Origin of the sequence: Actinomadura sp. K4S16 (genome assembly GCF_008327685.1) — a bacterium.
GTDB lineage: Bacteria > Actinomycetota > Actinomycetes > Streptosporangiales > Streptosporangiaceae > Spirillospora.
The window spans coordinates 111277-820000 of the sequence record NZ_BDDE01000012.1 but is presented as its reverse complement, the minus strand read 5'-3'; the positions used below and the strand labels follow the sequence as shown (position 1 = coordinate 820000).

Below are 708724 nucleotides of genomic sequence, written 5' to 3'. Positions count from 1 at the left end.
CCGTCATCCAGCAGAAGCTGGAAAGCCTTCTTAACATAGGAGGAGAGTCAGCCAGCTAGTCGCGATGGCGCCGCCAAGGCCACGCGGCCCTACGGCGGCTACATCGTTGTTGCGCCCCAAGATGCTACGAACAGGTCATAGGGCGAGGTGGCGGCGGGCCAGGGTGCGGGTGCGCAGGACGCCCGTTACGCCGATCGCCCAGATGCCGATCTGGACGGTCCAGGCCGCCCGGAACGCTCCAGGTGTGAACTCGCCCCCGGGTGACAGGGCGTCCAGGACGAGCCCGATCAGCAGGATCGTGACGAGGGATGCGACGAAGCCGCCGACGTTGACGATGCCGGTCGCGGTGCCCTGCCGCCCGGGCGGGTTGAACGTCCGGGCGTAGTCGAAGCCGATCATCGAGCCGGGGCCGCCGGGCGCGACGCACAGCACGAGGAGCACCAGCAGCCAGGACGGCGCGGGCGGCGGCACCGCGAGGACGGCCGCCCACGCCGTCGCGTTGAGCGCGACGATGCCGAGGACGAGCCACGAGCGGCGCAGCGGGTAGCGCGCGACGAGCCGTCCGATGAACGGCCCGGACACGACGTTGACCAGGACGAACAGCGTCAGCAGCGTCGAGGCGGTCGCGGGCCGCATGCCCTGCCCTGACACCAGGTACGGGTAGCCCCACATCAGCGCGAAGGTGTTGGACGAGAACTGCGTGACGAAGTGCGACCAGAGGCCGAGGCGCGTGCCGGGGTGCCGGAACGCCTCGGCCAGGTTGGTGCGGGTCTCGCGCAGGGACGGGACGTTCGCGCGGCCGGGGCCGTCCCGCAGCACGGCGACGGCGAGCACCGCCATGAGGGCGCCGAGCGCGGCGGCGGAGCCGAACGCGGTGCCCCAGCCGGGGCCGTGCAGAAGGGCGACCAGGGGGACCGCGCTGAGCACCTGGCCGAGCTGTCCGAGCTGCCCGGTGAGCTGCGTGACGACCGGGACGTAGCGTCCGGGGAACCAGGTCGCGACGATGCCGAGGACGCTGATGAACGTCATGGCGTCGCCGGCGCCGACCATCACGCGGGCGGCGACGGCCGTCCCGACGTCGGCGGAGACCGCCATGAGCGCCTGCCCGCCGGCCATGAGCAGAGCGCCGCCCGCGACCATCCAGCGCGGGCCGACGCGGTCGAGCAGCAGCCCCACGGGGATCTGGAGGCCCGCGTAGACGAGCAGTTGCAGGACGGTGAAGGACGCGAGGATCCCGGCGGACGCGTCGAACCGGTGGACGGCGTCCAGGCCGACGACGCCGAAGGACGTCCGGTGCAGTACCGCCACGGCGTAGGCGAGGACGCCGACGCTCCACAGGACCCACGCCATGGGGGCGGGCTTCTGACGGGCAGGGGCTTTCTGGGGGGTTTGGGCGGTCTGCACGGATATCAAATTTATGTCACGACCGCCGGTGACCTTGCTGGCGGGGGTCGCGACGGGCGGGGTCAGGACTTGCGGGGTCAGGACTTGCGGGGTCTCGCGCGCAGGTGCATGCGCTCCCCCTGCGGCCCGAACAGGCTGAGCACCTCGACCGGCCCGCCCTCGCCGCCGAACGAGTGCGGCAGCCGGGTGTCGAACTCGGCCGCCTCCCCCGCCTCCAGCACCATCTCGCGGCCGGCGAGGTGCAGGCGCATGCGCCCGTTCAGCACGTACAGCCACTCGTAGCCCTCGTGCGTCCGCGGCTCGGGCAGCGGGACGCGCTCGGGCACGAACATCTTGAACGCCTGGACCCCGCCGGGACGCCTGGTCAGCGGCAGGACGGTCATGTCGTGCATGCGCAGCGGCCGCGGCCGGATCCGCGGGTCCCCGACGGCCGGGGCGCCGACCAGCTCGTCCAGCGGGACCTGGTGGGCCTGTGCGAGCGGGAGCAGCAGTTCCAGGCTCGGCCGCCGCTTGCCCGACTCCAGCCGCGACAGCGTGCTCACCGAGATGCCGGTCGCCTCGGCGAGCGCGGTCAGCGTGACGTTCCTCTCCTGCCGCAGCCTCCTCAGCCTCGGCCCGACACCGGCGAGGACGTCCTCGGTCTCCATGCCCTCATTGCAGGATCGGCAAAGAACTTTGTCAAATCCGGAAGGCGCGGCGCACCCTCGTGCCATGACCGAACGAGACATGACCGAACGGGACGTACTGATCATCGGTGGCGGACCGGCCGGGCTGAGCGGCGCCCTCGTCCTCGCCCGCGCCCGCCGCTCCGTCACCGTCATCGACGCGGGCGAGCCGCGCAACGCCGGGGTCGACCACATGCACGGCTTCCTCACCCGGGACGGGATGCCGCCCGCCCGCCTGCTGGAGACCGGCCGCACGGAGGTGCGCGGCTACGGCGGCGAGATCCTGGAAGGGAGGGTCGCCCGCGCCGAAGAGGACCGCGGTGGCTTCGTGCTCACGCTCGCGGACGGCACCCGGCTGCGAGGGCGCCGCCTGCTCGTCACCACGGGTGTGACCGACGTCCTGCCGGACGTCCCCGGGCTTCAGGAGCGGTGGGGCCGCGAGGCGCAGATGTGCCCCTACTGCCACGGCTGGGAGGTCCGCGACAGGAGGATCGCCGTGCTGGGGACGTCCCCGGGCTCGGTCCACCAGGCGCTGCTGCTGCGCCAGTGGTCGCCGGACGTGACGTTCGTCGCGGACGCGCCGCCGGTGGGCGAGGACGCGGCACGCCTGGCCGCGCGCGGCATCCGCGTCGCATCGGCCGGCGTGCGCCGCGTGGTCGTCGAAGACGACGGGCTCACCGGCCTCGAACTCGCGGACGGCTCCGTGCTCGGCTGCGACGCCGTGTTCCTCGCGCCGACCTGGGTCCCCAAGGCCGGGCCGCTGACCGACCTCGGTTGCGAGACCGGCGACGACGGCCTCGTGAAGGTCGACCCGACCGGTCGGACCAGCGTGCCCGGCGTGTGGGCGGCGGGCAACGTCGTCGTCCCCTTCGGCCAGGTCGTCATGGCGACCGCGGCCGGGGCGATGGCGGCCGCGATGATCAACGGCGACCTGGTCGAGGAGGAGGTCGCACAGGGCCTCGCCGCCTAGGCTCGGCGTGTGGTGAGCGACGGGCTGTCGGCGGGCGAGGTGCGGTGGCGGCGGGAGCGGGCGGCGTTGAACGACGCCCGCGGTCCGCTCGGCGAGGTCGCGGACGGGCTGTACCCGGACGTGCCGCGCGTAGCGGAGACGCCGCTGCTCTGCCGGGACGCCTGGATCCCCGGCGCGCCGATCCCGCTGGAGGAGATCCGGCTGGAGTGGGAGGACCGTCCCGCCCCGCCCGCGGTCGCCGATCCGGCCGAAGGGCTGCCGGACGGGTACCGGACGTACGCGGAGGCCGTCGCCGCCCTCGCCCCGCCGAAGGTCTTCGAGGACCGTCCGAGCTACCGCCTCGTGGCGGCCGATCCGCCGGTGCTTCGGCTCGGCCCCGCCCGCTACTTCGACGCCGTCAACGTGGGCGAGTCGGTTGCGCACGAACTGGCGGCCGGGGTGGCGGGGCTGCCGCTGCGGGACCGGGTCGGCGACCCGTGCGACCTGGCCCGCCGGCCCGCGCTGCCCGCCGTCACGACGGTCACCGTGACGACGTCCGGACGGTACGTCCTGCATCGGCGCGACCCGGCGAAGGTCGCGCACGCCGGCGGGCTCTACCAGGTGATGCCGGTCGGGGTGTTCCAGCCGCTCGGCGGCGAGCCGCCCGACCTGTGGCAGTGCATGGTCCGCGAGTACTCCGAGGAGTTCCTCGGCGCGGACGAGGACTACGGCGACGGCTTCGTCCAGGAGGACTGGCCCTTCCACCGGGCGATGACCGCCGCCCGGCACGAGGGGCGCATCCGGGCGCACTTCCTGGGGCTCGGCATCGACCCGCTGACGCTCGCGCTCGACCTGCTGACCGTCGTCGTCATCGAGGACGGGCTGTTCGGCGAGCTCTTCGGCGGTCTCGTCGCGGTCAACGACGAGGGCGAGGTGTCGATGGCGCCGTTCGGCGAGGCCGTCCCCCGGCCGATGCAGCCGGCGGGAGCCGCCGCGCTCGGCCTGGCGCGGCGGCACCGCAAAGCTCTCGGGCTGTGACGGCGGTCGGGCTCACTCGCGGCTGAGCGAGCGCAGCTCGTCCAGCGCGTCCACCAGGTGGTCGATGATCTCGGACGGGTCGGGGACGAGGTCGCGGCAGGCGACGATGCCGACGTCCACCTTCCCGTCGTAGGAGAACACCGTGATGTTGAGGCCGCCGCTGACGTCGGTGATGACCGAGATCGGGTAGTAGCCGAGCACCTTCGCCCCGCACAGGTAGAGCGGGAACTGCGGGCCCGGGACGTTCGAGATGACGAGGTTGACCGGGCGCAGCGACACCGCCGGCACGGCCTGCATCGCGAGCCGCGTGACCGCCGCGGCGAAGGGCGCCGGGAGCAGCCCGCTCATCTCCCGCACCCAGTCGCCCGACGACCCGGTGAAGCGCCGCTTCGCGACGTCCATGTCGCTCCGGACGGCTGCGTAGCGGTCGGCGGGGTCGGGGACGTGCGTGGCGAGCGGCGCCGTCATGATCGAGACCTGGTTGCCCGGCTGCGCGGCCGCGCTCGCGCCCCGCCGCATGGACACCGGGACGGCCGCGACCAGCGGGCGCTCGGGCAGCTCGCCGCGCTTGTCGAGCCACTGCCGCAGCGCCGTCGCGCACAGCGCCATGACGACGTCGTTGACGCTGCCGCCGAGGGCGCGCCGGATCTCCTTGATGTCGGCGAGCGGCAGTTCCCCGCACGCGACGGCGCGGCGCCGTCCGATCGGGTGGTTGAACGGCGTCGGCGGCGCGGTCACCCGCGGCGCCTTCGGCAACTCCGGGCGGCGCAGCGCGCCCCGCGTCACCGACGACATGAGCCCGACACCGGGAATGGCCGAGATGCCCGGGACGTCGCCCAGGTAGGGCACGGTGCGCGCCGCCGAGATCGCCGAGCGCACCGGGTGCAGCGCGGTCCTCAGCAGTCCGGTGCCGAGCATGCTCGCCATCCCGGGCGCGCGGGTGGGGACGGTCTCGTCGGCGGGCAGGTCGCGGGGCTCGGGCGTCAGGTCGAGCAGCGCGGCGAGCGTCTCGGCGGCCATCACGCCGTCGATGGCCGCGTGGTGCACCTTCACGTAGACGGCCGTCCGGCCGCCGGCGAGGCCCTGGATGAGGACCATCTCCCACAGCGGGCGCGACCGGTCGAGCGGCTGCTCGTGCAGCATCGCGACCAGGTTGAAGAGCTGCCGCTCGGAGCCGGGCTCCGGCAGCCCGAACTCGGAGATGTGCCGCTCGGGCTCGAAGTCGGGGTCGTCCTCCCAGTACGGGTGGTCCAGGCCGAGCGGCACCTGGACGAGGCGCTGCCGCAGCGGCCGGGCCGCGAGGTGCGCGCGGCTGCGGATCAGCTCGGCGACGTGCGGGACGGTCAGCCGGCCGCCGGGGCACGTCCCGGGATCGACGATGCCGAGCCCGGCGATGTGGGCGTGCGTGGTGGAGTTCTCGGCATGGAGGAAGGTGGCGTCCACGGTGGTCAGCTGGGTCATGCGTTCGTCCGTCCGCTCGTCCTGCGCCCGTCCTTACCTCTCTAGGAGTTATGCGCTCGACGGCCGTAGGTCAATGAAGGCCGCCATGAAGTAACAGCGACTTAACGGGACGTTTCACCCAGTTCATCGCCCACTTTCCGGTGCGCTGGAGAACATTTGCCCGCTACCCGACCTCATGTGGTCAGAAAACTTCACAATGCAGATCAAGGCGGCGAACTTTCACCGGGCCCCGGATCACTCAAGATCATCGCACTAGGGTGGTGCGCCATGACGGGACGACCACTCTCGGAGATCGTCGAAGCGGGCTGGGCGACCGCGCTGGACCCGGTCGCCGGGACGATCGCCGCCGCCGGCGACTGGCTGCGCGCCGAGGTCGCCGCCGGCCGGCGCTACCTCCCCGCCGGGAACCACATCCTGCGCGCCTTCACCCAGCCGTTCGACGACGTGCGCGTCCTCATCATGGGGCAGGACCCCTACCCGACGCCCGGCCACCCGGTCGGCCTCAGCTTCTCGGTCGCCCCGGACGTCCGGCCGCTGCCCGGCAGCCTGATCAACATCTTCCGCGAGTACTGCGACGACCTCGGCCACCCGCAGCCGTCCAACGGCGACCTCACCCCCTGGACGGAGCAGGGCGTCTGCCTGCTCAACAGGTCGCTGACCGTCATGCCGGGCAAGCCGGGCTCGCACCGCAACAAGGGCTGGGAGGAGGTCACCGAGCAGGCCATCCGCGCCCTCGCCGCCCGGAACCGCCCCCTCGTCGCCATCCTGTGGGGCCGGGACGCCCGCAACCTCAAGCCGCTGCTCGGCAACGTCCCCTGCATCGAGTCCGCCCACCCGAGCCCCATGTCAGCCGACCGGGGCTTCTTCGGCTCCCGCCCCTTCTCCCGAGCCAACCAACTCCTGGAACAACAGGGCGCACCCGCAGTTGATTGGAAGCTGTGCTAACCCAGGGGGGCGACCCCCTGGAACCCCCGTTACGAGCCGGGCGATCCTCACGCCACGGCTGAGGTCGTCGTGCCCGTGCGGGTTGTTGCGTGGCGCTGCGGTCGCCCGGCTCGGCGGGTCGTGCGGCCTCCAGGCGCCAGAGCGCCTTCCGGCCGCCCGACCCGCGCCCGTGGCTGAGGCTCGCTTCCAGAACAGGCACTATTCCTGGGGGAGTTTGCGGAGGAAGAGGGCGAATTCACCGGCGCCGCCTGCTGCGTCGGGGGAGAGGGGGGTGAGGCGGCGTTCGCCGTGGCTCCAGTAGACGCCGGGGGCGCAGGGGTCGTCGGCGGCGGCGTGCATCTCGCGGACGACGTCGGCGAAGACGGGCAGCACCTCGCGGACGGCCGTGGAGGTGATCGGGTACAGCAGCAGCGTGCTGTGGCAGGGGACCCCGACCAGGGCGCCGTGCTCGTTCGGCCACGGCACGAACTGGTGGACCTCGCTGAGCAGCGCCGACACGTAGCGGCTGCCGGGCTTGCCGACGACGCGGACGTTGCGGCCGGGCAGGAGCGGCTGGTCGTGGACGGACACGTCGGCCAGCTCGCGGTCGTGGGTGTTCGTCATCACGTAGCCGAGCTTGTGCAGGCCGAGCAGGCCCGCGCGGGCCTTGGTGAGGGGGCCGCCGTAGCGGGGGTGCTCGATCATCACCATGGCGTCGAAGTGGTCGCCGGCGGGGACGACGACGAGGCCCTCGCGGTCGCGGGGGTCGAGCTTCGGCACGATGCGCAGGCGCAGCAGCTCCCGGACGTCGCCGAACAGCTCCATCTCACCGACGGCGAGGAACGCGCGGTCGCCGACCTCGCGGACCCACTCGTCCACCACCTTCGGCCACGCCGAGCGCGGCTCGCGGGCGCAGCGCTCCAGCACCGTCCAGCTGGAGGCGCGCGCCTCCGACCGGCCCACGGGCAGCACCACCTCGGAGGTGCCGGGATCGAACCAGGCGCTGGGCGCCAGGGCGGGCAGCACGTCGCGGATGAGCGCGTGCACGTCCGCCGCCGCGTCCAACGGTTCCATGGGGCTCATCCTCCCTCAGCCTTCGGCGGATCACGTCGTACACCACCTTCTCAGAGTTGGGCCCGGTTGTGCGATGCATCCCGATCCCCGCCTCGCACTCGCTGATCAGGAGTTGCTCAAGTACGGTGCCTACATGCGCGAACTCGTTTACCCACCGGTCATCAAGACGGCTCTCGGCGTGTTCAAGGCCCTGAACATCAGAGTCCGTCTGGAGGGGACCGACCAGATCCCCAGCACCGGTGGGGCGGTGCTCGTCAGCAACCACGTCAGCTACCTCGACTTCATCTTCGCCGGCCTCGCCGCCCACCCCAAGGGCCGGCTGGTGCGGTTCATGGCGAAGAAGGAGATCTTCGACAACCGGATCGCCGGGCCGCTGATGCGCGGCATGCACCACATCCCGGTCGACCGCAACGCGGGCGCCTCCTCGTACGCGGCGGCGCTCAAGGCCCTGCGGAGCGGCGAGATCGTCGGGGTGTTCGCCGAGGCGACCATCAGCCGCTCGTTCACGGTGAAGGACATCAAGAGCGGCGCGGTGCGGATGGCGGTGGCGTCCAAGACCCCGCTCATCCCGGTCGCGCTCTGGGGCCCGCAGCGGATGTGGACCAAGGGCCGCAAGCGCCGGCTCCTCCAGCGCAACGTGCCGGTGACGATCCTCGTCGGCGAGCCGATGTACCCCAAGCGCGGCGACGACTACGAGCAGGTCACCCGGGATCTGCAGGCCCGGATGTCGGAGCTGCTGGAGCGGGCGCAGCGCGAGTACCCCGAGGTCCCGGGCTCGGACGAGACGTGGTGGCAGCCCGCCTACCTCGGCGGCACGGCGCCGACTCCGGAGGAGGCCGAGAAGCTCGACCTGGAGGAGGCCGAGGCGCGCAAGGCCGCCCGCGCGGAGCGCGAGGCCAAGGAGGGCGGCGACTCCTGAACCGCGCCGGTTCCTGACGTACGTCGACGCGGCGCGCCCGGCTAAATCGGTGGACGCGGCGCGCCGCCGGGCGTGATCATCGTTGCCATGACCATGTCGCAGGAGAGGCCGCAGGAGGTCCTGCATCTGATCGAGCCGCTGGAGGGCGCCGACGCGCCGGAGCCCGCGCTGCCCGTGGTCTTCAACCTGTCCGACAACAACTCGCCCGCCGACGTGATGGACGTGCTGTCGCTGCGCCCGTTCGCGTCCGGGGAGCAGCCGTGGTCGCGCTCGACGCGGCTGGAGAACGTCCGCGCGGAGGCGCCGCTGCGCCCGGACGACGCCAGGCTCGTGCGGGTCGCGCACGAGAAGGGCAAGGAGTCGGTGCTCGCCGAGGGCGACGGCTGGACGCTGCTCACCAACCGGTGGAAGAGCGGCGTCGCCTACGTCGCGGTGTCCGCCGTGACCGACGAGCTCGCCGAGACCGTCCTCGAGGCGTCGGTGAAGGACGCGACCGAGCCGCCGAAGGTCGACGAGACCAGCGTCGAGATGGGCTTCTGGCACATGGGGGCGCACGGCCCCGTGCGCAGCGAGCGCGCCATCACCGCCGACGCGTGGGAGGACATCCGGCGCAACTACACCGCGCCGGTCGCCGAGGCGCTCGACTCGGTGATGAAGCTCACCCGCGAGGAGGTCTCCGGACGGCTGCTGCTCCTGCACGGCCCGCCCGGCACCGGCAAGACCACCGCGCTGCGCGCCCTCGCCCGCGCCTGGAACGGCTGGTGCCAGTCCGACTGCGTCCTCGACCCCGAGGCGCTGTTCGGCACGCCCAGCTACCTGATGGAGGTCGCGGTCGGCGACGACGAGGACGAGAACCGCCGCTGGCGGCTGCTCATCCTGGAGGACTGCGACGAGCTGATCCGCGGCGAGGCCAAGCAGTCGACGGGCCAGGGCCTGTCGCGGCTGCTGAACCTCACCGACGGCATGCTCGGCCAGGGCCGGGACGTGCTGGTGGCCATCACCACCAACGAGGATCTCGCCATGCTGCACCCGGCGGTGGTCCGTCCCGGCCGCTGCCTCGCGCAGATCGAGGTGGGCCGGCTCACCCGCGCGGAGTCGCTCTCCTGGCTGGACGGCTCGGACGTCCCCGCCGCGGAGATCGGCGCCGACGGCGCGACGCTCGCGGAGCTCGCCGCGCTCCGCAAGGGCGAGAAGCGCCCCGAGGGTCAGGACGCTCCCGCCACCGACACGGGCTTCTACCTCTAGGCCGCCGTCCGGTCAGGCCGCCTTCCGAAGGGCCTGGTCGATGTCGGCCCAGAGGTCGCCCGGGTGTTCGAGGCCGATCGAGAGGCGCACCGTTCCCTCGCCGATGCCGGCCGCGGCGAGGGACGCGGCGTCGAGCTGCCGGTGCGACGTGCTGGCCGGGTGCATGACCAGGGTCGCGATGTCGCCGAGCGACGGCCCGAGCGAGACGAGCTCGACGGCCTCGGAGAACGTCCGGCCCGCGTCCCGGCCGCCGTGCAGCTCGAACGCGAGGACGCCGCCGGCGCCGTCCGGCAGCAGCCGCCGGGCGATGTCGTGCTGCGGGTGGTCCTCCAGCCCCGGGTAGTGGACGCGGGCGACGGACGGGTGGGCGGCCAGGCGCCGGGCGAGGTCGAGGGCGGACGCGCTCTGCCTGGCGACGCGCAGCGGCATCGTGGCGAGGCCCCGGACGGTCAGCCAGGAGGCGAACGGGTCGGGAGTGGAGCCCAGCTCGACGGCGTGCTCCCAGACGCGCTGGTGGACGGCCTTGTCCGCGAAGACGGCGGCGCCGCCGATGGTGTCGCCGTGGCCGCCGAGGTACTTCGTGGTCGAGTGGACGACGATGTCGACCCCGTGCTCGATGGGCCTGCACAGGAGCGGGACGAAGGTGTTGTCGACGACGGTCAGCACGCCCGTCCCGCGGACGGCCTCGGTGAACGCGGGCAGGTCCGTCACGTGGGTGGTGGGGTTGGCGACCGTCTCCAGGTAGAGGATCCTCGTCGTGTCGCGCAAGGCGTCGCGCACCTCGGCCGGGTCATCGCCGGAGACGAACGTCACCTCGACGCCCCACCGCGCGGCGAGGTCCTGGAGCAGCGCGTGGGTTCCGCCGTAGAGGGCGGCCTGCGCGATGACGTGGTCGCCGCTGCGCAGCAGCCCCATCAGGACGGCGTTGACCGCGCCCATTCCGGACGCGGTGGCGAGCGTGCCCGATCCGCCTTCCAACTCGGTGAGGGCGTGTTCCAGCGCGCGGACGGTCGGGTTGCCCATGCGGGCGTAGAAGAACGCCTCGTCCGGGCCCTCGAACGCGGTCGCCAGCTCGTCGGAGGCGTCGAAGGAGAACAGGTGGCCCTGGTAGAGCGGCACGCCGAGCGGGCGGCTGCCCTCGGGGACGATCACGGGCGGGTGGACGGCTCGGGTCTGCGGATGGTGTCCGGTCATGTCCTCAAGCCTGCGCCGGGATCGGCGCGGCGGAAACGGCCAATCGCGACCAGTGGCCCGGACCGCGCCCCCGTTCCGAGCTCCCCGATCACGCTCGCACGGAGCCGGACCACCGGCCCGGCCGAAGGCGCCGCGTCCCTCGCCGGCCGGTACGGTCCCGCCACCGGCCCGCCCACCCCGCGAGGGCGGACCGGTGGTCGGGGTCGTCCGGACGGGGAGCCGAGCCCCTCGGCCGGAGACCCGATCATCACCCGGCGGGGCCCCCTCCCACCATCCGTGGGATCACCGGTATTCCGGGGCCGGAACCCGTACCCGCCGCCCGCGCACTACGGGGTCGCCCGGGCGAACAGCCGCCGGTACACCTGCCGCAGACCGTGGAGATCACTGACAGGCCCCGCGAACGCGAGCCGCACGTCGACCGGCCCCCGCGCACTCGGCGGCGCGTCCGGCGGCGCCGCGCAGCGCAGCCACATGCCGTACCGGTCGAGCCCGAGCGGCCGGACCGGCCCGGACGGGGCCGACTCCGGCAGCAGCCGCGGCAGCTCGGCCCGGTGGGCGGAGTCCAGGTGCGTCAGTATGCCCGCCTCGACGGCGACGAACGGGTCCGGCGCGGCGGCCGCGTACTCCTCGGGCTCAAGGAGCGCACTCCCCCACGCGTCGGCGACCTCGACCTGGGCGACCTCCAGGGCGAGGACCGTCCACTCGCGCCGGCCGCCCCGCTCGGCGCCGAGGTCGAGCAGTTCGGGACGCGGATGCGCGTGCGAGAGGCGCAGCGCGGCGGCGCGCAGTTCGCCGCCGGGGACCTCGGTCAGCCAGCCGTGCAGCCAGGCCCGGCCCCGGACGCGGTCCGGCAGCGGCACCGGCGCGACGTCGGAGATCCGCAGCGTGGCGGGCACGTCGTCCTCGCCCGCCAGGGCCGCGAGGACCGGCGCGTCCGCCCGGACGAGAAGCAGCGGCCTGCCGTCCCGGTCGGTCGTGTGCGCCGGGACGGGCGCGCTGGGAACGCCCGGTGCGATGAGCACGCCGTCCGCGAGGCCGTAGGCGAGGGTCCGCGCGCGCTCCGCCGCCGTCGGGCCCTGCGTGCTCTGCATGGACTGGCTGGTCTGCGTGGACTCCGCTCGCGGCACCGTGTCTCCTTGACGTTGAAGTTAGGCTTGCCTAACTTAGGCTTACCTAACCATCAAGGAGCGTGATGAACAACCCCCGTCCCAAGGTGCGGCTCTCGCGGGCCCTCGGCATCCCGCTGACGCCGAAGAGCGTGAAGTACTTCGAGGCCCGCCCCTACCCGCCCGGCGTGCACGGCCGCGCCCGCAAGCAGGAGAGCGACTACAAGGTCCGGCTCCGCGAGAAGCAGCGGCTCCGCGCGCAGTACGACATCCGCGAGGCGCAGCTCCGCAACGCCTTCGACAAGGCCGCCCGGACGGGCGGCAAGACCGGCGAGGCGCTCCTCGCCGACCTCGAACGCCGGCTGGACGCGCTCGTCCTGCGCGCCGGCTTCGCCCGGACGATCTACCAGGCCCGCCAGTTCGTCGTGCACCGCCACGTGCTGGTGAACGGGCGCCGCGTGGACCGCCCGTCCTACCGGCTGCGGCCCGGCGACGTCATCACGGTCGCCGAGCGGAGCCGCGCGATGGCGCCCTTCCAGGTCGCGGCGGCCGGCGGGCACGCCGCCGAGGTCCCGCCCTACCTGGAGGTCCGGCACGACGCGCTCGCCGCCCGGCTCGTCCGGCTGCCCGAGCGCGCCGAGATCCCCGTCATCTGCGACGAGCAGCTCGTCGTCGAGCACTACTCCCGCTAGCGCAGGTCGCCGAGTTCCTCGCGGGCGGTCGTGCGCAGTACGCGCAGGGCGTCCACGAGGACGCGGCGCTGCTCCTCGGCGAGCGGGCCCGCGAAGTGCCGGCGGAGCGTCTCGGCGTGCACGCCAAGGGCCTCGTCCAGCTTCGCCCGCCCGGCAGGGGTGAGGCCCACCAGCTGGCGGCGCCGGTCGCCGGGCGCCGGCTCGCGTCGGACGAGCCCGGCCGCCTCCATCCGGTCGATGATGCGGGTCATGCCGCCGCTGGTCAGGATCAGCTCGCCGGCCAGCCCGCCCATCGACACCGCGCCGTCCTCGCCCGCGCAGTCCCCGCCCGCGCCGGACAGCCGCAGCAGCACCTCGAAGACCGCGTGCCGGATGCCGCAGCGTCGCTCCAGCTCGCGGCCCGCGATCCGCTCCAGCACCGACGCCGCGCCCAGCAGCGCGCCGAACTCGTACACCAGCTCGTCCGGGACGGTCGTGCCCGGTCCGTCGTGCTCCGTCACGGTCGCCATGATTCCCCCGCCTCGCTCCCGCGGCCCCGTCATCCGCGGAACACCGTCATCGGCATAACGCGCGAGCGCCCCGCACGGCTTCCGTGCGGGGCGCCCCTGGGCGCACTGGTCGGACTCAGTTCTTCGGCTTGTCGCTCTTCTCCGCCTTCGGCGACTTCGACGCGCCGCCGCCCGGGACGGCCGGCAGCTGGTTCTGCTGCTGGTTCTTGTTCTCGTCGTTGACGCCCGACGGGTACTGCCGGGTGATCCGCCAGTTCCCGTCGATCTTGGCGAGGGCGAGCCGGAGCAGCGTCGCGGGCTGGTTGACCGCGCCGTCCTTGGTCTTCAGCGAGACGTCCATCATGATCACCGCCGTGGCGAACCGCTCGTCGACGCTGCCCACGAAGACCTGGTTGGTCTTGGAGGTCAGCACCACCGAGGGGTCGGCCTGGAAGGCGCCGGCCACGGTCGGCACCGTGTTCTTCTTGTACTCCTCCAGCAGGTCGCCGGCCAGCAGCTTCTGCGCCTTGGCGGTCATCGCCTGGTAGTTGGAGGCGTTGTAGTTGTAGGCGACGTCGCCGTAGGCGGAGGCGACCTTGCCCACGGCCTCCCTGTCGTCCTGCTTGGAGGACAGGGAACTGGCGCTCGTCCACTGCCAGATCGCCAGGCTCGCCAGCAGCGCGACCACGACGACCACCACGACCGCCTGCACCATGCCGAGGCCGAAGACCCCCGGCCGGTCCTCCGCGGACGCGGCGGAGCGCGGGCGGGCGGGGGCCTTCTTCGGCGCCTCCTCCTCCTCAGCCTCGTCCTCCGGAGGTTCGAGGCGGCTCGGACGCGGCTTGGGCTTGGCGGCGGGCTTGGCAGGTGCCTCGGCAGGGGCTTCGGCAGCGGCCCTGGCCGCCGGCTTGGCCGCCTTGGCCGGACGGGCCGGGGCCTCGCCCTCCGCCTCCTCGTCCTCGGCGTCGAGGGCCTCGAGGACCTCGTCGAGGTCCTCGTCGTCGATGACCTCGATGACCCGCACCCGGCGCTTGCGCCTGGCGGCGGGCTTCGCCGCCGGCTCCGCGGCCTCCGGCCCGGCGGCGCCGCTCTCGGCGGCCGCCGTCCCGCGGGCCTCGGTCTCCTCGCGCGCCTCCTCGGCCGGGACCGCCTCGACCTCGTCGGCCCCGCCCTTTGTGGTCTTGGCTGTCACTTCGGATACTCCTCGGGGTCGGGATCAGTCCTTGCGCCGACGTAGTCGGGAAAGCCGGGACACCACGGGCACGGAGCCCATCATGACCCTGATCAGCACCAGCAGGGCGATGATCGGCGGAACGTACACCAGCCAGATCGGCGGTCCGCCCGAGGAGTCGCTGTTGTTCGCGGCCTTCCTCGCCTGCAGGTCCTTCTTCTCGTCGAGCGCGGGATCGTGGGTGGGGATCGTCTGGCCCGGGTCCTTGGCCTTGTAGGGCTTCTGCTTGGTCACCGCCGGGGTGCGGCCGCCGGGGCAGGTCGGGACCTGGTTCACCCGGGGCTGCGGGAGCGGGTACTTGTACTCCAGCGTGGCGGGCCGCTTCGTCGTGACCTGGAAGACGACGTTCAGGACGGGCTTGCCCTGGTCGATCCCGATCACGTTGTCCAGGACGACCTTCAGCCGCGGCGCCACCGCGAGCGTCTGGCGAAGGTCGCTCAGGTAGTTGGGATCGTAGGTGCCGATGCCCAGGTTGCCGACCATGTCCACGGCGCAGCCGAAGTCGGGCTCGGTCTTGTCGAGCAGGTCGTTGACCGTGGCGAGCAGCCCTGGGCCCCGGTCGCGCAGCTCGGCGATCTGGCCCCGCACCTGGCTGAGCGCGGCGGTGAGCGCGGCCAGGTTGTCGATGCCCGAGCCGAGGGAACCGCGGTTCTCGTTCAGCACGTGGGTGATGCGGCCGAGGTCGTTGGTCAGCCCGTCCAGCAGCTCGGTGTTCTGCGCGAACGTCTGGGTGAGGTCGTCGCCGCCGTTGATGATCTGGCGGAGCGAGTCCTCGCGTCCGGCCCAGCCGGCGGCCAGCTCCTGGGTGAGCACCTTGGCGTCGTCGGGGTTGATCGCCTTCAGGGTGTCGATCACGGCGCCGAACAGGTCGCCGTACTTCGGCGGGACCTTCGTCTGCGACACCGGGATGACGGTGCCCGGCTTCATCGGCGGGGCGTCGGCCTTGCCGGGGCCCGGGGTCAGCTCCACCACCGGCTCGCCCACCGCGGACTTGCGGGCCGCGGCGGCGGTGACCCCCTGCGGGATCTTGACGCCGCGCTCCATGTCCAGCCGGACGACGACCTTGTCCTTCGCCAGCCGCACGGAGTCGATCTTGCCGACCCGCAGGCCGAGGTAGTCGACCTCGAAGTTCGGGTGCAGGCCCGGCGAGGACTCGAACTCCACGGTGATGTGGTAGGGCCGGTCGATGAAGTCGAACCGGACGACGTTGTTGAACGCCCACACGACCATCACCGCGGCGAGCACGCCGAACGCCGCCAGGTTGATCGTCAGCCGTCTGTTCATCCGCGCGGCTCCAGGATCTTGTCGAGGTCCGGCAGGGCGCCCTGGAGCTGCTTCGGGATCTCGGGCGTGCGGGCGGTCTTCTGCTTCTTCGGGCTCGGGCTCTGCCCCTGGAAGATCGGCCTGCCGTCCGGCCAGGTGATCCGCAGGAGCGGGTAGAGCAGCAGCTGGCCGTCGTAGGTCGCCTTCGGGAGCTTGTCGCTGAACTCGACCAGGCCGTCCACCAGCGCCGTGAGCCGCTTGCGGTTGCTGCCGAGCTGCTCCAGGACCGGGTCGAGGTCGGCCAGCAGCGCACGGAACCGCAGGATGCGGCCCTCCAGCACCTTGTCGTTCAGCTCGCGGGCCATCGTGGTGAGCTTGTCGACCATGTCAATGATCTTGTGCTTGTCCCGGTTCAGCATCCGGGTGGTGCGCTCGAGCTGCGCGGGGGTCTCGCCCAGGGCGTCGCTGCCGTTGGCGAGGGACCGGCCGAGCCGGGCGAACCGGTCCACCGACTCGCCGAGCTCGCGGCGCTGCTCGGCGAACATCCTGAGCAGCTCGCTCGCCTGCGCGATCGTCTTGTTCAGCTTCTGCCCGTTGCCGTCCAGGGCGGTGGCGCCCGCGTTCACGACGGTCGCGACGTCGTCCCCGGCGAGGGCCTGGATCAGCGGCCCGGCCTGCCCGACGACCTGCTCGAACGCCGGCTGGACGCTGGTGTCGGTGATCACCGCGCCGGTGGCGAGGAAGGGGCCGCGGTCCATGCTCGCGCCGGGCGGCATCTGCAGGTCCACGTAGTTCTCGCCGAGCAGCGAGGTCACCTTGATCTCCGCCCGGGTGCCCTGCGGGATCTTGACGTCGTCCTTGATGGACAGCGTCGCCTTCGACTTGTACCCGGCGAGCTCGACCTTCGTGACGGTGCCGATCGTGATGTCGGACATCTTCACGCTGTGCCCCGCGACGAGGCCCTGCGCGTCGTCGAACGTGGCGGTCAGCGTCAGGCCGCCCTTCGGCGCCCCCGCCGTCTTGTAGGAGCAGCCGGAGACGGCCAGGGCCGCGGCCACGACGAGCACCAGCAGCAGCCTGCCGCCGGCGGACGCGCGGCGCCGCGCGGTGTTGACGGACGCGCGCCGCGCGGTGTTGACGGGCCTGCCCATCAGTTGCCTCCGTTCTGCCAGGGACAGTTGGAGTTGGGTGCGGGCAGCGGGCATCCGACCTCGTCGGAGTTCATCAGCCCCTTGAGCCAGGTCCGCAGGAACGCGTCCGTGGCGAACCGGATCTGCAGCGACTTGTTCTTCGGGTTGTAGCCGTTGATGAGCGCGCCGCTGATTCCGGGCAGCACGCGGATGAGCTGGGCCAGCTGCTTGGCGTTGCCCTTGAGGATCAGAGCCGTCCGGGTGAGGACCGCCAGGTCGTACGGCAGGTTCCCCTTGTACTTCTGCAGCAGCTTGTCGCCGTTCTTCGCCAGCTCCAGGATGCCGCCGATCAGCTGCTGGAGCTCGCCGCGCTCGGAGCTCAGCACCTGGCTCGCGGTGCCGAAGTCGCGGATCATCGTGCCGAGGATCTGCTCGCGCCCGCGCACCACCCCGGCCAGCCGGTCGAGGTTCCGTGCGACCTCGATGAGCTCCTTGTCCTGACCTGCGACGTTCTCGACGAGCCGGGCGCTCTGCTCCAGGGTGGCGTTGAACTCCCCGCCGTTGCCCTTCACCGTGTCGGCGGCCGTGCCGAGCGCGCTCTGCATCTTCGTCGGGTCGAGCGCGTTGGCCAGGTTGGTGAAGGAGCTGAGCGCGTCGTCCACCTCGACGGGCACGTGGGTGCGCTCGATCGGGATGACGTTCGAGGTCTCCTTCGGCTGCCCCGGCTTCCACGCCGGGTGCAGGACGAGGTTGCGCTCGCCGATCAGGTTCAGCGGGACGATCGAGGCCTGCACCCCCTCCGGCAGCGGCACGTTCCGCCGCAGGTGGAACGTGACCTTGACCCGGTCGCCCTGGTTCTCGACCTTGTCGACGAGCCCCACGTCGGCGCCCATCACCTTGACCTTCGACTCCTCGTAGAAGGAGCGGGCCTTCGGGACGTAGACGACCATGGTGCGGTCGCCGCTCGCGGACGGGGCGAGCGAGCAGCCGCCGAGCGAGGCGGTCATGGCGAGGCCGAGCGCGACGGCGACGCCTCTCACCCGGCCTCTCCTCCCGCCGCTGACCGAGCCCGCGGGGGGCCGTCCCCCCGTGCCGACGCCGCTCATCAGTTGCCTCCCTGCGGTCGCCGCGACGAGATGGGACCGGGCGGCTGCAGCGGGCCGAGCCCGGTGAGCAGGCCCTCGATGTACTGGCCGTTGCCCCTGAGGTTGGCGACCTGCTGGAACGTCGGGCCGAGCAGCGAGAAGTCGGTGTTCAGCGCGTCCATGTTGGGCGCGAGCCGCGTCGTCAGCAGGTGCAGGTTGGACAGCAGGCCGTCGAGCTCCTTCTGGTTCCTGGAGATCACGTTGGACAGCGTCCGGACGGTCCGGTTGCCCTGCCCGATCGCCGCGGCCAGCTCGTTGCGGCGGCGGACGAGCGACTGCAGCAGCACCTGGCTGGCGTCGATGATCTGCCGCAGCTCCTGGTCCTTGCCCGCCAGCGTGCCGGTGATCGTCTTGCTGTTCTCGATCAGCCGCTGGATCTGCGGGTAGGAGTCGTTCAGCGTCCGGGACACCTCCTGGATGTTGACCAGGATGCGGCGCAGCTTCACCGCGCCCGGCGACTTGATCTTGTTGACCTCGGTGAGCAGCTTGTCGACGCTGCGCTGGTCGAGCTTGCCGACGATGTTCTGCGCGCCCTCCAGGGCGTCCGGCACGGTGAACGGGACGCTGGTGCGCGACAGCGGGACCCGCCGCCGCGACTCCGGCACGTCCGCCATGTAGGGCTTGGAGACCGGGCCGGAGAGCCGCAGGTACCGGCCGCCGAGGAGCGTCGTCGTCTGGATCTCGGCCCTGGTCTTCGGGCCGAGGTCGATGCCGGCGTTCACGTGCCACCTGACGATGACCCTGCCGTGGGCGAAGTCGGGCTCCACGGAGGTGATCCGGCCGGACTTCACCCCGGCGACCCGCACGTCCTGGCCCTTCTTCAGCCCGGCGGTGTCGCTGAACTCCCCGCTCATCGTGTAGCCGCGGTCGAGCAGGTGCAGCTGGCCGATGGCGAACGCGAACACGCAGCCCGCGCCGAGCGCGGCCAGGGTGACGATGGCGACGACCTTCTGGTTGACGTCGCGCAGCGACTTCAGCGCCATCAGCCGCCACCTCCCATGAGCATCTTCTTGAGCTTGGTGAGGTCGTCCTTGCTGGGCTGGCCCGCGCCGGGCGATCTCGGAAGCTCCATCGGGAACGGGCAGGGGCCCTGCACGAGGTTCAGGCAGAGCGCGTTGGTACGCAGGTAGTGGCCGCCGTTCGCGGAGGCGAACAGCTGCCGGAGCGTCAGCGGGAGCTGCTGCACCATCTTCTCCAGCTGGTCGACGTTCAGCCGGAACGTCTCGCTGAACCTGCCGAGGTTGGTGATGATGCGGGCGAGCTGCGCGTCGTTGCCGCCGAGCACCTGGTTGAGGTTGGTGGTGACGCCGGAGATCTCCACGACCGCGTTCTCCAGCAGCCGCCGGTTGTTCGCGAAGACCCTGGTCAGCGACTCCAGGTTGTCGACGCTCGCGGCGATCTGCCGGTCCCGGGTGGCGATCGCGTCGCTCACCGTCTCGTAGTCGTCGATCATCCCCTTGATCGTCTTCTTCCGGGCCGCGAACGTCTGGAGCAGCAGGTCCAGGTTCTGGGTCAGCAGCGAGATGCTCTGCTCGTTGCCGTCCAGCGCCTGGGAGAAGGCGAAGAGGATCTTGTTGAGCTGGTTCGGGTCCAGGTTGCGGGTGAGCGGGCCGAGGCTGTTGACGATGTCGCCGAGGTCCACCACCGACCTGGTGTGCGGGACGCGGTCGCCGTTGCCCAGCTTGGCCTGGCTCGACCCGGGCTCCAGGTAGACGACCCGCTGGCCCATCACGTTGCGCCAGCGGATCGCGGCGGTGGAGTCGGCGGGCAGCCGGACCTCCTTGTCGACGGCCATCTTGACCACGGCCTTGCCGCGCACGACCTTGATGCTCTCGACCTGGCCGACGGGCGTGCCCGCGACCTTCACGGCGTCGCCCTCCAGCAGGCCGGTGACGTCGTCGAACGTGGCGGACAGCCGGTAGCGGGACTTGAAGCTCGTGCCGAGGATCTGCTGGCCGATGTAGAAGGTGAGCAGCCCGGTCAGCACCACGAACACCCCGAACTTCAGGATCGTGGTGTACTCGGGCCCGCGCGCGGCCTTGCCGCGCATCCGCGGGCTCACGGCCGCGCCCCCGTCGCCGCGCCGCCCTGCCCGCCGCCCGCGCCGGGCAGCGGCACGTCGAACGCCGTCGCCTTCGGCGAGGCCGGGCAGACGTCGATGATGATCTGGCAGATGTCCAGCGGGAGGTCGTTGCGCGCCTGGGCGATCAGCGTGCCCTCCGGGCCGGGGATGCGGATGATCTGCGCCAGCAGGCCGAAGAACCCGGTCAGGCTGTCGATCATGACCGGAACGTTGCGGCGCTGCTCGTTGAACACGTGCACGACCTGGCCGCCCGAGTCGATGATCTTGCCGAGGTTGCGGCCGTGCTGCTCCAGGTTCGTGCCGACCGTCTGGCCGAGCCTGGCCGACTGGTCCAGCAGCTGGGTGACCTTGTCGGGACGCTCGTTGATGACCCGGGCCAGCTGGTTGAAGTCCCCGGCGAACCTGGTGATCGTGTCGCCGCGCGCCGCGAACGTGCCGGACAGGCCGTTGATGTCGTTCAGCAGCGACTGGATGGCGGCCCGGTCCTTGTAGGTCGCGTCGACGACGATCGCGCCGTTGTCGATCGTCCGGCGGAGCGCGGGCCCCTGCCCGGAGAGCCCGGCGCCGAACGTGTGCAGGATCGTCGCCACGTCGTCGGGGTTGATCGCCCGTGTGAGCCGGTAGGTGGGCCAGGCCGTGTCCGACAGCTCCTGCGGGTCGTTGGTCTTCGCGATCCGGCCGCCGTCCTTCAGGTAGGGGCCGCTCAGCTCGTGCGCGCCGAGGTCGAGGGCGAGGTCCTTCGGGCCGAACACCGAGACCGGCTCGACGGTCGCGACCGCCGTGTCGGCGATCTTTATGCCCTTGTCGACCCGGAGCCGGACGGTGACCTTGCCGTTGCCGTCGAGCTCGATGCGGTCGACGGCGCCGACCGCGATCCCGCGGACCTTCACATCGGACTTGCCGGGGTCGAGCCCCTGCCCGGCGCGGTCGAACGTCGCCTCGTAGTAGGTGGAGCCCGCGTGGGACGGCGTGGAGCCGACCGCGACGAACGCCGCGGCCGCCGCGATGACGCCGGCGCCGACCAGTCCGAAAGCCGTCCGGGAGCGGCTGGAGAGTGATTCGTCGCTCATCCGGTCAGCCTCACCGTGCCGCCGTTGCCCCAGAAGATGTACGACAGGACCAGGTTCATCAGGATCATCAGGATGGTCGACTCCCGGATGGCGCGGCCGGCGGCGACGCCGACGCCGACCGGGCCGCCCGCCGCGTAGTAGCCGCGGTAGCAGTGGATGAACATGATGATGAAGGCGAACACCGCGACCTTGATGACGCTGTAGAACACGTCGATCGGCGGCAGGTAGAGGTGGAAGTAGTAGTCGTAGATGCCGGGTGACAGGCCGAAGTACTGGATCGTGATGAACCTCGTGGCGAAGAACGCCATGAAGAGCGAGACCAGGTACAGCGGCACCAGCGCGATCACGCCGGCCGCGACCCTGGTGCACACCAGGTAGGCCAGCGAGTTGATGCCCATGACCTCCAGCGCGTCGATCTCCTCGGAGATCCGCATCGCGCCGATCTCGGCGGTGAACCCGGTGCCGACCTGCGCGACCAGCGCGACGCCCGCGATGATCGGGGTGACCTCGCGGACGTTGGAGTAGCTCGCGACCAGGCCGGTGAAGGCCTCGGCGCCGATGCGCTCCAGGCCCGGGTAGCCCTGCAGGCCGACCATCGCGCCGGTGGCGAGCGACATCGTCGCGATCACGAAGATCATGCCGCCGCCGATGACGAGCGCGCCGACGCCGACGGTGATGTCGCTGACCTGCTTGGCGAGGGTCTTGCCGTACTTGCGGCGGATGATGATGTCGAAGAACAGGTGGTACAGGACCCTGCCGAGGAAGACCGGCAGGTCGGCCGACGCGGCGAGGCCCGCGGTGCGGCCCCTGACGGCGCGGCCCAGCTTGCGGACGGGGGATATGGCGACCATCAGAACCTCGGGGGGAAGAGGACCTGGTAGATCATGGTGAGGATGTAGTTCGTCGCGAACACCACGATCGAGGTGACGACCACCGCCTTGTTGACCGCGCGGCCCACACCGACGGGCCCGAAGTCGCAGTTCATGCCCATGTAGCAGGCGACGGCGGCGGCGATGAACCCGAACACCCACGCCTTGAACAGGGTGATCATCAGGTCCGAGAACTGCAGCAGGGTCGTGGCTCCGTCGAAGAACGCGCCGGGGCTGACGCCCTGCTGGATGACGTTGAAGTAGTAGCCGCCGACGATGCCCGCCAGGATCACCACCGAGCACAGCAGCCCGGACACCATGCTCGCCGCCCACAGCCTGGGGGTGACCAGGCGGTGGATCGGGTTGATGCCCATGACCTCCATCGCCGCGAGTTCGTCGCGGATGTTGCGGGCGCCCATGTCGGCGGTGATGGCCGACCCGCCCACCCCGGAGACCAGCAGCGCGGCGGCCAGCGGCGCCACCTGCTGGATCATCGCCGCGGTGAGCAGCGCCCCGGTGCCCGACTGGGCGCCGAGCTGCCGGGCGATGTCGCCCACCTGCAGGGAGATCGTCGCGCCCAGCGGGACCGCGATGAGCATCACGGGAACGCTGGTGACGCGCGCGAGGAACCAGCACTGCTCGACGAACTCGCCCCACCACTGGCGCAGGTCCCAGGTGCGGCGCAGCCCTTCGAGAAGGGTCACGCACAGCAGTCCGGTCTCGTCGAGCGCTCGCCCGACGCGTCTGCGTGCCAGGTCCGGGGCCTTGTTCAGGCTCAGGGCCATCAGCCGGTGCCCTCCCCCGGGGCGGGGATGCGAAGGGTCACTCCAGCCTCCTTTGTGCTCGGACGTCGGCGCCCATCCGAAACACCGGATCCTGCCGTGCCACGGCGGCGCCCTCGTCTGTTCTGTCGTGCGCGCCACAGCGGTCTCGGCCGAGACCGGTTACCACACGCGGATCCGCGCACCGTCAAGAGCACACGGGCACCGCCTGTGATTTGAGGCACTCTATTGGAAGAAGGTCTAAGAAGCGAGTACTTACATCTGGTTTTGTCCGAAGCTACGATCAGCCGGTGCAGACCGAGGCGCGACGAGGCGTAGAAGAAGAGATGAACGACCGCGTGGACCCCCTGGTCATGGGCGTCCGCGACCGCTGGGAGGACCAGGGGCTGCTCGGCGATCCGTGGCCGTTCCTGGCGATCTGCTCGGTCGGGCGGCTCAACCAGTTGCTCAAGAAGGCGCTGGACGTCGAGCTGAAGCGGCTGGATCTCACCCAGACCGGATACTTCCTGCTGACCACGCTCGCCCTCACCGTCCACGGGCGTGCCCGGCTGAGCACGCTCGGCCGGATCCTGATGATGCATCCGACGACGGTGAAGCTCACCGTGGACCAGCTGGAGGCGGTCGGGCTCGTCCGCCGCACCCCGCACCCCCGCGACCGGCGCGCCACGCTCGTCGAGGTCACCGAGGCGGGACGGGAGCGGGCCAACGAGGTGAGCCTGGCGCTGGAGGCGCCCGGCAGCGCCCTCGCGGCGTTCGACGGGATGCACCGCGAGCTGTTCGAGGCGCTGCAGCCGGCGCGTCTCGCCGCCGGCGACGTGGAGCTGCTCAACCCCGGCGGGGAACGCGGCCGTGGACGCCGGGCCGGGTGAACCGGGTATCGTCCGGCCTGCGTACTTGCTCGTCGATGGCACGTAGCGGCTCATCGACGACACGACACCCGGGCGATAAGGCGGTCTTCTCCTATGCCACAGAGTCACGGCACGCGCAGACGTCCCGCCGAGGAAGCCGGAGCCGCTCGCCGAGGCGCGGGGGGCCGCCGCTCCTCCAGGAAGGCCGGCACCAGGCGCGCCACCCGCGTGCCGGAGCCGCGCAGGGCCCCTGACGGCCGCGACGCGGCGGACCCCTACGGGCCGGACCCGTTCGGCCCGGACGAGCCCCGCGACCCGTACGGCAAGCCCGAGGCGCCCGGCGACGCCCCCGAAGGCGGCGGCCGCGTGCGCCGGGTGCTCACCAGCAACGTCACCATCACCATCGCGGCGATCGCCGCGCTCGGCACCGCGCTGACGGTGGTCGACCTCGGCAGCTTCGTCGACGACGCCAGCGAGCCGCCGAAGGCCGCGAGCGCGGGCCTGTCGACGAACGACATGCTCGCGAGGCTGACCTCGGCGTCCGACATGGACAAGGTCGCGGCCGACGCGGTCGCCGTCGCCAAGGAGCGCGCCTACAAGGAGCACCAGCGCGAGCTGAAGCGGCTCAAGGAGAAGGCCAAGCGGGACGCGGCGGCGCGGGCGAAGCTCAAGGCCCAGCAGGAGCGCGAGCGGCTCGCCAAGTCGAACCCGAGCGCCGGGCAGAACAAGGCGTACGGCAAGAAGATGAACGAGCTCAAGGGGTGGGGCCGCTGCTGGCCGTCCCTGCTGACGCTGTGGAACCACGAGAGCGGCTGGAACGAGCGCGCCGAGAACCCCTCCAGCGGCGCCTACGGCATCCCGCAGGCGCTGCCCGGCTCCAAGCTGGCCAGCGCGGGCGCAGACTGGCGCACCAGCTCCCCCACCCAGATCGCGTGGGGGCTCGGCTACATCAAGGCGCGCTACAAGGACCCGTGCGGCGCCTGGTCCTGGTGGCAGGCGCACCACTGGTACTGAGCGCGATAGGGCGGGCCGGCGTCCCCCGAACTGGCACCATGGAGGGCATGCGGACGAGCAGGGCGCGCCGCGCCGGCGACGAGCGCGCGAACGGCACGGGTGAGGGCGCCGGAGGCGAGGGCGGCGGGGGCCGCCAGTGGGCCCGGGCCGACGCGACCCGGCAGGCGCTGCTGACCGCGGCGCTCCAGGTCTTCGCCGACCGCGGCTACGCCGACGCGGGCATCGCCGAGATCGTCGAGCGCTCCGGCATCAGCGTCGGCAGCCTCTACCACCACTACGGCGGCAAGGCCGGGCTGTACGTGGCGCTGTGGGAGGACCTCACCGCCGAGCAGGAGGCGAGCGCCGCGCAGGCGGTGTCCGCCGCCCGCAAGGAGGGCGAGTCCGACCCGATCGCGCTGTTCATTGCGGGCGCCCGCGCCTATCTCCGGGTGTGCTGGGAGCGGCGCGAGGCGGCCCGGCTGTTCCTCGCCGGCGAGGGCCCGTCCGGGTCGTCGCTGATGCGCCGCAGCCGCGCCCAGCACTGGATCGCGCAGAACACCAAGCTGCTGCGCGGCCGGTCCGGCGACGCGCCCGCCGGACGGCCCGAGCAGGTGCTGAGCCTCGTGCTCACGACGGTGATCGGCGAGGCCGGGCGGGAGATCGCCACCGCCGAGAGCGAGGCGGAGGCCGCGGAGATCATCGACGAGGTCTGCCGCATCCTGATCCGCCTCGCCCGCTGACCCGCGCGTCGCTCCCGGGCGGGAGAATGCACGCATGACTCTTGGGACGATCGTGCTGACGGGTGCCGCCGGACGGGTCGGCACCGCGCTGCGGGCACCGCTGCGCGACGAGGCGGAGCGGCTCGTGCTGGCCGATCTCGCGCCGCTGCGCGCCGAGGCGCCGAACGAGGTCGCGCACCGGACCGACCTGTCGGACGCGGCGCGGATCGTCGAGGGCGCCGACGCGGTCGTCCACCTGGCCGGCGTCCCGGACGAGGCGCCGTTCCCCGATCTGGTCGAGGGCAACATCCTCGGCACCCACCGCGTGCTGGAGGCCGCCCGCGCCGCCGGGGTGCCGCGGGTCGTCCTCGCCAGCAGCAACCGGCTGACCGGCTGCTACCCGTCCACCGAGACCGTGTCGCCCGCCATGCCCCCGCGGCCCGACGGCCTGTACGGGGTCAGCAAGGCCGCGGTCGAGGCGCTCGGCCGGCTCTACGCCGACAAGTTCGGCATGGACGTGGTGTGCCTGCGCATCGGCAGCCTCGAACCGCGCCCGACGGAGCCGCGCCACCTCGCCACCTGGCTGAGCCACCGCGACTGCGCGGGGTTCGTCCTCGCGGCGCTGACCGTCCCGTCGCCGGGGTTCCTCGCCGCGTACGCGGTGTCGGCCAACGCGCGCCGGTTCTGGGAGCTCGACGAGCGGCTCGGCTACGTCCCGCAGGACGACGCCGCCTCCTACGGCGTGCCCGACACGTTCGTCGCGGACGGCGTCCCGCAGGGCGGCGACTTCGCGTCCGCCCAGTTCACGCTGCGGCACCTGGAGGGTTCGGCGGGACGTGCGTGACGTTCGGGTCACAGGGGGTGCGACGGACCGTTATCCTGACCTTCTGGTTACCGGTTCCTGACGGAAAGTCGAAGGGGTCCATGCCGACGTCGACCTGGTTCCGCCTCAACGTCGCCAAGCGCGAACGCGTCCTCGAAGTGGCGATGCGCGAGTTCGGGGAACACGGGTACTCGACCGGCAGCCTCAACACGATCGCGCGCGAGGCCGGCATCGCCAAGGGCTCGCTGTTCCAGTACTTCAGCGACAAGCTGGAGTTCTTCGCGTTCGTGTGCGACGAGGCGTCGCGCCGCATCCGCGAGGAGATGGAGCGCCGCATCGCGCGGATCGAGTTCGACCAGCCCTTCGACGAGTGGCTGGTCGACGTCCTGTGCGACTGGACCGAGTACATGGCCGACCACCCGCTGGAGCGCGGCGTCACCGCGGCCACGAACTTCGAGCTCGACAACAGCGTCCGGTCCGTCGTCCGCGACACCGCCAACCAGCACTACCTGCTCGTCATCCACCCGACGCTGGAGCTGTGGAAGGCGCAGGGCGCCATCCGCGAGGACGCCGACCTGGAGGTCCTCGCCACCTGGCTGATGACCATCCTGCCGTTCCTCGCGCTGGCCCCGTACTACGACGGCCTCGACCCGATCCACGACCTGCGCGGCCGCGCCCCCGCCGAGCAGCGCCCGGTGATCCGCCAGCTCGTCGCGGGCTTCAGCCCCATCTTCGCCCCCAGAAAGTGACCCGGGTCCTCCGGCTCAGGCCTCCAGGTCCGCCACCAACAGGTCCATACGGCGGGCCGCCATGCGGGCGGGGGGCGGGAGTTCGGCGGCGTCGGCGGCCGTCAGGACGCGCGGGTTCGCGAGCCGGCGGACGCGGCCGAGCCGCTCCACGCCGCCGCGCCCCTCGGCGAGCAGGTTGCGGACCCAGTCGGCGTCCCGCCCGTACGGCAGCCCGACGATGAGCCGGTCACCGCTGCGGAACGCGGTGACCGGCGTCCGGTACTCGCGGCCCGACCTGCGCCCGCGGTGGACGATCATCGCGAAGGGCGGGAGGTAGGGGGCGTAGACGCCCTGCACGCGGTTCGTGACGACCTTGTTGAACCGGGCGACCGATCTCGGCATCAGCGGTTTCACCATGCCTCCTCCCTAGCACGTCCTCAGCGGGTGAGGATGTACTCCTCCGGCTTCGCCTTGCGCGAGCCGGCCCAGAACTCGAACGTGTGGCCCGGCCAGAGGGTGCGGTTGACGCCCTGGTCGTCGAGGTACCAGCTGCTGCAGCCGCCCTCGTTCCAGACGGCGCGGCGCAGCCGCCGCTGCATGCGGTCGTTGAAGCGGCGCGCGGCGTCCGGCTTCGGCTCGATGGCGTCGGCGCCGGCCTCCTGCATCAGGCGCAGGCAGCTCAGCACGTGCTGGATCTGCACCTCGATCATGAAGACGACGGAGTTGTGGCCGAGCCCGGTGTTCGGGCCGAGCAGCATGAAGAAGTTCGGCATGCCGGGGATCGTGGTCCCGCGGTGCGCCTCGATGCCGTCCGCCCAGATCTCCTGGAGCTTGACGCCGTCCCGGCCGGTGACGCGCAGGTCGGTGAGGGCGTCGGTCACCTTGAAGCCGGTGCCGTAGATGATGCAGTCGACCTCGTACTCGCGGCCGTCCGCGGTGACGACCGAGTTCTCCCGCACCTCGGCGATCCCGGAGGTCTCCACCTCCACGTTGGGACGCGCGAGCGCCGGATAGTAGTCGTTGGACAGCAGGATCCGCTTGCAGCCGATCGTGTAGTCCGGCGTGACCTTCGCGCGCAGCTCCGGGTCGGAGACCTGGTTGGCGATGTGCCGGCGGGCGATCTTCTCCTGCGGGGTGGACAGCCGCGGGTCGATCGTGAAGCCGACCGCGCGGGCCTCCAGCGCCCAGTAGATGCCGCCGCGGAACGCGCGGGCGACGCCCGGCACCTTCCCGAACAGCGTGCGGACGGGCGCGGGGATGGGCACGTCCGGCTTCGGCTGGATCCACGGCGGCGTCCGCTGGAAGACGACGAGCTCGCTCGCCTGCTCGGCGACCTTCGGCACGAACTGGATCGCGGACGCGCCCGTCCCGACGACGGCGACGCGCTTGCCGGTGAGGTCGTAGGAGTGGTCCCACTCGGCGGAGTGGAACGCCGTCCCCTGGAACCGCTCGACGCCCGGCAGGTCGGGGTAGGACGGGACGTGCAGCGCGCCGATGCCGGACACGATGGCCTTCGGGGTGAGGACCGTCCCGTCGGCGAGCGCCACCTTCCAGCGGCGGGCGTCGTCGTCGTACTCCATGGAGTCGACCTCCGCGCCGAAGCGGATGTGCTCGCGCACCCGGTACTTGTCGGCGGTGCGCTCCATGTAGGCGCGGATCTCCGGCTGGGGCGCGAACATCCGCGTCCAGCCCGGGTTCAGCTCGAAGGAGAAGGAGTACATGTGCGACGGGACGTCGCACGCGCAGCCGGGGTAGGTGTTGTCGTGCCACGTCCCGCCCAGCGCCTCGCTCTTCTCCAGCACGACGAAGTCGTGGAAGCCGGACCGCTTGAGCCGGATCGCCATGCCGAGGCCGGCGAACCCTGAGCCGATGATGACGATCGCCGGGGCGCGCTCGCTCATGACCTCTCCTCTCGGATAACCTACTTCCGGTAAGTTACCGGGAGTAGGTTACTGACGGTAGGTCCAACAGAGGGGAATCTCCTGTGAGTGCCGCCACACCCCCTACCCGCAGGCGCCGCATGTCGCGCGCCGAGCGCGAGCAGCAGATGCTGGACGTGGCGGAGCGGGTGTTCGGCGAGCGCGGCTACCAGGCCGCCTCCATGGATGAGATCGCCGAGCGCTGCGGCGTCTCCAAGCCGATGCTCTACGAGTACTTCGGCTCGAAGGACGGCCTGCTCGTGGCGTGCGTGAGCCGCTCCAAGGCCGAGCTGTTCGAGGCCACCCAGAAGGCGATGGCGGGCGCCACCACCCCCGAGGACATCCTGTGGCGGGGGATGGTCGCCTACTTCCGGTTCATCGACGAGCACAGCAGGTCGTTCGCGATGCTGCTGCGCGAGCCGACGGCCGCCACCCCGGACGCCGTCCAGGCCGTCGACGAGACGCGGCGGCAGCAGAGCTCGCTCATCGCGGGGGTGCTCCGCACGTTCGCGCCGGCCGCACCGGACGGGGTCGTCGAGGCGTACACGCAGATCATCATGGGCGCGAGTGAGCGGATGGCGCTGTGGCAGACGAGCCGCCCCGACGTGTCGGCGGAGGACGCGGCCCGGTACATGACGGACTTCTGCTGGAACGGCCTCAGTCCCTATCTCGCGCCCGCCGCCGGGGAAGCGCGTCCAGCGCCCCGATGAGCAGGTCGAGGCCGAACTCGAAGTCGGTCTCGGGGTCGACGTCGGCCAGCGCGGGGCCGTAGGCGAGCACGTGCGGGAACTCCTCCGGGTCGAGGCGGGTCCACGACTCGGCGCCGTTCTCGGCGAGGTGCCCCAGCATCTTCGCCATGCCGATCTCGCGCATCTGGGCGCCGAGCGCGTAGGCGATGAGCGCCCGCATGATGCGCACGGCCGTCTCGCCGTCGAACCCGGCCGCGTCGGCGAGCGCAAGGGCGCGCTCGGCCGGCCGCAGCCCGACCGGAGTGTCGACCTTGTGGGTCAGGACGATCGACATGCAGCGCGGATTGTCGTGGGCGACCTTCCGGAACGCCCGGACGAGGGCACGCGCGCGCTCCTGCCACCGCTCGGACGGGTCGTCGGGAAGTTCCAGGCCCGCGACCACGTGCTCGGCCACGCCCTCCAGCAGCGCCTCCTTGTTGGGGACGTGGTTGTAGAGCGACATCACGGCGACGTCCAGCTCGGCGGCGACCCGGCGCATCGACAGCGCGTCCGCGCCCTCGCGCTCGATCATCTCGACCGCCGCCTGCACGATGCGCGCCCGGGTCAGCCCCGGCCGCGGGGTGTCGGACGTCACACGCCTCGCCATCGCTCGCGCTCCTCCTCGCCGTTGACAGCGATAAGTGTCCCATGACACGGTACGTACACCGTACGTGAGACGTACACCGTACGTATCGGCTCCGTGAGCCGCGGCATCGTACGTATCGGCGCGCGGCCCGTGTCCGCGCTCGGGGAGGACGCCCATGTCGACCCACGACCTCTACACCGATCCCGTCCAGTCCGGCGCCTGGACCGTGCCGATGGCCGGCGACGCCAGGTTCACCTGGGAGTACGACGACGGCCGCGACCGCCTCCTCGCCCTCTACCAGAAGGGCAAGGACAAGCAGTGGGACTCGGTCAAGCGCATCGACTGGGACCTGGAGGTCGATCCGCACGACGTGCTCGGCGTACCCGACCAGTCCCTCGCCATCTACGGGACGAAGTACTGGGACAGGCTGTCGGAGAAGGAGCGCGGCGAACTGCGGCAGCACTCCACGTCGTGGCAGTTCTCCCAGTTCATGCACGGCGAGCAGGGCGCGATGGTCACCGCCGCCCGGATCGTGGAGTCGGTGCCGGACCTCGACTCCAAGTTCTACTCCGCCACCCAGACGATGGACGAGGCCCGCCACGTCGAGCTGTTCGCGCGGTTCCTGCACGAGAAGGTCGGGATGGTCTACCCGATCAACACCAAGCTGCAGGACCTGCTGGACGAGACCCTCACCGACTCGCGCTGGGACATGCCCTACCTCGGCATGCAGGTGCTCATCGAGGGCCTGGCGCTCGCCGCGTTCGGCGTCATCCGCGACATCACCACCAAGCCGCTGCCCAAGCAGATCCTCGCCTACGTCATGCAGGACGAGGCGCGCCACGTCGCGTTCGGGCGGCTGGCTCTGCGCGACTACTACAAGCAGCTTTCGCCCGCGGAACTGCGCGAGCGCGAGGACTTCGTCATCGAGGGCTGCTACCTGATGCGCGACCGCATCCGCGGCCGGGAGATCTGGACCAACTTCGGCATCGACCCGAAGGAGGTCGACGAGATGGTCGAGAACTCCCCGTACATGCGGATGTTCCAGAGCCTGCTGTTCAGCCGCATCGTGCCGTGCGTGAAGGACATCGGGCTGTGGAGCGACCGCATCCGGCGCGCCTATGACGACATGGGCGTCCTGGACATGTCCAAGGCCGACCTCGACGCCCTCATGCACCAGGACGAGGAGATCGCCGAGAAGGTCGACGCCGAGCGGTTCGCCGCCGAGGAGGCCGTCCGCAAGGCCGAGGTGGACGGGGTCATCGCCGACGCGGCGGCGGGCTGAGTAAGTTCAGATCATTCGATCCGCCGCACACCTCGGAGGTCTGGATGCCCCTCGCGCACTTCGACGGAGCGCTCGCCGTCGTCACCGGAGCCGGCAGCGGCATCGGCCGGGCCGTCGCCCTCGCCCTGGCCGAGAACGGCGCCACCGTCGTCGCGGCGGACATCGACCTGCCCGCGGCCGAGCGCACGGTCTCCCTCGCCAAGACGCTCGGCGCGGGCGGCACCGCCTACCAGGTGGACGTGGCCGACGAAGCCGCGATGGAGGAGTTCGCCGCGCGGGTGAAGGAGACCCACCGCGTCCCCGACATCGTCGTCAACAACGCGGGCATCGCGGTCACCGGCCCCTTCCTCGACACCGGCGTCGAGGACTGGGAGCGCATCCTCGGCGTGAACCTGTGGGGCGTCGTCCACGGCTGCCGTCTGTTCGGCCGCCAGATGCGCGACCGCGTGCACGCCCTGCCCAACAAGCCCGACAAGCCGAACTTCGGCGGCCACATCGTCAACATCGCGTCCGCCGCCGCGTTCGCCCCGTGGCGCGCGATGCCCGCCTACTGCACGACCAAGGCCGCCGTCCTCATGCTCAGCGAATGCCTGCGCGCCGAACTGGCGGGCTCGCGCATCGGCGTGACGGCGGTCTGCCCCGGCTTCGTCAGCACCAGCATCGTCGACAACGCGATCCACCTGGAGGGCGACGCCGAGGCCCGCGCACGGCTGCGCAGCCGCGGCCAGCGGGCCATCAAGCTGCGCAACTACCCGCCGGAGAAGGTCGCCGAGCGGGTCGTCCACGCCATCATCAAGAACAAGCCCGTCGTGCCCGTCAACGCCGAGGGGCACCTCCTGCACGCCCTGTCCAGGGTCTCCCCCGCCTCCCTGCGCCTCCTGGCCAGGATTCCCGCCCGGGGTTAGCGTCCCCTCCGGGCGCGGCCCCCCGACTCTCCACGCGGTGAGAGGAGAAGGATCGATGCCCCCCGACGTCCTGTTGAGCGACGGCCGTCCCCGGAACTGGACGGCGCGGATCCGGTGCGGCGACGGCGACCACACGCTGGAGCTGACCCACCGGGAGGTGGTCGCCGAGCGGCTGCTGCGCGCGTCCCGCAAGCACTCCTTCGATCCGGACGTGGACGTCGACTGGGACGCCCCGCAGGACCCGGACATGTTCTACCTCCCGCCGCAGCTCACCTCGATCTACGAGACGCCGCTCTGGGACGGGCTGACGCACCGGCAGCGGGTGGAGCTGACCAAGCGGGAGATGTGCAGCATCGCCTCGTTCGGCATCTGGTCGGAGATGCTGCTGATGCAGTCGCTGGTGATGCACGCCTACCGGCACCGCTACGACAGCGACCACGTGGCGTACGCGCTGACGGAGATCGCCGACGAGTGCCGCCACTCGAAGATGTTCGGCCGGATGGTGCGCACCTGCGGGCTGCGCACCCACCGGCCCCGGGCGCTGGAGTTCCACCTCGCCAAGCTGTACGGGGCCGTGTACGACCCGATGCCGATGTTCGCCGGGACGCTGATCGTGGAGGAGTTCACCGACGCGTTCCAGCGGCTGACGTTCCCCGACGAGGAGATCCAGCCGGTGATCCGGCAGGTCACCCGGATCCACGTGGTCGAGGAGGCCCGGCACATCAGGTACGCGCGGGAGGAGCTGAAGCGGCTGGTCGCGGAGGTCCCCGCGGTCCGGCGGCGGATGGCGGCCTACGGGATGGCGCAGGCGACGCGGCTGATGACCACGCAGGTCATCCACCCGTCCTGCTACACGGCGGTGGGGCTGGACCCGCGGCTGGCGCGGCGCGTGGCCGCGCGCAGCCCGCACCGCCGCGCCACGATGGCGTGGGCGTTCCGCAAATGCACCGCGTTCTTGGACGAGGTCGGTTTCCTGGACGGCCGGGCGCGCGAAGTGTGGATCCGGGCGGGCCTCCTGGAGCGGTGAGCGGGACGCCGGGCGGCCATTTGTCTCATCGTCGAACCGAGTATTAGAAAATGGTTCACAAATGGCGGGGCATTGGTCCTTGTGCGGGCATGAAAAAGGGCCGCGGAGCGGGGACCACTCCGCGGCCCGTCGACGAATAAGGGCAGCTAGACCCGGGTATTGCGCACCCAGGACACTCCTAGCGATGGCATGGTCACGTCGTCGAACGCCTCCTCCCCGCGCATTGCGGCGCAACCGATCTTCGACTGGCGCGGGAGCTCGATCGGCACGCCCCTCCCCTTTACCGCCTCACCTTAGAAGGTGTTGACAGAAGCGATGCCATGATCGGCCGATTCAGGTCAGAAATGATTTAGTGCGGTGAGGACTTCGCGGGCGACGGCCGCGGCGGTGTCGAGGCAGGCCCGCTCGCGCGCGTCCCGCCGTCCGCCGCGCGGCGCCTGCTCGCTGTAGCTGACCGTGAAGACCGCGTTGCGGACGCGGGCCGTGATCTGCCCGACCACGGTCGGCTGCCCCTCGTCGGTCTTGAACCAGCGGTACGCCTCGTCTCCGATGCCCTGCTGGCGCTCCAGGGTGACGGTCCGCACGAGCGGGGCGTCGTGCGCCTGCGCCCACTGCGCGTCGTAGTAGCCCTCGGCGTCCTGGACGGGGGTGGCGGTGTCGCCCGGCGCGTACAGGTGCGCCTCGACGCGCAGCCAGCGGAACGCCGAGCCGGTCGAGGAGTAGGTGCACGTGGTGAGCGTCGAGTTCGCGCTCTGCCGCCGCGTCGCCTTCGGGACGGCCCGCTCGACCGTGCTCGCCGCGACCGTCCCGCACGGCGCCGGGAGCGCGCTGATCACCCGCTGCGCCGGGGCCGGCGACCCGCCGGCGCTGCTCGGCGGCGGCTGCGACCGGCCGTCCGGCGGCGTCCGCCGCGGGGCCGCCGCCTCGTCCCGCTGCCCGGACACGACCAGGACCACCGCGACCGCCGCCGCGGCGAGCGCCACCGCCGCCGCCAGCAGCGCGATCAGCCTGCGCGGCCGGCGCCCCGGCTGCGGCGGCTCCGGCCCCGAGTACGGCCGGTGGAACGGTTCGACCGGACGCCGAAGGCCCACGCCGCGCTCCTCACTCCGTCTCGTCGATCGGTCCGCATCCGCCAACGTAACCAGGGCCGCGGCGCCTGACCAGGGCCCCGGGCGGTGCCGACTGTCAGGCCCGGTGGTCACAATGAGGGGATGCTGATAGCGGACATCGCGCGGACCTCGGAGGCGGTCGCGGGCACCTCGGGCCGCAAGGCCAAGGTATCCGCGCTCGCGGAGTGCCTGCGCGCGGCCGATCCGGGCGAGGCCGCGACCGTGGTCGCCTACCTGTCCGGTGAGCTGCCGCAACGCCAGATCGGGGTGGGCTACGCCGCGCTGCGGGACGTGCCGCCGCCCGCCGCCGGGCCGTCCCTGACGGTGCCCGAGGTCGACGCGGCGTTCGGTGAGATCGGCGCCGTGTCCGGGCCCGGGTCCGTCGCGCGGCGGCGCGAGCTGCTCGCGGCGCTGTTCGGCCGCGCCACCGCCCCCGAGCAGGACTTCCTCATCAGGCTGCTGGCGGGCGAGCTGCGGCAGGGCGCGCTGGACGGGGTGATGGCCGAGGCGATCGCGTCGGCGGCCGGGGTGCCCTCCGCCGAGGTCCGGCGCGCGTTCATGCTGCGCGGCTCGCTCGGCCCGGTCGCGACGACCGCTCTGGCCGAGGGCGCGGAAGGGCTGCGCGGGTTCGCGCTGGAGGTCGGGCGGCCGGTCAAGCCGATGCTGGCCGCCGCCGCGCCGTCGGTCGACGAGGCGTTCGCCAAGCTCAAGGCCGAGGCGGCCGTGGAGTGGAAGCTCGACGGCATCCGCGCGCAGGTGCACGTGTCCGGCGGCGAGGTCCGGGTGTTCACCCGGACGCTGGACGAGATCACCTCACGGCTCCCCGAGGTCGTGGAGGCGGTGCGCGGGCTGCCCGTCCGGGCGGCGGTGTTCGACGGCGAGCTGATCGCCCTGCGCCCGGACGGCCGTCCCCACCCCTTCCAGGTCACCTCCGCCCGCACCGCGACCCGCACGGCGAAGGGCACCGAGCCCGTGCCGCTGGCCGTCTTCCTGTTCGACGTGCTGCACCTCGTGGAGGCCGAGGGCGACGCGCGCGGCGAGAACCTGCTCGACGCGCCCGGGGCCGAGCGGTACGAGGCGCTCGCCCGGGTCGTCCCCGAGGAGCTGCGGATGCCCCGGGTGGTCACCGGCGACCCCGCGCGGGCCAAGGAGGTCTTCGACGAGGCCGTCGCGCGCGGCCACGAGGGCGTCGTGGTCAAGGCCCTCGACACCCCGTACACGGCCGGGCGGCGCGGCGCCGGCTGGATCAAGGTGAAGCCCCGGCACACCCTCGACCTCGTCGTCCTCGCCGTCGAGTGGGGGCACGGCCGCCGCCAGGGCCTGCTGTCCAACCTGCACCTCGGCGCCCGCGACCCCGAGACCGGCGGCTTCGTCATGCTCGGCAAGACGTTCAAGGGGCTCACCGACGAGCTGCTCGCCTGGCAGACGAAGCGGCTCCGCGAGCTGGCCGTGCGCGAGGACTCGTGGACCGTGCACGTCCGGCCCGAACTGGTCGTCGAGATCGCGTTCGACGGCGTGCAGCACAGCCCCCGCTACCCCGGCGGCATCGCGCTGCGGTTCGCCCGCGTCCTGCGGTACCGGCCCGACAAGTCGGCCGCCGAGGCCGACACGATCGACACCGTCCGGGCCGTCGCCCCCGTCATGGACTGAGCGACCCCGTCAGGGGCGCAGCTCGGTCGTCTCCGCGGGCGGCGCCTCCCCAGCCGCCGCTCCCCGCGACGGGGCTCCCCTTGACGGGGCTCCCCTGAAGGGCGTGCCCCTGGGCGGCTGTTCCTCTTCGCGGGCGCGGCCGCGGGCCCGCCGGGTGGACGCGGCGCGGTCACGGATCCGCGACCCGGTCCGTCCCCGCACACGCGGCAGAGCGCGGCGGCGAGCGCGGGCGGCGGCCTCCCGGCGCGCGCGGGCCACGGCGCCCCGCTCGGCGCGGGCGGCGGCCTCCTGCTCGGCCCGGACGGCCGCGCGGCGCGCCGACCTGCGCTCGGACCGGCGCGCCCGGCCGCGTTCGGCGCGGCGCTCGGCCCGGCGCTCGGCGCGCGCGGCGGCGCGGGCCATCCTGCGGCGGCGGGCCCGCTCGGCGACGTCGGCGCGGCGCTGCAGCAGCTCGGGCGGGATGAGGTCGTGCCGGCCCGCGATGAACTCCTGCACCCAGATCTTGGCCTGGATCAGCGGCCGCCTGAGCCGCTTCTCGCGCCGGACGGCCCGCTGGTAGCGGCGCGAGTCGGGGTCGTAGCGCCAGCGCGACCAGGGCGAGCCGGGCCGCGCCACCCGGATCGCGCCGAAGATCAGCAGCGCGGGCACGAACAGCCCGAGCAGGCCCGTCCAGATCTTGCCCTTGAGCAGCGTGATCACGGCGAGCACGAGGTTGACGGCCAGGGAGGCGACGTAGACGCGGGTGATCAGCCCGGTGCCCGGGTCGGGCGCGATGCCCTCGTAGCCGAGGGGGCGGATGCCGAGCAGGAGCAGCCCGGTCACCGCCATGGCGACGAACACGGCGTCGACGGACGCCCGGCCCTTCTCCGTCCAGTAGACGTCGCTGAGGTGCAGGATCAGCGCGAACTCGTCCAGGACGAGGGCGGAGCCCATCCCGAACACCACCGCCGCCGCGAGGTCGAGGCCGACGTAGGCGTCCGGGACGGCGAGGCTCGCCACCCCGCCCACCAGCATCAGCACGACGCCGAACACGACGTGGTGGATGTGCACGTCGCCGACGGCCACGTTCCGGAACCACCAGCGCACGTTGGCGCGGATCAGCCGGACGTTCACCCGCGTCAGCACGAAAGTGACCATGAACGCGACGAAGAAACCGAACAGCGGAAGCCGCCCGGTCGCCACGATGCGTTCGTCGAACATCTCGATCATCTGCCCCCCGCCATCTCAATGATGCACCCTGACATGCGCGGATATCGTGGGACCCTGCCGACGATCAAGAGGAGCACCGCCGTGAGCCGTATCGTGGACCGCTGCGATCCCGGGTACCGGGCGTGGATCGCCGAGGCGGTCCGGCTGGTGGAGGCCGACGCCAACCGAAGCGCCGACACGCACCTGCACGTCTTCCCGCTGCCCCCGGAGTGGGGCATCGACCTCTACCTGAAGGACGAGTCCGTCCACCCCACGGGTTCACTGAAGCACCGGCTCGCGCGTTCGCTGTTCCTGTACGGGCTGGCGAACGGCTGGATCCGCCAGGACACGACGATCATCGAGGCGTCCAGCGGGTCCACCGCCGTGTCGGAGGCGTACTTCGCGCGGCTGCTCGGCCTGCCCTTCGTCGCGGTCATGCCGGCCACCACCAGCCCGGAGAAGATCCAGCTCATCGAGTTCCACGGCGGCCGCTGCCACCTTGTGGAGGACCCGTCGGCGATCTACGAGGAGTCGCGGCGGCTCGCGGCCGAGTGCGGCGGCCACTTCATGGACCAGTTCACCTTCGCCGAGCGGGCGACGGACTGGCGCGGCAACAACAACATCGCCGAGTCGATCTTCGAGCAGATGCGGCTGGAGCGCTTTCCCGAGCCGTCCTGGATCGTGGTCGGCGCGGGCACCGGCGGGACGTCCGCGACGATCGGCCGGTACGTCCGGTACCGGATGTTCCAGACGCGGCTCGCGGTCGTCGACCCGGAGGGGTCGGCGTTCTACGGCTCCTTCTGCGACGGGGACCCCGAGCGGACGGCGGCGGGCTCGCGGATCGAGGGCATCGGCCGCCCGCGCGTCGAGCCGTCGTTCCTGCCCACCGTGATCGACCGGATGATCCGGGTGCCGGACGCGGCGTCCGTCGCGGCGATGCGCTGGACCAGCGAGGTCGGCGGCCGCAGCGTCGGCGGCTCCACCGGCACGAACATGTGGGGCGCGGCGGAGCTGATCGCGCAGATGCGGGCGCGCGGGGAGCGCGGCAGCGTCGTCACGCTCCTCTGCGACGGCGGCGAGCGCTACGCGGGCACCTACGGGTCGGACGCGTGGCTCGCGGAGCGGGGCATCGACATCGCCCCCTACCGGGCCGCGCTGGACGGCTTCCTCAAGACCGGCACGATGCCGGACGTCACCCCGTGACGCGGATCGGGTTGAACAGGTCGGCGTAGATGAGCAGGCCGCCCATGATGATCAGGACGGCCGCCATCACGTACGTCACCGGCAGCGCCTTGGCGACGTCCACGTAGCCCGGGTCGGGGCGGCGGAAGATCCTGGCGAACGCCTTCTTGACCGCCTCCAGCAGGGCGCCGGCGATGTGCCCGCCGTCCAGCGGCAGCAGCGGGATGAGGTTGAACAGCCCGACCGCGAGGTTCAGCGAGCCGAGCAGCATCACGAAGAAGGAGACCTTCTGGGTGCCGGTGAGGTCGTCGGACGCGGCGACCTCGCCGCCGATCCGGCTGACGCCGACGACGCCGATCGGGCCGTTCGGGTCGCGCTTCTCACCGCCGAAGGCGGCGTTCCACACGCCGACCATCTTCTGCGGCATCCGCACCAGCGCGCCCGCGGTCCGCGCGGTCAGGTCGCCCATCGTGCTTGCGACCGCCCCGGGCCCCTGCCGCTCGATCGCGCTGGTCGGCGTGATGCCGAGGAAGCCGACGTTGACGACCTTGTTCTCGTCCTCGAGGTCGTACATCTGGTTGCGGGTGATCGGGACGTTCAGCCGCACGTCCTGGCCGCCGCGCCGGACGGTCATCGGGACGGTCTTGCCGCCGTCGTCGCGGATCAGCCGCTGGAGCTCCCCGTAGTCGTCGACCTTCCTGCCGTCGAACGACACGATCCGGTCACCGGGCCGGAGCCCGACCTGCCGCGCGGGCGTCGGCGCCGCGCTCGCCGGGCACGCGGTGACGTTGGCGCTGGCCGGCACCATGCACTCGGCGACCTCCTTGATCACCGGCTGCGGCTGGTTGGTGCCGATGCCCATCAGCAGGATCGCGAAGAACAGCACCGACAGCAGCAGGTTCATCGCGGGCCCGCCGAACATGATGAGCAGCTTCTGCCACCACTTCTTGGCGTAGAACACGCGGTTCTCGTCGCCCGGCCCGACCTCCTCCAGCGCGGCGCCGCGCGCGGACTCGATCAGCCCCTGCCACGGCCCGGTGCTGATCCGCCGCACCTGCCCCGGGGCGTCGCCCTTGCGCGGCGGCAGCATGCCGATCATGCGGATGTAGCCGCCGAGCGGGAACCACTTGACGCCGTACTCGGTCTCGCCCTTGCGCTTCGACCACATCGTGGGCCCGAACCCGACCATGAACTGGGTGGTCCGCACCTTGAACAGCTTGGCGAACGAGAAGTGCCCGAGCTCGTGCAGCGCGATGGAGACCAGCAGCCCGAAGAAGAGGATCAAGGCTCCAGCCAGGTAGTAGACCATGCGGCGTGCCCCTCCGGGTCCGTGTTACCCCGTGCCCGGGGTTGATCTCCAGCGACCAATTCAGAGTACGTTACGGCCCCCGATCCGGTTGAAGCGAACGAAGAACCCGCACGACCCCGCTCCTTTGCGCCGAGGTGCTAACCCGCCCGCGCGGCATTGGCATGAGGATGCGTATCCGCAGGTACCGCCGACCCCGCATCATGGGCGCTCCCACCCCGGTCGACGGAGGTTCCCACATTGAAGCGCGGTCATGTAGCGGTACTCGCCCTGGCCCTGGCCCTGCCCCTGGCCGGCTGCGGGGGCTCCGACGAGGGCGGCCAGGCGGCGGGCACGTCGAACTCCCCCGCCCCGACCGCCGCGTCCCCGGCTCCGTCCACCCCCGAGCAGGGAACGGGCAAGGTGGCCACGCCCCTCCCCCCGGCTCAGTCGAAGGCGGTCAAGGCCTTCAACGACTGCATGCACAAGCAAGGCGTGGAGATGCCCACCCCCAACCCCACGAGATCCCCCGCCCCGGACGAACTCCAGAAGATCAAGGCCGCCCTCCAAACCTGCGTGAAGTCGATGTCGCCCCCACCCAGCACATCCCCCAACTGACACCGGCACGCAGGCCCCAGGACGTCCCGAGTGCACCCCCGGCAGCGCACTCGGGACACGCGTTTCCCCAGGCGCGGGCCCTGGGGAAACGCCAGGAACACTGCTAATCTCTTTCGACAGCTGATGATCCCGTGCGGGAGAGTCCCTTGCATCCGGCTTGGGACGCCGAAGGAGCAAATCCTCCCCGGAACCTCTCAGGCCCACGGACCGCACGGGCCAGGCGACCTCTGGAAAGCGGGGACCCCGGTCCCCCGCCGAAGGTGAAAGCCCGCCGCGCGGCGGGTGAAGCTCTCAGGCGCCGATGACAGAGGGGGAGGCACCGATACGCCCGGTGCGCGAGTGGGACGATGGACCACGCGCGCCCGTGACGAAGGAGCCGAACCCATGTCCGCCGACAAGACCACGAAGAAGACGCCGCTGCACGACGTCCACGAGGACCTCGGCGCGAATCTCGTCGACTTCGCCGGCTATCTGATGCCGCTCCGCTATGCGAGCGAGACCGCCGAGCACCAGGCCGTCCGGACCGGTGCCGGGCTGTTCGACCTGTCGCACATGGGGGAGATCTTCCTCTCCGGTCCGGGCGCGGGCGACGCGCTCGACTACGCGCTGGTCGGGAACCTGTCGCCGATGCCGGTGGGCAAGGCCCGCTACACGATGATCTGCGGGCAGGACGGCGGCGTCCTGGACGACCTGATCGTCTACCGGCTGGCGGACGAGACGTGGATGGTGGTCGCGAACGCGGCGAACGCCGCCGTCGTGCGGGACGCCCTCGTCGAGCGCGCCGCGGGCTTCGAGGCCGCGGTGGACGACCGCTCCGACTCCTACGCGCTGATCGCCCTGCAGGGGCCGCGCTCCCAGGGGATCCTCGAAGGGTTCACCGACGCGCCGCTGGACGGCCTGAAGTACTACGCGATCCTCGCGGGGCGGGTCGCCGGCGTGGACGCGCTCGTCGCACGCACCGGGTACACGGGCGAGGACGGGTTCGAGCTGTTCGTCGACGCGTCCGACGCCGTCCCGCTGTGGAAGGCGCTCGCGGCGGTGGACGGGGTGGTCCCGGCGGGGCTGTCGGCCCGCGACACCCTGCGCCTGGAGGCGGGGATGCCGCTGTACGGGAACGAGCTGACCGCCGAGACGACGCCGTTCGAGGCGGGCCTCGGCCGGGTGGTGAAGCTGGACAAGCCCGTTGATTTCGTGGGGAAGAGCGCCCTGGCGGCGCAGGCGCAGACCCCTCCGGGCCGTAGGCTCGTGGGACTGGTCGCGCGGGGGCGTCGCGCGCCCCGCAAGGGGTACCAGGTCGTCACGTCCGGCGGCACGCCGTGCGGGGTCGTGACGAGCGGCGCCCCGTCGCCCACACTGGGCACGCCGATCGCCATGGCGTACCTCGACAGCGGCGTCGAGGAGACGGGCCTCGCCGTGGACGTCCGAGGCCGGCACGAGCCGGTGGACGTGGTGGCCCTGCCGTTCTACAAGCGGCCCTGATCTGCAAGCGTTCCTGAACAAGTTGTCCGGCGGTGTGGGGCCCCGCCCCCACAGTGGAAAGAGAGAAGTGATCGTGAGCGTTCCGGAGGAGCTCCGCTACAGCGAGGAGCACGAGTGGGTGTCGGGCCTCGGTGGCGAGGACGGCATCGTCACGGTCGGCATCACCGCGCACGCCGCCGACGCCCTCGGCGAGATCGTCTACATCGAGCTGCAGCCCTCGGAGGGCGACACCGTCGAGGCGGGCGAGCCGTGCGGCGAGGTCGAGTCGACCAAGTCGGTCAGCGACATCTACTCCCCCGTCAGCGGCGAGATCACCGCGATCAACAGCGCGGTGGTGGACGAGCCGAAGGTCATCAACGACGACCCGTACGGCGAGGGCTGGATCTTCAAGGTCCGGATCTCGGAGGAGCCGGGCGACCTGCTCGACTCCGCCGCCTACGACAAGCTGATCGAGGAAGCATGAGCGGGCTGGAGGGGCGCGGCGGCGCCTGGACTGAGGAGCGAGGAACGAGCGACGAGGGAAGGCGCCGCCAAGTGGCGCCCCGGAAGCCCGCGGGGAGCACAGCATGAGTCTGTACGACTCCCTGGCGACGGCCGATCCGGAGGTCGCCGAGGCCGTCACGGCGGAACTGCGGCGCCAGCAGGGCACCCTCGAGATGATCGCGTCGGAGAACTTCGCGCCCGTCTCGGTGCTGGAGGCGCAGGGGTCGGTCCTGACGAACAAGTACGCCGAGGGGTACCCGGGGCGCCGCTACTACGGCGGCTGCGAGTTCGTCGACATCACCGAGCAGCTCGCCATCGACCGGGCCAAGGCGCTGTTCGGCGCCGAGCACGCGAACGTCCAGCCGCACAGCGGGGCGCAGGCCAACACGGCGGTCTACTTCGCGCTGCTCCAGCCCGGCGACACGATCCTCGGGCTCGACCTCGCGCACGGCGGGCACCTCACGCACGGGATGCGGCTGAACTACTCCGGCAAGGTGCTGAACGTGGTGCCCTACCACGTCCGCGCCGAGGACGGCCTGGTCGACATGGAGGAGGTCGCCGCCCTCGCGGCCGAGCACCGCCCCAAGATGATCGTGGCGGGCTGGTCGGCGTATCCGCGGCAGCTCGACTTCGCGAAGTTCCGGGAGGTCGCCGACTCGGTCGGGGCGCTGCTCATGGTCGACATGGCGCACTTCGCCGGCCTGGTCGCGGCGGGGCTGCACCCCTCGCCCGTCCCGTACGCCGACATCGTGACGACCACGACGCACAAGACGCTCGGCGGTCCGCGCGGCGGGCTGATCCTCGCCCGCGAGGAGTACGGCAAGAAGATCAACTCTGCGGTGTTCCCCGGCATGCAGGGCGGCCCGCTGGAGCACGTGATCGCGGCCAAGGCCGTCGCCCTCAAGATCGCCGCGTCGGAGGAGTTCCGGGCCCGGCAGGCGGTCACCGTGGAGGGCGCGAAGCTGCTCGCCGAGCGCCTGCTCGCCGCGGACTCCGCGAAGGCCGGCGTCAAGGTGCTCACCGGCGGGACGGACGTCCACCTCGTGCTGGTCGACCTGGTGGACTCCGAGCTCACCGGCCGGGACGCCGAGGACCGCCTGCACGACATCGGCATCACGGTCAACCGCAACGCGGTGCCGAACGACCCGCGCCCGCCGATGGTCACCTCCGGCCTGCGGATCGGCACGCCCGCGCTCGCGACCCGCGGCTTCACCGCCGAGGACTTCGCCGAGGTCGCGGACGTGATCGCGCTGGCGCTGCAGCCGTCCTTCGACCGGGACCGGCTCGCGGAGCGGGTGAAGGCGCTCGCCGCCAAGCACCCCCTGTACCCGAACCTGTGACGTTCCGGCGCCCTCTCCTCTCCGGAGGAGGGGGCGCGGCTACAACGAGGTAGCTAGGCGGTTGTGGAATGGCCATCAGCGTTTTCGACCTGTTCAAGATCGGTATCGGCCCGTCGTCGTCCCACACGGGCGGTCCGATGGCGGCCGCGCACCGGTTCGCCCGCGGCCTGGACCGCGACGGGCTGCTGGAGAAGACCGCGTCCGTCGCCGTCACCCTCTACGGCTCGCTCGGCCTCACCGGCAAGGGCCACGGCTCCGACAAGGCCGTCATCCTGGGTCTCGAAGGCGACAAGCCCGAACTCGTCGACGTGGACCGGGTGGACGAGCGCCTCGCGGCGATCCGCGAGCGCGGGGCCCTGCGCCTGTTCGGCGACCACGACGTCCCGTTCGTGGTGAACGAGCACCTGGTCTTCGAACGCAAGGAGTCGCTGCCCGGCCACCCCAACGGGATGCGGTTCACGGCCCTGGACGCCTCGGGCCAGGAGCTGCGCGCCAAGGTGTACTACTCGGTGGGCGGCGGCTTCATCGTGGACGAGAACGCCACCGGCGCCGACCGCATCAAGCCCGACGACACCGTCCTGCCGCTCCCCTTCGACACCGCCGCCGAGCTGCTCGACCGCTGCCGGGAGACGGGCCTGTCGATCTCCGCGCTCATGCTGGAGAACGAGCGGGCGTTCGGCCGCACCACCGCCGAGATCCACGACGGCCTGCTCGAACTCTGGCAGGTGATGCGCGCCTGCGTCGCCCGGGGCTGCATCCGCGAGGGCCTGCTGCCGGGCGGGCTCAAGGTGCGCCGCCGCGCTCCCCAGCTGCACCGCCAGCTCTCCGCCGAGAAGGCGTCCGACCCGCTCCACGCGATGGACTGGGTCACCCTGTTCGCCCTCGCCGTCAACGAGGAGAACGCGGCGGGCGGCCGCATCGTCACCGCCCCCACCAACGGCGCCGCGGGCATCATCCCGGCCGTCCTGCATTACTACGACCGGTTCGTCCCGGGGTGCGACGACGAGGGCGTCGTGCGGTTCCTGCTGACCGCGGGGGCGATGGGCGTGCTGTTCAAGCAGAACGCCTCCATCTCCGGCGCCGAGGTCGGCTGCCAGGGCGAGGTCGGCTCGGCCTGCTCGATGGCCGCCGCCGGGCTCACCGAGGTCCTCGGCGGCACCCCCGAGCAGGTGGAGAACGCCGCCGAGATCGGCATCGAGCACAACCTGGGCCTGACCTGCGACCCCGTCGGCGGCCTGGTCCAGGTGCCCTGCATCGAGCGCAACGCGGTCGGCGCCATCAAGGCCATCAGCGCCGCCCGCATCTCCCTGCGCGGCGACGGCCGCCACTTCGTCTCCCTCGACAAGGCCATCAAGACCATGCGCGACACCGGCCGCGACATGCTCGACAAGTACAAGGAGACCTCCCGCGGCGGCCTGGCCGTCAACGTCATCGAATGCTGACGGAGGGACGAGGCCGGCAAGCGGGCAGGAGAGGCCGTTCGTAAGTCACGGGAGCGGGAGGCCTCCGCCTCGCCCGGGACACAGATGCGCAAGACCGAAGGCCCGCGGCATCTGAGACCACGACCACTCGTCGCCCGAGGCAATTCTCCCGGCCCGCGGCGCGTTCGCCGGGGCGGCAGTGCTCCTCCCGGCCCTGAGCGTCCCGAGCCTGCTCGATCGAGTGGAGAGCAACACGGCGGAGTGAGATTCTCTCCGACTCGTGCGCCTCATCGTTCTTTTTGGAGATTAGGGCGAGAGGGGTGAATATCTTCAAATCCCGCACATCGGGCACCGAGTCCCGACCGGTCGACATGAATTGGATCACAGCGAAATTTAATATTGACCGGCATTGTCCAATTTTGCGGCATACCACCAGGTCCGATTTGACGTAAATTGTTCCATTGGCAACCGTTTTGTCAGGGCGGAATGTGCGGTGGCTGGAGGTTTGGCGAGCTCGATCTTTCTGCGGTAAGTTGCGCTGAACTCGCCGACTCGCTTGGCGCCACGGTTCGAGCAATGGCCGGCTCACCCGCACCCCTCGCGATGAGCCGGTCGCCTCTGGGGGTGCCCACATCAAACCCGTCCTTATTTTCAATTAGCCGAGAATCGGTATCGAACACCTCTCGGCTGGAGAAGAGGAACTCAACGAAGGTGAATACCCAAGGAGCAATTTCATACATTACCATCGCCGTTCTCACCGGGATGATAGTCGGCATCATCATCGGCCATATGAGGCCGGCCGGTAAGGCGACCCTTCGCGACAGGTTCCGCGAAGGTTTCATGGCCTTCTTTGCCAGCACGGCCCTGATCCTAACGATCATGGTCGCCTGTGGCGCTTTTTCCGGTGGCTCACGTAACACCACCGACAAGCGGTACGAGGCGAAAAGCTGCAAGGTGACGCAGGTCGACGCCGCGGGCAAGGCCGACGCCGCAGGCAAGCTCTACGCGGCAGAAAAGCAGTAGCACTCGCATGTGCCGGGCCTTTGGGGTGAGGCCCGGCCAACCGCACTCGCGGACTTCGGAGATTTCCGAGGGCGCCTCCTTTGACAAGCCGGTGCCGGGCCTTCAGAGGCCCGGCACCCGACCAGCGGTCAGCCGCGTCAACGCTACTGGAGCGGAATGTCCAGGCCATGCTCGGCAAGGGGGCGGGGGCCGTGGATTCGGCGGGCGGTTTCGGGGATCGCGATGTCGTTGATGCTCGCCTCGCGGCGGCGCATCAGGCCGTGCTCGTCGAACTCCCACAGCTCGTTGCCGTAGCTGCGCCACCACTGGCCGGCGGCGTCGTGCCACTCGTACTGGAACCGGACGGCCATGCGGTTCTCGCGGAACCCCCACAGGCTCTTGCGCAGCGCGTAGTCGAGCTCGCGCTCCCACTTCGCCGTCAGGAAGGCGATGATCTCCTCCCGTCCGGTGACGAACTGATCCCTGTTCCGCCACACCGAGTCGGGCGTGTAGGCGAGCGCCACCCGCCGCGGGTCGCGGGTGTTCCAGGCGTCCTCGGCCGCCTGGACCTTCTGCCTCGCGGTCTCCAGGGTGAACGGCGGGTAAGGCGGACGGTCTTCCGGCATTGAGGCCTCCTCATGTTGAGAACGGTCGTTCTCCATCATTGCCGCTAAGGTAGGGAACGACCGTTCTCAACGTCAAGCCAGGAGCGCCGATGCCGGCCGCGATCACCGAGGAGCAGCAGGAGCGCGACCGCGAGGCGCTGCTGGACGTCGCGGAGCGACTCTTCTACCGGCAGGGCGTCCAGGCGGTGGGCATGGACGAGCTGCGGACCGCGGCCGGCCTGCCCCTCAAGCGCATCTACCGGCTCTTCCCGACGAAGGAGGCCCTGGTCGTGGCGATGCTGGACCGCCGCGACCGCCGCTGGCGAGGCAGCCTGGCCGCGCACCTGGACGCGGTGCCCGACCCCCGGGAGCGGGTCCTCGCCCTGTTCGACTGGCTCGGGGAGTGGTTCGCCGAGCCCGGCTTCCGCGGCTGCGCGTGGGTCAACGCCCACGGGGAACTCGGCTCGTCGTCCCCGGCGATCGCGGACGCGGCGCGGGCCCACAAGCGGGCGTTCCACGAACAGGTCGTCGCCCTGGTCTCCCCCGTCGCCGCGCCGGCTGCCGAGGCCGTCTACCTGCTCGCCGAGGGCGCGATCGTGGTCGCCGGCGTCCACGGCGACCCCACCGCCGCCGCCCGCGCCCGGACCGGCGCCCGGCTCCTCCTGGACGGGGCCCAATAACTCCGCCGGGGTTGACCTTGCCGTTGGCGGCAGGGTTCCAGGGTGGGGGCATGGAGACGAAATCGCAGGACAGGGTCGTCCTGGTCACCGGGGCCGGGACCGGGATCGGACGCGCCACGGCGCGCATGTTCGCAGCCGAGGGCGCGCGGGTGGTGGCCGTGGGGCGGCGGGCCGAGCCGCTGGCCGAGACCGCGCAGGGCCATCCCGGCATCGAGCCGCTCGCCGCCGACATCACCGGTGAGGGCGCCGCCGAGGAGATCGTCCGCAGGGTGACGGACGCGCATGGGCGGCTCGACGTGCTGGTCAACAACGCGGCGATCGTCCGGAGCGGGACGCTGGAGGCCCTCACCCCGGAGACGATCGCGCCGCAGCTCGCGACGAACCTGGTCGCGCCCGTCCTGCTGACCCAGGCGGCGCTGCCGGCGCTGGACGGCGGCGGGGTGGTCGTCAACGTCAGCACGTCGATCGGGCAGCGGGGCTGGCCGGGCAACGCCTTCTACGCCGCGACGAAGTCGGCGCTGGAGACGCTCACGCGCAGCTGGGCGCTGGAGCTCGCGCCGCGCGGGATCCGGGTGGCCGCCGTGGCGCCGGGGGCGGTCGCCACCCCGATGGGCGAGCACCAGGGGCTGTCGGCCGAGCGCCTGGCCGCGCTGCGGCAGTGGCAGATCGAGCACACCCCGCTCGGACGCGTCGGGCGTCCCGAGGAGGTCGCGTGGGCGATCACGCGGCTGGCCTCGCCGGGCGCCTCGTTCGTCACCGGTGTCGTGCTCGCGGTGGACGGCGGCGCCGTGATCGCCTGAACCGGTGGCGGGCGCCCCGGCGCCTGGTAGGACTGGGGCCGGAGGTGGTGACGGTGCGGATCGGCGAGCTGGCGCGGATCACCGGGACGACGCCGCGCGCGCTGCGGCACTACGAGGAGGCGGGTCTGATCACGTCCCGCCGGGCGGGCAACGGCTACCGGGTCTACGACGAGGGCGCGGCCGTGCGGGTCCGCAACATCCGGGAGCTGCTCGCCGTCGGCCTCACCCTCGACGACGTGCGCGCGTTCTCGGTCTGCCTGGACGGCGACGTGGCGGCCTCGCCCCCGTCCGAGCGGGGCCTCCGGATCGCCATGGACCGCCTCGCCGTCCTCGACGCGCGCCTCGCGGCCCAGACCGAGGCCCGCGACCGCCTCGCGACCGCGCTGGCCCGGGCGACCGAGCGACGCCCCGCACCCGCCCGCTGACGCGCAACCGCGGCGGACGATCCGGTTCCGCCCGCTCCAGGGGCGTGTGATGATCGCGGTATGCCGGTCGACTCGCATCTGCTCGCGGTGTTCCTCGTGACCTCGATCATCGCCATGGTGATCCCCGGCCCCGACATGCTGTTCATCCTCGGGTGCGGCATGCGGGGCGGGCCGCGGGCGGGGCTGCTCGCCACGGCGGGGGTCGCGACGAGCGAGGCGGTGCACGTCGCCGTGGCCGCGGCCGGGCTGGCCGCGCTCTTCGCGGCGGTGCCGGTCGCGTTCACGGTGGTCCGGGTGGTCGGGGCCGCCTACCTGATCTACCTGGGCGTCCAGACCCTGCGGCACCGCAGGGACGTGGACGTGGAACCGGCCGGGGTCTCGGGGCGGCGGGCCTACCTCAACGGGCTGCTGACCAATCTGCTGAACCCGAAGATGGTCACCTTCACCATCGCGTTCCTGCCCCAGTTCATCGACCCCGCGCTCGGGCACGTGTGGGCGCAGTTCGCGATCCTCGGCGCCGTCCTGATCGCGCTGGAGTTCCTCGTGGACGGCACGGTCGGCGTCCTCGCGGGACGCATCGGGGACTGGCTGCGCCGCCGGCACACCGCCCGCCGCAGGCTCAACGCCACGGTCGGGGCCCTCTTCATCGGCCTGGGCGTCCGCCTGGCCGCGGAGCGCTGACGCGCCGCCCGGACGGACGGACGGCGGGTCAGGCGCGGGCGCCCCGGCCGGTGGGCGAGTGGGCGCCCCGGCGGGCCTCGGTGCCGCAGTGGCGGCAGACGACCACGGGGGTGACCGTCTCGCCGCACGAGTGCCGCCAGCTGACGGGCGGGTCGTCCGGGTGCAGGTGCCGGTCGCCCCAGGCCATCAGCACGAGCAGGACGTCGCACAGCTCCCAGCCGGCGGGCGTGAGGTGGTACTCGTGGCGCACCGGGTGGTCGCTGTAGCGCTCGCGGCGGACGATGCCGTTCGCCTCCAGCTTGCGGAGGCGGGAGGTGAGGATGTCGCGGGACGCGCCGGTGTTGCGGACGATCTGGTCGAAGCGCCGCACCCCGTAGCTCAGCTCCCGGATCGCCAGCAGGCTCCAGCGCTCGCCGACCAGGTCCAGGGTGTCGGCGATGGAGCACTCGCGCGGGTCGGCGTCCTTCGGCATACCGGGAAGCCTAGCCGCCGGGTCCGGGCGCCCCGCCCCGTCAGAGCCGCTCGACGACGGTGGCGTTGGCCAGGCCGCCCGCCTCGCACATCGTCTGCAGGCCGAACCGGCCGCCGCGGTCCTCCAGGGCGTGCAGCAGCGTCGTCATGAGGCGGGCGCCGCTCGCGCCGAGCGGGTGGCCGATCGCGATCGCGCCGCCGCGCACGTTGACGCGCGCCAGGTCGGCGCCGGTCTCGCGGGCCCACGCGAGCACGACGGGGGCGAACGCCTCGTTCACCTCGAACAGGTCGATGTCGTCCAGCGTGAGGCCGGCGCGCTCCAGCACCTTCGCGGTCGCGGGGATGATCGCGGTGAGCATGAGCAGGGGGTCGTCGCCGGTCACGGCGAACGCGTGGAAGCGGGCGCGCGGGCGCAGGCCGAGCCGCTCGGCGACGTCGGCGCCCATGACCAGGACGGCGGCGGCGCCGTCGTTGACCGGCGAGGCGTTGCCGGCGGTGATCTTCCAGGCGATCTCGGGGAACCGCTCGGCCATGCGCTCGTCGTAGTAGGCGGGCTTCAGGCCGGCGAGGACCTCCGGCGACGTCCCCGGGCGGACGGTCTCGTCCCACTGGCCCGTCCAGGCGACCTCCCGGTCGAACTCGCCGTTCTTCCACGCCTCGGCGGCGCGGCGGTGGGACTCGTAGGCGTAGGCGTCGAGCTCCTCCCGCGGCAGGTCCCAGCGGGCGGCGATCAGCTCGGCGCTGATGCCCTGGCCGACGAGCCCGTCCGGGTAGCGCGCGTGGAGCCCCGGCCCGAACGGGTCGCTGCCCGGCAGGACGCTCGACCCCATCGGCACCCGCGACATCGACTCGACCCCGCACGCGATGGCGATGTCGTAGGCGCCGCTCTGCACGCCCTGCGCCGCGATGTGCAGGGCCTGCTGGGACGAGCCGCACTGCCGGTCGACCGTCATGGCGGGGACGCTCTCGGGGAACCCCGCGGCGAGGACCGCGGTCCGGGTGAGGTTGAGCGCCTGGTCGCCCGCCTGGGTGACGACGCCGCCGATCACGTCGTCCACGGTCGCCGGGTCGATGCCCGCCCGCTCGACGAGCGACCTCAGCGTCCGCGCCAGCAGGTCGGCCGGGTGCTCGCCGTGCAGGGCCCCGTTCGCCCTGCCCTTGCCCAGCGGAGTGCGCACCGCCTCCACGATCACCGCGTCCCGCATGATCCCCACCTCCGTTGTGTTTTCCAACTCACACCGCGAGTATCGGCTCGGCGGGCGGCCGGGCACAATCCACCCGCCCAGTGAGTTGGATTACACAACTAAGCAGACGGCACCAGTACGCAGAAAGAACCCGGGGGCCGCGGCGTACCGCGACCCCCGGGCCGTCGGGCCGCTCAGCGGGAGGGGCCCATGCCGTGGTCCGTCTGTACCCTCCATGCGTCGAAGAGTCCCTCGCCGGAGCCGCCCGAGTACCGTCGTTCGGACAAGCGCGCCTCCTCGATCTCCTCGACATCACGTTCACTTCGGACGTTAGCCCGGCAAGTCGACATAGCCCCCAAATGGGCGACCAAGGTGTCGTCAAGCATCGGAGCCGCCGTCCGGGACGTGACCGTCCAGCCCCGGCACATCCCGCGGGCCGCATCCCCCAACCTCACGGGGCACTTCGCTAGCCCTTGTACATCTCCCGCATCTTGCGCGCGGCATCGCCCGGTTTGCGCTTCGGCCCCTTGCCCGTGGTGGCCTCCTCGGCGCGACGCGGCCTCTTCTCGCGCTCCGGTTCGGTCTCCGCCTTGCCCGTGGGCTTACCGGGCCTGCCAGGCTTGTCGTTCACGACAACTCCCCCGATGTCGTTCCAACTGTCCTCTCATAGGTACCCCGTCTACAGGGGATAGAAGCGCACCTCGGGGCGACCGACCTGACCGTAGTGGGGACGGCGGTCGGCCAGCCCGTTCTCCGCCAGGTACTCCAGGTACCGGCGCGCGGTGACCCGGGAGACGCCGGTGAGGTCGGCGGCAGCGGCGGCGGACAGGCCCTCCGCGGCGGACGCCAGCACGTCGGTCACGGCCTGGAGCGTCTCCCCGCTCATCCCCTTGGGCAGCGCATGGTGGTCGGGGGTGCGCAGGGTGGCGAGCATCCCGTCCACGTCGGCCTGCCCGCTGACCTCCCCCGCGCCGACCGCCTGCTCCCGGAACCGCGCGTACCGGACGAGCTTGTCGCGCAGCGACGCGAACGTGAACGGCTTCAGCAGGTACTGGACGATGCCGACCGCCACGGCGGTGCGGATCACCGCGAGGTCGCGCGCGGAGGTCACGGCGATGACGTCCACGTCCCGCCCGCCGGCGCGCAGCGCGCGGCAGACGGTGAGGCCGTGCGTGTCGGGCAGGTAGAAGTCCAGGAGGACGACGTCGACCTGCGTGCGCTCGCAGAACCGCAGCGCGTCCGCGCCCGAGTGCACGACCCCGGCGACGGTGAACCCGGCGACCCGCTCGACATAGGTCCGGTGCGCCTCCGCGGCCACCGGGTCGTCCTCGACCACCAGCACTCTGATCACTGTCCACCGCCCCCCGGCCGGGCCTCGGCCGCCTGCTCCGGAAGGACTCTCCCATGGAGCGGCAGCCGGACGGTGAACACGGCGCCGTGGCCGGGGCCGGCGGCCCTCACCCGGATGTCGCCGCCGTTGCGGCGGACGGCCTGGCCGACCAGGGCGAGGCCGAGTCCGTGCCCGACCGGGCCGCCGGACGTCTTCGTCGTCCAGCCGCGCCGGAACATCGCGGGCACCGCGGACGGGTCCACGCCCGGCCCGCTGTCGGACACCTCGAGGACGAGCACCCCGTCCTCCTCGCGGACGCCGACGCCGACGCGCGGCGGCCGGTCTGCGGCGCCCTCGACGGCGGCGTCGACCGCGTTGTCGATCAGGTTGCCGAGGATCGTGACCAGGTCGCGCGGCTCCACCGCGCCCTCGATCGCGGTGTCCTCGCCGATCACGAACTCGACTCCGCGCTCGCCCGCCTCGGCGGACTTGCCGAGCAGCAGCGCGGCCAGCACCGGCTCCCCGACCGAGCCGACGACCCGGTCGGTCAGCCGCTGGGCGCTCGCCAGGTCGGCGGTCGCGAACTCAACGGCCTGGTCGGGGCGGCCCAGCTCCACCAGGGACACCACCGTGTGCAGGCGGTTGGCGGCCTCGTGCGCCTGCGAGCGCAGCGACTCGGCGAACCCGCGCACCGTGTCCAGCTCGCCCGTCAGCGCCTGCAGCTCGGTGTGGTCCCGCAGGGTGACGACGTTGCCCATCACCCGGTCCCGCGACCGGACGGGCGAGGTGTTCACCACGAGGACCCGCGTGTCGCCGACGTGGATCTCGTCCGAGCGCGGCTCCCCGGAGACCAGTGTGGCAACGAGCTCATCCGGCAGCCCCAGCTCCGCGACGTCCCGCCCCCGCAACTCCCCCACGACCGGCGCGCCGGTCTCGTGGAGCGCGGCATGCGGGGGCGGCCCACGATCCAGGTCCAGGAGGTCTCGTGCGGCGTCGTTGCAGAGGACGATGCGTCCGGCGCGGTCGAGGATGAGCAGGCCCTCGCGGACGGCGTGCAGGATGGCCTCGTAGTACTCGAACATGCCGCGCAGCTCGTCCGGGGCGACGCCGCGCGTCTGGCGCCGGAGGCGGGCGGAGACGAGGTAGCTCCCGACCATCCCCACCGCGAGGACGGCCGCGGCCACGGCGCCGAGGGCCAGCAGCCGCTGGCGGAGTTCGGCCGAGATCGCCTTGACCGTGATACCGACCGCGACCAGCGCCACCACCCGGTGGTCGTCGTCGAAGACGGGCGCGACGGTCCGGACGGACGGCCCGAGCGTGCCGGTGTAGGTCTCGGTGAACGTCCGGCCGGCGAGCGCGGGCGCGGTGTTGCCGACGAACGTCCCGCCGATGCGGGACGGGTTCGGATGCGTGTAGCGGATCCCGGCCGGACTCATGATCGTGATGAAGTCCACGCCGGTGTCGTGCCGGACGCGCTCGGCGTACGGCTGCAGGAGCCGGCTCGGTGCGGGGTCGGCGAGCGCCGCCCTGACGGTCGGGGCGTCGGCGATGGTCGCCGCGACGGCCGAGACCGTCTGCGTCGCGCTGTCGTCGACGGCGCGGCCGGAGTCCATGAAGGCCAGCGCCGCGCCGGCCGCCACGAGCAGCCCGACGATCGCCGCCTGGAGCACCAGCAACTGCCGGGCCAGGCTCCAGCGGCCCGGCGCCGCCCATCGAGGACGCACCCCCCCGCCCCCTCCCCGTCACACCGTGGCCGATCACGCCTCGGCGTCACCGCATCGCACCTTGTCGTGAACGAAATGTACACAAGGGTGACCGCCGTCACAGAACCGCGCATAGTCGCCTGTGGACAGACCCCCACCCCCTGCCTGACCTGCGAGCTCCCCTCCAGAGCGGCGCCCATGGTGTGCATGCTCCGGCTCCCGCCGGAGGATGGGCGCCGCCGCGGGGCGGTCGCCCGCCCGGAGCTCCCACCGGGCGGGCGCCGCCCCTCGCACCGAGGCCGGGGTCCTGAGCCGAGGAGATCCACCGTGTCCCCACCCGCCACCGAGCCCTCCCCTGCCCCCGCACCCGCCGGCCGTAAGCAGAACCGCGTCCACTACCTGTACCTCGCCGTCGTCGCCGCCGTCGTGGCGGGCGCGGTCGTGGGGCTGGTCGCGCCGGACTTCGCGCAGGAGCTGAAGCCGATCGGCACCGCGTTCGTCGACCTGATCAAGATGATGATCGCGCCGATCATCTTCTGCACGATCGTGCTCGGCATCGGCTCGGTCGCCCGGGCGGCCGAGGTCGGCAGGATCGGCCTGGTCACCATCGGCTACTTCCTGGTGATGTCGACGCTGGCCCTGACCATCGGGCTCATCGTCGGGAACCTGCTGCACCCCGGCTCCGGGCTGCACCTCGATCCGTCCTCGGTCGCCGAGGCGAAGTCGCAGGCCGAGGGCGGCGAGAGCACCACCGACTTCCTGCTCGGGATCATCCCGGACACGCTGGTGTCGGCGCTGACCGAGGGGCAGGTGCTCCAGGCGCTGCTGGTCGCGATGCTCACCGGGTTCGCGCTCCAGGGCCTCGGGCCGGCGGGCGCGCCGATCCTGCGGGGCATCGAGCACCTGCAGCGGCTCGTGTTCCGCATCCTCTGGATGATCATGTGGGCGGCGCCGGTGGGAGCGTTCGGCGCGATCGCCGCGGTGGTCGGGTCGAGCGGCTGGGACGCGCTCAAGAGCCTCGCGGTCATCATGCTGGGCTTCTACGCGACGTGCGCGGTGTTCGTGTTCGCGGTGCTCGGCGCGGTGCTGTGGGCGGTCAGCCGGATCAGCGTGTTCGCCCTGCTGCGCTACCTGGCCCGCGAGTTCCTGCTGATCCTGTCGACGTCGTCGTCGGAGTCGGCGCTGCCGCGGCTGATCGCGAAGATGGAGCACCTCGGGGTGAGCCGCCCGGTCGTCGGCATCACCGTGCCGACCGGGTACTCCTTCAACCTGGACGGCACCGCGATCTACCTGACGATGGCGACGCTGTTCATCGCGTCCGCGCAGGACCAGCCCCTGTCGGTGGGCGCGCAGATCCCGCTGCTGCTCTTCATGATCGTCGCGTCGAAGGGCGCGGCGGGCGTCACCGGCGCGGGCCTCGCCACCCTCGCGGGCGGCCTCCAGTCGCACAAGCCCGCACTGGTGGACGGGGTGGGCTTCATCGTCGGCATCGACCGGTTCATGTCCGAGGCCCGCGCGCTGACGAACTTCGCGGGCAACGCGGTCGCCACCGTGGTGATCGGCACGTGGACGAAGGAGTTCGACGCGGAGCGGGCCCGGCGCGTCCTCGCCGGGGAGGACCCCTTCAACGAGGACACCCTGCTGGACGACCACGGCCCCACCGCCGAGCCGTCCGGCGCGGAGAAGCCGTCCGGCGCGGAGAACGAGCCGGTCCCGGCGGCCGGCGGCGCGCCCGCCTAGAGAGCCCGGCCGCCCGGTGCCGAGTCTCTCCGCTCCGGCACCGGGCGGCCGTTCACGCGGACTCGGGCTGCGGACGGCGGCGGCGCAGGCGCCTGCGCGGGCGCTCGACCGACGGCCGGAAGCGGATCACCACCGGAAGGTCGGGCATGCCGACCGCGCGGCGGTACCGCTCGACGGGACCCGCGCCCAGTTCCCCGTAGACCTCGCTCACGAGGGCGTCGCCCTCGCAGGACACCTTCAGCCGGAGGCGCGGCCTGTCGGCCGTGCCGGTGAGGCGGGCCCGGGCGCCGTGGACGCCGGGCAGGCCGCGCGCATCCCGGTTCAGGTGGTCGGCGGCGGCGCGGGCCCGCGAGCGGGTCTCGGCATCGATGTCGGGGAACCACTGGTGGACGACGGCGCGCCCCTGGACGACCAGCCACACCTGCCCGGCGAGCGCCAGCGCCTCGGCGACCCCCGCCGCCGCCGGCAGGAACCAGCGGGTGTCCTCCGTGAACCGCGCCAGTGCGGGGTCGAGCAGCGGGCGCTCCGACAGGGCGCCGAACGCGTCGAACGCGCCGAGCCCGAGGGCGAGTCCGGACGCGCCCGCCAGCAGCAGCACCGCCCCGGTCACCGCGATCGCGATCCTCATCGTCAGTCCTCCTGCCAGCACCGTCCGTCTTTCCCGCACCGTCAGTCCTTCCGCCAGCCGAGCCGCACGTCGACCGGCGGCCGGTGCATCGGCTCGATCCGGTCCAGCCGCGCGTCGACCGCCTCGTGGACGAGGTCGGCGAGGTTCGCCGGGTTGCGGTAGTGGGTGCCGGCCCGCACGACGATCCCCCGGCGGAAGACCCCGAGGCCCCGGACGCGGGCGCGCTCGATGCCCGGCACCTCCAGCGCCGCGGCGGCGAGCATCCGGCGCAGCGCGGCCCGGCCGATGACGCCCGCGAGCCGCGGATCGGCGCCCGCGAGCGGCACGCCGCGCAGCCGTCCGGGCAGCGCGGCTACAAGGAACGCCGCGCCGAGGGCGGCCACCGCCCCCGACGTCGCCAGGACGTCGGGGTCGTTCCACGCGTGGCGCCGCAGGAGTTCCACGACCGGGGCGACGCCCGGCACCGGATGGACGCCCGAGCCGAGCGCCCCGGCCATCAGCTCGATGGCGGCGACCCCGCCCACCCCGGTCACCAGCAGCGCAGCGGCGAACCCGGCGAGCGCGCGGCGGGCCCGCAGCTCCCGGACGGCGAGCCGGCGCGCCAGCCGCCTGCCCTGCGCCTCCTCGATCAGCTCCTTGACCAGCGTCTCGGCCATAGCCACCCCCGTAGCCGTCGGCACGTCCGACTTCGTCACCCATGGTGCGCGAAAGTTACGCGGAGTGAAACACGCCATGCCGACATCTCACGCGTTCGCCGACCGGAAAAGCGCAGGTCAGCGGAAGACGACCGTGCGGTCGCCGTTGAGCAGCACGCGGTGCTCGGCGTGCCAGCGCACCGCGCGGGCGAGCGCGAGGCACTCCACGTCGCGGCCCACGGCGACCAGTTCCTCGGGGCTGTGGGTGTGGTCGACGCGCGCGACCTCCTGCTCGATGATCGGCCCCTCGTCCAGGTCGGCGGTGACGTAGTGCGCGGTCGCGCCGATCAGCTTGACGCCGCGCGCGTGCGCCTGGTGGTAGGGGCGGGCGCCCTTGAAGCTCGGCAGGAACGAGTGGTGGATGTTGATGATCGCGCCGGGCAGCTTGGCGCAGAAGTCGTCGGACAGGATCTGCATGTACCGGGCGAGGACGACGAGGTCGGCGCGGTAGTGCTCGACCAGCGTCAGGATCTCGGCCTCCTGCGCGGGCTTGCCGCCCGGCCCGACCGGCAGGTGGTGGTAGTCGATCCCGTACGACTGGGTGAGCGGCCGCAGGTCGGGGTGGTTGGACGCGACCGCGACGATGTCGATGTCGAGCAGCCCGGAGCGCGTCCGGTACAGCAGGTCGTTCAGGCAGTGCCCGCCCTTCGACACCATGATCAGCACGCGCGGGCGCTCGGCCAGCGGGTGCAGCCGCCACTCCAGCCCGAGCTCGGGCACCAGGGAGGCGAACGCGCCGCGCAGCTCGTCGGGATCGGTGTCGTCGAGCGCCGCGAACTGCACCCGCATGAAGAAGGTCCCGGACCCGCCGTCGCCGAACTGCTGGCTCTCGACGATGTTGCACCCGCGCTCGGCCAGCAGCCCGGAGACGGCGGCCACGATGCCGGGACGGTCGGGGCAGGACAGGGTCAGCACGTACTCGTTCGCGGCTTCGTTCACGGGTCTCACTCTTGCCTCGGCGCGGGAAGCGCCAGCTCAGGACGGTCAGGTCGCTGCCCAGCTTACGCAGCGGCACCCTGTCCCGCCGCCGTACCGGCCGGTCGGGCGGAAGGCGCGCGGCGAACGTCGCCGGGGCGGCGCCCGCGATGGCCGCCTTGCCCGCGACGCCCTGTCTACCGGTGAGTAGTTTGAAGGCTCCCCTTGGGGTTACCTTTGCCCCCATGCGGCGAATCGCGCTCGTGGCTCTGGCTGTCACCCTGGCCCTGGCGGGCTGCACCGACAAGACCGGTGAGAAGGGCGGCGAGGGCGGAAAGAAGGGCGGCCGTCCCGCGACGGTCGACGGCGTTCCGACGTCCGAGGGGACCCACAAGCAGAAGCTCGACGTGGGGACGGTCGGGCACCGCGAGTACCTGCTGCACGTCCCGGCCAAGGTCGCCGACGGCGACTGGAAGGACGGCAGGCCGGCCGACCGGCCCGCGCTGGTCATCGCCCTCCACGGCGGGCTGGCCAACATGTCGAAGATGCAGGACCTGACCGGGTTCGACAAGCTCTCGGACGAGCACGGCTTCCTCGTCGCCTACCCCGACGGGTTCATGACCACGTGGAACGCGGGCGACTGCTGCGGCGCCGCCAAGGTCGGGAACATCGACGACGTCGCCTTCCTCGGCAAGCTCATCGACAAGCTCGCCGGTGCCGGGCTGGCCGACCCGAAGCGCGTCTACGTCACCGGGTTCTCCAACGGCGCCGGAATGGCCTACCGGATGGCCTGCGAGAAGCCGGACAAGGTGGCGGCGATCGGGGTGGTCGAGGGCGCCCTCGTGACCGAGTGCGATCCGGGCCGGCCGGTGTCTGCGATGATCTTCCACGGGACGGCGGACGGGAACGTGCCCTTCAACGGCGGCGGGGACCGCGACTTCAACGACAAGCGCCCGTTCCCCCCGGTGTCGGACGCGGTCGAGTTCTGGCGGAAGGTCGGGGGGCTGCCCCAGCCGAGCAGGCGGGTGAAGGCGCTGAGCGGCGACACCCGGTGCGAGAGCACGGGCAAGGGGCGGCAGGGCGTCGCGGTGACCTTCTGCAAGATCGACGGCGGGCGGCACGCGTGGCCCAAGGAGGCGAGCCCGATGCTGTGGGACTTCTTCGCCTCCCATCCGCGCGCCGGTGCGTGAGGCGGTACCCGGTGCGCCCGCGGCGCAGAACGCGAAGGCGTACGTGAGATCTTTTCACATTTGCCCGGTAGAGTGGCAGCGTGACGAGCATGAACCTCCGGGACCGCTACGACGCCGCGACCGCCGGGCTTGAGGCGCCGTTCGCCGTCGTCGACCTCGCGGCCTTCCACGCCAACGCCGCCGACCTCGTCCGCCGCGCCGCGGGCAAGCCGATCCGCGTCGCCAGCAAGTCGGTGCGCTGCCGGGCGCTCCTGGAGGACGTCCTCGCGATGGACCGGTTCGCCGGGATCATGGCGTTCACCCTCCCCGAGGCGCTCTGGCTTGCCGCCGAGGGCGTGAGCGACGACATCCTCGTCGCCTACCCCACCGCCGACCGCACCGCGATCGCCGCGCTCGCCGAGGACTCCCGCGCCGCCCGCGCCGTCACGCTGATGGTCGACTCCCCCGAGCACCTCGACCTGATCGAGTCCGCCGCCGGCGACCGGCGGGTGCGGGTCTGCATCGACATCGACGCCTCCTTCCGCACCCTCGGCGGCCGGGTGCGGATCGGAGCGCTGCGCTCCCCGCTGCACACCGCCGCCGACGTCCGGGCGTTCGCCGAGCTGGTCCTCAAGCGGCCCTCGTTCGACCTCGTCGGGCTGATGGCCTACGAGTCGCAGATCGCGGGCGTCGGGGACGTCCCCCCGGGCCGCCCCGCGCGGGGCCGCGTCATCCGCGCCATGCAGCGGCAGTCCCGGGCGGAGCTGGCCCGGCGCCGCGCCGCGATCGTCCGGGCCGTCCGGGAGCTCACCGACCTGGAGTTCGTCAACGGCGGCGGCACCGGCAGCGTGGAGACGACCGCGGCCGAGCGCGCCGTCACCGAGGTCGCGGCAGGCTCCGGCCTCTACCAGCCGCACCTGTTCGACCAGTACTCCAACTTCTCCGGGCGCCCCGCCGCGCTCTTCGCGCTGCCGGTCGTGCGCCGTCCCGCGCCGGGCGTCGTGACGTGCCTCGGCGGCGGCTACCTCGCGTCCGGGCCGGCCGACACCGTCCGGCTCCCCCAGCCCTACCTGCCGACCGGCCTGTCCTACGACGGCAACGAGGGGGCGGGCGAGGTGCAGACGCCGCTGCTCGGCCGCGCGGCGGACCTGCTGTCGGTCGGCGACCGCGTCTGGTTCCGCCACACCAAGGCCGGCGAGCTGTGCGAGCGCTTCGACGCCCTGCACCTCATCGAGGACGGCCGGCACGTCCGCACCGTCCCCACCTACCGGGGCGAGGGCCGCACGTTCCTGTGACGATCCGCCCGACCGTCTAGGTTGGGGGGATGAGCGACGCTCCAATGATCAGTGTCCGCGGCGAGGCGGTGCTGGAGGCCGAGCCGGAGATCGCGCGGCTGTCGGTGCACGTCGAGTCGCAGGAGTCCGACCGGCGCACGGCCCTCGACCGCCTCACCGAGCGCAACCAGCAGTGCCTCGACCTGGTCAAGTCCTACGGCGAGGCCGTGGAGAGGCTGGAGACCGGCGGCCTGTCGATCACGCCGCTGCTGAAGTACCGCAGGCGCGAGGGCGACATCCGCGCCTACCGCGGCACCGTCTGGATCAAGATCACGGTCAGCGACTTCGCGGTGCTGGGCGAACTGGTCACGCGGCTCGGCGACCTGGAGCGCACCTACGTCACCGGGCCGGAGTGGGAGCTGCGGCAGGACAGCGAGGTCTACCGGCGGGCCGCCCGGCAGGCGGCGCACGCGGCCGTCGAGCGGGCCCGCGGCTACGCCGAGGCGCTCGGGGCCCGGCTCACCGGCCTGGTGGAGCTGTCGGACGAGGGGCTCGGCCGAGACACGGACGCCGGCGGGCCCGTCGCGCTCGCCGCCGCCTACGGACGCGCGGGCGGGGGCGCCGCCGAGGAGCCCGAGCCGATCGACCTTGAACCCGAGACGCAGATCGTCCGCGCCACCGTCGAGGCCCGGTTCACCGCGACCGCCCCCGACCTCGGCTGAACCGCCCGGCCACCGGACGGCCCCGCCGCCGAACGGCCCTGCCCCTCAACGGTCCCGCCGCTGAACCGCCGTGCCACTGAACAACAGGGGCGCCGCGCCCGTACTCAGGGTGTGGGAGGAACGGACTGCGGGGTGTACCGGATCGGCCTCGGCGTCTACGCCATCGGACGGCTGGCCGGCGCCGAGGCGGACGCGCTGGCGGCGCACCTGAGCGGCTGCCCGCCGTGCCGCGCCGAGCTCGCCCGGCTCCGCGACGTCGCCGACCTGCTCGCCCGCTCCGCCCGGCAGTGGGGCGGCGCCGTACCGCCGCACCCGGGCGCCGTCCCGCCGCATCCCGGCGGCGCCGGGAAACGCGGAAGCGCCGGCCGCGGACCGCGGACCGGCGCCTCCGGAACGGGGCTCAGCGGCGCCTGCGCCTACGGCGCCGCAGGACCAGGGCGGTCACGATGACCGCCGCGCCGACGCCGGCGAGCACGAGCCGCTTGTCGATCTGACCGCCCTCGCCTTCCTCGTCGTCGTCGGGGGGGCGCACCATCGCGCCGATGGCCTTGACGACGTGGTCGGCCTCGTCCTTCAGCCGCTCCGCGCCCCGCTGCGCAACGTTCTTGGGGTTCACCCGGTCGGCGATCTCGTCGACGGCGCGGGCCAGTTGCTGGCGGCTGCGCTCTATCTCCCGTTCCAGCGCCTCCGGGTCGCGGCTCTTGTCAGCCATGCCGTGTCCTTATCCTGTCGGGCGTACTCGCGCGGGCGAGAACCGTGGCGAGCCGAGCGTGGTCCGCACGGACTCGGCCGAGCGTGATCCGGACAGTCTTGCAGGTCTTCCCGGCGGATGCCCGCCGCACCCCAGCCGGTACCGTTGGAGCCACCATCCGAGCGAAAGGCGGGACAGGGTGTCCGAGCGGTTGCAGCCGGGCGACGTCGCCCCAGAGTTCGAGCTTCCCGACGCCGACGAGACCGCGGTGTCGCTGGCCTCGCTGCGCGGCAGGCGCGTGATCCTCTACTTCTACCCGGCGGCCATGACCCCCGGTTGCACCAAGGAGTCGGTCGACTTCGAGAGCAGCCTCCCCGAGCTGGAGGCCGCCGGCGTGACCGTCGTCGGGGTGTCCCCCGACAAGCCGGCCAAGCTCGCCAAGTTCCGGGAGAAGGAGGGGCTCACGTTCCCGCTCCTGTCCGACCCCGACGCGCAGGTCCTGCAGGCCTACGGCGCCTACGGGGAGAAGAAGCTGTACGGCAAGGTCGTCGTCGGCGTCATCCGGTCCACCTTCGTCATCGACCCCGAGGGGAAGATCGAGAAGGCGTACTACAACGTGAAGGCGACGGGGCACGTGGAGCGCCTCCGCCGCGAACTCGGCGTCTAGCCGGCGCCCGTCCGGACGCGGGAAGCACCGCGGCCCGCGCTCAGCGCGGGCCGGGTGCGGGCGGGGGGATTCGAACCCCCACGGTGTCGCCACCAACAGGACCTAAACCTGCCGCGTATACCTGATTTCGCCACGCCCGCCCGTGCCGCCCGGGCGTCCGTGCTACCGGCCGGGGGCCGGGTTCAGCTTAGCGTCCTGATCGGCGGGCGCGGCAACGGATTCCGCGTCCTCCCGGCGGGGCGCCCGGTACAGGACCGCGACGACGGCGGCGGCGACGGCGAGCGCGACCGAGGCGGTGAGGAACGCCGACTGGAGGCCGTCGCTGAAGGCCGCCCGCGCCCGGTCGGCCGCCTCCGGGCCGAGCCGCATCGCCATCGCGAGGGACGTCTTCGCCTGCTCGGCGGCCGGGCCCGGCACGTTCCCGAGGTCGAGGTTCGCGCGGTAGGCCGACTGCAGCAGGCTGCCGAGGACGGCGATGCCGAGCGCCCCGCCGAGCTCGCGGGCCAGGTCGTTCATCGCCGAGCCCACGCCCTGCTTCTCGGCGGGCAGCGCGTCGGTGATCGAGGCGGTGGACGGGGTCATCGCGAGGCCCATCCCCGCGCCGAACGGGATGAGGCCCGCGAGCAGCAGCCAGTAGGTGCTGTCCTCGTCCAGCAGCGAGAAGACCAGCATCGCGACGCCGACGAGCAGCAGCCCCGCCGTGATGACGCGGCGCGGGCCGACCCTGGCGGCCAGCCTCGGCGCGACGCCCCGGGCGAACGGCATCATCGTGAGCGCCATGGGCAGCAGGCTGAGCGCGCCCACGAGCGCGCTGTCGCCCTTCACCAGCTGCAGGTACTGCAGGACGATGAAGACGAAGCCGAAGAAGGCGAAGAACTGCAGGGTGATCGTGAGGGCGCCCGCGGAGAACGCCCGGATGCGGAACAGCCGCGGGTCGAGCAGCGGGTTCGGCCGCTTCAGCTCCCACAGGACGAACCCGGCGAGGACGACCACGGCGGCGGCGAGGCCGAGCAGCGTCCGCGCGGACGACCAGCCGTGCGTCGGCGCCTCGATGATGGAGTAGACGCCGGCGCCGAGCCCGATCACGGTGATCAGCGCGCCGGTCAGGTCGAGCCGCGGGGCCTCCGGGTCGGCGGACTCGGGGACGACCGCGAGCGTGGCCGCCAGCGCGACCACCGCGAGGACGACGTTCATCCAGAACACCGACCGCCACGACCAGAACTCCAGCAGCGTGCCCGACACCAGCAGCCCGAAGATGCCGCTGGCCCCGGCGACGCCCGCCCAGGCGCCGACCGCGCGGGTGCGCTGCTCGGCCGGGAACGTCGAGGTGATGGTGGACAGCGTGGCCGGCATCACCAGCGCCGCACCGACGCCGAGGACGCCGCGCATCGCGATCAGGTGGTCCGGGTCGCTCGCCAGCGCCGCCGCGGCCGAGCCCGCGCCGAACACGACGAGCCCCGCGGCGAGCGCGCGGCGCCGCCCGTAGCGGTCGCCGACCGCGCCGCCGAGCAGCAGCAGCGCCGCGAAGACCAGCGCGTAGGCGTCGATGATCCACGACAGCTCGGTCAGGCCGGCGCGGGTGTCGCGGGCGATGGACGGCACCGCGGTGTTGAGGGAGGCCACGGCCGACACCACCGTGGCGAGGGACAGCATCACGGCCGGCAGCACCGCTCGGTGGACGGCGCCCGGCCCCTGCTTCGTGGTGTTCATGCCTCGAATGTCGTCCCCGCCCGGGCTATATTTCAACTGTGATGAATAAATCCGGGAACGGGCGCGGGCGGCGTCCCGGCAGCCCCGACACCCGGGAGGCGATCCTCGCGGTGGCCCGCCGCCGCTTCCTGGCCGACGGCTACGGGCCCGTCACGATGCGCTCCATCGCGGCCGAGGCCGGGGTGGACGCCGCACTGATCAGCTACTTCTTCGGCTCGAAGAAGGGGCTGTTCGGCGCCGTCCTCGGGCTCGTCGCCAACCCGCCCGAGGTGCTGGCGGGCGCGCTGCCCGGCGACCCCGCCACGCTGCCGGAACGCGTCCTGCGCGCGATGGTCGCCGCCTGGGACGACCCGGAGCGCGGCGCGCCGCTGCTGATGATGGTGCGCGCGGCCGTCCAGGACCCGGAGCTGGCCCGGCTGGTGCGCGACATCCTGGAACGTGAGATGATCAACCGGATCGCCGAGCGGCTGGGCGGCCCCGACGCCACCGCGCGGGCCGCGGCGTTCGGCACCCAGCTCGCCGGGCTGATCTTCGCGCGCTACGTCCTCGCCGTGGAACCCGTCGCCTCCATGGGGCCCGATGAATTAATCCGGTACCTCGCCCCCGGGCTCCGCGCCGCCGTCCACGGCCCGCCCCGCCGCCCCCGGATGCGGTGACCCGCACGCCCGCCGGGGCCGCACGCCCGCCGGGCCGCGCCGCCACCGCGAGGCGGCACCCTCCTCCGGCCCGCGGCCAGGGGGCCGGAAGCGGCCGGACTATTCGGGTGAAAGTTCGCGGCATACCGGAGGCGGGCGTTCTAGGCTGGTCGGGTCCGTTCGCCGTGCGCAGTGGGTGACATCGTGATCACACACCTGGCGGGACCGCCGTGAGCGCCGGCCCCGCGAGTGCCGACCCCGCGGGCGGCGGCTTCACGCACCGCCTGCTGCCCTTCTCCGGGGTGGAGGAGTACCTCGGCGGCGCCGTGCCGTTCCTGCGCGCCGGCCTCGACGCGGGCGACCGCGTCCTCGCGGTGTGCGGGACCGGCCGCGAGATGCTGCTGCGCGACGCCCTCGGGCCCGCCGCGGCCGGGGTCGAGTTCACCGAGCCCGCCGCCTGGTACGCGCACCCGTCCCGCACGCTCGCGGACTGCCTCGGCGACGCCCGCGAGACCGCGCGGCGGGGCCGGCGGCTGCGCCTGCTCGGCGAGCCGGTCTGGGCGACGCGGCCGCCGCTGGAGGTCGTCGAGTGGCAGCGGACCGAGGCCGTGCTGAACGACGCGTTCCGCGGCACCGGCGCAGCGATCATGTGCCCCTACGCGGCGACGCTGCCCGCGTCCGTCGTCGCGGCCGGGCGGCGGACCCACCCCGAGACCGTGCGCGGCGCGCGGGCCCTCCCCAACCCCGGCTTCGTGAGCCCCACGGCGTACTGCGCCCGGTGCGACGGCGAGCCGCTCCCTCCGCCGCCGGACGGCGCCGACACCCTGGTGATCGAGCGTCCCGACCTGTACTGGCTCCGCGCCTGGGTCGCCGACTGCGCGCGGCGCACAGCGCTGCCCGGCGGCGACCGGCAGCGCCTCCTGGTCGCGGTGACCGAGGTCGTGACGAACGCGTTCCGGCACGGGGAGCCGCCCGTCGCCGTGCGCCTGTGGACCGACGCCTCGCCCGGCACGGCCGCGCTCGTCTGCGAGGTCACCGACGAGGGGCGGTGGGAGCAGGACGCCGGGTTCGGGCTCGTCCCGCCGCGCCCGGACGGCGGGACGCCCGGCGGCCGGTTCGGACTGTGGGCGGTGCGGCTGCTGTGCTCCCTCGTCCAGATCCGGACAGGCGAGGACGGCACCGCCGTGCGGCTGAGGCTCGCCCTGCCCGTCGACGCGGCCATGGCGGGCCCTCGGCGCGGTCCGGCCGCGGGGCCCGGCGGCTCGAACGGAGCGTGAGGAACTCCCTGCGTTGGGCTTCCAACGGCACGGGACCGGCGTACGCTGAACGAATCCGCCTCACAGTGATGGGGAGGCCATGGAGACATCATGGTTCGCCGAGCGCTCAGTCAGCGCCGTCCGCCCCGGAGACCACGGCTGGCTGGCCTACAGCAGCCGGGAGGAACGCGACCGGGTCATAGGTCCATTCGTCCGGGAGGGCTTGGAGACCGACGAGAAGGTCGTGTACGTCACCGACGTCCCGGCCGAACTGCTTCCCGGCCTCGGGCCCGGGCAGCCGATCGACGTGGAGGCCCGTGTCAGGTCGGGCCAGCTGCGGGTCATCCCGCGGCGGGAGGCCTGCCTCGACCGCGGCGGCGCCTTCGAGCCGGCCCGGATGGCCGACACCATCGGCCGCGAGGTCGGCGCCGCGTTCGGCCAGGGCTTCCGCGCGGTGCGCGTCACCACCGACTACACCTGCCTGCTGAACGGTCCCGGCCGGTCCGACCTCGGCCGGATGCTGGGCTGCGAGCACCGGGTCGGCGACGCCGTCTCGCCGAGCACCATGGCGATGGCGATCTGCCAGGTCGACCGGCACGCCTGCCGGCCCGCCGAGCTCACCGCCCTCCGCGACACACACGAGGTCCTCGTGGAAGTGAACCCCGAGTTCGACGACGGGATCCTGAAGATCGTGCGCACGTTCGAGCCCGAGGGCCTGCGCGTCGAGGGCGAGCTGGACGCCGCGCGGCACGCCGTGTTCGCCGAGCAGCTCGCCCAGGTGCGGCCCGGCGGCAGCGTCCACCTCGACATGTCCCGCCTCGGGTTCATCGACCTCGGCGCGCTGCACCTGCTGGCCAGGCACGCCATCCGGCTGCCCGCCGACGCCGCGCTGGTCCTCGACCACCTCTCGCCCGACGTCGAGAGCGTCATCGACATGGTCGGCTGGCACCGGCTGCCCGGCCTCGCCCGGGGGCGGCGGCTGCCGGACACGGAGGGCATCGCCTGATGGCACTGGAGCACAAGGCGTTCATGTACCGGGGCACCGACGAGTTCCTGTCCGTCACCGTGCCCTATCTCGAATCGGGCCTGGAGCGCGGCCAGGTCGTGATCGCCGTCGCCCGCGAGCCCAACCTGACCGCCCTGCGCGACTCGCTCGGCGCCCGCGGCGACACGGTCGCCTTCCTCGACTCGGCCACGTTCTACCAGCATCCCGTCCGCACCCTGCGCGACTACCAGAGCATCGTGAAGGGCAGCGCCCCGCGCACCGTCTGCGCCCTCGCCGAACCGCTCTGGACCGGATGGGACGAGCGCCAGACGCTCGAATGGGTCCGCTACGAGTCCCTCATCAACGTCGTCTTCGGCGACTCGGGGGCGCGCGCCCTGTGCCCCTACGACGCCGGGGAGCTGCCGCAGCGCGTCCTCGACGAGGCCCGCCGCACCCATCCGCTGCTGCTCGCCCCGGGCCACGACGGCCAGAACGCCGACTACGTCGACCCGGTGGAGTTCGGGTCCGGCTGCGACGGCCGGTTCCGCTCCGACCGCCCTGCCGACACGGAGTACCTGCCCATCGACGGCGACGACCTGCACGCGCTGCGCGTGTTCGTCGGCGAGCGCGCCCGCCGGCACGGCCTGGCCAAGCAGCAGGCGCAGAACCTCGTCACCGCCGTCAACGAGGTCGCCGCGAACGCCCTCCAGCACGGCACGCCGCCGATCGGGCTGTGGGTGTGGCAGGACGGCGCCGACCTGGTCTGCGAGGTCGGCGACAACGGCTTCTGGTCCCCCGGGCCCGACTCCCTGACCGGCTTCGTCCCGCCCGACTCCGCCCTCCAGCGCGGCTTCGGGCTGTGGACCGTCCGCCTGCTGGTCGACCTCATGGAGCTCCGCGCCGGATGGGACGGCACCTTCGTCCGGCTGCGCTGCAGATGACGCGGTGCGGCTGACACGGGCGCGGCTGACACGGGCGCGGCTGACACGGGCGCGGCTGACACGGGCGCGGCTGACACGGGCGCGGCTGACACGGTGCGCCGAGCCCGTGGGGGCGGCTCAGGCCAGGCCCGCGGCCTTCAGCGCGTCCGGGACGATCTCCGCGAGGGCGCGGAAGGCCCGGCCGCGGTGGCTGATGGCGTCCTTCTCGGCGGGCGTCAGCTCCGCGGTCGTGCGGGTCCCGCCCTCGGGCAGGAAGACCGGGTCGTAGCCGAACCCGCCGGTGCCGCGCGGCTCCCGGATGACGGTGCCGTGCATCCGTCCCTCGACGCAGTGCTCGGCGCCGCCCGGGACCACCAGCGCCGCCGCGCACACGAACGAGGCGCCGCGCCGGCCGTCGGCCACGTCGGCGATCTGGTCGAGGACGAGCCGGAGGTTGGCGGCGTCGCGGTCGCCGCCGGCGCCGAACCGTCCCGACCAGCGGGCCGACAGCACGCCGGGCATGCCGTTCAGCGCGTCCACGCACAGGCCGGAGTCGTCGGCGACGGCGGGCAGCCCGGTGAACGCGGCGATCGCGCGGGCCTTCAGCAGCGCGTTGCCCTCGAAGGTCAGCTCGGTCTCGGGCACGTCGGGGGCGCCGGGGAAGTCGTCGAGGCCGACGACGTCGAGGTCGCCGAGGATGCGGTGGAGTTCCGCCACCTTGCCCTGGTTGTGGGTGGCGAGGACGATCCGGCTCATCGGCCGAGGGCCTCGTTCTGGATGCGGGTCAGCTCGGCGCAGCCGGCGGCGCCGAGGTCGAGCAGCGCGTCCAGCTCCGCCCGGTCGAACGGGGCGCCCTCGGCGGTGCCCTGCACCTCGACGAACCGGCCGTCGCCGGTGCAGACGACGTTCATGTCCGTCCCGGCGGCCGAGTCCTCCTCGTAGCACAGGTCGAGGCGGGGCTCGCCGTCCACGACGCCGACGCTGACCGCCGACACCGAGGTGATGAGCGGGTCCCCCTTGAGGAGGCGGCGCTCGCGCATCCAGCTCACCGCGTCGGCCAGCGCGACGTACGCGCCGGTGATCGCGGCGGTGCGGGTGCCGCCGTCGGCCTGCAGGACGTCGCAGTCGAGCTGGACGGTGTTCTCGCCGAGCGCCTTGAAGTCCAGGCACGCCCGGATCGACCGGCCGATCAGCCGGGAGATCTCGTGGGTGCGGCCGCCGATCCGGCCCTTGACCGACTCGCGGTCGTTGCGGGTGTTGGTCGCGCGCGGCAGCATCGCGTACTCGGCGGTGACCCAGCCGAGCCCGCTGTCGCGCCGCCAGCGGGGCACCGAGTCCTGCACGGACGCGGCGCACAGGACCCGCGTCGCGCCGAACTCGACGAGCACCGACCCTTCCGCGTGGTCGAGCCATCCGCGCTGGATGCGGACGGGGCGGAGGCTGTCGGGTGCGCGGTCATCGGGGCGAGCCATGCGCCCACCCTAGCGCTCGGTCCCCACCGAGGCGGCCCGCCGCGGGCAGAGCCGCACCCGTCGCCGGAGGCGCCGTCAGAGGTCGTAGACGGCGCCGACCTCCGCCAGTTCGATGGGGCCCCGGTAGCCGCTGTCCTTCGCCTCGGAGAGCGTCTGGGACGGGTCGTTCCACGGCAGCAGGTGCGTGAGGACCAGCCGTCCGACCTCGGCCCGCTCCGCGTGCTCGCCCGCCTCCCGGCCCGTCAGGTGCATGTCCGGCGGCAGCCCGGGACGGTCCGCGAACGCCGCCTCGCAGAGGAACAGGTCGGAGCCGCGCGCCAGCCGCACCAGCTCGTCGCTGTGCCCGGTGTCGCCGGAGTAGGTCAGCGCGCTGCCGCCGTGCTCGATCCGCAGGCCGTACGCCTCGACCGGGTGGTTCATCAGCGCGGTCGTCACCGTGAACGGGCCGATGCGCATCGGCCCCGGCTCCAGCGGGCGGAAGTCGAAGGTGTCGGTCATCTCCGGGTTGGGTTCCAGCTCGTACGCCTTGATCATGTGCTCCGCGGTGCCGCGGGGGCCGTACACCGGGATGCGCGGGGCCGGGCCGTCCGGGCAGTACGTCCGCGCGATCCAGTAGACGGTGAGGTCGAGGCAGTGGTCGGGGTGCAGGTGCGAAATGCAGATGGCGTCGATGTCCAGCACGCCGTGGAAGCGCTGGAGGCTGCCGACCGCACCGTTGCCGATGTCGAGGAGCATGGAGAAGCCGTCCGCCTCGATCAGATAGCTGGACGCGGGGCTGTCCGGCCCTGGGAAGCTGCCGGAGCAGCCGATCACAGTGACCCGCACGCTCACTCCTCCTCTTGGGTTTCCCGAGGAATCAGGTCGTCAAAGCCTTGCTCAACGTGCTCTCCACCGGGCCGATCTCCGGTCCGAGGAAGCGGCGGCCGAGCTCGGCGAACACGGCGGGGTCACCGGTGGCGCGGAACCGGTGCCGCGGCCGGGGCTTCGCCTCGGCGCGGGCCAGTCCCCGATCGTGCAGCACTCGGTACACGTCCTTGGCGGTCTCGTCGGCGCTTGAGACCAGTGTGACCCCGTCTCCCACCACATACGAGATGACGCCCGCCAGGAGCGGGTAGTGCGTGCAGCCGAGGATGAGGGTGTCGCAGTCCGCGTCCACAATCGGACGCAGGTAGCCGCGGGCGGCGTCGAGCAGCTCGTCGCCCATCGTCACGCCCGCCTCGACGAACTCGACGAAGCGCGGGCAGGCGGCGCTGACCAGCTCGATGTGCGGCGCGGCCGCGAACGCGTCCTCGTAGGCGCGGCTGTTCACGGTGGCCTCGGTGGCGATCAGCCCGACCCGCCCGTTGGACGTGGCACGGGCGGCGCGCCGGGTCGCGGGGTTGATGACCTCCACGACCGGGACGTCGTAGCGCTCGCGGGCGTCGCGCAGCATCGCCGAGCTGGCGCTGTTGCAGGCGATCACCAGCATCTTCACGCCCTGGTCGACCAGCTCGTCCAGCATCTCCAGGGCGAACGCGCGGACCTGCGCGATCGGGCGCGGCCCGTACGGCTGGCGGGCGGAGTCGCCGAGGTAGACGATCGGCTCGTTCGGCAACTGGTCGAGGATGGCACGGGCCACCGTGAGGCCCCCGAAACCACTGTCGAAGATCCCGATGGGCGCGTCTGGGAGGCCGTCCCCCCGGGATGGATCTGACATGGTGCACAAGGCTAAGCGACAGGACCCCGCCGGGGTGCGTCATGCGTTGGACATCACACCGTCACGCACCGGAAAACCGTCCAGCTCACGGCGCGGGCGCATGATCCGTTCGCTTCCGATCCGGAACACCGGTGTGTCGCGGCGGTCAGGAGCGGGCGAGGGGCACGCGGGCGATCTGCCTGCTCTGCGCGACGAGGCGGCCGGCGCTGTCCCACACCTCGACCTCCTCGTCGAACCAGCCGCCGGCGAGGAGCCGCCCGGTGCCGTGCACGGCGAGCCAGCCGGGCGCCGGGACGGCCCGCATGTGCCAGGTCAGCTCGACGGTCGGGGCCCAGCCCTGCGCGCCGAGGTTGAGCGCCACGGGCGGCAGCGCGTCGACGGCGAGGGCGAGGGAGTAGCCGTCGGGCTCCTGGCCGCAGCGGTGCCGGAACCAGGCGCGGATGTCCGGGCGCCCGCTCGGCCGCCCGTCCAGCCAGCCCATCGTCGTGCGGTCGAAGCGCATGTCGACCTGGTCGGCGAAGCCGCTGTCGACGGCGGAGGGCGGGCGGAACCCCGTGCACTCCTCCAGCGGAGGCAGCTCGGCGGGCGGCGCGGCCGCGTAGTCGGGCTCGGCGGCCGGGTCGAGGGTGCCGGTGGTGATCAGCGCGTCCACGACGGGACGGCCGTCCTGGACGAGGGTGACGAAGGACGAGGCGGCCGTGCGCCCCACCTTGCGGGAGTCGACGACCAGCTCGGCGGGGCCGGGCTTGGCGACGCGGTGGAAGTTCGCCGCGGTCGAGACGGGGTGCTCGTGCGGCGAGGCGTCCACCGCGGCGCGGGCGAGCACGGCCATCAGGTAGCCGCCGTTCAGCGCCTGGGCGATGCCGTAGCCCTCGTCCAGGACGGCCTCGTACCGGCCCTCGCCGACCGGCTTCACCGCGGTCGACTCCCCGAACCCGCTCATCCGCACTCTCCCGGGTCGACCGTCCCGGCGGGGCGTCCGCCGAGACGGTTCTAGAATCTCGTTCGAGTACGCACTCTACCCTGCCGCCCCGCCGCCCGACCGGGCGGTCAGGCCCAGAGCTGGCCTTCGAGACGGGCCTCGGCCTCCTCCAGCGTGCCGCCGTAGGCGCCGGTCGACAGGTACTTCCAACCGCCGTCGGCGACGATGAACACGATGTCGGCGCGCTCGCCGGCCTTCACCGCCTTGTTCGCCATCCCGATCGCCGCGTGCAGCGCCCCGCCGGTCGAGATGCCCGCGAAGATGCCCTCCTGCTCCAGCAGCTCGCGGGTGCGGCGCAGCGCGTCGCGCGACCCGACCGAGAACCGCGTCGTCAGGACGGAGTCGTCGTACAGCTCGGGGATGAAGCCCTCGTCGATGTTGCGCAGCCCGTACACCAGCTCGCCGTACCGCGGCTCCGCCGCGACGATCCTGATGTCCGGCACCCGCTCGCGCAGGAAGCGGCCGACGCCCATCAGCGTGCCCGTCGTGCCGAGCCCGGCGACGAAGTGCGTCACCGACGGCAGGTCGGCGAGGATCTCCGGGCCGGTCGTCTCGTAGTGCGCGAGCGCGTTGGCCTCGTTGCCGTACTGGTAGAGCATCACCCAGTCGGGGTTCTCCTCGGCCAGGCCCTTCGCCACCCGCACGGCCTCGTTCGAGCCGCCCGCCGCCGGGGAGGAGATGATCCGCGCGCCCCACATCTCCAGCAGCTGGCGGCGCTCGGCGGAGGTGTTCTCCGGCATCACGCACACCATCGAGTAGCCGCGCAGCTTGGCGACCATGGCCAGCGAGATGCCGGTGTTGCCGGACGTCGGCTCCAGGATCGTGCAGCCGGGCGTCAGCAGCCCCTCCTTCTCCGCCTTCTCGATCATGTGGAAGGCGGGGCGGTCCTTCACCGAGCCGGTGGGGTTGCGGTCCTCCAGCTTGGCCCAGAGCCTGACGTCCTCGCTCGGCGACAGCCGCGGCAGCCCGACCAGCGGGGTGCCGCCGAGCGAGTCCAGCAGTGAGTCGAATCGCATGTGGCGCTCGTCCCGACCGGCTCAGCCGCCGGCGACGGCCGGCAGGATCGTCACGCTGTCGCCGTCGGAGACCTCCGTCTCCAGCCCGCCGAGGAAGCGCACGTCCTCGTCGTTCAGGTAGACGTTGACGAACTTGCGCAGGCCCTTGTCGTCCACGAGCCGGTCGCGCAGGCCCGCGTGCCGGGTGTCCAGGTCGGCGAACAGCTCGTCGAGCGTGCCGCCCTTGCCCTCGACGGCCTTGGCGCCGTCGGTGAGGTTGCGCAGGATCGTCGGGATCCGGACCTCGATCGCCATCGCGATGATCTCCTTAAAACGTCGTACGGGACTGCCCGCCCCTGGCGTAGAACCGGGCGGGCGGCGGGATGATTCCAGGCGTGATCAGCGCGTCAGCGACAGTCGTAGACGACCTCGGCGCGCGAGTGCCCGAACAGGAAGCTCTGCACGGGTGGCACCGCTGGGGCCACGGCGCGGCGCTCAGCGCCGCCCGTCCCATGCCCGCTCGTCCACATGTCAACCAGTTTACCGGCCGGGAGGCCGCCGGTCCCGGCCGCCTCCGGACCTCGCGCACCGCTCATCCCGGTCGCCCCGTTCCTTCTGCCAGCGCCGTCAGGAACCGTCGACGATGACGACCTCTTCCTCGGTGACCTCGCCGTCCACGATGCGGAACGAACGGAACTCGGCCTCGTCCTCCTCGCGGGTCGAGACGAGGACGTAGTGCGCGGTCGGCTCGGACGCGTAGGAGATGTCGGTGCGGGAGGGGTAGGCCTCGGTCGCGGTGTGCGAGTGGTAGATCACCACCGGCTCCTCGTCGCGGTCGTCCATCTCCCGCCACACCTTCAACTGCTCCTGGGAGTCGAACCGGTAGAACGTCGGGGAGCGCTCGGCGTTGACCATGGCGACGAACCGGACGGGGCGGTCCGAGCCGACCGGGCCCGCGATGATGCCGCAGGCCTCGTCGGGGTGGTCCGCGCGCGCGTGCGCGATGATCTGGTCGACCAGGGCCCGTTCAATCGTCAGCATGCCCGCAAGCTTAGAAGGCGCCCGCTCCGGAACCCCCACCCCAGGGCGGCTACTCCGGGGGAGGCTCCTCAAGGGGAGGTTCCTCCAAGGGCGGCTCTTCCAGGGCGTGGACGAGACCGTCCTGGAGCATCGTCAGCCAGTCGTAGGCGGCGAACATGGGGGCGCGCGGGTCGCGCGGGTCGAGGGCGCCCGCCTCCTCGTACCAGTCCTCGGTGATGTCGAGCCGGGTTCCGAGCGCCAGCCGGACGTCGTTCAGCGCACGCAGCCACTCCTGCATCCGCTTCTCGTCGAGGACGGTGTCGGTGTCGGTCTCACCGAGCGCGCCGAGGACCGCCCGGGCGGCCTCGCGCTTGCCGTCGCGCAGGCCGATCTCGGTGTAGCGGCGGAACTCGCCGGCGGCCTCGCCGTCGTCGCGGTAGGCGTCGGGGAACAGCCGCGCCAGGACCGGGTCGTCCGGCTTCACGGCGTTCTCGGCGATGCCCATGGAGGCCAGTTCGTCGTCGGGGCCGGGCGCGTCGCCGAGGAGCGCGAGCAACTGCTCCATGAGGGCGCGCAGCAGCGCGGTCTCCTCCGGCTCCAGCCGGACCCGGAAGCCCTGGCGCGTCTTCGTCACATGGCTCATCGGGTCAATCATCCCGCTTCACGGTCGCCCACAGGCCGTAGGAGTGCAGGATCTCGACGTCCCGCTCCATCTCCTCGCGGGTGCCGTTGGCCACCACGGCGCGGCCCTTGTGGTGCACGTCGAGCATCAGCTTCTCGGCCTTGGTCTTGGGGTAGCCGAAGACGGCCTGGAACACATATGTGACGTACGACATGAGGTTGATCGGGTCGTTCCAGACGATCGCCAGCCAGGGCCGGTCGGCGCTCACGTCCTCCGCTGCGCCCGGCCGCTCCTGTTCGACCGGTGCGGGCGCCGTGTTCATGGCGCTCATTGGCCGGGTCGCCCCCTTTCTGCGCGCGGTCGGTCCGCCCACCGCATCCGATGCTATGCGTCTATCCCTCTCCTTGTGGGGAACGATCCCCCGCGCCGCCCGGTTCGCCGCGCTCACGCGTTTCCTTGGGGGGGACCAGCCCCACGCCGCCCAGTTCGCTGCGCTCACGCGTTTCCTTGTGGGGGACGATCCCCGACGCCCCCGGTTCGCTGCGCTCAGTGTGGTCTCCGGGTGTGGCGGCCCGCGTCACCATGGTGCCCGCAGTCGGCCCTAAAGTGCCACTTGTGAACCTTGGTGACGGCACGGCCCTGCTGACCGACCAGTACGAGCTGACCATGCTGCAGGCGGCCCTCCGCAGCGGGACGGCCGGCCGCCGCGCGGTGTTCGAGGTGTTCGCGCGGAGCCTGCCCGCCGGCCGCCGGTACGGCGTCGTCGCGGGCGTCGGGCGGCTCCTCGACGCCATCGAGGCGTTCCGCTTCGAGGACGCCGAACTGGAGTTCCTCACCGCGAACGGCATCGTGGACGAGCCCACGGCGCGCTGGCTGGAGAAGTACCGCTTCACCGGGAACGTCTGGGGCTATCCCGAAGGCGAGTGCTATTTCCCGGAATCGCCGATCCTGATGGTCGAGGGGACGTTCGGGGAGGCGGTCCTGCTGGAGACCGTCGCCCTGTCGATCCTCAACCACGACTGCGCGATCGCGTCCGCCGCGTCCCGGATGGTGCAGGCCGCGCAGGGGCGCCCGATCATCGAGATGGGGTCGCGGCGCACCCACGAGCGCGCCGCCGTGGCCGCCGCCCGCGCCGCCTACATCGCCGGGTTCACCACCACGTCCAACCTGGAGGCGGGCCGGCTGTACGGCGTGCCGACCGCCGGGACCAGCGCGCACTCCTTCACCCTCCTGCACGACAGCGAGCGGCACGCGTTCGAGGCGCAGCTCGCGGCCCTCGGCGAGGGCACCACGCTGCTGGTCGACACCTACGACGTCGAACGCGCCGTCCGCGCGGCGGTGGAGCTGGCCGGGCCGACGCTCGGCGCCGTCCGGATCGACAGCGGCGACCTCGGCGTGGTGGCGCGGCGCGTCCGCGAGCAGCTCGACTCCCTCGGCGCGCACGGCACGCGCATCGTGGTGACCGGCGACCTGGACGAGTACGGCATCGCGGCGCTCGCCGCGGCGCCCGTGGACGGGTACGGCGTGGGGACGTCCCTGGTGACCGGTTCCGGCGCGCCCACTGCGTCCCTCGTCTACAAGCTCGTCGCGCGGGCGGACGGCCCCGAGGAGGACGCGCCCATGCGCCCGGTGGCGAAGCGCTCGACGGGCAAGCCGAGCCGCGGCGGGCGCAAGACGGCCGTCCGCCGCGTCGACGGGCACGGCACCGCCTACGCCGAGACCGTCTTCACCACCGAACCGACCGCCGGCCCCCGCGACCGCGTCCTCCAGGTGCCGCTGGTGCGCGACGGCGAGGTCGTCGGGAGCGAGGCGCTCGGCGATGCCAGGGAACGCCACGCCCGCGCCGTCGCCGAACTGCCCCCGACGGCGCTCCAGCTCTCGAAGGGCGAGCCCGCCGTCCCGACCGAGTTCGTCAACGGCGGGCCACGCCGTTGAGCCGTCCCGCTTGGGGGAACGAGCCTGGGGTACGGTCGGAGCGGAGCCGGTGGGGCAACCGGTAGAGGGAGCGGTCATGGGCAAGAAGGCTCTGATCATCGTGGACGTGCAGAACGACTTCTGCGAGGGCGGCTCGCTCGCCGTCGCGGGCGGGGCCGCGGTGGCCACCGCGATCTCCGAGTACGTGGCCGCCCACCGGTCCGAGTACGCGCACATCGTGGCGACCCGCGACTTCCACCTCGACCCGGGCGGCCACTTCTCCGCCGAGCCGGACTTCGCCGACACCTGGCCGCCGCACTGCGTGATCGGCACCCCGGGCGCCGACTTCCACCCCAACCTGGCCCTCGCCCCCATCGAGGCCGTGTTCAGCAAGGGCCGCGAGACCGCCGCCTACAGCGGCTTCGAGGGCTTCTCCGACGACGAGACCACGCTCGCCGACTGGCTCGCCGCCCGCGGCGTCGACTCCGTCGACGTCGTCGGGATCGCCACAGACCACTGCGTCCGGGCCACCGCGGTGGACGCCGTCCGCGCTGGCCTGCGCACCACCGTCCTGCTCGACCTCACGGCCGGCGTCAGCAAGGCCACCGTCGACCGGGCCCTCGACGAGCTCGCGCAGGAGGGCATCGTCCTGTCCGGCGCCCCGGTGGTGACCGCCTGACCATGCCCCCCACCACGTCCCCGCCCCCGGAAACGACGGAGCCCACGGTCATCCTGATCGCCGGCGTCTCCGGCAGCGGCAAGACCACCATCGGCACGCTCCTCGCCGAGCGCCTCGGCTGGGACTACGCCGAAGCCGACGCGTTCCACTCCGAGGCCAACGTCGCCAAGATGCGCGCGGGCCACCCGCTCACCGACGAAGACCGCCTCCCCTGGCTGCGTGCCATCGCCGCGTGGATCGCCGACCGGCTCGACACCGGCCGCCCCGGCGTCGTCACCTGCTCCGCCCTCAAGCGCCGGTACCGCGAGATGCTGGTCGACGGGCACGAGGGCCTCCGCCTGGTCCTGCTGGACGGCGACCGCGACGCGATCGCCGCCCGCATGAAGGCCCGCAAGGGCCACTTCTTCAAGGCCGAGATGCTCGACTCCCAGTTCGCCGACCTGGAACGCCCCGCCCCCGACGAGAACGTCGTCACCGCGCCCATCACCGGTACGCCCGAAGAGACGGTCGCCCACATCCTCAAGGCCCTCGACCTGGTCCCGCCCTCCCACTGACCTCCCGAAGCCGACCGCGGTCGGACGTGGCAGTCGACGAGGCGAGCCAAACCGACCGCCCGGAGCCTCCGCCCCCTGGTCCGGCGTAGAGCGGGTCGTCTCAGTCGCGCACGTGGCGGTGCCGAGGGCGCCGTCGCAGCGTCCGGTTACGGCCCCCTCCCTCCCCGGGACCGGACGTCCACCCGCCACCAGAACCGCGAAGCCGCCAAAGTCGCTGAGCTGTTGCCGACGATCCAAACCATATGATCTCATCTGAGATTATCTCAGATAGACAGTTCACGTCGATCGACGGGAGACATCCATGCTTGAGCCGACCCGCCGGCGCACGCCCGAGGCGAACGGCACGCCGCCGGCCGTCCGGAACCCCGCGCCGCGCCCGCTCCCGCGCCATGCGGGAGGGCCTCGATGATCGCGGCCTCCCCTGCCGAGCAGGTCCGCGACGAGGTCATGACCGCGGCCGCTGTGGTCAAGTCCTATGGGACCGGTGACGGCGCGGTGACCGCGCTGCGCGGGGTGTCGGCGGCGTTCACGCGGGGCCAGTTCACCGCGATCATGGGACCGTCCGGGTCGGGGAAGTCGACCTTCCTGCACTGCCTGGCCGGACTGGACACCGTGACGTCCGGCACCGTCGTCGTCGGCGGGGCCGAACTCACCGGCCTGTCGCGCACCCGGCGCACCGAACTGCGCCGCGACCGGATGGGGTTCGTGTTCCAGTCGTTCAACCTGCTGCCGATGCTCACCGCCGAGGAGAACATCCGGCTCACCGGACGGCTCGCGGGCCACCGCGCGGACCCGCGCTGGTTCGACACGATCGTGGACGCGCTCGGACTGCGCGAACGGCTGGCGCACCGGCCCACGCAGCTGTCCGGCGGGCAGCAGCAGCGGGTCGCCGTGGCGCGGGCGCTGCTGACGCGGCCGGAGGTGCTGTTCGCCGACGAGCCGACCGGCAACCTCGACTCCCGCTCGGGCGCCGAGGTGCTCGGGTTCCTGCGCACCGCCGTCGACTCCTACCGGCAGACGGTGGTCATGGTGACGCACGATCCCGCGGCCGCCGCGCACGCCGACCGGGTGCTGTTCCTCGCCGACGGGACGATCGTCGACGAGCTGACCGCGCCCACCATCGACGCCGTGCACGCCCGCATGCGCGAGATGGAGGCCTGACGGTGGGGAAAGCCATGTGGCTCATCGCGCGACGCTCGTTCGCCGGCAGCTGGATGCGGCTGACCGCGACGCTGCTGGCGGCCCTGGGCTCGATCGCGCTCATAGCCGGCTCGCTGCAGTTCGCGCTGCGCGCGCAGGAGGCGGTGTCGGGCAGCGACGCGAGCGAGTACTTCCGCGCCGACGTGCTCGTGCAGGGCGGGACGGTCGATCCGGACGACGCGGCCGCGCCGCCCACCGGCGCGGTCCCCATGGACCGGATCGCCTCCCTGCCCGGGGTGGCGGCCGCCGCCGGGGACGCCGCGGTGGCGGTGACGGCCGCCCGTCCCGACGGCCGGGCGATCACCGCGGCGGCCGAGGGCAGGACGCTGCTGCGCCCCTGGGTGCCCGACCCGCGGCTGAATCCCTACCGGCTGGAGGCCGGGCGCGCCCCCGCGGCCGACGGCGAGGTGGCGGTCGTCCGGTACATGACGCGCGCGGGGAAGGTGCGCGTCGGTGACACGCTGACGCTGATGCTGCCCCGCCAGACGCGCCAGGACCGGATCGTCGGGATCGTCAGCGTCCAGGACCGCGATGCCGTGGCCGCCGGCAACCTGGTGCTGGCGCCGCCCGAGACCGTGCGGCGCGCCGCCGCGCTGCCCCCGGGCACCTGGCCGAGCGTCTGGCTGAAGGCCGCCCCGGGCGTGCCCGCCGCCCGCCTGCGCGACGGGGCGGCCCGGGAACTGGGCGGCGCGGCCACGGTGCGCACCGCCGAGTCCGTGCGGCGCGCGCAGGCCGCCGCCGCGGAGGGCGAGGGCGCCTCGATCGCCGGCGTCATCGGCGGGCTCTCCCTGGTGGCGATCTTCGTCGGCCTGTTCGTGGTCGCCAACACGTTCGGCACGCTGGTGCGGCAGCGCACCCGGCTGCTGGCGCTGCTCAGCGCGATCGGCGCCACCCCGCGGCAGGTCAAACGGCTGATCCGCCTGGAGGCGCTGATACTCGGCGCCATCGCCGCCGTGGGCGGCGTCGCCGCGGCCTTCCCGCTGTCCGCGCTGATCATCCGGCTGTTCGCGCGGGACGGCTTCGACGTCTCGGCCGCGGCACCCCAGTTCGGGTGGGTCGCACTGGGGATCCCGGCGGCGGCCGGGATCCTGGTCACCCAGGCCGCAGCCTGGCGGGCGACGCACCGCGCCGCGGGCACCTCGCCCGTGCAGGCACTGCGCAGCACCGTCACCGAGACCCGGGGGCGCCGGTGGCCGCGGCTGTCGGCCGCCTGCGCGATCTTCACCGGCGCGGCCTTCTGGTGGGCGGTGGCGGCCGCGGTGCGCGCCGACGACCCGCCCGGACCGGACCGCACGTTCGGGATCTCGCTGATGATCCTATTCGGGACGCTGCTCGCCATGACCGGCCTCGCCGTCCTCACCCCCTTCTTCGTCGGACCGCTCGGCGGGCTGGTGGGGCGCATCGGGCCGCTGGTCAGCGGGGAGGCCGGACGGCTGGCGCACATCACCGTCATCCGCAGCCCGCGCCGGGTCTCCTCGGCCGCCTCGTCACTGATGCTGGGCATCGCGCTGGTCGCCTCCGTGGTGCTCATCACCATGTCGGCGCACGACCGCTTCCGGGAGGCGGGCCGAGAGGTGATGGCGGCCGACCACGCGGTCACCGCGACCGCCCGGACCTCCGAAGGCGCGCCCGCGCCACTGGCCCGGGACGTGGCGGCCCTCGTCGCGGACGTGCCGGGGGTGTCGCGGACGACCGCCCTCACGCAGACCGAGGTCAAGCTGGTCCCGGATCCGGAGCCGCTCGACCCCGGCGAGGCACCCGAGCCGTTCCGCTTCCTCGTCAGCGGCGCCGAGCAGACCGGGCTGCGCGACGTCCTGCGGCTGGGCGGCCGGCCGCCGGCGTTGCGGCAAGGAGAGATCGCACTGTCGGGGAACGTCATGAAGGAGCGGGATCTGCGGCGCGGCCAAGAGATCGTCGTCCAGGGCGCCCGGGGCCGGGTCCCGCTCAAGGTGGCGGGCGCGTACCACGACCCCTCCCACCTGTTCGCCGACCAGGCACTGGTGGCGCCCGCGACCATGGACCGGATCGACGCCGGCGCGGCGACCCGGGCGGTCCTCGTACGGGGCGGCTCTCCGGAGGCGCTGGAGCGCGCGGTGGCCGGGGTCCCGGGGGTGCGGGTCCTCGGCCGCGACGCGTACGTGAGTGCGGCGTCGGATTCGCTCACCCGGCCGCTCAGGGCGACCTACGTCTTCGTCGGCATGGCGCTGCTGCTGGCCCTGTTCGGCATGGCGACCACGGTTTCGATGAGCGTCGCCGACCGGACCCCGGAGTTCGGACTGCTGGGCGCCGTGGGGGCGACCATGAGGCAGATCCGCTCGATCGTCCGATGGGAGGCGGCCATCGTGGTCGTCCTCGGCACGATCCTCGGCAGCATGATCGCGATGGGAGTGCTGACCCTGCTGCACGTGGCCACCGGGAGTTCGTTCCTGCGCCCGGACCCGCCGTGGTGGCTGTTTCCGCTGCTGGCGGCGGGCGCGGCCGTGACGACGCCGGCGATCTCGGCACTGCCCGCACGCCGGGCCGCCGCCGTCCCGGTCCTGGAGGCCGCCAAGGCCCAGTGAACCGCGACCGTCACAGTGGGTGCGCGGCTAGACCTCAGCGGGGGGCGAGGGCGTTCGAGTAGGTGCGCTGGTACGGAGCAACCAATGCGCGACGACCAACGGGATGACGCCTACGGGATACCAGGCCACGTCAACGAGGTCGAACTGGGCGCCCAGCAGTTGGCGCGCGAACCAGCTGCGTTGGGAGATTTCGCCCGGCAGGGGAGTGAGCTGTGCGAACTCGATGAACCAGCAGTAGGCGACCGCGATGCTACCGGCGGGCAAGGGAGAGATCCGCGGCCGTACGAAGAGCACGATCGTGTAGACGATGGCCCCTGACAAAGCGGCGCCGGAATACTGGTCGACAAGCCCGTCTGCCACGGCGCGGATCGCATAGGCCGCGCCGGCGAAGCCGGCTGCCGACACGACCATCAGCAGCCGAACCCAGCGCGCAGCGAGCGTCATCGCACGATCTTAAGCGGCAACGCACACTCATGCCGCCACAGCGCCTACGCCCGTCCGGGCTGGTGTGGACGCGCCGGCGGGCGGTGGGCCTACCGAGGCTCAGGGGCGATGCGGTACCCGTGCGACGGCCCTCAGCACGTGGCGGGCGTGCTGGACGACGTCCTCCGGGATCGCCTCGGCGCACGCGGCGCCCAGGCTCTGGGGCGGGCTCAGCCGCTGCGCGGCGGTGAGGCGGTGAGGCGGTGAGGCGGCGCGGGGTCAGTGGCGGCGCTTGGCGGCCCAGTCGCGGATCTTGGCGATGCGCTCGCGGATCTCCTCGGCGCTCGCCTGGGGGACGGGCGGGCCGCCGCAGGCGCGGCGCAGCTCGTTGTGGATGACCCCCTGCGGCTGGCCCGTCCGGTGGTTCCAGGCGTTGACGAGGCCGTTCAGCTCGCGGCGCAGGGCCGCGATGTCCTCGGCGGCGGTGCGGTCGGCGCGCGGGTCGCCGGTCTTGCGCCGGCGCTCGTTGGCGATCTGCTCGGCCTGCCGCTTGCGCAGCAGCGCCGACACCTGGTCGGGCTCCAGCAGGCCGGGGATGCCGAGGTACTCCTCCTCCTCGGCCGACCCCGGCTCGGCGTTCATGCCGAACTCGCCGCCGTCGTAGAGCACGCGGTCGAACGTCGCGGACGCCTCCACCGTCTCGAACGGCAGCTCCTCGCCGACGTCGGGCGTGTCCTCCCGGCGGTTGGCCTCCGCGAGGAGCTCGTCGTCGAGGCCGTCCTCGCGGACGGGGCGGTCGAGGACGTGGTCGCGCTCCTCCTCCATCTCGGAGGCGTGGCCCATCAGCGTCGGCACCGACGGCAGGAACACCGACGCGGTCTCGCCGCGCTTGCGGGCGCGGACGAAGCGGCCGATGGCCTGCGCGAAGAACAGCGGCGTGCTGGTGGAGGTGGCGTAGACGCCGACGCACAAGCGCGGGATGTCGACGCCCTCGGACACCATGCGGACCGCGACCATCCAGCGGTCGTCGGTCTCGGCGAACCCCTTGATCTTCTTGGACGCGGTCGGGTCGTCCGACAGCACGATCGTGGCGCCCTGCCCGGTCACCGCGCGCAGCATCTTCGCGTAGGCGCGGGCGGCCTCGTGGTCGGTGGCGATGACCAGGCCGCCCGCGTCCGGGATGACGCGGCGCAGTTCGGTGAGGCGGCGGTCGGCCGCGGCGAGCACCTGGTTGATCCAGTTGCCCTTCGGGTCGAGCGCGGCCCGCCACGCCTGGGACGTCTGGTCCTGGGTGAGCGGCTCGCCGAGGGTCGCGGTGATCTCGTCGCCGGCGCGGGTGCGCCAGCGCATCTCGCCCGCGTACGCCAGGAAGATGACCGGCCGGACGACGCCGTCGGCGAGCGCGGGCCCGTAACCGTAGGTGTAGTCGGCCCGGCTGCGCCGGACGCCGTCCGGCCCCTCCTCGTACTGGACGAACGGGATCGGGTTGATGTCGGTGCGGAACGGCGTGCCGGACAGCGCGAGCCGCCGCGTCGCCGGCTCGAACGCCTCCCGGACGGCGTCGCCCCACGACAGGCCGTCGCCCGCGTGGTGCACCTCGTCGAAGATGACCAGCGACTTGCGCGACTCGGTGCGGTTGCGGTGCAGCGCCGGGCGCGCCGCGACGGTCGCGTACGTGACGGCGACGCCGTGGAAGTCCTTGCCGACGGGGCCCTGCCCGTTCTGGTACTCGGGGTCGATCCTGATGCCGACGCGGGCCGCCGACTCGGCCCACTGCCGCTTGAGGTGCTCGGTCGGGCACACGATCGTGAGCGACGAGACGACGCGGCGCTCCATCAGCTCGCGGGCGAGCCGGAGCGCGAACGTCGTCTTGCCGGCGCCGGGCGTCGCGACGGTGAGGAAGTCGCGCGGGCCCGGCGCCGTTCCGTCCGCGCCGAAGTACGCCTCCAGCGCCTGCTGCTGCCAGGCGCGCAGGGACTGCGCGGTCCCCCAGGCGGCCCGCTCGGGGAAGGCGGGGGGCATGCTCGATGCGGCGAAGGTGCTCACGGTCATTGAAGGCTACCGAGCCGCACCGACAGATCGGGCCGCGCCGGGCGCACCTGTGCCGAGATCCACACCCTGGCGGGCGCGCCCCGAGGACCGGTACGCCGCCCACACCGTGCGGATGCGACGCCCCTGACCTGCGGTGAAGCCCCACATGCAGGCGTCCTGCGCGTAGTCCATGAAGTTGTGGATCGGGTCGAGACCCCGCTGCGGACACGTGTCGCGGCCGTGGGGGCAGCCCTGCGCCGGCTCCTCCTCGTACGGGGTGTCGGCCACCCCGTCGCCCGGCGCGGTGCACCCGCCTTCGAACGTGTGCATCAGGCCGAGCCAGTGCCCGATCTCGTGGACGGCCGTGTACCCGTGGTTGAACGGCGCGTAGGAGCCGTACGGCAGGCTGCGGTAGTCGACGGTGACGCCGTCCATGCGCGGGTCGCGCCGGTACCACTGGGGGAAGGTGGAGAAGCCCAGCACGTCCGCCCCGACGGCCGCCGTGTAGAGGTTGAGCGTCCCGCGACCGCCTTTGCGGAGGCGCCGCTTCATCGCGCCCTCGTTGCGCTGCGGGTGGTAGAACCAGGCCGCGTTGTCGGTGCGGTCGAGCGAGACGAGCCGGAACCGCACGCGTGTGTCGGCGCCGCCGAGGCGTCCGCCGTAGGCCGCGTTCAGCGTGGCGATCTGCCGCCCGACCGCCGCCGTGGACAGCCGCCCCGTACCGCCGCTGTGGAGGACGTGGAACCGCACCGGGACGACGAGGCTCCCCGCCCTGCGCTCTCCCGGGTAGGGGCGCGCCGCGTCGATGCGGGCCTCGTCGGACGTCCCGAACCGGTCGAGGAGTGTGCGGCGGAGGTCGGCGAGCATCGCGACGGCCTGGTCGTGGCCGAGGTCGACCCGGTCGCGCGGACGGACCGAGCGGACCGCGCCGTCCCTGGCCCCCGCCGCGTGCAGCGTCCCCGGCCCGCCCGACGTGCCCGGCGTGCCCGCTGGGTGCCGGACGCACCCGTCGTCGCCGTGCGCGACCGGAGCGGCCCGGAGCCGTTCCCGCTCCTGCTCACTGAAAGAACCCGGAACAGCACACACAGTGACCATCAGTGCGCACAGTGAAACCCCGGCAATCCGCCGCATCGAATCCCCCGATTGTTCAGGGACGCCCCATTCGGGACGTCCCGCGATAAGAAACGCCGAGGTCCCGCGGCACCTGACCGCAGGACCTCACGCGCGCACGCCTATCCGGCGGCGCGCCCTCGACCGCCGTTCAGCGGCCGGTCACTCCTTGCCGTCGCCGCCGGACTGCATGGATTCGTAGATCTCCTTGCACTCCGGGCAGACCGGGTACTTCTTCGGATCCCGGTTCGGCACCCAGACCTTGCCGCACAGCGCGATCACCGGCGTGCCGGTCACCGCACTCTCGGTGATCTTGGCCTTCTTCACGTAGTGGGCGAACCGCTCGTGGTCGCCGTCACCGTGGGAGAGGTCCGGCCGGACATCGCTCTCGGTGTCGCTGTTTGGAAGGATCTTCGTACTCACGTCGTTCACCTTAGTTCAGCGTGGGGTCGTCGGGGAAAGTGGAGACGAAGGCCAGGTCGCCGCCCTGCCGGCGCAGCACGTGCTGCCACAGCCGCTCCGGGTCGGCGGCGAACACGTCCCCGGCCTCGGCGGGCACCAGGTACCACGAGCCGTCCTCGATCTCGGCCCGCAGCTGCCCGGGCGACCAGCCGGCGTATCCGGCGAACACGCGCAGCTGCAGCAGTTCCGCCGCGAGCAGGCCGGGCGGGGCCTCCAGGTCGACCAGGCCGACCCGGGCGACCTCGGCTCCCCCGTCCAGGGCGCGCCATCCGAGCGGCTCGTCCTCGCCTGGCAGCCGGGCCAGGGCGAGCGCGTTCTCCAGCGCGACCGGTCCGCCCTGGAAGACCACGGCGGGGCCCGTCACCAGCTCCGCCCACGGCGGCAGCACCCGGTCGACCGGAACCTCGGTCGGCCGGTTGAGGACGACCCCCAGCGTGCCGCCGTCGCCGTCGTGCTCGACCAGCAGGACGACGCTGCGCCGAAAGTTCGGATCCTCCAGCTGCGGGGTGGCCACCAGCAGGAGACCGACCCTGATCCCGTCTTCCATGGGTCCCATGATGCGTTGCCCGGACCCCCGGCGGCACGTCCCTGGACTCGTTAGCCTGTTACGCATTCCTATCGATGGGGATATCGGCACCACGAGGTCCAGGGTTAAGAATGATCTAGGATCATCGGCCACCCGCTTGGTCCGCGCCGGGAGGACAGCGATGCAGTTGCCCAGGGTCATCATCGCCGCCGTGTTCATCGTGATCGGGGCGCTGATCGCGATCCCGGCCCTGGTGAAGTCGACCGGCTCCGCGTCACCGGCCTCCAGCACGGAGTCGACGTCCCCGAGCCCGTCCGGCGGTTCGCCGTCCACCTCGGGCAAGCCGACCCGCACCCCGTCGCACACCCCGACCCGCACCCCGACGCACCCGCCGACCACGGCGGCGCCCGCGCAGCCGGTGACGGCCACCATCGGCTCGGTGTCCTGCCCCGACCGCACCGTGAACGTCAAGGTCCGCAACACCGGGACGCAGACAGAGGACTTCTCCATCGAGAAGAACGACGACTCCGCCGCCGTCCCCGGCAAGATCGGCCCGGGCGCCACCCGGACCGTCGCGGTGAAGCTGCGCGAGGACCGCCGCACCCGCATCACCGTCCGGTGGGCGAACCGGCAGATCGAGAGCGCCACGGTCAAGGCGAACTGCAAGAAGGCGGGCGGCGCGCCGCACGAGACGCCGCCCGGCAAGCTGCCGCACACCGGCCCCGACACCGTGCTGTGGGCGCGGGCCGCGACCGGCGTCGCCATCATCCTGACCGGCGCGATCATCTTCTGGTACGGAGGCATCTGGCCCCGCCGCCGCGAGCAGATCTTCGCGGGCCGCAAGTCCGACTGAGCGCGCGGGCCCGAGCCCGGAGGCACGAGCCCGCCGCGAGGACGACCGCCGCGCCTAGGCCTCGGTGCGGGGGCGGCCGCCCGCGGCCTCGCGGACGGCGCCGGCGACGCGGGTGCTCACGTCCGGGTGGAAGACGCTCGGCACGATGTAGTTCGGGCCGAGCTCGTCCGGGGTGACGACCTCGGCGAGGGCCTTGGCCGCGGCGGCGAGCATGTCGAGGGTGACGCCGTCGGCCTGGGCGTCCAGCAGGCCGCGGAACACGCCCGGGAACGCCAGCACGTTGTTGATCTGGTTCGGGTAGTCGCTGCGGCCGGTGGCGACGACGGCGGCGTGCTCGCGGGCCTCGTCCGGCGACACCTCCGGCTCCGGGTTGGCGAGCGCGAACACGATCGCGTCGTCGCTCATGGTGGCGATGTCGTCGCCGGTCAGGATGCCGGGGGCCGACACGCCGATGAACACGTCGGCGTCCTTCACCGCGCCGCGCAGGTCGCCGGAGTAGCCGCCCTCGTTGGTGTGCTCGGCGATCCAGCGGAGCGAGTCGTCGAGGTCGTCGCGGTCCTTGTGCACGGCGCCGCGGTAGTCGCAGACGACGAGGTTGCGGGCGCCGGCGTGCATCAGAAGCTTCAGGATGGCGGTGCCGGCCGCGCCCGCGCCCGCCATCGTGATGCGGACGGCGCCGATGTCCTTGCCGACGACGCGCAGCGCGTTCGTCAGCGCGGCGAGCACGCAGATCGCGGTGCCGTGCTGGTCGTCGTGGAAGACGGGGATGTCGAGCAGCTCGCGCAGCCGGGCCTCGACCTCGAAGCAGCGCGGCGCGGAGATGTCCTCCAGGTTGATGCCGCCGAACGCGGGCGCGATGATCTGCACCGTCCGGACGATCTCGTCGGTGTCCTGCGTGTCGAGGCAGATCGGCCAGGCGTCGATCCCGGCGAACCGCTTGAACAGCGCCGCCTTGCCCTCCATGACCGGCAGCGCGGCCTCCGGGCCGATGTTGCCGAGGCCGAGCACCGCCGAGCCGTCGGTCACCACGGCGACGCTGTTGCGTTTGATCGTCAGCCGGCGGACGTCCTCGGGGTTGCGGGCGATGGCCAGGGAGACGCGGGCGACCCCGGGCGTGTAGGCCATCGACAGCTCGTCGCGGTTGCGCAGCGGCACCTTCGACTGCATCTCGATCTTGCCGCCGAGGTGCATCAGGAACGTCCGGTCGCTGACCTTGTGGATCTTGACGGAGTCGATCCGCTCCAGCTCGCCCGCGATCGCCTCGGCGTGCTGGGTGTCGCGGGTGGCGATCGTGACGTCGATGCGCAGCGTCTCGTGGCCGGCGGTGTTGACGTCGAGGGCCGTGACGATGCCGCCGGCGTTCTCGACCACGTGGGTGATCTGGCTGACGGCCCGGCCGCCGGCCGGGACCTCCAGCCGGACGGTGATGGAGTACGACACGCTTGGCACGCTCGCCACGACAGTTGCTCCCTATTTATACGGGTTTGTCCACATCCGAGCGCGCCGAGCCGAGGGGACGGTGCGTCCGGGGCCGCCGCCCGGTCCCGTCCGGCGGCTCCCGACGCCCGGCCGCGGCGCCGATCGGCTCGGCGGTCGCGGGGCACGGGCGGCCCCCGTGGTGTCGATCACTGGATGGTGTCGGGCACGGGCTGGCAGAGCCGCGGATCGGCGGAATCGACCCCGTAGAAGTGCTTCACCCGTGGAAGTGCTTCATGTGGGCCGCACGGGCGCGGTCATCGCCATCGAGCATACGCTCAACATCGCGTTCGGGGGGCCCGCTCGGCCCGGACGCCCGTGCTCGGAACCCCGGTTCGGAGCACGGGCTTCGCGGCACGGGCGCGGGGGTCCGGCTCAGAACAGGGCTGACTGGAGGCCGCGGCGGGCCTTGCCGACGCGCGGGTCGTCCGGCGGCAGCAGCTCGAACAGCGACAGCAGGTGCTTGCGCACCGCGTCGCGGTCGTCGCCCGCGCTGCGCCGCACCGCGCCCACCAGCCGGTCGAAGGCGTCGTCGATGCGCCCGGACACCATCTCCACGTCGGACGCGCTGATCTGCGCCTGGACGTCGCCGGGCTTCTCGGCCGCCTCCTGGAGCGCGCGCTCGGCGTCGAGCGACCGCACCCGCAGGCTCAGCTCGACCAGGGCGAGGCCCTGCTTGGCCTGGTCGTCCCTCGGGTCGGCGGCGAGGACCCGCTCGAACGCGCCCTTGGCCGCGTCCAGGTCGCCGCGCTGCAGGGCCTCCTCGGCCTCGGAGTACACCGGGTCGGCCGCAGGGGCCGCCGCGCCGGCGGCCGGCTGCTCGCCCGCGGGGGCGTCCGGCAGGATGCCCTCGCTGCGCAGCGCCTCGAAGAGCTGGTCGATGGCCTGGCGGACCTGCGGCTCGGGCGCGGCGCCGTTCAGGAACGGCAGCAGCTGCCCGGCGACGACCGCCGCGACGAACGGGATGCCGCGCACGCCCATCTGCTGCATGTAGGCGCCGAGCTGCGGGTTCGCGTCGATGTCGACCTTGGCCAGGATCCACTTGCCGGCCGCCTCGGTGGCGAGCTTCTCCAGGATCGGGCCGAGCTGCTTGCACGGACCGCACCACTCGGCCCAGAAGTCCACCAGGATGGGGACGGACTGCGACCGCTCCACGACCTCGGTGTTGAAGGTCTGGTCGGTGACGTCCACGACGTAGGGGCCGCCGGGCGCGCCCGCGGCGGGCGCCGCGCCGCCGGCCGCGCCGCCGGACTGGGCCCGGCGTTCCTGCTGCTTCCTTGCCGCGGCCTGGCGCGCTCCCAGGTCGATGGCCCCGTGCAACGAAAAGTCCCGAGAAGGCATGGGTCCATCCTGCCCCATGACCGCGCCCGGCCGTACGTCCGTACGCTCCCAGCGGAGCGCGGGCCCCGCGACGGACGCCCAGTGTGTCCGCATAAATGGCGCAATAAGAGAATTGCTCGCCTTCTTCGATTTCCTTCCCCGGGCGCCCCGGGCAAAGACTTCAGGCGTCCTGCCGTAAAGGCAATAAGATTGCTGACAGCCATCACCAAGCCCGGTTATAGTCACGATGTCGATGCATTGCGGCCCGGCAAAAGCGACCGGGCCGGCGCCGCCGGGGGGCGGCCCCGGCCCGCGGGCGCGCCGCGTGGCGGGTTGGGGGACCCGAGGCCACCGGGGCGGCGGGGGTGCCGTCCGGCCGCCGCGACCGCATGACGAACAACGGGGGGAAAACTTGTGATCGCGGAGCATTCCGTGATCGTGGCCCGAGGAATGGGTGTCCGCCGCGGGGGGCGGTGGCTCCTGCGCCCGGTGACCTTCGGCGTGCCCGAAGGCGTGGTCGGCCTTGCCGGTCCACCTGGTGCCGGTAAATCCACTCTGCTGGCCACGTTCGCGACCTTGCGCAGGCCGAACGCCGGCGCGCTGCACATTCTCGGGCACGACATAACGAACGCCGCGGGGCAGCGGGCCGCCCGTGCCGGGATCGGATACCTGCCCGCCCGGTTCTCGCAGGCCGAGGGCATGACGGCCGGAGAGTTCGTCGCCTACGCCGCGTACTACAAGCGGACGAGCGCGTCCGCCGCGCAGAGCATGCTCCGCCGCTTCGACCTGACCGACGCCGCCGGGACGGAGCTGGCGCTGCTGCCGCCGGAGGTCCGGCTGCGCGCCGGGCTGGCCGCCGCCTGCGTCCACGAGCCCGGCCTCGTCCTGCTCGACGACCCCTTCGGCGAGCTGTGCGCCGCCGCCGAACCGTGGCCCACCGGCGCCGCCGGGCCCGGCCGGCAGACGCTGACCACGGCCATGGCCGAGCTGATCCCGGTGCTGCGCTCGCTGGCGCCCGCCGTGGTCGTCACCGCCGACGCCACCGAGACGCTCACCGGCTGGTGCGACCGCCTCTTCACGCTCGCCCGCGGCCGGCTCAGCGAGCAGCCCGCGCAGTCGGCCACCGCCCGCCGCGGCCGCACCGCCGCCGACCGGCGCGGTGCCTCCGAACGACGGGGCGCCCCCGAGCGACGGGGGGCCGCCGACCGGGTGGGCGCCCCGGGCGCGCGGGACGCCCTCACGCCGCAGGCGGTCGACGCGATGGCCCGGCGGCGTCCCTCCCTGCGCACGATGCGGCAGGTGTCCCTGCCGCAGCTGAGCCTGCCGCACCTGACGCTGCCGCCCTTCTCCCTGCCGACCCTGCCCCTGCCGCCCCGGGCCCTGCCGCCCCTGACGAAGGCGCGGGCGGGGCGGTCGCCCGCCGAGAGCGCCACCGGTGTCTGACCTCGGGCGGGTGCTCCGGCTGGACGCCCGCCGCACGGCGCTGCTCGTCGCCGTGCCGGTCCTCACCGGGCTCGGGACGGCGGCGGCGTGCCTGTCGCTCTCCCCGCCCGTCGCGTACTGGGACAACACCGTCGTCGCGCTGGTCAACGCCGTCCGCTTCCTGGGCCCCGCCGCCGCGGGGCTGGCGGCTTGGACGGCCGTCCGGGAACGTCCGCTCGACTACCTGCGCGACCTCACCGCCCGATCTCCCGCGACCGGTGCGCTGTTCGACCTGCTGCTGCTCTCGTCCGCCGCCCTGGTCTCCTACGTCGTGGTCACCGCCGTGGCCGTCACCGTCACCCTCGTGCACGCGCACGCCGGGCAGCCCCAGCCGCTCGGCGTGCTGTCGGGCGCGGGCGCGCTCGTCCTGCACGTCGTCGTGGGCTACCTGACCGGACGCGTCGCGCCGCACCGCGCCACGGCGGCCCTCGTGCTCGCCGCCACGTCCCTGTGGGCCGCCCTGCGCATCCCCGGCATGTCCTGGTGGAGCCTCCTGCCCCCCGCCGCGCTCCCCCGCATCCGGCTTTTCACCGCTTTGCGCCCCGAGGTGTTCGCCGACCAGATCCTGTGGACCACGGGGCTGACCGCCGCGCTGATCCTCGGCTACGTGATGTGGGCGACGCGCCGGCTCCTGCTCGTCCTGCCGCTGGCGGTGGCGCTGGCCGCGACCGTCTCGGCCTCCCTCGGCCTGCACGACTCCGGCGGCGGAACGGTCGCGCCCGCCCGGGCGGAGCCGGTTTGCCGGCGGTGGCCCCTGACCGTCTGCGTGCACCCCGCCCTGCGGGACGCGCTGGCCCCGCTGATGGAGGCGGCCACCCCGCTCGCCGCGCGGCTGAACGGCACGCCCGGCGCCTTCACGAAGGTCGAGCAGCGTCCCTCCTGGGAGCCCGTCACGGTGGTGGGCGGCGTCGCCGGCGTCCACCTCGACGAGGACCTCTCCCCCGGATACGCGGCCCGCGCCGTCCGGCAGATCAGCGACGGGCTCAAGGACGCCCGGTACTGCACGGCCGAAGGCGATTCCCGCGGGGGCTACCGCGCACTGGTCGACGCGTGGCTCCTCGGCGACGAGCCCCCGGCCGTCACCGACACGCGCACGGCGCGCCGGTTCGCGTCCTGGACCGAGCAGCGGCGCCGCGACTGGCTGCGGCTGCACTTCGCCCGGTACCGCGCCTGCGCGCTCGGCCCGCGCGACTTCCGCACGCCGCGTTCCACGGAGGGCCCCCGGCGCGGGGTCCTGGCGACCCGTCCTGCGTGACCGCGGCAGGACCCCCACCCGGCCGCGGTCACGCAGGAGGTCAGACGCCCCGGCCGACGGGCTCCGGCTCGGCGGCGGGGCGCGTCCAGTGGCGCTCCACCAAGAACGGGGCGACGGGCAGGACGGCCGCGCCCAGGGCGAGGACCGTGCGCTTGAGGTCCCAGCCGAGCTGCTCGCGGACGAGGAAGACCAGACCGACGTAGGCCATGAAGAGGACTCCGTGCACCGGCCCCATCAGCTGCACGCCGACCGGCGCGTCCGCCCCGTACTTCAGCGGCATCGCGACCAGCAGCAGGAGGAGGAACGAGACCGCCTCGGCGACGGAGACGAACCGGAAAGCACGAATCATGTCCACGCCCCGCTCAACGGCGCGCCCGCGGTCCGCGGTTTCCGCCCCGCATATGACGTCGCTCACACGGCCGTGCGCGAACCGTGAACACCGCAAGCCGTGAACGTGCGCAAACCGTGACGTGTGCGACGCCCGGCGGGCCTCTACTGTGTCCGCGTGGACTGGAGCCTGCTGACCTGCGCGCGCAAGGGACACATCACCTACGCGCCGGACGAGGAGGGGCTGCGCGAGCGGCTCGTCGTCTCGTCCCCCATCGGCGACGCGTGGCGCTGCCTGCGCTGCGGGACCTACGTGCACGGCGAGCCGCACGGCGCGGGCCCGGCCGACCGGGCGCCGCTGGTCAAGCGCGGCCGGGAGCTGCGCGACGCCTTCATCATGCGGTTCTTCGCGGTCGAGCGCGGCATCCGCGGCCTGATCGTCCTGGTCGCCGCGTACGGGGTGTGGCGGTTCGCGGGCAGCCGCGGATCGATCGAGCGGATCTTCGAGAAGGAGATCCCGCTGCTGCGCCCGCTCGCCGAGCAGATCGGCTGGGACCTCGACCACTCCAAGGTCGTCACGTCCCTCCGGCACGTGTTCGACCTGGACGCGCGGACGCTGCGCTGGCTCGCCGTCGGCCTCGTCGTCTACGGCGCGATCGAGCTGATCGAGGCGGTCGGGCTGTGGCTGCTGCAGCGCTGGGGCGAGTACTTCGCGGTCGTCGCGACGTGCTTCGGGCTGCCGATCGAGATCTACGAGCTGGTGGAGAAGGTCACCGCGCTGCGCATCGGCGCGCTGGTGCTCAATATCGGTCTCATCGTCTACATCGTCGTCACCAAACGGCTATTCGGCGTGCGGGGCGGGCGAGCCGCGCACGAGGCGCATCTCCGCAGCGAGTCGCTCATAGAGGTCGAGCTGGCGACGCACGAGTCGGACCTGCGGCACCCGTCCCGGCCCGAGCCCGAGCCCACCGGATGAGGTAGCGGACGCCGCAGCCGGGAACATCGGGTACATGGCTCGCTCGGAAACGAAGAACGACGCGAAGAAGGGCACGCCCGCCAAGGCGTCCCCCGACCGCTCCCGCCCCCCTCGGCGCGGCCTCCTCACCCCGGTCGCGATCATCGTCGCCACCGTCGCGATCGTCCTGGTCGCCCAGCAGGCGCTGCACGGCCTCCCCCACTGGCTGAACCCGTTCGGGGAGGAGACGAAGGACCGCAGCGGCCCCGTCCTGCTCAAGTCGATCCGCGACCTGCACCGCTACGAGGCGGCGAGCGGCAACTTCCAGGTCGTCGTGGACCTGGAGAAGGACGCCAAGTTCCTGCCGTCCTCGCTGCGCGGCAAGCGGACCCTGTTCGTCGGCAACGGCTCGGTCGACGCCTACGTGGACTTCTCGAAGCTGGGCTCCGGCGCCATCAAGGTCAACGAGGACCGGACGGCGGCGACGATCACACTCCCGCCCGCCCAGTTGGAGAAGACCAACCTGGACCCGAAGAACAGCTACGTCTACGCGACCCAGCGCGGCGTCTTCGACCGCTTCGGCGACTTCTTCAGCAGCAACCCGAACAACCAGCAGCAGCTCTACGTCCTGGCGTCCCAGAAGATCCAGACGGCCGCCGCCCAGAGCGGCCTGAAGCAGCGCGCCGACGCCAACACGAAGTCGATGCTGGAGAACATGCTCAAGGCCCTGGGCTTCAAATCGGTGACCATCACCCCGGCACCACAATGAGGCGCACCGACCTCAGCCACCACCGCAACCCCGCAACAACCTGAAGAGTCGCGATCGCGTCCGAAGGCGGATTCGAGCTTGCGAGAATCCGATCGCGAAGCGAGCCGCAAGGCGAGCCGGAGCGATGCCAGCGATCGCGCGTGGTCCGATCGGGAGCGAGCCGCCAGGCGAGCTACCGGGTCGGAACACGAATGAGTAGAGCGTCGCCCTGGCCGCCGCCGCCGCAGAGGCCGGCGGCGCCGGTGCCGCCGCCGCGGCGCTTCAGCTCGTAGGCCAGGTGCAGGACGATGCGGGCGCCGGACATGCCGACCGGGTGGCCGAGCGCGATGGCGCCGCCGTTGACGTTGACCTTCTCGGGGCCGACGCCGAGGTCGCGCATCGACTGGATGCCGACCGAGGCGAAGGCCTCGTTGATCTCGATGAGGTCGAGGTCGTCGACGGTGCGGCCCTCCTTGCCGAGGGCGTGCTTGATCGCGTTGGACGGCTGGGACTGCAGCGAGTTGTCCGGCCCGGCGACGTTGCCGTGCGCGCCGATCTCGGCGAGCCAGGTGAGGCCGAGCTCCTCGGCCTTGGCCTTGGACATCACGACGACCGCGGCGGCGCCGTCGGAGATCTGCGAGGACGACCCGGCGGTGATCGTCCCCTCCTTGCTGAACGCGGGGCGCAGCCTGGCCAGGCTCTCGGCGGTGGTGTCGCCGCGCACGCCCTCGTCGGTGGCGAACACGACGGGCTCGCCGCGCCGCTGCGGGATCTCGACCGGGGCGATCTCCTCGTCGAAGACGCCGTTCTTGATCGCCTCGGCGGCGCGCTGGTGGGAGCGGGCGGAGAACTCGTCCTGCTCCTCGCGGGAGATGCCGAGCTTGGCGTTGTGGCCCTCGGTGGACTCGCCCATGGAGACGCCGTCGAAGGCGTCGGTGAGGGCGTCGTAGGCCATGTGGTCGAGGACCTCGACGGAGCCGTACTTGTAGCCGCCGCGCGACTTCGGCAGCAGGTGCGGGGCCTGGGTCATCGACTCCATGCCGCCCGCCACCACGATGTCGAACTCGCCGGCCCGGATGAGCTGGTCGGCCAGCGCGATCGCGTCCAGCCCGGACAGGCAGACCTTGTTGATCGTGATGGACGGGACGCTCATCGGGATGCCCGCCTTGACCGCCGCCTGGCGGGACGGGATCTGACCCGCGCCCGCCTGCAGGACCTGGCCGAGGATCACGTACTGGACCTGGTCGCCGGACACCCCGGCCCGCTCCAGCGCCGCCTTGATCGCGTGGGCGCCGAGATCGGCCGCGGAGAAGTCCTTCAGCGAGCCCATCAGGCGCCCGATGGGGGTGCGCGCTCCGGCGACGATCACGGACGTGGTGCTCATGTGGGGGCCTCCAGGGTGGTGCTGCGGCGACGTTTGCCACGATACCCACGGGAGCGGCGTTCGGTTCCGTTCGCCCCCGCCTGGCCGTCCGAGGAGGGACAAAGCACATGCTGACCCGTATCGACCACATCGGCATCGCCTGCCGCGATCTGGACGCGACCGTCGAGTTCTACAAGGCCACCTACGGCTTCACCGACGCGCACTTCGAGGTGAACGAGGAGCAGGGCGTGCGGGAGTGCATGCTCAAGATCAACGAGACGGGCGACGGCGCGGCGAGCTACCTGCAGCTCATCGAGCCGATCCGGGAGGACTCGGCGGTCGCCAAGTGGATGGAGAAGAACGGCGAGGGCGTCCACCACATCGCGTTCGGGACGGACGGGACGGTCGCCGACGAGGCGGCGGGCATCGCCGGCAAGGGCGTGCGGGTGCTGTACGACGCGCCGCGCAACGGGTCCATGGGATCCTTGATCAACTTTTTGCACCCGAAGGACTGCCACGGCGTCCTGACGGAGCTGGTGCAGAAGCGTCCGGACGGCGAATGATCTTGCCGGTGCGGGGTACGGCGCGGGCGGGCCAGGATCGTGACGTGTTCGGTATCACGGTCACGGTCCGCACGGCGCCGACCGCCGCTCTGTGACTGTTCGGACACATCTGGTGCATTTGCACCCCCACACCTGGGCTCACACGGGCATGCCACACGGGCGAACAAAAAGGACATTCCACGCAGCGCGTCAAGATGAGCCCCCAACACGGCAGTGTCCGGAGTACGCTTCAGTCGCCGGAAGAGGTCTGGGGCACTGCGTCCGTCATGCCAGGCGATCAACCGGTCCCCGGAACCACCCGTAGCCCCGTCACATCAGGATTGAGCCACATGCAGTCCGACATCGACGCCCAGCTCAGCAACTTCTTTGAAGACACGCCCCCGCGCGAGTTCGACGTGGTGCTTCGCGGCTACGACCGGCACCAGGTCGACGAGCACATCAAGCAGCTCGACAACGAGGTGCGGCAGACCCGCGAGCAGACCCAGGCCCTGCAGCGCGAGCTGTCGGACGCCCATCGTCAGCTGCAGGAGCAGGAACGTCCGACCTACTCCGGCCTCGGCGCCCGTATCGAGCAACTGCTGCGGCTCGCCGAGGAGCAGGCGACCGAGCTGGTCCAGGCGGCCCGCTCCGAGGCGAACGAGATCAAGGCCGCGGCCAAGGTCGACGCCGCCGAGCAGCGCGCCACCGCCGAGAACGACGCCTCCGAGCTGCGCGCCAACGCCCAGCGCGAGGGCGACGACATGCGGCAGGCGGCCGAGCGGGAGGCCGAGGAGGTGCGCACCTCCGCCCGCCGCGAGGCCGACGAGCTGACCTCCACGACCGAGCGCGAGGTCGCCAAGCTGCGGGCCACCGCCGACCACGAGGTCGCCGAGAAGCGCGCCGCCGCCGAGCGCGAGATCGCCAAGCTGCGCACCACCACCGAGCGCGAGGTCGCGCAGCTGCGTGCGTCCACCAAGCGCGAGCGCGACGAGATCCTCACCACGGCCAAGCGGCAGGCCGACGAGATGCGGGCCCAGGCCCAGCGCATCCTGGAGGAGAGCGAGGCCCAGCGCGCCCAGGCCGAGGCCGAGTTCGAGATCCAGCTCGCCGCCCGCCGCGAGGAGGCCGACCGGCAGGACGCCGAGCGCCACTCCGCCGCCCAGGCCGCGACGCAGAAGCTCGTCGCCGAGGCCGAGCAGCGCGCCGCGTCCGCCGAGCAGCGCGCCGCGAAGGCGACGCAGCAGGCCGAGCAGACCCGGCGCGAGGCCGACTCGCACGCCAAGCAGCTCATGGCCAACGCGCGCAAGAACTCCGACAACGTGATCGCCGAGGCCAAGGCCCAGGCCGAGCAGCTGCTCGCCGAGACCAAGTCCGAGGCCGACCGCGTGCGGACGGCGGCGCAGCGCCAGGTCGACGAGCTCACCCGGCAGCGCGACAGCATCACCAGCCACCTCAACCAGCTGCGCCAGCTCATCGGCGGCGTCGCGCCGACGATGGGCGCCGAGCCCGAGCTGGCCGCGCCCCCGGAGAAGGCCGCGATCCCGGCGGCCGAGCCGAAGCCGGCCCCGGCGCAGCAGGCCCAGCCCAAGCAGCAGCCGGCCGCCAAGGCCGCGCCCGCGAAGCCGGCACAGGCCAAGAAGTCCGAAGACGACGACGAGGACTGGTGGCAGGAGTGACCACCTGACGGTCGGGCATGACGGGAAAGCCTGGAGGCGGTGAAACGCCTCCGGGCTTTCCGTCGTCTCAAACCCGTAGACGCAGGACAGAGGAGAGCGGCGTGCCCGACCAGACCCCCCACGACGACGGCCGCGACCCCTCCCCCGGCGAGGGGCGGCCCGCGACCGGCAGCCGGGTCCCCGCTCCGGCGCCGCCCGCCGACGACCCCCGCAACGGCGAGGCGCGGGACGAAGAGGCGCGGGACGAAGAGGCGCGGGACGAAGAGGCGCGGGACGGTGAGGTCGGCTCCGGTGGGACGGACGACGACGAGAGCGTCGCGCCGAGTGGTGCGCTGATACCCGAGGAGATCGAGCAGCCCGTGGGCGAACGCGACCCGGCGACCGGCGGCCCCGTCACGCTCCCGGCCGCGCAGTCGGCCACCGAGCCGGTCGCGCCCGAGCCCGGTGCGCCCGACCCGGCGCACGACGTCGAGCAGCGCAAGCGCGAGGCGGGCGTCGACCACCTGTTCCCGTTCGGCAGGCCCGGCCAGCCGCTCGGCCGCGCGCACCCGTTCGTGTTCGGGTTCACCGCGGCGCTCGGCGTCATCACGGCCTGGATGCTGGTGAAGGCGGCGACGAACGCCAAGTCGGTGCTCGTCATGATCGTGGTCGCGATGTTCCTCGCGGTCGGCCTCAACCCGGCGGTGGAGCGGCTCCGCAAGTTCGGCCTGCCGCGCGGCGCCGCCGTCGCCACGGTGTTCCTGATCGTGATCCTGTTCTTCGCCGGGTTCGTCGCGTCCCTCGTCCAGCCGGTGTCCGAGCAGGTCACCGAGCTGCGGCACAACATCCCCGAGTACGTCCAGCAGTTGCAGGACAACAAGCGGCTCGCCGAGTGGGACAAGCGCTACGGCCTGCTCGAACGGGCCGAGAAGACGGTGAACGGCGACGGCTTCCAGAGGGGCCTCACCGACACCGCCACCGGCATCGGCAAGGTCGCGATCAACGGCATCTTCCAGACGATCACGATCCTGATCCTGACGCTGTACTTCCTCAGCTCGCTGCCGCAGATCAAGACGTTCTTCTACCAGCTCGCGCCGCGCTCCCGCAGAGCCCGCGTCGCCCTGCTCGGCGACGAGATCCTCGACCGGATCGGCGGCTACGTCGCGGGACAGTTCACGATCGCGCTCATCGCGGGCGTGTGCTCGTACGTCTTCCTGTCGATCCTCGGGGTGAAGTACGCGCTCGCGCTGGCGCTGATCGTCGCGGTGACCGACCTGGTCCCGCTCATCGGCGCCACGATCGGCGCGGTGGTCGTCTCCCTGGTGGCGTTCCTGACCGGGAACACGACCGACCTCATCGTGTGCGCGATCTTCTACGTCGTCTACCAGCAGGTGGAGAACTACCTCGTCTACCCGCGCGTGATGAAGCGGACCGTGGACGTCCAGCCGGCGGTCACGATCGTGGCGGCGCTGGTCGGCGCGGCGCTGCTCGGCGTCGTCGGCGCGCTGCTGGCGATCCCCACGGCGGCCGCGATCTCGCTGCTGATCCGCGAGGTCGCCATGCCGCGCCAGGAGACGCTGTAGGCCCCGGCCTGATCCGGCCCTGCTTGCGAGGCCCTCGCAAGCACGGTCTCGCGCGCTGAGCCCGGCCGGGCTCAGCGCGCGGTGCGGGCGAGGGCGGCGGCGAACTCCGCCACCGCCTGGTTGAACAGGTCGGGCTGCTCCACCGAGCACAGGTGCCCCGCGCGCGGGACGACCAGCAGTTCGGCGTTCGGCATCGCGTCGGCCATGGCGCGGGCCTCGTCCTCGGTGGCCAGCGCGTCCTCGTCCCCGATCATCACGAGGGCGGGGACGCGCAGGGCGCGGAGCGTCTCGAAGGAGTCCGCCCGTCCCGCCATGGCGCGCTGCGCCCATGCGGCGGCCTGCGGCGGCGTCGCCTGGACGAGGCCGCGGACCCGCCCGTAGACCAGCGCCCGCTGCCGGTAGGTGGTGGGGCCGACGAGGCCGGGCAGCACCTCGTCCACAAGGACCCGGGTGCTGCGCTCCTCTTCCAGGGCGTCGGCCTGCCGGAGCCGGTTCTCCCGGACGGGACCGGTGTCCGCGGTGGCGCGGGTGGCCGCCAGCACGAGGCCGAGGACGAGGTCGGGGTGCCGCCGGCACAGCGCCATCGCCACGTACCCGCCCATGGACAGCCCGCCGAAGACGGCCCGGCGGACGCCGAGCGAGCGGCACATGCGGGCGACGTCGTCGGCCATCGCGTCCACGGACGGCTCCTCGTCGCCCAGCAGGGAGCCGCCGAAGCCGCGCAGGTCGGGGGTGATGACCCGGAACCGGCCGGCGAGGCCCTCGCGCTGGGCCAGCCACATCGCCGAGGACAGGGGGAAGGCGTGCAGCAACACGAGCGGCGTGCCGGTCCCTACGTCCCTTGCGTACAGCTGCACCGTCATTGGGCAATGGTCGCCCGCCGGCGCGTCCCGTGGGACGGAGTGGCCGCGATCGGCCGCATGTGTTTATCTGTCCCTTTTATCCCTTTCAGTCATTCCCATTCGGGTCAGTCCATTCGGTGGGGAGCGGACAGGCGGCCGGCGCCACCCGCTTGACGATCTCGTTCAGCACGATCCGGACGTAGGGCTCGCCCACCCAGAGGTGCTTGGCGTTGTCCACCCCGACCACCTCGGCCTGCGGGACGCGCTTGAACCGCTCCCGCGCCTCCGCCGGGCGCAGGTAGTCGTCGAACTCCGGCACCAGCGCCACCACGGGCCGCCCGTCGGCGCCCCACGCGTCCAGGTCGGCGTCGCCGGCCCTCTTCAGCGGCGGCGACAGCAGGATCGCGCCCTCGACCAGCGGGTCGCGCCCCCACTTGAGCGCCAGCTCCGTGCCGAACGACCAGCCGAGCAGCCACGGCCGCGGCAGGTCGTGGTACTCGGTGTACTCCAGCGCCGCCGCGACGTCGAACCGCTCGGTCTCGCCGTCGCCGAACTCGCCCTGGCTCGTGCCGCGCGCCGACGTCGTCCCCCGGGTGTTGAACCGCAGGACCGCGATGCCGGCGAGCGCGGGCAGCCGGAAGGACGCCTTGCGCAGGACGTGGCTGTCCATCATGCCCTCGGCCGTGGGAAGCGGATGCAGGCAGACCAGTGTCGCCACCGGCGGCCGATCCGGCGGCAGCGCCAGCTCCCCGACCAGCTCCAGGCCGTCGGACGTGTGCAGCGTGATCTCCTCGCGCCGCGCCGGCAGCACCGTCGCCGCCCTGATCTCCGCCATCGCTTCTCTCCGTCTCTCGTTCGGCCGGGTGGTGTCCGCCGCGCTCCGGACTCCGGGTCGTCAGTAGCGCGGGGCGTTGCGCGACCGCAGGACGCGGGGCGAGCGGCGGGTCCGGGCCTGCCAGCAGGGCCGGTGCCAGTGCCGCCGGTCGTCGCCGCCGTCCCCCGCCCGCCAGGCGACGACGTGGCCGACGCCCGGCGGGATCTCCTGGTCGCATCCCGGGCAGCGGTACGGCTTCACCGCGCCGGCCCCGGAGACGGACCGGACGATCCACTCGCCGTCCGGTCCCTCCTCGGTCTCCTGAGCCCACGACGTGCCCCCGCCCCTCGCGGGGCGTCCGGATTCGGCACGGCGGTTCTTCCGGGGGCTCATGTCCTAAAGCATATGAACCCCGGCCACCCCGCACGGGCCGCCCGGATCGTGAGGGGCGCCACGGAGCCCTCCGTCGGGTCAGCGCAGCGGCTTGCCCGCGGTGGCGTGCTCCACGAGGAGCGGCGCCGGGGCGAGGGCCGGGTCGCGGATCTCGGCGTGCAGGGCGCGCAGGACGGCGACGGCGCGGTCCGGGCCGATGCGGTCGAGGTCGGCGACGGGGCCGGTCGGGTAGCCGCAGCCCAGGGTCATCGCGGCGTCGATCGAGTCGGCGTCGGCGTATCCGGCGCCGAGCATGGCGGCGGCGTCGTTCAGGTAGGGCAGGCGCAGGGCGTCCACTATGAACCCGGCGCGGTCGCGGCAGCGCGCGACGGTGAGACCGAGGCGCCCGAGAAGGGCGGCGGCGCGGTCGGCGACGTCGGGGTCCGTCGCGACCGTGGCCGACATCTCTGCCAGGGCGCCGGCCGGGTCGGGTAGGTGCAGCCCGACGACGTCGGACGGGCGTCCGGTGGCCATGGCCTGCCGGATCGCGGAACCGTCCACCGACGTGACGGCGATGACCGTGCCGGGCTTGGCGGCCTGGACGGCGGCCGACAGCAGCGCCCGCGCGGCCTCGGGGTCCTCCGCCGCCTCGATGATCAGGTCGCACCCGGCGAGGTCGGCGGCGGAGTCGCCGACCCGGGCGCCCGCCCGGTCGCACAGCGCGGCGACCGCGTCCGCGAGCGGGCCGACGCCGACGACGCCCACGGTCGGCGCCGCGCCGCCCGGCTCCCGCGCCGCCTCCGCGGCCGGTGCCGACTTGTCGTAGGTGTAGAAGCCGCGGCCCGTCTTGCGGCCGAGCAGCCCGGCGGTGACGAGTTCGCGGAGCAGCGGCGAGGCGGCGTGCCGGCGGTCGCGGGACTCGGCGAAGATCGCCTCCAGCACCTCCAGGCAGGTGTCGAGGCCGATCAGGTCCATCAGGGTGAACGGGCCCATCGGCAGGCCGGCGCCCGCCTTCATCGCCGCGTCGATGTCGTCGCGGGTGGCGTGGCCGGTCTCCAGCATGGCCGCGGCCTGGTTCAGGTAGCCGAACAGCAGGCGGTTGGCGACGAACCCGGCCCGGTCCCCGATCGTCACCGGCGTCTTGCCGAGGCCCTTGACCAGGTCGGCGACCCGGGCGACGGACTCCGGCTCGGTGAGGACGGTCCCGATGACCTCCACCAGCTTCATGACCGGCGCCGGGTTGAAGAAGTGCACCCCGACGATCTTGGTGGGACGGCCGGTGGTGACCGCGATGTCCGTGACCGAAAGCGAGGAGGTGTTCGTGGCGAGGACGGCGTCGTCCCGGCACACGCGGTCGAGCTCGGCGAACACCGTGCGCTTCAGGTCGAGCCGCTCGGGGACGGCCTCGATGACGAGGTCGCAGTCGCCGAGGTCGGCGAAGTCGGTCGACAGCGTGATCCGGCCGAGGATCTCGTGCTGGGCGTCCTCGGTGAGCTTGCCGCGCTTGACGGCCCGTCCGGTGGAGGACTCCAGGTTGCCGCGCCCGCGCTCCAGCGCCTCCCGGTTCACCTCGATGCCGACGACCGCGAGGCCGCCGCGCGCCAGCACCTCGGCGATCCCTGCGCCCATCGTGCCCAGTCCGACGACCCCGACCCTGTTGAACGAACCACCAGTCATGCACGGCAGTCTTGCAGAGCGGTCGCCCGTCGCCTCTGCCGGGTACGACGGGGACGTGCGCCTCGGAATCTTCCTCCTGTCCGCCCGTTTCCCCGGCGAGGACGACGCCGCCGCCCTGTCCCGCACCGTCGAGGCCGCCGTCGCCGCCGAGCGCGCCGGGTTCGACGACGTGTGGCTCGCCGAGCACCACTTCATGTCGTACGGGGTGGTGCCGTCCGCGGTCCTGCTGGCGGGTCATCTGCTGGCCGCCACCACCCGGATCAGCGTCGGGACGGCGGTGAGCGTGCTGTCCACCCAGCATCCGGTCGCGCTGGCGGAGCAGGCCGCGATGCTGGCGCTGCTGTCCGGCGGGCGTTTCCGGCTGGGCGTCGGGCGCGGCGGGCCGTGGCGCGACCTGGAGGTGTTCGGCACGGGCCTCCCCCGCTACGAGCACGGTTTCGCCGAATCCCTGGACCTGCTGCTGGCGTGGCTGCGCTCCGACCGCCTCGCGTGGGCGGGCGAGCACTTCGCCTTCCGCGAGGTGCCGGTCGTCCCGCGGGCGCCCGTCCCGCCGCCGGTGACGGTCGCCTGCACGTCGCCCGCGACCGAGGCGCTGGCGGCGGAACGCGGCCTGCCGATGCTCCTCGGCATGCACGTCGGGCCGGAGGAGAAGGCCGCCGCCGTCGCCCGCCACGGCGACCCGTCGCTCCCGCACATCTCGACCCACGTGGCCCAGGTCGCCGACACGCGGGACGAGGCCGTCGCCGCCCTCATGGACGGGATGCCGCGCTGGCTCGGCCCCGGCTTGGAGGGATACGTCGCCGTGGACGACCGTCCGCGTCCGTCCCGCGACCCCGTCGCCTACACGCGCCTGATGTGCGACCTCCATCCGGTCGGCTCACCAGACGACTGCGTCAATTCTCTCGCCGCCACCGTGGCGCGGACCGGCATCAGGCACCTGACCCTGCTGGTGGAGGGCGCCGGGTCACGCGCCGCGACCCTGGAGAACATCACCCGCCTGGGCCGCGACGTCCTCCCCAAGCTCCGCGCCGTCACATGAACGCGCGGCGTGCCGAACGGGTCGGCACGCCGCGGCGGTCGGGCGGGTCAGCAGTCGCGGAGTTCGGGCGACTGGTTGAGGATCTGCTCGCGGGCCGTGACGAACGTCCGGTACGCGCTGGAGTCGCCGGTGGGGAAGACCGCGACGCGGTGGCAGTTCTGGAACGCGAGTCTCACTCCGAAGTAACGCTCCAGCGCGCCGCGCATGGCGTCGCTCGCGAGGACGCGCAGGAGCTGGCCGCGCGCCTTCTCGTCCGGGGGCGGCGTGAGGTTGTCGGCGAAGTCGCCGCCGTCCACCTGCAGCCGGGCGACGAGGCCGCTGATCATGTCCCATGCGTAGGGGAGGGAGGTCTTGATGCACTCGACGAAGTCCGCGTCGCCGACCTCGCCCTTCTGCGCCGTCTCCAGCAGTTCCGGGGTCACGTCGAGAGACATGCGGGGTCCTTTCGCAGACGGAGGATGAACACCCACACGCCGACGGTAGACACGGCCCCGGGATAATTCCAGGCTTGACAAAGGTTTTCATTCCGCTATGAACGCGGCCCCGGCCGGCCCCCGGCCGACCGAGGCCTCCGTCATCCCGCGGCGGCGGCGTTGTGGTGGCGCCGCCGTCCGGCCGACCGGGCGGCGAGCCGCTCGGCGCACTCGGCCCAGTACTCGCGGGCCACCCGCGCCAGCCGGGCGTCCCGTGCGGCCCCGGCCTCCGCGCGCAGGGCGCGAGCCCGCTCGCTCATGACCGACTGCATGATCTCGTGGTGGTACACGGCCCCTCCGTAATGGTCCGGGCCGCTCGGCACGACCCGACATCCAAGAGACTCGCGCTAAGGTCCCCGCCCCCACATCGGCACGACGCCTTATATCGCCCGGTCAGTGGCCTTAGGCGGGCTCAGGGGCCCACAGCCCGGTACCGCTGGCATGATCGCGGCATGGCAGAACCGCTGGCGGGGCTGGACGGCATCGACTGGGCGGGCCTCGACCACGCCTACGGCTCGGCGGAGGACGTGCCCGACCTTCTCCGCGCCCTTTCCTCTCCCGACGAGGATGAACGGGACGCCGCGTTGGGCGAGCTGTTCACCAACATCTTCCATCAGGGAAGGCGATACGGCGCGGCCGCCGCAGCGGTCCCGTTCCTGCTCGCCCTGGCGTCCCATCCCGGCACTCCCGACCGCACCGGGCCGCTCTACCTGACGGCCGCGCTGGCCATCGGGTACGACGCGGCGCACCTGCCGTCCGGCGTCGACATCAGGGCCTGGCGCGAGGAGGCGGCGCGGCTGCGCGCGACCGAAGACCGGGACCGCTTCGACTTCGCGCGGGCATTGCGCTCCGCGGAGGCGGAACTCGCCGCCTACGACGCCGTTCGCGCCGGGCTGCCCACCGTCCGGAAACTGCTCAGCGACGACGACCCCGGGGTGCGAGCCACCGCCGCGTACACGGCGGGCTGGTTCCCCGAGGAGGCGACGGCCACGCTCCCCGATCTGGAGGCGCTGCTCCAATCCGAGCAGGACGCGAACGTCATCGCGCACGCGCTCGTCGCCGCCGGACTGCTGGACGGCCGGGCGCTGCTCCCCCGGTTCCGCGAGCACCTGGCCGGCGCCGAGCCGCTGCCGCGCTGGGCCGCCGCGACCGCGCTCGCCCGGCTGGGCGACGCCGACGCACCCGTCATCGCCGAACTCGCGGCCTCCAGCGCGTCCCCGCCCGAGGGCCACATGGCCTTCCTGGAAGGCGACCTGCGCCTCTACTCGGCTCTGACGCTGGCCGCGCTGGACGAGGTGCCGCCCGATGCGGTCGACGCCGTCCTCGACGGCCTGACACGAACGTCCGACGACGCGTCGTTCCCGATGGCGGAGGCGGCGCTGAGGCTGACGTTCCGCACACCGGCCCTCCCGCTCCCCCGGTTCGCCGACCTCACCCCCGCGCAGCAGCGGACCGTCCGCACGATCGCCGAACTGCCGCCCGAGAGCTGGCGGTGGGGCAACCTCATGGAGATCCTCCACGCGTGGGGCCTGCCCACCGACCACGACGACTGCCGCCGGTACGCCCGTCTCGCCTAAAGCAGGCCGGACGCCGCACTAAGGTGATGCACCGTGCGTCTCGTTATCGCCCGCTGCAGCGTCGACTACGCCGGCAAGCTCACCGCCCACCTGCCGATGGCCCTCCGCCTGATCCTGATCAAGGCGGACGGGAGCGTGAGCGTGCACGCCGACGACCGCGCCTACAAGCCCCTCAACTGGATGAACCCGCCCTGCTCGCTGCGCGAGGAGGTCTACGAGGAGAACGGCGCCGTCGCGCGCTGGACGGTCACGCACGGCAAGTCGGGCGAGCGGCTCATCCTCACCATCGAGGAGTTCCTGCACGACACCAGCCACGAACTGGGCATCGACCCCGGCCTCCAGAAGGACGGTGTCGAGGCGCACCTGCAGGAACTGCTCGCCGAGCACATCACCACCCTCGGCGATGGCTACACCCTGATCCGCCGCGAGTTCCCCACCGCGATCGGCCCGGTCGACATCCTCTGCCGCGACGCCGCCAGCGCCACCGTCGCGATCGAGATCAAACGCCGAGGCGAGATCGACGGCGTCGAGCAGCTCACCCGCTACCTGGAGCTGCTGAACCGCGACCCGCACCTGGCCCCCGTCCGGGGCGTCTTCGCGGCCCAGGAGATCAAGCCCCAGGCCCGCGTCCTCGCCACCGACCGCGGCATCACCTGCGTCACCCTCGACTACGACGCCCTCCGCGGCATCGAGCACGAGGGCACCCTCTTCTGACGCCCCTCCCGGGCCGCACGACCTCACATTTCCGGCCTCCATTCCGTCGTACCAATGAGAAGCCGAACTCCACGACGAACGGGGATGGGTGGTCATGCCTACGCAGCACGAGGTCGAGGAAGCCAGGATCCGCGAGCAGATCGACAAGATCGTCGAAGGGATCCGCGCCAAGGACCTGAAGGCCCTGGAGCAGGTGTACGCGCCTGACGTCGTGTCCTTCGACGTCGAGCCGCCGCTCCAGCACGTGGGGATCGCGGCGAAGCTGAAGAACTGGACGAACGTGTTCACGTTCTTCCAGGACGTGTCCTACGAGATCCGCGACCTGACGCTCACCGTGGGCGACGAGGTGGCCTTCGGCCACGGCTTCGGCCGGCTCAGCGGCACGCTGGGGAACGGAACGGCGACGAGCGGCATGTGGGTCCGGGCCACCTTCTGCTTCCGCAAGACCGGCGACACCTGGCTGATCGCCCACGACCAGGTCTCCGTCCCCCTCGACATCCCGACCGGCAAGGGAGCGACCGACCTCCAACCCTGACAAGAGACCGCTCAGAGGCCATCGATGCCGATCTCTTCCATGCGTCCGTTCGGGCCCAGCTGGAAGAACCGGGGCGGGCCCATGTTCGCGACCGCATCGGCGTAGGCGGCTTCACGTTCGGCCTGCTCGCGTCCTGTCGGATCGGTCACCCGGAACCCGTGCACGGGGACCGCCCCGGCGTCGATGTCGGTGTCCTCCCAACGGCCTTCGATGACGAAACCGAACAGGAACCGCAGGGCGTCCTCGCCCATCTCCAGCGGATGGAACGGGAGCGCATACGGCTCCTCGTCGTCCCAGGTCGGATCCGGCTCCACGGCGCGTTCGCCCGCCCAGTACGGCCGCTCGAACTCCAGCGGTTCGCCGATGTTCTCCATGATGCCGCTGTCGGGGGAAAGGCTCAGCGAGCGCACCAGCGTCCCGTCCTCCCAGATCGCGAACGCGAGCCAGTCGACGACCGAGTGCATCCCGTGCATGACGACCCGGCGTCCCGCGCCCAGCCGTCGGAGATGCTCTGGCAGTTCCGACGGGCGGTCGAGCACGAGCCTGCGGTCGATGACCAGGTCCACCCCGGCCGCCGCGAGGGCGAAGGTGACGTCGTCGGGCGGATAGGCGTCATCGAGCCGGCCGTCCGCGATCCCCTCGACCGCGAAGCCCGGATGCACCCGCCGGACCAGGCGTTCGGTCGCGGCGCGGTCGGGGTCCGACGCCCCGGCCAGCGCCGAACGGACGTCCCCGTCCGCGAATGCCAGCAACGCCGTCTTCGCTCCCATGCCGCTCCTCACCGGTGTTCGGGCATGCGCCCTTGATCGGATGAGGACTCTACGGACCGGGGCTGACACTCCTCCCGCCGTGCGGCCGGCGCGCTAGGCCGCGGGGCCGCCGGTGTTGTCGATCATTTTTTGGAGGACTCTCACGGTGGTGGCGTAGTCGGCGTCGTCGATGCCCTCGTGGATGCGGGCGCGGATCTCCGGGGCGTGCCGCTTGAGGTCGACGCGGGCCTGCTCTCCCGCTTCGGTGATCCACCACCGGCCCTCGCCGTCGCGGGTGAGGCAGCCGCGCTCCAGCAGGGCCTTCGCCTCGGCCTCCAGGTCGTCCTCGCGCCTCAGGTAGGACTTCATGGCCTCCTCGAGCTCGGGGACGGCCATGCCCCGGCCGTCGGACGAGAGATCGTTCTTCGACAGGTGGCGCAGCAGCCAGAACTGGGGCTGGGTGAGGCCGAGCTCGGCCTGCCGGGCCCGGATGAACGCGATGATGGACTCGTAGGCCAGTCCGGTCCAGTAGCCGACCGGCTGGGCGGCCAGTTCGGCGTCGGAAACCTGCTGGGTCGCCATGTGCGGTGCTCCCATCGAATGATCATTGATGCGGCAACCGTAGAACCCGAAGTTAAGTTGAGGTCAAGGTGCGAAGGCGGACGGCCCGCCGGCGGGGATCGCGCGTCACGGAGTCTGCTGGACCAGGATGGCCGCCGCGCGGTCGAGCAGTTCGCAGAGGGCGGCGTGTTCGGCGGGGGTGAACGCGTCGGTCAGCGCGCGCTCCAGCACGATCACCTCCTCGTAGGCGCGCTCCAGCAGCCGGCGGCCCTCGTCGGTCGGTGTGGCGATCATGACCTTGGCGTGCACCGGGGACGGCTCGCGAACGACGAGGCCCTTGTTCTGCAGGCCGGTCAGGACGGTGGCCATGGTCTGCTGGGTGACGCCGCAGGCGCGCGCGAGCTGGGCACCGGACATGCCGCCCTCCCGGGAGAGGGTCAGCAGCACCGTGTACTGCGTCATCGTGAGCCCGTAGCCGCGCAGCACCGCCTCATGGTGGCCCATCAGCGCCTGCTCGGTGCGCCGGATGCGGGTGCACAGGTACTCCTCGACCGGGATCTCGGTCACCGTCCCACCACTTTCACAGATTGCTGTGTTGACTAAGCATGCTGAGAATCGCTAGGTTCCCGAGTGTCAGGTTACTGATTCAGCTCAGGAGGCTGCAATCGTGAAAGCCGTCGTGCTCGACACCGACGACCAGTTCCACCTCGCCGATCTGCCCGAGCCCGTCCCCGGTCCCGGCGAGGTCGCCATCGCCGTCGCCTATGCCGGCATCCAGTACGGCGACGTGCTGGTCCGCGGCGGCCACTTCCCGATACCGCGCCCGTTCGTCCCCGGCTTCGAGGCGGCCGGGCGCATCATCGCGGTCGGGGACGGCGTGGACCCCGGCCGCGTAGGCCAGGAGGTCACGGCGCTGACCAGCGGCGGCGCGTACGCCGAAGTGGTCCTCGCATCGGACGTGCTCACCTTCGAGGCTGCGGGCCTCGACCCGCGGACCGCCGCCGGGTTCGGCTGGATCACCCCCACCGCCTACGACCTGGTCAACACCGTCGGCCGCGTGCGGTCCGGCGAGAGCGTGCTGATCCACGCCGCGGCCGGCGGCGTCGGCTCCCTGGCCGTCCAGTTCGCCAAGGCCGCCGGGGCCGGAACGACGGTCGGCGTGGTCGGGAACGCCGGCCAGACCGGCTACGCCGCCGGGTTCGGCTTCGACCGGGTCCTGGTGAGCGAGGAGTTCCCCGACGCCCTGGACGACCGGCGGTTCGACGTGATCCTCGACCCCATCGGCGGACCCGCCCGCCTCGCCAACCTGGAACGCCTCGCCCCGCACGGCCGGCTGGCCGTCTACGGCAACATCGCCACCTTCGAGCCCGTCCAGGTCTCCGCAAACGACCTCCTCATGGACGGCAAGTCCCTGCTCACCTACAACAGCAACCTGCTCAGCCAGACCCACCCGGAGCGCCTCGCCGACAGCGCGCGCCACGCACTCCGGCTCGTCGCCGACGGTCAGGTCCGCATCGACATCACCGCCGAGTACGAAGCGGCCGACCTCGACACCGCCGTGCAGCGCCTCGCCGACGGCGCCGCCCACGGCAAGAGCGTCCTCCGCATCGCCTGAACCGGCTCGACGCCCCAAGGGCGCGGAAGACAGGAGATCTTGCCTGCGGGCTCCCCTGACGTCGGACGGGACGGGCATCATGGCGGGCATGACGTTTCAAGCCAGCGGCAGCTTCGACATCGAGGCGTGGGACGCCGACAAGCCCTACGACGAGCAGGCGGGCAACCGGTTGACCCGCGTCCACGTCGGCAAGACGTTCCACGGGGATCTCGTGGGGACGAGCTCCACCGAGCTGATCACGGTGGAGTCGCCGGCGGGGCCGGTCGCCTACGTGGGGATCGAGCACGTCCAGGGCATCCTGCACGGACGCGAGGGGACGTTCGTCCTGCAGCACAGCGCGGGCAGCGAGGACGGGACGTCCGACACCCAGTGGCTGCGGTGGCTCATCGTCCCCACCTCCGGGACGGGCGAGCTCGCCGGCATCCGCGGCGTCGGCCAGATCTCCGTCGCGGAGGACGGCGGGCACACCTGGGCGCTGGAGTACACGCTGGACTGAGCGCCGATCTCCGGCCGGTAATGTTCGGTTCATGCCCCCGGTCACCGGCGACGCCACGCGCGAGCGCATCATCGACGCGGCCGAAGCGTGCTTCGGCCGCTTCGGTGTCGCCAAGACCACGGTCGAGGACATCGCCGCCGCCGCGCGGCTCTCGCGGGCGACCGTGTACCGCAGCGTCACCGGCGGGCGGGACGAGCTGATCCTCGCCGTGGTGGTGCGCGACCTGCACCGGTTCCTCGACCGGCTCGCCGAGCGGCTGCGCCGGGAGCGGTCGGTCTCGGAGGCGATCGTCGAGGGCACGCTGGACGCGGTGGACTACGTCCGCAACGAGCCCGCGATCGCGCACTTCCTCGTCCCCGAGGCGGCGGGCCACATGCAGGCGGCGGTCGCGGGGGCGGCCGAGCACGTGCTCGCGCTGTGCTGCGAGTACGTGCGGCCCTATTTCGAGCAGGCGCAGCGGCAGCGGACGCTGCGCGCCGACATCGAGGTGGAGGGGACGGTCGAGTTCCTCTTCCGCATCATCACCTCGCTGATCGTGATGGACCGCGACCGGGACGCCGACGGGCTGCGCCGCTTCCTGCGCACCTACGTCGTCCCGGTCATCGCGGCGCCGGCGTCCGGGCGGACGGCCTCGGCATGAGGATCTGGGACGGGACGCCGCGGAGACGGCGCGGCGAGAGGGGCCGGGAACGATGAATGGCACTGCGCGCGATATGCGGGGCAACGCGGCCGTCCGGCCGAGCCCGGTGTTCCTCGCGGTCGTGGGGGCGACGATCCTGTGCGGCCTGATCGCTTGGCGCTACGGAACGATCCTGGACACGCCCGGACGGGTCGCGCTGTTCGGGTTCGTGATCGCGGCGTGGGTGCTGTCGCTGTCCCTGCACGAGTTCGGGCACGCGTACATGGCCTACCGGTCGGGCGACCGCAGCGTCGTCGCCAAGGGCTACCTCACGCTGAACCCGCTGAAGTACTCCGACGTCACGCTGAGCTTCCTCATCCCCGTCGTGTTCATCATCCTGGGCGGCATCGGCCTGCCGGGCGGCGCGGTGTGGATCGACCGGCACGTGATCCCGGGCCGGCTGCGGCACAGCCTGATCTCGGCGGCGGGTCCGCTGTCGAACGCGCTGTTCGCCGTCATGCTCGCGGTGATCTTCAAGAACTTCGCCGACGCCGAGCACGCGCTGTTCTGGTCGGGGCTGGCGTTCCTGGCCTTCCTCCAGGTCACGGCGGCGATCCTGAACCTGCTGCCGATCCCCGGCCTGGACGGGTTCGGGATCATCGAGCCGTACCTGCCGCGCCACTGGGCGAACCAGGCCAACGCCTACGGCGGCTACGTCTTCCTCGTCCTGATCGCGCTGCTGTGGCTGGGCCCGATCAACGAGGGCTTCTTCAACGTCATCTACTACATCACCGACGCCATCGGCCTCGGCGAGTTCCCCTTCGACGTCTTCGACGAGCGGATCAACCACCCGATCCAGCTCGGCCACTCCCTGTTCATGTGGTGGCAGGACTAGTCGTCGGCGGAACCGGTCGTCAGGCGGCGGACGATGCGGCGGAGCTGGTCGGTGTAGTGCTCCTGGAACTCGGGTGACTCGGGGTCCATGCCGAAGACGTGGCGGACGGCCAGGGGCTTGGTGACCGGCGCCGACACCATCGCCATGACGGCGAACATGATCGCGGCCGGGTCCAGTTCGGGGGCCAGTTCCCCGGCGGCCTGGCGGCGCTCGATGTCGGAGAGGTCCTCCCCGTCGCCGGGCGGGATGTCGTCGAGGTCCTCGGTGAGGCCGCGCCAGGCGTTCAGCCGCGCGCCGCGCGGGTCGTCCAGGACGTGCCGCAGGTACCGGACCACGATCTCGTCGAACGGGACGGCCGGGTCGTTGAACTCGGCCTCCCGCTCCGTCCAGCGGCGGTGGAGCTCGCGGTACAGCCCCTCCTTGCCGCCGAAGTAGTAGTTGATCAGCTGCTTGTTGACGCCGGCGCGGTCGGCGATGTCCTGGACGCGGGCGCCCGCGTAGCCCTTGGCGGAGAACTCGTCCAGCGCGGCGTCCAGCAGCAGGCGCCGCGACCGCTCGGCGTCGAGCGTGCGCTCGTCCGGGGCGGGGGCGCGCCTCGACTGCTTCGGCGCGGGCCGCTTCGTCGTGTCGGTCACGGTCCCATGGTAGCCGGATGTTTGATCGGTTCAACCATCCTGCTGTTTGACAAGTTCATCCAACTGGTTGAAGCTGGCCGCATGATTCTCGTAACCGGAGCGACCGGGAACGTCGGACGCCATCTCGTCGGCGAGCTGCTGACCGCGGGCGCGGCCGTCCGCGCCCTGTCCCGGAACCCCGCCACCGCGAACCTGCCCAGCGAGGCGCAGGTCGCCCGCACCGACGAGATGCCGCTGGACGGTGTCACGTCGCTCTTCCTCAACCCGGCCGCGTTCTGGGGCGGCCTCGGCGACCTGCTCCCCCGCGCCGCCGACCACGGCGTCCGGCGCGTCGTGATGCTGTCGTCCGCCGCCGCGCTGGACGACGACCCGTCCAACGAACTGGCCTCGCACCACCTCGCCGTCGAGCGGGCGATCGAGGCCACCGGGATGGAGTGGACTTTCACGCGGCCCGGCGAGTTCGCCACCAACACGCTGGCGTGGCGCGAGGCGCTCAGCGCCGGCGAGCCCGTCCGCGAGCCGTACGCGGCGGCGCGCAGCACGCCGATCCACGAGCGCGACATCGCGGCCGTCGCGGCGAAGGCCCTGCTCACCGACGACCTGGTCGGCGGCAAGCCGGTGCTGACCGGCCCCGAGGTGGTCACCCATCCGGAGATGGTCGAGCTGATCGGCGAGGCGACCGGGCTCCCGGCGCGCTTCGAGGAGATCTCTCCCGAGCGGGCCCGTGAGGAGATGCTCGGCCGCCCCTACATGCGCGAGGGCCTGGTCGACGTCCTGCTCCGCCTGCGCGCTCAGGCCGTCGACGCCCCGGTCGAGCCGTCCGGGGAGGTCGAGCGCATCACCGGCCGCCCCGGACGGACGTTCAAGGAGTGGGCCGCCGACCACGCCGACGACTTCCGCTGACCCAGCCCGCCACCGGGCCGCGAGCCACCCCGCTCGCGGCCCTCTCCGCCCTCGCGGGCGCGCCCGTCTGTACTCTCGCGGGATGGAGTATCCGGAGCTGGAGTTGGCTCTGCCGGGACCCGTGCGGGATCGCGGGGTGAAAGCGATCCTGTCCGGAGAGAAGACGGCGCTCACGGGGTTGCCGGAGCTCTACGAGCGGGCCGGCGAAGCGGTCCCCGAGGCAGGACAGCGGTTCTGCGTGGTCGACTCGCAGGGAGATCCGGCGGCGACGATCGAGCTCGTCGAGGTGCGAATCGTGCCGGTCAAGGAGATCGACGAGGAGTACGTCCGGGCCGAAGGGCGCGGCTATGCCGACGTGTCGGAGTGGATCGCGGATCACAGGGCCCTCTTCCAGAGCGATCCGGTGAGCGAGTACCTCGGCCGCACTCCTCGTTTCGACGACGACACACTGGTCGTGGCCCAGCACTTCAGGCTCGTGCGCGCGGCCGGAGGGCCCGCTTCAACGCGCGCAGACTCGATCGCCTAGCCGCGCCCGACTACTCGCCCGCGCTGGAGTCCTCACGCGTGCCGGGGGGCTGCTTCTGCCCGTGGCCGCGGTCGTTGAGGGACTCGATCTCGTGTGAGGCCCATTCGAACCAGTCGCGGCGCATCGCGGCGTAGCGCTTGCCGTACTCGATGACCAGGCGGCCGTAGACGGACAGGTCGTCCTCGCCCCAGTCGATGCCCTTCTCCAGCGCGGCCAGCTCGTCGAGGTACTTCTCGAGCCCCGCCGCGTGCCCTCGCAGGTAGCGCTGGGCCTCCTCCGGTTCGACCAGGCCCAGGAAGAAGACCCGCAGCAGCGGCTCGTCCTTCCGGCTCCCCTTCGAGCGGACGTCCACCAGCCAGTGGTGCAGCTCCGCGCGGCCGGACTCGGTGATCCGGTACGCCTTGCGGCCCCGCGGCCCCTCCTCCGCGACCTCGATCAGCCCGGCGTCGAGGAGCTTGCCCAGCTCGCCGTAGATCTGGCTCTGCCGGGCCGGCCAGACGTTCCCCAGCGAGATCTCGAACATCTTCAGCAGGTCGTAGCCGCTGGCGCCGTCCATCTCGGCGATGAGCCCGAGCACCGCGTGTCGCAAACTCATGCCGGTACTCTAACCTTCACTGTTGACATGTCAAAATTGGAACGTCTATCTTCGACGTGTCAAAGTTGGAACGTGAAGCCAGGAGCCCCCGGCATGCCGAAGTACTACGCCCGCACCTTCCTCCCCTGGATCCTGCTCGCCGTGGTCAGCGGCTTCGACGACCGGGCCGGCGCCGCCGCCGGGCTCGTCGCCGCGGTGGTCCTGCTCGGGCTGGACCTGCGCCGGGGCCACCGCGCCGACTCGCTGATCCTGGAGGCCTCCACCTCGGTGTTCATGGCCGCGCTCACCGCGCTCGCGTTCACCGTCCCCGGCTCGGCGGCGCTGGACTACGGCGCCTCGCTCGCGATCGGCTGGCTGGCCCTCACCGCCTGGGGGACGCTCCTGCTCGGACGCCCCTTCACCGAGGGCATCGCGCGCCGCCAGGTCACCGCGGAGATCGCCGCGACGGACCTGTTCCGGAGCGTCAACCGGGTGATCACCGCCGTGTGGGCGGCGAGCTTCACCGTGCTGGCGGCGGCCCTCGGCTGCGTCCAGCACTGGACACCGGACGCCACGGCGCTGCTGGTCGCGGTGAAGGTCGCCGGGTTCATGGTCCCGGCCGTCTTCACCGCGCGGTACCCGGAGCACGCGCGCAGGCGCCATCTGACCCGGCTCGGACTACCGTTGACAGAGGCGCCCGCCACGTCGCAGCCCGAGCCGTCCGTTCGCTGACCCCCGCCGAAGACCGGCTCGGAAAGGAGCACCGAGATGGGCGAGAACACCACCGAGCGCCCCGCCACCTGGCTGGACGGACCCCTGGCCCCCGTCCCCGACGAGACCGGCGCCCGCGACCTGGAGGTCACCGGCGCGCTGCCCCCCGAGCTGACCGGCCGGTACTTCCGCAACGGGCCGAACCCCAGGCCCGGCGAGCCGAGCAGGCACTGGTTCAGCGGCCACGGGATGATCCACGGCGTGCGGCTGCGGGACGGCCGCGCCGAGTGGTACCGCAACCGCTGGGTCCGGACCGAGTCCTTCGTCCACGGGACGTCCTTCGTCCGCGACGACCTCACCTTCGACCGCCGTGCGGTGCAGGCCAACACCCACGTGATCCCGCACGCGGGCAAGATCTGGGCGCTGGTGGAGGCCGGGTTCCCCTACGAGGTGACGCCCGAGCTGGAGACCGTCGGCGCGTGCGACTTCGGCGGGCGGCTCACCACCGCCATGACCGCGCATCCGAAGGAGGACCCGGTCACCGGCGAACTCCTGTTCTTCGGCTACGGGGTGTTCGAGCCCTACCTCACCTTCCACCGGCTCGCGGCGGACGGGACGCTGGCCGAGAGCCGCGAGGTCGAGGTGCCGGGCCCGACGATGATGCACGACTTCGCGATCACCGAGAACCACGTGGTCTGGCTCGACCTGCCCGTGGTGTTCGACCTCGACCTGGCACTGTCCGGAACGACCGGCATGCCGTACGTCTGGGACGACGCCTACGGCGCCCGGCTCGGCGTGATGCGGCGGGACGGCACCGCCGAGGTCGCCTGGTACGAGATCGACCCCTGCTACGTCTTCCATGTCGGCAACGCCCACGAGGACGCCGCCGGACGGGTCGTGGTGGACGGCGCGCGCTACCGTCCCGAGAACTTCGGCGCCCTGTGGGGGGACATCGGCGGGACCGTCGACCCCGCCACCGGGGCGGCGCGCTCGCAGAGCGCGAGCCTGCACCGCTGGGTCCTCGACCCCGCGACCGGCCGCGCGGCCGAGGAGTCCATCGACGACCGCGGCGTCGAGTTCCCCACCCACGACGACACCCGCACCGGCAGGGAGCACCGCTACCTCTACACGGTCGGCGGCGGCTCGATCGTGAAGTACGACCTGCGCGGGCAGGGGACGTCCGCGCACGACTTCGGCGAGGACGCGCACGTCGGCGAGGCGGTCTTCGTCCCCGCTGAGGGAGCCCGCGCCGAGGACGAGGGCTGGCTGCTGTCGATCGTCACCCGCGAGGCGGCGTCCGACCTGCTGGTGCTGGACGCGGCCGACCTCTCGCACACCGCCACCGTCCGGCTGCCGCGCCGCGTCCCGGCCGGATTCCACGGAAGCTGGATCCCCGACGCCCGATCCGGCGCCTAGGGTGGTTTACTAGCCGGTACCGCCGTGCAAGCAGTCACTTACCAGGCCCCTCCCGGGAGGTCCCCATGTCCGTGGCCACGGAGAACACCGAGACGTTCGCGTCGCTGAACCCGGCCACCGGCGAGGTCGTCGCCGAGCACCCCGTCCAGGACGCCGCCGCCGTGGCGGCGGCGGTCGAGCGCGCCCGCGAGGCGGCCGACTGGTGGCGCGCCCTCGGCTGGAAGGAGCGCAGGCTCCGGCTGCTGAACGTCAAGGGGTCGCTCGCCCGCAACCTGAACCGGATGGCCGAGCTCATCCACCAGGAGACCGGCAAGCCGGTCCAGGACGCCCAGCTTGAGACGATCATGGCGATCACGCACCTGGACTGGGCGGCGCGCAACGCGCGGAAGGTCCTCGGGCCGCGCAACGTCTACCCCGGGCTCATGGCCGTCAACCAGCGCTGCGTCCTGGAGTACCAGGCGCTCGGCGTCGTCGGCGTCATCGGCCCGTGGAACTACCCGATCTTCACCCCGATGGGCTCGATCGCCTACGCGCTCGCCGCCGGCAACGCCGTGGTGTTCAAGCCGTCCGAGTACACCCCGGGCGTCGGCGTGTTCCTCGCCGAGCTGTTCGCCGCGGTGATCCCCGAGCACCCCGTCCTGCAGACGGTCACCGGGCTCGGCGAGGCGGGCGCGGCGCTCGCCTCGTCCCCGCACGTCGACAAGATCGCCTTCACCGGCTCGACCCGCACCGCCAAGCGCGTCATGGCGGCGTGCGCCGAGAACCTCACCCCGATCGTCGCCGAGTGCGGCGGCAAGGACGCCTGCATCGTCGACGCCGACGCGAACCTCGACGCCGCCGCCGACGCCGCGCTGTGGGGCGCCATGTCGAACGCGGGCCAGACCTGCATCGGCGTCGAGCGGATCTACGTCGTGGACGAGGCCTACGACAAGTTCCTCGGCAAGCTGACCGAGAAGGCCCGCGACCTGCGTCCCGGCTTCGACCGCGAGGCCGCCTACGGCCCCATCACGATGCCCTCGCAGCTCGACGTCATCGAACGCCACATCAAGGACGCCATCGACAAGGGCGGCAAGGCGGTCGTCGGCGGTGCCGAGTCCGTCCGCAAGCCCTACGTGGAGCCGGTCGTGCTGACCGACGTCCCGGACGACTCGTCCGCCGTGTGCGAGGAGACGTTCGGCCCCACCATCACCGTCCACCGCGTGAAGGACATGGACGAGGCGGTCGAGAAGGCCAACAGGACCAGCTACGGCCTCGCCGGGACGATCTTCTCCGGCGACAAGTCGCGCGCCATGGACGTCGCCCGCCGGATGCGGTCGGGCATGACGTCCATCAACGCGTTCGCCGCGTTCGCCCAGGTCGCGGCCCTGCCGTTCGGCGGCGTCGGGGAGTCCGGCTTCGGCCGCATCCACGGCGCGGACGGCCTGCGCGAGTTCGCCCGCCCGAAGGCCATCACCCGCCAGCGGTTCGCGACCATGAACCTCACCACCTTCGCCCGCAGCGAGAAGGAGATGGCGCGCGTCCTCGGCATGATCAACATGATCCACGGCCGCCGCTACAAGCGCTGACCGGGGAACGCCCCCGCCGGTCTCCGGCGGGGGCCCCGCCTACACTCGACACCATGAACGCCCCCGTGCGGAGCCGCCTTGAGGTGCGCCTGGGCGCGGCGCCTCCTCCCCCGCCCGGTTTCCGGCCGTTCACCGACGGCGACGTCCCCGCCTTGGCCGCCCTGATGTGGGACGCCTACCGCGGCACCCCCGACGAGGCCGACGTGGGGGACGTCCAGGGCGCCGTCCGCGAGATCCACCTCACCATGGCCGGCGAGTACGGCACGTTCCTCCCGGACGGGTCGTTCGTGGCCGACCACGAGGGCCGCCCTGTGGGCGCCGCCCTCGTCACCCTCTACCGCGAGCTCCCCCTGCTCGCCTTCCTGTTCACTGCCCCGGCCCACGCGGGCCGCGGCCTGGGCCAGGGGCTCGTCCAGGCCGTCATGCACGCCCTGGCCGCGGATGGCCACGACACCCTCACCCTGGCCGTGACCCGCCGCAACCGCCGCGCCCGCCGCCTCTACGACCGCCTGGGCTTCGTGGAAGTCGCCTAATGGCGCGCCGCCGGGCTGATGTTCTGGTTCGCCCGGAAGAAGTTGGCGGGATCGTACTTCGCCTTGATCTCCGCCAGCCTGTCGTAGTGGTCGCGGTAGGTGGCCTGGACCCTGTCCTCGCTCTCGTCCGTGCCGAGGAAGTTCACGTAGGAACCGCCCATCGAGTACGGGTGGAGCTCCTCCCAGTAGTCCACGCACCACCGCCGGATCGTCGCGGCCTTCGCGGGGTCCGGGTCGACGCCGGCGAAGACGGCGGACCAGGTGGCGTCCCGATAGCCCCAGGCGGTGTCGTCCCTCCCCACCCGCTGGGCCGCGCCGTCAATGGGGTAGAGGTGCATGATGGACAGGTCGGTGGGGATCTCCGCTCCGAACCTCTGGTGGATCTCGGCGGCCTCGTCGGGGATGCGGTCGAAGAAGTCACCCCGCCAGTACCACTGCAGGCCGGGCGGCACGAGGTCGTCGAACATGGACTGGAGCATCGGATAGGGCATCGGGCTGGTGAACGTGAAAGCCGGCCGGCCGGGCTCGTTCACCGGCGCGAGGACGCTCTCCAGGTCCGCGGGCTCGCCGGTGTAGCACCAGACGACGACGCACATCTTGCGGCCGTGGAGCTCCTCGGGGAACGGCGGCGCGGGCGGGATGACCATGAGGGCGGCGAAGCCGCTCAGGTCCTCGGGCGCCTGCGGCAGGAAGTCGCGGTACCACCGCAGCACGTCGCGCGTGGCGTCGACCGGCCAGGCCGTGAGGCCCACCCCGACCGTGTCGACGGGGTGCAGCCGGAAGGTGAACGAGGTGACGACGCCGAAGTTGCCGCCCCCACCGCGGAGCGCCCAGAACAGGTCGGGGTTCCGCGACTCGGAAGCGGTGACCAGTGAGCCGCCTGCCAGCACCACGTCGGCGGAGAGCAGGCTGTCCACAGTGAGGCCGTACTTGCGGGTGAGATGGCCGTGGCCGCCGCCGAGCGTGAGGCCGCCGACCCCGGTCGTCGAGACGATCCCCGTGGGCACCGCGAGCCCGAAGGGGTGGGTGGCGTGGTCCAGGTCGCTCAGCAGGCTTCCCCCGCCGACCTCGGCCGTGCGCTCCTCCGGGTCGACCCGCACCCAGCGCATGGGCGACAGGTCCACGGTCACGCCGCCCTCCACCAGGCCCAGGCCGGGGCCGCTGTGTCCACCGCCCAGGACGGCGACCTCCGCACCGGCCTCACGGACCAGACCGAGCGCCGCCATCACGTCCGCGGCGTCGGAGCACCGCACGATGGCCGCGGGGCTCTTGTCGATCATCGCGTTGTAGATCGAGCGGGCCCGGCCGTAGTCCGGGTCCTGCGGGCCGATCACCGGACCCCGCAGTGTGGTGCGCATGGATTCCAGTACCGTGGCCGTCATCAGGCCTCCCCCGTCCGGCGCCGCGACGCGTCCCGCACCTCCGCGCCCATGGTCTCGATGACCCCGCCGAGCCTCTCCCGGCGGGAGTCCCCCTCCTACCGGTTACTGCCACCCGAATCACGGCATAATCGGGAAAAAGGGAAAAATAACCCCCCATGGCCATCCCCGCTTCATCGAGATCGCTTGACCTCGACTCCGGCGTCAGCGTGGTGTCAGCGTGCTGTAGATGCTTCGTGGATGGGCGAGAGCCGATGTCAGCTCCGTGTCAGCGCTGCCGATGAGTCTTGAGCCATCGGGATTCAGGCGGCCTTGAAAGGAGCTGGGCATGCGTAAAGCAAAGGTGCTCATCTGCGGTGCGAGCATCGGTGGACCTGCACTGGCCTACTGGCTGCACCGGTACGGGTTCGAGGTGACGGTGGTGGAGCGGGCGCCGGGGCCGCGTCCGGGCGGGCAGGCGATCGACGTTCGGGGACCGGCGCTGGACGTGCTCGAGCGGATGGGAGTGCTGGAGGAGGTCCGCCGCCACGGCACCGGCCTGCGCGGGATGTCGATGGTCGACGACGAGGGCCGGGAGCTGTTCAGCACGACCGAACGCACCGCCAGCGGCGGGGATCTCGAAAGCCCCGACGTCGAGATCCTCCGCGATGATCTCGCGGCGATCCTGTTCACCGCGGGCGAGGAGCAGATCGACTACGTCTTCGACGACGCGGTCGCCGCGCTGGAACAGGACGCCGAAGAGGTGCGGGTGGTGTTCCGCAGCGGAGCGGCACGGACCTTCGATCTGGTCGTGGGCGCCGACGGCGTCCACTCGGACACGCGGCGGCTCGTCTTCGGGCCGGAGGAGAAGTTCCTGCGTCACCTGGGCGGCTATCTGGGCGTGTGGACGGTGCCGAACGAGCTGGGACTGCACCGCTGGCAGGTGGTCTACCAGATGCCCGGCAACCCGTGGGGCGCGATGATCATGAGTGTCCGCGATGACACCGAGGCCCGCGTCTATGTCGGCATCGAGTCCCCCGAGCCGCCCGCGGGGTTCCTCCCGCCATCCGCCAGGGAGCAGAAGCAACTGGTGGCCGACCGGTTCGCAAAGGCCGGCTGGCAGATGCCGCGCTTGCTCGAGCACATGTGGGACGCCCCGGACTTCCACTTCGACGCGATGGCACAGATCCACATGGACTCCTGGACGCAGGGCCGGGTCGCGTTGCTCGGAGATGCGGGCTACTGCGGATCCCCCGCGTCCGGCCAGGGCACCACCATGGCCCTGGTCGGTGCGTACGTGCTGGCCGGCGAACTGGGAACCGCGGAAGGCGACCACCGCACGGCCTTCACCGCCTACGGAGACCGCCTGCGCGCGTACGTGGCCGCCAACCAGGAACTCGCCCTGACCAACATCGCCCAGATGCGGGCCCGGCATCCCGACTTCTCGGAGGACGCCATGGCGGCCCCGAGCGCCGAAGCGCCCCGGTACGAAACCCCGGACATCATCGACGGCTTCCAGATCCGCGACTACTGACACGACCCGCATACGCCGGGCCGCCGCTCCCCCGCGGCGGCCCGGCCGGGGCTCAGTCGGCGACGAGGCGGGAGCCCCAGCCGCCGGGGGTGTGCTCGCGCTGGCGGCGGACGGCGTAGCGGCCCGGCGTGCAGCCGGACGCGCCGTGCTCCGGGTGCAGCAGGTAGACGGGGGCGGACGCCTCGAAGACGCCGATGACCAGGCCGCCGGGCTCGGACACGTTCGTCGTCCAGCGGCAGGTGCCGGGGTCGGCGACGAGGGTGTGCGGGTTGCCGCCCGCCGCGCCGCGCAGCAGTTCCACGCCCTCGGACGGCACGTCCGTCCACGTGCCGTGCTGCCAGAACGACAGATCCGAGATCTCGGACATGGGGATGACGATCAGATCGCCCTGGGCCTGGATGCCGTCGACGACGGGGATGCGGACCGACCGTTCGAGATGGTCGAGCACGGCGAGCCCGGTCTGCCGGGAGAGGGACGCGAGGGTCACGGGCGGAGCATGGTTCACGGTCATAGGGATCACCTTCAGGTTCGGCGGACGAGTCGGGAGTACTGCTCGGCGGACAGCCCGTAGGTCCATCCGGCGGCGGCGACCGGGTCGGTGAAGACGCCCGGGACCGCCAGCCCGTACCGGCGGCGGTGCCCGTCGCGCTCGACGGAGCCGTTGACGGCGAGCAGCACCCTGGTCTGCTCGCGCAGGTCGTAGAGGCGCAGTTCCGAGCCGGGGTTGCCGGGGTCCGGGGCGGCGGCCACGAGCCGCAGCCCGGCCCGGTCGATGTAGCCGCCCCAGCCGATGTGCTCGATCGCGCACCGCCGGACCTCGACGTTGGCCTCCCGCTCGATCCGCTCGACGCTCGGGTCCTCCACCACCCAGGCCGGCACCTTCGTGCCGTGCCAGGCGTACGCGTCCCACCCGTCGGCGTACCGGAGCGCGGGGCCGTCCGGGCGGTGCAGGCGCACCTGCCGCTCGTCGCCCCAGACCTCGGTGTGGAGTTCCACGGGCCGCTCGGACACCACGCAGACGTCCTCGCGCGGCAACCACCAGGCGCAGGACCGGGCCTGCGTCGCCCACAGGCCGAGCAGACGATCCTGCTCGGGCGTGAAGACCACGCCGGACATCCGGCGAACCGCGTCATAGTGGGCGCTCCAGGACGGGCACAGGGCCGCGTGCCAGGAGTCGCTCCGCTCTAACCTCTCGTACTCCGACCAGAGCGCCAGGCGCACCGTGCTCCGGACGGAGTCCGCGACCGGCATCCGGACCAGTTGCCGGATCATCGGGTCCAGCGTCCGCGAGCGCTGCATGACCTGGGTGTCCAACTGCACCGACAATCCACTGACCAACCGGCGGAAACGCTTCGGCAGCGGCCAGTCGGACAGGCGGTCCGCGCTCTCGTACGGGCTCGGCCGGATGCCGGGCGGGACGGTCTCCAGGGCCGCCAGCGGCGACGGCACCCAGTGGAAGCGGGGTGGAGCGAGCCCGATCAGCAGGTAGAGCTCGGAGATGGCGGCCTCGGCGGCCGGACGGTCGGCGGGCGCGGTGGAGAGCAGATGCCCGAGCCACTCCGCGCGGACGGCGGCAGCTTCCCGCTGCACGTCGACGCTCACCGGATGAGGGCGGCGCCGCCCCTTTCATCGATCATGGCTCGGATCTTCGCACAGCGGCTTTCCGCCGTCCACCCCTCGGGGCCGGGGCGGCGGCGACTCGGCTAGCCGCCGGAGGGCCACGGGTCGGCGACCGCGTGGAGCAGCCGGCCGATGGCCGGCAGATCTCCCACGACGGCGGCGCTGCCGTCGGCGCACGCGGTCGCGAGCGCGTCCGGGTCGGTCAGCAGGGCGCTGAGCGTCTTGGGGTCGGTACGGAGCGAGACGTCCGCCTTCGCGGGTTCGCCGGGCTCCACCTGAACCCGTCCGGACGCCAGACGGATCGTCCAGACCCGGCCGCCGAGTTCGAGGCGGCACGTCGTCGGGGGCGCCGCGGGGTCGGGGCGGGCGGCGCGGCGCAGGAAGATCAGCACGGAGGTGGCGCTGAGCGAGGACGGCGCGGCGGGTTCCGGGACGGAGACGCCCCAGTCGCTCAGAGCCATCAGGACGGGCTCCAGCTGCCGGCCCCTCTCGGACAGTTCGTAGACCCGCGGGCCTTCCGCCGCTGCCGGCGCGCGGCGGATCACCCCGTTGTGCTCGAGTTCTCGGAGCCGGTCCGCGAGCACATTGGAGCTGACGTGGGGCAGCGCATGCCGCAGCTCCGAGAAGCGCTGCGGCGCCAGGAGCAGCTCGCGGACGACCAGGAGAGCCCATCGCTCCCCGACGACGTCAAGGGCCCGGGCGATGCCGCAGGAGTCCCGGTAGCTACGGCTGGTCGGCATGGCCTCCCTCTCCTCGTCCTTCGCGCCCGAAACTAGCACAAGGTCTAGTTGTTCTTTACAACTGCTACTAGTTGTTTTTAACAAGCAACTGTGTCTACCGTTGGGCACGGAGAACCGATCACCTGGAGGACGCATGGGCGGACTGCTGCTCGAGAACAGGAACGCCGTGATCTACGGGGGCGGGGGCGCCATCGGCGGCGCCGTCGCACGGGTGTTCGCCCGGGAAGGCGCGAGGGTCTTCATCGCAGGCCGGACGCAGGCGAGGCTCGACGCCGTGGCGCGCGACATCGCCGCCGCGGGCGGAACGGTCGAGACCGCCCAGGTCGACGTCCTCGATCCCCAGGCGGTCGACAAGCACGCCGATGCGGTCGCGGCGGCGTCCGGCGGCATCGATGTCGCCCTCAACGCCGTGAGCGTCATGCACGACCAGGGGACTCCGCTGGCGGATCTCTCCCTGGAGGAGTTCATGCGGCCGATCGACGGCTTTCTGCGGACCCTGTTCATCACGAGCAAGGCCGTGGCGCGGCACATGGGCCGCGGGCGTCCCGGCGTGGTCCTGACCCTGTCCGAGCCGGGCGCCAGACTCGCCGTGCCCGGCATCTTGGGGCACGGGGTGAGCTCGGCCGGCAAGGAGGCGTTCTCGCGGCTCCTGGCCGCGGAGCTGGCACCCGCCGGCGTCCGGGTGGTCGCCATCCGCCCGCACGCCGTGGTCGACGGGCCCGCCGCGGGTTCCTACACCGCGGACCTCTTCGAACGGTCCGCGGCAGCGGCCGGCCAGTCGGTCCAGGACTTCCTCGAAAGCGGGGGGATGGTGCAGGGGACGCTCATGAAGAGGCTGCCCACGCTCTCCGAGATCGCGGAGACGGCCGCGTTCCTGGCCTCGGACCGGGCCGGAGCCATCACCGGCACGGTCGCCAACCTGTCCGGCGGCGCCCTGGTGGACTGACTCCCCAGGCGCGCGCGGTCGGCAGGACACCAACAGTGAGGAGATTCGACATGACGACGCTGAAGCCCGGAAGCATGCTGCTCGGCACGACCCGTCCCGCCGAGTTGCGGGCCTGGTACGTCAAGGCGCTGGCGCCGGAGTCCGCCGGCGAGGGCGCGATCGACCTGGGCGGGTTCCTGCTCGTCATCGACGGGCGCGACGACGTCCGGCCGAAGAACGACGACCCCGGGCGGACGATCATCAACTTCCACGTCGACGACTTCGACGCCGTGGAGGCGCAGCTGAACGCGGCCGGGGTGGAGTGGATCGCCGTCGAGGACCGGGCGAAGGGCAGGTTCGGCACGTTCACCGACCCCGACGGGAACTACCTCCAGATCATCGAGTGGAAGAAGGACGGCTGAGCCGTCGTCCTACTCCATCCGCGCTCGCCTCAGATGCCGCCGTCGGGACGGAGCGGTCTAAGGCGTCCTAGGCATGCCTAGATAGGGCTTCGTCCCGATGTAGGGGGTGGGGCCTTAGGACGAACCTTGTACATGTCGGGCCAAGAGGGCCCGGCGGGAACAAGGAGAAGCGGATGTTCAGCCAGGAGTTCATGAAGGTCGTCATCGAGGACCGGGTACGCGCGCTGCGGACGGAGGCGAAGAACAGCCGGCGCGCCCGCATCGCGAAGGCGCGCAAGCGGTGAGCCCCGCAGCCTGTGCCCAAGCGGCCACGCCCCCGTCGTCTCCGGCGGGGGCGTTCCTCATTTCGGGGTGCCGGCGGGGGCCAGGGGCGTGCGGCCCCGGATCAGGTCGGCGGCGCGCTCGGCTATCGCGATCGTCGGGGCGTTGGTGTTGCCGCGCGGGACGGTCGGCATGACGGAGGCGTCCACCACGCGGAGGCCCTCGACGCCGCGGACGCGCAGCTCGATGTCGCAGACGGAGTCGTCGCCGCCCATGGCGCACGTGCTGGTGGGGTGGAACAGCGTCGCGGCCTCGCGACGGACGAAGTCGGCGATGGCCTCGTCGGAGTCGACCTGCTCGCCGGGGGCCCACTCGCCGCCGATCAGCGACGCCAGCGGCCCGGTCGCGGCGATCTCGCGGGCCTGCCGGACGCCGGCGACGAGGATGTCCAGGTCGGCCTTGTCGGCGAGGTAGGCGGGATCGATCAGCGGCTTCGCGTGCGGGCTGGCCGAGCGCAGGGTGAGCTCGCCGCGGCTCGCGATCGCCACCGCGGTGACCATGACCGACAGCAGGCGCTCGGACGACTCGGTGAGGCCCTGGTTGACGAAGGGCGTCGGCAGCACGTGGTACTGCAGGTCGGGGGCGGGCAGTCCCTCCACCGTGCGGGTGAACCCGCCGGCCTCGGCGACGTTCGAGGCGTAGGGGCCGCGCGCCAGGGCCTGGTAGAGGGCGAAGGAGCGGGCGTTCGCCAGCTCCCAGAGGGGCTTGGTGCGGGGGGTGGCGAACATGACGTTCACGAAGGGGTGGTCCTGGAGGCGCTGCCCCACCGGGGAGTCGACCAGGACGTCGATGCCGAGGGAGCGCAGGTGGTCGGCGGGGCCGACGCCCGAGAGCATGAGGAGCTGCGGGCTGTTCACCGCGCCCCCGGACAGGATCACCTCGGCCTCGGCGCGGGCCGACATCGTCTCGCCGCGCGCCTCGTAGCGGACGCCGGCGGCGCGGCCGTCCTCGATCACGACGCGGGTGGCGAGGGCGTCGGTGACGACCGTCAGGTTCGGACGGTACTCGATCGGGTGCAGGTAGCCGGCGGCGGTCGACCAGCGGCGCCCGCGCTTGTGGGTGACCTGGTAGAAGCCGACGCCGTCCTGGTCGGCGCCGTTGAAGTCGTTGTTCGCGGCGAGGCCGTAGGCCTTGGCCGACTGCACCCAGGCCCGGGTCAGCGGGTGCTTGTAGCGCAGGTCCTCGACGCGCAGCGGACCGCCGACGCCGTGGTAGGGCAGCTCGCCGCGCTGCTGGTCCTCGGCGCGGCGGAAGTAGGGCAGCAGGTCCTCGTAGCCCCAGCCTTCGCAGCCGTAGGAGTCGCGCCAGGTGTCGTAGTCGTGGCGGGCCCCGCGGATGTAGATCATCGCGTTGGTGGACGAGCTGCCGCCGAGCGTGCGCCCGCGCGGCCAGTACACGCTGCGCCCCGCCGCGTGCTCCTGCGGGACGGTCGCGTAGTCCCAGTCGTACGGCCCCTTGATCAGCGCGGCCACGGCGGCCGGGATGTGGATCTCGGGGGCGTCGTCGGGCGGACCCGCCTCCAGGAGGAGGACCTTCACGGAGGGGTCCTCGGTCAGTCGGGCGGCGAGGACGCAGCCCGCGCTGCCCGCTCCCACGATGATGTAGTCGTACACGGCGGCCTCCGAGGTCTTTCCGAAACCCTACCGAACGGGCTTCTGCCTGCGGCAGGGCTAGGCTGCTGCTCATGGCGAAGAACAGGGACAATCCCGTCGTGCTCTCCCGGATCTACACCCGCACCGGGGACGACGGCACCACCGCGCTCGGCGACGCGTCCCGCACGTCCAAGACCGACCCGCGCCTCGCCGCGTACGCCGACGTGGAGGAGGCCAACGCCGCGATCGGCACGGCGCTCGCGCTCGGCGCCCTGCCCGAGCCCCTCGTCGCGCTGCTGACCCGCGTCCAGAACGACCTGTTCGACGTGGGCGCCGACCTGTGCGCGCCCGTCGTCCCCGACCCGGAGTACCCGCCGCTGCGCATCGAGCCGTCCTACATCGAGCGGCTGGAGGAGGCCTGCGACGAGCACAACGCCGAGCTTCCGGCGCTGCGCAGCTTCATCCTCCCCGGCGGGACGCCCGGCGCCGCGCTCCTGCACGTCGCGCGGACGGTGACCCGCCGCGCCGAACGGTCCGCCTGGGCGGCGATCGAGGCCCACGGCAGCGCCGACGCCGCGGCCGAGGGCGGCGTGAACCCGCTGACGGCCAAGTACCTCAACCGGCTGTCGGACCTGCTGTTCATCCTCTGCCGCGTCGCCAACGCCGAGCACGGCGACGTCCTGTGGAAGCCCGGCGGGGAGCGCTGAGGCGGCGGGGGTGGGGCTAGCCCCACCCCCGGTTGACCGGCTCCCCTCCTGGCGGCGCCCGCTGCGCCTGGAGGAGGCTTGCCCTCTACGGACGCACGCCGACAGCGGGGAGAGAGAGCACGTGAGGACCCTGACAGCCGCGGCCGCCGCCGCGGCGACGGCGGCGGCGGCGCTGGCCGGCTGCGGCAACGTGAGCGTCGGCCGGCACCACGAGGACCGCTCCTACGCCGCGCCCGCCGGCATCACGGGCCTGAAGATCACCGCGAAGGGCGGACGGGTCGAGGTCACCGCGTCGGACTCCCCCGGCATCCGGGTCACCGAGCGGCTGCGCTGGAGCAACGACAAGAACAAGCCGAAGTCCCGGCACGTCGCCGAGGGCTCCACGCTCGCGCTGTCGTCCTCGTGCGGCACGAACGCGATCGGGTTCGGCTCGTGCGGGGTCTCCTACCGCGTCCAGGTCCCGCGCAGCACGTCCGTGGAGATCGACAACCGGGACGGGGCGACCGAGGTGTCCGGGGTCGCCGGGACGGTGCGGCTGCGCAGCGGCAGCGGCTCGGTCCGGGCGGCGGACCTGCGCGCCTCGACGGTCTCGATCAGCTCCCGCGACGGCTCGCTGAACGTGACCGGTCGCGCGGCCACCGCCGACCTGCACAGCGGCAGCGGCTCGATCACCGCCAGGGGACTCACCGCCGACCGGCTGAAGGCCCGCGCCGCCGACGGGCGCATCGTGGTGAGCGGGCGCGCCACCGTCGCCGACCTCGGCACCGGCAGCGGCTCGATCACCCTGGACGGGCTCGTCTCCGACCGGGTCACCGCCGGGTCGCGCGACGGCGCCATCACGATGCGGCTGGACGCGCCGCCCGCGAACGTCCGGGCCGTCACCGGCAGCGGCTCGATCCTGCTGCGCCTCCCGGCCGGTCAGGCCTACGCCCTCGACCTGTCCGCCAACGGGGAGAAGCGGATCGACCCGGGCGTCCACCAGGACTCGCGGTCCTCACGGCGCGCCAGTCTCACCACCCGCGACGGCCGCATCACGGTGACGCCGCACTAGCACGATGCCGCGGGCGCCGAGTGGGCGGCGGCTCAGCGGAGCAGGTACGGGCCCTGCCGCAGCGGCTCGTAGGGCGGTACCCGGACCCGGTCGAGTGCGGTGCCCCCGTTCACCGCGGCCGTCGACCGCGCCAGGTGCTCCAGGACGTACGCGACACCGTCGGCATTGCCGTCGAGCAGCTTCAAGTCGACGTTCTTCAGGCGGTCGCACCTGGCGTGGTAGCACGGGTCGTACGCCCTGCCCGCCCTGCCGCCGAACGTCTTGGCCTCGGCGGCGGTCTTCAACCCCTCCGCGCCGGTGTCGATCCCGCCCGCCGGGATGCCCCGCTCGATGAACGGGCCGTAGTCGGACCGCCCGTCGAACCGGCTCTCGGCCACCGGCAGGTGGCGGCTCTTGAAGTACTGGTGGAACATCCGCTCGATCGCCCCGGAACCGGCGGGCGCCCGCGTGCCGGTGCCGGTCGAGTGGTCGCCGTCGTAGACGCCCCGCCTGCCGTTCGGCGAACCGAGCATGTCGAAGTTCAGGTTCAGGGCGATCCGCCGGCGCTGGGCCGCGGACAGGGAGCGCACGTAGTGCTCGGAGCCCTGCAGCCCCTCCTCCTCGGCGCCCCACCAGGCGAACCGCACCCGGTTGCGCAGCCCGCTCCTGCCGAGCTTGCCGATCTGCCCCGCGATGGCGAGCAGGGTGGCCGCGCCGGTGCCGTTGTCGTTGATCCCCGGACCCGCCGGGACGCTGTCCAGGTGGGCGCCGACGACCACGACGTTGTCGGCCCGCCCGACCCGGGTCTCCGCGATGACGTTCTCCGACGACCGCTTCCCGTGCGCGGTGTCGGTCTTCACCCGCAGCCTGAGGCCGCCCTTCCGCGCGGCCTTCACCAGGTCCGCGCCCACCTTGTGGGACGGCCCGATGACCGGGAACGCGTACGGCTTGGACAGCGTGCCGTGCAACGGCCCCTTCTCCCCCGGCTTGTTGAAGATCACGACGGCGGACGCGCCGGCCGCCCTCGCCTTCGTCGCCTTGACCGCGAACGAGCAGGTCCCCCGCTGGAGGAGCGCGATCGAGCCCCGCTTGAAGCCCCTGAAGTCGCCGGGCTGGCAGCCGCTCGTCCCCTCGCCCTTGGCGGGGATGTCCACCGCCGTCACCGGCGCCGTCACGTCCCCGGAGCCGGAGAACGCCAGCGTGACGAAGTCGGTCTCCCGCTTGTAGGACGCCTTGGACGGCGCCATCCGCGCGAACACCGCATGCGACCGCTCCCGCCAGTACGGGAAGGTGAACTTCTGCACCAGCGGCACGAGCCCGGCCTTCCTCAGGCGTCCGGTGACGTAGCGCACCGACATCGTGTAGCCGGCCCGCCCCGCCGCGCGGTTGCCGCCGTTGTAGTCGGCGATCTCCTGGAGCGCGGCCAGGTGCCGCCGGATGTCCTTCACCGTGACCAGCGCGGCGAGGTGCGGACGGGCCGGCGCGGCCCCGGCCATGGGCAGGGCGGCGGGCAGGAGGACGGCGGGCAGCGCCACGGCCGTCCCCACGAAGAGCCTGCGGCCGATGAGGAGCTTGCGCACGTGCACGATCCTCGCCCCGCGTCCCGGCGGCCCCGGGCAGCGGCGGCACAGGAAGATCATTTCGATACCGGGGTCTTACCGGTTCATGCCAGACACGCCGTCCGGACCGCTCGTTGCGGACCCGTACCGCTCACTCCGGGGAGTGCAGGTCCACCGGGAAGCCGGGCGGGGCCGCCTCCAGCCACGCCAGGAAGCCGGTCAGCGCCGCCGCGCCCATCGCCAGCTCGACCGCCTGGTCGCCGTTCCTGACCTCGATGACGCTCACGTCCGGCAGCAGGCCCTCGGCCTCCTCCGGATCGGGGACGCGCCGGTTGGACACGACGAGGCCCCGGCGGTGGATCACCTGCCGGGGCCGTCTGCGGAAACCGAACACGCGGTGCCAGTGCAGGACATCGCCCTTGTAGCGGCCGATGCCGAGCCTCCACACTCCGGGGGCTCCGCCCTCCTGGGGCAGTTCGCGCAGGCTGCACTCCACGGCGCCGCCGCCGCGCGTGAAGAGCCAGCGGCGCACCGCCATGGAGACGAACAGCAGCGCCGCCACCAGGACGAGCGCGGCGAGCACCCCGCCGACGTCCAGTGCCAGGTGCTCGCCCAAATCCCCCGCCGTCCGCCCGAAACCTAGGCCTCGACGCCCGCCGCGCGCAGCCGCGCCCTGGCCCGCCGCTCCGGCGTCGCGTCCTCGCCCTCGGCGGCCAGAGCCGCGTCCAGCGCCCGCTTGGCGTCGTCCACGTCGATCTCTTCGTCCCGCTCGACCTGCTCGGCCAGCACCGAGACCTCGTTCGCGGCGACGGAGAAGAACCCGCTGCTGACCGCAGCGAGAACCGGCGCACCGCCGTCCGCGGGCTCGATCTTCACCACGCTGCCGTCGAGGAGGACGCCCAGCACCGGGGCGTGCCCCGGCAGGATGCCGAGCGAGCCCTCGATGGTCTGCGCGACCACCATCTTGGCCTCGCCGGACCAGATCTCGCGCTCCGGCGAGACCAGCCCGACCTTCAGGGTTGCCACGTCATTCCCTCCGACTACTGGAGCGGTTCCGGCGGGCCGCCCCGGGCGCGAGGCCCGTGGGCGGCCCGCCGGAGCGGACTACTTCTCCAGCTCCTTGGCCTTCTTCTCGACATCCTCGATGCCGCCGCACATGAAGAACGCCTGCTCGGGGAGGTGGTCGTACTTGCCCTCGGCGAGCGCCTTGAACGAGGCGATCGTCTCGTCCTTCGGCACCGTCTCACCGGGCTGGCCGGTGAACTGCTCGGCCACGTACATCGGGTGCGACAGGAAGCGCTCGATGCGCCGCGCCCGCTGGACGGTGACCTTGTCCTCCTCGGAGAGCTCGTCGATACCGAGGATCGCGATGATGTCCTGCAGCTCCTTGTACTTCTGCAGGATCCGGATCACTTCCTGGGCGACCTCGTAGTGCTCGTTCCCCAGGATCTGCGGGTCCATGATCCGCGAGGTGGAGTCGAGCGGGTCCACCGCCGGGAAGATCCCCTTCTCGGAGATGCTCCGCGACAGCGTCGTGGTGGCGTCCAGGTGCGCGAACGTGGTGTGCGGCGCCGGGTCGGTGATGTCGTCGGCGGGCACGTAGATCGCCTGCATCGAGGTGATCGAGTTACCGCGCGTCGAGGTGATCCGCTCCTGGAGCACGCCCATCTCGTCGGCCAGCGTCGGCTGGTACCCCACCGCGGACGGCATGCGCCCGAGCAGCGTGGAGACCTCCGAGCCGGCCTGCGTGAACCGGAAGATGTTGTCGATGAACAGCAGCACGTCCTGGTTCTGGACGTCGCGGAAGTACTCCGCCATCGTCAGCGCGGACAGCGCCACCCGCAGCCGGGTGCCCGGCGGCTCGTCCATCTGGCCGAACACCATCGCGGTGTCCTTGAGGACGTCCGCCTCGGCCATCTCCACCCAGAGGTCGTTGCCCTCACGGGTGCGCTCGCCGACGCCGGCGAACACCGAGGTGCCGCCGAAGTTGCGGGCGACACGGCGGATCATCTCCTGGATGAGGACGGTCTTGCCCACACCCGCGCCGCCGAACAGGCCGATCTTGCCGCCCTTGACGTACGGGCACAGCAGGTCGATGACCTTGATGCCGGTCTCCAGCATCTCCGTCTTCGACTCGAGCTGGTCGAATGCCGGAGCGCGGCGGTGGATGCCCCACCGCTCGTTGATCTCCAGCGAGGCGGTCGGGACGTCCAGCGCGTCGCCGAGGGCGTTCCACACGTGGCCCTTGGTGATGTCGCCGACCGGCACCGCGATCGACTTGCCGGAGTCGGTCACCGGAGCGCCGCGGACGAGGCCGTCCGTCGGCTGCATGGAGATGGCCCTGACCATGTTGTCGCCGAGGTGCTGGGCGACCTCGAACGTCAGGGTCTTGCTCTCGCCGCCCAGGGTGACCTGCGCGTTGAGGGCGTTGTAGATGTCCGGGATGGCGTCGGCGGGGAACTCCACGTCGACGACCGGGCCGATGACCCGGGCGACGCGCCCGGTCGCGGTCGCCGTCTCTACCTGAGCAGTCATTCTCACTCCCCGCCAGACTCGGCGAGCGCGTCAGCGCCACCGACGATCTCGCTGATTTCCTGGGTGATCGCGGCCTGCCGCGCCTGGTTCATCTGGCGCGTGTAGACCCCGAGCAGTTCGTTGGCATTGTCGGTCGCCGACTTCATGGCCCGCCGGACTGACGCCTGGAAGGACGCCGCCGACTGCAGCAGCATGTGGAAGATGCGGCTCTCGATGTAGTTCGGCAGGAGCAGGTCGAGCGCGGCCTTGGCGGACGGCTCGAACTCGTACGCCGGCGGGACCTTGGAGGACTCGGCCTCCTCGATCTCCAGCGGCATCAGCCGGGTGACCCGGACGGCCTGGGTCAGCATCGAGACGAACTCGGTGTAGACCACGTGGATCTCCCCGACCCCGCCCTCGGCGTCGGTCTTGAGGAAGTCCGCCGCCAGCCGCCGCCCGATCTCCTCGGCGTTGCCGAAGTGGGGGCGGTCGCTGAACCCGCTCCAGGTCTCGGCGACGTCCCGGTCCCGGAACCGGTACCAGGTGATGCCCTTGTTGCCGACGACGTAGGGGACCGGCTCGCGGCCCTGGTCCCGCAGCGCCTTGATCAACGACTCCGCCTCGCGGATGACGTTGGCGTTGTAGGCGCCGCAGAACCCGCGGTCACTGGTGATGACCAGCACGGCGCTGCGGTTGTCGGCCGGCTGCTCGTTCAGCAGCGGATGGTCGATCCCCACGTTGTGGCTCACCAGCGCGGTCAGGGCCTGCGTGATCTGGTCGGCGTACGGCTTGGAGGCCGCCACCGCCTGCTGGGCCTTGACGATCCGCGACGTGGCGATCATCTCCTGGGCACGAGTGATCTTGGCGGTCGACTTGACCGTCTTGATCTTCTGCCGGAGTTGACGAAGCTGTGCGGCCATGGCCGTCAGTCCTTCTTGACGCGGGTGATCGTCTCCTGCTTGACGTCCTCTTCGTCGAGCGCCTCGACGTGCTCCTCGGCGAGCAGCTCGCCCTCGCTCGTCTGGAAGCCCCTCTTGAACTCCGTGATGGCGTTCTTGAGGGCGGTGAGGCCGTCGTCGGACAGCTTGCCGGTCTCCCAGATGGAGGTCAGCAGGCCGCTCTCCTCGCGCTCCATGTAGTCGAGGAACTCGCGCTCGAAGCGGCGGATGTCGGCCACCGGGACGTCGTCCAGCTCGCCGGAGGTGCCCGCCCACACGGACACGACCTCCTGCTCGACCGGGAACGGGCTGCCCTGCGGCTGCTTCAGCAGCTCGACCAGCCGGGCGCCGCGCTCCAGCTGCGCGCGCGACGCGGCGTCCAGGTCGGACGCGAACGCGGCGAACGCCTCCAGGTCGCGGAACTGCGACAGCGCGAGGCGCAGGGTGCCGGCGACCGTCTTCATCGCCTTGATCTGCGCGTCGCCGCCGACCCGGGAGACCGAGATGCCGACGTTGATCGCCGGCCGGACGCCCTGGTTGAACAGGTCCGTCTCCAGGAAGCACTGCCCGTCGGTGATCGAGATGACGTTCGTCGGGATGTAGGCCGACACGTCGTTGCCCTTGGTCTCGATGATCGGCAGACCCGTCATCGAACCGCCGCCCATGTCGTCCGACAGCTTCGCGCAGCGCTCCAGCAGGCGCGAGTGCAGGTAGAAGACGTCACCGGGGTACGCCTCGCGGCCCGGCGGGCGGCGCAGCAGCAGCGACACCGCGCGGTAGGCCTCGGCCTGCTTCGACAGGTCGTCGAAGATGATCAGGACGTGCTTGCCCTGGTACATCCAGTGCTGGCCGATCGCGGACCCGGTGTAGGGGGCGATGTACTTGTAGCCCGCGGGCTCGGAGGCGGGAGCCGCCACGATCGTGGTGTACTCCAGCGCGCCGGCCTCGTCCAGAGAGCGCCGCACGTTGGCGATCGTGGAGCCCTTCTGGCCGATGGCGACGTAGACGCAGCGGACCTGCTTCTTCTCGTCGCCGGAGTCCCAGTTCTCCTTCTGGTTGATGATGGTGTCCACGGCGACCGTCGTCTTGCCGGTCTGCCGGTCACCGATGATGAGCTGCCGCTGGCCGCGGCCGATCGGCGTCATCGCGTCGATGGCCTTGATGCCGGTCTGCAGCGGCTCGCTCACCGACTGCCGCTGCACGACCGTGGGGGCCTGCAGCTCGAGCGCGCGGCGCTCGGTCGTCTCGATCGGGCCCTTGCCGTCCAGGGGGTTGCCCAGCGCGTCCACGACGCGGCCAAGGAAGCCGTCGCCGACGGGGACCGAGAGGACCTCGCCGGTCCGGCGGACCTTCTGGCCCTCTTCGATCTTGCTGAAGTCGCCAAGGACAACGGCGCCGATCTCACGCACGTCCAGGTTCAGAGCCAGGCCACGGGTACCGTCCTCGAACTCAAGGAGTTCGTTCGCCATCGCGGAGGGCAGGCCCTCGACGTGGGCGATACCGTCGCCGGAATCGACGACGGTGCCGACCTCTTCGCGCGCGGCGGCCTCGGGCTCGTACGACTGGACGAAGCGCTCCAGCGCGTTCCGGATCTCATCCGGACGGATCGTCAGCTCCGCCATGATTCCTCTCTTGCTCCCTATGGGGTCAGCCAACCGGCGGGTCAGCCGGTGCCGAGCCGCCGGCGGACGTCGTCCAGCCGTCCGGCGATCGTGCCGTCGATGATCTCGTCCCCGATCTGGACCGACAGGCCGCCGATCGCGGTGGGGTCGAGCTCGATGTTCAGGTGTACTTCGTGCCCGTAGGCGGCGGCGAGCACCGCGGCGAGCCGCGTCCGCTGCTCCGCCGACAGCGGCACCGGCGTGCGGACCAGGGCCACCAGCCGCTGCCGACGCTGGGCGACGAGCCTGCCGTACTCGGCGAGCCCACCTTCCAGGCTACGTCCTCGCGGGCGCAGCACGAGCTCGGTGACGAGCGTCAGCGTCGCGTCGGTGACCTTGCCCTCCACCAGCGCGTTGACCAGGCCGAGCTTGTTCTCGCCCGGCAGGCCCGGGTTGGCGAGGGCGCCGCGCAGGTCCGGCTCCCCCTCGACGACCCGGGAGAAGCGGAACAGCTCGTCCTCCAGGTCGTCGATCCTCCCGTCCGCCTCGGCGCGGGCGGACTCGGCGGTGACCGCGAGGATCTCCACCGCGTCCGTCAGCTCCGACGGCGTCGACCAGCGCAGCCGGACGACGTCGGCGACCAGCCCGAGAGCGGCCGGCGACACCTTGCCCTCCAGCAGGATCTGGACGAGCTGCGCCTTCTCGGCACCGTCCCGCGACGGGTCGGAGACCGCCCGCCGCAGGCCGTGCTCGCGGTCGATCAGGTGCAGCACCGCGAACAGGTCGCCGCCGAGCCGCGCCAGGTCGGCGGAGGGGATCACGGCCTCCAGCCGCTCCTTGGCCTCGGCCAGCGACGCCCTGCTCACCGCTCCCGTGATGGTCATGATGTGATCTGCTCCTGGGTGCGAGCGCGTTCCTCGAGCTCCTCGAGGAACCGGTCGACGACCCGGCTCTGCCGCGCGCTGTCCTCAAGGGACTCGCCCACGACGCGTCCGGCGAGCTCGACCGACATGGCGCCGATCTCGGCGCGGAGCGACTGCAGCGCCTGCTGCCGCTCGGCCTCGATCTGGGCCTTGGCGTTCTCGACGATGCGGCGCGCCTCGACCTGGGCCTGCTCCTTGGCCTGGGCGATGATCTGCGCGCCCTGCTCCTCGGCCTTGCGTCGCTCGTTGGACGCCTCGAGCGCGGCCGCCTTCTGCTGGGCCTTGTACTGCTCGAGGACCTGCTGGGCCTCCTTCTGCGCCTCCTCGGCCCGGACGAGACCGCCCTCGATCGCCTCGGTCCGCTCCTCCAGCGTCTTCTGGATGCGCGGCGTGAGGATCTTGCCGAGGAAGATCAGGACGACCAGGAACGAGAAGATGCCGACGACCAGCTCGAACGGGTGCGGAATGAGAGGGTTGTTGCTCTCCGCCGCCAGGACGGAAGCTGCTGTGATCATGTCTGCAGCCCTTCCTCAGGTTCGGACGGCCTTAGATGCTCTGGAAGATGAACGGCGCGACCAGGCCGATCAGGGCGAGCGCCTCGGTAAGGACGAAGCCCAGCAGCATGTTGGTGCGGATGACACCGGTCAGCTCGGGCTGGCGGGCGATGGCGTTCACGCCCTGGCCGAAGATGATGCCGACGCCGATGCCCGGGCCGATCGCCGCGAGGCCGTACCCGATCGAGGTGACGTTACCTTCGAGGGCGGCGAGAACTCCCGTCATGGGTTCATTCCTTTTCTGTCGGCCGGCGGAGGCTCCGCCGGTCTGGGCTTACGGAGTTGTCGGTGAAGGCGCGGAGCCGGGGCGCCGCGCACCATGCGGTTCTAGTGGTCGGCTTCCAGGCCGCTCTGGATGTACATGGCGGCCAGCATCGTGAACAGGAACGCCTGCAGGAACTGGATCAGCAGCTCCAGCGCCGTCATGGCGATGGTGACGATCACGCCGATGACACCGACGCCGAACCCCGCGACCGTGGGCTTCTCGAAGAGGAACCAGAAGCCGACCAGGCTGAAGAACGCCAGGATCGTGTGGCCCGCGAACATGTTGGCGAAGAGCCGGACCGCGTGGGTGAACGGGGCCAGGACGAAGGTCGAGAGGTACTCGATCGGCACCAGCAGGAAGTAGACGGGCAGCGGCAGGCCGCTGGGGATCATGTTGGTGAAGTACCGGATCCCCTGGTGCCGCAGGCCGAGGTAGACCTTGAGGATGTAGACGAAGAGCGCCAGCACGATCGGGAACGCGATGTGCGAGGCGATCGGGAACTGGATGATCGGGACGACCGCGAAGATGTTCCAGATCCAGATCAGGAAGAACATCGACATCAGCAGCGGCATCCACTGGTCGGTCTTCTTGCCGAGGAACGGGCGGGCGATCTCGTCCCGCACGAACATGTAGCCGAGCTCGCCGAGGTTCTGCACGCCCCGCGGCACGAGCTTCGGCTTGGCGAAGGCGCTCCAGAAGAAGACGACGACCACCAGCGACCCGACGACCGCGAAGACGACGGGCTTGGTGAGCCAAGCGGGGCCGCCGGCGAACAGGGGCGGGAAGTCGAACAGCTCCGGCCCGGGGGCCCGGAACTCATCTCCGCCGGAGGCGAGGACCGTCAGCGCGTTCACGCGGCGTTCCCTTCATCAATGTGGTGATGTTTCACGAAGGCTTCCTCGGCGGCGGGGCCGCTCAGGAGGAGTCGCGACCGAACTTCACGTAGACCAGGTAGACGGCGAGCACTACGCCGATGACCAGGCCGATCGGGACCAGCCAGGTCTGGTGCGTCCACTTGGACAGCAGCCACCCGAGACCGCCCCAGATGAGCATCCCGGAGAGGAGGTAGCTGGGCACGGACCAAGCGGCGTCGGCGAATTCCCGCTGGCCGTCCTCCGGCCGGCGTTTCTGCTCGCTCATCGCGCTCCGGACGATAGCAGGCCATGCCTGCGGTGGTCATATTGGAGTAGTCCGTCATGAGGGCCGGCACCGTCCGCGGGCGCATCATCACGGACTCCGGTCCAGGACGTTCTCGGGGTCGTCAATGTAGGGCCTCCGCTGCAGGACGACTCGGAACTCGGCTCCGATCCAGAGCAGCGCGAGCCCGATGACCGTCCAGCCGAAGACCTGGGTGTCGAAGATCGACACGCCGTCGATGGCCGTGACCAGCACCATCACCGCGAGGATCTTCACCGCGTAGCTGGCGAGGGCGGCCAGCATCATGGTCTGCGCCGACAGCCGGGAGGCCCAGGAGAGCACCAGGGCGCTGACCGAGAAGAAGGCGACCACCACGACGGAGGCCAGTGCCGCCGCGAGGGCGCCCTTGGCGCCGGCGGTCAGCAGGCCGATCACCACGGCGCCCACCCCGACGACCGACGTCGGGATCGCGGCGCCGCGGAGCATCCGGGCGTCGGAGGTATGCATGAGGGCTCCGGCTGGTCACGGTAAGTGTTCGTCTCTTGTTCGTGAAAGGTATCACAAGCGTCCGGAATGTCCACAATTACCCTAGAGGTAATGCGATCCGGCGCTCGCGGCGCTACTCGGCGCAACACCCGCACGAGGGACTGTAGCCGAGCCCGCACCGTGCCCAGGCACGTTCACGCCCCGCGCGGCAGACGATCTCGCCCTCGACCGGTGCCGTCCGGGCCCGGGCCGCGGGGGCGGCGGCGTCGAATGAAACCGCTGGTCAGGACCTGTACGGGGGTCAGACGGGCATCGACGGCTGCTCGGCGGGCTGCTCGCCGGCGCCCGGGGCGGCCTTCGCCCGGGCGGCCTTGCGGCGGCCGGGGATGCGGAACATCAGCACCACGCCCGCGACCGCCACCAGCAGGGTGACGCCGAGGGTGATCCAGGCGGCGTCGAACAACGCGAGGCCGACCAGCCCGGAGGCCAGCAGCCCGACCCAGAAGTACATGATCAGCACGGCGCGGCGGGTGGAGTGGCCGAGCTGCAGCAACCGGTGGTGCAGGTGTTGCTTGTCCGGCGAGAAAGGCGACCGGCCCTGGTTGGTGCGCCGCCACACCGCGAGCAGCATGTCCATGAACGGCACCGCCGCGACCGCCGGGATCAGCAGCACCGGGACGAAGAACGGGAACAGCCCGTTGGCGAGGATGGCCGGGTCGAACTGCCCGGTCAGCATGATGGTGGAGGCGCTGAGCAGCAGCCCGATCAGCATCGAGCCGGTGTCCCCCATGAAGATCTTCGCCGGGCTGAAGTTGTGCGGCAGGAAACCCGCGCACATGCCGAACAGCACCGCGGCGATGAGGGTCGCGGCGGTCAGCGTGGTCAGCCCGTTCGTCCGCGACAGCAGGTAGGCGTACGAGAACAGCGCCAGCGCGGCGATCCCGACGACGCCGGCGGCGAGGCCGTCAAGGCCGTCGATGAAGTTGACCGCGTTGATCGTGGCGACCACGACGAAGACGGTCAGCGGCACCCCGTAGGCGGGCGGCAGCGACAGCGAGTCGCCGGTCGGCAGCGGGATCACGTAGATCTGGATGCCCTGCATGATGAAGATCCCGGCGGCCGCGACCTGCCCGGCGAACTTGGTGAGCGGGTCGACCTCCCAGCGGTCGTCGACGATGCCGATCAGCACGATCAGCCCGCCCGACAGCAGCAGCGCCTTGCTGACGCTGATCCCGCCGTCGCCGAGGACTTTGCGCATCTCCGGCAGCCCCGTCGCGACCACCAGCGCGGCCACCATCCCGCCGAACATCGCGAGGCCGCCCAGCCGGGGCGTCGGGATCACGTGCACGTCGCGGTCGCGGGGGACGGCCTGGGCGCCGAACCACACGGCGAACCGGCGCACCGAGGGGGTCAGCAGGTAGGCGACGAGAGCGGCGACAAGGATCGTCAGCAGGTACTCCCGCACTCCCCTGCGCCTCCCTTCGCCGGTCGACCATGCCTACGTGCCCCGTCCTGGGCGGAGTTCACCTGGGTAGACGACCCGCCGGGACGATCGGTTCACGTCGAGACCGACCAACTGTAGTCCTCCCGGGCGGTGGTCCGCGGCATATCGGGCGGTACGGGTGTCGTGGACGCACACGATCCCGGCGCCGACGATCATGAGCGCCAGCCCGGCGAGGCACCGGTCGCCCAGCGAGAACGCCCACGGGCCGAGCGCCGCGACGTCGTCCCCGGCGTCCGCGACGACGAGCAGCGCCCCGGCGGCGAGCAGGCCGGCGCCGATCCGCCGCCGCGGCGCCGGGCGGCGCGCCAGCAGGGGCACGGCGGCGACCGCGAGGGCCAGCACGGCGGTGCCCGTCCAGCCGCCCGTCCAGCGCGGCGGGACGTACCGCGGCGGCGGGACGGCGATCGCGTGCTTGGGCAGCCGGACCCGGATCCGCATCCCCTCGTGCGGGGCGAGCGCGTTCTGGACGAAGTCGATGGCGTAGGGGCCGTCGCGGTCGCGCAGGCACCGGGTCGTCATGCCGGGCGCGCCCGCCCGGCAGGTCGCGTGCCGCAGCGGCACGGGCGCCTGCACCCGGACGGCCGCGTTCCCGATCGGCACGTCCCAGCTCGTCCCGATCGCGTCCCACATCAGCTCGTCGTGGTCGGCGCGGGGGGTGAACGCGCGGCGCACCTCGTACTCGATCACGTAGGCCTGGCGGCCGCGGACCTCGCGGTGCCGGTCGCCGACGCTGATCTGCACGTCGTGCAGGAAGCGGGCCGTGCGGACGCGGGCCGGGGCGCCGGTGGACGAGCTGCTGCTGACGTCGCCCACCTCGTAGAGGCGGTCGCCGCGGCGGAACGGCACATGCCGGACGATCCCGTGCTCCCCCGCCTGGTCGAAGTCGTAGGTGATCGTCTCCCGCACGTACAGCACGCCGTCGGCGCCGATCGTGAGGACGACGTCGAAGACCGGGATGCTCTCGCCGCGGAAGGCCGGCTCGGGGGGCGGTACGCCCGCCGAGCCTCCGGGTGCGGGGTCGCCGCCCGTCCGCCCCGCGGCGTGGGCGGGCGGCACGAGTGCGAGGCAGAGCAGCACGAGAGACGCCGGCACGAGGCAGCGCAGCGCGAGGCGGCGCAGTACGAGACAGGGCGATACGAGACAGGGCAGCACGAGGGACGGCAGCACCCCCGCGATGGTCGCGGGGCCCCGGACACGGCCACGCACGTCAGGCATGCTTCCACCGTTGCCGTGATCGTGTCGCCGTAACGGCCCCGGTCCGCCCCGCAGGGTGACCCTTGTCTCCCGGCACGGTGATCAGCGGCCCCTTGGACGCGTCCAGCGCCGGATCGGTTCGCCCCGGCGTCTGATTCGTCCTGCCCTGGTCAGTTGCGCGCACCTGCGGAAAATCACTGGTAGAGGGCTGCTAAGTTATCGCTCGCTAACCCCCAAACCGAGCCTGGAGGGACCTATGCGGCGAATCGCTGCAGTAGCCCTGACCGCCGGCACCCTGATGGCCGGCATGGCCGCTGTCGGTGCCCCCGCCGAAGCCGCCGCCACCGGCAGCTGGAGGCCGTACAACTCCTACAGCCACGTGGCCGCCTGGGGCTCCTACAAGCGGGCCAGCGGCAACACCTACGTCACCGGCTACCTGGCCGACGACAAGAAGAACGGCTGGACCGCCTGCGTGCGCTTCAAGTTCACCGAGGGCTCCAAGGTGTACTGGTCGCGCTTCAAGATCGTTGGTGTGGCGCCCGACGGCACGCGCTACAACTTCGACGGCAACGCGAAGGTCAAGATCAGCGTGAAGTCGACCTACGGCAGCCACATGTGGGTCCAGGAGTGCGGCCGGAACAAGAAGACCGGCAAGTACTACTACGGCAAGGGCAAGAAGATCTTCTGATCCGCGGCCTCTTCCGCCTGACGACACAGGCCCCGCCCGGCCCGGCGGGGCCTTTGCGCTTTCCGGGGGCCTTCGCCGCCGGCGGCTCCACTCGGCCGAGATCTCTCCGGCTCGCACGATGAGTTCTGGGGCGCCGGGCGGTCCACCTCCCGATCGGCAACGTTCAGGAGGTCTCGATGGGCACCGTGGTCCTGTACAAGAGCATGTCGTTGGACGGCGTCGTCGCCGGCCCGGACGTCTGCGCGGAGCATGCCATGGGCAGGGGCGGCATGCGGCTGCACGAGTGGATGTTCACCGACCGGCCCGACCCGCGCGACAAGGAGGTCGTCGCCGCGATGAACGCCTCGGTGGGCGCGGTCGTCCTCGGCAAGCGCACGTTCGACGTCGGCCTGCCCCACTGGGAGGACACCCCGTACCCGGTGCCGACCTTCGTCCCCACCCGCGAGGCCCGCGACGAGCTCGTCATGAAGAGCGCCTCGTTCACCTTCGTCACCGATGGCATCGACGCCGCGCTCAAGGCCGCCCAAGAGGCGGCTGGCGACAAGGACGTGGTCGTGATGGGAGCCCGGACGGGACGGCGGTTCCTGCGCGACGGGCTGCTGGACGAGTTGCAGATCAACCTGGTGCCGGTCGTGCTGGGCGCGGGAACCCGGCTCTTCGACGACCTGGGACACATCGAACTGGAGCGCACGGACGTGATCGCCTCCGAGGAGGTCACGCACCTGCGGTTCCGGGTCGTGAATTGACATCCTCTCCGCCCTAGAGGACGGAGATTCCCTCCACGCTGCGCGTTGAACGCGCGGCGTCCGGGTGGGTTCCCGCTTCGTTGCGCGCTGCCGGGACGAGTCCCGGTCTTACGTGCGCTCCACGGGCGTTGAGGTCCGCCTGCCCAGCGGCCCTGATATTCCTGGCGGCGTTGACGTCCCGGTCGTGGTGACTGCCGCACGGGCAGTCCCACGTCCGGACGTTGAGCGCCATCTTCTCGGTGATCCGGCCGCAGGCCGAGCACATGCGGGTGGAGGGGAGGAACCGGTCCGCCCGGCCGAAGGTGCGCCCGTACCGGGCGGCCTTGTACTCCAGCATGCCGGTGAAGCCGGCCCAGCCCGCATCGTGCACGGACTTGGCCAGCCGGGTCCGGCCCAGACCGGTCACGCACAGGTCCTCGACGTACACCGCTTGGTTCTCGCGGATGATCTGCGTCGAGAGCTTGTGCTGCCAGTCCCGCCGGGTGTCGGCCACCCGCGCATGGGCGCGGGCGACCCTGACGACGGCCTTCCTGCGGTTCTGACTCCCGCGCTGCTTGCGCGCGAGGGCTTGTTGCAGCCGCTTGAGCTTGCGGGCGGCGCGCCGCAGGAACTTCGGCGCGGCCACCTTCGTGCCGTCCGACAGCACCGCGAAGTGCACCAGCCCCAGATCGATGCCCACCTCCGACTCCACCGTCGGCAACGGCTCGTCGGCCACCTGCACCACGAACGAGGCGAAATACCGCCCGGCCGCATCCTTGATGACCGCCACGCTCGACGGGGCCGAGGGCAGGGCGCGCGACCAGCGGACAGCCAGATCCCCGATCTTCGGCAACCGCAGGCGGCCGTTGCCCAGGACCTTGAAGCGGGAGTTCCTCGTAAACCTGATCGCCTGCCGGTTGTCCTTGCGCGAGCGGTACCGGGGCGGGGCCACCTTGCGGCCCTTGCGCTTACCGGAGAGCGACGCAAAGAAGTTGCGGTACGCGGTGTTGAGGTCGGCGAGGGCCTGTTGCAGCACGACCGACGACACCTCGCCCAGCCACGCCCGTTCCGGGGTCGCCTTGGCCTGCGTGATGATCCGCTTGGACAACTCGGCGTCCGACACGTACGGCAAGCCCTGCTCGCGGGCTTCCTGCCGCAGGCGCAACCCGTCGTTGAACACCACCCGTGCGCACCCGAACGCCCTCGCCAGCTCGATCTGCTGACCAGGCGTTGGATACAAACGGTAGTTGTAACGTAACTGCACACCCGCACCGTACCGGTCCATGACCGAACCCGAAGGCAATAGCACCGACAGAGACCGCGTCGTTGCGATGCACGTCCGCTTGGTCTTCGTGGCGAGGTTGCGGCACGAGGTGTTCGCCGACCGGTACCTGGCCCGGATGGAGCGATCATGCGGGACGTGCACTGCCCGGGCCTCGGCGGCCCTCCCAGCGCGGGCCTTCACCCCCGGCCTGAAGACCAGAGCACTGGCCCGCATTCCGGTAGCGGGCCGCCGCCCCTGCGCTACTCGGTGCTGGAGTCGTCCTTGCGCAGGGACGGCTTGGTCGTGGCCTCAGGCGCCTCTTGGGAAGTCTCAGAAGGCTCGTGGGAGGCCTTCGGGGGCTCGTCCTTGGTTAGGGAAGGCTTGGTTTCCTCGGCGGCGGAGGGGACCTCTGCGGGCTCGTCGGGCTCGTCCTCTTCGGTGAGGAGGACGCCCACCACGGCGCGGATCTTGTCCTCCGGGACGGCGCCGGCGCGCAGGAGGCGCGGGACGGGGCCGGTCAGGTCGATGATCGTGGACGGGTCGGCGTGACCGGACTGGCCTCCGTCCAGGTACACCGCGACCGAGTCGCCGAGCATCTTCTCTGCCTCGTCGACCGTGCGGGCGGCTGGGCGGCCCGACAGGTTCGCGCTGCTCACCGCGAGAGGGCCCGTCTCCTTGAGCAGCTCGACGGCCAGCTCGTGCATCGGCATCCGGATGGCGACGGTGCCCTTGGTCTCGCCGAGGTCCCACATGAGGCTGGGGTTGGCGCGGCACACGAGGGTCAGCGCGCCCGGCCAGAACTCGTCGATGAGGTCCTGCCCGTAGGTGCCGAGGTCCTCCACCAGGGCCGTCGCGGCGCGGACGGAGCCGACCAGCACCGGCGGCGGCATCTCGCGGCCTCGGCCCTTGGCGTCCAGGAGGGCGGTCACGGCGGGCGGCATGAACGCGTCCACGCCGACGCCGTACACGGTGTCGGTCGGCATGACGATCAGCTCGCCGCGCCGGACGGCCGAGAAGGCCTCGGCGATCCCCCGGGTGCGCTCCATCGGCTGAGAGCAGTCGTAACGTCGGCTCACGGTCGCCCGTCTTCCCATCTGCACGCGCTCGTCCGGTCCCGCGCAGCGCTCTTCCGGCACTTCACAGCCGGTACGTCACAGCGCTCGCCGGTATGGCACCGCCCAGGATAGCGGGGCTAGTCGGCGGCCAGGCGGGCGGTGACGAAGCGGTCCCGGTTGGCCAGGTCGCGGCGGTTGCGCACGTCCCGCCAGCCGTTCTCCTCCGCGAAGATCCAGTAGACGCCGTTGCCCTGCAGGTCGCTGTGCTCGACGGCCACGTAGCCGCCGGGGCGCAGGAGGCGGCGGGCGGTGCGCTCCACGATGCGGATCGCGTCCAGGCCGTCGTCGCCGCCGCCCCACAGGGCGTCGGCGGGGTCGTGGTCGCGGACGTCGCGGGGGACGTACTCCCACTCGCTCATCGGGATGTACGGCGGGTTGCTGACGACGAGGTCGACGGTGCCGTCCAGCTCGGTGAGGGCGGTGGCGAAGTCGTCCAGGTGCAGCCGGACGCGGCCGCGCTCGTCCAGCTCCTCCACGTTGCGGGTGGCGTGGACGAAGGCCGTCGGGTCCTTCTCCACGGCGTGGACGCGGGCGCGCGGGGCCTCCAGCGCGATGGACAGCGCGATCGCGGCGGATCCGGTGCCGAGGTCGACCACGAGGGGGTCGCGGACGTCCATGTCGCGCAGCGTCTCCAGCGCCCAGCCGACCATCACCTCGGTCTCCGGGCGCGGCACGAACACACCGGGCCCGACCTTCAGCTCCAGGTAGCGGAAGAACGCGCGGCCGGTGATGTGCTGCAGCGGCTCCCCCGCCTCGCGGCGCGCGACGAACTCCCAGAACCGGGCGTCGAAGGCACTGTCGGGGACGCCGTGCAGCTCCGAGCGCCGCACCCGGTGCACGGCCGCGGCGAGCTCCTCGGCGTCGGCGCGGGGCGAGGCGGCGCCCGCGTCGGCGAGCCGGGCGGTGGCCCTGGCGATCTCGTCGAGCAGCAGGTTCATGATCCTGTCTTTCGAGGGGGGACGACCCCCCACGCCCCCCGATTCGCTGCGCTCATGACTGTTGCCCTTCGAGGGGGGACGACCCCCCACGCCCCCCGATTCGCTGCGCTCATGATTTCTGGGCTTCGGCCAGCCGACGTTCCATCTCGGCGTCGACGAGCGCCTGCGTGACGTTGTGGAGGTCGCCGTCCAGCACCTGGTCGAGGTTGTAGGCCTTGTAGCCGACCCGGTGGTCGGAGATCCGGTTCTCCGGGTAGTTGTAGGTGCGCACCCGCTCGGAGCGGTCCACGGTGCGGACCTGGCTCTTGCGCTCGGCCGCCGCGGCGGCGTCGGCCTCCTCCTGCGCCATCGCCAGCAGCCGGGACCGCAGGATGCGCAGCGCCTGCTCCTTGTTCTGGAGCTGGCTCTTCTCGTTCTGGCAGGAGACGACGACACCGGTCGGCAGGTGCGTGATGCGCACGGCGGAGTCCGTCGTGTTGACGCTCTGCCCGCCGGGCCCGGACGAGCGGTAGACGTCGATGCGCAGGTCGTTGGGGTCGACCTGGACGTCGACGTCCTCGGCCTCGGGCGTCACCAGGACGCCGACGGCGCTGGTGTGGATGCGGCCCTGCGACTCGGTCGCGGGCACCCGCTGCACCCGGTGGACGCCGCCTTCGAACTTGAGCCGCGTCCAGACGCCCTCCTCCTGGGCCCCCTTGGCCTTCACCGCGACCGTGACGTCCTTGTAGCCGCCGAGGTCGGAGGGGTGGGAGTCGAGGATCTCGGTCTTCCAGCCGACGCGCTCGGCGTAGCGGAGGTACATCCGCAGCAGGTCGCCGGCGAACAGCGCCGACTCCTCGCCGCCCTCACCGGCCTTGACCTCGAGGATGACGTCCTTGGCGTCGTTCGGGTCGCGCGGGACGAGCAGCCGCCGCAGCCGCTCCTCCAGCTCCTCGCGGCGCTTGCCGAGCTCCTCGGCCTCGGCCGCGAACGCGGCGTCCTCGCCGCCCAGCTCGCGGGCGGCGGCGAGGTCGTCCTCGGTGGCGGCCAGCTCGCGGTGCGTCTCGACGATCGGCCGCAGCTCCGCGTAGCGCTTGCCGAGCTTGCGCGCCAGGGCCTGGTCGGCATGGACGGACGGGTCGGCGAGGCGTTCCTCGATGCCCGCGTATTCGCTGATCAGATCGTCGAGATTCACGCTCAGTCCTGGCCCGTCGCGGCACGGGGGCGGCCGCCCCCGATCGCCGATTTCGGACGGCCCGGGGACCTGGAGAGTCCCCGGGCCGTCCCTGATGTCCGCGGTGCGGATCGTCCTACTTGCCGGCCTTCTTCTTGCCGAAGCGCTGCTCGAAGCGCGCGACCCGGCCGCCGGTGTCGAGGATCTTCTGCTTGCCCGTGTAGAACGGGTGGCAGTTCGAGCACACGTCCGCGTGGATCACGCCGTTCGCGGCGGTGCTGCGGGTCTCGAAGGTGTTGCCGCACGTACACGTCACGGTGGTGACGACGTAGTCCGGGTGGATGTCGGGCTTCATGGGTTCTCCTCGCTTCGGGCGGTCGCCGGGCGCCCCCGGCCCGCATGGCGATGCCAAGGGGCAGATGTGGGAGGCGTGAACCGGTACCGCAGCGGTTGCACACCAAGTGTGCCAGATACCCGAACGTGGCGAGGTCACCGGTCATTCCCGAGGAGTGTTAGCCCAGGGGTAGCGACCCCCCTGGAACCCCCCGTTGCGAGCCGGGCGATCCTCACGCCACGGTGCGGGTTTCCGTGCCCGTGCGGGTTTGTTGCGTGGCGCTGCGGTCGCCCGGCTCGGCGGGTCGTGCGGCCTCCAGGCGCTTGGAGCGCCTTCCGGCCGCTCGACCCGCGTCCCGGCTCAGGTCCACTCCAAGAGCGTCCCCACGTGGCACGTCCAAGAGCGTCACGTGGCGCGTCAGATAGAGCGCCTTCCGGCCGCCCGACCCGCGGGGCTAGCCCCGTCCCAGGTAGGCGAGTACGGCCATTACTCGGCGGTGGCCGCCTTGGGCGGGTTGCAGGTTCAGTTTCATGAAGATGTTGGAGATGTGCTTCTCCACGGCGCCCTCGGTGACGACGAGGTCCGCGGCGATGGCGCCGTTCGAGCGGCCCTGCGCCATCAGGCCGAGCACCTCGCGCTCGCGCGGGGTCAGCGCCTCCAGCGGGTCGCCGGTGCGGCGGCGGCCGAGCAGCTGGCCGATCACCTCCGGGTCGATGACCGTGCCGCCGGCGGCGATGCGGCGGACCGCGTCGATGAACTCCTCGACGTCCGACACCCGCTCCTTCAGCAGGTAGCCGACGCCCTGCGCGCCGCCGCCGATGAGGTCCGTGGCGTAGCGCTCCTCCACGTACTGGGACAGGACGAGGATCGGCGTGCCCGGACGGCGCTCCCGGACGGCGAGGGCCGCGCGCAGCCCCTCGTCGGTGAACGAGGGCGGCATCCGGACGTCCACGATGGCGAGGTCCGGAGCGTGCTCCTCGACGATGCCGAGCAGCCCCGGCCCGTCCCCCACGGTCGCCACCGTCTCGATCCCGGCGTCGCCGAGCAGCCGGACGAGCCCTTCCCGCAGCAGCACCGAGTCCTCGGCGATCACTACCCGCATCCGGCCATTATCGGGCCCGCGGCGCCGCCGCGCGCCGGGATCACCACGTGCAGGGCAGTTCGGCGCGCACGGTCGTGGGGCCGCCGGGCGGGCTGTCCACGGTCAGCGTGCCGTCGATCGTCGCCGCCCGGTCGGCCAGCCCGGCGAGGCCGCCGTCCGGCCGCGCGACCGCGCCGCCCACCCCGTCGTCGGACACCTCGACGACCACCAGGCGGTCCTCGCGGGTCACGCGGACGGTCGCGCGGGTCGCGCGGGCGTACTTGGCGATGTTGGCCAGCGACTCGGCGACGATGAAGTAGGCGATGCTCTCGACCGCCGCGGGCGGGCGCTCGGGCAGGTCGACCTCCACCTCGACGGGCACGGGGGCGCGCCCGGCGAGCCCGGACAGCGCCGGGTCCAGGCCGCGGTCGGTGAGGATCGCCGGGTAGATCCCGCGGGCGAGGTCGCGCAGCTCGGAGATCGCCTCCCTGGTGCCCGCGTGGGCCTGCTCGATCAGCGCCCGCGCGCCCTCGGGGTCCTCGTCGAGCTTGGCGCGGGCGCGGCCGATGTCCATCGCCACCGCCAGCAGCCGCTGCTGCGCCCCGTCGTGCAGGTCCCGCTCGATGCGGCGCCGCTCGAACTCGGCCGCGTCCACCCCGCGGGCGCGGCTGGCCCGCAGGTGCTCGGTCCGCTCGCGCAGCGCGGCGTTCTCGGTCTGGGACGGGCTAGGGCCGAGCATCAGCGCGGCGAACGCGGCGTGCCCCATCGCCATCGCCCGCGTCACGTACATCGCGAGGACGAGGAACCCCAGGCCCACGACGGACACCGGCAGCGCCTCGACCGGGTTGCCCGCCCAGTACGAGACCCCGAAGTTGACCTCGGCGCCGCCGCTCACCGCCACGACCACCGGAAGGAACAGCAGCGTGCCCGCCCCGGCCCACACCGCCGCCGACACGACGAACTCGAACATCGTGATCGGGAGCAGCACCGCGAGGTAGAGGAGGTCCTTCCAGGTCGCCGGGTCCGCCGCCATCCTCCTGAGCTTGGCCAGCGGGTTGCGCCCGGCGGGCAGGGGCCGGTACGGGCTCGGGATCCGGACGCCGAACGCCGCCCGGACGAGCCGCCGCTCCAGCACCGCGCCGAACCGCCACGCGACCATCAGCAGCGCCAGCAGCGGGACGCCCACCCATATGATCAGCAGCCCGACCGACAGGGCCAGCCCGACGGCCAGGACGACGAACCAGCCCAGCCCGAAGGCCAGGCTGACGGCCAGGTACAGCGCCGAGCGCCAGGTCAGCGACGACGCGACCATCGCGAGCGGATGCCAGGGGCGGTTCATGACGGACGCCGGCTCCCCGCCGGCGCGTGTCGCCGTCGCCCATCGCGCCGCGACCCACCGGACGGCGCCGCCCGCCCCATCCTTGCTCGACTCGCCCACGTCGTCCCTCCGTGCTCGCTCCGACCTGCGTGGGCCCGTGCTCGCCTGCGTATGCCCGATTCCGCCTGACAAGACAAGCGTGCCGCGCGGGAGGCGGGGCCGCCATGACGGCCGCCGCCCGTTCAGGGGTGGGGCTAACCCCACCATTCCGGAGGCACCGACGGCGACGCCCCCGCCGGAACAGTCCGGACGGGGGCGTGCGCGGCGCGTGTCAGCGGTCGTCGGAGACGGTCGTCTTCTGCACCTGGAGCAGGAACTCGGCGTTGGACTTGGTCTCCTTCATCTTCTCGATGAGGAGCTCCAGCGCCTGCTGCGTGTCGAGCGCGTGCAGCACCCGGCGCAGCTGCCAGACGACCCGCAGCTCCTCCGGAGCCATGAGGATCTCCTCCTTGCGGGTGGAGGACTGGTCGACGTCCACCGCCGGGAAGATCCGCTTGTCCGCGAGCGACCGGTTGAGCTTCAGCTCCATGTTGCCGGTGCCCTTGAACTCCTCGAAGATGACCTCGTCCATGCGGGACCCGGTCTCCACCAGCGCGGTGGCGAGGATCGTCAGCGAGCCGCCGTTCTCGATGTTGCGGGCCGCGCCGAAGAACCGCTTCGGCGGGTACAGCGCGGTCGAGTCGACACCGCCGGACAGGATGCGGCCGGACGCGGGCGCCGCCAGGTTGTAGGCCCGGCCCAGGCGGGTGATCGAGTCGAGCAGCACGACGACGTCGTGGCCGAGCTCGACGAGCCGCTTGGCGCGCTCGATGGCCAGCTCCGCGACCGTGGTGTGGTCCTCGGCGGGACGGTCGAAGGTCGAGTGGATGACCTCGCCCTTCACCGTCCGCTGCATGTCGGTGACCTCTTCCGGACGCTCGTCCACGAGGACGACCATCAGGTGGCACTCCGGGTTGTTCTTGGTGATCGCGTTGGCGATCGCCTGGAGCACCATCGTCTTGCCGGCCTTCGGCGGCGACACGATCAGGCCGCGCTGCCCCTTGCCGATCGGCGACACCAGGTCGATGATCCGGGTCGTCAGGATGCCCGGGTCGGACTCCAGGCGCAGCCGCTCCTGCGGGTACAGCGGGGTCAGCTTGGAGAAGTCGACGCGGCCCTTGGCCTGGTCGGGCTCCATCCCGTTGACGGTGTCGAGGCGGACCAGCGCGTTGAACTTCTCGCGCCGCTCGCCCTCGCGCGCCTGCCGGACGGCGCCGGTGATGACGTCGCCCTTGCGCAGCCCGTTCTTGCGGACCTGCGCCAGCGACACGTACACGTCGTTCGGGCCGGGCAGGTAGCCGGTCGTCCGGACGAAGGCGTAGTTGTCGAGGATGTCGAGGATGCCCGCGACGGGGATGAGGACGTCGTCCTCGGTGATCACCGGCTCCTCGTAGCGCTCGCGGCCGCGGCCGCGGTTGCGCTCCCGGAACCGGCGCCCGCGCCGACCCCGGCCGCTGCCGTCGTCGTCGTCGTGCTGGCCGCCGCCGCCCTGACCGCCGCCGCCCTGGCCGCGCTGGCGTCCGCCGCCCTGCTCACCGCGGTCGCCACGCTCGCCGCGCTCACCACGCTCGCCGCGGTCACCACGCTCGCCGCGGTCACCACGCTCGCCGCGGTCACCACGCTCGCCGCGCTCGCCCCGGTCGCGGCCCTCGCCGCGCTCCCGGCCGCCGCGCTGCCGCTGGCGCCCGCCGCCGTCGCGGCCCTCGCGCCCGTCGCGGTTGCCGTCACGACCGCCCTGGGACTCGCCGTCCTCGGCGTTCTGCTCGCGGCCCTGGTCACGGCCCTGGTCACGGCCCTGGTCACGGCCCTGCCGGTCGCCGCGTCCCTCGGAAGCTCCCCGGTCCTGCTTGTCGCCCCGCTGCCGGCCGCCCTGCCGCTCGGCCTTCTCCTGCTTGTCGCCCTGGCCTGCCTTCTCCGCCGTGCCCGGCTGGGCCGCGGCCGCGGACTGGCCTTCGGACGCGGTCGCGCTCTCCGGCGCGGCCACGGGCGCGGCGTCGGCGATGGCGACCTGCTCCTCGGACACCGCGCGCTTGGCCGCGGTGCGGGTGCGGCGCGGGCGCTCGGTCGCCACCGGCGCAGCGGCTCCCTGCTCGCCCCCCGCCGAGCCCTGCCCCTGGCCGCCCTGCTTCTCCTGGATGGCGGCGATGAGCTGGCTCTTGCGCATCCCGGTCGTGCCGGTGATGCCGAGGCTGGACGCGAGCGCCTTGAGCTCGGGGAGCACCATGGCCGACAGGCCGGTGCCGCGGCGGCGCCGGGGGGTGGCGGGCTCCGCGCCGGCCGGAGCGGCGGCGGTTTCCGTGCTGGTTGCGTCCGTAAGGAGTTCGCTGGATTCGCTCACTAAGGGTCCTTCCCAGGGCGCGGGCGTTGGCCGGCGTTCGGCCAGTCGACCCGGTGGTGCGGCCCGGCGGGGGCGCCGGATCGGGCTCCGCTGATCACGATGGAACCGGGATCTGCGTGTTCTGGGCACAGCCAGATGGTGGACGGGACGTTCCGCTCGTGCGTGTCCCCGGTACCGCCACGTCCGAAGTTTCGCTGGAATGCCTGACAACGGGAAGTCACGGTGTCGGGGAGCCTGGTACGCGGGACCGACACGACCGGAGGGCCGAAAAGGTGACGCGCGGCTGACGAGCACGCTGCCCCGAACGGGGCATCTGGTGCGGCAATAAGCCTAACATCACCAGGGCACACTGCTATTCCCCAGAGGTCGATGTCTTCGCATTTTACCTAGTGGGATCGAGCCGGAACGGGCACCGGCCGGAGCGACGCATGGCCCCCGCCACCGGCGGGGCCGTCAGGCCCGGGTCTCGGATTCGCCGGACACGACGTGTGCGCCGCGGGTCGCGACGTCCAACGGGTGTTCGTGCCAGCCTTTACCCACTTCGCCGCCCATCGAATCAACTTGCGCCGCGGTTGTGAAGGCCAGGACGGTCGGTCCCGCGCCGGAGATCACCGCCGGCACGCCCGCGTCCCGCAGCCGCGCGACGAGCGCCGCGGACTCGGGCATGGCGGGCGCGCGGTACTCCTGGTGGAGCCGGTCCTCGGTCGCGTCGAGCAGGATCCCCGCGTCCAGGCCGCCGGTGAGGGCGGCGACGAGCAGCGCGGCGCGCCCGGCGTTGGCGGCGGCGTCCCCGTGCGGGACGCTCTCGGGCAGCAGCCCGCGGGCCCGCTCGGTCGCGAGCCGCTGCCCGGGGACGAAGGCCACGACCCGCCTGACCTGCGGTTCCAGCCGGACCGAACGGGCGCCGCCGGGCGTCGTCCAGGCGACGGTCAGGCCGCCGGCGAGGCACGGCGCGACGTTGTCGGGATGGCCCTCGATCTCCGTCGCGAGGCGCAGCGCCCCGGCGTCGTCGAGGAGCTTCCCGGCGGGATGCAGCGCGCGGGCCGCGACGATCCCGGCGACGATCGCGGCGGACGACGAGCCGAGACCGCGGCTGTGCGGGATCCGGTTCCGGCACCGCAGCCGGAGCCCGTCCGGGCGGGCGGGACCGGTTCCGGCCAGCTCGTCGAGGACGTCGAACGTCCGGCGCAGCACCCGCACGATCAGGTGCCGCTCGCCGCGGTCGGCGACCTCGGCGCCCTCGCCGTCCACCTCGATGGACAGCCCCCCGCTGGTCGCCTCCACCTCGACGTCGTCGTACAGCGCGAGCGCAAGGCCGAGCGAGTCGAATCCCGGGCCCAGGTTGGCGCTGGTCGCGGGGGTCCGCACCAGCACCGGGCCGTCAGCCCAGCCCACCTCAGGTGAGGCCGAGCTCGGACGCGGCGGAGTGCGCGTCGACCTTGATGGTCGTCGGCGCGGGCGCCCCGGAGATGGCCCAGTCGGGATCCTTGAGGCCGTTGCCCGTCACGGTGCAGACGACCTGGGACCCGGCCGCGACCGCGCCCTGCTCGCTCGCCTGGAGCAGGCCCGCGACGCTCGCCGCCGAGGCGGGCTCCACGAAGACGCCCTCCTCGCGGGCGAGGAGCCGGTAGGCGGCGAGGATCTGCCGGTCGGTGACCGAGTCGATCGCGCCGCCGGACTCGTCCCGCGCGGCCACGGCGAGGTCCCACGAGGCGGGGTTGCCGATCCGGATCGCGGTGGCGATGGTCTGCGGCTTCAGGACGGGCTCGCCCTTCACGAACGGCGCCGCGCCGCTGGCCTGGAAGCCCAGCATGCGCGGGGTGCGCGAGGAGACGCCGTCCTTGGCGTACTCCTTGTAGCCCATCCAGTAGGCGGAGATGTTTCCGGCGTTGCCGACGGGCAGGCAGTGGACGTCGGGCGCGTCGCCCAGCGCGTCCACGATCTCGAACGCGGCGGTCTTCTGGCCCTGCAGCCGGTACTTGTTGACCGAGTTGACCAGCGCCACCGGGTAGTCGACGGACAGCTTGCGCGCCAGTTCGAGGCAGTCGTCGAAGTTGCCGTCGACCTGCAGGAGCCGGGCGCCGTGCACCAGCGCCTGGGCCAGCTTGCCCATCGCGATCTTGCCGTTGGGGACGAGGACCGCGCAGGTCATCCCGGCCCGCACCGCGTACGCGGCGGCGGACGCCGAGGTGTTGCCGGTCGAGGCGCAGATGACGGCCTTCGCGCCGTCCTCGGCCGCCTTGCTGATCGCCATCGTCATGCCGCGGTCCTTGAACGAACCGGTCGGGTTGGCGCCCTCGACCTTGAGGAACACCTCGCAACCGGTCAGCTGGGACAGCCGGTGGGCGGGCACCAGAGGGGTGCCGCCCTCCAGCAGGGTGACGACGGGCGTCGCGTCCGTCACCGGAAGCCGGTCGCGGTACTCCTCGATAATGCCGCGCCACGCGCGGGCGTTCGCGTTCACGTCGGTCTCCTCGGCTGACCTGCGATGTCACCCGAAGTCTATCGGGACGGACTCCGCCTCACTCGTCCCCTTCGACGCGCATGACGCTCGTCACCTCGCGGACGATCTCCAGCCCGCGCAGGCCCTCCACCGTCGCCGACAGGGCCGCGTCCGGCGCCCGGTGCGTCACGACGACGAGCTGCGCCTCCTCGCCCGACCCGACCTGCCGGACGGCCTGGATGGAGACGCCGTGCCTGGCGAACTCCTCGGCGACCGTGGCGAGGACGCCGGCCTCGTCCGTCACGTCGACCTGGATGTAGTAGCGCGTGACGGTCTCGCCCATCGGAAGCACCGGAAGCTTCGCGTACGTGACCTCCACCGGGCCGGGCGTGCCGCCGACGACGTTGCGGGCGACCGCGACGAGGTCGCCGAGGATCGCCGAGGCGGTCGGGGCGCCGCCGGCGCCCGCGCCGTAGAACATCAGGGACCCGGCCGACTCCGCCTCGACGAACACCGCGTTGTACGCCTCGCGGACGCTCGCCAGCGGATGCGACCTCGGGATCATCGCCGGGTAGACGCGGACCGACACCCCGCGCCCGTTCCGGCCGTCCTGCGAGGGGATCCGCTCGCAGATGGCCAGGAGCTTGACGACGCAGTCCATGCCCTGGGCGCCCGCCACGTCGGCGGCGCTCACCTCGGTGATGCCCTCCCGGTGGACGTCCGCGGCCGTCACCGGCGTGTGGAAGGCGAGCTGCGCCAGGATGGCCGCCTTGGCCGCCGCGTCGAAGCCCTCCACGTCGGCCGTCGGGTCGGCCTCCGCATAGCCGAGCGCCTGCGCCTCTTCCAGCGCGTCGTTGAAACCGGCGCCGTGCGTGTCCATCTGGTCGAGGATGTAGTTCGTGGTGCCGTTCACGATGCCGAGCACCCGGTGGATGTGGTCGCCGACCAGCGACTCCCGCAGCGGCCGCAGCAGCGGGATCGCGCCCGCCACCGACGCCTCGTAGTACAGGTCGGCGCCGTACTCCCGCGCCGCCGCGAACAGCGTCGCGCCGTCCTCGGCCAGCAGCGCCTTGTTGGCGGTGATGACCGACTTGCCGGTCTTCATCGCCTCCAGCATCAGCGTCCTGGCCGGCTCGATGCCGCCGATGACCTCGATGACGATGTCGACGTCGTCCCTGGTCACCAGCACCTGCGCGTCCGTGGTCAGCAGTTCCGGGTCGACGCCCGCGCGGACCCGGTCCGGCCTGCGCACGGCGATCCCGGCCAGCTCCAGCGGCGCCCCCACGCGCGCCGCCAGATCGTCGGCCTGCTCGTTCAGCAGCCGGACGACCTCCGTGCCGACCACGCCGCAACCGAGCAGCGCCACGCGCAGTCCGGGTTTCACGCTTCGACCTCCGCATCCAGCCGCAGCAGGTCCTCCGCGCTCTCCCGGCGGACGATCACGCGCGACCTGCCGTCCCGCACCGCCACCACGGCCGGCTTCGGGACATGGTTGTAGTTACTGGCCATCGACCGACAGTACGCACCGGTCGCCGCGACCGCGACGAGGTCCCCCGCCGCAAGATCTTCGGGGAACCAGAGGTCCCGCACGACGATGTCGCCGCTCTCGCAGTGCTTGCCGACAAGCCTACTGAGCATGGGCGCGGCCTCGGAGGACCTGCTCGCCAGCACGCCGGTGTACTCGGCGCCGTACAGGGCCGTCCGCAGGTTGTCGCTCATGCCGCCGTCCACGGAGACGTACGTGCGCAGGCCCTCGACGTCCTTCACCGTCCCGACCTCGTACAGCGTGACGCCGCCGGGGCCGATGATCGCCCGTCCGGGCTCCACGGTCAGCCGCGGCATCGACAGCTCGTACGCCCGGCACTCGCGCGCCACGATGTCGCGCAGCCCGTCCGCGATCGACTTCGGGTCGTGCGGCTCCTCGCCCGGCACGTACGCGATGCCGTAGCCGCCGCCCAGGTCCAGCTCCGGGAGCTCGATCCCGTGCTCGTCCCGGATGGCGACCAGCAGCTCGGCCAGCCGGTGCGCGGCCACCTCGAACCCGTCCACATCGAAGATCTGCGACCCGATGTGGCTGTGCAGCCCCACCAGTTCGAGCTGCTCCAGCTCCAGGACCCGCCTGACCGCCTCCAGGGCCGCCCCGGAGCTCCTGGAGAACCCGAACTTCTGGTCGTCGTGCGCGGTGGCGATGAACTCATGGGTGTGCGCCTCCACACCCGTGGTGACACGCACCATCACCTTGGGCCGGACACCCATCTCCTGGGCGAGGTACCCCACGCGGGCGATCTCCTCGAACGAATCGAGCACGATCCGTCCGACCCCCACCTCCAGGGCCTTCTCCAGCTCCCAGGCCGCCTTGTTGCTCCCGTGCAACGTGATGCGCTCGGTAGGAAAGCCCGCCGCCAGCGCCACGGCAAGCTCACCCCCGCTGCACACGTCCAAGCCGAGCCCCTCCTCGTTCAGCCACCGCGCGACCGCCGTACAGAGGAACGCCTTGCCCGCGTAGTGGACGTCCCCGTCATGGAACGCCGCCGCGTACTCCCTGGCACGGCTCCGGACGTCCTCCTCGTCGTAGACGTAGAGCGGCGTCCCGTACTCCTTCGCCAGGTCCCTGACGTCCACTCCCCCGACGGTGAGGACGCCCTCCTCCCGCTTGGAGTTACGCGGCCACACCGAGGGCTCCAGCGCGTTCAGGTCCTCCGCCGGGCCGGCCGGATGGTCCTCAGGAAGGACGTCGGCGTGCCGCGGCCCAGCAGGGTGTACTCGACTCATATCCGCTCTCTAGGGGTCTCACCGATCATGTTCAGCCCGTTGCCGAGGACGACCTTGACGGCCTCCGCCAGGCCGACCCGTCCCGCATGCACGGCCCCTGGCTCCTCATCGCCCACGGGCACCGCGGGACAACGTTCGTGCACCTCGTGGTACTCCTCGGCCACCTTCTCCAAGCACAACAGCAGCGGCCTGGCATCCCGTTCCCGCTCCGCTTGCGAGGCCCGCCCGGGCATGTCTCCCAGAGCCCCCACGAGCTCCTCCGCCCCACCCTCGAACGGCCCGGCCTCGACCCCGAATTCCCGGGCCCAGCGCCCCACCCAACAGGCCCGCGCATAGGCGTAACGCACTGAGAACCCCGGATTCTCGAACGTCCGGGGCCACTCGCTCCACCCGCCCGGCGGCACCCGGGCGACCCCGTAACGAGGATCACTCCGGACGGCGTCCACCAACTCCGGCCCCACCACGACCCTGACGAACCCGGGCCCGGAGACGCTCCCGCCCACCCGGCGCGCGATCACCCGCGGATCCACCCCGAGCCGCAGCGCCACCGGGCTCTCGAAGACCCCGCCGCCCCGCCCGAAGACCACGACCTCCTCGGGGACCGCGACATCGATCTCCCCCGCGGCCACGGCGTCCCGCACCGCGCGCACGAGAGCATCGCCTGGAGTCACCCTGGTGAGACTAGCCGACCACTATCTGGACACCGCAGCCAGTTTCCGCACCGTCTGGATCAGGTGGTTCGGGTCGAACGGCTTCGTCACGTACGCGTCGACGCCGATCTCCATTCCCCGCCGCACGTCGTGCTCCTGCGCCCGTGCCGTGATCATCACGACCCGGATGTGCGCGGTCCCGGGGTCCTCCCGCAGCCGCACCGCCGTGACCCACCCGTCCAGCCTGGGCATCATCACGTCCAGCGTGATCACGTCCGGCCCGACCTCCGCCACCCTGTCCAGGCAGTCCTGCCCGTCCACCGCGGTCGAGACGTCGAACCCCTCCAGTTGCAGGTTCACGGCGATCAGCTGGCGGATCACCTCGTCATCATCGACGACCAGCACGCGTCCCAGTGGCTCGGTCACGGCCTCGAAGTTAGCCCACTCCACCCCCGGCCCGCACGGCGAACAACCCCGTACGCGCCACCCCGCCAACCCTGGTAACCTCATACCGCGTCGCGCCCCCTTAGCTCAGGGGATAGAGCAACGGCCTCCGGAGCCGTGTGCGCAGGTTCGAATCCTGCAGGGGGCACCTCGAAACGATCAGTCGGTTCGCGCACTCGACCTGCGGAAACCGGCTCTTGTCGTTCATGGGCCGTGTCACGCCGGGTGCCACCGAGCGGTGGCGTATGCCACGGCGCGCGTTCCATCGGTGTTCCGTGCGTTGAGCGGCACCGCCTGACGGTCCAGGTTCGGAGCGAACCTCAAGGGCGAAAGTCCCTTGCCTGCGATCCGCGCCCGCACAAGCCTGGATCCATGAACGAAACGGACGCGTCGACCCGTGGCCGGACTGCCGATGGCATGGAGAGCGGCCAAGCCTCCCGGCAGCTGATCGTCGTAGGCGTGGACGGCTCGGGGCCGAGCAAGGCGGCACTGCGATGGGCGGTCCGCCAGGCGGAGTCGACGGGCGCGGAACTGCGCCCCGTGCAAGTGTGGCGGCCACCGCCCCCCTACGGCATGCCGGTGGACTACTCCGATGTCGATCTCGAAGGGCAGGCCCGCGAGAGCCTGCGCCACGCCGTCGAGGAGGCGCTGGAAGGACACCCGGACGTGTCGGTCGTCCCCCAGGTCATGCGGGGCCACCCGGCGGAGGTCCTGACCGGAGCGGCCGAGCACGCCGACCTGCTGGTGGTCGGCAGCCACGGGCACGGCGGCTTCGCCGGGACGCTCCTCGGCTCGGTCAGCCACCACTGCGTGCAGCACGCACCCTGCCCGGTACTGGTCATGCGCCCCCGCACCGGACCGCCCTCGAAGTAGAACCCTTCGTGGACGGAGTGACCGCCGGCGTCGCGGCGGCCACGGGAGTGCGGCAGAGCCGGTTCGTCACCGGGAGCGTGGCACGCCTGATCACCGGTGGACTCCACCGTGTCCGGCGGGACGACCCGTGCGGTCGGCGAGCAGGGTGTGCGTGCCCGCGGCCGCCCGCACGGTCGTCCGCGACCGGCCCGGGTCCGGTCGCGAAGCGCTCCTCGCTGCGGAGCGCTCTGGCTGCCAGGAGCGCCCCATCTCGTGGCGTCAGCGGACCCTATGCTCACGCTGGAAAAGCATGGTTGTCCGAGGGGATATGTGAAGTGAGGCCTATGTACGATCGCACGAGTCGTGAGTGCAGCGTCAACGGCTTGGATCCGGCGCTGCGCTCCGCCCTCGCCGGCCACATGGAGCTCGAAGCGCTGGGCACGCTCCGCGGGGAGGAGGTCTGCTGCCAGACGCTCAGCGTCCGGCGGGGCAGGCCAGGGCTGCTGAGCAGAGTGCTGAAGTCGGCCGACCCGGACCGGGAGCACCGCACCACGGCGGTGCTCACCGAACACCATCTGATCGTCGCGCGCTCCGGCGAAGGCGGGGCGACGACCGTGCTGTCCGCCCCGCTGCGCGGCATGGGCTTCGACGACATCTCCCAGACTCTCTCGGCTCATGGCGAGGCCGGTGTCTCGCTCCGTGCGCGCTGGTCGGGACGACCGGTCGCCGGCTCCTACTTCGTGGCTCTCGGGGACGACCAGGCGGGGCGCGCTTTCCGCGACGCGCTCACGAAGGCCGTGGCCAAGGCCAAACAGCGGTAGCCCTGGGTCGGCGGGGCCCCGCCGGTGTGCTGAGCGAAGCGCTGAGCATCTCGCTGAGCAAGGCTCTCGGCAAAGCTGAGCAATCACTACCCGGTTCTTTCCACCACGCCCGCGGTGGACTGGTGCGCACAGGGCGGCGACAGCGGCCCTTCCGGACCAGGACAAGGGGTGTTGGCCATGAGGAAGAAGTCGGCGACCGCACGAAGGACGGCGGCGCTCGCCGCCCTCGCATGCTCGCTGACCACCGTGGTGGGCTGCGGCGGCGGAACCGGTTCCGCCGGTGGGGACGCCACCGCTGCGGCCGCTGCGCGGGGCGGCGGGTCGAAGGGGTCCGGCACCAGGCCTTCGGCCGACGCGATGAAGAAGGCCCTGCTCACCGGGTACGGTAGCGCGACGCCGCTCTACGGCCCGGTCAGCGGGGTCTTCGCCTCCCTCGCACCGGCCGCGGCGAGCGCCAAGGTCAAGGTGAAGACCGACAAGCCGCAGTGCCTGCAACTCACCCAGGGCCTCGCCCCCGACGCCGCCGGAGAAGCGCCGGCGGCGCTGGTCTCCATGGCGGACATCCCCAACATGACCATCGCCGAGCTCCTGATCGCCCCGGACGACGGCACCGCCGACAAGGTCATGGCAGGCCGGCCGCCGGAGGCGTGCTCCACGTACACCGTCGACACGGACGGCTTCGTCGCCGACTACAGGCTGCGGACGCTGGACCTGCCCGAGATCGGCGACGAGGCCCGCGGATACGAGATCGCCGGGAAGTCGCGGAAGTACGGGCCCATGGCCAGTACCTACGTGGTCATCCTCCGTGACGGGGCCTGGATGGCCTCGATCTCGGTGACCGGCGAGAAGGCGGACAGGACCGTACTGGACAAGGTGGTCGCCGCCGCCCACACAAAGGCCAAGTCGGTTCTCGGCTGAAGCCCCGGACCGGGTGTGCGGCCCGCAGGGAGAGGCATCTCATGGACCACATCGAGGACGACGCCCTCTGCGCCGCAGTGGGCGGACCCGCCGGTATGCGCACGGCCGTGGACATCCTGTATCGCAGGATGCTCGACGACTCCTCCCTCGCGCACCGCTTCACCGGAGCCGACGTCTCCCGTCTGGTCGCCCACCAGCGGGCGTTCCTGACGGCTGCCGTGGGCGGCCCCGACCTCTACTCGGGCCGTGATCTGGGCGCGGCCCACTCTCGTCTGGACCTGACGGACGCGGAGTTCGACGCCCTGTGCGAGCACCTGGCCGCCGTACTGCGGGACCTGGGGGCGCCGGCCTCGGCCGCCGCCGAGGCGGTCGACCGGCTGCAGCGGCTGCGGCCGGCAGTTCTGCGGGCGCCCGTCGATGAAGGTCCGCGGAAAGGCGTCGAGGACTCTGGGGGCGACGGGCCCGGAGTCTAGGCCGGCGAGGACGGGCCGGGCCCGCCCCGGTTCTCCAGAGCACCGGCGAGTTCCGTCCGGCCGCCGACCCCCAGCTTCCCGTAGGCGTTCTGCAGGTGGTTGTTCACGGTCCGCACGGACAGCGTGAGCCGCTCGGCGATGTCCTTGCTGGACAGCCCGCGCATCGCGAGGAGGCAGATCTCCCGTTCCCGGGAGGTCAGCGGTACGACACCGGTACTGACCCGCAGTCCCGGTGTCGCGGCGCCCTCGCACCGGGCCGCCAGTTCGGCCGAGCGCGCCGCCCACGCGCCGGCGGCCCGCTGGTCGCCGACGGCGCGCATCGCCTCGCAGGCCTCCGCGGCCGCCTCGGCCGCGAGCAGCAGCGCGCCGAGTTCGGCGAACCGCTCGGCTGCCGCGGCCAGCCCGGAGGGGTCATGAGCGGTCGCGGCGCGGGCGTGGGCGGCCCGGGCCGCCACCAGGTCGCTGTCGCACTGCCGGGCCAGGTCGGCCAGCGGTCCGGCCGCCGCCGCCGCGTCGCCCAGCCGGGCCACGTCGTGCCACAACGCGGCCGAGACGGTCAGTTGCCCCCGCGCCCGCACGGCCTCGGCGGCCTCGGCGAGCCCCGTACGGGCACGGAGCGGATCGCCCTCCGCCACAGCGGCCCAGGCGCGGGCCAGCGGGACCAGCCCCTGCGCGTCCACCGGCAGGTGGAGGGTGTCCATCTCCTCGACCGCCGCACGTGCGCCGGCCGCGTCCCCCAGGTGCCCCAGGGCGGCGGCGAGGCAGCCCAGGCCCAGCTTCAGCGGCGCCTCGAAGCCACGGGCCCGGCTGACGGAGACGGCGTCCCGCGCCCAGCGCGCCGCGGTGCGCGGCCGCCCCTCCAGCAGCACGCACCGCCCCAGATACCACGCGAACGTGCTGAGGGCATGGGGCACCTCGTCATCGACGGCCGCGCTCAGCGCCGCTCTCATGACGGCACTCGCCTCGGTCAGGCGCCCGGATTCGTGGAGCACGATGGCACGGTTCATCAGCCGGGTGCTCGGATGCAGGAAGTCGAATGCTCCGTCCCACCCCACCGGGACCGGGGCGCTTGGGCCCGCCTGGACGGCGCCGCCCGTGGCCGGCGCGCCCGCGGGCTCCGGAACCGCGGTCAACTCCAGTGCTTCCGCGGTCCGCCCCGCGACCGCCAGCGCCGCCGCCTCGCCCAGGCTGCGCAGCGGGGTCGGCAGGCCCGCCGGTCCTCGCGGAATCCCTTTCAGAACCTCCAGGGCCTCCTGCGGCCGGTCGGTGAAGGTGAGGATCATCGCGGCCAGGGCCGCGAGCTCGGCGTGGTGTTCACGCGGCAGATGCGACCGCGCGTCGCCGACGACGGCGAAGGCCAGGTCCGGACGCAGCAGGCCCCAGAAGAGATTGCTGCCCCGTGCCAGCACCACGGCCAGGCGCACGCCGTCCTCGGCGGGCAGCCCGGCGGCTCGCTCCAGTACTTCCTCCGCCTCCCGCACCGCACCGCGGGACAGCAGCGCCTCACCGAGCAGCAGCCCGGCCTCGGCATCGTCCCGGTCGGCCAGTACGCCTCGGGCGAGCCGCTCGATCCGGGCATGGTCGTGGGCGTAACGCGCGAGCCGGGCGGCGCGCAGCAGCAGCGCGGGGTCGGCCGTACCGGTGGCGTCCAGCCGCCATTGGGCGATCCGCAGCGGGTCGCCGACCCTGCGGGCCCCGCGGGCCTCGACCCGCTCGGTCTGCTCCAGCAGCAGCTTGCGGCCGCGCAGGACGGGCAGCTCCTCCCGCAGGACCTGGGCGTGGAGCGGGTGCCCGAGCGCCAGCTCGTGCCGGCGTCCGGCGGCGCGCACCCGCACCAGTCCGGACTCCTCCAGCCGCTCCAGGGTCTCCAGGTGCGCCCCCTCCGTGACGCCGGCGGGACGCGATTCCTCGATGCCCAGCGGCTGGCAGAGGGCCAGCCGCTCCAGCACGTCGCGCCCCGGGCGGTCGACGCCGCTGATCCGGGCGCTGATCAGATCCAGCAGTCTCCGCCCGGGCCGGGGAGGGCGCTCGAACTGCCAGACACCGCCGACAGTGGTCAGCGTGCCGTCATTCAGCGCACCTAGCACCAGCTCGCGCAGGTAGAGCACGTTTCCTTGCGTGGCGGTCCACAGCTCGGAGCATGCGGCCACACCCACAGGTGCATCGAAGAGGGACTGCAGGAGCTCGTCGACGTGCTCGCGATCCAGCGGGCCGAGGTCGGCCCGGACACCGCGGTCGCCGGCCCACAGCCCGTGCATCGCGTCGGGCACGGGTTCCCCGTCCCTTACGGTGGCGACCAGGAACAGCAGCCCCGCGTCCATCAGCTGCCCGAGCAGGAGCAAGGACAGCGGATCGAGCAGGGGGAGGTCGTCCACGAACAGGACCAGCCTGCCGTTCCCGGCACGGGCCGCGACGGCCCGCCGGGCCTCGGCGAAGAGGGCCGGCGCACCGCCGCCCCCGGCCGGCGTCGCGGCCGGGAACGCGGCGACCGGTTCCCGGAGGCCGTCGCCCGCGGACAGCAGATGCGCGAGCGCGCCCAGCGGTATGGATGCGGCCAGGGCGGTGGCGACGGTCCGCACGGTCGCGAGTCCCGCCCTCTCCGCCTCGGTCAGGCACTCCTCGGCCAGGCGCGTCTTGCCGACGCCGGCCGGTCCGTGCACCAGGAAGGCGTGGCGGCCGCCCTGCGTCAGTGCCTCTCGGAACAGGTCCAGCTCACGTCGGCGTCCGACGAGGGGCCATGGCCCTGTCACCCGATTCCCGCTGCTCACGGCAGGTGAGCGTATCCAGCGGGACGAAGGACGGGAAGTGGTCGACGGGTTGGAGGGCCCCGGGTTACTCGGCGTAGGGCTGGTCTTCGCCCTGGGCGCTGTAGCCGAGGCTCCAGATGTAGCCGTCCGGGTCGGCGAAGGTGCCGCCGTAGCCGCCCCAGGGGAGGGCGCCGGCGGGCTTGAGGATGGTGGCGCCGGCCTTCTCGGCCTCCGCCATGACCTCGTCGACGCGCGCCTCGCTGCGTACGACGTAGGTGAGGACGATTCCGCTGAAGCCGCTGCCCTCGGGGCTCAGGCCCACCTGCTCGGCGAGACCTTCGCGGCCGTAGAAGCCGACCGGCGAGGCGCCGTCGGACTCGAAGAAGACCGAGATGCCGTAGTCGTTCTTGATCTTCCAGCCGAGGCCCTCGGTGTAGAACTTCTTGGCCCGGTCCATGTCCCGGACGGCGAGGAGGATCGAGCTCACATGTGCCTTCATGGCGTGTCTCCTTGTGCGTGCGCGGTGGCTGCCGCCTGAGCCGGGGACGGGTTCCGGCGGTCAGATCGGTGTGGGTGAGCCTGTCGGTCACCCGCCTTGTGGAGATCACGCTAGGTAAGGAGCGGGGGTCGGCACTTCTCGATTCCTGACCGATGCCCCGGCCCGGCGGGCTGGGCGGCGCGCCGGGCCGGGGAGGGTGGGTCAGGTGGAGTGGAGGTCCAGGGCGGTTCGGACTATCGCGTCCGTGTCTATGCCGTGGTGGCGGTAGACGTCGTCGATCGTGCCGGACTGGCCGAAGGTGGTGACGCCCAGGGTCGCACAGGGGACGTTGTTGATGCCGGACAGGAAGGCCAGGGTGTGGGGGTGGCCGTCAAGGACGGTGACGAGCGGGGTGGCGCGGGAGGCGGGGAACGCCTGGTCCAGGACCCAGTTCGGTCCGTCGTCGAGGCCCTGGCGGGAGCGGAGGGCCTGGAAGAGCAGGCCGGGGCTCGTCACGCACACCACGTCGGCGCCGATGCCGGCCTGTTCGAGGCGGTCGGCGGCGGCCAGGGCCTCGGGGACGAGGGCGCCCATCGCCGCGATGGTGACGGCGGGGCGGTCGGCGCGGCGCAGCGGGTAGGCGCCGGCGATCACCTGGCGGCGGCGGCGCTCCCGGGCCGCCGGGTCGGCCGGGACCGCCGCGAGGGTCTGGTCCACTGGACGGGTCGACAGGCGCAGGTACGCCGAGCCGCCGTCAGGGCGGCCTAGGCGGGCCATGCTCGCGAGCAGCGTCCATTCGGTGTCGAGGACGAACGCGGGCTCGTAGGCGACGCAGCCCGGCTGCTCGACGCCGATCGAGGGGGTGACGATGGACTGGTGCGCGCCGCCCTCGGGGGCCAGCGTGACCCCGGACGGGGTGCCGATCAGGATCGACTGGCCGCCCGCGTAGATGCCGAACGACCAGGGTTCGAGCGCGCGGCCGACGAACGGGTCGTACAGGACGCCGATCGGCAGCAGGGGACGGTTCCAGCGGCTCCAGGTGGCGCCCAGTTCGCCGAGGAGGCCGACCAGGTTGGTCTCGGCGATGCCCAGCTCGATGTGCTGGCCCGCGGGGCTCTCCCGCCAGTGCAGGATCGTCTCGCCGTCGTCGGCGAACCAGTCGCGGCGTTCGGACGGCGACCAGACGCCGACCTTGTTCACCCAGCCGCCGAGGTTGGTGCTGGAACTGACGTCCGGGCTCACGGTGACGACCCGCGACGCGGCCTCGGGGGCCTCCCGGGTGAGGTCGAGCAGCAGGCGGCCCAGTGCGGCCTGGGTGGTCGCGGTGCCCTTGGGGGTGCGGCCGATGTCGTCGGGCAGCGAAGGCGGGGCCTCCGGGGCGGCGGAGGTCCGGCGCAGCCGCGCGGCCGTTTCGGCGCACAGCCGGGCGGCCTCCGATCCCTCTTCGAAACGGGCCCACGGGGTGTCCGGGTCGACGCCCAGGCGGGGCGCGAGCTCGGCGATCTGGTCGGCGGTGAGGAGCGAGGAGTGGTTCTGCGGGTGGCCCTCGCTGGGCAGGCCGTGCCCCTTGACGGTGTACGCGAAGATCACGGTCGGCCGGGAGTCGTCGATGGCGTCGAACGCCTCGGCCAGGGTGCCGAGGTCGTGGCCGCCCAGGTTGCGGAGGGCCGCGAGGAGCGTGGCGTCGTCGAGTTCGGCGATCAGGCGGGCGACGGGCTCGCTGCCGCCGGGGAGGCGGTCGCGGAGCTCGCCGGCGTCGCAGCGCAGCAGGCGCTGGTACTCCGGGTTGGGCATCGCGTCGATGCGGGCGCGCAGGTCCGCGCCGCCGGGGCGCTCGAACAGCTCCGTCAGCAGCCGGCCGTACTTCAGCGTCAGCACCTGCCAGCCGGCGGCGGCGAACATGCCCTTCAGCCGGTGCGCGGCCATGTACGGGACGACCCGGTCGAGGGACTGCCGGTTGAGGTCGACGATCCACACGATCTCGCCCAGTTCGGCCACGCCCGGGTCGAGGATCGCCTCCCAGACCGCGCCCTCGTCCAGTTCCGCGTCCCCGACCAGCGAGTACTGCCGGCCGGCGGGCGCCCCTTCCACGTACCGGCGGGCGACCGCGCCCCAGATCGGCGCGGTGGCGCCGATGCCCACGGACCCGGTGGAGTAGTCGACGGGGTCGGGGTCCTTGGTCCGGCTCGGGTAGCTCTGCAGCCCGCCGAACTCGCGCAGGGACGTCAGGTACCGGTCGTCCAGGTCGCCGAGCAGGTAGTTGATCGCGTGCAGTACCGGGGAGGCGTGCGGCTTGACCGAGACGCGGTCGTCCGGGCCGAGGTGGCGGAACCACAGCGCCGTCATGATCGACGCGATGGACGCCGACGACGCCTGGTGGCCGCCCACCTTGAGCCCGGACGGGTTGGGCCGCACCCGGTTGGCGTGGTGCACGATGGCCGTCGCCAGCCACAGCACCCTCCGCTCGACCTCTTCCAGCACCCCGGAGTGCGTGGCCGTCCCCACCGGATCGTTCATCATCGGCTCCTTTGCCTCAGCGCCAGGGCGGGGGCAGGCCGGCGGAGATCGGCCGGATCTCCGTGTCGGCCTCCGCGAGGTGGCGGCCGCCCAGCCGGCCGTCGCCGCTGCCGGGACCCGGCGCACCGCCCAAGGGCACGGCAGCCCCCTTTGGCTGCCGGTACCACTGGCGATGGCCTGTCCCGCGCGGATCCGGTCGGCCACCCGCCAGGGTACGGGCCCTGTCGCGGCCCAAGACCACCGAGTCGAGGGCGGGACGACGTCCGGTGTCGAGGTTCGGCCCGCCGGCGAACGGAGCGTGGGTGCCGGCCCCGGGGCGCGGCACCCAGGCGTCCGTCAGCGGTGGGTGAAGACCGGGTTCCAGGAGCCCGCCCGGTCGGACCGGCGGTACCCGGTGAGAGGGGTGATCTTGCCCTTCAGGTCCACCAGCAGCAGCCGGTTGCGGAACTCGCCGAGCCCCTTGCATTTGAGCGGGTCGCAGCCGATCGCGAAGAGCGTGCGATCGTCGGCCCAGGCCGCGGCCGATTCGATCGGGAGCACCGCCGCCTTCTTCCCGGTGACCACGTTGGTGACGGTGACGGCGGGGCCGGGCTTGGGGCCGAACTTGGGCAGCAGGGCGCCGTTCGGGGACAGGCCGGCTTCATGGTCGTCGTATTCGGCCTCGTGCGCCGGTGCGGGCCGCTTCTTGCCGTCCAGGCTGTAGAAGACCTTGGTCGGCAGGGTCGCGGTGGGCGCCCAGATGAGGGCGCCGTCCCGGCTCCATCCCAGGTCCTGCCGGCTGCTCGGGTTGTCGCGGCCGGCCGGCATGGGGTGGAACGCGCCCGGCCCGGCCGCGCTGTCGGTGACGTAGTAGCCGGTCCTGGACGATGTGCCCGGACCGGGCCGCGTGTCGGGGTTCTTGCCGTAGGCGGTCAGGAGCAGCCGGCGCCCGTCGGGCGACCAGGCGGCCCCGCCGACGGCGTGGTCGACCCGGATCCAGCGGACGACCTTCCGGGTCTTCATGTCGAACATCCCGACCCGCTTGGCGGGAAGGGGCCCCTCCAGCACGGCCGCCCGCGCCATGCCGGGCGCGACGCTGATGTACGCCCAGGGCGCATTTTCGTACTCGCCGGTCGACGGGTTGTACAGGTGCCAGGTGCGTTCGAAGGACCCGCCGCCGTCGCCGCCCACCCACTGCCCGGTGTAGTAGGCGGACACGGCCATGTGCCCCGCGGCGACGAGCCTGCGCGGGAAAGCGCTGCCGAGGTCCGTGCGCAGCGTCGTGTCGGACGAGAGGGCCACCCGCTCGAACTCGGGCGCCGAAGGCCGGGGCCGTGCCGTCCCGCCGCCGGAGACGAGGGCCACGGCGGCCGTTCCGGCGAGGAGCGCGGCCGTCCCGCCGACCAGGGCGATCTTGATGAGCGGCCGGCGGCGGCGTGCCCCCAGTGCCCGGTCGGCGAGACCGGCCGGGACCTGTGCCTCCGCGCCCCAGTCCTCGAGCGCGTGCTTGACGATCGTCTCCGGTTTCATCGCCGGGCCTCCTCTGCCATCTCGGGTTCGTTCAGTTCGGGCGCCAGCCGGCGCAGCCGCGCGAGGGAGCGATGGGTCGTGCTGCGCACCGTGCCGACGCTGCAGCCGAGGATCTGCGCGACCTCCGCCTCGGGCAGGTCCTCCAGGAAGCGCAGCGCCAGGACCAGCCGCTGCCGGGGCGTGAGGCAGGCCAGCGCGCCTCGCACGGCGAGCTTGAGGTCGACCGCCGACGTGCCGTCGGGTGCGCCCGTCTCGGGCAGCACTGCGACCTGCGCCTCGCGCCGCCGCCACGCGGGCCGCCAGAAGCTGGCCTGCTGGCGGTACATCACCCGCCGCACGTAGGCCTCCGGGTTCTCGATGTCGGCCCAGCGGGCGGCGGTCTTGAAGAGCGCGGTCTGCAGGACGTCCTCGGCCGCGTGCTGGTCGCCCCCGGTCAGGAGGTAGGCCAGCCGCATCAGCGCGGTCGACCTCGTCTCCACGAACTCACGAAAATGTCGCTCTGCGGCGGCATCCATCGTCACCTCCGAATTGCTGTCGCCACTGAGACGCATCCGGAGGGACGGGGCTATGCCTGCGTCCGTGAAGTTTCCGTCCGGCCGGACCGGTCGCAGGCCGCCGGCAACGGCCGGAGTGGGTTCTCGGACGCGGCCGAGCCCGAGGGCCATCCGGTCACGATGGCGTGGTGACGAGGTCCAGGGAGGTGCGGACGGTGGCGGGCAGGGCGCGCAGGCGGTGGAGCGGGAGGTCGAGCAAGGTGGCGTCCATCGCCCAGGGGGCCGCGTCGGCCACGATGCTGCGGGCCTGGCGCTTTGTCAGGCCGGGGTGCGCGTCGATCAGCGCGTCGCGCCAGACGTTGGCGACCTTGCCGTGGGCCCGGTCCTGGATGGCGCGCACGATGCGGCCTACCTGGTCGGCGTCGTCGGGTCGTGTGCGCACCGCCTCGGCGGTCGAGCCATGGCGGGTCAGCTCGTAGAGGCCCTTCAGTACGGCGGTTTCGTCCGCCAGGTCACCGGGCGGGTCGGGCAGGAACACCCGGACGTGCTCGGCGCGCGTGGCCAGCAGCACCCGGACCAGCGCCGCCTCCAGGCCCGGAGGGAGCGCGACGGCCGCCCGCCGCACCCGCGCCGCGTACGGCTTGGCCAGCCAGGTCGTCAGCCGCACCCGCGGCACCTGCGGGAGCACCTGCTTGGGCCAGTCCCCCACCAGGACGTCCGGGTCGAGGTCGGCGACGTCGGGCGACGCATCCGCCGCCGCCCGGGCTTCGACCGCCTGGGGCCCCTGGGTGTAGATGGCCGTCGCGAAGCGGTCGGCGCGGGCGTCGGCGGCCGGCAGGGACTTGCCGGTCGGCCGGAGGATGTACAGGTCGGCGCGCGAACCGATCGCCTCCGCTCCGAAGTAGCGGTTGAAGTCCGGGTAGACGGCCTCGTTCACCAGGTTCAGGTCCTGCAACGACTGCTGGACCTTCAACGCGAGCATCGGGGTGCGGTCGCTCGCGCCGTAGGCGAGCAGCACCCGGCCTCGCCCCTGGTCCCGCAACCCCTGGACCGCCCGCGCCACGAACAGCCCGACGCCCTCCGGCGTGTACGGAGGGTCGGTCACCGCCAGGTCCGCGTACGCGACGGCCGAGGCGGGCAGCCCCAGCCTCAGGTCCGCCCACCGGGTGCGCACGTCCAGGCCCAGTTCGGCGGCGCACTCGTCGATGTAGGCCAGGATCCGCTCGTCGACGTCCACGACGGTGGTCTGCACACCTGGGTGGACGAGCCCGACCGCCAGCGAGGTGAGGTCGTGGTCCCCCACGCACAGCAGCCGCGTGCCCGGCAGCCAGAACCGGGCCGCGAGGAGCAGGGCCCGCCGCACCACCGTCTCCGGCGTCGCCGATACATGGTCGAGCACGTGCCGCGCCCCCGGCGCCCGCTCGATCAGCCCGGCCATCCGCTCCACCACGGCGGCGTACTCGGGCAGCAGGTGCCCCACCGGGTCGGCCGGTTCGAGCGGGCGGTACCCGGTGCTCAGCAGGTCGACGATCTCGCCGCCCTGCTCCGGGGTGAGGCGGAACCGGTCGCCGGCACGCTCCAGCGAGAGCCCGGCGAGCAGCGACTCCACCGAGCGCCGCGGGGCGCCCGTCTCCCGGACCAGCTCGCCGAGCGTCCGCCATCGCCGGTCCGCCAGGAGGCCCAGCGCGGTATGGACACGCCGGGGGTCCATGTCCGCCGCGACCGGTGGACCGTTCGGCGTTTCCCCATCAGCCACCCGCGAATGCTATCGGCGCCCGCCTCCGCACCGCCGACCAGGCCGCGCCGCTCGCCGCGCGGAGGGGCGGGGAACCATCCGGCGGTCCCCCGCGCCGCGCGTCTCAGCCCCAGCGCGTTCCGGCGGGCACCCGGAAGGCGGTGTTGATCCGGTTGAAGAAGTTGGTGATCGCCACCATCAGGACCAGGGCCCCGAGCTGCCGCTCGTCGTAGTGCTCGGCGGCCTCGGCCCAGATCTCGTCGGTGACCGCGCCGGGCCGGTCGGCGAGCCGGGTCATGGCCTCGGTGAGCGCCAGCGCCGCCCGTTCGGCGTCGTCGAAGCGCGGGTCCTCGTACCAGGCGGCCAGCGTGAGCAGCTTCTCGGTGCTGACGCCGGCCTCGGCCGCGCTCGTGGCTCCGGCGTCGGTGCAGGCGCTGCATCCGTTGATCTGGCTGGCCCGCAGGTGGACCAGCTCCAGCACCTCCCGGGGGACGCCGCCGCCGTACACCGCCTTGAAGATCTCCTGGACGCCCGCGCCGATGTCGGGCCCGCTCGAAGAACCGTGGATCCGTGGTGCCATCTCTTCCTCCCGCAGTCGATGTGGACGGCACCACGACGCACCGGGCCGGGGAGAAGTAACGTCGGCCCCGGCGTTACCTTCTCGACTCGTGCCGCGTCCTGGTGGAGGAACCACGACACGCAGCCCGGGAGCACCGTGACCCGACAGGACAAGCTGGCCGCCGACTTCGAGGCGCACCGCCCCTACCTGCACGCGATCGCGTTCCGGGTGCTCGGCCAGCACGCGGACGCCGACGACGCGGTGCAGGAGGCGTGGCTGCGGCTGGCCCGTACCGGCGGCGACGGCATCGAGGAGCTGCGCGGCTGGCTCACCACGGTGACCGGACGGATCTGCCTCGACATCCTGCGCCGGCGCGGAGTCCGCGGCGAGCAGCCACTGGAGCCTGAGCTCTGGACCGCCTTGGGCGACCTCGGCCCCGACCCCGAGGCGGAGGCCGTGCTCGCCGACTCGGTCGGCCTCGCCCTGTACGTCGTCATGGACGCTCTCACTCCGGCGGAGCGGGTCTCGTTCGTGCTGCACGACGTCTTCGAGATGCCGTTCGACGCGGTCGCGGCCGTCCTCGGCCGGAGCACCGCCGCCGCCAAGATGCTCGCCAGCAGGGCCCGGGGACGGATCCGGCTCGGCGCGCCCACCGCCGACGCCCACTCGGCGGCACGCGGGGTCGTCGACGCCTTCCTGGCGGCCGCCGGCCGGGGCGACCTCGCGGGCCTCCTCACCCTCCTCGCGCCTGAGGTCGAGCTGCACAGGGGCCCGAACGTCGTCCGGGGCGCGGACGAGGTCGCCGCCCAGGCCACCGTCGGGGCCCGCCGGGACGCGAAGGGCCACCCGGCACTGGTCGACGGCGTCCCCGGCGTTCTCATCACCATGGGCGGCCGCCCGTTCCTCCTGATGGCCTTCACCGTCGAGGACGGCCGAATCACCACGATCCGGACGCTCTCCGACCCGAAGCGGCTGGCCCAGATCGTCCCCTCCTGGGTCACCTGACACGCCGGGTCCGCACGCCTTGAGCGCCCCTTTCGACGGGGGCGCTCTGGGTGGCCGGGCGTCAGTGGGCGGGGGTGTCCGGCTGGGGTGGGGTGCGGATCAGGAGGGTCACCAGGACGGCCACGGTGGCCAGGGCGAGGGCCGAGACGGTCGCCGCGGTGGTGTAGCCGTGGACGAGGGCGCTCACCCGGGAGGCGGCCGGGCCGTGCTCGCGCAGGTAGCCGGCCGTCGCGCCGATCGCGACGGTGTTGACGACGGCGGTTCCGACCGACCCGCCCATCTGGGACGCGGCGTTGACGACGGCGGCGGCGACCCCGGCCTCGCGCGGGGAGACGCCGGCGGTCGCCAGCGAGAAGGCCGGCGGGAACACGGCGCCCATACCGATCCCGAGCAGGATCTCGACGGGGACGACCGAGGCGGCGTAGCCGCTGCCCGGATCGAGCCGGGTCAGGACGGCCAGGCCGGCCGCGGCGATGAGCAGGCCGCCGCCGATCAGCAGGCGGGCGGGCACGCGCCGGGTGAGCAGGGCGCCGACCAGGTACCCGCTGACCGAGTTGGCGAAGGCGAGCGGCAGGAACGCCAGGCCCGTGCGCATCGGGGAGAAGTGCGCGACCACCTGCAGGTAGTAGGTGAGCGTCAGGAAGATCCCGAAGGCGCCGACGACCGCGGTGGCCACGGCGAGGTAGGCGCCTGCCCGGCCGCGGTCCGCGAGGATGCGCAGCGGCAGCAGCGGTGCGTCGTGCCTGGCCTGGCGCGCGATGAACAGCGCGAGCGCCAGGGCGCCGGTCGCGAGCGGCGCGGTGGTCTGCCACGCGTCCCAGCCGTGCGGGGCGGCCTGCCCGGCGCCGTACACGACGGCCGCCAGGCCGCCGGTGACGAGGACGGCGGAGATCCAGTCGACGCGCGCCCCGGGGAAGCTCGGCGGGGCCGGAAGGACGATGCGTCCCGCCACGGACGCGGCCGCGGCGATCGCCACGTTGACGTAGAGGCACCAGCGCCAGTCGGCGTACTGGGTCAGCGCGCCGCCGAGCAGCAGCCCGACGGCCGCGCCGCTGCTCGCCACGGCGCCGTACACGCCGAACGCCTTCGCGCGCTCCTTCGGTTCGGTGAACGTCACGGCCAGCAGGGACAGGGCGGTGGGCGCGAGCAGCGCGGCGAACGCCCCCTGCAGGGCGCGCCCGACCACGAGGACGCCGAAGCCGGGCGCGGCGCCGGCGATCATCGAGGCGACCGCGAACCCGGCCAGCCCGGCCAGGAAGCTGCGGCGCCGCCCGACCAGATCGGCGATCCGGCCGCCGAGCAGGAGCAGCCCGGCGAAGGACAGGGTGTAGGCGGTGATCACCCACTGCCGGTCGGTGTCGCCGAAGCCGAGCGCGTGCTGGGCCGTGGGCAGCGCGATGTTCACGATCGTGGCGTCGAGCGCGATCATCAGCTGCGCGACGGCGATGACGACCAGCGCGGCCCAGCGGCGGTTCGGGACGCCCGCGGACGGGCCGGACGCGGTGCGCGACGTGATGGCGGTCATGGAACCCACCTCCCTTTAAGTGAAGGGTTCTCCTCCAGATATTAACTGGAGGTTTCTCCTCCGTCTAGAGGTGGAGCGGGATCGCGTACGGCCTTGGAGAGGGAGGGACTCAGAGCACCTCGGGATCGCCCACCGGGGCGCTGAGCTGCGAGTTTGATCGCGGGAAGCTTGCCATCCCTTGGTGATTTCTGTAGGTTTGCCGCTCCAAGACGCTCTCCAGGCGTTTTGTCCCACTTACGTGGGCGGGGTGCCCTCCCCGCGGAACAAGGCCCCGAGACGGTCCATCGATCGGGCCTCACATCGTCAGCGCCGCTTCTCCCTCAGCGGCACCCGCCGAGTCCGCCGTCGCGCGGAGCCGGGGACCCACCTCGCACCGGGGTGAATCGGCCTGCCCAGGCCGTAGGGCGACTTCCACGCCCGAACCCGTCAGCTAACCCGGTAGGCGGCACTTGGAAGCAAGGAGCCCCCTTGAAAGGCAAGCACAGCAAGCAGTCGCGCCGTCTAAGGCTCGCCCCCTGGGCCATCGGCACGATGACGGGTCTCGCCACCTTCGGCGTGACGGCGGCCCTGCCGACGACCTTGCAGCACGCGACCATCGAGACGGCCGCCGCAGCCCAGACCGTCCCCCAGCAGCAGACCGCGCAGCTGCTGGCCGAGCGGCGGACGCAGGTCGGAGAGCGGAGGCAGGCCCGGGCCGCGGCCCAGTTCCAGAAGGAGTTCAAGGCGCCGGCGAAGGCCGAGGCGACGAAGAGCCGGTCCTCGACGAAGGTCGAGGCGAAGCCGGTCTCCGCGAAGAAGCAGGCCGTTCCCCAGCAGCAGGCGGCCGATCCCAAGGCGGCCAAGCGGGCCCTGGTCATCAAGCGGGCCAAGAGCTGGCACCCGCACACCGCCCAGCGGGTCCCCTACAGCCAGACCGGGTCGCACAACGGCTACCGCACCGACTGCTCGGGCTACGTCTCCATGGCGCTGGGGCTGCCCAAGCCCGGGCCCAACACCGTCGGCCTGACCTCGTCGCGATACACCCAGCGCATCAAGATGTCCCAGCTGAAGAAGGGCGACCTCGTCATGGACGCCCTCGGCAGCAACACCACCCGGCACGTCGTCATCTTCGAGAAGTGGGCGAACAAGCAGCACACCTCGTACTGGGCGTACGAGCAGCGCGGGCGGTACGGCACCGACCACCGGACGCTCACCTACGGGCTGTCCTCTGGCGACGAGTACAAGGCGTACCGGCCGACGTCCCTCAAGTAGGCGGCGGCTCAAGAGAAGCGCCCGGCATCGGCGGATCGCCGGTGCCGGGCGGAGCGGGTTGTAGAGCGGTCACAGGTCAGACCGAGCGGACGGCCCGCATGGACTCCTTCAGGGAGCCGAGGGTCGCGAAGACGGCCGTGGGCTCGTAACCGCAGTGGGCCATGCAGTTGGCGCAGCGGGAGTCGCGGCCCCGCCCGTAGGAGTCCCAGTCGGTCTCGTCCAGGAGCTCCTGGTAGGTCTGGGCGTAGCCGTCCGACATCAGGTAGCAGGGCCGCTGCCAGCCGAAGAGCGAGTAGGACGGGATCGCCCAGGCCGTGCAGGGAAAATCGACCTTGCCCTCCAGGAAGTCCAGGAACAGGGGCGAGTGGTTGAAGCGCCACCGCTTGCGGTTGCCGTCCCCGAACGCCTTGCGGAACAGCTCCCGCGTCTCCTGGACGCCGAGGAAGTGGTCCTGGTCGGGAGCCTTGTCGTACGCGTAGCCGGGCGAGATCATCATCTCGTCGACCTCGAGGTCGTCGTTGAGGTAGTCGAGGACGTCGATGACGGTCTGCGGCGTGTCCGTGTTGAAGATCGTCGTGTTCGTGGTGACGCGGAACCCGCGCCGCTTGCACTCCCTGATGGCGGCCACCGCGTCGTCGAAGACGCCCTCCTTGCACACGGACTCGTCGTGGCGCTCGCGCAGCCCGTCGATGTGCACCGCCCACGCGAAGTAGGGCGACGGCGTGAACTTGTCGATCTTCCGCGGGATGAGCAGCGCGTTCGTGCACAGGAACACGAACTTCTTGCGCCGGACGAGCTCGTTCACCAGCTCGTCGATCTGCGGGTGCATGAGCGGCTCGCCGCCCGCGATGGAGACCATCGGCGCGCCGCACTCCTCGATGGCGGCGAGGGCCTGCTCGACCGGCATGCGCTTCTTCAGCACGTCGTGCGGGTGCTGGATCTTCCCGCAGCCGGCGCAGGCGAGGTTGCAGGCGAACAGGGGTTCCAGCTCGACGATGAGCGGGAACTTCTCCCGCCCGCGCAGCTTGTTGCGGAGGATGTAGCCCCCGATGCGAAGGCTCTGGCGGAGCGGCATGCTCATGGTGTCCGGACCTCCTTGGGCGGTGCGGGCCCGGTGGACTCCACCGGGTCGTGGGCGGGCCGCGTCATGTCGCGGCCCGCAGGTAGCGGCCGAGCGCGCTCACGGGGAACACCAGCCGGTACAGGTGGTAGTTGATGTAGAAGTCGCCGGGGAAGCCGGTGCCGGTGAACAGGTCCTCGTCCCAGTTCCCGTCCGGGCGCTGGTGGTCGACGAGCCACTGGACGCCCGCCTCCACGGCCGGGGAGCGCTCGCCCGCGGCGAGCAGCGCCAGCAGGGCCCAGGCCGTCTGGGAGGGGGTCGACTCGCCCCGCCCGATCCACGCCGGGTCGTCGTAGGAGCGCAGGTCCTCGCCCCAGCCGCCGTCGGCGTTCTGGTGGTCCTCCAGCCAGGCGACGGCGCGCCGGATCGCGGGCTTGCCGGGACGGACCCCCGCCGCGATGAGCGCGGGCACCACGCTGCCCGTCCCGTAGACGTGGTTCGCCCCCCAGCGCCCGAACCAGGAGCCGTCCTCCTCCTGCGCCCTGAGCAGCCACACGACGGCGCGCCTGACCGCGGGCGACTCCGCGAGGCCCTCCCCGGCCAGCGCCTCGACGACGTGGGCGGTGACGTCTGCGGACGGCGGGTCGATGACGGCGCCGAAGTCGCAGAACGGCAGCTTGGTGCAGAGCTCGCGGGTGTTGTCGGCGTCGAACGCGGCGAAGCCGCCGTCCCGCGACGCCATCCCGTCCAGCCAGCGGACGGCCCGCCTGACCGGCTCCTCCGCCTCCGGGAAGGACACCTTGCGCAGCGCCAGGATGGCCTCGGCGGTGTCGTCGGTGTCGGGGTAGACGTCGTTGTCGAACTCGAACGCCCACCCGCCCGGCGGGACGTCCGGCCGCTTCACCGCCCAGTCCCCCGGCCCGCGGACCTCCTCGCCGACGACCCATCCGGCGGCCTTCACCAGGGCGGGGTGGTCGGCGGCCACGCCCGCGTCGGCGAGCGCGTTCATGGCGAGCACCGTGTCCCAGACGGGCGACTGGCACGCCTCCAGGCGGCGGCCCTTGTCGTCGCGGATGATGAACCGTTCCAGCCCGTCCAGCCCGCGTTTGACGACCGGGTGGTCGAGGCCGTAGCCGAGCTCGTGCAGCGCCATGAGCGAGTACACCCACGGCGGCTGGATCCCGCCCCAGCAGCCGTCGGCCTCCTGCCTGGCGATGATCCAGTCGGCGGCCCGGCGCAGCGCCGCCCGGCGCAGCGGGCGCACCGGCCGCCTCTCGTACACGTGCAGGACGCGGTCGAGGGCGTTGAACGCCGCCCCCCAGCCCTTGGCCTCGTTCGCCGGCATCGCGCCGCACCGCAGCTCCGGCAGGTCGAACGGCAGCGCCCGGACGGGCCGCAGCGACCCGAGGACCGTCAGCGGGACGATCGTCTGCCGTGCCCAGCACGCCCAGTCGTAGACGTTCAGCGGGACGCGGCTCGGCAGGAACATCAGCTCGGGCGGCATGACCGGCAGGTCGTCCCAGGACCACTGGCCGAACAGCGCCAGCCAGATCCGGGTGAACACGCGGCTGCCCTCGACGCCGCCCGCCTCCCGCACGTACTCGGCGGCCTTGCGCATGTGCCCGGCGCCGACCGGGTCCCCGGCGAAGCGCAGCGCGACGTAGGCCTCGATCGTCGTGGACAGGTCGGCCGGGCCGCCGTGGAAGTTCGCCCAGGTGCCGTCCTCGCGCTGCTGGGAGCGGATCCAGCGCGCCGCGTCCTTGGTGTCGGCGTCGGAGCGGATGCCGAGGAACTGGCGGAGCAGCAGGTCCTCGGCGTCCATGGTGACGTTGGTCTCCAGTTCGGCCTTCCACCAGCCCTCGGGCGACTGCAGGCCGAGCAGGTGGTCGCGGGCGGCCTCGGCGGCGGCGGCCGCCGCGCCGGTGAGTCCGGACACGTCGGTGGTGGTCATTCGGTCCTTCCCTTCTGGCGCGGCGGGTCAGTGGTCCCGGGAGGTGACGAACAGCGCGATGTCGCGGAACTCGGCGGCCACGAGCCCGTCCATGCCCGAGTCGTCGAGGTGGCGCCCGGCGGCGGCGACGCGGCGGTCGGCCTCGGCCGCGGCCCAGTCCCGGCCGCCCGCCGCCTCCACGAGGCGGGCCATCTCCCGCAGGACGCCCTCGGACGGCGGCCCGGGTTCGGCGTACAGCGCGGCGAGCCGCTCGGACTCGGGGTGCCCGGAGTTCAGCGCGTACACCACCGGCAGCGACTTCTTGCGCGCCCGGAGGTCGGCCAGGACGGGCTTGCCGGTCGTCTCGGGACTGCCCCAGATGCCGAGCAGGTCGTCCACGAGCTGGAACGCGAGGCCCATCTCGGTACCGAACCCGGTCAGGTGCGTCACGAGGCGGGTGGGGCCCTCGGCGAGCATCGCCCCGATCGAGCAGGCGCAGGCGAGCAGCGCGCCCGTCTTGTCCCCCGCCATGGTCAGGCACTCGTCGAGCGCCACGTCGTCGCGCTGCTCGAACCCGATGTCGAGCGCCTGGCCCGCGATGAGCCGCTGAGTGGCGGCGGTCAGCGCGCGCGCCGCCCAGTGGGCGCCTCGCGTCTGCTGGTCGAGGAGCAGGTTCTCCGACAGCGCCAGGAGCGCGTCCCCGCCGAGGATGGCGGCGGACGGGCCGAACACCGTCCACGCGGCGGGCCGGTGCCGGCGGGTCCGGTCGCCGTCCATGATGTCGTCGTGCAGCAGCGAGAACGCGTGCACGAACTCGACGGCGACGGCGCCGGGCAGCGCCGTCTCGTGGGGCGCCCCCGCGGCCCGCGCGGACAGCAGCGCCAGCGCGGGACGCAGCGCCTTGCCGCCCGCGGCGGCGGGCTCGCCGTTCTCGTCGGTCCAGCCGAGGTGGTAGGCGACGACGCGGCGGGTCCACGGGTCGAGGCGCTCCGCGCAGGCGCGCATGGCCTGGTCGACCAGGGCGCGGCCGTCGGTGATCGAGGCCGGGACGGTGGTCATCGGCCGCTCCCCCCGTCCTGGCGGTGCTCGTTCCGGACGGTCGGTCTCAGGTGGCGGCGGACGAGACGGGCCGCGGTCAGACCGCTGCGCACGGCTCCCTCCATCGTGTCGGGCCAGCCCGTGTCGGTCCACGCGCCGGCGAGGAACAGCCACGGCAGCCGGGTGGCGGACGCGGGACGCAGCGCGTCGCTGCCGGGGCTCTGGCGGAACGTCGCGTGCCGCTCCCGCGTCACGAAGAAGTCGGTGACGCGAGCGCGGCGGGCGGCCGGAAGCAGCCGCCTCAGCTCGGCGAGGTACACCGAGCGCAGTTCGGCGGTGGGCGTGTCGATCCAGCGGTCGGCCGCCGAGACCGACACCGCCAGGTACTGGCCGCCGCCCGTCAGGCCGCTGACCGCGGTGCGGTCGAACACCCACTGCACGGGCGAGCCGACCGCGGCGGCGAACGGCAGGTCGGCGCCGTCGACCCGCAGGACGGGCCGGTCGTAGACGACGTGGACGTTGACGATCGGGCTGGAGCCGAGCCCGGCCCAGCGCGCCCGGTCGGGGGCCGCCTCCTCGGGGACGAGCCCGGCCGCCGCCCGGTGGGGCACGGCGAGGACGACGGCGTCGGCGCCGACCGGCGAGCCGTCCACCACGAGCCTCGGCCCGGCGTCGATCGCCGTCACCTTCGCGTTGAGGTGGATCCGGCCGCCGTTCCGCTCGATCTCGGCCGCCGGGAGCGTGCCGTGCAGGTCGCCGAGCGGGACGGCGGGCACGCCGATGTCGGCGGCGTCCGCGCGGCCGAGCAGCGCGGTCTGGCACACGAACGCGGCGGGGCCGAGCGCGGCCCCGTCCAGGCGGACGTTGAGCGCGGCCGTGACGAACAGCTCCCAGAGCGCCGCGCGCGCCCAGGGCCCCTGCCCGTGCTCGGCGAGCCATGTGCCCATGCTGATCCGGTCGAGCGACGGGTCTGCCGGGTCGACGCGGTCGAGCGCCAGCGACGCGCCGACCGCCCGCAGCCGGTCGGGCGGGGAGAGCAGCCGGTACCCGGCGAGCGCCGGCAGCAGGTGCAGCGGGCCGGGGGCCTTCGCACGGCGGAGCCGTCCGCCCGGGCCGTCCGGGGTCAGGACGCGGACGTCGAAGCGGTCCTGGACGCGGACGCGGTCCAGCGCGTCCAGCCGGGCGAGCAGCCCCTGGTACGCCGAGCAGCATTTCAGGAAGATGTGCTGGCCGTTGTCGACGGTCAGGCCGTCCCGCGTGAAGGAGTGGGTGGCGCCGCCGAGCCGGGGCCGCGCCTCGTAGACCGTCGGGCGCAGCCCCGCCTCCTGGAGCGCCAGCGCGGCGGTGAGCCCGGCGAGCCCGCCGCCGACGATCGCGACCTCCGCCGGGCCGCCGTCGCGGGCGCTCACCGGTGGATCCCGGCCATCGCCATGGCGGACACGGTCGCCTTCTCCCACGCCGGCAGGGACGTCCGCGTCTCCAGGGCGGTCAGCGGGTCGGCCGTGATGCGGCGCAGCAGGTGCCGGTAGATGCCCGCCATCGCGCCCGCGCACGCGGCGCTGCGCCGGTCGAGCATGGGCAGCAGCTTCAGGCCGTCGGCGTACCACCGCTCCGCCCGCTCCGCCTGGAAGCGGACGAGGCTCGCCAGTCGGTCGGGGTCGTCGGTCGCCCGGCCCGCCTCGTCGCGCTCCAGGGTGCATCCGAACCGGGCGAGGTCCTTCGCGGGCAGGTAGACGCGGCCGTTCGTCCGGTCCTCCCGGACGTCGCGGAGGATGTTCGTGAGCTGCAGCGCGACGCCGAGCGCGTCGGCGCGCGGCACGGCCGTGGCCGGGTCGTCGGTCCCGAAGACGCCGAGCGACAGGCGGCCGACGGAGCCGGCCACGCAGCGGCAGTACCAGAGGAGGTCGTCGAAGGTGTCGTAGGTCCCGCCGCGCACGTCGGCCTCGCAGCCGTCGATGAGCTCGCCGAACGCGTCGAGCGGGATCGGGTGGCGGCGGGCCGCGTCGGCTAAGGCGACCAGCACCGGGTCGGAAGGGTGGGCGCCGGGGTCGGCGATCCGGGCGCGCTCGCCGGCGAGCGCGGCGAGCCGGTCCGCGACGGGCGCGCCGTGGTCGTCGCCGATGTCGTCGACCCGCCGGGCGAACGCGTACACGGCGCTGAGGGCCCGCCTCTTGGGGGCGGGAAGCAGCCGGATCCCGTACGAGAAGTTGCGCGCCTGGGAGCGGACGACGCTCTCGCAGTGCCGGTAGGCGGTGGATGCGTCCATCTAAGCTGCCCTTCTCCTTCCCATGGTCCGCGACCACTCGGCGAGCAGCCGCGCCTTCCTCGGCCGCGGCGGGCCCGCGAGGACGTCGTAGGCGGCGCGCTCCAGCGCGTCGAGGGCGGCGAGGCCGCCCGCGACGTACCCGGCGACCGCGACCCGCGCGAACCCCTGGAGCCCGCAGGTGAGGGCGGCGCCCTCCGCCAGCATCCGCCGCGCCCGCCCCGCCTGGAGCGCCACGACCCCGCGCAGCCGGGTCGGGGTCGCCGCGGCGGTGAGGTCGTCCTCGGTGCAGCCGAAGCGCCGCAGGTCGTCCGCGGGCAGGTAGACGCGGCCGTTGCGGTGGTCCTCGGCGACGTCCTGGCAGTGCTCGACGATCTGCAGGGCGGTGCACACCTTGTCCGACAGCCGGATCCGGTCCGGCGTGGCGGCGCCGAAGACGTGCAGGACGATGTGCCCGACGGGGTCGGCGGAGAGCGCGCAGTAGCCGAGGAGGTCGTCGAACGTCGCGTACCGGGTGACGGCCTGGTCCTGGCGGTTCGCCCGGATCAGGCGGCGGAACGGCTCGGCGGGGATGCGGCGGGCGACGATCGTCTCGGCCAGGTCGCGCAGCACGGGCAGTTCCGGCCGCTCGCCCGCGTAGACGCGGTCGAGGTCGCGCTCGACCAGGTCGAGGAGGTCCGCCCGCTCGCCCGGCGGCGCCTCGTCCCCGATGTCGTCGACGAGCCGGGCGTACCCGTACACGTTCAGCAGGTGGGCGCGGTGGCGGGCGGGGAGCAGCCGCGAGGCGACGGGGAAGTTCTCCCCGGCCTGCAGTTCGGTCCTCGCCCGGCGTTCCTCGGTGGCGTTCCGCAGACGCTCGCTGACGGACATGGTGTTCCCCCTGGGGCGGTGGCGGCGCGGGGGCGCTTATCGATGCCCGTTAACCGGGTGATCGACCGGTAAACCTGGCATCGTCGGGGCCCATGGTGCGTACGTCCCCGATCGACAGCGCGAAGCCTCCCGAATTTCCGTCGTTCATGAATATAGGCCGGAAGTGGTCAGGCGGGAATATGGGTTCGGGCGTCCGGGCGATCACCGCCCGTCGTCCCGCATTCACCGGAGAATGGCGGCGGCTCCGCGGGACGGGCGCCGCGGGACGGGCGGAACGGGCGGCGGGAGGCTCAGTAGGTGGCGAGTATTCGGGCGAGGACGCGAGGCGTGTGCTCGGGTGGCGAGGCCTCGGTGACCAGTGTGTTGAACAGGTGCCAGTGGTGCTCGATCTCGGCGCGCCGCGTCGGGTAGACGGCATTGTCGGGACGCTCCAGATAGACCATGTCCTGCAGCCCCTGCTGCGGGAACCGGACGAGGGTGAGCGACCCGTCTCCGGCGACCTGGCCGGAAATGCCGAGGGGCGCGATCTGGATGGTGACGTTCGGCCGCCTGCACAGCTCGACGATGTGCAGGATCTGCCCGCGCATCGTCTCGGGCGCGACGGTGGGACGCCAGAGCGCCCCCTCGTCCAGCACGACCCAGAGGTTGAGCGGGCGCGGCCGGCGGCGCAGGACGCGCTGGCGCCGCATCCGGAACTCGACGCGCCGCTCGATCTCGGCCTCCGACCCGGACCCGGTGCGGGAGGCGACGAGTTCGCGGACGTAGTCCTCCGTCTGGAGCAGTCCGGGAACGAACCGGGCCTCGAACGTCCGGACCAGCTTGGCCGCCTGCTCGGCGCTGAGGTAGTCGCGGACCCAGCGCGGCACGATGTCGCCGTCGGCGTGCCACCAGGGCGGCGCGTCGGTCTGCTCGGCGAGGGCGAGCAGGGTGGCGCGCTCGCCGGGGTCGGCGCCGTAGCGGTCGAGCAGCCGGGCGACGTCGCCGGCCCTGGCGCGCGAGCGGCCCAGCTCCAGTCTGGTGATCTTCGACTCGGAGCCGTAGATCGCCAGGCCCGCCTTCCGGCGGGAGAGCCGGGCGGCCTCCCGCAGCTCGCGGAGCCGCCGGCCGAGCAGCATGCGCGGGACGAGCGGGTCGCCCTGCGCGGAGACCGTGCTCACCGGAGCGTTGCGGGTGCGGGCCGACCGCGGCTTCCTGCTGCCGGTGATCGTGGCGGAGGCCAAGGGGGGACTCCTCATCGGAAGACGGCGTGGACGACCGCTCCGACTATAGTTCACGCTGTGCGTCGGAGATAGGACCGTATGTTACGTAGCGTCTCGGACATATAGCCCAGTCCCGGGAGGCGACCCCCGGCACGGCGCCTCAGGGTTTGCGGGCCACCCCGCATCTGGTCGGCAGGTTCTCGCCGCCGATCGGCCCCACCTCGGGGCGCCATGCGCCGCTCGTCACCAGGCCCGGCTCCTCCAGTTCCAGCCCGTCGAAGTAGCCGCGGATGAACTCGGGGCCGCGCAGCCGGAACGGGACGGCGCCGGTCTCGTCGTAGGCGCGCTGCGCCGCGTTGAACGCCTCGTTCTCGTCGGTGGAGTCGTGCAGGATGAGGTAGCTGCCGGAGGGCAGCGGGTCCATCAGCCCGCGGACGACGTCGTACGCCTCGTCCGGGTCGACGATGTGCCCCAGCACGCCGATGATCATCAGCCCGACCGGCCGGGACAGGTCCAGCAGTTCCGACGCCCGGTCCATGATCGTCTTCGGGTCGTGCAGGTCGCAGTCGATGTAGGCGGTGCTGCCCTCGTTCATCAGAGCGCGGGCGTGCGCGAGGACGAGCGGGTCGTTGTCGACGTAGACGACCTTGGCGTCGGGAGCGGCGCGCCGGGCCATCTCGTGGGTGTTGTCGACGGTGGGCAGGCCGGTGCCGCAGTCCATGAACTGGCGGATCCCGCGCTCGCGGGCCAGGAACCGGATCGCCCGGTCCATGAAGTAGCGGCCCGCGCGGGCGATCTCCACGATGCCCGGGTACAGCCCGACGTAGTGGTCTCCGGCGAGCCTGTCCACCTCGTAGTTGTCGGTCCCGCCGAGCCAGTAGTTCCAGATCCGCGCCGACTGCGGAACGCCAGTATTGATCTTGGAGTCCGATCCCTTCCCCGGGCCGGGCGTGGCATCCGTCATCGGTTCTCCTTCGTGGACAGCCCGGCCGTCAGGCCAGGGGAAACGGACTTTTGCGGAGCATGTCGGGGATGCCTGGGCGTTTCGGCGGCGGCCGGGTCGGCTCGTGCCGAGACTGTTAGAACGTGGGGTATGGCGCGGCAGGTCAGGCGGGCGTTCAAGTACCGCTTCTACCCCACCGGCGAGCAGGCGGCTGAGCTGTCGCGCACGTTCGGCTGTGTGCGGCTGGTGTACAACAAGGCGCTGGAGGAACGCACCCGAGCCTGGTACGACGAGCAGCGCCGCATCTCCTACGCGCAGTCCTCGGCGGCGCTGACGCGGTGGAAGAAGACTCCGGAGCTGGCGTTCCTGGCGGAGGTGTCGTGCGTGCCGTTGCAGCAGGTGCTGCGGCATCTGCAGACGGCGTTCGCCAACTTCTTCGCCAAGCGCGCCGCCTACCCGCGGTTCAAGTCGCGCAAGCGGTCGCGTGCGTCGGCCGAGTACACCCGCAGCGCCTTCACCTGGCGCGACGGGCGTCTGACGCTGGCGAAGATGGCGGCGCCGCTGGACATCCGCTGGTCGCGTCCGCTGCCCGAGGGCGCGGTGCCGAGCACGGTGACGGTGTCGCGCGACAGCGCGGGCCGCTGGTTCGTCTCGATCCTGTGCCAGGACACCATCACCGCGGCCCCGGCCACGGAGCACGCGGTCGGGATCGACGCCGGGATCACCACGCTGGTGGCGCTGTCGTCCGGGGAGAAGATCGCCAATCCCCGCCACGAGCGGCGTGACCGCGCCCGTCTGGCCAAGGCGCAGCGGGAGTTGGCCCGCAAAACCCCGGGTTCGGCGAACCGGGACAAGGCCCGCCGGAAGGTGGCCCGCGTGCACGCGCGGATCGCCGACCGGCGACGCGACTTCCTGCACAAGGTGTCGACCCGTCTCGTCCGTGAGAACCAAACGGTCGTGATCGAGGACCTCACCGTCGGCAACCTGCTCAAGAACCGCACGCTCGCCCGCGCGATCACCGACGCCGCGTGGCGGGAACTGCGCTCCATGCTGGAGTACAAGTGCGCCTGGTACGGCCGCGACCTCGTGGTGGTCGACCGCTGGTTCCCCTCCTCCAAGCTGTGCGGAACCTGCGGAACCGTCCGCGAGACTCTTCCGCTGGAAGTCCGCGAGTGGACGTGCGAGTGCGGTGCGGTGCATGACCGCGATGTGAACGCGGCGCGCAACATCCTGGCCGCCGGGCTGGCGGTGACCGCCTGTGGAGACGGTGTAAGACCTCAACGGGACACCTCCCGGACGGGGCACTCGTCGGCGAAGCAGGAAACCCAGCGGGCGACCGCTGGAATCCCCCGCCTTCAGGCGGGCGAGGAAGCCAAGGTCTGACGCTCCTTCCAGCAGGTACGGGGCACCTCTCGCGGCAAACTTAGACCCCGGGCCCCGAGAACTGCCAGAAAAGCGGAATTCGGACCTGTCCCCCCATCAATTCGGGACGATGACGAATACGCAGGGTGATCTCGACACCGAAATGTACGTTGACTCGTGTGCCCTATGTGACGCCTGCGGGCGCGGAAACCGGCCGGGGACGCGCGTCGGCCGTCCGGCCGAAATGATCACTAACGGAGCGGATATGGATCGGTGTCCGCGACGCCATGGCGATCACACCGGGAGTCCAGGCGATCACCTTTTACCTTTCCTGATATTTTGCCAAATCAAACGTCACTCATTACCCGCAGGCCGAGTCGTCGCCACGGCCTTCGTCCCGGACGAATCCGAACAAGATTCACGACTAGCCATTTATCCCTTATTGCGTCATTTCAGGCGTTTCTTCCGTTCGCCGTACCAACGCCCACCCGGGGATCGGGCGGTCAGCGGCCCGCCCAGACGGCGATCGCGAGCGCCACCCGGTCGTCGAACCGCATCGGGTCGCGGCCGGTGAGCGACTCGATCCGCGCCAGCCGGTGGCGGAGGGTGTTCGGGTGCAGGAACAGCGCGCGCGACGTCGCGCCGACCGCGCCGCCCATGTCCAGGAAGGTGCGCAGCGTCTCGGTGAGGCGGGTGCCGTGCGCGGCGTCGTAGTCGCTCAGCGGCCGGGCGATCTGCTCCAGGAACGGGGCCAGCTGCTCCTGGTCGAGCCGGTCGAGGAGGGCCTGGAAGGTGGCGAGTTCGGAGGCGTACACGACCCCGCCGGTGCGGCGCGCGGAGTCGAGCGCGGTGAGGCTCTCGGCGAGCGAGAGCGGCAGGTGCTCCAGCGGGCCGGCGCTGCCGACGCCCGCGGGCTCGGTCCAGGCGTGGGCGTCGTTGGTGACGAGCAGGGCCGTGTCGTCGTCCAGGCCGAGGACGCCGGGCAGCTCCTCCTCGACCGAGCCGTCCATCGCGATCACGAGCAGGGAGGCGGGGTCGAGCCCGGCGTCGTCGATCCGGGGGCGCAGCGCCTCGGCGGACGCGAGGCCGTCGCGCACCATTCGCAGCAGCCGCCCGGTCTCCTCCCGCTCGTGCCGCTCGTCGCCGGCGGACGCGAGCCGCTCGGCGAACCACTCGGTGAAGCCGAGGAACGGGACGTCCTGCGGCACCTCCAGCAGCGGGAGTCCGACGCGGTCGCAGGCCAGGCTCAGCTCGTCGGGCACGGTGTCGGTCATGTCCCCGACGCCGTAGCCGATCGCGCTCCCCCGGCCGGACTTGACCGAGTCGACGAACGCGGCGCACGCGCCCGGGTCCCGCAGCGCCGCGCCGACCGTCAGGACGACCTCGTGCCCCCGCAGGTAGGGGCCGGGGTCGAGCAGCTCGGTGGAGTGCGCCCAGCGGACCGGGCGGTCGAGCCCGTCCTCCCCCGCGACCAGGCGCAGCCTGAAGCGCGGCACCTCGAGGAGCTGCCGGACGGTGAGGTGCGGCGGCGCGGAATCGCTGGTCACAGCCTCACCCTCTCATTCCGGCCCGGCGCCGTCCCGTGCCCGTGACCGTCTTTTGGGCAAGTGCACGAAAGGTCGGGCGCGGCGCGGTGGGTTCGGCCAAGAAATCGCCATGAGGCTTGTCACCAGCGCTTATGCCGGGTTTGCCTGGTGCTTTCGGGGCATCGGGAGGTGATCTCATGGACGGGCGGGTCGCGCTCGTCGCCGGGGCGGCCGGCGGCATCGGCTCCGCGCTGGTGCGCGAGCTGGCGGGGCGCGGCTGGCGGACGGCGGGGCTGGACCTTCGCCGGGCCTCGGACGCCGACCACTCGGTGAGCGTGGACGTGGCGGAGCCCGCGCAGGTGCGCGCGGCGGTCCGGCGGATCGAGCGGGAGCTCGGCCCGGTCGAGGCGGCCGTGTGCGCGGCCGGGCACCACGCGATCGTCCCGATGTCCGACATCGCCTGGCCCGACTGGCGGCGGATGCTGCGGGTACACCTCGGCGGCGTGGTCAACGTGTGCGCGGCCGTCGCGCCGGGGATGGCCGAGCGCGGCCGGGGCAGCCTGGTGCCGATCGTCTCCCACCTCGGCGTCGGCGGCGCGAACGCCGAGGCGCACTTCGCGGCGGCCACCGGCGCGGTGATCGGGTTCGTCCGGTCGCTGGCGGCGGAGCTGGGGCCCTCCGGGGTGCGGGTCAACGCGGTGGCGCCCGGCCCGACCGACACGCCGATGCTGCCGTCCGACTCGCCCTGGCGCCGGCCGTCCTACCTGCAGGCCCTGCCGGCCGGGCGGCTCACGTCCCCGGAGGAGGTCGCGCTCGCCGCCGCCTACCTCATCGAGGACGGCACGTTCTGCGCCGGCGAGATCGTCTCCCCGAACGCCGGGACGGTGCTCTGATGACGATCGCGCTGATCACCGGGGCGGCCGGCGGGCTCGGCACGGCCGTGGCGCGCCGGCTCTCGGCCGACGGGCGCCTGGTCGCCCTCAACGACCGTCCCGGCCGGGACGTGGCCGGGCTCGCCGCCGAGCTGGGCGGCGTCGCCGTGCCGGCGGACGTCTCCGACCCGGCGGCGGTGACCGCGATGGTGGCGGAGGTCGAGCGCCGGACGGGCGGGCAGATCGGGCTCCTGGTCACCTGCGCCGGCCGGCTGGAGACGGCCCCGTTCACCGCGGAGCCGGAGGACCTCGCCGACTGGTGGCGGGCGGTCGACGTCGACCTCGGCGGGACGTTCGCGTGCGCGCAGGCCGTCATGCCGGGCATGGTCGAGCGCGGCGGCGGCCGGATGGTCTTCGTCGCGTCCGAGTGGGGGGTGATCGGGTGGCCGCGGGCGAGTTCCGACTCGGCGTCCAAAGGAGGGACCATCGCGCTCGCCAAGTCGCTCGGCCGCGAGTTGGCCCCGCTCGGCATCGCGGTGAACGCGATCGCGCCGAGCTCGATCGACACGCCGCGGCTGGAGGTGGACGCCGCGGCGGCCGGGGTGACGGTCGGGGAGTTCCGCGCCCGGTGCGTCGCGCGGACGCCGCTCGGCCGGGTCGCCTCGCCCGAGGAGGTCGCCGCGGCGGTCGCGTTCCTGGCCGACGAGCGGCTTCCGACGCTCGTCGGCCAGATCCTGCAGGTCAACGGCGGCACCACCCGGGCCCGCGCCTGACGGCCCTCCTACTCGCGGGCGGCGACGGCGTCCGCGGGGCGGGCGGTCATGGCGAGGCGCGCGGCCGGGAAGGTCGCGGCCCCGGCGAGCAGGAGCCCGAAGGCGAGGACGCCGAGGTGGCCGATGGGCGGGACGTACGGGGGGCCGCCCGTCATGCCAGCGGCGAACGCGGTGAGGGTGCCGAGGGCGATCGCGGTGCCGAGGGCGGCGGCGATCGCGGCGACCGCCAGCGTCTCCCATCCGAGCATCGCCATGATCTGGCGCCGGGTCGTCCCGACCAGGCGCAGCAGCGCGAACTCGCGGGACCGGCCGGCGGTGGACATCGCGAGGGTGTTCACCACGGCGATCGCCGTGAACGCGATGATGAGCCCCATCGCGACGTAGGCGACCTCCGCGTCGGCGGCCGACCTGGCCTCGGCGAGCGTGCCCGCGGACACGACCGGGAGGCCGCGCGGGGGGCTGCCCGCGATCAGCAGGGTGCCGCGGGGGTCGTCGACGTGGGCGGCCAGCAGATCGCGGGAGACGGTCAGGTCGCCGAACCCGAGGCCGCGTCCGTAGACCGCGACCACGGTGGGCGCGAACGGCGTGCCGTCGCCGAGCGTGAGCGGCAGCCGGTCCCCGGGCCCGACGCCGAGGCGCCGGGCGGCGGTGGCGCTGACCGCGACGGCGGAGGCGTCCAGGCGGTCGAGCGACCCGGACCGGACGTCCAGGTCCAGGGTGCGGTCCAGGCCGTCCGGCGTGACGCCCTGGACGGCGTAGTTCTCCAGGCCGACCCGGACGGTGCTGTGCAGCACCTCGGTCACGGCGGTCACGCCGGGCGTCCGGCGGAGCTCCTCGGCGGTGCCGTGCGGGACCCTGGGACCGGCGACGTGCGCGGCGAGGGTGCCCTCGCGCGCCTGCCGCGTCGCGGCGTGGCCGATCGTCGTCTGGACGAACAGGATCGTCGCGGTCAGCCCGATCATCAGGGTCAGCGGGGTGACGACGGAGGCCAGGCGCCGCGCGCCGGCGGCGAGGTTGGCCGCCGCGAGATGCCCGCCGCCCGGGAGGAGCCGGAGCGGGACGGCGAGGGCGGCTACCGCGCCGCGGGCGATGAGCGGGCCGAGGAGCGCGACGGCGACGGTCCAGACGATCGCGGTCAGGATCGTCACCGGGCTCGACGCCGCCTCCGTGTCGAGGTGCGCCAGCAGCACCGTCAGGACGACGGCTCCGGCCGCGACGGCGGCCCCGGCCGCGATCCGGGCCGGGCCGAGCCGGGCGCGGCCCGCCGCCGCGTCGCCGAGGGCCTCGACGGGACGGATCCGGGCCGTCCCGCGCGCGGTGATCCGGGCGGCGGCGACGGCCGCGGCGAGGGCGGCGAGCGCGGCGGCGAGCGGCGGGAACGGTCCGACGACGAGCTCCAGGTTGGGCGGCAGCGCACCCAGCCCGCGGAACTCGTCCCTCAGCCGGAACGCCAGCGGCAGCCCGGCGGCCGCGCCGAGCGGCCCCGCGACGAGCCCGACCAGCAGCGCCTCCCGCCCGATCATCCGGCGGACCTGCCGCGGCGTCGCGGCGACCGCCCGCAGCAGCGCGATCTCCCGCTCCCGCTGCCGCACCGACAGCGCGAACGTGCCGGACACCACGAGGACGGCGACGAGCAGGGCCGTCCCGCCGAGGGCGCCGCCCATGGAGATGAGCTTGACGCGCGCCTCCTCCGCGCCGAGGAACTCCGCCCGGCCCCGGTCGTCGCCGGTGTGTACGGTCGCCGCGGTGCCGCGCACGGCCTCCTCGACCGCCTTGGCGGGGCCGTGGGCGCCGATGGCGGTCACCATGCCGCCGTGGCCGGCGAGGCGCGCCGCCTGGGCCGTCGTGAAGAAGACGGCGGTCTGGTGCGCGAGGGCCTGCCGGGTCACGCCCACGACGCGGTAGGAACCGGGGACGGCGGCCTGGACCCGCACGGTCGCGCCCACGCGCAGGCCGCCGGCGCGCGCCGCGGCCGCGTCGACCACGATCTCGTCGTCCGCGGCCGGGGCCCGCCCCTCGCGGAGGGTGAACGGGGTGAGCGCGGCGGACTCCCACCCGTGGCCCCACGACGCGCGGCCGTCCGCGCCGGAGCCGCTCCCGGCGGAGCCGATCTCGGCGGGGAACGTCACCTCGGTGACGACCCCCCGGACGCCGTGCGCCGCCCGGACCCTCGCGGCGACGGACGCGGGCAGCCACGCGCGCTCGGCGATCGGCTTCGCCTTGTGCTTCCGCTTGCCCTCCTTCTTGACGATCGTCTTGTGGACGAACTGGTCGCCGGTGACGACGACCGGCGCCCCCGCGTACCGCTCGGGCTCGACGGAGCCCCGCAGTCCGGTGTCGAGGAGGACGCCGCACGCGCAGACCAGGGCCGCCGCGCACAGCAGCGCGGCGAACGCCCCCGCGAAGCCCGCCTTACGGTGCCGCAGCGTGGCGAGAACGAGTCCGAGCATCACTTCCACGCCCCCAGCCGGGTCATGCGCGCGGCGACCCTGTCGCTGGACGGGGCGTCCATCGCGTCGACGATCCGGCCGTCCGCGAGGAACAGCACCGTGTCGGCGTAGGAGGCGGCGACCGGGTCGTGGGTGACCATCACGACCGTCTGGCCCATGCCGTCCACCGTCTCGCGCAGCAGCGTCAGCACGTCCCGCGCCGTCATCGTGTCGAGCGCGCCCGTGGGCTCGTCCCCGAACACGACGTCCGGGCGGGTGACGAGGGCGCGTGCGATCGCGACCCGCTGCTGCTGCCCGCCGGACAGCTGCGCGGGCCGGTGCCCGGTCCGGTCGGCCAGCCCGACCCGGGCGACCACCTCCGTGAGCCACTCCCTGTCCGGACGGGTGCGCGACAGCCGCAGCGGAAGGGTGATGTTCTGCTCCACGGTCAGCGACGGCACCAGGTTGAACGCCTGGAACACGAAGCCGACGCGCCGCCTGCGCAGCTCGGTCAGCTTCGTCTCGTTCATCGAGGAGAGTTCGGTGTCCCCCAGGCGGACCGTGCCGGACGTGGGCGTGTCCAGGCCGGCGGCGCAGTGCAGGAACGTGCTCTTGCCCGAGCCTGACGGCCCCATCACCGCCGTCAGGCGGCCCCGCGGGAGTGACACCGTCACCTCCCGCAGCGCCGCGACCGCTCCCCTGCCCCGTCCGTAGACCTTGCTGACCGCGTCCATGCTGACCGCGTCCATGCTGACCGCGTCCGTGGGCGCCGCGCCGGTGCCGACCGCCTTCGTGCGTACCGCGTCGTTCATACCGATCAGTCTTCTGACCTGCGGTTCCGGCCACCAGAGAAGAGATCACCTGCTACCCGTGACCTCGTCATGGGTCCGGGCGTGACGCCGTCCGGGCGGGCCGCGCGGGCGGCGGGCGCTGGTAGACATGAGCCGTGATCAAGGTGCTTCTCGCCGACGACCACCACGTGGTGCGCGGCGCCCTCGCCGCGCTGCTGGGGCTCGAACCCGACCTCACCGTGGTCGCCGAGGTCGAGCGCGGGGACGAGGTGCTGCCCGCCGCCCGCTCGTCCCGTCCCGACGTCGCCGTCCTGGACATCGACATGCCGGGGCTGGACGGCCTCGCGGCCGCGGCGGCCCTGCGCGACGCCGTCCCGGAGGTTGCGGCGCTGGTCCTGACCGGGCACGGCAAGCCCGGTCACCTGCGCCGCGCGCTGACGGCCGGGGTCCGCGGGTTCCTTTTGAAGACGGCGCCGCCGGACGAGCTGGCCGCCGCCATCCGCAAGGTCGCCGCCGGGGAGCGCGTCCTCGACCCGAACCTCGCGCTCACCGCCTGGGGCCTCGCCGACAACCCGCTCACGCCGCGCGAGACCGACGTGCTGCGCCTCGCCGCGGACGGGGCGGACGCCCCGGAGATCGCCGAGCGCCTCCACCTGTCCGCCGGGACGGTGCGCAACTACCTGACGGCCGTCGTCGCCAAGCTCAACGCCCGCAACCGCACGGACGCCGCGCGCATCGCCCGTGAAGCGGGGTGGCTCTAGCCGATCCTCGCCTCCAACCGGAAGCATCCCTTTCCGTCGGCGCGCGCGCTGAGCGTTCCTCCTGCCGCGGCCAGTCGCGTGGTCAGATTCCCGATTCCTGCGCCGGGGGCGGTCCGGGGCGCCTCCGGGTCGAGCCCGTCGTTCTCCACGACCAGCCAGACGGCGCCGCCGTCCTGCCCGGTCGCGATGGTGGAGCGGGTGGCGGCGCTGTGGCGGAGCACGTTGGTCACCGCCTCGCGCAGCACCGTGCCGAGCACCGCCGACGTGCGGGCGTCCAGGTCCGGGTGCCCGAGGACGGTCTCGACCTCCACCCCGGCGGCGGTGAGCACGGACCGCGCCGACGCCGCCTCCGCGTCCAGCGCCAGCTCGGCGTCCCCGCCGGTCGCCGCGCGCAGGTCCCCGCGGGCCTGCTCGGCCATGTCGACGACCTCGGCGAGCTCCTTGCGGGCGCGGCCCGGGTCCGCGCCGGCGAGGCGGCGGGCCAGCTCGCACTTGAGCAGGATCGCCGCCAGGCTGTGCCCGAGCAGGTCGTGCAGGTCGCGGGCCGCCCGCAGCCGCTCCTGGACGGTCGCCGCCCTGGCCAGCTCCTCCCCGGCCGCCCGCAGGTCCCGCACCAGCCGCGCCAGCCGGACGAGCCCGTACACCACCAGGCCCGTCACCAGCGTGCTGATCACGTGGTTGACGACGGCCGCCGTGCCGAGTCCGAGCGTCCGCGCGGCGAGGCCGACCGCCGCCATGGACGCCGCCACGAGCGGGACGGCGGCCCAGGCCGGCAGCCCGACCAGGAACGTCCCGGCGAGGAACCCGGCGACGCCCACCCACGCCTTCCCGAACACGGCGACGGGGGCGAAGCTGAGGACCGCGAGGACCGGCGGCCACCACCGGGGCCGTCCGCGCCCGGCCCACAGCAGCTGCACCGCCGAGATCACCGCCAACCCCGCGGCGGCGGCCGGCCACAGCGGCCCCCACGGGACCGCCAGCAGCCCCTTGACGGAGAACCCCGCCAGGACGGCCGCCAGCAGCGCGAGCGAGAGCCGGTACGCCGTCCGGTCGGGCAGGCTCACCGGGCGCTCTCCCGCCGCGACGGCCGCCTCCACCGCGAACCGGCCGTCCTCGCCCAGCCCGGCGGAGAAGGCGCCGCCCGCCGCGCGCACCCGCTCGGCGGCCTCCTCCAGCCCGTCCGCGCCGCGCTCGGCCGTCCGGACCCCGTCGTTGACCACCCGCAGCCCGACCACGCCGTCGCGCTCGGACGTCGCGATCAGGCAGGTCCGCGCGGAGCCCGCGCGCACCACGTCCGTGACGGCCTCGCGCAGCACCGTCGCCAGCAGGGCCCCGGCCGGGCCGAGCGGCTCCCGGTGCCCCTCGCGCACCTCGGCCCGCACGTCCGCCGCCTCCAGCAGCGCCCGCGCCGCCGCCACCTCGGGGGCGAGCGACATGCTCCGCAGGTCCGCCGCCGCGGTGCGCGCCCTGTTCAGCGACCGCCTGGCCACCGCGAGCACGTCCGCGATCTCCGCCGGCCGGTCGAGGGCGCGCCGACTGCCCGCCGAGACCGCCCGCAGGCCGTCGCCGAGCCCCTCGTCCAGTTCCGCCGCGATCCGGAGCCGCTCGCGCTCCACCGCCGCCACGGTGAGGGGCAGCCGGGCCGCCGCGACGTCGTCCGCCCGGTCGGCCAGCCGCACCAGCCCGTAGACCACGAGCCCGGTCAGCAGGCAGGTGATCGTGACGTCGGCGCGCGTCCCGCCGTACGGCGCGCCCGCGAGCGCCGCGCTCGCCAGGACGCACGCGGCGGCCGGCCGGGCGCCCGCGAGCAGCAGCGAGCCGAGGACGAACCCGAGGATCCCCGCCGACGTGCCGAACGCGACGACGCCCGTGTAGGCGGCCGCCGCCTGCGCCGGCAGGCTCCAGGTCAGGGCGCGGCGTGTCCGCCACCGCGGTACGACCCGGACGAACTGGGCCAGCAGGACCGCCAGCACGAGGACGATCGCCGCGCCCGCCTGTACGGGGCCCTCCGTCCGCGAGGGGGCCGCGAGCACGTACACGCCGGCGAACGAGGCGAGCACCACCCCGACGACCCACCGCGCCGACCGCGCCCCCGGAACCGCCCCTGCCAACCGTCTCCCACCTCCCGGCCCGAAGGCCGCCGTCCCGCCGCCGGCTCCCGCGTCCGCGTGCCCGGGACGCGGCGGCCGGTGCCAGAGTACGAGCCGGAACGGGCGGTTCCGGCTCCCGGAGGCGCCGCCCGCGCGCGCGAACGGCTGGTCAGGGCGACCGCCACGGGGTGACCGGCGATTTCGCCGATGCCCGGGGGCGCGGCGCGTGCCGAGAATGTGCGCGTCCCGGAGCCCCCTCCCCGGCTCCGGCCTCCGACTCCGGAGCCGCAGCCCGGCTCCTCCACCCCGAGCAAGGAGCGACCCCCGTGCCCTCCCTCACCGCACGCGCGGCGAAGACGGCGCTCGCCGCGACGCTGACCGCGGCCGCCCTCGTCCTCCCGCAGACCGCGCAGGCCGCCGACAACCCCTACGAGCGCGGCCCCGCCCCGACGCAGCAGAGCATCGAGGCGCTGCGCGGCCCGTTCGCCACGTCCCAGACGAGCGTCTCGTCCCTGAGCGTCACCGGCTTCGGCGGCGGGACGATCTACTACCCGACCAGCACCGCCGAGGGCACCTTCGGCGCGGTCGCGGTGGCGCCCGGCTACACCGCCGACCAGACCAGCATGGCCTGGCTCGGCCCGCGGCTCGCCTCGCAGGGCTTCGTCATCTTCACGATCGACACCCTCACCCGGCTCGACCAGCCGGACAGCCGCGCCCGCCAGCTGGAGGCCGCGCTCGACTACCTCACGCAGCGCAGCACCGTCCGGTCCCGGATCGACACGACCCGGCTCGGCGTGATGGGCCACTCGATGGGCGGCGGCGGGACGCTGGAGGCCGCGGAGGACCGCCCGCAGCTCCAGGCCGCGATCCCGCTGACGCCGTGGGACCTGCAGAAGAACTTCTCCGACGTGCACGTCCCGACCATGATCATCGGCGCCCAGGCGGACACGATCGCGCCGGTCGCCACGCACTCCCAGCCGTTCTACGAGAGCATCCCGGCGGCGTCGGAGAAGGCGTACCTGGAGCTGGCGGGCGCCAGCCACTTCGCGCCCAACACCTCGAACACGACGATCGCGAAGTACAGCATCTCCTGGCTCAAGCGGTACATCGACAACGACACCCGCTACGACCAGTTCCTGTGCCCGGCGCCCGCCCGCGACCTGACGATCTCGGAGTACCGGGACACCTGCCCGAACTCCTAGGGGTCCGCCGCAGAACCGAGCCCCCGCTCACCGACCGGGCCGCCCGCCGCCTCCCCGCGCGGGCGGCCCTTCGGCGTGCGGGCCGGGCGAGCCGTCCCCGGGGCCGTGCAGGCGCAGCGCGCTCAGCGCGAGGACGAGCTCGACGAGGTCGCCGGGCCGGGCGAGCGTCCGCCCGGTGAGCTGCTCGATCCGGCGGAGCCGGTTGAGCACCGTGTTGCGGTGGCAGAACAGCCGGTCGGCCGCGCGGGCCGCGGAGCCGTCGCACTCCAGCCAGGTCTCCAGCGTCGTCAGCAGCGCGTCGCGGAAGCCGGGGTCGACGTCCGCGAGCCCGCCGAGCGCGACGTCCCCGAGGCGCCCGGCGAGGCGGGGCTGGGACAGGACGAGGGCGTCGGGGAGCCGGCGGTCCAGCCGGGCGATCTGGTTGCCGGGGCCGCGGCAGGTCCGCAGCGCCAGCTCGGCGAACCAGCGGGCGCCGCCCAGCTCGGCGAGGGAGCTCACGACCGGGCTCACCCCGGCGTGCGAGCGCGCGTAGGGGCGGACCGCGTCGACGAGGTCGTCCAGCTCGGCGGTGCCGAGCGCGACCAGCGCCACCTGGGCGTCGGTGCGCAGCCGCCAGATGAACCGCATCCCGCCGGTGTCGCCGGGGCGCCGGCTCACGCCGTCCCCGAAGCCGCCCTCCGCGCCGAGCATCACCACGGCGTAGCGGCCGGTCGCGGGCAGCCCGAGGACGGACGTGGCGGTCGCGAGCAGCCCGCCGTCGGCGCCCTGGCCGTCCAGGAGCGCGTCCACGATCGCCTGGACGCGCTCCTCGCTGCGCCGCGCGAGGTCCAGCTCGGTGCGGTGGTACGCGGCGGCCGCCGCACCGGACTGCTGGTCGATCGTGTCCCAGGTGCGGGTCGCCTGCCGGATCAGCGCCGGGACGTTCTCCGGGTCGTGCCGGCCGACGACCTCGACGACGGCCTCCCAGAACACCCGCCCGGCGAGCCGGTAGGAGCGCAGCAGCTGGTCGAGCGGCTGCCCCTGGTGCGCGCGCCGCTGCCCGAGACGCCGCGCCCACTCAAGGTCGGCGCGGCCGCGGCCGGGGTCGAGGATCGTCTTGAAGCCGTGCCCGAGCCCGGTGTGGCACATCTCCCACACGTCGTGGCGGAACGCGTCGTCGCTGCCGCCGCGGTCACCGGAGAGGATCTCGGCGGCGAGCCGGTCCGCGAGGTCGGGCAGGCGGTCCGCGAGCCGCAGCACCGCCCGGCGCATGATCGTGCGATCGGCGTCCACCTGGCCGACGTTCATCGAGGGCCACCTCCAGCACAACGCGGGGGCCTCATCGTGCCACCACGGGGGCGCACGGGCCATCGAGGGACGGCGACACTGTGCCCGCTCACAATCGGGGCCGGTCGCGATTGCGCCGCGTCCCCGAAACCGGAGCCCGCTCTGGACCGGTACCGGGTGCCCGTGTTGACCTAGGGTCCCTTCCCTTTTGAGTCCCCGTCCAATAGAGCCCTTCCCGCGGCTCCGGGCGAGGGCGGTTCCCGCCGAGGAGGGACCGGCTTGGCTTCCTCTCCCGCTTACAAGTGGGGGATTCCAGCGGTCGCCCGCTGGGTTTCCTGCTTCATCGACGAGTGCCCTGTCCGGGGGGTGTCCCGTTGAGGTCTTACACCGTCTCCACAGGCGGTCACCGCCAGCCCGGCGGCCAGAAGGTTCCGCGCCGCGTTCACATCGCGGTCATGCACGGCGCCGCACTCGCACGTCCATTCGCGGACGTCCAGCGGCAGCTTGCCGCGGATGGTTCCGCAGGCCGCGCACAGCTTGGAGGAGGGGAACCAGCGGTCCAGCACGACCAGGTCGCGGCCGTACCAGGCGCACTTGTACTCCAGCATGAAACGCAGTTCCCGCCACGCGGCATCGGAGATGGCCCGGGCGAGCGTGCGGTTCTTGAGCAGGTTGCCGACAGCGAGATCTTCGATCACGACCGTTTGGTTCTCACGGACGAGTCGACTCGACAGCTTGTGCAGCAGGTCGCGGCGCCGGTCGGCGATCCGTGCGTGCACCCGGGCCACCTTGCGGCGGGCCTTGTCCCGGTTCGCCGAGCCGGGGGCTTTGCGGGCCAGGTTCCGCTGCGCCTCGGCCAGGCGGGCGTGGTCACGGCGCTCATGGCGGGGATTGGTGATCTTCTCCCCGGTCGACAGTGCCACCAGCGAGGTGATCCCGGCGTCCACCCCGACTGCGGCCTCCGTGGCCGGCGCCGCAGGGATGGTGTCCTGGCACAGCAGGGACACGAACCAGCGCCCGGCGCCGTCGCGCGACACCGTCACTGTCGTCGGCTCGGCCCCGTCGGGCAGCGGACGCGACCAGCGGATGTCCAGGGGCGTCGTCATCTTGGCCAGCGTGAGGCGCCCGTCGCGCCAGGTGAAGGCGCTGCGGGTGTACTCGGCCGAGCAACGCGACCGCTTGCGCGACTTGAACCGCGGGTAGGCGGCCCGCTTGGCGAAGAAGTTGGCGAACGCCGTCTGCAGATGCCGCAGCGCCTGCTGCAGCGGCACGCACGACACCTCCGCCAGGAACGCCAGTTCCTGGGTCTTCTTCCACTGCGTCAGCAAGGCCGACGACTGCACGTAAGAGATACGGCGCTGCTCGCCGTACCAGGCCCGGGTGCGCTCCTCCAGCGCCTTGTTGTACACCAGCCGCACGCACCCGAACGTGCGCGACAGCTCAGCCGCCTGCTCGCCCGTGGGATAGAAGCGGAACTTGAACGCCCGCCTGACCTGCCGCCCCATGCCGCCCGTTCTAGCAGCCTCGGCACGCGCCCACCCGGCGGACGCCGAAACGTCCCGACTTCCCCGACCTGCTCTAAAAAACCGTTCCCTCCCCGGTCTGAAGACCGGGTGTATCCACGAAGGAATCTCCATGACACACGAACGGCTGCACGGACGCGAGCGCGAGCTCCAGGCGGTCGAGGAGATGCTCGACCGCGCCCGGGACGGGCACGGCGGCGCCCTGGCGGTCACCGGGGACGCAGGCGTCGGCCGGACGGCCCTGCTGGAGGCCGCCGTGCACCGCGCCGGGACGGCCTTCCGCGTGCTCGGCACGACCGGCGTCCCCGCCGAGACCGGCGTCCCGTACGCGGGGCTGCACCGGCTGCTGCGCCCGCTGTCCGAGCAGGTCGCGCAGCTGCCGCCGGCGCACCGGGACGCCCTCGCGGCCGTCCTGTCCGGCGCGCCGCGCGCCGAGCCGTTCGTGCTGTTCACGGCGGTGTGCGAACTGCTGAGCCGGGCCGCGCGGAACGGACCCGTGCTGTGCCGGGCCGACGACGTCCAATGGCTCGACCGCGGTTCGCTGGAGGTGCTGGCGTTCGCGGCGCGGCGCGTCGAGGACGAGCCGGTGGCGGTGCTGTTCGCCGTCCGCGACGGGGAACCGGACACGGGCGCGCTCGGCGGCATCCGGCGGCTGCGGCTGGCGCCGCTGGCCGAGGACGCGGGCCGGCGCGTGCTGCGGGACGCGCTCGGCAGCGCCCTGGACGGCTCGGCGGGCGGCGACCTGGCCGAGGAGATCGTCGACCTGGCCTGCGGCCGGCCCCTCGCGATCCGCGAGCTGGCCGCCGCGCTGACGTCCGGGCAGCTGTCCGGCGCCGCGCCGCCGCCGCGGGCGCTGCCCCCGTCCAGCTCGCTCCGCGCCCTGCACCGGCGCCGCCACCTCGCGCTTCCCGCGGGCGCGCGGCGGCTGGTGCTGATGACCGTGGCCGAGGAGTGGATCGGCGCCGCCACGATGGCGCGGGCCGTCCGGGCGGACGGCATCGGCGACGGCGACCTCGACGCCGCCCGCGAGTCGGGGCTGCTGCGGTTCGAGGGCGACGGGGTGGCGGTCCGCAACCGGCTCGTCCGGTCCTCGCTGTGGGCCGACGCCTCGCGCGAGGAGCGGCAGGACGCGCACACGCTGCTCGCCGAGGTCCTCGTCCGGGAATGGCAGCGGCCGCGGCGGCTCTGGCACCGCGCCGCCGTGGCGGGCGAACCCGACGACCGGCTCGCCGGGGAGCTGGCGGAGGCGGCGGCCGCGGCCCGGCGGGCGGGCCGGTACGCCGACTCCTGGCGGATGTGGCAGCGCGCCGCGGCGCTGACCGTCGAGCACGGCGCGCGGACGGACCGGTACCTGGCCGCCGCCGCGGACGCCTGGGCGAGCGGCCGGTCGCGGCGGGCCCGCGCCATGCTCCGGCAGGTCCGCCCCCGCGCCTGCGACGGGGCGCGCACCGCCCGCGCCGCCGCGCTGCGCGGCGAGATCGAGGCGGCGGCGGGCTCCCCCGCGGCGGCGGTCCCCGTGCTGCGGGACGCCGCCGAGCGGCTCGCCGGCGCCGACCCGGAGGCGGCGCTGGACGCGCTGATGTGGGCCGCCGAGGCCGCCGACGCGTCCGGCGACCACCACGTCTACCTGGAGGTGGCCGGCCGCGCCGCGGCGCTGGACGTCGCCGCGCCCGGTCCGCGCACCGAGCTGCTGCTCGCCCACCTCGGCGGCTTCGCGGCCTCGATCCGCGGCCGGTACCCGGAGGCGGCCGGACGGCTCCGGCGCGCCGTGCGCCTCGGCGCGGACGTCGCGGACCCGGTCGCGCAGACGTGGGCCGCGCTCTCGGCACTCGCGCTCGGGGACGGCCCCCGCGCCCGCGCGCTGGCGGGCGAGGCCGTCGCCTCGGCCAGGCGGGCCGGCGACGCGCCCGCCGAGTCGTTCGCGCTGATGATGGCCGGACGGTGCGAGGCGCTGCTCGGGCATCCGCCCGCACCGATCGCCGCGTGCCACGACGGCCTGCGCCTCGCGCGGGCCACCCGGCTGCACGGGCACGCCGCCGAGCAGCTCGCGACGCTCGTCCTCACCGCCTCCTTCAACGGCGACGAGGCCAGGGTGCGCGAGCCGCTGGAGCAGCTCACCGGGACGGCCGACGAGCACGGCCTCGCCCGCGCGGCCGCGCTCGGGTCATGGGCGCCCGCGTGCCTGGACCTCGCCGCGGACCGGCCCGCCGACGCCGCCGCGCGGCTGCGGCTGCCGGGCGGCGCGGGGCTCGCGCACCCGCCGGCGCGGCTCCTCGCCGTCCCGCACCTGGTCGAGGCCCTGGTCCGCACCGGCGAGCCCGACCCGGCCGCGAGGGCGTACGAGCACTTCCGCCGCTGGGTGGACGGGATCGGCCCGGCCCCCGGGCCGGAGGCGCTCGGCCGCCGCTGCCGGGCCCTGCTCGCCGGATGCGACGACGAGGCCGAGGAGCACTTCGCCGAGGCCCTCCGCCTGCACGAGGCCGCCGGCGCCGTGTTCGAGCTCGCCCGCACGGAGCTGCTGTTCGGGCACCGGCTGCGGCGCGGGCGGCGCCCCCGCGCCGCCCGCGAGCACCTGCGCGCCGCGCTGCGGATCTTCGAGCGGTACGGCGCCGCCCCGTGGACCGCGCAGGCCCGCGCCGAGCTGCGCGCCGCCGGGGAGACCGCGCCGCGGGCGGCGAGCGGGTTCGGCAAGCTCACCGCGCAGCAGGCGCACATCGCCCGGATGGCCGCCGAAGGGGCCACCAACCGGGAGATCGCTGCGCGCCTGCTGCTCAGTCCGCGGACGATCGACCACCATCTCCGCAACGTCTTCACCCGGCTCGGGATCCGGTCGCGCGTCGAGCTGGCCCGGCTGATCCGCTGATCCGCTCATCCGGCCTTACGCCGGGTCAGCGGACCTCCTCGTACTCCTCCTCGCGGGCCTCGGACCCGCTGTTGCGGGAGGTGGAGGAGCTCCGGGTGCTCCGGCCGTTACGGGAGCCCTTGGACTCGGAGTCCTTGGCGCTCTCGGTGCCCTTGCCCTCGGAGTCCTTGTCCTTGGAGCTCGCGGAGCCGCCCTTGCCGGACTTCTCCTCTTCCTCCATGGCCTCCTCGTGGGTGCGGACGACCTCGCTGTCGCGGATCTCGCCGCGCCAGCCCTCGATCTCGTCCGCGCGGGTGAGCGAGTTCGTCATCACGTACCGGCGGAAGTGCTTGAGCTCCAGCCGGGCGCGGCGGCCCTGGGCGCGCCAGAGGTTCCCGGTGCGCTCCATGAAGCCCTGCGGGTGGTACTCCAGGACGACCAGGACGCGGGTCAGGTTCGGCGACAGCTCGTGGAAGCTGACCGTCCCGTCCACGTGGCCCTTCGGGCCCTTCGAGCGCCACACGATGTGCTCGTCCGGGACCTGCTCGACGATGGTCGACTCCCAGGTCCGCGCCGACCAGAAGATCTTCGCCTTCCAGTTCAGCTTGGTCTCGTCGGCCTGGTCGACGCTGATGACCTTCTTCATGAAGGACGGGTAGTCCTGGAACTGCGTCCACTGGTCGTAGACGAGGCGGCGCGGCGCACCGATGTCGATGTGCTCGACGATGTTGGTGACCTTCACCTTCTTCCCGCCGCCCTTGCCGCCCTTGCCCTTCCCGTCCTTCTTGCCGAAGGGCAGGACGTTCTTGAGCTTGCCGAAGATGCCCTTGCCCTTGTCGTCGTCGGACTGCTCGTCCTTGCCGGCGTCGTCGGCGTCCTTGGAGTCGCCCTTGGAGTCGGCCTTGGAGTCGCTCTTGGCCTCGTCCTTGGCCTCGTCCTTCGCGCCGTCCTCGGCGCCGGAGGTCTTCGCCTGCTCCTGGTCCTGGTCGCCCTGGCCGCTCCCGCCGCGCTTGCCGGAGAGGGCCCGGCCGGCCGCGACGGCCGCGCCCGCGCCGAGCAGGACGCCGCCGGCGGTGCCGACGGCCCGGCCGCCCGGGAGGGCCTTGGTGACGGCGCTCAGACCGGACGAGCGCTTGCGCCCGCCGATCGGCAGCCTCTTGGCGATCTGTCCGACGGGCAGCTTGCCCACCGGGTTTGCGCGTGCCATGTTCAGCTTCCTCACTTGGGGTTGGTGACGGTCTCGCCGTCGCGGATCTCACCGCGCCAGCCCTCCACCTCGTCCGGGTGGAGGAGCGCCTGAGTCATCACGTGACGGCCGAAGTGCTTCAGTTCGAGCCGGGCCCGGCGGCCCTGGGCGCGCCAGAGGTTGCCCGTCCGCTCGAAGAGGCCGGCGGGGTGGTACTCCAGGACGAGCAGGATCCGGGTCAGGTTCGGCGCCAGCTCGTGGAAGCTGACCGACCCGTTCACGTAGCCCTTCGGGCCCTTCGAGCGCCACACGATGTGCTCGTCGGGCACCTGCTCGCTGATCGTCGACTCCCACGTCCGCGCCGACCAGAAGATCTTCGCCTTCCAGTTCAGCTTGGCGTCGTCCGTCTGGTCGACGCTGACGACCTTCTTCATGAAGGTCGGGTAGTCCTGGAACCGCGTCCACTGGTCGTAGACCAGGCGGCGCGGCGCACCCACGTCGATCTGCTCGACGATGTTGGTCGGTTTCCCCCTTCGCCCCCGCCCGAAGATGCCGGCGAGGGTCTCCTTCAGGGCCGTCCAGCCGAAGCTCAGCAGCGCGCGGAAGGGGGACTTGCCCTCCTGCAGCGCCTTGACTCCGGCCAGAGCGGCCTTGGCGAGCGGGCCGGCCTGCTCCGCCTTCGCGGTGAGGTGCCGGACCGCTCGGTCGAGCCGCCGTTCGAGCCGGGTGACGAGCCCGCTCGTGGCACGGCGTGCCAGGCGCCGGGCCGAGAGCACGGCCAGCGCCCCGCCGGCGCCGACGGCCGCGCCCACGATCGGGCCCGTCCGGAGTTTCATGTCCTGTCCACCTCATCGTCCAACTCGGGTACGGCGCCGGGTTACCCGGTCAAGCAGGGGCAAAACAGGACGCAGGAAGGAACAAGACATCTCTTCCGACCGGTCGTGACAGAAAGGTGTCCGGACGTTCACTCCCAGTGCACGGGAGGGATCGGCGCCGCCGGACGACCAGACCAGCCCAGCGTGCGCACCGGACCAGTGGGGTGTCCCTGAAACGCCACATAACGGTTGAGATTCGGTGAAACACCCGCCTCTTGAACCGGTACGGACCAGTGTTTATCTTCAACCCCACCACGCACGTTCATGCTCGGGGGGCGTTCACACGCGCATTTCTTTCATGCGCGCCGGCCAGAAGGCGGGGACAGATGAAACGGCACCTCCTGGGCATCGCCGCCGCGGGCCTGACCGTGGCCCTCGGCGTCAGCGGATGCGGCAAGGGAAGCTCGTCCGGAGGCGACTCCGACGGAAAGACCATCAAGTTCGTCGCGGCCATCTACGACGACAACACCAAGCCCTACTGGGACGCCCTGATCAAGGACTTCGAGGCGAAGAACCCGGGTTACAAGGTCAACCTGGAGATGGTCGATTGGACCCAGATGGACGCCAAGGTGAAGACCTACGTCCAGACCAGACAGGTCCCCGACATCCTCAACTACAACGCGTTCTCCGACTTCGCCCGCGACGGTCTCATCTACAAGGCGGAAGAGGTGCTGTCGCCGGGCACGCTCGGCGATTTCACCCCGACCTTCGTCCAGCAGGCGCAGTACAACGGCGCCCAGTACGGCCTGCCGTTCATCTCCAGCGCCCGCCTCCTGTTCTACAACAAGGCCCTCTTCGAGAAGGCCGGCATCGGCGACCCGCCCGCCACGTGGGACGAGGTCAAGGCGGACGCGCAGAAGATCAAGAAGGCGGGCTCGACCGGGTACGGGCTGCCCCTCGGCCCCGAGGAGTCGCAGGCCGAGTTCTACTCCTGGGCGATGAACAACGGCGGCGGATGGGTCGACGCCACCGGCAAATGGGCGATCAACCAGAAGGCCAATGTCGACACGCTCGCCTTCCTCAGGGACCTCAACAAGTCGGGGCTGACCCAGCCGAACCCGGAGACCACCGACCGCAAGACCGTGTTCAACCAGTTCGCGCAGGGCAAGATCGGCATGGCGATCGGCGGGCCGTTCACCAAGGCCGGATTCATCGACCCGGTGGACAAGAATCTCGACTTCGGCGTCGCGCCGCTCCCGAGCAAGAACGGCACCGAGCACAACACGCTCGGCGTCATGGACGTCCTCGCCGCGTTCAAGAAGGGCGACGGCAAGAACAAGGAGGCCGTCAAGAAGTTCCTCGACTTCTTCTACCAGAAGGAGAACACCTCGAAGTTCCTCAGGACCGAGGGCTTCCTGCCGGTGACGAAGTCGGCCGGCGACGCGCTCAGCGCCGACCCGTACATGAAGCAGTTCGTGGACGCGCTCCCGACGTCGAAGTTCGCGCCGACCTCCAACCCGGCGTGGTCGGCGGTCGCGGGCGCGGTCAAGCAGGACCTCGGCACCGCGGTCGCGAACGAGGACCCGAAGAAGGTCCTGGACAAGATCCAGGAGACCGCCGAGAAGGCCGGCTGAGTGCGGGACCTCAAGACCGGGGAGCGGGGGGCCGCCGCCTCGACGGCCCCCCGCCCCTCCCCCGTCCGGCGGATCGGGCGGGCCCTGGCCCCGCTGCCGTGGCTCGCCCCGTCCCTCGCGCTCATCGCGTTCGTGGTGCTGTGGCCGGTGATCGAGATGGTCCGCACCTCGCTGCAGAGGATCAGCTCGTCCGGCACCGTGCTCGGCTACCGCGGCGGCGGCAACTACACCGACCTGTTCGGCGAGGACGATCTGGTCCCGGTCGTGCTGCGGACGCTGCTGTGGGTCGCCGGGATCGTCGCCGTCACCATGGTGCTGTCGCTCGCCCTGGGCCAGTTGCTGAACGCCCGCTTCCCCGGCCGCCGGGTCGTGCGCTGGGCCGTGGTCGTCCCGTGGGCGGCGTCGGTGCTGATGACGGCGCTGATCTGGAAGTGGATGCTGGACAACTACTCCGGCCTGGTCAACCGCGTGCTGCTCGACCTGCACGTGGTCGACGAGCCGGTGAACTGGCTGGCCCACCCGGGGCAGGCGATGCTGTGGATGATGTGGGTGGCGGTGTTCGTGTCGCTGCCGTTCACCTCGTTCGTCATCCTCGCCGGGCTCCAGACGATCCCCGCCGACCTGTACGAGGCTGCCCGAGTCGACGGCGCCGGACACGTGCGCGCCTACGTCGCCATCACGCTGCCGCTCCTGAGGCCCGCCATCCTGATCGCCTCCATCATCAACGTGATCAATGTCTTCAACTCGTTCCCGATCATCTGGGCGATGACGGGCGGCGGCCCCGGCAGCAAGACCGACACCACCACCACGTTCATGTACAAGCTGGCCTTCTACGACCAGAACGTCGGCGAGTCCGGCGCGATGGCGGTCGTGAACTTCGCCCTGATCCTCGTGATGGTGCTGCTGTACCTGAGGGCCGCCCGCTGGCAGGAGGTCCGATGACCGCAGCGAAGCGAGGATCTTCGGACCTCCGGTCCCGGGGCCTGGGGGTCGCCCCCCAGGAAGGAAGGGTCCGATGACCGCAGCGAAGCGAGGATCTTCGGACCTCCGGTCCCGGGGGCCTGGGGGTCGCCCCCCAGGAGGGAAGGGTCCGATGACGCGCCGGATCGTCCTCGCGGGCGTCGGCTGGCTGGTCGCCCTGGCCTTCCTGCTGCCCTACCTGCAGATGTTCGTCACCGCGCTGAAGCCGGAGCGCGAGCTGACCAGGTCACCGGGCACCTACCTGCCCTCGCACTGGACGTGGTCGAACTTCGTGGACGTCTGGTCGGCCGCGCCCGTCTGGACCTACATGCGGGTCTCCCTCACGGTCGCGGCCGCCGCCACCCTGGTCACCCTCGCCTGCGCGATGCCCGCCGCGTACTACACGGCCCGCAACCGCTTCCGGGGGCGCGGGGCGTTCCTGCTGCTCGTCCTGGTCACGCAGATGTTCGCGCCGACCGCGCTCGTGATCGGCATCTACCGGGAGATGGTCGCGCTCGACCTGACCGACACGCTGCTGTCGCTGATCCTGGTGAACGCGGCGTTCAACCTGCCGTTCTGCGTCTGGATCCTGCACGGCTACTTCGCCGGCATCCCGAAGGAGCTGGAGGAGGCCGCGTTCCTGGACGGCGCCGGGCGCATCGGCGCCCTCGCCCGCGTCACGCTGCCCATCTCCATGCCAGGCGTCGTCACCGCGGTCGTCTACACGTTCATCGCGGCCTGGAACGAGTACATCGTGGCGCTGACGGTCACCGCATCGCCGGACCGCCGCCCCCTCACCGTCGGCATCCCGTCCTTCGTGACCCAGTACCAGGCGCACTGGCAGTACCTCTTCGCCACCTCGCTCATCGCGATCGTCCCGGTCGTCATCCTGTTCGTGTTCGTCGAGCGCTACCTCATCGGCGGCCTCACGGCGGGCTCGGTCAAGTGACCCTCATCGGCCTGGACGTGGGCGGCACGACGATGAAGGCCGCCCTGGTCAGCGACGGCACGCGGGGCGGCGAGGGCGTGCGGGCCGGCGGGGAGCCGCAGGTCCTGGCGAGCGAGTCGCGGCCCACCGACCGGGCCGACCCGGTGGGCGGCGTCCTGGACTTCGCCGCCCAGCTCGCCGCCCGCGCCGCGTCCCTGGGCTCCCCCGCCCGCGCGGTCGGCATCGCCCTGCCCGGCATCGTGGACGAGGCGGCGGGCACGGCCGTCCACTCCGCCAACCTGGGGTGGCGGGACGTGCCGATCCGGCGGATGGCGCGCGAGCGCCTGGGCGTCCCGGTCGCCATCGGCCACGACGTCCGCACCGGAGGCCTGGCCGAGGCCGTGCTGGGGGCGGGCCGCGGCGCGGGCGACTTCGTCTTCATGGCGATCGGGACCGGCATCGCGGCCGCCCTGATCCTGAACGGCGTCCCCTATCCGGGGACGGTGGGCTGGAGCGGCGAGATCGGCCACGTGGTCGTCCGTCCCGGCGGCGAGCCCTGCGCCTGCGGGAACCGGGGCTGCCTGGAGACCTACGCCTCGGCCGCCGCCGTCTCCCGCCGCCACGGCGGGGGCGTGGCCGCCGAGGAGGTGATGGCGCGGGCCGCGAGGGGCGAGGAGAAGGCGGGGCGGGTCTGGTCGGAGGCGCTCGACTGCCTGGCCGACGGCCTCGCCGCGGCGACCCTCCTGCTGGACCCGGGCCTCGTGGTCATGGGCGGCGGCCTCGCCCGCGCCGGCGACGCGCTTCTGGACCCGCTCGGCTTGCGCCTGGCCGACCGCCTGGTCTTCCGCGCCCCGCCCCGCCTGGTGCGCACGGAACTGGACGACCAGGCGGCCGTCAAGGGCGCGACGATCCTCGCCCACCGCCTCCTGGACGTCGGCTAGGGCCGCAGCAGGTGAAGCCATTCGTGCGACACCTCGGGCGACCACCCGCCGCACGAGCGGCCCAGCGCATGGAGGTTCCGGTCAGCGTGGCCGCGTGGGGTCGGGCACGTCCGGCGACGCTTCGTGCGGCGCGTCCTGGGTGAGGGTTCGCAGTGCGTCGGCGGAGGCGGCGTCGTTCGGGGTGTAGATCTCAAGCCGGTGGTCCGGGCTGTCGGGCTGGAGCCAGACCTGGTAGGCGACGCTCGCGGCTCCGATGGTGGGGTGCTGGAGGTGCATGTCTCCGACGGTGCAGTCGGCGACCTCTCCGGTCGCCCACATGGCCGCGAACTCGTCGCTGCGCATGGTGAGTTCTCCGATCAGCTCGGCCAGCCGGGCGTCGGTCGGGAAACGGCCGGCGGTGAGCCGCAGGTAGGCGACGTGGATGCGTGCGAGTTCGTCCCAGTTGCGGTGGAGGTTCCGGGTGAGCGGGTCGAGGAAGAACATCCGCGGGATCGAGGGGCGCCGGTCCGGAGCGTTCGGCGCCTCGAAGTCGATGTGCTCGGCGAACAGCGCGTGACCGGCGCGGTTCCACGCGAGCACGTCTCCTCGCCGGCCCAGCACGAGCGCCGGGGTCGCGTCGCCGAGTGTGTCGAGGAGAGCCAGAACGCGCCTGTGGGGTTGCTCCCGGCCGGGGTCCGACAGTCCGGGGGCGGCGGGCTGCCGAGCGAGATTGCGCAGGTGCGCCGTCTCCACTTCGTCGAGTCGCAGCACCCTTGCCAGGGCGTTGAGCACCTGATCCGAGGCGGTTTCCGCCTGTCCCTGCTCCAGCCGGGTGTAGTACCCGGGGCTGACTCCGGCGCACTGGGCCAGTTCTTCGCGGCGCAGGCCCGGGACCCGTCGAGCGGTGCCGTAGGTGCGCAGTCCGATCTCGGCGGGCGTGATCCGATCACGCCGGCTCTTCAGGAACGTTCCCAGGCTCTCCACGGCATCGAGCGTATGCATGCCGCGGCGGGCGTGGGTGCACCTGCTGGGTGTACCCACAGCAAGGGGATGGCCGTCTTACGCGGCGGCCCTGAGCGTGGACGCCATGTATCAACAGCACGCGAGTAAGCCGGGTGCACGGGTCTGGCTTGGTCTCCTTGTCGTCCTGGGGCCGGTACTGCTGGTCTCGATGGACGGGTCGATCCTGTTCCTGGCGATGCCCCGGATCAGCCGGGCACTGGCGCCGACGGCCGAGCAGTCCCTGTGGATCCTGGACGTCTACGGCTTCGCCGTCGGATCCCTGCTCATCGCGTTCGGCAACCTCGGCGATCGATACGGCAGGCTGAGGCTCCTCATGATCGGCACGGCGGTCTTCGGCCTGGCGTCCGCGGCCGCGGCGTTCGCCCCCGACGCCGGACTGCTCATCGCCGCCCGTGCGCTGATGGGCGTCGCCGGGGCCACCCTGCTCCCCTCCGCCCTGGCGGTGCTGAGCGAGCTGTTCACCGACCCGCGGCGCCGCGCACAGGCCATCGGAGTCTTCGCGGCCGCGTTCGCCGCCGGCTTCGCCGTCGGCCCGGTCTTCGGCGGCGTGCTGCTGGAGAGCTTCTGGTGGGGGTCGGTCTTCCTGATCAATCTCCCCGTGGTCGCCCTGTTCCTGGTCTTCGCGCCGGTCCTGCTCAGTGAAGTCCGCGCGACTCGCCCCGGCCGCGTCGACGTCACCAGCGTCGTGACCTCCGCTGCCGGCCTGCTGCTCGCGATCTACGCGCTGAAGCGCGTCGCGGCCGAAGGCCTCTCGCTCCTCCCCGTCCTGGCGGCACTGACCGGGGCGGTGCTGCTGGTGTGGTTCGCGACCCGGCAGCGGCAGCTGCGACATCCACTGATGGACTTCTCCCTGTTCCGTGACCGCACCTTCACCGTCGCGATCATCACCGGGCTGCTGCCCCTGGCGGCATGGTCCGCGACCGCCTACCTGGCAGGCGTCTATCTCCAGTCGGTCCTGGGCATCGCGGTCCTGCAGGCCGCCCTGCTCGCACTCCCAGGAGCCGCGGTGCTCACCACCACCTGCGTCGTCACGCCGGCCGTGGTCGACCGCATCGGCAAGCGCACCACTCTGCTCGTCTGCCACTTCTCCATCGCCGCCGGGCTGCTGCTCCTGCTCCCCACCACCGTCCACGGTGGCGGCGGCTGGTACGTCGCCTCCACGGTCGTCGCCGGAGTCGGCTACGGCCTCTCCTTCGCACTCGTCGCGGACACCGCCGTCGGCGCCGTCCCCCCGGAACGCGCCGGCGCGGCCGGAGCCATCGCCGAGACCAGCAACGAGATCGGCAACGCCCTCGGCATCGCGCTGCTCGGCTCGCTCGCCGCACTCGTCTTCCGGCTCCAGGGCCCGGCCCTCGCCCCGACCCTCGGCGAGACACTCCAGATCCCGAAGCTGACAGCCATTTCCGCCGACGACGCGAAGTCCGCCTTCGTCGTCGGACTGCACGCGGCGGCCGTCGTGGCCGGCCTCCTGCACGTCACACTCGGCGTGCTCGCTTCCCGTTGGCTGCCCAGGCAGAGCCAGAGCGACTCGACGCCCTCCTCAGACGAGCCGGCCGATCTCGCGGAGAGCGAGGCGCGATGAGCCGGGCGGACTCGCCCTTGCCGATCGAGGGCCGGTACCCGCCGGTGGAGCGCAGTCCGCTCCCGCCCGGTCCTAGTCCGGTTCGACGAGCCTCGCGAGGTTGTCGAGCGCCATGCGCGTGCCGGTCTCGTTGTCGGCGGCGGGGACGGCGTCGGGCAGGCCCTCGTGCACGATGAGCACCTCGGTGCCGCCGTCGACCTCGGTGAGCGTCGTGGTCATGGTCATCTCGCCCCGGAGGGCGGGGTCGCCGGTCTCGAACTCGAACACCTCGACCACGCGCTCGTCCGGCACCAGTTCCGCGAACCGCCCGTGGTAGGTGTCGGTGTGCGCCGCCGTCTTCCCGGCGCCGGTCGGCGCGTCGTAGGTGAGCGAGATCCGGAACGCGCCGCCCTCGCGGCCGTCGAACTCGTGCACCTCGCTGGTCATGCCGTCCGGGACCCGCCACCGCATGATGGCGTCCGCGTCGATGAGCGCCCGGTAGACGGCCGAAGGCCGGGCCCGCACGCGCCGGGAGACCCGCGTCGAGTACATGCGCCCACCCTACGGCGCGCCCGCACGGGCGCCGGGCGGTTTCAGGCGCCGCGGGAGCGGAAGGCGCGCCGGTAGTCGGTCGGCGGGACGCCGACGTGCCGGGTGAAGTGGCGCCGCAGGTTCGCGGCCGAGCCGAGGCCGCTGCGGCGGCTCACCTGGTCGACGGGCAGGTCGGTGGATTCCAGGAGCACCCGGGCGCGGCCGAGGCGCTGGTCGAGGAGCCACCGGGACGGCGTGGTCCCGGTGTGCGCGGTGAAGCGGCGGGCGAACGTCCGCGGGCTCATCCGCGCCCGCCGGGTGAGGTCGGTGACGGTCAGCGGCTCGTCCAGGTGCGCGGCGGCCCACTGGAGGACCGGCCCCAGCCCGTCCCCGTCGGTGCGGGGCACGGCGAGCTCGACGTACTGGGCCTGGCCGCCGGGGCGGTGCGCGGGCACCACCATGCGCCGGGCCACCTGGTTGGCGACGTCCGCGCCGAGGTCGCGGCGGACGATGTGCAGGCACAGGTCGAGCCCGGCGGTGCGCCCGGCGCTGCTGAGGACGTCCCCGTCGTCGACGTAGAGCACCGAGGCGTCCACCCGGACCTCCGGGTGCCGGCGCTGCAACTCGTCGGCGAACATCCAGTGGGTGGCGGCGGAGCGTCCGTCCAGGAGCCCGGCGGCGGCGAGGGCGAACGCGCCGGTGCACAGCGACACGATCCGCGCGCCCGCGCGGTGCGCCGCCGCGAGCGCGCCGGTCAGCGCGGGCGGCACCGGGCGATCGGACTCCACGTGGACGTACGGCAGCGCGGGCACGACCACCATGTCGGCGCCGGCGAGGGCGTCGAACCCGTGCTCGGCGTTGAGGGTGAATCCGAACTCCAGGCGCACGTCCCCGGGCTCGGTCGAGCACAGCCGCAGCCCGTACCACGGGACGGCGGGGTCGGCCCGCGCCGAGCGGAAGACCTGGCAGGCGATCCCGACCTCGAAGAACGGCATGTCCTGGAGGAGGACGAGGGCGACGGAGGCGCGCGTCATAGCCGTCCAACCTATGGCGAAAAGCGTGCGAACATCGGCGGATTTGCCACTCGTGGCCGCCGCACCCGGGCTGCGACCGTGGAACCCCGACCACTCCTCCGCACAAGGAACGAGCCATGTCCGAATCCCTCACGACCACGCCGGACTCCGCGGCCGCCCTCCCCTGCGCCGTCGTCGAGCTGCGGCAGTACACGCTCCGGCCAGGAGGCCGCGCCGTCCTGACCGAACTCTTCGACCGCGAGTTCGTCGAGACCCAGGAGGCCGTCGGGATGCGCGTCATCGGGCAGTTCCACGACGAGGACGACCCGGACCGGTACGTGTGGCTGCGCGGCTTCCGCGACATGGAGTCGCGGAAGGCCGCGCTCACCGCCTTCTACCTGGAGGGCGCGGCTTGGAAGGAGCACGGCGTCGCCGCCGCCGAGACCATGCTCGACTCCGACGACGTCCTGCTGCTGCGGCCGGTGGCGCCCGGCTCCGGCTTCCCGCCCGCGGGCGGGCGGCCGCCGGTCGGCGCGACGCCTCCCGAGTCACGGGTGACGGCGACGATCCTGCACCGGGAGGACCCTGTCGACGCCGCGTTCGCCGACTACTTCAACGACACGGTCGCTCCGTTCCTGACCGGCCTCGGAGCCCCTCCCGCCGCCCGCTTCCAGACCGAACCGGCCGAGAACACCTTCCCCCGCCTGCCCGTGCGGTCGGACGCGAACGTCTTCGTCTGGTTCACCGTCTTCGAGGACACCGCCCGTCTGCGCGACCACCTCGACCGGCTGGACAGGTCGCCGGAGTGGACCGAGCGGCTCCTGCCCGCCCTCACCGCCGGCTCCACGGCACCGCTGGAGCGGCTGGTCCTGTCCCCGACCGGCCGCTCGGCGCTGCGCTGAGGCGCCCCGGCAGGGTGGTCGATTCGTCCGTCTTTGTGGCGGGTGCGGCTTGTAGTGTGGTCCCGTGCTCATGGGGCGAGACCGCGAGCTCGACCACCTCGCCGGCCTGCTCGAGGACGCCCGCGCCGGGCGGAGCAGGACCGTGGTGGTCCAGGGCGAGGCGGGGATCGGCAAGACGGCCCTCGTCCACCAGGTCGTCGCTGACGCCGGGGAGATGCGGGTCGTCCGCGGCGTCGGCGTCGAGTCCGAGTCGGAACTGGCGTTCGGCGGGCTCCATCTGATGCTGCACCCCTACGCCGACCGGTTCGACGCGCTGCCCGAGCAGCAGGCGGCGGCGCTGCGGTCGGCGTTCGGCCTCGGCTCGGGACCGGCGGGCGACCGCTTCCTGATCGGCGCGGCCACGCTCACGCTGCTGTCGGAGCTGGCCGCCGACCGCCCGCTGGTGTGCCTGGTCGACGACGCGCAGTGGCTGGACACCGCCTCGCTGGACGCGCTGCTGTTCGCCGCCCGCCGGCTCGGCGCCGACCCCATCTCCATGATCTTCACGGCCCGGGACGGCGCCCGCCCGTTCCCCGACCGCGGACTGGAGGTGCTGCGGCTGGCCGGGCTGGACCGCCGCGCCGCCGAGGACCTGGTGGCGGCGCACGCGCCCGGCCTGACCGTCCCGGTGCGGGAGCGGCTGCTGGACGAGGCGGCCGGCAACCCGCTCGCGCTCATCGAGCTGGGGAGCGCCCTGCGGTCGCGTCCCGCCCGTCCCGCCGAGCCGCTGCCGGTCGGCGGCAGGGTGCAGGAGACGTTCCGCCGCCGGCTGGCCGAGCTGCCGGAGGCCACCCGCCGGCTGCTCCTCGTGGTCGCCGCCGACGGCACCGCCGACCTCGGCATCGTGCTGCGCGCCGGGGACGCGCTCGGCCTGATTCCCGCCGACCTCGAACCCGCCGAGGAGGCCGGGCTCGTCGTCCTCGACGGCGCGGAGGTGCGGTTCCGGCACCCGCTCATCCGCGCCGTCACCTACCAGGACGCGGCACACCACCGGCGGATCGACGTCCACGGCGCGCTGGCGCGGGTCCTCGGCGGCGACGAGCACGCCGACCGGCGCGCCTGGCACCTGGCGGCGGCCGCGACCGGCCCGGACGAGGACGTCGCCGCCGAGCTCGAACGGGTCGCGCACCGCGCCGAGCTGCGCGGCGGGACCGCCGCCGTCGCCACCGCCTACGAGCGCGCCGCGCGGCTCAGCACCGAGCCGGAAGGCAGGGCGCGGCGGCTCGTCCACGCGGCGCGGGCCTCCTACGACGCGGGACGGCCCGACCAGGCCGCCCGCCTCGCAGAGGAGGCCGAGCACCTCACCGCCGAGGACGGGGTCGTCGCCGAGGCCACCTTCATCCGCGCCCAGGTCGCCTACGAGCGCGCCTCCCCGGCCGCCGACGCCGAGCTGGCGCTGCGGGGCGCGGCGCTCATCGCCGGGAGCGACCCCGAGCAGGCGGTGGCGATGCTGACGGAGGCCGTCTGGTCCGCCCGGGACGCCGGGGCGCACGACCTGGTGCGGCAGAGCGTCGAGCTGCTCGGGACGGTGCGGCTGCCCGCGGGTTCGGCGAAGGCGCCGGTGACCGCCGCGCTGATCGCCTACGGGCGGCTGCAGGAGGGCGCGCCGGGGGCCGTCCCGCCGATGCGGGCCCTCTTCGAAGCCGCGCGGAACGGCGGGATCGAGGACGTCGTCGAACGCCTCATCGGCGGTTTCATGGGCCTGCTCGTGGCCGACGACCGCGGCGCGACCGGGCTGCTCGTGGAGATGGCGTCGGAGGCCAGGGCCAGGGGCGCGCTCGGCTGGCTCCCCTACATCCTGGAGCCCCTCGCGATCGGGCGGGTGCTGCTCGGCGACCTGCGCGGCGCGGACGCGGCGGCGGCCGAGGGCATGTCGCTGGCCGCCGACATCGGCATGGACATGCAGGTCACCGCGCTGAAGTGCATCACGGTGCGGCTGGAGTCGGACGCCGGGCGCAGCCGCGCCCTCGCGCCGGACGTCCTCGCGCACGCCGACCTGCACCCGACGAACGCCGCGCTCGCGTCCTGGGGCCTCGGCCTGCTCGACCTCGCCGAGGGGGACGCCCGCGCCGCCCTGGAGCGGCTGGACGCGGTGTGCTCCGGCCCCGCCCGGCACGACGTGCTGATCCGCGCCGTCCCCGACCACGCGGAGGCGGCGGTGCGCGCCGGGCGGCCGGAGCTGGCCCGCACCTACCTGCCCGCCTTCGAGACGTGGGCGGCGGCCGCGTCGAGCACCGCCCTGGTCTCCCGGTGCCGCGCCCTGCTCGCCGCCGGGGACGAGGCGGACGAGCACTACCGCACCGCCCTGAGCCTGCACGGCGACCGCGCCTACGACATCGCGCGGACCCGGCTGCTGTACGGCGAGTGGCTGCGCCGCCGGCGCCGCCGCACCGAGGCGCGGGAGGAGCTGACCGCGGCGCGGGAGGCGTTCGCCCGGCTCGGCGCCGAGTGCTGGGCCGAGCGCGCCCGCGCCGAACTGGAGGTCCTCGGGGACCGCCCGGCGGCCCGGTCCGGGGACGCCGACCCCCTGAAGCGGCTGACCCCGCAGGAGCTCCAGGTCGTGCGGCTCGCCGCCGCAGGGCTCAGCAACCGGGAGATCGGCGCGCAGCTCTACCTCAGCCCCCGCACGGTCGGGCACCACCTCTACAAGGCCTATCCGAAGATCGGCGTCACCCGCCGCGTCGAGCTGGCCCGGCTGGTATCGGACATCTGACTTACCCTGACCGGCGCACCCGCCGGCCCCGCCCCGGTGACACCGCCCTCTGAGCCCGTCCACCCCTGCTGGCCTGCGGTGTCGCACATCCGTTCGATGACCGATGCGGGCCGTCCGGTCGCGCTCGTAGCGTCGTGGCACCTCGAACGAACGGAGAACCACGATGCTTCTGGAGAACAAGACCGCGGTGATCTACGGCGGCGGCGGGGCGATCGGCGGCGCCATGGCGCGCGCCTTCGCGGCCGAGGGCGCGCGCGTGTTCCTCGCCGGCCGCACCCCCGCCACGCTCGACGCCGTCGCCGAGGAGATCCGGGGCGCCGGCGGCCTCGCCGAGACGGCCCGCGTGGACGCCCTGGACGAGGACGCGGTGAACGGCTGGGTCGACTCGGTCGTGGAGACGGCCGGCAGCGTCGACGTGTCCGTCAACGTCATCTCCCAGGACGCGCTGTTCGTGCCCCTGATCGACATGCCGGTGGCGGACTTCGGCCGGGCCATGGAGAAGGTCGCCCGCTCGTTCCTGCTGACCACCCAGGCCGCCGCGCGGCACATGGTCAAGCAGGGCTCGGGCGTGATCCTGCACTTCGGCGGCTCCGACAGCACCAACCGCATGCCCGGCATCGGGACGGTGCAGATCGGCTGCGACATGGTCGAGGCGATGCGCCGCCAGTGGGCGTGCGAGCTCGGGCCGCACTCGGTCCGCGTCCTGTCGATGCGGACCGGCGGCATCCCCGAGTCCATGCCGGACATCCCGGACATGGAGCCGGTCAAGCAGCAGATGGTGGACGCCACCCTGCTCAAGCGCGCCGCGACCCTCACCGACGTCGGCCGCGTCGCCGCCTTCCTGGCCTCCGACCACGCCGCCAGCCTGACCTCGACGCAGGTCAACATCACCGCCGGCGCCCTGGTCGACTGACGGGGGCCTTCTCGGCGCCGCCTCCTCCGCTCCTCGCGCGCGGAGAGACGGCGCGACGGGGGCGGTGACGCCTCGCCCGCTCCGACGGTCCGCACCCCCGGACCGGGCGAGGCGTCATCCCGGCATCCCGTCCCGGCTCAGCCGCGACCGCCCGGCTTCGGGACGAAGGCCGCGGCCGTCAGGGCGCCCCAGCCCGTGATCTGCCCCCGCTTCACCGGCAGCAGGCCGGGCTCCCGGTGGTCCTTCACGGCTAGGACGCGAAAGCCCAGGTAGGCGTAGCTCTTCGGATCGATGAAGATCTCACTGCGCAGGTAGCCGTTCTCGACGCGGTAGAGGGTGACCCCGCGGCGCCCCCCGAGATCGGCGGCCGCGGGCTCGTAGCGCACGCCGGGGATCCGGGCCGCGGCGCCGTACAGCGCCGCCTCGATCTTCGAGGGGAGGACGGCGTCGCGCATGGAGCGGGTGACGAGTTCGAACGCCGCGGAGTCGCGCTCCTCGGCGGTCGGCGGCTTCGGCTTCGCCTTCTTCATCAGCGCGTACTTCTCGCGTGTCCGCTTCGGCAGTCCCTCCGGGACCGGCTTGCTCCACTCCGCGAGACGCCGGGCGTACTCGGCGTCGACCGTCTTGTAGATCCGCGCGAGCACCGCGCCGGGGTCGGTCGGCAGGGAGAGCAGTTCGGGATAGGTCGGGGTGTACTTCGAGCCCTCGGCGACGCGCAGCCTCCCGTTCTCGACCACGGCGAACCGCTTGCCGTCCGTCCGGCGCCAGAGTTCCTGGGTGCGGGTCTTCGCCGGGGTGCCGAAGAGCGGGCGCCCGCCGCCTTCCTGGGTCTCCGCGTAGACGGTCTTCACGTAGGCCCACTGCGCCGGGCCGAGCTTCGGGACGGGCTTGGTCGCCGCGACCAGGGCGGCGTTGCGGGCCAGGTCCTGGGGGCCGCCGACCGGACGCAGGGCGACGGGCTCGGGCTCCCGGTCATCCTGTCCGATGGCGACGACGGCGGCGACCGCCATGGCCCCGGCGAGGGCGCCCGCCGTGAGGAGGCGCCGGCGGCCCCGCCACGGCCGGGCCTGGGAGGCGGGCGCGTCCTCGCTGAGCCGGACGCGCAGGCGGGCCTTGGCCATGCGGTCGTACTCGGGCACGTCCGGGCGGCCCTCGCGGAACAGGGTGATCTCGTCTGTGGTCATGTCGCGCTCTCCTGGAGGGGGTGGACGCCGCCGAACGCGCGGTGGAGCTTCTTGCGGATCCGGTGCAGGCGGGACTTGATCGTGCCGACGGGGACGCCGAGGGCCTGGGCCGCCTCGTCGTAGCTCAGTTCGGCCCAGGCGATGAGCAGGAGCAGGTCGCGGTCGGCGGCCGAGAGGCGGGTGAGGGCCGCGGCGAGCTCGGGCCGCAGCCGGCCCGCCGCCACCCTGGCGGTGCTGCGCTCGTCGAAGCCCTCCTCCGGCCGGTCCGGCGCCGCGCGGGCCAGGGCCCGGTTCCGGCGGGCCTCGGCCCGGCGGTGCTCGCGCAGGGCGTGTGTCGCGATCCCGTAGAGCCAGGGGCGCGCGTCCGGTCGTCCGAGGTCGTACCGCCCGCGCTTGCGGAACGCTGCCAGGAACGTCTCCGCGACGACGTCCTCGGCCATGTCGGGGCCGAGGCGGCGGGCGACGTAGCGGTGGATCTCGTCGCCGTGCCGGTCGAAGATCTCCGCGAAGCGCTCGGGCCGCCGGAGCGACTCCCGCAGGACCGCGGCGTCGGTCACCGGACCGGGAGGGACGTCCGGTTCCGTCCCGGAAGGCGCGGTCAACATGGGCCACGTCCGTTCATGGGGGTCCTTTCGGTTGGCTGTCACCCGGTACTCGACCGGTCGCCGCGAACGGGTTCCCTCTGCATGCGGGGCGGCACGGGGTGCGTGGGCGGGCCTTCGGCGTCCTTCCTGGTGAATCCCCCAGGGGTGGTCAGGTGGCCGGGCCCGGGTTGGCGGCTCGCAGGGCTTCGGCTTGCAGGGCTTTGGTGATGGCGTCCTGCCAGGTCGCGAGGAAGGCGGGGTATTCGGCGGCGAACCGGTGCAGGTGGGCGGCTCCCTCGTCGGAGAGCGCGGTGAGCTCGTAGGTGACGGTCACCTCGCTGTGCCCGTCCGCCTCGTCCAGGACGACGGAGACGGTTCCCGCGCTGGTCCCCGGAGTGACGCGCGCGTAGCGGATGCGCCGTCCCGGCGTCCCTTCGACGACGATCCAGGTTGTGGTGCGCTCGTCGGCGTGGGTCTGGAAGACCGTCTCGGGCCTCGCGTCGTCGGTGACGGGCGCGGGGAAAGACGGTTCCCACCCCGGCACCCAGCGCCGCTCGCCCCGTGCGGTGAAGAGGGGGAACGCCTCGGCCGGGGGCAGCGGGACGGTGATGCGGCCGGTGAGGCGGTGCCGGACGCCGCTCATCGCGGCTCGTCCAGGGTGTGCGCGTCCGCGGCGGTCAGCGTCAGGCCGTAGACGTCCTTGAGCTGCTCGATCTTGGCGAGCGTCTCCGGCGAGAAGGGGGCCTTGCCCTCGAAGGCGTGCAGGGCGATGCCCTCGACCAGATCGCCGAGGGAGAGGTCGAGGTACTCGGCCAGCGCCTTGAGGACCTTGAGCACGTTGCGCTCGACGCGCACGCCGGTCTGCACCCGTTCAACTTTTACCATGGTACCAAGTTACCAGTTTCGCTGTGGGCGGGGCCTTGCCGGGCAGGGGCGAACGGCGGCGCGGGGTGGCCACGCAGGGACGATCGCCCTACCTTGGACGATCACGTGATCTACGGACGTGACAGACAAGAGCGGATGGAGCGGTATGTCGGAGCCTTCGGCCGGACCTGGCAGCACCGGCGGAGAGCCGCGGACGAAGGGGCGTCCCTCCACGGACGACGACCGCCGGCACTGGATGTGGCGGCCGTCCTACCTGGCGGCGGGCTTCGCGGTCTCCTTCGTGCTCCTTCTAGCGGTCCGCAGCGACACCTTCTACTGGGTCGCGGTCCTCGGGATGCTCGGGCTCGCCATCGTGGTGCTCCTGGCCTTGCAGCTGGCGCTCTACAGGCCGTTCGGCGGTCCCGTCCCCTATGCCACGGACGGCACCGACCGCCAGGGCCCGGTGAAGTACCACTACAAGGTCCTGGTCAGGCCCTACCTGCTGGTCATGGCGGTCGCCGCCGTGCTGGTGGCCGTGCCGCTCGCCGTCGGCGTCGGCTACCTCGGCCCGTTCCTCGGCGCGGGGCTGGTCTCGCTGGGGATGGGGACGAGGTTCTGGCTTCCCCAGATCATCGCCGCGCGGAGATGCGCCCGGGTGCTGAAGGTCTACGACTTCGAGTTCCGCGCCCCCATACGGAAGACGAACCTGGGGGCCAAGGGAGTGCGCTCCCTGATCCTTGGCGGCGACGCCGCGCCGCGCATGTCCGCCCGGGAGCCGCTGTTCTCCGACCGGTGGCCCAAGGAGATCGGCCTCGGAGCGTGGTTCGCCGGGGACGAGCCCTTCGGCGGCGTGATCCTGGTCCCGGGCACGGGCGAGCTGATGTGCATGCAGCCCGAGAACTGGGCCGCGCTCGACAAGGCCCGGCGCGAGGCAGGCCCCGAGCGCCAGGAGCGGGCCAGGCGAGCCGGCCTGGCGCGCAAGCGGATCTAGCGGCTCCGGCCGGTCCAGTAGCTACGGCGTGATGACGAGTTTGCCGCGCGTGTGCCCGCCGCGGCTCTCGTCGAACGCCTCGCCCACCTTCTCCAGCGGGAACGTCCCGGCCACCTCCACCGTGAGCGCGCCGCGGTCGGCCATGGCCGCCAGCTCGGCGAGCTTCGCCCCGCTCGGGCGGACCCAGATCCAGTGGCCGCCGTGCTCCTCGACCGTGTTGTCCGCGACCGACACGTGCCGCCCGCCCTCGGCCAGGACGGCGAGGGTCGTGTCCAGCTGGCCGCCCACGAAGTCGGCGACCGCGGACACGCCGCCGGGCGCCAGGTCCCGGACGCGCTCGACCAGCCCGTCCCCGTAGGCGACGGGCTCGGCGCCGAGGCCGCGCAGGAAGTCGTGGTTCCGCTCGGAGGCCGTGCCGATGACGCGGGCGCCGCGGTCGCGGGCGATCTGGACGGCCAGGCTCCCCACCCCACCGGACGCCGCGTGGACCAGCAGCACGTCGCCCGGCCCGATCTCAAGGCGGTCCAGGGAGCGCTGCGCGGTCATGCCGACGAGCGGCAGCCCCCCGGCCTGGTTCCAGTCGAGCGCCGCGGGCTTGCGCGCCACGTCGTCGGCCGCGACCGCGACGTACTTCGCGAACGTCCCGGCGCCGACGACGTCCTTGCGGGCGTAGGACATGACCTCCTCGCCGTCCGCGAAGTCCGGCGTGTCGGGGCCGCTGCCCCGCACGACGCCGGCGACGTCCCAGCCCGGGATGACGGGGAACACCGCGTCCATCATCCCGTCCAGGCCGCCGGCCATGACCTTCCAGTCCACGGGGTTGACCCCCGCCGCGCGGACCTCGATCAGGACCTGCCCGGGCCCGACCTTCGGGTCCGGGACGTCCCCGACCCGGAGGCGCGAGTTGTCGGCGGCGAAGGAGTCATAGGTGACGGCACGCATTCCCTCAACCTGCCACCCGACCGGCCCGGCAAACATGGCGTGCAACACGTAGGGAGTTCCCTACGTTTGACAGGTAGGGAACTCCCTACGTAACTTGGGGCGCATGAACATCACGCATGTGCGGCTGCTGACCGTGCCGGTCTCCGGCCAGGACGCGGCCTGGGACTTCGACTCCGACGGCAACGGCACCGTGCCGGCCGCGCGGTGACGGTGGACGTCTTCGCGGCCCTGGCCAGCCCCGTCCGGCGGGAGATCACCGCGCTCCTGCTGGACGGGCCGCGCCCGGTCAACGACCTCGCGGCGCACTTCTCGATGAGCCGCCCGAGCGTGTCGGAGCACCTCAGGGTGCTGCGCGACGCCGGGCTGGTCAGCGAGCGGCGCAGCGGCCGGCAGCGCCTCTACCGGCTGGAGCCCGCGCCCCTGCGCGAGCTTTCGGAGTGGCTGTCCCCCTACGAGCGGTTCTGGCGGGAGAAGCTCGCCAACTTGCGCGATCTGCTGGACGAGGAGGACCTGTGACCCCCGTCGTCGAGGCGGCCGGGCTGGTCAAGCGGTTCGGGGGCGTGCGGGCCCTCGACGGGCTCGACCTCGTCGCCGAACCGGGGCAGGTCGTCGCGCTGCTCGGCCCGAACGGCGCGGGGAAGACGACGTTCGTCCGCGCGGTGGCGACGCTCGTCCGGCCCGACGGCGGCACCCTGCGCGTGGACGGCGTCGACGCGGCCCGCGAGCCGGGCCGGGTGCGGCGGCTCATCGGCCTGGCCGGCCAGTACGCGGCGGTCGAGGCGGCGATGACCGGGCGGGAGAACCTGGAGATGATCGCCCGCCTGTTCGGCCAGGACCGCCGGACCGCCCGCGCGAGCGCGGCCGAAGTGCTCGACCGGCTGTCCCTGGGCGAGGTCGCCGACCGTCTCGTCCGCACCTACTCGGGCGGGACGCGCCGCCGCCTCGACCTCGGCGCGAGCCTGGTCGGCGCGCCCCGGCTGCTGCTGCTGGACGAGCCCACCACCGGCCTCGACCCGCGCGGCCGCATCGAACTGTGGGACGCCATCGGCGGCCTGGCGGCGGGCGGCACGAACGTCCTCCTCACCACCCAGTACCTGGACGAGGCCGACCGCCTCGCCGACCGCGTCGTGATCATCGACAGGGGCCGGGTGGCCGCCGAGGGCACTCCCCGCGAGCTGAAGTCGCGGATCGGCGGCGACCTCGTCGAGGTCCACGTCCGCGACCGCGCCGCACTGGCCCCCGCCGCCCGCGCCCTGGAGCGAATCGCCCCCGTCCACACCGACCCGTCGTCCCTGCTGGTGACGATGCCCGCCGAGGACGGCCCCGACGACCTGCTGAAGGCCGTCCGGGCCCTGTCCGACCACCACGTGGCCATCGAGGACGTCACCCTGCGCCGCCCCACCCTCGACGAGGTCTTCCTAGCCCTCACCACCAACCCGGAACGGACCCCGTCATGACCGTCCCAGCCGCACCCCCCACCGCCCACGGCTCGCCGATGACCCGGGTGGCCGGCGGGGCCGGGTTCGGAGCCGCGACCTGGGCGGTCGCGCAGCGGGGGGTCCGGCGGACGCTCCGGACGCCGCAGATCCTCGTCATGGGGCTCGTGCAGAGCGTCGCGTTCCTGCTCATCTTCCGGTACGTGTTCGGCGGCGCGATCGGCACGGGCGGCGTCGGGTACGTCGACTACATGATCCCCGGGCTGCTGACGGTGAGCGGCCTGTTCGCCGGGATGAGCGCGGCGGTCGCGGTCGCCGAGGACCTCGCGTCCGGCTACCTGGACCGGCTGAGGTCGCTGCCGATGCCGCGCACGGCCGCGCTCGCGGGGCAGGTGGCGGCCGACACGGTGCGGGTCGCGCTGATCCTCGCGGTGAGCGCCGCGCTGGCGTTCGCCGTGGGGTTCCGGGTGCACGCCGGCTGGGGATCGGCGCTGGCCGGGTTCGGGCTGTGCGTGCTGTTCGGGTTCGCGTTCGTGTGGATGTTCGTGGCGCTGGGGCTGCTGACCGCGAGCCCGCAGGCCGCGCAGGGCGTGGGGTTCCTCGCGCTGCCACTGAGCTTCGTCTCCGGCGCCTACGTCCCGGTGGAGACGATGCCCGGGTGGCTGCGCGGCTTCGCCGAGCACCAGCCGGTCACCGTCATGATGGACGCCGTGCGCGTCCTCACGCAGGGCGACGCGGCGGCCCTGGGCCACGCCCCCGGCTACTACGTCTGGCGGTCCCTGGCGTGGACCACCGGCATCGTCCTAGTGTCCGGCGCCATCGCCCTGACCCGCTTCCGCAAGATCTGACATGGGCGCAAATTGTCGTGAGCGTAGGGCGCGACGTGGGCGGACGGCGGCCCGGGTGCAGGGTGTGACATGGGCGCCGGCCACGACGAGGGCGCAGGATGCCAGGTGAGCGAGGACGCGACTTCAGCACAGGGGCACGACTGGGCGCGGGGTGCGATGTGGAGGTGGGGGGACATGAGTGGTGAGCGGGCCTCGATCGAGGTGGACGAGTTCCTGCCGCATCCGCCCGCGAAGGTGTGGCGGGCGCTGACCGAGCCGGAGCTGCTGGCCCGCTGGCTGATGCCGAACGACTTCAAGCCCGTCGTCGGGCACCGCTTCACCTTCGCGGCCAAGCCGATCCCCGCGGTCGGCTTCGACGGGACCATCGAATGCCGCGTCCTCGACATCGAGGAACTCCGGCTGCTGCGCATCAGCTGGCGCGGCGGCGGCCTCGACACGACGGTGACGTGGCGGCTCGTCGCCGAGGGGCGCGGAACGCGCCTGTTCGTCGAGCACGCGGGCTTCGACCTCGACGACCCCGTCAACGCCTACGCCTTCCGCGGCATGGGCGGCGGCTGGCGCTCCGGCATCTTCCGCGCCCTCCGGGAAGCCCTCACCGACCTGCGCTGACCCCCGCCGCAGGCCGGTGAGCACTTCCAGGCGCTCGGTCAGGCGACGGGTTCGAGGGGCGGCTCGTCGGCGAACTGGGTGCGGTAGAGGTCGGCGTAGCGGCCGCCTGCGGCGAGGAGCTCCTCGTGGGTGCCGCGTTCGATGATGCGGCCGCTCTCCACGACGAGGATCAGGTCGGCGGCGCGGACCGTGGACAGGCGGTGGGCGATGACCACGGCGGTGCGGCCGTCGAGGGCCTCGGTCAGGGCCTCCTGGACTGCGGCCTCGGACGTGGAGTCGAGGTGCGCGGTGGCCTCGTCGAGGATCACGACGCGCTGCCTGGCGAGCAGGAGCCGGGCGATGGTGAGGCGCTGGCGCTCGCCGCCGGACAGGCGGTAGCCCCGCTCGCCGACGATGGTGTCGAGGCCGTCGGGCAGGCCCTCGATGAGGGTGTCGAGGCGGGCGCGGCGCAGGACGTCCCACAGCTCCTCGTCGGTCGCCTCGGGGCGGGCGAGCAGGAGGTTCTCGCGGATCGACTCGTGGAACAGGTGGCCGTCCTGCGTCACCATGCCGAGCGTGTCGCGGATGGCCTGGAACGACAGGTCGCGGACGTCGACGCCGCCGAGCCGGACGGCGCCGGAGTCGACGTCGTAGAGGCGCGGCAGCAGCTGCGCGATCGTCGACTTGCCCGCGCCGGACGAGCCGACCAGGGCGACCATCTGGCCGGGCTCGGCGCGGAACGATACGTCGTGCAGGACGTCCACGCCGCCGCGGGTGTCGAGGGTGGCGACCTCTTCGAGGGAGGCCAGGGAGACCTTGTCGGCGGACGGGTAGGCGAAGGTGACGTTGTCGAACTCGACCGCCACCGGGCCCTCGGGCACGTCGCGCGGCTCGGGCTTCTCGCTGACGAGCGGCTTCAGGTCGAGCACCTCGAAGACCCGCTCGAAGCTCACGAGCGCGCTCATCACCTCGACGCGTGCGCTGGCCAGGGCGGTCAGCGGCGCGTAGAGGCGGGTGAGCAGCAGGGCCAGGGCAACGACGGCGCCGGCGTCGAGGTGGCCGCGCAGGGACAGGAACCCGCCGACGCCGTAGACGAGCGCGAGGGCGAGCGCGGAGACCATCGTGAGCGCCGTGATGAAGACGTGCTGCACCATCGCGGTGCGGACGCCGATGTCGCGGACGCGGCGGGCCCGGGCGGCGAACTCGGCCGACTCGCGCGCGGGGCGCCCGAACAGCTTCACCAGCGTCGCTCCGGGGGCGGAGAAGCGCTCGGTCATCTGCGTGCTCATCGCGGCGTCGTGCGCCGCGGCCTCGCGTTCGAGCTTCGCCAGGCGGCTGCCCATCCGGCGGGCCGGGAGGACGAAGACGGGCAGCAGGACCAGCGCGAGCAGGGTGATCTGCCAGGAGATGCGCACCATCACGGCGAAGGTGAGCAGGACGGTCACAAGGTTGCTGACCACTCCGGAAAGGGTGTCGCTGAACGCGCGCTGGGCCCCGATCACGTCGTTGTTGAGGCGGCTGACCAGGGCGCCGGTGCGGGTCCGGGTGAAGAAGGCGACCGGCATGCGCTGGACGTGGTCGAACACGGCCGTGCGCAGGTCGAGGATCAGCCCCTCGCCGATGCGCGCGGACAGCCAGCGGTTGAGGAGGCCGAGGGAGCCCTCGGCGAGCGCCAGTACGGCGATCAGAACGGCGAGCCACACGACGGTGGACGTCGCCTCATGGTCGACGATCGCGTTGACGACCCACCCGGCGAGCACCGGCGTCGCCACCGCGATGACCGCCATCACCACGCTGAGCAGGAGGAATGCCGTGAGCAGCCCCCGGTGCGGGCGGGCGAAGCGGCCGATGCGCCCCAGCGTCGCCTTGGAGAACGGCCTGCTGTCCCGTGCGTTCATGGCGTGGTGCAGCGACATCCACGCCGTGACTTCCATGTCCATGGAGACCCCTGTGATCGTTAGCCTGGAACAGCGAGCATGCGACCTCAAGAAAGGTTGAGGTCAAGCCGCCGCCGGATCCCAGGGTCCCGCGGGGGTACGACATTCCGCGAGAGGAAGGCGGCCTGTGGACATCGACGAGCTCCGGTCCGACACCCCCGGCTGCGCGAAGGTGGCTCACCTCAACAACGCCGGAGCCGCCCTGCCGCCGCGTCCCGTCATCGACGCCGTCGCCGGGCACTTCGAACTGGAGTCGCTGATCGGCGGATACGAGGCGGCCGAGCGCAACGAGGCGCCGATCGCGCGCTTCTACGACGCCGTCGCCAGGCTCCTGGGGGCCCGTCCTGACGAGATCGCCTTCGTGGAGAACGCCACCCGAGCGTGGGACATGGCGTTCTACGCGATCCCCTTCGCGGACGGCGACCGCATCCTGACGACGACGAGCGAGTACTCCAGCAACGCCATCGCCTACCAGCAGGTGGCGGCGGCCAAGGGCGCGCATGTGGAGGTCGTCCCGGACGAGGCCGACGGCACCCTGTCCCTGGACGCGCTGGAAGCCGAACTGGCCAAGGGCGACGTCCGGCTGGTGTCGCTGAACCACATCCCCACGCACAACGGGCTCGTCAACCCGGCCGCCGAAGTGGGACGGCTGTGCCGCGAGCATGGCGTCCTGTACCTCCTGGACGCGTGCCAGTCGGTGGGGCAGCTCGCCATGGACGTCAACGAGATCGGCTGCGACATCCTGTCGGCTACGGGGCGCAAGTACCTGCGCGGCCCGCGCGGCACGGGCTTCCTGTACGTCCGGCACGGAATCCTGCAGACGCTCGTCCCGCCGTTCCTCGACCTCCAGGCCGCCGACTGGAAGGCCCCGGACGGGTTCGTGATGCGCGACGACGCGCAGCGGTTCGAGACGTGGGAACGGCACGTGGCCGGGCAGATCGGGCTGGGCGTCGCCGCCGACTACGCGGCCGGCCTGGGAATGGCGGAGATCGAGGACCGCGTCCTCGGCCTCGCCGCCCGGCTCAGGGAGGAGCTGGCCGCGCGGCCCGGCGTCACCGTCCTGGACAAGGGCGCCCGCCCGTCCGGCATCGTCACGTTCACGGTGGAGGGCCGCGACCCGGCGGCCGTCAAGGCGGCGGCGAGAGAGGCCGGCGTCAACGTCAACGTCACCAACCCGGTCTCACACGGATACGACCCGCACGCCCGTCCAGCGGCCGTGCGGGCCTCCGTGCACTACTACAACACCGACGAGGAGCTGGAACGGCTCCTGTCCGTGCTGCCCTAGGCCGGGCAGTTCACGTGTTGGAACGCGCCGCGCTGATGTCGGCGAGCGCCGACGCGGCGTCCTTCTCGATCGCCAGGTCCCCGATGGACACGATGCCCACCGGACGGCCGTCCTCCATGACCGGGAGCCGCCGCACGGACCGCTCCCGCATGATCTGCGCGGCCCTGTCGAGGGAGTCGTCGGGCCCCACGGTCGCGGTCACCTTGCTGGCGATCTCGCCGATCCTCGCCTTGGCGGGGTCGCCGCCCGCGGCGAGCCCGCGCACCACCAGGTCGCGGTCGGTGACGACGCCCTTCAGGTCGTCGCCCTCCGCCACCAGGACCGCACCGATGTCCTCGTCGCGCATCGCACGCGCCACGGTCACGATGTCGAGTTCCGGCGACACCGACGTGGGCGAGCCGGTCATGATGTCGCGGACTTTCGTGGCCATCGCTCACACACTCCTTGCTCGTGGGTCGTAGCCGGGATCGATGCGGCCCCTACCCTCCGAAGGCGCGATCACTCATCGCGTCCGGAACGGTGCGAGCACCCGCCGCGCGGCCGGCTCGTCCACCACGAGCCGGTTCGGGTCGGAAGGCGCGGGACGGACCGGGATCGTGTGGAAGGCGGCCCCGTCGCCCTTGTCGAACCCCCGCGCGAGGGAGCGCAGCGTCCCGGCGTCCAGCTTCGGCGTGCTCTCGACCGAGCCGGCCGCGACGGCGAGGAAGCGCGCGAACCTCAGCGGGTCCCGCGACATCATCTCCCTGGCCTTCCGCGCCACCGAGGCGAGGAACTGCTGCTGGCGTTTGACGCGGTCCAGGTCGGAGCCGTCGCCCAGGCCGTGCCTGGTCCGGACGTAGGCGAGCGCCTGCGTCCCCTTCACCAGGTGCTTGCCCCGGGACAGGTTCAGCCCGGACTGCTGGTCAGACACGGCCACCGGCAGCGTCACCTCGACCCCGCCGAGCGCGTCCACCACCTTCTTGAACCCGGCGAAATCCACGGTCACGGTCTGGTCGACCGGGACGCCGGTCAGCGACTCCACCGTCTTCAGCGTGCAGGCGGCTCCGCCGAGCGTGAATGCCGCGTTGACCGTCGCCCGCTGCGCCGGGTTCTTCCCGCATGCGGGGATCCGTACGAGGACGTCCCTCGGGATGCTCACCACCTGCGGCTTCTTCCGGTCGGCGGGGACGTGCACGAGCATCAGGGTGTCCGAGCGCTGCGGGCCGCCTCTGTAGCGCGCGTCCAGCCCGATGACCAGCACGTTCAGCGCCTTGGCCGCGGCGGGCGGGGGCGGGTTCGGCGCCGCGGGCCGCGCGCCGCGCCCGTGCAGCAGCACCACCGGAACGAGGATCGCCGCGGCCGTCACCGCCGCGACCACGCCGAGCAGCGTCCACCGCCCCGGGCCGCGGCGCCTGCGCCTCGTCCCGTCGAGCAGCCGGTTCCGCTGCCGGGCCAGGGACGGCGGCGGCTCGTGCTCCAGGTCGCGGCCGAGGTCGCGGAGCAGTTCCAGGTCGTCCACGGTCACGCCTCCTCGCGCGTCGGGTCGGTGTCGCCGAGCGCCGCGCGCACCTTGCGCCGCGCCCGGTTGAGGCGGGAGCGGACCGTCCCGACCGGGATGCCGAGCGCCCGCGCCGCCTCCTCGTAGGACAGGTCGCCCCAGGCCACCAGCAGCAGGACGTCCAGGTCGCGGCGCGCCAGGCCGGACAGCGCCGCCGCCAGCGCGGGACGCGTCGCCGACGCCGTCACCCCCGCCGCGACGCGGTCGTCGGGCCCCTCCACCGGGCCGTCCACGGGGCTGCGCCGCAGCGCCCGGTAGCGCGCGGCCTCCGCCCGGTGGTGCCGCGCGACCAGCTTCGTCGCGATGCCGAACAGCCACGGCCGTGCGTCCTGCTGCGCCAGGTCGTAGCGGTGCCGCTTGCTGAACGCGACCAGGAACGTCTCTCCGACGACGTCCTCTGCGGGCTCCGGACCGAGCCTGCGGGAGACGTACCGGTAGAGCATCGCCGAATACCGGTCGAACAGCGCGGCGAACGCCTCGGGATCGGCGAGCGAACTCTCGATGAGAGCCGCGTCGCACTCCCGAGCCGTGGGGGGAACGGTCATCGCGGCCACCATGGCATGCGCACCGGGCCTTCCCGTGCGGGGACGTTGTCAGCGGTGTATCTCCGCAACCCGCGTTGCGAGTTCACGCTGGACCTGAGACACGGCCCCGCGGATACGGATTCCGGCGAACCTTCCCGATAAAATGCGCATCCTCATATGCACGGGGTTGTCGGCAGGACCGCTCCGCCGCCTGTCGGGGTACGAGCAGAGGGGGTCTGCACGTGGGCGACGACGCCGAACTTGACGAGGAAGCGGCGCGCAACGGAACCGCCGAGTTCCGCGTACCGGCGAAGGTCAACATGACCCGTCCGGACATCGCCGTCCGCCGTCCGGTGAAACCGCAGGACGAGGCCGGCGACGAGTCGGCCGACGCGTCCGGCGACGAGGAGGCGGCGGAAGAGCCGGGCGAGAAGCCCTCGGCGAGCCCCACCTGGTACGTCCAGTTCACGCCTCCCGAGGCCGAGGAGCCCGAACGGGACACGCCGTCCCCTGCCGCGCCTCCGCCCCCGGAGACCAAGCCTTGGCGCCCCACGTCCCAGTCCGTCCGCGACGAGGAGCCCGCCCAGGAGGAAGAGGCCGCGTCCCCGGCGGACGAGGCCCCGGCCGAAGAGCCCCCCGCCGACGACCCGACCCAGACCACCGCGCCCCAAGAGGACCGCGCGGCCCCCGCCGCGCAGGAGCGCGAGGGGCGCGGCGCCTCGGCCCCTGGCCATGCCGCGCCCCCGACGCCCAGCGATGCCCCACCCCCGGCCGTGACACCCCGAACCAGCGGCAGGCACGCGGCACGCCCCGCCCCCGAACGCCCCCAGGGCGAAGCTCCCCAGGAAGACCCAGGCGACGTCCAAAAACCACGCGGCAAGCGAGCCCGCCCGGCGCCCCCCGACAGCGAACGCGGCCCGCAGAACGCACCCGCACCCGCCGCACGCCAGGAAACACCTCGCGAAGCGCGCGGGAACGCGGCGCAGCCCACCCGATCACAACAAGCACCACCCCAGGAGACCGAGCATCCCCAAGGCGCGGCCCCACGCCACAACCCGGCCCAGCCGCAACGCCAGGAACGGCCCGGTGACGCCCGCGAAGCGCGTGGGAACGCCGCACCACCTGCCGCATCCCGTCAGGCGGCACCTCGGGAGTACGAGCGGCCCCAGGGCGCGGCTCCACGCCCCGCTCCTGCGCAGCCGCAGTGGCAGGAACGTCCGGGCGACGTCCATGAAACACGGGGCGATCGGGGCCGACACGCGCCCCCTGACACCGAACGCCCTCAGGGTGCGCCGGCGCCACAGCAGGAACGTCCCGGCGGAGCGCACGGGAGCGCGGCGCCGGCCGCCTCGCGGCATGTGGTGCCTCGGGAGAACGAGCGGGGCCAGGGTGCGGCCCGTTCCGCTCCACCGCAGCGCCAGGAACGTCCCGGTGACGTCCACGAGTTGCGCGGCAACCGGGCGCTGCCCGCGCCGCAGCGGCACCCCGCCCCGCCCGACACCGAACGGCCCTGGGGCGCGGCCGGGCCGGGGACGCAGCAGGAAGCGCCCGGCGACGTCCGTCCTCAAGCGCTCTCCCCTGCCGGACCCACGCGGATCGAGCGGTTGCCTGACCTGTCGTCGCAGGGCGGTCCCTGGGAGGCTTCGCTTCCGGCCCCGACGGCCCCGACAGCCCCGACGGCGCGGACGTCCGGGCAATGGAGCGTGCCCTGGGACGGGGAGGCGCCACCTCCCCAACCGCCCGAGCCCGCCGTGGCGGAGAAGCGCAAAGGCAAGCGGCGCTGGCTCGTCGTGGTCGCGGCCATGCTGGTCCTCGTGGCCGGGGTCGCGGCGGGGCAGCTGCTGCGGCCGCCGCCCGACCCGACGGTGCGGCTGACCATCGCGTCCAGCCACACCTTCCCCGGGCAGGCCCCGACGCTGCCGTGGCCCGGGGTGGGCCAGGCGGTGCTCTACGTGGACGGGGTCGGGACGATGGGCTCGTCGGGCGGGGCGGTGCCGACGCCCACGGCGAGCGTCGCCAAGGTGATGACGGCCTACGTGTACCTGAACGACCATCCGCTGAAGCCCGGCGAGGCGGGGCCGGTGCTGACCGTGTCGCCCCAGGCGGCGGCGCAGATCCCGGCGCGCAAGAGGCGCGGCGAGTCGCTGCTGGAAGTCACGGCCAACCAGCGGCTGACGCAGCGCAAGGCGCTGGAGGCCCTGCTCATCATCTCGGCGAACGACGTGGCGCACGAGCTCGCGCGCTGGGACTCCGGCAACGAGCAGGCGTTCGTGGCGAAGATGAACGCCGCGGCGCAGCGGCTCGGCATGACCTCCACGCGCTACACCGACCCGAGCGGCTACCACTCCGGCACCGTCAGCACGGCCGCCGACCAGGTGAAGCTGCTGCGGGCGGCGATGAAGATCCCGGCGTTCACCGAGATCGTGAACAACCGGATGTACGTGCCGGACGGCGGCGGCTCCCCCCGGCAGGGCGGCAACTTCATCCTCGGACGCAACGGCGTGGTCGGCGGCAAGACCGGCTACACCGACGCGGCGGGCGGGAACTTCGTGTTCGCCGCGCGCCGGGACGTCGGCGGCGCGCAGACCCTGATCGTCGGCGCGGTGATGGGGCAGCGCTCCCCCAGCGCGGCGGACGCCGTCAACACGGCGGAGGGCATCCTCGTCGCGGCCGAGCAGGCCATCGTCGCGGCGCCGCTGGCGCGCCCCGGCCAGACGGTCGCCTGGCTCGACGACGGGCTCGGCGGCCGGAAGGCGCTGACCGCCGCGTCGCCGCTGAACGTAGTCGGCTGGCCCGGCCTCACCGTGCCCGTCCGGTTCGACGGCGACCCGCCCGCCGAGCCCGAGCGCGGCGCCAAGGCCGGTGTCGTGGACGCGGGCGCCGCCCGGGTGCCGGTGAAGGTCGGCACCGGAAGCCCCCCGTCCATCGTCAAGCGACTGACGCGCTTCGGCTAGCGACGTTGACGCGCGGCGTGCCGCCCCTGTCCAAGCGCTGACAGGGGCAGCGCGCCGCAAGTCGACGCGGGGAGCGTCGGCGTCGAGCCGGCCGACGTCCGCGGACCCCGGCGTCAGGCGTACAGGGCCGACAGGAAGCGGATCAGCAGGGCCTCGCGGGTGGCGGGCGGCAGGGCGTCCAGGATCGCGTTGACCATGGCCATCTCCGGTTCCGCGCCGCCAGCGAGGTCCACGCCGACCGACGCGAGCAGCCCCGCGAACCCGGCGTCGTCCAGGCTGTCGAGGTCGAGGCCGGCGAGCGCCTCCACCAGGTCGGACGGGACGTCCGGCGGCCCGGCGGCGCGGGCGGCCTTCACCGCGTCGGCCAGCGCGGCCAGGAGCGCGTCGACGTCGCTTACCCCGGTCAGCGTGAAATGCAGGTTCGGCGGGATGCCCTGGTAGGACAGCTGCGGCTGGAAGAACCAGCCGCGGGCGCGGGCCTCGTCGGCTACGACGAACACGTCCAGCTCCGGGTCGGACGAGGCGACGGCGACGAGCGGGGCGGCGGGCTCGCCGAGCACCCGCAGGCCCGGAATGCCCGCGATGCCCGCGGCGAGCCGCTCGGCCGCGCTCATCGCGGACTCGGCGAGCTCCCGGTAACCGCGCGCGCCGACCGCCATGAGGGTCGCCCACGCCGCGCCCAGCGGCCCCGCGCTCTTGCTGCTCTGCACGCCCGCGTTGATGACGGTGTAGCCGGGCCATTCGGCGGACGCGAAGTACGCGTGCCGGCGGAGCGACTCGTCCGCGAACAGCACGACCGAGGCCCCCTTGGGCGAGTAGCCGTACTTGTGCAGGTCGCAGGAGAGGGACGTCACGCCCGGCACGGACAGGTCGAACGGCGGGACGTCCCGTCCGGCGTCGCGCAGCCAGGGCAGCACCCAGCCGCCGACACAGGCGTCCACGTGGCACGGCACACCGGCGGAGGCGGCGATGGCGGCGATCTCCGGGACCGGGTCCATGACGCCCTGCGGGTAGGACGGCGCGGAGGCGACGACGAGCACCGTGCGGGGCGTGAGCGCGGCGGCGGTCGCGGCCGGGTCGGCGCGGAACGCGTCGTCCACGGGAACGTGCACGACCTCCAGGCCGAGGTAGTGCGCGGCCTTGTGGAACGCGGGGTGCGCCGTCGCCGGCAGGACGATCTGGGGCGTGCCGTCCACCGGCCGGGCATCCCGCGCCGCCTTCACCGCCAGCATGATCGACTCGGTGCCGCCGCTGGTGAAGATGCCCGACCCGCCGCCGAGCTTGCCCGCGACCGCCCCGACGATCCGGCGTTCGAGCGCGACGATGCTGGGGAAGGCGGTCGGGTCCAGGCAGTTCACCTCCAGCATCTCCTGGTAGGCGGTGGCGGCGAGGTCGTGCACCGCCTCCCGCCCGGTGTCGTAGACGTAGGCGGTGACCTGGCCGCCGCGCACGGGCAGGTCGGCGTCCCGCAGCCGGGCGAGTTCGGCGAGCAGCTCGGCGGCGGGGCGGCCGGCTTCGGGAAGGGGGTCAGACGGCATGTTCCGGTGTTTCCTCGATCGGGAGGTGGGCGGCGGCCCGCCGGCGGTAGGCCAGCAGGAGGGGGACGCTGAGCAGCAGGAGCACGGCCGGGACGAGCGTGAACCCGGCGGTCAGCCCGCTGAGGGCGGAATCCGGCTGGACGACGGGGGTGTCCAGGTCGGAGGACTGGAACGAAGAGGCGGCCAGGATCAGCGCGAAGACGCCGGGGCCGAGGGCGAGCGCGCCCGTCTCCGCCGCCGTCCACAGCCCGGTGAAGGCGCCGGACTGCGCGTGCCCGGTCCGCCCGGCGTCGGCGTGGACGGTCTCGGGCATCAGCGACAGCGGCAGCAGCTGGACGGCGGCGTAGCAGACGCCGACCACGGCGCTGAGGGCGAGGACGCCGGCGGTGGAGGTGATGAGCGGGTAGGCCGCCGCGGCGGCCGCGGCGAACACCACCAGCGCCGCGGCGTAGCAGCCGACCTCCCCGTACCTGCGCGCCAGCCACCGCCACAGCGGGACGGCGAACGCGCTCGGCGCCACCATGCAGACGAACATCGCCGAGGTGAGCCCGTAGTCGTCCAGCCGGTAGGTCGCGACGTAGGGCGCGCCCGCCAGCATGATCGCGACGGCGAGGGTGTTTCCGACGTGCGCGCCGAGCAGCAGGAAGAACGGCCGGTTGCCGCGGGCGGTGCGCAGCGCGGCGACCAGCCCGAGCGGGTGCGGTCCCGGGCGGGAGGGGATCCAGCGGGTCGCCAGCGTGCTGGCCACCATCGCCGCGCCCATGATGAGCCCGATCACGGCCCCCATCAGGGCGTATCCGGCGCGCCCGCCGCCGGCGGCGCCGGTCAGGACGGGCGCGAGGCCGCCGGCGACCAGGATGCCGACCGTCAGGCAGACGACCCGCCACGCCATCGCTCGGCCGCGCTCGGACGGCTCGCCCGAGATCTCCGCGGGCAGCGCCACATACGGCACCTGGAAACACGCGAACGCGCTCGCGGCCAGCAGGAACATGATCCCGGCCCAGCCGGCGGCGAACCCCGGGGAGTCGACCGGGACGGCGAACATCCCGGCGAACAGCAGCGGCAGCGTCACCGCGCCCAGCAGCAGCAGGCGGGTGCGGCGCCCGGTCCGGACGGCCTCGCGGTCGCTGGCGGCGCCGACGACCGGGTTGAGCAGCACGTCCCACGCCTTGGGCACGACCAGGACGGCCCCGGCGATCGCGGCCGTCACGCCGAGGACGTCGGTGAGGTAGTAGAGGAGGAGCAGCCCGGGGACCGAGGAGAAGACACCGGTGCCGATCGAGCCGACGCCGTAGCCCAGGAGGCGCCGGCGGGGCAGTGCGGTATTCGTTTGGAGCGGCACGTTGGTCATCCGGCGCCGCCGGAGCGCATCCGGATCGCGGCGGAAACCGTCCGGCGCATGTGGGCGCGGAACCGGGCGACCGCCTGCGGGTCGTCCAGTTTCCGGCGTTTCCCCTGCTGGTCGAGGATGCCGCCCGCACCGAACCCGTGCGTGCACCAGACGACCGTCCACACGAGGTAGTCGAGATCGACCTCGTCGCCCACGACCGCGCGGACGGCGTCGCTGGTCATCTGCATCAGCGGCCGGACGTAGTCGTCGTCCAGATGCGCGACGTCTGCGGCGTCCGACAGCCACCGGTGCATCCACAGGGCGGGGATCTCGGGCTGCTCCAGGCAGAGCACGACGTACCGGTCGACGAGGGTGAGGAGGCCCTCCTCGTCCGGGGTCATCTCGGCGATGGCCTTCTCCAGCACCTGCCGCTCGGCGCGGTGGGCACGTTCCATGACGATGAGGTACAGGTCGCGCTTGCCGCCGACGTGGTAGGCCACGGTGGCGACGTTCAGCCCCGCCGCCTCGGCGATCATGCGGGTGGACGTCCCGTCGTAGCCCAGCGCGGCGAACAGCCGGGTCGCGGCCTCGATGATCCGCTCTCGCCCGTTGTCGCTGCTGCTCATGCGGCCAAAGCTAGGCGCTCGGACCGCGCTCGGTCAATCGCTTGATTGAACCGCCGGGGGCGCGGTGAGCCAGACGGTCAGCACCATCTCCAGCTCCAGCCGCAGCTCCGGCTCGTACATCCGCTCGCCGAACAGCTCCTCCAGCTGGTGGAGCCGGTACCGGACGGTCTGCGGGTGGACGTGCAGCCGGTGCGCGACCTCGGTGGCGTTGAACCCGTTCTGCAGGCAGGAAAGCAGCGTCCGCATGAGCCGCTCGCGGTGCCGGGGCCGGACGCTCTTCAGCGGCGCCAGCCGCTGCTCCGCGACGGCGCGCACCAGTTCCTCGTCCTTGAAGACGACGAGCGCCGGCATGTGCTCGGCGCAGCGGATCAGCCGGTCGGACGGCAGGATGCCGCGGCGCGCGAGCGGCAGCGCCTCCCGGGCCCAGCGCAGGGACCTGGCCGCGTCCTCGGTGCGGACGGTGGGTCCGAGCGCGGCGACCCAGTCGCGCAGCGCCGACTCCAGCATCCGGCCGCGTCCCGGGCCCTCGGGGTCGGGGACGAGCAGGCAGGGTTCGCGGCGGTTGACGTCGGCGAGCACCTCGGGCGGCAGCGACGGCGGCGAGAACGGCCGCCGCTCCCGCTCGTACAGGACGACGGCGGCCACCGTGCGCGGGACGCGCCACTGGGCGAGGCGGGCCAGGTCGGCGACGGCCTGCGGGGCGGCGGGCGGCTCGGCCAGCAGCAGGTCGAGCAGCCGGCGGCGGCGGTGCTCCAGCTCGCCGGCCTCCTGCGCGCGGGCCTTGGTGTAGCCCTCGGTGGCGGCGCGGGCGATCTCGTCCAGGAACGCGAAGATCGCCTCGGCGATGCCGGCGAGGGTGCGCGGGGAGATGTCGTACCGCTCCGACTCGGCGGCGAACCGGCGCCAGGCGACCCGGGCACCGAGCCGCATCGAGGTCTGCAGGACGTCCAGGCTGCGGCCCTCGCGCGCCTCCGCCCAGCCGATCTCCCGGTAGACGGCGGCGACCGGCTCCCAGGAGCTGCCCGGGTCCATGATGAGGTCGACGAACTGGCGCAGCGCACCCTCGACGGCGAGCCGGACGAGGCGCGCGTACTCCTCGTCCTGCGGCCGGGAGTACTCGGGGATCCCGGCGAGGATCTCCTCGATCATCTCCTCGGCGAGCGCGTCCAGGTGAGGCCGGAACATGGCGGACAGCTCACGGGGGACGCCGGCCAGGGGCTTCAGCGGTGAGCGCTCTCCAAGGCTCGTCGTCACGTTCTCACCTCCCGCACCGGAAGCTACAGAGGACCTTCCGGGCGGGCTGCAAGACGCGCTACGCATTGCGCAGCGTCACTTATAAGCGAACTGACAAACCCACCATGCCGCGCAGGAGCGCGACCGGACTTCACGCACGGCGGGGGCTGGGCGCGGCGAACACGGCCGCGGCGCCGAGCGCGAGGTAGATCAGCCCGGTCGCGTGCCGCTGCCGCCGCCGGAACGCGGGGCGGGCCCGCAGCCAGGCACCGATCGAGCCTGCGGCGACCGCGTAGACGATGTCGCTAGCCAGCCCGATCAGCGCGGTCGCGGCCCCCATCACCGCGATCTGCAGCGGCACCGCGCCCGCCTCCTGGTCGACGAACTGGGGCAGGAACGCGAGGAAGAACAGCACGACCTTCGGGTTGAGGACGTTGACGAGCACGCCGTCCAGGTAGACGCGGCGAAGCGGCCGCGGCCGGAGGACGGGTTCCCCGGCCTCGTGGCGGGTGCGCAGCGTCCGGTATGCAAGGTAGACGAGGTATGCGGCGCCCGCGTAGCGCAGGAATCCGAACGCGGTCGCGGACGCGGCGATGACGGCGGACAGCCCGGCCGCCGCCGCGGCGATGTGGACGAGCGTGCCGGTCTCGACGCCGAGTGCGGACGCGATCCCGGCACGGCGCCCTTCGCCGATGCTGCGCGTGGTGATGTACAGGTGGTTCGGGCCCGGGATGGCGACGAGCGCCAGCGCGGCCAGCAGGAACAGCAGGGGGTTCGTCACATGCGCACGCTATGACCTGGGATGGTCTACGTCCCAGGTCCAATCAGCGTCGCGGCGAGTGGACCAAATCAGGTCGGAGTGGGGGCGGCGAAGGCGCCGGCCAGGACCAACCGGCCCGCGGTGCGGACCATCGAGGCGACCTCGTCGGCCGGCTGGCGCAGCGAGGCGAGGCTGATCAGCGCGGCGAGCAGGATGTGCCCGAGGACGATCTCGACGTCGTCCCGCTCGGGCACCGGGTCGCCGATCGCCGTCGAGAGCCGGTCGCGCAGGAACAGGAACAGCACGGTGCGGGCGTCGTCGACGCTGGAGTCGTCCGAGGTCACGGCCTGGATGATCGCCGAGGTCAGGGTGGGCTCCGCCGCCGCGACGTACACGATGCGCTCCAGCAGCGCGGTGAGCCGCTCCTGCGGGGTGTCGCCGACGGCGAGCGCGTCGATGTCGTCGGTGACGCGGTGCGCCCACGTCGCCGCCACCTCGGTGAGCAGGTGGTCCTTGGTGGCGAAGTACCGGTAGACGGTCGCGCGGGCGACGCCGGCGCGGTCGGCCACGTCGTGCATGGTGACGGCCGGGTAGCCGCCCTCCAGCGCGAGTTCGCGGGCGGAGTCGATCAGCCGCTCGCGCCGCGCCTGCTGATCCTTGCTCAGCGTCCGCGTGACGGTGAACCGCGCATCGCCGCTCAATTCGCCCTGCCTCTCCGCATGGCCCGCCTCGCCGTGACCGTCCCCCATTCTTCCGTACATCGGCCCCGAACGCGTGCATCCCGGACGTACGCCCCCTTTACCGGCGGCGCCTTCCGATCCACGATAGACCTACCGCTTGCTTGGTGAGATCGTGGTCTCGACTCACGTCTCCCCCGTCCCGAGGAGCGAGCCCGTGGACATCGACCTGCTCGACGGCGAGATGTACGCCACCGACCCCTGGTCCGTCTACGCGCGACTGCGCGCGGAGGCGCCCGTCTACCACGACGAGGAGAACGGCCTCTGGGGCGTCTCGCGCCACGCCGACGTGTTCGCGATCGAGCGGAACCCCAAGGTGTGGACGAACTCCGGCGGCTACCGCCCGCAGCTTCCGGCCGACCCGTCGATGATCGGACAGGACGACCCCGAGCACGCCCACCGGCGCCGCATGGTCTACCAGCGCTTCACCCCGCGCGGCGTCTCCCGCTACGCCGAGCGCATCCGCGCGACCGCCGTCGACTGCATCACGACGGCCCTGGATGCGGGCACCGTGGACGCCGTCCCGGCGCTGGCGGCTCCACTGCCCGCCCGCGTCATCGGCTGGCTGCTCGGCTTCCCGGAGGACGCCTGGCCGCGGCTCGTCCACTGGTCGGCGACGGCCGTGTACGCGGGCGGCGGCCTGCGCTACGTCACCGACGACGCGACGATCGCCGCCGGGGAGTACGCCGTCGCGGTGCTGGAGATGGCCAAGGACCGCCGCGCCTGCCCGACCGACGACCTGCTGTCCGTCTGGTCGAACGCGGGCCCGGACCAGCCCGCCTACGACGACGAGCACCTCGCCCACGAGGCGCTGCTCCTGCTGGTCGGCGGCGCCGAGACGACCCGGACCGTCATCGCCACCGCCCTGGACGCCCTCATCCGCAACCCGGCGGAGTGGCGCAAGCTGCGCGACGACCCGTCCCTCATCCCGGACGCCGTCGAGGAGTTCGTCCGCTGGACGACCCCCATCCTCAACATGTGCCGCGTCGCCGCGACCGACGCCGAGGTCGCCGGCGTGAAGATCCCGGCAGGCGGCCAGGTCCTCCTGATGTACGGCAGCGCCAACCGCGACGAAGCGGTCTTCGAGGACCCGGACGTCTTCGACGTGACCCGCCGCCCAGGCGACCACATAGCCTTCGGCCTGGGCCCCCACTTCTGCCTCGGCGCATCCCTGGCCCGCCTGGAACTCCAGATCTTCTTCGAAGAGTTCACAGCCCGCGTGGCCACCGCCGAATGGGCCGACGACCAGGGCCCCCGAATCCTCCGCAACGCCTTCGTAAGAGGCGTAACCGAGTTCCCCATAACCCTCACCCCCGCTGACCGACCCGGACCTCATTGAGGCGCCGGAAGGGGTGGGGCTCCCACTGAACTTCGGACCGTCCCGGACTTCGCTGTCCCAGAGGTCACGGCCCTCACACCGGGAAGGCTAGTTCTGTACAGTTAGAACCGGCCTTGAGATGCCATTGGACTATGCCACATTCGCGACGGCCCATGACCGCCGGTCGCTTTCCGGTTCGAACAGTGCGCTAAAGGTTCTTGAGGACTCTGGTGAAGTGCCGAAACTCCCCGGGGCTGATGACGAGCTTGGGACCGTCAGGGTCCGTGCTGTCACGGAACGCCACCACCAGCGAAGTCCTGGCAATCTCAACGCAGTTGTCGTTCTGAACCGTGCTGCGTGAAGCCTTGCGCCACACTGCCTTGCTCAGGTCCATCTTTCCTCGATCACCTTCCTGATCAGCGCTCGACTGTCCCTTACATTGAGCGCCTCCGCCTGCAGACTAGCGAAGGTCTCGTTGAGGCTGGCAAGGTCCTCAGCGGATGCGCTGGTCACGCCCTCGGTCGCGTTCACGATGTATGCCGCTTCACTACGGTCGGACTGTGTCGCTATGGCGAAGGCCGCCCGCGCCTCCTCAACATAGACGGGCGGGAGGATCTGGACTCGGATCCCGTCTCGGCGGGACAGGTCAAGCAGATAATCGAGCTGCTCACGCATCACCTCGACGGTGCCGACTTGCCTGAGCATGACGCTCTCCTCCAGCACCACGAATATCTTTGGCATCGGACTGCACATGACTTGCTTCTGCCTGCTCATGCGGGACGCGGTGTCATCGGGGTTCTTCAGGATCGCGCCTGCGTACGCCTCGGTCTGAAACAGTCCGTTCACGATGTGCGTCTCGTAGACACGGATAAGGCCGGCTGTCAGTTCCACCTTCGGGAAGTTGACGAAGTAGGTCGCGTACTTGGTCGACTTGATCGTTTCCAGCAACTCGTTCCATGCCTGGATGATCTCTCCGTTGGCACGCAGCGCGCCGTCCAACCGGTTGGCGAAGTCGAAGCGGCATCGAGTCTTGCCACGCTCGACGTGGCTGACATAAGCACGCGAAACGTGCACCAAGGCAGCCAGTGCCGTCTGGTTCAGACCCGCCGCCTCACGTAACCGTCTTACCTCTGCCCCGAAGGTCCTGAGTTCAGGCCTGTCTTTGCCCTTACCTCTCGGCTCAGCCATCTAGCTTCTCCTCGCAGGCCTGCAACCAGTGCGCTAATGAATGCAACCAAAATGGGGGTGCTTCTCCGGTCACCTATTAACGTACTCCGCCCTGTGGCTTGATGGTGTTCATTCGATAACACAGGGTGATCGAGCAGGTTTCTTCCGGTTTTGCGGGGTTAGCCCGTTTGAGATCGCCCTCTGTCCAGGCTGGGAGGGGTTCACCGATGCCGGGAGTACTGCTCGCGCCCGAGGCGCCGCCGCTCGTTCTGGAACCGTCCGACGAAGCCCCCGCGCAAGCGCGGCGCTACCTCATCGGCCGGTTCCGCGAACTCGGGCACGCCGACGACTTCGTCGGGCGGCTTGTGGTTACGGAGCTGGTTACCAACGCCTACAAGCACGTCGGGGTCGGGCACATCGTCGTGCGGATCTTCCCGGACGTGCGCGAACCGCTCACCGTCATCGAGGTGTGGGACGAGAGCAGTGCCCACCCCGTCATCCAGTGCGCATCCGACGAGGCCGAGGGCGGGCGCGGTCTGGTGCTGATCGAGCAGCTCGTCCATGACTGGGGCGTCCGGCCGCTCAACGAGGAAGGGAAGATCACATGGGCTCGCTGCGCCCGCTGATCGTCCAGGCGGGAGGGCGTCTGCTGTGGTGGCAGACCCGCGCGACGGCCATCCTCCACCTGGAACTGCTCGCCGCCGCGATCGAGGCCAAGGGCTACCGCTGCATCAAGCACTACCAGGCCGACGACTTCCCCACCCGGTCGCCGCTGCTGTGGATCCTCGCGTTCAGCCCGGACGACCACGTCCGCCTGGCAGTGCGCGTCCGTGCCACGCCCAGCCGGAACTGGGCCTACTTCGAGGTCGGACGCGGCAAGCACGGCTACCTCTCCCCCTGCGGTGACACCGAACGCGCCGCCGGCGAGGTCGACGCGCTCCTCAAACACCGCATGTTCCCGTCCACCTGGTGACGGTGAACGTCACCGCCTGCTGCTTCGGCCAGGTGGTGCCGGGCGGTGTTCAGGAGGCGGACGGTCCCAACGCGGCTTCCTGGCGCGGGGCGCCGGGGCGGGGTTCTTTTAGTTCGATGAACACGGAATGGGTGGGAGTGCTGCCGACATTGCGGCCCTGGTGCTCCTGCGCGTCCAGCCAGCGGGCCTGGCCTGCCTCCAGGTCCACCCGGGCCTCTCGGCCTCCCGACGAGATCACCCGCTGGAACGAGGACAGGGTCACCATGACGCTGTCGGGATGGGAGTGCAGGTGTGTCGCATCACCCGGCGCATCCCGGTATTCCAGCACCCGCACCCGGTCGTTCTCCCACAGGACCCGGTACAGCTCCGGGTCGGTGACCACTGGATCCTCGTTCATGGGACTACAGTACCATGACGGGATGGCAGTACCATATGAGTCGACCGGACGCGTACGGCAGAAGCAGCGCACGCGCAATGCCCTCGTCGAAGCCGCCCGGTCCCTGCTGGAAGGCGGACACACCCCGACCGTGGAACAGGCGGCCGACGCCGCCGGCATCTCCCGCACCACGGCCTACCGCTACTTCCCGAACCAGAAGCACTTGCTCCTCGCGGCGATACCGATCATCGACCGGCCCAGCCTGCTCGACCGGGACGCACCCGATGACGTCCACGCTCGCCTCGACCTGGTCATCACCGAGCAGACGAAGATCCTGCGCGAGTGGGAGCCGCAACTGCGAGCCGCCCTGCGGGTGTCCCTGGAACAGGGACCGCAAGCGCCGCCCGACGTCCGTCCCGCACTACGGCAAGGCAGGGCCCTCACATGGATCGAGGACGCCCTGGCGCCTCTGGCCGAGTCGCATCCGCAGATCGTCCGCAGACGACTCGCCGTCGCGATTCGCGCCGGCTGCGGAATCGAGGCTTGGGTCTGGATGGTCGACATCGCCGCCATGCCACGGCCAGAGGCCGCGACACTCATGCGCGAGTCGGCACAAGCGCTGCTGACAGCGGCACTGGCACGAAACTGCACATCTTCCCGCCCACACCCTTGAGCAGATGGAACGTGCAGGCACCTTCCGGGAGGCCGCCTCTCCCCGGGCAGGGCATGTCCACGTGTTCGGGTGGTGGCACCGCCCACACTCAGTTCCCCACCGCGCTCCGCCGATAGTGACCTTCACAGGGCTCACGGGGCGCCGGCGCGTCGTCCGCTCGCCACGACCTCCGGCGAGCGGACCGCAGTGCGGGTTGTCCCGCCGGATGATGTTTGCGCCGACCAGGATCGCGTCGCAACCGACCGGACCTCGTCCGCCCGAGCAATGTCCGCCCGAGCAATGTCCGCCCGAGCAATGTCCGCCCGAGCAATGTTCGTTGTCGGACAGCAGGAGGCGCTCCGCGGTCGCATCGTCGATATAGCCGGCGGCCGAGGCTCAGTCATCGATGCCTCCACGCCGCCTCCGCGCCAAAAATAGTGATCAAGGGTTCGATCATCCGGGTGATGCTCTCCACCGGGTCATCGCGTGCGTCCAGCGCGGCGAAGTTGTCGCCTCGGGCGGCAATGTCCGGACTTTCCAGGAATTCGAATGTGATGCCGGCGCCTGAACTATCGCTATGGTGACAATAATCAACCTGCAATCCCGAGGCAGCTCGTTCACCCGTTCGATATGCTCTGTGTATGTGTTCGGTTACGGATATGGATCTCGTTGTGGCGTCCACCCAGGAGTTGGTGGACGCCGCTGCCGCGATCGCCGCCGAACTCGCTACCCGTCCCGCGCCCGAGTCGGCTGCGGTGTGCATGGAGTTCGCCGAGACGTTAGCGGCGGCGGCGGACGCCCATGAGGCCGCGTTGGCCGGGTTCGTCGCCCGCGTGGACGCGGCAGGTGAGACGCGCCGCTGGGGGTTGCCGTCCACGCAGGCGTGGCTGCGGTCCCGGCTGGGCATGCGCGATGCCCGCGCCAAGGAGCGCGTCACCCTGGCCCGGCAGCTCCACCGCCTCCCTGTGGTCACCGAGCTTCTGGCCAGAGGTGAGTTGTCCTACGGATACGCCTCCACCGTGGCCGACGCCATCGCCCGATTGGATGACGAGGACTGCGCGAAGGCCGAGACTCTGCTGCTGGACATGATCGGCCAGGGTTTCTCGCCCGGGAAGGTCGCCGCGTTCGGGCGCCGCATCCGGGAGGTCATCGCCGAACGCGACGGGCGCGAGCGGCCGCCCGAGGAGGTGCAGCGCGGGTACGAGCGGTCCTGGATTGACTCCACCCGCTCGCTGGACGGCGGCCGCTACATCAAGGGCTGGCTGAACGCCGAGGACGCCGCCGTCTGGGACGGCACGCTGGGCCCGCTGGCCAAGCCGGCCGGGCCCGACGACCACCGCGACCTGCCCGAGCGCACCGCCGCCGCACTGAGCAGCGTGCTGTCGGGCGGGCACAAGGCCACCAAGGTCACCGTCATCTGCGACCTGGACACCCTGACCGGCGGCCAGGCACAGGCGAGGTTGACCGACGGGACACCGATTCCTGCACCGCAGGCCCGCCGCATCGCCCTGGCCGCCGGAGTCTCACCCCTGCTGCTCGCAGGAGGCAACACGCCCCTCTACCTAGGGCACAAAGTCCGCTTCGCCACCGCCGCCCAACGCCAAGTCCTGGAGACGCTTTATCCCACGTGCGCGGTGCAGGGCTGCGAGGTGCCCGGGACGCTGTGCGAGGTCGACCACGTCAACGGATGGGCCCTGGGCAAAAGCCCCACCGACATCGACAAACTCGCCCTGTGCTGCGGATGGCACAACCGCTACAAACACACCCACCCCCAACACATCCACACCACCCACGACCCCGCCACCGGCCGCTACCTCTATCGGCTCCACCCACCACCCGACAAAACAACCCACCCACCAAACACCAACCCACGACCCATCGAGCCACAGACGGCCCACCCACGAACTGAGCCGCAAACGGCCGAGCCGTCCGCCACCCTCAATCGGGCCGCATAAGGGGCTGTGACCATGAACGTTCACTGGGCGTAGCACCGGGCGCAGGTCACCGGGATGTGGAAGGCGATCGGCTTCATCACGGCCTGGCAGACCAGCGCAGCCCGGCGGACCAGCGCAGCCCGGCGGACCAGCGCAGCCCGGCGGACCAGCGCAGCAACTTTTGAGTAATGCCAAGAATGCTTCCAGCGATTCGGGAGTTCACCGCATACCCAAACCGCATACCCAAACGCGTCCGCTGGTGCGCGAACCAAACATCCTTGATGAAACCCCAAGCCCGGGACCGCTTCATGGGTCCCGGGCCGTGTCAGGGGATTTCAGGGGCGGTCGTCGAGGTGGTTCACCCAGCCCATCGACTGGTAGGTCATGACGAGCATGGGGGACTTCCGGTCGCCCGAGTCCTGTTCGAGGAGCTGCCCGGTCTCCGGGTCGATGATCAGGCGGATCTCGATCCCGCCCTTTCCGGCGAGGACCGCGCCCTTGCGGCCGAGCCGGTCGGTGCCCGTCCCGAGATAGGTGATGCCCGGCTGCTTGGCGAGCATCCGGAAGAGCGCGCTCTTCGTCGCGGGCGTGATCGGGCCGACCAGCAGATCCTGCGCGGTACCGAAGACGTACTGGGCGAAGTCTCCCGACATCGGCACACCGTCGTGCCCCAGGGACACCTGATTCTCGTCCCGGTACCACCCTCGCAGCGCCTTTTCGAGGGCCTTGGGCTCGGAGGGCAGCTCGGCCAGTGCGGAGACCGTCTGGTTCCGCTGGGTCTTGGTGAGCTTGAGGTCCGAGAAGTCGTAGTCGTTGACGTGCCGCTTGGCCGACCACGGCTCCAGCTCCGGTGAGCCGAGCGCCTTCCACTTGGCCTCCTCGGCCGCGCTCGGGAAGGTGATCTTCCGGTCGATGCCGACGATCGTGCGGTCGCGGCGATCACGGCCACTCCACGTCTCCTGCGTCGTTGTCACGTAGGCGGTCACCGGCGGAGACTTCTTTCCTCGCTTCTTCGCCAGGGCCTCGCTGCGGGGGGACCTCCTTCGGGCGGGGCCGACGAGGCGGGTCTCGCGTTCCCGGGTGTACCAGTACTTGCCGGTCGTCGCGGGGGCCTTGGCCGCGCCCTCGGCACTGGCAAGCAGCACCGTGCGCGCGTCCAGGCGCTGCGATGCGGCCGGTGCGGGCGTGCGGGTGCCGCTAGAGTCGCCTGTGGCCACGATGACGCCGACCGCTACTGCGGCCACCGCGCCTGCCGCCAGTCCGGCGGTCAGGAGCCGCGGCATCCGGCGCCGTTCGGTCCGGGGCACGGCCTCCTCTGACGTGGCGGCCAGGACGCGGGCGATGTCCTGCTCGCGGCGGCGCGCGTACGACTCGGCGGCGAGTTCGTCGAGGGCTTGGGGCCTCAGCGCCTGGAGGGTGCTGTCAGGGGTTCGGTTCATGTCTGCTCCGGAGCTCATCTGGTCACCCGCTCGGCGCTGCCGGTGACGGAGGGACGGGTACGCCGCGCGGGAGCGTCGTCGAGGGCCTTCACGAGCCGGCGCCGGGCCCGGTGCAGGCGGACCTGGAACGCCGCCGTCGAGCAGCCGACGACCTTGGCGGCCTCGCGCGGCGTCAGGCCGTGCCAGGTGACGAGGGTGAGCACCTCGAGGTCCTTCTCGGTCATCGCGGCCAACGCGGCGACGGCGCTGTCGCGTTCGGTGACGTGCTCGGCCACGTCCCACGCGATGAGATCGGCATCGGTGGTCATGGCGGCGACCCGGTCGGCCAGCGCATGGCGCCGGTATCCGCCCGTCCGCTGCTTGTGCAGCAGGTTGCGGGCCACGCCCAGCAGCCACGGAAGCGCCGGCTCGCGTATGTCGGCCAGGCGCCGCCAAGCGATGAGGAACGTCTCGCTGGCGACGTCCTCGGCCGTATGCGGCTCGGTTCGGGTCAGCGCGTACGCCAGCACCCGCCGGTAGTTCTCGTCGTACAGATCGGCGAAGCGTTTTCGGGGATCATCCATCCGCCCCTGCCTTCGATGAGTAGGTGACCTTCACCCAGTACTCCCGTGCGAGCGGCCCCGTTTACACACCGATCTTCACAAGTTCGCCGAAGCGAGGGTCCGCCCGCCCCTGCGTGCGGCGTCGCGGCACCTCGGGGGCCTTCCGGCGGCCGGGAACCGGCTCCCGCTGATCGTTCTGCTCCGCGGTGGGGCCGAGACGCCGGCCGCAGCTCGGCCATAACCCAGCCGAGGCGAAAATACATCGGCATGCAAGTGGATTTCGCGGGCGGCCTTCTTATCTAGATTGGACTCTCGTCCATCCGTGCAACAATCCACTGCTACGGAGAATTGGATGATAAAAAGATACTACGCCCAAAAATATATCGAAATAGGGTCGGCTCTGGTTCTCACCACCGTGCTCGCCACCGGAGTCGGGGGCGTCGATATCGCGTCCGCGGAGGGGGCGCCGGGCGCGCCGCCGGTCCGTCCGGGGGCGCCGCATCTGGTGCTTCCACGCGGCCCCGCCCATCTCGGCGCCTCCCGCATCGGGGCGGGCTTCAACCCCACCGTGGGACGCCTGGAATACGACGATCCCGTCACCCACGAACACGGCCTCTGCACAGGGGCCGTGGTCAGGAGCAACAACAGGAACCTGGTCCTCACCGCCGGGCACTGCATGTCCGAGGGCGGCAAGAGCCGCAAGTACCAGAACTTCAAGTTCCGGCCCGGTGCCACGACGAACGACCCGGCACCGTTCGGGGTCTTCGAAGGCTTCAGGGCCAACAGCGTGAAGCAGTGGGGGAAGAAGGGCGACCTCCGCTACGACTTCGGCTTCGTGAACGTCAAGCCGAACCAGCAGGGTCAACGGCTCGGCGACGCGGTCGGCGAGAACGGCATCATCGTCAACCAGTCCTACGTCGCTCCGCGGACCGTCATCTCCTACCTGGGTGCGCTGCTCGTCCAGAAGGAGTGCTTCGGGGAGACGCGGCCCTTCCTGCCGCCTCCCGAGAGCCGGGTCAGGATCAACTGCGACCTACCTCCCGGCAGCAGTGGCGGCCCCTGGCTGAAGGACTACGACGCCGGGACGCATCTGGGCCTCGCCAACGGCGTCATCAGCCGTGTCGCCGCCGACCGCTCCTACAACCTGTCCCCCTACTTCGACGACGCGATCTGGGCGCAGTACCAGCGCTCCGCCACCTACTGAAAGCGGCCCGCCCGGTCGCCCCTCTGCGGAACATGAGGGCGACCGGACGGGCCGACGGCGGGCTCGGCCGATGGTCCACTTGTCCTGGCTTTCATTATGGAAAACGGATATATCGGCGACTTGGCGCGTCTATGAGAGACGTCCGATCATCCTGGTGATGAGGTCCTGCGAATCCGCAGGGCTCAGGGCGGTGGCGCGCAGGTGGTCGACCGCTTCTCGGTACCGGTCGATATCGTTCCTGCCCTCCAGGTAGATTTCGCCGATCAGCCCTTCGGTGTACACGATGGGGGACAGAGCCGCGCCCGTGAACTCCACTAGGGAGAAAGCACTGTTCAGGCCCGGGTGCGCGCCCGACTTGAAAGGCACGACCTGGAGGGTGACCTGCGGAAGCCGTGATTGCTGGTGCAGCTTGTTCAGCTGCGCCTTCATGGTCGCGCTCCCGCCGACATGCCGGATCAGCACCGATTCGTCGAGCAGGACCCAGAGCCGAGGCGGATCGTCCCGGGTGAGGAGGCTCTGCCGCCGCATTCGCACCTCGATGCGCTCCTCAAGTACGTCCTCCCGGATGCTCGGCGACAGTCCGCGCAGGGCGGAACGGGCGTAGTCCGCAGTCTGCAGGAGTCCGGGGACGAGGCAGGAGTCGTACTCCGTGATCGAGGAGGCACCCTCCTGGTAGTCGAGCAGCGACGTCACCTCGCCGAGGTCGCTGTACTGCCGCCACCACGACCGCCGGCGCGCCTCCCTGCCCAGGCGCATCAGCTCGTCTTTGACCGCGGGGTCGGTCACCCCGTACAGGTCGCACAGATCCCGGATGTCACGCGCGGTCGCGACGCGCTGGCCCGTCTCAATCCGGCTCACCTTGCTCGTCGAGCACAGCAGCGCCTGCGCTACCTCGTCGATCGTCTTGGACGATCCCAGGCGAAGTCTCCGCAATCGCGAGCCGAGTTCCCGCCGGCGGATGGTCGGGCTTCCACCATCGGTCATGACCAGGTCACCGCCCCTTGGAGTTCGTCCGGTCACCCCTTTGCGGAAGGTGGGGTGACCGGACGGGTTCGTGGGTCAGGCCACGTCCAGGGCGCGGCGGCGGTCGGCCCATTGGAGGGAGTGGCGGATGGCGTCCTCGATGCTGTACTCGGGTTTCCAGGCGAGCAGTTCCCAGGCCTTGGACGGGACGACGTAGGCGCCGACGACGTCGCCGGGGCGGGCGGGGGCGTCCTCGGCCAGGAAGGATTCGCCGACGACCTCACGGAAGGCGGCGACGAGTTCGCGAACGGTGGTGCCGTCGCCGGTGCCGAGGTTGATCACTTCGTAGCGGGAGTGGTCACCGGTCGGCGGGATGATCGCGTCGAAGCGGGTCGCGGCCGCGTGGAAGGCGCGGGCGATGTCCCAGACGTGGATGTAGTCGCGGATCGCGGTGCCGTCGCGGGTCTCCCAGTCCACCCCGGTGATCTTGAAGGGGACGCCCAGCGAGTAGCACTCGATCATCTTGCCGAGGGCGTGGGTCGGCTTGCTGTTCTGCAGGCCGGTGCGCAGCCGCGGGTCGGCGCCGATCGGGTTGAGGTACCGCAGCGAGATGACGCGCAGCCCGTACGCCTTGCAGAAGTCCTGCAGGAGCAGCTCCGCCATCATCTTCGAGCGGGTGTAGGGGTTCTGGGGTTCCAGATCGGACGTCTCGGAGACCGACAGGTCGGCCTCGGGGCGGTACATCCCCGCGGTGGACGCGAAGATCATGCGATCGCAGCCGTTGCGGACGAGGTGGCCGGCGAGATCGAGGGTCCTGGACAGGTTGACCCGGTAGTAGCGCAGCGGGTCGGTCATCGAGTCGGGCACCACGATCAGCGCGGCGCAGTGCACGGTCGCGACGATCTCGGGATGGTCGCGGAAGATCTCGTCGACCAGGTCCCCGTCCCCGATGTCGCCCTGGTAGAAGACCTTGCCGGCGGTGAACTCCTGCCGTCCGGTGATCAGGCTGTCGAGCACCACGGGAGTGATCCCGTGTTCGGCGAAGGCGGAGGCGATCGTGCTGCCGATGAAGCCGGCTCCCCCTGTGATCAGCACTTTCATGTGGCATCCCTGCAGGCCAGTGCGTCCCCTTGAGTGTCAGCCACAGAATCGGCAGCCGGCCGCGGATGGTCAATGTCTGGCACTCTCGGTGACCGGGTCCGGACGCGTGTGAACCGGCGGGGCCCGGCCGCCGTCCGCGCACGAGTCTTCCCCCGGCACCGCCTCCGCCGCGGATCGGACGGCCGAAACGAAGTACAGCGTTTGCAGGATCCGCGGAGCGCGCTCAGCGGTCATGGTCGGTGCATGGAACCGATCCGCGTCCTCATCGTGGACGATCACGCGCTCTTCGCCGAGGCCCTCGCGGCGCGACTGGGGCGCGAGCCCGATCTGGTGATCCTGCCGATCGCCGCCGACGTGCGGCGCGCGCTGGCGCTGACCGCCGCCGAGCGCCCGCGGGTGATCGTCCTCGACATGACGCTGGACACCGAGAGCGGGCTGGACGTCCTGGACCGGGTCCGCAAGCGGTACCCCGACGTCCGGGTCGTGATGCTGACCGCGATGAGCGACGTGGACGCGATGGTGCGGGCGATCCGGACGGGCGCCGTGGCGTGGGTGGAGAAGACCGAGAGCGCCGACCTCGTCGCCCGGGTGATCCGCTCCGCCGCGCGGCGGGGCGGCTGGATCCCGCCGGACGTGCTCGGCGAGGTGCTGCGCAGGCTGCGGGAGGACGACGCCGGCGGAGTGATCGCCGAGCTGACGCCGCGGGAGCGCGAGGTCCTGCAGTGCATGGTGGACGGCCTCGGCCGCGCGGAGATCGCCGAGCGGCTGTGCCTGTCGGCGAACACCGTCCGCACCCACACGCAGAACCTGCTGGCCAAGCTCGACATGCACTCCGCCCTGGAGGCGATCACCCTGGCGATGCGCGCCGGGATGCGTCCCACCTCGGACGACTACTGACCCCGGGCGCGCTCTGGTGCAAACGGCGTAGAACGGGGTCGTCTTTTGCACGATCCCTCCGGCGGAGGGGCTTCTTACGCTCGCCGTGACGAAGCCGGAGGGAAGATCGTGGAGATCGACGAAGTCGCCGCGCGGGTGGTCCGGAGCTACTGGGCGGTCCTGCTGGTCATGACGGTCCTTCCGCTGGTGCTGGTGGGGCTCGTCATGAGCGGGCGGGAGCCGCCGTACACGGCCGGGGCGCGGTTGCAGGCGAGCAGCAGGGCGACCGACGCGGCGCCGGGGGACGCGGGCGTGTCCATCGTGGTCAGCCAGGTGAAGGCGTTCGCGACCAGCGAGAACCTGCTGAGCGGGGTGCTGCGGCGGCAGCGGCTCGACCGGTCGACGGTGAAGACGGCGAAGGCGATCGAGGTCACCGGCCTCGGCACGTCCACGGTGGTGGAGCTGTCGGTGAAGGACCGCGACCCGGAGGTGGCGCGGCGGCTGGCCGACGCGATCGGCGCCGCGGTCGTCCAGGAGATCAACGAGTCCAACCAGGGGTCGATCAGGCGGCAGATGGCCGACATCGACAAGCGCGTCCGGAAGCTGGAGAAGGACCTCGGCCCGCTGGCGCGGCGGGCGGGCCGGCAGCCGGACCCCGACATCGGCGCCGCCAACGAGCGCGAGCGGGTGCAGGCGGAGCTCACCGACCTGCGGTCGAACCGGTCGGACCTGCAGACGCAGCTCTCGTCGGCCGGGACGGCATCGGTGGTGCAGCCGGCGGTGCTGGCCCCGCGCAGGAACCCGGTCGTGATGACGGCGGCCATCGCGGGGCTGGTGGGGCTGGTCGGCGGAATCCTGATCGCGGTGGTGATGGAGATGGCCCGTCCCACGATCCCGGGGCAGCGGCGGGTGGCGCGGCGGCTCGGGGTGCCGCTGCTCGGCTGGGCCGACCGGGGCCCTGCCCGGCTCGCCGACCTCGGGCGGCGCGTCCGGCTCGCCGCCAAGAAGGAGGGCGTCGGACGGGTCGTGCTGGTCGGGGCGCCCGGTCCGCTGCCGGCCGACCTGGTGTCGTCGGTCGCGTCCGCGGTGTACGGGGACGACACGAAGATCGTCAAGGCCCGGCCCGGAGACGACGCCCCGGACGGCGACCACGCCCCGGACGGCGACCGCGGCGAGGACGGCGGCACGGACGGGCCGTCGCTCAACAGCAAGGGGCCCGGCGGGAAGACCAGCACGTCGGTGGTCCGCGCCGGTGCCGGCACCGGCGTGATGACGAAGAAGTCCGAGATCTCCCCTTCGGAGGTCCGCCGGCCGGCCCCGGTGCGCCGGCTCTGCCAGGTGCACGCGTTCGAGGAGATCGATCCCGGTTCGGACGACGAGGTGGGCGTGGTCGTGGTGGTCGGTCCGGTGACGAGGGTCGCGGGACTGGAGACCGTCCGGGACCTGGTCGCCGCGTCCGGCTGGCCGCTGCTCGGCGTCGTCGCCGCGTCCCGGAAGATCAAGGGGTGACCAGGTGAGTGCGTCCGTTCCGTTCACGGTTCCGTCGGTGTCCGGCGAGGTGTCCGACTCCGTCGTCAAGGTGCTCGACTCGGGCTGGATCACGACGGGGCCGCAGACGGCCGCGTTCGAGCAGGAGTTCGCCGACCACCTGGGCGCCGCCCACGTCGTCGCGGTCTCCTCGTGCACGGCCGCGCTGGAGTTGTGCCTGCGGGCGCTTGACCTCCCGCCGGGTTCGGCGGTGCTGACGCCGAGCCTGACGTTCTGCGGCGCGATCAACGCGATCCTGCACGCGGGGCACCTGCCCGTGCTGGTCGACATCGACGAGGACACGCTGGTCCCGAGCCCCGCGACGGTCAGGGAGGCGGCGAGCCGCACCGCGCCCGCGGCGATGGTCGTGCAGAACCAGGGCGGCTACCCGGTGGACGTCGCGGCGCTCGCCGAGGCGGCGGGCCTCGACCGGACGAGGGTCGTCGAGGACGCGGCGCACGGCCCCGGCGCCGCGCGCGGCGGCAGGCCGGTCGGGTCGGAGTCGTTCGCGGCGTGCTTCTCCTTCTACGCCACCAAGAACATGCCGATCGGCGAGGGCGGCGCGGTGGCCTCCAGCGACCGGGAGTTCGCCGACCGGGTCCGCGCGATGCGGCTGCACGGGATGAGCAAGGACTCGTGGCGGCGGTACCTGCCCGGCGGGAGCTGGCGGTACGACGTGCGGACGCTCGGGTTGAAGGCCAACATGACCGACGTCCAGGCGGCGATCGGGCGGGCGCAGCTCGCGGCCCTGCCGGGCTGGCAGCGGGAGCGCGCCGAGATCGCGGCCCGCTACGACGCGGCGCTCGGGGACCTGCCCGGCCTCGTGCTGCCCCAGCGGCGCCTGGACGGCGTCCAGCACGCCTGGCACCTCTACCAGGTGCGGGTGCCGGACCGGGACGCGGTCAGCGCCGAGCTGGAGGCGGCGGGCGTCGCGACGTCCGTGCACTTCATCCCGGCGAACCAGATGACGGCCTACCAGGAGATCCTGGGCGCCGAGGAGTGCGCGCAGGTGCCGGTGACCGACCGGGTCGGAGAGGAGCTGCTGTCGCTGCCGCTGTATCCGGGGCTGTCGGACGACGGCGTCGAACGCGTTGTCGCGGCACTCTCCGAGGCGCTGCGGAGCCGTGCGTGAGCACCGCGCGGAAGCTCCGGGTCGCCACGGTGATCACCCGGTTCAACGGGGGCGCCGGCCGGGTCGCGCTGAACGGCGCGCTGGCGCTGCCGGACGGCGACTACCAGCACGCGATCGTCACCGGCGGCGTCGGCATGGACAGCACGGCCTCGTCCACCGGCAACGGCGTCCTCTTCGGGGACGAGGCCGTCGCCAACGCCGCCGCCGGTGACCTCACCCGGCAGGCGCACGCGGCCGGGATGGAGATCGTCCAGGTGGGGCCGCTGGTGCCGCAGGTCTCGCCGCGCGACGACCTCGCCGCGCTGCGGACGCTGACCCGCGTCCTGGCGGAGGGGCGGTACGACGTCGTCCACACCCACAGCGCGAAGGGCGGCGTGATCGGACGGGTCGCGGCGGCCCGCGCGGGCGTCCCCCGCATCGTCCACACCTGGCACGGGTTCCCGTTCAACGAGTTCCAGTCGTGGGCGCGGCGACGCGCCTACATAGGACTCGAACGGGTCGCGGCCAAGCGCACCGACGCGTTCCTTGCGATCGGGTCGGAGACGGTGACGACGGCGCTGCGGCTCGGGCTGACCACACCGGAGCGGGTCCGGCTGTCCTGGCCGGCCGTGGACGTGGACGCCTACGCGGCCGCGCCCGGGTCCCGCGCCCGGGCCCGCCGCCTCCTCGACCTGCCGCTCGGCGTGAAGGTCGTCGGGTCGGTCGGGCGGCTGACGTTCCAGAAGGGCCCGGAGGTCTTCGCGAAGGCGATCGCCCGGCTGCCGGACGACGTGTTCGGCCTGTGGGTCGGCGGCGGCCCGATGGCGGGCGAGATGGAGAAGCTCACCGCGAGGCTCGGCATCGGCGACCGGATGCGCTGGCTCGGGCACCGCGGCGACGTCGCGGAGGTGCTGCCCGCCTTCGACGTGATGGCGATGGCGAGCCGCTGGGAGGGGCTCCCGTGCGCGCTGGTCGAGGCGATCGGGGCGGGGATCCCGCTGGTCGCGACGGCCGTCCCGTCCAACCAGGACCTCGTGCTGGCCGGGGAGACCGGGATGCTCGTCCCGCCCGAGGAGCCGGACGGGCTCGCCACCGCCGTGTCGGCGCTGCTCAACGACCCGTCCGCCGCCGCGCGGATGGCCGAGCGGGCGCGCGCCAGGGTCGGCGGGTGGTTCTCGCCGGAGTACCTCGGGACCGTCCTGGACGAGACCTACCGAGGGAACTCCCGCCGCCCATGACCGCGATGACCGAGGCCCCGCCCGCGCCGCCGCCGCCGAGGCGCCGCACGCGGCTGACGTCGGTGGCGCTGGTCGCGGGCATCGCCTCGCTGCCGATGCTGATGCCGGCCGGCCTTCCGCCGGGCCCCGGCAACACCGGGCTGCCCGACCTCGCGCTGGTCGGCCTCACCGCGACGACGCTGCTGTGGGCGGGCACCTGGAGGCTCCCGGTCCGCTGGCCGTTCCTCGTCCCGACCCTGATGACGATCGTCGCGGGCGGGATCGCCGCCGTCGTCAACGACGCGGGCGCGCTGACCCTGGTCAAGGACCTGTTCGTGCTGCTGTGGGCGGTGAGCGTCGCCAACCTCGGCCGCGACCCGGCGCTGCTGAGGGTCGCGCTCCGCGCGTTCGTATGGATCGGGACTTTCTACGCGCTCGTCATGATCGTCGGCTTCGTGCTGGGGATCGAGGCGCTGTCCGGCAAGCAGGTCGACGGTGAGCGCGCGATGTTCACGTTCGGCGACGCCAACTACGCGTCCAACTGGTTCATCTGCGTCTTCTTCATCGCCCGCGCGACCCGATGGCCGGAGACGCGGGGGAAGCGGTGGACGGTGTGCGGGATCCTGCTCGCCGCGGAGATCCTCACCGGCTCGAACGGCGGCCTGCTCGCGCTCTGCGTCGCGATCCTGCTCGGCTACCTGTTCCGGCTGTTCCGCGAGGGCAAGGCGCACCACGCGGTCGCGGTCGGCCTGTCCGCCTTCCTCGTGGGCGGGGCCGGTGTCGCGGTCGTCACCCAGGTCGACATTCAGCCGTTCCTCGACCAGGCCAGCCAGGCGTCCCCGATCCTGCGCGACTCCATCGGGCGGACGACCGGGGAGAGCACGAACTCGCGCGGCACGGTCCTCGCCACCACCCTCCAGATGATCGGCGACCAGACGCACCCGTGGGGCATCGGCCCCGGCCAGACGGAGAGGCAGATGCTGGTGCGGCAGGAGACCTACGTCCGGGAGGCGCACAACGACTACGTCGCCGCGGTCCTGGAGCGCGGCTTCCTCGGCGGCGTCGCGCTCATCGCGCTGGTCTTCGTCCTGCTGCTGAAGTGCGTGCGGATCGCCCGCCGGGACGCGCTGACCGGCGGGTACGCGCGGCTCGTGCCGCGCCCCGAGCTGCTCGGCGCGCTCGTCGCCGTCTTCCTCGTCTCCGGCCTCTTCTACGAGACGCTCCACTACCGGCACGGCTGGGCGGTCTTCGGCCTGATCGCCGCCCTCGACCTCTTCGGACGCCGCGGCGACTCCCCCGACCGCCGGCTCGTCCGGCCGCCCGTGGAGCCGCGTCCACCCTCCTCCCACCGGCCCGGCCCCCATCGCGTGCGAGGCGGGGTCCGGGTTCGCGAGAGGGAGGTCGCGCGGTGAGCGGCCAGCCGAACCGGAACGGCGCGGCGGTCGCCGCACCGCCCTCCGCGGACGGCCCGGACGCCGAGAGCCGGGCGGGGAGCGCCCGGCGCAGGCTGCTGGCGCTGGTCGCGGGGAACATGGCGGGGAGGATCGGCGCGCTCGCCTCGCTCGGCCTCGCGACGATCATGGTCGCGCGGATCGGCGGGCCCGAGCTCGTCGGCGCGTTCACGCTCGTCCGGATCCTGCCGGGGCTGCTGTGCCAGCTGTCCAGCGCCGGGCTGCCGGGCGCGGCGCCGTTCTTCCTCGCCCGGAGCGACTACGACCAGAGCCGCGTGCGGCCCACGCTGGCGTGGCTCACCGTGATCGGCGCGACGGTCTCCGGCGCCGGCTGGCTGGCGCTCAGCCCGCTGGTCCACCTGGTGTTCTTCCAGTCGTTCGGGTGGTGGGTCACGGTCGCCGCCGCCGTGCCGTCCTTCACGCAGGGCTTCGTCTCGGTCGGCAAGGGCCTGCTCCAGGGGACCGACGACCAGCCCGGCGCGAGCCTCGCCATCGCCGTCGAGGAGTTCGTCTTCCTGCCGATCTACCTCGTGCTCCTGACCGGCTGGTACGGGCCCGGCGCGCTGATCACCGGGCTGGTGCTCGCCGACGTCGCCGCCGCCGCGTGGATCGCCCGCCGGCTCGCGCGGCGCGGGTTCTTCGCCGGCTGGGGGCGCCCCGACCGGCGGCTCGGCGCGTCCATCGCCGGGTACGGGCTCCGCGGCTACCTCGGCCAGCTCATCGACCTGCTGCAACTGCGGTTCGACATGGCGCTGCTCGGCGCGCTGGCCGGGCCGAAGGTGCTCGGCGTCTACACGGTCGCGAGCAAGTTCGCCGAGCTCGTGCAGCTTCCGGGCCTCGCGGTCAACTACATCCTGTACCCGGACTTCGCCAAGGAGGACCGGGACACCGCGACCAGGCGGACCGCCCGCCTGATCCTGCCCGCGCTCGGCGTGTCCGCCCTGGCCGCCCTGCCGCTCGCCCTCGTCGCCGGGACCGCGCTGCCCTGGATCTTCGGCGACGTGTTCGACGACGCGGTCGTGCCCACCTACATCCGGCTCGCCGGCGTCACGACGTTCGGCGTCACCGGGCTCGTCATGGCCTACCTGTACGGGGTCGGACGGCCCGGCGCCGCGTCCACCGGGCAGGGCATCGGCCTCGCGGTCGTCGTCGTCCTCGGCGCGGTCCTGATCCCGGCGCACGGCGCGGTCGGCGCCGCGGTCGCCACGTCCGTCTCGTTCGTCGCCACGACGGCGGCGCTGCTGGTCTGGTTCCGGCACGTCCGCAACACCGCGCCCGCGTCTCCCGCACCGCCCGCAACCCCCGCGCCCGAGCCCCCCGCACACGACGACAAGGGGTGACCATGTCCGAGTTCGCGAGCCGTCCCGTCGACATCTCCGACGGCATCCCCCCGTCCGCGGCGCGCCGCGTGCTGGACGTCGCCGGCGCGGTCGCCGGGCTGCTGCTCCTCAGCGTCCCGCTGGTGCTCGTCTACCTGCTGGTGCGGCTGTCCAGCCGGGGGCCGGGCGTGTTCCGGCAGACGCGGGTCGGGCAGGGCGGGCGGCCGTTCACCATGTACAAGTTCCGGACGATGCGGCAGGGCGTCGGCGGCCTCACCGTCACCGCCAACTGCGACCCGCGCCTGACCAGGGTCGGAAAGGTCCTGCGCCGGTGGTCGCTGGACGAGCTGCCGCAGCTCGTGAACGTCCTGCGCGGCCAGATGACCCTCGTCGGGCCGCGCCCGGAGACCTACGACCTCGCCGTCCACTACGACCGGGGCTGCCGCTGGGTCTTCGAGCACCGGCCCGGGCTGACGGGCGTGTCCGAGGTCCGGTTCCGCGACTTCGACGTGCTCGGCCCCGGCGAGGAGGTCGACCTCGCCGGCTACATCGAGCGGATCGTCCCGGCGCGGGTCGCGGTCGACGCCGTCTACCTGCGGGACCCGTCGATGCGGGCCACGCTCGGCGCGCTCTGGGACACCGTCAGGCACATCCTCGGCTTCACGGTCCCGCCCCTCCGGGTGGACGCCGCCGGGACCGTCGAGCAGACCGTCGTAAGGCAGACGACCGTCAGGGAGACCACCGTCAGGGAGACCACCGTCAGGGAGCAGCCGGTGCGCGCCGCCGAGGAGCCCGGCTCCGCCGCCTGACCACCGCTTTCGGGGAGTGACGCGGGATGGACCTCCGGGACGCCCGATTCAAGATCGCGGCCGTCGCCGCGACGGTCGTGCTCGCGGCCGGATTCCTTCTCTACCTGCACGACCGGGCGTCCGGGTACGAGCCGTACCGGGGTCCGGCGGCCCCGCCCGGGACGCCCGCTACCGAGCCCGGCAGGACCCGCCGGATCGCGCTGAACACCCGGCCGTCCGACTATCCGCGGCTCCGGGCGCTCGGCTACGACCTGGTGGACGTCAAGGCGGACCCGGCGCTCGTCGCCGGGGTCCCCGCCGGGATGCAGGCGCTGCTCTGGGTCGGCAACTTCACCTGCGGCGACTTCGAACTCGGCTGGGACGCGTTCCAGCGGGCCGTCCAGCGCTTCGGCCACGACCCGAGGGTGTACGGGTGGTACCTGTCGGACGAGCCGAACACCGGCGACTGCCCGGAGGTCGCCGGCGAGATCCGCCGCCGCGCCCGCCACATCGAGGCGTACGCACCCGGGCAGGTCTCGTTCATCTCGCTGACCGACTGGCCGATGAAGCCGCTCACGCCGCGACGCGTCGGCGTCGACCTGGTCGGCCTGGACCCCTACCCCTGCAAGGGCTCGCCGGAGACCCGCGAGCACTGCGACATCGGGGCGATCGACCGGATGGTCCGCATGGCGGACGCCGCCGGCATCCCGCGCGCCAAGGTCGCGCCCGTCCTGCAGACGTTCGGGCAGAGCTGCACCAAGGGCGACAAGCAGTACTGGATGCCGACGCAGGCCCAGTTCCGCAAGATCCTCGCGCGCTGGGACCGGCTCGCGCCGCGGCCTCCGCTGGAGATCTCCTACTCCTGGGGACGCCAGGAGGAGTGGGCCTGCCCCGCCCTTTCGGACGCGTCCGGCGGCGCCCACCCCGATCTGCAGAGCCTCATGAAGGCCCGCAACACGGCGCGCTGAGGGGTCAGTTGCCGCCGGGCTCGTCGGCCACGGCCGGATGCTGCGATCTCGACGGGACCGGGAACTCCAGTGAGCCGAGCCTCAGAGCCAGGACTTCCATCACACCGACGGCCAGAATCAACGCGACGGCCATAAGGCCGAGCTTCCTGCGGTTCAACCGCACACCCCTTCAAACCCCCAAATAGCAAGCGAAAAGCTAACATGCCGCGATCCAAACCCCGTTCCGGACACGCCGCGCCTCACCATTCGCAACCGTCTTGTGACCACGCGGAACTTCACCGCCACCTCGTCCGGCGCCCCGGCCGCGGCGGCACGGGCCGCCGCGGCCGGGGGCAGGGTCAGAGCGGCCGGCTGGTGAGGTTGGCGGCGCGGGCGTTGAGGCACTCGCCGGTGGCGAGGTCGAAGGCGAAGTTGTGGGCCAGGCAGTGGATCCGCCCGTCCCGGACGACCGCGCCGACCGAGAGGTCCTCGCCCGCGTGCGGGCAGTAGCGCGGGATGTCGTAGCGGGCGCCGCCGTCGGCGACGACGATGCGCTCGCTCTCGTCCCGTCCGGTCTCGTACGCCTCGACGGCGTCGAGCGCCGGCGCGTTCGCGTGCTTGAGCAGCCCGACCAGGTGGTCGTTGTAGACGTCGGGGTCGCGGTAGAGGCTGAGCCGGAACGAGATGAGCAGGTCCTCCCACGCCATCCGGCCGGTGAGCACGCCGTCCAGCCAGCGGGCCGCGGTGGTGATCCGGTAGTGCGGGCGGACGTCCGGGGACGCCTCCGCCACCGTGAGGCCGTCCGGCGAGAAGTCCACGTCCCAGGTGCCGCCGTTCGGGCCGGTCACCTCGAAGCGGACGGTCATCGCGATCCGCTGGAGGAAGTAGTCGCTGAGGCCGCCGAGGCGGGCGAAGTGGGCGGTGAACCGGTCGAACAGGTCCGGGCCGGGCTCGGGATGCCCGGCCAGCACGGCCGCGATGGCGGCCGCCCGGTCGGCGGCGTACCGGCGGAGGTAGGCGTCCCGGTCGGCGTCGGCGAAGGAGAACTCCGCCGAGACCGGGTCGCGGGTGATCTCGCCGGTGTCCAGATCGACGGCGTCGCCGGGCTTGAAGCACTCCCAGCGCTGCCCCGGCAGATGCTCGCGCAGCCAGGAGGTGGCGGCCTCCGGGTCGCAGAACGCGCCGCCCTCCTGGTCGAGCACCCAGTTGAGGTGGTCGACCTCGGCGTCCAGGAAGCACGGCGGCCCGGCGAACGGGGCCGCCAGCACGGGCTCGGTCTGCCGGACGAGCCGCTGCGCCGCGCGCAGCTTGGCGACGCGCTTGGCCATCGAGACCTCGGCCATCTCGCCGGCCGGGTACTCGTAGCAGATCGGGTGCCAGGACGCCCCGGACGTCTGCAGCGCCATCAGGTCGAGCCTGCCGCCCGCCATGTGCTTGGCCCGCCGGGCCTGCGCGGCGGTGAGCCGGGCGTCGTTGCAGTGCAGGATCCCGCGGCCGTCCGCCACGATCAAAAAGGCGGCGTCATGGCACATGGGAGATAGTTCCGGAATGACGGTGAGCCATGATCCGCGATCGTCGAGCGCGAATTTCTCCCATGGCGGCACCTCGATTACCTGGCGCCCGCCGGCGGCGGCCGCCACGCGTTCCCGGAAGGCGGGTCCGGGATAACCCGGAATGAGGATCCGGGTTCGCACCGGAAGGCGCTCGATGACCCACGGGTCGAAATGGTCCAGATGCTCGTGCGAGACCGCCACCCAGTCCGCGTCGAGCAGGGGGCCGGGATCCAGGTGATCGTTTCTCGGATACTGGTGCCAGGCCCCGAGAAAGGCCCCGGCCGGAGAGAGCCAGGGGTCCGCGAGCAGATGGAACGCGGCCGCGTCCACCGCCACCCCCGCATGTCCGATGAATGTGACCGTCGGCATGGTCAGACTGTCTCTCCGCACCTCCCGCGGCACACCCGCCGGAATGCGTAAAGCGACTACGCCGTCAGCATGAAAGAAATACCTCGCGGTCTCGATATGTCGACTGAGACGCCACGTAAAGGGGCCGAGTTTACGCTCTGCGACAAAATGACCGCATCCGGACAAATGGTGACATATGGCGGACGATCTACTGGACATCCCCGGGGCGGCCGGGGGACCGTCGAGACGGTGCTGGAACTTCGGGGCGGGTGGTCCTCATGAACAACGGGTGGGCTCGGTCTTCCCGGGCGGACGCTCCCATCGGGGGGAGAACGCTCGCGGGCACGGGCGTCTGGGAGGGCAGATGCCACGACCGCCGCGACCGGACGGGTGCGTCCGACCGCGGCGGCCAGTCGCTCTGGCGGCGGCGGCTGCGGCACGACATCCGACACGAACTCGGCACGATCATCATGCTGGCCTCGGCCGTCGTCGTCGCGGAGGACGTCGGCGACACCAGCCGGGCCCGCATCGACCAGCTGCTCGGCGAGACGCGGTGGCTCGACCACCTGCTGCGCCGGCTCGACGAGGACGACGACGACCGCCCGGCGCCCAACCCGGAGCGGATCCGGGTGGACGACCTCACCGCCGACGTCGTCGCCGCGATGCGGCTCGTCACCCCGCACGAGGTACGCCTCACCGCCGCGGAGGCATGGGCGCACATCGACCCGGTCGCCCTATGGCGTGCGGTCCGGAACGTCATCGAGAACGCGTTCCGCGTCGCTGAGGGACGCGTGGACGTGCGCGTGGAGACCGACCAGGGCTGGCTCGTCGTCCAAGTCGACGACGATGGCCCGGGGTTCGGTATGGACAAGGGGCCGCATGCCGGGCGGGGCCCGGCCCGGCCCGGCCTGGCGTCGCTCGGCCTCGGCATCGTCCACGACCTCGTCTCCGGGTACGGCGGCAGGCTGGAGATCCGCACCTGCGAGATGGGCGGGGCGCGCGTCCGCATCCTGCTGCCGGCGGCGCCGCCCCCCGAGGACCGGCCGGCGGACGCCCTCGCCGACGCGCACGCCGAGACTCACGCCGACGAACTCGCCGATGCGCTCGCCGACGCGCTCGCCGACGATTGGCGGCCGCATCCATGAGAACGGTCGTCTGCGACGACCACGCGGTCTTCGCCGAGTCGCTCTCCCTGGTGCTGGCCAACGCCGGCCACAGCGTCGTGGCGGTGACCTACTCCCCCGCCGAGGCGCTGCCCGTGCTGCGGACCGCGCAGCCCGACCTCTGCCTGATCGACCTGCATTTCCCGTCCGGCACCGCGCTCGACTGGATGCCGCGGCTGCGCGGCTCGTCCCCGCGGACGAGGTTCGTCGTGCTGACCGGCTTCCTGGAGCGGCCGGTGCTGGAGGCGGGCATCGCGGCGGGCGTCCGCGGGTTCGCGCACAAGGGGCAGCAGGCCGGCGACATCCTCGCCGTGCTGCGCCGCATCGCGGACGGCGAGGTCGTCGTCGACCAGGGGATCCGCCAGGGCGACGCCCGCCGGCACGACCAGGCGCGGCGGTTCGCCCGGTTCCTCACGCCGCGGGAACGCGAGGTGCTGACGCGGCTGGCGCGGGGCGAGTCCACCCAGGCGCTCGCCAAGGCGATGGGGGTGACGCGCAGCACGGCGCGCAGCCACGTCCAGAGCGTCCTGAGCAAGCTCGGGGTGCACTCGCAGCGGGAGGCGGTGATCGAAGCCGCCCGGCACGGCCTCGTCAGCGTGGAGACCGGAGAGTGGCTCGCGGGATAGCGTGCACGCCGTTTCGGCGGGGTTTGCGGCGGGCACGGCCGAAACCGGCCCTTCAGCACGCGGCCGTAACGCGTTAGCGTCTGCCTGGTAGAGGAGGTACCCATGCCTCAACGGCGAGGCACGCTGCCCGTCTCCGACGCCGGGGTCCTCGACTGCGCGGACGCCTACGCGCGGGGTGTCCCCCACGACAGCCTCGAACGGCTCCGAACGCGGACGCCCGTGGTGTGGCTGGACGGGCGCACGGCCGGACGGCCGGGCGCCTGGGCCGTGCTGCGCCACCGCGACGTCCGGTACGCCCTCCTGCATCCCGAACTGTTCTCCCCCCAGGTGGACGGGGTCGTGCACGGGCCGCTGAGCGGGGAGGAGCCGCCGGGCGAGGCCGCGCTGATCGACATGGACCCGCCCACCACGGCGATGCTCGCGCGGATCCCGCCGCGGGAGCCGGTCGACTTCGTCCGCGAGGTCGCCCGCGACATCCCCGAGACGCTGCGCAACACCCTCGCCGGCGGCCTCCACGCGCTGCTGCGCCATCCCGCCGAGTACGTCCGGCTCCGGGAGGGGCGGCGGGACGAGCGGCTCATCGACAGCGCCGTCGAGGAGATGCTGCGCTGGTGGACGCCGGTGCTGCACGTCCGGCGCACCGTGCAGCGCGACACGGTCGTCGGCGACGTGCCACTGCTCGCGGGCGAGGAGGTCATGTTGTGGCTCGTGTCCGCGAACCACGACGACGAGGTGTTCGCCGAGCCGGGGCGCTTCGTCCCCGACCGGTTCCTGCGGGACGGCCCGTCCCATCTGTGCTTCGGGTTCGGGCACCGCGCCTGCCTGGGCGCGCGGCTCGCCCGGGTGCACCTGCGCGCGCTGCTCGTCGCGCTGCTCGAACGCCCCGGCCTGCCGCAGCCGGCGGGCGAGCCGGTGATGCTGCGGTCGAGCGCCCGGCACGGCTTCGCGCACCTGCCCGTCCGCTGGGCGCGCTGAACTTTTTCCGCCCCTCGGTCGTAGTAGATGCGTGGGACTCACGAGCGCGGGGACGCTGAGCCTGCTGTTTCTGCTGGCCGTCGGCTGCATGGCCGCGACCGTGCGCGCCTGGCCGCGCGCCGCTTCATCCGGGCCGCGGGCCGTGGGAGTCCGCACGCTGATGCTGGCGGGCTGCCAGTTAGTTCTCCTGCTCACGCTGCTCGCGGCCCTGAACGCGCACTACCTCTTCTACGGCTCCTGGACGGACCTGCTGAGCGCCGCGGGCGGAAGCGCGCAGCCGCACCGGTCGCCCGGGGGCAACGCGGCCGCCGCGACGCGGGCCGTGCGGACGGTGCAGTCGGGCCTCGACCCGGGGCCGCGCGCCGAGCACGTCCCGGCCAAGGACGGCCAGGTCGAGCGGCTCGACATCCGCGGCGTCCGGACGGGCCTCGCCTCGGAGGCGTACGTGTACCTGCCGCCGCAGTACTTCCAGCGCGCCTACGCCGCCCGCCGCTTCCCGGTCGTGCTCATGCTGGCCGGGTACCCGGCGGCGGACCGGCTCGCATGGATCCACCAGGGGCACGTCCCCGCCGACGTCGCGCGGGCACAGGCGCAGCGGCGGATCCAGCCGATGATCTACGTGATGATGCGGCCGACGGTGGTGCGCGGCTGGGACACCGAGTGCGCCGACGTGCCCGGCGGGCCGCAGGTCGAGACGTTCTTCGCGCAGGACGTCCCCGAGGCGGTCGCCGGGACCTACCGGGTGCCGCGGGACCGGAGCGGCTGGGGGCTCGCCGGCTACTCCACCGGCGGGTTCTGCGCCGCGAAGCTCGCGATGCTCCACTCCGACCGGTTCTTCGCCGCCGTCAGCATGGCCGGGCACTTCGACGCGCTGCTCGACCCCACGACCCGCGACCTGTACGGCGGGAGCCGGGCCGTCCGGCTGAGCGACGACCTGGTCTGGCGGCTGCGGCACCTGCCCGCGCCGCCGGTGTCGATCCTGGTCGCGTCGGCGGACGTCGGCGAGAAGACGTTCCCGTCGGCGCAGCGGTTCATGCGGGCCGCGCGCCCTCCGCTGGTCGTGGACAAGGTGCTGCTGCGCAGCGGCGGCCACAACTTCAAGACGTTCCGCAAGTACATCCCGCCGTCCATCAGGTGGCTGAGCGCGCGGCTGAGGGCCGAGTGACCCGGAACGGGAGCCGACATGGAACCGGTGAGCTGACATGGAACCGGTGAGCTGACATGGAACCGGTGAGCGCCGCCCTCATCGGGCCGGTGTGCCTGCTGGCGCTGGGCTGCGCGGTCGCGGCCGTCGTCCTGTGGCGGCGGCCGGCGGGGCCCGGCGTCCGGGCCGTGCTGGCGCGCTCGGGGCTCCTGCTGGCCACGCAGGCCGCGCTCACCGCGTCGGTCGTGCTGCTGGCCAACCGGTACTTCGTGTTCTACGCGACGTGGAACGACCTGCTCGGCAACGACCCCGCGAAGGTCCACGTCCAGCACGTCCAGCCGCAGCACGCGGCGGGACGCCTCGTCCAGCGCGCCGTGACCGATCTCGCGCCCAAGCGGGCGGGTCACAAGCAGGACCCCGCCGAGGACGGGCGGGTCGACCGCCTGACGATCCACGGCGTCCGGAGCGGCATCGAGGGCGAGGCGTACGTCTACCTCCCGCCGCAGTACTTCCAGAGGGCCGAGCCGCTGCCCGTCGTCGTCCTCATGGCGGAGGGCGCGCCCGCGGACTGGCTGCGGGACGCCGGCCTGCCATCGGCCGCCAGAGGGACGCAGCCGATGGTGTACGCGATGGTGCGGATCCGCGGCGCCGCCGACTGCATGGACGTGCCGGGGCGGCACGCCACGCTCGGCGGTACCTACCTCTCGCAGGACTTTCCGGAGGCCCTGGCCTCGCAGTACCGGGTGGCGCGGGGCGGCGAGGGATGGGCCGTGGCCGGGACGGGCGCCGGCGGCTACTGCGCCGCCCGGCTCGCGATGCTGCGCTCCGACCGGTTCACCGCCGCCGCGAGCCTCGGCGGCCGGTTCGGCGCGCCCGACGGCGACCTCTACGGCGGAAGCGAGCGCTACCGGCTCGCCGGCGACCTTCTGTGGCGGCTCCAGAACGTCCCGCCGCCGCCGGTGTCGGTCCTGGTCGCGTCCGGCAGGGATGACGAGCAGGCCCGGCGGTTCGCCTCGCTGGCGCGCCCTCCGATGCGCGTCGGGACGTCCCTGGTGGACGGCTCCCCCGCGTCCGCGTCCCAGTGGCGCGACCACGTCCCGGGCGTCCTGGCATGGCTGGGCGCCCGGCTCCGGATACCTCCCGCGGAGTAGGGGCGCTGACTCCCCACGGCCGACGTGGCGCCGCAAGCGCATGTCTTAACGTGCAGGAATGAGCACTTCGCCGCCGCGTTGGCCGCGGCCCGCCGCGTGGCCGGTGTGGGTCGTCCCCCTCCTGCTCGCCTTCTTCCAGGTGTTCGGGTCGCTGGGCGCGCAGGACAACGGGCGTCCGGGGCGGTCGTCCGACGGCCCGCCCTGGAGGCACGGGGGCGACGACGTCGGTCAGACCGCGCTGGACCCGCTCGGCTTCGCGCTGCTCCTCGCCGGGCCCGTCCTGCTGCTGTTCCGGCGCCGGTACCCGGTGTTCACGGTGTGCTCCACCGCGGCGGTGACCGCCGTGTACTTCCTGCGCGCCTACACCTACGGCCCGGCGCCGCTGTCCCTGGTCGTCGCGATGATGGCCGCCGTCGTCGCCGGGCACCGGCTGCTGGTCTGGGCGGGGACGGGCATCGGCCTCGCGGCCTACCTCGGCCTGACCGCGCTGATCGGCGTCCCGGCCGCGGAGCGCGGGCAGGGCGGCCCGTTCCCGGTGGAGGAACCGACGCTCGGCGGGTCGGCCTTCGTCGTCGGCTGGGCGCTGGTCGTGCTCGTCACCGCCGAGCTGATCCGGATGCGCGCGCAGCGCGCCGCCGAGACCGCCCGCACGCGCGCCGAGGAGGAGCGCCGCCAGGCCAGCGAGGAGCGGCTGCGCATGGCCCGCGAGCTGCACGACGTGCTCGCGCACAACATCTCGATGATCAACGTGCAGGCGGGCGTGGCGCTGCACCTGATGGACGAGAACCCCGAGCAGGCCCGGACGGCGCTCGCCGCCATCAAGGACGCCAGCAAGGAGGCGCTCACCGAGATGCGCGGGGTGATCGGCGCGCTGCGGGCGCAGGGCGAGACCGCGCCGCGGGCCCCCACCGCCGGGCTGGAGCGGCTGGACGACCTGCTCGACCGCGCCCGGTCCGCGGGGCTGGCGGTCGAGGCCGAGACCACCGGCGAGCGCCGGCCGCTGCCCGCCGGCGCCGACCTGGCCGCGTACCGGATCGTCCAGGAGTCGCTGACGAACGTGACCCGGCACGCGGGGCCCGGCCCGGTGACGGCGCGGGTCCGCATCGCCTACGGTGAGCACGAGATCGTGGTGGAGGTCGAGGACGACGGCCGGGGCGTGTCCCCGCTGGACGACCGTCCGGCCGGCAGCGGGATCCGCGGCATGCGCGAGCGGGCCGCCGCGCTCGGCGGCGCGTTCGACGCCGGTCCGCGGCCGGGCGGCGGGTTCGCCGTGCGGGCGCGGCTTCCGCTGGACGCCGAGGCGGACGCACGGGCCGGAGGGGACGCGCGATGATCAAGGTGCTGCTGGCCGACGACCAGGTGCTGGTGCGGGCCGGGTTCCGGGCGCTGCTGGACGCGCAGCCCGACATCGAGGTCGTCGGGGAGGCGAGCGACGGCGCGGAGGCGGTGGAGCGGGCCCGCCGGCTGCGCCCCGACGTCATCCTGATGGACATCCGCATGCCCGGCCTGGACGGCCTGGAGGCGACGCGGCGGATCGCCTCCGACGAGCGGATGGACGGCGTGCGGATCGTGATCCTCACCACGTTCGAGCTGGACGAGTACGTCTTCGAGGCGCTGCGCGGCGGCGCGAGCGGGTTCCTGGTGAAGGACACCGAGCCGGTGGAGCTGATCCACGCCGTCCGGGCCGTCGCGGACGGGGACGCGCTGCTGTCACCGAGCGTCACGCGGCGGCTGATCGCCGAGTTCGCCGCCCGGGCCAAGGAGCCCGCGCCCTCGCCGCGGCTGAACGCGCTGACCGAGCGGGAGCGGGAGGTGATGGCGCTGGTCGGCGAGGGGCTGTCGAACGAGGAGATCGCCGCGCGGCTGGTGGTGAGCCCCGCCACGGCGAAGACCCACGTCAGCCGCACGATGGTGAAGCTCGGGGCACGGGACCGGGCGCAGCTCGTCGTGTTCGCCTACGAGTCGGGACTGGTCAAACCGGGCTGGCTGCCCTAGAAATTTTACTCTGCGGCGATTCACTGTTGTCGCCCGCAGGACCATGACAGGGTGGACGGTACAGGCCGTCACCGACGCTAGGGAGTCCGGTGCCGCACGACGCGAGGATTCTGGCCGTCGACGACCGCGAGGAGAATCTCACCGCCCTCACGGCCGTGCTCGACGCGCTGCCGGTCGAGGTCGTGCCCGTCACCTCCGGCCAGGCCGCCTTGAAGGAACTGCTGAACGACGACTTCGCGCTGATCCTGCTCGATGTCGTGATGCCGGAGATGGACGGGTTCGAGACGGCCGAGCACATCAAGTCCCGGCCGCGCACCCGCGACGTCCCGATCATCTTCCTCACCGCGGGCGGCGGCACCGGCGAGCAGGCGTTCCGCGGTTACGCGGCGGGCGCCGTCGACTACCTCACCAAGCCGTTCGACCCGTGGCTGCTGCGCGCGAAGGTATCGGTGTTCGTGGAACTGCACCGCCGCAACCAGCAGTTGCGGGAGCAGGCCCGGCTGCTGCGCCAGACGCTGGAGGAGGGCGAGGGCTCGGCGGCCGGGTACGACAGGCTTCTGGCGGCCCTCGACCAGCGGGTCTCCCGCATCGAGGCGGACGTCGCCCGGATGCGGTCCGGCGAGTCCGCCGACGACCTCGACGCCCATGTCGCCGATCTGCGCATGGCGCTCGACGCCCTGACCGCGGGCGCCTGAACCTCTCCTTCCCTTGCGGGGCGGCGCCTGCCGCGCCCATCAGCAGCTACTGACCGTAGCCGGTTTCCGCTTCACCTCCCTCCAGGCAGCCCGACCCGCCCGAACGTGATCTTGCAGGTCAGTCGACTCGAATCTTTTACCTTTCATGTCGCTTGTCCGGTTTGTCGCAAGTAAGTACTTGGGGGTAACTTGCACTCTGCGTCACATCAGTGACCCGTGTCACCGAGGTCCGTCGAGGACCACGAACCCCCCGGGAGCCCCCATGTCCCCCTCATCCGACGCCGCGCTCGGCCGCGTCCGCTGGAAGCGGTTCGCCGCGATCGCCGCCCCCGCCGCGGTCGGCGCGGGCGCGCTCGTCTTCATGACCGCGCAGGGCGCGATCGCCTCCTCCTTCGCCGTCTCGGGCGGCAGCTTCAAGGTCAGCGCCGACTCGCTGAGCGGGCAGGGCTTCGTCCAGTACGGCGGGATCGACGCGAGCAAGGACGGCGCCAAGCACCCGGTGCAGGTCTCGGCCATCAGGTCCGCGCAGATCCGCGACATGTGCCAGTCGGTGAAGGTCGGCCCGTTCACGCTGCGGCTGACCGCGGGCACCGGCGCCAAGCCCGTCGAGGCGAGCGACCTCGTCCTGGACGTGGAGCAGCTCGACGCCGACGCCACGTTCTCCAACATCGAGATCGGCCGGGACGCGAGCACGCTGGACAAGGGCCCGGACGGCGCCCAGGGCGCGGCGGGCATGTTCGGGCAGCAGGCGTCCACGATCGAGCTGCGGAACGTCAGGCAGGTCGCGTGGGCGACCACCGCCGGGACCTTCAAGCTGAACGACCTCAGCATGAAGCTCGGCGCCGAGTGCTTCTGAGGCCATGACCTTTCCCGCCGAACCCCCTCGCCCCGCCGGATCCGCTCCCCGCACCGGGTCGGCCCACCTCACCGGGCCCGCCCGGCGCGCGCCGCGCGGGTTCCGCCGCTGGCGGCGGACACGCCCCTTCTGGGGAGGCGTGTTCGCCGTCCTCGGCGGCGTCGAGCTGATCGCCATCCCGCTGGCCCCGATGCCGCTCATCGTCCACCAGGGCATGGCCGGGGTGGCGAGCTGGCTCATCGGCGCGCTGCTCGTCACCGCGGGCGCGCTGCTGTGGTTCCAGCCCGCCCACCGCAGCTTCTACGGCGTCCTCGCCGTCCTGCTGTCGCTCGCGTCGTTCCTCACGTCCAACTTCGGCGGGTTCCTCGTGGGCCTGCTGCTGGGCGTGCTCGGCGGCGCCCTCGGCTTCGCCTGGTCGCCGTCCCCGGACGGGCCCCGGCGCCGCACCGCGTCCCGGGGCGGCGGTCCCGGGACGCACGCGGCGCCGCGCGGCGGGCGGCTGACGGCCCTCGCGGTCCCGGCCCTCCTGGGCGTCCACCTGCTGGCTCCGTCGCCCTCACCGGCGCCGTCGGACTCGTCCGCCCCAACCCCGGCCCCGGCCTTCGCCGCGGCCTCGACGACGCCGTCTCCCTCGCCCTCCGCGCCGTCCTCCGCGCCGTCCTCTGCGCAGACCTCCGCGCCGATGACGCCTTCCGGGAGCCAGACGCCGTCACCGCAGCCGAGTACCAGCGGGACCCCCACGCCCACTGCCACACCCTCTGCCACGCCCACCGCGACGCCCGCCCCGGCCAAGGACGCCGGGACCGGGCCGCGCCTCTACGCCGACACCGGGACGCTGCGCGCCGACTCGCTGACGATGTCGGGGCTCAGCTACGACGGCGTCGCGTCCCTCCCCTCGGCGGGCGGGACGGTGAAGGCGCTGAAGTTCAGCATGTCCAAGGCCGTCCTGAAGAACGTGGACCAGACGGCCGTGCACGGCGGCGCCACCGCGCGGAGCCGGACCGGCGGCCTCACACTGAGCGGCGACGTCGTCATGTACACGACGAAGATGTCGGCCAAGCTGCTGGGCGTCCCGGTGACCTTCACCCCCGCGACGCCGCCGCCGCTGACCCCGCCCTACATGGTGCTGACGGACGTGGTCTCCGAGCAGCCCGCCGTCACCGCCGGCGGAGCGCAGATCAGCGGCCTCGCCGCCGGGGGCGCCGGCTGACCGGCGGTCCCGCCCAGCGCGCCGGTGCTCAGCTTGCCGCGCAGGATGAACGCGCCCAGCAGCACCGCGGCCACGACGAGGACGACCGCGACCGTGACGACCAGCACCGTCCTGCGGCGCTCGCCGCCGGGCCGGTCGTGGACGGGCGGCGGCGGTGGCTGCTGCCAGTTCGTGTACTGCTGCGGCTGCTCCCACGGCGGAGGCGTCTGCGGCGGAAGGCTCGGATGCGGCTGCCGCACCGCCGGGTGCTGGGACGGGGGCGGCGGCGCCCACTCCGTCTCCAGCATCGTCCGCGACTCCGGCTCCGGCCGGGGCGGGGACGGCGGCGGGGGCTGCGGGGCGTTCCGGTCGTGGAACGGGCCCGGGTCGCGGCGGTCCACCGGGCCGGGCTCGCCGCGGTCGCGGCGGGTCACCGGATCGAGGTCGGTGTCCTGCCCCGGGTCGCGGCGCGTGACCGGGTCGAGGTCCTCGGGGTCGAGGACGGTCTCCGACGCGCCCTCGGTCCGCCCGCCGGGCAGGTAGCGGGCGGAGGGCTCGTCCGCCACCGTCTCGTCCAGCCGCGTCGGCATCGGCGGGGGCGGCGCGGGCATGGCCGCCACCTGGGTGAGCAGCGGCATCGCCTGCGCCGCCGTCATCCGGTGGAACGGCTCGCGCACGAGCAGCCCCTCCAGCACCCGGGCGAGGGGCCCGGCGTTGCGCGCGGGCGGGACGGGCTCGATCAGCGCGGCCTGCAGCGACGACATGGCGTCGGACCGCTCGTAGGGGGAGCGCCCCTCCACGGCCGCGTACATGGTCGCGCCGAGCGCCCACAGGTCGGAGGCGGGCACCGCGCGCTCGCCCTGCACCCGCTCCGGCGCGATGTAGGCGGGCGACCCCATGACCAGGCCCGTCTGGGTGAGGGTCGAGTCGCCCTCCATCTGCGCGATGCCGAAGTCGGTGAGGACGGCCCGTCCGGTGTCGGTGACCAGCACGTTGCTGGGCTTGACGTCGCGGTGCAGGATGCCCTTCTGGTGGGCGTGCTGGAGCGCGCCGAGCATCTGGAGCCCGATGTCGGCGACCCTGCGGTGCTCCATGGGCCCGCGCTCGATGATGTCCTGGAGCGACGGGGCGAGGACCAGCTCCATCACGATCCAGGGCCGGTCCGCCTCCTCGACGACGTCGTGGACGGTCACCACCCCGGAGTGGTTCAGCCGCGCCGACGCGCGCGCCTCGCGGAACGTCCGCTCGTACAGGACGGCCCGCTCGGCGTCGCTCAGACCGGGCGGGAGGACGACCTCCTTCACCGCGACCTCGCGGCCGAGCATGGTGTCCAAGGCGCGCCACACGGTGCCCATGCCGCCGCGGCCGACCACCGAGTCGAGCCGGTAGCGGTTACCGAGCAGACGTGCCTGTGCCATTTCTAGAAGGTCCCCCCACTGGTCATCCCACCCCGGAGGGACGGAACGTGTCGAGCACATTGTTCACGAGTGCCTCGTTCCCGTTCCACTGGGAGGCGGGTAGCGCCACCACCACGGCGAAGGGCCGGCCGTCCACCATCACTCCGCGGTCCCTCGCGCGCGTGACGCCCGAGCGGGACCAGGTGAACTCGATGTCGGCCGCGGGCCGCCCGGCGACGGTCGTGCGGGTGATCTCTCCGATGCGCTGGAAGTCCTTGAGCTTGCCGTCCGCGATCGCCTCCCGCTCCCAGGTCACCCAGTGCTCGTAGGGGTCGCCGGACCAGACCGTCCGGTCGACCTGCACGTAGGCGCTGGACGCGGGGTCGGTCCAGACGACGCTGTTGCCCTGCACCGAGCGCCGCCACCCGCGCGGGACGCCGATCGTGTAGCCGGGGCCGCTCGCGAGGACGAGCCCGTCCGGGAGCCGCCGCTCGCCCGAACCCTGCGTGGGCTTGGGGGTGTTCGACGGCGCGGTGGGCGTGGTCTGCCCGGTCTGCGTGCCCTGCGTGGGCTGCCCCGCGGCCTGCGGCGGCTGCGACGCGTCCGGGCCGCCGGCCGACGAGCCCCGCGGCCAGAAGGCGAACGCGGCGACCGCCAGGACCGCCGCCGCGGCGACGACGCCGGCGAGGACCGGCACGACCGGGGACCTCCTGCGCGCCTGCGCGGGCGGCTGCCCCGGCGTCCACTGCGTGCCGGTTCCCGGCGGGTAGTGCGTCGTCATCTCGGACGGCACGGGCACAGGAATGGACGCCTGCGCGGGCATGGGCGACTGCGCGGCCGGGGGCTGCGCGGCCGAGGGCGTCTGCGCGGGCGGGTACGCCGTCCAGGGGCCGCCTTCCGCCGCCGTCGCCTCGTTCGCGGCGATCTGCGCGGCGGCCATGTCCGCGGCGTGCCCGGAGGCGATCGCCTTCAGCGCCTCCTCGGCCCGGTCGCCCGGCAGCCGCCGCACGGGGTCGCGCTCCAGCAGGCCGGTGAGGACGGGCGCGAGCGGCCCCGCGTTCTTCGGCGGCGGGACGTCCTGCGTCATCACGGCGGCGAGGACGGCCATCGCGTCGCTGCGGTGGTGCGGCGCCTTGCCCTCCGTCGCCGCGTACAGGGTGGCGCCGAGCGCCCACAGGTCGGACGCGGGGATCGCCGGGTCGCCGTTCACCCGCTCCGGCGACATGTACGCGGGCGACCCCATGATCAGCCCGGTGCCGGTGAGGGTGGCGTCGCCCGCCAGCTGCGCGATGCCGAAGTCGGTGAGCACGGCCCGGTCGTCGCCGGTGACCAGCACGTTCGCCGGCTTGACGTCGCGGTGCAGGACGCCGATCGCGTGCGCCGCCCGCAGCGCGCCCGCGATCTGGGCGCCGATCGCCGCGACCCGTCCGGGCGGCAGCGGGCCGTCCTCGTCCACGATCTCCTGGAGGGAGCGGGCCCGCACCAGCTCCATGACGATCCACGGCCGGCCGTCCTCGTCCACGACGTCGTGTACGGTCACGACGCCCGGATGGTTCAGCCTGGCCGAGGCGCGGGCCTCGCGGAGCGTCCGGCGGTGCCGGTTCTCGCGCTCCTCGTCGCTGAGGCCCGAGGGCAGCACGACCTCCTTGACCGCGACCTCGCGGTCGAGGGTCTCGTCGCGGGCGCGCCACACGGTGCCCATGCCGCCGCGTCCCACGACGGATTCGAGCCGGTACCGGCCGGCCAGGAGACGCCCCTCCATCAGGCGTCCGCGGGCTTGAAGGACCGGTAGACCGGCTGGAGCTCGGAGTACACCTCGTCCCAGTCGGCGTCGGGGGCCCGGAGCAGGATCGCGTAGCCGTGGCCCTTCGTCACGAACCCGCGGTTGAGGATGTGCACCCGGCCTCCGTCGCCGTTGTAGGTGAACTCCCAGTCCGCGGACTTGTCGCCGTTGCCGGTGTCGGGCACCGGCGGGTGGTCGCCGGTCGCCGCGATCCTGAGCTTCTCGTAGCCGGGCCAGCCGGAGCCGCCCCGCTCCTGCCGCCGCCAGTCGTCGATCGCGCTGGGGCCCGGGTCGTCGGTCTGGTCGATCTGGATGTAGGTCTTGCGGCCGGGCGCGTAGAAGAAGTCGCCGCCGTTCTTGCGCTCGGGCCCCTTCCAGTCGCCGGGGACGGCGACGGAGTAGCCGCTGCGGTCCTTGTGCGTCCTGAACCCGGCGGGGACGGCCGGGCTCGGCTTCTTCGACTTGACCGGCGAGGAGGACGAGGCCTTCCCGGTGGCCGAGGGACCCGACGTGCTCTTCTTCTGCTTCTGCCCCTTTTCGTCGTCGCCGCCGTTGGCCAGCGCGATCCCCGCGATGACCAGGATCACCAGCAGCACCACCGCCGCGATGATCAGCACGTTGCGGTTGGACGCGAGCGCGGGACGTCCGGCGGACGGGTGGTGCGTGGTCGGCGGGAAGTGGGTCTCCGGTCCCGGCTCCGGCCTCTCGCTCGCCCGCGTGGCCTGCGCGGCGGGCTCGGTGCGGGGGCGGGGCCGCCACGAACTGACCCGGTCGGGGTCGGGCGCGGTCTCGGCCGGGTCGGCGGGCTCCGGGGCGCTCGGCTTGCCCTGCGCGTTCGGCACCCCCCTCGGGAGGTCGAAGCTGGTGAGCTGGTCGGGGCGGGCGCCGCCGTCCACCGGGCGGGGCGCCTCGCCGGGGGCCTCCGGGATGGTGGTCTGGGCGGCGGGCGCCTCCTCGACGGGGTACTCGACGGCCATCGTCCGCTGGGTGTCGACGGTCTCCTGCCGGACGATCTCGTCCAGCATCCGGCCGGCCTCGATCGCGTCCATCCGCCGCTCGGGGTTCTTGCGCAGCAGGCCCTCGATGACGGGGACGAGCCGGCCGCCCTTCTCCGGCGGGTCCGGCTCGTCGGAGATCACCGCGACCAGCGCGGCCATCGGCTCGGGACGTTCGAACGGCGACTTGCCGTGCAGCATCGCGTACAGCGTGACGCCCAGCGACCACAGGTCGGAGGCGGGCCCGGCGACGCGGCCGCGGGCCCGTTCGGGAGCGATGTAGGCGGGCGAGCCCATGACGAGCCCGGTCTGGGTGAGGGTCGCGTCGCCCGAGGCGGTCGCGATGCCGAAGTCGGTGAGCACGGCGCGCTCGCCCATCCGGCCCGTGCCGGTGATCAGCACGTTGCTCGGCTTGACGTCGCGGTGCAGCACCCCGGCCTCGTGCGCGGCGTGCAGCGCGGCGAGCATCTGCCGGGCGATCTCCGCGGCCCGGCGCGGCTCCAGCGGCCCCTCCTGCTTGATCACCTGGTCCAGGGAGCGGGCCTTGATCAGCTCCATGATGATCCAGGGGCGGTCGTCCTCCTCGACGACGTCGTAGACGGCGACGACGCCGGGGTGGCTGAGCCGCGCCGCGGTCCGGGCCTCACGGAACGTGCGCTTGTGGTGCACGGCGCGTTCCTCATCGGTGAGACCATGCGGGAGGATGACCTCCTTCACCGCAACGTCACGACCGAGGACCTCATCGTGCGCCTGCCAGACCGTCCCCATGCCGCCTCGGCCGACCTGGGTCACCAGGCGGTAGCGGCGGGCGAGCAACCGCTCACCGGTGGGTTCATTTGGCATATCCGCGACCATATCGACTTTTGCTGACAACCTTGGACCGAGAGTGCAAGCCACATCCCCTTACCCGTACGACGCCCGACATCACCCCGGGGTTCGCCGCCGGACGGGCGCACGGGGGCGGAAACGTGATCGACGTGCGACCCGGTAGAAAGGGGACCATGACCGAGCAGGGCCCGCAGCGTGGCCTGCGGGGCGAGTGGAGCCGCCTGATCCAGGCCGCGCCGACGATCTTCTTCTGGTACACCCGACTCTCCGGGATCCTGTCGCTGCTCGCATGGGTCTCCTATGGTCTCATCCTTGAGATAGCCGATATCTGGGCGCTGCGATGGATCGGCTACCTCGGCTGGTTCCCCAGCGTCCCGATCGGCCTGTTGTGGATCCTGCTCTCGATGGGCGTCCGGCGGCGCAAGAAGGCCGCGTGGCGGATCCTCGTCCTGATCTTCTGCCTGCCCACCGCGCTCGGCGTCACCGCCGTCCTGACGACGCTGTTCAACCCGAACAAGCCCACCCCCGTCGGCCTCATCGTCACCGCCGCCGTGTACCTCGCGGTGCTCGGCCTGCTCATCGCCGCGCGCGGCCAGTTCACCACCCTGCCCGACCGGGCCAACCGGCGCCTCGCGACCCTCGTCTTCACCAGCCTGCTGATCGTGACCGGCGGGATCGGGACGTTCCTGGTCACGCTGACCGACCGCAACCCCCGCGGCGACTTCTGGACGCACCCCCTCTACGCGATCTCCCAGACCGTCCTCGGGCCGCGCGTCACCGGCAAGCCGATCGACGTGTCCGTGCCGTTCTGGGTGGACGTGATCCTGTGGGTGCTCGGCACCGGGCTGCTGATCGCCACGTTCTGGGCCCTGTTCAGGCCGGGGCGGCGCGACGCCGTCCTCAGCCCCCCGGAGGAGCTGGCGGCGCGCGCGCTGCTCGCCGAGTACGGCGACCAGGACTCCCTCGGCTACTTCGCGCTGCGCCGCGACAAGGACGTCATCGTCGCGCCCAACGGCAAGGCGGCCATCGCCTACCGGGTGGAGGGCGCGGTCTCGCTGGCCAGCGGCGACCCGCTCGGCGATCCCGAGTCGTGGGACCAGGCGATCGAGGCGTGGCTCGGCGAGTGCCGCGCGCACGCCTGGATCCCGGGCGCGGTCAGCGTCGGCGAGCGCGCCGCCCGCGTGTACAAGCGGCACGGCTTCGACGCGCTGGAGCTCGGCGACGAGGCCATCGTCGACCTCACCGACTTCAACCTGGACGGCCGCGAGATGCGGCAGGTCCGCCAGGCCGTCCGGCGCGTCGAGCGGGCCGGGTACACGGTGCGGATCCGCCGCCACTCGCAGATCCCCGGCTGGGAGATGGCCAAGCTCATCCGCAGCGCCGACGCCTGGCGCGGCGAGGAGACCGAGCGCGGCTTCTCGATGGCGCTCGGCCGGCTCGGCGACCCCACCGACGGGCGCTGCGTCATGGTCGAGGCGTTCGACGCGCACGGGGAGCTGCGCGGCCTGCTCAGCTTCGTCCCCTGGGGGCGGGCCGGCCTGTCGCTCGACCTGATGCGCCGCGACCGGCTCGCCGAGAACGGCCTCAACGAGTACATGGTCGCCAAGCTCGCCGAGAAGGCCGCCGCTGTCGGCGCGCAGCACCTGTCGCTGAACTTCGCGATGCTGCGCTCGGCGTTCGAGCGCGGCTCCCAGATCGGCGCGGGCCCGGTCGCCCGGCTCTACTACCGGCTCCTGTCGTTCGCGTCGAAGTTCTGGCAGCTGGAGTCGCTGTACCTGTCGAACGCCAAGTACATGCCCGACTGGCGGCCCCGCTTCATCTGCTACGAGCACGGAAGGCACATCGTCCGGCTGGGCCTCGCCTACGCCCGCGCCGAGGGCTTCCTGCCGAGCCTGAACCGCCCCAAGCTGGACCGCGCCGCCGCGATGGTCCCGTCCGGCGACCTCGTCGACAAGATCAAGCAGATCGAGGAGGCCGCGGAGGCGGCCCGCGCGCCGCAGCGCCGGCTGTCGGAGCAGGAACGGGTCCGGCACGCCAAGCTCGACCAGATCCGCGACGCCGGGATGGAGCCGTACGCGCTCGGCTGCGAGCGCACCGACGACGCCGCCGGCATCCGGGCGCGGCACCCCGGCCTCGCGCCCGACACCCGCACCGGCGACGCCGTCGCGATCGCCGGACGGGTCGTCCTCGCCCGCGAGCACGGCCGGCTGATCTTCGTCACGCTGCGGGACGAGACCGGCGACCTCCAGGTCATGCTGACCTCCGACGCGCTCGGCGAGGAGTCGCTGCGGCGCTGGAAGTCGCTCATCGACCTCGGCGACCAGGTCGGCGTGCGGGGCGAGGTCGTCACGTCGCGGCGCGGCGAGCTGTCGGTCCTCACGTCCTCGTGGACGCTCGCCGCCAAGTGCCTGCGCCCGCTGCCGAACAAGAGCACCGGCCTGGCGGACCCGGAGGCCCGCGTCCGGCAGCGGTACGTCGACTTCATCGTCAACGACGAGTCGCGCCGGATGCTGCGGATGCGCGGCGACGCCGTCGCCGCCGTCCGGGACGGCCTGCGCGCCCGCGGGTACCTGGAGGTCGAGACGCCGATGCTCCAGCCCGTGCACGGCGGCGCCACGGCCCGCCCGTTCACGACCCGCATCAACGCCTACAACATGCAGCTCTACCTGCGGATCGCGCCCGAGCTGTACCTCAAGCGCCTCCTCGTCGGCGGCATCGGCCGCGTCTTCGAGCTGAACCGCAGCTTCCGCAACGAGGGCGTCTCGCCGCGGCACAACCCCGAGTTCACGATGCTGGAGGCCTACGAGCCCTACGGCGACTACGACACGATGGCCGAGCTGACCCGCTCCCTCGTCGTGGACGCGGCCCGCGCCGCCCTCGGCACCACGGTCGTCGTCCGGGACGGCGTCGAGCACGACCTCGCCGAGCCGTGGCAGGAGATCACCGTCTACGAGTCGGTCTCCAAGGCCCTCGGCGAGGAGATCACCCCGGGCACCGCGCCGGACCGGGTCCGGTCGCTCGCCGAGCGGCTGGGGCTGAACGTCGACCCGCAGTGGGGGCAGGGCAAGGTCGTCCAGGAGCTCTTCGAGGCGCTCGTCGAGGAGCACCTGACGGCGCCGACGTTCGTCCGCGACTACCCGGCCGAGACGTCCCCGCTGACCCGCCCGCACCGCGACGACCCGCGCCTGGCCGAGAAGTGGGACCTCATCATCTTCGGCCTCGAACTCGGCACCGCCTACTCCGAGCTGATCGACCCGATCCTGCAGCGGCAGCGGCTGACCGAGCAGTCGCTGCAGGCCGCGGGCGGCGACCCCGAGGCCATGGAGCTGGACGAGGACTTCCTGCGCGCCCTGGAGTACGCGATGCCGCCCGCCGGGGGCATGGGCATGGGCATCGACCGGCTGCTGATCACGCTGACGGGCCGCAGCATCCGCGAGACGATCCCGTTCCCCCTGGTGCGCCCCGGCTCCTAGAGGCTCCGCGGGACGGGCCGGAACCCCTGCTCCGCCAGCCACGCGCGGGCCGCTCCCCGCCGGGCGTCCTCCCCTTCCGGCAGGACGCCCGGCGGGACCGGCAGCCCGTCCGCCTCGTCGGCCGGGAGCACGTCCCCGCGCTCGGGATCGAGGACCTGGAACCCGTCGTCCATCGCCGCCGCCACCGCCCCGAGATCGACGGGCAGCGGAGCCAGCCCGGTCGGCGCCCCCTCCCCGAGGGCGGCGGCGAGTTCGTCCGCCAGCTCGGCGTCGCCCGGCAGACCGCGCTTGTTCAGCTCGTCGAGGCAGGCGAGGGCGAGCGACCGCACGTCACTCCCCTGGGCCAGTGCCGCGACGAGCACGTCCCCGGCGTACTGGAGCACGGGACTCAGCGAACGCCCCCGGAGCAGGCCGGCATCCCCGATGCCCAGGTGCGCGGCCGCCCGCAACCGCGCCAGCCCCGCCTCGTCCCACTCCGTCACGCACACATTTGTACAGACATCCACTGACAGCCGCCCAATTCACCGGCCGCGCTTGTCCTCCACGTGCACGACCATGAGTTCGCGCCCGTCCTGATCACGCTTGGAACGGCCGAGAAGGCCCACGGCGAGATCGGTCGCGTCGTCGCAGACCTCCTCGGGAGCGACATAGGTGAGGATGTCGTTGTGGTGGCCGTACACGGCCCAGCCCGGCGCCTGGTCGAGATCGATCGTCCCGAAGTCACCGGCCGGAGTGCCCCCGTGGACGGGCCCGTACTCGCGCAGCAGCTCCACCGCCTGCGCGCTCAGGTCGTCGCCGGGCTCCATCAGAATGACGCAAGTGCCGTTCTCGAACAGCACCCACGACTTCTCGTCGCCCCGAACGACGTCCCGCCAAACCTGGACCAGTTCCTCGGTCACCATGGGCGCGATTGTGCCGGTCACCCCCGACATTCGCACTCCGATCACGCCCCGCCCCCGTCCCTGCCACCCTGGTACTCCGACCCCGGCCGGTGAACGATGACAAAACCGCAGATCGCGGCGATGGCCGGACTCTGTGGAGCACCGAGAGGAGCGAGTGATGGCCGGGCATACCAAGTGGCGGGCCTCCAGCGTGAAGCGGCTGCGGGAGGAGGCCGCGGGCGATCTCGACTACGAGCAGGCGGGTCTCGACCTGCGGCTCGGTGACATGGTGCGCGAACGCCGCCTTGAACTCGGGCTCACGCAGGCGGTCGTGGCCGAGCGCGCCGGTATCACTCAGCCCGCGCTCTCCCGGCTGGAGGGCGGTGGCGGTGTCCCCACCCTGGCGATGCTGGACCGGATCGCCAGGGCGATGCACACCACCTTCACGATCATCGTGGGAGAGGACGCCGCGGCCTGACTCCGATGCGGATCGCGGCGGTGGTGGTGGGGGTTGTCTGCGCCCTTGTCGGGGGGGTGGGGGTGCTGGGGGCGGATCGCGGAGTCGAGCGGCGGGGGGTGGTGGTCGAGGGGGTGCCGGTCGAGGTCGTGCGGGGTGCCGGGGCGGCCGGACGGATGCCGGGCGTCGTGGTGGCGCACGGGCTCGGCGCCGGCGGGCGGCTCATGCGCGGGTTCGCGGACACGCTGGCGCGGCGCGGGTACGCGGTGGCGCTGGTCGATCTCGCGGGGCACGGGGCCAGTACGCGGCGGCTGCCCGGGAACGGGGACGGGCCCGCCGCCGAGGCGCGGCTCGACCGGGATCTGGACGTCGCCGTCCGGCATCTGCGGGCCATGCCGTTTGTGGACGGCGAGCGCATCGGCCTCGTGGGGCACTCGCTGGGGGCCGCCGCGGTCATCCGGTACGGCGCGGCGCATCCGTCCGTCGGGGCGACGGTCGCGATCTCGCAGGGAGAGATGCCGGTGCCGGCCTCGGCCCGGAACGTGCTGCTGCTCGCCGGTGGCTTGGAGTTCCCCGCATACCGGGACGGCGCCGTCCGGGCGCTGCGGGCCGTCTACCCCGAGGGGCGGCCAGGCAGGACATACGGCGACCCGCGGGACGGGACGGCGCGGCGGGCCGTCATCGTCGGGGGCGTCGAGCACGCCGGGGTGCTGTTCAGCCCGCGCACCCATCGCGAGACCGGCGCCTGGCTCGACGCGGCGTTCGGGCATCGCTCGCCTCCGGTCGCGGACGTGCGCGCCGTCCAGCGGGCGGGGTCGGCGATGCTGCTGCATCTCGCGGCGGTGCTGAGCTTCGGGGCGATCGCCGCGGCGCTGCTCGGGCGGCCGTACGGCCACCGCGAGGCGCGCCGCCGCGTCTCGGTGAGGTTCGCGCTGGTGGCGGCGGCGGTCGCCGTCGCGGCGGCGGTGCCCGTGATGGGGGTGTTCCGGTTGCCGCTCGCGGTGGCCGGGCCGCTCGCCGGCTTCTTCGGCGTCGCCGGCGTGGTGGCGCTCGTCTGCGCGCGGGACGCGGCTTTCCTCGGCGGGCGGCCCAAGGTGCGGACGATCGCGGCGGCGGCCGTGCTCGTCGCATTGACGGTGGTGTCGTTCGCCGTCCCGGCCCAGCTGGGGTGGGCGCACGCGGTGCCGGTGGGGCCGCGAGTATGGGCGCTCGTCCCGATCACCGTGGGGACCGGCCTGTACTGCCTCGGTGTCGAGGCGCTTTGCGCCGGGCATGAGCGGCTGACCGCGATCGGCGTGCACGCGTGGTCGGCGACGGCCGCGCTGGCCGCCCTCTGCGCAGCCGCCCTCGTCGGGGCCGTCTCCCCGTTGGTGCTGCTGGTGTCGCCTTTGATCGCCGGTCTCCTGGCCTGGCAGGGCGTCCAGGCGGCGGCGCTGCGCGCGGTGCGCGCCCCTGCGTGGGTGACCGCGATCGTCGGCGGCGTGCTGCTGGCCTGGCCGCTCGCGGTCACCATGCCGATCACCTGAGGTCCGGGTGGGCTCATCCCGTCCAGGGCGTGATGCGCAGGGCGTGGTCGGCGTCGGTGGCGGCGAAGGACAGGAGGCGGGCCGCCTCGTCGCGGACCGGTCCTTCGTCTTCGAGGGGGGCGAACAGTTCGACGGTCAGTTCGGCACGGGCCGCCTTCCGGTCGTGCTTGAGCGTCCAGACGCCGTGGACGCGTCCGTCGACCAGGAGGGTCGGCCTGGTGATGGCTCCCACGCACACGGCTTTGCGCTGCTCGTCCGTCATCATGCGGCGGCGGTCGGCGTAGGCGAGGATCAGGTTGTCGAAGGCCGGGAGGAAGCGGACGGGCGCGGGGGCGCCGACGTCCGGGAGGGACATCTCTGGAAGGTCGAACAGCTCCGCGCCCTCCTCGTCCCTGTAGGTCCGGAGGGACGGGCGGAGCTCCTCGAAGGCGGCGTCCATGCGGCGCATCCCGGACCACATCTGGAAGTCCTTGACGGAGGCCGGGCCGAAGGCGGCCAGGTAGCGGCGGATCAGCCGGTCCGGCGACTCCTCGGCGAGCGGCCGGCCGATCCACTCCTCCGCCAGGGCGAACGGCGTCGCGCCGCCGGTGTCCCACGTCCCGCTGGGCGGCGGATGGACGACCGAGACCAGCGTCTGCGCCGACCAGCCGAGCACCTGCGGGTCGCGGCCCGGCCAGATCTCGGCCAGGGCGCGGCCGAGCTGCGGGCGGGTGAGGGTCCGCCCCTTCAGCAGCCTGCGGGCCTCGGCGGCGAGGCTCTCCAGGTCCCAGTCCCTGGAGACGCTGCCGAACGCCGCCTGGCGGCCGCGCAGGAGGCTCTCCTGGACGAGGGGACGCACCCACACGTAGTCGGCGGCCGACGCCATGTGCTGCGTCCCCCGCAGGATCGAACTGCGCACGGCGGACCGGTCGTAGAGGAGGCTCGTGAGGTCGTCGCGGCGGAAGCCCTCCAGCCTCGTCCAGAGCCCGATGTACGGCATGTTGGTCTCCTGCGCCTGGATGGCGACGAGCCTTTCGACCGCCTCCAGGGCGGGCATGGCCGAGCGTTCAAGGAGCAGCTGCCGCTCCAGCGCCGCCCGGTTCAGCGTCCGGCGGTCCAGTATCCGCGTCATGCCCCGATTTTAACAGAACGGAATGCTCTATTCCATAAGCCAGCGCAGTCCGAGCTCGCGAGCCGTCGCCCGAGAGATCTCCCGCAGGTCGCGGGCCTCCGGGCCGTCGGGGAGGCGGTCGGCGAGCGTGACCGCCGCGGCCGCCGTCTGCGGCCGGGCGCCGAGTGCGGCGCGCAGGAGGTACGACCTGCGCAGGCTGTCGAGGCCCGACGCGTCACCGCTCTCCAGGGCCTGGCCGCCCAGGTGCCTGATCGCGTAGGACTCCAGCAGCGGATCGTCGTCCGCGCCGGCGAGGGCCCGGCGGTAGTGCTCGGCGGCCGCCACGGGGTCCTTGTCCAGGAGCTCTGCGACGACGCCCAGCCAGAAGGCCGCCCACGGGGCCAGCTCCCGGTCGGACGCGGCCGTCGTGAACCCGGCGCGGGCGCGTTCGGCGTCGTCGGGGCGGGTGTCGACCCCGAAGAGCGTCCGGGTGTAGGCGAGTTGGCCGTCCAGGAACGCGGCCCGGGCGGGTTCGGACTCACGCAGCGCCGCGACCGCGTCCTCGGCCTCCGCGGCGCCTTCGAGCCGCCACCAGAAGGCATCGGTGAGGATCTCCGCGCGCAGGGCCGCGGCCACGGGCTCCAGGACGTCCAGCGCGAGGTCCCAGCGGCCGGCCCGCTGGAGGGCCCGCGCGGTGTAGGTAGTGTTCTCCATCATGCCCCCTACTGTTGGGGACGGGAAGGTAGGTGGTCAAGTGCGTTACGTTGCCTACATCGGCAATCTGACCCGCCTGGCGGTCGAACTGGTCAACGGCGACGAGCCGACCGCGCTGCGGCGGGAGTTCTTCCACCAGCACCACGTGGCGGAGCCGGACGACCTGGGAGCCCTGCTGCCCGCCCTGCGGGACGCGATCGCGGCGGTCGCGGACGGCGGCCCGTCCCTCCCCGTGAACCTCCTCCTCGACCGCTACCCGCCCGCGATGCGCGTCGCCGAGCACGACGGCGACGGCCCGCACCTGCACTTCGCCCGCGACGGGGAGGACGGCGTCCAGTGGCTCGGCCGGAGCTGCGCCGCCGCCCTCGCCCACGTCCTGTGCGGGGACCCGGACGTGACCGTCGGCCGCTGCCGCGCCGACGGCTGCGCCCGCTTCTACGTGGACGAGTCCCGCAACCGCAGCCGCCGCTTCTGCTCCAACGCGTGCGCGAGCCGGACGACCGTCGCCGCCCACCGCGCCCGCCGCCGCGCGGGCCGCTGACCGCTACCGGGTGCTCTCCCGGTACACCTCCACCGCGTACCGGAGCCGCGCCCCGACGAGCAGCGCCTCGTCCTCCGGGCACCCGAGGAGGCGGGTGACCAGCTCGACGATCTGCTCGTCCGTGAGATCCGGCTCGCGCTCGGCGATATGCCCGACGATCTCGACCAGCTCGGGACGCTTGTAGGTCGCGATCGACCGCCCGCGCCGCACCTTCGCCTGCCCGCCCGAACCCGGCCGTGCCGCCGCCCCGGACTGCGGGGAGGCCGCAGGCTGAGGCGGCCCTTCCGCCCGTGGCGGGGCCTGCCCCGAACGCTGCGGCTGCGGAGCCTGCCCCTCCAGCCGAGGCCGCGCATGCCGCGGCGGCTGTGCCCGCTGCGGCCCCGGAGGCCGCGGCCCCTCCACCCGCGCCGGCGACTGCGCCTGCGGCGAGGGCCCCTGCTGCGACGGCGCCCCTGCCCTCGGGCCAGGCGGCCCCTGCTGCGGACGCAGTTGCCGCGACGGCTCAGTCCGCGACGGCTCCTCCGCCCCGGCCCGGGGCTGCGCCTGCCGCGATTGCTGTCCCGGCCGCTCCGTACGCGACGTCTCCTCCGCTCCCGGGCGAGGCTGCCCCTCCTGCGGACGCGGTTGCCGCGACGGCTCAGTTCGCGAGGGCTCTTCCGCCCCAAGGGGAGGCTGCGCCCGCCGCGGACGCTGCTGCCGCGGCGGCTCCGTACGCGACTGCTCTTCCGCCCCCCGGCCGGGCTGCGCCTGCTGCGGGCGCTGGTCTTGTGGGCGCTCTCTCCGCGACGGTTCCTCCGTCCGCGGACGGGGCTGAGCCTGCTGCGGCGGCTGCCCCTGCTGCGGGGGCTGTGCTTGTTGCGGGGGCTGTGCTTGTTGCGGGGGCGCCGGTCGCGGACCGGGCCGGCCCCAGATCGCGGGGATCTCCGATCGGCCGGGAGGCGGTGCGGGTTCCTGCTCCGGGGCGCGCGGGCTGGGGCCCGGTGCTTCGGTGCCCGGCTCCGGAGCAACCTGGTCACGCCTCGTCGCGTCCAGCCGCCGGGGCGGAAGGCTGCCACCGCGCCCGCCCGGTCGCGACGGCGACGCGCCCTGCCCCTGCTGCTCGGCCTCTTGCGATTCGCGCCACGCCGCGTCCAACCGCCGAGGCGGAACATGCTGCCCCGGCGCCCCCGCACCAGGACGCACAGGCGGCCGACCCCGCACGTCCCGCCGTTCCTCCGCCACCGCACGCGGGTCCTGGGTACGCGCAACTTCCTCCTCGCGCGGAGGCCGGCCGGACACGGGACCCGGCGGGCGCGCAGGCGGGCGACCTCCCTGGGCCTGGCCTTCGTCCTCCAGCCGTTCCACCACTCGCGGGTCCTGGATGCGCGCGTCCTCCTCTTCGCGCGGAGGCTGGCCCGAGACGGGACCCGGCGGGCGCGCTGGCGGCCTACCGTGCACGTCGCGGCGGTCCTCCGCCACTGTGCGCGGGTCCTGGGGGCGCGCGTCTTCCTCATTGCGCGGTGGCTGGCCGGAGGCGGGACGCGGCGGGCGCGCGGGTGGCCGACCTCCCTTGTCCTGGCGTTCGTCCTCCAGGCGTTCCAGCGCGCGCGGGTCTTGAGGGCGTGCGTCCTCCCGGTGCGGGGGCCGGCCCGGGGGACGTCCAGGTGGGAGACCTCTCGCGTCTTGGCGTCTCTCCTCCGGCAGCGCGGGGGGCCTTCCGGGGGGAGGGGCTGGGGGACTTGCGGGCGGGCGCGGGTCCCTGTCCTGTTCCTCTGGTCGTTCCAGCGGGCGGGGGTCGCGGGGTCTCGTTTCCGCTTGCTTGCCGGAGATCGGGGCCTGAGGGGTCGTGGGTGGGGCGGCGCTGGTGGGCGGTCGGGGGCGCAGGTCTTGTTGCGTCGCGTCCGGCCGTTCCTCGCGCGCGGGCGGGCCCATGACGGGAGCCTGCGGGCGCGCTCCCACGTCCTGCGGGCCCGGGGGCTGGATCGGGATGTCCCGTTGGGTGACGTCCGGCCGCTCGGACAGCGGCCGCGCATCCGGCGGGGTGCGGGGAGCGGTGAGGGCGGCGAAGAGCGGTGTCGTGGGGGTGATCGCGTCGTGGAGGTGGGACGGGAGGCGGGGGCTCGGCGGCGGGCCTTCGGGGGGCGGGAGGTCGGGGCCGGACGGGCCCACGAGGATGGTGCGGGGCGCGTGCCAGAGGACGTAGAGGGCCTCGGCGCCCGCCTCGTGTTCGCCGTCCACGATGACGACGTCGAAGGCGTCGGGGGCGGGCGGGAGGACGTCCGGTATGCGCCACAGGGGGAGGATCCAGGCGGGCACGATGTCGGGACCCGGGCGGGCGAGGGCGGACGCGGCGGCACGGGCCGCGGTGAGGTCGGCGCGGGCCTCGCGGAGGGCGCCCTCGGCCTCGGCCAGTGCTTCGCGGAGGCGCTCCTCGGCGGCGGGGCCGGTGGACGCGGCGCGGCGGCGGGCCCACGTCCAGGCCTCGTCCCAGCGGCGGGTGCGGTCGTGCCAGACCTCGTCGCCGTCGGTCGCGATCATGAGGTTGGCGAGGTCGGGGTGGACGGCCCGGACGCGGGCGACCAGTTCCTCGCAGCGGATCTGCCGGGAGCGCTCGTGCCGGCCCTCGGCGAGCGCACTCAGGGCGCGGCCGTAGGCGGCGGCGTCGCGGGCGTCGACGGCGGCGAGCGCGGCGCGCAGTTCGGGGGGATCATCGTCGTCGACGGGGCCGATCGAGTCGCGGAGGGCGTCAAGGTCGGCGGTGGCGCGGCCGACGCCGACCCCTTCGAGGGCGTTGCGGAGCGCGGCCGCGTAGTCGTGCCACTGGACCGGATGGACGAGCGGGACGCGGAAGCCGGAGCGTTCGAGGAGCCGCCGCGTCGAGTCGAGGGCGGTCATCGCGTCGCGGACGCGGGCGAGCCGGGAGTGCGCGCGGACGAAGCGGGCGACGCGCTCGGCGGGCGGCAGGTCGGCGGGGAAGGAGATCCCCGCGGCCTCCCACACGTACTGGAGCTCCCGGCAGGTGATCCGCACCATGAGGTCGGTGTGGACGATGTCGAGCAGTTCGGGCGTGGTCGGCGCCGCGCCGTCCACCTTCACCGTGGCGAGGAGGGGCTCGGCCTGGCGCTGGGCCCCGGACCGCAGCGGTCCGCGCTTGAGCGCGCCGCCGTCGGCCAGGTACGCGCGCAGGTCCTGGGCGGCGGCGGCGAGGCCGCGCAGGTCCGCGTCGGGGGGCAGGTCGACGCGGTGGCCGCTCAGCTCGGCGAGGGCGCGCTCGGCCCACTGGGCGCGGGACGTCATCTCCACGACGCGGGCCCAGATGAGCGGGCGCCGCTCGGCGAGCGCGTCGCCGAGGGCGCGGACGGCGAGGTCGGAGGGGTTCCACCCGCCCGGGTGCCCCTCCAGGCCGAGGTCGCGCAGCGCGGCGGCGACGACGGAGGCGTCCCCGTCGAGGCGGGCGAGGAGGGTGACGTCGCTGTCGCGCAGGCGCTGCGACAGCTCCGTCTTCGACCGTTCGGCGCGCTCGGCCGCGGCGGCCTCCGCCTCGATCAGGGTGCGGACGTAGGCGGCGCTCGGCAGCGCACCCGGGTCGACGTCGCGCTGCGCGGTGCGGGCCTTGCGCTCGGCGCTCTCCTCCGTGAGGAGGACGACCAGCTCGGCGGCCTCGGACCGGGAGATCGGCGGGCCCGGCGGCAGGTCGGGCCGGACCGGCATCCACGAGAGCTCGGGTTCCTCGCCGCGCAGGTCCGGCGGCGGCTCGGCCGGTTCGCCGCCGCGCAGGCGCTCGGTCAGCTCGGCGACCCGCAGGGCGGCGGCGTCCTCCCGCTCGGCGAGCGCCTCGACGCCGAGGGCCTGTGGCGCCCCTGGGGCCGGCGACGCGCCAGGCCCTTGCGACGCGCCAGAGCCCTGCGAGGTGCCAGGCCCCTGCGACGCGCCGGGGGCCTTCGAAGCGCCAGGCCCCTGCGACGTGCCAGGCCCCTGCGATGTGCCGCGGGCGCGGATCGCGTCCGCCACGCGCGCCGCCATGGCCGGGTCGGTGGCGGTGAGGGCCGCGAGGCCGGGCGGGAGCGCGCTGCGCAGGGCGGCGGACGCGGCCGGGCCGGACGTGGCGACGAGCACCCGGCGGCCCCGCGCGAGCAGCCCGGCCAGCAGGTCGGGGACGGTCTCCGGCGCACGCTCCGGGATGTGCATGACCTGCGGTTTCAGCGACGGCGAGACGAACCGCGCGACCCCCTGCGGGACGCCGCGCGGCAGCAGGCTCAGCAGCCGGGCGTGGTGGTCGGCGACGGCCTCGCGGCCCGCCGGGCGGACGACGAGCGCGGGCGCGAGCCGGAGGCGCGGGACGGGCGAGGCGGCGTCGGCGTCGGGCGCCCAGTCCTCGCGGTAGTCGGCGGGGCTCGTCAGCGCGACCTGGCACCATTTGCGCAGGACGTCGCCGACGGAGGCGTTCAGCCCGAAGCCCTGCCCGGCCTGGACGGCGTCGGCGATCCAGTCGGCGGGACGGAAGCCGGGGTGCCCCGACAGCAGCTCCCGGTCGCGCAGGGTCGTGTGCCCGGCGAGGACGACGTCGACGCGCTCGGTCCGCTCGTCCAGGACGATCCGGACGGGCGTGCTCAGCAGGTGGTCGTGGACGGCCGGCCGCCAGGACAGCAGCCCCGTCGCGAGGACCGCCTCCTCGCCGGACAGCTCGCGCAGCACCCGGTACCAGTTGCGCAGGGCGAGCCAGCCGTCGAACTCCTCCAGCACGACCGGCGGCGTCAGCGGGATGACCGGGACGCTGAACAGCACCTCGCCCGGCCCCGCGTCGGTCTCGACGTAGACGTCGCCGGGCAGTTCGGCCAGCCAGTGGACGTGGTCGTGGTCGGCGAGGTCGCGGGACGGGCGCCGCCGGGCCCGCGCCAGGTCGCGCAGGTACCCGAGCAGGCGCGCCGCGTGGTCTGCCTCCCGCGCGGCGGCTTCGTCCGCGGCCCGGCCCGGCCGGCCGGGGCCCGGAGCCTCGTCAGGCACCGCGGCTCCTCCCCTTCCCACGGGAATGGTGGTGCCCCGATCTAACACCTCCGGGCGGGCCCCGGTCGAGCAGAATCGTTGATCTTGAGCTAGCGGACGCCCGCCATGTGGCGGTCCTCGTTCGGCATCATGACCCAGAGGACCAGGTAGACGACGAACTGGGGACCGGGCAGCAGGCACGAGAGCAGGAACAGGATCCGGACGGTCCAGGGGGTCATGCCGAACCGGCGCGCGAGACCGGCGCAGACACCCGCGATGACGCGGTCGCGACGCGGACGATAGAGGCCGTTCATGGGTTCTTCTCTCCCCGATTCGTCGAGCTGTGAACGCGGCCGCGCTTTTCGGCGGCTGCGTTCTCGTTCTTACGTGTCTCACGCTACGAACCGGACTACCGGCCTCACATCGCCCGTTCGACCTGTTCCGGGCTGCTACCTCAGGAGTACGGGACGTCCCCTAGGGGCCGGCGGCCGGCGTTGTGCTCGGCGACGAGGCTCGGCAGGCCGGCCAGGTCGTCCAGCACGAACAGGCATTCGCGAAGCGCTTCCTCGTCCTTCTGGATGTGCCCCCAAGGGCCGCGCCGCAGGAACGCCGCCCGCATCCCGAACTCAAGGGCCGGACGGACGTCGTTGTCGATGCGGTCCCCCACGTACAGGACGCGGTCGGGCAGCGCGTCCGCGAGCTGGGCGCAGCGCTCGAAGAACTCCTGGGACGGCTTGCTGACGCCCCACACGTCCGAGATGCCGACCACGTCCGCGTCCAGGCCCAGCTCCGCCATCTGCTCGGCCGCCTGGACCGGCTGGTTGCCCGCGATCCCGACGAAAAGCCCCTGGTCGCGGAGGGCGGACAGGCAAGCCCGCGCGTCCGGGTACAGGTCGTCCGGACCGAAGCCGTTCGGGACGCCCGCCTCGTCCCGGCGCCGCTGCTCCTCCCCCAGGTCGAACCCGGGGCGGAAGTACTCGAACAGGTCCATGTGGTCGCCGCCGGTCGCGAGCAGCGCGCCGAGCTTGGTGAGGAAGGTGTGCCTGGGCACGCCGAGCCAGTCGGCCCAGCGCCCGTAGATCTCGCCCTCGTTGATGAGGGTCTCGCCGATGTCGAAGAACACGGCCTGGATGGAGCGGGGCGCGGGGATGCGCTCGCCGTCGCCCGGCGGCTCCTCCGCCTGCGGCAGGACGTCCGCTCCGCGCTCGAAACCGCCGGTGGACGGAGGGGTGGCCGGGGGGAGGTGGGGGGAAGCGTTCACTTGGCGGCCAGATCCACGGTGGTGCCCGGGGCGAGGCGGCGGAACTCCTTGCCGAGCTCGTCGCCGGCGCTGGTGAGGACGCGTTCCATGACCGTCAGGCCGATGTCGTTGAGGAGCCCGTCGTGGATGGCGAAGGCGCGCCCCGGGCGGACGGCCCGCGTGTACTCGTACAGGTCGAGCGCGCGCATCCACGGCGCGTTGCCGGGCAGGCACAGCGTCGGGACGGGCTCGGACGGGACGGTCAGCGCGTCGCCCGGATGGAAGACCTCGCCGTCCACGAGGAACCCGACGTTCGGGATGGGCGGCAGGTCGGGGTGCATGAGCTCGTGGTCCTCGCCGTAGACGTGCACGTCGAATCCGGCGATCGTGACGGCGTCGCCGTGGCCGACCTGGTGGACGCGCCCGCCGAGGTCGGCGAGGTTCTCGGCCACCACGCGGGACGTCCACACCTCCAGCTCGGGGCGGGCGGCCATCGCGGCGCGCAGCGCGTCGGCGTCGAAGTGGTCGAAGTGCTCGTGGGTGATGAGGACGGCGTCGGCGGCGGCCAGCGCGTCCCCGGCCTCGCTGAACGAGCCGGGGTCGATGAGGATCGTGCGGTCGTCCTCGGTGAGCTGCACGCACGCGTGTCCGAGCTTGGTGAGACGCATCCGCCGATTTTTTCACGGCCGTTCTCCCGGCCCATTGACCACCCCCCGGACCGTTGATAGAACACGTTTCAGTTTTGCGCGGTCCGGGCGCGGCCCCGGCCGGCAGGCACGGCAAGGAGGCGGTGCGATGCCCGTTCCCGACCAGCGCGATCCCGAGCTCACCCGGCGGACCCTCGCCCGGTGGTTGGACGGCCATCTGCCCGGCGTCCGCATCCCGCACGTGGACACGCCCCAGACCAGCGGGTTCTCCAACGAGACCCTGCTCTTCGAGGCCGAGTGGGACGGCGGCGGCGCGCCGAGACGCGAGCCGTTCGTCGCGCGGGTCGCCCCGGAGAAGTACCAGATCTTCCCCGAGCCGCGGTTCGAGGAGCAGTACCGGCTGATGCGGATCCTGGACGAGCGGACCTCCATCCCGGTGCCGCCTATCCGGTGGTACGAGCCGTCCCCGGACGTGCTCGGCGCCCCGTTCTTCGTGATGGGCCGCGTCGACGGCCGCGTCCCGACCGACATGCCGCCGTACCACATGGACGGGTGGGTGACCGAGGTCCCGCCGGACGAGCGGGCCGCGATGTGGTGGTCCACCCTGGAGGTCATGGCGCGGCTGCACCGGCTGGACGTCGGGGAGCTGGGCCTCGGCTTCCTCGACCAGCCGGACTGGGGCGCGCCCGGCCTCGACCAGCGCCTCAACTACTACGAGCACTACCTGGGCTGGGCCTACCAGGGGCCGCAGGAGACGGCGCTGAAGGCCCTGGCGTGGCTGAAGGCGAACCGCCCCGACGAGCCGGACGCCCCCGTCGCGCTGTGGGGCGACGCCCGCATCGGCAACGTGATCTTCCAGGAGGGCGCGCCGGCGGCGGTGCTGGACTGGGAGGGCGCCGTGCTCGGCGCCCCCGAGGAGGACCTCGCCTGGTTCATGTTCCTGGACCGGCACCACTCCGAGGGCGTCGGCGCGGAGCGGCTGGAGGGCTTCCCGTCCTACGCCGAGACCGTCGCCCGGTACGAGGAACTGCTCGGACGCCCCATGCGGCACATGGCGTACTACGAGATCCTGTCCGGCTTCAAGTTCTCGGTGATCATGGCGCGGATCGGGCAGGCGATGATCGACTTCGGCTGGATCGAGGAGTCGGCCGACTTCCCCTACAACAACAACTGCACGCAGCTGCTGGCCCGCATCCTGGGAGGGGACCGGTGACGCTCTCGCCGCTCGACGACTACCCGATCCACCAGGCGCCGGAGGTGATGCGGCACGTCACGACCTCCGACCGCAACTTCTACGACCGGTACTACTTCAACGTCCACCCGTGCTCGGACGAGCTGATGCTGATCATCGGGATCGGGCAGTACCCGAACCTCGGCGTGATGGACGCGTTCGCGGTCGTCCGGCGCGGGCCGGCGCACAAGGTCGTCCGAGCGTCCCGCGAACTCGGGAACGACCGGATGGACACCACGGTCGGGCCGTTCCGGGTCGAGGTCGTCGAGGGGCTGAAGCGGCTCAGGGTTGTCCTGGAGGAGACCGGGCACGGCCTCTCGTTCGACCTCACGTGGGAGGGCGCGATCCCCGCCACGCTGGAGCCGCCGCACTACCTGCGCTGGCAGGAGCGTGTCATCTTCGATTCCCGCCGCCTCGCGCAGACCGGCCGTTGGACGGGCGCCATCAAGGTGGACGGCGAGACCATCGAGGTCACGCCCGACCACTGGTGGGGCTCGCGCGACCGCTCCTGGGGCATCCGCCCGGTGGGCGAGTCGGAGCCGCCCGGCATCCAGGCCAAGAACGCGGGGACGTTCTACTGGCTGTACGCGCCGATGCAGTTCGAGGACCACTCGATCCTCTGCATCGTGCAGGAGGACGAGAAGGGGCGCCGCCTGCTGGAGGAGGCCACCCGCGTGTGGCCCGACGGCGACCGCGAGCCCGAGTACCTGGGCCGTCCCGAATACCTCCCGGAGTACGCGGAGGGCACCCGCGAAGTGGTCACGGCCACGATCCGGTTCGCGCCGCCCGGCGGGAAGCCCTTCGCGGTGAGGGCGACGCCGATCCTGCCCGTCCACATGATGGTCGGCACCGGCTACGGGCTGGAGCCCGACTGGAAGCACGGCATGTACCAGGGGCCCGACCTGAAGGTGCAGGGCGTCGCCTACGACACCCGCGAACCGGACGACGCGGCCCGCATGTGGGGCATGGTCGACGCGGTCGGCCGGTACGAGTACCTGGACGGCGCGCAGCCCGCCGACGCCGCCACCGGCTACGGCCTCTTCGAGTACTGGGCCCTGGGCCCGCACCCGTCGTTCGGCGACTGAGCGGCGCGTTCGGCGGAGCGAAGTCGGGCGGCCGCTCCGGGCCGAGCGAGGGCCGGGAACCGCACGGCGCCCGCGCGCGGCGAGTGGAGCGGTCTATCTGCAACACTGGCGCTCGTGACGACCCCGCCTTCGCCCGACCCCCCGGACGCGGGACGCCCGATCCGGCGAAGACCGGATCGGCAGGCACGCGACCGCTTCTCGACCTGGCGCGACCGGGCCTGGCACGATCAGCCGCGCGGCTTGGCCTGCGCGGTGATCGCGGCCTTCGCGGTCCTCACCGCGGCCGCATTCGTATTCGCCGTGGTCGCCGTCGTCTCAGCCATGCGCTGACCGGACGGCGCCGCCCGAACGCCGCCGCACCGGACGGCGCCGCATGAGACGGCGTCGATCCCGGAACGGGCCGGCGCGCGGGACCGGGGCGGCCGGAGGCGCGCCCCGGTCCCGGCTGCGTCAGGTCGGGGTTCCCTCGGACCCCTCGGCGATGGTGAAGGCCACGTCGCCCTGCGGGTCGACCTGGGCGTCGAGGGTCTTGTCGTCGAGCATCTCGGCGACCGTGGGTTCCAGGTACACCTTGGCGCCCTCCTCCTCCACGACCTGGTCGCCGGCTTCGGGGGCCGGGGCCACCGAGAGCCGCAGCGCGTCCGAGCCGTCGAGCCCGGACTCGATGCGGATACCGGTCTCGGGCGGAAGCTCCGGATTGGCGGTCACCGTACGGATGACCTGGACGGCACCGCTGGTCAGCGTGAGCACGATCAGCTCCTCACGTCGTTTTCATGCAGGATTTGCCCCACCCTCCCCGATCCCCATGGCCGTAAACATCGGGACGTGATCGCGTGATCTCAGTCCGCACTCGGGGCGAGCGCCCGCACCGCCTCCGCCTGGGAGAGGCCCCCGCCAGGGACGACGGCCAGCACCGGCGTGGTGAGGCCGTTGTCGACGTACTCGCGGACGCGGGCGCGGCACGCCTCCGGGGAGCCGTGCACGATCAGGTCGTCCACCACCTCGTCCGGGATGACCTCCAGCGCCTTCTTGCGGTCGCCGGCCGCCCACGCCTCGTTCATGGGGCGAAGCGCCTCGCCGCGGCCGAGCCACTCGTGGAACGCCCGGTAGACGGGGACCGTCATGTAGGCGGCGATCATCCAGCGGCCGATCGCGCGGGCCTCCTCGGCGTCGGCGGTCGGGCAGACGAACAGCCGCGCGATCAGCTCGGGCTCGTCGCCGAGCGCGCCGCGGACCGTCCGGACGTCCTTCGGCGCGAGCCAGTTGGTGATCGCGCCGTCGGCCTCGCGGGCGGCGAGCCGCAGCATGCCGGGACGCAGCGCCGCGAGGACGATCGGCGGCGGCGCCGCGGGCGCGCTCTCCAGCTTGAAGCCCTTCACGGCGAAGGTCTCGTACTCCTCCTTCACCTTCTCCCCCGCGAGCGCCTTGCGGAGGAAGCGCAGCGTGTCGCGGGTGCGCTTGTAGGGCTCGTCGAACGGGATGCCGTTCCAGCGCTCCACGATCGTGTCGGACGAGGTGCCGATGCCGAGCACGAACCGTCCGGGCGCGAGGTCGGCGAGAGTGGCGGCCTGCTGCGCCAGCAGGGCGGGGCCCCGCGTGTAGACCGGGACGATCGCCGGCCCGAGGCGCAGCCCGGGATCCCACTGCGAGGCGAGCGCCAGCGGGGTGAACGCGTCGGCGCCGTTCGTCTCGGCCGACCAGGCGTCGGTGTAGCCGAGCTCGGACAGCCCCGAAACGATCTCACGGTGCTCGGCCAGCGGGAGGCCGGTCAGCGGAATGGTCAGTCCCCAGCGTGACATGCGCGTATCCCTTTTCCTGGGCGGTGTTCCTGGACGGGTGGTGCCTGGGCGTCTTTCCGGGTGTCGTTACCGGGCGAGGGCGGATCAGGCGATCGAGGGCCGGATGGTGGCACCGCCGTCCACGACGAGCGTCTGCCCGGTCATCCAGGACGAGGCGTCGCCCGCGAGGAACACGGCCGCGTTCGCGATGTCCTCGGGCTCGCCGATGCGGCCGAGCGGCATGTACTTGCTGATCTCGGCCTCGTTGTTCTCCCACAGGGCGCGGGCGAGGTGCGTCTTGACCAGGCCGGGCGCGATGCAGTTCACGCGGACCTTCGGGGCCAGCTCCATCGCGAACTGCCGGCTGAGGTGGATCACGGCGGCCTTGGTGGCGTTGTAGTAGCCGATGCCGTGCTCGGTGACCATGCCGCCGACCGACGCGATGTTGATGATGGCGCCGCCGCGCTCGGCGAGCGAGGCGCGCAGGGCGAGCTGCGTCCACTGCACGATCGCGAACTGGTTGACCTGGACGGTCTTGGCCGCGGCGGCGGGCTCGATGTCGGCCATCGGGCCGAAGTAGGGGTTCGTGCCGGCGTTGTTGACGAGGATGTCGAGGGCGCCGAACTCGGCGACGGCCGCGTCGACGCATGCGGCGGCCTGCTCGGCGTCGCCCACGTGCGCGGCCTTGGGGAGGACGCCCACGCCGGGGTGGGCCGCGCGGATCTCCTTCGCGACCTCGTCCAGCGCCTCCTGCTTGCGGGAGGAGAGGACGACGTTCGCGCCCTCGGCGGCGAGCGCGGTGGCGATCGCCTTCCCGATCCCCCGGGACGCCCCGGTGACCAGCGCGGTCTTCCCTTCGAGTCCAGTCCGCATCCGCATGCTCCCTTACCTGTCCGCACCCTGTTACGTGTCCGCTTACGTGTCCGCGGCTCACCCGTCCGCACCTGCCGGGCGGCATGAGCAGAATCCGACTCGGTTCACTGTAGCGAAGTGACTGACGAGTCAGTTAGGTGGGTGGGCGGCGGATCGGGGCGCCCGGTCCGTCCCGCTCACCGGACATGCCGCGGTTCGGGCGCCTGCCCGGTTGTTACGCTGCGCCCCGTCGGAGACGAGGAGGACCGCGTGACCACGACCAAGGAACGCCGTCCGGCGATCGAGGGCTGGTTCACCACGGGGGACGGCGACGTCCGCCTGCTGGGTACCCGCTGCGGCGCCTGCGGAACGCCGTACTTCCCGCGCAACGAGCTGGCGTGCCGCAACCCGGGCTGCACCGGCCCGAAGGACGGCTCCGAGCTGGAGCCGTACGCGCTGTCGGCGCGCGGGCGCATCTGGTCGTACGCGGACTCCCAGTACAAACCGCCGCCCCCGTACGTCTCCCCCGACCCGTTCGTCCCGTACGCGGTGGCGGCCGTCGAACTGGAAGCCGAGCGCATGGTCGTCCTCGGCCAGGTCGCCCCCGGCCACACCGTCGACGACCTCGAGGTCGGCATGGAGGTCGAACTCACCGAGGGCGTCCTCTACGAGGACGACGATGCCGAGTACACCGTCTGGATGTGGAGGCCGGTCAAGTGACGCGCGACATCGCCGTGCTGGGTGCGGGCATGCATCCGTGGGGCAAGTGGGGCCGCAACTTCGTCGAGTACGGGCTGGCGGCGGCGCGGGCCGCGCTCGCGGATGCCGGGCTCGCGTGGACGGACGTCCAGTACGTGGCGGGCGCGGACACCATCCGCAACGGGTACCCGGGGTTCATCGCGGGTGCGACGTTCGCGCAGGCGCTCGGCTGGTCGGGCGCGCGGGTCTCCAGCTGCTACGCCGCATGCGCGTCCGGGGCGCAGGCCATCAACACGGCGCGCGCGCAGATCCTCGCGGGCCTGTGCGACGTCGCGCTGGTCGTGGGCGCCGACGCCGCGCCGAAGGGCTTCTTCAAGCCCGTCGGCGGCGACCGCCCCGACGACCCCGACTGGCTCCGCTTCCGCCTCCTGGGCGCGACCAACCCCATCTACTTCGCCCTGTACGCGCGCCGGCGGATGGCCATGTACGGCGCGACGCTGGACGACTTCGCCGCCGTCAAGGTGAAGAACGCCCGCCACGGGCTCGCGAACCCGAACGCCCGGTACCGCAAGGAAGTGACCGTGGAGGACGTGCGCGAGTCCGCCGTGGTCGCCGACCCGCTGCGGCTCCTGGACATCTGCGCCACCAGCGACGGCGGCGCGGCGCTCGTCCTGACGTCCATGGACTTCGCGAGGAAGCACGGGATCGCCGACCCGGTGCGCATCCCGGCGCTGTCGACGGTGACGCCGACGTTCCCGAAGACCGTCCTTGACCTGCCCGACTTCGCGACGGACTCGGCGATGACCGTCCCGGAGCCCGAGCGCCCGTTCCGGTCCGCCGTCGCGCACGCCGCCTACGAGGAGGCCGGCCTCGGCCCCGAGGACCTGTCGCTCGCCGAGGTCTACGACCTGTCCACCGCCCTGGAGCTCGACTGGTACGAGGACATCGGCCTGTGCGAGAAGGGCGGCGCCGAGAAGCTGCTCCGGTCGGGCGCCACGGCGCTCGGCGGCCGCATCCCGGTCAACCCGAGCGGCGGGCTCGCGTCCTTCGGCGAGGCGATCCCGGCCCAGGCGATCGCGCAGGTCTGCGAGCTGACCTGGCAGCTGCGCGGCCAGGCCGAGGGCCGCCAGGTCGAGGACGCGCGGGCCGGCATCGCCGTGAACCAGGGCCTCTTCGGCCACGGCTCCGCCGTCATCGCCGTCCGCTGACGCCTATTTCACGGTGAAGCCGTCGCAGCCCATGTAGTAGGCGTCGCCGTTCGGATGGACGTGCATCCACACGACCGTCCAGACACCGGACCGCAGCTCCGGGACCGTCCCCGCGCCCGAGCCGTCCCATGCGAAGTCGGCGGGGAAGGTGAGGTCCAGCCCGCTGGAGCCGGACGGGTACAGGTGCGGTTTGCTCTGCATCCATCCGGGCCCCGCGCTTCCGTACGGGCCCGGCGGGCGGAGCTGGGCCGCCAGGTAGTACCCGGACGGCGAATCCCACTTGAACCGCATGCCGACCTTGACGGTCTTGCCCGAGTACGGCTGGCGCGGCGCCGAGACCTGCAGCTGACCGGAGAGGGCCTCGTCCTCGGTGCGGACGGCGGGCAGGCAGGTGCCCTCCTTCACCGAGTACGCGACGCTCCGGAAGTCGCTGGTGGGCTGCTTCACGAGGATCACGTCCGGCGGGCGGCCGCCCGGGCCGGGGGTCCGCCCGGCCTGCGACCCGCCCTGAGCCGCGGGTGAGTTCCCGCCCGTACCCTGGCCGCCTTGCGCGTCGCCCCCGCCCTTGCCGCCCGACTCGTCGCCGTTGAGGGCGAACCGCGCGAGGAGGGCGCCCGTCAGGACGACGGCGGCCACCCCGGCGCCCGCCGCGATGACGGCCGCCCGCGACCGTCCGCGCGCGATGCCCGGGACGGTCCTCGTGCGGTCCGCCGGGACGAGACCCGACGCGACGGCGTCGGGCACGCTGGCGGGCATCGGCTGAGGGGCGCCCACGATGGCCCGGTAGGCGGGGTCGGCGGCCAGGGGTCCGGCGGCAGGCCCGGCGAGGGCGGCGGTCCGCAGCAGCCGCTCCAGCGTGATCCGGGCCTCGGGCTCCTTCTCGGCGCACTGCCGGACGAGGTCGGCGACGCGCGGGTCGGCCCCCTCCAGGTCGATGTCGCCGCTGAGCGTGCGGTGGATGATCGCCTCGATGCGCCCGCCCCCGAACGGCGGGCGTCCCGTGGCGGCGTAGGCGATCGTGCCGGCGAGCGAGAACACGTCGGACGCGGGCAGGGGCTGCTGCTCGCGGACGACCTCGGGCGCGACGTAGCCGGGGGTTCCGTTCCACGCGCCGGTCTGGGTGATCTGCGTCTGGTCCTCGCCGCGCGCGATGCCGAAGTCGATGAGCCGCGGCCCGTCCGGGGCGAGGATCACGTTGCCCGGCTTGAGGTCGCGGTGCTGGACGCCGTACCGGTGGATCTCCAGCAGCCCCTGCGCCAGTTCGGCGAGCAGCCGCAGGCAGGTGTCGGGCGGCAGCGGGCCGTGCTCGGCGACGGCCTGCCGGAGCGTCGGCCCGGGCACGTACTCGGTGGCCAGCCAGTACGGCGGCGCGTCCAGCCCGGCGCCGACCATCGCCGCGGCGAACCGGCCGCGCACCCGCTCGACGGTCGCGACCTCGCGGCGGAAGCGGGCGAGCGCCGTCGGGCCCTCGAAGTCCTCCCGGATCACTTTGAGCGCGATGTGCCGGCCGCTGCCGGTCAGCCCCAGGTAGACCTGCCCCATGCCGCCGGCGCCCAGCCGGCCCAGCAGCGGATACCCGCCGACCTCAGCAGGATCCTCCGGACGGAGTGCTTCTGCGCTCAACTGCGTTTCCTCCTCCTTCGGGCCTGGCGGCCCTCCATCGTCGAGAAACGCGGCGATCGCTGGCATCGCTCCGTCTCGCCTTGGCGGCTCGCTGCGCGATCAGGTTCTCGCTTCGCTCGAACCTGCCTTCGGACGCGATCGCAGGCATGACGCCGTTGCGGGGTCACTGCGGTGGTTGATCTTAAGGCACCGGTCGCGCCGCGGGGGCGGGATCTCAGTCGGCGGTGCGGGCCACGTGGAGGGCCCAGGCTATGAGGGGGGCCTGGAGCGGGAGGCGGCCGTAGGCGGCGGCGCGGAAGGGCAGCGGGCGGCGGCGCCAGTCGCGGGCCATCTTCACGTTCGCCGGGAAGACCGCCGCCATCAGGCCCGCCGTCGCGACCGCGCCCGCCTTGCGGGTGCGCGGGTGGGCGACGGCCGCGGCGCAGGCCAGCTCGGCGGCGCCGCTGAGGTAGGTCCAGGTCCGCGCGCCGCCGGGGAGCCGCACGGGGACGAGCGCGTCGAACGGCCTCGGAGCGACCATGTGCAGGGTGCCCATCCCGGCCATGAGCGTGGCCAGCCGGCGGTGCGCACGTGACGAGTCGGTCATTCCCGCAGTCTCTCAGATCAGACATCCCGTCCAATAGTGACCTCGCAGACTCCCTGGTCAGATGCGGTTCTTGTGACTCAAATCACGTCCCCTGTTCCGTGTGACGCCGGACGTGAGGGCACGTGTCTGATGTCACCGCTTCGGATGGATTCGCGACGTTCAAGTGGAGCTAAATTTGTACTGACCGGTCAGTGCAAATTCAACCTCCGCGGAGGGTCGCGATGACGTCCGAGCACGAGACTCCAGGGGCGGCCGCTGCGGCCGGGGGGACCGCGGCGGCCGTCTCTGGACCCCGCCCGATCGGCTCAGGGGCTGGCGGGGGCCGCCCCGGAGCCGGTCCCGCGCCCGCACGCGGATCATCCGTGCGGGCGCGGGGCCTCGGCGTCAGGGGCGCGCGGGGCTGGGTCTTCCGCGACGTGGAGCTGGACGTCCCGGCCGGCGCGCTCGTCGCCGTCAGCGGCATCGCCGGCACCGGCCGCACCGCGCTGCTGCTCACCTGCGCCGGGCGCATGCGGCCGGCCGAGGGCGCCGTCGCGGTGGGCGGGCTCACCGGGCTCCGGCAGATCCAGCGGGTCGCGGCCCTAGGGATCGTGCCGGGGGTGACCGAACTCGATCCGACGCTGACCGTCCGCGAGCACGTCAACGAGGCGCTGGCGCTGCGCGAAGGCGTCTTCGGCCGGTTCCGCGGCCGTGAGGCCCGCAGGCGGCGCACCCTCGAACGCGTCGGCCTGGACGTCGACCCCGGGACGCTCGCGGAGGAACTCGCCCCCGAGGAGGCCCAGCTCCTGGGCGCCGCCCTGGCGCTCGCCGGAGACCCCGGGCTGCTCCTGATGGACGACGTGGACGAGGGCCTGCCCGCCGACCGGCAGCGCGACCTGTGGCAGCGCCTCGCCGCGATCGCCGCCGGCGGCGTCACCGTGATCGCGTCCTGCCACGACGCCGCGCCCGCCGAGGGCCTCGCCACGCACACCCTCCCGCTCTAGCCGAGGAGAAACCCCCCGATGAGACTTCCCGCGTTGACCCCGGGCGGCCTCGAGCTGCGCCGGTTCCAGCGCAACCGGCTGACCCGCGTCGCGATGGCCGGGCTCGTGCTGCTGCCGCTGCTGTACGCCGGGCTCTACCTCTGGTCGTTCTGGGACCCGTACGCGCGGCTCCAGCACGTCCCGGTCGCGCTGGTCGTCCAGGACAAGCCCGCCAAGGCGGACGGGAAGACCGTCCACGCGGGTGCCGACCTGGCGGACGAACTGAAGAAGCGCAAGGTCTTCGACTGGCGCACCGTCTCGGCGGCGGACGCCGAGAAGGGCGTCCGGTCGGGGAAGTACTACATGTCGTTGACGATCCCCGCCGACTTCAGCGCCCGGATCGCGTCGCCGTCCGGGGACGGGACGCCCACCCCGGCGGGGCTGCGGCTCCAGATGAACGACGCGAACAACTACGTGGTCGGGACGCTCGCCCAGGCCGCGTTCAAGGAGATCAGCGCCGCGGCCGGCAGCGAGGCCGTGCACGGCTACTTCGACCAGATCTTCCTGTCGTTCGGAAAGCTGCACGGCGAACTCGGCAAGGCGGCCCAGGGCGCGGACAAGCTGGCGGAGGGCTCCGGCCAGGCGCACGACGGCGCGGGCAAGCTCGCCGAAGGCGCGGGCAAGGCCGAGGCGGGCGCGGGCAGGCTGAAGGGCGGCATCGACGAGGCCCGCTCCGGCAGCGGCAAGCTGACCTCCGGACTGGAGGAGCTCCGCACCGGGACGGGCCAGGTCGCCGCCGGGATGCAGCAGCTCACCACGACCGTCGACCGCGCGAGCGACACCCTCGTCCCGCTGCTCAGGGACAACGCCCCCGAGATCCGCCAGGCCGCGCTCGCCGTCGCGCGGGGAGCGGACGCCCTCGCCGACGGCGCCGGACGGCTGCCCGCCCAGACGGCCGCCGCCGTCCAGCGCGCGGAGAAGGCCCAGGCCGAGCTGAACACCTACCTGGCCGCGCACCCGGAGGTCCCCCCGGACGTCAGGCGGGACCTCACCCGGGCCGCCGCGCAGGTCGTCACCGTCGCGAAGCAGGTGGACGGCTACATCAGCGACCACACCGGCGACCTGCGCAAGGTCGCCGCCGACGCCCGGACGGTCGAGCGCGCCGCCCGCAAGATCGCCAAGGACGCGCCCACCCTCGCCGCCAGGGTCGAGCAGGCCCGCCGCGACGTGGACCGCCTCAACGCCGGAACCCAGCAGGTCAACGCGGGCGCGGGCCAGTTGCTCTCCGGCTCGTCCCGGCTCACCAGCGGCCTAGGCGTCCTGTCGGGCGGGGCGGGCCAGCTCCAAGGCGGCCTTGGGCAGCTGTCCGGCGGCGCGGTGACGCTGGAGACGGCGCTCGCGCAGATCTCCAACGGCAACGAGCAACTGGCGAACGGCCTGAACGAGGGCGTCTCCCAGATCCCCGACTACGACGCCAAGGAGCGCGCCGCCCGCGACGACATGATGAGCAACCCGGTGCGGCTCGCCAGCGCCACCGAGAACGAGGTGCCGAACTACGGGACCGGGTTCGCCCCCTTCTTCGTCCCCCTCTCCCTGTGGGTCGGCGGCATGATCATCTACATGCTGCTGCGCCCGCTGAACCCCCGGGCCCTCGCGGGCACCGCGCCCGGACGGCGGGTCGCCGTCGCGGGCTGGCTGCCCGCCGCGGCGCTCGGCGCGGCGCAGGCCTGCGTCGTCCTCGCTGTCCTGCGCTTCGCGCTCGGCCTGCGCGCCGAGCACTGGCCGGGCCTCGTCGCGTTCCTGGCGCTCGCCTCGGCCGCGTTCCTCGCGGTGATCCAGTGGGTGAACGCCCGCTTCGGCCCCGTCGGCCGGATCATCGCCCTGGCGCTGCTGATGCTCCAGCTCACCTCGGCGGCCGGCACGTACCCGATCGAGACGAGCCCGGAGTTCTTCCAGGCCGTCCGCCCGTACCTGCCGATGCCGTGGGTCGTGGACGCCGTCCGGCACCTGATCAGCGGCGGCGACCTGACGTCGGTGTGGCAGGGTTGTGCGGTGCTGGTCGCCTTCCTGGCCGGCGGGCTCGCGCTCACCGCCCTGGCCGTCCGGCACAACCGGGTCTGGACGATGAAGCGCCTGCACCCGGCGCTGAAACTCTGATCGGAGGCAGGGGACGTGGCCCGCATCGCGACCCGGGAGAAGCTGTTCACCGCGGCGATCGAACTCATCGCCGAGAGCGGGCTCGCCGCGACGACCGTCGACCAGATCGCCGAGCGCGCCGGCGTGGCCAAGGGCACCGTCTACTACAACTTCGGCAGCAAGGCCGCCCTGTTCTCGGCGCTGCTGGAGTACGGCGTCGACCGGCTCGCCACCGCGCTGCGCGACGCGGCGTCCGGCCGCCCCCCGCTGGAGGCGCTGGAGGCCGTCGTCGCCGCCGAGCTGGCCTACATCGGCGAGCACGAGTCGTTCGCCCGGCTCCTGATCGCCGAGACGTGGCGGGCCGGCGGCGACTGGCAGCACGCCGCCCGCCTCATCCGCGAACGCGCCATCGGCGTCGTGGCCGACGTCCTGCGCGACGCGGTCGCCGCCGGTGACCTGCGCCCCGACCTGGACACCGGCACGGCCGCCTCCGCCGTCTTCGGCATGGTCCTGACCGTCGCCCTGGACTGGCGCGCCCTCCAGCCCGGCCGCCCCCTGACCGACGTCCAGGCGACCCTGACGGCTCTCCTCCGAGGCCGCCTCTCCGCCTGACCATCGCGAATTCTCCTAGCCGCGTCGCAGCCTGGACGAAGGCCGAACTACGCCGCCGGGCGTACTCGGCATGCCGCCCCTCGTGGGACGTGCTCCGCAGAACCGGCGAGCCACGATGACGGCCGAAAGGAGAAACGATGAACCACCTTGGACGGAACGTACAGGCGGCATTGCTTCTGGCGGCCGCCACCGGCATCGGGACCGTGTTCGCGGGCGCCCCCGCCGCGAGCGCCGAGCCCCGCACGGAGCCGGTGACCGCGTGGGCCGGCCACAACGCCGCGGCCCTGCGCACCCTCGACCCCGCGGCGCCCCTGGACGACCAGGCGCCGCTGCTGCGCTCGATCGGCGGCGCGACCGTCGTCGGCCTCGGCGAGTCGGTGCACGGCACCCGCGAGGAGACGCGGCTCAAGCACCGCACGCTCCGCCTCCTGGTCGAGCGGCTCGGCTTCCGGTCCGTGGCGTGGGAGGAGGACTGGACGACGGGCGTCCAGATCGACCGGTACATCCGGACGGGCGAAGGGGACCTGGACGCGCTGATGCAGCGGATGCTCCCCCAGTACCAGACCCGCGAGGTCGCCGATGTGCTGCGCTGGCTCCGCGACTTCAACGCGGGCCGAGCCGACAAGGTGCGTTTCGTCGGTGTGGAGTACTTCCTCACCGGCCTGCCGGCCTACGACGCCGTCCGGGCCCATGTCACCGCGACCGCGCCGGACCGCCTCCCCGAACTTCGGCGGCACCTGCGCTTCCTCCGGCCCAGGACTTCGGACGTGTGGGAGTACGTCATGAAGTACAGAGAGGTGGAGGACAAGCGGCCGTACGTCCGCCACGCCCGCGCGATGTACGACCTGGTCGAAGGGCTGCCGCATCGGCCGGGAGACCGAGCGCACGCCCTGGCCGTGCACAACGCCCGGCAGATCCTCTCGTTCTACGAGCACTACAGCCTGCCGGAGCCCGACCAGCACGCCTACAGGGACGCCCACGCGGCGCGGAACCTGAAATGGTGGCGCGGGTTCAGCGGCGACAAGATCGCGTACTGGGCGGCCTCCCCGCACACCGCCGACGCGCCCCGGATGCGCATCGTCGGGCCGCCCGAACCGGACATGCGCTTCGCCGCCGCAGGTTCGTACCTGCGCCGCTGGTACGGCCCGCGCTACCGGTCGATCGGCTTCACCTTCGACCACGGGACGGTGAGCCTCGGCGGCGGTCGGACCGCGCCCATGCCGCGCCCCGCCCCGAACTGGTTCGAGCGCCCCTTCGGAGGCGTCCGCACCGCGCAGTTCACCATCGACCTGCGCACACCGGCTCCCCCGCCGGTGCGCAGATGGCTGGACGCCCCCGTCCAGACCCGGGGCCTGCCCCACACCGGCCCCGGGTCCTACATGGACGGCGGCACGCTGCGGCAGTGGTTCGACGTGATCGTCCACCGCCAGGAGGTCACTCCCGCCACACCGATCACGACGTCTTCGTGAGCTTGGCGAAGTCGGGCGCGTAGACGGCCATCCAGTGCGGACGCAGCCGGTAGTAGACGATGTCGTTGTCCCAGTCGAAGGCGTCCTCACCGTAGAAGCCCTTGAAGTAGGCGAGCAGGTCCGGCCAGTCCGCGGCGGGCTCGCCGCCGGGAGGGTTGAGGATCTCCACCGTTCCGTGGGTGAACACGCCCAGGTCCTCCCCGCGCATGTGCGCCGCGCTGACGGCAGGGCGGGCGGCCATATGGCGGGCCTTGGCCGCGTCGCGCGCCGTGCCGAAGTGCCACTTCCCGTGCAGGAAGTGCCCGTCCACGCCACTGATCCGCGGCTCTCCCTTGGCGGTCACCGTGGACAGCGCGAGGGTGCACATGCCGGTGAGGACCTGGCAGAGCTGCTCCGCGGTCAGCGACCTCTCCTCATTGATGATCGACCGCAGATGCGAGGTGGAGCGGGAGAGGGAGTCGTCCAGAAGGGCCTGGAGCTCTGTGAGTTCTTCTTGGGTTTCACGCATGGCAGGTCCTTGTCGATAGGCCCGGCCCACGTCCTCCCGCGCCGACCGGTGCCCCCATGCTTCCCCGAAATCCTGACAGCCCACGTCATGTTTCGCGCGGCTCCACGATCGAGGGGAACCTGACCCGACGGGCCGGCGGTCACTGGGGACTTCCCCAGTCCTGCCCTGGAGCCGGCCGAGAACCTGGACTTCGGTCGGGGTCGGCAGGGCCGGTACGGGAGGTGCACACACTCGGTGGGGGCCGGGTTGTGTGGAGGACTTCCATTTCCCGTCATCGGTGCCGCGTTTATGTTCCGGAACGTCGGCATGTGACCGGCGTCACTCCCACCCCCTGGAGGTCGCGCCCATGAGAAGACCCCTGCTCCCCTGGTCGGCCATCACCCTGCTCGCCCTGCTCAGCGCTCTGGTGGTGGCGTTCCCGAGCCCCGCTCGCGCCGCAAGTCTCACGCAGGTCACCGGATTCGGCTCCAACCCCGGCAACCTGTCCATGTACGCCTACCGTCCGGACGGCCTGCCGTCCGGGGCGCCGCTCGTGGTGGCGATGCACGGCTGCACCCAGAATGCCCGCGACTACTTCGACCATTCCGGCTGGTCCAAGTACGCCGACCTGTGGAAATTCGCACTCGTGCTGCCCGAGCAGAAGAGCGCCAACAACTACAACTCCTGTTTCAACTGGTTCCAGACCGGTGACACCGCGCGGGGGCAGGGCGAAGCGCTGTCGATCAAGCAGATGGTCGACTACGCCGTCGCCCAGTACGGCAGCGCCCCGAGCCGGGTCTACGTGACCGGCCTGTCCGCCGGGGGCGCGATGACCGCCGTCATGCTCGCCGCCTACCCGGACACCTTCGCCGGGGGCGCGGTGATGAGCGGGATCGCCTACGGCTGCGGCACCGACCTGACGAGCGGCACCCTGTGCCTCACCTCCCAGAAGGGCTACAGCCCGCAGCAGTGGGGGGACAAGGTCCGCGCCGCCTACCCCGGCTACTCCGGCCCCTACCCCCGCGTGTCGATCTGGCAGGGCACGGGCGACACGACCGTGTACCCCTTCAACGCGGACCAGCTCCGCGACCAGTGGACCAACGTGTGGGGCGTCTCCCAGACCGCGAGCCGGACGTCGAGCCTGCCGGGCGGCACCACCCTGAAGGAGTACGACGACTCCACCGGCAAGCCGGCCGTCCGGCTGTACACGATCAGCGGGATGGCGCACGGCCTGCCCGTGGACCCGGGCTCGGGGGCCGACCAGTGCGGCACGACCGGGCAGTACTACCTGGACACGATCTGCTCCACCTACCGCATCGCCGAGACCTGGGGCCTGGACGGCGGCCAGGAACCTCCCACCGGCCTGCCCGCACCGACCGGGCTCACCGTGAGCGGCACCACCGACACGACCGTCTCCCTCTCGTGGAACGCCGTCAGCGGCGCGTCTGGATACAACGTCTACCGTGACGGCACCAAGGTGACCGCGTCGCCGGTGACCGGAACGACCCACACCGACACCGGCCTGACCGCAGGGACGGGCTACTCGTACGCGGTGGCCGCCGTGGACTCCGGCGGCGCCGAGGGCGGACGGTCGGCCACCGTCTCCGCGACCACGACCGGAGGCTCGTCCGGCCAGTGCGTGCGGGCGAGCAACTACGCGCACACCGTCGCCGGCCGCGCCTACGTCCAGGTCGGACTGACCTACGCCCGGGGATCGGGCCAGGCCATGGGCCTCTGGAACGTCCTCACCTACCACTCGCTTCGCGAGACCGGTCCCGACTACTGGGTCCTCGCCGACGGAGAATGCTGACCGAACGCCCTCACCGGACGGGTCCGAGCCGGACGGCCCGGACCCGTCCACGACGGTCTCCCACCGCACCCGAGGCCCCGGGCGGCACCGAACCCCCGCCCCACCGGAACGTGACCGCCCACCCCGGTCCAGCGCTCGGCCCGCCGCGTCTACTTCACGGACGTCGCGTTGCGGGTCGCGATGGAGAAGGCGTTCATCGCGACTTCGAACTCCCGCATGCTCTGGTCGTCCGGAGCGAAGGCAAGAGTGGCATAGTCCCACTGGGCGTCCTTACGGCGCACTTTGGTGGGCGTCCACACCTCCAGCGGCTCCACGGAATTGACCACCTCGTTCGCCGCTATCTGCAGGGGGGCGTCGTTGAGCGTCCTGACCTTCGCCGCCGCGGCGTAGAACGCGGCGTACTCTGGAAGATCTCCATAAACGAGCGCTGACCTGCCAGCCTGCCGACGGGACGTTTCTTCGAGGAGTCTCAGGAGGTCTTCGTACTTCCTTGTCATTTCATCCGAAAGGCCATGCGTCCCGCGCGGATCACCGTAGTCGCCCCCGTGAGAGATGACGGTCTTCATGCTTTTCTTCTTGATCAGGCCCACGACCTTGGCATGGTATTTGATGGCCGCACCTGAGAACTCCCGAGACGTCTCGTCGATCCGCTTTCTCTCCTCGCTGGAGAGCTGACTGCGATTCTGCCGGTCGTTCTGCGTGAGCGTGACGTAGGTGGTGACGGCGAGAGACCCGATCGAAACCACGGCGGACATGATCGCTATGAGCATGGCCTCGCTGAGCCCGCGCCGCGGCCCTTGACCGCGCGACTCGCCGGCACCGTCCGACTGATCTTCGTTCGACGGATTCGAATCGGGGAAAAGGCCCATGAGCGGTCTTTACCACTTCGGTACCGCCATCACACGGGGAGGCCCTGGTTTCCCGTGGTTACCCTGGCCGGCCGTTCCGATCCCGGATCTCGATCCACGGCGACCAAGCCGACACGGCGAAGGATCTCACGGGCGACATGGACTGATGCGTCCCTCCGCACGAGCAACCGACGCTCCGGCGCGGCGGCCCCGCCACGCCGGAGCAATCTTGCATCGACCGCGAACACGGTGCCCCTGAAGCGAGACGGCTCGCGCCTACCTACAATGCACGCCGGGCCTTAAAGGTCGAACTCGCCCGCCTTGATCCGCCCGACGAGCCCACCGAGAGCGTCACGGCCCACCCGCAAGGCGGGCCCGGAGGGGTCCCTGCTGTCCCGAATGCCGACGGAGCCGTCCAGAGAGGCCAGCTCGACGCACTGGCCGCCCTCACCGCCGCTGTAACTGCTCTTACGCCACGTGGCCTGTTTGCTCATGCACCCTCCACCAACGATCGGATCAGAGCCTCGGAGTCCACTGCCGTCAGGGCGGATTCCCTGATCGTTTCGAACCCTACCCCTAGCTCGGTCACTTGTGGGCCCGCCTCCAGAAGGCGGCCTCGGCCTCCCACGGATTCCTCGTAGCCGAGGTCGGGCTCTTTGTCGAAGGACAGCACAGTGAAACTGCTCTCCGGAAAGACTTGCGCGTTGGTCGGGATGACGTAGATCGAGATGTTCGGCTCTTGGATCAGCTTGAGCAGTCGAGAGAGTTGCTGCCTGGTGGTTTCCAGGTTCCCCGCCACCTTCCGAAGAACTCCTTCTTCTAAGAGCACGACGACATTCGGCGGAAGCTCTTGTAGGAGGATCTCCTGTCGGCCCATTCGAGTGGCAACCAACTCCTCCACCTTGTCGGGCCGCCTCCCAGCCTTCACCACTGCTCTGGCGTAGTCCTCGGTTTGGAGCAGCCCGGGGATGTAGTTCTGGTTGTACATCCGGATCCGGGATGCTCGGGCCTCCTCTTCGACGTACTCCCAGAAGCCGGGCGGGAGGCCGGCCTCCTCGGCGATGCGCGGAAGCATCGCCTCGAAGAACTTCGGGATCTCGAACAGCGCGTCCATGGCGACCGAGAGCCTGGTGTTGGGACGGCGCTTCTTGGTCTCCACGAGTCCGACGAACTTGCCGGTGTACCCGACCTTCGTACCGAGAGCCTCTTGCGAGAGACCCGCTCCTTCCCTCAGCCGCTTCATGTGGAAGAGGTAGAAGTCGAGGGCGGAGACCATGGGGTCGATATCGGACATACGCGAACCTCTCTGGCCACCTACACCACTTTGTAGGTGCACGGGGGGATCTGTAGGCGCGGTTCCATATCCGAGCGTAACTCGATGCTTGAGGATGTGCATCGAAAGAGGTGGAGACGCAAAGAAATTGGAAGCGCGATGCCCCCGCACATTTCCCCGAATAGTCGCAGTTCAGACATCCCGCACATCAGCCATGAGGACCCGCTCCCGTGCCCTCCGCGGCCCGAAGGGCGATGGGCCTGCCCCTACCTCTCCGAGCGAACCGGAAAGCCGACCGTCTTCACCCGAAGGCCGCTGGGGCAGGCCGAGGTCGAGTTCGGCCTTCAATCGTGCCTGGTAGCCGACTCATTAGAGCGGCTGAAGATGCTCATGGAACGTGAGGACGAGAAGTACAGGGACTACCTCGTCCAAGCCAGACCATCCAGGGATACGGAGTAGGCGAGTTCCTCCCCGTCATCGCCTGGCGGTACTCGTCACAGGAAAGGCAGGTGATCCATCAAGCTCAACCCGCTTTGAGACGCGAAGCATGGGGAGGGCCCGGAACCTGACCCCTGGTCCGGGCCCTCTCCCGAGCGCTTTACCTTTACACAGGAAGACGCGGACCATAAGAGCTTGCACACCCAGTGGCAGAGCACGCCCATTCCTGCGATGCAGTCGCGCGCCGACAACCACGCCGGCAACACCACGCCACCCACAGCGCACCGCTCCCCCGCACGCCAGAGGTACCGCCACAAGCAACAACGTCCACCGGCACCGCACCCACAGCGCCAGTGCCCGCTCCACCCCCAGCACCGGCACCCGCACCGCCAGCGGCCCCCGCACTGGCAGCCGCATCGCCAGCAGCCGCACCGCGCTGGCAGCCGCGCCGCCGACCGCAGCGCCAAGCGACCTGCGAGTACGGCGGCGCCGCCATGTCGCTGCTCGTGGTGCGGCCCGTCTTTCACAGGGTGACCGCGCTCGTCGATATCGTGCTGCGCCGCCCGTCCGAGGAGCACGCCGCCGCCGAGGAGGCGCGCTGGCGGACGCAGGTGCAGGCGATGGCCACCGAAGAGCGGACCAGGCGGGACCGCAAGATGCACGACTCACCGACCGCGACGCTCTCCGGCCTCGTCCTGTCGGCGAACAGCATGCCCGCCTGGGGCCGCAGAGGCCCCTCACCGCCGGCGGCCCGGTAGCCGCAACGGACCTCGCCCCCGGGCGCAGCGAACGACACACAGCACAACGTGGAGCCGCTGAGCGCAGGAAGCCGGCCGTGAGAAATCAACCGCCCTGCCGGCACCTTCTCCGATCCCCGGGAAATCGAACCGACCGGACCAGGATCGGCGCGCCCTCAGGCCTCTACCGAAATAGTTTCCCACGTTAGGCGGCCCGACCGAAGGTGGCAGGTGCCCCGGTTGGTCGCGGGCCGACGGTTCCCATCTCCGCGCTCCCCATCTCCGCGCTCCCCAGGTCCGCGCTCCCCAGGTCGACGGTCCGCGGCTCGACTCGTTGCGGCTCGACTCGTTGCGGCTCGACTCGTTGCGGCTCGACTCGTTGCGGCTCGACTCGTTGCGGCTCGACTCGTTGCGGCTCGGCTGTTCGTGGGTTGGTGGTGGGTGGGTGGGTTGTTGGTGTGCCGGGTGGGTGGAGTCGGTAGGTGTAGCGGCCGGTGGTGGGGTCGTGGGTGGTGTGGATGTGTTGGGGGTGGGTGTGTTTGTAGCGGTTGTGCCATCCGCAGCACAGGGCGAGTTTGTCGATGTCGGTGGGGCTTTTGCCCAGGGCCCATCCGTTGACGTGGTCGACCTCGCACAGCGTCCCGGGCACCTCGCAGCCCTGCACCGCGCAGGTCGAGTACAGCGTCTCCAGGACTTGGCGTTGGGCGGCGGTGGCGAAGCGGACTTTGTGCCCTAGGTAGAGGGGCGTGTTGCCTCCTGCGAGCAGCAGGGGTGAGACTCCGGCGGCCAGGGCGATGCGGCGGGCCTGGGGCGCGGGGATCGGTGTGCCGTCGGTGAGGCGGGCGGGTGCGTGGCCGCCGGTGAGGGTGTCCAGGTCGCAGATGACGGTGACCTTGGTGGCCTTGTGCCCACCGGCCAGCACACTCGACAGGGCCGCAGCGGTGCGCTCGGGCAGGTCGCGGTGGTCGTCGGGCCCGGCCGGCTTGGCCAGCGGGCCCAGGGTGCCGTCCCAGACGGCGGCGTCCTCGGCGTTCAGCCAGCCCTTGATGTAGCGGCCGCCGTCCAGCGAGCGGGTGGAGTCGATCCAGGACCGCTCGTACCCGCGCTGCACCTCCTCGGGTGGCTCCTCGCAGCCGTCGCGTTCGGCGATGACCTCGCGGATGCGGCGGCCGAACGCGGCGACCTTCCCGGGTGAGAAGCCCTGGCCGATCATGTCCAGCAGCAGGGTTTCGGCCTTGGCGCAGTCGTCATCGTCGAGGCGGGCCACGGCGTCGGCGACCGTGGAGGCGTAGCCGCAGGACAACTCACCTCTGGCCAGGAGCTCGGTGACCACAGGGAGCCGATGGAGCTGCCGGGCCAGGGTGACGCGCTCCTTGGTGCGGGCATCGCGCATGCCCAGCCGGGACCGCAGCCACGCCTGCGTGGAGGGCAACCCCCAGCGGCGCGTCTCACCTGCCGCGTCCACGCGGGCGACGAACCCGGCCAACGCGGCCTCATGGGCGTCCGACGCCGCCGCTAACGTCTCGGCGAGCTCCATGCACACCGCAGCCGACTCGGGCGCGGGACGGGCAGCGAGTTCGGCGGCGATCGCGGCGGCGGCGTTCACCAGTTCCTGGGTGGACGCCGCACCGAGATCCATATCCGTGACCGAACACATACGGATAGTGTATCGAACAAATAATCGAATCGAGTCCCGTCGAGGGGCTCAATACTGTCGCCACCCGGATAGGCGGAGACCGACGAAGCGGGCATCTGACCCGCGAGGCCGAGGGCCCTGCGGCCCGTACGAGGTGGGGGCCAACGAGCATCTGCGCCCTGACCAGGGCACCGGCAAGGCCGCCGACGCCGTCTCCGGGATGCTCCGCACTGTCGTCCTGAACCAAGGCACCGACCCGGCCGCCTCTTCACTGACGTCCCGACAACCCGGACGGCCGTCCTCCACGACCACATCACCCCTGACCACGGGTTTCTCGGTCGGACGTACGGAGGGTCAGATCAAATAGACATCTGCGTCTGTAGACACATGTTGTGGCGGCCGCCGGTGGAAGAGTGGCCCTTGGTCGTTGGGCGCCCGTCGCCGGGATGTGGACGGCCGCCAGGCACGCGTGTGGTTCCGGACGCTTCTCGGGTGGTGAGACCGGGTTGGACGAGAGTGCGAACGATCGCGGACGGGGTTCAGGCGGTCCGAGGTACCAGGTCAGCATCGAGGGCGACGTGGACGGCCCGGTGGTGGTGGGCGACTACGCCCTGGTCGTCGACGCGAGGTACGGCTCGACGGTCCGGATGGTCACCGAGCGGGAGCGCCCCGCGCCAATCCGGCGCGAGGCGATACGGCTGCTGCCGCGGCGGCGGCCGGTGCCGCTGGGGCGATCCGCCGAAGTTGCGGCCCTGTGCCGGGCGGTCGGGGACGGGGGGCTGATCCAGGTCTACGGTCCGCCGGGCATCGGCACGAGCACCCTGATCCGGCACGTGGCGTCGGAGACGGAGGGAGCCGGGGTGGTCTACCTCGACGCCCGGTACCGCGAGACCGACGACCTCGCCCAAGAGATCTTCGAGGCGTGCTACGAGACCGGTGGCTACGTGCCGTCCGCTGCGGAACTGCGCCGCCTGATGGCCGGTGTCGCGGTGACCGTCTACCTCGACAACGCCGACCTCACACGTGACCAGATCATCGCTCTGGCCGACAGCGCCCCGGACGCGACACTCGTCTTCACCGGCCACCAGAGGGTCCTGCTGGGGGACGACGGTTTCGCACTGGAGGTCGGCGGACTCGATCGAACCACGGGAATGGAACTGCTCGCGCGAGAACTGGGCACGCTGCCTCCCAGTGAGGAGGCAACGGCCGTCGCCCTGTGCGACGTCGCGGAAGGTCGGCCGTTACCGCTGCTGCGCGCCGCCGCGCTTGCCCGGGCCGCGGAGGACGCCGATATCCGGCTGCCTCGCCCAGGACACGTGGCCGAGCTGATCCCCCTGGTCCTCGGCCGGTTAGACGAGCCGGCGACCAACGCGCTGCATCTGCTGGCGACGTTCGGCGCCGCCGTGGACGCCTCCGACGTCCGCGGGCTCACCGGCAGAGCGGACGCGGCCGAACTGTGCGACCGGTTGGTCCGCCTCGGGCTCGCCACCGCCGAGGAGGGCGGCTACCGGTGCCTCCCCGACGTCTTCCCGCTGATCGTTCAGCTGCGGCCCGCGCCCTTCCCCGCGGATCAGATCTGGCACTACTACGCCACGTGGCTGAACCGGCCCGGCACCACACCCGACCAGGTGGCCGTCCGCAGCAGGGTCCTGGAACGCGCGGTGGAGCTGACGCTGTCGGCCGGTCGACCGGACGCCGCCGTACGGCTGGCCCGGGCGGCGGAGCCGTTGCTGGCGCGCTCGCGGCGGCTCGACGCGTGGGCCCGGATGCTGGGCCTCGGCTACAAGGCGGCGGAGGCTGCAGGAGACGAGGGCGCCAAGGCGTACTTCCTGCACGAGGAGGGGGTCCGCAGCCTGCTCCGCGGGCGCCGGGTCGTCGCGGCCATGCTGATCGGCGCGGCCTTCCAGCTATGGCGGGTCCTCGGCAATGAGCACGGGACGGCCGCCGCCCAGCACGTCGCCCCGTTCCTGCCATCGCCTTCCACCCCGCCTCCGGTCGCCCCCGGGGCGACGCCCGACTCCCTCGCAGGGCAGAACTCCCTGGCCGGGCACAATGCCCCTGCCGGGCACAACCCCCCGGCAGGGCACGATCCCGTAGCAGCGCATCACTCCATGACTGCACACAGCTCTTTGGCAGGGCATGGCTCCAGCGCGATGCCAGGGGCCGCGCCATCACCCGCCTCGCATATGGCGAGCCTGGCGCCCGGCCCGCCACCGCCCGCTCCCGTTCCAACCCTGCCGAGCCTTCCCGCCGGCGCGGCGGCGACCAATGCAAGTGCCGCCGGTGCCATGCCCCATACCGCGGCGGGAGTTGCGACCCACGGGTCTGCGGCCGCCGGGACGGCGGTGTCGGGTGCCGCCGGAGGCCTGGCGTCAACGGTCGTCGGTGCGGGCCTGGCCGCAAAGACCGCCGCCCTCGTCGGCCTCGTGGTGGCACTGGTCATCGGCGCGGCGGTCGTGAACGTCGCCTCCCAAGTGATCACGCGGCAGGGCGGTCCGTCGGAGCCGACCGGGCTGGCGGGGAACTGGAGCACCGGACAGGGGCCGGTGACGGTCGTCGCCACCGGCTCCGACTCGTACCTCATCAAATCCCGGTGTGACGGAGATCTGAACATCACCGGCAGCGGCGGTTCCTACCACGCCCAGGTACCAGTGCACGACAGACGATGCACTGGCTCTGTGCTGGGGACGGCGACGCTCACGATAGTCGTCACCCCGGACGGCTCTACGGCAAACGTCACAGCGACTTCCCAAGTCCCCAGCTTCGAATGCTTTATTTGCGGGCGATGGACACGCATGCCCTCGAACTAGTCACCGAAAGCGACCCGATCAGTGCGGAGGTTTCCATGGCGAGGTCCGATGGCGGGCATTCCTTGAAGATCGGCGGAAGCGTGGCCGGCCCGGTGGTCGTCGGCGACCACGCCATCGTCGACGTGCGGCAAGCCGGTGGAGGCGGCACCGAGCGCAGCGCGCCTGCGGCTCCGGCCGCCCAGCCGCCGGCCCACCGGCCGCTCCTGGTGGTCGACATCGAGCGTTCGGCAGGTCGCGGCGCCGCCGCGCAGGAGGCCATCAGGAAGGCGCTCCTGTCCCTGCTCCGCGCGTCGTTCAACGAGAGCGGGATCGACTGGGAGCGGTGCCGGGTCGATGACCTGGGCGACGGTTTCAGGGTCGCGGCCCCCGGCGACACTCCGAAGAGCCGGATGGTGTATCCGCTGCTCCAGGACCTCGCGAACCGCCTCCGCGCCCACAACGTCCAATCCCGGCCGCTGACGCAGATCCGGCTCAGGGTGGCCCTCCATGCCGGAGATGTCGCCATAGATGACATGGGTACGGCCACCGGCCGTCCGCTGGAGATCCTCGCCCGGCTGCTCGACGCCGCACCGCTTCGCACGGCCCTCGCGCAGGCACCGGAGTCCGTCCCGGCGGCGGCTCTGCTGTCCCGCCACTTCTACGAGGAGACCGTGCCGAACGGCTACCCCGGCATCGATCCGGCGGCCTTCCAGCGCGTCGACTTCACCACCAAGGAGTATTCAGCCGACGCGTGGCTCCATATCCCACGGGCCTAGAAAAGGCGCCGTGGCACACCGACTGCTTCTGGCTCGTCAGGGGAGTTTGCGGATTTCCTCTATTACGGCCGGCATCGTCTCGTTGTTGTGGCGGATCCAGTCGAGGAGGAGGGCGATCTGCTCGTCGGTGTAGGTGTCCAGGCGGTCGCGGAAGGCGCGGCCTATGGGTTCGAAGTAGCGGGCGAACTGGGCGACGTTCTCCTCGACCAGTTCGACGATCACGCGGCGGCGGTCGTCGGGGTCGCGGGTGCGGCGGACGTAGCCGGCGCGCTCCAGGCGGTCGATGACGGCGGTGATCGCGCCGCCGGTCGTGATGCCCATGAGCTGCGCGAGCTGGCCGGGGGTCTGGGGGCCGTCCAGCGTCAGCGCGTTGACGCACTGCGCGTCGGTGACGTTCATGCCCGCCTTGCTCGCGGTGGCATGGTGCAGCAGCACCGTGAACATCGTGCTGCGCTGCATCGCCATCTGCAGCTCGCCCGCCATCCGGTCGCGTTCCGGGGTCGACACGCCTGAGACCTCTCTCCCTTTTTCTCTCATATAGAGACGCTCATTTCAAGAGCGACTCTCTGAGGGAGATTCTACCGACCCCGCCCCGGACAGAGCCAAGCGGGACGGCGACGGCGTGTGGCGCAGCCGACACGCGTCAATGATCCCACCACACCCGGACGGCCCCTACGCTGGTCTTTGTTAGGACCACTAACAGAGGTCCGCTCCTGGCCCCGGATCCCACGAAGGTTCGGGGCCGACCTCTGTCCGGCGCCCGCCGCTACCTGGCCTCCTCCGCGACCTGCTTCGCCCAGCGGTAGTCGGCCTTGCCGGCCGGGGATCGCTTCATCTCCGCGACGAACGCGTAGACGCGCGGCACCTTGTAGCCCGACAGCTCCCTGCGGCAGTGCTCGTCCAGCTCCGCATCGGACGGACGTTCCCCGGAGGGCTGGATCACCGCCGCGACGCGGTTCCCCCAGCGCTCGTCCGGGATGCCCGTCACGACCGCGTCGTAGACGCCCGGGTGGCCCTTGAGGACGGCCTCGACCTCCTCCGGGAACACCTTCTCGCCGCCGGTGTTGATGGCCTGCGAGCCGCGGCCGTACACGGCGATCGAGCCGTCCTCCTCCACGGTCGCGATGTCGCCGGTGAGGAGCCAGCGCTTGCCGTCCACCACGGGGAACGTCCTGGCGGTCTTCTCCGGGTCGTTGTAGTAGCCCTGCGCGATGTAGCCGGTGCGGGCGACCTGGCCGATCACACCGGAGCCCGGCTTGACGGGCTGGAACGCGTCGTCCAGGACGGTGACGTTCTCCACGTCCGGCGCGAACCGCAGGCCCTTCTCCGGGGTGGACCCGGCGACCGCCTCGGCCGTCGAGCCCGACTCGGTGGAGCCGAAGCGGTCCAGGATCATCGTGTTCGGCAGCAGCTTCTGGATGCGGTCCCGGACCGTCCCGGTGAAGATCGCGCCGGTCGAGACGTAGGCCAGCAGGGACGAGGTGTCGTAGTCCCCGCGCGCCAGCTCCTCGGCCATCGGGATCGCCATCGCGTCCCCGGTGATCGTCACCGAGTTGACCTTCTCGCGCTCGATTGTCCGCCACACGTCGGCCGCGTCGAACTTGCGCGTGTAGACGAGCGTCGCGCCCATGAACCAGGCGATCCAGGTGGCCATCTGGGCGGCGCCGTGCATGAGCGGCGCGATCGGCATCATGGTCATCGGCCCGCCGTTGCGGGCGTTGTCGACCACGTCCTCCGGCCTGGTCGGGCGCGGGTACGTCGGGTTCCAGAACGCGAGCAGCATCTGCTCGGTCGTCCACATGACGCCCTTGGGCATCCCGGTCGTCCCGCCGGTGTAGATGATGTAGACGTCGTCCTTGGAACGCGCCGGGAAGCCGCGCGCTCCGGAGGCGTCCTTCAAGGCCTCGTCGTAGGCGACCGCCCCCGGGATGGACGGCGTGCCGCCCACCGCGACGAGGTGCCGCAGCTCGGGCGCGTCCGGGACGGTCGCCGCGACGCGGTCCTCGAACTCCACGTCGTACAGCAGCGCGACGCTGTCGGAGTCCCGGTACACGTAGAGCAGCTCGCTCTCCACGTACCGGTAGTTGACGTTGATGGGCACGGCCCGGATCTTCAGCGCGGCCAGCAGCGCGGCGGCGTACTCGACGCCGTTGTAGAGCTGGACGGCGACATGCTGGCCGGGGCGCACCCCGGCGTCCGCCAGATGGTGCGCGAGGCGGTTCGCGTGCTCGTCCAGCTCGGCGTAGGTGAGCCGCCGGTCGCCGCACACCAGGGCGAGGCGGTCCCCGATCGCGTCCGCGACACCCTCGAACAGGTCAGCGTGGTTGAACTCCATCGGACGGACCTCCGGGAATCAGGGTTTGTCGCTGCCGACGATCCACATGGCGAAGAACTGGGCTCCGCCGCCGTAGGCGTGGCCTAGCGCGCGCCGTGCGCCGTCCACCTGGTGCTCTCCCGCCTGGCCGCGCACCTGCAGCGCCGCCTCGGCGAACCGGATCATGCCGGACGCCCCGATCGGGTTGGACGACAGCACGCCGCCGGACGGGTTCCACGGGATGTCGCCGTCCAGTGCCGTCGCGCCGGCCTCGGTGAGCTTCCAGCCCTCGCTCTCGCCGCAGAACCCGAGGTTCTCCAGCCACATCGGCTCGTACCAGGAGAACGGGACGTACACCTCGGCGCAGTCGAGTTCGCGGCGCGGGTCGGAGATGCCGGCCTGCCGGTACACGTCCGCGGCCGCGTCCTTGCCGCCCTGCGGGCTCACGGTGTCGCGCCCCGCGAACTGCATCGGCTCCGAGCGCATCGACGTGCCGTGCACCCACGCGGGCGGGGCGGGCGCCTTCTTCGCCGCGTCCTCCGAGGCCAGCACCATCGCGCACGCGCCGTCGGACGAGGGGCACGTCTCCAGGTAGCGGATCGGCTCCCACAGCATGGGCGTCGACTCGACCATCTCGCGGGAGATGCCGGGGATCTTCAGGTGCGCGTACGGGTTCTTCAGCGCGTTCTGCCGGTCCTTGACCGCGACGAGCGTCCCGATGTGGTCGGGGGCGCCCGACCGGCGCATGTAGGCGCGGATGTGCGGCGCGAAGTAGCCGCCCGCGCCCACGACCAGCGACGTCGTGAACGGCGAGTTCACGGTCAGCGCCCACGTCGCGTTCGACTCCGACTGCTTCTCCCACGCGATCGTGAGGACGCGGTCGTGCACGCCGCCCTGGATCAGGCCCGCCGCGACGATGGCCGTGGAGCCCCCGACCGACCCCGCGGTGTGCACCCGCATGATCGGCTTGCCGGTCGCGCCGAGCGCCTCGGCGAGGAACGTCTCCGGCATCATCACGCCCTCGAACAGGTCGGGGGCCTTGCCGACGACGACCGCGTCGATGTCCTTCCAGGTGAGCTGCGCGTCCTCCAGCGCCCGCCGGGCCGCCTCGCGCAGCAGCCCCGCCATCGACACGTCCAGCCGCTTGGTCTTGTACGCCGTCTGCCCGACGCCGATGATCGCGCAACGGTTAGCCATGGTTCTCTCCCGACAGGACGCAGACGAGGTTCTGCTGGAGGCAGGGGCCGGACGAGGCGTGCCCGAGCGCGCGGGACGCCGACCCGTCGTGGATGCGGGAGGCGGCCTCGCCGATCCGGATGAGGCCGGCGGCCATCATCGGGTTCGCCGACAGCGGCCCGCCGGACGGGTTGACCGCCACGTCCTCGCCCAGGCCGAGCGCCTCCCGGAGCATCAGCTCCTCGTGCGTGTACTGCGCGTGCAGCTCGGCGACCTCGATCCCGGTGGCGCCCGCCTTCTCGCCCGCGATGCGCGCCGACTCCGAGCGGCTCAGGTCGCGGACGCCCGGCGCGTGCGCCTCGGTGCGGTGGTCGATCCCGGTGATCCACGCCGGGCGCTCGCACAGCTCGCGGGCCCGGTCGCCCGCGGCGAGGACGATCGCGGCGGCGCCGTCGGTGATGGGCGCGACGTCGTAGGGGTGCAGCGGGGCGACGTCGTAGTCGTCGCCGTCCGGCTCGGGCAGGTGCAGCGCGAACGGGTTGCCGCGTCCGGCCTCGCGGGACCGCGCCGCGACGGCGCGCAGGTCGTCCTCCTTCGTACCCGACCGCTCCATGTAGGCGCGGGCCTGGAGCGCGGCCAGGGACACCGCGTCGATGCCGAGCGGCGCCAGGTGGTACGGGTCGAGCTGCTGGGTGAGGACGGCCCGGAGGTTGCCCTGCGACGACTTCCCGAACCCGTACACGAGCGCGGTGTCGATGTCGCCGTGCTGGAGCTTCACCCACGCCTCGTACAGCGCCCAGGCCGCGTCCATCTCGACGTGGCTCTCGGAGATCGGCGGCCACGCGCCGAGGGCGTCCAGCGCCGACACGAACGCGAACGGCGCGCCGGCGAGGTAGTCGCAGGACCCGGAGCAGGTGAAGCCGAACTGCTTCTGGCCCGTCCGCTCCTTGATCTCGGTGATGACGGGGGCGAGGATCTCGATCTCGGCCGTCCCCCGGTCCTCACCGCTGTGCTCGGTCTGCGCGAACGCGACCACGGCTACGGGACGAGGCATCACATGAAGTCCTTGATCTCTTCGAAGGGGACGTCGGGCTCGTCGATGGGCTCGAACCACTTGATGTTGCTCATCGACCGCTCCCACTCCTCCCGGGGCCGCCACGCCGCCTTCACCCGCATGCCCATCCGCACCTGGTCGGCCGGGATGCCCGCCACGAGCGTCAGCATCGTCAGGCCCGCGCCGTCCAGCAGGACGTAGGCGGACACGAACGGCACCTCGGGCGCGCGCGGGTCGGGGATGTTGTTGACCGCGAAGGTGGTGACGGTGCCGGTGTCGGGCAGCTCCACCTCCTCGGCGGTGGGGACGCCGTCGCGCGGGCACAGCCCCTTCATCGGGACGATGACCTGCTCGCACACCGGGCAGCGGTGGCCGAGGATCCGGCCTTCGGACATGCCCTCCAGGAAGCGCCGCAGAGCCTGGCCGCCCTTCAGCCGGTACTCCAGCCGCGTCGGCGCGTTGATCATCGTGACCTCGGGCTGGAAGCACTCGATGTCGCCGATCCCGCCCGTGCGCTCGGCCCGCCACCGGGGGCGGACCCGCATGCCCGTCTTGAGGAACTTCGGCGGTTTCGCGCCCTGCTCGAAGACGCCGAGGTCGAGGGCGTGCAGGAGCGCGGTGTCGGCGCCGTCCGGCCGGATCAGCGCCCAGGCGAACGGGCGGTCCAGCGGGTGCTCCTTCGCCGGGTGCGCCACCCACGACCAGGTCGTGACCGTCCCGACCGGGCCGACCTCGACGAACTCGTCCGTCACGTCCTCGCCGGTCTCCGGGTCGTACTCCGACGGCGGGACGAGGACCCTGCCGTCCGCCGTCCGCACGCCGACCAGCCGGCCGTCGCGCAGCTCGCTGAAGAAGCGGCCGATCACCGGGCCGACCGAGCGCGTGTAGCCGCCCGGGAACTCCAGGACGTGGTTCGGCTCAGACTGCACGGTGGCTGCCTGCGCGGTGCTGCCTGCGGGCGCCGTGTCAGATGGCGCGGTGTCAGATGGCGCGGTGTCAGATGGCGCGGTGTCAGATGGCACTGTCGCGGTCCTTCCAGTACGGGTCCCTGAGCTTGCGCTTGAGGAGCTTGCCGTTGGGTTCGCGCGGCATCGTCTCGATGAAGTCGATGGTCCTCGGCCACTTCATCTTGGCCAGCCGCCCCTCAAGCGACGCGAGGATCTCCTCCGCGAGCGCCGGACCGGGCTCGACGCCCTCGGCGGGCTCCACGACGGCCTTGATCTGCTCGCCCCACTCCTCGTCCGGGATGCCGAACACGGCCACGTCCCCGACCTTGGGATGCAGGATGATCTCGTTCTCGATCTCGGCCGGGTAGATGTTCGCGCCGCCCGAGATGATCATGTCGGCCTTGCGGTCGGACAGGAACAGGAACCCGTCCTCGGTCAGGTACCCGATGTCGCCGACGGTGAAGTAGTCCTTGAGACGGTTCTTCTCCGTCTTCTCCTTGTCGCCCTTGTACTCGAACTCGACGCCGGCCATCTTCATGTAGATCGTGCCGTGCGTCCCGGTCGGGACGGGCTCGCCGTCGTCGTCGACGATCAGCAGCTCGCTGATCGGCCACGCGTTGCCGACCGTGCCGGGGTGGGCGCGCCAGTCGGCCGGGCTGGCGATCGTCCCGCCGCCCTCCGTCGCCGCGTAGTACTCCCAGATGCAGTCGCCCCACCAGTCGAGCATCTGCTGCTTGAGGGGCACCGGGCACGGCGCGGCCGCGTGGATCGCCCACTTCATGCTCGACACGTCGTACCGGGAACGGACGTCCTCCGGCAGCGACAGGAGCCGCTTGAAGTGCGTCGGCACCATGTGGGTGTTGCTGACGCGGTGCTCCTGGATCAGCCGCAGGGTCTCCTCGGCGTCCCACTTGTCCATGTAGACGAGCGTGTGGCCCATCTGGAGCGCCGTGCCCCCGAACTGGGTCACGGCCGTGTGGTAGTTCGGCGAGGTGACCAGGTGCGCCTGGTGCTCTCCACCGGCGGGGAGGCCCGGCGGGATGCCGAACATGCCGAGCAGGAACGTCATCAGCTCGGCGCTGTCGTCGGGGTCGATCCCGGCCAGCGCCCGCTTGACGCCCTTCGGCCGTCCGGTCGTCCCGGACGTGTAGTGCATCGTGGCGCCGTTGCTGCGGTCGTCCGGCAGCGTGTCGGGCTGCCCGTCGACCAGCTCCGCGACCGGCCGGAAGCCCTCGACCTCCCCGAACGCGAACCGCCGGTGGGCCTCGATCTCCTCGCCCGCCCGCGCGCCCTCGGCGGCGTACCGCTCGTGGACGAAGAACGCCTTGGCCTCGCTGTCGGCGACGATGTAGCCGATCTCCGGGCCGGTCAGATGCCAGTTGATCGGCGTGTAGTACCAGCCCGCCTGGAGCGCCGCCAGGTAGAGGACGACCCCGTCCGCGCCGTTCGGGACGAGCCCGCAGATGCCGTCGCCCTTCTCAAGGCCCAGCGCACGCAGGCCGTGGACGAGCCGGTTCGCGCGGGACAGCAGGTCGCCCGCCTTGTGTCGCGTCCCGTCCGGATCGACGGCGGCGACCCACTCGGGATCGGCCTGCGCCAGCCGCCAAAAGCCCAATGACCCCATCGGATCTCCCTACGTGAGCACACGGAGCACTGAAACCACAGAGAGCACAGAAACCACAGCGCGCCGACACCCGCTGAGGGCGTCCGGCAGCCAAAGTAGATCACGTTCTCGTTTTGCAGTTCAACCCCTACCGGTAGGGCAACGGCTTAACTAGAATCTGTTCTCGTTTGATATCTGAGCTGGAGGAACCATGACGGAACGGCTGCCGATCAGCACCGAGCACTGCATCGTCGAGCGGGACGGCCACGTCGTCATCGTGACGATGAACCGCCCGGAGGCGCGCAACGCGCTCAGCTCGTCCATGCTGGTCGGCCTCGCCGACGCCTGGGCCTACATCTCCGACACCCCCGAGGTCCGCGTCGGCATCCTCACCGGGGCCGAGGGCACGTTCTGCGCCGGCGCCGACCTGAAGGCGATGGGCCAGCAGCCGTCCGATCCCCGCGTCCAGGAGCGGATGGCGCAGATCCCCGACTTCCACTGGAAGGGGCTGCTGCGCGAGGGCCAGCCGACCAAGCCGTTGATCTGCGCCATCGAGGGCTACGCCGTCGCCGGCGGCACCGAGCTGCTCGTCGGCACCGACCTGCGCGTGGTCGCCGAGGGCGCCACCCTCGGCCTTTACGAGGCGAAGCGCGGCCTGTTCCCCATGGGCGGCTCCGCGATCCGCCTGCCCCGCCAGATCGGCTACGCCAACGCGATGGACATCCTGCTGACCGCCCGCTCGGTCACCCCGCAGGAGGCCCTCGCGATGGGCCTGATCAACAAGATCGTCCCGGACGGGCAGGCGCTCGCCGCCGCCCGCGAGCTCGCCGACCAGATCGCCGAGTGCGGCCCCCTCGCCGTCCAGGGCATCCTGCGCACCTACCGCGAGACCCAGCACCTCTCCGAGGAGGACGCGCTCAAGATCTCCGACGAGATCGGCTGGCCGGTCATCGGCTCCGAGGATGCCAAGGAGGGCTCCCGCGCCTTCAAGGAGAAGCGCCCGCCCGTCTACCACGGCAAGTGACCGCCCCCGGCACGCACCGCCGGCCCGGCACCCGACCGGCGAACGCGACCCGTAACCGGGCCCCGGCACGCGACCGGCGAACCCGGCGCGTGACCGGGCAGCCCGCACGCGGCCGGGGAGCCCGGCCCCCGGAACCGGAGAGCGGATAACGGGCTGTCCGTAAACGGGGGTCGGGTTTGCGAGATTCCTTGCGTGGCACCGCCTGGGGCGAAGGCGAGCACGGAAGGACGAGGCCATGGCCTTGCATCTAGGACGCAAGCAGCACGAGACCCCGGAGCAGACGGCCGAGCGGCCGCCCCGGCGGGCGCTCTGGCGGCGGACGGACGGCACGGCCGTCGAGCGCAAGCCGCCGCGGTGGCGGCGCAGCAGGCCGAACCCGGTCAGCGCGATGATCATGGCGGCGGGCTGGGCGGCGGTCGCGATCCTCGCCCTCGGCATGCTGCTGACCTGGGGCGACGCGAATCCGGGGAACACCCTGGTGGACGCGACCCTCGACGCGGGACGCTGGCTCGCCACGCCGTTCCACGACGTGTTCACGCGGCCCGACCCCGACGAGCAGCTCTACATCAACTGGGCCCTCGCAGGCGCCGTCTACTACGTCCTGGCGCGCGCCCTGTCCTGGATGACCCGCTTCTGATCCGCAGCTGAGAAAGCGCGCGGCCCCGGCCGGCGTCGGGAGGAACGACGCCGACCGGGGCCCGCGGGCGGTCAGCCCTCGGTGATGGTGTTGAGGCGCTCGATCGCCTCCACGTACTCCTCGATCAGGTCGTAGACGACCTGGGCGGCCGGCTTCACCTGGTTCATCGAGCCGACGATCTGGCCGACCGGGAAGGTGACCAGTTCGCCGTCGCCGGACCGCTGGATGCGGGGCAGGGCGTCCGCGATCAGCATGAACTGCATGGGCATCGGCAGGTAGCCCGGCGAGTTCTCGCTCTCCCACGCCTCGGTCCACGCGGTCTTGAGGAAGCGCGCGGGCTTGCCCGTCCAGGCCCGGGAGCGGACGGTGTCGCGGGACGTGGCGTTCAGCAGCTTCGGCAGGGCGCGTTCGGGGGTGTCGGCCTCGTCCACCGTCAGCCAGATCGAGCCCGTCCAGACGCCGTCCGCGCCGAGCGCCATGCCGGCGGCCATCTGCCGGCCCCGGCCGATGCCGCCCGCCGCGAGCACGATCGTGTCCTCGCCGACGGCGTCCACGACCTCGGGGATGAGGACCATCGTGGCGACGTCGCCGGTGTGCCCGCCCGCCTCGGTGCCCTGCGCGACGATGATGTCCACGCCGACGTCGACCTGCTTGCGGGCGTGCCGGGCGTTGGAGGCCAGGCCGGCGACCTTCACCCCGTGCTCGTGCGCCTGCTCGACGACGTCCGCCGGGGGCGGGCCGAGCGCGTTGGCCAGCAGCGCGATCGGGTGCTTGAGCGCCACCTCGACCTGCGGCCGCGCGGTCACGTCCGTCCAACCGAGCAGCGCCTTGCCGGCCTGCTCGCTGGGCGGGTCGACGCCGTGCTCGGCCAGCAGGTTCTCCAGGAAGTCCTTGTGCTGCGCCGGGATCATGCCCTGGAGCTTGCCGAGCAGCTCCTCGGCGTCGCCCACGTCGGCGCCCTCGTACTTGGCGGGCATCACGACGTCCACACCGTACGGCTTGCCGCCGACGTGCTCGTCGATCCACTTCAGCTCAAGTTCGAGCTCCTCGGGGGTGAAATGCAGGGCGCCGAGGACGCCCATGCCGCCGGCGCGGCTCACCGCCGCGACCACGTCGCGGCAATGACTGAACGCGAAGATCGGGTACTCGATGCCGAATAGTTCGGTGACTCGTGTCCGCACAGCCTCGACCCTAGGCGCGCACCCGCGAAACTGCAACAGGTTCTAGTTAGGAATCTCATCCCGGACGCTCACGAGCCCCGCTTCTAGAACACGTATCAGCCCGTATCCCGAGCAACGGACCGCTCCCGGTTCCCACCACGCCCCACCCCCACCGGCACGGGCCCCAGCACGCGGCACGGAAGCCTGCACACAAGGGCGATACACGAGTCGGTGCGCGGGACCGCAAGACTGTCGCCACGCGGGCCGACGCCCGACCCGCCCGACAGCGCCAGTCGGCAGGGCGCACGGGGCAGCAGCCGGCCAACCCGCGGCAGGTCAACGCGAGGCGATGGGGCGCTGGCCGCCACGTCGGGCGCGGCCCTGAGCGCGGGCGGACCGGCGGCGCAGGCCGCTGAATGCAGCGCGGGCCAACCAGACGACACGCGGACGGCGAAAGGACTGCGGAGGGCGATACAGGCTGTGCAGGGCGGCGGCCAGGAGCACGCGGCGGACACGCGGAGGGCGGAGGGAGAACGTCGGGGGACGACCTGGAGCACCCGCCGGTGCCAGGCAAACGGGCGGCGGACGGCAGCGCAGGGTGGAGCGCGGCATCTCAGGGCGGTGGGCGGGCCGTGTGGGGCGATGCGCGCGGGAGGGGTCGTCGCGCGGCTCAGCGGCGTTGGCGGGGCCGGCGGCCTTCCGTTGCCGGCGCTGGCCGCCAGGGACCCTGCGGCGGAGCCGGGGGTGTGGGCTCGGTCGGGGCCCGGGCGGCGAGCGGATGGGAGGGCAGCGCGGGAGGGGTCGTCGTGGCGGCTCAGCGGCGTTTGGCGGGGCCGGCGGCCTTGCGTTGCCGGCGTTGGCTGGTGGGGGGTGTGCGGCGGGGCTGGGGGGTGGGGTCGGCCTGGGCCGCGGGGGCGGCGGGTGGGGCCGGGGGCTTGGGCGGGCCGGGCGGGGTCATGTCGCCGAACTTGCCGTCGGGGCGGCGCGGGGCCGCCAGGGGCGGGGGCTCGCGGCGGGCCATGCCGAGGTAGCCGCCGACGAACAGCAGGACCAGGCCGAGGAGGACGCCGGCGGCCGGGATATAGCTGCGCACCATGTCGATCTTCAGGGCCTCGCCGTTCGCCATGTCGACCAGGGCCTTCTGGTCCTTGTCGACGGTGATGAGGTCGGCCTGGGCGACGATCATGGAGCCCTTGCCGTCCGCCGTGCGGACGCTGCTGCGGATGTTCTGGCGGTGCTTGACCGGGATGCCCGTGCGCGGGTCGACCCAGACGGTGTTGTAGGCCTCGGCGTACCGGTCGACCTTCTGGTCGCCCGCGTCGTCGGGCAGGCCCAGCATCTTCGGCGGCAGCTTGGCGTCCAGCGCGGCCGTCTTGGTCAGCGGGATCGTCTGGGTGAACCGGTACGTCGTCAGGCCGTGGACCTTCTCGACGGCGTTGAACTGCATCGGCGCCGTCTGCTTGGTCGTCATGTCGAAGAAGGGGTAGTCCCGCTTGTGCACGTTCGCGACCGGGAACAGCAGCCCGTACCCCGACATCCTCACGCCGTTGTCGCCGTCGACGTTGGTGCCGCAGCAGTTGGTCAGCGCGCCCGTCCGGCGGTCGAAGGCGATCCGGAAGCCCTGCATCTGGACGGGCTTGTCAGGCTTGTCCTGGTTGTAGATGTTGGTCGTGGAGTCCCAGACGGCGATCTTGTCGTTGCCCTCGTTGGCCCGGACGTCGCCGCGCACGGTGTTCCTGGCCAGCAGGGTCACCCCGGACTTGAACTTCCGCTCGGCCTCGTCGAAGTACGTGGAGTCCTTCGACTCCAGGCTCGTCACCTGGTAGCGGTTCAGCGGTGCGACGACCACCTGGTCGGCCACATAGAAACGGACGAGCGGCGCGAGCGTGAGGAAGAACGCGCCAAGGCCGATCAGGACCAGGCCGACCGGTCGCCGCATGAACACCTCCGGGGCTGCCGTCGTTCTCACGGCGGGCGGGGGCCTCGCCGTGCCGCGGGCCCCGCACCTCCAGCATGTCCGGGTCACCCTACCGGACGTGTGTACTGGTCGGTAAGCTCCCCGTTACCTTGGCGGCCTATCGAGGGCCCCCGGTCCCGCACGGCATCGCACCACACCGCAAGAGCGACGCGGCTCGGCACGGACGGCATAGCAAGAACGGGACGAACGGCTCGGCACGGCTCGGGTGACACGGCACGGTACGACACAACGGCTCGGCACTGCTCGGGTGACACGGCACCGCAAGAACGACACGGCACGGAGGGTGGGGTTGGGATGGCGGCGGCGCCCTCCAGGCGGGGTGAGCGCCGGGACGGGGGGGCTGTGGCGCCGCCCATCTCGGGGCATCAGGACACCCTGGACGGGGTCCGGGCCGTGGCGGCGCTCGCCGTTCTCGTCTTCCATGTCGCGAGCGCGGCCGGGTCCGTGACCGACCCGAACGGCATGGGGTGGCTGTTCAACGGCGGTCAGGTCGGCGTGCCGATCTTCTTCACGCTCTCGGGGCTGCTGCTCTACCGCCCGTGGGCGGCAGCCGTGCTGGACGGGCGGCCCGTCCCGCGGACGGCCGAGTACCTCCGCCGGCGCGTGTTCCGCATCATGCCCGCGTACTGGGCCGTGGTCGCGGTCTTCATGGCCACGGCCGGACGGGACCATGCCGCCGACCCGGTGACCTGGATCTCGCTGCTCACGCTGACCCAGACCTACCTGCCCGACCCGTGGTGGCCCGGCGACCTCGGCCCCGCGCATCTCGGCCAGATGTGGAGCCTCGTCGTCGAGGTCGGCTGGTACGTCACGCTCCCGGCCACCGCGGCGGTCCTCTCCTGGTACGCGCGGCGGACGCGCGCCCAGGACGTCGGCGTCCGCGCCCGGCGACTCCTCGTCGGCATCGGCGTCTACGCGGCGCTGTCGCTGCCCTGGACCGTCTCCATGTTCGTCCCGGAATGGCACTCCAAGATGGGGGTCTGGCTTCCGCGGTACTTCGTCTGGTTCGCGATCGGGATGGCGCTCGCGGTGGTGACGGTGTGGGCGCGGCTGGACGAGCGCCGTCCCGTGGCCGCGGTGTGCCGCGCCGTGTCGGACTCGTGGGCGGCGTGCTGGGCCGCGGCGGTGATGCTGTACGTGGTCGCGGCGACGCCCGCCGCCGGGCCGATCGGCCTCAAGCCGGACGTCTTCTGGACGTCCCTGCTGCACCTGATCGTGTTCGGGCTGTGCGCGGCGGCGTTCGCGGCGCCGGTGGTGCTCGCCCCGCCGGGGCACCCGGCGCTCGGCCCGATGCTCGGGAACCCGGTGATGCGGTTCCTCGGGCGGATCTCCTACGGCGTGTTCCTGTGGCAGCTTCCGATCATCGTCGGTTGGTACGACGCGACCGGCCGGGGATTCCGGGGGAGCGTTCTGACGGATCTGCCGCTCCTGGCCGCGGCGACCATCGCAGCGGGGGCACTGAGCTACTACCTGGTGGAGTGGCCGGTCCAGCGGCTGACCCGCCGCCGGGCCCCGGCCCGTCCGGCGGACCCTGCCCGGGCGCCGTCCAGCTGAGCGAGATCCGGCCGCCGGACTCACCGCCGCCGGGCGGCTTGGGCCGCCACAGCTCGATCGCGAGCCTGCCCACGATCACGAGCCCGAGGAGCTGGGGCGCGATGTCGCCGACCGGTCCGGACGGGGACGCCGGGTTGTCAAGCAGGTCGAGCCGGACGGCCGCGGCGAGGCAGCCCGCCCCGGCGAGCATGGCGAGCGCGACCGGCCACGGCGAGGCGAGGGCGCGCGGCACGGCGGAGCGGCGGGTGCGGGCCCAGCCGCAGACGGCCGCGACGGCGGCCGTGACGGCGAGGCCGGGAACCCCCGCGATCCAGCCGCCGAGCGCGGCGGCCAGAGCGAGAGCCGCCCAGGCGGGCCAGCCCGTCCCGGCGACGAGGGCGCGGGGGGACGGGCGTCGCCGGCGGCCGCGCCCGCCCGGCCAGAAGGCGGCGACCAGCAGGACGAGGAGCAGGGCGAGGCCGGATACGACGGCGATGCGCTGCGCCCGGTCGGGCGTGTAGGCGAGCTCGACGACGCCCCTGGTGCCCTGCGGGACGATCCAGCCCTGCTTCCATCCGTCGAGGCGGACGGCGCGCAGCTCGGTGCCGTTGACGGTCGCGCGCCACCCTGCGTTGAAGTTCTCGTTGACGGTGAGGAACGAGGAGGCGGCGGCGTCGACCTCCAGCCTGCGCGCGCTGGGCCCCCAGTCGAGGATCTTGACCTCCTGCGGCGCCCGGGCCGCCGCCCCGCCCGGCTTCGCACCGACCGTCACCGTGTCGAGGCGGTAGGGGTCGAACGGCGCGGAGGCCAGCCGGTTCTGGCCCGCCCGCAGTGCGGCCGGGGTGCACGCGCTGAACCGCAGCGGCCGGCCCGCGAGCAGGTCGCCGAGCGTACCGGTCGCCTTGGTCTGGACGGTCTGGACGGTCTGGACGGCGCCGCCGGCGATCCGCACCTTCGGGCCGTACCCGCACGGCAGCCGCAGCGGGAAGGCGCGGACGTCCGGGAGCGGCCTGACTCCGGGGATGGCGAGGTCGACCACCTGGATGGGCTGGGCCTGCGTCTCCCTGAAGAAGGTGAACGTCAGGCGGTCGGTCGCCATCGGGGCGAACGTCAGCCTCCCCTGGGCGTCCGACAGCCCTTCGCGGACCTGGCCGTTCTCGCCCTCGACCCGGATGCGCAGCGGCCCCGACGCGGTGGGCGGGCGGGTGACCGTGACGGCGGACAGCTGCTTGCGCCCCTTCCACCGGACGGTGTACGTGGGCGCCTCGTCCTTCTCCCCGGCGATCCAGGACGTCTGCGGGTCGCCGTCGAAGGCCGACCGGGGCTGGTCGGCGGGGTGGTCGGACAGCGTGGATCCGGCGGCGACGACCGGGCGGCCGCGGGCGGCGGTGTAGCGCTCGATGAGCCGCCGGTCGGTGAGCACGGCGGTGCCGGTGACGGCGGCCCTGCCCGCGACGGCGGCGGTGAACGTCCGGTCGAACCCGTCGCCCTCCTCGTCGCCGGAGCCCAGGGACGGCGAGCACACCCAGCGGCGGTTGCCCTTCACGCACTCCCCCGCCGCTCCCGGCGCCCGGCTCATCACGTATGTCGCAGGCCCCCGGGAACCGGCGGGTGCGGGCATCGTGTACGTGCGGGCGGGCCGCACTCCGCCGATCGACAGCTCCGTGACGGCCGCATGCGCGAAGCCGGGCACGGCCGGCTCGGAGGCCAGCGCGAGGATCCGCAGCCGCAGCCAGCGGGTCGGGCCGGCGGGCGCGCGGAGCGGCTGCCCGGTCGCGATCTTCTGGACGTCCTGCCGCACCGAACCGTTCTCGGTCTCGACGGCGACGCGCGCGACTGCGGGGCCGAGGGACGCGTCCTGGAGGAACGTGGCGGTGAGGCTCTGGACCTCGCGGGGCTTGTCGAAGTCGACGCGGAGCCACTGCCCGACCGGTCCGTTCCAGCCGCCCGTCCGCCAGGCGGTGAACTGGTCGCCGTCGAGCGCGGCGAACGGGGTCGCCTCGGGCTTGCGCGCCTGCGGGACCGCGTCGTCGCCCGCCGCCGACGTGGACGCGGTGACGTCGCGGACGCCGCCGCCGTAGGTCGCGTGGGTCGTGTAGCGCTTCCAGCCCTCGTCCAGGACGTCGGCGGCCTCGCCCTTGCGGGCGGCGGGGAGCGTCGGGGACGTCTGGTGCAGCTCCCCGAAGTTGCGGCGCAGCAGGCGGGGCGAGTCGGTCACGACCGGGGCGCCGCCGAGGTCGGCCGCGTCGTCGTCGAGCAGGACGGGCCCGTCGGGGAGCGCGCCGCCGTCGGCCATGGCGAGCAGCGACTCCGGCCCTCCGTACACGCGGACGGGGCTCACGGCGTCGGCGAGGTTCGCGACGCCGGCGGCGCCGCCGACCTCGTAGACCTCCAGCGCCGGGTACTTCTGGTCGACAGCGCTCACCGCGTCGTCGGCGGCTCCCCCGACGGGCGCGCCGAACGCGGCGACCCTGCGCATCCCCGGCGAGTCGGCGAGCGCCTGGTGGAGGCGGGCGGGCCAGGCGCCGCGCAGCGTCTCGCGCCGCAGGTCGTTGCGCACCAGGACGTACCGGACGCCCATCCGGCCGAGGAAGGCGCTCAGGCCGGGCGACCCCTGCCCGGACCGGACCTGCTGGTCGATCGCGTCCAGCGCGCGCGTGTATCCGGGCGACCCGGCCGGGACGAGCTGCCGGACGCCCCAGCGCGCCGACAGCAGCGGCTGGACGATGTCGTCCATCGGGCGGCCCCACAGGTACTCGCCGAACGGCGCGCCCGGGACGGCCAGCACGCCCTGCCGCCCGGCCCGCGCGTTGATCCAGGTCGCCGCGTCCCGCCAGTAGCGGGGCACCTCGTTGAACTCGCCCGACCCGGTCAGGCCGTTCGAGGCGGCCGTGAGGCCGATGCCGCCGAGCGCGACGGCGGCGGCCACCGGCAGGCTGAGCAGCGAGGCGGGCCGGAGGCCGGAGGCGGGCCCCGCGGCAGGACCTGCCCCGGGGCCCGGGCTCCGCGCGCCGTCCGCCGGGTGCGCGCGGCGGGCCGCCGCGACGATCAGATGGGCGAGGCCGAGCGCGAGCGGCAGCCGGACGACCGCGTCGAACTTGTGGAGGTTGCGCATCGGGGCGAGCGGGCCGTCCAGCAGGTCGCGGAGCTGCCCGGCGAACGGGCTCGGCACGTCGCTGATGTGGCCCGTCGACAGGATCGCCAGTCCGGCGAGCAGCGTGAGCAGCAGGAACGTGCGCTCGGGCAGCAGCCGGCTCAGCAGCCCGGCGAGGCCGAGCGCGGCGGCGAGGCCCGTGCAGACGATCGCCACCGGGCCGAGCGACAGGCCGTGCCCGACCGGCGCCCAGACCTGCCCGTCCACGACCAGGTAGTTGACCCAGCGCTCCGCGCCGCGCAGCACGTTGACCAGGCCGGTCGGCCCCGCCGTCGTCTCGGCCTTCTCGGTGTAGGTCAGCCAGGAGAACCCGTACGTCCCGGTGAGCAGCAGCGGGACGAGCCACCAGGCCGTGGCCGCGCCCGCGCCCAGCGACCACCACGCGAGCATCCGCGCCCGGAACGAGCCGCGCGGCCGCGTCACCACGTACACGACCGGGACGACCAGCACGGCGACGGTCGCGGTCGCGTTGATGCCGCCGCAGCAGGCGATCGCGAGCCCCGACGCGGCCGCGGCCCTGAGCCGCCCGGTCTCCCCGGTCGCCGCGCCGATCAGCGGCAGGACGATCCAGGGCAGCATCGCGACCGGCAGGTACTCCGAGGAGATCTGCCCGAGCGTGGCGAGGCCGTTGGGGGCCAGCGCGTAGGCCATCGCCGCGAACAGGCGGGCGCCCTGCCCGGGCCCGCCCGCGGTGGAGGGGCCGCCGACACCGCCGGCGCCGCCGATGCCGAACCGCCCCGCGAGCCGCCAGGTGCCGAGGAACGCCAGGCACATCAGCAGCGCCAGCCAGAACCGCTGGGTGATCCAGGCGGGCATCCCGGCCACGTCGCCGAGCGCGAAGAACGGCCCCATCGGGAACAGGTAGCCGACGGCCTGGTTCTGCAGCTGGCCGAACTGCTCCGGATCCCACAGGTGCAGGGCGCGGCCGAGGAACCCGAGCGGGTTCACCGCCATGTCGATCTTGGTGTCGGCGAGGATCGCGCCGGGCCTGGTGCCGAACGCGAGCGCGGTCAGCGCGAGGCAGCACGCGAGGACGCGCAGCCGCTCCCGCACGCGGCCCGCGATGTCCGGGCCGTCCGGCGCGGGTCGGCGGGACGCGCCGGCGCGGGGCGGATTCGCCTCTCCCACGGCCATGCTCGCCCTCTGCCCCTCTCCTGTGGTCCCCGGGGCCCTGCTCCCCGGGTGCTGCCCCGGACGTCAGCCAGGGTGTTCGTCACCGTACCTTCGGTCGCCCCGCGCGCCGCCCGGATCGCCCCGGACCGCGGAGTCGATGAGGCCCCGCATCCGGGCGGCGGTGTGCGCCCAGTCGAACTCTGCCGCCCACCTCTGACATTCCGTGGCGACCCGATCGCGCTCCGTGCGACCGGCCAGGTCCTTGAGGGCGCGCCGGACGACGTCGGCCTGGTCGTCGCCCGCTCGGACGAGCCATCCGGTGGCCCCGTCGCGGACGGCGTCGCGCAGGCCGTCCACGTCGTGCGCGACGGTCGGGACGCCGAGGGCCGCGGCCTCGATGACGCTGAGTCCCCAGCCCTCGCCCTGGGAAGTGCTGAGGTGCAGGTCGGCGCGGGCGACCAGGGCCGCCTTCACGTTCTCGGGGACGTAGCCGTGGGCGACGACGATCTTCTCCAGGCCGCGGTCTTCGATCCCGGCGGCGAGCGTGCCCGCTTCGGGGCCGTCCCCGACGATGTGGAGCTTCAGCCCTGGATGGGTCTCGGCGAGGTCCGCGGCGAGGTCGAGGAGCAGGGGGAGGCGCTTGTGCGGGACGAGCCGGGTCACGCAGACGAGGTCAGGGTCCCCGGCGGGCTCCGTGACCACGCCGTCGGGTTCGGCGACCACCGTTCCGTTGTGGACGACGTGGGTCGGCCCCGTCCAGCCCAGTCGCTCCCTGACGGCGCGCTGCGTGGATGGCGAGACGACCACGAACGCATGCCGCCGGTACGTCCAGCGGCTCACCGGGCTCTCCAGGACCTGGCCGATCCAAGCGAGCCATCTGGGGAAGTACAAGCCGAACTGGGCGTCGTGCACATGGTGGATGACGCAGAACACCGGTACGCGCCGTGGCAGAACCCACGGCGTGAAGAACGGGATGCCGTTCTGGCAGTCGATGACCGCGTCGAAGCGTCCCCGCCCCAGGCGGAACCCCAGCATCCACAGCAGCACGAGGGGGTAGACGGTGAAACGGCCGCCGAGACGCACGAACTCCACGTCCTCGGCCCGTTCCCTGCGCTTCTGCCCCGGCGCCCTGCTCGTCACGTAGTGGACGCGGGCTCCTTCACCGGCGAGCCTGCGCGCCAGTTCCCAGGCGTAGCGCTCGGCGCCGCCGGCGGCGGGATGCCAGGGATCCCGCCAGTTGACGACCGCCAGCCGCAGTTTCTCGCTCATCCCGTCTTCGCGCGCGACGTGGAGGCGTTCTCCGGCAGGGCGACCGGCTTCGACAGGGCGACCGGGTTCGACAGGGCGACCGGGTTCGACAGGGTGGTCGAGTTCGCCAGGGTCAGGGACTCCGCCAGGGCGACCGGCACCGGGACCGGCTCCCCCAGGGCCGCCCGGAGCGGGACGATCGGGATGTTCGACACCATCGGCACGAAGGGCAGCCGGAATCCGGCGCGCGCCCGGATCCGGACCAGGTCGAGCAGGCATTGCAGCGAGTGCCGCCGGACCGAGAACGTCGACCCCGGACGGTCGCGCCAGATCACCGGAATGTCCGTGACCGACGCCCCCCGCCGCACGCAGTGGGCGAGGAGCTCGACGTCGAACGAGAAGCCGACCGTGCGCAGGTCCGCCGCCGCGGCCCGCCCCAGCGGGCCGTAGAAGAACTTGAACCCGCACTGGGTGTCGGGGATGCCGCCCACGAGGTCGCGGACGATCCGGTTGAACGTGATGGCGCCGAGGCGCCTGACGGGCAGCGCGTACCCCTGGACGACCGACCGACCGTGGCGCCTTGACCCGACCACGACCGGGCGGCCCTCGCGCAGCAGGACGATGGCTTCGTCCAGCGCGGCGAGGTCTGTTGCCATATCGGCGTCCATGAACCCCACGTAGGGGGCCCGTGTCTCGAGCAGTCCGGCCCGGACCGCCGCTCCCTTTCCCCGGCGTTCGCAGCGCACCAGCCGGACGGGGACCGGCCCCTCCCAGGCCTCGACGATCCCGGCCGTCCCGTCGGTGCTGGCGTTGTCGACGACGATGACCGCCGCCCGCACCGGCAGCGCGGCGAGCTTGGCGCACAGCAGATCCAGCCCCGCCGGAAGCCGGTCGGCCTCGTTGTGGGCGGGGACGACGATCTCCAGGAGCGCCGGCCGGTCACGCCAGGTCCCCATCAGGGCCTACACGTCACCGGGAGCCGTAGTTGTACAGCGGCTTGATGACGGGGTCCTTCTGGGAGGCGTTCGCGAGCTGGACGGCGCCGAACGACGCTCCGGCGGCCAGCAGGACGCCGACGATTGCGGCGATGGCGATGCGCATCAGGGGGTCCTTCGTCGGGGGTCGGATCTGCGGCGCGTGATACCGCCGAGTAACGGGAAGCTCAGAGTAGTCCCTGAGGGCAGGATTGACCAGAAAACGGCCAGACTCGTCACCGCCCACGCGGCCGCCGCGGGCGCGGCCGGGACCGCGTCCCGGACTCCCCCACCGGCCCCTTCGATCCGGTAGACGACCAGGTCAGGGCCGCGCAGGACCTCGGTGGCGGCGCCGGAGGGACGGTTGGCGCCCGGCTCCGCGTCCACGACGACGTACCGTACGCCCTCGTCACGCAGTGTCGCCGCGGGCGGTGTTCCGGTCCGCGCGGCGGGCGCGAGCCTGATCGCCCTGGGGTCCTCGGGCGCGACGGTCGTCCCGCCCACGGTGACGGCGTCGTCCACGATGACGCGGCGGTGCAGGTAGCGGGGCAACGGGTCGAGTACCCGGCGGCCGTGGTTCCACGGGTAGCTCCGGTAGGACGCCCACGGCAGGACCAGCACGTCCCCGGACGCCGGGTCGCCGTCGATGATCTGCCGTGCGCGGGCCCAGTCGCCGGGGTATCGGACGGACCGCAAGTCCCCCGCCGCGCCCCACGCCAGTGTCGGCAGCAGGAGCACCGGAACGGCCGCCGCGCCGGCGGCCACTCCCGGCCACCTGGCCTCGGCCGCCCGGTCGGCGGCCGCACCGAGCCCCACGGCGACCACGACGGCGAGCGGGGCCGCGTACTGCTGCCCGTCGCGGAGGACGGCGAACCCCGGCCAGAGGTCGATGAGGACTTGGAGGACCGGGGCCGCCACCGCGCCGAGAGCCGCCACGGCGAACCCGATCGCCGCCGCCACGGCCGCGCCCCTCCACCAGACGGGCTCGCGGCACCATCGCCAGTAGGCGGCCAGCGCGATGAGCACCACGAGCAGCCAGAGCGTCGCGGTGACCGGCGCCCCGTAGCCGCGCGGCACCGTCTCGCCGTTCCAGACCCCGCCGAGCAGGAGCAGGCTCCCGAGCGTCCCGAACGGTGTGTCCGCCCTGGCCGCGAACAGGTCGACGGCCGTCCCGTCCCCTGGCACACCGGCCGGACGCAGCGCTCCCGGTATCAGCCACGGCAGGCTCAGCACGCCCGCGGCGGCCACGACCCGCAGGCCGGCGCGGAGGCGCTGGACCCTTGCCGAGCTCACGAGGGCGACGGCCAGGGCCGTCAGGGCCGAGACCGTCAAGGCCGCGAAACCGCCGATCGCGGCGGGGAGCAGGGTCCGGACGAGGCGGCGGCCGCCGCCGGGCTCCTCCGTCCGCGCGGCCGCCGCGACCACCCAGGGCAGGGCCGCGTAGCCGAGGAGGAGCGCCCACTGCCCCAGCAGCAGCCGCTCGGCGACGAACGGGTTCCAGGCGTAGCAGACGCCGGCGGCCAGGCGCGGCGGCAGCCGGGGCGACGGGACCAGCGAGGCCGCCGACGTGCACGCCGTCACGAAGACCGCGAGCAGGACGAGCTTCTGCAGCGCGTCCGCCGGGAACACGGTGGAGAGCGCGGTGACGAACGCGTCGCTCGGCACGTGCCGGGGCACGACCCCGGTCAGCCCGAACGTCATGCGGGTGAACGCCGGATCGGGCACGAACACCATGTCGTAGGACAGCACGAAGCCGGGCGCGAGCCCCGGCCCCAGTGCCGCGAGCCCGAGCCCGAGGCCGGTGAGGGCGGCCACCAGGTGCCGCGTCCGGTCGGTCAAGCAGTCCGCTCCCGCATGTGAGCCTGGACGCTACCCGACCGGCTCGGGGTCCCGGGGCAGGCCGAGGATCCGCTCGCCGATCACGTTCAGGTTGACCTCGGTGGTGCCGCCGCCGATCGTCATCGCCCGGGACGCGAGCAGGTAGCGGGTCCAGCGGGCGCGCAGGGGGTCGCGCCGCCCGCCGGTCAGGGCGCCCTCCTCGCCGAGCAGCGTGAACCCGAACTCGGTGACCTGCTGGCCGTGCTCCATCGCCACCAGCTTGCGGACGTTCGCCGTCGCCCCCGGGTCCGTGCCCGACAGCCGCTTGAGCGTGGCGCGCAGCCCGAGCAGGTTGAACGCGTGCTCGTCGCAGGCCAGCCGGCCGACGGCGGCGCGGACGAGCGGGTCGCCGTCCAGGCCGAGCTCGGCCGCGAGGGCGAGCAGCCTGGGCAGGTCGCCGCCGAGCTGGAAGCTGCTCGTCAGGCCGACCCGCTCGTTCGCCAGCGTCGTGCGGGCGACGCGCCAGCCCTCGTTGACCGGCCCCACCACGAGGTCGTCCGGCACGAACACGCCGTCCAGGAACACCTCGTTGAACACGGCGTCGCCGGTGCACTCGCGCAGCGGGCGGACCTCGATGCCGGGCGAGGACATGTCGACGAGGAAGTAGGTGATCCCGTCGTGCTTGGGACGGTCCGGATCGGTGCGGGCGACGCAGATCCCCCACTGCGCCTCGCGGGCCAGCGACGTCCAGATCTTCTGCCCGGTGATCTTCCAGCCGCCCTCGACGCGCTCGGCGCGCGTCCGCAGCCCGGCGAGGTCGGAGCCCGCGCCCGGCTCGGAGAACAGCTGGCACCAGATGATCTCGCCGCGCAGCGTCGGCGGCAGGAACCGCTCCTGCTGCTCGGGCGTGCCGTACTGGACCAGCGACGGGACGACCCACGCCGCGATCATCAGCGGCACCGGGCGCACCTTCGCCGCCTTGAGCTCCTGCTGGATCACGATCTGTTCGAGCGGCCCGGCGCCGCGACCCCACGGCGTCGGCAGGTGCGGCGTCACCCAGCCGCCCTCCGCCATCGCGGCGCGCTGTTCGAGCGGCTCCATCGCGGCCAGCTCGGCGACGCGGGCCCGGATCTCCTCGCGGACCGGCGCCGCGTCCTCGGCCAGCTCGATGCTCATCGGACGCCGGACGCCCTTGACCGCCAGCGCGGCGAGGGTCGCCTGGTGCTTGCTCGTCCGTCCTAGGAGCGCGCGGAGGGTCAGGGCCCGCCGGTAGAGGAGGTGGGCATCGTGCTCATAGGTGTAGCCGATGCCTCCATGAACCTGGATGTTGCCTTCGGCGCAGGTCACGGCGGCGTCCGCTGCTAGGGCGGCGGCTACTGCGATGGCGTAGTCGCGCTGTTCTTCTGGCTCGTCCAGAGCGCGCGCGGCGTCCCAAACGGCTGCCCTGGCGCGCTCCACGGCGATGAGCATGCGCGCGCACTTGTGCTTGACGCCCTGGAACTGGCCGATCGGACGGCCGAACTGCTCACGCAGCTTCGCGTACGCGACGGCGTCGTCCAGGGCCCGGCCCGCGACCCCGCATGCCTCGGCCCCAAGAAGGACGACGGCGAGGGCATGCACGTTCACGCCGCTCATGACACTCTCGTCCGGTAGAGACACGTCCGTGACCGTGACCGATCCGACCGGGCGGGTGATGTCGAGGGACTCCAGCGGCTCGACGGTGACGTCGTCCCGCCGCAGGACGACCCAGCGGTCACCGGCCGGGAGCACGAAGAGGTCGGCCAGGGGCGCGCCCAGCACCGGCTGCACCGTCCCGGAGACGGTGGAGCCGTCGATGTCGAGGCCGCCCGAAAGCCCGACCGCCGCCTTCCGGTCCCCCGTGACGAGCCCGCACGCCTCGGCCCCGGCCGCGTGCATGATCGCCGACGCCAGCACGGTGGGGGTGTAGAGGCCGGGGGCGAGCGCCCGGCCCAGCTCCTCCAGCACGACGGCCTGCTCCAGGATCCCGAATCCGTCGCCGCCGGCGTCCTCGGGCAGGTGCAGTCCGAGGAGGCCCTGCTCGGCGAGCGCGGGCCAGAACCCCGCGTCCGCGTCCCGGACGGCCTGCCGCGTGACGGCACGCTCGGTGAAGCCGCGCACCGACGCCGCGAGCGCCTCGTGTTCCTCGGTCAGCCCGATGCCCATGACCACACCTTTCTCGGAGGTGGCCACAGCCTATTAGAACGGCATTCGGTTGTCAGGAACGGGCCCGGGCCGAGAGGGCCGGGTCAGGCGGCGATCTTGAGCTGGCCGAGGAACTCGTTGATGTCGGGCCACCGCTGGCGGTGCGTGTTCGGCATCGACGCGAACACGACCGCGGGCGACTTGCGGCCGGTGTCGACCACCGCCATGGCGACGATCTCGCCGGTCGCGCGCACCCCGGCCCGCTTGTAGGTGAGGTAGGAGGCGACCAGCCAGCCCTTGTGCCCGTCGATGTTCAGGGCCTGCGACGCCAGGGGCGCCGACTTGTGCGGGAACGCGTAGTACTGCGCCTCGTAACCCTTGGCGGCCAGCCCGGCCACGTTCTTCACGCTGTCGGGCCCCTGGTAGGCGCTCTGCAGGGTGGGGATCAGCGTGCCGGTGAGGAACTGCCCGTACCAGAGCCGTTCCGCCTGCCGCTCCGTCACCAGGACCTGCTGCCCCGACCAGCCCGGCGTGCCCAGCTTGTTCTTCTTGGTGGGCACCTGCCAGGGGGCCGCGAGCCGCGGATACGACAGCCCGGAGTGGACGTCGTTGACCCGCCCGAGCATCCGGCTCGGCTTGCCGCGGAACGTCGCGAGCGGCTTGTCCGGCGGCATCTCCACCTGCGCCGCCTCGGACTGCTCCGCCGCGGCCCGCCGGTCGGCGTTGCCGGACGTCTCGGACGTGTCGGCCGGCTCGTCGTCGCCGTTCTTCATGAAGTACACGCCGCCGGCCGCGAGCAGCGCGACCACCAGCAGTCCGATCCCGCCGAACAGCACGAGCCGGGAGCGGCCGCCGCCCTCGTCGAGGGCGTCGCGCCGCGGCTTCGGCGAGCCGCCGAGCTTGGCGTCGGCCGCGCTCTCGTCCGCCATCCAGTCGGGCATCTGCCAGTTGCCGCTGCTCGGCTTGCCGGGCTTCGCCGGCTGCCCGGACCCGGTCGGGACGGCCGGCACGTACCGGTCGTCGCCCTCGCCGTCGTCACCGGCGCCCTCGTCGAAGAGCGAGCCCTCCCACTGGGGCGCCTCCTCGGTCACGGGGGCGACCTTCACGTCCTCGGCGGCGGCCTCGTCGCCGGGCGCCGCCTGCTCGGCGGGCGCGGCCTCCTCGGCCGGCGCGGCCTCCTCGGCCGGCGCGGCCTCCTCGCCCAGCGCCTCCGGCCGTCCGGTCTCGACCTTGCCCCAGACGTCGTGCGTCCCGGCGCCCTCGCCGGGCGCGGAGAACTCGGTGCGCCCCGTCGGCGGGGGCACCGGCACCTCCGGCACCTTCGGCTCGGAGAAGGCCGCCTGCGGCCCCGTCGCGCCGTCCGCGCCGTCCCGCGGCTCGCCCTCGCTCATTTCGGTCCAGCGCACGTTGCGCTCCCCCTGATCGGACATGCGGCACACGTTACGCGAAGATCACCCATGGCGTTCCGGCCGGTAATCACGCTCAGGACACATCTTCTTATCGCCTCAGTGTTGGTTTCCCGCCGCCTCGGTACGGGCCTTTCGGACGCAGGGCCATTCGCGGCGAGGACGGCGGGGGCCTCAGTGCGCGCTGGTCAGGGACGCCTCGGCCGGCGGCTCGCCGGCGAGGCGCTCCCGGGCCAGCAGCGTCGCGCCCGCCACCGCGCCCGGCATCGCCAGCACCGCGCCCAGCGGAATGAGAAACACCACAAAGGTCGCCGCGCCGAACCCGACGACGAGCAGGCGGTCCGCCTTCAGCCGCGCGAACCGCTCCCGGCGCCGCAGCCCGCGCCGCTCCAGCGCGATCGACGTGAGCTCGCCCGCGAGGAAGTAGCCCGACACCAGCGCCGCGACCACCGGCACGACCGTCTGCCCCACCACCGGCAGGAACCCGCAGGCGAAGAACACGACCGCGAACACCAGCGCCACGGCGCCGAGGATCAGCGTGTCCTTGACCGCCCGCCCGATCTGGACCAGCAGCGGGACGTCCGGCTCCGGCGGCGCGCCGCCCTGCGACTCCTCCACCCGGACCGCGATGGCCTCGTAGAACGGGTCGCCCACCAGCAGCGTCACCGCCGTGAACGTGATGACGGCGAGGAACAGCGCCGACCCGTACAGGGCGAGCCCGGCGACGACCCGCGCCGACGTCCGCGCCGCGTCCGGCCAGCCGTCGGCGAACCCCGTCACCCATCCGGCCAGGTCGTCGAGCCGGTACGCCAGGAAGACCAGCGCCGCGACGTACACCGCCAGGACGATCAGCGCGGGGATCAGCCCGAACAGCCACTGGGCCGGGTGCCGCGCCGCCCATCCGATGCCGCGCAGCAGGTACCCCACGCCGTTGAAGAGGTCCTTGAACGCGGACGGGCGCGGCCCCTGCCGGGGCTCGGGCGAGCGCGGGTCCGGCTGCGGGCCTCCCGGCCGCGCGGCTCCGGGCTGCGGGGCCGGCGGCCGGCCGGGCTGCTGCGGCGGGACCGGCCGCGGTGGCGGGGTCGGCCGGGCTGGAGGGGGCGGCTGGGGACCGTTCCATGCGCCGGGCCGGTCCGGCGGTCCGTGCGGTTGGCTCACGCAGCCTGACCCTATAGGGCTGGCAGCCCCACAAGGCGGGCCGAACGGTCCCAAACCGCACGTCTGAGTTGCGGATCCTTCAACGCCCCCACCGTCGGCAGCATCCCGGCGCCCGGCGTCGAGCTGTAGTAGCCGCCGCTGCGGCCCTCGAACTCCTCGTCCAGCGCGAGCCGCAGCGCCATCCGGGCCCCCTGCTCCGGCGTCCGCAGCACCGGAGTGCGCGAGAACAGGCCCATGACGCGCTCGGTCCCGCGGACGTCCCTGCCCAGGCTCGTCGCGGTGAGCCCCGGGCAGACCGCGTTCGCCGTGACGCCGCTGCCCTCCATCCGCCTGGCCAGCTCCTGCGCGAACATGATGTTGAGGAGCTTGGACCGGCCGTACACCCGCAGCGCCCCGGCCGGGCCGTACGACCGGGGCTCGGCCATCCGCTCGACGTCGAGCCGGTCCGCGAACCGGTGCGCCTCGGACGCCACGACGACCACCCGCGACGGCGCGCCCTTCTCCAGCAGCCCCAGCAGCAGGTTCGTCAGCAGGAAGGGCCCCAGATGGTTGGTCGCGACCACGCGGTCGTACCCGTCCGCGCTGACCTTGGCCCGCAGCAGGTACACGCCCGCGTTGTCGACCAGGACGTGCAGCCGGTCGAACCGCTCCTCCAGCGACGCCGCGACCCGCCGGACGTCCATCTGCACCGACAGGTCCCCCAGGAACGTCTCGATCCGCGCGTCCGGGACGTCCTTCGTCAGCTCCTCCACCGCCGCGGCGGCGCGCAGCTCGTTCCGGCAGACGATCCCCACCAGGAGCCCCGCCCGCGCCAGGCCCCGCGCGATCTCCTTCCCGATCCCGGACGTCCCGCCGGTGACAATCGCGATCTTGCGCTCCATCCCTCCACCGAACCACCCGCCGCAACCCCCGGCAAACGGCACGGCGCTTCCGGACGGTAACGGCGCGGCGTCCCGGATATAACGGCACGGCGTCCCGGATATAACGGCACGGCGTCCCGGAGATACGGCGCCGCTCAGCCGCCCCCCGCGACCGCCCGCCGGGCCTTCACCCAGAGCTTGTACAGGAGCCGCTGCCACTCCGGCTGCAGCAGGTGCACCAGGAGGTCCTCCTTGGTGGTCCGGCGCGCCCGCCGGGTGCCCGCCCAGGTGCGGACGAGGTCCGTGAGGAGGGTCCGCCGCGCCGGGTCGCCGCCCGCCACCATGGCGAACAGGGAGACGATCCCCGGCCGCAGGGCGGGACGCGCCGCCGCCGTCTCCAGCCACAGCATGGCCACCTCGGGAAAGCGGCCGAACCCGGCCCCGGTCCTCAGCTCGGCGGCCATGGCGACCGACCACGGCGGCACGCACGCCTGGGCCGGAACGGCCGCCGACGCCGTCAGCACGGCGGCGAGGCCGGCGGTGTCGCGTTCGGCCGCCAGATCCAGGAACAGCGCCGTCGCCAGTTGCGCGCGGACCTCGGCCTCCCGGGGCGGGCTGCCGTCGGCGTTGCGCGCCCAGGCGAGCGTCAGGTCGAGCATCGCGCGTCGGTCGTGCGCCGCCAGTTCGCGCGCGGCGCCCAGCGCCGCCGCCCGGAGCCGCTCGCCCCCCTGGCGCGCCAGACGGTCGACGGCGCCCAGCGTGATGTTCCACAGCCACGTGTCGCGCGCCGGCGCGTCCGGCAGGAGGTCGAGCAGGACCCGCAGGCCCGTCCGGGCGCGCCGCTCGGCGTCGGCCTCCACCCTCAGCGGCACCGACGACCCGCACCACGCGGCGGCCGCGCGGACGACCTCCCGCCGGTTCGCCTCCGCGAGGGTCCGCACCACGTCCAGTACCTCGTCCCGCACCTGCTCGTTGCCGTAGGTCGCGAGATGCTTCAGGCGGGTCAGGGCGACCGTCGCGTAGGACTCGCCGACCACCTGGCACACGCGCGCCACCGTCAGCTTCAACGTCTGCGGGGCGTTCCGGTTGTTGGCCCATTCGTAGAGGCCCCTGCGCACCCGGCCCCCGACCAGCGGGTCCAGGCAGGTCCGCGCCAGCGCGACGTAGGCGAGGTCGGCCTTCCCGTCGGAGGCCCAGCCCCCGGCCACCTGGACGATCTTCGCCGCCGCCCCGCTCTCGGCGGCGAGGTCGGCGAACACCTCGACGAGCTTCTGGCGGCGTCCCGGGTCGAGCGCCAGCACGGTGTCGCTCGGCAGGGCCGACAGCCACTCCAGCAGGTCCATCCGCACCAGCGGGTAGTCGTCGCAGACGTGCCGCAGGACCGAGGAGGCGTAGCCGTGCCGGCGGAACACGATCCGGTCGTCCGCGCGGTCGGCGCCGAGCAGCTCGCTCAGCCCGGTGGAGGGGCACCAGGCGAGCCCGCCGCCCTCGACGTTGATCTCGAGGTGCCGCGCCAGCGACATCGCGGCGCCGTACACGCTGGTCTCGTCGGCCGGGCCGATCGCCGCGGCCGCGATCAGCAGGGTCTGGTCCCGCAGCCCGGGGTGCTCGGCGAACCAGCCGCACAGCTGGTCCTTCCAGCCCCGGTAGGCCCGCTCGACCTCCCCCTCCTCGCCGATCTCGATGACGAGGTCGGCGAGCCGGCGCGCGTCCCCCGGTAAGGCGCCCCGCAGCAGTTCGGCGGTGCGCGACCAGGCGGGCCAGCGCGTCCCGCCGAGGCCCGCCCGGTGCAGCCGGCTCCGGTAGACGAGGTCCGCGGGCGGCGGCTCCACCTGGACGATCGGCAGGAAGCCGGCGAACCGGCGCAGCTCGGTCTCGTTCCCGACGACGAGCAGGAAGCCCCCGGCCCTCTCGATCCTCTCCTTGCAGGACCACAGCCGCTTCTCGTCGTCGTCGGTCCCGCGCACCAAGTACCCGAGCTGCGCGCTCGGGCCCTCCTCCACGTCGTCCTCCTCGGGAGAGAACAGGTGGACGGGCATCCCCGGACGGAGCTCCCGCAGCGCGGCGATCGCCGTGGTCGACACCCCGGCTCCCGGGGGGCCGGCCAGCCCGATCGCATGGTGACGCCCGAGGACGGTCACGATCTGGTCGTGGTTGCGGGCGCGCACGTACCCGGCGACGCGCTCGTCCACGTCGGCCTCCCCCAGCATCATCGACCGGCGCTTGTGCACCTCGACGAGCTGCTGGACGATCAGGTCGCGGGACACCGTGTTGCCGATCACGTTCTGGGCCCCGTCGCCGCTGATCGTGAAGTCCTCCATCGACGTCATCGGCGCTCCTGCCGGAAGTCGCCGCCGACGGTGTTCCCGATCGCGTTCTGGGCGCCGTCCCCGTTGATCGTGACGCCGTTGACGGACGTCCCGCCGGACGGGGCCGGGGGCGCGGAGGGGGCGGCCTCCTGCGGCGGTCGCTCGCGCCGGTCGGGCCGCCGCCCCTCGGACGGGACGGGCACGTAGAGGTAGGCGGGCCGGTCGAACTGCTTCACCTGGACCCTGACCTCGGTGAACTGGCTCTCGCGCAGGCCGCTCCGCCCGCCCGCGACGTAGGGGGTGAACAGCTCCGCCGAGAGCAGGAAGGCCGCGAAGGTCACCTCGGGGTCGCTGTCGTCGAGCGCGGCCCGCAGCGGCTTCCCGTCCAGCAGGCGGCAGGCGTCGATGACGGCGGTGGAGATGCCGGGCGCGTCGGGGCGCTCGTCGTCCACGAGCCCGACGTGCAGGGCGGCGCGCAGGCGGAGCCGCATCCCCCGCGCGCGCAGCCTCGGGGCGCACTCGGCCAGGGCGTCCTGGAGGCGCCGGGGGAACGGATCGATGAGCGCGGGCACCGCCTCGTGCGGCAGGACGGCGAGGATCCCGTCCCCCGTGCTCTCCATGAACCGGACGTCGTCCCATGCCTGGCCGAGCCCGCTCTCGGCGCAGGCCGCGGCCAGCACGCGCCGGATCTCCAGGTGGACGTCCGGCAGGTCGGCGTCGCGATGCGCGCTGAACTTCTCGGCGTCCACGACGAGAACAGCACGGTATTGCTCCATAGGGCCCCCTCCACTCATGCGGACGGCAACCACTGTGGAGCCGAAGCGCCGGAAGAACTGTCGGAATTCAGACAGAACCGCGGCCCGATGCGGCCAGCTCGCGGAGGCGGGGCAGATCGGTGATGACGGTGCGGCCGCGCTCGGTGGAGACGACGCCGAGGTCGCGCAGCCGCGCCAGCTCGGCCGCGACGACGCTGCGGGAGAGTCCGACCGCCTGGCCGATCTCCAGTTGGCCGAGCCCCACACCGGGCGGCCCGTCCCCGGCCGGCACGGCGAGGCGCAGGAGGGCCCGCATGACACGGGGACCGGCGGACAGGGCCGCCGTCTCCGCGCGCCAAGCCTCCCCCTCGCGCAGGCGCCGCATCGCACGCCGCAGCATCTCCTCCTCCGCCCCGGCCGAGCGCAGCAGGGAACGGAAGCGGTCCGCGGGCAGGACGCGCGTGACGCACGGATCCATCGCGACGGCCGTCGCGGAGCGGTCGTCGCCGCCGAGCACGGCGATCTCCCCGAGGATCTCGCCCGGCCCCCGGACGGCGAGCAGGAGCACCTCGCCGTCCGGAAGGGTCAGCAGCGCCTTGATCCGGCCCCGCGTCAGGAGCAGGACGTGCGTCGCGGGGTCGCCCTGGCGGAGCAGGACGTCGCCCGCGGCGAACCGCCGCTCCGCGCCGGCCGCGACGAGCGACTCCCAGATGCCCACCGTCCCATGATGCTCCCCGCCGGCGCCCCTGGCACCGAAGTGGAACACGTTCTAGTATTTCGGCCATGAGGTTCACCTACGCCGAGGCCATGACCGATCCGTCGTACTACCTGCCGCTGGCCAGGGCCGCCGAGGCGGCCGGGTACACGAGCATGTCGGTCGCCGACTCGCTGGTGTATCCGAAGGAGTCGGACTCGGTGTACCCGTACACCCCCGACGGCGACCGGGGGTTCCTGGAGGACAAGCCGTTCATCGAGACGTTCACGCTGATCGCGGCCATGGGGGCGGTGACCGAACGGCTGAGGTTCACGCCGTTCGTCCTCAAGCTGCCGGTACGTCCGCCCGTGCTGGTGGCGAAGCAGGCGACCTCGGTCGCGTGCCTGACCGGCGGGCGGCTCGGCCTCGGCGTCGGGCTCAGCCCGTGGCGGGAGGACTTCGAGGTCATGGGCGTCCCGTGGGAGCGGCGGGGCAGGCGCATGGACGAGGCCATCGACATCGTGCGGGGGCTGAGCGGCGGCGAGTACTTCGAGTACCACGGCGAGCACTTCGACGTCCCGGCGCTCAAGATCTGCCCGGCGCAGCCGTTCCCCATCCTGGTCGGCGGGCACAGCGAGGCCGCGCTGCGCCGCGCCGTGGTGCGCGGGGACGGCTGGATGCACGCCGGCGGCGACGACCTCGACGACCTGCTCGCCAGGCTGGGCCGCATCCGCGAGGCGGAGGGCAAGGCCGGCGACCCCTTCGAGGTGCACGTCATCTCGATGGACGCCTACACGCCCGACGGGGTGAAGCGGCTGGAGGACAAGGGCGTCACCGACGTGATCGTCGGCTTCCGGATGCCCTACGCCAAGGGCCCCGACACCGAGCCGCTGGACAAGAAGATCGAGCACCTCGAACGGTTCGCCGAGGCCGTCATCGCGAAGACGGCCTCCTGACCCCGAAACGAGAACACGTTACAGTGGACACCATCAGCTGGGACGCCCCCGACGCGGACCACCCGGCCCGCCGCGCCGCCCGCGCCTCCATGACCGCCGTCGCCGAGGGCCGCAAGGCCGACTGGCTGGCCCTCTTCGCCCCGGACGCCCTCATCGAGGACCCGGTCGGCCCGTCCTTCCTCGACCCGGCGGGCGCCGGCCACCGGGGCCCGGACGGCATCGACAACTTCTGGAACTCCTTCATCTCCACGATCGCCGGCTTCCGCTTCCGCGTCGCCGACTCGTTCGCCAACGGCCCCTGCTGCGCCAACGTCGCGACGATCACGACCACGACGCCGGACGGCGCCACGATGACCATCGACTGCGTCCTCGTCTACACGGTGGACGACGCGGGCAAGATCACCTCCCTGCGCGCCCACTGGGAGCCCGACCGCGCCATGGCCACCCTCACCACCTCCTGACATGCGATGACGCCGGGCCGGCGCGCGGGCCCGGCCGCTTGACAGGCCGTACTGTCCCCCGATACAAAACCAACTGGTTATAGAACCGGAAGGTTTGATCAGTGGACACCAGCACCCTGGACGCGACGTTCGCCGCGCTCGCCGACCCGACGAGGCGGGCCATCCTGGCCCGGCTGACCCGGGGCGAGGCGTCGGTGGGCGAGCTGGCCGCGCCGTTCGACATGAGCCAGCCCGCCGTGTCCAAGCACCTGCGCGTGCTGGAACGCGCCGGCCTCGTCTCGCGCGGCCGGGACGCGCAGCGGCGGCCGTGCCGGCTCGAGGCCCGCCCGCTCCGGGACGCCCTGGCCTGGCTCGCGGACTTCCGCGAGTACTGGGAGGAGAGCTACCAGCGGCTCGACGACCTGCTCGCAAGGCTCGGGGAGCAAGACGAGCAGGACGACCCGTGACGACCTGGCCGCCTCGCGGCGCGGGCCTCGTCGTCAGCGCGCCGTCCGACACCGAGATCCTTCTCAGCCGGACGTTCGACGCGCCCCGGCACCGGGTGTTCGACGCGTTCACGCGGCCCGACCTGCTGAAGCAGTGGCACGGCGCCCGCGGCTGGCGGCTCGTCGTCTGCGAGGTCGACCTGCGTCCCGGCGGCGCCTGGCGCTTCGTCTCCCACGGTCCAGGCGGCGCCGAGATGGGCTACGGCGGCGTCTTCTTCGAGGTGGACGCACCGGCGAGGCTGGTGCAGAGCGAAATCCACGACGGCTGGGAGGCCGGCGAGGCCCTGGTCACCACCGCCTTCGACGAGCGGGACGACCGCACCGCCGTGAACATCACCGTCCGGTACCCCACGCGCGAGACACGCGACAGTGTGCTCCGCGGCCCCATGCGACGCGGCGCGGGCGAGTCCTACGACCGGCTCGACGCCCTGCTATCGAAAGGACGCCACCCATGACCGAGTCCCAGCCCGCCGGCAACCCGGTGCTGCCCGTACGCCCGGGGATGCTCCTGCTCGAACTCGTCCCAGTGCCCGTCAGGGACATAGACCGCGCCAAGGACTTCTACACCGGCCTCGGCTTCAACGCCGACGTCGACGTGCGGCCCTCGGACGGCGTCCGTTACGTCCAGCTCACCCCACCCGGCTCGGCCTGCTCGATCGCACTTACGGAGGGCCTGCCCGGCATGGACATGCCGGTCGGTTCGCAGCGCGGGCTGCACCTGGTCGTCAGCGACATCGAGCAGGCCAGGTCCGACTTCATCGAGCGCGGCGCGGACGTCGCCCCCGTCGAGGACATGGGCGGCGTCTTCTACGCCTACTTCGCCGACCCGGACGGCAACACCTGGACCCTCCAGCACATGCCCTGGCGCGACTGAGCGGAACGTCCCGACCGGACCGGTCCTTCGAGGGCGCCGAACGGCGGGCCGGCGGAAGGCGCCTCCCGTGAGAAGATCCACCGCAGTTCGTACCGGTTCTGACCGTGGAGGCGATGATGTACGCGGTGCCCCTTGGCGATGGCGCGGAGTTGCGGCCGCTCGAACCATGGCAGGCCGGAGAGTTCCTGGACCACATCGACCGGGGACGGGAGTTCATCGGCCGGCACGTCGGGCTCCCGGACCGCGTCACGGACCTGGAGTCCAGCCGTTCGCACCTGCAGGCGTACGCCGACAAGGCCGCAGCCGACAAGGGACGGATCTACGGCATATGGGCAGGCGGCAGGTTGGTGGGCGGCGTCCTCTTCGTGACGATGGACGTCGGGCAGGGCACCGCAGAGGCCGGCTGCTGGCTGGAGCCGTCCGCCGCGGGCAAGGGCCTCGTGACCAGGGCGGTGCGCGTCATCATCGACTGGGCCGTCGAAGAGCGGGGCATCCACCGGGTGGAATGGCTGGTCTCGTCCGCCAACCGGGCCAGCATCGCCGTGGCCGAGCGGCTCGGGATGACAAAGGAGGGCACGCTCCGCGAAAGTTACCTCTATCGCGGGAAGCGGCAGGACATGGAGGTCTGGTCGGTGCTCGCCCCAGAGTGGCGAGCGAGCAGGCAGGCGTCCTAGGTTCCTCAGTCCGCGGCGGGGGTCCTGGCGGGAGCGGGGACCGGTCCGGGCGCCCCGCCGGCCGTGATCTGCTCAAGTCGCCTGTGCCGTGTCTCCGGGCCGAAAAGGGCGAGCACGACGACCGCCAGCAGCATGGGGACCGCGCCGACGGCGGCGGTCATCCGGATGGACGGCGCGGCGAACGCCACGACCGCCAAGGCCAGGATCAGGACCCCGCCGGCCTTGACCGATCCCGCGGACAGCCCGCTGCCGCGGGATCGGATGGAGGTCGGGTACACCTCGGCCGTGTACGCCGCCAGCACGGCGTTCATGATGCCGATCCCCCACACCGGCACCACGAGGAACACGTAGAGCAAGGTGCGGTTGGCCGTGATCTCCTCGCCCAGCAGCACGAAGGCGCCGAGTGCGGCGCCGATGAAGGCGGAGACCACCAGGGCGGTCTTCTTGCTGGACCACCAGTGGTAGGCCATGGCGACCGGCACGGTGAACGGGAGCCCCATGATCGCGGCGTTGCGCATCAGGCTGCTCGCGTCGACCGTGGAGAGACCGAGCCGTTCCAGGTTGGACGGCATCCACTGCTGGAACCCGTACTGGGTGCCGCCGACGCTCAGCGCGAGGAGGAGAACGCCCGCCGTCAGACCGAAGAACTGTCTCGAGAACAGGTCTCCGAATCCGCGGTGCTGCTCCGTGCCCACGGAGACTTCCCCCGGCCTCTCGACGGGAACGGCGCCGTAACGCCGCATGACCGCGCGTGCCTCGTCGTCCCGGCCCTGCTGGAGAAGGAATCGCGGAGACTCGGGAATCCAGTGGTTGAGGACTATCAGCACCGCGCCCGTGGGCAGGCCCACGAGCCACAACATCCGCCAGCCGAAATTCTCCGGTGCCGCCAGGGTCGACGCCAGCCAACTCACGGCGACGTAGGCGGTGGCGACGTTGCTGCCGATCAGAAGCATCATCCAACCCCGGTGCCGCCTCGGCACCGTCTCGGCCAACAGCGAGAAGACGACGGGGATCATTCCCCCGGCTCCGAGACCCATGATGAAACAGCAGACCAGGTTCATCCAGTACTCGGGCATCGCACCGCACATCGAGCTCCCGATGAACAGCATCGCCGCGAGCAGAATGGAGGCGCGCCGCCCGATGCGGTCACCCAGCCAGCCCCAGAGAAAAGAGCCGACCATGGTGCCGAAGATGCCCGACAGCGGGTAGAGCCCGATGGGCAGCGCGTCGGCCGCCGGGTGCTGCGGCCCGCGCAGCCCGTATTCCGCCTCCGCGCCGACCACGACGAAGCCGAACGAGGCCGGCTTCATACCGTCGATGACGACCGCGAACGCCAGGACGGCCAACAAGGCGAGATGCGAAGGTCTGACCTTGGCGTCGTCGAGAGGTCCGATGCTGATGTTGCTCAACTCGGGCCTGGCCGGCCGCGACCGCGGGAACAGGCTGTATGTGGTGAGGCCCAGGCCGATGAACACCAGGACCATGCCGACCCACATGCCCCTGGTCATCGCCATCCCGGCGATGTGGTAGTCCATGTCGCGCGCCATGAAGTACATCGGCATCTGCATGACGGTGCCGACGGTGGTCAGCACGAAACCGACCCAGAACGCCGAGGCGTGCTGGTACGAAGCCCCGGTGTGGCGTTTTCGAGGCGATCCGCCCTGGCGGATGAGGGCCATCACCCCCTGAAGTCCATCCCTGAGTTCGCGCAGGATGCGCATGACGGGCTTCCCCTTCAGTCGAATTCGTTCGGCTGATCACTAGGCCCACTGTTCGCGGAGACCCTGACGGATGAGGGTCCGGAAGCGGGCCGCGCAGAAGCGGTAGGCGTCGAGCGGCTGCCCGGCCGGGTCCGGCACGTCGGCCTCCGAGTCGAGGCACACGGTGCGGTCGGCGGCGGACGGAGCGAGCTCCACCACCAGGTCCCGCTGGGCGCGGGTCATGCAGTAGATCATCTTGGTCGCGGCGCACATGGCCGGGGTCAGCTGCCGCGACCGGTGGTCGAGGGGCGGGTCGATGCCCAGCTCGGCAAGAGCCGTCGCGGCCTCCGGGGCCAGCGGCGCCCCGGGCGAGCGCACCGAGACGCCCGCACTGCCGATCCACCGGCCCGGCGTGCCGCCGTTCGCGGCGAGCTCGGCGCGGGCGATCGCCGCGGCCATCGGCGACCGGCTGGTGTTGCCGCCGCAGACGAACATGATCCCGTCGAGCACGGCCGCCCGCCGCGTCCGCCTCCGGGCGAGGAGGACCCGGACCGATTCCCAGCTCAGGATGAAGGCGGCGGCGACCACCATCACCGCGGTCACGTACTGGGCGGAACTGGGCAGCGGCGAGTCGAAGACGCCGTGCAGGACGAGAGAGGCGGCGATGCCAGCCAGCATGCTGGCGCAGACGTGGACCGGCGTGCCGAAGGAGAACTCCCGCCGGTTGATGAATATCAGGCTGGTCATGATGAACAGCCCCTCGTAGCAGACGCCGATCAGCAGCGCCGGGAACACCGCCGGGGTGGTGAGAAACGACGTGAAGCCGACGCGCAGGTCGTGCATCCACGAGCCCTGACCGATCAGCGCCGGTACGCCGACCATCAGCAGGAGCACGAAGGGCGCCGTCATGTGCTCCTCGATGAAGTACCTGCGATCGCGCAACGGATCGCCGGTCTTCGCGTGCGCGCTCATCAGGCGGAACCGGTTGTGGTAGCCCATCGCGTAGCAGCCGAGGCACAGCAGGGCGGCGGCCGTGAGGGTGTAGTTGGCGGCGTCGGCCAGCGCGATGACCGCCGACAGCAGGCACAGCACCAGGGCCGCGGCCGAGTACCAGTGAATCTTGTGCCGCCGTATCAGGTCCACGGCCGGGGCGTTGACGAGGGTGCTGATGCGCATGAGCACGAGCATGAAGACGATGGAAGCGCCGGGAAACGTGAAGCTGAGCGTCGTCGTGCCGATGATGAGGGCCATCCAGAACGCCGACCATGCGGTGTGCCGGGAGGGAAAGGGGATCGAGCGTCCCGCGATCTCGCGCCGTCCCGAATACTTCAGCCAGCCCCCGAGGTACACGAAGACGGGCATGGCCAGTACCTGGCCCAGCACCGCCGCCGGAAGCAGCACGAGACCGCCCACGGGTTCGTCGGCACCCGGCAGCAGACCACCTGAAAGGCCCTTGGCCAGGGCACTGTACGGCGTGTACCACAAGAAGTACCCGATGCCGAGCCCGAGCATTCCGAGCCCGAGAACTCCCCGTCTGCTCACGAGATCTCCTCCGGTTCTCTCCACTGCGTGGGGCGGGCGCGACCGGCGGCGCGTGGTCCGGATGGTCTCCCGGCGGCCGGCGGCCCACCTGGTCGGGACGAGGGTCAGCGGTGCGCCGGCCGGCCGTCGGCGGGGTAGCGGACCGCCAGCAGATCGGCGTCGAGGCCGTTGCCCGCGAGGAACGTCCCGACCTCGGGTTCGATGTCCGGCCGCACCACGGCGACGAAGCGCTGCACGAGCGACGCGACGGCGCAGCAGACGATGAGTTCGGTGATGGCCCGCTCGTCGTACATTTCGACGAGCGGCTCGACGAACCGCCGCGGAGTGACCAGCGGGCTCTGGGCGGACAGCCACGCCAGGCGCAGCGCGCTCTGCTCCTTGGCGTCGAACGGCTCCATCGACTCCGGGTCGCCGATCGCCGCCCGGTAGGCGTGCCGCGCCCGCGCCGCGGCGCGCTCGGGGTCCTCGGCGACATGGGCCGCCATGAAGCCCTCGACCGCCGCGAGGTAGGTGTGGCCGCGGGAGGCCGCGGCCACCCTGGCCATGAGGTGCTTCAGCTCTCCAGCGATCACTGCGTCGCCGTCGCCGTTCATCAGGGTCGCGTACATGTAGGCGTGAAGCGACCTGGTCCGGTCCGGCCAGGCCGCGATCCAGGCGGGCATCAGCCCGAGATGCCGCGTGGTGAACTCCGTGACGTCGCCGACCTCCGACGCGTACCGGGCGAGCATCTCCTCGGCCGCCGGCCCGCCCTCGGGCACGCCGTGCGCCAGGTTGTCGGGGTTCTCGTCCTCGGCGGCGTGCCGCCCGCCGTCGATCCCCTTGGACTTCGCCACCTGCGCCCAGTCGCCCTCGATGGCGAGACCACTGAGGTCGTTGAAGACGTTGAAGAACCCCATCGAGGCGCCGATCTGGGTGACGGCCTCCAGCGCCTCGTCGGGGTCCACCGCTTTCGTGCGCCCCTGGTCCGCGGTCCTGCGGACCGCCTCGACGGCCTTGTCCGTTACGGCGTTCCTGGTCGCCTGCGCAGCGAGGTCCACGACCGCCACCTCGAAGGGACCGAACGGGTTGCCGGGACCGGCGTCGCCCCGGCGCGCGGCCTTCAGGGCGTCGACGTCGACGTCGAGGCCCTTGAACATCGTGATGCTGTGCGTCATGCAGTACGTGCAGCCCTGTGCCGCGGACGAGCCGTAGCCGATGATCGAGACCACGGGCGTGCCGACGGTCGCGGCGGCCTTCTGCAGCGAGGCGATGTTCTGGCAGTACACGAACAGCTTGTAGGCGGTCGGCCAGCGGTACAGGTAGGCCAGCGTGTTCGGCCAGAAACCGAAGATCCGTTGGTAGAAGCGCAGGATGGGCCAGGATTCCGGATCGGAGTCGTGGGTCCCGTCGGTCCGGGACAGATGGTCGACGAGTGGGACGTCCTGCGCGCCCCTGGCCAGATCCTCGTCGGTCACCGAGTCGAGCGGCAGCGCGCCCCGCGCGGACTCGACGACCTCGCGGAGCCGGCCCGCTTCGGCGAGCGCCTTCAGATCGTCCTGCCCGTCGATCCACTGCCCGCCGACGAAGACCTGCGGCAGCGTGGGGCGTCCCGAGAAGTACGCGGCCGAGTCGGCGAGCCGGGTCGCGGTCGCCGTGTCCAGCTCCTCGTAGGGGATTCCGGCCGTGTCGAGCACGCGTTTGGAGTTCTTGCAGAGTACACAGTCCGGCTTGGTGAAGATCTGGACCGCCGGTGTCTCGGTCATCGGAGCTCCGCTGGGAAGTGATTCGGCTGAGGGTCGAAGAAGGCTGAGGTCGAAGAAGACGGCGCGCTTCCCGGGCGATCGCCCGGGAAGCGCGCCGTTCGCTGTAGGGCCGGAGAGATGGAGAGGGCGGTCAGGACCCGGGAAGCCCTAGACGGCTTCCGGCTTCCTGGAGTCCGCGTACATCAGGGTCAGCTTCGGCTCGATGGCCAGGTAGAGCCCGGCCAGCGAACGGCCGGGGTCGTCGGGCGGCTGGAGCATGTTGACGTTGTGGTTGGCCAGCGGGTTGCCGGCCTCGGCGTCGGGCCCGACGAGCTCCTTGGCGACGGCGTCGTACGCGCGCTCCTGGTCCATGGCATCGGCCAGGTCCTCGACGCCGGCCGTGATGTGCAGGAACGCCTCGTGCAGCTTGAGGTTGCTCTTCTCCCGCCGGCTCAGCCGCTGTGCGTTGAAGAAGTGCTCGTCGCGGCCGCGGTAGGCCTCGTAGAACACCGAGACCAGGACGAGGAGGCGCTCGTACGCCGTCCTGTACGCCTGCGTGTAGAAGCTCGTCGCGTCCGCCTCGTCCACCCCGTCGCGCAGGATCGAGGACAGCGTGGCGGCGGACAGCAGCGCGCTGTACATCGCCAGGTGGACGCCGGTGGAGAGCAACGGGTCGAGGAAGCAGGCCGCGTCGCCGGCGACCAGGTACCCGGGGCCCGCGAACCGGTCGGTGACGTAGGAGTAGTCCGTCTCCGCCTTCACCTCGCTGCTGAGTTCGGCGCCCTCCACCAGGTTGGAGATCAGCGGGCTCTCCGCGATGTGGCCGCGGTAGATCTGCGCGATGTCCGACTGCTTCGCCTGCTGCTCCCGCAGGTGCTCCTTGGTGATGACCGCGCCCACGCTGACCGTCCCGTCGTGCAGCGGGATCTGCCACAGCCAGCCGTGCGGGATGGAGCACACGCCGATGCCGCCCTCAGGTCCGTACCCGAAGGGCTTGGTGTTCTTCCAGTACCCCCACAGGGCGACGTTCTTGAACACCTCGTGGTGGCGGCGGCTGTGGTGGTGCTTGGTGGCCAGGAGCCCCGCCCGGCCCGAGGCGTCCAGGACGTAGTCGAAGGCGACGACCCCGCTGGTCGCCTCCTCGCCCTCGCCGCCGGCGCGTTCCCACGTCGCGCTCACCGCGCGTTCGCCCTCGAAGCCGATCTGGCGGACCGTCACGCCCTCGTGGACCTCCACGCCCTCGCTGCGGGCGTGCTCCAGGAGCAGCTGGTCGAAGTCGGCCCGGCGGACCTGCCAGCTGTACTCGGTGCCGAAGAGCTCGCTGAACCGGAGCTCCCAGTTCTCCTCGCCCCAGGCGTAGTAGGCGCCGCCCTTCCGTTTGAACCCGTGCGCCTCGACCTTCTCCCGGGCCCCGGTCAGGTCCAGGATCGGCAGGCACGAGGGCAGCAGCGACTCGCCGATGTGGTACCGCGGGAAGTGGTCCTTCTCGAGCAGCATCACCGAGAATCCCTGGCGGGCCAGCAGTGTCGCGGCGGTGGACCCTGCCGGCCCGCCACCGATGACGAGGATCTGGACGGATGTGCGCATCATGTCGATGCTCCTCTTCGTGTTCCGTGTCGTCTTCGTGTTCCGTGGCGTGTGGTCGTGGTGGACGGGGATGGCTAGGGCTGCGGCCGGGCGGCATGCCCGGTGCCGGTCTCGACGGCGTCGCGGTAGCTGCCGGTCACCTCCTGCAGCACGGCGGCCTTCGTCGCGTCGTCCGCATCGGCGCGGGCCGCCAGGTCGCGCTCGGCGGAGTCCATGTCCCGGTTGGCCTGGACGATCGCGGTGGTGGCCGGGCGGCGGACGCTCTCGTAGCGGCGCAGTGCGGCGGCGACCTCGTCGTCCCGGGCGAGTTCCGCGGCCAGGGCGACGCCGTCGAGCACGGCCTGCGACGCGCCGTTGGCGCCGATCGGGTACATCAGGTGAGCGGCGTCGCCGAGAAGGGTGACGCGGCCGGTCCCCCACTCGTCGAGCGGGTCGCGGTCGACCATGGGGTACTGGAGGATCCGGCCGCTGCGGGTGAGCACGTCCGGGACGCTCAGCCAGCCGAAGTCCCAGGACGAGAAGTGCGGCAGCACGTCCTTCAGCCGCCCGGAGCCGTCGGCGTCGCCGGACGCGTCCGCCGCGGCCGAGGAGACCAGGCATACCCAGTTGAGGAGGACCTTGCCCTGCCGGGCATGACGTGCCGAGCACGGATAGGCGACCAAGCGGGCCCCGGCCTCGTCATTGGCCAGGATCATGGTGCGCCCGTCGAGGAACTCGTCGAGTTCGGTCAGGCCGCGCCACATGTGGATACCGGCCGCGGAGACCGCGGTGCGATCGGGGTGGAGCCGGGACAGGACCGCGGAGTCCATCCCGTCGGCGCCGATGAGCGCCGTGCCGTGGATCGTGGACCGGCGGCCCGCCCGGTCACGGACGTGCACGCGGACGCCCCCGGCGTCCTGCGCGAAGCCGGTCACCCGGGCCCCTGCGCGCACCGCGTCCGGACCGAGCCGGTCGCGCACCGCGGTCAGCAGCATCATCTGCAGCTCCCCGCGGTGCAGCGAGTACTGCGGGCTCGGATGGCCGGCGGCGACGCCTCGCGGCTCGGTCCACAGCAGGGTGCCCGCGCGGTCGAGGTAGCGGTGCTCGCGGGTGGCTATGCCGATCTCCGCCAGAGCGTCCCCGAACCCCAGCGAGGTCAGTTCGGCGATGGCGGCGGGCTGGATGTTGATCCCCACTCCAAGCGGGCGGATCTCGGGGACGGCCTCCAGCACGGTCGCCTCGAGCCCGTGGGCGTGCAGGGCCAGCGCGGCGGTCAGCCCGCCGATCCCGGCACCGGCGATCACTATCCGAGCGTTTTCAAGGGTAGACATGATGCCTCTTGCGCTCCCTGTCCGCACCTATTTCGACACTCCATGAATATCGCGCGGCAAGCACACGTCCAATATCCATGAATGGGGCCGGAATTTTCTTGACATGAAGGGCTGCGATGGTTTTCGTAAAACTGTGGGCAGATCGTCGGCAGCCGAGTCCGGCGCACGTCGAAGGGAAACAGATGATCACTCATCCCCGGCTTTCGGTGCTCTACGTAACGGACCAGAAGAGCACCCTGGAATTCCTGACCGAAACGCTCGGCTTCGAACTGGCGGCGGACGTTCCCTACGGTGACGGCCGGCGGTGGGTCGAGGTCAGGCCACCGGGAGCGCAGACCCACGTGGCGCTCGCCGCCGTCGAGCCGGCCGTCCTGGCGGCACTGCGCGAACGGACCGGGCGGATGACCCACGGCTGGTTCGACTGCGACGACCTCGACGCCACCTGCGCCGACCTGCGCGCACGGGGTGTCGACATCACCGTGGCACCGCAAGCCGCGTCGTGGCGGGAAGGCGCCCGGTGGGCGCAGATCCGGGGACACGACGGCAATCTCTACGGACTGACCGAGCGAGACCTTCGGTAGCCGACCCCGCCCCGGGCCCGGGCGGCCGGGCCCGGGGCCCCGGGGCGGAGCCGGACCCCGCTACGGCTCCAGGTGCTCCTGCATGAACTCGTAGGCCCGCGTACCGATCTGCGTGGCGAACTCGGACACGTTGCTGATCGCCGAGCGGAAGTGCACGCCGCCCCAGTGCCTGCTCATGCCGCAGTCCGCGGAGAGGTCCGTCCACGTGTCCCAGCTCAGGGTCATGTCCTCGACGGGCGTGATCCCAGGCTCGACCACCGACGACCCGGCCTTCACGTGGATCTCGGAATTGATCTCGTCGCCGCCGAGCAGCAGCCGCGCCGCCTGGGTGTAGGCGCCGCAGAGCGAGGTGGAGACCGAGGGGTACTCCGGATGGTCGGGGGTGGTCAGGTAGCTCTGCCACTCGTTGCCGGTGATGTCGTGGACGGTGCCCTTGCCCGGCCCGCCCCAGGCGGTCACGGGCTTGTCGCCGTAGAGGTAGCGGATGGCGCTGAAAGGCCGCACCGAGTGGTAGAGGGCCTTGTAGTGCCAGTCCACGATGGCGGCGTCGAAGATGGCGACCTCGACGGTGGCGAGGTACTGGACGAACTCGCCGATCTCCATCGGCTTGGTCCTCAGCGCGGTCGTTCCCGCGATGACCCCGAGGGTGAAGAACTTGTCGTTGAACAGTTCGGCCAGGACCTTCTGCCGGTCGGTGAGCCCCGCCGACGCGGCCAGGACCTCGTCGGCCTGCTTACGGTACGCCTCGATGTTGCGCACGTCGCTGTTGACCGGCGGCTCGAGCTTGAACTTGGACGGGTCCGAGAAGGTGAACGGCGTGGCCAGGCGCATCTGCGGGGTCACCGCGTGCTGGACCGTGAAGACGCCGTTGCCGTAGGGGTTGACGTTGGGCTGCCAGTGCGACGGGTCGTGCAGCTCGAACGCCGTGTTGACCGGCTGGAAGCCGGTGTAGTCCCGGTAGGGCTGCGGGTGGTACTTGCGGCCCTCGTAGCCCAGCCGGTTCATGCCGTCGTCCGCGCGGGCCTCGATCATTCCCCGGGCGGCGAGGTTGCCGATGCCGGCCGGCGTCTCCTTGTCCTCGGAGTCGTCGTCGGGGTTCAGCCCGACCGACTCCATCATCTTGCGCCAGTCGTCCCTGCCATGGGGAAGGCGGTCGTTGAGGATGCGGTAGGACGCGTAGAGGACCGCGACGTTCTTGTTCCGGTTGTTGCACTCGCTCTTCGGACGGTGGCCGAGGTCGGAGTAGATGCCCTTGGCCGGGTAGTAGTAGGGCGCGACCGCATCGAACCAGGTGACCTCCAGCGCCATGGTGAAGTCGGCGACCAGCGAGGCGTCGCTGCCCGATTCGGAGACACCGAGGCGGGACTCGGCCTGGAGCGCCGGGAAGATCACTTCGACGGCCGCGTTCCCTCGTTCGAAGTCGAACGGCCCCGTGTCGGGCCGGAAGTGACGATCTGAGTAATCAGCCACGGGTCAATCTCCTCTTCGATTCTGTTTTGCCGTATGCCTGCCAGCCGAGTGGGGCCGGATTCTCCGTCATGCCATCTGCCGGTCCTGCGATTCCGCGGGAGCATCGAGGACGAAGCCTTCGTAACCGGCGCCCATCACCTCCTCCAGCTTCTTGCGATAGGCCGCGAGCCCCGCGACGTAGAATTGCAGCCTCTTCTTCTTGCCGGGGATGTTGCCGCCGTTGATGAACGAATCGACCTTCGAGAAAAGGCTGTGCTCGGCGATCTGGTCGCAGGTCGTGGTCCACGTCCGCTCGGCGTCCTCGGTGGCTTCGATCCACGACTTGCCGTCGTCCAGCGCCGTCTTGATCAGGCCTGCGAACCAGTCGACCTGGGTCTCGATCCCCGGCGGCAGGTTGCTGAAGACGGTGCACGGGCCGAAGACCATGAACATGTTCGGGAACCGGTGGCATGACATGCCCAGGTAGCTGCCGGAGCCGTCCTTCCAGTGCTCCTGGATGGTCACGCCGCCGCGGCCGCGGATGTCCATCTGGCGGTAGGTGCCGTCGAACGCGTCGAAGCCGGTCGCGAAGACCAGGACGTCGAGCTCGTGCTCGACCCCGTCCTCGGTGAGCACGCCGTTGGGCGTGATCTCCCTGATCGGGGTCTCCTTGAGGCTGACCAGGGAGACGTTGTCCTGGTTGAAGACCTCGTAGTAGTCCTCGTTGCTGACCGGACGCCTGGCGTAGTAGCCGCTCGGCATGAGCTTGCGCGCGGTCTCCGGATCCTTGACGATCTCCTTGATCTTCGAGCGGATGAACTCGCCCGCGGCCTCGTTGGCCGCCGGGTCGCGAGCGATGTCGGAGAACGTCTCCAGCATGAAGCGGAACGCGTTGCCCTTGTCCCAGGCCGCCTGGAAGATGCGCCGGCGCTCCTCCTCGGAGACGCTCATCGCGGCCACCTGGCTCTCCCGGAACCCGCCTCCGACATAGGAGGTCCAGACCTCCGCCCAGACGTCCTGGTGGTTGGCCCGGTACTCGGCCTTCTCCTCCTCGGTGAACGGCCGGTTGCCGTTCGGGACGCAGTACTGCGCCGTCCGCTGGAAGACCGTCAGCCGGTCGACCGTCTTCGCGGCCGCGCAGATGAACTGCGTGCCGGTCGAGCCGGTGCCGACGACGCCGACGCGCTTGCCCTCGATCGAGAGGTCCGCGGGCCAGGCCGCGGTGTGGACGAGACGCCCGCGGAAGCTGTCGCGGCCCTTGATGTCGGGCACGTAAACCGCCGACAGCGGACCGAGGGCGGTGACGACGAAGCGCGCGGTGTGGCTCTCGCCCTCACCGGTGGTGACGGTCCAGGTCCCCTGGACCTCGTCGAACACCATGGAGTCGATGCTCGTGTCGAGCTGGATGTGCTCGCGCAGGCCGAACTTGTCGACCACCGACTCGAGATAGGCCTGCATGTCGGCCTGGTCGATGTAGCGGTTGTCGCCCACCGGCTCCGCGATCGTGTCCTTGTCGAACGAGAACCGGTAGACGAGGCCCTCGCTGTCGGACTTGGCGCCCGGATAGCGGTTCCACCACCAGGTGCCGCCGATGCCGGCCGCCCGATCGAACGCCCGGACGTCGAGGCCGAGCTCGTTGCGGAGCTTGTGGAGCGCGTAGATGCCTCCCATCCCGGCACCGATGACGATCGCGTCGAATTCGGGGGGTCTGTCCACCATGGGGAACTCCTCTTATGTCCCAGACTGATTCGGGCATGAAGCGCGAACGGCACCGCGATCACACGGATCGCGGTGCCGTTCGGGGCGATGTGAAACGGACCGGGCGGGAGCCCGGCTAGGGCTGCAGCCTGACGGTCTGCCAGCCCGTTGGAGACGTGTCGTAGCGCAGCCTCCGGTGCAGCCTTCCGGAGGCGGCGGACCAGAACTCGACGCTCGCCGGCTCCAGCCGGTAGCCGGCGAACCGGTCCGGCCGGGGCAGCGGACCGCCACGCTCCGACAGGCGTTCGGCCTCAGCGCGGAGCGCAGGGACGTCGTCGAGGGGTTCGCTCTGCCGGGACGCCGTCGTCATCGCGTGCAGCGGCGCCGGCCTGGCCGCCCAGAGCCGGTCCGCCTCGGCCGCCTCCAGCAGCACCACCGGCCCCGACACGATCAACTGCCGGGCGAGCTCGCGCCAGTACAGCAGCCCGGAGGCCCAGCCGGTCTGCGCGATCTCCCGGCCCTTCCGGCTGGTGCTGTGGCTGGTGAACACCAGACCCTGATGGGTGACCTCCGTGATCGACACGATCCGGTTCGAGGCGCGGCCCCGGCCGTCGGCCGTGGCGAGCGCGAGAGCCAGCGGTTCGCGCACCCCCTCGGCGACCGCCGCCGAGATCCAGCCCCGCGCCAGGGCCATCGGCTCGTCCGGCGGATCGGCGTACTCCGGAAAGGACTCGTCGAGTACACCGGTCAGGCTTTCGTACTTCGCGCTCACTGCTGCCTCCGCTGCCGCTCAGGCGTAGATCAATCCACGCGCCACGGGGACGCCCGAACCGGCCACCCGCACCGTCGCGATGCGGCCGTCGGCGAGATCCGCGCGGCCGCGCATCAGCGACGGCCGCCCCATCTCGACGCCCTGCTGGATGCCGATCCACTGCCCGAAGCCGATGCGGCCGTGACGGGCGAGATGGATGGCGAGGGGCCCCGCCGCGGAGCCCGTGGCCGCGTCCTCGGTCACCCCGTAGGCGGGCGAGAACATGCGGATCCGCCAGGTCGTGCCGGCCCCGGCGAAACAGTTGGTCGCCATGTCGGGGAACGCGGCCAGGGCACGGTGGTCGGGATCGACCCGCGACAGCGCGGCCATGCTCTCCAGCCCGACGAACACGTGCCGGGGCCCGTTGGAGTAGATCTCCACCGGAAGCTCCGACGCGGGGAGGCCCAGCGCCGCCAGCAGCTCGTCCGCGCGGTCGAACTCCCGCCAGGTCGGCACCGGCTGGACCATCTGGGCGGCGACGACCGTCCCGTCGGCGCGTTCCAGCTCGAAGGGGATCACTCCCATCGCCGTCTCCAGCCGGAGCCGGTCCCCCTCGACCGACTCGCCGAGCGCGACGGCCGTGCCGAGCAGCGGATGCCCGGCGAACGGCAGTTCGTTGACCGGGGTGAAGATGCGGATGCGCGCGTCGCCGCCCTGCTCCGGCGGGAGGACGAACGTGACCTCCGACAGGTTCATCTCCTTGGCGATGCGCTGCATGCGCTCCGCGGGGATGTCCTCCGCGTGGAAGAAGACGGCGACCGGATTGCCCTGCAGCGGCGTGTCCGTGAACGCGTCGATCACCGTGTACGGGTGCGTCCCGTCCGGCCCCGCCTGTCGCGGCCTCATCCGGCCAGCGCCGTTCTGATCACCGAACCGAGGATGCGCGGCCCGTTCTGGGTGAGCACGGACTCGGCATGGAACTGGAGGGAGGCGAAACGGGGACCCCGCAGCGCGTGCACGTCGCCCGTGTCCGGATCGCGGCAGATCTCCACCGCGCCCACACCGTCGATATCGATACCGTCCCGCGCCGACCGGGCCGCGAACGTGTTGTAGAACCCCACCGTCTCCCGGCGGCCGAACAGGTCGATCTCCATCTGCACCCCCTGGTTGGGCGTCTCCCGGCGCCGCACGCCGAGTCCGAGCCGCTCGCAGAGGACCTGGTGGCTCAGGCAGACGGCGAGAAAGGGACGGCGCTCCGCCAGCAGGGCGTCCGCGGCCGACGACAACCGGGCGAGCTTGCGGAGGCCGGGGTCCGCGGGATCGCCGGGGCCCGGTCCCAGCACGACGAAGTCGTAGGCCCCGAACGGCGGGATCTCGTCGTGGCGGCGCACGGTCACCCGCATGTCCAGGCTGCGCAGCTGGTGTTCGAGCATCGAGGTGAAGGTGTCCTCGGCGTCCACGATCAGCGTCCGGCACCCCGCCAGCTCCGGGAAGGGCGACGCCGACTCGGCGCCGGCGCCCAGCCAGTAGCCGGCGATCGTCGCGTTGCGCTGCGCCAGCGCGTCCCGTACCCGGGGGTGGGACCCCAGCCTGGACGGGGCTTCGGCCCTCAGCGCGGTGAGCATCCCGGCCACCTTGGCCCGGGTTTCGGCGACCTCCGAGGCCGGATCGGAATGGCGGACGAGCGTGTTGCCCACACCGATGCGCACCTGGCCGCCGCTGTCGATGTCGGCGGTGCGGATGAGGATGGCCGAGTCGAGGGACTGGCGACCCGACGCGTCGCGGCCGATGCAGGCGACGACCCCGCTGTAGTAGCCGCGGCCCGCCGGCTCGTGCCGGCTGATGACGCGGCAGGCGTTCTCCAGGGGACTGCCGGTGACGGTCGGGGCGAACATGGTCTGCCTCAGGATGTCCCGGACATCTCGCCCGCTCCTCCCCTCGATGAAGTACTCGGTGTGCGCCAGCCGCGCCATCTCCTTGAGCCGCGGGCCCACCACCCGGACGCCCGGTTCGCAGATCCGCGTCATCATCTTGAGTTCCTCGTCCAGGACCATGTAGAGCTCCTCGGACTCCTTCCGGTCCGCCAGGAAGTCCATGACGTCGGGCAACGAGGGGCCGGACGCCGGATAGCGGTAGGTGCCGCTGATGGGGTTCATGGTGGCCACGCCGCCGTTCAACGTGACGTGCCGCTCCGGCGTGGCGCCCACGAACGTCCGGTCGCCGGTGTGGACGACGAAGGTCCAGTACGTCCCCGACTCGACCTCGAGGAGCCGTCGGAAGACCGCCAGGGCGCTGTGCGGCGTGTAGTCGGGGATGCCGGTGATGTAGGACCGTTTGATGACGAAGTTCGCACCCTCCCCCTCGCCGATCGCCTCCTTGATCACTCGGCGGACGTTCTCGGCATAGGCGTCGTCCGTCACGTCGAAGTGCCCGTCGGGGACGGCGATGGGCGGATCGGGGATCCGGGCGATCGCCTCGGCGAGCGGCACCGTCGCGTGTCCGGTCACACTGATCGTGATCAGCGGAGCGCCGTCGTCCGCGCACGCGAAGCCTCGTTCGCGGATCTGGCGGTAAGGAATGATCGCCAGCACCTCGGGGCGGCCCGCCGGGCCCTGCGGGACACCGCCGGAGTCCGGAAGCGGGATGTCCGCCAGCGCCTCCACGTGCGAGACGTCTCCCACGAGGACGTCGAGTGATCCGGGCCCGCTCGTCTCCGGGCGGTGCAGCAGCGCGAAGGCGGGAGGGCTGGGCGCCAGGACGGCATCGAGCAGGTCGCCGCCGGAGCCCGACCGCCCGGCACCGCCCGGCCCGGTCACAAGAACACTTCCTTCGCGCTCACCACCGCCGCGCAGGACTCGGCCGCGTACTCCAGGGCCATGCGGTGGTGGGCGGCGCTGAAATCAGCGACGGCGTCGCCGACCACGAACGTCTGGATGTCATTGCTGTAGGCCTCGACGGCGGTGATCAGAACCCCGAGGTGGGCGTACACCCCGCAGATGATCAGCTGGTCGCGCCCGCTGCGCCGGATGCGCTCCAGGAGGTCACAGCCGAAGAACGCGCTGTAACGCCGCTTGAAGAACATCCAGTCGCCGGCTTCGGGGGACAGCTCGTCGGCCACCAGGCGGTCGTCGGGCGTGCTGCTCATCCCCGGGCCCCAGAAGTCCCTGAGCAGCCCGCGCTCCTCTTCGCTCATGTCGCCGGGCTGAGCCGAGTAGGCGACCTGGACGCCGAGGGCGACGGCGCGCTCACGCACCGAGGCGATGTTCCGGACGAGCTCGTCCCGTGTCGGGGCGGGCAGGGGCCTGATGAAGAAACGCTGCATGTCGTGAATGAGCAGGACGGCGCGAGAAGGGTCCGGCGTCCAGTCGGCGATGTTGTTCGGCAGGTCGCCCACACCGGGGATCGGGTAGGTCTCGATGGCGGGGATGCCGGGCATGAGCGCCCTCCTCTCGATCGGTCATTCAGTTCCCCCAGGCCGAGATCACGGCGACGGCCTGCCAGAGGGTCAGCCGCGGGTCGCAGAAGGTCCGGTACCGGTCCCCGACCCCGCCGAAGTCGGCCTCGTCGACGACGCACTCCGTGACGTCGTCGGGGGTGGTCTCCAGGTGCAGGCCGCCCGCGACCCCGCCGGCCGCCTGCACCGCGGGCACGAAGTCCTGGACCTCCCGCATGAGCGTCTTCACCAGGCGCGTCTTCCGGCCCTCCGGGGTGCGGACGGTGTTGGCGTGCATCGGATCGCAGATCCAGATGACCGGATGCCCCTCGCCGAGCACCGCTTCGACGAGGGGCATCAGCCGGTATGCCGCCTGCTCGGCTCCCATCCGCGCGATCAGGGTGAGCCGGCCCGGTTCGCGTTCCGGATCGAGCCGCCGGCACAGGGCCCGCAGTTCGTCCCTCGTCGTCGCCGGGCCCACCTTGCACGCCACCGGATTGGCGACCTGGCTGAGCAGGTCGACATGAGGGCCGTCCGGCTGCCGGGTGCGCTCGCCGATCCACGGCCAGTGCGTGGAGCCCAGCACGAGCGCTCCCGACTCGGCCCGGCGGACCAGCGGGACCTCGTAGTCGAGAAGCAGCGCCTCGTGACTGGTCCAGATGGGCGGGTCGCTGTGCGGGAGGCTCCGCGCACCGCGCCAGCCCAGGTACTCCATCATCTCGCTCGCCGCCATGAACCCGGTGAGAAGGCGCAGCGGGTCGGGCCGCCGGCTCTCCGGCGTGGGCGCCGGATCGTTGACGAGATGGCCGCGGAAGACCGGGAGCAGCAACTCGCCCGCCTGTTCGGTGGGGCTGCTGCGGGGCTTGGCGAACTGGCCGCCGATGCGTCCGGCGCGGTGCACCGGTTTGTCGGTGATGACGGTCAGTGCGCCGGCCAGCGTGTGCAGCGCGGCCGATTTCTTCCTGAGGTGCTCCGGGGTGCACTCGTCGGGGTCTTCGGCGCAGTCCCCGGCCTGGAGGACCAGGGACCGCCCCTCGGCGACCTCGGCGAGAAGCGAACGCAGACGCATCACGTCTCGGGCCCTGACGAGCGCAGGGCGGGATGCCAGCAGCTCACGCATGCGCCGGACCTGAGCTGGATCGCTCCAGTCGGGCTGCTGCGGGGCGGCCTTCGAGTACAGAGTCAGTTGCAGATTGCGGAGATCGTGTGCTGACCTGGCCTTGTTCATCGGTCTCCACCCGTCGAGGGTGCGGCGTTCCCCGGCTTCATGACGGCTGTCCGCGTCGGCGGACTCTCCCGGATCACATCCGGCTCCTAGGTCGGGATTCCTTCCCGCTTGACCTCCGGCACCGGGATTCCGAGCGCGCGCAACTGCTCGAAGGGGTTCATGAACTCGCGCTGCTGCCTGATCATTCCGTCCTCGAGGCGGAACGAGTGCAGGAAGTGGTTCTTGTAGTGGCCCTCGGGGTAGCCCGGGAACCGAATGGCCCCCTCCCCGTCGCACTCGACCCAGATGAAGTTCGGATCCTGCGTCTCGAAGATCTCGATGTTGGTCCAGACCCAGTCGGGGAAGCACTTCAGCGACCAGATGGCGTGCTCGGCGAGCCGGTCGCGTCCGTGGATCGCGATGGGCCGGCCGGTGTCGTTGGTCCACAGGCCGCCGACGCCGTCCTCGGTGAAGAGCAGGTGCCGCCGGAGACGGTCCTGGCCCGTGGTGTTCATGTACTTCTCGACTGTGGCGCGATTCTTCCTCCGAAGGTCGGCTTCGTTCTCGGAGCCGGGGAATCGGGCGTTGTCAGGCATGGTGGATCCTCCGACGATCGTCGTCGCGCAGGGATGGAGGGTGCGAGTGAGTCCCGCGGTGGGTTCGTGCGGGAAAGCCGGAAGTGCCGGGCTCTCGTGTGGAGAGAATGCTCACCGCGGCCGGGTGCGGTTCCCGGCGCGCTTGCGGGACGAGAGGGCCGCTCAGTGATCAAGAAGGCGGGGGTTTCATCCCATCAAATGCTCACTTCTCGCAAGCATTTGGGCATACCTCTGCCGCCAGAACAAGCGTGACAGTTCGGACTTCCGGCGTCAAGAGCCTTCCGTCCCGCCGTCCTCAGTTTCCGGCATCGGCGCAGCTCACAGCGGTCGACCAAGCTCCGATCACCGGGCCGTGCCATTCGGAGCGCGAAATCCTGCCCCGTCGGCGGGCGCCACCGGCGCCGAGAACTCGGTCCCGGCCCGGTCGGGAGATGCCGCGCAGGCGGCTGGAATGCCGCCGGCCCGGCGCCGCGGGAGCGGCGCCGGGCCGGCGGTACTGATCGGAGATGATGATCGCGGCACGCCGCGGGTACCGCGACTACCGGCTCGGCGTCTTCCGGACGACCAGCTCGTAGAGCTCGTCGAGGTCGTACTCCGCGCGCCTCGGACTGCCGTAGCGGGTGAGCTGGCCGCGGCTGGCCCACTTCCGGATGGTCGCCGCGGCGACACCGGCGGCGAGCGCCGCGAGTTCCGTCGGGACCGTGGTGCGGCCGCTCGGCGCCTGCCTCATGACGTGCTCCTCTCGGCGGGCATGCCGGCGACCGGAGCGTTCAGCCGGCGGAGATCGAGCCACCGCCGCGGCGGCCAGTCGTGTCCGGAGTCGCAGCGGACCTGAGGTACCGCCCCCTGGCCCCCCGCGCCGATCGAGGCACGCACCCTCCCGCCGCATCCGTGCTCTGCACAGGGGCCGAGGTCGATGGTCCGAACTCTCGTCGGGTTCAGCGCCCGCTCGGCGTCCGCGGCGAGGGCAACGATCTCCTCGGCGAAATCGGCCGCCACGGCATGGCCGACCAGCCAGTCCAGGTGAGCCTGGAGGAAGGCGGTGAGCGCCTTCACATCGAGGCTGCCGAGCCCCGTCACGCCGCGCTCCTCGATGACCAGCTCGCACCATGAGGAGAGCACGCGCACCGTGTCACTGCGCACGGCCGCGGCCACTTCGTCCAGGCGGATCCCGCTCGGTCGCCGGCCGCGCATCATCCTGATCGGATGCTGGCGAGGCACCTCAAGGCTCTGCTCGCAGGCCAGGTACAGTCCCGGCAGGCTGGCCAGGCGTGCGGTGAGCACGTCCCGGCACAAGGTGCACAGCCGTATCCCGCGGGATGCCGCTCCTTTGGGCAGGGGCGCCCCGCAGCTTCGGAACGCACAGATCTGCTGCATAGCCAGTCCCCGTCTCACTCGTTCCTACATGGGCCGACCGTCTGAAGCGGTGCCCTGAGAACGATCGAACAAGCGGGAATCGCGGCGCTATCATGTGCCTATCGGCAGCCTTTCACGGGCTCGCCGGCCGAGTCCTCAGCCGAATGCCGAGGGGCGCTTTCAGCTCACCGCACGCTCCAGGCGGTGTGCGCGAACGGCGTGATGAACATACCGACCCGGTAGTCGGTCTGCGAACCGACGACCCGCACCGCGAACGTGACCTGTTTATAGCCGGCCATGATTCCCTGACTGGCGTAGTACGCGTCGACGTCCACTTCCAAGGTGAAGCCTCCGCCACACGAGTGTCTCGCCGCTTCGGACGAATACGTGAAATCGCCTCGCGAGTCGGTGAGCCCGTGCAGGAGGAGGGCCAGCTCTCCAGCCGGTCGACCGACGACGGACACCTCGACGCCCTCCGCAGGGCGGCCGGATACCCCGTCTATTACATTTACCGTAATATTCACAGCGAGTCGACTCCATGCCGAAAGACCTTGAAGCGCGGGATTGGCAGTCGGGTCGACCTTCGTCCGCGCAGCATTTTCCCTTCCTGCACTTGCCCGCCGACCCGGTGGGGAGCGTACCATGCACCCGCCTTTATACCAGTATCGTATCCTTATCATACAGCCTTCACTACGAGGTTGACCAGGATCACTCAACTGGTCATTTACCTTTAAAGCGGGCGGCGAAACCCGCGGTCGTGGGGCCGGGGGCGTGGGACCGGGGTCCATTCTCGAACCGGCCGCCCCGTGCCGGCCGGGGACGTCGTGCGGTCGCGCTCACCACCTGGCGAGGCCCGGCACGAAGCCAGGCGGGCAGGCGGGCAGGCGGGGTGGACGCGGTCACGCCCCGAGGCCGCTGCACCAATCCGGGCGGCTCGCCTCCACTGTCGCCGCGCGCACCTGTGCCAGCAACCCGGCGATCTGGTCGCCCTGGTCGCCCTGGACGGAGTCGCCGCCGCCCGCGAGTTCCACCGCCGCCTGCCAGGCGCGCGACGCGACGCCCGGCATGCCGACCCGCTCGTGTATGCGGCCGAGGAGGTCCAGCACCCTGAACTGCCAGAGGCCCTCGGCGCAGTGCTCACGGAACACCGCGACGGCCTGCTCCACAAGGGCCAGGGCCGCCTTCCCCTCGCCTCTGACGAAATGGAGCTCGGCGAGCCCGAGCAGTGCGCGTCCTCGGATCAGCCGGTTGCCGGTGCGCCCGGCCAGGTCGAGAGCGGTACCGAAAACGGATTCAGCGCGCGCGAAATCTCCGATAATTCGCCTCGCCTCTCCCAGGGAGGTCAGCACCCGCGCTTGGCAACCGACATCGCAGTGCTCTCTAGAGAAGTGCAGCACCGAGGAAAGAGCCTCCGCCGCCGCCTCCGCGCATCCATTACGCATCTGCAGTTCGGCCAGTGCGAACTCGACCTGCCATCTGAGCCATGGGGAACCGAGCCGATGGGCTATTGATAACGCATCGTCGAGCATGGACTGCGCGGCGCCATATTCACGCCGGTCGGCGCTTATCTGCGCCATGCTCTTGAGAATGTAGGCCTCGCCGATCGGGTCCCCGGTCCCGCGGAACCCGGAGATCGCCTGCCGATGGCGCGCCATCGCCGTGTCATGGTCGCCGTCGAGAGTGCCGGTGAATGCGAGACCGCCGTACGCCAGCGCGCGTCCCCGCTCGTCGCCCACCTCATCGAAGATCTTCAGTGCCTGCGCGAAATGGTTCTCCGCGACGGCTTTCCGCAGGCCCGCCTCCAGCCTGCCGAGTGAGTACAGCAGCGCGCCCTCGCCACGTCTGTTGCGGGCGTCCCGGACGGCACCGAGCGCGTCGGCGTACATACCGCGCCAATCGTCGCCGCGCAGGCAGGACTCGAACGCCTGTACGGCAAGACAGGCCAGATTCCAGCACAGCTCGTCCATACCGAGCCGAGCGGCAAGGCGCACCGCAGTGACCAGTGAACTCCGTTCCGTCCTGAACCATTCGAGGGGGGCCTGCGAGATCATGCTGTACTCGGGAAGCGGCCAGTGTTCGGCGGTTCCGTGAAGTACCGCGAAGTCACCCCCATGGATGCGGCGGTGAGCCGTGGTCGCGATGAACAGCCAGCATCTCAACAGCCGCCGTATGGCATCGAGCCGGTCGGTGGTCGACTCCTCGGCCGAACACCGCTCCGCCGCATAGATTCGCACCAGGTCGTGGAGGCGGAAGCGGATGCCGCCGTCTCCCGTCACCGTGTGCTCGACCAGGTGCGCCGCCACGAGCTGCTGGAGCAGGTGCTCGGCGCGGGCGATGTCCGCGTCGAGCAGCGGGGCGCCCACCCATGAGGCGAAATCCTCGGTGCCGACCAGGCTCAGCCGCCTGAGCAGCCGCTGCGCCGACTCGTCGAGCAGGTCGTATGCCATTGCGATGGTGGCCCGGACGCTGGCTCCGTCGAAGGAGAGTTCGTCGAGCCGCCGAGCCTCGTCCCGGAGCTGGCGGACCATGTGCGAGATCGGCCAGTGCGGGCGGGCGCGGAGCTTCGCCGACACGATCCGCAGGGCCATCGGTATTCCCTCGCAGAGCCGGACCAGTTCCCGCGCGGCCTCCGGCTCGGCGTTCATCCGGCGCTCGCCGATCGAGGTCAGCAGCATGTCCTGCGCAGCCTCATCGTCCAGAGGTCCCACACGGATCTCGTGCACGCCCTCCAGCCTGCCGATGTGCTGGCTGCAGGTGACGATCGCGGCACAACCGCGGGTCCCGGGGAGGAACGGGGTGATCTCGTCACTGTGGCGGGCGCCGTCGATGACGACGAGCACCCGGCGGCCGGCGAGCACGCTCCTGTACAACGCCGCACGGCCCGCGAGGTCGGGCGGCATCGTGTCCGAGGGCAGCCTCAGCGACCGCAGCAGCTGCTCGGCGAGCGAGGCACCGCTGTCCGACATCCCCGGGCGAAGCTGCAGGAACAGCTGGCCGTCCGGGAACTGCGCGCTGAGCAGGTGGGCGACCCGCACGGCGAGCGCCGTCTTGCCCACGCCGCCCCGGCCGGTGAGCACGACCACCGGCACCTCGGGCGGGTCGCTGCTCGCGTCCTGGCCGGTGAGGACCCGCGACAACTCGGCGAGGATCTCCGCGCGCCCGCCGAAGTCGGGGATCGTCCTCGGCAGCTCGCGTGGGACGGGCGTGGCGGTGCCACGTGCGACGAGGCCGGCGGAGGGACGCGGAGCCGGCAGCTCGAGCCGGGCGTCGCGGCTGAGTATCGCCTGTTCCATACGGCACAGATCCGCGCAGGGGTCGATGCCCAGCTCGTCCTGCAGCGCGTGCCGTCCGACGCGGAACGTCTCGAGCGCGTCCGCCTGCCGGCCCGCCCGGTACAGCGCGAGCATGAGCTGGCCCCTGAGACGTTCGTTCAGTGGATGCTCCGCGACGAGTTTCGTGAGCTCGCCTATGATCTCCTGGTGCCGGCCGAGTTGCAGTTCGAGGTCGAGGCACTCCTGGTAGGTCGATATCCGCCACTCGTTGAGCCTGGTCGCCGCACTCTGGATGGCCTCGCTCTGCAGGCCCTCCAGGGCGGGCCCTCGCCACAGGGCGAGCGCTCCGCGGAAGTCGCGCACCGCTTCGGGGAAGCGCTGCTCGGCCGCCGCTCTCGTCGCGCCGGCCGTCATCTCCTCGAAGCGTGCGAGGTCGATGTTCTCCGCGGACGCCCTGATCAGGTAGCCGGGGGGCCTGGTCACGATGACCGACTCGCCGAGGAGCCTGCGCAGCGCCGAAATCGTGATCTGTACCTGGCTCTTCGCGGTCCGCGGCGGTTCGCTCCCCCACAGCGCGTCCACTATGCGGTCCACAGAGACGACGTGGCCGACTTCAAGCAGTAGGAGCGCGAGCACTATCTGCTGTCGCGAAGCTGCGATGGCCACCGGGTTGTCCTTAATCAGGATTTCGAGGGGACCAAGCAGCTTGAACCTCATAACCCCACCCAGGTAGCTCGCTGTAGTCGGCAACGAGTACGGAATTCGGCGGACCGGCCGGAGGCCGGCGCGCTGCACGCCGCCCTCCGCTTTGCAGGAGCTGCCAGAATCACCCAATCCACCAGGCAGGATAAGCCAGAAATATTACTCAGTCAATTCACCCATTGTCACAAAAAGTCACGTTCAGTTAATTCACCTCGACCATTATCCCGTAGAATGACAGGCAACATGAGGGTGCCCGGCAAAAGTTGCTCATCGACACCCCGACACGAGGCGAGCATTCGGGCTTGAATTCCTGCGCCGCGGTGCGGCGGCACACCGCGGCGCGGGGCCGAGGCGCCCGGTCGCATGCCAGGCCGGCGGAATCGCGAGCACAGGTGCGGGCGCGGCGTCCGTCGATCACGCGGTTCGCCGAACTCCCAGAAGAAGTCCGGCCCGCCGTGCGGCACGTCGGTTCCGCGGCAACTGCCCGTGCGAGAGGGCACGCCATCCGCGCATGCACGCGACCACCTGCGGACGACACGGCTGCAACCGGTCTATGACCTGCTGATACGTACGTCGCGAAGCACCGGCATTCGACTTCGCCGATTTCCGGGATCGGGGCCGCATCGACCGCCCGTTTCCACCCGGAACTCAACTCACCGGCCCGCGGGACGGCCGTCACGGCGGCGAATGCCTCGCCGCTCTGTACGGCGCCATGGATCAGGCCGCGCGACTCGTTCTGGCCCGCACTGCGGACCAATGACCCTGAAAAATGACATCCAGGGGAAATTTGTTGAACATCTTCGGCGGGAGCTTAGGAGCTCCGTACGAGGCGGGCGGCGGCACATATCGCCGCCCGCCTCGAAGAAGTCGGTACGCCCGCGGCCGCCGTTTCGGATGATCAGTTACGCTCATCCGAAGCGGCGGGCGGGCTGCCCGGGTCAGCGTCCCGCGGCATCCACGGGCTCATGCACCGGGAGTTCGGCGTCCAGGTCACGGGGGCGGGCCCTGCGCGGCAAACCGAACATCGCAAAGAATACGATGATCAGGATCCCGATTCCATACCAGAGCGCGATGGAGAAGCCTCGGGAGAAATTATGCGCGTTGGCCTTGGCACCGGATTCGGTCAGCGCCTGGACCACCGCGGAGGGCTGGCCCGGCCCGGGCCGGCAGCTCGCAGGCACGACGGTCGGGTCGTTCGCTTCCGAACGGTCCCGGACACAGGCACGGAATCCGGCGAGGATCTGCTCCTGGTTCTGCTTCGGAACCCCTGCCGCGCTGAGTTGCCTGCTCAACGCGGGGGTGACCTCGTCCACGCCCCGCCCGGAGTCATGCTCCAGCTGAGCGAAGAAGAGCACACCCACCAGCGCGACTCCGAGCGCCCAGCCGACCTGCTGGGTGGTGTTGAGCAGTCCGGAGGCGGATCCCGCATCGTGCCTGTCCACGCCCGCGAGGATGACGTCGACGATCGGGGCGATCACCAGTCCGAATCCGAAGCCCGCGAGAACGAGCGGTCCCGCCATCCCCCACGAGCTGATTCCGGGCCCGTAGTGGTCGGCCGCCAAGGCGTACCAGGCGAATCCGGCGGCATTGAAGAGCGCGCCCGCCATCAGCACCTTGCGGCCGAACCGCGGGGTGAGGACCTCCACCGACAGGCCCGAGCCGGCGCCCGCGCCGACCGCGAAGATCGCGGCGGTCAGCCCGGCGTGCAGCGGGCTCCAGCCGAGGCCCATCTGGAGGTAGAGCGTCCAGACGAGGAAGAAGCCGCCGAGCGAGATCCAGAAGATCAGGTATCCCACCATGCCCGTGGTGAACGCCCGGGCACGGAACAGGCCGAGCACCACGAGTGGTGAGCCGACCGTCCTTGTACGCCGGTGCTCGTAGGCGACGAACAGAGCGAGGACCACCGCGGACGCCGCCATCATCGCGAAGATCCAGGCCGGCCAGCCGTGATCGCGGCCCTTGATCAGCGGGTAGATCAGCAGCAGGATGCCGCTCACGGCGAGGACCATGCCGAGGAGGTCCAGTTTGGGCGCCGTCGGCGAGTGCGACTCCCCGACGACGAACCACCCGGCGATCAGGGCGATCAGTCCGACCGGCAGGTTGATCAGGAAGATCGATCGCCATTCCAGCCCGAACACGTCCCCCTCGACGAGCAGGCCGCCGACGATCACACCGGCCACGGACGCGAAGCCCAGGACCGAACCCCAGATGCCCAGGACCTTGCCGCGTTCGTCGGCCGGGAAGGTGACATGGACGATCGCGAGCACCTGCGGGACCATCAGGCCGGCCATGGCGCCCTGGGCGAGCCGCGCCCCGATGAGCATGTTCGGATTGACGGCGATGCCGCAGAACAGGGACGCGAGGGTGAAGCCGGCGACCCCGATCAGGAAGAGCTTCTTGCGCCCGTAGATGTCGCCGAGCCGGCCGCCGGTGACGAGCAGTGCCGCGAACCCGATCACGTAGCCCGCCACGACCCATTCGATCTGCGAGTACTCGGCCTTCAGGTCGCGCAGCATGCTCGGGACCGCCACGTTGACGATCGTCACGTCGAGCATGTCCATGAAACCCGCGCCCAGAAGGATGACGAGAACGATCCATCTGCGCGGATCCAGTTCCTCCGTGTTCGCGTCGTCCGTACCCACCGGGTCCCGGCCGGCCGGGTCCGGACGACTGCGCTCATCATTCGACATGACGTGTCTACCTCCATTCGACCTTGAGAGGCGGACGCGTCTGCCCCTCATAGCCATGACGAACCGGCGCGGCAGAACCTGACCGCGGATCTCTCGGCTTCCGGGACGGGTGTGGGGCCGATCCGCGGCCACCACACCGCCTGCGGGCGACATCGTCAGATCATCTAGACTACGGAGCCGTGTATCCCACGCCCGCCGCACAGGCCCACTCGGTGTTCGAGCGGCGGCAGGATCGTGTGCCATCCGCATCCTCTGCTGACGGGTCGACGGCGCGTGAACGCCTCCGGGGCGTTGCGGGCCCGCAGTGCACGGGCAGGGCGAACCGGTCCTGACTCCGCGCCAAGACGTCCGAATCGATGATGGAGCGTGACCTGATGGACAGTCAGGCGGAACTGGCCCAGCAGTTCACCCAGGCGCGCGACCACCTCCGGGCGGTGGCCTTCCGGATGCTCGGCTCGGCGCACGAAGCGGACGACGCGGTACAGGAGGTCTGGCTGCGGGCCAGTCGCGCCTACGCGGGCGATGTCATCAGCATCTCAGGCTGGCTGACCACGATCGCCGGTCGCGTCTGCCTCGACATGCTGCGCTCACGGCGGCGCCGGGGCGAGGAGTTCACGGACATGGGCACCCTGGCCGAACTCGGTCCGGAGGCCCGCTCCCAGGACGCGGCCAATCCCGAGGACGAGGCGATGCTGATCGAGTCCGTCGGGCTCGCCATGCTGGTGGTCCTCGACGAACTCGGTCCCGCCGAGCGTGTCGCCTTCGTGCTCCATGACCTGTTCGGCGTCCCGTACTCCGAGATCGGGGAGATCGTCGAACGGTCGCCGGCCACCGCGATGAAGCTGGCCAGCCGTGCCCGGCACCGGGTGCGGGGCACGGCCAGAGTACCCGCGGCCGACCTGGCCAGGCAGCGGAAGGTGGTGGCGGCCTTCCTGGCCGCGTCGCGAGCCGGTGACCTGCACGCCCTCCTGACGATCCTGGCCCCGGACGTCATCCGCCGCGCGGACGACACCGTACTGCGAGCAGGCACGGAGGCCGTGCTCCACGGCGCCCGCCGCGTCGCCGAGGACGCGGTCTTCTACTCGGCCCTCGCGCAATCCGCCCACCCCGGGTTGGTGAACGGCACCGCGGGGGTCCTCATCGCGCCTCGCGGGCGCCTCTTCGCGGTCATCGAACTCACCATCGAGGACGACCTCATCGCGGCGATCGACATCATCGGCGACCCGGCCAGGCTCAGCGAGGTCCGAGTGGACTGCCTTCCGCTCTCGTAGAGGACTCTCCGGTGCGGCCGCCCGCTGCTGAGGCCGCGTCCCTCGCGAACTGGGTCCTCGCCGATCACACTGGGGCCATGGAATACGTCGGCCGGGTGCCCGCGCCGCCGCTCGACGGCTTCATCGACGACATCTACTGCCTGAGCGGGGTTCCTCGGCACCGCCGGATGAACGTGCCGCCGATGCCGTCGGCGCACCTGTTCCTCAACCTGGGCGAACCCGCCCGCCTGTGGGACTCCGACCCCTCGGTGCCGTCGGCGCTTTTAGCCGACGGGTGGTTCATGGGCGTGTGGACCCGGCGCTTCGTCGTCGAGTACCCCGCGTGGGTCCGGCTGGTCGGGGTGCACTTCAAGCCCTGGGGGCTTTCCCCGTTCGTCGACATGCCGGTGAGCGAGCTGCGGAACCGATGGGTGCCGGTCGACGACGTCTGGCGGCGGTCCCTGGACCGGATCCGCAACCAGCTCGGGGACGTCGCGTCCGCCGTCGAGGCCATGCGCCTGGTGGAGGCGGACCTGCGTTCGCGACTCGCCGAAGCGCGCGGTCTCGGCCTGGTCCACCACGTCGGGCGGCGCCTGGAGGTCTCCCACGGCGCCGTCCCGATCGGTGCGCTGGCCGATGCCGCGGGGGTGAGCGGCAACCACCTGGCGGCGCAGTTCAAGTCCCATGTCGGGGTCACCCCGAAGCGGGTGGCGCGGATCTACCGCTTCGCGCGGCTGATCCTGTCCGTGGACGCCCTGCGCCCGGTCGACTGGTCGGATCTCGCCCACGCGGCGGGCTACTTCGACCGGGCCCACTTCAGCAGGGAGTTCAAGGACTTCACCGGCCACACCCCGACCGAGTACCTGGCCCTGCGGCGCCGGTTCCCCGCCGACCCGGGGTTCCCGCCGGACAGCGGTCCGATGCCCGCCGAGTGATTTCTTACAAGCCCCGCCGCACCCGGAGACGACAAGATCGGAGAGGAGCAGGCGAGGGACCGAGGAGGACCCGTGGGCACAGTGATCATGCACAGCGCGGCGTCGGTGGACGGCTTCATCGCCGACGAGAAGGACGACGTCGGGCCGCTCCATGACTGGTACTTCAACGGCGACACCCCGATCACCGGAGACGTCGGCGAGCAGTACGACCATTCCGGCGCCGGAAGCCGCTTCAGGGTCTCGAAGGCGTCGGCGGGGTACGTCCGCTCGATGTGGGAGTCGATCGGCGCGATCATCATGGGCCGCGCCCTGTTCGACCTGGTGAACGGCTGGGAGGGCCGGCCGCCCGCGGGTGACCACGTGGTCGTGGTCTCCCACCGGCCCAAGCCCGAGGGCTGGCACCCGGAGGCGTCCTGCCACTTCGTCGGCGACGTCGCGGCCGCGGTCGCCAAGGCCCAGGAGCTCGCCGGGGAGCGGACCGTCGCGGTGAACGCCGGCGACGTGGGCGGCCAGATCCTCGCGGCCGGTCTCGTGGACGAGGTGGCGATGGACGTGGTGCCGGTGGTCTTCGGATCGGGCAAGCGCTTCTTCGGCGGCATCGACCGCCAGCATCTGCTGGAGGACCCCCACGTGGTCATCCAGGGCGACCGGGTACTGCACCTGAAGTACAAGGTCCGCCGCTAGCGGCCCTGGCCCGCCCCGGGGCTGTGCTTACTGTGGGAAGGAGCAGGACAACGGTTCTGGGGGTATTCGGGGGCGCTTGTGAGCGGGGCCGAGATCGATTACGGGGCGGTGTTCCAGGCACTGCCGAGTGCGGTGGCGCTCCTCCGCCCGGATCTGGTGTACGTCGACGTCAACGAGGCGTTCCTGCAGATCGCGGGCCGCACCCGCGATCAGTTGGTGGGCCGGTACCTGTTCGACGTCTTCCCCGACAACCCCAACGACCCCACCGCCACCGGGATGCGCAATCTGGAGGCGTCGCTGCGGCGGGTGGCGGCCACCGGGGAACGCGACGCCATGGCGCTGCAGCGCTACGACGTGGAGGATTCCGAGCGTCCCGGGGTGTGGCAGGAGCGGTACTGGAGTCCGGTCAACACCCCCGTCCCAGGCCCCGACGGGGAGGTCGCGCTGCTGCTGCACCGGGTGGAGGAGGTCACCGAACTCATTCGCGCCCGCGGCGCCCGCCGCGGCGAGGACCGGGCCGAGGTGCTGGAGGCCGACCTGTACACCCGGGCCCGGGAACTGCAGGAGGTCAACGAGCGGCTGCGGCGGGCCCATGCCCGCGAGCGCGAGGTCGCCGTGGCCTTGCAGGAGGCGATGCTCCCCGCCGCCCCGGCGATCGGCCGTCACCGCGCCGCCGTGCGCTACCGGCCCGCGATCGGCTCGCTGAACGTGTGCGGCGACTGGTACGACCTGGTCGAACTGGACGGCGACCGGATCACGGTCGCCGTCGGGGATGTCGTCGGCCACGGCCTGACCGCGGCCAAGGTGATGGGCCAGCTGCGCGCGGCGCTGAGCTCCGCCGCCCGCGTCGCCGACGGCCCGGCCCATGCCCTGGAGGCCCTCGGCCTGTACGCCCGCTCCGTGGACGGCGCCGAGGCCGCCACCGCGGTCAGCGTCTTCATCGACTGGACGACCCGCACCCTCACCTACAGCTGCGCGGGGCACCTTCCGCCCGCCCTGCTGCACAGCGACGGCACCGTCTCGTTCCTCGACCAGGCCACCGACCCCCCGCTGGCGGCCAGCTTCGAGCATGCCGTCCGCCGGCAGACCGACTGCGCCTTCACCGACGGATCGGTCCTGGTCCTGTACACGGACGGGCTCATCGAGCGTCGCCGGGAGGACATCGACGCCAGCCTGTCGCGGCTGGCCGGCTCCCTCGTCCGGCACCGGCACGCCGAACCCGAGGTCCTCGCCGACGCCCTGCTGGCGGACCTCCTGCCGTCCGGGGGCATCACCGACGACACCGCCCTGGTCATCCTGCGCCTGTGACCACCCGACCGGCCGGACGGCCCGGTCAGCCGATCGGCGAGAGACAGAGGTTCTTCGCCAGACCCCGCGGGTCCACGCCGAGGAAGGTCTTGACCATCGAGCTGTCATTCCAGCCCTGGTAGTACTTGCAGCCGTGGGTCGGATCCTGGGGATCGGGGTCGTCCGGGTCATCCGCGGTCTGGCCGACGGTCTCGTAGGCCGTGCCATTGGCCAGCCTCAGGTGACACGGCGTCCGGTACCAGTCCCCCTGCTTCGTGCCGAACCCGAAGTCGGAGTCGCCGGCGTGGTACACGCAGTCCCCGATTCCGGCTTCGGCGGCCGGCTGCCCGTAGACCTGGCGGCCGAGGAACATGGCCAGGCCGAGCAGGGCCGCGGCCACCAAGGCCGCCGCGACCGTCCGCTGGACGATCGATGCCCGGCTCCACCAGGACGCCCCGTCGACGATCCGCGTGCGGCCGTCATTCGACTCCACGGGCGGTCTGGAGATCTCGGTGACCGTCGCACACCCGGTCAGGTCCGCGTCCCGCGGGCGCCGGTCCTCCGGTTCGGAGGCCCGGGCGAGCAGGGCGCGCGCCTCGGAGATCGTCGGACGCTCGGCCGGGTCCTTGGCCAGGAGGCGGGTGATGAGCTCGGTGAGCCCTCCCGCGCGCCTCGGTGGGGCCGGAGGGTCGGTGATGACGGCCTTGAGCGTGGCGGAGGTGGTGTCGCGGCGGAACGGGGAGACGCCCTCCACCGCTTGGTAGAGCGTCGCTCCGAGGGAGAACAGGTCGGAGGCGGGCTCGTCGTTCCCGTCGATGCGTTCCGGGGCCATGTACTCCAACGACCCGATGAACGCGCCGGTCGCGGTGAGCGTCGTGTCGGCGTGGTGCACCGCGATGCCGAAGTCGGTGAGGACGGCGTCGCCGGCGCCGGTGAGCAGCACGTTGGCCGGTTTCACGTCCCGATGGACGATCCCGGCTCCATGTGCCGTCTCCAGCGCGTTCAGCAGGCCGGCGGCGACGCGTGCGGCGCCGCTCGCAGGCAGGGGGCCGGATCGCGCGATCCGGTCGTGCAGCGAGTGCCCGTCGACGAGTTGCATGACGATCCAGGGGAGGCCGTCCTCAACGACGACGTCGTGCACGCTGACGATGTTCGGATGCTCGCGCAGCCGCGCGGCGTTGTGCGCCTCGCGGGTGGCGCGCGCGACCCGTTCGGCCAGCTCGGCGGCGGGCGGCCGCATCTCCTTGACCGCCACGTCGAGCCCGAGGGCGGTGTCGTGGGCCTTCCAGACCAGGCCGAACCCGCCTCGCCCCAGCGTCTCGACCAGCCGGTACCGCCCGCCGACCAGCCGCCCGGGGGCCGCCTCCGGTGCAGTCGTCACACGCCGAACCTACCGACGCCCCGAACACCCACACAAGAATGTTCTTTTGCCATGGAGACGACGGCCCCAGCAGCCGCCGCGAAGGTCTCGCCCGGCGCAGAGGGGCTCCTGATGCGGGCGGAAAGCGGGCGCACATGCGAGAAGCCGCCGACCAGAACTCGTCTGGTCGGCGGCTTCTCGTGTCGTGGAGGTGGCGGGAATCGAACCCGCGTCCTTCGGTGATGAGTCAGGGCTTCTCCGGGTGCAGCCTGCTTGACGCTTTCTCAGCCCCGGCGCTCACGCAGGCGTGTCGCCGACGGGCTCAGTCGCTGTTCGCTGTCCCTACCGGTCCCGCGACCGAATCGGCAGGTGGAGTCTCCTTACGATGCCAGACCCCGGTTCGGAGACGCTACCGGGCTGACAGAGTTCGCTCCTCGCTCAGGCGGCGAGGGCGAACTCGGACTGCTTCTTGTTGGCAGTTATTGGTTTGCTGTCACAGGATTTACGAGGTCACGACAGCAACCCTCGACCCGCTTCCCCTGGCTCGAACGACCGAAGTCGAAGCCGGTCACCCCCATGTTGAGTTGTCAAAGCGTCCGTCCCGCCGACTGGCGGCGGAGCTTCCGCACGATGACGCTACAAGGATAACGCGTGCCAGGGCAAAGTGATTCCCTCCGGGCACACGTGAACCCCGGTGGACGCGAGCGGTGTCGCGTCCACCGGGGTCGACCGGCAGGGTCGGGCCGGTCCGGACGGCAGAGCCTCCCCCGAGACGAGGCTCTGGTCTCATCACGGCGACTGAGTCCCGCAACCCCCCAAGCGGTGGCTCAGTCACCCGTAAAGACGCACCCGGGGGCCGGGTTGGTTGCGCGCCGCCGGTAAAGAGCTGACAAAGTGCCTGACCGCGCCTAACCGCCCAGGAACTTCGCGACGAGCTTCGGGGTGTTGACGGCGCCCTCGACGGCGATGGCGAAGGCGCGGTCCCCGCTGGAGCCGATGAACCAGGAGACGGTCTTGGGCCGACCACCCTCGTTGTAGGTGGCGAGGGCGGCGACGCCGACGACGTCGCCGGAGACGCGGGCGCCGCGGGCGTTGCCCCGGGACGCGGTGCGGTTCAGGACCCTCTTGAGGTTCGAGATGGATTCGGACGGCGGGCTCTGGGCCTGCGGTGCCTGGGCCGTCGTGGACGGGTCCTTGAAGACGTAGGGCGGCTTCCAGGTGCCGGTGTAGGCGGCGGCGGCCACCAGGGCCATCGCCAAGGGGCTGACCTGGACGGCGCCTTCGCCGACCATGGTCGCGGCCTTTTCGCCGTCGTTCGCAGGTGCCGGGACGGAGCCGGTGAAGGCGGGGACGCCGAGGCCCCAGTTCTTGCCGATTCCGAGCTGGGACGCCTCGCGGAGGAGGGTCTGGGCGTCCACCTTGCTGCTGAGCTGCGCGAGGGTCGTCTTGCAGGACGCGGCGAAGTGGTTGGCGAAGGTGCTGTCGGGGCGGGCCCTGTTGGTGAACGTCTTGCCGCCGACGGTGACGGTGCCGGGGCAGGTGGTCTCAGTGGACTGCTTCATGCCGGCCTGGGAGAACAGCGCCAGCGCGGACACGATCCCGAACGTCAGGCCGGGCGGGTACTGGCCCTCGAACGCCAGGTTCTTGTCGCCCGTCCCGTGGTTGGCCACGGCGAGCACCTCGCCGGTGCTCGGCCGCACGACCGTCATGGAGGCCGGGTACGGCAGGCCGGCCAGCGCGTCGTCGGCATGCTTCTGGTAACCGGGGTCGAGGGTCGTCTGGACCTCCTGCGGCTCCAGGCCGGGCCAGGAGCGCAGCCGCTCGGTGGTCTTGCCGGTCTCGTCCTGCGCGACGACGCTGACGGTCGGCGTCCCGGCGAGGCGGCGCTGCTGGAGCAGCTGGATGCCGCTGACGCCGATCGTGTCGCCCGGCTGGTAGGGGGCGCCGACCTGCTGGAGCCGGTCGGCGGTGGCCGGGCCGAGGTTGCCGATCAGCTCGGGCGCGTACGCGGGCGCGATCGGCGCGCGGACGCCCTGGAACCGCAGCCCCGGAATCTGGGCGAGCCGCTGGCTCACCGCGTTGTGGTCGGGGGCCTGCAAGGTCAGCAGCGGCAGGAACGTCTGCGGCGGCGCGGACCGGACACGGCCGAGGAGGCGCTCGCCGTCCAGCCGCCGGCCGCCGTCGATCTTGGTCTCCTTGACGAGCTGGTCGATGGTCTTCCGCGGGTCGGCGAGCTGCCCCGGGAACACCCCGAACTGGTAGGCGCCGATCTCGCGCAGCGCGGTGCGGCCCGCGGTGTCGGTGATCGGGGCGCGCTTCGGCACCTCCGTCACCACGGCGAGGCGCTGCCCCTGCTTCAGCTTGGTGTTGATGATGGACGGGTCCCAGACGACCTTCCACTTGCCGCCGACGCGGCGCAGGTGCATGAGGCCGGGGTACTGCCAGGGCTGCCCGTTCTCACCCAGGTCGATCTTCACGGTGAAGCGGGCGTCGGCCTCGTCGCCCTTCTTGACGATCTGGTCGACGTCGGAGCCCTCCACCTCGGTGCCGAGGGACAGCCGCAGGGACGCGGCGTCGAGCTGCTGCCGGACGCGGCCGAGGGCGTCCTCGACCTGTTTGCGGTCGGCGCCGACCGTCCGCCCGGCCGCGGCCTCGTAGTTGCCGACCTGCCAGGCGATGAGGAAGTCGCGGACGGCGGGCATCGCGGAGGGCTCGGCCCAGCATCCGGTCGTCATCGTCCCGACCAGGGCGCCGCAGGCCGCCAGCGCGACCGAACGGCGCCGCAGCGGCGAAAGGAGCGGCGTCCGGGCCCCGGCCCGCCTCCGGCCTCGGTTCGTCATCGACACCCTTCACCGTCTCCTGAACCGGGCCGCCGCCGCCTTCTGCATCTCCCGCTCGGCTTCCCGCTTGGCGATGGCCTGGCGCTTGTCGTAGGTCTTCTTACCACGGGCCAGGCCGATCTCGACCTTGGCCTTCCCGTCCTTGAAGTACAGCGAGAGCGGGATCAGCGTCCAGCCCGGCTCCTCCGACCTCGCGATGATCTTCTGGATCTCGCGGCGGTGCAGCAGCAGCTTGCGGCGCCGGCGCGGGGCGTGGTTGGTCCAGGTCCCCTGGGTGTACTCGGGGATGTGGACGTTCTCCAGCCACACCTCGCCGTCCCGCACGTGCGCGAAGCCGTCGGCGAGGGAGGCGCGGCCGGCGCGCAGGGCCTTCACCTCGGTGCCCATGAGCACCATGCCCGCCTCCCACGTGTCGTCGATGTGGTAGTCGTAGCGGGCCCGCTTGTTCTGGGCGATGAGCTTGTGCCCGGTGTCCTTCTTGCGCCCGGTGTCCCGTGCCACGTCCTCAGTCCTTGTCCGGCGTTCGTCGTCTCAGTCCGGCATCGTCGTCTTGTCAGGCATCGTCGTCTTGTCAGGCATCGTCGTCTTGTCAGTTTGTGGCCTCTACCCGGGCATCGCCGCGTCGAGGCCGCGCAGCACCGTCCGGGCGCGCCGCTCGGCCGCCTTCGCGGGGCGGTCGGCGGAGACCTCCACGTCGGGTTCGATGCCGACCCCGTCGAGGTTACGGCCGCTCGGCGTGCGGTAGCGACCGACGGTCAGCTCGATGACCGACCCGTCGGCGAGCCGGAGGGGTTCCTGCACCGAGCCCTTCCCGTACGTACGCGATCCTACGATCACCGCGCGGTCGCGGTCGCGCAGGGAGCCCGCGACGATCTCCGCGGCGCTGGCGGTGCCCGCGTCGACGAGCACCACGAGCGGGGTCCGCGCGTCGCCCGGGGTCGTGACGGTGCGCCGCTGGACGGGCCTGCCGCGCGGCTCATAGGTCACGACCGGGCCGCCGGGCAGGAAGGCCGACGCCGTCTCGACCGCCTCGTCCACCAGCCCGCCGGGGTTGCCGCGCAGGTCGAGCAGGACGCCGCCGCCCGGCCGGCCCGCCGGTGACCGCCCGGTCACGGCCGCCCGGACCTGCCCGCCCGTGCCGCGGGTGAAGGCGCCGACGCGGATCATCCGCGCGTGCTCGGGGAGTTCGGTCACGGTGACGTCCCCTCCGGAGACCTTCGTGCGGGCGAGGTGGAACCTCCTGGTTCGACGCTCGCGCTCCACGGTGAGTTCGACCGTCTCGTCCGGACGTCCGCGCAGCGCCTCGGCCACGCGCGAGATGTCCCAGCCCGTCACGGAGGCCTGCCCGACGCGGGTGACGACGTCGCCGGCCCGGACGCCGGCGCGGGCGGCGGGGGTGCCGGGCTGGACGCTCGCCACCAGCACGCGGTCGTCGCCGTCCTCGCTGCCGAGCCACAGCCCGACGCCGCTGTAGCGGCCGGTGAGGCGCCCTTCGACGTCGTCGTACTCGCGGGCCGAGTAGTAGTGCGCCCACTTGTCGCCGAGCCCGCGCAGCATGCCCTCGATGGCGGCGCGGTCGAGCTCGCCGCGGTCGACGGGCCGCGCGGCCCGGCCGCCGATCTTCGCCGCCGCGTCGTCCAGGACGGAGCCGCCCCCGGCGACGGCCGCGTGCCGCTCGGAGCCCGAGCCGCTCACGACCCCGGCGCCGTAGGCGCAGACGAGCGCCGCCGCCATCGCGGCGCCGCGCAGCACGCCGCCCGGCCGCCTGTTCAGCGGGGACACGGGCTCGACGGGGGCGCGGAGGGGGTCATGCGGCCAAGTGTAGGGCGGCGCCGCGGCCCGGATCCGGCGGTTGCGCCGGATCCGGTCGCGGCGTCAGATCTTCAGGTATCTGCGCAGGGTCAGGAACGAGGAGACGGCGCACAGCAGGACGCCGAAGCAGATCGACACGATGATGACGAGGATCACCACGCTCCAGCCGAGCTGGCTGACGAGCTGGACGTCCCCCGCGAGTCTGTCGACCAGGAGTTTCTTACTGAAGATCAGCAGTACGGAGGCGAACAACCCGCCGATCAGCCCGGCTATCGCGCCCTCCAGGATGAAGGGCATCTGGATATAGGTGTTCGACGCGCCGACCAGCCGCATGATGCCGGTCTCCCGGCGCCGGTTGAACGCCGACAGCCGGACGGTGTTGCCGACCAGCATCACCGCGGCGATCACCTGGATCAGCGCGATCGTCAGCGCCGCGACCTGCAGGCCGTTCAGGATGCGGAAGAACCGTTTCAGGATCTCCTGCTCGTTGATCACCGAGTCGACGCCGGGCTGGTTGAGCATCGCCTGCGCGACCGCCTTGTACTCCTCCGGGTTCTTCAGCTTCACCCGGAACGAGTCGGGGATGTCGCCCTCGCGGGTGCTCTCCACGAAGCCGGGCGATCCCGCGAAGCGGTCCTTGAAGCGGGCGTAGGCCTGCTGCTTGTTCTCGTACTGGACCTGCGAGACCTGCGGCATCTTCTCCAGCTGCGCCTTGAGCGTCTGCCGCTGCTGGTCGGTGACGTCCTGCTTCTGGCAGACCGGGTTCGAGCTCGTCTTCGCGCACAGGAAGATCGACACCTCGATCTTGTCGTACCAGTAGCTCTTGGACGCGGAGACCTGCTGCCGCAGGAGCAGCCCGGTGCCGAAGAGCGCCATGGCGATGGCGACGGTGATGACGAGGGAGATCGTCATCGTCATGTTCCTGCGGAGACCGATCCAGATCTCCTGGAGAACGAACTGTACGCGCATGCCTCGCTGTCCTTGATCGCCGTTGCCGGGCCGGGAGCCGGGGCGGCCGCGGGACGCGGCGCCGGCGGCCGCCTCTCGGGCACCCTCAGGGTGTCCTACGACCCGGCGGGAATCGATGGTTCAGATTTCGCTGCGCCCGTTCCGGCGCGCATGTGTCAGTACGCCTGCCCGTACACGCCGCGCGACTGGTCGCGGACGACGCGGCCGTCCTCCAGCTCGACGACGCGCTTGCGGAACGCGTCGACGATGGCGGCGTCGTGGGTGGCCATGACGACGGTGGTGCCGGTCCGGTTGATGCGGTCCAGCACCTTCATGATGCCGATCGAGGTGGCGGGGTCGATGTTCCCGGTCGGCTCGTCGGCCAGCAGGATCATCGGGCGGTTGACGAACGCGCGCGCGATGGCAACGCGCTGCTGCTCGCCGCCGGACAGCTCGTCCGGCATCCGGTGGGCCTTGCCCTCCAGGCCGACCAGGTCGATGACCTCGGGGACGACCTTGCCGATGAACCGCCGCGGCTTGCCGATCACCTCGAGGGCGAACGCGACGTTCTCGAAGACGTTCTTGTTGGGCAGGAGGCGGAAGTCCTGGAATACGCAGCCGATCCTGCGACGCAGGTGCGGCACCTTCCAGTTGCTCAGCCTGCTCAGGTCCTTGCCCGCCACGTGCACGTGACCCTGGGAAGGACGCTCCTCCTTCAGGATGAGGCGCAGGAAGGTCGACTTCCCGGAGCCGGACGGACCCACCAGGAACAGGAACTCGCCCTTCTCGATGGCGACGTTCACATGCTGGAGGGCGGGCCGGTTCTGGCTCGGGTAGACCTTGGTGACGTTGTCGAAGTGGATCACGGCTGCATCACGGCGGTTCGCTGTAGGGGTTGGGGAGCGGGCCGGCCCGCGGCCACGGAAGAGTCCGTGGCCCCTTGCCTGCGCCGCCCGGCTTCACGGCCAGGTGGGACGCGGAGCCTTCGAGCAGTGTAGAGGGGAGAGGCGACCGCCTCGTCCCACTCGGAGCGGTACGGGCGCCCAGGGCCGGCACCGCGTCCGATCTGTGCGTGACGTCCGATCAGTGCCATGTGAACGGTCTCCCGACGTCCGGTCGTTTCATACCGGCTTTGCCCCCGGACTTGCCGGAACGACCATACAGTCCGGCTACGCTGGATGATGGCGAAAGATACCTAATAGATGGACGAACGACCAGACAGGCCGACGCTTCCCGCACGGACCGCGTGCCGTTGTCGGAGATTGGGGCCCACGACATGAGCTGCGAACATCTCATCTGTGCTCGGTGCTCGAACCCGGTGGTGGAGGGCCGCTGCCCCACCTGCCGGGAGGCCCGCTCGGAGCTTCACGACCACGGCCCGTCCGTGCCGCCCGCCGTGGTCCTGGCGATCCTCGTCGCGCTGCTGTTCGCGGCGCTCGTCCTCCAGCGCGTCTACGGCTGACGCGGTGCCCCAGGGCTTCTTGATCGGCCCTAGGGCTTCTTGATCGGCGGTGTGGCCGCCTTGGTCACCGCGCCGTCGTCGGCGAGCATGTGCGCCTTCGCCTGGGCGGCGCGCTTCTTGGCCTTCGGCGGGTCGAACGCGGCGAAGTGCAGCGTCGCCGTGGTGTCGACCTCGTTGCCCTCGACCGCCCCGTCGAGGAGGTGCTCGGCCTCCTGCGGGATCTCCGGCTTCGGGGTGCGCGGGTCCTTGGCGACCAGCGAGGTGTTGCGGAACAGCGAGTAGATGACCAGCCCGCCGCCGTGCTCGGTCCGCAGCCCGAAGTAGGGGAACGGCGTCGCCGTGTAGACGACCGTGTAGGTGATGTCGTCCTTCTTGGCCTTCTTCCTGGCGCGCTTGGCGTCCTGGTAGAAGCCGGTGGTGACGGGGTTGGACTTCATCACCTTCGCGGCGACGCTGCGCGGCCCCTCGGCGGCGATCGTCGCCTGGATCCCGCCGACGTCGCGGGGGCGGATCAGCAGGGACGCGTCGCCCGCGCTGAGGGCCGTCGCGTAGCCGGCGGCGTCGATCGCCACCTTCGGCTCCTTGGCCTTCTCCTGCAGGACGGTCGCGACCGTGAGCTTCCAGTGGTCGGACGGCCCGCGCAGGATGAAGCCCATCAGCACCCTGCGCTTGCTCTTGGGCCGGTCCATGACGGAGCGGTCGACCGACACCACGAACCACTGCGGGTAGGCGGCGTCCTTCAGCTTCGGCACGTACAGCCTGGGCTTGCCGTAGCCGAAGCGCGGCACCGGGTCGCCGTCGTAGGCGGCCTTGCGGAACTCGGCCGCGGTGAGCTGGGACTGTCCGTCGGACGTCCACGTCAGCGCGAGGCGCTCGTCGCCGGCGGCCCTGGCCACGTCCTCGTCGGTGACGTAGGAGCGGAACGCCTGCTCCGCGACCTGCGGGGTCAGCGCCACCGGCGCGGGCGGGGACGTCTTCGGCATGGTGACGGTGGGCCGCGCCTCCGTCTTGCCCTCGGCGCAGCCCGCGGCGGTGAGCAGGGCGAGCAGCACCCCGGCCGCGACCACCCGCAGGAAGCTGTGCAAAGACCCGTCCCCCGGACCGAGATTCCAGGGCCGACCGCCCTCGGCCGACCTCCTCGGCCCGTGATTCTGCCATCCGCATGATATTGGAGGGACGTCCGGTCGTCCGCCATGGGGCGATAAGCATGCCGGGACGGCGATAAGCTCGGACCGTGGCAGGCATCGAACCCGAAGAGCAGCTCAAGGAGCTCGGCTCGACCCTGTCCAGCATCGAGCAGGTGCTGGACCTCGACGGCATGCGCCGCGACATCGCGGAGCTGCGCGAGCAGTCGGCCGACCCCGACCTGTGGAGCGACCAGGAGCGCGCCCAGTCGGTGACGCGCCGCCTGTCGTACCTGGAGAGCGAGCTGAACCGCGTCGAGGGCCTGCGGCAGCGGCTCGACGACACCGCCACGCTGTACGAGATGGCCCGGGAGATGGACGACGCCGACACGCGCACGGAGGCCGACGAGGAGCTGGCCGCCCTGAACAAGGCCGTCCAGCAGCTCGAAGTGCGCACCCTCATGTCGGGCGAGTACGACGCCCGCGAGGCGCTGGTCACCATCAACGCGCAGGCCGGCGGGGTGGACGCGGCCGACTGGGCCGAGCAGCTCCAGCGGATGTACCTGCGCTGGGCCGAGCGGCACGGCTACCCGACGGAGGTCTACGAGACGTCCTACGCCGAAGAGGCCGGGATCAAGTCGACCACGTTCACCGTGAAGGCCCCCTACGCCTACGGGACGCTGCGCGGCGAGCACGGCACCCACCGGCTCGTCCGGATCTCCCCCTTCGACAACCAGGGCCGGCGGCAGACGTCGTTCGCGGGCCTGGACGTCGTCCCCGTGGTGGAGCAGAGCGACCACGTCGACATCGACGAGACCGAGCTGCGGATCGACGTGTACCGGTCGTCGGGGCCCGGCGGCCAGGGCGTCAACACCACCGACTCGGCCGTGCGGATCACCCACATCCCCACCGGCATCGTCGTCTCCTGCCAGAACGAGCGAAGCCAGCTGCAGAACAAGGCCACGGCCATGAACGTCCTGCAGGCCAAGCTGCTGGAGCGCAAGCGCCACGAGGAGGCGGAGAAGCTCTCCGAGCTGCGCGGCGAGGGCACCACGAGCTGGGGCACGCAGATCCGCAACTACGTCCTGCACCCGTACCAGATCGTGAAGGACCTGCGCACCGGCGTCGAGGTCGGCAACCCCACCGCGGTCCTGGACGGCGACATCGACGAGTTCATCGAGGCCGAGATCCGCTGGCTGCGCCAGCAGGAGATCGCCTGACCCCAGGCCCGCCCCGCGAGCGGCGGCACCTTTTTCGGCCGACTTTCGTGTTCATAGAGTGACTGTGCGGTCACTCTGCGAGGATGCCGGGTGGTTCGATCAATGTCGCCATTCGGGGGGGCCTCATGGCCGCACGCACTTTCGTCTCCATGCTCATACCCGGCCTGCTGGCCGCCGCCGTGAGCACCGGCTGCTCCGGCAGCACCTCCTCCTCCGCGGCCCCGGGGAAGCCGCAGGGGGCGCCCGCGCTCACCAAGGAGCAGGCGCAGCAGGTCCTCGCGTCCTTCACCGCCGGGATGAACAGGGCGGGGCACAGGTTCAGCGGCCGGACGCTGCGCACGGTCGAGGCCGACCCGCAGCTCTCCATGGACGTCGCCGCGCTCAAGCTCCGGCGCGCCGTCCGGCAGCGTCCGCCGAAGGTGGCCTTCACCCGCCCGACGTTCTACATCCCGCGGCTGACCGGCTACCCGCACTGGTTCGCGGCCGACGCCGTCACCGGGCAGGGCAAGCGGGCGCTGCGCCACGCGCTGCTGTTCACCCAGGCCGGGCAGGGCGCGCCGTGGCTGCTGACCGCCGACCCCTACCCGTCCGAACTCGCCCTCGGCCGCATCGCGCTCGACCCGCAGGGGTACGCCACCCCGGTGGCCCCTGACGTCAAGGACCTCGCCGTCCAGCCCGCGAAGCTCGCCCAGGCGCACGCCGCGCTCCTCACGGACGGGCCCGGCGCCCCCGGGGCGGCCCTCCTTGCGGAAGGGGCGAGGACCACCGAGACCTACAAGGCCCTCAAGGAGGGCGAGAAGAGCCTCGCCGCACGCGGGGTCACGCTCTCGTCCCGCTTCTCCCCCGCGCAGTACAAGGTCTACGGGCTGCGCACCAAGGACCGCGGAGCCGTCGTCTGGTACGTCCTGAAGCAGAACGAGGCGTACTCGGCGGCCCGGCGGGGCCGCATGACCGTCAGCGGAGACCTCGTCGGCCTCGCCCCGCCCGCCAGCGCCCGGACGCGCCTGGACACGATCGTCCTCGTGCAGTACCTGGCCAGCGTTCCGCCCAAGGGCCGCGCCACGATCAGCGGCATGTACCGCAAGGCCGTCACCGCCCAGGGCTCCTGAACTCCGTCGGGTGCCGGCCCGGCCCGCCCCTCCTGACCGCTGCGGCGGAACCGGTCCGGCATCCGACGGTACTTATTGCTTTTTTCTCCTCCTTCGGGCCTTGGCGGCCCTCCATCGTCGATAAAAGCGGGCGATCGCTGGCATCGCTTCGTCTCGCCTTGCGGCTCGCTGCGCGATCAGGTTCTCGCAGGCTCGAACCTGCCTTCGGACGCGATCGCGGCCCTTGAGGTCGCCGGGTGGTTGCGGCGGGGGCTGGGGTCAGCGCGTCCGGGTGGTCTTCTCAGGCGAGCCGGTTGCGGTGGCTTGGTCTGCTGGGCTCGCCGCCGCGTGGTCCGGGTGGCCGGGCCACGCGGCGGTTCGCCCCTAGGTCACTCCGAGGGGAGAGAACTGGAGGTGACGAGGGTGCGGATGGCGCCTAGGGCCACTGAGAGGGTCGCGAGGTCGAAGCTGTCGCTCTCCCAGATCTCGCTGAGGGTCTGCTGGGCGCGCTGGACGGCGGGCCTGTTCTTCTCCGCCCAGTGGATCATCCGCTCCTCGGGGTTGCCGCCCGGCTTGCTGGTGATGAGGACGTCCCGGGTGAGGGCGGAGTGCGCGGCGTACAGGTCGTCGCGGAGGGCGGAGCGGGCCATCGAGCGCCACTTGTCGTCGCGCGGCAGGGCGATGATGCGCTCGCGCAGGCGGGACAACTGGAGCCGGTCCGCGAGGTCGAAGTAGATCTCGGCGACCTCCTCCACCGGACGTCCCGTGTCGTGCGCGATGCCGACCACGTCGAAGGTGGAGTAGGCGGGGACGAACGTGGCGCACTGCTCGGCCAGCTCGTCCGGGACGCCCAGCTCGGCGAAGCCGTCGCGGCGCTGCTCGAACGCGGCGAGGTCGAGCCCGACCAGGAGCTTCGACAGGTGCGCGCTCAGGGTGGCCGCGCCGCCGGTGAAGAAGTCGATCGTCTCCTGGATGTCGAACGGGGGCCGCCGGTTGTGCAGCAGCCAGCGGGCGCCGCGCTCGGTCAGCTTGCGCGCCTCCAGCAGCATCGCGATCTGCGTCGACTCCTCGACCTGGTGCGACAGGTTCTCGACCGACTTCCAGAAGCGCGGCATCTGGAACACGTCGCGGGCGACGAGGTAGGCGCGGGCGATGTCGGAGGAGGACGCGCCCGTCTCCTCGTTCATCCGGAACACGAACGTGGAGCCGCTCGCGTTGACCACGTCGTTCACCACGGCGGTGGTGATGATCTCGCGGCGCAGCGGGTGCCGGTCCATGAAGGGCCGGAACCGCTCGCGCAGCGGCGTCGGGAAGTAGTCGACCAGCCACGACTCCAGGTAGGGGTCGTCGGCGAGGTCGGAGGCGACGAGGTCGGCGTCCAGCGCGAGCTTGGCGTAGGCGACCAGCACCGAGAACTCGGGGCTGGTCAGGCCGTGCCCGGAGTGGCGCCGCTCGGCGAGGGCCTTGTCGTCGGGCAGGGCCTCCAGGCGCCGTTTGAGGCGGCCGTCGCGCTCCAGCTTGCGCATGTACCGGGCGTGGACGTGCAGCATCGCGGACGCCTGCGCGCGGGACGCGGCGAGCACCACGTTCTGCGCGTAGTTGTCGCGCAGGACGAGCCGCCCCACCTCGTCGGTCATCTCGTACAGCAGGCCGTCGCGCTGCTTGCCCTCCAACTCCCCGTCCCGCACCGCCTGGTCGAGCAGGATCTTGATGTTGACCTCGTGGTCGGAGGTGTCGACGCCCGCGGAGTTGTCGATGAAGTCGGTGTTGATCAGGCCGCCGCCGCGGGCGAACTCGATCCGGCCGAGCTGCGTGACGCCGAGGTTGCCTCCCTCGCCGACGACCTTGCAGTGCAGTTCGGCGCCGTCCACGCGGACGGGGTCGTTGGCCTTGTCGCCGACATCGGCGTTGCTCTCCAGCGACGACTTGACGTAGGTGCCGATCCCGCCGTTCCACAGCAGGTCGACCGGCGCCCGCAGGATGGCCCGGATCAGCTCGAAGGGCGGCAGGGTCTTCACCCCGTCGCCGAGCCCGAGCGCCGCCCGCACCTGCGGGGTGATCTGGATCGACTTCACGCTGCGGGGGTACACGCCGCCGCCCTTGGAGATCAGCGAGGTGTCGTAGTCGCCCCAGCTGCTGCGCGGCAGCTCGAACAGCCGGCGCCGCTCGGCGAACGAGGCGGCGGCGTCCGGGTCGGGGTCGAGGAAGATGTGCCGGTGGTCGAACGCGGCGACGAGCCGGATGTGCTCCGAAAGCAGCATCCCGTTCCCGAACACGTCCCCGGACATGTCGCCGATGCCGACGACGGTGAAGTCCTCGTTCTGGATGTCCTTGCCGAGGGCCCGGAAGTGGTACTTCACCGACTCCCAGGCGCCGCGGGCGGTGATGCCCATGCCCTTGTGGTCGTAGCCGACCGAGCCGCCGGAGGCGAACGCGTCGCCGAGCCAGTAGCCGTACTCGGCGGCGACGCCGTTGGCGATGTCGGAGAACGTCGCGGTGCCCTTGTCGGCGGCGACGACCATGTAGGTGTCGTCGCCGTCGTGGCGGACCACGTTCGGCGGCGGCACGACCTTGCCGTCGACGAGGTTGTCGGTCAGGTCGAGCAGGCCGGAGATGAAGTCCTTGTAGCAGGCGATGCCGGCCTTCTGCCACGCCTCCCGGTCGACGGACGGGTCGGGCAGCTGCTTGCCGACGAAGCCGCCCTTCGCGCCCGCCGGGACGATGACGGTGTTCTTCACCGCCTGCGCCTTGGCCAGGCCGAGGATCTCGGTGCGGAAGTCCTCGCGCCGGTCCGACCAGCGCAGCCCGCCGCGGGCGACCGACCCGAACCGCAGGTGCACGCCCTCGACCTTCGGCGAGTACACGAAGATCTCGTACATGGGGCGGGGCTGCGGCAGGTCCGGGATGCCCTCCGGGTCGAACTTCATCGCCAGGTACGGCTTGTTCTGGTAGTGGTTCGTGCGCAGGGTCGCCTGGACGAGCGCCAGGTAGGCGCGCAGGATGCGGTCCTCGTCGAGGCTCGCGACGTCGTCCAGCTTGCCGCGGACCTCCTCGGTGATGCCGGCGCTGCGCTCCTCCTCGCCGCCCCGCAGCGAGGGGTCGAGCCGGCTCTCCCACAGCCGGATGATCAGCCGGGTGATCGAGGCGTTGCGCAGCAGCACCTGCTCGATGTAGCGCTTGGAGAACGTGGTGCCCGCCTGCCGCAGGTACAGGGCGTAGGCGCGCAGGATCATCGCCTGCCACCAGGTCAGCCCGACGTGCAGGACGAGCGCGTTGAAGCCGTCGTTCTCGATGCCGCCGCGCCACAGCATCGTGAAGGCGTCCTGGAACAGGTCCTTGACGGCCTCCGCCGGGACGTCCGCGGGCGGCACGTACCGCAGCCCGAGGTCGTAGATCCAGAACCGGCGGCCGTCGGAGGGGTTGATCTCGTACGGCCGCTCGTCGATCACCTCGACGCCCATGTTCTGCAGCAGCGGCAGCACCCGCGACAGCGAGATCGGCTCGCCCAGCCGGTAGATCTTCAGCCGCCGCTCGCCGGGCCCGGCGCCTTCCGGCGCGTACAGGTCGATCGAGGTGTCGGTGCTCTCGTCGAGCGCGGCGAGGCGGCGCAGGTCGGCGACGGCGGTACGGGCCGGGAAGTCGGCCTTGTAGCCCTCGGGGAACGCCTCCCCGAAGGTGCGGCCGAGCGTTCCGGAACGTTCCTCCCCGGACTGCTCGGCGATCGCGTCGGCGAGGTCGTCCTCCCACGAGCGGGTGGCCTGGGCGAGCCGCTCCTCCAGCTCCGCGACGTCGACGTCCGGCAGCGGGCGGCCGCGCTCGCCGCGGACCACGACGTGCAGCCGGGCCAGGATCGACTCGGTGACGTTCGCGCTGTAGTCGACGCTGACACCGTCGAACGCCTCCCTGAGCAGGTCCTGGATGCGCAGCCGGACCTTGGTGGTGTAGCGGTCGCGCGGCAGGTAGACCATGCAGGACATGAAGCGGCCGTACAGGTCCTTGCGCAGGAACAGCTTCAGCTGGCGGCGCTCGCGCAGCCGCAGCACGCCGAGGGAGATCTTCAGCAGGTCGTCGACCGAGATCTGGAAGAGCTCGTCGCGCGGGTAGCTCTCCAGTATCTCGATGAGGTCCTGGCCGTCGTAGCTGTCGGGGGCGAACCCGGCGCGCTCCAGCACCTCGTCGAGCTTGGGCCGCAGCACGGGGACGTGCGCGATCGACTCGCTGTAGGCGACGTGGCTGAACAGCCCGAGGAACCGGCGCTCCCCGATCACCTCGCCGGACTCGTCGAACTTCTTCACCCCGATGTAGTCCAGGTACAGGGGGCGGTGGACGGTGGAGCGGGAGTTCGCCTTGGTGAGGACGAGCAGGCGCTTCTCCGTCGCCTTCTCGCGGACCTCCGGCGGCAGCGCGGCGAAGCTGTCGGACTCGCGCTTGTCGTTGCGCAGGATCCCGAGGCCGGTGCCCGGCTCGGGGCGCAGCGCCGTCCCGTCGCCGGTGAGCGTGTAGTCGCGGTACCCGAGGAACGTGAAGTGGCCGTCGGCCAGCCAGTCGAGCAGCTCGACGCCTTCGGCGAGCTCCTTGGCCGGCAGCGGCGGCGGCACCTCCTGGACCGCGGTCGCGACCTCGTGGGCGCGGGCGCGCATCTTGGGCTCGTCCTCGACGGCGACCCGGACGTCCTGCAGGACGCGGATCAGGTCCTTCTCCAGCGTGTCCAGGACGACCTGGTCGGTGGTGCGGTCGACCTCGATGTGCATCCACGACTCGTCGACGTCGGCGTCGCTGTCGTGGTTGCCGCGGAAGGCCCTGAGGTGGCCCGCGACGTCGCGGTCCACGCCCAGCAGCGGGTGGACGATCATGTAGGTCGCCAGGTGGTGGCGGGTCAGCTCCATCGTGACCGAGTCGACGAGGAACGGCATGTCGTCGGTGACGACCTGGACGACGGTGCGGCCCGGGTCCCAGCCGTCCTCCTGGAGCGTCGGCGTGAAGACGCGCACCTTCGCGCGCCCCTGCGGCCGCTCCTCGCCGAGCGCGCGGTGCGCCATCGCGGGCCCGCAGATGTCGGCCGGATCCCGCTCCAGCAGGTCCTCGCGGGCGACCTGGCGGTAGTAGAGGCGGAGGAAGGCGAAGGCCTCCTCCACGTCCCCGCGCGCCTCCGGACGCCTCGCGCACGTCTCGGCGGCCCGCCGGAGCAGGTCGTCCTTCGCTTGATCGAGCATGCCGCTCATCGACAATCTCCCCTTGAGACCCATCGCCACCTCGTTGTGGCGCCGCTCACTGCACGAGCGTAGCCAGGAATCGCCGCAAAGCCGACCTGGTCCCGTGCATGGCCGACGTGGCCTATCCCACCCTGTCAGGGTGCCCGAAGCGACTCGGGCCGATCATGTGATTCGGTGCCGGAGGGAGCGTCAGCCCGCGGCCTGGCCGGTGGTGCCCGCGCCGCTGCCGGTACCGGTGCCGCCGCCCCCGGGGTCGGTGCCGCCGCCTCCGGGGTCGGTGGGAGTGTCGGTCGGCGTCTCGGTGGGGCCGGTGGACGGGTCGGTCGGGTCGGTGGGCGTGTCGGTCGGCGGCGTCGTGGTCGGCGAGTCGGACGGGGTCGGGGTGCCGCTCCGGGTCGGGCTGCCGGTGGGGGTGGGGTCGCCGGTGGGCGTCGGGTCGTAGGACGTCGGCGGCCCCTCCTGCACGGGCTGCCGGCTGGTGGGCGCCTCCGTGGTCGGCACGACGTCGCTCGACGTGGGCGGCCCGCTCGGGTCGCTGACCTTGCGGCCCGCCTTGCCGCCGCCGTCGGAGCCGAGCAGCAGGACGGAGGAGACGACGATGACCGCGACGAGCAGCGCGGCGGCCCCGGCGAGCGCCGCGGAGCGCCCCGAACCGGTGAGCGAGCGCCGCAGCCCGCCGCCCTTCCCGCCGGCGGCGTCGCCGGGCAGGGTCTCGTCGGCGGCCCACGCGGCGGGGGCGAGCAGCGGCTCGGCCTCCCGCGCCGCGTCTCCGCCGGCGCCCGGCGCCCCGAACGCGGCGTCGTCGAAGGAGTCGTCGAAGTCCGGGGTCCGGTCGAACACCGGGTCGTCGTCGAACACCGGGGTGTCGGCGAACACGGGGTCGGGCTCGAACACCTCGTCCTCGTCGCCGCCCTCCGCCGCCAGGACGGACCCGGCGGCCAGCATCGCGGTCTCGTCGGTGTCGCCGGAGGGGCGGGCGGCGGGACGCGCCGCCTCCTCGTGCCCGAGCAGCCGCATCAGCACCTGCCGGGCGCCCGGACGCCGGGACGGGTCCTTCTCCAGGCAGTCGAGCACCAGGTCGCGCAGCGGCCCGTCCAGGCCGCCGAGCTCGGGCTCCTCGTGCAGGATCCGGTTGATCACGGCGGGGATGGTGTCCTGCCCGAACGGCGGCGCCCCGGTGGCGGCGAAGGCCAGCGTGGCCGCCCAGCAGAACACGTCCGCGGGCGTCCCGACCTCGTCGCCGCTGATCTGCTCGGGCGCCATGTAGGACGGGGTGCCGATGACCCGGCTGGTGAGGGTGGTGCCGCCGCTGAGCGCGCGGGCGACGCCGAAGTCGATGACGCGCGGGCCGTCCGGGCCGATCAGCACGTTGTGCGGCTTGAAGTCGCGGTGGACGATGTTCGCCTGGTGGATCGCGGCGAGTGCGGTCGCGGTGCCGACGGCGAGCCGGTCGAGCCCGGCGCCGTGGAGCGGACCGTCGGCCAGGACCTGCTGGTTCAGCGACGGGCCCGGCACGTACTCGCTGACGATGTAGGGGCGGTCACCGGTCGCGTCGGCGTCGATCACCTGCGCCGTGCAGAACGGCGCCACCTGCTTGGCGACCTCCAGCTCGCGCAGGAACCGGGCGAGCGCCTTGTCGTCGGACGTCAGTTCGGCGTGCAGCAGCTTGATCGCGACCTGCCGGCCGTCCTCGGCCACGCCGAGGAACACCGTGCCCTGGCCGCCCTCGCCCACTCGGCCGATCAGGGCGTACGTCCCCAGCCGGTCCGGGTCTCCGGACCGCAGCGCCCCAACCTCCATGCGTGGAACCGTCCCTCTCCTTGATCGACAGATCGAGCGAGCCCCGACCCGGATCACCCCTCCGACTGTGTGACGCGCGAGACACGAGGCAAGTTCACCCGATCCCGCGACCATTCGGAGCGAACTGGTCCATCGCCCCCGGTGGCCAGCTTTGGGTCGGCTACCACCCTAATGGCGTCACATCCACCTGTGCCCAGGACGCGCCAGATGTCACTCCGGAAGCCCGACTCACCATGGGTAGCCGAGGGACTACAGCCGTCGTGTCACTGCGGAAGCTCGTGCCACTACAGAAAGCAGCGTCACTATCGATAGCAGCGTCTCTCCGGAAGGAAGTGTCACTCCGGAGCGGTGTCGTTACAGAGCAGTGTCGTCGTTGCAGAGCAGTGTCGCACCGGCGGCGGAGGCGCACAGCGGAAACGGCGCCACGCGCGGGACACTGGGCGCATGGCGACACTCGACGGCCGCCGCGTCCGCACGCGCGCCGAACTCATGGACGAGCACGGGCTCGGCCGCAGCACCCTGGAGAAGTGGTACCGCGAGCGCGCCGCCAACGGCCATCCCGAGGCGGTGGGGACGGTCGGTTCCCAGCTCGCGTGGGACGCCGACGAGTGGGACCGCTGGTACGAGGCGCACCGCTCCCGGGACGTCCCGGCCGGCCTCGCCACCCGCGACGAGCTGGCGGCGCGCCACGGCCTCAGCCGCCACCGCCTCAAGCAGCTCTGGGCGGACCGCGCGTCCAACGGCCACCCCGAACCGGCGCACCGCGCCGGCAAGGCCCTGTACTGGGACGAGGCCGCCTGGACCGCCTGGTACCGCGCCCTCGTCGAGCGCCCGGCCGAGGAGGGGCCCGACGACCTCGTCACCCTGGCGGAGGCCGCCCGCATCCTCGGCCTGGCGCAGACGAGCGTCACCGTCTACGCCAGGCGCCCGCCCGCCGGCTGGCCGGAGCCCGCCAGGGTGGAGCCGCTGGGAGGAGGCCGCGTCCGCCGGCTCTACCGGCGGCGCGACGTCCTCGCCTACGCCGCGGCCAAGGGGTGAAGCCGGGCTACGGGGTGAAGTGGGTCAGGACCTCGGGGTTCGCCATGGAGTCGCGGTTGGCGGCCTTGTCGACCGGGGTCCCCTGGAGGATCTTGCGGACGGGGACCTCCAGCTTCTTGCCGGACAGCGTGCGCGGGATGCCGGGCACGGCGGTGATCTCGTCCGGGACGTGCCGGGGCGACAGCGCGGACCGGATCCGCCTGCGCAGCTCCGCCACCAGCTCGTCGGTGAGCGAGGCGCCCTCCGCGAGCTGGACGTACAGCAGCAGCCGGCCCTCCTGGCCGAGGCGCCCGGTGTCGATGACGAGGCTGTCGGTGATCTCGTCGAACGCCTCGACGACGCGGTAGAAGTCGGACGTGCCCATGCGGACGCCGCCGCGGTTGAGCGTGGAGTCGGACCGCCCGTAGATCACGCAGCCGCCGTCCGGCAGGACCTTGATCCAGTCGCCGTGCCGCCACACGCCCGGGAACATGTCGAAGTAGGAGCCGCGGTAGCGCTCGCCGTCCTCGTCGTTCCAGAAGAAGACGGGCATGGACGGCATGGGCTCGGTGATGACCAGCTCGCCCACCTCGTCGACCACCGGCTTGCCGTCCTCGGTGTAGGCCTCCACCTTGGCGCCGAGGCCGCGGCACTGGATGACGCCGGCGCGCAGCGGCAGGAGCGGCGACGGGCCGACGAAGCCGGTGCACAGGTCGGTTCCGCCGGAGAAGGAGCCGAGCAGCAGGTCGCTGCCGACCGCCTCGTACACCCAGGCGAAGCCCTCGGGCGGGAGCGGCGACCCGGTGGAGCCGATGCCGCGCAGCCGGGACAGGTCGAGCTCCTCGCCGGGGCGGCGGCCCTCCTTCGCCGACGCCGTGATGTAGGGCGCGCCGACCCCCATGTAGGTGACGCCGGTGTCCGCGGCGAGCGTCCAGAGGTCGAGGGGGGCGCCGTCGTACATGACGATGGTGGACCCCACCAGCAGGCCGCCGATGAGGTAGTTCCACATCATCCAGCCGGTGGTGGTGTACCAGAAGAACACGTCCTCGGGGCCGAGGTCCTGGTGGAAGGAGAGCGCCTTGAGGTGCTCCAGCACCACGCCGCCGTGGCCGTGGACGATCGGCTTCGGCAGCCCGGTCGTCCCGGAGGAGTAGACGACCCACAGCGGATGGTCGAACGGGACGTCCTCGAACTCCAGGGTGTCGTGGCCCGCCCGGGGCAGGTCGCCGTAGTGCATGCCGACGCGCAGGCCCTCGGGGGTGGCGGCCGGGTCCAGGTACGGGACGAGGACGGTGGCGGCCAGGCTCGGCAGCGCGGCCTCGATCTCGCCGACGACCTCCCGCCGGTCGAACCGCTTGCCGTTGTAGGCGTAGCCGTCCACGGCGATCAGGACCTTGGGCTCGATCTGCGCGAACCGGTCGATCACCGAGGAGGACCCGAAGTCGGGCGAGCACGACGACCACACCGCCCCGAGCGACGCCGTGGCCAGGAAGCAGATCAGCGCCTCGGGGATGTTCGGGATGTAGGCGGCGACCCGGTCGCCCTTGCCCACGCCCAGCCCGGCCAGGCCCGCGCGCACCTCCGCGACGTGCAGTGCCAGCTCGCGGTACGACAGCACCCGGTGCCCGCCCGCCTCCGAGCGGAAGACGACCGCCGTCTCGTCGGGCGACCCCTCGGCCCGGCGCAGGGCGTTCGCCGCGTAGTTGAGGGTCGCGCCGGGAAACCACTTCAGCCCGTCGACCGGCATGGGGCCGCCCGTCCGGACCGGGCCGTCGCCGCGCTCGCCGACGACCTGGAAGTACGACCAGATCGCGTCCCAGAACGCGTCGACCTCCGTGACCGACCAGCGCCAGAGCTCGTCGTAGGACTCCGCGAGGACGCCCCGGTCCCCAAGCCAGTGGGCGAACCGCGTCACCCGCGCGTTCGCGACCACCTCCTCCGACGGCTCCCACAGCGCCGAACCCTCGGATACCTCCCGGGCCATACCTCTCCCTCCCCGCCGCGCCACGCTGCGCGACCGTCCCAATATCGGCCCCGCCCGGCACACCGTGCAACTTGCCCGCCGTGCCCGCCGTCAAGCCCGGCAACCCCTCCTATCGCAGGTCAAAACGCATCTTCGGGCAACCCCGCACTCCCACACAGAAAACGCCCCGCACATCCTCCGCTCCCACACACCCCGGAGAACGGGCAGGTCGAACGGGGCACACCGCCATGCGCGGCGGTATGTAGGACCGCGGGATGGACGCGCCCTCGCAGCGCCGTTCCACGGGGAGGGGATCAGCCCCTCAGGAAGCGGCAGTTCTCACCGCTGACCCACAGGGACCCCTCGGCCGCGCCGGTCGGGCAGCGGTAGGTGTCGTTGCTGCGGCGGTCGACGATGGTGACGTCCGAGACCGGACCCCACTGGCCGGGGTTGCAGTTCCGTCCCTGGACCTGGGGGATCCGCGGCTCCACCTGCTCGCACACGGAGATCTCTCCGGCGCGTTCGGCGCCGGCCTGGACGGGGTCGGCCGGGGGCGTGGTCAGGATGAGCGCGGAGGCGCCGAGGACCGCGGCGAGGACGGTGGACACGGCGAGCGCACGGCATGTCACGATAATCACTCCTCGTTGTCAAGTGATTACCCGAAGTTATCGACGGCGTGCCCGTCGTGCTGCCCTCCCGAGGTGACATCTTCGTCCCGTCCGGGGGTCTTCTCGCGGCGCCTCACATCCGGGTCAGCTCGGCGACCGCGCTCACCACCGCGTTCGTGTCGGCGAGCGTCGCCAGGACCCGGTCCGCGCCGGCGGAGCGCAGCTCGGCCTCGGTGGCGCTGCCGGTGGCGACGGCGATGACCGGCGAGCGGGCGATGTGCGCGGCCTGGACGTCGCGGGGCGAGTCGGCGATGTAGACGGTCGCGGACTCGGGGTAGCGGGCGCCGTGCCGCTCCCCGGCGCGGGTGCGGGCGAGCTCCAGGAGGGCGGCCTTGCTGTAGACGCCGTTCTCGTAGCCGCCGGCTTCGAGGTCGAGGCGGCCGGCGAGGCCCAGCTCGGTCACCTTGAGCACGGCGTTCGGCTGGAGCGATCCGGTCAGCACCGACTGGACGACGCCGGGCACGTGCGCGAGCGCCTCGACGGCCTCGCGGGCGCCGGCGAGGACGCGGCCGTGCGCGCGCAGGTCGGCGCGGCGGCTCGCGAACGCCTCGGCCAGCGCGTCGAAGAAGGCGGGGAGGTGGTCGTCGGTGGTGACGACGTCGTTGAACGCGAGGGTCTCGAAGATGATCTCGGATTCGGTGCGGCCGGGCGTGGGCGCAAGGCGCAGCAGCGGCCGCCCGATGATCCGTTGGAACGCCTCGGCATAGGCGTCCCGGGTGATCCGTCCGACGTCGACCAGGGTGTGGTCGATGTTCCACAGCACGAGACGGTTCAGCGTCGACATCCCGTTCCCATGACGGCTCCAGGGGGTGTGCACAGACGCCGCCCCTCGGACGGCGAGGCGAGCCTATCGTCAAGCCTCTCACCGCTTCGACCGGTCGTGAAGGGGCGGGGAGCTCAGCCCATGTGGGGGTAGCGGTGGTCGGTGGGCGGGACGAAGGTCTCCTTGATGGAGCGGGCGCTCGTCCAGCGGGTGAGGTTGAAGATCGAGCCGGCCTTGTCGTTGGTGCCGGACGCGCGGGCGCCGCCGAACGGCTGCTGCCCGACGATCGAGCCGGTCGGCTTGTCGTTGATGTAGAAGTTCCCGGCGGCGAAGCGGAGGCGCTCGGTGGCCTCGGCGACGGCGGCGCGGTCGTCGGCGACGACGGCGCCGGTCAGGCCGTAGTCCGAGACGCCCTCCATCTGGGTGAGGACGCTGTCGTAGTCGACGTCGTCGTAGACGTGGACGCCGAGGATCGGACCGAAGTACTCGGTGGTGAAGATCTCGTCGGTGGGGTCGGACGACTCCAGGACGGTGGGGCGCACGAAGTAGCCGCGCGAGTCGTCCGTCTCGCCGCCGGCGAGTATCCGCATGGTGTCGATCCCGCGGGCGCGCTCGATGGCGCGGCGGTGCTTGGCGAAGGCGCGGTCGTCGATCACGGCGCCCATGAAGGCGGACAGGTCGTCGGCGACGTCGCCCATGGTGAGGGCGTCGACCTCGGCGCAGAAGTCGTCGCGCATGCCGTCCCAGATGGAGCGCGGGATGTAGGCGCGGGACGCGGCGGAGCACTTCTGGCCCTGGTACTCGAAGGCGCCGCGGACGAGCGCCGTCTTCAGCACGGCGGGGTCGGCGGACGGGTGCGCGACGACGAAGTCCTTGCCGCCGGTCTCGCCGACGATCCGGGGGTAGCCGCGGTAGCCGGCGATGTTCTCGCCGACCGTCCGCCACAGCTGCTGGAAGGTGGCGACCGAGCCGGTGAAGTGCAGGCCGGCGAGCTCGGGGTGGCGCAGCGCCACCGCGGAGACGGCGCGGCCGTGCCCGGTGACCATGTTGATCACGCCGGGCGGGAGGCCGGCGGCCTCCAGCAGGCGCATCGTGTGGTGGGCGGCGAGCTGCTGCGTCGGGGACGGCTTCCACACCACGACGTTGCCCATGATGGCGGGCGCGGTCGGGAGGTTTCCGGCGATCGCCGTGAAGTTGAACGGGGTGATCGCGAGGACGAAGCCCTCCAGCGGCCGGTACTCCAGCCTGTTCCACACCCCCGGCGACGACAGCGGCTGCTGCTCGTGGACCTGCTGGGCGTACCGGACGTTGAACCGCCAGAAGTCGATCAGCTCGCAGGCGGCGTCGATCTCGGCCTGCTGCACCGACTTGGACTGGCCGAGGATCGTCGCGGCGTTCAGCGTGGCCCGCCACGGCCCGGCGAGCAGCTCGGCGGCGCGCAGGAAGATCGCGGCGCGGTCGTCGAAGGACATGGCCCGCCAGGCGGGCGCCGCCTCCCGCGCGGCGGCGATGGCCTCGGTGACGTCCGCCTCGGTGGCCTCGCCCATCCGGCCGAGGACGTGCCCGTGGTCGTGCGGCTCCACGACGTCGACGGGGGTGCCCGCCCCCATCCGCCGCTCGTCCCCGATCGCCATGGTCAGCTCGGTCTGCGCGCCGCCCAGCTCCTTGATCCTGGCTTCCAGCGCGGCCCGCTCGGGGCTTCCCGGCGCGTACGTCCTGACCGGTTCGTTCATCGGAACCGGCACGGTGGTGACGGCGTCCATCTGACGTCTCCCTGCGATCCGACGGCATAGTCCGACGTGCCGAGGGACCTACCCCGCGCCGGGGCCGCTAGTCGAGCAGGTGGGCGAGTTCCTGGGTGGCGTACCAGAGGAGCTCGTGGCCCTCGGCGCCGTCCACGGTGAAGCGGGCGTCGTCGTCGCCGGCGTCGGCGGCCGCGAGGGCCTGCACGGCGGCGGCGATGTCGGGGACGGCGTCCGGGTCGTCCACGTGGCCGGAGGCGATCCGCTTCCACGGGACGGGGGCGGCGAGCTCGACGAGGGCCCGCTCCCCGTTGCCGAGGGCCGCGTCGCCGCGCGCCCAGGCGACCTGGTCGTCGGGGACCTCGGCGGCGAGCACGACGCGGCGGCGCGGGGCGGACGGGTCGGCGGCGAGCAGGCGCAGCGAGGCGCGGGCGGCGGCGGACATCGCCGCGTACTCCAGCTCCTCCAGGTCGCCGCCCGCGTACCACTCGCGCAGCGCGGGCGTGACCGCGTGGGCGGCGAGCGGCGCGGGGCCGATCTCCCGGGCGGTGTGGACGCCGGCGAGCAGCGTGAGCGTGGACGGCAGGTAGACGCGCATGACGGTCAGCAAGTCTGCCAGACGGTCAGGGCAGCAGGTCCATTCCGCGCAGTTCGGCGATCGTGGTGTCGGGGGCGGTGTGCAGGATGCCGCGGATGCCGAGCGACTCGGCGGCGCGGACGTTGTGCTCGATGTCGTCGATGAAGACGCACTCGGCGGCGGCCAGGCCGAGCAGGTCCAGGGCGTGCCGGAAGATCCGCTCGTCGGGCTTGCGCATCCCGACCTCGCAGGAGATGACGACCGCGTCGAAGAGCTCGGCGAACAGGTCGCGGGGGTACTCGTTGCCCCAGGAGTTCGACAGCAGGGCGGTGCGGGCGCCGGTGGAGCGGACCGCGCGCAGCGCGTCGTACATGGGCTCGACCGGGGCGAACGCGCCGAACATGCGGGTGATGAGCCCGGCGGCCTCCACCGGGTCGCCGTCGACGGTGAGCAGCTCGGCCGCGAGGAGCCGCTCGAACTCGGCGGTGGGCAGGGAGCCGTCCTCCAGGCCGTGGATGGGGTTCGTCCCGGCACCGTCGTAGGCCTGCTTCACCCAGGCGCGCATGACGGTCTTGTAGCGCTCGACGTCGATGCGGTCTGCGGCGAGCCAGACCTGGATTGCGTCGGCCAAGGGGGAGGTGAGTACGCCGCCCCAGTCGATGATCACAGCTTTGACGCTCACGCGCCGATGGTAGGCGATCCCCGGCGAATCGACCGAATCCCGTTCTGTCAGAATGCCGCCCATGGACTTCGAACTCAGCCCGAAGGCACGCGACTACCGGGACCGCCTCCAGGAGTTCATGGACGCGCACGTGTACCCGGCCGAGCCCGTCTACGCCGCCTGGCGGGCGGAGAACGACCCGCACGCGCTGCCGCCGGTCGTCGAGGAGCTGAAGGCCGAGGCGCGCCGGCGCGGCCTGTGGAACCTGTTCCTGCCGGACGTGTCCGGGCTGTCGAACCTGGAGTACGCGACGCTCGCCGAGCTGACCGGGCGCTCGCCGGACCTCGCCCCGGAGGCGGTCAACTGCGCGGCGCCCGACACGGGGAACATGGAAGTCCTGCACATGTTCGGGACGGACGAGCAGAAGGAGCGCTGGCTCAGGCCGCTGCTGGACGGGGAGATCCGCAGCGCGTTCGCGATGACCGAGCCCGAGGTCGCCTCCTCCGACGCCACCAACATCACCACCTCGATCGTCCGGGACGGCGACGAGTACGTGGTCAACGGCCGCAAGTGGTTCATCACCGGCGCCGCCGACGAGCGCTGCAAGATCTTCATCGTGATGGGCAAGACCGACCCGGAGGGGCCGGCGCACCGGCGGCAGTCGCAGGTGCTCGTGCCGCGCGACACCCCGGGCGTGACGGTCGTCCGGCACCTGCCCGTGTTCGGCTACCAGGACCAGCACGGCCACTCGGAGATCCTCTTCGAGGACGTCCGGGTGCCCGCGTCCAACCTCCTCGCGGCCGAGGGCGACGGGTTCATGATCGCGCAGGCCCGGCTCGGGCCCGGCCGCATCCACCACTGCATGCGGGCGCTCGGCATGGCGGAGCGGGCGCTGGAGCTCATGTGCCGCCGCGCCCTCTCCCGCGAGGCGTTCGGCGGGCCGCTGGCCAGGCAGGGCGTCGTCCGGGAGCAGATCGCCGAGTCGCGGATGGCGATCGAGCAGGCCCGGCTGCTGACCCTCAAGACCGCCTGGCTGATCGACCGGCACGGCGCCAAGGGCGCACGGACGGAGATCGCCGCGATCAAGGTGGTCGTGCCCCGCATCACGCACGAGGTGCTCGACCGGGCGATCCAGGTGCACGGCGCCGCCGGCGTCTCCGACGACACCCCGCTGGCCGCGATGTACTCCTGGGTCCGCGCCATGCGCATCTTCGACGGCCCCGACGAGGTCCACGTCCGCACCGTCGCCCGCCAGGAACTACGCCGCCACGAAACCTGACCCGACCGCCGCAGTGCCCGCCGCCGGCGGGCACTGCGCACAACCCCGGCAGCCCACCTCCTTCACCGACTCGTGTCCCGACCACATCAGCCATCCGCCGCAACCCCGCGACGACCCCAACGGTTGCGATCGCGTCCGAAGGCAGGTTCGAGCGGAGCGAGAACCTGATCGCGCAGCGAGCCGCCAAGGCGAGACGGAGCGATGCAGCGATCGCCCCGCGTTTCCCGACGATGGAGGGCCGCCAGGCCCGAAGGAGGAGGGGGATGCAGTAGGCACTGCTACGCCGATCTAAGCCTCTGCAGGGCTTCGCGGACGCCGCCGTCTGTTTCCTCCAGGACCATCGTGGCGCGGGACGCGGGGACCTCGCCTAGCAGGGAGACCAGCGCGACGCGGGTGTTGCCGCCCGCTTCGGACAGCGCGTTCTCGCAGGTGCGGGCGTCCATCCCGGTCGCCTCGGTGAGGATGCGCACCAGCCGGGCCCGCAGCTTGGCGTTCAGCGCGTTCACGCTGACCATCAGGTTGGAGTAGGTGCGCCCCATCCTGATCATCAGGGTGGTGGAGAAGGAGTTGAGCACCAGCTTGGTCGCGGTGCCCGCCTTCATCCGGGTGGACCCGCTGATCACCTCGGGTCCGGTGGCGAGCCCGATGTGCACCTCCACCTCGGCCCCGTACGGCGTGTGCGGGTTGCAGCTGATCAGCGCGGTGCGCGCCCCGACCGCGGCGGCGGCGCGCAGCGCCCCCACCACGTACGGGGTGCGGCCGCTCGCCGCGATGCCGATCGCGACGTCGCCCGGCGCGACGTCGCGGGCGTCCCGGCGGCCGAGCTCGACGTCGTCCTCCACGTCGGAGACGGCCTGCGACAGCGCGCCGGGGCCGCCGGCGTGGTGCGCCACGACCCGGCCCCAGATGCCGAACGTCGGGGGGAGTTCGGCGGCGTCGAGCACCGCGAGCCGGCCGGAGGTCCCGGCGCCGAAGTAGTGCACGCGGCCGCCCGCGCGCAGCGACTCCACGGCGAGGTCGACCAGCCGGGCGACCTCGGGCAGGACGGAGGCGACGACCCTCGGCACGGTCGCGTCCTCAGAGTTGATCAGGCGTAGCACCTCCATGGTCGGCAGCGTGTCGACGTCGAGGGTCCGGGGGTTCCGTCCCTCCGTGGGGAGCTCGCAATCGATCACCGACGCCTCCGGTCGGGTCGCACGGTCCGTCCGCGGACCGCCTCGTACGTGGCTTCGAGGGCCTTGCGGGTAGACCCGTAGGTGCGCTGCGCAACTCCGACGAAGAGACAGTCCACCACCGTGAGCTGCGCCAGCCGGCTGGCGGTGGCGCCCGAGCGGAACGTCGTCTCCCGCGCGGCGGTCGTCAGGATCAGGTCCGCGACCTCCGCGATGGGGGATTTCGGGAAGTTGGTGAGCGCGACGGTCTTGGCGCCCCTGGTCTTGGCGACCTCCAGCGCGTCGATGGTCTCCACGGTGGCGCCGGTGTGCGAGATGCCGATCGCCACGTCGCCGGCGTTCAGCACGGCGGCGCTGGTCAGCATGATGTGGGCGTCCGCCCAGGCGGAGCAGACCCGGCCGATGCGGTGCAGTTTCTGCTGGAAGTCGGCCGCGACGAACGCGCTCGCGCCGACGCCGTAGACGTCGACCCGGTCGGCGGCGACGACCGCGTCCACGACCTGCTCCAGCATCTTGATGTCGAGCTGGGCGGCGGTCTCCTCGACGGCCCGCGCGTCGGCGAAGGTGACCTTCTCCACGATCTGCTCTAGCGAGTCGTCTGGGCTGATGTCGCTGCCGATGACCCGGCCGCCGGTGGCGCTCTGGGCCCGTCCCGCCTCGGTGGCGAGGGTCAGCCGCAGCTCTGGGTAACCATGGAACCCGATCGCCCTGCAGAACCTGATGACGGTCGTCTCGGAGGTGCCGCAGTTCTGGGCGAGCTCGGTGATGGTCGAGTTGGCGACCCCTTCGGGGTCGTCGATGACGCGTTGAGCGACTCTTCGCTCGGCGGGGGGCAGCGAGGGAAGCAGCGAACGGACCCGCACCACGGTGCTCAGCGGCGTGGCGTCCTTGTCCTTGCCCGCCGCGTCGTCCCGTGGCGCAGCGGGCTCCCCCGTGATCCCCCGCTCGGGGCCCCGACCGGGGCCGATGGGTTTCCTCATGGAGGAAATTTTCTTACGCGCAGGATGTCACGTCAACGTTAGGAAAGGCTACGGTCGCCATGTGTTGACCCATTTGGCCGGTCCTTACGTGGTCGGTATCGACGCGGGTGGCACGAAGACCCGCTGCGTCGTGCTGACGCTCGGGGGAGCCCTGGCCGGTTCCGGCACCGGCCCAGGGGCCAACCCCAACTCAGGAGGCGACACCGCGGGGGCGCTGACCACCGCCCTGCGGGAGGCGCTCGGAGACCTCGACCGTACCCACATCCTCACCGGCGTGTTCGGCATCGCCGGCGCCGGCTCGGCCGGCCGGCCCGCCGCCGTCGCGGCGGCCCGGCGGGCCTGGCAGTCCGTCGGGCTGCGCGGCTCGCCCGCGGTGGTGACCGACATCGCGGTGGCGTTCGCCGCCGGAACCAGCGAGCCCAAGGGCATCGTGGTGTTCTCCGGCACGGGCGCCGGCGCGGCGGTCATCAACGACGGCGCGATCGTGCAGCGCGCGGACGGCTACGGCTGGCTCGTCGGGGACGAGGGTTCGGCGGTGTGGCTCGGGAAGGAGGCCGTCCGGGCCGCGCTCGCCGCCTACGACGGCCGCGGCTCCCCGACGCTGCTCACCGACTCGGTCCCCCGGGCGCTGCTCGGCGCCACCGTGGTCGCGGAGATCGACTCGGAACGGCGAAGACCCCGCCACCCAAGGGCGCTGGCCATGGCCGGCGCCCCTTCGCCGTCACCGGGCTCCGTGGTGCCGCAGGCCGCGGCGCTCTCCGCCGGAGGAGGCTCCTCCGGCGGGCGCGCCTCGGGCACCGCCGTCCTGTCGCCCGAGTCCGCCTATCCGCCGTCCGCCCGCTATCCCGCCCCGGGGGGCGGGGCGCCCTGCCATCCGGAGACGCCCGGGACCCCGCCCAATCCCCGGCTCGCCCAAGCGATCATCAAGGAGGTCTACGGCCGCCCGCCGGCGGCGCTGGGCCGGCTCGGCCCGGTGGTGGCCGCCGCCGCGGCCGCCGGCGATCCCGTGGCCAGGCGCATCACCGACGAGGCCGCGCAGTGGCTGCTGGCCGACGTCGACGCGGTGCGCCCGGCCCTGTCCGATCCCTGCGCACCGGTCGTCATGCACGGCTCGGTGCTCCGTGAAGGCCCCGTCGCCGAGGCCGTCCGCTCCGGACTGCGCGCCCGCTTCGCCGAGCCGCCGCGCAGCGCCGGCGACGGGGCCGTCGGCGCGGCCGGGATGGCGTTGCGCCGCCTCGGCCACCCGCTGCCCGGCTGAGCCGTCCCCGCCGCCGCGGCGGAGGGCCCGCCCGCCTCCGGCCCGGCCGTCCCGACCCGGCCCGGCCCGGCCGCCAGGTTCATCGCGATGGACCCCGCTGAAGATCCGCAAACACCTGCGATCCAGGGGTCCATCGTGATTAAGCTGTTACCACGGTGGTGACAGAGCCGTGGGAGCGGTCCCGATGGGGCCGTGTCCCGCGGGACCACCGGCCACAGACGTGGCTCTACAGATTCGGCTGCAACTACTCAGCAGCGTCGTCCGCGCGGGATGCTCCACGACCCGCATGCGCCCCCTGCCCGGGCGCATGCCCACGCATGCCCGCCCCTGTGCTCCCTGGCCCGGACGACGGCCGACTCCGTACTCCACGTCGAACGAGGTCCCATGCACTCCCTGCCCAGGGCGCGCCGTCTCCGGCCCGCCCTCACCCGCCTGCCTCGCGCCGTCCGCACCCGGCTGCGGCCGGGCCGCACCGCGATCGTGATGATCACCACAACGGTCGTCCTGGCCGCCGCCACCGTCGTCGTCGCCTACATCCGGACGCCGGTGCCGACGCAGCCGCAGGACGGCGTCACCGACCAGGGCTCCGCGGTCTACTACGCCGACGGCCGCACGCCGCTGTTCCGCCTCGGCGCCAACCGGGAGAACGTCCGGCACGACCAGATCCCCGACCGGCTGCGCTGGGCGGTGCTCTCCGCCGAGGACCGCGGCTTCTACGGCGGCCACGGCGTCTCCCCCAGCGGGACGTTCCGCGCCCTGTGGAACAACGCGTCCGGCGGCGACACGCAGGGCGGCTCGACCATCACCCAGCAGCTCGCCCGCAACTACTTCAAGGGGCTCAGCCGCGACCGGACGATGCACCGCAAGGTCAAGGAGATCTTCATCGCGATGAAGCTCGACCGGAACCGCGGCAAGGACGAGATCCTCGACCTCTACCTCAACACGATCTACTTCGGCCGGCAGACGTCCGGGGCGCAGGCGGCGGCCCGCGCCTACTTCGACAAGGACGTCTGGCAGCTCGACACCGCCGAGTGCGCCCTGCTCGGTGCGATGATCCAGCGCCCGGCGTACTTCCGGACGCAGGGCGACGGCCCCGCGGCCCGCGCGCTGCGCGCCCGCTGGAAGTACGTCCTGGACGGGATGGTCTCGATGGGCAGGCTCAGCCGGGCCGAGGCCGACCGGCAGCGCTTCCCCCGCACCCAGGACGAGTGGACCGGCGTCGGCCTGTCCGGCCAGGACCTCCTCGTCCGGCACCGGGTCGAGGAGGAGCTCGCGAGCGTCGGCATCCCGATGGACGGCGTCGTCAACGGCCGCCTGAAGATCTACACCGGGCTCGACCAGCGCTGGATGCGGCAGGCCGAGCAGGCCATGCGCGCGGCGGACGAGCCGCGGTGGCCCGGGACCGTGCACGCCGGGCTCGTCGCCGTCGACTCCCGGACCGGCGCGGTCAGGGCCCTCTACGGCGGCGACCCGAAGCGCAGCCAGATCGACTCGGTGTTCGCGCCGGTCGCGCAGGCGGGCTCCACGTTCAAGCCGTACGTGCTGGCCGCCGCGCTGCGCAAGAGGCTCAGCGTCCGGACGAGGGTGAGCGGCCGCTCCCCGCAGAAGTTCGCGCCGAACGGCGACGTCACGCCGATGACCGCGCCGGGCTACAAGGTCGAGAACGACGAGGAGATCGGCTCGCTCGGCGCGATGGACCTGGTCAAGGCGACGGCCCTGTCGGTCAACACCGGATACGTGAAGGCCGCGCTGAAGACGGGCATCCCGGACGTCCTGGAGACCGCGCGGCTGCTCGGGGTGCCCGCCTCGGCGCTCGCGCCATTCAGGGGGCAGGCCGGGGTCGCGCTCGGCACCCCCGACGTCGCGGCCGTCACCCAGGCCGCCGGGTACGCGGCGTTCGCCAACGGCGGGACGGCCGTCGTGCCCCACCTCGTCACCAGGGTCGTCGACGCGCACGGCCGGCGGGTCCCGCTGCCCTGGGACCGGCCGGGGCGCCGGGTGCTGGACCCCGAGCAGGCGGCGCAGGCCGCCTACGCGCTGCGGGCCACCGTCAGGAGCGGGACGGGTACGCGCGCGGCGCTGCCGGATCGTGAGACCGCCGGGAAGACGGGCACCACCGAGCACAACCGCGCCGCCTGGTTCGTCGGCTTCGTCCCCCAGGTCTCGACGGCCGTGGTGATCGGCAACGCGAAGGCCGCCCCGCTGCGGGATCTGCCCGGATTCGCCGGGACGGTCGCCGGGGAGAACCTGCCGGCGACGATCTGGCAGTCCTTCATGGACAAGGCCTCCCGCGACCTGCCGGCCCTGCCGTTCCCCGAGCCCGCGTTCTCCGGCGCGGCCGCGAACTGGGTCGACGCCGACCCGGCGAAGCAGAACCGGTCCGGGCAGACCCCCGGGGAGCCGAAGCCCGGCGGGCGGGACGGCGGTTCCCCTTCCACCACGCCCTCCCCCGCCGTGCCGCCGGAGCTCGCCCGCCGCAAGGCCGCCAAGGCGAAGGCCGGCGCGACCCCTGACCCGTCCACCACCTCGCGCTGAACGAGGGAGAGTCCGCGCTGAACGAGGAGACCGGTTTCTGAGCCGGGAGAGCCGCACCTGACCCGGGGCGCCGCCGCCGAGCCGGGAGAGATCGAGTCGACAGCGGCCCCCGGGGGCGGCTACGGTCGCGGGCGTCCGATGCGACCGAGTGACCGAGACCATCCCGGGGGGCCTGGTCGGGTGCGTGCCTCACGATCCCTCGCGCTCGCGGCGGCGGTCCTGCTGGCAGGCGGGGCCGCGGGCTGCGGCGGCGGCGAGGGCGGGAAGAGCGGGCGGACGCCGTCCGCCCGCTCCGCCGCGCCCGGTTCCCCGGCCTCGCCGAGCGCGGCGGCGGACGCGTGGATCCCCGGCCGGGTGGCGAAGATGAGCGTGCCGGAGAAGGTCGGGCAGCTGTTCGTGCCGACCTTCTCCAGCCGCGCCGACGCGCTCGCGAAGATCAGGAAGTACCGCGTCGGCGGGCTGATCTACTTCCCCGGCAACATCGGGAGTCCGGCGCGGACGGCGGCGCAGTCCAACGCGCTGCAGAAGGCCTCGGAGATCCCGCTGCTGCTCGGCGTGGACGAGGAGCAGGGCATCGTGTCGCGGACGCCGTTCGTCACGACGTTCCCCGGCAACATGGCGCTCGGCGCGACCCGCAGCCCGGCCGACGCGCGCGCCGCCGCGCAGGTCACCGGCGCCGAGCTGCGCGCGGTCGGCATCAACCTCGACTACGCGCCGGACGCCGACGTCAACGTGAACCCGCGCAACCCCGTGATCGGGCTGCGCTCGTTCGGGTCCGACCCCGCCCTGGCGTCCACGCTGGTGCAGGGCGCGATCGGCGGCTTCCAGGCGGCCGGGGTCGCGGCGGCGGCCAAGCACTTCCCCGGCCACGGCGACACCGCCACCGACAGCCACACCGGCCTGCCGGTGATCCGGCACTCGCCGCGGACGTGGGAGAAGCTGGACGCGCCCCCGTTCAAGGCGGCCGTCGCGGCGGGCGTCGACCTCATCATGACCGCGCACATCGTCGTCCCGAAGCTCGACAGGTCGGGCGACCCGTCCACGCTCTCCAAGACGGTCCTGACGGGGCTGCTGCGCGAGAAGCTCGGCTACCAGGGCGTCATCACCACCGACTCGCTGGAGATGGCCGGGGTCCGCGAGAAGTACGGCGACGCCGCCGTCCCGGTCAGGGCGATCAACGCGGGCGCCGACCAGCTGCTGATGCCCCCGGACCTGCCGCGCGCCTACGACGCGGTGGTGAAGGCCGTCCGGACCGGGAAGATCACGCAGAAGCGGCTGGACGAGTCGGTGACGCGGATCCTCCGGCTCAAGCAGCGGCGCGGCCTGTTCCAGGGGACGGCCGCCGATCCGGCCAAGGCCGCGGCGGCCGTCGGCACGCCCGCGCACAAGGCGACCGCGCGGCGGGTCGCCGAGCACGCGGTCACCCTCGTCCGCAACGACGGCGGCCTGCTCCCGGTCAAGGGCAGGAAGGTCGCCGTGTCCGGGCCGGACAGCGGCCGGCTGCTTGCGGCGCTGCGCAGGCAAGGGGTCGCGACGGCGGCGCCCGGCTCGGCCGACGTCACGGTGCTGACCACCGTGAACGCGGGGGCGGCGACCGCGTCCCGGATCCGGGCGCTCGGGTCCAGACCGGTGGTCGTCGCCGCGCTCGGCCGCCCCTACGACCTCGACTCGGCGGGCGGCGCGAAGGCGGCGCTCGCCACCTACTCCTCCAGCCGGGTGTCGGTGGACGCCCTGGCCAAGGTGCTGAGCGGGGCGGTGAAGCCCACGGGCAGGCTGCCGGTGCCCGCGGGCGGAAAACCCGCCGGGCACGGGTTGGGCTACCGGTAGGCGGCTCCCCGTAGGGAGTGCCATGGACGCGAAGGCCGGTCGGCTGGGAGGATCGGGCCGCCTTCGCGCCCCCAGGAGGTCTTCGTGCGCGCCCGCCGGTTCGTCGCCGCCCTGACACTGCTCCCGCTGCTGGCGGGGTGCGGGGGCGGGAACGAGGTCACGATGCCGCCGCTCACCCCCGAGCCCGGCGACTCCCGTCCCGCCCCCGACGCGTCCGCCTCCGCCGCACCGCAGCGACGGACGCTCCCGGCACGGATGGCGCTCTACAAGTACCTGCGCGGGGTCGCGGTGGGGAACGTCAAAGCGTGCGCGTACCTGGCGCCCGCCTACGAGCGGCGCGTGTTCGGCGGGCCCGGCCGCTGCCATTCGGGGCTCGGCAGGGTCCGCGCGAAGCTGCGCCCGCAGGACCTCGCGGCGCTGCGCGGCGTGACCGTCCCGGCCTGCCAGGTGGGCCCGGGCGGCGCGGACTGCACCGTCCGGTTCGAGGACCTGCGGTGGAAGGGCGCGCCCGCCCGCCCCGGCGGCCTGCTCGCCGCGAGCTTCGTCCTGCGCAGGAACGGCGCGCGCTGGCAGGTCGCGGGCTGACCCCGGCTCAGAGCCCGAGGTCCGCCAGCCCCGGCAGGTGGGTGCGGGCGGCCTCCCTGGCCTGCTCGGCGGTCCGGGCGGCGCGGGCCGCCTCCGCCGCCGCGCGGCACTGCTCCAGGGTGTGCCGCACCAGCGCGGCCCGCACCAGCGGGAGGGACGGCGCGCTCATCGACAGCGACGTCACGCCGAGCCCCACCAGCACGCAGGCGAGCGCGGGATCGCCCGCCGCCTCCCCGCACACCCCGCACGGGACGCCCGCGCCGGCCGCGGGGGCGACCAGGTCGAGGACGGCGGGCTGCCACGGGTCCTGGAGGTGCGCGAGGCCGCCGACCTGCCGGTCCGCCGCGCACGCGTACTGGGTGAGGTCGTTGGTGCCGATGCTGAAGAACTCCACCTCGGGCGCCAGGTCGCGGGCGCGCAGCGCGGCGGCCGGCACCTCGATCATGACGCCGGGATGCGCGACGCCGGCCTCGCGGCAGGCGGCGGCGAAGGCGGCGGCCTCGTCGGCGTCCGTCACCATCGGCGCCATGACCTGCAGCTTGGCGCTGAGACCGGCGGCGGCGCGGGTCAGCGCCGCGAGCTGGGAGGCCAGCACGTCAGGGTGCCGGCGCATCATCCGCAGGCCGCGCTCGCCGAGCGCCGGGTTCGGCTCGTCGCCGGGAGCGGGCAGGAACGCCAGCGGCTTGTCGGCCCCGGCGTCGAGCGTCCGGACGACCACGCGGCCCTCCGGGAACGCCTCCAGCACCTTCCGGTACGCCTCCTCCTGCTCCTCGTCGGACGGCGGCGCCGCCCGGTCCAGGAACAGGAACTCCGTCCGGTACAGGCCGACGCCCTCGGCGCCGTTCGCCAGCGCGGCCTCCACGTCCTTCGGACCGCCGATGTTCGCCAGCAGCGGGACCGCATGCCCGTCGCCGGTGGCGCCGGGACCGGTGGACTCCTGGAGCGCGGTCGCGCGGGCGGCGGCAGCGGCCCGCGCCGTGGCCACCTCGGCCTCGGACGGGTCGGGCCGCACCGTCCCCGCCGCGCCGTCGACCAGGACGCGCGTCCCCTCGGAGAGCGCGGTCGCGCCGGGGAGCGCGACCACCGCGGGGACGCCCATCGTCCGGGCCAGGATCGCGGTGTGGCTGGTCGGGCCGCCCTCCTCCGTCACGAACGCGACGACCTGCGCCGGGTCGAGGACGGCCGTGTCCGCGGGGGCGAGGTCGCGGGCGACGAGCACGAACGGCTCGCCGGACTCGGGGACGCCCGGCACCGGGAGGCCGAGCAGCCGCGCGATCGCGCGGTCGCGGATGTCGTCGAGGTCGGTGACCCGCGCGGCCATGTACTCGCCCGCCCCGGCGAGCATCTCCCGGTAGACGCCGAACGCCTCGAACACGGCGCGCGCCGCCGCCGTCCCCTCGACGATCTTGGCACGGACGCCGTCGGCGAGGCCGGGGTCGCGGGCCATCAGCGCCTGCGCGTTCAGCACGTCGCGCCCGTCGGTGTTGCCGGCCGCGGCGGCGCGTTCCCCGCGCTCCTCCAGGTCGGCGGCGACGGCCTCCAGCGCGGCCAGGGCGGAGTCGCGCTCGGCGTCGGCGTCGCCGCCGTGCCGCGACCCGGCGGGCGGCTCCGGGACGGCCCCGGCGATCGTGCGCACCGGCCCGACCCCGACGCCGGGGCTGACGCCCGCGCCCTGCATCACCTGGCCCACGTCACGCCCCCTCTGGCTCCGGGGTGGACAGCAGCTTCTCCAGGTCGTCGAGCAGCTCGTCGGCCCCCTCGCCCTCGGCGGACAGGACGACCTCCTCGCCGTGCCGCGCGTCGAGCCCGAGCACGGCGAGGATGCTCTTGGCGTTCACCGGGGCGCCGCCGCGCTTGGCCACCGTCACGTCCATCGGGGCCTTGGCCGCCGTCTGGACGAACAGCGCGGCCGGCCGCGCGTGCAGCCCCACCCTGGACTCGATCTTGACGTTGCGCTCGGTCACCGCACACACTCCCAATCAGCTCGTTACCGTCCGGAGCACCCGCAGCGCGGGGCCCGGCACGACGTCCACTTCCATGAAATCGGCCACCACGTGGTCGGCCTTGGCCAGCGCGCCCACCGACTGGGTGGTGATGACGCCGACGCACGTCATCCCGGCCGCCTTGACGGCCGCCACGCCCGCCGGGGCGTCCTCGAACCCGATCGCCTCCTCCGGCGGGACGTCCAGGTCGCGCGCGGCGGCCAGGTACCCCTCCGGATGCGGCTTGCCCGTGACCACGTCCCCCGCCGTCACCACGAGGTCGAGCAGGGAGCGGACGCCCAGCTCGTCCAGCAGCCGCTCGGCGTAGGGCCGCTGCCCCGAGGTCACGACCGCCAGCGGCACGCCCGCGTCCGCCAGCGACCGGACGAGGTCGACCGCGCCGGGGACGGGCGCGACGTCCGGCATCCCCGGCAGCGACTCGTAGGAGATCGCCTGCTCGAAGAGCTCCTCGACGGTCCGGCCGGGGAACAGGTGCGCGAGGTCGGCCAGCACCTCGTGCCCGCGCCGCCCCGCGAACGAGCCGATCAGGGTCTCGTCGTAGGGGACGCGGTGCGCGTCGAACAGCCGCGACCACATCACGCGGTTGCGCGGCTCGGTGTCGATGAGCGTGCCGTCGAGGTCGAAGACGGCCGCGCCGAGACCGATCACCGCCATGTGCTCAGCTCCATGTGAAGAGTTCGGCCCCCTCCGTCACCTCGCCGGACTCGCGCACGTCCGACAGGGCGTCGGCGCCCGCGTCCAGGGCGACGACCGCGCAGATCGGCGAGCGGCCGCCCGCCTCGATCACGGCCGGGTCCCAGCCGACGACCGGCTGCCCGGCCGTGACCTCGTCGCCCTCGGCGGCCAGGAGCGCGAACCCCTGCCCCTTCAGCTTGACGGTGTCGATGCCGAGGTGGACGAGGACGCCGTGGCCCTCGGCGTCCACCACGACGTACGCGTGCGGATGCAGCTTGACGATCTTCCCGGTGACGGGCGCGATGGCGTGGCCGGGGCCGCGCACGGGGTCGACGGCCGTGCCCGGGCCGACCATGGCCTGGGCGAACACCGGGTCCGGGACGCCGGCGAGGCCGACGACCCGGCCGGCGACCGGGGACAGTACTCGGGTCATCAGAGGGGTTCCCTTGGTCGGTCGAGAAGGTCCTGTCAGTCCAGGATGTCCTCGATGTCGCTGGCGATGGTGTCGGCCTCCGGGCCCACGACGACCTGCACGACGGTGCCGCTGCGCATGACGCCGTACGCGCCCGCCTTCTTCAGCGCCGCCTCGTCGACCTTTCCGGCGTCGGAGACCTCGGTGCGCAGCCGGGTCGCGCACGGCTCGATCTCCACGATGTTGTCGGCCCCGCCCAGGGCGGCGACGATGGCCTCGGCCTTGTCCATGTTCTTACTCTCTTCTCGGTCTTCTCGGGGTGGGGGTCGCGGACTTCAGTCCGTCTGGGTCACCTTGTTGAGCCCGCGCGGGACGTCGGGGTCGATCCCGAGCCGGCGGGCCAGGTTCTCGACCATGATCTGGCCGGGGACGATGAGGCCCAGCGGCGCCACCCACTCGGGAAGGCCGGGGCCGGGCAGCGCGGCCGTGCACGCCCGCGCCAGCTCCGCGCCGCCGCCGACGCCGAACGCCTGGGCCCCGGCGCCGCGCACCCGCCGGGCCAGCGCGACGGTGCCGGGCAGCGTCGGGCCGGAGTCGGCGGCGACCAGCAGCGCCGGGGTCTGCGCGTCCACGACCGCGATCGGGCCGTGCAGCAGGTCGGCGTACGACAGGCCCATGGCGTGCAGGTAGCACGCCTCCTTGATCTTCAGCGCCAGCTCCAGTGCGGTGCCGAACGCGATGCCGCGCCCGGACACCACCGTACCCGGGACCTTCGCCAGCTCCTCGACGATCTCCGGCAGGGCGGGCGACGCCTCGGTCAGCTCCACCATCCGGGCGACCTCGTCGGGGACGCGGCGCAGGTCGTCCTCGGCGACGTCCGCGCCGAGCCCGAGGCCCAGCACCGACAGCGCGGCGAGCTGCGTCGTGTAGGTCTTGGTGGCCGGGACGGCGATCTCGGCGCCCGCCCGCGTGACCAGCGCGACCTCGGCGGCCTCGGCGAGCGGCGACCCGGCGCCGTTGGTGACCGCGACCGTCCGGGCACCGCAGTCGCGCGCCCAGTCGAGGGTCTCGACGATCTCCTCGGTCTTGCCGGACTGGCTGATCGCCACGGCCAGCACGCCGGACAGGTCCAGCCGGCGCCGGTAGGCGGTCGCGATGGACGGCGCGGCCAGCGTGGCCAGCCGCCCGGCGTGCGACTCCGCCAGGTAGCGCCCGTACACCGCGGCGTTGTCGGACGACCCGCGCGCGACGAACAGCACCTGCCGGGTCTCCCGTGCCAGCGCCGCGATGTCCGGCGTGCGCGGGAGGAGCGCGTCGATCGTCCGGCGCAGCGCGTCCGGCTGCTCGCCGATCTCGGCGCGCATCTGGGTTGTCATGATCCCCCTCCGAAGACTTCCTGCCCGTTGACCCACGTCGCATGCGCCCGGTGGTCCGGCCCCAGCCAGACCAGGTCGGCCGCCGCGCCGGGGGCGATCCGGCCGAGGTCCGGCCGGCCGACGAGGTCGGCCGGGATCCGGGTCACGGCGTCCACCGCGGCGGCGGCGCCGACCCCGAGCGCGATCGCGTTGCCGACCGCCTCGTCCAGCCGGAGGCCGGATCCGGCGATGGTGCCGTCGGCGCGGAGCGGCGGGCCCTGCTCGGGCATGGTGATGGGCTCGCCGCCGAGGTCGTAGGCGCCGGGGGGCATCCCGGCGGCCGAGGCCGCGTCGGTGACGAGCACGACCCGTCCCGCCGCGGCCCGGAAGACCAGCGTCGCCACCTCGGGCGCGACGTGGTGCAGGTCGAGGATGAGGCCGGGGCTCAGCCGCTCGTCGATGAGGGCCTGCACGGCCACGCCCGGGTCGCGGTGGTGGACGCCGGTCTGCGCGTTGAAGATGTGGGTGACCTTGCGGGCGCCGGCGTCGGCCGCGGCGGCGACCTGCGCGGCGGTCGCGTCGCTGTGCCCGACGCTGACCAGCACGCCGGCCGCGGTCAGGGTGCGGATCGCCTCCAGCGCGCCGTTCCGCTCGGGCGCGAGCGTGACCAGCTTGACGAGGCCCGTCTCCAGCAGGGTCTCGATGTCGCCGGGCAGGGGGTCGGTGAGGTGCGCGGCATTGTGCGCGCCCTTGCGCTTCTCCGACAGGAACGGGCCTTCGAGGTGGACGCCGAGCACGCGCGTCCCGGCGGGCAGGCCCGGCAGCAGATCGCGGGTGCGGCGGAGCGCCTCGGCCTGCGTCCGCACCGGCGCCGTGATGAAGGTGGGGAGGAACGCGGTCACACCGGTCTCGGGGAGGCGGGACACCACGGTGTGCCAGGCGGCCTCGTCCGCGTCCACCATGTCGTGGCCGAAGTACCCGTTCACCTGGAGGTCGACGAGCCCGGGCGCGAGGAGGCCGTCGGGCAGGTGGACGTCCGGCGCGCCCTGCGGACGCCCTTCGCCCGCCTCCGCGATCACACCGTCCGCCACGCGGACGTATCCCGGGGACACGACGCGGTGCGGACCGCCCGCCGGGGTGAGGATCATGCGGTCGGCCGTGATCAGCAGTGATGCCATGGGGGCGCGCTCTCTGTGACGCGATGATCGCGGATGGTTTCCTGCGGATTCCAACTGGTCTAGTCCGGACTAGACCAGTACGCACCATACTCCACGAATCCGAGCGAGATGAAGATGCGGAACGCAACTTCGTCCGACCCCGAGCCGACCCCGAGTCGGCACCGCGAGGCCCGCGCGCCGGCACGTGACGAAGGGCGTCCGGGACGGGCCCGCCCGCCGTGTCGAACCGGAGGCGCCGTCCGACGTCCCGGCCTGACCTGCGGCTTTGCCGATCTTGACGTCGTCGCGGCGTGATCGGGCCGTTACGAATTCGTGCATTGACATGCGTTTCGATGCTGTGGTCTAGTCCGGCCTAGACCAGTACGAACCAAATCGAACACCGTCGAAGCAGCACCGTCACAGCCCCGATCCCGCCAACCCCACCGTCGAGACCCGGCGCATCCCATCGATCCGGCCACCGGCCATCGAGGACACCCCCGTGACCACCATCGACCCGCACAGCCCGGTACCGAAGTACTTCCAGCTCCGCGCGATCCTGCTCGACCTCATCGAGAGCGCGGAACTGCCCGTCGACGCCCCGATCCCCTCGGAGCGCGAGTTGTGCGTCCGGTACCAGCTGTCCCGCATGACCGTCCGGCAGGGCGTCGACCAGCTCGTGTCCGAGGGGCGGCTCTACCGCGTCCCCGGCAAGGGCACCTTCGTCGCCCGGCCCAAGATCGAGATGCCGCTCCGGCTCGTCTCGTTCACCGAGGACATGTTGGCCCGCGGACTGCGGCCCGGCGCCGTCGACCTGGACCGGCGCACGGTCCCCGCCAACGCGCGGCTGGCCAGGATCTTCGACGTCGAGCCGGGCACCGAGATCCACGTCATCGAGCGGCTGCGCACCGCCGACGGCGAGCCGATGGCACTCGAACGCGCGCACATCCTGGCCTCGCTCGCACCCGACCTGCTCGACCGCAGGCTCGCCGACCGCTCGCTGTACGGCGTCCTCGAAGCGGTCTACGGGCTCGTCTTCGACGCGGGCGACCAGACCATCGACGCCAGCCTGGCCGATGCGGCCGACGCCAGGCACCTGCAGATCGCCCGGGGCAGTGCCGTGCTGCTCCTGCAACGGCGCTCCTACACCGGAGGAGTGTGCGCCGAGTTGGGCGTGTCGACCTACAGAGCGGACCGCTACCAGATCCACACGGCCCTCGGAAATCCCCCGCCGCACTCCTAATCCCCTGAGGAGGAACTCGCGATGACCGCGACAACAGTGGACTCCGCGCCGCGCCGAGGGTCGAGCGCCCTCGCGGTGCTGCAGCGGATCGGCCGCAGCCTTATGCTGCCGATCGCCGTGCTGCCCGCCGCCGCGCTGCTGCTCCGGTTCGGCCAGCCCGACATGCTCGGCGAGGACGGCCTCGGCTGGAACCGCGTCGCCGAGGTCGTCGGCGGCGCCGGCCAGGCCCTGTTCAGCTACCTGCCGCTGCTGTTCGCGGTCGGTGTGGCGATCGGGTTCGCCCGCAAGTCCGACGGCTCCACCGCGCTCGCCGCCGTGGTCGGGTACCTGGTGTTCGACCAGGTCTCCAAGATCATGTTCTCGCACAGCGACGAGCTCAAGGGCAACGTGCTGATCACCAAGATGGTGGACGGCGCGCCCAAGGAGGTCATCGACTTCGGGGCCAAGAACCCCACCGACGTCCTCGGCGGCATCCTCATCGGCGTCGTCGCCGCGCTGCTCTACCAGCGCTTCTACCGGGTGAAGCTGCCCACCTACCTGGCGTTCTTCGGCGGGCGCCGGTTCGTCCCGATCATCACGGCGGTGGCCGCCCTCGCGCTCGGCGTCGTGATCGGCTTCATCTGGCCCGTGTTCGGCAGCTGGCTGACCGACTTCGGCAACTGGATCACCGGCGCGGGCGCGGCCGGCGCCGGCATCTACGGCGTCATCAACCGCCTGCTGCTGCCGTTCGGCCTGCACCACATCCCGAACTCGCTCGTCTGGTTCGTGTTCGGCTCCTACAACGGCCCCGACGGCACCGTCCACGGCGAGATCAACCGGTACCTCGCCGGCGACCCGCACGCGGGCGGCTTCCTCGCCGGGTTCTTCCCCGTGCTGATGTTCGGCCTGCCCGGCGCGGCCCTCGCCATCTGGCGCGCCGCTCCCCCGCACCGCCGTCCCGCGGTCGGCGGCATCATGATCTCCGCCGCGCTCACCGCGTTCGTCACCGGCGTCACCGAGCCGATCGAGTTCGCGTTCATGTTCGTCGCGCCCGTCCTGTACGGCGTGCACGTCGTCCTCACCGGCATCTCGATGGCGGTCCTGGAGGCGGCCGGCGCCCAGCTCGGCTTCGGCTTCTCCGCGGGCGGCATCGACCTGCTGCTGAACGCCTCGAAGGACAACACCAAGGGACTGTGGCTCATCCTCGGCATGGGCGTCCTGTACTTCTTCCTGTACTACTTCATCTTCAAGTTCCTGATCACGAAGTTCAACATCGCGACCCCGGGCCGCGAACCCGACGACGAGGAGTCGACCGCCGTCGACGCGGAGGCCGACCCCGAGCTCGGCGGCGGCAAGAAGAAGAAGCGCAAGGGCACCGCGGAACCGCAGGAGTCCCCGGCGACCTGAGCCCCGAGCCGGGGCGGCGCGCACCCGCCGCCCCGGCTCCTCCCGAGTCCCGGGTCCTCGCACCCCGGGACTCGCTCCCGAAGGCGGCGGGACGCACTTCGCGTCCCGCCGCCTTCCGCATTCCCGCAACGAAGTGCGTTACGGGAACGGCCGTATGCGGTCAGGACGTATTTTCCACAGGCTTCGTGACTCCTGTTTCAAAAAGCGATTCAGGAGGTTCCATGGTTCGTCCGCCCAGAACCGCCGCGGTGCGGTTCCTTCGGTACCGTCCGGCGCCCGGCGTTCAGGGGGCGCTGGCGCTGCGCCCGGCGGCGGGGCCCGCGCCGCGCGGGCCCGGACTGCGGCTCGTCCGGCCGGCGGACGGGGTGGACGCGGAGGTCCAGGCCGTCGCCGAGGCCGCCGCGCGGCTCGCCGTGGAGGTCCTGGCGGGGGCACGGCCGGCGCAGCAGCTGGCCCTCGTGGCCGTCCCGGCGGTCTGCCGGGAGCTCGCCGCGCGGTGCGGCCCCGTGCCCCGCGGCGGGCGGGTCGTCCCGCCGAAGGTGCTGTCGACGCGGGCGCAGCGGCCGTCGCCCGCCGTCGCGGAGGCGGTCGCCGTGGTGGTCGTGGCCGGACGCGTCCACGCGCTGGGCCTTCGGCTGGAGCACGCGCGGGGGCGGTGGCGCTGCACGGCGCTGGAGACGACCGCCCCCTGACATGCGGAAGCGGCCTCCCGAAACCTCGGGAGGCCGCTTCGCGCGTCCTGCTCGTGCTCTCCGGCGCCCTACTTGCCCTTGTTGCGCGGGTCGCCGTGGCAGCGCTTGAACTTCTTGCCCGAGCCGCAGGGGCACGGGTCGTTGCGGTTCACGCCCGCGTACTCGTCGGCGGTCTCCTCGCTGTGGTGCTCGACGCCGCCCTCACCGTCGACGGTCGGGGCCGAGTACTCCAGCTTCTTCGGGCGCTTCGGCTCGTCGAGGCCCTTCGCCTTGATGGCGACGGCCTCCTCGGCCTCCTCGGGCTCCGCCTCGCCGGCCTTCTCCATGTCCACCGCGGTGGCGGACTTGGCGACCGACACCGGCTCGGCGCCCACGACCGGGGCCTCCGGCTGCTCCTCGACCTCGACCTCGAGGTTGAACAGGTAGCCGACCGACTCCTCCTTGATGCCGTCGAGCATCGCGTTGAACATGTCGTAGCCCTCGCGCTGGTACTCCACCAGCGGGTCGCGCTGCGCCATGGCCCGCAGGCCGATGCCCTCCTGGAGGTAGTCCATCTCGTAGAGGTGCTCGCGCCACTTGCGGTCGAGCACCGACAGCACGACGCGGCGCTCCAGCTCGCGCATGACCTCCGAGCCGAGCTCCTCCTCGCGCTTGTCGTAGGCCGCGCGGGCGTCCTCGCGGATCTTGTCGGCGAGGGTCTCGGCGTCCAGGGCGGAGATGTCGCCGCCGATGTCCTCGACCAGCTCGTCCACCGTGATCGAGATCGGGTAGAGCTGCTTGAAGGCCTTCCACAGCTTGTCGAGGTCCCACTCCTCGGCGAAGCCCTCGCCGGTGGCGCCCGCGACGTAGCCGGCCACGACCTCGTCGATCATCCGGCGGACCTGCTCGTGCAGGTCCTCGCCCTCCAGCACCTTGCGGCGCTCGGCGTAGATGACCTTGCGCTGGCGGTTCAGCACCTCGTCGTACTTCAAGACGTTCTTGCGCATCTCGAAGTTCTGCTGCTCGACCTGGCTCTGCGCCGACTTGATCGCGTTGGTGACGATCTTGGACTCGATCGGCACGTCGTCCGGGATGTTCAGCCGGGTCATGATCGCCTCGACGCGGGCCGAGTTGAACAGCCGCATCAGGTCGTCCTCCAGCGACAGGTAGAACCGGGACTCGCCCGGGTCGCCCTGGCGGCCGGAGCGGCCGCGCAGCTGGTTGTCGATGCGCCGCGACTCGTGCCGCTCGGTCGCGAGGACGTACAGGCCGCCGACGTCGACGACCTCCTCGTGCTCGCCCTTGACGTCCTCCTTGGCCTTCTCCAGCGCCTCGGGCCAGGCCGCCTCGTACTCCTCGGGCGTCTCCAGCGGCGACAGGCCGCGCTGGTGCAGTTCCAGGTCGGCGCGGAAGTCGGGGTTGCCGCCGAGCATGATGTCGGTACCGCGGCCCGCCATGTTCGTCGCGACGGTGACGCCGCCCTTGCGGCCCGCCTCCGCGACGATCGCCGACTCCTGCTCGTGGTGCTTGGCGTTCAGCACCGCGTGCGGGATGCCGCGCCGCTTGAGCATCTTGCTCAGCCGCTCGGACTTCTCCACCGACGTCGTGCCGACCAGGACCGGCTGGCCCTTCTCGTGCCGCTCGGCGATGTCGTCGACCACGGCCTCGAACTTGGCCTGCTCGGTCTTGTAGACGACGTCGGCGACGTCCTTGCGGACCATCGGCTTGTTCGTCGGGATCGGCACCACGCCGATCTTGTAGGTCTTGTTGAACTCCGCCGCCTCGGTCTCGGCCGTGCCGGTCATGCCGGACAGCTTGTTGTAGAGGCGGAAGTAGTTCTGCAGGGTGATCGTGGCGAGCGTCTGGTTCTCGTCCTTGATCGCCACGCCCTCCTTGGCCTCGATGGCCTGGTGCATGCCCTCGTTGTAGCGGCGGCCGTGGAGGATGCGGCCGGTGAACTCGTCGACGATCAGGACCTCGCCGTTCATGACGACGTAGTCCTTGTCGCGCTTGTACAGCTCCTTGGCCTTAAGCGCGTTGTTGAGGAAGCTCACCAGCGGCGTGTTGACCGAGTCGTAGAGGTTGTCGATGCCGAGCCAGTCCTCGACCTTCTCGACGCCCGACTCGGTGACGCCGACCGTGCGCTTCTTCTCGTTGACCTCGTAGTCGCCCGGCCCGTACTCGTCGACCTGCCCGGCCGTGCTGATCAGCTCGGCGCGCTTCAGCCGCGGGACGATCTTGGCGAACTCCGAGTACCACTTGGAGTTCTGCTCGGCCGGGCCGGAGATGATCAGCGGGGTGCGGGCCTCGTCGATGAGGATCGAGTCGACCTCGTCGACGATCGCGAAGTTGTGGCCGCGCTGGACGCACTCCTCCAGGCTCCACGCCATGTTGTCGCGCAGGTAGTCGAACCCGAACTCGTTGTTCGTCCCGTAGGTGATGTCGGCGCTGTAGGCCGCCCGGCGCTCGTCCGGGGTCATCTGCGGGAGGATGACGCCGACCTCGAGGCCGAGGAACTGGTGGACGCGGCCCATCCACTCGGCGTCGCGCTTGGCCAGGTAGTCGTTCACCGTGACCACGTGGACGCCCTCGCCCGACAGGGCGTTGAGGTAGGCGGGGAGCACGCAGGTCAGGGTCTTGCCCTCACCCGTCTTCATCTCGGCGATGTTGCCGAGGTGCAACGCCGCGCCGCCCATGACCTGGACGTCGTAGTGCCGCTGGCCGAGGACGCGCTTGGCGGCTTCGCGTGCGGTCGCGAACGCCTCGGGCAGCAGCTCGTCCAGGGACTCGCCGTCGGCGAGTCGCTCCCGGTACTTGTCGGTCAGCTCGCGCAACTCGGCGTCGCTCATCTCGAGGAAGTCCTCCTCGATCGAGTTGACCTGATCCGCGAGCTTCTTGAGCTTGCGCAGAGTTTTTCCCTCGCCCGCACGAAGGATCTTGTCGATGACTGGCGGCACTCTCGAAGGCTCCTTGCAGATCGTGGGTCACCGCTCCAGGCGGCGCGCACACCACACGTACGATGCCCATCGTAGGCGAGACCCAGAATGGTCTAGGTCACTCCGGAGCGCAATCCACAGCGCGCCCCGTTTGACAATCGGGGCCTCGGAGAAGATGTCCCACACCTCAGGAGGGAGCCGCTATGTCTGAAGAGTCGCACGGTTCGCACGCCGGCCGGCCCAGTTCGTGGATCGCCGTCGCCGTCATCTTCGCCGGTTTCGTGGTCGGCGGCGTCGGGCTCTGCCTGGGCCCCCTGTGGGTCATGTTCTGGGCCGGAGGCGGCATCGTCGTGCTCGGCCTGCTCGTCAGCTGGGCCGTCCACCTGTTCTCCGACGTCGTCGTAGACGCGCCCCGCGTCATTCCCGAGATCGTCGACTACTCGCTGTTCGGATCCCAGTCCTCCAAGCGTCGCGGCGGCAAGTCCGGCGAGGTCCTCGACACCCCCGTGGCCACCGACACCCAGCAGGCCCCCCACGGCTGACCGGCCCCCGGCCCCTTCGACAGCCGCCCCCGGCCCCCGGCACGCCCTCGCCGCCCGCGAGCGCCCCACCGGCCCCGGGGGCGGCTTTTGAGCTTCCCGCCCTGCCGCCGCCACCGCGTCCGGACTCCCGTTCGCCCAGCCCAGGGGTAGAACTCAGGCTGTCCGTCGACCTCGGCGCGCCGCGGCCTGCATCCTTCCCCTCTCGACCACCTCTGCGCTCCTCCGGCTGGGCGAACGATCGCGCGGCCAGGCCGGAGCCGAGCAGATCCGCCGACCTCGGCGACTTCTTGGGCTTCCCGGCCTGCCGGGCGCCGCACACTGCCCCTGTGCGGGGCCTGTAGCGGCTTGGACGGGGGTGCCGGGATCAGGAGGGGGTGGCGGTCGCCAGGGCGGCGTTGAGGAGGGTGGGGGGCAGCGTGGTGCGCTCTATGCGGACGTCGTCGCAGCCGACCCACGACGCGGCGCGCCACAGGGCGGTGGCGAGCGCCGCCGCCGAAGACTCCGTGCGGGCGGCGGTGCGGGTCGCCCACGGCTCCATGGACACCTGGCGGGCGATCAGCGTGCGGCCCTCCCGGGCGGGGTCGACGCGCCCGAGGAGGCGGCCGCCCGCGAGGAGCGGCATCGCGAAGTAGCCGTGGACGCGCTTGGCCTTCGGGACGTACGCCTCAAGGCGGTGGTCGAAGCCGAACACGCGGGAGGCGCGGGCGCGGTCCCACACGAGGGAGTCGAACGGCGAGAGCAGCGCGGTGGCGTGCCTGCCCTTGGGCGGTGAGGCCAGCGCTTCGGGATCGGCCCAGGCGCGCTGGGGCCACCCCGCGACCTCGACCGGAACGAGCCCGGTCGCCTCCACCACGCGGTCGACCTGGTCCTGCTTGACCCGGTAGTAGTCGGCGAGGTCGGCGCGGGTCGCCACGCCCAGGGCCCGTCCCGCGCGGGCGACGAGGGCGGTCAGGCAGGCGTCGTCGTCCAGGTCCCGCGCCATGAGCCCGGCGGGGACCGCGCGCTCGGCGAGGTCGTACACGCGGCGCCAGCCGACCCGCTCGACGCAGACCACCTCGCCGATGTCCAGCAGCCACTCGATGCCGATCTTGTGGTCGCTCCAGTCCCACCACTCGGCGCTGGCCTTGGCGCCGCCGAGCTCCTTGGTGGTGAGGGGGCCGTCCGCGGCCAGCCGGGCGCGGATCTCGTCGCAGACGCCCTCGGGCACCTTGTGCCAGCGCCACCCCCGGCGCAGGTACGCGCGGCGCCGGAACGCGAACAGCGGCCAGTCGGCCATGGGCAGGATGGACGCGGCGTGGGCCCAGTACTCGAACGCCCCGGACCCGCCCGAACGGCGCCCACCGGTCGGCCGATCGGCGGCCGGCCCGGAGGAGCCGGTCTCCTCGGAGGGGCCAGTGTCTTCCGCACCGGACGGGCGGACCTTGGAAGGCGGACTTCCGGGCTTCGCGGCGCGGCCGTCACCCCAGTAGGCGGCCTCGATCCTGTTCCGCCCTACCGGGCCGAGGCGGGCGTAGGGCACCAGTTCGTGGGAGCGGGCCAGGACCGAGATCGTGTCGAGCTGGACGGCGCCGAGCCGTTCCAGCATCGCCGGAACGCCCCCCTTCGGGCGCGCCCCAAGGAAGCCCTGGGCGCGCAGCTGGAGCCGCCGTGCCTCGTCCGCGCTGAGTTCCACCACGCGGGCGATGCTACGGCACAACACCGACAAAACCGGATTGCCGGTGGCCGAAGGTCAGGTGATCTCCAGGAGCTTCTCGCGGACGGCGTAGACGACCGCCTCCATCCGGGAGTGGAGCTGGAGCTTCTCCAGGATGTTGCGGACGTGGTTCTTCACCGTGTTCTCGGAGATGAACAGCTCGCGGGCGATCTCCCGGTTGCCGAGGCCGCGGGCGACCAGCCGCAGCACCTCCATCTCGCGCTCGGTGAGGCGGGGCGCGGGGACCTGCTGGGTGCGCTCGTCGCTGCGCTTGGCCAGCGCGGCGAACTCGGTGATGAGCTTGGACGCCATCGACGGGCTGATCAGCGACTGGCCGCCGTGCACGGCGCGGACGGCCTGCGGGACCTCGTCGATGGAGATCTCCTTGAGCAGGTAGCCGCTGGCGCCGGCCTTGATCGCCTCGAAGAGGTCCTCCTCCTCGTCGCTGATGGTCAGCATGACGATCTTCGCGCTGGGCGCCGCGTCCTTGATCGCGGTGCACGCCTCGATGCCGCTGCGGCGCGGCATTCGGATGTCCATGAGCACGACGTCCGGCAACAGGTCGCCGGCCATCTCGACCGCCTGCTGCCCGTCGCCGCCCTCACCGATCACCTCGATGTCGTCCTCGCCCTGGAGGACCATCTCCAGGCCGCGGCGGAACAGCGCGTGGTCGTCGACGATGAGCACGCGGATGGGGTCTGCCGCTCCGGTCGGCGATGCCGCCTCCCGGCCGGCGGGGGCGGTGCCGGCGCCGGTCTGGCGGGGTACCGCCGCGGCGTCGCGAGGCTCGGGATTCTCGCTCACCAGAGTCGCGGCGTGGAGGAGACGCCGCTTCCCCCTCTCACTATTCAGCGATATGGAACTGCCGGAGGGTCGTTCTCCTACGGGTGGTCCTCGGGAACTTACGGGGTCCGGGGACGAACCCGGGGGATTTCGGACCGGGGTGTCTCCCGTTCAACCGCCGCGCGCCCCGGGAGGTTCCCGGGACGCGCCGCGTCGTGGCTCGGCTCATGCGCCTTTTCAGATCATGACATGGTTCAGGCGGTCACGTGACGCGAGTACGGCATCACTCTTCGACGAGCCTGATGACCCCGTAGTCCCAGCCTCTCCTCCGGTACACGACCGAGGGGTGCCCAGTGGACTTGTCGCGGTACAGGAAGAAGTCGTGGCCGACGAGCTCCATCTCGAAGAGGGCCTGCTCGATGCCCATCGGCTCGGCCTTGTGGAACTTCTCGCGGACGACGATGGGACCGTCGCCGTCCATGGGGATGGGGACGAGGTTCTCCTCCTGCGTGATCGCCGCGGGCTCGGCCTCCTCCTCGACCTCGGCGGCCGGTGCGGCGGGCTCCGCGGGAGCGGCGGGGAACGCCTCGGGGATCGTCTCCATCGTCGCGAGCTTGGCGCGGCCCTTGCCGCCGTGGCCCTTGCGCCGCTCCGAGTCGCGGCGCAGCCGCGACTCCAGCTTGTCCAGAGCGAGGTCGAGGGCTCCGTACCGGTCGTCCGCGGCGGCCTCGGCCCGGATCACCGGGCCGCGGGAGCGGATCGTGAGCTCCACCCGCTCGCGCTGGTCGGCGAGCCGCGGGTTGCGTTCCTCGGACACCTCCACGTCCACGCGGATGACCTTCTGGTCCAGCCGCTCGATCTTGGCCAGTTTCGTGTCGACGTGCCGACGGAACCTGTCGTTGACCTCGGTGTGCCGGCCCCTGACGGTGATGTTCACGCGGGGACCCCCCTTCTCCCGGTTGCGATTCTTGCCCGCTCCGGGACCCTGGCGGCCCCGGACGGGTACCACAGGACGATGGGTCGCACCCGCCCGGCCGACCTGGTCTTCGTCCCCACATCCGCCTGCTGAGGGGCTCGCGGCGCTCTCGCCACTACTGCCCTTCTCCCGGTTAGGGGGATGTCGGATCCCCCGACGGGGCAGGACTTACCTCTAAGGCGCACCGTGATCGGTCGACGAGAAGTCGCCTTACGTGGGCCGTTTCGCCTGCGCCTGGCATCGGCTAGCCGGATCGTCTGCCGTGCCCCTGACGGGCACTGCGATCCAACGCAACCACGGACCCGGGCGGGTGCCATGTCAGGAACGCTAACCCCTTACGCCACGAATGTCAGGGGGGTGAGGCTAGGAAAAACTCACTGACCGTCATCGCCGACTGCCTCAGCGGGGTCTCCCGCCGCCCCTCCACGGCCCCCTCACAGGCGCGGAACCCCCGTGTACGCGCCGCTTACGGGCCCAACGCCCGCCCAGGTCAGCCGGGACTGGCCTCGCGGTGAGTTTGCGAAATCTCTACTCCTCCACGTCCGAATGTGACTTGATTAACTCCACTCTTTCCCCTCACACCACACCAGTCCGACATCTTTCACTACATGGAGTCACCAGGGGCGGTGACGGGGCGTCGCCGCGATGGCGGCCGCCGCGGTCACCTCCCCTCCGGCCGCGCGCAGGGCCCGGGCGGCCTCGGCGAGGGAGGCGCCCGTCGTGACCACGTCGTCCACCAGCACGAGGCGGCGCCCGGCGACGTCGGCCCGCACCTCGACGGCTCCCTTGAGGTTGGCGGCCCGCTCCTTGGCGGACAGCCCCGCCTGGTCGGCGACACGCCCCCGCTGGCGCAGGGCGTCCAGCGCGGTCACGGGAACCCCGTCCGCGCGAAGCCGCCGGACCGCGACGTCGACCGCACCCCGTAACGGATCGTGGCCGCGCCGCCGCACGGCTCGTCGCCCCGACGGCACCCACACCACCACCGGCGGCGGATCGGGCCCGGAAGGCAGGGCGGCATGGACGGCGGTCGCCAGGGCTTCCCCCAGGGGGACGGCGAGCGCCGCACGTCCGCGCTCCTTGTAGGCGGCCAGGATCGTCCGGAGCGGCCCCTCGTAGGCGGCCACCGTCCACGGAGGGGGCAGGCCGGCGGGCGCTTGCCCGGCAGGCCGTGCGGCCGCCCGCAGGGGCCGTGCGCAGGCGTCACAGAGCAGCACCGGATGCTGCCCGCACCCTGCGCAGTGCTGGGGAAGCAGCAGGTCGATCAGATCGGCGAGAACACTCATGCCCCCGACGATGCCGAGCCCGCCCGACTACCGCCCCGCCGTTCACAAACTGTGGATAACTCTCGGCGACCCCGCTGTGACAGAGATCGGCGGCGACGGCCGGCCGCACCTCCGGCCCGCCGCGCCCCTCCCTGCCAGAGCCCTCAGCCCGCCAGGAGGTGCCCTCAGCCGGGGTAGGAGGGGTCCTTGGCGGGGGTTGGGCACATCCAGGCGCTGTAGGAGTTGCTCGGGGAGCGCTGGCGGCAGACCTGGTCCTTGCCGGACGAGCGGGTGCCGATGAGGATCGGGGCCCCGGGGGCGGCGGCGATCGTGCGGGGCTCGCCGAGCGAGCCGACGCCCAGCGACGTGATGGCGCTGCCGCTGATCGGCATCAGGAACGGAAGCGTCTGCGAGTCGCGCTTGGCGCGGCCCAGGACGGCGAGGGTGCCGTAGTCGCGCCAGGCGAGGTCGACGGCGTCCTGGAGTTCGGAGCTGACGGGCAGGAACGAGCCGACGTCCAAGGCGCCGTCGGGAGCCCGGACGATGCGCCCCAACTGGACCTGCGGACGGCCGTCGATGCGGGCGATCACGGCCGCGCGGACGCCGTCGCGGGCGACGCGGAAGGCGAGGACCTCGCGGCCGCCCAGGCCCCAGTGGGCGGCCCGGACGGGCGGCTGCCCGCGCCTGCGCACCCACAGCGAGGACTCGTTCTTCTTCGTCTCCACGATCCACAGGGCGCCGTCGTGGCTCCACGTCGGCGGGGTGAAGTGGGCGCCGGGGCGCGCGGTCAGCAGGAGCCGGGGCACCGGCTGGCCGGTGACGGGGCCGGCGACCAGGACCTGGCTCTGGTCGGCGCTCAGGCCGGCGAGCTCCTGGTGGTCGGGGGCCACCGCGGGACGGGACAGGCGGCCCGCGGCGCCGGTCACGACGGGCTGGGCGCGGTCGCTCTCCAGCGTCCCGAGGAAGCCGGAGGGGCCGACGACGTAGGCGTTCTGCCGCACGCCCTCGCCCGGGACCTGGCCGTCGGGCGAGTTGCCCTCCCAGGCGTTCACGGGCTGGGTGGCGTCCATGTCGTCGGGCGCGACGGTCTTCCCCTCGATCGACAGCCGCCACGACTTGATCTCCGAGAGCTGCCGCATCGTCCACGCGAGCTGCGCCGACATGCGCTCGACGTCGCCGCCGCGGGCCTGCCCGGTGAGGTCGACGGTCGCGACGTCCTTGTCGATCTGCACGCCGCGCCGGAGCCGGGTGCCCTCCGGGAAGGCGGTGTCGACCGCGCCGTTCAGCCAGGAGGTCGGGCCGGCCAGCAGGGCCTGGACGAGCTGGGTGGGCAGGGTCTGCCGGTTCACGACGGGCAGGAAGACGCCGTTCGGGACGAGGGTGCGCCGGTCGGGCGCGAAGAAGTAGAGGTTGACGGTGCGCATGGCGCGCTCGACGTCGTCCTTGGTGAGCAGCAAACCGGCCTTGTCGTCGCCGGGCAGGCCGGTGATGCGCCAGACGCCCTGCGGCGTCTTGGCGAGCTGGAACGTGGCGTCGAGCGCCTTCGGGGAGGCGGTGTACTGGCCGTCGGCGGTGATCGTGCCGAGTTCCTCGCCGGTGACGCGGACGGTGGCCTGGTCGCCGGACGACTTGATCACGTGCGGGTCGGTGATGCGGCTCGCGAGCACGGTCACGAAGGGCCGCAGCCCGGGGTTCCAGGACGTCTGGCCGGACAGATACTGCTTGGCGACCCGGTGGCCGTCGTCGAAGCTCGCGGAAGCGGCGAGGAACCCCGAGACGATCTGGTCGGGCCCCCACTCGGGGCGCGGCTTCACCGGGATCAGCCGGACGTACGGGTCGTCGACGCGCTCGGCCCGCTCGGGCGGCCTGCCGGAGACGACCTGCCCGCCGCTCGGGACGTTCGCGCAGCCGGCGCCGCCGAGGACCAGGACGGCGACGACGAGCAGCCGCGTGATCCGCCGGGTTCCCGCGCAGGGGCTCATTCGCCCGCCTCCAGTTCCGCGAACAGCGGGCGGGCGTCACCGGCCCCGGGCGGGACGAGCGGCAGCGGCGAGCCCCGGAGCTCGGCCCCGGCCACGCGCGGCAGCGAGAGGCGGAACTGGGAGCCCGCACCGGGCTCTCCCCACGCCTGGAGCCAGCCGCCGTGCAGCTGCGCGTCCTCCCGGGAGATCGACAGGCCGAGGCCGGTGCCGCCGGTAGTGCGGGCGCGGGCCGGGTCGGCGCGCCAGAAGCGGTCGAAGACCATCTGCCCCTCCCCCGGTTTCAGCCCGACGCCGTGGTCGCGGACGGCGACGGCGACGGCGTCGCGGTCGGCGCCGACGGAGACGACGATGTCCTCGCCCTCGCCGTGCTCGACGGCGTTGACGAGCAGGTTGCGCAGGATGCGCTCGACGCGGCGGCGGTCGACCTCGGCCATGCAGGGCTCGCCGGGCAGCTGCAGGATGACCTTGCTGCCCTTGCGCTCGGCGAGGCCCTGAATGTCGCCGACGACGCGCAGCACGAGGTCGCGCATGTCGAGGGACTCGGCGTCGAGCGTCGCGGCGCCCGCGTCGTGCCGGCTGATCTCCAGCAGGTCGGCCAGGAGGGACTCGAACCGCTCCAGCTGGCTCTGCAGCAGCTCCGCGGAGCGTCCGACGGACGGGTCGGCGAAGCCGTCGCGGCTCTCGTAGAGCATGTCCGCGGCGATCCTGATGGTGGTCAGGGGCGTGCGCAGCTCGTGGGAGACGTCCGAGACGAACTGGCGCTGCACCTGGGACAGGTCCTCCAGCTCGCCGATCTTCTCCTGGAGGTTGGCGGCCATGTCGTTGAAGGAGCGGGCGAGGCGGGCCAGGTCGTCCTCGCCGCGGACCCGCATGCGCTCTTCGAGGCGTCCGGCGGCGAGCCGCTGCGCGCCCTGGGCGGCGAGCCGCACCGGGATGACGACCTGCCGCGTGACGAGGGAGGCGATCGCGGCCAGGAGCAGCACCAGGACGATGCCCACGCCGGCGAGGGAGCGGCTGACGTTGGTGAGGGTCTGCTGCTCCTGCGTCAGCGGGAACAGGTAGTACAGCTCGAACTGGCCGGTCCTGCCGCCGACGATGAGGCCGCGCTCGTCCGGACGGTGGCCGAAGTAGGACAGTTTCCCGTAGGTGTAGGCGCGGGAGCCGGCGGGCGCGTTCCTGAGCTCCTCGCGGAGCCGCTTGGGGACGCTCTCCTCGCGCAGCTCGTTGGTGCTGTACCCGTCGAAGTACTGCTCGGTCGTGTCGCGGATGTAGACCTCGTAGAGCCCGGACGGCCCGCTGCGCGCCTTCAGCCGGTCGATCGTCGAGTTCAGCCTGCTGCCGTCGCCGGTGGTGTTCCCCAGGTCGCGCTGGACCTGCGCCAGGCCGTCGTCCAGCTGGAGGCGGGCGGCCTTGACCTTGCCGTCCATCAGCGCGGACGACACCTGCTGCATGAGGAACGCGCCCAGGATCGCCACCACGATCGCGGAGATGAACAGGGTGGACGTGACGACCCGGACCTGGATCGACCGCCGCCAGCGCAGGTAGGCGGCGCTCGCTCCGCCCTGCAGGACGCGGCGGACGGCGCCCAGCCCGCGCCGGACGAACCGCTTCGCCCTCCGCATGTCGACGTTCATGGGAGGTCCGCGAGGCGGCGCGGCGGGGCGGAGGGGCGCTGGTGGGTCATCGGCGTGTCACGGGGACGGCGGCACGGCGGGAGGGGCCTCAGGCCGGGCCGGCCTTGTAGCCGACACCGCGCACGGTGACGACGATCTCGGGCCGTTCCGGGTCCTTTTCGATCTTGGCGCGGAGCCGCTGGACATGCACGTTCACCAACCGGGTGTCGGCGGCGTGCCGGTAGCCCCAGACCTGCTCCAGCAGCACCTCGCGGGTGAACACCTGGCGGGGCTTGCGGGCGAGGGCGACGAGCAGGTCGAACTCCAGCGGCGTGAGCGGGATGTGCCGGTCGCCGCGCTTGACCGAGTGGCCCGCGACGTCGATGGTGATGTCGCCGATCTGCAAGGTCTCCGGCGCCGGCTCGTCGGTGCGGCGCAGGCGGGCGCGCACGCGCGCCACCAGCTCCTTGGGCTTGAACGGCTTGACGATGTAGTCGTCGGCGCCCGACTCCAGGCCGAGGACGACGTCCACGGTGTCGCTCTTGGCGGTCAGCATGACGATCGGCACGCCGGACTCGGCGCGGATCTGCCGGCACACGTCGATGCCGTCGGCCCCCGGCAGCATCAGGTCGAGCAGCACGAGGTCGGGCCGGGTCTCCCGGAACGCCTCGAGCGCCTTGTCGCCGTCGTGGACGAAGGAGGGCTCGAAGCCCTCGCCTCTCAGCACGATGCCGAGCATCTCGGCGAGTGCGAGATCGTCGTCGACGACCAGTACACGTCCTCTCATGGCCCTCATCGTCACAAAGTCGGGGTTCGGTGGAGTGGGGCGCGATGCTCCGGCGCCACCTCGCCAGGGAGAGATATGCCTCGGCGTGCAAGGTTACCCGCGTTTGCGTCATACGGCGCTCCCTCGAACCGTCCGGCCGACTCGCGATCGGGGGCGACTCCCGAAACCATCGCAAGTTTCACGCCGCGCCCGTGACAGGATGACCTGACCGGCGGTCGCGAACGGGCCCAGAACGGGCACGGGCGGACACGCCGCCAACCCCCCGCCGGAGATCGCAGGGAGACGGGATGCCGGGACCGGACGGCTGGGACGACGCCGCCGACGCCGCCGACGTGACGCGGGGCGTCCCGTTCCGTCCCATGTCCATCTCGGAGATGCTGGACGGCGCCATCGCCGGGATCCGCCGCAGGCCGCGCGCCACGCTGGGCCTCTCGGCGGCGGCCGCCACGCTGATCCAGGCGACGAGCTCGGTCGCGGCCTACTTCTTCATCGGCGAGGAGGCCCGCGACGAGGTCACCCCCGACGTGCTGATGGAGTCGCTGGGCGCTCAGCTGACGCTGTCCCTGCTCGGGATGGTGCTGTCGGCGTTCGGGATCCTGCTGCTTGCGGGGCTGATGGCGCCGATCCTGGGGCGCGAGCTCCTGGGCATGCCGATCGCGCCCAGGCAGGCGTGGCGGGACGCCCGGCCCCGGCTCGGGCGGCTGATCGCCACGACGGCGGCCGTCATGGGCATCTCCCTGGGCGCGCTGGTCCTGCCGGTCGTCCCGTTCTTCGTGCTGATCGCGGTGGGGGCGCATCCGGCGCTGACCGTGCTCGCGGGAGTCTTCGGTTTCCCCATCGGCATCGGGCTGATGGTGTGGCTGTACATCCTGTTCGTCCAGGCGGTGCCCGCCGTCGTCCTGGAGCGGCAGACCGTGGGCGGCGCGCTGCGCCGCGCGAGGACGCTGTCCAAGGGCCGGTGGTTCCGGACGTGCGGGACGCTGGTGCTCGCCCTGCTCGTGACCGTGTTCATGGGCTTCTTCGCGTTGCGGATCCCGTTCCTGTTCGCACAGTTGATCTTCTTCGGCGACGCCTCCGGCAGCGGGGCGACGATGGGCGCGCTCGCGGTGGACACCGCGGGCCGGATCGTGGCCTGGTCCGTGGTGATGCCGTTCGACGCGGGTGTGATCGCGCTGCTCTACATGGACCGGCGGATGCGCCGCGAGGGCTTCGACCTCGACCTGCGCACCCGGGGCCGCTCGGCCGCGGCCGTCGCCGCCGGCGAGCGGGAGGCCGCGGGGACGCCAGCGCCCGCCGGCGCGCAAGGGACCGGCGGGGCTCACGAGGCCGGGGAGCAGGAAGGCGGCGGCGAGCAGGACGGCGCCGGAGAGCAGGACGGCGCCGGAGAGCAGGACGAGGGGTTCATCGGCCTGTGGCGGACGGGTCCGCCGCAGGCGCGTCCGTGGACGGGGGCGGGCACGTGATTCTCGATCCGATCGGCCGCGACGAGGCCCGCGAGATGGCCCGCCGCGAGCTGGAAAAGCAGATCTACCAGCGCGACAAGCCGTCCGGGCTGGAGCGCCTCTGGGACGACTTCTCCGAGTGGCTGCGCCACCTCTTCCAGAAGGCGCCCGCGCCGGAGTCGCAGGGCAGCGGCGGCGGATGGCTGTCCATCGTCGTCATCATCGTGATCGTGCTGGTCGCGGTGGCGCTGGTGGTGTGGCTGATGTGGGGGCGCCGGAACCCGCGCTCCCGCAAGGGCCCGCTGCTGGAGGACGCGCCGTCCACCGCGCTCGACCACCGCGAGGCCGCGGAGCGGCACGCGGCGGAAGGGCGGTGGGCCGAGGCGATCCGCGAGCGGCTGCGCGCCATCGCCCGCGACCTCGAGGAGCGGGCGGTGCTGGCGGCGCGCCCGGGGCGGACCGCGGACGAGCTGGCCGCCGAGGCGGGCGAGGCGGTGCCGGAGCTGGCGGGCGAGCTGGCCGCGGGCGTGCGGATCTTCGACGACGTCTGGTACGGGGACCGTCCCGGCACCCCGGAGGGATACGCGCGGATGAAGGAGCTGGACGAGCGGCTGCGGGCCGCGCGGCCGAAGCCGCTGGAGTCCGACGACCTCACCCTGGCCGGATCCGGCGACGAAGGGGGGCCGCGATGGTGACGGCCTCCCCGCCGCGCGGCGGGGCGCCGGCGGCCGAGCCGTCCGCCCGGCAGGTCGCGGGGCGCCGCTGGCGGTCGGCGCGGGGCATCGTCGCGGCGGTCCTCGCGCTGGTCGCGGTCGCTGTGGCGCTGGCCGCGCTGCGCCCCGCCGCGTCGGCGGAGGAGCTCGACCCGGAGTCGCCGAAGCGGGACGGCAGCCGGGCGCTCGCCGAGATCCTCAGGCGGCACGGCACGCCGGTGACGGTGGCCCGGAGCACCGGCGACGCCCTCGGGGCGGCCGCGCCGGGCACGGTCCTGGTGGTGACGCGCACCGAGCGGCTCACCGAGGACGACCTGGCCCGGCTGAGCTCGACACCGGCCGACGTCCTGCTCGTCCGGCCGACGTCGTTCGCGCTGGACGCGCTCGCCCCGCAGGTGCGCAGGAAGGGCCCGTCGTTCGACGGGAGCGCCGAGCCGGGCTGCGACCTGCCCGCGGCGACGCTCGCGGGCAAGGTGGCCTTCCACGAGTCGGACACCTACGAGGCCTCGGGTTCCACGGCCTGCTACGGGACCGACTACGGCGGCGCGAGGCTCGTCCAGATCCGCGACGGCGTGCACACCGTCACGGTGCTCGGCGCGACGGCCCCGCTGACGAACCGGAGGCTCACCGAAGAGGGCGACGCCGCGCTGGCCATGAACCTGGTCGGCGCGGGCTCCTCGGCGGTCTGGCTCGCTCCCGGCCTGCCCGAGGCGGGGGCCGGCGCGGGGCAGCGGTCGCTCGGCGACCTGCTGCCGTTCGGGGTGAAGCTGCTCATCCTCGAACTGCTCGTCGCGGTGCTGCTGGTGGCCCTGTGGCGGGCCCGCCGCCTCGGCCCGGTCGTGGCGGAGGCGCTGCCCGTCGTCGTCCGGTCCGCCGAGACGGTCGAGGGCCTCTCCCGCCTGTACCGCGCCGGGCGCGCCCGCGACCGGGCCTCGGACGCCCTGCGCTCCGGCGCGCGCGAACGGCTCGTGCCGCTCCTCGGGCTGCCCCGCAGCAGCGCGCAGGACCCCTCCGCCGCACAGGAGATCGTCACGGCGGTCGCCCGCCGCACGGCGTACGAAGAGACGTACGTCGGAGCGGCCCTGTACGGTCCTGAACCCTTGGACGACGCCGGGCTGATCGCCCTCACGGACGTCCTCGACGACCTGGAAAGGCAGGTACGCGAGTCTTGAACCCCCCTGTAGAGCTCGGGAAGGACGACGTGCCCGGCGGCGCGGGGCCGGGCACGATCTCCGAGGACGCCCGGCGCCAGGCCGAGACGGCCCGCGCGGCGCTCGCGGCCCTGCGCGCCGAGGTCGCCAAGACGGTCGTCGGTCAGGACTCCGTGGTGACCGGGCTGGTGATCGCGCTGCTCTGCCGCGGCCACGTCCTGCTGGAGGGCGTCCCCGGCACGGCCAAGACGCTGCTCATCAAGACGCTGTCGCGGGCCCTCGACCTCGGCTTCAAGCGCGTCCAGTTCACCCCCGACCTGATGCCGGGCGACGTGACCGGCTCGCTGGTGTACGACAACCGGACGGCGGAGTTCGAGTTCCGCGAGGGGCCGGTCTTCACCAACCTCCTCCTCGCCGACGAGATCAACCGGACGCCGCCGAAGACGCAGGCGTCCCTCCTGGAGGCCATGGAGGAGCGCCAGGTCTCGGTGGAGGGCGCCGCGCGCGCTCTGCCCGACCCGTTCGTGGTGTGCGCGACGCAGAACCCGATCGAGTACGAGGGGACCTATCCCCTGCCCGAGGCCCAGCTCGACCGGTTCCTGGTCAAGCTGACGGTGCCCGTCCCCACCCGGGACGAGGAGATCTCCATGCTCCAGCGGCACGCGGCCGGGTTCGACCCGCGCGACCTGTCCGAGGTGAAGGCGGTCGCCGGAGCGGCCGAGCTGGCCGCCGGGCAGGCCGCCGTCCGGACCGTCCACCTCGACCCCAAGGTCGCCGCCTACGTCGTGGACCTGTGCAGGGCCACCCGGCAGTCCCCGTCGCTCCAGCTCGGCGTGTCGCCGCGCGGTGCGACGGCGCTGCTGGCGACCTCCCGCGCCTGGGCGTGGCTGTCGGGCCGCGACTACGTCACCCCGGACGACGTGAAGGCGCTGGCCAGGCCCACGCTGCGGCACCGCGTCCAGCTGCGCCCCGAGGCGGAGCTGGAGGGCGCGACCGCCGACGGCGTGCTGGAGGGCATCCTCGCCCACGTCCCCGCCCCGCGCTGATGGCGCTGACCGGCCGCCTCGGCCTGCTGGCCCTCCTCGGCGCGATCGTCCCGCTGTTCGCGCCGAGCTGGTGGACGCTGTTCGCGGTGTGGGGCGCCCTGCTGCTCGGCGTCCTCGCCGACCTTGCCCTGGCCGGGAACGTGCGTGCCCTGCGCTTTCACCGCGCCGGCGACACCAGCGTGCGCCTCGGCGGGACGGCCCAGGTGGCGCTGGTCGTGGAGAACCTCGGCCGGCGGCGCCTCAAGGCCCGGCTGCGGGACGTGTGGCCGCCCAGCGCGGGCGCCGCGCCCCGCGTGGTGAAGGTGGACGTGCCCGCCGGCGAGCGGCGCCGCGTCGAGATGGCGCTGACGCCCACGCGCCGCGGCGACCGGAAGGCCGTCACCGTCGTCGTCCGCTCCGTGGGGCCGCTCGGGCTGGCCGCGCGGCAGCTCTCCCGCTCCGCGCCCTGGACCGTCCGGGCGCTGCCCGCGTTCCCGTCCCGCCGCCACCTGCCGGCCAAGCTCGCCCGGCTGCGGGAGCTGACGGGCGCGCACGTCGCGCTGATCCGCGGGCAGGGCACCGAGTTCGACTCCCTGCGCGAGTACGTGGACGGCGACGACGTCCGCTCCATCGACTGGCGCGCCACGGCGCGGCGCGGCGACGTGGTCGTGCGGACATGGCGGCCCGAACGCGACCGGCGCATCTACCTCGTCCTCGACACCGGCCGCACGTCCGCGGGCCGCGTCGGCGACATCCCCCGGCTCGACTGCTCGATGGACGCGGCGCTGCTGCTCGGCGCGCTCGCGTCCCGCGCCGGCGACCGGGTCGACCTGCTCGCCTACGACCGCCGCGTCCGCGCCCGCGTCGAGGGCGCGTCCCGGACCGACCTGCTGCCCGCGATGGTGCACGCCCTCGCGCCGCTGGAGCCGGAGCTGCTCGAATGCGACGCCGCCGGGATGGTGTCGACGCTGATGGCGCGCGTCCGGCAGCGGTGCCTCGTCGTGCTGCTCACCGAGCTGAACACCGCCGCGATCGAGGAGGGGCTGCTGCCGCTGCTGCCGCAGCTCACCGCCCGGCACCTCGTCATGATCGCCGCGGTCTCGGACCCGCGGCTCACGGAGATGGCGGAGGCCCGCGGCGACCTGGCGTCCGTCTACGACGCGGCCGCCGCCGAGCGCGCGAGAGCCGAACGCCGCCGCCTCACAGCCGAACTACGAGGCCACGGCGTAGAAGTGGTGGACGCCCCACCCTCAGAAATAGCCCCCGCCTTGGCCGACGCCTACCTGGCCCTGAAAGCCGCAGGGCGCTTGTAGGGACCCCAGCCCCAGCAGCAACCACGCACCAACCCCAATGGTTGCGATCGCGTCCGAAGGCAGATTCGAGCGAAGCAAGAATCTGATCGCGCAGCGAGCCGCCAAGGCGAGACGGAGCGATGCCAGCGATCGCCCGCGTTTCTCGACGATGGAGGGCCTTCAAGGCCCGAAGGGAGGAGAGGAACGCTAAGCAGAGACCGGGGCTAGGTCGGGGTGGAGGTCGCTGTCGCCGGTTTCGCCTTGGCGGACGGCGCGGCGGCCTAGGACGATCACGTAGCCGAGGAACGCGACCTCGGCGACGACGCCGATCGCGATGCGCAGCCATGTGATGTGGACCCAGCCGGTCACGAAGCCCTCGATGAGGCCGGACACGAACAGCACCGCGACGAGGCCGATGGCGATGCTGACGGCCGCGCGGCCCTCCTCGGCGAGGGCCTGGCCGCGGCGGCGCGGGCCCGGGTCGATGATCGTCCAGCCGAGCTTGAGGCCGCCGGCGCAGGCGAGGTAGACGGCGGTCAGCTCCAGCAGGCCGTGCGGGAGGATCAGCCCGAAGAACACGTCGCCCTTGCCGTAGGCGAACATCAGGCCGCCGCTGATCCCGAGGTTGACCTGGTTCAGCAGCAGGACGAACACGGTCGGGATGCCGAGCAGGATCCCGAAGATCAGCGCGGTCGCCGACACCCAGGCGTTGTTGACCCACACCTGGAACGCGAACGACGAGGCCGAGTGCTCGGTGTAGTAGTTCGCGAAGTCGTGCTCGACGAGTTCGCGGATCTCGTCCGGCGTCCCGATGGTGGCCTGCACCTCGGGGCTGTGCACGACCCAGATCGCCAGGGCGAGCGCCAGCAGGTTGCCGAGGACGGCGTTGCCGATCCACCACCACCGCATCCGGTACGCGGCGGCCGGGAACGACACGGTCGCGAAGCGGGTGACGTCGCGCCAGAGCGGCGCCTGCGCGCCCGCCACCGCGGCCCTGCCGCGCGCCACGAGCGACGACAGCCGTCCCACGAGCTGCGGGTCCGGCGAACTGGACCGCACGACCGACAGGTGCGTCGCCGTGCGCTGGTAGAGCTCGACCAGTTCGTCGGCTTCCGCGCCGGTCAGCCTGCGGCCGCGGTTGATGAGCCGTTCGAGGCGCACCCATTCGGCGTTGTGCTCGGCCACGTAGGCGTCGACGTCCACCCGGCGAGACTAACGCCTCGACCCGCGAAACCGGCACAATGGGCCATCCACCGTAATTGGAGGAAGAGGATATGGCCGATCTCGTCACCGGCGAGGCCGTCGCGCTCGACCTCCGGGTCGCGCGGCTGGCCAGCCGCGGCTGCGCCCTCCTCCTCGACCTGATGATCCAGGGCGTGCTGCTGAACAGCGTCGTCTACGTCACGTCGATGACCTCGCTGGTGGCCGACGAGGCGTGGACGGTCGGGCTGTCGCTGCTCGGCGTCGTCGCCGTCCTCGTCGGCTACCCGTGCCTGTTCGAGACGCTCACGCGGGGGCGGACGCCGGGCAAGATGGCCCTCGGGCTGCGCGTCGTCGGCGACGACGGCGGGCCGGTCCGGTTCCGGCAGGCGCTGGTGCGGGCGCTCGCCGGGTTCGTCGAGTTCTGGATGTTCTACGGCTCGCCCGCGCTGATCACCTCGTTCTGCAACCGGCGCGGCAAGCGGCTCGGCGACCTCTTCGCCGGGACGATCGTCATCCAGGAGCGGGTGCCCGCGTCGGCGCTGTTCGGTCCGGTCGCCGTGATGCCGCCGCAGCTCGCCTGGTGGGCGCGGACGCTGGAGCTGTCGATGCTGTCGGACGAGCTGGCGATGACGGCCCGGCAGTACCTGTCGCGGTTCTGGGAGCTGCTGCCGGAGGTCCGCGACTCTTTGGGGCAGCGGATCGCCTCGCAGGTCGTCGCGGTGGTGAGCCCGCCACCGCCGCCGGGCGTGCGGCCCGAGATCCTGCTGTCGGCCGTCCTCGCCGAGCGCCGGCACCGCGAGGAGCGGCGGCTCGCCGAGCGCCGCGCCCGCCGGATGCGCCGCCTCGGCCTCCCCGCGTGGGGCGCCGCGCCCGTTCCCGTCCCGGCGATGGCGATGGCGGGGCCCCCGCCCTCCGGCCCGCCGCGGCAGGGTCCTCCCGCTCCCCCGCCGTTCAGCGGCCCCGGGCCCGGGCAGCCGCGGTTCCTTCCGCCGCCCCAGTACGGCGCGGGGCCGTACCAGGACGTCCTGAACGCTCCCCGGCCGCCCGCGCCGTACCCGGCGGGCCCAGTCGGCCCTCCGCAGCCGCAGGGCCCCTATCCGGGCTACTGACGGGCGGGGCGGGCGCACCGGAGATCGAGGGCGGCGCCCTACCCGGGAAGCGAGCGCAGCCGCTCGCTCAGGGTCGGCCGCAGTTTCTTCAGGCACAGCACCGGCCGGAACGCGCCTTCGCTCGTCATGTAGTTCGTGGCCTCGGCCGGGCACTCCTTCGCCGTGGCCACCCTGCCGACGACCTTCGCGACGGCGTCGCTGGACCCGCACTGGGCCTTGCCCAGGTCGCCGACGTTGAACGAGGGGTCCTCGATGCAGTCGCCAGGGGACAGCACGCCGCCGCCCGCACCCAGGCACAGCACCGGGTTCGCCACATCGCCGCCCCCGCCGAAGGACCGCATCTTCATGGTCTCCAGCGTCTTGGACGGGCACGACTTCTCCGTGGCGACGCGTGCGACCACCTTGCCGTACCAGTCCGGCTTGGAGCACGGCTGCTCCTTGCCGAAGCCGACGGAGCCGCTGCTCACGCAGTCGCCCGCCGCGAGGAAGCCTCCGCCCGCGCCCGGGTCGCCCGGGTGGGAGCCCTTGACGTTGCGCACGCACGCCTCGTAGTAGGTCTTGTCGTCCTTCTTGCCGCGGACGTTCGTGAAGCCGTCCGTCCCGGCGGGGCAGTCGGGCTCGGCACGCGCGCCGAACTGGAAGGCGGACGCCTCGCGCTTGCCGACGACCTTCAGCACCTTGGCCTTCGCCTTGGCGTCGTCGCAGCTCACCCGGAGGCTCGGCGGGATCCGGTCGCCGTCGTCCATCGCGAAGGCGGTGTCGACGCACTGCTCGGCCTTCACCGGGCCGGTCGGCGCGCCCGTCCCGTTGAGCGCCAGGAACGCGACGCCGGCCAGCACGACCGCGCCCGCGGCCGCCACGGCCGCCCACACGATCGGCGAGGGCCGCTTCGCCGGCGGCGGCCCCGGCGGACCGGCGGGCGGGAACGGGCCGGGCATCGGCGGGCCGCCCGCCGGCGGCTGCCCCCAGCCCTGCCCCTGGCCCTGGCCTGGCCCTTGCCCCTGACCTGGCCCCTCCGGAACCTGCCCGTACACGGCACGACCCCCATACCTGATCTTGTCGGAAGAGGTAGGAGAAGATACCGCAGGCAGGTCAGGGCAGGTTCGCCGTGTTCGGCGGCGACTCCAGGGCGGTGAGCTCGATCCCGGGCGCGGCCAGCACGACGTCCCCGGCCAGGTGCACCGTCTCGACCTCGCCCGTGGAGAGGTCGGTGACCTCGTACTCCGCGACGGGCAACGGCTCGGTCTCCGTCTCGTAGACGGACGTCCCGGCCAGCCGCCAGCGCCACAGGGTCGTCAGGGCCGACAGCGACGTCCCGCTCAACCGGACGAGGCGGACATCGGTCTGCGCGCCCTCGTCCAGCCCCAAGGACCGGGCGACGGCCACGAGGAAGCCCGGCGAGTCGGCGAGGAAGCCCGACGCCTGCTCGGCGTGCTCGGTGCCCGTCTCACCGGCGGCGCGCACCCAGGCCAGTTCGCGCCCGGTCACGCCGCCGCGCACCCACCAGCCGGGCGTGACGACCTCGACGCGGATCTGCCGCCAGCGCGCGTCGACGACCAGGTCCACGCGGACGCCGTCGGAGCGCGTGGAGGTGTACCGCCACCCGCCGGGCCCGGGCGCGCACTGGAAACGCTCCTCGACCCCCTCGTCGAGGTGCAGGTACGTCCCGGCGGGCACGGGTCAGGACCCGATGCGCCAGGACCGGAGGTACTCCTCCTGGTCCGGGGTCAGCAGGTCGATGGAGACCGACATCGACGCCAGCTTGAGCCGCGCGACCTCCGTGTCGATCTCCTTCGGCACGTCGTGGACGGCCGCGGGCAGCGATTCGCAGGCCGTGGCCAGCCACGCGCACGTGAGGGCCTGGTCGGCGAACGACATGTCCATCACGGCCGCCGGATGCCCCTCCGCGGCGGCCAGATTGACGAGACGGCCCTCCGCGAGCAGCACCAGGCGCCGCCCGTCGGCGAGCACGTACTCGTCCGTCTGCGGCCGGATCCCGTGGTGCACCTCCACGGCCATGTCGCTCAGGGCACGCACGTCGATCTCGACGTCGAAGTGCCCGGAGTTCGCGAGGATCGCCCCGTCCTTCATCACGGCGAGGTGGTCGGCGTTCACGACGTCGCGGTTCCCCGTGACGGTGATGAAGACGTCGCCCTCCTCGGCGGCCTCGGCCATGGGCAGGACGGCGAATCCCTGAAGCGTCGCGTCCAGCGCCTTCACCGGGTCGATCTCGGTGACGACGACCCGCGCCCCGAGGCCGCGCGCCCGCTCGGCCAGCCCGCGCCCGCAGTAGCCGAAGCCCGCGATGACCACGGTCTTGCCGGCCAGCAGCGTGTTGGTCGCGCGCACGATCCCGTCGAGCGTCGACTGGCCCGTCCCGTACCGGTTGTCGAACATGTGCTTGGTGTCGGTGTCGTTCACCGCGACCACGGGGAACTTCAGCGCGCCCTCGCGGGCCATCTGGTGCAGCCGGATAACGCCCGTCGTCGTCTGCTCGCACCCCGCCTTCACCGTGCCGAGCAGATCCGTCCGGTCGGTGTGCAGGGTGTTGACCAGGTCGCAGCCGTCGTCCAGGACGAAGTCGGGCCCGGTCTCCAGCGCCTGGTGGATGTGCGCGTAGTACCCCTCGCGGTCGATGCCCGCGCGAGCGAACACCTCGGCCCCGTACTCCTCCACGAGCGCCGCGGCGGTGTCGTCCTGCGTGGAAAGCGGGTTGGACGACGCCAACGCCACACTCGCGCCGCCCGCCTGAAGGGTGCGGATGAGCCCGGCCGTCTCGGTCGTGATGTGCATGCACGCCGCGACCTTGAACCCCTCCAGCGGCCGCTCGGCGGCGAACCGCTCCCGGATCTGCCGCAGCACCGGCATGCTCCGATCCGCCCACTCGATCCGCTTGACGCCTTCATACGCCAACGACCGATCCGCGATATCGCTCATCAACACACCCTTACGAAGCGGCTGCCGGACGGGGTGACCCCCGTCCGGCAGTCCCAATACGCGCACTCTCCCCCGGCCGAGGCCAGCGATCGCCGTATCGCGACGACCTCAGCCACCACAGCAACCACGCAACGACCTCAATGGTTGCGATCGCGTCCGAAGGCAGATTCGAGCGAAGCAAAAATCTGATCGCGCAGCGAGCCGCAAGGCGAGACGGAGCGATGCCAGCGATCGCCGCAGTGCTCGACGATGGAGGGCCCTCCGGGCCCGAAGGAGGAGGGCACTGCAATGGGCACAGCAGGGCCGCTAGGCCCGAAGGAGGAGAGAAATGCAATTAGTACCTGTAGTGGTCGGGCTTGTAGGGGCCTTCGACGTGGACGCCGATGTAGGCGGCCTGCTCCTTGGTGAGCTCGGTGAGCTTGACGCCGAGGGCGTCGAGGTGGAGGCGGGCGACCTTCTCGTCCAGGTGCTTGGGCAGGACGTACACGCCGACCGGGTACTCGTCGGTCTTGGTGAACAGCTCGATCTGCGCGATGACCTGGTTCGTGAAGGAGTTGGACATCACGAAGGACGGGTGGCCGGTGGCGCAACCGAGGTTCATCAGGCGGCCCTCGGCGAGGACGAGGATGGAGTGGCCGTCGGGGAAGCGCCACTCGTGCACCTGCGGCTTGATCTCGATCTTCTCGATGCCCGGGACCTTGGCGAGCCCGGCCATGTCGATCTCGTTGTCGAAGTGCCCGATGTTGGACACGATCGCCTGGTGCTTCATCCGGCCCATGTGCTCGGCCGTGATGATGTTGAAGTTGCCGGTGGTGGTGACGAAGATGTCGGCGCGGTCGACGACGTCCTCCAGGGTGGTGACCTGGAAGCCGTCCATCGCAGCCTGCAGCGCGCAGATCGGGTCGATCTCGGTGACGATGACCCGGGCGCCCTGGCCGCGCAGCGCGTCGGCGCAGCCCTTGCCCACGTCGCCGTAGCCGCAGACGACGGCGACCTTGCCGCCGATCAGCACGTCGGTGGCGCGGTTGAGGCCGTCGATGACGGAGTGGCGGCAGCCGTACTTGTTGTCGAACTTCGACTTGGTGACCGAGTCGTTGACGTTGATCGCCGGGAACGCGAGGGTGCCGGCCTTCGCCATCTCGTAGAGGCGGTGGACGCCGGTCGTGGTCTCCTCGGTGACGCCCTTGATGCCGGCGGCGGCCTCGGTCCAGCGGCCGGGCTTGTCGGCGATGGTGCGGCGGAGGGTGTCGAGGATGATGCCCCACTCCTCGGGGTCGTCCTCGGTGGCGGTCGGCACGGCGCCCGCCTTCTCGTACTCGGCGCCCTTGTGGACGAGGAGGGTCGCGTCGCCGCCGTCGTCCAGGATCATGTTGGGGCCGGTGCCGTCGGGCCACTGCAGGGCCTGGTCGGTGCACCACCAGTACTCTTCGAGCGTCTCGCCCTTCCACGCGAACACCGGGACGCCCTTCGGGTCGTCGACGGTGCCCTCCTTGCCGACGACGACCGCGGCGGCCGCGTGGTCCTGGGTGGAGAAGATGTTGCACGAGACCCAGCGGACGTCGGCGCCGAGCTCGACCAGCGTCTCGATCAGCACGGCCGTCTGGATCGTCATGTGCAGCGAGCCCATGATCTTGGCGCCGCGCAGCGGCTGGGCGGCGGCGTACTCCTCGCGCACCGCCATCAGGCCCGGCATCTCGTGCTCGGCGAGCCGGATCTCCCGGCGCCCGAAGTCGGCCAGCGACAGGTCGGCGACCTTGTAGTCCATGCTTTCGTTGCTCCCTTGGTCATGTGCGCGCCGTCGGGTACGCGAGGTCTTGACGGGCGAGTGCACGGCCGCGTCAACGGTGGCGAGTCTACGGCCGCCCGGCGCGCCAAGGCACGGCCGGGGAGGACTTCCTGACACGAATTTGTCAGAATCACCCCATGCGTATCACGGAGGCCGCCCGGCGGCTCGGCACCTCGCCCCGGATGCTCCGCTACCGGGAGGCCCTCGGCCTGCTGCCCGTCACCCGCGAGGCCGCCCTCGCCAGGCGCGGCGGCGGCCACCGCCGCTTCGGCGAGGCCGAGCTGCGCGCGGTGGCGCTGGCCCTGGCCCTGGAGAAGCGCTACGACATAGGCCCCGCCGAACTGGCCTTCGGCCTGAGAGTCCTGGCGGAACCCCAGGTCCAGGCCCACGTGCGCGAACTGGGCGAACGCATCGGCCGCCTCTCCGCCCCACCGACCCGAGCCCTGGACTTCGAAAAGGAAAAGGCCATGCGCCTACTCCGCCGCCGTCCTTAGACCTCCACTTTCGTCCGAACAACAGCCTCAGCCACCCCGGCAACCACGCAACGACCGGACCGGTTGCGATCGCGTCCGAAGGCAGGTTCGAGCGGAGCGAGAACCTGATCGCGCAGTGAGCCGCCAGGCGAGCCGGAGCGATGCCAGCGATCGCCGCAGTGCCCGACGATGGAGGGCCGCCAGGCCCGAAGGAGGAGAGCACTGCGATGGACACCGCTAGCATCGCCCCGTTCCGCAAGGCGGCGAAGGGCGGCAGGAGTGCGTTCCATTCTCTACGGGGTGGTCGGCATCGTCATGGGTGTCGGCCTCTTTGTGGGCGGCATCGTGTCGGGCGGCGGCGACGAGGTGAAATGCGGGAGCCGGACGATGTCGCCCGGCGACACGTGCACGACGATCCGCAAGGGCAACGCGACCAGGCGCTCCTATGAGGAGCAGAAGTCGCAGAACGGCCGCGAGAACATCCTGATGATGGTCGTCGGGCCGCTCGTGGCGATCGGCGGTGTCGTGTTCCTCGTCGGCGGGACGTCCGGGCGGCGGCGCCGCGTCCACCACGCCGCCCACCCGCCCACGCCGCAGGCCCAACATGTCGTCCCGCCTGCACAGCCCGGTTACCCGCCCGCGCCTTACGGCGGTCAGCCCGGCCATCCCGCCCCGCAGGGATATCCGCCGGCCGCTCCGCACGGGTACCCGCCGGCCGCTCCGGGCGGGTACCCGCCCGGAGCGCAGCCCTCGTATCCGCCTGCTCAGCCCTCTTATCCGCCTGCTCAGGGTGCATATCCGCCGCCGGGGCAGCCGTATCCGCCGCACGGCGGGTACCCGCCCTACCGGGGCTAGCCCGCCGCGTTTTCTCCTGGGACGACCACGCCCGACTCGTAGGCGAGCATGACCGCCTGGGCGCGGTCGCGGAGGCCCAGTTTGGTGAAGACGCGCGCCACGTGCGTCTTGACGGTGTGCTCGCTCACGAACAGGCGCTGCGCGATCTCGCCGTTGGACAGGCCGCCCGCGATCAGGACGAGGACCTCGGTCTCGCGGGCGGTCAGCGTCGACAGCTCCGACGGGGCCTGCGGGCGGCTGCGGCGCTGCTTGGTGAACTCGCGGATGAGGCGTCCGGTGACCTGCGGGGCCAGCAGCGAGTCGCCGCGCGCCACCACCCGGACCGCCGAGACCAGCTCGTCGGCGGTCGCGTCCTTCAGCAGGAAGCCGCTCGCGCCGACGGCGAGCGCCTCGTAGACGTACTCGTCCACGTCGAACGTGGTGAGGACCAGCACCCGGACGTTCTCCGCGCCGGGCAGCGCGAGGATGCGGCGGGTGGCCTCGATGCCGTCCATGCCGGGCATCCGGATGTCCATCACGACGACGTCCGGACGGCGGCGCTCGGCGATCGCCACGGCCTCCCGCCCGTCGCCGGCCTCGCCGATCACGGTGATGTCGTCCTGGGCGGCGAGCAGGGCGGCGAACCCGGCCCGCACGATCGTCTGGTCGTCGACGATCAGCACGTTGATCACAGCGGCCGCCCCGGAGGCGCGGGGACGGCGGGGTCAGGGGCGGCCGGGCGGCGCCTGCGAACCGTGTCCACGGATGGAATTCCCCTCACTCGTCACCGGAAGCTCGGCCTCCACCAGGAACCCGCCCTGGGTGGCCGGGCCGGCGGAGAACCGCCCGCCCAGCATGGTCGCACGTTCCCGCATCCCCACGAGGCCATGTCCGCCGGCTGATCCGGGCGCCTCCAGCCGGGTGCGGCCGGCGTCCGCGGCGGTCGGGCCCGCGGGGTCCGCTCCTGCTGTACGGGGGCCGGGATCCGGCCGGTTCAGGACCTGGGTGGCCGCGGAGGCGCCGTCGTCCTGGACGCGGACCGCGAGCCGGTCCGGCAGGAACGTCAGGTCGACGCGGACGCCGGCGCCGGGCGCGTGCCGCCGCGCGTTGGTCAGCGCCTCCTGGACGATCCGGTACGCCGACAGCTCCACCGTCGTGGACAGGGCGCGCGGGTCGCCGTGCACGGCGAGGTCGACGTGGCCGCCGGCGCCGCGGTGCTGCTCGATCAGGTCGGGCAGCCGGTCCAGGCGCGGCTGCGGGGAGTTCGCGGCCTCCGGCTCGGGCGCGGCGTCGGCGCGCAGCACGCTGAGCAGCCGCCGCATCTCCACCAGCGCCTCCCGGGCCGTCTTGGCGATCTCGGTGTAGCCGGCGCGGGCCTCGGGCGACAGGTTCTCCATCGTGTACGGGGCGGTCTCCGCCTGCACCGCGATCATGGAGACGGAGTGCGCGACGACGTCGTGCAGCTCCCGGGCGATGCGGGCGCGCTCGCGCATGACGGCCTGCTCCCGCTGGACGGCGGTGAGCCGGGTGAGGGTCTCGTTGGTGCGCTCGGCGGCCTCCGCCTCCGTCCGGCCGGCGGACTCCACGACGCGCCGCGCGTCGCCGAGGCCGATGGCGGCGAGCACCGCGACGATCGCCGCGGGCCACGGGACGTCGTCGAGGGTCCCGGTCGCGAGGTAGACGACCCCGAGGGCGGCGACGCTGCCGACCGCGAGGACGCCGGTGGACTGGCGGGGCAGCCGCCGTCCCAGCGCGTACAGCGTGTAGAGGGCCGCGAAGCTGGTCGTGACCAGCAGGACCTGCCCGGTGAGCAGGCTCGCCGCGACCGCGCTGAGCACGACGGCCGCGACGGCGCGCAGGTTCTCCCGGCGCCACACGAGCGGGAGCGTCGCGGCGACCGCGAACCCGCCCGCCAGGCTGAGCGGGGAGTCGGCGCGCGGCGCGAGCTCCGCCAGCGCCGCGATCGTCAGGGCCAGCCCGGTCAGCGGCGCGAAGTACCAGGACCCGACGACCTCCCGCCACGTGTTGATCCAGCGGGGCAGCGGCGCCGTCTGCCCGGGCGGGGCGCCGGGACCGCGTCCCGCCCCGCCGTTCAGCCGGGCGCCGAGCCTGACCGCGAGCGGGCGCAGGAGCGTGCCGATGCCCGTGAGGATCCACAGCAGCAGCTGCCCGACCCCCGCTACGATCCGGCCGGACAGCCGCCACGCGTGGTGCGCGACGGCTGGGCCGAACCCCGCGGGGTCGGGTCCGGTCCGGGCCTTGTCGTCGGTCGTCACCCCTCAATACTGACCGCTGAGGCGGGCGGTGGCCTCACCACGCGGGTGTATGCGGGACGCGGGGATCCGTCTGGAGTACCACCCGCTTTCCCTCCTTGAGGGGGACGTGCGGAGGAGTGCCGCGAACGTAGTGTCTTAACCGTGACCGCGACGGTGGCCGTCGCCGACGTAGGGGGTTCGGCGGGGTCGCCGCGGTCACACCAGAACCGCCCGGTTTCAGGGGTCCGGGCGGGGAGGCATGGGAAAGCACCTCGCCGGACGGCCGCGGCTCGCCTCCTCGGAGGCACTCGCCGGTCTCGCCTGGGCTGGGGTTCGGCCGGCGCCTGCGGCGGCCGCCCGGTGAGGGGTCCCATGTCCCGGCGCGGCCCGTCGAGCGGGCCGCGCGGAACGTCCTCGCGCGTCGTCCTGGGTCAGGACGTCGCGGGCGTCTCCGGCTTCCGCGTCTCCTCGACGCGCGTGCGGGACGCCTCGTCCAGCGCCGGCTCCAGGTAGATGAGCTTCGCCTCCGGGATCTGCGCCCGGACCCTCGCCTCCGCCGCGTCGATGCCGCGGGCCACGTCCGCGGCCGTGTCGTCGTGGTTGACGGCGATCTTCGCGGCGATGAGCAGCTCGTCCGGACCCATGTACTCGGTCCTGATGTGGATGAGGTGGTCGACCTCGTCCACCGACTCCAGCGCCTCGATGATCCGCCGCTCGGTCTGCGGGTCGACGCCCTCGCCGATCAGGAGGCTCTTTGTCTCGATCGCCAGGATCGTCGCGACCGCGCCGAGCAGCAGCCCGATCGCCACGGTGCCGACGCCGTCCCAGACGCCGTCGCCGGTGGCCACGGCCATGGAGACGCCGAAGAGGGCGAGGAACAGGCCGACGAGGGCGGCGAGGTCCTCCAGCAGCACCACCGGCAGTTCGGGGGCCTTCGCGCGGCGGATGAACGACCACCAGGACTGCTCGCCGCGGACCTGGTTCGACTCCTTGATCGCCGTGCGGAACGAGAACGTCTCCAGGCCGATCGCGACGATCAGCACCGCGAACGCCCAGACCGGGGACTTGACCTCCTCCGGGTGGGAGATCTTGTGGTAGCCCTCGTAGAGCGAGAACGCCGCGCCCACGGTGAACAGGACGACCGCGACCACGAACGCGTAGAAGTAGCGTTCGCGCCCGTACCCGAAGGGGTGCTGGGGGGTCCGGTCGCGTTCGGACCGCTTGCGGCCGAGGAGCAGCAGCCCCTGGTTGCCGGAGTCGGCCACCGAGTGGATCGACTCGGCCAGCATCGACGACGAACCGGTGAACGCGAACGCGACGGCCTTCGACGCCGCGATCCCGAGGTTGGCGGCCAGCGCGGCGACGATGGCCTTCGTTCCACCCTCAGCACTCATCTACGCAATCCTCGCTCTGAGCTCTTGTACGGCAGGCTCGGACGCGGGGTCCACGCCGAGCGCGATAGCCAAGTAAACCGTGACATAGTCGGCCAGCGCGATCAGCGACGCGATCCTCTCCAGGGGATGGTCGCCCTCGGCCCGGATCTCGGTGACCGCCACGCCCCGGTCGCGGGCCAGCGCGGCGGACGCCTCGCACCGCGCGCGCACCCGAGGGTGCTCCTCCGGGTCGCGCATGACGACGAGGTGCAGGCCGTGCTCGGGTTCGTCGACCCGGTCGCGGAAGAAGTCGTCGGGGTCGGCCGGGGAGCCGCCGCGGGCGAAGAAGCCGTCGAACACCGCCACCTGGTTGCGGCCGGTCTCCGGGACCTCGCCGAACACCGCCGGGTACTTGGCGTTCTCGTTGAGCTGGCAGCACATCCGGTACGCCGCCGCGGAGGAGAGCGCCGACGAGCCCCACACCAGCGGCACGTCGCCGGCCAGGTCGAGGGCGAGGCGCTTGGCCGGGTTGACGAACGGCTCGCTGGACGGACGGCACCGGTGCGCGACGTCCTCCAGCAGCGCGGCCGTGGACTCCAGCACTGTGTCGGGGACGTCGGCCAGCCGGAGCGCCCGGGCGGCGAGGAGCAGGGGGACCGTCATGCTCCACAGGGCAGAGCGCGCCGGCCCCTGGGAGCGGACGGGGACGACGACGCCGCGGCTCCTTCCGGCCAGCTCCGCGAGCGGCGAGTCGGCCTCGCCGACCACCAGGAGCCGGGAGCCGCGGCGGGCGGCCTCCGCGGCGACCTCCAGCGTCTCTTCGGCGGCTCCGGAGGGGGAGACCGCGACGACCATGTCGGCCGCGCCCACCCAGCCGGGCAGCCGGTAGCCGCGCACCGTGGAGATCGGGACGGCGCAGCCCGTGCCGCACACGGCCGCGAGCACGTCGCCCGGGACGGCGGACGCGCCGGTGCCGGCGACCACGATCGCGCGGGGGCGGCCGTCCTCGGCCAGCCCGGCGACGCCGGCCTCCGCCGCGGCGCGCTGCGCCTCACGCACCTGCGCCGCCGACGCGGCGACCTGCCGCAGCACGCCGCCGGGATCCGCCGCCTCGGCCGCCTCCGCGTCCTCCAGCCGGGAGGGGTCGAGGGAGGCGCTCACGAGGCGGGGGTCCTGGCCTCGTCGACGAGGAGGACGGGGATGTCGTCGCGCACGGGGTAGGCGTAGCCGCACGAGCCGGTGCACACCAGCTCGTCGGCCGCCTCGTCGGCGCGCAGGTCGCCGCCGCAGTTCGGGCAGGCGAGGATCTCCAGGAGCCAGGAGTCCAGCTTCATCGTCATGGCAGCGTCACATCTCCCTTGCAGTCGCTTTTCCCGGCCCGGTCACTTCTCCCTGACCAGGGCCAGTACCTCGTCGCGGATCGCCGCCATGGTGCCCTCGTCGCCGGCCTCGGCGTTCAGGCGCAGCAGCGGCTCGGTGTTGGACGGACGCAGGTTGAACCACCATCCGGCGGCGTCGTCGCGGACGGTCAGCCCGTCCAGCTCGTCGATCTCGACGCCGGAGCGGCCGGCGAAGGCCTCCCTGACCTTCGCGGCGGCCGCGTCCTGGTCGGCGACCTCGCTGTTGATCTCGCCGGACGCCGCGTAGCGGGTGTACTCGCCGAGCAGCTCCGACAGGGGGCCGTCCTGCTCCCCGAGGGCGGCCAGGACGTGCAGCGCCGCCAGCATGCCGGAGTCGGCGAACCAGAAATCGCGGAAGTAGAAGTGCGCCGAGTGCTCGCCGCCGAACACCGCGCCGGTCTCGGCCATCGTCTGCTTGATGAACGAGTGCCCGACCCGCGTCCGCACGGGCGTCCCGCCGTGCTCGGCGATGATCTCCGGGACGGCCTTGGAGGTGATCAGGTTGTGCACGATCGAGGAGCCCGGGTGCTTGGCCAGCTCCCGGGTCGCGACCAGCGCCGTGATCGCGGACGGGGAGACGATCTCGCCGCGCTCGTCCACCACGAAGCAGCGGTCGGCGTCGCCGTCGAAGGCGAGGCCGATGTCGGCGCCGGTCTCGCGGACCTCGGCCTGCAGGTCGCGCAGGTTCTCCGGCTCGATCGGGTTGGCCTCGTGGTTGGGGAAGGTGCCGTCCAGCTCGAAGTACAGCGGGACCAGGTCGATCGGCAGGCCCTCGAACACCGAGGGGACGGTGTGGCCGCCCATGCCGTTTCCGGCGTCCACGACGACCTTGAGGGGGCGGATGGACGACAGGTCGACCAGCGTCTTGAGGTGGTCGGCGTAGCCCTTGAGGATGTCGCGCCGCGTCACCGTGCCCGGCTCGCCGTCGTAGCCGGGCACGCCGTTCTCGATCATCTCGCGGATCTCGGTGAGCCCGGTGTCGCGGCCGACGGGGCGGGCGCCCGCGCGGCACAGCTTCAGCCCGTTGTACTTGGCCGGGTTGTGGCTGGCGGTGAACATGGCGCCGGGCAGGTCGAGGTCGCCGCTGGCGTAGTAGAGCATGTCGGTGGAGCCGAGCCCCGCCTCGATCACGTCCGCGCCCTGGGAGGTGGCGCCGCGTGCGAAGGCCTCCGCCAGCGGGACCGACGACTCCCGCATGTCGTGGGCGGTGACGACCGCGCTCGCCCCGGTGACGCGGACGAACGCCGCGCCGGCCGCCTCGGCGGTGGCGGGGTCGAGCTCGTCCGGCACCACGCCGCGGATGTCGTACGCCTTGAAGATCTTGGCGAGGTCGCCCACTCCTGCTCCCTGTCCGAAGAACCGTGCGCGGAAAACGGCAGGTTCACGAGCCTACCGGGACGACGGGACGCGCCCCGCCGCGACGCCGGACCGGGGACCGGGACGGGGGCGGGCCCCGTGCTCACTCCTGGCCGGGCTGCGTTCCGGCGGGCTCGGAGCGGAGCACGCGCAGGTGACCGCGGCGGCCGACCTCCGTGCCCTGGCCGACCGGCTCGTGGCCGGACCCGGGGGCGGGCCTCGCGGCCTCGCGGACCGCGTCGGCGAGGGCCTCGAGGTCGTCGGCGGTGGGCTCGGACTCCTCCTCGACGGGGAGCCGCACCAGCTCCCACCCCATGGGGGCGGTGAGCCGTTCGGAATGCTCTGCGCACAGGTCGTAGCAGTGTGGCTCGGCGTACGTTGCGAGCGGCCCCAGGACCGCGGTGGAGTCGCGGTAGACGTACGTGAGCGTGAACACTGCGGGCGCCTTGCAGGCGGTGCGGGAGCAAGTGCGGACGGGGCTCACGATGGCTGACCGTACCTCCCCCCACCCGGCTCCGCCACCACCCCGGCGCACGTGTCGCCGTTACCGGCCGATTTCCGTGGTAATAACTACATCCCGTAACGATCCGAATATTCACCGTGCCTTCACCGCGCGGTGCCGAGCCAGCGCGCGATGGCCGCGCCCCGGGTTCGGACGTGCAGCTTGGCGAAGATCCGGTTGACGTGGTTCTTGACGGTGTACTCCGAGACGACCAGGGCCCGCGCGATCTCGCCGTTGGAGCACCCTCGCGCGATCAGGTCCATCACCTCGGCCTCGCGCGGGGACAGCCCGAGGTCGTCGCGGGGCGCCGGGGGCCGGGCCGGGGCGGCCCCGCCGCGCAGCGCCTCGACGACGGCGCGGCTCGCGGGCGGCGACAGCGGGCTGGACCGCCCGGTGACCGTGTCGTGGACGGCGGCGAGCAGCTCGTCCGCTTCGAACGCCCCGTGCACCAGGTACCCGGACGCGCCGTTGCGGATGGCCTGGCCGATCACGTCGGCGTCGGTGTCGTAGGACAGCATGAGCACCTTGGCGATGGCGCTGAGCGGCCCGGCGGCGACCACGCCGTCCACGCCGGGCATCCGGACGTCCAGCAGGACGAGGTCGGGGCGCAGCGACCGGGCCTGCTCGACGGCGTGGGCGCCGTCGACGGCCTCGCCGACGACCTCCACTCCCCCGGACTCCAGGATGGTCGACAGGCCGGCGCGGACGACGGGGTTGTCGTCCACGACGAGGACGCGGACGCGGTCGCTCATGACAGCTGCCCCGCCGACTCGGGGGCGTCCTCGGCGGGCCACGAGGCGCGCGGGACGGTGAGGGTGACGGTGGTGCCGCACCCGGGGGCCGAGCGCACGCCGAGGCGCCCGCCCGCGCGCCGGGCGCGCTCGGTCATGCCGACGACGCCGTAGTGGCCCTCGCGGGCGAGCAGGTCGAACCGCCCTCCCTGCGGCGGGACGAACCCGGCGCCGTCGTCGCGGACCGACAGCTCCAGCCCGTCCGGGGACCCCGCCAGCCGGACCTCGACCCGGCCGGCCCGCGCGTGCCGCTCCACGTTGGTCAGCGCCTCCTTCAGCACCGAGACGATCTCGTAGCGGACGGCCACGGGGACGTCGTCGTGCGTCCCGTCGGCCACGACGTCGACGGGGACCCCGGCGATCCGGCTCCACTCCTCGGCGACCTGCCGGACGGCGTCCGGGAGCGGCAGCCCGTACGCCTCCTCGCGCAGGTCGGCGATCAGTCCGCGGGCCTCGTGCGCGGCGACCCGCAGCGCGGACAGGATGTCGCGGGCGCCGCGTTCCGCGCGGTCGGGGGACGTGCGGATCCAGCCGGGCAGCGCCGCCGCCGACAGCGTGATGCCCTGCAGGGTCTTGGCGAGCGAGTCGTGCATCTCGCGGGCGAGCCGGGTGCGCTCGTCGGCCGCGGCGACGGCGGCCTCGGCGCGGCGGCGTGCCTCCTCCGCCTCGGCGTACTGGTCGAAAAGGATCCGCAGGACGACTCCGGCGCAGGCCGCGAGCGGATAGAAGACGGGCAGGGCGATGAGGAGCCCGGGGTCGTGCCGGTCGGCGGGCGTCGCCGAGCCCATCGCGGCGAAGCAGAGTGCCACCTGCGCGGTGCACACCAGCAGCACGGGCCCCCACGCGTACAGGACGCCGGCGAGCGCTGCCGTCATCACCGTGAACAGGAAGAACGGCCCGAAGACGCCGCCCTTGACGAGGACGCCGAACACGAGCAGGGCGTCCAGGCAGCAAAGCAGGGGCATGCGCCGGACGAGCCGCAGGACGGGCCGCCACACGACCAGGGCGAGCGCGCTCTCCACGCCCAGCAGAGCGATGGCGGCCGCGAGCCCGCGGTCGAGCCCGCCGCCGCTCTCGGGCCCGTAGCTGTCCTGGAGGACGACCGCCATGGCGAGCAGGAGGCAGCGCAGCAGCAGGAGCAGCCGGAACGTCACGGCGACCCGCGTCGTGGCCCGGGCGTCCTCGGTCACTCGGGACACCGGGGCTCGTCGCAGACGCGGAGCTGGTCGGAACGCAGGAAGAGCCGCATCACCATCTCGGGCTTGTCGATCTTGTAGGCGCCGCCGTCGGTGACGGCGGCGACCTTCCGGAGGGAGGGGTCCGCCTCGGCGCCGAACCCGAGAACGATGACGCTCACCGGGCGCCGCGCGTTGAAGGCCCCTCCAAGATTCTTCACCGTTCGGGCGATTTCCGTTCCCGGGGCGCTGCGCGGGCCACCGGCGGTGAGGACGAGCACCACGTTGAGCCCGTCCCTGCCGTAGTGGCGGTCGACCTCCCGGTACGCGGCCCTGATCGCCGGGTACAGCCCGGCGGCCTCGCCGCGGATCGGCCGGACGTGCTGGAGCCGCTCCTGCAGGATGAGGCGCTGGTTGCCGCCGTCCTGCGTGCGCGCGCCGAGCTCCCGGATCGGGGTCAGGGGCCGGTAGGGGCGGCGGCCCGGCGCGCCGGTGAGCGTCCAGAGGCCGAAGGACGAGTCGTCCGGGACGAGCGCGAACCCCGTCGAGAGCGCTTTCACCATCGCGTCGAACCGCGTCCCGGTGGCGCCCGGCATCGGGGCGCCGCCCCGCGACGGGTCGATGAGCGCGAGCACGTTCAGGCCCTGACCGAGCTTGCGCCACGTCTCCTGGACCCCGGCCGCCGCCCCCGGACGGACCACCGCGAGCGGTCGCGGTGCGCTCTGCCCGGGGCCGCGGAGGCCGGCCCGCTTGAGGTCGCCGGCCGTCCGGGGCGACCGGAGCTCCTTCAGGAACCCGTCGGCGACCCGTCTCCGCTTTGCGTCGGACGTGGCGACGACGTACGGGAAGTCGAGGTAGGGCGTGCCCAGACGCGGGTAGGCGACGGCGATCGGCTCCCCGTCGCGGTCCTGCTGCTTGACACGCTCGTTGTGCTTGAGGAAGGCCTGCTCCGGGGCGGCGACGACCGCGGACCCCTCGTCGCCGCCTCCGCCGAAGGCGGTCTCGACGCCCTTCCCGTTCGGGATGGTCTCGGCGGTGCGCAGGACGGCGGTGAACCTGTCCAGCGCGCCCTTGCCGCTTCCGGCGGACGCCTGGAGCGCGAGCAGCGACACCGTGCCCGCCCCGGTGCGCGCGGGGTCCGGCAGCCGGAGGTGGAACTCCGGCGTGCGGCGTCCGGGCCGGAAGGCGCCCCATGACCTGCGCTCCAGGTCCCTCCGGTACCGGCTCGCCATGGTGGCGGACACCCCGAACACGATCGGGCTGGACGCGATCGAAGGGGCCTGCCCGGCGGGCCGCCGTCCCGCGAGGTCGGGCCAGGCGGAGGAGTCGGGGATCCACACGTCCGGGACGCCGCGCGCGGCGCGGAAGACGCCCGCGGCCTCGCCCGAGCCGCGCGCGGTGACCCGCACCGAGGGGCACTGCCCGGCGGCGCGCCGGGCGGCGTTGAAACGGGCGGCGGCGGCGAGCGCCGCCGGAGCGATCGCGGGATCGGCGCTGACCGACAGCCGCTCGCGCGCGCCGTCGCAACCGGAGTCGCGCGCGGCCAGCGCCCAGCCGCCGCCTCCGAGGACGAGCCCCACGCCGAGGGCCATGGCGGCGGCGACGGTGACCTGGTCGCGGCTCCGGCGTGCGCGCCGGGACGGGGGATTCACGGGAAATCGGCCCTTCGAAATGCACCATCGGCCACGCGGGCCCGGGAGCCATGGCTCCGCCACTGTAACCACTCTTTTCACGGCAGAGCCATACGAACGGCCCGTTGCGCGGGCCGTTCCGGACAGAGCGGTACAAAAGTCCACATGGAAGGGCCTTACGGGTGGGCCGCGTCACCAGCGGAGGTACTCTTGAGGCGTGCGATCCCGTGTGGCAGGCGTACGGCGCCGCGATCGGCACGGTCGCGGCCTCCGTGGTCCTCTGACGCCCCCGCAGGCGCCGGTCTCACGCACCCGCGCGGAGCGGTTCGCCGACCTCGTCGACGACGAGGTGCGGCGCCTCGCCGGGCGCTGGGGCCGCGAACTGGCCCGGGTGGAGTTCACGGTCGAGGAGGTGCCGGCCATCGACCCGTCGTTCGACGGGCCGGTCCCGCTCGGCCAGACCCTCCCCGGCGCCGGCGACCGGCCGGTGCGCATCGCCGTCTACCGCCGCCCCGTCGAGGCCCGCGCCGCCGACGAGGCCGAACTCGCCCACCTGGTCCGCGACCTGCTCGTCGAGGAGGTCGCCGACCTGCTCGGCCTCTCCCCCGAGTCCGTGGACCCGAGCTACGACTCTCCCGACGACTGACCGGCGCCCGGAGCGCAGCGGAGGGCGCAGGTCAGTCGTGCGGGGGGCGTGGGGGGTCGCCCCCCACAAAGACACTGCCGACTGACCGGCGCCCGGAGCGCAGCCGAGGGCGCAGGTCAGTCGTGCGGGGGGCGTGGGGGGTCGCCCCCCACAAAAGACACTGCCGACTGACCGGCGCCCGGAGCGCAGCCGAGGGAGCCAGTCAGTCGTGCGGGGGGTGTGGGGGGTCGCCCCCCACAAAGACACTGCCGACTGACCGGCGCCCGGAGCGGACGGGCGCGCTCCCGGGTCTCAGTTGGGGGTCAGGGCGGTCTGGGAGTCGGCGGTCGCCGGCAGGCGCAGGAGCGTCGGGGCCGGGACGATCGGCAGCACGGTGAACAGGTAGTCGCCGCCCTTGCCGGTGGCGAGGATGCGGGACGCGTAGACGGGAGCGGAGCCGGGCTTCGGCATGATCACCGCGCCGAAGGCGGCGTCCGCGCCGGTACCGGGGGCGGCGAGCTTGGTCTCGACCGTGCGTCCCGCTCCGATCGTGACCTCCTGGGGAGTGCCCGCGCCCTGCGCGTTCACGGTCGTGACCTGGACGGTCGCCGCGCCGTACGGGGCGGTCAGGGCGAGGGACGAGTCGAACCGGTTGTCGGCCACGACGCCGGGGCCGGCCGCGCTCAGCGGGGGCGTGGCGGCGCCGTAGGCGACGTCGGCGCCCCGCTCGGCGGCGAAGCCCGCGAGGATCGGACGGTCGGCGGTGAGCCGGACGGCGGCGGCCCGGCCGGACAGGGCGCCGTCGAGGGGGACGGAGGTCACGGTCATGCCGGGGGCATCCAGGACGTCCTGGCCCTGCGGCGCGAACGCGCCCTCCGCGGTGATCACCTGGACCCTGATGCGGGCATCGGCCTCGCCGGGGACCGCGACCAGCAGGCGGCGCTTGCCAGAGCCCCCCGGCACCCCGGGGACGAGGACTGAGGCCGCGGGCGCGGGCGACTGCGGCAGCCACTCGGTGCCCTTCTTCTTCCCGATCCGCACGCGCAGGGACGCGGCGACGCGGCCGCTGGTGGTGCGGACGCGCAGCGCCAGGTCGGCGGCGGTCTTCACGATGTCGCCGAGCCCCTCGGGCGATCCGCCGATCCGCACGATCCGGGTGGTGTAGGGCTCGACGGGCGTGCCGCGCCCCTCGGTGGTGTCGAGCGGTCCCTCGCCGGAGAGGGCGGAGACGTCGACGGACGCGGGCTGCGCGTCGACGTTGGTCAGGTAGAGGTCGAGTTCGTCGGCGGCGACCGGCCCGGGGCCCGTGAACCACAGGTCGGTGCCGGGGACGGCGCAGCGGGCGCCGGCGAGGCCGCGGTCGTCGCCGCCGTCCCGGTACGCGGTCTGCTCCGCCTCCAGCCCGCCGGCGATGGGGCCGGTGGCCCTGAGGGTGTAGGAGTTCTGGCCGGACTTGGTGTCCTCGCCCCAGGCCTGGCCGGGCGACGTCATGGATCCCAGCGGCGAGCCGCCTTTGGTCGGCGCCACGTCCACGCGTCCGCCGCCCGTCTTACGGGGAAGGGACTGGACGGCGAGGCGGCCGCCCTCGTGCCCCGGGCAGACCATCACGGCGTGCGTGACCGGCGCCTCGCGGCCCTTCTCGGACGCCTCGCCCGGACGGGAAAACGTCGCGGCGCCGTAGAGGGCGGCGACGGCGACGAGCATGAGGGCGGCCGTGGCGTACCGCATGCCGAGGAGGCGCAGGACCTTGTGCATCAGGACACCTCCTCGGGGCTCGTCTCCTCCGCGGGCTCCGCGGGCTCTGCGGGCTCCGCAGGCGCGGCGAGCTCCAGGGGCTTGGCGGGCGGCAGCGCCGGCTGGGGGCGGGCGCGGGGGGCGCGGCGCCGGCCGCGCCGGCCGCGGCGGCGGCGCTCCCGTTCGCCGGTGGGCATGAAGTCCGCCTGCGCACCCGGCAGCGCCAGGACGGCCACCAGCAGGACGGCGATCCCCTGGACGACGACCCAGGCGTGCCGGGTGGCCATCGACCGGGTCAGCTCGAACTCTCCCCCGGTGGCGGGGATGTCGTAACCCTGCGCCCAGCCGTCCACCGTCCGGGCCTTGACGTCGCGGCCGTTCAGGGCGGCCCGCCAGCCGCCGTCGGCCGGTTCGGCCAGGAGGAGCGTGCGCGTGCCCGTCCCCGGTGGGATCCGCACACGGGCGTCGACGCGCCCGGCGGGCAGCGGCGTGACCGTCGAGCCCTGCAGGAGCATCATCCGGCCGGACGCCGCCTGGAGCCGCCACACGGCGAACGTGCCCGTCCGGCTGAGGCGGATGAGTTCGGGCGACGCGTCGAGGACCTTCGTGAGCGGGTCGCTCGCGGGATGCGGCACCAGGAGGTACTGGACGCCCATCCGCGTCAGGGCCGGCCCGTCGTCGCCCTCCCGGCCGGCGGCCATGCCCGCGACGAGGTCGTCCATGCGGTCGCGGGCCGGCCCCTTGACGGTGACCTCCGACTCGCCCAGATGGGGCCGCGCGCCTCTCAGGACCGTGTAGGAGACCCGTCCGGTCGGCTCCCGGTGCAGGACGAGCGTCCTGACCCCACCGGAGCCCTGGACGAACTGGGGGACCGTGTCGGGGTCGAGCCTGCCGAGGGGGCCGCCCGCGCCGCCGACCACCCAGAACCCCGCCGCCAGGACGGGTGCGGTGAGCGCGGCGGCCACCACGACCGCGCCGCCCGCCTTGTAGATCAGGTGCTGGCCCGCCAGGGCCTCGGTGGCGCGCTGGACGGCGGCGGTGGCGGCGAGCAGGACTCCGGCTCCGGCGAACAGCAGCGCCGCGCCGGGCCACACCGGCGCCGCGTCCGCGCCCTTGGTGACGGTGGCGGCGCTGGCCAGCACCGCGACGAGCAGTCCGAAGACCGCCAGCAGCCAGCCGGCCAGCACCTGGCCCCGGCGGCTGCGCAGCGGCAGCGCGCAGACGGCGACCGCCAGCAGCCCGGCGAGCGCCCACCGCGCGGGCGTGCCCGGCCCTCCCGGGTCGAGCGCCAGCAGGTCGGCCGGGGCGGCGGGGTCGAACCGCCGGTGCAGGCCCGCCTCCGTCAGGAACCCCGACGGGTGGAGCAGCAGGCCGGCGGTCAACGGGAGCGTCAGCAGCGGCGGGACGCCGAGCGCGATGGCGAGGCCGCGCAGGCCCTGCCGCCCCGGTCGGTCGAGCAGCGCCCACACCGTCCCCGCGGCCAGCAGGGCGATCGGCCAGACGAGGGGGACGAAGGACATCGCGACGGCGAGCAGCAGCGCGACCGTCCAGGCGGCCCGTCCCGCGCGCTTGCGGCGCGTGCGGGGGTCCAGCGCGGCGGCCTCCGACCGGGGGTAGCCGTAGACGCGGGCGGCGTGCACGGCGATCAGCGGGAGCAGGACGAGGACGACGGCGGTCCCGAGGCGCCCGCCCGCGACGGCGCCGGTCGCGGCGGGCAGCAGCGCGTACACGGCGGCGAACCAGGCGCGGACGGCCGGCACCGGGACGCGGCGGCCGGTCGCGCGGGCGCGCCGTCCCGTCCGCGGCGCCTCCACCACCAGCAGGCGCGACGCGCGGTAGGCGGTGAGCCCCGCCAGCGGGACGCTGCCGAGCAGCAGGACCGACACCGCCAGCCACGGCTTTCCGAACGCGGCGGTGGACAGGACGGCCAGGATCCCGACGTACGGGGGGCTGCCGGCGTCGGTGCCGAGCCCCACCGGATGCCAGCCGGACAGGTACTGCGCCCACAGGTCGCTCGCGCCGCCCCACGCGGGGACGAGCGCGCCGCCGCCGAGCCGCCCGGCGGCAGTCACCAGGGAGCGTTCGGCCGCGACCGCGACGGCGGCGAGGCCGAGCACGACCATGACGCCGGGCCGCGCGAGGAACCGGCGGATCGGGCCGGGCTCGTCGGCCGTGATGTCGTCGGCGACGTCCTCGCGGTCGCGCTCGTGGGCGGCGAAGTACTCCGAGACGGCCTCGCCGGCCCGGCGCAGCACGACCCAGCGCGTCTGGAACCGCCGGACGCTGCGCCGCACGCGCGTGCGGCCCTCGGCGCGGACGGCCCGCGCCCGCCGGAGCCCGCCGGGCGAGCGCAGGACGTCGCCGAGCGCGCGCAGCTCCTCGCGGGCCATGCCCGGCCGCTTGGTCGCCACCAGGACGAGGGCGTGGGCGAGCGACGCCCACACGTTGCGGACGAGGGCCCGCAGCATCGCGCCGAGCGGCTGGTTGGCGAGCAGGGTGAGCAGCGCGTTGCGGCGGTCGCGGCGGGCCGGGTGCTCGGTGGTCATGCCGATCTCGCGGAGCCCGCGCCGGGACGCCTCCGCGTGGTAGACGACGGCGTCGCTCGCGGTGACGACCCGGTACCCGGCGGCGTGCACCCGCCAGCAGAAGTCGAGGTCGTCGCGGAAGATGCCGTACTCGACGTCGAAGCCGCCGAGCTTCTCCCAGACGTCGCGGCGGACGAGCATCCCCGCGCTGCCGACCGACAGCACGTCCCGGACGCCGTCGTGCTGGCCCTGGTCGAACTCGCGCCGGTCCAGGCCGGTGTGGCGGCGCCCGGCGGCGTCGACGGTGACGCCGAGCTCGCGCAGGACGCGGCGGTCGTCCCAGTCGCGGACCTTGGGGCCGAGCACCGCCATGTTGGGGTCGGCGTCGGCCGTGCGCAGCAGCCGGTCGAGCGCGTCGCGGTCGGGCGCGCAGTCGTCGTGCAGCAGCCAGATCCACTCCGTGCGGGGCCGGGACGACCCCTGGGACTGGTCGGCGGGGACGGGGTCGTCGCCGGTCACGGGGGCGGACGCGGCGTCCTGCCGCAGCGCCTCGGCGATGGCCTCGCCGTAGCCGGTGGTGCGGGGCAGCGTGAGGACCTCGCCCTCGCCGACGACCTCCGCGAGGACGGCGGGGCCGCGGTCGCGGCTGCCGGTGTCGACGGTCACGAGGCGCTGCACGGGGCGCGACTGGGTGAGCAGCGCCTTCAGCGCCTCCGGAAGCCACCGCGCGCCGTCGTGCGCGACGAGGACGGCGGTGACGACATGGCGATCGAGTGTGGGGGCCAAGGGTCGCTCGATCTGTGGGACGGACGATGGCAGTGCTGGCCGAACGGCCGGTGCCGAACGGGCATCCGGCGCTGAACGAGCGTCAGCCGTGCCGGCCCTGGGGCCGGCACGGCTGATAACTGTACGCGTGGCCGCGCCGGGCACGCTCCGGATCCCCCGAGATCCGGGGTCGCGGCCCGCCGGGTCAGACGGCCTGGCGCTTCAACTTCCGGCGCTCGCGCTCGGAAAGCCCTCCCCAGATGCCGAACCGTTCGTCGTGCTGCAGCGCGTACTCAAGGCACTCCGTACGCACCTCGCATGCCCGGCACACCTTCTTGGCCTCGCGAGTGGAGCCGCCCTTCTCCGGAAAAAACGCCTCCGGATCCGTCTGCGCGCACAGGGCGCGCTCCTGCCAGCCCAACTCTTCGTCCTCTGTGCCGTGCGCCAGCGGGATGACCACCTCGCTCACAGCGCACCTCCCTGCCCGTGGAACCCCCTGGTCAATGCCCTCCAGAGCTTCCTTCCCCCGGGACGGCATTGAAACTACACGGACGAAATTACACGCGTGTATCAGCCGCCCCGTCAAGCCGGAAGGCATTCCCGGGCGACATAGCGGGTTTTGCCGGGATGGGCATGCTGACCTTCAGATGAAGATCAGTTAATCGGGCGGTCACCGCGAAGGCGAGGCCTCACCGAGGGGGTTCGCGGGAGGCTTCACGGCGGGTCCGGCCGCGGGTCCTACTGCGGGGGCGGGGGGCGGTTGTCCCGGTACCAGTCGCCGCCCTCCTGGTCGCCGGCCTGCGGCGGGGCGGGCTGGGTGCCCTGCGGGCCCTGGTCCTGTCCGGAGCCGCCGCCACCGCCGTAGGCGCGGGTCCACTCGCCCATCTCCTCCTGGTCTGCGGACGGCTGGCCCTGCTGCCCCTGCTGCCCGGCCTGGTAGCCGCCCTGGCCGCCGTACTGCTGGTACTCCTGCTGGCCGTACTGCTGCTGCTCGTAGCCCTGCTGGGCGGGCTGGCCGTACTGCTGGCCGTACTGCTGCTGCTCGTACCCCTGCTGAGGAGCCTGCTGGCCCTCCGCGGCCTGCTGCTGCCCGTACTGCTGGTACTGCTGGTACTGCTGCTGGCCGTACTGCTGCTGCCCGTACTGCTGCTGACCCTGCTGGCCCTGCTGGTAGCCGAAGTCGGGGTAGGCCCCCTGCTGCATCTGCGGCTGCGGGCGCGGGGGCTGCATCCCCTGGAAGACCGTGAAGGCGTACCAGCCGCCCACGCCGACCACGGCCAGGTCGCCGGCGCCGACCAGGAAGGTCGTGAGCTTGCTCACCGCGCCGGCGTAGTCGGAGTTCGCGAGCATCCCGCTCAGCCACGAGATCACGCCGAACAGCGCGATGCCGCCGAGGATGCCGAGCGCCCCCATCGCGATCGTCCGCGCCTGCGGGGTCGGGGTGGCGCCCGAGGTCGTCAGCGCCACCGCCAGGACGACGAGGCCGACCATCGCGACCTGCAGGAACGTCCCGTCGTTGGTCTGGGCGAGGGCGCGCAGCGTGAAGCTGCCCCCGCCGCCGAGAAGCGAGATGATGCCCGCGAGAAGGTGCACGCCCGCCGCGGCGAGCAAAACCCAGGCGGCCGGTTCGCGCAGGCGCTGGACGGCTTCCTTGTTCACGGTGACATCTCCAAGGCTCAGGACGGGCCGTTCCCCATTGCAGGCAAAGCTTTGCATAGTGTCGCCCGGAGCGGCGACCCCTCCGGTCGCCCCGGGGATCACCGTAGGGTTGAGGCCATGAAGATCGTGGCGTTGGCGGGCGGGATCGGCGGCGCCCGTTTCCTGCGCGGGCTCCTGGCGGCCGCCCCGGAGGCGGAGATCACCGTCATCGGGAACACCGGGGACGACATCTCCCTGTTCGGCCTGCGGGTGTGCCCCGACCTGGACACCGTGATGTACACCCTCGGCGGCGGCATCAACGAGGAGCAGGGCTGGGGCCGGGCGGAGGAGACGTTCACCGTCAAGGAGGAACTGGCCGCCTACGGGGTGGGGCCGGGATGGTTCGGGCTCGGCGACCGCGACTTCGCCACGCACATCGTCCGGACCCAGATGCTGGCGGCCGGCTACCCGCTGTCGGCGGTCACCGAGGCGCTGTGCGACCGGTGGCGGCCCGGGGTCCGGCTGCTGCCGATGACCGACGACCAGGTCGAGACGCACGTGGTGGTCGAGGACGAGCAGGGGCGGCGCGCGATCCACTTCCAGGAGTGGTGGGTGCGGATGCGCGCCTCGGTCCCGGCGCTGTCGATCGCGGCGGTCGGCGCAGCGGAGTCCAAGCCGGCGCCGGGGGTCCTGGCGGCGGTCGAGGCCGCCGACGTGGTGCTGTTCCCGCCGTCCAACCCGGTGGTGAGCATCGGGACGATCCTGGCGGTGCCCGGCATCCGGGACGCGGTCGCGGCGAAGACCGTGGTGGGCGTGTCGCCCATCGTCGGCGGTGCGCCCGTGCGGGGGATGGCCGACGCGTGCCTGACCGCGATCGGGGTGGAGACGTCGGCGCGCGCGGTCGCCGAGCACTACGGCCTCGGACTGCTGGACGGCTGGCTCGTCGACGAGGCCGACGCCGACGTGCGGGTCGAGGGCATCGAGGTGCGCTCGCGCCCGCTGCTGATGCGCGACGCCGAGGCGACCACCGCGATCGCGCGCGCGGCCCTCGACCTCGCGGTGGAGCTGAAGCGGGCGGGGGTCGCCGAGTGAGCGCGGGACCGGGCGGAGCGGACCGCGGGGCCGTCCCCCCGCAGCGGATCGAGGTCTTCGGCGTGCCGGGGCTGCCCGAGGTCGCCGAGGGCGCCGACATCGCGGCGCTGATCCCGGACGGGACCGTCGAGGACGGCGACGTGCTCGTGGTCACCTCCAAGATCGTCAGCAAGGCGGAGGGGCGGGTCCTGGTCGCGGGCGACCGGGAGAAGGCCATCGACGCCGAGACCGTGCGGGTGGTGGCGCGGCGGGCGCACGCGCGCGGCGAGACCCGGATCGTGGAGACGCGGCAGGGGCTGGTGCTGGCCGCCGCCGGCGTGGACGCGTCCAACACCCGGCCCGGCACGGTGCTGCTGCTGCCGGAGGACCCGGACGCCTCGGCCCGGCGCATCCGCGCCGGGGTGCGGGAGCGGACCGGCGCCGAAGTGGCCGTGATCGTGTCGGACACGCTCGGCCGACCCTGGCGCAACGGGCTGACGGACGCGGCGATCGGCGCGGCCGGGCTGGCCCCGCTCAGCGACCTGCGCGGGCGCGACGACGCCTACGGCAACCGGCTGGACGCCACGATCACGGCCGTCGCCGACGAGATCGCGGCGGCCGGCGACCTGGTCAAGGGCAAGCTGGAGGGCGTGCCGATCGCGGTCGTGCGCGGGCTGCCCGGCCTGGTCACGCGCGAGGACGGGCCCGGCGCGCGGGCGCTGGTGCGTCCCCCCGAGGAGGACATGTTCCGCTTCGGGTCGGCGGACGTGCTGCGCGCGCGGCGCACGATCCGCGAGTTCACCGCCGAGCCGGTGGACCCGGCGGCGGTGCGGCGCGCGGTCGGCGCCGCGATCACCGCGCCGGCGCCGCACCACACCACTCCGTGGCGGTTCGTCCTGCTGGAGTCGGCCGGGTCCCGGACGCGGCTGCTGGACGCGATGCGCGACGCCTGGGAGGCCGACCTGCGCCGCGACGGCTTCTCCGAGGAGTCGGTCACCAAGCGGCTGCGGCGCGGCGAGGTGCTGCGCCGGGCGCCCTACCTCGTCGTCCCGTGCCTGGTCATGGACGGCTCGCACGACTATCCGGACGAGCGGCGCTCGCGCGCCGAGCGCGAGATGTTCGTGGTGGCGGCCGGGGCCGGCGTGGAGAACCTGCTGGTCGCGCTGGCCGTGGAGGGGCTCGGCTCGTGCTGGGTGTCGAGCACGATGTTCTGCCGCGACGTGGTGCGCGACGTCCTCGACCTGCCGGACGACTGGGACCCGATGGGCGCCGTCGGGGTGGGCCACGCCGCCGCGCCCCCGCGCGAGCGGCCGCCGCGCAGCCCGGACGCCTTCATCGAGACGCGGTGAACCCGGTCCGGTGAACCCGGTCCGGTGACGGCTCGGGAATAGATGCGGAGCGGCCTCGGCTTGAACAGCCGGGGCCGATCTTTTTGTCCGGTTTCTCGGACCCCCGACGCGGCGCAGAATATGACGATTGGCATAGAGTGCCCGCATGGACGGCACGAGCTCCGCTCTTCGCCGGGCCCTGGCCCGCGCGCGCGACGGCAAGACACTGGACCGATCCGAGGCCACCACACTGCTGCGGGCCCGCGGGGCGCAGCTCGACGACCTGCTCGCCCACGCGGCCCGCGTCCGCGACGCCGGACTGGAGGCCGCGGGCCGCCCCGGCGTCATCACCTACAGCCGCAAGGTCTTCATCCCGCTGACCCGGCTGTGCCGGGACCGCTGCGGGTACTGCACGTTCGCGACCGTCCCGCATCGGCTGGACTCCCCCTACCTCAGCCCCGACGAGGTGCTGGAGATCGCGCGCCGCGGCGCGGAGATGGGCTGCAAGGAGGCGCTGTTCACGCTCGGGGACCGTCCCGAGGACCGGTGGCGCCCGGCCCGCGAGTGGCTGGACGCGCACGGCTACGACGACACGCTCTCGTACGTGCGCGCGATGGCGATCCGGGTGCTGGAGGAGACCGGGCTGCTGCCGCACCTCAACCCCGGGGTGCTGACCTGGCGCGACTTCCAGCGGCTCAAGCCGGTCGCGCCGTCCATGGGGATGATGCTGGAGACGACCGCGACGCGGCTGTTCAGCGAGCGCGGCGGCCCCCACTTCGGGTCGCCGGACAAGGACCCGGCGGTCCGGCTGCGGGTGCTGGAGGACGCGGGCCGCACGAACGTGCCGTTCACGACCGGCATCCTCATCGGGATCGGTGAGACGGTCGAGGAGCGCGCGGACGCGATCTTCGAGATCCGGCGGACGATGCGCGAGTACGGGGCGATCCAGGAGGTGATCGTCCAGAACTTCCGCGCGAAGCCCGACACGAAGATGCGCGACACCCCGGACGCCGAGCTGGAGGAGCTGGCCGCGACGATCGCGGTGACGCGGCTCGTCCTCGGGCCGAAGGCGCGCGTCCAGGCGCCCCCGAACCTCGTCGCCGACCAGTACGCGCTGATGCTGCGCGCCGGGATCGACGACTGGGGCGGGGTGTCGCCGCTGACGCCCGACCACGTGAACCCGGAGCGGCCGTGGCCGCAGATCGACGAGCTGGCCGCCCGGACCGCCGGGGCCGGGTTCGAGCTGCGCGAGCGCCTCACGATCTACCCCGAGTACGTGCGCCGCGGTGAGCCGTGGCTGGACCCGCGGCTCGCGGGCCACGTCGCCGCCCTTGCCGACCCCGCGACCGGGCTGGCCCGCGAGGACGCCGTCCTTGAGGGGCGCCCCTGGCAGGAGCCCGACGGCGGCTTCACGGCGTCCGGCCGGACCGACCTGCACACCGAGATCGACACGACCGGCCGCACCGCGGACCGGCGCGACGACTTCGACGAGGTCTACGGCGACTGGGACGCGCTGCGCGACCGCATGGCCGCGCCCCAGCGGTTCGACGCCGACGTCAAGGCCGCCCTGGCGCGCGCGGAGCGCGACCCCGCGGGGCTGTCCGACGACGAGGCGCTGGCCCTCCTGCACGCCGACGGCCCGGAGCTGGACGCGCTCGCCGCGCTTGCCGACGGCCTGCGGCGCGACGCCGTCGGCGACGAGGTCACCTACGTCGTCACCCGCAACATCAACTTCACCAACGTCTGCTACACCGGCTGCCGGTTCTGCGCGTTCGCGCAGCGCCGCACGGACGCCGACGCGTACACGCTGTCCCTGGAGCAGGTCGGCGACCGCGTGGACGAGGCGTGGGAGGCGGGCGCCACCGAGGTCTGCATGCAGGGCGGCATCCACCCGGACCTGCCCGGCACCGCCTACTTCGACCTCGCCCGCGAGGTGAAGCGCCGCGCGCCCGGCATCCACCTGCACTCCTACAGCCCGATGGAGGTCGTGAACGGCGCGTCCCGGACGGACCTGTCGATCCGGGAGTGGCTGGAGGCGGCGAAGGAGGCGGGCGTCGACTCGCTGCCGGGGACGGCCGCCGAGATCCTGGACGACGACGTGCGGTGGGTGCTGACCAAGGGGAAGCTGCCCACCGACCAGTGGGTCGAGGTCGTCACCACCGCGCACGAGATCGGGATCCCGACGACGTCCACGATGATGTACGGGCATGTGGACACGCCCGCGCACTGGGTGGCGCACATCAGGCTGCTGCGGTCGATCCAGGAGCGGACGGGCGGGTTCAGCGAGTTCGTGCTGCTGCCCTTCGTCCACCACAACTCGCCCATCTACCTCGCCGGGCTCGCGCGACCGGGGCCGACCGCGCGGGAGAACGTCGCCGTCCACGCCCTGGCGCGCATCCTGCTGCACGGCGCGATCCCCAACATCCAGACGTCCTGGGTGAAGCTCGGGGACGAACTGTGCACGCGCGTCCTGCAGGGCGGGGTGAACGACCTCGGCGGCACGCTCATGGAGGAGACGATCAGCCGCATGGCCGGCTCGGAGAACGGCTCGTTCAAGCCCATCAGCGAGTTGGAGGCGATAGCGGCGCGCGCGGGCCGGCCCGCCAGGCAGCGCACCACCCTCTACGGCGAGGTCCCCGCCGAGCGCCTGGAGGCGTCCCGCCGCACGGACGGCATCGGGCACTTCGGGCGGCAGTCGCTCACCCTGACCCCGGTGTCCCGTCCTGTATGACCGGTGAGCGGCGCCGGTGGTGGAGCCGCCCGGCGGGCGCTCCACCACCGGCGCGGCCGGCTCGTCGTGAAGGGCTGATCAGGGCGCGCCGCGGCGGACGCTGGGGCGGCGCTCGACCAGCTGGTCCGCCGAGCGGCGCAGCTCGCGCAGGACGGCCTCGACCGAGGGCCGCACCTCCGCGCCGACGCGCGTCCACAGGACCATGCGGCGCTCCACGGGGGCGTCCGCGACGTCCCGCACGAGGATGCCCTCCTCCCGCTCGGCGAGCGCGAGATCGGGCACCAGGCAGACGGCGCCGCCCTGGGCGACCATCGCGAAGATGACCATCAGGTCGTTGGACCGGTAGCGGACGTCGGGCCGGAAGCCGCCCAGCTCCACGCACGTCCGCTCGAGCAGTTCGCCGTGGTTGGTGCCGACGTGCCCGGTCGCCCACCGGCACCCGGCCAGGTCGGCCATCCGCACCGGGCCGTCCGCGCGGGCGAGCGGGTGGCCCTCGGGCATCCCGACCCGCATGGTCTCGGTGACGAGGACCTCGGAGGTCAGCTCGGGCCTGCGCGGGCGCGGCAGGTGCGAGTACTCGTCGGTCAGCACCACGTCGATCTCCTGGAGCACCAGCGCCTGGAGCACCCGGTGGAACTCCTCGTCCAGCACGTCCACCACGAGATCGGGATACGCCTCCGCCAGCCGCGGCAGGGCCGGGGCGAGGACGTGCAGCAGCGCCGTCTGGAAGCCGACGAGCCGCACCACCCCCGCGACGCGCCCGCTCGCCGCGAGCGCCTCCTCCTCGGCCCGCTTCGCCCGCGCCAGCAGCGCCTCGGCGTGCACGACGAGCACCTCGCCCGCCTCGGTCAGCCGCAGCCGCCGCCCGGCGCGCTCGACCACCGGCACGCCGACGTCCCGCTGCAACTGCGCGAGCTGCTGCGACACCGCGGACGGCGTGTAGCCCAGGGAGTCGGCGACCGCCGCGAGCGTTCCGCGCAGCTTGAGCTCGCGCAGCACCCGCAATCGCCCGAGATCCAGCATAGTGAAGCGATTCTTACACAATCCCTCCAGAAACCGTCGCTGGACCTCAATGTTGGACGGAGTCAAACTGTAGGTGCGACGGAAGAAGAGGCGGTGACCCCGGCTCCTCCGCTCGTCCCGCGCGGGAACGCTGCCACTGCGATCCCAAGGAAGAAGAGATGCTGTACGTACTCGGCCTGATCATCGCCCTCGCCGTCCTCGGCCCCCTCTTCGGCGCCGACAGCAGGGACGGCCTCGACTGGGCCCCCAACAACTTCTGGCTGCGCCGCCGGACGGCGCAGGCCCCGGTCAGAAGGACCGGTAGTCCCGGACAGGCAAGCGGGGGCCGCGCCTCGGCGGGTGCATCCCGGACGATTCCAGCAGCCGGGTGACCCGGTAGCGATGACCGGCGTAGGGCTCCAGCAGTTCGAGCATCCCGGCGTCGTCGACCTTGCGGCCCGCCAGCGCCCAGCCGACCAGGCCGGGCAGGTGGTAGTCGCCGACGGAGACGGCGTCGGGATCGCCCGCCGCGCGCTGCCTGACCTCGGCGGCCGTCCAGACGCCGATGCCCGGCAGCGACCGCAGCCGCGCCTCGGCCGGGTCCTCCTCCAGCCGCCGCGCGACCCGCGCCGCCCCGATGATCGTGCGGGCCCGGACGGCCTCCAGCCCGGACCGGTGCCACTCCCACGAGGGAATCCCGATCCAGACCTCCGGCGGCGGCGGAACCCGCATGTGCGGGGCGCCGGGCGCGGGCTGCCCGAATTTGCGCAGCAGGTAGGCCCACGCCCGCCACGCCTCCTGCCCGAGCACCTTCTGCTCCATCACCGCCGGAACGAGCGCCTCGAAGACGCGGCGCGTCCGGCCGATCCTCAGCCCAGGCCGCCTGAGGACCTGGTCGCGGAGGACGTCGTGCCGCGGGACGAACCCGTCCGGCTCGTCGGCGGCCCCCAGTAGTTCGGGCACCCCGTCGAGCAGCCATTCGGCGCCCGGCCCCCACGCCGTGGCCTCGACGGCGCCCCCGGCCCAGCGCAGGCGCAGCGTGCCGGGCCCGTCCGGAGTGTGGGACGCCCGCCAGACAGACCCGTCCCGCTCGATCCGGAACGCCGGATCGCGCGAGCCGCGCCGATGCGGCGCCAGCGCGTCGCGCAGATCCAGCGGCCACGGCGGCCGCCACTCCCGGACCCGGCCGGTGAGGCGCCCAGCGGTCGCCTCACCGGCCACCCCGGACGACGGTTCTGCAACGCTCAACGAGCCGACTCTCCCTGCTTGACGCACCCCACCGGTCCCGCCAGGCCCTTCCCTGACCTGCGCACCCCGGCGGTACCGGCCCCCAGTCTGCCACCCGCCCGGCGTCTCACTCTCTTCCGGGTGCAAAATATAGAATTCGTCATTTAACGGAATTCTCCTAGCTATTTCCGCAGAGGCTTTGCCCATTCCCTGTCGCCGCCATTGCCTCGGGGCTATTTCCAGTCCCGAAAGCGGTTGTTAATCTGCGGGACAGCACGACCTCTCAACAAAGGACGAATTCATGGCGAAAATTCCATTCCGGACATCAGTGGTCGCAGCGGCCGCATGCGCCGCCCTGCCCCTGGCCGGGACGATGACGGCGCACGCCCAGGCCCGCACCCAGGCGGCGGCCCTGTTCCAGAGCTGCCAGCAGATCCGCCAGCACGTCCCGAGCGCGCCGAACGGGATCTATCTGCTCTACAACGGCCAGAAGCTCTTCACGGTGTACTGCGCCGACATGGCGACGGCGCCGAAAGAGTACGTCATCCTCGCGAGGACCGGGCAGTCCGTCAATTACTCGCAGTACACCGCCGGCGGCGGGTCCCCCGGGACGAACGTCAGGACCCGGTTCACCCGGCTCCGCCTCGACCCGGCCACGTTCACCGTGGACATCGGCGACCTGAAGTACGCCTCGTCCACCGGGTCGCTCCAGCACGGCGGCACCACGACCGTGACCAGCATGCCCTACGCCGTCGCGATGTCGTGCACGTCCGCCCCTGACGGCCGGGCCAACATCGATCTCCGGAACACGGCCCTCAAGGTGGACAACACGTTCGGCACCAGCGGCCTCGGCGCCACCGGCACGGCGGACATCGACCCGACCGCGCAGGTGGTGAACCTGCAGGGCGGCGGCTTCTGCGGCTGGATCATGCCGACTCCGGTCCGCTACAACCCGTTCAACCCGAGCCCGGGGATGCCCAACCTCAAGCTGGACTGCGCCGCCCGGTCGAGGTTCTCCATCAGTCTCAACCTCTGCCTCAACCTCACCCAGGCGGCGAGGAACTCGGTGCGGGTGAGCCGGCAAGGCGACCGCCAGGTGGTGCGCCAAGGCGGCCGCCCGGTCGCGGAGCTGGGGCTCGACGGACGGGTCCGCTCCGTCCGCTGACGCCCGAACCCGGAGACCGCCTCGCAAGCACCCCGCGAGGCGGTCTTCCGCCGTCCTGCCTCAAGGCTCCGCGAAGAGCCGGCGCCCGCCTGTGGCGAAGCCGCGGCGACCGGTGCCATCGTCGGAGATCGACTCCCCGTGAACCGCGCGGCCCTGACGGGCGACTGTGCAGGGGACGGGAGGACGAGATGGACGATGAGCTACTGGTGATCCGCTGCCAGCTCGGAGAGCGGGACGCCTTCACCGAGTTGGTGAGCCGCTGGCACGCCCCGGTGTGGACGTTCGTCCGGCGGATGCTGGACGCCGGGCGCGCGGACGACGTGGCCCAGGAGGTCTGGGTCGCGGTACTGCGGGGCCTGCCGCGGCTGGCCGACCCCGGCCGGTTCGCGCCCTGGCTGTTCACCATCGCCCGGCGTGCCGTCCTCGACCGGCTCCGCCACGAGTACGCGGTCGCCGAGACACCCGGCGCCGCGCAAGCGCCCCTCGACGACCCGGCCGAAGGGGTCGTGGACCGCGCTGACCTGGTCGACGCGCTGGCGACACTGCCTCCCCCCGAGCGGGAGATCCTCATCCTGTTCTACCTGGAGGACCTCTCGGTCGCGGACTGCGCGCAGATCTGCGGGATCCCGGTCGGCACGGTCAAGTCCCGCCTGCACCGCGCGCGCCGCCTGCTGCGTGAGCACCTGACCGGAAAGGGAGATCAGTCATGAACGAAGAACCGCACGCGTCTCCGGACGACATGCTCGACCGGTTGGACCCGATGCTGTCACGCGGCCGGCGGCTGCGCGGCATCGGCGCCCTGCTGTCGGGGCTGACCGGGGCGGCATTCCTCACCGCGCTGTGGACCACCGAACCCGGCCCGCTCCCCGACCGCACCCGGCTCTCGTTCGCGCTGCTCATCCTGGTGTGCCTGGCCTGGACGGTCTTCGGCATCTGGACGATCACGCGGCGCGCCCCGCTGTTCGCACTCGACCGGGTGGTCGCCGCCTGGCTCGCCCTGACCGCCGCGCTGCTCACCGGAACCGTCACCACCACGCTGGCCGCCGTCCGCGGCCGGGGCCTGCTCCCCGCCGTGGCGGCGAGCGCGGCCCTCATCGCCCTCACCGCCCTGCTCACCGTCCGAGCCCGCGCACGCCGCACCGCCCTCCTACGCCGGAAGGCGGAACTCACCACATCAGACCCGCAATGACCGCACCTCCGGCAACGCCTCAGCGGACTGCTTGGGCGTCGCGAACGACGCCGCGGAGTTCTCCCTGTGGTTGTCTCCGCGCATCCTGCGAAATGTCGACCGGATCCTCGTGGAGCCCTTCAAATGGGAGGAAGCAAAGGCCGGCGCGTACCTGACCGCGCTGGTGGCCATCGCGGAGCACAGCGAAGGCGATGTCGTCGAACCGCCTCGGACGGTCCATGACTGCTCCCACCACGAGGACAACCTGATCCTCGACCTCGTGGCCGAAGTCGGCGCCCTGCTGGTCGTCAGCAACGACGTGGACCTGATCTCCATGTCGCCATGGCGCGGCACCCCGATCGTCACCCCGGAAGTCTTCCGGCAGAAGGTGGACGGCATGCGACGCCACGCCCGACGCCGCCACTGACCGAAGCGGTGGCCTCCGCGCGGAGAGGACGCGTGTCCGCCCTCGTCATGCCGCGGGCCGACGCACGGCCGCCATCCTGCTACCCGAGGGGGTCAGGTGCGCAACAAGCGGCGGGCGATCCACGCGCGGTGGCCATACCGGGCACCGAAGCATGTACCGGCCGCCCACAATGCCAATCCCGCGACTGCGACTTGCCCAGGGGGGCGCGGGTCGGTAGGGGGCACCGTCCTTCCCCTGGAATGGGCCTTTGACACTGTGAACGTCTCGCCGGTCGCGGGGGCGCTCCCGGCCGCCGAGGTCGCGGCGGTCAGCATGCGGCCGCCGTGGTCATACGTGAACGTCCGGTCGGCGGTCGACACGTCGGCCCCCATCCCCGACCGGCTGGCCACCCGACCGACGTCGTCATAGCCGGTCGTGACGGTCACGCCACCCGGGCAGGGTGCCGCGGACGGGACGGCCGGCGGCGTCATAGGTGACGGTGGACGTGCGGTCACCGGTGGTCGTGTAAGTGGCGGTGGCCGGTTCGAGGACGGGTCCAGGATCAGACGCCCAAGCACGCCCGGGCTTGCCACAGTGCTCGGTGGCCGGTTCTGACGGCAGCGGCGACGGCAACACCAGCGCACGACGCTTCCCGCTGCACTCATTCAATCACCGGGCGGCGGCCGTCCCACCGGTCGCCAGCGTGGGTTCCCTCGTCCCGTTCTCGGCCGTGGACCCGCATGGCAGCCGCCGGACCACCACGCCATGGTTGCATGCAGACTGCATGCTAGAATGCCGGCATGGGAGTGATACAGATCCGGGACGTCCCCGACGAGACCGAGCGGACGTTGAAGGCGCGGGCCGAGCATGAGGGCAAGTCACTGACCGCCTACCTACGGGACCTGCTGAACGAGGAGGCGTCTACCCCGACGCTGGACGAGGTGATGGCCACGATCGCCACCGATGAGCCCGTGCCCTACGACCCTGACTTCGTCCGGGAGACCATGCGCGAGGGACGCCGGTGAGCCTGGTGGTCGACGCCTCGATCGTCTTCCGCCTGCTGGCCAACGTCAAAGGCGACGACCTCCTTCGGCAGCGCCTGGCCCGCAAGCTTCACGCCCCAGCGCTGATCGACGTGGAGATCGCCTCGGTAGTGCGCGGGCACACGATCACCACCAAGCCGGAGGTACGCATCTCCGAGGCGCGGGCCCAGATCATGCTGGAGCGTTACGCACAGCTCAAAATCGTCCGCCACCCCATGCTGCCCCTGCAGCGGCGTGTCCTTGAGCTACGCAACAACCTCACCGCCTATGACGGCCTGTACGTGGCCCTCGCCGAACTACTGGGGATACCCCTGCTCACCGATGACGCCAAGTTCGCCGGCTCCGCAGGACATCGTGCGGAGATCCACCGCTACCCACCACCTCAGGTGTGAAGCAGGGCCGCGCGGTGGGCCACCCGGCCGAAACCCGCCCGAGGAGTACCTGAAGGAACACCAGGTCAGGGAGGAGCAGCGGTGACGAGTTTCCTCAGGTGGAGCGAGGTCCGCGGCGACGTAGTCGCAGCGGCGGGCGGCGAGGAAGCCGTTGCCGAGGCCCGCAAGCGCAACCAGGCCTACATCGACGGCCATCGGCTCGCCGAACGCAGAGTCCCAGACCAACGTGGCCGACAAGATGGGCGTGACCAAGAGCCGCGTCTCCCAGAACGAATGCGGCGAGGATTCCACCGTCGGTGCCATCGCCCGCTACGTCCAAGCCCTCGGCGGCCGATCCAGATCCCCGAGCCCTGAGAGCTGGAAGGGTGAGGGGCTATGGCGCCCCCGAGGAAGTACTCCGCTGAGCTGCGTGAACGCGCGGTCCGTATGCTCTGTGAGCTGCGTGAGCAGACAGGTGAGAGGACCGGCACGATCGCCCATGTCGCCGACCAGCTCGGGGTGCACGGTGAGGCGTCGCGGACCTGGATCAGGCAGGTCGAGGTCGATGGCGGGTGGCGGTGTGGTGGCGGGTCTTGGTGACGTTGGCGGTGGTGCCGTCGGGCTGCTCGGCCACCGATCGCACCGTCGGCGGCGCCTCCGATCGCGCCGACCGCGGCGCCCTTGGTTGCGGCGCCCGCGGCGCCCGACCAGCTGCAGCCGCCCGAGCGTTCATGGCAGGTCAGGCCGTAGTCGATACCGCCGGTCGCGCCACCGGACAAACCACCGACAGCGGCGCCTTCCAAAGCGTCCGTGGCCAGGCGGGGCAAGACCTTCCCAAGGGCGGACTGGGCGAGCCTGCCACCCAGACTCCCCCCGATCGCGCCTCCCACGGCGCCGCCGATACCGCCGATCAGCATCGTCTTGCCGAAGGACTCGGCTGAACAGGCGCCCTCCTGGCCCTTCATGCATTTGGCGCCCTGGTCGATGGCGCCGCCCACCATGCCGGCGAGCATGCCGCAGCCGGTCAGGGGCTTCTCTACATCTGAGGGGACTCCGTCAACTTGCGATCACGCTTTATCAACCGCCCCACCCCTGAATGACCCAAGGACAGGGGTGGCCAGATTGAGCGATTAGCGCCAGGGAGAAGGTGGCTTACGTCCCCGTTCCACCAGAAACCATATTAGTGCCTGCGCTACTATGTGCCCGTGATCGTCCGCATCGAGTAGGTCGGCGCCACGCCGCTGTTCCTCCTCGCCCCGAAGCCTCTCCACATCCTTGCATTGCCGCTCACCTTCAAGATCGCTTATCTTGTCGGCAAACACCGTGATGTCCTCATCGGCCATGTCGGCGCGCAGTGCGATCAGATATCCAAGGTCATGCCAAGCCCCTGTCGAGACGAACATCATCTGCCGTGCTCGCGACGCGGCACTTTCCCCGTCGTCACGAGAGAGGGACATGAGCGCCAACTTCACCGCAGTCGCACGGTAGTAATCCCGTGAAGAAGCGTCGTCAAGCACCGGGAACTTCGCAGAATAGTCCCCCAGTCTCGCAAGATCATCTACAACTGACTCCCCAACACGATATCCGCGGATCACCGAGTCAAGAACGTTCCCAATTTCTTCACCATCCGCGAATGAGACAGAAGCAAGCCGACGCGAACAGCAAAGCCCGAATACTGCAACCGACCTATCCGATGCCAACAGGTCGAACCGTGGAATTTTCTGCACTGAACTACCGGCCTTCCCGGCGCACCATGAGGCGATACTGCGAATGATTTATTCGATTTGAGTTGCGAGCACCGATGTCGCTCTTGACCAAATTGAATGGCGACCCTTGGAGACCGTAAAAACATTCAAAGCACATGTTCGTGGATGATCCCACCTCAACTGGCTCGTACCCGTTCAGCCGCATCTCTCTGGCCAAGGTCTCTTCCGCATGACCGGGACCGCTAATGTACCGCTCGCTAGGAGACAGTGGCGAACTGCCGCCCGCCTTCGGGTCCCATTCGCGTGGCAACCCGAACCGTTCGGTTGCGACCCACGTCTCCGGGGGAGCGTTTGGCTGGCCGCTTGGCCGCACCTTCGCGACGCCCACCGTAGATTCGGGGTTCGCGCGGGTCTGATGCAAAGCGATTGCTCGATCGAGCGTCTCACCTTCGCAGTTGTGGACGAGTACTGGGGTGGTGCCTGCTTGTACATAGTAGGTGTGGAGGTTGTTGATGGTGAGGTCGTAGGTGACCTGGGTGGCGGTGTAGTGGCGGGTCTTGGTGACGGTGGCGGTGGTGCCGTCGGGCTGCTGGAGCTTGTCGCCCGGCTTGATGTGCGCGGCGTCGACGAACGCCGACTGGGTGATGTCGTAGAACGGGTGGGTGCCGGTGGTGGTGAGCTTGGCCGGAGGGCCGCGACCCGGGTGACCGGCCGCGATGGTCAGGTCGACGAACTCGTGGTCGGTGCGGGTCACGATGACGCGCTGCACGGTATGAGCCTCGTTGCGGCCGCCGGGAACCGAGGCCAGCACCTTGTCCCCGGCCCTGATCTTGCTGATCGGCTTGGCCGAGCCGTCCGCCAACAGCACAGGGGTCGGCGCGGTGAAACTGTGGCACTTGCCGCGGAACAGGCGGCCGCCGATCGCGCCGCCGGCGGCGCCTCCGATCGCGCCGACCGCGGCTCCCTTGGTTGCGGCGCCCGCAGCGCCCGACCAGCTGCAGCCGCCCGAGCGTTCATGGCAGGTCAGGCCGTAGTCGATACCGCCGGTCGCGCCACCGGACAGGCCACCGACAGCGGCGCCTTCCAAAGCGTCCGTGGCCAGGCGGGGCAAGATCTTGCCAAGGGCGGACTGGGCGAGCCTGCCACCCAGACTCCCCCCGATCGCGCCTCCCACGGCGCCGCCGATACCGCCGATCAGCATCGTCTTGCCGAAGGACTCGGCTGAACAGGCGCCCTCCTGGCCCTTCATGCATTTGGCGCCCTGGTCGATGGCGCCGCCGACCATGCCGGCGAGCATGCCGCAGCCGGCGGCTCCGACGACCGCGCCCACTCCGCCCGTGGCGGCGCCGAGGGCGGCTTCGCAGCCGATGAACGTGACGGTCGACAGTGCGATCGATGCGATCGCGGCGCCATGATGCTGGACGAACGTGGCGGTGGTGTGGACCGCTTTCTGCATCCTGCTGACGGCGTACTTCCCGAGGTTGTACGCCTCGTTGAACTTGTTGATGGCGCGCGCCTTGGCCGCCGCGGCCGCTTTCCGTGCCCGGGCGGCGGCGCGTTTGGCAGCGGCCTTCCAGCGGATCTCCTGCTGACGGATCTGACGGTAGGCGTCGCGGATCTCCTGGGTCCAGACCTGGAGCTGGTGCTCAAAGGCCCGGGCGGCTGCGGAGACGGCGCTGCGGACGTGGCGGTTGACCCAGGAGAGTCCCTGGCGGACCTTGTCGTAGCCGGACTGGATGTGGTGCCACACAGGCTGGATGACGTGGCGATTGATCGCGCTGGCGGCTTTGCAGACCAGGCCGAAGCCGCCCCAGCAATGGCCGGTGGGGTCGGTGCCGAGGAGGGGGTTGCCACCGACGTAGGCGAACGGGTTGGCCTGGTTCGGGTCCGGGACGGGATCGAGGACGACGGTGTCCTTGTTCTGGAACTGGCCTACGGCGGGGTTGTACCAGCGGGCGGCCATGTTGACCTTGCCCGTGGTGTCGTCGGTCCACCCGGACTGGTAACCCAACCGTCCGGACATGGTGGTGCTGTTGGTGGCGTTGCCGAGAGGGTCATAGGTGGTCGAGCCGGTGAGGGCGGTGCCGGAGGATGTGAAGTTGCCGACCACGTCATCGTGCTGGTCGAGGTAGGCCAGGACGCCGTTGCCGCCCGCGGGGGTGCCGATGCCGACGAGCGCGTCGTCCGGCGTCCGGGTGTAGGTGTTGGTGCCGTCGGACGCGAGGGTGTTACCGGTGCCGGTATAGGAGAAGTTCCGGCTGGGGGTGGCGGTGGACTCGGCGGTGACCACGCGGCCGAGGGCGTCGGTGATGTAGGTCTGGGTGCCGGCGGGGGCGGCGACGGTGGCCTGCTGGCCGTAGGCGTCGCTGGTGGCGGTGAGGGTTTGGGTGGGGGTGGTCTGCGTGGAGAGGGTTCCGCGGGCGGTGTAGGTGTAGCTGTTGGTGCCGTCGGAGGTCAGCTGGTCTCGGGCGTCGTAGGTGTAGACGTCGGCGCCCACGCGGGTGCGGTTGCCGGAGTCGTCGTACTCGTAGGGGGTGACGGTGGTGCCGTTGTCCCAGCTGGTGAGGCGGTTCGCCCAGTCATAGGCGTAGGTGTTCTGGACGGTGCCGCCGAACCCGGTGGTGGTCTTGGACGTCTCGTTGCCGTTGTCGTCGTAGCCGTAGGTGATCGAGGCGATGGCGGTGCCGTCCGGCTTTTTCAGAGTGTCGCCGGTGAGACGGTGCAGATGGTCGTAGGTGTAGGCGCGGGTGTTGCCGCCTGTGCCGTAGGCGATGGAGGTGAGCTGCGACATGTCGTCGTAGCCGTAGGTGAGGGTGGTGCCGGTGGCCGGGTCCGCGAGTGTCGAGAGCCGGTCGGCGACGTCGTAGGTGTAGGTGGTCGTCCCGGCAGCGTCGGTGCGCGAGGTGGGCAGGCCGTCGTCGTTGTAGGCGAACGAGCCGGCGCCAGCCGAGCCGGACGCGGTGAGCAGCTGTCCCCGGTCGTTGTAGGTGAACGTCTCGCTGGTGGCGGGGGCGCTCCCGGCCGCCGAGGTCGCGGCGGTCAGCATGCGGCCGTCGTGGTCGTAGGTGAACGTCCGGTCGGCGGTCGGCGCGTCGGCCCCCGTCCCCGACTGGCTGGTCACCCGGCCGACGTCGTCGTAGCCGGTCGTGACGGTCACGCCACCGGGCAGCGTGTTGCGGACGGGACGTCCGGCGGCGTCATAGGCGACGGTGGACGTGCGGTCATTGGTGGTCGTGTATGTGGCGGTGGCCGGTTCGAGGACGGACTCGGGCTTGTTCCACGTGTTGTAGCCGTAGATCCAGGAGTTGCCGCGTCCGTCGGTGTAGCGGGTGCGGTTGCCGGCCGCGTCGTAACCGAACGATGTTGTGATCGAGCGGGTGTCGTCGACGGGCTGCACCTCGGACGTGATCCGGCCGAGGGAGTCGCGGATGAACCTGGTCTTGTGCCCGTTGGCGTCGGTGGCCGACCAGAGCCGTCCCATGGCGTCGTAGGTGGCCGCCGTACTGGTCAGCGTGGTCGATCCGTCGGTGTCCCGTTGGATGACGCGCTTGGGGTCGCCGTACCGGGTGAGCCGCCAGATGGTGGAGGTGCCGTCCGGATTGGTCATCTTGACCTTGCGGCCGTACAGGTCGTACCCGTACCGGGTCTGGTTTCCTGCGGGGTCGGTGACCGCCTCCACCTCGCCGACGTTGTCGTATCGGTACTGGGTGGTGGCGCCCTCGGGGGTGGTCTCGGACGCGAGGAACGCACCGCTCGGATTGTCTGAGGATGCGGTGTAGGAGTACGTGGTGGTGGCCGCGACCGGGGACGGGCGGCGCTCCAGCGTCGTCTCGGTGAGTTTGCGGCCCAGGTGGTCGTAGGTGAACTGGGTCTGCGCGCCGGTCGGTGAGGTGGTCGAAAGGACCTCGCCGTTGGTGTCATGGACGGCTTTGGCGACTCCGTCGGACGCGTCGGTGACCGTGGAGACGTCTCCGAGCTGGTTGTAGGCGAGGTGGGTGATCTTGCCGAGCGGGTCGGTGACGTCGGTGACGTTGCCGTCGTCGTCGTAGGCGCGGGTCGTGACGGCGGTGATCTCGTTGGTCTCGCCGGGCGGGGTGTAGCCGGGCAGGGTGGTGCCCGTCTGCTGTCCGGCGGCGTCGTAGGCGATGGTGGTGACGTTGCCGTCGGGATCCTGCGTCTCGGTCCGGGCACCGAAGGTGTCGTAGCCGATCATCGAGACGGGGTGCGCGGCGACCGGGGTGCCGCCGCCGGTCTCGGTGTTCACGGTCGGGGCGGTGACGACCACCTGGCGGCCGGCCTCGTCGTAGGTGAAGTGGGTGGACTGGCCGTTCGGATCCACCATCGAGGTCGGCAGGCCCCGGGTGTCCAGCTTGTATTTGGTGACGGCCGTGGTCCACGACGCGACTGTCCCGCCGGTGCGGCCCTTGCCGTACAGCGTGGAGACGTCGCCGGCCGACAGGGCCCGGTTGTAGATCTGGACGTTGGAGATGGAACCCTTGAACAGGTCGGCGGCGGCGCCGTTCAGCTGGGCGCGGCCGATCGCCAGCGGGCCGGAGGCCGCCACGGGGGCCGAAGTCGTGGACGTACCCTGAGCCGTCCCGTCCACGTAGAGCGTCATCGCCCCGGTGCCGGAGTCGAACACGCCGACCAGGTGGGCCCACGTCCCGGCTGACGGGGCCGCGCTGGACAGCGCACTGCTCGCGGCGCCCTGCATGGCGAAGGCCCACCTGTCATTGGCGGCGTCATATTGCAGCCGGAAGCCGCTGGCCGAGGTGTCGTCCTGGGACACGGCCGTCTGGAGCCCGGTGCCGCCGGTCGCGGCCAGGTCCACCCAGGCCGATACCGAGAAGCTCTGCGAGGCGTCGATGACCGGGCCGTTGGTGGCGATCTCCTGGCCCGTGGCGCCGCCGAACACGGCCGCGTCGTCGTTCCAGGTCACCTCGGAGGCGTGGGCGGCGTTCCCGGTTCCCGAGGAGTCCGTGACCATGGCGCCGGAGGTCTGGTCGAGCTTCCACCAGCCGACCGGGTGGCCGGGATCGTCGGCCTTCAGGGTCTCGCTGGTCATCCGGCCCAGCGGGTCATAGGTGTAGGAGGTCGACGCCGGCCACTCGCCAGGAGCCTCGTCGGTCGTGCTCTCGACCTGGTCGTCGGGGGTGTAGGAGATGGTCTGCCTGCGCGCCACCCCGGACGGATCGACCGTGGTGGAGGTGATCCGGTCCGCGGCGTCCATGGTCTGCGTGGTGACGGTCGCGCCGTTGTTCGTGACCTGCTGGACCGGGTTGCCCGCCGCATCATAGGTGGTCGAGCGTTCGACGAAGGGGTCGGCGCCGCTGGAGTCGGTGCGCGTGACCGTCGCGACGAGGCCGTTGTCGGCGTAGGTGTAGGACGTGGTGTTGCCCATCGAGTCGGTCAGCGAGGCCAGCCGACCGGCCGGGTCGTAGGCACGGGAGGACTCCACGAGGTCATGTGCGTCCTGCGGATCGTTCGGGTCGCCCGTGTAGTTCTTGAGGGTCTGCGTGAGTTGCTGCCCGTCCGCGTTGTAGGTGTAGGCGGTGGTGATGCCGCGCGGGCTCTTCTCCGTGGCCTTGTTGCCGTAGGCGTCGTAGGTGAACTCGGTGACCCTGTTCAGGGGGTCGGTCTGGGACGTGACCTGGCCGTGGGTGTTGTAGGCGGTGGACGCGGTTCGGGATGCGTCCCCGCCCGTGAGGTCGCTGACGGTCGTGGATGTGACGTCGCCGTTGGCGTTGTAGACCGACGTGGTCTTCCGGGTGTGCACGGCGCCGGTCACGCGGTTGGTGACAGGCGGGTCGGTCTGGGTCAGGACCTGGCCCAGCTTGTTGTAGGTGTAGGACGCCGTCAGGCCGTCGGGATAGGTGTCGGACACCTCGGTGGTGGTCAGGATGCGTCCGAGGCCGTCGTAGGTGAAGCTGGTGATCTTCCCGGCGGCGTCGGTGACCGAGGCGACGTCGCCGGTGTGGAAGTAGCCGATGGTGTTGGTGGCCCCGCCGGGCGACACCGTCTTGTAGGGGAGCCCGGCCGGTGCGAACCCGGAGTCGGCGGCGGCGACCGTGGTCCCGTCGGTGTAGGAGATCGTTGTCGTACGGCCGTCGGGGAAGCCCGCCACCGGCGGCGTCGTCACCGAGGTGCGGTTTCCGGCGTCGTCGTAGGTGTAGGACGTCTTGTAGGTGTCATCGGACGGCCCGGACGAACGGCCGTCGCGGATGGTGGCGACCAGGTCGTTCTTCGGGTCGGGTGTCAGCTGCGTACTGGTGTCGTCGGGCAAGTACGTCGTGTACGTCGTCGAGCACTTGTGGGCGGCCTGGTCCTGGCAGGTGGTCTCGGAGACGGGGTTGCCGCGCACGTCGTGCCCGGTCGTCTTCACGTTGCCGTTGGGGTCGGTGACGGTGTGCAGGTAGCCACCGGAGTCGTAGCCGAAGGTCGTCCGGTGGCCGTACTCGTCGGTCTGGGAGATCGCGCGGTTCCCGTAGGCCGGGTCGTACTGGTACACCAGCGTCTTGCCGCCCGGGTCGGTGAGGTTGAAGGTCGTCGTGGGCGCGAGGCCGCGCGAGTTGCGGCCCGCGGCGTAGTGCCGGACGACGTCCTCGCCGGACAGCTGCGAGTGGTAGAAGGCGAAGTCGGCGATCGACCCGGTGAAGTACCCGGTGGTGTCGACCGGGTGGGACGGCCAGTGGCCGCCGGAGATGCCGGCGCCGACGTACACGTAGTTGACTCCGGTCGTGGCCAGCGGCGCGCTCAGTGATCCTTGGGCGACGCCGTCCAGGTAGAGGGTCTGGGCGTTGGTCCCGGCGGCCAGGGCCACGTGGTGCCAGACGCCGTCGTTGACCTTCTGCCCGGAGGCCAGGACCTCGGTGGTTCCGTCGGTGTCCCAGAACTTGCCGTGCACCTTGCCGTCGGTGCCGATGTACAGGGCGGGGACGTAGTTCCCCGCGACGGGGCCGACCGGTTCGGACTCCTCATCGAACAGGACACCGCCCGCGGTGCTGCCCACCGGGACCTTGAACCACATCTCGATCGAGCCGGGCGATGTCTGCACCTGGTCGTCGAGCGGCAGCCGGACGATGGAGGTGGTGCCGTCGAACGCGGCCGCGGTGGCGTCGTCGAACGGCCCGTCCGCCCCCAACGTGACGTTCGAGTACTCGGCCGGCGTGGAGTTGATCTCTCCGATGGCCCGGGCCGCGCCCGCCGCCTCCCCGAAGCGGTAGTAGGACGCGGGCTGCGATCCGAGTACGGCGGCCCGGTACACCTGGGACGAGCCGGTGACCGTGGGCGCCGCCACGTTCCACGAACCGCCGTTCTCGTCGGTGACATGCGTGACCGTGCTGGTCAGCGGGTCATAGGAGACCGTCGCATGGCTGTCCCCGGACGGCTTGGTGATCGAATTGAGCAGACTCGTCGGCTTCGTCCCGGAGTGGTACAGGGCTTCGACGTCGGCTTTGACAAGGGGCTCACCGAACAACGCCACATCTGACATTGAGCCGTTGAAGTAGGTGCCGTAGACGGTGTACGACGAGGTGCTGTAATGCGGCTGGTCGGGCCATTTCCAACCGAGGTAGCCGGTGCCCAGGTAGTGGTGCCGGAACGATGTCGGTTGGTAGTTGAAGTCGTAGGACGTCGCGCCCGCCCCGGTGGCGACCTTGGCACCGTCCAGCCACATCGTCTGCTCGGTGGGCGAACCCGACAGGACGACGTGGTGCCAGGCGCCGTCCGCTACGGACCCAGAGGTGCTGAGGGGGTTCGGGCTCTCACCGTCCCACCAGAACGTGCCCTTCAGCTTCCCGTCCGTCCCGATGTAGAGGGCGGGGGTGAAGTTGCCTTGGGTGTTGCTGGCCTTGATCTCCTTGTCGGAGTAGGACAGCAGGACGCCGGGGCCCTGGGACGTCTTGAACCACATCGACACCGACTCGGTGGTGGACACGCCCATGTGCAGGTCGGGCAGGCCCACCTTGGACGACGTGCCGTTGAACCCGGCGGCGGTCGCCGTGCTACCGGTCAGCGGGCCGGGCTGGCCGAGCGTCACGTTGGAGTAGGTCCCGTTGTCGGTGCCCTCGTTGACGAGCACCGCGCTCGCCGCCGTCGTCCCCGACGTCTCCGCCAGCGGCCAGTACGACGACGCGCCCTGGTCGAGCACCTGCTCACGATGGGGTGAAGCGGTCTGGTAGCCGTACCGGGTGCAGTCCGGGGCCGTGTCCTCCGGGGAGCACACGGACGAGAGCCGATCAGCTGTGTAGGAGTAGGTCCAGGTTTGCGCGGTCGAGGCGTCGCCCGGGGTGGAGGGGTCGGTGGCCACGGTCGCGACATGCGGCGCCGTGGCGCCCGTCGGCGTCGACCAGGTCAGGTGCAGTGACCGGCCGGACGCCGACGACGTCATCGTCGTAACGTGCCCGGACGCCCAGGTGAACGTCACCGTCCGTCCGGCGGCGTCGGCGACCGAGGTGATGCCGTACCCGCCGGAGCCGAGCGCCTGCCCGAAGGTGTAGACGGTGTCGTTCTTGTCGGTCAGCCGGTAGCCGCCGGTGATCGCGGTGAACGTCGCGAACCGCCCGGACGGCGGGCTGAACGAGCCGTCCGGGTTCTTGCCGAAGCCGACGGTGGCTCCGTTCGGATAGGCGACCGCGACGCTCCGGACGGCGCCCGAAGTCGTGTACCTCTCGGTGGCCTTCGCGTCGAACACACTCGACCAGCCCGTCCCGAACCCGCCGGACGTGCGCGTGTCGCGCGAGTTGTAGTCGCGGACGACCGCCAGGCTCGGCCCGACCGTCGTCACGTTCGCGTCCGTCGCGGTCGAGGTGTAGTTCCCGATCGCGGGATCGAAGTCGTGGTCGTTGTTCTGCGCCAGGCTCGACGTGATCGCCGGCTGCGGAACGCTCACGACCAGCTGGTTCAGCGTCGGCGCCGGCGAATAGTTGGTCCCGTCGTAGGCGACCGCACCCCAGTAGTAGGTATGGCCCCATTTCAACTTGCCGGAGGGCACCTGCCAGGTGACCGTCGACGACGTCGCCGACGCGCTGATCAGCCCTGAGTCGGCGACGGCGTTCGACTCGGTGTCGAGAACCTGGAACCGGTACTTGATCGTGACGGGAAGGTTGGGGTCGCGGGCGCCCCAGGTTGTCAGCTGCGGAGTCAGAGTATGCGCGTGGTGCCCGCTCGGCGGGATCTGCCCATACACCTGCGGGAGCATCGCGCCGGTGTAGGTGAGGAACAGTACGGGCGTGCCGGTCGGAGCGAAAGCGGTGTTGAACTGCTTCCAGTGCAGGCTGTCGGACGTCGAGGCGTAGAGGGCGAGTCCGTAGTCGTCGCCGCCGCCGGCCCAATTGTTGAACGTGGCGGTCGACAGGTTCACCGTGACCTCGTCGCCCACGGTCCGGTCGGCACCGGTGTTGGCGCAGGCGTGCGGGACGTTGGGCGTCGTGCTGCCGATCGAACCGCCGTGCGAAGGCCCGGGATAGGAGACGACCTTCGACGGCGACCAGTCCTCGGTGACGGCCGCGACGTCGAACCGCTCGGCCGTGCACGTGGCCGCCCAGGTGTCGAAAAGCCGGAGCTGCGCAGCGGAGACGGTCACCTGCGAACCGTCGATCCCGGCGCGGGGGAACTTCAGGAACGAGTTGGCACTGTGCGGGCCGGCGTCCCAGGAGCCGACCTTGATGGTCTCCTCCACCGAATGGTCGCCAGGGTCGATGCCCGACTCGGCATAGGTGGTCGACCACGTGAAGAGGTTGTTGTACGACGGGTCGACGGTCACCGGGAACACGCGCTCCGGCGCGTGCAGCCACTTCTCGTCCAACCTCACGGTCAGCGCGGGCTTCCCGTCGACCTCGGTCAGCTCGTAGGTGACGGCATGCGTGCTCGCCCCTTCCCCCGACCGCTTGTCGATCTTGGAGTCGAACGCGTACCCGGCGGGAATGCGGCCGGCGGTCTTGCCCGAGCCGTCCACCAGCTCGATCGACCCGTCGGCGGCCTTGCGCAGCTTGAGGCCCCGCAGCTTCAGCGGGAACACCCACACGTTCCCCGCATCCGCCGACCGCAGGACGATCGATTCCTTCAGACCGGTCGCGGTCGGCCACATCGACAGGTCCGTGGCCGGGAGCACGCCCGAATAGGTGACCACGGAGCCCGACACGGTCGGGGTGACCGATGCCGCGCCCTGCAGCGCGTACGCCAGCCGCCCTCCGTCACCGCCGTCCACCTGGGCCAGCCGCCCGTCGGACGCCCTGGGCGCGAAGCTGACCCCCAGCGAGTTGGCCCGCTCATGCCAGCGCTGGTCGTCACCCTTCCGGACGGTGGTGTCGATCGGCTGCCAGCCGCCGCTCCCGTCGCGGTAGTTGATCGGCCCCTGCGCCAGCTTGCGCGTGTGGGAGCCGTCGGCATTGCGGTAGTAGTCGGTCGTCGCCGTGGACTTCGACGCCACCCGGCGACTGGTGCTCTCGGCGAACCCGACCTGTCCGTGGCCGCTGCGCCCCTTCGGGACTCGCCGCGACCCGGGCTTGAAGGCCGGAAGCTCGCCCTTGCCGTGACCCGGCTTGCGGCCAGCGCCCGATCCGGCCCGCGTCGTTGCCGCAGGGGCCGAGTGCGACCGTCCGGCCGCCGTCCCGGACTTCTGCTTCGGCAGCCGTCCCCAGTGCGGAACGGGCTCGCCGGTCAGCCATCCGAACATCCCGCTGACGCCGGCGAAGGAGACCTCGGGCATCCCCTCGCTCGCGAGGGCGGGCTGCTCGGTGGCCATCAGCACCAGGGCGACGCACATGAGGATCGCGGTGCGCCGGGCGGTCGCGCTCCGGCGGAGCGACCGCAACACGGTGGCCCCGTACCGGGACCGCGGAACGACCCGGGAGCGATGGCGGCGGAGCGTAAGGCGGTGCAGGACCCCGCCCGCATACGCGCCTGCAGCGGCGGCGAGGCCGAGAACGGAACAGACGATCACGATGCCCAGGAGCTGGGAACTCGGCACCGACCACCGGCCTCTCCTGAAGTCGACGCCCCACCCGGGAAATCAACTCAATCTGGACTTTCCTCCCAGAACTTCCAAACAGGCTGGAAAGTACGCCCGACCATTGCACCCTGCAAGACTCCAGCGGGATCTTCAGCCACATCCGGTAAGCGAGGTTTCAGCTTTCCGACCGAGGGGGAGGAAGATCATCCGGAAACGGGTCCCTCGATCCGGTGCGTCACCGGCAGGGGACGATCCGACGTCCCGGAAGAGACGAGGCCCCATGCCGACATCCCCCAAGCGGCCCCGCGACGACCGACCGACGGCGAGCGGCATGGCGGGCCGGGCGGCGCATGCCGCGAGGGCAGCGCTCGACCGGTGGAGGCGCCTGTCGCCCAAAGGGCGGGGCGCCATCGGTGTGGCACTCGCCGCCGCGGTCTCGGCAGGCGTCTGCTTCGCCCTGTTGAGGCCCTCGCCCGAACCGCGAGCGCGGCAGTACCTGGCGTTCAAGGCGTGCCTGCTCACCGATTCCCACGGCATCACCGGCAAGGAGGCCGCAACTGTCTGGGAGGGGATGCAGCGGGCGTCGTCGAAGACCCACGCCAAAATTCAGTACCTTGCGGTCGCCGGGCCGGCGACTGTGGCCAACGCGCGCCCCTACCTGGCGAGTCTTGTTCAGCGGCGCTGCGGAATCATCCTGGCGGCCGGGGAGTTGCCCACCCGGACCGTGACGGCGAGCGCGCAGAGCTTCGGTGCGGCGCGGTTCGTCGTGGTCGGGAAGGCCGGCACCGCCGGGAACGTCGTGACCGCGAGCGCCACCGGGACGTCCGCCGCCGTGGAGCGGATCGTTTCCGAGGCGGTCGGCTGATCAGATGTCGGTCGAGAAGCGGCCTCGATCATCGCGTTGCGGCCCACCGTGGTGCCGCCGCGGACGGCCCCGCCGGGTGTGACGTCGGCGCCAAGGGGTGAGACGCTCGCAGCCGTGATGCTGAGCGCGACCGTCATCGCCCTCACCGGCCTGGTCACCTCAGTGATTAAGCTCGTCCCGTTTGATACGAGCCAGCAACCCACCGAACGACTCAACGGAAAGCACCAGATTCCCCACGCCAGGGTTCTTGGAATCCCTGACACCCACAGCACCCGTAAGCCGGGCGGCCTCAACACAACTCGAGTTGTCGGTCATGCCGCTGTAGCTCGACTTTCGCCAGTCGACCTGGGGGGCCATCTCATGTACTCCATCATGCGTTCGATCAGTCGGCGCGAGGGGACCTCGGGGAGCGCCTGCGCGGCGATGAGCTCGAAGCCTTTCCCGAACGTCCGCACCTCAGCGATATCGAGCACCAGTCTGCCACTGCCCAACGCCTCGACATATGCGACATCGCCGTGTTCGACGGTAAGCACCTCAAAGGCGCCCATGAGCCCAAAATACGCGCCCACCGACCGAGGGACGACGCGGACGATGACGTTGGGCATCTCGGTGATCTCTCGAAGCCTCGCCAACTGCTCGGCCATGACGCGGCGTCCACCGATCGGCCGATCGAGAACGGCCTGGTCCAACAGCACCCAGAGTTCGGGCGGGTCTGGACGGAAGAGTGCCTCCTGACGGGCCAACCTCAACGCCACCTGCTTTTCAACCTGCTTAGACCTTGCGGCAGTGAACAGCGCTCGCGTGTACGCCTCGGTCTGCATCAGCCCAGGGACGATGGCGAGACCGAAGATCCGCAATTCCGACGCGTGCGCCTCGTACCGCTGGTGCCGGCGGTGGCCGTTGAGGTCGTAGGCGCGACGGGCGTAGGCCAGCAAGCGCTGGAAATGGCCACCGGTGTCCCAGTGGTCGCAGAATCCGTATCCATAGAGCGAGGTGACGATCAGGATGGGGCACTGCAATGCTCATCAGGAGTTTCGGCGGGATCTGTTGCCCATTCCGTCCTCGGTGCCGCTGGGGCGGGACCTCGCCGAGGTCCACCTGAACAAATGGGGACTGGCCGCCTTGGCGGACGACACAACGCTCATCGTCAGCGAGTTGCTCACGAATGCCCTGGCTGCCGGCCAAGGCATGATCACACTCACTCTGACCCTGAGCGGCGGCGTCCTCACTATCGAGGTCGCGGACATCGGCTCCGGTCGCCCCCGCCGCAGGAGGGCTCGGAAGGACGACGTCAACGGCCGCGGCCTGCAGATCGTCGAGTACCTCGCCGAGAGTTGGGGCCATCGTTCCACCCTGAACGGAGGCAAGGTCGTGTGGGCGCGTTGCCTCATCTCGTGAACCGAGGACCGGAAAGGCTCCTCGCGGTACGCGGCTACTCGGCTGAGAAGCGGATCGCAGTCGGCGGGAGTTCTGTGTTCGGCCAGACGCGGGCGCCGTTGAGCAGCTGGTTTCCGGAGCGCACGGTCACGCCGTCGCCTATGACGCAGTCTTCCAGGACGGCTCCGGAGCAGATGCGGGCACCGCGGCCGACCACGGAGCGTACGACACGGGCGTCCTGTTCGATCACCGCGTCATCGAACAGGACGCTCGACTCGACGGTGGCCTCGGCGCCGATCCGCGCTCCGGCGCCGACCGAGGTGCCGCCGTCGACCCGGGCCGTGGAGGCGACAGAAGCGTTCTCCAAGAGAAGGACGCCGCTCCCGTCCACCTCGACGACAGGGGACGGCAGGGTGCCGAGGACCAGGTCGTTGACGCCCCGGACGAACGCGGCCGGGGTCCCGACGTCCAGCCAGTACGCGGCCTCGACGTAACCGCAGACCGGTTCGCCCGCCGCGAGCAGTTGGGGAAAGGTCTCGTACTCCGCCGAGACGACCCGCCCGGCGGGGATGCTGCCGATCACGGAGCGGCGGAAGACATAGCAGCCTGCATTGACCTGGTTCGTCGGAGGGTTCGGTGACTTCTCCACGAAATCCATTACCCGCCCGTCCGGCGACGTGGGCACCGAGCCGTAGCGGCGGGCGTCGTCCACGAGCGTCAGATGGAGGGTGACCGCCGCCTCGCCCTTCTCGTGCGCGGCGACCTGAGCGGGGATGTCATGCCCGGACAGGATGTCGCCGTTCAGGACCAGGACGGGACTGTCGGCGTCGCATTCCAGGGCGGTGGAAGCGTTGCGAATCGCGCCTGCGGTGCCGAGCGGCTCGTCCTCGGTCACGTAGACGATGTCCAGGCCGAGCCGCCCGCCGTCGCCGAAGGCCTCGCTGAACATCTCCGCCCGGTACGACGTCGCGAACACGATGCGAGTCACGCCCGCGTCGCGCGCACGCACCAGCTGGTGCTCCAGCAGGGGCACCCCGGCGGTGGGGAGCAGGGGCTTCGGCGTGGAGATCGTCAGGGGGCGCAGGCGGGTGCCCTGACCGCCCACCAGGAGGATCGCTTCCACTCGGTTCCTTTCGCCGGGTTGGAAGCGAGCCTAGTGGGTGCGGGCCTTCGCGTACTGCTCCACGGCCCGCTGGTAGGAGGCCATGTGCGCCTCCGCGGACGCCGACCAGGAGAACCGCTCGGAGCGGGCGTGGGCGGCCTCGGCCAGCTCGGCGCGGCGCGCCGGGTCGTCGATCAGGGCGGCGAGGGCGGAGCCGATGCCGTCCGGGTCGAGTTCGGTGTAGGCGACCGCGTCGCCGCCGACCTCGGGGAGCGGCCCGCGGTGGGTGGTGAGGACGGGCGCGCCGCAGGACATGGCCTCCAGGACGGGCAGCCCGAAGCCCTCGCCGCGGCTCGGGAGCGCGACGACCAGGGCGCCGCCGAAGAACCCGGGCAGGGCCGGCCAGGGCAGGTAGCCGGGGCGCAGGACGCGCAGCTCCAGGGGGACGGTGGCGAGGGCCGCGTCGACCTCGTCGTCCCAGCCGCCGCTGCCCGCGAGCACGAGCGCCGGGGCGTCCTCGCGCCCGGCGCAGGCCTTCACCCAGCCGCGGATCAGGTTCGGGACGTTCTTGCGCGGCTCCAGCGCGCCCAGGTAGGCGACGTAGGGGCGGCCGTGCAGGCCGAGGCGGTCGGAGACGTGCTTGACCTCCGCCTCGGACGGGCGGTGGAAGACCTCGTGGTCGACGCCGTGGTAGGCGACGTCGATGTGGGACGGGTCGGCGCCGAGCAGGCTGACCAGTTCGTCGCGCGTCGCGCGGGACGGGGCGATCAGCCGCGTCGCGCGGCGGGCGGCGGTGCGGGTCGCCGACTTGATGTAGGAGGTGCGCACCGGGTCGTGCAGTTCGGGCTCGGCGAACAGCGTCACGTCGTGGATCGTCACCACGGTCGGCAGCCCCGCGCTCACCGGCATCGTGTAGGTGGGCAGGTGGATGACCTCCGCGCCGACGCGCGCGGCCACGTGCGGCAGGCCGGACTGCTCCCAGGCCAGCCGGGTGGCGCGGTGCGAGAGCGTCGCGGGGCCCGCGACCACCTGCGCGCCGGGCACGAGGCCCTCGTAGCGCTTGGCGTCCGCGCGCTGGCAGGCTACGGCGAGGTCGGCGCCCTGCCGGTGCAGGGCGCACAGCAGCCCGTCCACATACCGGCCGAGCCCGCCGCGGTCGGCAGGCACGGCGGTGGCGTCGAGCAGAATCCGAGGCGCCACGGTCCACTCCCCCATCCAGCGCGGTGGCGTAGATCACTCTTTACTCTTCGAGCGTACGCCCGGAGGGCGCGCACTCGCCGGATCTCGTTCCACGCGATTCATCGTGAGGGGCCCTCCCCACACGATCACCTCTTACGCGCCCCGGCCTTTGCCCATTTCTATCTTTTTCGGGCCCGGACCAGAACGATGCTGCCGCGCTCGTTCGGGGCCGTCCGGTCGGCGAGGGCGACGAGGGGGGTGAGCGGGGCGGCCGCGTTGAAGCCGACCTTGCCCCCGTAGGTGGAAAGCGACAGGTAGAGGCGCTCGGTGGCGGCGGTGCGGAACTGGTAGCTGTACCGGACGAGGTCGAGGCCGCGCTCGTCCATCAGCTTGCTCAGGCTGTCGTGGGTGTAGGTGTGCTGGACGTGGTACTTGGCCTTGTGCGCGTCGCGCAGTTTCGGCCAGGCGTCGGCGCGGCTCAGCACGTCGGCGGACATGAAGATCTCACCGCCCGGCTTGAGGACCCGCGCCATCTCGTCCAGCGACCTGCCGCCGTCGTCGAAGTGCTCGATCGCGCAGACCGACAGGACCGCGTCGAACGAGCCGTCCGCGAACGGGAGCCGCAGCGCGTCGCACTCGACCAGCGCGGGGGCGTGCGCGAGCGTCCGCCCGTAGACCATCTTGCCGCGGGCCAGGTCGATCGAGACGGCGTCGGCGCCGCGCCGGCGCGCGCGGCCGGCCCAGTAGCCGTCACCGCCCGCGACGTCGAGGACCCGCTTGCCGCGCAGGTCGCGCCCCATCCAGTCGAGCAGCGTCCCCGCCTCGCGGTACCGGCACACGTGCACCTGGTGCCCCATGAAGGCGACCACATCCGAAATCTTCATCGCCCCCCAACTCTAGGCCGATCGGACGGCCGCGAGGTCACGTTCGCCTACGCTGGGCGCGTGAAGATGAAGGTCGTCGCCGTCCGGGGCCTGCGCGTGCTCCTGGTCCTGCTCGCGCTCGCGTTCTGCGGCTACAGCGTGGCGTCCCAGTGGGACGCGACGGTGGACGCGTTCCAGCAGATGTCGTGGGCCGCGCTCGCCGGGGCGCTCGCCGCGGGGCTGGCGGGGCTCTTCGTCTGGATGCTCGGCTGGCGGGAGTTCCTCGCCGGGCTCGGTTCGCCGCTGCCGGTGCGGGCCATCTTCCGGATCTCGGGGATCAGCCAGCTCGGCAAGTACGTCCCGGGCAAGGTGTGGGCGCTGGTCACCCAGATCGAGATGACGCGCGAGCACAAGGTGCCGCCCGAGCGCAGCTTCGGCTCGACGCTGCTGGCGGTCGCGACGTCCACCTCGTGCGGGCTCGCGGTCGCGGCGGTGACGCTGCCGCTGACGTCCGCGGCGGCGCGCCGGGAGTACTGGTGGCTGTTCCTGCTGGCGCCCGTCCTGCTGGTGATGCTCCACCCGAAGATCGTGAGCTGGGCGCTGGGCGTGCTGCTCAGGCTCGTGCGGCGGCCGCCGCTGGAGCACCCGGTCAGCCTGGGCGCGACGCTCAGGGCCGTCGGGTGGACGGTCCTCGGCTGGGCCCTGTTCGGCGTGCACACCTGGCTGCTGTGCGCGGCCGTGGGCGGCGACGGCAAGGGGCTGCCGTTCCTGGCGACCGGGGCGTACGCGCTGGCGTTCGTCGCCGGCTTCCTCGTCTTCATCGCGCCGGGCGGCATCGGGGCCCGGGAGGCGGCGCTGACGGTCGTGCTGACGCCGGTGCTCCCGGCGGGCGCCCCGGTCGTGGTCGCGATCGCGTCCCGGGTGCTGCTGACCGCCGCCGACCTCCTGAACGCGGGCGTCGCGCTCCTGCTCGGCAGGACGGCCCCGGCCGCCGGGAATGAACCGCGGCCGGAGGAACTTGTGACCGGTACGCAGCCCACGACGGGCGCGCAGCCTACGAAGGAGGGACCGTGACGGCCCCGATCACCGTGACCGACGCGACGTTCGCGGACGAGGTCCTGAGCAGCGACACTCCCGTACTGGTCGACTTCTGGGCCGACTGGTGCGGGCCGTGCCGGATGATCGCTCCGATCCTGGAGCAGATCGCGCAGGAGCAGGACGGCAAGATCAAGATCGCGAAGATGGACTACGACGCGAACCCGCAGACGCCGGGCAAGTACGGCGTCATGGGCCTGCCGACCCTGCTGCTCCTCAAGAACGGCGAGGTCGTGGAGCAGATCGTCGGCGCCAAGCCGAAGCGCGCCCTGATGAAGGTCATCGAACCGCACCTTTGACTTCCTCCCCTCCAGGGTGGGAGGGGGGTCCTACGGCTCGCGCCGTAGGGGTTTCTGCTTCGCAGCCGACTGCGGAAGGGGAGGGCCCCTGCCGTCTGACATCAGCTCCACAGACATCGCCGGGGTCTCCCCTGGCTGCGGCTCGACCAGCCGCAAGGATGTTCTTGGCCGCATTAATGTCCCGGTCGTGCCGGGTGCGGCAGCCCGGACACGTCCAGCGCCGGGTCGACGGGCTCAGCTCGGCGAGCAGATGCCCGCAGGCCGAGCAGGTCTTGGACGAGGGGTACCACCGGTCGATCACCACCAGGGTCCGTCCGGCCCGTTCGGCCTTGTACTCCAATTGGCGGCGGAACTCACCCCACCCGCAATCGGAGATCGCCTTGGCGAGCTTGCGGTTCCTCACCATGTTGGCGACGGCGAGGTCCTCGATCACGATGACGTCCGCCCTGCCGACTAGGGCGGTGCTGGTGCGGTGCAGGAAGTCGGTGCGGGCGTCGCGGACCTTGCGGCAGGCCCTGGCGATCTTGATCTTGGCCTTGCGCCGGTTGCTGCTGCCGGGCCGCTTGCGGGCCATGCGCCGCTGGTACCGGGCCAGGTTGCGCTGCTTGTTCTCCAAGTGGCGGGGGTTGGCGATGCGCTCCCCGTCCGAGGTCACCGCGAAGTTGTTGAAGAGGGCGGCCTGGTCGGGGTCAGGGTAGGCCCGGCACTTGTATGCCGTCCGCATGACCACAACATTACTAGTGGATGGGACGGCTGTAAGGGTTTTCGGTTACAGCGGGGACCGCCCTGGATGCGCCGGGCCGCCCGGCCTCACCGTGCCCCTCACCCTGGCCGCCTGATACCCCGACCGGCAGACCCCGCACCGATCATCACCTGCGCGGGCCCGCCGCCGCCTGCCCGGTAGCGGTGGTCAGTTCCCGGTCAGGGCGTCGAGGTAGGCGGCCCACAGCGGGCCGTGGTCGACCGGGCGCACGCCGGAGCGGAGACGCTCCGGCTCGCCTGGCTCGTAGAAGCGGCGCAGGGCTGAGGCGAGGGACGCAACGTCGTCCGGTCGGCAGATCAGGCCGTCGACGCCGTCGCGGATTTGGGACGTGAAGCCCCCCACATCGGTTGCGATCACCGGTAGCCCCTGCTCGTGGGCCATCCAGACGTTCTGTGACGCGGTCGCCGTCCGGTACGGCAGGACGAGCGCGTCGGCGGCGGCGAAGAGTCCCGGAACATCGGCGGCGGGCACGTAGCCGGGCCGCAGTTCCACCCGTGAGGTCAGGTCCAGCGAGCGGATCAGCTCGCGGGTCTCGTCGAGGCCGCCCCAGAACTCCCCCGCGACGGTCAGCGCGACGTCGTCCGGGCCTTCGGCGAGGGCCCGGAGCAGGACGTCCAGGCCCTTGTACGGGCGGACGATCCCGAAGAACAGCAGCCGCCGGCGGACCTTCCCGTCACCGGGCGCGGCGGCGGTGGCCGTCGGCAGGTGCGCGGCCATCTCCGCGACCCGCACGGGCCGCCCCGTGAGCGTGCGCGCCAGCTCCGCCTGGGCCTCGGTGTGGACGAGCACCCCGTCGACCTTCCGCAGCAGGCGCCGCATCAGCGGCTCGTCGTACGGCTTGCGCTCGTGCGGCAGGACGTTGTGGCACAGCGCCACCACCGGGGTCCGGCCGCGGAGGCCGGCGAGGATCCCGAGGTAGGACGGCACCTGGACGGTGCTCAGCACCACCAGGACGACCAGGTCGCTCGACCGCAGCGCGCGGCCGGTGCGCCACCAGCCGTCGGGGCGGCGCCAGTCGAGCCGGCGCCGGGTCCCGGGGAACGGCTCCCCCTCCGGCTCGGAGATCGTCTGCTGCCCCGGGTACAGGAACGAGGGGTACTGGGCCCGCCACGACTCGATGACGACGTCGTGGCCCGCCGCCGCCAGCCGGTGCGCCAGCTCGGTGGTGTGCCGGGCGCCGCCGCCCTTGTAGGGGAACGCGGGCCCGACGATCGCGACGCGCATGCCGCTAGACGTCGCCGCGGGAACGGACGATCAGGTCGGCCAGCAGCGCCAGCGACGCGATGATCAGCCCCGTCACGAAGATCATGATGGTGTTGTTGGCGAAGTAGCCGAAGTGCACCACCATGTCGAACACGCCCTTGAGCAGCCCGATCACGATCAGCCACAGCGCGGGCGGCATCAGCACCTTGAGCGGGTTGAAGTACATGACCATCCGCAGCACCTGCAGGATGTAGCGGTAGGCGTCCTTGGTGAAGTGGAACTTCGACTTCCCGGCCCGCTTGGCGTAGTCGATCGGCATGTACCGGACCGGGTGCTGGTTCGACAGGAACGCGATCGTGATCGTCGTGACGCAGGAGAACCCGGGCGGCAGCAGCCGCAGGTACGGCAGCGACACCTCGCGGCGGAACGCGCGCAGCCCCGAGTTCAGGTCGGGGATCCTGGTGTTGGTGAGCCGCTCGGCGATCTTGCGGATGAACCACTTGGCGGGCACCCGCAGTGCCTTGTGCGTCCCCTCCTCGGTCGTGCGCGCCCCGACGACCTGGTCGACCGCCGGGTCGGTGTCGAGGACCTCGACCAGCTCCGGGATCCGCTCGTTGGGGTAGGACATGTCGGCGTCCGTCCACACGACGATGTCGCCGCGGGCCTGCTGCGAGCCGATGCGCCGGACGGTGCCCGACCCGCTGTTGTGCTGGAACGCCATGATGCGCATGTTCGGGAAGCGGGGCGCCGCCTCCTCCAGCCGGGCGAGCGTCGCGTCCGTCGAGCAGTCGTCGACGGCCAGCAGCTCGTAGGTCTTGCCGCTGGCGTCCATCGCCTTGCAGATGCGCTCGACCTCGTCGATCACGTGGTCCTGCTCGTTGTAGCACGGCAGGACGATCGTGACGTGCACGGCGTCGGACGCGTCGACCGCGGCGGGCGCGGGACCGGGCGCGGGGACGGGATCGGGCGCGGGCGCGGGTTCGGACGCGGGCTCCACATCGGCGGGCGGCTGGGGCGTCGGCTCGACAGACTGGGTGCTCACGCAGCGCGAGGATACTCGCCCCCGCGCGCATCGGCGGCCACTACGGCCGCGCGGGCTCGGCCGTCCACACGTCCATGGTCAGCCCCCAGGTCCCGCCGGGCGGGCCGGTGAGGGTGCGCCCGTCCTGCCGCGTCACCACGTGCAGCACCCGCCGCGGCGTCCCGTAGGGGGCGACCTGGTCGGGCCTCGAAGCCATGATCACCGGGCGCCGCCCGGCCCGGTACACCCCGGCGACGACGCCCTGCACGTCGTCGCGCGACGCGGCGCCGGTCGTGCGGGCGGCGGGCAGCCCGCACATCCCGCGGACGACCTGGAGGAACCGGTCGGCGGTGGCCTGCTCGACCACCACGACCGAGGCGCCCGGCCGCAGGGAGCGGCACATCCCGTCCACCGCGGCGACCTCGCCCTGCTCGGTGCGCGTGACCAGGTAGCCGCCGGACGTCAGCACGACGGGCACGAGCATCAGCGCGACGCCGGCGACCGCGCACGCCCGCGCCGCCTTCGGCCCGTACCCGAGCCGCCGGACGCGCCGGACGGCCCAGGCCGAGGCGAACACCGTGAACAGCAGCACGCCGGGGATGACGAGGCCGATCAGCCGGCGGGACGCCCACGGGTGGTCGGGGGTGATGCCGGGCCGCACCAGCACCTGCGCGGTCGTCCACACGACCATCGCGAAGGGCAGCAGCCATTCCGGCGACTGCCCGCGCAGCAGCCGCCGCACCAGCAGCGCCGCGCCCACCGCGGCGAACAGCAGCGCGGGGACGCCGATGTACCAGACGACCCAGTACAGGGACAGCTCGGAGTACTGCCGGGTGCCGTCCACCGGAAGGTGCTGGATCTTCTGGACCATCTCGATGAACCGGACGTTCAGCTCGTCGTCCCGGGTCGCGGGCGGGCGGCGGACGGTCTGCACCAGCGGCCGGACCGCGAAGCCCACCAGCACCAGCACGGTGAGGACGGCGGCGGCGCCGGGCGCCCGGCCGCGCGCGACCGCCGCGCCAGCGCGGCGCAGCCGGGTCCCCGTCCGGTCCCACCGCAGCGCGGCCGCCATGAGGACGGTCAGGACGAGCACCGCCGCGGCGATGGCCGCCAGCGGGACGAGCGACGACCGCAGGTAGGACAGGTAGGGCCGGGACATCGTGAAGCCCTCGACGACTCCGGCGCCCGCGCCGAGCAGCAGGCCCCCGGCCGTCCAGTACCCCGCCGTCCGCCGGCGCGCGATGAGCAGGCCCGCGAACGCCACCACCGGCAGGACGTCCCGCAGTCCGTCGATGCGGACGAGCACGATCAGGCCGAGCGCCGCCCCGGCGAGGAAGGCCTTGAGGCCGGCGGCCCGCCCGTCCCGGCCGTCGCCGGAATCCTCGCGGGAGTCGTACATCAGCGACAGGCCGCCCAGCAGCAGGATGATGGCGGGCAGCTCGCTGAACGTGTTGCGGGAGACGTAGAGCATCGGCAGCGTCAGCGCGAGCAGCAGCGCCCCGGCGGGCGCCCAGCGGGGGCCGACGAGGCGCGCGACCAGCCCGGCGAACGACAGCACGCAGCACGCGCCGAGCAGCGGCGCCATGAGCAGCATCCCGTGGGCGCCGCCGATCCATCCGGCGGGCGCCAGCACCAGCGGCCATCCCGCCATGAACTGCGGGACGACGGCCCCGCCGTCCTGGTAGAAGGCGGGGCTGTCGAAGCGCAGGACGCCGTGCGCGCCCCCGAACGCCCCCTCCATCAGCGGGATCGGCAGCGACCCGTGCTCGGCCAGCCAGGTCGCGAACTGGACGTAGGACGCCGGGTCGCGGCGGACGACGATCTGCTCCGAGCACATGACGATCTGGAGCACCAGGAACGCGGCGGTGACGGCGAAGACCGACCACACCGGCCAGCGCTGCCCCGGGTGCGGGCCCTCCGAGCGTCCGCCCGGAACGTTCCCGGGGCGGGACCGCAGGCCGAGCCACAGCACCAGCGCCGCGACGGGCAGGAACAGCGCGACCGCCGGGGCCGGGCGGAAGACGCCCGCCATCAGCAGCGGCAGCGACACCGCCAGCCACGCGACGACGACCAGCGCCGGGGCCGCGGTGGCCCGGGCGAGCAGCCGACCAGCGTCCATGGTTCCGCCCCGTGCTCCGGCGCCGCGGTGCCCGCCGTCGCCTTCCTCGGCGCCGGCCGGCTCGCCTCCACGGCGTGCGCCCGCCACTGTTGCGTCCTTCACCCGTGCGGAGCGTAGCGGCACCGGGGCGGTGGCGGCGCCACGACGATCATGCGGGCATACGCTCGGAGCATGAGCGCACAAGCCGGGGACGCGGGCACGCCCGCGGAGCTGCTGCGGCGGCGGGTCGCCGGCGACCCGTCCCGACCGCTGGTCACCTTCTACGACGACGCGAGCGGCGAACGCGTCGAGCTGTCCGCGCGGACGTTCGACAACTGGGTGGCGAAGACGGCCAACTTCCTGGTGGACGGCCTCGCCGCCGAGCCGGGCACCCGGGTCGTCCTGGTCCTGCCGCCGCACTGGCAGACCGCGGTGTGGCTGATGGCCTGCTGGTCGGCCGGGCTCGTCGCCGAACCGGTCGACCCCGAGGCGTTCGGGCGGGGCGGCGCCGAACCGGCCGGGGCCTCCGGTCCGTACATCCTGGCGGCGGCGCAGGAGGTGCTGGACGACGTGCTCGCGGACGAGGTGCTCGCAGGAGGGGCCGAAGAGGTCGTCGGCCTCTCGCTGCACGCGCTCGGCGGCCCGCTCGCCGACTGCCCGCCCGGCGTGACCGACTACGCGGCGGAGGTGCGCACGTACGGTGACCGGTTCACCGCCCCCGGTGTGGCCCCGGAGGCGCCCGCGCTGAGTGTGACAAAGACCACATTCAGCGGAGCGGACCTGGTGGGCGCGGCGCGCGGGGCCGTTGAGAAATGGGAGCTGGACGCCCGCGACCGGCTCCTGGTTGACATGTCCTTCGCCACACTCGACGGGGTACTGACCGGTCTTCTCGCACCACTAGCCTCGGGTGCTTCCGTCATAATCCAACGAAACTTTGACAAAGCCGCCCTAGATCGTCGCCTGACCCTGGAGCATGTGACGGTGGTGGCCGGTACGTCCGGACCGAATGCGGAATCCGGCTCCCCGTACCGCCTCCCCTGACCTACGCTTCCCTTTGCCCTCGTCCCGTCCGTTCGAACCATGAGCCCACGGGCCGCCCCCAGCCGGGGAACGGCCCCCGGACCCCCGGAACCGCCCATACCCCCGGACCTCGGAGCCGATGAACAGCAACCCGATGTACATGGAGTACGTCGACGACGCCGACCCGCAGCCGGCGCCGCGACGCGGCTGGCGCATCCTCGGCTGGGTGTGCATCGGACTGTCGGCGGTCATGGTGGTCGGTTCGCTCACCGCGTACGGCCTGTACCGCCAGGCGTTCGGGAACATCTCGCACGAGGACGTCAACGCCCAGCTCGGCCCCAACCGGCCGAAGAAGCTGAACAGCGCGATGAACATCCTGATGCTCGGGTCCGACACCCGCGAGGGCGCGAACGCCAAGTACGGCCGCTCGCTGAAGAACGAGGTGCCGCGCTCGGACACGATGATCCTGCTGCACCTGTCCCCCGGCGGCGGCCAGGCGATGGGCATCAGCTTCCCCCGCGACCTGATGGTCCGGATGCCCTCCTGCAAGAGCCGCAAGGGCGGGGTGATCCCGGCCCAGACCCGCGCGCAGATCAACTCGGCGTTCAGCAACGGCGGCGCGGCCTGCGTCATCAAGACGATCGAGAGCATCTCCAACATCCGCATCGACCACTTCATGCAGGTCGACTTCAACGGGTTCAAGTCCATCACCAACGCCGTCGGCGGCGTGCCGGTGTGCCTGCCGAAGGACGTCAACGACCCCAAGTCCAAGCTCAGGCTGAGCAGGGGCAAGCACGTGATCAAGGGTGAGACGGCGCTGGCGTACGTGCGCGTCCGGCACGGCCTCGGCGACGGCTCCGACACCGACCGCATCAAGCGCCAGCAGAAGTTCATGGGCGCGCTCGCCAGCAAGGCGATGAGCGCGGGCGTGCTCAGCAACCCCCGGCGCATGCTCCAGCTGATGAACGCCGTGACCAAGTCGCTCACCACCGACAAGGAGCTGACGCCGCAGGTCATGATGGACATCGGCCAGGAGATGCAGGGCATGACCTCCGGCAAGCTGCGCTTCGTGACCGTCCCCTCCGGGCCCGACCCGCTCGACCCGAACCGGGTGGCGCTCACCCCGAACGCCCAGCCGTTCTTCGCCGCCGTCCGCAACGACAAGACCGTACCGAAGGAGCCCAAGCCGGGCGCCACGAAGATCCCGCCGAGCCAGGTGCGCGTGCGGGTCTACAACGGCAGCGGCATCGACGGGCAGGCCGGGCGCGTCGCCACCGACCTGGAGTCGCAGGGCTTCCAGGTCACGGTCGGCGGGAACGCCCCCTCCCCCACCGCCGTCACCAAGGTGATGTACGGTTCCGGTGCCGACCAGCAGGCCCAGACCCTGACCGCGCTGATCCCGAGCAACCCGCAGGCCGCGGCGCGCACCACGGGCGGCACGCCGGGCGTCGTCGACCTGGTCGTCGGACGCGACTGGACGAAACTCAAGAGCGCCGGCAGCGGCATCCCGAAGCAGCAGGGTGAGATCCGCGCCAGCGACGACATCTGCAAGGAGACCTGACCGGGCAGCCGTATGACCTACACCACCAGGCCCTCGGGGGCCGACGCGGCACAGCGAGACGAACGGCCGTCGTCCACGGACCCGGCGGCGCCCCCCGCGGCGGGGGCGCCCGGATCCGCGGGCACCGCCTCCTCCGGCGGGGCGGCGCCGCAGGGCCCCGCGCGCAAGGTGCGCGACCCGTTCTTCGACAACGCGAAGTACTTCGCGATCCTGCTGGTGGTGGCGGGACACTCCCTGGCCAACCTGCTGAACGTCCCGATGGCCAAGGGGCTCTACCTGTTCGTCTACATGTTCCACATGCCGCTGTTCATCGTGATCACCGGCTACTTCTCCCGGAACTGGACGTTCGCCGGCGGCAAGGCGCGCAAGCTCATCACCAACGTCGGGGTGCCGTACGTGGTGTTCGAGTTCGCCTACTCGCTGTACGACTGGCTCGCGGGCCGCAACCACCTCGAGATCAGCCTGCTGAACCCGTACTACCTGACGTGGTTCCTGTGCGCGCTGTTCATGTGGCGGCTCTCCACGCCGGTCTGGCAGCAGATCCGCTGGCCGCTCGCCGTGGCGACGGTGTTCGCGCTGCTGTCGTACATGAGCGACCTCGGCGGGACGTTCGACATCCACCGGGTGATCGGGCTGCTGCCCTTCTACGTGCTCGGCCTCACGCTGAAGCCGGCGCACTTCGAGCTGCTGAAGCGGCCGGCCGCGCGGCCGATCGGCGCGGCGGTGCTCGCCGCCGGCCTCGCCGGCTCCTACCTCGTCATGAACCACATGTCGCGGGACTGGATCTACTGGAAGCACCCGCACTTCGCGCTCGGCGTCGGCAACTTCGCCGGCACCCTGATGCGGCTCGCGATGTTCGCCGCCGCGGTCGTGCTCGTCGCCGCGTTCCTCAGCCTCGTCCCGCGCCGTGAGCACTGGTACACCAAGCTCGGCGCCTACACGCTCTACGCCTACCTGCTGCACGGGTTCGTCACCCGGCTGCTCAACTTCACCGGCTGGTGGGGCGCCGACTGGATGCACACCCCGCTCGGGGTCGTCATCGTGGTCGCCGGCGCCCTGGTGGTCGGAACGTTCCTGTGCTCCGCCCCCGTCGTCCGGACGATGAGCTGGGCGCTGGAACCGAAGATGACGTGGGTCTTCACCCCCCTGAGAAGGCCCGCGCGCTCCCGCTGAACACCCGGCCCGCTCCCCCCTGAGGCCCGAACCCCCCGGAGATATGACCGACGTCCTCCCCACGCCGCCTCCCGCCACGGGCAGTACGCCTCCCGCCACGGGCAGTGCGCTAGCCGCACCCACCGCACCTCCCATACCCGCCGCGCCCCCCATGCCCACCGCTCCCATGCCCGTCGCTCCCCTGCCCGCCGCGCCTCCCGTCCCCGGCCCGCGCCCCGCGCCCGACGCGCCGCTCACGGCCGGTGCACCCGGTCCGGACGCCGGGAGCGCGCCGACCGCGGCCGCCCCGGACGCGGCGGCGCCGAAGCCCGCTCCGCGCGCTCGGGACGCGTACTTCGACAACGCCAAGTTCTTCACGGCCGTCCTGGTCGTGGTCGGCCACTTCTGGTCCCAGTTCGGCGACAGCCGCGCGGCGCACGCCGCGTATGTCGTCCTGTACGCCTTCCACATGCCGGTCTTCGTCTTTGTATCCGGCTATTTCTCACGCGGATTCATGCGTTCGACGGACAAGTTCCGGAGCGTCCTGCCCACGCTGGTCGTCCCCTATGTGATCTTCATCCTGCTCTACCGGGCGCAATTGGTCCTTCTCAACGGGGTCGAATTCCGGCTGAGCGAGCTGTTCCGGCCGCATTTCCTCATGTGGTTCCTGGTGGCGCTCGTGTTCTGGCGGCTGAGCGCCCCGCTCTGGGGGCACCTGCGCCACCCGGTGGCCGTCTCGGTGGCGTTCTGCCTCGTCGGCGGGAGCTGGGCGTTCACCGCCGACTCCACGCTCAGCCGCACGGCCGGGCTGCTGCCGCTCTTCGTCCTCGGGCTGACCGTCGACCCGGAGCACGTGCGCCGGCTGCGCGCCGGCCGGGCGCGGTGGGCCGGGCTCGCCGTGCTGGCCGCCGCCCTCCCCGTCGCCTACGTCTGGGAGCTCGGCACGGTCGTCCCCAGGATCGACAGCGGTCTCCTCTACTGGAACCAGGGCTACGAGGCCATGGGCTTCGGCACCGCCGAAGGCATGATGTGGCGGCTCGTGGCCCTCGCCTTCGCCGTTCTCCTCGGCGCCGCCTTCCTCGCGTGCGTCCCGCGCGGCCGGTCCTGGTACACCGAGATGGGGACGCGGACGATGTACGTGTACCTGCTGCACGGGCTCGTCATGAAGTCGTTCGACTACACCGGCGTGCTGGACGAGCCGGTCCTGCACAACCCCTTCGGCATCGTCTCGGTCACCGTGGCCGCCGCCGCGCTCGGCGTCGTCCTCGCCACCGCCCCCGTGCGGCGGTGCACCCGGTGGGCGGTCGAGCCCGACGCGCGGCGGCTCCTCCGCCCCGCCCCCGCCAGGACCTGAGGTTCAACGCTGACCTGTGGGTATAGTCCAGAATCACCGAGTAGTTGATTGGCCTTCGCGTGAGCTCTGATCACGACATCTCTTTGAGCGTCATCGTGCCCGTGCACAAAGTGCAGGGGTACATCAGGCAATGCCTTGATTCCATCCTCGACCCGGATCTCCCCAATCTCGAAGTCATCGCCGTCGACGACCGCTCACCGGACGGCTGCGGTGAGATCCTCGACGAGTTCGCCGAGCGCGACCCGCGCGTCAAGGTCCGGCACCTCGGCGAGAACGTCGGGCTCGGCCGCGCGCGCAACATCGGGCTCGACATGGCGACGGGCGACTACGTCTGGTTCTTCGACAGCGACGACTACGCCACCGAGGGCGCCGTCCGGGCGATCTGCGACCGCCTCGCCGAGACCCGCCCCGACGTGCTGGTGTTCGACTACGCCCGGGCCTACTGGAACGGCAAGGTCAAGCGCAGCATCATCAACGACCTGTTCCGCGAGCCGCCCGCGCCGGACGTGTTCACCCTCGCCGAGCGGCAGAGCGTCCTCGAGATGATGATGACGGCGTGGAACAAGGCGATCCGCCGGGAGTTCCTGCTCGACCTCGGGCTGCGCTTCAGCGGCGGCTACTACGAGGACGTCAACGTCACCTACCCGATCCTGATGGCCGCCGAGCGGCTCAGCCTGCTGGACCGGGTCTGCTACATCTACCGGCAGCGCCGCCGCGGCGCGATCACCAAGACCGCGAGCGCGAAGCACTTCGACGCGTTCGCGCAGTACGACCGCATCTTCGAGTTCATGGACGGGATGGGGGCGAAGGCCGACCCGTTCCGCCCGCTGATGTTCGACCGGACGATCTGGCACCTGCTCGTCATCCTGGAGCGGCCCGACCGCGTCCACGGGTCGGAGAAGGCCCGCTTCTTCGCGGAGATGTCGAAGACGTACGGCGAGTACGAGCCGGCCGGGCACGTCCCGCCGGACGACAAGCCGTTCCTGGCCGACAAGCACCGGATGATCAAGGCGGGCGACTTCCGCGGGTACGAGCGGGTCCGGGCCGCCGAGGCCAAGGACAAGGCCGGGAGCCGGGCCGGCAAGGCGGCCAAGATCCGCAAGCGCGGCGTGCTGCTGGGCAAGGAGCTCGCCAAGGAGCGCTACTACCAGATGCAGCGGCGCCTCCCGGTCGAGGAGGACCTCGCCGTCTTCGCCGCGTACTGGTACCGCGGGTACGCCTGCAACCCGGCGGCGATCTACGAGAAGGTCCGGGAGCTGGCCCCGGACATCCGCCCGGTGTGGATCGTCAAGCCCCGCGCGCGCAGGACGATGCCGGAGGGCGTCGACTTCGTCGTCGCCGGCTCCGCCGAGTACTACCGGACGCTGGCCCGCGCCAAGTACTTCGTGAACAACGTGAACTTCCCCGACAACTACGTGAAGCGGCCGGGGCAGGTCCACATGATGACGCAGCACGGCACGCCGCTGAAGAAGATGGGTCTCGACCAGATGGAGTACCCGGTCGGCGCCAACGACATGGACTTCAAGGCCCTCATCGCCCGGTCGGACCGCTGGGACTACCTCGTCTCGTCCAACCCGCTGTCGACCGAGGCGTGGGAGCGCGGGTTCCCCTGCGACTACGAGATGCTGGAGATCGGCTACCCGCGCAACGACCGGCTCGTCCGGGCCGACGGCGACGAGCGCGCCCGGCTGCGCGCCGAGCTCGGCGTCCCGGACGGCGCGACCGCGATCCTGTACGCGCCGACGCACCGCGACTACCAGCGCCGCTACACCCCCATGTTCGACATCGGGCGGGTCGCGGACCAGCTCGGCGACGGGCACGTCCTGCTGCTGCGGGCGCACTACTACTACAAGATCAAGAACATGGCGGCCGACCTCGGCTGGCCGGAGGACCGGGTCATCGACGTGTCCCGGCACCCGTCCGTCGAGGACCTCTCGATCGCCTCGGACGCGCTGCTCACCGACTACTCCTCGGTCATGTTCGACTACGCCAACCTCGACCGGCCGATCGTGGTCTACGCCAACGACTGGGAGACCTACCGGCTCACCCGCGGGGTCAACTTCGACCTGACGGAGACCCCGCCCGGCGTCGTCGCCACCACCGAGGCCGAGCTGGTCGAGGCGTTCACGTCCCGGTCCGCGTGGAGCGACGCGGCGGCGAAGGACCTCGCCGACTTCCGCGCGCGGTTCTGCCCGTGGGACGACGGGCAGGCGGCCGAGCGCGCCGTCCGCCGCATGTTCCTCGGCGAGAAGGTCCCGAACCCGCCGCGGTAGGCCGCGCGGCCGGACGCCGCCGCGGCGGCGTCCGGCGACCGCCCCGTCATGCCCGGTCACCCCCGAAGGAGTGGGTCGCTTGTCCGCCAGCAGGGTCAGTGTCGTCGTGCTCGCGCACGGGGCCGGGGAGTCGCTCGCCGGAACCCTCGCCTCGATCGCCGCCCAGTCGCACACCGACCTGCGGGTGCTGGTGGTGGACGACGGCGCCGGCGCCGCCGCCGGGGCCGTCCTGCCCGACGAGCGGTTCCGCGTCGTCCGGCAGGGCGCGCCAAGCCGGGGCGCGGCGCGCGGCCTCGGCGCCGCCGGGAGCGAGGGCGACTTCCTGCTGTTCGTGGACGGCGGCGACGAGCTGCCGTCGGAGGCCGCCGCGACGCTGGTCGAGGCGCTGGAGTCGTCCGGGTCCGACATCGCGGTAGGCCGCGAGGCCGAACGCCGCGGGACGGACCGGGCGGCCGCGTGGCGCCCCGTCGAGCCGTCCCTCCCGCCGGTCACCGGCACGGACGTGCGCCGCACGCCCGACCTCGTCCGCGAACGCGGCCTCTCCGGGAAGCTGTTCCGGCGGTCGTTCTGGACGTCGCACGGGCTGGAGTTCCCCGACCTCGGCCGGTACGAGGACCTGCTCCCCGCGCTCCAGGCATTGCATGTTGCGACGGGCGTCGACGTGCTGCCCGACGTCGTCCTGCGCCGCCGGGGCGAGCGGTTCCCGGCGACGACGGAGGCACAGGAGATCGCGGACGGGTTCGCCGCCGTCGCCCTCGCCGCCGCCTGGCTCGGCGAGCACGGCCACGCCCGGTCGCGGCGGCGGCTCCAGGCGCTCGCGGCGGCCGAGGAGCTGCGGGTGTTCCTGGACGCGCTGCCGGACCTGCCCGCCGACGAGCGCGAGCAGGTCGTCGCGCAGGCCGCCGGCTACATGGCCGGGCTGCCCGCGAAGCTGCTCGCCGACGTGCCCGCGCTGACCCGGCTGAAGTGGCATCTCGCCGCCGCGGGCCACACCACCGAGCTGGTGAAGGTCGTCCGCTACGAGCGGGGCAAGGCCTCCCCGGCGATCGTCCGCGACCCGCTGCGCCGGTACGTCGTCTACCCGTACTGGAAGGACCCCAAGGTCGCCGTCCCGCGCGAGGTCTACCGGGCCCGCGACGAGCTGCGGATGCGGGGCCGGGTCCACGCGGTCGGCTGGGACGGCGACCGGCTCACCGTCACCGGCGAGGCCTACATCAACTCGGTCGGCATGCGGCGCCGCTGGACGTCGGTGAAGGCGATGACGCTGCGGACGGCCGGACGGGCGCTCCTCGCGCGGGCCCGGCAGACGCCGGCGCCGGGCAAGCGGTCCGGCTGGTCCGGCTTCGCGTTCGACTTCGACGTCGGACGGCTCCGCCATCACGGGAGGTGGGTCGAGGGCGTCTGGACCGTCGAGGCGTCGGTGCTGGCCGCCGGCGTGTTCCGGCGGGGGCCGCTGCGCGGCGGCAGGTCCGGCACCGGGGCCCAGCCGCCGTACCGCTACGTCGCGGACGGCGTGCGCGTCGTCCCGCGGATCGACGACGACCGCCTCGTCATCGAGGTCGAGCGGGTCCGGGCGGCGGCCGTCGCGCTGCGCTGGGACGGCGGCGAGCTGGTGATCGAGGTGGAGGCGGACGAGCCGCCGGGCGAGCTGGAGCTGGCGCTCGGCGACGAGAGCATCGCCGTCCCGGTCACCGCGAGCGGCGGCCGGTACGCCGCCCGCGTCGACCCGGAGTCCCTCGAAGGGGCCCCGCCGCCCCCGGAGGAGATCGACGACACCCGCGACTGGGCGGTCCGCGCCGCGGGCCGGCCGCTGGTGCTCGCCGAAGGGGTCGCGGACGTCCAGCGCGCGTTCGGCCCGCTGGAGGTCGCCGCGGGGCGCGGACCCGGCGGCTACCTGCGCGTCCGGCGCACCACGGCGCGGCTCACCGTCGACGGCTGCGCCTGGCGCCCGGACGGGACCCTGGTCCTGACCGCGACGCACCCCGCGCTCACGGACGGCCCTCACGCGGAGGGCCGTCACGGGAGCGGGCAGGTCGTGCTGCGCGGCCGATGGCACCGCAAGGAGCACGCGTTCGACCTCGTCGCCGACCCGGCCTCCGGCGCGCTGCGCGCGGAGGTCCCGGTCGCGGCCGTGCCCGGCGTCGCGGGCGTCCTGCCGCTGCGCCCCGGACGCTGGGACGTGCTGTTCCGGCCCCCGGGCGGGCGCGCGCTGACCGTCCGGCTGTCGCCGGAGGCGCAGCGGGACCTGCCCGAGCCGCTGGAGGTCGCGCGGCGCGGCTACGCGCTGGAGGCGCGCGACGGGCTGCTCGCCCTGGCCGTGACGGGCGACGTGTCGCCGGAGGAGAAGAGCGCCGGCACCAGGCACCGGGAGGAGGCGCGCCGCCGCGTCGACCGCGACGGGCTCCGCGACGCGGTCCTGTTCTCCTGCTTCAGCGGGCGGCAGTACTCCGACAGCCCGAAGGCCGTCCACGAGGAGCTGGTGCGCCGCGGCTCGGACCTGGAGCAGCTCTGGGTGGTCAACGACGCGCAGGTGGAGCTGCCGGACACGCTGCGGGCCGTCCGGCTCCAAGGCAGGGAGTGGCACGAGGCGCTCGCCACGTCCCGCTACATCGTGACGAACCACCGGCTGGGCGACGCGTTCCGGCGGCACCCGGACCAGGTCGTCGTGCAGACCTGGCACGGCACGCCGCTGAAGAAGATCGGCGGCGACATCAAGGAGGTGCACTTCGCCTACGCGCCCGGCATGAAGAGGGCACTCCAGTCGCGGACGAAGGACCCCGGGCCCGCCGTGCCCGAGTGGAGCCACCTGGTGTCCCCCAACCCGTTCAGCACGGAGATCTTCCGCCGCGCGTTCGCGTTCAGGGGCGAGATGCTGGAGGTCGGCTACCCCCGCAACGACCTGCTGCACAGCCCGGAGGCGGGGACGGTCGCCGAGCGGGTCCGGGCCCGGCTCGGCATCCCCGAGGGCAAGCGGGTCGTGCTGTACGCGCCGACGTGGCGGGACGACCAGTACTACAGCCGGGGCCGCTACAAGTTCGACATGCGGATCGACCTGGAGCGGGCCCGCGCCGCGCTCGGCGACGACCACGTCCTGCTCGTCCGGCTGCACACCAACGTCGTGGACGGCGTCCGCGAGGACGAGCACGGCTTCGTCCGGGACGTGTCGGCCTATCCCGACATCACCGAGCTGTACCTGATCTCCGACATGCTGATCAGCGACTACTCGTCGGTGATGTTCGACTACGCCAACACCGGCCGGCCCATGCTGTTCTTCACCTACGACCTGGCCGACTACCGGGACCGGCTGCGTGGCTTCTACTTCGACTTCGAGGCCGAGGCCCCCGGGCCGCTCCTGGAGACCTCCGGCGACCTCGTCGACGCGGTCCGCGACGTCGAGGCGGCCACCGCCGGGTATCGCGACCGCTACAAGGACTTCGTGGCGCGTTTCTGCCCCCTGGACGACGGGCAGGCCGCGTCCCGTGCGGTCGACCGCGTCTTCGGCACGACCGGTCGAGGCCTGTAGGAGTCATCGGAAGGCGCGGCCGGCCTCCGGCACGGCTTCCGGGGCGGTTCAGGCGTCGACCTTCTCCTTGGGCGCCGGACGGTCCTCGTCGCGCGGTGCGGGCACCCGCGGCGGGCGGAGCGGCGGGAACAGGGCCAGGCCGAGCGCGACGCACGCGAACGGGACGGCGGGCAGGACGTAGCGGTAGTCGAAGTCGGCGGTAGCGGCGGGGACCACCAGCAGCGCCAGGCTCGTCCCCCACGGGAGCAGCGGGCCCGTCGCCCAGTGCCGCACGGACCGGCCCGGGCGCCACCGCCCCTCCGAACGCGCGTGCGGCGCGGCCGCGGCGAGCCCGCCGAGCAGCAGGACGCCGAGGATCGTGCCGGGCATGACCACGCGGTCCTGGTAGGCGAGGACCTGCCCCGCCCACGGCCGGACCACCCGCGTCTCGCCGTCCGGGCCGTAGTGCCGGGCGAGGCGGGCCTGCTTGTCGCTCCACGCCTCGCCCTCGGGGAACTCGTACTGGAGCCACGTCCACGGCGTGGGGTAAGGCTGCCGGTGCCAGGCGAAAGCCCGCAGCGTGTCCCTGACGACGACCTCCGCGTAGTCGGCGGGCTGCGCCCTGATCGCGGCCCACGCGAACTCGCCCGCGAGCCTGTTGCCCTCGTCGCCGTAGACCCAGCCGGGGATGCGGCGGAACGGGGAGTCGGGCGTCCACATCACCGAGAACGACTTGGAGATCCGCGGATCGCTGCGCTTGGGGCACATGACCGCCAGCTCGGGCCGGGGCTTGATGACCCGGCAGTCGGCGAACGCGGCGGTGCGCCCGTACAGGAACACCTGGTCGGCCTTGGCGAGCTTGTACTGGCCGTACTCCGCGTGGAACCAGAAGACGTAGCCGGCGACCGGGAGGACGAACGCCGCCGCGGCGGCGGCGCAGGCCCTCCAGCCGGCCCGTCTGATCGCCATAGCCGCCAGGATCAGGGCGATCAGGGGGACGCCCGCCGTCCGGGTGAGGGCCGCCCCCGCCGTGAGGATCCCCGCCGCCGCGCCGAGCCACCAGGTCGTCCGGCGCCGCCACAGCACGACCGCGACCGCGGCGAGCAGCAGGAACGCGAACAGCGAGTCCGACATGAGCATGTGCTCCAGGGCGACCTGGTGCACGGGGACCAGCACCGGGACGGTCAGGAGCGCCGCCACCGCGCCGGGCAGCCACGCCCGCCGTCCTCCCGCCTCCGCGCCGGGCAGGGCCGCCCGCCCCGCACGCCAGACCAGGACGTACACCAGAACGCCGGTGAGGATCCCGATCGCGTGCTGCACGGACACCATCACGGTGAAACTGCGGAACGGCTTGAGCAGCCACAGCAGCATCGGATATCCACTGGGGCGGGTCGGATCGGGCCGGAACTCGACGGCGGCCTGCAGATAGCCGGGCGAGTCGCCGAACCACAGCGGCGCGGGATAGGCGAGGACGGCGAGGGCCCGGATCCAGACCGCGACCGCGAGCACTCCGAAGAAGGGGAGGTGAGGCAGGACGGAACGCACACGCACCCCGCGTCGCATACCCCGGAAATTGATCGACATGTGACCGGACGATCACGATCCGGGAGATCAGCGGTGACCGGAACCGGACAGCCGCTACCATCGGACCGCTCCGCGAACGAAAGGAACCCCATGGCGAACTTCACGCTCGACGACGTTCGGCAACGGACGTACAAGGCGCGTGACGCCTGGTGGACCGTGCTGCTGGTCGACCCGCTCGCCGCCAGGCTGGTGAAGTTCACGGCCAACCGGACGCGCGTGACGCCGAACCAGCTCACCGTCGGCGCGCTCGTCCTCGGCCTCGCCGCCGGCGCCTGCTTCGCCGTCGCGTCCTGGCCGTGGCTGCTCGCCGGCGCGCTGCTGTACCACCTGTCGTTCACGCTCGACTGCATGGACGGCAAGATCGCTCGGCTGAAGGGCACCGGCTCGGTCTTCGGCGCCTGGCTCGACTACATCTTCGACCGCGTCCGCGTCCTCGCCTGCGCGATCGCCCTGATGGCCGGACAGTACGCCGCCACCGGCAACGTCGCCTACGTCTGGACGGCGCTCGGCGTCGTCTTCCTCGACATGCTGCGCTACATGGACGCGCTGGAGATCTACAAGGTCCGCTCGCAGATGCGGACGACCCTCAACGCGGCCCGCGAGGAGGCCAGGACCCTCGAACTCGCGGCCCGCCGCGCCAACGGCGAGATCGCGGACGCCGACGAGGACCTGCGCTCCGCCGAGGCGCTCACCGAGGACCCCGAGGCCGACGCGGAGAACCGCGTCGTCGGCGACGACCCCAACATCGCCGTCCTCCAGGCGGGCTTCAACCAGCGCTTCCCCTGGTACGCCCGCATCCGCAACGTCCTCATGGCGGGCCGCATCCGCCCGCACCTGATCAGCGGCATCGAGTTCCAGATGGGCGTCTTCATCGTCGCCCCCATCGCCGCCGCGATCGTGCCGGGCGCCATCATCCCCGTGGTGGTCCTGAGCGGCGTCGGCCTGCTGGCCTTCGAGCTGATCATCATCTACAAGTTCTGGCTGTCCAGCCGCGACTACAGCCGCAGCCTCGCCAAGCTCAACGCCAAGATCGAGACCTACCGCGCCGAGCTGCCCGCCGAGCCCGCCGGGGCCGGCGCCGTGGTCGGCAGCTCCGGCTGACCCGGCTTTCCCACCGACCCGGACATGGAAAGGTCCCCGCGGCACGGCCGCGGGGACCTTTCTCTCTGGATCGCCTCTCTGGATCGGACCTTTCCGGAACGGTTCCCTGCGCGACGGGCGCCCCGGAGGCGGCGCCCGGCCCCCCTCAGCCCGCGCGGCGGGCCGTCACCAGGAGGTACTCCCAGTCCATGGACAGGGTCGGCCCTCCGCGGTCGTGTTCGCGGGCCAGGTCGGCGAGGGCCTCGTCCAGCGCGGCGACCTTGTCGGGGTCGTCCGCGATGCGGTTGTAGACGCTGATCGTGGGCCCGTAGCGGCTCTTGAAGTAGTCGCGGAAGTCGCCCGGCTTCTCGAACAGGTCGACGCGCAGCGCCTCCCGCCGGAAGCCGACCTCCGCGACGTGCTCGCCGAACAGCGCCTGGACGTGCTCCGGCCTCCCCCACAGCGGCGGCGGCTGCGCCCCCGGCGGGGGCGGCGGCGCGTACGGCTTCATCACGCCGAACATCCGGCCGATGAAGCCCTCCGGCGTCCAGTTGAGCAGCCCGATCGTGCCGCCCGGCCGGCAGACGCGCACCAGTTCGGCCGCGGTGGCCTCGTGGTGCGGGGCGAACATGACGCCCACGCAGGACAGCACCGCGTCGAACTCCCCGTCCGCGTACGGCAGCGCCTCCGCGTCGGCCACCTGCCACTCCAGCTTCGCGCCGAGCCCTGCCGCGGCCGCCTTCCCGGCGTCGAGCAGTTCGGGCGTCAGGTCGCTGGCGACCACGTCCGCCCCCGCCAGCGCCGCCGCGATGGCGGCGTTGCCGGCCCCCGCCGCGACGTCCAGCACCCGCTGCCCGCGCCCGATCCCGGCGGCGCGGACCAGTTCCGCCCCCAGATCCGGGATCACCTCGTCCGCCAGCGCCGGGTAGTCACCCGTCGCCCACATCGCCCGGTGCGCGGCCTTCACTGCGTCCCCCATGACTTTTCTCCCCTCATGTCGTGGGCTCCACGCTAGGAACCGGCCGGGCGCGTTCCTAGTACAGGATCTGTACCGAGCCCTGGTCAGACGGGGAGTCGGCCGCCTAGCCTGCCCGTTATGGGGGCTTCCTACTATCAGTTCTGCCCCGTCGCCAAGGCGATGGAGCTGCTCGACGAGCGCTGGACGCTGCTGATCGTCCGCGAGCTGCTCTCGGGCAGCGAGCGCTTCAACGAGGTGCGGCGCGGTGTTCCGCGCATGTCGCCCACCCTCCTGGCCAAGCGGCTGAACCAGCTGGTCCGCGCCGGGGTCGTGGAGAAGCGGGACGACCGCTACGTCCTGACCCCGGCGGGCGAGGAGCTGCGCCCGGTGGTCGACGCCCTCGCCGTCTGGGGCGTGCGCTGGATCGGCGAGCTGGGCGAGCGCGACCTGGACCCGAAACTCCTCCTCTGGGACATGCGCCGGCACGTCGATCCCGCCGCGGTCCCCGAAGGCCGGACCGTGGTCCTGTTCCGCTTCCCGGACACCGCGCCCGGCAACCGCCGCTGGTGGCTGCTCCTGACCCCCGGGACCGCCGACGTATGCGACGACGACCCCGGTCACGAGGTCTCGGTCACCGTGACCGCTCCCCTGCGCGCCCTGGTGGGGATCTGGCGCGGCGACCTGGCCTGGGCCGACGCGGTGCGCGCGGGGACGGTCGAGCTGGAGGGGCCCGAGCGCCTGCGCCGCGGCCTCCCGACGTGGTTCACCCTCTCCCCCTACGCGGGCGTCCCCCGCCCCGTCCGGGCGGGGGTGAGCGCGCCTAGCCGGTGAGGAGGTCCGTCCACTGGCGGCAGACCCCCTCAAGGCCGTAGGCGCTCTTCACCTGGGTGCGGGCCAGCTCGGCGTCCTCCTGCCAGCGGTCCAGGGAGACCGTGGTGGCGATGGAGGCGGCCATGGCTGACGTGTCGTCGTGGATCCAGCGGCGGTCGTAGATGGTGTCCGCGCCGGGCCAGGGAAGCAGGGCCGGAACGGCCCCCGAGGCCATGCCCTCGGCGGGGGCCAGGTGGAAGCTCTCGTCGTCGCTGGTGGACAGGACCCAGCCGATGCGGCGCAGCCAGGAGGCCACGTCGCGGCCGTAGGAGTCGAACACGACGCCGCCGGAGAGGACGCGGGAGCGGCGGATGCGGCGGAAGACCTCCTCGTAGTGGGCCCGCTCCTCGTCCTTCTGCCAGATCCACCAGTACTCCCACGGGAGTTTGGACTTGACGAAGAGGGTGAAGCGGGGGTCGTCGCGGCGGAGCTCCTCGACGACGTCGAGGGCCAGGTCCAGGCGCTTGCGGGACGGGGCGATGCCGATCATCCCGAGGTGGTGCTCGGCGCCGGGGAGCTTGTCGCGGTCGAGTTGCGCGTCGTCCACCCAGTTCGGGATCGTGACGACCTTCTCGGCGGGCCAGCCGGTGATCTCGCGGGTCAGCTCGTTGTAGTGGGGGCTGACGCAGACGACCCGGTCGACGGCGCCGATGTCGAGCTGCTTCGGCCAGCCGGCGTACAGCTCGAAGCGGTGCAGGCGCACGACGAGGCGCTGGTCCGGGCGCTTGCGCCGGGCGTACCAGAGGGCGTTCGGGCCGCACCATTCGCAGACGATGACGTCCGCCCAGTCGACCAGGGCCTGGCTGCGCTCCTCGTCGTGGGCCTTCAGCGCGGCCCAGTGGTCGACCTGGACCTCCAGGTCGGAGCGGGAGCGCAGGTAGTCCAGCAGGCGGGAGAAGAACTTCAGGTCGTGGCCCGCCACGCCCACCCGCAGGCGGCGGCCCTTCACGGCGAGGACCCGGTCGGACGGCTCCGGGAACGCCTGCGCCAGGTGGTCGCGCAGGCGGGCGGCGGCCGCGTCGAGGCTGAACGCGGCGGCGGCCGCGCGGCAGCGGTCGGCGGCGAGCGTGTGGACCTCGGGGTTCTTGCCGATGAGGGTGAGCGCGTCGAGGACGTCGTCCTCGGTGGCGGCGAACAGGGGGTAGTCGCCGCCGAGGAGCCGCTCGTGCATGGGGGTGCGGTTGAGGACGACCGGGACGCCGAGCGTCCCGCACTCCAGGACCTTCGTGGACAGCTCCAGGCTCGTGTCCATGGAGGCGTCGCGCCAGGACAGGCCCACGTCGCAGCCGGCGGTCAACCGCATCGCCTCGGCCCGCGGGTGGCCGCCGTGCCAGACCACGCCCTCGCCCGTCTCCAGCGCGGTCCTCATCCGGGCCGCGAAGCCGGGGTCGGCCGGGTCGTCGTGGATCTTGTCCCCGACCATGTGCAGCTCGGCGTCCACGCCGCGCATGGCCAGCAGGCGCGGGAGGGACGTCATCTCGTATGTGTTCCAGCGCGGCGCGAACTTGCCGGTGTAGGCGAGGCGGAGCGGATGGCCCGGAGGGCCGGGGCGGCGCGTCTCCAGACCGTCCGGGAGCACGACCACCGGCGGGAACAGCACGCTCTTGCCGGCCGTGGCCGGGACGGCGCTCTCCAGGAACCCGCGCAGCTCCTCGGTCTGGCAGAGCAGGACGCGGGAGGCGTCCGCGATCCGGCGCAGGTCGCCCTTGGCCGCTGCGGTGAACTCCGCCGCCGACTGGGGCACGTCGGTCAGGTACGTCCAGAGCCGCCCGGCCAGGGGGCCCGCGGCGAGCTTGCCGACGAGGTGGCGGCCGCGCACGACGACGAGGTCGTACGGGGCCTCCTCGTCGACGCGGGCTAGGACCTCGGCGGCCTGCCGGGGCGACATGCCGGCGGGGCCGTCGAACAGCCCCTCGGCGTGCGGGCTGCGGACGGTGACGCCGGGCAGCGCGCGGAGCGGGTCGACGAGCCGGCCGGTCCGGACGGGAGCCTTCAGGACCAGGGTCACCTCGCAGCCGGCGCGGGCCAGGGCCTGCACCATGCCCTGGGCCCAGATGGCCGATCCGTCGATCATGTTCAGGTCGACGTCGCCGTAGACGAGGGCGCGTGGTCGCACGGTGGTTCCTTTCAACGGGCCGGGCTCCTCGTGGCGGGACGCCCCTCCGCGTCCCTCCGCGACGGCGCCGGTTCGAGGAGCTCGATGAGCGCGGCGGGCACGGTGGCGGTCGCGTCCCAGCGCAGGGACGCCAGGGTGGCGGGCGGCGCCTCGCCCCACAGGACGAGCGGGAGCGAGCGGGCCGCGGCGATCCGGCGGATCCGGTGCAGCGCCAGATCGCGGTCGTACATGCCGGGGACGCCCAGGTAGGCCCAGGGGCCGCCGGGCTCGCCGGCCGCCGCGTCGACCACGAGCGCGTCCACGTCGGCGGCGTCGAGGGCGATCGCGGCGTCGTGCGGGTAGAGGGCGACGACCTTGGCGTGCTCGGCGAGGACGGCGGCCGTGCCGGGCGCGAGCACGCCCGCGATGACCGGGACGTCGGACGGGCCCGCGACGAGCAGGCGGTCCTCCGGCCGGTCCACGCGGTCCGGCTGGGACCCGCCGCCGGTGGAGCGCGCCGCCGCCGAGACGGGGGCGCTCCGCTTGCGCCAGAGCCGGTAGAGCTCCCGCGGCAGCCGCTTGCCGCGCTTCGGGTCGCGCGCGGCGCCGGCGACCAGCCGCCCGAACTGGACGGCCGTCGAGGCCTCCAGCGCGGCGAGCCGCCGCTCCAGCTCGTCGATGCGCGCCTCGCGCTCGCGCAGCGCGGACCTCAGCCGCCCGATCCGCTGGGTGGCCTTGGCGTTCGTCTCCTCGTCACTCACCCAGGTACTCCATGATCACATCGGCGATGCGGGGACCGGCGTGGCCGTCCCACAGCGGCGGCCTGCGCCCGCCCGCCCGCGCGCCCGGCGCCGCGGCCGTCCCGCTCGCCGATCCCCCTTCCAGGCACTTGCGGACCCCCGGCACCAGCTCCTCGAACGCGACGAGCCGGTTCGTGCCGTGGGTGATCGTGATCGGCCGTTCGGTGTTGGGGCGGACGGTCAGGCACGGCACCCCGAGGATCGTCGTCTCCTCCTGGAGGCCCCCCGAGTCGGTGACGACCGCCGCCGCCCCCCGCACGGCCGCGATGAAGTCGATGTACCCCAACGGCTCCAGGATGTGCACGCGGTCGTGCTCGTCCAGCCCCGCGGCCAGCAGGTTCGCCCGCCCGCGCGGGTGGACGGGGATGACCAGGTCGGCGAGGTCGGCGACGCCGTGCAGGTGCCGGACGAGCGCCGCGGCCGTCTCCGGCGCGTCGACGTTCGCGGGGCGGTGCATGGTCGCGAGGACGTACCGCTCCGGCAGCCCGTGCGCCGCCCGGACGGCGGCCGTGTCGAACTGGTCCAGGTTGGCCAGCAGCGTGTCGATCATCGGGTTGCCGACCAGGTGGGCCCGCTCCACCGGGACGCCCTCGGCGGCCAGGTGGCCGATCGCCTCCGGGCTCGTGACCAGGCACAGCGCCGAGAGCTGGTCGGTCACCCTGCGGTTGACCTCCTCCGGCATGGTCATGTCGAAGCTGCGCAGCCCGGCCTCCACATGGGCGACCGGGATGTGCAGCTTGGCCGCGACGAGGGCGGCGGCGATCGTCGAGTTCACGTCGCCGTACACGATGACGAGCGCGGGTGAACGGCCCGTGAACTCCTTCTCCAGCCCGATCATGAGCGCGGCGGTCTGCTCGGCGTGCCCGCCCGACCCGACGCCGAGGTTGACGTCGGGCTCGGGCAGGCCCAGCTGGTCGAAGAAGACCTCCGACATCCGCGCGTCGTAGTGCTGGCCGGTGTGGATCACCGCCTGCTCGGCGCCCGCCGCGGCGAGCGCCGAGATCACCGGCGCCGCCTTGACGAAATTGGGTCGCGCCCCGAGGACGTGCACGATGGGTGCCAACACGATTTCCCTTCTGTTCATCGGAGTTGCCTACCGTCCGGCCTTGTGCCCGACGAACCCGTGAAGAAGACCGTCTACCTGGCCGGACTCGCCTGGCGTCAGCTCCGCGACGACCCGGGGCGGGCGTCCAGGCTCGCCGTGCGGCTGGCCGCCCGGACCCCGCTCGGCGCCCGGCTGCGGCGCTCCCGCCTCGTCGTCCCGAAGCCGCGGGAGGTCCAGCGCGAGACCCGGGACCTGCGGATCCTGCTCGCCCAGCCCGCGCCGGCGCGCCGGACGGTCCAGAACGGCTCCGCGGAGCGCGGCGCCGTGGACCACGGGGTGGTCCTGCAGTTCGTGACCAACGCTTTGCCGCGCACGAACGCGGGCTACACCGTGCGGACGCACCGGATCGCCCTCGCCCTGCGCGAGACGGGCCTCGAACCCCACATCGTGACCCGGCTCGGATACCCGCTCAGCCAAGGCCTCGGCGACGCGCGGGCGCGCGTGGACGTCGACGGCGTCCCGTACCACCGGCTGCTGCCCTGGTTCCCGCAGGCCGATCCGCTGGACGCGGTGGCGAAGAGCGCCGACCTCGCCGGACGGCTGGTCCGGGAGCTGCGGCCGTCCGTCCTGCACGCGGTCAGCAACCACCTGAACGCGGCCGTCGCGCTGGAGCTCGGCCACCGCCACGGCCTTCCCGTCGTCTACGAGGTTCGCGGCTTCCTGGAGGACTCCTGGCTCTCCCGCGATCCCGCGCACCGCGAGGACGACGAGTTCTACCGGCTGACCCGCGAGCTGGAGACCCGCCGGATGGCCGAGGCGGACGCGGTCGTCACGCTCGGCGAGGCGATGCGGGCGGAGATCGCGTCCCGCGGCGTCCCCGAGGAGAAGATCTTCACGGTGCCGAACGGGGTGGACGAGGCGTTCCTCGAGCCGCTCCCGGACGCCTCGGACCTGCGCGAACGCCTGGGGATCGACCCCGGCGCCACGGTCGTGGGCCTCACGTCGTCGTTCTACGGCTACGAGGGCATCGACACGCTCATCGACGCGGCCGCCCTGCTGCGCGGGCGCGGCGCCCCGGTCACGCTGCTGCTCGTCGGGGACGGCCCGGAGCGCGGCGCGCTCGAACGGCGCGCGGCCGAACGCGGCGTCCACGCCGTGTTCACCGGCCGGGTGCCGATGGAGTCCGTTCGCCGCTACCACGCCGTCCTCGATGTCTTCGCGGTTCCGCGCCGGGCGGACCGGGTGTGCCAGTTGGTGACGCCTCTGAAACCGATCGAGGCCATGGCGGGGGGAATCCCCGTTATAGCCAGTGATGTCAAGGCTCTCCGCGAAATCGTGGAACCGGGCGTGACGGGGGCGTTAACAGTTCCGGAAGACCCGGAAGCCTGGGCGAATTGTCTGGAAGACCTGGCTTACAGTCCCGAAAGGAGACAGAAAATCGGGCGGTCGGCCCGTGAATGGGTCGCGGCGGAACGCACCTGGCGCGCCGTGACGGCCGGATACCGGGCCGCGTACCGCTTCGCTCTCCACCAGAGCACATAGACACGCCAAGCACACAGATACGCCAAGCACATGGATCGAAGGGAGCCGGCCGCGTGGATCTCGTGGTCATCGGACTCGGCTACGTGGGACTGCCGCTCGTGCGGGAGGCCTGCCGGGCCGGCCTGCGGGTCGGCGGGCTCGACCTCGACGCGCGCGTGGTCGCCGGCCTCAAGGCCGGGCTGTCGCACGTCGACGACGTGTCGCCGGCCGAGGTCGAGAAGATGCTGCAGGCGGGGTTCGCCCCGAGCCTGCACGAGGACGTCCTGGACGGCGCCCGCACCGTGGTCATCTGCGTCCCGACGCCGCTCTCGCCGGAGGGCGGGCCGGACCTGACCGCGGTGCGCGGCGCGGCCGAGACCGTCGCCCGGCACCTGGAGCCCGGGACGCTGGTGGTGCTGGAGTCGACCACCTACCCGGGCACCACCGAGGAGGTCGTCCGGCCGATCCTGGAGACGTCCGGCCTGGTCGCCGGGGAGGAGTTCCACCTGGCGTTCTCGCCGGAGCGGATCGACCCCGGCAACCCCGTCTACGGCGTCCGCAACACCCCGAAGATCGTCGGCGGGCTGACGCCGGCCTGCGCGTCGGCGGCGTCGTCGTTCTACGGCAAGTTCGTCGACCGGGTCGTGGAGGCCAAGGGGACGCGCGAGGCCGAGATGGCCAAGCTGCTGGAGAACACCTACCGGCACGTCAACATCGCGCTGGTCAACGAGATGGCGGTGTTCTGCAACGAGCTCGGCATCGACCTGTGGGACGCCATCGACTGCGCGGCCACCAAGCCGTTCGGGTTCCAGGCGTTCCGCCCGGGGCCGGGCGTCGGCGGGCACTGCATCCCGATCGACCCGAACTACCTGTCCTACAAGGTCCGCTCGCTGGGCTACCCGTTCCGGTTCGTCGAGCTGGCCCAGGAGATCAACGACCGGATGCCCCGCTACGTGGCGGAACGCGCCCAGCAGCTCCTCAACCGGGAGGGCCGCGCGCTCAAGGGCGCCAGGGTCCTGCTGCTCGGCGTCACCTACAAGGCCGACATCGCCGACCAGCGCGAGTCGCCGGCGCGCCCCGTGGCGCGGCGGCTGGCCCGCCTCGGCGCCGACCTGTCGTTCCACGACCCGTTCGTCGCCTCGTGGGAGGTGGACGGCGCCCCGGTGCCGTCGGCCGGCGAGGACCTGGTCGCCGCGCTGGAGGCGTCCGACCTGGCGATCGTCCTGGCCGACCACGCCGCCTACGACGCGGCGACGCTGTCCCGGCACGCGCGGCTGCTGTTCGACACCCGCGGCCGGACCCGCAACGTCCAGCAGGACACCGTCGAGCTCCTCTGAGCATCGGTGGCGCCGGGGCTTTCTCGACATCGAGTTCTCCGGCGCCGCCGAGCCTCTTTGCACCGCCGAGACTTCCAGGGCAAGCGGACTTCTCCGGCGAACGGGATTCTTTGCCAGGGATTTTCCGTCCGGCGGAGGCATCCCTGACCGGCGGACGGCCCTATCAGTCAAGGACGAGTCGCCCGGCAGCGTCCATGCCCAGGCCAGCCGGAATTCATCGGCAATTTCCATCCGGGACCAAGAATCACCGGTGATGGTCGATTCGGACATTGCGGAGTGAGTGTGATGCGGGTCTGCGTTTGCACGGTCGTGCACCACCCCGAGGACGCGCGCATTCTGCATCGGCAGATACGCGCCCTCCTCGACGCCGGTCACGAGGTCACCTACATCGCCCCGTTCCGGGCGTGCAACGCGACCCCGTGGCGGCACATCAGCCCGGTGGACGTCCCGCGCGCCACCGGACGGCGCCGGATCCGGGCCCTCCGCGCCGCCCACCGCGCGCTCGCCGAGCACGCCGCGTACGCCGACGTCATCCTCCTGCACGACCCCGAGCTGCTGGTGTCGCTGCCCCGCGAGGTGCAGGGGCGGACGGTCGTCTGGGACGTCCACGAGGACACCGCCGCCGCCCTCTCCGCCAAGGGCTGGGTGCCCGGACCGGCCCGTCCCCTGCTGCGCCCGGCCGTCCACCATCTGGAGCGGCGCAGCGAGCGGCGGCACCGGCTGCTGCTCGCCGAGGAGGGCTACCGGGCCCGGTTCCGCGGGGAGCACCCGGTCGTGCCCAACACCACCTACGTCTCCGACGTGCCGCCCGGACCGCCGGACGGCCGCCGCGCCGTCTACGTCGGGCAGCTGTCGCGGGCGCGCGGCGCCCTCGACATGATCGAGATGGCCCGGACCCTGGCCGCCGAGGGCGTGCTGGTCGAGCTGATCGGCGCGGCCGACGCCGACGTCCGGGGCGCGCTGCGGGACGCGCAGCGCGAGGGGATCGTCCGCTGGTACGGGTTCGTCCCGAACGACCGGGCGCTGCGCATCGCCGAGGGCGCGATGGCAGGGCTGGCGCTGCTGCACGACGAGCCGAACTACCGGCACTCGATGCCGACGAAGGTCGTCGAGTACATGGCCCGCGGCATCCCGGTGATCAGCACGCCGAACCCGCCCGCCGTGGAGATCATCGAGCCCGCCGACTGCGGGCTGATCGTCCCGTTCGAGGCGCCGGAGGCCGCCGCCAAGGCCGTCCTGCGGCTGCGGGACGACCCCGGCCTGCGCGCGGGGCTCGGCAAGCGCGGCTACGAGGCCGCCCGCGAGCGGTTCCACTGGCCCGTCCACGCCGAACGGTTCGTCGCCCAACTGGAGGCGTGGGCGGGCCGCTCCTCCCTGGTCGCCCCGGAACCGGAGCCGGAGCCCGTCCCCGAGTTCTGAGCCGCCCGGGCCCGCGGCCGCCCGGCCGCGTTCAGGAGCCGGACTCGGACATGTGGCGCAGGCGGTAGGCGACCGAGCGGGCGATGCGGGCGGCGGCGCCCGGCGGCCGGTTCGCCTCGACCATCACGACGCACCGGCCCACCCGCAGCGCGATCATCCCGGCGGTCGGGCCGATCTCGTAGGCCTCGTCGCCGCCGATGTCGCGGCGCCGCCTGACCTGTGCCTGCGCGGCCTGGAGCGTCCCCAGCATCCGCGACGCCGCCTCGTCGGTGTCGGCGACCCAGCGGACGCTCACCGTGAGGCCGGTGACCACCGCCTCCTGGCCGCCGTCCGGGTCCGGACCGTCCGTCTTCGAGCCGCTCTTCTTCGGATCGTCCTTTCGCGGGCCGTCCTTGCCGGAGTTCGGGACGGCCTCCTGCCCCGCCGAGGGACGCGGCGACGCCGAGCCCGTCGCGCTCGGCTTCGGCTCGGGGGACTTCCGCCCGCCGGCCCGCGCCCGCCCGCCGCGGGGCTCGTACGTGCAGGAAACCGGGTGCGGGAGGCGCACCGTCCCGACGGACGCGCGGCTCGGCTCGGGGGCGTGGCCGGCCATCCGCACCGCCGCCAGGTCGGGCTTCTTGAGCAGGGCGCACGCGTCCGGCCAGTCCTCCTCCGGCACGCCGCCGAGCTCCGGCGGCCCCGTCCCGGTGAGCCCGCCGCGCAGGGCGACCAGCCGGGCTCCGCCGTCCGGGCGCGGCGCCGCCTGCGGGAGCGCCGCGTACAGCAGCCCGCCCGCGGCCGCCAGCCACGGCCGGACGCCCGGCAGGTCCGGGTCCATCGAGAAGGGGGCGGGCGCGGTCGTGGTGCTCCCGTCGCCGGGCTCCACGATGTCGACCCCCGCGGGCAGCAGGCGCTCCGAAAGCCGCGGGCGCAGCGCGAACACCTGCCCGCCGGCCTGCGCGAGCGCGGCGTAGGCGGGCACGTCGCGGCTCCACTCGACCCGCCCGGAGCGCACGTCCACCGCCTCCATGCGGGCCCCGTCGGCGCCGCCCCCCTCGGTGCTCTTCTCCTCGGCGCCGTTCTCTCCTGTGCCGCTTCCGTCAGGGCCGCTTCCGTCAGGGCCGCTTCCGTCGGGGCCGTCCTCTTCGGGGCCGGTCCCGTCCGGGTGGTAGACGACCACGAGCCGGCCCGCCGCCAGCACGCCCGGGCACATCAGGTCGCCGCACACGCCGTCGCCCTTCCAGGCGCCGAACTGGCGGCCGCCGTCGTCGAACGCGCGCAGGGCCGTCCCGTCCGAGACGAGCGTCACGCCCTCCAGCATCGACACCTCGGGCGACTCCCGGGAGCCGAGCCGCCGGTCCCAGCGCACGAGGCCCTTCGTGGGATCGACCGCCAGCAGCCGGCTGCGATGCCCCGTGTCGCCGCCCGGGTCGCCGCCGCGATCGCCGCGGGAGTCCGCGCAGCGCAGGCCCAGCGCGGCGAGATCCTCCCGGCCGTCGGACGGGTGCGCCCCGCCCTCGAACAGCCGGCAGCCGCGCGGCAGGGCCAGCCGCCACACCCGGTTCCCCGTCACGGCCGAGACCCCGAAGAGCGTCCTGCGCCCCTCGTCGGTGGTGAGCAGCACGTCGGACCCGGCGGGCCAGCGCAGCGTCGTCCGGGAGACCGCGGCGGGCCGCTCGTCCTCGCGCCGCCACAGCAGCCCGCCCGACAGCGCGTCGAACGCGATGAGCGCCCGGTCGCCGCGGTCGCCGTCCCGCTCGAAGTAGGCGACGACGCGCGACCCCGTGGACGTCCAGCCGAGCAGGGACCACCCGGCGCGGCGGTAGCTCCAGCGCGCGGCGCCGGTGCGCGCGTCCCGCACCTCGATCCCGTGCCCGGACGCCGTCACGACCTGTCCCCGCGCGACCTGGTAGGCGACGCCGTCGTAGCCGGCGACGGAACCGCGGTGCGCCCGCGTCGTCCGCTCCCAGCTCACCGCGAGGGGGCCCGGCGGCGGGCCCGCCTCGCTCTGCGGCGCCACGGGCGCCCCGGTCACGGTGTGGCGGACCTGCCACCACTCGGCGCGCAGGACGTAGGTGTCGACGAGGACGACGCAGAGCGCGACGGCGACGACCCCGGAAAGCAGCCCGAGCGCGACGCGGACCCTGCCCACGGACTCCGGTCGGCCCTCAGGCCGCTGCCGGCTCCCGACCACGACCGCGCCGCCTCCCCCCACGTACCGTACTGACAAGGACTGTGCTCAAAAGGACGACACCCACCATGCCCTGTGCGGGGCTCCCGCGCGACACGGCCGGAAAGAACGGAGCGACCCGTGGAGGTCTTCACCCGCTGGCACGCCTGGGAGACGGCCCGGGCGGACATCGCCGCGTCCGGCTCGGACGTGGACCTGGACGGCCTGGACCGGGCCGTCTCCGCCGCCGTGCGCTGGCACGGCGACCAGCGGCGGCCGACCGGCGCCCCCTACGTCGAGCACCTGCTGGAGGCCCTCGAAGTGCTCGTGCGCGGGGCGGGGGTGACGGCGCCCGCCGTCCTGTCCGCCGCGGTCCTGCACGACGTCGTGGAGGACACGCCCGCCTCCCTCGCCGACGTGGAGGCCGAGTTCGGCCCGGAGGTGACCGAGCTGGTCGACTGGGTCACCAAGCCGCCCGCCGGCGGGGCCGGACGCCAGGCCAAGCGCGCCGCCAAGGCCGCCTACCTGCGGCGCCTGCGGGACGCCCCGCGCGAGGCGGTCCTGGTCAAGCTCGCCGACCGCGCCAGCAACGTGCAGACCCTCGACGCGATGGCGCCGGACTTCCAGCGCCGCTACTACGCCGAGACCCTGACCTACATCGTCCCGCTGGCCGAGCCCGAGCCCTGGTTCCGGGCCTGGTACGCGGACTGGAGGCGGCATTTCGCCCACCTCCAGTGACCCGCCGGTCATGTAGTGGGAGGATGCAGGCCATGGAACGCGAGTGGGTCGTCGAGGAGAGCGTGGTCGTCGCCGCGCCGGTGCGGGACGTCTACGCGGCGGTCGCGGATCCGCGGCGGATGGGCGACTGGAGCCCGGAGGTGTTCGCGACCTGGGTGCGCGGGCGCGCGATCCGGCCGGGGACGAGGTTCGTCGGGTTCAACCGCGCGGGCTGGCGCGTGTGGTTCACCACGTGCCAGGTGAGCGCGGCGGTCCCCGGGGAGGTGTTCGCCTTCCGGGTGTCGAGCTTCGGGATCCCCGTGGCGCTGTGGGGCTACCGGTTCGAGGACGTCACCCAGGACCCGGCCGCGCCCCGGACCCGGCTCACCGAGTACTGGGAGGACCAGCGCCGCGACCACCGCGGCGCGGCGTTCGTCTCGCTGCTCGGCAAGGTCTTCACCGGCGTCCCGGCCGAGGGGCGCGCCGAGGTCAACCGCAAGGGCATGCGCGCCACGCTCGACCGGATGCGGACGGCCCTCGAGAAGGGCTGACCGCCGCGGGCCGCGGGTCGGTCCTTGGCAGCAAAACGAGAACCTGTTCTACTTAGCGGTGTGACAACCACCGCCCAGGCGCACGCGATCCAGGGGGAGCGGGTCACCCTCCCGGTGCGGATCCGCGACGCCGCCGTCGCCTCGGCCATGTTCGCCGTGCCCGCCGGCGCGGCCCGGGACGTCATCGCCTACTCCGGGCTCGACGTCGCCGAGCCGCTGCCAGGCCGGGCCATCTGCTCGCTGGCCTTCGTCCGGTACGCGGACGGAGACCTCGGCCCCTACCACGAGTTCGCCGTCGCCTTCCTGGTGCGCCCGCCCGGCGCGGCGCCGCCGCAGGGGGTGCTCGACCGGCTGCGCGGGATCGGGGCGTTCATCCACTGGCTGCCGGTCAACCAGGAGTTCACGCTGGAGGCCGGACGGACGATCTGGGGCTTCCCCAAGGAGATCGCCGACATCCCCATGGACATCGCCGGGCGTGTGAAGCGCTGCGCGGTGCGGATCGGCGGGCGGACGGTGATCGAGGTCGCGGTCCGGCCGGGCCTGCCGATGCCGGCCGGGGCGGGCGCCCCGAGCGTCGACGCCTACTCCTGCCTGGACGGCGTGACGCGCCGGACCCCGTGGACGCTCACACCGTCCGATGTCCGGACCCGGCCGGGCGGCGCGAAGGTCGTCCTGGGCGACCACCCGGTGGCCGACGAGCTGCGCGGCCTCGGGCTCGACCGGGCGCGGGCCCTGTCCACCAGCACCGTCGGGCATCTGGAGATGGTCTTCCAGGGCGCCGAGGAGGTGCGCACGTGAGGCGGACGGCGCTGGTGACCGGCGCCGCGCGCGGGCTCGGCGCCGCGGCGGCTCGGCGGCTGGCCGCGGCGGCGTGGGACGTCGTCGCGGTGGACGTGGACGAACTCGGCCTCGCCAAGACGGCGCATCGCTCCCCCAACACCCACGTGCGGGTGTGCGACGTCACCGACCCCGACGCCGTCGCGGAGGTGCTGGCGATGACCGGCCCCGTGCACCGCGTCGTCCACGCCGCGTCCGCCGCGTCGGCCGGGCCGGTGCTCGCGCAGCCGCTCCACGAGGTGGAGCACGTCCTGCGGACGAACGTCCTCGGCGCCGTCCACATCGTCCGGGCGACGCTGCCGGGCATGCTGGAGCGCCGCGCCGGGGAGCTGTTCCTCTGCCCGGACGCCTCGGGCCCGCCGGAGAGCCCGTCCGCCGCCGCAGTGGCCGCCTACTCCGACGTGCTGTTCGCCGAGCACGGCGGGCGGGGCGTGGCGCTGCGCTGCGTCCACGCGGCGGCCGGGACGCCGCACGGCGCCGTCCTCGACGCCATGGACCGCTCACTGGCGCGTCCCGCCGCGGACGTCCACGTACGGGTCGGGCCGGCCCGCCGGCCGCTCCTCCCGGCGCTCGCCCGACGCTGAACGCCGGCTGGACCGCATAAGCTGTCTCTTCGCCTTCGAGGTGCCGGGACGTCCCCGGCCCGACCCACGCGCGAGGAGCAGCCTGCATGTCGTCCCAGGCCAACGGGCGGCCGACCGGTCCCGGCGGCACGGTGAAGGATCGGGAGATCGCCGCCGAGCAGCGCTACGTCGACACCGCCTACGCGCGGCTGGAGGAGATGCGCGCGGACGCCCAGGCCATGATCCGCGAGGGCTACCGCCAGTCGCTCGCCGGCACCAAGGGCTCACTCGTCGACCGGGACGCGATGGTCCACCAGGCGGCGCTGCGCGTCCAGGCCCTCGACATCGCCGACGACGGCCTGGTGTTCGGCCGGCTCGACCTGGCCTCCCGCGAGGTCCGCTACATCGGCCGCGTCGGCGTCCGGACCAGCGAGCACGACTCCCTCGTCATCGACTGGCGGGCGCCCGCCGCCGAGGACTTCTACCGCGCCACCCCCGAGGACCCGCGCGGCGTCGTGCGCCGCCGCGTCCTGCACTCCCGCGGCCACACCGTGGTCGACCTGGAGGACGACCTGCTCGACCCGGAGGCCTCCGAGGGGATGACCGTCGTCGGCGACGGCGCGTTCCTCGCCTCGCTCGCCCGCACCCGCGAGGGCGCCATGCGCGACATCGTGGCGACCATCCAGCGGGAGCAGGACGAGGTGATCCGCGCCCCCGCCGACGGCACCGTCCTGGTGCGCGGCGCCCCCGGCACCGGCAAGACCGCCGTCGCGCTGCACCGCGTCGCCTACCTGCTGTTCCGGCACCGCCGCCGGTTCGGCTCGCGCGGCGTCCTCGTCGTCGGCCCGAACCGCCGGTTCACCGCCTACATCGAGCGGGTGCTGCCGTCGCTCGGCGAGGGCTCGGCGACGCTCCGCTCGCTCGGCGACCTCGTCGAGGGCGCCGCCGCGACCGTCCACGACCCGCCGCGGCTCGCCCGCGCCAAGGGCTCCGAGGCGATGGCGGCGGTGCTGCGGCGCGCCGTCGCCGACCAGGCGCCCGGCGCCCCCGAGGAGTTGCGCGTCGTGTTCAAGGGCGTCGTCGTCTCACTCGACCGCGCCCGCCTCGACCGCATCAGGAACGAGGTCCACCGGCGCAGCCGCGGCAGCGTGAACGCCGCGCGCGGCCGGGCCGCGGAGATGCTGCTGGACGCCCTCTGGCGCCGCTTCGGCGAGGTCGGGGGCCCCGAGGCCGCCGAGGCCGAGGAGGGCGCCGAGGCGGGCCTGTGGAACGCGATCCTCGCCGCCGACGGCCTCGCCTCCCTCGACGAGGAGCCGGCGCGCGGCCACGCCGGCGGGAACGGGAACGGCGACCCCAAGCGCGCCCAGTTCGACGCGCGGGTCCGCGAGCAGCGCGCCTTCACCGACTTCCTCGTCGCCTGGTGGCCGATCCGGCGCCCGCTGGACGTGCTGCGCTCGCTCGGCGACCCGGCCCGGCTGCGCCGCGCCGCCGGACGCGACCTCGACCGCGCCGACGTCGAGCCGGTCGCCGCGTCCTGGGCCGGGGAGGACGCGCCGCTCAGCTACCAGGACGTCGCCCTGCTGGACGAGATCGACGCGCTGCTCGGCTCCCCGCCCCGCCCGTCCCGCCGCCGCAAGGCCCCGTCCGAGGACGACCCGTTCGTGGTGGACGGCGTCAACATCCTCACCGGCGAGGAGGTCGTGGACGAGACGTGGGAGCCGGAGATGCAGGAGCTCACCACGTCCATCGAGCGGCTGGAGCGCTCGCGCCGGGTCGACGACGGCGTGGTGGAGGACCGCCCCGAGTACGCGCACCTCGTCGTCGACGAGGCGCAGGACCTGTCCCCCATGCAGTGGCGGATGCTCGGCCGCCGCGGCCGCCAGGCGAGCTGGACGATCGTCGAGGACCCGGCCCAGAGCGCCTGGGAGGACCTCGCCGCCGCCCGGCGGGCGATGGAGGCCGCGCTCGGCGGCGAGCGCCCCGCGTCCCGGGGCCGCCGCCGGACCCGCAAGGCGCCCCCGCCGCGCGTCCGGCACGAGTACGAGCTGACCACGAACTACCGCAACTCCACCGAGATCGCGGCGGTCTCCGCGCGGGTGCTCGCCCGTGCGCTGCCGGAGGCGAGACCGGCCCGCGCCGTCCGCACGTCGGGGCTCGAGCCCGTCGTCCGGGTCGTCCCGGAATCCGGTCTCGGCTCCGCCGCCCGCGCCGCCGTCGAGGAGCTGCTCGGCCAGGTCGAGGGCACCATCGGCCTGATCGTCCCGCTCTCCCTGGAGGAGTCCGGCGCCCAGGCCGCGCTGTTCGGCGAGCCCGCCGCGACCTGGGGCCCCGCCGACCGCGACCGGCTCGGCGCGGGCCTGCCCGAGCGCGTCCAGGTCCTGGACGTCCTGGAGGCCAAGGGCCTGGAGTTCGACGCGGCGGTGATCGTGGGACCCGAGACCGTCGCCGCCCAGTCCCCGCGCGGCCTGCGCGTGCTGTACGTGGCGGTGTCGCGCGCCACGCAGCGCCTGACCGTCCTCACCGCCGACCCGGAGTGGAAGGCCACCCTGCTCACCGACTGAGCCCCCCTCGCCCGTTCCGCTCGGAGTTAGGCTGACGCTGCCCCATCCGCACGGGTGAACGGAGACCGATGAGCGGCCGCAATCCCGCACCCAGGCGCAGCTACGCAGGCCGGTCGGCCGAGGAGCGCCGCGCGGAGCGGCGCGAGCGCCTGCTGGCCGCCGGGCTCGAGCTGTTCGGGACGCGCGGCTACGCGGCGACGTCCATCGAGCGGCTGTGCGCGACGGCGAGCGTGTCGACCCGCAACTTCTACGAGGAGTTCTCCGGGCGCGAGGAACTGCTCACCACCCTGCACCGGACCGTCAACGACCGCGCCGCCGAGGCCGTGTCCGCCGCGTACGCTCAGGCGGCGGGCGCCGACCTGGCGACCCGCGTGGAGCGCGCCGTCCGCGCGTTCGTCACCGTCACCGCCAGCGACCCGCGCTGGGCGCGCATCGCGTTCGTCGAGGTGATCGGCGTCAGCGCCGGCCTGGAGGGGCACCGCCTCAGCTGGCGCGGCCGGTGGGAGGACGCGATGCTCGCCATGATCCGCGAGGCCGCCGCCCGCGGCGAGGCCGTCGACCGCGACCACCGCCTCACGATGATCGCCGTCATCGGCGCCGTGAACAACCTCGTCCACCACTGGTCCGCCCGCGACCAGGACGTCCCCCTGGACGCCATAACCGCCGAACTCACCCACCTGATCCTCGCCGCGGTAACGACCCCCTGAGCCGGGGCGCGGGTCGGGCGGCCGGAAGGCGCTCTGAGCGCCTGGAGGCCGCCCGACCCGCCGAGCCGGGCGACCGCAGCGCCACGCAACAAACCCGCACGGGCACAACACACCCGCACCGTGGCGTGAGGATCGCCCGGCTCGCAACGGGGGTTCCAGGGGGTCGCCCCCCGGGCAAGCACAGCGTGAGGATCGCCCGGCTCGCAACGGGGGTTCCAGGGGGTCGCCCCCCTGGGCTAGATGATCGGGGGGCGGCCTGTTCGGGTCATGCGCCAGGCGGTGCGGTAGGAGATGGGGCGGCGGGGGCCCGCGGGTTTGCGCCAGCCTTCCAGGAAGCCCTTGAACCAGGGCTTGAGGGCGCTCGGCTTGCGCTCGCGGAGGACGGTCATGCCGACCCAGACGGCGAGGTAGGTGAGCGCCAGCGGCCACGGCAGGTTGCGGCGGGCCAGCCAGACGCGGTTGCGGGCGTTGTAGCGGTAGAACATGGCGTGCCGCGTCGGCAGGACGGCGGGGTGGAACATCACCGCCGAGGCGTCGTAGACGATGCGGTAGCCGGCGTTGAGGATCTGCCAGGCGAGGTCGGTCTCCTCGTGGGCGTAGAAGAAGTCCTCCGGGAGGCCGCCGCCGGCGTCGAACGCGGCGCGGCGGATCGCGCAGGCGCCGCCGAGGAACGTGGTGGCGGCGGACGAGCGCTCCGGGTCGCCCGCGCGCAGCCGGGGGACGTGCCGGCGCTCGCCGCGCCCGCCCTCGGGGTCGCGGACGCGGAACGAGACGACACCGAGGTCGGGTTCGGCGGAGAACCGGTCGCGCAAGTGGGCGCCGAGGCGGGGCGAGCGGTACCAGCCGTCGTCGTCCAGGAACAGGATGACGTCGCCGCAGGACGCTTCGACGCCCCGGTTGCGTCCGCCGGGGATGCCGAGGTTCTTCGGCAGGCTGAGGGTCTTGACGCGCTCGTCGTCGAACGGCGGCGCGCCCGCGGACGCGCCGACGGGGTCGACGCCGTTGCCGACGAGGACGACCTCGACGTCCACGTGCTCCTGCTCCAGGGCGCTGCGGACGGCGCGGGCCAGCTCCTCGGGCCGGTTGCCCATGGTGAGGACGACGACGGACAGTTTCACTTCAGCCTCCGGGAGGCCAGGATGCTGACCAGGTGCAGCAGGGTCTGCACGACGGCGACGGCGGCGACCGCGACCATCAGGACGCGGACCGCGACCGGGTCGTCCGCGCCGGTCAGCCTGTCGATCACGGCGGCGGCGAGGATCAGCAGCGACAGCTCGACCGCGCCGATGATGCGGTGGAAGCGCAGCATGGACGCCGCCTGCCGGGCCAGCGCGATGCCGGTGGAGCGGGGGCGCAGCGCACGGTCGCCGCCGGTCGGGTCGGCGGGCAGCCCGGACTTGGCGCGGGCGACGACGACGTTGTCGGTCTCCGCCTTGATCAGCGCGGCGCCGAGCGCGGCGAGCAGGCCGAGCTCGACCCAGCCGCCGTTCTCCCAACCGCCCTGCGCCATGAAGCCGAGGCCTGCGAGCAGCGACACCTCGGAGAGGTAGTGGCCGATCCGGTCGAGGAACACCCCGGCGACCGACGTCTGCCTCAGGTAGCGGGCGACCTCGCCGTCGACGCAGTCGAGCAGCAGGTAGACCTGGATGAGGAACGCGCCGGCGAGCGCCGTCCACAGCGGGTCGGCGGGCAGCGACACCGCGACGCCGGCGAGGACGCCGCTGAGCATCATCAGGTAGGTCAGCTGGTTGGGGCTGAACCCGAGGCGCAGCGAGATCCACGCGAAGTACGGGGACAGGTCGCGCATGTAGAGGCGGCCGGCCCAGTGCTCCTCGTTGCGCCGGTCCTTCAGACCGGGCGGCTGGCCGTACCGGCGGATGTCGGCGACCTTCGCGCCCTTGCGGTGCGGCCGGTGGTCGTCACCGGGCGGCTCCGCGGAGCCGGGCGGCTCGGCGGCGCCGGGTCGCTCGGGGGAGCCGGGGGGCTGCGTGGAAGGGTTCTGCCCGGACAGCTCAGCCTCCATGGGCCTGGACATACTCGTGCACCGCCTTGCGGGTCTCGCCCTCGTCGAGGCTGAGGTGTTCCAAGATCGTATAGCGGCCGGGCCGGGTGTGCGGGGCGTACTGCACCGCCTCCGCGAACTGCTCGGCGGTCAGCCCGACGTCGGCCGGGAAGCGGGGCAGCCCGTGCCGGCCGAGGCAGGCGAGGATCTCTTCGAGCCGGTCCTCCCCCGCGCCGAGACGGGTGGCGCGCAGGTGGTAGCAGAACGCGGCGCCGATGCCGGCCAGCTCGCCGTGGTTGCCGGTGTCCGGGAAGAGCTGGTCGATGGCGTGCAGGATCTCGTGGTCGCCGCCGGACGCCGGGCGGGAGTCGCCCGCGAACGCCATCGCCATCCCCGACAGCACGAGCCCCTCGGCGAGGACGGTGAGGAACCGGTCCGAGTCGATGGAGCCGGGCTGGTGCAGCAGGGCCTCGGCGGCGGTGCGCGCCACGGTGAGCGCCATCCGGTCGACCCGCTCGCCGCACTCGTCGGCGGCGAGGAGCCAGTCCTCCACGGCGGAGAAGTTGCTCACCACGTCGCCGATCCCGGCGCGGACGAGCCGGTCGGGCGCCGCGTGCACGTAGTCGAGGTCGACGATCATCGCCAGCGGCATCACGACGCCGAACGAGCCCTTGCCCTTGTCGTGGACGAGGGAGGCGACCGGCGAGCAGATGCCGTCGTGCGACAGGTTCGTGGCGACCGACACCATCGGGATGCCCGACAGCGTCGCCGCGTACTTGGTGGCGTCGATCGTCCGGCCGCCGCCGATGCCGACGACCGCCTCGTAGGACCCGGCGCGCAGCCGGGAGCCCAGGCTGACCGCCGCCTCCACGGTGCCGCCCTCGACGTGGAACACCTCGCAGGACGACAGGGACGGCCGGACGTGCTCGGCGATCTGGTCGCCCTGGCCGGGGCCGACGGCGATCGCGACGCGCCCCTCGGTGACGATCCGCCTGTCGGCGAGCAGCTCGCCGAGGCTCGCCACGGCGCCGCGCCGCACGTCGATGGAGAGCGGCGCGTTCAGCATCCGCGTCAGCAGGGGCATGGGCCTCCTCGCGTCGAGCCGTGCCTGCGGTCAGTTCGTGCCGTGCGGTCAGTAGCCCTTGGCGATCCGGCGGGCCTTCTCCAGGTCGTCGTGGTTGTCGACCTCAACCCAGTCGACTTCGCCGATCGGCGCGACGCCGATGCGGCCGCCGCGGTTCACGAGCTCCTGGTAGCCGTCCTCGTAGTAGAGGTCGGGGTCGCGCTCCCAGGTGGCCTTGAGCGCGTCGGCCAGCGGCCCGGCGGCGGCGGGCTCGATCAGGGTGGCGCCGATGTACTCGCCGTTCGCGGTGGCGGGGTCCATGAGCTTGGTGATGGTCTTCAGGTGGCCCTCACCGTCGAGGATCACCTTCATCTCCTCGTCGGCGAGAGTTTTCACGTCGTCCACCGCCAGGAGGATGTCCGGTCCGCGGTTCGCCAATAGTGTCTTCTCGACGCCCACCGGATGGACCGTGTCGCCGTTGACCATCAGGACGCCCTTGGTGAAGTACTGCCGAGCAAGCCACATGGAGTAGGCGTTGTTCCACTCCTCGGCCTTGTCGTTGTGGACGAGCGTGAGCGACACGCCGTACCGCTCCTCGAGGGCGGCCTTGCGGTCGTGCACAGCGTCCGCGCAGTAGCCGACGACGATGACGACGTCGGTCAGCCCGACCTCGGCGAGGTTGCCGAGGGCGATGTCGAGGATGGTGGTCTCGCCGTCCACGGGGACCAGGGCCTTGGGGAGGGTGTCGGTGTACGGCCGCAGCCTCCGGCCGGCGCCCGCCGCCAGCACCATGCCGATCATGCTCTCTTCTCCCTCTCGCCGTGGGGCCCGTCCCCCACACCCTCGGACAACTTCTTCGTCAGGTCGACCATCACTCCGCCGGCGCGGCCGTGCCGCACCCACGTGGCGGCGCTCTCTCCGCCGGACAACACGCCAAGGTAGGCGGCCAGCGCCGCATACGCGAACGGAAGCGGCGCGAGCAGCCCGGCGAAGGCCGTGAACAGCATCCGGCCCTCCCAGCCGAGCCCGGCGAGGCGGACCCACCGCGGCGGCCGGCGCCCCTGGCGGGTGCGGTAGGCGGCGTCGTAGTGGTGGAGCGCGAGAACCGTGAGCAGCACGTAGACGAGCGGCACCGGAACTGCCCGCGCATCCCCCAACACGGCGAGGTAACCATACTCGATCCCGCGCAGAATGGGCGGAACCAGCCAGTCCAGCCGCCCGGTGTGCGGGTGGTCGGACGCGGGTCCGGCCAGCAGCAGCACGACGAGCGGGGCGAACACCGCCGGTTCGGGGCCGATCCGCGTCCCGGGCTGGGGCCCGAGCGCGAGCAGGACGCCCGTCGCCGCCGCCGCGAGCACGGTGAACGGCAGCGGCGGGAGCCGTCCGCCCGCCGTGCGCCCGAGGGCGCGCGACAGCGGTCCGTCGTCGCGGTACACCCGCACCGCCGTCATGGCGAGAGCGACCTCGCCACCCGCCCGGCCAGGGTCGCCGCTGCGGCGGCCGACCCCCACGCGAGCAGGGCGGCGAACGTCAGCCGCGCGTCGGCGAGGGCCGCGGTGAGCGAGATCAGCGCGAACCGCTCGCCGAGCGGCAGCCGGAGGCTCTTGGCGGCGCGCCGTGCGGCCCTGCCCCGCTGGGACGTACCGCGCGGGGACGGGCGGGAGCGGCGCGCGGGCCTGCTCGCCGAGTAGGAGGCCGAGACCGTGTGGCGGACGGCCAGCAGCGCCGCCGCGCCCACCGCGAGCCGCCACGCGTCCTCCGCGGAGGCCTCGCCGGCGGCGCCGACCGCCAGGCCCGCGTAGACGGCGAGTTCCTTGACCCGGTCGAGGACGGCGTCCGGCCGGACGGCGAACGGGCTCGCCCGGCGGCCGAGGACCGCGCCGGCCTGCCCGAGGACGAGCGAGGCGGCCAGCAGCAGCGCGCCCGCGACGAGGCCGTGGCGCGCGCCGTCGGAGAACCACACCGCCGCCAGGCCCGCGAGCGCGAGCGAGGACGTCGACACGGCGCCTGCGGTGAGCCCGCGCTCGTCGGCCCACCGGACGACGAGCGCGGCGCAGGGACCGGTCACGTAGCCGGCGACGAGGCCCTCACCGGGCTCGGCGCGACCGCGCGGCCGCGCTCCCTCGTCGTCGAGGGGGTCCGCGGCGTCGACGGGGTCCACAGAGTCCACGACGTGGGCGGCCTCTCGATCCGGGCGGGCGACCGCGGGGTGGTCCGGTACGTTGAGCGTGACCGGCCGCTCACGCGCGGGCGCCTGATCCATCGGTGCCTCCGGGCCGGTCGGAGAAGCAGAGTAAGTGCAAAGCGTAGTGGCTCCAATACTCAGAGTCAGGGAATCCCGGAGAGAGATGGCGACGCGGACGGTTGCGGTGGTGCTCGCCGGCGGGGTCGGCGAGCGCATGGGCGCCGGGCGCCCCAAACAGCTCATGGAGGTCGGCGGGCGGCCGATCCTGGCGCACGCGATCGGGGCGTTCGACGCGCATCCGGGGATCGGCGAGGTCGTGGTCGTGATGGCGGCCGGGCACCTGCGCGAGGCCGCCGTGATCGCCGCGCCGTTCCGCAAGACGGCGGCGGTCATCGAGGGCGGCGCGACCCGGACCGCGTCCACGGTGGCGGCGCTGCGCCTGCTGGAGGACCGCCCCGACGACGTCCGCGTCCTGTTCCACGACGCGGCCCGCCCCTTCGTCGACCGCCCGGTCATCGACCGCGTGCTGGACGCGCTGGACGCCTGCGAGGCCGTCGCGGTCGGCGTGCCCTCGGCCGACACGATCGTGGTGGTCGAGGACGGGACGGTCGCGTCGATGCCGCCGCGCGAGACGCTGAGCCGGTTCCAGACGCCGCAGGGGTTCCGGCTCGGCACGATCCGCAAGGCCTACGAGCTCGCCCTCGCCGACCCGGACCTGCGCGCCACCGACGACTGCGGGATCGTGCACCGCTACCTGCCGGACGTCCCGATCCGGGTCGTCGCCGGCAGCGAGCGCAACCTCAAGGTCACCCAGCCGCTCGACGCCGTCATCGCCGAACATCTCGCCAGCGAGGAAGCACCTTGATCTTCGAGAACACCCCCACCGTCATCGGCCACCGCGGCCTCGGCTCGGGCGAGATCACCCCGCCCGGGGCGCAGGAGCCCGTCGCCGAGAACACGCTCCCCTCGATGCTCGCCGCGGTCGACGCGGGCCTGTCCTGGGTCGAGATCGACGTGACGCGGACCGCCGACGACGTCCTCGTGCTGCGGCACGACCCGACGACCGTGGACGGCGACCACCTGGTCGACCTGCCCGCGACCGCGAGCGGCCTGCCGCGGCTCACCGAGATCTTCGACGCGCTGCCGGCGGACGTGGCGGTGGACGTGGACGTGAAGACCGTCCTCGAGGACGCGCTGGACGAGCCGTCCCGCCGCACGGGCGCGCTGCTGGCGCCGGTGCTGAGGCGGGAGGCGAAGCGGCGCCGGCTGCTCGTCACCTCGTTCGACCCGTCGCTGCTGATGTTCCTGCGGGAGGAGGTCCCCGGCGTCCCGCTCGGGCTGCTGACGTGGCTGCGGTTCCCGCTGTGGCACGCCGTCCCGGCCGCGGCGGGCCTCGGCATGGACGTCGTGGCCGTGCACACCGGGTCGTGCGGCATCGAGCACCCCGACACGCGGCTGCGGCCGCTGGAGCACTGCGTGGACATCGCGCACAAGGCGGGCCTGGAGGCGATCGCCTGGTGCCCGTCCGCCGAGGCCGCTCCGACGTACGCGGAGGCCGGGTTCGACGCGATGGTGGTCAACGACGTCCCCGGCGTTCTCGCGGCCGTCCGGCCGTCGGCGGCCGCGCCCGGGGCCGACGCCCCCGCCTGACGCCCCCGCCTGACGACCGCGGGACAGCGGCCGGCGGCGGCCCCGGGCGGCGGGGAGTCAGCTCGGGCGATTGCCGCCGTACATCTGCGTCCACTCGCCCGGCGGCTCGTCGTCCTCCGAGCCGCTCTTGGCGGGCGGCTCGGACGGCCGGTCCTCGCCGGACCGGGCAGGCGGCAGCGGAGGCGGGTTCGAGCCGGGCGGCTGAGCGGGCGGCTGCCCGTACTGCGGCGGGCTCTGCCAGGACGGGGACTGCCCCGGCGCGGGAGGCTGCTGGGGCGCCCCCATGGGCGCCGGACCGCCGTGCATGGGCGGCGGACCCATCGGTGCGGGCGGCGGGCCGCCGAACGGCGGCGCGGCGGCGGCCGCCTTCCGGGACTTCCACCGCGAGGGCGCGAGCGAGGCGACCAGGAGCGCGACGCCCAGCAGCAGGAGGAACCCGTAGGCGCCGAGCATCGTGTAGCCGAGTTGGATTCTTTCGGAGATCGACCCGAATCCCGAAAGCGCCCCTTCACGCAGCGACTCGCGTCCGGAGTGTTCGAACGCCCAGCGCGGGGACGCGACCCAGACGAAGCCGACCGCCGTGTAGACGCTGCCCGGGACGAGCGAGGCGAGCGGCGAGAGGCGCGACCCTGCCACCGCGCCGACCAGCACCGCCGCCACGATGACCAGCCCGGCGCCGACCCACCGGTCGTCATTGCGCTGGAGGAAGAACTGGATGCCCCGGTTGAACTTGGTCACGCTGTAGCACAGGCACAGCGCGATCACCGGGGTCACCACCAGCCCGATCAGCACCCCGAGGCCGTGGCGTGCTCCGTTGGACATGGACACCTCCGAACAGCGGCGGGCGAGATCCCGCCAAACCTAACGGTCGGACGTGCCCGGCACCACGGGGGTTCGGGGGTGATCGTGTATTTCTGTCCTGCTACTGAATGGATTCGCCGGGCTTGACGGGGGCGGGCTGGCCGAGCCGCGGCGGGCTGGTCAGGAACCCGACACCCCAGGTCACGTGCATGGTGGCGAACACGAGCGGGAGCCGGATCCAGGCGGACAGCGGCAGCCCGCGCCCCTCCACGGCGGCGCCGGCGATCATCGCGGCCGCGTACCCGCCGGGCAGGATCCAGCCCGCCCAGAACCCGAACAGCCCCGCGACCGCGCCCGCCGCCATCGCCACGACGGCGATCGGCGGGGCGAGGTAGCGCAGGTTCAGCGTGCCCTGGTGCTCGCGCCCCACGACGCGCCGCCAGCGCCCGGTGTGGAAGTACTGCTTGGCGAGGGCCCGCAGGTTGGGCCGGGGCCGGTAGGTGACGCGCATCCGGGGCGTGAAGTAGATCCGGCCGCCGGTCTGCCGGATGCGGTGGTTCATCTCCCAGTCCTGCGCGCGGGTGAACGTCTCGTCGTAGCCGCCGACGCGGTCGAGCGCGCTGCGGCGGAACGTGCCGAGGTAGACGGTCTCCACCTCGCCCGCCTCGCCGCCGGTGTGGAAGCGGGCGTTGCCGACGCCGAGCTTGGAGGTCATCGCCCGCGCCACGGCCTTCTCGAACGGGGTGACGCCCTCGGCCGCCATGATCCCGCCGACGTTGTCGGCGCCGGTCTCCTCCATCGTCTCGACGGCGGCCCGCACGTAGTCGGCGGGCAGCAGCGAGTGCCCGTCCACCCGGACGATGATCGAGTACTGCGACGCCTTGATCGCGATGTTGAGGCCCTGCGGGGTGCGCCCGGTCGGGTTCGCGACGACGATGACGCGCGGGTCCTCGGTGGCGAGCTTGCGCGCGATCTCCTCGGTGCGGTCGCGGGACGGCCCGATGGCGAGCACGAGCTCCAGCTCGCCGGGGTAGTCCTGGCTGAGGATGCGGCGCACGGCGTCGGTCAGGTGGCGCTCCTCGTTGAGGACGGGCATCACGACCGAGACGGCGGGCCACGTGCGCTGACCGGAGTCGGGAAGGGGCTTCACGGCGTAGCGGGTTTCCTGGTTCATGGCGCGCTGGGCATGGGGAGACGAATTCATGTGGGCTCGCGGGCGCACCCGTCCGGCGGACCGGAGTGAGGCGCCCCTTCCTCTCTCTTGCTCGCTTGTCTGACGCAGCCCACGCCACCCAGGTTTGCGTGCGGGCCGCCGGGGTGTGGTCAAGACGGCGCCACGTTACTGCAAGGACACGACGTCCAGGTAGCGAACGGACGGGTGTCCCCCACTTTAGAGTGGTGTGGACTCGCGTCAGCACGTGATCATCGGGAGGCGGCGGCCGGCATGGCAGACGGGCAGGACTCGGGCCGCGGCGACGCGGACCCCCTGGAGCGCTACTTCCGGCCTCGTCCGGGCGCCCACGCGGCCGACGACGACGGCGACATCGAGGGCGTGACCATCGACGGGATGCCCGCTCCCCGCGTCCCGGTGGAGAGCCCGCGCGGGCCGCGCCGGCCGGGCCGGGGGCTGAGCCCGCGGGCGGCGGTGAGCGCGCGGCGGCAGAAGCGCTTCCTCACCCTCACCGGGACGGCGTCGGCGTTCGTCCTGCTCACCTCGGGCGGTGCGTGGGCGTTCCAGAACTACGTCACCGGCATGATCGACAAGGTGTCGGTCGGCGGCCTCGGCAAGGGCAAGGACACGCCGAAGGGCGCGATGACGATCCTGGTGGCGGGCGTCGACCGGCGCCAGGGGCTGACCAAGGAGCAGCAGAAGGCGGCCAAGCTCGGGCACGAGCCGGGCGAGCGCTCCGACACGATGATGCTGGTGCACGTGTCCCGCGACCACGACAGCGTGTCGGTGGTGAGCCTGCCGCGCGACTCCTACGTGACGATCCCCGGGCACAAGTCGAACGGGTCGGAGGGCGCCAAGGGGACGCGGGTCCCGGCGCGTCCGGGCAAGCTCACCTGGGCCTACCAGTTCGGGGGGCCCGACCTCACCGTCAGCACGATCAAGCAGGCGACCGGCGTGTCCATCGACCACTACGTCGAGGTGAACTTCTACGGGTTCGTGCACATGGTGGACGCGCTCGGCGGCGTGGACGTGTGCACCGAGCAGGCCATCGACGACAAGAAGAGCGGCCTGCGGCTCCCGGCCGGCAAGTCGCACGTGGACGGCCTGAAGGCGCTCGCGTTCGCCCGCGCCCGCTACTCGCTGACGGGCGGCAGCGACCTCGGCCGCATCGACCGGCAGCAGCAGTTCATCGCGTCGATGATGAAGCAGGCGCTGTCGACGAAGACGCTCGGCGATCCGGTCAAGTCCACGAAGTTCCTGAACGCCTCGCTGAAGTCGCTGCGCGTGGACGAGAAGCTCGCCGACAACCTGCCCGGGCTCGCCGACCAGATGAAGAACCTGTCGACCGACGACCTCACGTTCGCGAAGGTGCCGCTGTCGAACCCGGGCTACAACGCCGTGCTGTGGAACGCGCCGTCGCCGCAGTCGACCGTCCAGTGGGACCAGCACAAGGCGCGCGACCTGTTCACCCGGCTCCGCCGCGACCAGCCGCTCGCGGCGGAGAGCCCCAAGCCGAGCGCCACGCCGACGAAGAAGGCCGCAGACGAGCTGACGGTGCCGCCGGACGAGATCTCCGTCCGCGTCCTCAACGCGATCGGCACCCGCGGCCTCGCGACCCAGGCGGGCGGCCAGCTCCGCAAGGCGGGCTTCAAGGTGAGCGTCGCGCCGGGCGTGGCGCGGCGCGGGCAGCAGACGACCCAGATCCTGTACGGGCCGAAGCGGGAGGACTCGGCCAAGACCCTCGCCGCCGCGATCCCGGACGCCAAGCTGAAGAAGGTCTCCTCGCTCGGCTCCCAGATCCAGGTGATGGTCGGCGCGGACTGGGACGGGTCCGACTGGGCCGGCGTGAAGGACGTCGAGGTGAAGGACTCCCCGAGCGCGTCGCCGTCGCCGGGCTCGGCGATCGAGACCGGCACGGCCACCCAGAAGCTCTGCGGCTGAGCGGCCCGCCGCCCCGGCGCCGTCCTCGCGGCCGCCCCGCCTTCTAGAATGCTTTTCTAGTCACGAGCGGGGAGGAAGCAGCATGGGCGAGGACGTACCGGCCGGGGCCTTCTACGAGCCGGCCGGCGAGGGGCGGTTCGCCGGCACGCGCGCCACGGCGGGGCCCTGGTCGCCGGGGCTCCAGCACGGGGGGCCGGTGTCGGCCCTCATCGGGCGGGCCTTCGAGCGGCACGACCCCGTCCCCGGCGGCCGCGTCGCGCGGGTGACCGTCGAGATCCTCAGCCCGGTGCCCATGGCGGAACTGGACGTCAGCGTGCGCGTGGTCCGCCCCGGCAGGAGGGTCGCCTTCCTCGAAGGCGAGATCGCGCACGAGGGGCGGACGGTCGTCCGCGCCTCCGCCTGGCGGATCATGGCGGCCCCCGCGCATCTGGAGCCGGTCGCGCACGCGCCGGCGCCGCCACCGCTGCCCGAGGCCCCGCGGCCGTTCGGGGAATGGCCGGGCGTGCACATGGACGGCTACCTGTCCGCGATGGAGTGGCGGCTCGTCCGCGGCGCCTTCGGCGAGCCCGGCCCGGGGACGGTCTGGGCGCGGTCCCGGATCCCCCTGGTGGCCGGGGAGGCCGACACCCCCCTCATCCGCGCGCTGACGCTCGCCGACAGCGCCTCCGGCGTCGGCAGCCAGCTCGACCTGGCCAAATGGCTGATCATCAACACCGACGTGACCGTGGCGCTGCACCGCGACCCCGTCGGCGAGTGGCTCTGCCTCGACGCGTCGCTGGACGCCGCCCCGGGCGGCAGCGCGCTGTGCCGGGGCACGCTCGCCGACCGCTCGGGCGAACTCGGCGGCGTCCTGCAGACCCTCCTCGTGGACGAGCGCCCGTCCGGCTGAACACGGCCCCCGAGCTGGATCGACACGCTAAGTGATCACTCTGCTACAGTGAGCAGCGCCCGGGCGACAGTGAACAGAGTTCCGACCTCGTCAGGAGTGCAGAGAAATGTCCACAAGGATTCCCGGACTGCTCACCGCGACCGCCGCGATCTCGGTCGCCCTCACCAGCGTCGCCGCCGCGAGCGGCCCGCACACCGCGCCGCCGCCGGCCCCGCCGGCCCCGAACCTCGATACAAACCCGGCATACGACATCAATCCGGCATACGGCCTGAACCCGTCGTCCGGCGGGTCGTCGGAGAACGCGGCGCCCCGCCCGAGGTCGGCGGACCCCGAGCCGCGGGCGGACGAGGCGGAGGCCCAGGAGGCCGAGGCGCCGAAGTCGCCGCCGAAGCACAAGTCCAAGCACAAGCCGAAGGGCAAGCCGGAGCCCAAGTCGGAGGCCAAGGACGGTACCGACCTGGAGGCCTGCGAGGACGCGCAGTGCCAGGTCGAGGTCAAGGACGGCCAGACGATCATGTTCGACGAGAAGTACGGGATGGCCCCGCTGCACATCAAGATCGAGGGTCGCCAGCTGACCTTCACCGCCCGCGGCCGCCAGGGGACGCTGACCGCCTCGCTCGACACGGACGGGCCAAGCTCCGGCACCTACAACGGCATCACGCTGCGCCCGCACCGGGGCAAGGACGGCAGCGTCATCCTCGACATCTCACACGCCTGAGCCTTCCGCCCAGGCCGGCCGCTCGCACCGGCGAGCCGAAGCCGAGGGGGCGGGCCGCACGGCCCGCCCCGACGGCCGTCCCGCGCACCGCTTCAAGGCCGCACCGCTTCAAGGCCGCACCGCTTCAAGGCCGCACCGCTTCAAGGACGCGCCGCTTCGAGGCCGCACCGCTTCGAGGACGCGCTGCTTCGGGACCGCGTTGCTTCGGGACCGCGCTGCTTCGGGAGCGCGCTACTTGAGGAGCTGGCGGGCCATGACCATGCGCTGGATCTGGTTGGTGCCCTCGTAGATCTGGGTGATCTTGGCGTCGCGCATCATCCGCTCGACCGGGAACTCGCGCGTGTACCCGTACCCGCCCAGCAACTGCACCGCGTCGGTGGTCACGTCCATCGCCACGTCCGAGGCCAGCGCCTTGCACGCCGACGACACGAACGTCAGATCCGGAACGCTCTCCCCCGCCATCGCCCGCTCGGACTTGATCGCCGCGTGGTAGGTCAGCTGCCGCGCCCCCTCCAGCCGCATCGCCATGTCGGCCAGCATGAACTGCACACCCTGGAAGTCGGCGATCGCCTTGCCGAACTGCCGGCGCTGCTTGACATACCCCACCGCGAAGTCCAGCGCCCCCTGCGCGATCCCCAGCGCCTGCGCCGCGATCGTGATCCGGGTGTGGTCCAACGTCGCCAGCGCCGTCTTGAACCCCGTCCCCTCCGCACCGATCATCCGGTCCGCCGGGACCCGCACGTCCTCCAGGATCACCTGCCGGGTCGGGGACCCCTTGATCCCCAGCTTGCGCTCCTTGGGCCCGAACGACACCCCCGCGTCGGCCTCGGCGTCCACCACGAACGCCGAGATCCCCCGCGCCCCCGCACCCGGATCGGTCACCGCCATCACCGTGTAGAACCGCGACACCCCCGCGTTGGTGATCCACATCTTGGTCCCGTTCAGGACCCACCCCTCGCCCTCGCGCACCGCACGCGTCTTCATCCCCGCCGCGTCCGACCCCGCATCGGCCTCCGACAACGCATACGAGAACATCGCCTCGCCCCGCGCCACCGGCCCCAGGAACCGCTCCTTCAGCTCCGCCGACCCCGCCAGCAGCACCGGCACCGACCCCAGCTTGTTCACCGCCGGGATCAACGACGAGGACGCGCACACCCGCGCCACCTCCTCGATCACCACCACCGTCGCCAGCGCATCGGCCCCCGCACCCCCGTACGATTCGGGCACGTGCACCGCGTGCAGATCGTTGGCCACCAGCGCGTCCAACGCCTCCTGCGGGAACCGCGACTCCTCGTCCACCTCCGCCGCGAAAGGAGCGATCTTGGCCTCGGCCAGCTCACGCACCGTACGCCGCAGCAGCTCATGCTCCTCGGACGGCGCGTACGTGGGAAAGTCAGCACTCATGCCGCAGATGCTACCGGCCAGTAGGCAGTGGCGGCCGACGCAGGTACCCGCCCGCAGCGGGCACGTATGTAGGGCCGCTCGTCGGCCAGAGCGAACGGAGAGGAGCAGGCCTTGTCCTACCGGCTGACGGTCATCGGAACCGGTTACCTCGGCGCCACCCACGCGGCGTGCATGGCCGACCTGGGCTTCGAGGTCCTCGGACTCGACGTGGACGCGGAGAAGATCGCGCGGCTCTCGGCCGGCGACCTCCCCGTGTACGAGCCGGGGCTCGAGCCCGTGCTGCGCCGGGGGCTGGAGACCGGGCGGCTGCGCTTCACCACGTCCTACGAGGAGGTCGCGGAGTTCGGCGACGTCCACTTCCTGTGCGTCGGCACCCCGCAGAAGGCCGGGGAGTACGCCGCCGACCTCACCTACGTCGACGACGCGATCGCGTCGCTGGCGCCGCTGCTGGAGCGGCCCTGCCTGGTCGTCGGCAAGTCGACCGTGCCGGTCGGGACGGCCGCGCGGCTGGGCGAGGCGCTCGCCAAGGCGGCGCCGGTGGGCGGGGACGCCGTGCTCGCCTGGAACCCCGAGTTCCTGCGCGAGGGCTTCGCCGTCCAGGACACCCTGCACCCCGACCGGATCGTGGCCGGGCTGCCCGCCGACCAGGGCGCCGCCGAGCACGCCGAGAAGGTGCTCCGCGAGGTCTACCGGACGATGATCGCCGAGGGGGTGCCCTTCATCACGGCCGACTTCCCCACCGCCGAGCTGGTCAAGGTGTCGGCGAACGCGTTCCTCGCCACCAAGATCTCCTTCATCAACGCGATGGCCGAGGTGTGCGAGGCCGCGCACGCGGACGTGACGAAGCTCTCGGAGGCGCTGTCCTACGACGACCGGATCGGCGGGAAGTTCCTGGGCCCGGGGCTGGGGTTCGGCGGCGGCTGCCTGCCGAAGGACATCCGGGCGTTCATGGCCCGGGCGGGCGAGCTCGGCGCCGACCAGGCGCTCACCTTCCTGCGCGAGGTCGACGAGATCAACATCCGCCGCCGGATCCGGATGGTGGACCTCGCCCGGCAGCTGCTCGGCGGCTCCTTCGCCGGGCGGACGGTCGGCGTCCTCGGCGCCGCGTTCAAGCCCAACTCCGACGACGTGCGCGACTCCCCCGCGCTGGACGTGGCCGCGTCCATCCGCGCCCAGGGCGCCAGGGTGACCGTCTACGACCCGCAGGCCATGCGGAACGCGCGCCGAGCCCATCCGACGCTGGAGTACGGCGACTCGGCGATGTCCGCCGTCCGGGACGCGCACGCCGTCCTGCTGCTGACCGAGTGGGCGGAGTTCCGGGACATGAACCCCGCCACCGTCGCCGAGGCCGTCGCCGAGCGCAACATCGTGGACGGGCGCAACGCGCTCGACCCCGAGCGGTGGCGCGCGGCCGGGTGGAACTACCGGGCGCTGGGGCGTCCGTGACGGGGAACTAAAGCGGCCGGAGGCGGTGTTGTGGCGGGCATGAGCGCTGACTTCGCCGACCCGGACGTGATCACCCGCCTGCTGGACGAGTCGAGGACGTGGGCCTTCGTCGGGCTCGGGGACGCCCCGTCGCGGGAGGTCTACAACCAGGCCCGGCTGCTGCAGCGGCGCGGGAAGCGGATCATCCCGGTGCATCCGGAGGCGCGGGAGGTGCTCGGCGAGAAGGGGTACGCCTCCCTCGCCGACGTCCCGGACGCCTCCGAGGTGGACGTGGTGGGCGTCTACCGCCGCGCCGAGCACGCCGGGCAGGCGGTGGACGAGGCGATCGCGGCGGGCGCGAAGGCCGTGTGGCTGCCGCTCCAGGTCGTCGACGAGGCGGCGGCCCGGCGCGCCAGGGACGCCGGGCTCGACGTCGTCATGGACCGCTGCCCCGCCGTCGAGTGGTCCCTGCGGCACTGACGGCCCCGGGCCGGCCGGTGACGGCCCCGACGGGGCCGACAGTCCCTCAGAGCCGCTCTCGCAGCCGCGCGCCCTTCGCCTTGGCCTGACCGTAGAGGTCCTGCTGGAAGACCGTCATCTTGGCTCGCAGGTCCTCGTCGGAGGCGGCCAGGATCCGGACGGCCAGCAGCCCGGCGTTGCGGGCCGCGCCGACCGCGACCGTCGCGACCGGGACGCCCGCGGGCATCTGCACGATCGAGAGCAGCGAGTCCATGCCGTCCAGGTACTTCAGCGGGACGGGCACGCCGATCACCGGCAGCGGCGTCACCGAGGCCAGCATGCCCGGCAGGTGCGCGGCGCCGCCCGCCCCCGCGATGATCACGCGGAGGCCGCGGGCCGCCGCGTCCTCCCCGTAGGCGATCATGTCGTGCGGCATGCGGTGCGCGGACACCACGTCGGCCTCGTAGGGGACGCCGAACTCCTCCAGCGCCTGGGCCGCGGCCTCCATCACCGGCCAGTCCGAGTCGCTGCCCATCACCACGCCGACGACCGGGGCGTTCACGCGTGCCTCCCGTTGATCTCGCTCACTGGTGTCCTCATCGCGCGCGGTCCTTCATGGCGGGACCCCACCGCAGGTAGTCGGCGGCGTGCCGGGCGCGCTCGCGGACCTCGGCGAGGTCGGCGCCGAGCGCGGTCACATGCCCGATCTTGCGTCCCGGGCGGGACTCCTTGCCGTACATGTGCACCTTGACGCCCGGGTCGTGGGCCATCACGTGGATGTAGCGGGGGTAGACCTCCGGGTCGTCGCCGCCGAGCACGTTGGCCATGACCGCGTACGGGGCGGTGGGCTCGGTGGAGCCGAGCGGCAGGTCGAGGACGGCCCGCAGGTGCTGCTCGAACTGCGAGGTCCGGGCGCCCTCGATCGTCCAGTGCCCGGAGTTGTGCGGGCGCATGGCGAGCTCGTTCACCAGCAGCCCGCCCTCGGTCTCGAACAGCTCCACGGCGAGGAGGCCCACGACGCCCAGCTCCTCCGCGACGCGGAGGGCGAGGCTCTGCGCCTCGGCGGCCAGGTCCTTCGAGAGGCCGGGCGCGGGCGAGATCACCTCGACGCAGATCCCGCCCTCCTGGACGGTCTCCACGATCGGGTACGCGGCGCCCTGGCCGTAGGGGGAGCGCGCGACGAGCGCGGCCAGCTCGCGCCGGAAGGGGACGTGCTCCTCCACCAGGAGGTCGACGCCCTCGGCCTGCAGCCGGTCGGCGACGCGGGCCTCCTCCGGGTCGCCGGCCACCCAGACGCCCTTGCCGTCGTAGCCGCCGCGCGTGGACTTCAGGACCAGCGGCCAGCCGTGCTCGCGGCCGAACGCCTCCAGGAACGCCGCCGGGTCGGGCGACGGGACGGGCGCGTAGGCGGGGCAGGGGACGCCGAGGCCGCTCAGCCGCTCGCGCATGACGAGCTTGTCCTGGGCGTGCGCGAGCGCGGCCGACCCGGGCCGGCACGGGACGCCCGCGGCCTCCAGCTTCTGGATGTGCGGCCCCGGGACGTGCTCGTGGTCGAAGGTGACCACGTCGCAGCCCTGGGCGAAGGCCAGCAGATCGTCGAGGGCGCGGTCGTTGCCGACCCGCGCGTCCGAGACGACCTTGGCGGCCGAGTCGTCCGGCGCTCCGGCGAGCACGCGCAGCGGGACGCCGAGCGCGATCGCGGCCTGCTGGGTCATCCGGGCGAGCTGCCCGCCGCCCGCCATCCCGACCACGGGCATGTCACGAACCTTCACGTCGAAAGGCTATCGGGCGGCCGGGCCGAACGAATCACGCGGCGCCCGCGTCGAAGGTGTGTGGGACCCTCGGCAGTGGGCACGGGACAATGGGCACCGAACGGGGGGTGGCCGTGAAAGCTTCGTGTTCCAGCGTCCCAGGCGCCGCGGGCGTCTATCCTCGTTGTTCCTCCCCGCAAGCCCGGAAGGACGGATCCCCTTCGTGAGCCTGGTCGCCAAAATCCACCGGCGGTTCGCGCACCTCGTGCGGGAGCTGGCCCAGTTCGGCAGCGTGGGCGCCATCGCGTTCGTGATCACGTTCGCGATCGGCAACGGCCTGCACACCGGCATGGGGGTGGGCCCGCTCACGTCCAACGGCGTCGCCACGGTGATCGCGACGACGTTCTCCTACCTGGCGAACCGCTACTGGACGTTCCGGCACCGCGACCGCACCGGCCTCGGCCGCGAGTACGTGCTGTTCTTCGCGCTGAACGGCGTGGGGCTGGTGATCACCGAGCTGTTCATCGGCTTCTCGCACTACGTCCTCGGCCTCGACGGCGCGGTGTTCTACAACCTCGCGCTGGTCGTCGGTACCGGGGTGGCGACCCTGTTCCGCTTCTGGTCGTACAAGAAGTGGGTGTTCCTGCCGGCGAGCGCCCCGCCCGTCGACCCGGCGTCCGGGCTGCCCGAGGCGCCCTCGGACGACCTCACCGGCGAGCCCGCGGCGGATGGCCCCGGCGCGACCCGCGCGTCGGAGGGCGGTCCCGCCCCCGCGCCCCGGCTCCTGCACCCCCTCGACCGCGCCGCCGAGGACTACGCCGAGATCTGAGCTCCCGCCCCGGGCACCTGGCTTGAATCCCCGCGTCAGGCAGGCCCCATGACCACGCGTTCGGCGGCCAGGCGGACCTCGGCGGCCTGGCGCAGGAAGACCCCGAAGACCGCGGGCCGGGAGTGCAGGAGCTCCAGGCGCCCGCCGTCCACCACCGCCAGCGAGCGGGCGAGGTAGAGGCCGAGGCCGGTGCCGTGGCCGCCGGAGACGCTGCGCTCGAAGATGCGGGGCTCCAGCCCCGCCGGGATGCCCTCGCCCTCGTCGCCGACCTCGACCACCACCGAGCTCGCGCCCGGCTTGGTGTGGATGGTCACGGTGCCGGCGCCGTGCACGAGCGAGTTCTCCAGGAGCGTGGCGACGATCTGAGAGAAGCCCTCGGGGTGGGTCATGCCGACGAGGCCCTGCTCGCCGATGATCCGCACGTCCCGGCCGGCCTTGCGGAAGCTCGGCCGCCACTCCTCGACCTGCTGGGCGATGATCTCGTCGATCGGGGACGGGACGGCGCCGCCGGTCCGGTCGTGCCGGGCGCGGGCGAGCAGCTGCTCGACGACCGCGACGAGCCGCTCGGCCTGCGCGACCGCCGCCGCGCCCTCCTCCCGGACGACGTCGGGGTAGTCGGCGGCCTCGATCATCTCCTCCAGCCGCATGGACAGCGCGGTCAGCGGGGTGCGGAGCTGGTGGCTGGCGTCGGCCGCGAACTCGCGGCTGGCGACCAGCAGGTCGGTGATGCGGACGGCGCTGCGGTCCAGCACCTCGGCGACCCGGTCGACCTCGGGGATGCCGTAGCGGCGCGGGCGCGGCCGGGCGTTGCCGCTGCCGAGCCGGTCGGCGGTCTCGGCGAGGTCGACCAGCGGCAGCGTCAGCTTGCGGGCCTGCACCATCGCCAGGCCGACGGTGACGGCGACGCAGAGCAGGGCCAGGCTGCCGACCAGCAGGAGCAGCCGCAGCGCGGCGTCGCGGATCTGCGCCTCGGGGCGCGAGACCCGCACCCTGACCCGGCCGTGGGTGGCGGTCGCCGACAGGACGCGCCCGCGCGCGGGCGGCCCGGCGGTGACGGTCCGGCCGTCCGGCAGTGTGATCGACACGTGCCGGCCCGGGTACTCCCGGGCGAGGACCGTGCCGGTGACGGGCTGGTGCGCCTCCAGGCTGTAGCCGACGCCGCCGGCGATGGAGGACGCCTCCCGGTCGAGCGACCGGCCGGCCTCCTCGTACACGAGCTTGTGGGCGGCGTAGGCGAGGGGTATGCCGAGCAGGAGCAGCGCGACCACCGCCACCGCGAGCGTCGACAGGAGCAGTCGGCGCCTCATGGGGGCTCCTTCGAGGGTGGGGCCGCGGAGCGTGCGGCACTAGCCCCGGAGGCCTCTCGGGAAGGCCCCCGGCGTCCCGCACGACCGCGGCGGCCGGTGCTAGTCGCCGCGCTCGAACCGGAAGCCGACGCCCCGCACCGTGGTGATGTAGCGGGGACTGCCGGCGTCGTCGCCGAGCTTGCGGCGCAGCCAGGAAATATGCATGTCGAGGGTCTTCGTGGAACCCCACCAGTTGGTGTCCCACACCTCGCGCATGATCTGTTCGCGGGTCACGACCTTGCCCGCGTCGCGCACGAGCACGCGCAGCAGGTCGAACTCCTTGGTGGTGAGCTGCAACTCCTGGTCGCCCATCCAGGCGCGGCGCGACTCGGCGTCGATCCGCACGCCCTGGACGATCGGGGTCTCGGTGCTGCCCCGGCGCAGCAGGGCGCGCACCCGCGCGAGCAGCTCCGCCAGCCGGAACGGCTTGGTCACGTAGTCGTCGGCGCCGGCGTCCAGCCCGACGACGGTGTCGACCTCGTCGGCCCGGGCGGTCAGGATCAGGATGGGCACGCCGTGCCCCTCGGCCCGCACCCGGCGGGCCACCTCAAGGCCGTCCAGTTCGGGCAGGCCGAGATCAAGGACGATCAGGTCCACGCCGCCGCCGAGCGCCCGCTCCAGCGCCTGCGGGCCGTCGGGGCTGACTTCGACGGTGTACCCCTCGCGACGCAGCGCGCGGGCGAGAGGCTCGGAGATGGACGTGTCGTCCTCGGCGAGCAGTACTGAGGTCATGAACCGATCGTATGACCAAACTTGACCATTGCCCGGCTCCCGCCGCGCTCTTGACCTGCGGTTTGCCACTCGTAGTACAACAGCGAACACGGTTTTGCCGACGCGTCGCAGTTGTGGCCCTAGTCACGTCCCCAGGCGGGGGCGGCCGCCAGGTCGAGGACCGCGGCCGAGGCGCCCGGCAGCGCCATCGCGACCGATCCGGAATCGCCGAAGCTGACCGATTCGATGTGAATCGCCGGATCCGAGGCGAGCAGGAGCCGTGGGGACGTTCCGCCGGGACCGGGCATCGGGAGCAGGACGGGCCCGTCGCCGAGGTTCGCCGCCACGCACACCGGGCCGCGCCGCAAGACCAGCGCGCGCACCGCCTCGCCCGCCGCCCCGCCGGCCTCCTGGCTCTCGCCGTGCGTCTCGACCGTCACGGCGGTCAGCCGGGGGTCGTTCAGCTCGGGCCGGGAGCGGCGCAGAGCGATCAGGTCGCGGTGCCATTCGAGCAGGTCGCGGTGCGGGGGCCGGTCCGGCTCGGCCCAGTCGAGGACCGAGCGCCGGAACGTGTCCACAGCCTGTGGATCAGGGACCTCGCCGCTCCAGCCGTGCCGGGAGAACTCGCGCCGCCGCCCCTCGCTGACCGCGCGCGCCAGTTCCGGATCCTGGTGGTCGGTGAAATAGCACCACGGGGTGGACGCGCCCCATTCCTCACCCATGAAGAGCATGGGCGTGAACGGCCCGAGCAGGAGCAGCGCCGCGCCGGCTTTCAGCAGCCCGGGGGACGGCACAAGGGCACCTATGCGGTCGCCCGCCGCGCGGTTGCCGACTTGGTCGTGGTTCTGCAGGAAGCCGAGGAATCTGTGCGCGGGCGTTTCCCTGACATTGACCGGGCGGCCGTGGTGCCGCCCCCGATAGGTCGACATGGTCCCGTCGTGGACGAAGGCCTTGGTGAAGGCCTTCTCCAGCGTTTCCAGGGAGCCGAAGTCGCAGTAGTATCCCTGCCTCTCACCGGTGAGCGCGGCGTGCAGGGCGTGGTGGAAGTCGTCGCTCCATTGGGCGTCCAGACCGTATCCGCCGGCTTCCCGGGACGTCACCAGGCGCGGGTCGTTCAGGTCCGATTCGGCGATGAGGAAAAGTGCCCTGCCGAGGTGAGCGGAAAGCGCCGACACGGCGCGTCCCAGCTCTTCCAGGATGTGCACCGCACTGTGGTCGGTGAAGGCGTGGACGGCGTCGAGGCGCAGCCCGTCCAGGTGGTAGTCGCGCAGCCACATCAGCGCGTTCTGGACGACGAATGCGCGGACCTCGTCCGATCCCTCCTGGTCGAAGTTCACGGCGTCACCCCAAGGCGTGGCATGGGCGCTCGTGAAATACGGGCCGTAGCTTCCCAGGCGATTCCCGTCCGGCCCGAGATGGTTGTAGACGACGTCCAGGACGACGGCCACACCGCGGGCATGGGCGGCGTCCACGAAGCGCTTCAACCCGTCCGGGCCGCCGTACGGCTCGTGCGGCGCCCATAGGTGCACCCCGTCGTAACCCCAGCCGTGCCGGCCGGGGAAGGACGCGACCGGCAGCAGCTCCACCGCGTCTATGCCGAGCGCCACCAGGTGGTCGAGACGCTCCACCGCCGCGTCGAACGTGCCCTCGGGCGTGAACGTCCCCACATGCATCTCGTAGAGGACGCTGCCGGCGAGCGGGCGGCCGTGCCAGTGCTGGTCGGTCCACGCGAACCGTCCGTGGTCGTAGAGGCGGCTGCGGCCGTGGACGCCCTCGGGCTGCCAAGGGGAACGGGGGTCGGGCAGCACTTCGTCGGCCTCGTCCAGGACGAATCCGTAGTCGGTCCCGTGGGAGGCGTCCGCGACCTCGGCCTCCCACCACCCCGAGGGCCGCGCCTCCATGGGGTGCCGGGCGCCGCCGGCCACGACGTCCACGCGGCCGGCGGCGGGTGCCCACACCTCGAAACGGGCGCTCACCGATCGATCTCCCGGGGGACGAGCAGCGCGACGGGAAGGTGCTCGAACAGGCGCGAGGCGTCCAGGATCGGGCCCATGTGCGTGCAGCCCGTCAGGACGTCCCGCCAGCCCTGGCGGCGCACGTCCACGCGCGTTCCCTTCCAGCCGCCGCGGCGCTCCAGGCCCACGGGGAGCCGGGTGGCGAGCGCGACGGCCTCGCCCCGGGCGAACCCCACGACGTGCTCGGCGGCGGGCCCGCGCGCGGTGACCGGCTCGTGCCGGGAGCCGGGGCCGAACCACTCCGGATGGGACCGGCGCAGCCGCAGCACCCGCGACGTGACCAGCAGCTTCTCGTCGTCGACCTCCTTCGGCTGCCGGCCGGTGTCGAGCCGGAACAGGTGCTCGCGGCGCCGCCCGTAGTCGACGGGCCGCCGGTTGTCGGGGTCGACCAGCGACAGGCCGGTCATCTCGCAGCCCTGGTAGACGTCGGGGACGCCCGGCATCGCCAGCTGGACGAGCTTCTGGCCGAGCGTGTTCACGCGGGCGTAGGGGGCCAGCTTCGCGACGAACGACGTCATGTCGGTCACGAGGTCGGGGTCGGTCAGGACGCCGCGCGCGTACTCCAGGACGGCCTCCTCGTACTCGGGATCCTGATCGGCCCAGGAGGTGCGCGTCTTGGCCTCCCGCATCGCCTTGGTGAGGAACTCCTCCAGCCTGCCGCTGGTGAGCGGCCAGGCACCGACGAGCGTCTGCCAGAGCAGGTACTCCAGGTCCGGCTCCAAGGGGGACGTGCCGGGGCCCCAGGTCCGCCACCGGTCCACGGCTTCGACCCACTCGCCGGGCAGTTCCGACAGCACGGCCAGCCAGGCGCGCACGTCCTCCTCGCGCTTGGTGTCGTGCGTGGAGAGCGTGGTCATCGTCAACGGCCAGTCGCGGGCGAGCCGTATGCAGAACGCATGGAACTCCGGCTCGCCGACGCTGAACCGCCCTGGCGCGCCGCCGACCTCGTTCAGGGCGGCCATGCGGTTCCACCGGTAGAAGGCCGTGTCCTCCACGCCCTTGGCGGCCAGCGGAGACGACGTCTGCTGGAACCGGACGATGAACTCGGCGTCGGTGCGCTCGCCGCGTCCGAGGGCCAGGTCCACGATGGTTTCCAGGTCGCCGTGCATTTCCTCCGGCAAGTGCGCGCGTGCGCGGCGGGCGGCCTCGTCCACGACGTCCACGGCCTGCTGGGGTGCGTCCTCCCCGGGCACGACGTACGCGCGGTAGACGGGCATGGCGACCAGCAGTTCGACCAGGGCCCGCTCCAGGCCGGGGCGGCGTTCGCCCACCACCCGGTGAAGGACGCGCTGGAGCCGCTCGATCTCGGGCTTGAGGCTGTGCGTCGCGGCGTGCATCCGGGCGTCGCGCTCGACCTCCTCGAACTCGGCCGGGTTGCCGGTGAGCGACACGTAGTAGTCGGTCAGCGGCTTCTCTCCGGCCGGGTCGACGAACAGCCCGCCGATCATGCCGAGCGCGTCATAGCCGGTGGTGCCCGCGCACGGCCAGTCCGCCGGCAGCCGCTCCTCCCCCTCGGTGATCTTCTCGACGAGCAGCCGGCGGTCCGGGGCGGCCTCGGCCAGCCGCCGCAGGTAGCCGCGCGGGTCGGCGAGCCCGTCGGGGTGGTCGATGCGCAGCCCGTCCACCAGGCCGTCCCGGACCAGGCTCAGCAGCAGCGCGTGCGTGCGCTCGAAGACCTCCGCGTCCTCCTGCCGCAGCCCGATCAGGCCGGAGATGTCGAAGAAGCGCCGGTAGTTGGGCTCGCCCTCGCCGGGCGGCACGATCCGCCCGCCGCCCGCCGCCCAGTCGACGTCGAACCACCGGGCGAACCGCGACCGCGGCCCCTCCGCCAGGACGTCCGCGAACGGCAGGTTCAGCTCGGGCGGCTCAGGGATCGCCATGTGGTTCGGGACGACGTCCACCAGCACCCGGAGCCCGTGCGCCCGGAACCGGGTCGCCATGGCCCCGAACGCCTCGGGCCCGCCGAGCTCCTCCGACAGCCGGGAGTGGTCGACGACGTCGTAGCCGTGCGTGGAGCCCGGCGCGGCCTGCAGGATCGGCGACAGGTAGACGTGCGACACGCCGAGGGCCGCCAGGTAGGGGGCCAGCGCGGCGGCCTCGGCGAATCCGAAGTGCTCCTCGGGCGTCCCGCGGAGCTGGAGGCGGTAGGTGCCGGTCGGCGGCACGGGGAGGGCGTCCTCCTCTGGGACGGGTCTGTCGGCCTGTTCGGGTCTGTCCGCCCTTTCGGGCATGTGGTCCTCGGACACGGTTTCCTCGGGGGGTTCGGCGGCGGGAAGCGGTTCCTCGGGGACGGGCTCGGCCTGCGCGTGGGCGTCCGCCTGCGCGGCGTCCGCCTGCCTGAGGTCTACCCACGCAGGGGCTGTGTGCGCGTCGTCGTCCATCTGCCCGTCCTGCCTCAGAGCCGGCGGATGACCTGGACGGAGCGAGCGGCGACCGGCACGTTCTCGCGGGCCTTCACGACGGGCGACTCCTCCTCGGCGAGCAGCGGATCGGCGGTGTCCAGCACCTTCATCCACATCTGCCCGTAACGCGCGGGCGGAAGCGTGAACGGCAGGTCGCCCTCGTGGGCGTTGAACAGCAGCAGGAACGAGTCGTCCCTGACCTGCCGTCCGCGCCGGTCCGGCTCCCCTATCGCGTCGCCGTTCAGGAACACGGTCAGCGACTTGTTGAACCCGGCGGACCAGTCCTCGTCGGTCATCTCCACTCCGCCCGGGGTGAACCACACGAGGTCGGGCAGGTCCTCGGGCCGCGTCCCCGCGCGGGTGCGCCTGGAGCCCTCGACGCCGCCGCTGAAGAAGCGCCGCCGGCGGAACACCGGGTGCTCGGTCCGCAGCTCGGAGAGGCGGCGGACGAAGTCGAGCAGCGGGCCGCGCTCGTCGAAGAACGTGTCGTCGCGCAGGCCCGTCCAGTCGACCCAGGACAGCTCGGTGTCCTGGCAGTAGGCGTTGTTGTTGCCGCTCTGCGTCCGGCCGATCTCGTCGCCGTGCAGGAGCATCGGCACGCCCTGCGACAGGAACAGCGTGGCCAGGAAGTTGCGCTTCTGCCGCTCGCGCAACGAGATGATCTCCAGGTCGTCCGTCGCGCCCTCGTGGCCGCAGTTCCACGACCGGTTGTCGTCGGTGCCGTCGCGGTTGCCCTCCCCGTTGGCCTCGTTGTGCTTGCCGTCGTAGGAGACCAGGTCGTGCAGCGTGAAGCCGTCATGGCACGTCACGAAGTTGATCGAGGCGAGCGGGCGGCGGCCGTCGTCGGCGTACAGGTCGGACGAGCCCGTCAGCCGGGACGCGAAGTCGGGCAGCGCGCCCGGCTGCCCGCGCCAGTAGTCGCGCGTCGTGTCGCGGTACTGGCCGTTCCACTCCGTCCACAGCGGCGGGAAGTTGCCGACCTGGTAGCCGCCCTCGCCCACGTCCCACGGCTCGGCGATCAGCTTGACCTGCGAGACCACCGGGTCCTGCTGGACGAGGTCGAAGAACGCCGACAGCCGGTCCACCGCGTGCAGCTCGCGGGCCAGCGTCGCGGCGAGGTCGAAGCGGAACCCGTCCACGTGCATCTCGGTCACCCAGTACCGCAGCGAGTCCATGATCAGCTGCAGGACGTGCGGGCTGCGCATCAGCAGGCTGTTGCCGGTGCCCGTGGTGTCCATGTAGTAGCGGGGGTCGTCCTCCGTGAGCCGGTAGTACGAGGCGTTGTCGATGCCGCGGAACGACAGCGTCGGCCCGAGGTGGTTGCCCTCGGCGGTGTGGTTGTAGACGACGTCCAGGATCACCTCGATCCCGGCCTCGTGCAGCGACTTCACCATCGCCTTGAACTCCAGCACCTGCTCGCCGCGCTGCCCGGACGAGGAGTACTCGTTGTGCGGCGCGAAGAAGCCGATGGTGTTGTAGCCCCAGTAGTTGCGCAGCCCGCGGCTCGTCAGCGCGTCGTCGTGGACGAACTGGTGGACGGGCATCAGCTCCACCGCCGTCACCCCGATCGAGCGCAGGTGATCGGTGATCACTGGGTGGCCGAGCGCCGCGTAGGTGCCGCGCAGCGCGGGCGGGACGTCCGGATGCCGGGCGGTGAGCCCCTTGACGTGCGCCTCGTAGATCACCGTCTCGTGGTACGGGGTGCGGGGCGGGCGGTCGTCCCCCCAGTCGAAGTACGGGCTGACCACCACCGACCGCATCGTGTGGGGCGCGGAGTCGGCGTCGTTGCGCGACCACGGGTCGCCGAAGTCGTAGCCGAAGCACGCCTCGTCCCAGTCGACCTGGCCCTCGACGGCCTGGGCGTAGGGGTCCAGCAGCAGCTTCGCGGGGTTGCAGCGCAGGCCGCGCGACGGGTCGTACGGGCCGTGCACCCGGAACCCGTACCGCCGCCCCGGCATGACGCCCGGCAGGTAGGCGTGCCACACGAAGGCGTCCACCTCCGGCAGCGTCAGCCGCGTCTCCTCACCGTCGCCCGCCGGGCCGTCGAACAGGCACAGCTCCACCTTCTCGGCCACCTCGGAGAAGACGGCGAAGTTCGTCCCCGCGCCGTCGAACCGGGCCCCCAGGGGGTAGGCGTCACCCGGCCAAACCTGAGCCAATTGTTCCGCCCTTCGTAAGGGTGCGGCACCGGGGCGCCCGACCGCGCACGTACCGGGGGCCGCACCCGGGAAGCCCTTCCCCCTGGGGGATAGATCACACCGATCGGGACCCCACTGGCCAGAACGGACATCGGTGCGTTACGTTAGGGGAGCCTAACCTTAATGAGGGCGCCCTTACCGGCCCCGGTCGGGCACGCTGCGAACAGGACGCCGCGAACAGGACGAGCCGCACGGAAGGTCTCCCACCGGAATGTACGTCTGCATCTGCAACGCCGTCACGGAGGACGACGTCCACGGCTGCATGGCGAGCGGTTGCACGACCGCCAAGGCCGTCAAGGCGGCCTGCGGATTCAAGCCCGGCTGCGGCCTGTGCACCAAGCGCATCCACACGATGGTCAGCGAGTACCGCGCCTCCGCGGCCCTCGCGGACGCCCTGAACGGCGGCCCGCACCCTCTGGCGGCCGTCCCCGAGGCGCCCCTCGACGCCTCCCGGCTCCCGGAGCCCGCACAGGCCATGGGGCAGCGCGCCGACGGCGGCTCCGCGTCCTCGACCGCCGCCTGAGGCCCCCTTTCCCCCTCCGGTCAGCGCCCGTTCCGCACGGTGCGCTACGAATCGGACACGCACCGTGCGGGGTTCGGTACTGTCCCGGATCCGGTCCGGCATGGAAGCATGGGGGCCATGGAAGGCGACAACGACATCATCGCGCTGCTGAACGAGCAGCTCACCGCGGAGCTCACGGCGATCAACCAGTACTTCCTGCACTCCAAGATGCAGGAGAACTGGGGCTTCACCCGCATCGCCAAGCACACCCGCGACGAGTCCTTCGACGAGATGCGGCACGCGGAGCGGCTCACCGACCGGATCCTGTTCCTGGAGGGCCTGCCGAACTACCAGAAGCTCGGCACCCTGCGCATCGGGCAGACCATCGTCGAGCAGCTCAAGGCGGACCTGGAGATCGAGATGGAGGCCGTGGCCCGGCTGCGGCCCGGCATCGAGCTCATGCGCTCGCGCGGCGACGTCACCTCCGCCCGGATCTTCGAGGACATCCTCGCCGACGAGGAGGAGCACATCGACTACCTGGAGACCGAGCTGAGCCTCGTCCAGGCCCTCGGCGAGCAGAACTACCTCCAGCGCCTCACCGACTCGCCCGGCGAGGGCGGCCCGAGCCCCGTCTGAGGCCTACGGCGCCTGCCCGCCGCTCCTGCGCAGCACGTACGGCTGGACGATGCCGAGACCGCGGACCGGGCGCCTGACGATCCGGGTGACCTCGTAGCCCGGCGCCTTCTCCAGGCACGCCGCCAGCTCGGCGTCGATCACCACCGAGCCCGGCCGGGCGAGGGAGGTGAGCCGGGCCGCGAGGTTCACGGTCGTGCCGAACACGTCGCCCATCAGCGGCAGGACGGGCCCGTGGGCGACGCCGACCCGCACGTCCGGGACCTCCGTCTCGTCCTGGATCGCCGACGCCACCGTCAGCGCGATCTCCGCGCCGACCTCCGGCGTCTCCGCGCTGAACAGCACCTCGTCGCCGAGCGTCTTCACCAGCCGGCCGCCGCAGGAGGCGATGATGTCGGCGGCGGTCTCCTCGAACCACTCCACCACCCGGGCGAGCTCGATCTCCTCCAGCTCCCGGCTGACCTGGGTGAAGGAGACCATGTCCGCGAAACCGACCGTGGTCATCGGCCGGCCCGCGGAATCGCCGTTCTCCCGGCTCGCCGCCGCGGCCAGCGCCCGCGTCCCGGCCGCGGCGAGCTGCCGCCGCCAGGCGTGCACGACCAGCGGCTCGAAGTCGCCGATGTGCTTCTCGGCGATGTCGACGACCGTGTCCACGGCCTGCGCGGACGGCGCGTCGTTCAGGTCCTGCGTCAGCATGCTGCGCAGGAGGTTGACCTGCCACTCGGCGAGCCGCGTCATGGTCTGGCCGAACGCCCGGACGAGCCGGATCACGCCGTCCTCGTCCAGGATCCCGTCGTCGACGAGCCTGCGGAGCCGGTCCAGCGCCGCCACGTCGCCCTCGGTGTAGGCGATCGTCTCGTCGGGCATCGACGGGTAGCCGAACGCGCGCCAGATCCGTCCGGCGAAGTCCCGGGAGACCCCGGACTGCCGGACGGCCTCGACGCGGTTGTACCGCAGCTCGCCTCCGAGCAGGAGCTCTTCGATCTCCTTCGGATCCGGCAATCCGGCCGCCATCATCCGCCCCTCAGTCCGCCGCCGCCATGGGCCGTGGCGCCGGCGTCGTGGATCGGTACCCGAACATATCGTCGCAGATCAGCATCAACTTCAGCGGCCGGATGGCGGATCGTCCCGTCCCGTTCATCGGACGTGCACCACATCTCCGGCGCTGACCGCGCGCTCGCCTCCCGGTCCGGCCACCACGAGCCGCCCCGTCTCGTCCACGTCCCGCGCCGTCCCGGTGAGCCGCTCGCCGCCGGGCAGCTCCACCCGCACCTCGCGGCCCAGGGTCGCGCACAGGTCGCGGTACGCGGTACGCAGCCCGCTGCTCTCCGGATCACCGTCGAGCGCCGTCCACTCCCGGTACCAGGTGGCGAACTCGCGGAGGATCGCGCGCAGCAGGGGCGCCCGGTCGCTGAGCGGCGCGCCCTCGATCGCGAGGGACGTCGCGGTCGGCACCGGCAGCTCGTCCTCGCGCAGCCCGACGTTCAGCCCGACCCCGACCACGAGGCCGCCGTCCACCATCTCGGCGAGGATCCCGGCGAGCTTGCGGTCCCCGACCAGCACGTCGTTCGGCCACTTCAGGCGGACGTCCACCGCGACGTCGCCGCCCTCCCCGAGGAACCCCTCCCCCGCCTGCGACCAGGCGGTCATCCGCCGGAGGGCGGTGGCCACCGCCACCCCCGTCAGCAGCGACGCCCAGGCGAACCGCGACTGCGGCACCCGCGGGCGCAGGAGCACGGAGAACGTCAGCCCGGACCGCGGCGGCGCCGTCCAGGTCCGGCCGAGCCGGCCGCGGCCCGCCGTCTGGAGCTCGGTGACCAGCACGGTCCCCTCAGGCGCGCCCTCCCGCGCCCGGTCGGCGAGGTCGGCGTTCGTGGAGCCGGTCTCCTCCACCACGCGGACGTCCCGCCACAGCCCGTCCTCCCGAACGAGCGCGCGCCGCAGCGCGGCCTCGTGCAGCGGCGGCCGGTCCAGGTCCCCATACCGTGAGTCGGTCACACCACCAATCCAACCCCATAACGAGTTCGATCTTGGGACCGGCATCCGGCCGCGGGGAACCCGCTCGTTAGGGTGCCCCATATGGAGGGTGTGACATGGATGGTGTGACGCTGCGGCGCGACGGGCACGTCGCGGAGATCGTGCTGGACCGGCCCGAGGCCCTCAACGCCCTGTCGACCGCGATGGCGCGGCGCCTCGCCGCCGTGTGCGCCGAGGTCGCGGCGGACGCCTCGGTCCGCGCGGTGGTGCTCTCCGCCGCCGGTGAGAAGGCGTTCTGCGTGGGCGCCGACCTCAAGGAGCGCAACGGGATGACCGACGAGGAGATCCTCGCGCAGCGCCCCGTCTTCCGCGCCGCGTTCGGCGGCGTCCTGAACCTGCCGCAACCCGTCGTCGCCGCCGTGCACGGCTACGCCCTCGGCGGCGGCTGCGAGTTCGCGCTGTCCGCCGACATCATCGTCGCGGACGAGTCGGCCGTGTTCGGCCTCCCCGAGGTGAGCGTCGGCCTCGTCCCCGGCGGCGGCGGAACCCAGCTCGCGCTGCGCCGCCTCGGCCCCGGCAAGGCCGCCGACCTGGTGTTCACCGGCCGCCGCCTCGGCATCGAGGAGGCCCTCGCCTACGGCCTCGCCGACCGCAGGGTCCCCGCCGGCACCGCCCGCGAGGAGGCCCTCGGCATCGCCGAGGTGATCGCCCGCAACTCCCCCACCGCCGTCCGCGCAGCCAAACGCGCCATGCGCCTGGGCGGCGGCACCGCCCTGGACGCCGCCCTCGACCTGGAAGAGAACGCCTGGCGCACAGTCGCCTTCTCCGCCGACCGCCGCGAGGGAATCGCCGCCTTCAACGAGAAGCGAAAGCCGGTCTGGCCGTGTTAGCCCAGGGGGCTGTGTCTTCCCAGGGGGGCGACCCCCTGGAACCCCCGTTGCGAGCCGGGCGATCCTCACGCCACGGTTTCGGTGTGTTGTGCCCGTGCGGGTTTGTTTCGTGGCGCTGCGGTCGCCCGGCTCGGCGGGGCGGGCGACCTCCAGGCGCCTGGAGCGCCTTCCGGCCGCCCGACCCGCGGCGGTAGCTCAGGTTCACTCCAAGAGCGTCTCGGCGGGGGGCTCAGGCGGGGGTCAGGTCGTCGGGGTGGCCTGCGTTCAGGCGGGGCCATTGGGCGGTGGGGCGGCCGTTGGTGCTGAAGAAGCCGCCGTCTACGGAGCCGGCTCGGGGCCAGGCGGGGGGTGAGTCCTCCCAGTCTTCCTGGCGTCCGTAGACGGTGAGGTCCATCAGCGAGTAGGCGGTGTCCATCGCCTCGACGCCACGGCCGTTCGTCCAGTACGTCTCGAACACGCGGTCGCCGTCCCGCAGGTAGCACACCAGGTGGAACATGCCGGCCTGGCGGCCGGTCAGCAGCGTCTCGGCGGAGTCCCGGGCGGAGTACCAGGGCATGTCCCAGCCCATGAAGTCGCGGTACCGGACGCTCTCCTCGTACGGGCCCTGGCAGAACGTCGCGTAGGTGATCCCGGCGGCGTGCAGGTTGGACAGCTCGCGGACCTGCCCGTTGAAGAACGTGCAGCCCGGGCACTGCTCGGCCGCGGGGCGGCCGGTGAACCACATCATGTAGTACGCGACCAGTTGCCGGCGGCCCTCGAACGTGTCGAGCAGTGTGACGGGGCCGTCCGGGCCGGTCAGCGGGGTCGAGGCGTCCACCTCCACCATCGGCAGGCGGCGGCGGGCCGCCGCGATCGCGTCCCCCGCGCGTGTGTGCGCCTTCTCCCGCACGCGGAGCGCGTCCAGTTCGGCCTGGAACGCGGCCCGGTCGACCACTTCGGGGGTCGGGAGCGTCGTGTCGGTGCTCATGGATCTTCCCTTCCTTCCGGTGGACCTTCACCCCACCGACGAAGGGCGCCCGCCCCGGATCGACATCGCCGCCGGGTTTTTTCAGAGCTCTTGAAGGCGGCTGGCGAGGTAGCGGCGCTCGGGCTCGGTCGGCGCCATTTTCAGCGCCTCCTCGTACGCCGCCTTTGCCTCGGCCTTGCGGCCGGCGCGGCGCAGCAGGTCGGCGCGGGTCGCGGGGAGCAGGTGGTATCCGTCCAGGCATCCGGACGCCGCGAGTTCCTCGACCAGGGCGAGGCCGGACGGGATGCCCTCGGCCATCGCGACCGCCACGGCCCGGTTGAGGTCCACCACCGGGGACGGTGCCAGGCGGGCCAGCGCGCCGTACAGGGCCGCGATCTGCGGCCAGTCGGTGCTCGCCGTGTCCGGCGCGGTGGCATGGCAGGCGGCGATGGCGGCCTGCACCTGGTACGGCCCGCCGCGCCGCAGGGCGAGCGCTCGGTCGAGCACGGCCACGCCCTCGGCGACGAGGTCCCGGTCCCAGCGGGAGCGGTCCTGGTCCTCCAAGGGGACCAGGACGCCGTCCTCCATGCGCGCGGGGCGGCGGGCCTCGTGCAGCAGCATCAGCGCGAGGAGGCCGCGCGGCTCGGGCTCGGACGGCATGAGCCGGACGAGCACGCGGGCCAGGTGGATCGCCTCGGCGTTCAGCGCCCGGTCCGGGTCCTCCTCGCCGTAGCCCTGGTTGAAGATCAGGTAGAGGACCGCGAGGACGGCCGCGAGCCGTTCGGGGAGCTGCTCGGCGGGCGGCACCCGGTACGGGATGCCGGCCTCCTGGATCCTGCGCTTCGCCCGGACGAGGCGCTGCGCCATCGCGGGCTCGGCCGCCAGCAGCGCCCGGGCGATCTCGGCGGTGCTCAGCCCGGCCAGCGTGCGCAGGGTGAGCGCGACCCGGGCGGGGAACGGCAGCGCCGGATGGCAGCAGGTGAAGATCAGCCTGAGCCGCTCGTCCGGGATGTCCTCCTCAGCGGGCTCCCGCGCGCCGTCCGCCGCGAGCAGGCGCAGCTTGGCCGCGCCCGCGGCGTCGCGGCGCAGCCGGTCGAGCGCGCGGTTGCGGGCCGCCGTCGTGAGCCACGCTCCGGGGCGGCGCGGGACGCCGTCGCGCGGCCAGGTCGCCAGCGCGGCGGCGAACGCGTCCTGCGCGCAGTCCTCGGCCAGGTCCCAGTCCCCGGTCGCCGCGATCAGCGTCGCGACGACCTGGCCCCACTCGTCCCGGTACGCCGCGTCGACCGCGGCGCGCACCGGGTCGCCGGGCACGGTCACTCCCAGAGGGGGCGGATCTCGACGCTGCCCCAGCGCGCGTAGGGGTGCCCGGCGGCGATCCGGACCGCCTCGTCCAGGCCCGCGCACTCGATGACCATGAAGCCGCCGACGAAGTCCTTGGTCTCGGCGAACGGGCCGTCGGAGACCAGGGTCTCGCCGTCGCGGACGCGGACCGTGGTCGCCTCCGCCACCGGCCGCAGCCGCACGCCGAGCAGCTTGGCTCCGGTCCGCTCCAGGTCGGCCAGCCATGCCCGGTGCGCCGGATCGGCCGCGATTTCCTCGTTGCTCGGCGACGCCGACTCGTCGTCGCAGATCAGCAGCCCGTACTTCATGCGCTTGATTCTGCCCATGGGGGCGACCCCCTGGAACCCCCGTCACGAGCCGGGCGATCCTCACGCCACGGTGCGGGTGTGCTGTGCCCGTGCGGGTTGGTGTCGTGTCGCTCCGGTCGTCCGGCTCGACGGGCCGTGCGACCTCCAGGCGCCAGAGCGCCTTCCGGCCCCCCGACCCGCGCCGTCGCTCAAGTCCCTCAAGTCCACTCCAAGAGCGCCACAGCTGGCACATCCAAGAGCGTCAAGGTGTGCACGTCCAAGAGCGTTGGACCAAGAGCGTAGGGCGTGGACGGTTCACACCCTCTTGGACTTGGTGCTCAGCCGGGGCGCGGGCAGGCGCGTGGAGCGAGCGCAGCGAGCGCAACGCGCATGCCCGCCGACGCAGGCGACCGCAGCGACGCCACACAAGCCGCAACAGGCACAGCGACCGCAACGGCGGCGTGAGGATCGCCTGCGTCGCAACGGGGGTTCCAGGGGGTCGCCCCCCTGGGAAGACACCGTCATCCCGTGTTCTGGAGGCCGGCGGCCACCCCGTTGACGGACAGGAGGAGCAGGTCCTCCAGGTGGGCGCGTTCCGTCTCGTCCTCCACGCCCGCGCGCAGCGCCTTCAGGGCCCGCAGCTGCAGGTGGGAGAGGGCGTCCACGTAGGGGTTGCGGAGCTCGACGGCCCGGGAGAGGACCTTGCGGTTCTCCAGCAGGCGGCCGTGGCCGGTGACCGCCAGGACGAGCCGGCGGGTGCGGTCGTACTCGGTCAGGACGGTCTCGGAGAGCTCGGGCCGCTCGCCCAGGGCCAGGTAGCGCTCGGCGATCGCCCGGTCGGACTTGGCGAGGCTCATCTCGGCGTTGTCGAGGAGGGTGTTGAACAGCGGCCACGCCTCGTAGGCCTCGCGGAGCTCGGCGAGGTCGCGGCCGTCGTCCGAGACGGCGGCGAGGCCGCTGCCGAGGCCGTACCAGCCGGGGAGGTTGACGCGGGTCTGCGTCCACGCGAACACCCAGGGGATGGCGCGCAGGTCCTCCAGGCCGCGGGCGGCCTTGCGGCGGGCCGGGCGGGAGCCGATCCGCAGCTCGGCGATCTCCTCCAGGGGGCTGACCCGGGCGAACCAGAGGGCGAAGTCCTCGGTCTCGATGAGGCTCCGGAACGCGGCCCTGGCCGCCTCGCTGATCTTGTCGGCCAGCGGGCGGAACCGCGCGGCGGCCTCGCGGGCGCGGTCCTGCACGGCGTCGGTCGAGGCGAGCAGGACGGCGCTGGTGACCTGCTCGACGTGCCGCTTGGCGATCTCGGCGTGGCCGTAGCGGGCGAAGATGACCTCGCCCTGCTCGGTGACCTTGAAGCGGCCCGCGACCGAGCCCGGCGCCTGCGCGAGGATCGCGCGGTTGGCGGGGCCGCCGCCGCGGCCGAGGGAGCCGCCGCGGCCGTGGAACAGCGTCAGCCTCACGTCGGCCCGGGCCGCCCACGCGGCGAGGGCCTCCTGCGTGTCGTACAGCCGCAGGGTGGCGCTGGTCGGGCCGAGCTGCTTGGCGGAGTCGGAGTAGCCGAGCATGACCTCCAGGCGGCGGCCGGTGTCGTCCAGGCGGCGCCGGACGGCCGGGATCCCCAGCATCCCGTCGAGGACGGACGGCGCGCGCTCCAGGTCCTCGCCCGTCTCGAACAGCGGGATGACGTCCAGGACGGGCGCGCCCTCGCCGAGGGACTCCGCGAGGGCGTGCACGTTCGCGATGTCCTCGGCGGAGCGGGTGAAGGAGACGATGTAGCGGTGGCAGGCGCGGACGCCGAACCGCCGCTGGATCCACGCGACGACCCGGAGCGTCTCCAGGATCTCCTCGGTCATCTCCGAGCGCGGGCCCCCGGCGCGGACCTCCTCGATCGCCTTCTCGTGCAGCTCGGAGTGCTGGCGGACCTCCAGCTCGGCGAGGTGGAAGCCGAACGTCTCGACCTGCCAGACGAGCTGCTGGACGCGCCCGTAGGCCTGCCGGGGGGCGCCCGCGGCGGCGAGGGAGTCCTGGACGGTGCGCAGGTCGGCGAGCAGCTCCTCCGGGGAGGAGTAGGCGAGGTCGGCGTCGCGCTCGCGGGTCGCGGCGATGCGGGCGGCGGCGTGCAGGAGGAACTGGCGGTGCGGCTCGCCGGGCGAGCGCTTGGCCATGTCCCCGACCAGCCGGGGGTGGGCGGTGCGGGCGGCGGCGAGCGCGTTGAGCAGGGCGCCGGACGCCGGGGTGGTCGACTCGTGGACGGTCAGCTCCCGGCCGATCCGGGCGCAGGCCGCCTCCAGGGCGCGCAGCACGTGGTCCGCCTGGATCATCACGGCGTCCCGGGTGACCTGCGCGGTGACGTAGGGGTTGCCGTCGCGGTCGCCGCCGATCCAGCTGCCGAACCGCAGGTACGGGCGGGCCTTCGGCGGGCGGGCGCCGGACTCCTCGCCGCCGGCCCCGCCCTCCAGGGCGCGGTCGAGGGCCCGGTAGACGTGCGGGACGACCCGGAAGATCGTCTCGTCGAACGCGGCCATCGCGGTGCGGACCTCGTCCAGCGGGTCCATCTGCGTGCCCCGGCGCAGCGCGGTCCGCCACAGCAGGTCGATCTCCTCGCGGAGGCTGCGCTCGGTCTCCTCGCGCTCGCTCGCGCCCGGGTCGCCGTTCAGCCGGGCCAGCAGGTCGCTGATCCGCTGGATGGCGGTGACGACCGCGCGGCGGCGGGCCTCGGTGGGGTGCGCGGTGAAGACCGGGCGGAACTCCAGGCCGTCGACGATCGCCTCAAGGCGCCCGTCGCCCGCGGCGCGGATGTCCTCGACCGCGGCGGCGACGGACCCGGGGACGGTGCCGCCGGTGTCGCGCTCCCGCAGCGTCCGGATGCGGTGGTGCTCCTCGGCCAGGTTCGTCAGGTGGAAGTACACGGTGAACGCGCGGGCGACCTGCCTGGCGCGCTCCAGCGACCAGCCGTCGACGAGGGCGGCGACCTCGTCGCCGCCGGTCTCGCCGCGGCGGGCCGCGATCACCGCGTGCCGCAGCCGCTCGACGTCGTCCAGCAGCCCCTGGCCGCCGTACTCCACGAGGGAGTCGCCGAGCATGGCGCCGAGGAGCCGCACGTCGCGGCGCAGCGGTTCCGGCATGTCCTGGCGGAGGATGTCTCGCATCTTCGTGGCCACCCGCCCAAGCGTAACGAGCCGCCGCGTGGCGGCCATCCACCGGCCCGCACCTCCCACCAGGCCCGGGACCGCCGCGGCCGGCGCCGTCCCGGTCAGCGGGCCCCGGCCGCGAGCGCGGCATCAGCGGGCGGTTACCCTGGCGCGCATGGCGATGGAAGCCCCTGAACCCCCGGTGGACTACGACATCCACACCACGGCGGGAAAGATCGCGGATCTGGAACGGCGCCGGTACGAGGCGGTGCACGCCGGCTCGGCCCGCGCCGTGGAGAAGCAGCACGCCAAGGGCAAGATGACGGCCCGGGAGCGGATCGACGCTCTGCTCGACCCCGGCTCGTTCGTCGAGTTCGACGAGATGGCGCGGCACCGCTCCACCAACTTCGGGATGGAGAAGAACCGCCCCTACGGCGACGGCGTCGTCACCGGGTACGGGACGGTCGACGGGCGTCCCGTCGCGGTCTTCAGCCAGGACTTCACGGTCTCCGGCGGCTCCCTCGGCGAGGTCTTCGGCGAGAAGATCTGCAAGGTCATGGACCACGCGGTCAAGACCGGCTGCCCGGTGATCGGCATCAACGACTCCGGCGGCGCGCGGATCCAGGAGGGCGTGGTCGCGCTCGGCCTGTACGCGGAGATCTTCAAGCGGAACGTGCACGCCTCCGGCGTCATCCCGCAGATCTCGCTGGTCATGGGCCCGTGCGCGGGCGGGGCCGTGTACTCCCCGGCGATCACCGACTTCATCGTCATGGTGGACCAGACGTCCCACATGTTCATCACCGGGCCGGACGTGATCAAGACGGTCACCGGCGAGGAGGTGACCATGGAGGAGCTCGGCGGCGCGCACTCGCACAACTCGCGGTCCGGCGTCGCCCACTACCAGGGCTCCGACGAGGACGACGCGATCGAGTACGTCAAGGCGCTGCTGTCGTACCTGCCGTCGAACAACCTGTCCGACCCGCCCGCGTTCGACGTGCCCGTCGACCCGTCCGAGACGGACGAGGAGCTCGACTCCCTCATCCCCGACTCGCCGAACCAGCCGTACGACATGCACACCGCCATCGAGCACGTGCTGGACGACGGCGAGTTCCTGGAGGTCCAGGCCCAGTACGCGCCCAACATCATCGTCGGGTTCGGCCGGGTCGAGGGCCACTCGGTCGGCATCGTCGCGAACCAGCCGATGCAGTTCGCCGGGACGCTCGACATCGCCGCCTCCGAGAAGGCCGCCCGGTTCGTCCGGACCTGCGACGCGTTCAACATCCCGGTGCTGACGTTCGTGGACGTCCCCGGCTTCCTGCCCGGCACCGACCAGGAGTGGAACGGGATCATCCGGCGCGGCGCGAAGCTGCTGTACGCCTACGCCGAGGCCACCGTCCCGCTCGTCACGGTCATCACCCGCAAGGCCTACGGCGGCGCCTACGACGTCATGGGGTCCAAGCACCTCGGCGCCGACATCAACCTGGCGTGGCCGACCGCGCAGATCGCCGTCATGGGCGCGCAGGGCGCGGTCAACATCCTGTACCGGCGCGAGCTGGCCGCCGCGGACGACCCCGACTCCCGCCGCGCCGAGCTGATCACCGAGTACGAGGACGCGCTCGCCAACCCCTACATCGCGGCCGACCGCGGCTACATCGACAACGTGATCAAGCCGTCCGAGACGCGCGGGCAGGTGGTCCGGGCGCTCAGGGCACTGCGCGAGAAGCGCAAGACGCTCCCGCCGAAGAAGCATGGGAACATCCCGCTCTAGCGGGGACACGCCCGGAAGGTGGGAGGTTTCGTGACCGCCGACAGCAAGCCGTTCCTGCGGGTCGTCCGCGGCGACCCGAGCCCGGAGGAGCTCGCGGCGCTCGTCGCCGTGCTGACCGCCCGGGCCCGGGCCGCCGCCGCGTCCCGGGCCGCCGCGGGCCCCGGGGCCCCGCCGTCGCGCTGGGCCGACCGCTCCCGGCTCGTCCGCGCCCCGCTCGGGGGCGCGCCGAGGCCGCGGGGGCCCGGCGCGTGGAGGGCCAGCGGCCTGCCGCGCTGACGTCCGACGGGGGCCTCGCCGGGGCGGCCCCCGCGACATGTAACCGTGGTTCGCACCCGGCGGGGCGCTCCGCACGAATAAGGTGGAAGGCCATGGCCACCTCGGAGTACGTCCCACAGCCCGCGCGCTACGCGATCTTCGTCGACGCGGGGTACCTCTACGCGGCCTCCGGTGCCCTGCTGCTCGGCTGCGGCTCCCGGCGGGAGTACCGGGTCGCCGCGGAGAAGCTCATCAAGGCGCTCACCGACCACGCCGACGAGCAGCGGCGCGGTGAACTGCTGCGGGTGTACTGGTTCGACGCCGCGCCGAAGCGGCAGCCGACCGTCGACCAGCGCGTCATCGCCAACCTCCCGCTGGTGAAGCTCCGCCTCGGGAACCTGAACGCGCAGGGCCAGCAGAAGGGCGTTGACGCCCAGCTGCGCGCCGACCTCGAGGCCCTCGCCCGGCACCGCGCCATCACCGACGCGGTGCTGCTGGCCGGCGACGAGGACATGCTGCCCGCCGTGGAGGCCGCGCAGCGCTACGGCGTCCGCGTGCACCTGTGGGGCGTGGAGCCGACGCACGGCTCCAACCAGGCCGAGTGGCTGGTGTGGGAGTCCGACACGGTCGAGGTGCTGCCCGCCGAGTTCCTGCGCCCGTACTTCACCAAGGCCAAGGTCCTGCCGGTGCCCGCGCCCGGCACCGCCGCCGCGGTCCGCGACGCCGCGGCCGCCGCGCAGCGCACGAGCCCCGTCCCGTCCCCGTCGCAGGTCTTCGCGGGGCGTCCCCCGGCGGTCAAGCCGACGCCCGCGGCCGCCCGCGCGGCCGTCCCGGTGCCGGGCGGCGCCACGCCCGCCACGGTGGCCGCGTCGCTGAACTCCACCACGGCCGCGCCGTCCGACGGCAAGCTCGGGCCCGACCGCGACCACATGCTGGAGATCGGCGAGCACGTCGCCCAGAAGTGGATCTTCGAGCGGGGCCGGGACAACATCCGCGACCTGCTGCCCGGCCCGATCCTGCCGCCCGTCATCGACAAGGAGCTGCTGATCGAGGCCGAGAAGGAGCTCGGCGGCTCACTGCGCCCCTACCAGGAGGCCCGCACCTGGCTGCGGGACGGCTTCTGGGAGCGCGTCTACCGCGAGTTCGGCATAGGCATCGGCAAGTCCGACTAGACGATTCCTCGATCCCTTCGCCGCAGTGGACACGTTTGGCAATTAACCGGGTACCGTGCGTCGCCCCTCGGTAACGTCCCCGCCGTGATGGGGGGAGACCGCGCATGGAACCTCACGAACGACCACACAGTCGACAGCACAGGCGACGATCACGGGCCGCCGTGCTCCCGCTCGCCGCGGCGCTCGCGCTGACCTGCCTGGCGGGATGCGAGTCGCCCGTCCCCTTCTACCAGCCCGGGGAGGGCTCCCCGGACGACCCGGTGGTCGGGCTCGGCGGGCCGACGCCGTACCTGCCGGCGCGTCCCGGCGCCCCCGCTCCGCGCGCGTCCGAGTCCGGGCCGTCCGGCGGGGTACCGGTCGCGCCCGCGGGCGGGCGCGTCTACGCGGCCACCGGCCCCGGCATGCTCGCACCGGCCGCGCGGGGGGTGCCGCCGCGGCTGTACGTGCCGAACGGCCCCTACATCGACGTCCTCGACCCCGCCGGGCTCCGGATCGTCGGCCGGTTCCCCGCGGGGGCGGCGGTGTCGCGGGTGGCGCCGTCCTGGGACCTGCGGCGGCTGTGGGCCACCGACCGCGCGCACGGCCTGCTCGTCCCGCTCGGGCCGCGCAGCGGGAGGCGGGGCCGCCCGGTCGGGGTGACCGCGCCGACCGGGCTCTACTTCTCCCCCGACGGGCGCGACGCGCTGGTCCTCGCGCGCCATCCGGAGCGGATCGACCTGCGCGACCCGCGCACGATGGCACCGCGGGCGTCGACGCCCATGCCCTGCGCGGCGGGCCACGCCGACTTCACCCCGGACGAGGCGTCCCTCGTGGCGACGTGCACCGCCGCCGGCGTGCTCGTCCGCGTCCACCTCCCGAGCCGCACCGTCTCCGGCACCATCCGGCTGCCCGCGGGGGCGCGGCCCGGCGACCTGCGGCTGTCCCCCGACGGGTCCGCCTTCTACGTGGCGGACGCCCGCCACGGCGGGGTGTGGCTGGTCGACGCCCGGCACTTCACCCTGCTGGGGTTCGTCCGGACGGGGCCCGGCGCGCGGGGCCTCGCGATCAGCCGGGACGCGCGCCGGCTCTTCGTCGTCGGCCGCGGCGCCGTCACCGCCGTCGAGTTCGGCTCGCGGCGGATCGCGTCCCGCTGGCCGCTGCCCGGCCGCTCGGCGGTACCGGGCGGGGTCTCCTCGGACGGGAGGTCGCTGTGGCTCGCCGACCCCGCCGGGTTCGTCTACGCCCTCTCGACCCGCAACGGGCGCGTGCTCCAGTCCCTCAGGGTGCCGGGACGTCCGGCGGGGCTGTGCGTGCATCCGCAGCCCGGCCGCTACTCGCTGGGCGGCACCGGCCTGTACCGCTAGCGCGGCGCCCCTAGTGCGAGCCGACGTGGTGCCAGTCGGGGAGCAGTTCCTCGACGAGCGCCTCCGTCTCGGGCTGGAGCCGGTCGAACATCGGGTCCCGGCCGACGCGGCCGCGCAACTCGTCCACCACCACCTCGACCTGCGCCACGTCGCCGGTCGCGTGGGTGGCGCGGAGCAGGTCGCGCCACAGGCCCTCGTCCTCGGGAGCGAGCCGCAGCCCGGCGCGGGCCGCGCTCACCGCGCCGCGCGGGTCGCCCTCCTCCAGCCGCAGCACGACGAGCCGGTGCGCGACGTCGATGACCCGCGCGGGCGCCTCGTACTCCAGGTCGTGGTCGGCGAGCCAGGCGTACCGGCCGCGCGGCCGGTCGGCGAGGAGCGGGCCGCGGACGAGGTCGAGCGCGTACGCCATGTACGCGGTCTCGGACGCGGGCTCGGCCGCCGACCGCCACACCAGCCAGCGGAACACGTTCAGGTCGACGCGGACCTCGGAGCCGAGCCGGATCCGGCCCCGGTCGTCGTAGTACAGGTTGGGGCGGCCGCGCGCGTCCCGGCCGAGCCAGTCCGACACGCGCGCCACGCACGCGTCGCGGACCCCGGCGCTGGCGCCGCGCGGCCAGATCGCGCCGGACAGCACCGTCGGGTGGACGCCCTCCGGGTGCGCCGCCAGGTACACCAGCAGCTCCGTGCACAGCTCGCGGCGGCTCTCGTCCATCGGCCCCGGCGCCTCGACCTCGATCGGGCCGAGCAGCCGGACCTCCACCGACGACTCCTGCGCGGTCGGCGGCTCGTCACCGCCGGCGAGGCCCGGCAGTTCCACCGGCGCCAGCCGCGCGGACGTCCGGAACAGCTCGAACACGCCCCGGTAGTCGTCGTCCCCGACGAGCTGCGCCTCGACGTCGAAGCCGAGCACGCCGGCCTGCAGGCGCCCGGCGGCGTCGACGTCCCACGTCCAGGTGGCGCCCTGCACGTCGCCGGGCACCAGGTAGCCGGCGGCCATCCGGGTGCCGGTGCGGGCCAGCGCGACGAGCCGGTCGGCCTCCCACTCCGGCGGCTGGTCCGCCATGATCAGGTAGTGCGGCATCCACGCCTCGCCGAACACGCCGCGGCAGCGTCCGGTGAGCACCGAGTCGACGCCGGACGCCGCGAGCGCCTGCCGCACCTCCTCGCTGCGCCCCTCCAGCTCGGGCAGCGCGTCCGCGAGCGTCGGGACGGACCGGACGCGGTCCGGGGCGATCTCCGCCAGGCCCTCGCCGAGCTCGGCGTCGAACCCGACGAGCGTGATCCGCATGTGGTCGGACCAGCGGTTGGTCGCCAGCTCCAGCGCGACCGCGGACAGCACGGCGCGGCGGGTGTCCTCGGGGCCGCGCAGGGCGATGAGCCCGTGCGCGGCCTCCAGGTCGACGAGGATGCGGCCGTTGTCGTTCGTGCCGATCGAGACCAGGCCGGGGTAGGGGGCGAGGACGTCCGCGAGGTCGGACGCCTCCAGGCCGGGCAGCGCGTCGGCGCCCAGCCGCCACACCTGCCCGTCGTCGAACGCCTGCCAGGGGGCGGGCGGGTTCCGGTCGGCGGGCGCGATCCACAGGTCGAGGCCGCTGTGCCCGAGGTGCACGCCGTAGATGGTCGGCAGGGAGCGCCCGCCCGCCGCCATCGACTTGGACATGTGCCGCAGGCCGAGGTCGAGCAACCGCGCGGCGTCGTCGTCGGCGCCGATCCGCAGCGCCCGCTCCGCCTCGGCGGCCTCCCCCCGCGGCCGGACGATCATGTGCCCGAACGCGCGGTTCCACATCTGGGTGCGGCGCCGCCGGCCGAGCGCGCCGAGCAGCCCGGCGGCGAGCAGCGACGCCGCCGCGAGGCCGTGCGGCCAGCCGACGTCGAACGCGCCGCCGTCCTCGTGCTCCGAGCCCTGGCCGGGGACCTCGGCGCCGCCGCTGCCCGCGTGGCCGCCCATCTCGCCGGACGGCCCGCCGCCGTGCGCGGGCGGCTGCGCGGTCTCGGACTTCTCCGGCGCGGGCGCCTGCTGATGGCTTGGCTGTGGCGCCGGGGTCTGCGAGACCGAGGGCTGGGGAGCGGTCGGCGGCGCCTGCGTGACCGAGGGCTGGGGGGCGGTCGGCGGGGCCTGCGTGACCGAGGGCTGCGGAGCGGTCGGCGGCGCCTGGGAGGCGGGCGGCTGAGTGGGCGGCGCCTCGTGCGTCGGCGGGGTCTGCTGCTGCGGCGGCGTCTGCTGCGCGGGCGGGGTGGGCTTCGGCGTCGCGGGCGGGGCCGGGTTCCGCGGCTTCGCGGGCGCGTCGGGGACGGCGTGCCCGTGCCGGAAGTAGTCGTGGAGGTCCTTGGCGGGGATGACCTGCGCGTGCTTGGCGTCCGCGGGCATCTCCAGGATCCAGCCGGGGCGGATGAGGCTCGCGATCGTCAGCCGCGTCCCGTCCGGCTGGATGTGCCCCTTGTTCAGGGAGTAGATCTCCTTGTAGCGGCGGCCCTCGCCGAGGCACTTCTCGGCGATCTCCCAGAGGGACTCGTGGTGCCGTCCGTCCGGCGGGTGCACCCGGTAGATCTTGGTGGTGGCGGCCTTCTCCGTCGGGTGCTCGGCGAGGTCCTCCACGGCGGCGACGGGAACGGCGGCGGGACGCTCCGGCGCTTCCGGAACCTGGTGGAACTCCTGCGCCTGCGGCTGCATCTGCATCTGCACCACGGGCGGCCGCTGGGACAGCCCGCCGGCCAGCGCCGGCATGATCGAGGTGGTGGCGGTGAACAGCAGCAGCGCGGCCACGACGAGCCGGTGCACGAGCGACTGCGTCCCGCCCGCGAGCGGCACCCGCGCGGGCACGCCGACGCCGCGGATCCCCGCGTACACCTCGACGACCACGCACGCCGCGAGCTGGATCCAGGCCAGCCACACCAGCACGACGAGGATCGCGATGAGCGAGCCTGGGCCCACCTTGTGCGTGAGGTCGGACGCGGACGGCACATGGTCCGGCAGCGGCGAACCGAAGATCGTGAGCAGCGCGAGCGGTACGCCGGCCAGCAGCGCGGTGAGCGCGACGAGCGCCCCGATCCCGGCCAGTACGTCGCCCGTGCTGCGGTGCCTGCCCACCCGGACGGGTGTCCTGCGCCCCTGCCGCGTCACCATCGCGCCCCTGCCGTTCGCCGGTCTCCGGACGTCGTCCTCATCGTAGATGCGTTCTCGCTGATGCTCACGGGTTGATTCCTCCCGGTCCGCCCGTGACGGGGCGGGCGGTCGCGCTGGAGGTCATCTCGAACTCGCCGAAGCCCGGGATGATCCCGAGCAGCTGCGGCCGGACGCTGATCCGCACGCTGACCGCGACCTCCTGCTCGTCGGCGTCGCACTGGGACCCGGTGACCTGGTCGCTGTAGGAGGCGATCAGGTCGCACGCCGCCGCCCGGGCCCGGCCCGGGTCGAGGACGGGTTCGCCGGTCTCGCGCAGCGCGTCGGTGTCGATCTGGTTCGCCCCGGCGCGGGCAGCCTGCTCGGCCATGTCCGCGGCGCGCTGCCGGGCGTGGATGGCGAGCCCGCCGTCCACGAGCAGCCCCGCCAGCAGGATGACGATCGGCGTGAACAGCACCGTGTACATCGCGATCGTGCCCCGGTCGCCCACGGCGTGTGTCCTGCTCGGCTCGGGTGGTGTCGTCATGGCGCGTCCTCCGGCTGGTCGCCGTCGGTTCCGCGGTAGGTGAAGGTGTCGACGGGTGCGATCGCGCGGCCCTGGAGCCGCTTGCTGCCGGGCAGCCCGATGAACGCGAGGTCGCCGAGGTCGACGTCGCAGGTGATGGTCACGCCGACGCTGCCGCCCGGCCCCCAGCGGGACACGTCGGTCTGCACGGTGGGGCCGCCCGAGCACCAGGCGGTGCCGCGCAGCCCGGCGGACGCCGTCTCGGCGGCGAGGCTCTGCGCGGAACCCGCGCTGCGGGCGATGGACGCGGCGCGGGCGGCGTCCCGGGCGGCGCCGTCCACCTGGCTCTTGGCGTCGACCATCCGTCCGGCGCCGGCGAGGAACAGCAGGAACGCGACGAAGATGGGCGTGACGAGGACCATCTCCAGGGACATGGAGCCTCCGTCGGCGCACGGACGCGGAGCGCGGGACCTCATCATCCGGCTCCCCGCTGGCAGGCCGTCCCGGAGCCGACGTCGGGGCGGAAGCACTCGATCGGGCCCTGCGAACGCTGCGACACGTGGAACGTCATGAACGGGACGACCTGGACCGCCTCGCCGCTGACCTCGACCCAGCGCTCGTCGTCGTCCTCCCCCGCCCGGACCTGGAGTCCGCTGAGCAGGTCGGGGCCGATCTCGCGCACGCTGCCGGCCGCCTTGGCGGTCGCCGCGCCCTCCCAGCCGCCGCCGACCGGCGACGTGCGGGCGACACGGGCGCCCGACTGCGCCGCCGCCAGCGCGACGTGCCGGGCGTGGAAGACCATGGCGAACTGCACCGCGACGAGCATCATCAGGATGAGGACGGGGGTGAGCAGCGCCCACTCCATCGACGAAGCGCCCGCGTCGGAGGAGACGTCGGGTTCCCGGGGCCGCACGGCGGTCAGCCCGTGTTGATGCTGTTGGCCTTGTCCTGGATCTTCTTCTGGATCACCGCCCCGATCGTGATCGCGATCAGCGCGAGGATCGCGGTGATGATCGCCCACTCGATCGCGGACGCGCCCCGGCAGCGCTCCTCCTCGTCTCGCAGCCGCGCCAGGCGGGTGCCGAGCAGGGCGCGCAAGTAGACGACGGCCGGGTCGTTCAGGGGGTTGAGCGGACTCATCGTGACACCTCCAGGGGGCGTACGGCGGGGACGGTTCGCGGTGTGCGGTCCGGGGTCGTCGGGGTCGCGGTCATGAGGCGAGCACCCGCATCAGGGCCGGATAGGCGAGGAAGATCAGGAAGCCGGCGCACAGGAACAGCTGCGCGATCAGCATCGACTGGGAGCGCTCGCCCGCCTTGCCCTCCAGCTCCGACAGCTCGCGGCTGCGCATCGACGCGGCGCGGGCGGCGAGGGACTTGCGGACCTGGGCGCCGTCGTCGGAGACGAGCGCGAGCGCCCCGGCGAGGTCGCGCAGCTCGGCGATGTCGAGCTCCTCGCCGAGCCCGCCGAGCGCCTGCCACGGGGTCTGGCCGGTGATGCGGGCGTTGGACAGGGCGTCCCGGATGCGGTGCATGGCCCAGCCCTCGCCGACGTTCGACGCGGTCATCAGCGCCTCGGGGACGCCGCGGCCGCCCGCGAGGTTCATCGAGACCAGGTCGAGGAAGGCGCCGACGACGTGCCGGAAGTCCTGCCGGCGCGCCTGCGCCTCCTGCCGGAGCTGCATGTCGGGGAAGAAGAAGAACAGGGCGGCGAACAGCACGCAGATCCACACCGGGACGGCGACGGACGAGCCGAGCCCGAGCAGCGCGAAATAGGCGACGATCAGCGGGATGAACAGCAGCGCGGCGGCGGGCAGCAGGAACTTCGTCGCGAGGAACGCCTCCAGCGACCGCTCGGTGATCGCGAGGTCGGCGCGGACGGACCGCAGCCGCCAGCCGCGCGACTCGCAGAACCGCGCCAGCTCCCGGCCGATCTTCGCGCGGGTCCCGCCGACCCGCTCCAGCGTCGGCGACGCCGTCCCGGCCCGCTGCGCCTCCAGGTCGCGGCGGCGGGCGGCGTCCAGCGCGGCCATCCGCGCGGCGAGGCCGGGACGCGGCGGGAACAGCGCCCGGACCAGCACGTACAGGCCGAGGCCGACGACGGCGCCGGCGATCATCGCGGCGTTCACGGGGCGCCACCGCCCTCGGCGGCGCGGCCCTGCCAGCCCGCGACGGTGCTCGGCACCTCGGCGGGCACGCCCGGCTGCGCGGTCCTGCGCGGCTCGCTGAGGAACCGGCCGGGCAGCTCGTACCGCGACAGGCGGCGCAGCCACAGGAACGCGGCGCCGTAAAGGGCGACGACGATGCACAGGACGAGCTGCCCGAGCACGTCGTCGTACGGCTCGACGTAGGAGTGGTTGAACACGGCGAGCGCCAGGGCCGTCCCGACGGAGACGGCGACGACGATCCGGACGCTGCGCCGGGTCGCGCGGCGGTCGGCCTCCACGCGGCGCCGCATGTCCAGTTCGGCGCGGGCCGAGTTCGCGAGGGCGCTGAGCATGTCGCGCAGGCCGGGGCCGCGCAGCTTGGCGTTCAGGATGAGGGCGGCGATCACCAGGTCGGCGGACGGGTCGTCCAGGTCGTCGGCGAACCGGCGCAGCGCCTCCGGCATCGGGACGCGGGTGTGCAGCCGGTCGACCAGGTGGCGCAGCGGCTGCTGCAGGGCGGGTGCGGCGGCGCGCTGGGAGGCGGGGATGGCCTGCTCCAGCCCGACGGCGCCGGCGATGGTGTCGCGCAGCGACTCGGTCCAGGCGGCGAGGGCCTCCAGGCGCGCCATGCCCCTGCGCTCCTCGGCGGCGCCGCCCGCCAGGCCGTTCCAGGCGAGGACGAGCGCGCCGGTGCCGGCGGCGGCGATCGGCCAGCGCGTCACGATCAGCACGACGGTGCCGACGATGACGGCGAGGGCGGTGCGGGTGGTGAGGGTGCGGACCAGGTCCTCGCGGCTGCGGCCCCTGGCGGGCCGGCGGCTCGGCGGCAGCCCGCGCAGCGCGACGACCAGCAGCAGGACGCCGCCGCCGACCGCGGCGCCGGTCAGGACGGCGAGCAGCACGTCCGGCGCGTACATCACCCACCTCCCCCGCGCGTCACCAGACACCCCCGGCGGACGGGTCGTACCCGTGCTCGGCGAGGTCGGCGATGCAGGCGATCGGCGCCGCGGGGACGGCGTAGCCGGCCGGCCCGAGCGCGAACACCTCCGAGGACAGGACGCGCCCGTCCACGCCGGTGACCTCCCGGACGCTGGCCACGTAGCGGCGCAGCCGGCCGCCGGAGGCGTAGTCGTTGCGCTTCTCGATGAACACGACGAAGTCGATCGCGCCCGCGATCAGCATGTGGGTCGCCTCGACCGGCAGCCGCTCCTCCGACTGGATCGCGTAGGTGGCGACGCGGTTGAACACCTCGGCCGAGGAGTTGGCGTGGATCGTGGACAGCGACCCGTCGTTGCCCTGCGTCATCGCGTTCAGCATCGTGACGATCTCGTCGCCGAGCACCTCACCGACGATCACCCGGGACGGGTTCATCCGCAGCGACCGGCGGACCAGCTCGGCCATCGATATCGCGCCCTGGCCCTCGGAGTTCGGCAGCCGCTGCTCGAACGCCACGCAGTTCGGGTGCAGCTCGGGGAACGCGTCGAGGCCGAGTTCGAGGGCGCGCTCGACGGTGATGAGCCGCTCGTGCGGCGGGATCTCGTTGGCGACGGCGCGCAGGAGGGTCGTCTTCCCCGCGTTCGTCGCCCCGGCGATCATGATGTTCTTGCGGGCGTGCACGGCGGCGCGGAAGAACTGCCCGAGCTCCTGCGTGAACGTGCCGTTGCCGACCAGGTCGGCGAGGAACACCTTGCCGAGGCGGGCGCGGCGGATCGACAGCGCGGGGCGGACGGTCACGTCCATCACCGCCGACAGCCGCGACCCGTCCGGGAGCCGCAGGTCGAGCTGCGGGTTCGCGGTGTCGAACGGGCGCGAGGACAGCCCGCTGTAGGCGGCGAGGATCTGGATCAGCTCGACCAGCTCCTCGTCGCTCTCGGCGACCGGCTCGCCCATCGCCTCGCGGCCGTCGGCGTAGCCGATGAACACGCGGTCGCAGCCGTTGACGTCGATGTTCTCGATCTCGGGGTCCTCCAGCAGCGGCTGGAGCCGGCCGACGCCGAACAGCGCCGCGTGCACCCCGGCGGCGAGGGCCTCCTCCTCTTCGGCGTTCGGCGGCCGGCGCCCGGAGGTGATCTCGCCGCGCGCGAACTCCTCCAGCACCTGGCCGATGAGCGCGCGGGCGAACTGCCGCTCGTCCTCGCCGGACATCGGCGGCAGCCCGTTGGCGGCGTCCAGCCGGCGCTGCCGGGCCAGCCGGTCGCCGACCTCCTGGCGGAGGCGCTTGACGAGTGCGTGGTCCATCTAGCGCCTCCCTTCCTCGTGCCCGCCGCCTGCGGGCACGTGCGGCCCCTGCCGCTGCGCCTGTTGCGGCCCCTGCTGTGGTGGCTGCTGGGCCTGCGGCGGCTGCTCGGCAGGCCGCGGCGCGGGCGGGACGTCCTGCCGGGCGGGCTGCGGTCCGGGCGGCGCGGCGGGAAGGCGTCCGACGAGGTCGGCCGCGACCTCGCGCGCCGAGCGGATCAGCAGCGACCGGTCCAGCCGGCCGCCCCAGCTCCCCGACAGCAGGTCGGCGCCCTTCGGGTCGAGGGCCAGGCCGCCGAGGACGGTGACGTCCGGCGGCGGGGGCCCCTGCGCGGCGTCGGCGGCGCGGCCGCGGACGCCCGCGAGGATCCGGTCGACCTCGGCGATGGAGCCGCGGAAGTCGCGCGGGTCGGCGAGCACCAGCACCCCGACCGGCGGCCCGCCGCGCAGCTCCGCGGTCAGCGCGGCGACGCGTTCGCGAAGGTGGGCGACCTGCTCCAGGGTGGCCCTGGTGAGCAGGACGACGAGGTCGGCCTCGTGCATCAGGTCGATCAGCGGGTTGGCCGCGCCGAGCCGCCCGCAGTCGGCGATCACGTCGACGGGGGCGAGGCCGGCGAACGCCCGGCCGAGCGGCCCCCACAGCCACGTCATCGCCTGGGCCTGCTCGGCGTTGGTGACGCCGACGAGCACGTCGAGGCCGCCGACGAGCCGCTGGCAGTGCTCGGCGACCTGGTCGGGGCGCAGCCCGCGGCGGGCCGTGGCGGCGAGGCTGAGCAGGCCGCGCGAGGGGTTGAGCATGCCGCCGTCGGCGTCGCCGTCCGGCTGGGCGGCCGGGAGCCGGTAGACGAGGTCGCCGCCGGCCTGGTCGCATTCGGCGACGAGCACGGGACGCGGCCACACGGCGCCGAGCGCGACCGCCGCGGTCGTGACGCCCGGCGCCCCCTTGTCGGCCGCGAGCGCGATGAGTGCCACCGTCAGTCCCCGCCCGTGCCTGGTGTCCCGCCTGGACCCGGAGTACCGCCCGGGCCCGGGGTGCCGCCGCCCGCGCCCGGACCGGGGGTGCCGGATCCCGGGACGGGCTGGACGCCCGAACCGCCGCCGTCCCCCTCCGGCGCGGGCGGCACGGAGGCGTTCGTGCCGGGCGGGATCAGGGCGAGCGCGACCGTCCCGGCGGAGGCCGCCTGCGTCACCCGCGCCGCGTCCGCCGGGAGGACGGCGACGTCGACGCTCGTCTGCTCGGACCGCAGCCGCGTCGGGCCGCCGGCGTCCCCGCTCCCCACGTTCAGGACGACCGCGTCCCGCGCGAGGACGGTCCCGGGGCGCGGCCCGCCGCCCGTGCCGCCGCCGACCGCGAACAGGGTGACGTGCGCGCCGCGGGTGACGTCGCCGGAGGGCATCTGGCCCGGCTTGAGCGCGAGCCCGACGACGAGCCGGCCGCTGGCCGGGGCGTCGGCCGGGCTGATCATGGAGTTGGTCAGCAGCGCGCCCTTCACCAGCGGCACGGCCGCGAAGTACTGGCTCACCTTCGCCCGCTCGGACCACTTGAGGTACTGGATGCCGGTGTCGCCGATCTGCACCTCCTCGAGGGCGCTCGCCGGGATCCGCTGCCCGGCCGCCACCGGCTGCGCGATCCGGATCGCCGAGACCCGCTCGCCGCTCGCCATCACGAGGTAGGCGCTGGCGAGGGCGCCGCCGAGGATCAGCAGCACCGCGAGGGCGGCGAGCGCCGGCTTGCGCTCGCGCGGGGACGCCGGGAGCCGCTGCCCTCCCGAGGTGCCGAGCCCCGACCGGCCGAGCCCCGCCGTCCCGCCGGACGAGCCCGCCGCGCCGCCGACGGAGATGGTCGACTGGTTGGACTTCATCGCGCTGCTCACGCGCTCCTTCCCGCCCGGACGCCGGCCCCGTCCCACCGGAGTCCGCGTCATCGGGCGATCCATGCTCGCGGGGGCGGCGAGGCCACGTCAATGGATTCGGTGGAGCCGAGCCCCTCCATATCCGAGCGGAGGGCGATGACCTGCGAATTCACGGATCACATGGCTACTTACCACCAGTCACATCTGTCACTGACCCCCGCTCCGGGCGGCCCGCAGGCCCCGCCGGGTCACGGTTGCAGGCCGATGAGGCGTCCGAGCAGAGCCGCCGTGTGGTCGAAATAGGCGGCCCGTTCCTCGATCACGTTGTTGTACTGGCCGAACAATTCGAAACTGACCGTCCCGTACAAAGCGGCCCACGCGGTGAAGGCCCGTGCGATGACGTCGTCGGGGACGTCCAGGGGGAGCATCGCGCGGGCGCGGGCCATGTCCTCGGCGATGGCGGGCGGCGCCGGCGGGCACGGCCCGGCGGGGTCGAGCGCCCCGGCCGCGTGCGCCTCGGAGACGATCCGCGACATGACGAGGGTGTCGCGCACGGCGGCGGCGATGGTGTCCTCGGGGGCCTTGTAGCCGGGCACCGGCGAGCCGTAGAGCAGCGCGTACTCGTGCGGGTGCGCCAGAGCCCACTCCCGGACGGCCCGGCACACGGCGAGCCAGCGCCCGGCGTACCCGGCCTCGGCGTCGGCCCCGGTCTTCGCGTCGGCCAGGGCCTTCGCGTCGGCGCGCTCGACGGCCTCGCCGACGGCGTTGTAGCCGTCGATGATCAGCGCGGTCAGCAGGTCGTCGCGGCTCGGGAAGTACCGGTAGATCGCCGACGACACCATGCCCATCTCGCGGGCGACCGCGCGCAGCGACAGCCCCGCGGCGCCCTCGGTGGCGAGCTGCCGCCTCGCGATCTCGGTGATCTCCCGGACCAGCTCCGCCCGGACCCGTTCGCGCGCCGTCCGCCCCGTGCTCATGCCCGCCTCCCCTCCGGGGCGGTCGCGCGCCCCGGTCCGCTCTCGTCTCCGGGAGGTTAGCAGAGCGCCGCGCTAATTCGAGAGCACTGCTCTTGACAACACTGCTCTCGAAGGAGAGCATTGCTCTCGAAACGGAGCACTGACCAAGGAGTGACCATGCCGAGCCTCGCCACCCTGCACGACGACTACGCACTGCGCGGACGCATCGACGAGGCCGCGCCCGTCACCAGCGCCTCCAGCGTCCTGATCGACGCGCCGGCCGCGCTGGTCTGGGAGGTCCTCGCCGACCTGCGCGGCTGGGAGACCTGGTCGCCCGACTTCCGGCTGCGCGCGCTGGACGCCGTCGAGCCGGGCAAGGAGTTCCGCTGGAGCCAGGCCGGCACGCCCCTGCGGTCCCGCTTCGCCGTGGTCGACCCGGGCCGGGAGCTCAGCTGGACGGGCACCTTCCTGGCCGTCTACCGGGCCGTGGACCGCCTCGTCCTGGCCGAGGAGGGCGGCCGGACCCGCGTGACCACGGAGGAGTCCCTGAGCGGCCCCCTGATCCGGCTGATCTACGGGGAGCCCAAGCTCCGCGCGGGCCACGAGAAGCGCCTCGCCGCCCTGAAGAGCCACATCGAGGGCTCCGCCTGAGCCAGAGCACGGGCCCCTGAGCACGGGCCCCTGAGCACGGGCCCCTGAGAACGGGCCGAGCACGAACACCGCAGAGCACAGAACCGCAGCACACCAGCGTCAGGAGAACACCATGGGCAAGCACGTGATCGTCGGAGCCGGGCAGGTCGGCACGCACCTCGCCGAACTGCTGACCGGACGGGGCCACGACGTCGTCGTCGTGACGCGTTCGGGATCGGGACCGGAGGGGGTCGAGCGGGTCGCGGCCGACGTCGCCGACCGGGAGCACCTAACCCGGGTCGCCAAGGGCGCCGACGCCCTCTACAACTGCGTCAACCCGCGGTACCACAGGTGGGTGCAGGACTGGCCGCCGATGGCCGCGTCCTTCCTCGGCGCCGCCGAGGACACCGGGGCCGCCCTCGTCACGCTGAGCTGCCTGTACGGGTACGGCCCGGTCGACGGGCCGATGACCGAGGACCTGCCGCTCGCCGCGACCGGCACCAAGGGACGCGTCCGGGCGAAGATGTGGCGGGACGCCCTGGCCGCGCACAAGGCGGGCCGGATCAGGGCCACCGAACTGCGCGGATCCGACTACTACGGGCCGGGCAGCACCGACCAGGCCTACATCGGCGAGGCGCGGTTCGTGAAGCCGCTGCTGGCGGGCAAGCGCGTCCCGTACTTCAGCGACCCGTCCGTCCCGCACGCCTGGACGTACCTGCCGGACGTCGCGCAGGCCCTCGCCATCGCCGGGACCGACGAGCGCGCCTGGGGGCGGCCCTGGCACATCCCCACCGGCCCCGCGGTGTCCACGCGGGAGGTCGGCGAGCGGCTGTGCGAGATCGCCGGGGCGCCCGCGCCGCGCATCTACGAGGTGCCGCGCGCGGTCTTCCACGCGGCCGGGTTCTTCTCGCCCATGGCCAAGGAGCTGCGGGAGACCCGGTACCAGTTCGACAAGCCGTATGTGCTGGACTCTTCGGCGTTCGAGTCGGCTTTCGGGATGGCCCCGACGCCGATGGACGACGCTCTGAAGGCGGTCGTGGCCGCTTCCCGGATGGCGGAGGGGGCGGGTAATTAAGCTAGGCCCGGTTGTCCCGAGGACGTCGGAGGGCTCGGATGCGGATCTCGTTCACGGCGCTGACCGGCGGAGGCCCCCGCGACGTCGTGCTGAACGTCGACTCCGAGGCCACCGTGGACGGGGTCGCCCAGACGCTCGCCGCCACGCTGGAGGGCCGCCCGGCCGTCCCCGCGCCGCGCTTCTCCAAGGACGCGCTGCGGTCCAGGGGCGCGCGCAAGGCGCTCTGGATGGACGGCCGCATGCTCGACCCGCAGGCGCTCGCGGTGAAGGAGCTGCGGGACGGCGCCGTCGTGGCGGTCGAGCGGCGCGGCGCCGCCGCGACCGTGCTCACCGAACCGACTGGGCTGGTCGAGGTCCGCGTCGCCGGCGGCCCGGCGGCCGGGTCCGTGCACCGGCTGGGGCTCGGCGTCAGCACGATCGGGTCCGGGACCGACGTCGACGTGGTGCTGGACGACCCGTCCGTCCCGGCCCGGTCCCTGCGGCTCACGGTCGGGCGCACGTCCGTCCAGGTCGAGGCGTCCGCCATGACGATGCAGGGGGCCGCCGTCCTGGACGGGACGCCCCTGGGCGCGAAGACGGTGTGGCCGATGGGCGCGCTGCTGACGGTGGGGGCCAGCGTGCTGACCCTCGCGCCGTGCGCCGCCCCCGACACCCACCTGGAACCGATGCCGGAGGGCGGCCTCGCGTTCAACCGGCCGCCGCGGCTGAACCGGCCGCTGCGGACGCGGACGCTGGAGGTCCCGAAGCGTCCCGAGCGCAACCCGCGCGAGCGGCTCCGGCTCTTCGGCGCGCTGCTGTTCTCGGCGTTCGGGCTCGCCATGGCGTTCGGGCTCGGCCAGTGGTGGTGGGCGCTGTTCGCGCTGGCCTGGCCCGTGATGACGCTCGGCGAGTGGCTCGGCGACCGGATGCACGGCCGCAAGTCCTACAAGCGGTCGCTGAAGGAGTACCACCAGAAGGCGGGCGAGTTCGACGGCGAGCTGGAGCGGCTGCGGCGCGAGGACGAGGCGGAGCGCCGCGCGCTGCACCCCGACCCCGCCGAGGTGCTGCTGACCGCGACCGGACCGCGGCGCCGCCTGTGGGAGCGCCGCCGCGACGACCCCGACGTCCTCCACCTGCGGCTGGGCCTCGCCGACCTGCCCGCCCGCATCGAACTGACCGGGGACGCCGCGCCGGCCGGAAACGCCGTGTCCACCGGAAACGCCGTGCCGACCGCCGGAGCCGAGCCCGCGGGACGCGAGGGCCCGACCTCCCACGCGGGCGACGCGATCCGGGTCCCGGCGGCCCGGCAGGTCCCGGTGGCGCTGCCGCTCAACGAGCTCGGCGTCGTCGGGCTGACCGGTCCCCGGCACGCGTCCCGTGCCCTGGCCCGCTGGATGGTCGCGCAGGCCGCCGCCCTGCACAGCCCCCGCGACCTGGCCATCGTCGTGCTGTCCGCCGACCAGGACGCCGGCGACGAGTGGAACTGGGTGCGCTGGCTGCCGCACTGCGCGCCGCGCGAGGGCGAGGACTGCGTGGCCCTCGTCGGCACCGACCCCGAGTCGGCGGCGCACCGCGTCACCGAACTGGCGATCCGGGTCACCGAGCGGCGGCGGGCGGCGCAGGCCGAGTCGTCGTTCTTCGGGCAGGGCGCGCGGGCGGCCGACGCCGTGCCGTACAACATCCTGATCGTCCTGGACGGCGCACGCGCGCTGCGCCGCATACCGGGCATGCCGATGCTGCTGTCGCGCGGCGCCGAGTACGGGCTCTACGCCATCTGCGTGGACGACGAGGAACGCATGCTCCCCGAGGAATGCAGCGTCGTCGCCGCATGGGACACGCACCGGCACTCGACGCTCCTGCTCCGAGGGCAGGGCCTGGACGCCGTCGGCCCCGTCCTGGCCGACCAGGTGTCCGCGACCTGGACCGACCGGGTGGCGCGCGCTCTGGCCCCCGTCCGGGACGTCTCCCGCGAGGACGCCGAGGACTCACTCCCCGCCGACGTCCGGCTCCTGGACGTCCTCGACATGCCGGAGCCCACGGCCGAGCACATCCTCCAGTCGTGGAACAGGACGGGCGGGCGGACGACCCGCGTCCCCATCGGCCTAGCCTCGGGCGGCCGCTACGAGATCGACCTGCGCGCGGACGGCCCCCACGGCCTCATCGCCGGGACCACGGGCGCGGGCAAGTCGGAGCTCCTCCAGACCCTGATCGCGTCGCTCGCCGCCGCCAACCGCCCCGACGAGATGACGTTCGTCCTCATCGACTACAAGGGCGGCGCCGCGTTCAAGGACTGCGCGAACCTCCCCCACACCGTCGGCATGGTCACCGACCTGGACGGCCACGCCACCGAACGCGCCCTGGAGTCGCTCGCCGCCGAGCTCCGCCGCCGCGAGGAGATCCTCCTCGGCGCGGGCGCCAAGGACATCGACGACTACAACGACCTGCGCCCGTCCGATCCGGGGCTGGCGACCATGCCGCGGCTCGTCCTGGTCATCGACGAGTTCGCCGCCATGGTCACCGAGTTGCCCGACTTCGTCGCCGGGCTGGTCGACATCGGCCGCCGGGGCCGGTCCCTCGGCGTCCACCTCATCCTCGCCACGCAGCGTCCCGCCGGGGTCGTGACCGCCGACATCCGCGCCAACACCAACCTGCGCATCGCGCTGCGCGTCACGGACCCGGACGAGTCCGCCGACGTCCTCGACTCGCCGGACGCGGCGCAGATCTCCAAGGCCGCCCCCGGGCGCTGCTACGTCCGCTCCGGGGCCGCGGCGCCCCAGGCCGTGCAGTCGGCGCGGATCGGGGGCCGCCGCCCCGGGGCCGGAACCGGCTCGGCCGGCCCGACCGTCCACCCGCTCCCCTGGCAGGGCCTCGGCCACCCGCTGCCCGGGCCGCGCGAGGCCGCCGACGACGCGGTGCTCGCCACCGACCTCGGCGTCCTCGTCCAGGCCGTCGACGAGGCCGCGCGCCGCGCCGGGATCGCGCGGCAGCCCTCGCCGTGGCTGAGCCCGCTGCCCGAGCGGGTCTCGCTGGCGCCCCGCACCGCCGCGGGCGGCTCCGTCGTGGACGTCCCGCCGATCCCGTTCGGCGTCACGGACCTGCCCGCCGTCCAGTCCCGCGAGGAGCTGACGCTCGACCTCACCGCGGGCGGCCACCTCTACATCGCCGGGTCGGCGCAGTCGGGCCGGTCCACGGCGCTGCGCACGATCGCCGGGTCGCTGGCGGGCGCCTGCTCCCCCTACGACGCCCACCTCTACGCGATCGACTGCGGCGCGAACGCGCTGCTCCCGCTGGTCTCCCTGCCGCACTGCGGCGCCGTCGTGACCCGCGACCAGCTCGACCGCTGCGAGCGGCTCCTCACCGCGCTCACCGCCGAGGTCGCCCGCCGCCAGCAGGTGCTCGCCGAGGCGGGGTTCTCCTCCGTGGCCGAGCAGCGCGCCGCCGTCGCCGCCACCGACCGCCTCCCGTGGATGGTCCTGCTGCTCGACCGCTGGGAGGGCTTCCTCGGCGCGTTCGAGCACTACGACTACGGGCGCCTCGTGGACCAGGTCGTCCGGCTGCTGCGCGAGGGGGCCGCGGCCGGCCTGCGCGCCGTGTTCACCGGCGACCGCTCCGGCCTCGGCGGCCAGGTCTCCACCGTCTTCGACCGCCGCCTCATCCTCCGCATGGCCGACCCGAACGACTACGGCTACGGCGGCCTGCAGGACAAGCAGATCCCCGCCGAGATGCCGCCCGGCCGCGCCCTCGAACCGGCGGGGCCGGGCGCGCCGCCCCGCGAGTCGCAGATCGCGGTCCTCGGGGACGACGCGTCCGGCGCGGCCCAGGTCGCGGCCCTCCAGGAGATCGCCCGGACCTGCGTGTCCCGCTACGGCCGGCTGCCGCGCCGCCGGGGCCCGCTGCACGTGGACGAGCTGCCCGTCCGCGTCACCTACCGGGAGGCGATGTCGCTCGACCCGGAGTTCCTCGCCCCGTCGGCGCTGTGGGCGCTGGTCGGCGTCGGCGGCGACACGCTCGCCCCCGTCGGGATCGACCTGCTCAACGAGGGCCCGGGGTTCGCCGTCGCGGGACCGCCCCGCTCGGGCCGCTCGACGACGCTGCGGACGGTCGTCCACTCGCTGCTCGACCCCGCGGTCGGCGGCGGGCTGGTCCCGGTCGTCCTGGTGACGCCGCGCCGCTCCCCGCTGCGGCTGCTGGCGGGCCGGCCCGGCGTGCTCGGGGTGCTGACGTCCGACTCCGACGCCGACGACCTTGAACGCGCGATCGGCGACGAGCACCGCTACGCCGTGGTCGTGGACGACGCCGAACTGCTGGACGAGACGGAACTGGACGACGCCCTGAGCGCCGTCCTGCGCACGGCCCGCGACGGGGAGCACGCCGTCGTCATCGGCGGCACCACCGACGATCTGGGCCGCGGTTACCGGGGCTTCCTGTCCGACACCCGCCGCTCCCGCTCCGGGGTGCTGCTGTCGGTGGACTCGCCGGACGACGGCGACCTGTTCGGCCTCCGCCTGCCCCGCAACGCGCCGCTGGGCGGCCCCACCGGCCGCGGCCTGTTCGTCGCCGCAGGTGTCACCACCCGGATCCAGGTGGCCCTCCCCCCACCGGTCGGCACCGACGCCACCGCACCCTGACCCGACTGACCCCCAGCCGCGAGCGGCGAGCGCGACACCACCGGACGCGAGAGGCGACGCGCAGAGCCTGGGGCGCAGAGCCGGGCGCGCAGCGCGCCAAAAGGTCCGAAAAAAGAGGCGGGTCCCGGCCTCGGGGGGATGGGCCGGGACCCGCGGCTCGCGGGAGGCGCGTCAGCGCGTGGCGGCCTCGATGTTCTGCTGGGACCTGCGGATGTCCTGGCTGCCCTGTTCGAGCGCGACGGCCATCTTGTCGAACGCGGTCTTGGCCTCGGCCCAGGCGGCGCGGAAGCGGTCGGCGCCGGGGCCCCACCAGGCGGCGCTGCTGCTCACGGTGCGGCCGTTGAGGTCCTTGATGAGGGCGTCGAGGTTGCGGGAGTGCTTGCTGAAGATGCGGGACAGTTCCTCTAGCTCGCCCAGGTTGGCGCCGCGCTTGTCACCCATCGCCCCGGCCCTTTCCTCGCTGATCGGTTGGAACGTTTCCACGCTCTGCCGCAGGAATGGCGCCAGCCTACGCCCCACCGATCACATCGAGCCAGAGGCACCCCGCGAATCCCTCGTCGAAACGGCCACATTCCCGCCATCCTGGCCTGTCCGGATGTGGCCAGCAACGCCATGCCGCAGGGCTTGTGACGAGCATAATTACTACCCGTCAAGGGAGTTTCAGAGCGGTTTCCGCGACCGAATGCCCGATCCCGGCGGAAAGGGAAATCCGGCGTGTCAGCGGCCGTCGCCGAGCGGGTCGTTCACCGGGTGCGCCCCCGGGTCCAGAACGCGCTCGCCGACCATGGTGATCTGCTCGCCGGTCGCCCGGAACTCGAACCGGCGCCGCACCGACTGGGTGACCTTCCCGCTGCCGTAGCGCATCTCGGTGTGCTCGACCGCCTCCAGCGTGATGCGGTCCCCGGTGCGGACGGCGCGGCCCTCGTCCAGGCGGGTGCGGGCACCGGTGTAGGCGGGGCCGCCCTCCACGGGGGCGCGGTTGCGGGTCTCCAGCTCCCGGACGGCCCTCTCCTGCGACCGCACCAGCGTCGGGGAGATCCGCACGCCGAGGACCTCCGTGGGAGCGGCGCGCCGCTCCCGGTCGCCCCTGTGCACGAGGGCCTCGGAGCGGCGCTCCAGGTAGGTGCTCGCGGCGACGGTGAGCTGGCGGGTGACGTAGTCCTCCACGGCGGGGGGCTGCCCGCGCACGCCGGACGAGGGCGCCAGCAGGCAGGCGGCCAGGACGACCGCCAGTCCGGCCCGGGGCCACGGGCGAACCATCGGCGTCTCCCGATGATCAGGGGCTGGTAGATCCGAGCCGAGATTACACGGCCGGACCCCGGGCGGAACGCCGGATCAGTCCACTTCGCTTTCCAGCGCGGCGACGCGGGAGCGGGCCTGCGCCATGGCCTCGTGGTAGCGCTCCTCCCACTGCGGATCGGCGTCCGGGATGGCCGCGACGGTCTGGCGGCCGGTCTCCGCGAGCACGTCGCCCCCGTCGCCGCGGGAGACGCGCCGGACGACGACCGTGGTGACGCCGTCCGACGACTCGGTGTGCGTCTCCCACCGGGCGCCGCTCTCCAGTTGCGCCCGGCTCCGCGACGAGCGGCCGGTGAACGCGTACAGCAGCAGGACGGCCGCCGCGGCCACCACCGCCAGCTCCGCCAGAACGATCAGGAACCGCACGACCGCCTCCGTCCCGCGTCCACCGCGCCGCCTCCCGCTCTCATGGGCGGGCCCGCCCGCGGTGCCCGCTCATCCCGCTCCGGGTCCCGGTCAGTCCCTCAGGAGGGAGCCGTTCGGGTTGCCGGGCGCGTAGACCGTGATGCCCTGCGGGAGGGCCTTCAGCTCCTCGATCCTCGCGCAGGTCGGGCACTTGTTGTAGCCGTCCTGGCGGGCCTTGTTGGCGGCGGCCTCCGCCTTGGCCGAGGCGACCTTCGCCTGCGCCTCGCTGATCTGCGCGAACGCGGCCTGGGCGCGGTCCACCGCGTCCTGCACCTTGGACGGCAGGGTGATCCGCACCAGGTTGAAGTGGATGTTGGTGACGAACTCGCCGCCGAGCGTCTGCTTGAGGTCCGCGGCCAGGCTCGTGTTGATCGCGTTCTGCACCTTGGCGATGTTGCCGTTGTTGCTCTGCGCCTGCTGCCCGGCGGCCTGGACGTTCCGCGGCGCGGAGGAGTTCTGCACGAGGGCGCAGGAGGAGACGAGCTCGGCGCAGCGGAAGCTGTTGATCTGGCTGCGCAGGTCGTTGTCGATCACCGGCCGGACGATCTGGTCGAGGAACGCCGACCAGCCCTTGTCGCCGTCGTAGACGTTGTAGGTCTCGCCGCTGGCGCTGCGGAACTTGCGGGTGCCGTACTTGTCGTCGAACTGCCTGAGGGCCTGGTGGTCCTGGTTGAGCGTGAAGTACAGCGTCCCCTCGATGCCCATGTTGACGCCGTCCGAGCTCGGCACGGTCACGACGTCCACGCCGGACTCGTCGCCCTTCCCGGCGTCCGAGGTGATCGTGTAGAAGCGCTGCTGGGCGGGGTACTTGTGGACCTGCGAGTAGAGCCCGATCCAGACGCGGCCGGAGCCGGGGTCGATGACCTGCCGGATCCTGTTGTTGTCGAAGAACCCGCCGTTGCGGACGACGGCGATCTCGCCGCCGCCGGTCCGCTCGTAACCGCCGAGCAGCGCGCTCAGCACCGGCCAGCCCACGACGACCAGCAGCACGGCGGTGATGATCGCGGTGCGCCGGCTGGGCGCTCGCACCCCGGAGAGCCGGCTCGCACCGGCCCGCTCCCTGGCTGCGGACGTCTTCTTCTCGGCCACGGTGGCTCCTCTCACACCCGCACGGGGGTCGTTCCGCGGGTTCGTGGATCAGACGGAGCGGACGTCCGCCGGGATCCCCGCGGGGGTACCGCTTTCTCGGGAAACCTCCCGCTATCCGGGACCGCGCCCCCAATAAGGAGGGGCTTACGAAAACCTGGGATCGCGGTTATCTAGACTGCCTGCGAGGTTGAAGGAGGAGACCCACGTGCGCAAAGTCCTGATCGCCAACCGCGGCGAGATCGCGGTCCGTATCGCCCGTGCCTGCCGCGACGCGGGGCTGGTCAGTGTGGCGGTGTACGCCGAGCCGGATCTGGAGGCGCTGCACGTTCGGGTCGCCGACGAGGCGTTCGCCCTGGGCGGGCAGACGGCGGCCGAGAGCTACCTGGACATCGAGAAGCTGCTGAAGATCGCTTCGGAGTCGGGCGCCGACGCCGTCCACCCCGGCTACGGGTTCCTGGCGGAGAACGCCGACTTCGCCGCCGCGGTGGAGAACGCGGGGCTGACCTGGATCGGCCCGCCGCCCGCCGCGATCACCGCGCTCGGCGACAAGGTGCAGGCCCGGCACATCGCGCAGCGGGTCGGCGCGCCGCTGGTCGCCGGCACCCCGGACCCGGTGTCCGGCGCGGACGAGGTCGTCGCGTTCGCCGAGGAGCACGGCCTGCCCATCGCGATCAAGGCCGCTTACGGCGGCGGCGGGCGCGGTCTCAAGGTGGCCCGGACGCTGGAGGAGGTGCCCGAGCTGTACGACTCGGCCGTCCGCGAGGCCGTCGGCGCCTTCGGGCGCGGCGAGTGCTTCGTCGAGCGGTACCTCGACAAGCCCCGGCACGTCGAGACGCAGTGCCTGGCCGACAAGCACGGCAACGTGGTCGTCGTGTCCACCCGCGACTGCTCGCTCCAGCGGCGCCACCAGAAGCTCGTCGAGGAGGCGCCGGCGCCGTTCCTTTCCGAGGAGCAGCTGGAGCTGCTGTACTCCTCGTCCAAGGCGATCCTGAAGGAGGCCGGCTACGTCGGCGCCGGGACGTGCGAGTTCCTCGTCGGCCAGGACGGCACGATCTCGTTCCTGGAGGTCAACACGCGCCTCCAGGTCGAGCACCCCGTCACCGAGGAGGTCGCCGGGGTCGACCTGGTCCGCGAGATGTTCCGCGTCGCCGACGGCGAGGAGCTCGGCTACGGCGACCCGGAGCTGCGCGGCCACTCGATCGAGTTCCGGCTGAACGCCGAGGACGCCGGGCGGGGCTTCCTGCCCGCCGTCGGCACCCTGACCGCCTGGCACCCCCCGACGGGCCCCGGCGTCCGGCTGGACGCCGGCTACGAGGCCGGGCAGACCGTCCCGCAGGCGTTCGACTCCCTCATCGCCAAGCTGATCGTGACGGGCGCGACGCGGCGGCAGGCCGTCGAGCGGTCCCGCCGCGCCCTCGCCGAGTTCGTCATCGACGGCATGCCGACCGTCCTGCCGTTCCACCGGGCGGTGCTGGACGACCCGGCGTTCGTCCCGGCGGACGACGAGACCCCGTTCAGCGTCCACACGCGGTGGATCGAGACGGAGTTCGACAACCAGATCCCGCCCTACGAGGCTCCCCCGGCCGGCGAGGAGGCGGAGGGCGAGCGCGAGCGCGTCACCGTCGAGGTCGGCGGCCGCCGCATCGAGGTCGTGCTGCCCGCCGGGCTCGGCGCCTCCGCGGCCCCCGCCGCGGGCGGCGCGGCGCCCGCCAAGCGGCGCGGCGCCAAGAAGGGCGGCGCCGCGCAGGTGTCCGGCGACGCCCTGGTCAGCCCGATGCAGGGCACGATCGTCAAGCTCCTCGTCGAGGAGGGCGCGACCGTGGCGGCCGGCGACACCATCGTGGTCCTGGAGGCCATGAAGATGGAGCAGCCGCTGACCGCGCACAAGGCGGGGACGCTCACCGGCCTGTCCGCCGAGGTGGGCCAGACGGTGTCCGCGGGCGCGGTGATCTGCGAGATCAAGGACTCCTGACCACGCGCCGCACAGCGGTACGGCGCCCTCGGCCGGTGTAGGGACGAGGGCGCCGCCGGGCCTCGGCGCTCCCGAGACGGGGACCCATGGGAGCAGTTGGGGTCCGGTCCCCATTCGGGATGTCCCAAATCCGTCCCACGAACGAGGCATCGCCGCGTCCACGTGGGCAGACTGAGGGAATGAGCACCGAGAAGCGGGCAAATCGGGCGGCTCGCGGCGGGGCCGTATCGGCGGTCGTCGTCGCCGTCGCCGCGCCGGCGTTTGCCCTCGCCGCCCCGGCGGTGGCCGCCACGTCCCAGGCCACGGCACCGAAGACCGCGACGGCGCAGACCGGGGCCGTGCAGGGGGAGGCCGTGCGGGTCGGGGCGCAGGCCGCGGTCCCGCGGGCGGCGGCCGACGACACCGTCGGCCAGATCGCCAAGGGCCTGATCGACTCGCGCCTCTACGTTACGAGCGGCGCCGGGAACCCGCTGACCCCCGCCGACAGGAACGAGATCGAGACGTCCCTGGGCGGTGACGGCGACGCCGACATCCGCGCCGTCGTCGTCCGCAACGACATCACGGCGGCCCAGGTCAGGCAGTTGCTCCCGGCCGTCGCCGAGCGCGTCGGCAAGGGCGCGACCTATGTCGCGATCACCGCCGACGGCGCCCGGATGGGCGCGATCTCCAAGAAGCTGGACCGCGCGGAGATCAACCAGCTGGTCACCCGCACCGAGGGCGCACCGCTGAAGCAGCGGCTGATCCAGTTCGGCGGCCTCGCCGAGAAGAAGGTCGACAGCGCCTCCAAGTCCAGCGCGACGGCCGGATACGTGCTGCTCGGCCTGCTGGTGCTCGTGGCGGCGGCGGTCGTGGGCGTCATGCTCAACGTCCGCAAGAAGCGGCGGGAACGCGCGGCCCGCGAGATGGCCGACCTCAAGGCGGGCGTGCAGGAAGACGTCACGCTCCTCGGCGAGGACATCGCCCGCCTCGACCTGAACGTCATGGACACCGGCCTCGACCCCGACACCCGCGCCGACTACGAGCGCGCGATGAACTCCTACGACCAGGCCAAAGCCGCGACCGAGCGCGCCACCCGCCCGCAGGACATGCAGCAGGTCACGACCGCGTTGGAGGACGGCCGCTACTACATGACCGCCACGCGCGCCCGGCTCGCCGGGGAACCGGCGCCCGAACGGCGCGCGCCGTGCTTCTTCAACCCGCAGCACGGACCCTCCGTCCAGGACGTGACGTGGGCGCCGCCCGGTGGCGTCGCCCGCTCCGTCCCGGCATGCGCGGCCGACGCCGAGGCCGTCCTGCGCGGGGGCGACCCGGACGTCCGCATGGTCCCGGTGGGCGGGGAACGCCGGCCGTACTGGAACGCCGGCCCCGCCTATGCGCCCTACGCCGGCGGCTACTACTACGGGTACGGCGGGATGGACCTGCTCAGCGGCATGCTGATCGGCACCGCCCTCGGCTCGATGTGGGGCGGCGGCTGGGGCGGCGGCGGCTTCGGCGGAGGCGGCGACTTCGGCGGCGGAGGCGACGGCGACATCGGCGGCGGCTGGGACTTCGGCGGTGGAGACTTCGGCGGCGGGGGCGACTTCGGTGGCGGAGGCGGCGACTTCGGCGGCTTCTGAGGTGCGTGCCCCGACGGTGGTGATCAGCGCCGACGAACTGCGCCGCTCCCGCCTGCGACGCCACGGCCTCCGCCCACCCGACCGGTAAGCCCACGGGGCTCCGGGAGCGGATGGGGTGCGACGCCCGTTCGAGGTGTCCGCAAAGCCGTCCGGCGAGCATCGGCGCGCCCACGCAGGCATGCTGAGGAAATGAACCCCGAGACCCGGGCGATCTGGGCGTTGCTCCCGTCAGTCCCCGAGCCCGACAGCACGGCCGAGGGCGTAGTTTTCGCCGCGCTGTTCGCGGTGTTCGCGGGGCTCCTGCTGTTCGGGGGGCCGATAGCGGCGTCCAGGGGGCGGGGCAGGCTCAAACGCCGCAGAGAGCGGCGGAAACGAGCGGCCCGCGAGATGGCCGACCTCCAGGCGGCCGTTGCGCACCTCGGCGAGGACATCGCCCGCCTCGACCTGGACGTGGCGGACGGCGATGTGGATCCCGACGTGCGCGCCGACTACGAGCGCGCTATGAGCTGCTACGACCGGGCCAAGGAGGCGGCTGAGCACGCCGCCGGCCTGGAGGACATGGAGGAGGTCGTCAGCGCGGCGGAGGACAGCCACTACTACATGACCGCAACCCGGGCCCGGCTCGCCGGGGAACAAGTGCCCGAGCGCGCGCCGTGCTTCTTCGACCCCGAGCACGGACCCTCCGTCCAGAACGTGGTGTGGACGCCGTCCGGTGGCACCGCCCGCTCCGTCCCGGCATGCGCGGCCGACGCCGAGGCCGTCCTGAGTGGCGCCGCCCTGGACGCCCCCATGGTCCCGAAGCGCGGAGGGCGGCGGCCTTCTCGGGGCGCCGGAGCCCGCGCCTCTTCCAACGCGCGCGTTTCCTCCGACTCCGCCGGTAGGGACTCGGCCACCGACGCTGCGCTCGGGGCAGATTTCGACGTGACGGCGGACTCCGGCGGAGGCGGCGGGGGCGGGGGCCACGACTACGGAGGCGGCGGGCACGGCGGGCACTACGGAGGCGGAGGCCACGGCGGGCACGGCGGCCACTACTGAAGCGCGCCGCCCATGGCCGGGCTCCCGGCGATCCCGGCCCGGGCGGGGGACCTCTCAGTAGGCGTGCTCGGACATCAGCCGCCGGGACGCCTCGGTGACGCTGCCCGACAGCGACGGGTACACCGCGAACGTGTGCGCCACCTGGTCGACCGTGAGGTGCTGCTGGACGGCGATCGACACGCCCAGGATCAGTTCGCTCGCCCGCGGGGCCACGATGACGCCGCCGAGCACGATCCCCGTGGACGGCCGGCAGAACAGCTTCACGAAGCCGTCCTCGAAGCCCTGCATCTTGGCGCGCGCGTTGGTGAACAGCGGCAGCATGACCGTCCGGGCGTTGACGTCCCCGGAGTCGACCATGTGCTGCGTCACGCCGACCGACGCGACCTCGGGATCGGTGAAGATGTTGGAGGCGACCCAGCCCAGCTTCAGCGGCTGCACGGCCTCGCCCAGCGCGTGCCACATCGCGATGCGGCCCTGCATGCCCGCGACGGACGCCAGCATGAGCACGCCCGTGCAGTCGCCGGACGCGTAGATGTGCGGGACGGACGTCCGCGACACCTTGTCGACCTCGACGAAGCCGCGCGCGTCGCACCGCACGCCGACCTCCTCCAGGCCGATGCCCTTGGTGTTCGGGACCATCCCGACGGTCATCAGGCAGTGCGTGCCCTCGACCTTCGTCCCGTCCTCCAGCGTGACGATCACGCCGTTGCCCGACCGCTCCACGGCCGCCGCCCGGGACCGCGACATGACGTTCATGCCGCGCCGCAGGAACACCTCCTGCAGGACGGCCGCGGCGTCGGCGTCCTCCGTCGGCAGGATCCGGTCCCGCGACGACACCAGCGTCACCTTCGAGCCGAGCGACAGGTACGCCCCGGCCAGCTCGGCGCCCGTCACGCCGGAGCCGACCACGATCAGCTCCTCGGGCAGCTCCGGCAGGTCGTAGAGCTGCCGCCAGTTCAGGATGCGCTCGCCGTCCGGCTCCGCGCCGGGCAGCACGCGCGGCGTCGCGCCGGTCGCGATGAGCACGATGTCGGCGCGGATGCGGCGCTCGCCGACCGCCACGACATGCGGCTCCACCAGCCGCGCCTCGCCGCGGACGATCTTGACCTCCTCGTAGGCGAGCCGTTCGGCGACGTCGAACGACTGGGCCCGCGCGAGGTCCTTCACGCGCTTGTTGACGGTGGCCATGTCGGCCTCGAGGGCGCCGACGATGCCGTCCGGGCCGCCGTTGAAGCGCAGTCCGAGGCCGGCCGACTCCGACATGACCGCGATGCGGGTCGAGGTGGCGATGAGCGTCTTGGAGGGCACGCAGTCGGTGAGCACGCACGCGCCGCCCGGACCGTCCCGTTCGATGACGGTCACGTCGGCGCCGAGCTGCGCCGCGACGAGCGCGGCCTCGTAACCGCCCGGGCCTCCTCCGATGATCACGATGCGGGTCACATCTTCCATTGTTTCCTACTCTCGGCAGTGAAAAGTCCCGCTCCGGACCACTTCTTCCTGCAACAACCCCACCGACCCCCGCTCCCCGCCCCGGCCCGCTCCATCCCCAGACCACAACCGCCACACCCGGCGCTCGGGGCGGCGCCTCCCCTGCGGGGACCGCCTCTCGCACCAACAGCCCCACCAGGCGCATGCGTTGTGGGCCCCCGAGCCCACGCGTCCCTTATGGGGGCGGGACCCCACACCCCGAGCCCACGCGTCCCTGCGGGGGGGCGACCCCCACACCCCCGAGCTCTACTTGGCGTAGCCTGCCAACGTGGCTCTGTACGCGGCGTACGCCTCCAACATGGACCCCGAGCAGATGGCCGGCCGGGCTCCCCATTCGCCCATGCGCGGCACCGGCTGGCTCGCCGGGTGGCGCCTGACCTTCGGGGGGCAGGACAAGGGCTGGGACGGGGCCCTCGCGACGGTCGTCGAGGACGACTCCGAACAGGTCTTCGTCGTCATGTACGACGTGCCCGCCTGGGACGAGAAGGAGCTCGACGCCTGGGAGGGGGCCGCGCTCGGCGTCTACCGCAAGATCAGGGTGCGGGTGCAGACGCTCGACGGCGACGCGCTGTGCTGGCTGTACGTCCTCGACGACTACGAGGGCGGCCTGCCGTCCGCGCGCTACCTCGGCATCCTCGCCGACGCCGCGGAGAAGGCCGGCGCGCCCGACGACTACGTCAAGGACCTGCGCACACGCCCCTGCAAGTCGCTGGGCGACTGACCCGGCGGGGCCGTGCCGGGGCGGCGGTAGTGTCGGCGGCGTGAGCAACGACGCTTTTGCACTGGCACGGGACGCGGCGGACGAGCTGCGCGCCCGCACGTCCATCGACTCCTTCGACGTCGCACTCGTCATGGGGTCCGGCTGGGTCCCGGCGGCCGACAGGCTGGGCGAGCCCGTCGCCGAGCTGACCGTGACCGAGCTGCCCGGTTTCGCGCCGCCCGCCGTGGAGGGCCACGCCGGGCGGATCCGCGTCGTGGAGATCGCCGGGCGCCACGCGCTGGTGTTCCTCGGCCGGACGCACCTCTACGAGGGCCGCGGCGTCGAGGCCGTCGTGCACGGCGTCCGCACGGCGCTCGCCGCGGGCGTGAAGACGATGGTGCTCACCAACGCGGCGGGCGGGCTGCGCCCCGAGCACCAGCGGGTGGGCGACCCGGTGCTGATCTCCGACCACCTGAACCTGTCCGGCGCGAACCCGCTGACCGGCGCGACGTTCCTCGACCTGACCGAGGCGTACTCGGGACGCCTGCGGGCCCTGGCCAAGGAGGTCGACCCGACGCTGTCGGAGGGCGTCTACGCGGCGTTCCGCGGCCCGACCTACGAGACGCCCGCCGAGATCCGCATGCTGCGCACGCTGGGCGCCGACATGATCGGCATGTCGACGGTGCTGGAGACGATCGCGGCCCGCCAGGGCGGCGCGGAGGTGCTCGGCATCTCGCTGGTCACCAACATCGCGGCCGGGCTGTCGGACGAGCCCCTCGACCACGAGGAGGTCCTCGCGGCGGGACGCGCGTCGGCCGGACGCATGGGCACGCTGCTCGCGACCGTCCTGGCGAAGCTGTGAGCGACCTGCGGGCGCGGGCCGAGGAGTGGCTCGAACAGGACCCCGACCCCGGGACGCGCGCCGAGCTGCGGGCGATCCTGGACGCCGGCGACGACGCGGCCCTCGCCGACCGGTTCGGGGCGCGGCTGGAGTTCGGGACGGCCGGCCTGCGCGGCGAGCTCGGCGCCGGGCCGAACCGGATGAACCGGGTGACGGTGATGCGCGCCGCCGCCGGCCTCGCCGCCCGGCTGCCCGCCGGCGGCCGGGTGATCATCGGTTTCGACGCGCGGCACGGGTCCCGCCGGTTCGCCGACGACACGGCGGCCGTGCTCAGCGGCGCGGGGCTGCGCCCCGAGGTGTTCGCCGACCCCGTCCCGACGCCCGTCCTCGCCCACTTCACCCGGGCGTTCGACGACATCGTCGCGGGCGTCATGGTCACGGCCAGCCACAACCCGCCGCGCGACAACGGCTACAAGGTGTACTGGGCGGACGGAGCGCAGATCGTCCCGCCGACGGACGCGGAGATCTCCGCCGCGATCGACGCCGTCGGCCGCGTGGACGAGCTGCCGCTCGGTGCGGGCTGGCCGGTCCACGACGGCGCCGGCCTCTACCTGGACGCGGTGTCGTCCCTGCGCCTCGGCGGCGACCGGGACGTCTCGATCGTCTACACGCCCATGCACGGGGTGGGCCGGGACGTCCTGCTCGCCGCGTTCGACCGTGCCGGGTTCCCCTCGCCGATCGTCGTCCCCGAGCAGGCCGAGCCCGACCCGGACTTCCCGACCGTCGAGTTCCCGAACCCGGAGGAGCCGGGCGCGCTCGACCTGGCGCTGGCGCTCGCCGAGGCCCGCGGCGCCGACCTGGTGATCGCGAACGACCCGGACGCGGACCGCTGCGCCGTCGCCGTCCCGGGCCCGTCCGGGTGGCGGGCGCTCACCGGGGACGAGGTCGGCGGGCTGCTGGCCGAGCACGTGCTGCGACACACCTCGGGCGATGACCGCCTGGTCGTGACGACGATCGTGTCGTCGTCGCTGCTGCGCTCGATCGCCGCCGCGCACCGCGTGCGGTTCGCCGAGTCGCTGACCGGCTTCAAGTGGATCATGAAGGCCGGAGATGCGCGAGGTGGTTCCGGGGGGCGTGGGGGGTCGTCCCCCCACAGGGAACACAGCCGGCTGGTGTTCGGGTACGAGGAGGCACTCGGGTACAGCGTCGGCGACGACCGGGGCGTCCTCGTCAACGACAAGGACGGGATCGGCGCCGCGCTCGCCGTCGCCGCGCTCGCGGCGGACGCCAAGCGCGACGGCCGCACGCTGCTCGACCTGCTGGACGCGCAGGCCCGCCGGTACGGGCTGCACGCGACGTCCCAGCTGTCGGTCCGGGTGGACGACCTCTCGCTGATCACCGCGGCGATGACCCGGCTGCGCGCCGATCCCCCGCGCGAGCTGGGCGGGCGGCGCGTCGAGTCGTTCGACGACCTCGCCCGGCCCACCGGGGGCCTGCCGCCCACCGACGGGCTGCGGTTCCGGCTCGCCGGAGGGTCGCGGGTGGTCATCCGCCCCTCGGGGACGGAGCCGAAGCTGAAGTGCTACCTGGAGGTCGTCCTCCCGGTGGACGAGGACATCGCCGCGGTCCGCGCGCGCGCCGCCTCCGGCCTGGAGGCCCTCCGCGCGGACGTCTCCGCGGCCCTCGCCTGATCACACCGGTCAGGTGACGGCGCCCGTGATCAGGAGCGCGACGAGCACCGCCAGCGGGACGGCCAGCGAGGCCACCGCGGGAACGGACCACTTGACCGTCCCCCTGGCGGGCCCCTCCTCCTCCGCCTTGGCCTTGGCCGCCTTGTCGGGCGCGCCCGACCGGGCCTTGGGGCGCTGCCGGTCCTTCATCTCGTTCAACTGCTGCGCGGCGTACGCGGTCGGCGTGCGCCCCCGCAGGTCCAGGCCCTGCCCCCTGCCCTTGCGAGCCTCCTTCTCGGCGCGGGCCTCCGCCTTGGCCTGCGCCCGCGGCGAGGTCTGGAGCACCCAGGCCCGCGTCTCCAGGTCCGTCCCGTCCGGGCCGGCGAACACGACCGTCACCGCGTTCTTGCCCTCGATCCGGCGGACCGCGCCCCACGGCACCCGGACGTCCCGGAGCGGGTTGCGGACCGTGATCCCGGCGTCGTCGCCGACGATCACCGGCCGCAGCCCGACCGCGTAGGCGATCCCGCAGCCGAGCAGCAGCAGGAACGCGATCGTCACCGTCGTCAGCGAGTAGTCGGGGTCACCGGTGATGCCGAAGAACAGGTCGACGAGGTTGAGGGCGGCGAACACCAGCCACGCGTACGCGGCGACGCGCCCGCCGGTGGAGCGAATGGTCATGGCCCGATCATGCCAGGGGCCGGGCGCCGCTCCACTTGAGCTGCGCGAAACCGGGCTTGATGACGCCGTTGATCAGTTCGAGCCGCTCGTTGAACGGCGCGAACGCCGACTTCATCGCGTTCACCGTGAACCACTGCAGGTCGTCCCATCCGTAGCCGAACGCGTCGGCGAGCTTGGCGAACTCCTCCGACAGCGTCGTGCCGCTCATCAGCCGGTTGTCGGTGTTGACCGTGACGCGGAAGCTCAGCCGCCGCAGCAGCCCGATCGGGTGCTCGGCGATCGACTTCGCCGCGCCGGTCTGGATGTTGGAGGTCGGGCACATCTCCAGCGGGATCCGCTTGTCCCGCACGTAGTTCGCGAGCCGGCCGAGCCGCGCCTCGCCGTTCTCCACCTCGATGTCGTCGATGATGCGGACGCCGTGCCCGAGCCGGTCGGCGCCGCACCACTGGATCGCCTGCCAGATCGACGGCAGCCCGAACCCCTCACCCGCGTGGATGGTGAAGTGCGCGTTCTCGCGCTGCAGGTACTCGAACGCGTCGAGGTGCCGGGTCGGGGGGTACCCGGCCTCGGCGCCGGCGATGTCGAACCCGACGACGCCGAGGTCCCGGTACCGGACGGCCAGCTCCGCGATCTCCATGCTGCGCGCCTGGTGCCGCATGGCGGTGACGAGCGTCCCGACGCGGATCCCGAAGTCCTCGCGGCCCCGGGCGAAGCCGTCCAGGACGGCCTCGACGACCTGCTCCAGCGACAGCCCGTTCCGCAGGTGCTGCTCGGGCGCGTACCGGACCTCGGCGTAGACGATCCCGTCCTTCGCGAGGTCCTCGGCGCACTCGTACGCGACCCGGGTGAGCGCCTCGACGGTCTGCATCACCCCGACGGTGTGCGAGAACGTCTCCAGGTACCGTTCGAGCGATCCGGAGTTGGACGCCTCCTCGAACCACGTCCGCAGGGCGTCCGGGTCGGTGGTGGGCAGGTCCCCGTACCCGGTCTCCCGCGCCAGGTCGACGACGGTCGCGGGCCGCACCCCGCCGTCCAGGTGGTCGTGCAGCAGCACCTTCGGCGCGCGGCGGATGTCCTCAAGAGTCGGCCGAACGTTCATTTCTCGAACCTACCCGTCCCCGCCCCCTCGGGCGTCGTCAACTCTCGCCAACCCGGCGCCCCCGCCCCACCCGCGCGACCTGCGGACCTTCCGCCCCGCTAGGCCCGGACGCGGTCGAGGAACGCGGCGACGAGCGGCGCGATCTCGCGGAGGTGGGTCTCGAGGGCGAAGTGGCCGGTGCCGAACAGGTGGAGTTCGGCGTCCGGGACGTCCCGCAGGTAGGCGCGGGCGCCGGGCGCGGGGAAGAACGGGTCGTCGGCTCCCCAGACGATGAGGACGGGCGGCGTGTGCCGGCGCAGCCAGGCCTGCCAGCGGTCGTAGCTCTCGACGTTGGAGTGGTAGTCGAAGGCCAGCGCGACCTGGGCCTCCTTGCGTCCCGGAAGGTCGAGGAAGTGCTGGTCGAGGGTCCAGCCGTCCGGTGCGAGCACCTCCGGGTCGGCGACGCCCGTCTCGTACTGGCTCCGGGTGCCCTCCGGGGTCAGCAGGCCGCGGACGGTCTCCTCCGCGCCCGGCTCTCCGGGACGCAGGGCGATGAAGTCGCGGGCGCCGTCCGACAGGCCCTCGGCGTAGGCGTTGCCGTTCTGGACGACCAGGCCCGCGATGCGCTCGGGCAGCCGCTCGGCCAGCCGGAACCCGACCGGCGCCCCGAAGTCGAACACGTACATGGCGAAGCGGGTGAGCCCGAGCCGCTCGACGAACCCCTCCATGACGTCGGCGAGCCCGTCGAAGGAGTAGGTGAAGCCGTCCGGCGCCCATGTGCGGCCGAAGCCGGGGTAGTCCGGAGCGATCAGGCGGTAGCGGGCGCCGAGGACGTCGATGAGCCGCCGGAACTGGTGCGACGCGGACGGGAAGCCGTGCAGCAGCAGCAGGACAGGCGCGTCCTCCCGCTCCGGGAGGGACTCGCGGTAGAAGACGCGGACGCCGCCGACGTCGACGTGGCGGTGGGCGGTGCGAGCGATCGTGAGCATGTCTAACGCCTTCTTTCCGAAGAGACGCATTAGATATAGTCGTCAACCACCTAACGGGTCAACCCATCGATGTACCGTTAGAACATGAGCGACCCGAGCCCGCTGATCGGTGAGCCGCCGGCCCTGGACCTGGTCAACACGCGACCGGTGGGCGCCGACCTGCTGTCCACGCCCGATGAACTGCGGGTCTGGCTGCGTCTGCAAGCCGAGAGGTCCGAGGAGGCCCGGACGTTCGCCGCCACGGAACCGGCGGCCGAGTCGCTGGCCGCGGTCCGGGACGTCCGGGAGCACACGGCCCTGGCCCTCGACCGCGTCCGCCGCGGCGAGCCGCCATCGGCCGGCGACCTGGAGGCGCTCAACCGGGCGCAGCGCGCCGCACCCGCCGTCACCGAACTGGACTGGGACGGGCGGTCGCTCCGCGCGGCCCGCCGCCGCACCGGCCCGCCCGCGCTCCGCCCGGCGGCCTGGCTCGCCGAGGCCGCCGCCGAACTCCTCGCCGACCCGGCGGTCGCCAAGGTCCGGGAGTGCGAGGCCGACGACTGCGTGATGCTCTTCCTGCCCGCCCACCCCCGCCGCCGCTGGTGCTCGGCGGCCCGCTGCGGCAACCGCGTCCGCGTCGCCCGCCACTACCGGCGGCACCGGCCCGCCGAGCCCGACCCCGCGTCCTCCTGACGCCATGAGGCGGGAGCTGACGCTAGGAGGCGGGGGCACGCGCCGGCGCCCCCGCCTCAGAATGCCGAACAGTCGGCGCTAGGCCTTCGCGTACTCGCCGATGCCCCCGGCGAAGTCGTACATGACGCAGGCCTCGTCCCCGACGACCCAGGCGTCATGGCCGGGCGTGACGACGAACACGTCACCGGGGCCGACCTCCTGCTCCACGCCGTCATTCGTGAGGATGCGCATCCGTCCCTGGACGACGTAGCCGTTGTGGTGCACCTCGCAAAGGTCGGTGCCCGCGATGTCCTTCACCGACTCCGTCCAGCGCCATCCGGGCTCGAACGTCGCCTTCCCGAAGACGAGGCCGCTGAGGTTGGCGATCTCCAGGTGCCCCCTGGGGAAGTCCCGCCGGTCGTCCGGCTTCTCGATGCTCTTGATCTCTATCATTGATGGTTCCCCCTTCCCCCTCACTTTTCACGCTCGCACTGGGGCTGACCTGCGTCAAGACGTCCGGGCCGGATAGCGCGCGGCGTGCCCGGAGCAGCAGGGCGGGGGTCGCCAGGGACAGGACGCCGGCGATCGCGACGGCGGTGCGGGGGCCGGTGAGGCCGGCGAGCAGCCCCCACAGGGCGGTCATGCCCGCGATCGTGAGCTTGCCGGTCACCGACCACGCCGACAGCACCCGGGCGACCCGGTCGGACGGCGTGTGCTCCAGCCGGTAGGCGGCCTGGAGCGGGTTGAACACCCCCATGCACGTGATCAGCCCCAGTTCGACGGCGATGACGAGCACCAGCCCGGCGACGCCCGGACGGACGAAGGCCAGTCCGGGCAGCCAGCACGCGCGCAGGGTCCCGAAGACGAGCATGGTCCTCGGACGCCCGAACCGCGAGGCGAGCCGTCCGGCCAGCCGCGAGCCGACGAGACCGCCGACGCAGGGGGCGGCGAACGCCAGTGCGTACTGCCACGGCGCGAAGCCGAGGCGGCCCAGCATCAGCACGGCCAGCACCGGCGCCGTCGCCATGATCAGCCCGGCGACCAGGATCTGGTTGAGGAACAGCGGGCGCAGCGCCGGGCTGGTGAGGATGTGGCGCCACCCTTCGAGCAGGTCCCCGCCCCGGAGCCGGGCGCCCGTCTCCGGGGCGTGGGCGGGGCGCGGCTCCGTCCCGCCGATCGCGCGGATCCCGGCCGCGGACAGCACGAAGCTGGCCGCGTTGGCCGTCACGGTCACCAGCGGCCCGAACAGCCCGATCGCGGCGCCGCCGAGCGGCGGCCCGAGCATGAGCGCGGTCCAGTTCGTGGACTCCAGCCGCCCGTTCGCGACGACCAGGTCCTCCGGCCGGACGAGCGCCTTCAGGCAGGCGCCGCTCGCCGCGGTGAAGGCGATGTCGGCCGCGGCGACCACGACCGACACCACCAGCAGCTGGACGAACCCGAGCCCGCCGAGCAGGAACGCGGCGGGCAGGCTCAGCAGCGCCGCGCACCGGACCAGGTCCATCGCGATCATCACGGGCCGCTTGCGGCGGAACTCCACCCAGGGACCGAGCGGCACCGCCACCGCCGCCCCCACGAGCAGGCCCGCGGCGGCCAGCGCCGACACCCGGGCAGGCCCGGCATCCAGCACGGTGATCGCGATCAGCGGGAACGCGTCGAATGCGAGCCACGTCCCGACCGCGCTGACCGCGTAGGCCGCCCAGAGCCACCCGAACGGCCGCCCGAGCGACCGCCCCTCCCCCATGCGCACCCTCACCGCGCCCCTCCCGCCGGCCGCCCTCATGTCGGCCGCCCCCGGCGGCCGAGAGAGATCAAAGCGGGTGGCGGGCCGCCGGATCAAACAACCGTCCGTCCCCTCGCCCAACCGGACGTTGTGGCGCGTTCCCAGCGATCGCGGTGTGGGGACCCGGTCGCCCACCGCCTGGCCTCCCAGGCCGGGCGGGCCGCTACCGGACCGCCGTCTCGGCGGCGTAGACGATGACGTTGTCGGTGTAGCTGCGCTTGCCCCGGTCGAACGAGCCGCCGCAGGTGACGAGGCGGAGCCCGGGATGGTCGAGGGGGCCGTAGACGCGACCGGTGGGGAACCGGCCCTTCGGGACACGTTCCACGGACTCGACGGTGAACACGGCCACCCGCCCGTCCGCGCGGCTCACCTCGACGCGGTGCCCGGGCCTCAGCCGGCCCAGGTCGTAGAAAACCGCGGCCCCCTTCGCGGTGTCGACATGGCCCAGGATGACCGCGGCGCCGCGTTCGCCTGGCGTGGGCCCGCCCGCGTACCAGCCGGCCTCCCCCGGCCGGTCCGCCGAGGGGACCTGCACAGAGCCGTCGGCCTCAAGGCCCAGGCGGGCCAGCGGCGCCCGCACCCCGATGGACGGGACGTCCACCCGGACGGGCGGGGACGGGTCGAGCACCGGCCCGTGCCGGTCGACCGGCCGGGTGGCCGCGGCCCACGCGGGCGGGCTGGGCGGCCCGGCCGGGCCGCCCAGCCCGAGGACGAGCGCGGCGAGGCCGGCGGCGGACAGGATCGCCGCCAACCCCCAGAGGCCCCACCGGCCGCCCTTTCCCCGCATTTTTCCTTCCATCCGATGAGAATCGCCGATTCTGCTCTTACGGAGACGCCGCCGTCACAGCGGCGCCTCCCTTATCAGAAAGGCGCGCTATTACGCGACCGCGCCATTACGACGGCGGACGGCAATGGCGCCGGCGCCGATCCCGCCCAGCAGCAGGACGCCGCCGCCGGCCAGAAGCGCGGTGTCCGAGCCGCCCGTCCCGCCGCCGAGACCCGTCGCCGCCCCGCCGGTCGGGGTGGGCTGCCCCATCGGGCGCGCCTTGCCGTCCACGACGCGGACCTCGCCGGTCGCCCTGTACGCGCCGCACCTGACCAGCACCGTGTAGGTGCCGGGGAAGGTGTCCTTCTTGATGGTCGCGAGACCGGCCCGGCCGTCGACCTCCTCGGAGCCGTTCAGCGGCACCGCGCCCCCGACGAAGGCCAGCGACCCCGCCTCGCCGTCGACCTGGCACTTCTTCCCCACCACCGTGACCTTGTCGCCGGGACGGGCCTGCGCCGGCTTCACGATGACGTCCCCCGGGTCGGCCATCGCGGGCGCGGCCATTCCGAACGTCGCCGCGCCGACCACGAGACCGAGAACGGTCGCCTTTCCGAGTCGCATGTTCTCTCCATATCGACACGGCGGCCTACTCGACTTTCAGCCCGTGAGCCCGTGCCCCCTTATGCCCGTATCTGATGAGGCTTGCGCCCGTTTGGTTCGGTGATCCTTTTTTCGTCCCCCGGAAAGGCTCCCGCCCTCACAAATCCCGGAAAAGTTGGCATGAAAGCCGTCACACCGCATCCCGCCTCGCCGAGGCGTTCAGGAGGCGCCGAGGAGCCGCAGGAGGCTGGTGCGCAGCGCGTCGCCGGCGGACGTGCCGTCCATCCGTCCGGCCTGCCGCTCCTCGCTCGCGGCATGGGCGAGCGTGATCGTGGCCGCGACCAGCCAGCCGACCGGGAGCCGATCGTCGAACTCGCCGTCCCGCCGCCCCCGCTCGATCACCTGCCTGATCCGGTCGGCGACGGGCGCGTGCCGGTCGCGGTCGGCCTCCGGCCCGACGGGCACCGTGCTGATCCGCCGCGTCAGGACGGGGTGGCGCTCGGCCTCCCGGGCGGCGGCGTCGAGCAGGCGCACCAGCGCGTCCGCGGCCGGACCCGCGTCGAGATCGGCTGCGTCCATGGCGGCGGCGGTCCTGTCGGTGAGCCGCTCGGCGACCGCCAGCAGCAGCTTCTCCCGCGAGGGGAAGTGGGCGTAGACCGTCTGGCGGGTCACGCCGGCCGCGACCGCGACCGCCCCGAGACCGGCGTCGGGCTCGGCGTCGAGCACCCGCGTCGCGGCATCCAGGATGGCCTCCCTGCTGCGGCGGGCGTCGGCTCGGCGGTTGCGGGCCGAAGGCGGCATTACCTCTTACACCTTGTCAAAGTTACATCCCGGCTCATATCTTACAGAGCGTCAAAGATCGTACCGGCTCTACCGACAGGGGTCCCATGCGTCCACTCAGCGAGACCGAACCCGGACGGTTCATCGCCGACTTCTACACCTCCTTCACCGCCGACCTGCTGGCCGGTGACGAGGACGCGGCGCTGATCGTCGACCGCTACCACACCCCGGACATCGTCCAGCTCGCCGACGGGATCCGGATCGACCGCGACAAGCTCATCGCGCACACCCGGCCCGTCCGCAAGAACCGGCCCACCAGCCGGGTGGAGGTGCACGAGGCCGTCGCGGACGGCGACCGCCTCGCCGCCCGCTACACCCTGCACGTGTCCCAGCGCGGCAAGGACCTGGCCATCGAGGTCTACTTCTTCGGCCGCTTCGCGCCCGACGGCCGGATGCGTCAGGCCCATATGGCCACCCGCACCGCGCCCGCGGGCGACGCCCCCTGAGCCCGCGGCGAGGATCACAGCGGGCAGCGGCGCCTGCGGCCGGCGACGGTGAGGAGCCGGCCGGGGGCCCGACCGGCTCCCTACGGCGAGAGCGGCAGCGGCCGGTCGTCGACGATGCGCTTCATCACGATGGTGGAGGTCAGGCGCCGCACGCCGGGCAGCGTGGCGAGCGTCTCGTCGCGGATGGCGGCGTAGCCGTCGAGATCGGGGGCCAGGACGCGCAGGAGGTAGTCCGGATCACCGAACAGCCGCTCGGCGTGGCGTATGTGCCGGACGCCGGCGAGGGCTTCCTCGAACTCGATGATCGTGGCGGCGTCCTCGCGGTCCATCGTGACGGCGACCAGCACCTCCAGACCGAACCCGACGGCCGCCGGGTCGACCAGCGCCCGGTACCCCGTGATGACCTTCGCCCGCTCCAGCTCGCGCAGGCGCCGGTGGCACGGCGCGGGGCTGAGCCGCACCCGCTGGGCCAGTTCGGTGACGGTCAGCCTCCCCTCGCCCTGGAGCTCAGCAAGGATCTTTCGATCAGTTCCGTCCATGAGCATGATCCTTCCATTAGATCCCGCATTTCGGCCATTAATAGCAACAAAGCTGCGCCAGAATTGATCTACTCTTCCCCCAAAGGGCGGAAAGGGGCCCGCGACCGGAGGGGTGGTTCCTCATGAGCGGAGCAGCGGACTGGCTGCCGATCGCGGCGGCGGTCTTCGGGGTGCCCCAGTTCCTGCCGCAGCTGGCCCGGGTCCTGCGAGCCGGGGACACGGCCGGGGTCTCCTGGTCGTGGGCGGCCCTGACCAGCGTCGGCAACGCCGGATGGATCATCTACTTCACGCTGTCGGAGTTCTGGACCGCACTGGTGCCGGCGGTCTCGGCGACCGTGCTCGCCGGCGCGCTCGCGCTCCTGCTCGGCCGCCGGAACGGCGTCCCCCGCCGTCCCGCCGCGATCGTCGCCGCGTGGACGGCCCTGATCCTCCTCGCGTGGGCGGCGACCGGCCGCGCCGGAATCGGCGCGGTCCTGACCACCTCGTTCGTGCTCCAGGTCGCCCCCTCGGTGTGGACCGCCTACCGCACGCCCCGGCCGACCGGGATCTCCCGGGGCACATGGCTGCTCATCCTGGGCGAGTTGCTCTGCTTCGGTCTCTACGGGCTCCACCAGGGCGACCCGCGCCTGATCGCCCTCGGCTGGACGGGCGTCGCCGCCGGCCTCCTCATGCTCGGCCGCGCCCAGTACGCCGCGGCCGCCTCCGCCCGGCTCCGGCGGCGCCGCTTCCACCGCGGGGAGGCGTCCGCCCCTCAGTGATCGGCGGGGGCCATGTTCCAGGTGCGCGGGAGTTCGGCGTCGCAGAGGGCGCAGAAGAAGTGGGCGTCCTTGACCAGGTTGCGTTCCCGGCACTCGGGGCAGCGGCGGAAGACCATCGGGTCGGTGAAGCGGCCCGGATGGTCCAGTCCGGCCCGGTCGAGCGCACCGCCGACGGCGGGCCAGGAATCCGGATCGGGGCAGTAGCCGGTCGACTGGTTGCTGGCTCCCTCCACCGACCACCGGCCGCCGTGTTCGGCGAAGGTGATCTCACCGGCGCTCAGGACGGGCATGCCTCCCGCGCAGACGACGTGCTCGCTGCGCCGGTGAGAGAGGCGCAGGAAGCCGTCCAGGTCGACGACGAAGGTGAACGGCTCGGCCGACTCGTCCTCGTCGCACGCGGCGAGCCAGGTGGCGAGATCGTCCGGGGACGCGATCCGCCGTCCTTCCATGCCTGGTCGTACCGTTGCGAGGAACTCGGGCGGGCCCACGTAGGAGTACCGGCGCGGCCGCCCGCCGCCGGGCGCCGTCAGGTCTGCGGGTTGGTGTAGACACGGCGCGGCGTGATGAGCACGGCGGCGCGCCGCTCCCCAGCCATCACCCGGTCGTAGTCGTCCCAGTCGTCGTGAGTGCCGCCGGCGGCGAGGAAGACCTCCCGCAGCAGCAGGCGAAGCGCTTCACCGTCGACCCCCGGACGCGGGTCGTCGGGGCCGATGAGCTCGGCGTCTCCCTCGACGGCCGCCCATCGCCAGCCCGCCCGGACGACGATCGTGACCCGGGGGTCCGCACGCAGGTGGGCCAGCTTGCGCGAGCCTCCGGTGGCGACGAGCCCGACGACCCGGTCTCCCCGTACCGGATGGTCCAGCACGCCGGCGTTGACCACCGACGACTGGATGCTGCCATCGCCCCGCAAGGTGCTGACCACGCACAAGCCGTGATCGAGCGGCACCAGCTCGGCGAAGGCGGATAGGTCTGCCATGGCCGGTCGCCTCCCTCCGTCTGGTCGAATCATCTCAGACGCCGGACGCACGGGCTCGCAATGGCGAGCACCCGGAACGCCGATTCGGCGTTCCGGGCGCTGCCCTTCAACAGTCGCCCACGAGACGCGCGGGCACGGGGCGATGCCGTGCCCGGGTCAGCCGTTGGTGAGGGGGAGGGTCAGGGTGCTGCCGTCCAGGTCGACCTTGACCTTGGTCCCCGCCGGGTAGCGGAGCGTGTAGGCGTGGTCGGTGGCCAGCACCATGAGGCCGATCCGGTGGCCGGGCTTGAAGACGTAGTCGTACGGCTGCATGGGCCAGCTGAACGTGTACTCCTTGCCGGCCTTCACCGGGGTGCTCCGCCAGATCGACTCGCGGTTGCGGACGTCCGTCCAGCCGCGCGTCACGATCTTGAACGGGGTGACGGCGGTGGTGTACTTCCGGACGGGGCGGCAGCCCTCGTCACCCGGGATGGAATCCCCGTAGCACCAGGTGTCGGATGTCCGGACGAAGCCGGAGACGCGCTCGTCTGAGCCGTAGTCGACCAGGAGGGCCGACAGGTAGGGCGAGCGGCCGTCGACGGAGGCGCGCAGCTTGATCCGCGCCGTGCCGCTGAGCTTCATGGCCTTGGTCAGCTTCGGCGTGAGATAGATCAGGCGGTTGGGGTCCGCCGCGTCCGGGTCCGCGGCCAGGTCCTCGGCCTTGCGGGACGGGTCGTCCACCAGCTGCTGGGTGCCGTGGCCGCGCCGGCCGAGGCCCTTCGCCGACAGGCCGAGGGGAACGGGACGGGCCGAGGCGTCCGGCCAGTCCTTGTGCGTCTCCCACTGGCCCGGTGTGCGCTCAAGGTCGACCTTGGGCTGGCGCATGATGTCGTTCCGGACGTTGTAGAGCTCATGCGCGAACCACAGGTTCAGCGTTTCGAGCCACACGCTCTGGCGGACGTCCAGGGGCTCGTCGTGCGCGGCCTGGTGGATCCAGAGCTTCCGGTCGACGCCGGCCTTCTTCAGCCCGTCCCACAGGAGGGACATCTGGATCGGCTTGACGTTCCAGTCTGCGAGGCCGCTGGTCATGAACACGCTGGCCTTGAACCGGGGCGCGGACTTGGCGAAGTTCCGCTCGTCCCAGGTCCGGTTGTAGTCACCGGTGACCCGGTCCATCTTCTTCTCGAGGTCGTGCATGACGGGCGCGCACACCGCGAGGTCGTGGCGGGTCAGCACGGCCTTGGCGTGCAGGTCGAGGTCCTCGCCCTCCCAGCCGTCCGGCGCGACGACGCCGCCGTTGGCGCGGTACTCGTCGTACCAGTTGGACACGCCGGAGATGGACACGACCGTCTTGAGGCCGGGCACGCGGGTCGCGGCGGTCGCGAGGGGCAGCGTGCCGTCGTAGGACTTGCCGGCCATGGCGACGTTCCCGGTCGACCAGCCGGCGTCGACCTTGTTGCCCTGGGCGTCGTACGCGGTCGCCTTGCCGGTGAGCCACTCGATGACCGACTTCATGCCCTGCGTCTCGTTCGGGCCGACGGCGGTCGGGCAGCCGTCGGAGTCGCCCGTGCCGAGGGTGTCGGCGGCGAGGACGGCGTAGCCGCGGGAGACGAAGTAGTTGTCGTAGTAGACGCGCGAGTAGCTCGTCGGGCCGGGCGGGCCGGGCGGGGGCGTCCACGGCGCGAGGCGCGGGTAGTCGGTCACGTCGGCCGGGTGGTACGGCGGGTCCTGCGTGCCGGCGTAGTAGGGGCTGCCCTCGAGGATGGAGGCGACCTTGAGGCCGCCGCTCGTCTCCTTGGGGCGCGTGACGTAGACGGAGACGCGGTCGCGTTTGCCGTCCCGGTCGCTGTCCACGGTCGTCTCGACGAACACCTTCTCGCGGATGGCGTCCTTGAACGAGAACGTGGGCTGCGTCTTGCCGTCCTTCACCACGATGTGGGGACGTCCCGCGTCGGCGTACGCGGGCACCATGCCGGCCACGAGGCCGACCGCGCCCGCGAGCGCCGCTACGGGCAGGAGTGAGAGTCGCAACGTCCGCTCCTTGGCTGCTGAGAGAAACCTGATCAGCTTCCAGAGCGGACACAACGCCCGTCAACGGTGATTATTAACAAACTGGTCGGTTCACGCGATCCGGTCGATGACCAGGGGGTGCGCGGAGACGGCGCCGCCTGCCTCGATGTCGAAGGCGCCGTCCAGCGCCTCCAGCGCGCGGCCGAACCTGGCCTCGTCGTCGGCGTGCAGCGTCAGCAGCGGCCGCCCCTCCTCGACCGTGTCGCCCGGCTTGGCGTGGCAGATGACGCCAGCGCCGAACGACACCGGGTCCTCCTTGCGGGCCCGGCCGGCGCCGAGACGCCAGGCCGCCACCCCGACCCCGTAGGCGTCGAGCCTGGTCAGGACGCCCGAGGACGGCGCCGTGACCACGTGGGTCTCGCGGGCGGTCGGCAGCGGCGCGTCGGGGTCGCCGCCCTGCGCGGTGATCATCCGGCGCCAGACGTCCATGGCGGAGCCGTCGCGCAGCGCGTCGGCCGGGTCCTTGCCCGAGATCCCGGCGGCGTCGAGCATCTCCCGCGCCAGCGTCAGGGTCAGCTCGACCACGTCGGACGGGCCTCCCCCGGCGAGCACCTCGACCGACTCGGCCACCTCGACGGCGTTGCCGACCGCGTTGCCGAGCGGACGGTCCATGGCGGTCAGCAGGGCGACCGTGCGCAGCCCGTGGTCGGAGCCGATCGCGACCATCGTCTCGGCCAGCTCGCGGGCGTTGCCGACCGTCTTCATGAACGCGCCCGAGCCGACCTTGACGTCCAGCACCAGCGCGCCCGTGCCCTCGGCGATCTTCTTGGACATGATCGAGGAGGCGATCAGCGGGATCGACTCCACCGTGCCGGTCACGTCGCGCAGCGCGTAGAGCTTGCGGTCGGCCGGCGCCAGGCCGCTGCCCGCCGCGCAGATGACCGCGCCCGCCGAGCGCAGCACGTCCAGCATCTCCGCGTTCGACAGCGACGCCCGCCAGCCCGGGATCGACTCCAGCTTGTCGAGCGTCCCGCCGGTGTGGCCGAGGCCCCGCCCCGACAGCTGCGGGACGGCCGCGCCGCACGCCGCCACCAGCGGCGCCAGCGGCAGGGTGATCTTGTCGCCGACGCCGCCGGTGGAGTGCTTGTCGGTGGTCGGACGGTCCAGCGCCGACCAGTCCATCCGCTCGCCGGAGCGGATCATGGCCTCGGTCCAGCGGGCCACCTCGGCCCGCGACATGCCGTTGAGCAGGATCGCCATCGCCAGCGCCGACATCTGCTCCTCGGCGATCGCGCCCCGGGTGTAGGCGTCGACCGCCCAGTCGATCTGCTCGGGGGTCAGCGTCCCGCCGTCCCGCTTGGCGCGGATGACATCGATGGCGTCCACGAGATCCTCTCTGTGCCGGTCAGACTGAGTCGGTCTGGCTGGGGTGTGCGGCCGGCCGGCGGGGTGCGCCGACCGGCGTTGTCGAGCGGGACGTGCCGGTCAGGCCCGGTCCACGAGGTCGTCGGGACCGAACGCGTCCGGCAGGACGTCCGACATGGGCAGGATGCCGCGCGTCGTCTCCAGCAGCATCGGGGCGCCGCCGTGCTCCCACAGCAACTGCCGGCAGCGCCCGCACGGCATCAGCGGGTTCCCGTGCCGGTCGACCACCGCCATGGCGACCAGCCGGGGCCGCTCCGACTTGCCGGGCCCGTGCAGCGCCGACACGACGGAGCACTCCGCGCACAGGCCGACGCCGTACGAGGCGTTCTCCACGTTGCACCCCGTGATGATCCGGCCGTCGTCCACCAGCGCGGCGGCCCCGACCGGAAACCCGGAGTACGGGCAGTAAGCACGAGCCATCGCCTCCCGCGCGGCAACGCGCAGAGCAGGCCAATCAATCTCCATAGGGGTTATCGTGCCTCACCACGCCTGTACCTGAGCCCGTTGGCGGCGGGCATGCGGAGGCGCTGGCTGGCCAGGGCCAGGACGAGCAGCGTCGTCAGGTGCGGCGTGAAGGAGACCAGCTCGCCGGGGACGATGTCGCTCAGCAGGAACCATGTGAGCAGCGCGGCGGCCGTGACCAGGGACAGCACGGAGCCGATCACGGCGCCCCGCATGTCGCGGCGGTGCGCCGCGTCCAGCGCCGCCTGCGGGAGCAGGCGGTTCGCGCGCACGCCCTGCCAGACGGCCACGCCGATCAGCAGGATGGCCACGAACAGCAGGAGCGCGTGCACCGACTCGCCGCCGCCGCGCACGTTCATCGCGTCGGTGTAGCCGAACAGCAGCGAGCCGGCGGCGAGGCCGCCCGGACGCCAGTTGCCGAAGATCATCGCGGCGAGGCCGATGAACCCGCGGCCGTTGGTCTGGCCGTCCTGGTAGATCGGCGCGGCGACGGTGACGAGGAAAGCGCCCGCCAGGCCCGCGAAACCGCCCGAGATCATGGTGGCCGCGTACTTCATCCGGTAGACCTGCACGCCGAGCGACTCGGCCGCGTACGGGTCCTCGCCGCACGAGCGGATCCGCAGCCCGAACGCCGTCCGCCACAGCACGAAGAAGCTGGCCGGGAGGAGCAGCAGCGCCACGAGCGTCAGCAGCGACATGTCGCTGGTCAGGCCGCGCACGATGCCCGCGAGGTCCGACACCAGGAACCAGTGGTGCTTCTCCAGCGAGCCGAGCCAGTTGGGGCTCTGCCAGCCGCCGATCTTGCCTCCGGACAGCACCGGCAGCGTCAGCGTCTGGATCGGATCGACGGGCGGCGACTGGCGGGGGCCGCCGCCGAGCGCCTTCGCCTCCCCCTTGTCGAAGATCAGACCGGCGAGGAACTGGGTGAGCCCCAGGCCGAGGATGTTGATCGCGACACCGGACACGATGTGGTCGACGCCGAACGACACGGTCGCGATCGCGTGCAGCAGCCCGCCGAGCGCACCGCCGATGATCCCGGCGAGGACGCCGATCCACGGGCCCCACTGGTAGCCGGCCCACGCGCCCGTCCAGGTGCCGAGGATCATCATGCCCTCGAGACCGATGTTGATCACGCCGGACCGCTCGGACCACAGCCCGCCGAGCCCGGCCAGGAAGATCGGCACGGCGAGGCGCAGCGCGGCGCTGACCGTCCCGCTGGAGGTCACCGGGTCGGCGTCGTCGATCACCCGGACCAGCGACAGCAGCACCAGCAGGCCGGACGCGATGAGCAGGTAGTGCGGCCAGCGCAGCCGCCGCTTGCCGTTCACGGCCTTCCTGGCGGTGGCCGTCTCGGTCGCGGTGCTCATGAGGCACTCCCAGCGGCCTCGCGGGCCAGGTCGTGGCCGGTGGCCAGCTCGGCGGCGACGGCCCGCTGCTGCAGCCGGATCTCCCAGCGCCGGACGAGCTCGTACACGATGACGACGGTCAGCACGACCACGCCCTGCATGACCCCGACGATCTCCTTCGGGACGTCGACCTCCTGGAGGATGTCGGAGGTCTGGTCGAGGAACGCGAACAGCAGCGCGGCGAGCGCGATGCCGGCCGGGTGGTTGCGGCCGAGCAGCGCGACCGTGATGCCGGTGAAACCGAGGCCGGGCGGGAAGTTCAGCGAGTACTCGTAGGACGCGCCTAGCAGCTCCGGCATGCCGATCAGGCCCGCCACCACACCGGACGCGACCATCGTGTAGACGATCATGCGGCGGGCGTTGACGCCGCTGGCCTGCGCGGCCGACGGCGAAAGCCCCGACACCTTCAGGTCGAACCCGAACCTGGTGTGGTTGATGACGATCCAGAACACGACGCCGACCAGGATCGCCAGCGGAAGCAGCCCGTACACGTCGCCGGGCAGGTCGATGCCGATCGAGGACAGGAAGCCGTTCAGGCCGCCGACCCGCCCCGACTCGGGGATCTTCGCCGTCGCGACGTTGTTGCTGCCCGGCCGCGCCTCGGCGAGCCGCTTGTCGTTCAGCAGGTAGGCGATCAGGCCGGTCGCGATCGCGTTCAGCATGATCGTGGACAGCACCTCGCTGACCCCGCGGGTCACCTTCAGCACGCCCGCGATCGCCGCCCACAGCCCGCCGACCACCATCGCCGCGATGATCGTCAGCATCTGGCCGAACGGCGCGGGAAGCGCCACCGCGCCGCCGAGCGCGGCGGCGAGGAACGCTGCCATCCGGTACTGGCCGTCGACGCCGATGTTCAGCAGCGCCATCCGGAACCCGATCGCCACGGCCACGGCTGACAGGTAGTAGCGGGCGGCGCGGTTGATGATGTCGACGATCGAGTTGTCGGTCGTGCCGTAGTCGACCATGCTCTGGATCGAGCTGACCGGGTCGGCGCCGGTGATCCGCAGCAGGATCATCGTGATGCCGAGGGAGATCAGCAGTGCCAGCACCGGCGCGCCGATCTTCAGACCGAGGCCGCGCGGGCCGAGGCCGCGCAGCATCGCCTTCCACGACGGCACCGTCTCCGGCTCCACCGGCCCGGACGGCTTCGCGGCCGACGGCCCGGGCTCGGGAGCGTCGCCCTTCCGCGGCGCGGGAACGCCGGCGGGCTCCTCGCCCGCCGGGTCCAGGTCCTTGCGCTCGTCGCTCATGCGGGCGCTCCCGCGCCGGTCATGGCGGAGCCGAGCTCCTCGGGGGTGACGGTCCGCGGATCGACCTCCGCGACCAGCCGCCCCCGCAGGATCACGTGCAGGGTGTCGGACATACCGATGAGTTCCTCAAGATCGGCGCTGATCAGCAGCACGGCCAGCCCGTCCGCGCGGGCCTGCCGCAGGTGCTCCCAGATGGCGGCCTGGGCGCCGACGTCGATGCCACGCGTCGGATGCGCTGCGATGAGCAGGTGCGGGTCGCCGGACATCTCCCGCCCGACGATGAGCTTCTGCTGGTTGCCGCCCGAGAGCGCGGCGGCGGGCACGTCGATCCCCGGCGTCCGCACGTCGTAGGCCTGGACGATCCGGGTGGTGTCGCGGCGTGCGCCGCGCCGGTCGACCCACGGGCCGCGCACGTTCGGGCGCTGGGTCTGGTGGCCCAGCATGCGGTTCTCCCAGAGCGTCCCCTCCAGGATGAGCCCGTGCCGGTGCCGGTCCTCGGGGATGTAGGCGATGCCCGCCTCGCGGCGCCGCCGCGTCGCCCAGTGGGTGATGTCGTCGCCGCCGTAGCCGATGGTCCCGGCGTCGGCGCCCCGGATCCCCATGATCGCCTCGATGAGCTCGGTCTGCCCGTTGCCCTCGACGCCGGCCAGCCCGACGATCTCGCCGCGGCGGATGCGCAGCGACACGTCGTCCACGACGGGACGACCCTCGGGGGTCAGGACGGTGAGCCCGGCGACGTCAAGCTGGACGTCCTCGGTGACGGTCGACTCGCGCAGCTCGGGGGTGGGCAGCTCGGACCCGACCATCAGCTCGGCCAGCCGCCGGGACGTCACCTCCCGCGGGTCGAGCCTGGTCGCGACCGTCGTGCCGCGCCGGATCACCGAGATCGAGTCGGCGACGGTCAGCACCTCGTCCAGCTTGTGGGAGATGAACAGCACGGTCAGGCCCTCGGCGCGCAGCTCCCGCAGGTTGCCGAACAGCTCCTCGACCTCGTGCGGGACGAGCACCGCGGTCGGCTCGTCGAGGATGAGCACGCGGGCGCCGCGGTAGAGCACCTTGAGGATCTCCACGCGCTGCCGTTCGCCGACGCCGAGCGTCTCGACCAGCACGTCCGGGTCGACGCGCAGCCCGTACGCCTGCGACATCTCCTTGATCTTCGCGCGGGCGGCGGCGAAGTCGATGCGGCCGCGCCGCCGGCCCTTGGCGCGGGGCTCGGCGCCGAGGATCACGTTCTCGAGGACGGTGAGGTTGTCGGCCAGCTTGAAGTGCTGGTGCACCATGCCGACGCCGCGGGCGATCGCGTCCGCCGGCGTCCGGAAGGAGACCTGCTCGCCGTCGACCTCGACGGTGCCCTCGTCCGGCCGCTGCATCCCGTAGAGGATCTTCATCAGCGTGGACTTGCCGGCGCCGTTCTCACCGCAGAGCGCGTGCACCTCGCCGCGCTCGATGGTGAGGTTGATGTCGCGGTTGGCCACCACTCCGGGGAACCGCTTGGTGATCGATGTCAGCCGCACGGCCGGCACCTGGTCAGGCACGAGTGCCCCTCCTCCTGCCTAGAACGTGAAGAAGACGTGGACCGGGGGACGTGCCGCCGCACCGGGCGCCACCCGTGGAGGTGGCGCCCGGTGCGCGGTTCCGGCCGGACGAGGCCGGTCCGGCACGTCGCCGTACGGGAGGGATCCCCCCGTGCCCGGGCCTCGGCGTCAGGCCTTGGTCGGAACCGTGATCTTGCCGCTGATGATGTCGGCCTTCAGCTCGTCCAGCTTGGCCTTGATGTCGTCGACGTGGCCCCCGGAGGTGGCGTAGCCGATGCCGTCGTTGCTGAGGTTGTACTGCGTGGTGCCGGCCTTGAACGTGCCCTTGGCGACGCTCTCGACGAAGTCGTACACCGCGACGTCCACGTGCTTCTCCATGGAGGTGAGGATCTGGTCCTTCACCCCGGCGACCGCGGGCTGGTTGTACTGGTCGGAGTCGACCCCGATCGCCCACTTCTTGGCCGCGCCGACGGTCTTGATGACGCCGATGCCCGCGCCGCCCGCCGCGTGGTAGATCACGTCGGCGTTCTGGTCGAGCTGACCCTTGGCCGCCTCGTTGCCGAGACCGGCGTCCTTGAAGCCGTTGAAGTTCGGGGGCTGCGTGAGGTACTTGGCCGGCAGCACCTTGATGCCCGGCTTGGCCTTCTTCGCACCCGCCTGGTACCCGGCGAAGAACTTGTTGATCAGCGGGACGTTGACGCCGCCGATGAACCCGATCGTGCCGGTCTTGGACTTCAGCGCGGCCGCGGCGCCGACCAGGTAGGACCCCTGCTCCTCGGAGAAGCAGGCGCCGCTGACGTTGGCGCCCTCGACCTTGCACTGGTCGGCGTCGACGACGAGGAACTTGGTGTTCGGGAAGTCCTTGGCGACCTTGTTGATCGAGGCCGTGTAGGCGAAGCCGACGCCGATCACCGGGTTGTAGCCCTTGTTGGCCAGCAGGCGCAGGCGCGACTCCTTGTCGGAGTCCGGCTCGTCCGGCTTGGCGGAGATCTCCTCGGTCTTGACGTCCAGGTCCTTCTTGGCCTTGTCGAGGCCCGCGGCGGCCGAGTCGTTGAAGGACTGGTCACCCCGGCCGCCGATGTCGAAGGCCAGGCCGATCTTGAGGGTCTTCTTGCCGCCCTCGTCCCCGCCGCTGCTCTCGGCCTTCTTGCCACCGCACGCGGAAGCGCTGAGCGTCAGGGCCGCACCCGTCACGGTGACGAGCGTCATCTTCAGTCCACGGCGCAAGGTAGCGCTCCTTCCGTCCCACCCACGGTCTGGTGACCCGGTCCGGTCACCGAAATCGATCGGACGCTACCTCGCGATTGACCGCAAACTTCCCGCTTGCACGGTTTCGCAACAGGTCCGTTACCAATGCGTAGGCATATCGCCACAGGTCAGCGCGCCCATGGGCGGCGCTGACCGGCACGCGGAGCCCTCGTGCGCGGGGTACCCGGAGATCGGAAGGGGCGAGCCGCTTGATCACCCACGGTGATGACCGCAGCCCGACCGGCGGGGGCTAGGCCAGCGCGGCCCCCTCGATCGACTCGGCGTCGCCGGGACGTCCGCCGTCCCACAGCGCGGTCAGCGCGGTGGCGCTCAGGACCTTCATGCCGACGGCGATGCACCGCTCGTCGACGTCGAAGTCGCCGCGGTGCAGGTCGTACTCGCCGGGCGAGCCCGGGGTGCGGACGCCGAGCCGGGCGAGGGCGCCCGGGATCGACTCCAGGTACCAGCCGAAGTCCTCGCCGCCGAGGCTCTGCGGGGTCGGCACGACGCCGTCCTCGTCCATGACCTGGGCGGCGGCGTCGCGGAACATCTGCACGCTGGCCGCCTCGTTCACGGTCGGCGGGACGCCCCGGACGTACTCCAGCGACGCCTCCACGTCGTAGGCGGCTGCGACCGACTGGAGCAGCGCCTTCATCATCTCCGGGGCCCGGTGCCACGCCTCGTCGTCCAGGCAGCGGACGGTGCCCTCGGCGATCCCGTCGTCGGGGATGGCGTTGGCGACGGAGCCGGCCGACACGCGCCCCCACACCAGCGACAGGCTGGAGCGCGGGTCGACGCGCCGCGACAGCGCGGACGGCAGCTCGGTCACGATCTTGGCGAGCGCGTAGACCAGGTCGGCGGTCAGGTGCGGCCGGGCGGTGTGCCCGCCGGGCCCGGTGACCTTCACGTAGACCTTGTCGCAGGCGGCGGTGATCGGACCGGTGCGCAGGCCGAGCTGGCCGACCTCGATGCGGGGGTCGCAGTGCAGCGCGAACGCGCGGTCGACGCCCGCGATACCGCCCGCGGCCATCACGTCGAGCGCGCCGCCCGGCGTCTCCTCGGCGGGCTGGAACAGCAGCCGGACCCGGCCGGGCAGCAGCCCCGCCTCCGCCTGCTGGGCCAGGAACAGGCCCGCGCCCAGCACCATCGCGGTGTGCACGTCGTGCCCGCACGCGTGTGCGACGCCGGGGACGGTCGACCGGTAGGCGACGCCCTCCTTCTCGTCCTGGAGCGGGAGCGCGTCGATGTCGGCCCGCAGCGCCACGGTCGTGCCGTCGGCGGGGCCGATGTCGCAGAACAGCCCGGTGCCCTTAGGCAGGATCACCGGCTCCAGCCCGGCCGCGCGGAGCCGCTCGGCGAGCCTGCGGGTCGTGCGGTGCTCGGAGTAGCCGAGCTCGGGGTGCATGTGCAGGTCGCGGCGGAACGCGATCAGCTCCGCCTCGTGCGCGGCGAGGAACGCGTCGAGCTGCGGTTGCAGCACGGCCCCGCCGAGCACCGCCGGGACGCCGGCCACCGCGGGGACGCCGGTCGCCGCGTGGGCGCCGGCCGCCGCGGCGGAGGCGTCCTGCCGCCGCACGGCTCCCTCGGAGCCGAGAGCCTCGGGCACGCCGGGCGCCAGCCCGTTCGCGCCGGCGGCGCCGGAGGCGGCGCCCAGGTCCGCACGGCCCTCGGGACCGTCCGGCCCCGGGGCGGTGGGTGGTTCAAGGCCGGGCATCACCCCGGGTCCCGGATGTGTCATGTGCGCCCCCTGCGCGACGGCGGAGCCGAACGGCGCCCGCCGGGTGATGTTCTTGGAAACCGTGTCCTGCTCAGCGGCCGTGTCGTTCTTCGCGGCCGTGTCGTTCTTCGCGGCCGTGTCGTTCTCTGAAACCGCGTCGTCCTTCGAAGTGTCGTCCGTCGAGGACAGGTCGTTCTTCGAGGGCGTTTCGTGCTTCGAAGCCGCGGCGTGCTTGGAAGTCGCGGCGTCGTGCGCGGCGGGTGCGGTCGCGGGGTCGGTGCGCGCGGGGTCCCCGGTGCGGTCCGGTCCCTCAGGCTCCGGCATGTGCGACCTCCCCCAGTGTGACGAACCTGTCCTCCGCGAGCTCGGCGATCGCCGCGTCGACGACGTTCTCCAGGGTCCCGCCGGCGGCGCGGATCGCGCGCTGGCGCTCGTACGGGGCCCCGTACTCCAGCACCTCGCCGGCGACCTTGAGCTCCTCGGCGCAGCCGAGCCGGTCGGCGACCGGCTCCAGCTCCCTGATCAGCTCGTAGAGGTCGTCGCGGAGCGGAGCGGTGTTCCCAGTGTCGTCGGTGATGACGATCGCGTCGAGCCCGTACCTCGTGGCGCGCCACTTGTTGTCGCGCACCACCCAGGCGGCCGGCCGCGGCAGGGTGTACCCGCGGTCCAGCTGCTGCTCGAACAGCGTGACGAGGCTCTGGCACAGAGCGGCGGCCATGCCCACCTCACGCAGCGTGGGGATCCCGTCGAACATCCTGATCTCGACGGTGCCGAAGTCGGGATGCGGCCGGATGTCCCACCAGACCTCTTTGATGCTCCTTATCGTTCCGGAACGCATCAACGTGTCCATGTAATCCTCGAAGGCCGCCCAGTCGTCTAGAAGGTGGGGCGGCCCGGCCGTGGGCATCTGGCCGAACACGACCGCCCGGCAGGACGCGAGGCCGGTGTCGCTGCCGCTCCAGAACGGGCTGGAGGCGGTGAGCGCGAGGAAGTGCGGAAGGTAGGACGAGAGCGCGTTGACGATGGGGATGACCTTGGCGCCGTCGGAGATGCCGACGTGGACGTGAACGCCGAACGTCTGGATGCGCCGGGCCAGCCACTGCATCTCCTCGACGAGCTTCGCGTAGCGCCCCATGGGCGCCATCACGGCCTCCCGCCAGTCGCTGATCGGGTGGGTGCCCGTGCAGGCCAGCGCGAGGCCGCGGTCGGCCGCGGCGGCGCGCAGGGCGGCGAGGGTGCCGGAGAGGTCGGCCTTGGCCTCTCCCACGGTGCCGCTGATCCCGGTCACGACCTCGACCGTGGACTCCATCAGCTCGTGCCGGACGCGGGGGATGTCGCCGTCCTCGCTGAGCGACGGCAGGGCGGCGAGCACCTCGCGTGCGTCCTGCCGCAGGTGCCTGGTCTCCGCATCGACGAGTTGGATCTCCCACTCGACGCCCAGCGTCGCCCCGTGCGATGCGTTGAAGTCAATGGCCACGGCCAACCTCCGTCCACAATCCTTGCAGGTCGTTGCGTGGCACGTGGCGCAATTCAGCCAGCGGGTCCCTAAGCCTGGACAAACGCCGGTCCAGGTCACGTGTTCGTTCCATGATGGCGTCCGTGCCCGCCCCCTGCCGGGCGTCCTGCCCTTTGCGGATCAATTGACTCATGCGGACGGTCGCCGGCGGGCGGAGGTCCTACTTTTCGGTCATCGATCTTGGTGTGCGCACCACTAGATCGAACTAGTCAGCCCGTCCAAAATACCGTCGGCCCGTCTGAAAATCCTGTCGATGACGGATCGTAACCGATCCAAGGTGTCCCATACGTAACGTTATGGGACGGCTGCGTCGTACGTCCTGTCTGTCACTTGCGTCACATCCGTCGCGTCGGTCGCATCCGTCCCTCGCTTGCCGGTTTCGTGATCGGGTACCTCTTCGCCGGATAGGTCGCCTAGTCTTCGGGGGGAGTCATGGGCGTTGGGCGCCTGCGCGCCGGGAGCGATCGCGTTCCCACGGGATTGAGGAGCGTCGGGAGCTTGTCACGACAGCGACGAGGGCCGGCCGGCGTCCGCCGCGCCCTGACGGTCATCACCGTGCCGGTCACGGCCGCCTCGCTCGCGGCGGCCCCCGCCTTCGCGGCCGCCCCCGCCGGCGTACGCGCCGGGAGGACGCCCGCCGAGGGACCGCCGGCCGCGGCCCCAACCGCGGCGCCGGCCGGCGAGACGGTCGGCGGGCCCCGGCTCGCGAGCCGGGGGATCATCGCGAACACGGCACCGGGCGTCCCCGCCCCGCCGAAGATCAAGGCGGCCTCGTACCTGATCGCGGACGCCGACACCGGCCAGGTCCTCGCCGCCAAGGACCCGCACGGGCACTACCTGCCCGCCAGCACCCTCAAGACCCTCACCGCGCTGACGCTGGTCCCCGAACTGGACCCGAACCGGCTCGTCCGGCCGTCCCAGAAGGCGTGCGACACCGAGGGCACCAAGGTCGGCCTGACGCCGAAGATGCAGTACAAGGTCTCCGACCTGTTCCACGCGCTGCTGATGATGTCCGCCAACGACGCGGCGGTCACGCTGTCGGAGGCCGCCGGCGGGATGCGCAGGACCCTCGCCGACATGAACGCCGAGGCCAGGCGGATCAACGCGCGCGACACGCTCGCCGGGTCCCCGAACGGGCTGGACAAGGACCTCGGGCTGGACGTCCGGACGCAGCACACCTCGGCCTACGACCTCGCGCTCATCCTGCGCGAGGGGATGAAGAACCCCGAGTACCGCGCCTACATGCAGGCGATCGACTTCCAGTTCCCGGCGCCCCCGACGAAGAAGGAGCGCAAGAAGGGCAAGAAGGTCGGCGGGTACCCGATCCACACGCACAACCACATGCTCCCGGGCGAGCGGCTGGCCTACCCCGGGATGCTCGGCGGCAAGAACGGCTACACGATCGCCGCCCAGCAGACGTTCGTCGCCGAGGCGCGCCGCGGCGGCCACACGATCGTGATCTCGCTGATGCGGGCGGACATGCCGCCGTCGGCCTACGCGGCCAAGCTGCTGAACTGGGGCTTCGCGGCCCGCGGCAAGGTGCAGCCGGTGGGCGCCCTCGTGCCGCCCGGCGACCTCGAGAAGACCCGCAAGGACGGCGGCTCGGGCGTGCTGCCCGACGCGCCCCTCGCCTCCGACGACTCCTCGCGCATGTGGCTGCTGGTCGGCGGCGGCGCGGTGGGCGCCCTGCTCGCGATCACGGCGCTGTTCGTGGTGCTGCGCCGCAGGCGGCGGCTGGAGGCGGCCCGCTACCGCAGCGGCCGGTAAAGCTTCTCCCACCCCTTCCCACGGCGCTGGCACCCCCTGGCCAGGAGGCATACGCTCGCGGTGGCGCCGGTGATCTCGTCACCGCCGCGGGACGGCGGAACGGCGCCTCGGGGGAGGAAACGCGCCATGTCCGACTTGCACGTCCCCGTGCCCGGCGCACCCGCCCCCTCACCGGCACCACCGGGCTTCGACGAGCATCCGAACGTGACGCTGCTGAAGGACGGCTACACGGCCTTCGCCAAGGGCGACATGGACCTCATCCGCGGGCTCCTGGCCGACGACGTCGTGCACCGCGTCCCGGGGCGCGGGCCCATCTGCGGCGTGTACCGGACGCCCGAGGAGGTCCTGGGCTTCTACGTCCGGCTGTTCGAGCTGTCCGGCGGGACGTTCCGCGCCGAGCCCTACTCGATCATGGCCAACGACGAGTACGGCGCGGCCCTCGTGCAGACCTGCGCCGAGCGTCCCGGACAGGTCCTGGACGGCCGTTCGGTCGACCTGTTCCGCATCCGGGACGGGAAGATCACCGAGATCCGGACCCTGGCCGAGGACCAGTACGCCGACGACGCCTTCTGGTCCCGCACGACCGTCCCGTCCTGACGCCGCCGTCACTGACGCGGCCGCGGGCTCTCTACGCCTGGACCGGCTTCTGGGCCTGGACCGGCTTCTCGCCGGCGCGTTCCTGGAGCTCCTCGACCTCCGCGAGGTCGGCGCTGTTCTCCGGGTTAGTGGCGTCCGCGGCGAGGATGACGCGGCGCGTCGCCGTCCAGGCGGCGACGAACAGCGCGAACCGGGTCGCGATGTTGATCCACACCATCAGCCCGACGAGCACGGCGAACGTGCCGTAGACGGGGTTCTGCGTCGTCCGCCCGATCAGGAACGCCGCGATCTGCTTGAGGATCTCGAAGCCGACCGCGCCGAACAGCGCGCCCCGGATGATCCGCCGCCAGGGCGCCCGGGTGCCCGACAGCCGGGAGAACAGCGCCAGGAAGACCACGGTGTCGAAGAAGATCGCGCAGGTCAGCGACAGCAGCCGCAGCCCGGTGCCGGCGCCGGGGACGTCCTCCAGCCCGAGCCACCCGAGGACGGTGTGGGTGGCGGACGTCGTGACCGTCGTGACCGCCATGCCGCAGACCAGGATCAGACCGAGGAACGCCAGCACGGCGCCGTCCCACAGCCGCTTCAGGAAGAAGTTGCCGCCGCCGCCCGGCTCGTTGCCCCAGATGTCGCGCAGGGACTCGCGCAGCACCTGCACCCAGCCGATCCCGGTGACCAGCAGCGCGACCAGGCCGAGGACGCCGACGGCGGTCTTCGACTGGGCGATCTGCTCGACGTCCAGCTGGCCGGCGAGCCCCGGCAGCTGCGAGTTGATCGCCCGGACGAAGTAGTCGCGGGCCTCGTCGCTGACCCCGACGAGATAGCCGAGCAGCGCGTACGCCAGCGCCATCAGCGGGAAGAACGACAGGAACGCGTAGCTGGTGAGGGCGGCGGCGAGCCGGTCGCCGCGGCGCTCCTGGTACCGCTCGAACGCGCGCACCAGGTGGTCGAACCCCCGCGAGCGCTCCCGGAAACGGCGCAGCGCGGCCTTCCCGTCGCCGAACAGGGACTCGCTCCGCCGCTGGACCCTGCCGATCACCTGCCGCATGCACGCAACGTACCCAACCGGGGCCACTCGATGCCGCAGACGGTAATCGATCGGTCAACGCAGCGTCTTCCGCCACATCAGGCGGGCAAAGCGCCGCCCGCCCCGGTTCACGCGGGCGGGGAGCCGCCTCGGGAACCACCCGGCGACGGCACGGCGCCGTCCCCGAAGATGAAGTCGCACTGCGGGCGCCACACGCCGTCCTGCCCGTGCTCGTACAGGGAGAAGCCCCACGCCTCGAAGTCGGCGCCGTAGCCGGCGAGATCCTTGAACGCCTGGTCCATGACGCTGTCGGAGAGGTGGTGGGCGATGGTGACGTGCGGGTGGTACGGGAACGGCAGCGGCCGGGCGAGCGGCCCCGACAGGACCTTCGCCTGTACCCGCTCGCACCCGCCGATCCCTTCGGCGAGCGCCACGAACACGACCGGTGACACCGGCCGGAACGTTCCGCTGCCGCGCAGCCTGATCGGGAACGGGCTCTCGGTGCTCGCGACGCCGCGCAGGTGCTCCTCGACGGCGTCGAGGTCGGAGTCACGGATCTCGGTCGGCGGCAGCAGCGTGATGTGCGCCGGGATCGAGTAGGCGAGCGGATCGCCGAACGAGGCGCGCCGGGCCTGGAGGAACGCGCCGTGCGGGTCGGGGATCGGGATGGCCACGCCGATCATGCGCGTGCCGCCGGCGGGGATCACACCGCCGCCGGCGGAGGGCGCCTCCCCGGGGCCCTCCGCGGCGTCGGGAGCGGGACCGTCAGCGACCACGTCCCACGAATCCCACCCGTTCGCGCACGGTCTCCATCGTCGCGGTGGCGACCCTGGAGGCGCGCTCGGCGCCGAGGGCGAGCACCTGGTCGAGCCGCTCCTCGTCGTCCAGCAGCTTGAGGGTGCGCTCCCTGATCGGGGTGAACGTGTCGAGGACGACCTGTGCGAGGTCCTTCTTGAACTGCCCGTACCCGGAGCCCGCGTAGCGGGCCTCGAGGTCCGGGATCGAGGTCCCCTCCAGCGCGGAGAAGATCCGCAGGAGGTTGGTGACGCCGGCCTTCTTCTCCTCGTCGTAGACGACCTCGGTGCCGGTGTCGGTGACCGCGCGCATGATCTTCTTGCGCATCGGGCCGGGCTCCTCCAGCACGTCGATGATGCCCTGCGGCGAGGACGCCGACTTGCTCATCTTGGCGTCCGGCTCCTGCAGGTCGGTGATCTTCGCGGCGCCCGCGGGGATGTGCGCCTCGGGCGGCACGAACGTCTCGCCGAAGCGGTGGTTGAACCGCTGCGCGAGGGTGCGGGTCAGCTCCAGGTGCTGCCGCTGGTCCTCGCCGACGGGGACGCGCAGCGCCCGGTCGCCCTCGACGGTGGGGTCGGGCGAGTAGAGCAGGATGTCGGCGGCCTGCAGGACCGGGTAGGTGAACAGGCCGACGGTCGTCCCGCTCGTGCCCTGCTTGGACGACTTGTCCTTGAACTGGGTCATCCGCTGGGCCTCGCCGAACCCGGTCAGGCAGCCGAGCACCCAGGCCAGTTCGGCGTGCTCGGGGACGTGGCTCTGCACGAACACCGTGGCGCGCTCGGGGTCCAGGCCCATCGCGAGGAGCTGGGCGACGGCGACCTTGGTGCGGCGGCGCAGCAGCGCGGGGTCGTGCTCGACGGTGATCGCGTGCAGGTCGACCACGCAGTAGAAGGCGTCATGGGTGTCCTGCATCGAGACCCACTGCCGGAGCGCCCCCAGGTAGTTGCCGAGGTGGAACGAGTCGGCGGTGGGCTGGATGCCGGACAGCACGCGCGGCGGTGCCGCGGCCGTTCCGGCGGACGCTTCGGGGCTGGGCGCTTCGGGCATGTGCACGGACCGATTCTCTCAGGTGTCACCGGAGGTTTCGCCGCCGGCGGCCTGCCGGGTGCCGGAGCCGGCGGCGGCGTCGCCGATCACCGTCCGCGGGGTCGCGGACGGCGTGCCGGGCGGCACCGGTAGGGCCTGCGGCGTCGCCCGCGGCATGACGCGCACGCGCGCCACCCGCCGGCCCTCCATCCGGGCCACCGCGAGCCGGCGCCCGCCGGCCTCCACCGAGTCGCCCTCGGCGGGCACCCGGCGCAGCACCGCCATGATGTGCCCGGCGACCGTCTCGTACGGCCCGGCCGGCAGCCGGATGCCGGTCTCGGCGGCGAAGTCGTCCAGGTTGAGCAGGCCGTCGACCTCGACCACCCCGCCGTGCAGGCGCCGTGCCTGCGCGTCCTGTACATCATATTCGTCGCGGATGTCACCGATGAGTTCCTCCACGAGGTCCTCCAGCGTGACGATGCCGGCGACGCCGCCGTACTCGTCCATGACGATCGCCAGGTGGCAGCCTTCGCGGCGCATCTCCGACAGCGCCGGGAGCACCCGCTTCGAGGCCGGCAGGAACTTCACCGGCCGCACCAGCTCCCCCACCGAACCCGCGCCCCGCACCCCCGAAGCCTCCCCACCGGGCAGGACGGGAGCGTCGGGGAGCGTCGGCAGGACGGGGGCCAGCAGGTCGCGGATGTGCACGAAGCCGATCACCTCGTCGTGCGAGTCGCGGCAGACGGGGAAGCGCGAGTGCGGGGTGGCCGCGGCGATCCGCGCGGCGGCGGTCAGCGGGAGCGAGGCGTCCAGGAACTCCACCTCGGTGCGCGGGACGAGGACCTCGCGCAGCGGCCGCTCCCCCGCCGCGAACACCTCCCCGATCAGCGCCCGCTCGTCGGCGGTGAGCTGGGTGTTCTGCGCCACCAGCACCCGCATCCGCTCCGCGGTGATCTCCTCGCGGAGCGCGCCCGGGTCGCCGCCCGAGAGCCGCACGACGAGCTGGGTGGAACTCGACAGCAGCCACACGAGAGGGCGGGCGAGCGCGCCCGCGGGCCCCACGGGCGGCCGGGACGGCGTCCGGTCCATGGGTTCAGCCTTCCCCGTTCGGCGTTCCGGATAGCCTGGGCGGACCCCATAGCCTGGACGCACCAGCCTGGACGGCCCCCGCCGTCCGGATCGTCCCTGATCGTCGTGAACCAGCCGGAGTCTCGTCGTGGAGGTCCGTCAGTGAAGCTGCTCGTCACCGGAGGCGCCGGCTATGTCGGCAGCGTCGTCTCCGCTCTGCTCCTGGAGGCGGGGCACGAGGTCGTCGTGCTCGATGACCTGTCCACCGGGCACGAGGACGCGGTGCCCGACGGCGCCCGGCTGGTGCGCGGCACGATGCGCGACACGGCGGCGGAGGTGCTCGGCGGCGCCGGGTTCGACGCCGTGCTGCACTTCGCGGCCAAGTCGCTCGTCGGGGAGTCCGTCCAGAAGCCGGGCCTGTACTGGGACAAGAACCTCGGCGAGTCCCTCGCCCTGCTGGAGGCGATGCGCGTCGCGGGCGTCCCCCGCATCGTGTTCTCCTCGACCGCCGCGACCTACGGCGAGCCGGAGTCGGCGCCGATCCTGGAGACCGACCCGACCCGACCGACCAACCCCTACGGGGCGTCCAAGCTCGCGATCGACACGGCGCTCGCCGAGTACGCGCGGCTGCACGGCGTCGGCGGGGTGTCGCTGCGGTACTTCAACGTCGCCGGCGCCTACGGGCGGCTCGGCGAGCGGCACGCGGTCGAGACCCACCTGATCCCGAACGTGCTGAAGATCGCGCAGGGGAACGGCCAGACCGTGAAGATGTTCGGCGACGACTACCCGACGCCGGACGGCACCTGCGTCCGCGACTACATCCACGTGACCGACCTCGGCCGCGCCCACCTGCTCGCGCTGGAGGCCTGCGAGCCGGGCCGCCACGAGATCTTCAACCTGGGCAGCGGCACCGGCAGCTCCGTCCGCGAGGTCGTCGAGGTCTGCCGCGAGGTCACCGGCCGCGACATCCCGACCGAGGTGGCGCCGCGCCGCGCCGGCGACCCCGCCGTGCTGGTCGCCTCGTCGGAGAAGATCCAGACGCGGCTCGGGTGGAAGCCCGAGCGCGACCTGCGCACCATGGTCGACGACGCGTGGACGTTCCTGCGCTCCCGATGACCGAGACCCCGAGGACCGAGACGCTGAGCGCGAGCTTCGCCGAGGCGTTCGGGCGGGCCCCCGAGGGCGTGTGGCGCGCCCCCGGACGGGTCAACCTGATCGGCGAGCACACCGACTACAACGACGGCTTCGTCCTGCCGTTCGCGCTTCCGCGCGGCGTCTCGGTCGCCGCCGCCCGCCGCGACGACGGCGTGGTTGAGGTGCGGTCGCTGCAGGCCGCCACCGCCGTCACCGCGCCCGTGGAAGGCGGAACGGTCGCCTCCGAGCACTGGCCCGCCGACCGGCAGTGGGCCGCCTACCCGGTCGGCGTCGCGCGCGTGCTGCGCGAGCACGGGACGGGCGGCGCGTCCCTGCTGGTCGACTCCGACCTCCCGCAGGGCGCGGGCCTCTCCTCGTCCGCGGCCCTGGAGTGCGCGACCGCGCTGGCCCTGTGCGACCTGCACGGCGTCGAGATCGACCGGCCCGCCCTGGCCCGGCTCGCGCAGCGCGCCGAGAACGAGCAGGTCGGCATGCCGTGCGGCCTCATGGACCAGTCGGCCTCGCTGCTGTGCACGCCCGGCCACGCGCTGATGCTCGACTGCCGCAGCGGGCTGTCGTCGCAGGTCCCGTTCGACCCGGCGGCCTCGGGCATGGTCCTGCTGGTGGTCGACACGCGGGCCTCGCACGCGCTGACCGGCGGCGACTACGGCCGCCGCCGCGCGGAGTGCGAGGAGGCCGCGTCCCTCCTCGGCGTTGACGCCCTGCGCGACGTCAAGGACCTCGCCGCCGCCCTCGCGTCGCTGCGCGACCCCGTCCTGCGGCGCCGCGTCCAGCACGTCGTGACCGAGAACCACCGCGTCGAGGCCGCCGTGGGGCTGCTGCGCGCCGGGGCCCTCCCGGAGCTCGGCGCCATGCTGAACGCCTCGCACCTGTCCCTGTGCGACCAGTTCGAGATCTCCTGGCCCGAGGCCGACGCCACCGTCGACGCCGCGCTGCGCGCGGGCGCCCGGGGCGGCCGCATGGTGGGCGGCGGCTTCGGCGGCTCCGTCATCGTCCTCGCCCCCGCCGCACGGGCCCCGAAGGTCCGCGACGCGATCACCGACGCCTACACCAGGCGCGGCTGGACGCCCCCCGACTTCCTGGAGGCCGCCCCTTCCCAGGGCGCCCACCGCGTCGCCTGACCAAGGAGCCTGATCAAGGAGCCTGACCAAGGAGCCTGGCCAGGCAGCCGGGGCCCCTGTTACTCGATGGCCGCCTTGATGTCGTTGTGGAGGCGGGTGGCCTCTTCGGCGGCGTCGGTCTCGTCCAAGGTCGTGAAGCCGTCCGCGGCGGCGGAGGCGTGGGCGGCGGCCTCGGGCAGGCGGCCCACCTGGGCGAGGAGGCGGGCCTGGTCGAAGGAGACGAGGGCGGTCTCCCAGACGCGGGCGGGCTCGTTGTCCGGCGGCAGCCCGGCCAGGGCCGCACGGGCCGTCTCCATGGCGGTGACGGCCTTATCGCGGTCGCCGCTCCACAGCAGGCACATCGCGGCGCGGCGGCGGGTCCGGACCAGCCCGTAGGGGTCGCCCGCCTTCTCGCAGGCCTCGGCGGCCTCGGCGAACCGGGCGGCGGCCAGGGCGTCCTTGTCGAGGGCGGACAGGACGCCCGCGGCCTCCTCCAGGAAATGCGCGGCGGCGTCGGGGCGGCCGTCCCGCGCGGCCTCCTCGGCGAGGTCGGCGAAGGTCGCGGCCGCGTCCTCCTCGCCCATCTCCTTCTGCGCGTGCGCGAGGATCAGGCGGCAGTTCCGGGCGTTCTCGCCGTCCAGGCCGGGCAGCGCCTCCTCGGCCACCTCGGCGGCCTCCAGGTGGCGGCCCGTGCGCAGGTACGCGTTGGCGAGGTCCGTGCGGATGTGGACGGCCTGCTCGTGCATGCCCTCGGCCGTCCAGGCCGCGATGGCCTCCACGAGGTCGGCGACGGCGTCCGCGGGGCGGTCGGCGGCGAGGAAGGTCAGGCCGCGGTCGGTGTACACGGCCGCGCGCAGCGGCGAGGGGCCGCGCAGGACGGCGAGCGCCTCGTCGAACAGGGCGAACGCCTCCTCGTCCGGCCCGCCCTCCCGCCGGGCCAGGACGCCGGCGAGCGCCAGGGCGGGCGCGGCGAGCGTCTCCGGCCGGTCCGAGGCGCGCGACGCGTCAAGGGAGCGGCGCAGCGCCTCCTCCGCGGCCTCGGCGTCACCGGTCCGCAGAAGCACCTGCCCTCGCTGGAACCACAGTTCTCCGGCGAATTCCGGCGCGTCGTCGAGGTCGACCCTGTCGAGCGTGGCGAGGGCCTCGGCCGGACGCTCGAACCTGATCTGCGCGGTGGCGAGGCGGAGCAGCGCGCCCGTGGCGTCGCCCGCCTCCCCCGGGTGCGCGGCGAGGTGCTCGGCCGACGCGATCACCTGCTCCAGGCCGCCCTCGTCGCCGAGGTCGATGCGCATGGCGCCGAGGCGGCCGAGCACGCGGTGCCGACCCGTCTCGTCGCCCAGTTCGGCGTAGAGCCGGGCCGCCTCCTCCCAGCACTCGACCGCGCCCTGGGCGTTCCCGTCGATGGCGAATTCGATGCCCCGGCCGTCAATGCGGCGGGCCCTCTGAAGGGGCGTCGGCTCGGTGGTCTCGGCAACGGCGTCGAACCGCCGGCAGGCCGCCAGCATGCCGGGCAGGTCCTCCTCCCTGCGGCACCGGTCCACCCGTTCGAGCAGCTCGTCGAGATCGTCCACCGACGCGAGGTCGGAGACGTCCGCGGAAGAGGCGGAGCCGTTCCGCGGCTCGGGCACCGCGTCGCTCCGCGGCTCGGGGGCGGCGTCGGTCCGCGGCTCGGGGGCGGGGTCGGTCCGCCGCGCGGGGGCGGGGACCGAACGGCGGTGGTGGGGGGCCAGCGGCAGGAAGTCGACGACCGGCTCGGCCGCCAGCGTGGCGCGCACCTCGTCGCCCTGGTGGGACGTGCCGTTGCGGGCGTCGAAGCGGGCCGCCAGCGCCGTCGCGCGTTCGGCCAGCTCGGCGCGGAGCTCGGGCACGGGCACGTCCGCGGCCGGGCGGTCGCCCGCCGCCGGGCGGCGGACGGTCGCGGCGCCGTGGCCGGCCGCCTCGACCCGCCCCAGCACGAGGGCCGCCGCGGCGGAGAAGTTCATGTCGGCGTGCGTGGACGGGGCCCGGTCGAGCCAGCCGATGTGCCGCTGGAGGATCTCCAGGCCGCGCGCCTCGTTGCCGGTGACCGCGCAGAACTCCAGGTGGTCGGCGATGTCGCCGAGGTCGGCGAGGCGGGCCCGGTGCACCCGGTAGGCGCGGCGGTGCGCGTCGGCGGCCTTCTCCAGGCGGCCCGTGCGCAGGTAGACCGGCAGCATCGCCGTCCGGATCGACTGCGGCTGCTCGTTGCAGCGCAGCTGCGCGCTCAGCACGGGCGCGGCGATCTGGAACGCCTCCTTGTGCCGCCCGGCCTCGACCAGGTGGCGGACCATTCCGGTCGGGTCGCAGCCCTCGCAGTCGGACAGCTCGTCCCGCTCGGCCGTGCGCCACTTCACGAACCACTCGTCGGCCGAACCGTCGCCGATGTGCCGCGCCACCACGTTGCGGTAGTGGTACACCGCCTGGAGGCTGTGGCCGCCCGTCTTGTAGCGGCGCTCCATGTCGTCCAGGACGGCGAAGGCGCGGTCCAGCGGGATCTCCGGGAACAGGGTCAGGGAGCTGACCGCCGCCTTCATCTGCCACAGCAGGTTGTGCGTCTCGTCGAACCGGGCGGGGTCGCGGTCGTGGTCGGCCAGCGTGCGGCCGAACGTCGCGAACGCCTTCGCGGGCTCGCCGCCGTACCGGTAGGCGTCGGTCAGCCTGATCCGCACGTGGAACGCCAGCACCTCGTCGCCGGCCGCCTCCGCGCGGCGCAGCGCGTCCTCGACCAGGACGGTGCGGGCCTCCCCGTAGGGAAGCTCCTGCGACCGCGCCATGAGCGCGTAGACGTCCTCAGTGCTCATCGGGACCTTCCGGGGAGTGGACGGCCCACTCCAGCAGGCCGATGAAGGAACGGTTCAGGACTGCCGTGTCGGCGGGACGCAGCGGATGGTGGCCGAGCAGCAGCGCCTGCCCGTACAGGGCCTGGACCGCGGGCTCGACCGGCCCGCCGTCGCCGAGCGCCGTGACGCGCCGCGCCAGCGGGTTGCGGTGGTTCAGCACGAGCTGGGGGCGGTCGATGCCGGCGGAGGCGTTGACCGCGCCGAGCACGTCCGCCCACAGCTCGCCCGCCTCCTCCTTCGCGCGCTCCAGCTCCTCGCGGAACTGCGCGTCCCGGCTCGTCAGGTACAGCGCGGGCAGCGACGCGGGATCGAAGTCGCGGACGACCACCTCGCAGCCGAGCCGCTCCACCGCCCGCTGCGCCGCCGCGAGGAACGGCCGCAGTGCCAGCTCGGTCGCCGGGTCGAGGACGCCGAACGTGGTGGTCAGCTCCGCCGCGTCCAGCCGCGTGAGCCGGATGTCGGGGTCCAGGTCGGGCAGCCGCTCGATGATCTCGGTGTCGTGGACGTAGCCGCCGTTGACCAGGCCCACGCCCTGGGCGCCCGCGACCGCCGACAGCCGCCGGAACTCGTCCACGCTCGCGGTGAAGCGGCCGTCCGGGTGGCGGCGGCGGAACTCGTGCAGGGTCATCGGCCCGGAGGACGTCTCGTACTCCAGCCACCGGTCGACGATCCGCAGCATGTCGTCGTCGTGCAGGGCCATCGCCTTGACGCCGAGCTGGTGCAGCCGCAGGAACGCCCGCAGCCGCGCCGGGTCGGTCTCGGCGAGCTTCACCAGCCACTGCCGCAGCACCTCGCCGAGGCCGTGCCGCGTCGACTCCAGCAGCTCGTCCTCGTAGAGGGCCTCGCGGCTCGCGGTCGGGCGCAGCTCCCCCGCGTCCACGACGCAGCGCGCGAAGAACGCCCAGTCGGGCAGGAGGCCCTCGACGTGCTCGGCCAGCAGCATCCGCTTCAGGTAGACGCGGTGCGCGGAGCGCGCGGACGGCGCCACCGGCTCGGGCAGGACGAACGCGACGCCCGTCAGCCCCGCCTCCGGCACGTCGAGGTCGACCACGTCGAACGGGGTGTACCCGTAGACGTCCTCGCAGTAGCGGTCCAGCGCCCGCCTGCGGTCGGCGGGGTCGCGGTAGGACGCGCGCCACGGGGGTCCGTCGCCGGTGACGGCGACGCCGTCCACGACCAGCTCGACCGGCAGGAGCGACCCGTACGTGGCGGCCAGCTCGGCGACGACCGGCGGGCTCAGCAGCTCCGCCGACCCCGGGCGGGCCCGCAGCGTCACCGTCGTGCCCGGCTCGTCCCGCTCGCCTGGTTCGACCTGGTAGCTGCCCTCGGAGCGCCCCGTCCACCGGACGGGGCCGCCGCCGCGCGCGGACCGCGTCACGACCTCGATCTCGTCCGCGACGAGGAACGCCGACAGCAGCCCGATCCCGAACTGGCCGAGGAAGTCGTGGCGCGCGAACCCGAGCTCGTCCCGCTTGGACGACCGCCCGATCGTCGCCAGCAGCGTGTGGACCTCGTCCTCGGTCAGGCCGACGCCGTCGTCGTGCACGCGCAGCACGCCGCCGCCCGTCTCGATCTCGACGCGGCCCCCCGCGCCGCGCGCCGTGATCGCGTCCACCGCGTTCTGCAGCAGCTCCCGCAGGTAGACCCGCGGGCTGGCGTAGAGATGGCGGCTCAGCAGATCCACCACGCCCCGCAGATCCACCTGGAACGCCTGTTCGGCCACCGGCACGCCTCCCCCGATCACTTTCCGAGCGATCACACCCTAGCGACCGATACCGACGCCTTCAGATCATTTGCACCCGCCGCCGCCCCCTGAGCACACCGACCCGCGGACGACGCGCCTTGGGACGCACGACCCGCCCCTCGTCCCCTGCACCCTCGGTCCGGCCTGGCGGGGTGCGCATGGGACGAGCCCCGGACCTGGGCGGTCCGGGGCTCGTCCGTGAAGCGGATGAAGCAGAGGGAGCGGGTCAGATGAGGCCGAGCTTGCGGACGGCGTCGCGCTCCTCCGACAGCTCGTTCACCGAGGCGTCGATCCGGGCGCGGGAGAAGTCGTCGATCTCCAGGCCCTGGACGATCTCCCACTCGCCGTCCTCGGTGGTGACCGGGAAGGACGAGATCAGGCCCTCCGGGACGCCGTAGGAGCCGTCCGACACGACCGCCATGGACGTCCAGTCGCCGTCGGCGGTGCCGTTCACCCAGGTGTGCACGTGGTCGATCGCGGCGGACGCGGCCGACGCCGCCGACGACGCGCCCCGCGCCTCGATGATCGCGGCGCCGCGCTTGGCGACGGTCGGGATGAAGTCGTTCTCCAGCCAGTTCTGGTCGTTCACCGTCTCGGCGGCGTTCTTGCCGGCGATCTCGGCGTGGAACAGGTCCGGGTACTGCGTGGCGGAGTGGTTGCCCCAGATCGTCATCTTCCGGAGGTCGGCGACCGAGACGCCCGCCTTCTTCGACAGCTGCGCCAGCGCGCGGTTGTGGTCGAGGCGCGTCATCGCGGTGAACCGCTCGGCCGGGACGTCCGGGGCGTGCTGCTGCGCGATCAGCGCGTTGGTGTTCGCCGGGTTGCCGACCACCAGGACCTTGACGTCGTCGGCCGCGCCGGCGTTGATCGCCTCGCCCTGCGGCTTGAAGATGCCGCCGTTGGCCTCCAGCAGGTCGCCGCGCTCCATGCCCTTCGTGCGCGGGCGGGCGCCGACCAGCAGCGCGACGTTCGTCCCCTCGAACGCGCGCCCGGCGTCGTCGAAGATGTCGATGCCGGACAGCAGCGGGAACGCGCAGTCGTCCAGTTCCATCGCGGTGCCCTCGGCGGCCTTCACCGCCTGCGGAATCTCCAGCAGGCGCAAGCGTACGGGTACGTCCGCGCCGAGGAGGTGCCCGGACGCGATGCGGAACAGCAGCGCGTAGCCGATCTGGCCCGCGGCGCCGGTAACGGTAACGGTGACTGGGGTGCGAGTCATGCGTCCTTCTCCTGCTGTGACCTGACGGGGCTCAGGCGGCCATCCTTGGGAACCCGACCGCCCGAGAGGCCGCCCGCATGCGCCGGCCGGCGCGGGTTCTCTCGCCGTCGAGATAGTTGCGGTGCCAGGCTATCGCGCACGTCCTACCCGCGACCGTCCAGGTGCACCTCCCGGCATGCCACCCCGTCCCCGAACAGGCGGAACGCCGTCCGGAAAGGCTGGATGCGGTCCCGAGAAGGCGGAAGGGCCGCCCCGGACGGATCCGGGACGGCCCTCGACCGCCTACACGAAGTCGACCGCCTGCGACAGGTCGACTCCGCCGGGGGGCCAGATCAGGAGTTGATCTTCTTCTGGAGGTTGGTGTCGAGTGCCTCCAGGAAGCCCTGCGTGGTCAGCCAGGGGGTCTCGCCGCCGACGAGCAGCGCCAGGTCCTTGGTCATCTGGCCGCTCTCGACGGTCTCGATGCAGACCTGCTCCAGCTTGCGGGCGAAGTCGATGACCTCGGGCTGGCCGTCGAGCTTGCCGCGGTGCTCCAGCCCGCGCGTCCAGGCGAAGATCGACGCGATGGGGTTGGTCGACGTCGGCTTGCCCTGCTGGTGCTGCCGGTAGTGCCGGGTCACCGTGCCGTGCGCGGCCTCCGCCTCGACGGTCCTGCCGTCCGGGGTCATGAGGACGGAGGTCATGAGGCCGAGGGAGCCGAAGCCCTGCGCGAGGGTGTCGGACTGGACGTCGCCGTCGTAGTTCTTGGCGGCCCAGACGAACCCGCCCTCCCACTTGAGCGCCGCGGCGACCATGTCGTCGATGAGGCGGTGCTCGTAGGTGAGGCCCTTGGACTCGAACTCGGCCTTGAACTCGGTCTCGTAGATCTCCTGGAAGAGGTCCTTGAACCGGCCGTCGTAGGCCTTGAGGATCGTGTTCTTCGTCGACATGTACAGCGGCATCTCGCGGTTGAGCGCGTACCGCATGCTCGTCCGGGCGAAGTCGCGGATCGAGTCGTCGAAGTTGTACATGCCCATGGCCACGCCGCCGCCGGGGAAGTTCGCGATCTCGAACTCCATCGGCTCACCCTCGTTCTCGGGGGTGTAGGTGATCGTCACCTTGCCGGGGCCGGGCACGACGAAGTCGGTGGCCTTGTACTGGTCGCCGTGGGCGTGGCGGCCGATGATGATCGGCTTCGTCCAACCGGGGACCAGGCGGGGGATGTTGGAGACAACGATCGGCTCGCGGAAGATCACGCCGCCCAGGATGTTGCGGATCGTCCCGTTCGGGGACCGCCACATCTTCTTCAGGCCGAACTCCTCGACGCGCGCCTCGTCGGGGGTGATGGTCGCGCACTTGACGCCCACGCCGTGCTCCAGGATGGCGTTGGCGGCGTCGACGGTGACCTGGTCGTCCGTGGCGTCACGGTGCTCGATCCCCAGGTCGTAGTACTTCAGGTCCACATCGAGGTAGGGCAGGATCAACTGGTCCTTGATGAATTTCCAGATGATCCGCGTCATTTCGTCGCCGTCGAGTTCGACGACCGGGCCCGCTACTTTGATCTTGGGCATGCTTGTGCTGTCCCTTTCCTACACCTGGCCAGCAGTCCTTGTAAGGCTCAACTGGCTAGGCTAGCCGAGGCGGTCATGAGGTCTAGACCTGGCCTTGCCACGGCGACCCCCGCCCTCGCCCCCACCTGCATGGACGCGCTAGCCCGGCGGCCCTTCACCCGTCCGGGAGGAACGCCCGGCGATGAGGAGCCGCACACCGCGCACCAGCATCGTGAGGGCGATCAGGACGCCGAACGCGCCGGCGAGCACGAGCCCGGTCTTGTTCATCGGCGGGACGCTCAGCGAGACGAACGCGACCATCTCGCCGAGGATCACGAGCGTCCAGCAGTCGACCGACCGGCTGCGGACGGCGAGCGGGCCGAGCTGCGACTCGGGCAGCAGCAGCCTGGCGAGCGCGCCGATGAGCAGCGCGGCGGCCATCAGGCCCGAGCCCTTGCGGAAGTAGTGGAACGCGCACAGGGTGAGTCCCGCGCCGACGCCGCTGAGCACGAGGAGGTACGGCAGCCGCGCGAGCCAGTGCGGGGCGGCGCCCCTCCGACGCGGCGCCTTGCGCCTGCGCCGATGCACCTGGGTGCTCATGGCCCTCACGGTATAGGCATTCGGGTCCCGGCACGACATCGCGCGCTCTCGGTCGCGCGCCCCGCCGGAATGCGGATGGGTCCTATGTGCTCCAGGTGATGGCCGAGAGCCCGCAATCCCTTGCGCCACCGGTCCTACTCGCCAGTAGGAGGGTGTGACGGCACGGCGCCCGGGTAACCCGGCAGACAGGGGTCGCTAACTAGCTGGGAGGACTGCCGTGGAGGGGCCGTTCATGCGGATCGAGGACAGCGGGCTGGTGATGCCGCTGCGCCCCGACGTGACGACGGTCGGGAGAGGGAGAGGAGTGGACATCCGCCTCGACGACCCGAGTGTGTCCCGATTGCACGCAGAGATCGTCCGACGTGGCCCGTACGTCTACGTGGTGGACATGGGCCTGTCCCGCAACGGGACGCGCGTCAACGGCCGGCCGATCGCACGCCGTGTACTGGAGGACGGTGACGTCGTGAGCTTCGGCACGGCGCGCTGCCGGTTGGGGGGCATCCCCCGTGAGGAGGTCGACCCGGACGTCGAACTGCGGCGCGCCGTCGCACCCGAGCTCACCCGCCGCGAGGTCGACGTGCTGACCTCGCTGTGCCGGCCCGCCCTGTCCGACGAGGCGTTCGTGGCTCCGGCCACCGCACGCGACATCGCCGGCGAGCTGGTCGTCACCGAGGCCGCGGTCAAGCAGCATCTGCTGCGCCTCTATCAGAAGTTCCGGATCCCCGAGGGCGCAAACCGGCGCACTCGGCTCGCCAACGAGGTCATCGCGATGGGCCTCGTCCGACCGCTGCCGCCGGTGCACGTCCCCCAGCAGGGACGTCCGCCGATGGACGGGCGCGTCCCCGGGGTGCGCGGCACCACCGAGACGCGCCGGCCGGGCACGACGGGCCACACCCACGCGCCGGGCCGTCCGGCGCACAGCACGGCCGCGGGACGGAGGGCCAGCTGATGTGAGACCTGCGGTCGCCCTCCCCGGCAGCGCAAACCAGAGGGCGATCGCTGAGCCCCCCATACGGCCGCGTATGTGACGGCGCGGCCAGGGCTGCGTGAGCGGGGGCCGCCACCCGGTGCTGGGTGGCGGCCCCCGCGGCGCGCCGTCTCGGGACGGCGGTCGGTCAGCGGGTCTGCTCGGCGGCCTCGACGACGTTCGCGAGCAGCATCGCGCGGGTCATCGGGCCGACGCCGCCGGGGTTGGGCGCGACCCAGCCCGCGACGTCGCGGACGTCGGCGGCGACGTCGCCGGCGAGCTTGCCGTCCACCCGGGAGACGCCCACGTCGAGGACGGCGGCGCCGGGCTTGACCATGTCGGCGGTGATGAGGCCGGGAACGCCCGCGGCGGCGACGACGATGTCGGCCTTGCGGGTGTGCTCGGCGAGGTCGCGGGTCGCGGTGTGGCAGAGGGTGACGGTCGCGTTCTCGCTGCGGCGGGTCAGCAGCAGGCCGAGGGAGCGTCCGACGGTGATGCCGCGGCCGACGACCGTGACCTCGGCGCCCCTCAGCGGGACGTCGAAGCGGCGCAGCAGCTCGACGATGCCCTTCGGCGTGCACGGCAGCGGGCCCGGCTGCATCAGGACGAGCCGGCCGAGGTTCGTCGGGTGCAGGCCGTCGGCGTCCTTGGCGGGGTCGATGCGCTCCAGCACGCGCTGCTCGTCCAGGCCCTTCGGGAGCGGCAGCTGGACGATGTAGCCGGTGCAGGCGGGATCGGCGTTCAGCTCGGCGACGGCGCGCTCCACCTCGTCCTGGGACGCGGTGGCGGGCAGGTCGCGGCGGATGCTCTCGATGCCGACCTCGGCGCAGTCGCGGTGCTTCATGTTCACGTAGGAGTGGCTGCCGGGGTCGTCGCCGACCAGGACGGTGCCGAGCCCGACGGACACGCCGCGGTCGCGGAGCGCCTCGACGCGGACCTTGAGGTTCGAGCGGATCTCGGCGGCCGTGGCCTTGCCGTCCAGAATCTGTGCCGTCATGCGTTCCTCCGCGTGGATGTCGGCCGGGACCGGGCCCCGGGCGCAATGCCCGGCCGGAAGGGGTCCCGTCCACCCAGGCGCGCGGTGTCCGGACTGTCGTTCGCTCCCCGGTGGTGATCCACCTTGACCGCGCCAGTCGCGTAGGAACCCATGCTAACCGGCCGCCCGCGAACGGCCGCCCAGGGACTTCCCGGGGAGCGTCCGCGCGAGTGGCTTGCGGATAACGGCGCCAAGTGGCTCTGCCGGAGTCCGCCCCCGGGCTCCTAGCGTGCTCGGCATGAGCGACGAACGGTTGAGCGGCGCATGGTTCGAGCGACCCGTCCTGACCGGACGGTACGTGCGGCTGGAGCCGCTGGCCGCCGAGCACTCCGACGGGCTGTTCGAGGCGTCCAAGGACCCGGGACTGTGGACCTGGATGAACGAGCGTCAGCCGGCGGGCGCCGCGGACATGCGCGCACTGGTCGACACGGCGCTGGCGGCCTGCGAGCGCGGGCTGCGCCTGCCTTGGGTCCAGATCGACGCGGTGACCGGCGAGGTCGCCGGGATGACCTCCTACTACGAGATCTCCCCGTCCCATCGCGGCCTGTGCATCGGCCACACCTGGCTCGGGGCGCGGTGGCACCGGACGGGCCTCAACACCGAGGCGAAACTGCTCCTGATGGGCCGCGCGTTCGGCGATCTGGGAGCGATCCGGGTCGGGTGGCACACGCAGGTCCGCAACGAGCGGTCGCGTGCGGCGATCGAGCGGCTCGGGGCGTCGTTCGAGGGCGTCCACCGCAAGCACCGGATCCGCGCGGACGGCTCGATCCGCGACACCGCCGCCTACGCGATGACGGACGACGAGTGGCCCGCCGCCGAGCGGGCCCTGCGGGCGAGACTGCGCTGAGGGCGCGCGGCCCCGGCCGCCCCGCACATGCTCGGCCCTTCGAGCGGTCAGGGCTCGGAGCGCTCAGTCCTCGGAGCGCTGGCGCCGGCCGATGACGCGGTCGGTGCCGTGCCAGCCGAACTGGGCGGCGAGCACCGCGGCCAGGAACGCGGCGACGATCCCGATCACCTGCCGGGACTCCATCAGCAGCGAGTCGGCCTGGTAGACGACGCCGAGCATGAGGGACATCAGGAAATCCATCCCGCCTCCAACACGGAACGCCCGCGCCGGGGTCAAGGGAGGGTCAAGGGGGGCGCGGCAGCCCGAGGCTACCCGCCCGGCGCCGGTGCGCGGTCCCGCACCGAAAAATAGGTCACAAACGGACAACCTCGTTGAACCGCGACGGCACGGGCGCAGGGCTGACCCGCCGCTGAGGAGCCCCGGGCACGGCGTCCCGCGTCCGCGCGGGACGAGAGGGCTTCGGACATGCCGGCGGGGGCGGTCCCCGGCCGTGGATCACGAGCCGGGGGCCGCCCCCGCGTCCGGCAGGACGGCGCGCCCGCAGGAGCGGCGCGCCTGGCGAGCCGTCAGTGGAAGAAGTGCCTGACGCCGGTGAAGTAGAGGGTGATGCCCGCCTTCTCCGCCGCGGCGATCACCTTGTCGTCGTTGACGGACCCGCCCGGCTCGACGATCGCGCGGACGCCCGCCTCGGCCAGCACCTCCAGGCCGTCCGGGAAGGGGAAGAACGCGTCGGACGCGCCCACGGACGACGCGGCGCGCTCCTGCCCGGCCCGCGCGACGGCGAGCTTGGCGGAGTCGACCCGGTTGACCTGGCCCATGCCGACGCCCACGGTGGCGCCGTCCGCGGCCAGCAGGATCGCGTTGGACTTCACCGAGCGGATGGCCCGCCAGGCGAAGACCAGGTCGCGCAGGGTCGCCTCGTCCGCGGCGGCGCCGGTCTTCAGCTCCCAGGCGGACGGGTCGTCGCCGTCGGCGTCCACGCGGTCGACGCCCTGCAGCAGCATGCCGCCGTCGATGCGCCGGTACTCGGTGTCGCCGACAGGGGCGTCCGGGCAGACCAGCAGGCGGATGTTCTTGAACCGGTCCTTGAGGACGGTCACGGCCTCGTCCTCGAAGGACGGGGCGACCAGTACCTCGGCGAAGCTCTCGGTGACCTGGCGGGCCATGTCCGCGGTGACGGGCCGGTTCGCCGCGATCACCCCGCCGTAGGCGGACACCGGGTCGCAGGCGTGCGCCTTGCGGTGCGCCTCGGCGATGTCCGCGCCGACCGCGATGCCGCACGGGTTGGCGTGCTTGATGATCGCGACGCACGGCTCGGTGAAGTCGTAGGCGGCGCGGCGCGCGGCGTCGGTGTCGACGTAGTTGTTGTAGGACATCTCCTTGCCGTAGAGCTGCTCGGCCCCCGCGAGGCCCGTCTCGCCCGGCGAGCGGTACAGGGCGGCCCGCTGGTGCGGGTTCTCGCCGTACCGCAGGGTGTTCGAACGCTCCCACGTGGCGCCGAGGAAGTCGGGCCACCGCGTCTCGGCGGCGGTCTCGTCGGGCGCGTAGGCGCTCGCGAACCAGGAGGCCACGGCCACGTCGTAGGACGCGGTGTGCGCGAACGCCCGCGCGGCGAGGCGGCGGCGCTCGTCCAGGGTGAAACCGCCGGCCCGCACGGCGTCCAGGACCGTTCCGTAGCCGGACGGGTCCACCACGACGGAGACGCTCGCGTGGTTCTTCGCGGCGGCGCGGACCATCGTGGGGCCGCCGATGTCGATCTGCTCGACGCACTCGTCCGGCGTCGCGCCCGAGTCCACCGTGTCGGCGAACGGGTACAGGTTCGCGACCACCAGGTCGAACGGCTCCACGGCCAGGTCGTCGAGCTGCTGGAGGTGGTCCTCCTTGCGCCGGTCGGCGAGCAGGCCCGCGTGCACCTTCGGGTGCAGGGTCTTGACCCGCCCGTCCAGGCACTCGGGGAACCCGGTGAGCTTCTCCACCTTCATCACCGGGACGCCGGCCGCGGAGATCCGGCCCGCCGTCGACCCGGTCGAGACGATCTCCACTCCCGCCTCGTGCAGGCCGCGGGCCAGCTCCTCCAGCCCGGACTTGTCGTACACGCTGATCAGCGCGCGCTTAATCGCCACCCGACTCACCGGCCGAGCTCCCCTCTTGATCGGACGAACCCCTGTCAGACGAACCGCTGTCAGACGAACCGCTGCCGGACGAACCGCTGCCGGACGAGGCAGTGGCGGACGAAGCGCCGTCGGGCGCGTCCCCGCAGGTCCTGCACTTCATCGAGACCCGCCTGCCCCGCGCGGTCCATCCGTCGCGGGCCAGCCGTCCGACGACGTCGACGAGGAGGCGGCGCTCCACCTGCTTGATCCGCTCGTGCAGGGAGTCTTCGTCGTCATGCCAGCCCACGGGAACGGTCTCCTGGGCGATGACGGGTCCGGTGTCCACGCCTTCGTCGACGAAGTGAACCGTACAGCCCGTGACCTTCACCCCGTACGCCAGGGCGTCCCGTACGGCGTGCGCGCCGGGGAACGACGGCAGCAGCGCGGGATGGGTGTTGACCGTCCGGCCGCCGAAGCGCGCCAGGAAGTGCGGGCCGAGGATCTTCATGAAGCCGGCGGACACCACGAGGTCAGGCTCGTGCTTCGCGACCGCCTCGGCGAGCGCCGCGTCCCAGTCGTCCCGGGACGTGAAATCCGGTATGCGAAGGGTGAAAGTGGGCACACCCGCGCGTTCGGCGCGCTCGGTTCCCCCGATATCGGGGCGGTCCGCCCCCACGGCCACCACTTTCGCCCCGTAGGCTGGATCCGCGCACGCGTCGAGCAGCGCTTGTAGGTTGGTCCCCGCGCCGGAGACGAGGACGACGAGCCGGGCGGACACCATGACTCCCCGGTGGACGTTGCTGGGACACCACGAAGCCTATCGGGCGACGTCGGCGCCGCTTCACCCCAGACCGCACGAACCAGACCACACAAGACGACACGAACCCGGACCATACGAACCGGGACCGCACGAACCCGGACCGCACGAACCGGGACCGCACGAACCCAGACCGTACGGACCCGGACCGCACGGCAGACCGCAGGGAATCGACATGCGCACGGGCCAGGAGGAGAAGAACGTGAGCGAGCAGCCGGACCGTCCGGCCCAGCCCGAAGACCGCCCGGAGGCGCGACCCGGGGGGCAGCCGCCCGCGGGACCGCGGGAGGGCGGGCGGGGCACCGGCTGGCGGGCCCTGTGGCTCGGCGGCGTCGCCCTGCTGACCGCGTTCTTCTTCTACCCGCTCGGCCTGGTGCTCGGCGTCGCCGCACTCGTCGTCGGCATCAAGGCCCGCCGGAACGCGCGCCGCACGCAGTCCCCCGCCCCCGGCGCCGTCCCCGGCATCGTGCTCGGGTCGCTCGGGCTGGCGTTCTCGCTGCTGTCGGTCTCCCTCACGGCGTTCCTGTGGACGGAGCTGAGCGGCTACCAGAGCTGCGTCAGCGCGTCCAACACCACCACCGACAAGCAGGCGTGCCGCGAGAAGTACTACCCCAGGATCGAGGAGAAGCTCGACCTGCCCGCCGGCAGCATGGACAAGTACGGCGACCTCCTCTGACCCGGCCTCGCTGACCCGGCCTCGCTGACCCCGCCCCGCTTGCCCAGCCCCCGCTGACCCGGCCCCTCGGAATCGCCCGCTCTGAGGATCCAGAGTCGGGTCAGCCGTCCTGGTCGGTCTCGTCGCGCAGGACGTAGATGGCGCCGCCCCGGTTCTCGGTGCGGCCGGAGTCCTCGCGGGGCGGCGGGACTGGGCGCCGCCTCTCCGCGGGCTCCGGCTCCTCGTGTCCGCCGAGGCCGTCCCGCGCGCCGGGCTCGTCGGGCTCGTCGGGCTCGTCCGCCAGATGCCCCTCGACGACGACCGTGCCGTCGCCCGGCGGCGGGGGGACGTCCTCGATGAGGTCGGGCAGGGGCTCGGGCCGGCGGCGGGAGCGCCGGGGCGCGAGGACGGGCTCGGCCTCCTCGAACTCCAGCGGGTCCGGTGCGTGCGGCGCCCTCGGCCCCGGCCTGGGCGGACTCTCCGCGTGCAGGTCGTAGTCCCCGGGGACGGGCGCGGACAGCGGAACGACCGGCTCCGGCACCCCCCGCGCCTGCTTCTTGGGCTTGGCAGGCTTCTTCTGCTTGGCCGGCTTCTTCGGCGCGCCCGTCCCGGAAGCCGGCATCGCCGCGGAGGCCTTCTTGGACGCCCGCCTCCCAGGCCCTGGCTCAGCCCCTGCCGCCTCAGCCCCCGCCTTCCCTGTTCTCGCCTTCCCTGTTCTCGCCTTCCGGGACTTCGTTTTCTTGGACGGGGCGCGCGCCGGGCGCCGCAGCACCATCCAGTTCGCCACCCACGCGGCGATCGCGGCCGAGATCCCCACCTCGAGGGCGGCCATCAGCCCGACCTGCCAGGCGGACGGGCCCACGGTCGCCATCCGCCCGCCGCCCAGCGGACCTCCCGCCAGCGCGCTCAGCAGCGCCGCGACGGCCCCGGTCAGGGCGCCGGACACGAACCCCCACAGCGGCGCGCCCTCCGACACCGGGCTCGGCAGCGACCGGATCGTCAGGACGCCGCCCACCGCGCCCGCGACGAACGGCGCCGCCAGCGCGAGCAGCGAGATCGCGGGCGCCGGGCCCGGCTGGGGCAGGGCCGCGAGCGGCGGGAACGCGGGCACGGCGTCCAGGAACACCCCGGTCGGGGAGACGCTCGTCCCGGCGCCGACGGAGAACCCGGGCCCGACCGCGTACGCCATGCCCCAGATCGCCGCGTTCGGCAGGAAGGCGAGCTCGATCAGCAGCAGCAGGACGCCGCCGACGACACCGGGGGCGAGCATGTCGTAGAGGTCGTCGGCGTCCGACATGTGCGTGGCGAGGGACCCGGCCACGAGCAGCGCGCCCGACGCGAGCAGCACGCTCAGCGACCCCGCCACGCCGATCACCAGGGACCGCGGCCGGTCGGGCAGCAGCCGCAGCAGCGCGCCCAGCCCGGAGCGGACCCGCCGCCCCTGGGCCTCCGCCGCCACGACCGCCCGCGCCGCCCCGAGCCCGCCCGCGGTGACGGCGACGAGGAAGCATCCGACGAGCGCCTGCCACGCCGACGGCCTGACCTCCTTGGTCGACGCCGCGAGCGCGAGCAGCCCGGCCAGCGCCGCGTACGGCGCGGCCAGCGCGACCGCCACCTGCACGACCGCGATCCGCTGCCGGTGCGGCAGCCCGGTCACCCGGATCATCCAGCCGCCGCCCCGGTACAGCAGCACCCCGGGCAGGACGAGCACGCCGAGCGGAAGGAGCCCGAACCGTCCCTGCCCGTACGAGAAGCCCGCGTGGTGCGAGACCAGCCAGAAGTTCACGGCCGTCCGGAACACCCCGGCCATGCCGTGGCCGAGCGCGGTCTTCGGCGCGGCGATCCAGCCGATCAGCGTGATCGTCATGAGCACGGCGAGCCCGATGCCGATGCACCACAGCGCCGCCACGAGGCCCGTCACGTACAGCGGCCTGGCGGGGGCGGCGACCGCGGACCGGCCGCGTCCGGAGTCCGCGCGCGGCGGCCCGGCGGCCCGCCCCGCTCCGCTCTCCGGCGCGGCCTTCGAGGGCGCCGCCTTGGAAGGCACCGCCTTCGGAGACGCGGCCTTCGGAGACGCGGCCTTCGACGGCTCCCGCTTCGCACGCTGCCCGGGGGTCTTGTCGCTCACCGGTCCATGCTGGCACCGCCCCCGTCCCCGCAAGGGCCGCCCGCCCGGCGTGTCGCCTTTGTCATCACGCCCCGTCCCAGCGCGCCTCCGCGCGCCGGGACGCGAAAGACGCCCGGGCCGCGGGCGGCTCGGGCGTCTTTCGGATGGTCCGGCGTTCTCAGCCTGGTCCCGGGGTCAGAGCTTCTGCATGATCTCCCGCATGAGGACGGCGGTCTCGCTCGGGGTCTTGCCGACCCGGACGCCGACCTTCTCCAGGGCCTCCTTCTTCGCCTGCGCGGTGCCGGCGGAGCCGGACACGATGGCGCCGGCGTGGCCCATGGTCTTGCCCTCGGGGGCGGTGAACCCGGCGACGTAGCCGACGACCGGCTTGGTCACGTGCTGCTCGATGTAGGCGGCGGCGCGCTCCTCGGCGTCGCCCCCGATCTCACCGATCATCACGATGGCGTCGGTCTCCGGGTCGTCCTGGAAGGCCTGGAGCGCGTCGATGTGGGTGGTCCCGATGACGGGGTCGCCGCCGATGCCGACGCAGGTGGAGAAGCCGATGTCGCGCAGCTCGTACATCATCTGGTAGGTCAGCGTGCCCGACTTGGACACGAGGCCGATGCGGCCGGGCGTGGTGATGTCGGCCGGGATGATGCCGGCGTTCGACTTGCCGGGGGACGCGATGCCGGGGCAGTTCGGCCCGATGATGCGGGTCTTGTTTCCCTTGGACTCGGCGTAAGCCCAGAAGTAGGCGGTGTCGTGCACCGGGATGCCCTCGGTGATGACGACGCAGAGCGGGATCTCGGCGTCGATCGCCTCGACCACGGCGTCCTTGGTGAACTTCGGCGGGACGAAGACGACGGAGACGTCCGCGCCGGTCTCCTGCATGGCCTCCTTGACGGTGCCGAACACCGGGAGGGTCGTGCCGTCGAAGTCGACCGTCTGGCCGGCCTTGCGGGCGTTCACGCCGCCGACGACCTGGGCGCCGGACGCGAGCATGCGGCGGCCGTGCTTGGTGCCCTCGGAGCCCGTGATGCCCTGGACGATGATCTTGCTGTTCTCGGTGAGCCAGATGGCCATTGTCATGCACCTGCCGCTGCGAGTTCGGCGGCGCGCTTGGCCGCGTCGTCCATGGTGTCGACCTGCTGGACGCCGGGCAGCGCCGCGTCGGTGAGGATCTTGCGCCCGAGTTCGGCGTTGTTGCCGTCCAGCCGGACGACGAGGGGGCGGTCGACGGCCTCGCCGCGGTCGGCCAGGAGCTTGTAGGCCGAGACGATGCCGTTGGCGACGGCGTCGCAGGCGGTGATGCCGCCGAAGACGTTGACGAAGACGGACTTGACGTCGGCGTCGGACAGGACGATCTCCAGCCCGTTCGCCATCACCTCGGCGGACGCGCCGCCGCCGATGTCGAGGAAGTTCGCGGGCTTCTGGCCCCCGCCCACCTCCCCTGCCCCCTTCATCCCCTCACCGGCGTAGGCGACCACGTCGAGGGTGGACATGACCAGGCCGGCGCCGTTGCCGATGATGCCGACGCTGCCGTCCAGCTTGACGTAGTTGAGGTCCTTGGCCTTGGCCGCCGCCTCCAGGGGGTCGGCCGCGGCCTTGTCCTCGAGCTTCTCGTGGTCGTCCTGGCGGAACGAGGCGTTGTCGTCCAGGGAGACCTTGCCGTCGAGGGCCTTCACCTGGCCGTCGGCGGTGAGGATCATCGGGTTCACCTCGACGAGGGAGGCGTCCTCGTCGGTGAACACGGCCCACAGCCGCTCGATCAGCTCGGCGGCGCCGTCGAGGGCCTCCTGCGGGAGGCGGCCCTGCTCCGCGATCTCGCGGGCCTTGGCGCGGTCGATGCCCTCCAGCGGGGAGACCGGCACCATCGCCAGCCGGTCGTGCGGCACCTCCTCGATCTCCACGCCGCCCTCGACGGAGCAGATGGAGAGGAAGGTCCGGTTGGCGCGGTCGAGCAGGAACGAGAAGTAGTACTCCTGCGCGATCGCGCTGCCCTCCTCGACCAGGACCTTGTGGACCGTGTGGCCCTTGATGTCCATGCCGAGGATCTGGGTGGCGAGCTGCTCGGCCTCGTCGGCGGAGTCGGCCAGCTTCACGCCGCCGGCCTTGCCGCGGCCCCCGGTCTTCACCTGGGCCTTGACGACGACCTTCGAGCTCCCCACGGCGAACAGCTCCGCCGCGATGGCCCGGGCTTCCTGGGGAGTATGGGCGACCTTGCCGGTGGGCACCGGTACCCCGTACTCGGCGAAGAGTTCCTTCGCCTGATGTTCGAACAGGTCCACGAGGCGTCCTTTTACGGATCGACAGCCGAATGTGCGACCACACGAGTGGGGGTTACACGGGTGTCCGTGCGGCCGGCACTCTGCGGTCCGCTCCGTCGATGCAGCCTAGTCAACCCGTCTTCATGGTGACGCCGCCGGGTCACATAAGTCACCGAGACTTCCCCTTGGCGTGACGGCTCACCGGGCGGGAGGTGTGCTCATCCTCAAGGCAGGGCACGAGTGGCCCGTGAGGAGGATGAACCGATTGACGTAGTTTGATGTACTAATTCGGCGAGACGGCCAGGCGGACAGGGGGCGAACGCATGGCAATGGCGGAGGAACGGGACACGTCCATCGCGGCACCGGTCCCCATCACGTCCGCCATGTCCGCACCGCCGTCGGCGCAGCCATCCGCATCGCCATCTGCGTCGTCATCCGCATCGCCGACCGTGCCTCCGCCCGCGGGCGGGCCCACCGCGTCGCGCAGGCGGATCGTGCCGCGCGGACGAATCTCGAAGCGCGGCGGCTCGGGGGTCCGCAAGGTTCGGCGCACCGCGGGCCTGCTCATCGTGGCGGCCCTCGTGGCGACCGGCGGGGCCACCGTCCCCGAGCCGCCCGACCCCGGCTGGGCGAGCCCCGGGCTCGTCGGCGGCGGCGGATGGCCGTTCGCGGGCGTCCCGCTGTCCCCCGACCAGGCCGAGGGGGCCTCCTACCTGCCGGGCAGCTCGGTGGTCAGGCTCGCGGACGGCCGGATCCGGCTCGTCCCGTCCGGCGGCGAGGCGCCGATCACCGTGGACGCCTCCGACCCGCGGGTGGCCCGAGCGGTCCGGTCCGACAGCGCCTGGCTGGCGCAGGGCACCGTCCCGGAAGGCGGCCAGGGGGGCGCCTACCGCGACATGGCGACGCGCGCCCTGCTCGACCTCCGGCTCCTCACCCGCTCGAACGGCGCATCCCTGGCGTCCTGGTACTCGAAGTGGCGGTACTGCTGGCCCCGCGACTCCGCGTTCGCCGTCGCCGCGTTCGCCGCGACCGGGCATCCGTCCGAGGCGCGCCGCATCCTGCGCTTCCTCGCCCGCGCGCAGCACGACGACGGGATGTGGGCCGCGCGGTACAACCCCGACGGCACGGCCGTCGCGGACGGGCGGGCCCCGCAACTCGACTCGCTCGGCTGGGTGCTGTGGTCGACGTGGTTCTACCGCGTCCAGGCCGCCGACCAGGACGAGCTGCCCGTGCTGTGGCCGATGGTGCGGCGCGCCGCCGACCACCTGGCGCGCTCCCTGGACGCCGAGGGCCTCCCGCCCGCCTCGTCCGACTACTGGGAGCGCGGCCACCGGCACGAGCAGGACCCGCGCCGCCCGACGCTCGGCGTGGTCGGCCCGGTGCTGGCCGGGCTGCGCGCGGCGACCGACCTCGCGCGGATGCGCGGCGACGGCGAGAGGGCGGCGCAGTGGCGGCACGCCGCGCAGCGGGTATCGGACGCGGTGGCCCGGCAGTTCGCCCCCTACGGCTACCCGCGCTCACCCGTCCCCGGCGGGCTGATGGACACCTCGGTGACGTTCATCGCGCCGCCGTTCGCGCCGGCCGACGCGGGCGTGACCGCCGCGGTCGCGGACGCCGCGCGCAAGCAGGCGCTGCCGAACGGGGGCGTCCTGCCGGGCGAGCGGTGGTCCGGCGACCCCGCCGTCGCCTGGACGCCTGAGACCGCGCTGTTCGGGCTGAGCGCGGCCGCGTCGGGCCGGACGGGCGAGGCCCACGACCGGCTCGGCTGGCTCTCCGCGCACCGCACGTCCATGGGCGTCCTGCCGGAGAAGGTCGGTGCGACCGGCAAGCCCGCGGGCCCGGCGCCCCTGGGCTGGACGGCGTCGCTCGTCCTGCTGAGCCTCTCCGCGCTGGAGCGCCCGCTCCCGACCCCGTAGCAGGGCCTCCCTACCAGCGGGGACTCCTAGCCGAACTGCTCCTAGCCGAACTGCTCGTAGCCGAGCTTCAGCACGAGCGCGGTGACGACACAGAGCAGGACGGCCCGGACGAAACCGGCGCCGCGGCTGATCGCCATGTGCGCGCCGAGCTGCGCGCCGACGATGTTGCAGGCCGCCATGCCGAGCCCGACGGCCCACAGGACGTGCCCCTGCACCGCGAACACGGCGAGCGCGCCCAGGTTGGTGCCCGCGTTGATGATCTTCGAGGTGGCGGAGGCATCAACGAAGTCCATGCCGAGCAGCGCGGTGAAGGCGATCACCAGGAACGTCCCCGTGCCCGGCCCGAGGAGCCCGTCGTAGAAGGCGATCGCGACGCCCGGGACGAGGACGGCGGCGGCGACCCGGCGGCGGGTCCGCAGCGCCGGCCGCGGCACCCGGCCGAGGTCCGGCCTGAACACCACGATCGCGGCCACCGCCAGCAGGACGACCATGATGAGGGGTTTCAGCACGTCCGAGGAGATCGCCGCCGCGCAGAGGGCCCCGCCGGCGGCGCAGGCCACCGCGAGCAGGCCCGCCGGGACGGCGACCCGGAGATCGGGCTTGGCCTTGCGCGCGTAGGCGACGGCCGCCGAGGTGGTGCCCGCGATCGACCCCAGCTTGTTGGTGGCGAGCGCGGCCGCGACCGGCTGCCCCGGGTTCAGCAGCAGCAGCGCGGGCAGCTGGATCAGCCCTCCCCCGCCGACCACGGCGTCGACCCAGCCCGCGGCGACGGCGGCGGCCAGCAGCAAGAGGACCTGCTCTGCATGCACGGACACTCCCGGGGGTAAGGAGTAAAAATAAGATCATCCATTACCCTACCGGGACCGGTGGATCAGGGGGCCGTCCACTTGTCGGCGAGGACCGCCCACACCTGGACGTCCCGCCGCTCGCCGTCCAGCACGAAGGCCTGCCGCAGGACGCCCTCGCAGGTCATCCCGAGCCGCTCGGCCACGGCCGCGCTGGCGGCGTTGCGCGGGTCGCACAGCCACTCCACCCGGTGCATCCCCCGCACACCGACCGCCCAGTCGATCATGACGCGGACGGCCTCGGTGATCAGCCCGCGCCCCCGCGCCTCGACCGCGAGCCACACGCCCACCTCGCAGACGCCCTGCGCGGCGTCGAACGTCCGGAAGACCGTGCCGCCCTGGAGGACGCCGTCCACCCAGATGCCGTACATGCGGCCCTGGTCCCTGGCCTGCCTCTCGGCGTAGGCCTGGAGGAACGCGCGGGCCGACTTCTCGTCCACCACGGTCCGGGCCCACGGGATGTACTGCTCGATGTCCTTGCGGACCCGGTCCGCGTGCTCGGCGAACTCGGCCGCCTGCCATGGCTCGAACGGGCGCAGTTCCGCGCCCTCGGCGAGCGTGCGAGCGAACATGGAGCCTCCCGGGGGGTACGTACCGAACGTTTGTTATGTACTCTACGGGAATGCCCGCCCGAGGTGATCACGACGCCCGGCGCCGGGACGTGTCCGAGGCCGTCTGGCGCGTCCTCGCCGCCCGCGGCTTCACCGGCCTGACCCTGCGCGCCGTCGCGGCGGAGATGGACGCGTCCACCGGCCTGCTCACGCACTACTTCCCGAACAAGAGGGCCCTGGTCGCCTACGCCCTGGACCTCGCCGAGGAGCGCACCGCGAACCGGCCGCTCCGCCAGGCACCGCCCGGCCTGGCGTCCCTGCGTGCCGCGCTCCTGGACGTCCTGCCGCTGACTCCCGCCGCGTCGGCCATGAACCGCGTCTGGGTCGGCTCATGGGACGTGGCGCTAGCCGACCCGGAGCTGGGCGAGCGCCAGCGGCGCCGCTACGACGACTGGCGGGCCCGGCTCCGCCCGCACGTCGCCACCGCCGTCGAACGCGGCGAGCTGCCCGCCGCGACCGACGTGGACGACACCGTCGCGTCCGCCGCCGCCTTCGCGCACGGCATCGTCGTCCACGCACTGTTCGCCCCCGACGCGTACCCGCCCGGCCGCCAGACCGCGCTCCTGGACGCCTTCCTGGCCTCCCTCTCCGGCCCGCCAGGCGGCTCCCCCGGCGGCTCCGCCTGGGCCTGAGCCATCCTGGTCATATGACGATCAGCACGCGCGCCCTCGGTGACGACTTCCCCGCCCCCATCGACGACCGCTACTTCGAGGACTACACCGCCGGCACGACCTACGAGTACGGGCACGTCACCCCGGACGAGGCGGAGATCATCGAGTTCGCCCGCCGCTTCGACCCGCAGCCCATCCACGTGGACCCGGACTTCGCCGCGTCCGGCCCGTTCAAGGGCATCATCGCCAGCGGCTGGCACACCGGCTCGATCATGATGCGGCTGTTCGCCGACCACTTCCTGTCCCGGGTCGCGAGCCTCGCCTCCCCGGGCGTGGACGAGCTGCGCTGGCCCGCTCCCGTCCGTCCCGGCGACACCCTCCGCCTGCGCGTCGCCGTCCTGGAGACCCGCCCGTCCCGCTCCAAGCCGGACCGGGGCATCGTGCTCACCCGCGCCGAACTCCTCAACCAGGACGACCAGCTCGTCCTGCACACCCTGCCGGCGAACCTCCTCCGCCGCCGACCAACCTGATCAGCGCGCCCCCTCCACCGACTGTTGCTTGCCAGCGAGCACCGACTTGTCGCCAGGCACCGGTTTGTCGGCGAGCACCAGCTTGTCGGCAGGCACCAGCTCGGCGGCAGGCACCGACTCGCCGCCGGGCACCGGTTTGTCAGCGAGCACCGGCTTGTCGCCGGGCACCAGCTCGGCGGCAGGCACCAGCTCGGCGGCAGGCACCGACTCGCCGCCGGGCACCGGTTTGTCAGCGAGCACCGGCTTGTCGCCGGGCACCAGCTCGGCGGCAGGCACCAGCTCGGCGGCCGACACCGACTCGCCGCCGGGCACCGGCTTGTCAGGGAGCACCGGCTTGTCAGCGGGCACCGGCCCGGCGGCAGGCACCAGCTTGTCGGCAGGCACCACCTCGGCGGCCGACACCGACTCGCCGCCGGGCACCGGCTTGTCAGCGGGCACCGGCCCGGCGGCAGGCACCGGCTTGTCGGCAGGCACCAGCTTGTCGGCAGGCACCGACTCGGTGGCCGGCGCCGGGACGGCGGGCTCGGGCAGCGTGCGGAACAGCAGCCAGGCCAGCGCGGGCAGCGCGATCAGCGGGGTGAGCGCCACGCGCAGCGAGGAGGCGTCGGCGACGGCGCCGAGGACGGGGCTCGCGAGGCCGCCGACGCTGACCGTCAGACCGAGGGTGACACCGGCGGCGGTGCCGACGCGCGTGGGCAGGTAGTCCTGGCCCAGCGTGACCTGCAGCGAGAACGGGATGTAGAGGCCCGCGGAGGTCAGCGCCACGAACAGGTAGAGCGCCGGGCCGGGCACGAACACGACGCCCCCGACGGCGGCGGCGGTCAGCAGGTACGACCTGCGCACGACGGTGACCCGGTCCCAGCGGGCGGCCAGGGAACCGCCGAGCACGGTGCCCACCGCGCCCCCCAGGTACAGGACGAACAGCGCCGCGGTCCCCGCCGCCACGCCTCCTCCCGTGCGCTCCCGCGCGTAGAACGAGATGAAGGTGCTCAGCCCGACGAACACGACCGACCGGCAGATCACGGCCAGCGACAGCCTGGTGAAGGACCGCCGGTCGTCGACTCCGGCGTTCGTGGCCGCGCGCCCGCCGGAGGCCGTCCCCTCAAGGGTGCGCAGGACGGGCACGCACAGGACGCTGCCCGCGAGCGCGGGCACCACCAGGAACGGCGTGCACCGCAGGCCGCCGGTCGCGACGACCGCCGCGACCAGGAGGGGCGCGAGCGCGAAGCCCAGGTTGCCGCCGACGGAGAACCAGCTCATCGCGGTATGGCTGCCTCTGCTGGCCTTCCGCGCGACCCGTGCCGACTCGGGATGGTAGGCGGCGACCCCGATCCCGGAGACCGCCACGAAGGCCAGGGTGAGCGCGTAGTCGCCGCTGAGACCGCTCAGGGCGATCCCCACTCCCCCGAGAAGCGTGCTCAGCGGCAGCAGCCAGGGCATCGCCCACCTGTCCGTGAGCGCGCCGAACAGCGGCTGCGCCACCGAGGACAGCAGCGACGCGGCGAGGACGATGCCGGAGGCAGCGGCGTAGGTGTAGGCGCGCTCGGCGACGAAGAACGGGACGAGCGCCGTCACCGAACCCTGGTAGACGTCCACGCAGGCGTGCCCGGCGGACAGCAGGAAGACCGACCTTCTCGTTGACACGTCCCTCATGCTCACGCGCGGGGACCATGTCGGGCTTCCGATAATCTGCCAACCAATGCAGCAAACCCGCCATCAACAAACCCGCCATCAACCGGTCGCACCGACCCGGGCGCGCTCGCTGGCGCCGGGCGCCGCCATCGACGCCCACCGCCACGACGACCACCAGATCGCGTACGCCGGACGCGGCGTGGTGGCCGTCACCACCAGCGCGGGGTCATGGGTGGCGCCCGCCGACCGCGCCATCTGGATCCCGGCCGGGGCCGTCCACTCCCACCAGGCCCACGGCGAGCTCGAACTGCACCTGGTCGGCCTCCCCGCCGCCGACAACCCGCTCGGGCTGGACGAGCCGGCGGTGCTCGGCGTCAGCCCGCTGCTGCGGGAGCTGATCCTCGCCTACACCCGCGACCCGGACGACGACACCCCCGCCCGCGCCCGGCTGCGGGACGTACTGCTGGACCAGCTGCGGGTCTCGTCCCAGCAGCCGCTGCACCTTCCCGCCCCGGCCGTCCCGCACCTCAAGGCGCTGTGCGCGATCCTGCACGCCGATCCCGCCGACAACCGCACGCTCGCCGAGCTGGGCCGGGAGGTCGGCGCGAGCGAGCGGACCCTGTCCCGGCTCTTCAGGGCCGACCTCGGGATGACGTTCCCGCAGTGGCGCACCCAGCTGCGCCTGTACCACGCGCTGGTGCTCCTGGCCGAGGACACGCCGGTGACCACCGTGGCCCACCGGTGCGGCTGGTCGTCCGCCAGCAGCTTCATCGACGTCTTCCGCCGGGCCTTCGGCCACACCCCGGGCACCCACCACCCCGCGTGAGCGGGCGCCCCGGCAGGCTCAGCCGTTCAGGAAGGGTCAGCCGTTCAGGAAGGCTCAGCCGCCGTTCAGGAAGTCGAGCAGGTCGGCGTTGAACCTCTCCTTGTCGCCCGGCACCATCGCGATGCCGTGCGAGGACCCTTCGTACACCTTCAGGACGGCGTCCGGAACGATCTCGGCCGCCTTGCGGGCGGTGGCATTGATCGGGACGATCTGGTCGTCGTCGCCGTGCACGATCAGGGTGGGCACGTCGAACTTGCGCAGATCCTCGTGGAAGTCGGTGAAGCCGAAGGCGTCCACGCACTTCACGCCGGCCTGGAGGCTCTCGTGCATGCCCATGAACCAGAACGCGTCACGGTTGCCCTGGGTGACCTTGTTGCCCGGACGGTTCGCGGAGAAGAACCCCTCCGAGGCGTCCTTCCAGAACTGCGAGCGCTCGTGCATGAGGCCGTTCTTGATGTCCTCCAGCGCCTGCTGGGGCACGCCATCCGGATTGTCCTCGGTCTGGAGCATGGACGGCGTGATCGCCGACAGCAGGACGACCTTGCGGACCCGCCCGGTGCCGTGGCGTCCGATGTAGCGGGCCAGCTCGCCGCCGCTCATCGAGTGCGCGACCAGCGTGGCGTCCCGCAGGTCGAGTTCGTTGACCAGGTCGTTGAGGTCGTCGGCGAAGGTGTCGAAGTCGTAGCCGTCGAACGGCTGGCTGGAGCGTCCGTGCCCCCGGCGGTCGTGGGCGATGCCGCGGTAGCCGTTGTCGGCCACCAGCTTCATCTGGTCCTCCCACGCGTCGGCGTTGAGCGGCCAGCCGTGGATGAAGACGACGGGAGGCCCGCTGCCCCAGTCCTTGTAGAAGATCTCGTTGCCGTCGCGAGTGGTGACGAACCCCATGCTGGAACCCCCGTAGCGCTCGTGTGGGAACGATGGACCGGATGAATCGCCGCAATCTGCGACAATGCGCCCATTCGACATCAGGCGCTCCAATACCCCAACTAACGCCCAGAACGACCAATGGCCGGTCGAGGTGTCTTTACGGGGTCTTTCTCCCGCTCCACCTCCGCGACTCCAAGCTCAGCCTTGGGTGGGGCGAACCAAAACCACCGATTGACGAGCGTCGTCTTCGGCTCGCAGCCTGTCGGGAGGACCTCCGGCGAAGGAGCGGGCGTGACGACGGAGCAGAACGACCGCGTGGCCAGCGAGGCCGAGGCCGCCGAACTGCTGCGCACCAAACGCGCCGACCTGATCCAGCATCCCGGCGGCACCCTCTTGGAGCACCTCCACCGAGTGCACGCTCTCCTCGGCGCCTGGGGTGCGCGACGCACACTTCGTCTTGCGGGCCTGTGCCACGCCTTCTACGGAACCGACGGCTTCCCCGTAGCACTCGGCTCCGTTGACCGGCGCGAGGATTTGAGCGCCATCGTCGGGACGGAGGCCGAGTCCCTCGTCTACCTTTACGCCAGTTGCGACCGGGCCCGAACGTATCCATCCCTGCACCGCCCCGACGGCGCCTTCGCCGACCGCTTCACCGGCTTTTCGCTGCGACCCTCGGCAGGTCGGCGCCGCGACTTCGCCGAACTCACCGTCGCCAACGAACTGGACGTCATGCGCACGGCCTCCCTGGACAGAGCCCAGGTCACAGATCTTCTGGACCTGTTCGCCACCTGGCGGTCCCTGCTGAGCGCCCCTGCCCTCCACGCCATCGAAGACGCCCGGCGAAGCACGCACCCCGTGTGACGCGGACCGCGAGCCAGCCCGACATTCACCGCCCAGGGGTCGGCGGTGGGGATGCAGTTGACGACCGTCTCGCCGCGCGTGAAGGCGTGGGCCTCCCGCAGAAGCACCTCGGCGGTCGCGGTGTCCGCGGCAGCCAGAAGCGCGAGGCGGCCGCGTTAGTCATCGATGTAGACGCAACCCCGGCGGTCGCGGCAGTCGGAAACGACCAGCCGCAGGCTCGCCGGCAGGCGGACGCGGTCGGGGCGGTGCCCGCCGCCGCGCAGGACTTCGTCCAGCCGGTCCATCCACTCGAGGCCGTCGGACCACCCCTCGCGGAGCCCGCCGCCCGCGATGAGGGCGGAGCGTTCGACACGGCCCATCATGCGCATCTGCGGATGCAGCGTGAAGCAGGCCAGCCGGTAGCGGCGTGTCACGGCCGGATGCGCGGTCGCGGATGCGCGGTCGCGGATGCGCGGTCGCGGAAGACAGGCCCGGCCGCCCGCCGGCACCGCGTCCATAGACGCCGACCGATCCCCTGCCCTGCTGCCCGGAAAGGACACCGTACGTCGCCAGCTACCACACGCCGTCCCGGTTCTGGGAGATAGCGAAGCCCACGACGGCACCGGACGCCTCAGCCACCCGGCAGCCGCCGGGATCGATCGACAGCAGGTGGCGACTGGGCCCTGCCCCACTGGGGGCGGAGATCGACGAGGTGATCTGGAGGTGCCGGCCTCGCTCCGGCAGCCGCGCATGATGTCGGCGATCCTGCGCTGCGACGACGCCGCGTCGGACGGTTCCGGGCAGTGTCGGGCGGTTCCGGGTTCGGCTCCTCCACCGCCTGCCGAGGCGGTCGGCCTCGATGAAGGTCGCCGCCAAAGCACGCTCGGCGCCGGAAGGTCGTCCGGCGGCAAGCAGGAGCGGGTGCGCGGCCTGATCCGTAAGTCGTCCACGATCCGCGAGTCGTCCACGCCGGCATGATCATCACGCGCTCCGCGGGCACCCCGGTATTCGCTCAGCCGGATTCAGCCGCGCTCAACTGCGCTCAACCGCACTCAGCCGCATAGCTGAGCGGCCAAGGTGGTGCGGGCCCACTCCTCCCAGGCGTCCGGCGTCCAGCCGCGGTCCTGAACGAAAAGCAGGTACAGCTGCGGGCTGAGCAGGCCGAACAGCAGGTCGGCCGCCATATCGGCGGAGACGCCGGGGCGGGCGTCGGGCTTGGCGACCAGTGCTTCGGCGGCGGCGCGGTGCACGGTGTAGCGCGGGTCGGGGTCGTCGGGCCATTGCGCGGCGATCTGCGGATCGGCGGCGCCGGCAGCCGCGATCATCGGCAGGATCGGGGCGACCCGGCCGAGGATCTCGCCGGTGCCGTGCACGTGCGTCCGAAGTTGGCTGGCCGCGGTGGGCTCGGCGCAGGCGGCGCGGAACCACTCCCGCTCCATGGTGGCGACCGGCTCGGCGTCCCCGGCAATGGACGTGTCCACGACGTCCTTGAACAGCGCGCGCTTGTTGCCGAAGACGAAGTACACCGTCTGGACGGCCACCCCCGCCCGGTCGGCGACCTCCTGCAGGCTCGTCGCCCCGTAGCCGTGCGCGACGAACAGCTCCCGCGCCGCCTCGATGACCTTCTCCCGGGTGCGCCGCGAACGCTCGGCCCGCTTGTCCGGCCGCTTGACGGTCTCCATGGCCGGAGTATATCTCTAGAGTTCATCACTAGAGTTCAGCTCTAAGAACTTGGAAGGAGACCACGGATGACTCGGAGGCCCGTGGATGACTCGGAGGCCCCGTGAATGACGCGGGAGAGGCCGTGGATGACGTGGGAGACGCCGTGGATGACTTGGGAGACGCCGTGGATGACTTGGGAGAGGCCGTGGAACAGCCGGACATCGCGCAGAGAGCGGACGCACACGGGATCGGCGCGGAACGTGAGCAAGAGGAGTCCGTCCGAAGGGAACTGGAGGCCAATTACCGCACCGGCAGACCGCCTTGGGACAGCGGTGTGACCCCGCCAGAGCTCGTCGCGCTGGTGGAGGGAGACGACGCGCTGCCGCCCGGCCGCGTCCTGGAACTCGGCTGCGGCACCGGGACCAACGCCGTCTATCTGGCCCGGCACGGCTGGGACGTCGCCGCCGTCGACCTGATCGGCCGGGCGATCGACCAGGCCCGGGCCAAGGCCGCCGCGGCAGGGACGGCGGTCCGACTGCTGCACGGAGACGCCACCAGGCTCGAAGAACTGGACGTGCCCGGCCCCTACGACCTGTTCTTCGACCTGAGCTGCTACTGCGGGATCCCACCGCACCGCCGCGACGCCTACGCCATCGGCCTCACCGGCCGCGCCGCCCCCGGCGCGCTGCTGCTGATGTTCGGCTACGGCCCCGAGGCGTTCGACGACCCGATCTCCGGCGTCACCGCCGACGAGTTGCGCGCCCGGTTCCCCGGCTGGGAACTGGTGGACGTCACACCCGGCACGAACCCGGTGCCCACCTTCTGGTTCACGCTGCGCCACACCGACGCGCCCACATCAGCCGCCCACGCCCGCGACCACGCCCGCGACCATGACCACGACCACGACCACGACCACGACCACGACCACGACCACGACCACGACCACGACCACGACCACGACCACGACCACGACCACGACCTCAGCGAAGGAGATGGGATGCACTCGGTCATCAACGTCCAGCAGTCCGAAGCGTGGAACGGGTGGGAGGGGACGGCCTGGGCCGACAACGCCCCGCGCTACGACGCGATGATGGGCGGCTTCAACAAGCCGCTCTTGGATCTCGCCGCGATCGGCGAGGAGGAGACCGTCCTGGACATCGGATGCGGCACCGGCCAACTCACCCTGCTGGCCGCACGCCAGGCGGGACGGGCGGTCGGCGTCGACATCTCCGAACCGATGCTGGCCCGCGCCCGCGCCGACGCCGCCGAGCACGGCATCGTCAACGCGCGGTTCGATCAGGCCGACGCGGAGGCCCATCTCTTCGAGGAAGGCGGCTTCGACGTCGTCGTCAGCCGCGGCGGCGTCATGTTCTTCTCCGACCCCGCCGCGGCGTTCGCCAACATCGCCCGCGCGCTGCGGCCCGGCGGCCGAATGGCGTTCATCGTTCCGCAGGCCGGTGGCCCGGACAGCGAGTACGCCCAGGCCACCGCCGCGCTTGCGCCGCTGATGCGCCGCCCCTCACCCGCGGCCCAGGGCATGGGCTCGCTGTCCGACCCAGCCCGGATCCGCGAAGTACTGCACCAAGCAGGCCTGACGGACGTGAACGTGCGTCCCGTCCAGGCGCCGATGGACTACGGCCGTGACACCGGCGACGCCGCGGACTTCATCCTCAGTCAGGGCCCGGTCCGCTACAACCTCCAAGACGTGGACCAGACCGTCATCACCCGCGTCCGACAGGAACTCCAAGCAGCACTCGCGGCCTACGAGACGCCGGACGGCGTCCACATCCGCGGTTCCGTGTGGCTGGTGGGCGCCATCCGCCCCTGACCTCGGCCGGGCTTTCAGCCTTCCGGATAGAAGAGGAACAGGGTGCAGCCGGTCGACGTCTGCGGGACGTGGGAAGAGCCCGCCGGGGCATGGATGAACGAGCCGGCCGGGTAGTCCCGGTCGCCGTCGTTGAAGGTTCCGGAGACCACGAAGACCTCCTCAGGACCTGGATCGTGGACGTCGACCCCTTCCCAACACGTGTTCGGGTCCATCTGCAGGACGAAGGCCTTCGCGCCGTTGTCCCCCTTCCACAGCGGCCGCAGCCGGATGCCCGGGAAGAGCTCACGGACTGGGGCGTCCTGAACGGTGGACCACACGTAGCCGGACGCACCGTCCTCCGCAGTCACAGGGCTTTCCGCGCTCACGGGGCGTTCGACAGCCATAGGACGTCTCGTAGTCATAGGACAAAGCTGGCGATCGGCACCGCACCCGGCCGAGTGTCAGGAAAGACATGTTGCGGTACTTTCATGCCATGCATCGCGTGGCGGCATTCGTACGTCCACCCCAATCGACTTTCGAACTCGGCTGCGCGGCGCAGATGTTCGGCATCGAGCGGGCCGGGCTTCCAGTCCGGTACACCTTCGGCGTGTGCACGGAGCACCCCGGCCCCGTAGCCACGCTGGCCGGGTACGACATGATCGTGACCGACGGGCTGGACGCGCTCGACGCGGCCGACACCGTGATCGTCCCGGGTTGGCTGCCCGCTGACAGACCGCCGTCCCCCGCGGTCGTCCAAGCCCTGCGCCGCGCCCATGCCCGCGGCACCCGAGTGGTCAGCATCTGCTCCGGCGCCTTCGCCTTGGCACACGCGGGCCTGCTGGACGGACGGAAGGCGACCACCCACTGGGGCCTGGCGGACGAACTCGCCACAAGCTTCCCGCACGTCCAGGTCGACCCGGATGTCCTGTACGTGGACCACGGAGACGTCGCCACCAGCGCCGGAGCCGGAGCCGGCATAGACCTGTGCATGCACCTGATCCGCAGCGACCAGGGTGCCCGCTACGCCGCTCATGTCGCACGGACCATGGTCATGCCGCCCCACCGCGAGGGCGGCCAGCTGCAGTACTCGGCACCGCCGCGCCCCGCCCAGATCGACGGCACGCTGGCACCCCTGCTGGACTGGATCGCCGAGCGGCTCGGCGAACCGGTGACCATCGAGAGCATGGCCGCACACGCGGGCGTATCCACGCGCACCCTCGCCCGCCGGTTCGCCGAGCAACTCGGAACCAGCCCGGGGCAGTGGCTGCTCGCCCAGCGCATCGCCGCGGCACAAGACCTACTGGAGTCCTCCGACCTTCCCTTGGACGCCATCGCCAGGCGCACCGGACTCTCCTCGGCCACCAACCTCCGCAGACGCTTCCTCAACACCCTGGGCACGACACCGGGCGCCTACCGCCGCACCTTCCGCACCAGGCCGCAAGGACACGTCCTGCCTCCGAGGTGACCCGCGGCGCGGCGCAAAGGCTCCGCGCCTCAGCCGGATTCGGCATCCGCGCTCACCGGAGGGCCGGTCAAGACGCGCGCCAGCAGGTCACGGAGGTGCTTCTGGTCGGGGCCGGGCATTTCAAAAAAGGTCGTGGCCAGCGCGTGGGCGCTGGAACGCAACTCCCGACGTTTGCGCTCACCTGCCTCGGTGAGCACCACGTGCTTGACGCGGCGGTCACCCGGCGCGGGCTGCCGCGTCACCAGGCCGCGGCCCTCCAGACCGTCGACGATGCCGGTGACGTTCGACGGCTCACATGACAGCCAGTCGGCAAGCTGACGCATCGGGGCGGGTCCGGACAGGTTGGTCAGGACGAGCGCCTGGGCCGGAGGAAGGCCGAGCTCCGCCGCGGCGGCGTTGAACTGGGCCCGCAACCGCCCGGTGACCTCGAAGACCAGGGCACTCAACTCCGCTACGACCGCATCCCCGTCGGAACCTGCGCCGGTCTCGGCGGCGGCGTCGGCATCGAGACTCATGCGGCCAGCATAGCCGTCACTTAAGTCGCTTAATTGTTTAGCTACTGAAGTAAGTGCTACGCTCCCCGCCTGCCCCAAAGAACTTTAGAAACTTAACTATCAAGCAGCTGAAGGAGCCTTCGAGATGACGCAACTGAGCACGGGCGGCCGCGCCGACCTCGGAAGTCCGCGGCGTGCGCGGGCACTCGCAGTGGCGGGCGCGGTCGCGGCCGCACTGGCCATCTGGGCGATCGGGGAGCCGCTGCTGGGCCATGACCTGGTCGTCCAGCAGAAGGGCCAGGAGCCGCGGGACCTGGGAGCGGCCGCCATCGGCGTCTTCGCACTGGCCCCGTCGCTGCTCGGCTGGGCCGCACTCGCCGCACTGGAGCGGGTAACGCCACTCGCGGCTCGGATCTGGACCAACGCCGCCCTGATCGTGCTCGCGCTGTCGTTCCTGCCCATCATCGGCGTACAGGCCTCCGGGGGAAGCAAAGCGGTGCTGGCCCTCACCCACGTGGCCGTCGGGGCCATTCTCATCCCCGTCTTCTGGCGGACGGCCACCTCCCGCCGCGCCGGCACCGGGAGTGAGCGATGACCGCACCCGGCGAGGAGATCCACGACAGCCCGACCCCCTGGGTCGCCGACCACATCCGCGCCTACCTCGAAACCGACGGCGCCCAGGGCCACCTCTACCGGGGCTGGCCTACGCTGCTGCTCACCACGCGAGGCCGCCGGTCCGGCCGACTGCGCCGCACCGCACTGATCTACGGCCGAGACGAGGACCGCTACCTGCTGGTGGCCTCCAACGCCGGAGCCGTCCAGCCTCCCACCTGGTACCTCAACCTCACCGCACACCCGCAGGTGGCCGTGCAACTCGGAGCCGACACCTTCACCGCCCAGGCCCGCACCGCCACCCCGCAGGAGAAACCACCGCTATGGGCCCGAATGGCCTCGATCTTCCCCCTGTACGACAGCTACCAGGCCGCCTCCGACCGCGAAATCCCGGTAGTGATCCTGGCCCCTGTCACCCCTGACCCCACACCCCATCCGTGACGAGGTGCGGTTAGCGCCCCGGCGTCTCCATGAGGGATCGTGCAGACCCACCCCGGCCTGCACAAGGCGTCGTAACGACGCACTCACCGCTGGTTTCCCTGGCGCCGGTGCCTCTACGTTCTGATCAAGTCAGCTCGTCGTCCGGGAACAGGTATGCATCGTTTTCGGCGTAGTAGACGACGGCCTGGCAGGCCTCCTGCGGCGAGGGAGCGGCTCCGCCATTGTGGCTGCTCCAGACTCCCAGGACGTCGCGGACCAGGACGCTTCCAACAGGTAGGCCCGCCCCTGTTGGTCGGGTCGGGTTGTGCCATCGGCATTGACGACGGCTACGGCGTCGCTGTGCGCGGACCAGGGTTCGCTGGCGTAGACGGTAAGGCTGTCATCTGCCGCAGTCAGCCGACTGATCAACTCCTGAAGCGTCATACACTCTCCGCTCTCACTCACGCGCATGCCTGCTGATTCTCGCGGGGTGAAAATCCTGTGCTCCTACATGTGTCGTCGCGAGCCTGGCGGAAGGGGGCTGAGACGGTGGTCGGACGAGTCGAAGCAGAGCTCGGGTGCAGGTCTTGCCGCAACCTAGGTGCACTAGGCCATGGCCGACCGAATGGCGTCCCAGCACGGCGCCGCACAAGTGGATCGCACGGTTCCGCAAAGAACGCTGGAACGGGCTGATCGAGCTGCGCAGCGGGCCGCGCGCACGGCCATCACGGACCCGGCCAAGACCAAGGACAAGGCGCTATCCGCCCCGGCCGTCGGCAACGCCCCGGATCCGCCCACATCACCGCCGCGGCCGAGGCGCCGGCCCCCACCGTCCCGGGCGCCTACGCAGCCACGGTGTCCCGCCGCTGGCCGCCTAGCACTGATAGGGCAGCAGTCCCACGCGTCCCGAGTCAGTGAGCAACGCAAGAAGCATGGGGCGCCAGGCGACATGCCCTGACCACGAATGCGCCCAATCAGAAGACAGCGACCGCGTAGGGGTCGGCCGTACTCTGGCGCGCACCATAAAGGCCTCCGAGACGAGCAAGACGCAGGCCCTACCGCTTGGCGCAACCGGTGGTGGGCCGGAACACGGCCGCATCCACCACCTCTCGATCAGCGGCGCGGCGCCGCCCACACCACCCTGCGGACGCGTCGGTGCAGGTGGCACCGCCCGCTGAAACGACTCCCACAACCTCGTCTGCCCTGAGCGCTCCATCATCGTCACGACGAAGCACCCTCGAGCACACCAAACGAAACGACCATCAAGCGGCCCAGTGGATGGTCGTGGATGGCTCGCTTGGTCGCGGCTCGGTGGTCCGCGCCCCGGTGGTTCGCGCCCCGGTGGTTCGCGCCCCGGTGGCGCGCGCCCCGGTGGCGCGCGGCTCGACAGTCCGCGGGTCGACCGTCCGCGGGTCGACCGTCCGCGGCTCGACGGTCCGCGGGTCAGTGGCTCGCGGCGCGGTGGCTCGCGCCCCGGTGGCGCGCGGCTCGACGGTCCGCGGCTCGACGGTCCGCGGCTCGACGGTCCGCGGCTCGACGGTCCGGGGCTCGACCGTCCGCGGGTCGACCGTCCGCGGGTCAGTGGCTCGCGGCGCGGTGGCTCGCAGCTCGACCGTCCGCGGCTCAGCTACTCGCCGCTCGCTTGGTCGCGGCTCGGCCGTCCAAGGCTCAGCCGTCCATGACTCGACTTCCCATGGCTCGGCTGTTCGTGGCTGGGCTGTTCGTGGGTTGGTGGTGGGTGGGTGGGCTGTTCGTGGGTTGGTGGTGGGTGGGTGGGTTGTTGGTGTGCCGGGTGGGTGGAGTCGGTAGGTGTAGCGGCCGGTGGTGGGGTCGTGGGTGGTGTGGATGTGTTGGGGGTGGGTGTGTTTGTAGCGGTTGTGCCATCCGCAGCACAGGGCGAGTTTGTCGATGTCGGTGGGGCTGTCGCCCAGGGCCCATCCGTTGACGTGGTCGACCTCGCACAGCGTCCCGGGCACCTCGCAGCCCCGCACCGCGCAGGTCGAGTACAGCGTCTCCAGAACCTGGCGCTGGGCGGCGGTGGCGAAGCGGACCTTGTGCCCCAGATACAGCGGCGCGTTCCCGTTCCCCAACAGCAGGGGTGAGACTCCGGCCGCCAAAGCAATGCGGCGGGCCTGCGGTGCAGGAATCGGTGTCCCGTCGGTCAACCTCGCCTGTGCCTGGCCGCCGGTCAGGGTGTCCAGGTCGCAGACGACGGTGACCTTGGTGGCCTTGTGCCCGCCCGACAGCACGCTGCTCAGTGCGGCGGCGGTGCGCTCGGGCAGGTCGCGGTGGTCGTCGGGCCCGGCCGGCTTGGCCAGCGGACCCAGCGTCCCGTCCCAGACGGCGGCGTCCTCGGCGTTCAGCCAGCCCTTGACGTAGCGGCCGCCGTCCAGCGAGCGGGTGGAGTCGATCCAGGACCGCTCGTACCCGCGCTGCACCTCCTCAGGTGGCTCCTCGCAGCCGTCGCGTTCGGCGATCACCTCCCGGATGCGGCGGCCGAACGCGGCGACCTTCCCGGGCGAGAAGCCCTGGCCGATCATGTCCAGCAGCAGCGTTTCGGCCTTGGCGCAGTCGTCATCGTCGAGGCGGGCCACGGCGTCGGCGACCGTGGCGGCGTAGCCGCAGGACAACTCACCTCTGGCCAGGAGCTCGGTGACCACAGGAAGCCGATGGAGCTGCCGGGCCAGCGTGACGCGCTCCTTGGCGCGGGCATCGCGCATGCCCAGCCGCGACCGCAGCCACGCCTGCGTGGACGGCAACCCCCAGCGGCGCGTCTCACCTGCCGCGTCCACGCGGGCGACGAACCCGGCCAACGCGGCCTCATGGGCGTCCGACGCCGCCGCTAACGTCTCGGCGAGCTCCATGCACACCGCAGCCGACTCGGGCGCGGGACGGGCAGCGAGTTCGGCGGCGATCGCGGCAGCGGCGTCCACCAACTCCTGCGTGGACGCCACACCGAAATCCATACCCGTAACCGAACACATACACAGAGTATATCGAACTAGTGGGCGAACAGACGCGAGATCGGAGGCTGATTACTGTCACCACCAAGATAGGTGCAGCTTGATCAATTTAAGAGCCAATCAGGCTCATGGGACGAGACGGGCGTTTCGGTTTGGCGGCACGCCCACCAAAGCACAAATACCACCAAACCTGCCTGGATCGCGGACACGTCTTAGGGGGATAACTCGTCAATTGGTCCTTCTCAAAGAAAAGGTGAGTTCGCTTCGGCGGGCCGTCTGCGCCGTGGTAGGACAACCTTCTCCCCAGCGGTGGGCCCTAGCCGAGGGAGCCAAATTTCTTGAGTTCGCCGATGAACTCGGCGCCGTCCGCAAGCGTGGTCAGGACGAGGATGCCTGTCGAGCCCGCTACCTCACCACCGGCTTTCCCTGCCATCAGCTGCGTGGCCGTCCGCTGTTGCCGGGCTACTCACGAGCCGTGATGGAGCAGGACGGGCACACAGACCTTCGTCACGCGCTCAGGCTCAGGGAAGCGAGACGGTGGCGAGAAGCCCGCTCGTCCCGAAGTGGGCCCCTGGCGGGTGGCATTCCTTTTGTTGCATGGGCGCCTACAGCCGATTGGTCTCGTCTAGCGGAAGCTCACCGTTGCCAATCGCCTCCGCTGTGGGTTTCTTGAAAAACCAGCTCGCTCTGACAGGACAGTTCCCTGGCTGGACAACTCCCCGATGCGCGGACTCCCTTGGTCTGCAACCTCCCTCATGGCTGCTCTTCCTTGGCAGACGGGTGCTGCGGGCGCGACGCCAGCAGATCCATTCACCAGGCTGCTGCACCACGGCCTGGACGGAACCTGACCCAGGCCCGGGTACGGCCACAGCCGGCGCAGGACACTGCTCCGTGATGTCGGGGTGGCCCGGTGTCGGCGTGGCCCGGTGGCGAGGGGGCTCGGCAGTGGGGCGGCGCGCACGTCGATGGGGCGGCTCGGTTGCGGTTGGAAGGTGGTCCCCTCGTCGAGGGGATGGCTCTTGGAGGAGTGGGGTGGCGCGTCGGGCGGGGGCAGGCGGAGCCTGCCCGACGAAACCTGCACCAGGGGCCGCAGAGGCTCCGAAGTCAAGGGTGGGACGAAGTCCCATCGCGAAGCGACGCCGAAGGCGCCCTTGACTTTGGAGGGGCGGCCCCGTACGCAGCGCCACCCCACCCGTTCGACCTCTTTACGAGCACTATCCCTCTACGGGCTCGACTTCTGTATCTACTCCGCCCTGTAACTACTCCGCCCTGTAACTACTCCGCCCTGTAACTACTCCGCCCTGTAACTACTCCGCCCCCCGTGGCTCCACCCCCTTTGGCGGCCGCCGCGGTCCGCCTCTCTCAGAACTCTCCCTCTATGAGCAACGCCTCTCTGCGGGAGACCTCTCCGTACTAGACCCCTCGACGGCTCACCCTCTCTTCGCACGCTGCCTCGTTGCGAGAGCCGTCTCACTATGGCCTTCTATAAGCACTAACTCTCACCTAAGAGATCGACTGAAGAGCCTAATGTCACCCACAAGTAGCTCCGGAACTTCCATGGCTGCAAAGTGACCACCTTGGTCGTATTCCGACCAGTGCCCGATATCGCCGTCTGGGTCCATGAGGGAACGAATGGTGCTGTCGGCAGCGAATACGGCCACACCGACGGGAACGTCCGGCTTCGGCGAGGGGCCGCTCTCCGTTGCGGCGAAGGCCTTCCATGCCTGCATGCCCTCGTAGACGGCGTGGGCGGAGGTGGCCCCGGAGCCTGTGAACCAGAAAAGGCTCACGTTGGTGAGCAACTGGTCCCGATCAACGGCCGCATCGGGCAACTCGATGGCCGGGTCCGTCCACTCGTGGAACTTCTCCACGATCCAGGCCAGTTGACCGACCGGCGAGTCGTTCAGGGAATACGCCAGGGTCTGCGGACGAGTCGACTGCAATGCCAGATAGCCGATCCCTTCCTCCCTGAACCTGTTGAACTTCTGTGCGCGCGCTCGATCGGCACCAGAGAACCGATCCGGTTCAAGGGGAGGGCCGAACGGCGGGGCCGCGCCCGTTCCGGACAGGTGGACGCCTGCGACATGCCCCGGGTCGACCATCGGCAGCATTCCGGCGACGCCCGAGCCGACATCCGTCCCCTGCGCGACGTACCGCTCGTAGCCGAGTCGGCGCATCAATTCCGCCCACGCTCGTGCGACGCCGAACAGGTTGAAGCCCGCGTCACCGATCGGGTTGGAGAAACCGTAGCCCGGTAGGGAGGGCAGGACGACATGGAAGGCATCCCCGGGATCGCCGCCGTGAGAACGGGGATCGGTCAACGGCCCGACGATCTTCATGAACTCGATCGGTGAACTGGGCCAGCCGTGCGTGAGGACGATCGGCAGTGCGTCCGGCTCCGGCGACCGCACGTGGAAGCAGTGGATCGTCTGGCCGTCGATCACCGTCTTGAACTGGGGGATCTCGTTCAGCGCCGCTTCCTGCGCCCGCCAGTCGAACTCGGCGGCCCAGTATCCGGCGAGTTCTTTCAGGTACTCGATCGGGACGCCGCGGCTCCAGTCGGCCACCCCCGCGGTCGATGGCCAGCGCGTCGCGGACACTCGGGCTCGCAGGTCCTCCAGCTCGATCGCCGGGATATCGATGCGGAATGGACGGATCTCGTTCGTCATGGCAGGCACGCTAAAGGTCATTGCGGAACAGATCGTTCCTCAATGCGCGGCATCATGGAGAGATGACGCGAACCTCGGTGGTCCGGCTGCTCCTGCTGCTGTCGCTCCTCCAAGCCCGGCGCGACTGGACAGGGCCTGAGCTGGCAGAACGCCTCGACGTCACCACCCGGACCGTCCGCAACGACATGGAGCGGCTGCGCGAACTCGGGTATCCGATCGACGCGTCACCGGGTGTCGGCGGTGGCTACCGGCTCGGCCCAGCCGCGGTCCTGCCGCCGCTGCTGTTCGATGACGACGAGGCGGTCGCGGTGGCGATCGGGCTCCGGACAGCGGCGAGCGGCGCGGTCTCCGGCATCGAGGAAAGCTCCGTCCGCGCGCTCGCCAAGCTGGAGCGCCTCCTGCCGTCGCGCCTGCGCCACCGTGTCGGCACGCTCGCTTCGACGACGGTCCCGCTGCCAGGCTCGGAGCCGCCCGTGGACGCGGCCGCGCTGACCGCGATCGCCGCCGCCTGCCGCGACAACGAGCGCCTGCGCTTCGACTACCGCACTCACGACGGTGCAGACGGGCCTCGCGTGACCGAACCCCACCGCCTCGTCGCCTCCGGCCGCCGTTGGTACCTCCTCGCCTGGGACTTGGAGCGGGACGACTGGCGGACCTTCCGCGTCGACCGCATCGTCCTGCGCCCGCCCGCCGGTCCCCGATTCGCGCCTCGGGACATGCCGGACGAGGACGTCGCGGCCCGCATCTCGTCCGGCCTCGCCCGGGCGATGTGGGCCTACAGAGCGCGGGTCGTGGTGAACGCGCCGGCCACCGAGATCGCGGCTCGACTCCCCGCCGGCATCACGGTCGAACCGGCCGATGACGACACGTGCATCGTGGAGGTCGGCTCCGACGATCCGTCCATGCTCGCCGTCTACCTCGGCATGCTGGGCGCCGACTTCCGGATCGACGAGACGGCGAACCCCGAACTCGCCGACCACCTGCGCACCCTCGCCGCCCGCTATACCCGTGCCACCGACACCGGTTCTTGACCGCGCAACCCCAGAACGACGATCGCCACCATGGGACCGGCGAAGCACCCCACGCAGGCCCTCCACACCCCCGACGAGGCAAACGCTTCATTGAGCCGAGCGCTTCACGGGGCGAACTCCTCGCCGGGAGGAGCGCTCCGCAGAGGCGAACGCTCCGCCAAGTCGAGCGCTCATAGGAGAACCGTCGCTGAGGGGAGCGTTGCAGGCATGGGCGTTTACCAGAGCGAACGCCTTACCGAGCCGAGCAACCCACAGAAGCGAACTCCGCGCCAGGCCGGCGTGCTCCGCATAGCTGAGCACTCAGCAGGGACGAACGCTCCACTGAAGTGGACATTGTGCTGCGGCGAGCAATCCGCTAGCGCAAGCACCGCTCTTAGCCGAGTACTTCACAGTGGCGAAAGCGTCGCCAGTGCGAATACTCCGCCGAACCGAGCGCTCCGCAGGGCGAACGCTCTGCCAGGGCGAACGCTCTGCCAGGGCGAACGCTCTGCCAGGGCGAACGCTCGCCAGGGTGGGTGCTCGCCAGGGGGCGGACGCTTTGCCGAGGCGAGCAATCGACCTCGCTGAGGCGAGGGGTTTGCGGGTTGGGTGCGTTGCCGCGTTGCCGCGTTGCCGCGTTTTCGGGCTCGGTCGGGTGGGCGGCGGGCTGGGCGGCTGGACGGTTCTCGTGGAGCGGCCGGCGTCTGCTGGGCGGACGTGCTCCAATCGACACGTCCACCGCCGACGCAGATTGAGGGGGTCAGAGTTTTTCTATGGTGGCGAAGCGTAGGACGAGGGTGCGGACGCCGTAGTCGCCACCGAAGTCGACGCTGGCCTTTTCGCCCTTGTCGTAGACGGAGACGACGGTGCCCAGGCCGAAGGCGTCGTGGGTGACCTTGTCGCCCGGTGACAAGGACGGGACGGGGCGGTTCCCCGGGGAGCGGGTCCCCGGGCGTTCCGCCATTCGCGACATCGCGGAGCCGGACGTGGACGATGCCTCGCGCTCCCACTCGACGAGGGATCTCGGCACCTCGCCGAGGAAGCGGGACGGCGGGTTGACCTGCGGCGCTCCCCATGAACTCCGCATCGTGGCCCGCGAGACATAGAGGCGTTGCCGGGCGCGCGTGATGCCGACGTAGGCGAGGCGGCGTTCCTCTTCGAGTTCCTTGGGGTTGCTCATGGCGCGCAAATGGGGGAAGACCCCGTCTTCCATGCCGGTGAGGAAGACGACGGGGAATTCGAGGCCCTTCGCGGTGTGCAGGGTCATCAGGGTGACGACGCCGTGCTCGCTCTCTTCGGGCTGCTCGCCCGGCGGGACGGGGCCGCCCTTCGCGCCGCCGGGGATGGAGTCGGCGTCGGCGACCAGGGCGACCTGTTCCAGGAATTCGGGAAGGCGGCCCTCGGCGGACTCGCCGTCGAGGCGCTCCTCGAACTCGCGGGCGACGGCCTCGAGTTCCTGGAGGTTCTCGACGCGGGTCTCGTCCTGCGGGTCCTTGGACGCCTGGAGCTCGGCGAGGTAGCCGCTGGCCTTCAGCACCTCGGCGATCAGGTCGGCGGGGGTGAGCGACTCGGCGGCGGCGCGCAGCTCGTCGAGCAGGACGACGAAGTCGCGGACGGCGTTGATCGAGCGGGTCGCCATGCCGGGAACGTCCTCGGGCGTCCGGAGTGCCTGCCAGAACGAGATGCGCTCGCGGGACGCGTACGCCTCGACGCAGGCCTCGGCGCGGTCGCCGATGCCCCGCTTGGGGACGTTCAGGATGCGGCGCAGGGAGACGGTGTCCTCGGGGTTGGCGAGGCAGCGCAGGTAGGCGAGCGCGTCGCGGATCTCCTTGCGCTCGTAGAACCGGACGCCGCCGACGACCTTGTACGGCAGCCCGACCCGGATGAACACCTCTTCGAAGACACGGGACTGCGCGTTGGTGCGGTAGAAGACGGCGACGTCACCGGGACGGGCCACGCCGTCGTCGGTGAGCTTGTCGACCTCGCGGGCGACGAACGCGGCCTCGTCGTGCTCGTTGTCGGCCACATAGCCGATGATCTTGTGGCCCTCGCCCTGGTCGGACCAGAGCTTCTTGGGCTTGCGGTCGGCGTTGCGCTCGATGACGGCGTTGGCCGCGGACAGGATCGTCTGCGTGGAGCGGTAGTTCTGCTCCAGCAGGATCGTCGTGGCGTCCGGGTAGTCGCGCTCGAACTCCAGGATGTTGCGGATGGTCGCCCCGCGGAACGCGTAGATCGACTGGTCGGCGTCGCCGACGACGCAGAGCTCGGCGGCCCCGACGCCCTCGACGGGCGCGGTCAGCTCCCGGACGAGTTCGTACTGCGCGTGGTTGGTGTCCTGGTACTCGTCCACCAGGACGTGCCGGAACCGGCGCCGGTAGTGCTCGGCCGCCTCCGGGAACACCTGCAGCAGGTTGACCGTCATCATGATCAGGTCGTCGAAGTCCATGGCGCCGGCCTGCTGCAGCCGCGCCTGGTACATCTCGTAGGCCTCGGCGAGCGTCTGCTCCATGTGCGTGGACGCCCGCGCCTTGAAGGTCTCGTAGTCGATCAGCTCGTTCTTCAGGTTGGAGACCTGGGCGCTGAACGACTTCGGCGGGTAGCGCTTGGGATCGAGGTCGAGCTCGCGGCAGACGAGCGCCATCAGCCGGTTCGCGTCGGCCTGGTCGTAGATCGAGAAGCTCGTGGGGAAGCCGAGGCGCTTGGCCTCGCGGCGCAGGATCCGGACGCACGCGGAGTGGAACGTCATCACCCACATGGCGCGCGAGCGCGGCCCGACGAGGGCGTCCACCCGCTCCTTCATCTCGGCGGCCGCCTTGTTGGTGAAGGTGATCGCCAGGATCTGGCCAGGGTGCACCTCCCGCTCGCCGAGCAGGTGGGCGATGCGGTGCGTGAGCACCCGGGTCTTGCCCGAGCCTGCGCCGGCCACGATCAGCAGGGGGCCGCCGGAGTGCACGACGGCGGCGCGCTGCTGCGGATTGAGGCCGTCGAGCAAGGGGTGAGCTTCGGTCTTCGACATCACGTGCGAGTCTACGGCGCTGCGCGGACGTTTTCGGCGCGTCCGCCGACCGCGAGCGCCTCGGCCCCCGCCCGGCCCCCTGTCCGGACCTCGCCCGGCCCCCGTCCCGAACCCTGTCGAACCTCGCCCGAACTCCGTCCCAACCCCCTCCGGCGATCGGTTGGCTCGTGATCCGGGCGCGTTCTTCCCCGCCTCGGACGAGCCTGGCGGACGGGCCCGACTCCGCGTCCGGCCGATACCTCCGGCGACCCTGATCAGGGGCCCGAAGGCAGCATGTGGACAGATGGGGTGCCTTTTGAGCACAGCGGGTTGACTCGATCTCACCGCCCGGCAGACGTTGGAAGTGGAGCGGGCACCGGTCGGGCCGCCGACTCGGTCCGAGCCCGGAATGCAAGGCCCCGTACTGCAACCCCGCATGTCCGCACACAGCAGCGCAGAGTCACAGGGGCTCGCGCACTGTCACAGGGGGAAGGTGGCTTTGATGAAGATCCACCAGCAAGAACTCCAGACGCAACGGGACGCCGAGACCACCGAGATCGTCGTGCCCGCGCAGTGGCCCGGACGGGCCTCCCAGGTCGCGCAGGTGGCGGCCCGGCCGCTTCCGCGTCCCGTCCCGCGCCCGGTGCCGATTCCGGTTCCCGCGCAGCCCGGGCACCGGTTCCTGGTCTACAAGCAGGACCCGTCCGTCACCGCGCTCGGCGCCCGGTTGACCTTCATCCCGACCGTGGTGCTGAACGGACCGACGGACCTGCGCGTCCAGACCGAGCTGCAGGGCGTCACCCCGGTCGCGCGCAACATCAACGGCGACTTCGTCTTCACGCCCGGAACCCCGCAGTTCGACTGCGCGCACACGTTCGCCGTCGTCCGGGAGACGATGGCCATGTACGAGCGGCACAACGGCGGGGTCCCGATCCCGTTCGCGTGGAACGTCGGGGGCAACACCGAGCGCATCACCGTGTTCCCGCACGCCGGCGAGGGCGCGAACGCGTTCTACACGCGGACGGCCAAGGCGCTGAAGTTCCTCTTCTTCACGCCGCAAGGGCAGCCGTCGTCGAACGTGCTCTTCACGTGCCAGTCCTTCGACATCGTCGCGCACGAGACGGGCCACGCGATCCTGGACGGCCTCAAGCCGGGCTGGCTGTCGGCGGACAACCCGCCGCAGACCGGCGGCCTGCACGAGGCGTTCGGCGACATCACGGCGATCTTCCTGGCCCTGGCGCAACCGGACCAGGCGGACGCGCTCGTCGCGCTCACCAAGGCGAACCTGCACGACAAGTCGTTCCTGACGGAGCTGGCCGAGCAGTTCGGCAAGGCCCTCGGCATGCCGTCCGGACTCCGCAACGCCGACAACGACCTCAAGCTCAGCGAGGTCGGCAACGAGGTGCACGCGATCTCGCAGGTGTTCACCGGCGCGATCTACGACATCCTCGCGGACGTCTACACCTTCGAGCTCAGCCGGCAGCAGCGCACGAAGGACGCGGCGGTCGTGCTGATCGAGACGGCGTCCACACTGTGCAAGCTGGTGTTCGACGCGATCGTCGCGTCGCCCGCGACCGGGGCCCGGTACGTGGACGTGGCGAACCAGATGCTCCAGGCCTCGGCGAACCGCGGCGACCCGGCCATCTACCGGACGTTCATCCGCAACCGGTTCGCCGTCCGGGAGATCACGACGGCGGCGACGCCGCTGCGCGACCTGATGAGCGGGCAGATGGCGATGACCGAGGCCGCCTACACCGGGGACGGGCAGGACGTCACCGAGGTCCAGCCGCACGACGAGAACTCGGCGAGCCTGCTCGCCGGCCAGGACAGGTCGCGCTGCTGCGGCACGATGCAGATGCCCGAGTACCAGGCCGTCTCCGCGGAGAAGCTGGCCCAGGGCGGCTCACTGGAGGACGACGACATCCTCCGGAGCGGACTGGACGAGCTGCGCAGCACATTCAGCAAGTAGAGGCTCCGCAAGCGGGCGCTCAGTGTGTGGACGCTCGGTGTGTGGACGCTCAGCAAGTTGGGACGTCCGGGGAGTAGGGACGTTCTGAGAGTGGGGGGCGCCCAGTGACTAGGGACTCTCGACAGGTCGGGACGTCCAGCGCGTGAGGCCGTTCGGCGATGAATCCGTGCGGCGAGTAGGGATTCGCGGCGAGCGGGTAGAGAGCGGAGAGCAGACGAGTCGACGGGGAGGTGCGCGGCATGCGCGTGACGATCGAGAGCACCGGCGGTTTCACCGGCTACAGCACCGTCGTCGCGCAGTACGACACCGAGACCCTCCCCGCCGGCCAAGCGGACCGCGTCCGGCATGCGGTGGACGCTCTCGCCGCAGCGCACGCCCGCGGCGAGCGGGGCGAGATCGGCGCCGACCTGCCCGCCTACCGCATCACGGTCTCCGGGGACGGGGCGGAGGAGTACGGGGCAGCCGGGGAGACGCGCGTCTACGAAGTCAGAGGCGACCCCACCGCAGGCGTCGCCTCAGTCCTCGGCACGCTCCTCGAAGGCCCCGACGCCACACCCTGACCCCGCCACACCCTGACCCCGCCACACCCTGACCCCGCCACACCCTGAGTCGGCACGCTCTGAGTCGGCACGCTCTGAGTCGGCACGCTCTGACCGACCGCGCCCTGAACCGCCACTCGCTGGAACCGCACGTCGTGCTGAACCGTCGTCATGCGCTGAACCGCAACACGAACTGAACCACCATGCCCCGCGCGGCACACGACACCCCGAACTACGCCGCCTGAATCGAAGCCCTCGCCGCCCAGCGTGAAGCGCCCCGCACTCTGAACCGCACGACCTGAAGCGGGCGGCTTGAAGCGAACGGCCAGTTCTGGACTGCGCAGTCTGAAAAGAGCCGCCGTGGTCGGGCCGGCGCCGATCAGGTCCGGCCCGACCACGGGGTGGTTCAGCTGGTCTTGCGGTGGTCGCGGGCTGATTCGGCGGCGGCGTGGACGGCGGCGAGGTCCGCGCCGGTCGCGGCCATGGACGCGGCGGCGACCGCGCCCTCGACCAGCGGGGCGTCCGCGAGCAGCACGTCGTCGCCGTCGGCGTCCTCGATGAGCATCTTGGCGGTCAGCACGGAACTGCCGAGGTCGGCGAGCAGCACGACCCCCTCACCGTCGTCGACCGCGGCGACCGCCTGCTCGACGAGGTCGATGCTCGTCCCGAGCCGCCCTTCGGAGTCGCCGCCCGCGGGTTCGACGACGGCCTTGCCGACGCCCATGGCGCGGGCGACCTCGGCGACGCCCTCGGCCAGTGTCCGGCTGTGGGAGATGATGACGATCCCGACCATGTCACCCCTCCCCTGCGACATCGGCCAGGGCCTGGAGCAGCAGAGCGGTGGACGAGGCGCCGGGGTCCATGTGTCCCTCGCTGCGCTCGCCCAGGTAGCTGGCCCGGCCCTTACGCGCCCGCATCGGGACGGTGGCGTCCGCGCCCTTCGCGGCGGCCTCGGCGGCGGCCCGCGCGCATCCGGCCAGGTCGACGCCGTCCGCCAGCGCCGCCTCGTACGCCGCGACCGCCGGAGCCAGCGCGTCGACCATCGTCTTGTCGCCCTCGACGGCCTTCCCGAGGTCCTGGACGCCCTCAAGGGCGGCCCGAAGCGCGTCGCCCAGCGCGACGGCGTCCACCTCGGCGGCGTCGCCGAACGCCTTGCCGGCACGGCGCAGCGCCGTCCCGTAGAGGGGGCCGGACGCGCCGCCCGTCTTCGAGACGATGGCCCGTCCGGCGGCGATCAGCACCTTGCCCGGCGGAACGTCCTCGGGCAGCGCCTCCACGGCGGCGCGGAAGCCCCGGTCGAGGTTGAGACCGTGGTCGCCGTCGCCGATCGCCGCGTCCAGCCGGGTCAACCGATCGGCGTCGGCGGACACCCGTTCGGCCGCCTGCCGGATCCAGGACGCGAGATCCCCCGCGTTCATCGATCCGGCGCCGCTTGATCCGGCACCGCTCGATCCGGCACCGCTTGATCCGGCACCGCTCGATCCCGTGTTCATCGGCCCCACCGGAGCCCGGGGGTCTCGACGGGCGCGTCCCAGAGGCGGGTCAGGTCGGGCGTCACCCGGCACACGCTGATCATGCAGCCCGCCATCTCCAGACTGGTCACGTACGGTCCGACCAGGCGGCGCACGACGGTGGCGCCGTGCCCCTCCAGCCACTCGGCCGCCGCCGCGTAGGCGACGTACTGCTCGATCAGCGGGGTACCGCCCATCCCGTTGACCAGCACGAGCACCTCGGAGCCGGACAGCGGCATGTCCGCGTCGATGGCGCTGAGCGAGGCGTCGACGATCTCCACGGCGGTGCCGACCTTGACGCGCTCACGGCCGGGCTCGCCGTGGATGCCGATGCCGAGCTCCATCTCGTCCTCGCCCAGCTCGAACGTCGGGGTCCCGGCGGCCGGGACCGTGCAGGACGACAGCGCGACGCCGAACGACCTGCTGCGCTCGTTCACCTCCCGTGCCACGGCCGCGACGTCCGCGAGGGGCGCGCCCTCCTCGGCGAGCGCCCCGGCGATCTTCTCCGCGAACAGCGTGGCGCCGGTGCCGCGCCGCCCGGCGGTGAACGTGCTGTCCTCCACCGCGACGTCGTCGTCGACGATGACTGAGACGACCTCGATGTCCTCGTCCTCGGCCAGTTCGGCGGCCATCTGGAAGTTCATGACGTCGCCGGTGTAGTTCTTCACCAGGTGGAGGACGCCGGCGCCGCCGTCGACCGCCATCGTCGCGGCGATGATCTGGTCGGGGACGGGAGAGGTGAACACCTCCCCGCAGCAGGCCGCGTCCAGCATCCCGTATCCGACGAACCCGGCGTGCAGCGGCTCGTGACCGGATCCGCCGCCCGACACCAGGGCGACCTTCCCGGTTCGCGGGGCGTCTCCTCTGACGACGGTCCCGTTCTCTGGATCGACCTTCAGCGACGGGTGCGCGGCGGCCAGTCCGCGCAGCGCGTCGGACACCACGTTCGCCGGGGCGTTGATGAGTTTGCGCATGTCTCAGCTCTACCCCGGCGAACGCCCCCATCCCAGACCCAATCGTTGATCATGCGATACCGGGGTGCCCGGACGGCCCGCGCCCGCATAGGTTGCATCCGTGACGAAGCCACCCAAGATCCTCTACGACTGCGACACCGGCATCGACGACGCGATGACGCTGCTCTATCTGGCCTCGCTGGTCCAGGCGGGGAAGGCGGAGCTGACGGCGGTCGGCACCGTCCACGGAAACATCGACCCCATGACCGGCGCGCTCAACACGCTGCGCGTCCTGGAGGCCGCGGGCATCCCGGTGGCCGGCGCAGACGGGTCCGGGCAGGGCGCAGACGGGCAGAGCCTTCCGAATGGGCAGGGCGTGGGCGGGCATGAGGTGCCGGTCGCGGTCGGCGCCGCACGGCCGATGGCGCAGGACGTCCACTACGCGCTGGACTGGCACGGCACGGACGGCCTCGGCGACACGCACCTTCCCGAGCCCGCGGGACGCCCGGTCGCCGAGCCCGCCCCGGCGCAGATCGTCCGGCTGGCCCGCGCGATGCCCGGCGAGCTGACCCTGCTCGCGACCGGTCCGCTGACCAACCTGGGCGCAGCGCTGCTGCTGGACGAGGAACTGCCGTCGCTGATCCGCGAGGTCGTCGTGATGGGCGGCGCGTTCGACCACCCCGGCAACATCACCACGCACGCCGAGGCGAACATCTGGCACGACCCTGAGGCCGCCGACCTGGTGTTCGCCGCGGACTGGCCGATCGTCCTGGTGCCGCTGGACGCCACGCACCCGACCGCCGTCCACGACGACTGGCTGGACCGGCTCGCCGCGCACGACACCCCCGTCGCCCGGTTCGCCGCGAACATCCTGGAGTTCTACGCGGACGCCTACACGCCCACCCTGAAGCGCCGGGGCGCGGTCATCCACGACGCCCTCGCCGCGATGCTCGTCGTCGCCCCCGAGCTCGGCGAGTACGTCCAGCGCCCGGTCCGGGTGGAGCTCCGAGGCGAACTGACGCGCGGCACGACGGTATGGGACGCCCGCTCACTGCCCGCCGATGACACCCGCCGTCCGGTGAAGGTGGCCATCGGAAGCGACGTGGCGGCGTTCCAGGAGCGTCTTCTCTCGGCCCTGCTCACCTTCTGACACGCCGCACGTTGGGCCGGGCGCACGTTCGGGCGGCGCGCACGTTCGGGCGGCGCGCACGTTCGGGCGGCGCGCACGTTCGGGCGGCGCGCACGTTCGGGCGAGGCGCACGTTCGGTCAGGAGGCCACCTTCGGGCAGGACGCGCGTTCGGGCGAGGCGCACGTTCGGGCGGCGCGCACGTTCGGTCAGGAGGCCACCTTCGGGCAGGACGCGCGTTCGGGCGGGCCGCACGTTCGGGCAGGCCCGTCCCGACAGGGGCCCCAGTCTCGACAAGCGCTCGTTGCAGCAGACCCCCGTTTCTAACAGGCCCTGTTCTGACAGGCCGCACGTTGGGGTGGGTCAGGTTGAGACAGGGCACGTTCAGCCTGGGCATGTTCGGGCAGGGCCGGTTGGGACGGGGCTCGCCTCTGACGCCGTCGGCCCTCAAGGGGCTGCGCGGTAGGCGGTCGCGTCGCTATCCGGGCACCCGGAACGTTCGCTGAAAGCACGATCTCCGGATGTACCTGAAACCGTTCGCCGACCTTATGGTTGAAACTGTGACCAATGTTCTGGACGACAGCGAACTGCAGCGAATCCTTGCCGTGATGGCGCACCCGGACGACGTCGACTTCGGCGCGGCCGGGACGGTCGCGGGCTGGACGGACCGCGGCATCGAGGTCGTCTACCTCATGGTCACCGACGGCGACGCGGGCGGCTTCGACGACGAGGTCTCGCGCGACGAGATGGCCGCGCTGCGCCGCGAGGAGCAGCGCGCGGCGGCCAAGTGCGTCGGGGTCGGCGACGTCCGGTTCCTCGGCTACCCGGACGGGCGGGTCGAGGCGACCTTCGACCTGCGCCGCGACATCGCCCGCGTGATCCGGCAGGTGCGGCCGGACCGGGTGCTGATGCCGTCCCCCGAGCGGAACTACGAGCGGATCTACCCGAGCCACCCCGACCACCGGGCGGTCGGCTCGGCCGCGCTCGACGCCGTCTACCCCGACGCCCGCAACCCCTACGCGTTCCCGGAGCTGCTCGCCGACGAGGGCCTGGAGGCGTGGACGGCGCGGGAGGTGTGGATCAGCGGCGGCCCCGTCGTCAACCACTACGTCGACATCACCGACCGGTTCGACCGGAAGGTCAGCGCGCTGCGGGCGCACGCCAGCCAGACCGCGCACATGGGGGACGGGCTTCCGGAGATGCTGCGCGGCTGGCTCAGCGCCAACGCCGCCGCCGCGGGGCTCCCCGAGGGACGTCTCGCCGAGTCGTTCCAGGTCGTCGACACCGCCTGATTCAAGGCGTCTCGAAGACACGCCGATCAGGTCACGCCGCCCAAGTCTCGGTCACTTGGCAAATACACTCCATTACGAGCTGTAATCAGCCTCCGAGCGGGCATGTACCCCCATGTGACAGAACTCGGGGGGTCGTCATGCCGCGTGAGATCGAGGCCACCGCCACATCCGCCGCCGCGCCTGAGGTGATCTTCAAGCACCTGTGCGTACCGGAGGCCTGGGACGAGTGGGGCGGTTTCTGGACCAGGGTGCGGCGGGAGTCCGCCGGCGATGAGCACCCGAACGGGCTCGGGGCCGTCCGTTACGTCCGGTCCTGGCGCGAGGAGGTAGTGGCGTGGGATCCACCGCGGCACTACGGGTACCTCGCGTTGGCCGGACACCCGGAACGGCGCCTCCGCGCGGACATCACACTGGAGCCGCACTTCGCGGGCACGCTGATCCGCTGGCGCGGCGAGGTGGACGGGTTCCCGGGCACCGGGCCGTTCACGACCGCCGTCCTGCGCCGCCGCCTCGGCACGTACGCGCGCCGGGTGGCACGCCATTCCGAGCGCTGCGAGCCGGGCTGCCCGGCCCGCCTTCCGGGCGCCCTCTAAGGCCCGCCCGCAGGCAGCCGCGCACACCGGTCGAGCCGCGGACACCGGTCAAGGCGGTCACGACGGCCAAGGTCGTCCCGCTCGCTTCAGGCACGCACACCGCTTGAGGTCTGGCACGCCTCCAGTCCGGACACGCAAGCCAGACCGAGCGCGCACGCCGCTCAGGGCACGCACGCCGCCTCGGGCCGCGTACCAACCCAGGCACGCAAGCCCATGCGCCACGCACGCCAGACCAGACGCACCCCAATCCGAACGCACGTACGGATCGAGGAGCCGGACGCAAGGCCAGGCACGCCCGCCCATCCAGGCGCGGAGGTCGGACCAGCCACGCGGGCCGGACTGAGTGCGCGCACCGGGTCAGCATGCAGGCCAAGCCAGGCATGCATGCCGGGTCAGGACGCACCAGGTCGGGCGCGCACGCCACCCAGGCGCGCAGGTCGGCCGAGGCGCGCAGACCGGCGGAACCGCGCACCGGACAGGCACGCACATCGGGCGGGGAGCGCACCAGAAGGGCCGCGCACCGGACGGGCCACCGTGCTGAGCCGGACCCAAGTCGTCAGGTCAGACGCGCACGCGGATTTGACACGTGTACCAGGTCAGGCGCGCACGCCACCCAGGCGCACAGGCCCGACGGGGCACGCACACCGGTCGGCACGAACACCAGTCGGGCACGAACACCAGTCGGGCACGCGCTCGGTCAGGCACGCGCGCTGAGCCGGGGCAGGTGCCGCCAGCTCAGGCATACGCACCGGATCACCCTGCGCACCACGTCAGGCACGTACGCCACCCAGGCGCACAGGTCGGACCAGGCCCGCTCTGGCCGAGGCACGCGGACCGGAATGGCACGCGCACCAGGTCAGGCATGCGAGCGGATCGGACACACACCGGTCCGGGCACGCAGGCTGCCAAGCATGCTTGCCGTCCCAAGGCACGCCCAGCTCGGACCAGGTACGCCGACCGCTTGGCACGCGCGCTGAATCGGCCCGCACGCCAAGCCAGGAACGCGTGCCGGATCGGGACACGCGCCGGTCCAGGCACCCACGTCGCGCCAAGCACGCCTGCCGTCCAGGCATGCGCGTTACGTGAGGCGCGTGCCGTCCAGGCACGCGGGGTGTGGGAGCAGGCGCGGTTTGGAGCAGCGCGTGCAACGGGCGAGACATGCGGGACTCGGCTGGTCGCGTGTACCAGGGCCAGACGGGCACGCGCGCCAGCCGAGACACGCGCGGACTCGGTGGGGTCGCGCTGCCGAACCGGGCGCGCGCGTCCGCGAGGTCCACGCACCGGTTCAGGCAGGTGTGCCAGCAGGGGTACGCGTCCCGATCCGGGCGCGCGCCGAGCCAGGCACTCACGCCGAGCCAGGCGCGCACCTTCGTCGGGCGCACACATAGGTCGGAGCAGGTAAGCGCGCCGATCCGGGCACTTCGCCGTCCAGGCGCATGCACCGGATCAGGCCGCGGGCCAGCAGTAAGTAAGCGCCCGGATTCTGCACGCACGGCAGATCCGGCACGCATGCCAGATCCGGCACGCACGTCCTGTCTGGCACGAATCGCCTGATCGGGCGCGTGCGGGGGCCGGTAGCCACGCCAGGTCCTGGGCCGCGCGCAGGGACAGGACCAGCACGCACGTCCTGCCTGGCACGACGCGCCGGAGCGGGCATGTGCGCCGGTTCGCAGACGCGCGGCAGGTCCGCGCGCCAGGTCCGGCACGCACGTCCTGCCTGGCAGGAGCGCCGGATCAGGTACGTGCGCCGGTTCGCGTACGCGCGGCAGGTCTGCGCGCACGGCGGGGGCGGGCGCGCCAGGTCAGGACCTATGTCCGGTTCAGCCGCGCATGTCGGACCAGGCGCGCGGGTCGGGCAGGCACGCCTGTTCGAGGCGCACTCCAAGTTCACGGTTTACGTCAGTTCTGGGTCGCACGACATTCGGGGGAATCGATGCGGCGTTATCTCATTGTGCTCGCTCTCGCGGCGGGTATCGGGGCGGGTTCGACCGCCTACTGGATCACGGCGGACGGGACGCGGCACGCAAGCGGCGGTGTCGTTGAGGCCGGCGAGCCTTCGGCGGGTGGGCGGGAGGTGAACGCAGTCCAGCTCGCCGCGCGCCCGTTCGACTCCGCGACACTGCGCCGGGCCGTAGACACCTATATCCAGAAACGTCCAGGCAAGGCGGGGGTGATGGTGACGGATCTGCGGACGGGCATGTCGTTCGGCGAGAACGAGAAGGGCCGGTTCGTCAGCGCCAGCATCATGAAGGTGGACATCCTGTCCAGCCTCCTGCTGCAGCGGCAGCGCGACGGCCGAGGGCTGACCGGCGGTGAACGGGCCTTGGCCGGGACGATGATCCGGCAAAGCGATAACTCGGCGGCGAACGCCTTGTACTCCGCAGCGGGGGACGGTCCTGGCGTCGCGGACACGAACAAGGCCTTCGGACTGAGGCACACGAAGCCGTTTCACACCTCGTGGGGTTCGTCCCTGACCAGCCCGGCCGATCAGGTGCGTCTGCTTACGAACCTGGCATCGGACGCTAGTCCGCTGGAACCGCGCGCCCGCCGGTACGTCCTCGGCTTGATGGGTTCCGTGCTGGACGAGCAGGCGTGGGGCATCAGCGCGGCTGCGCGTCCGGGCGAGAAGGTGGCGCTGAAGAACGGTTGGACGCCGGTCCGCCACCAGGGGCACGGCTGGGCGATCAACAGCATCGGCCGCATCACCGGGCATGACCACGACTTCCTCATCGCGGTGTGCAGCGGCGACAGTCCGACGATGGGAGCGGGAGTGTCGACGGTGGAGCACATCGCCGAGATGGTCGTTGACGCCATGCGTGCGTCGCATCAGTGAGCACCATCGGACGCTGGGCACATACCGAACGTTGGACACGGACGGGGCATTGGGCGCAGACCGGACGCTGAGCAGGGACTCGGAAGTCGGGCTCGGAGGAGCGTCGCCGAGCAGGTCCTGCTGGACGGGGCTACGGCGGCGGTGGAGGCGTTTCTCGCGCAAGAACCGTGGCGCGTGGGGGACCGTCGGTCGGAGGAGTGTCAGGCTCGCGGGAGCGGGAGAGCCGGAGAGCGGGAGCCAGACAGGGCTCAGGCAGAGCCTGGCGCTGGCGGGACCGGGCGGCGGGCCGGCCGCCCAGCGAGCGCCGGGGTCGTCAGCGGTGCAGGGGTCGGGTGAGCTTCTTGCCGTCGGTGGCGGCCACGGCGACGCAGGTGACGGTGCGGTCACCGGACTTCCACGAGTCGGCCGTGGGGTAGTAGTAGGAGCTCGCGATGCCCCGTGCGGCCGGGTCGCGGTTGATCCGCGCCTGCGTGCGGAGCTTGCATCCGGTCGAGGCTAGCTGCTGGAGCCGCGCCTCGGGCGGCATGACGAAGCCCTTCAGCTTGAAGACGGCCGTCACCTCGCCGTCGTGCGGGCCGGCACAGGGGACGATCTTGACGCTCTCGACCTCGACGGGGGCCTCGGTCGCCGTGCTGGTTGTGGCGCCCGAGTTGTCGTTGATGCAGTCGCCGAGCTTCATCTTCTGGGCGTCGACCTCCTTGGGTTTGGTCGCGGTCGGCTTGGGAGCGGCCCCGTCGTCGGACGAGCCGCCGCCGCGCAGCGCGAACGCCACGATGCTGAGCACGATCCACAGGCAGGCCAGCGCGATCCCGGCGATCGCGAGCCCGCGGCCCTTGCCGCCCTTCTTCGATATCTGGCTGAGGGAGATGATCCCGAGGACGAGGCCGACGAGGCTGACGCACGGGATGAGGCCGGTCACGAGCGCGGCGATCGCCAGGCCGTTGGTCTTCTCGGTGTTCGAGCCGTAGGGCGACCCGGGACCGTGATCGCCCGGCATCGGCGGAGGAGGCGGGTAGGGCGCCTGGGGGCCCGGCTGCGGGGGCCCGGAGGGAGGGTATGTCATGAAGAGCGACTGTCCCATACCGGACGGTGTTCGTGATCATGATGTACGGGAATCGGGAATTACGATTCGCTCACAACCGCAGAGAAAACGTTTACCTCCGGGCCCGTCCGGGCAAACACATGAGCCTCATACGCCCGCCTAGACGAGCCGGCGGGCGGCGGCCCAGCGCGACAGCTCGTGCCGGTTCGAGAGCTGGAGTTTCCGCAGGACGCTGCTGACGTGCGTCTCCACCGTCTTCACCGAGATGAACAGCTCCTTGGCGATCTCCTTGTAGGCGTACCCGCGCGCGATCAGGCGCAGCACGTCACGCTCCCGCTGGGTGATCTGGTCCAGTTCCGGGTCGACGGCCGGGGCGTCCGTGGCGGCGAACGCGTCCAGGACGAACCCGGCCAGCCGCGGCGAGAACACCGCGTCCCCCTCGGCGACCCGGCCGATCGCGTCCGTCAGCTCGGGGCCGGAGATCGTCTTGGTGACATAGCCGCGGGCCCCGCCCCGGACGACGCCGATCACGTCCTCCGCCGCGTCCGACACCGACAGCGCGAGGAACTTGGACGTGACGGCGCCGTGCAGCCGCCGCAGCACCTCGATGCCCCCGCCGCCGGGCAGGTGGACGTCCAGCAGCACCACGTCCGGCTGCGTCCCGCGGATCACCGCGACCGCCTCGTCGACGTCGCCCGCCTCGCCGACGATCTCGACGCCGCCGCCCAGCTCGGCCTTCACACCGGTCCGGAACATCTGGTGGTCGTCGACCAGCACGACCCTCTTCAACGCCTCACTCATGTCCCGCTCCTCCGTGGGCGGCGGCCACCGGCGTCCCCGGTCGGCCGCCGCTCATGCCGCGCGCCGCGGGAGGACGCCCCGGCGGCCGCGCTCATGACTTCTTGATCTCCAGGCGCACTTCGGTGCCCTCGCCCGGCGCGGTGCGGACGGTGGCCTTCCCGCCGTTGCGCTCCATACGTCCGATGATGGACCCCCGCACACCCATCCGGTCCGCCGGGACCTGGTCGAGATCGAATCCCTTGCCCCGGTCGCGGACGAAGACGGCGATCTCGTCGCCCTCCACCTCCGCGTACACCGACACCGACGGCGCCTCCGCGTACTTGGCGGCGTTCACCATCGCCTCCCGCGCGGCCTGCAGCGCGGCGCCGAGCCGCTCGTCCAGCGCGGTGTCGCCCACGCAGACGACCTCGATCGGCACGCCGTGGTCGTCCTCGACCTCGCCCGCCGTCTCCCTGATCGCGGCGGCGAACGTCCGGTCGGGGTCGGCGCGCGGCTGGTAGAGCCATGTCCGCAGCGTCCGCTCCTGGGAGCGGGCGAGCCGCTGGACCTCGCGGGTGTCGTGCGCGTTCCGCTGGATGAGCGTCAGCGTGTGCAGCACGGAGTCGTGGATGTGGGCGGCGAGCTCGGCGCGCTCCTGCGACCGGATGCGCTCGTGCCGCTCCGCGTCGAGGTCCTGCCAGAGCCGCACCACCCACGGCGTCACGATCACCGCGACCCCGGTGAGGATGATCAGCGTGGCGATGAGGACGGACCGCGCCTGGTCGGCCTCCACCTTCTGCGCCACGAACCCGCCGATGCCGCCGACGACGAGGAGCAGTCCGAGCAGGCTGCGCAGCCACCGCTGGCGCAGCGGCAGCGTCCAGCGCTGCCGCTGGTCGCGATCGGCCTGCTGCCAGAGGATCGCGGCGCCGACGCCGCCGACGATGAACGGCCACAGCGCCCACCGGACGACCCCCGCCGCTCCCCACGGCAGCGCGGCGAGCCCCATCGCGACGGCCGCGTAGGCGAGCAGCTGGCCCCAGTCACGTCCGCGCCGCCGCCCGGCCTCGGCCGGGGCCTTCTCCTGGGCGGGCACGAGGATCCAGAACGCGGCGTAGGCGGCGAGGCCGAGCCCGCTCGCGACCGTGAGCAGCACGAACGCGCCGCGGATGAGGAACACGTCCACGCCGAGATGCGAGGCCAGGCCCCGGCTCACTCCGGCGATGAGCCGCCCTTCGGCCGCCCGCTCCAGCCGGGCGGGCGTGGCAGGCGCCGCGTCCACCGGTCCCGGTGGCGCCGCCGGCCGTTCCGCCGTCTCCTGCTTCACCGCCGCCCTTCCCAAGGTTCTCCCACGTCATCGATGGTCACACGCCCGGACATAATCCGCATCAGGGACCAGCCCTGGTCCCGCCTCAGGGTCGAAACCGGGCATTGATCCAAATGGGACCAGCGCCGGCGCCCTCACCGTCGGGTCTGGGCCGGTGTTGCGCGGTTCGCCTGACCGCAGGCCCGGCGAGCTGCTCGACCACCGTCTCGCACGAGTGCCCGCCGCACCTGGCCGGCGCTTGCCGCGATCTTGCGAATGGCCGTCCTGTCGGCCGCGCGGCTGTCCGGTGCCGGCCGACAGCCAGCGCGTCACGTATGCCGGTTCGTAGCATGCGGCCATGGCGAGCGACGGGCACGTGATCTGGGTCAAGCCGTTCGACCCGGCCAACCACGGGAGCGACACGGCCGGACGGCGTGGCGAGTGCGGTTGGCACGGCCAGACCGAAAAGCGCGGGACCTGCGCAGACAAGCCGTTCGCCAGTGTGAAGCTCCAGTACGCAGGCTATGCGCCCGTGCAGTCTGCTTGCATTCGGGCGCTGCGTGAGATCTCTCAGCGGTACGGGTTTCCGATCCCGCCCGAGTCTGCCTGACCGAGTCCAGCCCGCTCGACCGCCCGCCACAGTGAACTGTCGGTGGCGGCGCCGAAAGGGCGCACGAACCCTGAGCCCGCCCTGACCCTGGTTCCAATCTCGGGGGAGAGTCAGGGGCGTCCCCGATACCGTCCGTCGCCGGTGGCGCGCGACCATGGCTGGCATGGGCGAGGAACAGGGTCGGAAAGAGGACCTGCGCGGGCCTGGCGGCGACGCGAGCGAGAGCGGGCACGGCGTGGGCCAGGGCGTTCACGACGGCGTGGGCATTCACGACGGCACAGGCAACGGCGTTGAGGACGGCGTTGGACACGGCGGGCGGCCCAGCGAGGGCCGCGGTGAGACGCGCGACGGGGAGCAGGGCCTCGGGGAGCAGGGCCTCGGGAAGCAGAGCGTTGGGAAGCAGAGCGTTGGGAAGCAGGCCGCAGACGGTTACCGGCGGCTTGCGCGCGACGCCGAGCGGAAGGTGCTGGCCGGTGTGTGCACGGGGCTCGGCCGCTACACCGGCATCGACCCGGTCGTGTTCCGCGTCGGGTTCGCGATCCTCGTCCTCGCGCACGGGCAAGGGGTCTTCCTCTACATCGCGGCGGCGCTGCTGATGCCGGCGAGCCCGGACGAGTCGTCGATCGCCGAGCAGATGCTCAAGCGGTGGTTCGACGGGCAGGCCGTCCTCACGATCCTCGGCGCGCTGCTGTGCGTCGGCGTCACGTTCAGCCTGTTCGGCGGGGTCCTCACCGACGCGATCGCGTTCCTCGTGGTGTTCGGGCTGGTGCTGCTGGTCGCGCACTCACGGGGCGTAGACCTCGTGGCCGTGGCGCGCACCACCCCAGAACGGATCACGGGGTATCCGCCGGAGCCCTCCGCAGGGTGGACCCGGTCGGAGCCCGCCACCGTCGGCGGCGTCTCCCTCAGCAAGGACGGGCCTCTCGGCGGGCACGGGCCTTCCGGGCCCGGGGCGAGCGGCCTGCCCGACGGCATGATCGACCTCGCCGCGTACTCGGCCGCGTGGGCGGAGACGCCCGCGGCCACCGCGCCCTTCGGCACCGCACCCTTCGGCACCGCGCCCGCCTCCGCGACCAAGGCGCCCGCTCAGCACGGCTGCGGAGGCGGGACGTCGCCGGTGGCGGCGATCACGCTGCTCGCCGCCATGGCCGCCGGCGCGGCGATGATCCCTGTGGCCCGGTCCTACCCGGCGCCGGACTCCTGGCTGATCGTCATGGCGCCCGCGCTCGCCGTCATCGGGCTCGGCCTGGTCGTCGGCGGCTGGTTCCGCACCCGCGGCCTCGCGGCGGCCGGGACCGTGCTGACCCTCGCCATGCTGACCACCTCGGTCGCGGGCGACGTCCCGCGCAACGCCGAGTACGGGGAGGTCAACTGGCGTCCCACCGACACCTCGCAGATCGGCCGCCTGTACAAGGTGGGCATCGGGCAGGGCGACTTGGACCTCTCCGCCCTGCCGGTCGCGGCCGGCCAGCGGGTCACGATCGACGCCGAGGTCGGAGTCGGCGGGCTGGAGGTCACGGTGCCGCCCACCGCCCGCGTGCTGGTGGACGCGCGGATCGGGCTCGGCGACGTGCGGGTCGACCACCGGACGACGAGCGGGCCCGCCGCCAAGGTCGTGCAGACCCTGGAACCGGAGGGCGCGTCCACCGCGAACCCGCCGGTGATCGTCCTGCGGATCCGCGGGAAGCTCGGGGACGTGGACGTGCACCGTGTCTGAGCAGCGGCGAGCCGCCGGCGACGATCCCGGCGCCACCCATGCCGACGACATTCACTCCATCGACACAGAGCTCAGAGACACAGAGCTCGGGGCCTCCGGGTTCAGAGACACAGCGTTCAGAGACACAGCGTTCAGAGACACAGCGTTCAGGGATAGAGAATCCAGCGGGACGGGGGCGGGCGGGAAGATGACCGGTCAGAAGCGGTTCCGGTTCGATCCGGCAGGGCCCGTGACGGGGCTGTTCTTCCTCTCCCTGGCGGGGCTGTTCCTCGCGGACGGGCTGACGGACGGGGACGTCCTGCCGCTGACGGCCATGATCCCGGTCGTGCTGATCGGGCTCGGGCTCGTCGGAACGGTCCGGGTGCTGACCCGCTCGCGCCGCCGGCACCTGCGCTGACGTGGGACTGTGACCCGAGCCGCAGGGCCCGGGGCTTCCCCTCGCGCCGGGAACGCCGAGTAGTGTGATCCCGACGGCAGGTGACGAAGCGAGGGTCGATGGCGGGGAAGGCCGGCACACCGGAGGCGGGTTGCGCGGACATGCTGCCCGGCTCCCGGTCCGCGCTGGACCCGGGACGCGCCATCAAGCCGGGCCGGCACGGCCTCTCCCCCGAGACCGTCGCGGGGATCCAGCGTGAGCGGCTGATCGACGCGTTCGTCCACGTCGTCTCGGAGCGGGGCTACGCGCACACGACGATCAGCCGGGTCACCGAGGGCGCGGGCGTCACGAAGAAGACGTTCTACGCGCACTTCTCCGACCTCGACGCGTGCTTCCTCGCCGCCTACCAGCGCGGCATGGACATCCTGCTCCGCCGCATGACGGAGGCCTACGAGGCCGCCCCGACCTGGCCGGACGGGATCCACGCCGGGCTCCGCACGCTGCTCGCCGCCCTCGCCCGGGAGCCCCGGTTCGCGCGGGCGTCGCTGGTGGAGGTGAACGCGGCGGGCCCGCAGGTCAGGCAGGCGCGCATCGACAACCTCACCCGGTTCCGCGTCTTCTTCACCGACCCGTCCCTGCCGCCAGTCCCAATCCCGGTCGTGGACGCGATCGTGGGCGGCATCTACAGCGCGATCCACGTCCAGATGGAGACGGGCGAGGCGGAGGAACTGCCGTCGCTGCTGCCGTCCCTCACCTACTTCGCGCTGCTTCCCCTCGTCGGCCGCGAGGCCGCCTCCCCTTACCTGGCCGACGCCCCTGGCTGACCTGCCACGACCGGCTCGCGGTCCCGTCCCGGCGGCTGGGACCCCTTCGCGCCTCCACGGGTTGACCTTCTGACCGGATTCGGCCGGACGTCGCCGAGCATCTTGACGTGAAAAACCTACGGGTTTCTATTGGTGTGGATTTTCCGCGGGACGGCCCGGCCGTCCCGCGCCGACCCCCGGTTCACGCGCGGCGGGCCTAATCCCCCGGGGCCCGCCGCGCGTCTTCATCTTCTGGAGGACCCATGCGGCCGGCCGTGCCCGCGCGGAGGCTGCTCCCCAGCGCGCTGCTCACCGCCCTTCTCGCCGCCTCGCTGGCCGGCTGCAGCGACTCCGGAGAGCCCGCCTCCTCCCGCCCCTCGGCGTCCCCCACGGCGCGTCCGACGCCGCCGCTGCTGAACGGGGTGCGGCCCGGAGTGGAGAAGAAGTCGGCGCTGGACGGCACCTGGACGGCGGGCTCAGGCTCCCAGCGCGTGGCCCTCTTCTTGTTCCGGGGCGCCGCCGCCCTCAACTCGCCGGGTTTCTGCACCGGCACCGTCGACGCGACGGGCCGGATCAAGCTGAGCTGCGCGAACGGCTCGCACGACCGGATCGACGGACGGGCCGTCCTGCGCTCGGGGAAACTCGTCATCACCTGGGCGGGAGGCCCGAAGGACGTGCTGCAGCGGCGTGCAAGCTGACCGCGAACGCCGGCCCCGGATTCGTCAGCGCAGGCGACCCCTCATAGGGCTCCTCGCCGCCAGGGACACCGCCGGGGACACTGCCGGGAACACTGCCGGGAACACTGCCGGGGACACCGTGCGCGCCGCCGTGCACCCGGACCCGGTTGGCCCGCAGCGGGCGTTCGGTGACGCCGCGCGCGGTGATCACCACCTCCGCCAGCTCGCCCGCGATCAGGGTGCTGGCCTGGGCCCGGATCGTCCTGCCATGGCCGGGCGGCCAGGTGGTCAGCCAGATCTCGCCGTCCAGCGGGACGTGCACGGGTGCGTCGGGGTCGAACCGGACGAGCCGCCACCACTCGCCCGGACGTCCGGCGAGTGCGCGGACGCGGGCGGCGAGCTGTCCGACGGTCGCGGGACGGAGGGCGATCACGCGGGCGTGCGGATCGTCCTGGCCGCGCATGGTGAGATCGGGAACCACGGAAAGGTCCACGGGAAGAGTCCTTCGTGCAGGTGTGTCGGCCGGAGACGGATCGTCAGCGGGAACGGGGACCGTCGGCAGGAGCGCCGATCGCCCGGAACCGGGTCAGCGACAACACGAAGGACACAGCGCGCTGGCCACGCGGCCGAGGGCCACGGGGCTGTCTGTCTGCGCGCGCTTCGTCACGCACACAAGGAGACACTCGGTAACCGAACCTTGTCAAGCTGATCACGCACAGTCGGCCGGAATCGCCCGCCGAGTGCCTGTCCGTCCTTCCGCGAGCCCTCGCCCCTTCCGCGAACCCCCGTCCGCGCCGCGGGCTCAGCGGCTGAGGAACACGTACACGGCCCAGGTGAGTATCAGGGTCACGAGCAACGACCCCAGGCATCCCAGCCGGGAAGAGGAAAAGAAGAACATATGCGGCTCGTACCCCGGAAACGCCAAATATCCCCTGATCAGGAACCTCTGCCCCGCCCGGTCGAGCCATTCGCCCGTGCCCGCCGGCCCACTTCCCCGTCTCGAAAATGGAACGTTCCCAAGCGGCGCCCGGAAGGGCGGCCCGCCCTCCCCCGGCTTGGGGGAGGCCCGGCTTGGGGGTGGGCGGGTGGTCGGGTTGGGGTGGGGCCGGCGTCTTGGCTGGTGGGGGGTGGAAAGCTAGCTAATGCGTGTTTTTAGGCAAAAACCGGAGAAAGTGTGGATGTTCCTATTACGGTCGGCCAGGAGCCGCCCACAGAACGGAGGCTCCTGGCCGATCGGACAGTCCAACGCTGCGGAGAAGCAACGTGACCCCCCAGACCAGAACAGACACCGCGGAAGCGACCCACATGGACGAGGTAGACGTGAACCCCGACGTCCACCGGGCCACCGAACCCGACGAGGAGCAGATCCTCCGGGAGTTGTACGGCGAGCCCGACGCCGAAGGGATCTTCCGCGGGGAGGGCCTGGCCGGCGTGGACGGCGCAGACTCGGCAGGCACAGGCTCGGCAGGCACAGGCTCGGCAGGCACAGGCTCGGCAGGCACAGGCTCGGCAGGCACAGGCTCGGCAGGCACAGACCCGGCAGGCCCAGGCACAGGCGGCACAGGCCAGGACGGCGCGGACCTGGGCGGTACGGCATGAGCGCCGCCGGGATGATCGCCGCGGCCCGCAAGTCGCTCGGGATGTCGGGCCGCCCGAACACGATCACGCGGGAGTACGCGGCCAGGCACGGGAACGAGTTCCTCCGGGCGTCCTGGTGCGACATGGCCATCACCTACTGGGCGCGCCACAGCGGGAACGCGAGCGCCGTCCTGCCGGGCGGGGACCGCGCCTACACCGTGTGGCACGCGCAGGACTTCCAGAAGGCCGGACGCTGGCACAGCGGGACGACCGCGAGCGTCAACCAGGCGAAGCCCGGCGACATCGTGTTCTTCGACTGGGGCGCCACCAACAGCATCGGCGCGATCGACCACGTCGGCGTCGTCGAGAAGGTCCTCGGCGGCGGGCGCCTGCAGACGATCGAGGGCAATACGAGCGACTCGGTGAGGCGCCGCGTCAGGGACTCCGGCGTCATCGCCGGTTACGGACGGCCCGCCTACGGCGGGGGCAACTGGACGGAGGACATGGTGAAGAAGCTGCCGCAGCTGAGCAAGGGCGACCACGGGGAGCACGTGGAGAGCCTGCAGGGGCTGCTGCTCGCGCGCAGCCACCCCGAGGTGAGCATGACCGGGAAGTTCGACGACACCACCGAGTCGGCCGTCAGGGCCGTGCAGCGGTGGGGCGGCGTCTCCGACGACGGGATCGTCGGGCCGAAGACCTGGCCGGTTCTGCTCCGCGTGCACTAGCGGCCATCAGTCCCCCAGACGTCGGTAAATAAGAGACGTCGAGGACTAGTACGGCATTCAACCCCGGATTAGGTTCGTAGGGTCGCCTTCCACGGAGGTGGCCCCGATGACGTGGCCGGATCAGCGTGCCCCGCCCAGGGACGTCTCTCACTGTCCACCCCGAGACGTCCCTGGGAGAAACCGCATGCCACGTATCCGTGTCGAGGTCGACGGAGCGACGTACGAAGACGACGTCGAGCCGCGCCTCCTTCTCGTCCAATATCTGCGCGAACGGCTGGGGAAGGTCGGGACCCCGGTCGGGTGCGACACCAGCAACTGCGGAGCCTGCACCGTCCTGATGGACGGGATGAGCGTGAAGAGCTGCTCCGTGCTCGCCGTCCAGGCGGACGGCCACGACGTGACGACCGTCGAGGGGCTCGGCGTCGACGGCACCACGCACCCGATGCAGCAGGCCTTCCACGAGGAACACGCGCTCCAGTGCGGCTACTGCACGCCGGGCATGATCATGGCGTCGCTCGACCTGCTGCGGGAGAACCCCGACCCGTCCGAGGACGAGGTCCGGGAGGGGCTGGAAGGGAACCTGTGCAGGTGCACGGGTTACCAGAACATCGTCAAGGCCGTGCGGCGAGCGGCGAGCGAGATGCGCGAGCCCGGCCGGCAGGAGGTGACGCCGTGACCGTGCAGGAGGTCGGCACCCCGCGCAAGCGGTCGGAGGACGCCCGGCTCATCACCGGCCGGACGAAGTGGACCGACAACATGACGCCCGCGGGCACGCTGTACGTGGCGTTCCTGCGCAGCCCGTTCGCGCACGCCCGGATCACCGGCGTCGACACCGCGCCCGCGAAGAAGCGTCCCGGGGTCGTCGCGGCGTTCAGCGGGCGGGACTTCGCCGCGGAGCAGGGTTCGCTGCCGTGCGCGTGGGTCGTGACCGAGGACATGAAGCATCCGGACCATCCGCCCATGGCGGTGGACGAGGTCCGCTACGTCGGAGAGCCCGTCGCTTGCGTCGTGGCCCGGGACAAGGCCGCTGCGGTCGACGCCCTGGAGGAGATCGACGTCGACTACGAGCCGCTGCCCGCCGTGGTGGACATGGAAGCGGCCATAGCCGACGGCGCCGATCTGGTGCACGAGGACCTGGGGACGAACAAGTCCTACACGTGGGTGTTCGAGAACGGGGATCTCGACGCCGCGATGAGGGACGCCCCGGTCGTGCTGGAGCGCCGCTACGTCCAACAGAGGCTCATCCCGACGGCGATGGAGCCGCGGTCGGTTCTGTGCGTCCCCGAGGGCGACGAGTTCACGCTGTACTCGGCCACGCAGATCCCGCACATCCTGCGGCTGATGCTGGCCACGGTCACCGGGATCCCCGAGCACCGGATCCGGGTCGTCGCCCCCGACGTCGGCGGCGGCTTCGGCTCCAAGCTGCAGGTGTACGGGGAGGAGGTCCTCGCGCTGCTGCTGGCCCGCAGGCTCGGCCGTCCGGTCAAGTGGACGGAGACCCGCAGCGAGGGCAACATGACCGTCCACCACGGCCGCGACCAGATCCAGCGGCTCACGCTCGCCGCCGAACGCGACGGCCGGATCCGCGGCCTGAAGGTCGAACTGCTGGCCGACATGGGCGCGTACCTGATGCTGGTCACGCCCGGCATCCCGCTGCTGGGCGCGTTCATGTTCAACGGCATCTACAAGATGGACGCGCTGTCGTTCACCTGCACGGGGGTCTTCACGACCAAGACGCCCACGGACGCCTACCGGGGCGCGGGCCGCCCGGAGGCCACCTACGCCATCGAGCGGATGATGGACGAGCTGGCCGACGAACTGGGCGTCGACCCCATCGAGGTGAGGCGACGCAACTGGATCGAGCACGAGGAGTTCCCGTACGAGACGATCGCGGGCCTCACCTACGACACGGGGAACTACGAGGCGGCGACTGAGAAGGCGCTGGAGCTGTTCGAGTACGACAAGCTCCGCGCGGAGCAGGCGGACAGGCGGGAACGGCGCGATCCGGTGCAGTTGGGCATCGGGGTGTCCACGTTCACGGAGATGTGCGGTCTCGCGCCATCCCGGGTTCTCGGTTCGCTGTCGTACGGGGCCGGCGGGTGGGAGCACGCGTCGGTGCGCGTACTGCCGTCCGGCAAGGTCGAGGTGGTCACCGGCTCGTCTCCGCACGGGCAGGGCCACGCGACGGCCTGGGCGCAGATCGCCGCCGACCGGCTCGGCGTGCCGTTCGAGGACGTGAAGGTCCTGCACGGCGACACCGCGGTCTCTCCCAAAGGGATGGACACGTACGGCTCCCGTTCCCTGGCCGTCGGGGGCGTCGCGTTGTTCTCCGCTTGCGAGAAGGTGGTGGAGAAGGCCCGCAAGGTGGCGGCGCACCTGCTGGAGGCGTCCGAACAGGACCTGGAGTTCAGCGGCGGACGGTTCAGCGTCCGGGGCGTCCAGGAGGAGGGCAAGACGATCCAGGAGGTCGCGCTGGCCGCGTTCGCCGCGCACGACCTGCCGGAGGGTCTGGAACCGTCCCTGGACTCCGACGCCACGTTCGACCCGGAGAACTTCTCCTACCCGCACGGCACGCACCTGTGCGCAGCCGAGGTCGACACCGAGACCGGGATGGTGAAGCTCCGCAAGTACGTGGCCGTGGACGACGTCGGCAAGGTCGTCAACCCGCTCATCGTCGAGGGGCAGGTCCACGGCGGGCTCGCGCAGGGCATCGCCCAGGCCCTCTACGAGGAGGCCGTCTACGACGCGGACGGGAACCTGACGACGACCACGATGGCCGACTACCTCGTCCCGTCGGCCGCGGACCTCCCGTCGTTCACGACCGACCGCACCGAGACGCCCGCGACGTCCAACCCGATGGGCGTGAAGGGCGTCGGCGAGGCCGGCACGATCGCCTCCACGCCGGCGGTCGTCAACGCGATCGTGGACGCGCTGCGCCCGTACGGCGTGCACGACGTGCCGATGCCGTGCACGCCCGAACGCGTGTGGCGCGCGATGCGCGCGGAGGAGAAACCCGCCGCCGCGGAACCGGGCGCGGGCGGCGGACTCGGCTCGGCCGGAGGTGACCAGTGATCCCCGCGACGTTCGACTACGTCCGTCCCGCCTCGTTGGACGACGCCGTCCAGGCGCTGGCCGACGCGGGCGAGGACGCCAAGGTGCTGGCGGGCGGGCAGAGCCTGATGCCGCTGCTGCGGCTCCGGCTCGCCTACCCCGACGCGCTGATCGACCTGGACCGGATCGACGCGCTGCGGGAGATCCGCGACGAGGGCGACTCGGTGTTCATCGGCGCCATGGCGACGCACCACCAGGTGCTGCGCGATCCGCTGGTGCGCGAGCACGTCCCGCTGATCGTGGAGGCGACGGAGACCGTCGCCGACCCGGCGGTCC

Annotated in this window: 637 protein-coding genes, 2 tRNA genes, 1 other RNA gene, 3 pseudogenes and 3 riboswitches (1 of these 646 cut by a window edge); of the genes and pseudogenes, 269 read left to right on the top strand and 374 right to left on the bottom strand. The window is 72.4% G+C overall.

The window, feature by feature from the left end:
- Positions 1–135: 135 nt before the first annotated feature.
- Both K4S16_RS15130 and K4S16_RS15125 read right to left on the bottom strand, forming a co-directional pair.
- Positions 136–1350: a nitrate/nitrite transporter gene (locus tag K4S16_RS15130; RefSeq protein ID WP_149259521.1), complete on the bottom strand. Its 1215-nt coding sequence runs from the start codon at positions 1348–1350 to the stop codon at positions 136–138.
- A gap of 131 nt (positions 1351–1481) precedes the next feature.
- Positions 1482–2051 carry a helix-turn-helix domain-containing protein gene (locus tag K4S16_RS15125; protein ID WP_149259520.1) on the bottom strand — a complete coding sequence of 190 codons (570 nt, stop codon included), beginning with the start codon at positions 2049–2051 and terminating at the stop codon, positions 1482–1484.
- A gap of 64 nt (positions 2052–2115) precedes the next feature.
- Between K4S16_RS15125 and K4S16_RS15120 the strand changes: the two genes are divergently transcribed.
- Together K4S16_RS15120 and K4S16_RS15115 are read left to right on the top strand one after the other, a co-directional pair.
- The gene (locus K4S16_RS15120; protein ID WP_149259519.1) at positions 2116–3039 is read left to right on the top strand and encodes an NAD(P)/FAD-dependent oxidoreductase; all 924 of its coding nucleotides are present in this window, start codon (positions 2116–2118) and stop codon (positions 3037–3039) included.
- Positions 3040–3048: 9 nt separating this feature from the next.
- On the top strand, positions 3049–4056 hold the full coding sequence (locus K4S16_RS15115) for a transcriptional regulator (RefSeq protein ID WP_149259518.1): 1008 nt from the start codon (positions 3049–3051) through the stop codon (positions 4054–4056).
- Positions 4057–4068: 12 nt separating this feature from the next.
- On the opposite strand, the gene K4S16_RS15110 is transcribed toward K4S16_RS15115, so the two are convergent.
- A complete protein-coding gene (locus K4S16_RS15110; RefSeq protein WP_149259517.1) occupies positions 4069–5517 on the bottom strand; it encodes a wax ester/triacylglycerol synthase family O-acyltransferase in 1449 nt (482 codons plus the stop codon).
- A 267-nt stretch (positions 5518–5784) separates the two neighbouring features.
- Between K4S16_RS15110 and K4S16_RS15105 the strand changes: the two genes are divergently transcribed.
- Positions 5785–6462 carry a uracil-DNA glycosylase gene (locus K4S16_RS15105; RefSeq protein WP_149259516.1) on the top strand — a complete coding sequence of 226 codons (678 nt, stop codon included), beginning with the start codon at positions 5785–5787 and terminating at the stop codon, positions 6460–6462.
- Between the two features lie 198 nt (positions 6463–6660).
- On the opposite strand, the gene K4S16_RS15100 is transcribed toward K4S16_RS15105, so the two are convergent.
- On the bottom strand, positions 6661–7515 hold the full coding sequence (locus K4S16_RS15100) for a hypothetical protein (RefSeq protein ID WP_149259515.1): 855 nt from the start codon (positions 7513–7515) through the stop codon (positions 6661–6663).
- 133 nt (positions 7516–7648) lie between these two features.
- Here K4S16_RS15100 and K4S16_RS15095 point away from each other — a divergent pair, with 133 nt between their 5' ends.
- Together K4S16_RS15095 and K4S16_RS15090 are read left to right on the top strand one after the other, a co-directional pair.
- Positions 7649–8434, top strand: a complete 786-nt coding sequence (locus K4S16_RS15095; RefSeq protein WP_160160918.1) for a 1-acyl-sn-glycerol-3-phosphate acyltransferase — start codon at positions 7649–7651, stop codon at positions 8432–8434.
- 87 nt (positions 8435–8521) lie between these two features.
- Positions 8522–9679 (top strand): DUF5925 domain-containing protein, encoded by a 1158-nt coding sequence (locus tag K4S16_RS15090; RefSeq protein WP_308800793.1) that lies wholly within the window; start codon positions 8522–8524, stop codon positions 9677–9679.
- Between the two features lie 12 nt (positions 9680–9691).
- Here K4S16_RS15090 and K4S16_RS15085 read toward each other — a convergent pair whose 3' ends face one another.
- On the bottom strand, positions 9692–10873 hold the full coding sequence (locus tag K4S16_RS15085; protein ID WP_149259513.1) for a PLP-dependent aspartate aminotransferase family protein: 1182 nt from the start codon (positions 10871–10873) through the stop codon (positions 9692–9694).
- 326 nt (positions 10874–11199) lie between these two features.
- Positions 11200–12000, bottom strand: a complete 801-nt coding sequence (locus K4S16_RS15080; protein WP_235036799.1) for a DUF2470 domain-containing protein — start codon at positions 11998–12000, stop codon at positions 11200–11202.
- A gap of 65 nt (positions 12001–12065) precedes the next feature.
- Here K4S16_RS15080 and rpsD point away from each other — a divergent pair, with 65 nt between their 5' ends.
- Positions 12066–12671 (top strand): 30S ribosomal protein S4, encoded by a 606-nt coding sequence (gene rpsD / locus K4S16_RS15075; protein ID WP_149259512.1) that lies wholly within the window; start codon positions 12066–12068, stop codon positions 12669–12671.
- On the opposite strand, the gene K4S16_RS15070 is transcribed toward rpsD, so the two are convergent.
- From K4S16_RS15070 to K4S16_RS15025, 10 genes are all read right to left on the bottom strand, one after another.
- Entirely contained in the window at positions 12668–13180 is a 513-nt protein-coding gene (locus tag K4S16_RS15070; RefSeq protein WP_149259511.1) for a MarR family winged helix-turn-helix transcriptional regulator, read from the bottom strand. The two genes, rpsD and K4S16_RS15070, sit on opposite strands and share 4 nt — an antisense overlap.
- 115 nt (positions 13181–13295) lie before the next feature.
- On the bottom strand, positions 13296–14351 hold the full coding sequence (locus K4S16_RS15065; protein ID WP_149259510.1) for a hypothetical protein: 1056 nt from the start codon (positions 14349–14351) through the stop codon (positions 13296–13298).
- 24 nt (positions 14352–14375) lie between these two features.
- Positions 14376–15674 (bottom strand): MCE family protein, encoded by a 1299-nt coding sequence (locus K4S16_RS15060; protein WP_149259509.1) that lies wholly within the window; start codon positions 15672–15674, stop codon positions 14376–14378.
- Entirely contained in the window at positions 15671–16804 is a 1134-nt protein-coding gene (locus K4S16_RS15055) for an MCE family protein (RefSeq protein WP_149259508.1), read from the bottom strand. Before K4S16_RS15055 ends, K4S16_RS15060 begins: the two co-directional genes overlap by 4 nt.
- Positions 16804–17823 (bottom strand): MCE family protein, encoded by a 1020-nt coding sequence (locus K4S16_RS15050; protein WP_235036798.1) that lies wholly within the window; start codon positions 17821–17823, stop codon positions 16804–16806. Before K4S16_RS15050 ends, K4S16_RS15055 begins: the two co-directional genes overlap by 1 nt.
- A 65-nt stretch (positions 17824–17888) precedes the next feature.
- A complete protein-coding gene (locus tag K4S16_RS15045; RefSeq protein WP_149259506.1) occupies positions 17889–18911 on the bottom strand; it encodes an MCE family protein in 1023 nt (340 codons plus the stop codon).
- Positions 18911–19990: an MlaD family protein gene (locus tag K4S16_RS15040; RefSeq protein ID WP_235036797.1), complete on the bottom strand. Its 1080-nt coding sequence runs from the start codon at positions 19988–19990 to the stop codon at positions 18911–18913. The genes K4S16_RS15045 and K4S16_RS15040 overlap by 1 nt, the downstream gene beginning before the upstream one ends.
- Positions 19987–21081 (bottom strand): MlaD family protein, encoded by a 1095-nt coding sequence (locus tag K4S16_RS15035; RefSeq protein ID WP_149259505.1) that lies wholly within the window; start codon positions 21079–21081, stop codon positions 19987–19989. Before K4S16_RS15035 ends, K4S16_RS15040 begins: the two co-directional genes overlap by 4 nt.
- On the bottom strand, positions 21078–21932 hold the full coding sequence (locus K4S16_RS15030) for an ABC transporter permease (protein ID WP_149259504.1): 855 nt from the start codon (positions 21930–21932) through the stop codon (positions 21078–21080). The genes K4S16_RS15035 and K4S16_RS15030 overlap by 4 nt, the downstream gene beginning before the upstream one ends.
- Positions 21932–22735 (bottom strand): ABC transporter permease, encoded by an 804-nt coding sequence (locus K4S16_RS15025; protein ID WP_149259503.1) that lies wholly within the window; start codon positions 22733–22735, stop codon positions 21932–21934. Before K4S16_RS15025 ends, K4S16_RS15030 begins: the two co-directional genes overlap by 1 nt.
- 323 nt (positions 22736–23058) lie before the next feature.
- On the opposite strand from K4S16_RS15025, the gene K4S16_RS15020 reads away from it, so the two are divergent.
- The 5 genes from K4S16_RS15020 (at position 23059) to K4S16_RS15000 (ending at position 26864) form a co-directional block, all read left to right on the top strand.
- Complete coding sequence (locus K4S16_RS15020) at positions 23059–23601, top strand: MarR family winged helix-turn-helix transcriptional regulator (RefSeq protein WP_149259502.1); 543 nt, start codon at positions 23059–23061, stop codon at positions 23599–23601.
- Between the two features lie 207 nt (positions 23602–23808).
- Positions 23809–24594: a lytic transglycosylase domain-containing protein gene (locus K4S16_RS15015; RefSeq protein ID WP_235036796.1), complete on the top strand. Its 786-nt coding sequence runs from the start codon at positions 23809–23811 to the stop codon at positions 24592–24594.
- 47 nt (positions 24595–24641) lie between these two features.
- Positions 24642–25313, top strand: a complete 672-nt coding sequence (locus K4S16_RS15010) for a TetR/AcrR family transcriptional regulator (RefSeq protein ID WP_149259500.1) — start codon at positions 24642–24644, stop codon at positions 25311–25313.
- Positions 25314–25347: 34 nt separating this feature from the next.
- Positions 25348–26136, top strand: coding sequence for an NAD(P)-dependent oxidoreductase (locus tag K4S16_RS15005; RefSeq protein ID WP_200841861.1), 789 nt, complete (start codon positions 25348–25350; stop codon positions 26134–26136).
- An 80-nt stretch (positions 26137–26216) separates the two neighbouring features.
- Complete coding sequence (locus tag K4S16_RS15000; RefSeq protein ID WP_149259499.1) at positions 26217–26864, top strand: TetR/AcrR family transcriptional regulator; 648 nt, start codon at positions 26217–26219, stop codon at positions 26862–26864.
- A gap of 15 nt (positions 26865–26879) precedes the next feature.
- Here the strand turns inward: K4S16_RS15000 and K4S16_RS14995 are convergent, their stop codons facing one another.
- Positions 26880–27260 (bottom strand): nitroreductase family deazaflavin-dependent oxidoreductase, encoded by a 381-nt coding sequence (locus K4S16_RS14995; RefSeq protein WP_200841860.1) that lies wholly within the window; start codon positions 27258–27260, stop codon positions 26880–26882.
- 20 nt (positions 27261–27280) lie between these two features.
- On the bottom strand, positions 27281–28744 hold the full coding sequence (locus K4S16_RS14990) for an NAD(P)/FAD-dependent oxidoreductase (protein WP_149259498.1): 1464 nt from the start codon (positions 28742–28744) through the stop codon (positions 27281–27283).
- A 119-nt stretch (positions 28745–28863) separates the two neighbouring features.
- Here K4S16_RS14990 and K4S16_RS14985 point away from each other — a divergent pair, with 119 nt between their 5' ends.
- Positions 28864–29472 (top strand): TetR/AcrR family transcriptional regulator, encoded by a 609-nt coding sequence (locus K4S16_RS14985; RefSeq protein ID WP_149259497.1) that lies wholly within the window; start codon positions 28864–28866, stop codon positions 29470–29472.
- Here K4S16_RS14985 and K4S16_RS14980 read toward each other — a convergent pair.
- Entirely contained in the window at positions 29420–30097 is a 678-nt protein-coding gene (locus tag K4S16_RS14980) for a TetR/AcrR family transcriptional regulator (protein WP_149259496.1), read from the bottom strand. The two genes, K4S16_RS14985 and K4S16_RS14980, sit on opposite strands and share 53 nt — an antisense overlap.
- Positions 30098–30251: 154 nt before the next feature.
- Here K4S16_RS14980 and K4S16_RS14975 point away from each other — a divergent pair, with 154 nt between their 5' ends.
- From K4S16_RS14975 to K4S16_RS14965, 3 genes are read left to right on the top strand one after another with little or no spacing between them, the layout of a single operon-like run.
- Positions 30252–31358, top strand: a complete 1107-nt coding sequence (locus K4S16_RS14975; RefSeq protein ID WP_149259495.1) for a ferritin-like domain-containing protein — start codon at positions 30252–30254, stop codon at positions 31356–31358.
- Between the two features lie 44 nt (positions 31359–31402).
- The gene (locus K4S16_RS14970) at positions 31403–32263 is read left to right on the top strand and encodes an SDR family NAD(P)-dependent oxidoreductase (protein WP_149259494.1); all 861 of its coding nucleotides are present in this window, start codon (positions 31403–31405) and stop codon (positions 32261–32263) included.
- Positions 32264–32318: 55 nt separating this feature from the next.
- Complete coding sequence (locus K4S16_RS14965) at positions 32319–33290, top strand: diiron oxygenase (RefSeq protein WP_149259493.1); 972 nt, start codon at positions 32319–32321, stop codon at positions 33288–33290.
- A gap of 338 nt (positions 33291–33628) precedes the next feature.
- On the opposite strand, the gene K4S16_RS14960 is transcribed toward K4S16_RS14965, so the two are convergent.
- The gene (locus K4S16_RS14960) at positions 33629–34381 is read right to left on the bottom strand and encodes a hypothetical protein (RefSeq protein ID WP_149259492.1); all 753 of its coding nucleotides are present in this window, start codon (positions 34379–34381) and stop codon (positions 33629–33631) included.
- 120 nt (positions 34382–34501) lie between these two features.
- Between K4S16_RS14960 and K4S16_RS14955 the strand changes: the two genes are divergently transcribed.
- On the top strand, positions 34502–36049 hold the full coding sequence (locus tag K4S16_RS14955) for an ATP-dependent DNA ligase (protein ID WP_149259491.1): 1548 nt from the start codon (positions 34502–34504) through the stop codon (positions 36047–36049).
- 9 nt (positions 36050–36058) lie between these two features.
- Here K4S16_RS14955 and K4S16_RS45740 read toward each other — a convergent pair whose 3' ends face one another.
- Positions 36059–37258: a hypothetical protein gene (locus K4S16_RS45740; RefSeq protein ID WP_235036795.1), complete on the bottom strand. Its 1200-nt coding sequence runs from the start codon at positions 37256–37258 to the stop codon at positions 36059–36061.
- Between the two features lie 33 nt (positions 37259–37291).
- Here K4S16_RS45740 and K4S16_RS14945 point away from each other — a divergent pair, with 33 nt between their 5' ends.
- A complete protein-coding gene (locus K4S16_RS14945; RefSeq protein WP_149259490.1) occupies positions 37292–38440 on the top strand; it encodes a PLP-dependent cysteine synthase family protein in 1149 nt (382 codons plus the stop codon).
- Here K4S16_RS14945 and K4S16_RS14940 read toward each other — a convergent pair.
- Complete coding sequence (locus K4S16_RS14940) at positions 38430–39728, bottom strand: RIP metalloprotease (protein WP_149259489.1); 1299 nt, start codon at positions 39726–39728, stop codon at positions 38430–38432. The genes K4S16_RS14945 and K4S16_RS14940 overlap by 11 nt on opposite strands.
- Before the next feature lie 237 nt (positions 39729–39965).
- Here K4S16_RS14940 and K4S16_RS14935 point away from each other — a divergent pair, with 237 nt between their 5' ends.
- The 6 genes from K4S16_RS14935 to K4S16_RS14910 all read left to right on the top strand — a co-directional run bounded on the left by K4S16_RS14935 (position 39966) and on the right by K4S16_RS14910 (position 46068).
- Positions 39966–40322, top strand: coding sequence for a hypothetical protein (locus K4S16_RS14935; RefSeq protein ID WP_149259488.1), 357 nt, complete (start codon positions 39966–39968; stop codon positions 40320–40322).
- A gap of 124 nt (positions 40323–40446) precedes the next feature.
- Positions 40447–40542, top strand: a riboswitch (glycine riboswitch).
- Positions 40543–40706: 164 nt separating this feature from the next.
- On the top strand, positions 40707–41801 hold the full coding sequence (gene gcvT / locus K4S16_RS14930; RefSeq protein ID WP_149259487.1) for a glycine cleavage system aminomethyltransferase GcvT: 1095 nt from the start codon (positions 40707–40709) through the stop codon (positions 41799–41801).
- Between the two features lie 73 nt (positions 41802–41874).
- Positions 41875–42264: a glycine cleavage system protein GcvH gene (gene gcvH, locus K4S16_RS14925; RefSeq protein WP_149259486.1), complete on the top strand. Its 390-nt coding sequence runs from the start codon at positions 41875–41877 to the stop codon at positions 42262–42264.
- A 103-nt stretch (positions 42265–42367) separates the two neighbouring features.
- Positions 42368–43624 (top strand): serine hydroxymethyltransferase, encoded by a 1257-nt coding sequence (glyA, locus tag K4S16_RS14920; protein ID WP_149259485.1) that lies wholly within the window; start codon positions 42368–42370, stop codon positions 43622–43624.
- 68 nt (positions 43625–43692) lie between these two features.
- A complete protein-coding gene (locus tag K4S16_RS14915) occupies positions 43693–45066 on the top strand; it encodes an L-serine ammonia-lyase (protein WP_149259484.1) in 1374 nt (457 codons plus the stop codon).
- 690 nt (positions 45067–45756) lie between these two features.
- On the top strand, positions 45757–46068 hold the full coding sequence (locus K4S16_RS14910; RefSeq protein ID WP_149259483.1) for a hypothetical protein: 312 nt from the start codon (positions 45757–45759) through the stop codon (positions 46066–46068).
- A 143-nt stretch (positions 46069–46211) separates the two neighbouring features.
- Here K4S16_RS14910 and K4S16_RS14905 read toward each other — a convergent pair whose 3' ends face one another.
- Positions 46212–46673 carry a nuclear transport factor 2 family protein gene (locus tag K4S16_RS14905; protein ID WP_149259482.1) on the bottom strand — a complete coding sequence of 154 codons (462 nt, stop codon included), beginning with the start codon at positions 46671–46673 and terminating at the stop codon, positions 46212–46214.
- A gap of 89 nt (positions 46674–46762) precedes the next feature.
- Between K4S16_RS14905 and K4S16_RS14900 the strand changes: the two genes are divergently transcribed.
- The 4 genes from K4S16_RS14900 to K4S16_RS14885 are packed head-to-tail and all read left to right on the top strand — an operon-like array spanning position 46763 to position 49238.
- Entirely contained in the window at positions 46763–47332 is a 570-nt protein-coding gene (locus K4S16_RS14900) for a TetR/AcrR family transcriptional regulator (protein ID WP_149259481.1), read from the top strand.
- Between the two features lie 50 nt (positions 47333–47382).
- Positions 47383–48132 carry an SDR family NAD(P)-dependent oxidoreductase gene (locus K4S16_RS14895; protein WP_149259480.1) on the top strand — a complete coding sequence of 250 codons (750 nt, stop codon included), beginning with the start codon at positions 47383–47385 and terminating at the stop codon, positions 48130–48132.
- Between the two features lie 53 nt (positions 48133–48185).
- The gene (locus K4S16_RS14890) at positions 48186–48557 is read left to right on the top strand and encodes a MerR family transcriptional regulator (RefSeq protein WP_149259479.1); all 372 of its coding nucleotides are present in this window, start codon (positions 48186–48188) and stop codon (positions 48555–48557) included.
- 60 nt (positions 48558–48617) lie between these two features.
- Positions 48618–49238 carry a LysE family translocator gene (locus K4S16_RS14885; RefSeq protein WP_149259478.1) on the top strand — a complete coding sequence of 207 codons (621 nt, stop codon included), beginning with the start codon at positions 48618–48620 and terminating at the stop codon, positions 49236–49238.
- A gap of 28 nt (positions 49239–49266) precedes the next feature.
- On the opposite strand, the gene K4S16_RS14880 is transcribed toward K4S16_RS14885, so the two are convergent.
- From K4S16_RS14880 to K4S16_RS14865, 5 genes are all read right to left on the bottom strand, one after another.
- Positions 49267–49710 carry a helix-turn-helix domain-containing protein gene (locus K4S16_RS14880; RefSeq protein WP_149259477.1) on the bottom strand — a complete coding sequence of 148 codons (444 nt, stop codon included), beginning with the start codon at positions 49708–49710 and terminating at the stop codon, positions 49267–49269.
- 40 nt (positions 49711–49750) lie between these two features.
- Positions 49751–50914, bottom strand: a complete 1164-nt coding sequence (locus K4S16_RS14875) for a thiolase family protein (protein WP_149259476.1) — start codon at positions 50912–50914, stop codon at positions 49751–49753.
- Between the two features lie 445 nt (positions 50915–51359).
- Positions 51360–51524 carry a hypothetical protein gene (locus tag K4S16_RS44335; RefSeq protein ID WP_160160917.1) on the bottom strand — a complete coding sequence of 55 codons (165 nt, stop codon included), beginning with the start codon at positions 51522–51524 and terminating at the stop codon, positions 51360–51362.
- 48 nt (positions 51525–51572) lie between these two features.
- Positions 51573–52244: a response regulator gene (locus K4S16_RS14870; protein WP_149259475.1), complete on the bottom strand. Its 672-nt coding sequence runs from the start codon at positions 52242–52244 to the stop codon at positions 51573–51575.
- Positions 52241–53947 carry a sensor histidine kinase gene (locus K4S16_RS14865; protein WP_235036793.1) on the bottom strand — a complete coding sequence of 569 codons (1707 nt, stop codon included), beginning with the start codon at positions 53945–53947 and terminating at the stop codon, positions 52241–52243. Before K4S16_RS14865 ends, K4S16_RS14870 begins: the two co-directional genes overlap by 4 nt.
- 306 nt (positions 53948–54253) lie before the next feature.
- Between K4S16_RS14865 and K4S16_RS14860 the strand changes: the two genes are divergently transcribed.
- Positions 54254–55666, top strand: coding sequence for a cation:dicarboxylate symporter family transporter (locus K4S16_RS14860; protein WP_149259474.1), 1413 nt, complete (start codon positions 54254–54256; stop codon positions 55664–55666).
- 52 nt (positions 55667–55718) lie between these two features.
- Here K4S16_RS14860 and K4S16_RS14855 read toward each other — a convergent pair whose 3' ends face one another.
- The 3 genes from K4S16_RS14855 to purU form a co-directional block, all read right to left on the bottom strand.
- Complete coding sequence (locus K4S16_RS14855; protein ID WP_149259473.1) at positions 55719–56294, bottom strand: hypothetical protein; 576 nt, start codon at positions 56292–56294, stop codon at positions 55719–55721.
- A gap of 41 nt (positions 56295–56335) precedes the next feature.
- A complete protein-coding gene (locus K4S16_RS14850) occupies positions 56336–56950 on the bottom strand; it encodes a DUF6286 domain-containing protein (RefSeq protein WP_149259472.1) in 615 nt (204 codons plus the stop codon).
- 117 nt (positions 56951–57067) lie between these two features.
- Positions 57068–57928: a formyltetrahydrofolate deformylase gene (gene purU / locus K4S16_RS14845; RefSeq protein ID WP_149259471.1), complete on the bottom strand. Its 861-nt coding sequence runs from the start codon at positions 57926–57928 to the stop codon at positions 57068–57070.
- A 221-nt stretch (positions 57929–58149) separates the two neighbouring features.
- Here purU and K4S16_RS14840 point away from each other — a divergent pair, with 221 nt between their 5' ends.
- The 4 genes from K4S16_RS14840 (at position 58150) to K4S16_RS14825 (ending at position 61519) form a co-directional block, all read left to right on the top strand.
- On the top strand, positions 58150–59094 hold the full coding sequence (locus tag K4S16_RS14840; protein WP_149259470.1) for a PHB depolymerase family esterase: 945 nt from the start codon (positions 58150–58152) through the stop codon (positions 59092–59094).
- An 89-nt stretch (positions 59095–59183) separates the two neighbouring features.
- Positions 59184–60368, top strand: a complete 1185-nt coding sequence (locus tag K4S16_RS14835) for an amino acid deaminase/aldolase (RefSeq protein ID WP_149259597.1) — start codon at positions 59184–59186, stop codon at positions 60366–60368.
- Between the two features lie 29 nt (positions 60369–60397).
- Positions 60398–61069: an SIMPL domain-containing protein gene (locus tag K4S16_RS14830; protein WP_149259469.1), complete on the top strand. Its 672-nt coding sequence runs from the start codon at positions 60398–60400 to the stop codon at positions 61067–61069.
- Between the two features lie 111 nt (positions 61070–61180).
- Complete coding sequence (locus tag K4S16_RS14825; RefSeq protein ID WP_149259468.1) at positions 61181–61519, top strand: zf-HC2 domain-containing protein; 339 nt, start codon at positions 61181–61183, stop codon at positions 61517–61519.
- Here K4S16_RS14825 and K4S16_RS14820 read toward each other — a convergent pair.
- Positions 61470–61781: a DUF3618 domain-containing protein gene (locus K4S16_RS14820; protein ID WP_149259467.1), complete on the bottom strand. Its 312-nt coding sequence runs from the start codon at positions 61779–61781 to the stop codon at positions 61470–61472. The two genes, K4S16_RS14825 and K4S16_RS14820, sit on opposite strands and share 50 nt — an antisense overlap.
- A gap of 178 nt (positions 61782–61959) precedes the next feature.
- Here K4S16_RS14820 and bcp point away from each other — a divergent pair, with 178 nt between their 5' ends.
- Complete coding sequence (bcp, locus tag K4S16_RS14815; RefSeq protein WP_149259466.1) at positions 61960–62427, top strand: thioredoxin-dependent thiol peroxidase; 468 nt, start codon at positions 61960–61962, stop codon at positions 62425–62427.
- A 55-nt stretch (positions 62428–62482) separates the two neighbouring features.
- Here the strand turns inward: bcp and K4S16_RS14810 are convergent.
- Both K4S16_RS14810 and K4S16_RS14805 read right to left on the bottom strand, forming a co-directional pair.
- Positions 62483–62567: transfer RNA gene (locus tag K4S16_RS14810), tRNA-Leu, on the bottom strand.
- A 22-nt stretch (positions 62568–62589) separates the two neighbouring features.
- Positions 62590–64137 carry an MFS transporter gene (locus K4S16_RS14805; protein WP_149259465.1) on the bottom strand — a complete coding sequence of 516 codons (1548 nt, stop codon included), beginning with the start codon at positions 64135–64137 and terminating at the stop codon, positions 62590–62592.
- A 41-nt stretch (positions 64138–64178) separates the two neighbouring features.
- Between K4S16_RS14805 and K4S16_RS14800 the strand changes: the two genes are divergently transcribed.
- The 5 genes and pseudogenes from K4S16_RS14800 to K4S16_RS46925 all read left to right on the top strand — a co-directional run.
- The gene (locus tag K4S16_RS14800; protein WP_149259464.1) at positions 64179–64793 is read left to right on the top strand and encodes a TetR/AcrR family transcriptional regulator; all 615 of its coding nucleotides are present in this window, start codon (positions 64179–64181) and stop codon (positions 64791–64793) included.
- A gap of 209 nt (positions 64794–65002) precedes the next feature.
- Positions 65003–66049, top strand: coding sequence for a sensor histidine kinase (locus K4S16_RS14795; protein ID WP_149259463.1), 1047 nt, complete (start codon positions 65003–65005; stop codon positions 66047–66049).
- Between the two features lie 79 nt (positions 66050–66128).
- Positions 66129–67034: an MEDS domain-containing protein gene (locus tag K4S16_RS14790; RefSeq protein ID WP_149259462.1), complete on the top strand. Its 906-nt coding sequence runs from the start codon at positions 66129–66131 to the stop codon at positions 67032–67034.
- A complete protein-coding gene (locus tag K4S16_RS14785; protein ID WP_149259461.1) occupies positions 67034–67954 on the top strand; it encodes a sensor histidine kinase in 921 nt (306 codons plus the stop codon). The genes K4S16_RS14790 and K4S16_RS14785 overlap by 1 nt, the downstream gene beginning before the upstream one ends.
- 4 nt (positions 67955–67958) lie before the next feature.
- Positions 67959–68039 (top strand): annotated as a pseudogene (locus K4S16_RS46925) (pentapeptide repeat-containing protein); the annotation flags it as partial.
- Positions 68040–68071: 32 nt separating this feature from the next.
- Here the strand turns inward: K4S16_RS46925 and rdgB are convergent.
- The 11 genes from rdgB to clpS all read right to left on the bottom strand — a co-directional run bounded on the left by rdgB (position 68072) and on the right by clpS (position 75042).
- Positions 68072–68689, bottom strand: a complete 618-nt coding sequence (gene rdgB / locus K4S16_RS14775; protein WP_149259459.1) for an RdgB/HAM1 family non-canonical purine NTP pyrophosphatase — start codon at positions 68687–68689, stop codon at positions 68072–68074.
- On the bottom strand, positions 68686–69405 hold the full coding sequence (rph, locus tag K4S16_RS14770) for a ribonuclease PH (RefSeq protein ID WP_149259458.1): 720 nt from the start codon (positions 69403–69405) through the stop codon (positions 68686–68688). The genes rdgB and rph overlap by 4 nt, the downstream gene beginning before the upstream one ends.
- A 75-nt stretch (positions 69406–69480) precedes the next feature.
- A complete protein-coding gene (locus K4S16_RS14765; protein ID WP_149259457.1) occupies positions 69481–70230 on the bottom strand; it encodes an MBL fold metallo-hydrolase in 750 nt (249 codons plus the stop codon).
- Between the two features lie 31 nt (positions 70231–70261).
- On the bottom strand, positions 70262–71101 hold the full coding sequence (gene murI / locus K4S16_RS14760; RefSeq protein WP_149259456.1) for a glutamate racemase: 840 nt from the start codon (positions 71099–71101) through the stop codon (positions 70262–70264).
- 145 nt (positions 71102–71246) lie between these two features.
- Positions 71247–72044 (bottom strand): thioesterase family protein, encoded by a 798-nt coding sequence (locus tag K4S16_RS14755; RefSeq protein ID WP_149259455.1) that lies wholly within the window; start codon positions 72042–72044, stop codon positions 71247–71249.
- A 107-nt stretch (positions 72045–72151) separates the two neighbouring features.
- Complete coding sequence (locus tag K4S16_RS14750) at positions 72152–73099, bottom strand: PLP-dependent cysteine synthase family protein (protein ID WP_149259454.1); 948 nt, start codon at positions 73097–73099, stop codon at positions 72152–72154.
- Between the two features lie 21 nt (positions 73100–73120).
- Positions 73121–73393: a MoaD/ThiS family protein gene (locus K4S16_RS14745; RefSeq protein WP_149259453.1), complete on the bottom strand. Its 273-nt coding sequence runs from the start codon at positions 73391–73393 to the stop codon at positions 73121–73123.
- 92 nt (positions 73394–73485) lie between these two features.
- A complete protein-coding gene (locus K4S16_RS46465) occupies positions 73486–73608 on the bottom strand; it encodes a hypothetical protein (RefSeq protein ID WP_268843236.1) in 123 nt (40 codons plus the stop codon).
- Positions 73609–73705: 97 nt separating this feature from the next.
- Positions 73706–74119 (bottom strand): Mov34/MPN/PAD-1 family protein, encoded by a 414-nt coding sequence (locus K4S16_RS14740; RefSeq protein WP_149259452.1) that lies wholly within the window; start codon positions 74117–74119, stop codon positions 73706–73708.
- A gap of 49 nt (positions 74120–74168) precedes the next feature.
- Positions 74169–74741: a DUF2017 domain-containing protein gene (locus K4S16_RS14735; protein WP_149259451.1), complete on the bottom strand. Its 573-nt coding sequence runs from the start codon at positions 74739–74741 to the stop codon at positions 74169–74171.
- A gap of 4 nt (positions 74742–74745) precedes the next feature.
- The gene (gene clpS / locus K4S16_RS14730) at positions 74746–75042 is read right to left on the bottom strand and encodes an ATP-dependent Clp protease adapter ClpS (RefSeq protein WP_149259596.1); all 297 of its coding nucleotides are present in this window, start codon (positions 75040–75042) and stop codon (positions 74746–74748) included.
- A gap of 260 nt (positions 75043–75302) precedes the next feature.
- On the opposite strand from clpS, the gene K4S16_RS14725 reads away from it, so the two are divergent.
- From K4S16_RS14725 to K4S16_RS14705, 5 genes are all read left to right on the top strand, one after another.
- Positions 75303–76655, top strand: coding sequence for a nicotinate phosphoribosyltransferase (locus K4S16_RS14725; RefSeq protein ID WP_149259595.1), 1353 nt, complete (start codon positions 75303–75305; stop codon positions 76653–76655).
- A 76-nt stretch (positions 76656–76731) separates the two neighbouring features.
- Entirely contained in the window at positions 76732–77313 is a 582-nt protein-coding gene (locus K4S16_RS14720) for an isochorismatase family protein (protein WP_149259450.1), read from the top strand.
- A gap of 2 nt (positions 77314–77315) precedes the next feature.
- Positions 77316–77867 (top strand): gluconokinase, encoded by a 552-nt coding sequence (locus tag K4S16_RS14715; RefSeq protein WP_149259449.1) that lies wholly within the window; start codon positions 77316–77318, stop codon positions 77865–77867.
- Between the two features lie 405 nt (positions 77868–78272).
- Positions 78273–79028 carry an ABC transporter ATP-binding protein gene (locus K4S16_RS14710; protein WP_200841859.1) on the top strand — a complete coding sequence of 252 codons (756 nt, stop codon included), beginning with the start codon at positions 78273–78275 and terminating at the stop codon, positions 79026–79028.
- 2 nt (positions 79029–79030) lie between these two features.
- On the top strand, positions 79031–81628 hold the full coding sequence (locus K4S16_RS14705) for an FtsX-like permease family protein (protein WP_149259448.1): 2598 nt from the start codon (positions 79031–79033) through the stop codon (positions 81626–81628).
- 27 nt (positions 81629–81655) lie between these two features.
- On the opposite strand, the gene K4S16_RS14700 is transcribed toward K4S16_RS14705, so the two are convergent.
- The 5 genes from K4S16_RS14700 to K4S16_RS14680 form a co-directional block, all read right to left on the bottom strand.
- Complete coding sequence (locus K4S16_RS14700) at positions 81656–82072, bottom strand: DUF2809 domain-containing protein (protein ID WP_149259447.1); 417 nt, start codon at positions 82070–82072, stop codon at positions 81656–81658.
- A gap of 258 nt (positions 82073–82330) precedes the next feature.
- The gene (locus tag K4S16_RS14695) at positions 82331–84073 is read right to left on the bottom strand and encodes a DEAD/DEAH box helicase (RefSeq protein ID WP_149259593.1); all 1743 of its coding nucleotides are present in this window, start codon (positions 84071–84073) and stop codon (positions 82331–82333) included.
- A 36-nt stretch (positions 84074–84109) separates the two neighbouring features.
- Positions 84110–85177 (bottom strand): zinc metalloprotease, encoded by a 1068-nt coding sequence (locus K4S16_RS14690; RefSeq protein ID WP_149259446.1) that lies wholly within the window; start codon positions 85175–85177, stop codon positions 84110–84112.
- Between the two features lie 177 nt (positions 85178–85354).
- A complete protein-coding gene (locus tag K4S16_RS14685) occupies positions 85355–85615 on the bottom strand; it encodes a DUF3039 domain-containing protein (protein WP_200841858.1) in 261 nt (86 codons plus the stop codon).
- A gap of 10 nt (positions 85616–85625) precedes the next feature.
- Positions 85626–86201, bottom strand: coding sequence for a YqgE/AlgH family protein (locus tag K4S16_RS14680; protein WP_149259444.1), 576 nt, complete (start codon positions 86199–86201; stop codon positions 85626–85628).
- 160 nt (positions 86202–86361) lie between these two features.
- Here K4S16_RS14680 and K4S16_RS14675 point away from each other — a divergent pair, with 160 nt between their 5' ends.
- Positions 86362–87033, top strand: coding sequence for a hypothetical protein (locus K4S16_RS14675; protein WP_149259443.1), 672 nt, complete (start codon positions 86362–86364; stop codon positions 87031–87033).
- A gap of 54 nt (positions 87034–87087) precedes the next feature.
- On the opposite strand, the gene K4S16_RS14670 is transcribed toward K4S16_RS14675, so the two are convergent.
- Together K4S16_RS14670 and K4S16_RS14665 are read right to left on the bottom strand one after the other, a co-directional pair.
- Complete coding sequence (locus K4S16_RS14670) at positions 87088–88491, bottom strand: NAD-dependent malic enzyme (protein WP_149259442.1); 1404 nt, start codon at positions 88489–88491, stop codon at positions 87088–87090.
- Positions 88492–88884: 393 nt separating this feature from the next.
- A complete protein-coding gene (locus K4S16_RS14665) occupies positions 88885–89850 on the bottom strand; it encodes a tetratricopeptide repeat protein (protein ID WP_235036792.1) in 966 nt (321 codons plus the stop codon).
- Between the two features lie 429 nt (positions 89851–90279).
- Here K4S16_RS14665 and K4S16_RS14660 point away from each other — a divergent pair, with 429 nt between their 5' ends.
- Together K4S16_RS14660 and K4S16_RS14655 are read left to right on the top strand one after the other, a co-directional pair.
- Positions 90280–91272: an ATP-binding cassette domain-containing protein gene (locus K4S16_RS14660; RefSeq protein WP_235036817.1), complete on the top strand. Its 993-nt coding sequence runs from the start codon at positions 90280–90282 to the stop codon at positions 91270–91272.
- A complete protein-coding gene (locus K4S16_RS14655) occupies positions 91265–92566 on the top strand; it encodes a hypothetical protein (RefSeq protein ID WP_149259441.1) in 1302 nt (433 codons plus the stop codon). Before K4S16_RS14660 ends, K4S16_RS14655 begins: the two co-directional genes overlap by 8 nt.
- Positions 92567–92606: 40 nt before the next feature.
- Here K4S16_RS14655 and K4S16_RS14650 read toward each other — a convergent pair whose 3' ends face one another.
- Positions 92607–92915 (bottom strand): DUF3817 domain-containing protein, encoded by a 309-nt coding sequence (locus K4S16_RS14650; protein WP_149259440.1) that lies wholly within the window; start codon positions 92913–92915, stop codon positions 92607–92609.
- A 156-nt stretch (positions 92916–93071) separates the two neighbouring features.
- Between K4S16_RS14650 and K4S16_RS14645 the strand changes: the two genes are divergently transcribed.
- Positions 93072–93869 (top strand): DUF2127 domain-containing protein, encoded by a 798-nt coding sequence (locus K4S16_RS14645; RefSeq protein WP_149259439.1) that lies wholly within the window; start codon positions 93072–93074, stop codon positions 93867–93869.
- Between the two features lie 34 nt (positions 93870–93903).
- On the top strand, positions 93904–94617 hold the full coding sequence (locus K4S16_RS14640) for a DUF4230 domain-containing protein (RefSeq protein WP_149259438.1): 714 nt from the start codon (positions 93904–93906) through the stop codon (positions 94615–94617).
- Between the two features lie 172 nt (positions 94618–94789).
- Here the strand turns inward: K4S16_RS14640 and K4S16_RS14635 are convergent, their stop codons facing one another.
- Complete coding sequence (locus K4S16_RS14635) at positions 94790–95980, bottom strand: acetyl-CoA C-acetyltransferase (protein ID WP_149259437.1); 1191 nt, start codon at positions 95978–95980, stop codon at positions 94790–94792.
- A 107-nt stretch (positions 95981–96087) separates the two neighbouring features.
- On the opposite strand from K4S16_RS14635, the gene mce reads away from it, so the two are divergent.
- The 3 genes from mce to K4S16_RS14620 all read left to right on the top strand — a co-directional run bounded on the left by mce (position 96088) and on the right by K4S16_RS14620 (position 99739).
- Positions 96088–96522, top strand: coding sequence for a methylmalonyl-CoA epimerase (gene mce, locus K4S16_RS14630; RefSeq protein WP_149259436.1), 435 nt, complete (start codon positions 96088–96090; stop codon positions 96520–96522).
- 329 nt (positions 96523–96851) lie between these two features.
- On the top strand, positions 96852–98177 hold the full coding sequence (locus K4S16_RS14625; protein WP_149259435.1) for a DivIVA domain-containing protein: 1326 nt from the start codon (positions 96852–96854) through the stop codon (positions 98175–98177).
- Between the two features lie 101 nt (positions 98178–98278).
- Positions 98279–99739, top strand: coding sequence for an AI-2E family transporter (locus tag K4S16_RS14620; RefSeq protein ID WP_235036791.1), 1461 nt, complete (start codon positions 98279–98281; stop codon positions 99737–99739).
- 71 nt (positions 99740–99810) lie between these two features.
- Here the strand turns inward: K4S16_RS14620 and K4S16_RS14615 are convergent, their stop codons facing one another.
- The 4 genes from K4S16_RS14615 to K4S16_RS14600 all read right to left on the bottom strand — a co-directional run bounded on the left by K4S16_RS14615 (position 99811) and on the right by K4S16_RS14600 (position 103444).
- Complete coding sequence (locus K4S16_RS14615; protein WP_149259434.1) at positions 99811–100602, bottom strand: alpha/beta fold hydrolase; 792 nt, start codon at positions 100600–100602, stop codon at positions 99811–99813.
- A gap of 85 nt (positions 100603–100687) precedes the next feature.
- Positions 100688–101416 (bottom strand): alpha/beta hydrolase, encoded by a 729-nt coding sequence (locus tag K4S16_RS14610; protein ID WP_149259433.1) that lies wholly within the window; start codon positions 101414–101416, stop codon positions 100688–100690.
- Positions 101417–101476: 60 nt separating this feature from the next.
- Entirely contained in the window at positions 101477–101788 is a 312-nt protein-coding gene (locus K4S16_RS14605) for an ATP/GTP-binding protein (protein ID WP_149259432.1), read from the bottom strand.
- Positions 101789–101866: 78 nt separating this feature from the next.
- A complete protein-coding gene (locus K4S16_RS14600; RefSeq protein ID WP_149259431.1) occupies positions 101867–103444 on the bottom strand; it encodes a 3-hydroxyacyl-CoA dehydrogenase family protein in 1578 nt (525 codons plus the stop codon).
- Positions 103445–103499: 55 nt separating this feature from the next.
- Between K4S16_RS14600 and K4S16_RS14595 the strand changes: the two genes are divergently transcribed.
- Positions 103500–104483, top strand: coding sequence for an LLM class flavin-dependent oxidoreductase (locus K4S16_RS14595; RefSeq protein ID WP_149259430.1), 984 nt, complete (start codon positions 103500–103502; stop codon positions 104481–104483).
- 47 nt (positions 104484–104530) lie between these two features.
- Here K4S16_RS14595 and K4S16_RS14590 read toward each other — a convergent pair whose 3' ends face one another.
- Positions 104531–104917 (bottom strand): SCO5389 family protein, encoded by a 387-nt coding sequence (locus K4S16_RS14590; RefSeq protein ID WP_149259429.1) that lies wholly within the window; start codon positions 104915–104917, stop codon positions 104531–104533.
- A gap of 140 nt (positions 104918–105057) precedes the next feature.
- Positions 105058–105246 carry a hypothetical protein gene (locus tag K4S16_RS14585; RefSeq protein WP_149259428.1) on the bottom strand — a complete coding sequence of 63 codons (189 nt, stop codon included), beginning with the start codon at positions 105244–105246 and terminating at the stop codon, positions 105058–105060.
- Positions 105247–105408: 162 nt separating this feature from the next.
- On the opposite strand from K4S16_RS14585, the gene K4S16_RS14580 reads away from it, so the two are divergent.
- The 3 genes from K4S16_RS14580 to K4S16_RS14570 all read left to right on the top strand — a co-directional run bounded on the left by K4S16_RS14580 (position 105409) and on the right by K4S16_RS14570 (position 107782).
- Positions 105409–106533: a HEAT repeat domain-containing protein gene (locus tag K4S16_RS14580; RefSeq protein ID WP_149259427.1), complete on the top strand. Its 1125-nt coding sequence runs from the start codon at positions 105409–105411 to the stop codon at positions 106531–106533.
- A 33-nt stretch (positions 106534–106566) separates the two neighbouring features.
- Positions 106567–107247, top strand: a complete 681-nt coding sequence (gene nucS, locus K4S16_RS14575) for an endonuclease NucS (RefSeq protein WP_149259426.1) — start codon at positions 106567–106569, stop codon at positions 107245–107247.
- 94 nt (positions 107248–107341) lie between these two features.
- On the top strand, positions 107342–107782 hold the full coding sequence (locus K4S16_RS14570; protein ID WP_149259425.1) for a nuclear transport factor 2 family protein: 441 nt from the start codon (positions 107342–107344) through the stop codon (positions 107780–107782).
- An 11-nt stretch (positions 107783–107793) separates the two neighbouring features.
- Here the strand turns inward: K4S16_RS14570 and K4S16_RS14565 are convergent, their stop codons facing one another.
- From K4S16_RS14565 to K4S16_RS14555, 3 genes are all read right to left on the bottom strand, one after another.
- Positions 107794–108552 carry a DUF6928 family protein gene (locus K4S16_RS14565; protein WP_149259424.1) on the bottom strand — a complete coding sequence of 253 codons (759 nt, stop codon included), beginning with the start codon at positions 108550–108552 and terminating at the stop codon, positions 107794–107796.
- Between the two features lie 93 nt (positions 108553–108645).
- Entirely contained in the window at positions 108646–109128 is a 483-nt protein-coding gene (locus K4S16_RS14560; protein ID WP_235036790.1) for a MarR family winged helix-turn-helix transcriptional regulator, read from the bottom strand.
- Positions 109129–109218: 90 nt separating this feature from the next.
- Positions 109219–109659 carry a MarR family winged helix-turn-helix transcriptional regulator gene (locus K4S16_RS14555; RefSeq protein ID WP_149259423.1) on the bottom strand — a complete coding sequence of 147 codons (441 nt, stop codon included), beginning with the start codon at positions 109657–109659 and terminating at the stop codon, positions 109219–109221.
- Positions 109660–109759: 100 nt separating this feature from the next.
- On the opposite strand from K4S16_RS14555, the gene K4S16_RS14550 reads away from it, so the two are divergent.
- The 4 genes from K4S16_RS14550 to K4S16_RS14535 all read left to right on the top strand — a co-directional run bounded on the left by K4S16_RS14550 (position 109760) and on the right by K4S16_RS14535 (position 112717).
- Complete coding sequence (locus K4S16_RS14550) at positions 109760–110707, top strand: zinc-binding alcohol dehydrogenase family protein (RefSeq protein ID WP_149259422.1); 948 nt, start codon at positions 109760–109762, stop codon at positions 110705–110707.
- Between the two features lie 88 nt (positions 110708–110795).
- A complete protein-coding gene (locus K4S16_RS14545; RefSeq protein WP_160160916.1) occupies positions 110796–111203 on the top strand; it encodes a DUF3224 domain-containing protein in 408 nt (135 codons plus the stop codon).
- A gap of 31 nt (positions 111204–111234) precedes the next feature.
- Positions 111235–111843 carry a TetR/AcrR family transcriptional regulator gene (locus tag K4S16_RS14540; protein WP_149259420.1) on the top strand — a complete coding sequence of 203 codons (609 nt, stop codon included), beginning with the start codon at positions 111235–111237 and terminating at the stop codon, positions 111841–111843.
- 52 nt (positions 111844–111895) lie between these two features.
- Positions 111896–112717 carry a site-2 protease family protein gene (locus tag K4S16_RS14535; protein ID WP_235036789.1) on the top strand — a complete coding sequence of 274 codons (822 nt, stop codon included), beginning with the start codon at positions 111896–111898 and terminating at the stop codon, positions 112715–112717.
- Here the strand turns inward: K4S16_RS14535 and K4S16_RS14530 are convergent.
- Positions 112714–113352 (bottom strand): TetR/AcrR family transcriptional regulator, encoded by a 639-nt coding sequence (locus K4S16_RS14530; RefSeq protein ID WP_149259419.1) that lies wholly within the window; start codon positions 113350–113352, stop codon positions 112714–112716. The two genes, K4S16_RS14535 and K4S16_RS14530, sit on opposite strands and share 4 nt — an antisense overlap.
- Before the next feature lie 81 nt (positions 113353–113433).
- On the opposite strand from K4S16_RS14530, the gene K4S16_RS14525 reads away from it, so the two are divergent.
- Positions 113434–114255, top strand: coding sequence for an SDR family oxidoreductase (locus tag K4S16_RS14525; RefSeq protein WP_149259418.1), 822 nt, complete (start codon positions 113434–113436; stop codon positions 114253–114255).
- An 82-nt stretch (positions 114256–114337) separates the two neighbouring features.
- Positions 114338–114781: an ASCH domain-containing protein gene (locus K4S16_RS14520; RefSeq protein WP_149259417.1), complete on the top strand. Its 444-nt coding sequence runs from the start codon at positions 114338–114340 to the stop codon at positions 114779–114781.
- A gap of 10 nt (positions 114782–114791) precedes the next feature.
- Here the strand turns inward: K4S16_RS14520 and K4S16_RS14515 are convergent, their stop codons facing one another.
- On the bottom strand, positions 114792–115376 hold the full coding sequence (locus tag K4S16_RS14515) for a PadR family transcriptional regulator (RefSeq protein WP_149259416.1): 585 nt from the start codon (positions 115374–115376) through the stop codon (positions 114792–114794).
- A gap of 93 nt (positions 115377–115469) precedes the next feature.
- Between K4S16_RS14515 and K4S16_RS14510 the strand changes: the two genes are divergently transcribed.
- The 4 genes from K4S16_RS14510 (at position 115470) to K4S16_RS14495 (ending at position 119580) form a co-directional block, all read left to right on the top strand.
- Positions 115470–116087, top strand: coding sequence for a hypothetical protein (locus tag K4S16_RS14510; protein WP_149259415.1), 618 nt, complete (start codon positions 115470–115472; stop codon positions 116085–116087).
- 36 nt (positions 116088–116123) lie between these two features.
- Positions 116124–117482 (top strand): carotenoid oxygenase family protein, encoded by a 1359-nt coding sequence (locus K4S16_RS14505; RefSeq protein WP_149259414.1) that lies wholly within the window; start codon positions 116124–116126, stop codon positions 117480–117482.
- A 65-nt stretch (positions 117483–117547) separates the two neighbouring features.
- Positions 117548–119047, top strand: coding sequence for an aldehyde dehydrogenase family protein (locus K4S16_RS14500; protein WP_149259413.1), 1500 nt, complete (start codon positions 117548–117550; stop codon positions 119045–119047).
- Between the two features lie 53 nt (positions 119048–119100).
- The gene (locus K4S16_RS14495) at positions 119101–119580 is read left to right on the top strand and encodes a GNAT family N-acetyltransferase (protein WP_149259412.1); all 480 of its coding nucleotides are present in this window, start codon (positions 119101–119103) and stop codon (positions 119578–119580) included.
- On the opposite strand, the gene K4S16_RS14490 is transcribed toward K4S16_RS14495, so the two are convergent.
- Positions 119577–120962, bottom strand: a complete 1386-nt coding sequence (locus tag K4S16_RS14490; protein ID WP_149259411.1) for an FAD-binding oxidoreductase — start codon at positions 120960–120962, stop codon at positions 119577–119579. The two genes, K4S16_RS14495 and K4S16_RS14490, sit on opposite strands and share 4 nt — an antisense overlap.
- Before the next feature lie 325 nt (positions 120963–121287).
- Here K4S16_RS14490 and K4S16_RS14485 point away from each other — a divergent pair, with 325 nt between their 5' ends.
- The gene (locus tag K4S16_RS14485) at positions 121288–122472 is read left to right on the top strand and encodes an FAD-dependent monooxygenase (protein WP_149259410.1); all 1185 of its coding nucleotides are present in this window, start codon (positions 121288–121290) and stop codon (positions 122470–122472) included.
- A 52-nt stretch (positions 122473–122524) separates the two neighbouring features.
- Here K4S16_RS14485 and K4S16_RS14480 read toward each other — a convergent pair whose 3' ends face one another.
- The 3 genes from K4S16_RS14480 to K4S16_RS14470 form a co-directional block, all read right to left on the bottom strand.
- Positions 122525–122983: a hypothetical protein gene (locus K4S16_RS14480; protein ID WP_149259409.1), complete on the bottom strand. Its 459-nt coding sequence runs from the start codon at positions 122981–122983 to the stop codon at positions 122525–122527.
- Between the two features lie 11 nt (positions 122984–122994).
- The gene (locus tag K4S16_RS14475) at positions 122995–124074 is read right to left on the bottom strand and encodes a DUF6745 domain-containing protein (protein WP_149259408.1); all 1080 of its coding nucleotides are present in this window, start codon (positions 124072–124074) and stop codon (positions 122995–122997) included.
- Positions 124075–124175: 101 nt separating this feature from the next.
- Complete coding sequence (locus tag K4S16_RS14470; protein WP_149259407.1) at positions 124176–124832, bottom strand: winged helix-turn-helix transcriptional regulator; 657 nt, start codon at positions 124830–124832, stop codon at positions 124176–124178.
- A gap of 133 nt (positions 124833–124965) precedes the next feature.
- Between K4S16_RS14470 and K4S16_RS14465 the strand changes: the two genes are divergently transcribed.
- Positions 124966–125778: an SDR family NAD(P)-dependent oxidoreductase gene (locus K4S16_RS14465; protein ID WP_149259406.1), complete on the top strand. Its 813-nt coding sequence runs from the start codon at positions 124966–124968 to the stop codon at positions 125776–125778.
- Positions 125779–125828: 50 nt separating this feature from the next.
- Positions 125829–126179, top strand: a complete 351-nt coding sequence (locus tag K4S16_RS14460; RefSeq protein WP_149259405.1) for a VOC family protein — start codon at positions 125829–125831, stop codon at positions 126177–126179.
- A gap of 341 nt (positions 126180–126520) precedes the next feature.
- On the opposite strand, the gene K4S16_RS14455 is transcribed toward K4S16_RS14460, so the two are convergent.
- Entirely contained in the window at positions 126521–128113 is a 1593-nt protein-coding gene (locus K4S16_RS14455; protein ID WP_149259404.1) for a GMC family oxidoreductase, read from the bottom strand.
- Between the two features lie 71 nt (positions 128114–128184).
- On the opposite strand from K4S16_RS14455, the gene K4S16_RS14450 reads away from it, so the two are divergent.
- Entirely contained in the window at positions 128185–128799 is a 615-nt protein-coding gene (locus K4S16_RS14450; RefSeq protein WP_149259403.1) for a cob(I)yrinic acid a,c-diamide adenosyltransferase, read from the top strand.
- Positions 128800–128920: 121 nt separating this feature from the next.
- Entirely contained in the window at positions 128921–129850 is a 930-nt protein-coding gene (locus K4S16_RS14445) for a DUF4097 family beta strand repeat-containing protein (RefSeq protein WP_160160915.1), read from the top strand.
- 32 nt (positions 129851–129882) lie between these two features.
- Here the strand turns inward: K4S16_RS14445 and K4S16_RS14440 are convergent, their stop codons facing one another.
- The 14 genes from K4S16_RS14440 to K4S16_RS14375 all read right to left on the bottom strand — a co-directional run bounded on the left by K4S16_RS14440 (position 129883) and on the right by K4S16_RS14375 (position 142525).
- A complete protein-coding gene (locus K4S16_RS14440) occupies positions 129883–131409 on the bottom strand; it encodes a M28 family peptidase (protein ID WP_235036788.1) in 1527 nt (508 codons plus the stop codon).
- A gap of 130 nt (positions 131410–131539) precedes the next feature.
- Positions 131540–132004, bottom strand: coding sequence for a DUF2550 domain-containing protein (locus K4S16_RS14435; RefSeq protein WP_149259400.1), 465 nt, complete (start codon positions 132002–132004; stop codon positions 131540–131542).
- A gap of 23 nt (positions 132005–132027) precedes the next feature.
- The gene (locus tag K4S16_RS14430) at positions 132028–132414 is read right to left on the bottom strand and encodes a F0F1 ATP synthase subunit epsilon (protein ID WP_149259399.1); all 387 of its coding nucleotides are present in this window, start codon (positions 132412–132414) and stop codon (positions 132028–132030) included.
- Positions 132415–132492: 78 nt separating this feature from the next.
- Positions 132493–133923: a F0F1 ATP synthase subunit beta gene (atpD, locus tag K4S16_RS14425; protein ID WP_149259398.1), complete on the bottom strand. Its 1431-nt coding sequence runs from the start codon at positions 133921–133923 to the stop codon at positions 132493–132495.
- 2 nt (positions 133924–133925) lie between these two features.
- The gene (locus K4S16_RS14420; RefSeq protein ID WP_149259397.1) at positions 133926–134822 is read right to left on the bottom strand and encodes a F0F1 ATP synthase subunit gamma; all 897 of its coding nucleotides are present in this window, start codon (positions 134820–134822) and stop codon (positions 133926–133928) included.
- 5 nt (positions 134823–134827) lie between these two features.
- Positions 134828–136462 carry a F0F1 ATP synthase subunit alpha gene (gene atpA, locus K4S16_RS14415; protein WP_149259396.1) on the bottom strand — a complete coding sequence of 545 codons (1635 nt, stop codon included), beginning with the start codon at positions 136460–136462 and terminating at the stop codon, positions 134828–134830.
- Between the two features lie 41 nt (positions 136463–136503).
- Positions 136504–137325 (bottom strand): F0F1 ATP synthase subunit delta, encoded by an 822-nt coding sequence (locus K4S16_RS14410; RefSeq protein ID WP_149259395.1) that lies wholly within the window; start codon positions 137323–137325, stop codon positions 136504–136506.
- Complete coding sequence (locus tag K4S16_RS14405; protein WP_149259394.1) at positions 137322–137879, bottom strand: F0F1 ATP synthase subunit B; 558 nt, start codon at positions 137877–137879, stop codon at positions 137322–137324. Before K4S16_RS14405 ends, K4S16_RS14410 begins: the two co-directional genes overlap by 4 nt.
- 31 nt (positions 137880–137910) lie before the next feature.
- Positions 137911–138144, bottom strand: coding sequence for an ATP synthase F0 subunit C (gene atpE, locus K4S16_RS14400; RefSeq protein WP_149259393.1), 234 nt, complete (start codon positions 138142–138144; stop codon positions 137911–137913).
- A gap of 101 nt (positions 138145–138245) precedes the next feature.
- A complete protein-coding gene (atpB, locus tag K4S16_RS14395) occupies positions 138246–139037 on the bottom strand; it encodes a F0F1 ATP synthase subunit A (RefSeq protein ID WP_149259392.1) in 792 nt (263 codons plus the stop codon).
- Between the two features lie 61 nt (positions 139038–139098).
- Positions 139099–139323, bottom strand: coding sequence for an AtpZ/AtpI family protein (locus tag K4S16_RS14390; RefSeq protein ID WP_149259391.1), 225 nt, complete (start codon positions 139321–139323; stop codon positions 139099–139101).
- Positions 139324–139410: 87 nt separating this feature from the next.
- Positions 139411–139827 carry a hypothetical protein gene (locus K4S16_RS14385; protein ID WP_149259390.1) on the bottom strand — a complete coding sequence of 139 codons (417 nt, stop codon included), beginning with the start codon at positions 139825–139827 and terminating at the stop codon, positions 139411–139413.
- A gap of 280 nt (positions 139828–140107) precedes the next feature.
- Entirely contained in the window at positions 140108–141271 is a 1164-nt protein-coding gene (locus K4S16_RS14380) for an MraY family glycosyltransferase (protein ID WP_149259389.1), read from the bottom strand.
- A gap of 33 nt (positions 141272–141304) precedes the next feature.
- Entirely contained in the window at positions 141305–142525 is a 1221-nt protein-coding gene (locus K4S16_RS14375) for a DUF2207 domain-containing protein (protein ID WP_149259388.1), read from the bottom strand.
- Positions 142526–142760: 235 nt separating this feature from the next.
- Between K4S16_RS14375 and K4S16_RS14370 the strand changes: the two genes are divergently transcribed.
- Positions 142761–143192: a hypothetical protein gene (locus K4S16_RS14370; RefSeq protein WP_149259387.1), complete on the top strand. Its 432-nt coding sequence runs from the start codon at positions 142761–142763 to the stop codon at positions 143190–143192.
- Between the two features lie 176 nt (positions 143193–143368).
- Positions 143369–143938, top strand: coding sequence for a dihydrofolate reductase family protein (locus K4S16_RS14365; protein WP_149259386.1), 570 nt, complete (start codon positions 143369–143371; stop codon positions 143936–143938).
- Between the two features lie 13 nt (positions 143939–143951).
- Here the strand turns inward: K4S16_RS14365 and K4S16_RS14360 are convergent, their stop codons facing one another.
- The 14 genes from K4S16_RS14360 to K4S16_RS14295 all read right to left on the bottom strand — a co-directional run bounded on the left by K4S16_RS14360 (position 143952) and on the right by K4S16_RS14295 (position 159827).
- Entirely contained in the window at positions 143952–145181 is a 1230-nt protein-coding gene (locus tag K4S16_RS14360; RefSeq protein ID WP_149259589.1) for an RNA-guided endonuclease TnpB family protein, read from the bottom strand.
- Between the two features lie 260 nt (positions 145182–145441).
- Entirely contained in the window at positions 145442–146257 is an 816-nt protein-coding gene (locus tag K4S16_RS14355) for an L-threonylcarbamoyladenylate synthase (protein ID WP_149259385.1), read from the bottom strand.
- Between the two features lie 116 nt (positions 146258–146373).
- A complete protein-coding gene (gene prmC / locus K4S16_RS14350) occupies positions 146374–147234 on the bottom strand; it encodes a peptide chain release factor N(5)-glutamine methyltransferase (RefSeq protein ID WP_149259384.1) in 861 nt (286 codons plus the stop codon).
- Positions 147235–147343: 109 nt separating this feature from the next.
- Positions 147344–148408, bottom strand: coding sequence for a peptide chain release factor 1 (gene prfA / locus K4S16_RS14345; RefSeq protein WP_235036787.1), 1065 nt, complete (start codon positions 148406–148408; stop codon positions 147344–147346).
- A 115-nt stretch (positions 148409–148523) separates the two neighbouring features.
- On the bottom strand, positions 148524–148742 hold the full coding sequence (rpmE, locus tag K4S16_RS14340) for a 50S ribosomal protein L31 (protein ID WP_149259382.1): 219 nt from the start codon (positions 148740–148742) through the stop codon (positions 148524–148526).
- A 433-nt stretch (positions 148743–149175) separates the two neighbouring features.
- Complete coding sequence (locus K4S16_RS14335) at positions 149176–149823, bottom strand: response regulator transcription factor (RefSeq protein WP_149259381.1); 648 nt, start codon at positions 149821–149823, stop codon at positions 149176–149178.
- A 40-nt stretch (positions 149824–149863) separates the two neighbouring features.
- Positions 149864–151240: a sensor histidine kinase gene (locus K4S16_RS14330; protein ID WP_235036786.1), complete on the bottom strand. Its 1377-nt coding sequence runs from the start codon at positions 151238–151240 to the stop codon at positions 149864–149866.
- A gap of 211 nt (positions 151241–151451) precedes the next feature.
- Positions 151452–153557, bottom strand: a complete 2106-nt coding sequence (gene rho / locus K4S16_RS14325; RefSeq protein WP_149259380.1) for a transcription termination factor Rho — start codon at positions 153555–153557, stop codon at positions 151452–151454.
- Between the two features lie 453 nt (positions 153558–154010).
- Positions 154011–154952 carry a homoserine kinase gene (gene thrB / locus K4S16_RS14320; RefSeq protein WP_149259379.1) on the bottom strand — a complete coding sequence of 314 codons (942 nt, stop codon included), beginning with the start codon at positions 154950–154952 and terminating at the stop codon, positions 154011–154013.
- Position 154953: 1 nt separating this feature from the next.
- A complete protein-coding gene (gene thrC, locus K4S16_RS14315) occupies positions 154954–156021 on the bottom strand; it encodes a threonine synthase (RefSeq protein ID WP_149259378.1) in 1068 nt (355 codons plus the stop codon).
- Positions 156022–156079: 58 nt separating this feature from the next.
- Entirely contained in the window at positions 156080–157384 is a 1305-nt protein-coding gene (locus K4S16_RS14310) for a homoserine dehydrogenase (protein WP_235036785.1), read from the bottom strand.
- A complete protein-coding gene (lysA, locus tag K4S16_RS14305; RefSeq protein WP_149259377.1) occupies positions 157381–158772 on the bottom strand; it encodes a diaminopimelate decarboxylase in 1392 nt (463 codons plus the stop codon). Before lysA ends, K4S16_RS14310 begins: the two co-directional genes overlap by 4 nt.
- Positions 158769–159443 carry a DALR anticodon-binding domain-containing protein gene (locus K4S16_RS14300; protein ID WP_149259376.1) on the bottom strand — a complete coding sequence of 225 codons (675 nt, stop codon included), beginning with the start codon at positions 159441–159443 and terminating at the stop codon, positions 158769–158771. Before K4S16_RS14300 ends, lysA begins: the two co-directional genes overlap by 4 nt.
- A gap of 21 nt (positions 159444–159464) precedes the next feature.
- On the bottom strand, positions 159465–159827 hold the full coding sequence (locus K4S16_RS14295) for a response regulator transcription factor (RefSeq protein WP_149259586.1): 363 nt from the start codon (positions 159825–159827) through the stop codon (positions 159465–159467).
- 115 nt (positions 159828–159942) lie between these two features.
- Between K4S16_RS14295 and K4S16_RS14290 the strand changes: the two genes are divergently transcribed.
- From K4S16_RS14290 to K4S16_RS14270, 5 genes are all read left to right on the top strand, one after another.
- A tRNA-Arg gene (locus K4S16_RS14290) sits at positions 159943–160014 on the top strand.
- A 269-nt stretch (positions 160015–160283) separates the two neighbouring features.
- Positions 160284–160739, top strand: coding sequence for a universal stress protein (locus tag K4S16_RS14285; protein WP_149259375.1), 456 nt, complete (start codon positions 160284–160286; stop codon positions 160737–160739).
- A 323-nt stretch (positions 160740–161062) separates the two neighbouring features.
- Complete coding sequence (locus K4S16_RS14280; RefSeq protein WP_149259374.1) at positions 161063–161539, top strand: hypothetical protein; 477 nt, start codon at positions 161063–161065, stop codon at positions 161537–161539.
- A gap of 177 nt (positions 161540–161716) precedes the next feature.
- On the top strand, positions 161717–162457 hold the full coding sequence (locus K4S16_RS14275; RefSeq protein WP_149259373.1) for a hypothetical protein: 741 nt from the start codon (positions 161717–161719) through the stop codon (positions 162455–162457).
- A 41-nt stretch (positions 162458–162498) separates the two neighbouring features.
- Complete coding sequence (locus tag K4S16_RS14270; protein ID WP_149259372.1) at positions 162499–162930, top strand: group 1 truncated hemoglobin; 432 nt, start codon at positions 162499–162501, stop codon at positions 162928–162930.
- On the opposite strand, the gene K4S16_RS14265 is transcribed toward K4S16_RS14270, so the two are convergent.
- From K4S16_RS14265 to K4S16_RS14235, 8 genes are all read right to left on the bottom strand, one after another.
- Positions 162927–165698: a LuxR family transcriptional regulator gene (locus K4S16_RS14265; RefSeq protein ID WP_149259371.1), complete on the bottom strand. Its 2772-nt coding sequence runs from the start codon at positions 165696–165698 to the stop codon at positions 162927–162929. The genes K4S16_RS14270 and K4S16_RS14265 overlap by 4 nt on opposite strands.
- A gap of 64 nt (positions 165699–165762) precedes the next feature.
- The gene (locus tag K4S16_RS14260) at positions 165763–166176 is read right to left on the bottom strand and encodes a VOC family protein (RefSeq protein ID WP_149259370.1); all 414 of its coding nucleotides are present in this window, start codon (positions 166174–166176) and stop codon (positions 165763–165765) included.
- Between the two features lie 201 nt (positions 166177–166377).
- Positions 166378–168672 carry a pyruvate dehydrogenase gene (locus K4S16_RS14255; RefSeq protein WP_149259369.1) on the bottom strand — a complete coding sequence of 765 codons (2295 nt, stop codon included), beginning with the start codon at positions 168670–168672 and terminating at the stop codon, positions 166378–166380.
- A 16-nt stretch (positions 168673–168688) separates the two neighbouring features.
- Positions 168689–168811: a hypothetical protein gene (locus K4S16_RS46460; protein ID WP_268843233.1), complete on the bottom strand. Its 123-nt coding sequence runs from the start codon at positions 168809–168811 to the stop codon at positions 168689–168691.
- A gap of 197 nt (positions 168812–169008) precedes the next feature.
- Complete coding sequence (locus tag K4S16_RS14250) at positions 169009–170181, bottom strand: hypothetical protein (RefSeq protein WP_149259368.1); 1173 nt, start codon at positions 170179–170181, stop codon at positions 169009–169011.
- Positions 170178–170696, bottom strand: coding sequence for a SigE family RNA polymerase sigma factor (locus K4S16_RS14245; protein WP_149259367.1), 519 nt, complete (start codon positions 170694–170696; stop codon positions 170178–170180). The genes K4S16_RS14250 and K4S16_RS14245 overlap by 4 nt, the downstream gene beginning before the upstream one ends.
- A gap of 154 nt (positions 170697–170850) precedes the next feature.
- Entirely contained in the window at positions 170851–172431 is a 1581-nt protein-coding gene (locus tag K4S16_RS14240; RefSeq protein ID WP_235036784.1) for a bis-aminopropyl spermidine synthase family protein, read from the bottom strand.
- Positions 172432–172534: 103 nt separating this feature from the next.
- Positions 172535–172990: a carboxymuconolactone decarboxylase family protein gene (locus K4S16_RS14235; protein WP_149259366.1), complete on the bottom strand. Its 456-nt coding sequence runs from the start codon at positions 172988–172990 to the stop codon at positions 172535–172537.
- A 135-nt stretch (positions 172991–173125) separates the two neighbouring features.
- Here K4S16_RS14235 and K4S16_RS14230 point away from each other — a divergent pair, with 135 nt between their 5' ends.
- Positions 173126–173974 (top strand): sigma-70 family RNA polymerase sigma factor, encoded by an 849-nt coding sequence (locus K4S16_RS14230; protein WP_149259365.1) that lies wholly within the window; start codon positions 173126–173128, stop codon positions 173972–173974.
- Between the two features lie 61 nt (positions 173975–174035).
- On the opposite strand, the gene K4S16_RS14225 is transcribed toward K4S16_RS14230, so the two are convergent.
- Positions 174036–175499 carry an MFS transporter gene (locus K4S16_RS14225; RefSeq protein ID WP_149259364.1) on the bottom strand — a complete coding sequence of 488 codons (1464 nt, stop codon included), beginning with the start codon at positions 175497–175499 and terminating at the stop codon, positions 174036–174038.
- A gap of 321 nt (positions 175500–175820) precedes the next feature.
- Positions 175821–175959: riboswitch (cyclic di-AMP (ydaO/yuaA leader) on the top strand.
- Between the two features lie 8 nt (positions 175960–175967).
- On the opposite strand from K4S16_RS14225, the gene K4S16_RS14220 reads away from it, so the two are divergent.
- Complete coding sequence (locus K4S16_RS14220) at positions 175968–176750, top strand: hypothetical protein (protein WP_149259363.1); 783 nt, start codon at positions 175968–175970, stop codon at positions 176748–176750.
- A gap of 76 nt (positions 176751–176826) precedes the next feature.
- On the opposite strand, the gene hpnH is transcribed toward K4S16_RS14220, so the two are convergent.
- The 8 genes from hpnH to K4S16_RS14180 all read right to left on the bottom strand — a co-directional run bounded on the left by hpnH (position 176827) and on the right by K4S16_RS14180 (position 186074).
- Positions 176827–177831, bottom strand: coding sequence for an adenosyl-hopene transferase HpnH (gene hpnH / locus K4S16_RS14215; RefSeq protein WP_149259362.1), 1005 nt, complete (start codon positions 177829–177831; stop codon positions 176827–176829).
- A 64-nt stretch (positions 177832–177895) separates the two neighbouring features.
- Positions 177896–179761 carry a squalene--hopene cyclase gene (gene shc / locus K4S16_RS14210; protein ID WP_149259361.1) on the bottom strand — a complete coding sequence of 622 codons (1866 nt, stop codon included), beginning with the start codon at positions 179759–179761 and terminating at the stop codon, positions 177896–177898.
- Between the two features lie 27 nt (positions 179762–179788).
- Positions 179789–180799, bottom strand: a complete 1011-nt coding sequence (locus tag K4S16_RS14205; protein WP_149259360.1) for a polyprenyl synthetase family protein — start codon at positions 180797–180799, stop codon at positions 179789–179791.
- Positions 180796–182187: a hydroxysqualene dehydroxylase HpnE gene (hpnE, locus tag K4S16_RS14200; RefSeq protein ID WP_200841853.1), complete on the bottom strand. Its 1392-nt coding sequence runs from the start codon at positions 182185–182187 to the stop codon at positions 180796–180798. Before hpnE ends, K4S16_RS14205 begins: the two co-directional genes overlap by 4 nt.
- Positions 182184–183044, bottom strand: coding sequence for a presqualene diphosphate synthase HpnD (hpnD, locus tag K4S16_RS14195; RefSeq protein WP_149259359.1), 861 nt, complete (start codon positions 183042–183044; stop codon positions 182184–182186). The genes hpnE and hpnD overlap by 4 nt, the downstream gene beginning before the upstream one ends.
- A complete protein-coding gene (hpnC, locus tag K4S16_RS14190) occupies positions 183045–183911 on the bottom strand; it encodes a squalene synthase HpnC (protein WP_149259358.1) in 867 nt (288 codons plus the stop codon).
- Positions 183912–184201: 290 nt separating this feature from the next.
- On the bottom strand, positions 184202–185131 hold the full coding sequence (locus tag K4S16_RS14185) for a helix-turn-helix transcriptional regulator (RefSeq protein ID WP_235036783.1): 930 nt from the start codon (positions 185129–185131) through the stop codon (positions 184202–184204).
- Positions 185132–185270: 139 nt separating this feature from the next.
- Complete coding sequence (locus K4S16_RS14180; protein ID WP_149259356.1) at positions 185271–186074, bottom strand: SAM-dependent methyltransferase; 804 nt, start codon at positions 186072–186074, stop codon at positions 185271–185273.
- Between the two features lie 129 nt (positions 186075–186203).
- On the opposite strand from K4S16_RS14180, the gene K4S16_RS14175 reads away from it, so the two are divergent.
- Positions 186204–187436, top strand: a complete 1233-nt coding sequence (locus K4S16_RS14175) for an RNA-guided endonuclease TnpB family protein (RefSeq protein ID WP_149259355.1) — start codon at positions 186204–186206, stop codon at positions 187434–187436.
- Between the two features lie 482 nt (positions 187437–187918).
- Here the strand turns inward: K4S16_RS14175 and K4S16_RS14170 are convergent, their stop codons facing one another.
- Positions 187919–188962: a PucR family transcriptional regulator gene (locus K4S16_RS14170; protein ID WP_149259354.1), complete on the bottom strand. Its 1044-nt coding sequence runs from the start codon at positions 188960–188962 to the stop codon at positions 187919–187921.
- Between the two features lie 176 nt (positions 188963–189138).
- Here K4S16_RS14170 and K4S16_RS14165 point away from each other — a divergent pair, with 176 nt between their 5' ends.
- Together K4S16_RS14165 and K4S16_RS14160 are read left to right on the top strand one after the other, a co-directional pair.
- Positions 189139–189834 (top strand): SDR family NAD(P)-dependent oxidoreductase, encoded by a 696-nt coding sequence (locus K4S16_RS14165; RefSeq protein WP_149259353.1) that lies wholly within the window; start codon positions 189139–189141, stop codon positions 189832–189834.
- Positions 189834–190586 carry an SDR family NAD(P)-dependent oxidoreductase gene (locus K4S16_RS14160; protein WP_149259352.1) on the top strand — a complete coding sequence of 251 codons (753 nt, stop codon included), beginning with the start codon at positions 189834–189836 and terminating at the stop codon, positions 190584–190586. The genes K4S16_RS14165 and K4S16_RS14160 overlap by 1 nt, the downstream gene beginning before the upstream one ends.
- Positions 190587–190594: 8 nt before the next feature.
- Here the strand turns inward: K4S16_RS14160 and K4S16_RS14155 are convergent, their stop codons facing one another.
- Positions 190595–193036, bottom strand: coding sequence for an FtsX-like permease family protein (locus tag K4S16_RS14155; RefSeq protein ID WP_149259351.1), 2442 nt, complete (start codon positions 193034–193036; stop codon positions 190595–190597).
- Positions 193036–193764 carry an ABC transporter ATP-binding protein gene (locus K4S16_RS14150; RefSeq protein ID WP_200841888.1) on the bottom strand — a complete coding sequence of 243 codons (729 nt, stop codon included), beginning with the start codon at positions 193762–193764 and terminating at the stop codon, positions 193036–193038. The genes K4S16_RS14155 and K4S16_RS14150 overlap by 1 nt, the downstream gene beginning before the upstream one ends.
- A 197-nt stretch (positions 193765–193961) precedes the next feature.
- On the opposite strand from K4S16_RS14150, the gene K4S16_RS14145 reads away from it, so the two are divergent.
- Positions 193962–194567 carry a response regulator transcription factor gene (locus K4S16_RS14145; RefSeq protein ID WP_149259350.1) on the top strand — a complete coding sequence of 202 codons (606 nt, stop codon included), beginning with the start codon at positions 193962–193964 and terminating at the stop codon, positions 194565–194567.
- Here the strand turns inward: K4S16_RS14145 and K4S16_RS46455 are convergent.
- The gene (locus tag K4S16_RS46455) at positions 194564–196678 is read right to left on the bottom strand and encodes a histidine kinase (RefSeq protein ID WP_149259349.1); all 2115 of its coding nucleotides are present in this window, start codon (positions 196676–196678) and stop codon (positions 194564–194566) included. The genes K4S16_RS14145 and K4S16_RS46455 overlap by 4 nt on opposite strands.
- Before the next feature lie 305 nt (positions 196679–196983).
- On the opposite strand from K4S16_RS46455, the gene K4S16_RS14135 reads away from it, so the two are divergent.
- Positions 196984–197859, top strand: coding sequence for a dienelactone hydrolase family protein (locus K4S16_RS14135; protein ID WP_149259348.1), 876 nt, complete (start codon positions 196984–196986; stop codon positions 197857–197859).
- A gap of 27 nt (positions 197860–197886) precedes the next feature.
- On the opposite strand, the gene K4S16_RS14130 is transcribed toward K4S16_RS14135, so the two are convergent.
- Together K4S16_RS14130 and K4S16_RS14125 are read right to left on the bottom strand one after the other, a co-directional pair.
- Positions 197887–199146 (bottom strand): CdaR family transcriptional regulator, encoded by a 1260-nt coding sequence (locus K4S16_RS14130; RefSeq protein WP_149259347.1) that lies wholly within the window; start codon positions 199144–199146, stop codon positions 197887–197889.
- Between the two features lie 275 nt (positions 199147–199421).
- A complete protein-coding gene (locus K4S16_RS14125; protein WP_149259346.1) occupies positions 199422–200630 on the bottom strand; it encodes an RNA-guided endonuclease TnpB family protein in 1209 nt (402 codons plus the stop codon).
- 130 nt (positions 200631–200760) lie between these two features.
- Here K4S16_RS14125 and K4S16_RS46450 point away from each other — a divergent pair, with 130 nt between their 5' ends.
- Positions 200761–203511, top strand: coding sequence for an AAA family ATPase (locus K4S16_RS46450; RefSeq protein ID WP_160160914.1), 2751 nt, complete (start codon positions 200761–200763; stop codon positions 203509–203511).
- 25 nt (positions 203512–203536) lie between these two features.
- Here the strand turns inward: K4S16_RS46450 and K4S16_RS14115 are convergent, their stop codons facing one another.
- Together K4S16_RS14115 and K4S16_RS14110 are read right to left on the bottom strand one after the other, a co-directional pair.
- The gene (locus tag K4S16_RS14115) at positions 203537–204697 is read right to left on the bottom strand and encodes an SRPBCC family protein (protein ID WP_149259344.1); all 1161 of its coding nucleotides are present in this window, start codon (positions 204695–204697) and stop codon (positions 203537–203539) included.
- 11 nt (positions 204698–204708) lie between these two features.
- Positions 204709–205512, bottom strand: a complete 804-nt coding sequence (locus K4S16_RS14110) for an SRPBCC family protein (RefSeq protein WP_149259343.1) — start codon at positions 205510–205512, stop codon at positions 204709–204711.
- Positions 205513–205877: 365 nt separating this feature from the next.
- Between K4S16_RS14110 and K4S16_RS14105 the strand changes: the two genes are divergently transcribed.
- From K4S16_RS14105 to K4S16_RS14090, 4 genes are all read left to right on the top strand, one after another.
- Positions 205878–207125 carry an extracellular solute-binding protein gene (locus K4S16_RS14105; protein ID WP_149259342.1) on the top strand — a complete coding sequence of 416 codons (1248 nt, stop codon included), beginning with the start codon at positions 205878–205880 and terminating at the stop codon, positions 207123–207125.
- A complete protein-coding gene (locus K4S16_RS14100) occupies positions 207126–208067 on the top strand; it encodes a carbohydrate ABC transporter permease (protein ID WP_149259341.1) in 942 nt (313 codons plus the stop codon). It begins immediately after the preceding gene.
- 151 nt (positions 208068–208218) lie between these two features.
- Positions 208219–209034, top strand: a complete 816-nt coding sequence (locus K4S16_RS14095) for a carbohydrate ABC transporter permease (protein ID WP_149259340.1) — start codon at positions 208219–208221, stop codon at positions 209032–209034.
- On the top strand, positions 209031–209954 hold the full coding sequence (locus tag K4S16_RS14090; protein WP_149259339.1) for an ROK family protein: 924 nt from the start codon (positions 209031–209033) through the stop codon (positions 209952–209954). The genes K4S16_RS14095 and K4S16_RS14090 overlap by 4 nt, the downstream gene beginning before the upstream one ends.
- An 81-nt stretch (positions 209955–210035) precedes the next feature.
- On the opposite strand, the gene K4S16_RS14085 is transcribed toward K4S16_RS14090, so the two are convergent.
- Positions 210036–210935, bottom strand: a complete 900-nt coding sequence (locus K4S16_RS14085; RefSeq protein WP_200841852.1) for a helix-turn-helix transcriptional regulator — start codon at positions 210933–210935, stop codon at positions 210036–210038.
- A 169-nt stretch (positions 210936–211104) separates the two neighbouring features.
- Between K4S16_RS14085 and K4S16_RS14080 the strand changes: the two genes are divergently transcribed.
- Positions 211105–212538 (top strand): MFS transporter, encoded by a 1434-nt coding sequence (locus K4S16_RS14080; RefSeq protein ID WP_235036782.1) that lies wholly within the window; start codon positions 211105–211107, stop codon positions 212536–212538.
- A 72-nt stretch (positions 212539–212610) separates the two neighbouring features.
- On the opposite strand, the gene K4S16_RS14075 is transcribed toward K4S16_RS14080, so the two are convergent.
- Both K4S16_RS14075 and K4S16_RS14070 read right to left on the bottom strand, forming a co-directional pair.
- Entirely contained in the window at positions 212611–213069 is a 459-nt protein-coding gene (locus tag K4S16_RS14075) for an SRPBCC domain-containing protein (protein WP_149259336.1), read from the bottom strand.
- 41 nt (positions 213070–213110) lie between these two features.
- Entirely contained in the window at positions 213111–214082 is a 972-nt protein-coding gene (locus K4S16_RS14070) for a GlxA family transcriptional regulator (RefSeq protein WP_149259335.1), read from the bottom strand.
- Between the two features lie 116 nt (positions 214083–214198).
- Here K4S16_RS14070 and K4S16_RS14065 point away from each other — a divergent pair, with 116 nt between their 5' ends.
- From K4S16_RS14065 to K4S16_RS14055, 3 genes are all read left to right on the top strand, one after another.
- Complete coding sequence (locus K4S16_RS14065; RefSeq protein ID WP_149259334.1) at positions 214199–214963, top strand: NIPSNAP family protein; 765 nt, start codon at positions 214199–214201, stop codon at positions 214961–214963.
- Between the two features lie 70 nt (positions 214964–215033).
- Positions 215034–217715, top strand: a complete 2682-nt coding sequence (locus K4S16_RS14060) for an AAA family ATPase (protein ID WP_149259582.1) — start codon at positions 215034–215036, stop codon at positions 217713–217715.
- 163 nt (positions 217716–217878) lie between these two features.
- Positions 217879–218628: an SDR family NAD(P)-dependent oxidoreductase gene (locus tag K4S16_RS14055; RefSeq protein ID WP_149259333.1), complete on the top strand. Its 750-nt coding sequence runs from the start codon at positions 217879–217881 to the stop codon at positions 218626–218628.
- Between the two features lie 137 nt (positions 218629–218765).
- On the opposite strand, the gene K4S16_RS14050 is transcribed toward K4S16_RS14055, so the two are convergent.
- From K4S16_RS14050 to K4S16_RS14035, 4 genes are all read right to left on the bottom strand, one after another.
- Positions 218766–219812 carry a CU044_5270 family protein gene (locus tag K4S16_RS14050; RefSeq protein ID WP_149259332.1) on the bottom strand — a complete coding sequence of 349 codons (1047 nt, stop codon included), beginning with the start codon at positions 219810–219812 and terminating at the stop codon, positions 218766–218768.
- Positions 219809–220417, bottom strand: a complete 609-nt coding sequence (locus K4S16_RS14045) for an RNA polymerase sigma factor (protein WP_149259331.1) — start codon at positions 220415–220417, stop codon at positions 219809–219811. The genes K4S16_RS14050 and K4S16_RS14045 overlap by 4 nt, the downstream gene beginning before the upstream one ends.
- A 148-nt stretch (positions 220418–220565) precedes the next feature.
- Positions 220566–221039 (bottom strand): SRPBCC family protein, encoded by a 474-nt coding sequence (locus tag K4S16_RS14040; protein WP_149259330.1) that lies wholly within the window; start codon positions 221037–221039, stop codon positions 220566–220568.
- Positions 221036–221281, bottom strand: a complete 246-nt coding sequence (locus tag K4S16_RS14035; RefSeq protein WP_149259329.1) for a hypothetical protein — start codon at positions 221279–221281, stop codon at positions 221036–221038. The genes K4S16_RS14040 and K4S16_RS14035 overlap by 4 nt, the downstream gene beginning before the upstream one ends.
- Positions 221282–221426: 145 nt before the next feature.
- Here K4S16_RS14035 and K4S16_RS14030 point away from each other — a divergent pair, with 145 nt between their 5' ends.
- Complete coding sequence (locus K4S16_RS14030) at positions 221427–222251, top strand: hypothetical protein (RefSeq protein ID WP_149259328.1); 825 nt, start codon at positions 221427–221429, stop codon at positions 222249–222251.
- A gap of 21 nt (positions 222252–222272) precedes the next feature.
- Here the strand turns inward: K4S16_RS14030 and K4S16_RS14025 are convergent, their stop codons facing one another.
- Positions 222273–223193, bottom strand: a complete 921-nt coding sequence (locus K4S16_RS14025; RefSeq protein ID WP_149259327.1) for an NADP-dependent oxidoreductase — start codon at positions 223191–223193, stop codon at positions 222273–222275.
- Between the two features lie 204 nt (positions 223194–223397).
- On the opposite strand from K4S16_RS14025, the gene K4S16_RS14020 reads away from it, so the two are divergent.
- From K4S16_RS14020 to K4S16_RS14005, 4 genes are all read left to right on the top strand, one after another.
- Positions 223398–223709 (top strand): helix-turn-helix transcriptional regulator, encoded by a 312-nt coding sequence (locus tag K4S16_RS14020; RefSeq protein WP_149259326.1) that lies wholly within the window; start codon positions 223398–223400, stop codon positions 223707–223709.
- The gene (locus tag K4S16_RS14015; RefSeq protein ID WP_149259325.1) at positions 223706–224650 is read left to right on the top strand and encodes an ATP-binding cassette domain-containing protein; all 945 of its coding nucleotides are present in this window, start codon (positions 223706–223708) and stop codon (positions 224648–224650) included. Before K4S16_RS14020 ends, K4S16_RS14015 begins: the two co-directional genes overlap by 4 nt.
- A complete protein-coding gene (locus K4S16_RS14010; RefSeq protein ID WP_235036781.1) occupies positions 224647–225477 on the top strand; it encodes an ABC transporter permease in 831 nt (276 codons plus the stop codon). The genes K4S16_RS14015 and K4S16_RS14010 overlap by 4 nt, the downstream gene beginning before the upstream one ends.
- Before the next feature lie 174 nt (positions 225478–225651).
- Entirely contained in the window at positions 225652–226086 is a 435-nt protein-coding gene (locus K4S16_RS14005) for an SRPBCC domain-containing protein (RefSeq protein WP_149259324.1), read from the top strand.
- A 38-nt stretch (positions 226087–226124) separates the two neighbouring features.
- Here K4S16_RS14005 and K4S16_RS14000 read toward each other — a convergent pair whose 3' ends face one another.
- Positions 226125–228005, bottom strand: a complete 1881-nt coding sequence (locus K4S16_RS14000; protein ID WP_149259323.1) for an ABC transporter ATP-binding protein — start codon at positions 228003–228005, stop codon at positions 226125–226127.
- 124 nt (positions 228006–228129) lie between these two features.
- Here K4S16_RS14000 and K4S16_RS13995 point away from each other — a divergent pair, with 124 nt between their 5' ends.
- Entirely contained in the window at positions 228130–229287 is a 1158-nt protein-coding gene (locus K4S16_RS13995) for an aminotransferase class V-fold PLP-dependent enzyme (RefSeq protein ID WP_149259322.1), read from the top strand.
- Positions 229288–229297: 10 nt separating this feature from the next.
- Here K4S16_RS13995 and K4S16_RS13990 read toward each other — a convergent pair whose 3' ends face one another.
- The 4 genes from K4S16_RS13990 to K4S16_RS44330 form a co-directional block, all read right to left on the bottom strand.
- The gene (locus tag K4S16_RS13990; RefSeq protein ID WP_149259321.1) at positions 229298–229717 is read right to left on the bottom strand and encodes a CBS domain-containing protein; all 420 of its coding nucleotides are present in this window, start codon (positions 229715–229717) and stop codon (positions 229298–229300) included.
- A gap of 72 nt (positions 229718–229789) precedes the next feature.
- Positions 229790–230791 carry an LCP family protein gene (locus K4S16_RS13985; protein ID WP_149259320.1) on the bottom strand — a complete coding sequence of 334 codons (1002 nt, stop codon included), beginning with the start codon at positions 230789–230791 and terminating at the stop codon, positions 229790–229792.
- Positions 230788–231369, bottom strand: a complete 582-nt coding sequence (locus tag K4S16_RS13980; protein ID WP_235036780.1) for an RNA polymerase sigma factor — start codon at positions 231367–231369, stop codon at positions 230788–230790. The genes K4S16_RS13985 and K4S16_RS13980 overlap by 4 nt, the downstream gene beginning before the upstream one ends.
- Positions 231370–232343: 974 nt before the next feature.
- Positions 232344–232916 carry a hypothetical protein gene (locus K4S16_RS44330; protein WP_160160913.1) on the bottom strand — a complete coding sequence of 191 codons (573 nt, stop codon included), beginning with the start codon at positions 232914–232916 and terminating at the stop codon, positions 232344–232346.
- 135 nt (positions 232917–233051) lie between these two features.
- Between K4S16_RS44330 and K4S16_RS13970 the strand changes: the two genes are divergently transcribed.
- Positions 233052–234302 (top strand): D-alanyl-D-alanine carboxypeptidase family protein, encoded by a 1251-nt coding sequence (locus tag K4S16_RS13970; RefSeq protein ID WP_235036779.1) that lies wholly within the window; start codon positions 233052–233054, stop codon positions 234300–234302.
- A gap of 113 nt (positions 234303–234415) precedes the next feature.
- Here the strand turns inward: K4S16_RS13970 and K4S16_RS13965 are convergent, their stop codons facing one another.
- The 6 genes from K4S16_RS13965 to K4S16_RS13940 form a co-directional block, all read right to left on the bottom strand.
- The gene (locus tag K4S16_RS13965; protein ID WP_149259318.1) at positions 234416–235840 is read right to left on the bottom strand and encodes an aspartate aminotransferase family protein; all 1425 of its coding nucleotides are present in this window, start codon (positions 235838–235840) and stop codon (positions 234416–234418) included.
- The gene (locus tag K4S16_RS13960) at positions 235830–237191 is read right to left on the bottom strand and encodes an MFS transporter (RefSeq protein WP_149259317.1); all 1362 of its coding nucleotides are present in this window, start codon (positions 237189–237191) and stop codon (positions 235830–235832) included. The genes K4S16_RS13965 and K4S16_RS13960 overlap by 11 nt, the downstream gene beginning before the upstream one ends.
- Positions 237188–237796 (bottom strand): TetR/AcrR family transcriptional regulator, encoded by a 609-nt coding sequence (locus K4S16_RS13955; protein WP_149259316.1) that lies wholly within the window; start codon positions 237794–237796, stop codon positions 237188–237190. Before K4S16_RS13955 ends, K4S16_RS13960 begins: the two co-directional genes overlap by 4 nt.
- A gap of 33 nt (positions 237797–237829) precedes the next feature.
- Positions 237830–239050, bottom strand: coding sequence for a CdaR family transcriptional regulator (locus K4S16_RS13950; RefSeq protein ID WP_235036778.1), 1221 nt, complete (start codon positions 239048–239050; stop codon positions 237830–237832).
- Between the two features lie 130 nt (positions 239051–239180).
- Positions 239181–239810, bottom strand: a complete 630-nt coding sequence (locus tag K4S16_RS13945) for a LysE family translocator (RefSeq protein WP_149259314.1) — start codon at positions 239808–239810, stop codon at positions 239181–239183.
- 68 nt (positions 239811–239878) lie between these two features.
- A complete protein-coding gene (locus K4S16_RS13940; RefSeq protein ID WP_149259313.1) occupies positions 239879–240490 on the bottom strand; it encodes a TetR/AcrR family transcriptional regulator in 612 nt (203 codons plus the stop codon).
- A gap of 193 nt (positions 240491–240683) precedes the next feature.
- Between K4S16_RS13940 and K4S16_RS13935 the strand changes: the two genes are divergently transcribed.
- Complete coding sequence (locus K4S16_RS13935) at positions 240684–241865, top strand: cytochrome P450 (RefSeq protein WP_149259312.1); 1182 nt, start codon at positions 240684–240686, stop codon at positions 241863–241865.
- Between the two features lie 187 nt (positions 241866–242052).
- Here the strand turns inward: K4S16_RS13935 and K4S16_RS13930 are convergent, their stop codons facing one another.
- On the bottom strand, positions 242053–242238 hold the full coding sequence (locus K4S16_RS13930; RefSeq protein WP_149259311.1) for a DUF397 domain-containing protein: 186 nt from the start codon (positions 242236–242238) through the stop codon (positions 242053–242055).
- A complete protein-coding gene (locus tag K4S16_RS13925) occupies positions 242229–243032 on the bottom strand; it encodes a helix-turn-helix transcriptional regulator (protein ID WP_149259310.1) in 804 nt (267 codons plus the stop codon). The genes K4S16_RS13930 and K4S16_RS13925 overlap by 10 nt, the downstream gene beginning before the upstream one ends.
- A 206-nt stretch (positions 243033–243238) precedes the next feature.
- On the opposite strand from K4S16_RS13925, the gene K4S16_RS13920 reads away from it, so the two are divergent.
- The gene (locus tag K4S16_RS13920) at positions 243239–243637 is read left to right on the top strand and encodes an ATP-binding protein (RefSeq protein WP_149259309.1); all 399 of its coding nucleotides are present in this window, start codon (positions 243239–243241) and stop codon (positions 243635–243637) included.
- A complete protein-coding gene (locus K4S16_RS13915) occupies positions 243616–243984 on the top strand; it encodes a hypothetical protein (RefSeq protein ID WP_149259308.1) in 369 nt (122 codons plus the stop codon). The genes K4S16_RS13920 and K4S16_RS13915 overlap by 22 nt, the downstream gene beginning before the upstream one ends.
- A 49-nt stretch (positions 243985–244033) precedes the next feature.
- On the opposite strand, the gene K4S16_RS13910 is transcribed toward K4S16_RS13915, so the two are convergent.
- The gene (locus K4S16_RS13910) at positions 244034–244381 is read right to left on the bottom strand and encodes a cytoplasmic protein (RefSeq protein ID WP_149259307.1); all 348 of its coding nucleotides are present in this window, start codon (positions 244379–244381) and stop codon (positions 244034–244036) included.
- A gap of 22 nt (positions 244382–244403) precedes the next feature.
- Between K4S16_RS13910 and K4S16_RS13905 the strand changes: the two genes are divergently transcribed.
- Both K4S16_RS13905 and K4S16_RS13900 read left to right on the top strand, forming a co-directional pair.
- Positions 244404–245033 carry a TetR/AcrR family transcriptional regulator gene (locus K4S16_RS13905; protein ID WP_149259306.1) on the top strand — a complete coding sequence of 210 codons (630 nt, stop codon included), beginning with the start codon at positions 244404–244406 and terminating at the stop codon, positions 245031–245033.
- 638 nt (positions 245034–245671) lie between these two features.
- Positions 245672–246967: an HNH endonuclease signature motif containing protein gene (locus K4S16_RS13900; RefSeq protein WP_160160912.1), complete on the top strand. Its 1296-nt coding sequence runs from the start codon at positions 245672–245674 to the stop codon at positions 246965–246967.
- A 314-nt stretch (positions 246968–247281) separates the two neighbouring features.
- On the opposite strand, the gene K4S16_RS13895 is transcribed toward K4S16_RS13900, so the two are convergent.
- Positions 247282–248385 (bottom strand): CU044_5270 family protein, encoded by a 1104-nt coding sequence (locus K4S16_RS13895; RefSeq protein WP_149259304.1) that lies wholly within the window; start codon positions 248383–248385, stop codon positions 247282–247284.
- Positions 248386–248399: 14 nt separating this feature from the next.
- Positions 248400–248948, bottom strand: a complete 549-nt coding sequence (locus K4S16_RS13890; RefSeq protein WP_235036777.1) for an RNA polymerase sigma factor — start codon at positions 248946–248948, stop codon at positions 248400–248402.
- A 394-nt stretch (positions 248949–249342) separates the two neighbouring features.
- Here K4S16_RS13890 and K4S16_RS13885 point away from each other — a divergent pair, with 394 nt between their 5' ends.
- On the top strand, positions 249343–250131 hold the full coding sequence (locus K4S16_RS13885; RefSeq protein WP_160160911.1) for a serine protease: 789 nt from the start codon (positions 249343–249345) through the stop codon (positions 250129–250131).
- Between the two features lie 129 nt (positions 250132–250260).
- Here K4S16_RS13885 and K4S16_RS13880 read toward each other — a convergent pair whose 3' ends face one another.
- Both K4S16_RS13880 and galE (K4S16_RS13875) read right to left on the bottom strand, forming a co-directional pair.
- Positions 250261–251115 (bottom strand): helix-turn-helix transcriptional regulator, encoded by an 855-nt coding sequence (locus K4S16_RS13880; protein WP_149259302.1) that lies wholly within the window; start codon positions 251113–251115, stop codon positions 250261–250263.
- 75 nt (positions 251116–251190) lie between these two features.
- Positions 251191–252195 (bottom strand): UDP-glucose 4-epimerase GalE, encoded by a 1005-nt coding sequence (gene galE, locus K4S16_RS13875; protein WP_149259301.1) that lies wholly within the window; start codon positions 252193–252195, stop codon positions 251191–251193.
- A gap of 243 nt (positions 252196–252438) precedes the next feature.
- On the opposite strand from galE (K4S16_RS13875), the gene K4S16_RS13870 reads away from it, so the two are divergent.
- The 8 genes from K4S16_RS13870 to K4S16_RS13835 all read left to right on the top strand — a co-directional run bounded on the left by K4S16_RS13870 (position 252439) and on the right by K4S16_RS13835 (position 261452).
- Complete coding sequence (locus K4S16_RS13870; RefSeq protein WP_160160910.1) at positions 252439–253092, top strand: response regulator transcription factor; 654 nt, start codon at positions 252439–252441, stop codon at positions 253090–253092.
- Between the two features lie 108 nt (positions 253093–253200).
- On the top strand, positions 253201–254580 hold the full coding sequence (locus K4S16_RS13865) for a hypothetical protein (protein ID WP_149259299.1): 1380 nt from the start codon (positions 253201–253203) through the stop codon (positions 254578–254580).
- 4 nt (positions 254581–254584) lie between these two features.
- The gene (locus tag K4S16_RS13860; protein WP_149259298.1) at positions 254585–255730 is read left to right on the top strand and encodes a DegT/DnrJ/EryC1/StrS aminotransferase family protein; all 1146 of its coding nucleotides are present in this window, start codon (positions 254585–254587) and stop codon (positions 255728–255730) included.
- Positions 255727–256947 (top strand): glycosyltransferase, encoded by a 1221-nt coding sequence (locus tag K4S16_RS13855; protein ID WP_149259297.1) that lies wholly within the window; start codon positions 255727–255729, stop codon positions 256945–256947. Before K4S16_RS13860 ends, K4S16_RS13855 begins: the two co-directional genes overlap by 4 nt.
- Positions 256944–258338, top strand: coding sequence for an O-antigen ligase (locus K4S16_RS13850; protein ID WP_149259296.1), 1395 nt, complete (start codon positions 256944–256946; stop codon positions 258336–258338). Before K4S16_RS13855 ends, K4S16_RS13850 begins: the two co-directional genes overlap by 4 nt.
- Positions 258335–259717 carry a lipopolysaccharide biosynthesis protein gene (locus K4S16_RS13845; protein WP_149259295.1) on the top strand — a complete coding sequence of 461 codons (1383 nt, stop codon included), beginning with the start codon at positions 258335–258337 and terminating at the stop codon, positions 259715–259717. Before K4S16_RS13850 ends, K4S16_RS13845 begins: the two co-directional genes overlap by 4 nt.
- A 2-nt stretch (positions 259718–259719) precedes the next feature.
- Positions 259720–260505 carry a sugar transferase gene (locus tag K4S16_RS13840; RefSeq protein ID WP_149259294.1) on the top strand — a complete coding sequence of 262 codons (786 nt, stop codon included), beginning with the start codon at positions 259720–259722 and terminating at the stop codon, positions 260503–260505.
- Between the two features lie 26 nt (positions 260506–260531).
- Positions 260532–261452, top strand: a complete 921-nt coding sequence (locus K4S16_RS13835; RefSeq protein ID WP_149259293.1) for a hypothetical protein — start codon at positions 260532–260534, stop codon at positions 261450–261452.
- Between the two features lie 4 nt (positions 261453–261456).
- Here K4S16_RS13835 and K4S16_RS44325 read toward each other — a convergent pair whose 3' ends face one another.
- Entirely contained in the window at positions 261457–261609 is a 153-nt protein-coding gene (locus K4S16_RS44325) for a hypothetical protein (protein ID WP_160160909.1), read from the bottom strand.
- Between the two features lie 181 nt (positions 261610–261790).
- Positions 261791–263353, bottom strand: a complete 1563-nt coding sequence (locus K4S16_RS13830) for a Rieske 2Fe-2S domain-containing protein (protein ID WP_200841851.1) — start codon at positions 263351–263353, stop codon at positions 261791–261793.
- Positions 263354–263610: 257 nt separating this feature from the next.
- Between K4S16_RS13830 and K4S16_RS13825 the strand changes: the two genes are divergently transcribed.
- From K4S16_RS13825 to K4S16_RS44320, 10 genes are all read left to right on the top strand, one after another.
- Positions 263611–264477 carry a sensor histidine kinase KdpD gene (locus K4S16_RS13825; RefSeq protein WP_149259292.1) on the top strand — a complete coding sequence of 289 codons (867 nt, stop codon included), beginning with the start codon at positions 263611–263613 and terminating at the stop codon, positions 264475–264477.
- Positions 264474–265121, top strand: a complete 648-nt coding sequence (locus tag K4S16_RS13820; protein WP_149259291.1) for a response regulator transcription factor — start codon at positions 264474–264476, stop codon at positions 265119–265121. The genes K4S16_RS13825 and K4S16_RS13820 overlap by 4 nt, the downstream gene beginning before the upstream one ends.
- A gap of 102 nt (positions 265122–265223) precedes the next feature.
- A complete protein-coding gene (locus K4S16_RS13815) occupies positions 265224–266096 on the top strand; it encodes a cytochrome P450 (RefSeq protein ID WP_149259290.1) in 873 nt (290 codons plus the stop codon).
- A gap of 31 nt (positions 266097–266127) precedes the next feature.
- Positions 266128–267261 carry an esterase family protein gene (locus K4S16_RS13810; RefSeq protein WP_149259289.1) on the top strand — a complete coding sequence of 378 codons (1134 nt, stop codon included), beginning with the start codon at positions 266128–266130 and terminating at the stop codon, positions 267259–267261.
- A 56-nt stretch (positions 267262–267317) separates the two neighbouring features.
- Positions 267318–268391: an esterase family protein gene (locus K4S16_RS13805; RefSeq protein ID WP_149259288.1), complete on the top strand. Its 1074-nt coding sequence runs from the start codon at positions 267318–267320 to the stop codon at positions 268389–268391.
- 58 nt (positions 268392–268449) lie between these two features.
- Complete coding sequence (locus tag K4S16_RS13800) at positions 268450–269724, top strand: sensor histidine kinase (RefSeq protein WP_149259287.1); 1275 nt, start codon at positions 268450–268452, stop codon at positions 269722–269724.
- Positions 269721–270386, top strand: a complete 666-nt coding sequence (locus K4S16_RS13795; protein WP_149259286.1) for a response regulator transcription factor — start codon at positions 269721–269723, stop codon at positions 270384–270386. Before K4S16_RS13800 ends, K4S16_RS13795 begins: the two co-directional genes overlap by 4 nt.
- Before the next feature lie 89 nt (positions 270387–270475).
- Positions 270476–271081: a response regulator gene (locus K4S16_RS13790; RefSeq protein ID WP_149259285.1), complete on the top strand. Its 606-nt coding sequence runs from the start codon at positions 270476–270478 to the stop codon at positions 271079–271081.
- 262 nt (positions 271082–271343) lie between these two features.
- On the top strand, positions 271344–271937 hold the full coding sequence (locus K4S16_RS13785; protein ID WP_149259284.1) for a DUF6230 family protein: 594 nt from the start codon (positions 271344–271346) through the stop codon (positions 271935–271937).
- A 4-nt stretch (positions 271938–271941) separates the two neighbouring features.
- Positions 271942–273147: a DUF6114 domain-containing protein gene (locus K4S16_RS44320; RefSeq protein WP_160160908.1), complete on the top strand. Its 1206-nt coding sequence runs from the start codon at positions 271942–271944 to the stop codon at positions 273145–273147.
- Here the strand turns inward: K4S16_RS44320 and K4S16_RS46445 are convergent.
- Genes K4S16_RS46445 through K4S16_RS45705 form a run of 3 tightly spaced genes read right to left on the bottom strand, consistent with a single transcriptional unit; the run spans position 273054 to position 278144 of the window.
- Complete coding sequence (locus tag K4S16_RS46445) at positions 273054–274544, bottom strand: serine/threonine-protein kinase (RefSeq protein WP_149259283.1); 1491 nt, start codon at positions 274542–274544, stop codon at positions 273054–273056. The genes K4S16_RS44320 and K4S16_RS46445 overlap by 94 nt on opposite strands.
- Positions 274545–274566: 22 nt before the next feature.
- Complete coding sequence (locus tag K4S16_RS13770; RefSeq protein WP_149259282.1) at positions 274567–276285, bottom strand: serine/threonine-protein kinase; 1719 nt, start codon at positions 276283–276285, stop codon at positions 274567–274569.
- Complete coding sequence (locus tag K4S16_RS45705; protein ID WP_235036776.1) at positions 276285–278144, bottom strand: serine/threonine-protein kinase; 1860 nt, start codon at positions 278142–278144, stop codon at positions 276285–276287. The genes K4S16_RS13770 and K4S16_RS45705 overlap by 1 nt, the downstream gene beginning before the upstream one ends.
- A gap of 158 nt (positions 278145–278302) precedes the next feature.
- Here K4S16_RS45705 and lysX point away from each other — a divergent pair, with 158 nt between their 5' ends.
- Entirely contained in the window at positions 278303–281602 is a 3300-nt protein-coding gene (lysX, locus tag K4S16_RS13760; RefSeq protein WP_200841850.1) for a bifunctional lysylphosphatidylglycerol synthetase/lysine--tRNA ligase LysX, read from the top strand.
- Here lysX and K4S16_RS13755 read toward each other — a convergent pair.
- Together K4S16_RS13755 and K4S16_RS13750 are read right to left on the bottom strand one after the other, a co-directional pair.
- A complete protein-coding gene (locus K4S16_RS13755) occupies positions 281599–282084 on the bottom strand; it encodes a hypothetical protein (RefSeq protein WP_149259281.1) in 486 nt (161 codons plus the stop codon). The two genes, lysX and K4S16_RS13755, sit on opposite strands and share 4 nt — an antisense overlap.
- A gap of 39 nt (positions 282085–282123) precedes the next feature.
- Positions 282124–282504: a hypothetical protein gene (locus K4S16_RS13750; protein WP_149259280.1), complete on the bottom strand. Its 381-nt coding sequence runs from the start codon at positions 282502–282504 to the stop codon at positions 282124–282126.
- A gap of 157 nt (positions 282505–282661) precedes the next feature.
- On the opposite strand from K4S16_RS13750, the gene K4S16_RS13745 reads away from it, so the two are divergent.
- Entirely contained in the window at positions 282662–282961 is a 300-nt protein-coding gene (locus K4S16_RS13745; protein WP_149259279.1) for a helix-turn-helix domain-containing protein, read from the top strand.
- Between the two features lie 62 nt (positions 282962–283023).
- Positions 283024–284466 (top strand): alpha/beta hydrolase, encoded by a 1443-nt coding sequence (locus K4S16_RS13740; RefSeq protein ID WP_160160907.1) that lies wholly within the window; start codon positions 283024–283026, stop codon positions 284464–284466.
- 13 nt (positions 284467–284479) lie between these two features.
- Here the strand turns inward: K4S16_RS13740 and K4S16_RS13735 are convergent, their stop codons facing one another.
- Both K4S16_RS13735 and K4S16_RS13730 read right to left on the bottom strand, forming a co-directional pair.
- Positions 284480–285577: a winged helix DNA-binding domain-containing protein gene (locus K4S16_RS13735; RefSeq protein WP_149259277.1), complete on the bottom strand. Its 1098-nt coding sequence runs from the start codon at positions 285575–285577 to the stop codon at positions 284480–284482.
- Positions 285578–285604: 27 nt separating this feature from the next.
- A complete protein-coding gene (locus K4S16_RS13730; protein WP_149259276.1) occupies positions 285605–286273 on the bottom strand; it encodes a hypothetical protein in 669 nt (222 codons plus the stop codon).
- A 37-nt stretch (positions 286274–286310) separates the two neighbouring features.
- Between K4S16_RS13730 and K4S16_RS13725 the strand changes: the two genes are divergently transcribed.
- Positions 286311–286811 (top strand): CGNR zinc finger domain-containing protein, encoded by a 501-nt coding sequence (locus tag K4S16_RS13725; protein ID WP_200841849.1) that lies wholly within the window; start codon positions 286311–286313, stop codon positions 286809–286811.
- A gap of 3 nt (positions 286812–286814) precedes the next feature.
- Here the strand turns inward: K4S16_RS13725 and K4S16_RS44315 are convergent, their stop codons facing one another.
- The 4 genes from K4S16_RS44315 to K4S16_RS13705 all read right to left on the bottom strand — a co-directional run bounded on the left by K4S16_RS44315 (position 286815) and on the right by K4S16_RS13705 (position 293681).
- Positions 286815–291794 carry a hypothetical protein gene (locus K4S16_RS44315; protein WP_160160906.1) on the bottom strand — a complete coding sequence of 1660 codons (4980 nt, stop codon included), beginning with the start codon at positions 291792–291794 and terminating at the stop codon, positions 286815–286817.
- Positions 291795–291883: 89 nt separating this feature from the next.
- The gene (locus K4S16_RS13715; RefSeq protein ID WP_149259274.1) at positions 291884–292087 is read right to left on the bottom strand and encodes a PspC domain-containing protein; all 204 of its coding nucleotides are present in this window, start codon (positions 292085–292087) and stop codon (positions 291884–291886) included.
- 140 nt (positions 292088–292227) lie between these two features.
- Complete coding sequence (locus tag K4S16_RS13710) at positions 292228–293034, bottom strand: HAD family hydrolase (protein ID WP_305790870.1); 807 nt, start codon at positions 293032–293034, stop codon at positions 292228–292230.
- Complete coding sequence (locus K4S16_RS13705; RefSeq protein WP_149259273.1) at positions 293031–293681, bottom strand: MBL fold metallo-hydrolase; 651 nt, start codon at positions 293679–293681, stop codon at positions 293031–293033. Before K4S16_RS13705 ends, K4S16_RS13710 begins: the two co-directional genes overlap by 4 nt.
- 127 nt (positions 293682–293808) lie before the next feature.
- Here K4S16_RS13705 and K4S16_RS13700 point away from each other — a divergent pair, with 127 nt between their 5' ends.
- Positions 293809–294873, top strand: a complete 1065-nt coding sequence (locus K4S16_RS13700; protein ID WP_160160905.1) for a phosphotransferase family protein — start codon at positions 293809–293811, stop codon at positions 294871–294873.
- On the top strand, positions 294870–295976 hold the full coding sequence (locus tag K4S16_RS13695; RefSeq protein ID WP_149259271.1) for a hypothetical protein: 1107 nt from the start codon (positions 294870–294872) through the stop codon (positions 295974–295976). Before K4S16_RS13700 ends, K4S16_RS13695 begins: the two co-directional genes overlap by 4 nt.
- Before the next feature lie 450 nt (positions 295977–296426).
- On the opposite strand, the gene K4S16_RS13690 is transcribed toward K4S16_RS13695, so the two are convergent.
- The 3 genes from K4S16_RS13690 to K4S16_RS13680 form a co-directional block, all read right to left on the bottom strand.
- The gene (locus K4S16_RS13690) at positions 296427–296726 is read right to left on the bottom strand and encodes a Fe-S cluster assembly protein HesB (protein WP_089310191.1); all 300 of its coding nucleotides are present in this window, start codon (positions 296724–296726) and stop codon (positions 296427–296429) included.
- 89 nt (positions 296727–296815) lie between these two features.
- A complete protein-coding gene (locus K4S16_RS13685; protein ID WP_149259270.1) occupies positions 296816–297775 on the bottom strand; it encodes an LLM class F420-dependent oxidoreductase in 960 nt (319 codons plus the stop codon).
- 84 nt (positions 297776–297859) lie between these two features.
- Positions 297860–298627: an SDR family oxidoreductase gene (locus K4S16_RS13680; protein WP_149259269.1), complete on the bottom strand. Its 768-nt coding sequence runs from the start codon at positions 298625–298627 to the stop codon at positions 297860–297862.
- A 249-nt stretch (positions 298628–298876) separates the two neighbouring features.
- On the opposite strand from K4S16_RS13680, the gene K4S16_RS13675 reads away from it, so the two are divergent.
- The gene (locus K4S16_RS13675) at positions 298877–299326 is read left to right on the top strand and encodes a Zn-ribbon domain-containing OB-fold protein (protein ID WP_200841848.1); all 450 of its coding nucleotides are present in this window, start codon (positions 298877–298879) and stop codon (positions 299324–299326) included.
- Positions 299327–299355: 29 nt separating this feature from the next.
- Positions 299356–300513 carry a lipid-transfer protein gene (locus tag K4S16_RS13670; RefSeq protein WP_149259574.1) on the top strand — a complete coding sequence of 386 codons (1158 nt, stop codon included), beginning with the start codon at positions 299356–299358 and terminating at the stop codon, positions 300511–300513.
- 3 nt (positions 300514–300516) lie between these two features.
- On the opposite strand, the gene K4S16_RS13665 is transcribed toward K4S16_RS13670, so the two are convergent.
- The gene (locus K4S16_RS13665) at positions 300517–302136 is read right to left on the bottom strand and encodes a serine/threonine-protein kinase (RefSeq protein ID WP_160160904.1); all 1620 of its coding nucleotides are present in this window, start codon (positions 302134–302136) and stop codon (positions 300517–300519) included.
- A 214-nt stretch (positions 302137–302350) separates the two neighbouring features.
- Positions 302351–302722, bottom strand: a complete 372-nt coding sequence (locus tag K4S16_RS13660) for a hypothetical protein (protein ID WP_149259267.1) — start codon at positions 302720–302722, stop codon at positions 302351–302353.
- A gap of 362 nt (positions 302723–303084) precedes the next feature.
- On the opposite strand from K4S16_RS13660, the gene K4S16_RS13655 reads away from it, so the two are divergent.
- The 4 genes from K4S16_RS13655 (at position 303085) to K4S16_RS13640 (ending at position 307901) form a co-directional block, all read left to right on the top strand.
- Positions 303085–303705, top strand: a complete 621-nt coding sequence (locus K4S16_RS13655) for an ATP-binding cassette domain-containing protein (protein ID WP_235036775.1) — start codon at positions 303085–303087, stop codon at positions 303703–303705.
- A gap of 18 nt (positions 303706–303723) precedes the next feature.
- Entirely contained in the window at positions 303724–305841 is a 2118-nt protein-coding gene (locus K4S16_RS13650) for a YhgE/Pip family protein (protein ID WP_149259266.1), read from the top strand.
- 15 nt (positions 305842–305856) lie between these two features.
- A complete protein-coding gene (locus tag K4S16_RS13645; protein WP_149259265.1) occupies positions 305857–306432 on the top strand; it encodes a TetR/AcrR family transcriptional regulator in 576 nt (191 codons plus the stop codon).
- Positions 306433–306569: 137 nt separating this feature from the next.
- The gene (locus K4S16_RS13640) at positions 306570–307901 is read left to right on the top strand and encodes an erythromycin esterase family protein (RefSeq protein WP_149259264.1); all 1332 of its coding nucleotides are present in this window, start codon (positions 306570–306572) and stop codon (positions 307899–307901) included.
- Here the strand turns inward: K4S16_RS13640 and K4S16_RS13635 are convergent.
- Positions 307885–308409 carry a pyridoxamine 5'-phosphate oxidase family protein gene (locus tag K4S16_RS13635; RefSeq protein WP_149259263.1) on the bottom strand — a complete coding sequence of 175 codons (525 nt, stop codon included), beginning with the start codon at positions 308407–308409 and terminating at the stop codon, positions 307885–307887. The genes K4S16_RS13640 and K4S16_RS13635 overlap by 17 nt on opposite strands.
- Before the next feature lie 346 nt (positions 308410–308755).
- Here K4S16_RS13635 and K4S16_RS13630 point away from each other — a divergent pair, with 346 nt between their 5' ends.
- Complete coding sequence (locus K4S16_RS13630; RefSeq protein ID WP_149259262.1) at positions 308756–310198, top strand: PHB depolymerase family esterase; 1443 nt, start codon at positions 308756–308758, stop codon at positions 310196–310198.
- Positions 310199–310347: 149 nt separating this feature from the next.
- On the opposite strand, the gene K4S16_RS13625 is transcribed toward K4S16_RS13630, so the two are convergent.
- The 3 genes from K4S16_RS13625 to K4S16_RS13615 form a co-directional block, all read right to left on the bottom strand.
- The gene (locus tag K4S16_RS13625) at positions 310348–311067 is read right to left on the bottom strand and encodes a hypothetical protein (RefSeq protein WP_149259261.1); all 720 of its coding nucleotides are present in this window, start codon (positions 311065–311067) and stop codon (positions 310348–310350) included.
- A 278-nt stretch (positions 311068–311345) separates the two neighbouring features.
- The gene (locus tag K4S16_RS13620; protein ID WP_149259260.1) at positions 311346–311540 is read right to left on the bottom strand and encodes a DUF397 domain-containing protein; all 195 of its coding nucleotides are present in this window, start codon (positions 311538–311540) and stop codon (positions 311346–311348) included.
- The gene (locus K4S16_RS13615) at positions 311537–312340 is read right to left on the bottom strand and encodes a helix-turn-helix transcriptional regulator (protein WP_149259259.1); all 804 of its coding nucleotides are present in this window, start codon (positions 312338–312340) and stop codon (positions 311537–311539) included. Before K4S16_RS13615 ends, K4S16_RS13620 begins: the two co-directional genes overlap by 4 nt.
- A gap of 911 nt (positions 312341–313251) precedes the next feature.
- On the opposite strand from K4S16_RS13615, the gene K4S16_RS44310 reads away from it, so the two are divergent.
- On the top strand, positions 313252–313515 hold the full coding sequence (locus K4S16_RS44310) for a hypothetical protein (RefSeq protein ID WP_160160903.1): 264 nt from the start codon (positions 313252–313254) through the stop codon (positions 313513–313515).
- 184 nt (positions 313516–313699) lie between these two features.
- Here K4S16_RS44310 and K4S16_RS13605 read toward each other — a convergent pair whose 3' ends face one another.
- The gene (locus K4S16_RS13605) at positions 313700–315133 is read right to left on the bottom strand and encodes an HNH endonuclease signature motif containing protein (RefSeq protein WP_160160902.1); all 1434 of its coding nucleotides are present in this window, start codon (positions 315131–315133) and stop codon (positions 313700–313702) included.
- A gap of 575 nt (positions 315134–315708) precedes the next feature.
- Here K4S16_RS13605 and K4S16_RS13600 point away from each other — a divergent pair.
- Positions 315709–317940, top strand: a complete 2232-nt coding sequence (locus tag K4S16_RS13600; protein ID WP_149259256.1) for an ATP-binding protein — start codon at positions 315709–315711, stop codon at positions 317938–317940.
- A gap of 35 nt (positions 317941–317975) precedes the next feature.
- Positions 317976–318695 carry a hypothetical protein gene (locus K4S16_RS13595; protein ID WP_149259255.1) on the top strand — a complete coding sequence of 240 codons (720 nt, stop codon included), beginning with the start codon at positions 317976–317978 and terminating at the stop codon, positions 318693–318695.
- Positions 318696–318731: 36 nt separating this feature from the next.
- Here K4S16_RS13595 and K4S16_RS13590 read toward each other — a convergent pair whose 3' ends face one another.
- The 6 genes from K4S16_RS13590 to K4S16_RS13565 all read right to left on the bottom strand — a co-directional run bounded on the left by K4S16_RS13590 (position 318732) and on the right by K4S16_RS13565 (position 325810).
- Positions 318732–319202 (bottom strand): MarR family winged helix-turn-helix transcriptional regulator, encoded by a 471-nt coding sequence (locus K4S16_RS13590; RefSeq protein ID WP_200841846.1) that lies wholly within the window; start codon positions 319200–319202, stop codon positions 318732–318734.
- A gap of 259 nt (positions 319203–319461) precedes the next feature.
- Positions 319462–321030 (bottom strand): acyl-CoA synthetase, encoded by a 1569-nt coding sequence (locus tag K4S16_RS13585; RefSeq protein WP_149259254.1) that lies wholly within the window; start codon positions 321028–321030, stop codon positions 319462–319464.
- A gap of 18 nt (positions 321031–321048) precedes the next feature.
- Entirely contained in the window at positions 321049–322206 is a 1158-nt protein-coding gene (locus K4S16_RS13580) for a thiolase domain-containing protein (RefSeq protein ID WP_149259253.1), read from the bottom strand.
- Entirely contained in the window at positions 322199–323239 is a 1041-nt protein-coding gene (locus K4S16_RS13575; protein WP_149259252.1) for a thiolase domain-containing protein, read from the bottom strand. Before K4S16_RS13575 ends, K4S16_RS13580 begins: the two co-directional genes overlap by 8 nt.
- Positions 323239–324168 carry a Zn-ribbon domain-containing OB-fold protein gene (locus K4S16_RS13570; RefSeq protein ID WP_149259251.1) on the bottom strand — a complete coding sequence of 310 codons (930 nt, stop codon included), beginning with the start codon at positions 324166–324168 and terminating at the stop codon, positions 323239–323241. The genes K4S16_RS13575 and K4S16_RS13570 overlap by 1 nt, the downstream gene beginning before the upstream one ends.
- A gap of 82 nt (positions 324169–324250) precedes the next feature.
- Entirely contained in the window at positions 324251–325810 is a 1560-nt protein-coding gene (locus tag K4S16_RS13565; RefSeq protein ID WP_149259250.1) for an acyl-CoA synthetase, read from the bottom strand.
- Between the two features lie 190 nt (positions 325811–326000).
- Between K4S16_RS13565 and K4S16_RS13560 the strand changes: the two genes are divergently transcribed.
- The gene (locus tag K4S16_RS13560; protein ID WP_149259249.1) at positions 326001–326813 is read left to right on the top strand and encodes a crotonase/enoyl-CoA hydratase family protein; all 813 of its coding nucleotides are present in this window, start codon (positions 326001–326003) and stop codon (positions 326811–326813) included.
- A gap of 235 nt (positions 326814–327048) precedes the next feature.
- Positions 327049–327450 carry a hypothetical protein gene (locus K4S16_RS13555; protein WP_149259248.1) on the top strand — a complete coding sequence of 134 codons (402 nt, stop codon included), beginning with the start codon at positions 327049–327051 and terminating at the stop codon, positions 327448–327450.
- Between the two features lie 71 nt (positions 327451–327521).
- On the opposite strand, the gene K4S16_RS13550 is transcribed toward K4S16_RS13555, so the two are convergent.
- Together K4S16_RS13550 and K4S16_RS13545 are read right to left on the bottom strand one after the other, a co-directional pair.
- Complete coding sequence (locus K4S16_RS13550; RefSeq protein ID WP_149259247.1) at positions 327522–328631, bottom strand: nitronate monooxygenase family protein; 1110 nt, start codon at positions 328629–328631, stop codon at positions 327522–327524.
- A 793-nt stretch (positions 328632–329424) separates the two neighbouring features.
- Positions 329425–330549: a DUF3068 domain-containing protein gene (locus K4S16_RS13545; protein WP_200841845.1), complete on the bottom strand. Its 1125-nt coding sequence runs from the start codon at positions 330547–330549 to the stop codon at positions 329425–329427.
- A 381-nt stretch (positions 330550–330930) separates the two neighbouring features.
- On the opposite strand from K4S16_RS13545, the gene K4S16_RS45700 reads away from it, so the two are divergent.
- A complete protein-coding gene (locus K4S16_RS45700; protein ID WP_160160901.1) occupies positions 330931–332142 on the top strand; it encodes an acyltransferase in 1212 nt (403 codons plus the stop codon).
- 1795 nt (positions 332143–333937) lie between these two features.
- On the opposite strand, the pseudogene K4S16_RS45695 reads toward K4S16_RS45700, so the two are convergent.
- The 12 genes and pseudogenes from K4S16_RS45695 to K4S16_RS13480 all read right to left on the bottom strand — a co-directional run.
- Positions 333938–336409 (bottom strand): annotated as a pseudogene (locus K4S16_RS45695) (alpha-(1->3)-arabinofuranosyltransferase family protein); the annotation flags it as partial.
- Between the two features lie 63 nt (positions 336410–336472).
- The gene (locus tag K4S16_RS13530) at positions 336473–337657 is read right to left on the bottom strand and encodes a glycosyltransferase family 4 protein (protein WP_149259244.1); all 1185 of its coding nucleotides are present in this window, start codon (positions 337655–337657) and stop codon (positions 336473–336475) included.
- The gene (locus K4S16_RS13525) at positions 337654–338592 is read right to left on the bottom strand and encodes a glycosyltransferase (RefSeq protein ID WP_200841844.1); all 939 of its coding nucleotides are present in this window, start codon (positions 338590–338592) and stop codon (positions 337654–337656) included. The genes K4S16_RS13530 and K4S16_RS13525 overlap by 4 nt, the downstream gene beginning before the upstream one ends.
- Before the next feature lie 13 nt (positions 338593–338605).
- The gene (locus K4S16_RS46440) at positions 338606–338737 is read right to left on the bottom strand and encodes a hypothetical protein (protein ID WP_268843230.1); all 132 of its coding nucleotides are present in this window, start codon (positions 338735–338737) and stop codon (positions 338606–338608) included.
- Positions 338737–340449: a hypothetical protein gene (locus K4S16_RS13520; RefSeq protein WP_149259243.1), complete on the bottom strand. Its 1713-nt coding sequence runs from the start codon at positions 340447–340449 to the stop codon at positions 338737–338739. Before K4S16_RS13520 ends, K4S16_RS46440 begins: the two co-directional genes overlap by 1 nt.
- 30 nt (positions 340450–340479) lie before the next feature.
- Positions 340480–342612 carry an acyl-CoA dehydrogenase gene (locus tag K4S16_RS13515; RefSeq protein ID WP_149259242.1) on the bottom strand — a complete coding sequence of 711 codons (2133 nt, stop codon included), beginning with the start codon at positions 342610–342612 and terminating at the stop codon, positions 340480–340482.
- 83 nt (positions 342613–342695) lie between these two features.
- The gene (locus K4S16_RS45055) at positions 342696–344021 is read right to left on the bottom strand and encodes a hypothetical protein (protein ID WP_200841843.1); all 1326 of its coding nucleotides are present in this window, start codon (positions 344019–344021) and stop codon (positions 342696–342698) included.
- Between the two features lie 150 nt (positions 344022–344171).
- A complete protein-coding gene (locus K4S16_RS13505; RefSeq protein ID WP_235036774.1) occupies positions 344172–345155 on the bottom strand; it encodes an EI24 domain-containing protein in 984 nt (327 codons plus the stop codon).
- 11 nt (positions 345156–345166) lie between these two features.
- Positions 345167–346036, bottom strand: coding sequence for an SDR family NAD(P)-dependent oxidoreductase (locus K4S16_RS13495; protein WP_149259239.1), 870 nt, complete (start codon positions 346034–346036; stop codon positions 345167–345169).
- Positions 346037–346170: 134 nt separating this feature from the next.
- Positions 346171–348345 carry a hypothetical protein gene (locus K4S16_RS13490; protein ID WP_149259238.1) on the bottom strand — a complete coding sequence of 725 codons (2175 nt, stop codon included), beginning with the start codon at positions 348343–348345 and terminating at the stop codon, positions 346171–346173.
- Positions 348342–349100, bottom strand: coding sequence for a hypothetical protein (locus tag K4S16_RS13485; RefSeq protein ID WP_149259237.1), 759 nt, complete (start codon positions 349098–349100; stop codon positions 348342–348344). The genes K4S16_RS13490 and K4S16_RS13485 overlap by 4 nt, the downstream gene beginning before the upstream one ends.
- 67 nt (positions 349101–349167) lie before the next feature.
- Positions 349168–349797 carry a Crp/Fnr family transcriptional regulator gene (locus K4S16_RS13480; protein WP_149259236.1) on the bottom strand — a complete coding sequence of 210 codons (630 nt, stop codon included), beginning with the start codon at positions 349795–349797 and terminating at the stop codon, positions 349168–349170.
- Positions 349798–349862: 65 nt separating this feature from the next.
- Here K4S16_RS13480 and K4S16_RS13475 point away from each other — a divergent pair, with 65 nt between their 5' ends.
- From K4S16_RS13475 to K4S16_RS13450, 6 genes are all read left to right on the top strand, one after another.
- Positions 349863–350729, top strand: coding sequence for a TIGR03619 family F420-dependent LLM class oxidoreductase (locus tag K4S16_RS13475; protein WP_149259235.1), 867 nt, complete (start codon positions 349863–349865; stop codon positions 350727–350729).
- A gap of 23 nt (positions 350730–350752) precedes the next feature.
- On the top strand, positions 350753–351190 hold the full coding sequence (locus K4S16_RS13470; RefSeq protein ID WP_235036773.1) for a nuclear transport factor 2 family protein: 438 nt from the start codon (positions 350753–350755) through the stop codon (positions 351188–351190).
- A 101-nt stretch (positions 351191–351291) separates the two neighbouring features.
- Positions 351292–351636 (top strand): helix-turn-helix transcriptional regulator, encoded by a 345-nt coding sequence (locus K4S16_RS13465; protein WP_149259234.1) that lies wholly within the window; start codon positions 351292–351294, stop codon positions 351634–351636.
- On the top strand, positions 351633–352130 hold the full coding sequence (locus tag K4S16_RS13460) for an SRPBCC family protein (RefSeq protein WP_149259233.1): 498 nt from the start codon (positions 351633–351635) through the stop codon (positions 352128–352130). The genes K4S16_RS13465 and K4S16_RS13460 overlap by 4 nt, the downstream gene beginning before the upstream one ends.
- Positions 352127–352549: a VOC family protein gene (locus tag K4S16_RS13455; RefSeq protein WP_149259232.1), complete on the top strand. Its 423-nt coding sequence runs from the start codon at positions 352127–352129 to the stop codon at positions 352547–352549. Before K4S16_RS13460 ends, K4S16_RS13455 begins: the two co-directional genes overlap by 4 nt.
- A gap of 116 nt (positions 352550–352665) precedes the next feature.
- The gene (locus tag K4S16_RS13450; RefSeq protein WP_149259570.1) at positions 352666–353223 is read left to right on the top strand and encodes a GNAT family N-acetyltransferase; all 558 of its coding nucleotides are present in this window, start codon (positions 352666–352668) and stop codon (positions 353221–353223) included.
- A gap of 5 nt (positions 353224–353228) precedes the next feature.
- On the opposite strand, the gene K4S16_RS13445 is transcribed toward K4S16_RS13450, so the two are convergent.
- From K4S16_RS13445 to K4S16_RS13425, 5 genes are all read right to left on the bottom strand, one after another.
- A complete protein-coding gene (locus K4S16_RS13445; RefSeq protein ID WP_160160900.1) occupies positions 353229–354815 on the bottom strand; it encodes an MFS transporter in 1587 nt (528 codons plus the stop codon).
- 168 nt (positions 354816–354983) lie between these two features.
- The gene (locus tag K4S16_RS13440) at positions 354984–356465 is read right to left on the bottom strand and encodes a hypothetical protein (RefSeq protein ID WP_149259230.1); all 1482 of its coding nucleotides are present in this window, start codon (positions 356463–356465) and stop codon (positions 354984–354986) included.
- 104 nt (positions 356466–356569) lie between these two features.
- On the bottom strand, positions 356570–358207 hold the full coding sequence (locus K4S16_RS13435) for a glutaredoxin domain-containing protein (protein ID WP_149259229.1): 1638 nt from the start codon (positions 358205–358207) through the stop codon (positions 356570–356572).
- A gap of 147 nt (positions 358208–358354) precedes the next feature.
- The gene (locus tag K4S16_RS13430; protein WP_235036772.1) at positions 358355–359776 is read right to left on the bottom strand and encodes an NAD(P)/FAD-dependent oxidoreductase; all 1422 of its coding nucleotides are present in this window, start codon (positions 359774–359776) and stop codon (positions 358355–358357) included.
- Positions 359777–359847: 71 nt separating this feature from the next.
- Positions 359848–361083, bottom strand: a complete 1236-nt coding sequence (locus K4S16_RS13425; RefSeq protein WP_149259228.1) for an FAD-dependent monooxygenase — start codon at positions 361081–361083, stop codon at positions 359848–359850.
- Positions 361084–361265: 182 nt separating this feature from the next.
- Here K4S16_RS13425 and K4S16_RS13420 point away from each other — a divergent pair, with 182 nt between their 5' ends.
- Positions 361266–361664, top strand: a complete 399-nt coding sequence (locus tag K4S16_RS13420) for a VOC family protein (RefSeq protein WP_160160899.1) — start codon at positions 361266–361268, stop codon at positions 361662–361664.
- 60 nt (positions 361665–361724) lie between these two features.
- Here the strand turns inward: K4S16_RS13420 and K4S16_RS13415 are convergent, their stop codons facing one another.
- From K4S16_RS13415 to K4S16_RS13355, 13 genes are all read right to left on the bottom strand, one after another.
- Positions 361725–363134: a vanadium-dependent haloperoxidase gene (locus K4S16_RS13415; protein ID WP_149259226.1), complete on the bottom strand. Its 1410-nt coding sequence runs from the start codon at positions 363132–363134 to the stop codon at positions 361725–361727.
- Positions 363135–363200: 66 nt separating this feature from the next.
- The gene (locus K4S16_RS13410; RefSeq protein WP_149259225.1) at positions 363201–364832 is read right to left on the bottom strand and encodes an NAD(P)/FAD-dependent oxidoreductase; all 1632 of its coding nucleotides are present in this window, start codon (positions 364830–364832) and stop codon (positions 363201–363203) included.
- A gap of 115 nt (positions 364833–364947) precedes the next feature.
- On the bottom strand, positions 364948–365583 hold the full coding sequence (phzG, locus tag K4S16_RS13405; RefSeq protein ID WP_149259224.1) for a phenazine biosynthesis FMN-dependent oxidase PhzG: 636 nt from the start codon (positions 365581–365583) through the stop codon (positions 364948–364950).
- An 18-nt stretch (positions 365584–365601) separates the two neighbouring features.
- Positions 365602–366468, bottom strand: a complete 867-nt coding sequence (locus K4S16_RS13400; RefSeq protein WP_149259223.1) for a PhzF family phenazine biosynthesis protein — start codon at positions 366466–366468, stop codon at positions 365602–365604.
- On the bottom strand, positions 366465–368378 hold the full coding sequence (locus K4S16_RS13395; protein ID WP_149259222.1) for a chorismate-binding protein: 1914 nt from the start codon (positions 368376–368378) through the stop codon (positions 366465–366467). The genes K4S16_RS13400 and K4S16_RS13395 overlap by 4 nt, the downstream gene beginning before the upstream one ends.
- Positions 368375–368998, bottom strand: a complete 624-nt coding sequence (locus K4S16_RS13390; protein ID WP_149259221.1) for an isochorismatase family protein — start codon at positions 368996–368998, stop codon at positions 368375–368377. The genes K4S16_RS13395 and K4S16_RS13390 overlap by 4 nt, the downstream gene beginning before the upstream one ends.
- A gap of 25 nt (positions 368999–369023) precedes the next feature.
- Positions 369024–370223, bottom strand: coding sequence for a 3-deoxy-7-phosphoheptulonate synthase (locus K4S16_RS13385; protein ID WP_149259220.1), 1200 nt, complete (start codon positions 370221–370223; stop codon positions 369024–369026).
- Positions 370224–370309: 86 nt separating this feature from the next.
- Positions 370310–370798 (bottom strand): PhzA/PhzB family protein, encoded by a 489-nt coding sequence (locus K4S16_RS13380; protein WP_149259219.1) that lies wholly within the window; start codon positions 370796–370798, stop codon positions 370310–370312.
- Positions 370799–371336: 538 nt separating this feature from the next.
- A complete protein-coding gene (locus tag K4S16_RS13375; protein ID WP_149259218.1) occupies positions 371337–371528 on the bottom strand; it encodes a hypothetical protein in 192 nt (63 codons plus the stop codon).
- Complete coding sequence (locus K4S16_RS13370) at positions 371525–372082, bottom strand: hypothetical protein (RefSeq protein WP_149259217.1); 558 nt, start codon at positions 372080–372082, stop codon at positions 371525–371527. Before K4S16_RS13370 ends, K4S16_RS13375 begins: the two co-directional genes overlap by 4 nt.
- 257 nt (positions 372083–372339) lie before the next feature.
- Positions 372340–372798, bottom strand: a complete 459-nt coding sequence (locus K4S16_RS46435) for a hydroxyisourate hydrolase (RefSeq protein ID WP_268843228.1) — start codon at positions 372796–372798, stop codon at positions 372340–372342.
- A 255-nt stretch (positions 372799–373053) separates the two neighbouring features.
- Complete coding sequence (locus tag K4S16_RS13360) at positions 373054–376143, bottom strand: AfsR/SARP family transcriptional regulator (RefSeq protein ID WP_149259215.1); 3090 nt, start codon at positions 376141–376143, stop codon at positions 373054–373056.
- Between the two features lie 923 nt (positions 376144–377066).
- Positions 377067–378818, bottom strand: a complete 1752-nt coding sequence (locus tag K4S16_RS13355; RefSeq protein ID WP_149259214.1) for an MFS transporter — start codon at positions 378816–378818, stop codon at positions 377067–377069.
- Positions 378819–379192: 374 nt separating this feature from the next.
- Here K4S16_RS13355 and K4S16_RS13350 point away from each other — a divergent pair, with 374 nt between their 5' ends.
- The 4 genes from K4S16_RS13350 (at position 379193) to K4S16_RS13335 (ending at position 382995) form a co-directional block, all read left to right on the top strand.
- Positions 379193–380089, top strand: coding sequence for a sigma-70 family RNA polymerase sigma factor (locus K4S16_RS13350; RefSeq protein WP_149259213.1), 897 nt, complete (start codon positions 379193–379195; stop codon positions 380087–380089).
- A gap of 77 nt (positions 380090–380166) precedes the next feature.
- Complete coding sequence (locus tag K4S16_RS13345) at positions 380167–381003, top strand: helix-turn-helix domain-containing protein (protein ID WP_149259212.1); 837 nt, start codon at positions 380167–380169, stop codon at positions 381001–381003.
- 72 nt (positions 381004–381075) lie between these two features.
- Positions 381076–381687, top strand: a complete 612-nt coding sequence (locus K4S16_RS13340) for a dihydrofolate reductase family protein (RefSeq protein WP_149259211.1) — start codon at positions 381076–381078, stop codon at positions 381685–381687.
- A gap of 78 nt (positions 381688–381765) precedes the next feature.
- Positions 381766–382995 carry a PP2C family protein-serine/threonine phosphatase gene (locus K4S16_RS13335; protein ID WP_149259210.1) on the top strand — a complete coding sequence of 410 codons (1230 nt, stop codon included), beginning with the start codon at positions 381766–381768 and terminating at the stop codon, positions 382993–382995.
- A 25-nt stretch (positions 382996–383020) separates the two neighbouring features.
- On the opposite strand, the gene K4S16_RS13330 is transcribed toward K4S16_RS13335, so the two are convergent.
- The 7 genes from K4S16_RS13330 to ftsE all read right to left on the bottom strand — a co-directional run bounded on the left by K4S16_RS13330 (position 383021) and on the right by ftsE (position 390800).
- A complete protein-coding gene (locus K4S16_RS13330) occupies positions 383021–384355 on the bottom strand; it encodes a serine/threonine-protein kinase (RefSeq protein WP_149259209.1) in 1335 nt (444 codons plus the stop codon).
- Positions 384356–384537: 182 nt separating this feature from the next.
- Positions 384538–384910, bottom strand: a transfer-messenger RNA (tmRNA) gene (gene ssrA / locus K4S16_RS13325).
- 332 nt (positions 384911–385242) lie between these two features.
- The gene (locus K4S16_RS13320) at positions 385243–387174 is read right to left on the bottom strand and encodes a penicillin-binding transpeptidase domain-containing protein (RefSeq protein ID WP_235036770.1); all 1932 of its coding nucleotides are present in this window, start codon (positions 387172–387174) and stop codon (positions 385243–385245) included.
- A 9-nt stretch (positions 387175–387183) separates the two neighbouring features.
- Positions 387184–387675, bottom strand: coding sequence for an SsrA-binding protein SmpB (gene smpB, locus K4S16_RS13315; RefSeq protein ID WP_149259208.1), 492 nt, complete (start codon positions 387673–387675; stop codon positions 387184–387186).
- A 102-nt stretch (positions 387676–387777) separates the two neighbouring features.
- Entirely contained in the window at positions 387778–388956 is a 1179-nt protein-coding gene (locus K4S16_RS13310; protein ID WP_235036769.1) for a S41 family peptidase, read from the bottom strand.
- A 93-nt stretch (positions 388957–389049) separates the two neighbouring features.
- Positions 389050–389955, bottom strand: coding sequence for a permease-like cell division protein FtsX (gene ftsX, locus K4S16_RS13305; RefSeq protein WP_149259207.1), 906 nt, complete (start codon positions 389953–389955; stop codon positions 389050–389052).
- Between the two features lie 155 nt (positions 389956–390110).
- Entirely contained in the window at positions 390111–390800 is a 690-nt protein-coding gene (ftsE, locus tag K4S16_RS13300) for a cell division ATP-binding protein FtsE (protein ID WP_021597771.1), read from the bottom strand.
- 410 nt (positions 390801–391210) lie between these two features.
- On the opposite strand from ftsE, the gene K4S16_RS13295 reads away from it, so the two are divergent.
- Positions 391211–391396: a hypothetical protein gene (locus K4S16_RS13295; RefSeq protein ID WP_149259206.1), complete on the top strand. Its 186-nt coding sequence runs from the start codon at positions 391211–391213 to the stop codon at positions 391394–391396.
- Positions 391397–391425: 29 nt separating this feature from the next.
- Here K4S16_RS13295 and K4S16_RS13290 read toward each other — a convergent pair whose 3' ends face one another.
- Complete coding sequence (locus tag K4S16_RS13290; RefSeq protein WP_149259205.1) at positions 391426–392481, bottom strand: hypothetical protein; 1056 nt, start codon at positions 392479–392481, stop codon at positions 391426–391428.
- Between the two features lie 149 nt (positions 392482–392630).
- Here K4S16_RS13290 and prfB point away from each other — a divergent pair, with 149 nt between their 5' ends.
- Together prfB and K4S16_RS13280 are read left to right on the top strand one after the other, a co-directional pair.
- Entirely contained in the window at positions 392631–393740 is a 1110-nt protein-coding gene (prfB, locus tag K4S16_RS13285; RefSeq protein ID WP_149259204.1) for a peptide chain release factor 2, read from the top strand.
- 125 nt (positions 393741–393865) lie between these two features.
- A complete protein-coding gene (locus K4S16_RS13280; protein WP_149259203.1) occupies positions 393866–394849 on the top strand; it encodes a hypothetical protein in 984 nt (327 codons plus the stop codon).
- 368 nt (positions 394850–395217) lie between these two features.
- On the opposite strand, the gene K4S16_RS13275 is transcribed toward K4S16_RS13280, so the two are convergent.
- Together K4S16_RS13275 and K4S16_RS13270 are read right to left on the bottom strand one after the other, a co-directional pair.
- On the bottom strand, positions 395218–400050 hold the full coding sequence (locus tag K4S16_RS13275) for an NAD-glutamate dehydrogenase (RefSeq protein WP_149259202.1): 4833 nt from the start codon (positions 400048–400050) through the stop codon (positions 395218–395220).
- A 180-nt stretch (positions 400051–400230) separates the two neighbouring features.
- Positions 400231–401841 carry a serine/threonine-protein kinase gene (locus K4S16_RS13270; RefSeq protein ID WP_149259201.1) on the bottom strand — a complete coding sequence of 537 codons (1611 nt, stop codon included), beginning with the start codon at positions 401839–401841 and terminating at the stop codon, positions 400231–400233.
- Between the two features lie 444 nt (positions 401842–402285).
- On the opposite strand from K4S16_RS13270, the gene K4S16_RS13265 reads away from it, so the two are divergent.
- A complete protein-coding gene (locus K4S16_RS13265; protein WP_149259200.1) occupies positions 402286–402879 on the top strand; it encodes a hypothetical protein in 594 nt (197 codons plus the stop codon).
- A gap of 7 nt (positions 402880–402886) precedes the next feature.
- Here K4S16_RS13265 and K4S16_RS13260 read toward each other — a convergent pair whose 3' ends face one another.
- From K4S16_RS13260 to K4S16_RS13235, 6 genes are all read right to left on the bottom strand, one after another.
- Entirely contained in the window at positions 402887–404842 is a 1956-nt protein-coding gene (locus K4S16_RS13260; protein ID WP_149259199.1) for an acetoacetate--CoA ligase, read from the bottom strand.
- Between the two features lie 293 nt (positions 404843–405135).
- On the bottom strand, positions 405136–405450 hold the full coding sequence (locus K4S16_RS13255) for a hypothetical protein (RefSeq protein WP_149259198.1): 315 nt from the start codon (positions 405448–405450) through the stop codon (positions 405136–405138).
- Between the two features lie 112 nt (positions 405451–405562).
- On the bottom strand, positions 405563–406273 hold the full coding sequence (locus K4S16_RS13250) for an HAD family hydrolase (protein WP_149259197.1): 711 nt from the start codon (positions 406271–406273) through the stop codon (positions 405563–405565).
- Positions 406274–406386: 113 nt separating this feature from the next.
- Complete coding sequence (gene pruA, locus K4S16_RS13245; RefSeq protein WP_149259196.1) at positions 406387–408015, bottom strand: L-glutamate gamma-semialdehyde dehydrogenase; 1629 nt, start codon at positions 408013–408015, stop codon at positions 406387–406389.
- 67 nt (positions 408016–408082) lie between these two features.
- Complete coding sequence (locus tag K4S16_RS13240; RefSeq protein ID WP_149259566.1) at positions 408083–408592, bottom strand: DUF6912 family protein; 510 nt, start codon at positions 408590–408592, stop codon at positions 408083–408085.
- A gap of 25 nt (positions 408593–408617) precedes the next feature.
- A complete protein-coding gene (locus K4S16_RS13235; protein WP_235036768.1) occupies positions 408618–409253 on the bottom strand; it encodes an HAD family phosphatase in 636 nt (211 codons plus the stop codon).
- A gap of 61 nt (positions 409254–409314) precedes the next feature.
- Between K4S16_RS13235 and K4S16_RS13230 the strand changes: the two genes are divergently transcribed.
- Complete coding sequence (locus K4S16_RS13230) at positions 409315–410511, top strand: acyl-CoA dehydrogenase family protein (RefSeq protein ID WP_149259194.1); 1197 nt, start codon at positions 409315–409317, stop codon at positions 410509–410511.
- Between the two features lie 278 nt (positions 410512–410789).
- On the opposite strand, the gene K4S16_RS13225 is transcribed toward K4S16_RS13230, so the two are convergent.
- Positions 410790–411686 (bottom strand): N-acetylmuramic acid 6-phosphate etherase, encoded by an 897-nt coding sequence (locus K4S16_RS13225; RefSeq protein ID WP_149259193.1) that lies wholly within the window; start codon positions 411684–411686, stop codon positions 410790–410792.
- The gene (locus K4S16_RS13220; protein WP_235036767.1) at positions 411683–412663 is read right to left on the bottom strand and encodes a MurR/RpiR family transcriptional regulator; all 981 of its coding nucleotides are present in this window, start codon (positions 412661–412663) and stop codon (positions 411683–411685) included. Before K4S16_RS13220 ends, K4S16_RS13225 begins: the two co-directional genes overlap by 4 nt.
- A 61-nt stretch (positions 412664–412724) precedes the next feature.
- On the opposite strand from K4S16_RS13220, the gene K4S16_RS13215 reads away from it, so the two are divergent.
- From K4S16_RS13215 to K4S16_RS13200, 4 genes are all read left to right on the top strand, one after another.
- The gene (locus K4S16_RS13215; protein WP_235036766.1) at positions 412725–413921 is read left to right on the top strand and encodes an N-acetylglucosamine kinase; all 1197 of its coding nucleotides are present in this window, start codon (positions 412725–412727) and stop codon (positions 413919–413921) included.
- Positions 413922–414305: 384 nt separating this feature from the next.
- Positions 414306–416456 carry a transglycosylase domain-containing protein gene (locus tag K4S16_RS13210; RefSeq protein WP_160160897.1) on the top strand — a complete coding sequence of 717 codons (2151 nt, stop codon included), beginning with the start codon at positions 414306–414308 and terminating at the stop codon, positions 416454–416456.
- Positions 416457–416636: 180 nt separating this feature from the next.
- A complete protein-coding gene (locus K4S16_RS13205; protein WP_149259191.1) occupies positions 416637–418283 on the top strand; it encodes a glycoside hydrolase family 3 protein in 1647 nt (548 codons plus the stop codon).
- A gap of 84 nt (positions 418284–418367) precedes the next feature.
- Positions 418368–418868: a hypothetical protein gene (locus K4S16_RS13200; RefSeq protein ID WP_149259190.1), complete on the top strand. Its 501-nt coding sequence runs from the start codon at positions 418368–418370 to the stop codon at positions 418866–418868.
- Positions 418869–418875: 7 nt separating this feature from the next.
- Here the strand turns inward: K4S16_RS13200 and ptsP are convergent, their stop codons facing one another.
- From ptsP to nagA, 7 genes and pseudogenes are all read right to left on the bottom strand, one after another.
- The gene (ptsP, locus tag K4S16_RS13195; protein WP_200841879.1) at positions 418876–420546 is read right to left on the bottom strand and encodes a phosphoenolpyruvate--protein phosphotransferase; all 1671 of its coding nucleotides are present in this window, start codon (positions 420544–420546) and stop codon (positions 418876–418878) included.
- Positions 420547–420559: 13 nt separating this feature from the next.
- The gene (locus K4S16_RS13190; protein ID WP_149259188.1) at positions 420560–420832 is read right to left on the bottom strand and encodes an HPr family phosphocarrier protein; all 273 of its coding nucleotides are present in this window, start codon (positions 420830–420832) and stop codon (positions 420560–420562) included.
- Positions 420833–420847: 15 nt separating this feature from the next.
- On the bottom strand, positions 420848–421525 hold the full coding sequence (locus K4S16_RS13185) for an HAD family phosphatase (RefSeq protein ID WP_149259187.1): 678 nt from the start codon (positions 421523–421525) through the stop codon (positions 420848–420850).
- A 4-nt stretch (positions 421526–421529) separates the two neighbouring features.
- Positions 421530–421979, bottom strand: a complete 450-nt coding sequence (locus K4S16_RS13180) for a PTS glucose transporter subunit IIA (protein ID WP_149259186.1) — start codon at positions 421977–421979, stop codon at positions 421530–421532.
- A gap of 35 nt (positions 421980–422014) precedes the next feature.
- A pseudogene (locus tag K4S16_RS13175) lies at positions 422015–422254 on the bottom strand (glucose PTS transporter subunit EIIB); the annotation flags it as partial.
- Positions 422255–422293: 39 nt separating this feature from the next.
- A complete protein-coding gene (locus K4S16_RS13170; protein ID WP_149259184.1) occupies positions 422294–423334 on the bottom strand; it encodes an SIS domain-containing protein in 1041 nt (346 codons plus the stop codon).
- On the bottom strand, positions 423331–424491 hold the full coding sequence (nagA, locus tag K4S16_RS13165) for an N-acetylglucosamine-6-phosphate deacetylase (RefSeq protein ID WP_149259183.1): 1161 nt from the start codon (positions 424489–424491) through the stop codon (positions 423331–423333). The genes K4S16_RS13170 and nagA overlap by 4 nt, the downstream gene beginning before the upstream one ends.
- Before the next feature lie 478 nt (positions 424492–424969).
- On the opposite strand from nagA, the gene K4S16_RS13160 reads away from it, so the two are divergent.
- The 3 genes from K4S16_RS13160 (at position 424970) to K4S16_RS13150 (ending at position 427788) form a co-directional block, all read left to right on the top strand.
- Positions 424970–425710, top strand: coding sequence for a GntR family transcriptional regulator (locus K4S16_RS13160; protein ID WP_149259182.1), 741 nt, complete (start codon positions 424970–424972; stop codon positions 425708–425710).
- A gap of 21 nt (positions 425711–425731) precedes the next feature.
- Positions 425732–427096, top strand: a complete 1365-nt coding sequence (locus K4S16_RS13155; protein ID WP_149259181.1) for a PTS transporter subunit EIIC — start codon at positions 425732–425734, stop codon at positions 427094–427096.
- 221 nt (positions 427097–427317) lie between these two features.
- Positions 427318–427788 carry an Rv3235 family protein gene (locus K4S16_RS13150; protein ID WP_149259180.1) on the top strand — a complete coding sequence of 157 codons (471 nt, stop codon included), beginning with the start codon at positions 427318–427320 and terminating at the stop codon, positions 427786–427788.
- A 68-nt stretch (positions 427789–427856) separates the two neighbouring features.
- Here the strand turns inward: K4S16_RS13150 and secA are convergent, their stop codons facing one another.
- Positions 427857–430724, bottom strand: coding sequence for a preprotein translocase subunit SecA (secA, locus tag K4S16_RS13145; RefSeq protein WP_149259179.1), 2868 nt, complete (start codon positions 430722–430724; stop codon positions 427857–427859).
- 182 nt (positions 430725–430906) lie between these two features.
- Between secA and K4S16_RS13140 the strand changes: the two genes are divergently transcribed.
- The gene (locus tag K4S16_RS13140) at positions 430907–431245 is read left to right on the top strand and encodes an HGxxPAAW family protein (protein WP_149259178.1); all 339 of its coding nucleotides are present in this window, start codon (positions 430907–430909) and stop codon (positions 431243–431245) included.
- 364 nt (positions 431246–431609) lie between these two features.
- On the opposite strand, the gene K4S16_RS13135 is transcribed toward K4S16_RS13140, so the two are convergent.
- The 7 genes from K4S16_RS13135 to mtrA all read right to left on the bottom strand — a co-directional run bounded on the left by K4S16_RS13135 (position 431610) and on the right by mtrA (position 440341).
- The gene (locus tag K4S16_RS13135; RefSeq protein WP_235036765.1) at positions 431610–432920 is read right to left on the bottom strand and encodes a winged helix-turn-helix domain-containing protein; all 1311 of its coding nucleotides are present in this window, start codon (positions 432918–432920) and stop codon (positions 431610–431612) included.
- Between the two features lie 54 nt (positions 432921–432974).
- Positions 432975–433631: a response regulator transcription factor gene (locus K4S16_RS13125; RefSeq protein ID WP_235036812.1), complete on the bottom strand. Its 657-nt coding sequence runs from the start codon at positions 433629–433631 to the stop codon at positions 432975–432977.
- Positions 433632–434004: 373 nt separating this feature from the next.
- On the bottom strand, positions 434005–434658 hold the full coding sequence (gene hpf / locus K4S16_RS13120) for a ribosome hibernation-promoting factor, HPF/YfiA family (RefSeq protein ID WP_149259176.1): 654 nt from the start codon (positions 434656–434658) through the stop codon (positions 434005–434007).
- 653 nt (positions 434659–435311) lie between these two features.
- On the bottom strand, positions 435312–435980 hold the full coding sequence (locus tag K4S16_RS13115; protein ID WP_149259175.1) for a ComF family protein: 669 nt from the start codon (positions 435978–435980) through the stop codon (positions 435312–435314).
- Between the two features lie 164 nt (positions 435981–436144).
- Positions 436145–437941, bottom strand: coding sequence for an LpqB family beta-propeller domain-containing protein (locus K4S16_RS13110; RefSeq protein WP_149259174.1), 1797 nt, complete (start codon positions 437939–437941; stop codon positions 436145–436147).
- Positions 437938–439575: an MtrAB system histidine kinase MtrB gene (gene mtrB, locus K4S16_RS13105; protein WP_235036764.1), complete on the bottom strand. Its 1638-nt coding sequence runs from the start codon at positions 439573–439575 to the stop codon at positions 437938–437940. The genes K4S16_RS13110 and mtrB overlap by 4 nt, the downstream gene beginning before the upstream one ends.
- 88 nt (positions 439576–439663) lie before the next feature.
- On the bottom strand, positions 439664–440341 hold the full coding sequence (gene mtrA / locus K4S16_RS13100) for an MtrAB system response regulator MtrA (protein ID WP_021598338.1): 678 nt from the start codon (positions 440339–440341) through the stop codon (positions 439664–439666).
- Positions 440342–440628: 287 nt separating this feature from the next.
- On the opposite strand from mtrA, the gene K4S16_RS13095 reads away from it, so the two are divergent.
- Genes K4S16_RS13095 through K4S16_RS13075 form a run of 5 tightly spaced genes read left to right on the top strand, consistent with a single transcriptional unit; the run spans position 440629 to position 445985 of the window.
- Positions 440629–441804 (top strand): hypothetical protein, encoded by a 1176-nt coding sequence (locus K4S16_RS13095; protein WP_149259173.1) that lies wholly within the window; start codon positions 440629–440631, stop codon positions 441802–441804.
- Positions 441801–442478 (top strand): DUF4129 domain-containing protein, encoded by a 678-nt coding sequence (locus K4S16_RS13090; RefSeq protein ID WP_149259172.1) that lies wholly within the window; start codon positions 441801–441803, stop codon positions 442476–442478. The genes K4S16_RS13095 and K4S16_RS13090 overlap by 4 nt, the downstream gene beginning before the upstream one ends.
- Positions 442472–443668, top strand: a complete 1197-nt coding sequence (locus K4S16_RS13085; RefSeq protein WP_149259171.1) for a DUF4350 domain-containing protein — start codon at positions 442472–442474, stop codon at positions 443666–443668. The genes K4S16_RS13090 and K4S16_RS13085 overlap by 7 nt, the downstream gene beginning before the upstream one ends.
- A gap of 56 nt (positions 443669–443724) precedes the next feature.
- Entirely contained in the window at positions 443725–444693 is a 969-nt protein-coding gene (locus K4S16_RS13080) for a MoxR family ATPase (RefSeq protein WP_235036811.1), read from the top strand.
- Positions 444693–445985, top strand: coding sequence for a DUF58 domain-containing protein (locus tag K4S16_RS13075; protein WP_149259169.1), 1293 nt, complete (start codon positions 444693–444695; stop codon positions 445983–445985). Before K4S16_RS13080 ends, K4S16_RS13075 begins: the two co-directional genes overlap by 1 nt.
- A gap of 186 nt (positions 445986–446171) precedes the next feature.
- On the opposite strand, the gene K4S16_RS13070 is transcribed toward K4S16_RS13075, so the two are convergent.
- A complete protein-coding gene (locus K4S16_RS13070; RefSeq protein WP_149259168.1) occupies positions 446172–447167 on the bottom strand; it encodes a stage II sporulation protein M in 996 nt (331 codons plus the stop codon).
- 71 nt (positions 447168–447238) lie between these two features.
- Here K4S16_RS13070 and K4S16_RS13065 point away from each other — a divergent pair, with 71 nt between their 5' ends.
- Positions 447239–448276 carry an RDD family protein gene (locus K4S16_RS13065; protein WP_149259167.1) on the top strand — a complete coding sequence of 346 codons (1038 nt, stop codon included), beginning with the start codon at positions 447239–447241 and terminating at the stop codon, positions 448274–448276.
- Positions 448277–448314: 38 nt separating this feature from the next.
- On the opposite strand, the gene K4S16_RS13060 is transcribed toward K4S16_RS13065, so the two are convergent.
- The 4 genes from K4S16_RS13060 to ahcY (K4S16_RS13045) all read right to left on the bottom strand — a co-directional run bounded on the left by K4S16_RS13060 (position 448315) and on the right by ahcY (K4S16_RS13045) (position 452978).
- Positions 448315–449214: a hypothetical protein gene (locus K4S16_RS13060; protein WP_149259166.1), complete on the bottom strand. Its 900-nt coding sequence runs from the start codon at positions 449212–449214 to the stop codon at positions 448315–448317.
- A gap of 154 nt (positions 449215–449368) precedes the next feature.
- Positions 449369–449953: a hypothetical protein gene (locus K4S16_RS13055; protein WP_149259165.1), complete on the bottom strand. Its 585-nt coding sequence runs from the start codon at positions 449951–449953 to the stop codon at positions 449369–449371.
- 3 nt (positions 449954–449956) lie between these two features.
- On the bottom strand, positions 449957–451213 hold the full coding sequence (ahcY, locus tag K4S16_RS13050; RefSeq protein WP_149259164.1) for an adenosylhomocysteinase: 1257 nt from the start codon (positions 451211–451213) through the stop codon (positions 449957–449959).
- A gap of 334 nt (positions 451214–451547) precedes the next feature.
- Positions 451548–452978: an adenosylhomocysteinase gene (ahcY, locus tag K4S16_RS13045; protein WP_149259163.1), complete on the bottom strand. Its 1431-nt coding sequence runs from the start codon at positions 452976–452978 to the stop codon at positions 451548–451550.
- Between the two features lie 158 nt (positions 452979–453136).
- Here ahcY (K4S16_RS13045) and K4S16_RS13040 point away from each other — a divergent pair, with 158 nt between their 5' ends.
- A complete protein-coding gene (locus K4S16_RS13040) occupies positions 453137–453493 on the top strand; it encodes a MerR family transcriptional regulator (protein WP_149259162.1) in 357 nt (118 codons plus the stop codon).
- 258 nt (positions 453494–453751) lie between these two features.
- Positions 453752–454327 carry a hypothetical protein gene (locus tag K4S16_RS13035; RefSeq protein WP_149259161.1) on the top strand — a complete coding sequence of 192 codons (576 nt, stop codon included), beginning with the start codon at positions 453752–453754 and terminating at the stop codon, positions 454325–454327.
- Here K4S16_RS13035 and K4S16_RS13030 read toward each other — a convergent pair.
- The 10 genes from K4S16_RS13030 to K4S16_RS12985 all read right to left on the bottom strand — a co-directional run bounded on the left by K4S16_RS13030 (position 454324) and on the right by K4S16_RS12985 (position 464810).
- Entirely contained in the window at positions 454324–454998 is a 675-nt protein-coding gene (locus K4S16_RS13030; RefSeq protein ID WP_149259160.1) for a response regulator transcription factor, read from the bottom strand. The two genes, K4S16_RS13035 and K4S16_RS13030, sit on opposite strands and share 4 nt — an antisense overlap.
- 33 nt (positions 454999–455031) lie before the next feature.
- Positions 455032–456582: a sensor histidine kinase gene (locus tag K4S16_RS13025; RefSeq protein ID WP_149259159.1), complete on the bottom strand. Its 1551-nt coding sequence runs from the start codon at positions 456580–456582 to the stop codon at positions 455032–455034.
- A gap of 410 nt (positions 456583–456992) precedes the next feature.
- Positions 456993–457955, bottom strand: coding sequence for a cation diffusion facilitator family transporter (locus K4S16_RS13020; RefSeq protein WP_149259158.1), 963 nt, complete (start codon positions 457953–457955; stop codon positions 456993–456995).
- Entirely contained in the window at positions 457956–459095 is a 1140-nt protein-coding gene (locus K4S16_RS13015; RefSeq protein WP_149259157.1) for an SIS domain-containing protein, read from the bottom strand.
- Positions 459092–459274 carry a Trm112 family protein gene (locus K4S16_RS13010; RefSeq protein WP_149259156.1) on the bottom strand — a complete coding sequence of 61 codons (183 nt, stop codon included), beginning with the start codon at positions 459272–459274 and terminating at the stop codon, positions 459092–459094. Before K4S16_RS13010 ends, K4S16_RS13015 begins: the two co-directional genes overlap by 4 nt.
- Positions 459275–459316: 42 nt before the next feature.
- Complete coding sequence (locus K4S16_RS13005; RefSeq protein WP_149259155.1) at positions 459317–460672, bottom strand: phosphomannomutase/phosphoglucomutase; 1356 nt, start codon at positions 460670–460672, stop codon at positions 459317–459319.
- A gap of 121 nt (positions 460673–460793) precedes the next feature.
- Complete coding sequence (locus K4S16_RS13000; RefSeq protein WP_149259154.1) at positions 460794–461174, bottom strand: DUF3499 domain-containing protein; 381 nt, start codon at positions 461172–461174, stop codon at positions 460794–460796.
- 122 nt (positions 461175–461296) lie between these two features.
- Complete coding sequence (locus K4S16_RS12995) at positions 461297–461944, bottom strand: response regulator transcription factor (RefSeq protein WP_149259153.1); 648 nt, start codon at positions 461942–461944, stop codon at positions 461297–461299.
- The gene (locus K4S16_RS12990) at positions 461941–463182 is read right to left on the bottom strand and encodes a sensor histidine kinase (RefSeq protein WP_149259152.1); all 1242 of its coding nucleotides are present in this window, start codon (positions 463180–463182) and stop codon (positions 461941–461943) included. The genes K4S16_RS12995 and K4S16_RS12990 overlap by 4 nt, the downstream gene beginning before the upstream one ends.
- A complete protein-coding gene (locus tag K4S16_RS12985) occupies positions 463170–464810 on the bottom strand; it encodes a substrate-binding domain-containing protein (RefSeq protein ID WP_149259151.1) in 1641 nt (546 codons plus the stop codon). Before K4S16_RS12985 ends, K4S16_RS12990 begins: the two co-directional genes overlap by 13 nt.
- A 196-nt stretch (positions 464811–465006) precedes the next feature.
- On the opposite strand from K4S16_RS12985, the gene K4S16_RS12980 reads away from it, so the two are divergent.
- Positions 465007–465435: a metallopeptidase family protein gene (locus K4S16_RS12980; RefSeq protein ID WP_235036763.1), complete on the top strand. Its 429-nt coding sequence runs from the start codon at positions 465007–465009 to the stop codon at positions 465433–465435.
- A 291-nt stretch (positions 465436–465726) separates the two neighbouring features.
- Here the strand turns inward: K4S16_RS12980 and K4S16_RS12975 are convergent, their stop codons facing one another.
- From K4S16_RS12975 to K4S16_RS12960, 4 genes are all read right to left on the bottom strand, one after another.
- Entirely contained in the window at positions 465727–467169 is a 1443-nt protein-coding gene (locus K4S16_RS12975; protein ID WP_149259150.1) for a DUF5719 family protein, read from the bottom strand.
- Positions 467169–470459 carry a glycosyltransferase family 2 protein gene (locus K4S16_RS12970; RefSeq protein ID WP_149259149.1) on the bottom strand — a complete coding sequence of 1097 codons (3291 nt, stop codon included), beginning with the start codon at positions 470457–470459 and terminating at the stop codon, positions 467169–467171. Before K4S16_RS12970 ends, K4S16_RS12975 begins: the two co-directional genes overlap by 1 nt.
- Positions 470460–470643: 184 nt before the next feature.
- Positions 470644–470907 (bottom strand): WhiB family transcriptional regulator, encoded by a 264-nt coding sequence (locus tag K4S16_RS12965; protein ID WP_141581130.1) that lies wholly within the window; start codon positions 470905–470907, stop codon positions 470644–470646.
- Positions 470908–471176: 269 nt separating this feature from the next.
- A complete protein-coding gene (locus K4S16_RS12960; protein ID WP_149259148.1) occupies positions 471177–472097 on the bottom strand; it encodes a hypothetical protein in 921 nt (306 codons plus the stop codon).
- 117 nt (positions 472098–472214) lie between these two features.
- Here K4S16_RS12960 and cofD point away from each other — a divergent pair, with 117 nt between their 5' ends.
- The 3 genes from cofD (at position 472215) to K4S16_RS12945 (ending at position 477206) form a co-directional block, all read left to right on the top strand.
- A complete protein-coding gene (gene cofD / locus K4S16_RS12955; protein WP_149259147.1) occupies positions 472215–473168 on the top strand; it encodes a 2-phospho-L-lactate transferase in 954 nt (317 codons plus the stop codon).
- A 47-nt stretch (positions 473169–473215) separates the two neighbouring features.
- On the top strand, positions 473216–474496 hold the full coding sequence (locus K4S16_RS12950; RefSeq protein WP_200841876.1) for a coenzyme F420-0:L-glutamate ligase: 1281 nt from the start codon (positions 473216–473218) through the stop codon (positions 474494–474496).
- Between the two features lie 145 nt (positions 474497–474641).
- Positions 474642–477206 carry a bifunctional FO biosynthesis protein CofGH gene (locus K4S16_RS12945; protein WP_149259145.1) on the top strand — a complete coding sequence of 855 codons (2565 nt, stop codon included), beginning with the start codon at positions 474642–474644 and terminating at the stop codon, positions 477204–477206.
- Between the two features lie 78 nt (positions 477207–477284).
- On the opposite strand, the gene K4S16_RS12940 is transcribed toward K4S16_RS12945, so the two are convergent.
- On the bottom strand, positions 477285–478229 hold the full coding sequence (locus K4S16_RS12940; RefSeq protein ID WP_149259144.1) for a LysR family transcriptional regulator: 945 nt from the start codon (positions 478227–478229) through the stop codon (positions 477285–477287).
- A gap of 288 nt (positions 478230–478517) precedes the next feature.
- The gene (locus K4S16_RS12935) at positions 478518–479456 is read right to left on the bottom strand and encodes a DNA-3-methyladenine glycosylase (protein WP_235036762.1); all 939 of its coding nucleotides are present in this window, start codon (positions 479454–479456) and stop codon (positions 478518–478520) included.
- A gap of 280 nt (positions 479457–479736) precedes the next feature.
- Between K4S16_RS12935 and K4S16_RS12930 the strand changes: the two genes are divergently transcribed.
- The 8 genes from K4S16_RS12930 (at position 479737) to K4S16_RS12885 (ending at position 484529) form a co-directional block, all read left to right on the top strand.
- Positions 479737–480600 carry a GON domain-containing protein gene (locus tag K4S16_RS12930; protein WP_149259143.1) on the top strand — a complete coding sequence of 288 codons (864 nt, stop codon included), beginning with the start codon at positions 479737–479739 and terminating at the stop codon, positions 480598–480600.
- Positions 480601–480788: 188 nt separating this feature from the next.
- Entirely contained in the window at positions 480789–481310 is a 522-nt protein-coding gene (locus tag K4S16_RS12925) for an RNA polymerase sigma factor (RefSeq protein ID WP_149259142.1), read from the top strand.
- A complete protein-coding gene (locus K4S16_RS12920; RefSeq protein ID WP_149259141.1) occupies positions 481307–481789 on the top strand; it encodes a hypothetical protein in 483 nt (160 codons plus the stop codon). The genes K4S16_RS12925 and K4S16_RS12920 overlap by 4 nt, the downstream gene beginning before the upstream one ends.
- Positions 481790–481820: 31 nt before the next feature.
- The gene (locus tag K4S16_RS12915; protein ID WP_149259140.1) at positions 481821–482195 is read left to right on the top strand and encodes a hypothetical protein; all 375 of its coding nucleotides are present in this window, start codon (positions 481821–481823) and stop codon (positions 482193–482195) included.
- Between the two features lie 779 nt (positions 482196–482974).
- The gene (locus tag K4S16_RS12905; RefSeq protein ID WP_149259138.1) at positions 482975–483199 is read left to right on the top strand and encodes a hypothetical protein; all 225 of its coding nucleotides are present in this window, start codon (positions 482975–482977) and stop codon (positions 483197–483199) included.
- The gene (locus K4S16_RS12900; protein ID WP_149259137.1) at positions 483196–483609 is read left to right on the top strand and encodes a type II toxin-antitoxin system VapC family toxin; all 414 of its coding nucleotides are present in this window, start codon (positions 483196–483198) and stop codon (positions 483607–483609) included. The genes K4S16_RS12905 and K4S16_RS12900 overlap by 4 nt, the downstream gene beginning before the upstream one ends.
- A 375-nt stretch (positions 483610–483984) precedes the next feature.
- Positions 483985–484188, top strand: a complete 204-nt coding sequence (locus K4S16_RS46920) for a transposase (protein ID WP_149259136.1) — start codon at positions 483985–483987, stop codon at positions 484186–484188.
- A complete protein-coding gene (locus K4S16_RS12885; protein WP_149259135.1) occupies positions 484182–484529 on the top strand; it encodes a hypothetical protein in 348 nt (115 codons plus the stop codon). The genes K4S16_RS46920 and K4S16_RS12885 overlap by 7 nt, the downstream gene beginning before the upstream one ends.
- A gap of 189 nt (positions 484530–484718) precedes the next feature.
- Here K4S16_RS12885 and K4S16_RS12880 read toward each other — a convergent pair whose 3' ends face one another.
- The gene (locus tag K4S16_RS12880) at positions 484719–485060 is read right to left on the bottom strand and encodes a hypothetical protein (RefSeq protein ID WP_149259134.1); all 342 of its coding nucleotides are present in this window, start codon (positions 485058–485060) and stop codon (positions 484719–484721) included.
- A 259-nt stretch (positions 485061–485319) separates the two neighbouring features.
- Positions 485320–496110 carry a LamG-like jellyroll fold domain-containing protein gene (locus tag K4S16_RS46430; protein WP_149259133.1) on the bottom strand — a complete coding sequence of 3597 codons (10791 nt, stop codon included), beginning with the start codon at positions 496108–496110 and terminating at the stop codon, positions 485320–485322.
- A 415-nt stretch (positions 496111–496525) separates the two neighbouring features.
- Here K4S16_RS46430 and K4S16_RS12870 point away from each other — a divergent pair, with 415 nt between their 5' ends.
- On the top strand, positions 496526–497110 hold the full coding sequence (locus tag K4S16_RS12870; protein WP_149259132.1) for a BMP family ABC transporter substrate-binding protein: 585 nt from the start codon (positions 496526–496528) through the stop codon (positions 497108–497110).
- Positions 497111–497269: 159 nt separating this feature from the next.
- Here K4S16_RS12870 and K4S16_RS12865 read toward each other — a convergent pair whose 3' ends face one another.
- Both K4S16_RS12865 and K4S16_RS12860 read right to left on the bottom strand, forming a co-directional pair.
- Positions 497270–497425 (bottom strand): DUF397 domain-containing protein, encoded by a 156-nt coding sequence (locus K4S16_RS12865; RefSeq protein WP_308800792.1) that lies wholly within the window; start codon positions 497423–497425, stop codon positions 497270–497272.
- The gene (locus K4S16_RS12860) at positions 497422–498045 is read right to left on the bottom strand and encodes a DUF5753 domain-containing protein (RefSeq protein ID WP_149259130.1); all 624 of its coding nucleotides are present in this window, start codon (positions 498043–498045) and stop codon (positions 497422–497424) included. The genes K4S16_RS12865 and K4S16_RS12860 overlap by 4 nt, the downstream gene beginning before the upstream one ends.
- Before the next feature lie 58 nt (positions 498046–498103).
- Here K4S16_RS12860 and K4S16_RS12855 point away from each other — a divergent pair, with 58 nt between their 5' ends.
- Positions 498104–498508 carry an ATP-binding protein gene (locus tag K4S16_RS12855; RefSeq protein WP_149259129.1) on the top strand — a complete coding sequence of 135 codons (405 nt, stop codon included), beginning with the start codon at positions 498104–498106 and terminating at the stop codon, positions 498506–498508.
- A gap of 34 nt (positions 498509–498542) precedes the next feature.
- On the opposite strand, the gene K4S16_RS12850 is transcribed toward K4S16_RS12855, so the two are convergent.
- The 3 genes from K4S16_RS12850 to K4S16_RS12840 all read right to left on the bottom strand — a co-directional run bounded on the left by K4S16_RS12850 (position 498543) and on the right by K4S16_RS12840 (position 501652).
- Entirely contained in the window at positions 498543–499610 is a 1068-nt protein-coding gene (locus tag K4S16_RS12850) for a sugar phosphate nucleotidyltransferase (RefSeq protein ID WP_149259128.1), read from the bottom strand.
- Positions 499611–499640: 30 nt separating this feature from the next.
- Complete coding sequence (locus K4S16_RS12845) at positions 499641–500789, bottom strand: glycosyltransferase family 1 protein (protein WP_149259127.1); 1149 nt, start codon at positions 500787–500789, stop codon at positions 499641–499643.
- A gap of 158 nt (positions 500790–500947) precedes the next feature.
- Positions 500948–501652 carry a class I SAM-dependent methyltransferase gene (locus K4S16_RS12840; protein ID WP_149259126.1) on the bottom strand — a complete coding sequence of 235 codons (705 nt, stop codon included), beginning with the start codon at positions 501650–501652 and terminating at the stop codon, positions 500948–500950.
- Positions 501653–501718: 66 nt separating this feature from the next.
- Between K4S16_RS12840 and K4S16_RS12835 the strand changes: the two genes are divergently transcribed.
- A complete protein-coding gene (locus K4S16_RS12835; RefSeq protein WP_149259559.1) occupies positions 501719–502705 on the top strand; it encodes a lysylphosphatidylglycerol synthase transmembrane domain-containing protein in 987 nt (328 codons plus the stop codon).
- Positions 502702–503025, top strand: a complete 324-nt coding sequence (gene trxA, locus K4S16_RS12830) for a thioredoxin (RefSeq protein ID WP_149259125.1) — start codon at positions 502702–502704, stop codon at positions 503023–503025. Before K4S16_RS12835 ends, trxA begins: the two co-directional genes overlap by 4 nt.
- Here the strand turns inward: trxA and K4S16_RS12825 are convergent.
- The 4 genes from K4S16_RS12825 to K4S16_RS12810 form a co-directional block, all read right to left on the bottom strand.
- Positions 503006–503749 (bottom strand): transposase, encoded by a 744-nt coding sequence (locus K4S16_RS12825; protein WP_235036761.1) that lies wholly within the window; start codon positions 503747–503749, stop codon positions 503006–503008. The two genes, trxA and K4S16_RS12825, sit on opposite strands and share 20 nt — an antisense overlap.
- Positions 503750–503935: 186 nt before the next feature.
- Positions 503936–505012, bottom strand: a complete 1077-nt coding sequence (locus K4S16_RS12820) for a glycosyltransferase family 4 protein (RefSeq protein WP_149259124.1) — start codon at positions 505010–505012, stop codon at positions 503936–503938.
- A 4-nt stretch (positions 505013–505016) separates the two neighbouring features.
- Positions 505017–506033 carry a glycosyltransferase family 2 protein gene (locus K4S16_RS12815; RefSeq protein WP_375708329.1) on the bottom strand — a complete coding sequence of 339 codons (1017 nt, stop codon included), beginning with the start codon at positions 506031–506033 and terminating at the stop codon, positions 505017–505019.
- Positions 506034–506073: 40 nt separating this feature from the next.
- Positions 506074–508131: a hypothetical protein gene (locus tag K4S16_RS12810; RefSeq protein ID WP_149259123.1), complete on the bottom strand. Its 2058-nt coding sequence runs from the start codon at positions 508129–508131 to the stop codon at positions 506074–506076.
- A gap of 171 nt (positions 508132–508302) precedes the next feature.
- Between K4S16_RS12810 and K4S16_RS12805 the strand changes: the two genes are divergently transcribed.
- The 6 genes from K4S16_RS12805 to K4S16_RS12780 all read left to right on the top strand — a co-directional run bounded on the left by K4S16_RS12805 (position 508303) and on the right by K4S16_RS12780 (position 518993).
- Positions 508303–509151, top strand: a complete 849-nt coding sequence (locus tag K4S16_RS12805) for a TIGR03089 family protein (protein WP_149259122.1) — start codon at positions 508303–508305, stop codon at positions 509149–509151.
- A 118-nt stretch (positions 509152–509269) separates the two neighbouring features.
- Positions 509270–510691, top strand: coding sequence for an LCP family protein (locus K4S16_RS12800; protein ID WP_149259121.1), 1422 nt, complete (start codon positions 509270–509272; stop codon positions 510689–510691).
- 12 nt (positions 510692–510703) lie between these two features.
- On the top strand, positions 510704–511864 hold the full coding sequence (locus tag K4S16_RS12795) for an acyltransferase family protein (protein ID WP_149259120.1): 1161 nt from the start codon (positions 510704–510706) through the stop codon (positions 511862–511864).
- Between the two features lie 166 nt (positions 511865–512030).
- Positions 512031–513197 (top strand): acyltransferase family protein, encoded by a 1167-nt coding sequence (locus K4S16_RS12790; RefSeq protein WP_149259119.1) that lies wholly within the window; start codon positions 512031–512033, stop codon positions 513195–513197.
- Between the two features lie 59 nt (positions 513198–513256).
- Positions 513257–515470: a bifunctional glycosyltransferase family 2 protein/CDP-glycerol:glycerophosphate glycerophosphotransferase gene (locus K4S16_RS12785; protein ID WP_308800791.1), complete on the top strand. Its 2214-nt coding sequence runs from the start codon at positions 513257–513259 to the stop codon at positions 515468–515470.
- Between the two features lie 79 nt (positions 515471–515549).
- Positions 515550–518993 carry a bifunctional glycosyltransferase family 2 protein/CDP-glycerol:glycerophosphate glycerophosphotransferase gene (locus tag K4S16_RS12780; RefSeq protein ID WP_160160896.1) on the top strand — a complete coding sequence of 1148 codons (3444 nt, stop codon included), beginning with the start codon at positions 515550–515552 and terminating at the stop codon, positions 518991–518993.
- A 48-nt stretch (positions 518994–519041) separates the two neighbouring features.
- Here K4S16_RS12780 and K4S16_RS44300 read toward each other — a convergent pair whose 3' ends face one another.
- Positions 519042–520523, bottom strand: a complete 1482-nt coding sequence (locus K4S16_RS44300) for a hypothetical protein (RefSeq protein ID WP_160160895.1) — start codon at positions 520521–520523, stop codon at positions 519042–519044.
- 123 nt (positions 520524–520646) lie between these two features.
- On the opposite strand from K4S16_RS44300, the gene K4S16_RS12770 reads away from it, so the two are divergent.
- A complete protein-coding gene (locus tag K4S16_RS12770; RefSeq protein ID WP_149259117.1) occupies positions 520647–521657 on the top strand; it encodes a CDP-alcohol phosphatidyltransferase family protein in 1011 nt (336 codons plus the stop codon).
- A gap of 145 nt (positions 521658–521802) precedes the next feature.
- Here K4S16_RS12770 and K4S16_RS12765 read toward each other — a convergent pair whose 3' ends face one another.
- Positions 521803–522615, bottom strand: a complete 813-nt coding sequence (locus K4S16_RS12765; RefSeq protein ID WP_200841841.1) for a class I SAM-dependent methyltransferase — start codon at positions 522613–522615, stop codon at positions 521803–521805.
- A gap of 117 nt (positions 522616–522732) precedes the next feature.
- Here K4S16_RS12765 and K4S16_RS12760 point away from each other — a divergent pair, with 117 nt between their 5' ends.
- A complete protein-coding gene (locus tag K4S16_RS12760; RefSeq protein ID WP_149259116.1) occupies positions 522733–523425 on the top strand; it encodes a helix-turn-helix domain-containing protein in 693 nt (230 codons plus the stop codon).
- On the opposite strand, the gene K4S16_RS12755 is transcribed toward K4S16_RS12760, so the two are convergent.
- Genes K4S16_RS12755 through wecB form a run of 3 tightly spaced genes read right to left on the bottom strand, consistent with a single transcriptional unit; the run spans position 523415 to position 527443 of the window.
- The gene (locus tag K4S16_RS12755; protein ID WP_149259555.1) at positions 523415–525538 is read right to left on the bottom strand and encodes a glycosyltransferase; all 2124 of its coding nucleotides are present in this window, start codon (positions 525536–525538) and stop codon (positions 523415–523417) included. The two genes, K4S16_RS12760 and K4S16_RS12755, sit on opposite strands and share 11 nt — an antisense overlap.
- 53 nt (positions 525539–525591) lie before the next feature.
- Positions 525592–526320, bottom strand: a complete 729-nt coding sequence (locus K4S16_RS12750) for a hypothetical protein (RefSeq protein ID WP_149259115.1) — start codon at positions 526318–526320, stop codon at positions 525592–525594.
- Positions 526313–527443 carry a non-hydrolyzing UDP-N-acetylglucosamine 2-epimerase gene (gene wecB, locus K4S16_RS12745; protein WP_149259114.1) on the bottom strand — a complete coding sequence of 377 codons (1131 nt, stop codon included), beginning with the start codon at positions 527441–527443 and terminating at the stop codon, positions 526313–526315. The genes K4S16_RS12750 and wecB overlap by 8 nt, the downstream gene beginning before the upstream one ends.
- A gap of 24 nt (positions 527444–527467) precedes the next feature.
- Between wecB and K4S16_RS12740 the strand changes: the two genes are divergently transcribed.
- From K4S16_RS12740 to K4S16_RS12730, 3 genes are all read left to right on the top strand, one after another.
- Entirely contained in the window at positions 527468–528946 is a 1479-nt protein-coding gene (locus K4S16_RS12740; protein ID WP_235036759.1) for a glycosyltransferase family 4 protein, read from the top strand.
- A 53-nt stretch (positions 528947–528999) separates the two neighbouring features.
- Positions 529000–530262 carry a nucleotide sugar dehydrogenase gene (locus tag K4S16_RS12735; protein ID WP_235036758.1) on the top strand — a complete coding sequence of 421 codons (1263 nt, stop codon included), beginning with the start codon at positions 529000–529002 and terminating at the stop codon, positions 530260–530262.
- A 285-nt stretch (positions 530263–530547) separates the two neighbouring features.
- A complete protein-coding gene (locus K4S16_RS12730; RefSeq protein WP_149259112.1) occupies positions 530548–531681 on the top strand; it encodes a glycosyltransferase family 4 protein in 1134 nt (377 codons plus the stop codon).
- 31 nt (positions 531682–531712) lie between these two features.
- On the opposite strand, the gene K4S16_RS12725 is transcribed toward K4S16_RS12730, so the two are convergent.
- A complete protein-coding gene (locus K4S16_RS12725; RefSeq protein WP_160160894.1) occupies positions 531713–533812 on the bottom strand; it encodes a PQQ-binding-like beta-propeller repeat protein in 2100 nt (699 codons plus the stop codon).
- Positions 533813–533971: 159 nt separating this feature from the next.
- Between K4S16_RS12725 and K4S16_RS12720 the strand changes: the two genes are divergently transcribed.
- The 6 genes from K4S16_RS12720 (at position 533972) to K4S16_RS12700 (ending at position 539766) form a co-directional block, all read left to right on the top strand.
- A complete protein-coding gene (locus K4S16_RS12720; protein WP_149259110.1) occupies positions 533972–534568 on the top strand; it encodes an HD domain-containing protein in 597 nt (198 codons plus the stop codon).
- A 32-nt stretch (positions 534569–534600) separates the two neighbouring features.
- Positions 534601–535098 (top strand): SRPBCC family protein, encoded by a 498-nt coding sequence (locus tag K4S16_RS12715; protein ID WP_149259109.1) that lies wholly within the window; start codon positions 534601–534603, stop codon positions 535096–535098.
- A 60-nt stretch (positions 535099–535158) separates the two neighbouring features.
- Positions 535159–535896, top strand: a complete 738-nt coding sequence (locus tag K4S16_RS44295) for an acetoacetate decarboxylase family protein (protein WP_160160893.1) — start codon at positions 535159–535161, stop codon at positions 535894–535896.
- On the top strand, positions 535893–536519 hold the full coding sequence (locus K4S16_RS44290) for an SDR family NAD(P)-dependent oxidoreductase (protein WP_160160892.1): 627 nt from the start codon (positions 535893–535895) through the stop codon (positions 536517–536519). Before K4S16_RS44295 ends, K4S16_RS44290 begins: the two co-directional genes overlap by 4 nt.
- A gap of 86 nt (positions 536520–536605) precedes the next feature.
- Positions 536606–539059: an AAA family ATPase gene (locus K4S16_RS12705; protein WP_149259107.1), complete on the top strand. Its 2454-nt coding sequence runs from the start codon at positions 536606–536608 to the stop codon at positions 539057–539059.
- A 68-nt stretch (positions 539060–539127) separates the two neighbouring features.
- The gene (locus tag K4S16_RS12700; RefSeq protein ID WP_149259106.1) at positions 539128–539766 is read left to right on the top strand and encodes a TetR/AcrR family transcriptional regulator; all 639 of its coding nucleotides are present in this window, start codon (positions 539128–539130) and stop codon (positions 539764–539766) included.
- Between the two features lie 236 nt (positions 539767–540002).
- On the opposite strand, the gene K4S16_RS12695 is transcribed toward K4S16_RS12700, so the two are convergent.
- The 6 genes from K4S16_RS12695 to K4S16_RS46790 form a co-directional block, all read right to left on the bottom strand.
- The gene (locus K4S16_RS12695) at positions 540003–540857 is read right to left on the bottom strand and encodes a glycosyltransferase family 2 protein (protein ID WP_235036807.1); all 855 of its coding nucleotides are present in this window, start codon (positions 540855–540857) and stop codon (positions 540003–540005) included.
- A gap of 23 nt (positions 540858–540880) precedes the next feature.
- Positions 540881–541789: a CDP-alcohol phosphatidyltransferase family protein gene (locus K4S16_RS12690; RefSeq protein WP_149259104.1), complete on the bottom strand. Its 909-nt coding sequence runs from the start codon at positions 541787–541789 to the stop codon at positions 540881–540883.
- Positions 541779–542834 (bottom strand): iron-containing alcohol dehydrogenase family protein, encoded by a 1056-nt coding sequence (locus K4S16_RS12685; RefSeq protein WP_200841870.1) that lies wholly within the window; start codon positions 542832–542834, stop codon positions 541779–541781. The genes K4S16_RS12690 and K4S16_RS12685 overlap by 11 nt, the downstream gene beginning before the upstream one ends.
- Positions 542835–542900: 66 nt before the next feature.
- Positions 542901–543632, bottom strand: a complete 732-nt coding sequence (locus tag K4S16_RS12680) for a sugar phosphate nucleotidyltransferase (protein ID WP_149259102.1) — start codon at positions 543630–543632, stop codon at positions 542901–542903.
- Positions 543629–544282: a DUF5941 domain-containing protein gene (locus K4S16_RS46795; protein ID WP_149259101.1), complete on the bottom strand. Its 654-nt coding sequence runs from the start codon at positions 544280–544282 to the stop codon at positions 543629–543631. The genes K4S16_RS12680 and K4S16_RS46795 overlap by 4 nt, the downstream gene beginning before the upstream one ends.
- Positions 544279–545094 (bottom strand): DUF5941 domain-containing protein, encoded by an 816-nt coding sequence (locus K4S16_RS46790; RefSeq protein WP_149259100.1) that lies wholly within the window; start codon positions 545092–545094, stop codon positions 544279–544281. Before K4S16_RS46790 ends, K4S16_RS46795 begins: the two co-directional genes overlap by 4 nt.
- A gap of 85 nt (positions 545095–545179) precedes the next feature.
- On the opposite strand from K4S16_RS46790, the gene ispD reads away from it, so the two are divergent.
- Entirely contained in the window at positions 545180–545881 is a 702-nt protein-coding gene (gene ispD / locus K4S16_RS12665) for a 2-C-methyl-D-erythritol 4-phosphate cytidylyltransferase (protein ID WP_149259099.1), read from the top strand.
- Positions 545878–546666, top strand: coding sequence for a glycerophosphodiester phosphodiesterase (locus K4S16_RS12660; protein ID WP_149259098.1), 789 nt, complete (start codon positions 545878–545880; stop codon positions 546664–546666). The genes ispD and K4S16_RS12660 overlap by 4 nt, the downstream gene beginning before the upstream one ends.
- Positions 546667–546723: 57 nt before the next feature.
- On the opposite strand, the gene K4S16_RS12655 is transcribed toward K4S16_RS12660, so the two are convergent.
- Together K4S16_RS12655 and K4S16_RS12650 are read right to left on the bottom strand one after the other, a co-directional pair.
- Positions 546724–547488: a hypothetical protein gene (locus K4S16_RS12655; RefSeq protein WP_149259097.1), complete on the bottom strand. Its 765-nt coding sequence runs from the start codon at positions 547486–547488 to the stop codon at positions 546724–546726.
- Between the two features lie 100 nt (positions 547489–547588).
- Positions 547589–548641, bottom strand: coding sequence for a glycosyltransferase family 2 protein (locus K4S16_RS12650; protein WP_149259096.1), 1053 nt, complete (start codon positions 548639–548641; stop codon positions 547589–547591).
- Positions 548642–548911: 270 nt separating this feature from the next.
- Here K4S16_RS12650 and K4S16_RS12645 point away from each other — a divergent pair, with 270 nt between their 5' ends.
- From K4S16_RS12645 to K4S16_RS44285, 3 genes are all read left to right on the top strand, one after another.
- Entirely contained in the window at positions 548912–550579 is a 1668-nt protein-coding gene (locus tag K4S16_RS12645; RefSeq protein WP_149259095.1) for an LCP family protein, read from the top strand.
- 82 nt (positions 550580–550661) lie between these two features.
- Positions 550662–551468 (top strand): thioesterase family protein, encoded by an 807-nt coding sequence (locus K4S16_RS12640; RefSeq protein WP_149259094.1) that lies wholly within the window; start codon positions 550662–550664, stop codon positions 551466–551468.
- A gap of 106 nt (positions 551469–551574) precedes the next feature.
- Positions 551575–552186 carry a hypothetical protein gene (locus tag K4S16_RS44285; protein ID WP_160160891.1) on the top strand — a complete coding sequence of 204 codons (612 nt, stop codon included), beginning with the start codon at positions 551575–551577 and terminating at the stop codon, positions 552184–552186.
- Between the two features lie 231 nt (positions 552187–552417).
- Here K4S16_RS44285 and K4S16_RS12630 read toward each other — a convergent pair whose 3' ends face one another.
- The gene (locus K4S16_RS12630; protein ID WP_149259093.1) at positions 552418–553590 is read right to left on the bottom strand and encodes an acyl-CoA dehydrogenase family protein; all 1173 of its coding nucleotides are present in this window, start codon (positions 553588–553590) and stop codon (positions 552418–552420) included.
- 111 nt (positions 553591–553701) lie between these two features.
- On the opposite strand from K4S16_RS12630, the gene K4S16_RS12625 reads away from it, so the two are divergent.
- The gene (locus tag K4S16_RS12625; RefSeq protein WP_149259092.1) at positions 553702–555036 is read left to right on the top strand and encodes a UDP-glucose/GDP-mannose dehydrogenase family protein; all 1335 of its coding nucleotides are present in this window, start codon (positions 553702–553704) and stop codon (positions 555034–555036) included.
- Positions 555037–555075: 39 nt separating this feature from the next.
- A complete protein-coding gene (locus K4S16_RS12620) occupies positions 555076–555495 on the top strand; it encodes a CoA-binding protein (RefSeq protein WP_149259091.1) in 420 nt (139 codons plus the stop codon).
- Between the two features lie 46 nt (positions 555496–555541).
- Here K4S16_RS12620 and purE read toward each other — a convergent pair whose 3' ends face one another.
- Together purE and K4S16_RS12610 are read right to left on the bottom strand one after the other, a co-directional pair.
- Positions 555542–556009, bottom strand: a complete 468-nt coding sequence (purE, locus tag K4S16_RS12615; RefSeq protein WP_149259553.1) for a 5-(carboxyamino)imidazole ribonucleotide mutase — start codon at positions 556007–556009, stop codon at positions 555542–555544.
- Between the two features lie 61 nt (positions 556010–556070).
- On the bottom strand, positions 556071–557231 hold the full coding sequence (locus K4S16_RS12610; protein ID WP_149259552.1) for a 5-(carboxyamino)imidazole ribonucleotide synthase: 1161 nt from the start codon (positions 557229–557231) through the stop codon (positions 556071–556073).
- 217 nt (positions 557232–557448) lie between these two features.
- On the opposite strand from K4S16_RS12610, the gene K4S16_RS12605 reads away from it, so the two are divergent.
- The gene (locus K4S16_RS12605) at positions 557449–558054 is read left to right on the top strand and encodes a GtrA family protein (RefSeq protein ID WP_235036757.1); all 606 of its coding nucleotides are present in this window, start codon (positions 557449–557451) and stop codon (positions 558052–558054) included.
- A gap of 35 nt (positions 558055–558089) precedes the next feature.
- Here the strand turns inward: K4S16_RS12605 and K4S16_RS12600 are convergent, their stop codons facing one another.
- The 5 genes from K4S16_RS12600 to glgX form a co-directional block, all read right to left on the bottom strand.
- Entirely contained in the window at positions 558090–559361 is a 1272-nt protein-coding gene (locus K4S16_RS12600) for an ATP-binding protein (RefSeq protein ID WP_149259089.1), read from the bottom strand.
- A gap of 99 nt (positions 559362–559460) precedes the next feature.
- Entirely contained in the window at positions 559461–560132 is a 672-nt protein-coding gene (locus tag K4S16_RS12595; protein WP_019629095.1) for a response regulator transcription factor, read from the bottom strand.
- Between the two features lie 119 nt (positions 560133–560251).
- Positions 560252–562087 (bottom strand): malto-oligosyltrehalose trehalohydrolase, encoded by a 1836-nt coding sequence (treZ, locus tag K4S16_RS12590; RefSeq protein ID WP_149259088.1) that lies wholly within the window; start codon positions 562085–562087, stop codon positions 560252–560254.
- A complete protein-coding gene (gene treY, locus K4S16_RS12585; protein ID WP_235036756.1) occupies positions 562084–564507 on the bottom strand; it encodes a malto-oligosyltrehalose synthase in 2424 nt (807 codons plus the stop codon). Before treY ends, treZ begins: the two co-directional genes overlap by 4 nt.
- 14 nt (positions 564508–564521) lie before the next feature.
- Entirely contained in the window at positions 564522–566687 is a 2166-nt protein-coding gene (glgX, locus tag K4S16_RS12580) for a glycogen debranching protein GlgX (protein ID WP_149259087.1), read from the bottom strand.
- Positions 566688–566937: 250 nt separating this feature from the next.
- Here glgX and K4S16_RS12575 point away from each other — a divergent pair, with 250 nt between their 5' ends.
- Entirely contained in the window at positions 566938–567249 is a 312-nt protein-coding gene (locus tag K4S16_RS12575; RefSeq protein ID WP_149259086.1) for a bacterioferritin-associated ferredoxin, read from the top strand.
- A 117-nt stretch (positions 567250–567366) separates the two neighbouring features.
- Entirely contained in the window at positions 567367–567864 is a 498-nt protein-coding gene (bfr, locus tag K4S16_RS12570; RefSeq protein WP_141581003.1) for a bacterioferritin, read from the top strand.
- 3 nt (positions 567865–567867) lie between these two features.
- Here the strand turns inward: bfr and K4S16_RS12565 are convergent, their stop codons facing one another.
- Complete coding sequence (locus K4S16_RS12565; RefSeq protein WP_149259085.1) at positions 567868–568875, bottom strand: adenylate/guanylate cyclase domain-containing protein; 1008 nt, start codon at positions 568873–568875, stop codon at positions 567868–567870.
- Between the two features lie 123 nt (positions 568876–568998).
- A complete protein-coding gene (locus K4S16_RS12560; RefSeq protein ID WP_235036755.1) occupies positions 568999–569859 on the bottom strand; it encodes a biotin--[acetyl-CoA-carboxylase] ligase in 861 nt (286 codons plus the stop codon).
- A gap of 95 nt (positions 569860–569954) precedes the next feature.
- Between K4S16_RS12560 and K4S16_RS12555 the strand changes: the two genes are divergently transcribed.
- Positions 569955–570728 (top strand): enoyl-CoA hydratase/isomerase family protein, encoded by a 774-nt coding sequence (locus K4S16_RS12555; RefSeq protein ID WP_149259083.1) that lies wholly within the window; start codon positions 569955–569957, stop codon positions 570726–570728.
- Positions 570729–570957: 229 nt separating this feature from the next.
- Here the strand turns inward: K4S16_RS12555 and K4S16_RS12550 are convergent, their stop codons facing one another.
- The 4 genes from K4S16_RS12550 to K4S16_RS12535 form a co-directional block, all read right to left on the bottom strand.
- On the bottom strand, positions 570958–571695 hold the full coding sequence (locus K4S16_RS12550) for a DUF899 family protein (RefSeq protein WP_149259082.1): 738 nt from the start codon (positions 571693–571695) through the stop codon (positions 570958–570960).
- 81 nt (positions 571696–571776) lie between these two features.
- A complete protein-coding gene (locus tag K4S16_RS12545; protein WP_200841840.1) occupies positions 571777–572985 on the bottom strand; it encodes an RNA polymerase sigma factor in 1209 nt (402 codons plus the stop codon).
- Positions 572986–572987: 2 nt separating this feature from the next.
- Positions 572988–573341 (bottom strand): YciI family protein, encoded by a 354-nt coding sequence (locus tag K4S16_RS12540; RefSeq protein WP_235036754.1) that lies wholly within the window; start codon positions 573339–573341, stop codon positions 572988–572990.
- 482 nt (positions 573342–573823) lie between these two features.
- Positions 573824–576448 carry a phosphoenolpyruvate carboxylase gene (locus K4S16_RS12535; RefSeq protein WP_149259549.1) on the bottom strand — a complete coding sequence of 875 codons (2625 nt, stop codon included), beginning with the start codon at positions 576446–576448 and terminating at the stop codon, positions 573824–573826.
- Between the two features lie 157 nt (positions 576449–576605).
- Between K4S16_RS12535 and K4S16_RS12530 the strand changes: the two genes are divergently transcribed.
- From K4S16_RS12530 to K4S16_RS12515, 4 genes are all read left to right on the top strand, one after another.
- Positions 576606–578198 carry an acyl-CoA carboxylase subunit beta gene (locus tag K4S16_RS12530; RefSeq protein WP_149259080.1) on the top strand — a complete coding sequence of 531 codons (1593 nt, stop codon included), beginning with the start codon at positions 576606–576608 and terminating at the stop codon, positions 578196–578198.
- Between the two features lie 30 nt (positions 578199–578228).
- A complete protein-coding gene (locus K4S16_RS12525; RefSeq protein WP_149259079.1) occupies positions 578229–578474 on the top strand; it encodes an acyl-CoA carboxylase subunit epsilon in 246 nt (81 codons plus the stop codon).
- A gap of 92 nt (positions 578475–578566) precedes the next feature.
- A complete protein-coding gene (locus K4S16_RS12520; RefSeq protein WP_149259078.1) occupies positions 578567–579625 on the top strand; it encodes an NYN domain-containing protein in 1059 nt (352 codons plus the stop codon).
- A gap of 161 nt (positions 579626–579786) precedes the next feature.
- The gene (locus K4S16_RS12515) at positions 579787–580968 is read left to right on the top strand and encodes a YncE family protein (RefSeq protein WP_149259077.1); all 1182 of its coding nucleotides are present in this window, start codon (positions 579787–579789) and stop codon (positions 580966–580968) included.
- Positions 580969–580978: 10 nt separating this feature from the next.
- Here the strand turns inward: K4S16_RS12515 and K4S16_RS46425 are convergent, their stop codons facing one another.
- The 11 genes from K4S16_RS46425 to K4S16_RS12460 form a co-directional block, all read right to left on the bottom strand.
- Complete coding sequence (locus K4S16_RS46425) at positions 580979–584092, bottom strand: BTAD domain-containing putative transcriptional regulator (RefSeq protein WP_149259076.1); 3114 nt, start codon at positions 584090–584092, stop codon at positions 580979–580981.
- A gap of 64 nt (positions 584093–584156) precedes the next feature.
- Positions 584157–584615 (bottom strand): TadE/TadG family type IV pilus assembly protein, encoded by a 459-nt coding sequence (locus tag K4S16_RS12505; protein ID WP_235036753.1) that lies wholly within the window; start codon positions 584613–584615, stop codon positions 584157–584159.
- Positions 584612–585028 carry a TadE/TadG family type IV pilus assembly protein gene (locus K4S16_RS12500; protein ID WP_149259075.1) on the bottom strand — a complete coding sequence of 139 codons (417 nt, stop codon included), beginning with the start codon at positions 585026–585028 and terminating at the stop codon, positions 584612–584614. Before K4S16_RS12500 ends, K4S16_RS12505 begins: the two co-directional genes overlap by 4 nt.
- A 41-nt stretch (positions 585029–585069) precedes the next feature.
- Complete coding sequence (locus K4S16_RS12495; protein WP_235036752.1) at positions 585070–585507, bottom strand: TadE/TadG family type IV pilus assembly protein; 438 nt, start codon at positions 585505–585507, stop codon at positions 585070–585072.
- A 5-nt stretch (positions 585508–585512) separates the two neighbouring features.
- On the bottom strand, positions 585513–585734 hold the full coding sequence (locus K4S16_RS12490) for a Flp family type IVb pilin (protein WP_089314798.1): 222 nt from the start codon (positions 585732–585734) through the stop codon (positions 585513–585515).
- Between the two features lie 70 nt (positions 585735–585804).
- Positions 585805–586722 (bottom strand): type II secretion system F family protein, encoded by a 918-nt coding sequence (locus K4S16_RS12485; protein WP_200841839.1) that lies wholly within the window; start codon positions 586720–586722, stop codon positions 585805–585807.
- Positions 586719–587657 carry a type II secretion system F family protein gene (locus K4S16_RS12480; protein WP_149259074.1) on the bottom strand — a complete coding sequence of 313 codons (939 nt, stop codon included), beginning with the start codon at positions 587655–587657 and terminating at the stop codon, positions 586719–586721. Before K4S16_RS12480 ends, K4S16_RS12485 begins: the two co-directional genes overlap by 4 nt.
- Positions 587658–587676: 19 nt before the next feature.
- Positions 587677–588978, bottom strand: coding sequence for a CpaF family protein (locus K4S16_RS12475; RefSeq protein ID WP_149259073.1), 1302 nt, complete (start codon positions 588976–588978; stop codon positions 587677–587679).
- Positions 588979–589947 carry a hypothetical protein gene (locus K4S16_RS12470; RefSeq protein WP_235036818.1) on the bottom strand — a complete coding sequence of 323 codons (969 nt, stop codon included), beginning with the start codon at positions 589945–589947 and terminating at the stop codon, positions 588979–588981.
- Positions 589948–589949: 2 nt separating this feature from the next.
- A complete protein-coding gene (locus tag K4S16_RS12465; RefSeq protein ID WP_149259072.1) occupies positions 589950–590849 on the bottom strand; it encodes a hypothetical protein in 900 nt (299 codons plus the stop codon).
- Positions 590850–591076: 227 nt separating this feature from the next.
- Positions 591077–591805 (bottom strand): TetR/AcrR family transcriptional regulator, encoded by a 729-nt coding sequence (locus K4S16_RS12460; RefSeq protein WP_149259071.1) that lies wholly within the window; start codon positions 591803–591805, stop codon positions 591077–591079.
- 156 nt (positions 591806–591961) lie between these two features.
- Here K4S16_RS12460 and K4S16_RS12455 point away from each other — a divergent pair, with 156 nt between their 5' ends.
- From K4S16_RS12455 to K4S16_RS12445, 3 genes are all read left to right on the top strand, one after another.
- Positions 591962–592435, top strand: a complete 474-nt coding sequence (locus K4S16_RS12455) for an SRPBCC domain-containing protein (protein ID WP_149259070.1) — start codon at positions 591962–591964, stop codon at positions 592433–592435.
- A gap of 112 nt (positions 592436–592547) precedes the next feature.
- A complete protein-coding gene (locus K4S16_RS12450; RefSeq protein ID WP_149259069.1) occupies positions 592548–593489 on the top strand; it encodes an NAD-dependent epimerase/dehydratase family protein in 942 nt (313 codons plus the stop codon).
- A 38-nt stretch (positions 593490–593527) separates the two neighbouring features.
- Entirely contained in the window at positions 593528–598096 is a 4569-nt protein-coding gene (locus K4S16_RS12445; RefSeq protein ID WP_149259068.1) for an FtsK/SpoIIIE domain-containing protein, read from the top strand.
- Positions 598097–598267: 171 nt separating this feature from the next.
- Here K4S16_RS12445 and K4S16_RS12440 read toward each other — a convergent pair whose 3' ends face one another.
- The 4 genes from K4S16_RS12440 to K4S16_RS12425 all read right to left on the bottom strand — a co-directional run bounded on the left by K4S16_RS12440 (position 598268) and on the right by K4S16_RS12425 (position 600889).
- Positions 598268–598537 carry a WXG100 family type VII secretion target gene (locus tag K4S16_RS12440; RefSeq protein ID WP_141580969.1) on the bottom strand — a complete coding sequence of 90 codons (270 nt, stop codon included), beginning with the start codon at positions 598535–598537 and terminating at the stop codon, positions 598268–598270.
- 276 nt (positions 598538–598813) lie between these two features.
- The gene (locus K4S16_RS12435; protein WP_149259067.1) at positions 598814–599356 is read right to left on the bottom strand and encodes a hypothetical protein; all 543 of its coding nucleotides are present in this window, start codon (positions 599354–599356) and stop codon (positions 598814–598816) included.
- A gap of 75 nt (positions 599357–599431) precedes the next feature.
- Positions 599432–599761, bottom strand: a complete 330-nt coding sequence (locus K4S16_RS12430; RefSeq protein WP_149259066.1) for a hypothetical protein — start codon at positions 599759–599761, stop codon at positions 599432–599434.
- 90 nt (positions 599762–599851) lie between these two features.
- A complete protein-coding gene (locus K4S16_RS12425; protein WP_235036751.1) occupies positions 599852–600889 on the bottom strand; it encodes an SPFH domain-containing protein in 1038 nt (345 codons plus the stop codon).
- A 205-nt stretch (positions 600890–601094) separates the two neighbouring features.
- Here K4S16_RS12425 and K4S16_RS12420 point away from each other — a divergent pair, with 205 nt between their 5' ends.
- The 3 genes from K4S16_RS12420 (at position 601095) to K4S16_RS44280 (ending at position 605512) form a co-directional block, all read left to right on the top strand.
- A complete protein-coding gene (locus tag K4S16_RS12420; protein WP_149259065.1) occupies positions 601095–602861 on the top strand; it encodes a biotin carboxylase N-terminal domain-containing protein in 1767 nt (588 codons plus the stop codon).
- 179 nt (positions 602862–603040) lie between these two features.
- On the top strand, positions 603041–604477 hold the full coding sequence (locus K4S16_RS12415; RefSeq protein WP_149259064.1) for a hypothetical protein: 1437 nt from the start codon (positions 603041–603043) through the stop codon (positions 604475–604477).
- Between the two features lie 189 nt (positions 604478–604666).
- Positions 604667–605512 (top strand): hypothetical protein, encoded by an 846-nt coding sequence (locus K4S16_RS44280; RefSeq protein ID WP_160160890.1) that lies wholly within the window; start codon positions 604667–604669, stop codon positions 605510–605512.
- Between the two features lie 54 nt (positions 605513–605566).
- On the opposite strand, the gene K4S16_RS12410 is transcribed toward K4S16_RS44280, so the two are convergent.
- Entirely contained in the window at positions 605567–606952 is a 1386-nt protein-coding gene (locus tag K4S16_RS12410) for an NAD(P)H-quinone dehydrogenase (protein ID WP_149259544.1), read from the bottom strand.
- Positions 606953–607268: 316 nt separating this feature from the next.
- Here K4S16_RS12410 and K4S16_RS12405 point away from each other — a divergent pair, with 316 nt between their 5' ends.
- From K4S16_RS12405 to K4S16_RS12395, 3 genes are read left to right on the top strand one after another with little or no spacing between them, the layout of a single operon-like run.
- Positions 607269–607721, top strand: coding sequence for a gamma-glutamylcyclotransferase (locus K4S16_RS12405; RefSeq protein ID WP_141580950.1), 453 nt, complete (start codon positions 607269–607271; stop codon positions 607719–607721).
- A 40-nt stretch (positions 607722–607761) separates the two neighbouring features.
- Positions 607762–608562: a purine-nucleoside phosphorylase gene (locus tag K4S16_RS12400; RefSeq protein WP_149259063.1), complete on the top strand. Its 801-nt coding sequence runs from the start codon at positions 607762–607764 to the stop codon at positions 608560–608562.
- Positions 608559–610232, top strand: coding sequence for a phospho-sugar mutase (locus tag K4S16_RS12395; RefSeq protein ID WP_149259062.1), 1674 nt, complete (start codon positions 608559–608561; stop codon positions 610230–610232). The genes K4S16_RS12400 and K4S16_RS12395 overlap by 4 nt, the downstream gene beginning before the upstream one ends.
- A gap of 9 nt (positions 610233–610241) precedes the next feature.
- Here K4S16_RS12395 and K4S16_RS12390 read toward each other — a convergent pair whose 3' ends face one another.
- From K4S16_RS12390 to K4S16_RS12380, 3 genes are all read right to left on the bottom strand, one after another.
- Entirely contained in the window at positions 610242–610892 is a 651-nt protein-coding gene (locus K4S16_RS12390; RefSeq protein WP_149259061.1) for a PH domain-containing protein, read from the bottom strand.
- Positions 610893–610899: 7 nt separating this feature from the next.
- Positions 610900–611991, bottom strand: coding sequence for an adenosine deaminase (locus K4S16_RS12385; RefSeq protein ID WP_149259060.1), 1092 nt, complete (start codon positions 611989–611991; stop codon positions 610900–610902).
- 98 nt (positions 611992–612089) lie between these two features.
- Positions 612090–612959, bottom strand: a complete 870-nt coding sequence (locus tag K4S16_RS12380) for an alpha/beta fold hydrolase (protein WP_149259059.1) — start codon at positions 612957–612959, stop codon at positions 612090–612092.
- Positions 612960–613043: 84 nt separating this feature from the next.
- Between K4S16_RS12380 and K4S16_RS12375 the strand changes: the two genes are divergently transcribed.
- Positions 613044–613631: an ABATE domain-containing protein gene (locus tag K4S16_RS12375; RefSeq protein WP_149259058.1), complete on the top strand. Its 588-nt coding sequence runs from the start codon at positions 613044–613046 to the stop codon at positions 613629–613631.
- Positions 613632–613709: 78 nt separating this feature from the next.
- Here K4S16_RS12375 and K4S16_RS45670 read toward each other — a convergent pair whose 3' ends face one another.
- The 5 genes from K4S16_RS45670 to K4S16_RS12350 all read right to left on the bottom strand — a co-directional run bounded on the left by K4S16_RS45670 (position 613710) and on the right by K4S16_RS12350 (position 617557).
- Positions 613710–613862: a hypothetical protein gene (locus tag K4S16_RS45670; protein WP_235036750.1), complete on the bottom strand. Its 153-nt coding sequence runs from the start codon at positions 613860–613862 to the stop codon at positions 613710–613712.
- A complete protein-coding gene (locus tag K4S16_RS12365; protein ID WP_235036749.1) occupies positions 613843–615363 on the bottom strand; it encodes an MFS transporter in 1521 nt (506 codons plus the stop codon). The genes K4S16_RS45670 and K4S16_RS12365 overlap by 20 nt, the downstream gene beginning before the upstream one ends.
- Before the next feature lie 190 nt (positions 615364–615553).
- A complete protein-coding gene (locus K4S16_RS12360) occupies positions 615554–616177 on the bottom strand; it encodes a class F sortase (RefSeq protein WP_235036748.1) in 624 nt (207 codons plus the stop codon).
- 90 nt (positions 616178–616267) lie between these two features.
- The gene (locus K4S16_RS12355; protein ID WP_149259055.1) at positions 616268–616777 is read right to left on the bottom strand and encodes a hypothetical protein; all 510 of its coding nucleotides are present in this window, start codon (positions 616775–616777) and stop codon (positions 616268–616270) included.
- A gap of 198 nt (positions 616778–616975) precedes the next feature.
- Complete coding sequence (locus K4S16_RS12350; protein ID WP_149259054.1) at positions 616976–617557, bottom strand: TetR/AcrR family transcriptional regulator; 582 nt, start codon at positions 617555–617557, stop codon at positions 616976–616978.
- 86 nt (positions 617558–617643) lie between these two features.
- Between K4S16_RS12350 and K4S16_RS12345 the strand changes: the two genes are divergently transcribed.
- Positions 617644–618042, top strand: a complete 399-nt coding sequence (locus K4S16_RS12345; RefSeq protein WP_149259053.1) for a nuclear transport factor 2 family protein — start codon at positions 617644–617646, stop codon at positions 618040–618042.
- An 80-nt stretch (positions 618043–618122) separates the two neighbouring features.
- On the opposite strand, the gene K4S16_RS12340 is transcribed toward K4S16_RS12345, so the two are convergent.
- Positions 618123–618581 carry an Lrp/AsnC family transcriptional regulator gene (locus K4S16_RS12340; protein WP_149259052.1) on the bottom strand — a complete coding sequence of 153 codons (459 nt, stop codon included), beginning with the start codon at positions 618579–618581 and terminating at the stop codon, positions 618123–618125.
- A 122-nt stretch (positions 618582–618703) separates the two neighbouring features.
- Here K4S16_RS12340 and K4S16_RS12335 point away from each other — a divergent pair, with 122 nt between their 5' ends.
- Positions 618704–619339, top strand: coding sequence for a hypothetical protein (locus K4S16_RS12335; protein WP_149259051.1), 636 nt, complete (start codon positions 618704–618706; stop codon positions 619337–619339).
- Here K4S16_RS12335 and K4S16_RS12330 read toward each other — a convergent pair.
- The 11 genes from K4S16_RS12330 to K4S16_RS12280 all read right to left on the bottom strand — a co-directional run bounded on the left by K4S16_RS12330 (position 619333) and on the right by K4S16_RS12280 (position 632824).
- A complete protein-coding gene (locus K4S16_RS12330; protein WP_235036747.1) occupies positions 619333–619788 on the bottom strand; it encodes a hypothetical protein in 456 nt (151 codons plus the stop codon). The two genes, K4S16_RS12335 and K4S16_RS12330, sit on opposite strands and share 7 nt — an antisense overlap.
- Before the next feature lie 77 nt (positions 619789–619865).
- Complete coding sequence (locus K4S16_RS12325) at positions 619866–620315, bottom strand: TIGR03618 family F420-dependent PPOX class oxidoreductase (protein ID WP_149259049.1); 450 nt, start codon at positions 620313–620315, stop codon at positions 619866–619868.
- Positions 620316–620471: 156 nt separating this feature from the next.
- Positions 620472–622325, bottom strand: coding sequence for a Xaa-Pro dipeptidyl-peptidase (locus K4S16_RS12320; RefSeq protein ID WP_149259048.1), 1854 nt, complete (start codon positions 622323–622325; stop codon positions 620472–620474).
- Positions 622326–622415: 90 nt separating this feature from the next.
- On the bottom strand, positions 622416–623690 hold the full coding sequence (locus K4S16_RS12315) for a thymidine phosphorylase (protein WP_149259047.1): 1275 nt from the start codon (positions 623688–623690) through the stop codon (positions 622416–622418).
- A 99-nt stretch (positions 623691–623789) separates the two neighbouring features.
- The gene (locus K4S16_RS12310) at positions 623790–624194 is read right to left on the bottom strand and encodes a cytidine deaminase (RefSeq protein ID WP_149259046.1); all 405 of its coding nucleotides are present in this window, start codon (positions 624192–624194) and stop codon (positions 623790–623792) included.
- 5 nt (positions 624195–624199) lie between these two features.
- A complete protein-coding gene (locus K4S16_RS12305; protein ID WP_149259045.1) occupies positions 624200–625558 on the bottom strand; it encodes an ABC transporter permease in 1359 nt (452 codons plus the stop codon).
- Complete coding sequence (locus K4S16_RS12300) at positions 625555–626847, bottom strand: ABC transporter permease (RefSeq protein WP_235036745.1); 1293 nt, start codon at positions 626845–626847, stop codon at positions 625555–625557. The genes K4S16_RS12305 and K4S16_RS12300 overlap by 4 nt, the downstream gene beginning before the upstream one ends.
- Entirely contained in the window at positions 626844–628382 is a 1539-nt protein-coding gene (locus tag K4S16_RS12295; RefSeq protein ID WP_149259044.1) for an ABC transporter ATP-binding protein, read from the bottom strand. Before K4S16_RS12295 ends, K4S16_RS12300 begins: the two co-directional genes overlap by 4 nt.
- A 168-nt stretch (positions 628383–628550) precedes the next feature.
- On the bottom strand, positions 628551–629609 hold the full coding sequence (locus tag K4S16_RS12290) for a BMP family protein (RefSeq protein WP_149259043.1): 1059 nt from the start codon (positions 629607–629609) through the stop codon (positions 628551–628553).
- A 271-nt stretch (positions 629610–629880) separates the two neighbouring features.
- Entirely contained in the window at positions 629881–631368 is a 1488-nt protein-coding gene (locus tag K4S16_RS12285; RefSeq protein ID WP_375708330.1) for an amidohydrolase, read from the bottom strand.
- 289 nt (positions 631369–631657) lie between these two features.
- A complete protein-coding gene (locus tag K4S16_RS12280) occupies positions 631658–632824 on the bottom strand; it encodes a glutamate--cysteine ligase (RefSeq protein ID WP_149259042.1) in 1167 nt (388 codons plus the stop codon).
- Positions 632825–633361: 537 nt separating this feature from the next.
- Between K4S16_RS12280 and K4S16_RS12275 the strand changes: the two genes are divergently transcribed.
- Both K4S16_RS12275 and K4S16_RS12270 read left to right on the top strand, forming a co-directional pair.
- A complete protein-coding gene (locus K4S16_RS12275; protein WP_235036744.1) occupies positions 633362–634630 on the top strand; it encodes a D-alanyl-D-alanine carboxypeptidase family protein in 1269 nt (422 codons plus the stop codon).
- A 126-nt stretch (positions 634631–634756) separates the two neighbouring features.
- The gene (locus K4S16_RS12270) at positions 634757–635227 is read left to right on the top strand and encodes a nuclear transport factor 2 family protein (protein ID WP_149259040.1); all 471 of its coding nucleotides are present in this window, start codon (positions 634757–634759) and stop codon (positions 635225–635227) included.
- Positions 635228–635258: 31 nt separating this feature from the next.
- Here the strand turns inward: K4S16_RS12270 and K4S16_RS12265 are convergent, their stop codons facing one another.
- The 4 genes from K4S16_RS12265 to K4S16_RS12250 all read right to left on the bottom strand — a co-directional run bounded on the left by K4S16_RS12265 (position 635259) and on the right by K4S16_RS12250 (position 639161).
- Positions 635259–636272 (bottom strand): YihY/virulence factor BrkB family protein, encoded by a 1014-nt coding sequence (locus tag K4S16_RS12265; RefSeq protein WP_149259039.1) that lies wholly within the window; start codon positions 636270–636272, stop codon positions 635259–635261.
- Between the two features lie 107 nt (positions 636273–636379).
- On the bottom strand, positions 636380–637027 hold the full coding sequence (locus tag K4S16_RS12260; RefSeq protein ID WP_235036743.1) for a 2'-5' RNA ligase family protein: 648 nt from the start codon (positions 637025–637027) through the stop codon (positions 636380–636382).
- Positions 637017–638093, bottom strand: a complete 1077-nt coding sequence (gene trpS / locus K4S16_RS12255) for a tryptophan--tRNA ligase (RefSeq protein ID WP_149259540.1) — start codon at positions 638091–638093, stop codon at positions 637017–637019. The genes K4S16_RS12260 and trpS overlap by 11 nt, the downstream gene beginning before the upstream one ends.
- Positions 638094–638111: 18 nt before the next feature.
- Positions 638112–639161 carry a hemolysin family protein gene (locus K4S16_RS12250; protein ID WP_149259038.1) on the bottom strand — a complete coding sequence of 350 codons (1050 nt, stop codon included), beginning with the start codon at positions 639159–639161 and terminating at the stop codon, positions 638112–638114.
- Between the two features lie 141 nt (positions 639162–639302).
- On the opposite strand from K4S16_RS12250, the gene galE (K4S16_RS12245) reads away from it, so the two are divergent.
- Together galE (K4S16_RS12245) and galK are read left to right on the top strand one after the other, a co-directional pair.
- Positions 639303–640256, top strand: a complete 954-nt coding sequence (galE, locus tag K4S16_RS12245) for a UDP-glucose 4-epimerase GalE (protein WP_149259037.1) — start codon at positions 639303–639305, stop codon at positions 640254–640256.
- Positions 640253–641416, top strand: coding sequence for a galactokinase (galK, locus tag K4S16_RS12240; RefSeq protein ID WP_149259539.1), 1164 nt, complete (start codon positions 640253–640255; stop codon positions 641414–641416). The genes galE (K4S16_RS12245) and galK overlap by 4 nt, the downstream gene beginning before the upstream one ends.
- A gap of 59 nt (positions 641417–641475) precedes the next feature.
- Here galK and K4S16_RS12235 read toward each other — a convergent pair whose 3' ends face one another.
- The 5 genes from K4S16_RS12235 to K4S16_RS12215 form a co-directional block, all read right to left on the bottom strand.
- Positions 641476–644214, bottom strand: coding sequence for a tetratricopeptide repeat protein (locus K4S16_RS12235; RefSeq protein ID WP_149259036.1), 2739 nt, complete (start codon positions 644212–644214; stop codon positions 641476–641478).
- Positions 644204–645976, bottom strand: coding sequence for an HSP90 family protein (locus tag K4S16_RS12230; RefSeq protein ID WP_149259035.1), 1773 nt, complete (start codon positions 645974–645976; stop codon positions 644204–644206). Before K4S16_RS12230 ends, K4S16_RS12235 begins: the two co-directional genes overlap by 11 nt.
- A gap of 247 nt (positions 645977–646223) precedes the next feature.
- Positions 646224–647213, bottom strand: coding sequence for a malate dehydrogenase (locus tag K4S16_RS12225; RefSeq protein WP_149259034.1), 990 nt, complete (start codon positions 647211–647213; stop codon positions 646224–646226).
- A 332-nt stretch (positions 647214–647545) separates the two neighbouring features.
- Positions 647546–648763, bottom strand: coding sequence for an NADP-dependent isocitrate dehydrogenase (locus K4S16_RS12220; RefSeq protein WP_149259033.1), 1218 nt, complete (start codon positions 648761–648763; stop codon positions 647546–647548).
- A 138-nt stretch (positions 648764–648901) separates the two neighbouring features.
- Positions 648902–649342 (bottom strand): DUF3017 domain-containing protein, encoded by a 441-nt coding sequence (locus tag K4S16_RS12215; RefSeq protein ID WP_149259032.1) that lies wholly within the window; start codon positions 649340–649342, stop codon positions 648902–648904.
- A gap of 217 nt (positions 649343–649559) precedes the next feature.
- Between K4S16_RS12215 and K4S16_RS12210 the strand changes: the two genes are divergently transcribed.
- Positions 649560–650291, top strand: a complete 732-nt coding sequence (locus K4S16_RS12210; protein ID WP_149259031.1) for an FHA domain-containing protein — start codon at positions 649560–649562, stop codon at positions 650289–650291.
- Between the two features lie 166 nt (positions 650292–650457).
- Here K4S16_RS12210 and K4S16_RS12205 read toward each other — a convergent pair whose 3' ends face one another.
- Positions 650458–651306 (bottom strand): bifunctional methylenetetrahydrofolate dehydrogenase/methenyltetrahydrofolate cyclohydrolase, encoded by an 849-nt coding sequence (locus tag K4S16_RS12205; RefSeq protein WP_149259030.1) that lies wholly within the window; start codon positions 651304–651306, stop codon positions 650458–650460.
- A gap of 64 nt (positions 651307–651370) precedes the next feature.
- A riboswitch (ZMP/ZTP riboswitch) is annotated at positions 651371–651456 on the bottom strand.
- A gap of 127 nt (positions 651457–651583) precedes the next feature.
- Between K4S16_RS12205 and K4S16_RS12200 the strand changes: the two genes are divergently transcribed.
- On the top strand, positions 651584–652192 hold the full coding sequence (locus tag K4S16_RS12200; RefSeq protein ID WP_149259029.1) for a GNAT family N-acetyltransferase: 609 nt from the start codon (positions 651584–651586) through the stop codon (positions 652190–652192).
- Positions 652193–652255: 63 nt separating this feature from the next.
- Here K4S16_RS12200 and K4S16_RS44275 read toward each other — a convergent pair whose 3' ends face one another.
- The 3 genes from K4S16_RS44275 to purN all read right to left on the bottom strand — a co-directional run bounded on the left by K4S16_RS44275 (position 652256) and on the right by purN (position 655066).
- The gene (locus K4S16_RS44275; protein ID WP_160160889.1) at positions 652256–652432 is read right to left on the bottom strand and encodes a hypothetical protein; all 177 of its coding nucleotides are present in this window, start codon (positions 652430–652432) and stop codon (positions 652256–652258) included.
- A gap of 326 nt (positions 652433–652758) precedes the next feature.
- Positions 652759–654324 carry a bifunctional phosphoribosylaminoimidazolecarboxamide formyltransferase/IMP cyclohydrolase gene (gene purH, locus K4S16_RS12195; RefSeq protein ID WP_149259028.1) on the bottom strand — a complete coding sequence of 522 codons (1566 nt, stop codon included), beginning with the start codon at positions 654322–654324 and terminating at the stop codon, positions 652759–652761.
- Entirely contained in the window at positions 654305–655066 is a 762-nt protein-coding gene (purN, locus tag K4S16_RS12190; protein WP_235036742.1) for a phosphoribosylglycinamide formyltransferase, read from the bottom strand. Before purN ends, purH begins: the two co-directional genes overlap by 20 nt.
- A gap of 211 nt (positions 655067–655277) precedes the next feature.
- Here purN and K4S16_RS12185 point away from each other — a divergent pair, with 211 nt between their 5' ends.
- Positions 655278–655778 (top strand): DUF4190 domain-containing protein, encoded by a 501-nt coding sequence (locus tag K4S16_RS12185; protein WP_149259027.1) that lies wholly within the window; start codon positions 655278–655280, stop codon positions 655776–655778.
- A 100-nt stretch (positions 655779–655878) separates the two neighbouring features.
- Here K4S16_RS12185 and K4S16_RS45050 read toward each other — a convergent pair whose 3' ends face one another.
- From K4S16_RS45050 to K4S16_RS45045, 4 genes are all read right to left on the bottom strand, one after another.
- Positions 655879–657885: a DUF6350 family protein gene (locus tag K4S16_RS45050; protein ID WP_200841837.1), complete on the bottom strand. Its 2007-nt coding sequence runs from the start codon at positions 657883–657885 to the stop codon at positions 655879–655881.
- Between the two features lie 174 nt (positions 657886–658059).
- A complete protein-coding gene (gene sucD / locus K4S16_RS12175; protein ID WP_149259026.1) occupies positions 658060–658947 on the bottom strand; it encodes a succinate--CoA ligase subunit alpha in 888 nt (295 codons plus the stop codon).
- Between the two features lie 2 nt (positions 658948–658949).
- Positions 658950–660152 (bottom strand): ADP-forming succinate--CoA ligase subunit beta, encoded by a 1203-nt coding sequence (sucC, locus tag K4S16_RS12170; protein WP_149259025.1) that lies wholly within the window; start codon positions 660150–660152, stop codon positions 658950–658952.
- A gap of 262 nt (positions 660153–660414) precedes the next feature.
- Entirely contained in the window at positions 660415–660699 is a 285-nt protein-coding gene (locus K4S16_RS45045; RefSeq protein ID WP_200841897.1) for a hypothetical protein, read from the bottom strand.
- A 1-nt stretch (position 660700) separates the two neighbouring features.
- Here K4S16_RS45045 and K4S16_RS12165 point away from each other — a divergent pair, with 1 nt between their 5' ends.
- Positions 660701–662047, top strand: coding sequence for a glycoside hydrolase family 15 protein (locus K4S16_RS12165; RefSeq protein ID WP_235036741.1), 1347 nt, complete (start codon positions 660701–660703; stop codon positions 662045–662047).
- A 41-nt stretch (positions 662048–662088) separates the two neighbouring features.
- On the opposite strand, the gene K4S16_RS12160 is transcribed toward K4S16_RS12165, so the two are convergent.
- Both K4S16_RS12160 and K4S16_RS12155 read right to left on the bottom strand, forming a co-directional pair.
- Positions 662089–662856: a TSUP family transporter gene (locus K4S16_RS12160; protein ID WP_149259024.1), complete on the bottom strand. Its 768-nt coding sequence runs from the start codon at positions 662854–662856 to the stop codon at positions 662089–662091.
- Positions 662857–662918: 62 nt separating this feature from the next.
- The gene (locus K4S16_RS12155; protein ID WP_149259023.1) at positions 662919–663464 is read right to left on the bottom strand and encodes a GNAT family N-acetyltransferase; all 546 of its coding nucleotides are present in this window, start codon (positions 663462–663464) and stop codon (positions 662919–662921) included.
- 50 nt (positions 663465–663514) lie between these two features.
- Here K4S16_RS12155 and K4S16_RS12150 point away from each other — a divergent pair, with 50 nt between their 5' ends.
- Positions 663515–664135 (top strand): TetR/AcrR family transcriptional regulator, encoded by a 621-nt coding sequence (locus tag K4S16_RS12150; protein ID WP_149259022.1) that lies wholly within the window; start codon positions 663515–663517, stop codon positions 664133–664135.
- A gap of 14 nt (positions 664136–664149) precedes the next feature.
- Positions 664150–664644 carry a MaoC family dehydratase gene (locus tag K4S16_RS12145; protein WP_149259021.1) on the top strand — a complete coding sequence of 165 codons (495 nt, stop codon included), beginning with the start codon at positions 664150–664152 and terminating at the stop codon, positions 664642–664644.
- Here the strand turns inward: K4S16_RS12145 and K4S16_RS12140 are convergent, their stop codons facing one another.
- Positions 664645–666288 (bottom strand): MFS transporter, encoded by a 1644-nt coding sequence (locus K4S16_RS12140; RefSeq protein WP_235036740.1) that lies wholly within the window; start codon positions 666286–666288, stop codon positions 664645–664647.
- A 55-nt stretch (positions 666289–666343) separates the two neighbouring features.
- On the opposite strand from K4S16_RS12140, the gene K4S16_RS12135 reads away from it, so the two are divergent.
- Complete coding sequence (locus K4S16_RS12135) at positions 666344–667102, top strand: helix-turn-helix transcriptional regulator (protein ID WP_149259019.1); 759 nt, start codon at positions 666344–666346, stop codon at positions 667100–667102.
- 54 nt (positions 667103–667156) lie between these two features.
- Here the strand turns inward: K4S16_RS12135 and K4S16_RS12130 are convergent, their stop codons facing one another.
- Entirely contained in the window at positions 667157–667987 is an 831-nt protein-coding gene (locus K4S16_RS12130) for an alpha/beta fold hydrolase (protein WP_149259018.1), read from the bottom strand.
- A 273-nt stretch (positions 667988–668260) separates the two neighbouring features.
- On the opposite strand from K4S16_RS12130, the gene K4S16_RS12125 reads away from it, so the two are divergent.
- The gene (locus K4S16_RS12125) at positions 668261–668830 is read left to right on the top strand and encodes a DUF6817 domain-containing protein (protein ID WP_200841836.1); all 570 of its coding nucleotides are present in this window, start codon (positions 668261–668263) and stop codon (positions 668828–668830) included.
- Positions 668831–668985: 155 nt separating this feature from the next.
- Here K4S16_RS12125 and K4S16_RS12120 read toward each other — a convergent pair whose 3' ends face one another.
- A complete protein-coding gene (locus tag K4S16_RS12120) occupies positions 668986–669243 on the bottom strand; it encodes a hypothetical protein (RefSeq protein ID WP_149259017.1) in 258 nt (85 codons plus the stop codon).
- A gap of 289 nt (positions 669244–669532) precedes the next feature.
- On the opposite strand from K4S16_RS12120, the gene K4S16_RS12115 reads away from it, so the two are divergent.
- Positions 669533–669787, top strand: a complete 255-nt coding sequence (locus K4S16_RS12115) for a hypothetical protein (RefSeq protein ID WP_149259016.1) — start codon at positions 669533–669535, stop codon at positions 669785–669787.
- Positions 669788–669861: 74 nt separating this feature from the next.
- Here the strand turns inward: K4S16_RS12115 and K4S16_RS12110 are convergent, their stop codons facing one another.
- Positions 669862–670491 carry a TetR/AcrR family transcriptional regulator gene (locus K4S16_RS12110; protein ID WP_149259015.1) on the bottom strand — a complete coding sequence of 210 codons (630 nt, stop codon included), beginning with the start codon at positions 670489–670491 and terminating at the stop codon, positions 669862–669864.
- 101 nt (positions 670492–670592) lie between these two features.
- Between K4S16_RS12110 and K4S16_RS45665 the strand changes: the two genes are divergently transcribed.
- Positions 670593–672299 (top strand): class I SAM-dependent methyltransferase, encoded by a 1707-nt coding sequence (locus tag K4S16_RS45665; RefSeq protein ID WP_308800790.1) that lies wholly within the window; start codon positions 670593–670595, stop codon positions 672297–672299.
- Positions 672300–672313: 14 nt separating this feature from the next.
- Here the strand turns inward: K4S16_RS45665 and K4S16_RS12095 are convergent, their stop codons facing one another.
- Positions 672314–672646 carry a cupin domain-containing protein gene (locus K4S16_RS12095; RefSeq protein WP_235036738.1) on the bottom strand — a complete coding sequence of 111 codons (333 nt, stop codon included), beginning with the start codon at positions 672644–672646 and terminating at the stop codon, positions 672314–672316.
- A gap of 125 nt (positions 672647–672771) precedes the next feature.
- On the opposite strand from K4S16_RS12095, the gene K4S16_RS12090 reads away from it, so the two are divergent.
- Entirely contained in the window at positions 672772–673743 is a 972-nt protein-coding gene (locus K4S16_RS12090; protein WP_149259013.1) for a helix-turn-helix domain-containing protein, read from the top strand.
- A gap of 29 nt (positions 673744–673772) precedes the next feature.
- Here K4S16_RS12090 and K4S16_RS12085 read toward each other — a convergent pair whose 3' ends face one another.
- Positions 673773–674258: a MarR family winged helix-turn-helix transcriptional regulator gene (locus tag K4S16_RS12085; protein WP_149259012.1), complete on the bottom strand. Its 486-nt coding sequence runs from the start codon at positions 674256–674258 to the stop codon at positions 673773–673775.
- A 124-nt stretch (positions 674259–674382) separates the two neighbouring features.
- On the opposite strand from K4S16_RS12085, the gene K4S16_RS12080 reads away from it, so the two are divergent.
- Both K4S16_RS12080 and K4S16_RS12075 read left to right on the top strand, forming a co-directional pair.
- A complete protein-coding gene (locus K4S16_RS12080; RefSeq protein ID WP_149259011.1) occupies positions 674383–674832 on the top strand; it encodes a DUF6069 family protein in 450 nt (149 codons plus the stop codon).
- A complete protein-coding gene (locus K4S16_RS12075) occupies positions 674829–675290 on the top strand; it encodes a nitroreductase family deazaflavin-dependent oxidoreductase (RefSeq protein ID WP_149259010.1) in 462 nt (153 codons plus the stop codon). The genes K4S16_RS12080 and K4S16_RS12075 overlap by 4 nt, the downstream gene beginning before the upstream one ends.
- A gap of 1241 nt (positions 675291–676531) precedes the next feature.
- On the opposite strand, the gene K4S16_RS12065 is transcribed toward K4S16_RS12075, so the two are convergent.
- Both K4S16_RS12065 and K4S16_RS12060 read right to left on the bottom strand, forming a co-directional pair.
- Positions 676532–678235, bottom strand: a complete 1704-nt coding sequence (locus K4S16_RS12065; protein WP_160160887.1) for an HNH endonuclease signature motif containing protein — start codon at positions 678233–678235, stop codon at positions 676532–676534.
- 1496 nt (positions 678236–679731) lie between these two features.
- Entirely contained in the window at positions 679732–680901 is a 1170-nt protein-coding gene (locus K4S16_RS12060) for an epoxide hydrolase family protein (RefSeq protein WP_149259007.1), read from the bottom strand.
- Positions 680902–680963: 62 nt separating this feature from the next.
- On the opposite strand from K4S16_RS12060, the gene K4S16_RS12055 reads away from it, so the two are divergent.
- Positions 680964–681932, top strand: coding sequence for a YafY family protein (locus K4S16_RS12055; RefSeq protein WP_149259006.1), 969 nt, complete (start codon positions 680964–680966; stop codon positions 681930–681932).
- 739 nt (positions 681933–682671) lie between these two features.
- Here the strand turns inward: K4S16_RS12055 and pcrA are convergent.
- Positions 682672–684927, bottom strand: a complete 2256-nt coding sequence (gene pcrA, locus K4S16_RS12050) for a DNA helicase PcrA (protein ID WP_200841834.1) — start codon at positions 684925–684927, stop codon at positions 682672–682674.
- 481 nt (positions 684928–685408) lie between these two features.
- Between pcrA and K4S16_RS12045 the strand changes: the two genes are divergently transcribed.
- Positions 685409–686875 (top strand): hypothetical protein, encoded by a 1467-nt coding sequence (locus tag K4S16_RS12045; protein WP_149259005.1) that lies wholly within the window; start codon positions 685409–685411, stop codon positions 686873–686875.
- Between the two features lie 239 nt (positions 686876–687114).
- A complete protein-coding gene (locus tag K4S16_RS12040) occupies positions 687115–687435 on the top strand; it encodes a protealysin inhibitor emfourin (RefSeq protein WP_149259004.1) in 321 nt (106 codons plus the stop codon).
- Between the two features lie 385 nt (positions 687436–687820).
- Here K4S16_RS12040 and dhaM read toward each other — a convergent pair whose 3' ends face one another.
- The 3 genes from dhaM to dhaK form a co-directional block, all read right to left on the bottom strand.
- Positions 687821–688207: a dihydroxyacetone kinase phosphoryl donor subunit DhaM gene (gene dhaM, locus K4S16_RS12035; protein ID WP_200841833.1), complete on the bottom strand. Its 387-nt coding sequence runs from the start codon at positions 688205–688207 to the stop codon at positions 687821–687823.
- 1 nt (position 688208) lies between these two features.
- The gene (gene dhaL, locus K4S16_RS12030; protein ID WP_149259002.1) at positions 688209–688832 is read right to left on the bottom strand and encodes a dihydroxyacetone kinase subunit DhaL; all 624 of its coding nucleotides are present in this window, start codon (positions 688830–688832) and stop codon (positions 688209–688211) included.
- 71 nt (positions 688833–688903) lie between these two features.
- The gene (gene dhaK, locus K4S16_RS12020; protein ID WP_149259000.1) at positions 688904–689899 is read right to left on the bottom strand and encodes a dihydroxyacetone kinase subunit DhaK; all 996 of its coding nucleotides are present in this window, start codon (positions 689897–689899) and stop codon (positions 688904–688906) included.
- Between the two features lie 100 nt (positions 689900–689999).
- On the opposite strand from dhaK, the gene K4S16_RS12015 reads away from it, so the two are divergent.
- From K4S16_RS12015 to K4S16_RS12000, 4 genes are all read left to right on the top strand, one after another.
- Positions 690000–691028, top strand: a complete 1029-nt coding sequence (locus K4S16_RS12015; protein WP_235036736.1) for a nucleoside hydrolase — start codon at positions 690000–690002, stop codon at positions 691026–691028.
- Between the two features lie 585 nt (positions 691029–691613).
- On the top strand, positions 691614–692297 hold the full coding sequence (locus K4S16_RS12010) for a PIG-L deacetylase family protein (RefSeq protein WP_235036803.1): 684 nt from the start codon (positions 691614–691616) through the stop codon (positions 692295–692297).
- 137 nt (positions 692298–692434) lie between these two features.
- Positions 692435–692890, top strand: a complete 456-nt coding sequence (locus K4S16_RS12005; RefSeq protein WP_149258999.1) for an SRPBCC family protein — start codon at positions 692435–692437, stop codon at positions 692888–692890.
- Positions 692891–694823: 1933 nt separating this feature from the next.
- The gene (locus tag K4S16_RS12000; RefSeq protein WP_149258998.1) at positions 694824–695723 is read left to right on the top strand and encodes a serine hydrolase; all 900 of its coding nucleotides are present in this window, start codon (positions 694824–694826) and stop codon (positions 695721–695723) included.
- A 313-nt stretch (positions 695724–696036) separates the two neighbouring features.
- Here K4S16_RS12000 and K4S16_RS11995 read toward each other — a convergent pair whose 3' ends face one another.
- From K4S16_RS11995 to K4S16_RS11985, 3 genes are all read right to left on the bottom strand, one after another.
- Positions 696037–696786: a DUF4190 domain-containing protein gene (locus tag K4S16_RS11995; RefSeq protein ID WP_160160886.1), complete on the bottom strand. Its 750-nt coding sequence runs from the start codon at positions 696784–696786 to the stop codon at positions 696037–696039.
- A gap of 138 nt (positions 696787–696924) precedes the next feature.
- Positions 696925–697566 (bottom strand): response regulator transcription factor, encoded by a 642-nt coding sequence (locus K4S16_RS11990; RefSeq protein ID WP_149258996.1) that lies wholly within the window; start codon positions 697564–697566, stop codon positions 696925–696927.
- A gap of 91 nt (positions 697567–697657) precedes the next feature.
- Positions 697658–698827: an ATP-binding protein gene (locus K4S16_RS11985; RefSeq protein WP_235036801.1), complete on the bottom strand. Its 1170-nt coding sequence runs from the start codon at positions 698825–698827 to the stop codon at positions 697658–697660.
- Positions 698828–699209: 382 nt separating this feature from the next.
- Here K4S16_RS11985 and K4S16_RS11980 point away from each other — a divergent pair, with 382 nt between their 5' ends.
- From K4S16_RS11980 to K4S16_RS11960, 5 genes are all read left to right on the top strand, one after another.
- Positions 699210–699461, top strand: a complete 252-nt coding sequence (locus K4S16_RS11980) for a hypothetical protein (RefSeq protein WP_149258995.1) — start codon at positions 699210–699212, stop codon at positions 699459–699461.
- A 163-nt stretch (positions 699462–699624) separates the two neighbouring features.
- Positions 699625–701178 (top strand): PspC domain-containing protein, encoded by a 1554-nt coding sequence (locus K4S16_RS11975; RefSeq protein WP_149258994.1) that lies wholly within the window; start codon positions 699625–699627, stop codon positions 701176–701178.
- A 187-nt stretch (positions 701179–701365) separates the two neighbouring features.
- Positions 701366–701575 (top strand): hypothetical protein, encoded by a 210-nt coding sequence (locus K4S16_RS11970; RefSeq protein WP_149258993.1) that lies wholly within the window; start codon positions 701366–701368, stop codon positions 701573–701575.
- Between the two features lie 98 nt (positions 701576–701673).
- On the top strand, positions 701674–702378 hold the full coding sequence (locus tag K4S16_RS11965) for a TetR/AcrR family transcriptional regulator (RefSeq protein WP_160160885.1): 705 nt from the start codon (positions 701674–701676) through the stop codon (positions 702376–702378).
- 242 nt (positions 702379–702620) lie between these two features.
- Positions 702621–703055, top strand: a complete 435-nt coding sequence (locus K4S16_RS11960; protein WP_149258991.1) for a hypothetical protein — start codon at positions 702621–702623, stop codon at positions 703053–703055.
- On the opposite strand, the gene K4S16_RS11955 is transcribed toward K4S16_RS11960, so the two are convergent.
- Positions 703006–703527 (bottom strand): cysteine dioxygenase, encoded by a 522-nt coding sequence (locus K4S16_RS11955; RefSeq protein ID WP_149258990.1) that lies wholly within the window; start codon positions 703525–703527, stop codon positions 703006–703008. The two genes, K4S16_RS11960 and K4S16_RS11955, sit on opposite strands and share 50 nt — an antisense overlap.
- A 770-nt stretch (positions 703528–704297) precedes the next feature.
- Between K4S16_RS11955 and K4S16_RS11950 the strand changes: the two genes are divergently transcribed.
- From K4S16_RS11950 to K4S16_RS11930, 5 genes are all read left to right on the top strand, one after another.
- Positions 704298–704633 (top strand): hypothetical protein, encoded by a 336-nt coding sequence (locus K4S16_RS11950; RefSeq protein WP_149258989.1) that lies wholly within the window; start codon positions 704298–704300, stop codon positions 704631–704633.
- A complete protein-coding gene (locus tag K4S16_RS11945; RefSeq protein ID WP_149258988.1) occupies positions 704630–705337 on the top strand; it encodes a peptidoglycan-binding protein in 708 nt (235 codons plus the stop codon). Before K4S16_RS11950 ends, K4S16_RS11945 begins: the two co-directional genes overlap by 4 nt.
- Positions 705338–705521: 184 nt before the next feature.
- The gene (locus K4S16_RS11940; protein ID WP_149258987.1) at positions 705522–706013 is read left to right on the top strand and encodes a (2Fe-2S)-binding protein; all 492 of its coding nucleotides are present in this window, start codon (positions 705522–705524) and stop codon (positions 706011–706013) included.
- On the top strand, positions 706010–708409 hold the full coding sequence (locus K4S16_RS11935; protein ID WP_149258986.1) for a xanthine dehydrogenase family protein molybdopterin-binding subunit: 2400 nt from the start codon (positions 706010–706012) through the stop codon (positions 708407–708409). The genes K4S16_RS11940 and K4S16_RS11935 overlap by 4 nt, the downstream gene beginning before the upstream one ends.
- Positions 708406–708724: the 5' end (the start) of a xanthine dehydrogenase family protein subunit M gene (locus tag K4S16_RS11930; protein WP_149258985.1), read on the top strand. It continues 536 nt past the right edge of the window; the window shows 319 of its 855 coding nt (coding positions 1–319); its start codon is at positions 708406–708408; its stop codon lies off the right edge, out of view. Before K4S16_RS11935 ends, K4S16_RS11930 begins: the two co-directional genes overlap by 4 nt.

Coding starts and splice junctions, on each gene's coding strand:
- K4S16_RS15130 (WP_149259521.1), bottom strand. CDS start 1,350: ATGGCGTGGGTCCTGTGGAGCGTCGGCGTCCTCGCCTACGCCGTGGCG.
- K4S16_RS15125 (WP_149259520.1), bottom strand. CDS start 2,051: ATGGAGACCGAGGACGTCCTCGCCGGTGTCGGGCCGAGGCTGAGGAGG.
- K4S16_RS15120 (WP_149259519.1), top strand. CDS start 2,116: ATGACCGAACGAGACATGACCGAACGGGACGTACTGATCATCGGTGGC.
- K4S16_RS15110 (WP_149259517.1), bottom strand. CDS start 5,517: ATGACCCAGCTGACCACCGTGGACGCCACCTTCCTCCATGCCGAGAAC.
- K4S16_RS15105 (WP_149259516.1), top strand. CDS start 5,785: ATGACGGGACGACCACTCTCGGAGATCGTCGAAGCGGGCTGGGCGACC.
- K4S16_RS15100 (WP_149259515.1), bottom strand. CDS start 7,515: ATGGAACCGTTGGACGCGGCGGCGGACGTGCACGCGCTCATCCGCGAC.
- K4S16_RS15095 (WP_160160918.1), top strand. CDS start 7,649: ATGCGCGAACTCGTTTACCCACCGGTCATCAAGACGGCTCTCGGCGTG.
- K4S16_RS15090 (WP_308800793.1), top strand. CDS start 8,522: ATGACCATGTCGCAGGAGAGGCCGCAGGAGGTCCTGCATCTGATCGAG.
- K4S16_RS15085 (WP_149259513.1), bottom strand. CDS start 10,873: ATGACCGGACACCATCCGCAGACCCGAGCCGTCCACCCGCCCGTGATC.
- rpsD (WP_149259512.1), top strand. CDS start 12,066: ATGAACAACCCCCGTCCCAAGGTGCGGCTCTCGCGGGCCCTCGGCATC.
- K4S16_RS15070 (WP_149259511.1), bottom strand. CDS start 13,180: ATGGCGACCGTGACGGAGCACGACGGACCGGGCACGACCGTCCCGGAC.
- K4S16_RS15060 (WP_149259509.1), bottom strand. CDS start 15,674: ATGAACAGACGGCTGACGATCAACCTGGCGGCGTTCGGCGTGCTCGCC.
- K4S16_RS15055 (WP_149259508.1), bottom strand. CDS start 16,804: ATGGGCAGGCCCGTCAACACCGCGCGGCGCGCGTCCGTCAACACCGCG.
- K4S16_RS15045 (WP_149259506.1), bottom strand. CDS start 18,911: ATGGCGCTGAAGTCGCTGCGCGACGTCAACCAGAAGGTCGTCGCCATC.
- K4S16_RS15035 (WP_149259505.1), bottom strand. CDS start 21,081: ATGAGCGACGAATCACTCTCCAGCCGCTCCCGGACGGCTTTCGGACTG.
- K4S16_RS15030 (WP_149259504.1), bottom strand. CDS start 21,932: ATGGTCGCCATATCCCCCGTCCGCAAGCTGGGCCGCGCCGTCAGGGGC.
- K4S16_RS15025 (WP_149259503.1), bottom strand. CDS start 22,735: ATGGCCCTGAGCCTGAACAAGGCCCCGGACCTGGCACGCAGACGCGTC.
- K4S16_RS15020 (WP_149259502.1), top strand. CDS start 23,059: ATGAACGACCGCGTGGACCCCCTGGTCATGGGCGTCCGCGACCGCTGG.
- K4S16_RS15010 (WP_149259500.1), top strand. CDS start 24,642: ATGCGGACGAGCAGGGCGCGCCGCGCCGGCGACGAGCGCGCGAACGGC.
- K4S16_RS15005 (WP_200841861.1), top strand. CDS start 25,348: ATGACTCTTGGGACGATCGTGCTGACGGGTGCCGCCGGACGGGTCGGC.
- K4S16_RS15000 (WP_149259499.1), top strand. CDS start 26,217: ATGCCGACGTCGACCTGGTTCCGCCTCAACGTCGCCAAGCGCGAACGC.
- K4S16_RS14995 (WP_200841860.1), bottom strand. CDS start 27,260: ATGGTGAAACCGCTGATGCCGAGATCGGTCGCCCGGTTCAACAAGGTC.
- K4S16_RS14990 (WP_149259498.1), bottom strand. CDS start 28,744: ATGAGCGAGCGCGCCCCGGCGATCGTCATCATCGGCTCAGGGTTCGCC.
- K4S16_RS14985 (WP_149259497.1), top strand. CDS start 28,864: ATGTCGCGCGCCGAGCGCGAGCAGCAGATGCTGGACGTGGCGGAGCGG.
- K4S16_RS14980 (WP_149259496.1), bottom strand. CDS start 30,097: ATGGCGAGGCGTGTGACGTCCGACACCCCGCGGCCGGGGCTGACCCGG.
- K4S16_RS14975 (WP_149259495.1), top strand. CDS start 30,252: ATGTCGACCCACGACCTCTACACCGATCCCGTCCAGTCCGGCGCCTGG.
- K4S16_RS14970 (WP_149259494.1), top strand. CDS start 31,403: ATGCCCCTCGCGCACTTCGACGGAGCGCTCGCCGTCGTCACCGGAGCC.
- K4S16_RS14965 (WP_149259493.1), top strand. CDS start 32,319: ATGCCCCCCGACGTCCTGTTGAGCGACGGCCGTCCCCGGAACTGGACG.
- K4S16_RS14955 (WP_149259491.1), top strand. CDS start 34,502: ATGCTGATAGCGGACATCGCGCGGACCTCGGAGGCGGTCGCGGGCACC.
- K4S16_RS45740 (WP_235036795.1), bottom strand. CDS start 37,258: ATGATCGAGATGTTCGACGAACGCATCGTGGCGACCGGGCGGCTTCCG.
- K4S16_RS14945 (WP_149259490.1), top strand. CDS start 37,292: ATGCGCGGATATCGTGGGACCCTGCCGACGATCAAGAGGAGCACCGCC.
- K4S16_RS14940 (WP_149259489.1), bottom strand. CDS start 39,728: ATGGTCTACTACCTGGCTGGAGCCTTGATCCTCTTCTTCGGGCTGCTG.
- gcvT (WP_149259487.1), top strand. CDS start 40,707: ATGTCCGCCGACAAGACCACGAAGAAGACGCCGCTGCACGACGTCCAC.
- glyA (WP_149259485.1), top strand. CDS start 42,368: ATGAGTCTGTACGACTCCCTGGCGACGGCCGATCCGGAGGTCGCCGAG.
- K4S16_RS14915 (WP_149259484.1), top strand. CDS start 43,693: ATGGCCATCAGCGTTTTCGACCTGTTCAAGATCGGTATCGGCCCGTCG.
- K4S16_RS14905 (WP_149259482.1), bottom strand. CDS start 46,673: ATGCCGGAAGACCGTCCGCCTTACCCGCCGTTCACCCTGGAGACCGCG.
- K4S16_RS14900 (WP_149259481.1), top strand. CDS start 46,763: ATGCCGGCCGCGATCACCGAGGAGCAGCAGGAGCGCGACCGCGAGGCG.
- K4S16_RS14895 (WP_149259480.1), top strand. CDS start 47,383: ATGGAGACGAAATCGCAGGACAGGGTCGTCCTGGTCACCGGGGCCGGG.
- K4S16_RS14885 (WP_149259478.1), top strand. CDS start 48,618: ATGCCGGTCGACTCGCATCTGCTCGCGGTGTTCCTCGTGACCTCGATC.
- K4S16_RS14880 (WP_149259477.1), bottom strand. CDS start 49,710: ATGCCGAAGGACGCCGACCCGCGCGAGTGCTCCATCGCCGACACCCTG.
- K4S16_RS14875 (WP_149259476.1), bottom strand. CDS start 50,914: ATGCGGGACGCGGTGATCGTGGAGGCGGTGCGCACTCCGCTGGGCAAG.
- K4S16_RS14855 (WP_149259473.1), bottom strand. CDS start 56,294: ATGAGGATCGCGATCGCGGTGACCGGGGCGGTGCTGCTGCTGGCGGGC.
- K4S16_RS14850 (WP_149259472.1), bottom strand. CDS start 56,950: ATGGCCGAGACGCTGGTCAAGGAGCTGATCGAGGAGGCGCAGGGCAGG.
- K4S16_RS14840 (WP_149259470.1), top strand. CDS start 58,150: ATGCGGCGAATCGCGCTCGTGGCTCTGGCTGTCACCCTGGCCCTGGCG.
- K4S16_RS14835 (WP_149259597.1), top strand. CDS start 59,184: ATGAACCTCCGGGACCGCTACGACGCCGCGACCGCCGGGCTTGAGGCG.
- K4S16_RS14830 (WP_149259469.1), top strand. CDS start 60,398: ATGAGCGACGCTCCAATGATCAGTGTCCGCGGCGAGGCGGTGCTGGAG.
- K4S16_RS14820 (WP_149259467.1), bottom strand. CDS start 61,781: ATGGCTGACAAGAGCCGCGACCCGGAGGCGCTGGAACGGGAGATAGAG.
- K4S16_RS14805 (WP_149259465.1), bottom strand. CDS start 64,137: ATGAACACCACGAAGCAGGGGCCGGGCGCCGTCCACCGAGCGGTGCTG.
- K4S16_RS14800 (WP_149259464.1), top strand. CDS start 64,179: ATGAATAAATCCGGGAACGGGCGCGGGCGGCGTCCCGGCAGCCCCGAC.
- K4S16_RS14790 (WP_149259462.1), top strand. CDS start 66,129: ATGGAGACATCATGGTTCGCCGAGCGCTCAGTCAGCGCCGTCCGCCCC.
- K4S16_RS14785 (WP_149259461.1), top strand. CDS start 67,034: ATGGCACTGGAGCACAAGGCGTTCATGTACCGGGGCACCGACGAGTTC.
- rdgB (WP_149259459.1), bottom strand. CDS start 68,689: ATGAGCCGGATCGTCCTCGCCACCCACAACCAGGGCAAGGTGGCGGAA.
- rph (WP_149259458.1), bottom strand. CDS start 69,405: ATGGCTCGCCCCGATGACCGCGCACCCGACAGCCTCCGCCCCGTCCGC.
- murI (WP_149259456.1), bottom strand. CDS start 71,101: ATGTCAGATCCATCCCGGGGGGACGGCCTCCCAGACGCGCCCATCGGG.
- K4S16_RS14755 (WP_149259455.1), bottom strand. CDS start 72,044: ATGAGCGGGTTCGGGGAGTCGACCGCGGTGAAGCCGGTCGGCGAGGGC.
- K4S16_RS14750 (WP_149259454.1), bottom strand. CDS start 73,099: ATGCGATTCGACTCACTGCTGGACTCGCTCGGCGGCACCCCGCTGGTC.
- K4S16_RS14745 (WP_149259453.1), bottom strand. CDS start 73,393: ATGGCGATCGAGGTCCGGATCCCGACGATCCTGCGCAACCTCACCGAC.
- K4S16_RS46465 (WP_268843236.1), bottom strand. CDS start 73,608: ATGTGGACGAGCGGGCATGGGACGGGCGGCGCTGAGCGCCGCGCCGTG.
- K4S16_RS14740 (WP_149259452.1), bottom strand. CDS start 74,119: ATGCTGACGATTGAACGGGCCCTGGTCGACCAGATCATCGCGCACGCG.
- K4S16_RS14735 (WP_149259451.1), bottom strand. CDS start 74,741: ATGAGCCATGTGACGAAGACGCGCCAGGGCTTCCGGGTCCGGCTGGAG.
- clpS (WP_149259596.1), bottom strand. CDS start 75,042: ATGAACACGGCGCCCGCACCGGTCGAACAGGAGCGGCCGGGCGCAGCG.
- K4S16_RS14725 (WP_149259595.1), top strand. CDS start 75,303: ATGGTGCCCGCAGTCGGCCCTAAAGTGCCACTTGTGAACCTTGGTGAC.
- K4S16_RS14720 (WP_149259450.1), top strand. CDS start 76,732: ATGGGCAAGAAGGCTCTGATCATCGTGGACGTGCAGAACGACTTCTGC.
- K4S16_RS14715 (WP_149259449.1), top strand. CDS start 77,316: ATGCCCCCCACCACGTCCCCGCCCCCGGAAACGACGGAGCCCACGGTC.
- K4S16_RS14710 (WP_200841859.1), top strand. CDS start 78,273: ATGATCGCGGCCTCCCCTGCCGAGCAGGTCCGCGACGAGGTCATGACC.
- K4S16_RS14700 (WP_149259447.1), bottom strand. CDS start 82,072: ATGACGCTCGCTGCGCGCTGGGTTCGGCTGCTGATGGTCGTGTCGGCA.
- K4S16_RS14695 (WP_149259593.1), bottom strand. CDS start 84,073: ATGCCCCCCGCCTTCCCCGAGCGGGCCGCCTGGGGGACCGCGCAGTCC.
- K4S16_RS14690 (WP_149259446.1), bottom strand. CDS start 85,177: ATGGTCACTGTGTGTGCTGTTCCGGGTTCTTTCAGTGAGCAGGAGCGG.
- K4S16_RS14680 (WP_149259444.1), bottom strand. CDS start 86,201: ATGGAAGACGGGATCAGGGTCGGTCTCCTGCTGGTGGCCACCCCGCAG.
- K4S16_RS14675 (WP_149259443.1), top strand. CDS start 86,362: ATGCAGTTGCCCAGGGTCATCATCGCCGCCGTGTTCATCGTGATCGGG.
- K4S16_RS14665 (WP_235036792.1), bottom strand. CDS start 89,850: ATGCCTTCTCGGGACTTTTCGTTGCACGGGGCCATCGACCTGGGAGCG.
- K4S16_RS14660 (WP_235036817.1), top strand. CDS start 90,280: ATGGGTGTCCGCCGCGGGGGGCGGTGGCTCCTGCGCCCGGTGACCTTC.
- K4S16_RS14650 (WP_149259440.1), bottom strand. CDS start 92,915: ATGATTCGTGCTTTCCGGTTCGTCTCCGTCGCCGAGGCGGTCTCGTTC.
- K4S16_RS14640 (WP_149259438.1), top strand. CDS start 93,904: ATGGCTCGCTCGGAAACGAAGAACGACGCGAAGAAGGGCACGCCCGCC.
- K4S16_RS14635 (WP_149259437.1), bottom strand. CDS start 95,980: ATGAGCACCACGTCCGTGATCGTCGCCGGAGCGCGCACCCCCATCGGG.
- mce (WP_149259436.1), top strand. CDS start 96,088: ATGCTGACCCGTATCGACCACATCGGCATCGCCTGCCGCGATCTGGAC.
- K4S16_RS14625 (WP_149259435.1), top strand. CDS start 96,852: ATGCAGTCCGACATCGACGCCCAGCTCAGCAACTTCTTTGAAGACACG.
- K4S16_RS14615 (WP_149259434.1), bottom strand. CDS start 100,602: ATGACGGTGCAGCTGTACGCAAGGGACGTAGGGACCGGCACGCCGCTC.
- K4S16_RS14610 (WP_149259433.1), bottom strand. CDS start 101,416: ATGGCGGAGATCAGGGCGGCGACGGTGCTGCCGGCGCGGCGCGAGGAG.
- K4S16_RS14605 (WP_149259432.1), bottom strand. CDS start 101,788: ATGAGCCCCCGGAAGAACCGCCGTGCCGAATCCGGACGCCCCGCGAGG.
- K4S16_RS14600 (WP_149259431.1), bottom strand. CDS start 103,444: ATGACTGGTGGTTCGTTCAACAGGGTCGGGGTCGTCGGACTGGGCACG.
- K4S16_RS14590 (WP_149259429.1), bottom strand. CDS start 104,917: ATGTCTCTCGACGTGACCCCGGAACTGCTGGAGACGGCGCAGAAGGGC.
- K4S16_RS14580 (WP_149259427.1), top strand. CDS start 105,409: ATGGCAGAACCGCTGGCGGGGCTGGACGGCATCGACTGGGCGGGCCTC.
- K4S16_RS14570 (WP_149259425.1), top strand. CDS start 107,342: ATGCCTACGCAGCACGAGGTCGAGGAAGCCAGGATCCGCGAGCAGATC.
- K4S16_RS14565 (WP_149259424.1), bottom strand. CDS start 108,552: ATGGGAGCGAAGACGGCGTTGCTGGCATTCGCGGACGGGGACGTCCGT.
- K4S16_RS14560 (WP_235036790.1), bottom strand. CDS start 109,128: ATGGGAGCACCGCACATGGCGACCCAGCAGGTTTCCGACGCCGAACTG.
- K4S16_RS14545 (WP_160160916.1), top strand. CDS start 110,796: ATGACGTTTCAAGCCAGCGGCAGCTTCGACATCGAGGCGTGGGACGCC.
- K4S16_RS14540 (WP_149259420.1), top strand. CDS start 111,235: ATGCCCCCGGTCACCGGCGACGCCACGCGCGAGCGCATCATCGACGCG.
- K4S16_RS14535 (WP_235036789.1), top strand. CDS start 111,896: ATGAATGGCACTGCGCGCGATATGCGGGGCAACGCGGCCGTCCGGCCG.
- K4S16_RS14525 (WP_149259418.1), top strand. CDS start 113,434: ATGATTCTCGTAACCGGAGCGACCGGGAACGTCGGACGCCATCTCGTC.
- K4S16_RS14520 (WP_149259417.1), top strand. CDS start 114,338: ATGGAGTATCCGGAGCTGGAGTTGGCTCTGCCGGGACCCGTGCGGGAT.
- K4S16_RS14515 (WP_149259416.1), bottom strand. CDS start 115,376: ATGAGTTTGCGACACGCGGTGCTCGGGCTCATCGCCGAGATGGACGGC.
- K4S16_RS14510 (WP_149259415.1), top strand. CDS start 115,470: ATGCCGAAGTACTACGCCCGCACCTTCCTCCCCTGGATCCTGCTCGCC.
- K4S16_RS14505 (WP_149259414.1), top strand. CDS start 116,124: ATGGGCGAGAACACCACCGAGCGCCCCGCCACCTGGCTGGACGGACCC.
- K4S16_RS14500 (WP_149259413.1), top strand. CDS start 117,548: ATGTCCGTGGCCACGGAGAACACCGAGACGTTCGCGTCGCTGAACCCG.
- K4S16_RS14495 (WP_149259412.1), top strand. CDS start 119,101: ATGAACGCCCCCGTGCGGAGCCGCCTTGAGGTGCGCCTGGGCGCGGCG.
- K4S16_RS14490 (WP_149259411.1), bottom strand. CDS start 120,962: ATGACGGCCACGGTACTGGAATCCATGCGCACCACACTGCGGGGTCCG.
- K4S16_RS14485 (WP_149259410.1), top strand. CDS start 121,288: ATGCGTAAAGCAAAGGTGCTCATCTGCGGTGCGAGCATCGGTGGACCT.
- K4S16_RS14480 (WP_149259409.1), bottom strand. CDS start 122,983: ATGACCGTGAACCATGCTCCGCCCGTGACCCTCGCGTCCCTCTCCCGG.
- K4S16_RS14470 (WP_149259407.1), bottom strand. CDS start 124,832: ATGCCGACCAGCCGTAGCTACCGGGACTCCTGCGGCATCGCCCGGGCC.
- K4S16_RS14465 (WP_149259406.1), top strand. CDS start 124,966: ATGGGCGGACTGCTGCTCGAGAACAGGAACGCCGTGATCTACGGGGGC.
- K4S16_RS14460 (WP_149259405.1), top strand. CDS start 125,829: ATGACGACGCTGAAGCCCGGAAGCATGCTGCTCGGCACGACCCGTCCC.
- K4S16_RS14450 (WP_149259403.1), top strand. CDS start 128,185: ATGGCGAAGAACAGGGACAATCCCGTCGTGCTCTCCCGGATCTACACC.
- atpD (WP_149259398.1), bottom strand. CDS start 133,923: ATGACTGCTCAGGTAGAGACGGCGACCGCGACCGGGCGCGTCGCCCGG.
- K4S16_RS14420 (WP_149259397.1), bottom strand. CDS start 134,822: ATGGCCGCACAGCTTCGTCAACTCCGGCAGAAGATCAAGACGGTCAAG.
- atpA (WP_149259396.1), bottom strand. CDS start 136,462: ATGGCGGAGCTGACGATCCGTCCGGATGAGATCCGGAACGCGCTGGAG.
- K4S16_RS14410 (WP_149259395.1), bottom strand. CDS start 137,325: ATGACCATCACGGGAGCGGTGAGCAGGGCGTCGCTGGCCGAGGCCAAG.
- K4S16_RS14405 (WP_149259394.1), bottom strand. CDS start 137,879: ATGATCACAGCAGCTTCCGTCCTGGCGGCGGAGAGCAACAACCCTCTC.
- atpE (WP_149259393.1), bottom strand. CDS start 138,144: ATGACGGGAGTTCTCGCCGCCCTCGAAGGTAACGTCACCTCGATCGGG.
- K4S16_RS14390 (WP_149259391.1), bottom strand. CDS start 139,323: ATGAGCGAGCAGAAACGCCGGCCGGAGGACGGCCAGCGGGAATTCGCC.
- K4S16_RS14385 (WP_149259390.1), bottom strand. CDS start 139,827: ATGCATACCTCCGACGCCCGGATGCTCCGCGGCGCCGCGATCCCGACG.
- K4S16_RS14375 (WP_149259388.1), bottom strand. CDS start 142,525: ATGCCTGACGTGCGTGGCCGTGTCCGGGGCCCCGCGACCATCGCGGGG.
- K4S16_RS14370 (WP_149259387.1), top strand. CDS start 142,761: ATGCGGCGAATCGCTGCAGTAGCCCTGACCGCCGGCACCCTGATGGCC.
- K4S16_RS14365 (WP_149259386.1), top strand. CDS start 143,369: ATGGGCACCGTGGTCCTGTACAAGAGCATGTCGTTGGACGGCGTCGTC.
- prmC (WP_149259384.1), bottom strand. CDS start 147,234: ATGAACCTGCTGCTCGACGAGATCGCCAGGGCCACCGCCCGGCTCGCC.
- rpmE (WP_149259382.1), bottom strand. CDS start 148,742: ATGAAGCCCGACATCCACCCGGACTACGTCGTCACCACCGTGACGTGT.
- K4S16_RS14335 (WP_149259381.1), bottom strand. CDS start 149,823: ATGCGGGTAGTGATCGCCGAGGACTCGGTGCTGCTGCGGGAAGGGCTC.
- lysA (WP_149259377.1), bottom strand. CDS start 158,772: ATGAGTCGAGTACACCCTGCTGGGCCGCGGCACGCCGACGTCCTTCCT.
- K4S16_RS14285 (WP_149259375.1), top strand. CDS start 160,284: ATGGAGAGCGGCCAAGCCTCCCGGCAGCTGATCGTCGTAGGCGTGGAC.
- K4S16_RS14280 (WP_149259374.1), top strand. CDS start 161,063: ATGTACGATCGCACGAGTCGTGAGTGCAGCGTCAACGGCTTGGATCCG.
- K4S16_RS14275 (WP_149259373.1), top strand. CDS start 161,717: ATGAGGAAGAAGTCGGCGACCGCACGAAGGACGGCGGCGCTCGCCGCC.
- K4S16_RS14270 (WP_149259372.1), top strand. CDS start 162,499: ATGGACCACATCGAGGACGACGCCCTCTGCGCCGCAGTGGGCGGACCC.
- K4S16_RS14260 (WP_149259370.1), bottom strand. CDS start 166,176: ATGAAGGCACATGTGAGCTCGATCCTCCTCGCCGTCCGGGACATGGAC.
- K4S16_RS14255 (WP_149259369.1), bottom strand. CDS start 168,672: ATGAACGATCCGGTGGGGACGGCCACGCACTCCGGGGTGCTGGAAGAG.
- K4S16_RS14250 (WP_149259368.1), bottom strand. CDS start 170,181: ATGAAACCGGAGACGATCGTCAAGCACGCGCTCGAGGACTGGGGCGCG.
- K4S16_RS14245 (WP_149259367.1), bottom strand. CDS start 170,696: ATGGATGCCGCCGCAGAGCGACATTTTCGTGAGTTCGTGGAGACGAGG.
- K4S16_RS14235 (WP_149259366.1), bottom strand. CDS start 172,990: ATGGCACCACGGATCCACGGTTCTTCGAGCGGGCCCGACATCGGCGCG.
- K4S16_RS14225 (WP_149259364.1), bottom strand. CDS start 175,499: ATGACCGCCATCACGTCGCGCACCGCGTCCGGCCCGTCCGCGGGCGTC.
- hpnH (WP_149259362.1), bottom strand. CDS start 177,831: ATGAGCATGCCGCTCCGCCAGAGCCTTCGCATCGGGGGCTACATCCTC.
- shc (WP_149259361.1), bottom strand. CDS start 179,761: ATGACCACCACCGACGTGTCCGGACTCACCGGCGCGGCGGCCGCCGCC.
- K4S16_RS14205 (WP_149259360.1), bottom strand. CDS start 180,799: ATGACCACCGTCCCGGCCTCGATCACCGACGGCCGCGCCCTGGTCGAC.
- hpnD (WP_149259359.1), bottom strand. CDS start 183,044: ATGGACGCATCCACCGCCTACCGGCACTGCGAGAGCGTCGTCCGCTCC.
- hpnC (WP_149259358.1), bottom strand. CDS start 183,911: ATGTCCGTCAGCGAGCGTCTGCGGAACGCCACCGAGGAACGCCGGGCG.
- K4S16_RS14180 (WP_149259356.1), bottom strand. CDS start 186,074: ATGACGGATGCCACGCCCGGCCCGGGGAAGGGATCGGACTCCAAGATC.
- K4S16_RS14175 (WP_149259355.1), top strand. CDS start 186,204: ATGGCGCGGCAGGTCAGGCGGGCGTTCAAGTACCGCTTCTACCCCACC.
- K4S16_RS14165 (WP_149259353.1), top strand. CDS start 189,139: ATGGACGGGCGGGTCGCGCTCGTCGCCGGGGCGGCCGGCGGCATCGGC.
- K4S16_RS14160 (WP_149259352.1), top strand. CDS start 189,834: ATGACGATCGCGCTGATCACCGGGGCGGCCGGCGGGCTCGGCACGGCC.
- K4S16_RS14155 (WP_149259351.1), bottom strand. CDS start 193,036: ATGCTCGGACTCGTTCTCGCCACGCTGCGGCACCGTAAGGCGGGCTTC.
- K4S16_RS14150 (WP_200841888.1), bottom strand. CDS start 193,764: ATGGACGCGGTCAGCATGGACGCGGTCAGCAAGGTCTACGGACGGGGC.
- K4S16_RS14130 (WP_149259347.1), bottom strand. CDS start 199,146: ATGAACGTCGGCCAGGTGGACGCCGATCGCACGATCATGCGCCGGGCG.
- K4S16_RS14125 (WP_149259346.1), bottom strand. CDS start 200,630: ATGGGGCGGCAGGTCAGGCGGGCGTTCAAGTTCCGCTTCTATCCCACG.
- K4S16_RS46450 (WP_160160914.1), top strand. CDS start 200,761: ATGACACACGAACGGCTGCACGGACGCGAGCGCGAGCTCCAGGCGGTC.
- K4S16_RS14115 (WP_149259344.1), bottom strand. CDS start 204,697: ATGGCACGCGCAAACCCGGTGGGCAAGCTGCCCGTCGGACAGATCGCC.
- K4S16_RS14110 (WP_149259343.1), bottom strand. CDS start 205,512: ATGAAACTCCGGACGGGCCCGATCGTGGGCGCGGCCGTCGGCGCCGGC.
- K4S16_RS14105 (WP_149259342.1), top strand. CDS start 205,878: ATGAAACGGCACCTCCTGGGCATCGCCGCCGCGGGCCTGACCGTGGCC.
- K4S16_RS14095 (WP_149259340.1), top strand. CDS start 208,219: ATGACGCGCCGGATCGTCCTCGCGGGCGTCGGCTGGCTGGTCGCCCTG.
- K4S16_RS14085 (WP_200841852.1), bottom strand. CDS start 210,935: ATGCATACGCTCGATGCCGTGGAGAGCCTGGGAACGTTCCTGAAGAGC.
- K4S16_RS14080 (WP_235036782.1), top strand. CDS start 211,105: ATGGACGGGTCGATCCTGTTCCTGGCGATGCCCCGGATCAGCCGGGCA.
- K4S16_RS14075 (WP_149259336.1), bottom strand. CDS start 213,069: ATGTACTCGACGCGGGTCTCCCGGCGCGTGCGGGCCCGGCCTTCGGCC.
- K4S16_RS14070 (WP_149259335.1), bottom strand. CDS start 214,082: ATGACGCGCGCCTCCGTCGCCCTCGTCCTCCTCCAGGACATGCCGTTC.
- K4S16_RS14065 (WP_149259334.1), top strand. CDS start 214,199: ATGTCCGAATCCCTCACGACCACGCCGGACTCCGCGGCCGCCCTCCCC.
- K4S16_RS14060 (WP_149259582.1), top strand. CDS start 215,034: ATGGGGCGAGACCGCGAGCTCGACCACCTCGCCGGCCTGCTCGAGGAC.
- K4S16_RS14055 (WP_149259333.1), top strand. CDS start 217,879: ATGCTTCTGGAGAACAAGACCGCGGTGATCTACGGCGGCGGCGGGGCG.
- K4S16_RS14050 (WP_149259332.1), bottom strand. CDS start 219,812: ATGACCACAGACGAGATCACCCTGTTCCGCGAGGGCCGCCCGGACGTG.
- K4S16_RS14045 (WP_149259331.1), bottom strand. CDS start 220,417: ATGTTGACCGCGCCTTCCGGGACGGAACCGGACGTCCCTCCCGGTCCG.
- K4S16_RS14040 (WP_149259330.1), bottom strand. CDS start 221,039: ATGAGCGGCGTCCGGCACCGCCTCACCGGCCGCATCACCGTCCCGCTG.
- K4S16_RS14035 (WP_149259329.1), bottom strand. CDS start 221,281: ATGGTAAAAGTTGAACGGGTGCAGACCGGCGTGCGCGTCGAGCGCAAC.
- K4S16_RS14030 (WP_149259328.1), top strand. CDS start 221,427: ATGTCGGAGCCTTCGGCCGGACCTGGCAGCACCGGCGGAGAGCCGCGG.
- K4S16_RS14025 (WP_149259327.1), bottom strand. CDS start 223,193: ATGCGTGCCGTCACCTATGACTCCTTCGCCGCCGACAACTCGCGCCTC.
- K4S16_RS14010 (WP_235036781.1), top strand. CDS start 224,647: ATGACCGTCCCAGCCGCACCCCCCACCGCCCACGGCTCGCCGATGACC.
- K4S16_RS14005 (WP_149259324.1), top strand. CDS start 225,652: ATGAGTGGTGAGCGGGCCTCGATCGAGGTGGACGAGTTCCTGCCGCAT.
- K4S16_RS14000 (WP_149259323.1), bottom strand. CDS start 228,005: ATGGACATGGAAGTCACGGCGTGGATGTCGCTGCACCACGCCATGAAC.
- K4S16_RS13990 (WP_149259321.1), bottom strand. CDS start 229,717: ATGGCCACGAAAGTCCGCGACATCATGACCGGCTCGCCCACGTCGGTG.
- K4S16_RS13980 (WP_235036780.1), bottom strand. CDS start 231,369: ATGACCGTTCCCCCCACGGCTCGGGAGTGCGACGCGGCTCTCATCGAG.
- K4S16_RS13965 (WP_149259318.1), bottom strand. CDS start 235,840: ATGCCGTCTGACCCCCTTCCCGAAGCCGGCCGCCCCGCCGCCGAGCTG.
- K4S16_RS13960 (WP_149259317.1), bottom strand. CDS start 237,191: ATGACCAACGTGCCGCTCCAAACGAATACCGCACTGCCCCGCCGGCGC.
- K4S16_RS13955 (WP_149259316.1), bottom strand. CDS start 237,796: ATGAGCAGCAGCGACAACGGGCGAGAGCGGATCATCGAGGCCGCGACC.
- K4S16_RS13930 (WP_149259311.1), bottom strand. CDS start 242,238: ATGGACCTGAGCAAGGCAGTGTGGCGCAAGGCTTCACGCAGCACGGTT.
- K4S16_RS13925 (WP_149259310.1), bottom strand. CDS start 243,032: ATGGCTGAGCCGAGAGGTAAGGGCAAAGACAGGCCTGAACTCAGGACC.
- K4S16_RS13920 (WP_149259309.1), top strand. CDS start 243,239: ATGCCGGGAGTACTGCTCGCGCCCGAGGCGCCGCCGCTCGTTCTGGAA.
- K4S16_RS13915 (WP_149259308.1), top strand. CDS start 243,616: ATGGGCTCGCTGCGCCCGCTGATCGTCCAGGCGGGAGGGCGTCTGCTG.
- K4S16_RS13910 (WP_149259307.1), bottom strand. CDS start 244,381: ATGAACGAGGATCCAGTGGTCACCGACCCGGAGCTGTACCGGGTCCTG.
- K4S16_RS13905 (WP_149259306.1), top strand. CDS start 244,404: ATGGCAGTACCATATGAGTCGACCGGACGCGTACGGCAGAAGCAGCGC.
- K4S16_RS13900 (WP_160160912.1), top strand. CDS start 245,672: ATGGATCTCGTTGTGGCGTCCACCCAGGAGTTGGTGGACGCCGCTGCC.
- K4S16_RS13895 (WP_149259304.1), bottom strand. CDS start 248,385: ATGAACCGAACCCCTGACAGCACCCTCCAGGCGCTGAGGCCCCAAGCC.
- K4S16_RS13890 (WP_235036777.1), bottom strand. CDS start 248,948: ATGGATGATCCCCGAAAACGCTTCGCCGATCTGTACGACGAGAACTAC.
- K4S16_RS13880 (WP_149259302.1), bottom strand. CDS start 251,115: ATGACCGATGGTGGAAGCCCGACCATCCGCCGGCGGGAACTCGGCTCG.
- galE (WP_149259301.1), bottom strand. CDS start 252,195: ATGAAAGTGCTGATCACAGGGGGAGCCGGCTTCATCGGCAGCACGATC.
- K4S16_RS13870 (WP_160160910.1), top strand. CDS start 252,439: ATGGAACCGATCCGCGTCCTCATCGTGGACGATCACGCGCTCTTCGCC.
- K4S16_RS13850 (WP_149259296.1), top strand. CDS start 256,944: ATGACCGCGATGACCGAGGCCCCGCCCGCGCCGCCGCCGCCGAGGCGC.
- K4S16_RS13840 (WP_149259294.1), top strand. CDS start 259,720: ATGTCCGAGTTCGCGAGCCGTCCCGTCGACATCTCCGACGGCATCCCC.
- K4S16_RS13835 (WP_149259293.1), top strand. CDS start 260,532: ATGGACCTCCGGGACGCCCGATTCAAGATCGCGGCCGTCGCCGCGACG.
- K4S16_RS13830 (WP_200841851.1), bottom strand. CDS start 263,353: ATGCCGACGGTCACATTCATCGGACATGCGGGGGTGGCGGTGGACGCG.
- K4S16_RS13825 (WP_149259292.1), top strand. CDS start 263,611: ATGAACAACGGGTGGGCTCGGTCTTCCCGGGCGGACGCTCCCATCGGG.
- K4S16_RS13820 (WP_149259291.1), top strand. CDS start 264,474: ATGAGAACGGTCGTCTGCGACGACCACGCGGTCTTCGCCGAGTCGCTC.
- K4S16_RS13815 (WP_149259290.1), top strand. CDS start 265,224: ATGCCTCAACGGCGAGGCACGCTGCCCGTCTCCGACGCCGGGGTCCTC.
- K4S16_RS13805 (WP_149259288.1), top strand. CDS start 267,318: ATGGAACCGGTGAGCGCCGCCCTCATCGGGCCGGTGTGCCTGCTGGCG.
- K4S16_RS13800 (WP_149259287.1), top strand. CDS start 268,450: ATGAGCACTTCGCCGCCGCGTTGGCCGCGGCCCGCCGCGTGGCCGGTG.
- K4S16_RS13795 (WP_149259286.1), top strand. CDS start 269,721: ATGATCAAGGTGCTGCTGGCCGACGACCAGGTGCTGGTGCGGGCCGGG.
- K4S16_RS13785 (WP_149259284.1), top strand. CDS start 271,344: ATGTCCCCCTCATCCGACGCCGCGCTCGGCCGCGTCCGCTGGAAGCGG.
- K4S16_RS44320 (WP_160160908.1), top strand. CDS start 271,942: ATGACCTTTCCCGCCGAACCCCCTCGCCCCGCCGGATCCGCTCCCCGC.
- K4S16_RS46445 (WP_149259283.1), bottom strand. CDS start 274,544: ATGGCACAGGCACGTCTGCTCGGTAACCGCTACCGGCTCGACTCGGTG.
- K4S16_RS13770 (WP_149259282.1), bottom strand. CDS start 276,285: ATGGAGGGGCGTCTCCTGGCCGGCCGGTACCGGCTCGAATCCGTCGTG.
- K4S16_RS45705 (WP_235036776.1), bottom strand. CDS start 278,144: ATGCCAAATGAACCCACCGGTGAGCGGTTGCTCGCCCGCCGCTACCGC.
- lysX (WP_200841850.1), top strand. CDS start 278,303: ATGACCGAGCAGGGCCCGCAGCGTGGCCTGCGGGGCGAGTGGAGCCGC.
- K4S16_RS13750 (WP_149259280.1), bottom strand. CDS start 282,504: ATGGTGACCGAGGAACTGGTCCAGGTTTGGCGGGACGTCGTTCGGGGC.
- K4S16_RS13745 (WP_149259279.1), top strand. CDS start 282,662: ATGGCCGGGCATACCAAGTGGCGGGCCTCCAGCGTGAAGCGGCTGCGG.
- K4S16_RS13735 (WP_149259277.1), bottom strand. CDS start 285,577: ATGACGCGGATACTGGACCGCCGGACGCTGAACCGGGCGGCGCTGGAG.
- K4S16_RS13730 (WP_149259276.1), bottom strand. CDS start 286,273: ATGATGGAGAACACTACCTACACCGCGCGGGCCCTCCAGCGGGCCGGC.
- K4S16_RS13715 (WP_149259274.1), bottom strand. CDS start 292,087: ATGAACGGCCTCTATCGTCCGCGTCGCGACCGCGTCATCGCGGGTGTC.
- K4S16_RS13705 (WP_149259273.1), bottom strand. CDS start 293,681: ATGCGTCTCACCAAGCTCGGACACGCGTGCGTGCAGCTCACCGAGGAC.
- K4S16_RS13700 (WP_160160905.1), top strand. CDS start 293,809: ATGCCCGTTCCCGACCAGCGCGATCCCGAGCTCACCCGGCGGACCCTC.
- K4S16_RS13685 (WP_149259270.1), bottom strand. CDS start 297,775: ATGTCACGCTGGGGACTGACCATTCCGCTGACCGGCCTCCCGCTGGCC.
- K4S16_RS13680 (WP_149259269.1), bottom strand. CDS start 298,627: ATGCGGACTGGACTCGAAGGGAAGACCGCGCTGGTCACCGGGGCGTCC.
- K4S16_RS13670 (WP_149259574.1), top strand. CDS start 299,356: ATGCATCCGTGGGGCAAGTGGGGCCGCAACTTCGTCGAGTACGGGCTG.
- K4S16_RS13660 (WP_149259267.1), bottom strand. CDS start 302,722: ATGACCGACTCGTCACGTGCGCACCGCCGGCTGGCCACGCTCATGGCC.
- K4S16_RS13650 (WP_149259266.1), top strand. CDS start 303,724: ATGAGACTTCCCGCGTTGACCCCGGGCGGCCTCGAGCTGCGCCGGTTC.
- K4S16_RS13640 (WP_149259264.1), top strand. CDS start 306,570: ATGAACCACCTTGGACGGAACGTACAGGCGGCATTGCTTCTGGCGGCC.
- K4S16_RS13635 (WP_149259263.1), bottom strand. CDS start 308,409: ATGCGTGAAACCCAAGAAGAACTCACAGAGCTCCAGGCCCTTCTGGAC.
- K4S16_RS13630 (WP_149259262.1), top strand. CDS start 308,756: ATGAGAAGACCCCTGCTCCCCTGGTCGGCCATCACCCTGCTCGCCCTG.
- K4S16_RS13625 (WP_149259261.1), bottom strand. CDS start 311,067: ATGGGCCTTTTCCCCGATTCGAATCCGTCGAACGAAGATCAGTCGGAC.
- K4S16_RS13620 (WP_149259260.1), bottom strand. CDS start 311,540: ATGAGCAAACAGGCCACGTGGCGTAAGAGCAGTTACAGCGGCGGTGAG.
- K4S16_RS13615 (WP_149259259.1), bottom strand. CDS start 312,340: ATGTCCGATATCGACCCCATGGTCTCCGCCCTCGACTTCTACCTCTTC.
- K4S16_RS44310 (WP_160160903.1), top strand. CDS start 313,252: ATGTCGCTGCTCGTGGTGCGGCCCGTCTTTCACAGGGTGACCGCGCTC.
- K4S16_RS13605 (WP_160160902.1), bottom strand. CDS start 315,133: ATGGATCTCGGTGCGGCGTCCACCCAGGAACTGGTGAACGCCGCCGCC.
- K4S16_RS13595 (WP_149259255.1), top strand. CDS start 317,976: ATGGCGAGGTCCGATGGCGGGCATTCCTTGAAGATCGGCGGAAGCGTG.
- K4S16_RS13585 (WP_149259254.1), bottom strand. CDS start 321,030: ATGGAGTTCAACCACGCTGACCTGTTCGAGGGTGTCGCGGACGCGATC.
- K4S16_RS13580 (WP_149259253.1), bottom strand. CDS start 322,206: ATGGCTAACCGTTGCGCGATCATCGGCGTCGGGCAGACGGCGTACAAG.
- K4S16_RS13575 (WP_149259252.1), bottom strand. CDS start 323,239: ATGCCTCGTCCCGTAGCCGTGGTCGCGTTCGCGCAGACCGAGCACAGC.
- K4S16_RS13565 (WP_149259250.1), bottom strand. CDS start 325,810: ATGGGGTCATTGGGCTTTTGGCGGCTGGCGCAGGCCGATCCCGAGTGG.
- K4S16_RS13560 (WP_149259249.1), top strand. CDS start 326,001: ATGACGGAACGGCTGCCGATCAGCACCGAGCACTGCATCGTCGAGCGG.
- K4S16_RS13555 (WP_149259248.1), top strand. CDS start 327,049: ATGGCCTTGCATCTAGGACGCAAGCAGCACGAGACCCCGGAGCAGACG.
- K4S16_RS13545 (WP_200841845.1), bottom strand. CDS start 330,549: ATGCGGCGACCGGTCGGCCTGGTCCTGATCGGCCTTGGCGCGTTCTTC.
- K4S16_RS13530 (WP_149259244.1), bottom strand. CDS start 337,657: ATGAGCGAGAAACTGCGGCTGGCGGTCGTCAACTGGCGGGATCCCTGG.
- K4S16_RS13525 (WP_200841844.1), bottom strand. CDS start 338,592: ATGGGGACCTGGCGTGACCGGCCGGCGCTCCTGGAGATCGTCGTCCCC.
- K4S16_RS46440 (WP_268843230.1), bottom strand. CDS start 338,737: ATGCGCATCGCCATCGCCGCAATCGTCGGCGTCCTGCTGGCCGCCGGA.
- K4S16_RS13515 (WP_149259242.1), bottom strand. CDS start 342,612: ATGGGCATCGGGCTGACCGAGGAACACGAGGCGCTCGCGGCGTCGGTG.
- K4S16_RS45055 (WP_200841843.1), bottom strand. CDS start 344,021: ATGTCCGATCAGGGGGAGCGCAACGTGCGCTGGACCGAAATGAGCGAG.
- K4S16_RS13495 (WP_149259239.1), bottom strand. CDS start 346,036: ATGGAGCGCAAGATCGCGATTGTCACCGGCGGGACGTCCGGGATCGGG.
- K4S16_RS13490 (WP_149259238.1), bottom strand. CDS start 348,345: ATGACGTCGATGGAGGACTTCACGATCAGCGGCGACGGGGCCCAGAAC.
- K4S16_RS13485 (WP_149259237.1), bottom strand. CDS start 349,100: ATGGAGCAATACCGTGCTGTTCTCGTCGTGGACGCCGAGAAGTTCAGC.
- K4S16_RS13475 (WP_149259235.1), top strand. CDS start 349,863: ATGAGGTTCACCTACGCCGAGGCCATGACCGATCCGTCGTACTACCTG.
- K4S16_RS13455 (WP_149259232.1), top strand. CDS start 352,127: ATGACCGAGTCCCAGCCCGCCGGCAACCCGGTGCTGCCCGTACGCCCG.
- K4S16_RS13450 (WP_149259570.1), top strand. CDS start 352,666: ATGTACGCGGTGCCCCTTGGCGATGGCGCGGAGTTGCGGCCGCTCGAA.
- K4S16_RS13435 (WP_149259229.1), bottom strand. CDS start 358,207: ATGACCGAGACACCGGCGGTCCAGATCTTCACCAAGCCGGACTGTGTA.
- K4S16_RS13430 (WP_235036772.1), bottom strand. CDS start 359,776: ATGATGCGCACATCCGTCCAGATCCTCGTCATCGGTGGCGGGCCGGCA.
- K4S16_RS13425 (WP_149259228.1), bottom strand. CDS start 361,083: ATGTCTACCCTTGAAAACGCTCGGATAGTGATCGCCGGTGCCGGGATC.
- K4S16_RS13420 (WP_160160899.1), top strand. CDS start 361,266: ATGATCACTCATCCCCGGCTTTCGGTGCTCTACGTAACGGACCAGAAG.
- K4S16_RS13410 (WP_149259225.1), bottom strand. CDS start 364,832: ATGGTGGACAGACCCCCCGAATTCGACGCGATCGTCATCGGTGCCGGG.
- K4S16_RS13400 (WP_149259223.1), bottom strand. CDS start 366,468: ATGAGGCCGCGACAGGCGGGGCCGGACGGGACGCACCCGTACACGGTG.
- K4S16_RS13390 (WP_149259221.1), bottom strand. CDS start 368,998: ATGCCCGGCATCCCCGCCATCGAGACCTACCCGATCCCCGGTGTGGGC.
- K4S16_RS13385 (WP_149259220.1), bottom strand. CDS start 370,223: ATGAACAAGGCCAGGTCAGCACACGATCTCCGCAATCTGCAACTGACT.
- K4S16_RS13380 (WP_149259219.1), bottom strand. CDS start 370,798: ATGCCTGACAACGCCCGATTCCCCGGCTCCGAGAACGAAGCCGACCTT.
- K4S16_RS13375 (WP_149259218.1), bottom strand. CDS start 371,528: ATGAGGCAGGCGCCGAGCGGCCGCACCACGGTCCCGACGGAACTCGCG.
- K4S16_RS46435 (WP_268843228.1), bottom strand. CDS start 372,798: ATGGTACGCTCCCCACCGGGTCGGCGGGCAAGTGCAGGAAGGGAAAAT.
- K4S16_RS13360 (WP_149259215.1), bottom strand. CDS start 376,143: ATGAGGTTCAAGCTGCTTGGTCCCCTCGAAATCCTGATTAAGGACAAC.
- K4S16_RS13355 (WP_149259214.1), bottom strand. CDS start 378,818: ATGTCGAATGATGAGCGCAGTCGTCCGGACCCGGCCGGCCGGGACCCG.
- K4S16_RS13350 (WP_149259213.1), top strand. CDS start 379,193: ATGGACAGTCAGGCGGAACTGGCCCAGCAGTTCACCCAGGCGCGCGAC.
- K4S16_RS13345 (WP_149259212.1), top strand. CDS start 380,167: ATGGAATACGTCGGCCGGGTGCCCGCGCCGCCGCTCGACGGCTTCATC.
- K4S16_RS13320 (WP_235036770.1), bottom strand. CDS start 387,174: ATGACGAACCGAGGCCGGAGGCGGGCCGGGGCCCGGACGCCGCTCCTT.
- ftsX (WP_149259207.1), bottom strand. CDS start 389,955: ATGCGCGTACAGTTCGTTCTCCAGGAGATCTGGATCGGTCTCCGCAGG.
- K4S16_RS13295 (WP_149259206.1), top strand. CDS start 391,211: ATGAGCTGCGAACATCTCATCTGTGCTCGGTGCTCGAACCCGGTGGTG.
- K4S16_RS13280 (WP_149259203.1), top strand. CDS start 393,866: ATGGCCGCACGCACTTTCGTCTCCATGCTCATACCCGGCCTGCTGGCC.
- K4S16_RS13275 (WP_149259202.1), bottom strand. CDS start 400,050: ATGAGCGGCATGCTCGATCAAGCGAAGGACGACCTGCTCCGGCGGGCC.
- K4S16_RS13270 (WP_149259201.1), bottom strand. CDS start 401,841: ATGGAGGTTGGGGCGCTGCGGTCCGGAGACCCGGACCGGCTGGGGACG.
- K4S16_RS13265 (WP_149259200.1), top strand. CDS start 402,286: ATGGCGACACTCGACGGCCGCCGCGTCCGCACGCGCGCCGAACTCATG.
- K4S16_RS13260 (WP_149259199.1), bottom strand. CDS start 404,842: ATGGCCCGGGAGGTATCCGAGGGTTCGGCGCTGTGGGAGCCGTCGGAG.
- K4S16_RS13250 (WP_149259197.1), bottom strand. CDS start 406,273: ATGTCGACGCTGAACCGTCTCGTGCTGTGGAACATCGACCACACCCTG.
- pruA (WP_149259196.1), bottom strand. CDS start 408,015: ATGGACGCCGTCACCACCGTGCCGGTTCCGATGAACGAACCGGTCAGG.
- K4S16_RS13240 (WP_149259566.1), bottom strand. CDS start 408,592: ATGCGCGTCTACCTGCCGTCCACGCTCACGCTGCTCGCCGGCGTCCAC.
- K4S16_RS13230 (WP_149259194.1), top strand. CDS start 409,315: ATGGACTTCGAACTCAGCCCGAAGGCACGCGACTACCGGGACCGCCTC.
- K4S16_RS13220 (WP_235036767.1), bottom strand. CDS start 412,663: ATGAGGAAACCCATCGGCCCCGGTCGGGGCCCCGAGCGGGGGATCACG.
- K4S16_RS13210 (WP_160160897.1), top strand. CDS start 414,306: ATGCACTCCCTGCCCAGGGCGCGCCGTCTCCGGCCCGCCCTCACCCGC.
- ptsP (WP_200841879.1), bottom strand. CDS start 420,546: ATGCAGGGCGCGGGCGTCAGCCCCGGCGTCGGGGTCGGGCCGGTGCGC.
- K4S16_RS13185 (WP_149259187.1), bottom strand. CDS start 421,525: ATGGCGGTGATCGGTCTCGGCGCGGCCGTCTTCGACCTCGACGGCACG.
- K4S16_RS13180 (WP_149259186.1), bottom strand. CDS start 421,979: ATGACCCGAGTACTGTCCCCGGTCGCCGGCCGGGTCGTCGGCCTCGCC.
- K4S16_RS13170 (WP_149259184.1), bottom strand. CDS start 423,334: ATGACAACCCAGATGCGCGCCGAGATCGGCGAGCAGCCGGACGCGCTG.
- nagA (WP_149259183.1), bottom strand. CDS start 424,491: ATGGCATCACTGCTGATCACGGCCGACCGCATGATCCTCACCCCGGCG.
- K4S16_RS13155 (WP_149259181.1), top strand. CDS start 425,732: ATGACCGCGACAACAGTGGACTCCGCGCCGCGCCGAGGGTCGAGCGCC.
- K4S16_RS13150 (WP_149259180.1), top strand. CDS start 427,318: ATGGTTCGTCCGCCCAGAACCGCCGCGGTGCGGTTCCTTCGGTACCGT.
- K4S16_RS13140 (WP_149259178.1), top strand. CDS start 430,907: ATGTCTGAAGAGTCGCACGGTTCGCACGCCGGCCGGCCCAGTTCGTGG.
- K4S16_RS13115 (WP_149259175.1), bottom strand. CDS start 435,980: ATGAGTGTTCTCGCCGATCTGATCGACCTGCTGCTTCCCCAGCACTGC.
- K4S16_RS13110 (WP_149259174.1), bottom strand. CDS start 437,941: ATGAGCCCCTGCGCGGGAACCCGGCGGATCACGCGGCTGCTCGTCGTC.
- mtrB (WP_235036764.1), bottom strand. CDS start 439,575: ATGAACGTCGACATGCGGAGGGCGAAGCGGTTCGTCCGGCGCGGGCTG.
- mtrA (WP_021598338.1), bottom strand. CDS start 440,341: ATGAGAGGACGTGTACTGGTCGTCGACGACGATCTCGCACTCGCCGAG.
- K4S16_RS13095 (WP_149259173.1), top strand. CDS start 440,629: ATGCCGGGACCGGACGGCTGGGACGACGCCGCCGACGCCGCCGACGTG.
- K4S16_RS13085 (WP_149259171.1), top strand. CDS start 442,472: ATGGTGACGGCCTCCCCGCCGCGCGGCGGGGCGCCGGCGGCCGAGCCG.
- K4S16_RS13075 (WP_149259169.1), top strand. CDS start 444,693: ATGGCGCTGACCGGCCGCCTCGGCCTGCTGGCCCTCCTCGGCGCGATC.
- K4S16_RS13065 (WP_149259167.1), top strand. CDS start 447,239: ATGGCCGATCTCGTCACCGGCGAGGCCGTCGCGCTCGACCTCCGGGTC.
- K4S16_RS13060 (WP_149259166.1), bottom strand. CDS start 449,214: ATGCCCGGCCCGTTCCCGCCCGCCGGTCCGCCGGGGCCGCCGCCGGCG.
- ahcY (WP_149259164.1), bottom strand. CDS start 451,213: ATGAGCGATATCGCGGATCGGTCGTTGGCGTATGAAGGCGTCAAGCGG.
- ahcY (WP_149259163.1), bottom strand. CDS start 452,978: ATGGACTACAAGGTCGCCGACCTGTCGCTGGCCGACTTCGGGCGCCGG.
- K4S16_RS13040 (WP_149259162.1), top strand. CDS start 453,137: ATGCGTATCACGGAGGCCGCCCGGCGGCTCGGCACCTCGCCCCGGATG.
- K4S16_RS13020 (WP_149259158.1), bottom strand. CDS start 457,955: ATGAGTGCTGAGGGTGGAACGAAGGCCATCGTCGCCGCGCTGGCCGCC.
- K4S16_RS13010 (WP_149259156.1), bottom strand. CDS start 459,274: ATGACGATGAAGCTGGACTCCTGGCTCCTGGAGATCCTCGCCTGCCCG.
- K4S16_RS12995 (WP_149259153.1), bottom strand. CDS start 461,944: ATGAGCGACCGCGTCCGCGTCCTCGTCGTGGACGACAACCCCGTCGTC.
- K4S16_RS12975 (WP_149259150.1), bottom strand. CDS start 467,169: ATGCACAAGGTCCTGCGCCTCCTCGGCATGCGGTACGCCACGGCCGCC.
- cofD (WP_149259147.1), top strand. CDS start 472,215: ATGAAGATCGTGGCGTTGGCGGGCGGGATCGGCGGCGCCCGTTTCCTG.
- K4S16_RS12945 (WP_149259145.1), top strand. CDS start 474,642: ATGGACGGCACGAGCTCCGCTCTTCGCCGGGCCCTGGCCCGCGCGCGC.
- K4S16_RS12940 (WP_149259144.1), bottom strand. CDS start 478,229: ATGCTGGATCTCGGGCGATTGCGGGTGCTGCGCGAGCTCAAGCTGCGC.
- K4S16_RS12930 (WP_149259143.1), top strand. CDS start 479,737: ATGGCGAAAATTCCATTCCGGACATCAGTGGTCGCAGCGGCCGCATGC.
- K4S16_RS12925 (WP_149259142.1), top strand. CDS start 480,789: ATGGACGATGAGCTACTGGTGATCCGCTGCCAGCTCGGAGAGCGGGAC.
- K4S16_RS12920 (WP_149259141.1), top strand. CDS start 481,307: ATGAACGAAGAACCGCACGCGTCTCCGGACGACATGCTCGACCGGTTG.
- K4S16_RS12905 (WP_149259138.1), top strand. CDS start 482,975: ATGGGAGTGATACAGATCCGGGACGTCCCCGACGAGACCGAGCGGACG.
- K4S16_RS46920 (WP_149259136.1), top strand. CDS start 483,985: ATGGCGCCCCCGAGGAAGTACTCCGCTGAGCTGCGTGAACGCGCGGTC.
- K4S16_RS12870 (WP_149259132.1), top strand. CDS start 496,526: ATGCCGACATCCCCCAAGCGGCCCCGCGACGACCGACCGACGGCGAGC.
- K4S16_RS12865 (WP_308800792.1), bottom strand. CDS start 497,425: ATGACCGACAACTCGAGTTGTGTTGAGGCCGCCCGGCTTACGGGTGCT.
- K4S16_RS12840 (WP_149259126.1), bottom strand. CDS start 501,652: ATGAAGATTTCGGATGTGGTCGCCTTCATGGGGCACCAGGTGCACGTG.
- K4S16_RS12835 (WP_149259559.1), top strand. CDS start 501,719: ATGAAGGTCGTCGCCGTCCGGGGCCTGCGCGTGCTCCTGGTCCTGCTC.
- K4S16_RS12825 (WP_235036761.1), bottom strand. CDS start 503,749: ATGCGGACGGCATACAAGTGCCGGGCCTACCCTGACCCCGACCAGGCC.
- K4S16_RS12820 (WP_149259124.1), bottom strand. CDS start 505,012: ATGCGCGTCGCGATCGTCGGGCCCGCGTTCCCCTACAAGGGCGGCGGC.
- K4S16_RS12810 (WP_149259123.1), bottom strand. CDS start 508,131: ATGGACGCTGGTCGGCTGCTCGCCCGGGCCACCGCGGCCCCGGCGCTG.
- K4S16_RS12805 (WP_149259122.1), top strand. CDS start 508,303: ATGAGCGCACAAGCCGGGGACGCGGGCACGCCCGCGGAGCTGCTGCGG.
- K4S16_RS12800 (WP_149259121.1), top strand. CDS start 509,270: ATGAACAGCAACCCGATGTACATGGAGTACGTCGACGACGCCGACCCG.
- K4S16_RS12795 (WP_149259120.1), top strand. CDS start 510,704: ATGACCTACACCACCAGGCCCTCGGGGGCCGACGCGGCACAGCGAGAC.
- K4S16_RS12790 (WP_149259119.1), top strand. CDS start 512,031: ATGCCCGTCGCTCCCCTGCCCGCCGCGCCTCCCGTCCCCGGCCCGCGC.
- K4S16_RS12770 (WP_149259117.1), top strand. CDS start 520,647: ATGGCGAACTTCACGCTCGACGACGTTCGGCAACGGACGTACAAGGCG.
- K4S16_RS12765 (WP_200841841.1), bottom strand. CDS start 522,615: ATGGGGGACGCAGTGAAGGCCGCGCACCGGGCGATGTGGGCGACGGGT.
- K4S16_RS12760 (WP_149259116.1), top strand. CDS start 522,733: ATGGGGGCTTCCTACTATCAGTTCTGCCCCGTCGCCAAGGCGATGGAG.
- K4S16_RS12755 (WP_149259555.1), bottom strand. CDS start 525,538: ATGATCGACGGATCGGCCATCTGGGCCCAGGGCATGGTGCAGGCCCTG.
- wecB (WP_149259114.1), bottom strand. CDS start 527,443: ATGAACAGAAGGGAAATCGTGTTGGCACCCATCGTGCACGTCCTCGGG.
- K4S16_RS12730 (WP_149259112.1), top strand. CDS start 530,548: ATGCGGGTCTGCGTTTGCACGGTCGTGCACCACCCCGAGGACGCGCGC.
- K4S16_RS12715 (WP_149259109.1), top strand. CDS start 534,601: ATGGAACGCGAGTGGGTCGTCGAGGAGAGCGTGGTCGTCGCCGCGCCG.
- K4S16_RS12705 (WP_149259107.1), top strand. CDS start 536,606: ATGTCGTCCCAGGCCAACGGGCGGCCGACCGGTCCCGGCGGCACGGTG.
- K4S16_RS12700 (WP_149259106.1), top strand. CDS start 539,128: ATGAGCGGCCGCAATCCCGCACCCAGGCGCAGCTACGCAGGCCGGTCG.
- K4S16_RS12695 (WP_235036807.1), bottom strand. CDS start 540,857: ATGGGCAACCGGCCCGAGGAGCTGGCCCGCGCCGTCCGCAGCGCCCTG.
- K4S16_RS12690 (WP_149259104.1), bottom strand. CDS start 541,789: ATGGAGGCTGAGCTGTCCGGGCAGAACCCTTCCACGCAGCCCCCCGGC.
- K4S16_RS12685 (WP_200841870.1), bottom strand. CDS start 542,834: ATGCTGAACGCGCCGCTCTCCATCGACGTGCGGCGCGGCGCCGTGGCG.
- K4S16_RS12680 (WP_149259102.1), bottom strand. CDS start 543,632: ATGATCGGCATGGTGCTGGCGGCGGGCGCCGGCCGGAGGCTGCGGCCG.
- K4S16_RS46795 (WP_149259101.1), bottom strand. CDS start 544,282: ATGACGGCGGTGCGGGTGTACCGCGACGACGGACCGCTGTCGCGCGCC.
- K4S16_RS46790 (WP_149259100.1), bottom strand. CDS start 545,094: ATGGATCAGGCGCCCGCGCGTGAGCGGCCGGTCACGCTCAACGTACCG.
- ispD (WP_149259099.1), top strand. CDS start 545,180: ATGGCGACGCGGACGGTTGCGGTGGTGCTCGCCGGCGGGGTCGGCGAG.
- K4S16_RS12655 (WP_149259097.1), bottom strand. CDS start 547,488: ATGTCCAACGGAGCACGCCACGGCCTCGGGGTGCTGATCGGGCTGGTG.
- K4S16_RS12650 (WP_149259096.1), bottom strand. CDS start 548,641: ATGAACCAGGAAACCCGCTACGCCGTGAAGCCCCTTCCCGACTCCGGT.
- K4S16_RS12645 (WP_149259095.1), top strand. CDS start 548,912: ATGGCAGACGGGCAGGACTCGGGCCGCGGCGACGCGGACCCCCTGGAG.
- K4S16_RS12640 (WP_149259094.1), top strand. CDS start 550,662: ATGGGCGAGGACGTACCGGCCGGGGCCTTCTACGAGCCGGCCGGCGAG.
- K4S16_RS44285 (WP_160160891.1), top strand. CDS start 551,575: ATGTCCACAAGGATTCCCGGACTGCTCACCGCGACCGCCGCGATCTCG.
- K4S16_RS12630 (WP_149259093.1), bottom strand. CDS start 553,590: ATGAGTGCTGACTTTCCCACGTACGCGCCGTCCGAGGAGCATGAGCTG.
- K4S16_RS12620 (WP_149259091.1), top strand. CDS start 555,076: ATGAGCGCTGACTTCGCCGACCCGGACGTGATCACCCGCCTGCTGGAC.
- purE (WP_149259553.1), bottom strand. CDS start 556,009: ATGGGCAGCGACTCGGACTGGCCGGTGATGGAGGCCGCGGCCCAGGCG.
- K4S16_RS12610 (WP_149259552.1), bottom strand. CDS start 557,231: ATGCCCGTGGTCGGGATGGCGGGCGGCGGGCAGCTCGCCCGGATGACC.
- K4S16_RS12600 (WP_149259089.1), bottom strand. CDS start 559,361: ATGAGGCGCCGACTGCTCCTGTCGACGCTCGCGGTGGCGGTGGTCGCG.
- K4S16_RS12595 (WP_019629095.1), bottom strand. CDS start 560,132: ATGACCTCAGTACTGCTCGCCGAGGACGACACGTCCATCTCCGAGCCT.
- treY (WP_235036756.1), bottom strand. CDS start 564,507: ATGGACGACGACGCGCACACAGCCCCTGCGTGGGTAGACCTCAGGCAG.
- K4S16_RS12575 (WP_149259086.1), top strand. CDS start 566,938: ATGTACGTCTGCATCTGCAACGCCGTCACGGAGGACGACGTCCACGGC.
- bfr (WP_141581003.1), top strand. CDS start 567,367: ATGGAAGGCGACAACGACATCATCGCGCTGCTGAACGAGCAGCTCACC.
- K4S16_RS12565 (WP_149259085.1), bottom strand. CDS start 568,875: ATGGCGGCCGGATTGCCGGATCCGAAGGAGATCGAAGAGCTCCTGCTC.
- K4S16_RS12555 (WP_149259083.1), top strand. CDS start 569,955: ATGGATGGTGTGACGCTGCGGCGCGACGGGCACGTCGCGGAGATCGTG.
- K4S16_RS12550 (WP_149259082.1), bottom strand. CDS start 571,695: ATGAGCACCGACACGACGCTCCCGACCCCCGAAGTGGTCGACCGGGCC.
- K4S16_RS12540 (WP_235036754.1), bottom strand. CDS start 573,341: ATGGGCAGAATCAAGCGCATGAAGTACGGGCTGCTGATCTGCGACGAC.
- K4S16_RS12535 (WP_149259549.1), bottom strand. CDS start 576,448: ATGCGAGACATCCTCCGCCAGGACATGCCGGAACCGCTGCGCCGCGAC.
- K4S16_RS12530 (WP_149259080.1), top strand. CDS start 576,606: ATGGCGATGGAAGCCCCTGAACCCCCGGTGGACTACGACATCCACACC.
- K4S16_RS12520 (WP_149259078.1), top strand. CDS start 578,567: ATGGCCACCTCGGAGTACGTCCCACAGCCCGCGCGCTACGCGATCTTC.
- K4S16_RS46425 (WP_149259076.1), bottom strand. CDS start 584,092: ATGGTGACGCGGCAGGGGCGCAGGACACCCGTCCGGGTGGGCAGGCAC.
- K4S16_RS12505 (WP_235036753.1), bottom strand. CDS start 584,615: ATGACGACACCACCCGAGCCGAGCAGGACACACGCCGTGGGCGACCGG.
- K4S16_RS12500 (WP_149259075.1), bottom strand. CDS start 585,028: ATGTCCCTGGAGATGGTCCTCGTCACGCCCATCTTCGTCGCGTTCCTG.
- K4S16_RS12490 (WP_089314798.1), bottom strand. CDS start 585,734: ATGAGTCCGCTCAACCCCCTGAACGACCCGGCCGTCGTCTACTTGCGC.
- K4S16_RS12480 (WP_149259074.1), bottom strand. CDS start 587,657: ATGTACGCGCCGGACGTGCTGCTCGCCGTCCTGACCGGCGCCGCGGTC.
- K4S16_RS12475 (WP_149259073.1), bottom strand. CDS start 588,978: ATGGACCACGCACTCGTCAAGCGCCTCCGCCAGGAGGTCGGCGACCGG.
- K4S16_RS12460 (WP_149259071.1), bottom strand. CDS start 591,805: ATGAGCACGGGGCGGACGGCGCGCGAACGGGTCCGGGCGGAGCTGGTC.
- K4S16_RS12455 (WP_149259070.1), top strand. CDS start 591,962: ATGCCGAGCCTCGCCACCCTGCACGACGACTACGCACTGCGCGGACGC.
- K4S16_RS12450 (WP_149259069.1), top strand. CDS start 592,548: ATGGGCAAGCACGTGATCGTCGGAGCCGGGCAGGTCGGCACGCACCTC.
- K4S16_RS12445 (WP_149259068.1), top strand. CDS start 593,528: ATGCGGATCTCGTTCACGGCGCTGACCGGCGGAGGCCCCCGCGACGTC.
- K4S16_RS12440 (WP_141580969.1), bottom strand. CDS start 598,537: ATGGGTGACAAGCGCGGCGCCAACCTGGGCGAGCTAGAGGAACTGTCC.
- K4S16_RS12435 (WP_149259067.1), bottom strand. CDS start 599,356: ATGGTTCGCCCGTGGCCCCGGGCCGGACTGGCGGTCGTCCTGGCCGCC.
- K4S16_RS12415 (WP_149259064.1), top strand. CDS start 603,041: ATGAGCACCGAGAAGCGGGCAAATCGGGCGGCTCGCGGCGGGGCCGTA.
- K4S16_RS44280 (WP_160160890.1), top strand. CDS start 604,667: ATGAACCCCGAGACCCGGGCGATCTGGGCGTTGCTCCCGTCAGTCCCC.
- K4S16_RS12390 (WP_149259061.1), bottom strand. CDS start 610,892: ATGACCATTCGCTCCACCGGCGGGCGCGTCGCCGCGTACGCGTGGCTG.
- K4S16_RS12385 (WP_149259060.1), bottom strand. CDS start 611,991: ATGAACGTTCGGCCGACTCTTGAGGACATCCGCCGCGCGCCGAAGGTG.
- K4S16_RS12380 (WP_149259059.1), bottom strand. CDS start 612,959: ATGCTCACGATCGCTCGCACCGCCCACCGCCACGTCGACGTCGGCGGC.
- K4S16_RS12375 (WP_149259058.1), top strand. CDS start 613,044: ATGAGCGACCCGAGCCCGCTGATCGGTGAGCCGCCGGCCCTGGACCTG.
- K4S16_RS45670 (WP_235036750.1), bottom strand. CDS start 613,862: ATGCGCATCCTCACGAATGACGGCGTGGAGCAGGAGGTCGGCCCCGGT.
- K4S16_RS12360 (WP_235036748.1), bottom strand. CDS start 616,177: ATGCGGGGAAAGGGCGGCCGGTGGGGCCTCTGGGGGTTGGCGGCGATC.
- K4S16_RS12355 (WP_149259055.1), bottom strand. CDS start 616,777: ATGCGACTCGGAAAGGCGACCGTTCTCGGTCTCGTGGTCGGCGCGGCG.
- K4S16_RS12350 (WP_149259054.1), bottom strand. CDS start 617,557: ATGCCGCCTTCGGCCCGCAACCGCCGAGCCGACGCCCGCCGCAGCAGG.
- K4S16_RS12345 (WP_149259053.1), top strand. CDS start 617,644: ATGCGTCCACTCAGCGAGACCGAACCCGGACGGTTCATCGCCGACTTC.
- K4S16_RS12340 (WP_149259052.1), bottom strand. CDS start 618,581: ATGGACGGAACTGATCGAAAGATCCTTGCTGAGCTCCAGGGCGAGGGG.
- K4S16_RS12335 (WP_149259051.1), top strand. CDS start 618,704: ATGAGCGGAGCAGCGGACTGGCTGCCGATCGCGGCGGCGGTCTTCGGG.
- K4S16_RS12330 (WP_235036747.1), bottom strand. CDS start 619,788: ATGGAAGGACGGCGGATCGCGTCCCCGGACGATCTCGCCACCTGGCTC.
- K4S16_RS12325 (WP_149259049.1), bottom strand. CDS start 620,315: ATGGCAGACCTATCCGCCTTCGCCGAGCTGGTGCCGCTCGATCACGGC.
- K4S16_RS12310 (WP_149259046.1), bottom strand. CDS start 624,194: ATGGAGATTGATTGGCCTGCTCTGCGCGTTGCCGCGCGGGAGGCGATG.
- K4S16_RS12305 (WP_149259045.1), bottom strand. CDS start 625,558: ATGAGCACCGCGACCGAGACGGCCACCGCCAGGAAGGCCGTGAACGGC.
- K4S16_RS12300 (WP_235036745.1), bottom strand. CDS start 626,847: ATGAGCGACGAGCGCAAGGACCTGGACCCGGCGGGCGAGGAGCCCGCC.
- K4S16_RS12285 (WP_375708330.1), bottom strand. CDS start 631,368: ATGACACATCCGGGACCCGGGGTGATGCCCGGCCTTGAACCACCCACC.
- K4S16_RS12270 (WP_149259040.1), top strand. CDS start 634,757: ATGTCCGACTTGCACGTCCCCGTGCCCGGCGCACCCGCCCCCTCACCG.
- K4S16_RS12265 (WP_149259039.1), bottom strand. CDS start 636,272: ATGCGGCAGGTGATCGGCAGGGTCCAGCGGCGGAGCGAGTCCCTGTTC.
- trpS (WP_149259540.1), bottom strand. CDS start 638,093: ATGCCCGAAGCGCCCAGCCCCGAAGCGTCCGCCGGAACGGCCGCGGCA.
- K4S16_RS12250 (WP_149259038.1), bottom strand. CDS start 639,161: ATGGACCGGACGCCGTCCCGGCCGCCCGTGGGGCCCGCGGGCGCGCTC.
- galK (WP_149259539.1), top strand. CDS start 640,253: ATGACCGAGACCCCGAGGACCGAGACGCTGAGCGCGAGCTTCGCCGAG.
- K4S16_RS12235 (WP_149259036.1), bottom strand. CDS start 644,214: ATGAGCACTGAGGACGTCTACGCGCTCATGGCGCGGTCGCAGGAGCTT.
- K4S16_RS12225 (WP_149259034.1), bottom strand. CDS start 647,213: ATGACTCGCACCCCAGTCACCGTTACCGTTACCGGCGCCGCGGGCCAG.
- K4S16_RS12220 (WP_149259033.1), bottom strand. CDS start 648,763: ATGCCCAAGATCAAAGTAGCGGGCCCGGTCGTCGAACTCGACGGCGAC.
- K4S16_RS12215 (WP_149259032.1), bottom strand. CDS start 649,342: ATGAGCACCCAGGTGCATCGGCGCAGGCGCAAGGCGCCGCGTCGGAGG.
- K4S16_RS12205 (WP_149259030.1), bottom strand. CDS start 651,306: ATGACGGCACAGATTCTGGACGGCAAGGCCACGGCCGCCGAGATCCGC.
- K4S16_RS12200 (WP_149259029.1), top strand. CDS start 651,584: ATGAGCGACGAACGGTTGAGCGGCGCATGGTTCGAGCGACCCGTCCTG.
- K4S16_RS44275 (WP_160160889.1), bottom strand. CDS start 652,432: ATGGATTTCCTGATGTCCCTCATGCTCGGCGTCGTCTACCAGGCCGAC.
- purN (WP_235036742.1), bottom strand. CDS start 655,066: ATGGTGTCCGCCCGGCTCGTCGTCCTCGTCTCCGGCGCGGGGACCAAC.
- K4S16_RS12185 (WP_149259027.1), top strand. CDS start 655,278: ATGCGCACGGGCCAGGAGGAGAAGAACGTGAGCGAGCAGCCGGACCGT.
- sucD (WP_149259026.1), bottom strand. CDS start 658,947: ATGGCCATCTGGCTCACCGAGAACAGCAAGATCATCGTCCAGGGCATC.
- K4S16_RS45045 (WP_200841897.1), bottom strand. CDS start 660,699: ATGAGCAGGCCCGCGGTGCGCCGAACCTTGCGGACCCCCGAGCCGCCG.
- K4S16_RS12155 (WP_149259023.1), bottom strand. CDS start 663,464: ATGTTCGCTCGCACGCTCGCCGAGGGCGCGGAACTGCGCCCGTTCGAG.
- K4S16_RS12150 (WP_149259022.1), top strand. CDS start 663,515: ATGCCCGCCCGAGGTGATCACGACGCCCGGCGCCGGGACGTGTCCGAG.
- K4S16_RS12145 (WP_149259021.1), top strand. CDS start 664,150: ATGACGATCAGCACGCGCGCCCTCGGTGACGACTTCCCCGCCCCCATC.
- K4S16_RS12135 (WP_149259019.1), top strand. CDS start 666,344: ATGCAGCAAACCCGCCATCAACAAACCCGCCATCAACCGGTCGCACCG.
- K4S16_RS12130 (WP_149259018.1), bottom strand. CDS start 667,987: ATGGGGTTCGTCACCACTCGCGACGGCAACGAGATCTTCTACAAGGAC.
- K4S16_RS12110 (WP_149259015.1), bottom strand. CDS start 670,491: ATGGAGACCGTCAAGCGGCCGGACAAGCGGGCCGAGCGTTCGCGGCGC.
- K4S16_RS12090 (WP_149259013.1), top strand. CDS start 672,772: ATGCATCGCGTGGCGGCATTCGTACGTCCACCCCAATCGACTTTCGAA.
- K4S16_RS12085 (WP_149259012.1), bottom strand. CDS start 674,258: ATGAGTCTCGATGCCGACGCCGCCGCCGAGACCGGCGCAGGTTCCGAC.
- K4S16_RS12080 (WP_149259011.1), top strand. CDS start 674,383: ATGACGCAACTGAGCACGGGCGGCCGCGCCGACCTCGGAAGTCCGCGG.
- K4S16_RS12075 (WP_149259010.1), top strand. CDS start 674,829: ATGACCGCACCCGGCGAGGAGATCCACGACAGCCCGACCCCCTGGGTC.
- K4S16_RS12065 (WP_160160887.1), bottom strand. CDS start 678,235: ATGGATTTCGGTGTGGCGTCCACGCAGGAGTTGGTGGACGCCGCTGCC.
- K4S16_RS12060 (WP_149259007.1), bottom strand. CDS start 680,901: ATGACGAACGAGATCCGTCCATTCCGCATCGATATCCCGGCGATCGAG.
- K4S16_RS12055 (WP_149259006.1), top strand. CDS start 680,964: ATGACGCGAACCTCGGTGGTCCGGCTGCTCCTGCTGCTGTCGCTCCTC.
- pcrA (WP_200841834.1), bottom strand. CDS start 684,927: ATGTCGAAGACCGAAGCTCACCCCTTGCTCGACGGCCTCAATCCGCAG.
- K4S16_RS12045 (WP_149259005.1), top strand. CDS start 685,409: ATGAAGATCCACCAGCAAGAACTCCAGACGCAACGGGACGCCGAGACC.
- K4S16_RS12040 (WP_149259004.1), top strand. CDS start 687,115: ATGCGCGTGACGATCGAGAGCACCGGCGGTTTCACCGGCTACAGCACC.
- dhaM (WP_200841833.1), bottom strand. CDS start 688,207: ATGGTCGGGATCGTCATCATCTCCCACAGCCGGACACTGGCCGAGGGC.
- dhaL (WP_149259002.1), bottom strand. CDS start 688,832: ATGAACGCGGGGGATCTCGCGTCCTGGATCCGGCAGGCGGCCGAACGG.
- dhaK (WP_149259000.1), bottom strand. CDS start 689,899: ATGCGCAAACTCATCAACGCCCCGGCGAACGTGGTGTCCGACGCGCTG.
- K4S16_RS12010 (WP_235036803.1), top strand. CDS start 691,614: ATGGCGCACCCGGACGACGTCGACTTCGGCGCGGCCGGGACGGTCGCG.
- K4S16_RS12005 (WP_149258999.1), top strand. CDS start 692,435: ATGCCGCGTGAGATCGAGGCCACCGCCACATCCGCCGCCGCGCCTGAG.
- K4S16_RS12000 (WP_149258998.1), top strand. CDS start 694,824: ATGCGGCGTTATCTCATTGTGCTCGCTCTCGCGGCGGGTATCGGGGCG.
- K4S16_RS11995 (WP_160160886.1), bottom strand. CDS start 696,786: ATGACATACCCTCCCTCCGGGCCCCCGCAGCCGGGCCCCCAGGCGCCC.
- K4S16_RS11990 (WP_149258996.1), bottom strand. CDS start 697,566: ATGAGTGAGGCGTTGAAGAGGGTCGTGCTGGTCGACGACCACCAGATG.
- K4S16_RS11980 (WP_149258995.1), top strand. CDS start 699,210: ATGGCGAGCGACGGGCACGTGATCTGGGTCAAGCCGTTCGACCCGGCC.
- K4S16_RS11975 (WP_149258994.1), top strand. CDS start 699,625: ATGGGCGAGGAACAGGGTCGGAAAGAGGACCTGCGCGGGCCTGGCGGC.
- K4S16_RS11970 (WP_149258993.1), top strand. CDS start 701,366: ATGACCGGTCAGAAGCGGTTCCGGTTCGATCCGGCAGGGCCCGTGACG.
- K4S16_RS11965 (WP_160160885.1), top strand. CDS start 701,674: ATGGCGGGGAAGGCCGGCACACCGGAGGCGGGTTGCGCGGACATGCTG.
- K4S16_RS11960 (WP_149258991.1), top strand. CDS start 702,621: ATGCGGCCGGCCGTGCCCGCGCGGAGGCTGCTCCCCAGCGCGCTGCTC.
- K4S16_RS11945 (WP_149258988.1), top strand. CDS start 704,630: ATGAGCGCCGCCGGGATGATCGCCGCGGCCCGCAAGTCGCTCGGGATG.
- K4S16_RS11940 (WP_149258987.1), top strand. CDS start 705,522: ATGCCACGTATCCGTGTCGAGGTCGACGGAGCGACGTACGAAGACGAC.